The organism is Aeromicrobium sp. Leaf291, from assembly GCF_001423365.1.
GTDB lineage: Bacteria > Actinomycetota > Actinomycetes > Propionibacteriales > Nocardioidaceae > Aeromicrobium.
In genome coordinates, this window is record NZ_LMNM01000001.1 from 729,540 (window position 1) to 1,629,469 (window position 899,930).

General features: G+C 71.8%; 869 protein-coding genes, 17 tRNA genes, 1 other RNA gene, 6 pseudogenes and 2 riboswitches (2 of these 895 cut by a window edge). Of the genes and pseudogenes, 576 read left to right on the forward strand and 317 right to left on the reverse strand.

Annotation, left to right across the window (positions count from 1 at the left end):
• Positions 1-416, forward strand: partial view of a TetR/AcrR family transcriptional regulator gene (locus tag ASF35_RS03670; RefSeq protein WP_055962947.1) — the 3' portion only. The gene continues 253 nt to the left of window position 1, outside the view; only the last 416 of its 669 coding nucleotides appear in the window; its start codon lies beyond the left edge, outside the window; the stop codon is at positions 414-416.
• Here ASF35_RS03670 and ASF35_RS03675 read toward each other — a convergent pair.
• The 3 genes from ASF35_RS03675 to ASF35_RS03685 all read right to left on the reverse strand — a co-directional run bounded on the left by ASF35_RS03675 (position 409) and on the right by ASF35_RS03685 (position 3,603).
• A complete protein-coding gene (locus ASF35_RS03675) occupies positions 409-2,004 on the reverse strand; it encodes an AMP-binding protein (protein WP_055962950.1) in 1,596 nt (531 codons plus the stop codon). The two genes, ASF35_RS03670 and ASF35_RS03675, sit on opposite strands and share 8 nt — an antisense overlap.
• 144 nt (positions 2,005-2,148) lie before the next feature.
• On the reverse strand, positions 2,149-2,742 hold the full coding sequence (locus ASF35_RS03680) for a GNAT family N-acetyltransferase (RefSeq protein ID WP_235493065.1): 594 nt from the start codon (positions 2,740-2,742) through the stop codon (positions 2,149-2,151).
• The gene (locus ASF35_RS03685; RefSeq protein WP_055962953.1) at positions 2,743-3,603 is read right to left on the reverse strand and encodes a 3-hydroxybutyryl-CoA dehydrogenase; all 861 of its coding nucleotides are present in this window, start codon (positions 3,601-3,603) and stop codon (positions 2,743-2,745) included.
• Positions 3,604-3,748: 145 nt separating this feature from the next.
• On the opposite strand from ASF35_RS03685, the gene ASF35_RS03690 reads away from it, so the two are divergent.
• On the forward strand, positions 3,749-4,165 hold the full coding sequence (locus tag ASF35_RS03690; RefSeq protein WP_055962956.1) for a hypothetical protein: 417 nt from the start codon (positions 3,749-3,751) through the stop codon (positions 4,163-4,165).
• Positions 4,166-4,225: 60 nt separating this feature from the next.
• On the opposite strand, the gene ASF35_RS03695 is transcribed toward ASF35_RS03690, so the two are convergent.
• The 5 genes from ASF35_RS03695 to ASF35_RS03715 all read right to left on the reverse strand — a co-directional run bounded on the left by ASF35_RS03695 (position 4,226) and on the right by ASF35_RS03715 (position 8,382).
• Positions 4,226-5,599 carry an FAD-dependent oxidoreductase gene (locus ASF35_RS03695; protein WP_055962959.1) on the reverse strand — a complete coding sequence of 458 codons (1,374 nt, stop codon included), beginning with the start codon at positions 5,597-5,599 and terminating at the stop codon, positions 4,226-4,228.
• A 173-nt stretch (positions 5,600-5,772) separates the two neighbouring features.
• A complete protein-coding gene (locus tag ASF35_RS03700; protein WP_055962965.1) occupies positions 5,773-6,558 on the reverse strand; it encodes an ABC transporter permease in 786 nt (261 codons plus the stop codon).
• Between the two features lie 35 nt (positions 6,559-6,593).
• The gene (locus tag ASF35_RS03705) at positions 6,594-7,472 is read right to left on the reverse strand and encodes an ABC transporter ATP-binding protein (RefSeq protein ID WP_055962968.1); all 879 of its coding nucleotides are present in this window, start codon (positions 7,470-7,472) and stop codon (positions 6,594-6,596) included.
• On the reverse strand, positions 7,469-7,765 hold the full coding sequence (locus tag ASF35_RS03710; RefSeq protein ID WP_055962972.1) for a transcriptional regulator: 297 nt from the start codon (positions 7,763-7,765) through the stop codon (positions 7,469-7,471). Before ASF35_RS03710 ends, ASF35_RS03705 begins: the two co-directional genes overlap by 4 nt.
• Positions 7,762-8,382 carry a hypothetical protein gene (locus tag ASF35_RS03715; protein ID WP_055962975.1) on the reverse strand — a complete coding sequence of 207 codons (621 nt, stop codon included), beginning with the start codon at positions 8,380-8,382 and terminating at the stop codon, positions 7,762-7,764. The genes ASF35_RS03710 and ASF35_RS03715 overlap by 4 nt, the downstream gene beginning before the upstream one ends.
• A 196-nt stretch (positions 8,383-8,578) precedes the next feature.
• Here ASF35_RS03715 and ASF35_RS03720 point away from each other — a divergent pair, with 196 nt between their 5' ends.
• From ASF35_RS03720 to ASF35_RS03745, 6 genes are all read left to right on the forward strand, one after another.
• A complete protein-coding gene (locus ASF35_RS03720) occupies positions 8,579-9,043 on the forward strand; it encodes an FMN-binding protein (RefSeq protein WP_156367948.1) in 465 nt (154 codons plus the stop codon).
• Between the two features lie 20 nt (positions 9,044-9,063).
• Positions 9,064-9,945 (forward strand): FAD:protein FMN transferase, encoded by an 882-nt coding sequence (locus tag ASF35_RS03725; protein ID WP_055962976.1) that lies wholly within the window; start codon positions 9,064-9,066, stop codon positions 9,943-9,945.
• A complete protein-coding gene (locus ASF35_RS03730) occupies positions 9,942-11,558 on the forward strand; it encodes an FAD-dependent oxidoreductase (protein ID WP_055962980.1) in 1,617 nt (538 codons plus the stop codon). The genes ASF35_RS03725 and ASF35_RS03730 overlap by 4 nt, the downstream gene beginning before the upstream one ends.
• Positions 11,559-11,985: 427 nt before the next feature.
• On the forward strand, positions 11,986-14,628 hold the full coding sequence (gene clpB / locus ASF35_RS03735; protein WP_082495352.1) for an ATP-dependent chaperone ClpB: 2,643 nt from the start codon (positions 11,986-11,988) through the stop codon (positions 14,626-14,628).
• Complete coding sequence (locus tag ASF35_RS03740; protein ID WP_055962983.1) at positions 14,555-15,679, forward strand: hypothetical protein; 1,125 nt, start codon at positions 14,555-14,557, stop codon at positions 15,677-15,679. The genes clpB and ASF35_RS03740 overlap by 74 nt, the downstream gene beginning before the upstream one ends.
• Positions 15,680-15,742: 63 nt before the next feature.
• Positions 15,743-17,107: an NAD(P)/FAD-dependent oxidoreductase gene (locus ASF35_RS03745; RefSeq protein ID WP_055962987.1), complete on the forward strand. Its 1,365-nt coding sequence runs from the start codon at positions 15,743-15,745 to the stop codon at positions 17,105-17,107.
• A 108-nt stretch (positions 17,108-17,215) separates the two neighbouring features.
• Here ASF35_RS03745 and ASF35_RS03750 read toward each other — a convergent pair whose 3' ends face one another.
• From ASF35_RS03750 to icmF, 5 genes are all read right to left on the reverse strand, one after another.
• Complete coding sequence (locus tag ASF35_RS03750) at positions 17,216-17,965, reverse strand: helical backbone metal receptor (RefSeq protein WP_055962990.1); 750 nt, start codon at positions 17,963-17,965, stop codon at positions 17,216-17,218.
• Positions 17,962-18,462 (reverse strand): thioesterase family protein, encoded by a 501-nt coding sequence (locus ASF35_RS03755; protein ID WP_055962993.1) that lies wholly within the window; start codon positions 18,460-18,462, stop codon positions 17,962-17,964. Before ASF35_RS03755 ends, ASF35_RS03750 begins: the two co-directional genes overlap by 4 nt.
• 79 nt (positions 18,463-18,541) lie before the next feature.
• Positions 18,542-19,192, reverse strand: coding sequence for a hypothetical protein (locus ASF35_RS03760; protein ID WP_055962996.1), 651 nt, complete (start codon positions 19,190-19,192; stop codon positions 18,542-18,544).
• Between the two features lie 110 nt (positions 19,193-19,302).
• Positions 19,303-19,857 (reverse strand): hypothetical protein, encoded by a 555-nt coding sequence (locus tag ASF35_RS03765; protein ID WP_055963000.1) that lies wholly within the window; start codon positions 19,855-19,857, stop codon positions 19,303-19,305.
• Between the two features lie 164 nt (positions 19,858-20,021).
• Positions 20,022-23,249: a fused isobutyryl-CoA mutase/GTPase IcmF gene (gene icmF / locus ASF35_RS03770; protein WP_055963002.1), complete on the reverse strand. Its 3,228-nt coding sequence runs from the start codon at positions 23,247-23,249 to the stop codon at positions 20,022-20,024.
• Positions 23,250-23,305: 56 nt separating this feature from the next.
• Here icmF and ASF35_RS03775 point away from each other — a divergent pair, with 56 nt between their 5' ends.
• The 3 genes from ASF35_RS03775 to ASF35_RS03785 all read left to right on the forward strand — a co-directional run bounded on the left by ASF35_RS03775 (position 23,306) and on the right by ASF35_RS03785 (position 26,418).
• Positions 23,306-23,812, forward strand: coding sequence for a MarR family winged helix-turn-helix transcriptional regulator (locus tag ASF35_RS03775; RefSeq protein WP_055963004.1), 507 nt, complete (start codon positions 23,306-23,308; stop codon positions 23,810-23,812).
• Complete coding sequence (locus ASF35_RS03780) at positions 23,809-24,177, forward strand: hypothetical protein (protein WP_055963007.1); 369 nt, start codon at positions 23,809-23,811, stop codon at positions 24,175-24,177. Before ASF35_RS03775 ends, ASF35_RS03780 begins: the two co-directional genes overlap by 4 nt.
• A gap of 867 nt (positions 24,178-25,044) precedes the next feature.
• Positions 25,045-26,418 (forward strand): GntP family permease, encoded by a 1,374-nt coding sequence (locus tag ASF35_RS03785; protein WP_055963009.1) that lies wholly within the window; start codon positions 25,045-25,047, stop codon positions 26,416-26,418.
• Between the two features lie 31 nt (positions 26,419-26,449).
• On the opposite strand, the gene ASF35_RS03790 is transcribed toward ASF35_RS03785, so the two are convergent.
• The 3 genes from ASF35_RS03790 to ASF35_RS03800 all read right to left on the reverse strand — a co-directional run bounded on the left by ASF35_RS03790 (position 26,450) and on the right by ASF35_RS03800 (position 29,586).
• Entirely contained in the window at positions 26,450-26,902 is a 453-nt protein-coding gene (locus tag ASF35_RS03790) for a hypothetical protein (RefSeq protein ID WP_055963012.1), read from the reverse strand.
• Entirely contained in the window at positions 26,899-28,800 is a 1,902-nt protein-coding gene (locus ASF35_RS03795) for an acyl-CoA dehydrogenase (RefSeq protein WP_055963015.1), read from the reverse strand. The genes ASF35_RS03790 and ASF35_RS03795 overlap by 4 nt, the downstream gene beginning before the upstream one ends.
• A gap of 90 nt (positions 28,801-28,890) precedes the next feature.
• Entirely contained in the window at positions 28,891-29,586 is a 696-nt protein-coding gene (locus ASF35_RS03800; protein ID WP_055963019.1) for a metal-dependent transcriptional regulator, read from the reverse strand.
• Positions 29,587-29,682: 96 nt separating this feature from the next.
• Between ASF35_RS03800 and ASF35_RS17950 the strand changes: the two genes are divergently transcribed.
• The 11 genes from ASF35_RS17950 (at position 29,683) to ASF35_RS03850 (ending at position 40,223) form a co-directional block, all read left to right on the forward strand.
• The gene (locus ASF35_RS17950; protein WP_156366770.1) at positions 29,683-29,835 is read left to right on the forward strand and encodes a hypothetical protein; all 153 of its coding nucleotides are present in this window, start codon (positions 29,683-29,685) and stop codon (positions 29,833-29,835) included.
• Positions 29,836-29,921: 86 nt separating this feature from the next.
• Positions 29,922-30,410, forward strand: a complete 489-nt coding sequence (gene rraA, locus ASF35_RS03805) for a ribonuclease E activity regulator RraA (protein WP_055963023.1) — start codon at positions 29,922-29,924, stop codon at positions 30,408-30,410.
• Between the two features lie 82 nt (positions 30,411-30,492).
• Complete coding sequence (locus tag ASF35_RS03810) at positions 30,493-31,929, forward strand: hypothetical protein (protein WP_055963026.1); 1,437 nt, start codon at positions 30,493-30,495, stop codon at positions 31,927-31,929.
• Between the two features lie 58 nt (positions 31,930-31,987).
• Positions 31,988-32,057: riboswitch (cobalamin riboswitch) on the forward strand.
• Positions 32,058-32,142: 85 nt separating this feature from the next.
• Positions 32,143-33,792: a hypothetical protein gene (locus ASF35_RS03815; protein ID WP_055963029.1), complete on the forward strand. Its 1,650-nt coding sequence runs from the start codon at positions 32,143-32,145 to the stop codon at positions 33,790-33,792.
• Positions 33,789-34,610 (forward strand): LPXTG cell wall anchor domain-containing protein, encoded by an 822-nt coding sequence (locus ASF35_RS03820; RefSeq protein WP_055963032.1) that lies wholly within the window; start codon positions 33,789-33,791, stop codon positions 34,608-34,610. The genes ASF35_RS03815 and ASF35_RS03820 overlap by 4 nt, the downstream gene beginning before the upstream one ends.
• A 22-nt stretch (positions 34,611-34,632) precedes the next feature.
• The gene (locus ASF35_RS03825; RefSeq protein WP_082495353.1) at positions 34,633-35,778 is read left to right on the forward strand and encodes an energy-coupling factor transporter transmembrane protein EcfT; all 1,146 of its coding nucleotides are present in this window, start codon (positions 34,633-34,635) and stop codon (positions 35,776-35,778) included.
• Positions 35,762-37,390, forward strand: coding sequence for an ABC transporter ATP-binding protein (locus ASF35_RS03830; RefSeq protein ID WP_055966144.1), 1,629 nt, complete (start codon positions 35,762-35,764; stop codon positions 37,388-37,390). The genes ASF35_RS03825 and ASF35_RS03830 overlap by 17 nt, the downstream gene beginning before the upstream one ends.
• Before the next feature lie 139 nt (positions 37,391-37,529).
• A complete protein-coding gene (locus ASF35_RS03835) occupies positions 37,530-38,336 on the forward strand; it encodes an ECF transporter S component (protein WP_055963035.1) in 807 nt (268 codons plus the stop codon).
• Between the two features lie 31 nt (positions 38,337-38,367).
• Positions 38,368-39,012: a hypothetical protein gene (locus ASF35_RS03840; RefSeq protein WP_156367949.1), complete on the forward strand. Its 645-nt coding sequence runs from the start codon at positions 38,368-38,370 to the stop codon at positions 39,010-39,012.
• Between the two features lie 29 nt (positions 39,013-39,041).
• Positions 39,042-39,797 carry a 2-phosphosulfolactate phosphatase gene (locus ASF35_RS03845; RefSeq protein ID WP_055963042.1) on the forward strand — a complete coding sequence of 252 codons (756 nt, stop codon included), beginning with the start codon at positions 39,042-39,044 and terminating at the stop codon, positions 39,795-39,797.
• Positions 39,798-39,890: 93 nt separating this feature from the next.
• A complete protein-coding gene (locus ASF35_RS03850) occupies positions 39,891-40,223 on the forward strand; it encodes an Lsr2 family protein (protein WP_156364880.1) in 333 nt (110 codons plus the stop codon).
• A 60-nt stretch (positions 40,224-40,283) separates the two neighbouring features.
• Here ASF35_RS03850 and ASF35_RS03855 read toward each other — a convergent pair whose 3' ends face one another.
• On the reverse strand, positions 40,284-41,432 hold the full coding sequence (locus ASF35_RS03855; RefSeq protein ID WP_055963046.1) for a TDT family transporter: 1,149 nt from the start codon (positions 41,430-41,432) through the stop codon (positions 40,284-40,286).
• A gap of 94 nt (positions 41,433-41,526) precedes the next feature.
• Here ASF35_RS03855 and ASF35_RS03860 point away from each other — a divergent pair, with 94 nt between their 5' ends.
• From ASF35_RS03860 to ASF35_RS03870, 3 genes are all read left to right on the forward strand, one after another.
• Positions 41,527-42,432 carry a LysR family transcriptional regulator gene (locus ASF35_RS03860; protein ID WP_055963049.1) on the forward strand — a complete coding sequence of 302 codons (906 nt, stop codon included), beginning with the start codon at positions 41,527-41,529 and terminating at the stop codon, positions 42,430-42,432.
• Positions 42,429-43,028, forward strand: coding sequence for a uracil-DNA glycosylase family protein (locus ASF35_RS03865; protein ID WP_055963053.1), 600 nt, complete (start codon positions 42,429-42,431; stop codon positions 43,026-43,028). Before ASF35_RS03860 ends, ASF35_RS03865 begins: the two co-directional genes overlap by 4 nt.
• Positions 43,029-43,465: 437 nt before the next feature.
• Positions 43,466-43,996: a hypothetical protein gene (locus ASF35_RS03870; RefSeq protein ID WP_055963057.1), complete on the forward strand. Its 531-nt coding sequence runs from the start codon at positions 43,466-43,468 to the stop codon at positions 43,994-43,996.
• A 72-nt stretch (positions 43,997-44,068) separates the two neighbouring features.
• Here the strand turns inward: ASF35_RS03870 and ASF35_RS03875 are convergent.
• Positions 44,069-44,156: transfer RNA gene (locus ASF35_RS03875), tRNA-Ser, on the reverse strand.
• 62 nt (positions 44,157-44,218) lie between these two features.
• Here ASF35_RS03875 and ffs point away from each other — a divergent pair.
• Together ffs and ASF35_RS03880 are read left to right on the forward strand one after the other, a co-directional pair.
• Positions 44,219-44,314: signal recognition particle sRNA small type (gene ffs, locus ASF35_RS17630), an RNA gene on the forward strand.
• Positions 44,315-44,373: 59 nt separating this feature from the next.
• Positions 44,374-45,159 (forward strand): triacylglycerol lipase, encoded by a 786-nt coding sequence (locus tag ASF35_RS03880; RefSeq protein ID WP_055963060.1) that lies wholly within the window; start codon positions 44,374-44,376, stop codon positions 45,157-45,159.
• Here ASF35_RS03880 and ASF35_RS03885 read toward each other — a convergent pair.
• From ASF35_RS03885 to ASF35_RS03910, 6 genes are all read right to left on the reverse strand, one after another.
• Positions 45,149-45,964 (reverse strand): ABC transporter permease, encoded by an 816-nt coding sequence (locus ASF35_RS03885; protein ID WP_055963063.1) that lies wholly within the window; start codon positions 45,962-45,964, stop codon positions 45,149-45,151. The genes ASF35_RS03880 and ASF35_RS03885 overlap by 11 nt on opposite strands.
• Entirely contained in the window at positions 45,961-46,848 is an 888-nt protein-coding gene (locus tag ASF35_RS03890) for an ABC transporter ATP-binding protein (RefSeq protein ID WP_055963066.1), read from the reverse strand. Before ASF35_RS03890 ends, ASF35_RS03885 begins: the two co-directional genes overlap by 4 nt.
• Positions 46,845-47,939 carry a sigma-E factor regulatory protein RseB domain-containing protein gene (locus ASF35_RS03895; RefSeq protein WP_055963070.1) on the reverse strand — a complete coding sequence of 365 codons (1,095 nt, stop codon included), beginning with the start codon at positions 47,937-47,939 and terminating at the stop codon, positions 46,845-46,847. Before ASF35_RS03895 ends, ASF35_RS03890 begins: the two co-directional genes overlap by 4 nt.
• Positions 47,940-48,127: 188 nt before the next feature.
• Positions 48,128-49,243 carry an acyl-CoA dehydrogenase family protein gene (locus ASF35_RS03900; RefSeq protein ID WP_055963073.1) on the reverse strand — a complete coding sequence of 372 codons (1,116 nt, stop codon included), beginning with the start codon at positions 49,241-49,243 and terminating at the stop codon, positions 48,128-48,130.
• Between the two features lie 7 nt (positions 49,244-49,250).
• Complete coding sequence (locus ASF35_RS03905; protein WP_055963076.1) at positions 49,251-50,408, reverse strand: acyl-CoA dehydrogenase family protein; 1,158 nt, start codon at positions 50,406-50,408, stop codon at positions 49,251-49,253.
• A gap of 118 nt (positions 50,409-50,526) precedes the next feature.
• Entirely contained in the window at positions 50,527-51,840 is a 1,314-nt protein-coding gene (locus tag ASF35_RS03910) for a threonine/serine exporter ThrE family protein (protein ID WP_055963079.1), read from the reverse strand.
• Between the two features lie 106 nt (positions 51,841-51,946).
• Between ASF35_RS03910 and ASF35_RS03915 the strand changes: the two genes are divergently transcribed.
• Positions 51,947-52,642, forward strand: coding sequence for a GAF and ANTAR domain-containing protein (locus ASF35_RS03915; RefSeq protein WP_055963082.1), 696 nt, complete (start codon positions 51,947-51,949; stop codon positions 52,640-52,642).
• Positions 52,643-52,645: 3 nt separating this feature from the next.
• Here ASF35_RS03915 and ASF35_RS03920 read toward each other — a convergent pair whose 3' ends face one another.
• Positions 52,646-53,266 carry a GAF and ANTAR domain-containing protein gene (locus tag ASF35_RS03920; protein WP_055963085.1) on the reverse strand — a complete coding sequence of 207 codons (621 nt, stop codon included), beginning with the start codon at positions 53,264-53,266 and terminating at the stop codon, positions 52,646-52,648.
• A 208-nt stretch (positions 53,267-53,474) separates the two neighbouring features.
• On the reverse strand, positions 53,475-54,026 hold the full coding sequence (locus ASF35_RS03925) for a hemerythrin domain-containing protein (protein WP_055966146.1): 552 nt from the start codon (positions 54,024-54,026) through the stop codon (positions 53,475-53,477).
• 75 nt (positions 54,027-54,101) lie between these two features.
• On the opposite strand from ASF35_RS03925, the gene ASF35_RS03930 reads away from it, so the two are divergent.
• Genes ASF35_RS03930 through ASF35_RS03945 form a run of 4 tightly spaced genes read left to right on the forward strand, consistent with a single transcriptional unit; the run spans position 54,102 to position 57,472 of the window.
• Positions 54,102-54,731, forward strand: a complete 630-nt coding sequence (locus ASF35_RS03930) for a hypothetical protein (protein WP_156367950.1) — start codon at positions 54,102-54,104, stop codon at positions 54,729-54,731.
• The gene (locus ASF35_RS03935; RefSeq protein ID WP_055963092.1) at positions 54,728-55,585 is read left to right on the forward strand and encodes a glucose 1-dehydrogenase; all 858 of its coding nucleotides are present in this window, start codon (positions 54,728-54,730) and stop codon (positions 55,583-55,585) included. The genes ASF35_RS03930 and ASF35_RS03935 overlap by 4 nt, the downstream gene beginning before the upstream one ends.
• Before the next feature lie 53 nt (positions 55,586-55,638).
• Positions 55,639-55,917, forward strand: a complete 279-nt coding sequence (locus ASF35_RS03940; RefSeq protein ID WP_055963095.1) for a Rho termination factor N-terminal domain-containing protein — start codon at positions 55,639-55,641, stop codon at positions 55,915-55,917.
• Positions 55,918-55,966: 49 nt separating this feature from the next.
• Positions 55,967-57,472, forward strand: coding sequence for a fused MFS/spermidine synthase (locus ASF35_RS03945; RefSeq protein ID WP_055963098.1), 1,506 nt, complete (start codon positions 55,967-55,969; stop codon positions 57,470-57,472).
• Positions 57,473-57,834: 362 nt separating this feature from the next.
• Here the strand turns inward: ASF35_RS03945 and ASF35_RS03950 are convergent, their stop codons facing one another.
• Positions 57,835-58,491 carry a sigma-70 family RNA polymerase sigma factor gene (locus ASF35_RS03950; protein ID WP_082495355.1) on the reverse strand — a complete coding sequence of 219 codons (657 nt, stop codon included), beginning with the start codon at positions 58,489-58,491 and terminating at the stop codon, positions 57,835-57,837.
• A gap of 166 nt (positions 58,492-58,657) precedes the next feature.
• Here ASF35_RS03950 and ASF35_RS03955 point away from each other — a divergent pair, with 166 nt between their 5' ends.
• The 3 genes from ASF35_RS03955 to ASF35_RS17955 all read left to right on the forward strand — a co-directional run bounded on the left by ASF35_RS03955 (position 58,658) and on the right by ASF35_RS17955 (position 60,397).
• Positions 58,658-59,275 (forward strand): class I SAM-dependent methyltransferase, encoded by a 618-nt coding sequence (locus ASF35_RS03955; RefSeq protein WP_162239300.1) that lies wholly within the window; start codon positions 58,658-58,660, stop codon positions 59,273-59,275.
• Between the two features lie 75 nt (positions 59,276-59,350).
• The gene (locus ASF35_RS03960) at positions 59,351-60,136 is read left to right on the forward strand and encodes a sigma-70 family RNA polymerase sigma factor (protein WP_056556420.1); all 786 of its coding nucleotides are present in this window, start codon (positions 59,351-59,353) and stop codon (positions 60,134-60,136) included.
• 75 nt (positions 60,137-60,211) lie between these two features.
• A complete protein-coding gene (locus tag ASF35_RS17955) occupies positions 60,212-60,397 on the forward strand; it encodes a hypothetical protein (protein ID WP_055963107.1) in 186 nt (61 codons plus the stop codon).
• A 46-nt stretch (positions 60,398-60,443) separates the two neighbouring features.
• Here the strand turns inward: ASF35_RS17955 and ASF35_RS17960 are convergent, their stop codons facing one another.
• Positions 60,444-60,953, reverse strand: a complete 510-nt coding sequence (locus ASF35_RS17960) for a hypothetical protein (protein ID WP_055963110.1) — start codon at positions 60,951-60,953, stop codon at positions 60,444-60,446.
• Between the two features lie 147 nt (positions 60,954-61,100).
• On the opposite strand from ASF35_RS17960, the gene ASF35_RS03975 reads away from it, so the two are divergent.
• Positions 61,101-62,285: a zinc-dependent alcohol dehydrogenase gene (locus tag ASF35_RS03975; RefSeq protein ID WP_055963112.1), complete on the forward strand. Its 1,185-nt coding sequence runs from the start codon at positions 61,101-61,103 to the stop codon at positions 62,283-62,285.
• A 24-nt stretch (positions 62,286-62,309) separates the two neighbouring features.
• Here the strand turns inward: ASF35_RS03975 and ASF35_RS03980 are convergent, their stop codons facing one another.
• Complete coding sequence (locus tag ASF35_RS03980) at positions 62,310-62,525, reverse strand: CDGSH iron-sulfur domain-containing protein (protein ID WP_055963115.1); 216 nt, start codon at positions 62,523-62,525, stop codon at positions 62,310-62,312.
• Complete coding sequence (locus tag ASF35_RS03985; protein WP_055963118.1) at positions 62,522-63,454, reverse strand: iron-containing redox enzyme family protein; 933 nt, start codon at positions 63,452-63,454, stop codon at positions 62,522-62,524. Before ASF35_RS03985 ends, ASF35_RS03980 begins: the two co-directional genes overlap by 4 nt.
• Before the next feature lie 212 nt (positions 63,455-63,666).
• Here ASF35_RS03985 and ASF35_RS03990 point away from each other — a divergent pair, with 212 nt between their 5' ends.
• The 7 genes from ASF35_RS03990 (at position 63,667) to recR (ending at position 72,546) form a co-directional block, all read left to right on the forward strand.
• A complete protein-coding gene (locus ASF35_RS03990) occupies positions 63,667-64,680 on the forward strand; it encodes an alpha/beta hydrolase (RefSeq protein ID WP_055963121.1) in 1,014 nt (337 codons plus the stop codon).
• Between the two features lie 19 nt (positions 64,681-64,699).
• The gene (locus ASF35_RS03995) at positions 64,700-65,287 is read left to right on the forward strand and encodes an LON peptidase substrate-binding domain-containing protein (RefSeq protein ID WP_055963124.1); all 588 of its coding nucleotides are present in this window, start codon (positions 64,700-64,702) and stop codon (positions 65,285-65,287) included.
• A gap of 114 nt (positions 65,288-65,401) precedes the next feature.
• The gene (locus ASF35_RS04000; RefSeq protein WP_235499102.1) at positions 65,402-67,504 is read left to right on the forward strand and encodes a DNA polymerase III subunit gamma and tau; all 2,103 of its coding nucleotides are present in this window, start codon (positions 65,402-65,404) and stop codon (positions 67,502-67,504) included.
• Complete coding sequence (locus ASF35_RS04005; RefSeq protein ID WP_055963131.1) at positions 67,485-70,214, forward strand: chorismate-binding protein; 2,730 nt, start codon at positions 67,485-67,487, stop codon at positions 70,212-70,214. The genes ASF35_RS04000 and ASF35_RS04005 overlap by 20 nt, the downstream gene beginning before the upstream one ends.
• Positions 70,215-70,260: 46 nt before the next feature.
• The gene (locus tag ASF35_RS04010; protein ID WP_156367951.1) at positions 70,261-70,602 is read left to right on the forward strand and encodes a hypothetical protein; all 342 of its coding nucleotides are present in this window, start codon (positions 70,261-70,263) and stop codon (positions 70,600-70,602) included.
• 101 nt (positions 70,603-70,703) lie between these two features.
• Entirely contained in the window at positions 70,704-71,855 is a 1,152-nt protein-coding gene (locus ASF35_RS04015; protein ID WP_055963136.1) for an acyl-CoA dehydrogenase family protein, read from the forward strand.
• A 91-nt stretch (positions 71,856-71,946) separates the two neighbouring features.
• Positions 71,947-72,546, forward strand: coding sequence for a recombination mediator RecR (gene recR, locus ASF35_RS04020; RefSeq protein ID WP_055963139.1), 600 nt, complete (start codon positions 71,947-71,949; stop codon positions 72,544-72,546).
• A gap of 3 nt (positions 72,547-72,549) precedes the next feature.
• Here recR and ASF35_RS04025 read toward each other — a convergent pair whose 3' ends face one another.
• Positions 72,550-73,296, reverse strand: a complete 747-nt coding sequence (locus ASF35_RS04025; RefSeq protein WP_055963142.1) for a DUF4328 domain-containing protein — start codon at positions 73,294-73,296, stop codon at positions 72,550-72,552.
• Between the two features lie 139 nt (positions 73,297-73,435).
• On the opposite strand from ASF35_RS04025, the gene ASF35_RS04030 reads away from it, so the two are divergent.
• The 5 genes from ASF35_RS04030 to ASF35_RS04050 all read left to right on the forward strand — a co-directional run bounded on the left by ASF35_RS04030 (position 73,436) and on the right by ASF35_RS04050 (position 79,305).
• On the forward strand, positions 73,436-74,425 hold the full coding sequence (locus tag ASF35_RS04030; protein WP_055963145.1) for a LysR family transcriptional regulator: 990 nt from the start codon (positions 73,436-73,438) through the stop codon (positions 74,423-74,425).
• 181 nt (positions 74,426-74,606) lie between these two features.
• Positions 74,607-75,710 carry a S1 family peptidase gene (locus ASF35_RS04035; protein ID WP_235499103.1) on the forward strand — a complete coding sequence of 368 codons (1,104 nt, stop codon included), beginning with the start codon at positions 74,607-74,609 and terminating at the stop codon, positions 75,708-75,710.
• A gap of 799 nt (positions 75,711-76,509) precedes the next feature.
• Positions 76,510-77,787, forward strand: a complete 1,278-nt coding sequence (locus tag ASF35_RS04040) for an aspartate kinase (RefSeq protein WP_055963153.1) — start codon at positions 76,510-76,512, stop codon at positions 77,785-77,787.
• The gene (locus ASF35_RS04045; protein ID WP_055963156.1) at positions 77,784-78,830 is read left to right on the forward strand and encodes an aspartate-semialdehyde dehydrogenase; all 1,047 of its coding nucleotides are present in this window, start codon (positions 77,784-77,786) and stop codon (positions 78,828-78,830) included. Before ASF35_RS04040 ends, ASF35_RS04045 begins: the two co-directional genes overlap by 4 nt.
• Before the next feature lie 7 nt (positions 78,831-78,837).
• A complete protein-coding gene (locus tag ASF35_RS04050; protein ID WP_055963159.1) occupies positions 78,838-79,305 on the forward strand; it encodes a GNAT family N-acetyltransferase in 468 nt (155 codons plus the stop codon).
• Between the two features lie 56 nt (positions 79,306-79,361).
• Here the strand turns inward: ASF35_RS04050 and ASF35_RS04055 are convergent, their stop codons facing one another.
• The 6 genes from ASF35_RS04055 to ASF35_RS04080 all read right to left on the reverse strand — a co-directional run bounded on the left by ASF35_RS04055 (position 79,362) and on the right by ASF35_RS04080 (position 84,802).
• Positions 79,362-80,051 (reverse strand): hypothetical protein, encoded by a 690-nt coding sequence (locus tag ASF35_RS04055; RefSeq protein ID WP_055963163.1) that lies wholly within the window; start codon positions 80,049-80,051, stop codon positions 79,362-79,364.
• A gap of 147 nt (positions 80,052-80,198) precedes the next feature.
• Positions 80,199-80,843, reverse strand: coding sequence for a hypothetical protein (locus ASF35_RS04060; RefSeq protein ID WP_055963166.1), 645 nt, complete (start codon positions 80,841-80,843; stop codon positions 80,199-80,201).
• The gene (locus ASF35_RS04065; protein WP_055963169.1) at positions 80,840-82,813 is read right to left on the reverse strand and encodes an acetoacetate--CoA ligase; all 1,974 of its coding nucleotides are present in this window, start codon (positions 82,811-82,813) and stop codon (positions 80,840-80,842) included. The genes ASF35_RS04060 and ASF35_RS04065 overlap by 4 nt, the downstream gene beginning before the upstream one ends.
• 31 nt (positions 82,814-82,844) lie before the next feature.
• Positions 82,845-83,657 carry a hypothetical protein gene (locus tag ASF35_RS04070; RefSeq protein ID WP_055963172.1) on the reverse strand — a complete coding sequence of 271 codons (813 nt, stop codon included), beginning with the start codon at positions 83,655-83,657 and terminating at the stop codon, positions 82,845-82,847.
• A 105-nt stretch (positions 83,658-83,762) separates the two neighbouring features.
• Positions 83,763-83,836, reverse strand: a tRNA-Pro gene (locus tag ASF35_RS04075).
• Positions 83,837-83,848: 12 nt separating this feature from the next.
• Positions 83,849-84,802 carry a metallophosphoesterase gene (locus ASF35_RS04080; RefSeq protein WP_055963175.1) on the reverse strand — a complete coding sequence of 318 codons (954 nt, stop codon included), beginning with the start codon at positions 84,800-84,802 and terminating at the stop codon, positions 83,849-83,851.
• A gap of 57 nt (positions 84,803-84,859) precedes the next feature.
• Here ASF35_RS04080 and ASF35_RS04085 point away from each other — a divergent pair, with 57 nt between their 5' ends.
• Entirely contained in the window at positions 84,860-85,321 is a 462-nt protein-coding gene (locus tag ASF35_RS04085; RefSeq protein ID WP_055963178.1) for a GatB/YqeY domain-containing protein, read from the forward strand.
• Between the two features lie 210 nt (positions 85,322-85,531).
• Here ASF35_RS04085 and ASF35_RS04090 read toward each other — a convergent pair whose 3' ends face one another.
• Positions 85,532-87,751: a transglycosylase domain-containing protein gene (locus tag ASF35_RS04090; protein ID WP_055963181.1), complete on the reverse strand. Its 2,220-nt coding sequence runs from the start codon at positions 87,749-87,751 to the stop codon at positions 85,532-85,534.
• A gap of 217 nt (positions 87,752-87,968) precedes the next feature.
• On the opposite strand from ASF35_RS04090, the gene ASF35_RS04095 reads away from it, so the two are divergent.
• Positions 87,969-88,229: a WhiB family transcriptional regulator gene (locus ASF35_RS04095; protein WP_055963184.1), complete on the forward strand. Its 261-nt coding sequence runs from the start codon at positions 87,969-87,971 to the stop codon at positions 88,227-88,229.
• A 70-nt stretch (positions 88,230-88,299) separates the two neighbouring features.
• Here the strand turns inward: ASF35_RS04095 and ASF35_RS04100 are convergent, their stop codons facing one another.
• Genes ASF35_RS04100 through ASF35_RS04110 form a run of 3 tightly spaced genes read right to left on the reverse strand, consistent with a single transcriptional unit; the run spans position 88,300 to position 91,080 of the window.
• Positions 88,300-89,529, reverse strand: a complete 1,230-nt coding sequence (locus tag ASF35_RS04100; RefSeq protein WP_082480344.1) for an ArsA family ATPase — start codon at positions 89,527-89,529, stop codon at positions 88,300-88,302.
• Positions 89,526-90,500: an ArsA-related P-loop ATPase gene (locus ASF35_RS04105; RefSeq protein ID WP_055963188.1), complete on the reverse strand. Its 975-nt coding sequence runs from the start codon at positions 90,498-90,500 to the stop codon at positions 89,526-89,528. The genes ASF35_RS04100 and ASF35_RS04105 overlap by 4 nt, the downstream gene beginning before the upstream one ends.
• A 46-nt stretch (positions 90,501-90,546) precedes the next feature.
• Positions 90,547-91,080: a hypothetical protein gene (locus ASF35_RS04110; protein WP_055963189.1), complete on the reverse strand. Its 534-nt coding sequence runs from the start codon at positions 91,078-91,080 to the stop codon at positions 90,547-90,549.
• A 125-nt stretch (positions 91,081-91,205) separates the two neighbouring features.
• Between ASF35_RS04110 and ASF35_RS17965 the strand changes: the two genes are divergently transcribed.
• Genes ASF35_RS17965 through ASF35_RS04125 form a run of 4 tightly spaced genes read left to right on the forward strand, consistent with a single transcriptional unit; the run spans position 91,206 to position 93,412 of the window.
• On the forward strand, positions 91,206-91,364 hold the full coding sequence (locus tag ASF35_RS17965; protein ID WP_144433633.1) for a DUF4177 domain-containing protein: 159 nt from the start codon (positions 91,206-91,208) through the stop codon (positions 91,362-91,364).
• Entirely contained in the window at positions 91,361-91,825 is a 465-nt protein-coding gene (locus tag ASF35_RS04115; protein WP_055963192.1) for a RidA family protein, read from the forward strand. The genes ASF35_RS17965 and ASF35_RS04115 overlap by 4 nt, the downstream gene beginning before the upstream one ends.
• Positions 91,826-91,863: 38 nt before the next feature.
• Entirely contained in the window at positions 91,864-92,649 is a 786-nt protein-coding gene (locus tag ASF35_RS04120; RefSeq protein WP_156364876.1) for an NUDIX hydrolase, read from the forward strand.
• Positions 92,642-93,412: an MBL fold metallo-hydrolase gene (locus ASF35_RS04125; RefSeq protein WP_055963195.1), complete on the forward strand. Its 771-nt coding sequence runs from the start codon at positions 92,642-92,644 to the stop codon at positions 93,410-93,412. Before ASF35_RS04120 ends, ASF35_RS04125 begins: the two co-directional genes overlap by 8 nt.
• A gap of 150 nt (positions 93,413-93,562) precedes the next feature.
• On the opposite strand, the gene typA is transcribed toward ASF35_RS04125, so the two are convergent.
• Entirely contained in the window at positions 93,563-95,431 is a 1,869-nt protein-coding gene (typA, locus tag ASF35_RS04130) for a translational GTPase TypA (protein ID WP_055963196.1), read from the reverse strand.
• Positions 95,432-95,611: 180 nt separating this feature from the next.
• Here typA and ASF35_RS04135 point away from each other — a divergent pair, with 180 nt between their 5' ends.
• Together ASF35_RS04135 and ASF35_RS04140 are read left to right on the forward strand one after the other, a co-directional pair.
• Positions 95,612-96,079, forward strand: a complete 468-nt coding sequence (locus ASF35_RS04135; RefSeq protein ID WP_055963201.1) for a MarR family winged helix-turn-helix transcriptional regulator — start codon at positions 95,612-95,614, stop codon at positions 96,077-96,079.
• The gene (locus ASF35_RS04140) at positions 96,072-97,655 is read left to right on the forward strand and encodes a DHA2 family efflux MFS transporter permease subunit (RefSeq protein WP_055963204.1); all 1,584 of its coding nucleotides are present in this window, start codon (positions 96,072-96,074) and stop codon (positions 97,653-97,655) included. The genes ASF35_RS04135 and ASF35_RS04140 overlap by 8 nt, the downstream gene beginning before the upstream one ends.
• 73 nt (positions 97,656-97,728) lie before the next feature.
• Here the strand turns inward: ASF35_RS04140 and ASF35_RS04145 are convergent, their stop codons facing one another.
• Positions 97,729-98,505 carry an SDR family NAD(P)-dependent oxidoreductase gene (locus ASF35_RS04145; protein ID WP_055963209.1) on the reverse strand — a complete coding sequence of 259 codons (777 nt, stop codon included), beginning with the start codon at positions 98,503-98,505 and terminating at the stop codon, positions 97,729-97,731.
• Positions 98,506-98,620: 115 nt separating this feature from the next.
• Between ASF35_RS04145 and mshA the strand changes: the two genes are divergently transcribed.
• A complete protein-coding gene (mshA, locus tag ASF35_RS04150; protein WP_235499129.1) occupies positions 98,621-99,871 on the forward strand; it encodes a D-inositol-3-phosphate glycosyltransferase in 1,251 nt (416 codons plus the stop codon).
• A gap of 4 nt (positions 99,872-99,875) precedes the next feature.
• Positions 99,876-100,385: a YbjN domain-containing protein gene (locus ASF35_RS04155; protein ID WP_082480340.1), complete on the forward strand. Its 510-nt coding sequence runs from the start codon at positions 99,876-99,878 to the stop codon at positions 100,383-100,385.
• Between the two features lie 3 nt (positions 100,386-100,388).
• Here the strand turns inward: ASF35_RS04155 and ASF35_RS04160 are convergent, their stop codons facing one another.
• Positions 100,389-101,975: a hypothetical protein gene (locus tag ASF35_RS04160; protein WP_055963215.1), complete on the reverse strand. Its 1,587-nt coding sequence runs from the start codon at positions 101,973-101,975 to the stop codon at positions 100,389-100,391.
• Between the two features lie 131 nt (positions 101,976-102,106).
• Between ASF35_RS04160 and ASF35_RS04165 the strand changes: the two genes are divergently transcribed.
• Together ASF35_RS04165 and ASF35_RS04170 are read left to right on the forward strand one after the other, a co-directional pair.
• The gene (locus tag ASF35_RS04165; RefSeq protein WP_055963219.1) at positions 102,107-102,757 is read left to right on the forward strand and encodes a DsbA family protein; all 651 of its coding nucleotides are present in this window, start codon (positions 102,107-102,109) and stop codon (positions 102,755-102,757) included.
• Positions 102,758-102,850: 93 nt separating this feature from the next.
• Positions 102,851-103,597: a phosphoglyceromutase gene (locus ASF35_RS04170; RefSeq protein ID WP_055963222.1), complete on the forward strand. Its 747-nt coding sequence runs from the start codon at positions 102,851-102,853 to the stop codon at positions 103,595-103,597.
• A gap of 23 nt (positions 103,598-103,620) precedes the next feature.
• Here ASF35_RS04170 and ASF35_RS04175 read toward each other — a convergent pair whose 3' ends face one another.
• From ASF35_RS04175 to ASF35_RS04185, 3 genes are read right to left on the reverse strand one after another with little or no spacing between them, the layout of a single operon-like run.
• Positions 103,621-103,968, reverse strand: a complete 348-nt coding sequence (locus tag ASF35_RS04175; protein WP_055963225.1) for a hypothetical protein — start codon at positions 103,966-103,968, stop codon at positions 103,621-103,623.
• Positions 103,969-103,998: 30 nt separating this feature from the next.
• The gene (locus ASF35_RS04180) at positions 103,999-104,679 is read right to left on the reverse strand and encodes a response regulator transcription factor (protein ID WP_055963229.1); all 681 of its coding nucleotides are present in this window, start codon (positions 104,677-104,679) and stop codon (positions 103,999-104,001) included.
• Positions 104,676-105,815, reverse strand: coding sequence for a cell wall metabolism sensor histidine kinase WalK (locus tag ASF35_RS04185; RefSeq protein ID WP_055963234.1), 1,140 nt, complete (start codon positions 105,813-105,815; stop codon positions 104,676-104,678). The genes ASF35_RS04180 and ASF35_RS04185 overlap by 4 nt, the downstream gene beginning before the upstream one ends.
• Positions 105,816-105,948: 133 nt before the next feature.
• Here ASF35_RS04185 and phoU point away from each other — a divergent pair, with 133 nt between their 5' ends.
• A complete protein-coding gene (gene phoU, locus ASF35_RS04190) occupies positions 105,949-106,599 on the forward strand; it encodes a phosphate signaling complex protein PhoU (protein WP_055963237.1) in 651 nt (216 codons plus the stop codon).
• 139 nt (positions 106,600-106,738) lie between these two features.
• Here phoU and ASF35_RS04195 read toward each other — a convergent pair whose 3' ends face one another.
• Positions 106,739-107,305 carry a hypothetical protein gene (locus ASF35_RS04195; protein WP_055963240.1) on the reverse strand — a complete coding sequence of 189 codons (567 nt, stop codon included), beginning with the start codon at positions 107,303-107,305 and terminating at the stop codon, positions 106,739-106,741.
• A 183-nt stretch (positions 107,306-107,488) separates the two neighbouring features.
• Here ASF35_RS04195 and ASF35_RS04200 point away from each other — a divergent pair, with 183 nt between their 5' ends.
• Positions 107,489-107,974: a CarD family transcriptional regulator gene (locus tag ASF35_RS04200; protein ID WP_055963243.1), complete on the forward strand. Its 486-nt coding sequence runs from the start codon at positions 107,489-107,491 to the stop codon at positions 107,972-107,974.
• A gap of 66 nt (positions 107,975-108,040) precedes the next feature.
• On the opposite strand, the gene ispF is transcribed toward ASF35_RS04200, so the two are convergent.
• Together ispF and ASF35_RS04210 are read right to left on the reverse strand one after the other, a co-directional pair.
• Positions 108,041-108,523 (reverse strand): 2-C-methyl-D-erythritol 2,4-cyclodiphosphate synthase, encoded by a 483-nt coding sequence (gene ispF / locus ASF35_RS04205; RefSeq protein WP_055963246.1) that lies wholly within the window; start codon positions 108,521-108,523, stop codon positions 108,041-108,043.
• Between the two features lie 17 nt (positions 108,524-108,540).
• A complete protein-coding gene (locus tag ASF35_RS04210; protein ID WP_156366763.1) occupies positions 108,541-109,815 on the reverse strand; it encodes a peptidase C39 family protein in 1,275 nt (424 codons plus the stop codon).
• A 92-nt stretch (positions 109,816-109,907) separates the two neighbouring features.
• On the opposite strand from ASF35_RS04210, the gene cysS reads away from it, so the two are divergent.
• On the forward strand, positions 109,908-111,338 hold the full coding sequence (gene cysS / locus ASF35_RS04215) for a cysteine--tRNA ligase (protein ID WP_055963252.1): 1,431 nt from the start codon (positions 109,908-109,910) through the stop codon (positions 111,336-111,338).
• On the forward strand, positions 111,338-112,285 hold the full coding sequence (rlmB, locus tag ASF35_RS04220; RefSeq protein WP_055963255.1) for a 23S rRNA (guanosine(2251)-2'-O)-methyltransferase RlmB: 948 nt from the start codon (positions 111,338-111,340) through the stop codon (positions 112,283-112,285). The genes cysS and rlmB overlap by 1 nt, the downstream gene beginning before the upstream one ends.
• Before the next feature lie 189 nt (positions 112,286-112,474).
• On the opposite strand, the gene galE is transcribed toward rlmB, so the two are convergent.
• Positions 112,475-113,491, reverse strand: coding sequence for a UDP-glucose 4-epimerase GalE (gene galE / locus ASF35_RS04225; RefSeq protein ID WP_055963259.1), 1,017 nt, complete (start codon positions 113,489-113,491; stop codon positions 112,475-112,477).
• A gap of 86 nt (positions 113,492-113,577) precedes the next feature.
• Between galE and ASF35_RS04230 the strand changes: the two genes are divergently transcribed.
• Positions 113,578-114,057 (forward strand): CoxG family protein, encoded by a 480-nt coding sequence (locus ASF35_RS04230; RefSeq protein WP_055963262.1) that lies wholly within the window; start codon positions 113,578-113,580, stop codon positions 114,055-114,057.
• A gap of 10 nt (positions 114,058-114,067) precedes the next feature.
• Here ASF35_RS04230 and ASF35_RS04235 read toward each other — a convergent pair whose 3' ends face one another.
• The 10 genes from ASF35_RS04235 to ASF35_RS04275 all read right to left on the reverse strand — a co-directional run bounded on the left by ASF35_RS04235 (position 114,068) and on the right by ASF35_RS04275 (position 122,541).
• The gene (locus ASF35_RS04235; protein ID WP_055963266.1) at positions 114,068-115,195 is read right to left on the reverse strand and encodes an LLM class flavin-dependent oxidoreductase; all 1,128 of its coding nucleotides are present in this window, start codon (positions 115,193-115,195) and stop codon (positions 114,068-114,070) included.
• A 65-nt stretch (positions 115,196-115,260) separates the two neighbouring features.
• Positions 115,261-116,445 (reverse strand): SfnB family sulfur acquisition oxidoreductase, encoded by a 1,185-nt coding sequence (locus tag ASF35_RS04240; RefSeq protein WP_055963269.1) that lies wholly within the window; start codon positions 116,443-116,445, stop codon positions 115,261-115,263.
• Entirely contained in the window at positions 116,442-116,909 is a 468-nt protein-coding gene (locus ASF35_RS04245; RefSeq protein ID WP_055963272.1) for an OsmC family protein, read from the reverse strand. Before ASF35_RS04245 ends, ASF35_RS04240 begins: the two co-directional genes overlap by 4 nt.
• A gap of 170 nt (positions 116,910-117,079) precedes the next feature.
• Positions 117,080-118,333: an acyl-CoA dehydrogenase family protein gene (locus tag ASF35_RS04250; RefSeq protein WP_055963276.1), complete on the reverse strand. Its 1,254-nt coding sequence runs from the start codon at positions 118,331-118,333 to the stop codon at positions 117,080-117,082.
• Positions 118,334-118,434: 101 nt separating this feature from the next.
• Complete coding sequence (gene sfnG / locus ASF35_RS04255) at positions 118,435-119,571, reverse strand: dimethylsulfone monooxygenase SfnG (protein WP_055963279.1); 1,137 nt, start codon at positions 119,569-119,571, stop codon at positions 118,435-118,437.
• A gap of 102 nt (positions 119,572-119,673) precedes the next feature.
• Entirely contained in the window at positions 119,674-120,159 is a 486-nt protein-coding gene (locus tag ASF35_RS04260) for a flavin reductase family protein (protein WP_055963281.1), read from the reverse strand.
• Positions 120,160-120,276: 117 nt separating this feature from the next.
• Entirely contained in the window at positions 120,277-121,164 is an 888-nt protein-coding gene (locus ASF35_RS04265; RefSeq protein ID WP_055963284.1) for a phenylalanine 4-monooxygenase, read from the reverse strand.
• A 145-nt stretch (positions 121,165-121,309) separates the two neighbouring features.
• Positions 121,310-121,951 carry a DinB family protein gene (locus ASF35_RS04270; RefSeq protein ID WP_082495362.1) on the reverse strand — a complete coding sequence of 214 codons (642 nt, stop codon included), beginning with the start codon at positions 121,949-121,951 and terminating at the stop codon, positions 121,310-121,312.
• Positions 121,952-121,995: 44 nt separating this feature from the next.
• Positions 121,996-122,160, reverse strand: coding sequence for a hypothetical protein (locus ASF35_RS18305; RefSeq protein WP_200931717.1), 165 nt, complete (start codon positions 122,158-122,160; stop codon positions 121,996-121,998).
• A 15-nt stretch (positions 122,161-122,175) separates the two neighbouring features.
• Positions 122,176-122,541, reverse strand: a complete 366-nt coding sequence (locus ASF35_RS04275; protein WP_055963290.1) for a carboxymuconolactone decarboxylase family protein — start codon at positions 122,539-122,541, stop codon at positions 122,176-122,178.
• An 81-nt stretch (positions 122,542-122,622) separates the two neighbouring features.
• Here ASF35_RS04275 and ASF35_RS04280 point away from each other — a divergent pair, with 81 nt between their 5' ends.
• On the forward strand, positions 122,623-122,877 hold the full coding sequence (locus ASF35_RS04280) for a metal-sensitive transcriptional regulator (protein WP_055963293.1): 255 nt from the start codon (positions 122,623-122,625) through the stop codon (positions 122,875-122,877).
• A gap of 5 nt (positions 122,878-122,882) precedes the next feature.
• On the opposite strand, the gene ASF35_RS04285 is transcribed toward ASF35_RS04280, so the two are convergent.
• Genes ASF35_RS04285 through ASF35_RS04295 form a run of 3 tightly spaced genes read right to left on the reverse strand, consistent with a single transcriptional unit; the run spans position 122,883 to position 125,860 of the window.
• Positions 122,883-124,178: a D-arabinono-1,4-lactone oxidase gene (locus ASF35_RS04285; protein WP_055963297.1), complete on the reverse strand. Its 1,296-nt coding sequence runs from the start codon at positions 124,176-124,178 to the stop codon at positions 122,883-122,885.
• Positions 124,179-124,197: 19 nt separating this feature from the next.
• Positions 124,198-125,391, reverse strand: a complete 1,194-nt coding sequence (locus tag ASF35_RS04290; RefSeq protein ID WP_055963301.1) for an alanine racemase — start codon at positions 125,389-125,391, stop codon at positions 124,198-124,200.
• Between the two features lie 58 nt (positions 125,392-125,449).
• Positions 125,450-125,860, reverse strand: coding sequence for a hypothetical protein (locus ASF35_RS04295; RefSeq protein ID WP_055963304.1), 411 nt, complete (start codon positions 125,858-125,860; stop codon positions 125,450-125,452).
• A 90-nt stretch (positions 125,861-125,950) separates the two neighbouring features.
• Between ASF35_RS04295 and ASF35_RS04300 the strand changes: the two genes are divergently transcribed.
• From ASF35_RS04300 to ASF35_RS04325, 6 genes are all read left to right on the forward strand, one after another.
• Positions 125,951-126,023 (forward strand) — tRNA-Thr (locus ASF35_RS04300).
• Positions 126,024-126,357: 334 nt separating this feature from the next.
• The gene (locus ASF35_RS04305) at positions 126,358-126,939 is read left to right on the forward strand and encodes an ureidoglycolate lyase (protein ID WP_055963307.1); all 582 of its coding nucleotides are present in this window, start codon (positions 126,358-126,360) and stop codon (positions 126,937-126,939) included.
• Positions 126,936-129,317, forward strand: coding sequence for a xanthine dehydrogenase family protein molybdopterin-binding subunit (locus tag ASF35_RS04310; protein WP_055963310.1), 2,382 nt, complete (start codon positions 126,936-126,938; stop codon positions 129,315-129,317). The genes ASF35_RS04305 and ASF35_RS04310 overlap by 4 nt, the downstream gene beginning before the upstream one ends.
• A complete protein-coding gene (locus ASF35_RS04315; RefSeq protein ID WP_055963315.1) occupies positions 129,314-130,138 on the forward strand; it encodes a xanthine dehydrogenase family protein subunit M in 825 nt (274 codons plus the stop codon). The genes ASF35_RS04310 and ASF35_RS04315 overlap by 4 nt, the downstream gene beginning before the upstream one ends.
• On the forward strand, positions 130,135-130,653 hold the full coding sequence (locus ASF35_RS04320) for a (2Fe-2S)-binding protein (RefSeq protein WP_055963319.1): 519 nt from the start codon (positions 130,135-130,137) through the stop codon (positions 130,651-130,653). The genes ASF35_RS04315 and ASF35_RS04320 overlap by 4 nt, the downstream gene beginning before the upstream one ends.
• 157 nt (positions 130,654-130,810) lie before the next feature.
• Positions 130,811-131,827 (forward strand): LacI family DNA-binding transcriptional regulator, encoded by a 1,017-nt coding sequence (locus ASF35_RS04325; RefSeq protein ID WP_055963322.1) that lies wholly within the window; start codon positions 130,811-130,813, stop codon positions 131,825-131,827.
• A gap of 63 nt (positions 131,828-131,890) precedes the next feature.
• Here ASF35_RS04325 and ASF35_RS04330 read toward each other — a convergent pair whose 3' ends face one another.
• Positions 131,891-132,871: an oxaloacetate decarboxylase gene (locus ASF35_RS04330; RefSeq protein ID WP_156364874.1), complete on the reverse strand. Its 981-nt coding sequence runs from the start codon at positions 132,869-132,871 to the stop codon at positions 131,891-131,893.
• Positions 132,872-133,023: 152 nt separating this feature from the next.
• Here ASF35_RS04330 and ASF35_RS04335 point away from each other — a divergent pair, with 152 nt between their 5' ends.
• The 27 genes from ASF35_RS04335 (at position 133,024) to ASF35_RS04465 (ending at position 163,726) form a co-directional block, all read left to right on the forward strand.
• The gene (locus tag ASF35_RS04335; protein ID WP_055963328.1) at positions 133,024-133,827 is read left to right on the forward strand and encodes an SDR family NAD(P)-dependent oxidoreductase; all 804 of its coding nucleotides are present in this window, start codon (positions 133,024-133,026) and stop codon (positions 133,825-133,827) included.
• Complete coding sequence (gene leuC, locus ASF35_RS04340) at positions 133,827-135,239, forward strand: 3-isopropylmalate dehydratase large subunit (protein ID WP_055963331.1); 1,413 nt, start codon at positions 133,827-133,829, stop codon at positions 135,237-135,239. The genes ASF35_RS04335 and leuC overlap by 1 nt, the downstream gene beginning before the upstream one ends.
• Positions 135,240-135,279: 40 nt before the next feature.
• A complete protein-coding gene (locus tag ASF35_RS04345) occupies positions 135,280-137,343 on the forward strand; it encodes a hydantoinase/oxoprolinase family protein (protein ID WP_055963334.1) in 2,064 nt (687 codons plus the stop codon).
• Complete coding sequence (locus ASF35_RS04350) at positions 137,340-139,145, forward strand: hydantoinase B/oxoprolinase family protein (protein ID WP_082480331.1); 1,806 nt, start codon at positions 137,340-137,342, stop codon at positions 139,143-139,145. Before ASF35_RS04345 ends, ASF35_RS04350 begins: the two co-directional genes overlap by 4 nt.
• On the forward strand, positions 139,142-139,774 hold the full coding sequence (locus tag ASF35_RS04355) for an isochorismatase family protein (RefSeq protein WP_055963337.1): 633 nt from the start codon (positions 139,142-139,144) through the stop codon (positions 139,772-139,774). Before ASF35_RS04350 ends, ASF35_RS04355 begins: the two co-directional genes overlap by 4 nt.
• Positions 139,775-139,835: 61 nt before the next feature.
• Positions 139,836-141,152: a histidinol dehydrogenase gene (hisD, locus tag ASF35_RS04360; RefSeq protein WP_055963340.1), complete on the forward strand. Its 1,317-nt coding sequence runs from the start codon at positions 139,836-139,838 to the stop codon at positions 141,150-141,152.
• A 296-nt stretch (positions 141,153-141,448) separates the two neighbouring features.
• A complete protein-coding gene (locus ASF35_RS04365) occupies positions 141,449-142,633 on the forward strand; it encodes a sugar ABC transporter substrate-binding protein (RefSeq protein WP_055963343.1) in 1,185 nt (394 codons plus the stop codon).
• A 5-nt stretch (positions 142,634-142,638) separates the two neighbouring features.
• Positions 142,639-144,219 carry a sugar ABC transporter ATP-binding protein gene (locus ASF35_RS04370; RefSeq protein ID WP_082480329.1) on the forward strand — a complete coding sequence of 527 codons (1,581 nt, stop codon included), beginning with the start codon at positions 142,639-142,641 and terminating at the stop codon, positions 144,217-144,219.
• Complete coding sequence (locus tag ASF35_RS04375; protein WP_055963350.1) at positions 144,216-145,256, forward strand: ABC transporter permease; 1,041 nt, start codon at positions 144,216-144,218, stop codon at positions 145,254-145,256. Before ASF35_RS04370 ends, ASF35_RS04375 begins: the two co-directional genes overlap by 4 nt.
• Positions 145,257-145,280: 24 nt before the next feature.
• A complete protein-coding gene (locus ASF35_RS04380; protein WP_055963353.1) occupies positions 145,281-146,066 on the forward strand; it encodes an SDR family NAD(P)-dependent oxidoreductase in 786 nt (261 codons plus the stop codon).
• 68 nt (positions 146,067-146,134) lie between these two features.
• Entirely contained in the window at positions 146,135-147,076 is a 942-nt protein-coding gene (locus tag ASF35_RS04385) for a 3-hydroxyacyl-CoA dehydrogenase family protein (RefSeq protein ID WP_082495363.1), read from the forward strand.
• 37 nt (positions 147,077-147,113) lie between these two features.
• Positions 147,114-149,144: an FAD-dependent oxidoreductase gene (locus tag ASF35_RS04390; protein ID WP_055963356.1), complete on the forward strand. Its 2,031-nt coding sequence runs from the start codon at positions 147,114-147,116 to the stop codon at positions 149,142-149,144.
• 31 nt (positions 149,145-149,175) lie between these two features.
• Positions 149,176-149,595 (forward strand): Ohr family peroxiredoxin, encoded by a 420-nt coding sequence (locus tag ASF35_RS04395; RefSeq protein ID WP_055963360.1) that lies wholly within the window; start codon positions 149,176-149,178, stop codon positions 149,593-149,595.
• A 2-nt stretch (positions 149,596-149,597) separates the two neighbouring features.
• The gene (locus ASF35_RS04400; protein WP_200931718.1) at positions 149,598-150,356 is read left to right on the forward strand and encodes an SDR family NAD(P)-dependent oxidoreductase; all 759 of its coding nucleotides are present in this window, start codon (positions 149,598-149,600) and stop codon (positions 150,354-150,356) included.
• Positions 150,357-150,360: 4 nt separating this feature from the next.
• Positions 150,361-151,593: an XdhC family protein gene (locus ASF35_RS04405; protein WP_082495444.1), complete on the forward strand. Its 1,233-nt coding sequence runs from the start codon at positions 150,361-150,363 to the stop codon at positions 151,591-151,593.
• 232 nt (positions 151,594-151,825) lie between these two features.
• Entirely contained in the window at positions 151,826-152,995 is a 1,170-nt protein-coding gene (locus ASF35_RS04410; RefSeq protein WP_055963366.1) for a sugar ABC transporter substrate-binding protein, read from the forward strand.
• A gap of 2 nt (positions 152,996-152,997) precedes the next feature.
• Positions 152,998-154,563: a sugar ABC transporter ATP-binding protein gene (locus ASF35_RS04415; protein WP_055963371.1), complete on the forward strand. Its 1,566-nt coding sequence runs from the start codon at positions 152,998-153,000 to the stop codon at positions 154,561-154,563.
• 41 nt (positions 154,564-154,604) lie between these two features.
• Positions 154,605-155,624 carry an ABC transporter permease gene (locus ASF35_RS04420; protein ID WP_055963374.1) on the forward strand — a complete coding sequence of 340 codons (1,020 nt, stop codon included), beginning with the start codon at positions 154,605-154,607 and terminating at the stop codon, positions 155,622-155,624.
• Positions 155,621-156,604: a carbon-nitrogen hydrolase family protein gene (locus ASF35_RS04425; protein ID WP_055963377.1), complete on the forward strand. Its 984-nt coding sequence runs from the start codon at positions 155,621-155,623 to the stop codon at positions 156,602-156,604. Before ASF35_RS04420 ends, ASF35_RS04425 begins: the two co-directional genes overlap by 4 nt.
• Positions 156,597-157,460, forward strand: coding sequence for an amidohydrolase family protein (locus tag ASF35_RS04430; protein ID WP_082480323.1), 864 nt, complete (start codon positions 156,597-156,599; stop codon positions 157,458-157,460). Before ASF35_RS04425 ends, ASF35_RS04430 begins: the two co-directional genes overlap by 8 nt.
• On the forward strand, positions 157,460-159,001 hold the full coding sequence (locus ASF35_RS04435) for a class I adenylate-forming enzyme family protein (RefSeq protein WP_055963384.1): 1,542 nt from the start codon (positions 157,460-157,462) through the stop codon (positions 158,999-159,001). Before ASF35_RS04430 ends, ASF35_RS04435 begins: the two co-directional genes overlap by 1 nt.
• A 31-nt stretch (positions 159,002-159,032) precedes the next feature.
• Positions 159,033-159,701: a flavodoxin family protein gene (locus ASF35_RS04440; protein WP_082495364.1), complete on the forward strand. Its 669-nt coding sequence runs from the start codon at positions 159,033-159,035 to the stop codon at positions 159,699-159,701.
• A gap of 10 nt (positions 159,702-159,711) precedes the next feature.
• Positions 159,712-160,722, forward strand: a complete 1,011-nt coding sequence (locus ASF35_RS04445) for a LacI family DNA-binding transcriptional regulator (RefSeq protein ID WP_162239230.1) — start codon at positions 159,712-159,714, stop codon at positions 160,720-160,722.
• Between the two features lie 36 nt (positions 160,723-160,758).
• The gene (locus ASF35_RS04450; RefSeq protein ID WP_162239301.1) at positions 160,759-161,421 is read left to right on the forward strand and encodes a cysteine hydrolase; all 663 of its coding nucleotides are present in this window, start codon (positions 160,759-160,761) and stop codon (positions 161,419-161,421) included.
• Positions 161,418-162,533, forward strand: a complete 1,116-nt coding sequence (locus ASF35_RS04455) for an amidohydrolase family protein (protein WP_056556291.1) — start codon at positions 161,418-161,420, stop codon at positions 162,531-162,533. The genes ASF35_RS04450 and ASF35_RS04455 overlap by 4 nt, the downstream gene beginning before the upstream one ends.
• On the forward strand, positions 162,530-162,907 hold the full coding sequence (locus ASF35_RS04460; protein ID WP_082480317.1) for a metal-sulfur cluster assembly factor: 378 nt from the start codon (positions 162,530-162,532) through the stop codon (positions 162,905-162,907). Before ASF35_RS04455 ends, ASF35_RS04460 begins: the two co-directional genes overlap by 4 nt.
• Before the next feature lie 69 nt (positions 162,908-162,976).
• Complete coding sequence (locus ASF35_RS04465) at positions 162,977-163,726, forward strand: dienelactone hydrolase family protein (RefSeq protein WP_055963403.1); 750 nt, start codon at positions 162,977-162,979, stop codon at positions 163,724-163,726.
• A gap of 17 nt (positions 163,727-163,743) precedes the next feature.
• Here the strand turns inward: ASF35_RS04465 and ASF35_RS04470 are convergent, their stop codons facing one another.
• The gene (locus ASF35_RS04470; RefSeq protein ID WP_055963406.1) at positions 163,744-164,958 is read right to left on the reverse strand and encodes an acetyl-CoA C-acyltransferase; all 1,215 of its coding nucleotides are present in this window, start codon (positions 164,956-164,958) and stop codon (positions 163,744-163,746) included.
• 134 nt (positions 164,959-165,092) lie between these two features.
• Between ASF35_RS04470 and ASF35_RS04475 the strand changes: the two genes are divergently transcribed.
• From ASF35_RS04475 to ASF35_RS04535, 13 genes are all read left to right on the forward strand, one after another.
• Positions 165,093-166,595 carry an AMP-binding protein gene (locus ASF35_RS04475; RefSeq protein WP_200931719.1) on the forward strand — a complete coding sequence of 501 codons (1,503 nt, stop codon included), beginning with the start codon at positions 165,093-165,095 and terminating at the stop codon, positions 166,593-166,595.
• On the forward strand, positions 166,592-167,401 hold the full coding sequence (locus ASF35_RS04480) for an SDR family oxidoreductase (RefSeq protein WP_055963412.1): 810 nt from the start codon (positions 166,592-166,594) through the stop codon (positions 167,399-167,401). The genes ASF35_RS04475 and ASF35_RS04480 overlap by 4 nt, the downstream gene beginning before the upstream one ends.
• Entirely contained in the window at positions 167,398-168,051 is a 654-nt protein-coding gene (locus ASF35_RS04485) for an HAD family phosphatase (RefSeq protein ID WP_055963415.1), read from the forward strand. The genes ASF35_RS04480 and ASF35_RS04485 overlap by 4 nt, the downstream gene beginning before the upstream one ends.
• A 91-nt stretch (positions 168,052-168,142) precedes the next feature.
• Positions 168,143-169,117, forward strand: coding sequence for a sugar ABC transporter substrate-binding protein (locus tag ASF35_RS04490; RefSeq protein WP_055963419.1), 975 nt, complete (start codon positions 168,143-168,145; stop codon positions 169,115-169,117).
• 51 nt (positions 169,118-169,168) lie between these two features.
• On the forward strand, positions 169,169-170,725 hold the full coding sequence (locus tag ASF35_RS04495) for a sugar ABC transporter ATP-binding protein (protein ID WP_082480314.1): 1,557 nt from the start codon (positions 169,169-169,171) through the stop codon (positions 170,723-170,725).
• The gene (locus tag ASF35_RS04500) at positions 170,722-171,726 is read left to right on the forward strand and encodes an ABC transporter permease (RefSeq protein ID WP_055963422.1); all 1,005 of its coding nucleotides are present in this window, start codon (positions 170,722-170,724) and stop codon (positions 171,724-171,726) included. The genes ASF35_RS04495 and ASF35_RS04500 overlap by 4 nt, the downstream gene beginning before the upstream one ends.
• Before the next feature lie 54 nt (positions 171,727-171,780).
• Positions 171,781-172,599, forward strand: coding sequence for an enoyl-CoA hydratase-related protein (locus tag ASF35_RS04505; RefSeq protein WP_055963425.1), 819 nt, complete (start codon positions 171,781-171,783; stop codon positions 172,597-172,599).
• Complete coding sequence (locus ASF35_RS04510) at positions 172,599-173,834, forward strand: acyl-CoA dehydrogenase family protein (RefSeq protein ID WP_055963428.1); 1,236 nt, start codon at positions 172,599-172,601, stop codon at positions 173,832-173,834. Before ASF35_RS04505 ends, ASF35_RS04510 begins: the two co-directional genes overlap by 1 nt.
• Positions 173,831-174,613 (forward strand): SDR family oxidoreductase, encoded by a 783-nt coding sequence (locus tag ASF35_RS04515; RefSeq protein WP_055963431.1) that lies wholly within the window; start codon positions 173,831-173,833, stop codon positions 174,611-174,613. The genes ASF35_RS04510 and ASF35_RS04515 overlap by 4 nt, the downstream gene beginning before the upstream one ends.
• A 3-nt stretch (positions 174,614-174,616) precedes the next feature.
• Positions 174,617-175,675 (forward strand): phosphotransferase family protein, encoded by a 1,059-nt coding sequence (locus ASF35_RS04520; protein ID WP_055963434.1) that lies wholly within the window; start codon positions 174,617-174,619, stop codon positions 175,673-175,675.
• A 52-nt stretch (positions 175,676-175,727) separates the two neighbouring features.
• Entirely contained in the window at positions 175,728-176,684 is a 957-nt protein-coding gene (locus ASF35_RS04525) for a cyclase family protein (RefSeq protein ID WP_055963438.1), read from the forward strand.
• Entirely contained in the window at positions 176,681-176,989 is a 309-nt protein-coding gene (locus tag ASF35_RS04530) for a putative quinol monooxygenase (RefSeq protein ID WP_055963441.1), read from the forward strand. Before ASF35_RS04525 ends, ASF35_RS04530 begins: the two co-directional genes overlap by 4 nt.
• Positions 176,990-177,056: 67 nt before the next feature.
• Positions 177,057-177,725: a TetR/AcrR family transcriptional regulator gene (locus ASF35_RS04535; protein WP_055963443.1), complete on the forward strand. Its 669-nt coding sequence runs from the start codon at positions 177,057-177,059 to the stop codon at positions 177,723-177,725.
• Between the two features lie 14 nt (positions 177,726-177,739).
• Here the strand turns inward: ASF35_RS04535 and ASF35_RS04540 are convergent, their stop codons facing one another.
• A complete protein-coding gene (locus ASF35_RS04540; RefSeq protein ID WP_200931195.1) occupies positions 177,740-178,744 on the reverse strand; it encodes an NADP-dependent oxidoreductase in 1,005 nt (334 codons plus the stop codon).
• Positions 178,745-178,746: 2 nt separating this feature from the next.
• Complete coding sequence (locus ASF35_RS04545; protein ID WP_055963446.1) at positions 178,747-179,235, reverse strand: MaoC family dehydratase; 489 nt, start codon at positions 179,233-179,235, stop codon at positions 178,747-178,749.
• Between the two features lie 126 nt (positions 179,236-179,361).
• Here ASF35_RS04545 and ASF35_RS04550 point away from each other — a divergent pair, with 126 nt between their 5' ends.
• From ASF35_RS04550 to ASF35_RS04600, 11 genes are all read left to right on the forward strand, one after another.
• Positions 179,362-180,177 (forward strand): alpha/beta fold hydrolase, encoded by an 816-nt coding sequence (locus ASF35_RS04550; RefSeq protein ID WP_055963449.1) that lies wholly within the window; start codon positions 179,362-179,364, stop codon positions 180,175-180,177.
• Complete coding sequence (locus ASF35_RS04555) at positions 180,174-180,962, forward strand: alpha/beta fold hydrolase (RefSeq protein ID WP_055963452.1); 789 nt, start codon at positions 180,174-180,176, stop codon at positions 180,960-180,962. The genes ASF35_RS04550 and ASF35_RS04555 overlap by 4 nt, the downstream gene beginning before the upstream one ends.
• 90 nt (positions 180,963-181,052) lie before the next feature.
• Positions 181,053-182,012, forward strand: coding sequence for a phosphotriesterase (locus tag ASF35_RS04560; protein WP_055963455.1), 960 nt, complete (start codon positions 181,053-181,055; stop codon positions 182,010-182,012).
• Between the two features lie 134 nt (positions 182,013-182,146).
• Entirely contained in the window at positions 182,147-183,346 is a 1,200-nt protein-coding gene (locus ASF35_RS04565) for a GGDEF domain-containing protein (RefSeq protein WP_055963460.1), read from the forward strand.
• 85 nt (positions 183,347-183,431) lie between these two features.
• Positions 183,432-184,787 (forward strand): hemolysin family protein, encoded by a 1,356-nt coding sequence (locus ASF35_RS04570; protein ID WP_055963465.1) that lies wholly within the window; start codon positions 183,432-183,434, stop codon positions 184,785-184,787.
• Positions 184,784-186,193 carry an FAD-binding oxidoreductase gene (locus tag ASF35_RS04575; RefSeq protein WP_055963467.1) on the forward strand — a complete coding sequence of 470 codons (1,410 nt, stop codon included), beginning with the start codon at positions 184,784-184,786 and terminating at the stop codon, positions 186,191-186,193. Before ASF35_RS04570 ends, ASF35_RS04575 begins: the two co-directional genes overlap by 4 nt.
• A 40-nt stretch (positions 186,194-186,233) precedes the next feature.
• A complete protein-coding gene (locus tag ASF35_RS04580; RefSeq protein ID WP_200914382.1) occupies positions 186,234-186,983 on the forward strand; it encodes a glycoside hydrolase family 16 protein in 750 nt (249 codons plus the stop codon).
• A 76-nt stretch (positions 186,984-187,059) separates the two neighbouring features.
• Positions 187,060-188,343 (forward strand): glycosyltransferase family 4 protein, encoded by a 1,284-nt coding sequence (locus ASF35_RS04585; RefSeq protein WP_055963473.1) that lies wholly within the window; start codon positions 187,060-187,062, stop codon positions 188,341-188,343.
• A gap of 1 nt (position 188,344) precedes the next feature.
• On the forward strand, positions 188,345-189,064 hold the full coding sequence (locus ASF35_RS04590) for a bifunctional 2-polyprenyl-6-hydroxyphenol methylase/3-demethylubiquinol 3-O-methyltransferase UbiG (protein ID WP_055963476.1): 720 nt from the start codon (positions 188,345-188,347) through the stop codon (positions 189,062-189,064).
• Between the two features lie 7 nt (positions 189,065-189,071).
• On the forward strand, positions 189,072-190,154 hold the full coding sequence (locus tag ASF35_RS04595; protein WP_055963479.1) for a prenyltransferase: 1,083 nt from the start codon (positions 189,072-189,074) through the stop codon (positions 190,152-190,154).
• Complete coding sequence (locus ASF35_RS04600) at positions 190,151-190,777, forward strand: class I SAM-dependent methyltransferase (RefSeq protein ID WP_055963483.1); 627 nt, start codon at positions 190,151-190,153, stop codon at positions 190,775-190,777. Before ASF35_RS04595 ends, ASF35_RS04600 begins: the two co-directional genes overlap by 4 nt.
• Positions 190,778-190,810: 33 nt before the next feature.
• On the opposite strand, the gene ASF35_RS04605 is transcribed toward ASF35_RS04600, so the two are convergent.
• A complete protein-coding gene (locus ASF35_RS04605; RefSeq protein ID WP_055963486.1) occupies positions 190,811-192,529 on the reverse strand; it encodes an ATP-dependent endonuclease in 1,719 nt (572 codons plus the stop codon).
• A 129-nt stretch (positions 192,530-192,658) separates the two neighbouring features.
• Here ASF35_RS04605 and ASF35_RS04610 point away from each other — a divergent pair, with 129 nt between their 5' ends.
• Positions 192,659-193,444 (forward strand): TSUP family transporter, encoded by a 786-nt coding sequence (locus tag ASF35_RS04610; RefSeq protein WP_055963489.1) that lies wholly within the window; start codon positions 192,659-192,661, stop codon positions 193,442-193,444.
• 129 nt (positions 193,445-193,573) lie between these two features.
• Here the strand turns inward: ASF35_RS04610 and ykgO are convergent, their stop codons facing one another.
• The 4 genes from ykgO to rpmE all read right to left on the reverse strand — a co-directional run bounded on the left by ykgO (position 193,574) and on the right by rpmE (position 195,477).
• A complete protein-coding gene (ykgO, locus tag ASF35_RS04615) occupies positions 193,574-193,696 on the reverse strand; it encodes a type B 50S ribosomal protein L36 (protein WP_023645249.1) in 123 nt (40 codons plus the stop codon).
• 74 nt (positions 193,697-193,770) lie between these two features.
• Entirely contained in the window at positions 193,771-193,944 is a 174-nt protein-coding gene (rpmF, locus tag ASF35_RS04620) for a 50S ribosomal protein L32 (RefSeq protein WP_055963491.1), read from the reverse strand.
• Positions 193,945-194,050: 106 nt separating this feature from the next.
• Positions 194,051-195,181 (reverse strand): GTP-binding protein, encoded by a 1,131-nt coding sequence (locus ASF35_RS04625; protein ID WP_055963495.1) that lies wholly within the window; start codon positions 195,179-195,181, stop codon positions 194,051-194,053.
• Positions 195,178-195,477, reverse strand: a complete 300-nt coding sequence (gene rpmE / locus ASF35_RS04630) for a 50S ribosomal protein L31 (RefSeq protein WP_055963498.1) — start codon at positions 195,475-195,477, stop codon at positions 195,178-195,180. The genes ASF35_RS04625 and rpmE overlap by 4 nt, the downstream gene beginning before the upstream one ends.
• Positions 195,478-195,532: 55 nt before the next feature.
• Between rpmE and rpmB the strand changes: the two genes are divergently transcribed.
• The 3 genes from rpmB to rpsN are packed head-to-tail and all read left to right on the forward strand — an operon-like array spanning position 195,533 to position 196,256.
• Positions 195,533-195,769 (forward strand): 50S ribosomal protein L28, encoded by a 237-nt coding sequence (gene rpmB / locus ASF35_RS04635; protein WP_055963502.1) that lies wholly within the window; start codon positions 195,533-195,535, stop codon positions 195,767-195,769.
• Positions 195,769-195,951, forward strand: coding sequence for a 50S ribosomal protein L33 (gene rpmG / locus ASF35_RS04640; RefSeq protein ID WP_055963505.1), 183 nt, complete (start codon positions 195,769-195,771; stop codon positions 195,949-195,951). The genes rpmB and rpmG (ASF35_RS04640) overlap by 1 nt, the downstream gene beginning before the upstream one ends.
• A complete protein-coding gene (gene rpsN, locus ASF35_RS04645) occupies positions 195,951-196,256 on the forward strand; it encodes a 30S ribosomal protein S14 (protein WP_055963508.1) in 306 nt (101 codons plus the stop codon). The genes rpmG (ASF35_RS04640) and rpsN overlap by 1 nt, the downstream gene beginning before the upstream one ends.
• Here the strand turns inward: rpsN and ASF35_RS04650 are convergent.
• Genes ASF35_RS04650 through ASF35_RS04660 form a run of 3 tightly spaced genes read right to left on the reverse strand, consistent with a single transcriptional unit; the run spans position 196,237 to position 198,944 of the window.
• The gene (locus ASF35_RS04650) at positions 196,237-197,151 is read right to left on the reverse strand and encodes a glucosyl-3-phosphoglycerate synthase (protein ID WP_162237282.1); all 915 of its coding nucleotides are present in this window, start codon (positions 197,149-197,151) and stop codon (positions 196,237-196,239) included. The two genes, rpsN and ASF35_RS04650, sit on opposite strands and share 20 nt — an antisense overlap.
• Positions 197,144-198,010 (reverse strand): dihydropteroate synthase, encoded by an 867-nt coding sequence (folP, locus tag ASF35_RS04655; RefSeq protein ID WP_055963514.1) that lies wholly within the window; start codon positions 198,008-198,010, stop codon positions 197,144-197,146. The genes ASF35_RS04650 and folP (ASF35_RS04655) overlap by 8 nt, the downstream gene beginning before the upstream one ends.
• A 37-nt stretch (positions 198,011-198,047) precedes the next feature.
• The gene (locus ASF35_RS04660) at positions 198,048-198,944 is read right to left on the reverse strand and encodes a MerR family transcriptional regulator (RefSeq protein WP_055963517.1); all 897 of its coding nucleotides are present in this window, start codon (positions 198,942-198,944) and stop codon (positions 198,048-198,050) included.
• A gap of 116 nt (positions 198,945-199,060) precedes the next feature.
• Between ASF35_RS04660 and ASF35_RS04665 the strand changes: the two genes are divergently transcribed.
• Positions 199,061-199,351 (forward strand): WhiB family transcriptional regulator, encoded by a 291-nt coding sequence (locus ASF35_RS04665; protein ID WP_055963520.1) that lies wholly within the window; start codon positions 199,061-199,063, stop codon positions 199,349-199,351.
• Between the two features lie 154 nt (positions 199,352-199,505).
• Here the strand turns inward: ASF35_RS04665 and ASF35_RS04670 are convergent, their stop codons facing one another.
• On the reverse strand, positions 199,506-200,657 hold the full coding sequence (locus ASF35_RS04670) for an AI-2E family transporter (protein WP_055963524.1): 1,152 nt from the start codon (positions 200,655-200,657) through the stop codon (positions 199,506-199,508).
• Positions 200,654-201,364: a uracil-DNA glycosylase gene (locus ASF35_RS04675; RefSeq protein WP_055963527.1), complete on the reverse strand. Its 711-nt coding sequence runs from the start codon at positions 201,362-201,364 to the stop codon at positions 200,654-200,656. The genes ASF35_RS04670 and ASF35_RS04675 overlap by 4 nt, the downstream gene beginning before the upstream one ends.
• A gap of 99 nt (positions 201,365-201,463) precedes the next feature.
• On the opposite strand from ASF35_RS04675, the gene ASF35_RS04680 reads away from it, so the two are divergent.
• Complete coding sequence (locus ASF35_RS04680; RefSeq protein ID WP_055963531.1) at positions 201,464-202,663, forward strand: MFS transporter; 1,200 nt, start codon at positions 201,464-201,466, stop codon at positions 202,661-202,663.
• 45 nt (positions 202,664-202,708) lie between these two features.
• Here the strand turns inward: ASF35_RS04680 and ASF35_RS04685 are convergent, their stop codons facing one another.
• Both ASF35_RS04685 and ASF35_RS04690 read right to left on the reverse strand, forming a co-directional pair.
• Positions 202,709-204,145, reverse strand: coding sequence for an aspartate aminotransferase family protein (locus tag ASF35_RS04685; RefSeq protein ID WP_055963534.1), 1,437 nt, complete (start codon positions 204,143-204,145; stop codon positions 202,709-202,711).
• Positions 204,138-205,469 (reverse strand): MFS transporter, encoded by a 1,332-nt coding sequence (locus tag ASF35_RS04690; protein WP_055963537.1) that lies wholly within the window; start codon positions 205,467-205,469, stop codon positions 204,138-204,140. Before ASF35_RS04690 ends, ASF35_RS04685 begins: the two co-directional genes overlap by 8 nt.
• Positions 205,470-205,741: 272 nt before the next feature.
• On the opposite strand from ASF35_RS04690, the gene ASF35_RS04695 reads away from it, so the two are divergent.
• Entirely contained in the window at positions 205,742-206,449 is a 708-nt protein-coding gene (locus ASF35_RS04695) for a GAP family protein (protein WP_055963540.1), read from the forward strand.
• 3 nt (positions 206,450-206,452) lie between these two features.
• Here the strand turns inward: ASF35_RS04695 and ASF35_RS04700 are convergent, their stop codons facing one another.
• Together ASF35_RS04700 and ASF35_RS04705 are read right to left on the reverse strand one after the other, a co-directional pair.
• On the reverse strand, positions 206,453-207,910 hold the full coding sequence (locus tag ASF35_RS04700; protein ID WP_055963542.1) for a trehalose-6-phosphate synthase: 1,458 nt from the start codon (positions 207,908-207,910) through the stop codon (positions 206,453-206,455).
• Positions 207,911-208,000: 90 nt separating this feature from the next.
• Positions 208,001-209,062, reverse strand: coding sequence for a Gfo/Idh/MocA family protein (locus ASF35_RS04705; RefSeq protein ID WP_082495365.1), 1,062 nt, complete (start codon positions 209,060-209,062; stop codon positions 208,001-208,003).
• Between the two features lie 74 nt (positions 209,063-209,136).
• On the opposite strand from ASF35_RS04705, the gene ASF35_RS04710 reads away from it, so the two are divergent.
• Genes ASF35_RS04710 through ASF35_RS04725 form a run of 4 tightly spaced genes read left to right on the forward strand, consistent with a single transcriptional unit; the run spans position 209,137 to position 211,313 of the window.
• Positions 209,137-209,433 carry a DUF3263 domain-containing protein gene (locus ASF35_RS04710; protein WP_055963545.1) on the forward strand — a complete coding sequence of 99 codons (297 nt, stop codon included), beginning with the start codon at positions 209,137-209,139 and terminating at the stop codon, positions 209,431-209,433.
• 13 nt (positions 209,434-209,446) lie between these two features.
• Entirely contained in the window at positions 209,447-209,995 is a 549-nt protein-coding gene (locus ASF35_RS04715; protein WP_055963548.1) for a LytR C-terminal domain-containing protein, read from the forward strand.
• A 30-nt stretch (positions 209,996-210,025) separates the two neighbouring features.
• A complete protein-coding gene (otsB, locus tag ASF35_RS04720; RefSeq protein ID WP_055963551.1) occupies positions 210,026-210,841 on the forward strand; it encodes a trehalose-phosphatase in 816 nt (271 codons plus the stop codon).
• 10 nt (positions 210,842-210,851) lie between these two features.
• Entirely contained in the window at positions 210,852-211,313 is a 462-nt protein-coding gene (locus ASF35_RS04725; protein ID WP_235499104.1) for a hypothetical protein, read from the forward strand.
• A 7-nt stretch (positions 211,314-211,320) separates the two neighbouring features.
• Here ASF35_RS04725 and ASF35_RS04730 read toward each other — a convergent pair whose 3' ends face one another.
• Positions 211,321-212,793 (reverse strand): MFS transporter, encoded by a 1,473-nt coding sequence (locus tag ASF35_RS04730; protein ID WP_055963554.1) that lies wholly within the window; start codon positions 212,791-212,793, stop codon positions 211,321-211,323.
• Between the two features lie 91 nt (positions 212,794-212,884).
• Between ASF35_RS04730 and ASF35_RS04735 the strand changes: the two genes are divergently transcribed.
• Entirely contained in the window at positions 212,885-213,469 is a 585-nt protein-coding gene (locus tag ASF35_RS04735) for a TetR/AcrR family transcriptional regulator (protein WP_055963558.1), read from the forward strand.
• 51 nt (positions 213,470-213,520) lie between these two features.
• On the opposite strand, the gene ASF35_RS04740 is transcribed toward ASF35_RS04735, so the two are convergent.
• On the reverse strand, positions 213,521-213,895 hold the full coding sequence (locus tag ASF35_RS04740) for a hypothetical protein (RefSeq protein WP_156367954.1): 375 nt from the start codon (positions 213,893-213,895) through the stop codon (positions 213,521-213,523).
• Between the two features lie 217 nt (positions 213,896-214,112).
• A riboswitch (SAM riboswitch) is annotated at positions 214,113-214,238 on the forward strand.
• Between the two features lie 16 nt (positions 214,239-214,254).
• Here ASF35_RS04740 and thrC point away from each other — a divergent pair.
• Together thrC and ASF35_RS04750 are read left to right on the forward strand one after the other, a co-directional pair.
• Positions 214,255-215,562, forward strand: a complete 1,308-nt coding sequence (gene thrC, locus ASF35_RS04745; RefSeq protein WP_369797003.1) for a threonine synthase — start codon at positions 214,255-214,257, stop codon at positions 215,560-215,562.
• A 48-nt stretch (positions 215,563-215,610) separates the two neighbouring features.
• Positions 215,611-215,892 (forward strand): ubiquitin-like small modifier protein 1, encoded by a 282-nt coding sequence (locus ASF35_RS04750; protein ID WP_055963564.1) that lies wholly within the window; start codon positions 215,611-215,613, stop codon positions 215,890-215,892.
• Positions 215,893-216,034: 142 nt separating this feature from the next.
• On the opposite strand, the gene ASF35_RS04755 is transcribed toward ASF35_RS04750, so the two are convergent.
• Positions 216,035-216,439, reverse strand: a complete 405-nt coding sequence (locus tag ASF35_RS04755; protein ID WP_055963566.1) for a DUF4870 domain-containing protein — start codon at positions 216,437-216,439, stop codon at positions 216,035-216,037.
• A 261-nt stretch (positions 216,440-216,700) separates the two neighbouring features.
• Between ASF35_RS04755 and ASF35_RS04760 the strand changes: the two genes are divergently transcribed.
• The 12 genes from ASF35_RS04760 to ASF35_RS04815 all read left to right on the forward strand — a co-directional run bounded on the left by ASF35_RS04760 (position 216,701) and on the right by ASF35_RS04815 (position 227,142).
• Positions 216,701-216,901: a cold shock domain-containing protein gene (locus tag ASF35_RS04760; RefSeq protein WP_055963570.1), complete on the forward strand. Its 201-nt coding sequence runs from the start codon at positions 216,701-216,703 to the stop codon at positions 216,899-216,901.
• A gap of 130 nt (positions 216,902-217,031) precedes the next feature.
• Positions 217,032-218,912 carry a hypothetical protein gene (locus ASF35_RS04765; protein ID WP_156367955.1) on the forward strand — a complete coding sequence of 627 codons (1,881 nt, stop codon included), beginning with the start codon at positions 217,032-217,034 and terminating at the stop codon, positions 218,910-218,912.
• The gene (locus ASF35_RS04770; protein ID WP_055963573.1) at positions 218,909-219,145 is read left to right on the forward strand and encodes a hypothetical protein; all 237 of its coding nucleotides are present in this window, start codon (positions 218,909-218,911) and stop codon (positions 219,143-219,145) included. The genes ASF35_RS04765 and ASF35_RS04770 overlap by 4 nt, the downstream gene beginning before the upstream one ends.
• Positions 219,142-219,585 carry a hypothetical protein gene (locus ASF35_RS04775; RefSeq protein ID WP_055963576.1) on the forward strand — a complete coding sequence of 148 codons (444 nt, stop codon included), beginning with the start codon at positions 219,142-219,144 and terminating at the stop codon, positions 219,583-219,585. The genes ASF35_RS04770 and ASF35_RS04775 overlap by 4 nt, the downstream gene beginning before the upstream one ends.
• Positions 219,586-219,603: 18 nt before the next feature.
• Positions 219,604-220,866: a hypothetical protein gene (locus ASF35_RS04780; RefSeq protein ID WP_235493051.1), complete on the forward strand. Its 1,263-nt coding sequence runs from the start codon at positions 219,604-219,606 to the stop codon at positions 220,864-220,866.
• 9 nt (positions 220,867-220,875) lie between these two features.
• Positions 220,876-221,154 carry a hypothetical protein gene (locus ASF35_RS04785; RefSeq protein ID WP_055963579.1) on the forward strand — a complete coding sequence of 93 codons (279 nt, stop codon included), beginning with the start codon at positions 220,876-220,878 and terminating at the stop codon, positions 221,152-221,154.
• A 201-nt stretch (positions 221,155-221,355) separates the two neighbouring features.
• Complete coding sequence (groL, locus tag ASF35_RS04790) at positions 221,356-222,987, forward strand: chaperonin GroEL (protein WP_055963583.1); 1,632 nt, start codon at positions 221,356-221,358, stop codon at positions 222,985-222,987.
• Positions 222,988-223,093: 106 nt separating this feature from the next.
• Entirely contained in the window at positions 223,094-223,468 is a 375-nt protein-coding gene (locus ASF35_RS04795) for an MmcQ/YjbR family DNA-binding protein (RefSeq protein ID WP_055966173.1), read from the forward strand.
• 27 nt (positions 223,469-223,495) lie between these two features.
• Positions 223,496-224,236: a hypothetical protein gene (locus ASF35_RS04800; protein WP_156367956.1), complete on the forward strand. Its 741-nt coding sequence runs from the start codon at positions 223,496-223,498 to the stop codon at positions 224,234-224,236.
• A 155-nt stretch (positions 224,237-224,391) separates the two neighbouring features.
• The gene (locus ASF35_RS04805) at positions 224,392-225,333 is read left to right on the forward strand and encodes a MetQ/NlpA family ABC transporter substrate-binding protein (RefSeq protein WP_055963586.1); all 942 of its coding nucleotides are present in this window, start codon (positions 224,392-224,394) and stop codon (positions 225,331-225,333) included.
• 73 nt (positions 225,334-225,406) lie between these two features.
• The gene (locus tag ASF35_RS04810) at positions 225,407-226,483 is read left to right on the forward strand and encodes a methionine ABC transporter ATP-binding protein (protein ID WP_055963589.1); all 1,077 of its coding nucleotides are present in this window, start codon (positions 225,407-225,409) and stop codon (positions 226,481-226,483) included.
• Positions 226,483-227,142: a methionine ABC transporter permease gene (locus ASF35_RS04815; protein WP_055963593.1), complete on the forward strand. Its 660-nt coding sequence runs from the start codon at positions 226,483-226,485 to the stop codon at positions 227,140-227,142. Before ASF35_RS04810 ends, ASF35_RS04815 begins: the two co-directional genes overlap by 1 nt.
• A gap of 103 nt (positions 227,143-227,245) precedes the next feature.
• Here ASF35_RS04815 and ASF35_RS04820 read toward each other — a convergent pair whose 3' ends face one another.
• The 5 genes from ASF35_RS04820 to ASF35_RS04840 are packed head-to-tail and all read right to left on the reverse strand — an operon-like array spanning position 227,246 to position 231,498.
• A complete protein-coding gene (locus ASF35_RS04820) occupies positions 227,246-228,082 on the reverse strand; it encodes a tryptophan 2,3-dioxygenase (RefSeq protein ID WP_055963597.1) in 837 nt (278 codons plus the stop codon).
• A 42-nt stretch (positions 228,083-228,124) separates the two neighbouring features.
• Positions 228,125-229,000, reverse strand: a complete 876-nt coding sequence (locus ASF35_RS04825) for a biotin-dependent carboxyltransferase family protein (RefSeq protein ID WP_055963600.1) — start codon at positions 228,998-229,000, stop codon at positions 228,125-228,127.
• Positions 228,997-229,605 (reverse strand): allophanate hydrolase subunit 1, encoded by a 609-nt coding sequence (locus ASF35_RS04830; RefSeq protein ID WP_055963604.1) that lies wholly within the window; start codon positions 229,603-229,605, stop codon positions 228,997-228,999. The genes ASF35_RS04825 and ASF35_RS04830 overlap by 4 nt, the downstream gene beginning before the upstream one ends.
• Positions 229,602-230,291, reverse strand: a complete 690-nt coding sequence (locus tag ASF35_RS04835) for a LamB/YcsF family protein (protein ID WP_055963607.1) — start codon at positions 230,289-230,291, stop codon at positions 229,602-229,604. The genes ASF35_RS04830 and ASF35_RS04835 overlap by 4 nt, the downstream gene beginning before the upstream one ends.
• 37 nt (positions 230,292-230,328) lie before the next feature.
• Positions 230,329-231,498 (reverse strand): methyltransferase domain-containing protein, encoded by a 1,170-nt coding sequence (locus ASF35_RS04840; protein ID WP_055963610.1) that lies wholly within the window; start codon positions 231,496-231,498, stop codon positions 230,329-230,331.
• A 228-nt stretch (positions 231,499-231,726) separates the two neighbouring features.
• Here ASF35_RS04840 and groES point away from each other — a divergent pair, with 228 nt between their 5' ends.
• The 5 genes from groES (at position 231,727) to ASF35_RS04865 (ending at position 237,202) form a co-directional block, all read left to right on the forward strand.
• Positions 231,727-232,020: a co-chaperone GroES gene (gene groES, locus ASF35_RS04845; protein WP_055963614.1), complete on the forward strand. Its 294-nt coding sequence runs from the start codon at positions 231,727-231,729 to the stop codon at positions 232,018-232,020.
• Positions 232,021-232,227: 207 nt separating this feature from the next.
• On the forward strand, positions 232,228-233,832 hold the full coding sequence (gene groL / locus ASF35_RS04850) for a chaperonin GroEL (protein ID WP_055963617.1): 1,605 nt from the start codon (positions 232,228-232,230) through the stop codon (positions 233,830-233,832).
• Between the two features lie 109 nt (positions 233,833-233,941).
• Positions 233,942-234,334 carry an MmcQ/YjbR family DNA-binding protein gene (locus tag ASF35_RS04855; protein ID WP_055963620.1) on the forward strand — a complete coding sequence of 131 codons (393 nt, stop codon included), beginning with the start codon at positions 233,942-233,944 and terminating at the stop codon, positions 234,332-234,334.
• Positions 234,335-234,639: 305 nt separating this feature from the next.
• A complete protein-coding gene (locus ASF35_RS04860) occupies positions 234,640-235,572 on the forward strand; it encodes a diiron oxygenase (RefSeq protein WP_055963621.1) in 933 nt (310 codons plus the stop codon).
• Between the two features lie 7 nt (positions 235,573-235,579).
• Entirely contained in the window at positions 235,580-237,202 is a 1,623-nt protein-coding gene (locus tag ASF35_RS04865) for a 4Fe-4S binding protein (protein WP_055963624.1), read from the forward strand.
• Positions 237,203-237,217: 15 nt separating this feature from the next.
• On the opposite strand, the gene ASF35_RS04870 is transcribed toward ASF35_RS04865, so the two are convergent.
• Positions 237,218-237,670: an SRPBCC family protein gene (locus tag ASF35_RS04870; RefSeq protein ID WP_055963629.1), complete on the reverse strand. Its 453-nt coding sequence runs from the start codon at positions 237,668-237,670 to the stop codon at positions 237,218-237,220.
• Positions 237,671-237,739: 69 nt separating this feature from the next.
• Here ASF35_RS04870 and ASF35_RS04875 point away from each other — a divergent pair, with 69 nt between their 5' ends.
• The 7 genes from ASF35_RS04875 to ASF35_RS04905 all read left to right on the forward strand — a co-directional run bounded on the left by ASF35_RS04875 (position 237,740) and on the right by ASF35_RS04905 (position 244,860).
• Positions 237,740-239,134: an RNB domain-containing ribonuclease gene (locus ASF35_RS04875; protein ID WP_200931720.1), complete on the forward strand. Its 1,395-nt coding sequence runs from the start codon at positions 237,740-237,742 to the stop codon at positions 239,132-239,134.
• Between the two features lie 50 nt (positions 239,135-239,184).
• Positions 239,185-240,183, forward strand: a complete 999-nt coding sequence (locus ASF35_RS04880) for an ABC transporter substrate-binding protein (protein ID WP_082495367.1) — start codon at positions 239,185-239,187, stop codon at positions 240,181-240,183.
• 74 nt (positions 240,184-240,257) lie between these two features.
• Positions 240,258-241,022 carry an SIP domain-containing protein gene (locus ASF35_RS04885; RefSeq protein WP_055963638.1) on the forward strand — a complete coding sequence of 255 codons (765 nt, stop codon included), beginning with the start codon at positions 240,258-240,260 and terminating at the stop codon, positions 241,020-241,022.
• Positions 241,023-241,081: 59 nt separating this feature from the next.
• Positions 241,082-242,590 (forward strand): IMP dehydrogenase, encoded by a 1,509-nt coding sequence (guaB, locus tag ASF35_RS04890; protein WP_055963641.1) that lies wholly within the window; start codon positions 241,082-241,084, stop codon positions 242,588-242,590.
• Positions 242,591-242,600: 10 nt separating this feature from the next.
• Positions 242,601-243,128, forward strand: a complete 528-nt coding sequence (locus ASF35_RS04895; RefSeq protein ID WP_200931721.1) for an SRPBCC family protein — start codon at positions 242,601-242,603, stop codon at positions 243,126-243,128.
• Positions 243,129-243,340: 212 nt separating this feature from the next.
• Positions 243,341-244,447: a GuaB3 family IMP dehydrogenase-related protein gene (locus ASF35_RS04900; RefSeq protein ID WP_055966179.1), complete on the forward strand. Its 1,107-nt coding sequence runs from the start codon at positions 243,341-243,343 to the stop codon at positions 244,445-244,447.
• Entirely contained in the window at positions 244,444-244,860 is a 417-nt protein-coding gene (locus tag ASF35_RS04905) for a hypothetical protein (RefSeq protein WP_055963644.1), read from the forward strand. The genes ASF35_RS04900 and ASF35_RS04905 overlap by 4 nt, the downstream gene beginning before the upstream one ends.
• Before the next feature lie 2 nt (positions 244,861-244,862).
• Here the strand turns inward: ASF35_RS04905 and ASF35_RS04910 are convergent, their stop codons facing one another.
• Both ASF35_RS04910 and ASF35_RS04915 read right to left on the reverse strand, forming a co-directional pair.
• Complete coding sequence (locus ASF35_RS04910; RefSeq protein ID WP_082495368.1) at positions 244,863-247,526, reverse strand: DUF4153 domain-containing protein; 2,664 nt, start codon at positions 247,524-247,526, stop codon at positions 244,863-244,865.
• Positions 247,523-248,215, reverse strand: coding sequence for a response regulator transcription factor (locus ASF35_RS04915; RefSeq protein WP_055963649.1), 693 nt, complete (start codon positions 248,213-248,215; stop codon positions 247,523-247,525). Before ASF35_RS04915 ends, ASF35_RS04910 begins: the two co-directional genes overlap by 4 nt.
• Positions 248,216-248,494: 279 nt before the next feature.
• Between ASF35_RS04915 and efeO the strand changes: the two genes are divergently transcribed.
• From efeO to ASF35_RS04935, 4 genes are all read left to right on the forward strand, one after another.
• Positions 248,495-249,628, forward strand: coding sequence for an iron uptake system protein EfeO (gene efeO, locus ASF35_RS04920; protein ID WP_055963652.1), 1,134 nt, complete (start codon positions 248,495-248,497; stop codon positions 249,626-249,628).
• A gap of 31 nt (positions 249,629-249,659) precedes the next feature.
• The gene (gene efeB / locus ASF35_RS04925) at positions 249,660-250,934 is read left to right on the forward strand and encodes an iron uptake transporter deferrochelatase/peroxidase subunit (RefSeq protein ID WP_055963655.1); all 1,275 of its coding nucleotides are present in this window, start codon (positions 249,660-249,662) and stop codon (positions 250,932-250,934) included.
• A 66-nt stretch (positions 250,935-251,000) separates the two neighbouring features.
• Positions 251,001-252,551 (forward strand): succinic semialdehyde dehydrogenase, encoded by a 1,551-nt coding sequence (locus ASF35_RS04930; RefSeq protein WP_055963658.1) that lies wholly within the window; start codon positions 251,001-251,003, stop codon positions 252,549-252,551.
• A 92-nt stretch (positions 252,552-252,643) separates the two neighbouring features.
• Entirely contained in the window at positions 252,644-254,335 is a 1,692-nt protein-coding gene (locus ASF35_RS04935; RefSeq protein WP_055963660.1) for a GMC oxidoreductase, read from the forward strand.
• A gap of 151 nt (positions 254,336-254,486) precedes the next feature.
• Here ASF35_RS04935 and ASF35_RS04940 read toward each other — a convergent pair whose 3' ends face one another.
• Positions 254,487-256,058 carry an adenylate/guanylate cyclase domain-containing protein gene (locus tag ASF35_RS04940; RefSeq protein ID WP_055963663.1) on the reverse strand — a complete coding sequence of 524 codons (1,572 nt, stop codon included), beginning with the start codon at positions 256,056-256,058 and terminating at the stop codon, positions 254,487-254,489.
• A 138-nt stretch (positions 256,059-256,196) separates the two neighbouring features.
• Between ASF35_RS04940 and ASF35_RS04945 the strand changes: the two genes are divergently transcribed.
• Positions 256,197-256,595 carry a cyclic nucleotide-binding domain-containing protein gene (locus tag ASF35_RS04945; RefSeq protein ID WP_055963666.1) on the forward strand — a complete coding sequence of 133 codons (399 nt, stop codon included), beginning with the start codon at positions 256,197-256,199 and terminating at the stop codon, positions 256,593-256,595.
• A gap of 126 nt (positions 256,596-256,721) precedes the next feature.
• On the opposite strand, the gene ASF35_RS04950 is transcribed toward ASF35_RS04945, so the two are convergent.
• On the reverse strand, positions 256,722-257,540 hold the full coding sequence (locus tag ASF35_RS04950) for an adenylate/guanylate cyclase domain-containing protein (RefSeq protein WP_055963671.1): 819 nt from the start codon (positions 257,538-257,540) through the stop codon (positions 256,722-256,724).
• A 213-nt stretch (positions 257,541-257,753) separates the two neighbouring features.
• Here ASF35_RS04950 and guaA point away from each other — a divergent pair, with 213 nt between their 5' ends.
• Entirely contained in the window at positions 257,754-259,313 is a 1,560-nt protein-coding gene (gene guaA, locus ASF35_RS04955; protein WP_055963674.1) for a glutamine-hydrolyzing GMP synthase, read from the forward strand.
• Between the two features lie 66 nt (positions 259,314-259,379).
• Positions 259,380-259,979 carry a class I SAM-dependent methyltransferase gene (locus ASF35_RS04960; protein ID WP_055963677.1) on the forward strand — a complete coding sequence of 200 codons (600 nt, stop codon included), beginning with the start codon at positions 259,380-259,382 and terminating at the stop codon, positions 259,977-259,979.
• Between the two features lie 23 nt (positions 259,980-260,002).
• Here the strand turns inward: ASF35_RS04960 and ASF35_RS04965 are convergent, their stop codons facing one another.
• On the reverse strand, positions 260,003-260,398 hold the full coding sequence (locus ASF35_RS04965; protein ID WP_055963681.1) for a nuclear transport factor 2 family protein: 396 nt from the start codon (positions 260,396-260,398) through the stop codon (positions 260,003-260,005).
• A 116-nt stretch (positions 260,399-260,514) separates the two neighbouring features.
• Here ASF35_RS04965 and ASF35_RS04970 point away from each other — a divergent pair, with 116 nt between their 5' ends.
• Both ASF35_RS04970 and ASF35_RS04975 read left to right on the forward strand, forming a co-directional pair.
• Complete coding sequence (locus ASF35_RS04970) at positions 260,515-261,147, forward strand: hypothetical protein (protein ID WP_055963683.1); 633 nt, start codon at positions 260,515-260,517, stop codon at positions 261,145-261,147.
• Between the two features lie 17 nt (positions 261,148-261,164).
• Entirely contained in the window at positions 261,165-261,611 is a 447-nt protein-coding gene (locus tag ASF35_RS04975; protein ID WP_156367958.1) for a GNAT family N-acetyltransferase, read from the forward strand.
• A gap of 10 nt (positions 261,612-261,621) precedes the next feature.
• Here the strand turns inward: ASF35_RS04975 and nhaA (ASF35_RS04980) are convergent, their stop codons facing one another.
• Entirely contained in the window at positions 261,622-262,899 is a 1,278-nt protein-coding gene (gene nhaA, locus ASF35_RS04980) for a Na+/H+ antiporter NhaA (protein ID WP_055963686.1), read from the reverse strand.
• A 185-nt stretch (positions 262,900-263,084) separates the two neighbouring features.
• Between nhaA (ASF35_RS04980) and ASF35_RS04985 the strand changes: the two genes are divergently transcribed.
• From ASF35_RS04985 to ASF35_RS18205, 3 genes are all read left to right on the forward strand, one after another.
• On the forward strand, positions 263,085-264,614 hold the full coding sequence (locus ASF35_RS04985) for a gamma-glutamyltransferase (protein WP_055963689.1): 1,530 nt from the start codon (positions 263,085-263,087) through the stop codon (positions 264,612-264,614).
• Positions 264,615-264,689: 75 nt separating this feature from the next.
• A complete protein-coding gene (locus ASF35_RS04990) occupies positions 264,690-265,535 on the forward strand; it encodes a hypothetical protein (protein ID WP_055963692.1) in 846 nt (281 codons plus the stop codon).
• Positions 265,532-265,846, forward strand: coding sequence for an META domain-containing protein (locus ASF35_RS18205; protein WP_055963695.1), 315 nt, complete (start codon positions 265,532-265,534; stop codon positions 265,844-265,846). The genes ASF35_RS04990 and ASF35_RS18205 overlap by 4 nt, the downstream gene beginning before the upstream one ends.
• Before the next feature lie 12 nt (positions 265,847-265,858).
• On the opposite strand, the gene ASF35_RS05000 is transcribed toward ASF35_RS18205, so the two are convergent.
• The gene (locus ASF35_RS05000; protein WP_156367960.1) at positions 265,859-266,638 is read right to left on the reverse strand and encodes a hypothetical protein; all 780 of its coding nucleotides are present in this window, start codon (positions 266,636-266,638) and stop codon (positions 265,859-265,861) included.
• A gap of 47 nt (positions 266,639-266,685) precedes the next feature.
• On the opposite strand from ASF35_RS05000, the gene ASF35_RS05005 reads away from it, so the two are divergent.
• Positions 266,686-267,885, forward strand: a complete 1,200-nt coding sequence (locus ASF35_RS05005) for an NAD(P)/FAD-dependent oxidoreductase (RefSeq protein ID WP_055963701.1) — start codon at positions 266,686-266,688, stop codon at positions 267,883-267,885.
• 127 nt (positions 267,886-268,012) lie between these two features.
• Here the strand turns inward: ASF35_RS05005 and ASF35_RS05010 are convergent, their stop codons facing one another.
• Both ASF35_RS05010 and ASF35_RS05015 read right to left on the reverse strand, forming a co-directional pair.
• Positions 268,013-268,963, reverse strand: a complete 951-nt coding sequence (locus ASF35_RS05010; RefSeq protein ID WP_156364867.1) for a succinylglutamate desuccinylase/aspartoacylase family protein — start codon at positions 268,961-268,963, stop codon at positions 268,013-268,015.
• Positions 268,963-269,502 carry a RimK/LysX family protein gene (locus tag ASF35_RS05015; RefSeq protein WP_082480286.1) on the reverse strand — a complete coding sequence of 180 codons (540 nt, stop codon included), beginning with the start codon at positions 269,500-269,502 and terminating at the stop codon, positions 268,963-268,965. The genes ASF35_RS05010 and ASF35_RS05015 overlap by 1 nt, the downstream gene beginning before the upstream one ends.
• On the opposite strand from ASF35_RS05015, the pseudogene ASF35_RS05020 reads away from it, so the two are divergent.
• The 7 genes and pseudogenes from ASF35_RS05020 to ASF35_RS05045 form a co-directional block, all read left to right on the forward strand.
• A pseudogene (locus ASF35_RS05020) lies at positions 269,501-270,361 on the forward strand (RimK family alpha-L-glutamate ligase); the annotation flags it as partial. The gene ASF35_RS05015 and the pseudogene ASF35_RS05020 overlap by 2 nt on opposite strands.
• Before the next feature lie 63 nt (positions 270,362-270,424).
• Positions 270,425-270,709, forward strand: a complete 285-nt coding sequence (locus ASF35_RS18600; protein ID WP_369797004.1) for a cation:proton antiporter regulatory subunit — start codon at positions 270,425-270,427, stop codon at positions 270,707-270,709.
• Positions 270,710-270,821: 112 nt separating this feature from the next.
• Positions 270,822-271,916: an NADH:flavin oxidoreductase/NADH oxidase gene (locus ASF35_RS05025; RefSeq protein ID WP_055963710.1), complete on the forward strand. Its 1,095-nt coding sequence runs from the start codon at positions 270,822-270,824 to the stop codon at positions 271,914-271,916.
• A gap of 27 nt (positions 271,917-271,943) precedes the next feature.
• Positions 271,944-272,240, forward strand: a complete 297-nt coding sequence (locus ASF35_RS05030) for a DUF1905 domain-containing protein (protein ID WP_055963713.1) — start codon at positions 271,944-271,946, stop codon at positions 272,238-272,240.
• 28 nt (positions 272,241-272,268) lie between these two features.
• Positions 272,269-272,631 carry a hypothetical protein gene (locus tag ASF35_RS05035; protein ID WP_055963716.1) on the forward strand — a complete coding sequence of 121 codons (363 nt, stop codon included), beginning with the start codon at positions 272,269-272,271 and terminating at the stop codon, positions 272,629-272,631.
• Between the two features lie 57 nt (positions 272,632-272,688).
• Complete coding sequence (purL, locus tag ASF35_RS05040) at positions 272,689-274,980, forward strand: phosphoribosylformylglycinamidine synthase subunit PurL (protein ID WP_055963719.1); 2,292 nt, start codon at positions 272,689-272,691, stop codon at positions 274,978-274,980.
• 5 nt (positions 274,981-274,985) lie between these two features.
• Complete coding sequence (locus ASF35_RS05045; RefSeq protein WP_055966188.1) at positions 274,986-275,354, forward strand: sterol carrier family protein; 369 nt, start codon at positions 274,986-274,988, stop codon at positions 275,352-275,354.
• A 63-nt stretch (positions 275,355-275,417) separates the two neighbouring features.
• On the opposite strand, the gene ASF35_RS05050 is transcribed toward ASF35_RS05045, so the two are convergent.
• From ASF35_RS05050 to ASF35_RS05065, 4 genes are all read right to left on the reverse strand, one after another.
• A complete protein-coding gene (locus ASF35_RS05050; protein WP_082495369.1) occupies positions 275,418-276,764 on the reverse strand; it encodes a glycoside hydrolase domain-containing protein in 1,347 nt (448 codons plus the stop codon).
• Positions 276,765-276,996: 232 nt separating this feature from the next.
• The gene (locus tag ASF35_RS05055) at positions 276,997-278,574 is read right to left on the reverse strand and encodes an AMP-binding protein (protein WP_055963725.1); all 1,578 of its coding nucleotides are present in this window, start codon (positions 278,572-278,574) and stop codon (positions 276,997-276,999) included.
• Positions 278,575-278,682: 108 nt separating this feature from the next.
• Positions 278,683-279,135, reverse strand: a complete 453-nt coding sequence (locus ASF35_RS05060) for an SRPBCC family protein (protein ID WP_055963728.1) — start codon at positions 279,133-279,135, stop codon at positions 278,683-278,685.
• A 55-nt stretch (positions 279,136-279,190) separates the two neighbouring features.
• Positions 279,191-279,874: a ZIP family metal transporter gene (locus tag ASF35_RS05065; protein ID WP_055963731.1), complete on the reverse strand. Its 684-nt coding sequence runs from the start codon at positions 279,872-279,874 to the stop codon at positions 279,191-279,193.
• A gap of 290 nt (positions 279,875-280,164) precedes the next feature.
• Between ASF35_RS05065 and purF the strand changes: the two genes are divergently transcribed.
• The 3 genes from purF to ASF35_RS17640 all read left to right on the forward strand — a co-directional run bounded on the left by purF (position 280,165) and on the right by ASF35_RS17640 (position 283,013).
• Positions 280,165-281,658, forward strand: coding sequence for an amidophosphoribosyltransferase (gene purF, locus ASF35_RS05070; RefSeq protein WP_055963735.1), 1,494 nt, complete (start codon positions 280,165-280,167; stop codon positions 281,656-281,658).
• Positions 281,655-282,743: a phosphoribosylformylglycinamidine cyclo-ligase gene (purM, locus tag ASF35_RS05075; RefSeq protein WP_055963738.1), complete on the forward strand. Its 1,089-nt coding sequence runs from the start codon at positions 281,655-281,657 to the stop codon at positions 282,741-282,743. The genes purF and purM overlap by 4 nt, the downstream gene beginning before the upstream one ends.
• Positions 282,744-282,836: 93 nt before the next feature.
• Positions 282,837-283,013 carry a DUF3073 domain-containing protein gene (locus ASF35_RS17640; RefSeq protein ID WP_082480278.1) on the forward strand — a complete coding sequence of 59 codons (177 nt, stop codon included), beginning with the start codon at positions 282,837-282,839 and terminating at the stop codon, positions 283,011-283,013.
• Between the two features lie 339 nt (positions 283,014-283,352).
• On the opposite strand, the gene ASF35_RS05080 is transcribed toward ASF35_RS17640, so the two are convergent.
• A complete protein-coding gene (locus tag ASF35_RS05080; RefSeq protein ID WP_200931723.1) occupies positions 283,353-285,455 on the reverse strand; it encodes an MMPL family transporter in 2,103 nt (700 codons plus the stop codon).
• A 23-nt stretch (positions 285,456-285,478) separates the two neighbouring features.
• On the opposite strand from ASF35_RS05080, the gene ASF35_RS05085 reads away from it, so the two are divergent.
• Positions 285,479-285,964, forward strand: coding sequence for a MarR family winged helix-turn-helix transcriptional regulator (locus ASF35_RS05085; RefSeq protein ID WP_162239228.1), 486 nt, complete (start codon positions 285,479-285,481; stop codon positions 285,962-285,964).
• 16 nt (positions 285,965-285,980) lie between these two features.
• On the opposite strand, the gene ASF35_RS05090 is transcribed toward ASF35_RS05085, so the two are convergent.
• The 3 genes from ASF35_RS05090 to ASF35_RS05100 form a co-directional block, all read right to left on the reverse strand.
• A complete protein-coding gene (locus ASF35_RS05090) occupies positions 285,981-287,057 on the reverse strand; it encodes a Glu/Leu/Phe/Val dehydrogenase dimerization domain-containing protein (RefSeq protein ID WP_055963749.1) in 1,077 nt (358 codons plus the stop codon).
• A gap of 119 nt (positions 287,058-287,176) precedes the next feature.
• Positions 287,177-288,001, reverse strand: a complete 825-nt coding sequence (locus ASF35_RS05095; protein ID WP_055963752.1) for an SDR family NAD(P)-dependent oxidoreductase — start codon at positions 287,999-288,001, stop codon at positions 287,177-287,179.
• Positions 287,998-288,627, reverse strand: a complete 630-nt coding sequence (locus ASF35_RS05100) for a TetR/AcrR family transcriptional regulator (protein ID WP_055963757.1) — start codon at positions 288,625-288,627, stop codon at positions 287,998-288,000. Before ASF35_RS05100 ends, ASF35_RS05095 begins: the two co-directional genes overlap by 4 nt.
• 100 nt (positions 288,628-288,727) lie before the next feature.
• Here ASF35_RS05100 and ASF35_RS05105 point away from each other — a divergent pair, with 100 nt between their 5' ends.
• A complete protein-coding gene (locus ASF35_RS05105) occupies positions 288,728-289,618 on the forward strand; it encodes a sterol desaturase family protein (protein WP_055963762.1) in 891 nt (296 codons plus the stop codon).
• Between the two features lie 10 nt (positions 289,619-289,628).
• Here ASF35_RS05105 and ASF35_RS05110 read toward each other — a convergent pair whose 3' ends face one another.
• Positions 289,629-290,402 (reverse strand): SDR family oxidoreductase, encoded by a 774-nt coding sequence (locus ASF35_RS05110; RefSeq protein WP_055963765.1) that lies wholly within the window; start codon positions 290,400-290,402, stop codon positions 289,629-289,631.
• Between the two features lie 60 nt (positions 290,403-290,462).
• Here ASF35_RS05110 and ASF35_RS05115 point away from each other — a divergent pair, with 60 nt between their 5' ends.
• Positions 290,463-291,254, forward strand: coding sequence for an SGNH/GDSL hydrolase family protein (locus ASF35_RS05115; protein ID WP_055963769.1), 792 nt, complete (start codon positions 290,463-290,465; stop codon positions 291,252-291,254).
• 37 nt (positions 291,255-291,291) lie between these two features.
• Here ASF35_RS05115 and ASF35_RS05120 read toward each other — a convergent pair whose 3' ends face one another.
• Both ASF35_RS05120 and ASF35_RS05125 read right to left on the reverse strand, forming a co-directional pair.
• A complete protein-coding gene (locus ASF35_RS05120; RefSeq protein WP_055963773.1) occupies positions 291,292-292,125 on the reverse strand; it encodes an SDR family oxidoreductase in 834 nt (277 codons plus the stop codon).
• Positions 292,104-293,456: a cytochrome P450 gene (locus ASF35_RS05125; RefSeq protein ID WP_200914375.1), complete on the reverse strand. Its 1,353-nt coding sequence runs from the start codon at positions 293,454-293,456 to the stop codon at positions 292,104-292,106. Before ASF35_RS05125 ends, ASF35_RS05120 begins: the two co-directional genes overlap by 22 nt.
• 81 nt (positions 293,457-293,537) lie before the next feature.
• Between ASF35_RS05125 and ASF35_RS05130 the strand changes: the two genes are divergently transcribed.
• The 3 genes from ASF35_RS05130 to ASF35_RS17970 all read left to right on the forward strand — a co-directional run bounded on the left by ASF35_RS05130 (position 293,538) and on the right by ASF35_RS17970 (position 296,279).
• Positions 293,538-294,155: a TetR/AcrR family transcriptional regulator gene (locus tag ASF35_RS05130; RefSeq protein ID WP_055963777.1), complete on the forward strand. Its 618-nt coding sequence runs from the start codon at positions 293,538-293,540 to the stop codon at positions 294,153-294,155.
• A gap of 316 nt (positions 294,156-294,471) precedes the next feature.
• Positions 294,472-295,722, forward strand: a complete 1,251-nt coding sequence (locus tag ASF35_RS05135) for a hypothetical protein (RefSeq protein WP_156364866.1) — start codon at positions 294,472-294,474, stop codon at positions 295,720-295,722.
• 62 nt (positions 295,723-295,784) lie between these two features.
• On the forward strand, positions 295,785-296,279 hold the full coding sequence (locus ASF35_RS17970; protein ID WP_156364865.1) for a hypothetical protein: 495 nt from the start codon (positions 295,785-295,787) through the stop codon (positions 296,277-296,279).
• A gap of 116 nt (positions 296,280-296,395) precedes the next feature.
• On the opposite strand, the gene ASF35_RS05140 is transcribed toward ASF35_RS17970, so the two are convergent.
• The 5 genes from ASF35_RS05140 to ASF35_RS05155 all read right to left on the reverse strand — a co-directional run bounded on the left by ASF35_RS05140 (position 296,396) and on the right by ASF35_RS05155 (position 298,021).
• Positions 296,396-296,590: a hypothetical protein gene (locus ASF35_RS05140; RefSeq protein ID WP_156367961.1), complete on the reverse strand. Its 195-nt coding sequence runs from the start codon at positions 296,588-296,590 to the stop codon at positions 296,396-296,398.
• 90 nt (positions 296,591-296,680) lie between these two features.
• Complete coding sequence (locus ASF35_RS18605) at positions 296,681-296,917, reverse strand: helix-turn-helix transcriptional regulator (RefSeq protein WP_082495370.1); 237 nt, start codon at positions 296,915-296,917, stop codon at positions 296,681-296,683.
• A gap of 134 nt (positions 296,918-297,051) precedes the next feature.
• Positions 297,052-297,127 (reverse strand) — tRNA-Phe (locus ASF35_RS05145).
• 91 nt (positions 297,128-297,218) lie between these two features.
• Positions 297,219-297,830 carry a malonic semialdehyde reductase gene (locus ASF35_RS05150; protein ID WP_055963789.1) on the reverse strand — a complete coding sequence of 204 codons (612 nt, stop codon included), beginning with the start codon at positions 297,828-297,830 and terminating at the stop codon, positions 297,219-297,221.
• Positions 297,831-297,947: 117 nt separating this feature from the next.
• Positions 297,948-298,021: transfer RNA gene (locus ASF35_RS05155), tRNA-Asp, on the reverse strand.
• Between the two features lie 154 nt (positions 298,022-298,175).
• Here ASF35_RS05155 and ASF35_RS05160 point away from each other — a divergent pair.
• The 7 genes from ASF35_RS05160 to ASF35_RS05190 all read left to right on the forward strand — a co-directional run bounded on the left by ASF35_RS05160 (position 298,176) and on the right by ASF35_RS05190 (position 303,231).
• Positions 298,176-298,709, forward strand: a complete 534-nt coding sequence (locus ASF35_RS05160; protein ID WP_056573431.1) for a cysteine dioxygenase family protein — start codon at positions 298,176-298,178, stop codon at positions 298,707-298,709.
• On the forward strand, positions 298,706-299,164 hold the full coding sequence (locus ASF35_RS05165) for a rhodanese-like domain-containing protein (RefSeq protein ID WP_055963795.1): 459 nt from the start codon (positions 298,706-298,708) through the stop codon (positions 299,162-299,164). The genes ASF35_RS05160 and ASF35_RS05165 overlap by 4 nt, the downstream gene beginning before the upstream one ends.
• The gene (locus ASF35_RS05170; protein ID WP_055963798.1) at positions 299,161-299,973 is read left to right on the forward strand and encodes an ABC transporter ATP-binding protein; all 813 of its coding nucleotides are present in this window, start codon (positions 299,161-299,163) and stop codon (positions 299,971-299,973) included. The genes ASF35_RS05165 and ASF35_RS05170 overlap by 4 nt, the downstream gene beginning before the upstream one ends.
• Positions 299,974-300,003: 30 nt before the next feature.
• Positions 300,004-300,624 carry an ABC transporter permease gene (locus ASF35_RS05175; RefSeq protein WP_055966194.1) on the forward strand — a complete coding sequence of 207 codons (621 nt, stop codon included), beginning with the start codon at positions 300,004-300,006 and terminating at the stop codon, positions 300,622-300,624.
• Complete coding sequence (locus ASF35_RS05180) at positions 300,621-301,376, forward strand: ABC transporter permease (protein ID WP_082482029.1); 756 nt, start codon at positions 300,621-300,623, stop codon at positions 301,374-301,376. Before ASF35_RS05175 ends, ASF35_RS05180 begins: the two co-directional genes overlap by 4 nt.
• Before the next feature lie 24 nt (positions 301,377-301,400).
• Positions 301,401-302,306, forward strand: coding sequence for an ABC transporter substrate-binding protein (locus tag ASF35_RS05185; protein WP_055963801.1), 906 nt, complete (start codon positions 301,401-301,403; stop codon positions 302,304-302,306).
• A 112-nt stretch (positions 302,307-302,418) separates the two neighbouring features.
• Positions 302,419-303,231 (forward strand): alpha/beta fold hydrolase, encoded by an 813-nt coding sequence (locus ASF35_RS05190; RefSeq protein ID WP_055963804.1) that lies wholly within the window; start codon positions 302,419-302,421, stop codon positions 303,229-303,231.
• A 142-nt stretch (positions 303,232-303,373) separates the two neighbouring features.
• Here ASF35_RS05190 and gluQRS read toward each other — a convergent pair whose 3' ends face one another.
• Positions 303,374-304,234: a tRNA glutamyl-Q(34) synthetase GluQRS gene (gluQRS, locus tag ASF35_RS05195; protein WP_055963807.1), complete on the reverse strand. Its 861-nt coding sequence runs from the start codon at positions 304,232-304,234 to the stop codon at positions 303,374-303,376.
• Positions 304,235-304,491: 257 nt separating this feature from the next.
• A tRNA-Glu gene (locus ASF35_RS05205) sits at positions 304,492-304,567 on the reverse strand.
• Positions 304,568-304,678: 111 nt separating this feature from the next.
• Here ASF35_RS05205 and ASF35_RS05210 point away from each other — a divergent pair.
• From ASF35_RS05210 to ASF35_RS05225, 4 genes are all read left to right on the forward strand, one after another.
• Positions 304,679-305,020, forward strand: coding sequence for a metallopeptidase family protein (locus ASF35_RS05210; RefSeq protein WP_082480410.1), 342 nt, complete (start codon positions 304,679-304,681; stop codon positions 305,018-305,020).
• Positions 305,013-305,672: a pirin family protein gene (locus ASF35_RS18310; protein WP_055963816.1), complete on the forward strand. Its 660-nt coding sequence runs from the start codon at positions 305,013-305,015 to the stop codon at positions 305,670-305,672. The genes ASF35_RS05210 and ASF35_RS18310 overlap by 8 nt, the downstream gene beginning before the upstream one ends.
• Before the next feature lie 89 nt (positions 305,673-305,761).
• The gene (locus tag ASF35_RS05220; RefSeq protein ID WP_055963819.1) at positions 305,762-307,111 is read left to right on the forward strand and encodes an FAD-binding oxidoreductase; all 1,350 of its coding nucleotides are present in this window, start codon (positions 305,762-305,764) and stop codon (positions 307,109-307,111) included.
• The gene (locus ASF35_RS05225) at positions 307,108-308,406 is read left to right on the forward strand and encodes a class I SAM-dependent methyltransferase (RefSeq protein ID WP_055963823.1); all 1,299 of its coding nucleotides are present in this window, start codon (positions 307,108-307,110) and stop codon (positions 308,404-308,406) included. Before ASF35_RS05220 ends, ASF35_RS05225 begins: the two co-directional genes overlap by 4 nt.
• A 21-nt stretch (positions 308,407-308,427) precedes the next feature.
• On the opposite strand, the gene ASF35_RS05230 is transcribed toward ASF35_RS05225, so the two are convergent.
• The 8 genes from ASF35_RS05230 to ASF35_RS05265 form a co-directional block, all read right to left on the reverse strand.
• Positions 308,428-311,661, reverse strand: coding sequence for a CDP-glycerol glycerophosphotransferase family protein (locus ASF35_RS05230; protein ID WP_055963825.1), 3,234 nt, complete (start codon positions 311,659-311,661; stop codon positions 308,428-308,430).
• Between the two features lie 116 nt (positions 311,662-311,777).
• The gene (locus ASF35_RS05235; protein ID WP_055963828.1) at positions 311,778-312,566 is read right to left on the reverse strand and encodes an exodeoxyribonuclease III; all 789 of its coding nucleotides are present in this window, start codon (positions 312,564-312,566) and stop codon (positions 311,778-311,780) included.
• A gap of 100 nt (positions 312,567-312,666) precedes the next feature.
• Positions 312,667-312,996, reverse strand: coding sequence for a monovalent cation/H(+) antiporter subunit G (gene mnhG, locus ASF35_RS05240; protein WP_055963831.1), 330 nt, complete (start codon positions 312,994-312,996; stop codon positions 312,667-312,669).
• Complete coding sequence (locus ASF35_RS05245) at positions 312,993-313,271, reverse strand: monovalent cation/H+ antiporter complex subunit F (RefSeq protein WP_200914374.1); 279 nt, start codon at positions 313,269-313,271, stop codon at positions 312,993-312,995. The genes mnhG and ASF35_RS05245 overlap by 4 nt, the downstream gene beginning before the upstream one ends.
• Positions 313,268-313,798 (reverse strand): Na+/H+ antiporter subunit E, encoded by a 531-nt coding sequence (locus ASF35_RS05250; protein ID WP_055963835.1) that lies wholly within the window; start codon positions 313,796-313,798, stop codon positions 313,268-313,270. The genes ASF35_RS05245 and ASF35_RS05250 overlap by 4 nt, the downstream gene beginning before the upstream one ends.
• On the reverse strand, positions 313,798-315,405 hold the full coding sequence (locus ASF35_RS05255; protein WP_055963838.1) for a Na+/H+ antiporter subunit D: 1,608 nt from the start codon (positions 315,403-315,405) through the stop codon (positions 313,798-313,800). The genes ASF35_RS05250 and ASF35_RS05255 overlap by 1 nt, the downstream gene beginning before the upstream one ends.
• Complete coding sequence (locus ASF35_RS05260) at positions 315,402-315,821, reverse strand: Na(+)/H(+) antiporter subunit C (protein WP_055963841.1); 420 nt, start codon at positions 315,819-315,821, stop codon at positions 315,402-315,404. The genes ASF35_RS05255 and ASF35_RS05260 overlap by 4 nt, the downstream gene beginning before the upstream one ends.
• A complete protein-coding gene (locus tag ASF35_RS05265) occupies positions 315,818-318,733 on the reverse strand; it encodes a Na+/H+ antiporter subunit A (protein ID WP_055963844.1) in 2,916 nt (971 codons plus the stop codon). Before ASF35_RS05265 ends, ASF35_RS05260 begins: the two co-directional genes overlap by 4 nt.
• A gap of 55 nt (positions 318,734-318,788) precedes the next feature.
• Here ASF35_RS05265 and ASF35_RS05270 point away from each other — a divergent pair, with 55 nt between their 5' ends.
• The 10 genes from ASF35_RS05270 to ASF35_RS05315 all read left to right on the forward strand — a co-directional run bounded on the left by ASF35_RS05270 (position 318,789) and on the right by ASF35_RS05315 (position 326,958).
• Complete coding sequence (locus ASF35_RS05270) at positions 318,789-319,841, forward strand: zinc-dependent metalloprotease (RefSeq protein ID WP_055963847.1); 1,053 nt, start codon at positions 318,789-318,791, stop codon at positions 319,839-319,841.
• A gap of 22 nt (positions 319,842-319,863) precedes the next feature.
• Positions 319,864-320,811, forward strand: a complete 948-nt coding sequence (tilS, locus tag ASF35_RS05275; protein ID WP_055963850.1) for a tRNA lysidine(34) synthetase TilS — start codon at positions 319,864-319,866, stop codon at positions 320,809-320,811.
• Between the two features lie 61 nt (positions 320,812-320,872).
• A complete protein-coding gene (gene hpt / locus ASF35_RS05280; protein WP_369797005.1) occupies positions 320,873-321,424 on the forward strand; it encodes a hypoxanthine phosphoribosyltransferase in 552 nt (183 codons plus the stop codon).
• 162 nt (positions 321,425-321,586) lie between these two features.
• Complete coding sequence (gene ftsH, locus ASF35_RS05285; RefSeq protein ID WP_082495371.1) at positions 321,587-323,602, forward strand: ATP-dependent zinc metalloprotease FtsH; 2,016 nt, start codon at positions 321,587-321,589, stop codon at positions 323,600-323,602.
• A 13-nt stretch (positions 323,603-323,615) separates the two neighbouring features.
• Positions 323,616-324,191 (forward strand): GTP cyclohydrolase I FolE, encoded by a 576-nt coding sequence (folE, locus tag ASF35_RS05290; protein ID WP_055963852.1) that lies wholly within the window; start codon positions 323,616-323,618, stop codon positions 324,189-324,191.
• 13 nt (positions 324,192-324,204) lie between these two features.
• Positions 324,205-325,080, forward strand: a complete 876-nt coding sequence (gene folP / locus ASF35_RS05295; protein WP_235493047.1) for a dihydropteroate synthase — start codon at positions 324,205-324,207, stop codon at positions 325,078-325,080.
• Positions 325,070-325,519 carry a nuclear transport factor 2 family protein gene (locus tag ASF35_RS05300; RefSeq protein ID WP_055963855.1) on the forward strand — a complete coding sequence of 150 codons (450 nt, stop codon included), beginning with the start codon at positions 325,070-325,072 and terminating at the stop codon, positions 325,517-325,519. Before folP (ASF35_RS05295) ends, ASF35_RS05300 begins: the two co-directional genes overlap by 11 nt.
• A gap of 13 nt (positions 325,520-325,532) precedes the next feature.
• Positions 325,533-325,910: a dihydroneopterin aldolase gene (gene folB, locus ASF35_RS05305; protein WP_055963858.1), complete on the forward strand. Its 378-nt coding sequence runs from the start codon at positions 325,533-325,535 to the stop codon at positions 325,908-325,910.
• Complete coding sequence (folK, locus tag ASF35_RS05310; RefSeq protein WP_055963861.1) at positions 325,907-326,470, forward strand: 2-amino-4-hydroxy-6-hydroxymethyldihydropteridine diphosphokinase; 564 nt, start codon at positions 325,907-325,909, stop codon at positions 326,468-326,470. The genes folB and folK overlap by 4 nt, the downstream gene beginning before the upstream one ends.
• The gene (locus ASF35_RS05315; protein ID WP_055963865.1) at positions 326,470-326,958 is read left to right on the forward strand and encodes a DUF3180 family protein; all 489 of its coding nucleotides are present in this window, start codon (positions 326,470-326,472) and stop codon (positions 326,956-326,958) included. Before folK ends, ASF35_RS05315 begins: the two co-directional genes overlap by 1 nt.
• A 259-nt stretch (positions 326,959-327,217) precedes the next feature.
• On the opposite strand, the gene ASF35_RS05320 is transcribed toward ASF35_RS05315, so the two are convergent.
• The 3 genes from ASF35_RS05320 to ilvA (ASF35_RS05330) form a co-directional block, all read right to left on the reverse strand.
• Positions 327,218-328,909, reverse strand: coding sequence for a DUF885 domain-containing protein (locus ASF35_RS05320; RefSeq protein WP_055963869.1), 1,692 nt, complete (start codon positions 328,907-328,909; stop codon positions 327,218-327,220).
• Positions 328,902-330,374, reverse strand: a complete 1,473-nt coding sequence (locus ASF35_RS05325; protein WP_055963872.1) for a polysaccharide pyruvyl transferase family protein — start codon at positions 330,372-330,374, stop codon at positions 328,902-328,904. The genes ASF35_RS05320 and ASF35_RS05325 overlap by 8 nt, the downstream gene beginning before the upstream one ends.
• A gap of 63 nt (positions 330,375-330,437) precedes the next feature.
• Positions 330,438-331,733 carry a threonine ammonia-lyase IlvA gene (gene ilvA / locus ASF35_RS05330; RefSeq protein WP_055963875.1) on the reverse strand — a complete coding sequence of 432 codons (1,296 nt, stop codon included), beginning with the start codon at positions 331,731-331,733 and terminating at the stop codon, positions 330,438-330,440.
• A 32-nt stretch (positions 331,734-331,765) separates the two neighbouring features.
• On the opposite strand from ilvA (ASF35_RS05330), the gene ASF35_RS05335 reads away from it, so the two are divergent.
• The 5 genes from ASF35_RS05335 to ASF35_RS05355 all read left to right on the forward strand — a co-directional run bounded on the left by ASF35_RS05335 (position 331,766) and on the right by ASF35_RS05355 (position 336,444).
• Positions 331,766-333,271: a glycosyltransferase gene (locus tag ASF35_RS05335; protein ID WP_055963878.1), complete on the forward strand. Its 1,506-nt coding sequence runs from the start codon at positions 331,766-331,768 to the stop codon at positions 333,269-333,271.
• A 105-nt stretch (positions 333,272-333,376) separates the two neighbouring features.
• A complete protein-coding gene (locus tag ASF35_RS05340; RefSeq protein WP_082495372.1) occupies positions 333,377-334,348 on the forward strand; it encodes a Rossmann-like and DUF2520 domain-containing protein in 972 nt (323 codons plus the stop codon).
• Position 334,349: 1 nt separating this feature from the next.
• Positions 334,350-335,198, forward strand: a complete 849-nt coding sequence (gene panC, locus ASF35_RS05345) for a pantoate--beta-alanine ligase (protein WP_055963881.1) — start codon at positions 334,350-334,352, stop codon at positions 335,196-335,198.
• Between the two features lie 2 nt (positions 335,199-335,200).
• A complete protein-coding gene (panD, locus tag ASF35_RS05350) occupies positions 335,201-335,671 on the forward strand; it encodes an aspartate 1-decarboxylase (RefSeq protein WP_055963884.1) in 471 nt (156 codons plus the stop codon).
• Positions 335,668-336,444 carry a type III pantothenate kinase gene (locus ASF35_RS05355; protein WP_055963888.1) on the forward strand — a complete coding sequence of 259 codons (777 nt, stop codon included), beginning with the start codon at positions 335,668-335,670 and terminating at the stop codon, positions 336,442-336,444. The genes panD and ASF35_RS05355 overlap by 4 nt, the downstream gene beginning before the upstream one ends.
• Here ASF35_RS05355 and ASF35_RS05360 read toward each other — a convergent pair.
• Together ASF35_RS05360 and ASF35_RS05365 are read right to left on the reverse strand one after the other, a co-directional pair.
• The gene (locus ASF35_RS05360; RefSeq protein WP_156367963.1) at positions 336,407-336,817 is read right to left on the reverse strand and encodes an ankyrin repeat domain-containing protein; all 411 of its coding nucleotides are present in this window, start codon (positions 336,815-336,817) and stop codon (positions 336,407-336,409) included. The genes ASF35_RS05355 and ASF35_RS05360 overlap by 38 nt on opposite strands.
• Before the next feature lie 324 nt (positions 336,818-337,141).
• On the reverse strand, positions 337,142-338,476 hold the full coding sequence (locus ASF35_RS05365; protein ID WP_055963891.1) for an HNH endonuclease signature motif containing protein: 1,335 nt from the start codon (positions 338,474-338,476) through the stop codon (positions 337,142-337,144).
• Positions 338,477-338,629: 153 nt separating this feature from the next.
• Between ASF35_RS05365 and ASF35_RS05370 the strand changes: the two genes are divergently transcribed.
• The 3 genes from ASF35_RS05370 (at position 338,630) to ASF35_RS17655 (ending at position 340,017) form a co-directional block, all read left to right on the forward strand.
• Positions 338,630-339,421, forward strand: a complete 792-nt coding sequence (locus ASF35_RS05370; protein ID WP_055963894.1) for a TetR/AcrR family transcriptional regulator — start codon at positions 338,630-338,632, stop codon at positions 339,419-339,421.
• A gap of 138 nt (positions 339,422-339,559) precedes the next feature.
• Positions 339,560-339,733: a CsbD family protein gene (locus tag ASF35_RS17650; RefSeq protein ID WP_082482024.1), complete on the forward strand. Its 174-nt coding sequence runs from the start codon at positions 339,560-339,562 to the stop codon at positions 339,731-339,733.
• Between the two features lie 113 nt (positions 339,734-339,846).
• Complete coding sequence (locus tag ASF35_RS17655; protein WP_082480264.1) at positions 339,847-340,017, forward strand: CsbD family protein; 171 nt, start codon at positions 339,847-339,849, stop codon at positions 340,015-340,017.
• Between the two features lie 86 nt (positions 340,018-340,103).
• Here the strand turns inward: ASF35_RS17655 and nhaA (ASF35_RS05375) are convergent, their stop codons facing one another.
• On the reverse strand, positions 340,104-341,933 hold the full coding sequence (gene nhaA / locus ASF35_RS05375; RefSeq protein ID WP_235499105.1) for a Na+/H+ antiporter NhaA: 1,830 nt from the start codon (positions 341,931-341,933) through the stop codon (positions 340,104-340,106).
• 160 nt (positions 341,934-342,093) lie between these two features.
• Between nhaA (ASF35_RS05375) and lysS the strand changes: the two genes are divergently transcribed.
• Positions 342,094-343,599, forward strand: coding sequence for a lysine--tRNA ligase (gene lysS / locus ASF35_RS05380; RefSeq protein ID WP_055963901.1), 1,506 nt, complete (start codon positions 342,094-342,096; stop codon positions 343,597-343,599).
• A gap of 70 nt (positions 343,600-343,669) precedes the next feature.
• Positions 343,670-344,686 (forward strand): hypothetical protein, encoded by a 1,017-nt coding sequence (locus ASF35_RS05385; protein WP_055963903.1) that lies wholly within the window; start codon positions 343,670-343,672, stop codon positions 344,684-344,686.
• A 16-nt stretch (positions 344,687-344,702) separates the two neighbouring features.
• On the opposite strand, the gene ASF35_RS05390 is transcribed toward ASF35_RS05385, so the two are convergent.
• Positions 344,703-345,632, reverse strand: a complete 930-nt coding sequence (locus ASF35_RS05390) for a TauD/TfdA family dioxygenase (protein ID WP_055963906.1) — start codon at positions 345,630-345,632, stop codon at positions 344,703-344,705.
• A 395-nt stretch (positions 345,633-346,027) separates the two neighbouring features.
• Here ASF35_RS05390 and ASF35_RS05395 point away from each other — a divergent pair, with 395 nt between their 5' ends.
• Together ASF35_RS05395 and ASF35_RS05400 are read left to right on the forward strand one after the other, a co-directional pair.
• A complete protein-coding gene (locus tag ASF35_RS05395) occupies positions 346,028-348,541 on the forward strand; it encodes an ATP-dependent Clp protease ATP-binding subunit (RefSeq protein ID WP_055963909.1) in 2,514 nt (837 codons plus the stop codon).
• Positions 348,542-348,620: 79 nt separating this feature from the next.
• Positions 348,621-348,938: a hypothetical protein gene (locus ASF35_RS05400; RefSeq protein ID WP_156364860.1), complete on the forward strand. Its 318-nt coding sequence runs from the start codon at positions 348,621-348,623 to the stop codon at positions 348,936-348,938.
• 46 nt (positions 348,939-348,984) lie between these two features.
• Here the strand turns inward: ASF35_RS05400 and ASF35_RS05405 are convergent, their stop codons facing one another.
• A complete protein-coding gene (locus ASF35_RS05405) occupies positions 348,985-349,920 on the reverse strand; it encodes an A/G-specific adenine glycosylase (protein WP_055963915.1) in 936 nt (311 codons plus the stop codon).
• A 46-nt stretch (positions 349,921-349,966) separates the two neighbouring features.
• Between ASF35_RS05405 and ASF35_RS05410 the strand changes: the two genes are divergently transcribed.
• Positions 349,967-350,722 (forward strand): hypothetical protein, encoded by a 756-nt coding sequence (locus ASF35_RS05410; RefSeq protein WP_055963918.1) that lies wholly within the window; start codon positions 349,967-349,969, stop codon positions 350,720-350,722.
• A gap of 152 nt (positions 350,723-350,874) precedes the next feature.
• Here the strand turns inward: ASF35_RS05410 and disA are convergent, their stop codons facing one another.
• The 4 genes from disA to ASF35_RS05430 all read right to left on the reverse strand — a co-directional run bounded on the left by disA (position 350,875) and on the right by ASF35_RS05430 (position 354,985).
• Positions 350,875-351,942, reverse strand: a complete 1,068-nt coding sequence (gene disA / locus ASF35_RS17980; protein WP_055963921.1) for a DNA integrity scanning diadenylate cyclase DisA — start codon at positions 351,940-351,942, stop codon at positions 350,875-350,877.
• A 9-nt stretch (positions 351,943-351,951) separates the two neighbouring features.
• Positions 351,952-353,358: a DNA repair protein RadA gene (gene radA, locus ASF35_RS17985; protein ID WP_055966203.1), complete on the reverse strand. Its 1,407-nt coding sequence runs from the start codon at positions 353,356-353,358 to the stop codon at positions 351,952-351,954.
• Between the two features lie 135 nt (positions 353,359-353,493).
• Positions 353,494-354,132: a VOC family protein gene (locus tag ASF35_RS05425; protein WP_055966205.1), complete on the reverse strand. Its 639-nt coding sequence runs from the start codon at positions 354,130-354,132 to the stop codon at positions 353,494-353,496.
• A gap of 94 nt (positions 354,133-354,226) precedes the next feature.
• Positions 354,227-354,985 carry a hypothetical protein gene (locus ASF35_RS05430; protein WP_055963923.1) on the reverse strand — a complete coding sequence of 253 codons (759 nt, stop codon included), beginning with the start codon at positions 354,983-354,985 and terminating at the stop codon, positions 354,227-354,229.
• 63 nt (positions 354,986-355,048) lie between these two features.
• Here ASF35_RS05430 and ASF35_RS05435 point away from each other — a divergent pair, with 63 nt between their 5' ends.
• From ASF35_RS05435 to ASF35_RS05445, 3 genes are all read left to right on the forward strand, one after another.
• Positions 355,049-355,972, forward strand: a complete 924-nt coding sequence (locus tag ASF35_RS05435; protein WP_055963926.1) for an exopolyphosphatase — start codon at positions 355,049-355,051, stop codon at positions 355,970-355,972.
• A 45-nt stretch (positions 355,973-356,017) separates the two neighbouring features.
• Positions 356,018-356,839 (forward strand): sugar phosphate isomerase/epimerase, encoded by an 822-nt coding sequence (locus tag ASF35_RS05440; RefSeq protein WP_055963929.1) that lies wholly within the window; start codon positions 356,018-356,020, stop codon positions 356,837-356,839.
• Between the two features lie 64 nt (positions 356,840-356,903).
• Entirely contained in the window at positions 356,904-357,551 is a 648-nt protein-coding gene (locus ASF35_RS05445) for a LysE family translocator (protein WP_055963932.1), read from the forward strand.
• Positions 357,552-357,646: 95 nt separating this feature from the next.
• On the opposite strand, the gene ASF35_RS05450 is transcribed toward ASF35_RS05445, so the two are convergent.
• Complete coding sequence (locus tag ASF35_RS05450; RefSeq protein WP_200931724.1) at positions 357,647-358,594, reverse strand: bile acid:sodium symporter family protein; 948 nt, start codon at positions 358,592-358,594, stop codon at positions 357,647-357,649.
• Positions 358,595-358,627: 33 nt separating this feature from the next.
• Between ASF35_RS05450 and proC the strand changes: the two genes are divergently transcribed.
• The 6 genes from proC (at position 358,628) to ASF35_RS05475 (ending at position 363,525) form a co-directional block, all read left to right on the forward strand.
• Entirely contained in the window at positions 358,628-359,458 is an 831-nt protein-coding gene (gene proC / locus ASF35_RS05455; protein WP_055963939.1) for a pyrroline-5-carboxylate reductase, read from the forward strand.
• 9 nt (positions 359,459-359,467) lie between these two features.
• A complete protein-coding gene (locus ASF35_RS05460; RefSeq protein WP_055963942.1) occupies positions 359,468-360,676 on the forward strand; it encodes an acetoin utilization protein AcuC in 1,209 nt (402 codons plus the stop codon).
• Between the two features lie 147 nt (positions 360,677-360,823).
• Complete coding sequence (locus ASF35_RS05465) at positions 360,824-361,009, forward strand: helix-turn-helix domain-containing protein (protein ID WP_055963945.1); 186 nt, start codon at positions 360,824-360,826, stop codon at positions 361,007-361,009.
• A gap of 66 nt (positions 361,010-361,075) precedes the next feature.
• Positions 361,076-361,177 (forward strand): 30S ribosomal protein bS22, encoded by a 102-nt coding sequence (locus ASF35_RS17665; protein WP_012359487.1) that lies wholly within the window; start codon positions 361,076-361,078, stop codon positions 361,175-361,177.
• 6 nt (positions 361,178-361,183) lie between these two features.
• The gene (locus ASF35_RS05470) at positions 361,184-362,167 is read left to right on the forward strand and encodes an NAD-dependent epimerase/dehydratase family protein (protein ID WP_055963949.1); all 984 of its coding nucleotides are present in this window, start codon (positions 361,184-361,186) and stop codon (positions 362,165-362,167) included.
• Positions 362,164-363,525, forward strand: a complete 1,362-nt coding sequence (locus ASF35_RS05475) for a 1-acyl-sn-glycerol-3-phosphate acyltransferase (protein WP_055963952.1) — start codon at positions 362,164-362,166, stop codon at positions 363,523-363,525. Before ASF35_RS05470 ends, ASF35_RS05475 begins: the two co-directional genes overlap by 4 nt.
• Before the next feature lie 82 nt (positions 363,526-363,607).
• Here ASF35_RS05475 and ASF35_RS05480 read toward each other — a convergent pair whose 3' ends face one another.
• From ASF35_RS05480 to ASF35_RS05490, 3 genes are all read right to left on the reverse strand, one after another.
• Positions 363,608-364,696, reverse strand: coding sequence for a DUF5667 domain-containing protein (locus tag ASF35_RS05480; protein ID WP_055963955.1), 1,089 nt, complete (start codon positions 364,694-364,696; stop codon positions 363,608-363,610).
• Positions 364,697-364,841: 145 nt separating this feature from the next.
• The gene (locus tag ASF35_RS05485; protein WP_055963958.1) at positions 364,842-365,552 is read right to left on the reverse strand and encodes a sigma-70 family RNA polymerase sigma factor; all 711 of its coding nucleotides are present in this window, start codon (positions 365,550-365,552) and stop codon (positions 364,842-364,844) included.
• A gap of 88 nt (positions 365,553-365,640) precedes the next feature.
• The gene (locus tag ASF35_RS05490; RefSeq protein ID WP_055963961.1) at positions 365,641-366,519 is read right to left on the reverse strand and encodes an HAD family phosphatase; all 879 of its coding nucleotides are present in this window, start codon (positions 366,517-366,519) and stop codon (positions 365,641-365,643) included.
• Positions 366,520-366,613: 94 nt separating this feature from the next.
• On the opposite strand from ASF35_RS05490, the gene ASF35_RS05495 reads away from it, so the two are divergent.
• The 7 genes from ASF35_RS05495 (at position 366,614) to hemB (ending at position 374,384) form a co-directional block, all read left to right on the forward strand.
• A complete protein-coding gene (locus ASF35_RS05495) occupies positions 366,614-368,281 on the forward strand; it encodes a class I adenylate-forming enzyme family protein (RefSeq protein ID WP_200931725.1) in 1,668 nt (555 codons plus the stop codon).
• Complete coding sequence (locus tag ASF35_RS05500; RefSeq protein ID WP_055963963.1) at positions 368,278-368,556, forward strand: glutaredoxin family protein; 279 nt, start codon at positions 368,278-368,280, stop codon at positions 368,554-368,556. Before ASF35_RS05495 ends, ASF35_RS05500 begins: the two co-directional genes overlap by 4 nt.
• 154 nt (positions 368,557-368,710) lie before the next feature.
• Positions 368,711-369,394 (forward strand): redox-sensing transcriptional repressor Rex, encoded by a 684-nt coding sequence (locus ASF35_RS05505; RefSeq protein ID WP_055966207.1) that lies wholly within the window; start codon positions 368,711-368,713, stop codon positions 369,392-369,394.
• Positions 369,391-370,704: a glutamyl-tRNA reductase gene (locus tag ASF35_RS05510; protein WP_055963966.1), complete on the forward strand. Its 1,314-nt coding sequence runs from the start codon at positions 369,391-369,393 to the stop codon at positions 370,702-370,704. The genes ASF35_RS05505 and ASF35_RS05510 overlap by 4 nt, the downstream gene beginning before the upstream one ends.
• The gene (gene hemC, locus ASF35_RS05515) at positions 370,701-371,681 is read left to right on the forward strand and encodes a hydroxymethylbilane synthase (protein ID WP_055963969.1); all 981 of its coding nucleotides are present in this window, start codon (positions 370,701-370,703) and stop codon (positions 371,679-371,681) included. The genes ASF35_RS05510 and hemC overlap by 4 nt, the downstream gene beginning before the upstream one ends.
• Entirely contained in the window at positions 371,678-373,351 is a 1,674-nt protein-coding gene (locus ASF35_RS05520) for a bifunctional uroporphyrinogen-III C-methyltransferase/uroporphyrinogen-III synthase (protein ID WP_082495374.1), read from the forward strand. The genes hemC and ASF35_RS05520 overlap by 4 nt, the downstream gene beginning before the upstream one ends.
• A gap of 4 nt (positions 373,352-373,355) precedes the next feature.
• Positions 373,356-374,384: a porphobilinogen synthase gene (gene hemB / locus ASF35_RS05525; protein WP_082482019.1), complete on the forward strand. Its 1,029-nt coding sequence runs from the start codon at positions 373,356-373,358 to the stop codon at positions 374,382-374,384.
• 129 nt (positions 374,385-374,513) lie between these two features.
• Here the strand turns inward: hemB and ASF35_RS05530 are convergent, their stop codons facing one another.
• Entirely contained in the window at positions 374,514-375,740 is a 1,227-nt protein-coding gene (locus tag ASF35_RS05530) for a lytic murein transglycosylase (RefSeq protein WP_055963974.1), read from the reverse strand.
• Positions 375,741-375,946: 206 nt separating this feature from the next.
• Here ASF35_RS05530 and hemL point away from each other — a divergent pair, with 206 nt between their 5' ends.
• The 7 genes from hemL (at position 375,947) to ASF35_RS05565 (ending at position 382,993) form a co-directional block, all read left to right on the forward strand.
• On the forward strand, positions 375,947-377,320 hold the full coding sequence (gene hemL / locus ASF35_RS05535; protein WP_055963977.1) for a glutamate-1-semialdehyde 2,1-aminomutase: 1,374 nt from the start codon (positions 375,947-375,949) through the stop codon (positions 377,318-377,320).
• Positions 377,317-377,973, forward strand: a complete 657-nt coding sequence (locus ASF35_RS05540; protein ID WP_055963980.1) for a histidine phosphatase family protein — start codon at positions 377,317-377,319, stop codon at positions 377,971-377,973. The genes hemL and ASF35_RS05540 overlap by 4 nt, the downstream gene beginning before the upstream one ends.
• Positions 377,974-377,976: 3 nt before the next feature.
• Complete coding sequence (locus ASF35_RS05545; RefSeq protein ID WP_082495376.1) at positions 377,977-378,561, forward strand: TlpA disulfide reductase family protein; 585 nt, start codon at positions 377,977-377,979, stop codon at positions 378,559-378,561.
• Positions 378,558-379,304 (forward strand): cytochrome c biogenesis CcdA family protein, encoded by a 747-nt coding sequence (locus ASF35_RS05550; protein ID WP_055963986.1) that lies wholly within the window; start codon positions 378,558-378,560, stop codon positions 379,302-379,304. The genes ASF35_RS05545 and ASF35_RS05550 overlap by 4 nt, the downstream gene beginning before the upstream one ends.
• Entirely contained in the window at positions 379,304-380,962 is a 1,659-nt protein-coding gene (locus tag ASF35_RS05555; RefSeq protein WP_055963988.1) for a cytochrome c biogenesis protein ResB, read from the forward strand. The genes ASF35_RS05550 and ASF35_RS05555 overlap by 1 nt, the downstream gene beginning before the upstream one ends.
• A complete protein-coding gene (gene ccsB, locus ASF35_RS05560; protein ID WP_055963991.1) occupies positions 380,959-381,909 on the forward strand; it encodes a c-type cytochrome biogenesis protein CcsB in 951 nt (316 codons plus the stop codon). The genes ASF35_RS05555 and ccsB overlap by 4 nt, the downstream gene beginning before the upstream one ends.
• A 142-nt stretch (positions 381,910-382,051) precedes the next feature.
• Positions 382,052-382,993 (forward strand): DUF559 domain-containing protein, encoded by a 942-nt coding sequence (locus tag ASF35_RS05565; RefSeq protein ID WP_055963994.1) that lies wholly within the window; start codon positions 382,052-382,054, stop codon positions 382,991-382,993.
• A 43-nt stretch (positions 382,994-383,036) separates the two neighbouring features.
• Here the strand turns inward: ASF35_RS05565 and ASF35_RS18210 are convergent, their stop codons facing one another.
• Complete coding sequence (locus ASF35_RS18210; RefSeq protein ID WP_055963998.1) at positions 383,037-383,312, reverse strand: PLD nuclease N-terminal domain-containing protein; 276 nt, start codon at positions 383,310-383,312, stop codon at positions 383,037-383,039.
• Between the two features lie 151 nt (positions 383,313-383,463).
• On the opposite strand from ASF35_RS18210, the gene ASF35_RS05575 reads away from it, so the two are divergent.
• Positions 383,464-383,730 (forward strand): DUF4229 domain-containing protein, encoded by a 267-nt coding sequence (locus tag ASF35_RS05575; protein ID WP_055964001.1) that lies wholly within the window; start codon positions 383,464-383,466, stop codon positions 383,728-383,730.
• On the forward strand, positions 383,711-384,811 hold the full coding sequence (locus ASF35_RS05580) for a PLP-dependent cysteine synthase family protein (RefSeq protein ID WP_055964004.1): 1,101 nt from the start codon (positions 383,711-383,713) through the stop codon (positions 384,809-384,811). Before ASF35_RS05575 ends, ASF35_RS05580 begins: the two co-directional genes overlap by 20 nt.
• Here the strand turns inward: ASF35_RS05580 and ASF35_RS05585 are convergent.
• Together ASF35_RS05585 and ASF35_RS05590 are read right to left on the reverse strand one after the other, a co-directional pair.
• Positions 384,804-385,352: a metallophosphoesterase family protein gene (locus tag ASF35_RS05585; RefSeq protein ID WP_235499106.1), complete on the reverse strand. Its 549-nt coding sequence runs from the start codon at positions 385,350-385,352 to the stop codon at positions 384,804-384,806. The two genes, ASF35_RS05580 and ASF35_RS05585, sit on opposite strands and share 8 nt — an antisense overlap.
• On the reverse strand, positions 385,349-386,239 hold the full coding sequence (locus ASF35_RS05590) for a 1,4-dihydroxy-2-naphthoate polyprenyltransferase (protein ID WP_055964010.1): 891 nt from the start codon (positions 386,237-386,239) through the stop codon (positions 385,349-385,351). Before ASF35_RS05590 ends, ASF35_RS05585 begins: the two co-directional genes overlap by 4 nt.
• A gap of 110 nt (positions 386,240-386,349) precedes the next feature.
• Here ASF35_RS05590 and ASF35_RS05595 point away from each other — a divergent pair, with 110 nt between their 5' ends.
• Both ASF35_RS05595 and ASF35_RS05600 read left to right on the forward strand, forming a co-directional pair.
• On the forward strand, positions 386,350-386,553 hold the full coding sequence (locus ASF35_RS05595; RefSeq protein WP_055964012.1) for a hypothetical protein: 204 nt from the start codon (positions 386,350-386,352) through the stop codon (positions 386,551-386,553).
• Between the two features lie 29 nt (positions 386,554-386,582).
• A complete protein-coding gene (locus tag ASF35_RS05600; RefSeq protein WP_055964015.1) occupies positions 386,583-387,617 on the forward strand; it encodes an AMP-binding protein in 1,035 nt (344 codons plus the stop codon).
• Positions 387,618-387,646: 29 nt separating this feature from the next.
• On the opposite strand, the gene ASF35_RS05605 is transcribed toward ASF35_RS05600, so the two are convergent.
• Positions 387,647-388,300, reverse strand: a complete 654-nt coding sequence (locus ASF35_RS05605; protein WP_055964017.1) for an SDR family oxidoreductase — start codon at positions 388,298-388,300, stop codon at positions 387,647-387,649.
• A gap of 149 nt (positions 388,301-388,449) precedes the next feature.
• Here ASF35_RS05605 and ASF35_RS05610 point away from each other — a divergent pair, with 149 nt between their 5' ends.
• From ASF35_RS05610 to ASF35_RS05625, 4 genes are all read left to right on the forward strand, one after another.
• Positions 388,450-389,379 carry an o-succinylbenzoate synthase gene (locus ASF35_RS05610; RefSeq protein ID WP_055966210.1) on the forward strand — a complete coding sequence of 310 codons (930 nt, stop codon included), beginning with the start codon at positions 388,450-388,452 and terminating at the stop codon, positions 389,377-389,379.
• Entirely contained in the window at positions 389,376-390,968 is a 1,593-nt protein-coding gene (gene menD, locus ASF35_RS05615) for a 2-succinyl-5-enolpyruvyl-6-hydroxy-3-cyclohexene-1-carboxylate synthase (RefSeq protein ID WP_055964020.1), read from the forward strand. Before ASF35_RS05610 ends, menD begins: the two co-directional genes overlap by 4 nt.
• Positions 390,969-391,155: 187 nt before the next feature.
• A complete protein-coding gene (locus ASF35_RS05620) occupies positions 391,156-392,751 on the forward strand; it encodes a GMC family oxidoreductase (RefSeq protein WP_055964023.1) in 1,596 nt (531 codons plus the stop codon).
• Complete coding sequence (locus ASF35_RS05625) at positions 392,748-394,292, forward strand: aldehyde dehydrogenase family protein (protein WP_082495378.1); 1,545 nt, start codon at positions 392,748-392,750, stop codon at positions 394,290-394,292. The genes ASF35_RS05620 and ASF35_RS05625 overlap by 4 nt, the downstream gene beginning before the upstream one ends.
• Before the next feature lie 100 nt (positions 394,293-394,392).
• Here ASF35_RS05625 and ASF35_RS05630 read toward each other — a convergent pair whose 3' ends face one another.
• Positions 394,393-395,673 carry an isochorismate synthase gene (locus ASF35_RS05630; RefSeq protein WP_082495379.1) on the reverse strand — a complete coding sequence of 427 codons (1,281 nt, stop codon included), beginning with the start codon at positions 395,671-395,673 and terminating at the stop codon, positions 394,393-394,395.
• A 32-nt stretch (positions 395,674-395,705) separates the two neighbouring features.
• On the opposite strand from ASF35_RS05630, the gene ASF35_RS05635 reads away from it, so the two are divergent.
• The 18 genes from ASF35_RS05635 to ASF35_RS05720 all read left to right on the forward strand — a co-directional run bounded on the left by ASF35_RS05635 (position 395,706) and on the right by ASF35_RS05720 (position 415,091).
• On the forward strand, positions 395,706-396,398 hold the full coding sequence (locus tag ASF35_RS05635; RefSeq protein ID WP_055964025.1) for a demethylmenaquinone methyltransferase: 693 nt from the start codon (positions 395,706-395,708) through the stop codon (positions 396,396-396,398).
• 130 nt (positions 396,399-396,528) lie between these two features.
• Positions 396,529-397,740: an MFS transporter gene (locus ASF35_RS05640; RefSeq protein ID WP_055964028.1), complete on the forward strand. Its 1,212-nt coding sequence runs from the start codon at positions 396,529-396,531 to the stop codon at positions 397,738-397,740.
• 4 nt (positions 397,741-397,744) lie between these two features.
• Complete coding sequence (locus ASF35_RS05645) at positions 397,745-398,119, forward strand: helix-turn-helix transcriptional regulator (RefSeq protein ID WP_055964033.1); 375 nt, start codon at positions 397,745-397,747, stop codon at positions 398,117-398,119.
• Positions 398,120-398,264: 145 nt separating this feature from the next.
• On the forward strand, positions 398,265-398,624 hold the full coding sequence (locus ASF35_RS05650; protein ID WP_055964037.1) for an NADH-quinone oxidoreductase subunit A: 360 nt from the start codon (positions 398,265-398,267) through the stop codon (positions 398,622-398,624).
• Complete coding sequence (locus ASF35_RS05655; protein ID WP_055964040.1) at positions 398,624-399,178, forward strand: NADH-quinone oxidoreductase subunit B family protein; 555 nt, start codon at positions 398,624-398,626, stop codon at positions 399,176-399,178. The genes ASF35_RS05650 and ASF35_RS05655 overlap by 1 nt, the downstream gene beginning before the upstream one ends.
• The gene (locus ASF35_RS05660; RefSeq protein ID WP_082495380.1) at positions 399,178-400,071 is read left to right on the forward strand and encodes an NADH-quinone oxidoreductase subunit C; all 894 of its coding nucleotides are present in this window, start codon (positions 399,178-399,180) and stop codon (positions 400,069-400,071) included. The genes ASF35_RS05655 and ASF35_RS05660 overlap by 1 nt, the downstream gene beginning before the upstream one ends.
• Complete coding sequence (locus ASF35_RS05665; protein ID WP_055964043.1) at positions 400,068-401,417, forward strand: NADH-quinone oxidoreductase subunit D; 1,350 nt, start codon at positions 400,068-400,070, stop codon at positions 401,415-401,417. Before ASF35_RS05660 ends, ASF35_RS05665 begins: the two co-directional genes overlap by 4 nt.
• Positions 401,414-402,274: an NADH-quinone oxidoreductase subunit NuoE gene (nuoE, locus tag ASF35_RS05670; RefSeq protein WP_082495381.1), complete on the forward strand. Its 861-nt coding sequence runs from the start codon at positions 401,414-401,416 to the stop codon at positions 402,272-402,274. The genes ASF35_RS05665 and nuoE overlap by 4 nt, the downstream gene beginning before the upstream one ends.
• The gene (gene nuoF, locus ASF35_RS05675) at positions 402,267-403,577 is read left to right on the forward strand and encodes an NADH-quinone oxidoreductase subunit NuoF (protein WP_055964047.1); all 1,311 of its coding nucleotides are present in this window, start codon (positions 402,267-402,269) and stop codon (positions 403,575-403,577) included. The genes nuoE and nuoF overlap by 8 nt, the downstream gene beginning before the upstream one ends.
• Positions 403,574-406,045, forward strand: a complete 2,472-nt coding sequence (locus ASF35_RS05680; protein WP_055964052.1) for an NADH-quinone oxidoreductase subunit G — start codon at positions 403,574-403,576, stop codon at positions 406,043-406,045. Before nuoF ends, ASF35_RS05680 begins: the two co-directional genes overlap by 4 nt.
• The gene (gene nuoH, locus ASF35_RS05685; protein ID WP_055964056.1) at positions 406,038-407,300 is read left to right on the forward strand and encodes an NADH-quinone oxidoreductase subunit NuoH; all 1,263 of its coding nucleotides are present in this window, start codon (positions 406,038-406,040) and stop codon (positions 407,298-407,300) included. Before ASF35_RS05680 ends, nuoH begins: the two co-directional genes overlap by 8 nt.
• Positions 407,297-407,893: an NADH-quinone oxidoreductase subunit NuoI gene (nuoI, locus tag ASF35_RS05690; protein WP_055964060.1), complete on the forward strand. Its 597-nt coding sequence runs from the start codon at positions 407,297-407,299 to the stop codon at positions 407,891-407,893. Before nuoH ends, nuoI begins: the two co-directional genes overlap by 4 nt.
• A complete protein-coding gene (locus ASF35_RS05695; protein ID WP_055964062.1) occupies positions 407,890-408,696 on the forward strand; it encodes an NADH-quinone oxidoreductase subunit J in 807 nt (268 codons plus the stop codon). Before nuoI ends, ASF35_RS05695 begins: the two co-directional genes overlap by 4 nt.
• 20 nt (positions 408,697-408,716) lie before the next feature.
• On the forward strand, positions 408,717-408,986 hold the full coding sequence (gene nuoK / locus ASF35_RS05700) for an NADH-quinone oxidoreductase subunit NuoK (protein WP_055966220.1): 270 nt from the start codon (positions 408,717-408,719) through the stop codon (positions 408,984-408,986).
• 10 nt (positions 408,987-408,996) lie between these two features.
• Entirely contained in the window at positions 408,997-410,889 is a 1,893-nt protein-coding gene (gene nuoL, locus ASF35_RS05705; protein ID WP_055964066.1) for an NADH-quinone oxidoreductase subunit L, read from the forward strand.
• Complete coding sequence (locus ASF35_RS05710; RefSeq protein WP_055964068.1) at positions 410,886-412,466, forward strand: NADH-quinone oxidoreductase subunit M; 1,581 nt, start codon at positions 410,886-410,888, stop codon at positions 412,464-412,466. The genes nuoL and ASF35_RS05710 overlap by 4 nt, the downstream gene beginning before the upstream one ends.
• A complete protein-coding gene (nuoN, locus tag ASF35_RS05715) occupies positions 412,466-414,082 on the forward strand; it encodes an NADH-quinone oxidoreductase subunit NuoN (RefSeq protein WP_055964072.1) in 1,617 nt (538 codons plus the stop codon). The genes ASF35_RS05710 and nuoN overlap by 1 nt, the downstream gene beginning before the upstream one ends.
• Before the next feature lie 28 nt (positions 414,083-414,110).
• Positions 414,111-415,091, forward strand: a complete 981-nt coding sequence (locus ASF35_RS05720) for a polyprenyl synthetase family protein (protein ID WP_369797006.1) — start codon at positions 414,111-414,113, stop codon at positions 415,089-415,091.
• A 110-nt stretch (positions 415,092-415,201) separates the two neighbouring features.
• Here ASF35_RS05720 and rarD read toward each other — a convergent pair whose 3' ends face one another.
• Entirely contained in the window at positions 415,202-416,143 is a 942-nt protein-coding gene (gene rarD / locus ASF35_RS05725; protein ID WP_082480402.1) for an EamA family transporter RarD, read from the reverse strand.
• Positions 416,144-416,236: 93 nt separating this feature from the next.
• Here rarD and ASF35_RS05730 point away from each other — a divergent pair, with 93 nt between their 5' ends.
• From ASF35_RS05730 to ASF35_RS05740, 3 genes are all read left to right on the forward strand, one after another.
• Entirely contained in the window at positions 416,237-416,824 is a 588-nt protein-coding gene (locus tag ASF35_RS05730) for a bifunctional 2-polyprenyl-6-hydroxyphenol methylase/3-demethylubiquinol 3-O-methyltransferase UbiG (RefSeq protein ID WP_055966224.1), read from the forward strand.
• A gap of 17 nt (positions 416,825-416,841) precedes the next feature.
• The gene (locus ASF35_RS05735; RefSeq protein WP_055964078.1) at positions 416,842-417,582 is read left to right on the forward strand and encodes a TIGR02206 family membrane protein; all 741 of its coding nucleotides are present in this window, start codon (positions 416,842-416,844) and stop codon (positions 417,580-417,582) included.
• An 82-nt stretch (positions 417,583-417,664) separates the two neighbouring features.
• On the forward strand, positions 417,665-418,048 hold the full coding sequence (locus tag ASF35_RS05740; protein ID WP_055964081.1) for a hypothetical protein: 384 nt from the start codon (positions 417,665-417,667) through the stop codon (positions 418,046-418,048).
• 42 nt (positions 418,049-418,090) lie between these two features.
• On the opposite strand, the gene ASF35_RS05745 is transcribed toward ASF35_RS05740, so the two are convergent.
• From ASF35_RS05745 to ASF35_RS05755, 3 genes are all read right to left on the reverse strand, one after another.
• A complete protein-coding gene (locus tag ASF35_RS05745) occupies positions 418,091-418,582 on the reverse strand; it encodes a YajQ family cyclic di-GMP-binding protein (protein ID WP_055964084.1) in 492 nt (163 codons plus the stop codon).
• A 175-nt stretch (positions 418,583-418,757) separates the two neighbouring features.
• On the reverse strand, positions 418,758-419,243 hold the full coding sequence (locus ASF35_RS05750) for an SRPBCC domain-containing protein (RefSeq protein WP_055964087.1): 486 nt from the start codon (positions 419,241-419,243) through the stop codon (positions 418,758-418,760).
• Between the two features lies 1 nt (position 419,244).
• Positions 419,245-419,637: a helix-turn-helix transcriptional regulator gene (locus ASF35_RS05755; RefSeq protein ID WP_055964090.1), complete on the reverse strand. Its 393-nt coding sequence runs from the start codon at positions 419,635-419,637 to the stop codon at positions 419,245-419,247.
• 127 nt (positions 419,638-419,764) lie between these two features.
• On the opposite strand from ASF35_RS05755, the gene ASF35_RS05760 reads away from it, so the two are divergent.
• A tRNA-Tyr gene (locus ASF35_RS05760) sits at positions 419,765-419,846 on the forward strand.
• Positions 419,847-419,941: 95 nt separating this feature from the next.
• On the opposite strand, the gene ASF35_RS05765 is transcribed toward ASF35_RS05760, so the two are convergent.
• Positions 419,942-420,895 (reverse strand): GlxA family transcriptional regulator, encoded by a 954-nt coding sequence (locus ASF35_RS05765; protein WP_055964092.1) that lies wholly within the window; start codon positions 420,893-420,895, stop codon positions 419,942-419,944.
• 102 nt (positions 420,896-420,997) lie between these two features.
• On the opposite strand from ASF35_RS05765, the gene ASF35_RS05770 reads away from it, so the two are divergent.
• Positions 420,998-421,633, forward strand: coding sequence for an isochorismatase family protein (locus ASF35_RS05770; RefSeq protein ID WP_055964095.1), 636 nt, complete (start codon positions 420,998-421,000; stop codon positions 421,631-421,633).
• A gap of 175 nt (positions 421,634-421,808) precedes the next feature.
• Here ASF35_RS05770 and ASF35_RS05775 read toward each other — a convergent pair whose 3' ends face one another.
• Both ASF35_RS05775 and ASF35_RS05780 read right to left on the reverse strand, forming a co-directional pair.
• The gene (locus tag ASF35_RS05775) at positions 421,809-422,723 is read right to left on the reverse strand and encodes a dihydrodipicolinate synthase family protein (RefSeq protein WP_055964098.1); all 915 of its coding nucleotides are present in this window, start codon (positions 422,721-422,723) and stop codon (positions 421,809-421,811) included.
• A 201-nt stretch (positions 422,724-422,924) separates the two neighbouring features.
• Positions 422,925-424,190, reverse strand: coding sequence for an Nramp family divalent metal transporter (locus ASF35_RS05780; RefSeq protein WP_055964101.1), 1,266 nt, complete (start codon positions 424,188-424,190; stop codon positions 422,925-422,927).
• A 263-nt stretch (positions 424,191-424,453) separates the two neighbouring features.
• Between ASF35_RS05780 and ASF35_RS05785 the strand changes: the two genes are divergently transcribed.
• Positions 424,454-425,470 (forward strand): LacI family DNA-binding transcriptional regulator, encoded by a 1,017-nt coding sequence (locus ASF35_RS05785; RefSeq protein WP_055964104.1) that lies wholly within the window; start codon positions 424,454-424,456, stop codon positions 425,468-425,470.
• Positions 425,471-425,473: 3 nt separating this feature from the next.
• Here the strand turns inward: ASF35_RS05785 and ASF35_RS05790 are convergent, their stop codons facing one another.
• Positions 425,474-426,286 (reverse strand): oxidoreductase, encoded by an 813-nt coding sequence (locus tag ASF35_RS05790; protein WP_055964108.1) that lies wholly within the window; start codon positions 426,284-426,286, stop codon positions 425,474-425,476.
• Between the two features lie 28 nt (positions 426,287-426,314).
• Positions 426,315-427,847 (reverse strand): MFS transporter, encoded by a 1,533-nt coding sequence (locus ASF35_RS05795; RefSeq protein ID WP_055964111.1) that lies wholly within the window; start codon positions 427,845-427,847, stop codon positions 426,315-426,317.
• Positions 427,848-427,940: 93 nt separating this feature from the next.
• On the opposite strand from ASF35_RS05795, the gene ASF35_RS05800 reads away from it, so the two are divergent.
• Positions 427,941-428,579 (forward strand): TetR/AcrR family transcriptional regulator, encoded by a 639-nt coding sequence (locus tag ASF35_RS05800; protein WP_055964115.1) that lies wholly within the window; start codon positions 427,941-427,943, stop codon positions 428,577-428,579.
• 35 nt (positions 428,580-428,614) lie between these two features.
• Here the strand turns inward: ASF35_RS05800 and ASF35_RS05805 are convergent, their stop codons facing one another.
• Positions 428,615-430,084 (reverse strand): NAD-dependent succinate-semialdehyde dehydrogenase, encoded by a 1,470-nt coding sequence (locus ASF35_RS05805; protein ID WP_055964118.1) that lies wholly within the window; start codon positions 430,082-430,084, stop codon positions 428,615-428,617.
• On the reverse strand, positions 430,081-431,433 hold the full coding sequence (gabT, locus tag ASF35_RS05810) for a 4-aminobutyrate--2-oxoglutarate transaminase (protein WP_055964120.1): 1,353 nt from the start codon (positions 431,431-431,433) through the stop codon (positions 430,081-430,083). Before gabT ends, ASF35_RS05805 begins: the two co-directional genes overlap by 4 nt.
• 108 nt (positions 431,434-431,541) lie before the next feature.
• Here gabT and ASF35_RS05815 point away from each other — a divergent pair, with 108 nt between their 5' ends.
• A complete protein-coding gene (locus tag ASF35_RS05815; RefSeq protein WP_055964123.1) occupies positions 431,542-432,429 on the forward strand; it encodes a LysR family transcriptional regulator in 888 nt (295 codons plus the stop codon).
• Positions 432,430-432,454: 25 nt separating this feature from the next.
• Here the strand turns inward: ASF35_RS05815 and ASF35_RS05820 are convergent, their stop codons facing one another.
• Together ASF35_RS05820 and ASF35_RS05825 are read right to left on the reverse strand one after the other, a co-directional pair.
• Positions 432,455-433,147 carry a cache domain-containing protein gene (locus ASF35_RS05820; RefSeq protein WP_055964126.1) on the reverse strand — a complete coding sequence of 231 codons (693 nt, stop codon included), beginning with the start codon at positions 433,145-433,147 and terminating at the stop codon, positions 432,455-432,457.
• 5 nt (positions 433,148-433,152) lie between these two features.
• The gene (locus tag ASF35_RS05825) at positions 433,153-433,896 is read right to left on the reverse strand and encodes a FadR/GntR family transcriptional regulator (RefSeq protein WP_055964130.1); all 744 of its coding nucleotides are present in this window, start codon (positions 433,894-433,896) and stop codon (positions 433,153-433,155) included.
• A 175-nt stretch (positions 433,897-434,071) separates the two neighbouring features.
• Between ASF35_RS05825 and ASF35_RS05830 the strand changes: the two genes are divergently transcribed.
• The 10 genes from ASF35_RS05830 to ASF35_RS05875 all read left to right on the forward strand — a co-directional run bounded on the left by ASF35_RS05830 (position 434,072) and on the right by ASF35_RS05875 (position 442,309).
• Entirely contained in the window at positions 434,072-435,103 is a 1,032-nt protein-coding gene (locus ASF35_RS05830; RefSeq protein ID WP_055964133.1) for an ABC transporter ATP-binding protein, read from the forward strand.
• Positions 435,104-435,141: 38 nt separating this feature from the next.
• The gene (locus ASF35_RS05835; RefSeq protein WP_055964136.1) at positions 435,142-436,317 is read left to right on the forward strand and encodes an extracellular solute-binding protein; all 1,176 of its coding nucleotides are present in this window, start codon (positions 435,142-435,144) and stop codon (positions 436,315-436,317) included.
• 1 nt (position 436,318) lies between these two features.
• Positions 436,319-437,239 (forward strand): ABC transporter permease, encoded by a 921-nt coding sequence (locus ASF35_RS05840; RefSeq protein WP_235493043.1) that lies wholly within the window; start codon positions 436,319-436,321, stop codon positions 437,237-437,239.
• Positions 437,240-437,248: 9 nt separating this feature from the next.
• Positions 437,249-438,049: an ABC transporter permease gene (locus ASF35_RS05845; protein WP_055964139.1), complete on the forward strand. Its 801-nt coding sequence runs from the start codon at positions 437,249-437,251 to the stop codon at positions 438,047-438,049.
• Positions 438,050-438,165: 116 nt separating this feature from the next.
• Complete coding sequence (locus ASF35_RS05850) at positions 438,166-439,512, forward strand: NAD-dependent succinate-semialdehyde dehydrogenase (protein WP_055964142.1); 1,347 nt, start codon at positions 438,166-438,168, stop codon at positions 439,510-439,512.
• A gap of 164 nt (positions 439,513-439,676) precedes the next feature.
• Positions 439,677-440,696 (forward strand): quinone-dependent dihydroorotate dehydrogenase, encoded by a 1,020-nt coding sequence (locus ASF35_RS05855; protein WP_055964145.1) that lies wholly within the window; start codon positions 439,677-439,679, stop codon positions 440,694-440,696.
• Between the two features lie 74 nt (positions 440,697-440,770).
• Positions 440,771-440,843 (forward strand) — tRNA-Thr (locus ASF35_RS05860).
• Positions 440,844-440,872: 29 nt separating this feature from the next.
• Positions 440,873-440,946: transfer RNA gene (locus ASF35_RS05865), tRNA-Met, on the forward strand.
• 51 nt (positions 440,947-440,997) lie between these two features.
• A complete protein-coding gene (rpmG, locus tag ASF35_RS05870) occupies positions 440,998-441,168 on the forward strand; it encodes a 50S ribosomal protein L33 (RefSeq protein ID WP_055964149.1) in 171 nt (56 codons plus the stop codon).
• A gap of 115 nt (positions 441,169-441,283) precedes the next feature.
• Entirely contained in the window at positions 441,284-442,309 is a 1,026-nt protein-coding gene (locus ASF35_RS05875) for a UDP-N-acetylmuramate dehydrogenase (RefSeq protein ID WP_055964152.1), read from the forward strand.
• A 35-nt stretch (positions 442,310-442,344) separates the two neighbouring features.
• Here ASF35_RS05875 and ASF35_RS05880 read toward each other — a convergent pair whose 3' ends face one another.
• The 4 genes from ASF35_RS05880 to ASF35_RS05895 all read right to left on the reverse strand — a co-directional run bounded on the left by ASF35_RS05880 (position 442,345) and on the right by ASF35_RS05895 (position 445,678).
• Positions 442,345-442,671 (reverse strand): DUF4190 domain-containing protein, encoded by a 327-nt coding sequence (locus tag ASF35_RS05880; RefSeq protein WP_156364857.1) that lies wholly within the window; start codon positions 442,669-442,671, stop codon positions 442,345-442,347.
• The gene (locus ASF35_RS05885; RefSeq protein ID WP_082480234.1) at positions 442,668-443,678 is read right to left on the reverse strand and encodes an adenosine deaminase; all 1,011 of its coding nucleotides are present in this window, start codon (positions 443,676-443,678) and stop codon (positions 442,668-442,670) included. The genes ASF35_RS05880 and ASF35_RS05885 overlap by 4 nt, the downstream gene beginning before the upstream one ends.
• A complete protein-coding gene (locus ASF35_RS05890) occupies positions 443,675-444,172 on the reverse strand; it encodes a hypothetical protein (RefSeq protein ID WP_156364856.1) in 498 nt (165 codons plus the stop codon). The genes ASF35_RS05885 and ASF35_RS05890 overlap by 4 nt, the downstream gene beginning before the upstream one ends.
• Before the next feature lie 81 nt (positions 444,173-444,253).
• Positions 444,254-445,678, reverse strand: a complete 1,425-nt coding sequence (locus tag ASF35_RS05895) for an NAD-dependent malic enzyme (protein WP_055964161.1) — start codon at positions 445,676-445,678, stop codon at positions 444,254-444,256.
• Positions 445,679-445,974: 296 nt separating this feature from the next.
• Here ASF35_RS05895 and ASF35_RS05900 point away from each other — a divergent pair.
• The 5 genes from ASF35_RS05900 to rplA all read left to right on the forward strand — a co-directional run bounded on the left by ASF35_RS05900 (position 445,975) and on the right by rplA (position 448,479).
• Positions 445,975-446,050: transfer RNA gene (locus ASF35_RS05900), tRNA-Trp, on the forward strand.
• Between the two features lie 54 nt (positions 446,051-446,104).
• Positions 446,105-446,326: a preprotein translocase subunit SecE gene (secE, locus tag ASF35_RS05905; protein WP_055964164.1), complete on the forward strand. Its 222-nt coding sequence runs from the start codon at positions 446,105-446,107 to the stop codon at positions 446,324-446,326.
• Between the two features lie 16 nt (positions 446,327-446,342).
• The gene (gene nusG, locus ASF35_RS05910) at positions 446,343-447,200 is read left to right on the forward strand and encodes a transcription termination/antitermination protein NusG (protein ID WP_235497344.1); all 858 of its coding nucleotides are present in this window, start codon (positions 446,343-446,345) and stop codon (positions 447,198-447,200) included.
• A gap of 50 nt (positions 447,201-447,250) precedes the next feature.
• The gene (gene rplK, locus ASF35_RS05915) at positions 447,251-447,679 is read left to right on the forward strand and encodes a 50S ribosomal protein L11 (RefSeq protein ID WP_055964170.1); all 429 of its coding nucleotides are present in this window, start codon (positions 447,251-447,253) and stop codon (positions 447,677-447,679) included.
• Between the two features lie 83 nt (positions 447,680-447,762).
• Positions 447,763-448,479: a 50S ribosomal protein L1 gene (gene rplA / locus ASF35_RS05920; protein ID WP_055964173.1), complete on the forward strand. Its 717-nt coding sequence runs from the start codon at positions 447,763-447,765 to the stop codon at positions 448,477-448,479.
• Between the two features lie 69 nt (positions 448,480-448,548).
• On the opposite strand, the gene ASF35_RS05925 is transcribed toward rplA, so the two are convergent.
• The 7 genes from ASF35_RS05925 to ASF35_RS05955 form a co-directional block, all read right to left on the reverse strand.
• A complete protein-coding gene (locus tag ASF35_RS05925; RefSeq protein ID WP_055964176.1) occupies positions 448,549-449,754 on the reverse strand; it encodes a HAMP domain-containing sensor histidine kinase in 1,206 nt (401 codons plus the stop codon).
• Positions 449,747-450,469 (reverse strand): response regulator transcription factor, encoded by a 723-nt coding sequence (locus ASF35_RS05930; protein ID WP_055964179.1) that lies wholly within the window; start codon positions 450,467-450,469, stop codon positions 449,747-449,749. Before ASF35_RS05930 ends, ASF35_RS05925 begins: the two co-directional genes overlap by 8 nt.
• On the reverse strand, positions 450,459-450,836 hold the full coding sequence (locus ASF35_RS05935) for a hypothetical protein (protein WP_055964182.1): 378 nt from the start codon (positions 450,834-450,836) through the stop codon (positions 450,459-450,461). Before ASF35_RS05935 ends, ASF35_RS05930 begins: the two co-directional genes overlap by 11 nt.
• Positions 450,836-452,680, reverse strand: a complete 1,845-nt coding sequence (locus tag ASF35_RS05940) for an Ig-like domain-containing protein (protein WP_200931201.1) — start codon at positions 452,678-452,680, stop codon at positions 450,836-450,838. The genes ASF35_RS05935 and ASF35_RS05940 overlap by 1 nt, the downstream gene beginning before the upstream one ends.
• A gap of 70 nt (positions 452,681-452,750) precedes the next feature.
• The gene (locus tag ASF35_RS05945; protein ID WP_055964188.1) at positions 452,751-453,383 is read right to left on the reverse strand and encodes a signal peptidase I; all 633 of its coding nucleotides are present in this window, start codon (positions 453,381-453,383) and stop codon (positions 452,751-452,753) included.
• 182 nt (positions 453,384-453,565) lie between these two features.
• Positions 453,566-454,093: a TasA family protein gene (locus ASF35_RS05950; protein ID WP_055964191.1), complete on the reverse strand. Its 528-nt coding sequence runs from the start codon at positions 454,091-454,093 to the stop codon at positions 453,566-453,568.
• Between the two features lie 132 nt (positions 454,094-454,225).
• On the reverse strand, positions 454,226-455,398 hold the full coding sequence (locus ASF35_RS05955; protein ID WP_082495383.1) for a GAF domain-containing sensor histidine kinase: 1,173 nt from the start codon (positions 455,396-455,398) through the stop codon (positions 454,226-454,228).
• Between the two features lie 152 nt (positions 455,399-455,550).
• Between ASF35_RS05955 and ASF35_RS05960 the strand changes: the two genes are divergently transcribed.
• The 16 genes from ASF35_RS05960 (at position 455,551) to ASF35_RS06035 (ending at position 477,314) form a co-directional block, all read left to right on the forward strand.
• Positions 455,551-456,360 (forward strand): hypothetical protein, encoded by an 810-nt coding sequence (locus ASF35_RS05960; protein ID WP_055964194.1) that lies wholly within the window; start codon positions 455,551-455,553, stop codon positions 456,358-456,360.
• A gap of 271 nt (positions 456,361-456,631) precedes the next feature.
• A complete protein-coding gene (rplJ, locus tag ASF35_RS05965) occupies positions 456,632-457,249 on the forward strand; it encodes a 50S ribosomal protein L10 (RefSeq protein WP_055964198.1) in 618 nt (205 codons plus the stop codon).
• 56 nt (positions 457,250-457,305) lie between these two features.
• A complete protein-coding gene (gene rplL / locus ASF35_RS05970; RefSeq protein WP_055964201.1) occupies positions 457,306-457,698 on the forward strand; it encodes a 50S ribosomal protein L7/L12 in 393 nt (130 codons plus the stop codon).
• Between the two features lie 358 nt (positions 457,699-458,056).
• Complete coding sequence (locus ASF35_RS05975; RefSeq protein ID WP_055966233.1) at positions 458,057-459,016, forward strand: ABC transporter ATP-binding protein; 960 nt, start codon at positions 458,057-458,059, stop codon at positions 459,014-459,016.
• Positions 459,017-459,069: 53 nt separating this feature from the next.
• Positions 459,070-459,789 (forward strand): ABC transporter permease, encoded by a 720-nt coding sequence (locus tag ASF35_RS05980; RefSeq protein WP_082480398.1) that lies wholly within the window; start codon positions 459,070-459,072, stop codon positions 459,787-459,789.
• A gap of 1 nt (position 459,790) precedes the next feature.
• Entirely contained in the window at positions 459,791-460,621 is an 831-nt protein-coding gene (locus tag ASF35_RS05985) for an ABC transporter permease (protein WP_055964208.1), read from the forward strand.
• Between the two features lie 2 nt (positions 460,622-460,623).
• The gene (locus tag ASF35_RS05990; protein WP_055964211.1) at positions 460,624-462,087 is read left to right on the forward strand and encodes an MCE family protein; all 1,464 of its coding nucleotides are present in this window, start codon (positions 460,624-460,626) and stop codon (positions 462,085-462,087) included.
• A gap of 76 nt (positions 462,088-462,163) precedes the next feature.
• Positions 462,164-463,267 carry an MCE family protein gene (locus ASF35_RS05995; RefSeq protein ID WP_055964213.1) on the forward strand — a complete coding sequence of 368 codons (1,104 nt, stop codon included), beginning with the start codon at positions 462,164-462,166 and terminating at the stop codon, positions 463,265-463,267.
• A complete protein-coding gene (locus ASF35_RS06000; protein ID WP_055964215.1) occupies positions 463,264-464,214 on the forward strand; it encodes an MCE family protein in 951 nt (316 codons plus the stop codon). Before ASF35_RS05995 ends, ASF35_RS06000 begins: the two co-directional genes overlap by 4 nt.
• Positions 464,211-465,404 carry an MCE family protein gene (locus ASF35_RS06005; protein WP_055964218.1) on the forward strand — a complete coding sequence of 398 codons (1,194 nt, stop codon included), beginning with the start codon at positions 464,211-464,213 and terminating at the stop codon, positions 465,402-465,404. Before ASF35_RS06000 ends, ASF35_RS06005 begins: the two co-directional genes overlap by 4 nt.
• Complete coding sequence (locus ASF35_RS06010; RefSeq protein ID WP_055964221.1) at positions 465,401-466,873, forward strand: MCE family protein; 1,473 nt, start codon at positions 465,401-465,403, stop codon at positions 466,871-466,873. Before ASF35_RS06005 ends, ASF35_RS06010 begins: the two co-directional genes overlap by 4 nt.
• Entirely contained in the window at positions 466,870-468,084 is a 1,215-nt protein-coding gene (locus tag ASF35_RS06015) for an MCE family protein (protein ID WP_055964224.1), read from the forward strand. Before ASF35_RS06010 ends, ASF35_RS06015 begins: the two co-directional genes overlap by 4 nt.
• A complete protein-coding gene (locus ASF35_RS06020; RefSeq protein ID WP_055964226.1) occupies positions 468,054-468,680 on the forward strand; it encodes a hypothetical protein in 627 nt (208 codons plus the stop codon). The genes ASF35_RS06015 and ASF35_RS06020 overlap by 31 nt, the downstream gene beginning before the upstream one ends.
• Positions 468,677-469,603 carry a hypothetical protein gene (locus ASF35_RS06025; RefSeq protein ID WP_055964229.1) on the forward strand — a complete coding sequence of 309 codons (927 nt, stop codon included), beginning with the start codon at positions 468,677-468,679 and terminating at the stop codon, positions 469,601-469,603. Before ASF35_RS06020 ends, ASF35_RS06025 begins: the two co-directional genes overlap by 4 nt.
• 294 nt (positions 469,604-469,897) lie before the next feature.
• A complete protein-coding gene (gene rpoB / locus ASF35_RS06030) occupies positions 469,898-473,383 on the forward strand; it encodes a DNA-directed RNA polymerase subunit beta (protein ID WP_055964232.1) in 3,486 nt (1,161 codons plus the stop codon).
• 85 nt (positions 473,384-473,468) lie between these two features.
• Positions 473,469-477,314: a DNA-directed RNA polymerase subunit beta' gene (locus ASF35_RS06035; protein ID WP_055964235.1), complete on the forward strand. Its 3,846-nt coding sequence runs from the start codon at positions 473,469-473,471 to the stop codon at positions 477,312-477,314.
• A 328-nt stretch (positions 477,315-477,642) separates the two neighbouring features.
• Here ASF35_RS06035 and ASF35_RS06040 read toward each other — a convergent pair whose 3' ends face one another.
• Complete coding sequence (locus ASF35_RS06040; RefSeq protein WP_082495384.1) at positions 477,643-478,722, reverse strand: acyltransferase family protein; 1,080 nt, start codon at positions 478,720-478,722, stop codon at positions 477,643-477,645.
• 38 nt (positions 478,723-478,760) lie between these two features.
• Between ASF35_RS06040 and ASF35_RS06045 the strand changes: the two genes are divergently transcribed.
• Entirely contained in the window at positions 478,761-479,255 is a 495-nt protein-coding gene (locus tag ASF35_RS06045; protein ID WP_055964241.1) for an NUDIX domain-containing protein, read from the forward strand.
• 29 nt (positions 479,256-479,284) lie between these two features.
• Here ASF35_RS06045 and ASF35_RS06050 read toward each other — a convergent pair whose 3' ends face one another.
• Positions 479,285-480,412, reverse strand: coding sequence for a hypothetical protein (locus tag ASF35_RS06050; protein ID WP_055964245.1), 1,128 nt, complete (start codon positions 480,410-480,412; stop codon positions 479,285-479,287).
• Between the two features lie 172 nt (positions 480,413-480,584).
• Here ASF35_RS06050 and ASF35_RS06055 point away from each other — a divergent pair, with 172 nt between their 5' ends.
• The 32 genes from ASF35_RS06055 to ASF35_RS06210 all read left to right on the forward strand — a co-directional run bounded on the left by ASF35_RS06055 (position 480,585) and on the right by ASF35_RS06210 (position 504,572).
• Positions 480,585-481,340 (forward strand): GntR family transcriptional regulator, encoded by a 756-nt coding sequence (locus ASF35_RS06055; protein WP_055964248.1) that lies wholly within the window; start codon positions 480,585-480,587, stop codon positions 481,338-481,340.
• Entirely contained in the window at positions 481,337-482,656 is a 1,320-nt protein-coding gene (locus ASF35_RS06060; protein ID WP_055964252.1) for a hydroxyacid-oxoacid transhydrogenase, read from the forward strand. The genes ASF35_RS06055 and ASF35_RS06060 overlap by 4 nt, the downstream gene beginning before the upstream one ends.
• On the forward strand, positions 482,650-485,577 hold the full coding sequence (locus tag ASF35_RS06065) for an FAD-binding and (Fe-S)-binding domain-containing protein (RefSeq protein WP_235499107.1): 2,928 nt from the start codon (positions 482,650-482,652) through the stop codon (positions 485,575-485,577). The genes ASF35_RS06060 and ASF35_RS06065 overlap by 7 nt, the downstream gene beginning before the upstream one ends.
• A gap of 567 nt (positions 485,578-486,144) precedes the next feature.
• A complete protein-coding gene (gene rpsL, locus ASF35_RS06070) occupies positions 486,145-486,519 on the forward strand; it encodes a 30S ribosomal protein S12 (RefSeq protein WP_055964255.1) in 375 nt (124 codons plus the stop codon).
• Complete coding sequence (gene rpsG, locus ASF35_RS06075; RefSeq protein ID WP_055964258.1) at positions 486,519-486,989, forward strand: 30S ribosomal protein S7; 471 nt, start codon at positions 486,519-486,521, stop codon at positions 486,987-486,989. The genes rpsL and rpsG overlap by 1 nt, the downstream gene beginning before the upstream one ends.
• A 71-nt stretch (positions 486,990-487,060) precedes the next feature.
• Positions 487,061-489,172, forward strand: a complete 2,112-nt coding sequence (gene fusA / locus ASF35_RS06080; RefSeq protein ID WP_055964261.1) for an elongation factor G — start codon at positions 487,061-487,063, stop codon at positions 489,170-489,172.
• A gap of 107 nt (positions 489,173-489,279) precedes the next feature.
• Complete coding sequence (gene tuf / locus ASF35_RS06085) at positions 489,280-490,473, forward strand: elongation factor Tu (RefSeq protein WP_055964264.1); 1,194 nt, start codon at positions 489,280-489,282, stop codon at positions 490,471-490,473.
• Positions 490,474-491,349: 876 nt separating this feature from the next.
• On the forward strand, positions 491,350-491,658 hold the full coding sequence (gene rpsJ / locus ASF35_RS06090; RefSeq protein WP_055964267.1) for a 30S ribosomal protein S10: 309 nt from the start codon (positions 491,350-491,352) through the stop codon (positions 491,656-491,658).
• Between the two features lie 16 nt (positions 491,659-491,674).
• Positions 491,675-492,331 (forward strand): 50S ribosomal protein L3, encoded by a 657-nt coding sequence (gene rplC / locus ASF35_RS06095; RefSeq protein WP_055964270.1) that lies wholly within the window; start codon positions 491,675-491,677, stop codon positions 492,329-492,331.
• Between the two features lie 3 nt (positions 492,332-492,334).
• Positions 492,335-493,321: a 50S ribosomal protein L4 gene (gene rplD / locus ASF35_RS06100; RefSeq protein WP_055964275.1), complete on the forward strand. Its 987-nt coding sequence runs from the start codon at positions 492,335-492,337 to the stop codon at positions 493,319-493,321.
• 2 nt (positions 493,322-493,323) lie between these two features.
• A complete protein-coding gene (gene rplW, locus ASF35_RS06105) occupies positions 493,324-493,626 on the forward strand; it encodes a 50S ribosomal protein L23 (RefSeq protein ID WP_055964278.1) in 303 nt (100 codons plus the stop codon).
• Between the two features lie 13 nt (positions 493,627-493,639).
• Positions 493,640-494,467 carry a 50S ribosomal protein L2 gene (rplB, locus tag ASF35_RS06110; protein WP_055964281.1) on the forward strand — a complete coding sequence of 276 codons (828 nt, stop codon included), beginning with the start codon at positions 493,640-493,642 and terminating at the stop codon, positions 494,465-494,467.
• A gap of 32 nt (positions 494,468-494,499) precedes the next feature.
• Entirely contained in the window at positions 494,500-494,781 is a 282-nt protein-coding gene (gene rpsS, locus ASF35_RS06115; protein ID WP_055964284.1) for a 30S ribosomal protein S19, read from the forward strand.
• Positions 494,778-495,215 carry a 50S ribosomal protein L22 gene (gene rplV, locus ASF35_RS06120; RefSeq protein ID WP_082480222.1) on the forward strand — a complete coding sequence of 146 codons (438 nt, stop codon included), beginning with the start codon at positions 494,778-494,780 and terminating at the stop codon, positions 495,213-495,215. The genes rpsS and rplV overlap by 4 nt, the downstream gene beginning before the upstream one ends.
• 1 nt (position 495,216) lies before the next feature.
• Complete coding sequence (rpsC, locus tag ASF35_RS06125) at positions 495,217-496,059, forward strand: 30S ribosomal protein S3 (RefSeq protein ID WP_055964287.1); 843 nt, start codon at positions 495,217-495,219, stop codon at positions 496,057-496,059.
• Positions 496,059-496,481: a 50S ribosomal protein L16 gene (gene rplP, locus ASF35_RS06130; RefSeq protein WP_055964290.1), complete on the forward strand. Its 423-nt coding sequence runs from the start codon at positions 496,059-496,061 to the stop codon at positions 496,479-496,481. Before rpsC ends, rplP begins: the two co-directional genes overlap by 1 nt.
• 2 nt (positions 496,482-496,483) lie before the next feature.
• Entirely contained in the window at positions 496,484-496,708 is a 225-nt protein-coding gene (rpmC, locus tag ASF35_RS06135) for a 50S ribosomal protein L29 (RefSeq protein WP_055964293.1), read from the forward strand.
• The gene (gene rpsQ / locus ASF35_RS06140; protein ID WP_055964297.1) at positions 496,705-497,010 is read left to right on the forward strand and encodes a 30S ribosomal protein S17; all 306 of its coding nucleotides are present in this window, start codon (positions 496,705-496,707) and stop codon (positions 497,008-497,010) included. The genes rpmC and rpsQ overlap by 4 nt, the downstream gene beginning before the upstream one ends.
• Positions 497,011-497,017: 7 nt before the next feature.
• Complete coding sequence (gene rplN, locus ASF35_RS06145) at positions 497,018-497,386, forward strand: 50S ribosomal protein L14 (protein ID WP_055964301.1); 369 nt, start codon at positions 497,018-497,020, stop codon at positions 497,384-497,386.
• A gap of 1 nt (position 497,387) precedes the next feature.
• Positions 497,388-497,762: a 50S ribosomal protein L24 gene (gene rplX, locus ASF35_RS06150; protein WP_055964304.1), complete on the forward strand. Its 375-nt coding sequence runs from the start codon at positions 497,388-497,390 to the stop codon at positions 497,760-497,762.
• Between the two features lie 2 nt (positions 497,763-497,764).
• Entirely contained in the window at positions 497,765-498,328 is a 564-nt protein-coding gene (rplE, locus tag ASF35_RS06155; protein ID WP_055964307.1) for a 50S ribosomal protein L5, read from the forward strand.
• Position 498,329: 1 nt separating this feature from the next.
• A complete protein-coding gene (locus ASF35_RS06160; RefSeq protein WP_055964310.1) occupies positions 498,330-498,515 on the forward strand; it encodes a type Z 30S ribosomal protein S14 in 186 nt (61 codons plus the stop codon).
• 101 nt (positions 498,516-498,616) lie between these two features.
• Positions 498,617-499,024 carry a 30S ribosomal protein S8 gene (gene rpsH / locus ASF35_RS06165; RefSeq protein ID WP_055964313.1) on the forward strand — a complete coding sequence of 136 codons (408 nt, stop codon included), beginning with the start codon at positions 498,617-498,619 and terminating at the stop codon, positions 499,022-499,024.
• Positions 499,025-499,040: 16 nt separating this feature from the next.
• Positions 499,041-499,583 carry a 50S ribosomal protein L6 gene (gene rplF, locus ASF35_RS06170; RefSeq protein WP_055964315.1) on the forward strand — a complete coding sequence of 181 codons (543 nt, stop codon included), beginning with the start codon at positions 499,041-499,043 and terminating at the stop codon, positions 499,581-499,583.
• Positions 499,583-499,966 carry a 50S ribosomal protein L18 gene (rplR, locus tag ASF35_RS06175; protein ID WP_055964318.1) on the forward strand — a complete coding sequence of 128 codons (384 nt, stop codon included), beginning with the start codon at positions 499,583-499,585 and terminating at the stop codon, positions 499,964-499,966. The genes rplF and rplR overlap by 1 nt, the downstream gene beginning before the upstream one ends.
• A 40-nt stretch (positions 499,967-500,006) precedes the next feature.
• On the forward strand, positions 500,007-500,624 hold the full coding sequence (gene rpsE / locus ASF35_RS06180) for a 30S ribosomal protein S5 (RefSeq protein ID WP_055964320.1): 618 nt from the start codon (positions 500,007-500,009) through the stop codon (positions 500,622-500,624).
• Complete coding sequence (rpmD, locus tag ASF35_RS06185; protein WP_055964323.1) at positions 500,624-500,806, forward strand: 50S ribosomal protein L30; 183 nt, start codon at positions 500,624-500,626, stop codon at positions 500,804-500,806. The genes rpsE and rpmD overlap by 1 nt, the downstream gene beginning before the upstream one ends.
• A 1-nt stretch (position 500,807) precedes the next feature.
• The gene (gene rplO / locus ASF35_RS06190) at positions 500,808-501,248 is read left to right on the forward strand and encodes a 50S ribosomal protein L15 (protein ID WP_055964326.1); all 441 of its coding nucleotides are present in this window, start codon (positions 500,808-500,810) and stop codon (positions 501,246-501,248) included.
• A 214-nt stretch (positions 501,249-501,462) separates the two neighbouring features.
• Entirely contained in the window at positions 501,463-502,767 is a 1,305-nt protein-coding gene (gene secY / locus ASF35_RS06195) for a preprotein translocase subunit SecY (RefSeq protein WP_055964329.1), read from the forward strand.
• Entirely contained in the window at positions 502,764-503,330 is a 567-nt protein-coding gene (locus ASF35_RS06200) for an adenylate kinase (RefSeq protein ID WP_255353796.1), read from the forward strand. Before secY ends, ASF35_RS06200 begins: the two co-directional genes overlap by 4 nt.
• A gap of 22 nt (positions 503,331-503,352) precedes the next feature.
• Positions 503,353-504,189, forward strand: coding sequence for a type I methionyl aminopeptidase (gene map, locus ASF35_RS06205; RefSeq protein ID WP_082480219.1), 837 nt, complete (start codon positions 503,353-503,355; stop codon positions 504,187-504,189).
• On the forward strand, positions 504,186-504,572 hold the full coding sequence (locus ASF35_RS06210) for a hypothetical protein (protein WP_055964332.1): 387 nt from the start codon (positions 504,186-504,188) through the stop codon (positions 504,570-504,572). The genes map and ASF35_RS06210 overlap by 4 nt, the downstream gene beginning before the upstream one ends.
• A gap of 33 nt (positions 504,573-504,605) precedes the next feature.
• Here the strand turns inward: ASF35_RS06210 and ASF35_RS06215 are convergent, their stop codons facing one another.
• Positions 504,606-506,543 (reverse strand): CHAP domain-containing protein, encoded by a 1,938-nt coding sequence (locus ASF35_RS06215; RefSeq protein WP_156367967.1) that lies wholly within the window; start codon positions 506,541-506,543, stop codon positions 504,606-504,608.
• A 113-nt stretch (positions 506,544-506,656) separates the two neighbouring features.
• On the opposite strand from ASF35_RS06215, the gene ASF35_RS06220 reads away from it, so the two are divergent.
• The 6 genes from ASF35_RS06220 (at position 506,657) to ASF35_RS06245 (ending at position 514,895) form a co-directional block, all read left to right on the forward strand.
• The gene (locus ASF35_RS06220) at positions 506,657-507,217 is read left to right on the forward strand and encodes a TetR/AcrR family transcriptional regulator (RefSeq protein ID WP_055964337.1); all 561 of its coding nucleotides are present in this window, start codon (positions 506,657-506,659) and stop codon (positions 507,215-507,217) included.
• Positions 507,218-507,341: 124 nt separating this feature from the next.
• A complete protein-coding gene (locus ASF35_RS06225; RefSeq protein ID WP_055964340.1) occupies positions 507,342-511,148 on the forward strand; it encodes an HtaA domain-containing protein in 3,807 nt (1,268 codons plus the stop codon).
• A 71-nt stretch (positions 511,149-511,219) separates the two neighbouring features.
• Positions 511,220-512,308 carry a hemin ABC transporter substrate-binding protein gene (locus ASF35_RS06230; protein ID WP_200931726.1) on the forward strand — a complete coding sequence of 363 codons (1,089 nt, stop codon included), beginning with the start codon at positions 511,220-511,222 and terminating at the stop codon, positions 512,306-512,308.
• A gap of 82 nt (positions 512,309-512,390) precedes the next feature.
• Positions 512,391-513,404 (forward strand): iron ABC transporter permease, encoded by a 1,014-nt coding sequence (locus tag ASF35_RS06235; RefSeq protein ID WP_055964343.1) that lies wholly within the window; start codon positions 512,391-512,393, stop codon positions 513,402-513,404.
• Entirely contained in the window at positions 513,401-514,213 is an 813-nt protein-coding gene (locus ASF35_RS06240) for a heme ABC transporter ATP-binding protein (RefSeq protein ID WP_082480660.1), read from the forward strand. The genes ASF35_RS06235 and ASF35_RS06240 overlap by 4 nt, the downstream gene beginning before the upstream one ends.
• 37 nt (positions 514,214-514,250) lie before the next feature.
• Complete coding sequence (locus ASF35_RS06245) at positions 514,251-514,895, forward strand: heme oxygenase (biliverdin-producing) (protein WP_055964348.1); 645 nt, start codon at positions 514,251-514,253, stop codon at positions 514,893-514,895.
• Between the two features lie 27 nt (positions 514,896-514,922).
• Here ASF35_RS06245 and ddaH read toward each other — a convergent pair whose 3' ends face one another.
• A complete protein-coding gene (gene ddaH / locus ASF35_RS06250; RefSeq protein WP_235499108.1) occupies positions 514,923-515,798 on the reverse strand; it encodes a dimethylargininase in 876 nt (291 codons plus the stop codon).
• A 153-nt stretch (positions 515,799-515,951) separates the two neighbouring features.
• Between ddaH and ASF35_RS06255 the strand changes: the two genes are divergently transcribed.
• Positions 515,952-516,392: an Lrp/AsnC family transcriptional regulator gene (locus ASF35_RS06255; RefSeq protein WP_055964351.1), complete on the forward strand. Its 441-nt coding sequence runs from the start codon at positions 515,952-515,954 to the stop codon at positions 516,390-516,392.
• Positions 516,393-516,402: 10 nt separating this feature from the next.
• On the opposite strand, the gene ASF35_RS18610 is transcribed toward ASF35_RS06255, so the two are convergent.
• Both ASF35_RS18610 and ASF35_RS17675 read right to left on the reverse strand, forming a co-directional pair.
• Positions 516,403-516,738 carry a VOC family protein gene (locus ASF35_RS18610; protein WP_369797007.1) on the reverse strand — a complete coding sequence of 112 codons (336 nt, stop codon included), beginning with the start codon at positions 516,736-516,738 and terminating at the stop codon, positions 516,403-516,405.
• A pseudogene (locus tag ASF35_RS17675) lies at positions 516,620-517,117 on the reverse strand (VOC family protein); the annotation flags it as partial. The gene ASF35_RS18610 and the pseudogene ASF35_RS17675, both read right to left, overlap by 119 nt.
• Positions 517,118-517,348: 231 nt before the next feature.
• Here ASF35_RS17675 and infA point away from each other — a divergent pair.
• The 7 genes from infA to rplQ all read left to right on the forward strand — a co-directional run bounded on the left by infA (position 517,349) and on the right by rplQ (position 521,081).
• Positions 517,349-517,570: a translation initiation factor IF-1 gene (gene infA / locus ASF35_RS06265; protein WP_007078610.1), complete on the forward strand. Its 222-nt coding sequence runs from the start codon at positions 517,349-517,351 to the stop codon at positions 517,568-517,570.
• Positions 517,571-517,643: 73 nt separating this feature from the next.
• Positions 517,644-517,757, forward strand: a complete 114-nt coding sequence (rpmJ, locus tag ASF35_RS06270) for a 50S ribosomal protein L36 (RefSeq protein WP_008361054.1) — start codon at positions 517,644-517,646, stop codon at positions 517,755-517,757.
• A 185-nt stretch (positions 517,758-517,942) separates the two neighbouring features.
• On the forward strand, positions 517,943-518,311 hold the full coding sequence (gene rpsM / locus ASF35_RS06275) for a 30S ribosomal protein S13 (protein ID WP_055964358.1): 369 nt from the start codon (positions 517,943-517,945) through the stop codon (positions 518,309-518,311).
• 5 nt (positions 518,312-518,316) lie between these two features.
• Positions 518,317-518,715 carry a 30S ribosomal protein S11 gene (gene rpsK, locus ASF35_RS06280; RefSeq protein ID WP_055964362.1) on the forward strand — a complete coding sequence of 133 codons (399 nt, stop codon included), beginning with the start codon at positions 518,317-518,319 and terminating at the stop codon, positions 518,713-518,715.
• A gap of 41 nt (positions 518,716-518,756) precedes the next feature.
• Positions 518,757-519,365 (forward strand): 30S ribosomal protein S4, encoded by a 609-nt coding sequence (rpsD, locus tag ASF35_RS06285; protein WP_055964365.1) that lies wholly within the window; start codon positions 518,757-518,759, stop codon positions 519,363-519,365.
• A 59-nt stretch (positions 519,366-519,424) separates the two neighbouring features.
• Positions 519,425-520,435 carry a DNA-directed RNA polymerase subunit alpha gene (locus tag ASF35_RS06290; RefSeq protein ID WP_055964368.1) on the forward strand — a complete coding sequence of 337 codons (1,011 nt, stop codon included), beginning with the start codon at positions 519,425-519,427 and terminating at the stop codon, positions 520,433-520,435.
• 43 nt (positions 520,436-520,478) lie between these two features.
• On the forward strand, positions 520,479-521,081 hold the full coding sequence (gene rplQ / locus ASF35_RS06295) for a 50S ribosomal protein L17 (RefSeq protein WP_055964372.1): 603 nt from the start codon (positions 520,479-520,481) through the stop codon (positions 521,079-521,081).
• A gap of 92 nt (positions 521,082-521,173) precedes the next feature.
• Here rplQ and ASF35_RS06300 read toward each other — a convergent pair whose 3' ends face one another.
• Genes ASF35_RS06300 through truA form a run of 3 tightly spaced genes read right to left on the reverse strand, consistent with a single transcriptional unit; the run spans position 521,174 to position 523,564 of the window.
• Complete coding sequence (locus ASF35_RS06300; protein WP_156367968.1) at positions 521,174-521,773, reverse strand: class I SAM-dependent methyltransferase; 600 nt, start codon at positions 521,771-521,773, stop codon at positions 521,174-521,176.
• 55 nt (positions 521,774-521,828) lie between these two features.
• Positions 521,829-522,707, reverse strand: coding sequence for an endo alpha-1,4 polygalactosaminidase (locus ASF35_RS06305; protein WP_055966253.1), 879 nt, complete (start codon positions 522,705-522,707; stop codon positions 521,829-521,831).
• 41 nt (positions 522,708-522,748) lie between these two features.
• Complete coding sequence (truA, locus tag ASF35_RS06310) at positions 522,749-523,564, reverse strand: tRNA pseudouridine(38-40) synthase TruA (protein WP_055964375.1); 816 nt, start codon at positions 523,562-523,564, stop codon at positions 522,749-522,751.
• A gap of 29 nt (positions 523,565-523,593) precedes the next feature.
• Here truA and ASF35_RS06315 point away from each other — a divergent pair, with 29 nt between their 5' ends.
• Entirely contained in the window at positions 523,594-524,898 is a 1,305-nt protein-coding gene (locus ASF35_RS06315) for a metallophosphoesterase family protein (protein WP_082495387.1), read from the forward strand.
• A 4-nt stretch (positions 524,899-524,902) separates the two neighbouring features.
• Here ASF35_RS06315 and ASF35_RS06320 read toward each other — a convergent pair whose 3' ends face one another.
• The 3 genes from ASF35_RS06320 to ASF35_RS06330 all read right to left on the reverse strand — a co-directional run bounded on the left by ASF35_RS06320 (position 524,903) and on the right by ASF35_RS06330 (position 528,593).
• The gene (locus ASF35_RS06320) at positions 524,903-526,450 is read right to left on the reverse strand and encodes a pilus assembly protein TadG-related protein (protein WP_055964381.1); all 1,548 of its coding nucleotides are present in this window, start codon (positions 526,448-526,450) and stop codon (positions 524,903-524,905) included.
• The gene (locus ASF35_RS06325; protein WP_055964384.1) at positions 526,447-526,947 is read right to left on the reverse strand and encodes a TadE/TadG family type IV pilus assembly protein; all 501 of its coding nucleotides are present in this window, start codon (positions 526,945-526,947) and stop codon (positions 526,447-526,449) included. Before ASF35_RS06325 ends, ASF35_RS06320 begins: the two co-directional genes overlap by 4 nt.
• Before the next feature lie 320 nt (positions 526,948-527,267).
• Positions 527,268-528,593, reverse strand: a complete 1,326-nt coding sequence (locus ASF35_RS06330; protein ID WP_082480663.1) for a citrate synthase — start codon at positions 528,591-528,593, stop codon at positions 527,268-527,270.
• Between the two features lie 326 nt (positions 528,594-528,919).
• On the opposite strand from ASF35_RS06330, the gene rplM reads away from it, so the two are divergent.
• The 4 genes from rplM to ASF35_RS06350 are packed head-to-tail and all read left to right on the forward strand — an operon-like array spanning position 528,920 to position 532,228.
• Positions 528,920-529,363, forward strand: a complete 444-nt coding sequence (gene rplM, locus ASF35_RS06335; protein WP_055964390.1) for a 50S ribosomal protein L13 — start codon at positions 528,920-528,922, stop codon at positions 529,361-529,363.
• A gap of 26 nt (positions 529,364-529,389) precedes the next feature.
• Positions 529,390-529,878: a 30S ribosomal protein S9 gene (gene rpsI, locus ASF35_RS06340; protein WP_055964394.1), complete on the forward strand. Its 489-nt coding sequence runs from the start codon at positions 529,390-529,392 to the stop codon at positions 529,876-529,878.
• Positions 529,879-529,883: 5 nt separating this feature from the next.
• On the forward strand, positions 529,884-531,230 hold the full coding sequence (gene glmM, locus ASF35_RS06345; RefSeq protein ID WP_055964397.1) for a phosphoglucosamine mutase: 1,347 nt from the start codon (positions 529,884-529,886) through the stop codon (positions 531,228-531,230).
• Between the two features lie 32 nt (positions 531,231-531,262).
• Positions 531,263-532,228, forward strand: coding sequence for a GNAT family N-acetyltransferase (locus tag ASF35_RS06350; RefSeq protein ID WP_055964401.1), 966 nt, complete (start codon positions 531,263-531,265; stop codon positions 532,226-532,228).
• A gap of 778 nt (positions 532,229-533,006) precedes the next feature.
• Here ASF35_RS06350 and coaA read toward each other — a convergent pair.
• Entirely contained in the window at positions 533,007-533,948 is a 942-nt protein-coding gene (coaA, locus tag ASF35_RS06355) for a type I pantothenate kinase (protein WP_055964404.1), read from the reverse strand.
• A 55-nt stretch (positions 533,949-534,003) separates the two neighbouring features.
• On the opposite strand from coaA, the gene glmS reads away from it, so the two are divergent.
• From glmS to ASF35_RS06470, 22 genes are all read left to right on the forward strand, one after another.
• Entirely contained in the window at positions 534,004-535,854 is a 1,851-nt protein-coding gene (gene glmS, locus ASF35_RS06360) for a glutamine--fructose-6-phosphate transaminase (isomerizing) (protein WP_055964406.1), read from the forward strand.
• A 7-nt stretch (positions 535,855-535,861) separates the two neighbouring features.
• The gene (locus ASF35_RS06365; protein WP_235499110.1) at positions 535,862-536,218 is read left to right on the forward strand and encodes a holo-ACP synthase; all 357 of its coding nucleotides are present in this window, start codon (positions 535,862-535,864) and stop codon (positions 536,216-536,218) included.
• Positions 536,219-536,246: 28 nt separating this feature from the next.
• Positions 536,247-537,680, forward strand: a complete 1,434-nt coding sequence (locus ASF35_RS06370) for a bifunctional ADP-dependent NAD(P)H-hydrate dehydratase/NAD(P)H-hydrate epimerase (RefSeq protein WP_055964410.1) — start codon at positions 536,247-536,249, stop codon at positions 537,678-537,680.
• Positions 537,674-538,789, forward strand: coding sequence for an alanine racemase (gene alr / locus ASF35_RS06375; RefSeq protein ID WP_055964413.1), 1,116 nt, complete (start codon positions 537,674-537,676; stop codon positions 538,787-538,789). The genes ASF35_RS06370 and alr overlap by 7 nt, the downstream gene beginning before the upstream one ends.
• Positions 538,790-538,830: 41 nt before the next feature.
• Positions 538,831-539,898: an alpha/beta fold hydrolase gene (locus ASF35_RS06380; protein ID WP_055964416.1), complete on the forward strand. Its 1,068-nt coding sequence runs from the start codon at positions 538,831-538,833 to the stop codon at positions 539,896-539,898.
• Positions 539,898-540,866 (forward strand): tRNA (adenosine(37)-N6)-threonylcarbamoyltransferase complex ATPase subunit type 1 TsaE, encoded by a 969-nt coding sequence (gene tsaE / locus ASF35_RS06385; protein ID WP_055964419.1) that lies wholly within the window; start codon positions 539,898-539,900, stop codon positions 540,864-540,866. Before ASF35_RS06380 ends, tsaE begins: the two co-directional genes overlap by 1 nt.
• 296 nt (positions 540,867-541,162) lie before the next feature.
• The gene (tsaB, locus tag ASF35_RS06390) at positions 541,163-541,804 is read left to right on the forward strand and encodes a tRNA (adenosine(37)-N6)-threonylcarbamoyltransferase complex dimerization subunit type 1 TsaB (protein WP_055964423.1); all 642 of its coding nucleotides are present in this window, start codon (positions 541,163-541,165) and stop codon (positions 541,802-541,804) included.
• Entirely contained in the window at positions 541,801-542,259 is a 459-nt protein-coding gene (locus ASF35_RS06395) for a GNAT family N-acetyltransferase (protein WP_055964426.1), read from the forward strand. The genes tsaB and ASF35_RS06395 overlap by 4 nt, the downstream gene beginning before the upstream one ends.
• Positions 542,256-542,723 (forward strand): DedA family protein, encoded by a 468-nt coding sequence (locus ASF35_RS06400; RefSeq protein ID WP_055964429.1) that lies wholly within the window; start codon positions 542,256-542,258, stop codon positions 542,721-542,723. The genes ASF35_RS06395 and ASF35_RS06400 overlap by 4 nt, the downstream gene beginning before the upstream one ends.
• Complete coding sequence (locus ASF35_RS06405; protein ID WP_055964432.1) at positions 542,720-543,178, forward strand: DUF5709 domain-containing protein; 459 nt, start codon at positions 542,720-542,722, stop codon at positions 543,176-543,178. The genes ASF35_RS06400 and ASF35_RS06405 overlap by 4 nt, the downstream gene beginning before the upstream one ends.
• 55 nt (positions 543,179-543,233) lie before the next feature.
• A complete protein-coding gene (locus tag ASF35_RS06410) occupies positions 543,234-544,004 on the forward strand; it encodes a 1-acyl-sn-glycerol-3-phosphate acyltransferase (protein WP_055964435.1) in 771 nt (256 codons plus the stop codon).
• Between the two features lie 78 nt (positions 544,005-544,082).
• The gene (gene tsaD / locus ASF35_RS06415) at positions 544,083-545,126 is read left to right on the forward strand and encodes a tRNA (adenosine(37)-N6)-threonylcarbamoyltransferase complex transferase subunit TsaD (protein ID WP_055964438.1); all 1,044 of its coding nucleotides are present in this window, start codon (positions 544,083-544,085) and stop codon (positions 545,124-545,126) included.
• A 64-nt stretch (positions 545,127-545,190) separates the two neighbouring features.
• Positions 545,191-546,138: an ATP-binding cassette domain-containing protein gene (locus tag ASF35_RS06420; protein WP_055964441.1), complete on the forward strand. Its 948-nt coding sequence runs from the start codon at positions 545,191-545,193 to the stop codon at positions 546,136-546,138.
• Positions 546,135-546,953 carry an ABC transporter permease gene (locus ASF35_RS06425; protein ID WP_055964444.1) on the forward strand — a complete coding sequence of 273 codons (819 nt, stop codon included), beginning with the start codon at positions 546,135-546,137 and terminating at the stop codon, positions 546,951-546,953. Before ASF35_RS06420 ends, ASF35_RS06425 begins: the two co-directional genes overlap by 4 nt.
• A 121-nt stretch (positions 546,954-547,074) precedes the next feature.
• Positions 547,075-548,388 carry a GAF domain-containing protein gene (locus tag ASF35_RS06430; RefSeq protein ID WP_055964447.1) on the forward strand — a complete coding sequence of 438 codons (1,314 nt, stop codon included), beginning with the start codon at positions 547,075-547,077 and terminating at the stop codon, positions 548,386-548,388.
• 818 nt (positions 548,389-549,206) lie between these two features.
• A complete protein-coding gene (locus tag ASF35_RS06435) occupies positions 549,207-550,730 on the forward strand; it encodes an aldehyde dehydrogenase family protein (protein WP_055964450.1) in 1,524 nt (507 codons plus the stop codon).
• A gap of 84 nt (positions 550,731-550,814) precedes the next feature.
• Positions 550,815-551,216, forward strand: coding sequence for a DUF779 domain-containing protein (locus ASF35_RS06440; RefSeq protein WP_055964453.1), 402 nt, complete (start codon positions 550,815-550,817; stop codon positions 551,214-551,216).
• 177 nt (positions 551,217-551,393) lie between these two features.
• Positions 551,394-553,429, forward strand: a 2,036-nt coding sequence (locus tag ASF35_RS18615) for a fibrinogen-like YCDxxxxGGGW domain-containing protein (RefSeq protein WP_369797008.1), incomplete at its 3' end; no start/stop codon positions are given.
• A gap of 430 nt (positions 553,430-553,859) precedes the next feature.
• Positions 553,860-556,022, forward strand: coding sequence for a fibrinogen-like YCDxxxxGGGW domain-containing protein (locus ASF35_RS06450; RefSeq protein WP_055964459.1), 2,163 nt, complete (start codon positions 553,860-553,862; stop codon positions 556,020-556,022).
• Between the two features lie 829 nt (positions 556,023-556,851).
• The gene (locus tag ASF35_RS06460; RefSeq protein WP_055964465.1) at positions 556,852-557,559 is read left to right on the forward strand and encodes a CDP-alcohol phosphatidyltransferase family protein; all 708 of its coding nucleotides are present in this window, start codon (positions 556,852-556,854) and stop codon (positions 557,557-557,559) included.
• 64 nt (positions 557,560-557,623) lie between these two features.
• Positions 557,624-558,916, forward strand: a complete 1,293-nt coding sequence (locus ASF35_RS06465; RefSeq protein ID WP_369797009.1) for an O-antigen ligase family protein — start codon at positions 557,624-557,626, stop codon at positions 558,914-558,916.
• Positions 558,906-560,384, forward strand: a complete 1,479-nt coding sequence (locus ASF35_RS06470) for a lipopolysaccharide biosynthesis protein (RefSeq protein ID WP_055964471.1) — start codon at positions 558,906-558,908, stop codon at positions 560,382-560,384. Before ASF35_RS06465 ends, ASF35_RS06470 begins: the two co-directional genes overlap by 11 nt.
• Positions 560,385-560,408: 24 nt before the next feature.
• Here ASF35_RS06470 and ASF35_RS06475 read toward each other — a convergent pair whose 3' ends face one another.
• Entirely contained in the window at positions 560,409-561,665 is a 1,257-nt protein-coding gene (locus ASF35_RS06475) for a Wzz/FepE/Etk N-terminal domain-containing protein (RefSeq protein ID WP_055964475.1), read from the reverse strand.
• Positions 561,666-561,888: 223 nt separating this feature from the next.
• On the opposite strand from ASF35_RS06475, the gene ASF35_RS06480 reads away from it, so the two are divergent.
• The 11 genes from ASF35_RS06480 to ASF35_RS06530 all read left to right on the forward strand — a co-directional run bounded on the left by ASF35_RS06480 (position 561,889) and on the right by ASF35_RS06530 (position 572,371).
• Positions 561,889-562,743: a sigma-70 family RNA polymerase sigma factor gene (locus ASF35_RS06480; protein ID WP_082495389.1), complete on the forward strand. Its 855-nt coding sequence runs from the start codon at positions 561,889-561,891 to the stop codon at positions 562,741-562,743.
• Positions 562,744-562,759: 16 nt separating this feature from the next.
• Positions 562,760-563,683, forward strand: coding sequence for a family 16 glycosylhydrolase (locus tag ASF35_RS06485; protein WP_055964481.1), 924 nt, complete (start codon positions 562,760-562,762; stop codon positions 563,681-563,683).
• Between the two features lie 128 nt (positions 563,684-563,811).
• Positions 563,812-564,261, forward strand: coding sequence for an adenylyltransferase/cytidyltransferase family protein (locus ASF35_RS06490; protein ID WP_235492913.1), 450 nt, complete (start codon positions 563,812-563,814; stop codon positions 564,259-564,261).
• Positions 564,258-565,247, forward strand: a complete 990-nt coding sequence (locus ASF35_RS06495) for a glycosyltransferase family 2 protein (protein WP_055964483.1) — start codon at positions 564,258-564,260, stop codon at positions 565,245-565,247. Before ASF35_RS06490 ends, ASF35_RS06495 begins: the two co-directional genes overlap by 4 nt.
• 1 nt (position 565,248) lies before the next feature.
• Entirely contained in the window at positions 565,249-565,698 is a 450-nt protein-coding gene (locus tag ASF35_RS06500; protein ID WP_055964486.1) for a hypothetical protein, read from the forward strand.
• The gene (locus ASF35_RS06505) at positions 565,695-567,635 is read left to right on the forward strand and encodes an exopolysaccharide biosynthesis polyprenyl glycosylphosphotransferase (RefSeq protein ID WP_055964489.1); all 1,941 of its coding nucleotides are present in this window, start codon (positions 565,695-565,697) and stop codon (positions 567,633-567,635) included. The genes ASF35_RS06500 and ASF35_RS06505 overlap by 4 nt, the downstream gene beginning before the upstream one ends.
• Before the next feature lie 74 nt (positions 567,636-567,709).
• The gene (locus tag ASF35_RS06510; RefSeq protein WP_055964492.1) at positions 567,710-569,302 is read left to right on the forward strand and encodes an AMP-binding protein; all 1,593 of its coding nucleotides are present in this window, start codon (positions 567,710-567,712) and stop codon (positions 569,300-569,302) included.
• Positions 569,303-569,435: 133 nt separating this feature from the next.
• Positions 569,436-569,834, forward strand: a complete 399-nt coding sequence (locus ASF35_RS06515; RefSeq protein WP_235499111.1) for a type II toxin-antitoxin system PemK/MazF family toxin — start codon at positions 569,436-569,438, stop codon at positions 569,832-569,834.
• Positions 569,831-570,901 carry a YihY/virulence factor BrkB family protein gene (locus ASF35_RS06520; protein WP_200914496.1) on the forward strand — a complete coding sequence of 357 codons (1,071 nt, stop codon included), beginning with the start codon at positions 569,831-569,833 and terminating at the stop codon, positions 570,899-570,901. Before ASF35_RS06515 ends, ASF35_RS06520 begins: the two co-directional genes overlap by 4 nt.
• A 44-nt stretch (positions 570,902-570,945) precedes the next feature.
• A complete protein-coding gene (locus ASF35_RS06525; RefSeq protein ID WP_055964495.1) occupies positions 570,946-571,341 on the forward strand; it encodes a cold-shock protein in 396 nt (131 codons plus the stop codon).
• 175 nt (positions 571,342-571,516) lie between these two features.
• The gene (locus ASF35_RS06530; protein WP_055964498.1) at positions 571,517-572,371 is read left to right on the forward strand and encodes a dioxygenase; all 855 of its coding nucleotides are present in this window, start codon (positions 571,517-571,519) and stop codon (positions 572,369-572,371) included.
• 22 nt (positions 572,372-572,393) lie between these two features.
• Here ASF35_RS06530 and ASF35_RS06535 read toward each other — a convergent pair whose 3' ends face one another.
• Complete coding sequence (locus ASF35_RS06535) at positions 572,394-573,896, reverse strand: MFS transporter (RefSeq protein ID WP_082481760.1); 1,503 nt, start codon at positions 573,894-573,896, stop codon at positions 572,394-572,396.
• Between the two features lie 111 nt (positions 573,897-574,007).
• On the opposite strand from ASF35_RS06535, the gene ASF35_RS06540 reads away from it, so the two are divergent.
• Positions 574,008-574,751 carry a DUF3027 domain-containing protein gene (locus tag ASF35_RS06540; RefSeq protein ID WP_055964501.1) on the forward strand — a complete coding sequence of 248 codons (744 nt, stop codon included), beginning with the start codon at positions 574,008-574,010 and terminating at the stop codon, positions 574,749-574,751.
• Between the two features lie 38 nt (positions 574,752-574,789).
• Here the strand turns inward: ASF35_RS06540 and ASF35_RS18430 are convergent, their stop codons facing one another.
• Positions 574,790-575,194, reverse strand: a complete 405-nt coding sequence (locus ASF35_RS18430) for a DUF2530 domain-containing protein (protein WP_235492910.1) — start codon at positions 575,192-575,194, stop codon at positions 574,790-574,792.
• A 109-nt stretch (positions 575,195-575,303) separates the two neighbouring features.
• Between ASF35_RS18430 and ASF35_RS06550 the strand changes: the two genes are divergently transcribed.
• The 3 genes from ASF35_RS06550 (at position 575,304) to ASF35_RS06560 (ending at position 578,423) form a co-directional block, all read left to right on the forward strand.
• On the forward strand, positions 575,304-576,338 hold the full coding sequence (locus tag ASF35_RS06550) for a hypothetical protein (protein WP_055964504.1): 1,035 nt from the start codon (positions 575,304-575,306) through the stop codon (positions 576,336-576,338).
• Positions 576,339-576,438: 100 nt separating this feature from the next.
• Complete coding sequence (locus ASF35_RS06555; protein ID WP_055964506.1) at positions 576,439-577,878, forward strand: NCS2 family permease; 1,440 nt, start codon at positions 576,439-576,441, stop codon at positions 577,876-577,878.
• Positions 577,879-577,901: 23 nt separating this feature from the next.
• Positions 577,902-578,423 (forward strand): gamma carbonic anhydrase family protein, encoded by a 522-nt coding sequence (locus ASF35_RS06560; protein WP_055964509.1) that lies wholly within the window; start codon positions 577,902-577,904, stop codon positions 578,421-578,423.
• An 18-nt stretch (positions 578,424-578,441) separates the two neighbouring features.
• On the opposite strand, the gene serC is transcribed toward ASF35_RS06560, so the two are convergent.
• Positions 578,442-579,551, reverse strand: a complete 1,110-nt coding sequence (serC, locus tag ASF35_RS06565) for a phosphoserine transaminase (protein ID WP_055964513.1) — start codon at positions 579,549-579,551, stop codon at positions 578,442-578,444.
• 142 nt (positions 579,552-579,693) lie between these two features.
• Here serC and ASF35_RS06570 point away from each other — a divergent pair, with 142 nt between their 5' ends.
• The 3 genes and pseudogenes from ASF35_RS06570 to scpA form a co-directional block, all read left to right on the forward strand.
• The gene (locus ASF35_RS06570) at positions 579,694-580,920 is read left to right on the forward strand and encodes a hypothetical protein (RefSeq protein WP_055964516.1); all 1,227 of its coding nucleotides are present in this window, start codon (positions 579,694-579,696) and stop codon (positions 580,918-580,920) included.
• Positions 580,921-581,007: 87 nt separating this feature from the next.
• Positions 581,008-582,891 (forward strand): methylmalonyl-CoA mutase family protein, encoded by a 1,884-nt coding sequence (locus ASF35_RS06575; protein WP_055964519.1) that lies wholly within the window; start codon positions 581,008-581,010, stop codon positions 582,889-582,891.
• An 86-nt stretch (positions 582,892-582,977) separates the two neighbouring features.
• A pseudogene (gene scpA, locus ASF35_RS06580) lies at positions 582,978-585,071 on the forward strand (methylmalonyl-CoA mutase); the annotation flags it as partial.
• A 43-nt stretch (positions 585,072-585,114) separates the two neighbouring features.
• Here the strand turns inward: scpA and ASF35_RS06585 are convergent.
• Positions 585,115-585,435, reverse strand: coding sequence for a hypothetical protein (locus ASF35_RS06585; RefSeq protein ID WP_200931727.1), 321 nt, complete (start codon positions 585,433-585,435; stop codon positions 585,115-585,117).
• Positions 585,436-585,540: 105 nt separating this feature from the next.
• On the opposite strand from ASF35_RS06585, the gene meaB reads away from it, so the two are divergent.
• From meaB to ASF35_RS06615, 6 genes are all read left to right on the forward strand, one after another.
• Complete coding sequence (gene meaB, locus ASF35_RS06590) at positions 585,541-586,512, forward strand: methylmalonyl Co-A mutase-associated GTPase MeaB (RefSeq protein ID WP_055964527.1); 972 nt, start codon at positions 585,541-585,543, stop codon at positions 586,510-586,512.
• A 34-nt stretch (positions 586,513-586,546) separates the two neighbouring features.
• Complete coding sequence (locus ASF35_RS06595; RefSeq protein WP_156367973.1) at positions 586,547-587,215, forward strand: hypothetical protein; 669 nt, start codon at positions 586,547-586,549, stop codon at positions 587,213-587,215.
• Between the two features lie 25 nt (positions 587,216-587,240).
• Positions 587,241-587,834: a MazG family protein gene (locus ASF35_RS06600; protein ID WP_055964533.1), complete on the forward strand. Its 594-nt coding sequence runs from the start codon at positions 587,241-587,243 to the stop codon at positions 587,832-587,834.
• Positions 587,835-588,040: 206 nt separating this feature from the next.
• The gene (gene eno, locus ASF35_RS06605) at positions 588,041-589,318 is read left to right on the forward strand and encodes a phosphopyruvate hydratase (RefSeq protein WP_055964536.1); all 1,278 of its coding nucleotides are present in this window, start codon (positions 588,041-588,043) and stop codon (positions 589,316-589,318) included.
• 183 nt (positions 589,319-589,501) lie between these two features.
• Positions 589,502-589,936, forward strand: a complete 435-nt coding sequence (locus tag ASF35_RS06610; RefSeq protein WP_156366888.1) for a septum formation initiator family protein — start codon at positions 589,502-589,504, stop codon at positions 589,934-589,936.
• Positions 589,929-590,435: a DUF501 domain-containing protein gene (locus tag ASF35_RS06615; RefSeq protein WP_055964542.1), complete on the forward strand. Its 507-nt coding sequence runs from the start codon at positions 589,929-589,931 to the stop codon at positions 590,433-590,435. Before ASF35_RS06610 ends, ASF35_RS06615 begins: the two co-directional genes overlap by 8 nt.
• Here the strand turns inward: ASF35_RS06615 and ASF35_RS06620 are convergent.
• Complete coding sequence (locus ASF35_RS06620; protein ID WP_055964545.1) at positions 590,387-590,866, reverse strand: MarR family winged helix-turn-helix transcriptional regulator; 480 nt, start codon at positions 590,864-590,866, stop codon at positions 590,387-590,389. The genes ASF35_RS06615 and ASF35_RS06620 overlap by 49 nt on opposite strands.
• A gap of 66 nt (positions 590,867-590,932) precedes the next feature.
• On the opposite strand from ASF35_RS06620, the gene ASF35_RS06625 reads away from it, so the two are divergent.
• The gene (locus ASF35_RS06625) at positions 590,933-591,301 is read left to right on the forward strand and encodes a VOC family protein (RefSeq protein WP_082495390.1); all 369 of its coding nucleotides are present in this window, start codon (positions 590,933-590,935) and stop codon (positions 591,299-591,301) included.
• A 3-nt stretch (positions 591,302-591,304) separates the two neighbouring features.
• Here the strand turns inward: ASF35_RS06625 and ASF35_RS06630 are convergent, their stop codons facing one another.
• The gene (locus ASF35_RS06630) at positions 591,305-591,973 is read right to left on the reverse strand and encodes a response regulator (RefSeq protein WP_055964551.1); all 669 of its coding nucleotides are present in this window, start codon (positions 591,971-591,973) and stop codon (positions 591,305-591,307) included.
• Complete coding sequence (locus ASF35_RS06635; RefSeq protein WP_055964552.1) at positions 591,970-593,577, reverse strand: sensor histidine kinase; 1,608 nt, start codon at positions 593,575-593,577, stop codon at positions 591,970-591,972. Before ASF35_RS06635 ends, ASF35_RS06630 begins: the two co-directional genes overlap by 4 nt.
• Positions 593,578-593,692: 115 nt before the next feature.
• On the opposite strand from ASF35_RS06635, the gene ASF35_RS06640 reads away from it, so the two are divergent.
• Together ASF35_RS06640 and ASF35_RS06645 are read left to right on the forward strand one after the other, a co-directional pair.
• On the forward strand, positions 593,693-595,051 hold the full coding sequence (locus ASF35_RS06640; protein WP_055964555.1) for a cation:dicarboxylate symporter family transporter: 1,359 nt from the start codon (positions 593,693-593,695) through the stop codon (positions 595,049-595,051).
• 72 nt (positions 595,052-595,123) lie between these two features.
• On the forward strand, positions 595,124-596,044 hold the full coding sequence (locus tag ASF35_RS06645; RefSeq protein WP_055964559.1) for a Ppx/GppA phosphatase family protein: 921 nt from the start codon (positions 595,124-595,126) through the stop codon (positions 596,042-596,044).
• Between the two features lie 259 nt (positions 596,045-596,303).
• Here ASF35_RS06645 and ASF35_RS18435 read toward each other — a convergent pair whose 3' ends face one another.
• The 4 genes and pseudogenes from ASF35_RS18435 to ASF35_RS06660 all read right to left on the reverse strand — a co-directional run bounded on the left by ASF35_RS18435 (position 596,304) and on the right by ASF35_RS06660 (position 598,964).
• The gene (locus ASF35_RS18435) at positions 596,304-596,558 is read right to left on the reverse strand and encodes an HNH endonuclease signature motif containing protein (protein ID WP_235499112.1); all 255 of its coding nucleotides are present in this window, start codon (positions 596,556-596,558) and stop codon (positions 596,304-596,306) included.
• 386 nt (positions 596,559-596,944) lie between these two features.
• A pseudogene (locus tag ASF35_RS18620) lies at positions 596,945-597,699 on the reverse strand (DUF222 domain-containing protein); the annotation flags it as partial.
• Between the two features lie 496 nt (positions 597,700-598,195).
• Positions 598,196-598,540 carry a TraR/DksA C4-type zinc finger protein gene (locus ASF35_RS06655; RefSeq protein ID WP_055964567.1) on the reverse strand — a complete coding sequence of 115 codons (345 nt, stop codon included), beginning with the start codon at positions 598,538-598,540 and terminating at the stop codon, positions 598,196-598,198.
• Position 598,541: 1 nt separating this feature from the next.
• Entirely contained in the window at positions 598,542-598,964 is a 423-nt protein-coding gene (locus ASF35_RS06660; RefSeq protein ID WP_055966280.1) for a YkvA family protein, read from the reverse strand.
• Between the two features lie 46 nt (positions 598,965-599,010).
• Here ASF35_RS06660 and ASF35_RS06665 point away from each other — a divergent pair, with 46 nt between their 5' ends.
• From ASF35_RS06665 to ASF35_RS06690, 7 genes are all read left to right on the forward strand, one after another.
• A complete protein-coding gene (locus ASF35_RS06665; protein ID WP_082495453.1) occupies positions 599,011-599,943 on the forward strand; it encodes an NAD(P)-dependent oxidoreductase in 933 nt (310 codons plus the stop codon).
• Positions 599,944-600,150: 207 nt separating this feature from the next.
• On the forward strand, positions 600,151-601,017 hold the full coding sequence (locus tag ASF35_RS06670) for an aldo/keto reductase (protein ID WP_055964573.1): 867 nt from the start codon (positions 600,151-600,153) through the stop codon (positions 601,015-601,017).
• A gap of 101 nt (positions 601,018-601,118) precedes the next feature.
• Positions 601,119-601,550, forward strand: coding sequence for a hypothetical protein (locus tag ASF35_RS06675; RefSeq protein WP_156367974.1), 432 nt, complete (start codon positions 601,119-601,121; stop codon positions 601,548-601,550).
• Positions 601,547-601,714 carry an aldo/keto reductase gene (locus ASF35_RS17680; RefSeq protein ID WP_082495391.1) on the forward strand — a complete coding sequence of 56 codons (168 nt, stop codon included), beginning with the start codon at positions 601,547-601,549 and terminating at the stop codon, positions 601,712-601,714. Before ASF35_RS06675 ends, ASF35_RS17680 begins: the two co-directional genes overlap by 4 nt.
• A 156-nt stretch (positions 601,715-601,870) precedes the next feature.
• Positions 601,871-602,533 (forward strand): hypothetical protein, encoded by a 663-nt coding sequence (locus ASF35_RS06680; RefSeq protein ID WP_055964579.1) that lies wholly within the window; start codon positions 601,871-601,873, stop codon positions 602,531-602,533.
• Between the two features lie 30 nt (positions 602,534-602,563).
• The gene (locus tag ASF35_RS06685; RefSeq protein ID WP_200931729.1) at positions 602,564-604,942 is read left to right on the forward strand and encodes an AAA family ATPase; all 2,379 of its coding nucleotides are present in this window, start codon (positions 602,564-602,566) and stop codon (positions 604,940-604,942) included.
• 26 nt (positions 604,943-604,968) lie between these two features.
• Positions 604,969-605,041: transfer RNA gene (locus tag ASF35_RS06690), tRNA-Leu, on the forward strand.
• A gap of 144 nt (positions 605,042-605,185) precedes the next feature.
• Here ASF35_RS06690 and ASF35_RS17990 read toward each other — a convergent pair.
• Positions 605,186-605,656: a hypothetical protein gene (locus tag ASF35_RS17990; RefSeq protein ID WP_156367975.1), complete on the reverse strand. Its 471-nt coding sequence runs from the start codon at positions 605,654-605,656 to the stop codon at positions 605,186-605,188.
• Positions 605,657-606,396: 740 nt separating this feature from the next.
• On the opposite strand from ASF35_RS17990, the gene ASF35_RS17995 reads away from it, so the two are divergent.
• From ASF35_RS17995 to ASF35_RS17685, 3 genes are all read left to right on the forward strand, one after another.
• Positions 606,397-608,772: a hypothetical protein gene (locus ASF35_RS17995; RefSeq protein ID WP_156367976.1), complete on the forward strand. Its 2,376-nt coding sequence runs from the start codon at positions 606,397-606,399 to the stop codon at positions 608,770-608,772.
• A 967-nt stretch (positions 608,773-609,739) separates the two neighbouring features.
• Positions 609,740-611,323, forward strand: coding sequence for an SIR2 family protein (locus ASF35_RS06705; protein ID WP_055964588.1), 1,584 nt, complete (start codon positions 609,740-609,742; stop codon positions 611,321-611,323).
• A gap of 121 nt (positions 611,324-611,444) precedes the next feature.
• The gene (locus ASF35_RS17685) at positions 611,445-612,758 is read left to right on the forward strand and encodes a DNA methyltransferase (RefSeq protein WP_255354062.1); all 1,314 of its coding nucleotides are present in this window, start codon (positions 611,445-611,447) and stop codon (positions 612,756-612,758) included.
• Between the two features lie 316 nt (positions 612,759-613,074).
• Here ASF35_RS17685 and ASF35_RS06710 read toward each other — a convergent pair whose 3' ends face one another.
• The 4 genes from ASF35_RS06710 to hrpB form a co-directional block, all read right to left on the reverse strand.
• The gene (locus tag ASF35_RS06710; RefSeq protein WP_055964591.1) at positions 613,075-614,709 is read right to left on the reverse strand and encodes an MFS transporter; all 1,635 of its coding nucleotides are present in this window, start codon (positions 614,707-614,709) and stop codon (positions 613,075-613,077) included.
• Positions 614,706-615,332: a TetR/AcrR family transcriptional regulator gene (locus ASF35_RS06715; RefSeq protein ID WP_055964594.1), complete on the reverse strand. Its 627-nt coding sequence runs from the start codon at positions 615,330-615,332 to the stop codon at positions 614,706-614,708. Before ASF35_RS06715 ends, ASF35_RS06710 begins: the two co-directional genes overlap by 4 nt.
• Positions 615,333-615,535: 203 nt before the next feature.
• Entirely contained in the window at positions 615,536-620,074 is a 4,539-nt protein-coding gene (locus ASF35_RS06720) for a Calx-beta domain-containing protein (protein WP_055964597.1), read from the reverse strand.
• Positions 620,075-620,247: 173 nt separating this feature from the next.
• The gene (hrpB, locus tag ASF35_RS06725) at positions 620,248-622,782 is read right to left on the reverse strand and encodes an ATP-dependent helicase HrpB (protein WP_055966286.1); all 2,535 of its coding nucleotides are present in this window, start codon (positions 622,780-622,782) and stop codon (positions 620,248-620,250) included.
• A 566-nt stretch (positions 622,783-623,348) separates the two neighbouring features.
• Between hrpB and ASF35_RS06730 the strand changes: the two genes are divergently transcribed.
• From ASF35_RS06730 to ASF35_RS06745, 4 genes are all read left to right on the forward strand, one after another.
• The gene (locus tag ASF35_RS06730) at positions 623,349-624,611 is read left to right on the forward strand and encodes a uracil-xanthine permease family protein (RefSeq protein ID WP_055964601.1); all 1,263 of its coding nucleotides are present in this window, start codon (positions 623,349-623,351) and stop codon (positions 624,609-624,611) included.
• Between the two features lie 76 nt (positions 624,612-624,687).
• A complete protein-coding gene (locus ASF35_RS06735) occupies positions 624,688-624,867 on the forward strand; it encodes a hypothetical protein (protein ID WP_055964603.1) in 180 nt (59 codons plus the stop codon).
• Positions 624,868-624,899: 32 nt separating this feature from the next.
• The gene (locus tag ASF35_RS06740) at positions 624,900-626,303 is read left to right on the forward strand and encodes a GH1 family beta-glucosidase (protein ID WP_235499115.1); all 1,404 of its coding nucleotides are present in this window, start codon (positions 624,900-624,902) and stop codon (positions 626,301-626,303) included.
• A gap of 63 nt (positions 626,304-626,366) precedes the next feature.
• Entirely contained in the window at positions 626,367-626,843 is a 477-nt protein-coding gene (locus ASF35_RS06745; protein ID WP_055964605.1) for a DUF6194 family protein, read from the forward strand.
• Positions 626,844-626,863: 20 nt separating this feature from the next.
• On the opposite strand, the gene ASF35_RS06750 is transcribed toward ASF35_RS06745, so the two are convergent.
• Both ASF35_RS06750 and trmB read right to left on the reverse strand, forming a co-directional pair.
• Positions 626,864-627,229 carry a hypothetical protein gene (locus ASF35_RS06750; RefSeq protein ID WP_055964608.1) on the reverse strand — a complete coding sequence of 122 codons (366 nt, stop codon included), beginning with the start codon at positions 627,227-627,229 and terminating at the stop codon, positions 626,864-626,866.
• 17 nt (positions 627,230-627,246) lie between these two features.
• The gene (gene trmB, locus ASF35_RS06755) at positions 627,247-627,996 is read right to left on the reverse strand and encodes a tRNA (guanosine(46)-N7)-methyltransferase TrmB (protein WP_055964610.1); all 750 of its coding nucleotides are present in this window, start codon (positions 627,994-627,996) and stop codon (positions 627,247-627,249) included.
• 36 nt (positions 627,997-628,032) lie between these two features.
• Here trmB and ASF35_RS06760 point away from each other — a divergent pair, with 36 nt between their 5' ends.
• The 4 genes from ASF35_RS06760 (at position 628,033) to ASF35_RS06775 (ending at position 631,001) form a co-directional block, all read left to right on the forward strand.
• Complete coding sequence (locus ASF35_RS06760) at positions 628,033-628,572, forward strand: DinB family protein (RefSeq protein WP_055964613.1); 540 nt, start codon at positions 628,033-628,035, stop codon at positions 628,570-628,572.
• 71 nt (positions 628,573-628,643) lie between these two features.
• Positions 628,644-628,970 (forward strand): PadR family transcriptional regulator, encoded by a 327-nt coding sequence (locus ASF35_RS06765; protein WP_055964618.1) that lies wholly within the window; start codon positions 628,644-628,646, stop codon positions 628,968-628,970.
• Entirely contained in the window at positions 628,967-630,013 is a 1,047-nt protein-coding gene (locus tag ASF35_RS06770) for a hypothetical protein (protein WP_055964621.1), read from the forward strand. The genes ASF35_RS06765 and ASF35_RS06770 overlap by 4 nt, the downstream gene beginning before the upstream one ends.
• 133 nt (positions 630,014-630,146) lie before the next feature.
• Positions 630,147-631,001, forward strand: a complete 855-nt coding sequence (locus tag ASF35_RS06775; protein ID WP_055964625.1) for a Bax inhibitor-1/YccA family protein — start codon at positions 630,147-630,149, stop codon at positions 630,999-631,001.
• Positions 631,002-631,165: 164 nt separating this feature from the next.
• On the opposite strand, the gene ASF35_RS06780 is transcribed toward ASF35_RS06775, so the two are convergent.
• Entirely contained in the window at positions 631,166-632,077 is a 912-nt protein-coding gene (locus tag ASF35_RS06780; RefSeq protein WP_055964628.1) for an SGNH/GDSL hydrolase family protein, read from the reverse strand.
• Positions 632,078-632,164: 87 nt separating this feature from the next.
• On the opposite strand from ASF35_RS06780, the gene ASF35_RS06785 reads away from it, so the two are divergent.
• Positions 632,165-632,857, forward strand: a complete 693-nt coding sequence (locus tag ASF35_RS06785; RefSeq protein ID WP_055964631.1) for a tyrosine-protein phosphatase — start codon at positions 632,165-632,167, stop codon at positions 632,855-632,857.
• A gap of 58 nt (positions 632,858-632,915) precedes the next feature.
• Here the strand turns inward: ASF35_RS06785 and ASF35_RS06790 are convergent, their stop codons facing one another.
• The gene (locus ASF35_RS06790; protein ID WP_055964634.1) at positions 632,916-633,413 is read right to left on the reverse strand and encodes a GNAT family N-acetyltransferase; all 498 of its coding nucleotides are present in this window, start codon (positions 633,411-633,413) and stop codon (positions 632,916-632,918) included.
• A gap of 127 nt (positions 633,414-633,540) precedes the next feature.
• Here ASF35_RS06790 and ASF35_RS06795 point away from each other — a divergent pair, with 127 nt between their 5' ends.
• Complete coding sequence (locus ASF35_RS06795) at positions 633,541-634,359, forward strand: SDR family oxidoreductase (protein WP_055964637.1); 819 nt, start codon at positions 633,541-633,543, stop codon at positions 634,357-634,359.
• 57 nt (positions 634,360-634,416) lie between these two features.
• Here ASF35_RS06795 and ASF35_RS06800 read toward each other — a convergent pair whose 3' ends face one another.
• From ASF35_RS06800 to ASF35_RS06815, 4 genes are all read right to left on the reverse strand, one after another.
• Positions 634,417-634,872 carry an Hsp20/alpha crystallin family protein gene (locus ASF35_RS06800; protein WP_055964640.1) on the reverse strand — a complete coding sequence of 152 codons (456 nt, stop codon included), beginning with the start codon at positions 634,870-634,872 and terminating at the stop codon, positions 634,417-634,419.
• A 124-nt stretch (positions 634,873-634,996) separates the two neighbouring features.
• On the reverse strand, positions 634,997-635,548 hold the full coding sequence (locus tag ASF35_RS06805; RefSeq protein ID WP_055964643.1) for a mismatch-specific DNA-glycosylase: 552 nt from the start codon (positions 635,546-635,548) through the stop codon (positions 634,997-634,999).
• Positions 635,545-636,753, reverse strand: coding sequence for an MFS transporter (locus tag ASF35_RS06810; protein WP_235499116.1), 1,209 nt, complete (start codon positions 636,751-636,753; stop codon positions 635,545-635,547). Before ASF35_RS06810 ends, ASF35_RS06805 begins: the two co-directional genes overlap by 4 nt.
• Before the next feature lie 219 nt (positions 636,754-636,972).
• A complete protein-coding gene (locus ASF35_RS06815) occupies positions 636,973-637,317 on the reverse strand; it encodes a hypothetical protein (protein ID WP_156364712.1) in 345 nt (114 codons plus the stop codon).
• Between the two features lie 176 nt (positions 637,318-637,493).
• Here ASF35_RS06815 and ASF35_RS06820 point away from each other — a divergent pair, with 176 nt between their 5' ends.
• A complete protein-coding gene (locus tag ASF35_RS06820) occupies positions 637,494-637,763 on the forward strand; it encodes a hypothetical protein (RefSeq protein ID WP_055964649.1) in 270 nt (89 codons plus the stop codon).
• Positions 637,764-638,400: 637 nt separating this feature from the next.
• Here ASF35_RS06820 and msrA read toward each other — a convergent pair.
• Positions 638,401-639,051 (reverse strand): peptide-methionine (S)-S-oxide reductase MsrA, encoded by a 651-nt coding sequence (gene msrA / locus ASF35_RS06835; protein ID WP_055964657.1) that lies wholly within the window; start codon positions 639,049-639,051, stop codon positions 638,401-638,403.
• Between the two features lie 89 nt (positions 639,052-639,140).
• On the opposite strand from msrA, the gene ASF35_RS06840 reads away from it, so the two are divergent.
• Together ASF35_RS06840 and ilvA (ASF35_RS06845) are read left to right on the forward strand one after the other, a co-directional pair.
• On the forward strand, positions 639,141-640,268 hold the full coding sequence (locus ASF35_RS06840; RefSeq protein ID WP_055964660.1) for an AI-2E family transporter: 1,128 nt from the start codon (positions 639,141-639,143) through the stop codon (positions 640,266-640,268).
• Between the two features lie 189 nt (positions 640,269-640,457).
• Positions 640,458-641,651, forward strand: a complete 1,194-nt coding sequence (gene ilvA, locus ASF35_RS06845; RefSeq protein WP_055966294.1) for a threonine ammonia-lyase — start codon at positions 640,458-640,460, stop codon at positions 641,649-641,651.
• A gap of 93 nt (positions 641,652-641,744) precedes the next feature.
• On the opposite strand, the gene greA is transcribed toward ilvA (ASF35_RS06845), so the two are convergent.
• Together greA and ASF35_RS06855 are read right to left on the reverse strand one after the other, a co-directional pair.
• Positions 641,745-642,245, reverse strand: coding sequence for a transcription elongation factor GreA (gene greA / locus ASF35_RS06850; protein ID WP_055964662.1), 501 nt, complete (start codon positions 642,243-642,245; stop codon positions 641,745-641,747).
• 69 nt (positions 642,246-642,314) lie between these two features.
• On the reverse strand, positions 642,315-642,692 hold the full coding sequence (locus ASF35_RS06855; protein WP_055964665.1) for a DUF4307 domain-containing protein: 378 nt from the start codon (positions 642,690-642,692) through the stop codon (positions 642,315-642,317).
• A gap of 91 nt (positions 642,693-642,783) precedes the next feature.
• Between ASF35_RS06855 and mca the strand changes: the two genes are divergently transcribed.
• Together mca and ASF35_RS06865 are read left to right on the forward strand one after the other, a co-directional pair.
• Positions 642,784-643,656 carry a mycothiol conjugate amidase Mca gene (gene mca, locus ASF35_RS06860; RefSeq protein ID WP_055964668.1) on the forward strand — a complete coding sequence of 291 codons (873 nt, stop codon included), beginning with the start codon at positions 642,784-642,786 and terminating at the stop codon, positions 643,654-643,656.
• A gap of 46 nt (positions 643,657-643,702) precedes the next feature.
• Complete coding sequence (locus ASF35_RS06865) at positions 643,703-643,942, forward strand: hypothetical protein (RefSeq protein WP_055964671.1); 240 nt, start codon at positions 643,703-643,705, stop codon at positions 643,940-643,942.
• Here the strand turns inward: ASF35_RS06865 and ASF35_RS06870 are convergent.
• Positions 643,929-644,369 (reverse strand): hypothetical protein, encoded by a 441-nt coding sequence (locus tag ASF35_RS06870; protein WP_156367977.1) that lies wholly within the window; start codon positions 644,367-644,369, stop codon positions 643,929-643,931. The two genes, ASF35_RS06865 and ASF35_RS06870, sit on opposite strands and share 14 nt — an antisense overlap.
• The gene (locus ASF35_RS06875; protein WP_055964677.1) at positions 644,366-644,962 is read right to left on the reverse strand and encodes a DUF4126 domain-containing protein; all 597 of its coding nucleotides are present in this window, start codon (positions 644,960-644,962) and stop codon (positions 644,366-644,368) included. Before ASF35_RS06875 ends, ASF35_RS06870 begins: the two co-directional genes overlap by 4 nt.
• 76 nt (positions 644,963-645,038) lie before the next feature.
• On the opposite strand from ASF35_RS06875, the gene ASF35_RS06880 reads away from it, so the two are divergent.
• Entirely contained in the window at positions 645,039-647,054 is a 2,016-nt protein-coding gene (locus tag ASF35_RS06880) for a thioredoxin domain-containing protein (RefSeq protein ID WP_055964680.1), read from the forward strand.
• A gap of 107 nt (positions 647,055-647,161) precedes the next feature.
• On the opposite strand, the gene ASF35_RS06885 is transcribed toward ASF35_RS06880, so the two are convergent.
• Complete coding sequence (locus ASF35_RS06885; protein ID WP_055964682.1) at positions 647,162-649,681, reverse strand: RNA helicase; 2,520 nt, start codon at positions 649,679-649,681, stop codon at positions 647,162-647,164.
• Positions 649,678-650,379 (reverse strand): hemolysin III family protein, encoded by a 702-nt coding sequence (locus ASF35_RS06890; protein WP_055964684.1) that lies wholly within the window; start codon positions 650,377-650,379, stop codon positions 649,678-649,680. The genes ASF35_RS06885 and ASF35_RS06890 overlap by 4 nt, the downstream gene beginning before the upstream one ends.
• A 55-nt stretch (positions 650,380-650,434) precedes the next feature.
• Between ASF35_RS06890 and ASF35_RS06895 the strand changes: the two genes are divergently transcribed.
• From ASF35_RS06895 to ASF35_RS06925, 7 genes are all read left to right on the forward strand, one after another.
• Positions 650,435-651,199 (forward strand): isoprenyl transferase, encoded by a 765-nt coding sequence (locus tag ASF35_RS06895; RefSeq protein WP_055964688.1) that lies wholly within the window; start codon positions 650,435-650,437, stop codon positions 651,197-651,199.
• A gap of 901 nt (positions 651,200-652,100) precedes the next feature.
• Positions 652,101-653,459 (forward strand): PhoH family protein, encoded by a 1,359-nt coding sequence (locus tag ASF35_RS06900; protein ID WP_055964691.1) that lies wholly within the window; start codon positions 652,101-652,103, stop codon positions 653,457-653,459.
• A gap of 96 nt (positions 653,460-653,555) precedes the next feature.
• Positions 653,556-654,785, forward strand: a complete 1,230-nt coding sequence (locus ASF35_RS06905; protein WP_156367978.1) for an extracellular solute-binding protein — start codon at positions 653,556-653,558, stop codon at positions 654,783-654,785.
• A complete protein-coding gene (locus ASF35_RS06910) occupies positions 654,782-655,807 on the forward strand; it encodes a carbohydrate ABC transporter permease (protein ID WP_055964698.1) in 1,026 nt (341 codons plus the stop codon). The genes ASF35_RS06905 and ASF35_RS06910 overlap by 4 nt, the downstream gene beginning before the upstream one ends.
• Positions 655,804-656,772 (forward strand): hypothetical protein, encoded by a 969-nt coding sequence (locus tag ASF35_RS06915; protein ID WP_055964700.1) that lies wholly within the window; start codon positions 655,804-655,806, stop codon positions 656,770-656,772. Before ASF35_RS06910 ends, ASF35_RS06915 begins: the two co-directional genes overlap by 4 nt.
• Positions 656,769-657,986 (forward strand): ABC transporter ATP-binding protein, encoded by a 1,218-nt coding sequence (locus ASF35_RS06920; RefSeq protein WP_082481735.1) that lies wholly within the window; start codon positions 656,769-656,771, stop codon positions 657,984-657,986. Before ASF35_RS06915 ends, ASF35_RS06920 begins: the two co-directional genes overlap by 4 nt.
• Positions 657,983-659,410: a DUF2079 domain-containing protein gene (locus ASF35_RS06925; protein ID WP_055964706.1), complete on the forward strand. Its 1,428-nt coding sequence runs from the start codon at positions 657,983-657,985 to the stop codon at positions 659,408-659,410. The genes ASF35_RS06920 and ASF35_RS06925 overlap by 4 nt, the downstream gene beginning before the upstream one ends.
• Positions 659,411-659,470: 60 nt before the next feature.
• Here ASF35_RS06925 and ASF35_RS06930 read toward each other — a convergent pair whose 3' ends face one another.
• The 3 genes from ASF35_RS06930 to ASF35_RS06940 are packed head-to-tail and all read right to left on the reverse strand — an operon-like array spanning position 659,471 to position 663,252.
• Positions 659,471-660,868, reverse strand: a complete 1,398-nt coding sequence (locus ASF35_RS06930; protein ID WP_055964708.1) for an aspartate ammonia-lyase — start codon at positions 660,866-660,868, stop codon at positions 659,471-659,473.
• Between the two features lie 31 nt (positions 660,869-660,899).
• Positions 660,900-662,600, reverse strand: coding sequence for a fumarate hydratase (locus tag ASF35_RS06935; RefSeq protein ID WP_055964712.1), 1,701 nt, complete (start codon positions 662,598-662,600; stop codon positions 660,900-660,902).
• Between the two features lie 22 nt (positions 662,601-662,622).
• Positions 662,623-663,252, reverse strand: a complete 630-nt coding sequence (locus ASF35_RS06940) for a hypothetical protein (protein WP_055964715.1) — start codon at positions 663,250-663,252, stop codon at positions 662,623-662,625.
• Between the two features lie 63 nt (positions 663,253-663,315).
• Between ASF35_RS06940 and ASF35_RS06945 the strand changes: the two genes are divergently transcribed.
• Complete coding sequence (locus tag ASF35_RS06945) at positions 663,316-663,684, forward strand: VOC family protein (RefSeq protein ID WP_055964718.1); 369 nt, start codon at positions 663,316-663,318, stop codon at positions 663,682-663,684.
• Positions 663,685-663,702: 18 nt separating this feature from the next.
• Here ASF35_RS06945 and ASF35_RS06950 read toward each other — a convergent pair whose 3' ends face one another.
• On the reverse strand, positions 663,703-664,605 hold the full coding sequence (locus ASF35_RS06950; RefSeq protein ID WP_055964721.1) for an alpha/beta fold hydrolase: 903 nt from the start codon (positions 664,603-664,605) through the stop codon (positions 663,703-663,705).
• Positions 664,606-664,691: 86 nt separating this feature from the next.
• Between ASF35_RS06950 and ASF35_RS06955 the strand changes: the two genes are divergently transcribed.
• The gene (locus ASF35_RS06955; RefSeq protein WP_055964723.1) at positions 664,692-665,306 is read left to right on the forward strand and encodes a GrpB family protein; all 615 of its coding nucleotides are present in this window, start codon (positions 664,692-664,694) and stop codon (positions 665,304-665,306) included.
• A gap of 7 nt (positions 665,307-665,313) precedes the next feature.
• On the opposite strand, the gene ASF35_RS06960 is transcribed toward ASF35_RS06955, so the two are convergent.
• The 6 genes from ASF35_RS06960 to ASF35_RS06985 all read right to left on the reverse strand — a co-directional run bounded on the left by ASF35_RS06960 (position 665,314) and on the right by ASF35_RS06985 (position 670,222).
• Positions 665,314-666,078: a class I SAM-dependent methyltransferase gene (locus ASF35_RS06960; protein WP_055964726.1), complete on the reverse strand. Its 765-nt coding sequence runs from the start codon at positions 666,076-666,078 to the stop codon at positions 665,314-665,316.
• A 41-nt stretch (positions 666,079-666,119) separates the two neighbouring features.
• Positions 666,120-667,127, reverse strand: a complete 1,008-nt coding sequence (gene glpX / locus ASF35_RS06965; RefSeq protein WP_055964729.1) for a class II fructose-bisphosphatase — start codon at positions 667,125-667,127, stop codon at positions 666,120-666,122.
• 29 nt (positions 667,128-667,156) lie between these two features.
• Positions 667,157-668,212: a sulfate/molybdate ABC transporter ATP-binding protein gene (locus tag ASF35_RS06970; protein ID WP_235499117.1), complete on the reverse strand. Its 1,056-nt coding sequence runs from the start codon at positions 668,210-668,212 to the stop codon at positions 667,157-667,159.
• Positions 668,209-668,955, reverse strand: a complete 747-nt coding sequence (locus ASF35_RS06975) for an ABC transporter permease (RefSeq protein WP_369796984.1) — start codon at positions 668,953-668,955, stop codon at positions 668,209-668,211. The genes ASF35_RS06970 and ASF35_RS06975 overlap by 4 nt, the downstream gene beginning before the upstream one ends.
• Before the next feature lie 116 nt (positions 668,956-669,071).
• Positions 669,072-669,836 (reverse strand): molybdate ABC transporter substrate-binding protein, encoded by a 765-nt coding sequence (gene modA / locus ASF35_RS06980; protein ID WP_055964732.1) that lies wholly within the window; start codon positions 669,834-669,836, stop codon positions 669,072-669,074.
• Complete coding sequence (locus ASF35_RS06985) at positions 669,833-670,222, reverse strand: molybdopterin-binding protein (RefSeq protein WP_055964735.1); 390 nt, start codon at positions 670,220-670,222, stop codon at positions 669,833-669,835. Before ASF35_RS06985 ends, modA begins: the two co-directional genes overlap by 4 nt.
• Positions 670,223-670,301: 79 nt before the next feature.
• Between ASF35_RS06985 and ASF35_RS06990 the strand changes: the two genes are divergently transcribed.
• Positions 670,302-670,832 carry a DUF4245 domain-containing protein gene (locus ASF35_RS06990; RefSeq protein ID WP_055964738.1) on the forward strand — a complete coding sequence of 177 codons (531 nt, stop codon included), beginning with the start codon at positions 670,302-670,304 and terminating at the stop codon, positions 670,830-670,832.
• 19 nt (positions 670,833-670,851) lie between these two features.
• On the opposite strand, the gene ASF35_RS06995 is transcribed toward ASF35_RS06990, so the two are convergent.
• Both ASF35_RS06995 and xseA read right to left on the reverse strand, forming a co-directional pair.
• A complete protein-coding gene (locus ASF35_RS06995) occupies positions 670,852-671,097 on the reverse strand; it encodes an exodeoxyribonuclease VII small subunit (RefSeq protein WP_055964741.1) in 246 nt (81 codons plus the stop codon).
• Entirely contained in the window at positions 671,087-672,301 is a 1,215-nt protein-coding gene (gene xseA, locus ASF35_RS07000; protein WP_055964744.1) for an exodeoxyribonuclease VII large subunit, read from the reverse strand. The genes ASF35_RS06995 and xseA overlap by 11 nt, the downstream gene beginning before the upstream one ends.
• 240 nt (positions 672,302-672,541) lie before the next feature.
• Between xseA and ASF35_RS07005 the strand changes: the two genes are divergently transcribed.
• Positions 672,542-673,531: a 4-hydroxy-3-methylbut-2-enyl diphosphate reductase gene (locus tag ASF35_RS07005; protein ID WP_055964747.1), complete on the forward strand. Its 990-nt coding sequence runs from the start codon at positions 672,542-672,544 to the stop codon at positions 673,529-673,531.
• Between the two features lie 136 nt (positions 673,532-673,667).
• On the opposite strand, the gene ggt is transcribed toward ASF35_RS07005, so the two are convergent.
• Entirely contained in the window at positions 673,668-675,500 is a 1,833-nt protein-coding gene (gene ggt, locus ASF35_RS07010) for a gamma-glutamyltransferase (RefSeq protein WP_055964750.1), read from the reverse strand.
• A gap of 128 nt (positions 675,501-675,628) precedes the next feature.
• Here ggt and ASF35_RS07015 point away from each other — a divergent pair, with 128 nt between their 5' ends.
• Entirely contained in the window at positions 675,629-676,069 is a 441-nt protein-coding gene (locus ASF35_RS07015; protein ID WP_055964753.1) for a YdeI/OmpD-associated family protein, read from the forward strand.
• Here ASF35_RS07015 and ASF35_RS07020 read toward each other — a convergent pair.
• From ASF35_RS07020 to ASF35_RS07030, 3 genes are read right to left on the reverse strand one after another with little or no spacing between them, the layout of a single operon-like run.
• The gene (locus ASF35_RS07020) at positions 676,059-676,889 is read right to left on the reverse strand and encodes a bifunctional 2-polyprenyl-6-hydroxyphenol methylase/3-demethylubiquinol 3-O-methyltransferase UbiG (RefSeq protein ID WP_055964756.1); all 831 of its coding nucleotides are present in this window, start codon (positions 676,887-676,889) and stop codon (positions 676,059-676,061) included. The two genes, ASF35_RS07015 and ASF35_RS07020, sit on opposite strands and share 11 nt — an antisense overlap.
• Positions 676,890-676,892: 3 nt before the next feature.
• The gene (locus ASF35_RS07025; RefSeq protein WP_055964760.1) at positions 676,893-677,360 is read right to left on the reverse strand and encodes a DUF6542 domain-containing protein; all 468 of its coding nucleotides are present in this window, start codon (positions 677,358-677,360) and stop codon (positions 676,893-676,895) included.
• 60 nt (positions 677,361-677,420) lie between these two features.
• Positions 677,421-677,780 (reverse strand): antibiotic biosynthesis monooxygenase, encoded by a 360-nt coding sequence (locus ASF35_RS07030; protein WP_055964763.1) that lies wholly within the window; start codon positions 677,778-677,780, stop codon positions 677,421-677,423.
• A gap of 38 nt (positions 677,781-677,818) precedes the next feature.
• Here ASF35_RS07030 and ASF35_RS07035 point away from each other — a divergent pair, with 38 nt between their 5' ends.
• The 5 genes from ASF35_RS07035 to ASF35_RS07055 all read left to right on the forward strand — a co-directional run bounded on the left by ASF35_RS07035 (position 677,819) and on the right by ASF35_RS07055 (position 681,083).
• Positions 677,819-678,403, forward strand: a complete 585-nt coding sequence (locus ASF35_RS07035) for a GNAT family N-acetyltransferase (RefSeq protein WP_055964766.1) — start codon at positions 677,819-677,821, stop codon at positions 678,401-678,403.
• A 9-nt stretch (positions 678,404-678,412) separates the two neighbouring features.
• On the forward strand, positions 678,413-678,694 hold the full coding sequence (locus tag ASF35_RS07040) for a hypothetical protein (RefSeq protein ID WP_055964770.1): 282 nt from the start codon (positions 678,413-678,415) through the stop codon (positions 678,692-678,694).
• A 46-nt stretch (positions 678,695-678,740) separates the two neighbouring features.
• Positions 678,741-679,829, forward strand: coding sequence for a redox-regulated ATPase YchF (gene ychF, locus ASF35_RS07045; protein ID WP_055964773.1), 1,089 nt, complete (start codon positions 678,741-678,743; stop codon positions 679,827-679,829).
• Between the two features lie 211 nt (positions 679,830-680,040).
• Positions 680,041-680,379 (forward strand): glyoxalase superfamily protein, encoded by a 339-nt coding sequence (locus ASF35_RS07050; protein ID WP_055964777.1) that lies wholly within the window; start codon positions 680,041-680,043, stop codon positions 680,377-680,379.
• Entirely contained in the window at positions 680,376-681,083 is a 708-nt protein-coding gene (locus ASF35_RS07055) for an MOSC domain-containing protein (protein ID WP_156367979.1), read from the forward strand. The genes ASF35_RS07050 and ASF35_RS07055 overlap by 4 nt, the downstream gene beginning before the upstream one ends.
• 99 nt (positions 681,084-681,182) lie before the next feature.
• Here the strand turns inward: ASF35_RS07055 and ASF35_RS07060 are convergent, their stop codons facing one another.
• Positions 681,183-681,596, reverse strand: a complete 414-nt coding sequence (locus ASF35_RS07060; protein ID WP_055964783.1) for a hypothetical protein — start codon at positions 681,594-681,596, stop codon at positions 681,183-681,185.
• A 2-nt stretch (positions 681,597-681,598) separates the two neighbouring features.
• Entirely contained in the window at positions 681,599-682,084 is a 486-nt protein-coding gene (locus ASF35_RS07065; RefSeq protein WP_055964786.1) for a DinB family protein, read from the reverse strand.
• Between the two features lie 71 nt (positions 682,085-682,155).
• On the opposite strand from ASF35_RS07065, the gene rnhA reads away from it, so the two are divergent.
• Entirely contained in the window at positions 682,156-682,629 is a 474-nt protein-coding gene (gene rnhA, locus ASF35_RS07070) for a ribonuclease HI (protein WP_055964788.1), read from the forward strand.
• 212 nt (positions 682,630-682,841) lie between these two features.
• On the opposite strand, the gene ASF35_RS07075 is transcribed toward rnhA, so the two are convergent.
• Positions 682,842-683,162 carry a hypothetical protein gene (locus tag ASF35_RS07075; RefSeq protein WP_055964792.1) on the reverse strand — a complete coding sequence of 107 codons (321 nt, stop codon included), beginning with the start codon at positions 683,160-683,162 and terminating at the stop codon, positions 682,842-682,844.
• A 120-nt stretch (positions 683,163-683,282) separates the two neighbouring features.
• Positions 683,283-684,512 carry a YibE/F family protein gene (locus ASF35_RS07080; protein ID WP_056553190.1) on the reverse strand — a complete coding sequence of 410 codons (1,230 nt, stop codon included), beginning with the start codon at positions 684,510-684,512 and terminating at the stop codon, positions 683,283-683,285.
• Between the two features lie 27 nt (positions 684,513-684,539).
• Between ASF35_RS07080 and ASF35_RS07085 the strand changes: the two genes are divergently transcribed.
• Both ASF35_RS07085 and ASF35_RS07090 read left to right on the forward strand, forming a co-directional pair.
• The gene (locus ASF35_RS07085; protein ID WP_235499118.1) at positions 684,540-685,337 is read left to right on the forward strand and encodes a phosphotransferase; all 798 of its coding nucleotides are present in this window, start codon (positions 684,540-684,542) and stop codon (positions 685,335-685,337) included.
• Positions 685,338-685,406: 69 nt separating this feature from the next.
• Entirely contained in the window at positions 685,407-686,297 is an 891-nt protein-coding gene (locus ASF35_RS07090; protein WP_055964802.1) for a bile acid:sodium symporter family protein, read from the forward strand.
• Here ASF35_RS07090 and ASF35_RS07095 read toward each other — a convergent pair.
• Both ASF35_RS07095 and ASF35_RS07100 read right to left on the reverse strand, forming a co-directional pair.
• The gene (locus ASF35_RS07095; RefSeq protein ID WP_235492902.1) at positions 686,239-686,985 is read right to left on the reverse strand and encodes a YqjF family protein; all 747 of its coding nucleotides are present in this window, start codon (positions 686,983-686,985) and stop codon (positions 686,239-686,241) included. The two genes, ASF35_RS07090 and ASF35_RS07095, sit on opposite strands and share 59 nt — an antisense overlap.
• Positions 686,986-686,989: 4 nt before the next feature.
• Complete coding sequence (locus ASF35_RS07100) at positions 686,990-688,600, reverse strand: ATP-binding cassette domain-containing protein (RefSeq protein ID WP_055964805.1); 1,611 nt, start codon at positions 688,598-688,600, stop codon at positions 686,990-686,992.
• A 243-nt stretch (positions 688,601-688,843) separates the two neighbouring features.
• Here ASF35_RS07100 and ASF35_RS07105 point away from each other — a divergent pair, with 243 nt between their 5' ends.
• Positions 688,844-689,278, forward strand: a complete 435-nt coding sequence (locus ASF35_RS07105; RefSeq protein ID WP_055966307.1) for a cupin domain-containing protein — start codon at positions 688,844-688,846, stop codon at positions 689,276-689,278.
• Positions 689,279-689,315: 37 nt separating this feature from the next.
• Positions 689,316-689,594, forward strand: coding sequence for a hypothetical protein (locus tag ASF35_RS07110; RefSeq protein ID WP_055964808.1), 279 nt, complete (start codon positions 689,316-689,318; stop codon positions 689,592-689,594).
• A 505-nt stretch (positions 689,595-690,099) separates the two neighbouring features.
• Here ASF35_RS07110 and ASF35_RS07115 read toward each other — a convergent pair.
• The gene (locus ASF35_RS07115) at positions 690,100-692,202 is read right to left on the reverse strand and encodes a prolyl oligopeptidase family serine peptidase (RefSeq protein WP_055966312.1); all 2,103 of its coding nucleotides are present in this window, start codon (positions 692,200-692,202) and stop codon (positions 690,100-690,102) included.
• An 82-nt stretch (positions 692,203-692,284) separates the two neighbouring features.
• Here ASF35_RS07115 and mshB point away from each other — a divergent pair, with 82 nt between their 5' ends.
• From mshB to ASF35_RS07135, 4 genes are read left to right on the forward strand one after another with little or no spacing between them, the layout of a single operon-like run.
• Positions 692,285-693,199, forward strand: coding sequence for an N-acetyl-1-D-myo-inositol-2-amino-2-deoxy-alpha-D-glucopyranoside deacetylase (mshB, locus tag ASF35_RS07120; RefSeq protein ID WP_055964811.1), 915 nt, complete (start codon positions 692,285-692,287; stop codon positions 693,197-693,199).
• The gene (locus ASF35_RS07125; RefSeq protein WP_055964814.1) at positions 693,196-693,549 is read left to right on the forward strand and encodes a hypothetical protein; all 354 of its coding nucleotides are present in this window, start codon (positions 693,196-693,198) and stop codon (positions 693,547-693,549) included. The genes mshB and ASF35_RS07125 overlap by 4 nt, the downstream gene beginning before the upstream one ends.
• Complete coding sequence (locus tag ASF35_RS07130; protein ID WP_055964818.1) at positions 693,546-694,076, forward strand: flavin reductase family protein; 531 nt, start codon at positions 693,546-693,548, stop codon at positions 694,074-694,076. The genes ASF35_RS07125 and ASF35_RS07130 overlap by 4 nt, the downstream gene beginning before the upstream one ends.
• Positions 694,073-696,478: a VanW family protein gene (locus ASF35_RS07135; RefSeq protein ID WP_055964820.1), complete on the forward strand. Its 2,406-nt coding sequence runs from the start codon at positions 694,073-694,075 to the stop codon at positions 696,476-696,478. Before ASF35_RS07130 ends, ASF35_RS07135 begins: the two co-directional genes overlap by 4 nt.
• A gap of 37 nt (positions 696,479-696,515) precedes the next feature.
• On the opposite strand, the gene ASF35_RS07140 is transcribed toward ASF35_RS07135, so the two are convergent.
• Both ASF35_RS07140 and ASF35_RS07145 read right to left on the reverse strand, forming a co-directional pair.
• Entirely contained in the window at positions 696,516-697,364 is an 849-nt protein-coding gene (locus tag ASF35_RS07140; protein WP_055964823.1) for an intradiol ring-cleavage dioxygenase, read from the reverse strand.
• 9 nt (positions 697,365-697,373) lie between these two features.
• Positions 697,374-698,360 (reverse strand): GNAT family N-acetyltransferase, encoded by a 987-nt coding sequence (locus tag ASF35_RS07145; RefSeq protein ID WP_055964826.1) that lies wholly within the window; start codon positions 698,358-698,360, stop codon positions 697,374-697,376.
• Between the two features lie 123 nt (positions 698,361-698,483).
• Between ASF35_RS07145 and fdxA the strand changes: the two genes are divergently transcribed.
• From fdxA to ASF35_RS18000, 10 genes are all read left to right on the forward strand, one after another.
• A complete protein-coding gene (fdxA, locus tag ASF35_RS07150; protein WP_055964831.1) occupies positions 698,484-698,807 on the forward strand; it encodes a ferredoxin in 324 nt (107 codons plus the stop codon).
• A 24-nt stretch (positions 698,808-698,831) separates the two neighbouring features.
• A complete protein-coding gene (gene dapC / locus ASF35_RS07155; RefSeq protein ID WP_055964833.1) occupies positions 698,832-699,935 on the forward strand; it encodes a succinyldiaminopimelate transaminase in 1,104 nt (367 codons plus the stop codon).
• Between the two features lie 112 nt (positions 699,936-700,047).
• Positions 700,048-700,137, forward strand: a complete 90-nt coding sequence (gene kdpF, locus ASF35_RS17690; protein ID WP_082480680.1) for a K(+)-transporting ATPase subunit F — start codon at positions 700,048-700,050, stop codon at positions 700,135-700,137.
• A gap of 7 nt (positions 700,138-700,144) precedes the next feature.
• A complete protein-coding gene (gene kdpA / locus ASF35_RS07160; protein ID WP_055964835.1) occupies positions 700,145-701,815 on the forward strand; it encodes a potassium-transporting ATPase subunit KdpA in 1,671 nt (556 codons plus the stop codon).
• Positions 701,812-703,848, forward strand: a complete 2,037-nt coding sequence (kdpB, locus tag ASF35_RS07165) for a potassium-transporting ATPase subunit KdpB (RefSeq protein WP_055964837.1) — start codon at positions 701,812-701,814, stop codon at positions 703,846-703,848. Before kdpA ends, kdpB begins: the two co-directional genes overlap by 4 nt.
• A complete protein-coding gene (kdpC, locus tag ASF35_RS07170; protein WP_055966314.1) occupies positions 703,848-704,426 on the forward strand; it encodes a potassium-transporting ATPase subunit KdpC in 579 nt (192 codons plus the stop codon). Before kdpB ends, kdpC begins: the two co-directional genes overlap by 1 nt.
• 4 nt (positions 704,427-704,430) lie before the next feature.
• Positions 704,431-706,920: an ATP-binding protein gene (locus ASF35_RS07175; protein ID WP_235499119.1), complete on the forward strand. Its 2,490-nt coding sequence runs from the start codon at positions 704,431-704,433 to the stop codon at positions 706,918-706,920.
• A gap of 27 nt (positions 706,921-706,947) precedes the next feature.
• Complete coding sequence (locus ASF35_RS07180; protein WP_055964841.1) at positions 706,948-707,319, forward strand: hypothetical protein; 372 nt, start codon at positions 706,948-706,950, stop codon at positions 707,317-707,319.
• A gap of 37 nt (positions 707,320-707,356) precedes the next feature.
• Entirely contained in the window at positions 707,357-708,037 is a 681-nt protein-coding gene (locus ASF35_RS07185) for a response regulator (RefSeq protein ID WP_055964843.1), read from the forward strand.
• Positions 708,038-708,096: 59 nt separating this feature from the next.
• Positions 708,097-708,261, forward strand: coding sequence for a hypothetical protein (locus tag ASF35_RS18000; RefSeq protein ID WP_156366896.1), 165 nt, complete (start codon positions 708,097-708,099; stop codon positions 708,259-708,261).
• Positions 708,262-708,265: 4 nt separating this feature from the next.
• On the opposite strand, the gene ald is transcribed toward ASF35_RS18000, so the two are convergent.
• Positions 708,266-709,384: an alanine dehydrogenase gene (gene ald, locus ASF35_RS07190; RefSeq protein ID WP_055964846.1), complete on the reverse strand. Its 1,119-nt coding sequence runs from the start codon at positions 709,382-709,384 to the stop codon at positions 708,266-708,268.
• 111 nt (positions 709,385-709,495) lie between these two features.
• On the opposite strand from ald, the gene ASF35_RS07195 reads away from it, so the two are divergent.
• Positions 709,496-709,972, forward strand: coding sequence for an Lrp/AsnC family transcriptional regulator (locus ASF35_RS07195; protein ID WP_056580318.1), 477 nt, complete (start codon positions 709,496-709,498; stop codon positions 709,970-709,972).
• Positions 709,973-709,976: 4 nt separating this feature from the next.
• On the opposite strand, the gene ASF35_RS07200 is transcribed toward ASF35_RS07195, so the two are convergent.
• From ASF35_RS07200 to ASF35_RS07225, 6 genes are all read right to left on the reverse strand, one after another.
• Positions 709,977-710,285, reverse strand: coding sequence for a DUF503 domain-containing protein (locus ASF35_RS07200; RefSeq protein WP_235497644.1), 309 nt, complete (start codon positions 710,283-710,285; stop codon positions 709,977-709,979).
• 7 nt (positions 710,286-710,292) lie between these two features.
• Positions 710,293-711,144 carry an NAD-dependent epimerase/dehydratase family protein gene (locus ASF35_RS07205; protein WP_055964849.1) on the reverse strand — a complete coding sequence of 284 codons (852 nt, stop codon included), beginning with the start codon at positions 711,142-711,144 and terminating at the stop codon, positions 710,293-710,295.
• 45 nt (positions 711,145-711,189) lie between these two features.
• Entirely contained in the window at positions 711,190-711,498 is a 309-nt protein-coding gene (locus ASF35_RS07210) for a zf-TFIIB domain-containing protein (protein WP_055964851.1), read from the reverse strand.
• A gap of 117 nt (positions 711,499-711,615) precedes the next feature.
• Positions 711,616-711,691, reverse strand: a tRNA-Lys gene (locus ASF35_RS07215).
• Between the two features lie 42 nt (positions 711,692-711,733).
• The gene (locus tag ASF35_RS07220; protein WP_082495396.1) at positions 711,734-713,386 is read right to left on the reverse strand and encodes an NAD(P)/FAD-dependent oxidoreductase; all 1,653 of its coding nucleotides are present in this window, start codon (positions 713,384-713,386) and stop codon (positions 711,734-711,736) included.
• 37 nt (positions 713,387-713,423) lie between these two features.
• A complete protein-coding gene (locus ASF35_RS07225; protein ID WP_055964854.1) occupies positions 713,424-713,609 on the reverse strand; it encodes a hypothetical protein in 186 nt (61 codons plus the stop codon).
• A gap of 92 nt (positions 713,610-713,701) precedes the next feature.
• On the opposite strand from ASF35_RS07225, the gene ASF35_RS07230 reads away from it, so the two are divergent.
• Positions 713,702-715,015, forward strand: coding sequence for an Nramp family divalent metal transporter (locus ASF35_RS07230; protein ID WP_055964857.1), 1,314 nt, complete (start codon positions 713,702-713,704; stop codon positions 715,013-715,015).
• A gap of 27 nt (positions 715,016-715,042) precedes the next feature.
• Here the strand turns inward: ASF35_RS07230 and ASF35_RS07235 are convergent, their stop codons facing one another.
• On the reverse strand, positions 715,043-715,615 hold the full coding sequence (locus ASF35_RS07235; RefSeq protein WP_055964860.1) for a hypothetical protein: 573 nt from the start codon (positions 715,613-715,615) through the stop codon (positions 715,043-715,045).
• A 91-nt stretch (positions 715,616-715,706) separates the two neighbouring features.
• Here ASF35_RS07235 and ASF35_RS07240 point away from each other — a divergent pair, with 91 nt between their 5' ends.
• Positions 715,707-717,473, forward strand: a complete 1,767-nt coding sequence (locus ASF35_RS07240; RefSeq protein WP_055964865.1) for a glycerol-3-phosphate dehydrogenase/oxidase — start codon at positions 715,707-715,709, stop codon at positions 717,471-717,473.
• Complete coding sequence (locus ASF35_RS07245) at positions 717,473-718,291, forward strand: DUF4097 family beta strand repeat-containing protein (RefSeq protein WP_055964868.1); 819 nt, start codon at positions 717,473-717,475, stop codon at positions 718,289-718,291. Before ASF35_RS07240 ends, ASF35_RS07245 begins: the two co-directional genes overlap by 1 nt.
• A 77-nt stretch (positions 718,292-718,368) precedes the next feature.
• On the opposite strand, the gene ASF35_RS07250 is transcribed toward ASF35_RS07245, so the two are convergent.
• The 3 genes from ASF35_RS07250 to orn all read right to left on the reverse strand — a co-directional run bounded on the left by ASF35_RS07250 (position 718,369) and on the right by orn (position 719,552).
• Complete coding sequence (locus ASF35_RS07250; RefSeq protein WP_055964870.1) at positions 718,369-718,572, reverse strand: cold-shock protein; 204 nt, start codon at positions 718,570-718,572, stop codon at positions 718,369-718,371.
• Positions 718,573-718,785: 213 nt separating this feature from the next.
• Positions 718,786-718,858, reverse strand: a tRNA-His gene (locus tag ASF35_RS07255).
• A 73-nt stretch (positions 718,859-718,931) separates the two neighbouring features.
• Positions 718,932-719,552 (reverse strand): oligoribonuclease, encoded by a 621-nt coding sequence (gene orn / locus ASF35_RS07260; RefSeq protein WP_055964872.1) that lies wholly within the window; start codon positions 719,550-719,552, stop codon positions 718,932-718,934.
• Positions 719,553-719,720: 168 nt separating this feature from the next.
• On the opposite strand from orn, the gene ASF35_RS07265 reads away from it, so the two are divergent.
• Positions 719,721-720,479: a thioredoxin domain-containing protein gene (locus ASF35_RS07265; RefSeq protein WP_055964876.1), complete on the forward strand. Its 759-nt coding sequence runs from the start codon at positions 719,721-719,723 to the stop codon at positions 720,477-720,479.
• 49 nt (positions 720,480-720,528) lie between these two features.
• Here ASF35_RS07265 and ASF35_RS07270 read toward each other — a convergent pair whose 3' ends face one another.
• Together ASF35_RS07270 and crcB are read right to left on the reverse strand one after the other, a co-directional pair.
• Positions 720,529-720,873, reverse strand: a complete 345-nt coding sequence (locus tag ASF35_RS07270; RefSeq protein WP_055966326.1) for a CrcB family protein — start codon at positions 720,871-720,873, stop codon at positions 720,529-720,531.
• Positions 720,870-721,424 carry a fluoride efflux transporter CrcB gene (gene crcB / locus ASF35_RS07275; protein ID WP_055964877.1) on the reverse strand — a complete coding sequence of 185 codons (555 nt, stop codon included), beginning with the start codon at positions 721,422-721,424 and terminating at the stop codon, positions 720,870-720,872. Before crcB ends, ASF35_RS07270 begins: the two co-directional genes overlap by 4 nt.
• Positions 721,425-721,577: 153 nt before the next feature.
• Between crcB and ASF35_RS07280 the strand changes: the two genes are divergently transcribed.
• A complete protein-coding gene (locus ASF35_RS07280) occupies positions 721,578-722,528 on the forward strand; it encodes an aldo/keto reductase (protein WP_055964879.1) in 951 nt (316 codons plus the stop codon).
• 68 nt (positions 722,529-722,596) lie between these two features.
• Here the strand turns inward: ASF35_RS07280 and ASF35_RS07285 are convergent.
• Positions 722,597-722,670 (reverse strand) — tRNA-Arg (locus ASF35_RS07285).
• A gap of 160 nt (positions 722,671-722,830) precedes the next feature.
• Here ASF35_RS07285 and ASF35_RS07290 point away from each other — a divergent pair.
• The 4 genes from ASF35_RS07290 to ettA all read left to right on the forward strand — a co-directional run bounded on the left by ASF35_RS07290 (position 722,831) and on the right by ettA (position 729,283).
• On the forward strand, positions 722,831-724,054 hold the full coding sequence (locus ASF35_RS07290) for a PrsW family intramembrane metalloprotease (RefSeq protein ID WP_055964883.1): 1,224 nt from the start codon (positions 722,831-722,833) through the stop codon (positions 724,052-724,054).
• A gap of 165 nt (positions 724,055-724,219) precedes the next feature.
• Complete coding sequence (locus tag ASF35_RS07295) at positions 724,220-725,893, forward strand: dynamin family protein (protein ID WP_235492899.1); 1,674 nt, start codon at positions 724,220-724,222, stop codon at positions 725,891-725,893.
• Complete coding sequence (locus ASF35_RS07300) at positions 725,890-727,551, forward strand: GTPase (protein WP_055964885.1); 1,662 nt, start codon at positions 725,890-725,892, stop codon at positions 727,549-727,551. Before ASF35_RS07295 ends, ASF35_RS07300 begins: the two co-directional genes overlap by 4 nt.
• 49 nt (positions 727,552-727,600) lie before the next feature.
• On the forward strand, positions 727,601-729,283 hold the full coding sequence (ettA, locus tag ASF35_RS07305) for an energy-dependent translational throttle protein EttA (RefSeq protein WP_055964887.1): 1,683 nt from the start codon (positions 727,601-727,603) through the stop codon (positions 729,281-729,283).
• A 107-nt stretch (positions 729,284-729,390) separates the two neighbouring features.
• On the opposite strand, the gene ASF35_RS07310 is transcribed toward ettA, so the two are convergent.
• Genes ASF35_RS07310 through ASF35_RS07320 form a run of 3 tightly spaced genes read right to left on the reverse strand, consistent with a single transcriptional unit; the run spans position 729,391 to position 731,089 of the window.
• Positions 729,391-730,290 carry a zinc ribbon domain-containing protein gene (locus tag ASF35_RS07310; RefSeq protein WP_055964889.1) on the reverse strand — a complete coding sequence of 300 codons (900 nt, stop codon included), beginning with the start codon at positions 730,288-730,290 and terminating at the stop codon, positions 729,391-729,393.
• Complete coding sequence (locus ASF35_RS07315; RefSeq protein WP_055964893.1) at positions 730,287-730,553, reverse strand: helix-turn-helix domain-containing protein; 267 nt, start codon at positions 730,551-730,553, stop codon at positions 730,287-730,289. The genes ASF35_RS07310 and ASF35_RS07315 overlap by 4 nt, the downstream gene beginning before the upstream one ends.
• A gap of 59 nt (positions 730,554-730,612) precedes the next feature.
• Positions 730,613-731,089 carry a MarR family winged helix-turn-helix transcriptional regulator gene (locus ASF35_RS07320; RefSeq protein ID WP_055964897.1) on the reverse strand — a complete coding sequence of 159 codons (477 nt, stop codon included), beginning with the start codon at positions 731,087-731,089 and terminating at the stop codon, positions 730,613-730,615.
• Positions 731,090-731,212: 123 nt separating this feature from the next.
• Between ASF35_RS07320 and ASF35_RS07325 the strand changes: the two genes are divergently transcribed.
• Positions 731,213-731,749 carry a YceI family protein gene (locus tag ASF35_RS07325; RefSeq protein ID WP_055964900.1) on the forward strand — a complete coding sequence of 179 codons (537 nt, stop codon included), beginning with the start codon at positions 731,213-731,215 and terminating at the stop codon, positions 731,747-731,749.
• A gap of 51 nt (positions 731,750-731,800) precedes the next feature.
• On the opposite strand, the gene ASF35_RS07330 is transcribed toward ASF35_RS07325, so the two are convergent.
• Entirely contained in the window at positions 731,801-732,379 is a 579-nt protein-coding gene (locus tag ASF35_RS07330; protein ID WP_156364705.1) for a TetR/AcrR family transcriptional regulator, read from the reverse strand.
• Positions 732,380-732,489: 110 nt separating this feature from the next.
• Here ASF35_RS07330 and ASF35_RS07335 point away from each other — a divergent pair, with 110 nt between their 5' ends.
• From ASF35_RS07335 to ASF35_RS07365, 7 genes are all read left to right on the forward strand, one after another.
• Positions 732,490-733,635: an acyl-CoA dehydrogenase family protein gene (locus tag ASF35_RS07335; protein ID WP_055964903.1), complete on the forward strand. Its 1,146-nt coding sequence runs from the start codon at positions 732,490-732,492 to the stop codon at positions 733,633-733,635.
• A 72-nt stretch (positions 733,636-733,707) separates the two neighbouring features.
• On the forward strand, positions 733,708-734,925 hold the full coding sequence (locus tag ASF35_RS07340) for an acetyl-CoA C-acetyltransferase (protein ID WP_055964906.1): 1,218 nt from the start codon (positions 733,708-733,710) through the stop codon (positions 734,923-734,925).
• Positions 734,925-735,710 carry an SDR family oxidoreductase gene (locus ASF35_RS07345; protein ID WP_055964909.1) on the forward strand — a complete coding sequence of 262 codons (786 nt, stop codon included), beginning with the start codon at positions 734,925-734,927 and terminating at the stop codon, positions 735,708-735,710. The genes ASF35_RS07340 and ASF35_RS07345 overlap by 1 nt, the downstream gene beginning before the upstream one ends.
• Positions 735,711-736,189: 479 nt before the next feature.
• Positions 736,190-745,324, forward strand: a complete 9,135-nt coding sequence (locus ASF35_RS07350; RefSeq protein ID WP_055964910.1) for a type I polyketide synthase — start codon at positions 736,190-736,192, stop codon at positions 745,322-745,324.
• 122 nt (positions 745,325-745,446) lie between these two features.
• Positions 745,447-745,869, forward strand: coding sequence for a holo-ACP synthase (locus ASF35_RS07355; protein ID WP_055964913.1), 423 nt, complete (start codon positions 745,447-745,449; stop codon positions 745,867-745,869).
• 9 nt (positions 745,870-745,878) lie between these two features.
• On the forward strand, positions 745,879-746,256 hold the full coding sequence (locus ASF35_RS07360; protein WP_055964916.1) for a YidH family protein: 378 nt from the start codon (positions 745,879-745,881) through the stop codon (positions 746,254-746,256).
• On the forward strand, positions 746,253-746,567 hold the full coding sequence (locus ASF35_RS07365) for a DUF202 domain-containing protein (RefSeq protein WP_055964918.1): 315 nt from the start codon (positions 746,253-746,255) through the stop codon (positions 746,565-746,567). Before ASF35_RS07360 ends, ASF35_RS07365 begins: the two co-directional genes overlap by 4 nt.
• A gap of 7 nt (positions 746,568-746,574) precedes the next feature.
• Here ASF35_RS07365 and ASF35_RS07370 read toward each other — a convergent pair whose 3' ends face one another.
• The 3 genes from ASF35_RS07370 to ASF35_RS07380 form a co-directional block, all read right to left on the reverse strand.
• Positions 746,575-747,198, reverse strand: coding sequence for a TetR/AcrR family transcriptional regulator (locus ASF35_RS07370; protein WP_056553075.1), 624 nt, complete (start codon positions 747,196-747,198; stop codon positions 746,575-746,577).
• Positions 747,199-747,306: 108 nt separating this feature from the next.
• Complete coding sequence (locus ASF35_RS07375) at positions 747,307-748,338, reverse strand: phosphotransferase family protein (RefSeq protein WP_055964921.1); 1,032 nt, start codon at positions 748,336-748,338, stop codon at positions 747,307-747,309.
• 6 nt (positions 748,339-748,344) lie between these two features.
• Positions 748,345-749,103 (reverse strand): SDR family oxidoreductase, encoded by a 759-nt coding sequence (locus ASF35_RS07380; protein WP_055964923.1) that lies wholly within the window; start codon positions 749,101-749,103, stop codon positions 748,345-748,347.
• A 178-nt stretch (positions 749,104-749,281) separates the two neighbouring features.
• On the opposite strand from ASF35_RS07380, the gene ASF35_RS07385 reads away from it, so the two are divergent.
• Genes ASF35_RS07385 through ASF35_RS18005 form a run of 3 tightly spaced genes read left to right on the forward strand, consistent with a single transcriptional unit; the run spans position 749,282 to position 751,839 of the window.
• The gene (locus tag ASF35_RS07385) at positions 749,282-750,832 is read left to right on the forward strand and encodes an acyl-CoA carboxylase subunit beta (protein ID WP_082495397.1); all 1,551 of its coding nucleotides are present in this window, start codon (positions 749,282-749,284) and stop codon (positions 750,830-750,832) included.
• Complete coding sequence (locus ASF35_RS07390) at positions 750,829-751,086, forward strand: biotin/lipoyl-binding carrier protein (protein ID WP_200914499.1); 258 nt, start codon at positions 750,829-750,831, stop codon at positions 751,084-751,086. The genes ASF35_RS07385 and ASF35_RS07390 overlap by 4 nt, the downstream gene beginning before the upstream one ends.
• 12 nt (positions 751,087-751,098) lie before the next feature.
• The gene (locus ASF35_RS18005; RefSeq protein WP_055964926.1) at positions 751,099-751,839 is read left to right on the forward strand and encodes an acyl-ACP thioesterase domain-containing protein; all 741 of its coding nucleotides are present in this window, start codon (positions 751,099-751,101) and stop codon (positions 751,837-751,839) included.
• Here ASF35_RS18005 and ASF35_RS07400 read toward each other — a convergent pair.
• On the reverse strand, positions 751,826-752,275 hold the full coding sequence (locus tag ASF35_RS07400) for a globin (protein WP_082480684.1): 450 nt from the start codon (positions 752,273-752,275) through the stop codon (positions 751,826-751,828). The genes ASF35_RS18005 and ASF35_RS07400 overlap by 14 nt on opposite strands.
• Positions 752,272-753,186 carry a mechanosensitive ion channel family protein gene (locus ASF35_RS07405; protein ID WP_055964929.1) on the reverse strand — a complete coding sequence of 305 codons (915 nt, stop codon included), beginning with the start codon at positions 753,184-753,186 and terminating at the stop codon, positions 752,272-752,274. The genes ASF35_RS07400 and ASF35_RS07405 overlap by 4 nt, the downstream gene beginning before the upstream one ends.
• A 32-nt stretch (positions 753,187-753,218) precedes the next feature.
• Here ASF35_RS07405 and ASF35_RS07410 point away from each other — a divergent pair, with 32 nt between their 5' ends.
• Positions 753,219-753,500, forward strand: coding sequence for a hypothetical protein (locus tag ASF35_RS07410; protein ID WP_156364703.1), 282 nt, complete (start codon positions 753,219-753,221; stop codon positions 753,498-753,500).
• 273 nt (positions 753,501-753,773) lie between these two features.
• Here the strand turns inward: ASF35_RS07410 and pepN are convergent, their stop codons facing one another.
• Entirely contained in the window at positions 753,774-756,290 is a 2,517-nt protein-coding gene (gene pepN / locus ASF35_RS07415) for an aminopeptidase N (RefSeq protein ID WP_055966340.1), read from the reverse strand.
• Between the two features lie 63 nt (positions 756,291-756,353).
• Complete coding sequence (locus ASF35_RS07420; protein ID WP_055964934.1) at positions 756,354-757,028, reverse strand: class I SAM-dependent methyltransferase; 675 nt, start codon at positions 757,026-757,028, stop codon at positions 756,354-756,356.
• Between the two features lie 47 nt (positions 757,029-757,075).
• Between ASF35_RS07420 and ASF35_RS07425 the strand changes: the two genes are divergently transcribed.
• Positions 757,076-758,227 (forward strand): glutamate--cysteine ligase, encoded by a 1,152-nt coding sequence (locus ASF35_RS07425; protein WP_055964937.1) that lies wholly within the window; start codon positions 757,076-757,078, stop codon positions 758,225-758,227.
• On the opposite strand, the gene ASF35_RS07430 is transcribed toward ASF35_RS07425, so the two are convergent.
• Genes ASF35_RS07430 through ASF35_RS07460 form a run of 7 tightly spaced genes read right to left on the reverse strand, consistent with a single transcriptional unit; the run spans position 758,200 to position 768,223 of the window.
• Positions 758,200-758,907, reverse strand: a complete 708-nt coding sequence (locus tag ASF35_RS07430; RefSeq protein ID WP_055964940.1) for a sirohydrochlorin chelatase — start codon at positions 758,905-758,907, stop codon at positions 758,200-758,202. The genes ASF35_RS07425 and ASF35_RS07430 overlap by 28 nt on opposite strands.
• Positions 758,904-760,019 (reverse strand): uroporphyrinogen-III synthase, encoded by a 1,116-nt coding sequence (locus ASF35_RS07435; protein ID WP_235499120.1) that lies wholly within the window; start codon positions 760,017-760,019, stop codon positions 758,904-758,906. The genes ASF35_RS07430 and ASF35_RS07435 overlap by 4 nt, the downstream gene beginning before the upstream one ends.
• Before the next feature lie 2 nt (positions 760,020-760,021).
• Positions 760,022-760,387 carry a nitrite reductase small subunit NirD gene (nirD, locus tag ASF35_RS07440; protein WP_055964946.1) on the reverse strand — a complete coding sequence of 122 codons (366 nt, stop codon included), beginning with the start codon at positions 760,385-760,387 and terminating at the stop codon, positions 760,022-760,024.
• Positions 760,384-762,957 (reverse strand): nitrite reductase large subunit NirB, encoded by a 2,574-nt coding sequence (gene nirB, locus ASF35_RS07445; protein ID WP_055964951.1) that lies wholly within the window; start codon positions 762,955-762,957, stop codon positions 760,384-760,386. The genes nirD and nirB overlap by 4 nt, the downstream gene beginning before the upstream one ends.
• Positions 762,958-763,003: 46 nt before the next feature.
• Entirely contained in the window at positions 763,004-764,500 is a 1,497-nt protein-coding gene (locus ASF35_RS07450; RefSeq protein WP_055964955.1) for an FAD-dependent oxidoreductase, read from the reverse strand.
• A complete protein-coding gene (locus ASF35_RS07455) occupies positions 764,497-766,662 on the reverse strand; it encodes a molybdopterin oxidoreductase family protein (RefSeq protein WP_235499121.1) in 2,166 nt (721 codons plus the stop codon). Before ASF35_RS07455 ends, ASF35_RS07450 begins: the two co-directional genes overlap by 4 nt.
• A 1-nt stretch (position 766,663) precedes the next feature.
• On the reverse strand, positions 766,664-768,223 hold the full coding sequence (locus ASF35_RS07460) for an MFS transporter (RefSeq protein ID WP_055964958.1): 1,560 nt from the start codon (positions 768,221-768,223) through the stop codon (positions 766,664-766,666).
• 187 nt (positions 768,224-768,410) lie between these two features.
• Here ASF35_RS07460 and ASF35_RS07465 point away from each other — a divergent pair, with 187 nt between their 5' ends.
• The 7 genes from ASF35_RS07465 to ASF35_RS07495 all read left to right on the forward strand — a co-directional run bounded on the left by ASF35_RS07465 (position 768,411) and on the right by ASF35_RS07495 (position 776,769).
• Positions 768,411-769,037 (forward strand): DsbA family protein, encoded by a 627-nt coding sequence (locus tag ASF35_RS07465; RefSeq protein WP_055964961.1) that lies wholly within the window; start codon positions 768,411-768,413, stop codon positions 769,035-769,037.
• A gap of 81 nt (positions 769,038-769,118) precedes the next feature.
• Entirely contained in the window at positions 769,119-770,021 is a 903-nt protein-coding gene (locus ASF35_RS07470) for an alpha/beta hydrolase (RefSeq protein ID WP_055964964.1), read from the forward strand.
• Positions 770,022-770,044: 23 nt separating this feature from the next.
• Positions 770,045-771,484 (forward strand): CDP-glycerol glycerophosphotransferase family protein, encoded by a 1,440-nt coding sequence (locus ASF35_RS07475; RefSeq protein WP_156367980.1) that lies wholly within the window; start codon positions 770,045-770,047, stop codon positions 771,482-771,484.
• A gap of 33 nt (positions 771,485-771,517) precedes the next feature.
• Complete coding sequence (locus tag ASF35_RS07480) at positions 771,518-771,976, forward strand: ribose-5-phosphate isomerase (RefSeq protein ID WP_055964970.1); 459 nt, start codon at positions 771,518-771,520, stop codon at positions 771,974-771,976.
• A 109-nt stretch (positions 771,977-772,085) separates the two neighbouring features.
• A complete protein-coding gene (locus tag ASF35_RS07485) occupies positions 772,086-774,725 on the forward strand; it encodes an AAA family ATPase (RefSeq protein ID WP_055964973.1) in 2,640 nt (879 codons plus the stop codon).
• 194 nt (positions 774,726-774,919) lie between these two features.
• Positions 774,920-775,753, forward strand: coding sequence for a hypothetical protein (locus ASF35_RS07490; RefSeq protein ID WP_055964976.1), 834 nt, complete (start codon positions 774,920-774,922; stop codon positions 775,751-775,753).
• Positions 775,750-776,769 carry an NAD(P)-dependent oxidoreductase gene (locus ASF35_RS07495; RefSeq protein WP_055964980.1) on the forward strand — a complete coding sequence of 340 codons (1,020 nt, stop codon included), beginning with the start codon at positions 775,750-775,752 and terminating at the stop codon, positions 776,767-776,769. Before ASF35_RS07490 ends, ASF35_RS07495 begins: the two co-directional genes overlap by 4 nt.
• Before the next feature lie 136 nt (positions 776,770-776,905).
• Here ASF35_RS07495 and ASF35_RS07500 read toward each other — a convergent pair whose 3' ends face one another.
• Together ASF35_RS07500 and ASF35_RS07505 are read right to left on the reverse strand one after the other, a co-directional pair.
• A complete protein-coding gene (locus tag ASF35_RS07500) occupies positions 776,906-777,610 on the reverse strand; it encodes a GAF and ANTAR domain-containing protein (RefSeq protein WP_055964983.1) in 705 nt (234 codons plus the stop codon).
• Positions 777,610-778,317, reverse strand: coding sequence for a GAF and ANTAR domain-containing protein (locus ASF35_RS07505; protein WP_055964986.1), 708 nt, complete (start codon positions 778,315-778,317; stop codon positions 777,610-777,612). The genes ASF35_RS07500 and ASF35_RS07505 overlap by 1 nt, the downstream gene beginning before the upstream one ends.
• Positions 778,318-778,525: 208 nt before the next feature.
• Between ASF35_RS07505 and ASF35_RS07510 the strand changes: the two genes are divergently transcribed.
• The 3 genes from ASF35_RS07510 (at position 778,526) to ASF35_RS07520 (ending at position 780,621) form a co-directional block, all read left to right on the forward strand.
• Positions 778,526-779,374, forward strand: a complete 849-nt coding sequence (locus ASF35_RS07510; protein ID WP_055966344.1) for an Fpg/Nei family DNA glycosylase — start codon at positions 778,526-778,528, stop codon at positions 779,372-779,374.
• Complete coding sequence (locus tag ASF35_RS07515) at positions 779,371-780,483, forward strand: PP2C family protein-serine/threonine phosphatase (protein WP_156367981.1); 1,113 nt, start codon at positions 779,371-779,373, stop codon at positions 780,481-780,483. Before ASF35_RS07510 ends, ASF35_RS07515 begins: the two co-directional genes overlap by 4 nt.
• Positions 780,484-780,547: 64 nt before the next feature.
• Positions 780,548-780,621 (forward strand) — tRNA-Gly (locus ASF35_RS07520).
• A 497-nt stretch (positions 780,622-781,118) separates the two neighbouring features.
• Here ASF35_RS07520 and ASF35_RS18625 read toward each other — a convergent pair.
• From ASF35_RS18625 to ASF35_RS07540, 4 genes and pseudogenes are all read right to left on the reverse strand, one after another.
• Positions 781,119-782,181, reverse strand: a pseudogene (locus tag ASF35_RS18625) (DUF222 domain-containing protein); the annotation flags it as partial.
• A gap of 90 nt (positions 782,182-782,271) precedes the next feature.
• Entirely contained in the window at positions 782,272-782,808 is a 537-nt protein-coding gene (locus ASF35_RS07530) for an AAA family ATPase (protein ID WP_055964994.1), read from the reverse strand.
• A gap of 53 nt (positions 782,809-782,861) precedes the next feature.
• Positions 782,862-783,812 (reverse strand): NAD(P)/FAD-dependent oxidoreductase, encoded by a 951-nt coding sequence (locus tag ASF35_RS07535; protein ID WP_055964997.1) that lies wholly within the window; start codon positions 783,810-783,812, stop codon positions 782,862-782,864.
• A 95-nt stretch (positions 783,813-783,907) separates the two neighbouring features.
• Positions 783,908-784,984: an alkene reductase gene (locus ASF35_RS07540; protein WP_055965000.1), complete on the reverse strand. Its 1,077-nt coding sequence runs from the start codon at positions 784,982-784,984 to the stop codon at positions 783,908-783,910.
• Between the two features lie 179 nt (positions 784,985-785,163).
• Between ASF35_RS07540 and ASF35_RS07545 the strand changes: the two genes are divergently transcribed.
• A tRNA-Pro gene (locus ASF35_RS07545) sits at positions 785,164-785,240 on the forward strand.
• A gap of 456 nt (positions 785,241-785,696) precedes the next feature.
• Here ASF35_RS07545 and ASF35_RS07550 read toward each other — a convergent pair.
• Together ASF35_RS07550 and ASF35_RS07555 are read right to left on the reverse strand one after the other, a co-directional pair.
• Positions 785,697-786,419 (reverse strand): annotated as a pseudogene (locus ASF35_RS07550) (NADPH-dependent F420 reductase); the annotation flags it as partial.
• Between the two features lie 111 nt (positions 786,420-786,530).
• On the reverse strand, positions 786,531-787,496 hold the full coding sequence (locus ASF35_RS07555) for an MsnO8 family LLM class oxidoreductase (RefSeq protein ID WP_055965005.1): 966 nt from the start codon (positions 787,494-787,496) through the stop codon (positions 786,531-786,533).
• Between the two features lie 165 nt (positions 787,497-787,661).
• Here ASF35_RS07555 and ASF35_RS07560 point away from each other — a divergent pair, with 165 nt between their 5' ends.
• Together ASF35_RS07560 and ASF35_RS18315 are read left to right on the forward strand one after the other, a co-directional pair.
• Positions 787,662-789,068 (forward strand): alkaline phosphatase, encoded by a 1,407-nt coding sequence (locus ASF35_RS07560; RefSeq protein ID WP_200931730.1) that lies wholly within the window; start codon positions 787,662-787,664, stop codon positions 789,066-789,068.
• 2 nt (positions 789,069-789,070) lie between these two features.
• On the forward strand, positions 789,071-789,274 hold the full coding sequence (locus ASF35_RS18315) for a hypothetical protein (RefSeq protein WP_200931731.1): 204 nt from the start codon (positions 789,071-789,073) through the stop codon (positions 789,272-789,274).
• A gap of 75 nt (positions 789,275-789,349) precedes the next feature.
• Here ASF35_RS18315 and ASF35_RS07565 read toward each other — a convergent pair whose 3' ends face one another.
• Positions 789,350-789,856 carry a calcium-binding protein gene (locus ASF35_RS07565; protein ID WP_055965009.1) on the reverse strand — a complete coding sequence of 169 codons (507 nt, stop codon included), beginning with the start codon at positions 789,854-789,856 and terminating at the stop codon, positions 789,350-789,352.
• Between the two features lie 282 nt (positions 789,857-790,138).
• On the opposite strand from ASF35_RS07565, the gene tig reads away from it, so the two are divergent.
• The 5 genes from tig to ASF35_RS07590 all read left to right on the forward strand — a co-directional run bounded on the left by tig (position 790,139) and on the right by ASF35_RS07590 (position 795,039).
• On the forward strand, positions 790,139-791,545 hold the full coding sequence (gene tig, locus ASF35_RS07570) for a trigger factor (RefSeq protein ID WP_055965012.1): 1,407 nt from the start codon (positions 790,139-790,141) through the stop codon (positions 791,543-791,545).
• Positions 791,546-791,693: 148 nt separating this feature from the next.
• Complete coding sequence (locus tag ASF35_RS07575; protein ID WP_055965015.1) at positions 791,694-792,950, forward strand: alpha/beta hydrolase; 1,257 nt, start codon at positions 791,694-791,696, stop codon at positions 792,948-792,950.
• Between the two features lie 66 nt (positions 792,951-793,016).
• Entirely contained in the window at positions 793,017-793,493 is a 477-nt protein-coding gene (locus ASF35_RS07580; RefSeq protein WP_055965017.1) for an SRPBCC family protein, read from the forward strand.
• Complete coding sequence (locus ASF35_RS07585; protein ID WP_082480686.1) at positions 793,483-793,977, forward strand: SRPBCC family protein; 495 nt, start codon at positions 793,483-793,485, stop codon at positions 793,975-793,977. Before ASF35_RS07580 ends, ASF35_RS07585 begins: the two co-directional genes overlap by 11 nt.
• A gap of 174 nt (positions 793,978-794,151) precedes the next feature.
• On the forward strand, positions 794,152-795,039 hold the full coding sequence (locus ASF35_RS07590) for a TIM barrel protein (RefSeq protein WP_055965020.1): 888 nt from the start codon (positions 794,152-794,154) through the stop codon (positions 795,037-795,039).
• A 728-nt stretch (positions 795,040-795,767) separates the two neighbouring features.
• Here ASF35_RS07590 and ASF35_RS07595 read toward each other — a convergent pair.
• The 6 genes from ASF35_RS07595 to ASF35_RS07620 all read right to left on the reverse strand — a co-directional run bounded on the left by ASF35_RS07595 (position 795,768) and on the right by ASF35_RS07620 (position 802,952).
• Positions 795,768-797,261, reverse strand: a complete 1,494-nt coding sequence (locus ASF35_RS07595) for a CoA-acylating methylmalonate-semialdehyde dehydrogenase (protein WP_055965023.1) — start codon at positions 797,259-797,261, stop codon at positions 795,768-795,770.
• A gap of 87 nt (positions 797,262-797,348) precedes the next feature.
• Complete coding sequence (gene iolD, locus ASF35_RS07600; protein WP_055965026.1) at positions 797,349-799,271, reverse strand: 3D-(3,5/4)-trihydroxycyclohexane-1,2-dione acylhydrolase (decyclizing); 1,923 nt, start codon at positions 799,269-799,271, stop codon at positions 797,349-797,351.
• A 1-nt stretch (position 799,272) separates the two neighbouring features.
• Positions 799,273-800,193 (reverse strand): 5-deoxy-glucuronate isomerase, encoded by a 921-nt coding sequence (gene iolB, locus ASF35_RS07605; protein ID WP_055965029.1) that lies wholly within the window; start codon positions 800,191-800,193, stop codon positions 799,273-799,275.
• Positions 800,190-801,095, reverse strand: coding sequence for a hypothetical protein (locus ASF35_RS07610; RefSeq protein ID WP_055966351.1), 906 nt, complete (start codon positions 801,093-801,095; stop codon positions 800,190-800,192). Before ASF35_RS07610 ends, iolB begins: the two co-directional genes overlap by 4 nt.
• A 5-nt stretch (positions 801,096-801,100) precedes the next feature.
• On the reverse strand, positions 801,101-802,084 hold the full coding sequence (iolC, locus tag ASF35_RS07615; protein ID WP_055965032.1) for a 5-dehydro-2-deoxygluconokinase: 984 nt from the start codon (positions 802,082-802,084) through the stop codon (positions 801,101-801,103).
• A gap of 124 nt (positions 802,085-802,208) precedes the next feature.
• The gene (locus ASF35_RS07620) at positions 802,209-802,952 is read right to left on the reverse strand and encodes a GntR family transcriptional regulator (RefSeq protein ID WP_235493001.1); all 744 of its coding nucleotides are present in this window, start codon (positions 802,950-802,952) and stop codon (positions 802,209-802,211) included.
• Positions 802,953-803,122: 170 nt separating this feature from the next.
• On the opposite strand from ASF35_RS07620, the gene ASF35_RS07625 reads away from it, so the two are divergent.
• The 5 genes from ASF35_RS07625 (at position 803,123) to ASF35_RS07645 (ending at position 808,355) form a co-directional block, all read left to right on the forward strand.
• Positions 803,123-804,079, forward strand: coding sequence for a sugar ABC transporter substrate-binding protein (locus ASF35_RS07625; protein ID WP_055965040.1), 957 nt, complete (start codon positions 803,123-803,125; stop codon positions 804,077-804,079).
• A gap of 87 nt (positions 804,080-804,166) precedes the next feature.
• Complete coding sequence (locus tag ASF35_RS07630) at positions 804,167-805,201, forward strand: ABC transporter permease (RefSeq protein WP_055965043.1); 1,035 nt, start codon at positions 804,167-804,169, stop codon at positions 805,199-805,201.
• The gene (locus ASF35_RS07635) at positions 805,198-806,070 is read left to right on the forward strand and encodes an ATP-binding cassette domain-containing protein (RefSeq protein ID WP_055965047.1); all 873 of its coding nucleotides are present in this window, start codon (positions 805,198-805,200) and stop codon (positions 806,068-806,070) included. The genes ASF35_RS07630 and ASF35_RS07635 overlap by 4 nt, the downstream gene beginning before the upstream one ends.
• 138 nt (positions 806,071-806,208) lie before the next feature.
• Entirely contained in the window at positions 806,209-807,369 is a 1,161-nt protein-coding gene (locus ASF35_RS07640; protein WP_235493002.1) for a Gfo/Idh/MocA family protein, read from the forward strand.
• The gene (locus tag ASF35_RS07645; protein WP_055965051.1) at positions 807,366-808,355 is read left to right on the forward strand and encodes a Gfo/Idh/MocA family oxidoreductase; all 990 of its coding nucleotides are present in this window, start codon (positions 807,366-807,368) and stop codon (positions 808,353-808,355) included. The genes ASF35_RS07640 and ASF35_RS07645 overlap by 4 nt, the downstream gene beginning before the upstream one ends.
• Positions 808,356-808,364: 9 nt before the next feature.
• On the opposite strand, the gene ASF35_RS07650 is transcribed toward ASF35_RS07645, so the two are convergent.
• Entirely contained in the window at positions 808,365-809,363 is a 999-nt protein-coding gene (locus tag ASF35_RS07650; RefSeq protein ID WP_055965054.1) for a LacI family DNA-binding transcriptional regulator, read from the reverse strand.
• A gap of 187 nt (positions 809,364-809,550) precedes the next feature.
• Here ASF35_RS07650 and ASF35_RS07655 point away from each other — a divergent pair, with 187 nt between their 5' ends.
• Both ASF35_RS07655 and ASF35_RS07660 read left to right on the forward strand, forming a co-directional pair.
• Entirely contained in the window at positions 809,551-810,573 is a 1,023-nt protein-coding gene (locus tag ASF35_RS07655; protein WP_055965057.1) for a Gfo/Idh/MocA family oxidoreductase, read from the forward strand.
• Between the two features lies 1 nt (position 810,574).
• A complete protein-coding gene (locus ASF35_RS07660; protein ID WP_055965060.1) occupies positions 810,575-811,363 on the forward strand; it encodes a TIM barrel protein in 789 nt (262 codons plus the stop codon).
• Positions 811,364-811,399: 36 nt separating this feature from the next.
• On the opposite strand, the gene ASF35_RS07665 is transcribed toward ASF35_RS07660, so the two are convergent.
• On the reverse strand, positions 811,400-812,428 hold the full coding sequence (locus ASF35_RS07665; protein ID WP_055965063.1) for a LacI family DNA-binding transcriptional regulator: 1,029 nt from the start codon (positions 812,426-812,428) through the stop codon (positions 811,400-811,402).
• 133 nt (positions 812,429-812,561) lie between these two features.
• Between ASF35_RS07665 and ASF35_RS07670 the strand changes: the two genes are divergently transcribed.
• The 6 genes from ASF35_RS07670 to ASF35_RS07695 all read left to right on the forward strand — a co-directional run bounded on the left by ASF35_RS07670 (position 812,562) and on the right by ASF35_RS07695 (position 818,504).
• On the forward strand, positions 812,562-813,767 hold the full coding sequence (locus ASF35_RS07670; protein WP_055965066.1) for a phytanoyl-CoA dioxygenase family protein: 1,206 nt from the start codon (positions 812,562-812,564) through the stop codon (positions 813,765-813,767).
• Position 813,768: 1 nt separating this feature from the next.
• Positions 813,769-814,542 (forward strand): SDR family oxidoreductase, encoded by a 774-nt coding sequence (locus ASF35_RS07675; protein WP_055965069.1) that lies wholly within the window; start codon positions 813,769-813,771, stop codon positions 814,540-814,542.
• A gap of 148 nt (positions 814,543-814,690) precedes the next feature.
• The gene (locus tag ASF35_RS07680) at positions 814,691-815,278 is read left to right on the forward strand and encodes an ATP-dependent Clp protease proteolytic subunit (RefSeq protein ID WP_055966357.1); all 588 of its coding nucleotides are present in this window, start codon (positions 814,691-814,693) and stop codon (positions 815,276-815,278) included.
• Entirely contained in the window at positions 815,275-815,877 is a 603-nt protein-coding gene (locus tag ASF35_RS07685; protein WP_055965072.1) for an ATP-dependent Clp protease proteolytic subunit, read from the forward strand. Before ASF35_RS07680 ends, ASF35_RS07685 begins: the two co-directional genes overlap by 4 nt.
• 139 nt (positions 815,878-816,016) lie before the next feature.
• Complete coding sequence (gene clpX, locus ASF35_RS07690; protein ID WP_055965075.1) at positions 816,017-817,288, forward strand: ATP-dependent Clp protease ATP-binding subunit ClpX; 1,272 nt, start codon at positions 816,017-816,019, stop codon at positions 817,286-817,288.
• Between the two features lie 58 nt (positions 817,289-817,346).
• Positions 817,347-818,504 (forward strand): trans-acting enoyl reductase family protein, encoded by a 1,158-nt coding sequence (locus tag ASF35_RS07695; protein WP_055965079.1) that lies wholly within the window; start codon positions 817,347-817,349, stop codon positions 818,502-818,504.
• A gap of 59 nt (positions 818,505-818,563) precedes the next feature.
• Here the strand turns inward: ASF35_RS07695 and valS are convergent, their stop codons facing one another.
• Positions 818,564-821,143 (reverse strand): valine--tRNA ligase, encoded by a 2,580-nt coding sequence (gene valS / locus ASF35_RS07700; protein ID WP_055965082.1) that lies wholly within the window; start codon positions 821,141-821,143, stop codon positions 818,564-818,566.
• A gap of 192 nt (positions 821,144-821,335) precedes the next feature.
• Here valS and ASF35_RS07705 point away from each other — a divergent pair, with 192 nt between their 5' ends.
• Positions 821,336-821,776: a nuclear transport factor 2 family protein gene (locus tag ASF35_RS07705; protein ID WP_055965085.1), complete on the forward strand. Its 441-nt coding sequence runs from the start codon at positions 821,336-821,338 to the stop codon at positions 821,774-821,776.
• 62 nt (positions 821,777-821,838) lie between these two features.
• Here the strand turns inward: ASF35_RS07705 and ASF35_RS07710 are convergent, their stop codons facing one another.
• Positions 821,839-824,010 carry an MMPL family transporter gene (locus ASF35_RS07710; protein ID WP_082495400.1) on the reverse strand — a complete coding sequence of 724 codons (2,172 nt, stop codon included), beginning with the start codon at positions 824,008-824,010 and terminating at the stop codon, positions 821,839-821,841.
• A gap of 163 nt (positions 824,011-824,173) precedes the next feature.
• On the opposite strand from ASF35_RS07710, the gene ASF35_RS07715 reads away from it, so the two are divergent.
• The 4 genes from ASF35_RS07715 to ASF35_RS07730 are packed head-to-tail and all read left to right on the forward strand — an operon-like array spanning position 824,174 to position 827,454.
• Positions 824,174-825,520 (forward strand): folylpolyglutamate synthase/dihydrofolate synthase family protein, encoded by a 1,347-nt coding sequence (locus ASF35_RS07715; protein ID WP_055965088.1) that lies wholly within the window; start codon positions 824,174-824,176, stop codon positions 825,518-825,520.
• Entirely contained in the window at positions 825,517-825,861 is a 345-nt protein-coding gene (locus ASF35_RS07720; RefSeq protein WP_055965092.1) for a DUF4233 domain-containing protein, read from the forward strand. Before ASF35_RS07715 ends, ASF35_RS07720 begins: the two co-directional genes overlap by 4 nt.
• A 38-nt stretch (positions 825,862-825,899) precedes the next feature.
• Positions 825,900-826,586: a metallophosphoesterase gene (locus ASF35_RS07725; RefSeq protein ID WP_055965095.1), complete on the forward strand. Its 687-nt coding sequence runs from the start codon at positions 825,900-825,902 to the stop codon at positions 826,584-826,586.
• Positions 826,576-827,454, forward strand: coding sequence for a ParB N-terminal domain-containing protein (locus ASF35_RS07730; RefSeq protein ID WP_200914501.1), 879 nt, complete (start codon positions 826,576-826,578; stop codon positions 827,452-827,454). Before ASF35_RS07725 ends, ASF35_RS07730 begins: the two co-directional genes overlap by 11 nt.
• A 21-nt stretch (positions 827,455-827,475) precedes the next feature.
• Here the strand turns inward: ASF35_RS07730 and ASF35_RS07735 are convergent, their stop codons facing one another.
• The 5 genes from ASF35_RS07735 to ASF35_RS07755 all read right to left on the reverse strand — a co-directional run bounded on the left by ASF35_RS07735 (position 827,476) and on the right by ASF35_RS07755 (position 833,561).
• Positions 827,476-828,636 carry an ABC transporter ATP-binding protein gene (locus ASF35_RS07735; protein WP_082481966.1) on the reverse strand — a complete coding sequence of 387 codons (1,161 nt, stop codon included), beginning with the start codon at positions 828,634-828,636 and terminating at the stop codon, positions 827,476-827,478.
• A 4-nt stretch (positions 828,637-828,640) separates the two neighbouring features.
• A complete protein-coding gene (locus ASF35_RS07740) occupies positions 828,641-829,486 on the reverse strand; it encodes a carbohydrate ABC transporter permease (RefSeq protein WP_055965099.1) in 846 nt (281 codons plus the stop codon).
• Between the two features lies 1 nt (position 829,487).
• Positions 829,488-830,432 carry a carbohydrate ABC transporter permease gene (locus tag ASF35_RS07745; protein ID WP_055965104.1) on the reverse strand — a complete coding sequence of 315 codons (945 nt, stop codon included), beginning with the start codon at positions 830,430-830,432 and terminating at the stop codon, positions 829,488-829,490.
• Positions 830,429-831,742 (reverse strand): extracellular solute-binding protein, encoded by a 1,314-nt coding sequence (locus ASF35_RS07750; protein WP_055965107.1) that lies wholly within the window; start codon positions 831,740-831,742, stop codon positions 830,429-830,431. The genes ASF35_RS07745 and ASF35_RS07750 overlap by 4 nt, the downstream gene beginning before the upstream one ends.
• A gap of 109 nt (positions 831,743-831,851) precedes the next feature.
• Positions 831,852-833,561 (reverse strand): glycoside hydrolase family 13 protein, encoded by a 1,710-nt coding sequence (locus ASF35_RS07755; protein ID WP_055965110.1) that lies wholly within the window; start codon positions 833,559-833,561, stop codon positions 831,852-831,854.
• A gap of 99 nt (positions 833,562-833,660) precedes the next feature.
• Here ASF35_RS07755 and ndk point away from each other — a divergent pair, with 99 nt between their 5' ends.
• Positions 833,661-834,071, forward strand: a complete 411-nt coding sequence (gene ndk / locus ASF35_RS07760) for a nucleoside-diphosphate kinase (protein ID WP_055965112.1) — start codon at positions 833,661-833,663, stop codon at positions 834,069-834,071.
• Between the two features lie 149 nt (positions 834,072-834,220).
• On the opposite strand, the gene ASF35_RS07765 is transcribed toward ndk, so the two are convergent.
• The 3 genes from ASF35_RS07765 to ASF35_RS18320 all read right to left on the reverse strand — a co-directional run bounded on the left by ASF35_RS07765 (position 834,221) and on the right by ASF35_RS18320 (position 836,899).
• Positions 834,221-835,177 carry a hypothetical protein gene (locus ASF35_RS07765; RefSeq protein WP_055965116.1) on the reverse strand — a complete coding sequence of 319 codons (957 nt, stop codon included), beginning with the start codon at positions 835,175-835,177 and terminating at the stop codon, positions 834,221-834,223.
• Positions 835,178-835,449: 272 nt separating this feature from the next.
• Positions 835,450-836,109 carry a hypothetical protein gene (locus tag ASF35_RS07770; protein ID WP_055965121.1) on the reverse strand — a complete coding sequence of 220 codons (660 nt, stop codon included), beginning with the start codon at positions 836,107-836,109 and terminating at the stop codon, positions 835,450-835,452.
• A gap of 25 nt (positions 836,110-836,134) precedes the next feature.
• Entirely contained in the window at positions 836,135-836,899 is a 765-nt protein-coding gene (locus ASF35_RS18320; protein WP_055965124.1) for a lytic transglycosylase domain-containing protein, read from the reverse strand.
• Between the two features lie 128 nt (positions 836,900-837,027).
• Between ASF35_RS18320 and ASF35_RS07780 the strand changes: the two genes are divergently transcribed.
• Positions 837,028-838,956 (forward strand): TIGR03960 family B12-binding radical SAM protein, encoded by a 1,929-nt coding sequence (locus ASF35_RS07780; RefSeq protein ID WP_055965128.1) that lies wholly within the window; start codon positions 837,028-837,030, stop codon positions 838,954-838,956.
• Between the two features lie 6 nt (positions 838,957-838,962).
• Here ASF35_RS07780 and ASF35_RS07785 read toward each other — a convergent pair whose 3' ends face one another.
• A complete protein-coding gene (locus tag ASF35_RS07785) occupies positions 838,963-840,177 on the reverse strand; it encodes an MFS transporter (protein WP_055965132.1) in 1,215 nt (404 codons plus the stop codon).
• An 87-nt stretch (positions 840,178-840,264) separates the two neighbouring features.
• Here ASF35_RS07785 and ASF35_RS07790 point away from each other — a divergent pair, with 87 nt between their 5' ends.
• The 6 genes from ASF35_RS07790 to proB all read left to right on the forward strand — a co-directional run bounded on the left by ASF35_RS07790 (position 840,265) and on the right by proB (position 847,774).
• Positions 840,265-841,047, forward strand: a complete 783-nt coding sequence (locus ASF35_RS07790; RefSeq protein ID WP_156364821.1) for a TIGR03936 family radical SAM-associated protein — start codon at positions 840,265-840,267, stop codon at positions 841,045-841,047.
• A gap of 180 nt (positions 841,048-841,227) precedes the next feature.
• Positions 841,228-844,281, forward strand: coding sequence for an Rne/Rng family ribonuclease (locus tag ASF35_RS07795; protein ID WP_055965135.1), 3,054 nt, complete (start codon positions 841,228-841,230; stop codon positions 844,279-844,281).
• Positions 844,282-844,433: 152 nt separating this feature from the next.
• Positions 844,434-844,745: a 50S ribosomal protein L21 gene (rplU, locus tag ASF35_RS07800; protein WP_055965138.1), complete on the forward strand. Its 312-nt coding sequence runs from the start codon at positions 844,434-844,436 to the stop codon at positions 844,743-844,745.
• Between the two features lie 12 nt (positions 844,746-844,757).
• Positions 844,758-845,012, forward strand: coding sequence for a 50S ribosomal protein L27 (rpmA, locus tag ASF35_RS07805; protein ID WP_055965140.1), 255 nt, complete (start codon positions 844,758-844,760; stop codon positions 845,010-845,012).
• A gap of 96 nt (positions 845,013-845,108) precedes the next feature.
• A complete protein-coding gene (gene obgE / locus ASF35_RS07810; protein ID WP_055965143.1) occupies positions 845,109-846,689 on the forward strand; it encodes a GTPase ObgE in 1,581 nt (526 codons plus the stop codon).
• Positions 846,686-847,774, forward strand: a complete 1,089-nt coding sequence (gene proB, locus ASF35_RS07815; RefSeq protein ID WP_055965148.1) for a glutamate 5-kinase — start codon at positions 846,686-846,688, stop codon at positions 847,772-847,774. Before obgE ends, proB begins: the two co-directional genes overlap by 4 nt.
• A gap of 40 nt (positions 847,775-847,814) precedes the next feature.
• Here the strand turns inward: proB and ASF35_RS07820 are convergent, their stop codons facing one another.
• Entirely contained in the window at positions 847,815-849,068 is a 1,254-nt protein-coding gene (locus tag ASF35_RS07820; RefSeq protein WP_055965151.1) for an endonuclease/exonuclease/phosphatase family protein, read from the reverse strand.
• A 66-nt stretch (positions 849,069-849,134) separates the two neighbouring features.
• On the opposite strand from ASF35_RS07820, the gene ASF35_RS07825 reads away from it, so the two are divergent.
• The 10 genes from ASF35_RS07825 to ASF35_RS07865 all read left to right on the forward strand — a co-directional run bounded on the left by ASF35_RS07825 (position 849,135) and on the right by ASF35_RS07865 (position 857,088).
• Positions 849,135-850,379, forward strand: coding sequence for a glutamate-5-semialdehyde dehydrogenase (locus tag ASF35_RS07825; RefSeq protein WP_082495402.1), 1,245 nt, complete (start codon positions 849,135-849,137; stop codon positions 850,377-850,379).
• 61 nt (positions 850,380-850,440) lie between these two features.
• Positions 850,441-850,584: a hypothetical protein gene (locus ASF35_RS18325; RefSeq protein WP_164468780.1), complete on the forward strand. Its 144-nt coding sequence runs from the start codon at positions 850,441-850,443 to the stop codon at positions 850,582-850,584.
• A gap of 14 nt (positions 850,585-850,598) precedes the next feature.
• Positions 850,599-851,276, forward strand: a complete 678-nt coding sequence (nadD, locus tag ASF35_RS07830; RefSeq protein WP_200914502.1) for a nicotinate-nucleotide adenylyltransferase — start codon at positions 850,599-850,601, stop codon at positions 851,274-851,276.
• Complete coding sequence (rsfS, locus tag ASF35_RS07835; protein WP_055965155.1) at positions 851,273-851,632, forward strand: ribosome silencing factor; 360 nt, start codon at positions 851,273-851,275, stop codon at positions 851,630-851,632. Before nadD ends, rsfS begins: the two co-directional genes overlap by 4 nt.
• A complete protein-coding gene (locus ASF35_RS07840) occupies positions 851,629-852,273 on the forward strand; it encodes a histidine phosphatase family protein (RefSeq protein ID WP_055965158.1) in 645 nt (214 codons plus the stop codon). The genes rsfS and ASF35_RS07840 overlap by 4 nt, the downstream gene beginning before the upstream one ends.
• 75 nt (positions 852,274-852,348) lie before the next feature.
• Positions 852,349-852,421, forward strand: a tRNA-Ala gene (locus ASF35_RS07845).
• A gap of 701 nt (positions 852,422-853,122) precedes the next feature.
• Entirely contained in the window at positions 853,123-853,617 is a 495-nt protein-coding gene (locus ASF35_RS07850) for a nucleoside deaminase (protein WP_055965161.1), read from the forward strand.
• 72 nt (positions 853,618-853,689) lie between these two features.
• Positions 853,690-854,106, forward strand: a complete 417-nt coding sequence (locus ASF35_RS07855; RefSeq protein ID WP_055965165.1) for a Fur family transcriptional regulator — start codon at positions 853,690-853,692, stop codon at positions 854,104-854,106.
• A 96-nt stretch (positions 854,107-854,202) separates the two neighbouring features.
• Positions 854,203-856,395 carry a catalase/peroxidase HPI gene (gene katG, locus ASF35_RS07860; protein WP_156364845.1) on the forward strand — a complete coding sequence of 731 codons (2,193 nt, stop codon included), beginning with the start codon at positions 854,203-854,205 and terminating at the stop codon, positions 856,393-856,395.
• Positions 856,396-856,491: 96 nt separating this feature from the next.
• Positions 856,492-857,088, forward strand: a complete 597-nt coding sequence (locus ASF35_RS07865; protein WP_055965170.1) for a dihydrofolate reductase family protein — start codon at positions 856,492-856,494, stop codon at positions 857,086-857,088.
• Here ASF35_RS07865 and ASF35_RS07870 read toward each other — a convergent pair.
• On the reverse strand, positions 857,044-857,427 hold the full coding sequence (locus tag ASF35_RS07870; protein ID WP_055965173.1) for a DUF1304 domain-containing protein: 384 nt from the start codon (positions 857,425-857,427) through the stop codon (positions 857,044-857,046). The genes ASF35_RS07865 and ASF35_RS07870 overlap by 45 nt on opposite strands.
• 89 nt (positions 857,428-857,516) lie before the next feature.
• On the opposite strand from ASF35_RS07870, the gene ASF35_RS07875 reads away from it, so the two are divergent.
• From ASF35_RS07875 to ASF35_RS07885, 3 genes are all read left to right on the forward strand, one after another.
• Positions 857,517-858,260, forward strand: a complete 744-nt coding sequence (locus ASF35_RS07875) for an SDR family oxidoreductase (protein WP_055965176.1) — start codon at positions 857,517-857,519, stop codon at positions 858,258-858,260.
• Between the two features lie 92 nt (positions 858,261-858,352).
• Complete coding sequence (locus tag ASF35_RS07880) at positions 858,353-859,981, forward strand: MDR family MFS transporter (RefSeq protein ID WP_369796993.1); 1,629 nt, start codon at positions 858,353-858,355, stop codon at positions 859,979-859,981.
• Positions 859,981-860,475, forward strand: coding sequence for a MarR family winged helix-turn-helix transcriptional regulator (locus ASF35_RS07885; RefSeq protein WP_055965179.1), 495 nt, complete (start codon positions 859,981-859,983; stop codon positions 860,473-860,475). Before ASF35_RS07880 ends, ASF35_RS07885 begins: the two co-directional genes overlap by 1 nt.
• 1 nt (position 860,476) lies before the next feature.
• On the opposite strand, the gene ASF35_RS07890 is transcribed toward ASF35_RS07885, so the two are convergent.
• Positions 860,477-860,953: a GNAT family N-acetyltransferase gene (locus ASF35_RS07890; protein WP_235493004.1), complete on the reverse strand. Its 477-nt coding sequence runs from the start codon at positions 860,951-860,953 to the stop codon at positions 860,477-860,479.
• Between the two features lie 40 nt (positions 860,954-860,993).
• On the opposite strand from ASF35_RS07890, the gene ASF35_RS07895 reads away from it, so the two are divergent.
• The 5 genes from ASF35_RS07895 to ASF35_RS07915 all read left to right on the forward strand — a co-directional run bounded on the left by ASF35_RS07895 (position 860,994) and on the right by ASF35_RS07915 (position 866,171).
• Complete coding sequence (locus ASF35_RS07895) at positions 860,994-861,773, forward strand: DUF5819 family protein (RefSeq protein WP_156367982.1); 780 nt, start codon at positions 860,994-860,996, stop codon at positions 861,771-861,773.
• A gap of 80 nt (positions 861,774-861,853) precedes the next feature.
• Positions 861,854-862,756: an HTTM domain-containing protein gene (locus tag ASF35_RS07900; RefSeq protein WP_162237348.1), complete on the forward strand. Its 903-nt coding sequence runs from the start codon at positions 861,854-861,856 to the stop codon at positions 862,754-862,756.
• 163 nt (positions 862,757-862,919) lie between these two features.
• Complete coding sequence (locus ASF35_RS07905) at positions 862,920-864,263, forward strand: hypothetical protein (RefSeq protein WP_055965191.1); 1,344 nt, start codon at positions 862,920-862,922, stop codon at positions 864,261-864,263.
• A 76-nt stretch (positions 864,264-864,339) separates the two neighbouring features.
• The gene (locus ASF35_RS07910) at positions 864,340-865,113 is read left to right on the forward strand and encodes a DUF5819 family protein (protein WP_056555277.1); all 774 of its coding nucleotides are present in this window, start codon (positions 864,340-864,342) and stop codon (positions 865,111-865,113) included.
• A complete protein-coding gene (locus ASF35_RS07915; protein ID WP_055965197.1) occupies positions 865,110-866,171 on the forward strand; it encodes an HTTM domain-containing protein in 1,062 nt (353 codons plus the stop codon). The genes ASF35_RS07910 and ASF35_RS07915 overlap by 4 nt, the downstream gene beginning before the upstream one ends.
• Here the strand turns inward: ASF35_RS07915 and ASF35_RS07920 are convergent.
• Together ASF35_RS07920 and ASF35_RS07925 are read right to left on the reverse strand one after the other, a co-directional pair.
• Complete coding sequence (locus tag ASF35_RS07920) at positions 866,152-867,381, reverse strand: MFS transporter (RefSeq protein ID WP_200931732.1); 1,230 nt, start codon at positions 867,379-867,381, stop codon at positions 866,152-866,154. The genes ASF35_RS07915 and ASF35_RS07920 overlap by 20 nt on opposite strands.
• The gene (locus tag ASF35_RS07925) at positions 867,378-869,345 is read right to left on the reverse strand and encodes a M13 family metallopeptidase (RefSeq protein ID WP_055966375.1); all 1,968 of its coding nucleotides are present in this window, start codon (positions 869,343-869,345) and stop codon (positions 867,378-867,380) included. Before ASF35_RS07925 ends, ASF35_RS07920 begins: the two co-directional genes overlap by 4 nt.
• A 93-nt stretch (positions 869,346-869,438) precedes the next feature.
• Here ASF35_RS07925 and ASF35_RS07930 point away from each other — a divergent pair, with 93 nt between their 5' ends.
• Complete coding sequence (locus ASF35_RS07930; protein WP_055965203.1) at positions 869,439-870,272, forward strand: siderophore-interacting protein; 834 nt, start codon at positions 869,439-869,441, stop codon at positions 870,270-870,272.
• 293 nt (positions 870,273-870,565) lie between these two features.
• Here the strand turns inward: ASF35_RS07930 and ASF35_RS07935 are convergent, their stop codons facing one another.
• The gene (locus ASF35_RS07935) at positions 870,566-871,819 is read right to left on the reverse strand and encodes a DUF6716 putative glycosyltransferase (RefSeq protein ID WP_156367983.1); all 1,254 of its coding nucleotides are present in this window, start codon (positions 871,817-871,819) and stop codon (positions 870,566-870,568) included.
• Between the two features lie 80 nt (positions 871,820-871,899).
• Between ASF35_RS07935 and ASF35_RS07940 the strand changes: the two genes are divergently transcribed.
• The gene (locus ASF35_RS07940; RefSeq protein ID WP_200931733.1) at positions 871,900-873,309 is read left to right on the forward strand and encodes a bifunctional cytidylyltransferase/SDR family oxidoreductase; all 1,410 of its coding nucleotides are present in this window, start codon (positions 871,900-871,902) and stop codon (positions 873,307-873,309) included.
• A 3-nt stretch (positions 873,310-873,312) separates the two neighbouring features.
• On the opposite strand, the gene ASF35_RS07945 is transcribed toward ASF35_RS07940, so the two are convergent.
• Complete coding sequence (locus ASF35_RS07945; protein ID WP_235499135.1) at positions 873,313-874,629, reverse strand: DUF6716 putative glycosyltransferase; 1,317 nt, start codon at positions 874,627-874,629, stop codon at positions 873,313-873,315.
• Between the two features lie 186 nt (positions 874,630-874,815).
• Between ASF35_RS07945 and ASF35_RS07950 the strand changes: the two genes are divergently transcribed.
• Genes ASF35_RS07950 through ASF35_RS07960 form a run of 3 tightly spaced genes read left to right on the forward strand, consistent with a single transcriptional unit; the run spans position 874,816 to position 878,352 of the window.
• Positions 874,816-876,132 (forward strand): acylneuraminate cytidylyltransferase, encoded by a 1,317-nt coding sequence (locus tag ASF35_RS07950; protein WP_082480696.1) that lies wholly within the window; start codon positions 874,816-874,818, stop codon positions 876,130-876,132.
• Entirely contained in the window at positions 876,125-877,012 is an 888-nt protein-coding gene (locus ASF35_RS07955; RefSeq protein WP_055965209.1) for an N-acetylneuraminate synthase family protein, read from the forward strand. Before ASF35_RS07950 ends, ASF35_RS07955 begins: the two co-directional genes overlap by 8 nt.
• On the forward strand, positions 877,009-878,352 hold the full coding sequence (locus ASF35_RS07960) for a DUF6716 putative glycosyltransferase (RefSeq protein ID WP_055965212.1): 1,344 nt from the start codon (positions 877,009-877,011) through the stop codon (positions 878,350-878,352). The genes ASF35_RS07955 and ASF35_RS07960 overlap by 4 nt, the downstream gene beginning before the upstream one ends.
• Positions 878,353-878,363: 11 nt before the next feature.
• Here ASF35_RS07960 and ASF35_RS07965 read toward each other — a convergent pair whose 3' ends face one another.
• Genes ASF35_RS07965 through ASF35_RS07980 form a run of 4 tightly spaced genes read right to left on the reverse strand, consistent with a single transcriptional unit; the run spans position 878,364 to position 883,652 of the window.
• Positions 878,364-879,593, reverse strand: a complete 1,230-nt coding sequence (locus tag ASF35_RS07965) for a CDP-glycerol glycerophosphotransferase family protein (RefSeq protein WP_055965215.1) — start codon at positions 879,591-879,593, stop codon at positions 878,364-878,366.
• Between the two features lie 25 nt (positions 879,594-879,618).
• Positions 879,619-880,758: a UDP-galactopyranose mutase gene (gene glf / locus ASF35_RS07970; RefSeq protein WP_055966391.1), complete on the reverse strand. Its 1,140-nt coding sequence runs from the start codon at positions 880,756-880,758 to the stop codon at positions 879,619-879,621.
• The gene (locus ASF35_RS07975; RefSeq protein ID WP_055965218.1) at positions 880,755-881,747 is read right to left on the reverse strand and encodes a glycosyltransferase; all 993 of its coding nucleotides are present in this window, start codon (positions 881,745-881,747) and stop codon (positions 880,755-880,757) included. The genes glf and ASF35_RS07975 overlap by 4 nt, the downstream gene beginning before the upstream one ends.
• Positions 881,748-881,798: 51 nt before the next feature.
• A complete protein-coding gene (locus tag ASF35_RS07980) occupies positions 881,799-883,652 on the reverse strand; it encodes a CDP-glycerol glycerophosphotransferase family protein (RefSeq protein WP_156367984.1) in 1,854 nt (617 codons plus the stop codon).
• Positions 883,653-883,713: 61 nt separating this feature from the next.
• Between ASF35_RS07980 and ASF35_RS07985 the strand changes: the two genes are divergently transcribed.
• The 4 genes from ASF35_RS07985 (at position 883,714) to ASF35_RS08000 (ending at position 887,941) form a co-directional block, all read left to right on the forward strand.
• Complete coding sequence (locus ASF35_RS07985; RefSeq protein WP_055965224.1) at positions 883,714-885,060, forward strand: TrkH family potassium uptake protein; 1,347 nt, start codon at positions 883,714-883,716, stop codon at positions 885,058-885,060.
• Positions 885,053-885,727, forward strand: a complete 675-nt coding sequence (locus ASF35_RS07990; RefSeq protein WP_055965227.1) for a TrkA family potassium uptake protein — start codon at positions 885,053-885,055, stop codon at positions 885,725-885,727. Before ASF35_RS07985 ends, ASF35_RS07990 begins: the two co-directional genes overlap by 8 nt.
• Positions 885,728-885,973: 246 nt before the next feature.
• Positions 885,974-887,665, forward strand: a complete 1,692-nt coding sequence (locus tag ASF35_RS07995) for a sodium:solute symporter family protein (RefSeq protein WP_055965230.1) — start codon at positions 885,974-885,976, stop codon at positions 887,663-887,665.
• Positions 887,666-887,674: 9 nt separating this feature from the next.
• The gene (locus tag ASF35_RS08000; protein ID WP_055965233.1) at positions 887,675-887,941 is read left to right on the forward strand and encodes a hypothetical protein; all 267 of its coding nucleotides are present in this window, start codon (positions 887,675-887,677) and stop codon (positions 887,939-887,941) included.
• 3 nt (positions 887,942-887,944) lie between these two features.
• Here the strand turns inward: ASF35_RS08000 and ASF35_RS08005 are convergent, their stop codons facing one another.
• Together ASF35_RS08005 and ASF35_RS08010 are read right to left on the reverse strand one after the other, a co-directional pair.
• Positions 887,945-888,499: a 1-acyl-sn-glycerol-3-phosphate acyltransferase gene (locus ASF35_RS08005; RefSeq protein WP_055965236.1), complete on the reverse strand. Its 555-nt coding sequence runs from the start codon at positions 888,497-888,499 to the stop codon at positions 887,945-887,947.
• Positions 888,500-888,608: 109 nt separating this feature from the next.
• Positions 888,609-889,487, reverse strand: coding sequence for a serine aminopeptidase domain-containing protein (locus ASF35_RS08010; RefSeq protein ID WP_055965239.1), 879 nt, complete (start codon positions 889,485-889,487; stop codon positions 888,609-888,611).
• A gap of 178 nt (positions 889,488-889,665) precedes the next feature.
• Here ASF35_RS08010 and leuS point away from each other — a divergent pair, with 178 nt between their 5' ends.
• The 4 genes from leuS to ASF35_RS08030 all read left to right on the forward strand — a co-directional run bounded on the left by leuS (position 889,666) and on the right by ASF35_RS08030 (position 896,562).
• Positions 889,666-892,467, forward strand: coding sequence for a leucine--tRNA ligase (gene leuS / locus ASF35_RS08015; protein WP_055965242.1), 2,802 nt, complete (start codon positions 889,666-889,668; stop codon positions 892,465-892,467).
• 35 nt (positions 892,468-892,502) lie between these two features.
• Positions 892,503-893,330, forward strand: a complete 828-nt coding sequence (locus ASF35_RS08020) for a DegV family protein (protein ID WP_369796994.1) — start codon at positions 892,503-892,505, stop codon at positions 893,328-893,330.
• Positions 893,331-893,453: 123 nt separating this feature from the next.
• A complete protein-coding gene (locus tag ASF35_RS17700; RefSeq protein WP_082495405.1) occupies positions 893,454-894,287 on the forward strand; it encodes a ComEA family DNA-binding protein in 834 nt (277 codons plus the stop codon).
• A 34-nt stretch (positions 894,288-894,321) separates the two neighbouring features.
• The gene (locus ASF35_RS08030) at positions 894,322-896,562 is read left to right on the forward strand and encodes a DNA internalization-related competence protein ComEC/Rec2 (RefSeq protein ID WP_055965248.1); all 2,241 of its coding nucleotides are present in this window, start codon (positions 894,322-894,324) and stop codon (positions 896,560-896,562) included.
• Here ASF35_RS08030 and ASF35_RS08035 read toward each other — a convergent pair.
• Positions 896,547-897,362, reverse strand: coding sequence for a DUF1206 domain-containing protein (locus ASF35_RS08035; protein ID WP_055965251.1), 816 nt, complete (start codon positions 897,360-897,362; stop codon positions 896,547-896,549). The genes ASF35_RS08030 and ASF35_RS08035 overlap by 16 nt on opposite strands.
• 62 nt (positions 897,363-897,424) lie before the next feature.
• Between ASF35_RS08035 and holA the strand changes: the two genes are divergently transcribed.
• Complete coding sequence (holA, locus tag ASF35_RS08040; protein ID WP_055965253.1) at positions 897,425-898,396, forward strand: DNA polymerase III subunit delta; 972 nt, start codon at positions 897,425-897,427, stop codon at positions 898,394-898,396.
• Positions 898,397-898,603: 207 nt separating this feature from the next.
• Here holA and rpsT read toward each other — a convergent pair whose 3' ends face one another.
• A complete protein-coding gene (rpsT, locus tag ASF35_RS08045) occupies positions 898,604-898,864 on the reverse strand; it encodes a 30S ribosomal protein S20 (protein WP_055965257.1) in 261 nt (86 codons plus the stop codon).
• Between the two features lie 179 nt (positions 898,865-899,043).
• Here rpsT and ASF35_RS08050 point away from each other — a divergent pair, with 179 nt between their 5' ends.
• Positions 899,044-899,385: a hypothetical protein gene (locus ASF35_RS08050; protein WP_055965260.1), complete on the forward strand. Its 342-nt coding sequence runs from the start codon at positions 899,044-899,046 to the stop codon at positions 899,383-899,385.
• An 82-nt stretch (positions 899,386-899,467) separates the two neighbouring features.
• On the forward strand, positions 899,468-899,930 hold the beginning of the coding sequence (gene lepA / locus ASF35_RS08055; RefSeq protein ID WP_055965263.1) for a translation elongation factor 4. Its footprint extends 1,406 nt past the window's final position; 463 of the gene's 1,869 nt are visible here — the first part of the coding sequence; it begins with the start codon at positions 899,468-899,470; its stop codon lies beyond the right edge, outside the window.

Here is an 899,930-nt window from a genome sequence, read left to right on the forward strand (position 1 = left end):
ACCGGTTGGCGGGCGCGGAGGTAGCGGTCCGCGCGTTCCTCACGCAGACCCACGAGCGGCCGTTCCTCGCCCGTGCCCACCTCGTCGACCTCTACAACCTCGGCCCCGAGGCGATCGCGCTGCGTCGGCAGGTGAAGGGTCGCTACGCCACCATGCTGCAGCGTCTCTCTGCCGCCGACGACGGCACCGAGAAGGTCGAGCTCGACGGGGAGACCGCCCTGCGGATCATCGGTGCCATCGACGACGTGCTGATCGCCCTGGCCTTCGACGACGTGGACGACGCGGAGTTCGAGCGTCGCGCCCAGTCAGCCGTCGCCCTCGTCCGCGCCGTGTTCGTCGGCCTCTGGGTCGAGCAGGAGTGGGGCCCGATCGACCTCAACCGACTCGCCTCGGGCGCGGCGCCGGACGCTAGTTGACCTGGCGCTCCTGACCCTCCCAGAACTCGGCTCGCAGCTTGAACTTCTGCAGCTTGCCGGTGGCGGTGCGGGCCAGCTCCTCGCGGAACTCGATGCGCTTGGGGCACTTGTAGCCGGCCAGGTGCTCGCGCGTGTGGGCGATGAGGGCGGCCTCGTCGACGCCGGCGTCGGGATCGACCACGACGAGTGCGGTCACCAGCTCGCCCCACTTCTCGTCGGGGATGCCGATCACGGCCACCTCGCGCACGGCGGGGTGGGAGGCGAGGGCGTCCTCGACCTCGATCGAGGAGACGTTCTCGCCGCCGGAGATGATGACGTCCTTCTTGCGGTCGGCGATCGTCACGTAGCCGTCCTCGAACGCGCCGCCGTCACCGGTGTGGAACCACCCGCCGGCGAGTGACTCCGCGGAGGCGTCGGGATTCTCCCAGTAGCCCTCCAGCACGGTGTTGCTGCGGGCGAGCAGCTCGCCGGAGTCGTCGACGCGGATCGACGTCGACAGCGCGGGGGCGCCGGCGCGGCCGAGGTTGCGGGCCTGCTCGGTGGGATCGAGGTCGTCCCACTCCTCGCGCATCCGGCTCATCGTGAGCAGCGGCGCGGTCTCGGTGAGGCCGTAGATCTGGATGAACTCCCAGCCCAGCTCCTCGCGCACGCGCTCGATCGTGCGGGTGGGCGGCGGGGCCCCGGCCACGACGCAGCGCACGCGGTCGCGACCGGTGGGGCCGTCCCAGTCCTTCAGTGCGTCGAGCACGGCGGACAGCACCGCGGGGGCGCAGCACAGGTACGTGACCTGGTGGTCCTCGATGCGGCGCAGGATCTCGGCGCCGTCGACCTGGCGCAGCACGACGTGCTTGGCGCCCATGCCGGTGACGCCGTAGACCTGGCCCCAGCCGTTGCAGTGGAACATCGGCAGCGTGTGGAGGTAGACGTCGCGGTCGCTGACGGAGGCCTGCCAGCCGAACACGGTGGCGTTCGTCCAGAGGGCGCGGTGCGTCTGCTGCACGCCCTTGGGTCGTGCCGTGGTGCCCGACGTGTAGTTGATCGTGGCGGTGGCGTTCTCGTCGGGCTCCCACGCGCGAGGCTCGGCGCCGTGCTCCGGCCGCTGGCCGGTACCTTCCGCCGCCCGCTGCCCGGCACCCCCGCCGGGGGCGGGGCTCCAGCCCCACACCGCCTCGTCGTCCTCGCCGACGACGAACACGTGCTTGGCGCCCGAGCAGGCGTCGCGCAGGTGCTCCAGGCCCGGGTCGAGGATCACGACCTCCGCGCCGCTGTGCTGCACGATGTACTCCACCTCGGCCGGCGCGAGCCGGAAGTTCACCGGCACGAACACGCGCCCCCAGCCGGAGACGCCGAAGAACGACGTGTACAGCCGGGCGGCGTTCTGCGACACCATCGCCACGCGACCACCCACCGGAACGTCGAGCTCGTCGAGGCGCGCGGCCTGCGCCTGAGCGAGCCGCATCACCTCGGCGTACGTCAGCTCACCCCATGACGCCGCAGGCTGGTCCGGCTCGTCGACGACCGCCACCCGGTCGGGGTAGACCGTGACGGCGCGGTCGAGGAAGTCGCGGATGCTGAACGGGACGATCACGAGGGCCTCCAGAGCGTATGACGCGGGTCACGCCCATCATGCAACGCCCGGTGTTGCACCGCCGTCGCAGGTCACCGGACCCGCGTCCTGGACACTTCCGGGTCACGGACCCGGGTCGGAACGCCCCGGACGTGTCCGAACCGTTCAGCGGGCCGCGCGCCACTCGTCGGCGAGGAGGGCGTAGCCGAGGGTGTCGACCCAGCCGAGGTCGCGGTGGAGACTGTCACGGACGCCGTGCAGCTCGCGGCGCATGCCGACGCGCTGCATGAGGCGCCACGACGGTTCGTTGAGGGCGAAGCACTCCGCCCTGACCCGGCGCACGCCGAGGTCCTCGAAGCAGATCCGCAGCAGCTCCTCCACCGCCTCCGTCATGAGGCCGCGACCGTGGTGGACCGGCGACAGCACCCAGGCGAGCACCGCGACGGAACCCCGAGCCTGCTCACGGACGTCGCGCTGGGCCCAGGCGTCCTCCACCACCAGCATCATGTCGCCGACGACGGCGCCCTCGATCTCGACGGCCAGCGAGTGCGGGAGGTCCTGCTCGGTGAAGTGGGAGGCCATCACCTCCTCCCGCGAGCGGGCCGGACGCCCGAGCCAGCGACCGACGTCGGGGTCGGACCGGTACGCGAGCACCGCGTCGACGTCGTCGACGGTGAGCGGACGCAGCGTCAGGCGCGACGTGCGCCGCGGCCAGGCGAGGTCAGCCAGGCGCGGGCGGATGATCTCGTCGTCGGGCACTCAGCGATCGTAGGGGTAGAACCCGTGGCCGGACTTCTTGCCGAGCAGGCCCGCGTCGACCATGCGGTCGAGGACCGGGGGCGGGGAGTAGAGGGGCTCCTTGAACTCGTCGTACATCGAGACGCCGATGGCGCGCACGGTGTCGAGGCCGATCAGGTCGGCCAGCGCCAGGGGGCCCATCGGGTGCCCGCACCCGAGCACCATGCCGGAGTCGATGTCGGCCGCCGAGGCGTACCCCGCCTCGTACATGCGGATCGCCGACAGCAGGTACGGCACGAGCAGGCTGTTGACCACGAAGCCGGCCCGGTCGGTGGCCTCGATCGGCTCCTTGCCGAGCGTCTCGGAGACGAACGACTGCATGCGCTGCAGCGTCTCGGGGCTCGTGGTGAGCGACGGGATGAGCTCGACCAGCTTCATGACCGGTGCCGGGTTGAAGAAGTGCACCCCCATCACGCGGTCGGCGCGACCCGACACGGCGCCGAGCTTGACGATCGGGATGGACGACGTGTTCGACGCGAGGACGGCGTCGTCGGACTCCAGGAGCGAGCCGAGGGTGCGGAACAGCTCGAGCTTCGTCTGCTCGTCCTCGCTGGCGGCCTCGACCACCAGGTCGCGGTCGGCCAGCGCCTCCAGGTCGGCCGTGAACGTGACCCGCTCGAGCGTCTCCGCGACGTCCTCGGGCGTCATCTTGCCGCGCTTCTCGGCCCGGCGCAGCGAACCCTCGACCCGCTCCGCGGCACGCTTGGCGGCGTCGTCGTCGACCTCCACCGTGACCACGGACAGGCCCGCGCGGGCGCCGACCTCCGTGATGCCGGACCCCATGAGTCCGCCCCCGACGACACCCAGTCGCGCGATCGTCATCGTCTCTTCCTCACCCTCGATTGCTCGGACGTCCAACGATCTCCAGCGTACGGGACGCCGACGTGCGAACGTGAGGCGACCCTCAGGTGTGATGCAGGCGCGTGGTGCGGCCGGACGAGCGGGGTCGACGTGGTGGGATGGGGCCATGCGTGCACGTCGTCCGGCCCTGCTGGCCCCGATCCTGGCCGTCGCGGTGCTGACGGCGGGCTGCAGCGGCGACGACCCCCAGCCCGCCACGAAGCCCACGGCGACCGCCTCGCCCACGGCCAGCGGCCTGCCGGCGGGAACGCCCGTGCCCGAGCTGCTCTCCGGGGTCCGGTGCAACCCCGACGACGACGGCGTCTGGGCTGCGGTCGGCGTCGTCTCGAACCCCACCAAGAACCCGGTCAGCTACCAGGTGAGCGCCCAGGTGGGGCCGGCCGACGGCGCGGGACCGGCCACCACCCGCCGGCTGGTCGACGTCGCCGCCGGGACGAAGGTGCGGTTCAGGCTCGACGAGATCCCCACGTCCTCGCCGGACGGCCCGTGCCACCTGCAGCTGCTCGCCCTCCAGCCCGACTGACCCCGGACACGGCACGAGGGGCCGACCGCGTGCGGCCGACCCCTCGTGCTCGGGGCTGCGTCAGGAGCGGGCGATGCTGACCATGTCCTCACGGGGCACGACCTTCACGCGCTCGCGCTCGTGCTCGTGGGCCTCGCCGAGGCCCATCTCGTGGGCGTCGAGCTTCTCCCAGCCCTCCCACGTCGTGTACTCCAGGCCGCGCGAGTCGAGGTAGGCGTCGACGGACTGGGGCTCCGGCTGCGCCGCCTGGGCGAGCGTGGGAGCGTCCTCGAGCAGCATCGAGATCGTCTGGGCGGCGTCGGACTTGGTGTGGCCGATGAGGCCGACCGGTCCGCGCTTGATCCAGCCGGTGACGTAGGCACCCGGCAGGGCGGAGCCGTCGATCTCCACGACCCGGCCGCCGTCGTTGGGCACGACGCCGGCGGTGATGTCGAAGGGCAGGCCGGGCAGGTTGTCGGAGTAGTAGCCGACGGCCCGGTAGACGGCCTGGACCGGCCAGTCCACGAGCTCGCCCGTGCCGCGGACGTTGCCCGTGCCGTCGAGCTCGGTGACCTCGGTGCGCAGACCCACGACCTTGCCGTCCTCGCCGAGGATCTCCACGGGGTTCTGGCAGAAGTGGATGTGGATGCGGTGCGGGGCGCCCGTGGGCTCCTTGGCCAGGTAGTTCTGCAGCACGTCGACGACGAGCTTCTGGCTCTTCGCGGCCCGGATCGCCTCGAGGGAGCCCTCGTCGAGCTCGAAGCCCTCGGGGTGGACGATGACGTCGATGGTCGGGGAGTGGCTGAGCTCGCGCAGCTCCATGGGCGTGAACTTGACCTGCGCGGGACCGCGGCGCGCGAACACGTGCACGTCCTTCGTCACGTTCTTCTTCAGGCCCTCGTAGACGTTGTCGGGGATCTCGGTGACCAGCAGCTCCTCGGCCGTCTTGGCCAGGATGCGCGAGACGTCGAGGCCGACGTTGCCCACGCCGAGCACCGCGACGGACTCCTGGTGCGGCTGGAAGGGCCACTCGCGGTCGACGTCGGGGTGCCCGTCGTACCAGTACACGAAGTCGGCGGCACCGTGCGAGCCGTCGAGGTCGATGCCGGGGATGTCGAGGTCGCGGTCGCGGCGCGCGCCGGTGGCGAACACGACGGCGTCGTAGAACTGACGCAGGTCGTCGAGCTTCAGGTCGTCGCCGAACGCGACGTTGCCGAAGAAGCGGATGTCGTCGTTGGCCATGACGCGCTTGAGCGCCTTGACGATCTCCTTGATGCGCGGGTGGTCCGGCGCGACGCCGTAGCGGATCAGCCCGAAGGGCGTGGGGTCGCGCTCGAGGAGGTCGACGCTCGCGCCCTCGAAGGGTGCGGGGACCTCGGACTTGGTGAGGATGTCGGCGGCGTAGACGCCGGCGGGGCCGGCGCCGACGATCGCGACCCTGAGCTTCCTGCTCATCAGTGTGACTCCTGGGGGCTTGCGGGCACACCGACCGGATCATGCGGTGTGCATGAGGCCATCCTAAGTTCTCCGCACCAACCCTGCGCAGTCGTCCGCGGTGCGAGATCGCCCACGTCGAGCGCGGCCGAGCCCGGCGAGTCGTCCGGTGATCGGGGGCTCGGCTCGCCCGGTCAGCGGAAGCGACGACCCTCGTCGCGGCGGAACGCCCAGACGGTGACCGCGCCGGCGGCCAGCGTCCAGCCGAGCAGGACCAGCAGCTGGGTGGCCTCGCCGCCCGACCCCGTCATCGACGAGACGACGAGGTCGCGCGCCGCTCGGGTGGGCGTGGCCTGCGAGGCGGCGTCGAGCCACGACGGGAAGGTCTCGGGCGGGACGAACAACCCACCCAGGAAGGCGAGCGGGAACAGCACGATCTGGGCCACGGCCAGCGCGGCCTTCGGCCGCAGCGAGTACCCGATGGCGAAGCCGATCACGAGGAACGGGACGCCGCAGGTCAGCAGCGTCAGCCCCACCCATGGCAGACGAAGGAGAGGGACGTCCGCGTCGGTGAGCAACGTCGAGATCACGGCGACCGGCAGCAGGCCCAGGGCGCTCAGCACCACGCCGGTGACGATCCGGGCCACCAACGGCGCCACGGGGCCGGCGGGGAGCGACCGGATGAACGTGTCGAAGGGCCGCTGCCGGTCCTCGGCGATGCCGGCGCCGTAGGTGAACAGGCAGACCGACACGATCGAGAAGAGCGCGATCTGGCCGGTGGCGGCGGTCGCTGCGGACGGGTCGCCCGCGACCGCGCGCTGCGGCACGACGAAGCACAGCAGCACGAGGGCCGGGAAGGCCACGGTGCTCACGATGACGATCGGCTCGCGCAGCGCCTCGAGGACGGACAGCCGGGTGTGGGCGAGGGTGATGCGCAGCGCGGGTGCGGTGCGTCGTGGTGCGGTGGTGGTCGTGGTCATGGGGTCCCCCGTGGACGCTGGATGGGCTGGGTGGGTCAGGCGGCGGTGAGGTGGGTGAAGGCGTCCTCGAGCGAGGCGCCGCGGACACGCAGTCGGGCGAAGTCGGCGGCGCCGTCGACGAGGGCCCGGACGACGAGGTCGGCGTCGCGGGCGAGGACGACCACCTGGTCACCGTCGACCTGGACGTCCACCACGCCGTCGAGCTCGGCCACGCGGCCCGTGGTGCCGGACCAGGAGAGCCGGTCCACGTCGACCCGGCCGAGCACACGCTCGAGGGTGTCGTCGACGAGCACCCGGCCCTCGGCCATGACGGCCACGCGGTCGGACAGCTCCTCGACCTCCTCGAGGTGGTGGCTGGTCAGCAGGACGGCCACGCCGTCGTCGCGGTGGGCGCGGATGCCCCGCCAGAGAGCGTGCCGGGCGTCGACGTCGAGCCCGGTCGTCGGCTCGTCGAGCAGGACCAGGGCGGGGCGTCCCACGAGGGCGAGCGCGCAGGCGAGGCGTCGCTTCTGCCCACCGGACAGGCCCCCGCACCGCCGGTCGGCGAGCTCGGCGATGCCGAACCGGTCCAGCGCCTCCAGGGTCGGGAGCGGGTCCGCGTGGTGGTCGGCCACGAAGCGCACGACCTCCGCGGCGGTGAGGGACTCGGGCAGTCCGGTCTCCTGGGGCGTCACGCCGATCACGGCACGGTGTGCCGGCCGACGGGGGTCGAGCCCGAGCACGCGGACCGTGCCGGTGTCGGGCGTGCGCAGCCCGGAGACCATCGACAGCAGCGTGGTCTTGCCCGCACCGTTGGGTCCGAGCAGGCCGACGACCTGCCCGGCACGGACCTCCAGGCTGACGTCGTCGACGGCGGGTCGGTCGCCGAACGAGCGGCTGACGTGGTCGATGGTCAGGACGGGTGTGCTGGTCATGAGTCCCCCTGGATGAGCTGACGGAGCGTGCGGGTGTAGGTCTCGAAGGCCGTGCGGCCCGTGTCGGTGAGGCCGACGTAGGTGACGGGGCTGCGTCCGTTGATGGTCTTGGTCTGCTCGACGTAGCCGGCGTCCTCGAGCTTGCGCAGGTGCGTGGAGAGGTTGCCGGCGGTCATGCCGAGCTCCTTCTGCAGGCGGGGGAAGGTGAGCGTCTCGCCGGGCTCGAGCACGGCCAGGAAGGCCGTGACCCGGAGGCGGGCCTGCGCGTGGATGACGGGGTCGAGCTCGCTCACGGGCGCCCCGCCCGGTCGCGTGCCGCCGCCACGGTCGCGACGGCGAACCCGCCGCCGCCGAGCACCGCCATGGCCAGGTACAGGTGTGCGCCGCCGACGAAGGAGGCGATCCCCACGGTGACCGCGATCCAGCCGCCGAGGACGAGCTGGCGTCGGTCGCGCAGGGCCGCGCCGGTGCCCATGTAGAGGCACGCGACGACGAGGCACGGCAGGCCGTTGTAGACGATGGCCGCGGCGTCGCCCTCGATGCCGGCGCGTCCGATCGCGCCCGCCGTGAGGCTGCTGCCGATGAAGCCGAGGGGCCACGCCCAGCCGAGCATCGCGTTGGTCTCGGCGTCGGGCCCGCCGGTACCGCGCGTCCGGCCCTCGATGTGCGCGACCGTGACCACGATGGCGGCCACGATGAGCACGCCGAAGACGATCGGTCCGGGCAGTCCCGGCTGCCCCTCCGGGCCGGCCCACACGAACAGGGCCAGGTAGCCGACGCCCCAGGCCAGCCCCCAGACGCCGTAGACCACCCGTTCGTCGACGCGGACCGAACGTCGGGCGCGCTCGCGCTCGGACTCGATCAGCGCCCAGCTCTCGGCGAGGTCGGGGGTGCGGTCGTCGTCGGTCATGATGCGTCCGCAAAGCAGTTTGTCATGCAAAGTAGTTTGCACGGACCCGTGGAGAAGGTCAAGACCGTGCGGGGTCCCGGGTGCTGTGCTCCCGCTGTGGAGTGCGCGAGGATGGAACCTCGCGGAGGTCGGGTCCGTTGGGCTGGTTGACGACGCAACCACATCCGCGTCCCAGCCCGACTGACTGGAGAGACCCATGACCCTGCGCCGCCACCAGAAGGCCCTCCTGGCCCTGACGGCCACCTCGACCCTGCTCTTCACCGCCGCGTGCGGGAGCGACGCCGACTCCGACGTCGGCTCGTCCTCCTCGAGCTCGGCCACCAGCGAGGCCGCCGACGACAGCGGGTCGTCCGAGGCTTCGGGCGACTACACGGCCGGCACCTACGAGGGCTCCGGCAGCTACTCCAACCCCGGCGGCACCTCCGAGGTCGACGTCGAGATCACCCTCGGCGACGGCGGCGTCATCGACGACGTGACGGTCACGCCCAAGGCGTCCGGCACCTCGAAGCAGTACCAGGAGAAGTTCGCCGGCGGCATCGCCGACGAGATCGTCGGCAAGAACATCGACGACATCGACGTCTCCAAGGTCGCAGGCTCGTCCCTCACGTCGGGCGGCTTCAACGAGGCCGTCGACCAGATCAAGTCCGAAGCCCAGGCCTGAGCCCCACCGGGGTCCGACGCATGGCGACCTGGACGTTCGAGGCCATCGGGACGCGGTGGGCGGTCGACACCGCGCAGCCGCTGGCTCCGGGCGTCCAGGTCGACGTGCTCGCCGTCATCGAGCGGTTCGACCGGGCGTGGTCGCGGTTCCGCGGCGACTCCGTGGTCACGGCCATGTCGCAGCAGGCGGGGACCTGGCGCGACGTCGAGTCCGCCGCGCTCCTGCTCGACCTCTACGACGGCCTGCACGCCGCGACCGACGGTGCGGTGACGCCCCTGGTGGGCCGCTCGCTCGTGGCGCTCGGCTACGACGCCGACTACTCCCTCAGGCCCACCGGTGCCGACGCGGTGCCCGAGGACTGGGCGGCGCTTCGGCGTGACGGCGCCGTCGTGGCCGACGTCGACGGGACCGTCCGCACCGACCGTCCGCTGCTGCTCGACGTCGGGGCGGCAGGCAAGGGCCTGCTCGTCGACCTCGTGGCGGTCGTCCTGGAGAACCGTGGGCTGAACGCGTTCACCGTCGACGCCAGCGGCGACCTCTACCACCGCGGCTCGGCGCCGATCAGGGTCGCGCTGGAGCACCCGGCCGACCCGACGAAGGCCATCGGTGTCCTGGAGCTGGAGCCCGAGCAGGCCCTCTGCGCATCTGCGGTGAACCGTCGGACCTGGGGCGACGGCCTGCACCACGTGGTCGACGGTCGCACCGGTCTCCCGACGGACGACGTGGTGGCCACGTGGACCCTCGTCGACCACTCCTGCATGCAGGCCGACGGCCTGGCCACCGCGCACTTCTTCACCGATCCCGAGGTCCTGATGGACCTCCACCCGCATCACTTCGTCCGCATCCACGCCGACGGTCGCGTCCTGCGGTCGCCCGGCCTCCCTGGGGAGCTGTTCACATGACTCGAAGCACGACGACGCGGTCTCGTCCGAGCATCGACGGGCTCCTCGGCCGCGTCACGATGTACCGGCTCGTCACGATCGTGCTGGCCGTGGTCGCGGCGGTGTACGTGGTGTTCACGGCGACCGGCGTGATCGAGGGGCTCTCCACCGTCGGCAACCTGGTGGCCCTCGCGGTGCTGCTGGTCGCCTCGGTCGGGTCGAACCGCCTGCTCGGCCTCGTGTGGCGCCTGAAGCCGCACGACGAGTCGGCAGTGATCACGGCACTCCTGCTGTTCTTCCTGTTCGCCCCGCTCCCCGAGGCGGCCGGGGGCGACGGTGCGGGTGTCGGCGCCGCGAACCTCGCCTGGCTCGCAGCCGCGGCGGTGCTGGCGAACGCGTCGAAGTACCTCCTGGCCTGGCGGGGGCGGCACGTGCTCAACCCGGCCGCCGCCGGCGCGCTGCTCGTCGTCGTCGTGCAGTGGGCGGTGGGTCGGGAGTCCAGCATCAACGCTTTGTGGCAGACCGCGGCCACCGAGGCGCTGGCCCCGTTCGTCGCCGTGGGCGCGCTGCTGGTGCTCTGGCGGACCCGTCGGCTCGACGTCGGCCTGGTGTTCGCGGTGGTCGCGTTCGCCCTGGTGCTGACCGGCCTCACGGCGGGCTTCGGCACGCCGCTGTCCCAGGCCTGGCAGACGGCGCTGTACTCCTACCCGATCCTGTTCATGGCCGGCTTCATGGTGAGCGAGCCGCTCACCCTGCCGCCGCGGCGCGGGCAGCAGCTGGTCGTGGCCGCCGTCATGGGCGTCCTCCTCGGATTCCCGACGTTCGCGTCGGTCCTCGACGTCACCCCGCCCACGTGGGGGCCGCTCTCGATGACGCCGGAGCTCGCGATCGTGCTGGGCAACGTGGTGGCGTTCGCCTTCGCCCGGCGGACCGGCGTGGTGCTGGAGTCCGCGGGCGCGCGTCGGCTGGCCGGCGACACGTGGGAGGTCACCTTCCGCCCCCGCCGCCGGGTGCGCTTCGAGCCCGGCCAGTACCTCGAGCTGCACCTCCCGCACGCCGGTGCCGACCGCCGCGGCGTGCGGCGGGTGTTCAGCATCAGCTCGCCCCCGCAGTCCGACGACCTGCGCATCGCGATCCGGGTGCCCGAGCCGGCGTCCTCGTTCAAGCGGGCGCTGGTGGACCTCGACGCGGGGCAGCGGGTGCGTGCGACGGGGGTCCACGGAGACTTCGTGTGGCCGCGCGACGCGAGCCGACGCGGCGGGAAGTCGCTCCTGCTCGTGGCCGGCGGCATCGGGGTGACACCGTTCCTGAGCCAGCTGCGCTCGGGCGAGGCCCGCGACGTGGTGCTCGTCTACGGCGTGCCCGACGGCGACGCGGTCCCGTACCGCGACGAGCTGGTGGCCACCGGCGTGCGGGTGGTGCTGGTCTCGCCGGAGCCCCCGGGCGACCTGCCCGACGGCTGGGTCCACGTGGCGGCCCCGTTCGTCACCGGCGAGACGATCGACGAGGCGGTGCCCGACGCGGCCTCGCGCACGGCGTACGTGTCAGGCCCGCCCGCGATGGTCGCCGGCGTCCGGTCCGCCCTGCGTTCCCGCTGCGCGGGTGTGCGGACGGACTACTTCTCGGGGTACTGACCTGCGGCTGCGCCGACGTCGGCTCCGGGTGGACCTGCGGCTGCGTCGGCGCGGCGCTCGGCCGAGAACGTCGGTTTCGGACAGTTGTGGGGCGGTCGAGGGGTCCCGAATGCCCCGGAAGTGTCCGAAACGGAGGCCGCGGTCCGAGGACCCGCCCGCGTCGCTGGTGCCGTCCGGTCGAGGCCCTTTCGGAGCCCACCCCGACGACGACCGCAGCCGACGCAGCCGAAGGCCGAGGCTCGGGCAGGCCTTCGAGACCTGGCTGCGGCGTTTCGGACAGTTCCGGGGCGGTCCAGGCCGCTTTCGCGCCCCGAAGGTGTCCGAAACGGATGGACTCCAAAGTTGAGTGGAATGGACTCAACTCTCATGATGTTGTACCTGATGTACGGCGAACCGCGCCGACGGAAGGACGCACCAGGAGCAGCCCATGGACCTCTCGAACCTCACCACCCGCAGCCAGCAGGCGCTGGCCGCCGCGATGCAGCAGGCCGCAGCCGCCGGGAACCCGGCCATCGAGCCGGCTCACGTGCTCACGGCCCTGCTCGCCCAGGACGGCGGCACCGCCGCACCCCTGCTGCAGGCCGCCGGCGTCGACGTCGCGGTCGTGAGGTCCGAGCTCAAGGCAGCGGTCGACGCGCTGCCGTCCGCATCGGGCACCAGCGTCCAGAACCCCGGGCTGTCCCGCAGCACGCACGAGGTGCTGCAGCGCGCCGCCGACCTCGCCGCCGAGCTGGGTGACGAGTACATCTCCACCGAGCACCTCGCCGTGGGCGTCGCCACCGTCGCCTCGTCCGCCAAGGACGTGCTCGCCGCGCACGGCGCCACGCCCGACGCCCTCGGTGCCGCGTTCGAGACCGTCCGGGGTGGGGCCCGTGTCACCAGCGCCGACGCCGAGGACACGTACCAGGCGCTCGAGAAGTACGGCGTGGATCTGACGGCCGTGGCCCGCGAGGGCAAGCTCGACCCCGTCATCGGCCGCGACGCCGAGATCCGTCGGGTCGTGCAGGTGCTGAGCCGTCGCACCAAGAACAACCCGGTGCTCATCGGCGAGCCCGGTGTCGGCAAGACGGCCGTCGTCGAGGGTCTGGCCCAGCGCATCGTCGACGGCGACGTGCCGGAGTCGCTGCGCGGCCGTCGGCTCATCAGCCTCGACCTCGGCGCGATGGTGGCCGGCGCCAAGTACCGCGGTGAGTTCGAGGAGCGGCTCAAGGCCGTGCTCGAGGAGATCAAGGCCTCCGACGGCCAGGTCATCACCTTCATCGACGAGCTGCACACCGTCGTGGGCGCCGGCGCCACCGGCGACTCCGCCATGGACGCCGGCAACATGCTGAAGCCGATGCTGGCCCGCGGCGAGCTGCGCATGATCGGCGCGACCACGCTCGACGAGTACCGCGAGAACGTCGAGAAGGACCCGGCGCTGGAGCGTCGCTTCCAGCAGGTGCTCGTCGGCGAGCCGTCGGTCGAGGACACCATCGCGATCCTGCGTGGTCTGAAGGAGCGGTACGAGGCCCACCACAAGGTCGCCATCGCCGACGCCGCGCTCGTCGCGGCCGCGGCTCTCTCGGACCGGTACATCCCCGGTCGCCAGCTGCCCGACAAGGCCATCGACCTGGTCGACGAGGCCGGGTCGCGCCTGCGCATGGAGATCGACTCCAGCCCGGTCGAGATCGACGAGCTGCGCCGCGCGGTGGACCGCCTGCGCATGGAGGAGCTGCACCTGCAGAACGAGAGCGACGACGCGAGCCGCGACCGCCTCGACAAGCTGCGTGGCGAGCTGGCCGACAAGCAGGAGACCCTGCGGGCGCTCGAGCAGCGGTGGGAGAGCGAGAAGCAGAGCCTGAACGCCGTCGGCGAGATCAAGGAGCGCATCGACGAGGTGCGCATCGCCGCCGACCGCGCCCAGCGCGACGGCGACCTCGAGACGGCCGCGCGGCTGCTCTACAGCGAGATCCCCACCATGGAGGCGCAGCTGGCCGCGGCCCAGGAGGCCGAGTCGGCGCGCGAGTCCGGCGACGGCGAGGACCGGCTGGTGAACGAGGAGGTCACGGCCGACGAGATCGCCGAGGTGGTCGCGGCGTGGACCGGCATCCCCACGGGCCGTCTGCTCGAGGGCGAGACGGGCAAGCTCCTGCGCATGGAGGACGAGCTGGGCAAGCGGCTCATCGGCCAGCGCGAGGCGGTCACCGCCGTCTCCGACGCGGTGCGACGCAGCCGGGCCGGCATCGCCGACCCCGACCGCCCGACCGGGTCGTTCCTGTTCCTCGGTCCCACCGGCGTCGGCAAGACCGAGCTGGCCAAGACGCTGGCCGAGTTCCTGTTCGACGACGAGCGCGCGATGGTGCGCATCGACATGAGCGAGTACGCGGAGAAGCACGCGGTCTCGCGGCTCGTCGGTGCCCCTCCCGGCTACGTCGGCTACGACGAGGGCGGCCAGCTGACCGAGGCGGTCCGACGCCGGCCCTACTCGGTGGTGCTGCTCGACGAGGTCGAGAAGGCACACCCGGAGGTCTTCGACATCCTCCTGCAGGTGCTCGACGACGGCCGGCTCACCGACGGGCAGGGTCGCACGGTCGACTTCCGCAACGTCATCCTCATCCTCACCTCGAACCTGGGCTCGGCGTTCCTGGCCGACCCGGCGCTCGACGACGCGGCGAAGAGGAGCGCGGTGATGGACGTGGTCAAGGCCTCGTTCAAGCCGGAGTTCCTCAACCGACTCGACGAGATCGTGACGTTCGAGCCGCTGGGCACGGCGGAGCTGACGCACATCGTGGACCTGCAGCTGGCCTCGCTCGGTCGACGCCTGGAGGCGCGGCGCATCACGCTCGACGTGACCGACGCCGCCAAGGAGTGGCTGGCGCTCACCGGCTGGGACCCGGCGTACGGGGCCCGTCCGCTGCGCCGGCTCGTGCAGCAGGCCATCGGCGACCGGCTCGCGAAGGCGCTGCTGGCCGGCGAGGTCCGCGACGGCGACACGGTGCGGGCTCACGGTCAACCGCGTGCTCGTCACGCCGGCCACGCCCCCGGTCGAGGAGTACTACTTCTCGTTCCTGCTCGACCGCTCCATCGTTAGGGTGGGGCCCATGGCAGACCGCCCGCCGAGACCTCAGGCCCTGACCCTCACCTGCATCTTCGTGGGCGTGGGGTCGGCGCTCCTGCTCGTGAACCTGGTCTCGACGTTGTCGTCCTGGGGCTCCATCGAGCTGCAGGACGCGGTGCGCGAGGCGCTGGCCACCGAGCCGCTCAAGGAGGCCGGGATCGGCCTCGACCAGGCTCTCGACGCCCTTCGGTACGCCGCCTACGTGGGCGTCGTGCTCACGGCCTCCGGAGCCGTCTTCGCGCTCTACGCCGCCCGAGGTCATCGGACGTCGCGGATCATGCTGACCATCCTGTGCGGCCTGGCGTTCCTGGTCTTCGCGGCGATCGGGCTCCCGGGACTGCTCCCGGCCGCCTTCGCCGGCGTGTGCGGATGGTCGCTGTGGACGGCCGAGTCGCGGCGCTGGTTCGACCAGGTGAACGGGCGGGCCGTGCCCGCTCTCGCGACGGCCACCCGCACCGGCGCAGCGGATCCCTTCGCCGCCGTGCCGCCGTCGTCGACGCCCGAGGCAGGGGCTCCTGCGGCCTTCCCGTCCGACGGCGAGCAGTCCGCGACCCCCGCCCCGTCGCACCCCGTGCCGTCGCGCCCGGCCTCCGCCGCTCGACCGCGATCGGTCACCGTCGCCGTGGTCACCACCGTCGTCTCGTGCGCCGTGGTCGGCTTCTTCGGCCTGATCGCCCTGCTGGTGTCGACGATCGGGGCCGACGCCTACCGGTCCGCGCTGTCCGAGCCCGGGATGGCGCAGGACTGGCTCCGCTCCGCCGGGGTCGACGCCGACCAGGTCATCGGGCTGCTGCGTCTGTCGTCGACGGTCTGGCTCGTGCTCAGCGCCGTCGGCCTGGCCGCCGCGATCGCCACCGCCAAGCGGATGTCTGCCGGCGTCGTCGCCCTGAGGATCGTCGCGGCCCTGACGGTCGGCGTGTCCGTCTTCTTCCTCCCGCTCGGCATCGTCACGGCGGCTGCGGCCGTCGTCGTGGTCGTGCAGCTGCGTCGCCCCGACGCGCGCGCCTGGCTCGCGCGGGCGTGACCGGGCTCACTGACCCCCTCGTCGGGAGGCGGCCCCCGGAGCGGCGCGAGTAGAGTCTGAGGCATGAGCAGCAACGTCGTTCCCGCCCGCAAGCGCCCCCACGTCGTCGTGGTCGGAGGCGGATTCGGAGGCCTGTCGCTCGTCCGCAAGCTCAAGCGCGCCGACGTCGACATCACCCTCATCGACCGGCACACCTACAACACCTTCCAGCCGCTGCTGTACCAGGTCGCGACCGCGTCGCTGAACCCCGGCGACATCACCTGGTTCCTGCGTGCGGTGCGCGCCGACCAGAAGAACGTGCGCTTCGTGAAGGGCATCGTCACGAACATCGACCACCAGGCCAAGGTGCTGAGCCTGCACGGCGAGGTCTCGGTGACGTACGACTACCTGGTGCTCGCCAACGGCGTCACCACCAACTTCTTCGGCACCCCCGGTGCGGAGGAGTTCTCGCTCCCGCTCTACAAGCGCTCGCAGGCGCTGCAGGTGCGCGACCGGTTGTTCGAGAACCTCGAGGAGTTCGCGATCAACGGCCAGGACGAGGACCTGCGCATCATCGTCGTGGGCGGCGGTGCCACGGGCGTCGAGACCGCCGGTGCGTTCGCGGAGTTCCGCAACAACGACATGCCGACCACCTACCCCGAGCTGGACCGCGCGCGGATCCACGTCACGCTGCTCGAGATGGCTCCGAACGTCCTGGGCCCGTTCGACGAGAAGCTTCGTGCCTACGCCGAGAAGTCGCTGCTCAAGCGCGACGTCGACCTGCGGCTGAACACGGCCGTCAAGGAGGTCCGCGAGGACGGTGTGGTCGTCGAGACGGACGGCCACAGCGAGTTCCTCTCGGCGGGCATCGTCGTGTGGGCCACGGGCGTCACTGCGCACCCGACGGTGCTCGACTGGGACGTGCCGCAGGGCCGCGGCGGCCGGATCGAGGTCGACGAGCACCTGCGCGTCAAGGATCGCGCCGACACGTTCGCCATCGGTGACATCGCGATCGGCCCCGACCCGCTCCCGCAGCTCGCGCAGCCCGCGATCCAGGGCGGCAAGCACGTGGCCAAGCTGATCAAGGCCGAGCTCAAGGGCAAGGCCGACCGCGTGAAGCCGTTCAAGTACTCCGACAAGGGCACCATGGCCACGATCGGCAAGTCGTCGGCCGTCGCGGAGATCACCTACATGCCCAAGCTCACGGGCTTCCCGGCCTGGATCATCTGGGTGGCCCTGCACATCGCGACCCTGCTGGGCAACCGCAACCGGTTCGCCACCTTGATCAACCTGTCCAGCAAGTACCTGTTCTCGGGCAGCCACAACGCGATCGTCGGCGAGACGCCGTACGTCGTGTCCAAGCACAAGCTCGAGATCACCCCCCTGGAGAAGCAGAAGGCCGAGCGCCGCGTGCTCGAGCGCAAGGCCGCGTCGCAGCGCCAGTCCTGACCCGCCCCGTCTCGCAGATTCCCAGGTCGACCTGGGAATCTCCCACGGCGCATGGGATTCTCACGCCTGCTCGGGTAGCAACCCGTGCAGGCGTGAGATTTCCGTGACTCAGAGGTCGAGGGCGGTCCGCGCCTCGACCAGCGACGGTCCGTACCAGGTGAGCAGCCGGCCCGACACGAGCCGCGTCGGCGCCGACGTGAACGCCTCGGGACCGTCGTCGGGTCCGAACACGTAGGGCTCGTCGGGCAGCAGCACCAGGTCGACGTCCGGGCTGTCGACGTCGGCCAGCTCGACGTGCGGGTACCGCGAGGTCGGGTCCGGCGCCGCGCCGACCGACACCGTCCACCCGAGCCGACGCAGCAGGTCGGCGGTGAAGGTGCGGGGGCCGACGACCATCCACGGGTCGCGCCAGATCGGTACCACCACGGTGCCGCGCGTCGCCGGGGCCGGCGCCTCCCACGCAGCCGACGCCGCGCCGAGCCAGTCGGGCACACCCCACCCGAGCGCGTCGTCGAACAGACGTCGCAGCGACCCGAGCGCCTCGTCGACGGTCTCGATCCGGGTGACCCACACGGGCACGCCGGCCTCACGCAGACGTCGGACGTCGAGCTCGCGGTTCTCCTCCTGGTTCGCCACCACCAGGTCCGGTCGCAGCCGTTCGATCGCGGCGCGGTCGGGGTTCTTGGTGCCTCGCAAACGCGTGACGTCGAGGTCGGTGGGGTGGGTGCACCAGTCGGTGGCGCCCACGAGCGCCTCGGGGCGGGCAGCGGCCAGACCTTCGGTGACGGACGGCACGAGGCTCACCACGCGGCGCGCCTCGCGGGGCACGTCGACGTCGTGGCCGAGGTCGTCCTTCATCGGCGGATGCCGAGCCCTCCGCTGAGGGGGAGCGCCCAGTCGGTGCGGTCGGTGGCGATCGCTGCGTCGAGCAGGGCGGCGATGTCGTCGGGGAAGGGCGTCGGCCGACGGGTCGCGAAGTCGACGTGGACCGAGACCGCCTCCATCACGCAGGACAGCTCCTGCCGGGTGTGGTTGGTCATCAGCGCCGTGGCGTGCAGCACCTTGTCGCTGCGGTCGACGATGACCACGCTCACGCCGATCCGGTCGCCCTCGAGTGACTCGCCGAGGTAGCGCAGGTGCTGCTCCGCGGTGAACGTGGTGAGGCCCCGCTCGGTGATGTAGGTGTCCGGCATGCCCAGCTCGTCCTGGTGGCGGGCCCAGAGCGCGTGCCCGCCGAAGGTGAAGTAGTGGCCGATGTTCATGTGGCGGTTCTCGTCGAGGTGCTCCGGCCCCACCACGTGCTCGTGCACCGTCGGGAGGGCTGCGACCTGGGCGTAGGTGGGGTGCGTCGTCACCTGACCGACCGTATCGGGCGCCGAGCGCGACGAACCCCGGGGCCGCGACGTGGGTCGCGGCACCCGGGGTCGGTCCGGCTCAGCGGCCGAGGCCCTCTCGGTCGACCTTGCGGTGGAAGTGCATGCCGGCCAGTCCACCGAGCATGGCGCCGACGAGGGCGGCCGCGACCACACCGACGAGGAGCACGACGGCGGCGAGGCTCAGGTCGGACAGGTCGCTCGGGATGCGCGGGAAGGCGTTGAGCTGGTCGAGGACGTCGTAGCGGGTACCGGCCACGGCTCCGAGGACCGCGACGACGATGGCGGCGACGACGGCCCACGCGAAGACCGCGATGCCCTGCCGGATGCCGTCGAAGCGCGCCATGCGGCCGGCCACGTAGCCGCCGCTGTAGTAGGACACGAGGACGGCGACGAGCACCAGCGCGACGCCGGCCCAGCCGATCTCCTCGGCCGAGAGTCCCTGGTCGGCGGCGGCGTCGGTGACGTCGGTGCCCGAGACCAGGCCGACTCCCGCGCCGGCCGCGGCGACGAGGGCGGTGAGCAGCACGGTCATGCCGGTGGCGGTGACCCAGCCGAAGAACGCGCAGACGATCTTGACCCCGCCGAAGCGCTCCTTCTGCCGCTCGACGACTTCCTTGCGGTCGACGACCGGGGTGGCGCGGTCGCCGTCCGCGGTCGTGTCGGCGTGCCTCGGCTCGGAGGCGGCGGGCTGGTGGTCGTGCGTGCTCATGGCGAGCTCCTTGTCATGGGGCCTGATCGACGACCGAAGGCGTGGTCACGAACGTAGACCGGGTCCCGGGGCGGCGCGACTCGATGAGCGCGCCGCCACCGTCCCGATGCTCAGGACCTGGGCGGGGGAGTGCGGTGCTCGCCCGGCGTCTCGAACGGGTCCGGGTCGACGGCGGGTCGATCGGTCACGCCGTGCTCGTCCGCGACATGGGAGCCGTGCGTCGTCGGGTCGGCAGGTGCCTCGGTGCCCGGGGTGAGGGGCGCCTCGTCGACCGGGCTCCGGTCGGACGCGCGATGGTCCCGCCCGGCTTCGGGCACGTCGGGGTCCAGGCGATCGGCCTCGACGAGCCGGTCCTCGGCCGCGCCCTGCACCTCGGCGGCCTCGTTCTCCAGGTCGACGGCGTGGCGCTCCAGGCGCTCGGCCTCCAGGCGGGCCTCGTCGGCGTCGGCCCGCGCCACGGCGGCGCCGGCCTCGGTGTGCTGCGCGGCCACGGCGGCCTCACGCGCCTCGTCGCGGAGCGTGCCGGCCTTCTGCCGGTCCCGCTGCTCCTGCTCGAGCCGGTGGCGGCGCTTGGCCTCGGCGCTCTTGCGGGCGACCGACACCACCACGGCGAGCAGCAGCAGTGCCACCACGACGGCGACGACGATCCAGATCCAGGTGTCCATCTCGATTCCCTCCGAGTCCGTGGCCGCACCGTCGGGTGCTGGGGGGCCACGTCCTACCCCTCCTTGGTAGCGCAGATGGCGCACGGGCGCGCGTCGGGAGGGGCGCGCAGGAGGAGCTCGAGCGCCGTTCCGTGAGTTCGGGACGGTGGCGCTCGAGACCCTGCTCAGACGTTGCGCCGGTACTGTCCGCCGACCTCGAAGAACGCCTCGGTGACCTGCTGGAGGGAGCAGACGCGGGCGGCGTCCATGAGCACGGCGAACACGTTGTCGCCCTCGACCGCAGCCTTCTTGAGGCGGGCGATCGCGGCCTCGGCCTCGGAGCGGTGCGTCTCCTGGAAGGCGTGCACACGGTCGAGCTGCGACTGCTTCTCGGCCGCCGTGGCGCGGGCCAGCTCGACCGTCGGAGCCTCGACCTCCGACTCCGGACGGCGGAACGTGTTGACGCCGATGATCGGCAGGGAGCCGTCGTGCTTGCGGTGCTCGTAGAGCATCGACTCGTCCTGGATGCGACCGCGCTGGTAGCCCGTCTCCATGGCACCCAGCACGCCGCCGCGCTCGTTGATGGCGTCGAACTCGGCCAGCACGGCGTTCTCGACGAGGTCGGTCAGCTCGTCGATGATGAAGGAGCCCTGGAGCGGGTTCTCGTTCATCGCCAGGCCCCACTCGCGGTTGATGATGAGCTGGATCGCGAGCGCGCGGCGCACGGACTCCGCGCTCGGCGTCGTGACGGCCTCGTCGTAGGCGTTGGTGTGCAGGCTGTTGGCGTTGTCGTAGATCGCGATGAGCGCCTGCAGCGTGGTGCGGATGTCGTTGAAGTCCATCTCCTGCGCGTGGAGGGACCGACCGGACGTCTGGACGTGGTACTTCAGCTTCTGGCTGCGGTCGTTCGCGCCGTACTTCTCCTTCATCGCGACGGCCCAGATGCGTCGTGCCACCCGGCCGAGCACCGAGTACTCCGGGTCCATGCCGTTGGAGAAGAAGAACGACAGGTTGGGTGCGAAGTCGTCGATGTCCATGCCGCGCGCCAGGTACGACTCGACGTACGTGAACCCGTTGGCGAGGGTGAAGGCGAGCTGGCTGATGGGGTTCGCCCCGGCCTCGGCGATGTGGTACCCGGAGATGGAGACGGAGTAAAAGTTCCGCACGCCCTCGTCGATGAAGAACTGCTGGATGTCGCCCATCATCCGCAGGCTGAACTCGGTGGAGAACAGGCAGGTGTTCTGGCCCTGGTCCTCCTTGAGGATGTCGGCCTGCACGGTGCCGCGGACGTTCTTGAGGGCGTACGAGCGCAGCTCGGCGTGCTCGGCCTCGGTGGGCTCGCGGCCCTCCTTCTCCCGGAAGCGGGCGACCTGCTGGTCGACGACGGTGTTGAGGAAGAAGGCCAGCACCGTGGGTGCAGGACCGTTGATGGTCATCGAGACCGACGTGGACGGCGACACGAGGTCGAAGCCGTCGTAGAGCGCCTCCATGTCGTCGAGCGTCGCCACGGAGACGCCCGACGTGCCGACCTTGCCGTAGACGTCGGGGCGCGGGTCGGGGTCGCGGCCGTACAGCGTGACCGAGTCGAAGGCGGTGGACAGGCGGGTGGCGTCGCCGTCCTCGCTCAGCAGCTTGAAACGACGGTTGGTGCGGAACGGGTCTCCCTCGCCGGCGAACATGCGAGCCGGGTCCTCGCCGTCGCGCTTGAACGAGAAGACGCCGGAGGTGTACGGGAAGTGGCCGGGCAGGTTCTCGCGCCGCCAGAAGCGCACGAGGTCGCCGTGGCCGGTGAAGCGGGGCAGGGACACGCGCGGGACCTTGGTGCCCGAGAGCGACTCCCGCGTGAGCTGGGTGACGATCTCCTTGTCGCGGACCTTCACGGCCTGCTCGTCGCCGGAGTAGGCCTCGACGACGGCCGGCCACTGCTCGATCTGGTCGGCGACGTCGTGCGGGACGGCCTTGCGGGCGGTCTCGAGCAGCTCGGCGACGCTCGAGGCGTCCAGGTCGGCCTCGGCGAGCTCGCTCGCGGTGGTCTCGAGGCGCTGGGCCCGGTCGGCGGCGTCGGCCAGGCGCTCGGTCTCGGCGTGGTAGCCGCGCACCGTCTCGGTGATCTCGGACAGGTACCGCACGCGGTCGGCGGGCACGACGGCCTGGATCCCGCTCGAGTACCGCACGGCCACGGGCGGCAGCACGCCCTCGGCGACGGGCAGACCGCGCTCGCCCAGGGCGTCGCGCAGGTGCTGGTACAGCGCGGTCACGCCGTCGTCGTTGAAGGTGGCGGCCGACGTGCCGAAGATCGGCATGTCCTCGGGCTTCTTGCCGAAGGCCTCACGGTTGCGGACCAGCTGGCGGCCGACGTCGAGGTAGGCGTCCTTGGCCCCGCGGCGCTCGAACTTGTTGATCGCCACGACGTCGGCGAAGTCGAGCATGTCGATCTTCTCCAGCTGCGACGCGGCGCCGAACTCCGGCGTCATGACGTACATCGAGGTGTCGACGTGCGGCACGATCGCGGCGTCGCCCTGGCCGATGCCGGGGGTCTCGACGACCACGAGGTCGAACGCGGCGGCCTTGAGCACGGCGACGACGTCGTCGAGGCAGTCGGGCAGCTCGTGGGAGCCTCGGGTGGCCAGCGACCGGAAGTACGCCCGCTCCCCGTCGAGGGAGTTCATCCGGATGCGGTCGCCGAGCAGGGCGCCGCCGCCGCGACGTCGGGTGGGGTCGACGGCGAGGACCGCCACGCGCAGCTTGTCCTGCTGGTCGACGCGGAAGCGCCGCACGAGCTCGTCGGTGAGCGAGGACTTGCCCGACCCGCCGGTGCCGGTGATGCCGAGGACGGGGGAGGGGTGTGCGGCCGCGGCGTCCTGCAGGCGCTGGCGGTCGGCGTCGGCGAGTCGGCCGGTCTCGGCGAGCGTGATGGCCCGGGCGACGGCGGAGCGGTCGCCGGCCAGCACCGCGTCGACGTCGAAGTCGCCGAGGGTGGTCAGGTCGACGTCGCAGTCGCGGACGACGGAGTTGATCATGCCCACGAGCCCGAGGCGCTGCCCGTCCTCGGGGGAGAAGATCGTGACGCCGGACTCGCGGAGCCGGGCGATCTCCTCGGGCACGATGACGCCGCCGCCACCACCGACCACGCGGACGTGGCCGGCGCCCTGCTCGCGCAGCGACTCGACCAGGTACTCGAAGTACTCGACGTGCCCGCCCTGGTACGACGAGACCGCGACGCCCTGCACGTCCTCCTCGATGGCGGCGTCGACGACCTCCTTGACCGAGCGGTTGTGCCCGAGGTGGATCACCTCGGCCCCCTGGCTCTGGAAGATGCGCCGCATGATGTTGATCGAGGCGTCGTGGCCGTCGAAGAGCGCCGACGCGGTGACGAGTCGGACCGGGTTCGACGGGACGTGGAGATCAGCCATAGGAACCACAATAGTCGGACATCCAACTAATCGTCCACCCTGGGTAGACTGACCACATGACCTCCGTGCCCCCCACGCCGCGGCTCGCGTTCGACCCGCTGGAACGGGCCGGGGAGCTGTGGGAGGAGCGCATCGGCGACGCCACGGCCATGCGGCTCGCGACGTCGATCATGCGGGTGCAGCAGCTGGTGATCGGCCGGCTCGACGCGGCGCTGAAGCCCCACGGCATCACGTTCGCCCGGTTCGAGGTGCTTCGGCTCATCTCGTTCAGCCGGGAGGGGCGCCTGCCCCTCAGCAAGATCGGCGAACGGCTCATGGTGCATCCTACGTCGGTCACGAACGCGATCGACAGGCTCGAGACGCACGGACTCGTGGTCCGCGAGCCCGATCCGGCCGACCGGCGCCGCACCTTCGCGGCCCTCACGCCCGAGGGCGAGCGCGTGGTCGAGGCGGCCACCGAGGCCCTCATGGACGTCCAGTTCGGCGTGGCCGAGCTCGACGCCGACGACCAGCAGGCGGCCTACACGCTGCTGCGGGGGCTGCGGCAGGTCGACTTCACGTGACCGCGCCGGCGGCCCCGGCGACGGTGCCGTGGTTCGCGCGGCCGTGGGTGTGGGTGATGGGCGCGCTGTCGGTGCCGTTCCTGCTGCGCCTCGTGCTCGGCGAGGGCGCGCGCCCTTTCGGCACGGTCGTCCTGTGGCTCGGCGTCGTGGGAGCGGTGGCTGCGACCATCGCCAAGGCGCACCGCTGGGCGACGCGAAGGACGCAGGTGGTGGCCTGGGTGAGTGGGATCGGGACGCTCGTGGGCTTCGTCTACGCCTGGACACGACCGGAGTACGACGCCGGGATCGGCGACGCCGGGCTCGTCCTTCTCGTGACGATGGTGCACGTTGGCGTCGCCTGGGGCACGCAACCACCGACGCGCTGAACCTCGACCCGCGGCCGCGTCTCCATGGCCGCGGGTCGACCTGCTGCTGCGCGGCTCCGGCTGGGTCGTGCCGTGCGGCTGCGTCGCTCCGGCTGCGGCGGGTCTTGCGGCTGCGTCGCTGTGGCTGCGCGTGGACCTGCGCTCCGAAAGGGCCTCGACCGGTGGACGGGTCCGGGGTCGGGTGGGCTCTCGGAGCGTGGCTCGGGGGGACGCAAGGTTCTGCGTTCGTGCGTGAGGGGGTGAAGGATGCTGCGTTCGTGTTCGGATCCCGTCGTGAACGCAGCATCGTTCGGGCTTCTGGACGCGAAGGCAGAATCCTGCGTCCAACGGGGCTTCGGTGCGCGGCGGGTGGGCCAGGGATTCTCCCTTCGCGTGGACCGTTCCACGCAGAAGGAGAATCACTGCCCTCCAGGGCGCCATGTCGTCGCCACGCTTCTTCCTTCGCGAGGCACGGTCCACGCGAAGGAAGCATCGTGCGTGGATCCCGCGCAGATGGAGAATCGTGGCCGCGCCCCGCAGACCCACCCGAGCCCAGCCCCCCTGCTCCGGTCGACGCCGTTCGGAGACCACGCCCACTCGAAGCCACAGCAACGCAGCAGCGAGCGAGAACCCGGCCGCGCCCCGCAGACCCAGCCAGGACCAGTCCCACCGCTCCGGTCGAGGCCCTTTCGGAGCGCAGGTCGACTCGGAGCCACAGCGACGCAGCCGCAGGCGAGCGCTAGGCCGGAGCGACGCAGCCGCAGGCGAGAGCTCGGCCGAGACGCCGCCGCCGCCGACGACTCACCCACGCGACGCAGCCGCGGGCGTAGACCCGATCGGGCCGACGTCGCCTAGGGTGAGGCCCACATCGAACGAGGGGGGATCGACGTGGAGGTCGTCCACACAGCCATCGCCATCGTGCTGGTCGTCGGGCTGATCATCTGGGTGAAGGTCGATCCGGTGATCTCGCTGGTGATCGCCTCGCTCTACCTCGGCCTCGCCGCCGGGGTCGGGTTCGCGGACACGATCACGGCGATCACCGAGGGCTTCGGCTCGATCATGGCCGAGGTGGGTCTGCTCATCGGCTTCGGCGTGCTCATCGGGGCGTTGCTGCACTCGCTCGGCACCTTCCGCAAGCTCGTGCACGCGCTGCTCAAGGTCGTGGGCGCGAAGCGTCTGCCCTATGCCCTCACCGGAGCGCTCTCCACCGTCTTCCCGTCCATCTACGTCGACGTCCAGGTCGTGCTCGCCGCGCCCATCGCGCGCTCCTCGGCCCCGCACATCGGACCGCGCGGGCTCGCGCACCTCGCCGGCGCGATCGGCACCGGCATCTTCGCCGGCTACGTCTTCGTGATCCCCGGGCTCGCGGCGGTCTCGATCGCGGGACTCCTCGACGTCCCGCTCGGCACGTGGATGCTCTACGGCATCGTCCTGGGGCCGCTCACCGCCGTCATCACCACCTACCTGTTCGGGCTGATGCTGCGGGCCGGCTGGTGGAAGCCCGAGGCCGACGAGGCGGAGGACGACCCGCTCGACTACGACGACGGCGTCGAGCAGAACACCGCCGGCACCGGCCCGGGCGAGCGCGACACGCTCCACGACGTCGAGGTGCCGCTGTTCACGTCGCTGCTGCCGATCCTCGTGCCGCTCGTGATGATCGCCTTCGGCGCGTTCGCGGAGCTGCTCGACTTCTCCAACGCGTTCATCGCCTTCATCGGCAACGCCAACGTCGCCCTCTTCGTGGGACTGCTCGGTGCCTACGTCCTCGCCCGCGCGGCCGCGGGCACCGAGCGGACCGACAAGGCGCTCAAGACCGGCTTCCACACGACGGGTGAGATCCTGCTGATCACCGGCATCGGCGGCTCGCTCGGCGCCGTCATCGAGGCCACCGGACTCGACGCCACGCTCGCCGGGCTGTTCTCGGCCAGCGAGGGCGCGGCCGTCGTCACGAGCGTCCTGCTCGCCTGGTTCATCGCCGCCGTCCTGCACCTGGCCATCGGCTCGGTCTCGGTCGCCGCCATCACCGCCGCGGGCATCATCGGCCCGGTGCTCACCTCCATCGAGGTGGCACCGATCGCCATCGGCCTCGCGATCGCCTCCGGAGCGATGTTCGCGCTGACGGTGAATTCCAACTTCTTCTGGATGTTCAAGTCGTTGCTCGGCCTGACCACCCAGGGCGCCCTGAAGTCGATGACGGTGGTCACCAGCATCGCGTCACTGGTCAGCCTGCCGATGGTGCTGGCGATCGCCTTCGTGGTCTGACGTCCCACCGCCGAGCGCCCAGGTCCGAGCGTCAGGGGTCGACGCGGTAGCGGCCCTCCAGGAACACGTCGACGCCCTGGATCTTCGGTACGTCGATGCAGCCGCTGACCACGCCGAGCAGCACGGAGTCGGGACCGATCTCGACCTCCACCTCGTACTCGGCGGGGACGGCGTCCCGGACCCGGTCGGCCAGGCCGGACGATGCCGGCTCGGCGAGCTCGAGCCTCGCGTCGACCCGGTGCCGGACCCGGCTCAGGTCGTCGGGGTCGCACCGCTGCGTGTCCGCCAGGCCGGCCAGCTCGTCGTCCGGTGACAGCGCGATCCGTGGACCGACCGCCTCCAGGGCGGACCGGAACGCGTCGTCGGTGCGGTCCTGCCAGCGCGCGACGCCCTCGACGTCGACGTCCGGGGAGGTGCATCCGGACGTCACCGTGACGAGGAGGACCGTCGCGGCGACGGCGCCGCCGAGGCGTCGAGGGGTCACTGCTTGAGCAGCATCGCGGCGCCGAGCGTCTCCTCCGGCACGCCCAGGCCCTCGATGAGGGTCAGCAGGTGCGGGCGGAGCTCGGCCAGCTGCTCGTTGAGCAGCTGGGTCACGGCCTTGGCGCGCTGGTCGGAGATCCGGTTGTGGGCCATGAACCACGCGAGGTCGTCCTCGATGACGCTCAGCGCGTACAACGTGCAGACCTTGCGCAGCAGGTCGGCGGCGTCGGGGTCCTCGCAGCGCGCGATGCCGGCGGTGAACGCCTCGAGCACCACCCGGTCCACGTGCGCCCGTCCACACCGGATCAGGTGGTCCTGCGCCTCGTTGAAGATGCGGAAGGCCTCGTCGCCCTCGGCCTTGGCGGCTCGCTGCAGACGTCGGGCGGCGGTCTCGATCAGGTGCTGCTCACGGTCCTCGAACAGGCTCAGCTGCGTGCCGCGGTCGAGCAGGTCGTGGGCGTCGCCACCGGTGGGCGCGGCGTCGATGAGCCGCTGGATGAGCTGGCTCGCGGCCGTCCGCTCGCGGACCGTCTCGGCCACGGTCTCGGCCACGAACCGCACCATGCCGACCGCGTCGAGCCCACCGACCTCCTTCGCGTACGACGTGAGCAGCTCCTTGCTGAGCAGCTGGAGCATCACGTGGTTGTCGCCCTCGAAGGTGGTGAACACGTCGATGTCGCCGCGCAGCACCGTGAGGCGGTTCTCGGCGAGGTAGCCGGCGCCGCCGCACATCTCGCGCGACTCGTTGATCGCCCGCGACGCGTGCCAGGTCATGATCGCCTTGAGGCCGGCGGCGCGGCCCTCGAGCTCGCGCTGCTCCTGCAGGTCGGGCTCCGTCGAGCGCTGCAGCCGGTCCATGCGCGAGACCTGCTGGTTCTGGGCGAACCGGTAGGCGTACGAACGGGCGATGAGCGGGAGCAGGCGGCGCTGGTGCACGCGGTAGTCCGCCAGCAGCACCTCGGGCTCGCCGTCCTGGCCGAACTGGCGCCGCTCCAGGGCGTAGCGTCCGGCGATGCTGAGGGCCACCTCGGCGGCGGCGATCGCCGACCCGCCGACGCTGATCCGCCCGCGCACGAGCGTGCCGAGCATCGTGAAGAACCGTCGGTTCACGTCCTCGATGGGCGAGGAGTAGGTGCCGTCCTCGGCCACGTCGCCGTACTTGTTGAGCAGGTTCTCGCGCGGGATGCGCACCTGGTGGAAGGAGAGACGGCCGTTGTCGACGCCACCGAGACCACCCTTGTGGCGGTCGTCGCCGATCTCGACGCCGTCGCAGGTCTGCCCCTTCTCGTCGCGGATCGGCACGATGAAGCAGTGCACGCCGTGGTTCTCGCCCCGGGTGACCAGCTGGGCGTACACCGCGGCGACGGTGGCGTGGGCGGCGGCGTTGCCGATGTAGTCCTTCGTGGCCGACGGCGTGGGGGAGTCCACGACGAACTCCTGCGTGTCCGCGTCGAAGGTGGCCGTGGTCTCGAGGTGCTGCACGTTGCTGCCGTGGCCGATCTCGGTCATGGCGTAGCAGCCCACGAGGTCGAGCGAGATGAGCCGCGGGATGAGGTCGCGGTGGCGCTCGGTGCCGAGGTTCTCGACCGCGCCGCCGAACAGTCCCCACTGCACACCCGCCTTCACCATGAGCGAGAGGTCGAACTGGGCGAGCATCTCGATGCCGGTGACGGCCATCCCCGGATCGCCGCCGCCGCCGTGCTCGGTGCGGAAGCCGGCTGCGGGGACGCCGGTGTCGACGAGGCCCTCGAGCTGGCGCAGCGTCCGCTCGCGAGCGGCGTCGATGTCGAGGTCGAGGTCGTACGCCAGGTCCATCTCGGCGAGCTCCCTGCGGGACTGCTCGCGCACGTGGCGCCACTTGCCGTCGAGGGCGATGCGGACTTCTTCGGACAGGCTCATGGACGAAACGCTACTCGTGGGTCGCTTCCGCCGCAGCGGTCCGCGCGAGGTCGGTCGGCCAGGACGCCGGGTGGTGCCGTGCAGCGGGTCTCAGGCGGCCGAGACGAAGATCGCCGCCGCGGCCACGTGCCCGACGTCGAGCGTGCGACCGTCGATCCGGACGGCCAGGGTGCCCGCGAAGTCGTGCCGCTCCACGAGGTGCACACGGACCCCGAGGACGAGCCCGAGCTCGACGAGGTGGCGCAGCAGGGCCGGGTCGTCGTCGGAGACGCGCACCACGACGAGGTCGGCGGGTGCCTCGACGTCGACCAGCCGACGTGCGTCGAGCGCGGGCAGTCGGCCGTCGGCCGTCGGGATGGGGTCGCCGTGGGGGTCGAACTCGGGGTGGCCGAGCCGCTCCGCGAGCCGTTCGACGAAGTCGTCGCTCACGGCGTGCTCCAGCACCTCGGCCTCGTCGTGCACCTCGTCCCACGCGTAGCCGAGGTACTCGACGAGGAACGTCTCGACGAGCCGGTGGCGGCGGACCATCGCGAGCGCGGCCGTCCGTCCCGACGCCGTGAGGGTGACCGCCCCGTAGCGCCGGTGGTCGACGAGCCCCTGGGCGGCGAGCTTCTTGAGTGACTCGGAGACCGTCGAGGGCGTCACGCCGAAGCGGTCGGCCAGCGCCTTGGAGGAGATGGGGGTGTCGTCCCACTCCTGGCTCGTCCAGATGACCTTGAGGTAGTCCTGCATCGAGGAGGACAGCGCCGAGGGGGCCTGGGTCGAGGCGGAGGGGGCGTCGGGCACACGCCCAGGGTATCGGCGGACGGCCGCAGGACGGGCGCCACGAAAGTTCGGTGGACCGAACTTCCATGTTGTCCCACGCCTGGTAGTGTCTGAGGCATGGCGAACATCGCGCACTCCGGCTCGAGCCGGCCGGCACCCCGTCGGCTCACGGCCGTCGAGTCGCGCCTGCTGCGCACCGGGCTGCTCCGCACGGTGCTCTTCGTGGCTGCCTTCGTCGCTTTCCTGGCGATCGGTTCCGCCGTCTCCTGAGGCGTTGAGTGCGTTGCGTACGTCGTGGCCGGGCGTCGGCCGCTGCGCACGCGTAGCGTCCTGCTGAGTCGACCGATGGAGGACCCATGACCAGCTGGACCACGCCCGACCTCTGCGACACCCACCACCCGGATCGGCTGGTGGTCGTCCAGCCGGGTCTGCTGCGTGGCTTCGGTGGCCGTGAGGCGTTCAGCGGCGCCGTCGAGACGGTGGCCTGCTTCGAGGACAACTCGCACGTCAAGCGCCTCGCGGACGAGCCGGGCGACGGCCGCGTCCTCGTCGTCGACGGAGGTGGATCGCTGCGCCGCGCCCTCCTCGGCGACGTGATCGCCGCCCGCTTCGTCGAGAACGGGTGGTCCGGGCTGGTCATCCACGGAGCCGTGCGCGACGTCGAGATCCTGCGGGACCTCGACCTGGGCGTCCAGGCGGTCGCCCCGTGCCCCGTCCGGACCGAGAAGCGCGGCCTCGGCGACGTGGGCGTCGCGGTGACCTTCGGCGGCGCAACGATCCGGTCCGGCCAGTGGGTCTACGCCGACGCCAACGGCGTGGTCGTGGCCGACGTGCCCTTGGCCTGACGGAACCACGTCGTCCAATCTCCTGCGGCAGGCGGCGACGACCCGGCAGGATGAGGTGATCGTTCGACTTCCCGGGGGAATCATGCTCGTCTCGTCACGTCACGCACTCGCCGGCGCGTCGGCTCTGGTCGTCGCACTGAGCCTGGTGGTCGCTCCCGCGGAGGCGGCGCCCTCGCGCTCGGAGGCCACGACCACCACCTGTCCGACCTCCGTCGAGCCGCCCACTGTCTTGGGCGACCGGGTCGCGGGCGCGACGCTGACGGCCTCGGTCCCGTCTGCCCCGACGGACACGGTCGGGTGGGAGTGGCGGCGAGACGGCTTCGTCCGGGGCACCTCGCACCAGCAGGTGCTGCTCAGGACCGACGCCGGGGCCACGTTCGAGGTCACCACCACGCTGACGGCACCCGACTGCGAGCCTGTCAGGTCCACGACGGACGTCGCCGTGCCGAAGGAGATCTCGGTCCTCGCCACGCCAGCGGCCATCGCGGGTCGGCCGGCGGTCGGGTCGCGCCTCACGGCGAAGGGCGACACCTACGCGCCGTCGCCCTACGCCTACACGCGGGTCGTCCGGTGGTTCCGCGGGAACCAGCTGCTCGGCACGTCGCCGTCGTACGTCGTCAGGCCTGACGACATCGCCGGCGAGGTCAGGGCCGAGGTGCGCATGACGTCGCGGTATGCCGAGGACGTCGTCAGCAGCACGGCACCGGTCGAGATCGCGGCTGGGCCGCTCACGGGCACCGGCCCCAGCATCAGTCAGGCGGCGGTCGGGGCCACTCCTGTGGTGGACCCCGGGACCGTGACGCCGCACCCCGACGACCTCGTGACGACGTACCGCTGGTTCCGCGACGGCGTGGAGGTCGCGCAGTCACGCTCCCTGCCGCCCCTGGGTCCCCAGGACCATCGGGCCGAGCTGGTCGTCGAGACCACCGCGACGACCAGCGGGTACGGCACCCTCGTCCAGCGCAGCGAGCCCGTCGCGGTCCTGGGCGCGGAGGCGACGCTCGCGGTGTCGTCGAACCCGCGCGCCGTCCAGGTCGGGTCGACGTCCGTCGTGACCGTACGGGGTCTTGGTCCCCGGGAGCCGTTCTCGGTGCTGCTCTCGGGCGCCGTCCTGGCGCGCGGCACGGCCTCGCCCTCGGGTACCGGCACGGCCACGATCCGTGTCCCCGCTGACGCCACCACGGCGTCGGCTCGTCTGCTGCGCGCGGTCGGCGACTGGCCTGGCCGGACCGGGGTCACCACGGTCGCGACCGGCCGTGCAGCGCGCCTCGGCATCAAGCTGGGGTCGACGGCGCCGACGCGACGAGCGAAGAACATCATCTGGGTGAGCCGTCTGCTGCCCCACGAGAACGTGACCGTCCGGATCGGCGGCAAGGTCGTCCTGAGGAGCAAGGCCTCCTCCACCGGCTCGTTCCGGTGGACCTTCGGCGTGGGGAGCAGCCTGGGCCGTCGCACACTGACGGTCACGGGCGCCGGTGCGTCGCGCACGGGAGCGACGTCCTTCGTGGTACGTCGCTGACGCGCGGGTGATACCGTCCGCCTGTCACTCGACACACAACTCCACGTGCCCGAGTGCGGGGAAGCCGGTCCGAATCCGGCGCTGACCCGCAACCGTAGCCCTCGCTCCGCGAGGGGAGCCGGAACGCCGCATCGGGCGCCTGACCAATCACGCTGTCGTGGTCGCAGCGGGTCCCCTCGGGATCCTCATGCCTTTGCAGCGGGTGAGGACCCCATGAAGAAGTCCCTGCGTCGCGGCCTCGTCGCGACCGCCGCCACCGCCCTCGGTGCCGGTCTCCTCGCGGTACCGGCCGCCCAGGCCGACACGTCGCGCACCCCGCAGACGGTCAACGCGGCCGACTGGCTGTCGGGCCAGGTCGTCGACGGCGTGCTCTACAACGAGCAGTTCGACTTCGTCGACTGGGGCCTGACCCTCGACACCCTCCTCGCCCTCGACGCCGTCGGCGGCTACAACGCGAAGGTCGCCGACATCGCCGACGCGCTGGCTGATGACCTCGGCAGCTACATCGGCACCGGTGCGGAGAAGTACGCCGGATCCGCGGCCAAGGCGCTCGTCGCCGCGCAGGCCGCCGACCTCGACGCCGCCGACCGCACGCCTACGAACTTCGGCGGCACCGACCTGGTGAAGGCGACCGAGGCGCAGGTGCTCACGACGCCTCCAGTCACCGGGCGTATCGCGGACACCCTCCCCGACGGGGAATTTGACGACGACGACCTGCCCGATGACTACGCCAACGTCGTCGGACAGACTTTCGCCGTCAAGGCTCTGCACGCCGCTGGTTCATCCTTGGCCGACGAGGCCACGGCCTTCCTGCTCGCCCAACAGTGTTCCAACGGAGGGTTCCGCACCTTCTTCACGTCGGACAATACCGCGGAGCAGCAGGAATGCAGCGACCCGACCACGGCCGAGGTCGACACGACGGCCTTCGCGGTCGACGCCCTGCAGACGCAGATCGGCGACGAGTCGGTCTCCGACGCTCTGGCCCGCGCTCGCGGCTATCTGATCGGCGCACGAGGTAACGACGGCGAGTTCGGTGGCGGCGCGGCCACCGAGGCCCCCAACACGAACAGCACGGCGCTGGCTGCCGTGGCGTTGGAGCAGCTCGGTGACGACGGCCTGGCTGCCGGATCAGCTGCCTGGATCGCGCAGCGCCAGGTCACGGCCTACAGCGCCTGCGGCACGGAGCTCGACGGCCAGTTCGGCGCCGTCGGCTACGACGACGCCGCCATCGCGACGGCCGAGGACGACGGCATCGAGGTCGAGACCGCGGACCAGTGGCGTCGCGCCACCGCTCCGGCGATCACCGCGCTGCAGTCCTACGACGACCCGACCCCGCGGCCGAGGGCCACGTTCACCGTCACCGCGCCCAGCGGCTACGTCGCCGCCGGCGCACCGGTCAGCCTGACGGCGTCGGGCCTGGCCCCGGGCGAGCGCTACTGCGTCTACTCGGTCGACGGCTCGATCGCCAAGGCCGGCAAGGCGAACGCCAGCGGTGTCGCCACGATCTCGGCCACGGCCCCGTCGCCGGGCGTGCGCCCCGTGTACGTCTACGGCGAGCGCGACGCCCGCCAGGGCGAGGCCTCGCTGCGGGTCCTGACGACCACCAAGCGGTTCGTCGCGACGACGAACGTCAAGACGGTCAAGCGCAACGGCAGGATCCGCGTGTCCGCCCGTGGCCTGGCCCCGAGCGAGCCCGTGCGCATCGGCTACGGCGGGACGTACATCAAGACCGCCAACGCCCGGACCGACGGCACCATCGACTACACGTTCGGCGTCGGCTCGTCGACCGGCAAGAAGAACGTCTACGTCCGCGGCATCGTGAACACGCGCCAGGGCATCGCGTCGTTCACCGTCGTCAAGTGACCAGGCGACTCCTCGCCGCGCTGGTCGCCGTCCTCCTCGGGACGGCGACCGGTGCGGTCGTCCTCGCCGCACCCGCGCAGGCTGCGGCCTGCGCCAAGGGTGACGGCGTGACCGTGGTCGTCGACTACCACCAGCTGGGTGGGGGTGCCTCCACGACGTGTGTCCCCGGCGGTGGTCGCAAGGCCACCTCCGCGTTCGACGCCGCAGGCGTCTCCCTCCGCTACGCCGCCCGTCAGCAGGGCTTCGTCTGCCAGGTCAACGCGAAGCCGGCCAACGCCGGGTGCGTGCAGGCCTCGCCGTCCGACGCCTACTGGTCGCTCTGGGTCTCCAGCGGCAACGGCAGCTGGAGCTACGCCACGGCCGGCGTCGGCGGCGTCTCCGTGCCGAAGGGCGGCTGGGTCGCCTGGAGCTGGCAGGGCCAGAGCGGCAGGGCCCAGCCCGGGGTCTCCCCGGTGGGCAAGGCGGCCGCGGCCCCGGCCCCGAAGCCGTCGAGCCGGCCCACGCAGAAGGCGCCCACGGCTGCGCCGACGTCGGCGGTCCCGTCCGCGGAGGCCTCCGCCAGCGCCAAGGCCAAGGCCAAGGAGAAGGCGCAGGCGGAGAAGAAGGCTGAGCAGAAGGCCGAGGAGGAGCGCGAGGCGAGCGCCGCCAGCCCCTCCGACGGAGCCGGCGACGACGGCACGACGTCCGACGACGAGACCCGCGCGACGTCGGCCGACGCCGGGTCGCCGTGGCCCACGCTGGTCGGTGTCGCGGCCGTGCTGGTGCTGCTCGGTGCCGCCGGGGTCGTCGCGTGGCGGCGGAGGGGAAGCGCGCCCTGACCTGCCCTGCCGCGGAACGGCGATGACCGCTCCCGCTCGTGACCTGCATCCCGGAGCCTGGTGGCTCTGGGCGCTCGGTCTCGCCGCGGCGGCGTCGTTCACCCTCAACCCGCTGGTGCTCGCGTTGATCGCGGCGGTGGTGGTCCTGGTGGTGATGGCCCGTCGCAGCGAGGCGCCGTGGGCGATGTCGTTCCGGTTCTACGTGTACTTCGCGCTGTTCGTCGTGGTGCTGCGGGTCGTGTACCGGATCCTGTTCGGCGGAGGTGCGCTCGAGGGCGACACGATCGTGCTGCACCTGCCCGAGATCCCGCTTCCCGACGCGGCCCGCGGCATCCAGCTCCTGGGCGACGTGACGTCGACGGCGCTGCTCGGTGCGCTCTACGACGGCATGCGGCTGGCCGTGATCATCCTGTGCGTGGGAGCCGCGAACTCCCTGGCGAACCCTCGTCGCCTCCTCGCCGCCGTGCCCCCCGCGTTCTACGAGGTCGGCACCGCCGTGGTCGTGGCCCTGTCGGTGTTCCCGCAGCTCGCCGAGAGCGTGCAGCGGGTCAACCGTGCGCGTCGGCTGAGAGGCGATGCCGGCAAGGGAGTCGGCCGGCTCCGGCGCGTGGTCGTCCCGGTGCTGGAGGACGCCCTGGAGCGGTCGATGACCCTGGCGGCCGGGATGGACGCGCGCGGCTACGGGCGGTCGGGCACGGCGACCCCGCGGGAGCGGCTCCTGACCGGGGTGCTCATGCTCACCGGGCTCGGCGCGCTCTGCGTCGGCGCGTACGCCTACCTCGACGGAACCGCGCCCCGTCTGCTCGCCGGGCCGGTGCTCGTGCTCGGGGTCCTGCTGGCTGCCGGCGCGCTGTGGTCGGCCGGCCGGCGCGTGCAGCGCACCCGCTACCGGCCCGACCGGTGGCGTCGGCCCGAGGTCCTCACGGCGCTGTGCGGCGTCGTGGTCGCCGTCGGGGTCGACCGCGCCTTCGACCTCGACCCGTACGTGGTGGTCCCCGACCTCGAGCGGTGGCCCACCATCGGCGTCCCGCTCGTGCTCGTGCTGCTGGTCGGTGTGCTCCCGGCCTTCCTGACCCCACCTCCGGCGCCCGACGTCGCCGGCGGTGCCGACCGTGCCGGTGGCCCGGGGCGCGAAGCCGAGGAGGTGGACCGTGCTCGAGCTGCGTGACGTGACCTTCTCCTACGACGACGCCGCAGGGACCGGGACGGCGGAGCCGACGCTGCGCGACGTCGACCTGGTGCTGCCCGACGGCGAGCTGCACCTGGTGTGCGGACGCACGGGGTCGGGCAAGTCGACGCTGCTCGGCCTGTTCAACGGCCTCGTCCCGCACTTCAGCGGCGGCCTGCTCGAGGGCGACGTGCGCGTGGACGGCACGTCCATCGTCGGCACGCCACCGCGCGAGCTGGCACACCTCGTCGGGTACGTCCCGCAGGACCCGCTGTCGGGCTTCGTGAGCGACGTCGTGGAGGACGAGCTGGCCTACGGCATGGAGCAGCTCGGGCTCGACCCGCAGACCATGCGGCGTCGGGTGGAGGAGACGCTCGACCTGCTGGGCATCGCCGACCTCCGACGTCGTGCGCTGCGCACGCTGTCGGGCGGCCAGCAGCAGCGGGTCGCGATCGGCGCCGTGCTCACGATGCACCCCAGGATGCTGGTGCTCGACGAGCCGACCTCGGCGCTCGACCCGACGGCCGCCGAGGACGTGCTGGCCACGGTCGCCCGGCTCGTGGCCGACGTCGGGCTCGGGGTGGTGGTGGCCGAGCACCGGATGGAGCGCGTGATCCCCTTCGCCGACCGCCTCGTCGTGGTCGAGGGTGGTCGGGTGCGCGACGGCGAGCCGGCCGACCTGCTGCGCGAGAGTCCCGTCGCGCCGCCGCTGGTGGAGCTGGGCAGGCTCGTCGGGTGGGAGCCGCTTCCGCTCACCGTCCGCGACGCGCGGCGTCGGGCCGGCGACCTGCGTCCTCGGCTCACGGGTGCGCCGGCCCGGACGGCGTCGGGCCAGACCGCATCGGCCCAGACGGGGCCCCCGGTGCTGCGGGCGCGCGACATCTCGGTCGACTACCGCCGGCACCGCGCGGTCAGCGGCGTGGACCTGACGGTCGACCCCGGCCAGGTGGTCGCGCTCATGGGCCGCAACGGGTCGGGCAAGTCGTCGCTGCTGTGGGCGTTGCAGGGTGGTCTCAAGCGCGCGAGCGGCTCCGTGGCCGTCGGGGCCGACGGGCTCGACCCGGCCGGCCTGTCGCCGGCGGCCGCCCGTGCGCTGGTGGGGCTCGTGCCCCAGACCGCGTCGGACCTGCTGTACCTCGAGACCGTCGACGACGAGTGCGCGGCGGCCGACACCCACGCGGACGCCGAGCCGGGGCGCTGCCGCGGACTGCTCGACCGGCTCGCACCGGGCATCGCCGGTACCCACCATCCTCGCGACCTGTCCGAGGGCCAGCGGCTCGCCCTCGTGCTGGCCATCGTGCTCACGACGTCCCCCCGCGTGCTGCTGCTCGACGAGCCGACGCGTGGCCTCGACTACGCCGCGAAGGCGCAGCTGGCGGCCATCCTGCACGCCCAGGCGGCCGAGGGCCGCGGCGTCGTCGTGTCGACCCACGACGTGGAGTTCGTCGCCCAGGTGGCCGACGCGGTCGTCGTCCTCGCCGAGGGCGAGGTGGTCTCGGCCGGAGGCGTGTCCAAGGTCCTGGCCGAGTCGCCCGCCTTCGCCCCCCAGGTCTCCAAGGTGCTGGGGTCGGACTGGCTCACCGTCGCCGACGTCGAGGGAGCCCTCCCATGACCTCCCCCCATCGGTGGATCCTCAACCTCAGGACCGCACGGGGCCCCGCATCGGTGGATCCTCAACCCCAGCGCCGCGGCTGCGGTTGCGGATCCACCGATGGGTGCGGCCACGCGTCGGCCCAGGACGGGGGTCGACGATGACGGCGCGTCTGGGACTGCGCTCGGCGCTCGTGCTCGGCGTCGCGTCGCTCGCGGGCCTGGTCATGTTCCTGTGGCCGTTGTTCATCGAGCCGACCGCGGGGGCGGAGCGGGTCGACCAGCCGTTCCTGTTCATGGCGCTCCTGCCGATCGTCGTCATGGTGGTGGTCGCCGAGCTCACCGAGGGCGGCATGGACGCCAAGGCCCTGGCGATGCTCGGTGTGCTGACGGCGGTGAACGCGGCACTGAGACCCCTGGGTGCCGGGACGGCCGGCATCGAGACGGTGTTCTTCGTCCTCGTCCTCGCCGGGCGGGTGTTCGGGCCGGGATTCGGCTTCGTGCTGGGCTGCACCTCGTTGTTCGCGTCGGCCCTGCTCACGTCGGGTGTGGGGCCGTGGTTGCCGTTCCAGATGATGTGCGCCGCGTGGATCGGACTGGGTGCGGGCCTGCTGCCGCGGCGGGTCACGGGACGGGCGGAGATCGCGATGCTCGTGGTCTACGCCGTGGTCGTGGCGTACCTGTTCGGCATGCTGATGAACCTGTCGTCGTGGCCGTTCCAGCTCGGCATCGCCGCCCCCGGGGCCGACGAGACGCTGCAGCTCGTGCCGGGTGCGCCGATCCTCGAGAACCTGCACCGCTTCCTGGTGTTCAACCTCGTCACGTCGACCTGGGGCTGGGACACGGGCCGCGCGGTGACCAACGCGTTGCTCGTGGCCACGCTCGGACCCGCCGTGCTGGTGACCCTGCGCCGGGCGGCTCGGCGTGCTCGGTACGGCCGCACGGCCGAACCGGTCCCGCAGCCCTGAGGCGCGCTCGTCGTCTGTGACGATGGACGACATGCTTCGCCACGCTCACCACCTGCTGTCCGTCGTCGTCTGCGCCGCTGCCCTGGCAGCCGCTCCGTCCGCGGCGCAGGCGGCCGCCGGGGGCGAGTGCGGGTCCGACGACGTCGTCGTGGTGGTCGAGCCCGCGACGCTCGACGGTGATCGGCTCGTCCGCTGCGCCACGGACCTCGCCGGCGACGCCACTGCCTACGACGCTCTCCAGGCGGCCGGTCTCGACGTCGAGGAGACGCAGGGCTCCGCACCCTTCGTCTGCCGGATCGACGGTCGGCCCGACGCGGCCCAGGAGACGTGCGGCGCCTCGCTCTCCGGCGACGGGTACTGGGCCTTCCTCACCGCCGACGAGGGCGGCGAGTGGTCGTACGCCCAGACCGGCGTGCGCGACCACGACGTCGCGCCCGGTGAGTTCCTGGCCCTGCGGTACCAGCTGCTCGCGGACGGGGAGGACGTGACGGTCGAGACGCCGAGCACGCAGCAGACCCGCGCCGAGGCCGAGCTGGTCGCGACCCCGGGCGAGGCCGACGACGTGGCCACCTCCACCGGGAACGCCGTCGGGTGGGTCGAGGTCGTCGTCTTCGTCCTCGTGCTCGGCGTCCTCGTGGTCGGCGCCGTGGTCCTGGCACGCCGCCGTCGGCCCTGACGGTTCTCGCTGCCCGGCACACTGGGCCCATGCTCACGACACACCAGCCGGGCCACACGGTCCGCTTCGACTGGGGCCCGGTCGGCGGCCGCGCGATCTCCGAGGGGGCCGACGTCGCCGTCGTCGTCGACGTGCTGTCGTTCACCACGGCGCTGGGGGTGGCGGTGGAACGCGGCAGCGTGGTGGTGCCGTACCCGACCGGTCGCGCCGACGCGGCCGAGGTCGCGGCGCAGACCGGCGCGGTGCTGGCCGCCGACCGGGCCTCGGCGGGCCCGGACGAGCCCACGCTCTCGCCGGCGCGGCTGCTGCGGGTCCCGCTGCCGGGTCGTCTGGTGCTGCCGTCACCGAATGGGTCGGCCGTGGCGCACGCGCTCGCAGGCTCGGCCACCACGGTGGTGGGGGCAAGCCTGCGCAACGCGGCCGCCGTCGCTGCCTGGATCGCTCGGGAGCACGACGCCGACGACACGGTCGTGGCCGTGGTCGCCGCGGGGGAGCGGTGGAGCGACGGCTCGCTGCGACCCGCACTCGAGGACCTGTGGGGCGCCGGTGCAGTGCTCGCGGCGCTCGAGGACTTCGAGTGGCCGGGCCTGTCGCCGGAGGCTGCCGTCGCGGCCGACGCGTACCGGCTCGTGCAGGGGCGCGAGGCCGCCCACCTGACGGCCTGCGCGAGTGGCCAGGAGCTCGTCGCGGCTGGCTGGTCCGACGACGTCGGCGTGGCGGCCGAGGTTGGGGCCAGCAGCGTCGTGCCGGTGCTGAGCGACCGCGGTTTCGTCGCCGCGCCGTGAAAGTCGACGCATTCGGAAACTATTCATGACTTTGGTCCTGAATGCTCCCGTGAAATGCCCGCATTATTGGGTGCTGGACGATATGGTTCCGGCATGGCGAAAAAGACCGTGGAAAAGTTCTACTCCGACCTGAGTGGCGACGAGATCGACACCCCGGCCCCGACGGTGTCGTTCACGTTCGACGGAGTGGGCTACCAGGTCGACCTCACCGAGTCCGAGCGTCAGGCCTTCGCCGACGCCGTGGCTCCCTACATCGCCGTCGGTCGCCGCGCTGCCGGTCGCACCACCCGGACCTCCTCCTCGGGCGGCGGTTCCGGCGTCGACGCCAAGGCCGTGCGTGCCTGGGCCCAGGAGCAGGGCCTGGACGTCCCGGCCCGTGGCCGCGTCCCGTCCTCGCTCATCGAGGCCTACCAGTCCGCGAACTGAGCCGCCTCGGCTCCGTGACGTCCGGCCAGGACATGCGTCGTGCGAGGCGTCATCCAACGGTCAGGGCTTCTTCAGCAGCGCCCCGGTGTGCACGCCGCGAGCGGTGCGGACGGCGACGACGGCCCAGGCGCCGAGCAGGACGACGAACAGGGCGCCGGCTGCGACCTGGAGCACGTGGTTGCCGGTCAGCTGGGCGAGTCCGGAGGTGCCGGTGACCACGGTGCCGACCGGGAAGGTGAAGGACCACCAGGTCAGGCTGAATGGGAGTCCTACCTTGGCGGTGCGGGCGGTGAGGGTGATGGCGATCGCCAACCACAGCATCGCGAATCCCCACATGGGAATGCCGTAGACGAGGGCGAAGGCGTGGAACGCGGTGCCGTAGGGGCTGTCGAGCACGTCGGGGGTCACGTTGCCCAGGTGGTGGGCCGCGGTGATCGACTGACCGACGGGACCGAGGACGATCCAGAGGGTGGGCACGGCGCCGGCGGCTCCGATGCCGTGGCGCAGAAGCCGGTTCCAGATGAACGCGATCATGACGATGCTGCACATGAGAGTGAGGCCGAAGAACATGTAGCAGGCCAGCAGCATCGTCTGCTGGGCCTGGCCGGCCGGTAGGTGCGGGATGAGGGCAGCGCCGGTGGCGGCACTGACCATGGGCGGGACCACCGGCATGAGCCAGCCGCCGAAGGCGGAGTCCTCGTGGACCTCGTGCGAGGTGAAGGCGCGGATCGGCACCAGCACGGCCGTGGTGAGACCGAGCAGGGTCCCAGCGGTCCACAGCACCCAGTCCAGCGTCAGCGCGGCAGTCATGCCGATCAGGTGGTGTCCCACCAGCACTGCGCCGGCACCAACGGTCATGAGTCCCATCGCGGGCGCGCCGTAGAAGTGCGACATCACCGGATCGTCCAGGTGACCGCGAGCCACCTCGCCATGCAACGTCCAGTGGCCGACAGTCGCCACGACCACCACGACAAGCAGTAGGAGCGCGAGGACCCAGACGGTGGTGGCGAAGACCGTGATCCCGGGCACCGTGAAGGGCAGGGAGGCAGCGGCAACTGCGACGATGCCGGTCCCCATGACCGAGGCAAACCAGTTGGGTCCGATGAAGCCAAGAGCCGGAGCGCCCTCGAGCTCACGCAGCCAGCCCGTTCGGTCGAGGGTGCTGCGGGCAGGGTGCTCGCTAGTCGTCGTCAGGTGTGCGGTGGTCATGACTCCACAGTGGTCTCGATGCGGGGTTGCCGGTAGAACCCGTCACCCTGTGGCTCCACAGGGCAAACCTGTGGAGGGCGGGTATTCTTGGAAGATGCGCAACATCCCCGATCTGGCTGCTTTGCAGCTGCTGGTCGACGTGGCTACCCATGGCAGCATCGGCGCTGCGGGTCGAGCGAACGGCATCACGCAGCAATCGGCGTCCGAACGGCTCAGAGCCGTCGAGGCCCAGACGGGATTGACCCTCCTACGTCGTGCTGCCGGAGGATCGACGCTCACCGAGTCCGGTGTCCTCATGGTCGGCTGGGCCGCACGTCTGATTGATCTCGCGCACGAGATCGACGAGTCGATCGCGACCCTGCGCGACGACCGGGCCCACCAGCTGAGCATCGCGGCGAGCATGACCGTCGCCGAGCACCTGCTGCCGCTGTGGCTCGTGCGTCTTCGCCAGCAGCACGACACCGTCGTCAGCCTCACCGCCACCAACAGCGAGCACGTGCGGACGGCCGTGGCGGACGGTTCTGTCGACATCGGCTTCGTGGAGGACGGTGCCGACCCCGGTGACTTGGCGTCACTGGTCGTCGCTCGCGACGAGCTGGGCCTGTACTCGGCACCGCACGACCCGTGGGCCAAGCAGGACTCGCCGCTGGCGCCAGATGAGATCGTCACACGGCCTCTGACGTGGCGTGAGCAAGGGTCAGGCTCCCGGCGTGTCGTCGATGACGCGCTCGCAGGGCTCGGCTTGACCGCCATGGCGCCAGCCGTCGAGCTGACCACCACGTCCGGCATCCGATCGGCGGTCAGCGCCGGAAGCCCGCCAGCGTTCATGAGCCGGCGCTCGGTGCGCAGCGACGTGGAGGCGGGCCGGCTCGTCGAGGTGCCGATCACCGGGTTGGACCTTTCGCGCGACCTCACCGCGCTGTGGGTCGGCAGCGGCCGCCCGCCCGCCGGTCCGGTCCGCGATCTGCTGGCGATCGCCACGAAGGTTCGCACGAGATGAGCACCGATCGCCGGTCGCGAGTCGACGAGCCGCACGTCTTCGCGCTCAATGCGCTGGTCCGTGCGTGGCGCGCGGTGGGCGACGAACAGCGGTTCGTCCCGTGGTTCGACCCGGACGGTCCTGGCGTGAACGCGAGGATCCTGGTGCTGATGGAGTCGCCCGGCCCTCGCACCGTCGCCGCGGGTGACCTCGGGTTCAGCACCGAGGACAACGACGACCCGACGGCGGCCGCACTCCGTTCCGCGCGAGTTTCTGCGGGCATGGCCCGTGACGGGTATCTGCGGTGGAACGTGGTGCCGTGGCCGACCTACGACGCTGCCGGCCACCGCCGCCCTCCGCTGGTACGAGATCTTGAAGAGGCGCGTCCGGCGCTGGCCGCGCTGTGGGCGGCTCTGCCCGACCTCCAGGTCGTCGTCGCCGTCGGGACACCAGCCCTCCAAGGTGTCATGCGGCTGATGACGATCGACGAGACTGCCCGAGTCGTGCCCGCGCTGGGCGCACCGCATCCGTCACCACGCAACGCCCACGCTCGCGCAGAAGCCTTCAATCGACTGCGTGTGGCTCTTGAACGAGCCCAGGAGATCGCGACCTCCTGAGAGCGTGAAGATCGTGACTCACGTCCGCCGCCGACCTGTCGCACTCGTTCGGCGCGCAGGCTGTCGTTGCGCCCCAGGGCTGATGCTGCGGCAATGTCATCTCGCGGTACGACCACGAGGGTAGGGACACCCAACTGGGTTCGCGCTGCGCTGATTGCCGCCGTCGTCGGTGGTATCGCGGCCATGCACGGCCTGCTGCTCGGTGTCGACCAAGGCAGATCTCGATCAGAAAGTGGACGACCCGGAGAGCCTGACGAGCCGGTTCGCGAGACTGCTGGACGAGGAGTAGGCGCCGTGCATTTTCAGTGCGGACTGCGCCAATCCCATCCACCAGGCTGCGGCGTCGAGCAGGCCAAGGGAACTGCGGTTGGACGACCCATCGCGTTGTGCGGCCGATGTCTTCACGCGGACGCATCGGCGACGTTGAATCAAACCTGATGGCCGTACACATCGCAGAGCTCTCCGCTCTATCGGAGCGGTGCCGAGGGATCGGCGGAGGAGGTCTGGCCGAGTTCGTCGGCGATGACGTGGTCCGAAGCCTTGACTGGCCCGAGGATGTCGTGGAGCAGTGGCTGTACGACTTCGCCAGTTTGGCACCGTTTCAGGTTGGCTACGGCGATCTGGACTTGACGACCGTCGCTTGGAGGGACGAACTCGTGCCGGCGAGTGAGTTCCTTGAGATGTCGACGGGCCCAACCGACCAAGGGCTCATCGAGGAATTCGCAGGAAACCCCGATCACTGGTCTGAAGTCCGTAAACACCTCGGAGTTCCACAACACTGGGAGTCCCACGGAACTTGGCTGCGGCGCCCGCTGCTCATCGACCGTGCGCTTCTCCACACCGGTGGGATTGGACTGCAGGTCATAGAGGGGCGCACGCGGGTAGGGGTTCTGCGGGGCTTCATGGCGCGCGGGCGTCCGGTCGCGCCTAATCATGCTGCTTGGGTGGCACGCCGACGGATGATGTGACTCCAACCGTGGGACTCGACCGGGACCGGCTTCGGCGCCATTGGTTGGAGTAAGCACCCCAAGGGGTGCTCCTGGCGGAGGATAGGGGATTCGAACCCCTGAGAGCTTTCACTCAACCCGCTTTCCAAGCGAGCGCACTAGGCCACTATGCGAATCCTCCGCCGACGAGCGTACCCGTCGCATCCCGCTTGGAACCCACCGGGTCGGCCCCCGTATGCTGGCTGCAGCCCCTCGCGTGGCGCTATCTCACCCAATCCCCCAGGGCCGGAAGGCAGCAAGGGTCAGTGGGCTCTAGTGGGTGCGCGAGGGGTCCTTCATGTCCGTGGGGCTTCCTCAGGCCCACGCCACGGTCAGGGGTCTTCGGCAAGGATGGGGTCGTGCTCGACGACCTCGCACCTCAGCGGCGGCGCACCCTGCTGGCGGGGGCGGCGCTGCTCGTGGCCGTGGTGCTGGTCGCCGTCGGCATCGGGGTCGTCCGCACGCTCGACGCCACGGACCCCGCGCCGCAGGACGAGCTCGGACCCGTGCTGCTGGTCTCCGGGTACGGCGGGCGCGTGGCGTCCCTCGACCCCCTGCGAGACGCGCTCCGGTCGGCCGGCCGCGACGTCGAGGTGCTCGAGCCTGAGGGCGACGGTAGGGGAGACCTGCGCGCCCAGGCGGCCGCACTCGGCCGCTCGGTGGACGCGGCCCTCGAGCGCACGGGCGCGGACTCGGTCGACGTCGTCGGCTACTCCGCAGGCGGTGTCGTGGCCCGGTTGTGGGTGCGCGACCAGGGCGGGGCGGACGTGGCTCGACGGGTGCTGACGATCGGCTCGCCCCACCACGGCACCGACGTCGCCGCGCTGGCGGTCGAGATCGCGGGCAGCTGCCCCACCGCGTGCGAGCAGCTCGTGCCCGACAGCGACCTGCTGCGTGGCCTGAACGCCGGTGACGAGACGCCGGACGGACCCGAGTGGGTCACGCTGCGGTCCGACGCCGACCGGGTGGTCGTCCCCACGGACTCCGCGATGCTCGACGGCGCTCTCAACCTGCGGGTGCAACGGCTGTGCCCCGGCTCGACGACCCCGCACCGCGCGCTTCCCGGTGACGCCGCGGTGCTCGCGACGGTGGCCTCGGTGCTCGGTCGGGACGCCGCCCGCGCGCCGACCGACGTCAGCTGTTGACGTCCTTGCTGCCGAAGTTGGCCCAGGCCGCCCCGAGGAACACCACGAGGTAGGCGGCCTGAGCGGCGACGCCCCGCACCACCTCGGTCCACCGGATGGGGTCGCGGAACAGGTCGACGAACGCCAGCCAGTACCGGGTCGGCAGGTACGGCTGCAGCACGTCGGCGGCCTCGAGCCCGAGGAGCACCGTCGAGCCGATGAGCACCGCCACAGTCCCGAGCGCGGCGGTCAGCGCGGACTCCACGATCGTGGAGAGCAGCAGCGCGAGGGCGGCCACGCCCAGCATCATCCACGTCACGTAGCCGAGCGCCAGGACCGTCCGCTGGATCATCTCCGCCTGGCTGAGCGTGGAGCCGGAGACGCTGGTGACCGTGCCGCTGGGATCTCCGTCGCCGAGCAGCAGCCGTCCGAGGACGTAGGCGACGACCGCCACGACCAGCACGGCCACGAGCACGAAGGCCACGACGCTCACCAGCTTCGCCACCAGCAGCCTGGTGCGGCCCACGGGGCGGACGAGCAGGTAGCGCAGCGTGCCCGTCTGCGACTCGCCGGCGATGGCGTCACCGGCCACGACCGCCACCGCGACCGGCAGGAACAGCGGGAGCACGATGCCCAGGGCAGCAAGGGGGAAGAGCGTGCCGTCGCTCAGGACGGCGGAGAGGAACGGTGGCCCGGTGCCGGGACGGGGTCCCAGCTGCGTGGTCGCGAGCAGCACCGCCACGAGCGCGGGCAGGGCGTTCAGCATCGCGATGACCACCCAGGTGCGCCGACGCCGCAGCATCGCTGCCAGCTCGACCCGGATCATGACGCCTCGCTCGCGCGCAGCACGACGTCCTCCAGGCTGACGCGCAGCGGCCCCACGGAGTCGACGCGGACGCCGGCGGACACCAGTCGTGCGTTCACCCGGGCCGGATCGTCGGAGACCACCACCAGGCGCTCGCCGGCGGACGACTCCACGGCCTCGCCCAGGAGCGCGACCGCCCGCTCGACGTCGCGCGTGCCGACCACGACGCGTCCGCTTGGGGCCACGAGGCTCTCCAGCTGGTCCTGCAGCACCAGTCGGCCGCGGTCGAGCACCCCCACGCGGGTGCACATCTGCTCGATCTCGCTCATGAGGTGGCTGGACAGGAAGATCGTGGTGCCCTCGCCGTTCAGCGCCAGCAGCAGCTCGCGGATCTCGCGGATCCCTTGCGGGTCGAGTCCGTTGGTGGGCTCGTCGAGCACCAGCAGCCGCGGCCGACGCAGCAACGCGCCGGCCAGGCCGAGGCGTTGGCGCATGCCGAGCGAGTACGCACGCACGGGCCGACGGTCGGCGGGGTCCAGCCCCACCTGCTCGAGCACCTCCCCGATGCGACCGGACCGTCCACGTCGCCGCGCGTCGGGCCCGGCGGCGTCGAAGGTGGCGAGGTTCCTGCGTCCCGACAGGTGCGGGTAGGCGCCGGGTCCCTCCACCAGGGCGCCGACGCGCGGGAGGACCGACGCGGCCGACGCAGGCATCGCCTCGCCGAGCACCTCGGCCTCCCCGGAGGTGGGCAGGACGAGGCCCAGCAGCATCCGCACCGTCGTGGTCTTGCCGGAGCCGTTGGCCCCGAGGAACCCGTAGACGTCGCCCTCTCGCACGTCGAGGTCGATGCCGTCGACCGCCGGAACGCCGCGGTAGCGCTTCGTCAGCGCTCGGGTCCTGATCATCGCCGCCCCACCTGCTCGCCCAGCTCGGCCGTGGCGTCCGCAAGCACCTCGGGCGTCACGGTCCCGGCCAGCAGGAAGGTGCCCCGACCACGGCCACCCTCGGTGAGCAGCACGGACAGCGGCCCGATCTCCAGGGAGGTGCCGACGTCGGTGCGCACGGCCGACGAGGCGCTCAGCTGCTCGCGCACCTGGCCGGCGAGACCGCGGCGGAGCGGCACCGCCACGAGGGCGGTGGGCCCGCGGCCGTAGACGCCGACGGCTCCGAGCTCGTCAGGTTCGCCGCGGCGCTCGAGCCCGGCGACTGTCTCGGGGAGCACGAACGGTGCGAAGGCGTTGGCGCCCGCCGCGACGTCGATCGCGTCGCGAAAGCCCACGCGGGCGCCCGGGGGAGCGGTGAACGTGGTCGTGCCGGGGTCGGGGGTCGACGGGTCGAACCGGGTGACGGCGGTGGAAACCACGGGCAGGTCCGAGGCGGTGCCGACCACGTCGACGCGCAGCGCCAGACCGGTCTCGGCGTCCGCCCAGACGTCGACGTGCGCGATGGTCGACTGCTCGTCGGCCGGCTCCAGCCTCAGGCCGGGTGCCGACCGCCCCGCCACTCGTCGTTCCGGCAGGCGGGACAGCTCGGCGGCGTCGGCCCCGGCGAGCAGGCGCCGGGCCAGCTGTGACGGCACGAGGTCGGAGGCGTCGGGCAGGCGGACGGTGGCGTACGGGGACGAGGTGGCGCGCTCGGACTCGAAGCGCCAGGTGGTGAGCAGGTCACCCTCGCGCACCAGGTCGGTCTCGCCACTCGCGCGGACGCGGTCGACGCGCCACTGCTCGTCCGACCGCCACCAGACGCGCAGGGTGCTGGTGTCGCCCAGCAGGTCGGCGACCCCGGCGAACGAGTCGGTCTCGGGGATCTGCAGCGTGCCGCGGCTGCGCACCTCGCCCGACCACCCCAGGTCGCGTGACGCGACGACCCGCTCGAGCAGCCGTTCCGCCGAGACGTCGGTGGCCTCGGCCGGGAGCAGGCGGGGGAGCACCGGCGCGGCGGCCAGCAGGGCCGACACCAGTGCCACGAGCAGCCAGCGTCGGGCGGAGGACTTCATCTCCTGACCACGGTACGAGGTGGGACCCCGCCTCGCCGGGTGGAGCTGGGTGGATCCCGGGGCCGTCGAGTGCGTCGGTGGCGCGCTGCGGCCACGGGCGGCCCCCGACGCACGACAGCCGCACGCGGCGCCGGAAAAGGATCTGCGCCACGTGCGGCTGGATCGTGGGTCGAGCCGCGCCTCGCCCGTCAGCCGATGGGGTCGACGACGCCGTGGTCGGCCACCGTGCGGGCCAGCGTGAGCAGGTGCTCCGAGCCGTCGCCGAGCGTGTGGTCGATCGCGGTCAGACGGCTCGTGTAGTGGCCGACGGAGTACTCCGCGGTCATGCCGATGCCGCCGTGCAGCTGGATCGCCTCCTGGCCGATGTGGCGGCCGGCGCGCGAGACCTGCAGCTTGGCACGCGCCGCCGCCTCGAGGACCCGGTCCGGGTCGTCCTGGAGCACGAGCGTGGCCCACGTGACGGTGCTGCGGACCAGCTCGGCCGACACGTACAGGTCGGCCGCCCGGAACGTGAGCGCCTGGAACGTGTTGAGCGGGACGCCGAACTGCTTGCGCGTCTTGAGGTACTCCGTCGTGGTCCGCAGGGCCACGTCCATGGCGCCCACGGCCTCGTGGCTCAGGGCGATCTGCCCACGGGCGACGTTCCGGGCCACGACGTCGGAGACGTCGGCGGCCGGGTCGCCCAGGGGCGTGGCCGTGGCGCCGTCGAGCGAGACGCGCGCCGCGCGACCGCCGTCGTGCGTGCGATAGCCGATCCGGTCCACGCCACCGACCGAGGGGTCGACGAGGAACACGCCGACGCCGGCGTCGGTGCGGGCCGTGACGACCAGCAGGTCGGCGCGCTCGCCGTGCAGCACCGGCTCCTTGACGCCCGTGAGCGTCCACGTGCCGTCGGAGTCGGCGGCCACGACGGCGTCGCCGACGTCGTGGTGGGCGAAGGAGAGCACCAGGGCGCCCTCGGCCACGCGGCCGATGACGTCGGCGCGCTGCTCGGCCGAGCCGAGGTCGGCCACCAGGCCGGCGGCCAGGATCGTCTCGAGGTACGGCTCGGGCGCGAGCACGCGTCCGATCTCCTCGGCCACGATCGCGACCTCCACGGGTCCGGCGCCGAAGCCGCCGTCCTCCTCGGAGAACGGCAGTCCGAGCGCGCCGAGCTCGGCGAGCTGCTGCCAGGTCTTCTCGGAGAAACCGGGGTCGGTCTTGGTGACCTCGCGGCGGGTCTCCGACGAGTCGTAGGTCTTGCTCAGCAGGCCGCGCACCGCGTCACGCAGGGCGGTCTGCTCGGAGTCGAGGGTGAAGTCCATGGCTGCCTCACAGTCCCAGGATGGTCTTGGCGATGATCTGACGCTGCACCTCGTTGGAGCCGCCGTAGATCGACGCCTTCCGGAAGTTGAGGTACTGCGGGGTGCTGACGCGGGCCCAGTCGGGCACGTCGGAGCCGTCTCCGGCGCCGGACGCGAGCGAGAGCGGGCCGGCGAGGTCGACGTAGAGCTCGGTGACGGCCTGCTGCAGCTCGGTGCCGCGCAGCTTGAGCACCGACGACGCCGGGTGCGGCTTGCCGTCGGCGGAGTGGGCCACGACGCGCAGCGCCGTCAGCTCGAGGGCGAGCAGCTCGTTCTCCAGGTCCGCGACGCGGGTGGCGAGCAGCAGGTCGGAGTCGAGGCGGTCGCCCGCGATCTCCTTCGCCGCGGCCAGCCAGCGCTTCGTGGAGCCGACGGGTGCCACGCCGACGCGCTCGTTGCCGAGCAGGAACTTGGCGTAGTCCCAGCCGCGGTTCTCCTCGCCTACGAGGTTCTCGGCCGGCACGCGCACGTCCTCGAAGAAGACCTCGTTGACCTCGTGGCCGCCGTCGATGAGCTCGATGGGACGCACGGTCAGGCCGGGCGACGTCATGTCGATGAGCAGGAACGAGATCCCCTGCTGCTTCTTGGGGGCGTCGGGATCGGTACGCACGAGCGTGAAGATCCAGTCGCCGTACTGGCCGAGCGTGGTCCACGTCTTCTGCCCGTTGACGACGTACTCGTCGCCCTCACGACGGGCCGTGGTGCGCAGCGAGGCGAGGTCGGAGCCGGCGTCGGGCTCGGAGAAGCCCTGCGACCACCAGATGTCGAGGTTGGCGGTGGCCGGGAGGAACCGCTCCTTGATCTCCTGGGAGCCGAAGGCCGCGATGACCGGGCCGACCATCGACGCATTGAACGCCAGCGGCGTGGGGACGCAGGCCAGCTGCATCTCCTCGTGCCAGATGTGGCGCTGCAGCGGGGTCCAGTCCTTGCCGCCCCACTCGACGGGCCAGTTCGGCACGGCGAGACCGGCGGCGTTCAGCGTCTGCTGCGCCTCGACGATCTGCTCCTTGCTGAGCTCGCGCCGGGCGGCGACGGTGTCGCGGATGTGCTGCGGGACCTGGGTGGTGAAGAACGTGCGCATCTCCTCGCGGAATGCGGCGTCCTCCTCGGACAGACGAAGCTTCATGGGGACTCTCCGGGTGGGTAAGCGCTTGCTTAATCGTCACGATACGCGCTGCACCCGACACCCTGCCAGGTGCCGGGTCCCACGGCTCGACGAACGAGGGCCCCCGGGCCCGGCTCCCTCAGCCCTTCTGGCGGCGCGCGGCGGCAGCGCGCAGGGGCCCGACGAGGCGGGGTCCGGCCAGTCGACGCTCGAGCCGACGCGCCTCCCGCCCGAGCGGCTGGGCTACGTACTGGCCGAGCAGCACACCGGACGCGAGCGCCACGGCGACGCCGCCGGCGGTGATCATCCAGAGCAGGCCGAGCAGGTTCTCGCCCGCCAGCAGCGACAGGGCCCGGAAGATGGACAGACCCGGCAGCAGCGGCACGATGCACGAGACGACCACCACGAGCGGCGGCACCCGGAACCGGCGGGCCACGGAGTAGCCCACGAAGCCGACGGCGAACGCGGCCACGCCCGCGGCGGCCGGCCGGCCGACGTCGGCCTGGGTGAGTGCGGCGTAGGCGCCCGACGTGACGGCGGCGAGCAGACCGATGGGCACCACGATGCGCTTGGGCGAGTAGGCCGAGAGGGCGAAGGCCGCGGCGGTCACGCCGGCCCCCGCCATCACCTGGGGCAGCTGCGAGAGTCCGGACGCCCCCGGGTCCAGGGCGAAGTCGACCCCCAGCCACTCGCCGACCTGCAGACCGGCGGAGACGCCGACGATGATGCCGACGGTCGCGATCATCACCTCCATGATCCGGGCGTTGGCGGTGATCGAGAAGCCGGTGAGCGCGTCCTGGATGGCACCGATGAAGCCGAGTCCGGCGAGCAGCATGATGATCGCCGCCGTCACGACCAGGGACGGGTTGACCTCGGCGGGCGTCGCGGCCACGGCCACCGCGATGAGCGTGGCCAGGAGCGCTCCGGCCACCTGGGAGTAGAAGAAGGGCAGCCGCAGACGTTCGATCCGTCGCTGCAGGACCTCGATCGCGGCGCCGGCGACACCGGCCACGGCGAGCACGATCCAGTCGCCGCCCAGCAGGAGAGCCACGCCCGCACCGGTGAGGCCCCAGCTGGCGGTGATCGCCCAACGCGGCCGGGGGTGGCCGGTGGAGGCGATCCGAGCCACGCGCGACGCGGCCTCCTCGCGGTCGATCTCGCCGGTGAGCAGCGCGTTGACGAGCAGGTCGACGGCGGTCAGGTCGGCGTAGTCGACCTCGCGGTGGGTCACGTGCCGGCGCATGACGATCGGCAGGTCGTCCACGCTCTCCTGGTGGCTCAGCGTGAGCGACGTGAAGGTCACGTCGACCAAGGTCTGCCGCAGTCCGAGGTGATGGGTCACCGAGGCCATCGTGGCGGTCACGTCGGCCGCACCCGCACCGTTGGACAGCAGCATCTCGCCGATCCTCAGGGCGAGGTCGAGCGTGCGCTGCACGTCCTTGGAGTCCGTCATGAGCACCATGGTGCCGGGTGGTGCGGAGGCCCTGCGCGGGTGGCCAGGTCGTTCACGCGGCCGGCCGGGGCCCGCCTCGGTATCCTCCCTCCAGGAGGATCCTCACATGGCGGAACAGGTGGACGACGGGCTCGACGACCGGCTTGCGGCGATGGCCCGCGAGCTGGCGACGCAGCCCACCGCGGAGCGCACCGCCGAGCGGCTGACGTCGCTGGCGCTCGAGCTGGTCCGCGGCGCCTCCGACGCGGGTGTCTCGCTGGTCCGTGCGCGGGGCCGGATCGAGACCGTGGCCCCCACCAGCGAGCTCGTGGCGCGGGCCGACGACCTGCAGCACCGGCTCCACGAGGGTCCGTGCGTCGATGCGCTGGACGCCGACGAGATCGACGCCCCCGACCTCACGAGCGACGAGCGCTGGCCGCGCTGGCGTCCCGAGGTGGTCGAGGCCGGTGTGCGGGCGATGTTCTGCGTACAGCTGAACCTCGACGACCGCGGCCTCGGTGCCCTGAACCTCTACGGCTCCTCGGTCGACGCGTTCGACGAGGCCGACCGCGAGGCAGCGCGTCACCTCGCGAGCCACGCCGCGATCGCCATCGCCTCGTCGCAGGAACGGGCGTCGCTGCAGGAGGCCCTCGCCAGTCGCACCGTGATCGGCCAGGCGGAGGGCATCCTCATGGAGCGCTTCGGCGTCGACGCCGACCAGGCCTTCGCGGTGCTCGTGCGGTACTCACAGCACCACAACGTGAAGCTGGCGCAGGTGGCGCGCGACCTGGTCCACACGCGGAGCCTGCCCGGGATCGACTGAGCGTCAGGCCTGCGAGGTCACCTCGTCCGGGAGGTCGCCCTCCTCGACCAGCCGACGCGCGACGTCGCGAAGCTTGACGTTGCGGTGCTGCGAGTGGCGGACGAGCACCTGGAAGGCGGCGTCGACCGTCAGTCCGTAGCGCTCCACGAGCACGCCGACGGCGATGCCGATGTCGCCACGCGCGTCGAGGGCGCGGCGCAACCCGTCGCGATCGTGGGCGACGCCGAGCGCGACCGAGGCGAGTCCTCCCAGCTCGGTGGCGCGCAGGCACGCCTCGTCGTCGAACGCGTCGGGGTCCTCGGCGTAGAGGTCGAGGCGGCCGGGCTCGCCGCTGCGGCTGGACAACGGCACCACGACGACCGACCGGTGGCCCAGCATCGCCACGTCGCGACCCCAGTCGCGCCAGCGCGGATCGCTGGCGGTGTCACGGACGTGGACGTGGCCGACGGGCCCGGCGTCGGCGAGCGAGGAACCGGCTCCTGGGCCTCCCGGGAGACGGAGCGCCTGCATCGCCTGGGGTGACGTCGCCGCGAGCGCCGGTCGGCCCGAGGCCGACGGCACCGTCACGGCGGCGGCGTCGCACGGGACCACGGCGAGCGCGAGCGAGGCGATGCGGTGCGCCACCGACTCGGTGGGCGGTGGCTGGACGCGAAAGGTCGAGGACGCCGAGGGGCCTTGCCCGGCGGTCGTGGAGCCCGAGGCCTCGGGCGAGGACGGCGACGGGGGTGGATCAGGACGGGTCAGCGCGACCACCTCCTGGTGCGTGAGGTCGTCGGCTGCTGCTCAACCGAGGGGTAGCGAACCACACCGGTGTGGTCCGACCCACGCCGGGTCAGTCCTCGTCGATGAGACCCTCGCGCCGCGCCTCGCGGACGATGCGTCGGAGGTTGTCCAGTCGTCCGCAGTCCGCGTCGATCTGCTCGTTGCGCTCCGTCGCGAAGGCCTCGCCGAGCTTCGCGAGGACCTCGGGACCGAGCTCCTCGCGCGCCGGGTTGAGGATGGTCAGCTCCTCCTCGGTGAGATGGTGGCTGACGAGTCGGGTCAGCTCCTCGACGGCGTCGTCGAACTTCTGCGTGTCGGTGGCGGCGCACTCCATGACCGCGAGCAGGGCCTCGTTGCCCTCGGCGTGCTCGTGCTCGCCGTGGTCGGCCTCGTGGGCGTCCACGGCCCGCCGCTTCTTGAGCTGCGGGTACACGTGGCGCTCCTCGGCCTCGGCGTGGGCGACGTGCAAGGCCGAGAACGCCTGACGCACGGCGTCGCGGTCCGACGCGGTGCTGCGCAGCTGGCGCAGCAGGTCCTCGAAGCGGCGGTGGTCGTCGAGGATCAGCTCGATGACGTCGCCCGAGACGGGGCGGCCCAGGTCGATGGTGGTGGAGGAGGTCATGGCGCGAGCGTAGGCACGCGCGATCGGTCGCGCACGTCGGCGCATGACCCGCCCGGTCCTGGGTACATCGCGCCCATGACGACCCGAATCGGACTGGAACAGGGCCGACGATCGGCCCTGGTGCTGAGCATCGCTCATGCCGAGGACGTGGCACACCTGCGGGACCTCGAGGACGACCCCGCCACGGACGCCGTGCTGTGCCTGGTGCCGGCCGCTGTCGAGCCGGACGCCGAGGTGCAGTCCCTCTGGCACCGCGTGGCGGAGCGCCGCTTCGTCGTGGTGCTGCGGTACTCCACGGGGCCCGACGCCCACGCTCGTCGCGCGGGCGGGGAGCTGGCCGCTCCCGGCGTCCTGGCCGCCATCTCCCGGGTGGCGGCGTGGACGACCGCGCAGGACGCGCCGGGTCTGCGGCTCATGGTCCTGGAGCCCGCCACGCCCGACGGCGCGAGCGCGGTCCTCGAGGACGAGCCCGAGATGCAAGGTCTGACGATCCACGCGAACGTCGACGTGTGCACGACAACGGAAGGAATCACCATGACCATCGCTCCTGACGACCCGTTCGCCGTACCCCAGCCGGACGCGGACCCCGCATCCGACCCGGGAGCCGAGCCCGACGTGCAGCCGATCGAGCCCGACGATCCGGACGACGTGCCCGAGGTCCCCCTCGAGCCGACGCCGGCCCCCGACGAGACGGGGATCCGATGAGTGACGGCTTCCCCGCCCAGCAGCAGGACCCGCCCGGCAGCACGGCGGCCATGGACCCCACGCCCGACCACGGCGAGGACTCCTACGTCGGCCACGGCCGCCTGGAGGGCAAGGTCGCCCTGGTGACGGGCGGAGACTCCGGCATCGGCCGCGCCGTCGCCATCGCCTACGCCCGCGAGGGCGCCGACGTCGCCTTCACGCACCTGCCCGACGAGGGCGACGACGCGGCCGAGACCGGCCGCCTGGTCGCCGAGGCGGGCCGCCGCGTCCTGGCGCTCGAGGCCGACCTGCGCGACCGCGCGGCGTGCGACGACGTGGTCGCCCAGACCGTCGGAGAGCTCGGCGGTCTCGACGTGCTGGTGAACAACGCCGGCTACCAGATGGCGCGCGAGGAGGGCATCGAGGCGCTGACCGACGAGAACCTCGACCGTGTGCTGAAGACCAACCTCTACGCCGCGTTCTGGCTGACCCGTGCGGCGGTGCCGCACCTGCGTGAGCGCGGGGGCAACGTCATCAACAACACGTCGATCCAGGCCTACGAGCCGTCGACGTCGTTGCTGGACTACGCCTCGACCAAGGCGGCGCTCAACAACCTGACGGTGAACCTGGCCGCCGAGCTCGGGGCCGACGGCATCCGCGTGAACGCAGTAGCACCCGGACCCATCTGGACGCCGCTGCAGCCCGCCACCCAGCCGGCCGAGAAGATCGAGCAGTTCGGCTCCGACACCCCGCTGGGGCGCGCGGGTCAGCCCGCCGAGGTGGCTCCCGCCTTCGTGTTCCTGGCGTCGGAGCGTGACGCGAGCTACGTGTCCGGCACGGTGCTGGGCGTGACCGGTGGCAAGCCCGTCTTCTGACCGGGCGCTGCCACCATCGAACGAGAGAACCGAACGACGACAGGAGGTGCGCCATGCCGGCAGGCAAGGACGCGCGCGACGAACCGTCGCTGAAGAACCCCGAGATGTACGAGTCGCTCCGCGACGACGGAGCCTCGAAGGAGAAGGCCGCCCGGATCTCCAACGCGGCCGCGCGCGACGGCGAGAAGACCGTCGGCCAGCGCGGGGGAGAGTCCGGGTCGTACGAGGACTGGACGGTCGACGACCTGCGCGGCCGGGCCAAGGAGCTCGGCCTCGAGGGCTACTCGGACCTGCGCAAGGACGAGCTGATCGAGAAGCTGCGCAACCACTGAGGGACGCCGCCCACCCTGCGGGAGCGGGAACGGCTGGGAGACTGTCGGCATGACCGACGGAGAGTCCTCCAGCGCCGTTCCCGCCCCCGGGAGCGGGCCGCCATTACTGAGCGACCTCGCCGCCGCCGTCCTGGTGTTCGGATCGTCCGCCGCGGTGCTGGTGGTCGAGATCGTGGCGCTTCGTCTGCTCGCGCCCTACCTCGGCCTCACGCTCGAGACGTCGACCACGGTCATCGGCCTGGCCCTGGCGGCCATCGCGGCGGGCTCGTGGGCCGGCGGCAGGGCTGCCGACACGATCGACCCGCGCCGAGCCCTCGCGCCGCTGCTCGCGATCTCGGGCCTCGTCATCGCTGCCACGCCGTTCGCGGTGCGCAGCGTGGCCGATCCCGAGTCCGTGGGGCTGCTGTACCTGGTGGCGGCCGCGACGATCGTGGTGCCGGGCGCCCTGCTCTCGGCGGTGACGCCGATGGTGACCAAGCTGCTGCTGCGCACCCTCGACGAGACCGGGACGGTCGTCGGTCGGCTCTCGGGCATCGGCACCGTGGGGGCCATCGTCGGCACGGTGCTGACCGGATTCGTGCTCATCTCGCACGTGCGGGTGAGCGTGATCCTGGTCGGCCTGGGCGTGCTCCTGGCCGCGGCCGCCGCCGTGCTGGAGCTGCGTCTGCGCGGTCCGGGCTTCGGCCTGCTCGCCGTCGGCGGGGCGGTGCTCGTCGGTGGCACCGCGGCCCTGGCGCCCGGCGGCTGCGAGGTCGAGACCACCTACCACTGCGCGTCGGTGGAGCCCGGGGGATCCACCCCCGAGGGCCGCCTGCTCGTGCTCGACGGCCTGCGCCACTCCTTCGTGGACCTCTCCGACCCCGAGTACCTCGAGTTCGCCTATACCCGCGGCTACGCCGCCGTGATCGACGCGATGTTCCCGACGTCGGAGCCGCTGTCCGCGCACCACCTGGGCGCCGGTGGTGTGACGATGCCCCGGTGGCTGGCCTCGACTCGCCCGGGCACCACGAGCGTGGTCTCGGAGATCGACGGCGGCGTCGTGCAGCTCGACCGTGACGAGCTGGGGCTGGAGACCAGCGACGCCCTGCAGGTGCGGGTCGAGGACGCCCGGCTCGGCCTGCGCGACGTCGAGCCCGGCAGCCTCGACCTCGTGGTCGGTGACGCCTTCGGCGGCGTGAGCGTGCCGTGGCACCTGACCACCCGTGAGATGGCCGAGGAGGTGCACGAGGCCCTCGACGACGACGGCGTCTACGTGCTCAACGTGATCGACCACGGATCGCTGGACTTCGCCCGCGCCGAGGTGCGGACCGTCCAGGAGCGCTGGCCGCACGTGGCGGTGCTCGGCTGGCCCGCCGACGGCCCCGGACCGGGCGGCGGCAACATCGTGGTGGCGGCGTCGGAGCGACCGGTCGACGTCGACGCGGTGCGCGCCGGACTGGGTGAGCGCCAGGTGGGGTGGGAGGTCACCGACGGCGACGACCTCGACGCCTGGGTGGGCGACGCGGCCGAGCTGACGGACGACTACGCCCCGGTCGACCAGCTGCTCACCCCCTGACCTTTGCCGAGCGGGTCCTCGCTGCCGCCGGGCCGTCCCGTGCGGCTGTGCTCTCGCCTGATGCTGCGTCGCTGTGGCTGCGAGTCGGGGTGGTCTCCGACAGGGCCTCGACCGGAGCGGGGGTTCTCGGCCCGGCGGGTCTGCGGGTCGCGGCCACGATTCTCCATCTGCGCGTGATCCACGCAGGATTCTTCCTTCTCGTGGACCGTGCCTCGCGAAGGGAGAATCCTGGCGACGACCAGGGGCCCCGTAGGGGCAGGGGTTCTCCCTTGTCGTGGAACGGTCCACGAGAAGGGAGAATCCCTGCCCTGCCCTGCGCACTGTCGCGACCTCAGGGACCGCCGACCTCGGTGCGGGCGAGGTCAGGCCGCGACGTCACCCACCTCGCGACGCAGCCGCGCCAGCAGAGTCGACAGACGACGTGAGACCTGCATCTGGCTGATGCCGAGCCGGGTCGCGATCTCGCGCTGGGGCAGCTCGTCGACGAAGCGCCACGCGAGCAGGCGTCGCTCGTCGTCGGTCAGCGTGGTGCGCAACGACCGGACCGTGAGCCAGGCGTCGACCCGGGCGTACCCGTCCTCCGTGAGGGCCGCCGCTCCGATGCCGTCGTCCAGCGAGTCGGCCGTGAAGCAGCCGCCGGCGGCGAGCGCCTCGCGCACCTCGGCCACCGTGGCGCCGAGCTGTGCGGCGATCGCCTCGGGACGGTCGGTCCAGGATCCGCCGACGGAGGTCTCCGCCGCAATGCGCGCCTGCAGCTCCTGGAGACGACGTGGTGGGCGCACGCTCCAGGCGTGGTCGCGGAAGTACCGCTTGATCTCGCCGCGGATGGTGCTGGCCGCGTACGGCGCGAAGTCTCCGCGGTCGGCGTCGAAGCGCTCCGCCGCCTTGACGAGCGCGAGGCGGGCGACCTGGAGCAGGTCGTCGTCCTCGACGCCGCGGCCGCGGTAGAGGCGAGCCAGATGTGCCGCGAGTGGCAGATGATCCTGGATGAGCGAGCCCGTGCGCATGGTCTGAACCATGTCGACCTCCCGAGTCGGGGCGACGACGGCTGCTGCTCAACCTGCTTCCAGCCTGACCCGGGCGTCGACGATCCGCAACCCCGGCAGGATTCAGGTGCCCGGCTCCGGGTACGTCCCGCACGTGGACTCCCCAGGACAGACTGCCCCCGCCCCGACCGTGCGGACCGTGCCGTTCGGTCCCCTGTCGATCGACGTCGACGACACCGTGCTGCTGCCGCGACCATGGACGTACGCCCAGTCGCGATGGGCGGCCGAGCTGCTGACCTCCCTTCCCGAGGGTGACGTGCTCGAGCTGTGCTCCGGGGCCGGCCAGATCGGCCTCGCGGCGGTCCACGACACCGGACGCCGACTGGTGATGGTCGACGCGGCTCCCCGAGCCTGTGAGCTCGCTCGCGTGAACGCCGAGCGCGTGACCGAGGACGTGGAGGTCCGCGAAGGTCAGTTCGACGCCGTGCTCGGTGAGCACGAGCGGTTCGTCCTCGTGGTCGCGGATCCGCCGTGGGTGCCGACGCAGCGGGTGGGTGAGCATCCCGCCGACCCGCTCTGGGCGATCGACGGCGGGATCGACGGACTCGAGGTGGCCCGCCGATGCGTCCGGGTGGCGGCCAAGCACCTGGAGCCGACCGGACGGCTCCTCCTCCAGCTCGGCAGCCGGGAGCAGGTGGAGCTGCTGGAACGGCCCTTCACCTGGGTGGGCCTCGAGGTGGTCGAGGTGCGCGAGGAGGGGCAGGAGGGATCGAGCGGCGTGGTGGCGCTCGTGGCGCCCACGACCCGTTCGAGTTGAACGACCTCCCGAACCGTGGTTCCGTGGGGGACAGGTTGAGTCAGCAGCCGATCTCGTTCGACGAGAGGCATGTGCATGACCACCACCCTCCCCGCCCCCACCGCCAGCGCGGTCCAGGATCCCGACGTCGCCACTGGTGAGCGGCTGCGACGAGCGGCCGAGGCGCCCGCCGACCGACGTCGCGAGCTGCAGAACGATGTCGTGTCCGACTACATCCCCATGGCCGGCCGCCTGGCGCGCCGTTACCGCGGCCGCGGCATCGCCGACGACGACCTCGACCAGGTGGCGCGCCTCGGCCTCGTGAAGGCGATCCGCCGCTTCGACCCCGAACGCCGCTCCTTCGCCGCCTACGCCGTGCCCACGGTCCTGGGCGAGCTGCGACGACACTTCCGTGACCGCGGCTGGACCATCCGGCCGGTGCGCTCGCTCCAGGAGCTGCAGATGTCGGTGACGGCCGCCCGGGACGAGCTGCGCAGCACCGGCACGCACGAGCCGAGCGCCGAGGACGTCGCCGAGCGCCTCGGGATCGGCGTGGCCGAGGTCCGCGAGGCCGACGCCGCGCACGACGCCTTCGCGCCCCGGTCACTCGACGTGCCGTCGCCCGCCGACGGCACCTTCGCGCACGAGCGGATCGGAGCGCTCGATCCCGGGCACGAGGCGGTCGAGCGGCTCCAGACGGCGATGCCGGCGCTGCGCTCCCTCGACGAGCAGGACCGTCGGCTGCTGCACATGCGCTTCGTCGAGGACCGCACTCAGCGCGACATCGGCGCTGAGCTCGGGGTCTCGCAGATGCAGGTCTCGCGCCGGTTGACGGCGGTGCTGCAGCGGGTGCGCGAGCGCATCGGACCGCTCGACGGCTGACCCCTCGGCGAGGCGCCGGGTTCGTCGGTGCGTCGTCGAGGTGTGAGGCAGGCCGATCGCGGGTAGTCCTGGGACATGAGCACCTTCGGAAGCAGCCCCCAGTCCGGTCCCGGGACCAACGACCACGCACCGGTCGACCCCGCGACGTCGCCCGACACCGAGCCCGACGCCGACCTTCCCCCGACGGAGCCGTCGCTCGACGCCTCCGAGCTGGAGGACGACGAGGACGGTGGCGAGGAGGGCGACGACGCGTCGTCCTGACCTGGACGGGGCGGCCGGGGAGGGCGGACACCCACCCGGCCGCCGGTCAGCGCACGAGCGCCCGGGCCGCTGCCTGGGTGTGAGCCTGCTCGAGCCGGTCCTGCTGCGACTCGGCCTGGGCCACGAGGTCCTCCAGCTCCGCGCGGTCCAGCGCCGGGTGCACGTCGACGACCGACAGCAGCGCCTGCCACCCGGCGCGCTTGCCCGCGACGGCCGTGCGCATCGCCTCGAGCTCGACGAGGTCGGTCATGTCGGTCCGCTGCGTCAGGGAGCCGTTGGGCTTCAGGCGTCCGAGCCGCTCGCCGGCCTGGGCGGCGAGCGTGAGCGCCTTGGACTCGCCGACACCGAGGTCGTCGGCCATGCGGCGCAACCGGCGTCGCTCGTCCACGAGCTCGCCGTGGATCTCGCGCACCGTGTTCCCGATGTCGGGATCGAGCTGCGCGTCGGCGCTGCGGTCGAACAGGTCGATGCCTGCGGCCGAGCCGGCGAGGTGCGTGTGCACGTGGTGCGCGATCGGCGAGCCGCCCGGCACGATCGCGGAGATGGGGGAGGGCATGGGTGCTCCTTCGGGGCGGGCGTTGTCCCGCTCGTGGTCGAGGTCTGTGCCCAGCATGTACCCGCTCCCGGTCGGGCCATGCCACGCATGGTCTCGCGCCCGGCGGGTACGCGTCGGAGGACCACCACCGACGCAAGGAGGACGACCGTGAGAGCAGTGACGTGGCAGGGCCGACGCGACATCCAGGTGCACGACGTGCCGGACCCTCGCATCGAGGATCCGGGCGACGTCGTGCTGAAGGTGACGAGGACCGGCCTGTGCGGCTCCGACCTGCACCTGTACGAGGTGATGGGTCCCTTCATGAACACCGGTGACGTCCTGGGTCACGAGACGATGGGCGAGGTGGTGGAGGTCGGCGCCGGCATCACGAACCTCGCCGTCGGCGACCGCGTGGTGGTGCCGTTCCAGATCGCCTGCGGCGACTGCTTCATGTGTCGCAAGGGGCTGCAGACGCAGTGCGAGACCACGCAGGTGCGCTCGCACGGCACGGGAGCAGCCCTGTTCGGCTACAGCGAGCTGTACGGCAGCGTTCCTGGCGGTCAGGCCGAGTACCTGCGCGTGCCGCACGCGGACTACGGCGCCATCAAGGTGGGTCCCGACCTGCCCGACGAGCGCTACGTCTACCTGTCCGACGTGATGCCCACGGCGTGGCAGGCCGTCCGGTACGCCGACGTGCACGAGGGCGACACGCTCGCCGTCGTCGGCCTCGGCCCGATCGGCGACATGGCCGCCCGTCTCGCGCTGCACCAGGGCATCCGGGTCATCGGCATCGACCTGGTGCCCGAGCGGCTCGAGCGCGCCCGCGAGCGGGGCGTCGAGACCCTGCACGTGGAGGACGACGACGTGGTGCAGACGGTCTTCGAGCTCACGTCGGGTCGTGGCGCGGACGGCGTGATCGACGCCGTCGGCATGGAGGCGCACGGATCGCCGGCTCCGTCGGCCCTGCAGAAGGCCGTCGGCCTCCTTCCGGACGGCCTGGCGAAGCAGGCCATGACCTCGGCCAGCGTCGACCGGCTGGCCGCGCTGCACCTGTCCACCCAGCTGGTGCGCCGCGGCGGCACGGTCTCGCTGTCGGGCGTCTACACGGGCACGCACGACCCGATGCCCATGCAGCAGCTCTTCGACCGCCAGGTGACGCTGCGGATGGGACAGGCCAACGTGAAGAGGTGGGTCGACGACCTGATGCCGCTCGCGGAGCGCGCCGACGACCCGCTGGGCCTCGAGTCCTTCGCCACCCACCGGTTGTCGCTGGAGGACGCGCCGCGCGCGTACGACATCTTCCAGCGCAAGGACGACGGCGCCGTCAAGGTCGTCTTCGACCCCAGCCTCTGAGGGACGCGCGCGGCCGGCTCCCCCTCACGGGTGGGGGCCGGCCGCGGCACGTCGGGCGATCAGCTTGTGCGTCCCGTCGCACCAGGGGCCGCGCGCCGTGGCGTCGCAGCGGCACAGGGCGACCACCGGCCGCTGGGCCTGCACCGCCGTCCCGTCGGGCGCCACGACGAAGCCGAGGCCGCGCACCAGGCGAGGGCCGGCCTGCGCCCCGCGGATCATCGCCTCCCTGCGGTCGCTCATGCCGGCACCGGCGCACCGAGGAGGTCGACGGCGCAGCGCTCCTCGACGAAGACGCACACGAAGGCGCCGAACCCGACCTCGTCCTCGAGCTGCGGGTCCCCACCGGTCTCGAGCTCGCAGAGCGTGCGGGCCAGGTGCTCGTGCACCGCGTCCGCCTCGACGTGCTCGTCGTAGTAGAGCGCGACCGTCTCGTCGAAGCCGAGACGGCGCAGGCCGTGCACCATGTCGGCGCTCGGGAGCGAGCTGGTGGCCTCGAAGGCCGCCAGGTGGCCCAGGGCCGCGTGCCGCAGGCGTCGGTGCAGGCACAGCAGCGACATCGCGTTGCTGAGCGTCAACGTCTCCTCGGACGCGTCGTCGACGTAGGCGCCGTAGGTCGGGTCGAGCCCCGCCGCCTCCATCGCCTGCTCGAACAGGTGCGCGTGCAGCCGGTCCGCCTGCCCGTCGCCGAGCTCGTCGTACTGCAGCTCGGCCAGCCCGGCCTTCGCGGCGTTGCCGAGCCGCGGGAGCACGAAGCACTGCGGGTCGGCCTCCTTGAGGTGGTAGATGCTGCGCTGGACGAGGATGCGCCGGACGTCGTCGGCGTCGGCGCTCTCGCGGACGAATCGGGCGACGCCGGGGACGTCGCCGTCGGCCTCGACGAGGCCGGCGAGGTCGCGGGGGCCGGTGGAGGCCGCGAACGCCTCGCGCAGCCAGGCCTCGAGGTCACGACCCAGACGGTTGCGCAGCCTCAGCACCTCCGGCGACCACTCCAGGTCGGGGTCGACGCCGTCGAAGCCGCGGTACGCGAGCTCGTACAGCGTCCAGAGCGCTAGGGCGTGGTCACGGGTGGTCGGTGCCGGTGCGTCCAGGAGGTCGGGGAGCGGGCGCAGCATCGTCAGGTGGTCGTGCACGGCCTGGCTGACCGGGCCGCACGGCGTGGGGATCCTCATGACCCTGACGTACCCCGGGTAGGTGCCGCGACACGTGAGGTTTGACTCCGTGCTCGCCGGGTACGTGAGAGGTGGGTGACGCGGTCCCGGCCCGCCTCACGCAGTGCGGGGCCGGGCCGCGCCGCCCCTGTTCCGCACAGCCGGCCTCGACGAACGACGCCTCTGGGGTGGGCCCGGTCCTCTAGAGTCTCCTCGGACCCCGAGGAGGCACGATGAGCGACTGGCAGCCCGACATGCTGGGCGAGGGCTACGAGCAGCGCACGTTCGAGCTGGGCGACGACCCCGACGGCCAGGGCGAGGTGTTCGCCACGCTCGTGCGACGCACCTGGACCGGATCCGTGCCCGCGGAGCGAGCCGTCCTCTACGTCCACGGGTTCAGCGACTACTTCTTCCAGAAGGAGCTCGCGGAGTTCTTCGTCGACCGGGGCTTCGCGTTCTACGCCCTCGACCTGCGCAAGTGCGGCCGCTCGCGTCGGGAGGGCCAGACGGCTCACCACGTCACCGACCTCGCCCTCTACGACGCCGAGCTGGACCGTGCTCTGGCCGTGGTGCGCGAGGAGGTGCCCGGGGGTCCGGTGCTGCTGTCGGGCCACTCCACGGGAGGGCTCGTGCTGCCGCTGTGGCTCCACCGTCTCAACCAGCGTACCGGGGGCTCGCGCGGCGCGGGCATCAGCGGGCTGGTGCTCAACAGCCCATGGTTCGACCTGCAGGGCAAGCCGTGGATGCGGACGGTGGGCACGCTCGCCATCCGTGGCGTCGGACGGATCAAGCCGTTCGACGTGATGAAGCTGCCGCCGACCGACGCGTACGGCAGCAGCCTGCACGTCAGCGGACACGGCGAGTGGGACTACGACACCGTGCTCAAGCCGCTCGACGGCTTCCGCGTCACCTACGGGTGGCTCGGTGCGGTCCGGGCCGGACACGCGCGTCTGCACCGCGGCCTCGACGTCGGCGTGCCGTCGCTGGTGCTGCGCTCGGACAAGACCCGGTTCGCCCGCTCGTGGAGCGAGCAGGTCGACCGCGCCGACGCGGTGCTCGACGTCAAGCAGATCGCTCGGTGGGTCGGCTGCCTCGGCGACGCCGTGACGTCGTTGCCGATCCCCGACGCCCGCCACGACGTCTTCCTCTCGCTGAAGGAGCCGCGGGAGGCCGCCTACGACGCCGTCGACGCCTGGCTGCGAGCCACCGCGATCGTGTCGTCTGCGGGGGACGCCCCGGTGGGGTAGACCTGTCCCCGTGAGTGCCATGCCGATGTTCCCGCTCGGCACCGTGCTGCTGCCGGGCGGGCTGCTGCCGCTGCGGCTGTTCGAGCCGCGCTACCTGGAGATGCTGCAGGACGTGCTGCAGGCCGAGGAGCCCGAGATCGGCTTCGTCCTCATCGAGCGCGGCCACGAGGCCGGCGGCGGGGACGCGCGGTTCTCCACGGCCACGGTCGGGCGCATCGTCCAGGCCGAGCCGCGAGAGTCCGACGTCGGCATGGTGGTGCAGGGCGGACGCCGCGTCGAGGTGGAGGGCTGGCTTCCCGAGGACCCGTACCCGCGGGCCCGGGTGCGCGACCTCCCCGACCTGGTGCCCGACGTCGACCGCGCCGAGGTGGCCGCCGTGCACGACCGTGCGGTCGCCGCGTCGCTGCGTCTGGGCATCATGGCGCCGGAACCGCCTCCGCACGGTCTGCTCGCCGCCTGCTGGCACCTCGCGGACGCCTGCCCGCTCGGTCCCTACGACCGGCTCGCGCTGCTGCGCTCCACCCGCGCCCGTCAGCTCCTCTCCGCCGTCGACGACGCCTACGACCAGGCGGTCCAGATGCACGAGGCCTTCGGCCCAGGCAGCTAGGGCCTGCCTCTCGACGTCGTTCGGGCGACACAGGGAGTCGGGCGCGCACCGGGTCCGCCGGGACCCTCCACGACGGCCTCGGCGATGTGGGCGCCATGTCCTAGGCTCAGGCGCGTGGATGCCCCTCTCGCCCTCTACCGCCGGTACCGTCCCGAGACGTTCGCCGAGGTGATCGGTCAGGAGCACGTCACCGACCCGTTGCGGCACGCGCTCGCGGCCAACCGGGTCAACCACGCCTACCTGTTCTCCGGGCCTCGAGGCTGCGGCAAGACCACCAGCGCCCGCATCCTCGCCCGAGCACTCAACTGCGAGCAGGCGCCGGTCTCGGACCCCTGCGGCGAGTGCCAGAGCTGCCGCGACCTCGCCCGGGGCGGGCCGGGCAGCGTCGACGTCATCGAGATCGACGCCGCCAGCCACGGTGGCGTCGACGACGCCCGCGACCTGCGCGAGCGGGCCTTCTTCGCGCCCATCAGCAGCCGCTACAAGGTCTACATCATCGACGAGGCGCACATGGTGAGCCCGCAGGGCTTCAACGCGCTGCTCAAGCTGGTCGAGGAGCCGCCGCCGCACCTCAAGTTCATCTTCGCCACCACCGAGCCCGACAAGGTCATCGGCACCATCCGGTCGCGCACCCACCACTACCCCTTCCGGCTCGTGCCGCCCAAGGCGCTGGGCGACTACCTGAACCAGCTGAGCGAGACCGAGGGCGTGCGGCTCGAGCCGGCGGCCCTGCCGCTCGTGGTGCGCGCCGGCGCCGGCTCCGTGCGCGACACGCTGAGCGTGCTCGACCAGCTCCTCGGCGGCGCCGGGCCCGAGGGCGTCACCTACGACCTCGCCGTCCAGCTGCTCGGCTACACCCCCGACTCGTTGCTCGACGAGGCCGTCGCAGCGTTCGGCGCGGGTGACGGGAGCACCGTGTTCGGCGTCGTCGACAAGATCATCGAGTCCGGTCAGGACCCGCGGCGCTTCGCCGAGGACCTGCTGCAGCGCCTGCGCGACCTCGTGGTGCTGCGCGCCGTGCCCGACGCGCTGGCCACCGGTCTGCTCGACGTCCCCGGCGACCGCGCCGAGCGGCTGCAGAGCCAGGCCACGTCGTTCGGCCCGGCCGACCTGACCCGCATGGCCGACCTCGTCAACGCGGCGCTCACCGAGTTCCGCGGTGCCACCGCTCCTCGGCTGCTGCTCGAGCTGATGTGCGCCCGCATCCTCGTGCCGGCCTCCGACGCCTCAGGGGTCGTGGCCCGCGTCGACCGGCTCGAGAAGCGACTCTCCATGGGCGGGGTCCCCGCCGCGTCGGCCGCCACGGGAGCCGACGCCCCGGCCGACGCCCAGCCGAGCGCGGCCGCCCCTGCACCTGCCCAGCCTGCACCTGCCCAGCTCGGCCCCACGCAGGCTGCTCCGGCACAGGGCGCCCCTGCCCGGCAGACGCCCGCCCCCGACCCGGCCCGGCCCCCCGTCGACGACGCGCCGCCCTGGGACGTCGAGGAGCCGCCGGAGCCGGATCACCAGCCACCCCCGCCGTCGACGCCGCAGCCGTCGCAGGAGGCGCCCCATCGCCCGGCGCCCGAGCAGGCGGCTCCGGCCGCGACCCAGCCGGCCCCGTCGCAGCCTCCGACCCGCGAGCCCGAGCCGGCCGCCGCCGAGGCCCAGCCGGCCTCGGCACCTGCCGGGGGGATGAGCGTGGCCGACGTGCGTCGGCTCTGGCCCGAGATCCTCGAGGTGGTCAAGGGCCTGCGCCGGTTCACCTGGATCATGCTCAGCCAGAACGCACAGGTGCAGGCGCTCGACGGGACCACCCTCACCATCGCCCTGGTCAACAGCGGCGCCCGCGACTCCTTCATGGCCAGCGGCTCCGCCGAGTACGTGCAGAAGGCGCTGCAGCAGGTGATCGGGGTGCAGTGGCGGATCGACGCCATCGTCGACCCCTCAGCCGACCCGCGGGCGGCGAGCAACCCCGCGCCGGCATCGCCCCAGGCTGCGGCTCCCACGCCGCCGGCCCAGGCCGCTCCGGCCACCGGTGGCGACGCCGGCCGCGGGGTGGGCGCACCGGAGTCGGTGCGCCAGGCCATGCGCGAGCCGGCCTCGATGGCCCCGCCGGAGGACCCCGACGCGTCCGCCCACCCCGACGACCCGGTGGTCGACCAGGGCACCGATCCCGAGCAGCTGCTCAGCCGGGAGCTGGGTGCCCGGGTGATCGATGAGATCGACCACGGCTGACGGTGCCGCCGACGGATCCGCCCTGGTGGCACGTCGCCGCCGGCTCGACCTCGACGACGACCCCCTCGCGGTGCTGCGGCGACTGCGCGGCCGCGACCGGCTCGTGGGTCTGGTCGGCTCGTGGCACCAGGGCGACGCGCTCGTCGCGTGCGACCCGGTCCGTGTGCTCGACCCCGACGTCGACGACCCGTTCGACCTGCCCCTCCCGGTCGTCGTCGACGACGCCGGTGCCGGGTTCGGCGGTGGGTGGATCGGCCTGTGGGGCTACCGGTTGGGTGGCCGCGTGGAGCAAGTCCCGGAGCCGAGGTCGCGCCCCGTGCCGCGTCCCGACGCCCAGCTGGCGTTCTACGCCTGGGTGCTGCGGCGCACCCGCGGCACGTGGTGGCTCGAGTGGCTGGGCGACGCCGACGTCGCACCGGTGCTGGACCTGCTCGACGGACCGCCCCCGCCCTCGCGGGAGCACCGGCTGGGCGCGTTCACGCTCACGCCGTCGCCCGTCGAGCACGAGGCCGCCGTGGCGCGCGCCGTCGAGCACGTGCACGCGGGCGACCTGTTCCAGGTGAACCTGTGCGCCCGGCTGGAGGCCTCGTTCGAGGGCGATCCGCTCGACGTCTTCTGTGCCGGCGCCGAACGGCTCCGACCCGCCTACGGCGCCTACGTCGAGAGCCCGGACGGTGCCGTCCTGTCCTTCTCGCCCGAGCTGTTCCTGCGGCGCACCGGCCAGGAGGTGCTCACCTCGCCCATCAAGGGGACGGCGCCGCTGGGTCTCGACGCGCGCGAGGACGCCGCCACGGTCGGAGCGCTCGTGGCCTCGGCCAAGGACCGCGCCGAGAACGTCATGATCGTCGACCTCATGCGCAACGACCTCGGCCGGGTGAGCGCCCCGGGCAGCGTGCGGGTCCCCGCCCTGGTGCGTCCTGAGCGGCATGCGGTGTGGCAGCTGGTGTCCGACGTCGTCGGTCGTCTCGCCCCCGGCGTCGGCGACGCCGAGCTGCTGCGAGCCACCTTCCCTCCGGGATCGGTCACCGGTGCCCCGAAGGTCCGGGCCATGGAGGTGGCCGCCGCGCTGGAGGTCACCGGCCGCGAGGCGTACACCGGCGCCATCGGGCACCTCAGCCCCCTGGCAGGTCTGGAGACCAACGTGGTCATCCGCACCGTCGAGGTGGCCGAAGGTCGCGCGTGGCTCGGCGTCGGCGGGGGGATCGTCGCCGACTCCGAGCCGGCGGCGGAGCTGGCCGAGGTGTTCGTGAAGGCCGCGCCGGTGGTTGCGGCGATCGGAGGCACCCTCACCGACGACGTGGCTCCCGCGGTCGGTCCCCGGCCCACGCCCGTGCACGGCTCGGTCGGGTCGGCCGCCGACGCACGCCGCGGCGTGTTCACCACCGTCCTCGTCCGCGACGGTCGCGCGGTCGACGTCGAGGCGCACCTGGCGCGGCTCGACGCGAGCGTGCGCGCCGTCTACGGCACCACCGTGCGCGAGGGTCTCGACGACGCGGTCGCCCGGCGGGCAGCGACCCTGGGCGCCGGGCGGCACCGGCTGCGGATCGAGGCCGTCCCGGCCGAGCCCGAGCGGGTCGGTGAGGACCCGGTGCCGGTGGGCGTCCGCATGGTCGATGCCCCCCTCGTCGAGGCGCCCGCCACCTGGTGCCTGTCGCCCGTGGTCGTGCCGGGCGGCTGGGGAGCCGACAAGTGGGTCGACCGCGGACCCCTCGACCTCTCCGCCGCCCCCTCGCGCGAGGCTGCCGACGACGTGCTGGTGCTCGACGTCGACGGCTCCGTCCTCGAGGGCGGGCGCACCAACGTCTTCTGCGTCCTCGACGACGGGGTGCACACGCCGCCGCTCGACGGGCGCGTGCTGCCGGGCACCCAGCGGGCCCGGGTGGTCGACGCGCTGCTCGCCGCAGGTGTCCCGCTCCACCAGCGCCGGCTCACCACCACCGACCTGGCCGCCGCGTCGGAGGTCTTCGTCACCAACGCGCTGCGCGGGGCGGTCCCCGTGCGTGAGGTCGTCGGCGTCGGCGCCTGGGAGGCGCCCGGTCCGGTGACCCGGCGGGTCGCCGAGGACCTGTCCGCCGGCGTTCCGGCGCAGCAGGAGCGGCCGCTCGCACCCCGACGGGGCACCCGCGCGCGGGTGCTGTTCGTCGACAACTACGACTCCTTCGTCTTCAACCTCGTCCAGTACGTGCGCGAGCTCGGCGCCGACGCGCAGGTGGTGCGCAACGACGCGGTCACCGTCGAGGAGCTGGTGGACGCCCGTGAGGCCGGGGACCTCACGCACGTGGTGCTCTCGCCCGGTCCGGGGGCGCCGGCCGACGCGGGGATCAGCGTCGACGTGGTGCGCCGGCTCGGCCCCACCACGCCGCTGCTCGGGGTGTGCCTGGGGCACCAGGCGATCACCGAGGCCTACGGAGGGCGGGTGGTACGCGCCGCCGAGGTGGTGCACGGGAAGCCGTCGCTCGTCCACCACGACGGGCTGGGCGTGCACACGGGCCTGCCCTCGCCGCTCACCGTGGCGCGCTACCACTCCCTCGTGGCCGAGGAGGCGAGCCTTCCGCCCGAGCTGGTCGTCACCAGCCGCACCGCCTCCGGCGTGGTCATGGGCCTGCGCCACACCTCCCACCCCGTCGAGGGCGTGCAGTGGCACCCCGAGTCGATCCTCACCACCCGCGGCCACGACCTCCTCGCCACCTTCCTGTCACAACGGTCCTGAGACAGCTGCGCAGGCGTGAACCGCGCCCTCCGGGACAATGGTGTGCGTGGGTATCTACGTCGAACTGCGCGACGAGACCGGCGATGTGGTCGCTGGGCTGCCCGACCCATCGGGTGGCATCTTCGACGCCGCCGGAGACTTCGACCGGTTCATCGATAGGTATCCGTACAACGAGGCGAAAGACGGTCTGCCGGTCCTTGAGTCGCTCGATCCATACGGCACCACGGTGACCCCGTCCGGCGTGATGGCAAAGGTGATCAGCGAGTGCGTTCGAGCGACGGCTCTGGCGACCGACGGGCCGGAGCGAAGAGGACTTCTGCGTCTCCGGACCCTGGCGGAGGAGTGCTCCCGGCGTCCCGGTTCCGCACTCCACTGGATTGGCGATTGAGGTCGGTCCACCCGTGTGGGGTCGACGGACTTGCCGAGTGGTGTCGTTCTCGCCGACCCGCACGCCAGCCGACGCGTCAACTGCGTGGCAGCATCGGTCGCATGGACCTGACCCTCACCGACGAGCAGGCGAGCTTCCGCGCCCTGGCACGTGACTTCCTCGACCGCGAGGTCGTGCCGCACCGTGCCGCGTGGGACCGCGCCGAGTCCGTGGACCTCGCGATCATCCCCAAGCTCGGCGAGATCGGCTTCTTCGGTCTCACCATCCCCGAGGAGTACGGCGGGGTCGGCGGCGACTACGTCACCTACGTGCTCGCGGCCGAGGAGCTGGGCCGGGCCGACTCGGCCATCCGCGGCATCGTCTCGGTGTCGTCGGGCCTGTTCGGCACGTCCGTCCTGCAGCACGGCACCGAGGAGCAGAAGCAGCGCTGGCTGCCCGACATCGCCGCCGGCCGGACGCTCGGCTGCTTCGGCCTCACCGAGCCCGGCACCGGCTCCGACGCCGGCAACCTGCGCACCCGTGCCCGCCGCGACGGCGACGACTGGGTGATCGACGGCTCCAAGATCTTCATCACCAACGGCACCTGGGCCGACGTCGCCCTCGTCTTCGCCCGCACCAGCGACGACGGCCCGCGGGGCGTGTCGGCGTTCCTCGTGCCCACCGACACGCCCGGCTTCGAGGCCACCGAGGTCAAGGGCAAGCTGGGCCTGCGTGGCCAGGCCACCGCGGCGTTGTCCTTCGACGGCGTGCGGGTCCCGGCCGACGCCCTGCTCGGCGAGGAGGGCAAGGGCTTCAAGATCGCCATGCAGACGCTCGACAAGGGCCGGGTCACGATCGCAGCGAGCTGCGTCGGCATCGTGCAGGGCTGCCTCGAGGAGACCGTGAAGTACACCGGCGAGCGCGAGCAGTTCGGCCGGCCGATCGCGTCGTTCCAGCTGGTGCAGGAGATGATCGCCGACATGAGCGTCGACGCCGACGCCGCGCGGCTGCTCACCTGGCGCGCCGCCGACCTCATGCAGCGCGGGGAGCCGTTCGGCACCGCCGCCTCCAAGGCCAAGCTGTTCGCGTCCGAGGCCGCGGTCCGTGCCTCGAACCTGGCCGTGCAGGCGTTCGGCGGCTACGGCTTCATCGACGAGTACCCCGTGCAGAAGTACCTGCGCGACGCTCGCGTGATGACCCTGTACGAGGGCACCAGCCAGGTGCAGAAGCTGCTGATCGGGCGGTCCGAGACGGGCATCAACGCGTTCGTCTGACCGGGTCGTCCGATCGAGGGCGCCTGTTCGCCGACGCCCGGCCGCGCGCCGAGCGGGCCCGCGGCCGCCGGGGCGCCTAGACTCACTCCTTGTGTACGACGGCGTCATCCAGGACCTCATCGACGAGCTCGGGCAGCTGCCCGGGGTCGGTCCGAAGAGCGCCCAGCGGATCGCCTTCCACCTCCTCGACGCCGACCCCGAGGACGTCCGTCGCCTCGCGGCCGTGCTGGTCGACGTGAAGGACAAGGTCCACTTCTGCGCGATCTGCGGCAACGTGACGGTCGACGTCGAGTGCCGCATCTGCACCGACCCCCGCCGCGACGTCACCGTGCTGTGCGTCGTGGAGGAGAGCAAGGACGTCGTCGCCATCGAGCGCACCCGCGAGTTCCGCGGCCGCTACCACGTGCTGGGCGGCGCGATCAGCCCCATCGCGGGCATCGGCCCCGACCAGCTGCGCATCCGTGAGCTGCTCGGCCGCCTGCAGGACGGCGCCGTCACCGAGGTCATCATCGCCACCGACCCGAACCTCGAGGGCGAGGCCACGGCCACCTACCTCATCCGCATGCTGAGCACCCTCGGCCTGCGGGTCAGCAAGCTCGCCAGCGGCCTGCCCGTCGGCGGCGACCTCGAGTACGCCGACGAGCTCACCCTCGGGCGCGCCTTCGAGGGCCGCACCGCCATCGCCGGCTGAACGTCAGCGCGCCTCGGTCCCTGCCAGGAGCTCGGCCTGGTCGGCCGCGATCGCCCGCACCACGCGGATCCACAGGGCGCACGCGACGACGAACAGCACGGTCGTCGCGGCGGCGAACGCCGGCAGGTGCTGGATGGACGCCGTGTCGATCTCGTCGACCGGGACGAACACGCTCTCGACACCGGTGGCGAGGCAGCCCAGCAGGAAGGCACCCCACCACCACCCCACGCGGGCCCCGGACGAGGGACGGTGGGATCGCACCCGCAGGGCGTCGCGCACCACCTGGTAGGGGAACCACAACGAGACGATCGGCACCAGCCATCCGCCCCACACCCACCCGCGCCGCCGCGCGTGGGGAGACGTCGGCGACAGGACCTCGAGGTTGGATCGGACGCGCCACAACCACAGGCACGTGATGACGTAGGCGCCGAGCAGGACGGGGAAGCTCGCGGCGTCGACCAGCTCGTACGGGGTCCACAGGTCCCAGGCCAGACCGCCGTCCGCCTCCTGGCGCTCCCATCGCTCGACGGCGTCCTGCGCCAGCCAGAAGCGGGGCAGCAGCAACGCGGTGTAGAGCGCGGCGACGCCGACGGTGAGTGCGGTCAGCAGGCCGAGCGGCTGGGCGTACCCCGTGGGCGCCGCGGGGTGCGGAGCGGACTGGCCGGGAGCAGCCGTCGCGCCGGACTGCGCGACGCCCTCCGGGACGTCGTCCTGCGACGGGTAGCGCGGGTACGTCGGTGAGTCGGTCATGGTTCCCCCGGGTCGTGATGATCTGGGGCGACCGTACGACAGGTGACCCGCTCCTGAGGCGAGAACAGAGGACTTTGTCCGACTTCGGGCACGCCTGCACCGAGGACGCCGATCGCCGCGGCGCCGGTAGACTCACCGAGTGGAGCTGGAGCTGCGACACCTCAAGGTCGTGTGTGCCATCGCCGACGCCGGGAGCGTCACGAAGGCCGCCGCCGAGCTGGGTGTCGCGCAGCCCGCGCTCACCGCGCAGCTGAGCCGCATCGAGCGTGCCCTGGGCGGCCCGTTGTTCGACCGCGACCACCGCGGCGTGCGGCCCACGTCGCTGGGCGAGCTGGTCATCGCCCGGGCCCGCATGCTGCTGCCCGCCATGACCGGTCTGCTCGACGACGCCACCCGGTTGAACGACCCCGAACGGGGGCGGAGCACCCCCGAGCACCTGTCCATCGGCTCCTCGTCGCCGGCCATCCTCGCGCCCCTCATCCAGCGGCTGGAGGAGCGGCACCCCGACCTCGAGGTCTCCACGACCGCCTCGTGGTCGGCCGACGAGCTGGCCCGTGAGCTCGACGACGGGCGCCTCGACTTCGCCGTGGTCGGCATCTGCGGAGGCGACAGCACGCCGGGGGAGCGCGGCCAGGTGTGGCGCACGTTCTCGGTGGACCCCGTGTTCGTGATGCTCCCGCAGGACCACCCGCTGGCGGACGTCGACGAGGTCGCGCTCGCCGACCTCGCCACCACCGGCTGGGCCGCCACCCCGGGCGACGGCTGCTTCCAGGAGTGCTTCGCGGCTGCCTGCGCGCGCGAGGGCTTCGCGCCGCGCAGCCTCTACGTCGCCGACGCGGCCAGCTGCATCGACCTCGTGGCGTCCGGCACGGCCGTGGCGCTGTGCCAGCCCACGCGGGTCCTCCCGGGGCTGGTGACCAAGCCGCTCGCCGGAGTGCCCCTGAGCTGGCGCCACCTCGTCGGCTGGCGACCCGACTCCGTCGGCGCTGCCTTCGCCGACGAGCTGCTGCTCACCGTCCGCATGGCGCACGGCGACCTCGTCGCGCGCAGCGCGGTCTACGCCGACTGGTTGGGCCGGAACCCGGGCTTCGGCGAGCAGCACGACCCGGGCATCACCCCCGCGGTATGACTCTTCCGGTATGACCCTCCAGGGCTGAACTGACAGTACGTTCTTGCCAACCCCTCGGGGGGGCTGCGGAGGCGAACCCGTCTCCGGACGACAGCGTGGGGCGTGGCGGCGAGCCGTCCGTTCCGCAGGACGGCTGCACCCTGGCGACCCCAGCGTGCCGCCACGACGAAGGAGATCCACCGTGAAGACTCCCAAGCGAACCCTCTTCGGCTCCCTGGCCGTCGCCGCCGTGCTGGCCACGGCGCTCGGCCAGCAGGCCAGCGCCGCGCCGTCACCCGACGACGCCCCGCCCAAGGTCAGCATGCTCGGCGCGATGGAGCGCGACCTCGGACTCTCGGAGTCGCAGGCCAAGGCCCGCATCGCCGACGAGGCCCAGGCCTCCAAGGCCGAGAAGTCGCTCGTCAAGAGCCTCGGCGCCGACTACGCCGGCTCCTGGTACGACGCGAAGAAGGGCACCCTCGTCGTCGCGGTGACCGATGCCGCCGCCGCCGACGCCGTCACCGCGAAGGGCGCCGAGGCGCGCACCGTCGAGCGTTCGTCGTCGGAGCTGAACGGCTACATGAAGGACCTCAACGCGAAGAAGAGCGCAGCTCCCGACACCGTGGCCGGCTGGTACGTCGACGCCGAGTCCAACAAGGTCGTCCTTCCGACGCAGGACGTCGCCGCTGCCGAGACGTTCGCCGAGAAGGCCGGGGTGCCGGCAGAGGCGTTCCAGGCCGAGGCCGCTCCCGAGCGTCCGCAGCCGCTCTACCAGGGCGGCGACGCCTACTACATCGGCGGCGCGCGCTGCTCCATCGGCTTCGCCGTCACGGGCGGCTTCGTGAGCGCCGGTCACTGCGGCACCACGGGCAGCACCACCTCGTCGCCGAGCGGCACGTTCGCCGGCTCGAGCTTCCCCGGCAACGACTACGCGTTCATCCGCTCGTCGGCGTCGATCACCGGCACCGTGAACAACTACAGCGGCGGCAGCGTCGCCGTCCGCGGATCCTCCAACGCGGCGATCGGGTCGTCGATCTGCCGCTCCGGCTCCACGACCGGCTGGCGCTGCGGCACCATCCAGGCCCGCAACTCCACGGTGAACTACGCCGAGGGCTCGGTGACCGGGCTCATCCGCACCACCGCGTGCGCCGAGCCGGGCGACTCGGGCGGATCGGCCATCTCCGGCAACCAGGCTCAGGGCGTCACCTCCGGTGGCTCCGGCAACTGCTCGGTCGGCGGGACGACGTACTTCCAGCCCGTCAACGAGATCCTCAGCGCCTATGGCCTGACCCTCAAGACCTCCTGACCGGAGGAACCGCGCGCGGCGCGGACCCGGCACCCTCTTCCCCTGGAGGTGTCGGGTCCGCGCCGTTCGTCGTCTCGCGGGGGGTGCTCACGTGTTGCTGCGCTGCCTCGGCGGGACCGTCCTGGCTGCTGCGTCGCTGCGGGTGAGGCTTCGTGTGGTGGTGCGTCGCTGCGGCCGCGAGTGGACCTGCGCTCCGAAAGGGCCTCGACCGGAGCGGTGGGTCTCGCCTCGGGTGGGTCTGCGGGGCGCGGCCACGATTCTTCATCTGCGCGGGATCCACGCATGATTCTTCCTTTGTGTGGACCGTGCCTCGCGAAGGGAGAATTGTGGCGACGAACTGGGGACCTGGAGGGCAGGGATTCTCCCTTCTCGTGGACCGTCCCGCGCGAAGGGAGAATCTCTGCCCACCCGACGCACGAAGGGCCCGGGCGGACGCAGGATTCTGCCTTCGCGCACAGCGATCCGAACGATACGAACGCAGAATCTTGCGTCCCCCGAGCCGCGCTCCGAGAGCTCGCCCGAGCCCGTACCCGCCCGCCGGTCGAGGCCCTTTCGGAGCGCAGGTCGACTCGCAGCCACAGCGACGTAGCAGCAGGCGAAGACCCACCCGAAACACCGCAGCCGCAAGGCACGACCCACCCGCAGCAGATCGCGCCGACGCCCTCGGCGCGATCTCGCGGTCCCACGGCAGGAACGACGGTGGAGGCGGCCTGTCGCAGGCCGGTAGCATGGACGACGTTGCCCGGTCAGCGTCGCCCTGGCACGGTCCACCCCACCCCCGCACCTCAAGGACATCGTCGTGGGCATTGTCGTCCAGAAGTACGGTGGCTCCTCCGTCGCCGACGCCACGAGCGTCAAGAGGGTCGCCCAGCGCATCGTCGCCACCAAGAAGGCCGGTCACGACGTCGTCGTGGTCGTCTCGGCCATGGGCGACACGACCGACGAGCTGATCGACCTCGCCAACGAGGTCTCCCCGCTGCCGCCCGCCCGTGAGCTCGACATGCTGCTCACCGCCGGCGAGCGGATCTCGATGGCCGTGCTGGCCATGGCCATCGGCAACCTCGGCCAGGAGGCCCGCTCGTTCACCGGCTCCCAGGCCGGCGTGATCACCGACGCCGAGCACGGCAAGGCCAAGATCATCGACGTCACGCCCGGTCGCATCGAGAAGGCGATCGCCGAGGGCGCCATCGCCATCGTCGCGGGCTTCCAGGGCGTCTCGCAGACCACGAAGGACATCACGACGCTCGGCCGTGGCGGGTCCGACACGACCGCCGTGGCCCTGGCCGCGGCCCTCAGGGCCGACGTCTGCGAGATCTACTCCGACGTCGACGGCATCTTCACCGCCGACCCCCGGATCGTCCCCGACGCCCGCCAGATCCCGCAGATCTCCTACGAGGAGACGCTCGAGATGGCCGCGAACGGCGCCAAGATCCTGCACCTGCGCTGCGTCGAGTACGCGCGCCGCAACGACATGCCCATCCACGTCCGGTCGTCGTTCTCCGACAAGCCCGGCACGTGGGTCATCAAGGCCGACGACGTCACGAAGGACCCCACCATGGAGCAAGCGATCATCAGCGGAGTGGCCCACGACCGCTCCGAGGCCAAGATCACCGTCGTCGGTGTGCCCGACAAGGTCGGCTACGCCGCGGCGATCCTGCGCGCGCTCGGCGACGCCCAGATCAACATCGACATGATCGTGCAGAACGTGTCGGCCGCCGCCACGGCGCTCACCGACATCTCGTTCACCCTGCCGCGGGCCGACGGCCAGACCGCCATGACCGCCCTGGCGCGGCTCAAGGACGAGGTCGGCTTCGAGCGCCTCCAGTACGACGACAGCGTCGGCAAGGTCTCCATCGTCGGCGCCGGCATGCGCTCGGCCCCCGGCATCACGGCCACGTTCTTCCAGGCCCTGGCCGACGCCGGGATCAACATCGCGATGATCTCGACGTCGGAGATCCGCATCTCGGTCGTGGTGGCCGAGAGCCAGGTCGAGGAGGCGGTCCGCGCCGCCCACTCGGCGTTCGACCTGGGCACCGACGAGGTCCAGGCCGTGGTCTACGGAGGGACCGGACGATGAGCCGTCGCGCCAGCATCGGCATCGTGGGCGCCACCGGTCAGGTGGGCGTCGCGATGCGCCAGATCCTCGAGGAGCGGAGCTTCCCCGCCGACGAGGTCCGCTTCTTCGCCTCGGCCCGGTCGGCCGGCACGGTGCTGCCGTTCGCCGGCCGCGAGATCACGGTGGAGGACGCCGAGACGGCCGATCCATCGGGTCTCGACATCGCCCTCTTCTCCGCCGGTGCCACCACCTCGCGGGCCCACGCGCAGCGCTTCGCCGACGCGGGCGTGACCGTGGTCGACAACAGCTCGGCGTTCCGCAAGGACCCGAGCATCCCGCTCGTGGTCAGCGAGGTGAACCCCGAGGCCATCCCCGCCGGCGACGGTCCGGGTGGCCGCGGCATCATCGCCAACCCGAACTGCACCACCATGGCCGCCATGCCGGTCCTCAAGCCGCTGCACGAGGAGGCCGGGCTGGTGCGCCTGGTCGTCGCGTCGTACCAGGCGGTCTCGGGGTCGGGCATCGCCGGCGTGCGCGAGCTGCACGGGCAGGCGCGCGCCGTGGTCGAGAAGGCCGACGAGCTGGCCTACGACGGCAGCGCCGTCGCGTTCCCCGACCCCGACGTCTACGTGGCGCCCATCGCGTTCAACGTGCTGCCCATGGCCGGCAGCGTGGTGGACGACGGCAGCAACGAGACCGACGAGGAGCAGAAGCTGCGCAACGAGTCGCGCAAGATCCTCGGCCTGCCCGACCTCCGGGTCGCCGGCACCTGCGTGCGCGTGCCCGTGTTCACGGGGCACTCGTTGAGCATCCACGCCGAGTTCGAGGGCGACCTCACCCCCGAGCGGGCCACCGAGATCCTGGGCAGCGCGCCCGGGGTGCAGCTGGTCGAGGTGCCCACGCCGCTGCAGGCCGCGGGCGCCGACCCGAGCCTGGTCGGGCGCATCCGTGCCGACCAGTCGGCGCCGGAGGGCAAGGGACTCGTGCTGTTCGTCAGCGGCGACAACCTGCGCAAGGGCGCGGCCCTCAACACGGTGCAGATCGCCGAGCTCCTCCTCGGCTGACGTGGGTGTGAGCGATCTCCTGGTCCGGTCCCGCCGGCCCGCCGACGCCGACGCGCTGGTCGCTGCGCTCGCGGGAGTGCACCAGCGCGATGCGTACCCCGTCCGCGCCTCGCGGGTGACAGCCGAGTGGCTGCTCGACGGCACCGACGTCGCGTGGGTGGCGCAGCTCGACGGACGGGTCGTCGGGCAGGTCGCTCTCGTGCGTGCAGACGACGCCTGGGAGCTGACCCGCTTCTTCGTCGCGGTCGACGCGCGCGGCGCGGGCGCGGGACGCGCCCTCCTCGACGTCGCCGAGGCGTGGGCCGACGCCGACGGTGTCCCGATGCGGCTCGTCGTCATGCAGCACAACCGCGACGCGCAGGCTGTCTACGAGCGCCGCGGCTGGCAACGCGACGGCAGCACCACCGCCGACTTCTTCCTCGACGGCAGCGGTGTGGCGCCGGTGCTGCTGCGCTACTCCAGACCGCCCGGCTGACCCGGCGCACGCACGAAGGCCCCGCCGTCGAGCGGTGCGGGGCCTTCGCGCCGGGGCTACTCGGCCGCGAGCTGGTACGCGCGGGGCTCGGTCTCGCCGGCCATCAGGTACTCGATCGCGAACGCGGTCGGCGTCGTGCCGCAACGCGCGTAGCCGAGCGTCACGAGGACGTCCGTGGACGTCCAGCCCTTGCCGTAGAGACCCTCGACCTCGGTCTTGGTGGCCTCGTCGCCGCCCTCGTACAGCTCACCGAGCGCGATGCCGTCACCGGCCTGCGGGTTGCCGATCGCCTTCCCGACGGCGCTCGAGGTGGTACCGGCGCCGGGCGCGTCGCTGTACGTGATGGTCTTGAGCGCCGTGGCGGTCGCGCAGGCGAAGGCGAACAGGTCCTGGCGCTTGCTCTTGGTGATCGTCTTGCCGTACTTGCCCTTCTTCTTGACCTTGTACTTCACGACGGTCGTGACCGAGTAGACCTTCGGGTCCGCGGCGATCTTGAGGGCGACGGACGCCTTGTCACGGGCGACGACCTTCTTGCCCTGGCGCACCGTGAGGCGGGCGTAGGTCACCTTGACCTTGCCCGAGGTGGAGTACCTCGGCTTGATGGTCGCTGTCTTGCCCGGCGCGGCGCTGGGGTCCGCGATGGTGCGGATGGTGACGCCCGTCGCGGCCTGGGCGGGCGCCACGAGCGTCAGGGTGGAGCCGACGCCCACGAGGGCGGCGACGAGCAGGACGAGGAGCTTGCGCATGGGACCGGTCCGTTCACGGAGATGGCGCCCGGCGGAGCGCGGGCCCGCTCAGCGTAGGAGTGGTGCGACGGCCGTGAGCAAGTCTTGCGCAGGAATGGCCCGTCGTGACCAGGCGCACCTGGTCGGTGCGGGCCACGCCTGGCCCGCTCACTCCGGCAGCGCGGCCCTCAGGGCGTCGACGAGGTGCTCGGGCGTGGTGCCGAACGACCGGCTCGCGAGCACGAGCTCGCCTTCTCGGGCGGGTGCGCGCACGACCACCGACTGCGAGCGGGCGGTGTCGCCGCTGCCCACCCGGACGCGTCGCCGCGTGGCGCGCACCTGCGTGCTGCGCCGGCCCTCGTGCAGGGTCACGACGTCGCCGCGCACCGTCACACGCTGCCGGGTCCGGCCGCGGACGGTGACGAACCAGAGCCAGGCCCCCACGGGCCACAGGCCGAGCAGGACGACGGGCGAGCGGCGCCCGGACGAGTCACCGAGGACGCTGGGGTCCCCCAGCGCGACGGTGGCCAGCACCGCCGCCGCCGTGGTGCCGACCGTGAGGACGCAGAGGAACCGCCACGGCCAGGGACTGCCGTCGATGACGATGCTCCCGTCGACGACCCTCGGCGTGACCGGGCGGCGGGGGAGGAGGATGTAGACGACGGCCATGAGGAAGGCCGCGCCCATGAGCCCGACCGTCGCGCCCATCGGCGCGTCGCCTCCGGACGCCGTCGCGGCCATGAGCACCCCGCCCCCGGTCATGAGCAGACCCATCGGCATGCCGATGAGGACGACCTTGCGCTCGGGGCTCATCGCGATGCGGCGACCGCAGCGACCTCGTCGAGGGCCGAGGGGTCGGCGAGGGCGCCTCGCGTGGCGGCCTCGTCGGCCGGGACTCCACGCAGGATCTTCTTGACCGGCACCTCGAGCTTCTTGCCCGAGAGCGTGCGGGGCAGCGCCCTCACCACGTGCAGCTCGTCGGGGACGTGGCGCGGCGACAGCCGGGTGCGCAGCTCTCGGGCCACGCTCGTGCGCAGGGCCTCGACGTCGGTGCCGTCGGGGTCGGCGAGTGACACCAGCAGCACGAGCGTCCCGGCTCCCCCTTCGTCGTCCTCGAGGTGCACGACCAGGCTGTCGTTCACCTCGGGCAGGCTCTCGACGACGGTGTAGAACTCGGCGGTCCCGAGCCGCACGCCGCCGCGGTTGAGGGTCGCGTCGCTGCGGCCGGTGATGGTGCAGGTGCCGCGCTCGGTGATGGTGATCCAGTCGCCGTGGCGCCACACCCCTTCGATGTCCTCGAAGTAGGCGGCCCGGTAGCGCGAGCCGTGGTCGTCGCCCCAGAAGCCCACCGGCATGGACGGCATCGGACCGGTGATGACGAGCTCGCCGAGGGACCCGACGACCGGCTCGCCGTCCTCGTCGAAGGACTCGACCGCCGCGCCCAGGCAGCGGCACGAGATCTCGCCGGCGTACACGGGAACGGTGGGGGAGGCGCCCACGAACGCGGCGCACACGTCGGTGCCGCCCGAGACGGACTGCAGGTGCACGTGCTCGCCCACCGCGTCGTAGACCCAGCGGAAGCCCTCGGCCGGCAGCGGTGCCCCGGTGGACCCGACGCCGCGCAAAGTCGACATGTCGCCGATCTCGCGCGGCACGATCCCTTCCTTGCGGCACTGCAGCAGGAACGGCGCGCTCGTGCCGAAGTACGTGACGCCCAGCTCGTCGGCGTCGCGCCACAGCTGCCCGAGGTCGGGGTGGGCCGGGTTGCCGTCCCACAGGACGATCGTCGAGCCGGTCAGCAGGCCCGAGACGAGCAGGTTCCACATCATCCAGCCAGTGGTGGAGAACCAGAAGAACACGTCGTCGGCGCCGAAGTCGTGGTGCAGGCCCAGCGACTTGAGGTGCTCGAGGGTGATGCCACCGTGACCGTGGACGATGGGCTTCGGCAGGCCGGTCGTGCCGGAGGAGTAGAGGACGTAGAGCGGTGCGTCGAACGGCAGCCGCTCGAACGCGAGCTCGCCCGGCTCACCCAGCAGCTCGTCCCACGTCGTCGTGCCGGTGCCGTCGATCGCGGGCGCGGGCGCCCCGGGCTCCAGGTACGGCAGCCACACGAGGGTCTCCACGCTCGGGAGCGCGTCGACGATGTCGGCGACCTCGCCGCGCCGGTCCACCGGCTTCGCGCCGTAGCGGTAGCCGTCGACGGCCAGCACGACCGTGGGCTCGGTCTGCTTCCAGCGGTCGACGACGCTCTGGACCCCGAACTCGGGGGCGCAGGAGCTGAAGACCGCTCCCAGACTGGCTGCCGCGAGCAGCAGCACGAGCGTCTCGGGCACGTTCGGGGCGTAGGCGGCGACCCGGTCCCCACGGACCACGCCGGCGCGCTGCAGCCCGGCGCGAGCACGGGCCACCTGGTCACGCAGCTGCGCCGCCGTGAGCCGGACGTCGGCCCGCGACTGCGAGCGCGCCACGACGACCACGTCGTCGTCGGCCCGGCCGGGGAGCCGCAGCATCGCCTCGGCGTAGTTGAGCCGCACGTCCGGGAACCAGACCGCACCCGGCATGGAGGCGTCGGCCAGGGCAGGGGAGGGCTCCCCGTCGCCGGGGACGTCGAAGAACCGCCACACGGCCCGCCAGAACGCGTCGGGCTCCGCGACGGACCAGCGCCACAGGGCGTCGTAGTCGTGCGGGTCGATGCCGACCGTGCGGGCGAAGTCGGCGATGCGCGGTGCGGCGTCGGGGTCGGGGCGCCACAGGACCTCGGGGCTGCGATCGGTACCGGTCATGCGGAGTGCTCCTGGAGTACGGGGTGGCGGCTCAACGCACGGCGTCGTCGTCCGGGCGGACGTCGCTCGCGGTCCACACCAGGAGTCGCTGCACCAGCGGAACCGTGGCGGTCATGAGGCCCGGCACGATCAACCACGCCCAGGGCCCGTCGACGGGCTCCAGGAACAGCAGCATCACGAGGACGGCCACCAGCATCACGGAGAGCGCGAGGACCGCGCGCGCCTGCTGCACGCCGAACGCGATGAGCAGCCGGGAGCCGATCTCGTAGGCGAGGCCGACCACGACCAGGACGGCCAGGCCGCCCCAGAAGGCGCCGCCCGCCGAGGTGCCGCGCACCGCGCTGAACAGGTTGAGGCACGCCCAGCCGCCGGCCGTGATCAGCAGCCCGGCGACCAGCCCGGTGACCAGGGAGGCGCGCAACGGTGGGACGGTGGGGAGCCGGTAGTCGCGCACCGCCCACACGGCGTCCTCGCTGCGGTCGCGGACCGCGAAGCCGAGCCGCCGCGCGAGGTCGCCGGTCCCGTGCAGGGCGTCGGTCGCACGTCCGCGTGCGCTCCCGAGGGCGGCCCCGACGTCGATGGTGGTGCGCGGACCGCTGCGCTGGGGCTGCGGCGCCGTCACCGGCTGCTCGACGGCCTCGTCGTCGGACGGATCCGTGGCGCGCGAGTCCTTGCCCTTGAGTCGCGAGACGGCCGAGGCCTTGGGCGCTGCAGGCCGGACGGGTCGAGCCGTGCTCGACGCGGGGGCACCGGGGCGCACCACCGTCTTCTTGACGATCTTCTTGACCACGCGCGGCTGGGTGCTGCCGGCACCGTCGGCCTGCGTCGTGCCCTCCTCGACCATGGTGTCAGTGTGTCACAGCGCACGTCGTCCGGGTCGGGGAGCGCACGCACGACGAAGCCCCCGGACCGTGGTGGTCCAGGGGCTTCGGATCCCGAAGGAGCTGGGTCGGGGTGACAGGATTTGAACCTGCGGCCTCGTCGTCCCGAACGACGCGCGCTACCAAGCTGCGCCACACCCCGGCGCTGTCCTCGCTAGGAGGACGAACCCGCTGAGTCTATCGCAGTGAGGGTGAGCAGGGTGGCCTCGGGTCGGCAGGCGAAGCGGACCGGCGCGAACGGTGAGGTGCCGAGCCCGCCCGACACGTGCAGCCACGACGGCGACGAGCCGGCGACCTGGTGCGTGCTCAGGCCCTTCACGCGGGCCCGGTCGAGGTCGCAGTTGGTCACCAGTGCGCCCACGAAGGGCACGCACAGCTGGCCGCCATGGGTGTGCCCGGCCAGGACGAGCGGGTACCCCTGGCGGGAGGCGTGGTCGAGCACCCGCAGGTACGGTGCGTGCGCCACGGCCACCGCGAGGTCGGCGTCGGCCCCGAGGGACGCGGCCGGCGGGACGGCCGCGAGGTCGTCGAGCTCCAGGTGCGGGTCGTCGACCCCGGCGAACGTGAGGCGCCGCCCGTCGACGGTGAGCGACCCGGTCGCGTTGTTCAGGTCGAGCCAGCCGTGCTCGGCCAGGCCCTCGCGCAGGTCCTCGAAGGGGAGGGTCGCGGCGCGTTCCCACGTGCCCCCGACCTGGGTCCCGGTGCCACCGGTCAGGTACTTGAGAGGGTTCTTGGGCACCGGGGCGAAGTAGTCGTTGGAGCCGAACACGAACACGCCGGGGCGCTCCAGCAGCTCCCCGTAGGCCTCCAGCAGCGGGGGGACCGCGTCGTGGTGGGCGAGGTGGTCGCCGGTGCTGACCACCAGGTCGGGCTCGAGGTCGGCCAGGGACCGCAGCCAGTCGGCCTTGCGCCCCTGGGCCGGCGTCAGGTGCGCGTCGGACAGGTGCAGGACCTTGAGCGGGCGGGCGCCCGACGGCAGCACCGGCACGGACACGAGCCTCAGCGCGAACCACCGCGCCTCCCACCAGGCGTAGCCCAGAGCGGCCGCGCCGGCACCGATCACACCGGCTCCCACCACCACGGGCCGAGCCGCCACCGATGCCCTCATGCTCCCAGCCTAGGTGCGTGGCCGAACGGCGCTCGCCCGCGGTGAGAGGATGTGGTCATGTCAGCCCTGAAGGACCGCCTCCGTTCCGATCTCACCGCGTCGATGAAGGCCCGCGACGCCCTGCGCTCGAGCACGCTGCGCATGGTCCTCACCGCCGTGACCAACGCGGAGGTGGCCGGCAAGGAGGCCCGCGAGCTGACGGACGACGACGTGCTGACCGTGCTCACGTCCGAGGCCAAGAAGCGTCGCGAGGCCGCCGAGGCCTTCGAGGTGGGCAACCGTCCCGAGCTGGCCCAGAAGGAGCGCGACGAGGCCGCCGTCCTGGCCGAGTACCTGCCCGAGCAGCTGTCGGCCGACGAGGTCCGCGCGCTCGTCACGTCGACCATCGAGCAGCTCGGCGTGGCCGGCGACGGCATGAAGGCCATGGGCCGGGTCATGGGCGCGCTGCAGCCGCAGGTCAAGGGTCGCGCCGACGGCGGCGTGGTGGCCGCCGAGGTCAAGAAGGCGCTCGGCGCCTGAGGGAGGGCGCCGGGCCGGCGCGGTGCCGGCACGGCGGGAGGTAGGTGGCGCGCGTCGCCGGCGGTTCGGACGCAGGTGGCACGCAGGCACCGGCTCGGTATCCGCGCGCGCCCTACCTCCCGACGCGTGAGAGCGCGACCCTCCTACCGCCCGCGCGGGTCACCGCCCACGTGCCGGGTCCCGCGACGAGCAACCCCTGCTCGCTGCTGGTCAGTCGCGGTCGCCGTTCCCGTTCCCGTTGCCGTTCCCGTTGCCGCGGGGTGCGGGCTGCTGCTCGGTGTCGCGCCGCGTGGTCGTCGGGGCGTCGGCGCGGTCGTCGTCGTTGCTGCCGCCCGTGCTCCGCGCGGCCTGGCGCCGCGGCGGCGGGTCGAAGCGCTCGGGGCTCAGGTAGTCCTGGATCGTCCCCATGGCGTCCTTCCACATCGGACCAGACAGCGAGGAGCCGCCGGCCTGGGAGAAGCTCACGGGCGCGCCCTTGAGCGTGACGCCGACGAGGCTCGCCGGGTTGTCCTTGCTGTTGACGCCCGCGATCATCGACGCGGCGGCCAGCTCGGGCGTGTAGCCGACGTACCAGACGGCCTGGCTGCTGTTCGTGGTGCCGGTCTTGGCCGCGGAGTCGATGCCGAGCCCGGTGCCGTTCTGGAAGCCGAAGCCGCCGGGCTGCTGGAGGCCTCGCAGGATGTCGTTGACCTGGGCTGCGACGTCCTTGCTCATGACCCGCTCGCACTGCTCGGGGTACTTCTTGAGCGACTCGCCGTTGGCGTCGAGGACCTCGTTGACCGGGCGCGGGGCGCAGTACTCGCCACCCGACGCAGCCGCGGCGTAGGCGGCGGCCATGTCGAGGGTGCTGACCGACGTGACACCGAGGGTGAAGGACGGGACCTGGTTCGTCTCCGGCACCGTGATGCCCATCGACTCGGCCGCCTTGACCGTGTTGCAGAGGCCGGCGTCCTTCTCGAGCTGGGCGAAGTAGGTGTTCACCGACCGCCGGAGTCCCGTGACCATGTTGAAGGTGCCGGAGCCGGTGGAGTTCTTGACGTCCCACGTTCCGGTGCCGCGTCCCTCGCAGTCGTAGTAGGTCCCGGTGGGGATCTTCATCGTCTGGGGCGACCGGTACGACTTGGACGGAGGGATGCCGTCCTTCAGGGCCGCGATCGCGGTGAAGTACTTGAACGTCGAGCCGGCCTGGAAGCCGCCGGACTGGCCGTACTTGGCCGGCACGGAGAAGTTGAGGTAGGTCTGCCCGGCCTTCTTGTCGCGGCCCATCGGCTTGGACTGCGCGATGCCGCGCACGTTGCCGGTGCCGGGCTCGACGAGCGCGAGGGAGCCGATGGCCTTGTCCTTCGCGCCGACGCGGTTCTTGACGGCCTTGTTGATGGCCTTCTGCATGCGCACGTCGATGTTGGACTTGATGGTGAGCCCGCCGCGCTCGAGACGTGCCTGACGCTCCTGGACGGTGGCGCCGAGCGCCTCCTCGTCGAGCAGGTACTGGCGGATGTAGTCGCAGGAGAACGCGGCGACGGACTCCACGCAGCCGTTCGGGAAGCGCGTGAGCTTGAGGTCGAGCGGCGAGGCGATCAGCTCGTCTGCCTGGGACTGGGTGATCTTGCCCTGGGTGGCGAGGACCTGCAGCACGGTGTTGCGTCGCTGGAGGGCGCGCTCGGGGTAGACCCGCGGGTTGAACTCCTCGGGGTTCTTCACGAGGCCCGCGAGCGTGGCGGCCTGCTTGACCGTCAGCTGGTCGGGGGAGACCGAGAAGTAGTGGTACGCGGCGGCGTTGATGCCGTAGGCGCTGTCACCGAAGTACGCGATGTTCAGGTAGCGCTCGAGGATCTCCTTCTTGGTGTGGGACTCCTCGTAGTTGATCGCCAGCTTGAGCTCGCGCACCTTGCGGGCCGTGGACTTGGCGGTGGCCGCGCGGATCTGCTCCTTCGTGGTGGCCTGCTGCACCAGCGTCAGCTTGACCAGCTGCTGGGTGATCGTCGATCCGCCCTGGGTCTGGCCGTCCGACGCGTTGTTGACCAGGGCGCGCAGCGTGCCCTTGAGGTCGAGGGCGCCGTGCTCGTAGAACCGGTTGTCCTCGATGGAGATGATCGCGTTCTGCATCGTGCCCGCGATCTGGTCGAGCGGGACGTCCTGGCGGTTCTCCTCGTAGAAGTACGCCAGGAGGGTGCCGTCGGACGCGTAGAGGCGGGTGGTCTGAGGGTTGGGCACGTCGTCGAGCTCCAGTGGCAGCTCGACCACGTCGCGCGTGACGTCGTTGGCGGTGGCCGCCACGAACGCCGTGCCCGGGATGACCACGGCGGCCACGAGGACGCCCGCCGCGACGGCGAGCACGATCATGGTCCCCACGAGCGAGGCGCGGCTCGAGGTGGGGGGCGGCGTCTGGGCGATCCGCCGGACGTTGTCGGTGAGGTCGTCCCAAGGCATGTGGCCCAGGATACGGAACGTTCCTGAGGATCGCGGGACGCGACGTCGAGGGCGCCGTGGTCCCGGAAGGTCCTGGATTCGACAGGACCATAGTCCCTTAGGACTACTCATAGTTGGGCACGATGGGGTCTGCCACCCGAACCTGAACGCTCTTAGCGTTCTCTTTGTTAGAGAAACCTTGTCGGCCTCGGGGCCGACTCTCGGGAGGTTGATCACCATGGGGTGGAACCAGAACTGGGCCGGCCAGGCCGCGTGCCGTGGCAAGTCCGACGCACTGTTCGTCAAGGGCGCTGAGCAGAACCGCGCCAAGCAGGTCTGCGGCGGTTGCTCCGTCCGGGCCGAGTGCCTCGCGGAGGCGCTCGACAACCGGATCGAGTGGGGCGTCTGGGGCGGCATGACCGAGCGCGAGCGTCGTGCGCTGCTGCGTCGTCGGCCGAACGTGGCCACGTGGCGCAGCATCCTGCAGCAGACCGCCTGAGCACGGCCGTCTGAGCAGTACCGTCAGCTCGTAGCCGTCCGGCGTCCGAGCCTCGGCCCGGACGGGTGCGTCACCGCCCGGCGATGAGCTCGCCGATGCGTCGCAGGCCGTCGAGGTCGTGAACGTCGGTGGGGAGCGCGGCCACGGGCACCGTGGGCACCCTCGGGTGGCTGCCGGTGAACCGACGCTGCACCTTCTCCTCGCGCGCTGCGACCCGCTCGCGGTCGGCGTGCACGTCGAGCAGCTCGGCCACGGCCTCGTCGTAGGCGCCGGTCCCGGACTCGCGGAGTCGACCGGCCCCGCTCTCGGCGTCGGCCGCGGTCAGGCCGCCGGGCGCGCGCTCGTGCACCCGGTTGACGACCAGCCCGGCCAGCGGCATGTCCTCCTGGGCGAGCCGCTCCACGAAGTAGGCCGCCTCGCGCATCGCGTCCGGCTCGGGTGCGGCGACGACGAGGAACGCCGTGCCGTCGGCCTGCAGGAGCGAGTAGGTGGCCTCGGCGCGCTGGCGGAAGCCGCCGAACAGGGTGTCGAAGGCGGCCACGAACGTCTGCACGTCCGTGAGCACCTGGGCGCCGAGCACCTTGTTCAACGCGCTCGTGACGATGCCGAAGCCCGCGCTCAGCAGCCGTGCCGGACCCTTGGCGGGCGCGAGCAGCAGCTTGATGAACCGTCCGTCGAGCAGGCTCGACAGCCGCTCGGGGGCGTCCAGGAAGTCCAGCGCCGACCGCGACGGGGGCGTGTCGACGACGATCAGGTCCCAGTCGGGCACCTCGGGGTCGTCGCTCGCTGCGGCGTGCAGCTGGCCGAGCTTCTCCATGGCCATGTACTCCTGCGTGCCCGCGAACGAGCTCGACAGCGCCACGTAGAAGGGGTTGGTCAGGATCTGCTGCGCCTTCTCGGCGGTGGCGTGCGCCTCGACGACCTCGTCGAAGGTCCGCTTCATGTCGAGCATCATGGCGTCGAGCGAGCCACCGGCCGACGTGTCCACGTCGGCGACGGGTCGCGGGGTGTTGTCGAGCTCGGTGAGCCCCATCGCCTGCGCGAGCCGCCGGGCGGGATCGATCGTCAGCACGCACACCCGCCTGCCCTGCTCGGCCGCGCGCAGCGCGAGCGCCGCCGACGTGGTGGTCTTGCCCACGCCGCCGGACCCGCAGCACACGATGATCTGGACGGTGCGGTCCGCCAGCATCGCGTCGACGTCGATGCGGCCCGCCGCCGACCCGGGTAGGCCGCGGGCCGGCTGACGCGAGCGACGCTTCGCTGCGCCGCCCTTGGCGGTGGAGGAGGAGCGCCCGCTCATGCCGTGCCGCCCTTCAGGTCGATCGAGTCGTCGAGGATCCGGGCCAGCTCGAAGAGCGCGCCGTGGTCGACGCCGTCGCCGAGCAGCGGAAGCTCGACGAGCGGACGCCCGCAGTCGCCGATGACCTCGCGCTGCTCCTCCTGGAGCTGCTGCCGCTCGACGTGCGCCCGCCCCTGGGCGAGGAGCGGTCCTGCGGCGTCGCCGGGCAGGGCCGCCGACTCCAGCGCCGCCCCGGCGGCTGCGTCGTCGAGGCTCCCCGACGCGAGCGCCTCGCGCGTGGGGGCGGTGATCAGCTCGGGGCGCACCAGGTTGAGCAGCACGTGCCCCACGGGCAGCCGGGCGCCCTGCAGCTCGGCGATGCCGTCGATCGTCTCCTGCACCGGCATCTCCTCGAGCACCGTCACGAGGTGCACGTGCGTCGACCGGGCGCGCATGAGCTGCATGATCGAGTCGGCCTGGCGCTTGATCGGCCCGACCTTGGCCAGGCCGGCCACCTCGCTGTTCACGTTGAGGAACCGGGTGATGCGGCCGGTGGGAGGTGCGTCCATGACGATCGCGTCGTAGCGGTCCGAGCCCTGCCGACGGGCGGTCTCGTAGACCTTGCCCGTGAGCAGCACGTCGCGGACGCCGGGGGCGATGGTGGTCGCGAAGTCGATGATGCCGAACTTGTCGAGCGCCTTGCCGGCCCGGCCGAGCCGGTAGAACATCTGCAGGTACTCCAGCAGCGCGGCCTCGGGGTCGATCGCGAGCGCGTAGACCTCGCCGCCGTCGAGGCCGGACGCGATCTTGCGCTCCTCGTACGGCAGGGGCGCCACGTCGAAGAGCTGGGCGATGCCCTGGCGTCCCTCGACCTCGCACAGCAGCACGCGCCGCCCACGGCTGGCCAGGGCCGTGGCGAGGGCGGCGGCCACGGTGGTCTTGCCCGTCCCACCCTTGCCGGTGACGACGTGCAGCGGGGTCCAGACGGTCACGGGACGAGCCTACCGACGTCGTCGGAGGCGGCGAGCCGAATGGATCTCAGCGGCGCGAGGCGGGCCGGCGTGCGGTGCCGGTGCGACCGGTGGTCGTGGAGCCGCGCTTCGTCGTCGTGCGGGGTGCGGGCCTCGCGGCGCTCCGCGTGGCCGCAGCGGCGCGGGGCTTCGGCTGCGGCTTGGCGGCGCGGGTGGTCGCCGTCCGTCCGGACGGTGGGCGCCGGGTGGAGGTCGTGGCGGTGGTGCGCTTGGTCCCCGAGCGCGCGGCGGTCGTCCGTGCCCGTGCCCGTGCCCGTGCCCGTGACGGCGGCGGCGGCGGCGGGCTGACGAGGTGCACGACCACGTCGCGCAGGGCCAGCACCAGGTAGACCGCGGCGGCCACCGCGAGGAACCACGCCACCGGGTTGGCCAGCAGGAAGGTCGTGTCGGTGCCGGCCGGCGTGAGCGGCGGGAGCTCGGTGAGCTCGTCGCCGGTCAGCGAGAACACCTGCAGCAGGAACGGGACGATCTTGGCCACGCCGACGACGACGGCCGACACCACGAGGGCGCGGCCGATCCGTGTCGTGGGGAAGATCGACATGGTGTGACCTTTCCACGCGACCGGGTCTCCTGTCCTGGAAACGAGAAGGATGTGAGGGCCGCCGCTCGCCCCCTCCCGAGAACGGCGCCGTCGCACCCGGACCGGTCGCGGCTAGAGTCGGGCGCATGACGCAGTGGGAGTACTTGACGGCACCGGTGCTGGTGCACGCGACCAAGCAGATCCTCGACAACTTCGGCCGGGACGGGTGGGAGCTCGTGCAGATCGTGCCGGGCATGAACCCCGAGAACCTGGTGGCCTACTTCAAGCGACCGGTCCAGTCGTGAGCGACGGCATCGAGCGGCGGATCGCCGACCTCGGGCTCACGCTGCCCGAGGTGGTGCCGCCGCTCGCTGCCTACGTCCCGGCGGTGCGGTCCGGGCAGCACGTGTTCACCGCCGGTCAGCTGCCGCTGGTCGACGGCGAGCTCGTCGCCAAGGGCAAGGTCGGTGGCGAGGTGTCGGCCGAGGAGGCACAGGACTGCGCGCGCCAGTGCGCCCTCAATGCGCTCGCCGCCGTGAAGTCCGTCGTCGGCTCGCTCGACGACGTCGTGCGGATCGTGAAGGTCACGGTGTTCGTGTCCAGCACGCCCGACTTCACGGGGCAGCCGGTCGTGGCCAACGGCGCGAGCGAGCTGCTCGGCGACGTGTTCGGCGAGGCCGGCGTGCACGCACGCAGCGCGGTGGGCGTGCCGGTGCTGCCGATCGACGCACCGGTGGAGGTCGAGCTCGTGGTCGAGGTCGGCTGACCGTGCGGGTGCCCATGCCGGCGTCGTTCCGTGACCGCGTGGCGACGTGGGACGGCACGGCCGCGCCGACGCGCGACGCCGCGACCATCGCGTTGCTGAGGCCCAGTGCAGGTGGTCCCGAGACCTACCTCCTGCGGCGCCAGGCGTCGATGGCCTTCGCGCCGGGCATGTACGTCTTCCCCGGCGGTGGGCTCCAGGAGTCCGACCGCGAGGTCGTCGGCTGGGCGGGGCCGACGTCGAGCCAGTGGGGCGACCGGCTGGGGTGCGACCCCGACACGGCGCGGGCGCTGGTGGTGGCCGCGGTGCGCGAGACCTTCGAGGAGTCCGGGATCCTGTTCGCCGGCACCGACGCCGGGTCGGTCGTGGCCGACACGTCCTCCCCGGAGCTGCAGAAGGCCCGGCTCGACCTCGACGCCGGCGAGCTGAGCTTCGGCGACTTCCTGGGCAGCCGAGGTCTGGTGCTCCGCTCGGACCTGCTCGGCGCGTGGGCGCACTGGATCACCCCGGCCTTCGAGCCACGTCGGTACGACACCCGGTTCTTCGTCGCGGCCGTCCCGCGGGGGCAGAGCGTGGGCACCTTGCCCGGTGAGGCCGACCGCGCGGTGTGGGCCCCGATCGCGTCGGTCCTCGAGAAGGTCAAGGCGGGGGAGGCGGCCATGCTGCCGCCGACCTGGATCACCTGTCGCGAGCTGGTGCGGGTCGACCCCGCCGGCGTCGTGGACGAGGCCGCGTCGCGCGAGATCCGGCCCATCGAGCCGAAGCTGGTGAACGTCGACGGGGAGTGGTTCCTCGACAACCCGATCGAGGAGGAGACCCATGGCTGACGCTGTGACGGTGACCGAGCGTGCGTCGGTCGTGCGGGCCGACAACCCGGGCATCATGACGCTCGAGGGCACCAACACGTGGATCCTGCGGGAGCCCGGCGCCGCCCGGTCGGTCGTCGTCGACCCCGGCCCCGACGACGCAGCCCACCTCGACGCCGTGCTCGAGGTCGCCGGCGAGGTGGCCCTCGTCCTGTACACGCACCACCACGGCGACCACACCGATGCCTTCGCCACGTTCGGCGAGCGGACCGGGGCGCCGGCGCGTGCGGTGTCCGAGCGGTTCTGCTCGGGCGCGCCGCCCCTCGTCGACGGCGAGGAGATCGATGTCGACGGCCTGCGCCTGGAGGTGGTGCTGACGCCGGGCCACACCCGCGACTCCGCCTGCCTGCGCCTGCTCGACGAGCCGTCGGTGCTCACCGGTGACACGGTCCTGGGGCGCGGCACCACCGTGGTGGCCCACCCCGACGGCGCCCTCGGGCCCTACCTCGACTCCCTCGCCAAGCTGCGCCAGCTGGTCGAGGAGGGCACCGCCGGTCGCCTCCTGCCCGGCCACGGACCTGTCGTGGACGACGCCGCCGCGGTGCTCGACCAGTACGTCGACCACCGGCAGGAACGCCTGGACCAGGTGCGCGCCGCGGTCGAGGCCGGTCGCACGACCCCGCGCGCCGTCGTCGAGCACGTCTACGCCGACGTCGACCCCGTCCTGTGGGACGCCGCCGAGCTCAGCGTCCGCGCCCAGCTGGAGTACCTGCAGGAGGCCTGACCCGTCCCTCCGTCTGGGACACTTCCGGGTGACTCAGCAGGTCGCGAACGCCCCGCACGTGTCCGGGACGGGAGCACGTCGTCGGCCGGGGAGGCATGCGAACGGGGCACCTCCCGGGTGGGAGGTGCCCCGTTCGACGGGCGAGGTGCGTCAGCGGCGCGACTTCGCGGCGCGGGCGCGCTCGGAGGCGTTCAGGATCACCTTGCGGATGCGCACGTGGGTGGGGGTGACCTCCACGCACTCGTCCTCACGGCAGAACTCCAGGCACTGCTCGAGCGACAGGCGCTTCGGCGGGATGACCTTCTCGAAGTTGTCCGACGTCGCCGAGCGGATGTTGGTCTGCTTCTTCTCCTTGGTGATGTTGACGTCCATGTCGTCGTCACGGGAGTTCTCGCCGACGATCATGCCCTCGTAGACCTCGGTGGCGGGCTCGACGAACAGCACGCCGCGCTCCTGCAGGTTGGTCATCGCGAACGAGGTGACCGCACCGGCCCGGTCGGCCACGAGCGAGCCCGACGGGCGGGTCGAGATCTCGCCGAACCAGGGCTCGTAGCCCTCGGAGATGTGGTGCGCGATGCCGGTGCCGCGGGTGTCGGTGAGGAACTCCGTGCGGAAGCCGATCAGGCCGCGGGCGGGGACCAGGAACTCCATGCGGACCCAGCCGGTGCCGTGGTTGATCATCTGCTCCATGCGGCCCTTGCGGACGGCCAGCAGCTGCGTGATGGTACCGAGGTACTCCTCGGGCGCGTCGATGGTCAGGCGCTCGACGGGCTCGTGCAGCTTGCCGTCGATCTCCTTGGTGACCACCTGCGGCTTGCCGACGGTCAGCTCGTAGCCCTCGCGCCGCATCTGCTCGACGAGGATCGCGAGGGCCAGCTCGCCACGACCCTGCACCTCCCACGCGTCGGGGCGGTCGGTGGGCAGCACGCGGATCGACACGTTGCCGATGAGCTCGGCGTCGAGACGGTCCTTGACGAGGCGGGCCGTGACCTTCGTGCCCTTCTCGCGGCCGGCGAGCGGCGACTGGTTGGTGCCGATCGTCATGGAGATGGCCGGCTCGTCGACGTGGATCAGCGGCAGGGCGACCGGGTTCTCCGGGTCGGCCAGCGTCTCGCCGATGTTGATGCTCGCCATGCCGGCGATGGCGACGATGTCGCCCGGACCGGCGGACTCGCCGGGCTTGCGCTCGAGCGCCTCGGTGATGAGCAGCTCGGTGACCTTGACCCGCTCGACCGAGCCGTCGCGCTTCATCCACGCGACCTGCTGGCCCTTCTTGAGCGTGCCCTCCTTGACGCGGACCAGCGCGAGGCGGCCGAGGAAGGGCGAGGAGTCGAGGTTCGTGACGTGCGCCTGCAGCGGCGCGCCCTCGGTGTACTCGGGGGCCGGCACGGCGTCCATGATCGTCTGGAACAGCGGGACCAGGTTCTCGTTGTCGGGCAGGCCGCCGTCGTCGGGCTTGTTCAGCGAGGCACGACCGGCGCGGGCCGACGCGTAGACGACGGGGAAGTCGAGGGCGTCGTCACCGGCGTCCTCGGGCAGCAGGTCGAGGAACAGCTCGTAGGTCTCGTCGACGACCTCGGCGATGCGCGAGTCGGGACGGTCGACCTTGTTGACCACGAGGATGACCGGCATCTTCGCGGCGAGCGCCTTGCGCAGCACGAAGCGCGTCTGGGGCAGTGGGCCCTCGGACGCGTCGACGAGCAGGACCACGGCGTCGACCATGGACAGGCCGCGCTCGACCTCACCACCGAAGTCGGCGTGGCCGGGGGTGTCGATGATGTTGATCGTCACGCCGCCCTCAGGAGCACCGGGGCCCGCGTAGCGGACGGCGGTGTTCTTCGCGAGGATCGTGATGCCCTTCTCGCGCTCGAGGTCGCCGGAGTCCATGACCCGGTCGGTGACCTCCTGGTGGTCGGTGTAGGCACCCTGCTGCTGGAGCATGGCGTCGACGAGGGTGGTCTTGCCGTGGTCGACGTGGGCGACGATCGCGACGTTGCGCAGATCGAGACGGGTGGACATGCAGGGAGTTCCTCGCGCTGGATGACAGGGGAGCCGGGGCCGGCTGAGGCCGGAGGGCCCCCAGAAGTCTAGTCGGCCGGTGGACGTGCTCCTGCCACATGGCGGCACCAGCGTCGAAACTAGATGCAGATCACAATCATCGCGTGGTCACAATGGTTGCATGTGCGTTAGCATCTTCCGGTGACCATCGAACGCGGAGCGGTGTACGAGCGCCTGGAGGCGTTCGTCCAGAGACTCATGAGCTGTGTGCACTCCGAGGGCCTCGACCAGCTCGTCGAGCTCGACCTCTCCATGTCGCAGGCGCGAGCGATGTTCACCGTCGCCCACGCCGACCGCCCCCTCGCGATCAACGAGATCGCGACCGCCATCGGTCTCTCGGTGGCTGCCTCAGGTCGCACCGTCGACCAGCTCGTCAAGCTCGGCGCCCTCGAGCGCCACGAGAGTCCGGAGGACCGTCGGGTGAAGCTCGTGGGCCTCACCAAGCACGGCTTCGACTTCGTGGACGAGCAGATGGAGCACAAGCGTCGGGCCCTGCGCGTCGTCGCGGACCGGCTCGACCCCCAGCACGCCGAAGACCTGCACAGGGTCCTCGGCCAGATCCTCGCGAGCGACGCCTTGCGACTGCCAGAGAAGGAAGACCATGTCTGACCAGACCGCCGTCGGTGCGGCACCCTCCATCCCGGACGACGACCGCATCACCCCGGACATCCTGAAGATCGCCGGTGTCGTCGTCCTCGGCGCCATCATGTCGATCCTCGACATCACCGTCGTGAACGTGGCCCTGCCGACGTTCCAGGAGGCGTTCGACGTCTCCGAGCTGTCCACCGTCGCGTGGTCCGTGACCGGCTACACGCTGGCGCTCGCCGCGGTCATCCCGCTCACGGGCTGGGCGGCCGACCGCTTCGGAACCAAGCGCCTCTACATGGCCGCGATCGGCCTGTTCACCATCGGCTCGGTGCTGTGCGCCACGGCCTGGAGCATCGAGTCGCTCGTGGCCTTCCGCGTCCTCCAGGGCCTCGGCGGCGGCATGCTGATGCCGCTGGGCATGACGATCATGACCCGGGCCGCCGGCCCGCACCGCATGGGGCGCCTCATGGCCATCCTGGGCATCCCGATGCTCCTCGGCCCGATCATGGGTCCGATCCTCGGCGGCTGGCTCATCGAGATCGCCTCGTGGCACTGGATCTTCCTGATCAACCTGCCCCTCGGCCTCGCGGCGCTCGTCTACGCGCAGATCATCCTGCCGAAGGACGAGGCCGAGCCGAGCGAGTCGTTCGACTTCATCGGGATGCTGCTGATGTCCCCGGGCCTCGCGCTCTTCCTGTTCGGTGTCTCCTCGATCCCCGAGACCGGCACCGTGGAGTCGACCCGGGTGCTCGTGCCTGCGATCGTCGGCGCCCTGTTGATCATCGGTTTCGTCTTCTGGGCCTTCCGGCCGAAGCACCCGCTGCTCGACCTGCGGCTGTTCAAGGACCGCAACCTCGCGGTCTCGACGATCACCATGTTCCTGTTCGTCGGTGCGTTCTTCGGTGCGCTGCTGCTGGTGCCGACCTACTTCCAGCAGGTTCGTGGCGAGAGCGTCCTCAAGGCCGGCCTCCTCGTGGCGCCGCAGGGACTGGGCGCCATGCTGACCATGCCGATCGCCGGCACCCTGGTCGACAGGATGCCGATCGGCCGGATCGTGCCGTTCGGCTTCGTCGGCATCATCGTCGGTGTCGTGGGACTCGCGACGAGCACGGATCCGAACACCCCGCTGTGGCACATCATGGGCTGGTTGTTCGTCATGGGCCTCGGCATGGGTGGCACGATGATGCCGATCTTCACCTCGGCGCTGAAGACGCTCAAGGCGCACGACGTGGCCCGCGGCTCCACGCTCATCAACGTGGTGCAGCAGGTGGCCAGCTCCATCGGCGTCGCCATCATGACGGTGCTGCTGACCAACGGGTTCAAGGACTCCGCCGCGGTCACGGCCGGCCAGGCGATCGGCGAGGCCGAGCGGACCGGCACCCCACCGCCGCAGGAGGCCCTGGAGGTCGCCCAACGGCTCGGCGACGGGTTCCAGGCCACCGTCCTGCAGGACATGGCCGACGCGTTCCACAGCACCTACCTCGTGGCGCTCGCGCTCATCGTCGTGGCGCTCGTGCCGGTCGCGTTCATGCCGCGCAAGCGCGAGGAGTCCAAGCTCCTCGCCGACGAGGACCGCCCTCCGGTCGTCGTGCACTGACACCCGCCGCATGCGCAGCGACCCCCGACACCTCGAGGTGTCGGGGGTCGCTGCGTGTCGGGGGTCGCAGCTCTCAGGAGGTCCGGTGCACCTTGTGCTGCGACGCCTGCGCGATCGGCTTGACGACCACGAGGTCGACGTTCACGTGCTGCGGTCGGGTGGCGATCCACGCCACCACGTCGGCCACGTCGTCGGCCGTGAGCGGCTCGTCGACACCGGCGTACACGGCCTCCGCCCGCTCGGCGTCGCCGTCGAACCGCGTGAGCGCGAACTCCTCGGTGCGCACCATCCCGGGGGCGACCTCGCACACGCGCACGGGACGGCCCAGGAGCTCGAGGCGGAGCGTCTCGGTCATCACCGCGACCCCGTGCTTGGCCGCCGTGTACCCGCCGCCGCCCTCGTAGGCGATGCGCCCGGCGGTGGACCCGACGTTGAGGATGGTGCCGGCGCCGCTGGCCTCGAGCGCGGGGAGCAGGGCCCGGGTGACCTGCAGGGTGCCGATCACGTTGATCTCGTACATGCGCCGCCAGTCCTCGGCGTCGGCGTGCTCCACGGGGTCCAGGCCCAGGGCGCCACCGGCGTTGTTGACGAGCAGGCTCACCGCGGGACCCGCGGCCTCGGCGAGCGCTCGCACCTGCTCGGCATCGGTCACGTCGCAGGGCACGGCGATGCCGTCGATCTCGGCGGCGAGGGCCTGGATGCGATCGGCGCGGCGCGCGGCGCAGACGACGCGGTAGCCCGCAGCTGCGAGGTGCCGTGCGCTCGCGGCGCCGATGCCGCTGCTGGCGCCGGTGACGACGGCGACGGGGCGGCCAACCTGCTGGGACGGGGCGGGACTCTGCTCGACCATGACGCCATCGTCGCACCGGTGTCGACGTCGACGGCGCGCCCCTCTCGCTGCGGAGGTGGGCGGGGAGCGTCAAGATGGTCCGGTGACGACCTCCCGCCGACCCCGCCGCGTGGCCATGCTCTCGGCGCACACGTCGCCCCTGGAGCAGCCGGGCAGCGGCGACGCCGGCGGGATGAACGTCTACGTGCTCGAGCTGGCCCGTCGCCTCGCCCGGCGCGGCGTCGAGGTCGAGGTGTTCACGCGGGCCACGTCGCGACACCTCCCGCCCGTGGTCGAGGCCGCGCCCGGCGTGGTGGTGCGGCACGTCACGGCCGGACCGTTCGAGGGACTCACCAAGGACGACCTGCCCAGCCAGCTGTGCGGCTTCGTGCGCGACGTCCTGCGGGCCGAGGTCGTGGCCGGCCCCGACCACTTCGACCTCGTCCACAGCCACTACTGGCTGTCCGGCCAGGTCGGGACGGTCGCGGCCGAGCGATGGGACGTGCCGCTCGTGCACACGATGCACACGATGGCGAAGGTCAAGAACGCCCACCTCGCCGAGGGCGACCGGGCCGAGCCGATCGGCCGCGTCGCGGGCGAGGAGGAGATCGTGCGCATCGCGGACCGGCTGGTGGCCAACACGCAGGAGGAGCGACGCGAGCTCGTCGACCTGTACGGTGCCGCGCCGGACCGGGTCGACGTCGTCCATCCCGGGGTCGACCTCGAGGTGTTCCGCAGCGGGCGCCGCGACGAGTCCCGCACGCTTCTCGGCCTTCCCGACGACGCCGCGGTGCTGCTCTTCGCCGGCCGCATCCAGCCGTTGAAGGCTCCCGACGTGGTGCTGCGCGCGGCTGCCGTCATGATCGATCGCGACCCGGCGCTGCGGGAGCGGCTCCAGGTGGTGGTCGTCGGCGGTGCCTCGGGCAGCGGGCTGGATCGTCCGACCTCGCTCGTCGAGCTGGCAGACGACCTCGGGATCGCCGACGTCGTCCGGCTGGAGCCGGCGGTCACCCAGGCGGAGCTGGCCGGCTGGTACGCCGCCGCCGACGTGGTCTGCGTGCCGTCCTACAACGAGTCGTTCGGGCTCGTCGCGATCGAGGCCCAGGCCTGCGGCACCCCGGTCGTCGCCGCGCGCGTCGGGGGTCTGTCGACGGCGGTCGCCGACGGCGTGAGCGGTGTGCTGGTCGACGGCCACGACCCGCGGGACTACGCCGACGCGCTGCACCCGCTGCTCACCGACCGGGCCCATCGCGACGCCCTGGGCCAGAAGGCGGTGGCGCACGCGACGGGCTTCGGCTGGGACGCGACCGTCGACCGGGTGCTGGAGGTCTACGCCCGGGCCTTCGACGAGCGGGCCGGCGACAACGGGACGACGAAGGACGCGTGAGGACATGAGCGACGACCTGACGACCGACCAGCGCCAGGCGCTCGAGGTGATCCTCGACGCGGTGGCCTCGGCCGGGCTCGACCACGTGCGGCACGGCCTCACCGTGGTCGAGGTCGACCTGCCGGGGGAGCGCAAGCTCAAGACCACGACGCGCCTCGACGTCGGCCGGCACACGCTGGGCGTGCACGCCTTCGTCGCGCGCAACCCCGACGAGAACCACGAGGGCGTCTACCGCTGGCTGCTCGAGCGCAACCTCAAGCTGTACGGCGTCGCGTTCGCCATCGACTCCGCGGGCGACGTCTACCTCGACGGCCGGCTGCCGCTGCACTCGGTCACGGCCGACGAGGTCGACCGTCTCCTCGGCGCCGTGCTCTCGGCGTCGGACGACTCGTTCAACACGATCCTCGAGCTCGGCTTCGCCTCGTCCATCCGCAAGGAGTGGGCGTGGCGCGAGTCCCGCGGCGAGTCGACGGCCAACCTGGCCGCCTTCGAGCACCTGCGCCCGAAGGACTGAGGTCTAGACCTTCGCCTTGCGGTACCCGGCCCTTCGGGCGGCGGCCTGGGTCGAGAAGCAGTCCTCCGGCTTCGTCGCCTTGTAGTACCGCTGGTGCGGCATGTGGTAGATCATCGAGCTCTCGTTGCCCTTGATCGGCGCCCACGACGGGCAGTTCCACGAGGAGACGGGGTCGGTCCGACCGGGCAGGGAGACCTTCGCCGACGAGCTGGTCGTGCTCGTGAACGTGCTGTACCCCGCCTTGGTGCCACGCACCGTGGCTCGCAGACGCTTGCCCTTCCAGGACGGCCTGACGTAGACCGAGGACCCCTTGGCGCCGGAGATCTTCTTGCCGTTGAGAGTCCAGGAGTAGGTGAAGCGCGTGCCGGAGGTCCAGGTGCCGGTGGAGACCCGCATCCGGCGGGTGGCGACGGTGCTTCCGGACAAGGTGGCCTTGCCGACCCGCTGCACGTAGCGGGTGGCGCTGGACGCGCGGGTCACGGTCCCGTAGCCGGAGCGGCTGCCGGTCGTGCGCACCGTGATCCGCTTGCCCACGGCGGACGAGGGGATGACGAGCTTCGAGCGAGTGGCCCCGGCAATCGCCACGCCGTCGGCGTACCAGCGGTACCGGACCGTCATGCCCTTCATCCACGTCCCGCGCTTGGCGGTCAACGTCCTGCCCTTGGCCGCGGCCCCGGAGATGCGGGGCACTGCGGCCGCGGTCACGACACGGAGCGTCGACGCGGACGTCGCTGCCACGGTGGGGAAGTTCTCGTTGCGGCCGGTCACGCGCACGCTGATCCGTCGACCGCCCTGAGCCTTCGTGAGCTTGAAGGAGCTCAGCGTCGCTCCGGTGATCGCCTTGCCGTCGGCGAACCAGCGATAGGTGTGGTCGGTGCCCTCGGTCCAGGTCCCGGTCGCGGCCCTGAGGGTGGCCCCCACGAGCAGGAGGCCGGAGATGGTGGGCAGGGCCTTCGACTGCACGCGCTGTGACGGAGCCGACGCCTCGGTCACCGAGCCGTAGCCCTCGAGCGATCCTCGGACCTCCACCGAGAAGGAGCGACCCACGGAGCTGGAGGACAGCGGGAGCGTGGCGGCGGTCGCCCCGACGAGCGGGTCGCCGTCCGCGAACCACTGGAACGTGTGGGTGGTCCCGGGCGTCCAGGTGCCGGGCACGGCGGTGAGCGTGTCGCCCTCGAGGGGGGTTCCGTCGATGGTGGGGGCGGCGGTGCCGAGGACGCGCGGAGTCGGGGCGGAGCGATAGGACCCTCCGGCCTGCTCCTCGGTGTCGGGCACCGTGATCTCCACGGACACCGCGGCACCGACGAGGGCCGGGTCGATGGTCAGGGAGGGTTCGGACGTGGAGAGGAGGGTCTCGTCGGCGAACCACCGGAAGGTGGATCCCGCGTCCGGCTGCACTCCGTCGAGGTGGGCACTCAGCACCGCACCGATCCTCAGGTCGCCGTCGTGGTGGATGGTCGCGACCGGTCCGACGGGGACGGGGTCGGGGTCCGGGTCGGCGACGGCGGGTGCGGCCGTGAGGGCGAGCGAGAGCGCGGCGACGAGGACGACGAGATGGCGGACGAGACGCGCTGGAACGGAGGAGTTCACCGGGGATCCTTGCAGAGAAAGTTGAACGGCTCACCGTATTTCAGGCGAGCGTCTCGCGTCCGCGGAATCAGTGGGAACGGGCCGAAGGTCCTGATGGGCATCGCTCGACGCCCTCACGTAGCGTTGGTGCCGTGAAGGCTCTGGTGTTCTGCGACGTGACTGACCCGTGGTCGTACGTCGGGGTGACGCGCTTCGAGCGCGCGGCCGGGATGTTCACGATCCTCACGGGGGAGCCGCTCGACGTGTCCTTCCGCGCCCGGCTCCTGGAGCCCGACGCGCCCAGCTCGGGCAGACCGCTGCGCGCGGTCCTGGCCGAGCGGCTCGGGGGCGACGACAAGGTCGACCTCGTCGACGCGCAGGTGACCGCGGCTGCTCGCATCAGCGGCATCGAGCTCAACCTCGCCGAGGCGGTCGAGGCCAACAGCCTCGACGCTTGGCGGCTCCTCACCTGGGCCGACGAGGCCGGGCCGGGGCTGCAGCGCGAGCTCGCCCACCAGCTCTGGCGGGCCCACCTGCTCGAGGGTGCCGACCTCGCGGACCCGCTCGTGCTGTCGAGCCGGGCGGCCCTCGTCGGGCTCGACCTCGAGACGGCCGACGCCCTCCTGGCGAGCGACGAGTACGCCGATGCGGTCCGCACCCAGGACGAGACGGCGCGGTCCCTCGGCGTGACGCAGCTCCCCTACGTGGTCGTCGAGAACCGGTGGACCCTCGCCGGCACCCAGTCGCAGGACGACTACGTGCAGGCGCTCCACCAGATCCACCGCGAATGGCGCGACGCGTAGCCCCGTCTCGGACACGTCCGGGGCACTCGAACGGGTCCGGATGCCCCGGAACTGTCCGAAACGCAGGGACGGGCTGGCGGTAGGGTCGTCGCCATGACCTACACGCTCGTCCTCCTGCGCCACGGGCACAGCGAGTGGAACGCGAAGAACCTGTTCACCGGCTGGGTCGACGTCGACCTCAACGAGCAGGGCGTGGAGGAGGCCCACCGCGGGGCCACGCTGCTGGCCGACGCCGGCATCGCCCCCGACGTGTCGCACACGTCGCTGCTGCGTCGGGCCATCCGCACGTCGCAGATCGTGCTCGACGGCATCGACCGGCACTGGATCCCGGTCAAGCGCTCGTGGCGGCTCAACGAGCGTCACTACGGCGCACTGCAGGGCAAGGACAAGAAGGCCACCCTGGAGGAGTACGGCGAGGAGCAGTTCATGACCTGGCGCCGTTCCTACAGCACGCCGCCGCCGGCGCTCGACGACGACAGCGAGTTCTCGCAGGCCAAGGACGCCCGCTACGCGGCGCTGCCCGACGAGCTCCTGCCGCGCACCGAGTGCCTCGCCGACGTGCTCGACCGCATGCTCCCGTACTGGTACGACAGCGTCGTCCCCGACCTGCTCGACGGCCGGACCGTGCTCGTGACGGCGCACGGCAACTCGCTGCGCGCCCTGGTCAAGCACCTCGACGGCCTGGGCGAGGACGAGGTCGTCGGCCTCAACATCCCCACCGGCATCCCGCTGGTCTACGAGCTCGACGACGACCTCAAGCCCGTCACGAGGGGCGGCCGCTACCTCGACCCCGACGCCGCTGCCGACGCCATCGCCGCGGTGGCCAACCAGGGCCGCTGACCCTTCCGCCGACGGCGTGGTCCTCAGCGTCGTTCCGCGCGCTCCAGGACGGACAGCAGGGCTTCGACCGACTGGGTGGCGCGCACCCAGACGCGATCGAGCAGCAGGGCGAAGGTGACGGACAGTGCCAGCATCACGGTCCCGAACCAGACCAGCACGGGGACAGGACCCAGCAGGCCCAGCACCACGACGAGCACCAGCATGGCCAGCACGACGGACCAGAGCGCTGCCTGGGCCGGCCGGCCCAGGCGGAGCAGGGTCGCGCGACGACGGACGACGGGCAGCCACCGGTCCCCGTCGAGCCCGGCCGGCGCCTGGCCCGTACGCATCGCCCTGCGGAACAGCCGCCTCTGCTCACGCTCGGTGGACATGCGCGCCAGGTTGTCGGCCGGACGGGACGCTCAGGCGTCGAGCTTGTAGCCCAGGCCGCGGACGGTGGTGAGGGTGGCGGGGTTGGCGGGGTCGGGCTCGATCTTGGCCCGCAGGCGCTTGACGTGGACGTCGAGCGTCTTGGTGTCGCCCACGTAGTCGGCACCCCACACGCGGTCGATGAGCTGGCCGCGGGTGAGGACCCGACCGGGGTTGCGCAGGAAGAACTCGAGCAGCTCGAACTCCTTGAGCGGCAGTCGCACGGTCTCGCCGTCGACCGACACCAGGTGGCGCTCGACGTCCATGCGCACGCGGCCCGCCTCGAGCACGGCGTCGTCGTCGATCTCGTCGGTCGCGCCGCGGCGCAGGACCGCGCGGATGCGGGCCACCAGCTCGCGCGGCGAGTACGGCTTGGTGACGTAGTCGTCGGCACCGAGCTCGAGGCCCACCACCTTGTCGACCTCGGTGTCCTTCGCGCTCACCATGATGATCGGCACGCTCGACGTCTGTCGCAGCTGACGGCACACCTCGGTGCCGGGCAGCCCGGGCAGCATCAGGTCGAGCAGCACGATGTCGGCGCCGTTGCGCTCGAACTCGGTCAGGGCGTCGGGTCCCGTCTCGGCGATCGCGACGTCGAACCCCTCCTTGCGCAGGACGTACGACAGCGCTTCGCTGTAGCTGGTCTCGTCCTCGACGACCAACACTCGTGTCACGGGATCTCCTCATCGAGGTCGTGCTGGAAGCGGGGGAGCACCAGCGTGAAGGTGGAGCCAGCGCCGGGCTCGCTCCAGACGTCCACGGAGCCGCCGTTGCTGGCGGCCACGTGCTTGACGATGGACAGGCCGAGCCCCGTGCCGCCCGTGGCGCGGGCGCGGGCGGGGTCGACGCGGTAGAAGCGCTCGAAGATGCGCTCGAGCTCGGGCCCGGCGATGCCGATGCCGTTGTCGGCCACGCTGATGCGCACGTCGTCACCGTCGAGCGCGGCGGTCACCGCCACCTTGGAGCCCTCGGGGCTGTAGGTCACGGCGTTCTCGACCAGGTTGCTGACGGCGGCGTGGAGCTGGGCGCGGTCGCCGTGGACCATCAGGTCAGGCTCGACCGACCGCGCGATCTCGATCTGCTTGCGCTCGGACTCCGTGGCCGAGTGCTCGCAGGCCTCGGCGACGAGCTCGTCGACCTTCACGGTGGCCGCGTCCTCGCTGGCGACGTCGTTCTGCAGGCGCGACAGGTCGATGATCTGCTGCACCAGCCGGGTGAGACGTTCGCTCTCCGTCTGCATGCGCGAGGCGAACCGCACGACCGACTCCGGGTCGTCCTTGGCCTCGGAGACGGCCTCGGCCAGGAGGTTGAGCGCACCCACCGGTGTCTTCAGCTCGTGGCTGACGTTCGCGACGAAGTCGCGGCGGATGTTCTCGACCCGCTGCTGGTCGGTGCGGTCCAGCGCGAGCACGATGATCAGCCGCGACGTGAGAGGGGCGACGCGGACCTGCACGTGGGCGGGGGTCCCGCGTCGGCGCTGCAGGGTCAGGTTGGACTCACGCACCTGACCGTCGCGACGTACCTGCTGGACGAGGCCGCGGATGTCCTCGGACTCGATGCGGTTGTCGCGCACGATGCCGAGCGCCACGGCCGGGGCCGACGCCTGCAGCACCTCGTCGGACGGGCCCAGCAGGACGGTGGTCGACGACAGGACCGACAGCACGGCCTCCGCGCCCGGGGGCACGAGGGGAGTCGGCTCGTCGGGAACGGCGTTCTGGCGGCGTTCGCTGAACAGCCACAGGAAGGTCACCGCGGCACCGAGGGCGGTGCCCACGGCACCGGCGACGACGAGACCCGCACTGATGTCCACGCCCCGATGCTAGGCCCATCGTGAGCAGCCTCCCGTGCCCGAACCCCCTCTGACGTGCGCCTTTCTGCGGCTGTTCACACCTCGTTCACCAGGCGTCGCCATCCGTTCACCGGCTTCTCCTAGGGTCCGTCTCATGCGTGATGCGTATTACGAGCAGCTCGACACGATCGTCGACGACCTGGTCCAGCTGACCGGGACCGTCCGCAAGGCTGTCGCTGCCTCCACTGCCGCCCTGCTCAACGCCGACGGCCCGCTCGCCGAGCAGGTGATCGCCGGCGACAAGCAGATCGATGAGTCCACCGAGGAGATCGAGGAGCGTGCTCTGCTCCTCCTCGCCACCCAGCAGCCGGTCGCGACCGACCTGCGGCAGCTGGTCGCCACCCTGCGGATGCTGACCGACCTGCAGCGGATGGGCGACCTCTCGGTGCACGTGGCGAAGGTGGCGCGCATGCGCATGCCCGACGTCGCCGTGCCCACCACCCTGCAGCCCACGATCATGGCGATGGCCTCGGTGGCCGACCAGATGATCCACGCGGCGTCGCGCATCGTCGCCAACCGCGACATCGACGCCGCCACCAAGCTCGAGGACACCGACGACGAGATGGACCGTCTCCGCAAGGACCTGTTCCGGGCGTTGCTCGGCGGGACCTGGGAGCACGGCATCGAGCCGGCGATCGACCTCGCCCTCCTCGGCCGCTACTACGAGCGCATCGGCGACCACGCCGTCTCCATGGCGCGCCGGGTGGTCTACCTCGTCACCGGCGAGCTGGCACCGGGCGTCTGACTCCTGCGGGGCCCGCACGAAGGGCCGTCCGCGATCCTCGGGGGGATCGTGGGCGGCCCTTGTCGTCGTGGCGGGGCGGGGGAGGGCACGAAGGCGTCGATGCCTCCGGTCACCCACCGGTCCCGGGAGTACCGCGGGGTCAGCCGGCCGGGTTCTCCTCGGCCTCGGCGGCCTCCTCGGTGGCCTGCTGCTCGTCCGTGGTGTCGCTCGGCGGGGTCTCGGCGACGTCGGCGTAGCTGGCGTTGCGTGCGACGACGGGGACGGAGATCTCGACCTCGCCCGCGTCGGAGAAGGTCAGGGTGACGTCGGCGTACCGGCCGACCGGGAGGGTCGCGCCGTCGATGCCGGCGAGCTCACCGGCCCGACCGATCGTGAAGAGCTGGCGGGGCGCGAGCTCGACGTCGGTGGCCGGGTCGGCCGTGACGGAGCCGGAGCCTCCGAGCGGCGTGATGGTGACCGACTCGAGCGTCTGCGGGGAGTCGGTCGTGTTGAGCACGCCGGCGGAGAAGGCGAGCGTGTCGTCGCTGCCGGCGACGAGCAGCGCGTTGTAGAGCTGGACGTCGCCGGTGCGCAGGTTGGCGCCGATGCCGGGCTGGTACTGCTGGTTGGTGGCGGCGCCACCCCCGGTGCCGCAGGCCGAGAGGCCGAGCGAGGCGGCGAGGATCATGCTGGCGGCCGTGAGACGGCGCGTGCGAACGGTGGGCACCGGGCACCTGCTTCTGCGTCGGGGAGGGTCGTCGTGCGGATCATATCGGAGCGCGGCGACCTGCCGGGGTCCGGCCCCGCGGCGATCGGAGCGGGCGGAACCTACCGCTCGGGAGCCTGGAACGCCCGGAATAGCCGTCCGTGGCGCGTGTTAAACTGATCACCTACGAAAGGTGCCGCGTTTATGACTTTCACTGTCGGCGAGACGGTTGTGTACCCCAATCACGGGGCCGCAGTCATCGAAGACATCGAGAAGCGGACGATCAAGGGGGAAGAGCGGGACTACCTGGTCCTGCGCATCGTTGCCCAGAACGACTTGGTGGTTCGTGTTCCTGCCTGCAACCTCGACCTCGTGGGCGTCCGCGACGTCGTCGACGCCGACGGCCTCGAGCGCGTGTTCGGCGTCCTGCGGGCCGAGCACGTCGAGGAGCCGACCAACTGGTCGCGTCGCTACAAGGCGAACCTGGAGAAGCTGCACAGCGGCGACGTGCTCAAGGTGGCCGAGGTCGTGCGCGACCTGTGGCGCCGTGACCACGAGCGGGGCCTGTCGGCCGGCGAGAAGCGCATGCTCGCCAAGGCTCGCCAGATCCTGGTCTCCGAGCTGGCTCTCGCGGAGAAGACCAACGAGGACAAGGCCGAGCTGCGGCTCGACGAGGTCCTCGCCTCCTGAGCCGATCGATCCTCGACGGCCCTCGCCCCTTCCGGGCGGGGGCCGTCGTCGTTCTCGGGGTCGCGCTCAGGCCCGGGCGACCAGTGCGGTGGCGATCGCGGCCACGCCCTCGCCCCGCCCGGTGAGGCCGAGGCCGTCGGTCGTGGTGGCGGAGATGCTCACCGGTGCGCCCACGACGTCAGAGAGGTGCGCCTGGGCCTCGTCGCGTCGCGGCCCGAGCCGGGGCGTGTTGCCGACGACCTGCACGGCGACGTTGAGCACGGCGAACCCGGCGTCGGCGAGCAGCCGCACGGTCTCGGTCAGGAAGGTCGTGCCCGAGGCCCCCGCGAACCGGGGATCGGCCGTGCCGAAGCGCGACCCGATGTCGCCGAGGCCGGCGGCCGAGAGCAGGGCGTCGACCATCGCGTGGCACGCCGCGTCGCCGTCGGAGTGCCCCTCGAGCCCGGCGTCCTCACCCGGCCACTCGAGACCGGCCAGCCACATCGCGCGTCCGGGCACGAGGCGGTGGACGTCGGTGCCGATGCCGGTGCGCAGGTCGGGCAGGCTCATGGGTCCATCCTGCCCGACTACCAGCGCGCGGTGTCCGGTGGCAGCTTCTTGCTCGTCGGTCGGATCACGTAGGAGATCGCGCCGCTGCCACCGAGCCACGCCTTCTCGAACTGCGCCCGGTCGTACACGCGACGCACCGAGGTGTTGCTCGGAGCGGCCGGGTCGTTGACGATCACCTTGCCGGTCGAGGTGAAGCCCACGATCACCATGAGGTGGCCCGGGGTCGAGGAGATGGGCGCCCCGGACAGACCGCCGCGCGACCACGCGAGCGAGGCGACGACGGGGATGCCGGCCTTCACGAAGGCCTCGGCGTCGCGCAGGTTGGCCAGCCGGGTGACGAACGCGTCGAAGCCGAAGCGACCGGCGTACGCCGTGTTGAAGGGCCAGTTGCCGGTGCCGCCGTAGGCGTAGTCGTACGTGTAGGTCGCGGCGTGGTCGACCCACGGGTCGGCGCCGGCGATGCCGCCGGTGTCGGGCGTGCCCGGCCGGTCGCCGAAGAAGCGGAGGACCATCGAGGTGGAGGTCGGCGAGCACCAGGCCTCGCCGCCGTTGCCGAACTGCGGGTAGTGGCCGCGGTGGATCATCTGCGAGTACTTCGGGACCTTCAGCTCGACCGTCTTCGTCATCGTCGTGCGGCTCGTGGTCACCGAGCGCGACGTGAACGTCGAGGCGATGGCGCCGGCGGACTGCAGCGTCGGGGAGCCCGTGGTGCCGGGCTTGCGGAAGAGCATGACGCGCAGCTGGTAGCCGTCGAAGCCACCGGCCTTGGTGGCCATGAGCGTGTCGACGTTCATCTTCGCGAGGTCGTCGGACTGAGCCGGGTAGGAGGTGCGCTTGACGTCGGAGGCGCTGAAGGCCCAGGCGCCGACGCTGTCCCAGCTGCCGACGGTGGAGCCGGAGCGGACCCGGGCGTCGACGCGGATCCAGGTGCCACGTGGCGTGGTCGCGTTCCACGACGGCACGAGGGCCTTCGCCTTGAACCCCGTGGACGCCCACGGGCTGGTCCAGGAGCCCCACTCGTAGGTCGTGGCCCCTCCCGAGGTGTGCGGGTCGTCGTAGCCCCAGCGGTTGGTCGTGCTGCCGAGCCGCACCTCGTTCGACGCGACCGTGGTCGCCACCCGTGCGCCCTTCGACAGCTCGGCCGAGCTGGACCAGCGGGTCATGAGGGAGGCGTCGGACGCGGCCTGTGCCGGGGCCGCGGGAAGCAGCACCAGCGAGGTGACGAGTGCGGTGACAGCGGCGCCGACGACCGTGGACGGTCGACGAGCAGCATGCCGAAGGGGAAGAGGCATCCTCCGAGGGTAGGTGACGCCTGGGGTGCGTGGGGCGGTTGTGGCGAATCCACGTGGCGGGAACGGTGTCGGCGGGCCGATAGGATCCGGGGGTGAGCCTGCGCCTGTACGACACCGCCACCCGGCAGCAGCGCGACCTCGACCCGGTCGTGCCCGGCAAGGTCGGCATCTACCACTGCGGCCTCACGGTGCAGGGGCCGCCGCACATCGGGCACATCCGCAAGGAGGTCGTGTTCGACGTCCTGCGCCGGTGGCTCGAGCGCGCCGGCTACGACGTCACGATCGTCGCGAACGTGACCGACATCGACGACAAGATCCTGGCCAAGGGCGAGGAGCAGGGCCGGCCCTGGTTCGCGGTGGCCTACGAGAACGAGCGGGCGCTGCACGCCGCCTACGAGGTGCTGGGCTGCCGCCCGCCCACCTACGAGCCCCGCGCCACGGGCGTGGTGCCCGAGATGATCGAGCTGATGGAGACGCTGATCGAGCGCGGCCATGCCTACCCCGCCGCGGACGGATCGGGTGACGTCTACTTCGACGTCCGCTCCTGGGCCGACTACGGCGAGCTGAGCAACCAGAGCGTCGACGACATGCAGGCCGCCCCCGACGCCCCGGCCGACGGGAAGCGCGACCCCCGCGACTTCGCGCTCTGGAAGGGTCACAAGCCCGGCGACCCGGAGTCGGCGTCGTGGCCCACCCCGTGGGGCCGTGGGCGCCCGGGATGGCACCTCGAGTGCTCCGCGATGGCCGCCAAGTACCTCGGCACCGAGTTCGACATCCACGGCGGCGGGCTCGACCTGCGCTTCCCGCACCACGAGAACGAGATCGCCCAGTCGCGTGCCGCCGGACAGCCGTTCGCGCGCCTGTGGATGCACAACGCGATGCTCAACCTCAGCGGCGCGAAGATGTCCAAGAGCGTCGGCAACACGCTCATGGTGAGCGAGGTCGTCAAGCGGGTGCCGGCCATCGCGCTGCGGTACTACCTCGTGGCGGCGCACTACCGCTCGATCATCGAGTTCACCGAGGAGTCGCTCGCCGAGGCCGCCGTGGCGTTCGAGCGCATCGAGGGCTTCGTGCGGCGGGCCGACGAGGCCGTGCGCGCGGCGGGCGGCGACGTCGAGCCAGGTGAGGTCGGCGACGCCTTCGCCGCCGCCATGGACGACGACCTGGGCGTGCCGGCGGCGCTCGCGGTGCTGCAGGCGGGCGTCACGCAGGGCAACACCTTGCTCGCGTCGGCGGCCGACGGCCCCGAGCTGCGCACCGTGCTGGCCACGGTGCGCGCGCAGCTCGACGTGCTCGGGCTCGACCCGCTCGGCGAGCACTGGACGTCGGCCCAGGGTGCGGGGGCGGGCGCGGCCGAGGGTGCCCTGGCGCCGCTCGTCGACGCCCTGCTCGAGCAGCGGCAGGAGGCGCGGGCGGCGAAGGACTTCGCCACCGCCGACCGAGTACGTGACCAGCTGGCTGCGGCCGGCATCGAGATCGAGGACACGGCGCAAGGTCCGCGCTGGTCCGTGAAGGGACGATGATGGCCGGCAACAGCCAGCGCCGAGGCGCGATCAAGAAGACCGGCAAGGGCAACCCCACCGCCGGGTCCGGCGGCCGACGCCGCAAGGGCCTCGAGGGCAAGGGCCCCACGCCGCGTGCCGAGGAACGCCCCAACCACAAGGCGTACAAGATGGCCCGCGCCACCGACAAGCGCGAGGCCGCGCGCCCCAAGCGCAAGAACAGCGACGGTGGCCCGGAGTGGGTGGCCGGACGCAACAGCGTCGTCGAGCTGCTCCGTGCGAAGGTCCCGGTGGCCGGGCTCTACATCGCCGAGGGCGCCGAGCGCGACGAGCGGATCCGCGAGATCTTCAAGCTGGCCGCCGACCAGCACGTGTCGCTGCTGGAGATCGGCCGCATCGAGATGGACAAGCTCACCGGTGGTGCCGTGCACCAGGGCGTGGCCGCCAAGCTCAACGCCTACGACTACGCGCACCCCGACGACCTGCTCGCGCGTGCTGCCGAGCAGGGCGTCCCGCCGCTCATCGTCATGCTCGACGGTGTCACCGACCCCCGGAACCTCGGGGCCGTGGTGCGGTCGGCGTCGGGCTTCGGAGCCCACGGCGTCGTCATCCCCGAGCGTCGGGCCGCGCAGATGACGGCCGCGGCCTGGAAGACGTCGGCCGGGGCGGCGGCGCGGGTGCCCGTGGCGCGTGCCACCAACCTGACCCGTCAGCTCAAGGCCTACCAGGAGGCCGGGCTCATGGTCGTCGGCCTCGCTGCCGACGGCGACGTGGCTCTGCCCGACCTCGACCTCGCCGACGGTCCGCTCGTCGTCGTGATCGGCAGCGAGGGCAAGGGCATCTCCCGCCTCGTGGGCGAGACGTGCGACCAGATGGTCTCGATCCCCATGGCCTCGAGCCTGGAGAGCCTCAACGCCGGCGTGGCCGCGGGCATCGCGATGTACGCGATCGCGCAGCGGAGGGTCTGAGGTCCCTTTTGGGCCTGCGGCTGCGCTGCTGCAGCTCGTCGTGGAGGCCACCCAGGGCGCCGGCCGAAGCAGCGCAGCCCCGGCCCCGCGTCTCGGACAGGTGCGGGGCACGTGGGCCCCAGTTCTTGCCCCGAAAGTGTCCGAAACAGGATGACGAGACCCCGAAAGTGTCCGAGACGGGGTGACTGGTCAGGCGTCGTAGCCCTGGGGGTTCTGCGACTGCCAGGTCCAGGTGTCGCGGCACATGTCGTCGACGGTGCGCGAGGTCGTCCAGCCCAGCTCCTGCTCGGCCTTGCTCGGGTCGGCCCAGAAGGCGGGCAGGTCGCCGGGTCGGCGGTCGACGACGTCGTAGGGGATCTCGCGTCCGCTGGCGCGCTCGAAGGCGTGGATCATCTCCAGCACCGACGTGCCCTGACCGCTGCCGAGGTTCCAGGCGTGCACGCCCGGCTCGTCGGCGAGGATCGCGTCGAGGGCGACCACGTGGCCCTCGGCGACGTCCTGGACGTGGATGTAGTCGCGCTCGCACGTGCCGTCCGCCGTGGGGTAGTCGCCGCCGAAGACCGACAGCCGCTCACGTCGGCCCACCGCCACCTGGGCGATGAACGGCACCAGGTTGTTGGGGGTGCCCTGCGGGTCCTCGCCGATGCGGCCGGAGGGATGGGCGCCCACCGGGTTGAAGTAGCGCAGGAGCGCCACCCGCCAGGCGGGGTCGGCCGCGGCGACGTCGGTGAGGATGCGCTCGGTCATGACCTTCGTCTGGCCGTAGGTGCTCGAGGAGTCCAGCGGCTGGAAGTCCTCGACGTAGGGGACCGGTGCCTTCTCGCCGTACACGGTGGCCGAGGACGAGAACACGAGCGTGCGCACGTCGTGGGAGCGCATGGCCTCGAGGAGGGTGAACGTGGATCCCATGTTGTTGGCGTAGTACTCGAGCGGCTTCTGGGTGCTCTCGCCGACCGCCTTGAGCGCGGCGAAGTGGATGACGGCGTCGAACCCGCGACCCAGCACCGCATGCGTTGCCGTGCGGTCGGTCAGGTCGACCTCGTGCAGAGCGACGTCGCGACCGGCGAGCTCGCCCACGCGACGCACCGCCTCGGCCTTGCCGTTGACGAGGTTGTCGACCACCTCGACGTCGTGACCCTGCTCGAGGAGGGTGAGGACGGTGTGGGAACCGATGTAGCCGGCACCGCCGGTGACGAGGACACGCATGGCGTCACGCTACCGAGGCGCCGGCAGCCGACCCAGCCTGCCGTCGCCGACGCGCGGTCCGGTGCTTCTGCGGGCAGGATCGACGCATGACCTGGTTCTCGTCGAAGCGTTCGTCGTCCGCCGTCGTCACGGCCGACCGGGAGCAGGTGTGGGCGGTCCTCACCGACCCCGACGCCGTGGCCGACATGACGCCGCTCGTGCGCAGCATCGAGGTCGACGGCGACCACTGGCGCTGGTCGATGGACGAGGTGCCCGGCCTCGGCGTCAGCATCGCGCCCGCGTTCACGGTGCGCATGGAGTCCGACGAGCCGAGCCGGCTGTCCTTCACGCACGACCCGCCCGAGGGCGAGCGTGAGCGGGCCGGCGTCGAGGGCGTCTACACGCTCACCGAGCACGAGCAGGGCACCCTGCTCGACATCGACCTCGAGGTCCGGGTCGACCTGCCCCTGGCGAAGCTGGCCAAGCCCGCGGTGAGGACCGCGATGGACGGGGTCCTCGCGACCATGGGTCGCGGCTTCGGCCGGGCCCTGCTCGACCGCCTCGACGCCGACCAGGTCGACGCCTAGGCGCGCGGCGTCACTCCGCGAGCCCCCGAGCGCTCAGGATGGGCCGGACGCCCTCGGCGAACCAGTAGGCCTCCTCCACGTGCGGGTAGCCGGAGAGGACGAACTCCTCGATGCCGATGTCGGCGTACTCGCCGATGAGGTCGGCGACCTCGCCGTGGCTGCCGACGAGCGCCGTGCCCGCGCCGCTGCGCACCAGTCCCACGCCCGCCCAGAGACCGGGGTGGACCTCGAGGCTCCGGGCGCTCGTGGGTGCCACCCCGCCGTGCAGCTCGCGCATGCGTCGCTGGCCCTCCGACTCGCTGTCCGCCAGAGCCGCCTGCGCCTTCGCGACGTCGGTCGGGTCCAGCTCGGCGAGCATGCGGTCGGCCACCGCCCAGGCGTCCTCGCTCGTGTCGCGGCTGATGGTGTGCAGCCGGATGCCGAAGCGCACCTCGCGACCCTCGTCGGCCGCGAGCTTGCGGATCCACGCGATCTTCTCGGCGACCGCGTCGGGCGCCTCGCCCCAGGTGAGGTAGGTGTCGACCTGCCGCGCGGTGACGGGTCCGGCAGCCGCGGACGAGCCACCCAGGTAGATCGGTGGCACCGTGCCCGGCTGTCGAGTGCGGGCGTCCTCGACGTCGTAGTGCTCACCGGTGAACGACGAGCCGGCCTCGGTGAAGGCGTCGCGGAAGACCTGCAGGAACTCCTCGGCCCGGCGGTAGCGGTCGTCCTTGGTGACGCGATCGCCGAAGCGCAGCTGCTCGGACGGGTCACCGCCCACCACGACGTTCAGCAGGAGGCGGTCGCCGGACACGCGCTGGAACGTCGACGACATCTGCGCGAGCAGCGTCGGACTGATCAGGCCCGGGCGCAGGGCGATGAGGAACTTCAGCCGGCTGGTGTGCGCCAGCAGCGCCGAAGCGACGATCCAGGCGTCCTCGCACGGGGTGCCGGTCGGGGTCAGGACCCCCTCGAAGCCGAGCCGCTCGGCGGTGCGGGCGACGTCGACGAGGTAGTCGAGGTCGGGCTCGCGGTACCGACCGGCGGTGTTCTCGGCGCCACCGCCGCGCGCCACGTCGGCCGGCACGGAGTGCCCACCGCCGACGAGGGTGCGACTGTCGCCGGTGGTGGGCAGGAACCAGTGGAACGTCAGGCTCATGAGACGAGCATGACGCCGCGACAGAAGGTCGACCGCTGGTCCCACATCCCGGACTCGTCCACCGACTACACCTGCGCCGTGCGTGGCGGGGGTGTCCCGGCGACGGCCCATCGGCCCAGGTGCTGCAGCTTCCAGCGCACGGGGTCGTGGAGCGTGTGGGTGCGTGCGTTGCGCCAGTGCCGGTCGTGGGCCCCGGTGGCCGTGCCGCGTGCGGCCGAGCGGGTGCCGCCCAGCTCGAACCCCACCGACGTGACCTCGAGGGCCGCTCGGTCGCCCAGCACCTTCGCGGCGGCCACGGAGAGCGACGCCTCGGTGGCGGCCGCGTCGGACGGCTCTCGCCACGTGGCGTCGACGGCGCGTGCGGCGACGTCGAGCGCGGCCTCGGCGGCACGGACGGCCACCTCCAGCTCGCCGTAGCGCTGGACGAGCAACGGATCGTCCTGTGCGCGGTCGACCCCGGACTCGAACCAGGGCCGCGAGGACGTACGGGTGAAGGTCGCCGCGTCGGTCAGCGCGCCTCGCGCGATGCCCACGTCGATCGCTGCGTGCAGCAGCTGGGCGAAGGCCCCGTAGCCGTGCGGACCGCCGACCGCGGCCTCCCGCTCGGCGACGTGGGTCAGTGGGACGCGCACGGCGTCGAGCCGCACCGTGCCGCTGGCGGTGGTGCGTTGGCCGAGGGCGTCCCAGTCGTCGATCACCGAGACGCCGGGCGTCTCGGCCGGCAGGAACGCGATGCGGTCCGCACCGTCACGGTCGCGGGCCAGCACGGCGAGCCAGTCGGCCAGCACGCTCCCGGTGGCGTAGAACTTCTCGCCGTCGACCACGGCCCACCCCTGGTCGTCGATCCGGACGCGGGTGGCGATGTCGGTGACGGTCGCTCCCGTGCGCTCGGACTGCGCGTTGGCCACGCGGGCTCCCCTGAGGACGTCCCCGAACAGCTGCTCCTGGAGGGCGGGGGACCCGGCGATCTCGGCGAGTCGCAGGTACACGAAGTGGCTCTGGGGCACCTGCGCGACGCTCGGGTCGACCGTGGCGAGCAGCCGCAGGAGCTCGGCCGCCTCGACTGCCCCGCCGCCCGGTCCGCCGTGGGTGGCCGGCACCGTGACGGCCAGGGCGCCGAGCGCGGACAACAGGTCGAGCTCCGCGCGCGGAAGGGCCCGCTCCCGGTCGCGCTCGCCCGCTCCTGCGGCGATGGTCGGCAGGTGCTCGGCGACGGTCACGACGAGCTCGGACGGCGGGACGGTGCTCACGACGGCAGGGGCTCGCGGGTCCAGGAGGACCGGAAGTCCAGCCCGCTGCGCTGGAAGAGCTGGGTGACGGGGCAACGGCGTTCGAGCTCGCTCACGAACCGGTCGAAGGCGGCCTCGTCGGCATCGGTCTCGACCGTGGCGACGACGCTGACGGCGCGGAAGTTCGCGTCGCCCTCGGCGCCGCCGACGAACACGGACGGATCGAGGTCGCCCTGGGCGTGGAAGGTGAACGCGCCGAGGGTGAGGCCGAGGTCCTTCGCGACGAGGGTTGCGGTGATCTGGTTGCACGACGTGAGCGCGCCGAGCGTGTACGCCAGCGGGCTGGGGGCCGCGTCGGATCCGCCGAAGGCCGGGTAGGTGTCGGCGTGGAAGACGTGGGCGTTGTCACCTCCGACCGTGATCTGCTGCGCGACACCGTGGCCGGTGCTCTCGACGACGAACGGGACGAGGGTGGTGGTGCTCATGAGGGGTCCTCTCGATGGGTGGTGCGACCAGCGTCGACCTCGCGGTCGACGCCTGGGTCGCGTGTCGAGCAGTGGGCTGGTCTGCGTGAAGGGCAGCGGGGTGCTAGGCCCGGGCGGGGACCGGTGCGTGACCGGTCACCCGCCCGAGCGGTCCTGGGTGGGGGAGGGGCTCACGTGTACCAGCTGGGCTCGGGGATCTTCCCGAGCAGCGCGTACTCGCCGACCTCGCGACGCTTGTACGCCACGGGGTCGTGGAGCGTGTGCGTCCGCGCGTTGCGCCAGAACAGGTCGAGGCCGACCTTGTTGCTGGATGCCCGCGCCCCGGTGAGCTCGAAGATCCTCGTGCCCACCTCGAGGGCGACGTCGTTCGCGAGCTGCTTGACCGCGGCCACCCGCACGGCCACCCGCCCACGTGCCTCGGGCGTCAGGTCCTCGCGCGGCGCGTGGAGAAGGGTGGAGATCTCCCGGCCCACCTCGTCGGCCAGGGCCTCGGCGGCCCACAGCTGGCTCTGGAGTCGGCCGTAGCCCTCCAGGACGTACCACTCCTCGCTCGCGCTGGCCTTGTCGTCGCCGCCGTAGGGCCACGGTCGCGTGGTCGAGCGGGTGTAGGCGGTCCCCGCCTTGAGGCCACCTCGCGCGATGCCCAGGTAGAAGTTGCTGAAGACGAGCTGGATCGTCGGCAGGTTGAGGGTGCCGTAGACCAGCTCGACCAGCTCCTTGTCGACGTAGCCGGCGGCGGCCGCCCACGGCACTCGGACGTCCGTGATGGTGACGCCCCCGGACTCGGTGAGCCGCTGGCCGAGGTTGTCCCAGTCGTCGTGGAACACGATCCCGGGCTGGTCGCTGGGGACGATCGCGAAGATGTGCTTCTCGGTGCCGTCGAGGACACCCTCGAGGACGGTGAGGTCGCTGACCTTCGAGCCGGTCGAGAACGACTTGCGACCGTTGTAGACGATCTCGTCCCCCTCGTCGCGGATGGTGAGGTCGCCGTCACGGGGGTTCACGGCGCCGCCGAAGAAGAGGTTGCCGGTCGTGTAGAGCTCCTCGACCGCGGTGATCTGCTCGGGCGTGCCCACGAGGCGGACCGCCCAGGCCCACAGGTAGTGGTAGGCCAGCAGCTGGCCGATGGACCCGTCGCCGGAGGCGACCTCACGCACGACCTGGTACGCGAGGTCCCACGTCTGGCCCGCGCCGCCGTGCTCGGCGGGACCGAGCAGCGTGACGAGGCCGGCATCCTTGAGCAGCTGAACCTCGGCCGTGGGCACGGCCTGGGCGCGATCGCGCTCGACGGCGTCCGCCGCCAGGATCCCGGCGACGTCGGCCGCTCGCTCGAGCCAGCCCTCGCGGGTGGTGGGTCGGGCCTGGTCGGCCCAGGGGGAGGAGGTGACGGCCTCCTGCACGGTGATGTTCTCGGTGGTGGTCATAGTCTTGCTCCTGTTCCTTGCGCTAGTGGGGAATGCCGCCCGTCGGGGTCTCGCCACCCCGGCGGGCACCCGCCGGCCTCTGCCGCCGGGGGATCGTGGTGTCAGGCCGACGTGAGGGCGTCCTCGCCGAGGGTCCCGGCCTCGACGGCCTGCGTCTCGAGCTCCCGGACGATCGGCAGCACCTTCTCGCCGAAGTACGCGATGTCCTCGAGGTAGTGCAGGAAGCCGAGCAGGAACAGGTCGACGCCGCGCTTCTTGTACTCGACGATGCGGGTGGCCACCTGCTCCGGCGTGCCGACGAGCCCGGTGCGGAACCCGTCGTTGTACTGGACGAGGTCCCGGAAGGAGGAGTCGGCCCACATCCCCTTGCCGTCGCTCGTGCTGCTGCCGGCCTGCTGGACGGCCTGGCGGAAGCCCTCGACGGCGTCGGGGTTCGCCTTCGCGATGATCTCCTCGAGCACGTCCCGGGCCTCGGCCTCGGAGTCGCGGGCGACGACGAAGCCGTTGAGGCCGAACCTCACCTGCCCCTCGCGTCCGGCGATCGACGCGTTCTGGTTCACCTCGAGGTACTGCTCGGTGAAGCCGTCGAGGTCCTTGCCGTTGGAGAAGTACCAGTCGGCCACCGAGCCGCCGTTGCGGCGGGCTGCCGTGGAGTTGCCGCCCTGGAAGATCTCCGGGTGCGGACGGCCCGGCACGTCGACCGGTCCAGGCTTCAGGGTGAAGTCGTGGATCCGGTAGAAGTCGCCGCGGTGCTCGAACCCCTCCTCGGTCCAGAGCCCTCGCAGCACGCGGATGAACTCCTCGCTGCGGCGGTAGCGCTCGTCGTGCTCCAGCCACGGCTCGCCGAGGCCGGTGAACTCGTCCTTGAACCAGCCGGACACGACGTTCACCGCCGCGCGACCGCCGGAGATGTGGTCGGCGGTGATGATCCACTTGGCCAGCACCGCCGGGTGCCAGAGACCGGGGTGGACGGCGGCGATGACCTTGAGCTTCTCCGTCTGGGTGAGCAGGCCGAGGCTGAAGCTCGTCGACTCGTGCTGCTGGTCGGCGCCGTACGACGCGGTGTAGCGGACCTGGCTGAGGGCGTACTCGAAGCCGACCTGCTCGGCGAGCTGGGCGACCTTCACGTTGAAGTCGTAGCTCCAGTCGGTGCGCTGCTCGATGGTGCTGGTGACGAGTCCGCCGGAGACGTTGGGGACCCAGTACGCGAACTTCAGGGGATCGGTGCTGATGGGCATGGCGAAGCAGCCCCTTCCTGGTGAGAGGTGATGGAGGTGGTGAGGAGGTGGCGGGGTCGGCTCAGTCGTGACATCGCTCGGCGAGCGGCGAGTGGACTCGCATCAGAACGCCTTGTGGGTGCCGAAGGTGCGCTGCCAGTAGGTGAGCGGCTGGTGGTCGCCGGTCTCGGCGGACACGACGGTGCCGAGGACGAGCACGTGGTCGCCCGCCGGCACGGTGCCGGTCACGTCGGCCAGGACCCAGGCATGGACGTCGTCGAGGCGCGGTGCGCCGTCGTCGCGCCACCCGATGTCGGCGAAGCGGTCGTGGACCTTCGTCGCGAACCGCAGGGCGACCTGGTCCTGGTGGGCCGCGAGCACGTTGACACCGAAGCGCCCGCCGCGCTGCAGGCGGGCGAGAAGGCTCGACGTCCGCGACAGGGACAGCAGGATCATCGGCGGGTCCATCGAGAGCGACATGACGCCGCTCAGGGTGGTGCCGTGCGGGCGCCCTCCGGCCGACGTCGTGACGATGGTGAGCCCGGTGGCGAAGTTCGCCATGGCGTTGCGCAGGGCCGTCTCGAGCGTGGTGTCCACGGACACGGTCATCTCGTCCTCCCCAGGTGTGCGGTGGTGATGTGTCCACCGTGGACCGCGGGGAGGGGGTCGTGGCACCTGCTCAGGAGGTGGGACGTCCTGGGGCGTCCGGTCGGCCCGTGCTAGTCGTCAGGCAGCGGTCGCGCGCAGGGCGTTGATCGAGTCGTCGGTGCAGGTGTCCCAGAACCCGCCGACCGCGTCCTCCACGTGGGCGAAGGAGTCTGCCGCGAACAGCACGTCCTGGTAGTGGGTGATGTCGTAGTCGGTGGTGCCCATGGCCACGACGTCGAGCGGCTTGATCGTCATGCCGCGGAACTCCTCGATCTCGCCGGGGCTCGACAGGATTCCCGCGCCGAAGGCCTTCAGGCCGTCGGGCTCGTGCACCACGCCGAACTCGAGGGTGAACCAGAAGACCCGGCTGACGAACTCGAGCGCCTCGGCCGTCTCGACGCGACGGGCCGCCTGGCCCGCGGCCTCGTACAGGCGGGTGAACCGGGGGTTGGCGAGCGTGTTGCCGTGCCCGACGACCTCGTGCAGCACGTCGGGCTCGGGCGTGTAGAGCGGGACGGAGTGGTGGCGCACGTACTGGGTGGCCCAGAAGCCGTGGTCGGCGAGGGCGCCGTAGAACTCGCGCAGGGGCACGAGCCCGGCGGCAGGGCGGTACCGGAAGCCGGTGATCGGCTCCAGCCGGTCGGACAGCTCCTCGAGCTGCGGCACGCGGTTGAGCGGGAGGTCGAGGGCGGCCTTGCCGTCGAGGAACTCGCGGCAGGCGTAGGTCTCGTGCTTGGCGAGGAGGTCCTCGCTCACGACGCGCCACACCTCGTGCTCGGCGTCGGTGTAGGGCGCCTCGGGGGCGGGCTCGCCGGGCTCCCACCGGTGGGCGAGCGTGGCCAGGAGGTCACGGCGCTCGCGGTACTCCGGGTCGTGCAGCCCGGGGTGGTCGGCGCCCAGCTCGACGGTCATCCGGCCGTCGTCGGTCTGCTTCACGGGGGCGAAGTACTGGCCTTCCTCGAACACGGGTCCTCCTGTCCGCGGACGACCGGGTGGGGGTCCGCCATGGGTGGGAGCGGTGCCGGGGTGAGGCACGCGCCGATGACGCAGCGATGTGGTGCTGGTCACATCCATCCAACCATGGGCCCACACGGACCGGAAGGTCGTGGCGCTACTCGCCCGTCGAGCCGTCGATCGCCTCGCGCAAGAGGTCGGCGTGGCCGTTGTGGCGGCAGTACTCCTCGATCATGTGCACGACGATCCATCGCAGGGAGAGCGGCTCTCCCGTGCCGCGCCAGGGGCGCACGCCGAGGGTGTCGAGGCCGTCGGTCGCCGCCTCGAGTGCGGCGTCGGACCTCGCGACGGACTCCTTCCAGAGCGTCAGGACGTCGGCCGGGTCGTCGTCGACCGCCGAGTGCCAGTCCCAGTCGGCGTCGGCCTGCCAGTCGGTGCTCCGCCAGGGCTCGGACGGCTCGCGTCCGAGGAACACCTCCCCGAACCAGGAGTCCTCGACGTAGGCGAGGTGCTTGAGCATCCCGCCCAGCGTCATGGTCGACGGAGGGTGCGTCGCGGCCAGCTGGTCACGGGTCAGCCCCTCGAGCTTCCACGCGAGCGTGCGGCGGTGGAAGTCCAGGAAGCCCCGCAGCGTCGACATCTCGTCACCCGCGAAGGGCGGATCGATCCGGCCGTGCTCATCGGCCGCCCGCGGCCCGGCACCCCCGCCGTGCTCATCGGCCGCCCGCGGCCCGGCACCCCCGCCGTGCTCATCGGCCGCCCGCGGCCCGGCACCCCCGCCGTGCTCATCTGTGGTCATCCCTCACTCCAGCACGTGGCCGGGGAGCGCGGCAAGAGGACGCGTCAGCGACCGAGGAGGCGGCGCAGCACCCCACCGCTGCGGGGCTCGTCGGGATGTCCGGCGCACCACTGGTCGTCGGGGACCGTGGCGCGCACCTGGGCGACGTGCTGGCCGCAGCCGGCCCAGGTGGTCTTGGAGCAGGTGGAGCAGGTCACGGGTCGGCACATGTCGGGACTCCTGGGTCAGGGGGTGGTGGGTGCGGGCCCGTCCTCGGGCGCGAACTCGCAGAACGCGTCGTAGGCGCGCGGGCCGTGGATGGTGGCGGGGCCGCCGTGCATGAGGAACGTGACGCCGATGGCCTCGGCGGCCTCCTGGCGGGTGGCGCCGGCGCGGGCGGCGGCCTGGGCGTGCGACGCGATGCATCCGTCGCACCCCTCCACGACGCCGATCGCGAGCGCGACGAGCTCCTTGGTGCGGACGTCGAGGGCGCCGTCGGCGAAGGCCGCGCGGTGCAGCTCGCCGAAGCCCGCGTAGACGTCGGGGACAGCGCGCCGGAGGGCGCGGTGCAGGGGCGACAGCTCGTCGAGCACGGCCTTTCCGTGGGTCATGAGGGAATCTCCTCTCTATCCCCCTGGGGGGATCCTGTCAGGACGCTATCACACATCCCCCTGGGGGGTTAAGATGCGAGCATGCACCTGGAGCCCGAGGACACCAAGGCCGTCGCCCTTCGCATGAAGCGCGCCCACGGCCACCTGGCCAGCGTCATCCGCATGCTGGAGGAGGGCGCGGAGTGCGAGGACGTCGTCACGCAGCTGGCCGCCGTGAGCAAGGCCCTCAGTCGCAGCGGCTTCGCCCTCGTGAGCACGGGGATGCAGAAGTGCGTCACCGAGGGCGAGGACGTCGACGTCGCCCGGCTGGAGAAGGTCTTCCTGTCGCTCGCGTGAGGCCCCTACCCGAGCACGCGCTCGAGGTAGGGGTTCGAGAACACGCGGTGCGGGTCGAGCTCGTCGCGGATCGCGACGAAGTCGTCGAAGCGGGCGTACCGACCGCTGAGGTAGTCGGCCCCGAGCGTGTGCATCTTGCCCCAGTGCGGTCGTCCCTCGTGCGCGGTGAACACGTCCTGCGCGGCCGCGAAGTACGCCGTCGGGTCGACCCGGTGGTACTGGTGCACCGCCACGTAGCAGTTGTCGCGCTCGTGCCCTGTCGACATCCACACGTCGTCGGCGGCCGTGAACCGGACCTCGATCGGGAACGACACCGTCTCGTGTCCCGCGCCGAACCACTGCTGAAGCGACGCGATCACCTCGGGCAGGGCCGCCCGCGGCATGGCGAACTCCGACTCGCGGAACCGGACGCGCCGCGGGGAGACGAACACCTCGTGGGAGTGGTCCACGTACTCGCGGGCCGACAGCGCCGACCCGCTCAGGTGGTTGATGCGCGGCACGAGTGACGGAACGCGACGGCCCACCCGGTTGGCCACCTCGAACAGGCCGTTGCTCAGGAGCTCGTCGTCGACGAGGTGCCGCACCCGCCCCACGGGTGCGCGCTCGGACCCGTCCGGCACCCTGTTGTTGCGCTTGACGAGCGCCTTCTCCGTATGCGGGAACCAGTAGAACTCGAAGTGGTCGTTCTCCTCGACGAGCTCGGGAAGCCGGTCCAGCACCTCGGGCAGCGCCATCGGCTCCTCGCGGGCGTGCAGCAGGAACGTCGGCACGCACTGGAGCGTCACCTCGGTCACGATCCCCAGCGCGCCGAGCGTGACGCGGGAGGCCCCGAACCACGGGTGCTGCTCGTCGATCTCCATCACGTCGCCGTCGGCGGTGACGAGCTGCACCCCGACCACCGCTGCGGAGATGCCGTGCAGTCGGTGGCCCGTCCCGTGGGTGCCCGTGGACACCGCGCCCGCCACCGACTGGGGGTCCACGTCGCCGAGGTTCGGCAGCGCCAGCCCCAGCGCGAGCAGGCGTGGGTTGAGCGCGTGCAGCGAGATGCCCGCCTGCACCCGCACCCGAGACGTGGCGGCGTCGTGTCCGAGCACGGCGTCCATCCTGTCGAGCCGCAGCAGCACGCCCTCGGTGGCCGCGATCGGCGTGAACGAGTGGCCGGCGCCGTAGGCCTTGACCGGCAGTCCCTCGGCGCGTGCCGCGCGCACCGCCTCGACCACCTCCTGCGTCGACGCCGGGTGCAGCACCCGCCGCGGGTGCGCTCGGACGCTGCGGGCCCAGTTCTGCCACAGGACGCTCATCGCGCCGCCGACCGCTCGCTCATCCGAAGTTCTTCCCTTCTCCGCGATACGTGGGCACCGTCTCGGCGCGGCCGGCGTCGTCGACCAGCGTGACCGCGTCGAAGCGCTCGCACATCTCGCCGGCCTTGGCGTGGCGGAACACCACGCGGTCGCCGATGCGCAGGCCGCGGGCCGCCTTGCCCCTCACCGGGGTCTGCACCTCGCCCACCCCCTCGGTGCCGAGGAGCGTGAGCCCCTCCGGCCACACCGGAGTGGGCATGCGGTTGGCCTGCGCCGGCCCGGACGCCGTGTAGCCGCCGGCGAAGCACGTGGCCACGTCCTTGGCGGGCCGGCGGACGACGTCGAGCACGAAGTAGGCCGCCGGGTGCGCCTCGAACGCGTCGTATCCGTCGAAGAGCGTGGGGGTGAACAGCCCCGAGCCCGCCGTGAGCTCGGTGATGGCGGGATCGGCCCCGGTGACCTCGAGGCTGCCGGTGCCGCCCGCGTTCACGATCTCGAGGTCGGCGTGCTGCGAGACGGCGCGGACGACGTCGCCCCGACGGTGCGCGAGCTCGGTGCTGGAGATCCGCTTGACCATGCGGACGGCCGGCGACGTGTCCGGCAGCCCCGCGACCTGCGCGTCGTAGAACATGACGCCCACGAGGTCGAAGCCCGCGTGGGCGCTGACGGCGCGGGCCAGGGCGCCCGCCTGCTTGGCCGAGTGCACGGGCGAGCGGCGCACGCCGAGGTGGATCGGGTGGACCCCGAGGACGCCAGGACGCAGGGAGGCGTCGACGTCGAGGCAGACGCGCAGCTCGGGGTGGGACCCTCCGACGAGGGTGTCGACGACCCGGAGGGCCTCGACCGAGTCGATCATCAGCGTGATCGCCGCCCGGCGCCGCTCGCCCTCGATGCTGCGCTCGGTGAGGAGGAGCAGACCCGCGCGGTCGACGGTCGGGTAGGCGAGCAGCACGTCGTCGGTCACGCCCTGGTCGACGAGCCAGCAGCTCTCCGCCAACGAGTAGGACATGACGCCGGCGAAGCCCGGACGGGCGAGCGTGCGCTCGATGACCGACCGCACCCGCACCGACTTGCTGGCCACGCGGATCGGCACGCCGGCTGCGCGCCGCACGAGGTCGTCGGCGTTGGCCCACAGTGCCGGGGCGTCGAGCGCCGCGAGGGGAGCCGAGAGTGGAGCGGTGGCCGAGAGCAGGCGTGCGAAGGGTGCGCTCACCCGCTCAGGATGGCACGACCTGGAGGGTCAGCGGGAGGGCCCGGACGCAGGCGCGTGCTCAGTCGCCGAGCAGGGGGCCGAGCAGGCCGTCGAGCAGGCCGGGAGTCGCGCTGGGCTCCGGCGCGGCGCTCGACGGAGCGGGAGCGGGGCGCTGGGTGGTGGCCGCCGGTCGGGGCGAGCTGGCGCGAGGAGCCGACGTGCGAGGGGCCTTCGACGGTGCCGCCGTCGCGCGGTCCGACGGCTTGGGGTCGGCCGGCTCGTCGGTGCCGTCGGAAGCCTTCGTGGGTCGCGGTGTGGGCGACGGCTTCGTCGTGGGCGGCGTCAGGGACGTGGTCGGGATCCCGGCCGGCGCGTCGCTCGCGCTCGACCGGTCGCCGCCACCCGTGGCGGACACGAGGGCGACCGTGCCCACGGTGAGCATGGCCATCACCGCGAAGGCAGTGGTCAGGCTGACGGTGCGAATGCGCATGGGGTCCTCGATGATCGGCGGCGTCGTCCACGGTAGAGGAGGACGTGCACCCCTGTCTGTGACGGCAGTCGCCCTACGATGGGTCGGTACGCCTCCGTAGCTCAGTTGGTAGAGCGCCTCACTTGTAATGAGGATGTCGCGGGTTCGACTCCTGTCGGAGGCTCTGATTCGACGGTGGATATGAGCGCGCCGCACGTCGACTCCTGTCGGAGGCTCTGATTCGACGGTGGATATGAGCGCGCCGCACGTGTCATGAGGATGTCGCGGGTTCGACTCCTGTCGGAGGCTCTGATTCCTCCCGAGGTGCAGGCTCGATATGAGTGCGCCGCACGTGTCATGAGGATGTCGCGGTTCGACTCCTGTCGGAGGCTCCGCCGCCGGGCGGGGCGCCAGGTCGCGCGGGTCGAGGTCCGTCCGGCTGCTGGTCAGCCCTCTTGACAGGCCCTCTCGCATCTGTCTGAATACGTATTCAGACCGCTGCATCCGCAAGGAGCCCCATGTCCGACGTCACCGCCCCCACGACGCTCATGGCCGTCGTCCCCGAGCCCTTGACCGCCGAGGCGTTCGCGCCGTACGGCGAGGTCATCAGCACCGCCGGGCGCGAGTCGCTCGGCTACGACCTCTACGGCGACCGCGACGACAACTTCGTCGCCGGCTCCCTCGAGAGCGACCACCACGTCGAGGTCCTGCTGACCCGCCAGCACATCCGCGAGTACCGGATCAACTTCCTGGAGCGGCACTTCGAGATCGCCCAGGCGTTCATCCCGCTCGGCGGCAACCCGTTCCTGTGCGTCGTGGCCCGCCCCGACGCCCCCGAGGAGAACGGCATCCCCCGCCTGGACGAGGTGCGGGCCTTCTGGGTCCCGGGCGACGCCGGGCTCACGCTGCACCGCGGGACGTGGCACGAGCCCCCGTTCCCGCTGTCGAGCGGCGCGACGATGGTGGTCACGAGCCACCGGGCGCTCACCGAGGCGCTCGGCTCCACGCCGGACGAGAACGGTGAGATCCACTGGGGCGACGTGGACAAGCGGCACGTCACGGGCCGCACCGGCGTCGAGCTGCGGATCCAGCTGCCGTGACCGCGGGGGTGGCGCCGACCCACGTCGGTTCACGGACCCGACGACTGCGCGGTGACGCCTTCCTCACGGGCCGCGCGCGCTACGTCGGCGACATCCGTCCGGCCGGTGCGCTGCACCTCGCGATCCTGCGGAGCCCGCACGCACACGCGCGCATCGTCGACGTCGACCTCGAGGCGGCACGCCGGAGCCCCGGCGTGGTCGCGGCGCTCGACGGCGTCGGCGCTGCCGAGCTGGCCGACCCGATCCCGCACTTCATCGACCCTGCGACGTTCGGCGGGCGCAGCGTCGAGGTGCGCTGCCTCGCGCTCGGCGAGGTCGTCCACGTGGGCCAGCCCGTGGCAGCGGTCGTCGCCGAGACGATCCACGACGCCGAGGCCGCGCTGGACGCGATCTCGGTGGAGTACGAACCGCTGCCGCACGTCCTCGATGCGGTGCGGGCCCTCGAGTCGACCGCGCCGCGCGCATACGCCGACTGGCCGGACAACGTGGTCATGGCCGGCTCGTACACCCAGGGCGACGTCGACGAGGAGCTCACGCGCTGCGAGCGCGTGCTCACGACGACCATGACGATCCAGCGCTACTCCCAGCAGCCGATGGAGACCCGCGGCTACGTGGCGACCTGGGACGAGCAGACCCGGCGCATGACGCTGCACGGCTCGTGCCAGAACCCGCACCCCCTGCGAGCCGTGCTGGCCTCGGCCCTGCGCCTCGGTGAGGAGCAGGTGCAGGTCGTGGTGCCCGACGTCGGCGGCGCGTTCGGCCTCAAGATGCACGGCCACCCCGAGGAGCCGCTCGTCTGCGTCTTGAGCCGGATCACTGGCCGCCCGGTGCGCTGGACCGAGCGGCGCAGCGACTGCCTGCTCGTGGGCGGACGCGAGCAGCACCACGAGGTCACGGTCGGCTTCGACGGCGACGGCCGCGTGCGCGCGCTGCGCGACGACCTGGTCGCCAACGTCGGCGCCCTCGGCGCCGCGCCCGGCTGGGGCATGGCCTACCTGACCGCGCTCGCCTTCCCCACGGGCTACGACGTCCAGGTCGTCGACGCACGCTTCCGGATCGTGGCGACGAACAAGTCGCCGTGGAACGCCTCGCGCGGGTACGGCAAGGAGGCCACGAACCTCATGATGGAGCGCGTCATGGACCTCGTGGCGCGCGAGCTCGGCCTCGACCCCGCCGAGGTGCGGCACCGCAACCTCATCGCCGACGACGCCTTCCCGTACAAGACCACCGCCGGGCTCAACATCGACAGCGGCCAGTACCACCTGGCGCTCGACCGGGTCCGGGCGCTCGTCGACGAGCCGGGCGTCCGCCGCGGGCAGCGGGAGCAGTCGGCCGACGCGACGGTGCGCACCGGCCTGGGCCTGGCCTTCGAGCTGACGCCGGAGGCCGGCGGCACGCCCGGCACCCTGGTCGGCGGCTTCGACACCTCGACCGTCCGCGTGGCGCCGAGCGGACAGGTCACCGTCCTGACCGGCGTCACCTCGCCCGGCGGCGGCAACGACACCGGCATCGCCCAGATCGTCGCCGACCGGCTCGGCGTCGCGCCTGCGGCGATCACCGTGGTGCAGGGCGACACCGACCGCTGCCCCTACGGCTTCGGCAACTTCAGCGGACGGAGCATGGTCGTGGGCGGCAGTGCCGCCGCGCTCGCCGCCGAGGACATCGCCCTGCGCCTGCGGACCGTGGCAGCGTCGCTGCTCGACGTCACCGTCGACGAGGTCGTCCTCGCCGATGGCCGGGCTCGGGCGGGCGACCGTTCGTGCCCGCTCGAAGAGGTCGCCCTCACGGTGTACTCGCAGGCGTTCGGCGTCGCCGACGGCGTCACGCCGGCGCTGGAGTCGACGCGGGTCTACAAGCCCGACAACCTGACGTTCGTGCCCGACGAGCACGGTCGGCCGCAGACCTACCCGACCTACTCCTACGCGGTGCACGCCGCCGTGGTCGACGTCGACGTGGAGACGGGCATCTCGACGGTGCGCCGCTTCGGCGTCGTGCACGACTGCGGGACGGTCATCAACCCCACGCTGGTGGAGGGCCAGATGCACGGGGCCGTCGCCATGGGCATCGGCGCCGCGCTGATGGAGTCGATCGTCCACGACGACGACGGTTGCCTCGTCACGGACCGTCTCAAGCGCTACCTCATGCCGCGCGCGGGGGACCTGCCCGACATCGAGGTCGAGCACCTGGTGACCCCGAGCCCCTTCACCCTGCTCGGCGCCAAGGGCGCCGGCGAGGCGGGGGTCGGCGGCGCACTGTCGGCCGTGGTCAACGCGATCGACGACGCCCTGGCGCCACTCGGTGTCGTGCTCGACCGGCTGCCCCTGACCCCGCCCACGGTCCTGGCCGCCTTGCAGACGGCCGAGGGGAGGAACGCATGATCCGCCACCGGTTCCGCCACGAGCGGCCGACGGCGCTGGCCGACGCGGTGGCGGTGCTGGCCGAGGCCGGGCCACGTGCCCGCGTGCTGGGCGGTGGCACCCTGCTCGTCCCCGAGATGGTCGCGGGCGAGGCGTCCCCGGACCACGTGGTCGACCTCGGAAGACTGGGCCTGCAGCCGGTCCGCCTCGACGGGGACGACCTCGTCCTCGCGGCCACCGCCACCTACGCCGACGTGCTGGCGGACCCGCGGGTCGCCGAGCACGCGCCCACCCTCGTCGCGATGGCCTCCGGCGTCACGGGGGGCGTGCAGCTGCTCAACGCGGCGACGCTCGCCGGGTCCGCCTGCCAGGCGGCACCCGGGTCGGACGTCCCCGGCTGCCTCGCGGCGCTCGACGCCCGCTTCCGCCTGGCCAGCGAGGAGGGCGTGCGCGAGGTCGGCGTCGACGCGTTCTTCCTCCAAGCCCACCGCACCGCCCTGCGACCGGACGAGCTGCTCCTGGAGATCGTGCTCCCGAGCACGGCGGGACGCGCGCACGGGTACGTGAAGCTCAAGCACGCGGCGAGCTCGTGGCCGATCGCGACCGGGGCGTGCGTCCTCGACGCGGACGGCCGGCGTGTGCGGGTCGCCATCGGCGCGGCCGGTCCCGTCCCCGTCGTCCTCGAGCGGGACGTGGCCCCCGGGGCCGGGGCGCTCGCGGCCGAGGTGGCGGCGCTGCTGCAGCAGACCTGGGACGACGTCCTGGCCGACGCCGGCTACCGGCGCAGCGTCGCGCCCGTCGCCGCCCGACGAGCTCTCGAGCAGGCAGGAGTCGCACCATGAGCCACGATCCGACGGCTGCGTCGCAGGACGCGCCGATCCGGCTCAGCGTCAACGGCGAGGACCGTGCGGTCGCCCTCGACCCGCGCCTCACGTTGCTCGAGCTGGTACGTGAGGGTCTCGGTCTCACCGGCACCCACCTCGGCTGCCAGACGGGCGACTGCGGCGCCTGCACGGTGGCGCTCGACGACCGCAGCGTGAAGTCGTGCATGGTGCTCGCAGGCAGCGTCGACGGCGCCGCGCTGACGACGATCGAGGGCTTCGCCGGAGGGTCCGCCCCCGTCGAAGGGGCCGAGCAGCTCGACGTCGTGCAGGAGTCCTTCTGGGACGAGTACGGGTTCCAGTGCGGGTTCTGCTTGCCTGGGATGCTGTTCGCCACGCGCGAGCTGCTCGCGACGAACGCCGACCCGACGGACGAGGAGATCCGCGCGGCACTGGTCGGCAACCTGTGCCGATGCACCGGCTACCACAACATCGTGCGCGCGGTCCGCGAGGCGGCCGCGCGGATGCGGGCCTGAGCCCGCCGAGGCTGCTGTCCCGGCGGGGTGGTGCCCGGCTCGCCCGGACCACGGTCGGGAGTCCGTGCGCGGCTGCGAATCTTTTGCGGATACGTATGCGCTGGTAGTAGCCTGCGCGCAGTCAGACGGTCAGGCCGACGAGAGGCACGGGGTCCACGTGGTCACCAGCAGGGACGTGGCGTCGGCCGCGGGCGTGTCCCAGGCGACGGTCTCGCGAACGCTGTCGGGCGCCGCGGGCGTCTCCGAGGAGATCCGGGCCCGTGTCATCAAGGCCGCCGAGGAGCTCGGCTACGAGCTGAACTTCGCAGCGCGGGCCATGCGGCTCAAGCGCAGCGGCACGATCGGTGTGGTCGTGGACCGCGTCACCAACCCGTTCTACCCCGAGGTCATCGAGTCCCTGTCGCGCACCCTCGACAGCCTGGACCTGCGGATGATCCTGTGGGACTCCCAGGGAGCGGGGGAGAAGGGCGCCATCCAGGCGATCGGCCAGAAGATGGTCGACGGCCTCATCTTCACCACGGCCACGAGCACCTCCACCGCCCTGCGCACCGCGCTGGACGCCGGGGCCCCGCTCGTGCTCGTCAACCGCATCGTCGAGGGGGTGCGCTGCGACCAGGTCGACTCCGACAACGCGTCGGTCTCCTCGCGGGTGGCGCACTACTTCGCCGTCAACGGCAGGGTCCGGGCCGGCCTCATCACGGGCTCGCCCGACGCGAGCACCGCCCACGACCGGAGGGTCGGCTTCGTGCGGGGTGCGGCGGCGCACGGTGTGGAGATCCCGTCGGAGTTCGTCATGGACGGCCGCTTCTCCCACCGCGGCGGCTACGAGGCGTTGCAGCGAATGTTCGAGCACCCCGACCCGCCCACGGCAGTCTTCTGCAGCAACGACCTCAGCGCCTTCGGCGCCCTCGACGCGGCCCGTGCCGCCGGCATCGTCGTGCCCGACGACCTGTGGATCGTCGGGTACGACGACGTCGACATGGCCTCCTGGGAGGCGTTCAGCCTCAGCACCGCTCGCCAGCCGGTCGAGGAGATGGTGCGCGTGGGTGTGCACCTGCTCCTCGAGCGCATCGACAGCCCGCGGCGTCCGTCGACGCATCAGCGTTTCGTCAGCGAGCTGGTCGTGCGCGACTCCACGGGTTGGGTGCCGGTCCCCGAGCGCGCGCTCGTCTGAGCGGCCGCTGCCCGATCGGCGCCCACCGGGTGGGTGCCGCGTGCCGGGCCGGGCCCGGGCGGGTCAGCCCCGCTCGGGCAGCTGGGTGAGGACGGCCGCCTCGAGGTCGTCGACGCGACCCTGGCCCATCAGGGCGTTCATCTCGTCGAGGCTCATCATCTGCGGCTGCCACGCGGCGGTCGACCCCGCGTCGCGGATCCCGGCGTAGAGCTCGGAGATGACGCGCCCCGCGAGCCGGAGCGCGGCCGTGGGGTACAGCGCGATCGCGTAGCCCATCGCGTCGATCTCCTCGAGCGGCAGGATGGGGGTGCGGCCGGACTCGGTGAGGTTCACGATCAGCCGGCCCGGGATCTCGGTGGCGATGCGCTCCAGGTGCTCGCGGCTCTCGGGCGCGTCGACGAAGACGGCGTCGACACCGAGGTCGTGGTAGCGCTTGCCCCGCTCGATCGCCTCGTCGACGCCGAGCGGGCCCAGCGCGTCCGTCCGGGCGATGACGAGGGCGTCGGCGCGGGTCCGCACGGCGGCGGCGACCTTGCGCTCCATCTGCAGGACCGGGATGACCTCCTTGCCCTGCATGTGGCCGCACCGCTTGGGCGCGACCTGGTCCTCGATCTGCACCGCCGCGGCGCCGGCCTGCTCCAGGCGGCGCACGGTGGCCGCGACGGCGGTGACGTCGCCGTAGCCGGTGTCGGCGTCGACGATGACCGAGACGGGCGTGCTCGTCGTGATGGCCGCGACCGCGTCGACGACGTCGGTCATGCCGGTGACGCCGAGGTCGGGCTGGCCGTGGCGCCACGCCGCCACGGCGTACCCGCTGAGGTAGAAGGCCTCGAAGCCGGCCGCCGCGGCGCAGTGCGCCTCCAAGGGCGTGCCGCCGCCGGGTGCCGCGAGGACCCCGTCGCGGTCGAGGAGGCCCCGCAGGGTGTCGCCGGGGCTGGTGCGGGGCGTCGTCGTCATGGCGGTCCTGTCGTCGGGGAGAAGATGGGGCGTGGGCCGCCGGTGCTCGGCGTCGGCGGTCGCGGTCGAGTATACGTATTCAGCCACGTGGGCTCTACCCCTTCGTCGCTCTGTGAGATTGTCTCGCGAAAGCGTTGACGACGCGGCAGCGCGATGCTTGTATACGTATACAGACACCGAGCGAAGGACCGGAACATCCGGATCCAGGGCGGCAGCCGCCCACTGAGACGGGAGACCGCATGCGTGAGGACCAACCGCACACCCCCCCTCTGGCGGGTCGCGTCGCGGTGGTCACCGGTGGCGCTCGTGGCATCGGCCGCGAGATCGCCCTGGCGGCGGCCGAGGCCGGGGCGCGTGTCGCCGTCACGGCGCGCCGGGTCGAGGACGCGCAGGGCACGGTCGACGACATCGTCGCCCGTGGCGGCGAGGGACTCGCCGTCGCGCTCGACCTGTCCGTGCGTGAGCAGGTCGCGCCCGCCTTCGCCCAGGTCGTCGAGTCCTTCGGCGCGCTCGACGTGCTCGTGTGCAACAGCGGCGTCGGTGGTCCGTCGGCGGCCCTGTGGTCGGTCACCGACGAGCAGTGGGACGACGTCGTCGACGTCAACCTCACCGGCACCTTCCTGTCGATCCGCGCGGCCACGCCCCACATGGTCGAGGCCGGCCGGGGCGTTGTGCTGGTGATCGGCTCCATGACGGGGAAGCGTCCACTGCTGCACCGGGCCCCGTACGCCGCCACCAAGCTCGCGATGGTCGGTCTGTGCCGGACGCTCGCCCTCGACCTCGGCGAGCACGGCGTCCGCGCGAACGTGGTCTCGCCGGGGTTCGTCGCGGGCGAGCGGCTCGAGTGGGTCATCGAGAACCAGGCGACGGCGCTCGGCTCCGACGTGGCCACCGTCCGCGAGGAGCTGCTCGACGGCACCCCGCTCAAGCGGTTCACCACCGCCGAGGACGTGGCGGCTACCGTCGTCTTCCTCGCCAGCGACGCGGCATCCGCGATCACCGGTGAGGACGTCAACGTCTCCTCCGGGCTGGTGATGTACTGATGACCGGCACCCTCTTCGACAAGGTCTGGGACCAGCACGTGGTTCGGTCCGCGCCGGGTGAGGCCGACCTGCTCTACGTCGACCTGCACCTCGTGCAGGAGGTCTCGAGCCCGCAGGCGTTCAGCCAGCTGCGGCTCGACGGCCGACCGGTGCGGCGCCCGGACCTGACCCTGGCGACCGCCGACCACGCGGTGCCGACACTGGGCCGTGGGCTCGCGCTCGCCGACGACACGGCACGCCTGCAGGTCGAGACCCTGACGCAGAACTGCGAGGACTTCGGCGTCCCGCTGTACGGCGTCGGTGACCCCCGTCAGGGCATCGTCCACGTGATCGGCCCAGAGCTGGGCCTCACGCAGCCGGGGATGACGATCGTCTGCGGCGACAGCCACACCTCCACGCACGGCGCGTTCGGCGCCCTGGCGTTCGGCATCGGGACCTCGGAGATCGCCCACGTCCTCGCCACCCAATGCCTCCCCCAGCAGCGGCCCCGCACGCTCCTCGTCGAGGTGAGCGGCGAGCTCGGCCCCGGCGTCACCGCCAAGGACCTGGCCCTGACCCTGATGCACGAGCTCGGCACGGGCGGCGCCGCGGGCTACGCGGTCGAGTACCGCGGCGACACCGTCAGCCGGTTGTCGATGGAGGGTCGCATGACCCTGTGCAACATGACCATCGAGATGGGTGGTCGGATCGGCATGGTCGCGCCGGACGAGACCACGTACGCCTACCTGCGCGACCGCCCGTTCGTGGCGGCGATGGACCAGGGTCTCGACGAGCTCGTCGCCACCTGGGCCGAACTGCGCAGCGATCCCGACGCGGCCTTCGACGCGATGCGCCACGTCGACGCCACCTCCGTCGTGCCCATGGTCAGCTGGGGCACGACGCCCGCCATGAGCGTGCCCGTCACGTCGCGCGTGCCGCTGCCGGACGATCAGCCCGACCCCGACGCCGCGCGTCGCGCCCTGGAGTACATGGGACTGCAGGGGGGCGAGGCGCTCCAGGACGTCGCGATCGACCGGGTGTTCATCGGCTCGTGCACGAACGGCCGCATCGAGGACCTGCGCGCCGCGGCCGACGTGCTGCGCGGTCGTCACGTCGCCCCCGGCGTCGAGGCGATGGTCGTCCCGGGCTCCGCGGCGGTCCGTCGCCAGGCCGAGGAGGAGGGCCTCGGCGAGGTCTTCGAGGCCGCCGGGCTCTCCTGGCGCACGCCCGGTTGCTCGATGTGCGTCGGGATCAACGACGACCGCCTGTCGGCCGGCCAGCGGTGCGCGTCGACCTCCAACCGCAACTTCGAGGGTCGTCAGGGCGCCGGAGGGCGCACGCACCTCGTCTCCCCGACCATGGCCGCCGCCGCGGCCCTCCACGGACACCTCGTCGACGTGCGCGAGGTCCTCGCCTCGTCGACCGCACCATGACCACCCCTCCCCACCGGGACGACACAGGAGCTGAACAGACATGACCTTGCGCATCGGCGTGGACGTCGGAGGCACCTTCACCGACCTCTTCCTGCACGACTCCGAGAGCTCCCGGTTCTGGCTCGCCAAGACACCGTCGACGCCGGGCAACCAGGCCGAGGGCGTCATCCGCGGCATCCAGGAGATCTGCGCGAAGGCGGGCCTGGAGCCGCAGCAGCTCGACGCCGTGCTGCACGGCACGACCGTCGCGACCAACGCGCTGCTCGAGGACAAGGGCTCGCGGGTCGGCCTGCTCACGAGCCACGGCTGGCGCAACATCCTGCACCTCGCCGACAGCTGGACGCCCGGTCCGCTCTTCGGCTTCTTCAACTACGCCCCGCCGGAGCCCGTGGTCCCCTTCGAGCGAGTGCGTGCCCTCGAGGAGCGCATCACCGCCGACGGCGAGGTGATCCTCGAGCTCGACGAGGCCGACGTCCAGCAGAAGGTGCGCGAGCTTGTCGACGAGGGCATCGAGGCCCTGACCATCTCGCTGATGCACGCCTACGCCCACCCGGCCCACGAGGAGCAGGTCGCGAAGATCGCCGGCAAGGTGCTCGCCGACCTCGGCGTCGACATCCCGGTCTCGCTGTCGAGCGACGTCAGCCCGGAGTTCCGCGAGTACGAGCGTGCGGTCACGACCGTGCTCAACTCCTACCTGGGCCCCGTGATGCAGCGGTACCTGTCGACGCTCGACACGGCCCTGCGCGACGTCCCCGTGAGCGCGAGCCTGCAGGTCGTCCGCTCCGACGGCGGCCTCATGTCGGTCGGCGGCGCCCAGGAGCACCCGATCCAGACGGCGCTGTCCGGACCGTCCGGTGGCGTCAACGGTGCCGCGTACGTGGCCCAGCGCGCCGGGTTCGACAAGATCATCACCTTCGACATGGGCGGGACGTCCTCCGACGTCGCGGTCTGCGTGGGCGGCGTGCCCGAGGTGACGCGCGAGACCAAGGTCGCGGCCTTCCCCGTGCGCGCCCCCGCCATCAACGTCGAGACGATCGGCGCCGGCGGCGGATCGATCGCGAACGTCTCCGAGGTCACCGGCGGCCTGCGCGTGGGTCCGGAGAGCGCGGGCGCCCAGCCGGGGCCGGCCTGCTACGGCCGCGGCGGCACGCTGCCGACCGTCACCGACGCCAACCTGGTGCTCGGCCACCTGCCGACCACCCTGCTCGGCGGGGACATGACGCTCGACGCCGACGCCGCGATGAAGGCGCACGAGCCGCTCGCCGCCGAGATGGGCGTGGACGTGCACAGTGCGGCTCAGGCCGTCATCGACATCGTCAACGGCAACATGCTCGGCGCGCTGCGCGCCGTGACGGTGCAGCGCGGCCTCAACCCGCGGGAGTTCTCGCTGCTGTCCTTCGGCGGCGCGGGGGGCCTGCAGGCCAACGCGCTCGCCGCCGAGCTCGGCTGCTTCCCGGTGATCATCCCGCCGGAGGCCGGCGTGCTGTCGGCAGTCGGGTTCGTCGTCGCCGACGTGCAGAACGAGTTCGCGCAGGCCTACCTCTCGCCGGTCGAGTCGATCGACGTCCAGGCCCTGCGCGCGACGCTCGCCGAGCTCGGCGGCCGCGCTGACGCGTGGCTCGAGGAGGAGGGCGTCCCCGCCGCCGACCGCAGCGTCCGCTACGTCTTCGACATGCGGTATCGCCGCCAGGGGTACGAGATCACCGTCGAGATCGACGCCGACACCGCCGCGACCCTCGAGCTGGACGACCTGACCCGCCGCTTCCACGAGGAGCACGTCCGGCTCTACGGCTTCGAGCTCCCGGCGAGCGTCGAGGTCGTCACGGTCCGTTCGCGTGGCATCGGCCGCACCGAGAAGGTCGACCTGGAGCCCGGCACCGAGGTCGCTCCCGACGCGTCCGCCGCGCGGGTCGGCAGCCAGCCGTCGTGGGTCGACGGTGCCCTGCAGGACGTGCCGATCTACGACCGCGCCCTGCTCCAGCCGGGCATGTGCGTCGAGGGCAAGGCCGTCATCACCCAGTACGACTCGACCGTGCTGGTGCTCCCCGGGCACCGCGCGCGCGTCGACACCTTCTTCAACCTGCTGCTCGAGGAGTCCCGATGACCACGACGTCCGCCATCGACCCGGTCACCCTCGACCTGATCGAGAACTCGCTCAAGAACATCCGCATCGAGATGGACGAGGTGCTGCGGCGCTCGGCCATGTCGTCGTCGATCCGCGAGCAGCACGACGAGTTCCCGATGATCGCCAACGAGCGCGGCCAGATGATCGTGGGCCAGTTCGGCTCCTACATCCCCGACGTCGTGGCGCGCTTCGACACGGTCGCACCGGGTGATGCCTACATCCTCAACGACCCGTACCTGTGCCGCGGCTCGATCTCGCACACCAACGACATCCTCGTGATCGTCCCGATCTTCCACGGCGAGCGCCTGGTGGGCTACGCGAGCCAGTTCGGACACGTGCTGGACATCGGCGGCACCTCGCCCGGCACGCAGACGGCCGACTCGCACTCCATCTGGGACGAGGGCCTGCGCATCCCGCCGGTCAAGATCGTCGAGGGCGGCGTGCTGAACGAGGGGGTCGTTGCGCTGATCCTCAACAACACGCGCGTCCCCGACATCGTTCGCAGCGACATCATGGGCCTGATCGGCGCCTGCCAGCGTGCCGCGAGCCGCGTCGTCGAGCTTTGCGACCGTCACGGCCAGCCGACCTACTCGGCGGCCTGCGACGCGCTGCTCGAGCGCACGCGCGTCGCCATGATCACGCTGATCCGCAAGTACGTCCCCGAGGAGAAGGTCGTCTTCTGGGACTGGGTCGACGACGACGGCGCGGGCAACGGTCCGTTCAAGCTGCAGCTCACGGTCTGGCGCGAGGGCGACACGGCCTACTTCGACTGGACGGGCACCGACCCGCAGGCTCCGGGCTCGATCAACTTCCTCATCCACGAGAACCTCTGCAAGCTGTTCTTCGGCGTCTACATGATCATGGCGTTCGACTCGAGCATCCTCTTCAACGACGGCTACAACAGCGTCTTCGAGGTCACGCTGCCCGAGGGCTCGCTGCTCAACCCGAACTTCCCCGCCCCGCTGTCCAACCGGCTCAACGTCCACACCCGGCTGTTCGACTGCATCTCCGGTGCGCTCGGCCAGAAGGCCCCCGACCTCTCGATGGGCGCGGGCTACGGCACCAGCCCGCACCTCGTCTACTCCGGCTACGCCGAGGACGGCGAGTACTTCCAGATGACCGAGCTGCTGTTCGGCGGGCTGCCCGGCCGCAAGGCCGGCGACGGCCTCGACGGTCACTCCTGGTGGCCGGAGTTCCGAAGCACCCCGGCGGAGTACATGGAGACGAACTACCCCCTGGTCGCCATGCGCTACGAGCCGGTCACCGACTCCGGCGGAGCCGGTCTCCACCGTGGCGGCGCCGGGATCGAGCGGGAGTACCTGTTCCGTCGCCCGGGCTTCGTGGGCGTCAACGACGACCGTGCGACCCTGCAGCCGTGGGGCATCGGCGGCGGACGAGCCGGCGGGAGCTCCTCCAAGCTGATCGTGCGCGCCGACGGCACCCGCGAGGAGCTGCCCTCCAAGCGCGACAACATCAAGGTCGAGCCGGGCGACCGCCTGGTCTTCCGCACCGCCGGAGCCGGTGGCTGGGGAGATCCGCTGCAGCGGCCGGTGGCCGCCGTGGAGCAGGACATCGCCCGCGGGCTCGTGTCGAAGGAAGCGGCCCGCGCCGAGTACGGCGTCGTCGCCGGCGACCCGGAGGCGACGGCGGTGCTGCGCGAGGAGCTCGCCGCGTCACGGACCGGTGCGCTCGGCTTCGACTTCGGCGCCCTCCCCGACGGCCTCGTGCCGCCGGTGCAGGTCGCCGCCTCGTCCGCCGGTCGGGACGGAGCCTCCGCATGAACGCGCTCGACGAGGACTACCGCCAGTCCGGCTTCAACCAGCGTCTGGGCTTCGGTGAGCGGCCGGCCGTCCTGGTCGTCGACTTCGTCAAGGCCTACCTGACCCCCGGCAACCCCCTCTACGCCGGGGTGGAGGACGCCCTGGCCGCCGCGACGACGCTCGTCGAGACGGCCAGGGAGTCCGACGTGCCGGTGCTGTACACGGTCGTGCACTACGAGGACCCCACCGAGGGCGGCCCGTTCTTCCGCAAGGTGCGTGCGCTGCAGAACTTCGTCGGCGACACCGAGGCGGGCGAGATCTGCGACGAGCTCGCGCCGCGTGACGGCGAGCTCGTGATCCGCAAGAAGTTCGCCAGCGCGTTCTTCGGGACCGGCCTGAAGGAGACGCTCGAGGAGATGGGCGTCGACAGCGTCATCGTCGCCGGCCTGAGCACGAGCGGCTGCGTCCGGGCGAGCAGCCTCGACGCCATCCAGTCGGGCTTCGTGCCGATCGTGGTCCGGGAGGCGGTCGGCGACCGCGCGGCCGGCCCGCACGACGCGGCCCTGTTCGACCTCGACGCCAAGTACGCCGACGTCCGCAGCCTCGACGAGGTCCTCGAGCACCTGCGCTCGCTCGCCGCTACCTCCTAGCCCCGAACCGACACCTCCCACCCCGCCGCGGCGCCCGCCGCTCACCGAACGGAGCACCCCCATGGAACACCTCAAGAAGCCCACCGGCAGCGACGCGTCGGCCGGCACCCGCGACCTCGTCGTCTCCCAGACCGTCGCCTCGATCATCGAGGACGTGCGCACCCGCGGCGACGCCGCCGTGCGTGAGCTGTCGGCGAAGTTCGACTCCTGGGAGCCCGAGAGCTTCAGGCTCTCGGCCGAGGAGATCGACCGCATCGTCTCCTCGGTCCCGCAGCAGGTCCGCGACGACATCGTGACGGTGCAGGCCAACGTCCGCGAGTTCGCGCAGCACCAGCTCGACTCGATGAAGGAGTTCGAGGTCGAGACCATGCCGGGCGTCCTCCTCGGCCAGAAGCACGTCCCGGTCGAGGCGGCAGGCGCCTACGTCCCAGGTGGTCGCTACCCGCTGCTCGCCTCGGCGCACATGACCGTCGTGACCGCCAAGGTCGCCGGAGTGGAGCGGACCACCGCCTGCACGCCGCCGATCCGTGGCGAGGTGCCTGCTCCCACGATCGCCGCGATGGCGCTCGCCGGTGCGGACGAGATCTACCTGCTCGGCGGCGTCCAGGCCGTGGCTGCGATGGCCATCGGCACCGAGACCATCGGCAAGGTCGACATGCTGGCCGGTCCCGGCAACGCCTACGTGGCCGAGGCCAAGCGTCAGCTCTACGGGGAGGTCGGCATCGACCTCTTCGCCGGGCCCACGGAGATCCTGGTCATCGCGGACGACCACGCGAACCCGTTCGTGGTGGCCGTCGACCTCCTGAGCCAGGCCGAGCACGGCCCGGACTCGCCGGCCGTGCTCATCACCACCAGCCGCGAGCTGGGCGAGGAGGTCATCGCGCACGTCGAGCGCCTGCTGCCCGGGATGTCGACCAACGACAACGCGGGACCGGCCTGGCGGGACCACGGCGAGGTCATCGTCGTCGACTCCCTCACCGAGGCCTACGCGCTGGCCGACCGCTTCGCGAGCGAGCACGTCCAGGTGTTGACGCAGGAGCCGCGTCGAGCCCTGACCGAGATGCGCAACTACGGCGCGCTGTTCCTCGGGGAGGGCACCTGCGTGTCCTACGGCGACAAGGTCATCGGCACCAACCACACCCTGCCGACGCGGGGCAGTGCGCGCTACACCGGCGGCCTGTGGGTGGGCAAGTACCTCAAGACCGTCACCTACCAGGAGGTCACCGATCCGGCCTCGAGCGCGGCGCTGGGCGAGCTCTGCGGTCGCGCGGCGCGAGTGGAGCTGTTCGAAGGTCACGCACGGTCCGGTGACGTCCGCGCGGCGGGCCACAACGGTGTCGAGCTGGACTGGATCACCGAGGCGCGCTCCGTCGTGTGACGTTCACGTGACGTCGCCGTCACGTTCGTGATGCAGGGCACAAAAACCCTTGACAGGGTCTGCGTCACCGAGTTGTATACGTATACATCGTTGAGAGGAGGAGAGATGTCGGAGTCGCTGCACCGTGGTCTCGCCGCACCAGCGGGCGGGCATCTCTCCTCCTCCGCAGCCCGAGGGCGGGGGGCCCACGAGCCCAAGGACGAACGGTCGGCCGCGCCCGCGGTGCAGGCCGGACGGACGCCGCATCCCGGCCGTCGGCCGCGGACGACGTCGACCCACCCCATCAGGAGAGAGACATGACCCCAAGAACTCCAGGCCGACTGCGTCGCACCGGTGGTGCCGCCGTGGCCCTGCTGCTGTCCGCCGCCGTGATGACCGCGTGCAGTACGGCGTCCGACTCGTCGTCGTCGTCCGACGGCGGTGAGCAGAGCGACGCCCAGAAGGCAGCGCAGGCCAAGGTCGACGAGGCCTCCGCCATCCCCACCTTCACCCTCGACGCCCCGGCGTTCGATGTGACGAAGGCCGAGGGCAAGACGATCGTCAACGTCCCGATCACCGAGCAGATCCCCTACGTCAAGGCCGTCGACGTGGAGATGGAGCGCGTCGCGAAGAAGTACGGCGTGAAGTGGGTCAACTACCAGAACGGCGGTACGCCGACGGAGTGGTCCAAGGGCATCGACTACGGCATCCAGGTCAAGGCCGACCTGATCATCGCGCACTCCGGCATCAACCCCGAGGTGATCATCCCGGCGCTCCAGCGCGCCAAGCGCGCCGGCATCCCGGTCATCGCCACCCACACCTACCAGGACGGCGAGGAGCCCCCGGCCGCGGTGAAGGACCTGCTGGCCTCGACCACCACGGTGCCGTTCGCCCGCTCGGGCCAGCTCCAGGCCGACTACGTCGTCGCGCAGTCCGGTTGCGAGGCGAAGCCACTCATCATCACCACCAACGACCTCCTCGCGTCCAAGCACATCCTCAAGGGGATGAAGGACGAGTTCGCCGAGCTGTGCCCCGAGCTCGAGCCCGGCGTGATCGACGTGCCCGTCGGTCAGTGGGGCACCAACATCAAGCCCGAGGTGCAGTCCTACCTGGTGAAGAACCCCGACACCGACTGGGTCATGGCCAGCTACGACGACCAGACGGTCCCGGCGATCGCCGCGATCCAGGCCGCCGGCAAGGGTGGATCGGTCAAGATGACCGCCTACAACGGAACTCCGGCCAACGTGAAGCAGATCCAGGACGGCGACATCCTCGCCGCGGACGTCGGTGAGAGCATCAACTGGCTCGCGTGGTCGGTCGTCGACCAGTCGTTCCGCATCCTCTCGGGCGTCGAGCCCACCGAGGGCGGCGACCAGAAGACGCCGCTGCGCATCATCGACGACTCCAACGTCGACGAGACCGGCACGCCGCCGAACAACGAGGACGGCTACGGCGACGCCTACGTCGAGGGTTACGAGAACCTCTGGCAGACCGGGAGCTGATCGAGATGGGAGCACCTGTGCAGCTCGGTCACACGGACGTCGAGGCGAACGTCGTCCTCCGCGGCATCACCAAGTCGTTCGTCGGCGTGCAGGTGCTCAAGGGCGTGGATCTCTCCATCGCACACGGGGAGATCCACGGCCTGCTCGGCCAGAACGGCTCGGGCAAGTCGACGCTCATCAAGGTCCTGAGCGGAACCTACGACCCGGACGGTGGCGAGGTCCTCGTCGAGGGTGACCCCCAGGGCCTCCCGCTCGTGGACTTCGCCGCCGTCGGGTTCAGCTTCGTGCACCAGGACCTGGGCCTCATCGAGGAGATGACCGTCCTCGACAACTTCCTCCTGCCGCAGACGGCCCGCTCGGGCTCGTACTACCTGCGGTGGCGTCGGGACCGGGCCCGGGTGCAGGAGGTGCTGGAGCGCCACGGACTGCACGTCGACACGCGGGCCTCGGTGGCCTCGCTCGAGCCGACGGACCGGGCGCTGCTCGCCATCGTCCGCGCGGTCCACCACATCCAGGAGAGCGACCGGCGCGGGCTGCTCGTCCTCGACGAGCCGACCGTCTTCCTGCCGCGCGAGGGCGTCGAGCGCCTGTTCGCGCTCGTGCGCAGCGTCGCGTCGAAGGGGACGAGCGTCCTGTTCGTCTCTCACGACATCGACGAGGTCCGCGAGCTGACGTCGCACGTCACCGTCCTGCGGGACGGTGCCATCGCCGGCACGGCCGTCACGGCCGAGGTGAGCGACGAGGAGCTCGTCACGATGATCGTCGGGCAGCAGCTGGCTCGCCACCAGGGCCAGCTCCGCGCGCACGACGGCCGCGGCGACGTGGTCCTCGGCGCGAGGTCCGTGCGCACCTCGCTGCTCGACGGCATCGACATCGAGGTCCGCGAGGGTGAGGTGCTCGGCGTGACGGGCCTGAACGGTTCCGGCTTCGAGCACGTGCCGTACGCCTTGTTCGGCGCGCTGTCCGACGCCGAGGGGACCGTGCGCGCGGGCGGCGTCGACCACGACCTGTCGTCCTTCGACCCTCGGGCCGCGCTCTCGGCCGGGATGGCGTTCGTGCCGGGCGATCGCAAGCGCGAGGGTGCAGTCGGCGACCTCACGCTGGCGGACAACATCACCATGCAGGCGATCGACCGACACCGTCCCTGGATGTTGCGTCGCGACGCGCTTCGACGTGACGGCGTGCGCCTCATCGAGGAGTACGACGTCCGGCCCGCGAGGCCCGAGGCGATGTACGGCTCGCTCAGCGGCGGCAACCAGCAGAAGGCCCTCATGGCGAAGTGGCTCACCACCGAACCCGACGTGCTCCTGCTGCACGAGCCGACGCAGGGTGTCGACGTGGGCGCTCGCGAGCAGATCTTCGCGGCGCTCGACGCGGCTCGCGAGCGCCGCACCGCCGTGGTCTGCGCCAGCTCCGACTGCGAGCAGCTCGCCCGGATCTGCGACCGCGTGGTGGTGGTCGCCCGCGGCAGGATCGCTGCGGAGCTGAGCGGCGACGCCATCGAGAAGGACCACCTGGTCGAGCAGGTCTACAACACCGCGACCATCACCGAACCGCAGCACCAGCACGAGGGGACACCCGCATGAGCGCACTGGCCGAGGAGAAGAAGAAGGCCGACCAGCAGGCGGAGGCATCGCCGCCGGCCGCCCGGAGAGGCGGGCCGCGCTGGCGCGACCTCGGACAGCGCTGGGCGCTGCTCATCGCCTGGGTGGTCGTCATCGTGGTGTTCGGTGCGCTACGTCCCGACATCTACCTGAGCGCGGCGAACTTCCAGACGATCTTCGGGTCGCAGGCGGTCCTCCTGCTGCTTGCGCTGGGACTGCTGCTGCCGCTCGTCACGGGCAACCTCGACCTGTCGGTCGCGGCGAACCTCGCGTTCTCCTCCGTGCTGCTCGCCGTGCTGCAGGTCGAGGCCGGACTGTCGCTCGGGGTCGCGGTCCTCGTGGTTCTGGCGGTCGGCGTCGTCATCGGCATGGTGAACGGCTTCCTGATCGTCGGGCTCGGCATCGACTCCCTCATCGCGACCCTCGGCATCGCCACGGTGCTCCAGGGCCTCGCGTTGGCGATCTCCAACGGTCAGACGTACTCGGGTGTCAGCTCGACCCTCATCAACCTCTCGGCGAACTACCGCTTCGCGGGCATCGCGCTGGGGTTCTGGTACGGCGTCGTCCTGACGCTCCTCCTGGCCTACCTGTTCGTGTTCACCGCGCTCGGTCGCCGCATGCTGTTCGTGGGCCGCAACGCCGAGGTCTCGCGCCTCAGCGGGGTGCCGGTGGCGCGCATCCAGTGGGGTGCGATGGTCGGGGCCGCAGTCATCGCGTCCTTTGCCGGCATCATCTACACCGGCAGCCAGGGAGCCGCCGACCCGACGTCGGGACTCGGCTTCCTCCTGCCCGCCTTCGCGGCGTGCTTCCTCGGATCGACCGCCGTGCAGCCGGGTCGGTTCAACCCCGTCGGCACGTTCATCGCGGTGTTCTTCCTCGTCAGTGGCATCACCGGTCTGCAGATCCTCGGCGCCGCCTCCTACGTCCAGCAGCTGTTCTACGGCGGGGCTCTCATCCTCGCAGTCGCTCTGGCGAAGATCCCCGAGCGCCGCCGCAAGCGCAAGAAGGTGGCGGCGTGAGGTCCGAGGCGATGTGGTGCGCCGATGAGTGACGCCTCACTCACCGGACGTCGCGTCCTGGTCACCGGGGCCGCGGGCGGCATCGGTGCCGCCGTCGCGATCGCCGCGGCCGGTGCCGGTGCCGCGTCCGTCCTCCTGGCCGACCGCCCGGGAGCCGAGCTGTCGGCGGTGGCCTCGCAGGTCGAGGCCGCCGGCGCCGCGACCGTCGTCCTGGCCGCCGACCTGGGCGAGGCGGACGCCGTCGTCCAGCTGGCGAGCGAAGCCGTCGACCGGGCCGGGGAGATCGACGTGCTGGTCAACGCTGCCGGGGTGCACGAACGCGTGCTCGCCGCCGACACCGCCGTCGACGTGATGTCGCTCGACCTGTGGAACCTGGTGATGGCGATCAACCTGACCGCGCCCTTCCTGCTGACCCGCGAGCTCGCCTCGAGCATGCCGAACGGTGGCAGCATCGTGAACGTGGCTTCGCAGCTGGGCCTCGTGGGTGCAGCGGCCAGCCCGGCCTACACGACCAGCAAGGCCGGTCTGGTCCAGCTGACGCGGAGCACCGCGGTCGACCTGGCGGAGCGTGGCATCCGCTGCAACGCGGTGGCGCCCGGCGCCATCGAGACTGCCATGACCGACCGGATCCTCGCCTCCACCGCCGACCCGGCGGCTGCGCGGGCCGACGCCCTCGACACCTACGTGCTGAAGCGGTTCGGCCTGCCTGCCGAGGTCGCGGAGGCCGTGTGCTTCCTGGCCTCCGACGCCTCTGCGTGGACGACGGGCGCCTGCTTCGTCGTCGACGGCGGACAGACCGCCTGGCGCTGACCGAGCGCGGCGCGCCACACGCCGACCGAACTTCATGACTACGTATACGAATCATTGACGGAGAGACCATGACCGAGACGACCGAGGCCACGACCCAGGCCATCAGCGACGACGTCACGACCGTGGCGGTCGTGGGCGCGGGGACCATGGGTCGCGGCATCGCCGGGCTGTTCCTGCGTGCCGGGCACGACGTGCGCATCCACGACCACCTGCCCGGCGTGGCCGCACGATGGGTGGACTCCCTCTCCGCCGACGAGCTGCGGGGCGACGACGGGCGGGTGCGTGCCACCGACGTCGCCACTCTCGAGGAGCTCGTGCAGGGCGCAGGCCTCGTGGTCGAGGTCGTCGCCGAGGACCGCGCGATCAAGGCCTCGGTCCTGCGGACGGTGTCGGAGCATGCGCCCGCGCACTGCATCATCGCCACCAACACGTCGTCGTTCCCGATCGACGAGCTCGCCGAGGACTGCCTGCGACCCGAGCGGTTCCTCGGCATGCACTTCTTCAACCCCGCCGACGTCATCCCCGGCGTCGAGGTCATCGCCGGCGAGGCGACCGACCCGGCCGTCGTCGAGCGGGTCTCCGCCTGGCTGACCGCCGCGGGCAAGCATCCGGCCACCGTGCGCAGCTCGCCTGGCTTCATCGCCAACCGGCTGCAGATGGCGCTCTTCCTCGAGGCCGTGAAGTGCGTCGAGGAGGGACTGGTCACCGCCGCCGACCTGGACACGGTCGTCTCGACCTCCTTCGGGTTCAGGCTGCCGTTCTTCGGACCGTTCGCGATCGCCGACATGGCGGGCCTGGACGTGTACCGCAGCATCTTCGCGACCCTCCAGCAGGGCTTCGGGGACCGCTTCGCCGCCCCGGACTCGCTGGTGGCGCTCACCGACCAGGGCCACTACGGGCTGAAGACGGGCCGCGGCTTCCGCGCCTACGCACCCGACGAGGGCGAGACGCTCGTGGCGGCGCGCGACGACGCCTACGCCCGCATGAACGACCTGCTGTCGGACTCGTGAGCACCGACCAGCCCGACCCGCGACGAGAGGACCGACGATGACGACGAACGCCACCACCACGCTGAGCCGGGTCTGGCAGCCGATGCAGATCGGCCCGCTGCGGCTCAAGAACCGCATCATCGTGCCCCCGCGGGTGCTCAACTGGGGCGAGGACGGCGTGCTGAGCCAGCGCCACCTGGACCACTACCGCCGGCTGGTCGAGGGCGGCGCCGCCATGATCGTCACCGAGCAGCACGCGGCCTACCCCATCGCCAAGGGCTCCTTCCACCACCCGTGCTCGGCGTGGGAGATGCACTCCGTGCCGCAGTTCCAGAAGATGGCCGACATCGTGCACGAGCACGGCGCGATGGGTGCGGTCGAGCTCTTCGGGCCCGGTACCCACGACAAGGGCATGATGCTGCTCGACGAGTGGCACCCGCTGTGGGGCGTCTCGGACATCCCGTCGATCGTGCACAACGAGGTGCCGTCGGTGATGGGCCAGCGCGAGATCGACGAGATCGTCGCCGGCTTCGTCCGGTCGGCGCGCAACGTGCGCGACGGCGGCCTCGACGGGGTGGAGCTGCACGCCGCGCACGGCTACCTGCTGTGCCAGTTCCTGAGCTCGATCTACAACAAGCGCACCGACCGGTACGGCGGCTCGTTGGAGAACCGGGCCCGGATCATCCTCGACATCGCCCGGGGCATCCGCGCCGAGGTCGGCGACGACCTGGCGCTCGGCATCCGCCTGTCCTACGACGAGTTCGTCGACGGCGTCGGCATCACGCCCGACGAGGCCGACGAGCACGTGCGCCTGTTCGCCTCGACCGGGCTGTTCGACTACTTCAGCATCTCGGCGGGCAGCTACCACACGCTTCACCGCGGGACGGCGCCCATGCAGGAGGACGACGGCCACCTCGTGCCGTTCGCGCGACGCGCCAAGGAGATCGTGTCCGACCGGGCCGCTGTCATCGCCGTGGGCAAGATCAAGGACCTCCACCTGGCCGAGGAGGTCATCGCCTCGGGCGCCGCCGACGTCGTCGCCATGGGCCGGGCGCAGCTGGCCGACCCGCAGATCGTCCGCAAGACCCTCGAGGGGCGTGAGCACGAGATCATCCGCTGCACGAGCGTCAACGAGTGCATCGGGCGGTTGTTCGACGAGACCGAGGTCATCTGCATGATGAACCCGGTCACCGGCCGCGAGGCGCGCTGGGGCACCACCGACAGGGTCGCGCCCGAGGACGCGAAGAGCGTGCTGGTCGTGGGCGGGGGCCCCTCCGGCCTCAAGCTGGCCTCGGTCGCCGCCACGCGGGGCCATCGCGTGACCCTCGTGGAGGAGCGCGACGAGCTGGGCGGTCACCTGAACCTCCTGTCCTCGATGCCGCAGCAGCCCGGCTGGGCCGTCGCTGCGGACGACCTGGTGCGCGCGGCGCAGAACGCCGGTGTCGAGATCCGGCTCGGGACACGCGCCGACGCCGACTTCGTCCGGTCCTTCGGGGCCGACCGCGTCTTCCTGGCGGTCGGCTCGTACTACGACACCCGGGGAGTGAGTCCCTGGACGCCCCAGGTCGACGAGGTGCCCGGCATCGACGCCCCCCACGTCCTCGCCATCGACGAGGCCGTGCGCCGCGTGCTCGAGCACGGCGGCAGTGCTCTCGGTCCGCGCGTGGTGATCGTGGACGAGTCCGGGCAGTACCTGCCGCTCGGCCTGGCCGAGCTCGTGGCCGAGGCCGGGGCCCACGTCTCGATCGTCACCCCGCAGATGTACGTCGGAGCGGAGCTGGAGCGCCACCTCGGCCTGCCGTGGAAGATGCCCCGCCTGCTCGACCTCGGGGTCGAGTTCGTCCCGCAGCGGCGGCTCGACGCGGTCAGCGGCGCCTGCGTCGTGACGTCCGACCTCTGGAACGGGCGCTCGGTCGAGATCCCCGACGTGAGCACGCTGGTGCTCTCCATCCACCGCCGCTCCCGCACGGACCTGGCCGAGGAGCTCGTGGACCTCGGCGAGACCGTCCAGCGCGTGGGCGACGCGCTCGCCCCGCGCAAGATCGCCGAGCTCACCTACGAGGGTGAGCTCATCGGTCGTCAGATCTGATCCACCTCACCTCCGACACGAAGGACCAGCCATGCCCAAGATCCTGTACTCCACCGAGGCCACCACCACCACGGGCCGCGGCGGGTCCGTCGCCACCAGCGACGGTCGTCTCGACCTCCAGCTCTCCGCACCGAAGGAGCTGGGCGGCGACTCCGGCCCCGGCACCAACCCCGAGCAGCTGCTCGCCGCCGGGTACGCCGCGTGCTTCAACACGGCGCTCCGCGCGGTGCTGGGCCAGCACGACGTCACGGACGTCGAGCCGGTCGTCTCGGCGCAGGTCGGCATCTTCCGCTACCCGGAGGGCTACCGGCTCGACGTGGCGGTGACCGCCGAGCTCCCCGACGTCGACCCCGTCGTCGCGGAGAAGTACGTCGCCGAGGCCGACCAGATGTGCCCGTTCTCCGACGCGCTGCGCGGCGACGCGATCGTCAGCGTCGGGCTGGCGGAGTAGTGGTGGAGGGCCGCCGCCGTAGGGTCCTGGTCACCGGCGGGTCGCTGGGGATCGGCGCGGCGTGCGTGAGGTCCCTGGCCCAGGCCGGGGACCACGTGGTGGTGGCCGACGTGCTCGACGCGGAGGGGTCCGAGCTGGTGGCCGCGCTGGTCGCCGAGGGCCTCTCGGCGGAGTACGTGCACCTGGACGTCGAGGTGCCCGACGACGTGGTCGCCGGGATCGCGGCCACGGCGGACGACGGCTTCGACGTCGTCGTCGCGAACGCCGGCATCGCCCGCCGCCGTCCCTTCGGCGACCTGACCGACGCCGAGTGGGCCCACGTCCTCGACGTGAACCTCACCGGAGCCATGCGCGTCGTGCGCGCCGCGCTGCCCGGGCTCCGAGCCCGCGGCGGGGGAAGCGTGGTCGCGATGTCGTCCGTGCACGGCGTGGCCTACGGCTGGGCCGAGCACGCGCACTACTCCACCTCCAAGGCCGGTCTCGTGGGTCTGGTGCGCGCCCTGGCGTCCGAGCTCGGCCCCGACGGTATCCGGGTCAACGCCGTCGCGCCGGGGATGATCCGGACGGCCCAGTCGCTCGACGAGGTCAACTCCGCGGGTGCCGTGGCCCTCGACGCGGCGGCCTCGAGCGTCCCGCTGCGACGGATCGGCGAGCCGGACGAGGTCGCCGACGTGGTGCTCTTCCTCGCCTCCGACGCCGCGCGCTACGTCACGGGCCAGGCGCTCGTCGTCGACGGTGGCCTCACGGTCCACCTGGGCTGACGCCGTGCGCGCCGTGCTGCCCGACCTGGTCCGCGCCCTGGACGAGGACGGGTCCGTGGTGCTGGCGACCGTCGTCGGCACGTGGGGCAGTGCGCCACAGCCGGCGGGCGCCGCCATGCTGCGACGGCTGGACGGTCGCGTGGTCGGCTCGATCTCCGGAGGCTGCGTGGAGGGCGCGACCTACGAGCTCGCCGAGCAGGTCCAGGACACCGGTGAACCGGTCCGGTGCCGCTTCGACGTGAGCGACGACGACGCGATCGCGGTGGGACTGACCTGTGGCGGCACCATCGAGGTCCACGTCGAGCGGGTGGACGTCGACCAGCGACCGCTCTGGACGACCGTCCTGGCGAGCGTCCGGGACGGGCGCACGACGACGATCGTGTCCGCGCCCCCCGCGGACGGCGCACCTCCCGCGCCGCGCATCCTGCTCGAGGACGTCGCGCTCGACGGCGTCGACGGCTGGGACGGGGACGACCTCGCCCGGGTCTCGGTCGCCGCGTCAGCGGGCGGCGGCCTGGTCCGGCTCGGCCACGGCCCGACCGGCCCCGACCCGACCAGCCCCGACCCGACCAGCCCGGACCCGACCAGCCCGGACCCGACCAGCCCCGATCCGACCAGCCCCGATCCGACTAGCCCCGGGCGCGAGGCGTTCGTCTCGGTCCTGGAGGCGGCCCCGCGCCTGCTCGTGTACGGCGCCGTCGACTTCGCCGCAGCGTTGTGCGACCAGGTGCGGCTGCTGGGGTACCGGACGACGGTGTGCGACGCACGTGCCGTCTTCGCCACCTCCGAGCGGTTCCCCTCGGCGGACGAGGTGGTCGTCGACTGGCCCCACCGCCACCTCGAGCGGGAGGTGCTGGCCGGACGGACCGACGGGCGGACCGTGGTGTGCGTGCTGACGCACGACGAGAAGTTCGACCTCCCGCTGCTGACCCTCGCCCTGACGCGCGACGACCTGGGCTACGTCGGGGCCATGGGGTCGGCGCGCACCCATCATCGTCGCGTGGCGTCGCTCGCGGACGCGGGCGTGCCGCCCGAGCGGGTGGCGCGCCTGCACAGTCCCATCGGGCTGCACCTGGGTGGACGGACGCCCGCCGAGACGGCGCTCGCGATCGCCGCCGAGGTGACGGCCTCTCGGCACGGTGCCTCGATGCAGCACCTGCGCGGCGCGCAGACGCCCATCCACGGCCGGGCGACACCAGCCGTCGGGCACCTCCGGCCCGCCGTCCCCGGCGCGTGACCACGCACGGCCGAGCGAGGTTCCGCCGCATCTGACCTGCGACGTCATCGCGGCGAAACAGACCGGTGACCGTGGCGACCTCAGTTCCGGAGAAACTCCTGCCGACAAGGCATTGACAACGTATGCACAGATGGGCTTGCATACGTAGTCATCAGGGTGAGTCGCTCGGCTCGCGCTGGGGTCGACGGGCGCGAGGTCCGGTCGTCCCACCCCCCAGAGAACGAGGAATCTCATGCGACGACCCACCCCCCGAGGAGCCGCCGTCGGTGCGGCCACCCTGTCCCTGCTGCTCGTGGCCGCCTGCGGCTCGGGCTCCGGCAGCGAAGGCGGCGCCGGAGGCGGCACCGCCGACCAGGCCGCCGCGAAGGCCGCCATCGACGAGGCGAAGGCCGTGCCCGAGTTCGTCGCCCCCGGACCCGCCTTCGACGCGAGCGCGGCGCGCGGCAAGCGCATCGCGCTCGTGCCCGACTACCCCATGCTCCCGTTCGTCCAGGAGATCAACGTCGGGCTCAAGGATGCGGCGAAGGAGGCCGGGCTCGAGGTCGACGACTGCAACAACGACGGCACCGTCGGCGGCTGGGTGAAGTGCTTCGACAAGGCGATCTCCTCCAAGCCCGACCTCATCGTCCTCAACGGCTCGCCCTCCCCGTCGCAGCTGCAGCCACAGATCAAGGCCGCCGAGGCGGCGGGCATCCCCGTCATCGCCAACCACGTGCCGCTCGACGACGAGTTCCCGAAGGGCACGCTCCCGAAGACCAACGTCACCGGACTCACCGCGGTGCAGCCCGGACCGTTCGTCCAGGGGGCCAAGCTCATGGCCGACTACACGGTCGCCGAGGACGGCGCCGACGTGAACGCGCTGATCGTCACCGCGAACGAGGCGCCCGCGAGCCGCGGCCTGGTCAAGATGATCCAGGACGAGCTGGCCGCCGTGTGCGACTCGTGCGAGAACGAGGTCCTCAACGTCCCGATCGTCGACTGGGCCACCAAGCTGCAGGGCGAGGTGCGCACCGCGCTCCTGAAGGACCCGAGCATCAACTGGGTCATCACGATCTACGACGGCGCCATGCCGAACGTCGTCCCGGCCATCCAGGCCGCGGGTCGCAAGGGCAAGGTCAAGCTGACGGGGTTCAACGGCCAGGGCTTCGCCCTCTCGGGAATCGCCGACGGCACCGTCACCTCCACCATGGGCGAGAACCTGGAGTGGACCGGGTGGTCCACGATCGACCGTGCGCTGCGCGTGCTCGTGAACGGCGACGCCGACGACGCGACCGAGATGGACACGCCCGTCCGCGTCTGGGACTCGTCGAACATCGACGAGGCGGGCACGCCGCCGAAGCCCACCCAGGGCTACGGCGACACCTTCAAGGACGGCTACCTCGAGCTGTGGGGGGTCAAGTAGCCATGGCGACGCCCGGACCGTCCGTCCTCGAGCTGGTCGGACTCACCAAGACGTTCGGCGGCACCACCGTCCTCGACGCGGTCGACCTGTCGGTCGCGCCGGGGGAGGTGCACGGCCTGCTCGGGGAGAACGGTTCGGGCAAGTCGACCCTCATCAAGGTCCTTGCCGGGTTCCACGACCCGGACGGCGGCCGCCTGCGGGTCGGCGGGCGCGACGTCGCGCTGCCGCTGCAGCCGGACGCGCCCCGCACGCTGGGTCTGCAGTTCGTCCACCAGGACCTCGGGCTGATCGAGTCGCTGAGCGTCGTGGAGAACCTCGTCGTGGCCGACATGGCCCAGCGGCGGCTACGGATCTCGTGGGCGCAGGAGCGGCGCAAGGCCCGGCAGGTCTTCGAGCGCTACGGCATCGACCTCGACCCGGCGGCGACGGTCGCGGACGTCCGACCGGTGCAGCGTGCCCAGCTCGCGATCGCCCGGGCCATGGAGGGGATGCGCGAGGCGCGCGGCCACGGCGACGGAGGCGCCCACGGCCTGCTCGTCCTGGACGAGCCGACCGTCTTCCTCCCGCGGGAGGAGGTCGACCAGCTGTTCGGCCTGATGCGCGACATCGCGGCGTCCGGGGCGTCGGTGCTGTTCGTCTCCCACGACATCGACGAGGTGCTGCGGGTGACCGATCGCGCCACCGTCCTGCGCGACGGTCGTCTCGTCGACACCCTCGTGACGGCCGAGACCGACCACGACGCCCTCATCGAGCGCATCATCGGCCGCCGGCTGGAGGCTCACGCGCCCCCGGCGGCGGGGACGACCGTGAACGCCGCGCCGGTGATGGCACGGGTGCGTGGACTCACGTCGGACCCCCTCGTGGACGTCGACCTCGACGTCCACGAGGGTGAGGTGCTGGGCGTGACCGGCCTGCTCGGCTCCGGCTTCGAGGCCCTGCCCTACGTGCTGCACGGCGCCGTCGCGCCGACGTCCGGCCGCCTCGAGCTCGACGGGACCGAGCACGACCTCACGTCGCGACGCGGCCCGTGTGCCTCCACCGCGCTCGTGCCCGCCGACCGCAAGAACGACTCGGCCGTGCAGACCCTCCCGGTCACCGACAACGTCACGATGCCGGTCCTCGGCCGGTTCCGGGGAGCCCTCGGCCTCGACCGCCGGGCGATGACGACGGCCACCGCCGCGCTCATGGAGGAGTACGACGTGCGTCCCCGCGATCCCTCGCTGCCCCTGTCGGCACTGTCCGGCGGCAACCAGCAGAAGGCGGTCATCGCCAAGTGGCTGCAGACCGGCCCGCGCCTGCTCCTGCTGCACGAGCCGACCCAGGGTGTCGACGTCGGCGCACGAGGTCAGATCTGGGACGTCATCCGCGGCAGCGCGGACGCCGGGGGCGCTGTGGTCTGCGCGAGCTCCGACCACGAGCAGCTGGCCGCGCTGTGCGACCGCGTGGTCGTGCTGGCCCGCGGCCGGGTGGTCGCGGAGCTGACCGGAGGGGACGTCACCAAGGAACGCATCACCGAGCGCTGCCTGAGCAGCGTGCAGCTTGCCGCCGCCGCCGAGGACGCGGCGTGACCCCGCCGACCCGACCGACCCCTCCCAGGACTGAGGCTCCCATGACCACCACCGCCGAGAAGAGCACCGCTCCGCACACGGCTCGCCCGGCCCGACGACTCCCGGCAGGACTGCCGAGCCGTCTGGCCCTTCCGGCCGTCTGGGTCGTGACGATCGTCATCTTCAGCATCCTGCGGCCGGACACCTTCGCGACCTCGGCGAACTGGTCGTCGATGCTGTCGACGCAGTCGGTCTTCCTGATCCTCACGCTCGGGCTGATCGTGCCGCTGACGACCGGCGACATCGATCTCTCGCTGGCCTACACGCTCACCTTGTCCAGCGTGACCGTGGCCGTGCTCAACGTGAACCACGGCTGGCCGATCGGGTTCGCGATCGTGGCCGCGATCCTGGTCGGGTCGGCGATGGGTCTGCTGAACGGCGTGCTGGCCACGCTGTGCCGCATCGACCCGATCATCGTCACGCTCGGCACGGGGACCTTCGCCTACGGAGTCACGCTGATGATCTCGGGCTCCTCGACGGTGCCCGGCATCGACGTCGCCCTGAGCGACTGGACGGTCGGCAACAGCCTTCTCGGCATCCCGATCCAGTTCTACTACGCACTGCTCGCCGTCGTCGTCCTCTGGTACGTCATGGAGTTCACGACCCTGGGCCGGCGGATGCTCATCGTCGGCCGCGGCCGGTCGGTGGCGCGCCTGAGCGGCCTGCGGGTCGACCGCGTGCGGGTGGGGGCCCTGGTCACGGGCGGCACGCTCGCCGGCGTCGCCGGGGTCATGTACGCCGGGACGTCCGGGTCGGCCGACCCGACGTCGGGACCGAGCTTCCTGCTTCCCGTCTTCGCCGGCGCCTTCCTCGGCGCGACGGCGATCATGCCCGGCCGGTTCAACGCCTGGGGCACGCTCGTCGCGACCTACTTCCTGGCCACCGGCATCACGGGGCTGCAGTTCCTGGGCGCCGAGAACTACGTGCAGCAGCTGTTCTACGGCGGCGCGCTCGTGGTGGCCGTGGGGCTGTCGCAGCTGGTCACCCGCGGGTCCGCACCGATCTCGGGATCCGCGGCATGACGACCGGCGATCGGACCGTGTGGACGGTCGCCGCGGTGCACGCCGCGCCCGTGCTGCTCGACGCCGAGGCGACGATCGACAAGGCGTGCGGGTTCGTGGCGGAGGCGGGCGAGCGCGGCATCGACCTGCTGGTCTTCCCCGAGGTGTTCGTGCCCGGCTTCCCCTACTGGATCAACCTGTACCCGCCGGCCGACCTGTTCGGCATGCACGCGCGCTACCGCGGCGCGTCGGTGGAGGTGCCGGGGCCGCTCGTCGCGCGTGTGCAGGACGCGGCTCGTCAGGCAGGCGTGAACGTCGTCCTCGGAGTCTCCGAGCGCGACGGCGGGACGCTCTACAACACGCAGGTCCACATCGACGACGAGGGCACGCTGCTGGGCATCCACCGCAAGCTCCAGCCGACGTACGCGGAGCGCTTCGTCTGGGGGCAGGGGGACGCGTCGACGCTGAGCGTGTTCGAGACCCGGCTCGGCCGCGTGGGCGGCCTCGCCTGCTGGGAGCACACCATGAACCTGGCGCGCCAGGCCCTCATCGTCCAAGGCGAGCAGGTCCATGCCGGCGCCTGGCCCGGCCTCCAGACCCATCGGGGGATGGAGGAGAGCTTCGACCTGCAGGTCGAGGCGATGTCGCGCACGCACGCGCTCACCGGCCAGTGCTTCGTCGTAGTCGCCCAGAACCCCCTGACCGACGACATGGTCGCGCTCATGGAGGCCGAGCTCGGCCCGCAGACCATCCAGCCGGCCGGCGGCGGCTGGTCGGCGATCTTCAACCCCGACGGCACGACGGCCGCCGGACCCCACACGGGCCCCGAGGAGTGCCTGCTCGCCGCCGAGATCGACCTGACGGCCATCGACGGCGTCCACGCGCTCCTCGACGCGAACGGTCACTTCTCGCGGCGCGACGTGCTGCGCCTGTGGGTGGACGACGAGCCCAAGACCACGCTGGCGTCCGCGCCGCACCCGACCAAGGAGAACGATGACTGAGATGTCCTACGGCGCGATCGACATCGTCGTCGCGCCGCACACGCCCCGCGAGATCGCCGAGGACCAGGTCGGCGTCGACGAGACCTTCATGGACAAGGTCCGCATGCCCGAGGACATGCGCCGGGGCGTCCCCATGGAGGACTACGTCGCCGCCATGGACCGGGCCGGTGTGGAGCGCTCGCTGCTGATCGCCACCCGGGCGGGCGACCTGCGCGTCCGCCACTCCTACGAGATCCCGTACCAGCGCGTCGCCGACTACTGCGCGGCGTTCCCCGGCCGCTTCAGCGGGCTCGCCGGCATCGACCCGACCCGCGGGATCTCCGGGCTGAAGGAGCTCGACCACGCCGTCCACGACCTCGGCTTCGTGGGGGCGCACCTCTACCCGCACTGGTTCGGCCTGGCACCGGACGCGGCCCAGTACTACCCGTACTACGCCCGCTGCGCCGAGCTCGGGATCCCGATCATGATGCAGGTCGGCCACTGCCTCGACTACCGCCGCGACCGGATCCTCGAGAGCGTCGGGCGTCCCCAGACCCTCGAGCGGGTGGCGATCGACTTCCCGGAGCTGACCATCATCGGCATCCACCTGGGCTGGCCGTGGACGGAGGAGATGATCGCGATGTGCTTCAAGCACGCGAACGTCTACGTCGCGGCCGACGCCTACGCGCCCAAGCACTGGCCGGCGGAGTACGTGAAGTTCGCGAACTCGTGGGGCTCGGACAAGTGCCTGTTCGGCACCGACTGGCCCGTGATCGGGCCCGAGCGCGCGATCGAGGAGATCGACGGGCTGGGACTGCGACCGGAGTCGCGCCGCAAGCTCCTGCGCGACAACGCCGTGCGGATCTTCGGTCTGTGATGGCGGCGATCCCTGCGACCTTCGTCCCGCTCACGGTCGCCGACGGCGTCCGGGTCTCGGCCGGACGCACTCCCGGCAAGGTCGCGCTCCGCGAGGGGGAGCGGACCCTCACCTACGCCGCCCTGCGCAGCCGCGTGCACCGCGTGGGCAACGCCGCTCTCGCCGGGCTGGGGCTCACGTCGGGCGACCACGTCGCGGTCGTCGCGGGCAACCGCCTCGAGTACGTCGAGCTGGTGGTCGGCCTCGCCGGCGCGGGCCTGGCGGTCGTGACGATCTCGCCGGCCTCGTCGGCGGCGGAGATGAGCTACATCGTGGCCGACAGCAAGGTGCGGGCGCTCGTCGTCGACCGGGCGTGCGAGGAGGTGGCGCGGTCGGTCGCCGACGCGGCGGGGATCCCGGTCGTGCTGCTGGACGACGGCTACGAGGACTGGCTCGGCGCGGCACGCGACTCGCACCCCGGCGTCGTCCCGGACGAGTGGGACGCCATGGTCGTCCACTACACCTCCGGCACCACGGGCGAGCCGAAGGGCGTCCTGTGCCCGCACCGCTCGCGCACGCTCAACTACCTGGCGATGGCCGCGGAGTACGGCGCCTACGGTCCCCGCGACCACGGGCTCACGATCGCCCCGATGTACCACGGGGCCGGGCTCTCGTTCACGCTCGCCAACGTCTTCCTCGGCGGGTCCGCGACGATCCTGCCGAGGTTCGACCCCGAGGCCGTGCTGGCCGGGTTCGCCGCCGAGCCGATCACGAACGCCTTCATGGTCCCGACGCACTTCCACGGTCTCTTCGGCCTCGGCGACGAGCGCGTCGCGGCGATCGGGCACGGCGCGCTCAAGACCCTCGTGTCCAACGCGGCGCCGCTCTCGCAGGCGATGAAGGAGCGGATCGTCGACGTCATCGGCGACGGGTACCTCTTCGAGTGCTACGGCTCGACCGAGGCCGGGGTCGTGTCCAACCTCGCGCCCGCCGACCAGCTGCGCAAGGAGCGGTCCGTCGGGCTGCCGTTCCCGGCGACCGAGGTCCGGCTGCTCGACGAGGAGGGCCACGAGGTCGGCGTCGGCGACGTCGGTGAGCTGTTCAGCCGCTCGCCGTACCTGTTCACTGGCTACCAGGGGCGCGAGGCGGCCACCGCGGCCGCGCTGCGCGACGGCTGGTTCTCGGCGGGCGACCTCGCGGTGCGCGACGACGAGGGCTACCTCTACCTGGTCGACCGCAAGGGCGACAAGATCATCACGGGCGGGCTCAACGTGTACCCGCGCGAGGTGGAGGAGGTGCTGGCCCGCCACCCCGCGGTCGACGAGGCGTCGGTCTTCGGTGTCGCCGACGAGCGGTGGGGCGAGGCGATCCGCGCCTCGGTCACGCTCGCCCCGGGCGCGTCGGGTCGCCTCGACGTGGAGGAGGTGCTCGCGTTCTGCCGCGAGCAGCTGGCCGGCTACAAGGTGCCCAAGCACGTCGAGGTCGTCGAGACGCTGCCGCGCAACGCGGGCGGCAAGGTCCTGCGTCGAGTTCTGCGCGACCGCGCGGAGGCCGGCCGATGAACGGGCGGGCGTCCGTGAGCAGGGGCCGGGCATGACCGACGTCGACGTCGCGGTCGTCTTCCACAGCGCCTATCGGGGCTCCACCCGGGCGCTGGCGGAGGCGGTCGCCCGCGGCGTCGCCATGGTCGAGGGCGCCACGGCGCTCCTCGTGCCGGTCGAGCAGGTCGACGACCACTGGGACCGCCTGCATGCCGCCGATGCCGTCGTGCTCGGCAGCCCGACCTACATCGGCTCGGTGAGCGCGGTGTTCAAGACGTTCGTCGAACGGCTCGCGGGAGACGTGTGGCGCGAGCGGATGTGGCTCAACAAGGTGGCGAGCGGGTTCACGGTGAGCGCCGGGCCGTCCGGGGACAAGCTCAACGCGCTCCAGGACCTCGCGGTGTTCGCGGCCCAGCTCGGCATGATCTGGGTGCCCGTCCGACACGTCGGGGGCCACTACGCCACCTCGACGTCGATGGAGACGGCCCTCAACCGCATGGGCGGGTACCTCGGCGTGATGGCACAGGCCGACATCGACCGACGGCCGCCGGACGCCCCGCCCGCGAACGACCTGCGCACCGCCGAGCTGCACGGCCAGCACGTGGCCTCGGTGGCACGCCAGCTCGCGGCCGGGCGGGCGAAGCATCCCTCGCCCTACCCGGACCGCTGTGTACGTCCCGGCGTGCCCGCGACCCTCTGGGAGGTGCTCCTTGCTGAGTAGCATGACGCGCGTGGGCCCCACGAGTCGCGACATCGCCCGCGAGGCCGGCGTCTCCCAGTCGACCGTGTCTCGTGCGCTCCGTCGCGACCCGAGGGTGACCGAGCAGACGCAGCTGCTCGTCCAGGAGGTGGCCCAGCGCCTCGGGTACGTCACCAACCACGCGGCGCGCAGCCTCAAGACACGTCGAACGCAGACCATCGGCGTCGTGGTCGCCGACCTGCGCAACCCCTACTTCCTGGAGGTCGTCGACGCGCTGCGCGACGAGCTCCACCTCGCCGGCTACCGGACGTTCCTCGTGTCGGACCAGCAGGGCTCCGACGACGGGAGCGAGCTCGTCGACCTGCTGCTGGGCTCGGTCGACGGTGTCGTGTTCGCCTCGGCGCAGAGTGCCGACACCGCCGCGACCGGCTTCGCCGACCTGCGGATGCCGGTCGTGCTGGTGAATCGCGAGATCGAGAGCCGGCCTCTCGATCGCGTGCTGTCGGACTACACGGCCGGCGGCAGGCTCGCTGCCGAGCACCTCGTCGAGCTCGGCCACCGCCGCATCGGCCTCATCACCGGTCCGAGCGCGATGGCCGTCTTCCGTGACCGCGAGGAGGCCTTCCGTGGCACGCTCGCGCAGCTGGGGGTGCCGTTCGACGAGCGGCTGCGACGCGAGGGTCCGTTCTCCTACGAGGTCGGCGAGCAGCTGGGCGCCGAGCTCATGCAGGGGCCGGACGTGCCGACGGCGATCTTCTGCGCCGACGACCTCGTGGCGTTCGGCGTGCTCGACGCCGCCCAGCGGCACGGGCTGCGGGTCCCGGATGATCTCTCGGTCATGGGCTACGACGACCTCACGATGGCCGGCTGGGACCGCTTCGGTCTCACGACCGTCCGCCAGCCGATGGACGAGATGGCGCGGGCGGCGGCCCGGCTCGTGCTCGGGCGCATCCACGGCACCGACGACTCGGCGGAGCCGCAGCGACAGGTCCACCCGGTGCGGCTCGTCCGCCGTTCCAGCACCGGCCCGGCGCGGGCCTGAGCCGGCGAGAGGGCGGGGACGGGCATGGTCGACGAGATGATCCATACGTATGCATCCGGCCTCGACGGCGCCGGCGGACGGGGCCTGGAGCTCGACCCCGCGAGCACGGCACTGCTCGTCGTCGACATGCAGAACGCCTTCTGCGACGAGGCCGGCAGCCTCGCCCGCAGCGGGCTCGACCACCGGCCGGCGGCCGCGGTGGTGCCGACGGTGGCGTCGCTGCTCGCCGCTGCCCGGAACGGTGGCGCGCACGTCGTGCACACCCGCTACTCGTTGCGGGCCGACCACGGCGACGCCGGGCTGCTCTTCGAGGTCGCGCCGGCGCTGCGCCTGCCCGGTGCTCTCGTCGGCGACGACTGGGACGCCGAGATCGTGCCCGCCCTCACCCCGTGGCCAGGAGAGCGCGTGGTGGACAAGACGCGGTACAGCGCGTTCTTCGGCACCGGCCTCGCGGAGGAGCTGCGTGCGCTCGACGTCGGGACCGTCGTGGTGTGCGGCGTGACCACCAACGTCTGCGTCGAGGGCACCGCCCGCGACGCCTTCGCCCACGACCTCCGGGTCGTCGTCGTGGCCGACGCGACGGCCGCGGTCGACGACGACCTGCACACGTCCTCCCTGCGCAGCATGGCGTACGGGATCGGCACCCTCTCGACCGCGGCGGCCACGGTCGCCGCCCTCACCGAAGGAGCACGACGATGACCAGTCCAGCACCCGAGAGTGCGACCCCGCCCGACGTGACCCCGCCCGGGGACCGGCCCTTCGTGGCCGACGCGGTCTGCCACCCCTACAACTTCGCGCCGGAGAACCAGCGCGGCTCCTACGGCAAAGCGTTCACCGACGTCATGTGGAGCTCGCACCCCATCATCAACCCGCCCGAGCACCAGCTGACCCGTGAGCAGTGGGAGCGCGACTGGGACATCGAGCAGTTCGTCGACACGATGTTCCTGGAGAGCGCCACGGACCTGGCCTGCGTGCACTCCCTGCCGATCTACGACGCGTACGTCGACGGCCTCTCCGCGATCGACAAGGGCGCAGAGCTGAAGCGGCGGTACCCGGAGCGGGTGCTCTGGTACGCGACAGCCGACCTGTTCCGGGGCGAGGAGGCGCTCGAGTCGATCGAGCACCAGGTCCGTGACCTCGGCGCCGACGGCATCAAGCTCTACCCGGCGCAGTACCTGCGTGGCCGGACGCGGTACTGGGAGATGTCGGACGACACCTTCGCCTATCCGGTCTTCGAGCTCGCCCAGGAGCTCGGGGTCAAGAACATCGCGGTGCACAAGGCGCTGCCCCTCGGGCCGGTCTCCACCGACGCGATGCGGGTCGACGACATCGGTCGCGCCGCCGCGCGGTTCCCGGACATCAACTTCCAGATCGTCCATGCCGGGTTCATGTTCATCGACGAGACGCGCATGCTGTTGATGAACCACCCGAACGTCTACGTGACGCTCGAGGCCTCGTTCGTCAGCGTGCTGCTCGATCCGGCGGCGTTCGGGCGGATCCTCGGCGCGTTCTTGTCAGAGGGCGGCCCGGACCGGATCCTCTACTCCTCGGCCGCGACCAACCCCCACCCGCGGTACCTGCTCGACGCGTTCGACCGGTTCGAGCTGCCGGACGACGTCCCGCACACCCTCGATCGTCGGACACGCGACCTGATTCTCGGGGGCAACCTCGCGCGGCTGCACGGCATCGACCCGGTCGAGCGACGCGCGAGCACCGCGGGGGACCGGTTTGCCACCGCTGTGGCCCGGGACGGGTACCGCGACCCCTGGAGCATCGTGCGCGCCGCCGACGCCGCCGAGGTCCCGGCATGAGTGCGGCAGGGAGCCGGCTCCCGGCGACCAGCGGGACCGCGGCAGACGCGGTGGCCGTCGCCCTGCGTGACGTGCCCGACCCCTGCATGGTGGCTGCCGGTGCCCCGACCTCGATCGTCGACCTGGGCCTGGTCGACGCCGTGGACGTCGTGGACGGCTGCGCACGCGTCGTCGTCACCCTGACCGAACCCGGCTGCCCGTTCACCCACCACATCATCGAAGAGGTCACCGAGGCGGCTCTGGCCATCGATGGTGTCTCGTCCGTCGAGGTGTCGCCCCGGTGGGCGCCGCTGTGGACCGAGGCGCGCGCGACGGCGGAGGGTCGCCGCACGCTCGATCTCGCCCGGGCCAGGATCGGGGGGCCGCGACCGTGACGCGGTGTCCTGAGGACGGCGCACTCGTCGGGTCTCGGTGCACGCACGGCGGCTGGCTAGGCTCGCAGCATGGCTGAGGCGCAGATCGAAGGTCCCGACGGTCCCATCGAGGCGTGGGTAGCCACGCCTGCCGTGGGGGAGGGGCCGTGGCCGGGAGTGCTCCTCGTGGTCGATGCGATCGGGCTGCGACCCCAGATCCATGTCATGGCCGACCGGTTCGCGTCGTGGGGCTACACGGTGCTCGCGCCGAACGTCTTCCACCACTTCGGCACGGCTGCGGAGACGTCGCCCGAGGGGGACCTGCGCGAGCCCGGGGCTCGCGAGGCGTTCTTCGAGCAGGCCATGCCGCGCGTCCACGCCCTCACGCCCGAGCTCTCACGGCCCGACACCGCCCTCTTCCTCGACGTGCTGCAGGCGCGCGACGACGTGGCCGACGGTCCGGTCGGGGTCGTCGGGTACTGCATGGGCGCCCGGATCGCCCTGCGTGCCGCAGGTGACCACCCCGGCCGCGTCTCCGTCGCCGCAGGCTTCCACGGCGGTGGGCTCGTCGACGACACCGAGGAGAGCCCGCACCTCTCCTTGCGCACCGCGCGTGCGACGGTGCTGCTGCGCCATGCCGACGACGACCCGTCGATGCCCTCCGAGCACCAGGAGTCGATCGCCGAGTTCGCTGCCGCATCCGGCGTCGTGCTCGACCAGGCCGTCTACCCTGGAGCGCCGCACGGCTTCACCATGGCCGACACGTCGATGTACGACGCGGTCGCGGCGCAGCGTCACGAGGACGAGCTCCGAGAGCACCTCGCCTCCGTCCTCGGCTGACCGTCGAGAGCGTCTCGTCAGCCGCCGACCTCGAAGAGGCCGGCTGCGCCCATCCCGCCGCCGACGCACATCGACACGACGACGTAGCGCGCACCGAGCCGACGGCCGGCGAGGAGCGCGTGGCCCACGCCGCGGGCACCCGTCATGCCGTAGGGGTGGCCGAGGGCGATCGCGCCACCGTCGACGTTCATCCGGGCGGGATCGATGCCGAGGACGTCCCGGCAGTGGACGGCCTGCGAGGCGAAGGCCTCGTTGAGCTCCCACACCCCGATGTCCTCCACGGCGAGGCTGTGCTGCTCGAGCAGCCGGGGGATCGCCGTCACCGGACCGACGCCCATCTCGTCCGGCTCGCAGCCGGTCACCGCGATGCCGACGTAGTAGCCGAGCGGAGCGATGCCGCGGGCCTCGGCGAGCTCGGCGTCCATCAGCACGTTGGCCGAGGCGCCGTCGCTCAGCTGCGAGGCGTTGCCGGCCGTCACGGTCGGGTGGGCCGTGACCTCGCCCGGCTCGAGCACGGTGCGCAGGCCGGCCAGGCCCTCGGCGGTCGTGCCGGCGCGCACGCCCTCGTCCGCGGAGACCGTCTGCTCGACCTCGCTCGTCTCTCCCGAGGTCTTGTCGAGCACGAGCGTCCGCACGGTGATGGGAGCGATCTCGTCGTCGAAGTGACCGGCCGCCTGCGCAGCCGCCGCGCGCTGCACCGACTGCAGCCCCATCTCGTCCTGGCGCTCACGACTCACGCCGTACCGCGCCGCCACGTTCTCGGCGGTGTGCAGCATCGGCATGTACAGGCCCGGCACGTGCTCACGCAGCCACGGGTCGCTGGCGCGGTGGGTGTTCATGTGCTCGTTCTGGACCAGGGAGATCGACTCGACCCCGCCGCCGACGGCGACCCGCTGGCCGTCGACGAGGATCTGCTTGGCGGCGATGGCCACGGCCATGAGACCGGACGAGCACTGCCGGTCGACGGTCGATCCCGGCACCGTCACGGGCAGCCCGGCGCGCAGGGCCGCCTGACGCGCGACGTTGAAGCCGGACGAGCCCTCGGGGAGGGCGCAGCCGAGGATCACGTCCTCGATCTCAGCGGGTGAGACGCCGGACCGCTCCACCGCGTGCGAGATCGCGTGGCCCGCCAGCTCGGCGGCCGGGGTGTTGTTGAAGGCGCCGCGGTACGCCTTCCCGATGGGGGTGCGGGCGGTCGAGACGATCGCGGCACGAGGGGCTGGACGGCTCACGGGAGCGCTCCTGGGTCGGTGGGGAGAGATTTTTCCGCAACCTACTTGAACCTGAACCCGGATTCAACTAGCGTCCGTCGCGTGAGTCAGGTCACACCGATCCCGACCGAGGAAAGTGGCAGCGCATGGTGAACGTGGCAGCAGACGTCTGGTCCATCGCGGATCGCGACCCCGAGCGGGTCGCCCTCCGTTCCCCGAGGGGAGGGCTCACGTACGGCGAGCTCAAGGAGGCCAGCGCCCGGTTCGCGGGCGCCGTCGTGGCGGCCGGGCTGCGACCGCTCGACCGCGTGGTGCTGATCGCCCCGAGCATCGTCGAGTTCCCCGTCGCCTACCTGGGACTGCACGCCGCGGGCATCAGCGTCATCACCATGAACACGATGGCGACGGGCCCGGAGATCGGCTACGTCCTCGACGACTCCGAGGCGTCGCTCGTCATCGCCTGGCACGAGTGCCAGGACGCCGCGTCCGCCGCCGCCTCCGAGCGCGGCATCGCGTTCTGGCGCCTCGACGAGGGCGCTCGTCTCGACGCCGAGCCGGTGCCCCAGGCGCACGAGCACGCGCCGGACGACACGGCGATCATCCTCTACACGTCGGGCACCACCGGCCGCCCCAAGGGCGTCGAGCTCACGGCGACGAACCTGGTCGACACCACCGCCTCGTTCATGCCCGTGCTCAACCTGACGCCCGACGACCGCTTCGGCACCGGTCTCCCGCTCTTCCACGTCTACGGCCAGGCCGTCGTGATGAACACGGTGCTGGTGCAGGGGGCGTCGCTCTCGCTGCTCGCGCCGTTCGAGCCGACGCAGATGCTGGAGATGGTGCGCCGCGACCGCCTCACCGTGCTCGCGGGCGTGCCGACGATGTGGAACGCGATGCTGCACGCCGCCACCGACGAGTTCGGCCCGTCCGACTTCGAGCAGCTGCGGCTCGCGACCTCGGGCGGCGCCTCGCTGCCCGCCGAGGTCATGCGCGCGTTCTTCGACCGGTTCGGCTGCACGATCCTCGAGGGCTACGGGCTCACCGAGTCCACGGGTGCCGCGACCTTCAACGACATCAACCGCCCCCAGAAGGCCGGGACGGTGGGACCCGCCCTGCCGGGGACCTCCATCGAGGTCCGCGCCGTCGACGGCGGCGTGCTCGAGGCCGGGGAGGTCGGCGAGGTCTTCCTGAAGGGGCCGACGATCATGAAGGGCTACCGGAACCGCCCCGACGCGACCGCTGCCGACCTGCGGGACGGCTGGCTCAAGACCGGTGACCTCGGGTCGCTCGACGACGACGGCTACCTCAGCATCGTCGACCGGGCGAAGGACCTGATCATCCGCGGCGGCTACAACGTGTACCCGCGCGAGGTCGAGGAGGTGCTCTACGAGCACCCCGACATCGTCGAGGTCGCCGTCGTCGGTGTCCCGGACGACCACTTCGGCGAGGAGGTGGCGGCCGTGGTCTCGTTGCGCCCCGGTGCGCGGCTCACCGGGGAGGAGCTGCGGGCCTGGGCCAAGGTCCAGCTGTCCGCCTACAAGGTGCCCCGGCTCTACCAGTTCGTCGAGGCCCTCCCGAAGGGCGCGACCGGCAAGATCCTCAAGCGGGAGATCGACCGGGACGCGATCCGGGTCGCTGCCGCGGAGGTGACCGCATGAAGGTCCAGGGGCGGGTCGCCGTCGTGACCGGCGGCGCCGGCGGCATCGGCGAGGCCCTGGCCCAGCGGCTGCTGGAGCACGGTGCGAGCGTGGTGGTCACCGACCTCGACGACGTGCGCGTGAAGGACGTCGTGGAACGGCTGGACGGCGTCGCACCGGGTCGCGTGGCGGGAGTCGCGGGGGACTGTGCCGACGACGGTGACATCCGCCGCGTCCTCGACCTCGCGGCCTCGCGCTTCGGCCCGGTCGACCTCTACGCCGCCAACGCCGGGGTGGGCCTCGGCCAGGGACTCGAGGCCACGGAGGCCGAGTGGGACACCTCGATCGACGTGAACGTCCGGTCCCACGTGCGGGCCGCCCGTCTGCTCGTCCCGGGCTGGCTCGAGCGGGGCGAGGGCTACTTCCTCAGCACCGCGTCGGCGGCCGGCCTGGTCACGCAGATCGGCTCGGCCACCTACTCCGTCACGAAGCACGCCGCGGTCGCGTTCTCGGAGTGGCTCTCGGTCACGTACGGGTCGCGGGGCGTCGCGGTGAGCTGCCTGTGCCCGATGGGGGTCAACACCGACATGCTCAACGGTGGCGCCGAGTCCGACGACGAGACCGCGCGCCGTGGCGCCAAGGCCGTCACGGAGGCGGGCGGGGTGCTGGAGCCGCTGGAGGTCGCCGACATCGTGCTCGAGGGCATCGACGCCGAGCGCTTCCTCATCCTCCCCCACCCCGAGGTGCTGGAGTACTTCCGGCGCAAGGGGTCGGACTACGACCGATGGATCGCCGGCATGCGGCGCTACCAGGAGTCGCTCGGATGAGCGCCCGGAGCGCTCGTCGCGCGGTGCTGTTCGACTTCGGCGGGGTGCTGACCTCGAGCGTCCTCGACGGGTTCGCCGCGTTCGGCCGCGACGAGTGCGGCGACGAGACACTTCCCATGCGCCTGTTCGCCGAGGACCCCACCGCCCGGCAGCTGCTGGTCGACCACGAGGAGGGGCGCCTCGGGCACGACCCGTTCGAGGCGGGACTCGCCGAGCGCCTTCGCGCCCAGGGGATCGAGGTCGAGACCGAGGGACTCATCGGTCGGATGCAGGCACGCCTGGTCCGCGACGAGGCGATGGTCGAGCTGGTCGCGTCGCTGCGGGAGGACGGTGTGCCGGTCGGTCTGGTGTCCAACTCGCTCGGACGCGACTGCTACGCGGGATTCGACCTGCCCGCGATGTTCGACGCCGTGACCATCTCGGGGCAGGAGGGCGTGCGCAAGCCGTCACGCCGCCTCTACGAGATCGGGTGCGAACGCCTCGGCGTCGCGCCCCACGAGGCCGTCATGGTCGACGACCTCGCCCAGAACATCGTCGCTGCCGAGCGTCTCGGGATGGCCGGCGTCGTGCACCTCGAGGCGGAGGAGACCGCGGCGCAGCTCTCGCAGCTGCTCGAGGTCGGGGCGAGGAGGACCTCCACCGTGCAGTGATCGGGGGATCGAGCAGCACCCCGGCGCGGCCGTCCGGTCGTTCCGACAGCACTGTCTGCCCACCCGGGCGGACCACCCTCAGGAGGAACCCATGAACGTTCGACGCTTCGGCATCGGTCTGGTCGTCACCGCGGCCCTGACCGTCACCGCTGCCTGTGGCAGCGGCGACTCGGGCGGGTCCGGCGACGGAGGCGACGACAGCTACTCGATCGGCATCGTCAAGTTCGCCTCCAGCGACCAGACGTCCGAGCAGGCCATCGCCTCCTTCCAGGCGTACGCGAAGAAGCAGGGCTGGGAGACCAGCGCGGTCGACCCGCAGGGTGCGGTCGACAAGGCCAACGGCGCGATGCAGGACTACGTCCAGAAGAAGGTCGACCTCATCGTCACGGCGGTCTTCGACAGCAACACCCTGACCGCCGGCGCCCAGGCGGCGAAGGCCGCAGGCATCCCGGTGGTCTCGATCTCCGGTGGCACGGCCGACGGCATCACCGCCAACCTCGACGCCGGCGTCTCCAACGGTGAGCCCGTCGCCAAGCAGCTCGTCGAGGACATGGGCGGCGCGGGCGACCTGCTCGTCCTGGGCTACAAGAGCGGCCTGCCGTGCATCGGCCGCGAGGAGGCGCTCGACACGGCGCTGAAGAGCACCGACATCGAGACCACGCGCAACGAGGTGCCGATCCCCGGCCAGGTCGAGGGCAGCACGCAGTTCACGCAGGCCTGGCTCGCCAAGCACCCGAAGGGCAGCGGCAAGCTCGCGGTCTGGGGATGCTTCGACGACCCGGCCCTCGGCGCGATCGCCGCGCTCAAGTCGGCCGGCCGTGACGACGTCCTCGTCTACGGCATCAACGGACAGCCGGGTGCCATCAACGCGATCAAGGCCGGCGACATGCGGGCCACCGTCTTCCTGCTGGCCGACCAGGCCGGCGAGGACTTCGCGAAGCTCGTCCCGGAGTTCGTGGAGGGCGGCGTGGACGCGGAGCCGCAGGAGGTTCCTCTCACCAACGTGCTGGTCACGACCGACACGATCGACGACTTCCTGGCCGAGTACCCCGACTCGACCAAGTAGTCCCGACCACGTCCTCCAGGGCCGGCGCCCTGGAACCCCAGAGGAGTGTGCATGAGCGAAGCAACAGCCCTCGACGACCGCGAGGTCGCCCCGGTGCCCGAGCCGACGTGCCTGGAGATGTCCGGCATCTCCAAGCAGTTCGGTGGGCACCAGGCCCTGGAGGACGTGTCCATCAGCCTGCGCCCCGGGCGGGTCCTCGCACTGTGCGGGGCCAACGGGGCCGGGAAGTCGACCCTCGTCAGGATCCTGGCCGGGGCGGAGTCGGCCGACGCCGGCACGATCCGCGTCCACGGCGAGCAGGTCTCGATCCACGCGCCGCAGGACGCGACGCGGCTCGGCCTGAGCTTCATCCACCAGGAGCTCAACCTGGTCCCGAAGTTCACGGCTCTGCAGAACATGGCGATGGGCGCGGACCACCACCGCTCCGGTGTCATCGACCAGCGCGGCCTGCGTCGCAAGGCCCTGGCCGTCCAGGAGCGCATCGGCTACCGCGTCCCGCTCGACACCAGGGTCGAGGACCTCGCCGTCTCCGACCGCTGGATGGTCTCGCTCGGCCGCTCGCTCATGCGGGACGCGACCATCGTCGCGATGGACGAGCCGACGGCGTCGTTCACCCAGGAGGAGGCCGAGCGGCTCTACGGCATCATCGACGAGCTCACGGCCGACGGCGTCGGGATCCTCTACATCTCGCACCGCCTGGAGGAGGTGCTGCAGGTCGCCGACGACGTGACGGTGCTGCGCAACGGCCGACTGGTCGGGAGCTTCGCCGCGGCCGACCTGGACGTCCCCGCGCTCACCCGCCACATCGTCGGTCGGGACGTGGAGGAGGTCACCCACCGCGAGACGGAGGGCGACCCCACGCAGGCTCCCGAGCTCCTGCGCGTGCAGGGCCTGACCCGCCTGCCGCGGGTGCACGACGTCGACCTGACCCTGCACCGGGGGGAGATCCTCGGCGTGGCCGGCCTCGTCGGGGCGGGTCGCACCGAGCTGGCGCGCATGCTCATCGGGGCGGACCCGGTCGGCTCCGGCTCGATGACGCTCGACGGACGCCCGTACGCACCGCGCTCGCCCTTCGAGGCGATCCGTGCCGGTGTCGCACTCGTGCCCGAGGAGCGTCGTTCCCAGGGCCTGATCCTGCGCAACTCCGTCAGCTCCAACCTCAACATGGCCTCGTTGCGCGACCCCGAGAAGCGGCTGGGCACGTTCAGCCCGCGCAGGGCGGCGCGCATCGCCCGCGACGCGGTGTCCCGGTTCGGCGTCAAGGCCGGCTCCGTCCACGAGAAGGTCGGTGAGCTCAGCGGCGGGAACCAGCAGAAGATCGTCGTCGGAAAGAACGTGCTCGCCGGCCCACGACTGCTGATCCTGGACGAGCCCACCGTCGGCGTCGACGTCGGCGCCCGCAGCGAGATCTACGACATCATCCGGGCGCTCGCCGCCGAGGGGACCTCGATCCTCATGATCTCCAGCGACTTCGAGGAGCTCGCCATCTGCGACCGCGTCGTCGTGATGCGCGAAGGAACCATCACCGCCACGGTGCCCGCCGCCCGGGCCACGAAGGACCGTCTCACCTCGCTCTGCTTCGGCTCGACAGAACAGGACCTCGCATGACCGTCACCGCGCTCGACCCCACGGCCGTCGTCGCCACCCCCTCCACCAGCACACGCGTGTGGAAGTGGTTCGGCCGCTACGGCGCCCTCCTCGTCCTCGCCGTCCTGGTCGTCAGCACGAGCATCCTCGAGCCCGACACCTTCGCGACCTGGGACAACTTCATCAACATCCTGAACCAGAGCGCCCTGTCGGCGATCATCGCGATGGGGCTGACGTTCGCGCTGGTCACGGGCGAGTTCGACCTCAGCATCGGCAACGTCGCGAGCCTGTCCGGCGTCATCTGCCTCTCGGCGATGGTCGACCAGGAGATCGGGGTCGTCGCCGCGCTCGTGCTGGCCGTCGTGATCGGTGCAGTGGTCGGACTCGCGAACGGCCTGGTGGTCACGCTGCTGAACGTGAACGCGCTCGTCGCGACCCTCGGCATCGGCACGGTCGCGGTCGGCATCAACTACGCCGTCGCCGGTGGCACGCCGGTGGGCCTGCCGGACCCGGCCGGCTTCATCCAGCTGACGCTCGGCCGCTTCCTGGGGATCCCGTACCCGGTGTTCATGATGCTCGGCCTCGCCGCCGTGCTGTGGTTCATCCTCAACCGCACCGTGCTCGGGCAGTCGATGCAAGCGGTCGGCGGCAACGCCGTGGCCGCCCAGCTCTCGGGCATCCGCGTCGACCGGGTGCGTGTCTTCGCCTTCGTCATCTGTGGCATCTGTGCCGCCCTCACCGGCATCCTGCTGGCGTCGCGCACCGGCAGCGCGGCGGTCTCCGGCGGAGACAGCTACCTGCTCGCCGCGTTCGCCGCAGCCTTCTTCGGGTCCGCGGTCCTGCGCGACGGCGAGTTCCACGTCATCGGCACGCTGATCGGCGTCGTCACGGTCTCGGTGGGCTTCAACGCCATCGCCCTCGTCGGGCTCGAGACCTACTGGCAGTACCTGTTCCAGGGTCTGCTCCTGATCCTCGGTGTCGGGGTCGGCTCGCTGGCTCGCCGCCGAGCCTCGATGGCCTAGCGTGGGCAGGACCAATTTAATGAAGTTGAACTCAGATTCATGTAAGGTCGAGTCATGACGACGACGTCCCCGGAGGAGACGAGGTCCGAGCCGACCGTGCTCTCCGAGCGACGCGGTGCGGTGCTCGTCCTCACCCTCCACCGGCCCGAGCGGCTCAACGCCTGGACCAACGCCATGGAGGACGAGTACTTCGCCGCGCTGCTGGCGGCCGACGAGGATCCCGACGTGCGCGCGGTGGTGGTCACCGGTGCAGGCCGAGGCTTCTGCGCCGGCGCCGACATGGGCGACCTGGCGGGCGCGGCGGACGCCACCGACGCCGAGATCGACCGCCCGCTCCCGCGGCACCTGCCGCTCACGCTCCGCAAGCCGCTCGTGGCCGCGGTCAACGGGGCCGCGGCCGGCCTCGGCATGGTCGAGACGCTCTACTGCGACGTGCGCTTCGCCTCGCCCGACGCGGTGTTCCTCACGGCCTTCTCGCGTCGCGGTCTCGTGGCCGAGTACGGCATGGCCTGGCTGCTGCAGCGGCTCGTCGGGCCCGGACGCGCGGCGGACCTGCTGCTCTCCGGGCGACGCGTCGACGGGGACGAGGCGCACCGCATCGGGCTCGTCGAGCACCTCGTGCCCGCCGACGAGCTGCTCGAGCGGGCCGTCGCCTACGCCGCCGACCTCACGACGTCCTGCTCCCCGTGGTCGATGGCCACGATCAAGTCCCAGCTGCTCCTCGACGCCGAGCGCAGCTTCGCCGAGTCGGTGCAGGCCGCCGACGTCCTGATGCGCGAGTCCTTCCGGGGCTCCGACATCGCCGAGGGCGTCGCGAGCTTCGCCGAACGGCGCCCGCCGGTGTTCGCACCGCTACCTCGCAAGGAGATCTGATGGAGTTCGCACCGAGCCAGAGGTCCGTGGAGTACCAGGAGAAGCTCCTGGAGTTCATGGACGGCTACGTCTACCCCGCCGAGTCCGTCTACGCCGCCCAGATGGCGGAGTCGGGCAACGCCAACTTCCACCCGCCCATCCTCGAGGAGCTCAAGACCGAGGCCAGGAAGCGTGGTCTGTGGAACCTCTTCCACCCGCACGAGCGCGAGGACTGGGGAGCCCCCGGCCTGAGCAACCTCGACTACGCGCCGCTCGCCGAGATCACCGGGCGCAGCCCCTACATCGCCCCCGAGGCGATCAACTGCAACGCTCCCGACACGGGCAACATGGAGGTGCTCGAGCTCTTCGGCACCGACGAGCACAAGGAGAAGTGGCTCAAGCCGCTCCTCGCCGGTGAGATCAACTCGGCCTTCTGCATGACCGAGCCGGAGGTCGCGAGCTCGGACGCCACCAACGTCCAGCTGCGCATGGACGCCGACGGCGACGAGTACGTGCTCAACGGCCGCAAGTGGTTCGCCTCCAACGCGCTGCACGCCAACTGCAAGGTCCTGATCGTCATGGGCAAGACCGACGTCGAGGCCGCGAAGCACCGCCAGCAGTCGATGATGGTGGTCCCGCTCGACACCCCCGGCATCACGATCGTCCGAGGGCTCCCGGTCTTCGGCTACATGGACCGCGAGGGTCACGCGGAGATCCTGTTCGAGGACGTCCGGGTGCCCAAGACCGCCCTGCTCGCCGGCGAGGGTGACGGCTTCATGATCAGCCAGGCCCGCCTGGGACCCGGTCGCATCCACCACTGCATGCGGTCGATCGGCATGGCCGAGCGCGCCCTGGACCTGATGATCGAGCGCGCGCAGAACCGGGTCACGTTCGGCGAGCCCGTGGCCAACCGGTCCAACATCCAGGACTGGATCGCCGAGGCGCGCATCGACATCGAGATGATCCGTCTGCTCACGTTCAAGACCGCGTGGCTCATGGACACGGTCGGCAACCAGAAGGCGCGCACCGAGATCGCGGCGATCAAGGTGGCCGCTCCGGCCGTCGCGCTCAAGATCATCGACCGCGCGATCCAGGTGCACGGCGGTGGCGGCATCACCGACGACTTCCCGCTCGCCAGCTTCTACGCCCACCAGCGCACGCTGCGTCTGGCCGACGGACCGGACGAGGTGCACAAGCGCACCATCGCCCAGGTCGAGCTGCGCCGGATCAACGCCGACTGGAACAAGAAGAGGTGAGCGAGCCGCTCGCGGGTCGCACCGCGATCGTCACGGGCGCCTCGCGCGGCATCGGCCTCGCGGCCGCGGCGGCGCTGCACGAGGCAGGCGCCAACGTGGTGCTCACGGCGCGGACGGAGGAGGCGGCCCGTGCGGCCGCCGACTCCGTCGGCCCGCGGGCGCTCGGGATCGGGGCCCACGCGACCGACGAGGACCTCGCCCGTGCGTGCGTGGAGCGGACGATGGAGGCGTTCGGCAGTGTCGACGTGCTGGTCAACAACGCCGGCACCAACCCGGCCTACGGCCCGGTGCTCGCCCAGGACCACGGCCGCTTCGCCAAGACGCTCGACGTGAACCTGTGGGCGCCGATCCTGTGGTCACGCCTCGTGGTCGACGCCTGGATGGGCGAGCACGGCGGCTCGATCGTGAACACGGCCTCGATCGGCGGCCTGTCGGTCGGGCCCGACCTCGGGATCTACCACGTGTCGAAGGCCGCCCTCATCCACCTGACGAAGCAGCTGGCGATCGAGCTCGCACCGTCGATCCGGGTCAACGCCGTCGCGCCGGGTGTCGTGCGGACGAAGCTGGCCGAGGCGCTGTGGAAGGAGCACGAGGGAGCCGTGGTGGAGCGGACGCCGCTCGCCCGGATCGGCGAGCCCGACGACGTCGGGGCGGCCGTGCTGTTCCTCGCATCGTCCGCGTCGTCCTGGATCACCGGCGAGACGCTCGTCATCGACGGCGGCCAGATGATCGGGTCCGGTGCGGCGGCCGACGCCCTCGCGGCGCGGGTCGAGGGCTGAGTCGTGCCCGGGACCGCGACCGACGTCGCGCTCGACCTGGACGTGCTCGCCGCGCTGCTGCGTGCCGACGGCCACGAGGTGCAGGGAGGCCTCGTGGCCGACCGTGTGGGTCGCGGCCAGTCGAACCTGACCTACCTCGTGCGCGACGAGCACGACGCTCGTTGGATCGTCCGTCGTCCGCCACGGGGCGAGCTGCTCGCCTCGGCGCACGACGTGCTGCGCGAGCACCGGATCCTCGCGGCGCTCTCGGACACCGGCGTGCCCGTGCCGCAGGTCCTGGGACGCTACGTGGACGACGCCCTCGCCGAGACCCCGGTGGTGGTCATGGAGCACGTCGACGGGCTCGTCGTCGACCGCGACGAGGTGGCGGAGGGGCTCGGCCTCTCGCTGCGGGCCGCGATCGGACCGTCGCTCGCACGCACGCTCGCGGCGGTGCACGAGGTCGACGTCGACGAGGTGGGGCTGGGTGACCTCGCGAGCCGCTCGCCGTACGCCGCCCGCCAGCTCAAGCGGTGGTCCCGGCAGTGGGAGGCCTCGCGCACGCGTGACCTGCCCCGGCTCGACGCCATGACCGAGCTCCTGCGCCGGCGCGTGCCGGAGCAGTCCACGCACGGTGGGCGCGACGTCGCCCTCGTGCACGGTGACTTCCACCTGCGCAACGTCATCGTCGACCCCGAGCTGGGCGACGTGCGTGCCGTGCTCGACTGGGAGCTCAGCACCCTCGGCGACCCGCTCGCCGACATCGGCAGCCTGCTCGCCTACTGGCCGGAGGCCTCCGACGGTGCGACCCACGCGTTCGCCGCGTCGGCGCTGCCGGGCTTCTCCTCGCGCGAGCAGATCGCCAGGACCTACCTGGAGGCCTCGGGCCGCGAGCGGTCCGACCTCGACTACTGGCACGCCCTCGGTCTCTGGAAGATCGCCGTCATCGCCGAGGGCGTGATGCGGCGGGCCCTGGACGAGCCGAGCAACGCCGCCGACGGAGGCCCACCCGTGCCGGAGGCCATCGACCAGCTGGTCGAGCGCGCCTGGGTCGTCGTCGAGACCGCCGGTCTCGACCGCTGACCAGCCCATCCATCATCCGACGCCACCCGATCCACGACCGAAGGAGCACGACATGACCGAGACCCCCTACGTGGGCGACTTCCTGAAGGACTCCCCGAGGAACTGGGGCAAGTGGGGGCCCGACGACGAGGTGGGCTCGTTGAACTACCTCACGAGTGCGGAGGTGTTCCGCGGCGTCGCCGAGGTCCGGTCGGGCGAGGTCTTCACGCTGCAGGTGCGGATGGGCGATCCGTCCGGCGACCCGGTGTGGCCGGGCCGCGAGAGCATCCAGCGCACGAACGTGATGGACGAGGGCTTCTTCCAGCGGGGCGAGGGCGTGGAGACGCCCGGCGGAGCGCACTACTCCGACGACGTCGCGACGCTCTACCTGCAGGCGTCCACGCAGTACGACTCCCTCGGCCACGTCTGGTACGACGGCCAGATCTGGAACGGCTACGACGCCGCCACCACCGACGGCGCGATGGAGAAGGCGTCGGTCCTGCCCATCGCCGAGCGTGGTGTGGTCGGGCGCGGCGTGCTGATCGACGTCGCGCGCCACCGGGGCAAGGCGGCGCTCGACAAGGGAGAGACCTTCACCCACGAGGACCTGCTGGAGATCGCTGCCGCGCAGGGCTGCACGATCGAGAAGCACGACATCCTGGTCGTCCGCACCGGCTTCGTCGGGTCCTTCTACCGGCAGAGCGCCGAGGAGTTCTACGACGGCTTCCTCGAGCCGGGACTCACCTACAGCCCCGAGCTCGTCGAGTGGTTCCAGGCGATGGAGATCCCGAACCTCGTCACGGACACGATCGCGAACGAGGTGACGCTGGAGCCCTTGAGCGGTGTCACGCTGCCGCTGCACAGCGCCCTCATGCGCAACCTGGGCGTCGCGTTCACGGAGATCGCGTGGCTGGAGGACCTCGCCGCCGCCTGTGCCGCGGACGAGCGCTGGACGTTCCTCTACACGGCGGCACCGCTCAAGGTCGTCGGTGGCACGGGCGCCCCCGTGAACCCGGTGGTCGTGCGATGAGCGCGTTCGACGTGGTCGCGACGATCCAGGCGCAGGAGGGGCGCGGTGACGAGCTCGCGGAGATTCTCCAGGCGTCGCTCGCGACGGTCCGTGGCGAGGAAGGATGCCTGCGCTACGACCTGCACCGGGTGCGACGCCGACCGGACGAGCTCGTCATGCTCGAGCGGTGGTCCTCGGTCGAGGCGCTCAAGGCGCACGGAGCGGCCGAGCACTTCCAGGAGACCTCGGCCAGGCTGGCGCCCCTGCTCGCCGCGGCACCGGTGGTCCGGGTGCTGGAGGCGGTCGACGTCGCGGACCCCTCATGAGCCCCGAGGGGCTCCGGACCGGCAACACCGGTTTGCACCGCCACGCCGTCGCCAGTAGAACAGCACCATGAGCGAGCAGCCCGCGGCGAGGAAGGACGTGGTCCCGGCCCTGGCGGACACCTCCGGCCTGAAGGAGCCCCCGACCACCCGCCGCGGCCTGCGCACGCGGGCGGCTCTCGTGGCGTCCGCGCGGACGGTGTTCGAGCGCGACGGCTTCCTCGCCTCGAGGCTCACGGACATCACCGCCGAGGCCAGCTGCTCGACGGGGACGTTCTACACGTACTTCAACAGCAAGGAAGAGATCTTCCTTGCGGTGATGGAGGCGGCACGCGACGAGATGCTCCACCCGGGCATGCCCCACGTCGAGGAGGCCGACGACCCCGTCGCGGTCATCGAGGCGAGCAACCGCGCCTACTTCGAGACCTACAAGCGCAACGGTCGGTTGATGCGCCTGCAGGAGCAGGTCGCCACGATCGACGACGACTTCCGTCGGCGCCGGCTCGAGCGCGGTGAGGCGTTCGCGCGCCGCAACGCCAAGAGCATCCAGAAGCTCCAGGAGGACGGGCGGGTCGACGCCACGCTCGATCCGATGATGACGTCGCGGGCGCTCTCGGGCATGGTCAGCCGGCTGGCGTACTCGAGCTTCGCGCTGGGGGAGAACTGGTCGGTAGACGACCTCGTCGAGACCTCGACGCGGTTGTGGGCCAACGCGCTCGGGCTCACCACCGAGCGCTGAGTCAGAACGCTGGGTCAGAGCGCCAGCACGAGCTTGCCCGTGTTCGCGCCGCTGAACAGCATCAGCAGGGTGTCGCCGAACGCGTCGATCCCCCCGCTCACGACGTGCTCGCGGGCGATCAGCGAGCCGTCGGCGATCATCGCGCCGATGCCGTCGACCGCCTCGCCGTACCGGTCCTCGTAGTCGAAGACCAGGAAGCCGGCCATCGACGCGCGGTTCACCAGGAGCGACATGTAGTGCGCCGGTCCGGGGGCGGGCTCGGTCGCGTTGTACGTCGAGATCGCGCCGCAGATCGCGACGCGTGCGCCGAGTCGCAGGGTGCGGAGCGCAGCGTCGAGGACCACGCCGCCGACGTTGTCGAAGTAGACGTCGATCCCGTCGGGCGCGGCCTGACGCAGGGCGCGGTGCACCGCGCCCTCGCGGTGGTCGACGGCGGCGTCGAAGCCGAGCTCGTCGGTGAGCCACGCGCACTTCTCGGGACCGCCGGCGATGCCGACCACGCGACAGCCGCGGGCCTTCGCGAGCTGGCCGACGACGGAGCCGACCGCGCCGGCCGCACCCGAGACCACGACCGTCTCGCCCGGCTGGGCTCGAGCGACGTCGAAGAGGCCGAACCACGCCGTCATGCCCGGCATGCCGAGCGCACCGAGCCAGGTCGGGGCCGGGGCCACGGCGAGGTCGACCTTGGTGAGGTCGGCCCCCGCGACCACCGCGTGGTCGGTCGCGCCGATCGTGCCCATCACGGTGTCGCCCGGCTCGAGGCCCTCGGCACGGGAGGTGACGACGGTGCCGATGCCGAAGGCGCGCATGACCTCGCCGATCCCGACGGGTGGGACGTACGACCGGACGTCGTTCAACCAGCCGCGCATGGCCGGGTCGAGCGACAGGTGGGTCACGGCGACGTGCACCTCACCGTCGGCGGGGTCGTCGAGCCGGTCGTCCGACACGTCCCAGGTGGACGCGTCGGGCAGGCCGACGGGGCGCGCGGCGAGGTGGACCCTGCGGGCGGCGATCGGCACGCTCAGTCCTCCGTCGGGTACTCGGTGAACTGACCGATGGACTGCGCGACGCAGATCGGCTTGTCGGACCCCTCGCGCTCGAAGGTCTGCACCGTGACGATGCGCGCGGCTCCGTTCCCGACGTCGTCGACCGAGACGATCTCGGCGTGCATGCGGATGCGCGAGTCGACGGGGTTGGGAGCGGGGAAGCGGACCTTCTCGTACCCGTAGTTGAGGCTGTGGGCGAAGCCGTCGAAGGCCATGAGGTCCTCCATGAACCGTGGACCCATCGACAGGCTGTAGAGGCCGTGCGCGATGGTCGACCCGAACGCGCTCTCCTTCGCACGCTCCGGGTCGACGTGGATCCACTGGTGGTCACCGGTGAGGTCGGCGAAGGCGTCGATCCGGTCCTGCGTGACGTCGTGCCACGCGGTGGGGCCTAGGCGTGTCCCGACGAGGTCGACCAGGTCTTGGATGGTCGTGGGTCGGATGGGGGCGGTGGTCTCGGTCATGACGTCCTCCGGAGGGGGCCAGCGTGATGGGGATCACGGTATGCACCGAAACGTACTTGAACCCGAAACCGGGTTCAAGTAGCGTGCAGGTAGCGTGACCGCCATCACACCCCCCAGGAGTCCGACATGGCCATGATCGACGTCAACGGCACCACCCTGCGCTACGAGGACGAGGGACCTCGCGACGCGCACGCCGTGGTCATGAGCCCGTCCATGTTCTTCGACGTCCGCATGTTCCGGCACCAGGCCGAGGCGCTCGGCGACCGCTACCGGGTCGTGCGGTACGACCACCGCGGCCAGGGGGAGAGCGCGCGCGACGTGCGCGAGAACCTCGACATGGACACGCTGTCCGAGGACGCGGCCGCCCTCATCGAGGCGCTCGACCTCGGGCGGGTGACCTTCGTCGGCAACTCGATGGGCGGCTTCGTCGGGCTCCGCCTCGCGGCTCGCCGGCCCGACCTCCTGGCCTCCGCGGTGCTGATGGGCACGTCGGCCGACGTCGAGGAGCAGGCGGACGACATGGACGCCCTCGTGGACGTGCTGGCCGAGCAGGGCATCGAGCCCGTCCTCGACGGCGTCCTCCAGTTCATGATGGGGGACACGACGCTGACCGACCCGTCGCGCGCCGACGTGCTCGCCGAGGTCACCGCACTGCTGCGGAGCCGCACGCCCGAGTACGCCGACGCGGCCTGGCACATCGCCCACCGCAAGCCGGTGCTCGACGAGCTCGGCGGCATCGCCGTCCCGGTCGTGGTCGTCGCGGGCACCGAGGACCACACCTACCCGCCGCCGAAGTCGCAGCAGATCGTCGACCTGACCCCCGGGGCGACCCTCGTGACCATGGAGCGCACGGGTCACGTGCACGCGCTGGAGAACCCGGGTGAGGTGACCGAGCTGCTCGAGCGGCACCTCGCGTCGCTCGACACGGCGGTCTCGTCGTGAGCGCGGCGCTGCACGTCGTCGACTCCGGCGAGACCGACCTGCCGGTCGTGCTCTGCCTGCACTCGCTGTTCCTCGACCACACGATGTTCGACGCCTTCGCCGAGGCGGTGCAGGGTCGCCTCAGGGTCGTGCGGCCGGACTTCAGGGGCCAAGGTTCCAGTCCGGCCGCCGACGACACGGTGACGATGGAGCAGTGCGCCGACGACGTCCTGGACGTGGTCGACGCGCTCGGCCTGACCCGCGTCCACGTCGTCGCGCAGTCGATGGGCGGCGACGTCGCCGTCCGGGTCGCGGCACGACGTCCGGGTCTGGTCGACCGTCTGGTCATGCTGGGGTCCTCGGTGCGCGCGGAACCTCCGGAGCAGCTCGAGGCCTTCCGTCCGATCGCCGACGAGGTCGAGCGGTCGGGCTTCCAGGGCGACCTGCTCGAGATGATCATGCAGATCATGCTGGGCGAGTCCTGTCGCAGCGACCCGGGGAGAGCAGCACTCGTCGCGGAGTCGCGGGCCGCGTTCGCGGCACTCCCGCCGACCCTCGTGCACGCGGTGCGCGGCGTGGTCGAGCGCCGCAGTGCCGTGGACCTGCTCCCTGCCGTGACGGCCACGACGCTCGTCGTCAGCGGGGGTGAGGACGTGGCGCGCCCGCCGGCCTGGTCCCAGGAGGTCGTCGACGGCGTGCAGCACGGCGAGCTGTGGAGCCTGCCCGACGTGGGCCACAGCGTCATCCTCGAGCGGCCGGCGCTCGTGATCCCGCGGGTCGTGGACTTCCTGACCGATCCGGCCTGACCCCCCGACCCCTGCCGTCGGCGTGACGCCGGACGGCCCGACCCCAGACCGACACACCCCCCAACCCGACCACGACAACCAGGAGCCTTGATGACGACCATCCCCACCGCACGCGGCACCATCGACTCGAGCGAGCTCGGCAGGACGCTGGTGCACGAGCACGTCTTCGTCCTCAACACCGAGTACAACCAGAACTACCAGGACGACTGGGACGAGGAGGAGCGCATCAGGGACGCCGTCGAGAAGCTCACCGAGCTCAAGGGCGTCGGCATCGACTCGATCATGGACCCCACCGTCCTGGGGCTCGGTCGGTACATCCCGCGCATCCAGAAGATCGCCGCCCAGGTCGAGCTCAACATCGTCGTGGCCACGGGCCTGTACACCTACAACGACGTGCCCCACCAGTTCGAGCACCGCGGACCGGGACTGCTGGTCGACGTCCCGGAGCCCCTGACCGAGATGTTCGTCAAGGACATCCGCGAGGGCATCGCCGGGACCGATGTTCGCGCGGGCATCCTCAAGTGCGCCATCGAGCTCGCCGGGCTCACCCCGGGCGTCGAGCGCGTGATGCGGGCGGTCGGCCAGGCCCATGTCGAGACCGGAGCCCCCATCACCGTGCACACCAACCCGGCCAACGAGTCCGGGCTCGTCGCCCAGCAGGTGCTGAAGGAGGAGGGCGTGGACCTGTCGAAGGTGATCATCGGCCACTCCGGCGACACCAACGACGTCGACTACCTCTGCAAGGTCGCCGACGCCGGGTCGATGCTCGGCATGGACCGGTTCGGTCTCGACCTGTTCAACCCGATGCAGGAGCGGATCGGCACCATCATCGAGCTCGTGCGGCGTGGCTACGTCGAGCACGTCACCCTGGCGCACGACGCCAACTGCTTCATCGACTACTTCAGCCCGGACGCCAAGGCGCACGCGGCCCCGAACTGGCACTTCCGCCACATCAGCGAGGACGTCATCCCGGCCCTGCTCGAGGGTGGTCTGACCGAGGCCGACATCGAGACGATCCTCGTGGCCAACCCGCGGCGCCACTTCGAGTGAGCCGCCGCGCGGACCGGTGGCGACGGCGTCGCCGGTCCGCCGGCGTGGCCGTGAGCCGCCTGGAAACACGGCCGTGCAGGCAGGTCCTTGTGCGAGGATGACCGGACCATCCGTGCCGACCGACCAGGGGCGACATGCTGGACCCGATCTCGTTGCGCGTCTCTTTCGCCATCGTGGCCGTCACCCTGCTCGCGCTCTTCTACTTCGTCGCCTACCGCTCCACCCGCTCGGCCTACGCCGGCTGGTGGTGCGCAGCGCTCGGGCTGTTCCTCGCCGGCTCCGCGGCCTACCTGTTCGACGGCACGGCGCAGCAGTGGTGGGCGAACCCGCTCGGCAACGTGTGCGTCGTCGCGGGCGCCGCAGCCGTGTGGTCGGGGGCGCGGGCGGTCGAGGGAAGGTCGGTCAGCTGGTGGCTCGTCGGCGCCACGCTCGTGGGGCTGCTCGTCACGTCGGCGCTCGACGACCCGGGCACCAACGAGTGGTCCGGTGCGCCGGTGTTCCTCGGCCTCATGACGATCTTCATCGCCCTGGCCTCGGTCGAGCTGTGGCAGACGGGTCGCAGCGGGTCCTTCGGTCCTGGCCCCCGAGAACGGATGTACCGGCCGATCCTGCGCTCGCTCGCGGTCATGTCGACCGGCCTGTCGACCTTCTACGGCCTGCGCCTGGTGGCCTACCTCCTGGTCGGCCAGGACGGACGCGCGTTCGCGGTCTACCTCGGCACCGAGGTCACGACGCTGGTCACCACGGTCATGCTCGCCACCGTCTCGTTCAGCATGACGGCTCTCAGCTATGCCGACGACACGCTCGAGCTCCAGGAGCGAGCCACCCGGGACGGCCTCACCGGCCTGCTGAACCGAGACGAGCTGGTGCGCCTGGTCGAGCGGCGCTGGCGCGGCCACCGTCGTCGCCAGGTCCACGGCGTGCTGGTCATGGCCGACCTCGACCACTTCAAGCAGATCAACGACACGTACGGCCACCCGGCGGGCGACGTCGCCCTGCAGGTGTTCGCGGCGGCCTGCCGCAGCACGGTCGGTCGTGCCGACATCGTGGGGCGCTTCGGCGGCGAGGAGTTCGTCCTCTTCCTCGACGAGGCGACCGTCGAGGAGGCGCGCGACGTCGTGCAGAGGATCACCGTCGCGCTGGAGGCCACGTCGCTCCCCGGCGGCGTGGTGCTGCCCACGGTCAGCTACGGCATGACCCTCGTCGGTCGTGGCGACGACCTCGCCGACGTCGTCGCCCGCGCCGACGGTGCCCTCTACGCGGCCAAGGACGCCGGTCGGGCGCGGGTGGTCGTGGCCGACGGCGCCACCGCAGACCGCTCCACCTCGCCGTGACGGGGAGCCTCCCTAGAATGAATCTCGTGGACCAACCTCCGAGTACCTGCCAGGCCCTCCTCCGCTGCGTCGCCAGGAGGGCCTGATGGACAGCGACACCCTGCTCAACCTCGGCCTCGTGATGGTCTTCGTGCTCGTCGGCGGGGTGTTCGCGGCCACGGAGCTGGCCCTCGTCTCGTTGCGCGAGAGCCAGCTGAACCAGCTGGAGAAGACCGGTTCACGCGGGTCGAAGGTCGCCACGCTCGCGCGCGACCCGAACACGTTCCTCGCGGCCGTGCAGATCGGCGTCACGGTGGCCGGCTTCCTGTCCGCCGCCTACGGCGCGTCGACCCTCGCGCCCGACGTGGCGCCGACCTTCGAGGCGCTGGGCCTGTCCGAGAGCGCCGCATCGAGCGTCGCGCTCGTCGCGATGACGCTGCTCATCGCCTACCTGTCGCTCGTCTTCGGCGAGCTCGTGCCCAAGCGCTTCGCCCTGCAGAAGTCGGCGCCCATCGCGCTGGCCGTCGCGCCGCCGCTCGCCCGGTTCGCCACCCTCATGCGACCGGTCATCTGGCTGCTGTCGAAGTCGACCAACATGGTCGTCCGTCTGCTCGGCGGCAACCCCCACGCCGCGGGCGAGGAGATGAGCGAGGACGAGCTGCGTGACCTCGTCGGCGCCCACGAGAGCCTCGAGGACGACGAGCGGCAGATCCTGCAGGACGTGTTCACCGCCACCGACCGCACGCTGCGCGAGGTGATGCGGCCGCGCGGAGCCGTCGACTTCCTGGACGGCGGCATGAGTCTGGCCGAGGCCGCCGGCGAGGCGCTCGCCATGCCGCACTCCCGCTACCCCGTCACCCGGCGACGCTCGACCGACGACGTCATCGGGTTCGTGCACGTCCGCGACCTGCTGGCCGTGCCCGAGGGTGCCGGCACCGGGTCCGTCGCCGACATCGTGCGCGAGATCCCCGTGCTGCCCAGCACCAACCGGATCCTCCCGGCCATGGCGCAGATGCGCAGCGAGGGCGTGCACATCGCGCTCGTGGTCGACGAGTACGGCGGGACCGACGGCATCGTCACGCTCGAGGACATCATCGAGGAGCTGGTGGGCGAGATCCGCGACGAGTACGACCTCGCCGAGGTGGCCGAGCTGCTGCACTCCTCCGACGGCGACGACATCGACGCCGCCATGCACCTCGACGACTTCGTGGAGCTGACGGGCCTGGAGCTCCCCGACGCCCACTACTCGACCGTCGCCGGTCTCGTGCTCGACCGCCTCGGCCACATCCCGGTCGAGGGCGAGGTCGTGGACCTCGACGGATACCGGCTGACGGTCACCGCGGTGGAGGGGCGTCGCATCATGCGGCTCCACCTCGTCACGGTCACGCCGGGCGCGCCCGGCCAGGACACGGCGGCGTCGAGCGAGCTGGAACCTGCCGAGGGGTCGTCCGAGCGCCCATGAGCCGGCACAGCACGGTCTTCGAGCGGCAGCCTCCCCGCGAGGCGGCCATCGATGCCGCGCTGCGACCGAGCCGGCTGAGCTCCTACTGGCTCGAGGACGCCCCCGGAGCCGGCCACCCGCAGCTCACGGCGTCGACCACGGCCGACCTCGTCGTCGTCGGCGGGGGCTACTGCGGCCTCTGGACCGCGGTGCTGGCGAAGCGCCGCGACCCTGGTCGACGCGTGGTGCTGCTCGAGGCCGAGACCATCGGCTGGGCGGCGTCGGGACGCAACGGCGGCTTCGTGGAGGCGAGCCTGACCCACGGCGAGGTCAACGGGCGGGCCCGGTGGCCCGACGAGTACGACACCCTCCACCGCCTCGGTCGCGAGAACCTCGACGCCCTGGAGCGTGACGTCCACGACCTCGGTCTCGACGTGCAGCTGGAGCGCACGGGCACCCTGTCCGTCGCCTACGAGCCGCACCAGGTGCGCTGGCTCGAGGAGGACGAGAGCGGCGACTGGCTCGACGAGTCCGCCGTGCAGGCCGAGATCCACAGCCCGATCTACCGTGCGGGCCGCTGGGAGCGTGACGAGACCGCCCTCGTCCACCCGGCCCGGCTCGCGCACGAGCTCGCCCGCGTGGCGGCCGACCTCGGGGTGGAGATCTTCGAGCACTCCCGCGTGACGGGCCTGTCCTCCGGCCGCACGGGCGGGGTGCGGGTGCGGACCGAGCGCGCCGTGGTCCGCGCCGGCGCCGTGGCCCTCGCGACGAACGTGTTCCGCCCACTCCTGCGGCGCACGCGCCTGTCCACCGTGCCGGTGTACGACTACGTCCTCATGACGGAGCCGCTCGACGCCGCGCAGAAGGCGTCGATCGGCTGGGACCGTCGCCAGGGCGTCGCCGACCTGGCGCACCAGTTCCACTACTCGCGGCTCAGCGCCGACGACCGGATCCTCTACGGCGGCTACGACGCGATCCATCGGCGGCAGGTGAGCCCCGAGCACGAGGACCGCGACGCCTCCTACCGCCGGCTCGCGTCGCACTTCCTCACCACCTACCCGCAGCTCGAGGGCGTCGCGTTCACCCATCGATGGGCGGGCGCGATCGACACGTCCACCCGCTTCTGCGCCTTCCACGGCCTCGCCCGCCGCGGTCGCGTGGCCTACGCCTCCGGCTTCACGGGCCTCGGTGTCGGTGCCACCCGGTTCGCCGCGGAGGTCATGCTCGACCACCTCGCCGGTGACGACACCGAGCGCACCCGGCTCGCGATGGTGCGACGCCCGGCCGTGCCCTTCCCGCCCGAGCCGCTGGCCACGATCGGCATCGAGGCCACCCGCTGGTCGCTCGATCGCGCCGACCACGACGAGGGTCGCCGCAACCTGCTGCTGCGCACCCTCGACCGGCTCGGCCTCGGCTTCGACTCCTGAGTCGTCCGCGGTGTCGGTGCCGCGTGCGAGGATGCCGATCGTGGAGCGGTTCGAGGAACGTTTCGACGGGCTGGACCTCCAGCGGTGGGTCCCCGCCTACCTGCCCGCCTGGAGCTCGCGTGAGGACGCACGTGCCACGTGGGAGGTCGGTGACGACGGACTGCGGTTGTCGCTTCCCCCCGAGCATCCCCGGTGGTGCCCCGACCTGCACGAGCCACCGTTGCGGGTCTCGGCCGTGCAGAGCGGCAGCTGGTCCGGTCCGGTGGGGTCGACACGTGGGCAGCAGCCGTTCCGCCCCGGTCTGACCGTGCGCGAGGAGCAGCCCCGGGTCGCGGGCTTCGTGCCGTTGCACGGCCGCATCGAGGTCGAGTGCCGAGCCACGGTCGGCGCAGGGTCGATGTTCTCGGCGTGGACGATCGGCATGGAGGACGAGCCCCGGCGCTGCGGTGAGATCTGCCTGGTCGAGGTCTTCGGCGACACGCGCGCCACCACGCCCGACGGCACGGTGACCCTCGAGGTCGGACGGGGGGTCCATCCCTTCCGCGACCCCGACCTGGTCGAGGAGTTCGCGGCCCCACGTCGGAGCCTCGACGTGAGTGCGTGGCACACCTATGCCGTGGACTGGACCGAGCACGGGATCACCTGGTTCCTCGACGGCGAGCAGGTGGCTGCGTCCGACCAGTCGCCGAGCTACCCGATGCTGCTCGTCCTCGCGGTCTTCGACTTCCCCGACCGCACGACGGGTGACCACGTGCCGCTGCTCGAGGTGCGTCGGGTCACCGGCCGCTGAGGCGCCGGAGCGCGACTCGGATACCGTTGGTCTCTCAACGGTCGCTGTCGGTGCGACGTCACAGGAAGGTGGTCACGTGCGCGTCGCCCTGTTGTCGTACCGCAGCAAGCAGCACGTGGGTGGCCAGGGCGTCTACGTCGAGCACCTCAGCCGGGGTCTTGTCGAGGCCGGCCACGACGTCGAGGTCATCTCCGGTCAGCCCTACCCCGAGGGTCTCGACCCGAGGGTGCGACTGACGAGGCTGCCGAGTCTCGGCATCTACGACGAGCCCGACCCCTTCAAGCCCCCGGCGCCCTGGACGCTGCGCAGCGTTCCCGACGTCGTCGAGTGGCTGCTCAGCGTCACCGGGGCCTTCGGCGAGCCGCTCTCGTTCACGTTGCGCGCCGACCGTCACCTCAAGGACCGGCTCGACGACTTCGACGTGGTCCACGACAACCAGAGCCTCGGCTGGGGGCTGCTCGCCCTGCGCCGACGGCTCCCGCTCGTCGTCACGATCCACCACCCGATCAGCCGCGACCGCATCGTCGAGCTCGAGGCTGCCCGTGGGTGGCGCAAGCTCTCGGTCGCTCGGTGGTACTCGTTCGTGGGCATGCAGGCCCGCGTCGCCCGGCGGCTGCCGTTCGTCGTGGGCGTCTCCACGGTGGCCACCGACGACACCGTCACCGACTTCGGCATCGACCCGGCCCGCATCCGCGTGGTGCCGCTCGGCGTCGACACCGACACCTTCGGTCCCGTTCGCCGCCGACAGCCCGGCACCCCCGCCGCGACCGAGTCCCGCGTGCCCGGCCGCATCGTGGCGGTCGCCAGCGCCGACAAGCCGCTCAAGGGCGTCGCCCACCTCCTCGACGCACTCGCCAAGGTGCGGGTCGAGCACCCCGACGTCGAGCTGCAGCTCGTCTCGAGCGTCGAGCCCGGCGGCGCCACGGACCGCCGCATCGACGCGCTCGACCTGCGCGACTGCGTGACCACCCACAGCGGCCTGGAGTCCGAGCAGATCGCTGAGCTCCTGCGCTCGGCCGAGATCATGTGCGTCCCCTCGCTCTACGAGGGCTTCTCCCTGCCGACGGTCGAGGCGCTCGCGAGCGGCACCGCGGTCGTCGCGAGCCGCGCCGGCGCCATCCCCGAGGTCGTGGGCGACGCCGAGGGCGGCGAGCCGTGCGCGGTGCTCGTCGAGCCGGGCGACGCCGAGCAGCTGGCCGCCGCCGTCTCCTCCCTGCTCGACGACCCCGACCGCCGCGCGGCCCTGGGCGCCGCCGGCCGTGCCCGTGCGCTCGAGCGCTACAGCTGGACCTCGGTGGCCAAGGCCACCGCCGACGTCTACGACGAGGCGATCCGCAGGTTCGCCGGCAAGGAGCAGTGACGTGCTGACCGTCGACTTCGACCGCCTCCGGGTGGGCGCCCGCACCCGATTCATCGACGTCGGTGCCGGCGCCGGCCGGCACAGCTACGAGGCCCTGCGCCGCGGTGCCGACGTGACCGCGTTCGACCTCGACGAGGTCGAGCTCAAGGGCGTCGACGAGATGTTCGAGGCGATGCGGGTCGAGGGGCAGGTGCCCAGGACCGGGCGTGGTGCCGTGCAGGCCGGGACCATCCTCGACATGCCCTACGCCGACGCCTCCTTCGACGTCGTGCTCGCCTCGGAGATCCTCGAGCACGTGCCCGAGGACGAGCAGGCCATCAGCGAGCTCGTGCGCATCCTGGCGCCCGGCGGGACGCTGGCCGTGACCGTCCCGCGCTTCTGGCCCGAGAAGGTGTGCTGGATGCTGTCGGACGAGTACCACGCCAACGAGGGCGGGCACATCCGCATCTACAAGGCCAGCGAGCTCGACGCGAAGCTGCGTGCCGAGGGCCTGGTGCACACCCACACCCACCACGCGCACGGCCTGCACGCGCCGTACTGGTGGATCAAGTGCGCCGTGGGCGTGGAGCGCGACCAGCACCCGGCCGTGCGCGCCTACCACCAGCTGCTCGTGTGGGACATGATGAAGGCGCCCCGCACCACCCGCGTGGCCGAGAAGCTCCTCGACCCGGTCCTGGGCAAGAGCGTGGCGCTGTACTACACCAAGCCGCTCGCGGCCTGAGGTCGCCGTGACCCCCGCCGTCACCGGATCGCCGGCCGTCCTCGCGCTCCCCGGCGTGCTCGACGCTGCCCAGGTGCAGGCCACGGCCGACACGATCGCGGACGTGCAGACCCGAGACGGGGCGATCCCGTGGGAGGTCGACGGGCACCTCGACCCGTGGGACCACCTCCAGGCCGCCATGGGGCTCGCCGTCGCCGGGCGCCGCGACGAGGCCGAGGCCGCCTACGCCTGGAGCCGCTCGCAGCAGCGACCCGACGGCACGTGGGCCACCAAGTACTCCGGGGGCGAGGTGGTCGAGCCCGCCACCGACGCCAACTTCACCGCCTACGTGGCCACCGCGGTCTGGCACCACTGGCGGCTGACCGGCGACCGGGCCTTCGTCAGCTCCATGTGGCCGTCGGTGCAGGGTGCGCTCGACGCCGTGCTCGTCCTGCAGGACGACGCGGGTCCGGTCCGCTGGTCGCGCGGCGCCGACGGGTGCGTTGCCGACGAGGCCCTCGTCACCGGGAACGCCAGCATCCACCTCAGCCTGCGGTGCGGCGTCGCGCTGGCCGACGTCGTGGGCGAGCGGGTGCCGCACTGGGAGGACGCGGCGGTGCGGCTGCGCCACGCCCTGGACCACCACCCGGACCGGTTCGCCGACAAGGCCCGGTTCTCGATGGACTGGTACTACCCCGTGCTGGGCGGGGCGCTGCCACGCGCCGTCGCCCTGGCCCGCCTGGAGCGGCGCTGGGACGACTTCGTGGTGCCCGGCTTCGGTGCGCGGTGCGTGGACGACAGCCCCTGGGTCACCGGGGGCGAGACGTGCGAGCTCGTCCTGGCGCTCGACGCGGTGGGCCGTGGCGCCGACGCCCGGGCGCTCCTCGCCGACATCCAGGTCCTGCGCCGCGAGGACGCCACGTACTGGACCGGCTACGTCTATCCCGACGAGACCTACTGGCCGATCGAGCAGACCACCTGGACGGCGGGCACCGTGCTCCTCGCCGTCGACGCCCTGACCCGGACCACGCCCGCCAACGGGCTGTTCCGCGGGGAGGGCCTGCCCCTCCTGGCCGCCGCCGAGAAGTGTGACCAGCCGTGCGTGGCATGAGTGCACCGCCGCTGCCCGAGGCGCTGCAGGCGGTGGCCGACGAGGTGCGCGGCTTCCTTCCGGCGGACGAGGCCGACGCCTTGCGGGCCGCGGCCGCCGCCCACCTGCGCGCGGGCGGGGTGGCGGTCGAGATCGGCAGCTACTGCGGCAAGTCCGCGGTGCACCTCGGCCACGTCGCGCGCGAGCGCGGCGCGCGGCTCGTGACGATCGACCACCACCGCGGCTCGGAGGAGCAGCAGGTCGGCTGGGAGTACCACGACGAGACCCTCGTCGGCACCGACGGCCGGATGGACACCCTGCCGTTCCTGCGCGAGACCCTCGCGCGCGCCGGCCTGGAGGACGTCGTCGACGTGGTGGTGGCGCGCTCGCCCGACGTCGCGTCGTGGTGGGGCCGCGAGCTCGACCTCGTGTTCGTCGACGGCGGGCACACCGACGAGCACGCCCAGGGCGACTACGAGGGCTGGGCCCGGTGGATGCGCCCCGGGGGTGCGCTCGTCATCCACGACGTCTTCCCCGACCCCGCCGACGGCGGGCAGGCGCCCTACCGCATCTACCTGCGCGCCCTCGACGACGGCTTCACCGAGGTCGGCCACACCGGCTCGCTGCGCGTCCTCCGTCGCTGACGAGCCACTCCTGGTCGACCAGGGAGAGGGGGGTCAGAGCAGGGCGTTGAGCCGGTCGATGAGCTGCTGGAACCGCTTCTTCGTCTCGGCGTCGACCGAGGCGAGCGCCTGCGACCGGTTGCGCAGCAGGTGGCCGGCGGGCTGGAAGCGGTCGTAGGCGCCGCCGACGACCGTCTCGGCCTGGTGCACGATGCGTCGGCGAGGCGGCTTGCGCAGGAACCGCTTGCCGGTGATCTTGCGGTGCGAGACCTTCGGTCCGCCGGACTCCTCCAGGAGTGTCACGTACCACCGGGAGTCGAAGAGGTCCTCGAGGTCGGCGTCGAGGGTGCCGGTGATGTCGGTGAGCGGGACGATGTGGTCGGCCGAGATCGCCCCTCGGTTCACCAGCTCCTCGACGGCGCCCCGCGCGCCGGCCGGACCGTCCATGAGCACCGTGGCCGAGACGGCCGTGGTGCCGAGCAGCGCCAGGATCGTCGGGATGCCGGAGGCACCACCGACGGGCGTCAGGTTCCAGCGCGGGTCGAGCGCGCGTCCGCCCTCGGAACGGAGCAGGTCACCCATGACCGTCAGGTACGTGATGTCCGACGGTGACGAGACGAGCAGCTGGTGCGGCCCGCTGACCAGCTTGCGCGTGAGGTCCGCACCGAGCGCCGCCAGCAGGGGCACCGTGGTCTCGGACCCTGCCCGCCACAGGTCGGAGCTGATCTTGCTGCCCTCGTCGCCGACGTTCTCGAGCACGCGGCAGCGGCTCAGGCGACCGGAGTCGATGAGGTACGGCGAGTGGGTGGAGTAGACGACCTGGTGGAAGGGGCCGAGGTGCTCCTTGATGTAGCGCAGCAGGTCGGCCTGGGCGTTCGCGTGCAGGTTCATGCCGGGCTCGTCGAGCAGGATGACCCGACGGTCCTGGTCGGCGAACTCCGAGAACGCCGCGAGGAAGGAGAAGAACCAGATGAAGCCCTTGGAGCGCTCCGCAACGTTGAGGCTCATCCGCTGGCGGTCGTCGCGCACGCGGATGTGCAGCCACGGGTCGGGCGAGGAGATGCCCATCGTCTCCAGGTCGAGCTCGATCGACAGCTCGCGGTTCTGGCTCCAGTACTCCAGCAGCTGGTCCGACAGGCGTGCGGCGGCGGCCTCGAGCGCGGCCTTGCGGACCTCGTAGTCGTCCTCGTCGAACGAGGCGTCGGCCACGCCGGCCAGCCTCAGCAGCGCCAGCGCGGTGCGCTCGGAGGGGTAGAGGTCGGCCGAGTCCATCTCCTGCAGACGCCGGATGGACACGCTGCCAGGGAGCACGTTGTGGTCGTCGAAGTACTGGAAGCCCGGCAGCATCGCGGTCAGCCGGGCGATGGCCTCGGGCGACGCCTCGAGCGGGGTGCCCTCCTCGTCGGACGCCCAGTGCAGCTCGCCGTCGCCGTACGAGCGGCTCACGAACAGCGGGGTCGTCGGCAGCAGGGCGCCGGCGCGCTCCAGGACCTGGCGGTCGTCGTAGTCGAGCTCGATCTCGAGGGTGACGGGGCGGACCTGGTCGATGACCTCGCGGTCGCGCCCGAGGTCGCGTCGGGGGTAGTCGCGTCGCGCGGTGAACGCGGTGACGTGACCGCTGGGCAGCGGGTTGGCCCGGTACAGCGCCTGCAGCATGGCCGTCTTGCCCGACTCGTTCTTGCCGACGATGGTCGTGATGCCCTCGTCGAGCGCCAGGCGTCCGGAGTCGTGGACCGACATGACCTTGCGGACGCGCGCAGCGATCAGTCGCATGGGGCCTACTTCCGTGGAGGGGCTCTGGCGGGACTCAGGCTACTGGTCCCGACGGTGAGGAGTGCGCTGGTCGTTCCTCATGACGTCGCCGCCTCGTGGCCGGGTCCGGCCGGTGCGTAGCCTGACCGGGTGGAGGAGCTCACCGGGGGAGTGCTGCTGTTCCTCGGCGTGGCCGCGTTCTTCGCCGGATGGATCGACGCCGTCGTGGGGGGTGGCGGGCTGGTCCAGCTGCCCGCCCTCATGGTGGCCTTCCCGCAGGCGGCGCCGGTCCAGCTGCTGGCCACGAACAAGATCGGCTCGATCGCCGGCACGACGACGTCGAGCATCACCTACCTGCGACGCGTGCGGCTCGACCTGCGCACGGCCGCGCCCCTGGCGGGTGCGGCGTTCATCGGCTCGTTGCTGGGTGCGGTCGTGGCCTCGTGGATCCCGCGCGCGGCCTTCAACCCGGCGATCCTCGTGGTCCTGGTCGTCGTCGGTGCCTTCACGGTGCTGCGACCCGACCTCGGCCAGGTGGCGGCCATCCGCTTCACCGGTCGGCGCCACTACGGGGCGGCCATGCTGGTGGGTGCGTCCATCGGCTTCTACGACGGCGCCCTCGGGCCGGGGACCGGCTCGTTCCTCGTCTTCGCGCTCGTGGGGGTGCTCGGCTACGGGTTCCTGGAGGCTAGCGGCAAGGCGAAGCTGGCCAACTTCGCGACCAACCTGGCCGCCCTGGTCGTGTTCGTCCCGCAGGGTGCGGTCATCTGGAAGGTCGCCGCGGTGCTGATGGTCTGCAACGTCGCCGGCGGCTACCTCGGCGCCCGCCTCGCCGTGGCGCGGGGCAACCGGTTCATCCGCATCGTGTTCATCGTCGTGGTGTCGGCGTTCGTCGTGCGCATCGGCTGGGACACCTGGCAGCAGCTCGTCGGCTGACCTCCGGCCCACCGGCCCCACGATTCTCATCACCTGATGGGAATCGCGAACCCACCACGGTCCTGCCCCACTCACCATGGCGTGCGCGCCATGGTGAGTGGCAGGGAACCGTGGTGGGTCCGGAGGTCGTCAGCCCTGGCGGGCCTTCAGGCGCGGGTTCTGCTTGTTGATCACGTAGGTGCGCCCGCGTCGGCGCACGACCTGCGAGCCGGGCTGGTTCTTGAGCGAGCGCAGGGAGTTGCGGACCTTCATGGTTCCTCCTGTGGGTGGGACGGGTTCGGGCCCCCGACCCTTCGACAGGCTCAGACAGGCTCGGGGGCGGTGGTTCAGAGACGGTCGACGTCGACCAGGCCGCGGTGCACGGCCCTGACGAGCCGGCGCGGCACCCGCACCGTGCGGCCCTCGACGGTGACGGGCACGAGGTCGGCGGGCGTCGCCTTCCACTGCGACCGCCGGTGGCGGGTGTTGCTGCGCGAGGTCTTGCGCTTGGGGACGGCCATGGGGCTCCTTCGATCGGGTGGTGGGCGGACCCGGCAGGGGTGCCGGGCCCTGGGCGGTGGGCGGACCCGGCGGGCGTGCCGGGCCCTGGGCGGCGATGGGTACGGCTCAGGCGGCGCGGCGGACGTCGCCGAGCCAGGGCTCGAGGCCGTCGGAGGCGACCTCCCAGTACGGGCCCCGGTCGGCCAGCTCGGCGTCGCTGAGCAGGCAGTGCTCGAAGGCCTCCTGCACGTCGTCGGGGCTGCTGGCGAGCGGTCCCGACGCCAGGCCGTGCACGACGATGCGGGTCAGGGGCGTGTCGGTGCCCCACGGGGAGGCCGTCCCGACGCTCAGCTGTCCGCCCGCCCCGTCCCACACGCAGACGTCGGAGGGGCGGCTCGGCAGCCAGAACGAACCGCGCGAGCGACGTGGCCCGCCGCCGATCTTCTCGATGCTCTCGAGCAGGCGTCCGGGGTGGAACGGGCGGTCGGAGCGGAGGTCGAGCGTCCACACGTAGCGGGAGCCGTGCAGCGGCAGCTCGTCGCGTCGCACGACGTCGACCCACGCCTCCGTGACGTCGTGGCGGTGCGCTCCGGCCACGAGCGGCGTGGCGTCGAGCGCCGACGGGTCGTCGACGACCGTGACGCCCGGACGAGCGAGCGCACGCAGCAGGTCCAGCCCGGCGGGGTCGCACGGTCCGGTGAGCGCGACGGCGTCGGCGTACTCGACGATCGCGGCGGCCGTCTCGGCGACGCCGCGGGAGTCGTCCTCGCTCGTGTGCAGGTCGCGCTCGTGCAGCAGGTCGTCCCCGAGCAGGTCGGCGAGCACGGTCCGGCCGTCGAGGGCTGCGACGACGGCCGCCACGTGCACGTGCGGCGCGGCCTGCACGTAGGTCTCGATGACCCGGCAGGCCTGCAGGGCCTCGGCCGCCACCGGCAGGTGGGCGACCACCGCGCCCCAGCGACCGCTGGCTGCGAGGCGCTCCATCGTGGGCACCACGTCCTCGCGGAGGGCGCAGGCCACGCAGGCGTGCTCCAGCTCGTGGACGTGCCGCTCCAGGACGCCGGTGCAGTCGCTGACCACGCGCACGAGCCGCTGGGACTCGACGTCGAGCACGTGGCGCACGACGACGGCCGAGGGAAGGTCGAACTGGAGGCCCACGGTGACGGCCTCCATGGCCACCTCGTCGACGCCGGTCACGAGCACGGCTGGGGTGGTGCGCGAGAGGACGCGCCGGCGTCCGCGGCCGACGGGGCTCATGCGTCGACCTGCCCGTAGCGGCGACGGAAGCGCTCGACCCGTCCCTCGGTGTCGACCACGCGGCCGCGGCCGGTCCAGAACGGGTGGCTGGCGCTGGAGACCTCGACGTCGACCACGGGCAGGGTGCGGCCGTCGACGTCGACCGTCTCGGCAGGGGTGCCGGGCCCTGGGCGGCCGTTTGCGCCGTGGTCGGCAGGGAGGCGCTCGGGCAGCGTCGAGCGGGTCACGAGCAGGAGGTCGCCCGAGCGGTCGCGGAAGGCGACCTCGTCGTAGCGGGGGTGCTGGTTCTTCTTCACGTCACGTCTCCGGTAGGCTGATGAGAACGATTGTCATTCTATACAGGAGGTCGCCATGTCGCGCACCTGCCAGGTCACCGGGGCCACCCCGGGCTTCGGCCACCACGTGTCCCACTCGCACCGGCGCACCAAGCGGCGCTTCGACGTCAACGTCCAGAAGAAGCGCTACTGGGCGCCGACCCTCGGCCGGCACGTCACGCTCACGCTCAGTGCCCGAGGGATCAAGACCGTCGACGTGCGCGGCATCGACGCCGTGGTCGCCGACATCCTCGCTCGAGGGGAGAGGCTCTGATGGCGGGATCGTCGAGGGGGCGGGGCAACGACGTCCGGCCCATCGTGAAGCTGCGATCCACGGCGGGCACGGGCACCACCTACGTCACGCGCAAGAACCGTCGCAACGACCCCGACCGGCTCGTGCTGAGCAAGTACGACCCGAGGATCCGCAGGCACGTCGAGTTCAAGGAGGAGCGCTGATGGCCAAGCGCAGCAAGATCGTCGCCAACGAGCGCCGCAAGGAGGTCGTCGAGCGCTACCGGGAACGACGTGACGCCCTGCGCGCCGCGTCCCGGGACACGTCGCTGTCCATGGCCGAGCGCATGGAGGCCTCGCGTGCCCTGGCCGGGCTGCCGCGTGACTCCTCCCCGTCGCGGGTGCGCAACCGCGACCAGGTCGACGGCAGGCCGCGGGGCCACCTGCGGGTCGCCGGACTCTCGCGCATCCGGTTCCGCGAGGGAGCGCACCGGGGCGAGCTGCCGGGCATCACGAAGTCGAGCTGGTAGCCCCGGCGCCGGGCGGAGGGAGCAGGCGCGTCTCCACCCGCTCGGCCACCAGGGTCGCGGCGCCGTCGGCGTCACGGCCGGGCACCCAGCGCTCGTCGACCACGACGTCGCGGTCGTCGAGGACCAGGTCGAACGCCGCGCGCACCTGGAGCGCCATCCGCCCGAGGGCGCGCAGGCCCTGGTGGTCGTGCTCGCGGCGGCCCAGGTCGGCCTGTGCCGTCGCGTCGAGGCCGTGCTTGCGCACCGCCTGCAGCAGCATGCCGACGTCGACGCCGTAGCCGCTGACCACGGGCAGGTCGACGAACGCGTCGAGGACGAACGCGCACTCCCCGGCGAGCGGCTGCACGAAGCCGGCCAGCTCGGGTGCTCGTCGCGCGATCTCGGGCCGGGCGGCCAGCTCTGTCACCCGTCCACCGCCGCCGTCGTGCGTCGGGCGGTCGTAGAAGGCCTTCACGAGCACCAGCGAGGGGTCGGTGAGCAGGGGGCCGACGAGTCGTGCCACGAAGGCGGGGTCGAAGCCGCGCACGTCGGCGTCGAGGAAGACGCCGACGTCGCTCGTCAGGTGGGCCATGCCGGTGCGCATGGCCGATCCCTTGCCACCGTCGAACGCGGGATCGGGGTCCTCGGCGGTCACGACGACGGCTCCGGCCTCGCGTGCCGCGGCGGCGGTGTCGTCGCTGGAGCGGGAGTCGACCACGACCACCTCGTCGACCAGCGGCACGAGGTCGCACCAGGCGGTGCGGACGCGTCGCACGATCTCGCCGATCGTCGTGGCCTCGTCGCGGGCGGGCAGCACCACGCCGACGCGGCGTCCACGCTTGGCCGCCACCAGGTCGCCGAGCGGGGCGGACGCGGCGTGGGTGTGGGTGGCGAACCAGGGCTGCAGGTCAGGCAAGGCCGCGCACCGCCCTGGTCGGCGGTCGCTCACCGCGCAGGGTGGCCGTCATCTCCAGCACGCGCCGGGTGGCCGTCACGTCGTGGGTGCGGAACATGGCGCACCCGGCGGCAGCGGTCAGGGCCGTGGCCGCGAGGGTGCCCTCCAGCCTGTCGTCGGGACCGAGGCCGAGCGTCTCGCCCACGAAGTCCTTGCGGGACAGGGCCATGAGGACCGGCCAGCCGGTGGCGACGAGAGTGTCGGCGCGGCGCACCAGCTCGAGGCTGTGGAAGGTGTTCTTGCCGAAGTCGTGGGTGGGGTCCACCAGCACGCCCTCACGTGGCACGCCGGCCTCGACCGCGGCCTTCGCCGCCCGGGTGGTCGTGGCGACGACGTCGGCCACGACGTCGTCGTAGCGGACGCGGTGGGGGCGGGTGCGGGGGAGCGCCCCGCCGGTGTGGGAGCAGACGTAGCCGAGACCGTGTCGAGCGGCCACGGCCACGACGTCGGGGTCGTGCCCGGCCCACGTGTCGTTGAGCAGGTCGGCGCCGGCTGCGGCGGCGGCGTCGGCCACCTCGGCGCGCCACGTGTCGATGCTGATGACGACGTGGGGCGCGGCCTCGCGCACCGCCTCGATGAACGGGATGGTGCGCCGCACCTCCTCGGCGGCGTCGACCGCGTCGCCCGGGCCGGCCTTCACGCCGCCGATGTCGACGACGTCGGCGCCGTCGTCGACCGCACGCCGGACGGCGTCGAGCGCGACGGCGGGGTCGTACGTGGCGCCGCGGTCGTAGAAGGAGTCGGGCGTGCGGTTGACGATCGCCATCACGAGGGCCCGGTCCTGGACGACGCGGCGTCCGCGGAAGGTCAGGTCGGCCACGTCGTCAATCGTGTCAGAACGGTGGGAGGGGCGCCGGTCACGCGTCGACGGGGTGCAGGGCGATGGCGTTCTTCACGGCCGCGACGGCCTCGGCCAGGTCGGTCGCGACCTGGAGGCTGTCGACGCTCCACCCCGGCCCGCCGAGGATCAGCTCGGACTGGTCGCCGGCGGCGTCGACGACCGACGACAGGGCGCCCGCGTCGAAGTGCACGATCGAGGCCCAGAGGAAGACGGCCGCGGGTCGGAGGCGCAGGGTCATGGCCGAGATGGCGCTGAACGGCGTGCGCTGGCCGAGCATGTGACAGCCGACGCCGTCCTCGGCGAGGGCGCACTGCAGGGCGAGCAGGGGCAGGACGTGGTGCTCGTCCTCGGCGCAGGCCAGCAGAACGGGGCGGTGGTCCTGGTGCCGAAGGCGTCGGGCGGCGAAGCGGGCCCGCAGGGCGGTGTGCAGCGCGTCGCTGACGAGGTGCTCGCCGTCGACGCCGATGTTGCCCTGGTACCACTCGTCGCCGATGCGTCGCATGCTCGGCGCGATGTGGTCGCTCCACGCGTGGAGGGTGCCGAGATCCTCCAGCTTGCGCGTGAACAGCGTGCGCAAGCCCTCGGCGTCGTACGCCCGGGTGGCGGCCACGATGGCGTCACCGAAGTCGGCGGCGTCGCCGTCGACCTCGACGGGGTCGCCACTGAGTGCGGCGCGCGCCGCGGCCGCGGGCCCGAGGCCACTGCTGATGAGCAGGTTCATGCGCTCGAGCCGCTCGACGTCGGTGGCGTCGTAGCGGCGGTGGCCACCACTGCTGCGGGCGGTGGGGCCGAGCTCGTACCGGCGCTCCCACGTGCGCAACGTGGAGGCGGGCACCCCGAGACGAGCCGCGACCTCACCGACGGACAGGAGGATCTCCTGCCGCTGCGCGGTGCTCGGATCGGGCGGTGTCATGCCTCAACTATAGAACTTGTTCACCCGCTTGCCAACCTGAACAAGTTCGGGGTACGTTCTGAACAACCCCGAGATCGACCCCCGATCTCACTCCCCATGCAGCGAAGGAGCCCATCATGGCGAACCTCAAGAACCTGCCGCTTCCGCTGCAGGAGGTCTACGAGTGGCAGTACCAGGGCGCGTGCCAGGGCCTGGAGTCGGCGCGGTTCTTCTCGCCCGACGCCGAGCGCGGCTCGCGACGTCGCGACCGTGAGGCCGCCGCCAAGGCGGTCTGCGGCACCTGCCCCGTGATCACCGAGTGCCGCGAGCACGCCCTCGCCGCGCGTGAGCCCTACGGCGTGTGGGGCGGACTGACCGAGCACGAGCGCACCGCGATCCTGCAGCGCTCCGCCGACGTCCCAGCCTGACGACGCAGCCTGACGATCCGGCCTGGCCGACGGGCCGGCGCGACGGGCCCGCGAAGGCGATCGACCGCTCAGAACAGCACTGACGAGCCAACCCCGACCTGCGGGGTTGGCTCTTCGGCTTCCACGGACCAGGTGCGACGGGCTCGCGCCGACGTCAGTCCGCGTCGTCGGCGACCTTGCCCTCGGCCAGCAGTGCCGCGGCGTGGGAGTCCTCGGGTGGAGCCTCGGGGTCCACGCCGTCGTCGATCTGCTCGTTGATGTAGCGCAGCAGCACGGCGGTGGTCGCCGCGACCGGCACGGCCAGGAACGCGCCCGTGACCCCGAACAGGGTGCCGCCGGCGGTGACCGACAGCAGCACGACCCCGGCGTGGAGGTTCATGGTCTTGCCCTGCAGCCACGGCGACAGGACGTTGCCCTCGAGCTGCTGGACGGCCAGCACGATAAGTGCGGCGATCACGGCGGCCTTGAAGTCGTTCGTCACCAGCGTCACGAGCACCGCGAGGATGCCGCTGACGAACGCGCCGACGATCGGGATGTAGCCGCCGAAGAACGTGATGACCGCGAGGGGGATCGCGAGCGGCACGCCCAGGATCGTCAGACCGATGCCGATGATGACGGCGTCGATGAAGGACACCAGGGTCTGGGTGCGGATGAACCCGCCCAGGGTGTTCCAGGTGCGGCCGAGCAGCTCGGTCGCGTGCTCGCCGGCCCGGCGGCCGCCCAGCGTGGCCAGCCACGGGAGGAAGCGGTGGCCGTCCTTGACGAAGAAGAACGTGAGCATCAGGACCAGCACCAGGTTGATGACGGCGTTCGTCGCGGCGCTCAACGTCGAGAAGATGCCCGAGCTGATGGCCGCGGCGCTCTCCTGCAGCTTGTCCTGCACGGCGCTGATGGCGCGGGTGATCTGTCCGTCGGACAGCTGTAGCGGTCCGTCGGTGAGCCAGTCGCGCACCCGCTGCAGGCCGTCGGAGGCCTGCGAGGCGATGGCCGGCGCCTGACCTGCGACCTGAGGCGTGAGCACCGCGATCGCACCGACGATCGCCGCGATGAAGCCGATCATGACGAGGGCCGCGGCCAGGCTGCTCGGCACCTTGTGCCGACGCAGCCAGGTGACCGGGGGCGCCAGGACGGTGGCCACGAGCAGGGCCAGCGACAGCGGGAAGAACACCATCCAGAGGTGCCCGACGATCCAGCCGAGCACGTACACGGCGGCGGCCAGCACCACGAGGCGCAGCCCCCACCGCTGGAGGACGGCGAACGCCTGGTCGATGACCACGGCGCGATCGCGGACGGTCGGAGTGCTCATCCTTGCAGGGTAGGCGCCGCGGTCGGTGGGATCGGCGGGACCCGCCAGTCGACGGGTGCGCTGCCCAGCTCGAGGAGGTGCGCGTCGACGCGGCTGAACGGCCGCGAGCCGAAGAACCCCCTCGATGCGGAGAGCGGGCTGGGGTGGGCACTCGCGACCGCGGGAGTGTCGCCCAGCAGGGGCTGCAGCTTCTGGGCGTCCCGCCCCCAGAGCACCGCGACGAGCGGCCGGTCGCGGGCCACGAGGGCCCGGATCGCCTGCTCCGTGACGCGCTCCCAGCCCATCCCGCGGTGGCTGGCCGGGGCGCCGGCCCCCACCGTCAGCACCCGGTTGAGCAGCAGGACTCCCTGCTCCGACCACGCCGTCAGGTCCCCGTGGGGCGCGCGAGGGATGCCCAGGTCGGCCTCGAGCTCGGTGTAGATGTTGGCGAGGCTGCGGGGAAGGGGGCGCACGTCGGGGTGGACCGAGAACGACAGACCCATGGCGTGACCGGGCGTCGGGTACGGGTCCTGGCCGGCGACGAGCACCTTCACGTCGGCGAGCGGTTCCCGGAACGCCCGCAGGATCGCGTCGCCGTGGGGCAGCCACGGTCGGCCGGCCTCGGTCTCGGCCCGCAGGAGCTCGCCCATCCGGGTCACGTCGTCGGCGACCGGCGCCAGGGCCTCGGCCCAGTCGGGTGCGACGAGCTCGTGCAACGACTTCGGCATGACCTCACCCTAGGCAGGATCGGGACGTGGTCGCCCGTCCGGCGACCTCGTGAGGGCGATGGCGTTCCGAGAACGGCGCGCCCTAGACTCTGGGGCGCAGTGTCAGCCATCACCGCGTACCGCACGCTGCTGCGGATCGTCGGGCCCGCCTACGTCGTCGTAGCCTTCCTCGGGCGAGTTCCGCTTGCCATGAGCCAGATGGGCACGCTGCTCCTCGTCAGCGGGGCCACGGGTCGCTACGCGCTCGGCGGTGCGGCCGCCGGCGCCCTCGCCGTGGCGAACGCCGTCGGTGCACCGTTCTTCGGGTCGTTGGCGGACCGCATCGGTCAGCGTCCCGTCGTGCTCGCCCAGTCGTGGGCCGGAGGGGCAGGACTCGCGGCGATCGTGTGGACGACGCAGTCCGATGCGTCACCTGCCGCCATCATCGTGGTGGCGGCCCTGGCCGGGCTCGCCACGCCCCAGATCGGTCCGCTGGCCCGCGTGCGGTGGCAGCCGATCACCCGTCGCGCTCCCGACCAGCGCCGGCTCGTCGACGCGGCGTTCTCCTACGAAGGAGCGGCCGACGAGGTCTCCTTCGTGCTCGGCCCCGCCACGGTCGGGCTGCTGGCGGTCGTGGTGGCCCCGGGCGACGCGCTGCTGGTGGCTGCGGGGCTGCTCGTGGCCTTCGGGTCGTGGTTCGCACTCCACCCCACCGCCGCGCTCACCCGACCCGAACCGGGGGCCGTCCGGTCCGACGCGCCCGTGATCACCGGGGTCCTCGTCGTGCTCGCTCTCGCCCAGATGCTGATCGGCATGCTGTTCGGTGCCACGCAGACGGGGTCCACCGTGCTGGCCACCGCCGCGGGCGAGCCCGGCCAGGCCGGTCTCATCCACGCGACGCTCGGGGTCGGCAGCGCGATCGCCGGCCTCGCGATCGCCGCCCTGCCCGAGCGCATCGGCTACCCGACGCGCATGGTCGCGTCCGCGTCCGCGCTGCTCGTCCTGTCGGTGCCGCTTCTCCTGGTGCAGACCATCGGGCAGCTCGTCGCCGTGATCGCCCTGCTGGGCTTCGCGGTGGCGCCGTACATGATCAGCAACTTCGCGATGGCTGGATCCGTGGTCGAGCCCGAGCGCGTCGGCACCGCCATGACGTTGCTCGCCGGTGCCACAGGCATCGGGTACGCGCTCGGCTCGACGGTGGCGGGCCGCCTCGCCGACCTCGGCGGCCACACCCCGGCGTTCGCGGTGACCGTCACCGCCACGGCGCTGGCCCTGGTGCTCTCCCTCGCCTTCCGCGCACGGCGCGGGTCGTCGTCCTGAATGTGCCGGGTCGGCGTTCCCTCGGGTCGGACCCCGGTCCATGTCTCACCGGGTGAGGCGGTCCAGGAACGCGACGAGCAGGGCCTCGCGCAGGCGCGGGGGCGCGACGTCAAGCAGGGCGTTCACCGGCGCCATCTCCTGCGGCACGGACACCTCGCCGCTGCCGTCACCGAGGCCCGCGGTCTGCAGGAGCAGGTCGAACGTCGCGTCGTCCAGTGTGGCCGGGTCGAGGGACTCGGCCACGGCGCGCAGCTCGGCGTCCACCGTCACCGGACCGGCCGCGACCGCATCGGCCGTCGCGGCGGCGAGGTCCTCCAGCAGCTGCGGGACCTGCGGGGCGGTGGCGGCGCACATCGTCAGGTGCAGCGTCGCCGGCTCGTCGTGCCACGACATCTGCGGCTGCACGAACCAGCCGCGGGCGAGCATGCGGTCGCTCAGCGTGAACACGTCGAGCGCGTCGTCGGCGCCGACGCACAGCAGCGTCGAGTCCGGGGGAACCACCACGTGCAGGTGGTCGATGGCGTCGATGCCGTCGGCGAGCGTCCGGGTGGCGTCGACGGTCTGGCGCACGAGCCGGGCGTAGCCGTCGGCGCCCAGGTAGCGGACCACGGCCCACGCCGCCGCGAGGGGCCCACCGGACTTGGTGGACTGCACGGTGGAGTTGAGCATCGTGTAGCCGGGCCAGTCGGCACTCGCGTAGAACTGCGCCCGCCGGGGTGCGGGGTCGGCGAACAGCAGCAGCGAGACGCCCTTGGGTGCGTAGGCGTACTTGTGCAGGTCGACCGAGACGCTGGTGACACCGGGGACCGCCAGGTCCCACGCCGGTGCGTCGTCCACCCACGGGAGTACCCAGCCGCCGATGCAGGCGTCCACGTGGAGCCGCAGGCCGCGAGCGGACGCCTCGGCGGCGATCTCGGGGACGGGGTCGACCACGCCGTGGGCGTACGAGGGCGCCGACACCGCCACGAGCACCACGCGCTCGCCGAGCCCGTCGATCGCCTCGACCATCGCGCCGACGTCGGCGCGACGGGTCCGCGGGTCGACGTCGACCGCCACGAGCTCCACCCCGAAGTAGTGGGCGGCCTTGTGGAACGCGGCATGGATCGTGGTGGGCACGACCATGGCCGGGCGGTCGACGGGCGAGGCGTCGCGCGCGGCCTTGACGGCGAGCAGGATCGACTCGGTGCCGCCCGACGTGACGGTGCCGACCGTCTCGGGCGGTCCGTGCAGCGCGTCGCGCGCGAAGGTCACGAGGTCGCGCTCCATGCGCAACAGGCTCGGGAACGCGGTGGGGTCGAGCCCGTTCGTCGCTCCGTACATCGCGAGCGCCCGGCGGCCGAGCTCGTCGGCCTCGGCGATGCCCGAGTCGTAGACGTACGCCAGGGTACGGCCGCCGTGCGTGGGCAGGTCGCCGGCGCGCAGCTCCTCGAGCTCGGCGATGACGGCCTCGGGAGTGGGATGGCTGGGGGAAGAGTCAGGCACGGGCGAGCTCCTCGTCGAGGTGGTAGCGGCGCAGCAGCAGGAGGCTGAGCGCGATGATCGCGGCGGGGACCAGCGAGAACCCCAGGGTGATCGCGGTGAGGGCCGAGTCGGGCTGCGTGACGTCCTGGCCGCCCGTGGACGAGACGTACCCGCCGACCGCGAGCACGAGAGCGAACAGGCCCGGACCCAGTGCGAGGCCCAGCGTCTCGCCGGCGGTCCAGACGCCGGTGTACACGCCGATGCGGTTCTGCCCGCTGCGGCGGGCGTCGCGAGCCGCGACGTCGGGCAGCATGGCCATCGGGAACACCTGGGCGCCGGCGTAGCCGATGCCCACCAGGGCTGCGGCGGGGTAGACGACCACCGCCGTGGCGTCGCGTGCGGAGAGCAGGCCGAGCGCGCCGACGACGAGCAGCAGCGTGGCGACGGTGTACCCGGCACGCTTGCCGCGCCCGGCGAACAACCGCTCCCAGAGCGGGGTCACGAGGAGGGCCGGGCCCACGAAGGAGGCGAACAGGAACGTCGAGGCGGCCGCGGAGTCGAACAGCTCGTCCGCCACGTACGCCACGCCGGCGAGCATGGCGCCGACGCCGAGCGCCTGGAGGACGAAGCAGCCGAGCAGCGCGCGGAAGTCGCGGTCCCCCGACACGAGGGCGAGCTGCTCGCGCAGACCTCCCAATGGCGGCGCGACGTCGAGCCGGGGCGCCTCGCGGGTGCCACGCCACGCACCGACGACGCCGAGCACCAGCAGCACCGCGACGTAGACGCCCATGACGCGGTACCCCGCAGCGTCGGAGTCGCCGTCGCCCACGGCGTCGACCACCATCGGGGCCGTGGCGCCGGAGAGCAGGATCGCGAGCGCCAGCACCGCGACCCGCCACGTCATCAGGCGGGTGCGCTCGGCGTAGTCCGACGTCATCTCCGCCGGCATCGCCACGTACGGCACCTGGAAGAACGCGTACGCGCTCGCGCAGCCCAGGAACATCACCACGACCCAGGCGCCCGCCAGCACCGACGGCTCCGTGGGTCCGGCGAACATGAGCGCGAAGAACACCGCCAGCAGCAGCCCGCCCCGCAGCAGGAAGGGGCGGCGTCGGCCCTGGGGGTGCGTCGAGGCGTCGCTGATGCGCCCCGCGATCGGGTTGAGCACCACGTCCCACGCCTTCGGCAGGAAGACGATCACCGCGGCGACGACGGCGGCGATGCCGAGCGTGTCGGTCAGGTACGGCAGGAGGAGGAGTCCCGGGACCGTGCCGAAGGTGCCCGTGGCCACGCTGCCGAGCGCGTAGCCGCGCCGGACCCGCGGGGGCAGCGGCGTCGACGTCATGGCGGTCAGGCTAGGCGAGGCCGGGGCCACCGGCGGTCCCACGCGTCTCGACGATTCCCAGGTCGACCTGGGAATCTCCCGTTCCGCACGGATTCCTCACCCCTGCACGGGTTGCTCTCCGTGCGGGTGTGAGATCTCCGTGCCTCCGATCACCCGTGCAGGGTGCGCGGACTCGGCCGGCACGGCGGGACGGTGGGCGAGATGACGTGACGCGTTGCGATGTGGCACGGTCGGCGTGGGGCGCGCGACGTGGCGCGCGGGAGGGGGAACGCATGACGTGGGCGGAGCTCGCCGGCCTGGCCGGCCTCGCGCTGGTCGACAGCACCAGCTTCGGCACGCTGCTCATCCCGCTCTGGATGCTGCTCGCGCCGCGAGTTCGGCCGGGTCGGGTGCTGCTGTTCCTCGGGACCGTCGTGGTCTTCTACTACGCGGTCGGCGTCCTGCTGCTCCTCGGCATCGACGTCGCCGTGGAGGCGGCCTCCGACGTCGGCGGAGCGCTCGCGGACAACCGGCCGCTCACGATCGCCCAGCTCGTGGTGGGCGTGGGGCTGTTCCTCTGGAGCTTCCGCGTCGAGAAGAAGGCCAAGGAGCAGTCCGGACCGAGTCCGCGCGCCAGACGCTGGCGTGCGGCGCTGCAGGGCGAGGGCGTCCCCGTGCGCACGACCATGGGCATCGCGCTCGTGGCAACCGTGCTCGAGGTCGCGACGATGCTCCCGTACCTGGCCGCCATGGGCCTGCTCTCGCGTGCCGACGTCGACCGTCCGGTCCAGCTGCTCGTGCTCGTGGGCTACGTGCTCGTCATGGTGCTGCCGGCCCTCGTCCTCCTCGTGCTCCGAGTCGCGGCCTCCCGACTCGTGGAGCCGTGGCTCGAGCGGGCCGACGCCTGGATGTCGGCGCGCACGGGCTCGATGATGAGCTGGGTCATCGGCATCGTCGGCTTCTTCGTCGGCATCGACGCGTTCGACCGGCTCTTCGGCTGACCGTCAGCGCCGACGCGTGCTCGTCTCGGGGTTGCTCCGCGCGGGCCGGGGCGTCTTGTCGTGCGTGCGCCTGACGTTGCGCAGGTCGTCGAGGAAGCTGTTGGCCCACGTGTCGATGTCGTTCTCGACCACCTGCTTGCGCATGGCCTTCATGCGGCGGTGGCGTTCCTTCTCGGGCGCCTGCATGGCCTCGACCAGGGCCTCCTTGAGGCCGTTGATGTCGTACGGGTTCACCCGGTAGGCGTGGCGCAGCTCGGCCGCTGCGCCGGCGAACTCGCTGAGCACCAGCGCGCCGTCGTCGTCGTAGCGGCACGCCACGTACTCCTTGGCCACCAGGTTCATGCCGTCGCGCAGCGGTGTCACGACCATGACGTCGGCGGCCCGGTAGAGCGCGGCCATCTCCTCGCGCGGGTACGACGCGTGCAGGTACGTGATCGGCTGGGCGCCGATGCGGCCGACGTCGCCGTTGATGCGGCCCACGAGCCGGTCGATGTCGTCGCGCAGGATCTTGTACTGGCCCACCCGCTCGCGCGACGGCGTGGCCACCTGCACGAACACCGCGTCCTCGACGTCGACGGAGCCCTCGGTGATGAGCTCGCCGAAGGCGCGGAGCCGCTGCCGCAGACCCTTGGTGTAGTCGAGGCGGTCGATGCCGAGCAGCACGCAGCGCGGGTTGCCGAGGCTCTCGCGGATCTCCGCGGCCCGGGCCGCCACCTCAGGTCGTCGGGCCATCTCCTCGAAGCCGGCGGAGTCGATGGAGATCGGGTAGGCGCGGGCCGTCACGATCCGGCCGTCGTCGAGGTAGACCGTGTCACGGTGGGTCTTGTTGCCGACGCGCTGCCGCACGAGCCGCACGAAGTTCTGCGCGGCGCCGGGCAGCTGGAAGCCGACGAGGTCGGCACCGAGCAGGCCCTCGAGGATCGAGCGACGCCACGGAAGCTGCTGGAACAGCTCGTTCGGCGGGAACGGGATGTGCAGGAAGAAGCCGATGCGCAGGTCGGGCCGGAGCTCGCGGAGCATCTGCGGCACGAGCTGCAGCTGGTAGTCCTGCACCCACACCACGGCGTTCCTGCGCGCGACCTTCGCGGCCCGCTTGGCGAAGCGCCGGTTCACCTCGAGGTAGGAGTCCCACCACTCGCGGTGGAACTCCGGCGGGGCGACGACGTCGTGGTAGAGCGGCCAGAGCGTGCCGTTGGAGAAGCCCTCGTAGTACTCCTCGTACTCCTGGCTCGTGAGGTGCACCGGGACGAGCGTGATGCCGTCGTGCTCGAAGGTCCGCAGCTTCTCGTCGGGAGCGCCGTGCCACCCGATCCAGGCTCCGCCGTTGCGGCGCATCACGGGCTCGAGGGCGGTCACCAGGCCGCCGGGGGAGGTGCGCCAGGTGGTGCTGCCGTCGGGCTGGACCACCCGGTCCACGGGCAACCGGTTGGCGATCACCACGAAGTCCGCCGTTGCCGCCATGGCTCCACCCTAGGCGAGCGGCGGGACCGCGCCCGTCGACCGCGCCGGGCGAGCCGGGTCGGTCAGCGCTGGCCGGTCAGCACTGGCTGGTCACCGATGAGCGTGCGTGCCGATCTGCTCGAGGATCGTGTCCATCAGCTCCTGGATCTGCAGGGTGGCCTCGAGCGGCAGCAGCGCCGACGCGGTCCGTCCGTCCCGCAGGCAGGCCGCGACCTCCTCGGCCTCGTGGGCGTACCCGCGTCCGGTGACGGGCACGTCGATCCGCTCACGCTCGTCCCCGCGCACGAGCGTGAAGGACGTGGGGTGGTGGAAGCGGCCGTCGATCTCGATCCGTCCGTCCGTGCCGGCGATCGACGCCGTGCTGTCGGACTGGGCGAGCTGCGTCCACGCGATGCTCGAGACGGGCTGGTAGCCACCGGACCCGCGAGCCTCGTGCACCAGCGTGGCCCCTCCCGCCACGTCGAATCCGCGCGCGTGCAGCGCGCCGGCGGCGGTGACGCTGTGCGGGTGGCCGAGCACCAGGTGGGCGAAGGTGAGCGGGTAGATGCCGATGTCCAGCAGCGCGCTGGCCCCGAGCTCGGGGTCCCACAGGCGTGCGACGTCCGGGCCGGCCGCGAACCCGAGGGCTGCCCTGAGCTCGCCGACCTCTCCGATCGCGCCGGAGTCCACGCGCCGCTTCACCTCGCGGATGACGGGGTTCGTGCGCATCCACATGGCCTCGGCCAGGAACAGGTCCGTCTCGCGTGCGCGGGCGACGAGCTCGCGTCCGCTCGCGACGTCCAGCGTCATGGCCTTCTCGCACAGCACCGGCTTGCCGGCGTCGAGGCACAGCAGCGCGTCCTCGAGGTGGCGGCTGTGCGGGCTCGCGACGTAGACGACGTCGACGTCGGGGTCGGCCACGAGCTCGTCGTAGCTCCCGTACGCGCGGGCCGTCGGCGTGCCGTGCTCGTCGAGGAAGGTCTGGGCCCGCGTCCGGTCGCGCGAGCCCGCGGCTACCACCTCGTGGTCGGGCAGCAGGGCCAGGTCCCGCGCGAAGCTGCCGGCGATGTGTCCGGTGGCGAGGATGCCCCAGCGCAGGGGCCGGTCGGCGGGGACGGCCGCGGCGGCGCGCTGGTCGTTGCTGGGCTGGATGCTGCTGGGGGACTCGGCCATGCCTCCACGCATACCAGAGCAGCAGTCCGCCGAAGCGAATGACACCACTGTCATTCCTGGGTTAGGGTGACGCCATGAGCGCAGTGGAGCAGTCGAGCCACGACCCGGCACGTCCGGGCAGCACCTTGACCGACCGCGACCTCGACATGCTGTCGATGGAGCGGCTGTGGTGGCAGTTCGCCGGGGCCAAGGAGCAGGCCATCCGCGAGAAGTTCGACATGTCCGCCACGCGGTACTACCAGCTGCTGAACGCCCTCATCGACAGCGACGACGCCCTCGCCTTCGACCCGCTGCTGGTCAAGCGTCTGCGTCGTCTGCGTGCTCAGCGCCAGCGCAGTCGCTCGGCGCGCCGCCTCGGCATCGATCTCTGAGTCGCGGTCGCGGGTGTCCGACCACCGCCGCACGGTGACCCGCCGGGCGCTCGTGCTGCCCACCTGGGCGCTCCTCGCGGTCGGCGGGGTGGTCGTGCTGGCAGGAGCCTGGCTCGCCTGGCTCCTGGTCACCGGCCCCGACGACGACGCCCCGGTCGCGTCGGCGAGCTCGAGCCCTGCTGCGTCCGAGCCGTCCGCCACGCCCACGCCGGAGCCCACCGAGACGACCGAGCCGGAGCCCGAGCCCACCGAGACCAGCGAGCCCGAGCCCACCGAGCCCGCGGTCGACCGGTCGTCGATCCAGGTCTCCGTCCTCAACGCGTCGCGCACCCAGGGCCTGGCCCGCACGGTGGGCCAGCGGGTCACCGCCGAGGGCTGGACCGTCGGCGCGGTGGGCAACTGGCGCGGCTACTCGGCGGCCAACACCGTGCACTACCCGCAGGGCCGCGAGGCGGAGGCGCGGCAGCTGGCCGACGACCTCGGCATCCAGGCCGTGGCCCCGATCGTCAACGGGATGAGCGGCCAGCGGCTCACGATCGTGCTGGTCGGTCCCGTCTCCTGAGTCGCGCTCCGCGGCTGCGATGATGCTCGGGTGCCCGCGGCAGACCACCCCACGCCCGACGTCCCGGCGTCGCTGCTCGTCGACCCCCGGCAGATCCTGCTCGGACTGGACTTCGACGGCACCCTCTCGCACGTCGTCGACGACCCGACCCGGGCCTTCGCGCACCCCGACGCCGTCACGGCCGTCGCCCGTCTGGGTCACGTGCTGGGGCAGGTCGCGATCGTCACCGGCCGTCCGGTCGAGCAGGCGCTGACCCTCAGCGGGTTCCGTGGGCTCGCGGGCCTCGAGCGGCTCGTGATCTGTGGGCAGTACGGAGCGGAGCGGTGGGACGCCGAGGTCGACGTGCTCGAGCGTCCCGACCGTCCGGACTCGGTGGAGCGGCTGGCGTCGATGCTTCCCCAGTGGCTCGCCGACCACCGCGCAGGGCACGTCCGCATCGAGGACAAGGGCCTGGCGGTCGCGATCCACACGCGGGGCATCGACGCGGACCTGATCCACGAGCTCGAGGGCCCGCTCCGGGCGCTCGCCGCGGACCTGGACCTCGAGGTCGAGCCGGGCCGCCAGGTGCTCGAGCTGCGCGGTCACGCGACCGACAAGGGGGTCGCGCTGCGCGACCTCGTGGAGACGACCGGCCTGCGGAGGGTCGTCTACGTCGGCGACGACCTGGGCGACCTGCCGGCCTTCGAGGCGGTGGAGCACCTGCGCCGCAGCGGTGGCGACGGTGTCCTGGTGGCGTCGGCGTCGGGCGAGCAGGACGCGCTCGTGAGTCGCTCCGACGTGGTGCTGCCCGGACCCGACGGCGTCGCAGCGTGGCTCACGGCCTGGGCCGACGCCCTCGACGCCTGAGTGCTGCACCGTGAGCATCCCCGGGGAGCGCCTGCCGGTCCACACGCCGTGGACGCGCGTCCGGACGGTGCTGAACTGGGTCAACCTGAGCACCGTGGCCGGCCTCGTGGTCGCGTGGCTGGGCGGCGCCACGATCGAGCGGAACGGGCGCGGCACCTACCTGGCGGGCGGCTACCGATGGCGCTTCCCGGTGGCGAGTGCCTTCACGCTCGGCTCCGTGGTCGTGAGCACCCACGACCACGCCTGGCTGCGCGACCGGCCCCGGCTCCTGCAGCACGAGGACCGGCACGTCACCCAGTACGCCTGGTTGGTCGGTCCGGTCATGGTGCCGCTCTACCTGCTGGCGGCCGGGTTCTCCTGGGTGGTCGCGGGCGACCACTCGTCGTACAACCCGTTCGAGCGGCTCGCGGGCCTGGACGACGGCGGCTACCCGCCCGTGACGACGCGACGTCGGCGTCGGCACGGGCGGTGAGCAGGGCTCAGTCGACGGTCCGGTCCGGCCGGCCCGGGACGAACAGCGCGGCGACGAGCGCCACGCCGACCGCGCCCGCGGCGGCGAGCAGCGACGGACCGATCGCCCCGTCGTAGCCCTGCGGCGAGATCGAGCCGCCGGCTCCCTGGAAGACCGCGACGATGACCGCGATCCCGAGCGCCACGCCGAACTCGCGGACGGTGTTGTTGGCCGAGCTCGCGATCGCGAGGTCGTCGTCGGGCAGTCCGTCGAGCACGGCGGTCGACATGGGGGCGAACGTCAGGCCCATGCCGACGCCGGCCAGGACCAGGGGGACCACCAGGTCGCCGTAGCCCGACCAGCTCTCGACGACCGACGCGAACCACACGAGCGACACGGTCTGCAGGGAGAGCCCGACGACCAGCAGCGACCGGGCGCCCAGGCGGGGGACGAGTGCTCCGGCGATCGGGGCGACCACCATGGGTGCGGCGGTCCAGGGGAGCGTGCGCAGACCGGCCTCGAGCGGGGAGTAGCCCTGCACGACCTGGAGGTACTGCGACAGCAGGAACACGCTGCCGAACATGCCGAGGCTGAACATGAGGCCGATGACGTTCGCCGCGCTGAACGCCCGGCGACGGAACAGGCGGAGCGGGAGGACGGCGTCGTCACCCGGGCGGGTGGATCGGTCGAGCCGTGCGGCCCATGTCAGGTACCCGAGCGCGAGGGCCGAGGCGGCCACGAGGGTGCCGACGACCCCGGCGGAGGACCACCCGTCGTCGTTGCCGTGGACGATGCCCCAGACACCTGCGAAGACCGCACCACCGAGCAGGAACGTGCCGACGACGTCGGGGCGTCCGGGCGCGGAGCTGCGCGACTCCGGGGTGGCGAGCAGGAGCAGCGGCACGGCGACCAGGGCCACGGGCACGTTGATCCAGAAGATGGCCTGCCAGCTGAGCCCCTCGACCACGGCGCCGCCGATCACGGGCCCGACGGCGACACCCAGCCCGGCCACGCCGCTCCAGATGCCGATCGCGGCCGCTCGCGCCGCGGGGGGCACGGCGGCAACGAGGAGCGTGAGCGACAGCGGCACGATCGCCGCGGCGCCGACGCCCTGGAGGGCCCGCGCCGCGATGAGGGCCTCGGCCGACCCGCTCAGCGCGGCGGCCACGGACCCGAGCGTGAAGACGCCGATGCCGGCCAGCATCACGCGTCGTCGTCCGAGGCGGTCGCCCACGGCGGCCAGCGCGAGCATGAACGTCGCGAAGGGCAGCGTGTAGGCGTTCATGAACCATGACAGCTGGGTGTCGGTGGCGCCCAGGTCGGACTGCACGACCGGCAGGGCGCTCGTCATGACCAGGTTGTCGAGGGTGGCCATGAACATCGGCAACGAGGCCGCCGTGAGGGCGAGCGCCGTGCGTCGGCGCGCGGAGGTCGTGGTCGCCGACGGCGTGCCCGTGGGCGGTGGGGCAGAGGCGGGGGAGTCGAGGGTGTCGGTGGTCATGGGAGTGCTCCTGGGGAGGGGGCCGAACGTAGAAGGCATCGAATGATTACTTGTGGACGACTTTAAGTAATCGGGTGATAACCTGTCAACCATGACCCCTCGGATGAGTGCCGACGCCCGCCGCGAGCTCGTGCTCGAGGCCGCCACCCGCGCCTTCGCCCGGACGGGGTACGCCGGGACCAGCACCGACGCTGTGGCCAAGGAGGCCGGCGTCTCGCAGCCCTACGTCGTACGGATCTTCGGCACGAAGCTCGAGCTGTTCGTGGAGGTGTTCGACCGCGCGACCCGTCGCATCATCGACGCCTTCGAGCACGTCATCGCCACGCAGGTGATCGACCCCGACTCCGAGGAGGGCCTCTCGCCGCTCGGCCAGGCCTACGCCGACCTGGTCCTGCGCGACCGCGACGCCCTGCAGCTCATGGTCCACGGGTTCGCCGCCGCGACCGATCCCGAGATCGGGGCGTTCGCGCGGTCGCGCATGACCGAGATCTTCCAGGTCGTCCGCGGCACCGGGATCGACGACGACCGGGCCCGTGACTTCGTGGCCCACGGCATGCTCATCAACGTGATGCTGGCCATCGGCGCCCCGGAGCACGTGACGGGCGACCCCGCGCTGCTGGCCCTCACCGACTGCGTGTTCGGCGACGTCGCCGACTCGCTCACCGAGGCCTCCTAGGCCTGCCGCGGGAACCGGGGTCGGGTCCCGTGCGTCACACGTGCGCCCGGTTCACCGAGGGCCGGGGCCCCCGCGACGCTCCGCTGCCCAGCGCAGGCTGAGCTGCACGTCGGCCAGCCCCTCGAGGCGGGTCTCGACCTCGGCCAGGCACACCACGACGTCGGTGGGGTCGTCGTGCTCGTGGCACTCCGCCGTCGACTCCGAGAGCGTCGGCGGGTGCTCGCTGCTGCCGTCCAGCCGGAACACGCTGAAGCCGTTCTCGGCATCGCCCTCCACGGCCACGATCGTGTGCCCCGGCAGGCGGTGCCGGCTGGACGGCGGGTCGGCGAGGACGGCGCTGCTCAGCAGTCCGGCGGTGACGGCGAGAGTCGGCGCAGCCACGAGCGTGGCGGCACGGGTGCGGAGTGGACGGATGGTGAGCGGCATGGTGAAGACCTCCGACGTCGGCACCGGTCGGTCCGGTGCGGTCGACGGGACATGGCCCTCGTGGCCGGCGCGACGCCCGGCTGCGCCGACGGCTGTGGACGACCACGGGCGGCGCGCTCGCCTGCGGCTCGATCTGTGGACGCCCGCTCCGTGGACCGTTGCGTCTCGCATCGCGGACCAATTGGACACATGGTGAGACGCCTGCCTACGCTGGACCTGCTCATCCAGAGGGGTACAGGGACACGGCCCGACGACGCCCCAGCAACCAGCTCCACCGTCCACCCAGGACACCGGAGCCAGGTGCTCATTCCGTCCCGACCAGAGAGGTCGGGAAAGATGACCAGGAGGCTTTCGTGAGCATCACCACCGCCCCGTCCACCACGTCCGCGGCATCCGACGTCGACCAGGCCGAGGTCGCCCAGCGCGGCTCGCTGCGCGACGGCGCCTTCGGGTCCGCCACCGGGCTCGTCTGCCGCGAGTGCGGCGCCACGCGACCGCTCGGCCCGCACTACGCGTGCGACGACTGCTTCGGCCCGCTCGAGGTCGACTACGACTTCGGCACGGTCACGCGCGAGCAGATCGAGAGCGGCCCGCGCAACATCTGGCGCTACAAGGCGCTCCTGCCGGTGCCCGACGACATCGAGTCCAGCCCGAACACCGAGCCCGGCTTCACGCGGCTGCTCGAGGCGCGCAACCTCGCCGCCGAGCTGGGCCTGACCAGGCTCTGGGTCAAGGACGACAGCACCAACCCCACCAACTCCTTCAAGGACCGCGTCGTCGCGTGCGCCCTGAGCGCCGCCACCGAGCTGGGCGCGAAGGTCTTCGCGTGCCCGTCGACCGGCAACCTCGCGAACGCCGTGGCCGCCGCCGGGGCGCGCGCCGGCATCCGCACCGTCGTGTTCATCCCGAGCAACCTCGAGACGCCCAAGCAGGTGAACTCGGCCGTCTTCACCGACAACCTCGTCGCCGTCGAGGGCAACTACGACGACGTCAACAAGCTCGCGAGCGAGATCGCCGGCGAGGAGGACGGGTGGGCGTTCGTCAACGTCAACGTCCGACCGTTCTACGCCGAGGGCTCCAAGACGCTGGGCTACGAGATCGCCGAGCAGCTGGGCTGGCGCCTGCCCGACCAGATCGTCATCCCGGTGGCCTCCGGCTCGCAGCTGACCAAGGTGCACAAGGCGTTCAAGGAGCTCATCGACCTCGGCCTCGTCGAGGACAAGCCCTACAAGGTCTTCGGCGCCCAGGCGCAGGGCTGCAACCCGGTGGCCACGGCGTTCGCCGAGGGTCATGACGCGATCCGCCCGGTCAAGCCCGACACGATCGCCAAGTCCCTCGCCATCGGCAACCCCGCCGACGGCATCTACGTGCTCGACATCGCGCGGGCCACCGGCGGCGCCGTCGAGCAGGTCAGCGACGACGAGATCCGCGACGCGATCGTGCTGCTGGCGCGTACCGAGGGCATCTTCACCGAGACCGCCGGCGGCACGACGCTGGCCGTCCTGAAGAAGCTCGTCGAGACCGGGCAGCTCGACCCGGACCTCGAGACGGTGTTCATCAACACCGGCCACGGGCTCAAGACCCTCGACGCCGTCTCGGGCCGCGTCGGCCCGGCCGCGACGATCGCCCCCACGTACGACGCGTTCGTCGCCTCCGGCCTCGCCTGAGCCGACGACCGCTCCCGCCCCTCACCCCTCGATCGACTGGAGACCACCGTGTCCGTGTCCGTCCGCATCCCCACCATCCTGCGCAGCTACACCGGCGACTCCTCCAAGGTCGAGGCCGACGGCGCGACGCTCGCCGAGGTGCTCGACTCGCTCGAGTCGTCCTACGCCGGCATCAAGGCCCGCATCGTCGACGAGGACGGCAAGCTCCGCCGCTTCGTCAACGTGTACGTGGCCGAGGAGGACGTGCGCTTCGCCCAGGGCCTCGAGACCCCCGTCAAGGACGGCGCGCAGATCAGCATCATCCCCGCCGTCGCCGGCGGCTGCGCCTGATCCTCGTCCTGCGGGTGGGCAGCCGAACAGGCGCACCGGCGCACGGAGACCTCACGCCCGCACGGGAAGCAACCCGTGCAGACGTGAGGAAGCCGTGCGTGCCGGGCGATTCCCAGGTCGACCTGGGAATCTCCGAGCCGCGTCAGCGGACGAAGCGGGGGGTGAGCGGCGGGTTCCACCACTCGCCGTTGCTGGCGCGCACCGCGCCGACGACGTGCAGCACGACGGCCCAGACGATGACGATCCCGTAGGTGACGAAGCCGATCAGCACCAGCATGAGCGGGAGCGAGAGCAGCAGCAGGATGCCCGTGGTGATCTGGACGTTGAGCGAGTTGGCCGCCTGGCGGCGGGCGTACTCGCCACGGTCCTTGTAGACGAGATAGATCACGAGGGACGCCACGAAGCCGAGGGTGCCTGCGCTCAGCACGAGGGCGGCCGCCGGCACGGCGTGCACGATGACGCCGATGCTGCGCTGGGTGTCGTCGGACAGGGGCTCGCCCTGCCCGGTGCCCTGGCCGGGCGCGGGCTCGTGGGGATAGGCGGTCATGAGAGTCCAGCTCCTCGATCGATGTTCGTGTGCCTCCACTGAAGCACGCCGACCGAGCAGCGCACCCTGTTCCCGGGGTGCGGCCAGGGTGCGGTCAGGGTCGATCGGGGTCCATCCCGAGGGCGGTGTCGCAGGCCGGTCGACGGGCTGGGTGACCAGCGGGTGAACCGCGCTCTTCTGCGCCGCGACCGGCGCGTATAGGCTCGGCGTCAGATCGGTCCGGGCAGGTGGTTCGATCGCGTCACCAGGTGGGAGTTCGTCATGGTGCAGGGCACCGTCAAGTGGTTCAACGCCGACAAGGGCTACGGCTTCATCGAGGTCGAGGGCCAGGGTGACGTCTTCGTCCACTGGTCCAAGATCAAGTCCGACGGCTACAAGACGCTCGAGGACGGCCAGGCGGTCGAGCTCGAGGTGGTCGACGGCCCCAAGGGCCGTGAGGCCCAGGAGGTCGTCGGGCACTGACCCGGTGACGGGCGCCGTCGCTGCCCGTCGTGACCACGCGCACCGGACGCCCGTCGACGTCGAGCGCCCCGGTGTGACGCACCTCATCTGACACTTGCGGTGTCACATGGCGCGCTGACATACTCCCGGAATGTTCCCCGCCATCCTCGTCGCCGCAGAGCCTGCCCCCGTGGGCGGAGCGGCCCTCGACCAGGTCATCGGACTGAGCGTCGGGGCCGGCCTCGTGACCGCGGTCCTCGTCGCCATCGCCTGGGCCCACCGCACCCACCGCATCGAGTGGTTCCAGACCCTCGGTGACCGCCTGCACGAGCGCACCGGCGAGCCCGGCTGGGCGTCCATCCCCTCGCTGTTCGTGGCCAGCTCCCTCGTCGTCGCGCTGCTCGGGTTCCTGTGGGACGTGAGCCTGCACGCCGGTCGCGGACGCGACGAGGGCCCGCTCGCGAACCCTGCCCACTACCTGATCCTCTACGGGCTCTTCGCCCTGTTCATCGCCGGCATGAGCGCGATCGTGTTCCCGCGCGACGGCCAGCGTCCCGGCATCGCGTCGGTGCGGATCACCCGCAGCTGGTACGCCCCCGTCGCCGGCATCTTCATCGCCGCGTGCGGGCTCTACGCCCTCATCGGCTTCCCGCTCGACGACGTGTGGCACCGCCTGTTCGGCCAGGACGTCACGCTCTGGGGCCCGACGCACCTCATGCTGATCGGCGGCGCCGGCCTCTCGACGGCCGGCATCATCCTGCTGCACCGCGAGGCCGAGTTCTCCGAGGAGTGGAAGCGCTCGGCCGACAACCACGGCGCGCGCACGCTGCACAAGCTGACCCTCTCGATGGCGTTCGGCGGCCTCCTCATCGGCCTGTCGGTCTTCCAGGCGGAGTTCGACTTCGGCATCGCGCAGTTCCGCATGGTCTTCGCGCCGCTGATGATCGCTGCGGCCGCCGCACTGACCCTCGTGGCCGCGCGGCTGTACGCCGGTCCGGGCGCGGCCCTGTTCGCGGCGTTCTTCTTCGTCATCACGCGCGGCGTCGTCTCGTTCATCGTGGGCGACGTCTTCGGCCAGGCGTCGCACGTGTTCCCGCTCTACCTCGGCAGCGCCCTGATCATCGAGCTGCTGGCGCTCAGCCGACTGAAGGACAAGCCGCTCGTGTTCGGCGCCGTCGGCGGTCTGCTGATCGGCACGGTCGGCACCGTCATCGAGAAGTTCTGGAACGACGCCGTCTTCCAGTTCCCGTGGCCGCAGGACATCTGGCTCGAGAGCCTGGTGACCGTGGTTCCCGTGGCCCTGGGCGCCGGTCTGTGCGGCGCCCTGTTCGCGATGGGCCTCGACGGCCGCCTGCCGAGCAACCGCTGGGTGGGCCGCTCGATCGTGGTCGGGTCGATCGTCGTCACGTCCGTGGCCGTCGGCAACGGGCTCAACGCCACGGTGCCCGAGAACGCCGAGGCCACGTTCGCCGTCCAGCAGGTCGGCACGGAGGCCCAGCCCGAGATCATGGTCGAGGTCACCACCACCGAGGGCCTCGTCGACGAGAACCCGACGTGGGTGCAGATCACCGCGTGGCAGGGCGGAGGAGCCGGCGTCGTCACGCAGTCGCTGAGGCGCACCGGCCCGGACTCGTGGGAGACCACCGAGCCCATGCCGATCGGCGGCACCTGGAAGACGCTGCTGCGCGTGCAGGACGGCCGCATGCTCACCGCCGCGCCGATCTTCCTGCCGGCCGACGAGGCGCTCGGGGCCGAGGAGGTCCCGGTCGAGTCGCAGATGACCCGCGAGTTCGTCCCGGAGATCGAGATCCTGCAGCGTGAGCGCGAGCTCGACACCTCGCCGTGGATGTGGGGCGTGGCGAACCTCGTGGTCCTGATCTGCAGCCTCGCGATCCTGGCCGGCATCAGCGTGGCCGTGGCGCGCGTCTCCGGGGCCATCGCCCGCGAGGGACGCCGTCGGCGCGACGAGCTGGAGCACGGCCCGGGCGGCGGCTCGGGCCTGGACCAGGGGAGCGGAGCCGGGACGGCGTGACCCCCGACCCGGCGGTCCTCGGGGTCGCCCACGGCGAGGTGCTGTGGGCGCACCACGCCGCCCTCGTCGCGATCCCGGCCTTCGTGCCGGCGATCGTGGTCGTGGGGGTGGTGCTCTACATCGCCCGCAAGGACCGCCAGGACGAGCAGCGGGAACGAGACCTGATCGACCGGGCCTTCGAGCCCGACGCCGGCGAGACCCCCGACGACGGGGAGGAGAGGAACCCGACATGAGGACGACTCCGACCGCGCGGCTGACCGCCGCCCTGGTGACGACCGTGGCTGCCGGGCTGCTGCTCGCCGGGTGCGGAGACCCGGACCCGGGCACGGACGCCCCCAGTGCTGCCCCGAGCAGCGCGAGCGCGTCCCCGTCGGCCAAGGAGAGTGCCGACGTGAGTGCCGAACCTGGCGTGGTCGTCGACGTCACCCTCTCCGCCGACGGCCCGACGCCGCAGGGCGAGCGGGTGGAGGTCGAGGTCGGGGAGCCGATCACGTTGAACGTCACGGCCGAGGTCGCCGACGAGGTGCACGTGCACTCCGACCCGGAGGTGAGCATCGACGTCGAGGCCGGTGACGAGACGTCGAGGACGTTCACGATCGACCGCCCCGGCCAGGTGGCGGTGGAGTCGCACGCCACCCACGCCGTGATCGTGCAGCTCGTCGTCCGGCCCTGACCCGTGCTCGATCCGTTCGTGGGAGCCGTGCTGCCGCTGCCGATGCACGGCGTCGGCGGCTCGACGGACCTGCCGATCCCGTTCCTGTACGCGATCGTCGGTGCGTCGTGGGCGCTCACCATCTCCTTCGCCGTGCTGGCGTTCGCGTGGAAGGAGCCGCGCCTCCAGCCGCCGGCCGGGCACGTCGTCCCCGACGAGCCGTCGCGGCGGCCGTGGCTCGCCGTGCTGGGTGCGCTGCTCGCCGCCTGGTTCCTGGGTGCCCTGTTCCTCGGCCCCGACGACGCGACGAACCCGGGCATCGCCGCCTTCTACATCCTCGTGTGGGTGGGGCTGGTGCCGTTGGCGCTGCTCGCCGGGCACGTGTGGAAGGACCTGTCGCCGTGGCGGTCGCTGCAGTGGCTGGTGGGTCGCGCGACCGGTCGTCCGGAGGGCTTCGTGGCCTACCGCGACGTCTGGGGCTACTGGCCGGCGGCGGTGGGGCTGTTCGCCTTCGTGTGGCTCGAGCTGGTCTCGCCCGACGCCGGCGACGTCGTCACGGTGCGCACCTGGGTGGCCACCTACGTGGTCGTCACGGTGCTGGGCGGTGTGCTGTTCGGCCCGCGCTGGTTCGACCGCGCCGACCCGTTCGACGTCTACAGCGCCTTCGTGGCTCGCCTCGCCCCGCTCGTGCGTGACCGCAGGTTCGACCCGCACGACCCGTTGCGCTCTCTGCCGCTGCTGCCCGTCGCGCCCGGCCTGGTGGCCGCGATCGCTGTGCTGCTGGGGTCCACGGCCTTCGACAGCTTCTCGGCGTCCGAGCGGTGGCAGTCGGGCTCGCACTCCACGCTCACGACGTCACTGGTGCTGCTGCTGTTCTGCGTCGTGGTCGGCGTGGCGTTCGTCGCGGCGTCGGTGGCCACGGGCGGGGTCACGCCACACGAGCGCCGGGCGCTGCCCGGACTGATGGCGCACTCGCTGGTGCCGATCGTCGTGGGCTACATCTTCGCCCACTACCTGACCTACCTGCTCGAGCGCGGCCAGGCCGCGGCGATCGACCTGCTCCAGCTCCTGGGGGTCGGCAACGGGCTGGAGGTCTCGTACTTCCTGTCCGAGCACCCGGACGTGCTGGCCGTCTACAAGGTCGGGTTCGTGGTGGCCGGGCACGTCGTGGCCGTCGTCGCGGCGCACGACCGGGCACTCGCGCTGCTGCCGCGTGCGCACCGGCTCACCGGCCAGCTCGCCATGCTCGTGCTCATGGTCGGCTACACGTTCACCGGCATCTACCTGCTCCTCTCGGTCTAGGCTCGACGGATGGAGCCGACGGTCGCGGGAGAGGTGCTGACGACGCACCCGGTGGCCGTGCTGGCCATCCCCGCGTTCATCCCGGTCGTGGTGATCGTCGCGACGGTCCTGTGGATCGCCCGCAAGGACCGGCTGGCGGAGGCCGCGGAGCACGAGGCCGGCGACCCCGTCGCTCCGGTCCTGCCCGTGCCGGTCCCCGTGGCCGCCGTCGATCCCACTCGCGGTGAGACCCGCGGCCGGCCCTGGCGCGACCGCCTCCCCCGCCTCGTCATCGGCGACGAGGACTGACCGGTCGTCCCGCGGGGCGGACTGGCACTCTCGGGACCCGATTGCCAGTCGTTGGTTAGCACTCCTATAGTGAGAGTGCTAGACATCAGACCGGCCCGGTGAGGGTCACGGCCGCAGCGGGAAGGGTTCGCCGCGGCGCAGGGCTCGTCCGTCGCGGGCACCGACCGGTCACACCCACCACGTCGAACCGGAGAGTTCCACATGGCCAAGACCATTGCGTTCAACGAAGAGGCCCGTCGCGGTCTCGAGCGCGGCATGAACCAGCTTGCCGACGCAGTCAAGGTGACGCTCGGCCCCAAGGGTCGCAACGTCGTGCTCGAGAAGAAGTGGGGCGCGCCCACGATCACCAACGACGGTGTCTCCATCGCCAAGGAGATCGAGCTCGAGGACCCCTACGAGAAGATCGGCGCCGAGCTCGTCAAGGAGGTCGCCAAGAAGACCGACGACGTCGCCGGTGACGGCACCACCACGGCCACCGTGCTGGCCCAGGCGCTCGTGCGCGAGGGTCTGCGCAACGTGGCCGCCGGCGCCAACCCGATGGGCCTGAAGAAGGGCATCGAGGCCGCCGTCGAGGCCATCAGCAGCCAGCTGCTGGGCATGGCCAAGGATGTCGAGACCAAGGAGCAGATCGCCTCCACCGCGTCCATCTCGGCCGCTGACCCCACGGTCGGCGAGATCATCGCCGAGGCCATGGACAAGGTCGGCAAGGAGGGCGTCATCACGGTCGAGGAGTCGAACACGTTCGGCCTCGACCTCGAGCTCACCGAGGGCATGCGCTTCGACAAGGGTCACCTGTCGGGCTACTTCGTCACCGACCCCGAGCGCATGGAGACGGTCCTCGAGGACCCCTACATCCTCATCGTCAACAGCAAGATCAGCTCGGTCAAGGACTTCGTCCCGGTGCTCGAGAAGGTCATGCAGTCGGGCAAGCCGCTCGCGATCATCGCCGAGGACGTCGAGGGCGAGGCCCTGGCCACCCTGATCGTCAACAAGATGCGCGGCACCTTCAAGTCGGTCGCCATCAAGGCCCCCGGCTTCGGTGACCGCCGCAAGGCCATGCTGGCCGACATCGCCATCCTCACCGGTGGCGAGGTCATCAGCGAGGAGGTCGGCCTCAAGCTCGAGAACGCCGACATCTCGCTGCTCGGCACGGCCCGCAAGGTCGTCACGACCAAGGACGAGACCACGATCGTCGAGGGTGGCGGCTCGCAGGACCAGATCGCCGGACGGGTCAACCAGATCCGCGCCGAGATCGAGAACAGCGACTCCGACTACGACCGCGAGAAGCTCCAGGAGCGCCTCGCGAAGCTGGCCGGCGGCGTGGCCGTCATCAAGGTCGGCGCGGCCACGGAGGTCGAGCTCAAGGAGCGCAAGCACCGCATCGAGGACGCCGTGCGCAACGCCAAGGCGGCCGTCGAGGAGGGCATCGTCGCCGGTGGCGGCGTGGCGCTCGTCCAGGCCACCAAGGCCGCGTTCGAGAAGCTCGAGCTCGAGGGTGACGAGGCCACGGGTGCCAACATCGTGCGCACCGCCGCGTCGGCCCCGCTGAAGCAGATCGCGATCAACGCCGGCCTCGAGGGCGGCGTCGTGGCGGAGAAGGTCGCCGGCCTCGACGCCGGTCACGGCCTGAACGCCGCCACGGGCGAGTACGTCGACCTCATCGCCGCGGGCATCATCGACCCGGCCAAGGTCACGCGCTCCGCGCTGCAGAACGCCGCGTCCATCGCGGCGCTGTTCCTCACCACCGAGGCCGTCGTGGCCGACAAGCCGGAGCCGGCTGCCGCCGGTGGCGGCGCGCCGGACATGGGCGACATGGGCGGCATGGGCTTCTGAGCCCCCACCCGCACCACCCCTGACGAGGGCCCCGACCACCGCGAGGTGGTCGGGGCCCTCGCACGTGCGGCGGGTCGTGTCGGCGGGGCGTGGCAGGCTGCTCCGCGTGGCACGTGCACCGGTACCCGAGGCGTTGCTGGCGCAGGTGGCCGCCGTCCTCGACGACCTGCCCGAGACGCGCCGCGAGCGAGCCTGGACGGGGACCCGATGGGTGGTGCGAGGACACAACGTCGCCCACGTGTTCGGGGGTGAGGACGGCCTCGTGCGGGTCACCTTCCGGGCGCCGATGGACGAGGTGGCCGCCTTCGAGCACCTCGGCCACCCCTACTTCCGCGTCGGGCGCAGCGGCGACGTGGTGGGGCTGGTGCTCGACGACGGTCCCGGCGTCGAGCCGGCGGAGCTGCGCGAGCTGCTCACGGAGTCGTACTGCGTGCAGGCCCCGCAGGAGCTCGTAGCGCAGGTCGAGCGTCCCGCGCACTGAGGTCGGCGCGGCTGGCAGGATGCACGGGTGACCACGACGCCGACGCAGGACGCGATGGGCCCGGGCATGGACCCCGGCCACCGAGAGCGTCTGCGCGCGGCCGGGGCCGAGGCCGGCGCGATCGACGCCCTCACCTGGCACCGTGCGACCGAGGGTGTCCCGCAGTGGTGGCACGACTGCGACAACGCCCTCTACCTCGCCGAGGGCGCCTGCCTGCCGGAGAAGGTCCTCGCCCAGCTGACGCTGTTCCCCGTCCGCGACGTCGTGATCGCCGTCGGGTCCGCCCTGCGCACCGTGTCGACCCTGCTCGTCGGCGGCGACGAGGCCACCGTGTTCGTCGACGCCGGCTGCGAGATCACCGCCGGCGAGCTGTTCTGCGGCGGCGGGTCCAGCATCGTGCTGCACGGCCCGCTCATCGCCACGCGGTGCGCCGTGGTCGACGCCCGCAACGGGGGGAGCATCGTGGCCGGCCCCGAGCAGCTGTGGGCCTCCGACGTGTACGTCGCGACGGACGACATGCACCGGCTCGAGGACCGCGTCACGGGCGAGCGGATCAACCCGTTCGGCGCCGACATCCGCCTCGGCCGGCACGTGTGGCTGTGCAAGGACGCCGTGGTGACCGGTCACGCCGACGTCGGCGACGGCGCCGTCGTGGCGATGCGGTCGGTGGTGCGTGGTCAGAAGGTCCCGGCCCACAGCGTGGTCGCCGGGGTGCCGGGGAGGGTGGTCCGCGACGACGTGGTCTGGTCCTACGACGACCGGGCCTGAGTCGTACCACTACCGCGGCCCTTGCTCGGCCCGTTCTCGCATGCTGGGCGTGGTCACGGTGTCGTGACGGGAGTTCGTAGCGTGCAGGGGTCGTCCTCACCCGGACGACGTCCCCTGCCCCCGTGTCGGCCGATCGCCGAGAGAAGGACCCCGCCATGTCTGAGCAGCCCACCACCATCGAGGCCCCGAAGCGGCGAGGTCCGCTCGTCGCGGGCGCGGCCGTCGCGGCCGTCGTCGTGATCGCCCTCGTCGCGTTCTTCCTGACCCGCGGCGACGACGCGACGAGCGCCGCCGGCGAGGACGCCGAGACGGTCTCCATCGGCGTCGTCGGTGCCAGCGACCCGTACTGGGAGGTCTTCGTCGACGCCGCCGCCGAGGAGGGCATCGACGTGGAGCTGCGCGACTTCACCGACTACACGCAGCCGAACCCTGCGGTCAGTGCGGGCGAGCTGGACCTCAACCAGTTCCAGCACCTGGTCTACCTGGCCGACTACAACCTGGCCAACGACGCCGACCTGACCCCGGTCGGCTCCACCGCCGTGTACCCGCTGGGTCTGTACTCCTCGCAGCACGACGCCGTCGGCGACATCCCGGACGGCGGCACCGTGGCCGTCCCGGACGACGTGAGCAACCAGGCCCGCGCCCTCGGCATCCTCGCCAAGAACGGTCTGATCGAGCTCGACGGCGAGCCGTCGATCTTCACCGACCTCTCCGACGTCGACACCGGGGCCTCGCGGGTGAAGGTCGAGGCGCTCGCGGCCGACGTGACCGCGACCAGCCTGGAGGACCTCGACGCGGCGGTCATCAACAACGACTTCGTGGAGAAGGCCGGCCTGTCGTTCGACGACGCCCTGGCGACCGACGACGCCGCCGACCCGACGGCCGAGCCCTACGTCAACGTGTTCGTGGCCCGCGCCGAGGACGCCGACAACCCCACCTACCAGCGCCTCGTCGAGATCTTCCAGGACACCAAGGCCGTGACCGACGGCCTCCAGCAGGTCTCCGGCGGAACCGCCCAGCTGGTGAAGGCGCCGCGGTCCGAGCTCGTCGACGTGTACGAGCGGGCCGAGGCCGAGACGAAGGCCAACCAGTCCTGACGCCGCTCGTGCCCGGCGACCACGACCTGGTCGTCGGGCACGGGCCTGCGCGTCCGACGTCCAGGAGGAGACCATGGCCCTGATCGAGATCGAGGGTGTCAGCAAGACGTACCCGCCCACCCGTCGCGGTGGTGAGCCCGTGCACGCCGTCGACGACGTCACCCTCCACGTCGAGGCCGGGGAGATCGTCGGCGTGGTGGGCTACTCCGGCGCCGGGAAGTCGACCCTGGTCCGGCTGGTCAACGCGCTCGAGCCGGCCACGAGCGGCACGATCCGCGTCGACGGCACCGACGTGACGACGCTGTCGGAGCGGCAGCTGCAGGGGGTTCGGCGCGGCATCGGCATGATCTTCCAGCAGTTCAACCTGTTCCACTCCCGCACGGTCTACGGCAACGTGGCCTATCCGCTCGCGGTCGCGGGCGTGCCGCAGGCGGAGCGCCACGCGCGGATCGAGCGGCTGCTCGACTTCGTGGGGCTGAGCGAGAAGGCGCACCAGCACCCCGAGCAGCTCTCCGGCGGGCAGAAGCAGCGCGTGGCGATCGCCCGCGCCCTCGCCACCGACCCCGCGATCCTGCTGGCCGACGAGGCCACGAGCGCACTCGACCCCGAGACCACGGCCGACGTCGTGGCGCTGCTGCGCCGGGTGAACGCCGAGCTGGGCGTCACCATCCTCGTGATCACCCACGAGATGGAGGTCGTGAAGAGCCTCGCCGATCGCGTGGTCGTCATGGAGCGCGGCCGCGTCGTCGAGGCCGGATCGACGTTCGACGTCTTCGCCCAGCCGTCGCACCCAGCGACGCAGCGCTTCGTGCGGACGCTCGTCGACGACGTCCCCGACGCGCGTGCCGTCGCGCACCTGCGGGAACGTCACGACGGGCGGCTCGTGACGGTCAGCTTCCGCGACGAGAGCGTCAGCCAGTCGCGGGTCTTCGCCGAGCTGGTGCGGCGTGACGTCGAGTTCGAGCTGGTCTTCGGTGGGATCGAGGACGTCCAGGGTCGCGCGTTCGGCCACCTCACGCTGGAGCTGCGCGGCGACGACGCCGCCGTCGAGGACGCCGTGCGACGCATCGGCGAGCTCGTGACCGTGACCGACGTGCCGGAGGCGGAGGCCCGCGTCGCGGACGTCGGCTCGACGGGGGAGGTGGCCTGATGGATCGCGTCCTGGAGCTGCGCGGGGAGTTCGTCTCCGAGTTCTTCGTGACCCTCTACCTCGCCGGGGCCGGTCTGCTGCTCGGTGGGCTGCTCGGGCTGGTGCTCGGGACGGCGCTCTACGTGACCCGGCGGGGCGGCATCTGGCCGAACGCGGTGGCCAACACGCTGCTCAACGTGGTGGTGAACTTCTTCCGCCCGATCCCGTTCATCCTGCTCGCGATCGCGCTGCAGCCGTTCGTGCGCGAGGTCGGCATCCGCGGCATCGGCAACGAGTTCGCGATCATCGCGATCGTCGTCGCGTCGATGTTCGGCATCGGGCGGATCGTCGAGCAGAACCTGGTGAGCGTCCAGCCGGGCGTCCTCGAGGCGGCCCGCGCGATGGGGGCCAGCCGGCTGCGGGTGGTTCTCACCGTCCTGCTGCCCGAGGCGTTCGGCCCGCTCATCCTCGGCTTCACGTTCGCCGTCGTGGCGATCGTCGACATGACGGCCGTGGTCGGCGTGATCGGCGCGGGCGGTCTGGGGAACCTGGCGCTCACCTTCGGGCTGCGCCAGTTCAACGGCTACGTCACGTGGACGGCGATCCTCCTGGTCATCGTCATCGTGCAGGTGCTGCAGTTCGCCGGCAACGCCTGGGCGCGGAAGGTGCTGCGGCGGTAGGGCCCGGCGACCGCCGTTTCGGACAGTTCCGGGGCAGTTGCACCCCGGACAGTGCCCCGGACGTGTCCGAAACGGGAGCGCTGGCCCGGGAGCGCGGCCGCGGTCAGAGCGCGGTGCGGACGTCCTGCAGCTCGGGGAAGAACGTCAGCTCGAGCGCGCGCTGCAGGAAGGACGTGCCGCTCGAGCCTCCGGTGCCGCGCTTGTGGCCGATGATCCGCTGCACCGTCTTGAGGTGGCGGAACCGCCAGAGGTGGAACCCCTCCTCGACGTCGACGAGCTCCTCGCACGTCTCGTAGACCTCCCAGTGGCGCTCGGGGTCGGCGTAGACGCGGCGGAACACCTCCACGACGCCGGGGTGCGGCTCGTAGGGCTGCGTGAGGTCGCGCTCGAGGACCGCGGGCGGCACGTCGTGGCCCTGGCGGGCCAGGTGGCCCAGGAAGGCGTCGTAGAGGCTGGGCGCGGCGAGGTCGGCGGCCAGCTGCGCCTGGGTGTCGGGCTCGTGCTCGAACACCTTGACCATCGCCGGTGTCTTGTTGCCGAGCAGGAACTCCACCGTCCGGTACTGCGCCGACTGGAACCCCGACGCCTTGCCGAGCGCGTCGCGGAACTGCAGGTACTCCACGGGGGTCAGCGTCTCGAGCACGCCCCACTGCTCGAACATCTGTCGCTGGACGGCCTTGACGCGGGCCAGCCGCTTGAGCGCGTGGGCGAGCTCGTCGGCGTCGATCAGCGCGATGGCCGAGCGCAGCTCGTGCACCAGCTGCTTGAGCCACAGCTCGGTCACCTGGTGCTGGACGACGAAGAGCATCTCGTCGTGGTGGTCGGTGACCGGCTGCTGTGCGGCGAGCAGCAGGTCCAGGCGCAGGTAGGAGCCGTACGTCGACTCGCCCGCCAGGTCGGTGGCGACGCCGTCCTCGACGGGTCGGTGGGTGGGCCTCATGCCCTCGATGGTGCCCCAGGCGCGGGTCGGGCCGCGCCGCGGTCAGGGCAGGGTGTGCCGGCGGAAGCGCACGGTCTCGCCCGGGCGAGCCTGCGCGAGGCGGTCGAGGCCGCGGCCGGTGACCACCCCGATGACCGGGTAGCCGCCGGTGACGGGGTGGTCGGGCCCGAGCACGACCGGGAGCCCGGCCGACGTCACCTGCACGCTGCCGCGCACGCACGGCTCGCTGGGCAGCTCTCCGTCGACGGCCCGCTCGAGGCCGGTGCGACCGGGAGCGGGGTGGTCCAGCCGGACGCCGATGCGGTCCGACCGCTCGGACACGACCCAGCCGGTGCCGAGGAACGCGGCCAGGGCGTCGGGCGTGAACCAGTCGTCGCGCGGACCGAGCACCACCTCGACGGTCGTGGTGCCGGGGGTCAGCAGGCTCGGGACGGGGGCGACGTCGGGCGGATCCTGGAGCGTTTCCCCGACGGCGATGTCGTCGCCGGAGGTCAGTGCCGGTGGTCCGAGCCGGCTGAGGGTGTCGGCGCTGCGCGAACCCAGGGTCGAAGGCACGTCGATGCCGCCGGCGACCGCCACGTAGCCGCGCAGGCCGTGGCCGAACGCGGCGACCGCGAGGTGCCGCCCGGCGCCCAGGCGCACCGCCCGACCGTGCTCGACCGGAGCACCGTCGACCAGCACCGGCCCGACCGCCCCCGTCACGGCGACGACGTGCTCGGACGTGGCCCGCAGCTCGAGGCCGCCTCCGAGCACCTCCAGGACGGCGGTGCCGGACGCGTCGCCCACGAGGGTCCGGGCCTGGTGGAGGGCTCGCCGGTCGAAGGCCCCCGCGGCGCCGACCCCCTGCGCGGCCAGCCCCGGTCGCCCGTCGTCCTGGACGAGCGTCAGGGGCCCGGGGTGCACGACGACCAGGCTCACGGCGAGGCCCCGGGGCCGGCGGCGCGGAAGCGGACGGTGTCGCCCGGTGCGAGCAGTGCCGCAGGGGAGCGCTCGACGTCGAAGAGCACCACGTCGGTGCGTCCGACCAGCTGCCAGCCACCGGGCGACTCCCGCGGGTAGACGCCGCTGAACCCGCCGGCCAGGGCCACGGCGCCGGCGGGAACCCGTGGCCGGGGCGTGTCCTTGCGGGGGACCGTGAGCCGCGGGTCGCCGTCGACCAGGTAAGCGAAGCCGGGGGCGAACCCGCCGAAGGCGACGGTCCAGGGTGTTGCGGTGTGCGCGCCCACCACGGCCTCGACGCTCATCTGAGTCGCCTCGGCCACGGCGTCGAGGTCGGGCCCGTCGTAGACGACGTCGACCACGTGCTCACGCGCGCCGGACGTCGACGCCGTGGGCGCCGGAGGGACGCTGCGGGCCAGCGCTCGCATCGTCGACGGTCGACCGCGCAGGAGCACGGTGCGCGCCCCCAGCACGGCCTCCACGACGTCGGGGTGGTCGACCAGCGCCGCGTGGCGGCGGCGCGCCTCGTCGAGGTCGTCGCAGTCCAGGAGCACGGCGTCCTCCCCGCACGCGCGCACCCTCACACGAACGGTCCGACGTGGTGCCCGGCCTCCGCCAGGGCGGCGCGCACGGCCCGGACGAGGGCGAGCGCGTCGGGGGAGTCGCCGTGCACGCACAGCGAGTCGACCTGGCCGGCGAGGCGCAGCGCCTGGGACACGACCTCGTCGACGTCGCCCAGCACCGCGCCCGGCTGGTCACGCGGGACGAGGGTCCCGGCGGCGGTGTACGCGCGATCGGCGAAGCCCTCGGCGACGGTCGGGAGCCCCTCGGTGGCGGCGAGCCGCAGCGAGACGGCCCCGGGCAGCCCGAGGAGCGGAAGCCCGTACGGTCCCACGGCCTCGACCACGGCCGTCGCCTGCCGCTCGTCGTGCGCGACGGTGTTGTACAGCGCGCCGTGCGGCTTGACGTAGGCCACGCGGCCACCCACGGCGTCGGCCACCTCGGCGAGCAGGTCGATCTGGGCACGCAGCTCGTCGACCAGCTCGTCCGTGGCCGGCTCCTGGGGGCGTCGGCCGAAGCCCTCGCGGTCGGGGTAGCCCACCTGCGCACCGATCGCGACGCCACGCTCGACCGCGCGCTCGCACGCGTCGAGCATGAGCTCCTCGCCGCCGGCGTAGGCGCCGCAGCACACGTTCGCGCTCGTGACGACGTCGAGCAGGGCCAGGTCGTCGGCCGACTCCGCGACGTCGGCGTTCAGGTCGATCCGCACGCCTCCACCCTAGGACCCGCGCGGGGTGCCGGACGGCTCAGCGGGGGAGCGGGTCCACGAGCAGGGCGACGGCCTTGTCGTCCACCCTGGTCAGCACCACGGTGGCGCGCACGGACCCCTTGAGCCGCAGGTGGCGGACCAGCTGTTCGGGCACGACGTCGACGCCGCGCTTCTTGATCGTCAGGGTGCCGACGTCGAGCGCGACGAGCGCCGCCTTGAGCTGCTTCTCGCGGTAGGGCAGCTCCTGCACCACGCGGAAGGAGCGGGCGAGCGGGTGGCGCACGTCGACGTCCGTGGTCACCCATGCGATGCGCGGGTCCACCAGCTGGCCGTCGATCCGCTCCGCCAGGCCTCCGACGAGACCGGCACGGATCACCGCGTCGTCCGGCTCGTGCAGCCAGCCTCCCAGCTCGCCGACGTCGCCGGGTGCGCCGTCGCCGGCCAGGTCGTCACCGCCGGGCAGGGCCGTGGCGCGACGCGGCGCGCGGTCGGTCAGGTCGAGGCCGGCGCCCCACAGGCACGCCTCCACCAGGTCGCCGCCGTCGCTGACCCACTGCGCCTCCACGCCGGTGGGGACCAGCGCGTGCGGGATGCCCGGGAGGGTCTTCACGACTGCGCGACCGGCCAGGTGTGTCGCCACGACCGACCACGGCGGGCTCATCGCCTCGGGGTCGAACACCCGGCCACGGTCGTCGCGGCGGGCCGGGTCGAGGAACACCACCTCGTCGTCCGTCGGGTCAACGTCGGCGGCGTCGGCGCAGAGCACCTCGCCGTCGAGGTCGAGGGCGGCCAGGTTGGCGCGGGCGATGGCGGCACGCACCGGGTCGCGCTCCACGCCCCGGACCCGCAGGCCGGCGCGGGCGAGCGCGAGCAGGTCCGAGCCGATGCCGCAGCCCAGGTCGAGTGCCGCCGTGGCACCCGTGCCGGCGAGGCGTTCGGCACGCAGCCGGGCCACCGAGCCACGGGTGGCCTGCTGCAGCGCCTCGTGGGTGAAGAACATCCGCGCCGCGTCGTCGCCCAGCTTGGTGCGCGCGAGCCCGCGCAGGTGGTTCTGCGTGACGGCCGCCGCCACCAGCTCGACGTCGTGGGCGCGGCGCAGCCGCGTGCCCAGGGCGAGGTCGGACTCGACCCCGGCCCGCTGGTGCACCTCGGCCACCAGCGCCCGTCCCTCGTCGGTCTGCAGCCGCTCGAACGTCGCCAGGTCCACGCGCCCATCCAACCAGCCGCCACGAACGGCGCTCCCTCCTCGCAGGTCGGCGGACGATCGTGCGTCCGCCGACGGCGAACACCCTTTAGCACTCAGTAGGGGTGAGTGCTAGATTCGGAACTGGCACTCGGGTACCGAGACTGCCAACCGTGCACGACCCCCGCGACGGCGTGCACACCCATCACGTTCCATCCGTCATTCCACCAACGTTGAAGGGGAGGTCGACCAGTGTCGGTCACCATCAAGCCGCTCGAGGATCGTCTCGTCATCAAGGCCGTCGAGGCCGAGCAGACCACCGCATCCGGACTCGTCATCCCGGACACCGCCCAGGAGAAGCCGCAGGAGGGTGAGGTCGTGGCCGTGGGCCCCGGTCGCATCGACGACTCCGGCAACCGCGTCCCGCTCGACGTCAACGTCGGCGACAAGGTCATCTTCAGCAAGTACGGCGGAACCGAGGTCAAGTACTCGGGCGAGGAGTTCCTCATCCTCTCCGCCCGCGATGTCCTCGCCGTCGTCTCCTGACGCGTTCTGACGCACGTGGCATCCCGGCTGGCGGCGTTGCTCGTCGCTCGGCGACCGCTCCGCTCAAAGGTCGCCGTCGCGACGGCGCCTTGCCAGTCGGGCGCCACGCACGTCAGAACCGCCTGACGTCACCCGCCGGGTCTCCCGGCGCACTCTGTCCGGCACTCGCCGGGCACCCCATCTGATCCATGCGTAGGAAGGCATCACATGCCCAAGATCCTCGAGTTCGACGAGGACGCACGCCGCGCCCTCGAGCGGGGCGTCGACGCCCTCGCGAACACCGTCAAGGTCACCCTCGGCCCCAAGGGCCGCTACGTCGTGCTCGACAAGAAGTGGGGCGCCCCCACGATCACGAACGACGGTGTCACCGTCGCCCGTGAGGTCGAGCTCGACGACCCGTTCGAGAACCTCGGAGCCCAGCTGGCCAAGGAGGTCGCCACCAAGACGAACGACGTCGCCGGTGACGGCACCACCACGGCCACCGTGCTCGCCCAGGCGATGGTCCACGAGGGCCTGCGCGCCGTGGCCGCCGGCGCCAACCCGGTCGGCCTGAAGAAGGGCATCGAGGCCGCGGTCAAGGCCGTCAGCGAGAAGCTGCACGAGATCGCCCGCGACGTCGACGACATCAAGGACATGACCGACGTCGCCACCGTCTCCTCGCGCGACGCGCACATCGGCGAGCTCATTGCCGAGGCGTTCGACAAGGTCGGCAAGGACGGCGTCATCACCGTCGAGGAGTCCAACACGCTCGGCACGCAGCTCGACTTCACCGAGGGCATGCAGTTCGACAAGGGCTACCTCTCGCCGTACATGGTCACCGACACCGAGCGCATGGAGTCCGTCCTCGACGACCCCTACGTGCTCGTCAACCAGGGCAAGATCAGCTCCGTCGCCGAGCTGCTCCCGCTCCTGGAGAAGGTCATCGGCGCGGGCAAGAGCCTGTTCATCATCGCCGAGGACGTCGAGGGCGAGGCGCTCAGCACGCTGGTCGTCAACAAGATCCGCGGCACGTTCACCTCGGTCGCCGTCAAGGCGCCCGCCTTCGGTGACCGCCGCAAGGCCATGCTGCAGGACATCGCGACGCTCACCGGCGCCACGGTCGTCACGCCCGACGTCGGCCTCAAGCTCGACCAGGTCGGCCTCGAGGTGCTCGGCACCGCCCGTCGCGTCGTCGTCACCAAGGACGACACGACGATCATCGACGGTGGCGGCGAGACCGCCGAGGTCGAGGGCCGGGTCAACCAGATCAAGGCCGAGATCGAGCTCACCGACTCCGACTGGGACCGCGAGAAGCTCCAGGAGCGTCTCGCGAAGCTGGCCGGCGGCGTGTGCGTGATCCAGGTCGGCGCGGCCACCGAGGTCGAGCTCAAGGAGAAGAAGCACCGCATCGAGGACGCCGTCTCGGCGACCCGCGCGGCCATCGAGGAGGGCATCGTCGCCGGTGGCGGCTCCGCCCTCGTCCACGCCGTCTCGGTGCTCGAGGGCGACCTCGGGCTCAGCGGCGACGAAGCCGTCGGCGTGCGCATCGTGCGCAAGGGTGCCGACGCCCCGCTGGAGTGGATCGCCCGCAACGGCGGCGTCTCCGGCGAGGTCGTCGTGTCGAAGGTCCGCGAGTCCGGTGAGGGCTACAACGCCGCCACCGACACCTACGGGGACCTCCTCGCGCAGGGCATCCTCGACCCGGTCAAGGTCACGCGCTCCGCGCTGGCCAACGCCGCGTCCATCACCGCCATGCTGCTCACCACCGAGACCCTGGTGGCCGAGAAGCCGGCCGACGACGAGGGTGACGCCCACGCCGGGCACAACCACTGAGTCGTCGCACCGACGCGCTGTCGACGGCGCCCGCCCCTTCGGGGGGTGGGCGCCGTCGTCGTTCCCGCCCGTGCTTGACGCGCCGCCGGCCAACCCGCACCGTGATCCCATGGCCACCGTCGAGGACGTCGAGCGTCTGTGCCTGGCGCTGCCGGAGGTCGCCGAGCGCACCAGCTGGGGGAACCGCGCCTGGTTCGTCGAGAAGGCGATGTTCTGCTGGGTGCGACCGTTCAGCAAGGCCGACCTGAGGCGGTTCGGCGACGACCCGGTGCCGCAGGGCGAGATCGTCGGTCTGCGCACCGAGGACCTCGCCGACCGCGACGCGATCCTCGGCGAGGGGGTGCCGGGCTTCTTCACCATCGAGCACCTGGCGAACCACCCCGGCTTCCTGGTCGAGCTCGACATGGTGGACCCCGCCCGGCTGGAGACCGCGGTCGAGGACGCCTGGCTCGCGCGCGCACCCGCCCGCCTGGCCGAGTCCTGGCTCGCCGACCGCCCCTGACCCGTGCCGCAGATTCCCAGGTCGACCTGGGAATCTTCCGGACTGCACGGCTTTCCCTACGACTGCACGGGTAGCAACCTGTGCTTCTGCAGGTTTCCCAGGTCGACCTGGGAATCTCCCACCCTGCCCCGCGGGGTTCGGGACGTCCGCGTCCTGACCGCACGGGTGCATCCGCGCTCCGACGTCCCGTCGAGGGGCCGCGTGACGGTCGTCTCTTGCGCTCGCGACCGACTCGCCATACCGTGGGTATGGATGCGACACTCCCGATGTCACATCACCGTTGTCGAGTAGCCGAGGAGACTGCCATGACGATCACCGAGACCCGCCCCACCACCCCCGACGCCGCCGCGTTCCGTGCGGAGGTCGAGCGTGACGGCGTGCTCGAGCGGCTCCTGTCGTCGTCGGCCCAGCTGTCCTACGACCCCGAGAAGGAGGTCGACTGGGACGCGCCGCTCGACCCGCTGCACGACGGCGTGAACCCCGAGTGGTGCACGCTCTTCGGCACCGACCTGTGGGAGCGCATGACGCCGGAGCAGCGCGCCACGCTCACGCGCCACGAGGCGGCCAGCGTCGCGAGCATCGGCATCTGGTTCGAGATGCTCCTGCAGCAGATGCTGCTCGTCGACATCTACGACAAGGACTACGCGAGCAGCGAGTTCCAGTTCGCGCTCACCGAGATCGCCGACGAGTGCCGCCACTCGATCATGTTCGCCAAGGGCGCCCAGCACATCGCCGGTCGCTCCTACCTGCCCCACCCGCTGCTGCACAAGGCCGCCAAGCTGCTCAAGCTGACGGCGCGCGGCGAGGTCGCCTACACGTCGATCCTGGTGGCCGAGGAGGTCCTCGACGTCATGCAGCGTGACTGGATGCGCGGCGCCTCCGTCTCGCCCCAGGTCAAGACGATCTGCAAGATCCACGTGGTCGAGGAGTCGCGGCACATGAAGTTCGCGCGCCACGAGACCCTCGAGGCCATGAAGGGCATCTCCGAGGCCCGCCGCCGCGCCAGCGCCCTGCAGATCGCGAGCGTCGGCTACTTCATCGTCAAGAGCCTCGTCCGCCCCGAGGTGTACGCCGAGGCCGGGCTCGACGTGAAGGAGGCCGTCGAGGCGGCCAAGAACAACGAGCACCACCACGCGCTCATGCGTCTGTCGTGCGTGCACCTGATGGACTTCCTGGCCGAAGCCGGGCTGCTGACGCCGACGGCCAAGCGGCTGTACCGCCGCGTGCACATGCTCTGAGGCCGCCATGCCGTTCGCCATCACCCAGAGCTGCTGCTCCGACGCCTCTTGCGTGGAGGTGTGCCCGGTCGACTGCATCCACCCGACGCCGGGAGAGCCCGACTTCGGCACGACCGACATCCTCTACGTCGACCCTCGCTCGTGCATCGACTGCGGCGCCTGCGCCGACGCCTGCCCCGCGTCGGCGATCAAGCCGATCGAGATCCTGCGCGGCGGCGAGGCCGTGTTCGCCGAGCTGAACGCCGCCTACTACGAGCAGCGGCCCGAGCGCGAGGTCGCGAAGCAGCAGACCCACGCCCGCGTGCGCCCGGGCGTGCCCACGGGCCTGCGGGTCGCCGTGGTCGGGACCGGCCCGGCCGCGACCTACACCGCACGTGAGCTGCTCGCGGCGTCCGACGCGCACGTGTCGTTCTTCGACCGGCTCCCGGTGCCGGGCGGTCTGCTGCGCGGCGGGGTGGCGCCGGACCACCCGGAGACCAAGCGGGTGCAGGACACCTTCGGCTGGACCTACGACCACCCCCGCGCGCGCCTGTTCATGAACGTGGAGGTCGGTCGGCACCTCTCGCACGAGGAGCTGCTCGAGCACCACGACGCGGTGGTCTACGGCATCGGCGCCCCCGAGGACCGACGGCTCGGCATCGTGGGGGAGGACCTTGAGGGCGTGCACGGATCCACCGAGGTCGTCTCCTGGTACAACGGCGACCCCGACGTCCCGGGCGACGCCGTCGGCGTGCAGGGGGCGAGGGTGTTCGTCGTGGGCAACGGCAACGTCGCGCTCGACGTCGCGCGCCTGCTGCTCAGCGATCCCGGTCGACTGGCCGGCACGGAGATCGCCGACCACGCCCTGGAGGCGCTGCGTCGGGCCGACGTGCGCGAGGTCGTGCTGCTGGGTCGTCGCGGTCCCGAGCACGCCGCCTTCACCAGGCCCGAGCTGCTGACGCTGCCCGACGGCATCGAGCTCTGCGTCGAGGACGACGAGGCGGTCGCGACGGCCCTGGCCGCCCCGGAGCCGGGGACCAACGCCGCGCTGCTGGCCGGGCTCCCGCGCGTGCGGAGCGACTGGACGTCCGAGCCCGGTGGGGGTGCCGGCGCGGGCAAGCGGCTCGTGCTGGCCTTCGGCCGCCGGGTCACGGCCGCGCACGGGGACGGGGTGTTGGCGTCGGTGATCGTGGCGGGCCCCGACGGCGAGGCCGAGGCGCCCACGCAGCTGCTGGTCAGCTCGATCGGCCGGCGCGGTCGCATGGTCCCCGGGCTGCCGTTCGACGAGGAGCGAGGCCTGATCCCGAACCACGACGGCCGGGTCGTCGACCCGGCGACCGGCGAGCCCGTTCCCGGCGCCTACGTCGTCGGCTGGGCCAAGCGCGGGTCGACCGGTGGCATCGGCGCCAACCGGGTGTGCGCGGGCGAGACCGTCACGACGCTGCTGGGCGATGCGGCCGACGGCCGACTTCGCTCCCCGTCGCGGTCGGAGCGGGCACTGTCCCGGCTGGTGCAGCGGCGTCAGCCGCAGCTCGTCCGCGGTGCGGGGGTGCGGGCCATCGAGCGCCGCGAGATCGACGCGGGCCTCGCGAGCGGACGGCCGCGGGTCAAGCTGACCACCGTCGAGGACCTGCTCGCCGCCGGACGGTGAGTGCGGCGAGCCGACTCAGGCGACCGCGGCTGCCAGGTTGGCCAGGGTCGACTCGAGTGCCTCGTGCGGCACGACGGGGAAGTGCAGCCGCTTCAGGACGGCCGGGTCGGTGACCTTCGACCAGTCGTAGGTGACGCTGACCTCGGTCGAGTCGCGCCCGAGAGGGGTCAGCCGCCACACCCACTCCCAGCCGGCCGGGTCGGAGTCGACCGCTCCGGTCTGCCACACCAGCAGGGAGCCCTGCTCGAAGCCGGTCACGTGGTTGTCGGTCTGGTAGTCCCCGGCCCTCGGGTGGTGCATGTTCATCCGGAACGACTGCCCCGCCGCGGTGATGCGGTCCGAGCGGTCGTCGCTGCGCACCATGTCGGAGCCGTCGATCTCGTGGTGCCGTTGGGGGTCGGACAGGATCGCGAAGACCTCGCCGGCCGGTGCATCGATGGTGCGGGTGGCGGTGATGTGCGTGTCCATGTCTCCACCTTGCCTCCCACCGAGGTCGGCGCAACCGGGTCGGTGCGGTGCGCTGGTAGCGTCGCGCACGTGTTCGAGACGCTGCGCCGAGAGCTCGACCTGCCAGCCGCCGAGCGTTCCGACGACTTCCCCGACGACGTGCTCGCCGAGGCCGAGGAGGTCGCGGCCCGCGGCCCGCTCGCGACGACCGATCGCACCGGCCTGCCCTTCGTCACCATCGACCCGCCGGGGGCCATGGACCTCGACCAGGCGGTCCACCTCGAGCGTCGCGACGGCGGGTTCCGGGTGCACTACGCCATCGCCGATCTCGGTGTGGTCCCGCTGGGCGGCGCGATCGACACGGAGGCCCGCCGACGCGGGCAGACCATCTACCTGCCCGACGGTCGCGTGCCGCTGCATCCGCCGGTGCTCTCGGAAGGCGCGCTGAGCCTGCTGCCCGACCAGGTGCGGGGCGCCGTGCTGTGGACGATCGACCTCGACGTCGACGGTGCCGTCGTCGCCCACCGCGTCGAGCGCGCCCTGGTGCGGTCGGTCGCCCGCCTCGACTACGCGACCGTCCAGGCCGACGCCGACGCCGGACGTCTGCATCCGAGCATCGAGGCGCTGCGCGACGTCGGCCGGCTGCGGCGCGCGGCCCGTGTGGCTGCGGGTGCGCTCGAGCTGGGCCTGCCCGACCAGGAGGTCGTGCCCGACGAGGCGACCTCGGGCGGGTGGCGCGCGGTGTGGCGTGTCCGACGCGAGGCCGACGACTGGAACGCGGAGATCTCGCTGCTCACCGGCACCGTGGCGGCGTCGATCATGCTCGAGGCGCGGGTGGGGCTGCTGCGCACCCTGCCCGACCCCGACCCGCGCGACGTGCAGCGGTTCCTCGCCCGCGCCCGCGCCCTCGGCGTGGACGCGGGTGATGACCCGGCAGCGCTGCTCGACGGCCTCGACGCCGACGACGTCACCCACCTGGCGGTCATGACCGACGCCACTCGTCTGCTGCGCGGAGCCTCGTTCGCCGCCTTCGACGGAGAGCCGCCCGCGACCCCGGGGCACGTGGGCGTCGGGGCGCCGTACGCCCAGGTCACGGCACCGCTGAGGCGGCTTGCCGACCGGTTCGCGAGCGAGGTCTGCCTGGCGGTGTCGAGCGGGGGCGAGGTCCCGGCGGCGCTGCGCGAGGCGCTGCCGTCGGTCCCCGACGCGATGCGGGCCTCCGACGCCCTCGCGTCCCGTGCCTCCCGCGGCGTGCTGGACCGGGTGGAGGCGTCGATGCTCGCCCCGTTCGTCGGTCAGGAGCTCGAGGCGCTGGTGGTCGACGTGGACGGGCAGGACGCGGACGTCATGCTGCTCGAGCCCGCCGTGCTGGTCGCGACCGACCCCGGCACGGGGTCGAACCGGCTGCGCGAGGGCGAGCGCCGCCAGGTCCGGGTGGTTGCCGCCGACCCTGCGGCGGGCGTGGTGCACCTCACGCCGGCCTAGTGATCTGACCTCTTGCTCAGGTAAGGCAACCTTAAGTTAGGCTGCCCTGCATGACACGACGTTCCCCCCTGCTCCGCCGCACGGTGGCTGCCGCCGCCCTGGCTCTCGCGCTCCCGCTCGCCGCGTGCGGCTCGTCCGACGACGACTCCGGCTCCGACCAGGCCTGGACCTACACCGACGACCTCGGCACGAAGCTCGAGCTCGACGCCGCGCCCGAGCGCCTCGTCGTGCAGTCGTCGGTCGCAGCCGCGCTCACCGACCTCGGCCTCGGCGACAAGATCGTCGGCGTCTTCGGTCCGGTGAAGAACGCCGACGGCGAGCTCGACTCCCAGGCTGCCGGACTCGACGCCGACGCCGTCGAGGACGTCACCGGTGGCGGTGAGTACGGCGACATCGACCTCGAGAAGCTGGCCGGTCTCGAGCCGGACCTGGTCGTCACCAGCAGCTACCTCGAGCCCGACCTCTGGTACGTCAACGCCGACGTCAAGAAGAAGCTCGACGCGCAGTTCCAGACGCTCGTCATCAGCTTCGACGGCAAGACGCTCCCGCAGATCATCGACTCCACCGAGAAGGCCGCCACGGCGCTCGGTGCCGACGAGGCCGACTTCGCCGAGGGCCGTGAGGCCTTCGAGACCGCGCAGGCGCGGCTCGAGAAGGTCGCGCAGGGCGCGAAGCCGTCGATCCTCGCGGTCTCGTACTCGCCCGACCTGTTCTACGTCTCCAACCCCGAGGTCAGCCCCGACCTCAAGTACTACCGCGACGAGATCGGCCTCGACATCGTGACGCCGAAGAACCCCGACGAGGGTGGCTACTTCGAGTCGCTCAGCTGGGAGAAGGCCGACACCTACGACGCCGACGTCGCCTACTGGGACGACCGCATCGGCAGTGCCGGCCTGGCCGCGCTGAAGAAGGAGCCGGTCTGGGGCAAGACCACGGCCGCCGAGAACGACGCCTACATCCCGTGGACGTCCGTGGCGCCGCCGTCGGCGCAGGCCTACGCCGACGTCTTCGACCGCTTCGCCGACGGTCTCGAGACGTTCACGTCCTGACACCTCGGGCAGCGACGGCCCCGACCCAGGGGTCGGGGCCGTCGTCGCCCGATCCGGCCGACCTGGAGCACACCGTGTCGAAGACGCCCACCCTGCTCGCGAACTACGTCGAGGCCCAGGCCCACGAGGCCACCGTCGGCGCGAACGAGGTGATCTCGCCGGGCCCGCGCCGTCTCGTCCTGCGCTGTCCCGACTTCGCGTCCGCCACGATCGAGCCGTGCGACGTGACCGCGTTCCGCGTGTCCCGCAACGAGTTCCGGCACTACACGCCGGCACTGATCGAGGGTGACGCCCTGATGATCATCGTGCAGCGCCACGACCATCCCGGCCCGACGCCCGGCCACGACCTGGTCGAGGCCTGGTCCGAGGGCGACGCCGTGAAGGTCTGCCGGTGGTCGTCCGCGCGAGCCTTCACCTGGGACCCGGCGGGGGTGCCGGGCCGTGGGCGGCAGACGGCGACCGGTGACGGACGTCCCGCGGTGCTGCTCGGCGACGCGACCGTGATCAGCCTCGCGCTGTGCATGGCCGAGCGCGCGGCCCGCGACGGGCGCGACCTGGTCACCGTGCTCGAGGTGCCCGAGCCCGACGTGGACGCGACCCGGGCGCTCGTGCCGGAGGCCACGGTGCTTCCGGCGGTGGAGACGCCGGGTGCGGTCCTGGACGCCTGGATCCGCGCGAACGTCGAGGCGCTGCGCGTGCTGCCCGACCCGGTGGCCTACCTGGCCGGCAACGGTCCGGCCATCCAGCGTCAGCGCACCCTCCTGCGCGACGTCGTGGGTCTGGACCGCAAGGCCGTGAGGACGCAGCCCTACTGGGCCGAGGGGAGGCCGGGGCTGTAGCGGGGCACGTCACGTCCGGGCCCCTGGGGTCCCGGGGTCGGCGGCCGTACCATGGCTGCATGGAGCAGGGCATCCCCGACAAGTTCGCCAGCCTCGGCCTCACGTACGACGACGTCCTGCTGCTTCCCGGCGAGACCGACGTCGTCCCGAGTGACGTCGACACCACCGCACGGCTCACGCGCGACCTGACGCTGCGGATCCCGCTGCTGTCGAGCGCGATGGACACCGTCACCGAGTCGCGCATGGCCATCGCCATGGCGCGCGAGGGCGGCATCGGCATCCTGCACCGCAACCTCTCCATCGAGGACCAGAGCTACCAGGTCGACCTGGTCAAGCGCACCCAGACGGGCATGATCCCGAACCCCGTCACGATCGGCCCGAAGGCCACGCTCGAGGAGCTCGACGAGATCTGCGGCGAGTACCGCGTCTCGGGCCTGCCCGTCGTCGACCCCGACAACCGGCTCCTCGGCATCATCACCAACCGCGACCTGCGCTTCACGCCCGTCGCGGAGTGGTCCACCACGATCGTCGGCGACGTCATGACGCCCATGCCGCTCGTCACCGGGCCGGTCGGCATCAGTCGTGAGGACGCCTCGTCGCTGCTGCGCCAGCACAAGCGCGAGCGGCTCCCGATCATCGACGCCGACGACCGGCTCGCCGGTCTGATCACCGTCAAGGACTTCGTGAAGTCCGAGCAGTACCCGCTCGCCAGCAAGGACGACGAGGGCCGTCTGCTCGTCGGTGCCGCGGTCGGCTTCTTCGGCGACTCCTGGGACCGCGCCAACGCCCTGCGCGAGGCCGGGGTCGACGTGCTCGTGGTCGACACCGCCCACGGTCACGCCCGCCTGCTGCTCGACATGGTGCGCCGCATCAAGGCCGACCGCGCCTTCGACGGCATCCAGGTCATCGGCGGCAACATCGCCACCCGCGCCGGCAGTCAGGCTCTCGTCGACGCCGGCGTCGACGCCGTGAAGGTCGGCGTCGGGCCCGGCTCCATCTGCACCACCCGCGTGGTGGCCGGTGTGGGCGTCCCACAGATCTCGGCCGTCTACGAGGCTTCGCTCGCCGCCAAGCCGGCGGGCGTGCCGGTCATCGCCGACGGCGGGCTGCAGTACTCCGGCGACATCGCCAAGGCGCTCGTCGCGGGTGCCGACTCGGTCATGGTCGGCTCGCTGCTCGCCGGCTGCGAGGAGAGCCCCGGGGACCTGATCTTCATGAACGGCAAGCAGTACAAGACGTATCGCGGCATGGGCTCCATCGGCGCCATGGCCTCGCGCGGCAAGAAGTCCTACTCCAAGGACCGCTACTTCCAGGCCGACGTGGTCAGCGACGACAAGATCGTCCCCGAGGGCATCGAGGGCCAGGTGGCCTACCGCGGTCCGCTCGGTGCCGTCGCCCACCAGCTCGTCGGTGGCCTGCACCAGTCGATGTTCTACGTCGGCTCGCGCACCATCCCCGAGCTGCAGGAGCGCGGTCGCTTCGTGCGCATCACGTCGGCGGGGCTCAAGGAGAGCCACCCGCACGACATCCAGATGACCGTCGAGGCCCCCAACTACGCCGGACGCTGACGGCCCCGCCGTGGTGCGCCCTCGAGTCCTGGGCGACCGCTGGGGCGTCACCGACGCCGAGGTCGCGCTGGAGTACGGCTGCGACGCCGTGCTGTCGGACGCGCCGATGCAGGCGTGGCGGGGCGTCACCGTCGACGCGCCGGCCGAGGTGGTGTGGGCGTGGGTGCGCCAGCTGAGGCTGGCCCCGTACTCCTACGACTGGGTCGACAACCTCGGCCGACGCTCGCCGCGGGTGCGCGCCGACCTGCCCGACCCCGTCGTCGGCGAGGTGTTCATGACGGCGATGGGACGCCAGGTCGGGCGTGTGCTCGCGGTGGAGCCCGGCCGTGAGCTCACGGCCCGGATCGGCCCTGCCGTCATGAGCTACCGCGTCGGGCCCGTGGGGGATGAAGGCACCCGGCTGCTGCTCAAGCTCGTCTCCCGAGGCCGTCGGCCCCTCGTCGACCTGCTGTCGCTGGGCGACCTCCCGATGGCGCGCCGCCAGCTGCTCAACCTCAAGGCGCTCGCCGAGCGCGAGGCGCGCGGCCGTCAGAGGTAGGTAGCCCGCGGAATCGCCGTCAGAGGTAGGTGACCCGCGGATCTCGCGCGTCGCAGGTAGGTGGCACGTGGATACGAGGCCCGTTTCCGCGCGCTACCTACCTCCGCCCCGCCGATTCCGCGCGCTACCTACCTCTGAGGACGAGGACCCTGGGTGGGACGCGCGACGACGCCCGGCGAGACGTGACGTCCGTCGCCACTAGGGTGGGACGCATGCCTGAGCTCGACATCGGCGCCGCCAAGCGCGGCCGCCGCGCCTACTCCTTCGACGACATCGCGATCGTGCCCAGCCGGCGCACCCGCGACCCCGAGGAGGTCTCGACGGCCTGGCAGATCGACGCCTACCGCTTCGAGCTCCCGGTCATCGCCGCACCGATGGACTCGGTGATGAGCCCTGAGACCGTGATCGCGCTCGGTCGCCACGGTGGGCTCGGCGTGCTCGACCTCGAGGGTCTGTGGACCCGCTACGAGGACCCCACCCCCCTGCTCGCCGAGATCGCGTCCCTCGACGCCGTCGCCGCGACCGCACGGCTGCAGGAGATCTACGGCGAGCCGATCAAGGCCGAGCTGATCAAGGACCGCCTCCGCGAGATCCGCGACGCCGGCGTCACGGTGGCCGCCGCGCTCTCGCCGCAGCGCACCAAGCAGTTCTCCGACGTGGTCGTGGAGGCCGGGGTCGACCTCTTCGTCATCCGCGGCACCACCGTCTCGGCCGAGCACGTCTCGAGCCAGACGGAGCCGCTCAACCTCAAGGAGTTCATCTACGAGCTCGACGTCCCCGTGATCGTCGGCGGCTGCGCCACCTACCAGGCCGCCCTGCACCTCATGCGCACCGGCGCGGCGGGCGTCCTCGTCGGCTTCGGCGGCGGAGCCGCGCACACCACGCGGTCGGTGCTCGGCGTCGCGGTGCCCATGGCCTCGGCCGTCGCCGACGTCGCCGCGGCCCGCCGCGACTACCTCGACGAGTCGGGCGGCCGCTACGTGCACGTCATCGCCGACGGCTCGATCGGCCGCAGCGGCGACATCGCCAAGGCCGTCGCGTGCGGGGCCGATGCCGTCATGATCGGCTCCCCGTTCGCCCGTGCCACCGAGGCCCCGGGCCGCGGCTTCCACTGGGGTGCCGAGGCGTGGCACGCCGAGCTGCCGCGCGGCAAGCGCGTCGAGATCGGCACCGTCGGCTCGCTCGAGTCGGTGCTCTTCGGCCCGTCGTCGGTGCCCGACGGCACGATGAACCTCATCGGGGCCCTCCGCCGCGCGATGGCCACCACGGGCTACACCGAGCTCAAGGAGTTCCAGCGGGTCGAGGTCGTCGTCGCGTGATCGACGGGTCGGCGCCGGACGGCACCGGCAGCCGGCTGCCGTCGCTTCCGGCCGACCTCGGCCCCGTGCGCGCCGCCGACGTCGTGGTCGCGACCGTCCTGTGGCTCGGGCTCTCCGCCCTGTCCGCCGTCGCCGGCGTCATGGCGCTGCTGCTGGTCATGGCGGCCGACGGTTGCGGAACCTCCTCCGACGACGGCGCACTGCTGTGCGGCGACGGGGGAGGACTGCTGTTCTTCCTGGGCATCGCCGTCCTCTGGCTGGTGCTGGCGACCGCCGTCCTCGGCTCGGCGCTGCTCATCGTCCGCGGGGCGATCCGGCGCAGACGCACGTGGCACTGGCCTCTCGTCGGCCTTGTCGTCGGTGTCGCAGGGTGTGCCGCGATGATCGGCTGGATGGTCGTCCTCACGCGCTGACCTCACTCACGCGCGATGGTGAGGCACGACCTGTCGGACGGGACCGCGGCCACCTCGGCCCGTGCCCGGTCGGCGCGCTCCCGGCCCAGGTTCCAGGACCAGGCACCGCCGTCGTCGGTCTCCGTCGGGCCGTACGGATCGTCCAGGACGCACGCGGCCGTCCGCTCGGGCAGGCCCGCCACGATCGACGGCACGGCGTCGTCGCCGAGCGAGCGCAGGTAGTCGACGTCGAGGGTCCCGGTCTCGGCGAACCGCTCCACGTTGTGGGTGGCCACCCAGCCGGCGGGATTCATCAGGCCGAGGACCAGCAGGACGCCGGCGCCGGACAGCAGCGCGACCCGCGGCAGCCAGGTCCCGGTGAGCCGGCCGACCGCGACCAGGGTGAGTGCCACGAGCAGCCCGAGCCACAGCTCGAAGCCCACGACGGCGAGGCGGAGCACGGTGTAGCCGTAGGCCTCCTGGTACAGATCCATCCGGTAGAGGGCGGACACGACGACCGCGAGCGTCAGCACGCACAGCAGCCCCAGAACCAGTCGCAGCACGAGCCTGTCCCGCTCGTCGGTGCGCGGGGCCTTGCGGGCGGCGACCCCGATGACGACGAGGGTCAGGAACGTCACCGTCGTCAGCTGGCCGAAGCCCTGGTGCACGTACTCGGCGTAGGTCAGGCCGGTGGTGCGCTGCAGGTAGTCGCGGCCACCCCACATCGCCGCGGACTGCGCCACGAGGAAGGCGACGAACAGGGCGACGACGGTGCCGAGCGGCACGAGCCACTCCCACCGGTGCCGCACCGGTCGTCCGGTGGGGAGGTCCTCGGCGAGCAGGGGCGGTGGGTTGAGGGCCAGGTAGCAGCCGGCCAGGGTGACGCCGGCGACGAAGAAGCAGACGAACCCGCGAGCCACGACCGAGTCCCAGGCGAGGTCGGGCACGATGCTCGACGCCCAGGTGCCGAAGACGGCGTCGCCCGAGGCGAAGAGCCCGCCGAAGAGCACCAGGCCGCCCGCGGCCAGGGCCGTCGTGCGCAGCACCGGCCACAGCAGGCGTGAGCGGCTCGTGGCCGAGAGGGTCCGACCGAGGAGCGGCAGCCCGCGGGCGGCGGACGCGATCCATGCGACGACGGCACCGGGGATCGCGACGACCGACCGGGCTCGGGTGACGGCCACGGCCACCGTGGTGCCGGCCACGACCACCCCGAGGAGCCCGACCCACTCACTCGCGCGCAGCACCGTCATCGAGGCGAGGGCGACCCCGAGTGCCACGCCCACGACCGTGAACGGGTCGGCGGCACCGCGGGAGCGACCGCGTGCCGCCGTCAGCACGACGGCAGCGACGGCGAGGGCGAGCAGCAGGGAGCCGACGCCGATCGGCTGGTCGACGATCAGCAGGGAGCCGAGCACGCCCACGCCGGCCGAGGCGAGGAGCAGCGGCACCTGCGGGGGCAGCGCGCGCTCGGGCCACAGGCGGGCGAGCAGGTCGTCGGCTCGGCCTGGGGGCGGGCCTGCAGTGCCGGGCGGGACGGTCACGGTGGTGTCGTGGGGTGTGCTCTCGGGCATGGGGGTGCTCCTCGGATAGCGCGGGAAGGTCGAGGTCAGGGCGGCGGCCGGACGGGGTGTGGGACGGGGGTCCCGCGGAAGGGTGGCGCGAAGGTGCGCTCCCGCGGTGGAGGGCACGACGTCGACGGTGCCGCCGTGCAGCTCGCAGACCCAGCGGGTGATCGCGAGCCCGAGGCCGGTGCCACCCCCTGCGTCGGGGCCGGTGCCGAACCGCTCGAAGACGCGGTCCTCGAGGTCGGACGGGATGCCCGGGCCCTCGTCGCGGACGTCGAGGTGCCACCGGCCGTCCTCGGCCGAGGCGCTCACCCGGACCGAGCGCCCGGTCGGGCTGTGCCGGACGGCGTTGTCGACCAGGTTCGCCACCACTTGGGCGAGTCGACCGGGATCGGCGCGGACGGCGAGATCGGGTGGCGACACCTCCACGGTCACGGACGTGTCGCGCCCCCGGTCGGGGCTCTCGTCGACGACGGACCGCACGAGCGACTCGACGTCGACGTCCTCGAGGCGCAGCGGCGCCACACCCGCGTCGATCCGCGACAGGTCGAGCAGGTCGGCCACCAGGTCGCTCAGGCGCTCCGCCTGGTGCAGCGCGGCGCCGAGCGCCGCGTCGTCGGGCTGGACGACGCCGTCGGCCAGGTTCTCCAGCAGCGCCCGCTGCGCGGTGAGCGGGGTGCGCAGCTCGTGCGCCACGGTCGCGACCAGCTGGCGGCGCTCGCGGTCGGTCGACTCCAGCGCGGCGGCCATGGCGTCGAACGCGCGGGCGAGCCGGCCGACCTCGTCGTCGGACGTCACGCCGACACGGACGCCGTAGTCGCCCGCCGACATGCGCGCGGTGGCGTCGGTCATGGTGCGAAGCGGCGAGGTCATGCCGCGGGCGAGCCACTGCGTCACGAGCAGCGCGGCCCCCACCGTGACCGGCAGGGAGACCCAGACGGGCAGGCCGGCCCGGTCGCCGATCTGGGCGAGGAGTGCGGCGACCACCGTGCTCGCGCCGACGAGCAGGCCCAGCTTGGCCTTGATCGAGCCGACCGCGTCGAGCGGACGCGCGCCGCCCGTCGGTCGAGCGCCCGTCGGTCCAGTGCTGGTCGGTCTCGTGCTGGGAGGTCGGGGGCTCATCGTTCCTCCAGGGCGTACCCGACGCCGTGCACCGTGCGCACCCGGTCGGCGCCGATCTTCGCGCGCAGGGCCTTCACGTGGCTGTCGAGGGTGCGGGTGCCCGAGGCGTCGGACCAGCCCCACACCTCCTGCATGAGCTCCTCGCGGCTGCGCACCGACCCGGGCTCGGCGGCGAGTGCCGTGAGGAGGTCGAACTCCAGCGGCGTGAGGTGCACGTCGGCACCGTCGACCCTCACCCGACGGGTGGCGCCGTCGACGGCGAGCGAGCCGACGGTGCGCGTCGGCGCTGCCTGCGCGGCCAGCTCGGCGGCCCGGTCGACGCGGCGCAGGAGGGCATGGACGCGAGCCACCAGCTCACGCTGGCGGAACGGCTTGGTCACGTAGTCGTCGGCGCCGACGCCGAGGCCCACGAGCACGTCGGTCTCGTCGTCGCGTGCGGTGAGCATCAGCACGGGGACCGGACGCAGGGCCTGCACGCGTCGGCACACCTCCAGCCCGTCGAACCCGGGGAGCATGAGGTCCAGCACGACCAGGTCGGGGTCGTGCTCCTCGAACGCGACCACGGCCCCCGGCCCGTCGTGCGCCTGGACCACGTCGTGGCCCTCGGCGCGGAGGCGGTCGGTCACCATCTGGTTGATGAGCGGCTCGTCCTCGACGACGAGGATGGTGCGACGGGCTTCGGCGGTCATGGACCCGACCCTAGGTTCGGTGCGCGTCCCGGGGTGGGGGAGCGACCTGGAGATCGTGTGAAGATCCGTCGGCCGCGTGCCCCGCCCCCTGCCCCCCATCGGTGGATCCTCAACCGCAGCGGCAGCCTTGCGGTTGAGGATCCACCGATAGGGGGCGGGTCGAGGGGGCGGGTGAGCGGCCGGCGCACGTCACACTCCGGATCGTTGCGTGGGGGAACCGGTGCGGGACTACCATGGTGAGGCTGTCCTCACCTGGACGCCCGTTCCCGAAGGATCCTCATGCACCGCAGTCTCGCCGCCACCGGCCTGGTGGCCGTCTCCCTCTCCCTGCTCGGCGCCTGCGCCGAGAAGCCGGCCGCGGGCGACGGGACCGTCGCCGTCGCCGCATCGGACTCCTCGTGCGAGGTGTCCGCCACGAAGCTCGACGCCGGCCCGACCACCTTCCAGGTGACCAACAAGGGCTCCAAGGTCACCGAGTTCTACGTGTACGCCGAGGGCGACCGCATCATGGGCGAGGTCGAGAACGTCGGCCCCGGCCTGTCGCGGGACCTGGTCGTCGACCTGCCGAAGGGCTCGTACGAGGGCGCCTGCAAGCCGGGCATGGTCGGCGACGGCATCCGCCAGGCGCTGTCCGTGACGGGCGCGCCGGCGAAGGACCTGTCGGACTCCGAGGAGCTCAAGGCCGCCGCCGCGAGCTACGAGCGCTACGTCGAGAGCCAGACCGGCGCCCTGATCGACAAGACCACCGAGTTCGTCGACGCCGTCAAGGCCGGCGAGGTCGACGAGGCCAAGGCGCTGTTCCCGCGGGCCCGCACCTACTGGGAGCGCATCGAGCCCGTCGCCGAGATCTTCGGCGACCTCGACCCCATCACCGACGGCCGTGAGCCCGACGCGAAGGCCGAGGGCCGCGACTTCACCGGCTGGCACCGCATCGAGAAGCAGCTGTGGGTCGAGGGCGACACGAAGGGCATGGACCCCTACGCCGACGAGCTGCTCGCCAACGTGAAGAAGGTCGTCGAGCTCAGCAAGGAGCAGCCGCTCACCGCGCTGCAGCTGGCCCAGGGCTCCAAGGGTCTGCTCGACGAGGTCGCCACCGGCAAGATCACCGGCGAGGAGGACGAGTTCAGCCACACCGACCTCTGGGACTTCAAGGCCAACATCGAGGGGTCCCAGGCGGCCATCGCGGCCCTGCGCCCCGTGCTGGAGAAGGCCGACCCCGAGCTGGTGACGCTCATCGACCAGCGCTTCGAGGCGCTCGACACCGAGCTCGACCAGCACCAGGACGCCGACAGCGGCGAGTGGGTCGGCTACGACACGCTCACGAAGGCACAGGTCAAGAAGCTCTCCGACGCCGTCGCCGCCCTGAGCGAGCCGATCAGCAAGGTCGCGGCCGTCGTGGCCGCCTCGGCGTGACCACCTGCCCCACGGGCGCGAGCACGGCAGGATGGCGATCGTGACCGAGCGCAGCGGTGTCTCCCGTCGTTCCCTGCTGGGGGCGGCCGGGGTCGGCGCGCTCGCTGCGGGGGCCGCCGGTGGCTACGCGGTGGCCGCCACCCGCGACGAGCCGGTCGCGCCCGACCCCGACGCGGTCCCGGTCGCGTTCGAGGGCCGGCACCAGGCGGGGATCCTCACCCCGGCCCAGGACCGTCTGCACTTCGTGGTGCTCGACGTGACCACCGAGAGCCGTGACGAGCTGGTGTCGCTGCTGAAGGAGTGGACGCAGGCCGCGCGCCGCCTCACGCAGGGCAACGAGGTCGGGGTGTACGGCGCGGTCGCCGGGACCCCGCTCGCCCCGCCGGAGGACACCGGGGAGGCGTTGGGTCTGCCCGCGTCGGGCCTGACCCTCACGATCGGCTTCGGCCCCAGCCTCTTCGAGCGCGACGGGAAGGCCCGGTTCGGCCTAGACGGTCGACGGCCCGCCGAGCTCGTCGATCTGCCGGCCTTCTCCGGCGACCGGCTCGACCCGGCGCTCACCGGTGGCGACATCGCCATCCAGGCGTGTGCCAACGACCCGCAGGTGGCCGTGCACGCGGTCCGCAACCTCGTGCGCATCGCCTTCGGGCGGGCGTCGGTCCGCTACAGCCAGCTGGGCTTCGGACGCACGTCGTCCACCTCGGCCGCCCAGGTGACGCCGCGCAACCTCTTCGGGTTCAAGGACGGGACGGCCAACGTCAAGTCCGAGGACCGCGACGTCGACGACGTCGTGTGGGTGCAGGAGTCCGACGGACCGGACTGGCTGGTGGGCGGGTCCTACCTGGTGGCCCGACGCATCGACATGCGCATCGAGACGTGGGACCGCGAGCCGCTGGCCGGTCAGGAGGCGATCATCGGCCGGGCCAAGGGGTCGGGCGGACCGCTGTCGGGCGGCGACGAGCACGCCGCGATCGACCTGGCCGCCAAGGGCGCCGACGGCGAGCCGGCCATCCCCACCCTCTCGCACGTGCGGATGGCGCACCCCGACTCCAACGGCGGCGCCAAGATCCTGCGCCGCGGCTACAACTTCGTGAACGGGACCGACGGTCTGGGCCAGCTGGCGGCGGGGCTGTTCTTCATCAGCTTCCAGCGCTCGCCCGAGCAGTTCGTGCGCATCCAGCGCACCCTCGCGGGCAGCACCAACGACGCGCTCAACGAGTACATCGTGCACCGCAGCTCCGGGTTGTTCGCGTGCCCGCCCGGACTCGGGGCGAAGGGGTTCTGGGGCGAGGGCCTGCTCGGCTGACGTGTGACGTCCCCGATGTGACACAAGCCCTGTCGCGTTCCACATACCGGCGGTATCCTGAGCAGCATGTCCGCCGCCAGCGTCGTCCCCGCCTCCCGCGTCACGAGCCTCACCGCCCTCATCCGCAGCACGAGCGGCGAGACCCGCACCACCCGCACGCCGCTCACGGGCGAGGCCGTCGCGGAGATCCCCGTCTCCTCGATCGACGACGTCGAGGCCGCGTTCGACGCCGCCCGCATCGCCCAGGAGCGCTGGGCCCGCACGCCGCTCGAGGCCCGGTCGGCCGCGCTGCTGCGCCTGCACGACCTGGTGCTCGCCCACCAGGACGAGCTGCTCGACCTCATCCAGCTGGAGTCCGGCAAGGCGCGTGCGCACGCCTTCGACGAGGTGGCCCACCTGGCGCTCACCGCCCGGTTCTACGCCCGGCGCCTGCGCAGCCAGCTGCGCACGCGTCGGCGCAACGGCGCCCTGCCCGGGCTCACGAGCGTGCACGTGAACCAGGTGCCGAAGGGGGTCGTGGGCGTCATCAGCCCCTGGAACTACCCCCTGACCATGGCCATCGCCGACGGTCTGCCCGCCGTCGCCGCCGGCAACGCCGTGGTGCACAAGCCCGACAGCCAGAGCCCGCTGATCGCGCTCGCCGGCGTGGAGCTGCTGCGCCGCGCGGGCATCCCCACCGACGTCTGGCAGGTCGTCAGCGGGGCCGGCTCCGTCGTCGGGACCGCGATCATCGAGCGCGCCGACTACATCTGCTTCACGGGCTCCACCGCCACCGGCACCCTCGTGGCCAAGCAGGCCGCCGAGCGGCTGGTCAGCTGCTCGCTCGAGCTCGGCGGCAAGAACCCGATGATCGTGCTTCCCGGTGCCGACGTCGAGCGCGCCGCGGCCGGCGCCGTCAACGCCGCCTTCTCCTCGGCGGGCCAGCTGTGCGTGTCCATCGAGCGCATCTACGTGCCCGAGGCGCTCTACGACTCCTTCCGCGACGCCTTCGTGCGGCGAGTGCGCGCGCTCAGCCTCGGCGCCAGCTTCGACTGGGACGCCGACATGGGCTCGCTCATCTCCCAGAGCCAGGTCGAGACCGTCACCAAGCACGTCGACGACGCCGTCGCCAACGGCGCGACCGTCCTCGCCGGTGGGCGGGCCCGGCCCGACCTCGGCCCCTACTTCTACGAGCCCACCGTCCTGGAGGGCGTCACCGAGGCGGCCGCCTGCTTCGCCGAGGAGACGTTCGGCCCGCTCGTCTCGCTGTACCGCTACCGCACCGTCGAGGACGCGATCGCGCTCGCCAACGCCGGCGAGTACGGCCTGAACGCGAGCATCTTCGGCCCGGTCCGCCAGGCGCGCCTCGTCGCGCCGCGCATCAAGGCCGGCACGGTCAACATCAACGAGGGCTTCGCCGCCACGTTCGGCAGCATCGACGCCCCCATGGGCGGCATGCGCAGCTCGGGCGTGGGCCGCCGCCAGGGCGCCGAGGGCATCCTGCGCTACACCGAGCCGCAGTCGGTGGCCGTCCAGCGCGCCGTGCCGATGGCCGGCCCTGCGTTCGTCCCCGCCAAGACCTACGCTCGGGCCCTCACGCTCGGCCTCAAGGTGCTGCGACGCACCCGGCGCGCCTGACCCCCAGCACGACCCCCCAGCACGACACCGCAGCGTCTCGCTCCCTCACGACCCCACCCAGCACGACCCCGCAGCACGACGAGAGGTATCCCATGGCATTCGACCACGACGTCATCGTCATCGGCTCAGGCTTCGGCGGCAGCGTGTCCGCGCTCCGCCTGACCGAGAAGGGCTACAAGGTCGCGGTGCTCGAGGCCGGCAAGCGCTTCCGCGACGAGGACTTCGCCAAGACGTCCTGGCGGCTGCGCAAGTTCCTCTGGATGCCGCAGCTGGGCTGCTACGGGATCCAGCGCATCGACAAGCTCAAGGACGTCCTCATCCTCTCCGGTGCCGGCGTGGGTGGCGGGTCGCTCGTGTACGCCAACACGCTCTACGAGCCGCTCGACCCGTTCTACAAGGACCCCGCCTGGGGCCACATCGCCGACTGGAAGGCCGAGCTGGCGCCCTACTACGACCAGGCCAAGCGGATGCTCGGCGTGGCCACCTACCCCTTCGAGACCCCGGCCGACCGGATCATCAAGAAGGTCGCGGCCGACATGGGCGTGGAGGGCACGTTCCACCACACGCCCGTCGGCGTGCTGTTCGGCGACGAGCCCGGCGCGAAGGTCGCCGACCCGTACTTCGGCGGCGCCGGACCCGACCGCAACGCCTGCATCAACTGCGGTGAGTGCATGACGGGGTGCCGGCACAACGCCAAGAACACGCTCGTCAAGAACTACCTGCACCTGGCCGAGCAGAACGGCGCCGAGATCCACGCCCTGACGACCGTCGTGTCGGTCACGCCGCTGCCCGGCGGGGGCTACGCCGTCGAGACCCGTGGCACCAACAAGCGCTTCCGCAAGCACAAGGTCATCACCGCCGAGCAGGTGATCTTCGCCGCCAGCTCGATGGGCACCCAGAAGCTGCTGCACCGCATGAAGGACCGCGGCGTGCTGCCGAAGGTCTCCGACCGCCTGGGCCTGCTCACGCGCACCAACTCCGAGGCGCTCCTGGGCTCGATCTCCGACGGCAAGGACATCGACTACTCCGAGGGCGTGGCGATCACCTCCTCGTTCCACCCCGACGAGTTCACCCACATCGAGCCGTGCCGCTACGGCCGCGGCTCCAACGCGATGTCGCTGCTGCAGACCGTCCTCACCGACGGCAGCCTGCCGACGAAGCGCTGGAAGACCTGGCTCAAGGAGATGTGGAACCAGAAGCGCAACCTGTTCAAGCTGTACGACCTGCGGCACTGGTCCGAGCGCACCATCATCGCGCTCGTCATGCAGACGCACGACAATTCGATCACCACGTACACGAAGCGCAACCTGCTCGGCCGCAAGGTGCTCACGTCGCGCCAGGGCCACGGTGCGCCCAACCCGGCGTTCATCGAGCCCGGGCACGTGGCGGTGCAGCGCATGGCCGAGCACATGGGGGGCACCCCCGGCGGCACCATCGGCGAGCCGTTCAACGTGCCGCTCACGGCGCACTTCATGGGCGGCGCCTGCATCGGCGACTCGCCCGAGACGGGCGTCATCGACCCTTACCACCGCCTGTACGGGTACGAGGGCCTGCACGTGGTCGACGGCTCCGCGATCAGCGCGAACCTGGGCGTCAACCCGTCGCTGACCATCACGGCCCAGGCCGAGCGGGCCATGGCCTACTGGCCCAACCGTGGCGAGACCGACGTCCGGCCCGCCGTGGGCGAGGGCTTCCGGTCCATGGAGCCGATCGCACCCAAGAGCCCCGTGGTCCCCGACGACGCCCCCGGCGCCCTCCGGCTGCCCATCGTCGGGGTCAGCTGAGGCTTCGGCCGTCGGCTCACGATTCCCATCAGGTGAGGGGAATCGTGAGCCCACCATGGTTTCCCCTCACTCACCGGGGGTTGCATCCGCAGGTGGGGGGATTCCCATCAGGTGATGGGAATCGTGGGACAGGCGTGGCAGGCCTACGGCCTCAGGACGCGGACGAGGTGCGCCGCGGCACCGCGGTCCGCGTCTCGTCGGAGCGGCCGCGGAGGACGGTGCTGCCGTGCGACGCCCAGTGCGCCGACTCCTCGGACCCGGCCGCCTCGACGGCCTGCAGGTCGGCCAGCACCCCGCCGTCGACGTCCTTGGCCAGCTCGGTGAGGCGCGACGCGGCGTTGACCGCGTCGCCGATGACGGTGAACTCGTAGCGGGACTCGTCGCCGACGTAGCCTGCGACGGCGCGGCCGGTGGCCACCCCGATCCCGGCGCGGACGCCGACGAGCTCGGTCTCGAGCCGCTCCCCGATGCGACGAGCGGCCGCGAGGGCCTGCCCGGGGTGGTCGTCGAGCGGGCGCGGAGCGCCGAAGACCGCCAGCACGGCGTCGCCCATGAACTTGTTGACCAGCCCGCCGTGGGCGTCGACCTCGGCGATGATCACGCCGAAGTAGTCGTTGAGCATGCCCACGACCTCGTCGGGGTCGCGCTGCTCGGCGTACGTGGTGGAGCCGACGAGGTCGGTGAACAGCACCGAGACCTCGCGGGTCTCACCGCCCAGCCGGATCTCCCCGAGAGCGGCCTCGGCCACGTCGCGTCCCACGTGCCGCCCGAAGGCGTCGCGCAGCCGCTCCCGCTCGAGCAGGCCCGTGGACATCTGGTTGAAGCCGGACTGCAGCATGCCGAGCTCGGAGCCGTCGAACACCTCGATGGTGGTGCCGAACTCGCCGCGCTCCACCTCGCGCATCGCCGCGGTGACCCCCGTGATCGGCTGCACGACGGCGCGCGCCGTCAACCACATGACGAAGAAGCCGAAGCAGAGCACGACGCTGCCGAGCACGAGGGCGACGACGGCCAGCTCGCTGAGCGTCAGCTGGTCGGTGGAGAGGGCCAGGATGCCCACCACGACCAGGCCCACGACGGGTGCGCCCGTGCCGAGCCACCAGAACATGAGGACCCGGGTGGCGGCGCCGAGCCCGCGCGGCTTCTTCATGACCGCGCCGCTGAGGGCGCGTGCGGCCACGGGCCGCATCGCGAACTCCGCGAGCAGGTAGGCGATGGTCGTGACGACGATGGAGGCGATGCCGACCGTGAGACCGGTCGACAGGGCGCGCTCCTCCTGCACGACCAGCGAGAGCACCGTGAACAGGATGGTCGCGAGGATCCAGAGCGCGGCCTGCAGCAGGGTCAGCATGCGGGGGGCGCGCAGCGCGCGGCGTCGGTCCTTGGGCCCGGGCTCACGTCCCTCGATGGCCCACCGCTGCGCCTTGAGCGTGGCCGACGTGCCCCAGGTGGCGCCGACGAGCACCGCGAGCCCGACGTAGCAGGGCACGGCCACGGCGAGCGCGTACGCCATGTCCCGCGTGGGCGCGGGGCTGGGCACCACGAAGACCGAGAGCACGAAGACGATGCCGGCACCGATGACGTTGGTGCTCACCAGGAAGAGGGTGAGCAGCAGCTGGATGCGGAACCTCAGCCGGCTGGGGTCCTGCTCGGCCGGACCGAGCAGCACCGACCCGAAGGCACGCCGGGACCGGGTGGCCGAGCGGGAGGGACGATCGTCCACGTCGGACCTTCCAGGGCTGGCGGTGGGGACGTGCGGCAGCGTACCGTCAGCATGCCGCGGCGTGTCCTCCCTCCGCTCGAGTCGTTGGACGAGTTGCGGCGCCCTCCCACCCCGGTGTCGCACGACCGAGAGGAAGCCATGGCACGCAAGGCAGACCGCGAGACCATCGACGCACTGACGCGCGTCACCGACTTCGACGCCGAGACCGTCGAGAAGCTCGCCGGCGTCGGTCGTCCGGTCAACATCCCCGAGGGCTGGGCGGTCATGATCGAGAACACCCCCGCCGACAAGGCGTACATCATCCTCGAGGGGACGATGGAGGTGCGGCGCCAGAAGCAGCCGATCGCCGAGCTGGAGGCCGGCGACGTGATCGGTGAGATGGCCCTGGTCAACGGCAAGCTGCGCAACGCGACCGTCGTGGCGAAGACGCCCGTCAAGGCCCTGCACCTGACCGACTCCGACGTGGCCGAGCTGCTCGACCACGACCCGAACTTCGCCTCCAAGCTGCAGCAGAAGGCCACCGAGCGCCTCGACTGATCCCCCCCCGAGCGGTGAGTTCTCCACCGAATCGGGCGGCCACGCCCCGCGCGGTGCGGATTCCACCGTCTCAGCGCTGAGACGGTGGAATCCGCACCGGCCGAGCGGGGGGCCGAGCGCTCGCGCTCAGACCTTCCAGTCGATCGCGTGGACGACCTGCCTGCCCGGGATCCCCTTGAGGTCGACCTCGCGGCTCTCCAGCACGGCGGGCCTGTCCTCGCCGTGGGTCTCCTCCAGCGACTCGAGCGCACCATCGCTCACGAGCACCTCGCCGCCCTCGGCCTGGGCCGCCACGCGTGCCGCGTAGGCGACGTTGCGGCCGAACAGGTCGCCGTCGCGGTGCACCGCCGAGCCCTGGTGCACGCCGATCCGCACCGCCACCCCGCTCAGGCGTGACCCGGGCCGCGCACGGGTGATCCGACGCTGCACCTCGGCCGCGGCGGCCACCGCCTGCGCGGCGTCGGTGAACGCCACCATGAATCCGTCGCCCTGGGTCTTGATGACGTAGCCGCCGTTGCGGCTGACGGCCCGGTTGACGACAGCGTCGTGCCGCGAGAGCAGCTGCACCCAGCCGCGGTCGCCCAGGGCGTGGTTGAGGGCAGTCGAGCCCTCGATGTCGGAGAACAGGATCGCCACGGTCCCGTCGCGCGAGGCCATGCGGGCGAGGTCGGGACGCTCCACGTCGGCCCAGCGGGCGAGGTCGTCGATCGAGCTGCGCAGCGTTCCGCTGAAGCCCTTGTCCTTCAGGCTGATCGCGGTGCCGACGACGGTGCGGACGGCGTCGGACGGCGTGGGCACCAGCCGGATGCGCGGCCGTTCGGTCCGGATCGCCCGCTTCAGCTGCGCGATGCGGCGGCGTGCGCCGAGCAGCAGGCCCCAGGCCACGACGAGCGACACGGCCAGCGCGGCGCAGGTGACGGAGAGGACGATCTCGAGGACGGACATCGCAGCCAATCTACGGCGCTGGGGCGGGGGAGTGCCGGACAGCACAGGACCCGGCCTGGAGGGAGCTCACGGGCCGGGTCCTGTATGTGCCACGAGGAGCGGGCACGGTGGATCTCACGGGAGGGAGTGTAGTGAGATCCGTCCTGATCAACGACGCTCCCCAGAGGGGGTTACGAGGGTCTGGAGAAATATTTCGACCGATACGATGACGGGGTGACTCCAGACCACGACCTCGTCCTCGTCGTCGACTACGGCGCCCAGTACGCGCAGCTGATCGCGAGGCGGGTCCGCGAGGCGCGCGTCTACTCCGAGATCGTGCCGCACACGATGCCCGTCGAGGAGATCCTCGCCCGCAAGCCGGCCGCGATCATCCTCTCGGGCGGCCCGTCGTCGGTGTACGAGCCGGGCGCCCCCCAGCTCGACCCGACCATGGTGGAGTCCGACGTGCCGGTCTTCGGCATCTGCTACGGCTTCATGGCCATGGCCGCGGCGCTCGGCGGCGACGTCGCCCGCACCGGCCAGCGTGAGTACGGACGCACCTCGGTCGAGGTGCTCGACCCCGGGACCCTGCTCCAGGGACTGCCCGGCCCCATCACCTCGTGGATGTCGCACGGCGACGAGGTCGTCGGCGCACCCGACGGCTTCACCGTCAACGCGCGCTCCCCGCGGGCGACGGTGGCGGCGTTCGAGAACACCGACCGTCGACTCGCCGGGGTGCAGTGGCACCCCGAGGTCCTGCACTCCGAGCACGGCCAGCAGGTGCTGGAGCGGTTCCTCGTCGAGATCGCCGGATGCCGCCAGACGTGGACCAGCGTCAACATCGTCGAGGAGCAGGTCGAGAAGATCCGCTCCGAGGTCGGCGACGCCCGGGTCATCTCGGCGTTGTCCGGCGGCGTCGACTCGGCCGTCTCGACCGCTCTGGTCCAGCGCGCGGTGGGCGACCGGCTCACGGCCGTCTTCGTCGACCACGGGCTGCTGCGCGAGGGCGAGGCCGAGCAGGTCGAGCGGGACTACGTCGAGGCCACGGGGGTCGACCTCAAGGTCGTCGACGCGCGGGAGCGGTTTCTCGGCCACCTGGCCGGGGTGAGCGACCCCGAGACCAAGCGCAAGATCATCGGCCGCGAGTTCATCCGCGTGTTCGAGGAGGCCGAGCGGGAGGTGCTGGCCACCCCGGGCCCGCCGGTCAAGTTCCTGGTGCAGGGCACGCTCTACCCCGACGTCGTCGAGTCCGGCGGCGGCGAGGGTGCGGCCAACATCAAGAGCCACCACAACGTGGGCGGCCTGCCCGAGGACCTCGAGTTCTCGCTGGTGGAGCCGCTGCGCACCCTGTTCAAGGACGAGGTGCGCGAGGTGGGCCGCCAGCTCGGCATCCCCGAGGCCATCGTCGGCCGGCACCCGTTCCCCGGTCCCGGTCTCGCCATCCGCATCGTGGGTGCCGTCGACGCCGAGCGCCTCGCGATCCTGCGTCGGGCCGACGCGATCGTGCGCGAGGAGACGTCGGCCGCAGGTCTCGACGGCGACATCTGGCAGTTCCCGGTCGTGCTGCTCGCCGACGTCCGCTCGGTGGGCGTGCAGGGCGACGGCCGCACCTACGGCCACCCGATCGTGCTGCGCCCCGTCTCCAGCGAGGACGCGATGACCGCCGACTGGAGCCGCCTGCCCTACGAGGTGCTCGAGCGGATCTCCACCCGCATCACGAACGAGGTGGAGGACGTCAACCGCGTCGTCCTCGACATCACCAGCAAGCCGCCAGGCACCATCGAGTGGGAGTGAGCCGGGCGGGCTGACCTGCGGGCACCCGGCTCGGGGACGGCCGTCCGGTGCGAGAGGCTTGGGGACATGTCACTCGAGTCCGTCCGTGGTTCGTACGGAGCGAGAGCGGACGAGTACGTCGAGGCGGTCGGCCGGATCGAGCACGTGGCCGCCCCCGACCTGGCACTCGTCGAGAGATGGGCCCGCCGCATCGAGGGGCCTGTGCTCGACGTCGGCTGCGGCCCCGGACAGTGGACGCACCATCTCGCCGGACTCGGCACGGATGTCGAGGGCGTCGATCCCGTGCCCGAGCTGATCGAGAGGGCGCAGACCGCCTACCCCGACCAGCGCTACCGGGTCGGGCGAGCCGAATCCCTGGGCGTCGACGACGGTTCGCTCGGCGGTGTGCTCGCGTGGTACTCACTGATCCACACTGCCCCCGAGCAGATCGGCGCAGCCCTGACCGAGCTCGCCCGGTGCATCCGGCCCGGCGGCGGTCTCGCGCTGGGGTTCTTCACCGGGCCGACGCTGGAACCGTTCGAGCACGCGATGACCACGGCCCACTACTGGCCCGTCGACCTCTTGTCGTCCGAGGTCGAGGGGGCCGGCTTCGCCGTCACGCACACCGAGTCGCGAACCGATCGCCCCGCCCGGTCGCACGGAGCGATCCTCGCGACCCGCGCGTGACGTGACCGGGAAGCTCGGGCTGCTCAGGCCGGTCCGGCGCCGCGCTGACGGTCGAAGGCCGCGCGGATCGGGGCGGTGTCGTACACGATGTGCAGCCGATCGATCCGACCGTCCGCGTCGAGCTCGGCCACGTCGACCACGGTGAAGGGTGCGGGCTCGCCGCTGGCCAGGGTCCAGTCGAAGTCGAACCACAGGCTCACGACGGTGCGGCCGTCGACCTCGCCGGTCATCGTCGTCCGCAGCGTCAGCCGCGACTGGCCGGTGTCCGCGAGCAGGAGCGGGTAGAACTCGGTCGCCGGGAGGGTGCCGTACAGGGGCGAGACCACCGTCGCGTCAGGGGCGAACAGCGCCAGGACACCGGCGAGGTCGCCGGCCTCGAGTGCCTCGAGGTAGCGGTGGGAGAGCTGCGCCGGTTGCATGTCCTGATCCCACCACGGACGCGTCCGACCCCACGCCATCGGGACGTGTTGCTAGTGTCGAGGGCTGTGCTGGTCGTCGATCCCGGACCGGCTGTCGATCTCGGGAGGTGCCGCGCGTGAACCCCAAGTTGAGGCTGGTCCTCGTCGGCCTGGTCCTCGTGGTGCTCGCCGGCCTCGGCGGCTGGGCCCTCATCGGCGGTGGAGGCGACGACGCCGAGCCGCTCGCCTCACCCAGCTCGGAGCCGGAGGCCACGCAGAGCCCCTCGGCCTCGCCGTCGCCGACCGGGACCCCGAGCCCCACCGAGTCGGCCACCACGAGCTGCGAGGACGCCGACACCCAGTTCAACGTCGAGGGCGTCGAGCAGGACAGCTTGCTGCCTGACTGCGGGACCCGCGTGGTCAACGTGCGCCAGCAGGAGGCGTCGGGACTCGACCTCGGCTGCGGCGGCACGTACCCGGTGATCCTCTACAAGACCACCACCACCGACGGCTCCAAGGCGTCCGTGTGCGGGCGGAACTCCTCGGGCGAGCGGTTCCGCGTGGTCGTGAAGCCCGCGGGCGACGACGTCATCGACATGGCCGGCGACTACGACCCGGGCAACGACGCGTTCGTCGGCGAGAAGGGCTCCACGCTCTACGAGATCGTCGGCCGCAACGGCTCGATCGTCGTGTCCACCGAGAACGGCAGCCGCACGCTCGAGTCCGACGGCGACTGGAGCTCGCTCGACAACGAGCCCGACGGGGACTGACCACGGTGCTCCTGCCGGTGCGTGCCGCTGACGTGCCGGACCTCGCTCGCTTCCTCCGCGACGCCGACCTGACGGTCGCCGGGCTCGACGCCCCGGGCCTGCGCTGCTGGATCGAGCGCGACGTCGACGGCGCCGTGGTCGGCAGCACCGGCTACGAGGCCGGCGACGACGGGGCGCACGTGCTGGTCCGCAGCGTCGCCGTGGCCCCCGATCGTCGTGTCGGCGGCCACGGGACCCGACTGGCGCGGTTCGCCCTCGACCGGGCCGCCGGGTCCGGCGCCACCACGGCCTGGCTGTTCAGCCGCCGGTCCGGTCCGTTCTGGCAGGGCCTTGGCTTCGTGCCGGCCGACCTCGCGGACCTGGCCGGGGCGCTCGCCACCACGCAGCAGGTGCAGCTGTTCGCCCGCACCGGCCAGCTCGACGTCGAGCGTGCGTGGTCGCGGCCCCTCGTGCCGGCGTCCTGACGGCCGCGTCTCAGCCCTGGTAGACGTCGGGGATTCCGTCGGCGTCGTCGTCGCGGGTCTCCCGCTCGTGGATGAGCCGGTACGCGCGGTTGCGCAGGCGCAGCACCGCCACGGCGAGCAGGGCCGACGTGAGCGAGCCGAGCAGCACGCCGACCTTCACGTGCTCGTCGGACTCGCTGCCGACACCGAACGCCAGCTCGCCCACGAGCAGCGCGACGGTGAACCCGATGCCCGCGAGCAGCCCGACGCCGACGAGGTCGATCCACTCCAGGTCGTCGTCCAGCTCGGCCTTCGTGAACCGGGCCATGAGCCAGGTGAAGAGGAGGACGCCGAGCGGCTTCCCGATCACGAGCCCGGCGATGATGCCCAAGGTCACCGGGTCCCGCAGCGCCTCGACGAACCCGGAGGCGCCCTCGATCGCCACGCCTGCGGAGAAGAACGCGAAGACCGGGACGGCCACGGTCGAGGACAGCGGCCGCACGATCTCCTCGAGGTGCTCGGCGAGGCCCGGGCCGTCCTGGCCGTCGCGACGCAGGACCGGGACGGTGAAGCCGAGCAGCACGCCGGCGACGGTGGCGTGCACCCCGGAGGCGTGGACGAGGGCCCAGGCGGTGACCGCGAGCGGGATCAGCAGCCAGGGCGAGCGGATGCGCTGCTGCACGAGGGCGCCGAACGCCGCGATGGGCAGCAGGGCGAGCAGCAGCCAGATCGCGTCGAGGTCGGAGGTGTAGAAGATCGCGATGATCGTGATGGCCAGGAGGTCGTCGACGATCGCCAGCGTGAGCAGGAACAGGCGCAGGCCGGTGGGCAGGAACGAGCCGACGACGGCGAGCACGGCGATGGCGAAGGCGATGTCGGTGGCGGCCGGGATGGCCCAGCCGACCGGCCGGCCGGCGTCGTTGATGCTGTTGATCGCCACGTAGATCAGCGCAGGCATGGCCATGCCGCCGATGGCGGCGACGATCGGGACCGCGGCGCGCGAGGGGTCGCGCAGGTCGCCGGCGACGAACTCGCGCTTGAGCTCGAGGCCAACGACGAAGAAGAAGATCGCCAGCAGGCCGTCGGCGGCCCACGCGCCGATGGAGAGGTCGAGGTGCAGCGACGCGGGACCGATCACCGTGTCGCGGACCTGGGCGTAGGTGTCGGTGGTGTTGGCCGCGACGAGAGCCAGGATCGCCGCGATCATCAGCAGCGCACCGCCGAAGGTCTCGGCGCGCACGAGCTCGCCGATGCGTTGGGTCTCGAGCCAGGAACCGCGGGTGAGCAGGCGACGGCGGGGGGTGGTCATGGGGTCGCGATCTCCAATGGGGTCGATGAACTGACGCCGACCAGACTTCCCGGCACACCGCGATCCATTCTACCGGCGACCGCCCCCACGACGCGATTCGACGGGATCGTGACGTCCTCCTCGCCCCCGACCGTCACCGACCCGTCGGATCGCGGGGCCGGGGCGCGGGAGACTAGCCTGCGTCCATGCCTGACGTCGCGATCGCCGCACCCAACGAGGCGGCGGCCGACGCGGGGGAGCAGGTGGCCCTGGCCGGTGGGAACGCGGTCGACGCCGCCCTCGCCGCCGCCCTCGTGACCATGGTCAACGAGGTCGGCATCGTCTCGCTCAGCTCGGGCGGGTTCGTCACGGTCCAGCCGGCCGACGGGTCCGCGCCGGTCACCGTCGACGGGTGGATGGACATGCCGGGCCGCGGCCCACGGTCCGGCCCCTCGACGCCGGCACGGCCCGACACCGACACCGATCCCGACACCGGGACCTGGGACGTCCGCACGGACTACGGCGGCGGCGTGACGGTCACGATCGGGCCGGGCTCGGTGGCCGCGCACGGCGCCGTGGCGGCCTTCGAGGAGACGCACGCGCGCTGGGGGTCGGTGCCGTGGCGCGAGATCGTGGCGCCGGCCGTCGACGTCGCGCGCGGCGGGTTCCGGCTGGGGTCGGCGTCGCGGTACTACCTGGAGTACGTGCATGACGACATCTTCGGGTGGGACGAGCAGAGCCGGGCCTGCGTGCACGACGCCTCCGGTGCCGTCACGACCGACCTGGTGGTGGTGCCCGACCTGGCCGCGACGCTCGAGGTCATCGCGGCCGACGGTGCATCGGCGCTGCACACGGGCGACCTGGCTCGACTGATCTGTGACGACGTGCAGGCCCGCGGTGGCCTGCTGGGCCGCGAGGACCTCGCGGCGTACCGCCCGGTCGTGCGTCCGGCGCTGCGGGTGGAGCTGGGGGACTGGACGCTCGGCACCAACCCCACGCCGGCGGTGGGTGGCGTGTGCGTCGCGGCGATGCTGCGACTGCTCGACGGCACACCGCACGCCGTGGTCGACGGCCGCTGGTCCGAGGCCGACGTCGCCCGCCTCGTCGAGGTGCAGCGCGCCGTGCTGGGCCATCGGCTCGACGTGCTCGACCACAGCCACGACCTGGTGGCCGACGCGTTGGCCTACCTGGCGTCGGTGGACGACGAGGTGCGGTCGGCGGGCTCGACCGCGCACGTCTCGGCGACGGACGGCGACGGCGGAGCCTGCTCGGTCACGGTCTCGTCGGGCTACGGCTCGGGGATGATCGCGCGGGGCACCGGCATCTGGCTCAACAACTGCCTGGGGGAGCAGGAGCTCAACCCCCGCGGCCTGCACGGGCTGGAGCCGGGCACGCGCCTGCTGTCGAACATGGCGCCCACGGTCGCGCACCACCGCGACGGTGCGGCGCTGGCGATCGGCTCGCCCGGCGCGGACCGGATCTCCACGGCCGTCGCCCAGGTGGTCGCGGGCTTCACGAACGGCGGCATGGGGCTGCAGCAGGCGGTGAACCATCCGCGGGTCCACGTGCACCGCGCCGGACGACCGGACGAGGTCGTCAAGGTCGAGACCGACTTGACGATGTACTACGGCGGGGTGGGTGCGACCCTGCTGCGCCGTGACGCGGCCGGCGAGCTGCACCTGGAGGCGGCCGCCGATCCCCGCCGGGACGGGGCCGTCCGGCTCGTGCGGTCCTGACGGACCCTCGCGACGCTCGAGGACGGGTCGGACAACCACGTGACACCGCCACTGTCACGGTCCTACGCTGCGAGCATGAACCTCGTCGGTCTGGCCACCCTGCCCTTGCGCGTGACCATCTCGGCCACGCGCACGACGTTGGCGCTGGGTCAGCTGGCCGCACCCGACGGCCCGATCCTGCGCGAGGGCGGCTACGGGACCCGCATCGCGGTGCTGATCGGCGAGGACGGCCTGCTGGAGCAGCTCGCCAAGCTCCTGGCCGACGAGCGCGGGATCATCGCGCTCGGCAACCTCGTCGCCGACATCACGGCCGAGGACCGACCCGTCGGCAAGGCGCTGCAGCGGGACGGGCTCGTGGATCGGATGGCGTCCGAGGAGGGCCCGTTCGTGCGGCTGCTCGAGGCCGACGGCCCGCTCGACCGCGCCCTGGCCGAGGACGGACCGCTCTATCGCTTCCTCGCGCCCGGAGGCTCGCTCGACCGCCTGCTGGCGCCCGACGGGCCGCTCGAGCGGCTGACGGCGCCGGGCGGGCCGATCGAGCGGATGCTGGTGCCCGGCGGGCCGCTGGACCGCATCCTCGAGCAGGACGGCACGCTCGAGAACGTGCTGAAGCCCGGCGGCCTGCTCGAGAAGCTGCTCGAGGAGGAGGGCATCCTCGAGAACCTGCTGATGCCGGGCGGGACGCTCGACCAGCTGGTCTCCCTGGGGGCGACGTTCGACGCGATCGTGCCGCGGCTCGAGGCGCTGGGCAACGCCATCCCCAACCTCAACCAGGCGGTCGCGGTGCTGAGCGGGGCCGTGGAGCCTCTCGGGACGCTGGCGCAGCGGCTTCCCGGTGGACGTCGGCGCGGCGTGCTCGCCTCCGCATCGCCGTCGTCACCGACGACGGCGACCTCCGACGACCTCTACGGCAGCGAGTGAGCACGCCGGCACGGACCGACGTCGTCGGGCGGTGGCTGCCCGAGGGCGGCCCGCCGCGCGCGTTCCTCGAGCTGCGCGACAACGGCGACCTCGCCGGGCACGACGGCTGCAACCGCTTCGGCGGCCAGCAGTGGTCGCTCGACGGCAAGAAGGTCGTCACGAGCGGCGCACGCGTCTCGACGCTGATGGCCTGCCCCGACGTCGACACCTGGCTCGGCCAGGCGACCACCTTCGTGTGGGACGACGGCCACCTGCGCGCCGTCGGACCCGACGGCACCGACCTCGGCGTCCTGCTCACCGACCCGGACTGAGCCGGTCGGACGTCACTGGGTGAACGTGGCCGCTCCCTTGCGGAGACGCTCGACGGTGTCGCGGGCGAGGCGCTGCGCGAGCTGCTCCGCGGCGTCGGCGTCGCGGCCCGGTGCGGACATGCTGACGAACACGCCGACCACCACGCGGCCCTCGCCCACCAGCAGGCTCACGACGCGCTGGGCCGGGTCGCCGGTCTCGGCCGAGTCGAGCCGGTAGGAGCTCAGGTAGCCGTCGAGCCCCTGCACGGTGACGTCGTCGAGCGACCCCTCGCCCGAGCTCGCCGGGACCTCACGGCCGCCGCCGACGGGCTTGGCGGGGATGTCGAACGTGCCGTCGTAGGGCTTCTGGTCCTTGCGCAGACCGGCCATGAAGGTGCGGGCCGCCTCGGCGTCGTCGAGCAGGTTGAGGTTGACGACCGCGACGTCGTTGGGAGCACTCGTGGTGCCGTTGCGCTCGATGTCCACGGGGTTGCCGACGGAGTCGAGGCGCACGGAGAACGCCCAGAACGGATGACCGACGTCGGACCCGGCGCACTTCTCCTCGTCCTTCGGGCACTGGAAGTCGACGTCCGAGGCGCCCGGCACCTGGTCCAAGGTGGGCAGGGCGCCCTCGATCGCGGCCTCCTCGGTGGGCAGCGGTGCCGGGCTGGACGCGGACGCCGTCGGCTCCGGGTCGGATCCCCCCTGACCGCATCCGGCGAGGACGGCGAGGACGGCGAGAGCCGTCGTGGCGAGTCGAACCGAGCGGCGCATGAGTCGTTCCCCCTGGGTGGCGTAGGGGCATCGTGGCACGCCGTGACCCGGGTTGCCGTGGAGACCAGCCGTGGCAGGCTCGAAGCATGGACATCGTCATCATCGGGGGCGGCCTCGCCGCGGCCAAGGCGGCCGCCGCCCTGCGCGAGAACGGGCACGACGGAGCACTCACGATCGTGGGCGACGAGGACCGGCTGCCCTACGAACGGCCGCCCCTGTCGAAGGACGTCCTGCTCGGCGAGGCGCCGCTCGACGACGCCACGGTGCAGCCCCAGGAGTGGTACGACGAGCACGACGTCCGCCTGGTCACCGGGGTGGCGGCCGAGCGCCTCGACGTCGAGGCGCACCGCGTGCACCTGGCCGACGGCCAGGTGGTGCCGTACGACAAGGCGGTCCTCGCCACGGGCGCGCGGCCCGCCGTCCCGGACTCCATCGCCGGCGGGGCCGACGCGTACTTCCTGCGCAACGCGGCCGACGTCGAGAGGCTGACGGCCGCGTTCGCGGACGCGTCGTCGGTGATCGTGGTCGGCGGCGGCTGGATCGGTCTCGAGGTCGCCGCCGCCGCGCGGCACCACGACCTGAGCACCACCGTCGTGCTCCGCGGCGACGTGCCGCTCGCGTCGGTCATGGGGGAACGCCTGGGCCGCTACTTCGCGGACGTTCACACGTCGCACGGGGTCACCCTGCGCACGGGCGAGCGGGTCGACGCCGTGACCGCGCGCACCGTCCGCCTCGGCGGTGGCGAGGTGCTCGAGGCCGACGTGGTCGTGCTGGGCGTGGGCGCCACGCCCAACGTCGAGCTGGCGGAGGCGGCCGGGCTGCTCGTCGACGACGGCGTGGTGACCGACGAGCACTTCGCGACCAGCCACCCCGACGTGCATGCCATCGGCGACGTCGCCTCGACGCTCCACACGGGTCGCGGCGAGGCCGTCCGGGTCGAGCACTGGGACGACGCGGTGCGCCAGGGCGAGGCCGTGGCGTCGGTGCTCCTCGGCCACGACGCGGCGTACGACTGGGAGCCGTACTTCTTCACCGACCAGTACGACCTGGGCATGGAGTACGTCGGCCACGGGTCGGGCGACGACGACGTGGTGGTCCGCGGCGAGCTGGACGACGGCGCCGGGGACGGCGAGTTCATCGTCTTCTGGCAGCGCGACGGCGTCGTGACCGCGGCCATGAACGTCAACATCTGGGACGTCCAGGACGACCTGCGCGCCCTCGTCGGCCAGGAGGTGTCGGCCGAGCGCCTCGCCGACCCGAACGTCGAGCTCGCCGACCTCGCCTGACGGCGGATGAAGATTCCCAGGTCGACCTGGGAACCATGCAGACGCACGGGTTGCTACCCGTGCAGTCGTAGGGAAAACCGTGCAGTCCGGAGATTCCCAGGTCGACCTGGGAATCTTCCGGGACGGGTCAGACCTCGGCGACGTGCACGACGGCGTCGCCGCTGTTGACCACGGGGGCCTCGGTGCGGCCGATGACGACGCCGGACCGCTCGGCGTGGACGAGGCGCACCCGCTTGCCGAAGGAGTCGAACAGGCCACCGATGCGCTGGCCCTCGGTCACGTGCTCGCCGAGGGCGACCTCCAGGTGCAGCATGCCGGTGCCGCGGGCCCGCACCCAGCTGCTCCTGTACGACGCCTGGCTGGGGGCGGGCGGATCCTCGTCCACCGGCTCGGTCATGCCGAGCGCGGCGAGCACCCGACGGACGCCGCGCACGCCGGCGTCGATCGCCCAGGCGTCCATGCGCCACGCCTCGCCCGCCTCGTAGAGGAGCACGGTCGCACCGGCCTCGCGCGCGGCCGCCCGCAGCGACCCGTCACGGATCTTGGCGTGCAGCATCACCGGTGCGGCGAACGCCTCGGCCAGCTCACGGGTGCGGTCGTCCTCCAGGTCGGCGCGGATCTGCGGCAGGTTGGTCCGCCGGTCCGACCCCGTGTGCAGGTCGATGCCGACGTCGCACTTGGCCACCACCTCGGTCATCATCAGGTGCGCGATGCGGGAGGCGAGCGACCCGCGGGCCGAGCCCGGGAACGAGCGGTTCAGGTCGCGGCGGTCGGGCAGGTAGCGGTCACCGGTCATGAAGCCGAGCACGTTGACGATGGGGATCGCGATGAGCGTGCCCCGCATCGACTTGGGGTCGATGTCGGCGAGCACCTGGCGGATCACCTCGACGCCGACCGCCTCGTCGCCGTGGATCGCGGCGTCGACCCACACCGTGGGACCGTCCTCGCGGCCGTGCACCACCCGCACCGGCAGGTCGACGTCGGCGCCGGTCACGAGCCGGGTGATGGGCAGCGACACCGCCTTGGCCTGCCCCGGGCGCACCCGGATCGGCCCGATCTCGAAGGACGGACGCGCCATCATCGACCCCGGTTCCGGCGACGGACCCGCACGGGCGGTCGGCCACCGAGGTAGGACTCGCTGGAGTCGACGAGGTACCCCTGCGCCAGGGCCTCCCGGCCGACCAGCATGCGGAAGCCCATCTCGTCGCGCCGCGACAGCGTCACCTCGGACGGCACCACCCGGCCGGCGAGCGTGAGGTCGAGGACCACCACGTAGCGCTCCTCCACGTGACCCGACGACGAGCGGACCTCGCGCAGGTCGAGCACGTCGAGCTCCACCTGCACGGGATCCTCGTCGGTGCCCTGCCAGGGGTGGATGCTGAACCGCACCCGGCCGTGGTCGTCGGGCTCGATGTCGAAGGCGTGCAGCGACGACGTCCGGGCGCCGGTGTCGATCTTGGCCTTGATCCACGGGACGCCGAGGTCGGGGAGACGGACCCACTCCCGCCAGCCGACCAGGGTCTGGTCGAGCAGACCGCCGTCCGGCCCTGCGGCTGGGGCGGGGGTGTAGGAAGGTGGGTGCGTCAATCGTCCGTCCTTCCAGCTCGGGGAGTCCATGAAACTCGCGATCCTGTCACGTGCGCCTCGCTCGTACAGTACGCAGCGCCTGCGCACCGCGGCGCTCGACCGGGGCCACACGGTCAAGGTCCTCAACACGCTGCGCTTCGCGATCGATCTCTCCGGGCCCGAGCCCGACCTGCAGTACCGCGGCAAGCCGCTGTCGCACTACGACGCGGCGCTGCCCCGGATCGGCAACTCCATCACGTACTACGGCACGGCCGTGGTGCGCCAGCTCGAGCAGATGGACGTCTTCACGCCCAACACGTCGTGGGGGATCCAGAACTCGCGCGACAAGCTGCGCGCCAGCCAGATCCTGTCGCGCCACGACATCGGCATGCCGGCCACGACCTTCGTGCGCGACCGGGCCGACGTGATCGCGGCCATCGAGCGGGTCGGTGGGGCGCCGGTCGTCATCAAGCTGCTGGAGGGCACCCAGGGCATCGGCGTGATCCTGGCGCCCGAGATCAAGGTCGCCGAGGCGATCATCGAGACGCTCCAGAGCACGCGGCAGAACGTGCTCATCCAGCGCTTCGTCGCCGAGAGCAAGGGCCGCGACATCCGCGCCCTCGTGGTCGGCGACCGGGTCGTCGCGGCGATGCGCCGCGTGGCCAAGGGCGACGAGTTCCGCTCCAACGTGCACCGAGGTGGCTCGGTGGAGGCGGTCTCGCTCGACCCGGAGTACGAGCGGGTCGCCGTGCGCGCCGCCCAGATCATGGGCCTGCGGGTGGCGGGCGTCGACATGCTCGAGGGCGACGACGGCCCCCTGGTCATGGAGGTCAACTCCTCGCCGGGCCTCGAGGGCATCGAGTCGGCCACGAACCTCGACGTCGCGGGCGCCATCATCGACCACATCGACAACCAGGTCGCCTTCCCCGAGATCGACGTGCGCCAGCGGCTCACCGTCTCCACGGGCTACGGCGTGGCCGAGCTGCTCGTGCAGGCGGCCTCCGACATGGTGGGCAAGCCGCTCGGCGAGAGCGGCCTGCGCGACCGCGACATCTCGGTGCTCACCCTGCAGCGGGGCACCCAGGTGATCCCGAACCCGCGGCGCTCGCACGTGCTGGAGGCGGGCGACCGGCTGCTGTGCTTCGGCAAGCTCGAGGAGATGCGCTCGATGATCCCCAGCCGGCGCCGGCGCACCCGCAAGGTCAAGCGTCTGCCCAAGGACCCGATCCACGAGCCCTGGCCGACCGTCGAGCCCTGAGCCCTGAGCCCTGAGCCCTGAGCGCTGAGCCCTGAGCCCTGAGCCCTGAGTGCTGGGCCGTGGGGTGCGGGGCGGGGAACATCGGCCGCCCGCGCCGCGTTGGCCACCTGACGTGAGCGCTCTCCTCGAACCCGTCACCCTGCGCGGCGTCACCGCCCGCAACCGCATCTGGCTCGCACCGATGTGCCAGTACTCGTGCTTCGCCCGCGACGGCGTGCCGACCGACTGGCACCTCGTGCACCTGGGCGCCCGCGCGACCGGCGGCTTCGGCCTGCTGGTCACCGAGGCGACCGCCGTGGTCCCCGAGGGTCGGATCAGCCCGGAGGACACGGGGCTGTGGAACGACGAGCAGCGGGAGGCCTGGGCGCGCATCGTCGATGTCGTGCACGCTCAGGGCACGCCGATCGGGGTGCAGCTCGCGCACGCCGGCCGCAAGGCCTCCACGTTCGCCCCCTTCGCGCACCCGCGCGCCGCGACCACGGGCGAGGGCAGCGTCGGGCTCGACGAGGGCGGCTGGGAGACGGTCGCCCCGTCCGCGCTCGCCTTCCCCGGCTACGCCGCCCCGCGGGCCCTTGACCTCGAGGAGGTGCGGGCGATCCCGGGTCACTTCGCCGACGCGGCCCGTCGGGCCGATGCCGCCGGCTTCGACCTGGTGGAGGTCCACGCCGCCCACGGGTACCTGCTGCACCAGTTCCTGTCGCCGCTGTCGAACCAGCGCGACGACGAGTACGGCGGCTCGTTCGAGGGCCGCACGCGCCTGGTGGTCGAGGTCGTCGACGCCGTGCGCGCCGTGTGGCCCGACGAGAAGGCGCTGGCCGTCCGGTTCTCGGCCACCGACTGGCTCGACGACGGCTGGACGGTCGACGAGACGGCTCGGCTGTCGCGGCTGCTGGCCGACCACGGTGTCGACGTCGTGGACGTCTCGAGCGGCGGTCTGCTCCCGGCCGAGATCGCCGTGGGCCCCGGCTACCAGGTGCCGCTGGCCCGCGAGGTGCGCGAGGGCTCCGGGCTGCCCACGGGCGCCGTCGGCCTCATCACCGACCCGCAGCAGGCCGACGACGTGCTCACCCGTGGCGACGCCGACCTCGTCCTGCTGGCCCGCGCGGCGCTGCGCGAGCCCGCCTGGCCGCAGCGCGCCGCCCACGAGCTCGGCGACGCGCCCGACGGCCTCTACCCGCTGCAGTACGAGCGCGGCACCTGGCGCTGACGGCGCGTCGGCCGTGAGGATGGGTCCGTGGACGACGCGACCTGGACGTTCGAGCGGCCGCTGTGGCGCGACGGCGCCTGGCACTTCGTCACCGTCCCCGAGGACGTCTCCGACGAGGTCGAGGAGCGCTTCGGCGCCACGGCCGCCGGCTTCGGGTCGGTGCGCGTGGAAGTGACGATCGGAGCCTCCACGTGGCGCACCTCGGTCTTCCCGTCGACGCAGCACCGGGCGTACGTGCTCCCGGTGAAGAAGGCGGTGCGGACGGCCGAGGACGTCCACGACGGCGACGACGCCGTCCTCACCCTGCGCGTCGTCACGGACTAGCGTGCTGCTGCGCGGCTAGGTTCCTCCCATGGACGACGAGGACGGCGTGGCGCGGAACCTGGTCTGGGGTGGGTCGCTGGGTGGACTGTGCGCCTCGCTGCTGGCGGTGGTGCTCGCCGGCGGCGTGGTGGTCTGGCTCGCCCCCTCGTTCGAGGATCCCGCTGCGGTCGGCGACGTGCTCATGGGCGACGGGTTCCGGACGTTCGCGCTGTGGTCCCTGCTGCTGTACGGGGCGGCACTGGTCGCCTGCGCAGCGGGCTCGTGGTGGCTGCGTCCGCGGGGTCCCGGCGGAGGGCGCGGGGGTCCTGCGGTCCTCGGTGGTCTGCTGGGCTTCGGGGGCGTCACCTTCGTCCCCTTCGCGACGGCGCTCTACCTGGCGGGCGTCCGATGAGCCGCTCGCACGGACATGCCCGACGACCGGGGCCGCCCCGCCGATAGGATTCAGTCCGTGACCGACGCATCGCCCGACAGCACGCGCCAGCTCGACACCGTCGCCCACGCGCAGGAGACGCCGGAGCGTGAGCTGCCGTGGGCCGAGCTCGGGCTCAAGCCCGACGAGTACGACCGCATCGTCGAGATCCTCGGGCGACGTCCCACGGGCGCCGAGCTGGCCATGTACTCGGTGATGTGGAGCGAGCACTGCTCGTACAAGTCCTCCAAGGTGCACCTGAAGAAGTTCGGCGAGCTGCCGCAGGAGACCCCGCTGGGCAAGACGCTCGCCGGCATCGGCGAGAACGCCGGCGTCATCGACATCGGCCAGGGCTACGCCGTCACGTTCAAGGTCGAGTCGCACAACCACCCCAGCTACGTCGAGCCGTACCAGGGTGCGGCCACGGGCGTCGGCGGCATCGTCCGCGACATCCTCGCCATGGGAGCGCGCCCCGTCGCGGTCATGGACCCGCTGCGCTTCGGCCCGCTCGACGCCCCCGACACCGCCCGTGTGCTGCCCGGCATCGTCGCCGGCGTCGGCGGCTACGGCAACTGTCTCGGCCTGCCCAACATCGGTGGCGAGGTGGTCTTCGACGAGACCTACCTCGGCAACCCGCTCGTCAACGCGCTCTGCGTGGGCGTGCTGCGCCACGAGGACCTCCACCTCGCGTTCGCCTCGGGCGTCGGCAACAAGGTCGTCCTCTACGGCGCCCGCACCGGCGGCGACGGCATCGGCGGCGTGTCGGTCCTCGCGTCCGAGACGTTCGACGCGGATGGCCCGGCCAAGCGGCCCAGCGTGCAGGTCGGCGACCCGTTCATGGAGAAGCTGCTCATCGAGTGCACCCTCGAGCTGTTCGCGGCCAAGGTCGTCAACGGCATCCAGGACCTCGGCGGCGCCGGTCTGTCGTGCGCCACGAGCGAGCTGGCCAGCGCCGGCGACGGCGGCATGCACGTCGAGCTCGACACCGTGCCCCTGCGCGACCCGTCGCTCTCGCCGGAGGAGATCCTCATGAGCGAGAGCCAGGAGCGCATGATGGCCGTCGTCGAGCCGGAGCACCTCGACGCGTTCATGGCGATCTGCGAGAAGTGGGACGTCGAGGCCGTCGTCGTTGGTGAGGTCACCGACGGCGAGCACCTGGTCATCGACTGGCACGGCGAGACGATCGTCGACGTCCCCCCGCGCTCCGTCGCGCACGACGGACCCACCTACGAGCGCCCCTACGCGCGCCCCGACTGGCAGGACGCCCTGCAGGCCGACACCGCCGAGGCGCTGCCGCGTCCGGCCACCGGCGAACAGATCGGCGAGCAGCTGGTGCGGGTCGTCACGAGCCCCAACCTCGCCGACCCGTCGTGGGTCACCGACCAGTACGACCGCTACGTGCAGGGCAACACGGTCCTGGCCCAGCCCGAGGACGCCGGCATGGTCCGTGTCGACGAGCGGAGCAACCTCGGCGTGGCCGTCTCGACCGACTGCAACGGCCGCTTCGCCAAGCTCGACCCGTACGCGGGGGCCCAGCTGGCGCTCGCCGAGTCGTTCCGCAACGTCGCGGTCACCGGCGCCCTGCCCCTGGCCGTCACGGACTGCCTGAACTTCGGCTCCCCGGAGGACCCGGCGGTCATGTGGCAGTTCGAGCAGGCCACGCACGGACTCAAGGACGGGTGTGCCGAGCTCGGGATCCCCGTCACCGGCGGCAACGTGAGCTTCTACAACCAGACCGGCGAGACGGCCATCCTGCCGACCCCCGTCGTGGGCGTGCTGGGTGTCATCGAGGACGTGCGCCAGCGCGTCCGCCAGGGCTTCACCCGCGATGACGACCACCTGCTGGTGCTCGGCGAGACGCGGGAGGAGCTGTCCGGCTCGTCGTGGGCCGACGTCGTGCACGGTCACCTCGGCGGGCTGCCCCCCACGGTCGACCTCGCCGCCGAGCAGGCGCTCGCCGCGGTCGTGCGCGAGGCCGGTCGGCGCGGGCTGCTCACGTCGGCGCACGACCTGTCCGACGGCGGTCTCGCCATGGCGCTGGCCGAGGGTGCGTTCGCGCACGGTGTCGGCGTGCGGGTCGTGCTCGACGACGACCCCTTCGTGCAGCTGTTCAGCGAGTCCGCCGCGCGCGCCCTGCTGGCCGTTCCCGAGCACCACCACGACGAGGTCGCGGAGATCGCGGCCGAGCACGGGGTCGAGCTGACGTCGATCGGTCGCACGGGCGGCTCGGCCTACGAGGTGGCCGGTCAGTTCACGATCGACCTCGAGGACCTGCGCGACGCGTGGAGCGCCACGCTGCCCGCGGTGCTCGGCCCCGTCCTCGGCGGCTGAGCCGCGTGGCGCGCCCGTCCACCCTGCTCACGCCGGAGGTCGTCGACGGCCTGCTGGCCCGGCTCGACGACGGTGACGACGCTCGCGAGGTGGTCAAGCCCCTGGTCAAGCACTACCTGGGTGCACTGGCCCAGCGGGCGCCCGGTCGCAGCGTGGAGGTGCGGGTCCCGCCCTTCGCGGCCGTCCAGTGCATCGAGGGCTCCACGCACACCCGCGGCACGCCGCCGGCCGTCGTGGAGATGGACGCGGCCACCTGGATCGCCCTGGCCCGCGGGTCACTGGCGTGGAGCGAGGCGTCGGCCGACCGGACGCGGGTGCGGGCCTCGGGGCAGCGCTCGGACCTCTCGCCCCACCTGCCGCTCGACGACGCGTAGCCGCCCCGTCGGAGGGGGGCAGGGTCGGACGGGCCGGCGCGGACCGGGACCGAGCCGCAGCCGTCAGAGGTTGCCGCGGCGCAGGAGCGACCACTGCGACGAGGTCACCGTCTGCAGTGCGGCCTGCTTGTTGTCGCGGCGCAGCTGCTGGGCGGCCCTGACCGTGGCGGTGTCGAGCACGCCCTTCACCGACGGCGCGTAGCCGGCGGCGCGCAGCGAGCGCTGCAGCCGCCAGACCGCCGAGCCCGTCGAGCCGTACTTCAGGACCTTCGGCGTCGAGCCCTCCGCGAGGAGTGCGGTCCACACCGGACGACTGACGACGCCGTTGCGGCTCCAGCCCTTGCTCGCGCGGTACGCGTTGATGCCCGAGACGGTGCCGGACCCGACCTCGCCCGTCACGGACTTCTTGAGGCCGCGCTCCTGGAGCAGGCACTGCAGGGCCTCGACGGCCTTGCCCTTCGAGCCCGCACGCAGCGTCGGGTAGGACGCGAGTGTGAGGTCGACACCGCAGGACCGCGGTTCCGTGGTGGCCACGGACCCCGTGCCCACGCGCATCAGGTTGCGGTCGATCGTGAGGCGGTGCCCGCCGTACGTCTCGTTCACGTTGTTGTGGAACTGGTGGATGCGGGCGTTCTTCCAGCCGGTGTCGGACAGGTACGGACCGCCGTCCACGTTCGCCACCTTGTTCGTCCACGCGAACCACACCTGGTCGAACTGCGTGAAGCCCGAGAACTTCTTGGCGCCGGAGCGGACGTCGTCGACGAGCTTGATGGCGGCCGAGCCGCTGGAGTAGATCCCGGAGCGGAACTTCGACGCCTTCAGGGTCTCGGTCCAGGCGTCGGAGAACGCGAGGACGGCGTTGTCGCACGTCGTGGTGCGGGCGTACCACTCGATGTCGAGGTAGGCCACCGAGCCTGCGCCGAAGCCGTACTTCTTGAGGGCGGCGATGGCCTCGCGCGCGTCGGCGGCACCCTGCTTGCGGGCCGTCGTCTGCGACGTCGACATCCTCTTCTTCTGCACGCGGCTCTGCGGGTTGTTCTTGAAGCAGGGCGACTGGTAGCCCACGTGGATCGGCATGAAGCCCCACCCGGCGTCGGCGTTGTGCTGGACCCACGACTTCGAGAGGTTCGGCTGGTAGCGGTCCCCGCAGTAGCGGGAGTTGCCGGACACGTAGATGCCGACGGCCGAGTAGGGCGAGTCGCGCATCCACGCGTCCATGACCGTGGTGCTCGGCGCGACGCACGCGTCGAAGGCGTAGGCGGTCCGGTCACCGGGCGCCGCCGGAGTGGCCGCCGAGGCGGGCCCGGGCAGGGCGAGCGTGACGAGGACGGACGCGAGGAGCGCGCAGGCGAGGGTCAAGGCCTGCCGCCCTGCGCCGAGGTGAGACGGGGGGGAAGTCACCGTAGGCATGGTCCGAAGGCTACGGAACGTGTGGCGTCCTGTCAGGTGCACGAGGGATTCTCGCCGCGGCGTCCGAACGGCAGGTTCGTGGCGTAAAACATTCGTAACCAGAGTTCATCCGACCGCGAGGGAGACGAAAGCCGCTCGGGCATGTATCCTGGAGGCACAACGGTCCCGGCCCACACCCCTGGAGGGTCGGGACCGTTTTAACGTCCTCTCCCGTGTGGCGACCGGGATCGAGTCAGACCTGGCGGCCGTCGCTCGGCCAGTAGCCCTTGCGCAGGTCCCGCTTGAGGATCTTGCCCGAGGGGTTGCGGGGCAGGGCCTCGACGACGTCGACCGTGCGGGGGGCCTTGTAGTGGGCCAGCCGCTCGCGGGCGAAGTCGATGAGCTCCTGCGGGTCCACGGTGTGCTCGGGCCGGAACGCCACGACGGCCTTGACCGTCTCGCCCCACCGGTCGTCCGGGACGCCGATGACCGCGGTCTCCAGCACGGCCGGGTGCTCGGCGAGCACGCGCTCGACCTCGGGGGAGTACACGTTCTCCCCGCCCGTGATGATCATGTCCTTCACACGGTCCTCGATGAACACGAACCCGCCGTCGTCGACCCGACCGATGTCACCCGAGCGCAGCCAGGGGCCGCCTCCGTCGTCGGCCGCGACGAGGAGCTCGGCGGTGGCCTCGGGGCGGCCGAGGTAGCCCACGGTGTTCTGCTCGGTCCGCCACCACAGCTCACCCGATCCGCCCGGCTCGACGTCCTGGAGGGTGGTGACGTCGACGACGCGCAGCTCGACCCCGGGGATGGGTCGACCGGCCGAGACGAGGCGCTCCGGGTGCTCGGCGTCGCGGTGTGCCGCGTCGTCGAGGATGGTGACGACGCCGCCCATCTCCGTCATGCCGTAGACCTGCATGAACGCGGTGTCGGGCCAGTGCTCGATGGCACCGCGCAGCACCGGCAGGGGCATGGGGGCCGCGCCGTAGGAGAACGCCTTCAGCCGGCTGAACAACGCCATGGCCTGGGGCCCGGCCTGCAGCAGGGCCGCCACGACGGCGGGGACGAGGAACGCGTGGGTGGCGCCGGCCATCATCGCGCCGGCCAGCAGCTGAGGATCGACCTCGCGGATGATGTAGCCGTGGGTGCCGGTCGCGGGACCGAACAGGGCGTACGACGAACCGCCCACGTGGAACATCGGCATCGCGACCAGCATGGTGTCGTCGGGTCCGTACTCGATGTCGCCCATGGCGCTGAGCGTGTGCACGACCATGTTGTGCTGGGTGAGCATGACGCCCTTGGGCCGGCCCGTGGTGCCCGAGCTGTACATGACCAGGCACACGTCGTCGGGGTCGACGCCGGGCTGGCGCTCGACGGGGGTCGCCGCTGCGAGCCACGCCTCGAGCTCGTCGTCGTCGCCCCCGACCACGACGATGCGCTCGACGCCGACCAGGCGGTCGCGGATCAGGTCGATCGACGGGGCCAGCTCGTGGCCGACGAAGAGGATGCGGGCCCCGGCGTCGTTGATGACGTAGTCGAGCTCGTCGCCGGCCAGCCGCCAGTTGACGATCGCGTTGGCCGAGCCGAGCAGGCAGCACGCCTGGGTCGCCGTGAGGATGGCCGGGTTGTTCTTGTCGAGGAAGGCGATCCGGTCGCCGCGCACGATGCCCTCGGCCTGCAGCGCCCCGGCGAAGCGTCGGACGTCGTCCCAGGCCTCGCCCCAGGTCCACGTGCGCTCGAGGTAGGTCCAGCAGCGGCCGTCCGGGTCGTGCTCGGCGCGGTACGCGTGGAAGTCGGTCAGGTACGTGGCGTCGGGCAGGTCGGGCACGGCGTCTCCTCTGTGGCGTGGGTCACGCCAGCCTAGGGGCTCCCGACCCCACGGTGAAGCAGCTTCCCGGTACCGGATTCGGCCCGCCGTGAGTACCGGTACAGCCGTTCAGGAGCCTTCGACCGCCGTGGCGATCCGCTCGAGCGTGCGCTCGATGTTGCGCTTCGTGGAGCGCGGCATGTTGCCGCGCCGCAGGGCGACGCGCTGCCGGTCGCGGCTGATGTCCCACGTCTCGCGGACGATCGTGCTGCTGCCCTGGTCGACGAGCTCGTAGCGCCAGACCCGGCCGCCGATGATGCCGAACAGGCCGGTGGTGCGCCACGCGATGCGTCGGTTCGGCTCGAACTCGACGACCTCGTTCTTCGTCGAGTACGGCAGACCCATCTTCATCGACATGCCGAACACCGAGCCCATGTGCAGCGGCTCGCTCTCGCTGCTCGTGCCCTGCACCGTTCCGGAGCCGTCGATCTCACGGTGCCGTGCGGCGTCGGACAGCAGGGCGAAGATGCGCTCGGCGGGGGCGGCGACGAGGCGCTCGGCCGTGACCTGGTCGGTGGACATGGGCTCATCGTGGCGGAGGTGGGGCGTGCCCGCACGCCAAGCAGGGGTGCGCGGGTCAGCCGAGCACGAACGCGAGCCAGAAGCCGAGTGCGGTGGCGATCCCGACCCACCACCCACCCTCGCGGTAGGCCTCGGGGAGGAGCGTGTCGGAGAGCACGGCCAGCGTCGCGCCGCCGGCCACGGCCTGGGCCACCGCCACGGCGGCCGGGGAGACCGCCCCGCCTGCGGCGTGCGCACCGACGGTCACGAGGGTCAGCAGCACGCCGACGGCCGCCCACAGCGCCAGCCCGCGGCGAGGCCCGAGTCGCTCGTCGTCGCGGAGGGCCGCAGCGCTCGCGATGGCCTCGGGCGTGTTGCCGACGGCGATCGCGACCAGCAGGGCCAGACCACCCTCGCCCAGCGAGACCCCGAGCGCGGTGTTCTCCGGCACGCCGTCGAGGAAGGCCCCGAGCAGCAGGCCCATGCCGACGGCCGAGGTGCCCGCCCGACGGTCCAACAGATGGCTGAGGACCACGTAGATCCCGGCACCGCCGAGCAGGGCGATCCCGGCCCGGACGGCGTCGAGGGCCTCGAAGGCCGGCCCGAACAGCTCCTGGGAGGCTGCGGCGATCATGGTGCCGGCCCCGAACGCCATGAGGGCGGCGAGGGCTGCCTGGGGGATCCGCCACCGCAGGCCAGCTGCGGCTCCGACGACCAGCGGGACGGCCGTGGCGGCGCCGTACAGAGCAGCGGTGAGCACCCGTCCACGCTAGGACCGGTGGCGCGGTCGTGCCTGTCGGTGGCCTCCGAGAGGCCTCGACCGCGTGGCTGTCGTCGTCGGGGGCCGGGTCCTCGGGGCTCGGCCTGGGTCGGAGGTAGGTGGCACGCGCTTCGCCACGCCCGGAGGTAGGACAGGCGCGGATGGTGGTCCCGTATCCGCGCGTCACCTACCGCCTCTCCGCAGGAAGCGCGCGCCACCTACCTCCCACTGCCGACCACGTCACGCCCAGGACGGTTCCGGGGCCTCGCGCAGGCCCCTACACTGGAGCGGTGGCACGCGGAGACGGTCGGCTGACGCACGACATCGATCCCCAGGACGTCGGACCCCAGGACGCCTGTGGCGTGTTCGGGGTGTGGGCCCCTGGTGAGGAGGTCGCCAAGCTCAGCTACTTCGGCCTCTACGCCCTGCAGCACCGCGGCCAGGAGTCCGCCGGCATCGCGGTGAGCAACGGCAAGCAGATCCTCGTCTACAAGGACATGGGCCTGGTCTCCCAGGTGTTCGACGAGTCGACGCTGGAGTCGCTGAAGGGCTCCGTCGCCATCGGGCACTCCCGGTACAGCACCACGGGCGCCAGCGTCTGGCAGAACGCCCAGCCGACGTTCCGGCCCACGGCGCAGGGTTCGGTCGCCCTCGCCCACAACGGCAACCTCACCAACACCGCCGAGCTCGTGACCATGCTCGAGGAGCGGACCGCCCAGCAGGCTCCGGACCGCCGCGGCAAGGGCGAGACCGCCACCACCGACACGTCGGTCATGGCCAGCCTGCTCGCCTCCTACCGCGACCGCTCGGTCGAGGAGGCGGCCATCGAGGTCCTGCCGAAGCTGCGTGGCGCGTTCTCGCTGGTGTTCATGGACGAGACCACGCTGTACGCCGCACGCGACCCGCAGGGGATCCGACCGCTCGTGCTGGGTCGCCTCGAGCGCGGCTGGGTGGTCGCCAGCGAGACGGCGGCCCTCGACATCGTCGGTGCGTCCTTCATCCGCGAGATCGAGCCCGGCGAGTTCATCGCGATCGACGAGAACGGGCTGCGCACCGAGCGGTTCTCGCCCGCGGCGCCCAAGGGCTGCATCTTCGAGTACGTCTACCTCGCGCGTCCGGACACGACGATCTCGGACCAGCGAGTCTTCTCCGTCCGCGCCGAGATCGGACGCCGCCTCGCCCGTGAGCACCCCGTCGACGCCGACCTGGTCATCCCCGTGCCGGAGTCGGGCACCCCTGCGGCCATCGGCTTCGCCGAGGAGAGCGGCATCCCCTTCGGCCACGGGCTGGTCAAGAACTCCTACGTGGGCCGCACGTTCATCCAGCCGTCGCAGACCATCCGCCAGCTCGGCATCCGGCTCAAGCTGAACCCGCTGCGCGACGTCATCGCCGGCAAGCGCCTCGTGGTCGTCGACGACTCGATCGTGCGCGGCAACACGCAGCGCGCCCTCGTGCGGATGCTGCGCGAGTCCGGCGCCGCCGAGGTGCACGTGCGCATCTCGAGCCCGCCGGTCAAGTGGCCGTGCTTCTACGGCATCGACTTCGCCTCGCGCGCCGAGCTCATCGCCAACGGCATCAGCGTCGACGAGATCTGCCGCTCCATCGACGCCGACTCGCTCGCCTACGTCGAGCTCGACCAGCTGGTCGAGGCGACGAACGTCCCCAAGGACAAGCTGTGCCGGGCCTGCTTCGACGGGATCTACCCCGTGCCGCTGCCCGAGGACGACTTGATCGGCAAGCACCTGCTCGAGTCCGACGTCACGCCGTTGAAGGTGATCCAGTGACCAGTGCCGCCGATCCCACGACCACGGAGCCGAGCGCGTACGCCGCGTCCGGAGTCTCGATCGAGGCGGGCGACCGCGCCGTCGAGCTGATGAAGGAGTGGGTCGACAAGGCCCGACGCCCCGAGGTGGTCGGTGGCATCGGCGGCTTCGCGGGTCTGTTCGACGCCTCGGCCCTGAAGGACTACCGCCGGCCGCTGCTCGCGACGTCGGCCGACGGCGTGGGCACGAAGGTGCAGATCGCCCAGCGCATGGACGTGCACGACACCATCGGCTTTGACCTGGTCGGCATGCTCGTCGACGACCTCGTGGTCTGCGGTGCCGAGCCGCTGTTCATGACCGACTACATCGCGTGCGGCAAGGTCGTGCCCGAGCGCATCGCCGACATCGTGAAGGGCATCGCCCAGGCGTGCGCGGAGTCCGGCACCGCGCTGCTCGGTGGCGAGACCGCCGAGCACCCCGGACTGCTGCACCCCGACGAGTACGACGTGGCCGGCTCCACCACCGGTGTGGTCGAGGCCGACGCGCTGATCGGCGCCGAGCTCGTCCGCCCGGGCGACGTCGTCGTCGCCATGGCGTCCTCCGGCCTGCACTCCAACGGGTACTCGCTCGCGCGCCACGTGTTCTTCGGGACGGCGCAGTGGTCCCTCGACCGCGACGTGCCCGAGCTGGGTGCCACGCTCGGCGAGGCCCTGCTGACGCCCACGCGCCTGTACACGCTGCCGTGCCTCGACCTCGTGCGGCGCACGCAGACGCACGCCATGTCGCACGTGACCGGCGGTGGGCTCGCGGCCAACCTCGAGCGAGTGGTCCCCGAGGCCGTCTCGGTGCGCGTCGACCGGGGCACCTGGGCGCGGCCGGCGATCTTCGACCTGGTGGCCGACCTGGGTGGCGTCTCGCAGGGCGACCTCGAGGAGGCGCTCAACATCGGCGTCGGGATGGTCGCCCTGGTCGCGCCCGACGACGCCGACGCGGCCGTGCGCCTGCTGGGCGAGCACGGCGTGGAGGCCTGGATCGCCGGCGACGTCGCCGAGGCGGGCGTGCACGGACCGGGCGGCAGCGTCACGCTGGCCGGGACACACGCCTGACTCTTCGACCCGGTGCCAGCGACGTTGGCAGGGTTTGGGTAGGGTGGGCCCCACGACATACTGACGATTTCTTTCTGCGAGGGGGTCGGACCCATGGGGCGCGGCCGTGCAAAGGCAAAGCAGACCAAGGTCGCACGCGACCTGAAGTACCGGACCTTTGATCCGGACTTCGACGATCTGCAACAGGAACTCCACCACGACTCCGGTGACCCGATCCCGGACCAGTACGCCGATCTCGCCCAGAAGTACGGGGACGAAGCCGCCAGCTGACGCGGTCCGGCCGTGGTTCCGCGGCCGTCGTCGTGAGGCGGTCGTGGGCTGACGTCTGCCCGCGAGGGCGGGTCCGGCGGTGCGCTCAGGCGGCCCGACGTGCACTGCGGATGTGTCTGCGCGGCTGGGTCCTGTCCTGAGGCTGCGACGACGCGGCTTCGCGTCGACCTGCGCTCCGAGAGGGGCCTCGGCCGGCGAACGGGTGCGTGCTCGGTCGGGGCCGTCAGAGGTAGGTGGCGCGCGTCATCGGTCCGTCAGAGGTGGGTGGCGCGCGGATACAGGGCGCCTATCCGCGGCTCACCTACCTCTGACCTGCCCGTTCCGCGCGCCACCTACCTCTCACCCGCTGTGCCCTGGGTGGGGGAGCCGGCGCCCCGCGGGGTCAGCGGGGCGCGACAGCCGGCTCGGCCACCAGAACCGGCGGCCGCACCAGGCGACCAGGGCCGGCGTGACCAGGCCACGCACCACCACGGTGTCGAGCAGCACGCCGAAGCCGACCAGCACGCCCAGCTGGGCCAGCAGCACCAGTGGCAGGACACCGAGGACGGCGAACACGGCAGCCAGCAGGATGCCGGCACTCGTGATCACGCCACCGGTGACGGCCAGGGCCGTGACGATCGACCCGGTCGCGTCCCCCGTCCGACGCATCTCCTCCCGTGCGCGCGCGGTGAGGAAGATGTTGTAGTCCACGCCGAGCGCCACCAGGAAGACGAAGGCCAGCAGCGGGGTGCCCACGTCCATCGCCGACCAGCCGAGCACGTGGTCGAACACGAGCCACCCCACGCCGAGGGCCGACAGGTAGGACAGCACCGTCGTCGACGCCAGCAGCAGGGCCGCGACCACGGAGCGCAGCAGCAGGAGCAGCATGCCGAGCACGACGGCCAGGACGACCGGGATGATGACGCCGCGGTCCCGGGCTGCGGTGTCGGCCTCGTCGAGGGCCTCGGCGTCCTGGCCGCCGACCAGGGCGTCGGGGTCGACGTCCTGCACGGCGGTGCGCAGCAGCCCGACCGTCCGCAGGGCCGCTTCGCTGGACGGCTCGTCGCTCAGCACCACGCTGACCTCGGCGATCCCGTCGCCCTCGCGGCCCACCTCGGCCGAACGGACGTCGGGCACGTCGCCCGCGGCACGGGCCACCTGCTCGGCCCGCTGGGGTGTGGTGACGATGCTCGTCGGCGCCGACGAGCCGGCCGGGAAGGCCGACGACAGCGTCTTCTGCGCGGTGATCGACTCCGGGGTGTCGAGGAACTGCTCGTCCTGGCCGAGGCCGGTGCGCAGCCCGAGCGTGCCGAGGGCCATCAGGACCAGGATCACGAGGCCGCTGACGGTCACGACGACGGGACGACGGGTCACGGTCGTGCCGACCCGACGCCAGAGCCCACGCTCGGACGGGTCGGGGTCGCCGACGCGGGGCACGAACGGCCAGAACAGCCAGCGTCCGGGCAGCGTCATGGCGGTGGGGAGGACGACCAGGGCGAAGAAGACGGCCACGACGATGCCCGCAGCACCGGACAGGCCGATGCGGCTGACGAACGGCGCGTCGGCCAGGAGCAGCGCCAGCAGGCCGATCACGACCGTGCCGGAGCTCGACAGGATGGCCGGTGCGGCTGCGCCGACGGCCTGACGCATGGCCTCGCGGCGATCCTCGTGGCGGCGCAGCTCCTCGCGGTAGCGCGCGATGAGCAGGAGTGCGTAGTTGGTGCCGGCGCCGAACACGAGCACCGACGTGATGCCGGTGGTCGAGCCGTCGATCGGGATGTCGGTCAGCCCCGAGATGGCCTCGACGACCTTCGCGGCGACGCGGTCGCCGAGCCCGATGACGATCAACGGGACGAGCCAGAGCCACGGGCTGCGGTACGTGACGATGAGCAGCAGGGCCACCACGATCGCGGTCGCGGCGAGCAGGCGGAAGTCGGCGCCCTCGAAGACGGCGCCGAGGTCGGCCTGGACGGCCGGGGCGCCCGTCACCTCCGCGGTCAGGCCGTCGGGCAGGGCCTCGCGGACGTCGGCCCGCAGGTCCTCGATCCGCTCGGAGTTCTCGTCGGTGCCGACGCCTCCGGGCAGGGGGACGGTGAGCAGGGCGACCGTGCCGTCCTGCGACGGGACGGGTCCGGCGACCTCGCTGTCGAAGGACGATCCCAGGTCCTGCGAGAGCCGACCCAGGGCAGCCAGCTGCGTGCGGTCGATGCGCTCGCCGCCGTTGGAGACCACGACGATCGCGGGAGCGTCCTGGCCTCCGGGCAGGTCTGCCAGCCGGTCGCGCGCGATCGCGGACTCGGCGTTGTCGGGCAGGTTCACGGAGGCGTCGGTGCTCTCCGTGGGCCCGGGGGCCAGAATGAGAACGGCTGCCGAGAGCACGAGCCCGAGCAGCAGCACGACGACGGACCGCCTCGGGCCGACGAGCCGGGCGAGGGGGAAGGTTCGATGATCGAAAGTTTCCACGATGGAAGGATAGGATGGGCGGCATGAGTGCGCAACACGGACCCCCCGAGGGTGACCGGGCCGACGTCGTGCGCCAGCTCCGCGACCTGTCCGAGCGATCCACGCGCTACGCCGAGCGCGCCGGCGCCGCCCACGGCCTGCACCGGTCGGACCTCACGGCGCTGTCGGTGCTGGCTCGCGCGCACGAGGACGGGCGGGCGCCGCTGACACCCGGCGTGCTTGCCCGCGCCCTCGCGCTGAGCCCGTCGGCCACCACGACGCTGCTCGACCGGTTGGAGCGGTCCGGCCACGTGGAGCGCTCCCACGACGAGGTCGACCGCCGTCGGGTCAGCCTGGCGATGACCAGGTCCGCAGGCGAGGCCGCCAGTGCGATGTTCGGACCCATGGCCGCGTCGATGGACGCGGCCATGGACCAGTTCGACGACGACGAGCTCGCCGTCGTGCGCCGGTTCCTGGCCGCGATGATCGACGTCATCGACGCCCAGGAACCGCGCGCGCAGGACCCCTGACCGACGGGGAGGAGGGTCAGCGCGGCAGGTGGATCTGGCCGAGTCGGCCCACGTCACGCATGCGCTGCTCCGCCTGGCGGTCCGCGGCCTCGGCCGTCGTGATGCTCTCGGAGGCGGCCCGCTCGAGCACGGCGAGGGTCGTGTCGAAGATGCCCGTGGCACGGGCCTTCGCGCGCTCGAAGCTGAACCCCTGCGGGTCGAGCTCGTCGGCCACCTGGATGACGCCGCCGGCGTTCACGCAGTAGTCGGGGGCGTAGACGACACCCTTCTCGGTGAGCAGCTTGGCGGTGCCGTCGTGCGCGAGCTGGTTGTTCGCGCCGCCGCAGACCACGCGGGCCGACAGGACGTCGATCACGTCGTCGGACAGGGCCCGCCCGAGCGCGCACGGCGCGTAGACGTCGAGCGGCTCGGCCACCAGGGCCTCGGTGGAGGCGACGACGCGCACCTGCGGGAAGCGCGCGGTGAGCGCCTCGATCGCGGCGGTGTCCACGTCGGTGACGACGACGGAGGCGTCCTCGGCCACGAGGTGCTCCACGAGGTGCTTGCCGACCTTGCCGACGCCGGCCACGCCCACGGTACGGCCGGCGAGGGACGGGCTGCCCCACGCGTGCTGGGCGCTGGCGCGCATGCCCTGGTAGACGCCGAAGGCGGTGAGCACGGAGGAGTCGCCGGCGCCGCCGTGCTCGACGGTGCGGCCGGTCACGTAGGAGGTCTCGCGGGCGATGACGTCCATGTCGGGGCTGAAGGTGCCCACGTCGCACGCGGTGTAGTAGCGACCGTTGAGCGACTCGACCATGCGACCGTAGGCGCGCAGCAGGGCCTCGGTCTTCTGGGTGCGCGGGTCGCCGATGATGACGGCCTTGCCGCCGCCGAGGTCGAGCCCGGCGAGCGCGTTCTTGTAGGCCATGCCCTGGCTGAGCGCGAGCACGTCGGCGAGGGCGTCGGCCTCGCTCGCGTAGGGGTGGAAGCGGGTGCCGCCGAGGCCGGGGCCGAGGGCGGTCGAGTGCAGGCCGATGATGGCCCGCAGGCCGCTGGCCTCGTCGTGGCAGAAGACGACCTGCTCGTGCGGATGGGCGAAGACGGACGTGGTCACGGAGTGCTCCTGGTGTGCTGGGCCCCGGTGTGGGTGGACGGGGCGCTGGTGGTGGCCCTCGGGGTGGTGAGGACCTCCTCGGATGCTACTCCCGTCCGGACGCTCGACGCACGGATCGATCAGTCGCGCGTGCGGCGCGCGAGACGCTTGTCCATCCGGCGGATGCTCGGGGTGATCACCTTGGTGAGCGCCCCGGGCAGCACCGACATGCCGGCCTCGGTGACGGCGCCGCCGAGGCTGGTGACCCGCGTCGGCCGCTCGGTGGCGGCCTTGACCAGCCAGCGAGCCGCCTTGTCGGGCGTCATCATCGGCATGGCGGCGTAGATGCTCGTGGCCCCGGACATCTCCGTTCGCACCATCGGGAAGTACACGACGGTGGTGGTCACACCCTCGTGGCCGTGCTCGGCGAGCAGGGACCGCGCGAACGACTCGAGGGCGGCCTTGCTGCCGAGGTAGGCCGAGAAGAGCGGGATCGGCAGCTGGGACGACATGGTCGAGGAGAACACGACGTGGCCGCGTGACCCGTCGATGCGGTCCTGCTCGAGGAAGCGGGGCAGCAGGGCCAGTGTGAGCCGCACCGCGCCGAGGTAGTTGATCGCCACGGTGCGCTCGTAGTCGTGCAGGCGGTCCGTGGAGTCGCGGATCGAGCGTCGGATGGACCGGGCGGCGTTGTTGACGAGCACGTCGATGCGTGGGTGCTCGGCCAGCAGCTGGTCGACGACCCGGGCGGTGTCGGCGTCGTCGGTGAGGTCGACGGGGTAGGTGCAAGCCGTGCCGCCGGCCTCTCGCACGCGAGCCGCGACGGTGTCGAGCTCGTCGGCGCGACGGGCGAGCAGGCACACGGTCCAGCCGCGCTCGGCCAGCTGCACCGCCGCCTCGGCGCCGATGCCGCTCGAGGAGCCGGTGACGACCGCGACCTTGGACCGTCGGACTCGCGGACTCATCGCGTGGCCACGGCGGACGCGTCGACGAACAGGGCACCGATGAGCCGGCCCACGCGGTCGACCATGTCGGCGGCCGTCTGCTCGGGGTGGTCGACCCACCAGTCCATGAGGGAGTCGACGATGCCGAGCCAGGTGGCGGTCATGGCCGACACGTCGAGCTCGTCGGTGACGCCTCCCAGGGCGAGCAGCTCGCTCACGCCCTCGTGGGCCAGCTTGTCGAGACGCTCGGTGTGTGCGCTGACCACGCCCACGACCTCGCTCGCGGTGGGCGCGGTGCGGTCGTGCAGGAGCCGCCAGACGTGACGGCGGTCCTCCAGCACGGCGAACATCCCCGCGAGCGTGCGGACGCCGCGCTCGATGCCCACGACGTCCTCCCGCGCGATGCGCTCGATCTCGTCGCCCAGGAGGGTCCCGGCGCGGTCGAGGCACGCGGCGTAGAGGCCCTCCTTGGAGCCGAAGTAGTTGTAGACGAGCGGCTTGGAGATCCCGGCGGCGCGCGCGACGTCGGCGATGTTGGTGGCCGCGAAGCCGTCGGTCCCGAAGGCCACGGATGCGACGTCGAGGATCTGCTCCTCGCGCTCGGCACGGGGGACCCCCTTGGTGCCGGCGTTGGGTCGGACGGCCATGCCCGAACTCTAGCGGACGAGTATGAACACGTGGTAACTTACCCGAAAGTCATATGCCCGGACGGTGACGCCCGGGGTGGATGTCGACGTCGGAGGACGCATGGACGATTTGCTGGACCCGCTGAAGAACCCGGTGACCTACGCCGCGCCGTTCTTCGTGCTGACCATCCTCATCGAGTTCGCGGCCCTCAAGTGGCTCGACCACGACGACAACACGACCGGCTACGCCCTCAAGGACGCCCGCACGTCGATCTCGATGGGCGTCCTCTCCCTGGTCTTCCTGACGGCGTTCAAGGTCGTGACGTTCTTCGGCTTCGTGGCCGTCTACGCCTACGTCGCGCCGTTCCAGCTGCCCACGGACACGTGGTGGTACTGGGTCCTGGTGATCCTGGGCGTGGACCTCGGCTACTACTGGCACCACCGGTTCAGCCACCGGGTCCGCATCGCGTGGGCCGGGCACCAGGCGCACCACTCCAGCGAGTTCATGAACTTCGGCACCGCGCTGCGGCAGAAGTGGAACCCCTGGTTCGAGTTCTTCTTCTGGCTGCCGCTGCCGCTGCTCGGCTTCGCGCCGTGGACGCTCTACGTGGCGTTCGGCTTCAACCTGATCTACCAGTTCTACGTGCACACCGAGCTGGTCACGAAGCTGCCGAGGCCCGTCGAGTACGTGTTCAACACGCCGTCCCACCACCGGGTGCACCACGGCAGCGACCCCGAGTACCTCGACAAGAACTACGGCGGCATCCTCATCGTGTGGGACCGGCTGTTCGGCTCGTTCACCGAGGAGCGACAGCGCCCCACCTACGGCCTGACCAAGAAGGTCGAGACGTACAACCTGCTGAAGCTGCAGTACGGCGACTACGTCGAGATCGTGCGCGACGTGCGCTCGGCCCACCGGTTCCGCGACAAGCTCGGCTACCTGTTCGGCCCGCCCGGCTGGACGCCCGCCGACCACTCGGAACCGGAGCAGACGGTCCTGCCCCGGCGCTGACGCGGGGGCGTCAGAGACCGCGCGACAGGCCGCCGTCGACCGGGAGCATGACGCCGGTCAGGTAGCCCGACGCGGGGGAGAGCAGGAAGGCCGCGGCGCGACCGAACTCCTCGGGTCGGCCGTAGCGGCGCAGTGGGATGGCGGCGGCGGCGCGCTCGCGGGAGCCCGCCGCGTCGCCGGACAGCGCGTCCAGCTCCTGCACGCGCTCGGTGTCCACGCGTCCGGGCAGCAACGCGTTCACACGCACGTCGCGAGGGCCCAGCTCGTCGGACAGGTCCTTCGCCGCCATGGCCAGCCCTGGGCGGAGGCCGTTGGAGATGCCCAGCCCGGTGACGGGCATCTTGGCCGACGTCGACAGGACGAGCGCGATGGAGCCGCCCCGTCCCGGCTCGATCGCCTCGGCGACGGCGGTGGCGATGCGCAGGCCGCCGAGGAAGACGCTCTCGAAGGCGCCGCGCCACTCCGCGTCGGTGCGTCCCAGCACGGTGCCCGGAGGCGGGCCGCCCACGCTCACCAGGGCTCCGTGCACAGCGCCGAAGTGCTCCTGCGCGACGGCGACCAGTGAGGTGGCGGTGTCCTCGTGGGCGTTGTCGGCGGCGATGCCGACCGCTCCGCCGGGACCGGCCGAGCCCAGCTCCCGCGCGGCGGCGTCGACCGACTCCTGCGAGCGGGAGGAGAGCACGACGTTCGCGCCCTCGGCCACGAGCACCTCCGCCGTCGCGCGACCCAGTCCGCGGGTCCCACCGGTGACGACGTACGTCCTGCCTGCCAGTCCGAGGTCCATGTCGTCAGCCTACGGCGGGCTCCGGTGACCGGCGTCGGGCGCGCCACCTAGCCTGTCCGGATGAGCTTCCAGAGGTACGTGGCCCTCGGCGACTCCTTCACCGAGGGCGTCGGCGACCCCGACCCGACCCGCCCCAACGGCGTGCGCGGGTGGGCCGACCGGGTGGCCGAGGTGCTCGGCCGCGGTGCGGTCGGCGGGGGAGGCGACGGCTTCGGCTACGTGAACCTCGCGATCCGCGGTCGCAAGCTGGCCGCGGTGCTCGACGAGCAGCTGGAGCCCGCGTTGGCGGCCCGGCCCGACCTCGTCTCGCTGTACGCGGGCGGCAACGACATCATGCGCCCCAAGGTCGACATCGACGCGCTCGTGTCCCGGTACGACGACGCTGTCGGGACGTTGGGGGGCACGGGGGCGACGGTCGTGCTGTTCACCGCGTTCGACCCTGCGGGCTTCCCCATCTTCTCCGCCGGGCGCGGGCGCTTCGCGATCTACAACGAGCTGGTGCGCGAGGTGGCCGACCGGCACGGCACGCGACTCGTCGACTTCTGGCGCATGCGTGAGTACCGCGACCCGAGGATGTGGGCCGTCGACCGGCTGCACATGTCGTCGGCCGGCCACCAGCGGATGGCCATCGCTGTGCTCGACGAGCTGGGCGTGCCGCACGACCTCGAGCCGCTGCCCCTCGTGGACCCGCCGGCACGGACGCCCCGGGAAGCCCGGGCCGACCACCTCGACTGGGCACGCACGCACGCCGCCCCGTGGGTGAAGCGCCGCCTCACGGGCACCTCGTCGGGCGACACCCTGTCGGCGCGCTACCCCGACCCCTCGCGCCTCGGAGCACCGTCGTCCGAGTGACGGCGGATCGGCCGATGACGCTCCGAGACGCGGGGACTCAGGAGTGGGCGGCGCGCTGCTCGTAGGCGTCGCGGATCTCCTCGTCGGCGTCGGCCAGCACGCCGTCGGTGCCGAGGGCCCGACCGAGCGTGTCCTTCGCTCGTCGTGGGAGCAGGTTGGCCCCGTAGTAGATCGCCTTGGCGTGCCGCGGCACCCAGGTCTCGAAGCGCGGCTTCCGCGCCACCGCCACCACGGCGTCGGCCACCTCCTCGGGGCGGCACGGACGCATGCCGCGCGTCGCCTGGATGCCTGAGCCCAGCTCGGTGGCGACCACGGTGGGCAGGATCGCCGAGACGTCGACGCGCTGGGGTGCGAGCTCGGTGCGCATCGCCTCGGTGAAGCCGACGACGGCGTACTTGCTCGCGCTGTAGGTGGCGCCGTGCGGCAGGGCGATGCGGCCGACGCCGGACGCCACGTTGACCACGTGACCGCGACCTCGCGCGATCATCCCCGGCACGACGAGCTTGGTGCCGGTGATGACCCCGCGCAGGTTCACGTCGAGGATCCGGTCGGTGGCGTCGTCGGTCTCGTCCACGAGCGGGGAGATCGGCATGATGCCCGCGTTGTTGACGAGCACGTCCACCGGCCCGACCTCGGCCTCGGCGAACGCGACGAACGCGGCGAAGGACGCGCGGTCGCTCACGTCGAGGCGGTGGCCGACGGCGCCGCGACCGACGGAGCGCGCCGCCTTGTCGACCAGGTCGTCGTCGAGGTCGCCCAGGACCACGCGGGCCCCGGCCGCGGCGAACCGCTCGGCGGTGGCCAGACCGATGCCGCGCGCGGCGCCGGTGACGAGGACGGTGCTGCCGGTCAGCTGGTGCGTGCGTGCCATGTCGCTCCTTGGGGGAGGGGTGAGAGGTGGACGGGCTGTCCGTCCTTCGGGAACGGGAGGGAGAGGTAGCTCAGCGGAGCCCGGTAGTCGGGGTCGACGCTCCAGCGGTGGTGCCGCAGCAGGTGCACGAGGATCGAGCTCACCTCGGCGCCGGCGAAGAACAGGCCGAGGCACTTGTGCACCCCGCCGCCGAACGGGTCCCACGCGTGCCGGTGGGCCTTGTCCTCGCGGCGGTGCTCGGCGAAGCGCTCGGGGTCGAAGCGCTCCGGGTCCGGCCACAGCTCGGGCAGGTGGTGCGACAGGTGCATCATCACGACGACGAGCCGGTCGGCCGGGATGCATCGGCCGAGCACCTCGGTCTCCTTCACGGTGCGCCGGGCGACCACGGGGACGGGCGGGACCAGCCGCAGCGCCTCCTTCATCACCAGCGGGATGTCGACGAGCGTGTCGAGGTCGTCGAGGGTCGGGTGCTCCGGAAGGGCCATCGCCTCGGCCCGGCAGCGCTCCTGCCACTCGGGGTGCTGGCCGAGCAGCTGGACCATGGTCGAGCTGGTGATGGTGGACGTGTCGTGCGCGGCCATGAGCAGGAAGATCATGTGGTTGACGACGTCGTCGTCGCTGAACGTGCTGCCGTCCTCGTCGCGCAGGCGGCACAGCACCGAGAACAGGTCGGTGCCGTCACCGTCGCGGCGGCCGGGCAGGTGGCGGGCGAAGAAGTCCTCGAGGAGTCGCCGTCCGCGCAGCGCCCGGCCCCAGCGGGTGAACGGCACGTCCAGACGCACGAGGGCGGTCGCGGCCTGGACGCAGTCGATGAAGGCGGCGTTGACGCGGTCGAGCTCGCCGGGGTCGGCGGGCTCCACGCCGCCCATGAACACCTCGGTCGCGACGTCGAGGGTGAGCGACTTGAGCGCCGGGTACACCTGGACGTCGGGCCCGTGCTCCCAGGCGGCGATCGTCCGGCGGACCGGCTCCTGCAGGGCGGCGGTGTAGCCGGCGAGGTGGTCGCGCGTGAAGGCGGCCTGCATGATCCGGCGGTGGCGGTGGTGCTCCTCGAAGTCGAGCAGCATGAGCCCGCGGTCGAAGAACGGCCCCACCAGCCGCCCCCATCCTGGTCCGCTGGCGAAGGCCTTGTCGGCGTTGCGGAACGCTGCCTCGCAGGCGTCGGGGCCGAGCAGCACGGTCCACCGGTCGCCGATGAAGTCCATCTCGCTGACGGGGCCGTAGCGGTCGTGCTGATCGCGCATCATCGCGAGCGGGTCGCGCACGTAGCGCAGCGTCTGCCCGACCCACGGGAGCCCGCGTCGGTACGGGGCGTCCACCGGCTGTGTCATGGGACCTCCAGGAGTGACCTGCATCACGGGTCATCCTGATTCAGGAAGGGCGTCCTGTCAATATCCACGTATGATGTCGACATGGCGGTGAAGGCAGGGGTCTACGGCGGACGGACGCACGAGGAGCGACGGCGGGAGCGGCGCGAACGGCTGCTCGAGGCTGCCCTCGAGGTGTGGGGCACCGAGGCGGCCGGACCGGTGACGATGACCCGGGTGTGCACGACCGCCGGACTCTCCGAGCGCTACTTCTACGAGCAGTTCACGAACCTCGAGGCGGCGCTCACGGCGGTGCTCGAGGCGGTGGCCGCCGAGATCGCGTCCGCGTCGGTCTCGGCGCTCGAGCAGGCCGAGGGCGACGCCGAGCAGCGGGTGCGCGCCGGTCTCGCGGCCTTCGTGCGCATCCTGACCGACGACCCCCGCAAGGGACGCGTGGCGATGATCGAGTCGGTCGCGCTGCCGGCGCTGCGGGCACGCCGCGCCGAGCTGCTGCGCGACTTCGTGGCGCTCACCGCCCAGGAGTCGCGGTCGCTGCACGGGCCGAGCGCCTGGGACGAGCCCGAGGGTCGGCTGGCCGCCACGATGTTCATCGGCGGGATCGCCCAGCTGGTGACCGACTGGCTCGAGGGTGCCGTCGAGGCGGAGCCCGACGACATCGTCGACGCGGCGGTCCACCTCTTCGAGGCCACCGCGCACCGCTGAGGGTGCGCTCGTGCCTCCGGACGGGAGGACGCGGCGCGGGAGATCCGTCGCGCCAGGCCGGTAGCGCGCCAATCCGACGGTCGTCCTCGAGGCGAACCTCTTCGGCGGAGTCGGGCGACCTCGACATCGTGTGACAGTCAGGCAATAACGGCGTCGATAACATGGCAGAAGCCGAATAATGACAACAAGGTCGAGAAGTACCTACGTTCGTCTCGAAACGGTGTGGCCATCTACTGAATCCTTGACGGCGGCCACCTGAACGCCGAAACTGCGGGCACCGCTTGCTTGAGCGGAACCAATCTCGGGGGGTCGAGGCATGCGTACAAGCTTGTTGGGCGCACAAAAAATCGGAGTCAGCGCAGTCGTGGGCGCGGTGGCAGTTGTGGGACTGACTTGGCAGAGCGCAACCGCCTCTGCTGACGACGAGGTCGTCGTCTCGGTCGGGGTCGCTGATGCGCAAGGCGACCCGGCAGCACATGTCCCCGTCACCCTCTACGCGTGGCCATCGGCAAAGGACCTTGCCGATGTGAGGGTGGGACAGCAAGTTGATCGCGTGGAGATCGCGCGACGCGCGACCTCACGGACGGGGCAGGTCGACATTCTTGCGAGCGACATCGCCGACATCACGAACCTCATGCATGGCGAGAAGTACCTCGACATTGACGTCGTCGGCGACCTCGGGTCAGAAGGCATCGTGACTCGGACGGTGACGCTCGCGGACTCCCGTGTGGCTGACGGTGTGCCTGAATCTGCGGCCGTGGTCGACAGCAGGACGGGCGACGTTTTGCGCGGCTCCGAAGTCGCTCTAAATGCGCCTTCGACGACGGCTACAGCCGGCAAGCGGTCGTACTCGGCGACTGGCCAGACCGTGGGTGAGTCCGACGAAGAGTCGAAGTCTCAAGCGGAAGCGCTGACGGACGTGCCTTCGCCGACGAGCACCAAGGCCAGTCAGGACGAGGTCTGCCCGTCCACCGGCACCACCTTGATCGAGAATCTCGGAAACCGTTGGGTCAACGTCGGCAACGCCCTCATCAGGGTGAGCGGGAAAGAATCAGAGTTCGTCTACAGCACTCTGGCGTCGACGTCGCTCGGGACCGCTATCGAGGTCGACGGCATCTTCACCGCTTCTGATGCAGTAACTCGCGAACACACCCTGAAGGTCGAGTTCCCGAAGATTACTACTCCGCAGTACCTGAATTTCGACACTCAGTTCTCGTACGGCAAGTACTGCACGTTCTACCCCACGAGGGGCGTCAGCGAAGTGACGGTGCGCCCCATCAAGCACGAGGGCGGTACGCGAACCCGAACGGGTCGCAGCACGCTCGCAACACCCAACTGCACTCCCTACGCCGCGGGCTCGTCAGGCACGAAGAACTCTACCGAGGCGATCAGGTGGAACAACGGCGTCAAGATCGAGGCAGCCATCGGCATCGACCTCTCCTCGCAGACGGGGTTCACGACCGCGGCTGAGCAGAAATGGAGTTTCACGACGGCTGGAAACTTGTGCGGCAGCGCCGACTTCCCCGGTGGTGACGCCCGAGTCATCGCCATGCAAGGGCTCACGTGAGAGGTTCACCTGTACGGGTTTCGTCCCAGTCTCGACGGGTCGCGGCGGTCCTAGCCGTTGCCTTGTTGGTCGCGGCCACGGCGAGCTGTTCGAGCAATGGAGTCCGGACCGGCGAGGCGCTCGATGTCGGATCGGCGTGGACTCTTTGCCAAGCGAATGGCAGCGAGCCGAAGACGTTCGGGCAGGCACTACTCAAGAACACTACTCAGTCAGACGTCACGCTCGAGTCCGCAGAACTGATCGATGCCCAGGGACTGGAGATCGTTGGCGCAGCGATCGTGCCTAGCGACAAGAAAGCGAATGGGCTGGTCTGGTCTCAGTGGCCACCCGCCTATCCCGGGGCCGAAGAGACTTTAAAGGAGGAAGGTCAGTCTGTTCCCGGCGCGGTTATCAAGCCGGCCCAGACATGGTTTCTCTGGGTCGGCGTCCGCGCGCGGACCGGTGCAGGCTCGTCTGGGGCCGTGCGCGTCAACTATCTGCACGACGGGCAAGAACTTCAGCAAGAGGTTCGCTATAGCCTTCAGATCGTCGCCGGAAAGACTTGCCCCGAGGCGTGACCTCCTCTGTTCGATCCAATGTCGTGAGTGGGCCTCCTGCTGCGCTTGCGCAAATGTATGACTGCGCTGCCAAGAATTCAGCCAGGCATAGGCGCGGCTGATCGGCTTTCCATCGGCTAGCGCGCCCCGCTGCGACGAATTACGGACTCATCGGAGGCTGCCTCCACGTAGGCGCGGCCCTTTGAGGCAAAGCGCTCCGCATAGTTCAGAGCCTCGCGGGTCGCCCTGATGTCGACATCCCACTGGTGCCGGGTCACGGCCCGCTGCTCTGGTGCTTGCTCGTCGTACGGGATGTCGGCGGTGTCACCCATGGCGTTAGTCCTATCGAGGTGGTAAGCGCCGCCCGAGCCGCCAGACACTTCGAAGATACGCGTCCTCAAGTTAGATCGCTGCGTCACACGTCACCACACACGGACGCTGACGTCGAGGGTCTGGGCAAGCATCGGGAGATGACTCGCGCCGAGGTCCTGTTGGCCGCGTTCAAGTCTCGACAGCGTGGAGTGGTGGACCCCAACGGCCTCGGCGACAGACGCCAGGCTCAGTCCAAGTTCAGTGCGACACGCAGCAACGCGGAGGCCCAGTTCCGTGAGCGTGGCTCGACGGCCTTCGGACCTGCCCGCGGGCTCAGTAGCGGGCATCCACTCACTCCTTGATCGGGCAGGTTTGAGAAATCAAACCCTCCCGCGACTTCCGCGGGCCATCTTCGATCTGAGTCTGGGATTCGAGGGGAAACAATTACCCCGGAAAGCAGTCCCGATCACCGGGACCGCTCTGGTGGTCAGGAGCGGGGTCGAACCGCTGACCTTCCGCTTTTCAGGCGGACGCTCTACCAACTGAGCTACCTGACCGTCGCCCGCGAACGGGCGACCGCCACCTTATCGCACAGGATCCGCGGACCTGAAACCGGTTTGGGTGGGTGCGGCAAAGGGGGGCCGGACGTCAGACGACGCGCACCGCGTCGTCGAACTCGATGCGCGGGAGGCGCTCCTGCCAGGCGTCCGGGCCGGGGTGGCCGAGGTTCACCACGAGCTGCGACCGCCAGCTCGTGCCGCCCAGGAAGTCACGGTCGACGCCGCTGCGGTCGAAGCCCGCCATGGGTCCGGCGGCCAGACCGGTCGCGCGCACCCCCATGAGGAAGTAGGCGATCTGCAGGGCCGCGTTGAACTCGGCCTGCTGGAAGCGCATGGCCTCGTCGGCGTCGTACATGTCGCGGGCGCCGGGGAAGGGCGGGAAGAACTCCGGCAGGTGGTCATGGAAGTCCGTGTCGGCCGCCAGGATCGCGACGAGCGGGGCCGTGGAGGTCTTGGCCTTGTTGCTGCCGCTCATGTGCTCGACGAGACGGGCGCGGGCATCGGGGCTCTGCACGAGGACGATCCGCAGGGGCTGGTTGTTCATGGCCGTGGGGCCGAACTTGGTCAGCGCGTGGACGGCGCGGATCTCCTCGACCGTCACGGGCTCGTCGGTGAAGGTGTTCGCCGTGCGTGCCTCGCGGAACAGCGTGTCGAGGGCCGTGTCGTCGAGGACGTACTCACTCGTGGTCGTGGAAGTCATGGAACGTTCAACCACCTCTACGCCGCTGAGCATTCCGACTGTGACGCACCGGACACCGGCGCCGGAGCACGAAGAAGGCCCGCGCCTGATGGCGCGGGCCCTCTTTTCGTTCCTCTGCGACCCCGACCGGACTCGAACCGGCGACCTCCGCCGTGACAGGGCGGCGCGCTAACCAACTGCGCCACGGGGCCTTGCAGTGCGGCGTAACCGCGACGGTCACTCTATCCCATGGGGTCGGGCGACCACAAAACGGGGGCTCGCCTACCACTGCACGTCGGCGCCCAGCGGTGCGTCCGCATGCCGGGACCCCGCCCGCGAACGGTCGCGGCGCGGTTCGATCGACCCATGAAGCCTCGCCGTCACCGCCGCGCACTGCCCCTCGCCCAGCTGGTCGAGCGCGCGACCTGTGTGGCCGACGAGGTCCGCGCCGAGCTGCACTCCGTGCACGCCGACCCCGACGAGCGCTGGCACGTGCGCCTGCACCACGACGACGACGTCGACGTCTGGCTCATCTCCTGGACCCGGGAGCAGGGCACCCAGCTGCACGGGCACGGCGGGTCGAGCGGCGCCTTCACCGTCGTGTCCGGCGAGCTCGAGGAGACCGTGTGGGACCCCGCCGTCCGCGAGGCCGACGGCGCCACTCGCACGCGAGGGGACGTCGTCGCCTTCGGCCCCGGGTACGTGCACGACGTGCGCAACGTCCTCCCCGGCACGGCGGTCAGCGTCCACGTCTACTCCCCGCCCCTGGAGCGGATGGACTTCTTCGACGTCGAGCCCGACGGAGACGGATCGGCTCGACTCGTCCGGCTCGCCCACGTCTGGACCGATGACCCGGAGATCGAGGCGCCCGCACGGGACGCTCGGCAGGCTGCCTCGTGAGCGCGCTCGCGGCCGAGCCGCCCCGCAGGGCGGCACGCTTCGCCTCGGTCGACGCGCTGCTGGCCGACGCCCGCAGCCGGCTGGTCCGGGTCAGTCCTCACCAGGCGGCGCACCGCACGAGGGCCGGCGCCCGGCTCGTCGACATCCGCCCGCAGTGGCAGCGTGAGTCCGACGGCATCGTGCCCGGCGCCCTCCACGTGGAGCGCAACCACCTCGAGTGGCGTCTGCACCCGGAGTCCGGCGCCAGCCTGGCCGAGGCCACGTGGGACGCCGAGTGGATCGTGCTCTGCACCGAGGGCTACACGTCCTCGCTCGCCGCCGCAGCGTTGCGATCCCTGGGTCTGGACGCCACCGACGTGGTCGGTGGGATCCACGCGTGGCGAGCCGCCGGGCTGCCCGTCGACACGTTTCCGATTGCCGATGTCGGTGCGGCCGTGAAGACTGTCGTCCCATGATCGAGTACCGGTCCGTCGGCAAGACCTTCCCCGACGGGACCCAGGCCGTCGCCTCCTTCGACCTCACCATCCCGTCGCGCACGACGACCGTGTTCGTCGGCTCGTCGGGGTGTGGCAAGACCACGCTGCTGCGCATGGTCAACCGCATGGTCGACCCGAGTGCCGGGCAGGTGCTCATCGACGACGTCGACGTCGCGACCTCCGAGCCCGTGCAGCTGCGCCGCAGCATCGGCTACGTCATGCAGCACGCCGGCCTCCTGCCGCACCGCAAGGTCGTCGACAACGTGGCCACCGTGCTCCGGCTCAACGGCACCGACAAGAAGGCGGCGCGCGAGCGGTCGCTCGAGGTGCTGCGCACGGTCGGGCTCGACGAGTCCCAGGCGCGCAAGTACCCCGGGCAGCTGTCCGGGGGGCAGCAGCAGCGCGTCGGGGTGGCGCGCGGGCTCGCGGCCGACCCGAACATCCTGCTCATGGACGAGCCGTTCGGCGCCGTCGACCCCATCGTCCGGCTCGAGCTGCAGGGCGAGCTGCGCCGACTGCAGCGCGACCTGGACAAGACCATCGTCTTCGTCACCCACGACATCGACGAGGCCTTTGCCCTGGGCGACCAGGTCGTGATCCTCAAGAAGGGCGGCGAGATCGCGCAGGTCGGCGCACCGGCCGACATCCTCGCCGCGCCGGCCGACGACTTCGTCGCCAGCTTCGTCGGCCTCGACAAGGGGGGCCGGTCCCTGCGCGTGGAGGATCGTGACGGCCGCCGTGTCGTCGTCGACGCCACGGGGCGCCCCGCCGGCGTGCTGGAGGACTGAGCCGTGGAGTGGGCGTGGCAGAACCGCGACATGGTGCTCGAGCTCTTCTGGGCCCACACCTGGCTCAGCCTGGTGCCGATCGTCATCGGCTTCGTCCTGGCCGTGCCCATCGGCTGGTACGCCAGCCGGCACCCGAGGCTGCGCGGCACGCTGCTCGGGGCGGGCAGCGTGCTCTACACGATCCCGTCGCTGGCCCTGTTCGTCACGCTGCCGGGCATCATCGGCACCGGCTTCCTCGACCCGCTCAACGTGGTCGTCGCGCTCAGCCTCTACGCCGTGGCCATCATGGTCCGCACGGCCGCCGACGCCTTCGAGTCGGTGTCCCCGGCGGTGCTCGACTCCGCCACCGCCACCGGGTACTCGTCGCGACAGCGGGGCTTCGGGGTGGAGCTGCCGCTCGCCGGTCCGGTGCTGCTGGCCGGGCTGCGGGTCGTGAGCGTCTCCACGATCAGCCTGGTGAGCGTCGGCGCGCTCATCGGTGTCTCCAACCTCGGGTCGCTGTTCACCAACGGCTACCGGCGTGACTTCCTGACCGAGATCATGGTCGGCCTGGTCGGCATCGTGGTGCTGGCCCTGGTCATCGACGCCCTCCTGGTGCTGGCCGGACGCACGCTCATGCCGTGGGCGCAGACGAGCGGAGCGAAGCGATGAGCGTGGTCTCCGACGCCGCAGCCTGGCTCACCGACGGCGCGAACTGGTCCGGCGAGCGCGGCATCCCGAACCGGGTGGTCGAGCACCTCGGGTACACGAGCCTCACGATCGCGGTGGCCGCGGCGATCGCGGTCCCGCTGGGTCTCTACATCGGCCACACGGGCCGCTTCCGCGGGCTCGCGATCAGCGTCACCGGCGCCCTGCGCGCTCTGCCGACGCTCGGCGTGCTGACCGTCTTCACCCTGCTGCTCGGCATCGGCCTCGGCGCACCGATCCTGGCCCTCGTGGTCCTCGCCGTGCCGCCGTTGCTGGCCGGCGCCTACTCCGGCGTCGAGTCCGTCGATCCCCAGACGGTCGACGCCGCACGCGCCCAAGGCATGACGGAGTGGCAGATCCTCACCAAGGTCGAGGTCCCTCTGGGCCTGCCACTCGTCGTCGGCGGCTTCCGGGCCGCCACGCTGCAGGTGGTGGCCACGGCGACGGTCGCCGCCTACGTCTCGCTCGGCGGGCTCGGCCGCTTCATCTTCGACGGCCAGGCCGTCCGCGACTACCCCCAGATGGTGGGCGGGTCCGTGGTGGTCGTCGTCCTGGCGCTCCTGCTCGACGGCCTGTTCGCCGTCGCGCAGGGTGCTGCCGCCCGCAGCGCCCGCCCGACGCGGGGCGCCGGCTCCTCGCGCGACGACACCATCGAGACAGCCACCACCCAGACCTCCACCACCCAGACCTCCACCACCCAGACTTCCACCACCTGAGCACGACCACCCCCAAGGAGAGACATGTCCGTGCACAAGATCGGGATCGGCGCCGCCCTCGCGGCCGCCGCCCTCACCCTCACCGCCTGCGGCGGTGACCCCACGGAGGCCGGCGCGTCCGACTCCGACACGATCGTCGTCGGCTCGGCCGACTTCACCGAGGCCGAGATCGTCGCCGAGATCTACGCCCAGGCCCTCGAGGCCAAGGACGTCAAGGTCGAGAAGAAGCTGCGCATCGGTGCGCGCGAGGCCTACATCCCCGCGCTCGAGGGCGGCGAGATCGACCTCATCCCCGAGTACACCGGCAACCTGCTGCTCTACTTCGACAAGAACGCCACGGCCACCGAGCCCGGTGCGGTCGAGGACGCGCTCGACGACGCGCTGCCGGACGAGCTCGAGACGCTCGAGCCCGCCCCGGCCGAGGACAAGGACTCCTACAACGTCACCCGGGAGCTCTCCGAGTCCGAGGGCATCACCTCGATCGGCGACCTCGCCAAGCTCGGCACGGTCAAGGTCGGCGCGAACCCCGAGTTCGAGACCCGGCCCTACGGCGTCCCCGGCCTGAAGAAGGTCTACGGCGCCAAGGACGTGGAGTTCACGCCCATCAGCGACGCCGGTGGACCGGCCACGATCAAGGCGCTCAAGGACGGTGACGTCGACGTCGCGAACATCTACTCGACGACGCCCTCGATCAAGGCCAACGACCTCGTGACCCTCGAGGACCCGGAGAACCTGATCGCGGCGCAGAACATCATCCCGCTGATCAACGACGCGAAGTCCAGCGACGTGGTCGAGGACGCTCTCGACGCGGTCTCGGCCGAGCTGACGACGGAGGACCTCATCGAGCTCAACGGCCGTGTCGACGGCGACGAGAAGGCCTCGGCCGCCACCGTTGCCAAGGAGTGGCTGGAGGAGAAGGGCCTCATCTGATCGATCGGACCCGCGTCACGGCCCGGCACCCGCGTGGGTGCCGGGCCGTGGTGCGTCCGGCCCCGGTTCGGTGCGCCCCGGATTCGCCAGGGAGTGTGGCACCCTGTGACCCGTGCCACACGCTCATGTCAACGGGATCTCGTTCCACTACACCGACTCCGGCGAGCCGTCGCCCGGTGCGCCGACGCTGGTGATGGGCCACGGCCTGCTGTTCAGCGGGTGGATGTTCCACCCGCAGGTGGCGGCGCTGAAGGATCGGTATCGCTGCATCACGGTGGACTGGCGCGGCCAGGGGGACACCCCGGCCGCAGCGGACCGCGCTGCCGACATGGACTCGCTCACGGGGGACCTGGTGGCGCTGCTGGACCACCTGGGCCTCGACGCGGTGCACTACGCCGGTCTGTCGATGGGCGGGTTCGTGGGCATGAGGCTCGCGGCCCGACACGCGGAACGGGTGCTCTCGCTCGTGCTGCTCGACACCAGCGCCGGCCCCGAGGACCCCGAGAAGGTCGCGCAGTACCGCACGCTGGCGCGGGTCTACCGCTGGCTCGGCATGGGGCCGGTGCGCTCGAAGGTCGAGCCGATCATGTTCGGCCCGGACCTGCTCGGCTCGTCGCGGCGCGACGAGGTCGTCGGCCCGTGGATGGCGAAGCTGGCCACGGTCGACCGCCGAGGCATGCGCGCGGCGATCCTCGGGGTGACCGATCGCGACCCGATCGCTCCGGAGCTGGACCGGATCGAGGCACCGACCCTGGTGATCGTGGGGGAGGACGACGTGGCCACGCCGGTGGCCAAGGCCGAGGCGATCGTGGCCGGCATCGCCGGTGCTCGCCTCGAGGTCGTGCCGAAGGCGGGGCACTCGAGCACCATCGAGCAGCCCGAGGCCGTGACCCGTCTGGTGGAGGACTTCCTCGCCCGTTTCTGAACGACTGCTCGTGTGGCTGCGGTGCCTCCGGGGCCGAGGTAGGTGGTGCGCGGACACGGCGCCGCCATCCGCGGCTCTCCCACCTCTGGGTGGTCCGGCAGTGCGGGCCACCTACCGCCCGGGGGAAGGGAAAGGGGCGGCCTCAGCCGACGACGGTCCAGGGCTGCCGCGGGAGTGATGCGGGGTCGAAGGATGCGAGCAGGTCGGACGGGGTGTCACCGCTCAGGCCGAGCGACGCCGTGATCATGGCCCAGGCCTGGTCGCGGCCGAGCTCGCGGAGCGTGACCGCCCCGTCGCGCTTGGCCAGGCGGACGCCCTGGGTGTTCACGGCGAGCGGCACGTGCGCGTACGTCGGCTGGGCGTGGCCGAGCAGCGTGGCGAGGTAGGCCTGTCGCGGCGCCGACGTCAGCAGGTCGTCGCCGCGCACCACCTGGTCCACGTCCTGCGCCGCGTCGTCGACCACGACGGCCAGGTTGTAGGCCGGCACGCCGTCGTTGCGACGCAGGACGAAGTCGTCCACGGCTCCCTCGACGTCGCCGTGGAGCTCGTCGTGCACGGTCCACGTGGGCGTCGCGGACCGCAGCCTCAGGGCCGCCGGCCGCTCGGCGGCGCGCGCGGTGCGTTCGTCGGCGGTCAGGTCGCGGCAGGTCCCCGGGTAGGCACCGGGCGGCAGGTGGGGTGCGCTCGCCGCCTCCTGCACCTCACGACGGGTGCAGAAGCACGGATAGGTCAGGCCCGCCGACTCGAGGGTGGCGATGGCGGCGTCGACGACGTCGCGACGTTCGCTCTGGCGCACGGCGGGTCCGTCCCAGTCGATGCCGAGGGCGCGCAGGTCGGCCAGCTGCTGCTCCTCGGAGCCGGCGCGGACGCGGTCGAGGTCCTCGACGCGCATCAGGAAGCTGCGTCCCGTCGAGCGGGCGAACAGCCAGGCGAGGAGCGCGGTGCGGAGGTTACCGACGTGCAGGTCGCCGGACGGCGAGGGAGCGAAGCGTCCGGCGGGCATCGTCCGAGTATGTCGGACGGGTCTCGAGGTGGCGCACGATCATGGTCACGAGCTGGTGGGCCCCGAGCAGGAAGACGGCGCCGATGGCGAGAGTGAGGACGAGACTGACGAAGGTGAGGAGGACGGCGACCATGGGGTCATCGTAGGTCGAGAACTACACGCGTCCAACTCGAGTTTTCGCAGGTCAGGGCATATTCCTGGAAAAGAGCCCAGAAGTGACCAAGATCACATTGAGACGGCTCGGGCGAGGGGAGATCTGGTACCCCCTACGGGATTCGAACCCGCGCTACCGCCTTGAAAGGGCGGCGTCCTGGGCCGCTAGACGAAGGGGGCGCGGCCGCCCCAGCATACGGGGCCACGGAGGCCGACGGGACGCGCCCGTCACCCCGCGTGCTCCGCCCCGACGGCCGTGGAGCGCTCGGGCAGGATGGACCCGTGGTGGAGATGAGCGAGGACCGGTTCGCCGAGCTGGTCGAGGCCGCGTTCGCGCAAGTGCCCCCCGAGCTGACGGCGATGCTCGACAACGTGGTGCTGTTCGTCGAGGACGACGCCCCGCCCGAGGACCCCGACCTGCTGGGGCTCTACGACGGCGTGGCGCTCACCGAGCGCGACACCGCCTACGGGGGAGTCCTGCCCGACCGCATCACGATCTACCGCAACCCCACCCTCGCGATCTGCGACACCGAGGACGACGTGGTGCACGAGGTCGGCATCACCGTGGTGCACGAGATCGCGCACCACTTCGGCATCGACGACGCACGGCTGCACGAGCTCGGCTATGCCTAGTCGGGTCCGCCGCGCGGGCGAGCGCTACGTCACCGAGGGCGAGGGCGTGCGCACGCTCCACTCGTTCTCCTACGGCGCGCACTACGACCCCGACAACGTGGCGTTCGGTCCTCTCGTGGCGATCAACGAGGAGCTCGTCGCGCCGGGTCGCGGGTACGACGCCCACCGCCACGCCGACGTCGAGATCGTCACCTGGGTGCTCGAGGGGGCACTCGCGCACCGCGACACCACCGGCCACGCGGGCACGATCGCGCCGGGCGTGGCGCAGCGGTTGAGCGCCGGTGAGGGGGCCGAGCACGCCGAGCTGAACGCCTCCCCGACCGAGCCGCTGCGGTTCGTGCAGATGATGCTGCGCTCCCGTCACGACGCCGCGCCGCAGTACGCCTCCGCGAAGGTGCCGGAGAAGCCCGGGCTCCATCCGACCGTGCCCGTCCATGCCGACGCCGAGCTCCTGGTGGCGCGTCCTCGGGGCGACAGGCCGCTGGAGGTCACCGGTGCCGCGAAGGTCCTCGTCCACGTCACGCGCGGCGAGGTGGTGGCCGACGGCGTCCGCCTCGGGCCGGGCGACGAGCTCCGCGCGACCGACGTCGAACGCGTCCTCGTCGCCGGTGACGGCGAGGCACTGGTCTGGCGACTGCCCGACGCGCGCTGAGGAGCCGGACGAGGCGTCACCCCTGGGTCGTTGACGTCTGCAACCATCCCGGGTGGAGGTCCGCCCTCCCGCCGCCCTAGTCTGGGCGGGTGAAGGGTTGGAGCGAGCACCAGCGGGCGGTCGACAGGCTGCTCGGTTCCTACGCGGCGATCCCGGCCGGCGCTCCGGTCCGCCTCGCCAAGCGCACGTCCAACCTGTTCCGCCCACGTGCCGACCCAGGGGTCCCCGGCCTCGACGTCGACGGCCTCGACGGGGTCGTCGCCCTCGACGTCGGCGAGCGCACCGCCGACGTCCAGGGCATGTGCACCTACGAGGACCTGGTCGACGCCACCCTCCCGCACGGTCTGATCCCCTACGTGGTCCCGCAGCTGCGCACCATCACGCTCGGCGGCGCCGTCACGGGGCTCGGCATCGAGTCGACGTCGTTCCGCAACGGCCTCCCGCACGAGTCGGTCCTGGAGATGGACGTGCTCACCGGCGCGGGGGAGATCGTCACCTGCAAGCCCGGCGACGCGCTGTTCGACGCCTTCCCCAACTCCTACGGCAGCCTCGGCTACGCCACGCGACTGCGCATCCGCCTCGAGGCCGTGCCGCCCTACGTCGCGCTGCGCCACGTCCGCCTCGACGACGCCGCCGACGCCGCGACGATGCTGGGCGAGGTCGCCGAGTCCGGCACCTGGCACGGCGAACCGGTCCACGGGCTCGACGCCACCGCCTTCGCGCCCGACGAGGTGTACGTGACGCTGGCCCGGTTCACCGACGAGCCCGGTCCGACGTCGGACTACACCGGCCAGGACGTGTTCTACCGCTCGCTCCAGCGCCGCGAGACCGACCGCCTCACGATGCACGACTACCTGTGGCGCTGGGACACCGACTGGTTCTGGTGCTCGGCCGCCTTCGGTGCCCAGAACCCGTGGGTGCGTCGCGTCTGGCCCCGACGCTGGCGACGCTCCGACGTCTACCACCGGATCATCGCGCTCGACGCGAAGGTCGGCGTCAGCCGGCTGCTCGACCGCGTGAAGAAGGTTCCCGGCCGCGAGAAGGTCATCCAGGACGTGGAGGTCCCGGTGGCCGCGGTCCCGGAGTTCCTCTCCTGGTTCGACGCCGAGGTCGGCATGCGGCCGGTGTGGCTGTGCCCGCTGCGCACCACCCGTTCCTGGCCCGGCTACCCGCTGCGTCCGGGCGAGACCTACGTGAACCTGGGCTTCTGGGGCACCGTCGTCGTGCCGGTCGGCTCTCCCGACGGCCTGGTGAACCGGCGCATCGAGGAGCACGTGCACACCCTCGGCGGCCACAAGTCGCTGTACTCCGAGGCCTTCTACGACGAGGCCACCTTCGCCGACCTGTACGGCACCGCGGCGCTCGACGCCGTGCGCGCCGAGCACGACCCCGAGGGGCGACTCAGCTCCTTGTACGAGAAAGCCGTGAGGAACTCATGAGCATCATCACGCGGGACACCGACACCCTCACCATCGCCGGCGCCGTCGAGCGCCTCATGCGCGATGGCATGCCCTTCCGCTTCGAGGCCTACGACGGCAGCAGCGCCGGGCCCGAGGACGCCGACATCACCGTCCGCCTGCGCACCGAGCGCGGACTGGCCTACCTGATGACCGCCCCCGGGGACCTCGGCTTCGGCCGCGCCTTCGTGGCCGGCGACCTCGAGATCGAGGGCGTGTCGCTGGCCAACCCCTACGACCTGATGACCCTGGTGCAGAGCCGCCTGCGGCTCAAGGTGCCCGGCCCGGCCGAGCTGCTGCAGATCGTCCGCAGCCTCGGTCTGTCGAACCTCAAGCCGCCGCCGCCTCCCCCGGAGGAGCACCTGCCGCGCTGGCGCCGTGTGGTGGAGGGGATGCGGCACAGCAAGGCGCGCGACGCCGAGGCGATCCACCACCACTACGACGTGTCCAACCGGTTCTACGAGCTGGTGCTCGGCCCGTCGATGACCTACACCTGCGCCGTCTTCCCCACCGAGGACGCCACGCTGGAGCAGGCTCAGTACGAGAAGTACGACCTGGTGTGCCGCAAGCTCGGGCTCGGTCCGGGCGACCGGCTCCTCGACGTCGGCTGCGGCTGGGGCGGCATGGTGCGCCACGCCGCCGAGCACTACGGCGTGCAGGCCCTCGGCGTCACGCTCAGCGAGCAGCAGGCGCAGTGGGCGCAGCAGGCGATCAAGGACCAGGGTCTGGACCACCTGGCCGAGGTGCGGTTCAGCGACTACCGCGACGTGGGCGAGAGCGACTTCGACGCCGTCTCGTCCATCGGCCTGATGGAGCACATCGGCGTGCGCAACTACCCCGACTACTTCGCCTTCCTCCAGGGGAAGCTGCGGGTCGGGGGTCGCATGCTCAACCACTGCATCACCCGGCGCGACGGGTCGCTGTCGCCGAAGGCGGGCGCGTTCATCGACCGCTACGTCTTCCCCGACGGCGAGCTGGCCCCGGTCGGCACGATCGTGTCGGCCATGCACGACCACGGGCTCGAGGTGCGCCACGTCGAGGACATCCGCGAGCACTACGCCCTCACCTTGCAGGGCTGGTCGCAGAACCTCGAGGAGCACTGGGACGAGGCTCTCGGCGAGGTCAGCCTCGGCATCGCCAAGGTGTGGGGGCTCTACATGGCCGGCTCGCGCCTCGCCTTCGAGCGCAACGAGATCGGCCTGCACCAGGTGCTGGGCGTGAAGGTCGGGCCCGACGGCGACGCCCACATGCCGCTGCGGCCCACCTGGGGCAGCTGACCCCCGGACCGGGCGACGGCCCTACGAGCCCGCAGGGCCGAAGAAGCCGTCGACGACCCGCGCGGCGGCGTGACCGTCGTCGAGCGGTGCGAAGCGCTCCATGAACGCCGCGCGCTGGGGGGCGTACGTCTCGCGCAGGGCGTCGAGGTCGGCGAGCGCGTCGGCGACCTCCTCGCTGGTGCGCACGAGCGGGCCCGGCGCGACGTCCTCGAAGTCGAGGTAGAAGCCGCGCAGCGACCCGCGGTAGTGGTCGAGGTCGTAGGTGAAGAAGACCATCGGCCGGTCGAGGGCGGCGTAGTCGAACATGATCGAGGAGTAGTCGGTCATGAGCACGTCGGCCACGAGCAGCAGGTCCTGGGCGTCGGGGAACAGCGTGACGTCGCGGACGAAGTCCATCTGCTCGGCCCGCACCTCGGGCCGGCCCTTGACGATGGAGTGGAAGCGCAGCAGCACCATGTACTCGTCGCCGAGCCTGCGCTGCAGCAGGTCGAGGTCGAGCCGCAGGTCGGCCAGGAAGCTGTTGCCGCGCTTCACGTCGTCGCGGAAGGTCGGCGCGTAGAGCACGACCTTGCGGTCCTCGGGGATGCGCAGACGCTGCCGCACGAGCCGGGCCCGGGCTGCGGCGTCGGCCGAGTGGAAGAGGTCGTTGCGGGGGTACCCGGACTCGAGCACCTCGCCGGTGTAGCGGAACGCCGAGCGGAAGCACTCGGTGGCGTAGGGGCTGGGCGAGACGAGTGCGTCCCAGTAGCCGGTCATCCGGGTGACCTTCTCGAGGTACTCGGGGTCGCGCTCGCCGATGCCGTCGATGTCGTGCTGCATGCGCTTCAGCGGCGTCCCGTGCCACGTCTGCAGGTAGCGGGTGCGTGAGGACGGCCGCAGGTAGTGCGGGAAGTTCTGGTTGTTGACCCAGTAGCGGGCCCGGCCCAGACGCCAGAAGTACCGGGGCCAGAGCCGACGCACCTTCTCGACGTCGTCACCCGGGATACGGGTGGAGGTGTCGTTGACCCAGGTCAGGTGCAACGGCGTGCCACGGCGCAGGAGCTCCTCGTGGATGGCACGTGGGCTGTCGCCGTACTGCTTGCCCAGGCCGCTCTCGAGCACCACGACGTCCTGCCGAGGGAGCAGCCGTGCGATGCGGAACAGCATCCGCATGGCCGGTCCGTAGGCCTTGCTGCGCCGGAACGTCTCGAACAGGCGCATCGACCAGACGCTCGCGCGCACGCGGCGGACGGCCACCAGGGGCGACGACCGCCGCATCGCGAGGTCGTGGATGCGGCGCGAGGACTCCAGGTCGCGGTGGTCCAGGAAGCGACGCGCCCGCGCCCGTGACTCCTCGTCGGCGACGAAGCCCCCGGCAGCCGACTCGGTCACGAGGCGCACGGCGGTCTCGACGTCGAAGGCGATGCGGCCGGGCAGCTGGGCATCGAGGTCGAGGTGGGAGCCGCCGCCGGCCAGGTAGAGACGTCGGTCGAACTGCAGGTAGAACACCGGACGCTCGAGCATGCTGAAGTCGAACCCGACGCTCGAGTAGTCGGTGAGGAGCGCCGCGCTGGACTTCATGAGGTCCTGGACGTTCGTCGCGCCCGACGGCAGCACCGTGACCCAGGGTCGGTCGAACAGGGCCGAGTGGGCGCGCATGTTGGGGTGCAGGATGAACCGGACCTCGACGCCGTCGTCGGCCATGGCGCGCACGCGGGGGTGGTCGAGCACGGCCGACCAGGCCTGCGCGTACTCGCTGTCCGGCACGTCGTTGGGGTTCAGCAGCCAGTCGCGCCAGGTCGGGATGACCAGGAGTGCGCGGTCGGGCTCGACGCTGCCGTCGAGCAGCCGGTCGAACCGCGCCAGACCGGTCACGTGCACCTGAGCGGCCTCGTAGCCGAAGTCGTTGCGCAGGATCTCGGCCTCGAAGGTCGAGCTGACGATGACGTCGTCGGTGCGGAAGCCGGGAGCGCGGCGCCCGTACAGGTGCGCCATGTTCTTGGTGCCCATCACGCCGTGCTGCAGGAAGACGCGACGACCGCGCACCCAGCGCCGGTACCCGGGGGAGCGGGAGGCGAGGAGGTAGTCGGCGTGGTGGGTGGAGAGGATCCGCGACGCGACCAGGTTGAGACGCAGGTGCTGACGCGAGCCGCGCATGACCACCTGGCCGAGGTCCTGCAGCTCCGCGAGGTTGGACAGGCCGGGGTCGGCCACGTAGTACACGCGGCGCCTCGGCCGGTTGAGCCGCACCCAGCGGAAGAAGTGGTAGCCGTTGTCCTGGGCCTTGAACGGCTGCTCGCCGACGAGCCAGACGCGCAGGAACGGCCGCAGCAGGCTGAGCAGCGGCGCGACGACGGCGAGGCGCCGGCGGTACCGCAGGAGCTCGCGCGTCGTCGTCTCGATGTTGAACGCGACGCGGTGCGCCTTCGACGTGCGGTAGGGGATGAACGTCGTGGCGTGCTCGGGTCCGCGGGCGAACATCTCGCGCAGGCCGCGACGGCCCACCAGCGACGGCATGACGATGCCGCGACGCAGCGGTGTAGCGCCGTCGGCGAACTCCATCTCGTAGACGAAGTCGAGCACGGTTCCGTCGAGGCGTCCGTCGGGTGCGATCTGCTGGAACGGCACCTCGAAGTCGACGCCGTAGTGCCGGTTGCCGGCCCTACGCCGCGTGGACTCCTCGTCGTACGTGGCGGTGATCGGCAGCTCGTGCTCCTCGCCGGTGTCACGCACCACGGCCAGCAGGCGGATTCGGCCGAGGAGGTTGTTGCCCGTGGTGAACCGCGCGGACACGTGCAGGTTGCCGCGACGTGTGGTCATGCGGTCGGTGGCGGTGCGCACGTCCTGCCGCCGCGGTGGGCCCACGTGGACCGCGGCGTTCCCGGCTCGCGACATCGTGAAGGTCAGGCCGCGGTGGGGCACGACCTCGGTCCCGTCGCCGGGGACGACCACGTGCTGGCCGAAGGCCGCGTCGCGGTCGGTGTGGGCGAACCCGCCGAGCCGGACCTCGTCCGCGGACTCGCCGACGAGGAGCCAGAGGTCGAGGAAGCGCTCGAAGTCACCGCTCCAGGCCCAGAGGTCGTCGAGGTCCAACGTCGCGGTGCCGTCGGTCACGGGGACGCGTCGTTCACGCAGGGTGTCGCGCTGGCGCACCACGAGGGTGTGGGCGGGCCGTGCGAGCGAGATCTCGAGAGTCAGCAGGGCGCCGTCGCGGCGGACGACGAGACGCGAGTCGGGTCCGAGCGGCGGGGCGTCGGTGGTCTCACGAGGTGGCACGACTGACCTCCCTGGGCGCTCGGGACGGGGGCGGGGCGGTCGGAGCGTCTCCGCACGGAGGGGCGAGGAGCCGGTCCGGTGCCGTCACGCTGGGCGACTGCGTCACGATAACGACCTCAGCCGAGGTCGACGACCACGGGGGCGTGGTCGCTGGCGCCCTTGCCCTTGCGCTCCTCGCGGTCGATGAAGGCACCCTCGACGCGCGCGGCCAGCGCGGGGGAGCCGAGCACGAAGTCGATGCGCATGCCGCGCTTCTTCGGGAACGCGAGCTGCTGGTAGTCCCAGTACGTGTAGGTGCCGGGGCCGGGGGCGTGCGGGCGGACGACGTCGCTGAAGCCGGTGTCGACGAAGCTCGCGAACGCGGCACGCTCGGGTGCCGACACGTGGGTCTTGCCGTCGAAGGCCGCCATGTCCCAGACGTCGTCGTCCTGGGGGGCGATGTTCCAGTCGCCGGTGAGCGCGATCTGCGCGTCGGGGTCGGCGGCCAGCCAGCCTGCGGCGTCGGCGCGAAGGCGGTCGAGCCACTCGAGCTTGTAGGTGAAGTGCTCGTGCTCGAGGTCGCGGCCGTTGGGGACGTAGAGGCTCCACATCCGCACACCGCCGCACGTGGCGCCCACGGCGCGCGGCTCGACCACCGCGGGGTCGCCGAACGTCGGCTGGTCGGCGAAGGAGGTGGCCACGTCCTCGAGGCCCACCCGCGACAGCAGCGCCACGCCGTTCCACTGGTTGAGGCCCACGTGCACGTACTCGTAGCCCATCGAGCTGAGCTCGAGCGCGGGGAACTGGTCCTCGCGGCACTTGGTCTCCTGGATGGCCAGCACGTCGACGTCGTGCCGTTCCAGGAAGGCCGTCACGCGGTCGACGCGGCTGCGGATCGAGTTGACGTTCCAGGTGGCGATGCGCACGTCCCCGAACCTACCAACGTCGCTCCAGTCCCTCCGTTTCGGACACCTCCGGGGCATCTCGACCGGACGTGGTGCCCCGGAGGTGTCCGAAATGGAAGGACTAGTCGAGGTCGTTGCGCTCGAGGCGGGAGGTGTCGGCGACGCCCGTGCGGAAGGCGGCGCGCGCCACCATGTGTGCCGAGACGGGTGCGGTCAACAGCTGGAAGAGGGCCACGAGCCCGATGATGGCGAGGGCGCCGGGGTCGCGGATGCGCAGGGCCAGGCCGGCCAGCACCAGGAGCAGGCCGAGGGTCTGCGGCTTGGTGGCTGCGTGCATGCGGGTGAGCACGTCGGGGAAGCGCACCAGGCCGATGGCGGCGATGAGCGCGAGCGCGCTGCCGACGAGCAGCAGGGCTCCGGACACGATGTCGACGATCAGGGACGTGGTCATGGGTCCTCCGGGGGTGCGTCGATGTCGCGTGCGGCGAACCGCGCGATGCTGACCGAGCCGAGGAAGCCCACGAGCGCCAGGGCCAGCAGCACGGGGGCGGTGTCGACGTGACCGCTGATGGCGGCCTCGACCCCCACGGCGGACAGGCAGGCGGCGACGAAGACGTCTGCGGCGACGGTGCGGTCGAGCATCGTCGGGCCGCGCACGATCCGGACGAGGCACAGCACGCCGGTGACGACCAGCATGGTGGCGCAGGCGACGGCGACGGGGATCACGAGGCGGCCTCCTGCACGGTGCGGCGGTAGGCGTCGCGCTCGTCACGGGGGGCCCACGCCTCGACGACGCGACGCTCCTGCTCGTGGACCGCGGCGATGGCCCGCTCGATGCGCTCGGGGGAGCGGGCGTCGAGCACGTGGATGTAGAGCGCCGGCGCCTCCGGGTCGAGCTCGACGAGCAACGAGCCCGGGACCAGGGAGACCAGCTCGGCCGTGGCGGTGAGCAGCAGCTCCGAGCGGGTCACCAGCGGCACGCGCACGACTGCGCTCGGCGGCGGTGCGGACGGACGGACGGCGAGCCAGGCCACCTGCACCGACGCGCGCAGCATGTCGGCGGCGAACCGGAGGACCAGGGTGGTCGTCGGCCACGGTCGCAGCGTCCAGCGCCAGGGTGCCCGCGGGAAGGGGAAGAGCAGCAGCACCAGGACCGACGTGATGAGGCCGCCGAGCACGAGCGTGGGCGTGACGGAGCCCCAGAGCAGGAGCCAGACGACGGTGAGGCCGAGGACGACCCGCCAGCGGGGCATCAGCCGCCACCTCCCAGGACCGCCGTGATGTAGGGGGTGCGCTGCAGCAGCTCGACGGCAGCGGCGTCGGTGACGCCGAACAACGGCCCGGCGAGCACGGTGAGCGCCACGGAGGCGACGACGAGCGCGAGCGTCGGCAGTCCCATGCCGAGGGGGAGCCGCTGCTCCTCGGCCAGGCGCTGCCAGGCCGACGTCGCCTGGAAGCGGGTGTTCACGTCGCCGCCCCCGTGCATCGCACCGTGCGACCACACGTCGGAGCCGTCGTCGACCACGGACTGGGCCAGGTCGTCGTCGACCGGCTGCCAGAAGGCGCGGTTCCAGACCTTGGCGATGGCGTAGAGCGTGAGGAGGCTGACCGCGACGCTGGCCACCACGGCCGTGACCGCGAGCCAGTCGCCCGCCTCGATGCCGGCGCGTCCGAGCGCGACCTTGCCGAGGAAGCCCGAGAAGGGTGGGATGCCGGCCAGGTTCATCGCCGGCACGAAGAAGGCGACGGCCAGGATCGGCGCCGACCGTGCCAGCCCGCCGAGCCGGTCGAGGTTGGTGGTGCCGGTGCGGTACTCGATCAGTCCGGCCAGCAGGAAGAGCGCCGTCTGCACGGTGATGTGGTGCGCGATGTAGTAGACCGCGCCCGACAGCGCCAGCTCCGTGCCGAGCGCGACGCCGAGCAGCATGTAGCCGATGTGGCTGACGAGCGTGAACGACAGGATGCGCTTGATGTCGGTCTGCGCGACCGCGCCCAGGATGCCCACCACCATCGTGAGGATCGCTGCCGTCAGCAGCAGGGGTCTCATCGAGTCGTCGGGGAACAGCAGGGTCTGGGTGCGCACGATCGCGTACACGCCGACCTTGGTGAGCAGTCCGGCGAACACGGCGGTGACCGGGGCGGGCGCGGTGGGGTAGGAGTCCGGCAGCCAGGCCGACAGCGGGAACACCGCGGCCTTGATGCAGAACACCGTGAGCAGCAGCAGCTGCAGCATGTGGGCGACCGCCGGGTCCAGCTCACCGAGCCGCTGCGAGAGCTGCGCGAAGTTCACCGTGCCGGTCGCGGCGTACACGCACGCGATGGCGATGAGGAAGACGACCGACGACAGCAGGCTGACGACGATGTACACCGTGCCCGCCCGGATGCGCGCCTCCGTGCCGCCCAGCGTGATGAGCACGTAGCTGGCGGCCAGCAGCACCTCGAAGCCGACGAACAGGTTGAACAGGTCGGCGGAGAGGAACGCGTTGGAGACGCCCGCGCTCAGCACCAGGTAGGTGGGGTGGAACACCGAGAGCGGGGTGTCGCGCCCGTACTCGACGATGCCCTGGCCGAAGGAGTACAGCAGCACGGCGAGGGTGACGACCGACGAGACCAGCAGCATGAGCGCCGAGAGCCGGTCCGCGACCAGCGTGATGCCGATCTCCGGTCCCCAGCCGGCCAGCGTGAGCGCCTGGGGTCCCTGCGTGTCGGCGCGCACCAGCAGGGTGGCGGCGGTGGCGACGACGGACGCGAGCACCGCGACGCTGACGATCCGCTGGGCGCGGGCGGAGCGGCCGAGCACGAGGCAGAGGCCGGCGCCGAGCAGGGGGAGCAGCACGGGCAGGACGACGAGCTGGGTCACGAGTCGGCCCCTTCCTCGTCGGGGACGCTGGTCTCGGGCTCGTCGAACGTCCCGGACGTCTCGTCGGCCTCGGCCCGGCGGCGCACGAGGTCGTCCTCCACGTCGTCCTTCACGTCGTCGCTGCCGGACAGCTGCCAGGAGCGGTAGGCGAGGGCCAGGCCGAACGCGCTGACGCCGAGGGTGATGACGATGGCGGTCAGGGCCATGGCCTGGGGGAGGGGGTCGGTGATGTCCTCGCGGCCGACGATCGGCGGCGCCCCGCTCGGTCCGGAGGCCACGAGGAACAGCAGGTTCACGCCGTTGCCGACCATGACGAACCCGACGAGGATCCGGCTCAGGCTGCGCTCGAGCATCAGCGTCGTGCCGCAGCCGACGAGCACGGCGATGGCGATCACGAGGGCCAGGTCCACGCTCATGTCGTCATCCCCGTGCCCTTCGCGTCGCTCGTGCACTCCTCGGACAGCCCGGAGTCGGTGTGGCCCTGCTCGCCGTGCCGGTCGATGCCACCGCCGAGGCTGCGCAGCACGTCGAGCGCGAGGCCGATGACGACGAGGTAGACGCCGACGTCGAAGGCCACCGAGGTGACCACGTGGACGTCGCCGAGGAGCGGGACGGGGATGTCGAAGACACCGCTCTGGAAGGTGTTGGCACCCACGAGCAGTGGCACGAGCCCGGACAGGGCGGCGATGGCCAGGCCCGAGCCGAGCACGACGCCGGCGTCGACGGGCGCGGCGGCGTCGAGCTCGCGGCGACCGCCGGCGAGGTAGCGCACGGCGAGCGCCAGTCCTGCGACGAGCCCGCCCGCGAACCCGCCGCCGGGCGTGTAGTGGCCGGTGAACATGAGGTACACCGAGAAGATCATCAGCACGGGGAACACCGCGCGGGCCACCACCTCGAAGACGACGGAGCGGCGCTCGATGTCGAGGGAGGCCGCGCCGGGCAGCCAGTCCTCGCGCTCGTCCGTGGCGCTGGGGCGCGCCCGACGGGTCTCGCGGTGGGACTGGGCCCGGTCGGTGATGAGGAAGATGAGGCTCGCGATGCCGGTGGCGGCCACGACGAGCACGGCCAGCTCGCCGAAGGTGTCCCACACGCGGATGTCGACGAGCGTGATGTTGACGATGTTCTCGCCGCCGCCGAAGTCGTAGGCCGGACCCTCGAACGCCCGCCCGACCGGCGACGCGGTGCGGGCGTTCGCCGCGACCACGGCGTACGCGGCCACGGCCAGGCCGGCCGTGGCGCCGATCGCGATGCGCACCCGGCGGGCCGCGGTGAACGGCCGGTCGGAGAAGAACGGCGTGAAGCGGCGCAGCACCAGCACGAAGGTGACCAGCGCGAAGGTCTCCACGAGGACCTGGGTGAGCGCGAGGTCGGGGGCGCCGTGCAGCACGAACAGCAGGGCCGTGCCGTAGCCGGTGACGCCGAGCATCAGCACGGCACGGAGGCGTCGGCGGGAGCGGACCGTGAGCAGCGCGGCGCCACAGACGAGGGCCGCCGTGGCGATGCGTAGCGCGTCGTCGGGCTCGAAGGCACCGCCGTCGCCGACGGAGATCGACGGTGAGCCCCACGCCCTGATGGCGGCGCTGCCGGGGAGGAGCACGAGCACCACGAGCACGACACCCAGGTAGACCGGGAGAGAGCCGCGCTGCGTGAAGCCCGTGACCTCGACGCTCGCGCGGTCGACGCCGCGCACGACCGCGTGGTAGCTGCGCTCGGCGTCGGGCAGGTGCAGCCGACGCACGAGCGTCTCCTGCAGGTGCGCGACGGGTCGGCGGAGCAGCCAGAGGGCGATGCCGCCGACGACGGCGGCGACCGACAGCCACAGCGCCGGGGTGAACCCGTGCCAGAGGGTCAGGACGGGCTCGTGGGCGCCGGCGCCGAACGCCTCGGCGTAGGACTCGATCCGCGGCGTCAGGAGGGGACCGGCCACGCCACCGGCGACCGTGAGGACGGACAAGATCACGGGAGATGCCTGGAACCAGGGTCCCGGTGCCGCGACGTCGGTGGGGGTGACGTCCTTGGTGCCGAACGTGCCCCACACGAAGCGTGCCGTGTACGCCACCGTGAGGACCGACCCGACCACCAGTCCCACGAGCGAGACCGTGCCCCAGACGCCGATGCCCGCGTCCTCGCCGAGGTCGACGAACGCCGCGAGCGCGGCCTCCTTCGCCGTGAACCCGAGCAGCGGGGGCAGCCCGGCCATCGACGCCGCGGCCACGAGCGTGACGACGAACAGGACGGGCATGGAACGGGCGAGTCCGCTGAGCTCCCGCAGGTCGCGCGTGCCGGTGCTGCGGTCGACGATGCCGACCACGAGGAAGAGGGTGGACTTGAACAGCGCGTGCCCGAGCACGAGCGAGAGACCGGCGAACGCGGCCGACCGGGTGCCGGCCCCGGCCACCGCGACCAGGAAGCCGAGCTGGCTCACGGTGCCGTAGGCGAGCAGCAGCTTGACGTCGTGCTGGCGCAGGGCGCGCAGCCCGCCGATGATCATCGTCATGATGCCGAGGGTGAGCAGCACGGGCCGCCAGCCGGGGGTGTCGGCGAACGCGGGGGCCAGGAGCAGCACCAGGAACACGCCGGCCTTCACCATGGCCGCCGCGTGGAGGTAGGCGCTCACCGGCGTGGGCGCCGCCATGGCTCCCGGGAGCCAGAAGTGGAACGGGACGAGTGCCGACTTGCTGAGCGCGCCGACGAGCAGCAGCGCAACCGCGGCCGTGACGGCCGGGCCCGACGGCGGGTCGGCGACGATCTCGCTGAGCCGAGCCGTCCCGGTCTGGGCGTGCAGCACGAACAGGCCCACGAGCATGGCAAGCCCGCCGAACGTGGTCACGAGCAGCGCGTTCATGGCCGCCCGGCGGTTGGCCCGGCGCTCGGGGTTGTGCCCGATCAGCAGGTACGACAGCACCGTCGTGAGCTCCCAGAACACGAACAGCACGTACATGTTGTCGGACAGGACCAGTCCGAGCATCGACCCGGCGAAGGCGGTGAGCACGCCGGAGAACCGCCAGATCTCGGGATCGCCCTGGCGGAAGTACCAGCCGCAGTAGAGCAGCACCAGTGCACCGACGCCCGTGACCACCAGTGACATCAGTGCCGTGAGGGGGTCGATCAGCAGGTCGACGTCGACACCGAGCGAGGGGATCCAGCTCCAGCGCTCGACGATCGGGTCGCTCGTGCCCGAGCTCACGTCGAGCGCCCGTGGCAGCAGGTACGCGAAGGACGCGGCCGGAACGAGGGCCAGCACGACGAAGGCGCGACGGTCGAGGAACCTGACCAGGAGAGGGGCTCCCGCTGCGGCGACGAGGTGCAGCGCGAGGAGCCCGATCATTCTGACCCCACCCTATCGGGAGGTCCCGCATGGCGGCACGCCGTACCGTGGCCCCATGATCGACTGGGGCGTCGCGCAGGGCACGGCGACGAAGCTGTCACGTCCGGGGCCCGACCTGTCGCCGGCGGAGGCCGACGACGTCGTCGGCGAGCTGCGGGAGGCGGCGGCCCGGTCCACCGGCCCGGTCCGCGAGTTCTCCGACCTCCACGCACCCGACACCGTCCAGGCGCAGGCGCCGGTGCTCGTGGTCGACCGGCCTCGATGGATCGAGGCAAACCTCGGCACCTTCGAGGTGCTCATGGACCCGGTCGTGGCCCGCATCGAGGCGGGGCGGCCGCGCAGCGGTCTGGCCCACGCCGTCGGCAGCCGGGTGAGCGGTGCCGAGATCGGCGGACTGGTGGCACTGCTGTCGGGCAAGGTGCTGGGCCAGTTCGACCCGTTCTGGACCGGGCCGCGCGGCGAGGGCGGCCGGCTGCTGCTCGTCGCGCCGAACATCGTCCACGTGGAGCGCTCGCTCGACGTCGACCCGCACGACTTCCGGCTGTGGGTGTGCCTGCACGAGGAGACCCACCGGGTGCAGTTCACGGCCGTGCCGTGGATGCGCGACCACCTCCGCGGCCTGATCGACGAGCTGACCGCCGCCACGGACCTCGACTCCGAGGCCGTGCAGCGCTTCCTCACCGAGGGTGTGGGCGAGCTGGTCAAGGTCCTGCGGGGCACCTCCGACGCCTCTCTCGCCGAGCTGTTCCAGAACGAGCGGCAGAAGGCCGTCGTCGACCGGATCACCGGTGTCATGTCGCTGCTCGAGGGCCACGCCGACGTCGTCATGGACGGCGTGGGGCCCGACGTGATCCCGTCGGTCGCCACGATCCGCAAGCGGTTCGACCAGCGACGTCAGGGCGGCGGCGGGCTCGACCGGGTGCTGCGGCGTCTGCTGGGCCTGGAGTCCAAGATGCGTCAGTACCGCGACGGGGCCGTGTTCGTCCGCGAGGTCAACGAGAAGGTCGGGCTGTCGGGCTTCAACGCGGTGTGGGAACGGCCGGAGAACCTGCCCGACCGGGCCGAGATCCTCGACCCCGCCGCCTGGGTGGCGCGGGTGCACGGCTGAGCGACGGGCCGGGAGCCGCGGCGTGAGGCTGCTCGACGCGGAAGCGCGTGGTCGAGCGGGCGTGCGCGACGTCCTCGCCGACGTCGCACCGGACGCACCGGTGGTGCTCGGCGTCTCCGGCGGGGCCGACTCGCTCGCGCTGGCGGTCTGCGCCGCGTTCGTGGCCGACCGTGACGACCGACGTGCGCGCGTCGTGGTGGTCGACCACGGTCTCCAGGACGGGTCGGACGCGGTGGCGGCCCGTGCCGTCGAGCAGGTGCGCTCGCTCGGCCTGCCCGGCGGCGCGGTCCGTGTGCAGGTGGGGACCGTCGGCGGGCCCGAGGCCGCAGCGCGTGCGGCACGCCGGGCGGCCCTGCTCGAAGCCGCGGGTGGCGACGGCGTGGTGCTGCTGGCGCACACCCTGGACGACCAGGCCGAGACCGTGCTGCTCGGACTGGGCCGGGGCTCGGGGCCGCGCTCGCTCGCCGGCATGGCAGCGCGCGACGGGCGCTGGCGTCGGCCGTTCCTCGGTCTGCGCCGGTCCGACACCGAGGCGGTGTGCCGCGCCCACGACCTGGTCTGGTGGACCGACCCGCACAACGCCGACCCCGCCTACCGTCGTGCCAGGCTCCGCCACGAGGTGCTTCCCCTGCTCGACGACGTGCTGGGCTCGGGGGTGCCGGAGGCGCTCGCCCGCACCGCCGACCAGCTGCGTCACGACACGACGCTGCTCGACGAGCTGGCGGGCCAGGTCGAGGACGCCGCCGACGTCGCGACGCTCGTGGCTCTCCCGCCTGCGCTGCGGTCCCGGGTGCTCCGCCGACTCGCGCTCGAGGCCGGCGCCGTCCCCGGGGAGCTCGGTTCGGTCCACCTCGCCGCGCTCGACCGTCTCGTCACCGACTGGCACGGCCAGGACCGGGTCGAGCTGCCCGGTCACGTCGCGCTGACGCGGACGGCAGGCCGGCTCCACCGGATCGGCGGCGGTCCCTGATCCGATCGGGGCGGTCCTCGTCCGTTGCCGAGGGGTGCTGTGGCAGGCTGAGTCCGTGGACATCCAGCACGTCGAGTCCGACCTCGACCTCGACCAGACCCTGTTCACCGAGGAGCAGATCGTCGCGCGGCTGCGCGAGATCGCGCGCCAGGTCGAGACGGACTACGCCGGTCGCGACCTGCTCCTGGTCGGCGTGCTCAAGGGCGCCGTCATGGTGATGGCCGACCTCGCGCGCAGCTTCGACCGCCACGTCGAGATGGACTGGATGGCGGTCTCGTCCTACGGCTCCGGCACCACGTCGTCCGGCGTGGTCCGCATCCTCAAGGACCTCGACACCGACATCTCGGGCCGTGACGTCCTCATCGTCGAGGACATCATCGACACCGGCCTGACGCTGTCGTGGCTCGTGACCAACCTGCGTTCCCGCGGTCCGGCCTCGGTCGAGATCGCCACGCTCCTGCGCAAGCCCGACGCGCTGCAGATGGACGTCGACGTGAAGTACGTCGGCTTCGACATCCCCAACGCGTTCGTCGTGGGCTACGGCCTGGACTACTCCGAGCAGTACCGCAACCTGCGCAGCATCGGGACGCTGGCGCCCCACGTGTACTCCTGAGAGCACGTCCCGATCCAGCGGGAACGTCACGGTTCGCGTGAGCGTTCTGCCAGTACGGGATCGGCAGGTCGGACTTCGTCCTGACGTGTACGGTTCCTGTGTCGGCGGCGAGGGCCGCCGACCGAGCACACGAGGAGGAGTGGGCCCCGCCGGCCCGTGTCCATGAACGCCAAGCGCCTGTTCCGCGGTCCCTGGGTCTGGATCGTCCTCATCCTCGTCCTCGTCGTCGTCACCCTCCAGTTCTCCGGGCGGGCCGACGGCTTCAAGGAGGTCCGCACGGCCACCATGGTCGGCTACCTCGACGACGGCACGATCTCGGAGATGACCTTCGTCGAGGGTGACCAGGAGATCCAGGCGACCCTCGACGACGGCACCAAGGTGCGCGCGAAGTTCCTCGCCGGCCAGGGCGACCGCCTCGTCGAGAAGGCCGAGGCCGAGGTCGTCGACAAGAAGCTCAAGACCTTCGACGTCAAGGTCCCCACCACCGGGTTCCTCACCTACCTCGCCAGCTCGATCCTGCCGATCCTGCTCCTGGTCGGTCTCTTCCTGTTCATCATGACCCGCTTCCAGGGCGGCGGCGGTGGCGTCATGAAGTTCGCCAAGTCGCGCGCGAAGCTCATCACGAAGGACACCCCGCAGACCACCTTCGCCGACGTCGCGGGCTGCGACGAGGCCATCGAGGAGCTCGGCGAGATCAAGGAGTTCCTGTCGGAGCCGGCCAAGTTCCAGGCCGTCGGCGCCAAGATCCCCAAGGGCGTGCTGCTCTACGGCCCGCCCGGCACCGGCAAGACGCTGCTGGCCCGCGCCGTGGCCGGCGAGGCCGGCGTGCCGTTCTACTCCATCTCCGGCTCCGACTTCGTCGAGATGTTCGTGGGCGTGGGCGCCAGCCGCGTGCGCGACCTGTTCGAGCAGGCCAAGGAGAACGCCCCGGCGATCGTCTTCATCGACGAGATCGACGCGGTCGGCCGCCACCGCGGCACCGGCATGGGCGGCGGCCACGACGAGCGCGAGCAGACCCTCAACCAGCTGCTCGTCGAGATGGACGGCTTCGACGTGCGCGGCGGCGTCATCCTGATCGCGGCCACCAACCGGCCCGACGTGCTCGACCCCGCCCTGCTGCGTCCCGGCCGCTTCGACCGCCAGATCGGCGTGGAGGCCCCCGACCTCAAGGGTCGCGAGACGATCCTCAAGGTGCACGCCCGCGGCAAGCCGATCGGCCCCGACGTCGACCTCGAGAGCGTGGCCCGACGCACCCCCGGCTTCAGCGGCGCCGACCTCGCCAACGTGCTCAACGAGGCCGCCCTGCTCACGGCGCGCAACAGCGACAAGGTCATCACCGACGCCACGCTCGACGAAGCCATCGACCGCGTCATGGCCGGTCCGCAGAAGCGCACGCGCTTGATGAACGAGAAGGAGCGGCTGGTCACGGCCTACCACGAGGGCGGACACGCCCTGGTGGCCGCGGCGCTCCCGCAGAGCGACCCGGTGCACAAGATCACGATCCTGCCCCGTGGCCGCGCCCTCGGCTACACGATGGTCCTGCCCGACGAGGACAAGTACAGCCAGACGCGCGCGGAGCTGCAGGACAAGCTGGCGTACATGCTCGGTGGCCGCGCGGCGGAGGAGCTGGTCTTCCACGACCCGACCACCGGCGCGGGCAACGACATCGAGAAGGCCACGGGCCTGGCCCGGGCCATGGTCACCCAGTACGGCATGAGCGAGCGCGTGGGCGCCATCAAGCTGGGCAGCGACAACAGCCAGCCCTTCCTCGGGGGTGGCATGGGCATGGGCCACACCCGCGACTACTCCGAGCGGGTGGCCGCCGTGGTCGACGAGGAGGTCTCCTCGCTCATCGCCCACGCCCACCAGGAGGCGTTCGACATCCTCGCGGAGAACCGCGACGTTCTCGACTCCCTCGTCCTGGAGCTCATGGAGAGGGAGACCCTCGACAAGCGCGAGGTCGCCCGCATCTTCGAGCCGCTGCGCCGGCGCGAGGTGCGTCCGGCGTGGACCGGCTCGGACACGCGGCAGCCGTCGGACCAGCCCCCGGTCGAGGCGCCGGAGGCGGCACGGCTCAAGGAGCCCGAGACCGAGGGCATCGTCGTCGGTCCCGACACCGGCCCGGACGCACCGCCGCCGGACGATCCCACCCCGCAGGGCCCGGTCGGGCCGGCGTGAGGACGAGGACAGCATGAGCGTCGACGTCGAGCGCGCCGCAGCGGCGGTGCGCGAGCTGCTGATCGCCGTCGGGGAGGACCCCGACCGTGACGGCCTGAAGGAGACCCCGGACCGCGTGGCCCGGTCGTACGCCGAGCTGCTGGCCGGTCTCGACCAGGACCCGCGCGAGGTCCTCACGGCCACGTTCGACGTCGGTCACGACGAGCTGGTGCTCGTGAAGGACATCGAGCTGTGGTCGATGTGCGAGCACCACCTGGTGCCGTTCACCGGGGTCGCGCACGTGGGCTACATCCCGCGATCCGACGGATTCGTCACCGGCCTGTCCAAGCTGGCCCGGCTCGTCGACGTCTTCGCCCGTCGGCCCCAGGTGCAGGAGCGGCTCACCACCCAGATCGCCGACGCCCTCACCGAGGTGCTGGAACCGCGCGGCGTGATCGTCGTGATCGAGGCCGAGCACCTGTGCATGACCATGCGCGGCGTCCGCAAGGGCGGCGCCCGGACGGTCACCAGCGCCGTGCGCGGACAGCTGCGCGACCCCGCCACCCGGGCCGAGGCGATGGGGCTCATCACGAGCGGTGGCGCTCGGTGACCGGGGCCTGCTGATGGGGCTCGCACCCGCACAGGTGCTGGAGCCCATCGGGCGGTGCCGGGTCATGGGCGTCGTCAACGTGACGCCCGACTCGTTCTCCGACGGCGGACGCTGGTTCGACCTCGACAGCGCGGTCCGGCACGGGCGTGAGCTGGCCCAGGCCGGCGCCGACCTCGTCGACGTGGGTGGTGAGTCCACGCGCCCCGGCGCGGTGCGCGTCGACCTCGACGAGGAGCTGCGCCGCGTCGTGCCCGTGGTGCGCGAGCTGGCTGCCGACGGCGTGGCCGTCTCGGTCGACACGATGCGCGCCGACGTGGCCGAGGCGGCGCTGGACGCCGGTGCCGTGCTCGTGAACGACGTGTCCGGCGGCCGTGCCGACGCCCGCATGGTGCCGCTCGCCGCCGAGCGCGACGTCCCGCTGGTGCTCATGCACTGGCGCGGCCACGCCGACCGGATGCAGGACCTCACCCACTACGACGACGTCGTCGCCGACGTGGTCGCCGAGCTCTCCGAGCGGGTCGAGGAGGCCCTGGCCGCGGGAGTCGACCGGTCCCGCCTCGTGGTCGACCCCGGTCTCGGCTTCTCCAAGACCGGTGGCCAGAACTGGACCGTGCTCGCCGCGCTCTCCGCCTTCACCGCGCTGGGGCTCCCGATGCTCGTGGCGGCCAGCCGCAAGCGCTTCCTCGGCGAGCTCCTCGCCGACGCCGACGGCACGCTGCGGCCCACCGAGGGTCGGGAGGCGGCCACCGTCGCGCTGTCCACGCTGGCCGCGCAGGCCGGGGCGTGGGCCGTGCGGGTGCACGAGGTGGCCGCGTCGGCCGACGCCGTGCGGGTGGTCGCGCGGATCGCGCAGGAGTCCGTCCCAGGGGGTGTCGACCATGGCCGCTGACGTGCTGGCGCGTCACCGCGCGTTCTACGACGCGGTGGAGTCCGGCGACCTCGACCTCATGAGCTCGCTGTGGGTGGACTCGCCCAGCGCCCTGTGCGTGCACCCCGGCGCCGAGGCCATCGAGGGCACCGACGCGGTGCTGCGCTCGTGGGCGCTCGTCATGGCGAACGTGGAGTACATCCAGTTCTTCCTCACCGACGTCCAGGTGTCCTGGCCGCTGGGCTCCGAGGCCGACCTGGCGCTCGTCACGTGCACCGAGAACATCCTCTCGGGGGAGGGCACCGAGTCACCGGAGCAGTTCTCCGGCGGCAAGGCGATCTGCACGTCGGTGCTCGTCCGGTCCGGCGGCGTGTGGCGACTGTGGTCGCGGCACGCCTCGCCGGTGCTCGACATCGACCCCGAGGCTCCCGAGGAGCCCGGCATGACGGAACAGCCCTGATGGAGGAGCACTGATGGCATGTCCTGACGGTCTCGACCGCATCGACCTGAGCGGCGTGACGGCCTTCGGCCACCACGGCGTGCTCGAGCACGAGCGCCGGTTCGGCCAGACCTTCGTGGTCGACGTGAGCCTCGGCATCGACCTGGGACCGGCCGGGTCGAGCGACGACCTGACGGCGACCGTCAACTACGCCGAGGTCGCCGAGATGGTCCAGGCCGTGGTCACCGGGGAGCCGGTGGACCTGATTGAGTCCCTCGCCCTCCGTATGGTGGACTGGTGCCTGGCACGTCCGTCCGTGGAATGGGCGAGCGTGACCGTGCACAAGCCCCAAGCGCCCATCGCGGTGACGTTCTCCGACGTCAGCGTGACGATAGAGCGGAGCCACCAGTGACCGAATCGCCCACGCCGTACGTGCTGGACGCCGACACCATGACGGGTGGCATGCGTCCCATCCGCCAGGCCGTCATCGCGATCGGGTCGAACCTGGGCGACCGGCTGAACCGTCTCCAGGGCGCGGTGTCCGCCCTCGAGGACACCCCTGAGGTCCAGGTCGTGTCCGTGTCGTCGGTCTACGAGACCGAGCCGGTCGGCACGCCCGACGGGTCGGGGGCCTTCCTCAACGCCGTCGTGCTCCTCGACACGACCCTCACGGTGCACACGCTGCTCGACCGCGCCCACGCCATCGAGGACGCCTTCGGACGCGAGCGCTCGGAGCCGGGCGCCCCGCGCACCCTCGACGTCGACCTGGTCGTCGTCGGCGACCGCGTCGCCGACGACGAGACCCTCACGCTGCCGCACCCGCGGGCGCACGAGCGTGGCTTCGTGCTCGTCCCGTGGCTCGAGATCGACCCCGAGGGCGAGATCCCCGGCAAGGGATTCGTGGCCGACCTCGTCGGCGACGTCGACACGTCCGGCGTCGTCCGGCGAGAGGATCTCGAGATCCTTCTGTGATGCACGCCGGGCGGACGACCGCCGTCCACGTCGCCGCCCTGGTCGCCGTAGGGCTGCTGCTGGGATCGGTCGTCCGGCCCGCCTCGTTGCGTCTCGGCCTGTCGCCGCCGCGGCCCGGCTGGCTGGTGGCCGTGCTGCTCCTGGCGCTGGCGGCCCTCGTGGCAGCGGTCGCCTGGAGCACCTGGCAGAGCCTGCACCAGCGCAAGCAGCGGATGACCTCCCAGCACGCCGTGACCCTGCTCGCCATGGCGAAGGCGTGCAGCATCGTCGGGGCGCTCTCGGTGGGCGCCTACGGCGGCTTCGCTCTCTCCTTCGTGCGTGACTGGGACACGATGTTCGGTCAGGACCGGGTGCTGCAGGGGGGCCTCGCCTCCGCCTCCGGCCTCCTCCTCCTCGTCGCAGCGCTCCTGCTCGAGCGCACCCTGCACGTGCCCCAGCCCGACGACGAGGACGACGACGCCCCTCCCGGCGCCGCGACGGCGGCGTAGCTCGGCCGGGTCGCCGGACCACCTTGGAGTGACGCCGATCCGCCCCCATCGGTGGATCCTCAACCGCAGCGCGCGTTCTGATGTTGCGCCACCACCGATGGCGGGGGACGTGGTGGTCATCGGTGGATCCTCAACCGCAGGTCGCGTTCTGATGTTGCGCATCCACCGATGGCGGGGGACGTGGTGGCATCGGTGGATCCTCAACCGCAGCGCGCGTCCTGATGTTGCGCATCCACCGATGGGCGGCGGGGCGTGCTGCTCAGACCAGCGTGGCGCGCAGCGTGTCGAGCCCGACGGAACCGAGGCTCAGGGCCCGGCGGTGGAACTCCTTGAGGTCCGGACCGTGCTCACGGACCCAGGCGTCGCGGACCTGCTCCCAGATGCGCTGGCCGACCTTGTAGCTGGGCGCCTGGCCCGGCCAGCCGAGGTAGCGGTTCACCTCGAAGCGCACGAACGGGGCGTTCATGTTCACGTGCTCGGCCATGAACGCGAAGGCGTGCTCGGCGGTCCAGGGACCGTCGCCGTCGGGACGGGGCAGCTCGAGGTGCACCCCGAGGTCGAGCACCACCCGGGCCGCCCGCATGCGTTGGCCGTCGAGCATGCCGAGCCGGTCGGCGGGGGAGTCGAGGTAGCCCAGGTCGGCCATGAGCCGCTCGGCGTACAACGCCCAGCCCTCGCCGTGTCCGGAGGTCCAGAGGGCCCCGCGACGCCAGGCGTTCAGCTCGGCGGCGTTCCACACCGCATAGCCGCACTGGAGGTGGTGGCCGGGCACGCCCTCGTGGTAGACGGTGGTCAGCTCGCGCCAGGTGTCGAACTCCGTGACACCCTCCGGCACGCTCCACCACATGCGCCCCGGGCGGGCGAAGTCGTCGCTCGGCGGCGTGTAGTAGATGCCGCCCTCCTGGGTGGGCGCGATGCGGCACTCGAGCGAGCGCATGATGTCGGGCACGTCGAAGTGGGTGCGCCCCAGCTCCTCGACGGCGCGGTCGCTCGTCTCCTGCATCCAGGCCTGCAGGGCGTCGGTGCCCACCAGCCGGTGCTCGGGGGAGGACTCGAGGTGCGCGACGGCCTCGGCCACCGACGCTCCGGGCAGGACCTGCTGCGCGACGGCCTCCTGCTCGCGGACCATGCGGTCGAGCTCCTCGAGCCCCCAGTCGTACGTCTCCTCGAGGTCGACGGCCGCGCCCAGGAAGCCGCGCGAGGCGAGGGCGTACCGGTCGCGGCCGCAGGCGTCGCGCTCTCGGGCCGCCGGGGCCAGCTCGTCGGCCAGGAAGGTCGCCAGCTCGGCGTACGCGGCCCGCGCGCCGTCGGCGCCGCGCCGCAGGTCGGCCTGCAGCGACGCCGGCACGGACGCGGACGCGGCGGCGTCGGCCAGCTCGTCGAAGAACGCGCCGGCCTCGGCCTGGCGTCGGGCCTGGTCGACGACCTCGACGACCTGGCGGCGCGCCGGGGTGTCGCCGGCGCGGATCCCGGAGCGCAGCGACTCGGTGTACCCGGCGAGCGCACCCGGCAGGTTCGCGAGGCGGGTGGCGACGCCGGACCAGCCGTCGACGTCGTCGCGCGGCATCAGGTCGAAGACGTCGCGCACGTTCTGCACGGGCGAGGCGATCACGTTGAGGTCGCTGCGCCAAGTGCCGGCGTCGTGCTCCTCGACGTGCAGGTCGAGCACGCGCACGAGCTCCGCGTGCGTGACGACGTCGACGTCGTCACGCGGCTCCACGTGGTCGAGCCGGAGACGCATGGCGCGTGCCGCGTCGGCGTACGCCTCGTGCCCCGACGGCGACAGGTCGGCGTACTCGCCATCGCGTCCCGGCCGGCCGAGGGAGACGTGCCACTCGGGCTCGTGCTCGAGCATCACGTCGAGCCACTCCTCGGCCAGGACGTCGACGGCCGACGGGACCCGCCCCGACCGCTGCGACCCCGACTCCCGCTGCCCCGAGGCGTCAGCCACGACCGACCGCCTTCCTGAGCCGGGCGACGAAGCGCCGCCACCGGGTGTTCTCCAACGACTCGACACGGCGCGCCAGCGCGGCGACCGCGTCGGCGTTGGCGGCGTCGCGGGCCTTCGCGTCGTCGGCCAGGCGCGCGTGGCGGCTGCCCGCCCCGCGCCACGCGGGGTGTGGGAAGGGCGGCTCGTACCGCTGCGGGTGCCGTGTGATGTCGAGGACCATCCCCTCGCGCAGCCACTGCAGGCGTGCGGCCACCTGGTCGAGCCCCGGCGCGGCGAGCGTGTGCACCGCCGGCGGCAGGTCCACCGCGGCGAGGCGTTCGTCGAAGGACTGCGCGCTGGTGCCGGGCGACCACCGGTGGGTGAGGCCGTTGCGCTCCAGGAAGGCGGTGTACCGGGCGAAGCCGGCCGGCAGCTCGGCGTGGAAGGCGTCGAGGTCGGCCGCGGCGTGCAGCTCGTCGGCGTGCAGCCCGGCGGTGGCCTCGTCGAACGCCGACACCACGCGGTGCGGCATGCGGTGGTACTCGGCCAGCTCGAGGGTCCGCGAGTCGTGGGCCAGCAGCACGGCCGGCGTGCCGCCGAGCAGCCCCGCGACGTTGCCGTGGAAGCGCGTGCCGTACACGAAGTCGACCTGGGCGAGGTCGCGGTACCAGGTCCAGGTGTCGAGGTACAGCCGCAGCCGGTCCTGCTGGTAGAGCGGGTGGTGCAGGTGGACGGGCACGGCGGGGTCGTCGACGTGCGGGTGCGGGACGCCCCAGAGCATGGCCCGCAGGTCGTGCGCGTCCTGGCCGACGGCCACGAGGTTCGGGTGCCGCTCGCCCTGCCGGGTGACGAAGTCGCCGATGCCCGGCACCTCGGGCGTGAAGTTGAGGGCCAGGGCCGCGTCGTCGCCGATGGCGGTCACGCGCCGCTCGACGCGGTGGTCCGGCCCCCAGAGGAACAGCGAGGGGCAGCCGATGACGTCGACCACGTCGTCGCCGAACCCGAGGAGTGCCAGGTGGCGTCGCGTGAAGTCGCCGCGTACGCCGATGGAGGCGGAGCGCTCGAGCACGGCGGAGACGAAGCGCCTCACGGGGTCGGCGATCTCGCCCAGGGACTCCGGGCCCTCGCCGTGCGGCGCCTGCGAGCCGATGCCGACCACGGTGACGGGGATGGTGAGCTGCTCGACGAGCTCGGTGAGCGCCGTCAGGTGACGCACGAACTGCGGTCGGAACGCGTTGGCCATCGGCACCACGAGGTGGTCGAACTCGGCGTTGATCCGCTCGGCGTCGCCGGGCTCGGGCGAGCGCCGCTCCGAGAGCGTGCTCGAGCTGACCAGCTCGGTGCCGTCGACGGCCAGGGACCGCCACACCGAGTGCTGGAAGAGGTAGTTGCCGGAGTTGGAGTTGAAGACGTCCTGCGTGAGGGTCGTCTCCGCGCCCACCGGGGTGAACGGGTCCTTGCCGGAGCGGACCAGCAGACGAGGCATGGCGCCAGTCTGTCAGAGGCCGTGCTCACGACGGCGGGGTCGCGCCGCCGTGCCCGAGGAGGGTCAGAGGATGAAGCGGAACAGCGGGCTGTCGCTCTCGATCCGCTCGATGCGCGGCGGTGCGGCCTCCATGCGTTCGAGCAGGGCCGGGAGGTCGTCGGCGCGGGCCAGCTCGATGCCCACGAGGGCGGGGCCGGTCTCGCGGTTGCTGTGCTTGACGTACTCGAACAGGGCGATGTCGTCGTCGGGGCCGAGCACCTCGTCGAGGAAGCGTCGCAGCGCACCCGGCTCCTGCGCGAACTCGACGAGGAAGTAGTGCTTGCGGCCCTCGTGCACGAGCGAGCGCTCCACGACGTCGGCGTAGCGGCTGACGTCGTTGTTGCCGCCGGACAGGATGCACAGCACGCGCGAGCCGGGCGCCACCGTCAGCAGGGAGCCCAGGACCGACGTCGCGAGGGCGCCTGCGGGCTCGGCGATGATGCCGTCGCTCTGGTACAGCGCGAGCATCTCGCTGCACACCTGGCCCTCCGGGACGCCGAGCATCTGCACGGACGGGGAGCCGTCGCCGCGCACGGTGTCGAGGGTGTGCCGACCCGCGCGTCGCACCGCGGCGCCGTCGACGAAGGTGTCGATCTCGGGCAGCGTCACCGGCTCGCCGGCTGCGAGCGCCGCCGCCATGGACGTCGCCCCGGCCGGCTCCACGCCCACGACCCGGACCCCGGGATGGCGCTCGCGGAGCCAGGCCATGCTGCCGGCGAGCAGGCCGCCTCCGCCGACGGGCACCACGAGCACGTCGGGGACGGGCTCGCCGAGCCGCTGCAGCTGGTCGAACGCCTCCTGCACGACCGTGCCCTGACCGGCGATCGTGCGCGGGTCGTCGAAGGCCGGCACCAGGGTGGCGCCGTCGAGCGCCTCGCGGGTGGCTGCCGCCGACACGTCGTCGTAGGTCTCGCCGTCGAGGATCATCTCGATGGCGTCGCCGCCGATGCTCGCGATCCGGTCGCGCTTCTGGTGGGGCGTCGTGCGAGGCAGGTGCACGCGGCCACGCACACCGAGCGCGGCGCACGCGAACGCCACGCCCTGGGCGTGGTTCCCTGCGCTCGCGGTGACCACGCCGGCAGCCCGCGCGGCGTCGTCGAGCTGCGCGATGAGGTTGTACGCGCCCCGCGCCTTGTAGGAGCGCACGACCTGCAGGTCCTCCCGCTTGAGCCAGACGTCGGCACCCGTGACCTCGCTCAGCCGGGCGCTGCGCTCGACCGGGGTGGCGGTCACCACGCCGGCCAGCCGCTCCGCGGCCGCCTCGACGTCGTCGGCCGTGACCAGGAGGCCGTGGGCCTCGGCCTGTGCGTCGGTGCTCATGGTGCTTGTCTACCCGACGTTATGCTCGCGGCGTGCCCCGCCCGCCCGTCCGTCGCCTCGTCCGCGGTGCCGTCGGCCGGGCCACCCGTCGGGCTCGCGACCTGCGCGGGCCGACGCTCAGCGTCGTGATGCCCGTGTACCAGGGCGAGGAGCACCTGGCGGCGGCCCTGGAGTCGGTGCTCGGGCAGCGCTACCGCCATCTCGAGGTCGTGGTCGTCGACGACGGCTCGACGGACGGCAGCCGGGCCATCGCCGACGAGGTCGCGGCGCGCGACCCCCGCGTGGTCGTGCTCTCGCAGCCGAACGCGGGCCAGAGCGCGGCCCGCAACCGTGGTGTCGAGGTGGCCACCGGCACCTACCTCACGTTCGTCGACGCCGACGACGTCGTGACCCGTGAGGGCCTCGACGCGGCCGTGCGCGGGCTGGAGCGCAGCGGCTCCGACCTCGCCGTGCTGCCCTACCAGCGACTCGAGGGCGGGACCGTGGTGCGGCCCGCGCCGTGGATCCGGGCGCTGCACGCGCGGCCGGTGGAGGGCACCACGGTGTCGGAACGGCCCGACGTGCTCGTCCACGCCATCGCCTGCGCCAAGGTGTTCCGGCGCACCTTCTGGGACGCGGCCGGGCTGGCGTTCCCTCCCGGGGTCATCTACGAGGACCAGATCCTCACGGCCCAGGCGTTCCGCGAGGCCGCAGGCATCGACGTGACCTCCACGATGGCCTACTCCTGGCGGCGGCAGACGGCCTCCACCTCGCAGGGGCAGGTGACCGTCGAGAACGTGACGGCCCGCATGGACGCCGCCGACGAGTCACTCCGCCTGCTCGAGCCGCTGCCCGCCGTCCGCGAGGAGCGGGCGCTGCAGCTGCTCAAGCACAACGTTCCCAACTCCACGCTCAAGCTCGAGCGGGCCGACGACGCCTACCTCGAGGTCCTCGTGCAGCGGATCCCTCGGCTCGTGGCGGCGGTGGCCCCCGACCGCTACGCCCGCGAGGTGCCGGCCCAGCACCGCGTCATGAACGCCCTCCTGGACCAGGCCCGCGCCACCGGGGACCTCGCCGCGGTCTGGCGGTTCGTGCGCGCGGAGGGCCTGCAGTCACAGCTGTTCGACCTGGTGCCCACGTCCGACGGCCCGGCGATCGACCTGCCGGGGCGCCTCGACGACGGTCTCGACCCCGTGACCTACCTGGCCACCGCCGAGCAGGTGCGGCTTCGCACGACCGTGCGCGAGGTCCTGGCCGGAGCCGACGAGCTCGTGGTCGACGTGCGGGCCTGGTTCCCCCACGCCGACGTGGCCGCCGCGTCGCTCACGGCACGCGTGCTCACGGGCCGCGACACGGCAGCCGGCGAGGTCGAGCGGACCGACGACGCCGCCGCCTTCACGTCGCGGGCGGGCACCGTCCGCGGCTACCCGGGCTCGGGCTGGCGGATGCGGTTCCCGGCCCCCGCCACCCGGCGCTGCGAGCTGGTGCTGACGCTGACCGTCGACGGACCCGAGGGCCTGCACCTCGAGGGCCTGCGGAGCCACCGGCTCACGCTGTGACCCTCGCCACCTCCGTGCCACTGTGCGCCGCCGGAGGACGGTCGTAGACTGACGGTGTCAGCAGTCTGGTACCCGTTCGCGGGACTGGAACGAGAGGCACTCCCCATGACGCACGCACGTCAGCACGACCCTGCGCGTGAGCGCACCACCTACGGCGTCGTCGGCGCCGGCCGGGTCGGCTCCGTCCTGGCCGCCCGACTGCGCGCCGCCGGCCGCGACGTCGTCGGCATCAGCGCCCGCTCCGACGCCTCCGCCCTGCGCGCCCGCACCCTCGTGCCCGACGTGCCGGTGCTGTCGCCGGCCGAGGTCGCCGCGCGCAGCGACGTGCTGGTGCTCGCCGTCCCCGACGACGCCCTCGTGGCCGTGTCCGAGGAGCTCTCGACGGTGCTGCGTCCCGGCCAGGTGGTCGTGCACACGAGCGGGCGGCACGGTCTGGACGCCCTCCGGTCCGCGGCGCGCGTCGGCGCGCGCCCGGTGGCCCTGCACCCGGCCATGACGTTCACCGGCTCGTCGGTCGACCTGGGTCGCTCGTGCGCCATGGGCCTCACGGCCGGCGACGCCGAGCGCGAGGTCGCCGAGGACCTCGCCGTCACGCTCGGCGGCACCCCGGTGTGGATCGACGACGCCGACCGGGTCCGCTACCACGCGGCGCTCAGCCACGGCGCCAACCACCTCGTCACGCTCGTCGCCCAGGCCCGCGAGCTGCTCCACGGCATCGGTGCCGGGGCCGAGGCCTCGCAGATCCTGCGCCCGCTGCTCGAGGCGGCCCTCGAGAACGCTCTCGACCTCGGCGACGCCGCGCTGACCGGCCCCATCGCCCGCGGCGACGTCACCACCGTGCGGGCCCACGTCGACGCTCTCGCCACCGAGCCCGCCTCCACCCGCGACGCCTACGTCGCCATGGCCCACGCCACCACCGAGCGCGCCGCGGCCGACGGTCGGCTCGACGCCGCCACCGCGGCGGTCGTGGAGTCCGCCCTCGACGAGTCGGTGCTTCGCGGGTCGGGGCTCCACGGGTCGGGGCTCCACGGGTCGGGATCGGCCGACGAGCGGCAGCACGCGCACGGACGGGCCTGACATGACCCCCGTCGTCGCCCGTACCCGGGCCGAGCTGCGTGCGGCCCTCGCGGGGGCCGACCGCACGGCGTTCGTGCCCACCATGGGTGCGCTGCACGACGGCCACGCGCGCCTCATGCGGCACGCACGCCCGCTCGGCGACACGCTCGTGGTCTCGATCTTCGTCAACCCCACCCAGTTCGGGCCGGGCGAGGACCTCGACGCCTACCCGCGCACCTTCGACGCCGACCTGGTCGTCTGCGAGCGCGAGGGCGTCGACGTCGTGTTCGCGCCCGACGCCGACGAGATGTACCCCGGCGGCCTGGACGGGGCCGTGACCGTCGACCCGGGCCCGCTCGGGCAGGTGCTCGAGGGCGCCGCCCGCCCCACGCACTTCCGCGGCGTGCTCACCGTGGTCGCGAAGCTGTTCGCCCTCGTGCGCCCCGACGTCGCCGTCTTCGGCGAGAAGGACTTCCAGCAGCTGGCGCTGATCCGCCGCATGGTGCGCGACCTGGCGCTCGACGTCGAGGTCGTGGGCCACCCGATCGTCCGCGAGGCCGACGGCCTGGCGCTCAGCTCGCGCAACACCTACCTGACGCCGATCCAGCACGAGCAGGCGCTCGCCCTCTCCGTCGCGCTGCGAGCCGCCGCCGACGAGGGCGTCGTCGGACGCGACGCCGTGCTGAAGGCCGCGCGCGAGGTGCTCGACGCCGCCGACGGCGTCGAGGTGGACTACCTGGTCGTGACCGACCTGTTGCTCGGCGACGTCGACGACTCCTACGAGGGGGAGGCGCGGATCCTGGTGGCAGCCAGGGTCGGCACCACGCGCCTGCTCGACAACTCACCCGTGGTGCTCCGGAAGGGACCCTGACCATGCTCCGCACGATGATGACCTCGAAGATCCACCGCGCCACTGTCACGCAGGCCGACCTGCACTACGTCGGCTCCGTGACGGTCGACGCCGACCTGCTCGACGCGGCGAACCTGCTGCCGGGCGAGCTCGTGCACATCGTCGACATCGACAACGGCGCCCGCATCCAGACCTACACGATCGCCGGCGAGCGCGGCTCGGGCGTCATCGGCATCAACGGTGCCGCCGCTCGCCTCGTGCATCCCGGTGACCTGGTGATCCTCATCGGCTACGGCCAGATGGACGACGCCGAGGCACGCGAGCACCAGCCGAGCGTCGTGTTCGTGGACTCCGAGAACCGCATCATCGGCACCGGGTCCGACCCGGCCGAGGCCCTGCCCGGGTCGGGGCTCACCCGCGGCGACGTCGTGGAGAACCCGCTCGTGGCGGCCGGCGGGGGTGCCGGGCCGGGGGCGGCGACGGTGGCGCCGTGACCCTCCTGACGCTCGACGTCGGCAACAGCCAGTCGGTCATCGGCGCGTTCGAGGGCGAGAAGCTCGTCGAGCACTGGACCGTCTCGTCGCAGACGCAGCGAACGGCCGACGAGTGGCACCTGCTCGCCCACGGCTTCGTGCGCGCAGCGGGTCTGGCCGACGTCCAGGCGGTGGCCATGTGCTGCACCGTGCCGTCGATCCAGGTCGAGCTGAAGGCGATGCTGGAGCGGTACTACGGCGGACTCCCGGTCTCGATCGTCGGGCCGGGCGTGAAGACCGGCATCCCGATCCACACCGACAACCCGCGCGAGGTGGGTGCCGACCGCATCGTCAACGCGCTCGCCGCGGCCGAGGTGTACGGCGGGCCGGCGATCGTGGTCGACATGAACGGCACGGCCACGATCTTCGACGTGGTCGACGACCGGAACCGGTACCTGGGCGGGGCGATCGCGCCGGCCGTCGAGCTGTCGCTCGAGGCGCTGGCTCGTCGCGGCGCCCAGCTGCGGGCGGTCGAGCTGGCCGTCCCCCGCGACGTCATCGGCAAGAACACCGTCGAGGCCGTGCAGTCGGGCGCGGTCTACGGGTTCGCGGGCCTGGTCGACGGGATGGTCGACCGGATCATCGAGTCGTTGGAGGCCGACCCCGACGACGTGGCGGTCATCGCGACCGGCGCCTACGCCGACGTGGTGCTCGACCACTGCACGACGATCACGTCACGCGACCCGTGGCTGACCCTCACCGGTCTGCGTCTGGTGCACGAGAAGAACCACTGAGCCACGCGGGCCACCACGCCGCCCGTCGGTCGCCCCGCCCACGAGGAGCGGGCCCTGCCGGAGGTGCACCCGCTGCCGGGCGTGCGCCGAGCTCGACGAGGTGGGCCTCGAGCGCGGTCAGGCCCGCAGCCCGGGCCGCCTGGACCGGTGTGGTCTCGTCCAGCTCGGAGACCAGCGTCGGGTCGGCTCCGTGGCCGAGCAGCTCTCGAGCCACCGCATCCTGACCGGCCAGGATGCTGGTCACCAGCGCGGTCGACTGCAGCTCGGGGTGCACGTAGTCGGGGTCGACGCCCCGCTCCAGGTGGAAGCGGACCAGCTCGACGTCGCCGCGCACGGCGGCGGCGAACATGTCCTTGAAGTCCCCGCCCGACATGGGCACTCCCTTCGTCGCCGCGAGTCTAGGGCCGGTCGGGCCGGCCGAGCCGCTGCGGCGTGCCCGCCCCGCGGGGCGTCAGGGGTCGCGCCGGTCCCCGCTGACCGATGCCGGGGTGGTCTCGATACGGACGGGCCTCGCACGCTCGCCCGTCCAACTCGACCAGCGAAGTCGGCACTCGGTGGTCGAGCGCGGTTCCGGTGGTCGAGTGCCTCCACGAGCGCCAGCGAGGGGAGGTGTATCGAGACCACTCCTGGGCGGTTCAGCGGTGGACGGGCAGCACGTGTGCCCCGACCGATGGGTCGGGGTGTCGTGGTGGATTAGTCAGGGACGCCAGCGTTGGTTGCGTTGCCAGGTGTCGGAGCCGGGGAGCTTCCACTCGACGTGTTCGTCGTCGGGGTTGATGCGTCCGATCCAGCCTTGGTCGTGTGCTCGGTGGTGGTGGAACGGGCAGAGCAGTGCGCCGTCTCTGATGTCGGTGGTCTTGGAGATCGCGTAGGGGTTCAGGTGGTGGGCCTCGGTCCACCTGGCGTCGCGGTCGCAACCTGGTGTGGTGCATCCGCCGTCGCGCTTCTCCATCGCCCGGCGTGAGCTGCGGTTGAAGTACCGATTGGCGGAGCCGAGGTCGAGGGGGAGAGGTTTGCCGTTGAGGACCATCGGCACGATCTGCGCGCTGCAGGCGAGCCGGCGGGCTTCGCCGGCGCTGATCCGGGTGCCGTCAGAGAGGCCGGCGGCCTTGATGCCGCCCATCAAGGTGTCGAGGTCCAGGTTCACGGTCACGACGGCACTCACACCACCGTTGGACGGGAGCTGGTCGGCGGGGAGGTGCTCGATGAGGGTGGCGAACGCGTGCCCGAGGCGCTGGGGGTTGGACTGGCCGAATCCCACTTCGTCCATCTCGCCGGTGGCGGCGTTGACGGTCCCGACCTTCTGGTGGGGGGCGGCGAGCGCGTCGAGGGCGGTCTTGAGCATGGCGCCCTGTGCTTCGGGGAGGGTGAAGCGTCCGGTGACGGTGCCGTCGTTGTTGTCCCACATGGAGAACGACGTCTTCTTGCGGGCTTCCTCTTCGCGGCGACGCAGGATCTCGTCTTCGTCGGCGTCGACCTCATCGGTCGTGTTGCGGTAGGCCTCGGTGATCCGGGCGGCCCTGCGGCGCAGGTCCTTGAGCGTCAGCTTCTGCGCGTCCTTCAGCAAAGTCTCTTCGCATCGCTCACGCTGTTCTGCGGTCACGTCGTCGGGCAGATTGGCCAGGGCGCGGGAGATGAGGTCGGCCTGCTTGGTGCTGATCACTCCGGCGGCGAGCGCGTTCTCGATGAGGGTGGTCTGCTCCTCGATCCGCTGCGCGGTGTTCACGAGCGCGTCGGCGCCGCTGCGGTCCCCACCGAAGTCGAACGAGATCGTCGCGCCGGTCGAGGTGCCCGCCCCGGGGCGTGGTCCGTCACCGTTCGCCGCGGCCTTGCGGGCCTTCTCCAGCACCCGGGCGGCGGCCATCTTGTGGGCCGAGAGCCGTGCTTCGGCGCGACCGATCTCGGCGAGGAGTCGTCGGACCTCGGCGGGGTCCAGGCCGTCCCACGCCGCGGTGGGGACCGTGTCGAGCAGGGCGTGGAGGCCGTGCACGCACGACGGCACCGGGTGGGTGTCGAGTGCGGCGACGCTCATGCTTCCTCCTGCTGGTCTACCCCCATTCTAGAGATAGAATGAGACAACAAACAAGCAGATGTTCGAATCCGTGACGAAGGTCCGGGACCCTCGAGTCCTTCAGCGCCGGCACTCCGGGTCGTTGGCCCTGCCCCTCCGTGGCACGATCCCCCCATGTCCTCCACGACCTCCCGACGCGGCACGCTGACGCGCCGCAAGATCGCCGAGGCCGCCCTGCGGCTGATCGACGACGAGGGCATCGGGTCGGCCTCGATGCGGGGGATCGCCAAGCGTCTGGGCGTCGAGGCGATGAGCCTCTACAAGCACGTCGGCACGCGTGACGACCTGCTCGACGCGGTCGTCGACCTGGTGGTGGCCGAGCTGGACGCCGACCCCGAGGTGCTGCGCGTGGCCGAGAACGGCTGGCGCGACTACCTGGAGCGGCTCGCGCGCGGTGTCCGCCGCTACGCGATGGCGCACCCGCACGCCTTCCCGATCGTGGCCACGCGACCGTCGGAGGCGCCGTGGATCAACCCGCCGCTGCGGTCCCTGACCTGGATCGAGTCGGTGCTCGAGGCGCTGCAGGCGGAGGGCTTCGACGACGACCAGGTGGTGTTCGCCTACCGGTCGTTCAACAGCTTCCTGCTGGGCTACCTGCTCATGGAGACGGGGGCGCGGACGCTGCGCGACCCGCGGGACGGCGACGGGTCGTTCTCCGCAGGTGCCGACGCCGCGGAGCCCGTGCCCGGTGGGCTCACCCCCACCCGTGACGAGGACGAGCAGGAGGCGGTGGCGCAGGCCGAGACGCCCCTGGAGATCCTCGACCCCTCCGGCGCCGTGGACGAGGCGACGTACCCGACGATCCACCGGCTGGCTGCCGGTCTGGCGGCCGACCGCTACGCCGAGGAGTTCGACCGCGCCCTGCAGGAGATGCTCGACGGCATCGCCTCGCGTCTCGCCGACTGACCTGCTCGCCGACCGGGTCGCGAGCGCGCCCCCGTTCGTGACCGAGGTCGCACGACACTCGTCTTGTGGGCCGCAAGCTTACGGCGTAAGGTTTACAACGTAAGCCACCCCGTTCCCCCATCCGAGAAGGAGAGTTCCATGAGCTTCATCGACAAGGCCAAGAACACCGCAGAGAAGGTCACCGGCGAGGTCAAGGAGGCCGTCGGCAAGGCGACCGACAACAAGGACCTCGAGGCCGAGGGCAAGAAGGACCAGACCAAGGGCTCGATCAAGAACGTGGGCGAGGACGTCAAGGACGCCTTCAAGAAGTAAACGCGTGTCACTGAGAAGTCACTGAACGTTCATCGGGCAGCGCTCGTTGGAGTTGCAGCGACTTCCAGCCGTCGTACCGTCGAAGTGTCACCCACCGATCCAGGAGGATCATCATGAGCTTCATCGACAAGGCCAAGAACACCGCTGAGAAGGTCGCCGGCGAGGTCAAGGAGAACGTCGGCAAGGCCACCGACAACAAGGACCTCGAGGCCGAGGGCAAGAAGGACCAGGCGTCCGGCTCGGTCAAGAACGCCGGCGAGAACGTCAAGGACGCCTTCAAGTGATCCTTGCTCGCTGAGCATCCGGCGAAGCCCGGTCACCGTCACGACGGCGACCGGGCTTTTCTGTGCCCGCACGTGCAGGCACGGACTCAGCGGCCCCGGCTGGCGTCGAGGGCGGCGATGAGCGTGGGCGCGTCCCACTGGCCGCCGTGCCGGGCGGTGCCGATGAAGAACGTCGGCGTCCCGGACACGTCCATGAGGTCGGCGTCGTCCTCGTCCTCGCGCACACGTCGGCGCACCGGGTCGGAGTCGAGGTCGGCCTCGAAGCGCTCGAGGTCCAGGCCGATCTCGTCGGCGTAGCGGAGCAGGTCGAGCCGCTCCAGCTGCGCCTGGTTGGCCCACAGCAGGCGGGCGTAGTCGAAGTGCCGACCCTGCAGGTAGGCCGCCTCGTAGGCGCGCGCCGCCAGCTCGGCGTGCGGGTGGTGCTGGTGCAGCGGCAGGTGGCGCCACACCCACACGAGGTCGCCCTCGAAGTGCTCGATCACCTCGTCGACCATGCCCGTGGCCCGGCTGCAGAACGGGCACTCGAAGTCGCCGTACTCCACGAGCACGAGCGGGGCGTCGGCACGGCCCTTGAAGTGGTCGCGCTCGGGGTCGAACGGCCGCAGGAGCACGGCACCGGGCTGCACGACGGGCCGGCGGGCGTCGAGCGCCTTGAGGACGACCCAGCCCAGCACGAACGCCAGCACGGAGGCGGCGAGGACGCCCACGCGAGCCTCGTCCTGCGCCGCGGGGTCGTCGATGGCGATGCCGACGATCAGCAGCGAGATCGTGAAGCCGATCCCCGAGAGGGCGGCCCCGCCCGCGACGCGGCCGATGGTCAGACCGGGCGCGAGCACACCGAGGCCCACCTTCTGGGCGAGCAGGGTCGCGCCGGTGATGCCGAGGAGCTTTCCGGCGACGAGCCCGGCCACCACGCCCCACGTCAGTGACGACGAGGCCGACCGCTCGAGGGTCGCGGCGTCGAGCACCACGCCGGCGTTCGCGAGCGCGAAGATCGGCAGGATCACGAACGCGACGTAGGGCGCGAACGACTGCTGGAGCCGCTCGTTGATGGAGATGGACTCGCGCAGCTGGCGGCCCGCGGCCGCGGCGTAGGCCGGGTTGGGGGACTGGCGGAAGGCACGCGTCAGCTCCACGACGCGCTCCACGTCGTGCCGGCGAGGTGCTGCGACGGGGATGAGCAGCGCGACCGCGACGCCCGCGAGGGTGGCGTGCACCCCCGCCTCTTGCAGACCGAACCAGACCACCACCGACAGCGCCGCGTACAACGGGCCCCGGCCCGACGGCAGCAGTCGCACGAGAGCGATCAGCGCGAGGGCCCCCACCGCGACGAGCAGCGGGGTGACGCGCAGGTCGTCGGTGTAGAAGATCGCGATGGCGCCCAGGGCGCCGATGTCGTCGACGACGGCCAGCGTCAGCAGGAAGACCCGGAGCCGGGAGGGGTGGTGCGGCCGGATGATGGCGAGCGCGCCCACGAGGAACGCCGTGTCGGTGGAGATGACCACGCCCCAGGCGTGCGCCTGGCCGGAGTCGCGTGCGATCAGCAGGAACACGAGCGCGGGGACCAGCAGCCCGGCGAGCGCCGCGGTCGCGGGCACGATGGCGCGGGACCGGTCGGTGAGCTCGCCGATCGTCAGCTCGCGCTTGACCTCCAGCCCGACGGCGAAGAAGAAGAACGCCATGAGCGCGTCGTTGACCAGGTGGTAGAGGTCGAGGCCCATCGACCAGTCGCCCACGGCCACGCGCGCCTCGGTGTGCCAGAACGCGTCGTACCCGCTGCCGAGGTTGGCCCAGGCGATGGCCGCGAGGGTGGCCACCAGCAGCATGCCGGCGCCCAGCTGCTCGGTCTCGGCCCCGGCCACCCCACGACGGAGCCGGGTCAGGCGGGAGTCGGCAGCGGTCTCGGTCTCGCTCACGGGCGACATCCTCGCAGTCGGGTCACGGAGTGCACCAACCATCGGCCTCGCCGTGCTGTTCCCGCTGCCGTCGGTGGCACCCGACCGCGGCGGGTGGGCCGTTGCCCGGACCCGCCCGCCGGGCGAGCCGGGCCGTGCCCGGCCACTAGACTCCCCTTCCGTGAGCGCCGACACCCAGAACCCCGACGACGACCTGCCCGAGCAGCTGCGGATCCGCCGCGAGAAGCGCCAGCAGCTCATCGACGCCGGCCTCGAGCCGTACCCGACGGACCTGGGGCTCACCCACACCCTGGCGCAGGTGCGCGAGGCCTACGACCCCGAGGTGCTCGGCGCCGACCACCACACCGGCGACGTCGTGACGGTGGCCGGGCGGGTCATCTTCCGCCGTGGCACGGGCAAGCTGGTGTTCGTCTCGCTGCGCGAGGGCGACGGCACGAGCCTGCAGGCGATGGTCTCGCTCGACGGCGTGGGGGAGGAGTCGCTCGAGCGGCTCAAGCACCTCGTCGACATCGGCGACCACCTGGCCGTCACGGGCGAGGTCATCACGTCGCGGCGCGGCGAGCTGAGCGTCCAGGCGTCGTCGTGGGCGATCGCCGCCAAGACGCTGCGGCCGCTGCCGAACGAGCACAACCCGCTCTCGGACGAGGCGCGCAGTCGGATGCGCTACGTCGACCTGATCGTCCGCCCCGAGGCCCGCGACAACGTCCGCGTCAAGGCCAAGGTGCTGCAGTCGCTGCGCCGCACCCTCGACGAGCGCGCCTACGTCGAGGTCGAGACGCCGGTGCTCCAGCACACCAACGGTGGAGCGGCCGCCCGCCCCTTCCACACCCACGTCAACGCCTTCGACGAGAGCGCCCTGCTGCGCATCGCCCTCGAGCTGCACCTCAAGCGCTCGCTCGTCGGCGGCATCGACCGCGTGTACGAGATCGGCAAGACGTTCCGCAACGAGGGCGTGGACAACACCCACAACCCCGAGTTCATGATGCTGGAGGCGTACGAGGCGTACGGCTCCTACGACACGATGGCCGACCTCACCCGCGCGCTCGTGGTCGACGCGGCCCGTGCGGTCGGTCGGACGGTCGTCCCCGGTCGCGACGGCAGCGAGATCGACCTCGAGCAGCCCTGGCGGCGGGCCACGATCCACGAGCTGGTGGGCGAGGCCGTCGGCCAGCAGGTCGACGTCGAGACGTCCGAGGAGTCGCTGAAGGCCCTGGCCGCCCGGCACGACGTGGCGCTGCAGGACCACTGGGGCGCCGGAGAGATCGTGCTCGAGCTGTTCGAGAAGCTCGTCGAGCACACGCTGATCCAGCCGACGTTCGTGTGCGACTACCCCGAGGCCGTGCGTCCGCTCGCGAAGAAGCACCGCACCACCCCCGGCCTGGTCGAGGCGTGGGACCTGATCATCAACGGCGTCGAGCTGGCTCCGGCCTACACCGAGCTCAACGACCCCGTCGTCCAGCGCGAGCGGCTCGAGGAGCAGGCGCGCCTCGCCGCGGCCGGTGACCCCGAGGCCATGGACGTCGACGAGGACTTCCTGCGCGCGCTCGAGTTCGGCATGCCCCCGGCCGGTGGGCTCGGGCTGGGCGTCGACCGGCTGGTGATGCTGCTGCAGGGCATCGGCATCCGCGAGGCGATCCTGTTCCCGATCTCGCGTCGCGAGGTCTGAGACCGGACGCACGACCCGCGGGGGCGCGCGGCGGTCGCGTCGGCCGTGCGACGTCGGGCAGGATCGCGGCATGTCCCGTGCGCCGGTCGCCCTCTGGTGGTTACTGCTGCTGGTCGCGGCGGGGGTCGCGATCGTGCCGGTCGGCTCGGTCGAGCACCGTGCCGAGTCGACGGCCGAGGAGCTCGCCCAGGCCCGCGGGTGGGAGGGGACGACCCAGTTGGTCGAGGGCCGTTTCGTGCGCATGAGCCGCGTGCAGGAGGTGCTCCCGCGCTCCTACAGCGCCCGCTCCACCTACGAGGTCGAGGTGAGCGGGGCGTCCTCGCCCGTCGAGGTCGACGTGCCTGCGCGCAGCGACAGCGGTCCGCCTCGGGAGTCCGAGCAGCCCGAGCGGCTCGACCTGCGCATCGCGCGCGACGACCGGGGTCAGGTCGAGGCCGTCGAGTGGGGCGAGTCCCTCGCCTCGCTCGACGTCGAGATCGTGGAGCGGGCCGACGCGGCCTCGGCCGCTGGTGACCGGGCGACGTTGACGCGGTGGACGGTCGGGCTGGTGCTCGGCGTGCTCCTGCTCGGCTGCGTGCTGGCCACGGTGGTCGCGTCGCGCGAGCCCGGTGGTCTCGGCCGACGCTTCGCCGGGGCGCGCGCGGCCGCCGACGCCGAGCCGGACCGGCTGGAGCGCGCGGCGCGCTCGCCCGAGCTGCCGATCGGCATGCTCGTGCTCACGCTGTTCGCGCTCGTCGTTCCCCTCGGCTGGCCCGACCGCGGCACGGCCGTGCTCTCCGGATTCGTGGCGCTCGCCGCCGTGTCGCTGCTCGTGCGGGAGCAGGAGGCGGTCGCGCGGGTCACGACGTCGGGCGCCCCCGCGTCGACGGCGCGTCGCCGGGTGGCGCTGGTGTGGCGCGGCTCGGCCGTCATCGGCGTGCTGCTCGGCCTGCTCCTGCTGTTTCTCGGCTGGTTCTCCAGCGGGCTCGCGCCGGACGCGGCGGAGGGCGGCGAGATGCTGCGCCGGGGTCTGGCCGTGCTCGTCCTGTCCGGGTGCACGGTCGCGGCGGCGTTCCACCACCGGGTGGACCGCGTCCCGACGCGGTAGGCGGCTGCGTCGGCCGTCAGGAGGAGTAGGCCGAGGTGTCGCCGACGCGCTGCGTGGAGCGGGTGCCGTCGAGGCTCACCGGAACGGTGCCCGCGACGGTGATGCGATGCATGACGCGGTGGTGGTCGTCGTAGTCGGCCACCGCGTAGTGCTGGGTGGCGCGGTTGTCCCAGATCGCGACGTCGCCCGGCTCCCAGCTCCATCGCGCGGTGTTCTCGAGGCGGGTGATCTCGCGCTGCAGCATCTCGAGGACCGAGGCCGAGTCGCGCGTGGACAGTCCCACGAGGCGCTTGACGAACTGGCCCAGCAGCAGCGACCGTTCGCCGGTCTCCGGGTGCACGTGCACGACCGGGTGCTCGGCCTCGAACAGCCTCGACCCGAACTCCTCCCGGTACGTCTCCTCGGCGACGTCGATGCCGCCGATGCGCTGCTCGTCGACGTCCGCGGCGTAGTCGTACCGGTTGGTGTGCACGGCCCACAGCCGGTCGGCCATCGCCCGGACCGCGGGGTGCAGCGACGCGTAGGCCGCCGCGGTGTTGGCCCAGACCGTCGTCCCTCCGTACGGCGGGAGCGTCACCGACCGCAGGACGCTGATCGCGGGCACGCGGTCGACGAAGGTCACGTCGGTGTGCCAGGCGTTGGCCTTGCCGTGCGAGGAGTCGATCGGCAGCACCGCCGCTCCGACCCCGCGGACCGTCGGGTGCGGCGAGGTCGGGACGCCGAGGGTGGCGGCGAACGCGTGGTGCTCGGCGTCGGTGAGGTGGTGCTGCCCGCGGACGAAGATCACCTTGTGGCGCAGCAGCGCGGCGCGGACGTCACGCACCTCGGCAGCCGTCAGGTCGCCACCGAGACGCACGCCGGAGACCACGGCGCCGATGCGTCCACCCACCTGTCGCACCGCGACCGTGGAGGCCGTCGTCGTGGGATCGGGTGCGGTGAGGGTCATGAGGAGTCGCTCCGGACGTCGTCGGGGGTGTGTCCCTCCCACGGTGCGCCCGATCGGCGACGCCTGGCGACGATCTCGCAGTGTGGACGCCCCGCCCTCGCTCACCTTGGCTCTCCCTCACTCACCTGCGAAGGTCCGCCATGGTGGGTGGGGGAGAGCCATGGTGAGCTCGCGATTCCCATCAGGTGATGGGAATCGCCGAGCTGGCCCGAGCACCCCCTGAGGGCGAGCCCTGCGCCCCGGTGCCCGCGGCGGGGCTGGCGCTCGTTACGCCCAGGGTGAACAGCGGAACACCCGGCCCCGGGTTCCAGTTGTGTGACGTACGTGGACGTCCCGCAGTGCGCTGGGGCACCCGCACCTAGACTGACAAGAACACACCCGATCAAGGGGGCCCCATGTTCGAGAGGTTCACCGACCGCGCCCGTCGCGTCGTCGTGCTCGCCCAAGAAGAGGCGCGCATGCTCAGCCACAACTACATCGGCACCGAGCACATCCTCCTCGGCCTCATCCACGAGGGTGAAGGCGTCGCCGCCAAGGCCCTGGAGAGCCTCGACATCTCGCTCGAGGCCGTCCGCGGACAGGTCGAGGACATCATCGGCCAGGGCCAGCAGGCGCCCAGCGGGCACATCCCGTTCACGCCGCGCGCCAAGAAGGTCCTCGAGCTCAGCCTGCGCGAGGCGCTGCAGCTCGGCCACAACTACATCGGCACCGAGCACATCCTGCTCGGCCTGATCCGCGAGGGCGAGGGCGTCGCCGCCCAGGTCCTCGTCAAGCTCGGCGCCGACCTCAACCGCGTCCGCCAGCAGGTCATCCAGCTGGTCTCCGGCTTCCAGGGCAAGGAGGCCGAGACCTCCGGCGCCCCCGCCGAGGCCGCGCCCAGCACGTCGGCCGTGCTCGACCAGTTCGGTCGCAACCTCACGCAGGCCGCCCGCGAGGGCAAGCTCGACCCCGTGATCGGTCGCGAGAACCAGATCGAGCGCGTCATGCAGGTCCTCAGCCGCCGCACCAAGAACAACCCGGTGCTCATCGGCGAGCCCGGCGTCGGCAAGACGACGGTCGTCGAGGGTCTCGCCCAGGACATCGTCCGCGGCGACGTGCCCGAGACGCTCAAGGACAAGCAGATCTACACGCTCGACCTCGGCGCGCTCGTGGCCGGCTCGCGCTACCGCGGCGACTTCGAGGAGCGCCTCAAGAAGGTGCTCAAGGAGATCCGCACCCGCGGCGACATCATCCTGTTCATCGACGAGATCCACACCCTCGTCGGTGCCGGTGCCGCCGAGGGCGCGATCGACGCCGCCAGCATCCTCAAGCCGATGCTGGCCCGTGGTGAGCTGCAGACGATCGGCGCCACGACGCTCGACGAGTTCCGCAAGCACTTCGAGAAGGACGCGGCGCTCGAGCGCCGCTTCCAGCCGATCCAGGTGCCGGAGCCCTCGATCGCCCACACGATCGACATGCTCAAGGGCCTGCGCGACCGGTACGAGGCGCACCACCGCGTCACCATCACCGACGACGCGCTGGTCGCGGCCGCCACGCTGGCCGACCGCTACGTGTCGGACCGGTTCCTGCCGGACAAGGCCATCGACCTCATCGACGAGGCCGGCTCGCGCTTGCGCATCCGCCGCATGACGGCTCCGCCGGACCTCAAGGAGTTCGACGAGAAGATCGCCGACGTCCGCCGCCGCAAGGAGGGCGCCATCGACGCGCAGGACTTCGAGGCCGCGGCCTCCCTGCGTGACGAGGAGAAGAAGCTCATCCTCGCCAAGGCCGAGCGTGAGAAGGCCTGGAAGGCCGGCGACATGGACGTCGTGGCCGTCGTCGACGAGGAGCTCGTCGCCGAGGTCCTGGCGCTCGCCACCGGCATCCCGATCGTCAAGCTGACCGAGGAGGAGTCCGGCCGCCTGCTCAACATGGAGGCCGAGCTGCACAAGCGGGTCATCGGCCAGGACCAGGCCATCAAGGCCCTCAGCCGCGCCATCCGCCGCACGCGTGCGGGTCTGAAGGACCCGCGTCGTCCCGGTGGGTCGTTCATCTTCGCCGGGCCCTCGGGCGTCGGCAAGACGTGGCTGTCCAAGGCGCTCGCCAACTTCCTGTTCGGCGACGACGACGCGCTCATCCAGCTCGACATGAGCGAGTACAGCGAGAAGCACACCGTGGCACGACTGTTCGGTGCGCCTCCCGGCTACGTCGGCTACGAGGAGGGCGGCCAGCTCACCGAGAAGGTGCGCCGCAAGCCCTTCAGCGTGGTGCTGTTCGACGAGGTCGAGAAGGCTCACCCGGACATCTTCAACTCGCTGCTGCAGATCCTGGAGGAAGGTCGCCTGACCGACTCCCAGGGCCGCGTGGTCGACTTCAAGAACACCGTGATCATCATGACCACGAACCTCGGCTCGCGTGACATCGGCAAGGGCGTCTCGCTCGGCTTCGCCGACGCGAACAACACGATGGGGTCGTACGACCGGATGAAGGCCAAGGTCTCCGAGGAGCTCAAGCAGCACTTCCGGCCCGAGTTCCTCAACCGTGTCGACGAGATCGTGGTGTTCCCGCCGCTCACGCAGGACGAGATCATCCAGATGGTCGACATGATGGTCCGCAACCTCGAGGACCGTCTGCGCGACAAGGACATGGGCATCGAGCTCACGACCGCGGCCAAGGACCTGCTCGCACGTCGCGGGTTCGACCCGGTGCTCGGTGCGCGCCCCCTGCGCCGCACCATCCAGCGCGAGATCGAGGACACGCTGGCCGAGAAGATGCTCTTCGGTGAGCTTCGGGCCGGCGAGATCGTCCTGGTCGACGTCGAGGGCGAGGGTGCCGAGGCCGTGTTCACGTTCGTGGGCACGCCCAAGGCCGACCTCGAGCTGACCGAGGGCCACGACCCGCTCGCGGTCGAGGCAGGCAGCTCCGAGTAGCAGCACGCAGCAGTCACGACGACGGCGTCCGATCCCTCCGGGATTGGACGCCGTCGTCGTGCTGGGCGAGGATGCGGGGATGACCTCGAAGGCCAAGAAGCTCCTCATCGTCGCCGCAGCCCTCGTGGTGGCAGGCGTCCTCGCCTTCGCACTGCAGCCGGGTGAGCCCGAGGCCGTGTGCGTCCAGGAGGGCACGCCCTCGTCCGGCTTCGTCGACGAGGACCAGGGTGGGTGCCCGATCTCGATCGAGAGCTACGAGGAGATCGCCGACTACCGGTCGGCGCCGAAGCCCTTCCGGATCGCCGGGCTGCTCCTTCTCGTCGCGGGCGTGGGCGCGGGTGTGGCCGCCCTCGTCATCGGCCGCCGTGGAGGCGCGAGCTCGCCGAACGCTCCCTGAGCCCCTGAGCCCCTGAGTCACGCCGCAGCGTCGCCGAGGCGCTCGCTCACAGGCTGAACGTGCCGTCGGGGTGCACCTGGGCGAGGCCCTCGTCCAGCAGGGCGTCCAGGCAGCGCTCGCGCTGCGCCGCGTCGTCCCACACGGCGTCGAGCCGCCCCTGGTCCACCGGCTCCGTGGCGTCGCGCAGGACGGCCAGCAGGCGACCACGGCACTGGCGGTCGGTGCCGGCCCAGGTCTGTCCTCGGCGGGGCGGGCCGTCGTGGTCGGGTCGGCCCAGCGCGAGCCAGCGGCAGCGGTCCGCCACCGGGCACACGTCGCACCGCGGCGCCCGGGCGGTGCACACGAGCGCGCCCAGCTCCATGGTCGCCGCGGCCCAGCGGTGGGCGCCCTCGGCGGGCAGCAGCGCTGCCGCCAGTCGTCGCTCGGACGCCGTGATCGAGGTCGAGGGGTACGCCTGGCCGAGGACCACGCGTGCCAGCACGCGACGCACGTTGGTGTCCATGACCGCGTGCCGCTGCCCGAAGGCGAACGAGGCGACGGCCGCGGCGGTGTACTCGCCGACCCCCGGAAGGGCCAGGAGGGCGGCGTGGTCGTCGGGCACCCGGCCGCCGTGGTCGGTCGTGATCGCGACGGCCGCGGCGTGCAGGCGCTGCGCCCGGCGCGGATAGCCGAGTCGTCCCCAGGCTCGAACCGCCTCGCCCGAGGGCTCCGCGGCCAGCGACGCGGGGGTGGGCCAACGCGTCATCCAGGTCTCGAAGACCGGAAGCACCCTGGACACGGGGGTCTGCTGGAGCATGAGCTCGGAGACCAGGACGGCCCACGGATCGGGCAGGTCGTCGGGCCCCCCGGCGGGGGTGCCGGGCCGTGGGCGGCGGACGGGTCCCCGCCAGGGCAGGTCGCGGGCGTTCGCGTCGAACCAGTCGACCACGGCGGCGTGCAGTCCGGGCAGGTCCTCGACCGGTGTGCTGGGGGAGGAGGTCATGGCGCGTCGATCCTCGCACGGGTGCCGCGCGAACTAGGGTCGGAGGGTGAGCTCGCGACCGGTCCGACGCCCCGTCCCGCGGGCGATCTACTGGCGTCGTCGCTTCATGCTGCTGGCCCTGGTCATCGCACTGGTGTGGGTCGGTGTGACCCTCTGGCCCGGTGGCGCCGACGACGACCCGCCGGCCGCTGCGCCTGCTCCGTCGGCGTCCACGTCGGCCGGCAGCACGCCCACGCCCGAGCCCGCGCCCACCCAGGCCGCGCAGTCGGACGTCCAGGTGGCGCTCGCCACGGCGAGCACCCCGTGCGACCCGGAGGCGGTGCGGATCACGCCCACCGTCCCGGCCGACCAGCGGGCCAAGAAGGCGGTCCGCGTGGAGCTCCTCGTGTCCACCACCGAGGCGAAGGGCTGCACGCTCGACCCGGCCGATGCCGACCTCGTGGCCGTCATCAGCAGCGGTGACACGGCGGTGTGGGACTCGGCGGTCTGCCGGTCGGCGCTGCTCGAGGATCCGGTCGCGCTGAGTCCCGGGTGGTCGACGTCGGTGGCCACCAGCTGGTCCGGTCGCGGTTCCGGGCCCGCCTGCTCGGCCAAGGAGGGCTGGGCCTCGCCCGGCACGTACACGCTGCGCATCGGCACCCTCGGCGGCGAGCCCGGGTCGGCGAAGTTCCGTCTCGGGCAGGCCGCTGCCAAGCCGAAGCCGACGGCCACCGCCAGCAGCTCCGCGAGCGCCACCCCGAAGCCGAGCGGCTCGCCGTCGCCGAGGACGACCACCCCCACCCCGGCGCCCGACGAGGAGTGAGGCCGGTGGCCTCCGTCGTGGACTCCGGCAGCGCACCCCCTCGCTGAGGGGTCGACGGTAGGTGTCGTACCTCTCGGACGCGCGATCTGGTGCGTCACCTACCTCTGACGGCCCGGTTCGGTGCGTCACCTACCTCTGACGAGGGGGACGGGTCAGACGTAGCGCTCGAGGATGCTCGACTCGGCGAGGCGGGAGAGGCCGTCGCGAACGCCGCGGGCGCGCAGGTCGCCGACGCCGTCGACGGTCTGGAGGTCGTCGATGCTGGCGGCGAGCAGCTTCTGCAGCGTGCCGAAGTGGTCGATGAGCCGGTCCACGACCGTGTGGGGCAGTCGCGGGACGCGCGCGAGGAGCCGGTAGCCGCGCGGTGCGAGAGGGTGGTCGAGCGAGTCGCCGGCGCCGATGCGCAGCGCCGTGGCCACGCTCGTGAGGTCGACCAGCTCGGAGGAGTCGATCCGTGCGAGGTCGTTCAGGACGGTCGAGACGGCGCGTCCGCGACGGCCGGACGGCATGTAGTCGCGGATGACCAGCTCGCGCTCGGCGTCGACCCCGCTGATCAGCTCCTCGAGCTGGAGCGCCAGGAGGCGACCGTCGGTGCCGAGCTCGAGCACGTACTGGTCGATCTCGGTGGCGATGCGGCTGACCATCTCGAGACGCTGGGCCACGGCGGCGACGTCGCGCACGGTCACGAGGTCCTCGATCTCGAGCGCGGAGAGGGCGTCGGAGACCTCGTCGAGGCGGCTGCGGTACCGCTCGAGCGTGGCGATGGCCTGGTTGGCGCGGCCGATGATCGCGCCCGCGTCCTCGAGCACGTGACGGGTGCCCTCGAGGTAGAGGGCGATGATGTGCATCGACGCCGAGACGGAGATGATCGGCAGCCCGGTCTGGCGGGCGACCCGGTCGGCGGTGCGGTGGCGGGTGCCGGACTCGTCGGTGGGGATCGACGGGTCGGGCATGAGGTGCACGGCGGCCCGCAGGATCCGCTGGGCGTCGGAGTCGAGGATGATCGCGCCGTCCATCTTGGCCAGCTCGCGCAGGCCGGTGGCGGTGAAGGGCATGTCGAGCGCGAAGCCGCCGGTGCTGACGGACTCGACGACCTTGTCCTGGCCCAGCACGATGAGCGCGCCGGTGCGGCCGCGAAGAATGCGCTCCAGCCCCTCGCGCAGGGCGGTTCCGGGCGCGATCGCTGCCAGGACGGTGCGCAGGTCGGGTCGGGAGGCCACGGGAGCAGTCTAGGGCCGCGCGGGGGTGTCGCGACCACGCGCGCTCGGCAGGGCCAGCACCGCCTGGACGACGTCGGCCACCTGGGTGACGCGCAGCGAGCGCGGGACGTCGTCGAGACCCTCCGAACGTGCGGGCACGATGGCCGAGGTGAAGCCGAGGCGGGCGGCCTCCCGCAGACGTTCGGCGGTGTGCCGCACGGGGCGCACCTCGCCGGCCAGGCCCACCTCGCCCAGCACCACCAGACCCCGCGGCGCCACGCGGTCGGCCTGGGCCGACGCGGCCGCCACGAGCACCGCGAGGTCGACCGACGGCTCCACCAGACGCGCGCCGCCGACCGACGCCGTGTAGACGTCGTGGCGGGACAGGTTGACGCCGCAGTGCCGGGTGAGCACGGCCAGGATCATGGCCACGCGTGAGGAGTCGAGGCCGCTGGAGGTGCGACGGGGTGACGGGGCGTTCGTCTCGACCGCCAGCGCCTGCACCTCGGCCAGGAGCGGGCGACGACCCTCCATCGTGACCGTGACGCACGTGCCCGGGACCGGCTGCTCGTGCCGGCTGACGAACAGGCCGGTGGGGTCGGGAACCTCGACGAGCCCGGAGTCGGCCAGGTCGAAGCAGCCGATCTCGTCGACCGGACCGAAGCGGTTCTTGACCGCTCGCAGCAGACGGAGTCGTGAGGCGCGGTCGCCCTCGAACTGGAGGACGACGTCGACCAGGTGCTCGAGCACCCGCGGACCGGCGACCGAGCCGTCCTTGGTGACGTGCCCGACGAGCAGGGTGGCGATGCCCTCGGCCTTGGCGCGCTGGATGACCGCCGAGGCGACCTCGCGCACCTGGGTGACGCCGCCGGGCACACCCTCGACGTCGGCCGAGCCGATGGTCTGCACGGAGTCGACCACGAGCAGGCTCGGGCGCACCTGCTCGACGTGGGTGAGCAGGGCCCCCAGGTCGGTCTCGGCGGCGAGGTACAGCTCGTCGTGGACGGCCCCGGTGCGCTCGGCGCGCAGCCGTACCTGGCCGGCCGACTCCTCGCCCGAGACGTAGAGGGTGCGGCGGCCCTGCTGGGCCCACCGGGCGGCCAGCTCGAGCAGCAGCGTGGACTTGCCGACGCCGGGCTCGCCGGCGAGCAGCAGCACGCCGCCGGGCGTGACACCGCCTCCGAGCACGCGGTCGAGCTCGCCGATGCCCGAGGAGACGGCCCGGGAGGACTCCACCTCGACCTGGGTGATCGGCCGGGCGGGGGTGACGGTGGCGGCCGGGGCCGTGCGACCGGCCCGGGCGGCTGGGGAGGCGACGTCGACCGTGCCCCACGCCTGGCACTCGCCGCAGCGGCCCACCCACTTGCTGGTGGTCCACCCGCACTCCGCGCAGGCGTAGACGGGCTTGGCGGCCTTGGTCGCCTTGGCAGTGGGCATGCTGCCCACCCTAGGCGCGGGTGCCGACAGGAGGTCGGCCGCACGCACAGGGCGCGCCCGCGTCACGTCGGCTCCCGCCGGGGCCGGCGCCCGTCGGGAGGGAAGCGGCGATGTCGGGCAGTCCGTGGGGACGGCTCAGATGCGGACGTCGCCCTGCGGCGTGGAGAACGAGACGCTCATGATGCCGGGCAGGCCGTGGGGCGCCACCCACTCGACGGCGATCTCCTCGAGTGCGGTCACGGCGGGCTCGCCCAGCCAGTCCGAGAGCCGCTGCGGGGATCCGGCCATCTCGACGGCCGTGAGGGCGATGTCGGACGGCGCCATCTGCGACGGGTGCTCCTCGGGCGGGACGTCCCAGCAGGTGACGTAGGGCAGCTGCGGGTCGGCCTTCATGCCGCTGGTCCCGATCTGGCGCCACTCGAGGTTGAAGCCGTCGGGGCGACGTCGGTTGCCCGGCACGGCGTGCCGCCCGATCCGGTGCTCGACCTCGGCCATGTCGTCGACCGACACGCACCAGGCCATCCAGCCGCCCCCGGCCTCGGTGCGCTGGCGCACGACCTGGCCGAAAGCGGCCTTGTCGGCGGCCGGGTGGTCGAGGACCTCCACGACCTCCACGTACTGACGGTTGCGCAGGGGGAGCACCATGTTGCGGGTGCCGAAGCGGGGGTGGGCCCCGCCGTCGAGGAACGTGGCTCCGAGGGCCTCGGAGAGCTCCGCCACGGTGGCGTCGAGGCCAGCGGGTCCGGCGGCGTACGAGAGGTGGTCGAGGTGCATGGGCCATTCTTGCCAGACGGCCCAGGTGTCCGGACGACCGGGGTCGACCAGCGTGAGGTGCGCGGTGCTCATCGGACCGCTCCCGCAGCGGCTCTCACGGCGTCGCTCCCACCGTCGCGGGGTGGGGGTTGGGGCCGCCGGCGTCGAGGTGGTCCTCGCACTGGCGCGCCAGCTCGGCGTAGCCCGACTCGCCCATGAGCGCCACCAGCTCGTCGCGGTTGGTCAGGTACAGCGGCTCCGGCGCCACGTGCGCCTCGGTGTTGGACGAGCAGTACCAGTCGAGGTCGTGACCGCCGGGGCCCCAGCCGGCCCGGACGTACTCGCCGATCTGGACCTCCGAGTAGGAGGTGCCGTCGCCGCGCTCGACGTCGCGGAACTGGCGGCGCAGCGGCAGCTGCCAGCACACGTCGGGCTTCAGCGTCAGCGGCGGCACGCCCTCGGCGAGCGCGAGCCCGTGGAGCGCGCAGCCGTAGCCACCCTCGAAGCCACGCGGGTTGTGGAACACGCAGGCGCCCTCGACGGCGCGGGTCTTGGGCTCGTCGTCCTCGTCGGTCTCGGTCCACGACCCGTCCAACGGGTTCGGGCCGTCGGGGTGGCGGTACCAGCGCTCCGGCGTCAGGCGCTCGACCGCCGTGGCCACGCGCGCCTGGTCCTCGTCGTCGGCGAAGTGCGCCCCGAGGGTGCAGCACCCGGCGTCCGGGCTCGAGGCGTAGATGCCGGCGCAGCCGCCGCCGAAGATGCACGTCCACCGCGACGTGAGCCACGTGAGGTCGCACCGGAACACCTCGTCGGCGTCGTCCGGGTTCGCGAACTCGACCCACGTCCGCGGGAATCCCAGGTCGACCTCCGGCATGCGTCCACTGTACGGAGACCGACGCCGCGCCCCGGCCGTGGGCATCCGTGGGAGGATGGGGCCATGCGCATGGGCGTCCTCGACATCGGGTCGAACACCGGGCACCTGCTCATCGTCGACGCCTACCGTGGCGGACCCCCGCTCCCGGCGCACTCCTTCAAGGAGCCGCTGCGCCTGGCGGAGCAGCTCGGCGACGACAACCGGGTCACCGGCGAGGGCCTCGCCCGGCTCGTGAAGTACGTGGGCGAGGCGCAGTCCGAGGCGCTCGAGCGCGGCTGCTCCAGCGTGGTCGCCTTCGCCACCTCCGCGGTGCGCGACGCCGACAACGCCGACGAGGTCCTGGCCGCGGTCCGGGAGTCGACGGGCGTCGACCTCAAGGTCCTCCCGGGCGAGGACGAGGCACGACTCACGTTCCTCGCGGTCCGCCGCTGGTTCGGCTGGTCCGCCGGCCGCCTCGGCGTCTTCGACATCGGCGGCGGGTCGCTCGAGATCGCCGTGGGAGCCGACGAGGAGCCCGAGGTCGCCCGCTCGGTGCCGCTCGGTGCCGGGCGTCTCACCCGCGACTGGCTCTCGTCGGACCCGCGTCGCGAGCGCGGTCACGTCGAGCTGCGTCTGCACGCGCGCTCGGTGATGGCCGACGTGGCCGGGCCGCTGCTGCGTGGCGGTGGATTCGACCGGGCGGTCGCCACCAGCAAGACCTTCCGGTCCCTCGCGCGCATGTGCGGTGCCGCGCCGTCGAGCGAGGGTCGGTACGTGAGGCGCGTGCTGCGCCGCGCCGACCTGCGCCCGCTCATCTCCGAGATCGTCCACCTGAGCGACGAGGAGGTCGCCGCCCTGCCCGGTGTCTCCCAGGACCGTGCTCACCAGATGGTGGCCGGCGCGGTCGTGGCCGAGGCCGCCATGGACCTCTTCGACGTCGACGAGCTCGAGATCTGTCCGTGGGCGCTGCGCGAAGGGGTGCTCCTCGAGCACCTCGCGCACCTGTAGGCCCGGTCCCCTGACCATGGTCCGCTGATCTAGGCTGCCCCTGCCATGTCGACCCGGAAGCCTGCCGAGCGCCGCTCCGACCCGCAGCTGCGGGTCTCGCTGTCGACGTCGTCGGTCTACCCGGGCAGCACGGCCAGCGGGTTCGAGGCCGCGGCGCGTCTGGGCTACGACGGCGTCGAGGTCATGGTCGGCGTCGACGACGTGAGCACCGACGCGGTGGCCTGCAGCGCGCTCTCGGACTTCCACGGCGTCCCCATCGTGTCGATCCACGCCCCGACGCTGCTGCTCACGCAGCGGGTGTGGGGCACCGACCCCTGGGGCAAGCTGCACCGCAGCGCCGAGATGGCCCACGCCACCGGCGCGTCGGTCGTGGTGGTGCACCCGCCGTTCCGCTGGCAGCGGGACTACGCCAAGGGCTTCGTCGAGGGCATCGCCGACCTCGAGGCCGAGCACGGCGTCGTGTTCGCCGTGGAGAACATGTACCCGTGGCGCACGGGCAAGCGCGAGTTCCACGCGTACCTGCCCGACTGGAACCCCGTCGACGAGGAGTACGCGCACGTCACGCTCGACCTCTCGCACAGCGCGACCGCCGGGGACGACCCGGTCGCGATGGCGCGCACGCTGGGCAGCCGCCTGGCCCACGTGCACCTGGCCGACGGGGCCGGCTCGCCGAAGGACGAGCACATGGTGCCCGGGCGCGGGACGCAGCCGTGCGCGGAGTTCCTCGAGCTCGTCGCCGAGTCCGACTTCGACGGCGAGATCGTGGTCGAGATCAACACCCGCAAGGCCTCGGACACGGCCGAGCGCGAGGCCGACCTGCTGGAGGCCCTGGCCTTCGCCCGGCTGCACGCCGCGCGACGTCCCTGACGGGTCACGCGCCGGACCCCGCGAACAGCGCCCCGACGACGGGACCGCGTGCCAGGATGCGGCCATGATCTCCCTGGACCAGCTGGTCGCGTTCGGCCTCGCCGCGCTCGTGCTCATCGCCATCCCGGGGCCCAGCGTCGTGTTCGTGATCGGGCGCGCCCTCGCCTACGGCCGCGCCGTCGCCCTGGCGACCGTCGTCGGGAACTCCGCCGGGCTGCTCGTGATCGTGGGCCTGGTGACGCTCGGCCTGTCCGCGATCCTGGAACGTTCGGTGCTCGCCTTCACCGTGGTCAAGCTGGCCGGCGCGGCCTACCTGGTGTGGCTGGGGGTGCAGGCGGTGCGGCACCGCAAGGACCTCTCGATGTCCGACGTCGAGGGTGCGGCGGTGCGCCGACCGCTCCCGCTGCGGGTGGCGGCCCGGCAGGGCTTCGTCGTGGGGATCACCAACCCGAAGGCGTTCATGATCTTCGCTGCCGTGCTGCCCCAGTTCGTCGACCGCGGAGCGGGCCACGTGCCCGCGCAGATGCTGCTGCTCGGCCTCGTGGCCTTCACGATCGGTCTGCTGAGCGACGGGCTCTGGGCCGTCGTGGCCAGCGGCCTGCGGTCCTGGTTCGCGCGGTCGCCGCGGCGCGGCGAGGCCGTCGGTGCCCTCGGCGGCGTGTCGATGATCGGGCTCGGCGTGGCCCTCGCCGCCACCGGGCACCGGAGGTAGGTGACGCACGTGTCGCGGCAGCCAGAGGTAGGTGACGCACCTGTTCGGACCGCCGAGAGGTGCTACGCCTACCTGCGACGACGCGGACGGACGACCTAGGCCCCCGACCGCCCCAGCCGGCTGGACAGCACGGAGCCGACCACCAGCTGCAGCTGGTGGTAGATCATGAGCGGCAGCACGACGAACGCGACGACGTCGCTGGGGAACAGCACGGTCGCCATCGGCAGGCCGCTCGCGAGGCTCTTGTTGCTGCCGCAGAACAGCAGAGCCACCCGGTCGCCGCGGTCGAACCCGACGAGCCGTCCCCAGGCCTCGCACCAGCCGAGGGCGACGCCCAGCAGCGCCGCGCAGAGCAGTGCCACGGCGACGACGTCCAGGACGGGGGCGGCCGACCAGATGCCCGCCTCGGCTCCCTCGCTGAAGGCGACGTAGACGATCAGCAGGATGGTGGACCGGTCGAAGCGCTTGAGCCCGGTGTCGTGGCGCGTCACCCAGCCGCCGACCACGGGTCGCAGGAGCTGGCCGAGCACGAACGGGGCGAGCAGCTGCAGCACGATCCGCAGCACGGAGTCGGCGTCGACGCGGGCCTCGCCACCCAGCAGCAGGGCGACGAGCACCGGGGTAAGGACCACGCCCAGCAGGTTCGAGGTCGAGGCGCTCACCACGGCCGCGGCCACGTTGCCGCGAGCGATGCGGGTGTAGACGACGCAGCCCTGCACCGTCGACGGGACCAGCGTGGCGAGCAGGAGGCCGGCGGCGAGCTGCGGGGACAGCCACGCGTCGGTCAGCAGTCGGGCGCCGAGCCCCAGGACGGGCAGGACCACGAACGTGACCGAGAGGATGCTGAGCTGGAGCCGCCAGTGCCGGAGGTTGTGCAGGGTCTCGGCCGCCGAGAGTCGCGCGCCGTAGAGGAAGAACAGCAGCCCGATGCCCACCATGGAGGCGATCCGCACGACCTCGAACGCCGGCCCGGTCGCCGGGACCACGGAGCCGGCGACGGCCACGGCGAGCAGCAGCAGGAGGAACGGGTCGACACGGCGCACGGCCACGACGCTACGCCCGCCTACGCTGGCGTCATGACTGGTACCTCGAGCGACGGCATCGACCCCGCACGCATCGCGATCCTCGGCGGCGGGGTCATGGGCGAGACGCTGCTGACCGCCCTGATCGCGTCGGGCCGACGCCCCGTCGACCTCGTCGTCAGCGAGAAGATGCCCGAGCGTGCCGAGGAGCTGAGGCAGCGGCACGGGGTCGAGGTCACCGACGTCGCCGCGGCCGTGCAGCGCGCCGGCGTGGTGCTCGTCGTGGTGAAGCCGCAGGACGTGCCGTCCGTCGTGGCCGAGATCGCCCCGCTCGTCGACCCGGCGGCCACCGTCGTGTCGTTGGCCGCGGGCGTCCGCATCGCCACCTACGAGAGCGCGCTGGCCGACGGCGTCGCGGTCGTGCGAGCCATGCCGAACACCCCGGCGCTGGTGGGGGAGGGCATGTTCGGCGTCTCGCCGGGCGCCGCCTGCGACGACACGCGGCTGGCCGAGGCCGTGGCCCTGCTCGAGACCGGCGGTCGGGTCGTCGTGGTGCCGGAGGAGCAGCAGGACGGCGTCACGGCGGTCTCCGGCTCCGGGCCCGCCTACGTCTTCTACCTGGCCGAGGCGATGATCGACGGTGGTGTCGCGGCCGGCCTCGACCGCGCCACCGCCCGGGCCCTGGCGGAGCAGACCATCCGAGGGGCCGCGGCCCTGCTCGCCGACACCGATGACGAGCCCGCCGAGCTGCGTCGCCGGGTCACCTCGCCGCACGGGACCACCCACGCCGCGATCAGCACGTTCGACGACCACGGCGTCGACGCGGCCCTGCGTGCGGGGGTCGAAGCGGCGGCACGCCGTTCGGCCGAGCTCTCCGCGTCGTAGGCTGCCAGCATGCCGGACACCGAACGGACCGGGGCGAGCGACGAGACCGCTGGGCCCTGCCTCGTCTTCGACGAACGCCTCACCGGGTACAACTTCGGTGCCGCGCACCCCATGGCGCCGGTGCGCGTCGACCTGACGATGGTCCTGGCCGGCGAGCTCGGCGTGCTCGACCACCTCGAGGTCGTGGGCGCCGAGCCCGCCACCGACGAGGAGCTGTGCACCGTCCACACGCCGGCCTACGTCGAGCGCGTGCGCAAGCTGTCGCAGCACCCCACCCACGCCGACCCGAGCGTCGGCCTCGGCACGGAGGACAACCCGGTCTTCAGCGGCATGCACGACGCGAGCGCGCTCATCGCCGGGGCCACCCTGGAGGCCGCGCGTCGGGTCTGGACGGGACGCAACACCCACGCCGCCAACGTCTCGGGCGGCCTGCACCACGCGATGCCGGGCTCGGCGAGCGGGTTCTGCATCTACAACGACCTCGGCGTCGCCATCGCGTGGCTGCTGGCGCAGGGCGCGCAGAAGGTCGTCTACCTCGACGTCGACGCCCACCACGGCGACGGCGTCCAGGCCATGTTCTACGACGACCCGCGGGTGCTGACCATCTCGATCCACGAGGGGCCGCAGTCGCTGTTCCCGGGCACGGGCTGGTCCACGGAGACCGGCGGCCCGGGCGCGGAGGGCTCGGCGGTCAACATCCCGCTCCCGCCCGGCACGTCCGACGCGGGGTGGCTGCGCGCCTTCCACGCGATCGTCCCCGACGTGATCCGCGAGTTCGGTCCCGAGATCATCGTCTCCCAGCACGGGTGCGACTCCCACATGGACGATCCGCTGACCAACCTGATGCTCAGCGTCGACGGCCAGCGCGCGTCGTACCTGGCCGTGCGCGACCTCGCCCGCGAGGTCTGCGGCGGACGGTGGGTGGCGACCGGTGGCGGCGGGTACGCGGTCACCGAGGTCGTGCCCAGGGCGTGGACGCACCTGCTCGCGATCCTGGCGGACCACGACGTGGACCCCGAGACCGCGACGACCCAGGGCTGGCGCGACCACGTGGAGCGGCTCCGGGGCGTGCGGGCCCCGCAGCGCATGACCGACGGTCGGTCCGCCTCGTACCGAGCCTGGGAGCTGGGCTACGACCCCGCCAGCTGGCTCGACCGCTCGATCCTCGCGGCCCGCACCGACACCTTCCCGCTGCTCGGTCTCGACCCGCACCTGTGACCTGCGCGGGCCCGTCGCGCCCGGCCACTTTCGTCTCCCCTATCCCAAACGTCCCACGAGGCACTACGCTTCCCAGCACGCACTCGTGACGCGTCGCCGGAGGGGAAGCCGGGGAGGCGCGGGTGCCCCGAAAGCAAAGGTGAGGACATGACCGCAGGAACGACCTTCCTGACCGTCGCGGAGGTCGCGGCACAGATGCGCGTCTCCAAGATGACCGTGTACCGACTCGTCCACAACGGACAGCTGGAGGCGATCCGCGTCGGCCGCAGCTTCCGCGTGCCGGAGAAGGCGGTCGAGGACTACCTCCAGAAGTCCTACTACGAGGCCGGCTGAGCCGTCCCGTCCGTCGTCGCGTAGTCTTGGCGTCCGCCAGTTCCGCAACAAGCAGAGGTCATATCCGTGGGTTCAGTCATCAAGAAGCGTCGTAAGCGGATGTCGAAGAAGAAGCACCGCAAGATGCTCAAGCGAACCCGCGTCCAGCGTCGCAAGCTCGGCAAGTAGGGACCTATGGGGCGGGTCGTCCTCGTCACGGGGGTCTCGGGCACTCTCGCCTCGCGCGTCTCTCGCCATCTCGCCGATCTCGGTGAGTCCGCCGGGATCGACCGCGTGGTGGGGATCGACCTGCGCCCCCCGGAGGGCGACCTCGGCGGCGTCAAGTTCGTCCGCGCCGACATCCGCACCCCCGTCGTCGCGAAGGTGATCGCGGTCGAGGACGTCGACACCGTCGTCCACCTCGACCTCGCCCCGGCCCGGGGCCGTTCCGGCTCCGGCGTCAAGGAGCGCAACGTCATCGGGACGATGCAGCTGCTGGCGGCCTGCCAGCGTTCCACCACGGTCTCCAAGCTCGTCGTCGGGTCGTCGGTGGCCGTCTACGGCTCGTCGCCGCGCGACCCCGCCCTGTTCATGGAGTCCGACTCCGCTCGCGGCGGGGTGCGGACCGGCTTCCCCAAGGACGTCGTCGAGGTGGAGTCGTACGTGCGCGGCTTCGCGCGGCGTCGGCCCGAGATCCTGATCACGACGGTGCGGGCCGCGCAGACGCTGCACCCGCAGATCGAGTCGCCGCTGCGCAGCTACTTCCTGAACCCGCTGCTGCCGGCCGTGATCGGCTTCGACCCCCGGCTGCAGTTCCTCTCGCTGCAGGACACGCTCTCGATCATCGAGCAGTCGGTCGTGAAGGACCGCCCCGGCACGTTCAACGCGGCAGGGTCCGGCGTGCTGCTGCTGTCGCAGGCCGCGCGCCGCATGGGCAAGCCCGTGGTGCCCCTGCCCGGCATCGGCTTCGGTGCCGCTGCGGCACGGATCGTGCGCAGCATGGGCGGCGAGATCTCCCCCGACCTGCACCGGCTCCTGACGTACGGCCGCGCGGTCGACACCAGCGCCCTGCGCGACATCTTCGGCTACGAGCTCTCGGCCACGACCGAGCAGGTCTTCGAGGAGTTCCGACTCGCGCAGCGACCCGGTGTCCTGGCGCTCCTGGGAGGTGGCCGATGACGGACGAGCGCCGCACCATCGGCACGAAGGGCGCAGCCGGACGCGGTTCCCGCGGAGGCTCGCCCTCCTCGGGCGCACGCTCCCTCGCCGGCAAGACCCCGGCGTCGGGCAAGCCCGTCCGCAAGGCTGCGGCACCGGCCGAGCCCGTGGAGCCCGCCGACACCCCGGCTGTGGAGACCCCGCCCGCCGCGACGAAGGCCGTGACGTCCGGCGCAGCCAAGACCACGAAGGGCGCGACGTCGGGCGCCAAGAAGTCCGCCGCCACCGGCCCCGGGGCGACGAAGAAGGCCGCCTCGGCCAAGCGTGCGACGGGTGCCTCGGCCAAGCGGCCCGCCTCGTCGCGGTCCACCGCCGGGGGTTCTCGGCTCCGGGCGGTCACCGAGGAGGACGCCGCGGCTGCTGCCGCCGCTGCGGCCGAGGAGGCGGCACGCGAGACGCGCACGGCATCGGGCAGGGCCACCCTGCCCGGCCTGCCGGTCGAGGACATCGTCCTGGCCGTCGCGCAGGCGGCCCAGCGGGTCCTCGGCTCCGACTGGGAGCACCGGCTCGCCCTCGCCTTCGCGGCCCTGCGCAAGCGGCTGACCGGGGACTTCGAGGTCGACGAGTTCGGCTTCGACCCCCAGCTCACCGAGATCCTCATCGCCGCGGTCGAGCCGCTCGCCGAGACGTGGTTCCGGCTCGAGGTGCGCGGCGCGGAGAACATCCCCACCGACGGTGGCGCGCTCCTCGTGGCCAACCACTCGGGCACGGTGCCGCTCGACGGCGTGATGACCGGATACGCGGTCAAGAAGTACAGCGGCCGCGACCTGCGTCCACTGGGCGCCGACCTGGTCTTCGCCCTGCCCTTCGTGGGCCAGATGGCCCGACGTGCCGGCGCGACCCTGGCCTGCACCCAGGACGCCGAGCGTCTGCTCGGCACCGGCGAGATCGCCGGCGTCTGGCCCGAGGGGTTCAAGGGCATCGGCAAGCCCTTCGCCGAGCGGTACAAGCTTCAGCGCTTCGGTCGCGGCGGCTTCGTGTCGTCCGCGCTGCGGGCCCAGGTGCCCATCGTGCCGGTCTCGATCGTGGGTGCCGAGGAGATCTATCCCCTCGTCGGCAACGTGCCGTCGCTGGCTCGTCTGCTGGGTCTGCCCTACCTGCCGGTCACCCCGTTCTTCCCGCTGCTCGGCCCGCTCGGCATGATCCCGCTCCCGAGCAAGTGGATCATCGAGTTCGGCGAGCCCATCCGCACCGACGCCTACGAGCCCGACGCCGCGGACGACCCGATGCTGCTGTTCAACGTCACCGACCAGGTGCGCGAGACCATCCAGCAGACGCTGTACCGGCTGCTCGTCGATCGCGGCAACGCGTTCTTCTGAGCGGCGGGACGGGTCGGGCGCGACCGTCCAGGACGTGGCCCTGCGGCTGAGCCGCTGCTGCTCCCCTGCGGCGGAGCCGCTGCTACTTCTTGGTGCCGAGCAGGCCGTTGAGCAGGCCGGGGACCAGCCCCTCGGTCTCCTCGTTGCCGAGCAGGCCGCCGACGAGTGGATCGGTGACCGCGCGCAGGCCCTGCGGCTTCGCCGAGGGCGAGGGGGTGACCGGTGCCGGAGCCGGCGTCGGGGCGCTCGTGGCCTCGTCCGACGTGGGCGCCTTCGTGACCGGGGCCGGGGCGGTGTCGTCGCGGGTGCTGGCGGCCGGCTCGGCATCGGAGGCAGACGCGGGACGGCCCGGTCGGACGACCTGCTGGACGACCTGGACCAGGGCGTCGACGTCGGCCTTGGCGCACGTGCCGCACAGACGGCCGGCCTGACCGGCCAGGTCGGTGACGACGGCCGTCGCCGAGTCGAACGCGGACGCCGCGTCGGCGGGGACCTCGGCCGACATGACGCTCAGGTCGACGGCGGAGGCCGCGGCGAAGTCGTTGACGGTGTCGATCGTCGCGGTGGAGCCGTCGGAGTCGAAGGCGCCGAAGAGCTCGGCCGAGCCCTGCTCGGCCTCGGTGCTGAAGTCGTCGAGGAGCGCGCCGACCTGGGCCCGCTGCTTGGTCGAGCCGTCGCCCAGCACGGCGCGGGCCTCGCGGAGCCGCTCGGCGGCGATCTCGAGCCGCTGCGTGCCGCGGCCCTCGTCGGTGCGCTGCATGGCCAGCTCGACGTTCTCGACGCCGCGCTTGACGGGGTAGAGGACGTCGCCCGGGATGGCCTGGGCGCTGCCCGCGACCATGCCGACCACGCCGAGGGAGGAGACGGCGGCCACGGCCAGGCCGGCGATCCGGCGGCGGGCGCGGGGAGCCGACGGCGCCACGGTGGCCGGCGTGCGGTCGGCCGCGGCACGCCGCGAGGCGCCCGGGTCGGGCACGAGGACGGTCTGCGCCTCGGTCATGAGTCGCTCGCGCAGGGCGGCGCGGAACTCCGGTCGCGGGGTCGCGACGGCGGACTCGCACACCAGCTCGGCAGCGCGCACCAGCTCGGCCACCTCGGCGGTGGCGGGGGTGCCGGACTCCCAGGCCTCGTGGAAGGCCTGGGCGTCGTCGCGGCCCGAGCGGGGTCTCATCGCGTCGTCCTGTCTGTGGTGGCGTCTACAGCTCCAACGATGGGGAAGACGTCGGAGTTACGCGTTCGTGACGCGGTTCGCACCATCTCGTCCATCAGGGGCCCGGTGGCCAGGCGGCGCGTCGGCCCGGTCCGCGCGACGCCGCTCATCGGATGCCCTCCGGCATCTTCTTGGCGAGGTTGCGCACGGCGCGCAGCTGCAGCTGCTTGATGGCGCCCTCGGTCCGGCCCAGGGCGGCGGCCGTCTGGGCGATGCTCAGGCCCTGGATGAAGCGCATCAGCACGCACTCGCGCTGCTCGGTGGGCAGCTCGGCCACGGCCGCGAAGAGCATCTCGTTCGACAGGAGCGACATGACGTCGTCCTCGGTGCTGGGGGCGGTCTGCGGGCCCTCCGGCACGTCGTCGGAGACAATCTCGAGCCGAGCCCGGCCGGACTTGAAGTGGTCGACGACGAGGTTGCGGGCGATCGTGGTGAGCCACGCGCCGAAGTCCTTGCCCTGCCAGCTGAAGCGCTGGATGGCACGCAGGCCGCGGACGAAGGTCTCGCTCGTCAGGTCCTCGGCCAGCTGCTGGGACCCGACCCGGTAGTAGATGAACCGGAAGATCCCGTTCACGTAGTGGTCGTAGAGCTGGCCGAACGCCTCGGCGTCGCCCTCGCGGGCGAGGTCGACGAGGGCGCGCAGGCGCAGCTCCTCGGGATCGCCGTGCGGGTCGACCGGTCCGTTCGAGAACGCGGAGCTGAGCGAGGGGCCGGGCGCGGGCGCCGGCTCGGCCAGCGCCATGGCGAGGAGGGTGTCGTCCGGGGTCGCCAGGGCGTGGGACAGCGCCCATCGCAGTGCTCCCACGTTCGCGGCCATCGATCCCTCCCGAAGATCGAGACGATCGTATGCCGCTGGGACGGCGCGTGTCTGCAGAAATCCGGGATCGGTCTCGCTCCCTGGGCGGTCAGCGGCGCCGGAGGGCGCGTGCCGCACGCCAGGCCGCGAAGGCGAGGGCCCCGCTGCCGGCCACCCGTCCGCCGGCGAGGGCGACCTTGCGACCGGTGCGGTAGTCGCGGACGTCCCAGCCCTGGTCCTTGGCGTGGGAGCGCAGCTTCGGGTCGGGGTTGATGGCACAGGGGTGCCCGACGAGCGAGAGCATCGGCAGGTCGTTGTGGGAGTCGGAGTAGGCGAAGCACCGCGCGAGGTCGAGGCCCTCGCGCTCGGCGATCGCCGTGACGGCGACGGCCTTGCCCTCGCCGTGCAGCAGCTCGCCGACCAGCTCGCCGGTGTAGACGCCGTCGACGTGCTCGGCCACGGTGCCGAGCGCGCCCGTGAGGCCGAGACGACGGGCGATGACGGCGGCGATCTCGATCGGCGCGGCGGTCACGAGCCAGACGCGCTGGCCGGCGTCGAGGTGCTGCTGGGCGAGCGCCCGCGTGCCGGGCCAGATCTTGTGCGCCATGTGCTCGTCGAAGATCTGCTCGCCGACCTCCTCCAGCTCGCGGACGCTGTGCCCGGCGATGAAGGCCAGGGCGGAGGACCGGGCCTTCGCGATGTGCTCGGGGTCCTCGACGCCGGCGAGGCGGAAGTACACCTGCTGCCAGGCGGCCTTGGCGATGTCGCCGGTCGTGAAGAAGTCGCGCCGGTGCAGCCCGCGGGCGAAGTGGTAGATCGAGGCGCCCTGCATGATCGTGTTGTCGACGTCGAAGAACGCTGCGGCGTCGGCGTCCGGACGCGGTGCCAGCCAGTGCTCGACCTCGCTCGCGGCGGCGGCGGCCTGACCGGCCAGGACGGAGCGCGACCGCAGGTTCGGCCCGGTCCGGGGGACCCGCTGGCTGGTCATGCCACGAGGCTATCGGTCGAGTGGTCCTTCGCCCAGGCTCCTCGGTCGCTCGAACCCCCCGCGAGGGCCGGGCGCGCTGTGGTTGACTCGCATCGTGACCTCCTCGAACGAGTCGGACGTCCCTGGGCTCACGAACGTCCCGGCTCCCACCAGCGTCCCGGGGCCCACCAGCGTCTCGGGGCCCACCAACGTCTCGGGGCTGCTGAGCGCCGCGGCGGAGCGCACGCCGGACGCCCTGGCCCTGGTGGAGCACCGCGGCGGGCGTCACGAGCGCACCTGGGCCGAGCTCGACGCAGCGGCCGACGCCGTGGCCCGCGGCCTGAGCGGGGTGGGGCTGCGCGGCGGCCATCGCGTCGCCCTCGTGATGGCCAACCGGATCGACCTGGCGGTCGCCTACTTCGGCATCCTGCGCGGCGGCATGGTGGCCGTCCCCGTCAACCCCCGCTCGACCGAGCGCGAGATCGGCCGCATGCTGGCGGACTCCGGCGCCAGGGTCGTCCTCTGCGACGAGACGGGCATCGAGCAGGTCCGCGCCGCCGTCGCCGGGCTCGACCAAGAGGGCCCCGGCCTCACGGTCGTCGTCGACGGGACCGAGCCCGGACCGGGCGAGATCGCCTTCGAGCGCCTGCTGCGCGACGCGCCCGCCGTGGAGCCGGCAGCTCCCCGCGACGACGAGGCCCCGGCGGTCGTGCTCTACACGTCGGGCACGAGCGGCAAGCCCCGTGGCGCGGTCCTGTCGCACCGTGCCCTGCTGGCCAACGTCGAGCAGACCGCGGCCGTCGAGCCGGCCATCGTCACGGCCGACGACGTCGTGCTCGGTCTGCTGCCGATGTTCCACATCTACGGCCTCAACGCCGTCCTCGGCCAAGCCGTGCGCCAGGGTGCGCGGGTGGTGATGGTCGACGGGTTCGACCCGGCCGGCCTGCTCCGCACGATCCGCGACGAGGGGGTCACGAACGTGGCGCTCGCGCCCCCCGTGATCGCGGCCTGGGCCGGGCGCTCCGACCTGCGCGAGCACCTGGGCGGGGTCAAGCACGTGCTGAGCGGCGCGTCGGCGCTCGACCCGGAGCTGGCGGCCGTCTTCGCCGAGTCGTCGGGGCACCACGTCGAGCAGGGGTACGGGCTCACGGAGACCGCCCCCGTCATCACCGCCACGCTGGCGTCGGGTCGCGACGTCGGCGTCCCGCCGCGCCCCGGCTCGGTCGGTCGCGCGCTGCCGGGTGTCGAGCTGCGCCTCGTCGACGCCGGCGGCTCCGACGCCGCTCCCGGCGACCCTGCGGAGATCTGGGTGCGTGGCGCCAACCTGTTCTCCGGCTACTGGCCCGACGGTTCCGACGGCCCGCGCGACGACGGCTGGTACCCGACCGGTGACATCGGCTACCTCGACGACGAGGGCGACCTCACGCTCGTCGACCGGGTGCGCGAGCTCGTGATCGTGTCCGGCTTCAACGTCTACCCCGCCGAGGTCGAGGCCGTGGTCGTCGAGCTCCCCGAGGTCTCGGAGGTGGCCGTGGTCGGCCTGCCCGACGAGAGCACCGGCGAGGCGGTCGTGGCGTTCGTCGTCCCCACGTCCTCGGACGTCGACGCGGCGGCGCTCGAGGCGAGCGTGGTCGAGCACTGCTCCACTCGGCTCGCTCGGTTCAAGCAGCCGCGCCAGGTCGTCGTGGTCGAGGGGCTGCCGCACTCGGCGACGGGCAAGGTCGCCAAGGGGCGCCTGCGGGCGCTGGCCCGCAGCCAGGACCTCGGGCTGCTCGCACCGTGACCGGTCCCGCCGACACCGACGTCCCGCACGCCCTCGACGCGCGGGTCGTCGTCTACAGCCGCGAGGGCTGCCACCTGTGCGAGGCCGCCGAGGCCATGGTCGCCGAGGTGTGCGCCGACGTCGACGCGACGTGGGCCCGCGTCGACGTGGACGCCGACCCCGCCCTGGTCCGCAGGTTCTCCGACATGGTGCCGGTGACCTTCGTCGACGGCCGGCAGCACGACTTCTTCCGGGTCACCGAGGCGCGGCTGCGCACGGCCCTCGGCAGCTCCTGAGCGTCGCGACCTTTACCACGGCGCGTGTGAGGAATCCCACCCACCCCTGCTCTCGATTTTGTTCCCACGTTCACAAGCTCGTAAACTGATGTGGCGCTGCGAACACCCCCTTGGGTGAATCCCCGCCGCGGCGCGATGGAGCACCGTGACCCTTCTGCGCACCCCCCGGCTCGCCGGGACCCCTGACCGTGCAACGGCCCAGGCCCCGCGTGACGTTCCCGACGCCACCGTCGCCCGGCTGCCGCTGTACCTGCGGGTCCTCGCGTCGTTCGCCGACGCCGGCGCCACCACGTGCTCGTCCGTCGAGCTCGCCGAGGCGGCGGGGGTCAACCCGGCCAAGGTGCGCAAGGACCTCTCCCACCTCGGCTCCTACGGCACGCGCGGGGTCGGCTACGACGTCGAGTACCTGCGCTACCAGATCGCCCGCGGACTGGGTCAGACGCAGACGTGGGACGTCGTGATCGTCGGTGCCGGCCACCTCGGCTCGGCACTCTCCACGTACCCGGGCTTCAGCCCGCGCGGGATCCGGGTCGCCGCGGTGGTCGACACCGACCCGGACCGGGTGGGCTCGACCATCGGCGACCTGCAGGTGCAGCCGCTCGCCGCGCTCGACTCGCTCGTGTCCGAGCAGGGCATCGCGATCGCCGTCGTGGCCGTGCCGGGCGACGCGGCCCAGGACGTCGCCGACCGGCTGGTCGCCGCCGGCGTCACGAGCATCCTCAACTTCGCCCCGGCCGTCCTGCAGGTCCCCGACCACGTCCAGGTCCGCAAGGTCGACCTCTCCGTCGAGCTGCAGATCCTGGCCTACCACGAGCAGCGGAAGGCGGAGACTGCATGAGCGTGCTGGTCGTGGGCATGTCCCACCGCTCGGCCCCCATCGACGTGCTGGAGCGCGCCTCCCTCGACACGGACGCGGCGGTCAAGCTGGCCCACCGTGCCCTCGAGTCGGCGTCGGTCACCGAGGCGGCCGTGATCTCCACGTGCAACCGCGTCGAGGTGTACGTGGAGGCCGACCGTTTCCACAACGCCCTCGAGGACGTCTCCCACCTGCTCGCCGAGCAGGCCGGGATGGGCCGCGAGGACCTCGTGCACCACGCCTACGTGCACTACGACGACTCGGCCGTGGCCCACCTGTTCTCGGTGGCCTCCGGCATGGACTCGATGATCCTCGGCGAGAGCCAGATCCTCGGCCAGGTGCGGCAGGCGCTGCACACCGGCCAGGCCGAGTCCACGATCGGGTCGGCCCTGAACGCCCTCTTCCAGCAGGCGCTGCGCATCGGCAAGCGCGGCCACGCCGAGACGGGCATCGACCGGCTCGCGCCCTCGACCGTCACGGCGGGCCTCGACGCCGTCGGCCCGGTCGTGACCGCTCCGGGCACGCGCTTCCTGGTGGCCGGTGCCGGCACCATGGCGAGCCTCGCCGTGCGCACGCTCGTCGATCGCGGCGTGGCCCCGCACCGGATCATGGTCGCCAACCGCACGTTCCAGCGGGCGTACGAGCTCGTCGCCACGTTCGGCGTCAGCGCCGTGCGGTGGGAGGCCATGGACGTCGAGCTGTCCGCGGCCGACGTCGTCATCAGCTGCACGGGGGCGGCCGGCTCGGTGTTCGCCACCGACCGCGTGTCCCGTGTCCTCGACGACGGGCTGTCCAACGTCACCGGCGAGCTGGTCTTCGTCGACCTGGCGCTGCCGCGCGACGTCGAGGCCGGGGTGGCCGAGCTCGAGTCCGTCAGCGTCATCGACCTCGTCACGCTGGCCGCTCGCTCGGAGAACGCCGAGCTCGCGGCCGACGTCCAGCAGGTCCGCGCCATCGTCGACGACGAGGTGCGCAGCTTCCTCGCCGCCAAGAGCCAGTCACGCGTCACGCCCACGGTCGTGGCGCTGCGCAGCATGGCGACCGAGGTCGTCGAGGCCGAGACGAGCCGCCTGCTCGGCCGGCTCCACGGCCTGCCGGACGAGCAGGTCGACCAGGTGCGCCTGGCGCTCAAGCGGGTCGCCGACAAGCTCATCCACGCTCCCACCGTGCGCGTGCAGCAGCTGGTCGACGGGCCGGGCGGCCTCACCTACGCCGACGCGCTCTCCGACCTGTTCGCGCTCGACCCCGCCGCGGTCCAGGCGGTCACCCAGGTGAAGGGGGAGAAGGCATGACCACCGCCTCCCAGCATCCCGCGCGTGAGACCCCCTTGCGTCTGGGCACGCGCGCCAGCGCCCTGGCCACGACCCAGTCCGGTCACGTGGCGGCTCGGATCACCGAGCTGACCGGTGTCGAGGTCGAGCTCGTGACCATCAGCACGGAGGGCGACCGCAACCAGGCGCCGCTCACCCAGATCGGTGGCACCGGGGTGTTCGTGGCCGCGCTGCGCGAGGCCCTGGTCGACGGGACCGTCGACGTCGCCGTCCACTCCCTGAAGGACCTGCCCACCGCCGCCGACCCCCGGCTCTCCCTCGCGGCGGTCAGCGTCCGCGAGGACCCGCGCGACGTGCTCGTGGCCCGCGACGGCCTGACCCTGGGCGAGCTGCCCCGTGGTGCGCGCGTGGGCACCGGCTCCCCGCGTCGCGAGGCCCAGCTGAACGCCCTCGGCCTGGGGGTCGAGGTCGTCCCCGTGCGCGGCAACGTCGACACCCGGATCGCCAAGGTCCGCTCCGGCGACCTCGACGCCGTGGTGCTGGCCCGCGCCGGCCTGCTGCGCCTGGGGCGGGAGTCCGAGGCCACCGAGGTCCTCGACCCCATCCAGGTCCTCCCCGCCCCCGGACAGGGGGCCCTCGCCTGTGAGTGCCGCGTCGACGACGACGCGACCGCTCGACTCCTCTCCGTGCTCGACGACCCGGACACCCGGGCCGCCGTCACGGCAGAACGTTCCCTGCTCTCCACCTTGGAGGCAGGGTGCAGCGCACCGGTCGGAGCTCTCGCCGACGTCGTCTGGGGCGACGACGGCGACGAGCTGTGGCTGCGTGCCGTGGTCGGAGACCCCTCCGGCTCACCCACCATCCGCCTGTCCGCCTCCGGCTCGCTCAGCGAGCCGGCAGCGGTCGGCGAACGTCTCGCTGCCGAGATGCTCGCCGAGGGCGCAGCCGAGCTGATGGCCACCCCTGCGGTCGGTCCATCGATCGGTTCCGCCTCATGACCACCCGGCAGTCCAGGAAGAAGACCACCACCGTGACACCACCCACCACCGCCACCGTCGAAGCACCCGCGAAGAAGGAGCCCGCCACGAAGCGCAGCCCCAAGCCGCTGGGGCACGTGAGCTTCGTCGGCACGGGACCGGGCGACGCCAGCCTGCTGACCGTCCGCGCGGCCGAGCTCATCGCGCAGGCCGACGTCGCCATCATCGAGCAGCCCGAGCAGGCTGCCCTCGTGCCCGAGGGCGTCGAGGTCGTCGACGGCGGGCTCGGTGAGGACGGCGTCGTCCTCACCCACGCCGCGCGCGCTCGTCTCGTGGTGCGCCACGCGAAGACCGGGGCGCACGTCGTGCGGCTCGTGAGCGGCGACCCGTTCACGTACGCCACGGCACCCGAGGAGGCCGCGGCCTGCGCGAAGGCGGGCATCGCCTTCGAGATCGTCCCCGGCGTCTCGTCGGTGACGGGCGTCCCCGCCTACGCGGGCGTGCCGCTGACCAACAAGGCGCACCGCCAGTACCGCGTCGTCAGCGTCGGAGACGCGTCGATCGCCTGGCCCGACTACGCCGGCACCGACACCCTGGTGCTGCTGTCGGCCGTGGCGCGGATCGGTGAGATCGCCGCGGGCCTGATCGAGGCCGGCCGGTCCGCCGAGACCCCCGTCGCCATGACCCGCGTGGGCACCACCACCGAGCAGTCGACGGTCGTCTCCACGCTCGCCGACATCGCCGTCGACGCGCGCGCCGCAGGCATGACCTCGCCGGCCATCACGGTCGTGGGCGAGGTCGTGGCCATGCGCGAGGCGCTCTCGTGGTTCGAGACCAAGCCGCTCTACGGGTGGCGCGTGCTCGTGCCCCGCACCAAGGAGCAGTCGGCCAGCCTGGCCGCGCGTCTGCGGTCCTACGGCGCCGTGTCCGAGGAGGTCCCCACCATCTCGGTCGAGCCGCCGCGCAACCCCCAGCAGATGGACAAGGCCGTGCGCGGACTCGTCGAGGGCCGGTACGAGTGGGTCGCCTTCACGAGCGCGAACGCCGTCAAGGCCGTCCGCGAGAAGTTCGAGGAGTACGGGCTCGACGCCCGTGCGTTCTCCGGTCTCAAGATCGCAGCCGTGGGCGAGAAGACGGCCGAGGCCATCGCCACCTGGGGCATCAAGGCCGACCTGGTCCCGAGCGGCGAGCAGTCGGCCCGGGGCCTCCTGGAGGACTGGCCGCCGTTCGACGAGCTGCTGGACCCGATCAACCGGGTGTTCCTGCCGCGCGCCGACATCGCGACCGAGACGCTCGTGGCGGGTCTGCAGGAGCTCGGCTGGGAGGTCGACGACGTCACGGCGTACCGCACCGTGCGGGCGGCCCCGCCGCCGGCGCCGACCCGCGAGGCCATCAAGACCGGCAAGTTCGACGCGGTGCTCTTCACGTCGAGCTCCACGGTGCGCAACCTGGTCGGCATCGCGGGCAAGCCGCACGCGTCGACGATCATCGCGTGCATCGGCCCGGCCACGGCCCAGACGGCCGAGGAGCACGGTCTGCGGGTCGACGTCATGGCCGAGCAGCCGTCGGCCGAGGTGCTGGCCGACGCGCTGGCCGCCTTCGGTGCCGCGCGCCGTCTCGAGTTCCTCGAGGCCGGCGAGCCGGTGCTGAAGCCGTCGCAGAAGAAGCCCTCCTCGCGGCGCAAGGCCTGAGTCGATGACGTCGGGACCCTCGGCCGATCGCTCCGCAGGACCGGTGCAGGGTCCGCCCCTTCACCGACCGCCCCTCCACCGACCGCGCCGTCTCCGCACGACGCCCGCCATGCGGGCGCTCGTGCGTGAGACGCGCACGGAGCCGTCGCAGCTGGTGCTGCCGATGTTCGTGGCCGAGGGCCTGCGGGAGCCGCGGCCGATCGCGAGCATGCCCGGCGTCGTGCAGCACTCGCGTGAGTCGGCACGGCGTGCCGTGCGCGAGGCCGCCGACCTCGGCCTCGGGGGCGTCATGCTGTTCGGCGTCCCCGAGCACAAGGACGCCGAGGGGTCCGGGGCGCTGGCGGCCGACGGCATCCTCAACATCGCCCTCGCCGACGCGCGCGACGAGGTCGGCGACGACCTGCTCGTGATGGCCGACCTGTGCCTCGACGAGTTCACCGACCACGGCCACTGCGGCGTGCTCGACGACCACGGGCGGGTCGACAACGACGCCACGCTCGAGATCTACGGGCGGATGGGCGTGGCGCAGGCCGAGGCGGGGGCCCACCTCGTGGGTCCCAGCGGCATGATGGACGGCCAGGTCGGCGTCGTGCGGTCCGCCCTCGACGCGGCCGGTCACACGGACGTGGCGATCCTGGCCTACGCGGCCAAGTACGCGTCCGCCTTCTACGGACCGTTCCGCGAGGCCGTCGACTCCTCGCTGCAGGGGGACCGCAAGACCTACCAGCAGGATCCGGGCAACGCCCGCGAGGCGCTGCGCGAGACCCTGCTCGACGTGGCCGAGGGTGCCGACATCGTGATGGTGAAGCCGGCACTGGCCTACCTCGACCTGGTCTCGCTCGTGCGCGCGCACGTGAGCCTGCCGGTCGCCGCGTACACGGTCTCGGGGGAGTACTCCATGGTCGAGGCCGCCGCCCAGCAGGGCTGGATCGATCGCGACCGCACCGTCGACGAGACGATCACGTCGATCCGCCGCGCCGGCGCCGACATCGTGCTGACGTACTGGGCCGCCGAGCTCGCCCGTCGCGCCTGAGACCTCCGGGTCCGGAGGTGCCGTCGTCGCGACGACGCGCTCCGCAGCGCCCCCGTCCCGTCGCGGCGGGTGGGCCAGGAACGACGAAGCCCCCGGTCGTGGGACGACCGGGGGCTTCGAGCAGGGCGATCAGCCCTTCGTGTACTTGTCCATGCAGGTCTTGAACCGAGCAGCGTGGGTGCTGAGCGGGAGAGCGGAGACCTCGAGCGCGCAGCGCAGGTTGGCCTCGGTGGCCGAGAGCAGGTCCGTCACCGGCTTGGTGACGGGTGCCAGGGGCGTGTTCTCGACCGCGCCCTGGACGGCACCGCCGACCGTGGAGCCGCCACCGCCGGAGGACCCACCCGTGGAGCCGCCGGTCGAGCCCGTGCCACCGCCGGTGGAGCCACCGGTGGACCCGGTCCCGCCGCCGGTCGAGCCGCTGCCGCCGGTCGATCCGCTTCCCGATCCGCCCTTCGACCCGCCGGACGCCTCGCTCTGGCGGACCTTCTTCTCCTTCTTGGCGGCGTCGGTGCGCTGGGCCGGCGTGAGGGTCTGGTCGAACGAGCGGCTGGTGAGGACCGAGCCCGTGGAGGTGCCGTTGGGAGTGGCGGTGAAGTCGCCGCCGGCGTAGGCCTTGCTGATGCTCAGCACGAGGTCGACGTAGGAGGAGGAGTTGTTGTAGCGCCGCACGGCCGCTGCCGCGTCGCCCTCGTCGGAGAGGTCGCCGCTGCCCGAGCACAGGTAGATGCCCGACGCGGTGGCGGCGTCGTTGATGTTCTGGGGGTCCTTCTTGCCGTCACCGTCGGCGTCGACGCCGACCGAGCGCCAGGTGCCGGGGATGAACTGCATCGGGCCGACCGCACGGTCGTAGACCGAGTCCTTGTCGAGCGCGCCGTTGTCGCTGTCGGTGATCTTCGCGACGCCGTCGCGGCCGTCGAGCGGGATGCCGTAGATGCCGGGCTTGGCCACGCCCTTGGAGTCGAGCGCGTTGCCGCCGGTGCGGCCGTGGTTGGACTCGACGCGGCCGATCGCGGCGACGAGGTTCCAGGGCAGGTTGCAGGAGGCGTCGGCCTTGGCGAGCAGCGTCTCGGCGCGACGGTAGGCGTAGAGCGCGGAGGACGGGATGCCGTTGGTGGACAGCGTGGCCAGGGTGCCGGAGGCACCGGCGCGCGAGTCGACGCCCGCGGGCTCGGCCTGGACGCTGGCCGGCTTCTCGAACGCCGTGGCGGGCACGTCGGGGACCTCGTCGGCGCTGACCCGGTCGTCCGCCGTGGCGAGACCGGAGTTGCTGATGGCGGCACCCCAGGCGACGACGAGCAGGCTCATCGGCACCAGGGCGCTGGCCTTCTGCCAGCGGCTGAGCTTGCGTGCTCCCATGCGTCTCGTCCCTCCCGTGACAGCGTGGCTCGCGTCACAGTAAACAGATGTTACCTGCTGGTGCGTCCCCGCAGGTGTGGCCCTCGTCTCACCAACGAGACAGATCACCGCAAGGTTACGGCGAACGAGGGACGACGGCATCCCTCTCCCGGGGTGGAAGGGGGCGTGGGGCCTCCTCCTCGGGCACGGCTTGAGACACTGGATCCATGGCCCCCACTCCCGTGTCCCAGCAGTGGTTCGACCGCGCCGTGCAGGTCTCGCCCGGCGGTGTGAACTCCCCGGTGCGAGCGTTCCGTGCGGTGGGGGGCACCCCGCGCTTCATGGTCTCGGCCCAGGGGGCCTGGCTGCGCGACGCCGACGACACCGAGTACCTCGACCTCGTGGGGTCCTGGGGCCCGATGCTGCTCGGCCACGCGCACCCCGAGGTGATCGCCGCGGTCACGGCCGCGGCGGCCCGCGGCACCTCGTTCGGCACGCCCAGCCCGCCCGAGGTGGAGCTGGCCGAGGAGATCGTCGGCCGCGCTCCCGTCGAGCAGGTCCGGCTGGTCACGTCGGGCACGGAGGCGACCATGTCGGCCATCCGCCTGGCCCGCGGCTTCACCGGGCGCAGCCGGGTGGTCAAGTTCGCCGGCTGCTACCACGGGCACGTCGACTCCCTCCTGGCCGAGGCCGGGTCGGGCGTGGTCACGCTCGGGCTCCCCGGCTCGCCCGGGATCCCCGCCCACGTCACCGCCGACACGATCGTGCTCCCGTTCAACGACCGCGACGCCGTGGCGGCGGCGTTCGCCGAGCACGGTGCCGACATCGCGTGCGTGATCACCGAGGCAGCGGCCGGGAACATGGGCGTCGTGGCGCCCGAGCCCGGTTTCAACCGCTTCCTGTCCGAGACGTGCGCGGCGCACGGTGCGCTGTTCGTGAGCGACGAGGTGATGACGGGGTTCCGCGTCACGCGCTCCGGGCACTGGGGCCTCGACGGGGCGGTCGAGGGATGGCGGCCCGACCTGCTGACCTTCGGCAAGGTCATGGGCGGCGGCTTCCCTGCGGCGGCCTTCGGCGGTCGCGCCGACGTCATGTCGCTGCTCGCGCCGAGCGGTCCGGTCTACCAGGCCGGGACCCTCGCCGGGAACCCCGTGGCCTCCACGGCGGGACTCACCACGCTGCGCCTCGCCGACGACGCGGCCTACGCCCGCCTCGACGACTGGTCGGCCCAGGCGCGCGACCTCGTGTCGTCGGCGCTCGACGAGGCCGGGGTCCCGCACGTGGTGCAGAACGTCGGCAGCATGTTCAGCGTGGTGTGGGGGCTCACCGAGCCGGTGCGCGACTTCGCGGGCGTGCAGCGCCAGGAGACGTACCGCTACACCGCGTTCTTCCACGCCATGCTCGACGCCGGCGTGTACCTGCCCCCGAGCGCCTTCGAGTCCTGGTTCGTCTCGGCGGCGCACGACGACCGCGCACTCTCTAGGATGGCCGAGGCGCTGCCCGCCGCCGCTCGTGCTGCTGCCGCAGCGACGCCGGCCCCCCAGGAGGCAGCCGCTCCGTCATCGGTAGAGCCGTCGACCATCGCAAGGACCCCCTCATGAGCGAACGCACGATCGTCCACCTGATGCGCCACGGCGAGGTGCACAACCCCGAGGGCGTCCTCTACGGCCGGCTCCCGGAGTTCTACCTCTCCGACCTCGGTCACCAGATGGCCGTCAAGGCAGCCGACTTCCTGTCCAAGCACGAGATCGTCCACCTCGTGTCCTCGCCCCTCGAGCGCGCCCAGCAGACCGCCGCGCCGCTCGCGACCCTGCTCGAGGCCGAGGTGACGATCGACCCGCGGGTCATCGAGGCCGACAACCTCTTCGAGGGCCGCACCGTCGGGGCGGAGCCGAGGGCGCTGGCGCACCCGAAGAACTGGTGGCTGCTGCGCAACCCGTTCCGTCCCTCGTGGGGCGAGCCCTACCAGGACATCGCGACGCGCATGCGGGCCGCCGTGGCCGACGCGCGCGACGCCGCCCGCGGCCACGAGGCGGTCATCGTCTCCCACCAGCTGCCGGTCTGGATCGCCCGCCAGGCGTTCGAGCAGAACTCCTTCGTGCACGACCCGCGCAAGCGGCAGTGCACGCTCGCCAGCATCACGAGCCTCACCTTCGACGGCGACGACTACGTCGGCTTCACCTACGCCGAGCCCGCGGGCGACCTGCTGCCCGACGACCTCAAGGCCGGCAAGAAGTTCGTCGGAGGCGCCTGACCCGTGACCCGATCCTTCCCCCGGCGAGGTGGCGTGCTGCTGCTCGTCGTGACCCTCGCGGTGCTCGCCGGCTGCTCCGGTCGCGGCACCGAGGGCTCCACGGGCGGCTACGTGAGCGGCAGCCGCTTCGTCAGCCTCGTGCCGGTCGACGAGCGTGAGGAGGCGCCCGTCCTGGAGGGTGAGGACCTGGAGGGCGAGACGATCAGCTCCGCCGACTTCGCGGGCAGGACGCTGGTGGTGAACGTGTGGGGCTCGTGGTGCCCGCCGTGCCGCAAGGAGGCACCCGTGCTGCAGGGTGTCGCGGAGCAGTACGCAGACCAGGGCGTGCAGTTCCTCGGGCTCAACGTGCGCGACCAGACGGCCGCGGCGCGGGCCTTCGAGAAGCGCGTCGGCACGACCTACCCGAGCATCGTCGACACCGACGGTCGCCAGCAGCTCGGGTTCGCCGACAGCCTGCCGTCGCAGGCCATCCCGACCACCTGGGTCATCGACGCCGAGGGCCGGGTGGCGGCGAGGATCATCGACCCCGACCTGCGTGCGTCCACGCTCTCGGGCGTCATCGACGACGTGCTGACGAGCCGGTCATGACCGACTGGTTCGCCGACACCGTCCTGTCGGGGTCGCTGCTGCTCGCGGTGCCGGTGGCCGTGGTGGCCGGCCTGGTGTCCTTCTTCTCGCCGTGCGTGCTGCCGCTGCTGCCCGGCTACCTGTCCTACGTGAGCGGCGTGGGCGTGCAGGACCTCGAGACGTCGGGCCGGTCGCGCCTGCTGCTCGGCTCCGTGCTGTTCGTCCTGGGCTTCACGGTCGTGTTCGTGGCCGGCGGTGCCCTGTTCGGCGCGGTGGGCCAGCAGCTCTACGACTACCGGCGGCTGATGTCGATCGTGCTCGGCCTGGTGGTGATCGTGCTGGGCCTCGTGTTCAGCGGCGTGCTGCCGGTGCTGCAGCGCGAGGTGCGCGTCCACGCCGTGCCCGCCGTGGGCGTGGCCATCGCCCCCGTGCTGGGCGTCTTCTTCGGGCTGGGGTGGCTGCCCTGCATCGGCCCCACGCTCGGTGCGGTGCTCACGCTCGCCAACACCGAGGGCACGCTCGAGCGCGGCGCCTTCCTGACCTTCACGTACTGCCTCGGGCTGGGGCTGCCGTTCGTGGTCGCGGCGCTCGCCTTCGGCCGCTTCATGGGTGCCGTCCGCTGGGCCCGCCGCCACCAGCAGACGCTGCAGCGGGTCGGTGGCGGGCTGCTCGTCGTCGTGGGGGTGCTGCTGGTGACCGGTGTGTGGGACGCCCTCGTGACCGACCTGCAGACGTGGGCCGGCGGCTACGGGGCGGCGATCTGATGGCCCGCGAACCTCGTGAGCGCCCCGACCTGGCGCCTGCGCTCGGCACGGTCGAGACCCTGCGGTGGGCGTGGCGCCAGCTCACGTCGATGCGCACGGCGCTCCTGCTGCTCCTGCTGCTCGCCGTGGCGGCGATCCCGGGCTCGATCGTCCCGCAGCGCGGTGTCGACGCCCGGGCGGTGGAGGCGTTCCAGGCCCGGCACCCCGACCTCACGCCGTGGCTGGAGCGGCTCGGCGTCTTCCACACCTACACGTCGCCCTGGTTCAGCGCGATCTACCTGCTGCTCATGGTGTCGTTGGTGGGCTGCATCCTGCCGCGCACCCGGGTGTACCTGAAGGCGGTCCGCGCCCGTCCGCCCAAGGCCCCGCGCAACCTCGAGCGCCTGCCCGCGTCGGCGGTGTTCGAGACCGACGCCGACGTCGAGGAGGTGCTGGCCGTCGCGCGCGAGACGCTGCGTGGCCCGCGCCTGCTGCCCACGCGCATCGACGTCGTGCGCGGGGGTGCCGGGCCGGGGGCGGCGAACGACGCCGGCGGGGGTGCCGGGCCGGGGGCGGCGAACGACGCTGCCGAGGTCCGGGCGGAGCGCGGCTACCTGCGCGAGCTCGGCAACCTGGTGTTCCACACGAGCATCGTGGCGGTGCTGGTCGGCGTGGCCGTGGGGGCGCTGTTCGGCTACCGGGGTGCGGCGATCGTGACGCAGGGCGACGGCTTCGCCAACGTGCTCACCCAGTACGACGAGTTCTCCTCGGGTGCGCTGTTCGACACCGACGACCTGCCGCCGTTCTCGCTGCAGCTGGACCGGATGGTCGCGCGGTTCTGGACCGAGGGCCCGCAGCGGGGTGCGCCGCGGCTGTTCGAGGCGTCGGGCTCCTACCGGGCCGGCGTCGACGGCGCGGAGAAGCCGTACGAGATCCGCGTCAACCACCCCCTGGCCGTCGACGGCACGTCGGTGTTCCTCGTGGGCCAGGGCTACGCTCCCGTCATCAGGGTCACGGACGCACAGGGCGACGTCGTGTTCGACGGGGCGGTCCCGTTCCTGCCCGCGGACGGCACGTACACCTCCAACGGCGTCATCAAGGTGCCCGAGGCCCAGCCGGAGCAGCTCGGCTTCCAGGGCTTCTTCCTGCCGACCGCGGTGTCGGACGGCACGGAGGAGGCGTCGATCTCGGCCTTCCCCGGCGCCGTCAACCCGCTGCTCGGGCTGTTCGTCTTCCACGGCGACCTCGGCATCGACGACGGGCTCCCGCAGTCGGTCTACGTGCTCGACAAGGAGAACCTCGAGCAGTACAAGAACGCCGACGGGTCGAACTTCCGGGTGAGCCTGAGCCCGGGCCAGGAGGCCGACCTGCCCGACGGCGGCACCATCGAGTTCGTCGACCTGACCCTCTTCGCCCGGTTCCAGATCGCGTCGACGCCGTTGGTGTGGCTGCCCCTCGGTGGCATCAGCATCGGCATCGTCGGGCTGGTGCTCTCGCTGGCGATCCGCCCCCGGCGCACCTGGGTCCGGGCCCGTCGGGACGGCTCACGTACCGTGGTGGAGGTCGCCGCGCTCGACCGCGTCCCCCGGGACGACCTCGGCACGAGCCTCGACGAGCTGCTCGAGCGGCTGCGCAGCGGGCTCGGTGACCGGACCGATCCGCAGAAGGAGACCCGATGAACCTCGCCGACTACGCGCAGGTCTCGAACTACGCCATCGCCTCGGCCACGGGCATCGTCGCACTGGCCTTCCTCGCGCACGTCGCCGAGTGGGGCTTCGCACGGCGCAGCGCGCCCGCGTCGGCCCAGGTGCCGGTCACCGCCGGTGCCCCCGCCGGGACGGTCGCCGACGACGCGCCTGCCTCGCCCGAGGAGTCGCCGAGCCGTCCCGACGTCCTCTCGTCGATCGCCTACTCCCTCGCCGTGCTCGCGAGCGTCGTGCTGGTCGTCGGCATGGTCTCCCGCGGGCTCGCGGCGCAGCGGGTCCCGTGGGGCAACATGTACGAGTTCGGCGTCGGCGGTGCCCTGGTGGCGCTCGTCGTCTACGTCGTCGTCGCGCGGATCTCGCCCATCGAGTGGCTCGGTGGCATCGTCACGGGCTTCGCGCTGGTCGTGCTCGGGATGGCGTCGTCGACGTACGTGCCAGCCGGACCGCTCGTGCCCGCCCTGCACTCCTACTGGCTCGTCATCCACGTGGCCGCGGTCATGATCGCGGGAGCCTTCTTCCTGCTCGGCACGGCGGCGTCGGTGCTGTACCTCGTCCGCGCCCGCGCCGAGGAGAACGGCACCGTCGGCCCGACGCTGTCGCGGTTCCCGACCGCCGCCGTGATGGACCAGCTGGCCTACCGCGTGATCGCCGTGGGCTTCCCGCTCTGGACGTTCGGCGCCCTCATCGCGGGCCCGATCTGGGCGCACTACGCCTGGGGCCGCTACTGGGGCTGGGACCCCAAGGAGGTCTGGGCGTTCATCACCTGGGTGGTCTACGCCGGCTACCTGCACGCCCGTGCCACGGCCGGCTGGAAGGGCAAGCGCGCCGCGACCATCGCGATCGTCGGCTTCGCCACCTTCCTGTTCAGCTACTACGGCGTCAACCTCTTCGGCTCCGGTCTCCACTCCTACGCCAAGTAGCCCCGACCAGTCCCCACGTTTCGGACAGTTGTGGGGCACTTCGGCCGGTGAAAGTGCCCCGCAACTGTCCGAAACGTAGGGACGTGCCGGTTGTCCACAGGGGTGTGTTGCCCTGCGACCGGGGTGCGGCCACGGTGGGGCGATGGACCTGCCCACCGACCGACCGTTCACCGTGAGCGAGGCAGCGGCGAGCGGGGTGACACGCGACGTCCTGCGGAGTCGCCGGTTCCGTCGACTGCTGCGCGGCGTGTACGTCGGAGCCGACGTCGCGCTGACCCTGCGGGTGCGGCTGCTCGCGGTGCTCCTCGTGCTCCCTGACGACTGCGCGGTGAGTCACCGCACCGCGCTGGCCCTCTGGGGACACGACACCAGGGGAGCGGGACTGGAGCTCTCCACCCGCACCGAGCTGCGTACCCGTCTGCCCGGGGTCGTGCTGCACCGTCGACTGCACCCCATCCAGACCGTCGAGCGCGACGGCCTCCGGGTGACGACGCCGGAGCGGACCTTCGTCGACTGCGCGACCCGGCTCGGGATCGTCGCGCTGGTGCAGGCGGCGGAACACCTCCTGCGGACCGCCACGACGAGGAACGTCCTGGACACCTTCTGCTGGACCCATCACCTCCATGGCGTGGTTCGCGCACGGCGAGCGATGGCCCTGGTGCGGGAGGGAGCGGAGTCACCCATGGAGTCCCTGCTCCGGCTCATGCTGGTCTTCGCACGGTTGCCGGAGCCGCGGGTCAACGTCGACGTCCGCGACGCACAGAGCCGGTTCGTCGCGCGGGTCGACCTCCTGTACCCGCGCTGGAAGGTGGTGGTGGAGTACGACGGGCGGCACCACGAGACAGACGCTCGCCAGTGGGCACGTGACCGGTGGCGACGGGAGGCGCTCGAGGCGCTCGGCTACCGGGTCATCGTGGTTGCGGCCGCCGACCTGGCCGAGCCACGGCACATTCCGTGGCGCGTTCATCGCGCCCTGGTCGAGCGCGGCTACGACGGACCGCGTCCGGTGACGAGCGTCCAGTGGCTCTGCTGGTTCACTCGGGCTCCCGTTGTGGACACTTCCGGGGCACAACGAGCCGCCTGACCCACCCGCAACTGTCCGAAACGGGGATACGGCCGGGGTGGGGTCAGAGGCCGCGGAGGTAGTCGGGGTCGTCGTCGGGGCCGCGGGTGGGCGGGCGGCCGCCGGGCCAGCCGTAGCCGGAGTCGCGGGGCGGGCGGCCCTTGCGGGGCTGCGAGCCCAGGAACACCCAGGCGAGCGGTCCGACGAACGGGACCAGGATGGCGACGAACCACGCCGCCTTCGGCAGGCCGCGGACCTGCGAGCGAGGGGTGGCGATGAGGTCGAAGAACGCGTACACGAGCAGGACCACGCCCACGATCGCGATCAGTGCCTTGCCCATGGCGACACCGTACCCGCGACCCTCAACCTCGGCTGGTCGACGGCCGGGCCGCGCGACCGTCGAGCGGCGGACGACCACCCCGGCCCCGCTGTCGAGGGCGCCGGCGCAGGCGAGCGACCTGCCTCGACGCGTCGACCGATAACCTCGGGGCATGAAGGCCTTCTGGAGGTACACGCTCGCCCGGCTCAGCGTCCTGGCCGTCACCTACCTGCTCCTGTGGGGCGTGGGCCAGTTCTTCCTGGAGTTCGACGAGCTGACGAACCTGCTCGTCCTCCTCGCCGCCATGATCATCTCCTCGATCATCTCGATCTTCCTGCTCGCCGGGATGCGCGAGGACCTCGCCGCGAACGTGCAGCAGCGGGCCGAGCGCATGTCGTCGCGCATCGAGGAGTCGCGCAGTGCCGAAGACGTCGACTGAGACCCGCGCCTGGATCGACGAGGCGATCCGCCGCGTCGAGGCCGACGCCAACCGCAGCGCCGACACCCACCTGCACGCGGTGCCCGTCGCCACGCCCGACGTCGACCTGTACCTGAAGGACGAGTCGGTCCACCCCACCGGCAGCCTCAAGCACCGCCTCGCCCGCTCGCTCTTCCTGCACGCCCTCTGCAACGGCTGGATCGGTCCGCACTCCACGATCGTCGAGGCGTCCAGCGGGTCCACCGCCGTCAGCGAGGCATACTTCGCCCGGCTCGTCGGCCTGCCGTTCGTGGCCGTCATGCCGGCCGCCACGAGCACCGAGAAGGTCGCGCTCATCGAGTGGCACGGCGGCCGCTGCCACTTCGTGCAGAACGCCGCCGACGTGTACGACGAGGCCCGCCGCGTGGCCGCCGACTGCGGTGGCCACTACATGGACCAGTTCACCTACGCCGAGCGAGCCACCGACTGGCGGGGCAACAACAACATCGCCGAGTCGATCTTCGAGCAGATGTCGGCCGAGCGTCATCCCGTCCCCACCTGGGTCGTGGTCAGCGCCGGCACGGGCGGCACGTCGGCCACGATCGGCCGCTACCTGCGCTACCGCCGCCACCCCACGTCGTTGCTGGTGGCCGATCCCGAGAACTCCGCGTTCCTCGACGGCTGGGCGCAGGACACCTCCGACGTGGTCACGGGCGCCTCGTCGCGCATCGAGGGCATCGGCCGGCCGCGCGTGGAGCCGTCGTTCGTCGGCGGCGTCATCGACGACATGCTCCGCGTCCCCGACGCCGCCTCCATCGCCACGATGCGCTGGACGAGCGACCGGCTCGGACGACTCGTGGGCGGCTCCACCGGCACCAACGTGTGGGCGTCGCTGACCCTTGCCACCCGCATGCACCGGGCAGGGGAGCAGGGCAGCATCGTCACGCTGCTGTGCGACGCGGGGGAGCGCTACCTCAGCTCGTACTACGACGACGCGTGGCTGGCCGATCGCGGCATCGACCTCGCGCCGTTCTCGGCGATGCTCGAGGAGTACGACGCGACCGGCTCCCTGCCGGTGCCGAACGACCGTGGGGTCAGCTGACCTCGACGAGCGTCCACGACTCGACGCGACCGTCGGCGAGCACGAGGTGGCCCAGCGTGCCGTGCGGCTGGCGTCGCTTGTCGGTGGGCGAGCCGGGGTTGAGGATCCGCAGGCCGTCGTCGGGATCCTCGCTCGTCTCGTCCCACGGGATGTGGGAGTGGCCGAACACGACCACGTCGGCGTCGGGGAAGCGCCGACGCATGCGCCGCACACGGTCCTGCTTGGCACCGGCGTCGTGGATCATCGCCACGCGCACGCCGGCGAGCTCGAGCTCGAGGGTCTCCGGTGCGCCCCACGCGGCCACGTCCGCGCCGTCGTTGTTGCCCAGGACCACGTGGACGGGCGCGAGCGCGGCCAGCTCGTCGAGCACCGACGGGACGCACACGTCGCCGGCGTGCAGCACCAGGTCGACGCCGCGCAGCTCCTCGGCGACGCGCTCGGGCAGGCCCTTCCAGAACCGCGGCGCGTGGGTGTCGGAGACGACTCCGACGCGGAGCCGGCGGGGGTGCCGGGCCGTGGGCGGCATATCGGCCGAGCTCACCGGCCCAGCACGAGGCCGAGCGCCAGTCCGGCCGACCACAGCAGCTCGGCGATGCCGGTCGTCTTGAGGACGGGGACGAGGGCCGGGCCCACGGCCCCGCCGACGACCGCGCGCACGGCGGGGACGACGGGGAGCAGCCCCGGCAGCGCCAGCAGGGCCCACGGGGTGGCGCCGACGGCGATCGCGACGGCCGCTGCCGCGGCGACCACCACGAGCGCGACGTAGAAGGTGCGCGAGCGGGCGTCGCCGAGCACGACGGCGAGCGTGCGCTTGCCGGCCTCGACGTCGGTGGGGATGTCGCGCAGGTTGTTGGCCACGAGGATCGCGCAGGCGAGTGCGCCGACGCCGACGGCAGCCGCCCATGCCTCCCAGGGCAGCGCCTCGACCTGCACGTACACGGTGCCGAGCACGGCCACGAGCCCGAAGAACAGGAACACGCTCACCTCGCCGAGGGCCCGGTAGCCGTAGGGGTTCGAGCCGCCGGTGTAGGTCCACGCGGCCCCGAGCGCAGCGACGCCCACGAGCAGCAGCCACCACGTGGTGGTGGCGGCGAGGGCGAGGCCGAGGAGCGCGCCGAGGCCGAGGAAGCCGAGGGCCGCGGCCTTGACCGCGGCCGGCGACGCGAGCCCCGACCCGACCAGGCGCAGGGGGCCGACGCGGTCGTCGTCGGTGCCGCGAACCCCGTCGGAGTAGTCGTTGGCGTAGTTCACGCCGATCTGCAGGGCCAGCGAGACCCCGAGGGCGAGCAGCGCCTTGGCCCAGACCACGTCGTCGACGAACGCGGCCACGCCCGTCCCGGCGAGCACGGGCGCCACGGCGGCGGGGAGGGTGCGGGGACGGGCCCCCTCGACCCACTGCGAGAGGGTCGCGCTGCTGCTGTCGGTCACCGTGCTCCTTCGTCCGGGGGCCCCTCGGCCCGGGGCTCCTCCGGTCGAGGGCTCTCCGCGCGGGCTCCGCAAGGTTCAGCCGTCAGTCTGCCAGCGCCTACGCTGGGCGCATGAAGCAGCCGCCGTTCCCGTTCGTGCTCGTGGGGCTGACCGGTCTGTTCGTGTGGCTCGCGGTCACGACGGCCGGTGGCTGGCTGCCGATCGCCGCGGGGTTCGGGGCGCTGCTCACCGGAGCGGCGGCGCTGTACCAGTCCCGTCCGGTGCGCGAGCCCGGTGACCCGATCACCGACGACGACCTGGGGACGGAGCCCTGACCGGAGCGGGCCCGGCGTCGCTGCGCCCGGTGGCGGGGCCGGCGCGTGAGGTCCTGGAGCTGCTCCGGCCGTGGGTCGACGGCGTCGACACCGCCCCCCTCGTCGTGCGCACGTCGGGGAGCACGGGCGAGCCCAAGGACGTGCGGCTGTCGCGCGACGCGGTGCTGGCGTCCGCCACCGCCAGCGCCGCGCGTCTCGGTGGGCCGGGCCAGTGGCTCCTGGCCCTGCCGGTCACCGGCGTGGGTGGCCTGCAGGTGCTGGTGCGGTCCTTGCTCGCGGGAGCCGAGCCGGTGCTGCTCGACGAGCACGCCGACCTGGAGCAGGCCGTGGCGGCGATGCGGCCACCGACGGCGGCACCCCGGCGGTACGCCTCGCTGGTCCCGACCCAGCTGCACCGGCTGGCGCAGGCCGGACGACTCGACGTGGTCGCGTCGCTCGACGCCGTCCTCGTCGGCGGCGCTGCCGTCGACCCCGCCCTGCTGGAGCGCTCGCGCGAGGCGGGTGTGCGGGTGGTGCGGACCTACGGCATGAGCGAGACGAGCGGCGGCTGCGTGTACGACGGCGTCCCGCTCGACGGCGTGGACCTGCGCATCGTCGAGCCCGTCGACGGCGTGGGGCGCGTCCAGGTGTCGGGCCCGGTGCTGTTCGACGGCTACGGCGACGAGCCTCGGGTCGGTGCGTGGTTCGACACGGCCGACCTCGGCCGGGTCGACGACGGTGTGCTGAGCGTGGTGGGTCGCGCCGACGACGTGGTGGTCAGTGGCGGGGTCAACGTGCCGCTGCCCGCCGTCGAGCGGGCGCTGCGCGAGGTGCCCGAGGTGCACGACGCGGCGGTCGCCGGTGTGCCCGACGAGGAGTGGGGCACGCGCGTCGTCGCCGTGGTGGTGCCGGCCGACGCCACGTGCCTCGACGGCGTGCGGGCCGAGCGCCTGCGCGACGCCCTGGAGGATGCCGGTCTGCCCCGGGCGTGGGGGCCGCGCGACGTTGTGCTCGTCGACGCGGTGCCGCTCCTGCCCGGGGGCAAGGTCGACCGGCTGGCCGTGCGGCGGCTCACCGGCGGGTGAGCCGCCGCCCGCCCCAGGTCCGAGTGGCGTCAGGCGGAGGCGACGGCCTGGTCGATCGGGGTGTCTCCGGACACGAGGTCCCACTGGCGGCCGATGCCCGCCCCGGTGTCGAGGGACTCCGCGAGCACGGCGGCCACGTCGGCGCGGGGGATCTCCCCCCGGGCCACGGAGTCGCCGAGCGTCACGGTGCCGCGAGCCGGGTCGTCGGTGAGGCGGCCGGGGCGCACGATCGTCCAGTCGAGGCCGCTCCCGCGCAGGGCGACGTCGGCGTCGCGCTTGGCCTCCACGTAGGCGCGCCACACGTCGTCGGTGTCCTCGGGCAGCGGCAGGTCGACGCCGATGGCCGAGACCTGCACGAAGCGGCTGATGCCGGCGAGCTTCGCCCCGTCGATCGACTTCAGCGACCCCTCGAGGTCGACGCTCCTCTTGCGGTCGATGTTGCCGTCGGCGCCGCCGCCGGCGGCGAACACCACGGCGTGGCATCCCTCGAAGGCGTGGGCGAAGCCGTCGGCGTCCTGCTTCTCGATGTCGAGGCGGCGCGCGGTGGCACCGCGCTGCTCGACGTCGGACACGTGGGCGTCGCTGCGCACGAGCGCGACGACGTCGTGGCTGCGGGCACGGAGCTGGTCGATGAGGTGGAGGGCGATCTGGCCGTGGCCCCCGACGATGGCGATCTGCGACATGCCTCCACGGTGGCACGCCCGTGGTGAGGGTGCAGGTCCGGACGGCGTGGTGTGCGCAGGCTCACCGTTCGCAGGAGCCGGCGGCCGACGAGCCGGTGCGCGCGTCCCGACGGCGATAGGCTCGGCCGGTGCACACCTTCGCCATCGGGATGCCCGTGCGGTTCCGCGGCATCTCCCGACGCGAGGGCGTGCTGCTGCAGGGCGTGGCCGGCTGGGGCGAGTTCAGCCCGTTCCTCGACTACGACGACGACGAGTGCGTGCCGTGGCTCGCCAGCGCCCTCGAGGCGGCGCACCAGGGCTGGCCGGACCCGGTGCGCGACCGGGTGCCCGTGAACGCCACCGTGCCGGCCGTCGGCCCCGAGCAGGCGGCGGCGATCGTGCGCGCCTCGGGAGCGTCGACGGCGAAGGTCAAGGTGGCCGAGCGCGGACAGTCGCTGGCCGACGACATCGCCCGCGTCGAGGCGGTGCGCGACGCCCTGGGTCCTGCCGGGCGGGTCCGGGTGGACGCGAACGGCGGCTGGTCGGTCGACGACGCCGTCGTGGCGATCCGGGCGCTCGACACCGTCGGCACCCTCGAGTACGTGGAGCAGCCGTGTGCCGACGTCGAGGAGCTCGCACTCGTCCGACGTCGGGTCGACGTGCCGGTGGCGGCCGACGAGTCGATCCGGCGTGCCGCCGACCCGTACCGCGTGCGCGACCTCGAGGCCGCCGACGTCGCGGTGCTCAAGGTCCAGCCGCTCGGGGGCGTGCGAGCGTGCCTGCGGGTCGCCGAGGAGATCGGGCTGCCCGTCGTGGTCTCCAGCGCCGTCGAGTCGTCCGTGGGGCTCGCCGCCGGGGTGGCGCTCGCCGCGGCGCTCCCGGAGCTGCCCTACGCCTGCGGCCTGGGCACCACCTCGCTGCTCGGCGGCGACGTGACGGACGCCCCGCTGGTGCCCGTCGACGGCTGGTTGCCCGTGCGCCGGGTGGACGTCGACCCCGCCGCCCTGGCCTCGGTGGCCGCCGACCTGCCGACCGCCGCCGCCTGGACCGCCCGGCTCGACCGGGTGGACGCCCTGCTCCGGGTGGGGGACGCGCCGTGAGCGAGCAGCGCGCCACCGGCGTCGCACGTCGGCTGCTGCACACCCTGCTGGCCCACGGCGTGACGGACGCCGTCCTGTCGCCCGGTTCGCGGTCGGCGCCGATCGCCCTGGCCCTGCACGCCGCCGACCGCGCCGGACGCATTCGTCTGCACGTGCGCGTGGACGAGCGGGAGGCCGGCTTCCTCGCGCTGGGCCTGGCCCGCACCTCCCACCGTGTGGTGCCCGTGGTCACGACGTCGGGCACCGCCGTGGCCAACCTGCACCCGGCGATGCTCGAGGCGCTCCACGCGGGCATCGGCGTGCTCGCCGTCACCGCGGATCGCCCGGCGCGGCTGCGGGGCACCGGCGCGAACCAGACCACCGTGCAGCCGGACATCTTCCCCGGGATCCGGAGCATCGACCGGGTCAAGCAGCTGCTGATGGGCCCGGACGCGCCGGTGCACCTCAACCTCGAGCTCGACGAGCCGTTGGTGGAGCCGATCGACTGGACCCTCGACGACCCCGCAGCGTCCGTCCTGGGCAGCGTGCGTCGGGCGTACGAACCGGGCACCCTGGTCACGCTCGACGCCGGGCCCCGCACCGTCGTGCTCGCCGGCGACGACGCGGGCCGACGCGCGCGCGTGCTCGCCCGCGACGCCGGCTGGCCGCTGCTCGCCGAGCCGACGTCGGGCTCGCGCACCGGCGACGCGCTCGCGACGTACCGGTTGCTGCTCGGCCACCCGCCGCTCGCCGACCGCGTCGAGCGCGTGGTCTCGTTCGGCCACCCCACGCTGAGCCGACCCGTCACGCGGCTGCTCGCCCGCGCCGACGTCGACGTGGTGCACGTGGGCACGCAGGCCACGTTCCCGGTGCCCGCCGGTCCGCGCGTCACGTTCACCGACGAGGTCGCGGCGGCCGGGGTCGGTGACGCCGCGTGGCTGCAGGAGTGGACCGACGCCGACGCGCGTGTGGTCGGCGCGGTCGACGCCGTCGTCGCCGCGAACCCCGCGTCGGGGCTCGCCGTCGCCCGCACCGTGGCGGAGGCGCTCCCACCCGGCGGTCTGCTGGTGGTCGGCGCGTCCCAGCCGATCCGTGACCTCGACGTCGTCGCGAGGCCATGGATCGTGGGGGAACGCCGCTACGTGGTCGCCAACCGCGGCCTCGCGGGCATCGACGGCACGGTGTCGACGGCGGTGGGCGCGGCGCTCGCCCGCGACTCCACCCGAGCACTCGCCGTGATGGGTGATCTCACGTTCCTGCACGGCAGCAACGGACTGCTGGTCGGCCCCGGCGAGCCCCGACCCGACCTCACCGTGGTGGTGGTCAATGACGACGGCGGCGCCATCTTCGCGACGCTCGAGCAGGGCGGCCCGGAGCACGCCGACGCCTTCGAGCGGGTCTTCGGCACCCCGACGGGTGCCGATCTTGGCGCGCTCTGCGCCGGGTACCGCGTGCCGCACCGACGCGTGGAGCCGGACGGCCTCGCCGCCGCACTCGCGTCACCGACGGGTGGGCTCGAGGTGGTCGAGGTGACCCTGCGTCGCGACGACCGCCGTGCCCTCGACGCCGCTCTGCGCACCGCCGCGACGAGCGCCCTCGCCGGCTCCTGACCGCAGAGGGCCGCGCCCCGTCCGATGGCCCCGTCCGACGGCCCCGTCCGACGGGGCCGTCCGGTGGGCGAGAAACCGTGACAGTTCTGGTGTCATCGACCATGCCGGGAGTACGGTGGTGACGCGCATCACGCATCCCGGCGGAAGGTCGTCCACGACCTCGCAGCCGGACGAGGGAAGGACGGACATGGGGATCGAGACCTTCGACTACGTCGTCATCGGGTCGGGCAGCGGTGGCGGCGTCGTCGCCACGCGCCTGAGCGAGGACCCCGACGTCCGGGTGCTGCTGCTCGAGGCGGGCCCGGCCGACGACGACGACATGATCCACCTGCCCGCCGGCTTCTCCACCCTGTTCAAGACGTCGTGGGACTGGGGCTACCAGACCACCCCGCAGAAGCACCTCGGCAACCGCCGCGCCGACTGGCCGCGCATGAAGGCGCTCGGTGGCTGCACGTCGATGAACGCCATGATCTACATCCGCGGCAACCACGCCGACTACGACGAGTGGCGCGACGGCTACGGCGCCGACGGCTGGGGCTACGACGACGTCCTGCCGTACTTCCGCAAGTCCGAGGGCAACCAGCGGATCCGCAACTCCTTCCACGGCAACGACGGTCCCCTGCACGTGGAGGACCGCCGCCACGACCACGAGCTCAGTACCGCGTTCGTCGAGTCGGCCGTGGCCAACGGCATGAAGCGCACCGACGACTTCAACGGCGCCGAGCAGGAGGGCGCCGGGCTCTACCAGGTCACGTGCCGCAAGGGTCGGCGCTGGTCCGTGGCCGACGCCTACATCCGGCCGGCGCTCGGCCGCCCCAACCTGGTGCTGCGCACCGAGGCCTTCGTGACGTCGATCGACCTCGAGGGCACGAAGGGCGCCAGGCGCGCGGTGGGCGTCACGTACCGCCGTGGCGCGTTCACCGAGTCGGTGCGCGTGAACGGCGAGGTCGTGCTCGCCGGTGGCGCCGTCAACTCACCGCAGCTGCTCATGCTGTCGGGCATCGGCCCGGGCGCCCACCTCAAGGAGCACGGCATCGACGTGCAGGTCGACCTGCCCGGCGTCGGCCAGAACCTGCAGGACCACCCCGTGTCGGGGGTGCTCGCCCACACGCAGGACACCACCGACATCGCCGCGTCGCTCAACTTGCCCCAGCTGCTCAAGGCCCAGAAGCTCGGCCGCGGACCGCTCACCTCGAACGTCGCCGAGGCCGGTGCGTTCTTCAAGAGCCGCGACGACCTCGACCTGCCCGACCTGCAGTTCCACTTCGCCCCCACCGGCTTCTGGGACAACGGCCTGCACGAGCCGTCGCAGCCGGCGCTCACGCTCGCCGCCACGCTCGTCAACGTGCAGAGCCGCGGGCACGTGCGCCTCCGCTCGGCCGACCCGACGTGGAAGCCGGAGATCGAGGCGGGCTACCTCGACGACCGCGCCGACCTCGAGGCGCTCGCCGCCGGCATCCGTCGCGCCTGCGAGATCCTCAAGGACGGTCCGCTGGCCCGCTTCGTCAAGGCGCCGTGGGAGCCCGCGTCGCTCGACCCGACCGAGGACCAGGTGCTCGCCTCCATCGGGCGCCTGTGCCAGACGCTCTACCACCCCGTCGCCACCTGCGCGATGGGCACGGGCGACGACAGCGTCGTCGACCCGCAGCTGCGCGTCCGCGGCGTGGAGGGCCTGCGGATCGCCGACGCCTCCGTCATGCCCGCCGTCCCCCGCGGCAACACCAACGCCCCCACCATCATGGTCGGCGAGAAGGCTGCCGACCTCATCAAGGAGTCCCGATGACCTCGACGTTCGACCGTCACCCGAACCCGCCCGCCACGTCCGCCTCGGTGCCTGCCGACGGTGTCGAGACCTTCGAGTCGCTCGACCCGGCCACCGGCGACGTGGTCGGTGTCCACCCGGTCGCCGGCCCCGAGGACGTCGCACTGGCCGTCGAGCGGGCCCGCGACGCCGCGCAGTGGTGGGGCGCCCTGAGCTTCGACGAGCGGGCCGAGCACCTGCTCACGTGGCGCAGCGTCATCACCCGCCGCATCGCGCAGCTGGCGGCGCTCTCGCGCAGCGAGACGGGCAAGCCGATCGCCGACGCACAGCTGGAGATCGCGCTCGCGATCGACCACGTCGCCTGGGCCGCCAAGCACGCCAAGAAGGTGCTCGGCCCGCAGAACGTGTCGTCCGGGCTCGTCATGGCCAACCAGAAGTCGACGGTCGAGTACAAGCCGCTCGGCGTGGTCGGCGTCATCGGTCCGTGGAACTACCCGGTCTTCACGCCCATGGGCTCGATCGCCTACGCCCTCGCCGCCGGCAACACCGTCGTGTTCAAGCCCAGCGAGTACACGCCGGGCGTCGGCGTGTGGCTGGCCGACACCCTCAGCGAGGTCGTCGGTGGCATCCCGGTCCTGCAGACGATCACCGGCCTCGGCCCCACGGGTGCCGCCCTGTGCACCTCGGGCGTCGACAAGCTGGCGTTCACCGGCTCCACCGCCACCGGCAAGAAGGTCATGGCCGCGTGCGCCGAGCGGCTCACGCCCGTCGTGATCGAGGCCGGCGGCAAGGACTCGCTGATCGTCGACGAGGACGCCAACATCGCGAAGGCGGCCGAGGCCGCGCTCTGGGGCGGCATGTCCAACGCCGGCCAGACCTGCATCGGCACCGAGCGCGTGTACGTGCACGAGCGGGTGTTCGACGCGTTCGTCGCCGAGATCACCGAGCAGGCCCAGGGTCTGCGCGCCGGCGGTGACGCGGGCGCCCACATCGGCCCCATCACCATGCCGTCGCAGGTGGACGTGATCCGCGGCCACGTCCAGGACGCCCTCGACCGCGGTGCCACCGCCGTCGTCGGCGGCATCGACGCAGTGGGCGAGCGGTTCGTCCAGCCCACGATCCTGACCCACGTCCCGGAGACGTCCAGCGCGATCACCGAGGAGACGTTCGGCCCGACGCTGGCGATCAACCCGGTGCGCGACATGGACGAGGCGGTGCGCCTCACGAACGCCGGCAAGTACGGCCTCGCGGGTGCGGTGTTCTCCAAGCGCAACGGCATGGAGATCGCCCGTCGCATCCGCTCGGGCATGACGTCGGTCAACGGCATCATCACGTTCGCGGGCGTGCCCGGCCTGCCGTTCGGCGGCGTCGGCGAGTCCGGCTTCGGGCGCATCCACGGCCCCGACGGGCTCAAGGAGTTCACGTACGCCAAGGCCATCACGCGCCAGCGCTACGCCCCGCCGCTCAACCTCACGTCCTTCAAGCGCACCGTGCGCGACGAGAAGGGCCTCAACCTCATCGTGACGCTCCTGCACGGCGGCAAGAAGACGCTCAAGGAGTAGTCCCGACCCGTCAGTCCTCGCGTTTCGGACACCTGCGGTGCATTCCAGGGCACGAAAGTGCCCCGGAAGTGTCCGAGACGTGGGGACTGGTCGGTCGGCGTCAGGCGAGGGCGTCGCGCACGGGCACGAGCTTGGCCTGGCTCTCGGCCAGCTCGTCGGCGGGGACGGAGTCCGCGACGATGCCGCAGCCGGCGAAGAGGCGAACGCGGTGGCCGTCGGCCTCCAGCTGGGCCGAGCGCAGCCCGATGCCCCACTCGCCGTCGCCCTCGGCCCCGATCCAGCCGACCGGCCCGGCGTAGCGGCCGCGGTCGAGTCCCTCGATCTCGGCGATCAGGGCCACGGCGGCGTCGGTGGGGGTGCCGCCGACGGCCGCCGACGGGTGCAGGGCGGCCGCGAGCGTCAGGGCGCTGGCGTCGCCGCGCAGCACGGCGGTCACGTCCGTCGCGAGGTGCATGACGTTGGGCAGGTGCAGCACGAACGGGGCGTCGGGGACGTTGGTGCTGCGGCAGTGCGGGGCGAGCGCCTCGGCCACCGAGCGCACCGCGTACTCGTGCTCCTCGAGGTCCTTGCTGGACCGGGCGAGGGACGCGGCGAGCGCGAGGTCGCGGGTGTCGTCGCCGGTCCGCCGGATCGTGCCGGCCAGCACGCGCGACGTGACCAGCCCGCGCTCCAGGCGCACCAGCATCTCCGGCGTGGAGCCGAAGAAGCCGTCGACGTGGAACGTCCAGCAGCCGGGGTAGTCGCGGGCGAGGCGACGCAGGGGGGCGCGGACGTCGAGCGGCTCGTCCAGCTCGGCCACGAGGTCGCGGGCGAGCACCACCTTGTCGAGCTGCCCGGCGGCGATGCGACGCACCGCCTCGGCGACGACGTCCTGCCAGGCGTCGCTGTCGACGGGCCCGTCGACCAGCTCGATGCCGGTCGGGTGCACGGGAGCCTCGGCAGGGACGAGCTCGGGCGCGGTGCTGATGGAGGTGCCGACGACCGTCACCCAGCTGCGCCCGTCGCGTCGGCCCACCAGGACCTCGGGGACGACGAGGCTGCTGCCGCGGCCGTCGTCGGCGAAGGCGAAGCTGCCGAAGGCCACCAGGCCGCTCCCGGGCACCTCGATCTCGTCGCGCACGACGCTGTGCCGGGTGACCTCGCGCCACCAGCGGTGCGCGCGCTCGAAGCGGTCGGGGCCGTCCGTCGAGAACGCGGCGGCACGACCCCAGCCGACGAGCCCGTCACCGTGGTGCACCCAGGCGACGGCGTCGACGTCGCGGCCCAGCAGGGCCAGGAGGGGGCCCGGGTCGTCGACCTCCACGGTGCGGGCCACGAGCGGCCTCGGCAGGGGGCTCGCTGCTGAGGCGGTGTCGACGGCTGGCGTCGGAGGGCTCGTCACCCGATCCAGGCTACTCGTGGGAAGGTAAGGAGGTGACCCGAGCAGGCCTGGACAAGGAGCCCCGCGACGTCGCGCGCATGTTCGACACCGTCGCGCGTCGCTACGACCTGACCAACGACGTGCTGTCGATGGGACAGGACCGACGCTGGCGCCGTCGGGTCGTCGAGCTGGTCGATCCGCAGCCCGGCGAGCGCATCCTCGACCTGGCCGCGGGCACCGGCACGTCGAGCGAGCCGTTCCGCGAGGCCGGCGCCACCGTGGTCCCGTGCGACTTCTCCCTCGGCATGCTCCAGGAGGGCCGTCGTCGCTTCCCGCACCTGCCGTTCGTCGCGGGCGACGGGATGCGGCTCCCGTTCGCGGACGCCTCGTTCGACGCCGTCACAATCTCCTTCGGGCTGCGCAACATCCACGACCCGGTGCAGGGGCTCACCGAGCTGCTGCGCGTGACCCGCCCCGGCGGACGGATCGTCGTGTGCGAGTTCAGCACGCCCACGTGGGAGCCGTTCGACGCGCTCTACTCCAACTACCTCATGCGGGCGCTGCCGAGCATCGCGCGCCGCACGTCGTCGAACCCGGAGTCGTACGTCTACCTCGCGGAGTCCATCCGCGCCTGGCCCGACCAGAAGGGTCTGGCGCTGCGCATGGTCGAGGCGGGCTGGGGCCGCGTGGAGTGGCACAACCTCTCCGGCGGGATCGTCGCGCTGCACCACTCCGTCCGTCCCTGACCGGGCGGGGGAGGCCCTAGGGCGTCGGCACGTCCGCGGGGGCGAACCTGCGCGAGCCGAACGTCGCGGCCGTGCTGGTGGACGCACCTTCCCCGTTGCACATGTGCGCGCATGCGCACATGATGGTCACGTGCTCACCACGCTCCGCCGTCACCCGACCTACGCCCGGCTCTTCGCCGCGCAGCTGAGCGGTCTCCTGGGGACCGGCGTCCTCACGGTCGCCCTCGCGCTGCTCGCCGCCGACCTCGCCGGACCGCGGGCGGCGGGGGTGCTGGCGACGGCGCTGACCGTGAAGATCGCCGCGTACGTCGTCCTGTCGCCGTGGATCGCACGCGTGACCGCGGGCTGGGCACCGCTACGGGTGCTCGTCGGAGCCGACGTCGTGCGGGTGGCGGTGGCACTGGCGCTGCCTCTGGTCGACGCCACCTGGCAGGTCTACCTGCTCGTGCTGGTCCTCCAAGCCTCCTCGGCGGGCTTCACGCCCGCCTACCAGGCACTGCTGCCTCGGGTACTCGGCGACGAGGGCGACTACCGCCAGGCGCTGTCGCTGTCGCGCGTGGCCTACGACGCGGAGGCCGTGGTGAGTCCGTCCCTCGCGGCACTCGCGCTGCTCGTCGTCGACGCCCGCGCGCTCTTCGTGCTCGCCGGGGCGGGCTTCGTCGGCTCCGCGGTCGCCGTGCTCCTGGCGCGTCCACCTGGTGCCGCCCCGCCGGTGCGGGACGACGACCGCGTGGGCGGCGGGTTCGTGGAGTTCCTCCGGCGTTCGGCCCTGCGCCGGCTCCTCCTGCTCGACCTCGTGGCTGCGTGTGCGTACGCCGCGGCGCTGGTGCTCACGCCGACGCTCGTGGACGACGTCGGCGGCGCGGAGGCAGGGGTGGGGGTCGTGCTGGCCGTGTTCGGCGCCGGGTCGGTCGTCGGGGCGCTGCTCGTCTCGCGCACCGGCTGGCTGCCGGGTCGGGGCGACCCGTGGTCGACGATGCGGCTCGGCGCGGTCGTCGTCGCCGTCACGCTGCTGGCCGGTGGGGCTGCGGTCGGCAGCACTGCAGGGCTGGTGGTCCTGTGGGCGCTGCTGGGCCTGGGGTCGTCGCTCGTGCTGACTCCGTCGGGTCAGGTGCTGCGCGCCCAGGCCGAAGGGCGGACCCTCTCGGTGCTGTTCGCCGGCCACTTCGCGTGGTCGCACGCCTGCTACCTCCTCACGTACCCGCTGGCGGGGCTCGTCGGCGTGCAGGTCTCCCCGGCCCTCGCGCTCGTGGCGCTCGGCGGGGTTGCCCTCGTGGCGGCGGTCGTGGTTCTGACGCCGCGGCGCGCCGGGTCGGAGGAGCCCGTGCCTGCGACACAATGACCGGGTGAGCGACACCGGTGCGGACGCGAGGACGGTGCGGGCCGAGCCGAGCCTGCGCCACGACGTCGAGCCGACGCCGGAGCGCCTGGCGGAGGCGTCCGAGGTCTTCGGGCTCCTCTCCGACCGCACCCGGCTGCACCTGCTGTGGGTGCTCGCCCGTCAGGACGCCGACGTCTCCACGCTCGCCGACACCGTGGACGCGAGCCGGACCTCGGTCAGCCAGCACCTGGCGAAGCTGCGGCTGGCCGGCCTCGTGGAGGCGCACCGCGAGGGCCGACGGGTGCGGTACACGCTCGTCGGCGGCCATCTGCGGCGGCTCCTGCTCGAGGCCATCGGCCATGCGGACCACGTGGTGACGGGCGAGCCGCACCACCGCTGACGGCGTGCGGGGCGAGGTTAGTGTGACCTCAGTTACAGGCGGTCCGAGCCGGGCGTAGAGTGAGGCGCAGGTCACGTTGTGAAGTGATTCACAAGGTCACGATCTCGCTCTACGTCAGGTTGCGTCGATCTCGCTGGAGGTGGCGGTGAACGAGTACACACCCGTTCTCGTCCTGGGTGCGCTCGCGGCAGGGTTCGCCGTGTTCAGCGTGGGCATCGCCCCGTTCACCGGGCCCAAGCGGTACAACCGCGCCAAGCTCGACCGCTACGAGTCCGGCATCGAGCCGAGCCCGCTGCCCGAGGGCGGCGGCAAGGTGAGCATCAAGTACTTCTTCACCGCGATGATGTTCATCGTCTTCGACATCGAGATCGTCTTCCTCTACCCCTTCGCGGTCGCCTTCGACCAGATGAGCTGGTTCGCGGTCTTCGCGATCCTGCTGTTCCTCGTCAACGTCACGATCGCGTACGCCTACGAGTGGCGGCGCGGCGGAATGGAGTGGACCTGATGGGTCTCGAGGAGAAGCTGCCCAGCGGCGTCCTGCTCTCGACGGTGGAGGGCCTCGCCGGCTACATGCGCAAGGCGTCGTTCTGGCCCGCCACCTTCGGGCTGGCGTGCTGCGCGATCGAGATGATGACGTTCGGCGCGCCCCGGTTCGACTCCTCGCGCTTCGGCATGGAGGTCTTCCGCCCCAGCCCGCGCCAGGCCGACCTGATGATCGTCGCCGGCCGCGTGAGCAACAAGATGGCCCCTGTCCTGCGCCAGATCTACGACCAGATGGCCGAGCCCAAGTACGTGCTCGCCATGGGTGTGTGCGCCAGCTCCGGCGGCATGTTCAACAACTACGCGATCGTCCAGGGCGTCGACCACGTCGTCCCCGTCGACATGTACCTGCCCGGCTGCCCGCCGCGACCCGAGATGCTGATCGACGCGATCCTCAAGCTGCACGACCAGATCCAGCACACCAAGCTCGGCGCCAACCGCCTCGCCGAGATCAAGGCCGACGAGCAGGTCGCGCTGTCGGCCACGCCCACGTCGGCCATGAAGGGCCTGATGCGCTGATGGCGGACGAGAAGAAGAAGAAGCCCGCGAGGAAGAAGGCCGCCGACAAGGCGACGAAGCCCGCGGTGGGCGACAAGACCGAGACGGTCGACGCCCACACCGACACGCAGGACCGCTCCCGCGACCCCAAGGCTGCTCGGTCCGGGGCTGCTGAGGCCGGGGCCGCGGACGCCGAGGCCACTGACGACGGGGCCGCGAGCGCCGACACCAGCGTGGTCCCCAGCGACGCCGAGACCCTCGAGGTCGTCGACGTCCGCGAGGGCATGTTCGGCGTGCACGGCACGGGCGACACGAGCGGCTACGGCGGCATGACCCGTCCCGTGGCCATGCCCGCCCCCTCGCAGCCACCCTTCGGTGCCGGGGGGACCAGCTGGTGGGACGACGTCCACGGCCGGCTCGCCACCCTCACCGAGGAGACCGGCGCGATCGAGAAGGTCGTCGTCGACCGCGGCGAGATCACCTTCTTCGTCCGCCGCGAGGCCCTCGCCGACACCGCCCGCCACCTGCGCGACGACCCGGCCCTGCGCTTCGAGTTCTGCAGCAGCCTCTCGGCCGTGCACTTCCCGCACGAGACCGGCCGCGAGCTGCACGTCGTCTACCACCTGCTGTCGATGACCCACAACCGCCGCATCCGGCTCGAGGTCACCTGCCCCGACGCCGACCCGCACGTGCCCAGCGTCGTGGCCACCTACCCGACGGCCGACTGGCAGGAGCGCGAGGCCTGGGACATGTTCGGCATCGAGTTCGACGGCCACCCCGCCCTCACCCGCATCCTCATGCCCGACGACTGGCAGGGCCACCCCCAGCGCAAGGACTATCCGTTGGGCGGCATCCCGGTCGAGTACAAGGGCGGCACGATCCCGAGCCCCGACCAGCGCAGGAGCTACTCGTGACGAGCACCCACGAGACCGGCACTCACGACGCGTACGCCGGCACCAGCGAGACGCCGTCGGGACCGGTCTTCACGGTCACCGGCCAGGACTGGGACACCATCGACGCCTCGGCCGTCGACGGTGACCGCATCGTCGTCAACATGGGCCCGCAGCACCCGTCGACGCACGGCGTGCTGCGCCTGATCCTCGAGATCGACGGCGAGACCGTGAAGGACGCCCGCCCCGGCATCGGCTACCTGCACACCGGCATCGAGAAGAACATGGAGTTCCGCACCTGGACGCAGGGCGTGACCTTCTGCACCCGCATGGACTACGTGGCCCCCTTCAGCAACGAGGCCGCCTACGTCGCCGCGACCGAACGGCTGCTCGGGATCGAGGACGACGTCCCCGAGAAGGCCCAGGTCATCCGTGTCCTCATGCTCGAGCTCAACCGCATCAGCTCCCACCTCGTGTGCATCGCCACGGGCGGCATGGAGATCGGCGCGCTGACGGTCATGACCTGCGGGTTCCGCGACCGTGAGCTGATCCTCGACCTGTTCGAGGCGATCACCGGGCTGCGCATGAACCACGCGTACTTCCGCCCCGGCGGCGTGGCCCAGGACCTGCCGGCCGGGGGCCTGCAGCAGCTTCGCGACACCGTGGCGGTGCTCAAGAAGCGCCTGCCCGAGTACGCCGCCCTCTGCAACGCCAACCCGATCTTCAAGGGGCGCCTCAAGGGTGTCGGCCACCTCGAGCTCGACGGCTGCCTCGCGCTCGGTCTCACCGGCCCGCCCCTGCGCGCCACGGGCTACGACTGGGACCTGCGCCGCAAGCAGCCGTACTGGGGCTACGACACGTACGACTTCGACGTCGTCACCTGGGACGAGCCCGACGCCTACGGCCGCTTCCGGGTGCGCCTGGAGGAGATGTGGCAGTCCATGCGCATCGTCGAGCAGGCCATCGACCGTCTGGCGACCCTCGAGGGAGCGCCGGTCATGGTCGACGACCCGAAGATCGCGTGGCCGGCCAAGCTCAGCGTCGGTTCCGACGGCCAGGGCAACTCCGCCGAGCACATCCGGCACATCATGGGCGAGTCGATGGAAGCGCTCATCCACCACTTCAAGATCGTCACCGAGGGCTTCCGGGTCCCGCCCGGCCAGGCCTACGCGGCCATCGAGGCGCCGCGCGGCGAGATCGGCTGCCACGTCGTGTCCGACGGCGGCACCCGCCCGTACCGCGCGCACTTCCGCGATCCCAGCTTCATCAACCTGCAGGGCACGTCGATCATGAGCGAGGGCGGGATGATCTCCGACGTCATCGTGGCCATCGCCAGCATCGACCCGGTCATGGGAGGTGTCGACAGGTGAGTGAGCTGCAGCCGTCCACGCCGGCGATCGACGAGAGCACGGTCGATGAGCTGCGCGAGCTCATGGGGCGGTACCCGCAGGCGCGCTCCGCGCTGCTGCCGATGCTGCACCTCGTGCAGTCCGTGCAGGGCAGCGTCACGGCCGAGGGCATCGAGCTCTGCGCCGAGCTGCTCGGCCTCTCGGCGGCCGAGGTCTCGGGCGTCGCGACCTTCTACACGATGTACAAGCGTCGGACGATGGGCGAGCACCACGTGGGCGTGTGCACCAACACGCTGTGCGCGGTCATGGGCGGCGACCTGATCTTCGAGCGGCTCAAGGACCACCTCGACGTCGGCAACGACGAGACCACCGCCGACGGCACGGTCACGCTCGAGCACATCGAGTGCAACGCGGCGTGCGACTACGCGCCGGTGCTGACCGTCAACTGGGAGTTCATGGACAACCAGACGCCGGAGTCGGCCGTGGAGCTCGTCGACCGGCTGCGTGCCGGCGAGCAGGTCACCTCCAGCCGAGGGGCCACGATCACCAGCTGGCGCGAGGCCGAGCGGGTGCTCGCCGGCTTCGAGGACGGCCGGGTCGACGAGGGTCCGTCCGCGGGAGCCGCGTCGCTGGTGGGTCTGGAGATCGCGAACGAGCGTGGTTGGTCCGCCCCGCCGCTCGACACGACCGACGGCGGCTCGACGAGCGCGGCGGCCGGGTCCAAGGCCGCCGGCGGGGGTTCCGGGTCGCGGGCGGAGAAGGACAGGGCCGAGGCTGAGGCCGACACCGGTCGGGCCGAGGACGAGACCGTGGCGGAGGAGTCCGACGCCGATGTCGAGGGTGGCGGCTCGAAGGAGAGCGGGGAGTCCGATGACTGACGTGCTGACGCCGGTGCTGAGCCGGAACTGGGCCGACGAGCGGTCCTGGACCCGCGCGGCCTACGAGGAGCGCGACGGCTACGCGGCCCTGCGCTCGGCGCTCGACATGGCGCCCGACGAGATCGTCACCCTGGTCAAGGACGCGGGCCTGCGCGGCCGTGGAGGCGCCGGCTTCCCGACGGGCATGAAGTGGAGCTTCATCCCGCAGGACAACCCGAACCCCAAGTACCTCGTGGTCAACGCCGACGAGTCCGAGCCGGGCACCTGCAAGGACATCCCGCTCATGATGGCCAACCCCCACGAGCTGATCGAGGGCGTCATCATCGCGAGCCTGGCGATCCGGGCGGAGCAGGCCTTCATCTACGTGCGCGGCGAGGTGCTGCACGTCGTGCGCCGGCTCCGGGCCGCGTGCCGCGAGGCCTACGAGGCCGGCTACCTCGGGGCCGACGTGCTGGGTTCCGGCCGGCGGGTCGACCTGGTCATCCACGCCGGCGCGGGCGCCTACATCTGCGGCGAGGAGACGGCGCTGCTCGACTCGCTGGAGGGCCGCCGCGGCCAGCCCCGGCTGCGCCCGCCGTTCCCCGCCGTGGAGGGTCTGTACGCCAGCCCCACGGTCATCAACAACGTCGAGTCGATCGCCTCGGTGCCGGCCATCGTGCGCGGTGGCATCGACTGGTTCGGCTCCATGGGCACCGAGAAGTCCAAGGGCTTCACGCTCTACTCGCTGTCGGGCCACGTGAAGCGTCCCGGTCAGTACGAGGCGCCGCTCGGCATCACCCTGCGCCAGTTGCTCGAGCTCGGCGGCGGCCTGCGGGACGGCTCGGAGCTGAAGTTCTGGACCCCCGGTGGCTCCTCCACCCCGATCCTCACCGCCGAGCACCTCGACGTCCCCCTCGACTACGAGGGCGTCGGCGCAGCGGGGTCCATGCTCGGCACCAAGGCCCTGCAGGTCTTCGACCAGACCACGTCGGTGGTGCGCTGCGTTCTGCGCTGGACCGAGTTCTACAAGCACGAGTCGTGCGGCAAGTGCACGCCGTGCCGCGAGGGCACGTGGTGGCTCGTGCAGGTGCTGCAGCGTCTCGACGCGGGCGAGGGCCGCGAGGGCGACATCGAGCTGCTGCTCGACCTCTGCGACAACATCCTCGGCCGGTCCTTCTGTGCGCTGGGCGACGGCGCCACGAGCCCCATCACGTCAGCCGTCCAGCACTTCCGCAGCGAGTTCGAGGCCGGCCTGCACACGCCGTCCGCCGAGCTGTTCCCGCCCGCGGCGTCGACCCTGTTCCCGAGCGAGGTGACCGCATGACCCTCGAGGCCTCCCGCGAGACGCAGACCCCCGTCGACCTCGTCACGTGCACCATCGACGACGTCGAGGTGAGCGTGCCCAAGGGGACGCTCGTCATCCGCGCCGCCGAGCTGGTGGGCACCGAGATCCCGCGCTTCTGCGACCACCCGCTGCTCGAGCCCGTGGGGGCGTGCCGCCAGTGCCTCGTGGAGGTCCCCGACGCCGGCAACGGTCGTGGGTTCCCCAAGCCGCAGGCGTCGTGCACCCTCGAGGTGGCCCCCGGGATGGTCGTCAGGACGCAGGTCACGTCGCCCGTCGCCGAGAAGGCCCAGCACGGCACGATGGAGCTGCTGCTCGTCAACCACCCGCTCGACTGCCCGGTGTGCGACAAGGGCGGCGAGTGCCCGCTGCAGAACCAGGCCATGAGCCATGGCCGCGGCGAGAGCCGGTTCGCCGAGACCAAGCGGACGTTCCCCAAGCCGCTGGCGGTCTCCGAGCAGGTGCTGCTCGACCGCGAGCGCTGCGTGCTGTGCGCCCGCTGCACCCGTTTCTCCGAGCAGATCGCGGGCGACCCGTTCATCGCGCTCGTCGAGCGTGGGGCCCGTCAGCAGGTCGGGATCGGACCGGCCACCGACGAGGCGGCCTTCGGTGACCGCCAGGAGGGTGGCGAGCAGCCGTTCCACTCCTACTTCTCCGGCAACACCATCCAGATCTGCCCGGTCGGCGCCCTCACGAGTGCCGACTACCGGTTCCGGTCGCGCCCCTTCGACCTCGTCTCGACGCCGTCCGTCGGTGAGCACGACGCCTGTGGCGCCGCGATCCGTGTCGACCACCGTCGCGGCGCGGTCATGCGCCGCCTGGCCGGCGACGACCCCGAGGTCAACGAGGAGTGGATCACCGACAAGGACCGCTTCGCGTTCGCGTGGAGCCGTCAGCAGGACCGGCTGCGGACGCCGCTCGTGCGCGACCCGGACTCCGGCGAGCTGGTGCCGGCCTCGTGGCCGGGTGCGCTGGCCGCGGCCGCGGCCGGTCTGCGCGAGGCCGCCGGCAAGGTCGGCGTGCTGCCCGGAGGTCGCCTGACCGCCGAGGACGCCTACGCCTACAGCGTCTTCGCCCGTGCTGCCCTGCGCACCAACGACATCGACTTCCGCACCCGACCGCACTCCCTCGAGGAGTCGGCGTTCCTCGCTGCGCGGGTGGCGGCCCGACGCGACGTCGTCACGCGCGACCTCGAGTCGGCCTCGACCGTCCTGCTCGTCGGGCTCGAGCCCGAGGACGAGGCGGGCACGCTCTTCCTGCGCCTGCGCAAGGCCTCCAAGCACGGCGTCCGCGTCGTCGCGGTGGGCTCGCACACCACCCGTGGCCTCGCCAAGTGCGGCGGTGAGCTGCTCACCGCCCGACCCGGCGAGGAGGCCTCGGTGCTGGACGGACTGGGCACCGACGCGATCGCCGCGGACGAGCTGGGCCTCGACGCCCGGGCGATCGTCCTGCTCGGTGACCGGCTCGCCAGTGCGCCCGGCTCCTTCAGCGCCGCCGTGCGTCTGGCCGAGCGCTCGGGAGCCCGCCTCGCGTGGGTGCCGCGCCGTGCGGGGGACCGTGGCGCCGTCGAGACCGGCTGCCTGCCCAGCCTGCTGCCGGGAGGACGCCCGGTGGGTGACGCCGAGGCGCGCGCCGACCTCGCCGCGGCCTGGGGCATCCGCTCCGTGCCGGCGAAGGCCGGACGCGACACGAGCGGCATCCTGCAGGCCGTCGCCAAGGGCCAGCTGCTCGCCCTCGTCGTGGGCGGCGTCGAGATCGACGACCTGCCCGACCCGGCGGCTGCACGTGCCGCCCTGGCCGCCGCCGACTTCGTCGTCAGCCTGGAGGTCCGCGAGAGCGAGGTCACCCGTGCCGCGCACGTGGTGCTGCCGGTGGCCCCGCCCGTGGAGAAGTCCGGCACCTTCGTCACCTGGGAAGGACGGCTGCGTCCGTTCGACACGGTGCTCCAGGTGCCCGGGTCCCTCACCGACGTGCGGGTGCTCGCCGGCATCGCCGAGGAGCTCGGCGCACCGCTCGGCTTCCGCACCACGACCGGCGCCATGCGCAGCATGCGGGAGCTGGGACCGTGGGACGGGTCCGGCGTCGCCGACCCCGACCTGGCAGCTCCCGAACCGTCGGCACCCGGGTCCGGCGAGGTCCTGCTGGCCACGTGGCGCCAGCTGGTCGACGACGGCCGTCTGCAGGACGGCCAGGAGCGCTACCGCGCCACCGCGCGACCGGCCGTGCTCAAGGCCTCGGTCGCGACCCTCGCCTCGGCCGGCGTCGAGCCGGGCGGCATCGCCACGATCGCGACCGACCTCGGCAGCGCCGCCTTCCCGACGCAGGTGGCCGACCTTCCCGACGGCGTCGTGTGGGCACCCGGCAACAACGGCGTCCACCTGCGCGGCGTCCTCGGCGCCGATCACGGCTCGGTCGTCCGCCTGAGCGCTGGAGGTGCCGCTCATGAGTGAGCTGTTCGGCAACGAGCCGCTGTGGGTGGTGGCGCTCAAGGCGCTGCTGGTCTTCGTGATCCTCGTGGTCTACACGCTGTTCAACATCTGGTTCGAGCGTCGCGTCGTGGCCCGCATGCAGCACCGCGTCGGCCCGAACGTGCACGGCCCGTTCGGCCTGCTGCAGAGCCTCGCCGACGGCGTCAAGCTCGCGCTCAAGGAGGACATCGTCGTCAAGGCGGCCGACAAGGTCGTCTACGTGCTCGCGCCGATCCTCGCCACGATCCCGGCCTTCCTGGCCTGGGCGGTCATCCCGTTCGGTCCCGAGGTGCGGATCCCCTTCACCGACACCGTCACCCCGCTGCAGCTGACCGACATGCCCGTCGCCGTGCTGTACGTCCTGGCGGTCACGTCGATCGGCGTCTACGGCATCGTCCTGGCCGGCTGGTCCTCGGGCTCCACCTACTCCCTGCTCGGCGGTCTTCGCTCGAGCGCCCAGGTGATCTCCTACGAGGTCGCGATGGGGCTGAGCTTCGTCACGGTGTTCATCTACGCCGGGTCGATGTCGACGAGCGAGATCGTGGCCGCCCAGGAGGACCTGTGGTTCTTCGTGCCGCTGCTGCCGTCGTTCATCATCTACATCATCGCCATGGTCGGCGAGACGAACCGTGCGCCGTTCGACCTGCCGGAGGCCGAGGGCGAGCTGGTCGGCGGGTTCCACACCGAGTACTCGTCGCTGAAGTTCGCGCTGTTCTTCCTGGCCGAGTACATCAACATGGTCACCGTCTCGGCGCTGGCCACCACGCTGTTCCTCGGCGGTTGGCGCGCCCCGTTCGGCCTCGGCCAGATCAACGACGGCATGCTCAACGAGGGCTACTGGCCGGTGCTGTGGTTCCTCGGCAAGACGCTGGGCTTCATCTTCCTGTTCATCTGGCTGCGCGGCACCCTGCCCCGCATGCGCTACGACCAGTTCATGGCGTTCGGCTGGAAGGTGCTCATCCCCATCTCGCTGGCCTGGATCGTGGCCGTGATCATCGTCCGCAAGGGCATGACCGACGGCACCTTCGACCGCCAGACGCTGTTCGTCGCGGCCGGGGTCGCCGCCGTGGTGCTGCTCGTCAGCCTGTTCATCCCCGAGCGGAAGAAGCCCGAAACCGTGCCGACCAGTGGAGCCGACGGCGCGACCGCGCCCGACGACGAGGGCCCCGCTGCGGGGTACCCGACCCCGCCCATGCCCGAGCAGTCCTGGAACCGGAAGGAGGGCGTCCGACGATGAGTCAGCAGTCGAACGGCGGAGGCAGCCTGAAGGAGACGCTGTGGGACCCGATCGCCGGGTTCGGCGTCACGTTCCGCACGATGTTCAAGAAGCCCGTCACGCAGCAGTACCCCTTCGAGAAGGTGCCGACGGCGCCGCGCTTCCACGGCCGGCACCAGCTGAACCGCTGGCCCGACGGGCTCGAGAAGTGCGTGGGCTGCGAGCTGTGCGCCTGGGCGTGCCCGGCCGACGCGATCTACGTCGAGGGTGCCTCCAACGGCACGACCGACGACGAGCGCTTCAGCCCGGGGGAGCGGTACGGCCGCGTCTACCAGATCAACTACCTGCGCTGCATCCTGTGCGGCCTGTGCATCGAGGCGTGCCCCACGCGCGCCCTGACGATGACCAACGAGTACGAGCTGGCCGACAACAACCGCGAGGACCTCATCTACGAGAAGTCCGACCTGCTGGCACCCCTGCTTCCGGGCATGGTCGAGCCGCCGCACGGCATGCTGATCAGCGACGACCACCACGACTACTACGCGGGCAAGACCCTCCCGATCGTCGGCGTCACCAGCGGTGGCGCGACCACGGACGAGGAGCCGGGCGAGTGACCGCGTTCTGGATCATCGCGCCGATCGTGGTGGTGGCCGCCCTCGGGCTGGTGTTCGCGCGCAAGGCGGTGCACGCGGCGCTCAGCGTCGCGGTCGTCATGATCGGGCTGGCCGTGCTGTACGCCGCGCAGGGCGCCCCGTTCCTGTTCGCCGTGCAGATCATCGTCTACACCGGCGCGATCATGATGCTCTTCCTGTTCGTGCTGATGCTCGTGGGCGTGGACTCCTCGGAGTCGCTCGTCGAGACCATCAAGGGCCAGCGGCTCGCCGCGTCCGTCGCCGGTCTCGGGTTCGGCCTCGTGCTCGTCACGGCCGTCGGCCAGACGGCCCTCGGCCCGGTCACCGGGCTCGGGTCGGCCAACGAGAACGGCAACGTGTTCGGGCTCGCTGAGCTGATGTTCAGCCCCTACGTCGTGGCGATGCAGTTCACCGCCGCGCTGCTGGTCACCGCGGTGCTGGGCGCCATGGTGCTCGCGCACCGCGAGGCCCTGACGCCCCGGCGCAGCCAGGGCGACATCGCCCGGGACCGGATGGCCGAGTACGCCGCCACCGGTCGCCACCCGGGCAACCCGCCGACGCCGGGCGTCTTCGCCCGCCACAACGCGGTCGACACCCCGGCCCCGCTGCCCGACGGCACCCCCGCCGACGACTCGGTCTCGCCGAGCATCGTCGCGCGCGGCCAGCTGCGCGACGGCTTCGACGACGACATCCACGCCGTCACCGACCAGCTCCGTGACGAGGACGAGGACGACGGAGGGCCCCGGCGGGGCTCCGGGGCCGCGGGCCGGGAGGACGAGTCGTGAACGAGTACCTCACGCTGTCGATGATCCTGTTCACCATCGGTGCGGTCGGCGTCCTGGTGCGCCGCAACGCGATCGTCGTCTTCATGTGCATCGAGCTCATGCTGAACGCGACCAACCTCGCCCTGGTCACCTTCGCCCGTCAGCACGGCAACCTCGACGGCCAGATCGCGGCGTTCTTCGTCATGGTCGTGGCCGCGGCGGAGGTCGTCATCGGCCTCGCCATCATCGTGTCCATCTACAGCACGCGTCGTACGACTTCGGTCGACGAGGCGAGCCTCCTGAAGCTCTGAAGGGGTAGGCGTGCTCGATCTCGTCTGGCTGCTCGTCGTGGTGCCGCTGGTCAGCGGCCTCGGCCTGCTCGTGTGGGGCAAGGAGGGCGACCGCGTCGGCCACCTCGTCGGCACGGCGGCCTCCGCGGCCTCCTTCGTCATCGGGCTGGTGGCCTTCGTCCAGCTCCTCGGTCGGCCCGAGGACGACCGCTCCGTCGCCGACTCGCTGTTCACCTGGATCTCGGCGGGGCCGTTCAACGTCGAGATGGCCTACCGGTTCGACCCGCTGTCGGCGCTGTTCGTGCTGCTGATCACCGGCGTGGGCACGCTGATCCACGTCTACTCGATCGGCTACATGGAGCACGACGAGCGGCGCCGTCGGTTCTTCGCGTTCCTCAACATCTTCATCGCGGCGATGCTCACGCTCGTGCTCGCCGACGACTACCTGGTGCTGTTCCTGGGCTGGGAGGGCGTGGGCCTGGCCTCGTACCTGCTCATCGGGTTCTGGCAGCACAAGCCGTCGGCGGCGGCCGCGGCCAAGAAGGCCTTCGTGCTCAACCGCGTCGGCGACCTCGGCATGGCGCTCGCGATCATGCTGATGTTCGCGCAGTTCGGCACGTCGTCGATCCAGGCGGTCAACGGCGCGGTCGGCTCGGCGAGCGAGTCGGTCGCGACCGCGCTCGGCCTCCTGCTGCTCCTCGGCGCGTGCGGCAAGTCCGCCCAGGTGCCCCTGCAGGCCTGGCTGCTCGACGCGATGGAGGGCCCGACACCCGTCTCCGCCCTCATCCACGCCGCCACCATGGTCACCGCGGGCGTCTACCTGGTGGTCCGCAGCAACGGGGTGTACGACGCGGCGCCCACGGCGCAGACGGCGGTCGTGGTCGTCGGCCTCGTCACGCTCCTGGCCGGTGCATGGATCGGCTGCGCGAAGGACGACATCAAGAAGGCGCTGGCCGGCTCGACCATGAGCCAGATCGGCTACATGATGCTGGCCGCCGGACTCGGCCCGGCGGGCTACGCCTTCGCGATCTTCCACCTCATCACCCACGGCTTCTTCAAGGCCAACATGTTCCTCGGGGCCGGCTCGGTGATGCACGGCATGGACGACGACGTCGACATGCGGCACTACGGTGCGCTGCAGCGAGCCATGCCCATCACCTTCGCGACGTTCGGCCTGGGCTACCTCGCCATCATCGGGTTCCCCGGGTTCTCCGGCTTCTTCTCCAAGGACAAGATCATCGAGGCGGCGTTCGGGCACTCGTTCTGGGTGGGCCTCGCGGCGCTGCTCGGTGCCGGGGTCACGGCGTTCTACATGACCCGGCTCATGGTCATGACCTTCACCTCGCCGAAGCGCTGGCTCGACGACGTGCACCCGCACGAGTCGCCGCGCGTCATGACGGTGCCGCTCATGGTGCTGGCCGCCCTGTCGGTGCTCGGCGGCGTGCTGCTCCTCGGCGGCTGGATCGAGCACTGGCTCGAGCCGGTCGTCGGACCCACCGAGCACCACGAGCTGGCGGTGCCGGCGTGGGGCATGTCGATCATCGTGACGCTCGTCGTCGCGGTCGGCGTCGCCCTGGCCTGGCTCACCTACACGCGGGGCTCGTTCGGACGCGGCCCCATCACGCAGGTGGCGCCGTCCGACGGCGACGTCTCCGCCTTCACCCGCGCGGGCCGCCACGAGCTCTACGGCAACACCGTCAACGACGTGCTCGTCGTCCGGCCCACGAGCCACCTCACCCGGGTGCTCGTGTACCTCGACGCCAAGCTCGTCGACGGACTGGTCACCGGCCTCGCCGACCGACTCGGCGACACCTCGCAGTTCCTGCGCAAGCCCCAGACCGGCTACGTGCGCAGCTACGCCCTCAGCATCCTCGTCGGCTCGCTCGTCGTGGTGCTCGCTCTCCTGGCGGTGACCCTCGCATGATCCTGTCCGTCCTCGCCGCCACCCCGCTCGTGGGTGCCCTGGCCATCTCGCTCATGCCGCGCTCCGCGGCGAGCGCGCGCTCGGTGAAGATCGTGGCGCTCGCGTTCAGCGTGCTGACGCTCGTGCTCTCGCTCGCGATGATGGCCCGCTACGACGTGCAGGCCGGTGGCTACCAGCTGACCGAGCTGCACGACTGGATCGGTCCCCTGGGGGCGCACTACTCGCTGGGCGTCAACGGCATCGGCCTCACGCTCGTGCTGCTCACCACGGTGCTCGTGCCCATCGTGCTGCTCGCCGCCTGGGACGACCGCATCCCCTCAAGCCGCAGCGTGAACTCCTACCTCGCGTGGATGCTCGTGCTGGAAGGTCTCGCGATCGGTGTCTTCTGCGCCACCGACGCCTTCTTGTTCTACGTCCTGTTCGAGGCGACGCTGATCCCGATCTACTTCCTCATCGGCTCCTACGGTGGGGCGGGGCGCACCTACGCGGCGGTCAAGTTCCTCATCTACAACCTGGTCGGCGGCCTGCTCATGCTCGCCTCGATCGTGGGCCTGTACGTCGTCACGGCCCGCGCCGGCGATCCCACGTACCTGCTCTCCGACCTCTCGGGGCTGGAGATGAGCACCACGACGGAGCGGCTGCTGTTCATCGGCTTCATGGCCGCGTTCGCGATCAAGGCGCCGCTCTTCCCGTTCCACACCTGGCTGCCCGACGCCGCCGGCACGGCCACGCCGGGCACGTCGGTGCTCATGGTCAGCGTGATCGACAAGGTCGGCACGTTCGGCATGCTGCGCTGGTGCCTGGAGATCTTCCCCGGCGCCTCGGAGTGGGCCAGCCCCGTGGTCATCACCCTCGCGGTCATCAGCATCCTCTACGGGGCGCTGTGCGCGATCGGCCAGGACGACATCCGTCGGCTCGTGGCGTTCACGTCGGTCTCGCACTTCGGCTTCATCATCCTGGGCATCTTCACCTTCACCCACACGGCCACCGCGGGCTCGACGCTCTACATGTTCAACCACGGGCTCTCGACGGCCGCGCTGTTCCTCGTGACCGGCATGATGATCTCGCGCCGCGGGTCGGCGAGCATCCGTGACTTCGGCGGGGTCCAGAAGATCGCGCCCGTGCTCGCGGGGATCCTGCTGGTCGCGGGCCTGTCGAGCCTGTCGCTGCCCGGCCTCGCGCCGTTCGTCAGCGAGTTCATGGTGCTGGCCGGCACGTTCACCCGGTCGGTGCCCGCCGCGGTGCTCGCGACGCTGGGCATCGTGCTCGCGGCGCTCTACATCCTGATCATGTACCAGCGGACGATGACCGGACCGCTGCAGCCGGGGGCCGAGGCCGTGCGCGACCTCGAGCCGCGCGAGGTGGCCGCCCTGACGCCGGCGATCGTCCTGATCGTCGGACTGGGCTTCTACCCGCAGCCGCTGCTCAACGTCATCAACCCCGCGGTGACCGAGGTCGTGAGCCAGGTCGGCGTCGGCGACCCCGCGCCGCGGACCCCGGCCAGCCTGGACGGTCTGAGCGAGTCGGGGGCCTACGTCCCGACCCGTGACTCGCACGAGACGGAGGGTGGTCACTGATGTCGACGCTGCTGCCACTGGTCGCCGACCGACCCGACATCGCCGCGCCCACCGTCGAGTGGTCGCTCGTCTCCCCCTTGCTGGTCGTGGGCGGCGTGGCCATGGTGGCCGTGCTCGTGGAGACCTTCTGGCCCCGCCGCACGCGATTCGCCGCACAGGCGCTGCTCGCCGCCGTCGGCATCGTGGCCGCGTTCGCTGACACGGTGCGGGTCTACCTGTCCCTCGACCGCATCGAGGGCGACGTCACGGCGCGCGGCTCGGTCGTGACCGAGGGCGCCCTCGCCGTGGACGGGCCCGGCGTCTTCACGTGGGCCCTGCTGCTGCTGTTCGCCCTGCTCAGCGTGGCCCTGTTCGCCGAGCGTCGCCTCGACGGCGGGCTCAGCGCCTTCACCGGCCGGGCGGTCGATCCTCCCGGCTCGGCCGGCGAGGCCGAGGCCACGACACTGCGCCTCGAGCACACCGAGACCTTCCCGCTGGCCCTGTTCGCGCTGACGGGCATGATGCTGTTCGCCACCAGCAACGACCTCATCACCATGTTCGTGGCGCTGGAGGTCATGAGCCTCCCGCTGTACCTGCTGTGCGGGCTGGCGCGACGTCGGCGCCTGCTCAGCCAGGAGGCCGCGCTCAAGTACTTCCTGCTCGGTGCGTTCTCGTCGGTGTTCTTCCTCTACGGCGTCGCCCTGGCGTACGGGTACTCCGGCAGCTTCCGGCTTTCGGAGATCGACACCGCGGTCACCTCGCGCACGGGTGGTGAGCACCTGCTGCTCGCGGCCGTCGCGCTGATCAGCGTCGGGATGCTGTTCAAGGTCGGCGCGGTGCCCTTCCACCAGTGGACCCCCGACGTCTACCAGGGCGCCCCCACCCCGGTCACCGCGTTCATGGCGGCGGGCACGAAGGCCGCGGCGTTCATCGCGTTCATGCGCGTGCTGTTCGTGGCCTTCGGCGGAGCCTCGTGGGACTGGCGTCCGACCCTGTGGGTCATCGCCCTGCTGACGATGGTCGTCGGCTCGCTCATCGCCATCGCGCAGACCGACGTCAAGCGCATGCTCGCCTACTCGTCGGTGGCGCACGCCGGGTTCCTCATGGTGGGGCTGGCCGGCGCCTACGTGGCCGACACCGACCGGATCACCTCGGTCTCGGGCATCCTCTTCTACCTCGGTGTCTACGGCGTGGCCTCCATCGGGGCGTTCGCCGTGGTCACGGTGGTGCGCGACGCCGGAGGCGAGGCCACGCACCTGTCGCGGTGGGCCGGGCTGGGCAAGGAGTCGCCGTTCCTGGCCGGGTCGTTCGCCCTGTTCATGCTGTCGTTCGCCGGGATCCCGCTCACCGGCGGCTTCATCGGTAAGTGGAGCGTGTTCAGCGCCGCATGGTCGGGCGGGTACGGCGCCCTGGTGGTCGCCGGCGTGCTGACCAGCGCCGTGGCGGCCTACTTCTACGTGCGCGTCATCGTGCTCATGTTCTTCACCGACCCCGTCGGCGACGGGCCGACGGTCGCGCTGCCGAGCCTCTTGACTACGGTGGTCATCGCAGCAGCCGCTGTGGGCACGGTGGCCATGGGCATCCTTCCAGGGCCGGTGCTCGATCTCGCTCAGCACGCGGGCACGTTCGTGCGCTGAGCCCACCGGACCAGGAGCAGACGTGTCGCTGGGAGTCTCGTTCGACGACCCGACCCTCGAGGAGCGCGTGCGCCTCGGGGTGGAGGCCGTCGAGCGTCGCCTCGCCGAGGCCGTCGACAGCCCCGACCCGTTCGTGGCCGAGGCCGCCGCCCACCTCGTGAACGCCGGGGGCAAGCGGTTCCGGCCGCTGCTCGTGGTGCTCGCCGCGCAGCTGGGCGACCCCGACCACCCCGACGTCGTGCCGTCGGCCGTCGTCGTGGAGCTCACCCACCTGGCCACGCTGTACCACGACGACGTGATGGACGAGGCCCCGTTGCGGCGGGGGGCGCCGAGCGCCAACGACCGCTGGGGCAACTCGCTGGCGATCCTCGTGGGCGACTACCTCTTCGCGCAGGCCTCCGAGCTCGTCTCGACGCTGGGCACCGAGGCCGTGCGCATCCAGGCCGAGACCTTCTCGCGGCTCGTCCGGGGGCAGATCCGCGAGACCATCGGTCCGTCCGAGGGTGAGGACGCGCTGCAGCACTACCTCGACGTCGTGGCCGACAAGACCGGTTCGCTGATCGCCACGTCGGCGCGCTTCGGTGCGCGGGCGGCGGGCGCGGGCGAGCAGGTCGAGGCCGCGCTCACGGAGTTCGGCGAGCGCATCGGCGTGGCGTTCCAGCTGAGCGACGACGTGCTCGACATCGCCAGCGAGAGCGACGACTCGGGCAAGACGCCCGGCACCGACCTGCGAGAGGGCGTCCCGACGCTGCCCACGCTGCTCGCCCTGCGCGGCACCGACCCGGCCGACGCCGAGCTGCGCGAGCTCCTCGCCGGCCCGATCGAGGACGACGCCGTCGTCGAGGAGGTGCTCGCCGCGCTGCGGGTGCACCCGGCCATGGCCGAGGCGCGGGCGCACGTGCAGGCCGAGGCCGACGCCGCCCGAGCCCTGCTGGCCGACCTGCCCGACGTGCCGGCCCGCCGCGCCCTCGAGGCGCTCTGCGACTCCCTCGCCACGCGTCTGGCCTGACAGCCCCACCGCCCGCGCCTCCACCCCGCGTTCTGACGCGTTCGCGTCGGTCTTGCCGGGAGGGATCGACGCGACGCGTCAGGACGCGGTCGGGGGAGCGAACGGGGAGGTCAGCAGGCCTCGGCGTTGGTGGCGGTCTGGCGCAGGATGCGGCGCCGGTTGCCGATCGCGTCGATCGTGAAGATCACGAGCGCCGACCACACGAGGGCGAAGCCGATCCAGCGCGCGGTGCTCATCGCCTCGTCGAAGACGAACAGGCCGAGCAGGAACTGCAGGAACGGTCCGAGGTACTGCAGGAGCCCGATGGTGGTGAGGGACAGCCGGGTGGCGGCGGCCCCGAACATGAGCAGCGGGATGGCCGTGACCACACCGGTCCCGACGAGCAGCGTCGCGTTCGCGGCACCCGCGTGGCCGAAGGTCAGGTCGCCGCGCAGCTGGAGGACGACCAGGAACGCCACGGCTACGGGCGCCAGGATGAGCGTCTCCATGCCGAGCCCCTCGAAGGCCCCGAGCGAGGCCCGCTTCTTGAGGAACCCGTAGGTCGCGAACGAGCCCGCGACCAGGAGCGCGATCCAGGGGAGGCGCCCGTAGTCCACGGTGAGCACGACCACGGCCACGAACCCGATGCCGACGGCGGCCCACTGGGCGGGCCGCAGGGTCTCCTTGAGCACGAACACGCCGAGGAGCACGGTGACCAGCGGGTTGATGAAGTAGCCGAGCGACGTCTCGATGACGTGCCCGTTGGTGACGCCCCAGATGAACCCGCCCCAGTTGAGCGCGATCGTGACCGACGCGAGCGCGAGGAACAGCATGAGCGTGCGGTCACGGGCGATGTCGCGGAAGCGTCCCCAGCGTCGGGTCGCGGCGATGAGCACGAGCACGAAGACCAGCGACCACACGATGCGGTGGGCCAGCACCTCCAGCGGTCCGGCCGGCTCGAGCAGCGGCCAGTACAGCGGGAACAGTCCCCAGCAGAGGTACGCGCCGATGCCGTAGGGGAGCCCGCTGCCCTCTCGAGGCGCCGTGGTGGTGGGGGTGTCCTGCTGCGTCACCGTCCGAGCGTAGGCCCGGTCCGGTCCGAGTCGATGCGACGGGCCGTCCGGCCGGACGCGCACGGGGGTGGGCGATCGTCCACGATGGTGTCCATGACGTCGACACCACGCTGGTTCACCGACACCGACGAGAACCACTCCACCTGGTACCGCGACCGGTTCCGCGAGCTGGCGGCCGAGGGTGCCGACCTGGAGGGCGAGGCGCGGCTCGTCGACGCGCTGAGCCCGCGCGGCTCCCGGGTGCTCGACGCCGGGTGCGGTGCCGGACGTCTCGGCGGGACCCTGCACCGGCGGGGGCACGACGTCACCGGCGTCGACGCCGACGAGGTGCTGGTCGCCGAGGCGCAGGCCACGCACCCCGGGCCTCGCTGGCTGGTAGCCGACCTCGCCGGGCTCGACCTCGGCGAGACGTTCGACGTCGTGGTCACGGCCGGCAACGTGATGGTCTTCCTGGCGCCGGGAACCGAGCGACAGGTGGTGCAGCGGCTCGCGAGCCACGTGACCGACGACGGGGCGCTGGTGCTCGGCTTCCGCCTCGACTGGCACTACGGCCTGCCCGACCTCGACGCCGACCTCGACGCCGCCGGCCTCGCCGTGGAGCAGCGGTTCGCCACGTGGGACCTGCGGCCGCTCACCCCTGCGTCCGACTTCGCGGTGACGATCGCCCGGCGGCCCGCCTAGCGGTCTACGCTGCGGTCGTGGTGATCGACGGACGGGACGTGCTCGCAGCGGGGGAGTTCCAGGCGTACGACACCAGCCACGTGACGGTGCTCGTGCTGTTCGCCGTCGGCCTGGTGCCGATCGTGCTGCTCGGCCGGCGGGTGCGCGGAACGGCAGGGGAGGCCACGACGAGCCGCGTCCTCGCCGTCGGCATCGTCGCCGTGACGGTGCCCCTGCAGGTCCTGCAGCTGCTGCCGGCGGAGTGGAACCCGCGCACGTCGTTGCCCTTCCAGCTGTGCGACCTGGCCTGGATGTTCGCGGTGCACGCCTTGTGGACGCGTTCTCGTCTCACGTCGACCGTCACCTACCTCTGGGGCCTCACTCTCACGACGCAAGGCATGGCCACGCCCGACCTCGCCTCCGCCTGGCCCGAGCCGAGGTTCGTCATGTTCTGGGCGATGCACCTGCTCATCGTGTGGGCCGCGGTCTACCTCGTCGTCGGGCTCGGTGTGCTGCCGACGTGGTCGACCTACCGCCGCACGGTCGTGATCACGCTCGTCTGGGCGGCGTCGGTCTTGGTCTACAACACGCTCGCCGACACCAACTACGGCTACCTCAACGGCAAGCCGAGCCGCGCCTCGCTGCTCGACGTCCTGCCGGCGTGGCCCTGGTACGTGGCGGTCGAGATCGCCGTGGTCGCCGCAGTCTGGGCTCTGCTGGTGTGGCCGTGGACGCGCGCCCGCACCGGCACCCTCGCCGGCGCCGCGCGCCCTGCATGAGAAGCCTCTCACCGTCGCGTCATGCCGCTCTCACGCACGGGGCCTTGCATGGGGACCACACCAAGCCCCCGAGGAGAACCCCATGAAGACCACCCGCTTGCTCGCCGCCTCCGCCACCGCCCTCGTGCTCGCACTCGGCATGACCGCCTGCGGCTCCGACGACGCCGATGACGACGTCGTCCCCGCCGCCACCTCGTCCGCGCAGTCCACCGAGAGTGCGCCGACGTCGGAGAGCCCGTCGGCCGGGTCCACGAACGGCGGTGACGGTGACGACGTGACCGACGCCGACCTGCGCGGCCAGCTCGAGAAGGTCGCCCTCGACGAGGTCGGCCAGGGGCGCGTGACCGACGTCGAGCGCAGCGACGACCGCGACCACGCCTACGAGGTCGAGGTCGACCTCGGCAACGACGACGACGTCAGCGTCGAGATCGCCGAGGACCTGTCGGTGGTCCGCGTCGACCGCTGACGCCGAGGGGGTACGGCCGGCCTCGACCGGGTGATGCGTCCGTCAGCGGTAGTTGACGAACTGCACCGCGAAGTCGAGGTCGGCACCCTTCAGCAGCGCGATGACCTCCTGGAGGTCGTCGCGCTTCTTGCTGGTGACGCGCAGCTCGTCGCCCTGGATCTGGACCTTGACGCCCTTGGGCCCCTCGTCTCGGATGAGCTTGGAGACCTTCTTGGCCTGCTCGGTGCTGATGCCCTGGCTGAACGTGCCGTTGATCTTGACGTCCTTGCCGCTCTGACGGGGATCGCCGGTCTCGAGCGCCTTGAGGCTGATGCCGCGCTTGACGAGCTTCTCCTTGAACACGTCGAGCACGGCGAGAGCGCGCTCGTCGGCGTTCGCGGTGATCTCGATGCCCTCCTCGCCCTTCCACTCCAGCAGTGCGCCGGTGTTCTTGAAGTCGTACCGGGTGGAGATCTCCTTCATCGCCTGGTTGAGGGCGTTGTCGGCCTCCTGACGGTCGAGCTTGCTGACGATGTCGAACGAGGAGTCGGCCACGGTTCTCTCTCCTGTGCTGGCTGGGACGGCGAAGGGGCGGGACCCGCGGGTCCCGCCCCTCAGACTAGGCGCTCGCCTCGAGTGCCCGCCGTGCCGTCCGCCGCCCCAGGCCGTGACGCAGCCCCGGCACCCCTGCTGGGCCGTCTGCCGCCCAGGGCCCGGCACCCCTGCCGGGTCAGGCCGCCAGGAAGTCGTCGATCTGGCCCATGGCGGCCCGCGCACCCTCCTCGACCCCCATGTCGAGCACCTGCTGCAGGGCCTCGGCGGTCGGGTAGGTGGAGACGTAGGTGGCGCGGGTGCCGCCGTCGATCGGCTCGAAGCGGAAGCTGTTGGTCGAGGACGGCATGCTCTCGACGGGGTTCAGGTCCGCGTCGGCGAAGCCGTCCCGCACCTCGAAGCCGTGCGGGGCGTCGACGGAGACCACGTCCCAGTAGCCGCCGTACTTCTCGCCCTCCGGGCCGGTCATGTAGTAAGTGATGCGGCTGCCGGGCGTCAGGTCGTGGTCGACGAACGTCGCGGGGTGGGTCGGCGGTCCCCAGATCTTCTCCAGCTGGCGGGGGTCGGCGTAGAGGCCGAACACGCGCTCGACGGGAGCGGCGAACTCGGCGGTGATGGTGATGGTGCGCTGGTCCAGGTCCTTCTGGACGTCGATGACGGGCATGTCACTTCTCCTGGGTGGTGTGGGTGGTGGTGTCGGGCTGCTCGGACGGTGTGGTGAGTTGGGCTGTCGGTTGGGCGAGGAGGTCGTCGATCCGGGCGACGCGTCCGCGCCACACGGCCTCGATCTCGCCGAGCATCGAGGCGACGGACCGCACGGCCTCGACGTCCCCGCTCGCGAGGGCCTCGCGGCCGACCCGACGCTTGGTGACCAGACCGGCCCGTTCGAGCACCGCGACGTGCTTCTGCACGGCGGCGAAGCTCATCGGGTAGTGCTCGGCGAGCCGGCTCACGGAGTGCTCCCCGGCCAGCACGCGGCGCAGGATGTCGCGCCGGGTCCGGTCGGCCAGGGCGCCGAACAGGGCATCGGCCCGGTCGTCGTCCTGGTGATCACTCATGAGCACAACCTACAACTAGGTGGTTGTAGGTTGTCAACCCCTTCGAGGGCGCGGATGCGGTTGGGCTGCGCAGGCCCCTCTGCGGTATGGTTTCTCGTCGTTGCCCGTCTCGGCGGGCAGCATCCCTGGCAGGTTGCCCGAGCGGCCAAAGGGAGCTGACTGTAAATCAGCCGGCATTGCCTTCGCAGGTTCGAATCCTGCACCTGCCACAGCGTGAGAGAGTCGCTGGAACCGACGGGCCTCGTCGGGCGAGAGCCCGGCGGGGCCCGTTCTTCATGATCGAGCTCCACCCGCTGCGGGCGGCTCAGTGATGGGGAAGCGCAGCGAAGCGCCGACGGTACGAGGTCGGCGTGGTGCCGTAGGCGTCGGTGAAGCGCTGGCGGAACGTGACGACGCTGCCGAAGCCGCACCGCCGCGCGACCGACGCGACCGGCAGGTCGGTCCGCTCCAGGAGTCGGCGCGACTCGTCGAGGCGGCGTCCGGACAGCCACCGCGCGGGGCTCGCGCCGGTGGCCTCGGTGAAGCGACGGGTGAAGTTGCGGGTGCTCATCCGTGCGTGGTCGGCCATCGCCTCGACGGTCATCCGCTGGTCCAGGTGCTCGAGGGTCCACGCGATGGTGTCACCGAGCTGTCCGACGCCGTCGGGCTCGGGCATGGGGCGAGCGATGTACTGCGCCTGCCCGCCCTCGCGGTGGGGTGCGACGACGAGGTGCCGGGCGAGGGTCGTCGCCGCCTCGGAGCCGAGCTCGCGTCGGACGACGTGCAGGCAGGCGTCGATGGCCGAGGCCGTCCCGGCCGAGGTGAGCACGTCGCCGTGGTCGACGTAGATCGCGTCGGCGTCGACGTCGACGTCGGGGTACCGCGCCGCCAGGTCCTCGGCGGCGCCCCAGTGGGTGACCGAGGACCGTCCGTCGAGCACCCCCGCTCCGGCCAGGGGGAACGCACCCAGGCACAGCCCCACCAGGCGAGCACTCCGCCAGGCCGCCTCCCGGATCACCGTGGCCACGGTGTCGTCGGCCGGGCGCAGGTCGGCGTGCCACGAGGGGAAGACGAGCAGGTCGGCGTCCGTCGTCGCGTCGGGACCGGCCAGGTCGCCGAGGGAGACTCCCTCCGCCGTCGTCACGCGGGCCTCGCTGCTCCAGACCGTGGTGCGCCAGGAGGAGTCGAGGCCGAGCCGCGCGACCTCGGCGAAGACGGTCGTCGGCACGGACAGGTGGAACAGGCTGATGCCGTCGAAGGCGTGGACCGCGATCCGCATGATTGTCCTGGAAGCATCGATAGGTGGCGTTCGGGCCACTCACGGTACCTGGCCCCCACCCCGAGGATGGAGGTCCACCCGGACGAACCAAGGAGCACCATCGTGACCGCCACCCGCCGCGCCCTCGTCGTCGTCGACGTCCAGAACGAGTACGTCGACGGTCCGCTCGAGGTCCAGCACCCACCCCGCGAGGAGTCGCTCGCCAACATCACCCGAGCCATCGACGTCGCCGTCGAGCTCGACGTGCCGGTCCTGGTGCTCCAGCACGAGCTGCCGGAGGGTTCGCCCGTCTTCGCGGTCGGCTCGAAGGGCTGGGAGCTGCACCCGGAGGTCGAGCGCCGCCTGAGGCCGGAGTTCGGCCGCGCCTCGAAGGTCCACGGCAGCGCGTTCAGCGCCGACGGTGTCACCGAGTGGCTCGCCGACCGGCAGGTCGACACGATCACGATCGTCGGCTACATGACCAACAACTGCGACCTCGCCACGGCCGCCGACGCAGAGACGCGGGGCATCGCCGCCGAGGTGCTGTCGGACGCGACCGGGGCCATCCACCTCGCGAACGAGGCGGGGAGCGCGTCGGCCGAGCAGGTGCACACGACGCTGATGGTGCTGCTCAACTCCAACTTCGCCGCCGTCGGGACCACGGACGACTGGGTCGAGGCCGCCCGGGCGGGCACCGCGCTGCCGAAGAGCGACCTCGGCACGTCTGCTCTCCAGGGCCGGGAGCGCTTCAGCGGCTGAGCGCCACGCGTCCCGCACGACGAGACGCCCCTCGCCGGCCGGCGAGGGGCGTCTCGTGCGCTGGTGACCCCCAGGGTCGCGCCCCGAGCCGGACCCGTCAGGTGGGTCCGAGCCCCGCGTGTCCACACGGCGGGTCGGGGCGCGACGCCGGGAACCACCGGGTCGCGGGGTGGGATCAGATGATCCCGGCCTGCTTCAGGGCCAGGCTGATCTCGCCCTGCGCCTCGGGCGCGAGGTCGAGCAGCGGCGGGCGGACGGCGGCGTGCTCGAGCTTCCCGCGCTCCACGAGGGCCAGCTTCAGCGCCACGGTGCCCTCCATGTGCGAACCCCGGTGGTAGACGTTCTTGGTCACCGGGAGCAGGGCGTCGTGGAGGGCGCGGGCCGCCGGGTAGTCGTGCGCCTTGCCGGCGGCGATGAGCTCGACCAGCAGCTCGGGGGCGATTCCTCCGTAGCCGACGAGCAGGCCGTCGACGTCGAACATCGTGTGCAGCAGGTACTCGTCGTGGCAGGAGAGGATCTGCAGGTCGGGCAGCTCCTGGCGCAGGACGGGGATCTCGGTGTCCCAGCGGCGCATGTTGCGCACACCGTTCTTCGTCGCGAAGACGCCGGGCTGCGCGCCGATCTCGAGCTGGGTCTGCAGGTCGTAGGAGGCCTTGGTGGCATCGGGGTACTGGAACAGGATGAGCGGCAGGCCCGACTCCTCGTGCACGATGCGGTAGCGCTCCTGCGGGGCGCCCTGCTGGTAGCCGAAGCGGAGCCAGCCGTGCGAGGGGTACAGGAGTCCGGCGCTGGCGCCGGCGTCGACGGCGCGCTTGGCCTCGAGCCCCGCGACCTTGTCGCCCTCGCCGGTGATGCCGGCGATGACCGGCACGTCGCCGGCGTTCGCGACGGCCACCTCGATGACCTTCACCTGCTCCTCCTGCGTGAGGTAGGTGCCCTCGCCCGCGTGGCCGAGGTAGACCAGGCCGGTGATGCCGGGGATGGAGGCGTACCAACGGGTCAGTGACGCCACGGCGTCGTAGTCGACCTCGAGGTCGCGGGTGAACGGGGTGACGGGGGCCGGGGTGAGGCCGCGGAGGTCGAGCGTCATGGTGGGTCCTCTTCGAGCGGGTCGGTCATGGTTACGGAACGTTCGCGGGAACGTTCCCATATCGAGTGTGCGTGACGCCGGTCACCGTGTCAAGGGCCGAGCGCACGTCGATCCAGGATCGATCCGGACGGCCTCTGCGAAGGCCGTCGGCCCCGCTCCTCGAGAAGGAACGGGGCCGACGTCGGCGCGCTGCGCAGCGGGTCAGAGCACGATCGTGAGCAGTCGGTAGCAGAGGGCGAAGATCGCCACGAGCCCCACCACGCCGAGCGCGTTCTGCCACCACCGGTTCACGTAGCGACCCATCAGGTCGCGGCGCGTGGTCATGACGAACAGCAGCAGGCCGAGCAGCGGTGCGACGATCACCGTGAGGGCCTGTGCCGTGATGATCAGCTCCACGGGTGAGCCGTTCGAGGCGAGCGTGACCGCGAGCCCGAAGGCCAGCACCGCGAACATGCCGAGCTTCACGCTCACCCGGTCCATCGTGTTGCCGCGTCCGAGGCCGTCGGAGAGCAGCGTGCCGCCGGCCGTCGCGTTGGCGACCATCGACGAGAACGCAGCGGCGGAGAAGCCGAGCCCGAACAGCGTGGCGCCGAGGTCGCCCGCGACCGGACGGAGGACGTTCGCCAGCTCGGGGAAGGTGGCGGCGCCGGTGCCGGTGTTCTGCAGCGCGGCGGCCGCGGTGACGATGACGAGGGCCGTCATGATGCCGGGCGCCAGGATGCCGGGGATCGTGTCCGCGATCGTCGTCGTGCGGTAGTCCGCGGCCTTCAGACCCCGCTCGCGCGAGGCGTACCCGGTGAAGAACGCGGCGTTGATCGAGAAGTTGGTGCCCACGAGTGCGATGATCAGCAGGCCCGCGTCGGAGGGGATGGTCGGGAAGAGGCCGTCGGCCGCGGCGACCCAGTCGGGCTTGGACAGGAACGCGCCGAGCACGAAGCCGATGCCCATGAGCACGACCAGTCCGAGCATGGCGCGCTCGAAGAGCTTGTAGTAGTTGGGTGCCCAGGCCACGGCCCCGACGACGACGGTGCAGCCGATGGTCCAGAGCGTGGGGGAGCCCCCGAACAGCATGGAGAAGCCCAGGCCCGACCCGACGGCGTTGCCGACGGAGAAGCAGAGGCTGATGAGGAAGACGCCGATGCCGGCGGCCGTCCCGACCGGGCGGCCGAGTCGGTCCTTGATCGTCTGCACGAGGGAGCCGGGGGAGACGATGGCCAGGCGCACGCTCATGTCGGTGAAGACGATCATGAGGAGCGTCGAGACGGCGATGACCCAGATGAGGGCGTACCCGTGGGCGCTGCCGGCCTGCACGGCCGACGCGAGGTTGCCGGGTCCGAACTGCCAGGCCCCGGCGATGAAGCTGGGTCCCATGAGGGCGAGCGTGGCGGCGAGCCCGCGGCGTGAGCGGCGGGATCGGTCCGAGCGGGGTCCCGCCTGCTCGGCGGTGGCGGGGGCGGTGTCAGTCATGGTCGTCCTTCTCTGTCTATCCCACGGGGGCTCGTTCGTGTGGGCAGTCCGGTCGGTCCGGGCGGTGTCCTCGTGGTGGACGGACGTCGTCGGTGTGTGGCTGCGGAGTGTGACAACGTTCACGGGAACGTTCCCATCGTGTGTGACGGGGACCACGCTGTCAACCGTTTCGGGCGAGCGTCTTCGGGAGCGGGCAGGTGGGTGCGAGCACCGTGTGCGCCTATGCTGGCCAGCACCCGGCCCGTCGATCAGAGGAGGACAGCGTGACCGAGACGCCCGTGCGTCCCCCCACGATCCTCGACGTCGCGCGCGAGGCAGGCGTCTCGAAGTCGACCGTGTCGAGGGTGCTCGACGAGCGACTGCCGCCGTCGGGCAGTCCGGCCGCGGAGCGCGTCCGCGAGGCCGCGCGACGGCTCGGCTACCGACGCGACCGCTTCGCCTCCGCGCTGCGACGCCAGCAGACCCGCACTATCGGCGTGCTGGTGCCACGGCTCACCGACACGGTGATGGCCATGACCTTCGAGCAGCTGGCTGCGGCGTGCGCCCGCCGCGGTCAGTTCGCCATCGTCGCCACAACCGACGACGACCCGGCCGCCGAGGCCGAGGCCGTCGAGCAGCTTCTCGACCAGCGGATCGACGGCCTGGTGCTCACGACCGCGCGCCTCGACGACGACGTGACGTCGGGGCTGCGTGGGCACGGGGTGCCGGTGGTGCTGGCTCTGCGCTCCGACGGAACCACCCCGTCGGCCACCGGTGACGACGAGCTCGGTGGCTACCTCGCCACCCGGCACCTGCTCGACCTCGGTCATCGGCGCATCGCCCTGGTGGCCGGGCCCTCGTTCGCCTCGAGCGCGGTCGGTCGTCAGGCGGGCTTCCGGCGCGCGATGGCCGAGGCCGGGGTGACGGACGTCGACGACCTGGTGCACGAGTCGGCGTTCAGCATGGAGTCCGGCGAGCTGGTCGCGCGCGAGGTGCTCGCGGCACGCGACCGGCCGACCGCGGTGTTCGCGGTCAACGACAACACGGCCATCGGCGTGCTCGCGGCGGCCCAGGCACTGGGTCTCTCGGTGCCCGAGGACCTCTCCGTGGTGGGCTACAACGACGTCCCGGTCTCGGCCCGCCTGCCCCGTCCGCTCACGACGGTGCGCGTGCCGTTCGACCAGATCGCCGCCGCCGCGCTCGAGCTGCTCGACGAGGCGCGTGCCGGAGCGTCGCCGCGGCACGTCACCGTCGCCCCCACGCTCATCCCGCGCAGCACGTCGGCGCGTCCGCCCCGCTGAGGTTCACGGCAGGCGGTTCAGGCTGCGGACCTGGCGGTCGAACGCCGCCTGCGGGGCGAGCCGACGCAGGACGGACACCCGCCGCGCGAGGGGGCCCGCGGGGTAGCGGACGCGAGGTCGGCGGTCGGTGGCCGCCTTCGCGACGACGTCGGCGACGACGGCCGGATCGTCGGCACCGCGCATGGCGCCGGCGAGCACGTCGGCCGCAGTGGCCCGCTGCGCGTCGTACCCGGTGAGGGGTCGGTCCGGAGCGAGGGCGCTGCCCTCGAAGGACGTGCTGGTGTAGGCGGGCTCCACCAGCAGCACACGCACCCCGAGGGCGCGGACCTCGTGGTCGAGCGACTCCGAGTAGCCCTCGATCGCGTGCTTGGTGGCGGAGTAGACCGCCATGAAGGGGGCGGGCATCAGGCCCAGCACCGACGAGACGTTGACGACCCGTCCGCTGCCGCGTCCGCGCATGTGCGGAAGCACGGCGTTCGTCATCCGGATGGCACCGAGCACGTTGACGCCGAACACTTTCGCGGCCTGCTCGGCCGAGCTCTCCTCGGCGGCGCCGAGCAGCCCGATGCCGGCGTTGTTGACGAGGACGTCGATCCGTCCGAACCGGTCGAGCACGTCCTGCACGAGTGCGCTCGCCGACGTGTCGCTGGTGACGTCGAGCGGCAGGAGCAGCATGCCGTCGGTGTCGGGTTCGCCGCTGCCGCGGCGGCTGGTGCCGACGACGACGAACCCGCGGGCTGCGAGCGCCCGGGCGGCGGCCTGGCCGATGCCCGACGACGCACCGGTCACGATGGCGACGGGGCGTGCTTCGTTCATGTGGTCCTCCGTGGTGGGGGTGAGGGAGTCACGCGTCGAGGCGTGCCGTGCCGTCGGCGGGCTCGTCCTCGGCGTCGAGGGGGTCGTAGCGGTCGCCGGGCAGGGCCAGGAGTCCTGCGGCGGCGCCAACGAGGCACAGCACGCCGACGACGACGCACGCCAGCTCGAGGCCGTCGAGGAACGACGCGTCGACCACCGCGGACAGGCCGGGGACCTGGGACGCGGCGACGTCGGCGAACCCGACGGAGTCGGCGGCCCGGTCGAGGACCGTCCCCTCGACGCGCCCCTCGAGGGCCGAGCGGAGCGCGTCGGCGTACCGGGAGGCGAACATCGAGCCCACGACGGCGACGCCCAAGGTGCCACCGAGCTCGCGGGTCGCGTCGTTGACGGCCGAGCCGACCCCGGCGCGGGCGGGCGGGAGCACCTGCATGATCGACTCCGTGGCCGGCGTGCTGACCAGTCCGATCCCGATGCCGAGCATGAGCATCTGCGGCACGACGACGGTCGGGTAGTCCACGTCGGCCGGGATCTGGGAGATCCAGAGGAAGGCGCCACCCAGCAGGGCGAGCCCGGGCGCGACGACGAGCTTCGTGCCGATGCGCGGTGCCAGCTGGGCGCCGACGATCGAGGCGACCGCCAGGGAGAGGGCCACGGGCAGGAAGCGCAGGCCGGTCTCGAGCGGCGTGTAGTCACGGATGAACTGGAAGAACTGCGTGATGAGGAAGATGAAGCCGAAGAGCGCGAAGAAGGCGATCGTGACCGCCGCGCAGGCGGCGCTGAACCGGCGGTCGAGGAACAGCGTGACGTCGATCATGGGGTGCTCCACCGCCCGCTCGATCGCGATGAACGCGGCGATCAGCGCCGCGGCGCCGGCGAACCCGGTCAACGTCTCGATGCTGCGCCACCCGTGCTCGGGTCCCTCGATGATCGTGTAGGTCAGCGTGCCCAGGGCGGCGACGGAGACGGCGAAGCCGTACCGGTCGATGCGCGGCACCGACGGGTCGCGTGACTCCGGGACGAACGCGATCGCCATGCCCATGGTGGCGACGGTCAGGGGCACGAGCGCCCAGAAGACGCTGTGCCAGGAGTAGTGCTCGAGCAGGATGCCGCCGACCACGGGCCCGATGGCGACGCCGACGCCGACGGAGGCGCCCCACAGACCGAGCGCGGACGCACGTGCGCGCCGTTCGGTGAAGGTGTTGGCGATGATCGACAGCGTCGTCGGGAAGATCACGGCGGCGAAGACGCCCATGGCGAACCGGAGGGCGATCAGCTGACCGCTGCTGTCGACCAGCGCGGCGGCGCCGCTGCTCAGTCCGAAGCCGGCGAGGCCGAGGACGAGGGCGGGCCGACGACCGAACCGGTCCGACAGGCTGCCCATCGCGAGCACGAGGGAGGCGAAGGCCAGGTTGTAGCCGTCGACGATCCACAGCAGGTCACGCGTGCCGGCGTCGAGCTCGTCCGCGAGCGACGGCAGCGCGATGTTCACGATCATCGTGGAGAGGTTGATCGTCAGCGTCGCGAGGCACACGGTGAGCAGGATCAGGGACTTCCGGGGCATGCGCGCTCCTCGAAGTTGATGGCGTCAACATCGAGCATGAGGGCTAGTGTTGTCGCTGTCAACATCAGAGCCGTCCTTCGCTAGGGTGGTGCCATGGCGTCCCCCGCGTACCACCACGGCAACCTGCGCGAGGCACTCGTCGACGCCGCGGTCGACGCCGCCCGCGAGCGAGGTGCCGACGGCCTGGCGCTGCGCGACCTCGCGCGCCGGGTGGGTGTCTCGCACAACGCCGCCTACCGGCACTTCGCCAATCGCGACGACCTGGTGGCGGAGGTCGCGGGCCGTGTCATGGACCGCCTGGTCGAGACGATGCAGCGGCGCTGGGCCGACGTCGACACCGACGATCCCGTGCTGCGGGCGCGCCGTCGCCTCGCGGCGGTCGGACGGTCGTACGTGGAGTTCGCCGTGGGCGAGCCCGGCCTGTTCTCGCTGGCGTTCTCCAGCGTGGCGGTCTCGACGGACCTGGAGGGAGCCGGTCCCTACCTGCTGCTGGGCCAGGCCCTGGACGAGCTGGTCGAGGTCGGGTTCCTGTCGGCACAGGCTCGCCCGGGTGCGGAGATCACGTGCTGGTCCGCGATGCACGGGTTCTCCGTGCTCGCCGTCGACGGCGCCGTGCGCGATGCGTCCGACGCTGAGCGGGAGGCCGCTCTGGAGACCGTGCTCACCGCGATCGACCGGTCGTACGGAGCGACGACCGGCACCGAGACGCGCGCCGGCGACCTGCTGCCGTAGCCGTCGTACCTCGTGAGGACTCCCGAGGCGCGGGGTCAGGCGGGCCAGTCGACGCTGAGGTACTGCGTCTCGGTGTACTCCTCGAGGCCCTCGCGGGCGCCCTCGCGGCCCAGACCGCTCTGCTTGACGCCGCCGAACGGGGCCGACGGGTCGGAGACGAGGCCGCGGTTCACGCCGACCATGCCGGCGTCGAACGCCTCCCCGAGCCGGATCGCTCGCTGCAGGTCGCGCGAGAAGACGTACGCGGCCAGGCCCATCTCGCTGGCGTTCACGAGCCGGAGCAGCTCCTCGTCGTCGTGCCACGTGACGATCGGGGCCACGGGACCGAACAGCTCGTGGTCGAGGATCGCGGCGTCGGCCGGGACGTCCACGAGGACCGTCGGCGCGAAGAAGTGGCCGGGTGCGTCGGGCAGCTCGGCGCGGTGGCTGACGCGCGCGCCGGCCCGCACCGCCTCGTCCACCACGCGGCCCAGGGTCTCGACCGCCGTGGTGGAGATGAGGGGGCCGACCGTGGCGCCGCCGCGTGCCGGACCGACCGACAGCCGCTCGACCTCGGCGCCGAGGCGCTCGACGAAGGCGTCCACGACGTCGGCGTGCACGTAGAAGCGGTTCGCCGCCGTGCAGGCCTGGCCGCCACCGCGGAACTTCGCGACCATCGCGCCGGCCACGGCCGCGTCGACGTCGGCGTCGTCCGCCACGACGAACGGGGCGTTGCCGCCCAGCTCCATCGACGCGTTCACGACGCGCTCGGCGGCCTGGCCCAACAGGATCGAGCCGACGCGGGTGGACCCGGTGAACGAGATCTTGCGGACCCGCGGGTCGGCGAGCCAGTGGCCCACGACCCCGGCGGCGTCGGTCGTCGGCACCACGTTCACGACACCGTCGGGCACGCCGGCCTCGGTCAGCAGACGGGCGACGGCCAGGGCCGTCAGCGGCGTCTCGGCGGCGGGCTTCAGCACCACCGTGCAGCCGGCTGCGAGGGCCGGCGCGATCTTGCGCGTGGCCATCGCGGCCGGGAAGTTCCACGGCGTCACGAGCGCGGCCACGCCGACGGGTCGGTGCGTCACGATCGTGCGCGTGCCGCCGGCGGGGGAGGAGCCGTAGTCGCCGTGAGGGCGCACCGCCTCCTCGGCGAACCAGCGAAAGAACTCGGCGGCGTAGACGACCTCGCCGCGCGCGTCGGTGACGGACTTGCCGTTCTCGCTGACGATGAGGTCGGCCAGCCGGTCGGTGTCGCGGATCATCAGCTCGAACGCTCGGTGCAGCACCACCGACCGCTGGCGCGGCGACGTGCGACGCCACGCCACGAACGCGTCCGCGGCGGCGTCGACGGCCGCGGTGGCGTCGCCCAGGTCGCCGTCGGACACCTGGGCGACGACCGAGAGGTCGGCCGGGTCCACGACGTCGAAGTCCCCCGAGCCCCCGGCCCGCCAGACGCCACCCACGAGCACGCCACGGGTCGGGTCGAGGGCCTCGACGTGGGCGGACGTGACCTGCACGCTCATCGGGTCTGCCCGGACCGCGGCGCGGCCGCGAAGGCCGCCTCGAGCACGTCCAACCCCTCGTGGAGCAGGTCGTCACCGATGGCCAGCGGCGGGAGGAAGCGCAGCACGTTGCCGTAGGTGCCGCAGGTCAGCACGATGACGCCCTCGGCGTGGGCGGCCGACGCCACGGTCTTCGCGAGGTCGGGGTCGGGGTCGGTCGTGCCCGGCTTCACCAGCTCGACGGCGATCATCGCGCCACGGCCGCGCACGTCACCGAGTCGGTCGTCGCGCGCCTGCAGGGCTCGGAGCCGCTCCGTCATGAGCGTCCCCACCTCGCGGGCCCGCTCGACGAGCCCCTCGGCCTCGATGGTCTCGATCGCGGCCAGCGCGGCGGCGCAGGCGAGCGGGTTGCCGCCGTAGGTGCCGCCGAGCCCAGCGACGTGCGCGGCGTCCATGATCTCGGCGCGGCCCGTCACCGCCGACAGCGGCAGGCCGCCGGCGATGCCCTTGGCCGTCACGATCAGGTCGGGGACCACGCCCTCGTGGTCGCAGGCGAACAGGTCGCCCGTGCGCGCGAAGCCGGTCTGCACCTCGTCGGCCACGAACACCACGTCGTTCGCGCGGCACCACGCGGCCAGCGCGGGGAGGAAGCCCGGCGCCGGCTCGATGAAGCCACCCTCGCCCTGGACGGGCTCGATGACGATCGCGGCCAGGTTGGCGGCCCCCACCTGCTTCTCGACCACGTCGAGCGCGCGGGCGGCCGCGGTCGCCCCGTCGAGGTCGCCGTCGCGGAACGGGTAGGAGAGCGGGGCGCGGTAGACCTCCGAGGCGAACGGTCCGAAGCCGTGCTTGTACGGCATCGACTTCGCGGTCATGGCCATCGTCAGGTTCGTGCGGCCGTGGTACGCGTGGTCGAAGACGACGACGGCCTGCCGCTTCGTGTGGGCGCGGGCGATCTTGACGGCGTTCTCGACCGCCTCGGCGCCGGAGTTGAACAGGGCGGTGTGCTTGTCGTGGTCGCCCGGGGTGAGCCGGTTGAGTGTCTCCGCGACGGCCACGTAGCCCTCGTAGGGCGTGACCATGAAGCACGTGTGCGTGAACGCGGCGACCTGCTCCTGCACGGCCGCCACGACGCGCGGCGCACTGTTGCCGACCGTGGTCACGGCGATGCCGGACCCCAGGTCGATGAGGCTGTTGCCGTCGACGTCCACGACGATGCCGCCCCCGGCCTCGACGGCGAAGACGGGCATGGTCGTGCCCACGCCGGCGGCGACCGCGGCGTGCTTGCGGGCCATCAGCTCGCGCGAGCGCGGTCCGGGCAGCTCGGTGGCCAGGTGGCGCTTCTGGACGACGGGCGGTCGCACGGACATGGGTTCCTCCTGGGACGCGGTGACCACGCCAGTCTCCCGCCGGTCACGTCATGCCGTCCAATGCCGATGTCGGATCAAGTCGATGCCTGACAGGCATATGGTGGGCGGATGGAGCTGCGGACCCTCACCTACTTCGTCGCTGTGGTCGACGCCGGGACCGTGAGCGCGGCGGCGGAACGCGTGCGGGTGACCCAGCCGTCGCTCTCGCGCCAGGTCCGCCAGCTCGAGCGCGACCTGGGTGTCGACCTGTTCGAGCGGCACGGCGGGCGGCTGGTGCTGTCCTCCGCGGGTCGCAGCCTGCTGCCACTGGCCCGCGACGTCCTGGCCTCGGCCGACGCCCTGCGCACCGCTGCCCGGGTGCGGGCCGAGGGCGGTCTGGACCGCGTGACCATCGCCGCTCCCGCCACCACGCTCACCGACGTCGTGTCGCCCTTCCTCGCCAGCCTGGCCCCCGACGACCCGACCCCGTCGGTGGTCGAGACCGATCCGCTCGACGTGGACGAGGCGCTGCGTCGGGGTGCCGACCTCGTGGTGACCACCCGCCGCCCGCGCCGACCGCTGCGCTCGGCCGCGCTTCCGGAGCTGCCGGTGTGGGCGTTCGTGCCGGCCGACCACCCGTGGGGCGACCGCGAAAGGGTCGGGCTCGCCGAGCTGCTCGAGCAGGTCGTGGTCACCGTGCCCCGGACGTTCGCCGCCCGGCAGGTGCTCGACGCGGTGGTCGAGCGCGAGCGGCGCTGGCCGGCGTCGCTCGTGGAGGCGAGCAGCGGCACCGTGGCGCAGGCGCTCGCCGCCGCTGGTCGCGGCGTGGCGGTGGTCTCCGACGACAGCCGGTACGGCCTGCACGGGGTGCGTGTCCGGGCCGGGGGAGCCGACCTCACGGTCCGGCTGTTCGTGGCCTGGTCCTCGACCCATCCCGCGCAGGAGACGCTCGCGGCCCTGGCCGACCGGTTGCGGACCTTCGTCGTGGACGCCTACCCGGGCGCGGGTCCCGCCTGATCCCAGTGCCCGGTGCCCTGCTGGGTCAGACCAGCACCGTGAAGGGCAGTCCCGGGCACGGTACCTGGGCCGTGAAGTCGCCGCGGTCGACCGGCTCGCCGGCGAACAGGTGCACGTGCGAGGACAGGACCACGCGGTCGTGGTCGTTCACGAGCGTCGCGTCGGCGGCGCGGAAGACCTCGAGCAGCGTCCGCTCGACGGTCTCGGCCAGCACGTCCGCCCCCATGACCCCGAGCATGCGTCCGTCCCGCTCCACCGGGACCGTCGAGGTGAGCATGAACTCGTCGGTGCACACGTAGTCGATGTAGGGACCGGTCACGTGCGACGCGTGGGTGCGCTGCGGGGTGCGGAACCACTCCTGGCGGCTGTAGTCCGTCGACTGCACGAGGGCGATGGAGTCGGGGATGAGCCCCTGGTCGTCGCCCTGCCACCACGCGAGCAGGTAGGTCTCGTCGGTGAGGATCCCCGGTGACACGACGAAGCCCGCGCCCACGGTGTGCGGGTCGGCGAGCACCTCGAGGGCGTGGGGGCGCGACGCGGTGAGCACCCGCGCGGCGTCGACGGGGCCGTCGAAGAGGGGGGCCAGGGCCTCGCCGCTCTCGCGCAGCGTCACCAGCAGCGGGTGGAACAGGTCCTCGACGGCCTGCACGCAGGCCGCGACCTGAGGGGGCACCTCGGTGCCGGGACCCGGGGCGGGGGCGTTCGGGGGTTGGGACATCGGACTCACCTGATCCTCGCGTGGAGCTCGGCGAGCTCGCCGAGCAGGCGTCGCACCCGGGCGCGCACCACGCGTCGGGCCTCGTTCCCGTCGTGGCTCGCGATGGCGGCGAGCAGGGCACCGTGGTGGTCGCGCAGGGCGGACTGCTGGTCCGCGTGCCCGAATCCGAGCCGCAGGAGCCCACCGAACTCCATCTCCAGGCGCATCACGTCGCGGGCCAGGTGGGCCGAGTGCGAGAGCGCCGCCACGGCGAGGTTGAGCTCGGTGTCGACGTGGCGCCACGTGGCCGCGTCGTCGGTGTCGTCGGGGGGCAGGATCGCCCGCAGGTCCTCGACCTCCTCGACGTTGGCCCGCTCGGCGGCCAGCTCGGCGCACCCGCTCAGCACGGTCGCGTAGTGGATGCCGTGGTCGGCGATGTCGACGCGGGTCATGGCAGCCACGCGACGCTCGAGGACGTCGTCGGTCGCGCCGACGGGGCGGGTGACGAACGAGCCGCCGCCGCGCCCGCGCGTGGTGGTGACGAGCCCCTGCGCGCGCAGCGACACGAGCGCCTCGCGCGCCGTGACCGTGGCGACGCCGAGCATGCTCGCCAGCTCGGACTCGCTGGGCAGTCGCTCCCCGTCCTCGAGGATCCCCGAGCGGATCGCCTGCGCCAGACGCTGCTCCACGCGGACCGCGCGGCCGAGCTCGCCGATCGGCGCGAACACGGCGGTCCGCGCCCGGGTCGAGCGTCGACGGACGGCGGCCATGGATCTCCTCGTGTCCTCGGACCGGCCGGGCTGCCGGTGCGCACATGTTTACCGGATCGTGACACGAAGGTGTGGACATTTAACATCCAAGACCATATGTTTTGCGGCGGAAGGTGATCCGCACCACTCCTCCCGACCGTCAGGACGGACGGGGAGAATCCGTCGAAGGAGCCCGATGACCGGCACCGGCGCCACCCCCGCGATCCGACTGAGCGGCCTGCAGAAGCACTTCGGCGAGGTCCGGGCCGTCGACGGCGTGGACCTGGAGATCGCCGACGGCGAGTTCTTCTCGATGCTGGGTCCGTCGGGGTCCGGCAAGACCACGGTGCTGCGTCTCGTGGCCGGCTTCGAGCAGCCGACCGCGGGCTCGATCGAGCTCGGGGGCCGCGACGTCACCGGCTCGGCACCCTTCGAGCGCGACGTCAACACCGTGTTCCAGGACTATGCGCTGTTCCCGCACATGAGCGTGCTCGAGAACGTGGCCTACGGACTGCGGGTGCGCGGTGTCGACCGCCGCGAGCGCCGGTCCCGTGCGCTCGAGGCCCTCGAGACGGTGCGCCTGCAGCACGTGGCCGACCGTCGCCCCACGCAGCTCTCGGGCGGCCAGCGCCAACGTGTGGCCCTGGCCCGGGCCGTCGTGGTCCGCCCGAAGGTGCTCCTGCTCGACGAGCCCCTCGGCGCCCTCGACCTCAAGCTGCGCGAGCAGATGCAGGTGGAGCTCAAGCAGCTGCAGCGCGAGCTCGGCATCACCTTCGTCTTCGTCACCCACGACCAGGAGGAGGCGCTCACGCTCAGCGACCGCGTCGCCGTCTTCAACGAGGGGCGGATCGTGCAGCTGGGCAGCCCCCGGGACGTCTACGAGACCCCGGTCGACGAGTACGTCGCGTCGTTCGTCGGCACGTCGAACCTCTTCGACCCCGACGCCTCGCGCACCGTCCTCGGACGGGAGGGTCGCTACGCGCTGCGGCCGGAGAAGATCCACCTCGCGGCCTCCGGCATCGCCAGCGACCCGGTCGACGGTCGCGACAGCGTCCGCGGCGTCGTCGCCGAGACCATCTACCTCGGCATCGGTCGGCGCGTCGTCGTCGACACCGAGCAGGGCGCCCGCCTGGTCGTCCTCGAGCCCTCCACCGCCCTGGCGGCGGTCGAGCGGGGCGACGCCGTCGTCGCCTCGTGGCGCCACGACGACCTCGTGACGCTCACCTGATCCCCCCACCACACCCACAGAAGAGAACGGAATCCGAGATGATCCCCACGACCAGGAGAGGCCGCGTCGGCGCCATCGCCGCCGCCGTCACCTGCAGCCTCGCTCTCGCCGCCTGTGGCGGGGGCTCCGACGACGACGCCGCCACGGGTGCACCCACGAAGCTCGGCAAGACCGAGGGCCAGGTCTCGATCCTGGCGTGGCCCGGCTACGTCGAGGACGGCAGCAACGACCCCGACGCCGACTGGGTCACCTCCTTCGAGGAGGAGACCGGCTGCAAGGTCACGAGCAAGGTCTACGGCACGTCCGACGAGGCGTTCAACCTCGCCAAGTCCGGCGACTACGACGTCGTCGCCGCGTCCGGCGACCTCACGCTGCGCATGATCGCCGCCAAGGCGGCCGCCGAGGTCAACACCGACCTGGTGCCGAACTACGAGAAGGTCTTCGACTTCCTGAAGGACCAGGAGTGGAACACCGTCGACGGCAAGAACTACGGCGTCCCGCACGGCTACGGCGCCAACCTGCTCATGTACAACGCCGACGTCGTGAAGGACGAGCCGACGTCGTGGGACGTCGTGTTCGACAAGTCCTCGCAGTACAAGGGCAAGGTCACGGCCTACGACTCGCCGATCTACATCGCCGACGCCGCCATGTACCTCATGTCGACGCAGCCGGAGCTGAAGATCGAGAACCCCTACGCCCTCGACGAGAAGCAGCTGGCCGCCGCGGTCGACCTGCTCAAGGGCCAGCGCACCAACGTCGGCGAGTACTGGTCGGACTACCTCAAGGAGGCCTCGGCCTTCAAGACCGGCGACTCCGTGGTGGGCACCACCTGGCAGGTCATCGCGAACACGATCGACCAGGACAACGTCAAGGTCACGGTGCCGAAGGAGGGCGTCACGGGCTGGAACGACACCTGGATGATCGCCGCCAAGGCCAAGAACCCCAACTGCGCCTACAAGTGGCTCGACCACATCGAGGACCCGAAGACCAACGCGCAGGCCACCGAGTACTTCGGCGAGTCGCCGAACAGCGAGGAGGCGTGCGACTTCGCGAGCGAGGGCTTCTGCGAGACGTACCACGCCGGCGACAAGGCCTACTCGGACAAGATCTGGTACTGGCGCACGCCGATCGCCGAGTGCCTCGACGGCCGCACGGACGTCGAGTGCACCGACTACTCGGACTGGACCAAGGCCTGGACCGAGATCAAGGGCTGACGTGACCCAGTCGACCACGTCCGAGGTGGCCGTCCCGTCCCTGTCCGGGACCGGGGCGGCCACCCGCCGGGCCTCCTCCTTCCTCGCCACGCGGCCGCGGCTGAGGCTCGGGCTGTTCCTGACCGCGCCGCTGACGTGGCTCGTGCTCGTCTACGTGGTGGCGCTCTCGGCGCTGCTCGTGACGGCGCTGTGGTCGGTCGACAGCTTCACCGGTGAGATCGACCGCGGCCTCACCCTCGACAACCTGCGCGAGGTCGTCACCAACTCGCTCTACCGCACGGTCACGCTGCGCACGCTCGGTGTCGCGGCGCTGGTGACGGTCGTCGACGTCGCGATCGCGCTGCCGATCGCCTTCTACATGGCCAAGGTCGCGTCGCCGCGTGCCCGGCGTCTGCTGGTGGTCGCGGTCCTCACGCCGCTGTGGGCGAGCTACCTCGTCAAGGCGTTCGCCTGGCGGTCGCTGCTCAGCGAGGGCGGGCTCGTCGACTGGGTGCTGAACCCGTTCGGCGGCCAGACGCCCGGCTACGGGCTGACCGCCGTCGTGCTCACGCAGGCCTACATCTGGCTGCCGTACGTGATCCTGCCGATCTTCGCCGGCATGGAGCGCGTCCCCGACTCGATGCTCGAGGCTGCGGGCGACCTCGGCGCGTCGGCGGGCACCACCGTCCGGACCGTCGTGATGCCGCTGCTGCTGCCCTCGGTCGCCGCGGGCTCGATCTTCAGCTTCTCCCTCACGCTGGGCGACTACATCAGCGTCAACATCGTGGGCGGTGCCAACCAGATGCTCGGCAACCTCGTCTACACGAACGTCGGCGCGGCCAACAACCTGCCGCTCGCCGCCGCGATCGCCCTCATCCCCATCGTCGTCATGCTCGGGTACCTCGCGGCGGTCCGCCGCACGGGCGCCCTGGACACCCTCTAGGAGCGCGTCGTGACCCTCAGTCCTCTCGCGCGACGTCTGCTGCTCGGCGTCACCGGCCTCGTGCTGGTGCTCATGTACGCGCCGCTGCTGGTCGTGGTGGCCAACTCCTTCAACCCCGACCCGTCGATGACGTGGCCGCCCGAGGGGTTCACCACCCAGTGGTGGGTGCGCGCGTTCCACAGCGCGGGCGCCCGCGACGCGGTGCTCACGAGCGTGCAGGTGGCGCTCGCCTCGACCGCCGTGGCGCTGCTGCTCGGCACGCTCATGGCCTTCGCGCTGCAGCGGTTCGCGTTCTTCGGGCGCAACACGGTGAACCTGCTCGTGATCCTGCCGATCGCCCTGCCCGGCATCGTCACCGGCGTGGCGCTGAACAACGCCTTCCGCGGGATCCTGGCCATCGAGCTGGGCGTGGCCACGCTGATCGTCGCGCACGCCACCTTCTGCATCGTCACGGTGTTCAACAACGTCATCGCCCGGCTGCGCCGCATGGGCGGCAACCTGGAGGAGGCCTCCGCCGACCTGGGCGCGGGCCTCTGGACGACGTTCCGACTCGTCACGTTCCCGCAGCTGCGCTCGGCGCTGCTCGCCGGTGGCCTGCTCGCCTTCGCGCTGAGCTTCGACGAGATCATCGTGACCACCTTCACGGCCGGGCCCGGCACCACGACCCTGCCGATCTGGATCCTCAACAACCTGTTCCGTCCCAACCAGGCGCCCGTGGTCGCGGTCGTGGCCGTGGTGCTGATCGTCGTCTCCGTGGTGCCGATCTGGATCGCGCAGCGCATCGCCGGCGAGGCGGAGACGGTTCGATGAGCGGCGCACCCGTGCCGCCGCTCGTCCCCGGGCCGAGGACCCGCGCACCGCGTAACGTCGGACTCCCGACCTCACGACCAGCCACCACCGTCCGCCCCTGATCGAAGGAGCCCCCGATGAGCCTCTACGCCGTCACGAACCCCGCTACCGGCGAGGTCGTCCAGGAGTACCCCACCGCCAGCGACGCCGACGTCGAGAACGCGGTCACGGCCGCGCACGAGGCGTTCCGCACGTGGTCGCGGTCCTCCACCGTGGCCGAGCGGGCCGAGCTGGTGCGCCGCGTCGGAGCGCTGCACCACGAGCGTCGCGACGAGCTGGCCGCCATCATCCAGCGCGAGATGGGCAAGCCGCTCGAGGAGTGCCTGGGCGAGGTCGACTTCTGCACCGCCATCTACGACTTCTACGCCGACAACGCCGAGGCGTTCATGGCCGACGAGCCGCTCGAGCTGCTCGAGGGCGAGGGATCGGCCGTCGTGAAGCGCACGGCCGTGGGCGTGCTGCTCGGCATCATGCCGTGGAACTTCCCGTACTACCAGATCGCCCGCTTCGCGGGTCCGAACCTCGCGACCGGCAACACCATCGTCCTCAAGCACGCACCGCAGTGCCCCGAGTCCGCCGCGGCGCTCGAGCGGATCTTCCTCGACGCCGGCTTCCCCGAGGGTGCCTACGTCAACGTCTACGCCACGAACGAGCAGGTCGCCGACGTCATCGCCGACCCGCGGGTCCAGGGCGTCTCGCTCACCGGGTCCGAGCGCGCCGGTGCGGCCGTGGCCGAGATCGCCGGTCGCCACCTCAAGAAGGTCGTCCTCGAGCTCGGCGGGTCCGACCCGTTCGTGGTGCTGGGCAGCTCCGACCTCGACGACACGGTCGACAAGGCCGTGGCGGCGCGGCTCGACAACACCGGCCAGGCCTGCAACGCGGGCAAGCGGTTCATCGTCGTCGAGGACCTCTACGACTCGTTCGTCGAGAAGTTCACCGCCAAGATGCTCGCGGCCGCCGAGGGCATCGCGCCGCTGTCGTCCGTCGCCGCGGCCGAGCGGCTGGCCGACCAGGTGGAGCGTGCCGTCGAGCAGGGCGCGCACCTGGAGAGCGCGGGGGAGCGCGACGGCGCCCACTTCCCGCCCAGCGTGCTCACGGGCGTGAAGCCCGGTGACGACGCCTTCCACGAGGAGCTGTTCGGCCCGGTGGGCATCGTGTTCAAGGTCGGGTCGGAGGAGGAGGCCGTGGAGCTCGCGAACGACACCCCGTTCGGTCTCGGCTCCTACGTGTTCACCGACGACGCCGACCAGGCCCAGCGGGTGGCCGACCGCATCGAGGCCGGCATGGTCTTCGTCAACGGCGTCGGCGCCGAGGGTGCCGAGCTGCCCTTCGGCGGCGTCAAGCGGTCCGGGTTCGGCCGCGAGCTCGGACGCTTCGGCATGGACGAGTTCGTCAACAAGAAGCTCATCCGCACGGTCGGCTGAGCGCCGCACCTCGAGGAGGTGCCCGGTCCCGCGTCATGACCGGGGTCCTGCTCCGTCCCAGTAGGTGCCGGTCCCGCTCGGCAACAGGGCGGGCGGGGCCGGCACCCCGGGCCACGGCAGCGTCGCCGCGATGGGCGTGATCGGCCCGGACTAGGCTGGCGGCCGTGGCCTACGACGCGCTGTTCTCGACGGTCTTCGCCCGCATGGACCCCGAGGTCGCGCACGAGCAGGCGTTCCGGGCGATCCGGTTCGGGGGTCGCCTCGCCGCTCCGCTGACGTCGGTGCCCCCGGCGCCCCGCTCCGTGATGGGGGTGGAGTTCCCGAACGCGTTCGGGCTGGCGGCGGGCTTCGACAAGAACGCCCGCGCCGTCCCGGGCCTGCTGGGGCTGGGCTTCGGGCACGTCGAGGTCGGGACGGTCACGGCGCGCCCGCAGCCGGGGAACCCACGGCCGCGCCTGTTCCGGCTGCTCGAGGACGAGGCGATCGTGAACCGGATGGGGTTCAACAACGACGGTGCGGCCGTGGTGGCGTCCCGCCTGCACCGGCTGCGCCGCACCCGTGCGGGTGCCGACGCGGTGATCGGCGTCAACATCGGCAAGACGAAGGTCGTGCCGGCGGCCGAGGCCGTGGCCGACTACGTGGAGAGCGCCCGCCTGCTCGCCCCCTACGCGAGCTACCTCGTGGTCAACGTCTCGAGCCCGAACACCCCGGGCCTTCGCGACCTGCAGGCCGTCGACTCGCTCCGGCCCATCCTCGAGGCCGTGGGCGGCGTCACCGCCCGAGAGGGCGTTCCTCTGGTGGTCAAGATCGCGCCGGACCTCGCCGACGCCGACGTCGACGCGGTGGCCGACCTGGCTCTCGAGCTGGGGCTGGACGGCATCAGCGCCACCAACACGACGATCGCGCGCCCGGACTCGTTGCGCACGCCCCGGGCGACGGTCGACGCCGCGGGTGCCGGGGGCCTCTCCGGGCCGGTGCTCGCCGACCGGTCCACGGAGGTGCTGCGCCGCCTGAGGGGACGTGTGGGCGACCGGCTGGCCCTGGTCGGCGTCGGCGGCGTGACCACGCCGCAGGACGTCCGCGACCGCCTCGACGCGGGTGCGGACCTGGTGCAGGCGTACACCGGATTCGTCTACGGCGGGCCGATGTGGCCGGCCCGTCTGGCCCGCGCTTCCAGGCTCTGAGCGACGTCGGCGGAGAAGGGGGACCCCCCGATTTCGTCCTGCGCCGACCATTGGGTACTGTTGGCTGTCGGCTTGCCCCTTTAGCTCAGTCGGCAGAGCGTTTCCATGGTAAGGAAAAGGTCTACGGTTCGATTCCGTAAAGGGGCTCTGAGAGACGGGGAGACTCGTCCCCTCGCGGCTGGGTAGCTCAGGTGGTTAGAGCACACGACTCATAATCGTGGTGTCGCGGGTTCGAGTCCCGCCCCAGCTACCGAAGACCGCACGTGCACGGCATCACCCCCAGACCAGAAGAGGCAGACCAGTGGCGAGCAAGAGCTCCGACGTTCGACCCAAGATCACCTTGGCTTGCACCGAGTGCAAGGAGCGCAACTACATCACCAAGAAGAACCGTCGCAACGATCCCGATCGTCTCGACCTCAAGAAGTTCTGCCCGCGCTGCAAGACCCACCAGGTCCACCGCGAGACGCGCTGAGCCTCCCGCACCACCGTCACGAGACCCCCGGCCGCACGGCCGGGGGTCTCGTGCGTCCTGGTCCGGTGCGTCACCTCCTTCCCCTGACCGTGGGAGCGGGTCCTAGGCTCGACGCATGGATCTCGCGCAGCTGACCACCCTGCGCCTCGGGGGGCCGGCGCGCGACGTCGTCGAGGCCACCACCGAGCAGGAGCTCGTCGACGCGGTGCGGACGGCCGACGACGCCGGCGTCCCGCTCCTGCTGGTCGCGGGCGGGAGCAACCTCGTGGTCGGCGACGCCGGCTTCGAGGGGACCGTCGTGCTCGTGCGCACGACGGGGCGCCAGGTCGACGCCGACGCCTGCAGCGGCGCCATGGTCACCGTGCAGGCGGGGGAGTCGTGGGACGCGCTCGTCGCGGTGGCCGTCGAGTCCGGCTGGGTCGGGCTGGAGGCGCTGTCGGGCATCCCCGGGTCCGTGGGGGCCACGCCCATCCAGAACGTCGGTGCCTACGGCCAGGAGGTCGCGCAGACCATCGCCTCGGTGCGGGTCTACGACCGCGCCGAGCAGCGGGTGCGCACCCTGTTCGCCGTGGACTGCGGGTTCGGCTACCGGCACAGCCGCTTCAAGGCCGAGCCCGGCCGGTTCGTGGTGCTCGCCGTGGCGTTCCAGCTGCGTCTGGGCGACCTGTCCGCGCCCGTCGCGTACGCCGAGCTGGCCACCCGCCTGGGCGTCGACGTGGGCGACCGCGCCCCCCTGGCCGACGTCCGTGGGGCGGTGCTCGGGCTGCGGGCCGCGAAGGGCATGGTGCTCGACGCCGACGACCACGACACGTGGAGCGCGGGGTCGTTCTTCACCAACCCCGTCCTCGACGCCGACGCGGCCGGGCGTCTGCCCGAGGGGGCCCCGCGGTTCCCGCAGGCCGACGGAACCGTCAAGACGAGCGCGGCATGGCTCATCCAGGCCGCCGGGTTCGAGCGCGGTCACACGGTGGCCGGTGGGCGGGCCGCGGTCTCCTCCAAGCACACCCTGGCCCTCACGAACCGCGGCGACGCCACGGGCGAGGACCTGCTCGCCCTGGCCCGGGAGGTGCGCGACGGCGTGCGCGACGCCTTCGGCATCACCCTCGTGCCGGAACCCGTGCTCGTCGGCTGCACCCTCTGAGCCGGCCTCGCGGACGAACGGTTCGGGCGAGGGCCTCAGTACCCCGTGTCCGCGGAGAGCTGCAGGTGGGCCCGTACGGCGAAGCCCACCAGGACGAGCAGGCCGACGACGACCAGTGCCGTGGCGAGCGCGCCGAGGACCATGCCGGCCGTGGCCTGTCGGCGGCCGACCCACCGTGCAGGATCACGGTCGATCTCGCGACGCGTCGAGACCCCCAGGTGCCAGACGTACGGGCCGAGAAGGGCGGGCAGCACGAACACGGCCCCGACGAGGGACAGCAGGCCCAGCACGTAGGCCCGGTCCGCGCCGGGGTGGACGGTGGGCGCGGGGTGGTCGAGGTCCGGCACGTCGATGCCGCTCACGACGTCCGCCACCGGTCGACGTCGGCCAGGGCCGCAGCCTTGAGGTCGTCGGGGGCGTGCGAGCGGCGCAGCGACATCGCGGCGAGGTCGGCCAGCTCGTCGTCGCTGAAGTCCTGCGCGGCCCGCAGCACGTTGTACTGACCGGCCAGCCGCGAGCCGAAGAGCAACGGGTCGTCGGCGCCGAGCGCGACGTCGACGCCGGCCTCGACGAGGGTGCGCACCGGCACCTCCTCGAGCGTGGCGTACACGCCGAGCGCCACGTTGGAGGTGGGGCACACCTCGAGGGCCACGCCGGCCTCGGCGACCCGCTCGAGCACCGCCGGGTCCTCGCTCGAGCGCACGCCGTGGCCCAGGCGGGTGGGGTGCAGGTGGTCGAGGCACTGCGCCACGTGGGCCGGGCCGCGCAGCTCACCGCCGTGGGGCACGAGCGAGAGCCCGGCCCGCTCGGCGATCGCGAAGGCCGGGGCGAAGGCGGCCGTGTCGCCCCGCCGCTCGTCGTTCGAGAGCCCGAAGCCGACCACGCCGCGTCCGGCGTACTGCCCGGCGAGGCGCGCCAGCGTGCGGGCGTCGAGGGGGTGGCGGGTGCGGTTCGCGGCCACCACGACCGCCATGCCGGTGCCCACGCGCTCTCCGGCGTCACGGGCGGCGTCGATCACGAGGTCGGTGAAGGCGGTGATGCCACCGAACCGGGCGCCGTAGCCCGACGGGTCGACCTGGATCTCGGTCCACACCGCACCGTCGCGGGCGTCGTCCTCGGCCGCCTCCAGGACCAGGCGCCGCACGTCGTCCTCCGTGCGCAGGACCGAGCGTGCCACGTCGTACAGCCGCTGGAACCGGAACCAGCCCTTCTCGTCCGTGGCCACGAGCTGGGGCGGCCACTCCTCGACGAGGGCCGGCGGCAGCCGGATGCCGTCGCGCTCGGCGAGCTCCACCAGGGTCGTGTGGCGCATCGACCCGGTGAAGTGCAGGTGCAGGTGCGCCTTGGGCAGCGTGGCGACGGACCTCACGGGGTGAGGGCCTCCGCCACGTACGAGCGGGCCCCGCGGGCCTCGAGCCCGGCCCGGACCCGCTCGATCGTGCGAGGACGCACCAGCACGTGGAACAGCATGGAGGGCACCCCGACGACGACGGCGAGGACGAACGGCCACGGCCCCTCGTCGAGGACGAACGACAGCGCCAGCGCGGCGATCAGCGGGGCCTCCGTCAGGACGAAGCGCAGGATCATCGTGGTCTGGAACGCCTGCACCGAGGCGCGCCGGGCGGCGGCCTCGTCGAGCCCGGGCTCCAGTGCGGCCACGCGGTAGCCGATCGTCTGCGCGGCGAGGAAGCCGAGGACCACGGCACCGAGGGCGGCGGCCGCGCCGACCACCGAGAGCTCACCCTGGTCGGGAGGCAGCACGAACAGGATCGCGACCAGCACGATGAGGGGCGAGGTGCCCAACGTGAGCGCGAGGACCCGCAGCGAGCGGCCGGGGGACGGGGCGGGCTGGGCGACGCTCATGGCGTCACCGTATCGGCCGGTGCCGACCCCGCGCCCGTCCACCGCCGGGTGCGTCGCGCGTGCGCCGGGTGGAGGCCGCGGCTACTGCGAGGCGCGGGCGGCACGCTCGACCGCGTCGGCCACGCGGTGGTGGACCTCCGGGTGGAAGACGCTCGGCACGATGTAGTCGGCGTTGAGCTCGTCGTCCTCGACGCACGCCGCGATGGCTTCGGCCGCCGCCAGGAGCACCGGCACGTCGATGCCGTGGCTGTGCGCGTCGAGCAGTCCGCGGAAGATCCCCGGGAACGCCAGCACGTTGTTGATCTGGTTCGGGTAGTCCGACCGACCGGTGGCCACCACGCGCGCGTGCTCGCGGGCGAGGGCCGGGTCGATCTCCGGGTCCGGGTTGGCGAGGGCGAACACCACGGCGTCGTCGGCCATCGTGGCGACGTCGGCGGCACCGAGCAGGCGTGGCGCGCTGACGCCGATGAACACGTCGGCGTCGACGAGAGCGTCCTTCAGGGTGCCCGAGACGCCACGCGGGTTGGTGTTCTCCCCGATCCAGGCGAGCGTGGGGTCGGTGTCGCCGCGCTCCGTGGAGACGATGCCGTCGACGTCGCACACGACCACGTCGCGCAGGCCCGCCCCGAGGAGCAGCCGCAGGATCGCGGTGCCGGCGGCGCCGGCACCCACCAGCACCACGCGCACGTCCTCGAGCGACTTCTCGACCACGCGCAGGGCGTTGCGCAGCGCGGCCAGCACCACGATGGCGGTGCCGTGCTGGTCGTCGTGGAAGACGGGGATGTCGAGCCGCTCGCGCAGGCGTGCCTCGATCTCGAAGCACCGCGGCGCCGAGATGTCCTCGAGGTTGATGCCGGCGAACCCGGGGGCCACGGCGGCGACGGTCTCGACGATCTGGTCCACGTCCTGGGTGTCCAGGCACAGCGGCCAGGCGTCGATGCCGCCGAAGGTCTTGAACAGGGCGGCCTTGCCCTCCATGACCGGCAGGGCTGCGTGCGGGCCGATGTTGCCGAGTCCGAGCACGGCCGAGCCGTCGGTGACCACGGCCACGCTGTTGCGCTTGATGGTCAGGCGCCGCGCGTCCTCGCGGTCGGCCGCGATCGCCTGGCAGATGCGGGCGACGCCGGGGGTGTAGACCATCGAGAGGTCGTCGCGGTTGCGCAGCGCGTGCTTGGACGCGGTCTCGATGACCCCGCCGAGGTGCATGAGGAAGGTGCGGTCGGAGACCTTCTTGACGGCGACGTCGGGGATCGCCCGCAGCCCCTCGACGATGCGGTCGGCGTGGGCGGTGTCGCCGGCGGCGATGGTCAGGTCGATGCGCAGGGCGTCGGCGCGCGACGCGGCCACGTCGAGCGCGGTCACGATGCCCCCGCTGGACTCCACCGTGGTCGTCAGGTGGCTCACGGCGGTGCCGCCGGCCGGCACCTCGAGGCGCACCGTGATGGAGTGGGACACGTTCGGGGCGGGGGACGCGCCGACGGCACTTTCGGTCGTGGAATGGCTCACGATCCTCTGTTCTACGGGACCGGACCGGTTACCCGCGAGTCGTGCACATTGAGTTCACGCCGCCCGGCGGGGGTGCCGGGCCGTGGGCGGCGGACGGTACGGCGGGGGTGCCGGGCCGTGGGCGGCGGACGGTACGGCGGGGTGCCGGGCCGCAGGCGGCAGAGGGCGCCGGCGGTCGGTTCGACTCGGCCGGTGCGCACCCCGTACACTGGACGGACCGGTGAGATCTCACTCTGTTTCGTCATGCCCTCGTGTCCTGCACGCAGGACGGGGGAGACGGGCAGAAGCGCCGGTGGACGGCACTAGCTCAACTGGCAGAGCATCGGTCTCCAAAACCGAAGGTTGGGGGTTCAAGTCCCTCGTGCCGTGCCAGCACCATCACCACATCGCACCATCCAGACCAGCACGACCAACGAAGGGGACACCGTGAGCGATCGCCACGAGACGTCGGCCACGAAGGAACGGCGCACGTCGCCGTTGACCTTCTACCGGCAGGTCGTCGCGGAGCTGCGGAAGGTCGTGTGGCCCACGCGGCCGCAGGTCGTCAACTACTTCTTCGTCGTGCTCGTCTTCGTCCTGATCATGATGGCGTTCGTCGCCGGCCTGGACTACGGGTTCGGCAAGGCGATGTTCGCCGTGTTCGCGTGAACTGCAGAGGAAACCAGTGACTGAACAGTCCCCCGAGACGAGCAACGTCGAGGTCGAGGAGCTCTCCGACGTCGAGGCGTCGGACGAGTCCGCCGCGTCGATCGACGAGGCCCCCGAGGTCGAGGACGTGCCCGAGGGCGCCGACGAGACCGTCGACGCCGACCAGGCCGCCGAGGCCGAGGTCGACGCCGAGCTCGACGCCGACGTCCCTGCCGACGAGGCCGGTGACGGTGAAGAGGCCGGCGAGGACGCCCCCGTCGACGCGCTCGCGGAGTTCCGCGAGCGGCTCTACAGCCAGTTCGGCGACTGGTACGTCGTGCACACCTACTCCGGCATGGAGAAGCGTGTGAAGGCGAACCTCGAGAACCGCATCACCTCGCTCAACGCCGAGGACTACATCTTCGAGATCGTCGTCCCCACCGAGGAGGTCGCCGAGATCAAGAACGGGCAGCGCAAGCTCGTCAAGCGCACCGTGCTCCCCGGCTACGTCCTGGTCCGCATGGACCTCACCGACGAGTCGTGGGGCGTCGTGCGCCACACCCCGTCGGTCACCGGCTTCGTGGGCAACTCCCACCAGCCGGTGCCCCTCAGCCTCGCCGAGGTCGAGCAGATGCTCGCCCCGGCGGTGGAGGCCGAGGTCGCCCAGCAGGCGGCCGACGCCCCCGAGCAGCAGCAGACCGCATCGTCCCCCAAGGTCGAGTTCGCCGACTTCACGACGGGTGACTCCGTCATGGTCGTCGACGGTCCGTTCGCCACGCTCCACGCGACGATCACGGAGATCAACCTCGACGCGCAGAGGGTCAAGGCCCTCGTCGAGATCTTCGGTCGCGAGACCCCGGTCGAGCTGAGCTTCACCCAGATCCAGAAGGTCTGAGCCGGCTCCTCCGGCCTGCACCACCCATCCACAGAAGGACCCGAAGAACAATGCCTCCCAAGAAGAAGGTCGCCGCACTCGTCAAGGTGCAGCTCAACGCCGGCATGGCGAACCCGGCGCCCCCCGTCGGTACCGCGCTCGGCCCGCACGGCGTGAACATCATGGAGTTCTGCAAGGCGTACAACGCCGCCACGGAGTCCATGCGCGGCAACGTCGTCCCCGTCGAGATCACGATCTACGAGGACCGCTCGTTCACGTTCGTGACCAAGACGCCGCCGGCCGCCGAGCTGATCAAGAAGGCCGCCGGTCTGTCCAAGGGCTCGTCCACGCCGCACACCGACAAGGTCGGCAAGCTCAGCAAGGACCAGATCCGCGAGATCGCCACGACCAAGCTGCCTGACCTGAACGCGAACGACCTCGACCAGGCCATGAAGATCGTCGAGGGAACCGCCCGCTCCATGGGCGTCACCACCGACTGACACACCCACCCCGACCAGCAACACGTGGCAGGGCCGGCTGGGCCCGCGAGACCACACCTGGTGCACACCGAAGGAAGCCAGACATGACACAGCACAGCAAGGCGTACCGCGCCGTCGCCGAGAAGATCGACAAGGACGCCGTCTACACCCCGCTCGAGGCCACCACGCTGGCCAAGGAGTCGGGCAGCAAGAACTACGACTCCACGGTCGACGTCTCCGTCCGCCTCGGCGTCGACCCCCGCAAGGCCGACCAGATGGTGCGCGGCACCGTCAACCTGCCCCACGGCACCGGCAAGACCGCTCGGGTCCTGGTCTTCGCGACCGGTGCCAACGCCGACGCCGCCCGTGAGGCCGGCGCCGACCACGTGGGTGCCGACGAGCTCGTCGACAAGGTCAACGAGGGCTGGCTCGACTTCGACGCCGTCGTCGCCACGCCCGACATGATGGGCAAGGTCGGCCGGCTCGGCCGCGTCCTCGGCCCGCGCAACCTGATGCCGAACCCGAAGACCGGCACGGTGACCACCGACGTCGCCAAGGCCGTCGGCGACATCAAGGGCGGCAAGGTCCAGTTCCGCGTCGACCGTCACGCCAACCTGCACTTCGTGATCGGCAAGGCCTCGTTCTCGGCCGAGCAGCTCGCCGAGAACTACGGCGCGGCCCTCGAGGAGATCCTGCGTCTCAAGCCGGCCAGCTCCAAGGGTCGGTACCTGAAGAAGATCACCGTCTCCACGACGAACGGCCCGGGTGTCCCCGTCGACACGACGCACCTGCGGAACTTCACGTCGGCCGACGAGGCCTGAGCCTCCAGCCGACACCGGACCCCCTCCGCCCCTCGGGCGGAGGGGGTCCGTGCGTCCGGGGGCGCGACCTCAGTGGTGGGGCAGGATCAGCATCACGCGTGACTGCGGTGCGTCCTGCACGGTGACGTAGCCGCCCACCGACTCGGCGGTCACGGCAGCCTCGGCCAGGCCGTCGACCCCGGCGTCGCCGTGCAGCACGCCGCTCGGCAGGCGACGTGGTCCCTGGTCGGTCACGCGCACGCGCAGCACGGTGCGCAGCGTCGACACGTCGACGGTGACGTTGCCCGTGCCGCCGTCGGTCGCCTGTGCCAGCAGGGCGTCGACGACCTGCCGCACCGGCTCGGGGGCCACCTTGGCCGGGACGGGCGCCCGCGACGTGAGGACGAGATCGCGACCCTGCTCGGACAGCCGTTCCCGCCAGCGCTCGGCGACGGTGGACGTGAGGTCCACGAGGTCCAGGGCGACCTCGTCGTCGAGGGCGTCGTCGCGACGTACCTCGAGCAGCTCGGTGACCGCGACGCCCAGCCGGTCCACGGCGGCGATCGCGCTGGTCAGCTCCGCTGACACCTCGGGCGGCACCTGCTTCCAGAGCGTGAGGTCCTCCAGCGAGAGGCGCAGGGCGGTGATGGGCGTGCGGAGCTCGTGCGAGGCGGTCACGGCCAGCGAGCGCTCACGCTCCAGCAGGACGTCGAGCCGGCGACCGGTGTCGCGCAGCGCCCGGCCCAGCTCGTCGGCCTCCCGGACCCGGTAGCGGGGGACCGGCGTGTCGAAGCGGCCCGCGCCGATCTCGGCGGCCACGATCGACAGCTCGCCGAAGGGCCGGGCGAAGCGACGTGCCATGACCACCGCCACGACGCCCGCGACCGCGGCCAGCGCGAGGGAGAGCAGGACCAGCGGCAGGACTCCGGCCGACACGCGGTCGGTCATCGATCGACCGGAGAGGCTGAGGGTCACGCTGCCCCCACCGTCGACCGCCCGGGTGCTGCGCGGGCCGTCGACGGTCACCGTCCCTGCGGTGATGCGCTCGCCGGCGGGGGGCTGGTAGACCACGCGCTCGTCGTCCTGCAGCAGGGACGTGAAGTAGTCCTGGTCGACGGTGGCTCCCGCGGTCAGCCGGGCGCCCACCGCGGCCGCCATCAGGGCGGCGGTGCGATCGGCGCGCTCGCGCTCCTGGTCCTGCACGACGTCGGCGACCACGTAGGACGCCGCGACGGCGAACAGCGCCAGCACGAGCAGGGTCAGCCCGACGAACGTCGCGACCAGGCGGTCACGCATCCGCGGCGTCGATCTCCCAGCGGAAGCCGACGCCCCGCACGGTGACGACACGGCCCCGCGCGTCGGCGTCCTCGAGCTTCTGGCGCAACCGACCGATCGTGGTGTCGAGCGTCTTGGTGGAGCCGAACCAGTTCTCGTCCCACACCTCGTCCATCACGTGCTCGCGCGTGACGACGCTGCCGCCGGCGGCCTCGACCAGTGCCAGCACGTCGAACTCCTTGACCGTCAACGTGAGCTCGGAGTCGCCCACCCAGGCGCGCCGGGTGTCGCGGTCGACGCGAACCCCGCCGGTCGGGGACGACACGGGAGGCGCGGGGGCGACCTCGGGTCCTGGCCGGGCGCTGCGCCGCAGCAGTGCCCGGACCCGGGCGAGCAGCTCGGCCAGGGCGAAGGGCTTGGCGAGGTAGTCGTCCGCGCCGACGTCCAGACCGACGACGCGGTCGAGCTCCCCACCGCGGGCGGTCAGGATCATGATGCCGCCCTCGAACCCGTCCGCCCGGGCCCTCCGGCAGACCTCGAGCCCGTCGAGGTCGGGCAGGCCGAGGTCGAGCAGCACCAGGTCGACGCCGCCGACGGCCAGCCGCTCCAGGGCTTCGGTGCCGGTGGCCACGCGCTCGACCAGGTGCTCCTCGCGCTCCAGCGTGCGGATCAGGGGAGCGGCGATCTGGTCGTCGTCCTCGACGATCAAGAGAGTGTGAGACACCTCATCGAGCATAGAGGTCACCTGCGGGCGCGCGCTCCGGCTCGGGTGCCACCACCAGGGTCAGGACCGCCGCGGCCGCCAGCGCAAGTGCGACCACCGTGACGTCGACCGGGTGCGGTGTCGAGCCGGGAGGACCCACGGTGCTGGCGAGCACGACGCCCGTCACCGTCGCCAGGGCCACCGCGGTCGCAGCCACCCGCGACTCGATGCACCGGGCCGTGCCCAGGCGGGCCGCCGAGAGGAGCGCGATGGCGGCCAGGACCCCCAGCAGCACCGACGCGTACGGCTCGTGCGCGGTGGACACGGCCGCCCGTCCGAGCAGCAGCCCGAGCAGGGCCGTGCCGGCCGGCGCGAGGTGCGACGGAGCGACGCGTGCCATCAGAAGTCCCGGTCGGCGGTGCCGGTCTCGACGGCCGGGGCCGTCGAGCACTTCTGGCCGGACAGGTCGGCAGCGGACGCGGACGGCGTCCACGTCATGGTGGCTGCGCTGGTCACGGTGCGCAGCCCCGATCCTGAGGTCACGGCACCGATCTTCACGGTCACGACGGTGCGGGTGGAGGCGCCGACGGTCACGGTCGTGGCCGTCATGCTTCCGGCCCACTGGACGGTCTTGCCGCTCTTGACGTAGTCGGCCTTGAGGTTGACGGCGCCGAGGTTGGCCCCGGTCACGTCGATCGTGTCGTCCTTGGCGCCGCCGCCGACGAGGTTGCCGTCGCGCAGCCGGACGGTGACGGCCCTGGCGGTGCCGTCCCACCCGCCGACCACGGTGGCGAGGTCGAGCTTCTCGCTGTAGGTGAAGGTGACGGTGTCGCCGTTGTCGACCCGGCCCACGGTGCCGCCGCCGTTGGCGGACTGCACGTCGAGCGCCCGTACCGGGCTGTTGTCGACGAGGCGGGCACCGACGACGGCGGAGGTCGTGATCGTGCCGCGAGTGTCGACCAGCTGCGCTCGGAGGTCGTAGCTGCCGTCGCCGACGGACTTGGTGTCGAAGGCGCAGGTGTAGGGAGCGGTCGTGTCGGTGCACACGTCGGTCCAGGTGCTGCCTCCGGCGGGGGCGCGCTGGATCCTGACCGAGGCGATCCCCGCCGAGGCGTTGGCGGCGGCGGTCAGCGTGACCGTGCCGGTGAGGTACTGGCCGGGGTCGGCCAGCGACACCGAGGAGACGGTGTTGTCGACGACCCGGTTGGCCACGGCAGCGGAGGTGGACTGCAGGCCGACGGCGTCGGTGGCGACGGCGCGGAAGGAGTAGGTGCCGCCGGTCAGCGCGGTGGTGTCGTAGCGGCACGACCACGGCGCGGAGGTGACGGTGCACAGCGTCTTCCACGTGCCGGTGGTGCCCTGGGAGTACTGCAGCTCGACCGTCTCGACACCCGAGCCCGCGTCGGTCGCCGTGGCGGAGAAGGTGCGGGTTCCGCTCAGCGGCGTGCCCGGGTCGGTCATCGTGACGGCGGGCTTGGTGTTGTCGACGAGGACGTCGGTCTGCACGGTGGAGTACCGGGTGCCGGCGAGGGTGTCGATCGCGGCGCGCACGTCGTAGGTGCCGTCCGGCACCGTCGTGGTGCTCCAGGAGCAGGTGGTGGTGGTGTTGATGAACAGGCTGCCGGTGCAGGCTCGGGTCCACTTGTTCGTGCCGGCGGGGGAGTACTCGAACCGGGGGGAGCCGATGGCGAGGCCGGCGTTGTAGACGCTCATGGATGCCGTCACCGTGCCGGTCAGGGCCTCGCCGAGCGGGGCCAGCACGATGGCGAAGGTGTTGGCGACGTAGGTCCGGACGGGCTCGGAGATGGTGGTGTGGCCCGCCTTGTCGGTGGCGACAGCGCGCAGGTCGTAGGGGCCGTCGGGGGTCGCGCCCGTCCGGGTGTCCCACGAGCAGGAGTACGGCGCAGTGGTGTCCGTGCAGAGCGTGGTCCAGCTCGACGCGTCGGCGGCCTGGTGCTGCAGCACCACCTGGGCGACTCCGGACTCGGCGTCGCTCGCGGTGGCGGCGATCGTGGCGGTCCCGGTCACGCTGCCGCCGGCCGGCGCCGTGACGGCCACGCTGGGCGGCGTCCAGTCCGACGCCGCGGTCACGGTACCGACCGGGTTGACGGTGCGGGCCGAGAAGCTGGCCGACGAGAAGCCGGTCACGGAGAACGCGAGCGCGACCAGGACCACGACGACGCCCGCCAGCGGCGCGCGGCCCCGCAGGGGGGACGGTGCTCGGTGACGGGCGTTCATGCTCATGTCCTCAACGGTAGGGAGGTCGACTCCACGAAGACCCCACGCGAAGGTCACACGACCTCCACGGAACCGGTCAGGAGTGGACGGGGACGGGGACGGGGAGCTGGACGGGGACCAGTGGGGCGGTCGGCTGGACGGGCGCCTCGGTCCGGTCGCGGCGTCGTCCGCCGCTGCGGAGGGCGCCGAGCAGCTCGACGCCGCTCGCGAGGGCGATCAGGCCGGCCGGCACGCCGATCACGAGGAGGCGGGTGTCGCGGTCGGCGAGCGCGACGAGGGCCCAGCCGACGTGCGGGACGTGGAACTCGACGACCGGCTGGTCCGGTGCGGTGAGGGAGAAGGTCCAGGGGTCGGGCTGGGGGTTGGCGTCGCCCTGGGTGCGGAACAGCGGGGCGCCGCTCTCGGACGTGCCGATGTCGATGATGCGGTGCGTCACCAGGTTCGTGACGCCGCTGTCGGCCGGGGGCTGGTAGGTGATCACGTCGCCGACGGCGAGGTCGGCGACGGGGGTGGCCTTCTCGAAGGCGACCGCGCCCTTCTCGATCGAGCCGGACATGGACCCGCCGGTGATGACGTAGCGCTCGTAGCCCAGCAGGCTGGGCGCCAGGTAGGCCAGCCCGGCCACGGTCGCCACGAGCAGGAGGGAGTTGACGATGACCGGGAGGACCCGGCCTGCGCGTCGGGGGGTGCGGCGGTGCGGGATGGTCATGTCCTTCTCCTTCTCCTGCTCGTGGCGGGTGGTCGTACCGTGCGGTCCCTCTCCTCGTACGGGGACCAGCACGTGTCCTGCGTCCGGCCGTGGTCCGCGAACCCGGTCAGGTGCGCGGACCACCCCTGTTGGCCGGGGCGCCCGGACGTCGGCCTCCCTCACGGCCGGCGTCCGGGTGGCTCTCACTGGTTGGTGGTGGTGGCCGAGAGCTGCGTGGAGTCCCAGCTGTAGGCGGCGGAGGCGGTCTTGCCCTGCTGCGTGTTGTCGGCGGTGTCGGCGAGGCGCACCGAGAAGGTGTAGTTGCTCACGACGCCGGGCTCGACGGTGCCCAGGGTGTTCTTCTTGCCGTCGACGAGACCGCCGAAGTTGCCGCTGTAGACCTGGGTGCCCGAGGTCGTGTTCGTGATGGTGAGGGTCAGGGCGTCGTCGGCGAACTGGTTCGTCGAGGTGGTCTCGGTCAGGCTGAACGCGGCCGGCAGCGAGCCGGTGTTGGTGATGGTCAGGCTGCCGTTGACGACGTCGCCGGGCTTGATGTTCGTGAGGTTGAAGACCGCGGCGTTGCTCTTGGAGTTGGTGTGCGACAGGGTGCCGGAGGTCACCGAGCTGATGGTGTTGGCGGTGCTCGAGGTGAACGTGGCGCCCGAGCCGATGGCGACGGCGCCGGCGGCGAGCAGGGTGGCGAGGGGGACGAGGACCTTCTTGGTGTTCATGGGGGTTCTTCCTGTGTGGACCGGTGGGGCTCGACCGTGGTCGAGGTGATGTCTGGAACGCTACGGAGCCCAGATCCACACGAGTCCCCCACGAGCTCCCCACGAGATCCACATCTCGGAACTCGCCGCCGGCTACCTCGCGGGCAGCTCGAACCACACCGCGGCGCCACCGGTCGGCGACTCGTCCACGCCGACTCGGCCCCCGTGCGCGCGGACCAGGCGACGCGTGGTGGCCAGGCCGATGCCGTGCCCGCCGGGGTCGTCGCCGCGGTCGTACAGGTCGAAGACCTCGCTACGGCGAGAGGGTTCGATGCCGCGCCCGTTGTCGGCCACGACGACCCGCCACGCGTCGCCGTGTCGCTCGGCGCTCACGACCACCTGGGCGGACACGCCCTCACGGGTGAACTTCAGCGCGTTGGTCAGCAGGTTGAGCACGACGGAGTAGAGCATGTCGGCGTCGGCGGCCACGGTGGGCAGCGACTCGACGGTGATCGTCGCGCCACCGCGGCGCACGACCGGCTCCAGGTCCGCGAGAGCCAGCGTGAACACGTGCTCCAGCGGGGTGTCGACGAGCGACAGCCGACCACCGCGGACCGCGAAGTCGAGCATCTCCTCGATCATGCGGTTCATCCGCCGGCCCGCCTCCGACACGGCGCGCACGACGGCGCCGAGGTCGTCGTGGGTGACCACCACGGGCTCGGTCTCGAGCAGCTCGGCGTTGGCGAGGATGGCGGTGAGCGGGCTGCGCAGGTCGTGGCTGACCTGGCCCGCGAAGAGCGCCAGGTGGTGGTTGGCCCGCTCCAGCTCGCGGGTGCGCAGGCGCAGCTCGAGGACGTCCATCACCTGCCCGGCCACGGTGCGCAGCGAGACCTCCTGCGCGGGCGTCAGGGTGCGAGCGGTCTCGTCGAACAGGCACAACCGGCCGAGGTGCACGTCGTCGGGCGTGACCAACGGCGCCGACGCGTAGAAGCGCACGGCCCCGATGTCGCCGGTGACGAAGGGGTTGGTGCGGAACCGCTCGTCCTGCGTCGCGTCGGGCACGACCACGTTCCCGGTCTCGGCCATCACGGCGGCACACATGGAGTCCGACCGGGAGCAGACGGACGGCTCGATGCCGGCCGTCGCGACGATCTGGTGCTGCTGGCTGCGCGTGATGATGTTGATGGCCGCGCTGGGGACGTCGCACGCCTGCGCCACGAGGTCGACGAGCGCCTGCAGGTCGCGACCCACGGGCTCGGTGAGCACGGCGTAGCGCTCCAGCTCGAGCTCCTGCTGCTCGATCGTTCCCCCGACGACGGTGCTCACCGGACCTCCTCGATCGCTTCGCTCGACCATGTCACACCTGGCGCGTCCCGGCGCGGTCCGCCGGCGCGGCGAGCTTCGCCCGTCGCCGGACGGACGTCCGGAATTGGCCGACCGGACGCCGACTCGGGCGAAGTGAGAGGTATGATCCAAACATGAACCTGCGCCTCAAGAAGTCCGCCGCCGCGGTGGCCATCGTCCTGACCGCCGGCCTCGGCCTCGCCGCCTGTGGCGGTGACGACTCCTCCAGCGCCAAGGGTGACACGTCCTCGGTCGGCGAGAAGGCCGACACCGAGCTCACCCAGGAGAACTTCTTCACGGAGGTGACGAAGGCCCAGCAGGACGCCAAGACCAGCCACGTCGAGATGGCGTTCGGCGTCGGCGGCCAGGACATCAAGGCCTCCGGCGACGTGTCGACCGGCAAGACCGCCGCCGACTCCGCCATGAGCATGACCATGACGCTCGGCGCCCAGGGCGAGATGGAGATGCGCCTCATCGACGGCGTCCTCTACATGAACATGGGCTCGATGTCGCAGAACAAGTTCGCCAAGATCGATCTGAACGACAAGAGCAACCCGCTGGGCGAGCAGTACGGCAGCCTGCTCGACAGCGTCGATCCCTCCAAGCAGATCGAGCAGATGCAGGAAGCGGTCACCGGCTTCGAGCAGAAGGGCGACGCCGAGAAGCTCGACGGCGTCGAGGCCACCCCGTACGTCGTCACCGTGGACTCCAGCAAGCTCACCGAGCAGATGGGTGCTCCCGGCCAGGACGCCGCCCAGGTCCCGGAGACCCTCACCTACACGATGTACATCGGCCCGGACAACCTGCCGCGTCGCATCCTGATGGACGTCGCGGGCACGAAGATGACCATGGACTACACCAAGTGGGGCGAGGACGTCACCATCGAGGCGCCGGCGAAGGACCAGATCTCCGACGTCGACCTCTCCCAGATGGGCGGTGCCTGAGCTCGATCGAGCCCGCCCGGCACCTGCCGGGTGACGCCGCTCGACCAGCGCTCCACACGAGCCCCCGTCGCACCGATTTGGTGCGGCGGGGGCTCGTGCGTAGACTGACCACGCCGAAGACCGCTGGCCGGGTCCCGCAAGGGTCCCGCGAAGTGCCTCGAACGAGGCGGCCCGCGCAGGTGTCCTTCAGAGGTGGGTCCGTCAGGACCTCCCGACGACGTGCACCGCAGCGCGTGCGTCGGTCGAGGCAACGACCACCAGAAGGAGACCCATGGCAAGCCCGGACAAGGTTGCTGCCGTCGCCGAGCTCACGCAGAGCCTGCGCGACTCCGACGGCATCGTCCTCACCGAGTACCGCGGTCTCACCGTGAAGCAGCTGCAGGAACTGCGGCGCTCGCTCGGTGAGGGTGCGAGCTATGCCGTCGCCAAGAACACGCTGACGAGGATCGCGGCCAAGGAGGCCGGGGTCGACCTGTCGGACGACCTGCTCACCGGCCCGACCGCCATCGCCTTCATCAAGGGCGACGTCGTCGAGGCCGCCAAGGGTCTGCGTGACTTCGCGAAGGCGAACACCACCCTCGTCATCAAGGGAGGCTTCCTCGACGGGAAGTCGCTCGATGCCGACGAGGTCAAGAAGCTGGCGGACCTCGAGTCGCGCGAGGTCCTCCTCGCCAAGCTCGCCGGCGCCATGAAGGGCAGCCTTCAGAACGCCGCGTCCCTCTTCAACGCCCCGCTCGCCCAGACGGCCCGCCTCGTGGCGGCCCTCGAGGCGAAGAAGGCCGAAGAGGCTCCCGCCGACGCTTCCACCGACACTGCTGCCGAGGCCCCCGTGGCCGAGGCGGCACCCGAGGTCGAGGCTCCCGCCGAGACCGACTCCACCGAGGGCTGAACGCCCGATCTGATCGGGACCCCCTCGGGGTCTCACCAACGAAAGGACGCCACATCATGGCGAAGCTCAGCACCGACGAGCTGCTCGACGCATTCAAGGAACTGACCCTCATCGAGCTCTCCGAGTTCGTGAAGGCCTTCGAGGAGACCTTCGAGGTCACCGCCGCTGCCCCCGTGGCCGTGGCCGCTGCGGCCCCCGCTGCCGCCGGTGGCGACGCCGGTGGCGACGCCGCCGAGCAGGACGAGTTCGACGTCGTCCTCGAGTCGGCCGGCGACAAGAAGATCCAGGTCATCAAGGAGGTGCGCGGTCTCACGAGCCTCGGCCTGAAGGAGGCCAAGGACCTCGTCGAGGGCGCTCCGAAGCCCGTCCTGGAGAAGGTCGCCAAGGATGCCGCCGAGAAGGCCAAGGAGGCCCTCGAGGCCGCCGGCGCCACCGTCACGCTCAAGTGACCTGGCTGTCAGCCTGACGTCCACGTGACGTCGACGCAGACCCCCGCAGACCCGGTTCCGACCGGGTCGGCGGGGGTCTCGTCGTGTCCGGAGGCGGCGGCGCGCCGATCGCCCGAGCGGCCGTCGCGCTCCGCTGACGGGCCGAACGGCAGGGTCGGGGACGTGACCGAGGCCACCTTTGTGACTCGCAGTTGCATGGGGTACGGTCTCTGAGACCTGCGACACGTTACTCGCGGGTCATCATGACGGAGCGAACTCGTAACCGAGTCGCCCGAAATTCGTTAGGCTGGGTGGCCCGGGTCACATCGACTGCGGGCCCGGTACGGGGACCGGCCGAGCTGGAGTGGAGGAGGGGTCCGTGGGCGTCGAGGTCAAGGTCGAGAACCTGACGAAGAGCTTCGGCTCGCAGCTGATCTGGGGCGACGTCTCGTTGACCCTCCCCGCGGGTGAGATCTCCGTGATGCTCGGTCCGTCCGGCACGGGCAAGTCGGTGTTCCTCAAGACGCTGATCGGTCTGCTGAAGCCTGACGAGGGCCACATCTGGATCGAGGGCGTCGACATCGCGACGTGCAAGGAGAAGGACCTCTACGAGATCCGCAAGCTGTTCGGCGTGCTGTTCCAGGACGGCGCCATGTTCGGCTCCATGGACCTCTACGACAACTGCGCCTTCCCGCTGCGCGAGCACACCAAGAAGTCCGAGTCCGAGATCCGCCAGATCGTCATGGACAAGATGGACATCGTCGGCCTGGCCGGTGCGGAGAACAAGCTCCCCGGCGAGATCTCCGGCGGCATGCGCAAGCGTGCCGGCCTGGCCCGCGCACTCGTGCTGGAGCCCGAGATCCTGCTCATCGACGAGCCCGACTCCGGCCTCGACCCGGTGCGCACGGCCTACATCAACCAGCTGTTCATCGACCTGAACGCCCAGATCGACGCCACGTTCCTCATCGTCACGCACGACATCAACTCCACCCGCACCGTGCCCGACAACATCGGCCTGCTCTACCACAAGCACCTGGCGATGTTCGGCCCGCGCGAGATGCTGCTGTCGAGCACCGAGCCCGTCGTCGCGCAGTTCCTCAACGCCCAGCGCGTCGGTCCGATCGGCATGTCCGAGGAGAAGGACGCCGACGAGCTCGCGGCCGAGTCCGAGATCGAGATGCCGCCGCTGCCGCCCATCCCGCGCCAGCTCGAGCCGTCGGACGGTCGTCCCCGTGTCGCGCAGCGCGAGCCGGGCGCCTGGTGCCGCGACAACGGCATCACGCCTCCGCCCGGGTCGTTCGACGAGAACATGAGCCTCGCTCCGGGCAGCACCGCGTGAGCGCAACCAAGATCGCGGCGCCCGCACGGATCGCAGGTGGCCTCTTCGCCTTCATGCTCGACGTCACCGTCGCGCTGTTCCGGCGACCCTTCCAGCTCAAGGAGTTCCTGACCCAGGCCTGGTTCATCGTCACCGTGACGATCGTGCCGACGGCCCTGGTCTCGATCCCCTTCGGTGCCGTCATCGCCCTCCAGGTCGGCGGGCTCATCAAGCAGTTCGGTGCGCAGTCGTTCACGGGCTCCGCCGCGGTGCTGGCCGTGGTGCGCGAGGCCGGCCCCATCGCGACCGCGCTGCTGATCGCCGGTGCCGCCGGCTCGGCCATCGCGGCCGACTTCGGCTCGCGCAAGATCCGCGAGGAGCTCGACGCGATGATGGTGCTGGGCATCGACCCCATCCAGCGCCTCGTCGTGCCCCGCGTGCTCGCCGCCATGCTCATCGCCGTCTTCCTCAACGGCCTGGTGACGATCGTCGGTGTCGCCGGTGGCTACGTGTTCAACGTCGTGCTGCAGGACGGCACACCAGGGGCCTATCTGGCCTCGTTCACGGCGCTGGCCCAGCTGCCCGACATGTACCAAGGCATGGTGAAGGCCGTCATCTTCGGCTACATCGCGGCCATCGTGGCCGCCTACAAGGGGATGAACGCCAAGGGCGGCCCGAAGGGCGTGGGCGACGCGGTCAACGAGGCCGTCGTCATCACCTTCCTGCTGCTGTTCATCGTGAACTTCTTCGTGTCGTCCATCTACATCCAGCTCGTCCCACCGAAGGGGATGTGACATGGCGACGAAGATCAGTGCCGTCTACGAGCGCCCCGCGGCAGCGCTGGAGGGCCTCGGCACCCAGCTGCTGTTCTACCTGCGTGTCCTGCGGGCCATCCCGTTCACGATCAAGAACTACAGCCGCGAGATCCTGCGGCTTCTCGCCGAGGTCGCGCTCGGTTCCGGCGCCCTCGCCGTCATCGGCGGAACCGTCGGCGTCATCGTGGCCATGTGCTTCTTCACCGGCACCGAGGTCGGCATCCAGGGCTTCGCCGCGCTCGACCAGCTCGGCACCGCCGCACTGTCCGGCTTCGTCTCGGCCTACTTCAACACGCGTGAGATCGCGCCGATCGTCGCCGGCATCGCGCTCGCCGCGACCGTCGGCTGCGGCTTCACCGCGCAGCTCGGCGCCATGCGGATCTCCGAGGAGGTCGACGCGCTCGAGGTCATGGCCGTGCCGTCGATGCAGTTCCTCGTCACCACGCGCGTGCTGGCCGGGCTCATCGCCGTGGTCCCGCTCTACGTCGTCGGCCTGCTGTCGTCCTACTTCGCGACCAGATTGACGATCACGCAGTTCCTCGGGCAGAGCACCGGGACCTACGACCACTACTTCTCGACGTTCCTGCCACCAGGTGACGTGCTGTGGTCGTTCGGCAAGGTGCTGATCTTCGCCGTCGTGGTGATCCTGATCCACTGCTACTACGGCTACTACGCCTCCGGCGGACCCGCGGGCGTGGGTGTGGCCGTGGGCCGCGCCGTCCGTACGTCGATCGTCGCCGTCAACGTCGTCGACCTGCTCGCCTCCATGGCGATCTGGGGCACGACCGTCACCGTCAGATTGGCAGGTTGACGATGGCTGCCACTCCCTTCGCCGAGCGTCCCACGAGCCTGAAGCTCCTCGGGGCCGGACTCGTCGTCCTCATGGCCTTCTTCGTCTGGCTGACGTTCGCGTTCTTCTCCAAGACCTTCGTGGCCACCGACGACGTCACCGTCGACACCGGCAAGGCCGGCCTGAACCTGCCGCAGGCCGCCGACGTCAAGCTGCGCGGCATGATCGTGGGCGAGGTCAAGGACGTCGAGCCGCGCGACGGCGGCGTGCGACTCGTGCTCGGTCTCAAGCCCGACCTGATCGGCCAGGTGCCGGCCGACGTCACCGCGGAGATCGTGCCCAAGACCCTGTTCGGCGAGAAGTACGTCGCGCTGATCCCCGCCGACGACGCGGGCAGCGAGCGGCTGAAGGCCGGCGACACGATCCAGCGCGCCGAGGTGCCGATCGAGGTCGAGGAGCTGCTCAACGACCTCTACCCGCTGCTGCAGGCCGTGGAACCGGCCGAGCTGTCGTACACGCTCACGGCGGTCTCCCAGGCGCTCGAGGGACGCGGTGAGAAGCTCGGCGAGACCCTCGTGTCCGCCAACGAGTACCTCACGGCACTCAACCCCGACGTCCCGACGCTGGTCGACGACCTCACCAAGCTCGGCACCGTCTCCGACGGCTACGCCGCGCAGATGCCCACCCTCGGGCGCCTGCTGAAGAACACGGTCGTCACCGGCAACACGGTCGTCGCCAAGCGCACGCAGCTCGCGGCGTTCTTCGACGAGGGCACCCGGCTGGCGAACACGCTGACCGACTTCGTCGACGCCAACGGCGAGAACCTCGAGGTGCTCGCCAAGCAGAACCGCGAGCTGCTCAGCGTCACGGCCGACTACTCCAGCACCTTCCCGTGCTTCACGGGCGGCATGGCCACGGTGCTGCCGAAGCTCAACAGCGTCCTGCGCAACAACACCGTGCACATCGACCTGGAGCTCCTCGCCGAGCAGCCCACCGGCTACCAGCTGGGGGAGAACGCCGTGGTGCCCGACAACAAGACCCTCGACGAGACCGAGCAGACCGACCCGAACAAGGTGAAGTACATCGACGCGCCGGACAAGGACAACGGTCGACTCCCCAACACCCTGGGCGCCGTGTGCGAGGACCTCAAGGTCTTCAAGAAGAACGCCAACGACCCGAGCAAGTGGCCCTACAACCAGGCCGACCCGTTCCAGGTCGCTCCGGAGATCTACAAGCTCGTGGGCGTCGAGAACAGCCACAACGGCAAGTTCGGCAGCGAGGCGGACTTCGAGCGCGCTGCCGTGGCCAACCTCGACTCGGCAGGCTTCTGGAACCCCAGCCTGGCCGACACCGACAGCGCCCAGCAGCGTGACGACGTGCGCCGGATGGCCGCCGCCGTGGCCGGTGTCGACGCCGACCGCGTCCCCGACGCCGCGTCGCTCCTGCTCAGCCCGATCCTGCGTGGCACGGAGGTGACGGTGAGATGAGCGAGCGCAAGCGAGCGAACGACCAGCACCTCATCGCGTTGCTCCCGTACCGTGCTCTTCCGACGGGGGTGACGCGATGAGCAAGGCTCTGGACCGCGAGTCCATCTCTGCGATCGTCAAGCTGTCGATCTTCTTCGCCGTCACCGGTGCGGCCACGTTCCTGCTGATGCTGACCCTCAGCGGGGCCAACCTCGGCAGCAGCAACGAGTACAAGGCCGTCTTCTCCGACGTCACCGGCGTGGCCAAGGGCGACGACGTCCGCATCGCCGGCGTCTCAGTCGGGTCGATCAAGAAGGTCGAGATCCACGACACCGACGAGGCCATCATCACCTTCTCGGTGCGCACCTCGACCCCGCTCACCCAGGACACCAACGCGCAGCTGCGGTTCCGCAACCTCGTCGGCCAGCGCTACCTGGCGCTCTTCCAGGGCGGCGAGGGCGGCACCGCACGCCTGGCCCCGGGCTCGACCATCCCGCAGGACCGCACCGAGGAGGCACTCGACCTCAACGTGCTGCTCAACGGCTTCAAGCCCGTCTTCCAGGCGCTGTCACCGTCGGACACCAACAAGTTCGCCTTCGAGATCGTCCAGACCCTGCAGGGCGAGGCCGGCAACGTGCAGAGCCTGCTGGCCCGCACCGCGTCGCTGACCAGCACGCTCGCCGACCGCGACGAGCTCATCGGCGACGTCGTGGTGAACCTGTCCGACGTACTCGACACGATCGGCAGCCGCGACCAGCAGCTCACGGCCACGATCGACACCCTGCAGCAGTTCGTCACCGGCCTGAAGGGCGACCGCGAGGCGATCCTCGGCTCGCTCGACTCGATCTCCGACCTCACCACCGAGACCTCCAACCTGCTCGTGGAAGGCCGGCCCGACCTCACGGCCGACGTCAAGCAGCTGCGCCGCCTGACCAAGAACCTGTCGAGCGAGCGCAACCTCAAGACCATCGAGGAAGCCGTGCAGATCCTGCCCATCAAGATGGAGAAGCTGGGCAACCTGGCCTCCAACGGCAGCTTGTTCAACTTCTACGTCTGCGAGCTGAACGTCGACGTCTCCCAGCTCACCGGAACCCCGCTCGACGGCCTGCTCGACGGCCTGATCAGCGAGCTGGGTGCCGTCCAGGCCGGCGGCGACCGCTGCCGCACCGGCAACGGCGAGTACGGGAAGGCCGCCTCATGAAGCCCTTCCGCGAACGCAACCCCGTCATCATCGGCCTGCTCGGGTTCACGATCATCGCGCTGCTCCTCGTCGCGGCCTTCCGCGCCGATCGGCTCCCGATCATCGGCGCAGGGGACACGTACCACGCCGAGTTCTCCGAGATCGGTGGCCTCAAGGACGGCAACGAGGTCCGCGTGGCCGGCGTGCCGGTCGGCAAGGTGCGTGGCATCGAGCTCGCTGGCAACAAGGTCAAGGTCACGTTCAAGGTCGACAAGGGCACGCGGCTGGGCCGCGAGACAGGTGCGGAGATCCGCATCCGCACCCTCCTCGGCGCGCAGTTCCTGGCACTCACGCCCTCGGGCTCGGGCCGCCTCGAGAAGGGCACCACGATCCCGGTGTCCCGCACGGTGCCGCCGTACGACGTGGTGCAGGCCTTCTCCGACCTCAGCACCACCACCGACGCGCTCGACGTCGGCCAGATCTCCGACGCGCTCGAGACCTTGTCCGACGTCGCCGCCCAGACGCCCGAGGAGTTCCGCGGCGCGATCCGCGGGGTCTCGGACCTCTCGCGCAACCTCGCGGCGCGCGACGACCAGATCAACACCCTCCTGGTGAACCTCAAGAAGGTCACGGGTGTCATCAACTCGCGCGACGACGAGCTCGTCCAGCTGGTGAAGGACTCCTCGGTCCTCTTCGACGCGGTCACCGAGCGACGCGAGGCCATCCACCGCCTGCTCGTCTCGACGCAGGAGATCTCCGAGCAGCTCAGCGCCCTCGTGGACGACACGGAGGCCGACCTCAAGCCCGCCCTCAGGCAGCTGCGCGCCGTCACGACCATGCTGGCGCGCAACGAGCAGAGCCTCGACCGCGCCCTCACCGTGATGCCCGGCTTCCTGCGGGTCTTCGCCAACGCCCTGGGCAACGGTCCGTGGTTCGAGACCTACGTCAAGATCGGAGGTGCCGGATGACCAGGCTCGCCGGCGTCGCCCGCATCCTCACCGTGCTCGTCGCCCTCGTCCTCGTCGTGGGACTGGTGATCGTCTTCGGCCAGCGCGACGCGAAGAACACGATCACGGTCGACTTCGCCCAGACCAACTCGCTGTACGAGGGTTCCGACGTCCGCATCCTCGGCGTGGCCGTCGGCACCGTCGACCGGCTCGTCCCGCGCGGCGAGACCGTGCGCGCGACGATCTCCTACGACGCCGACGTCAAGCTGCCGGCCGACGTCAAGGCCGTCGTGGTCTCGCCGTCGATCGTGGGGGACCGGTTCGTGCAGCTGGCCCCGGCCTACGACGGTGGACAGGTGCTGGCGGACGGCGCCCGGCTGGGCGTCGACCGCACCGCCGTGCCGGTGGAGCTCGACCAGATCTACAAGTCGCTCGACGACCTGTCGGTGGCCCTGGGTCCCGACGGCGCCAACAGGAACGGTGCCGTGAGCAACCTGGTGAAGGACACCGCGGCGCAGCTCGACGGCCAGGGCACCCAGCTCAACGAGACCCTGCGCAACTTCGGCAAGCTCAGCCAGACGCTCTCCGACAACAAGGACGAGCTGTTCGGCAGCATGCGCGAGGTCGACCAGTTCGTGCAGCTGCTCCAGACCAACGACCAGGCGGTCCGCGACTTCTTCGACAGCACGGCGGAGGTCTCCACCGTGCTCGAGGGCGAGCGCGAGGACCTCCAGGCCACCGTGAAGGCGCTGGCCAAGGCCCTCGTCGAGGTGCGCGGGCTCGTCAAGGACAACCGCTCGGAGCTGCGCGGCAACGTCAAGCAGCTCGCCACGATCGCCGAGGTGCTGGGTGACCACCAGAAGGACCTCGAGGAGTTCACCGTGAGTGGCCCCACGGCGCTGTCGAACGTCGCGCTGGCCTACAACGGCGACTCCGGCACGCTCGACAACCACGCCGACGTCCTGGGTCTCGTGCTCGGGGCCGCCGAGAACCCCGGCGACCTCCTCTGCAACCTCAGCGAGCAGCTGCCGATCGACCTCAACGGACCCTGCGAGGACGTGCTCGGGCCGATCCTCGACGGGATCGTCTCGCCGATCATCGGCGGGCTCCCGCTCCCACGGGCCGCAGTGGCGAACGCGGCGGTGGCCGAGCCCACGTCGCCGGACCGCACCGACACGTCCCTCTCCCAGATGCTGGCGGTGGACCGATGAGCACCCGGACCGTGAACACCTCCACGCGACGACGCCCCTGGCGGACCGTGGCCGCCGGCGCGGCGAGCGCCGTGCTGCTCTCGGGCTGCTCGTTCTCGCCCTACGAGCTCCCGCTGCCCGGCGGCGCGGACCTCGGGTCCGACCCGTACACCGTCACGGTGCAGTTCCGCGACGTCCTCGACCTGGTGCCCCAGAGCGCCGTCCGGGTCGACGACATCGCGGTCGGCAAGGTCACCAAGATCCGGCTCGACGGCTGGACGGCCACCGCCACGCTCAAGATCAACCGCGACGTGGAGCTGCCCGACAACGCCGAGGCCCAGATCCGTCAGACGAGCCTGCTGGGCGAGAAGTTCGTCTCGCTCGCCCCGCCGACCACCGGCGGTGTGGGCCAGCTCGGCAACGGCGACCGCATCCCGCTCGACCGCTCGGGACGCAATCCCGACATCGAGGAGGTGCTGGGCGCTGCCTCGCTGCTGCTCAACGGCGGCGGGCTCGAGAAGACCAACACCATCGTCAAAGAGCTCAACAAGACGCTCGACGGCAACGAGCCGGAGATCAAGCAGCTCCTGCAGAGCACCACGACGTTCGTCGGTCAGCTCGACGACAACAAGGCCGACATCCTCACCGCGCTCGAGAAGGTCGACAACCTCGCCCGGGCCACGCAGGACCAGGAGGGCGCCATCACCGCCGCACTCGACGACCTGCCCGAGGCCCTGCGGGTGCTGAACGCCCAGCGCGACGACCTCGTCGGCCTGCTCACCTCGCTCGACCGGCTCAGCGACACCGCGACCGGGGTCATCCGCCGGTCGAAGGACGACACGCTCGCGGTGCTGCGCGACCTCGAGCCGACGCTGCGCGAGCTGGCGAACGCCGGTGACGACCTCGCGACCGCGAGCCAGCTGATCTTCAGCTTCCCGTTCACCGACGCGATCGTCGGCGGCAGCCCGGCTCGTGCGAGCAACCCCTGCACGGCCTACAACCCCGACGACGCCTCCACGCAGAACGATGCGACCGTCCGTCAGGACGTGGCCGACGGCGCCTGCTACGGCGACTTCATGAACCTCGACATCAACCTGTCGCTCAACACCAACCAGCTCACGAGCCTGATCGAGGGCCTGCTGTCGCTCGGCAACACGCTCGTCCCGGCCGGGGCCACCGCCGAGGCGCCCGCCGAGGACGAGACCGCGACGGACCCGGCGGGCCAGCTCGTCGACCTGGTCGAGGGCCTCACGTCGCTGCCCACCGACGGTGGCCTCGGCTCGCTCACCGGCACCACGCCGAGGCCCAGTGCCTCGCCGTCCGCGGGGTCGAGCAGGTCGGGCGGGGGCGGCTCGAGCCAGGGCGGATCCGGTGGGAGCGGCATCTGCGCGCTGCTCGGCAACTGCCGGGTCACCACCACGAGCCAGCTGATGGCGGAGCAGACCGAGGACGTCGGCCGGCTCGTGCTCGGACCGGTGGTGTCGCGATGATCACCAGGCTCACCAAGATCCAGCTCGTCATCTTCGCCATCATCGTGGCGGTCGGTGCGACCTTCGTCGGCGGCAAGTACGCCCAGCTCGACCGGCTCTTCGTCGACCGGACCTTCCCGGTCACGGCCGACTTCGCCGACTCCGGCGGCATCTTCGCCGGCGCCGAGGTGACCTACCGCGGCATCGCGGTCGGCAAGGTCAAGCAGCTGAAGTTCACCGACGACGGCGTGGACGTGATCCTCGACATCGAGAAGAGCGCCCCCAAGATCTCCGACGACGTGGTCGCCACCGTGGCCAACAAGTCGGCCATCGGCGAGCAGTACGTCGACCTGTCGCCGCGCTCCAACCAGGCCCCGTACCTCAAGGCCGGCACCGTCATCCCGCGGTCGGACACGAACATCCCGATCTCCACCACGACGCTGCTGCTCAACCTGAACTCGCTGGTCTCCAGCATCGACACCGGCAGCCTCAAGACCGTGGTCGACGAGCTCGGCGCCGCCTTCGAGGGGACCGCGCCCGACCTGGAGCGCATCCTCGACACGTCGTCGGAGTTCATCGAGGCCGCCCAGGAGAACCTCGGCGTGACCCAGAGCCTCATCCGCAACTCCTCGGGAGTCCTGCAGACCCAGATCGACAAGCAGCCCCAGCTCGCGACGTTCGCCGAGAACCTCGCTCTGCTCTCGGACACGCTGGTCGACGCGGACCCGGACCTGCGACGTCTGGTCGACGAGGGCGCGCCGAGCGCGGCGCTCGTCAACGACGTCGTGGAGGAGAACGCAGCGCAGCTGCAGACGATCTTCGCCGACCTGCGCTCGGCCACCGAGCCGCTCGCACGCAACGCCAAGTCGCTGCGCGTGCTGGCGATCCTCTACCCGTACCTGCTCGAGGGCTCGTTCAGCGTGGTCGCCCCGGCCAAGCAGGCCGAGGGCGAGTTCGACGCCACGTTCGGCCTGGTCATCACCAACCCGGCCGACCCGGCCGCGATCAAGCCGTGCGACGAGGACGACAACGGCCAGCGCCCGCGGCGCGAGCCGCAGGAGCTGTACGACATGCAGTTCGACCTTGAGGCCGGCTGTATCGTCAAGGACAAGGTCCCGCGCGGGCCCGACAAGACCGTCATCAACCGTGACCGGGCCGCCGTGGGGACCGGGGCGGACGCCGCCGGAAAGGACTCGTGGAAGTGGCTCCTGCTCGGACCGGCGACCAGCTGACCGCGCACCGCTCCTCCCGCATCCTCGTCGTGCTCGCCGTCCTCGGCGTGCTCGTGGGGGCCGCGGGCCTGGTGGTGCCGCGGGTGATCGGCGACGGCGGCGAGGACTCCGACCGTTCCGCCGTCGCGGCGCGGGTCAACGACTTCGCCACGGTGTACAACACCTACGACGTGGCCGACCTCGCGGACTACCAGAAGCGGATGAAGCCGCTGCTGACGCCGGGCTACTACACCGAGTTCGAGCGGATCACCGGCGCCGTCTTCGGAGCCCTCGAGTCCAAGGACCAGAAGAGCGGCGCCGCCAACGTGCTCGGGGTCGCCGTCGACAGCATCGACGACGACTCGGCCGTGGCCATCGTCGCCGTCGACGCCTCGATCACGACGTCGGCAGACGAGGCAGCCGTGCAGCGTCGCTTCCGCTGGAAGGTCACGCTCACGCGCAGCGGCGACGACTGGCTCGTGAGCCAGTTCGAGACCGTCGTGCCGCTCGACGCCACCACGGGCGAGCCCGGCACCGACGGCGGCGCCACCCCGGCGCCGAGCGCCACCCCGAGCGCCGGCGCGGAGCCCCAGGAGACGCCGGAGGCCGACCAGTGAGCACCCACGACGGACCCTCGAGGCGCCGCCGCATCGCCGGCGAGAGCAAGCCGAGCGACGCGCCCCGCCCCGGACCGGCCAAGAAGGTCGTCAAGAAGCCTGTCGCGCGTCCCGGCACGCCTCCGACGTCGACGCCCGGCTCGACCCCGCGCGAGGAGCCGGCCACGCCCGTCGAGGAGTCGACCACGGGTCCTGCTGCACCCGAGGCGACCCCGACCGACGACCGCGACACCGGCGCCGCCGACGCCGCGCAGGTCGGGACCGGCGCGGACCAGGACCACGACGAGGACCGTGTCGCCGCGCCGCGCGTGGCTCCGCGGGTCGCGCGTCGTCAGGATCGCGCCGCCGCAGCCGCGGCCACCGACGGGGAGGGCGCGTCGGAGACCACGTCGGCCGCTCCGGTGGAGCCGAGCGGTCCGCGTGGCCGCCCGCCGCTCGGGCGGGTCCTGCTGCTCGCCATGGTGGTGGCCTCGCTCGTGTTCGGCGCGTTCTTCGGGTACCGGGGCGTCGTCGAGTGGCGCCAGACGCACGGCGTGGACGGCGCCCACGAGGAGGCGGCCGAGACCGCGGCGTCCGCGGCGGAGACGATCTTCACGTATCGCTACGACCAGCTCGACCAGTACCTCGAGGACTCCAAGGACGTCATGACGCCCTCGTTCGCGAAGGACTTCGAGACCATCTCGCCGGCCCTCAACGACCTGGCTCCGCAGCGCAAGATCCAGGTCGAGGCCACGACCCGCGACTCCGCTGCGCTGCCGTGCGGAGACGACTGCACGCGCAGCGAGGCGAAGGTCCTGCTCTTCGTCGACCAGGCTCGGCTCGCCGACGGGTCGCAGGTGCCGACGGTCTTCGGCAACCGTGTCGAGCTCACCATGGTCGAGCGCGACGGCCGCTGGCTCGTCGACGACATCCAGGCCCTCTGAACCAACGCCCGCCCGCGGGCGACGGTGCTTCGCCCGGTGCCGACCGGGCGCCTGGGGTCCTCGAGAATCACTGGCATTGCAGTCCCAACACGCTGCTCCGCGTACGAGCGGCCGAATACTCTGAACCATACCGGCCGTCTTGTCAAGGACCAGGCTTGCGTGCGTGTGGGCCCGGGGGCTAGACTGATTCTTCGCGCCCACCTCGTCGCCCTCGTTGCCCCTTGACTGGGGGCGTCAGTCATGCGCGCAGTCCATCACGTGACACCCCTTTGCGAGCCTTTGGAAGGACCCCTCTTGGCCGCCTCGCGCACCGCCGCCGCACCTGTCCAGAACACCGGGGACAAGAACGCCCCCCGCCGCATCTCCTTCGCCAAGATCTCCGAACCGCTCGAGGTTCCCGAGCTCCTGGCCCTGCAGACCGACAGCTTCGACTGGCTGATCGGCAGCGAGAAGTGGAAGGCCGAGGTCGAGGCATCCCTCGCTGCCGGCCGCACCGACATCTCCACGAAGTCCGGTCTGGAGGAGATCTTCGAGGAGATCTCGCCCATCGAGGACTTCTCCGAGACGATGAGCTTGTCGTTCCGCGACCACCGGTTCGAGCCGCCGAAGTACTCGGTGGAGGACTGCAAGGACCGCGACGTCACCTACGCCGCCCCGCTGTTCGTGACCGCCGAGTTCATGAACAACGAGACCGGCGAGATCAAGAGCCAGACCGTCTTCATGGGTGAGTTCCCGCTCATGACCGGCAAGGGCACCTTCGTCATCAACGGCACCGAGCGTGTCGTCGTCAGCCAGCTCGTCCGCTCGCCGGGCGTCTACTTCGAGCGCACGCCCGACAAGACGTCCGACAAGGACATCTACACCGCGAAGGTCATCCCGTCGCGTGGCGCCTGGCTGGAGTTCGAGGTCGACAAGCGCGACCTCGTCGGCGTCCGTCTGGACCGCAAGCGCAAGCAGAGCGTCACCGTGCTGCTCAAGGCCCTCGGCTTCACCGAGGCGCAGATCCTCGAGGAGTTCGGCCAGTACGAGTCGATCCGCCTCACGCTGGAGAAGGACAACGTCCAGACCCAGGACGAGGCGCTGCTCGACATCTACCGCAAGCTGCGTCCGGGCGAGCCGCCGTCGCGCGAGGCCGCCCAGAACCTGCTCGACAACTACTACTTCAACACGAAGCGGTACGACCTCGCGAAGGTCGGTCGTCACAAGGTCAACAAGAAGCTGGGCGCGGACGAGGCCTTCGACCAGCAGACGCTGACGATCGACGACGTCGTCGCGACCATCAAGTACGTGGTGGCGCTGCACGCCGGCGAGACCGAGCTCGAGACGCCCGTGGGCTCCACGATCGTCGAGGCCGACGACATCGACCACTTCGGCAACCGTCGCATCCGCACGGTCGGCGAGCTGATCCAGAACCAGCTCCGCACGGGCCTGGCCCGCATGGAGCGCGTCGTGCGCGAGCGCATGACCACCCAGGACGTCGAGGCCATCACGCCGCAGACGCTCATCAACATCCGTCCGGTCGTGGCGGCGCTGAAGGAGTTCTTCGGCACGAGCCAGCTGTCGCAGTTCATGGACCAGAACAACCCGCTGGCGGGCCTGACGCACAAGCGTCGTCTGAACGCCCTCGGCCCGGGTGGTCTGTCGCGTGAGCGCGCCGGCTACGAGGTCCGCGACGTCCACCCGTCGCACTACGGCCGCATGTGCCCGATCGAGACGCCGGAAGGCCCGAACATCGGCCTCATCGGCTCGCTCGCCTCCTACGGTCGGATCAACGCGTTCGGCTTCATCGAGTCGCCGTACCGCAAGGTCGTCGACGGCACGGTCACCGAGCAGATCGACTACCTGACCGCCACGGACGAGGACCGCTACATCATCGCCCAGGCGAACTCGCCGCTCACCGACGACAGCACGTTCGTCGACGACGCCGTGCTGGTGCGCCAGCGCGGTGGCGAGGCCGAGCTGCGCCCCGCGGGCGACGTCGACTACATGGACGTCTCGCCGCGCCAGATGGTGTCGGTCGCGACCGCGCTGATCCCGTTCCTCGAGCACGACGACGCCAACCGCGCGCTCATGGGCGCCAACATGCAGCGTCAGGCCGTGCCGCTGGTGCGCAACGACGCCCCGCTCGTCGGTACCGGCATGGAGTTCCGTGCCGCCGTCGACGCCGGCGACGTCACGATCGCCAAGAAGGCGGGTGTGGTCAAGGAGGTCTCGGCCGACATGGTCGAGATCATGGAGGACGAGGGCACGTACACCACGTACCGCCTGGCCAAGTTCCGCCGCTCCAACCACGGCACCTGCACGAACCAGCGCCCCCTCGTCGCCGAGGGCCAGCGCGTCGAGGTCGGCACCCCGCTGGCCGACGGTCCGTGCACCGACGAGGGCGAGATGGCTCTAGGCACCAACCTGCTCGTGGCCTTCATGCCCTGGCAGGGCCACAACTACGAGGACGCGATCATCCTCAGCCAGCGCGTCGTGCAGGACGACCTGCTCACCTCGATCCACATCGAGGAGCACGAGGTCGACGCGCGCGACACCAAGCTGGGCCCGGAGGAGATCACCCGCGACATCCCGAACGTCAGCGAGGAGATGCTGGCCGACCTCGACGAGCGCGGCATCATCCGCATCGGCGCGGAGGTCGGCAACGGCGACATCCTCGTCGGCAAGGTCACGCCCAAGGGCGAGACCGAGCTGACGCCGGAGGAGCGCCTGCTGCGCGCCATCTTCGGCGAGAAGGCGCGCGAGGTCCGCGACACGTCGCTCAAGGTGCCCCACGGCGAGTCCGGCACCGTCATCGGCGTCCGCGTGTTCGACGCGGCCGACGGCGACGAGCTGAGCCCCGGCGTGAACCAGCTGGTGCGCGTGTACGTGGCGCAGAAGCGCAAGATCTCCGACGGCGACAAGCTGGCCGGACGTCACGGCAACAAGGGCGTCATCTCCAAGATCCTGCCCATCGAGGACATGCCGTTCCTCGAGGACGGGACGCCGGTCGACATCGTGCTGAACCCGCTGGGCGTGCCCGGCCGCATGAACGTCGGCCAGGTGCTGGAGATCCACCTCGGGTGGGTCGCCAAGGCCGGCTGGGACATCAAGGACATGAAGGACGAGTGGGCCGACCGGCTGCGCGCCATCGGCGCCGACCGGGCACCCTCGAACTCCAACATCGCGACGCCCGTCTTCGACGGTGCCCGCGAGGACGAGATCCAGGGCCTGCTCGCCTCGACCCTGCCCAACCGCGACGGCGAGCGCATGGTCGGCCCCGACGGCAAGGCGGTGCTCTTCGACGGTCGTACCGGCGAGAAGTTCCCCGACCCGATCAGCGTCGGCTACATGTACATCCTGAAGCTGCACCACCTGGTAGACGACAAGATCCACGCCCGCTCGACCGGTCCGTACTCGATGATCACCCAGCAGCCGCTCGGCGGTAAGGCCCAGTTCGGTGGCCAGCGCTTCGGTGAGATGGAGGTCTGGGCCCTCGAGGCCTACGGTGCCGCGTACGCGCTGCAGGAGCTCCTGACGATCAAGTCCGACGACATCGTGGGCCGCGTGAAGGTCTACGAGGCCATCGTCAAGGGCGAGAACGTGCCCGAGCCCGGCATCCCGGAGTCCTTCAAGGTGCTCGTCAAGGAGATGCAGTCGCTGTGCCTGAACGTCGAGGTCCTCTCGGCCGACGGCTCGAGGGTCGAGATGCGCGACGCGGAGGAAGACCTCTTCCGCGCCGCCGAGGAGCTCGGCATCGACCTGTCGCGTCGCGAGCCCTCCAGCGTCGAAGAAGTGTGAGCCCCTGGGGCGCCGCCTCGGCGGCGCCCCACCCTCACTCCCCGCTCTACACAGAACTTTCGAAACGTAAGGGAAAGAAGACAACGTGCTCGACGTGAACTTCTTCGATCAGCTCAAGATCGGCCTCGCCACCGCGGACGACATCCGTCAGTGGTCGTTCGGCGAGGTCAAGAAGCCTGAGACGATCAACTACCGCACGCTCAAGCCTGAGCGTGACGGCCTCTTCTGCGAGAAGATCTTCGGTCCCACCCGGGACTGGGAGTGCTACTGCGGCAAGTACAAGCGCGTGCGCTTCAAGGGCATCATCTGCGAGCGCTGCGGCGTCGAGGTGACCCGTTCGAAGGTCCGTCGCGAGCGCATGGGCCACATCGAGCTCGCCGCTCCCGTCACCCACATCTGGTACTTCAAGGGTGTTCCCAGCCGTCTGGGCTACCTGCTCGACCTCGCCCCGAAGGACCTCGAGAAGGTCATCTACTTCGCGGCCTACATGATCACCCGCGTCGACGAGGACGCGCGTCACCGCGACCTGTCGTCCCTGGAGTCGAAGATCGGCCTCGAGGTCGAGCAGCTCGAGACCCGTCGCGACAACGAGGTCAACGAGCGTCTGCAGAAGCTCGAGGAGGACCTCAAGGCCCTCGAGGCCGAGGGTGCCAAGGCCGACGCCAAGCGCAAGGTCAAGGACGCCGCCGAGCGTGAGGCCAAGCAGCGTCGTGACCGCATCCAGCGCGAGATCGACCGCCTGAACGAGGTCTGGGACCGCTTCAAGAACCTCAAGGTCCAGGACCTCGAGGGCGACGAGATGCTCTACCGCGAGATGACGTACCGCTTCGGTGCGTACTTCGAGGGGTACATGGGCGCCGCCGCCATCCAGAAGCGCCTGCAGTCGTTCGACCTCGACGCCGAGGCCGAGTCGCTGCGCGAGATCATCGCCACCGGCAAGGGCCAGAAGAAGACCCGTGCGCTCAAGCGCCTCAAGGTCGTCTCCGCGTTCCTCGGCAGCAGCAACCACCCCGAGGGCATGGTCCTCGACGCCGTCCCGGTGATCCCGCCGGAGCTGCGTCCGATGGTCCAGCTCGACGGTGGCCGCTTCGCGACGAGCGACCTCAACGACCTGTACCGCCGCGTCATCAACCGCAACAACCGCCTCAAGCGACTGCTCGACCTCGGCGCGCCCGAGATCATCGTCAACAACGAGAAGCGGATGCTGCAGGAGGCCGTCGACTCGCTGTTCGACAACGGCCGTCGTGGCCGTCCCGTCACGGGGCCGGGCAACCGTCCGCTCAAGTCCATCTCGGACATGCTCAAGGGCAAGCAGGGTCGGTTCCGTCAGAACCTGCTCGGCAAGCGCGTCGACTACTCCGGCCGTTCGGTCATCGTGGTCGGCCCGCAGCTCAAGCTGCACCAGTGCGGTCTGCCCAAGCAGATGGCGATCGAGCTGTTCAAGCCGTTCGTCATGAAGCGTCTCGTCGACCTCAACCACGCGCAGAACATCAAGAGCGCCAAGCGCATGGTCGAGCGCGGAGTCCGGGCCGAGGTCTGGGACGTGCTCGAGGAGGTCATCACCGAGCACCCCGTGCTGCTCAACCGTGCACCCACCCTGCACCGTCTGGGCATCCAGGCGTTCGAGCCGCAGCTCATCGAGGGCAAGGCCATCCAGATCCACCCGCTCGTCTGCTCGGCCTTCAACGCCGACTTCGACGGTGACCAGATGGCCGTGCACCTGCCGCTGAGCGCCGAGGCGCAGGCCGAGGCCCGCATCCTCATGCTGAGCACGAACAACATCCTGAAGCCGTCCGACGGCCGCCCGGTCACCATGCCGACCCAGGACATGATCATCGGCCTGTACTTCCTCACGCTCGAGCGTGAGGGGCACGTGGGCGAGGGTCGTGCGTTCAGCTCGGTCTCCGAGGCGGTCATGGCGTTCGACCGCCACGAGATCACCCTGCAGAGCAAGGTGCGCATCCGCATCCCGGGCGTCGACGGAACGGTCGAGTCGCGCGAGACCACGCTGGGTCGCGCCATCTTCAACCAGGCGCTGCCGGACGACTACGCGTACGTGAACTACCAGGTCGGCAAGAAGGAGCTCGGGGTCATCGTCAACGACCTCGCCGAGCGCTACAGCAAGATCGACGTGGGCGTCGCGCTCGACAACCTCAAGGAGACCGGTTTCCACTGGGCCACGCGCTCGGGCGTCACCATCTCCATCGAGGACGTCGTCACGCCGGAGAACAAGCAGGAGATCCTCACCAAGTACGAGGGTCAGGCTGCCAAGGTCCAGCAGCAGTTCGACCGCGGTCTCATCACCGAGGACGAGCGGCGCCAGGAGCTCATCGAGATCTGGACCCAGGCCACGGCCGAGGTCTCCAGCGAGATGGAGAAGAAGTTCACGGCCGACGCCGACAACCCGATCTGGATGATGGTCCACTCGGGTGCGCGAGGCAACATGATGCAGGTGCGTCAGATCGCCGCCATGCGTGGCCTCGTGGCCAACCCGAAGGGCGAGATCATCCCGCGCCCGATCAAGGCCAACTTCCGTGAGGGCCTGAGCGTCGTCGAGTACTTCATCGCGACGCACGGTGCCCGCAAGGGCCTGGCCGACACCGCCCTGCGCACGGCCGACTCCGGCTACCTGACGCGTCGACTCGTCGACGTCAGCCAGGACGTGATCATCCGCGAGGAGGACTGCGGCACCGAGCGCGGTCTGCCCAAGGTGATCGCGACCCGCCTGGACGACGGCACGTTCGTGCCCGCCGAGAACGTCGAGACCTCGGCGTACTCGCGCAGCGCGGCCACCCAGATCACGCACCCGGAGACGGGCGAGGTGCTCGTGGAGGCCGGTGGCGACCTCGGCGACGTCGAGATCAGCCAGCTCGTCGTGGCCGGTGTGGAGTCCATCCGGGTCCGCACGGTGCTCACGTGCGAGGCGGCGGCCGGTACCTGCGCCAAGTGCTACGGCCGTTCGCTGGCCACCGGCAAGCTCGTCGACATCGGCGAGGCGGTCGGCACCATCGCCGCCCAGTCGATCGGTGAGCCCGGCACGCAGCTGACCATGCGTACCTTCCACACCGGTGGTGTGGCCGGTGACGACATCACGCACGGTCTGCCGCGCGTGGTCGAGCTGTTCGAGGCACGCCAGCCCAAGGGTCGCGCTCCCATCACGGAGTCGGCCGGACGGGTGCGCATCGACGACACCGACAAGACCCGCAAGCTCGTCGTCGTCCCCGACGACGGGTCCGAGGAGCAGGAGTACCCGGTCAGCAAGCGCTCGCGCCTGCTCATCGAGGACGGCTCCCACGTCGAGGTCGGCGACCAGCTCACGCACGGCACGCCGGACCCGCAGGAGGTCCTGCGCATCCTCGGTGTCCGTCGGGCGCAGGAGCACCTCGTGGACGAGGTCCAGGAGGTCTACCGCAGCCAGGGCGTGGCGATCCACGACAAGCACATCGAGATCATCGTGCGGCAGATGCTGCGTCGGGTGACGGTCATCGAGCAGGGTGACTCCAACCTGATCCCCGGTGACCTGGCCGATCGTGCGACGTTCGAGTCCGAGAACCGTCGGGTCGTCGCCGAGGGCGGCACCCCGGCCTCGGGTCGTCCGGTGCTGATGGGCATCACGAAGGCCTCGCTGGCCGTCGAGTCGTGGCTGTCGGCCGCCTCCTTCCAGGAGACGACCCGCGTCCTCACCGACGCGGCGATCCACGGCAAGTCGGACTCGCTGCGTGGCCTGAAGGAGAACATCATCATCGGCAAGCTCATCCCGGCAGGCACCGGTCTCGACCGGTACCGCAACATCCGGGTCGAGCCCACCGAGGAGGCACGCCAGGCGGCGTACGCCGTCACGGGCTACGAGTCCTACGACTACGGCTTCGGCTCCGCCGACGGCCAGCCCGTCCAGCTCGACGACTACGACTTCACGTCGTACGAGTCCTGAGCGACTGACACCCCGACGGCCCCGGACCTCACGGTCCGGGGCCGTCGGCGTTCGGGCGGGTGACGTGGTGGTGCGCTGTCGCCCTTCGTCCGACCCACCGGTGCGCTCTCGCAGGGGGTCGCGACCTTTCTGGTGCGCTGCCTCGGCCAGCGCTCGGCGCGGTCTCCGAAAGAGCCTCGACCGGGCGGCGGGGCGGGACCTTCGTCGAGCTCTCGGGCTGTCGTCGGGCCCCGACGAACGCAGCATCCTGCGTCACCCCGACGCCCGGACCGGATCCGCGCAGGCAGCGCCCACGCAGGTCGAGACCTACCGCCGGCAGCGCGCCGACTCAGCCCGCCGTGGCCGCCTTCTTCTCGGCCGGCTTCGCGTCCGCCTCGGGACGGAACAACCAGGTCAGGCGCGGCTCGAAGACCGGTCGGAAGACGGTGGAGACGAGCTTGGTCATCAGCAGGTTGGCCACCACGACGGCCACTACCATCGTGAGGGCCGCGGCGGGGGCGCCGTACCGGTCGATCCGGTCGAAGACCTCGAACTGGTACCGCAGGACCAGGATGATGTAGCCGTGCAGGAGGTAGCAGTAGAAGGTGCGGCTGCCCATGAGCGTCGTCCACGAGCGTCGACGCGGCACGAGCGAGAGGGCCGCGAACGTGAGCACGAGGCCCACCACCAACAGCTCGGCGCGCTGCGTGATCCCCTCGAGCGGGGTGGCGCCCAACGGGTCCTCGTCGTAGCGCTGCTTCCAGAGCAGCCAGTCGAGCGTCCAGTCGGCCGAGTACAGGTAGCAGACCACGAAGCTGCCGGCGAGCAGCAGCGCCGACGCGATGCGGATGCGGGTGTCGGCCAGCCGCTCGAAGCGCTCGCGACTCATGTGCAGCCCGATCACGTAGAAGGGCAGGAACCCCAGGATCTTCGGCAGCGCGAGCACGTTCGGCACCTCGATGAGCCCGACGAGGAGCGAGATGGCGATCGACGTCGTGATGGGGTACTTCAGCGCCCGCCAGATCGGGGTGGTCAGCCGCCACACGAACAGCGCCGCCATGAACCAGGCCAGCCACTGGGGCGAGAGGAACATGTAGGGGTCCGGCTCGTCGGTGTAGTGGCGCGTGATCATCTGCATCGAGATCTCGACGATCAGGTACGGGACGACGAGGGTGCTGACGATCCGCCGCACCTGGCGGGCGTCGCCCATGTACCGGCGCGCGGTGTACCCGGAGATCAGGATGAAGAACGGCATGTGGAACGCGTAGATCCACACGTACACGCCGCGCGCCGAGTCCATGGCCACGAACTGCGTCAGGGAGTGCCCGATCACGACGAGCAGCATCACCCAGTACCGTGCGTTGTCGAGGTAGGCGACACGCTCCTTGGGGGCAGCGGTCGTCACGGGCAACGGGTCGAGAGCGCTCATCGTGGATGAACTCTAGTGGAGCGGGCAAGGGGGAGCCGATGACGAGCAGCCAGGACGCGCGTCGCACGCAGCGACTGGGTGCCTATGCGGTCGTGGTCGTCGACGACGAGTGCGGCGTGCCGCACCTGCTGCTGACCCGGGTCTCGCCGTCCGGCTACCCCGCGGGGTGGTGGGCGCTGCCCGGCGGCGGCGTCGAGCACGGGGAGTCGCCGCACGACGCCGTGCTGCGCGAGCTGCACGAGGAGACGGGTCTCGCCGCGACCACCAGCCGCCTGGTCGACGTCCACGACGTGCACACCGTGGCGCCCGGGCGCGACGACCGGTTCGAGGACTACCACGGCGTCCACCTGCTGTACGCCGTCACCGTCGAGGGGGCAGGGCCCGGCCGACCGCTGCCCGCGCCTCGGGTCGTCGAGGTCGACGGCACCGCCGACGTCGCGGCCTGGCTCCCGCTCGACCACGTCGACGACGGAGAACGCCGGCTGCTGCCCGCCGTCCAGCACGCGCTCGACCACCTCGACCAGTACCGGTAGCGGGCGGTGTCGGTAGCGAGCCGGGACGATCAGGGCTTGGCGGGCGTGGGCGTGTAGAAGAGCATCGCGTAGCTCCCGCGGGCCGACAGCACGAAGGTCGCGCGGGCGCGGCTCCCGTCCTCGCCGCGCGCCGAGTACGTCGTGCTGATCTCGTTGAGGTCCTCCACCACGTCCTTGGTGGGCGTCCCGACGCTGGCCGCGAAGTCCTCGGCGATCGCGTCGGCCTCGCGCACCCGGTCGGCCACGACGGCCGCGAAGCGCGGTCGGTCGCCGCTCAGCAGGAGGGTCCCCGTGGACGGGACGGTCCAGCGTCCGTCGAGCAGGGGTTCGCTGCCCTCGGCCTCGACGTCCATGCTCGGCCAGATGAGCCCGGACCGGTCCTCGCCCTCGACGTCGCGGGGGACCTCGGCCGAGGAGGCGCGGGGCTCCAGCTGACCACTGCGGGGATCGCCCAGGTACTCGGCGCGCACGGTCATGACGGGGCGGCGGTCGCTGGCCGGGTACGCGGTGCGGGTGGCCACGTCGCCGGGGTCGGCGGTGATGGTGATGCGGATGTCGCGGTCGTCGGCGGTGGCGCCGCGCGCGGAGACCGTGCAGCCGGTGATCCGCTTGCCCTCGGCCCTGCAGTACTGCGAGAGGTCGTCCTCGACGAGGTTGGCATCGGGGATGACGGCGTTGACCTGGGCGATCAGCCGCCGCAGCACGAGCGTCGGGTCCCCGTCGACGCGCAGCAGCGAGATCGTGACGTCGGGGCGAGGTGCGTCGTCGATGAGGGCGAACGTGTCGTCGCTGGGGCGCGTCGCGGGCGTCTCGCTCTCGCTCGGCGTGGGCTCCGGTGCCTCGGAGGCGTCCTCGTCGCCGTCGGCCTCGGCCGCCTCCCTCTGGGCCTCGGCCGCGTCGAGCTGCGGCTGGTAGGCCTGGATGAGTGCGGGGCTGCGGTAGCGCACGAGCGGGCCGAGCTGCGCGGCGCCGGAGGGCACCTCCAGCCCGTAGGAGATCGGGCTCTGCGGGCCGGACTCGTGCTCGGTGACGTCGACGGCGGCAGAGGCCTGGGCGCTCGGGTCGGCACTCGGGTCGACGTCGGACTGGGACCGGGTCTCGCACGCGCCGAGGGTGAGCACGCCGACGAGGGCGAGCAGGGTCGCGGTCCGTCTCATGGGTCTCCTCGGGGCTGGGTCGAGCCCGGTGCGGGGGCGTGCCTCGACCGGTCCGGAGCGCGAACCGGTCCGTTCCATCCTGCCGCAGGCGCACAACGGTGCGCCTCCCAGGTCGACGCAGGCGCGGTAGGTTGGCGCGTCAGGTCCGGACACGGGGCGAGGAGGCGACGCGATGACCGCCCGCACGACGACCGCCGAGCGGGTGTTCGCCCGCCTGCGGGAGGAGATCCTGACCGGTCGGATGGCTCCGGGGTCCCAGCACTCGATCTACCGGCTCGCCGACGAGCTCGAGGTCTCCCGCACCCCCGTGCGCGAGGCCGTGCTCCGCCTGGCCGACGCCGGGCTCGTCACGGTCGAGCGCAACCGGGGGCTCCGGGTCCGGGGCGTCACGGTGCAGGACGTGCTGGAGGTCTTCGACCTGCGCCTGCTGCTGGAGGTCCCCGCCGCCGCGTTCGCCGCACGGCACGCCGACGCCGACCAGTGCGCCGCTCTGGAGCGTCACCTGGCGGCGATGGCGCAGGCGGCCAGGGACGGGGACGAGCAGGCGTTCGACGGCCACGACCGGGCCCTGCACGCCGCCCTGCACGCGGTGAGCGGCAACAGCAGGCTGGGGGAGGAGGTGCTGGCGCTGCGCGCCTCCATCCAGGCGCGAGGCGCGGTGACCCTGCACCGGTCGCGTGGTGCGCAGGAGATCCTCGAGGAGCACACGCCCATCGTCGAGGCGGTCGTCGCCGGTGACGTCCGGAGCGCGGCGGTGCTCATGCGCGACCACCTCGTGCACACCGCCGAGCTGCTCGCGCGCCAGCTGGACCCGGAGGTCGACGTCGCGGCCTGGAGGACGCGGACCGCCTCGTTCGTCGTCAGTAGCATGCTACTGTCGGACGACATCTCCCGATCATCGGATCCCGGCCGGCAGGAGCGGACATGAGCCACGGTGCGAGCGGGTTCACCCCCGACCATCCCGAGACCGTCTTCACCTACGGTGCTCCCGGCCTCAAGCTGGGCGTCGGCGCGCGCCACGAGCTCGGCCACGACCTCGCCGTGCTGGGCGCGCGGCGGGTGCTGCTCGTGACCGACCCCGGCGTGGCCGCCACCGGGGCGCCCGCCGAGATCGCCGAGCGCGTCGGTCGCGACGGGATCGACGTCGTGACCTTCGACCGGAGTCGGGTGGAGCCCACCGACGCGAGCCTGCTCGAGGCCATCGCCTTCGCCCGCGAGAACGGCCCGTTCGACGCCGTGCTCGCGGTCGGTGGCGGCAGCAGCATCGACACCGCCAAGGCCGTCGACCTGATGCTGACCAACGACGGCGAGCTCATGGACTACGTGAACGCCCCCGTCGGCGGCGGTCGCGCCCCGGCCAACCCGCTGCTTCCCCTCGTGGCCGTGCCGACCACGACCGGGACGGGCAGCGAGAGCACGACCATCTGCGTCCTCGACGTGGTGAGCCAGCACGTCAAGACCGGCATCTCCCACCCCCGGCTGCGGCCGACCCTGGCCGTCGTGGACCCCGAGCTGACCCTGACCCAGCCGGCGAACGTGACCGCCGCGTCCGGGCTCGACATCCTGTGCCACGCGCTGGAGAGCTACACGGCTCGGCCCTACGCGTCCTACGAGGCCAAGACCGCCGACCAGCGGGTGCCCTACTGCGGCTCCAACCCGATCTCCGACGTCTGGTCCGAGCGCGCGCTCGCCCTCATGGCCACGTCCTTCCGCCGCGCCGTGACCCACGGCGGCGACCTCGAGGCGCGCACGCAGGTGGCCACGGCCGCCACCTTCGCCGGGCTCGGGTTCGGCAACGCGGGCGTGCACATCCCGCACGCGAACGCCTACCCGATCGCCGGACAGGTCCGCGAGTTCCGTCCCGACCACTACCCGGCCGACGACGGCGCCTCCGGCCACGCCGGCCTGGTGCCGCACGGCATGGCGGTCTCCCTCACCGCACCCGCCGCGTTCCGGTTCACCTTCGACGCCGCCCCCGACCGCCACGTGCGCGCCGCCCGGCTGCTCGACCCCGACGCCGTCATGACCGACGACCCGGCCGACCTGCTGCCGCAGGTTCTCACGGCGGTCATGCGCGACGTCGGCATCCCCGCCGGCCTCGCCGCCGTCGGGTTCGGCGCCGCCGACCTCGACCCGCTCGTCGAGGGCGCCATGAAGCAGCAGCGCCTCCTCGCCACGGCCCCGCGCGAGGTCACCGAGGACGACGTCGCGGGGATCCTCGACGCCTCGCTCGAGCTGTGGTGAGCCTCGAGGCGCCGCCGACGGCCGGGAGCGCCTCCGCGACCGACGTGGTGGCCGAGCTGCGCCGCCGCGGCGTCGCCGACGTCGACGACTCGACCACCACGCGTGCGCTCTACAGCACCGACGCCTCGCTCTACCGCGTCGTGCCGCAGGTGGTCGTGCGGCCGCGCGAGGTCGACGAGGTGCTCGCCGTCCTCGACGCGTCGCGCGCCACCGGGGTGCCCGTCACGTCCCGCGGCGCCGGCACCTCCATCGCCGGCAACGCCGTCGGCACCGGGATCGTGGTCGACTTCGCCAAGCACCTCAACCGGGTGCACGAGGTCGACGCCGAGCGGCGGGTCGCACGGGTCGACCCGGGTGTGGTGCACGCTGCGCTGCAGAAGGTCGCGGCGCCGCAGGGCCTGCGCTTCGGGCCCGACCCGTCCACGCACACCCGCTGCACGATCGGCGGCATGATCGGCAACAACGCGTGCGGCAACCGTGCCCTCGGGTACGGCCGCAGCTCCGACAACGTGGCCGCGCTGGACCTCGCCACGGGGACGGGGGAGCGCCTGGTGGTGGGCCGTGACGTCACCGCGACGTCGCCCACCCTGGACCGGCTGCGCGACGTCGTCGCGACCGACCTCGCGACCGTGCGCACCGAGCTCGGCCGCTTCGGCCGCCAGGTCTCCGGCTACAGCCTCGAGCACCTGCTGCCCGAGCGGGGCTTCGACGTCGCGTCCTTCATGGCCGGGTCCGAGGGCACGCTCGGCGTGCTGCTCGGCGCCACCGTCGACCTCGTGGCCACGCCGCGCCACGTGCACCTCGTCGTGCTGGGCTACGGGTCGATGGCCGAGGCCGGGGACGACGTGCCCACCATGCTTCCGCACGGTCCGATCGCCTGCGAGGGCCTGGGCGCCCGGATCATCGAGGTCTACCGGGCCGCCAAGGGTGCCGCGGGCGTGCCCGAGTACCCCCGCGGCGGCGGCTTCCTCTACGTGGAGCTGGCCGGCGACGACCCCGCCGAGCTCGCGGCCCACGCCGACCGCGTCGTGGCCGACTCGGCCGCGCTGGCGCACCGCCACGTCACGTCGGTGGCCGAGCAGGCGGCGTTCTGGCGGATCCGCGAGGAGGGCGCCGGTCTCGCCTCACGCATCTGGGACCGTCCCGCGCTCTCCGGCTGGGAGGACGCCGCCGTGCCGCCCGCGAGCGTCGGCGCCTACCTGCGCGACTTCGACGCCCTGCTCCAGCAGCACGACCTGCACGGCGAGCCGTACGGCCACCTCGGCGACGGCTGCGTGCACGTGCGGATCGACTTCCCGATCTCCGAGCCCGGTGGTCCGGCCGGGTACCGGGCCTTCATCGAGGACGCCGCCCGCCTGACCGCGTCGCACGGCGGCTCCTTCTCGGGCGAGCACGGCGACGGCCGGGCCCGCTCGGAGCTGCTGCCGCTCATGTACTCCGCCCCGGCGCTCGCGCTCTTCCGCGGGGTCAAGCACGTGCTCGACCCCGACGACCTGCTCAACCCCGGCGTCCTCGTCGACCCCGATCCTGTGCCGTCCGCCGCCCCCCATGGCCGCGGAGTCCCGGCACCCCTGCCGGGCGTGCGCGCCCTGGATGCCGATCTACGCGCGCAGGGCAAGGGCTGGGCCGCGGGCCTCCAGGGCACCCGTCGCGGCCTGCGCCTGCTGCACGACGACGGCGACCTGGGTGCCGCCGTGCACCGCTGCACCGGCGTCGGCAAGTGCCTGGCCGACAACCGGACGTCGAACGGCGTCATGTGCCCCTCGTTCCAGGCCACCCGCGACGAGAAGGACTCCACCCGTGGCCGCGCCCGTGTGCTGCAGGAGATGGTCGACGGACGTCTCGTCACCGGCGGCTACCGCGCTCCCGAGGTGCACGAGGCGCTCGACCTCTGCCTCTCCTGCAAGGGCTGCCTGAACGACTGCCCCACCGGCATCGACATGGCCACCTACAAGTCCGAGGTGCTGCACCAGACCTACCGGGGGCGGGTCCGTCCCCGCAGCCACTACGTGCTCGGCAAGCTGCCGTTCTGGGCGCGGCTCACCTCTCCGGTGGCTCGCCTGGCGAACCTCGCGCTGCGCGTGCCCGGACTCGCCCACGTGGCGCGCTGGGTGGCGGGCGTCGACCAGCGTCGCAGCCTGCCTGCCTTCGCCACGCAGCGCTTCAGCCGGGCGGCGCGACCGCTGCTCACCGCTCGGGCCGAGGCCTCCCGCGACGAGCGACCGCGCGTGGCGATCTGGGCCGACTCCTTCACCGAGTACTTCTCCACGTCGGGCGGCCTCGCCGCCGTCCGGCTCCTGGAGTCCGCCGGCTACCGGGTCGAGGTCGTGCAGAAGCAGTCCTGCTGCGGGCTCACGTGGATCACGACCGGCCAGCTCGACACCGCCCGCGAGCTCGTCGAGCGCACCGTGGCCGTGCTGCACGAGTACGTCGCCGCCGGCGTGCCGGTGGTCGGCCTCGAGCCCTCGTGCCTCGCCGTCCTGCGGTCCGACGCCGTGGAGCTGACCGACGACCCGCGGGCCGTCGAGGTCGCGGCAGGCGTGCACACCGTGGCCGAGCTGCTGGCGCGGACCGACGGCTGGGAGCCGCCGGACCTCAGGGGCACCGAGGTCGTCGTCCAGCCGCACTGCCACCAGTCGTCGGTGCTCGGCTTCGAGGCCGACATGGACCTGCTCGGCCGGACCGGGGCCACGGTCACGAGGCTGTCGGGCTGCTGCGGCCTGGCCGGCAACTTCGGGGTCGAGCGTGGCCACTACGAGGTGTCGGTGGCGGTCGCGGAGCAGCAGCTGATGCCCGCCGTCCGCGCGATGGGGGAGGGCGCGGTCGTCCTGGCCGACGGCTTCTCCTGCCGCACCCAGCTCGACGACCTGGCCGACGTGCCGGCGATCCACCTGACCGAGCTGCTCGCGCCGGGGGAGTAGGTCTCGTCCCGAGGCTGCGCCGCCCGGCTTCGTCCCGTCCTGCGGCTGCGCCGCCGCGCCTCGCCGCGGACCTGCGCCGCGGAGGCCTCGACGAGGGACCTGGGTGCGCGCCGATCCGGGTGCGCCCGCTCCGTGCCCCGCGCGGTAGGTGGCCCGCGCTTCAGCCGCCCCGGGAGGTAGGCCGCCCGCGGATACGGGCCCGCCATCCGCGGGCGGCCTACCTCCACCCCTCGCGTGGCGCGGCCCACCTACCTCTCACTGCCCGGTGGTGGCCCCGCCGGCCCGGTCGGCTCCCCGTTCGAGGCCTTTCGGAGCCTGACCCGGCTCGGCGCCGAGTCAGCGCAGCCGCAGGACGAGTCCGAGCCGACGCAGCCGCAGGACGAGACCCGTCCGGAGCAGCCCGGCCGCGGGAACTCCGCGATTTGCTCGGGCGTTGTGCGGGAAGGTACTGTTGAGTGCTGTGCCTGGATCTGCCAGGCCGCTGCGCGCATCCCGCCACCCAGCACCAGTTCGGCGGCGAGTGCAGCACGACTCAGAGTCCTTCTCGCCTGAAGAAAGAAGTCCGTAGTGCCCACGATCAACCAGCTGGTCCGCAAGGGCCGCCAGACCAAGGTGACCAAGACCACCACGCCGGCACTCAAGGGCTCGCCCCAGCGCCGCGGTGTCTGCACCCGCGTCTACACCACGACCCCGAAGAAGCCGAACTCGGCGCTTCGCAAGGTCGCTCGTGTGCGTCTGTCTTCCGGTACCGAGGTCACCGCGTACATCCCCGGTGAGGGCCACAACCTCCAGGAGCACTCCATCGTGCTCGTGCGTGGCGGCCGTGTGAAGGACCTCCCGGGTGTGCGCTACAAGATCGTTCGCGGCTCCCTCGACACCCAGGGTGTCAAGGGTCGCAAGCAGGCTCGCAGCCGCTACGGCGCGAAGAAGGAGAAGAGCTAATGCCTCGCAAGGGTCCCGCGCCGAAGCGCATCCCCGAGACCGACCCGGTCTACAACAACCAGCTCGTCACGATGCTGATCAACAAGATCCTCGTCGACGGCAAGAAGCAGACCGCCCAGCGCATCGTCTACACCGCGCTCGAGGGCACCCGCGACAAGTCCGGCACCGACCCGGTCGTCACCCTCAAGCGCGCGCTCGACAACGTCAAGCCCGCCCTCGAGGTCAAGTCCCGTCGTGTCGGCGGTGCGACCTACCAGGTCCCGATCGAGGTCCGCCCCGCCCGCCAGACCACCCTCGCCCTGCGCTGGCTGGTCAAGTACTCGAGCGAGCGTCGCGAGAAGACGATGGCCGAGCGCCTCATGAACGAGCTCCTCGACGCCAGCAACGGCCTCGGCGGCAGCGTCAAGAAGCGCGAGGACACGCACAAGATGGCAGAGGCCAACCGCGCCTTCGCCCACTACCGCTGGTAGCCGGTTCGCCGGAGCACCCCGGTGCTCCGGCGACAGAACATCCAAGACTTCCGAAGGAAAGCTGAAGCCACGTGGCAACCGACATCACCACCGACCTGACCCGGGTCCGCAACATCGGCATCATGGCGCACATCGACGCCGGCAAGACCACCACCACCGAGCGGATCCTGTTCTACACCGGCATCACCTACAAGATCGGTGAGGTCCACGACGGCGGCGCCACCATGGACTGGATGGAGCAGGAGCAGGAGCGCGGCATCACCATCACGTCCGCCGCGACGACCTGCTGGTGGAAGGACCACCAGATCAACATCATCGACACCCCCGGTCACGTCGACTTCACGGTCGAGGTCGAGCGCTCGCTGCGCGTCCTCGACGGTGCCGTCGCCGTGTTCGACGGTGTCGCCGGCGTCGAGCCGCAGTCCGAGACCGTGTGGCGCCAGGCCGACAAGTACGGCGTGCCGCGCATGTGCTTCGTCAACAAGCTCGACCGCACGGGCGCCTCGTTCGACTTCTGCGTCAAGACCATCCGCGAGCGCCTCGGCGCCACGCCGCTGGTCCTGCAGCTGCCCATCGGTGCCGAGAGCGACTTCCTCGGCGTCGTCGACCTCGTCGGCATGCGTGCCCTCACGTGGCGCGGCGAGACGACGATCGGTGAGGACTACACGGTCGAGGAGATCCCGGCCGAGCTCGCCGACGCCGCCGCCGAGGGTCGCGAGGCCCTCCTGGAGACGCTCTCCGACGTCGACGACGCGATCGCCGAGAAGTTCCTCGACGGCGAGGACATCCCCGTCGACGAGCTGAAGGCCGCGATCCGTCGCGCCACCCTGGCCGCCGAGCTCAACCCGGTGCTGTGCGGCACGGCGTTCAAGAACAAGGGCGTGCAGCCCCTGCTCGACGCCGTCGTCGACTTCCTGCCGTCCCCGATCGACGTGGGCGACGTCAAGGGCCACGACGCCAAGGACGAGACCGTCGAGGACACCCGCCCGCCGTCGGAGGACGCGCCGTTCGCCGGCCTGGCCTTCAAGATCGCCACGGACCCGCACCTGGGCAAGCTCACCTTCGTCCGCGTGTACTCCGGTCGCCTGGAGTCGGGCACCTCGGTGCTCAACGTGACCAAGGGCCGCAAGGAGCGGATCGGCAAGGTCTACCAGATGCACGCCAACAAGCGTGAGGAGATCGCGTCGGTCGGCGCCGGCCAGATCGTGGCCGTCATGGGCCTCAAGGACACGACCACGGGCGAGACGCTGGCCGACTCGGCCAAGCCGATCGTGCTCGAGTCGATGACCTTCCCCGACCCGGTCATCCAGGTCGCCATCGAGCCCAAGACCAAGAGCGACCAGGAGAAGCTCGGCGTCGCCATCCAGAAGCTCGCCGAGGAGGACCCGACGTTCCAGGTCCACACCGACGAGGAGACCGGACAGACGATCATCGCCGGCATGGGCGAGCTCCACCTCGACATCCTCGTGGACCGCATGAAGCGCGAGTTCAAGGTCGAGGCCAACGTCGGCAAGCCGCAGGTCGCGTACCGCGAGACCATCAAGAAGACGGTCACCGGTCACAGCTACACCCACAAGAAGCAGACCGGTGGTTCCGGACAGTTCGCCAAGGTCGTCATCGGCGTGGCCCCCAATGGCCCCGACGCGGGCGGCGAGGGCGGCTACGAGTTCCACAACGAGGTCACCGGTGGTCGCGTGCCGAAGGAGTACATCCCCTCGGTTGACGCCGGCGGTCAGGCAGCCATGGAGTTCGGCGTGCTCGCCGGCTACCCCATGGTCGACGTCAAGTTCACCCTGGAGGACGGCGCGTACCACGACGTCGACTCCAGCGAGCTGGCGTTCAAGCTGGCCGGCAACATGGCCTTCAAGGAGGCCGCACGCAAGGCCGACCCGGCTCTGCTCGAGCCGATGTTCGCCGTCGAGGTCACGACGCCCGAGGACTACATGGGCGACGTGATCGGCGACCTCAACTCCCGCCGTGGACAGGTCCAGGCGATGGAGGAGGGCTACGGCGGTGCCAAGATGATCAAGGCACTGGTACCGCTGTCCGAGATGTTCGGCTACGTGGGCGACCTGAGGTCCAAGACCTCGGGGCGTGCCTCGTACTCGATGCAGTTCGACTCCTACGCCGAGGTCCCCAAGGCCGTGGCGGAGGAGATCATCAAGAAGGCCCGCGGCGAGTAACGCTCGGCGTCATCGGTAAGGTGGCCTAGGTCTCCCCGCGGGACCCGACGGCTTTCAGATCCGGCAACATTCCAGACACTGCAACTCACAACCCAGAAGGAGCCCCAGTGGCTAAGGCGAAGTTCGAGCGGACCAAGCCGCACATGAACATCGGCACCATCGGTCACATCGACCACGGTAAGACGACGCTGACCGCGGCGATCACCAAGGTGCTGCACGACAAGTACCCCGATCTGAACGAGGCCTCGGCCTTCGACCAGATCGACAAGGCTCCCGAGGAGCGTCAGCGCGGCATCACGATCTCGATCGCGCACGTGGAGTACCAGACGGAGAACCGTCACTACGCGCACGTCGACTGCCCCGGTCACGCCGACTACGTCAAGAACATGATCACCGGCGCGGCTCAGATGGACGGCGCGATCCTCGTGGTCGCCGCCACCGACGGCCCGATGCCGCAGACCCGTGAGCACGTCCTCCTGGCCCGCCAGGTCGGCGTCCCCGCCATGGTCGTCGCCCTGAACAAGTGCGACATGGTCGACGACGAGGAGATCCTGGAGCTCGTCGAGCTCGAGGTCCGCGAGCTGCTCAGCGACCAGGAGTTCGACGGCGACAACGTCCCCGTCGTCAAGGTCGCTGCTCACCCGGCGCTGCAGGGCGACGCCAAGTGGGGCGAGTCGATCCTCGAGCTCATGAACGCGGTCGACGAGTACATCCCGCTGCCCCCGCGTGAGACGGACAAGCCGTTCCTCATGCCGGTCGAGGACGTCTTCACGATCACCGGTCGTGGCACGGTCATCACCGGTCGCATCGAGCGCGGCATCGTCAAGGTCAACGAGACCGTCGACATCGTCGGCATCCGTGAGACCAAGCAGACGACGACCGTCACGGGCATCGAGATGTTCCGCAAGCTGCTCGACGAGGGCCAGGCCGGCGAGAACGTCGGACTGCTCCTGCGTGGCACGAAGCGTGAGGACGTCGAGCGCGGCATGGTCATCATCGCGCCCGGTTCCACCACGCCGCACACGGAGTTCGAGGGCCAGGTCTACATCCTGTCCAAGGAGGAGGGTGGCCGTCACACGCCGTTCTTCAACAACTACCGTCCGCAGTTCTACTTCCGCACGACGGACGTCACCGGCGTCGTCACGCTGCCCGAGGGCACCGAGATGGTCATGCCCGGCGACAACACCGAGATGAGCGTCGAGCTGATCCAGCCGATCGCCATGGAGGAGGGCCTGCGCTTCGCCATCCGCGAGGGCGGCCGCACCGTCGGCGCCGGTCGTGTCACCAAGATCAACAAGTGATCTGACGACACACCAGCACTGCTGAGACGAAGCCCCTCGGACCCTCGGGTCCGGGGGGCTTCGTCGTGTCCGGGCTCGTGGGCGCGCTTCCTGCGGGGGTCTCGACCCACCGTGCGCCGGCTGTGTGGCGCTCGACGTGGTGGTGCGCCGGCTACGGTCGCGTCCGCGGCGGACTCCGAGAGGGCCTCGACCGGCCGGGAGGCACCGGATTCGGGCGGGCTCCCGGGCAGTCGGCGAGTGCGCGGGGGTAGGTGACGCACCTGACCGTCTGGTCTGCGGTAGGCATCGCACCTCTCAGCGCGGCAGACAGGTGCGTCACCTACCTCTGACGGAGTGGTTCGGCGCGTCACCTACCTCTTGCCTCCTGGCCCCGCCGGAGCTCGCGAGCCCGGTCCGGAGACGCACCCAGGTCCTCGGTCGAGGACCTTTCGGAGCCCACCGCGAGGAGGAGTCGGCCCGACGCAGCAGCAGGCTCAGCGGGTGCTGACGCCGCGCGACCGCGGGGCGACGGAGCCCCCACGCGTGCCCCCCGAGAACGGGGGAGGGGGCGATTTGTGTTTGCGGGGGAGTCTCTGTCAGACTAGTGCGGTTGCTCCGGCCGTATTGCTGGGGCGTGCTTGCCCGGAACTCACGCCGGGACCGACGGGTGCGCCGCACGGTGAACGGCCTGGCTGCTGGAAACGTAGGAGACGCGGACTCGTCAGAGGCCGCGGCCCGGGACCGGCGGTCCAACCACCCAACTCCAGAAGGTTCGCGCACGCTCGTGGTCAACTCCGCGACACGCCCGACCTCGGGGGCGGAGGGGGAGCGATCCCCTCCAGGGAGAACCAGCCCCAGGGGCACACACAGCTGACGAAGAGTAAGGACGACCAGAGCATGGCGGGACAGAAGATCCGTATCCGGCTCAAGGCCTACGACCACGAGGTGATCGACACCTCGGCGCGCAAGATCGTCGACACGGTCACGCGCACCGGAGCCTCCGTGGCCGGCCCCGTGCCCCTGCCGACCGAGAAGAACGTGTACTGCGTCATCCGGTCGCCGCACAAGTACAAGGACAGCCGCGAGCACTTCGAGATGCGTACGCACAAGCGGCTCATCGACATCATCGACCCGACGCCGAAGACCGTCGACTCGCTCATGCGACTCGACCTGCCGGCCGGTGTCGACATCGAGATCAAGCTCTGAGGGAGGACCTGAACACATGAGCACCTCCTCCACCGTCAACGCGCGCGGCCTCCTGGGCCGCAAGCTCGGCATGACCCAGGTCTGGGACGCCGAGGGCAAGATCGTGCCCGTCACGGTCCTCGCTGCCGAGACCAACGTCGTCACGCAGATCCGCACGCCCGAGACCGACGGCTACAGCGCCGTCCAGATCGGCTTCGGCGAGATCGACGGACGCAAGGTCAACAAGCCCGAGGCCGGACACTTCGCGAAGGCCGGCGTCACGCCGCGCCGCCACGTCGTCGAGATCCGCACCGAGGCCATCGCCGACTACGCCCTGGGCCAGGAGATCTCCCCGGAGATCTTCGCCGCGGGCGACGAGATCGACGTGACCGCCACGAGCAAGGGCAAGGGCTTCGCCGGCGTCATGAAGCGTCACGGCTTCTCCGGCGTCGGAGCCTCCCACGGCGCGCACCGCAACCACCGCAAGCCCGGCTCGATCGGTGGCTGCGCCACCCCGGGTCGCGTCTTCAAGGGCCTGCGCATGGCCGGCCACATGGGCGCCGAGACCGTCACCACCCAGAACCTGACCGTCCACGCCGTGGATGCCGCCAAGGGCGTCATCCTCGTCAAGGGCGCGGTCCCCGGCCCCAAGGGTGGACTCGTCGTGGTCCGCTCTGCCGCGAAGGGAGCCTGATCCATGGCCGTCAAGACCATTGATGCCGCGCTGCCCGTCGACATCTTCGGCGTGCAGACGAACATCCCCCTGATCCACCAGGTCGTCACCGCCCAGCTCGCCGCCGCCCGTCAGGGCACGCACGACGTCAAGTCGCGTGGCGAGGTGTCCGGTGGTGGCAAGAAGCCCTACCGCCAGAAGGGAACCGGCCGCGCCCGTCAGGGCTCGATCCGCGCACCTCAGTACAACGGTGGTGGCATCGTGCACGGCCCCACGCCGCGCAGCTACGACCAGCGGACCCCCAAGAAGATGAAGGCCGCCGCCCTGCGCGGTGCCCTCTCGGACCGGGCCCGCTCCGGACGTCTGCACGTGGTGGAGTCGCTCGTCACCGGTGAGGTGCCCTCCACCAAGGCCGCCGTCGCCGCGATCGCCGAGCTCACCACGCGTCGCCGCGTGCTCGTGGTCGTCAAGCGCGAGGACGCGCTGACGGCCAAGAGCCTGCGCAACGTCACCGACCTCGTCGTGCTGACCTTCGACCAGCTGAACACGTACGACGTCGTGCTGAGCGACGACGTGATCTTCACGCAGGCCGCGTTCGAGGCCTTCGTCGAGGCGCGTTCGGCCGAGGGCACCGAGACCGTCGCGCTGAGCGCCGCGGTCGTCGAGGCCGACGCCAAGCCTGCTGCGAAGCCGGCCACGAAGGCCAAGGCGAAGAAGGCTCCGGCGAAGAAGGCCGAGGCCACGAAGGCCGACGTCGAGCCCGCCGAGAAGGTCGAGGCCCCGGCCGCCGACGCGACCGAGGGTGCGACCAAGACGCAGCCCTACGGTCCCGGCTCCAAGGCCCCGCTCAAGAGCGGCAACGCCCCCAAGGGTCACGAGATCAAGGGCAACGCCGACTCGATGAAGTACCACACCGCGGACAGCCCCTGGTACGACCAGACGGTCGCCGAGGTCTGGTTCGACACCGAGGAGACCGCGCAGGCCGCCGGTTTCACGAAGGCTGGTGAGTGAGCATGAGCACCCTGCACAAGGACCACCGCGACGTCCTGATCGCGCCCGTCGTCTCCGAGAAGACGTACGCGCTCATCGACGACAACAAGTACACGTTCCTGGTGCGTCCGGACGCGAACAAGACGGAGATCAAGATCGCCGTCGAGAACGTGTTCGGCGTCAAGGTGACGGCCGTCAACACGATCAACCGCAAGGGCAAGACGCGTCGCACCCGCAACGGTGAGGGCAAGCGCAAGGACACCAAGCGGGCCATCGTGAGCGTCGCCGCCGGCCAGAGCATCGACATCTTCTCGAGCCCGAGCTGAGGACTGACCAGACATGGCTATTCGCAAGTACAAGCCGACCACGCCGGGCCGTCGAGGCTCCAGCGTCGCCGACTTCGCCGAGATCACCCGCACCACGCCGGAGAAGTCCCTCGTGGAGCCGCTGCCCAAGAAGGGCGGCCGCAACAACCAGGGTCGCATCACCACGCGCCACCAGGGTGGCGGCCACAAGCGTGCCTACCGCGTGATCGACTTCAAGCGCTACGACAAGGACGGCGTGCCGGCCAAGGTCGCTCACATCGAGTACGACCCCAACCGCACCGCGCGCATCGCGCTCCTGCACTACGCCGACGGCGAGAAGCGCTACATCATCGCGCCCGACGGCATCCGTCAGGGCCAGGCCATCGAGGCCGGGCCGACCGCCGACATCAAGGTCGGCAACAACCTGCCGCTGCGCAACATCCCCGTCGGTACCCAGATCCACGCCGTGGAGCTGCGTCCCGGTGGTGGCGCCAAGATGGGTCGGTCCGCCGGAGTGCGTGTCCAGCTGGTCGCCAAGGAGGGTACGCGCGCCCAGGTGCGCCTGCCCTCCGGCGAGATGCGCTACGTCGACGTCCGCTGCCGCGCCACGATCGGCGAGGTCGGCAACGCCGAGCAGTCCAACATCAACTGGGGCAAGGCAGGACGCAACCGCTGGAAGGGCAAGCGCCCGACCGTCCGTGGTGTCGCCATGAACCCGATCGACCACCCGCACGGTGGTGGCGAGGGCAAGACGTCCGGTGGACGTCACCCCGTCTCCCCGTGGGGCAAGCCCGAGGGCCGTACGCGCAAGCGCAAGGCCAGCGACCAGATGATCGTCCGCCGCCGCAAGTCCGGCCGCTGAGCTACGACGAGCTCAGGAACCAGGAGTAGAGAATGCCCCGTAGTTTGAAGAAGGGTCCCTTCGTCGACGGCCACCTCGAGAAGAAGGTGGACGCTCAGAACGAGGCCGGAACCCACACCGTGATCAAGACCTGGTCGCGTCGCTCGATGATCCTGCCGTCCTTCATCGGACACACGGTCGCCGTGCACGACGGCCGCAAGCACGTCCCGGTGTTCATCACCGACGCGATGGTCGGGCACAAGCTGGGCGAGTTCGCCCCCACCCGTACCTTCCGCGGTCACGAGAAGGACGATCGAAAGGCCAAGAGGCGATGAGTGCAGCCACCCGAGACAACGTCAGCGCGCGCCGCGAGCGCCTGCTGGGCGACGCACCGGGCGCGTTCGCCGTGGCCCGCTTCGTGCGGGTCACGCCGCAGAAGGCCCGCCGTGTCGGCGACCTGGTCCGCGGCATGGACACCGACGAGGCTCTCGCGATCCTGCGGTTCGCTCCGCAGGCCGTCGCGTCGAACTTCTACAAGCTCGTGGAGTCCGCCGTCGCGAACGCCGAGACCACCGAGGGCCTGGACGCGTCCGACCTCGTGATCTCCGTCGTGCACGTCGACGAGGGGCCGACCATGAAGCGTTGGCGCCCGCGCGCCAAGGGTGCGGCCAACCGCATCCTCAAGCGCACGAGCCACCTGACCGTCGTCGTGCAGCCGGCCGCTGACGTGCCGCAGTCGCGCAAGAACTCGAAGAAGGGCGGTCGCTGACATGGGCCAGAAGATCAACCCGCACGGCTTCCGACTCGGCATCTCGACCGACCACAAGAGCCGCTGGTACGCCGACAAGCTGTACAGCAGCTACGTCGGTGAGGACGTCAAGATCCGCAAGCTGCTGACCAAGGGCATGGATCGCGCCGGCATCAGCCGCGTGGAGATCGAGCGCACGCGTGACCGCGTCCGCGTCGACATCCACACCGCGCGTCCGGGCATCGTCATCGGTCGCCGTGGCGCCGAGGCCGACCGCATCCGTGGTGAGCTCGAGAAGCTCACCGGCAAGCAGGTGCAGCTCAACATCCTCGAGGTCAAGCAGCCCGAGCTCGACGCCCAGCTCGTCGCTCAGGGTGTCGCCGAGCAGCTGAGCGGTCGCGTGCAGTTCCGTCGCGCGATGCGCAAGGCGATGCAGACGACCATGCGCTCCGGTGCCAAGGGCATCCGGATCCAGTGCTCGGGTCGTCTCGGCGGCGCCGAGATGAGCCGCTCGGAGTTCTACCGCGAGGGCCGCGTGCCCCTGCACACGCTCCGCGCCGACGTCGACTACGGCTTCTACGAGGCCAAGACCACCTTCGGTCGCATCGGCGTCAAGGTGTGGATCTACAAGGGTGAGGTCGCCGGTACCCGCGCCGAGCGCGAGGCCGAGACCGCGCGTCGCGCCGCCGCTCCCGGCAGCCGTCGCCCCCAGCGCGGGCGTCGTCCCGCACGTGACGACCAGGCCGGTCAGGCTCCGGCAGCACAGGGTGCTGCGCAGGCCTCGGCCGAGCAGGCCGCACCCGCAGCCGAGGCAGCTCCTGCCGCGGCCGCCGCGGGCGCTGCCACCGAAGGAGGGCAGTCCTGATGTTGATGCCTCGTAGGGTCAAGTACCGCAAGCAGCACCACCCCAAGCGGCGCGGCATGGCCAAGGGCGGCACGGAGCTCGCGTTCGGCGACTTCGGCATCCAGGCGGTCGAGGGTCACTACGTGACCAACCGCCAGATCGAGTCCGCTCGTATCGCCATGACGCGTCACATCAAGCGTGGCGGCAAGGTGTGGATCAACATCTACCCCGACCGCCCGCTGACCAAGAAGCCGGCCGAGACCCGCATGGGCTCGGGCAAGGGCTCGCCCGAGTGGTGGGTCGCGAACGTCAAGCCCGGACGCGTCATGTTCGAGCTGTCGGGCGTGACCGAGGAGGTCGCCCGTGAGGCGATGCGCCGCGCCATCCACAAGCTGCCGATGAAGGCCCGCTTCATCACCCGCGACACCGAGGGAGGGTTCTGAGCATGGCTGCGAAGACCACTGCCGCAGAGCTGCGCGGCCTCGATGCCGAGGCTCTGGAGACCAAGCTGCGCGAGGCCAAGGAAGAGCTGTTCAACCTGCGCTTCCAGAACGCCACGGGCCAGCTCGACAACACCGCTCGCCTCAAGACCGTCCGTCGCGACATCGCCCGCATCTACACGGTGCTGACCGAGCGCGAGCTGGGCATCATCGAGGCGGTCGAGGCATGAGCACCAGCGAGAAGGACACCGTGACCACCACGAACGACACCCCCAGCAGCGACCGCAACTACCGCAAGGTGCGCGAGGGACTCGTCACGAGCGACAAGATGGACAAGACCGTCGTCGTCATCGTCGAGGACCGCGTCAAGCACGCCTTGTACGGCAAGGTGCTGCGTCGCAACGTGAAGCTCAAGGCGCACGACGAGGCCAACGCGGCCGGCGTCGGCGACCGTGTGCTCATCCAGGAGACCCGCCCGCTGTCGGCCACCAAGCGCTGGCGCGTCGTGGAGATCCTCGAGAAGGCGAAGTGAGAGACAGATGATTCAGCAGGAGTCGCGACTCAAGGTCGCCGACAACACCGGTGCGAAGGAGATCCTCTGCATCCGTGTTCTCGGCGGATCGGGTCGACGCTACGCCGGTATCGGCGACACCATCGTCGCCACCGTCAAGGACGCCATCCCCGGCGGCAACGTCAAGAAGGGCGACGTCGTCAAGGCCGTCATCGTGCGCACCGTCAAGGAGCGCCGTCGTCCGGACGGTTCGTACATCAAGTTCGACGAGAACGCCGCGGTCATCCTGAAGACCGACGGCGATCCGCGTGGAACGCGCATCTTCGGCCCCGTGGGCCGCGAGCTGCGCGACAAGAAGTTCATGCGGATCATCTCGCTCGCCCCGGAGGTGCTCTGACATGACCAGCAACAAGAAGTCGACGCTGTCGATCCGCAAGGGTGACCAGGTCAAGGTCATCGCCGGAGCCGACAAGGGCGTCGAGGGCAAGGTCATCGAGGTGATCGCCGAGCGCAACCGCGTCATCGTCGAGGGCGTGAACCGCATCAAGCGGCACACGCGCGCCGGCGCTGACGGCGGCCAGGGCGGCATCATCACGCGTGAGGCCCCGATCCACGTCTCGAACGTGATGCTCGTGGTCGACGTCGACGGTGACAAGACCACCACGCGCGTGTCCTACCGCCGCGACGACGTGACCAAGAACCGTGCAGACGGTTCCAGCTACGAGGCCCAGCGCAGCGTGCGCGTGTCCTCCAAGACCGGAAAGGAGATCTGAGCATGGCCGAGTCCACCACCGCCGCTCCGCGGCTGAAGGCCAAGTACCGCGAGGAGATCCTCCCGGCCCTGCGCGAGGAGTTCGACCACGCGAACGTCATGCAGGTGCCCGGGCTGACGAAGATCGTCGTCAACATGGGTGTCGGCGAGGCAGCTCGCGACGGCAAGCTCATCGAGGGCGCGATCCGCGACCTCACCGCCATCACGGGCCAGAAGCCGCAGGTGACCAAGGCGCGCAAGTCGATCGCCCAGTTCAAGCTGCGTGAGGGCATGCCGATCGGCGCGCACGTCACGCTGCGGGGCGACCGCATGTGGGAGTTCCTCGATCGTCTGCTGACGCTCGCCCTCCCGCGCATCCGCGACTTCCGTGGTCTGAACGGCAAGCAGTTCGACGGCCGCGGCAACTACACCTTCGGTCTCACCGAGCAGGTCATGTTCCACGAGATCGACCAGGACAAGATCGATCGCTCGCGTGGCATGGACATCACCATCGTCACCACGGCCATCAACGACGACGAGGGTCGCGCGCTGCTGAAGCGGCTCGGCTTCCCGTTCAAGGAGAACTGACATGGCGAAGACCGGCCTGAAGATCAAGGCGGCCCGCAAGCCCAAGTTCGCGGTCCGTGGCTACACGCGCTGCCAGCGCTGCGGCCGTCCCCGCTCGGTGTACAAGAAGTTCGGCCTGTGCCGCATCTGCCTGCGCGAGATGGCGCACCGCGGCGAGCTCCCGGGCGTCACCAAGAGCAGCTGGTAATCCACCAACCCTCACGACCGTCGTAGGTCCTCCCTCACCCGCATGGCACATCGCCTGGGGGCACGGGATGCGAAACCGCGGCAGGAACGGAACACACCACCATGACCATGACCGATCCGATCGCGGATCTGCTCACGCGGATCCGCAACGGCAACCAGGCGTTCCACGACGAGGTGTCGGCGCCGTACTCCAAGCTGAAGGAGGGCGTCCTCGCCCTGCTCAAGCAGGAGGGCTACATCACCGACTACCGCGTCATCGAGCCCGCTGAGGGCGAGGTGGCCAAGAACCTGCAGATCACCCTCAAGTACGGCCCCCAGCGCGAGCGCTCGATCGCCGGCATCCGCCGCATCAGCAAGCCGGGCCTGCGGGTGTACGCCAAGTCCACGAACCTGCCGAAGGTGCTCGGCGGACTCGGTGTCGCCATCATCTCGACCAGCCAGGGCCTGCTGACCGATCGTCAGGCCACGACCAAGGGTGTAGGCGGAGAAGTCCTCGCCTACGTCTGGTGAGGGAGGAGACGAACACATGTCGCGCATCGGCAAGCTGCCCGTCGCCGTCCCGAACGGCGTCGAGGTCACCATCGAAGGCCAGGACGTCCGCGTCAAGGGCCCCAAGGGCGAGCTGTCCCACACGGTCGCCGACCCCATCACGGTCGCCCGTGGTGAGGACGGCAGCCTCGAGGTCAACCGTCCCGACGACGAGCGCAGGAGCAAGGCCCTCCACGGGCTGAGCCGCACGCTCATCAGCAACATGGTCGTCGGCGTCACCGACGGCTACGAGAAGAAGCTCGAGATCGTCGGCGTCGGCTACCGCGTCCTGTCCAAGGGCCCGACGGAGCTCGAGTTCGCGCTCGGCTTCAGCCACCCCGTGGTCGTCAAGGCCCCCGAGGGCATCACGTTCAACGTGGAGGCCCCGACCAAGTTCTCGGTCATCGGCATCGACAAGCAGTCGGTCGGCGAGGTCGCCGCGAACATCCGCAAGATCCGCAAGCCCGAGCCCTACAAGGGCAAGGGCGTCCGTTACGCCGGCGAGCGCGTGCTGCGCAAGGCTGGAAAGGCTGGTAAGTGATGGCCGTCTCCATCAAGCAGTCCAAGGGTCGCTCCGCTCGCGCCACGTCGCGCGCGCGTCGCCAGATCCGCGGTCGCAAGAAGCTCCACGGCTCGCCCGAGCGTCCTCGTCTCGTCGTGACCCGGTCCAGCAAGCACATCGTGGCCCAGGTCGTGAACGACCTCGAGGGTCACACGCTGGCCTCGGCCTCGACCCTCGAGGCCGACCTGCGGTCCTTCGAGGGCGACAAGACCGCCAAGGCGAAGAAGGTCGGCGAGCTCGTGGCCGACCGGGCGAAGGCCGCCGGCATCGAGAGCGTCGTCTTCGACCGCGCGGGCAACCGGTACGCCGGTCGTGTCGCGGCGCTGGCCGACGGTGCGCGTGAAGGCGGGCTGGAGTTCTGATGACCCACAACATCAACACCAACGACATGGGGAGTGCCGCATGAGCGCCCAGCAGAACCGCCGAGGAGGCGGAGACCGTCGCGGTGGTCGAGGCGACCGCGGCGGCGACAAGTCCAACTACATCGAGAAGGTCGTCACGATCAACCGTGTCGCGAAGGTGGTCAAGGGTGGACGTCGCTTCAGCTTCACCGCCCTCGTGATCGTCGGCGACGGTGACGGCCAGGTCGGTGTCGGCTACGGCAAGGCCAAGGAGGTCCCCACGGCGATCTCCAAGGGTGTCGAGGAGGCGAAGAAGAACTTCTTCCGCGTCCCGCGCATCCAGGGCACCATCCCGCACCCGGTGACGGGCGAGAAGGCGGCCGGTGTCGTCTTCCTGCGTCCGGCCTCGCCCGGTACCGGCGTCATCGCCGGTGGCCCGGTGCGCGCGGTGCTCGAGGCCGCCGGTGTGCACGACGTGCTGAGCAAGTCGCTCGGTTCCTCGAACTCCATCAACATCGTCCACGCGACGGTGGCGGCCCTCAAGGGCCTGGAGTCGCCCGAGATGGTCGCGCAGCGTCGCGGCCTGTCGGTCGAGGACGTCGCGCCCGCCGCCCTGCTCAAGGCGCAGGCCGAGGGCATCAAGGAGGCGCAGAACGCGCCCGTCGAGGCTGGTGTCTGATGGCACGTCTCGAGATCACCCAGGTTCGTTCGGCCATCGGTCGCCAGCAGAACCAGCGCCACACGTTGCGGTCGCTGGGTCTCAAGCGCATCGGTGACGTCGTCGTCAAGGAAGACCGTCCGGAGATCCGCGGCATGGCTGAGACCATCCCGCACCTCGTGGACGTCAAGGAGGTTGACTGACATGGCGCTGAAGCTCCACCACCTGCGCCCCGCCCCCGGTGCCAAGACCGCGAAGACCCGTGTGGGTCGCGGTGAGGGCTCCAAGGGCAAGACCGCCGGCCGCGGCACCAAGGGCACCAAGGCCCGCTACCAGGTGCCGGCCGGTTTCGAGGGTGGCCAGATCCCCCTCCACATGCGCCTGCCCAAGCTGAAGGGGTTCAAGAACCCCTTCCGTGAGGAGTACCAGGTCGTCAACGTCGAGCGGATCGGCACCCTCTTCCCCGAGGGTGGCGCCATCGACGTGGACGCGTTGGTCGAGGCCGGGGCGGTCCGCAAGGGCCACCTGGTCAAGGTGCTCGGCGAGGGCGACCTCTCGGTCGCCGTCCAGGTCACGGCTCACAAGTTCTCCGGTTCGGCCCGCAGCAAGATCGAGGCCGCCGGCGGCAGCGCGACCGAGCTCTGAATGACGCTCTGACGCACGACGGCGAGGCTCTCGGACCCCTCGGGTCCACCCGAGAGCCTCGCCGTCGTTCGTCGTCCGGCACCTCGTGCCGACGCAGACGCCGTGCCGGCGCAGGACGACCGTCCTGTAACCACCGGGCAACGGCCGACCTGCGAGAACTGACTGTTAGAGTCGCGGGGGCCCGTACGGGTTCCACGATCGAGGAGGACATCAGGTGCTCAGCGCCTTCGTGAACGCGTTCAAGACGCCTGACCTACGGCGCAAGCTGCTGTTCGTCCTCGGCGTCATCGTGCTGTTCCGTCTCGGCTCGACCCTTCCGGCTCCCGGCATCAACGTCAGCAACGTCCAGCGCTGCGTCGACCTCGCCTCCCAGGGCGAGAACAGCAGCCTGTTCGCGCTCATCAACGTCTTCTCCGGTGGTGCGCTCCTGCAGCTCACCGTGTTCGCGCTCGGCATCATGCCGTACATCACCGCGAGCATCATCCTGCAGCTGCTCGTCGTGGTCATCCCCAGGCTCGAGGCCCTCAAGAAGGAGGGCCAGTCCGGTCAGGCGAAGATCACGCAGTACACCCGCTACCTCACGCTGGGTCTGGCCGTGCTCCAGGCGACCGGCATCGTGGCCCTGGCGCGCAGCGGACAGCTGTTCGGCGGCGTCGACTGCGGCGACCTGCTCTACCGCCAGGACAGCATCCTGGCCTTCCTGCTCATCGTGCTCGTCATGGTCTCCGGCACCGCCGTCATCATGTGGCTCGGCGAGCTCATCACCGACCGCGGCGTCGGAAACGGCATGTCGATCCTGATCTTCACGCAGGTCGTCGCCACCTTCCCCGGCGCGATGTGGCTGATCAAGGAGCAGAAGGGCTGGGCGACGTTCTCCGCCGTCGTGGCCGTCGGTCTCGTGATCGTCGCGGCGGTCATCTTCATCGAGCAGGCCCAGCGGCGCATCCCCGTCCAGTACGCCAAGCGGATGGTCGGGCGTCGCATGTTCGGCGGCTCGTCGACCTACATCCCGCTGAAGGTCAACCAGGCCGGCATCATCCCGGTGATCTTCGCCTCGAGCCTGCTGTACCTGCCGGCCCTCTACGCCCAGTTCCGTCCGGACGGCGTGGGCGCGGTCTGGATCAACGACCACTTCGTGCGGGGCGACCACCCGTACTACATGATCACGTACTTCGCGCTGATCGTGTTCTTCGCCTACTTCTACGTCGCGATCACCTTCAACCCCGAAGAGGTCGCCGACAACATGAAGAAGTACGGCGGGTTCATCCCGGGCATCCGCGCGGGTCGTCCCACGCAGGACTACCTCGCGTACGTCCTGAGCCGCATCACGGCGCCCGGCGCGGTGTACCTGGGCATGGTCGCGCTCATCCCGATGATCGCCGTCGCCCTGCTCGGCGCGAGCCAGAACTTCCCGTTCGGCGGCACGTCGATCCTCATCATCGTGGGCGTCGGCCTCGACACGGTGAAGCAGATCGAGAGCCAGCTCCAGCAGCGCAACTACGAAGGGTTCCTGCGGTGACGCGACTTCTCATCATGGGCCCGCCGGGGGCGGGCAAGGGGACGCAGGCGGCGACGCTCGCCCAGCGCATCAGCGGCGCCCACATCTCGACCGGTGACATCTTCCGGGCGAACGTGCAGCAGCAGACCGAGCTGGGGAAGACGGCCCAGCGCTACATGGACGCCGGTGAGTACGTGCCCGACGAGGTCACGAACGCCATGGTGAAGGATCGACTGGCCCAGGACGACGCGCGCGACGCGTTCATCCTGGACGGCTACCCGCGGACGGTCGAGCAGGTCTCGACCCTCGACACGATCCTCTCCGACCTGGGGTCCCAGCTCGACCACGTGCTGGTGCTGACGGTGGATCACGAGGAGCTGATCGGCCGACTGCTGAAGCGGGCCGAGACCAGCGGTCGCGCCGACGACACCGAGGACGTCATCCGGCACCGCCAGGAGGTCTACATCGCCGAGACCGCGCCGTTGCTGCCGGTCTACCGCGAGCGGGGCCTGCTGCGCGAGGTCGACGGGATGGGCACGGTCGACGAGGTCGAGGCGCGCATCGACGCCGCGCTCGGTCTCTGACCGCGCGGTCCGGGGCGCGTCCGTGTTCGGCCGGGGCATCGAGCTCAAGAGTCCGGAGCAGGTCGTCGCGATGCGGCGTGCCGGGCTCGTGGTGGCCCATGCACTCGACGCGGTCAGGTCGGCGATCGCGCCCGGCGTGACCACCGCCGAGCTGGACGCGTTGGCGCACGACACGATCCGAGCGCACGGCGCCACCTCGAACTTCCTGCACTACGGCGCGGAGCCTGGTGTCCCCGGCTTCCCGGGCGTCATCTGCACCTCGGTCAACGACGAGGTCGTGCACGGCATCCCGGGCCCGCGGGTCCTGCGCGACGGCGACGTCATCTCCGTCGACTGCGGGGCCATCGTCGACGGCTGGCACGGCGACGCGGCCATCACCGTCGAGGTGGGTGAGGTGCGGCCGGAGGTGCACACGCTCGTGGTCGAGACCGAACGGGCCCTCTGGGCGGGGATCGCCGCGGGGGCGCCCGGGCGTCGCGTCGGCGACATCAGCCACGCCATCGAGCGCAGCGTCCGGTCCGCCGGGACGTACGGCATCGCCGACGGCTACACCGGTCACGGCATCGGCACCGCCATGCACCAGGCACCCGACGTGCCGAACGTCGGCCGGCCCGGCAAGGGCCCGAAGATCGTGCCCGGACTCGTCCTCGCAGTCGAGCCGATGGTGACGCTCGGCTCGCCGGACAACCGCACGACCGAGGACCAGTGGACCGTCGTGACGGTGGACGGCTCGTGGGCCGCGCACTGGGAGCACACGGTGACGTGGACCGAGGAGGGAGCCTGGGTGCTGACCGCGGTCGACGGCGGCCGGGCCCAGCTCGCGGCGCTCGGGGTCGCGTACGCCGGGGACGACGCATGAGCGGCATCCGTCGGCTCGTCCCTGCGCTGCTCACCGGCGCCGTCCTCGTGCTGGTCGGAGCGTGCTCCGGTGGCTCCGACGGCTCCGACGACCCGGCCGCAGCGGTCGAGACGATGATGCGAGCGCTCGACGCGGGCGACTGCCAGGCCGTCAAGGACGTGGTGCTGACTCCCTCGGAGATCGACTGCGGCTTCGTGACGGACCTCGGTGGCATGTTCGCCGACGAGGGCCTCGAGCTCGACGAGGTGGACTTCACCGTGGCGGAGTCGTCCGGGGACCAGGCCACGGTCGAGATCGACTGGAACGACGGCGACCCGAGCGAGTCCTACGAGGTCCAGCGGGTCGACGGCACGTGGAAGGTCCTGTTCGACAGCGCGGCCTGAGGCACCTCTCGACGAGCGAGCGCCCCGAAGGCCTCAGTCGTCGGTGGGCGCCGTGGTGGCCGACGTCGCAGCGGACTTCGCCGTGACGCCCGCCGTGATGCGCACCGAGGCCAGGCTCCTGGTCGTGAATCCGTCGCGGGTGCCGGTGACGATGACGCGGACCTTCTTGCCGCGGTCGGCCGCGGTGAGGGTGTAGGTCGTGCGGGTCGCCCCGCGCACGGCCCTGCCGTCGGCGTACCACTGGTAGGTGAACCGCGCCGACGGCGACCACGGAGCAGTGGTGGCGGTGAGGGTGGAGCCGACGCTCTCTGCGCCGGTGAACTCGGGGCGCGGCGCGGTGGTGAAGCGTCCGGCGGCGACGGGGCCGGTGATGCGCACCGAGGCCAGGCTCCTGGTGGTGAATCCGTCGCGGGTGCCGGTGACGATGACGCGGACCTTCTTGCCGCGGTCTGCGGCGGTGAGGGTGTAGGTGGCCGAGGTGGCACCGACGATGGGCTTGCCGTCGGCGTACCACTGGTAGGCCAGCGCGGCGTCGCCCGACCACGGGGGAGTGGTGGCGGTGAGGGTGGAGCCCACGCTCTCCTCACCGGTGAGCTCGGGGCGCGGCGCCGTGGTGAAGCGTCCGGCGGCGACGGGGCCGGTGATGCGCACCGAGGCCAGGCTCCTGGTGGTGAACCCGTCGCGGGTGCCGGTGACGATGACGCGGACCTTCTTGCCGCGGTCGGCGGCGGTGAGGGTGTAGGTGGCCGAGGTGGCGCCGGCGATCGGCTTGCCGTCGGCGTACCACTGGTGCGCGAGGGTGGCCTCGGGTGACCACGGGGCAGTGGTGGCGGTGAGGGTGGAGCCGACGCTCTCCTCACCGGTGAGCTCGGGGCGGGGCGTGGTGGTGAAGCCGCCCGGAGCCACGGGACCGGTGAGGCGCTCGGACGCCAGGGTGCGGGAGGTGTAGCCGGGGCGCGTGGCCGTCGCGAGGACGCGCACCTTCGCCCCGAGCTGATCGGCGTCGACCGTGTGCACGGCCGAGGTCGCCCCGGGGATGGGCTTGCCGTCGGCGTACCACTGGTAGCTGACCTGGGCGGTGGGCGACCAGGCCGGCGTGCTCGCCACGAGCCGCGAGCCCACCGTCTCCTGACCGGAGAACGTGGGACGGCTCGTCGAGGCGAAGCTGCCGGCGGTCACGGCGTCGGTGATCCGCGTCGAGGCCAGGCTCTTCGTGGGGTACCCGGACTTCTTGCCGGTGACGATGACCCGCACGGCCTTGCCCAGGTCGCCCGCGGCGAGGGTGTAGGTCGCGGAGGAGGCGCCGGAGATGGCCTTCCCGTCGGCGTACCACTGGTAGGTGAAGCTCGCGCCCGGCTTCCAGGCGGACGTGGTGGCGCTCAACCGGCTGCCGACCGTCTCCCCGCCCGTGAACGTCGGGCGGGGCGTGGCGCTGAAGGCGGGCGTGGTGTCGGGGTCGGCGAAGTGGATGAACCCGTCGGGCCACCCCGATCCGGACTTGGTGATCCGGCGGTGGTCGAACGTGCGACCCCAGTTGGACTCCGAGACGATGATCTCGGTGGGGGAGGCCACCTTCTCGACGTAGGCGACGTGGTTGCCGGTCCTGCCCCACCAGGCCACGGAGCCGACCGTCGGTGTCTGGTCGGTGACCGACGCCATCGCCGTGCCCCAGTCGCGCGCGTTGCCCACGCCCGACTTCGGCCGGACGTTGGGCATCCCGTTGGTGGTGATCAGTCGGTAGGCGACGTAGTTGGTGCAGTTGGTCCCCGTGTACATGCGCCAGTAGCTGGTCCTCTGCTTCGTCTCGTAGCCGAAGTGGTCGTAGCCGGCGCGCTTGCAGGAGGCGTACCCCGAGCACAGCAGCGACGAGCCGGCCTGCGCCGAGACGCCCGCGGAGACGATCAGTCCGCCCACCACGGCCAGGGAGGCGGCGAAAGATATCAGCGCGGTCAGCACCCGAGATTGCGACACGCCGAGCAGCGTACGTGATTTTCGGGACTCGTGGGGCGGAAGTGACGCGGGAGGCCGCCGGACTCCCGTCGCTCCAGCCGGTGCCAGGGGGTCCGTTCCCGTAGGTTGAGCCCGTGCCCAAGATCACCGGTGGCTCCCTGGAGGAGCACCGCACCCAGACGCGGCAGGCGGTCTTCGACGCGCTCGTCCGGCTCCTGGACCGCATGTCCTTCGACGCCGTCCGCATGGCCGACCTCGCGGCCGAGGCGGGCGTGGGCCGCACGGCGATCTACAACCACTTCCGCGACAAGGATGCCGTCATCGTGGGGTTCGCGACCTCCGAGACGAGCAAGTACCTGGAGCGACTGAACGCGGTGCTGGCCGACGCCGGGACACCGCGCGAGCGGCTGCGCGCCTACGTGCGGCACCACATCGACACCCAGGGCGAGCAGCACTTCGGCTTCGGCCCGGACATCTACGGCCAGCTCGGGCCGGAGTCCCGCCTCGCGATCCGCGACCACGTCCTCGAGATCGAGGACGTCGTGCGGACGATCCTGGTCGACGGTGTCGCGACGGGCGACTTCCGCGAGGTCGACATCGACCAGGTCATGCGGCTGGTGCAGGCCTGCCTGCAGCCCCGCAACGTCGACGCCGACACCGTCGTGGACTTCGTGCAGCGGGCCCTCCTCGCCTGAGGCGTCGCGATCGTCCGTCGATGTGACCCGCGTCATGTCGCCGGATGCAGACACCTTGTCATCATTGTGGTCTACTTAGGCTCGCCTAGCCTACCTTAGGCAACCCTAAACACAGTGAGGTCCGATGCGCCCCCGACCATCTCGACGCGGCTCCGTCCGTGCCGTCCTGCCCCTGCTCCTGAGCGTCCTCCTCCCGGCGGCCCTCCTCGCGCCGACGAGTGCTGCGGCGGCCGAGGTCTCACTCGCCGCGACGGTGAAGGAGTCGACGCCGACGCGGCTCGCGATCGACGTCGCGGGCGAGGGGTACTCGCGCGAGGCGCCGGGCATCTACGTCGGCATCGCGCCCCGCGGTGGTGCGAGCGTGGTCGACGCGAGCGCCTACGTCCACACGGAGTTCGTCCGTCCGGTCCAGATCGGTGACGGGGGTCGCTTCTCCCAGACGCTCGAGCTCGGCGCCGACGAGATCGCGCGGCTCGACGCCTCGAAGACGTACGCCGTCTACACGTTCAAGGCGCACGGCCAGGCGGCGTCCGACCCGTCGCAGAACGCCGAGGTCCCCGTCGACCTCGACTTCACGACCCTCGTCGAGCCCGAGGAGCCCGCCGAGCCGGAGACCCCGACCGAGCCGGAGACGCCGACCGAGCCGGAGACGCCGACCGAGCCGGAGACGCCGACCGAGCCGGTGGAGCCCGAGGAGCCCGAGGCGCCTGCGCCGTCGGTGTCGGTGTCGCGGTCGGAGTTCTCGGCCGAGGGTGCGGCGACGGTGACGGTGGAGGGCAGGAACTTCGATCCTGCGTCGGCGACGGGTGTGCGTCCGCCGCTGGCGGGCAAGCCTGCTGGCGCCTACGTGGTGGTGGGCAAGTTCGCCGACGTGTGGCAGCCGTCCAAGGGTGCGGGATCCTCGACGCGGGTGAACTCGTCGCAGAAGTGGGCGGTCTCGGCAGCCGACATGGGGGCGATCGGTGGTGCCGGAGGCGGTGCGGTCGAGCTGCGTCCCGACGGGTCGTTCACGGCGGAGCTGACGGTCGACAAGGCTGCGCTGGACGCCAAGGCCACGGCCGAGTCGTTGAGGAACTACGGGATCTACACGTACGCGGGCTCGGGTGCGTCCGTCGCGGCCTACGAGACCGCCACCCCGATCACGTTCACCGACCCCGGTGTCCTCACCCCGACGCTCGACGTGGAGGTCGTCGAGCAGGTCGAGGGCAGCCTGAAGGTCGACGTCGAGGGCTTCGGCTACGCCACGACGGGGCCGGGCGTCTACCTCGGCATCTCCGAGTCCGGGGGCGCCAGCCCCACGGACGTCGGCGCCTACCGGGGCGCGGTCCTCGTCCCGAGCACGACCATGGGCGTGGGGGGCACCTTCGCGCGGACGCTGACCCTCGACGCCGACGACATCGAGACGCTCGACCCCACGAAGCAGTACTCGGTGTACTCGCTGAAGGCGCACGGGCAGGCGGCCACCGATCCGTCCCAGACGGTCGAGGCGCCCCTCGACATCGACGTCGCCGTCCTCAAGCCTGCGTCCGAGCCTCAGGGTGCGCAGCTGGAGGTGGAGGTCGTCGAGCAGAAGAAGGGCAGCCTGAAGGTCGACGTCGCGGGCTCCGGCTACGCGACGACCTCCCCGGGCGTCTACGTCGGGATCTCCGAGTCCGGTGGCGCCAGCGCCACGGACGCCGGTGCCTACCGCGGCGCGATCTGGGTCCAGGCCTCCTCCATGGGCGAGGGCGGCACGTTCGAGCGGACGATCGAGCTCGACGCAGCCGCGATCGCGACCCTCGACCCGACCGAGGACTACTCGGTCTACTCGCTCAAGGCGCACGGCGTGCCCGACCCCGGCGCGACGCAGAGCGTCGAGAAGGCGATCGACCTCGACGTCGCGCTGCTGCAGGGCGACGACGAGCCGGTCGATCCTGGGCCGAACGGTCCGACACTGGACGTGTCGGTGGCGGAGCAGAGGAAGGGCAGCCTGAAGGTCGCCGTGAAGGGTTCCGGATACGCGGTCGCCTCGCCCGGTGTCTACGTCGCGATCGCTCCGGTCGGTGGTGGGAGCACCTCCGACGCGAGTGCGTACGTCGGCACGGAGTGGGTGCAGCACACGCAGATGGGTGCGGGTGGCACGTTCACGGTGACGTTGGCCCCGTCGGCCTCGGAGATCGCGACGCTGGACCCGACGAAGGAGTACGCGGTCTACTCGTTGAAGGCGCATGGTCAGGCTGCGTCCGACCCGTCGCAGACGGTGGAGGTGCCGATCGACCTCGACGTCGCCCTCCTGAAGGGCGGCGTCGTGACCCCGCCGACGCCGACCGACCCCGACCCCGGCACCGGTCCTGGTGCCGGCCCGGGTGCAGGGGGCGGGGTCGACGCGCCGAGGACGAGCGGGTCGCTGCGCTGGGGCGTGAAGGCAGCGTTCCGCAGCTACGTGACCGGCCCCATCGCCAACGGCCGGGTCTCGGTGTCGCGGGGGGCCTCGGCCTCGGGCGGGAGCTACCGCTTCTTCCAGAAGTCGACCGCCGCGTCCGGAGCCGATGCTCGTGGTGCGACGCGCTACGGCGGCACCGTGCGCTTCACGGGTCACGCCGGTGCGCTGGACCTGTCCGTCACCGACCCCACGGTCACCGTCCGTGCAGGCCGGGTCGGGACCCTCTCGGCCGTGATGGCGGGCCGGCGCATCGACGTCGGATCGGTCGACCTGGCGCGCGCCTCGAGGACGACGAAGGCCGGAGCGGTCACGTACTCGGGTGCGCCCGTGCGCCTCACCGCCGCCGGTGCCCGCGCCTTCCAGGGGTTCTACTCCGCCGGTGAGGCGATGGACCCGGTGACGTTCACGATCGGCAGCGACGGAGGTGCGGCGTCCGGTGGTGGCACCGTGGCCGCTGCCGTGAGCACGACCGGCTTCGTCCCTCCGGCGTCCCCGCCGGCCTCGACGGGCGTCACGCTCGACCTGGCCGACGGCGACACCGTCCGCGCAGGCGACCGCCTGACGGCGAGCGCGTCCGGGTTCCGGCCCGGGGAGACCGACATCGCCGTCGTGGTCTACTCCACGCCGGTCGTGCTGGAGCGCTCGCTCAGCGCCGACGCGCAGGGCCGTGCCACGTGGAGCGGCGTCCTGCCGGGTGATCTCGAGCCGGGGGAGCACACCCTGACCTTCCAGGGCTCGATCAGCCGCGGGGCCGTGTTCACCGTGGCCGACGCCGAGGAGGCCGAGCGGTGCGAGGTGGCCGACGCCACCCTCACCTGGGGCGTGAAGGAGTCTTTCCGGTCCTACGTGTCCGGGTCCATCGCGAACGGCGACTGGACCACCTCGGGCGACGCGTCCTACGAGACGCCCGAGTTCGGCTTCTCGGGCGGCTCCGGCTCGTTCGACGCCGCCACGACCGAGGGTGACGTGGCCTTCGACGGCGCGATCCGCTTCTCGGGCCACTCCGGTGCGCTCGAGGTCGTGCTCGAGGACCCGGTGGTCCGGTTCACCGACGCCGACACCGCGGTGCTGCTGCTCGACATGACCGCAGGCGACCGCGCGGCGGCCGAGGCCGGCGGCGACGCAGCTCCCACGACGACCGAGGACGTGCCGTTCGTGGAGCTCGACCTGTCCGGGGCCGAGGTCGAGCGCACCGACGACGGGACCGGGTACACCGTGACCGACGCACCCGCGGTGCTCACCGAGCAGGGACACGGGGTCTTCGGCACCTACGAGGCGGGCACGGCCTTCGACCCGATCGACCTCACCGTCACCACGGCCGCGGACTGCGCCGGGACGGCGGGCGAGGCGTCCGCGGCCCCGACGGACACCACCGAGGCGGCGGGCCTCGCCGGCACCGCGTCCGACAGCGGGGTCCCGGCCTGGTGGGTCGCCGTGGCCGCGGCGCTCGCGCTCGTCGTCGGCTTCGGCATGGCGAGCCTGCGCCGTCGCTCGGGCGGTCTGCGGTGACCGCGACCGTCCGAGGCCGCGGTGCGCGGACGGCTGCCCGACGGGCGCCCCGCACGATCCGCGCGCTCCCGGTGGCGGTACTCGCCGTGGCAGCGCTCGCGCTGTCCGCCGGGTGCGCGGGACCGGGAGTGGCCGACTCCGAGGGCGCGGCAGGCGCGGCCGGCACGGTCCCGCTCGCGCAGGTCCAGCCCGTCGACGACCCGAAGGGCTGGCAGGGACCGAGCACGGCCGTCCTCGCCGACCGCACCGTCGAACCGGTGGTCGAGGACCCCGAGCAGACCCTTCCTGCGACGGTGGTCTCGCACGACCGCGCCGGCGAGCGCGAGGTCGAGGTGACCGACACCGACCGGGTGCTCGCCCTCGACATCTCCGGCACGCTCGCCGCGACGGTGTGGGGCCTCGGCCTCGGCGACCGGCTCGTCGGTCGTGACGTCTCGACGACCTTCCCCGGCACCGAGGACCTGCCCGTCGTCACGAGCGACGGCCACTCCCTCAACGCGGAGGCGGTGCTGCGGTCGCGTCCCACCCTCGTCGTCACCGACGGGTCGATCGGCCCGCGCGACGTCGTGGAGCAGCTCCGCGATGCCGGGGTCACCGTCGTCTTCGTGGAGAACCAGGCGTCCTTCGACGGTGCCCAGGACCTCGCCCGCGACGTGGCCGCCGCGCTCGGCGTCCCCGCCGCCGGTGAGCGGCTAGCCGAGCGCATCGCTGCGCAGCTCCACGACGTCCGCGCCCAGGTCGACCGGCTCGCCCCGGCCGCCGCCGAGGACCGGCTGTCGATGGTCTTCCTCTACCTGCGCGGCTCGGCCGGCGTCTACTACCTGCTCGGTGAGGACTCCGGCGCGGGGGACCTGGTGCGGGGACTCGGCGGCGTCGACGTCGCCGCCGAGCTCGGCTGGAAGGACATGCAGCCCCTCACCGACGAGGCGGTCCTCGCGGCCGATCCCGACCTGGTGATCGTGATGTCGCACGGGCTCGAGTCGGTCGGAGGCGTCGACGCGCTCCTCGCCGACAAGACGACGCTCGCGCTCACCGCCGCCGGACGGAACCGACGCTTCGTGGACATGGCCGACGGCGACGTGCTGTCGTTCGGTCCGCGGTCGGCCGGCGTCCTCGACGCGCTGGCCCGCGCCGTGTACGCACCGCGTGGCCCGGCATGAGCGGCACCGGATGACCGCCACGGACGTGCGTGTACGGACTCGTGCGCCGGTGGGGACGGCGCCGCGCAGGCGGGCTGCGGCCGTGGTCGGTGCCCTGGTCGCGGCGCTGCTCGTCGGCGTCGTGGTCTCGGCCCTCGTCGGACAGCTCGACGTCTCCGCCCGCGCGGTCGTCGGGACCGTCCTCGACGGCGTCGGTGTGCGCACGTCGTGGCGTCCGGACGAGGACCTCCTCGTCGACGCGCTCTGGTACGTCCGGTTCCCCCGGGTCGCCATGTGCGTGGTCGTCGGAGCGGCGCTCGCGGTGGCGGGCGCGATGATGCAGGCCGTCTTCGGCAACCCGCTGGCCGAGCCCGGGGTCGTGGGGGTCTCCGCAGGAGCCGCCCTCGGGGCCGCCGTGGCGATCGCGACGGGGATCACCGTCGGTGGGGGATGGGCGGTGGCGCTGTTCGCCTTCCTGGGTGGCCTCGCGGCGACGGTCTTCGTGTACACGACGGCACGGAGCGCAGGACGCACGGAGGTGGTGACGCTGCTGCTGACCGGCATCGCCGTGAACGCCTTCGCGGGTGCGGGACTCGCGCTCGTGCTCTTCGCCGGCGACACCGGCTCGCGCGAGCAGATCGTGTTCTGGCAGCTCGGCTCGATGAACGGGTCCCGCTGGTCGGAGGTGCTCGTGGTGGCCGTCGTGACGGTGCCCGGCGTGCTGTTCGCCCTCGCCGCGGCCCGCCGCTACGACCTGCTCGCGCTCGGCGAGCGCTCGGCCTCCCACCTCGGTGTGCGCGTGGAGCGACTCAGGATCGTCTCCATCGCGGTCATGGCGCTGCTGACCGGGGTGGCCGTGGCCTTCACGGGGATCATCGCGTTCGTCGGGCTCGTCGTGCCGCACGCGCTGCGGATGGTCCTGGGCCCGGCCCACCGGGCTCTGCTCCTCGGGAGCGTCCTCGCCGGTGCCGTGCTCCTGGTCTGGGCCGACGTGCTGGCGAGGACGCTCGTGACCGGGGCCGACCTGCCGATCGGGTTACTGACGTCGGTCGTCGGGGGTCCGTTCTTCCTGCACCTCGTGCGGCGCGCCCGCACGCGCGCCGGGGGCTGGGCATGACGGCCGACGCGGTCGTGTCCGTGCGGGGGGTCTCGTGCCGCCTGGGTGGGCGCGAGGTGCTCCACGACGTCGACCTCGACGTGCGTGCCGGCACGCTCGTGGTGGTCGTCGGACCCAACGGCGCGGGGAAGTCCACGCTGCTCTCGGTGGTCTCGGGCGACCTCCCGGCCACCGCGGGGACCGTGGCGCTCGACGGCCGGCCCCTGTCCGACTGGACCCCCGCCGAGCTCGCGCGACGGCGCGCGGTCCTCGGCCAGTCCCACGACGTGAGCTTCGGCTTCACGGTGGCCGAGGTCGTCGCGATGGGGCGCTATCCGTGGACGTCTCGCGACGACGTGGCGGCCGACGCCGACCTGGTCGCCTGGGCGCTCGAGCGCACGGACACCGTGCACCTGGCCGGGCGGTCGTTCCGCCAGCTCTCGGGAGGCGAGCGCGCCCGTGTCTCGCTGGCCCGGGTCCTCGCACAGGACACCGACCTGGTGCTGCTCGACGAGCCGACGGCGGCCCTCGACCTCCGGCACCAGGAGGAGGTGCTCGTGCTGGCCCGTCGGCTGGCCCGGGCCGGACGCACCGTGGTCGTCGTGGCGCACGACCTCTCCCTCGCCTCGGCCCATGCCGACGAGCTGGTGGTGGTGGCCGAGGGCACGGTTGCGGCCCACGGCACGCCGGCCGAGGTCCTGACGGCCGACCTGGTCGGTCGGACCTACGGACTCCCGGTGGAGGTCCACCGGGTGGGGGACCGGCTCGCCGTCGTGCCGACCGGGGCCACGACGCGTCCAGATGGTGACATTCCGTCACCACGATCATGACAATGTGTCACGATAGATCCCGACGAAAGGGCTCCCCATGACGATCGCCGAACCCGACACCTCCTCGCTCTCGCGCCTTCTGCGCGAGGGCTCCCGGGCCGAGCACCAGGCCGCCGAGGGCTCGTCGTTCATGACCGAGCTCCTCGCGGGCCGGGTGAACGCCCGCGGGTACGCCGACTACCTGGCACGCCTGCGTCGGGTCTACGACGCGCTCGAGTCCCTCGGCCGCGCCCTCGCGGGCGACCCCGTCGCCGACGCGGTGCTCGATCCGGCGCTCGAGCGCACACCCTCGATCGACGCGGACCAGGCCCACTGGGGCGTCGGCCACGCGGCGACGCCGGCCACCGACGCGTACGTGGCACGCATCGAGAGCATCGCCGCCTCGCCGGCCCGGTTCGTGGCTCACCACTACACCCGCTACCTCGGCGACCTCTCCGGCGGCCGCATCATCGGACGGCTCCTGGAGCAGACCTTCGAGCGGCCGGACGGTCTCGCGTTCTACGCCTTCCCCGGCATCCCGAAGCCCAAGCCCTACAAGGACGCCTACCGCGCCCGGCTCGACGGCCTCGACCTGACGGCGGAGGAGAAGCTCGCCGTGCTGACCGAGGTCAAGACGGTCTTCGGGCTGAACGGCGCGCTCTTCGAGGAGCTCACCGCCGACCTCGACGCCTACCGACGCTGAGGCGCGTCGCCGAGGACGCGCTCGGTCTCAGGCGTGGTGCTCCTGGGTGCAGCACTTGACGCTGCCGCCGGCCTTGAGCAGCTCGCTCACGTCCACGGGGACGGGCGCGTAGCCGTGGTCGGCCACCTGGCTCGCGAGGCGGGTGGCCTGGGACGGCAGGACCACGTGGTGGCCGTCGCTCACCGCGTTGAGGCCCAGGACCAGGGCGTCGGCCTCGCTGCACTCGATGGCGTCGGGGAACAGCTGACGCAGGGTCCGGCGGCTGTGGGGCGAGAAGGCCGAGGGCAGGTAGGCGATGTCGGCCGGAGCCTCGCCGTTCCCGTCGTCGAGCACCGCGAGGGCGGTGTCGAGGTGGTAGAACCGCGGGTCGACCAGCTCCAGGCTCACGACGGGCCGGTCGAGTGCGGCGGCCGCCTCCACGTGGGCGTGCAGACTCGTGCGGAAGCCGGTGCCGGCGAGGATCATGGAGGCGAGCACCAGGAAGTCGCCCTCGCCCTCGTTGGTGTGGGTCGGCTCGACGACCTCGATGCCCTGCTCCCTCAGCAGTCCGGCGTGCAGGACGGCCTCGGCCTGGCGCTCGACGTGGCGGAACCGGGCGCCGTAGGCGCGTCCGTCGACGACCAGGGCGCCGTTGGCGGCGAACACCATGTCGGGCAGGCCGGCGGCAGGCTCCAGCAGGTCCACGCGGTGCCCGAGTGCGCGGTACGTCTCGACGAGCGCCTGCCACTGCGCCACGGCGCGGTCGCGGTCGACGTGGATGCCCGGCTGCATCCACGCGTTGATCGCGTAGGTGACGTCGAAGTGGGTGGGTGCGCACATCAGGTACGAGCGGACGCGGGCGGTGCGCGCGGTGACGCGGTCGAGCGACGTGTGAGTGGGGGTGCGGGTGTCGAGCACGGTCACGAGGGCCTCCTGCGGTGGTCGACGGTGCGTGTTCACGCAACGAATCAAGCCTAGCCGCGGCTCCCCGCGAACGAGGACTTCGAAACTGCACGTCGGCACGCAGGAATCCGACGAATCCGGCCCGGATGCGGCGATCTGTTGCACGATGAGGGCATGGACGACCTCGACCGCCGCATCATCGACCACCTCGTGCGCGACGGACGAGCGGGATACGCCCGCATCGCCGCCGACGTGGGGCTCTCGGCACCCGCGGTGAAGCGCCGCATGGACCGCCTCGTCGACGACGGCGTGATCAAGGGCTTCACCGCCGTCGTGGACCCCGACCTGATGGGATGGTCGGTCGAGGCGTACGTGGAGGTGCACTGCCGGGGCACGATCACGCCTGAGGCGCTCGGCGAGGCGTTCGCGAAGGTGCCGGAGGTCCACGCGGCCGCCACGGTGTCGGGCCAGGCCGACGCGATGCTGCGCATCGTCGCGCGGGACGTCCGCGACCTCGAGCGGGCGCTCGAACGGGTCCGCATGGAGGTCGACAACGTCGACCACACCGACACCGCGATCGTGCTCTCCAGGCTGATCGACCGCTACACCGGTTGAGGGCGGCCGATCAGGCGGGTGGGGCGACGCCGAGCAGGCACACCTCGTTGCCCGACGCGTCGGCGCACACCGTCCACGGCAGTCCTGGTGCGGGCTGGGGGAGGACGGTGCCGCCGAGGTCGCGGACGAGGTCGAGGGGGGTGGCGTCGGCGGGACCGGGCCGCACGTCGAGGTGCAGCCTCGACTTCCCGCGGCGGGGTCCGGGCTCCGGGCACAGCTCCAGCAGCGGCCCCGCGCCCGACGGGTGGGCCAGGGCGTGGGGGGTCGGCCGTGGGCGCCCACCCGGTGACCGCGGCCCAGAAGCGCGCCTCCCGGTCGGGGTCGGCGCAGTCGAGGGGGAGCGCAGCGACCGGGCCGGAGCCGGCGCGGTAGGCGGGGCGGTCCTCCATGACGCAGAACGCGTTGCCGTCGGGGTCCGCGAGCACCACCCAGGGGACGTCGCCCTGACCGATGTCGACGCGGCGGGCGCCCAGCCCCACGAGACGCTCGGCGACAGCGTGCTGCTGCTCGGCGCCCCGCAGGTCGAGGTGGAGCCGCTGGGGGACGTCGGCGGGCGTCGAGGCGGGCGGGAAGCAGAGGTCGAGGAACACCTGCGGCGCGAGGTGCAGGCGCGCCTCGAGGCCGTCGTCGTCCTCGGTCAGCACGTCGGCGCCGAGGGCCTCGGCCCAGAAGTGGCCGAGCGCGCGCGGATCGGGCGAGTCCCAGACGATGTTCTCGAGCCGCATGGCGCCATCCTGCCCGAGGTGCGGCACCGGGACCCGATTTGAACGAAGGGCCCCCGCCGACGTAGACTTCCCTGTCGGCCTGATTCGGGCGTCACGACCCCCTGCCCTCGGAGGTTCAGTCCTCAGGGTTCGGTCCTCGCGGTTCGCGCCGCGTGGAACGGCTCCTCGGAGTCGAGGGTGCCGTCGCGTGCGTTGGCCGACACAGACGATCAAACCGAGAAGCTGAGGTCCATGGCGAAAAAAGAAGGCGTCATCGAGATGGAGGGTGCTGTCGTCGAGGCACTCCCGAACGCGATGTTCCGGGTCGAGCTGGCCAACGGCCACAAGGTCCTGGCGCACATCAGCGGCAAGATGCGCCAGCACTACATCCGCATCCTCCCCGAGGATCGGGTCGTGGTGGAGCTGTCGCCGTACGACCTCAGCCGTGGACGGATCGTCTACCGCTACAAGTGACCCCGGCCCAGGCCGGAGCACGAGACAACTGCACACCGATACACGTTCAGACTGAAGAAGAGAGAGCTTCTCGATGAAGGTCAACCCGAGCGTGAAGAAGATCTGTGACAAGTGCAAGGTGATCCGTCGCCACGGCCGAGTCATGGTGATCTGCGAGAACCCCCGGCACAAGCAGCGCCAGGGCTGATCGCACTTCTTCACCGCGACACACTGAACATCTGATGGCTCCCGCGCCTCCTCCCACGAGGCGGACGCGGGTCACCCCCGGCGCAGAGGCCGGGGCCCGGCTCAGGAACCCACCATGGGAGTCCTGGAGGCAGCCGGGACGCCCCAGGTGACGACACCTCTGCCGAACCGGAAGGAACTGCCACCATGGCACGCCTCGTCGGAGTCGATCTCCCGCGCGACAAGCGCATCGAGATCGCACTCACCTACATTTTCGGCGTCGGGCGCACCCGCGCCGCCGACACCCTCGCCGCCACCGGCATCAGCCCGGACGTCCGCGTCCACGAGCTGAACGACGACCAGCTCGTCGCGCTGCGTGACCACATCGAGGCCAACTACCAGGTCGAGGGCGACCTGCGCCGTGAGGTCACGGCCGACATCCGTCGCAAGATGGAGATCGGTTCGTACCAGGGCCGTCGCCACCGTGCGCACCTGCCCGTCCGCGGCCAGCGCACCAAGACCAATGCGCGCACCCGCAAGGGCCCGAAGCGCACCGTCGCCGGAAAGAAGAAGTGATCTAGATGCCTCCTAAGAGTGCAGGCGCCAAGAAGGTGCGCCGCAAGGAGAAGAAGAACGTCGTTCAGGGCCAGGCCCACATCAAGAGCACGTTCAACAACACGCACGTGACGATCACCGACCCCAGTGGTGGAGTGATCGCGTGGGCCTCCGGCGGAACCGTCGGCTTCAAGGGCTCGCGCAAGTCCACGCCCTTCGCGGCGGGCATGGCGGCCGAGGCCGCCGGTCGCCAGGCGATGGAGCACGGGATGAAGAAGGTCGACGTCTTCGTGAAGGGCCCGGGTTCGGGCCGCGAGACGGCGATCCGGTCGCTGAGCGGCGTCGGCCTCGAGGTCGGCACCATCTCCGACGTGACCCCCAGCCCCCACAACGGCTGCCGTCCCCCCAAGCACCGTCGTCTCTGATCCCCGCGATCAGAGTCCGCGAAGAATCCAGGAGTTAGATCATGGCCCGTTACACCGGACCTCTCACCAAGAAGTCGCGCCGTCTCGGCGTCGACCTCGTCGGTGGCGACGCCGCGTTCGAGCGTCGTCCCTACCCCCCGGGCATGCACGGTCGTGCCCGCATCAAGGAGTCGGAGTACCGCACCCAGCTGCAGGAGAAGCAGAAGGCGCGCTACACCTACGGCGTCCTCGAGAAGCAGTTCCGCAAGTACTACGAGAACGCGCACCGCAAGCCCGGCAAGACCGGTGACAACCTGCTGAGCCTGCTCGAGAGCCGGCTCGACAACGTCGTCTACCGTGCCGGCCTGGCCCGCACCCGTCGCCACGCGCGCCAGCTCGTGACGCACGGACACTTCATCGTCAACGGCGTGAAGACGAACATCCCGTCCTTCCAGGTCAGCAAGCACGACATCATCGACGTCAAGCCCAAGAGCCTGGAGACGACGCCGTTCATCGTCGCCCGTGAGACGCACGACAAGGACACCGTTCCCGGCTGGCTCGACGTCGATCCCGATCGTGGTCGGATCCTGGTGCACCAGCGCCCGGTCCGCGAGCAGATCACCGTCCCCATCCAGGAGCAGCTGATCGTGGAGTTCTACTCCAAGATCTGATCGCCCCCGTTCCACTGAGCCGGTCCTTCAAATAGCGGGAGGACCGGAAAGGAAGTTCCATGCTCATCGCACAGCGCCCCGTCCTGACCGAAGAGGTCGTCGCCGACAACCGTTCGCGGTTCGTCATCGAGCCTCTCGAGCCCGGCTTCGGCTACACCCTCGGCAACTCGCTGCGCCGCACGCTCCTCAGCTCCATCCCGGGCGCGTCGGTCACGTCGATCAAGATCGACGGCATCCAGCACGAGTTCTCCACCGTCCCCGGTGTCACCGAGGACGTCACCGAGATCATCCTCAACCTCAAGAACCTGGTCGTCTCCTCCGAGCACGACGAGCCGTTCGTCATGGTCCTGCGCAAGCAGGGTGCCGGTGTGGCCACCGCGGCCGACATCGAGGCCCCCGCGGGCGTCGAGGTCCACAACCCCGACCTGCACATCGCCACGCTGAACGACAAGGCCAGCCTGGAGATCGAGCTCGTCGTGGAGCGTGGCCGTGGCTACGTCTCGGCGGTGCAGAACAAGACCGGCGACGAGGAGATCGGCCGCATGCCGATCGACTCGATCTACAGCCCCGTCCTCAAGGTCACCTACAAGGTCGAGGCCACCCGAGTCGAGCAGCGCACCGACTTCGACAAGCTGATCATCGACGTCGAGACGAAGTCGTCGATGGCGCCGCGTGACGCGATCGCGTCGGCCGGCTCGACCCTGGTCGAGCTGTTCGGCCTGGCTCGTGAGCTCAACGTCGAGGCCGAGGGCATCGACATCGGCCCGTCGCCCGTCGACGAGCAGCTCGCCGCCGACCTCGCCCTGCCGATCGAGGACCTGAACTTCACGGTCCGCTCGTACAACTGCCTCAAGCGCGAGGGCATCCACTCCGTGGGTGAGCTCATCACGCGCTCGGAGCAGGACCTGCTCGACATCCGCAACTTCGGCTCGAAGTCGATCGACGAGGTCAAGGCCAAGCTGGCCGAGATGGGCCTGGCCCTCAAGGACAGCCCGGCCGGGTTCGACCCGTCGGCCGTGCTCGACTCCTACGACGACGACGCCAGCTTCGCCGAGGACGAGCAGTACTGAGCTGCTCGCTCATCGACCTGTTCACTGACCTGGAGACAGACACATGCCCACGCCCACCAAGGGAGCCCGCCTCGGCGGCAGCCCGTCGCACCAGCGCCTGATCCTGGCCAACCTCGCGACGGCTCTGTTCGAGCACGGCCGGATCACCACCACCGAGGCCAAGGCCCGCCGTCTGCGGCCCTACGCCGAGCAGCTCATCACCAAGGCCAAGACCGACACGGTGGCCAACCGCCGCCAGGTCGTCAAGGTCGTGCGTGACAAGAGCGTCCTGCACACCCTGTTCACCGAGATCGGTCCCGCCATGGCGAGCCGTCCCGGCGGCTACACGCGCATCACGAAGATCGGTCCGCGCAAGGGCGACAACGCCCCCATGGCCGTCATCGAGATCGTCGAGGCCAAGGAGTTCGCCGCGCAGGCGACCGCTCCTGCCGCTGCACCCGCCGCGGCTCCGGTCGAGGACGAGACCCCCGCGGTGAACGCGTCCGACGACGCCGAGCAGGTCGAGACCGACGTCGTCGCCGGTGCTCCGGCCACGGAGTCCGAGACCGAGCCGGCCACCTCCGAGGACGTCGAGGCTGCGGCCGAGGCCGTCGACGAGACGAGCACCGACGAGGCTGCGACCTCCGAGGACACCGACAAGGCCTGATCCAGGCCCGTCGACGAACGGCCCCCACCGCGACTGCGGTGGGGGCCGTTCGTGCGTGGACCTGCTGGGCCGGCGGTGCGGGTGCCTCGACGTCAGTGCTCCCCGCGGCGCACGGTCAGCACGCGGAAGCCCTTGCTGCTGGCCGTGCGCTCGGTGGGCCAGCCCTGGTCGGTGAGCCAGCGCTGCAGGCTGTCGGCACCGAGGTTCTTGCCCACCACCAGGCGGGCGTGACCGTCGTCGCTGAGCCGCGCCAGCCAGTGCTGGAGCAGGTCGTGCAGGGCCTGCTTGCCGATGCGGATCGGCGGGTTCGACCACAGGGCGTCGAACCGCAGGTCGGTGGGCACCTCGTCGGGAGCGGCCACGTGCACGCGGTCGGCCGCGCCGGCCGCCGCGGCGTTCAGGCGGGTCAGCTCGCGGGCGCGCTCGTTCACGTCGACCGCCCAGACGGTCGCCGAGGGCGACGCGGCAGCGACCGCACAGCTGATCGGCCCCCACCCGCACCCGAGGTCGAGCACCGTGCCGCTGGGCGGACCCGCCGAGTCGAGCAGGATCCGCGTGGCGTGGTCGAGGTGGTCGGCGGAGAAGACTCCGCCACTCGTGGTGCACGTGAACGTGTGCTGCCAGGCGTCGAAGCGCACGCTCCGGCGGTCGTCGGCCCCGGAGGGCCGGTCGTCGAAGTAGTGCCCGGTCACGTGCTCATCCTCGCAGCAGGCGTCGGGCAGCACGGTCGGTGCCCGGACGTCGTGGTCAGCAGTGCTGGAACACGTGGCCGCGCGCGCCACGAGGCACCACGTCGCGGTCGCGGAGCGTGATGGGGTGGTCGCCGGCTCGCTGGCGGCAGGCACGCGCGTAGGCCGCCCGACCGTTGTCGGTGTACTCGATCTCGACGACGCCGCGCCCGTAGAGCCGCGTGTAGTCGCCGCACTCGCGGTACACCTCGCACTCCTCGGCCACCGCGAAGTCGAAGCCGAGGGCGCGGCCGTCGATCTCGGGCGTGTTCTTCTGCGCGATCGCCAGCCCTGTCGCGTGGGCGGCGCGGACGAGTCCCTTCGCCGTCGACGTCGTCTGTGCCCGGGTGAGGAGTGAGCGCGAGCGGGTCCAGGCGTCGAGGTTGTCGGCCTCGATCGCGTCGTACCCGGCCTTCGCGCACCCGCGGAACCAGCCGGAGACGATCGAGACGATGGCGGCGCGCTTCGCGGCGGTGCGCTGGTCCAGCAGCACCTCGTCGGGCCAGCCCGGGTCGCGCACGAGGACGCCCTGGCGCTTCAGCAGCAGGGTCGGGTGGTGCTTCTTCCACCAGCCGAGCTGTCCGGGCTGCGTCTGGAAGGCGTTGACGTAGCAGACCGAGTACCGGGTGGGATCGGGCTTCTCGGTGCGGTCGCGCACGACCACGGTGACGTCGGCCGCGGGGCGGTACGCGCCCCCGAGCTGGTAGTCGACGACGGCGTCGCGCGGCAGGGGGGCGGGCGCGGTGGCCGACGGTGTCGCCGGCGGGGCGGCGGGCGCGCCCTGTGCCGAGCAGGCAACCGTCAGGGCGACCACGAGGCAGGCGCCGACGAGGCGGGCACCGACGGGGCGTGGCGCGCGGAGGCGTGTCGAGGCGCGGCGGCGGGGGGAGGTCGGCACCGTCACCACGATACGGGGCCGCGGGCGCCGCCCGGACGCGTTCAGGGGCCCTCGGTGGGCTCGTCGCGACGTCGGCGTGCCTCGTGGGCTCGGGCGGCCAACCGGTCGTCGGACGGGTACACGACCTCCTCGAGCACCAGCCCGTGGGCCGGCATCACCTTCACGCGGGGGTCGCGCTCACCGGTCCGCAGCACGTCGCGCGCCCAGGACGGCTCGTACCGACCCTCGCCGACGGCCACGAGCGCACCCATCAGGGCACGCACCATGGAGTGGCAGAACGCGTCGGCGCGCACCGTGGTGACGAGGAGCCCGTCGCCGGGGGAGCGGGTCGTCGTCAGCTCGAGCAGGGTCCGGATCGTCGTGGCGCCCTCGCGTCGGCGGCAGAACGCGGCGAAGTCGTGCTCCCCGGTCAGCAGCACCCCGGCTGCGTTCATCGCCTCGACGTCGAGCGGCTTCGGCCACGCGACCACGTGCGCCCGGGCCAACGGGTCGAGCCGTCCGGGCTGGTCCTGGAGGCGGTAGGCGTAGCGGCGCTCCACCGCGGCGAACCGCGCGTCGAACCCGTCCGGAGCGGCGGTGACCGCGTGCACGACGACGTCGTCGGGCAGGATCCGGCGGAGCCGACGGGCCAGCTGGTCGGGCTGCACGGTGTCGTCGAGGTCCACGTGGGCCACCTGGCCGCGGGCGTGCACCCCGGCATCGGTGCGTCCCGCGCACGTGAGCGAGGGCCGCTCCTCGAGCCTCAGGACGGTCCCGATCGCCGACTCGACGGTCTCCTGAACGGTGCGCAGGCTGGGCTGGGTGGCCCAGCCCCGGAACCCTGCGCCGTCGTAGGAGAGGTCGAGTCGCAGTCGCACGCGGCCACGGTAGTGCCTACGGTGGACCCATGAGGACCGGACCGGTGGTACTGGCGAGCATGGCCCTGCTGGTGGGCGGCTGCTCCGCGGCGCCCGACGAGGACCGTTCCGCACCCGTGGTCGACGGGGACGCGGCGCCGGCCGCGAGCACCGGGACGCCGCCGATGGCGGTCGTGCTCAGCCCGGCGGCGACCTCGGCCTCGCAGGTCGTCACGTGGCGCTCGGTGAAGGCGTGGGGCAACCAGCGCGTCGTCGCGCAGCCGGTCGGCGGCGGCACCCAGGTGCGCGCGGCGGCCCGGCGCAAGACCGCGACCAGCGTGCGCGACAGCGGTTCGGCCCGCCCGGCCTACACGGCGACGCTGACCGGCCTGGAGCCCGGAACGCGCTACCGCTACCGGGTGGTCAACAACGGCGGCAGCGCGGGCGACTACCACTTCACGACGTCCGCGACCGAGCTGGAGCCCTGGACGTTCCTCACCCTGGGCGACACCCAGGTCGCCAACGCCGACCGCCCGGCCGCCATCGTCAAGGCCGCGGTGAACCGCTTCCCCTCGGCCAACCTCGTGCTGCACGCCGGCGACGTCGTGAACCACCCGTGGGTCCACCAGGAGTGGGTGGACCTCATGGCCGCGCTCGCGCCGGTGCGGACGAGCCGCAACGTGGTGGCCTCCATCGGCAACCACGAGCAGTGCATCCTCGTGCGGGACTGCCGCTCGGGCAACGCGCAGGGGTTCCGCACCTACTTCTCGTCGCCGTCCAACGGCGTCTCCGGCCAGCGACCCACCTGGTACCGCTTCGACCAGCAGGGCGTCCGCTTCGTGGTGCTCGACTCCTTCGGCTCCGACCTCGCGGCCCAGGCCCGCTTCCTGGACGCACAGCTGCAGGACAACCCGAACCGGTGGAGCGTCGTGCTGCTGCACGCCGGTCCCTTCGCGTCGCGGGCCGACCGCACCAACAGCGCCGTCTTCTCGACGGTCCTGCCCGTCATCGAGAAGCACGACGTCGACCTCGTGCTCAGCGGTCACGACCACGTCTTCAGCAGCGGGCACCGGGGCGACCCCGACAGCACGGTGTTCGCGACCTCCGTGTCCGGCCCCAAGTACTACGAGATCTCGCGCGCCGACTGGGACCGCCGAGGCGCCACCCGTGCGCGGTGGGCCGAGAGGATCAGCACCTACCAGGTGGTCGACGTCGCCGCGGACACGCTGCGGTTCCGCTCCATCGTCGCGTCCAAGGGCTCGGGCTCGACGCCGTCGATCGCGTACGGTGCGGCCCTCGACGACGTGACGATCACCAAGGACGCCGACGGCGACAAGTCCGTCACCCGACGCTGAGCGCTCAGCCGGCCAGGCGGACGGCGTTGCACGAGGGGCGGCTGAGCATCGTGACGTCCATGGTGCCGATCTTGATCCCGAGCGACGAGAGCAGGGGCGTGAGCAGACCCTCGAGCAGGGGGTTGAGCACCGTCAGGAGGAAGTTCGTCACGGACGAGAGCAGACCGCCCAGCAGACCGTTGTTGTCGACCTCGACGGCGAAGTTCACGCTGCTGCTGAAGGTGTGGTTGGCGGGCGTGGGAAGGCCCGCGCCGGCGGGGTAGGTGAAGGTGTGGCTGCCCGCGTTCGTCGCAGCCACCACCTCCTTGAGGTGGAGAGGAAGGTCCTTGCGGGGGTTCAACAGGCTGGCTGCGGTCAGTCGGGCCGACCCCGTGCCTCCGTACCCGACGACGCGCGCCGCCGTGGTCTGCCCGGCGATGGTGACGCTCGCCGGGCCCGTGCACTGCAAGGACGACAGGGTGGCCGTACCCTCGCCGACGCGGACGCCCATGCTGATCTCGGCGTAGGCGAGGAGCGAGGTCCCCACGGTGGTCTCGAGGTCGACCCGGGCCTGGGCCGTGCGGGCGGTGACCCCGGCCTTGCCGCAGGCGATCTGTGGTGGCTCGACGATGACGATCTGGGCGTTGGCGTTGAGCAGGCCGAGCGGGAGGCTGAGACCGAGCTGGTCGATGCGCAAGGCGTTGGTGCCGTTGGCGGCGACGATGGACGCCCCGACGAGGTCGAGCGCGTTGACCGTCGCCGAGAGGGCGGCGTTGCCGGTGGTGTCGAGTGCGAGGAAGTTGCTCACGTCGGCCCGCAGACCCGTGGCACGCGCTGCGATCGACTCCAGCAGGGTCGCGCTCACGAGGTCGCCCTGCTTGCGGACGACGGAGGCCGCCGCCAGCGTGAACGTCTGCAGGGAGACGTCGAGCGCTGCGAGCTCCTGCGGCGTGCCGACGCCGAGGGCGGCCGCGAGGTCGACGAGCGGGACCTGCACGTTCTTGAGGCTCACGAGGCCCGTGTAGCCGACGACGTCGAGGCCGTTGACCTTGATGACGCGGTCGAGGATCGGCCCGATGGCGCTGCCGGACGTGCTGAGCGTGAGCGTCTTGGTGCCGACGGAGAAGCAGACGGCCGCGTCGGACCGTGTCCCGATCGCCGTCCGTGTGGCCGAGCCCGAGTCGTTCCCGATCACGGGGGCGAAGGCGTAGTCCACGGTCGTGGCCGCGGTGATTCGCACCGCGTCGCAGCCGGTGGTGCCGGAGCCCGCGACGAAGGCACCGGTGGAGCTGAGGTGGCCCGGCGTCACGACCAGCGGCGACGACGTGCCGACGCGGCGGCCCTGGCGGGCCAGGCTCGCGTTCGCCGCGGCCTGGAGCGTCGACGTGGTGCAGGTCGGCAGCTTGCGTGCGGCGTCGAGGGCGGCCACGTCGGCGACCGCCTGCATGTCGCGCGCAGCGACGCGCTGCACCCCGAGATCGGTCGCGAACGCGGTGAAGCCGACCACGATGACCATGATGAGCGCGGTCAGGGGAAGGATGGCGCCCCGCTCGTCACGGCGCTGGCGCCTCACGAGCTCACCTCGCTGGTCGTGGTGTAGCCGATGGTGGTGGGGAGGGTGATGCCGAGCCCGGGGAAGGACGGGATCAGCGGGTTGGCGCGGTAGTTGTGGCTGATCGCGATCCGGGCGCACTGCACGGTCGAGCCGGTCGTGCACGCCGTGGTGGAGACGCTGCACGTCCCGACCGTGGCGCCGTTGCGGGTGAGCGTGCCTGTCGAGGTGCAGGTGACGCCGTAGGAGGAGAGCGAGCGGTTGATCGCCGCTCGGGCTCGATCGGCCGGCACGGTCGACCCCGTGGGGGAGACGGAGACGGCCATGGCGCGGGCGCCCTCGGCGGCGGCCTGGCTGATGCCTTGGCGGTAGCTCAGCATCCAGCCGTAGCTGATGACACCGAACAGCAGCGCGACGAAGATCGGCAGCACGAGGGCGAACTCGACCGCAGCAGCACCGTCGTCGCGACGACGGCGCGATCGCCCGTCGTCCGTGCGTGCCTGTCGTGGTCCGACCATCACGATGCTCCCTCGACCCGTGACCTGTCGGCTCCGCCCTGTGCAGGACCGACGCGAAAGCTCCCTCCCCGTCCCGGAACTCCCATCCGGCCGAGGCTTTCGTCCTGAAATCTAGCGTGACGAAAGGCCCCCTGTCCCTGGAATCAGGGAACAGGGGGCTGTGCTGGTCATCCGCCCGTGGCCCGGAACCCCCGCCGGCTGGTCATCCGCCCGTGGCCCGGAACCCCCGCCGGCTGGCCATCCGTCCGCGGCCCGGAACCCCGCCGGGCGGAAACGAGAGAACCCCCGCCGAGGCGGGGGTTCACTCGCGTGGGTGGGCGTCAGGCCCAGCGCTGCTCCGCGGGCACGAACTCGAGGGTCCGGTCACCGGTGTAGATCTGCTTCGGGCGCGCGATCTTCTGCTCCTTGTCGTCGACCAGCTCGAGCCACTGGGCCAGCCAGCCCGGCGTGCGACCGATCGCGAACAGCACCGTGAACATCTCGGGCGGGAACTGCAGCGCCTCGTAGATGAGGCCGGAGTAGAAGTCGACGTTCGGGTAGAGCTTGCGGGAGACGAAGTACTCGTCCTCCAGCGCGATCTTCTCCAGCTCCTGGGCGATCTCGAGCAGCGGGTTGACGCCGGTCACCTCGAAGACGTCGTCACACGCCTTCTTGATGATCTTGGCGCGCGGGTCGTAGTTCTTGTAGACGCGGTGACCGAAGCCCATGAGCTTCTCGTCGCCGTTCTTCACGCCCTCGATGAACTCCGGGATCTTGTCCTTCGTCCCGATCCGCTTGAGCATGCGCAGCACGGCCTCGTTGGCGCCACCGTGCAGGGGGCCGTAGAGCGCCGCGATGCCGGCCGAGACCGCCGAGTACGGATCGACCTGGCTCGAACCGACCGAGCGCACCGCGTTGGTCGAGCAGTTCTGCTCGTGGTCGGCGTGCAGGATCAGCAGCACGTCGAGGGCCTTGGCCAGACGCGGGTCCGGGTCGTACTTCGGCTCGCTCATCTTGAACAGCATCGACAGGAAGTTCTCCGTGTAGGAGAGCTCGTTGTCGGGGTAGACGTACGGCTTGCCCTGCGCGTGGCGGAACGACCAGGCGCCGAGCGTCGGCATCTTGGCGATCATGCGCACGATCTGCTCGCGTCGGACGTCGGGGTCGTGGATGGCCCGGGCCTCGGGGTAGAACGTCGAGAGGGCGCCGACGCTCGACAGCAGCATGCCCATGGGGTGCGCGTCGTAGCGGAAGCCCTGCATGAGGCTCTTGAGGTTCTCGTGCACGAACGTGTGGAACGTGATGTCGTGCACCCACTGGTCGTGCTGCTCCTTCGTGGGCAGCTCGCCGTGGATGAGCAGGTACGCGACCTCCAGGAAGGTGGAGGACTCCGCGAGCTGCTCGATCGGGTACCCGCGGTACTCGAGGATGCCCTTCTCGCCGTCGATGAAGGTGACGGCGCTGCGGGTCGACGCGGTGTTGGTGAACCCGGGGTCGTACACGGCGATGCCGGGGTCGTCCTCGGTCTTGCCGATCTTGCCGAGATCGGACGCGCGGACGGTGCCGTCCGTGATCTCGAGCTCGTACTCGTCGCCCGTCCGGTTGTCGCGGACGGTCAAGGTCTGGTCGGTCACGATGGGTCTCCTGTGACGTGCTGAACGGGTCATTGATGTGGCCCCGGACTCATCTCCAACCTAGTGCGGCCTCCCGAGACACGCACGGCTGGGTCTCGAGGAGCGAGCGCCGGGAAGCCTCGACGTCCGGCCACGCCCACCCGTTTTGACCGCGTGCGGCCACGCCGGTTACTCTTGGACGTCGTTGTGCCCTGCGTGCGCGATCGCCTCCCGGCGGTCCTGCGCCGAAGCCCAGGCGGCCTGTGCCCCCGGACTCGACGGCCACGGAGAACGTGTGGTCCGCCCACGGTCCGGACGTGCAGCGACAACGACCCAGATCCAGCTAGTGCCACCCAGAACCACAACGAGAAGGTCACGCCGTGCCTACGTACAGCCCCAAGCCTGCTGACATCAGCCATCAGTGGCACGTCATCGATGCTCAGGACGTCGTCCTGGGCCGTCTTGCCGTGTCGGCCGCGCACCTGCTGCGCGGCAAGCACAAGGCGACCTTCGCCCCGCATGTCGACGGTGGTGACTTCGTCATCATCATCAACGCCGACAAGGTGGCGCTGACCGGCAACAAGCGCACCGACAAGCCGGTCTACCGTCACAGCGGCTACCCGGGCGGGCTCAAGCAGATCGCGTACGGCGACCTGCTCGAGAAGGACGCCCGCAAGGCCATCGAGAAGTCCGTGCGCGGCATGCTGCCGAAGAACCGCCTCGGCGACAAGATCATCAAGAAGCTGAAGGTCTACGCCGGCCCGGAGCACCCGCACGCGCCGCAGCAGCCCCAGCCGTACGAGATCAAGCAGATCTCCCAGTGAGCACCCGAGCAGAAGAGACGAGCACCGTGGCTGACACCACCGAGACCGACGTCCCCACCACCACCGACGGCGTCTACACCTCCGAGACCTCGCCGTCCGCGGAGATCGCGACGAGCAAGTCCCTCGTGGCCCCCGGCGCGGCCACCGGCCGCCGCAAGGAGGCGGTCGCCCGCGTGCGCATCGTCCCCGGCTCCGGCCAGTGGACCGTCAACGGCAAGCCGCTCGAGGACTTCCTCCCGAACAAGCTGCACCAGCAGATCGCCAAGGAGGCCCTGGCGGCCACCGGCCTCGAGGGCAGCTTCGACGTCGTGGCTCGCGTCACCGGCGGCGGGATGACCGGCCAGGCCGGCGCGCTGCGCCTCGGCGTGGCCCGTGCCCTCAACGCCATCGACGAGGAGGTCAACCGTCCGCTGCTGAAGAAGGCCGGACTGCTGACCCGCGACGCTCGCATCAAGGAGCGCAAGAAGGCCGGCCTCAAGAAGGCCCGTAAGGCTCCTCAGTACAGCAAGCGCTGATTCCGTTGGGCCGGATCTTCGGCACCGACGGGGTACGAGGCCTCGCCAACCGCGACCTGACCGCCGAGCTCGCGCTCGACCTGTCGGTCGCGGCGGCACATGTGCTCGGCGAGGCCGGAGCGTTCGCCGACAGCCGGCCCACGGCGGTCGTGGCCCGCGACCCGCGCGCCTCGGGGGAGTTCCTCGAGGCGGCGATCGTCGCGGGTCTCGCCTCGGCCGGTGTCGACGTGCACCGGCTCGGCGTCGTGCCCACCCCGGGCGCCGCCTTCCTCACCGCCGAGCTCGACGCCGACATGGGCGTCATGATCTCCGCGAGCCACAACGCGATGCCCGACAACGGCATCAAGTTCCTCGCGCGCGGTGGACACAAGCTCGACGACGCGATCGAGATCGCGATCGAGCAGCGCCTGCAGGAGCCGTGGGAGCGCCCGGTCGGGGCCGGCGTCGGACGCATCGGCGACAGCCACGTGGGCGTGAGCTCCTACGTCAAGCACCTGGTGAGCACCGTCCCCGATCGGCTCGAGGGTCTCAAGGTCGTGCTCGACTGCGCCAACGGCGCCGCCTTCCACGTGGGCCCCACCGCGTTCGCCGAGCTCGGTGCCGAGGTCGTCACCATCCACGACGAGCCCGACGGTCTCAACATCAACGAGGACTGCGGCTCCACCCACCTCGGTGACCTGCAGGCCGCGGTCGTGCGGCACGGCGCCGACGCCGGCTTCGCGTTCGACGGCGACGCCGACCGGTGCCTCGCGGTCGACGCCGAGGGGCGTGTGGTCGACGGCGACCAGATCCTCGCCGTCCTCGCGCTCGCCCGGCAGCAGGCCGGCACGCTCAAGGACGACACGGTGGTGGCCACCGTCATGAGCAACCTCGGCTTCGTGCAGGCGATGGAGGCGGCGGGTCTGCGCGTCCTGCAGACCGCGGTGGGCGACCGCTACGTCCTCGAGGCGATGCGTGCCGGCGGCTTCACGCTCGGTGGCGAGCAGTCGGGCCACGTCATCATGGCCGACCACGCGACGACCGGCGACGGAGTGCTCACCGCGCTGCACCTCGCGGCGCGCATGCGAGCGACGGGTCGGTCGCTGGCCGACCTCGGGTCGGTCATGCAGCGGCTCCCGCAGGTGCTGGTCAACGTCCCCGACGTCGACAAGTCGCGGGTCGACACCGATCCCGTGCTCCAGGGCGAGCTGGTCGCGGCCAACGGTGCCCTCGACGGTCGCGGCCGCATCCTGCTGCGTTCCTCGGGCACCGAGCCGCTGGTGCGCGTCATGGTCGAGGCCCCGTCGCTCGACGAGGCCACGTCGGTGGCCGAGCGACTCGCCGACGTGGTGCGCCACACCCTCGGCGTCTGATCGGCCCGCTCGCGGCGCGGTAGCGTCGGCCCGTGCAGATCCGTCGGGTGGACCTCGCAGACGACGAGCAGTACGCCGCGTTCCACGCGGTCTACGCCCGCAGCCACGCCGAACCCTTCGACGAGCCCTGGGGCATCGCGGAGAAGCGGACCAACCTCACCAGCGACCCCTACGCCGAGCACGTGGTGCTCGCCGGCGTCGTCGACGACGAGGTGGTGGGTGGGGCGTGGGTCTCCTTCCCCCAGCAGGACAACCGGACGCTCGCGTACCTGCACGTCTTCGTCGACCCTGGACGGCGTCGTGCCGGCCTCGGCAGTGCACTGCTGCGGGCCGTCGAGGATCGGGTGAGGGCCGAGGGTCGGGTCAACGCCTTCGCCGAGGCGTCGTGGTCGGTGCACGACGAGGCCGGCGCAGGGTCGGTGTTCGCCGCCCTGCACGGCTATCGCGTCGACCTGCTCGACGCGATCCGCGAGCTGCGCCTCCCGGCCGCGCCGCCTCAGGCGCCGTGGCGTGACGGGTACACCGCGGTCGCGTGGCGTCACTGCCCCGAGGAGTGGGTCGACCAGTACGCCGTGCTCCGCGCGCTCATCCTGGCGGAGGCCCCGTCGGGCGACGTCGGCATCGGGCCGGAGCACTTCGACGCCGCGCGGGTGCGCCACGAGGAGGCGCGGTGGCGCGAGCAGGGCCGTGTCGGACAGACGGTGGCGGCGGTCGCCCCCGACGGCACGCTCGCCGGGCACACCCAGCTCGTGGTGCCGGATCACGGCGAGACCGCCTACCAGTGGGACACCCTCGTGCTCCCGGCCCACCGCGGCCACGGCCTCGGTCTGGCCATGAAGGTGGCGGCCCTGCACGAGGCGGCCGACCTGCTCGAGGGTCGCACGCGCGTCACCACCTGGAACGCGGCCTCGAACACGCCGATGATCGCCGTCAACGAGGCCATCGGGTACCGGCAGGTGGCGTGGGCGGCCGAGCTGGTGAAGGGGCTGGGCGGCTGATCCTCGGCGTCGGTCGGGTCGTCGTCCGGGGCGTCCCGTGCCGTTGCTGCTGCGTCGTTCCGGATGGGCCTCGACCCGCGGCTGCGTTGCTCCGGCTGGGTCATGCCTTGCGGCTGCGTCGCTGTGGCTGCGAGGCGGGGCGGTCTCCGAAAGGGCCTCGACCGGCGGCGGGGTCCGGGCTCGGTCGGGCTCTCGGAGCGTGGCCGGGGGTGACGCAGGATTCTGCGTTCGTGCGTGAGGGGGCGAAGGATGCTGCGTTCGCTACGGGATCCGGTGCGAAACGCAGCATCGTTCGGGGTTCTGCGCGCGAAGGCAGAATCCTGCGTCCGCTGGGGCGCCGGTGCGCGGCGGATGGGCAGAGATTCTTCCTTCGCGTGTGACGGTCCACGAGAAGGGAGAATCCCTGCCCGTGGGGGGCCTCTTCTCGTTGCCACGATGCTTCCTTCGCGTGGCACGGTCCACGCGAAGGAAGAATCGTGCGTGGATCCCGCGCAGAGGGAGAATCGTGGCCGCGCCCCGCAGGCCCAGCCGATCCGGGACCCCCCGTTCCGGTCGAGGCCCTCTCGGAGACCGCCCCGCCTCGGAGCCACAGCGACGCAGCCGCGGGAGAACGTGGAGCCACAGCGACGCAGCCGCAGGAGAACGCGAAGTCACAGCGACGCAGCCGCAGCCGAGACCCCGGCCGAGACGTCGCAGCAGCAGGGAAGGTCTCGGCCGGGCCGACTCACCCGCAGGACACGACCCCCGGCCGCCGCACCCGCAGTCCGGCTCGTCCGGCTCACATCTTGCGGAACCGCACCCACTTCACGGAGTGCTCGGCGCTCTTGCGCAGCACCAGGTCGGCGCGGCCGCGGGTGCTCTGGATGTTCTCGCGCAGGTTGGGCCAGTTGATCGTGTCCCACAGCTCCTCGGCGCGGGCTCGCGCCTCGTCGTCGGTGAGGCTGCTGTAGCGGTGGAAGTAGGAGGCGGGGTCGGCGAACGCCGTGCGGCGCAGGGCCAGGAACCGGTCGACGTACCAGCGGCGGATGTCCTTGCTGGAGGCGTCGACGTAGATGGAGAAGTCGAAGTAGTCGCTCACCGACAGCCCGGGTGACCCGTCGCCGCGTTCCTTCGCCGGAGCGAGGACGTTGAGGCCCTCGACGATGACGATGTCGGGCCGCTCCACCACCACCGTCTCGTCGGTGCGGTCGTAGGTGAGGTGGGAGTAGACCGGCGCCGAGACCTGCTCGACGCCGGACTTGACGTCGATGACGAAGCGCAGGAGCGCCTTGCGGTCGTAGGACTCCGGGAAGCCCTTGCGCTGGAGGATGCCCCGACGCTCGAGCTCCTCGTTGGGCCAGAGGAAGCCGTCGGTGGTGACCAGCTGGACGCGCGGGTGGTCCGGTGACTGGGAGAGCAGAGCGCGCAGGAGCCGGGCCGTCGTGGACTTGCCGACGGCCACGGACCCGGCCACGCCGATGACGAACGGGGTGCGCTGGGGCTGCGGCTCCCGCAGGAACGACTCGGTGGCCTCCCAGAGCCGGGTCGCGGCACGCACCCGGAGGCTGATCAGCTCGGTGAGGGGCAGGTAGACCTCGCGCACCTCGTCGATGTCGAGCTCGTCGCCGAGGCCACGCAGACGCTCGACGTCGGCCTCGGTGAGCGGCTGCGGCACGTCGTCGGCGAGGTCGGCCCATGCGGACCTCTCGATCTCGACGTACGGCGAGAGCTCACGAGCCATGGCCTCATCCTGCCGGTAGCGGGAGCCGGCGGGTTCCCTGGGTACCCTGGAGCGCATGTGTGGAATCGTGGGTTACGTCGGGCACCGCAGCGCCCTGGACGTCGTCATGGGCGGGCTGCGTCGCCTCGAGTACCGCGGCTACGACTCCGGCGGAGTCGCGCTGGCCGACCCCGAGACCGGTCAGATCGCCTGGGCCAAGAAGGCGGGCAAGCTCGTCAACCTCGACGGGGTGCTCGCCGAGTCGCCGCTGCCGGAGTCCACCACGGGCATCGGGCACACCCGTTGGGCCACCCACGGCGCGCCCAACGACCGCAACGCGCACCCGCACCTCAGCGAGGACGGTCGCATCGCGGTCGTGCACAACGGGATCATCGAGAACTTCGCCGTGCTCCGGTCCGAGCTGGAGGCCGCCGGGCACGAGATGCAGTCCGACACCGACACCGAGGTCGTGGCCCACCTGCTCTCCGACGAGCTCGTGCGCACGCCCGCCCTCGACGACGCCGTGCGTGCCGTCTGCAACCGGCTCGAGGGTGCCTTCACGCTCGTCATCACCGACGCGCAGCAGCCCGACGTCGTCGTCGGCGCGCGGCGCAACTCCCCGCTCGTGGTCGGGCGGGGCGAGGGCGAGAACTTCCTCGGGTCCGACGTCTCGGCCTTCATCGAGTACACCCGCGAGGCGGTCGAGCTCGGCCAGGACCAGGTCGTCACCATCACCCGCGACGACATGGTGGTCACCGGCTTCGACGGTGCACCGGCCGAGACCACCAGCTACCACGTGGACTGGGACGTCTCGGCGGCCGAGAAGGGCGGCTACGACTGGTTCATGCTCAAGGAGATCGACGAGCAGCCGCAGGCCGTCGCCGAGACCCTGCTCGGCCGCTACAGCCGTGCGGGCCGCCTCCAGCTCGACGAGATGCGCCTCAGCGACGACGAGCTGCGCGACGTCGACAAGATCATCGTCATCGCCTGCGGCACTGCCTCCTACGCCGGACTCGTGGCCAAGTACGCCATCGAGCACTGGACGCGCATCCCGTGCGAGGTCGAGCTCGCCTCGGAGTTCCGGTACCGCGACCCGATCATCGACAAGTCCACGCTCGTCGTGGCGATCAGCCAGTCCGGCGAGACCATGGACACGCTCATGGCCATCCGGTACGCCCGCCAGCAGCGCGCCCGGGTGCTGAGCATCTGCAACACCAACGGCTCCACGATCCCGCGCGAGTCCGACGCGGTCATCTACACCCACGCCGGCCCGGAGGTCGCCGTCGCGTCCACGAAGGGCTTCCTGTCGCAGGTCGTGGCCTGCTACCTGCTGGGTCTGTACCTGGCCCAGGTCAAGGGCACCAAGTACGGCGACGAGATCGACGCCATCATGGGCGCGCTCGAGAAGCTGCCGGCCGGCATCCAGCGGATGCTCGACGAGGGCGACCAGGTGCGCAAGCTCGCCGCGGAGCTGTCGGACCGTCGGTCCGTGCTGTTCCTCGGTCGGCACGTCGGCTACCCCGTGGCGCTCGAGGGGGCGCTCAAGCTCAAGGAGCTGGCGTACCTGCACGCGGAGGGCTTCGCCGCGGGCGAGCTCAAGCACGGCCCGATCGCGCTCATCGAGGACGGCATCCCCGTCTTCGTGGTCGTGCCACCGAAGGCACGCGACCAGCTGCAGGAGAAGATCGTCAGCAACATCCAGGAGGTCCGCGCCCGCGGCGCCCTCACGATCGTGCTGGCCGAGGACGGCGACGACGACGTCGTGCCCTACGCCGACCACCTGATCCGGCTGCCCAAGGTGCCCACGCTGCTCCAGCCCCTCGTGGCCACGGTGCCGCTGCAGATCTTCGCGTGCGAGCTGGCGTCGCTGCTCGGCCACGACGTGGACCAGCCGCGGAACCTCGCCAAGTCGGTCACGGTCGAGTAGGTCGACGGTGTCCGGCATCTGGGGCGTGGGGGTCGACGTCGTCGACCTCGGCCGGTTCGAGCGGACCCTCGAGCGCACGCCCGAGCTGCGTTCGCGACTCTTCACCCCCGCCGAGGCCGTGCTCTCCACCGAGCGCCTGGCGGCACGCTTCGCCGCCAAGGAGGCGTTCGTGAAGGCCCTGCGAGCGCCCGCGGGCATGTCGTGGCAGGACATCGAGGTCGTGCTCGACGAGCACGGCGCTCCGTACCTCTCGCTCTCCGGGGCGGCCGAGGCCCGGGTGGCCGACCTCGGCATCACGCGCGTGCACGTGTCGCTGTCGCACGACACGTCGGTGGCCACGGCGTTCGTCGTGGCGGAATCATGACGGGGGTCATGAGCAGGGGCGTGAGCACGTGCTGAGCGGGCACACCGTCGCGCAGGTGCGCGACGCCGAGGAGCGGCTCGCCCGCGAGACCGGCTGGGACGCGCTCATGCAGCGCGCCGCCCGCGGACTGGCCGACGCCCTCGACGACGTCCCGGCCGGCGACGTCGTGGTGGTGCTCGTCGGTCCCGGCAACAACGGCGGCGACGCCCTGTTCGCGGCAGCCCATCTGCTCGACCGCGGCGTGCGCGTGGACCTCGCGCTGCTCGACCCCGGCGCCGTGCACGCCGAGGGCCTCGCAGCGGCCCGGGCGGCCGGCGCGCAGCACGTCGACGGCCCGGGTGCCCAGCGCTGGTGCCTCGACGCCCTGTTCGGCATCGGTGCCCGTGCCCGCCTCGAGGGTCGGGCCGCGGACTGGGCCCGGTGGACGCACGAGACGTCTGCCCACGTCGTGGCGGTCGACGTCCCCTCCGGCGTCGACGTCGACACGGGAGTTGCCCCGGGCGTGCACGTGCGGGCGGACCGCACGGTCACGTTCGGCACGTACAAGGTCTGCTCCCTGGTCGGGCCGGCCGCCGACGCCGGGGGAGGGGAGCCGCCCCACCTCGTCGACATCGGGCTCGGCCCGCACCTGCCGGGCGCCGCCGTCGAGGCGCTCGAGGTCGGTGACGGCGAGGTGCTGCGACGACACGTGCCCAGCGGGGAGTCCCACAAGTACGCGCGTGGCGTGGTCGGGGTGTCGGCCGGGTCCGACGCCTACGCCGGCGCCGCGCACCTCTGCGTGGCCGGTGCGCAGTCCGGCCTCGCGGGCATGGTTCGGTTCGTGGGCACCGACGCGCTCGCCGCCCGCGTGGTCGACCGGGCGCCAGAGGTCGTGCACGGACGCGGTCGGGTGCAGGCCTGGGTGGTCGGCCCGGGGGCCGGCGACGACGTGGGCGATCAGCTCGCCGCGTGCCTCGACGACGGCGTGCCGCTGGTCGTCGACGCCGGTGCGATCGAGCACCTGCCGCACGACCCCCAGGTGCCGGTGCTGCTCACCCCGCACGCGGGTGAGCTGGCCCGCCTGCTCGACGTCGACCGCGAGACGGTCGAGGCCGATCCTTGGGCGCACGCCGCCACGGCCGCCGACCGCTGGGGGACCACCGTCCTGCTCAAGGGTGCCCGCACCCTCGTCGTCGCCCCGCGGAACGGTTCCGGCGAGCGACGGTGCTCCGTCAACCTGTCCGGGACGCCGTGGCTGGGCACAGCGGGGTCCGGCGACGTGCTGGCCGGCTTCGCGGGGTCGCTGCTGGCCGGCGGGCTCGACCCGTTCGACGCCGGGCGCCTCGCCGCGTTCCTGCACGGAGCGGCGGCCGTGCGGGCGAACCCCGGAGGTCCCGTCGCCGCGTCGGAGGTCGCCGCGGCCCTGCCCACCACCGTGGCGGCGTTCCTCGACGGCACCCTGGTGGAGGTGCGCCGGTGGTGAGCCCGCAGGCCGAGGCGGTCGTCGACCTCGACGCGTACCGCCACAACGTGGCCACCCTCGCGCGGCTCGCTCCGGGAGCGGCGCTCATGGCGGTCGTGAAGGCGGACGCCTACGGCCACGGCATGCTCCCGGTGGCCCGCGCGGCGCGGGAGGCCGGCGCCTCGTGGCTCGGTGTCGCGACGCCCGAGGAGGCGCTCCGGCTGCGCGAGTCCGGCGACACCGGGCCGTTGCTCTGCTGGCTCGCGGCACCCGGCGCCTCCTACGCCGCCGCCGTCGAGCGCGACGTCGAGCTCACCGCGTCATCGACCGAGCAGCTCGCCGAGATCCTGGCCGACGTGCCCACCGGCCGACGTCCGCGCGTGCAGCTGAAGGTCGACACCGGTCTGGCCCGCAACGGCGCCTTCGGTCCGCAGTGGGACGACCTGGTCGGGGCCGCCGCCTCCGCGCAGGCGTCGGGCCGCGTCGAGGTCACGGGGGTGTGGTCGCACCTCGCCTGTGCCGACGAGCCGAGCCACCGGGCCAACGAGCTCCAGGAGGAGGTCTTCCGACAGGCCGTCGAGACCGTGCGGGGTGCCGGCCTCGACCCACGCTGGTGCCACCTGGCCAACTCGGCGGCCCTGCTCACCCGCCCCTCGGCCCACTTCGACCTCGTGCGGCCCGGCATCGCCACCTACGGGATCGCCCCCGACCCCGCCCTCTCCGGGATCGCCGACCTGCGACCGGTGCTCACGCTGCGGGGCATGCTCGCCGCCGTGAAGCGGGTGCCGGCGGGCACGTCGGTCTCCTACGGCCACACCTGGACCACGGACCGCGAGACCACCCTGGGGCTGGTCCCGCTCGGGTACGGCGACGGCGTGCTCCGCACCGCGTCGGGTCGCGCCGAGGTCGGTTTCGCGGGGGGTCGCGCCCCCGTGGTCGGACGCATCTGCATGGACCAGCTGGTCGTGGACCTGGGCGACCGGGACGCCACCCGCGGCGACGTGGTCACGCTGTTCGGCGCGGAGCCGGGCGCCCCCACCGCGGAGGACTGGGGGAGCGCCGCCGGTACGATCGGGTACGAGGTCGTCACCCGACTGGGCGGCCGCATCGAGCGCACCTACCGAGGCTGAGCCGGACGCACCGTCCGTCGGCCGGCCCACCGAGGACCGTGATGAGCCACCTTCCCGCCCGTCTGACCGCCCTGGCCGCGACCGCCGGGGCCTTCGTGGCGGCCGGGGTCGCCGCGAAGGTCGTCGACACCCGCCGGCGCGAGCACCGACGCGAGCAGCGGGGCGAGGACGTGCCGTTCGGCAGCGTGCACAGCACGCCGCGCACCGTCATCGCCTCCGACGGCGTCGCGCTCAACGTCGAGGTCGACGAGGCACGCACACGCGGCGACGGGACGCCGGCCGGCCGGCACGAGGCGGGCTCCTCGACGCAGGACTCGCCGCTGACCGTGGTGTTCGTGCACGGCTGGGTCTGCACCCTCGACACGTGGCACTACCAGCGCCTGGCGCTCCGCGGCCTCGTGCGCATGGTGTTCTACGACCAGCGCTCGCACGGAGGCTCGGGACGATCGACCCGGCACGGCTCGAGCTTCGAGCAGCTCGCCGACGACCTGCGCACGATCCTCGACGAGGTCGCGCCCGACGGCCCGGTGGTCCTGGTCGGCCACTCCATGGGCGGCATCACCGTCCAGCAGCTGGCCGCCGAGTCACCCTCGCTGTTCGGTGACCGGGTGGTGGGAGCGGTGCTGCTCTCCACGAGCGCCGGTCGTCTCGTGCGCCAGAGCCCGGGGCTGCGCCGGCTGCTGCCGCTGCTGCGGGCGGGAAGCCCGCTGCTCGACTGGGGACGCACCTTCAACAGCTACAGCGTGGTGCGTCGTTGGGCGGTCGGTCCCGACGCGCCGCAGAAGTACGCCGACATGTCCGACGAGATGATCCTGCGGGCGCACACCTCCGTGCTGCTCGACTTCTACCCCGCGTTCGTCGACCTCGACGTGCGGACCGGGGCCAAGGGTCTCGCGCAGGTGCCGGTCGTCGTGGCCTGCGGCACGAAGGACCTGCTCACGCCGATCAGCCATGCCCGGCGCCTGGCCGACGCCATCGACGGTGCCGAGCTCGTGACCCTGGAGGACGCCGGACACATGATCCCGTTCGAGGAGAACGTGGCCGTCACCCGTGCGATCGAGGACGTGCTCGAGGCCGTCGGTCATCCGGTGCGGGAGCAGGACCGCTGATGCGCGCTCTCGACGTCATCGACGCCGGTCCCGAGCACGCCGAGGCCGTCGTCGACATCATCCACCGCTCCTTCAGGGTGCGGCCCGACCTCGACCCGCCGTCGACCGCGCTCGAGGAGACGGTCGAGTCGGTCGCCGAGGTCCTCGGCACGGCCGGCGGGCTGCTGGTGGAGCGTCGAGGCGTTCCCATGGGTGCCCTGCTGTTCGACGAGTCGCGCCCCGGCAAGCTGGGCCTGCGGCGCGTGGCGGTCGACCCCGAGATCCAGTCGCGCGGCGTCGCCTCGGCCATGGTGGGCGTGGCCGAGGACACCGCCGAGGAGCGCGGCAAGGACGGCATCTGGCTGCACGTGCGCGAGGAGCTGCCCGACACGGTGCGGTTCTGGACGCGACGCAAGTACTACCCGGTCGACCAGGAGGGTCCGCTGCTGGTGCTGGGCAAGACGCTCTGGCTCGCCCGCGAGGTCCCGACGCCCGAGGTCATGCACCACCTGGCCGCGCGGGTCGCCGAGCTCGTGCGACCCGGCGACCTGCTGGTCCTCACCGGCGACCTCGGTGCGGGCAAGACCACGTTCACCCAGGGCCTGGGAGCCGCGCTCGACGTCCGCGGACCCATCACGTCGCCCACGTTCGTGCTGGCCCGCACGCACCCGTCGCAGTCCGACGGTCCGGCGCTCGTGCACGTCGACGCGTACCGGCTGGGTGGCGCCGAGGAGGTCGACGACCTCGACCTCGACGCCACGGCCGAGGAGTCGGTGACCGTGGTGGAGTGGGGCGCGGGCATGGCCGAGCAGCTCAACGACAGCTGGCTCTCGGTGAGCATCGAGGTGCGCGGCGCCCGCCCGATCGACCCGCTCGGCACCCAGCACGACGGCGACCACCCCGACGAGGCGGAGCCGCGCGTGGTCACCATCAAGCCGCACGGTCCCCGCTGGGTCGACGTCCCGCTGCGCTCGACCCTGCTCGGCTGAGGTCCTGCTCGGTCTGCGTCTGCGTCGACGCGGCTTCTCGGCGGTCTGAGGCTGCGTTCCTCGGAGGCGGGTGACGCACGTGTCGGAGCCGTCAGAGGTAGGTGGCGCACCTATCGAAGGCGTCGGAGGTAGGCCTCGCACCCGTCCGGGCCGCGGACCGGTGCGTCACCTACCTCTGACCGCCCGGACCGACGAACGATGCTCTCTGCGTGGGGGACCGGTCCACGAGAATGATCGCTGCCCGACGCTGCGGGCGTGCCCCGATGGCCCAGTGGAGTGAGGGTAGGCTCACTCGTGTGCTGCTGCTTGCGATCGACACCTCCGGCCCTGCCGTGAGCGTCGCCGTCCACGACGGCGACGTCGTCGTCGGCCGGGCCGAGGGGGAGGGCACGATGGCGCACGGCGAGCTGCTCGCCCCGGCGATCCGCGACGCCCTCGCCGAGGCCGGTCGGACGGCAGGCGACCTCACCGACGTCGCCGTCGGTGTGGGGCCCGGACCCTTCACCGGACTGCGCGTCGGCATCGTCACCGCGCGCACCCTCGCGTCGACCCTCGGGCTCACGGCCCACGGCGTGTGCTCCCTCGACGCCCTAGCCCTCGCCGCTGCGCTCGACCACGAGCACGTCGTGGCCATCGACGCCCGCCGCAAGGAGGTCTACTGGGCGCGGTACGCGCCCGGTGACGACGGCGTCCTGCGCCGGGTCGACGGCCCGAACGTCGACAAGCCCGCCGAGCTCGCGCGCCTGCTCCCCGACCTGCCCGTGGTCGGACGAGGGGCCCAGCTGTACGCCGACGTGCTCACGGCGCTCGACGGACCGCTCGACGCGTCGGCCGCGGCCCTCGCCGACGGCGTGGTGAGCGGCCAGGTCGAGATCCTGCCCCTGGAGCCGCTCTACCTGCGCCGGCCGGACGCTCGGCCGGCGTCGCCCGTGCGGTGATCCGTCCCGCGGACGACGGCGACCTCGCGGCCCTCGTCGAGCTCGAGCGCGAGGTCTTCGGCCAGGGAGCCTGGTCCGCGGCCACGCTGCGCGAGGAGCTCGCCCTGCCGGACCGGATCGTGCTCGTCGACGAGCACGACGGCGTGACGACCGGCTACGTCGACGTCGGCGTCGTGGCCGACGTCGCCGACCTGCACCGCGTGGTCGTGGACGCGGCGCACCGGCGCCACGGCGTCGCGTCGGGCCTGGTGGGCTCGGCGAGCACGGCGGCCGCCGACCGTGGCGCGACGCGCATGCTGCTCGAGGTCGCCGACGACAACGCCCCTGCGCTCGCCCTGTACGCCGCCCACGGCTTCGAGCCGATCGCACGTCGCCATGGCTACTACGGCCCCGGCCGGGACGCGCTCGTGCTGGAGGCGGCACTCCCCGCGAGCACGCCGGAGTCGTCGCGATGATGGAGGAGATCCGGTCGTGGCCGTGGGCCTGGGCGTGGCTGGCGCTCTTCGCGATCGTGCTGCTGCGCGCCGGCGCCACCTACGGTGTCGGTCGTCTGGTCGCGGCGGGTGTGCTGCGTCGACGCGAGCCCGGCCCCCGGCTGCGCGCGGCCGCCGACCGCGTGGACCGGTGGGGTCCGCCGGTGGTGACCGCCAGCTTCCTGACGGTCGGCGCGCAGACCGTGGTGAACGCCGGCGCCGGTCTCGCCGGCATGACCTGGCCGCGCTACCTCGTCGGGCTGGTCCCCGGTGCCGCGCTGTGGGCGACCGTCTGGAGCACGATCGGCGCCGGCGCGTTCCTCGTGGCGCTGCGCACCGGAAGCGAGCGCGGGGAGGCGGTCGCGGTCGGCTGCGTGGCCCTGGTGCTCGTGGCGGTCGTCGCAGCACTTGCGTCGCGCCGTCGGCGTGGCAGTCTCGAAGCATGACCGACGGACCCATCGATTTCGACGCCCAGGACAACCGCGACGAGTCGGAGGCCCTCGACCAGCTCCAGCCCGACGACACGCTCGTCGACCGAGGGGTCGACGACGTGCTCGACGAGGGCTACTCCCCACCGGAGAAGTGGAGCGCGGGCGAGGGCTTCGGCACCACGCCCGACGAGGCGCTCGAGGGCGAGACCCTCGACCAGCGCGTCGCGCAGGAGGTTCCCGACGTCGACCCCTACGCCGACGTGGACCCCGAGGCCTACGACGACGAGGTGGGCGACGAGCGTTCCGGCCGCCTGGTCGCGCCCGACGAGGGACTCGGCGAGGACACCGAGAAGGCCCTGGTCGGCGACGACGTCGGCATCGACGGTGCTGCCGCCAGCGCCGAGGAGGCCGCCGTGCACGTCGTGGACGACGATCCCGACGACCTGTCCGCCGGCTCGCCCGGGACATGAGAAGCGGGTCCGCGACGACCCCTTCGGTGCACATCTGTGCACTACGCTGACCCGCATGCGCGACATCACCTACCCGCCGGTCATCGTGACGGCCAAGACGCTGTTCAAGCTGCTGGGCATGTCGTTCCAGATGTCCGGCACCGAGCACGTGCCGCGCACCGGGGGAGCGATCCTCGCGGCCAACCACATCGGCTACGTCGACTTCGTCTTCGACGGCCTCGCCACGCAGCCGTCGGGTCGCCTAGTGCGGTTCATGGCGAAGAAGGAGGCCTTCGACCACCCAGTCGGCGGACCGCTCATGCGGTCCTTCCACCACATCGAGGTCGACCGTGACGCCGGACAGGCGTCGTACGACAAGGCCGTCGAGTACGCGCGCTCCGGCGAGATCGTGGGCATCTTCCCCGAGGCGACGATCAGCCGCTCCATGGAGATCAAGGAGCTCAAGACGGGCGCCGTGCGGATGGCCGCGGAGGCGGGCGTCCCGCTCATCCCCATGGTCACGTGGGGCACGCAGCTGCTGAAGACCAAGGGTCACGAGTCCGACATCTGGGGCCGTGGCAAGACGATCGCGCTGCACGTCGGCGAACCGATCCCGGTCACGGGTGAGGACCCGGTGGCCGAGACGCAGGTGCTGCGCGAGGCCATGACGGCGCTGCTCGACAAGGCGATCCGCGAGTACCCGGTCTCCCCGGAGGGTCAGTGGTGGGCCCCGGCCCGCTACGGCGGGACGGCCCCGACGCCGGAGGAGGCGGCCCGGCTGGACGCCGAGGAGAAGGCGCAGAAGGCCGCCCGTCGCGCCGCGAAGCAGGACGGGCAGTCCTCCTGACCGCACCTCGCGGTCCTCGGCGTTCGGCCCAGGACCAGGTCGGCCGCGGGCTCCACGGGGTCTGAGAGACTGGTCGGCGTGACTGAACCGATCGTGCTCGGCATCGAGTCGTCGTGCGACGAGACCGGCGTCGGCATCGTGCGGGGCACCGACCTGCTGGCGCACGCCGTGGCCTCCAGCGTCGAGGAGCACGTGCGATTCGGTGGCGTCGTGCCCGAGGTGGCCAGCCGGGCCCACCTCGAGGCGATGGTGCCCACCCTGGAGCAGGCGTACGCCCAGGCGGGCATCGACGTGCGCGAGGTCGACGCCATCGCCGTCACCTGCGGTCCCGGTCTGAGCGGGGCGCTGCTGGTGGGCGTCGCCGCGGCCAAGGCGCTGGCGATCGCGCACGACAAGCCGCTCTACGGCGTCAACCACCTGGCCGCCCACGTGGCGGTCGACCAGCTCGAGCACGGTCGCTTCGACCGCCGGGTGGCCGCGCTGCTGGTGAGCGGCGGGCACACCGAGATCCTGCTCGTCGACGACATCGCCTCCGACATCACGATGCTCGGCACCACCATCGACGACGCGGCCGGCGAGGCCTTCGACAAGGTGGCGCGGCTGCTGGGCCTGCCGTACCCCGGCGGGCCGCACATCGACCGTGTGGCGCAGGAGGGCGACGGCACGGCCATCCGGTTCCCCCGGGGACTCACGGCCGCCAAGGACGCCGACCGGTACCGCTACGACTTCTCCTTCTCCGGACTCAAGAGCGCCGTGTCCCGGCACGTCCAGCACGAGCAGCGCATGGGGCGCGACATCGACGTCGCCGACGTCGCGGCCTCGTTCCAGGACGCCGTGGTCGACGTGCTGACCCGCAAGACCGTGCAGGCGTGCCGCGACCACGACGTCGACACCCTCGTCGTCGGGGGAGGGGTGGCCGCGAACGGGCGGCTGCGCCAGATGGTGCTCGAGCGGGCGTCGGCGGCCGGGATCGAGGTCCGCATCCCGAAGCCGGGTCTGTGCACCGACAACGGCGCGATGGTGGCGGCGCTCGGTGCCGAGGTCGTGTCGCGCGGCATCGCCCCGTCGTCGCTCGACCTCCCCGTCGACTCCAGCCTGCCCGTCACCCGCGTCGTCGCCTGAGCGTCCGCGGCGTGCCTGTGCACGGCTCCCGGCGCGGGGCGGCCGTCTCTGGCAGGCTGGCGCCGTGGCAGTCATCGAGGCACGAGGGCTCGGCAAGTCCTACGGCACCCGTCGCGCGGTCGACGACCTGAGCTTCACCGTGACGCCCGGCAGCGTCACGGGGTTCCTCGGTCCCAACGGCTCGGGCAAGTCCACCACGATGCGGCTCATGCTCGGGCTGGACCGGGGCGAGGGCCGCACCACGTTCGACGGCCGCACCTTCGGCGAGCTCGAGCAGCCCATGCGCCACGTCGGCGCCCTGCTGGAGGCCAAGCCCTTCCACCCCACGCGCCAGGCCCGCCACCACCTGCAGATGCTGGCGGTCGCGAACCGCATCGAGCGGCGTCGCGTCGACGAGGTCCTCGAGCTGGTCGGCCTGACCTCGGTCGCGAAGGGCCGACCCAAGAAGTTCAGCCTCGGCATGGGGCAGCGGCTGGGCATCGCGGCGGCGTTGCTCGGCGACCCGCACACCCTCGTGCTCGACGAGCCCAGCAACGGGCTCGACCCCCAGGGCATCACCTGGCTGCGCCAGCTGCTCCGGCACCTCGCCGGCGAGGGCCGCTCCGTCTTCGTCTCCAGCCACCTGCTGCAGGAGATGGCGCTCCTGGCCGACGAGCTCGTGGTCGTGGGTCGCGGACGCCTGCTGGCCAACGGTCCCGTGAGCGACTTCGTCGAGCACGGCGGCACGGTCCAGGTGCTGCTGCGCAGCCCCGACCTCCACGTCCTCGCCCCCGTCCTGACCGCCGCCGGGGCCACGCTCACCCCGGACGCCGACGGAGCCCAGGTCGTCTCCGGTCTCGACGCCGCCCGCATCGGCGACCTCGCGCACGAGCACGGCGTGCGCGTGCACGAGCTGTCCACCCGGCGGGCCACCCTGGAGGAGGCCTTCCTCGCGGCCACCGGTCTCGACGAGGAGTACCGGGGCGCGATCGCCGACCCGGGCCACGACCGCGAGGGCGGAGGAGAGCGATGATCGACGCCCTGCGCTACGAGGTGGCGCGCCTGCGCACCATCCGGTCCACCTGCTGGATCCTCGGGGTGGCCTTCGCCTTCCAGCTCCTGCTCAGCGTGCTCATCGCCTGGAACCTCCCGGAGACCGGCCCGCTGTCGGGCGGCGACAACACGTTCGCGATCCTCGTGACCGTGGGGGCCTCGCTCGGCTTCGCCCCGCTGTTCATCGCCTACGTCATCGGCCTGCTCGGGGTGTTCTCGATGGGTCACGAGTACCGCCACGGCATGATCCGCGCGACGTTGACCGCCCTGCCGAGCCGCATCTCGGTCATGCTCGCGAAGATCCTCACGACGGCCGTGCTGTCGCTCGTGGCTGCGCTGGTGTGCGTGGGGATCGCGGCCCTCAGCGCCCTGGTGTTCGGGGTCGGCATGCCCACGTTCGAGGGGTTGCGCGACATCGCCCTGGGCACCGTCCTCTACACGACCCTGTTCTCGCTCTCGGGGCTCGCGTTCGCCACGCTGACCCGCAACCAGACGGCGGCCGTGGCCATGCTGCTGCTCATCCCGTCCCTCGTCGAGGGCCTCGTGAAGGCGGTCGTCCTCGCGATCAAGGCCGCCTCCGACGACCCCTCGGGCCGTGGCGGGCTCGTCGAGGTGCTGCGCTTCCTGCCCTACGACGCAGGCGGACAGATGTACACGCGCCTCTCCCTGGACAACGCCCTGCAGATCTTCGGCGTCGTCCCGTTCGGTCCGGTCGGGGGCGGTCTGGTCATGGCGGTCTTCGTGGTGGTGCTGCTCGTGCTGGGCACCGTCGCCTTCGTGCGGCGCGACGCCTGACCCCGCCTCCGCGGCGGTTCGGCGCGACGCCCCGCAGCCGGTCGATGGGCGTCCTCCGGGCGGCCGGAACTCGGGACCTTGCTCCCCTGTCCCCGTGAGCCAGGTCACGTAGACTTTCTCCATGCCACGCACCTCGGAGCCCAGGGCGCACGAGCGGCAGCACGACGTCGCCGTACCGGCGGGCTCCGACCCGGACTCCCTGTCGCGCTGGCTCCGCCGCGCGCACGAGGAGTTCCTGACCTCGGGCACCACCGACGCGCCGGTGCGTTCGGTCGTGCGCGACTCCTGGAAGCGCAGCGTGGCCGGTGGCCTCGACCCCGAGACCGACCTGCCCCGCATCACGCTCGACGACGAGGCCCTGCGCGAGATCCGCGAGCACCACCCGCTGGCCCCCGGCCTGCCGGTCATCCGACGGCTGCTCGTCGAGAGCGCCGCCGACGCCGGGCTGCTCGTGGCGGTCAGCGACGCGGCCGGTCAGCTGCTGTGGGTCGAGGGGTCGTCGGGCCTGCGCTCCCGGGCCGAGGCGATGCACTTCATGCCCGGCGCCGACTGGAGCGAGACGAGCGCCGGTACCAACGCGCCCGGCACCGCCCTGGCGATCGACCGGCCCGTGCAGATCTTCGGTCCCGAGCACCTCGGGCGCCAGGTCACGCCCTGGAGCTGTTCGGCGGCTCCCATCCACGATCCCGACACCGGTGCGATCCTCGGTGTCCTCGACGTGACCGGCGGAGCCGAGGTGGCCACCGCGCAGGGGCTGGGCTTCGTCCGCGCGACGGCTGCGGCCGTGGAGGCGGAGCTGCGGATCGCCCGGCTCCAGCCGAGCGCGTCGCCGCTGCAGGTCTCGAGCGGCTGGTCCGCCCCCCGGCTCGACGTGCTCGGCGTGCACGGCGCCACCTTGCAGGTCGGTCCGCTCACGTCGCGGCTCAGCGGACGCCACAGCGAGCTCCTGCTGCTGCTGACGCGGGCGCCCGACGGGCTCACCGCGGCCGAGCTGGGCGTGGCGCTGAGCGACGACGACCAGGCGCCGGTCACCATCCGTGCCGAGCTGTCGCGCCTGCGCGGGGTGCTCGGGCCCCTGGAGCTCGCGTCGCGGCCCTATCGCCTGCGCACGGCGGTGCGCACCGACGTCGACGAGGTGCGCGACCTGCTGCGCGACGGTCGTCTGCGCAGCGCCGTGGCGGCCTACCGCGGGCCGGTGCTGCCGGCCTCGACCGCCCCGGCGGTCGAGGAGCTGCGCGACGACCTGCACCTCGAGCTGGTCTCGGCCCTGCTGGCCAGCGACGACGCCGACGCCGTCCTGTCGTTCGCCGACACCCCGCACGGTCGTGACGACCTCGGGGTCTGGTCGCGGGCGCTCGAGATCCTCCCGACGACGTCACCCCGCTACGCGCAGGTCGCGGCCCACGTCGAGAAGCTCGACCGCGCGTTCGGCTGAGGGGGCGGAGCTGCGGCTGGGTCTCCGCTCGCTGCTGCGTCGCTGTGGCTGGGGCTTCTCGTGCTGCTGCGTCGCTGTGGCTTCGCGTCGAGGTGGTCTCCGAAAGGGCCTCGACCGGAACGGTGGGTCTCGTCCCGGCTGGGTCTGCGGGGCGCGGCCACGATTCTCCCTCTGCGCGGGATCCACGCACGGTTCTTCCTTCTCGTGGACCGTGCCTCGCGAAGGAAGAATCGTGGCGACGCCCAGGGGCCACGTAGGGGCAGGGATTCTCCCTTCGCGTGGACCGTCACGCGCAAAGGGAGAATCCCTGCCCACCCGACGCGCGAACCGGCCCCGCGGGACGCAAGATTCTGCCTTCGCGTGCTCAAGCCCGAACGATGCTGCGTTGGTGACGGGATCCCGTAACGAACGCAGCATCCTTCGACCCCTCACGCACCAACGCAGAACCTTGCGTCCCCCCGAGCCGCCCTCCGAGAACCCAACCCGAGCTCGGACCCCGCCGCCGGTCGAGGCCCTTTCGGAGACCGACCCGACTCGCAGCCGCGGCGACGCAGCCGCAGGTCGAGGCCCACCCGCGAGAGCGCAGCCACGGGGAAGCCCCACCCACGGGAGCGCAGCCGCAGGGAAGGCCCACCCGAAGCGACGCAGCAGCGAGCGAAGACCCACCCGCGGGAACGCAGAGGCAGCCGACGACGCACCCCCCGGAGCGACGCAGCAGCGGTCAGGGCAACCACCCCGCAACGTCGACACAACGTCGTTGCAACGATCCTGTGACTAGCGTCACGCCCACCTGATCCCACCCCCTCCGAGGAGCCACCATGAGCGTGTTCGCCCAGCCCGGTACCGACGGTTCCGTCGTCACCTACAAGTCGCGCTACGACCACTGGATCGGCGGCGAGTACAAGGCCCCCGCGAATGGCCAGTACTTCGAGAACGTCTCGCCGGTCAACGGCAAGGTCTTCTGCGAGATCGCCCGCGGGACCGCCGAGGACATCGAGGCCGCCCTCGACGCCGCCCACGCCGCCGCACCCGCGTGGGGCAAGACGTCCGTGGCCGAGCGTGCCGTCGTCCTCAACAAGATCGCCGACCGCATCGAGCAGAATCTCGAGATGCTCGCTGTGGGCGAGACGTGGGACAACGGCAAGCCGGTCCGCGAGACCATGGCCGCCGACCTCCCGCTCGCCGTCGACCACTTCCGGTACTTCGCCGGCGCGATCCGGGCCCAGGAGGGCCACCTGTCGCAGATCGACGACGACACCGTGGCCTACCACTTCCAGGAGCCGCTGGGCGTCGTCGGCCAGATCATCCCGTGGAACTTCCCGATCCTCATGGCCGTCTGGAAGCTGGCACCCGCGCTGGCCGCCGGCAACGCCGTGGTCATCAAGCCCGCCGAGCAGACGCCGGCCTCGATCATGCTGCTGATGGAGCTGATCGCCGACCTGCTGCCCCCGGGCGTCGTCAACGTGGTCAACGGCTTCGGCACCGAGGCCGGGGCCCCGCTTGCCTCCTCCAGCCGGATCCGCAAGATCGCCTTCACCGGCGAGACCACCACGGGCCGGCTGATCATGCAGATGGCCAGCCAGAACCTCATCCCCGTCACGCTGGAGCTCGGCGGCAAGAGCCCCAACGTCTTCTTCGAGGACGTCGCGGCCAAGGACGACGCGTTCTACGACAAGGCGCTCGAGGGCTTCACGATGTTCGCCCTCAACCAGGGCGAGGTCTGCACCTGCCCGAGCCGCGCACTGATCCAGAACTCGATCCTCGAGCAGTTCCTGCCCGCCGCCACCGAGCGGACCAAGCAGATCAAGCAGGGCAACCCGCTCGACACCGACACGATGATCGGCGCGCAGGCCAGCAACGACCAGCTGGAGAAGATCCTCAGCTACTTCGAGATCGGCGTGCAGGAGGGTGCTCGCATCATCACCGGTGGCGAGCGGGTGGACCTCGGCGGCGACCTGTCGGGCGGCTACTACGTGGCGCCGACGATCTTCCAGGGCCACAACAAGATGCGGGTCTTCCAGGAGGAGATCTTCGGCCCCGTCGTCTCGGTCACCGGGTTCGACGGCTACGACGACGCCATGAGCATCGCCAACGACACGCTCTACGGCCTCGGCGCCGCGGTGTGGTCGCGCGACACCAACACGGCGTACCGCGCCGGTCGTGACATCCAGGCGGGCCGCGTGTGGACGAACAACTACCACGCGTACCCGGCGCACGCCGCCTTCGGTGGCTACAAGTCCTCCGGCATCGGCCGCGAGAACCACCTGATGATGCTCGACCACTACCAGCAGACGAAGAACCTGCTGGTGAGCTACTCCAACAACGCCCAGGGCTTCTTCTGAGCCGACAGCACTGACGCCTCGAGGTCCGGCCGCAGGGTCGGACCTCGAGGTCGTCCTCCATCCGTCCCACCCGAAGGAGCCGTCATGACCGTCGAGCGCATCGCGATGACCGAGAAGGCCGCCGACCTCCTGCGCGAGCTCCGGACGTCGCACGGCAAGCCCCTGATGTTCCACCAGTCGGGCGGCTGCTGCGACGGGTCGGCACCCATGTGCTTCACCCAGGGCTTCTACATCGTGGGGCCCACCGACGTGCACCTCGGCGACCTCGACATCGGTCCCGAGCCGGGCATCGACGAGGCCGGCGTGGTGCCGGTGCACATCTCGCGCGAGCAGTTCAACTACTGGTCGCACACCCACATCACGATCGACGTGGTGCCCGGGCGCGGTGCCGGCTTCTCGATCGAGGGGCCCACGGGCAAGCGGTTCATCATCCGCTCGCGCATCTTCACCGAGGAGGAGACCGCAGCCCTGGTGCCGGTGGTCTGAGCCGCGGCTCACAGCGCGGATCTCGGCATTGTCGGTGCACGACCTCCACCGACGTGGCACGGTCGGTCGGTGACCTGGACGACCGCTGCCCGACGACTGGTCGCGCTCGTGATCGTCCCGGTGGCGGTCACGACGTCGGCGCACCTCGGTACCGCGCCTGCCGCGCAGGCGGCCACGGTGGTCCCCGACGGCTCGACCCAGGCGTCGGCCGCGGCGTCGTGCTGGGAGGTCAAGCAGGTCGAGCCCTCGGCGACCGACGGCGTCTACTGGCTGCTGACCCCGCAGCTGCGGACGCCCACGCAGTTCTACTGCGACATGACGACCGACGGCGGTGGCTGGGTGCTCGTCGGTCGGGGTCGCGACGGCTGGCGCTGGGACGGCGACGCCCAGGGCACCCCGGCGCAGATCGCGAAGGCGCCGACGGGACCGTCGGCGTTCGCGCCGAAGAAGCTGTCGACGGCGACGGTCGACGCCCTGCTGGGTGGCAAGCGTGTCGACGCCCTCACCGACGGCATCCGCCTGCGTCGTGCCGCGAACGCCGACGGGACGTCGTGGCAGGACGTGCGTCTGCGGATCCGCTCGCTGGCCTCGTGGTCGTGGGCCTTCGGCGCCGGCCACCCGCTCACCTCGGCCTCGTTCGACGGCACGTCGTTCTCCGGCGCCACCTCGCGTGACGCCGGCACGACGTCGACGACCTCCGCCAACCGCCTGCGTCGGGTCTGGACCTACGAGTCGCAGGCCAACGGCTGGGTTCGTGGGTTCAACCACGGACAGGCCGTCGCCGGGAGCACCGGGTCCTCGTCCTACCTCTACGCGACGGGCAGCGGCTACGCGACGCCGTTCACGCAGGTCTTCGTCCGCCCGCGGCTGCGTCAGTCCGACCTCTCGTTCGCGACCGTCCCCGACACCGGGACCGGTGCGGTCACCGCGCTGCCCGTGGCCAGGAGCGGCTCGCTGGCCCAGCCGTGGGGCGTCACCGGCACCGGGTCCGGTGGTGCCGGCGAGCTCGGCACGGAGGTGCAGGCGTTCGCTCAGGTGGGCAACACGATGTACGTGGGCGGCAACTTCACCACCGTGCGCAACCAGTCGGGCTCCCAGAGCGTCAAGCAGTCCTACCTCGCCGCCTTCGACGCCACGACGGGTGAGTGGATCTCGTCGTTCCGCCCGAGCCTCGACCGCCAGGTCCGGGCCCTGGCCGCCCTGCCCGACGGCCGCCTGGCGGTCGGCGGCGACTTCACGTCCGTGAACGGCGTCCTGCGACGCAGCGTGGCCGTCTTCACCACCTCGGGCGCCCTCGACCGGACCTGGACGGCGGGGGTCGTGCGCCGCACCGGGGACGAGAAGGCGTCCGTGCGCGCGATGGACGTGGCCGGGGGACGCCTCTACCTCGGCGGACGGTTCACCCACGTCGTGCGAGGGTCGGCGTCGTCGGCCATGCCCTACGTGGCGCGGATCAAGCTCAGCACCGGCAGCGGGGACGGGGCGTGGAAGCCGCGCATCAACGGCACGGTGGCCGACCTCGACGTCGCAGCGGACGGGAAGCGCGTCTACCTCGCGGGCTACATGACCAAGGCAGCGGGACGGACCGTGCGCAAGGGCCTCGCGCTCAGCACGGCCTCGGGCGCAGGCATCGCGTCACCGGCCTGGAAGCCTCGCTACAGCACCACGGGCACGGCGACGTACCAGCAGGCGGTCCGGCAGGTCGGGTCCCGCGTCTGGCTGGGCGGCTCGCAGCACAGCATGTTCGCGTACGACGCGAGCACCCTGGCGCTGAAGGCCGCGCACCTCACCCGGGCGGGCGGTGACCTGCAGGCGATCGGCGACAACGGCCGGATCGTGTACGGCGGCTGCCACTGCGGTGACTGGAGCTACACCGGCGCCACGAGCTACGACACGCTGAAGGTCGGGTCCACCTCGGTGGCCTGGAAGCAGGCGGGCAAGATCTCGCTGCTGGGTGCCTGGGAGAACGCCACCGGTGCGTTCGTGACGACGTTCGCGCCGCAGTGGAAGTCCCGCGGCGGGTTCGGCGTGTGGGCGGTGACGGTGGCGAAGGACGGCACGCTGTGGGCGGGCGGGTCGATCCAGACGAGCGTGAAGGACGGCGGGGGCAACCAGTTCTCCGGCGGCTTCGCGCGGTTCGCGCAGCGTCCGGCGACGGCCCCGTCGGCGCCCAGCGACGCCAAGGCCGTCGTCGAGGGCTCGTCGGCCACCGTNTTCTCCGGCGGCTTCGCGCGGTTCGCGCAGCGTCCGGCGACGGCCCCGTCGGCGCCCAGCGACGCCAAGGCCGTCGTCGAGGGCTCGTCGGCCACCGTGTCGTGGAAGGCCGGCTCGACGAGCGGGGTCACCTACGAGGTGCTGCGCAACGACCGGGTCGTCGCCACGACCAGCTCCACGACGGTCTCGGTGCCGGACTCCACCTCGGCCGACCGGTTCTTCGTGCGGGCCGCCGACGGCCACGGCAACTGGTCGGCCTCCACCGCCCTCGTGCGCGCCTCCTGAGCGGGTCGACCCGGGACGTGTGACCCGACCCACCCGAACTCCGGCAGGGCAGTCGCGTCATGGATGCGGGCCGCGGTGCTCCTCCACTCCGTGGGCCGTCGGGGGAACGACCGGCTCGCGCCCCGAACCGATCAAGGATCCTCCGTGCGTACCAAGACCAGCCTCGCCGCGCTCGCGGCCGCCTTCGCCGTCGTCGTCACCGGGTTGACCGGCGTCGTGCCCGCCGCCCAGGCGGCCACGGTGGTCCCCGACGGCTCGAACCAGGCGGCGGCGGCCGCCTCGTGCTGGGAGGTCAAGCAGGTCAAGCCCTCGGCGACCGACGGCGTCTACTGGTTGCTGACACCTCAGCTGCGGACGCCCACGCAGTTCTACTGCGACATGACCACCGACGGCGGCGGCTGGGTGCTCGTGGGCCGTGGTCGAGACGGCTGGAACTGGGACGGCGACGCCCAGGGCACCCCGGCCCAGATCGCGTCGACCCCGACCGGTCAGTCGGCGTTCGCGCCGAAGAAGCTGTCCACCGCGACCGTCGACGCCCTGCTGGGCGGCAAGCGTGTCGACGCCCTCACCGACGGCATCCGCCTGCGGCGCGCCGCGACCGTCGACGGCACCTCCTGGCAGGACGTGCGGGTGCAGATCCGCTCGCTGGCCTCGTGGTCGTGGGCGTTCGGCGCGGGTCACCCGCTCACGTCCGCATCGTTCGACGGCACGTCCTTCTCCGGCGCCACCTCGCGCGACTTCGGCACCACGTCCACCCTCTCGAGCAACCGCCTGCGCCGGGTCTGGACGTTCGAGTCCAGCACCAACGGCTGGGTGCGGGGCTTCAACTACGGCAGCGGAGTCACCGGCTCGACGGCCTCGTCGAGCTACCTCTACGCCACGGGCAGCGGGAACGCCACGCCGTTCACCCAGGTCTTCGTCCGCCCGCGGCTGCGTCAGTCCGACCTCTCGTTCGAGACCGTCCCCGATGCGGGGACCAGTGCCGTCACGGCGCTGCCGGTGGCCAAGAGCGGCTCGCTGGCCCAGCCGTGGGGCGTCACCGGCACCGGAGCCGGCGGCACCGGTGAGCTCGCGACCGAGGTGCAGGCGTTCGCGCAGATCGGCAACACGATGTACGTGGGCGGCAACTTCACCTCCGTGCGCAACCAGAGCGGCACGCAGAGCGAAGGTCAGTCCTACCTCGCCGCGTTCGACGCCACGACCGGCGAGTGGATCTCCTCGTTCCGGCCCACGTTCGACAACCAGGTCCGGTCGCTCGCGGCCCTGCCCGACGGCCGACTCGCCGTCGGCGGTGAGTTCACGACCGTCAACGGCCAGGGCCGCACCGGCCTCACGGTCCTCGACGCCACCGGCGCCCTGTCGTCCTCCTGGACCACGGTCGTCGAGAACCGCGGCACCAGCGCCAAGGTCAGCGTCCGCGGGCTCGACGTGTCCGGCGGACGGCTCTACGTCGGCGGGGTTTTCACCCACCTGGTGCGCGGCACCAACGCCGCCTACGCCCGCAACGCGGGCCGCATCGACCTCTCCACCGGCAACGGCGACGCAGGCTGGAACCCGAACTTCAACGGCAGCGTCGCGGCCCTCGACGTCTCCGACGACGGTGCGCGCGCCTACTTCGCGGGCTACATGACCGCCTCGGGTGCCACCACGGTCAAGAAGGGCGTGGCCATCAGCACGGCGGCGGGCGCCGCGGTCACCACCCCGGCCTGGAACCCGACCTACAGCACGGGTGGTGCCAGCTACCAGCAGGCCGTCAAGCAGGTCGGGGGCAAGGTGTGGCTGGGCGGCTCGCAGCACAGCATGTTCTCCTACGACACCACCGACTTCGCCCTGAAGGACACCGGCATCACGAAGGCCGGCGGTGACCTGCAGGCCATCACGGGCGGTCTCGGCGACAAGGTCGCCTACGGCGGCTGCCACTGCGGTGACTGGAACTACTCCGGCACCACGAACTACGACAACTTCAACCCGGGCACGACGTCCGTGCAGTGGACCCAGGCAGGCAAGATCTCGCTGCTGGGTGCCTGGGACAACACCACCGGCGCCTTCGTCACCACCTTCGCGCCGCAGTGGAAGTCCCGCGGCGGGTTCGGCGTGTGGGCGGCCACCGTCGCCAAGGACGGCACGCTGTGGGCCGGCGGGTCGATCCAGACGAGCGTGAAGGACGGCGGGGGCAACCAGTTCTCCGGCGGCTTCGCGCGGTTCGCGCAGCGTCCGGCGACGGCCCCGTCGGCGCCCAGCGACGCCAAGGCCGTCGTCGAGGGCTCGTCGGCCACCGTCTCGTGGAAGGTGTCCGACGACGAGTGACCCCGGTTTGAGTCGCTCNGTTCTCCGGCGGCTTCGCGCGGTTCGCGCAGCGTCCGGCGACGGCCCCGTCGGCGCCCAGCGACGCCAAGGCCGTCGTCGAGGGCTCGTCGGCCACCGTCTCGTGGAAGGCCGGCTCGACGAACGGCGTCACCTACGAGGTGCTGCGCAACGACCGGGTCGTCGCCACGACTACCTCCACCACGGTCTCGGTGCCGGACTCCACCTCGGCCGACCGGTTCTTCGTGCGGGCCAGCGACGGCCAGGGCAACTGGTCGGCCTCCACCGCCGTCGTCCGGCCGGCGCAGTCGGCGACCGTCCTGGCCGACGGTGCCACCTGGTCCTACTACTTCGACAACACCGCACCGGTGGCCACGGACTGGAAGGGCGACTCCTTCGACGCGTCCGGCTGGCGCAGCGGGCCCGCCCCGCTGGGGTGGGGCAGCGGTCCGATCGCGACCAACATCGACGTCGCGGCGGGCAGCACGCGCGCCCTCACGTCCCACTACCGGCGCACCTTCGACGTCGCCGACGTCGGCGCCTTCACCCGCTACCGGCTCACGACACGGGCCGACGACGGCGTGGTCGTCTACGTCAACGGCACCGAGGTGGCCCGGGTCAACCTGCCCACCGGCACGGTCGGTCCGAACACGTACGCCACGGCCGCGCCGACCACGACCAGCGCGACCAACAACCCGGTGAGCATCGACATCCCGCTCTCGGCGCTGCGCAACGGGTCGAACGTCATCACCGCCGAGGTGCACTCCAACTACCGGAGCACCCCGACCACCAGCTTCGACGCGAACGTCGTCGCCTCCCGCTGAGGATCCCCATGACCGCACTCGACGTCCGCACCTCCTGGGACCGGCTCGCCGCAGCCCAGAAGGACGGCACCGGTGTGCCGCTGTACATGCGTGCGGTCAATCGTCGACTGGGGCGCGGCATCGCCGCGGTGGCGCACCGGTTCGGAGCCACGCCCGACCAGATGACGGCCGTCAGCGCCCTGCTGGTCGTGGCCGCCCTCGCCGTGCTGGTGCTCCCGGCGCCGAGCGTGCTCACGGGCGTGGCCGTCACCCTGCTGCTGCAGGGTGCGTTCGCGTTCGACGCGGCCGACGGACAGCTCGCGCGGCTGCGTGGCAGCGGTTCGGTGGCGGGGGAGTGGCTCGACCACACGGTCGACGCCGCCCGGACCCTGGCGCTCCACCTGGCCGTGGCCGTGGCGCTGCTGCGCCACACCGACCTCGACGCGGCATGGGCGCTCCTGCCGCTGGGCTTCGCGTTCGTCGCCTCGCTGCGGTTCTTCGCCCAGATCCTCGCCGAGCAGCTCGCGCCCCGCAGGAGCGACCGGGCGGCGTCGGCCGGTCGGTACTCCTCGATCGTGCAGCTGCCGGCCGACGTCGGGGTGCAGAACCTGGTCTTCCTGCTCTGGCCCCTCACGGGTGCCTTCCTGCTGGGGTACGGCCTGCTCGCCGCCGCGAACCTGCTCCTGCTCGTCATGACCCTGCGCCGCCGCCTCCGGGCGCTGCGCGCGCTCGGATGAGCCCGCTCGGGTCGAACCGCGGGCCGGCCACCGGGCTGCGTGCGAGCATGGGGCGGTGGCAGCGATGAGGGCGCGCGAGGTGTCGTGGACCGACCTCGTCGGCACCGAGCCGACCCGGCGTCTGCCGTCGGACCCCCTGCCGGCCTGGCCGCTCCTCACGATGCTCTGGGGCTTCCCGCTCATGTGGGTCCTCGGACTCACCGTCGTGCCCGGCGCCGTCACCATGGCCGTCGTCATGCTCGGCTTCATGCTGGTGCGGCGCTACGCCCTCTGGGTCCCCGGCGTGGGAGCGCTCGTCGGACTGTGCCTGTGGATGGCGGCGTCGGCGGTGATGATCGACACCGGACCACGCATGCTCGGCTTCGGCTTCCGCCTGGCCATCATGTCCTTCGTCGCGATCGCCTTCGTGTACACGGTCGCGGCGCGCACGCGCCTCACCCGGCGTCGGCTCGTGCACGGGCTCACGTTCCTGTGGTTCTTCGTGATCGCCGGCGGAGTGCTCGGCATGATCCTGCCGGGAACCCGACTCACGACGCCCGTCGGCCTGCTCCTGCCGGCCTCGATCAGCGGCAACTCCTACGTGCGCGACCTGTTCTTCCCGCCGTTCGCCGAGGTGCAGCACCCCTGGGGTGCACCCGAGCCGTTCGTCCGTCCGTCGGCGCCCTTCCCGTACGCCAACAGCTGGGGCGTCGCCATCCTCGTGCTCACCCCGATCGCGCTCGCCTGCTTCATGATGACCCGGTCGTGGCTCCTGCGCTGCGCCATCATCGTCGGTGCGGGCGTCATGATCTTCCCGGCCATGGCCACGTCGAACCGCGGCATGTTCGCCGCGCTCGCCCTGGCCGGGGCCTACGTGCTCGTGAGGTACGCGCTGCGCGACCGGGCGGCACCGGTCATCACGCTCACCGTGCTCGGGCTGGTCGCCGGAGTGGTGCTGGTCTGGCAGGGCCTGTTCACCCAGTTCGAGGTGCGTCAGGAGTACGGCCAGTCCAACGGGGCCCGCTTCACGCTCTACGCCGAGACGATCCAGCGCACCCTGGCCTCTCCGCTCCTGGGGTACGGCGCGCCCCGGCCCTCCGCCGAGCAGGCGCTCTCGGTCGGCACGCAGGGCTACATCTGGACGCTCATGTTCAGCTTCGGCTTCGTCGGCCTGGCGCTGTTCCTCGCGTTCCTCTGGGGCTCCACCTGGCGCACCCGGTACTGCCGCGACGACGTCGACGTGGCCCTGCACGCGACGCTCGTCGTCTCGAGCCTCGCGATCATCGTGTACGGCCTCGACATCATCCAGCTCCTCGCCATCGCGCTCGTGGCGGCGATCCTGCTGAGACGTCGCTACGGCCTCGACGATGACGACTGAGGTCACCTCCGCTCGGTCGGGCCTCGGCACGGCAGCCGTCGCGAACCTCGTGGGGGGCGCCCTCGGGGCGATGGTCAACCTCGTGCTGGCCGCGCTGGTCGGCCGGCACCTGGGGACCGAGGGATCGGGTGTCTACTTCCTGGTCGTCGCCGTCTTCCTGATCGTCGCCAACAGCGCCGAGCTCGGTGCCGACACGGGGCTGGTGCGGTTCGTCGCGGCCACCCGGGCGCTGGGCCGACCGCAGGACACGCCGCAGATCGTCCGGACCGCCGTGGTCCCCGTCCTGGTGGGCGGGGCGGTCGTGGTGGCTCTCGGCATCCCCCTGGCCCTCACGGTCGCGCCGTCGGGTCTCTCGCCGGTCGTGGCCGTGGCTGCCGTCCCGCTCACCGTGCTGGCCTCCCTCACGGCCCTGGCGCTGGGCATCACCCGGGGGGCGGGCGACCCGCTCGCGTTCCCGCTGGTGCAGAACATCCTGCTGCCGGCCGGTCGGATGGTGGCCGTCGGCGTGGCGGTGCTGGCCGGCTGGGGCGTCAGCGAGGTCGTCGCGGCCTGGCTCCTGCCGGTGCCCCTCGTGCTGGTCGTCGCGGCCGCGCTCGCCGCGCGTCACGTCACGGGTGGCGCCCGGCCCGAGGGCCGGTCACGGACGGCCTACCCCGGCTTCTGGCGGTTCAGTGCCGCGCGTGGTGCGACGGCGTGCGTCGAGATCGTGCTCGAGTGGGTCGACGTGGTGATCGTCGGGGTCTTCGCCTCTCCGGCCGAGGCCGGCGTGTACGCGGTGGTCACGCGGTGCGCACGGGCCGGCGAGGTGGTGCAGCAGGCGGCGCGCATCGCCGTCGGTCCGGCCATCAGTGCGGCGTCGGCCCGGGGCGACCACGCCCTGGTGGGTCGTCTGTACGGCGTCGTCACCGCGGCCATGGTGTGGGCGGCCTGGCCCTTCTACGCCGTCCTGGCGGTGTTCGCGGAGCCGGTGCTGGGCATCTTCGGCGACGGCTTCGACTCCGGTGCCCCGTCCCTGCGCGTGCTGGCGGCGGCCATGGCGGTCGCCACCGCGGCGGGCGCGGTGCAGAGCGTGCTCCTCATGGCCGGGCGCAGCAGCTGGCAGCTCGCCGACAAGACCGGCGCGCTCGCCCTCGACGTCGTGCTGCTGCTCGTGCTGGTCCCGCACTGGGGCATCGAGGGCGCCGCGATCGCCTGGGCGGTCACGATCGTCGTCGACACCGCGGTCGTGGGCTACCAGGTGCAGGTCCTCATGGGCGTGCGACCGCCGTGGGCCCCGATCCTGTGGGCTGCGGCCCTTCCCGTGGTCATGGTGCTGGCACCGAGCGTGCTGGTGGCCGCCACGTGGGGAACCGGCGCGTCGGTGGCCGCGGCCACGACCGCGGCTCTCGCCGTCGTCTACCTGGTCGTCGGAGCGCTGCTGCGCCGACGGCTGGGTCTGCTGGACCTGGTCAGGCTCCGCGGAGCCTGAGCCGCCCCGTCGCCGTCGGCCCCGTCACAGCCGCTCGCCGCGCTGCGGGAGCAGCACGGTGAGCGCGACGTCGACACCCTGGGCGCGCAGCAGCCCGCGGAGGCGGCGCGCGGCGAGCGCGTCGTCGTCGACCGAGCGAGCCAGCACGACCTGGTCGCACCGGGTGGCGAGGGTGACCTTGAGCGCGTCGGACGTGAGCTCGGAGGAGTCGATGACGACCACCTCGCCGCCCCACGTCGACTGCTTGCGCTGGGTGGGCCACCCGCGGGCCAGCTTGCCCTCGTTGATGACGGCGGCGTCGACGTGACGCACGGCCCGACCGCGACGGCGCAGCGCCTCGGCGAGGGCGGTCCCGGGCTGGGTGCCCACCGACCCGTCGACGACGAGCGTGTAGCCGGAGTCGGCCGGGGCCTCGCTCGGGAGCTTGAGCATGAGGGCCGCGATGTCCCACGTGTCCTGCGGTCGCGGGTCGCGGGTGCCGTCGAGGACGGCCGCCTCGTTGATCGAGCCGAGCCCACCCACGTCGCCGATGCCGGCGCTCGGGGCGGTGCGACGCGTCAGGGCGACCGGCACCGCGACGAGCAGGCCGAGGGCCAGCCCGGCCACGCCGAGCGGCAGGACGCCGAGCGACGACGGGCCCGACGGCGTGGCGGTGGCCCCGAGGATCTGGCCGGGGGTGGTGTCGGCGGTGGCGAGCTCGGCGGCGCGGTCGCCCAGCGACTCGGCCTGGCGCAGGATCGAGGCCTTGGCGGGGGAGCCGGCGGGGTAGCGCTGCGCCGAGCGCTCGAGCATCGAGACGCGGTCCCAGGTCGCCTCCTGCTGGGCCTGCACCTCGTCGGCCGCGGTCTTGCCGCGCACGCCGAGGAAGGCCTCGGCCACCGCACGCGACCCGGTGGCTGCGGCGTCGGCGGAGGAGGCGGTGTAGGTGATGTTCAGCACGGCGGTGTCGGGCGGGTTCTCCACACCCACGCCGTCCTTCAGCTCGCCGCGGGTGGTGCCGAGGTCGTCGGCTGCAGCAGCGAGCACGTCGCCGGAGGTCACGAGCTGCGCGGCCGTGGCGACGTCGAGGGCGGCGGTGGCGCTCGAGCCCGAGGACGAGGGCACGTCGACCGAGGAGACCCGGACCGACGTGGTGGCCGTGTAGGTCACGGGGAGGACCGCCCAGGCGAGGACGCCGAGCAGCAGGCCGACGGCGGCGCCGAGGGCGAGGACGCGCCAGCGACGGCGCAACGACCCCGCGAGCTCGCTGAGCTGGACGGGCTGGGGCGGTGCGGGCTGCATGGGACTTGCTCCTTGGGACCGGGACATCATGCAAGAGGAGTGCCGAGGCCGGCGTTCATGACGCCGGGGTACCGACGCGTACCCCTGTGACGTGTGTCATTGACCCTCACGGGTCTGCCGCTAGTATGGGGCTCGTTGTAACCGCCTGTGTCAAAAAGCGCAGGTGGTCCGGCCGGGAGCTCGTCACCTCGAGCGACGGCTGGAACTCATCCAGGGGAAATACATGTCTGAAAACTCGTGCACATCCGTGCGCGCGTCCACCTCGACGTTGGACGACGCGCATCTGCTCGGGCTCGCCAGAGACGGTCACGACGACGCCTATGCCGAGCTCTTCCGCCGCTACCGACCGGTGGCCCTCCGTCTTGCCAGACGTCTGTCGTCGCACGGCGACGCCGAGGACACCGTGTCCGAGGCCTTCGCCCAGGTGCTCGGCCAGCTGCGTCGGGGCAACGGTCCCGACTACGCCTTCCGCGCCTACGTCCTCACCTCGGTGCGCCACGAGGCCGGACGTCGGGGTCGGCTGCGTCAGCGCGTCCAGCCCACCGACGACCTCGCCAAGATCGACACGGCGGTCCCGTTCGGCAACGGCCAGCTCGACAGCTTCGAGCGCGACCTCGTCCGCACGGCGTTCGAGTCGCTCCCGGAGCGCTGGCGGACCGTGCTGTGGTACCTCGACGTCGAGGGTCTCAAGCCGCACGAGATCGCCGAGCGGCTCGACCTCAAGCCCAACAGCGTGTCCGCGCTCGTCTACCGGGCCCGGGCCGGGCTGCGCGAGGCCTACCTCGCCCAGCACGTCTCCGTCGACACCGCGTCCGAGACCGAGGAGTGTCGTCGTGTGCGACCCCGCCTGGCCTCGCTCGTGCGGCGCACGGCCGGCATGCGCGAGCAGAAGCGCATCCACGCCCACCTCGAGACCTGCCCGGCGTGCATGGCCAGCTACCTCGAGATCGAGGACGTCAACGCGCGCGTGGTCGCCCCCACCGGCACGACCGGGGTCGCCGACGGCCTGAGCACGATGGCCGGGGCGACGGCGGGGATCGTCACCGCCGCCGCGGTCGTCGCCGCAGCGCGCGCCTGACCGCGTCGTCCCACCGGTGAGACGCGGTCCGCTGGTCCTCGGTGCGGCGGTCGCGGTCGCGGCCGTCGCCGCGGGGGTGCTCGTGGTGCGCGACGACGGGTCAGGCGGTCGGTCGGTCGACGCCTCGGTGCGCTGCTCCGCCGGCGACGTCGACGCGCTCGACCTGTCCGACCCGGACCAGGGCGAGCAGACCTGGTCCGAGGAGTTCGACGGAGCAGGACAGGGCCGCGCGGGTCTCGACCCGCAGCGCTGGACCGTGCGCGACGCGACCACCCTGTCGTTCGACCAGGCCAGGATCCGCGCCGACAACGTGTCGGTGGCCGACGGCACGCTGCGGATCACCGCGCGCGACGACGCCGCCGGCGACCCGAGCGGCCTCCGCCCGGTCACGACCGGGTACGTCGACACCATCGGCCACTTCTCGCAGCGGTACGGCCGGTGGGAGGTGCGGGCCCGGCTGCCCGTGGCACCCGGGGAGTCGCGCGGCCTCTGGCCGGCGTTCTGGCTGAGGGCCGACGACCTGCCGGGCGAGATCGACGTGGTGGAGGCCTGGGGGACGCCTGCGGCGCGCCCGCGCGACGACATGGCGTCGCAGTACGCCTGGACGGTGCACGAGGACACCGATGCCCCGCAGGGATACCGACGCGTGGGTGGATGGGGCTCGGCCGCCGGGCCGCTGGCCGACGACTTCCACGTCTTCGCCGTCGACTGGGTGCCCGGTTGCCTGCGCTTCTCCCTCGACGGTCGCACGACCGGTCACGTCGACCTGGACCAGGAGCCGCGCCTGGCCGCAGCCCTCGACGACGAGATGAACATCCGGCTCAACCTCCAGGTCGGCGGACGGTACTGGGGGCGCCTGGACCCGGAGCAGCCCGGGTCCACCCGCCTCCCGGCCACGCTCGAGGTCGACCACGTCCGGGTCTTCCGGCCGCGCTCCTGAGGCGTCCTGCGGCTCCGCTGCGGCGACCGTGACGAGCGCCACCAGAACCGGTCCTCCATCCGGCGTCACGGAACACACCCTCGCTGCTCCTTCTGGATGAGTGTCACATCCAGGGGATCGGAGACAGGGTGACCATCGACCGGAAGACCTATGACGTGGGGTACGCCAGCGGCGTGTTCGACATGTTCCACGTGGGCCACCTCAACCTGCTGCGCCGTGCGCGGCACCGTTGCCACCACCTCGTGGTGGGCGTCGCCAGCGACGAGTACGTCGAGCTGCTGAAGGGTCGGCCCCCGGTCGTCCCGTGCGACGAGCGCATCGACATCATCTCGGCCCTCGGGATCGTCGACGAGGTCGTCATCGACCGCTCCGAGGACAAGAAGATGGTCTGGGACCAGCGGCCGTTCGACGTCATCTTCAAGGGTGACGACTGGCAGGGGACGCCGAAGGGCTACCGCCTCGAGCGGTCGATGGGTGAGATCGGCGTCGACGTCGTCTACTACCCGTACACCCGCCAGACCTCCAGCACGATCCTGCGCGCCCACCTCACCGGCGCCGAGCTCGAGGGCCAGCTGTGAGCGTGCCGACCGTCCAGGCCTCGCAGGTCGACCGTCGGACCACCGACGGCGTCGTCGACGCCGACGCGGCCGGGTACGCCCCGGCCGTCACCGTGGTCGTGCCCACGCACGACCGGCCGCAGCTGATGGCCGAGGCCGTCCGCAGCGTGCTGAACCAGGAGTACGCAGGTCCGATCGAGGTCGTCGTCGTCTTCGACGCCTGCGACCCCGTGCTCCCCGACGTGGTCACCGGCCCGACGCAGACGCTGCGCGCCGTCGTGAACGAGCGCACCCGAGGCCTGGCCGGCGCCCGCAACAGCGGCATCCTCGCCGCCTCCCACGACTTCGTCGCGTTCCTCGACGACGACGACACCTGGCTGGCCGGCAAGCTCGCGGCGCAGATGCCCCTCTTCCGCGACCACCCCGACGTCCGCCTCGTGGCCACCGCCATGCAGGTCGACGACGGTGAGCGGCTCACCGACCGTCTCGTCCCGAGCGACGTCGTCTCCCACGCCGAGCTCGTGCGCGAGCGGTTCGGCGGCCTGCACTCGAGCAGCTTCGTGTTCCGCCGCGAGGCGCTGGTCCACGAGATCGGCATGATCGACGAGGACCTGCCCCGTGGCTACGCCGAGGACACCGACGTCCTGCTCGGCGCCTCCCGCCTCGCGCCGGTCCGGCTGGTCAACGAGCCCCTCGTGCGGGTGCGCTGGCAGGGCCAGTCCTACTTCTTCGGGCGCTGGGCCGACTACGCGGCGGCGCTCACCTACCTCCTGGCCAAGCACCCGGAGTTCGCTGGCGACGACGCCGCGCACTCCCGCATGCTCTCACAGATCGCCTTCGGCGAGGTCTCGTCCGGCCAGCGGGCGGCAGGTCGGCGACACGCCCGCCGCGCCATCGCCCTGCGCCGCACCAACCTTCGCGCCTGGCTCGCGCTCGTCATCGGCCTGCGCCTGGCGACCACCGGCGCCGTCGTGACCGTCGCCCGACGCTTCGGAAAGGGGATCTGACATGCGCATCCTCATCGCCTGCTCCTCCGGAGGACACCTCGCCCAGGCCCTGGCGCTCGAGCCCTGGTGGGGCCAGCACGAGCGGCTCTGGGTCACCGGACCGACCGAGGACGCCCGCCTCAAGCTGCAGGACGAGCGCGTCATCGAGTGCGCCTGGCCAACGCAGCGCAACCTGCCCAACCTGGCCCGCAACATGATGCTGGCCCGCCGCGTCATCGACGAGTGGCGTCCCGACGTCGTCTTCAGCACCGGGGCGGCCGTCGCCGTCCCCTTCCTGCGCCAGGCGCGTCGCGTCGGGGCGCGGTCGATCTTCCTCGAGACGATCGACCGCATCGAGAAGCCGTCGCTGACGGGCCGGCTCGTGTATCCCTTCGTCGACGAGTACCTCACCCAGTGGGACCAGCTGAGCGAGAAGCTCCCGCGGGCCCAGACCGTGGGGCTCGTGCTGTGACCGACGACCTCACCCTCGTGGCGAGCGTCGGGACGTACCACCACCCGTTCGACCGGTTCGTCGACTGGCTGGAGCCGTGGACGGACGAGCGCGGCGCCCAGGTCGTGTTCCAGCACGGGTCCACGCGCCCGATCGAGGGCGCGACCAACCTGACGATGATGGCGCCGGACGAGCTGCTCGAGCACTACCGGCGCGCCGACGTCGTGGTGCTGCAGGGTGGCGCCGGCGGCGTGATGGACGCCCGTCGCGCCGGGCGCATCCCGATCGTCGTGCCCCGCGTGCCCGTGGGCCACGAGGTGGTCGACGACCACCAGGTGGTGCTGGCGCGCCGCCTGGCGGAGATGGGCCTGGTCCACGTCGCCGAGACGCGTGAGCAGCTGCACGCCCTGCTCGACGGCGCGGCCGACGGGACCGTCGCGACCCGCAGCGGCCAGATCGAGCCGACGCCCGGCGTCGTCGAGGCCGTCCGCCTGCTCGGAGAGCTGCCCGAGGCCCGACGCGACGACGAAGGTCGCACCCGGCTGGGCCTGCCGCGCAGCAACCGGCTGCCGGCCGGCGAGGAGTTCCTCGCCGCACGTGAGCAGCGGGGACGGCGCGGTCCGTTCCGCATCCTCGCCGACGCGGTCCGACAGGGTCTGCTGGGCTACCTGCTCACCTTCGCGGTCACGCTGGTGCTGAGCAGCCGGCTCGCCGTGGGACCCGTGTCGGGCCGGGTCGTGGTCGTCAGCGTGCTCGTGTGGCTCGTCTACAGCTGGCTCGCCCAGGCCGCCTACGAGCGCGCCACGTCGCTCAAGCCCGCGGTGCGCTTCCTGTCGTTCGTCGGCACCACGCTCGTGGTCGCTCTCCTGCTCGGTGCGAACAACACCGTGGGGCTGCGCAGCGCCCTGCTCGTCGCGCTGCTCGCCGTGGCCACCTTCGTCGGCTACGGCGCGGTGCACCGGGTCGCTCGACGACGCACCCCCACCGTGCTCGTGGGCGAGGAGCGCACGGTCCGCCGCCTCACCCAGCGCTGGCACGACCGCAGCGACGTCGACGTGGTCTCGTCCTGCGTGTGGCGGGGCGAGGCCGAGTCGGTCCCACTCGGCTCGCCCGGCTCGCTCACGCGCATCGTCCCCGACGTGCTGGCGGCGGTGGCCCGGTCCCGTGCGCGGTCGGTGGTCATCGCGTCCGACCACGCCCTCACGACCCCGTCGCTGCGCCACCTCGCGTGGGCGCTGCAGCGCGCCGACGTCGAGTGCCTCGTGCTGGCCGACATGGAGGACCACGTCGAGTACATGCGCCCGCAGATCGTGGCCGACCAGCTGGCCCTCACGATGCGCCCGCCCAACGAGCACCTCGTCTCCGTCGCGGCGAAGACGGTCTTCGACCGCGTCCTGGCCCTCGGCGGGCTCCTCGTCCTGTCGCCCGTGCTGCTCGCGATCGCCGTCGCCGTGAGGGCGTCCTCGCCCGGACCGGTCATCTTCCGCCAGGAGCGCACCGGCCGCGACGGCAAGCCCTTCACCATGCTCAAGTTCCGCACGATGGTCGTCGACGCCGAGGAGCGTCTGGCCGACCTCGTCCTGCGCAACGAGGGGGCCGGACCGCTGTTCAAGCTCGACGATGACCCCCGCGTCACCCGGGTGGGTCGGCTGCTGCGTCGCACGTCGCTCGACGAGCTTCCCCAGCTGGTGAACGTGCTGCTGGGACACATGTCCCTCGTGGGACCGCGTCCGGCCCTGCCGCGCGAGACGGCGCAGTACAGCCAGTGGGTCTGGCGACGCCTGCACGTCCGCCCAGGGCTCACCGGACTCTGGCAGGTCAGCGGCCGTTCGCAGCTCAGCTGGGAGGAGTCGATCCGGCTCGACCTGCAGTACGTGAACACCTGGAGCCTGCGGCTCGACGCCAAGATCCTGCTCCGGACGGTCCGTGCCGTGGTGGCACGTGACGGCGCTCTCTGAACGCGCGCCGGACTGTCACTCGCTGTTACTGTGACGCATCCCCGCACCCGCACCACGAGGAGTAGCCGGACCGCATGAGTGACATCGCCTACAAGCTGAAGGTCCTGCGTCAGATCGGTCTGCTGAAGCCCCAGCTGCCGCACCGGCTCCTCAAGGCGGGCGTCAAGCTCGCCACGTGGGGTCCGGGCTTCCCGGCGGCCGTCGCGGCCGCCGCGGCGAGGTACCCGAACCAGACCGCGATCATCGACGACGCCGGCGAGATCACCTGGTCCGAGCTCAGCGACGAGATCAACCGCACCACCGCCGCGCTCAAGGAGCGGGGCGTCCAGGTGGGCGACGCGGTCGCCCTGATGGGGCGCAACCACCGCTGGATGGTCATCTCGATGGTCTCGATCATGCAGATCGGCGCCAAGGTCCTGCTGCTGAACACCATGGCCAGCGCCTCGCAGCTGGGCGAGCTGACCCGCCGCGAGGACACCAAGTTCGCGATCGTCGACCAGGAGTTCCTCGAGGTCACCTCCGAGATCGACCGCGACATGGTGGTCGTGGCGTGGTCCGACGACGACAGCCACGGTCTGCCGACGCTGTCGCAGATCGCCCAGGGCCACCCCGGCAAGGCGCACAAGAAGCCCGAGAAGCCCGGCGGCATCGTCATCTTCACGTCCGGCACCACCGGACTGCCCAAGGGGGCCAACCGCAAGGAGCCGGAGAACCTCGACCCGCTCCTCACCTTCTTCGGCTCGATCCCCTACGGCGGCAACACCACCGTCGTGCTGGCCGCGCCGCTGTTCCACTCGTGGGGCCTGCTCAACTTCGGCTTCGGCCTGTCGACGGTGCCCACGTACGTGCTGCGTCGCAAGTTCGATCCCGAGCAGGTGCTGCGGGACATCGCCGAGCGCCGCGCGGAGGTGCTCGTCGTGGTGCCGCTCATGATCCAGCGCCTGGTGAACCTCGACCGGGAGAAGGCCGACCGCCACGACGTGTCGAGCCTGCGCATCACCGCGTCGAGCGGCTCGGCCCTCGCCGGCGAGCTCGCGACCGACTTCATGGACCGCTTCACCGACTCGGTCTACAACTTCTACGGAGCCACCGAGACCGGCTGGGTCTCCGTCGCCTCGCCGGAGGACCTGCGTGCCGCGCCGGGCACGGCGGGCCGCATCCCGTGGCGCACCGTCGTCAAGGTGCTCGACACCGACGGCAACGAGCTGCCGCCGGGCGAGACCGGCGTGATCTACGTGGGCAACGAGATGCAGTTCGGCGGCTACACCGACGGCAACACCAAGGACTTCCGCGACGGGCTCATGCACACCGGTGACCTCGGCTACTTCGACGAGGACGGGCGCCTGTTCGTGGCCGGTCGCGACGACGACATGGTCATCTCCGGCGGCGAGAACGTGTTCCCGCGCGAGCTCGAGGACGCCCTCATCGGCCACCCCGCGATCACCGACGTGGTCGTCGTCGGCATCCCCGACGACGACTGGGGCCACTGCCTGGCCGCCTACGTGGTGGTCAAGGACGGTGAGTCGCTCGACGAGGACGAGGTCGTGGCGTACGCGAAGGAGCGGGTGGCGCGGTTCGCCGTGCCGCGCCGCCTCCAGTTCCTCGACGAGCTGCCGCGCAACCCCACCGGCAAGGTGATGAAGCGCGAGCTCCCCGAGTTCGACTGACCCCGACCGAGCGCAGCTGGGGCACCTCCGCTCGCGGGGGCGGACGTCGGTCGGGCGGACGATCGTCGTGCGACCCGACGGCGCCCCGTGCGTCTCGCCGAGCGCAGCGGGGCCCGTGTGGCACGCTTGCGCCGTGGATCTGACGTACGCACCGCAGCCGGACGGTCGTCCGGACCCGGGTGAGGTCGTCTGGACGTGGGTGCCGTACGAGGACGACCCGAGCCAGGGCAAGGACCGGCCGGTGCTCGTGGTCGGACGCGACGGAGAGCGCCTGGTGGGCCTCATGCTCACGTCGAAGGACCATGACCGCGACGCCGAGCAGGAGGCGCGGGCCGGACGGTTCTGGCACGACCTGGGCGCCGGTCCGTGGGACCCGAAGGGCCGGCCGAGCGAGGTGCGGCTGAACCGGCTGCTCGACCTCGACCCCGGCGGCGTGCGGCGCGAAGGTGCCGTGCTCGACGAGCCGCGCTTCGGTGCCGTGGTGGCGGCCGCCTCCGAGCACCTCCCCGACCTCCGCCGGGGCCGCGCGTGAAGATCATCGACGCGATCGACCGGTTCCAGCGTCGGCACCCGGTCCTGGCGTTCCCGCTGGCGGTGATCTACAAGTACTTCGACGACCAGGGCCCGTACCTGGCCGCGATCATCAGCTACTACGCCTTCATCGCGGTGTTCCCGCTGCTGCTCATCTCCTCGTCCATCCTCGGCTTCGTGCTGCAGGGGGACCCCGAGCTGCGCGACCGGCTGCTCGACACGGCGCTGAGCCAGTTCCCGATCGTGGGCGACCAGCTCGCCAGCGAGCAGGGGCTGCAGGGCAGCACGTCGGCCATCGTCGTCGGTTCGATCGTCGCGACCTACGGTGCGATGGGCCTGGGGCAGGCGGCGCAGAACGCGGCGAACATCGCCTGGTCGGTGCCGCGCAACAGCCGCGCCAACCCGTTCCTGATGCGGCTGCGCAGCCTGATCTTCCTGGCCATCGCCGGCCTGGGCATCCTCGCGCTCGCGATCGCGACGTCGGTGCTCGCGAACCCCGACGCGTTCGGCGGCACGGTCGGGCCGGCGACCGGCCCGTTGGTCCGTGGCGTCGGCTTCGTCCTCACGGCGGCCATCTTCGTGGGCCTGTTCCGGCTGGTGAGCGCCGGACGCGCCTCCACCCGGTCGGTGCTGCCGGGGGCGCTGCTCGCCACCGTGGGCTGGCAGCTGCTGCAGCTGGCGGGCAACACGTACGTCACGAACGTGATCAACCGGGCCAGCCGGACCGTCGACCCGACGTTCGCGCTGGTGCTCGGCCTGGTGGCCTTCATCTTCGTCGCCGCCGTGATGACCGTGCTCGGTCTGGAGCTCAACGTCGTCCTGCGGCGACACCTCTACCCGCGGGCGCTGCTGACCCCGTTCACCGACAACGTCGACCTCACCGATGCCGACAAGCGGGCGTACACCGCCTACGCGAAGGCCCAGCGGCACAAGGGCTTCGAGATCATCGAGGCCCGGTTCGAGAAGCCCGACGACGAGGACGACGGGGCCGGTGACGGGGCAGGTGACGAGACGGTGCCACCGTCGTCGCCGCCCGAGCCGGCGTCGGCTCGCCCCGGCACCGCCTAGGCTGGACGCAGAGAGCTCCACCCCCCTGACAGAAGGACACGCGCATGCCCACGGGCAAGGTCAAGTGGTACGACACCGAGAAGGGCTTCGGCTTCATCAGCAGCGACGAGGGCGGCGACGTCTACGTCCACTCCGACGCGCTGCCCTCCGACGTCCCGGCGCTCAAGTCCGGCACACGCGTCGAGTTCGGCGTGGCGCAGGGGCGCCGCGGTGACCAGGCGCTGCAGGTCCGGGTGCTCGAGGGCACGGCTCCGGTCTCGCGCACGCAGGCACGGGCCCGGCGCAAGAAGCCCGAGGAGATGGTGACGATCGTCGAGGACCTCATCCGACTGCTCGACGACCTCGGCGAGGGCTACCGCCACGGCCGCCACCCCGACTCGCGTTCCGCGAAGCCGGTGGCGCAGCTGCTGCGTGCGCTGGCCACCGAGCTCGACGCCTGAGGAGGTCTCGCGCCCGACGCCGTCCACGTCGGCCCATCCCGCCCCGCGAGGGGTCCGGGGTGGGCCGTCGTCGTCCCGGCCGATGCGGTCGGGCGGAACCGGTCGGGCCGATCCGTTCGAAGTGGTGGAGCAGGGCGTACACTGGTAGTTGAAGCATCTACTACCTGGAGCTACCATGACCACCAGCACCCCCTCGACGTCGGGCCCGGGCGTCGCCTACTCCGTGGCCGACCTCGAGTCGCGCCTGCGCCCCAGCGAACGGATGCCGGTGCTCTTCGTGGGTCACGGCAACCCCATGCACGCGATCCGCGAGAGCGACTACACGCGCACGTGGGAGCACGAGGGTCGCCGGCTGCCGCAGGCCCAGGCGATCGTCGTGATCAGCGCACACTGGCTGACGCCGGGTCGCACCCACATCACCGACGCGCCGCGCAACCGGGTCATCTACGACTTCGGTGGCTTCCCCGACGAGCTCTACCGGGTGCGCTACGACTCCGTGGGCGACCACGCGGTCGCGCAGGTGCTGGCCCACCAGCTCGTCGAGTACGAGGCCGCCCTCGACGCGCAGTGGGGCCTGGACCACGGGACCTGGTCGATCCTGAAGTACCTCGCGCCCGAGCCGCAGGTGCCGGTGCTGCAGATCAGCATCGACGACACCCTGCCGCTGCCCCGGCTCCACGACCTCTACGCCCGACTGCGCCGGCTCCGGCACCAGGGGGTGCTGTTCATCGGCAGCGGCAACATCGTCCACGCCCTGGGCCGGGCCCGGTGGGAGCCCGGGGCGGAGGCCTGGGACTGGGCCGAGCAGTTCGACGCCGACACGGCCGAGGCGCTGGTCGAACGTCGGGTCGACGCCCTGCTCGACCCGTACGGGACGTGGCGCGAGGCTCGCCTGGCCGTGCCCACGGACGACCACTACCGCCCGATGGTCGCCTCCCTCAGCCTGCTCGAGGACGACGAGGAGATCCGGTTCTTCAACACCTCGGTCGACATGGGCTCGATCGGCATGCGCAGCTTCGTGACCGCCTGAGCGGTCCGGCAGTGCGACCTCCTCAGGGGTGAGGTGGCACGGCCGGGCCGACCGGCTCGCGGGACTGCACCGCCCGGGTCAGGACGAAGACGCCCCAGGCCACGACGATGCCGGCCGTGACGAACATGGCCAGCGCCACGTCGGTGTCGAGGGTGAACAGCCCGATCCCGATGAGCCCGCCGATCACCCACGACAGCTGGAGCAGGGTCTCGGACCGGGCGAACATGCTCGTGCGGACCTCCTCGCGGATGTCGCGCTGGATCAGGGCGTCGAGGCTCAGCTTGCCCAGGGACTGGCACAGCCCGACGGTCAGGCCGAGCAACGCCGCGACCGGCCAGCGGAAGAACGCCGCGGCGACCACGAGCACCGTGATGTCGACGAGCAGCACCGCGAGCACGACGCGGTGCGGGCTGCGCGAGCGGGTCCAGGACCCGATGACCACGCCGAGCGTGTTGCCCGCACCGGCGGCCCCGATCACGAGGCCCATCAGCACGGTGGCGTTGCCGGTCCAGCCGAGCGACGCGGGCGGCTCGCGCAGGGTGAACGCCATGAAGATGGTCAGGAACCCGGTGATGAGTCGCAGCCCCGCGTTGCTGCGCAGCGCGTCGACCACGTGCCGGGAGACGGCGATCCCGCCCCGCGGCGTGCGGCCGCTGAGGTCGGCGAGGTCGACCTGCTCCTCGCCCTCGCTGGAGTCGACCCGGGCCGGCAGCAGGATGGCCAGGACCGTGCCGATCACGAAGAGGACGAACGCGTAGCGCAACGACCACTCGGCCCCGATGGTCGCGGCACCGATCGCGATGGGGGCCGACAGCGCCGCGGCGGCGGTGCCCGTCAGCGAGATCCTCGAGTTCGCCTTCACCAGGGTGAACTCCTCGGGCAGGAGTCGCGGCACGGCCGACGCCCGGGTGACGCCGTAGGCCTTCGAGGCCACCAGGCAGCCGAGCGCCGCGAGGTAGAACGCCGCGGACTCGTCGGCGACGGCACCGGCGAGCACCCAGCAGCAGAACCCGCGGATGGCGAGGGTGCTGCCGATGGCCCACCGCCGGCCGCGGCGGAAGCGGTCCAGGAACGGGCCGATCAGGGGCGCCACGAAAGCGAACGGCAGCATCGTGAGCACCAGGAACAGCGCCACCTGGCCGCTCGCCTGCTCGGTGGGGACGGTGAAGAAGAGGGTCCCGGCGAGGGAGACGGCGATGGCCGCGTCGCCGGCGGTGTTGAACGCGTGCAGCTCGAGCAGGCGTGACAGTCCCGACTCGCCCGCGCCGCCGGCGTGCGTGAAGCGGCGCGCCCCGGAGTAGGCGCCCACGCCACCACGGGCCACGGTGCGCCCGGTGCGGCGCAGCCCTTGGGAGATGCGGGCCGCGCGAGGCAGCCGACCGGGCGGGTCGGGCTCGCCGGCGGGACCAGGGTCGGGGCCGGCGTCGAGGTCGTCGAGGGTGTCGGGTCCCGTGGGTCCGTGCGGGTGCGCACCCGGCCAGTCGGGACCGGGAGCGCGGTCTCCACCGTCGCTCGTCTGGGCCATGGAGTCATCCTGCCCCACGCGGCGGGGCTCGACCGCCCGAGGCTCGCCGTCGAGCCGGGCCCGTCCCGGGTGGGTGCCCGCAGGTGGGGTCGATGAGGGACAATCGGGGACATGACGACCGACGCCGTTCTGGCCGCCGCCCACGACGTGGCTCGCACCGCGCTGCTCGAGGCCACCGACGAGTCCACGGTGGGAGACCACCTGCGGGTCGTCGACGACGGCGAGCGGCTCGCGACCCACCTGTTCGCCTGCACCGGACCGGGATACCGCGGCTGGACGTGGGCCGTGAGCCTCTCGGCCGCGATCGACGACGGTGCGGTCAGCGTCAACGACGTGGTGCTGCTGCCCGGCGACGACGCCGTCGTGGCGCCGGCCTGGACGCCCTACCGCGATCGCATCCAGCCCGGCGACCTGAGCCCCGGCGACCTGCTGCCCCCCGAGGAGGACGACGCGCGGCTCGTGCCGTCGTGGTCCGCCGGCGACCACCTCGAGACCGTCGACCGCGCGTTCGCGCGCGAGGTCGGCCTGGGGCGCCCCTGGGTCCTGTCGCTCGAGGGCCGCGACCTCGCGGCGCAGCGCTGGCACGACGGCGACCAGGGGCCCGACACGCCGCTCGCCCAGCAGGCGCCCGGCACCTGCCACTCGTGCGGCTTCCTGGTGAGCCTGGCCGGACCGCTCGCGGACCGCTTCGGCGTGTGTGCCAACGGGTCGGCGAACGACGACGGCCGCGTCGTGTCCTTCGAGCACGGCTGCGGGGCGCACTCCGGTGCCAGGCTGAGCCGTTCGGCCGGCCCGCAGAAGCTGCCGCCGCCGGTGTGGGACACCATCGCGGTCGACGGCCTCGAGACCAGCTGACCCGGCTCCGTCCCGCAGGGGCGCACGGGCCCGGCGCGCTACTCGGAGCGTCGACGGCCGGGCTGGTGGCGCAGGGCGTTGCGGCGCAGCCGGCAGTACTCGATGCCGATGAGCCCGAGGCCGAACCCGGCGAGGGCGGTCCACAGCCACCAGGTGCGGCCGTCGTCCTGCAGGGTGCCGAGGAACGGGACGAGCGCGAGCGCGACGACGCCCCAGAGGATGGTGCCGACGGTCATGGTGCGGACGCCGTCGAGGTCCATGGGCTCGACCTGGGCGACCTTGTGGGTGGTACGGCCGATCTCGAGCTCGGTGACCTCGGGGCGGCCGAGCTCGTGACGGCGGGCCGAACGCTCCAGCCGGGCGCGCTCGCGGTGTCCGAGCTTGCGCTCGATCGTCTCGGGTCCGTCGCCGTCGCGGACCGCCCACTCCGACTCGTCGCTCACAGGGCCCAGGGTACCCGGCTCGTCGTGCGGGCTCGTCGACCGTGGCGCCCCTCGGCCCGGGGCGACCCTCGACGGGCCCGGGGCGCGTGACGCTGGGAGGATGGTGCCGATGAACCCCCGTCGCCGTCGGCTCCTGTTCCCGGCCCTCCTGGTCGTCCTGATCCTGGTGGCCGCCGTCGTGTCGTTCACCCGCGATGCCGACGCGGCCGTGGGGGCCGACGACGAGGACAGCCCGGTCGACTCGCGGGTGGTCAGCACCGTCACCGACTCCCGCATCGCCGAGTCGAGCGGCCTGGCGGTCAGCACGGTGCACGACGACCTCGCCTACACGATCAACGACTCCGGCAACGCCGACGTCGTCTTCGCGGTGCGTGTCTCGACCGGCGAGGTGGTGGGCACCACCACGGTCACCGGCACGGCGTGGCAGGACACCGAGGCGCTCATGCTCCACGACGGCAGGCTGTGGGTGGCCGACGTCGGCGACAACCTCGCGCAGCGCAAGGACACCGCCCTCTACGCGATCGACGAGCCCGGTCCGGGCGACGGCTCGGCCCGCTCCACGCGGTACCCGGTCGGCTACTCCGACGGTCCGGCCGACGTGGAGTCGCTCGCCGTCGACGCCGACGGTCGCTTCCTCCTGGTCACCAAGGAGCTCCTGGCCGGTCGCATCCTGCGCCTGCCGGCCGACCTGTCGACCGACGAGCCCAACGTCCCCGAGCCCGTGGGGGAGCCCACCCTGCTCATGGCCACCGACGCCTCCACCAGCCCCGACGGACGCTTCGTGGTGGTGCGGAACTACATCGCGGCAGCCGTGCTCGACGCGACCGACCTGAGCCTCGTGCGCAGCGAGGCGCTGCCGGACCAGCCGCAGGGCGAGACGGTGGCGTTCGAGCCGTCGGGCGGCTCCTACCTGATCGGCAGCGAGGGGTCGCCCTGGGAGCTCGTGCGGGTCGGGTTCTCGGCCGGAGAGGCGGGCCAGGCCGCACCCAGCGCCACCCCCACGCCGTCGGCCTCCCCGTCGGCCACCGCCGCGGACCAGCCCGGTGAGATCGGCCGGCCGTGGTTCGTCGTGGTCTCCGGTGGGCTCGCGGTGCTGCTCCTGGCGCTCGTCGGCGTCTGGATCACCCGCAAGGACGACGACTGACCCGTTGTCGACGCCGCCGCGCGGCGCCGACGCGTCCTGAAACCCGATCGACCCAGGCACGACATCCACGTCGCCGGACGGTCTGGCATGCTGCGGTGCCATGACGACCGTTCTCGAGCGCCACTTCAAGATCACCGACCGCGGTTCCAGCGTGGCGAGGGAGGTCCGCGGCGGCGTGGTGACCTTCCTGACGATGGCCTACATCATCGTCCTGAACCCGATCATCCTCGCCGGCGTCCCCGACGCCGACGGCTCGTTCCTCGGCGGCGGCTCCGAGCCGGGATCGGGCTTCACGACGATCGCCGCCTGCACCGCGCTCGCGGCGGGCGTGCTCAGCATCCTGATGGGCGCCGTGGCGAACTTCCCGCTCGCGATCGCGACGGGCCTCGGCCTCAACGCCTTCGTGGCGTACTCGGTGGCCTCGCAGATGACGTGGGCCGACGCGATGGGGCTCGTGGTGCTGGAGGGCCTCATCATCCTGGTGCTCGTGCTCACGGGCTTCCGGAAGGCCGTCTTCGACGCGGTGCCGGCCCAGCTGAAGACCGCGATCGCGGTCGGCATCGGTCTGTTCATCACGCTCATCGGCCTGGTCGACGCGGGCTTCGTCCGCACGACGGGCAACGCGGCCCCGCCGATCGGCCTCGGCATCGGTGGTGAGCTGTCCGGCTGGCCCGTGCTGGTCTTCTGCATCGGCCTGCTGCTCATGATCGCCCTGCACGCGCGTGGCGTCCCCGGGGCCATCCTCATCGGCATCGCGACCACGACCGTGCTCGCCGGCGTCGTGCAGGCCATCACGGACACCCCCGGCAGCAACGGCGACCCGACGTCGAAGGGCTGGAACCTCAACGTCCCGTCGTGGCCCGACTCGTTCTTCGCCACGCCCGACTTCGGCCTGCTCGGCCAGTTCTCGCTGTTCGGCTCCTTCGAGCGCGTCGGCGTCGTGGCGGCCTCGCTGCTGGTCTTCACGCTCCTGCTGGCCGACTTCTTCGACACGATGGGCACGATGACGGCCATCGGCGCCGAGGCCGGGCTCAACGACGAGAACGGCTCGCCCGAGGGCGCGCAGCGCATCCTCGTCGTCGACTCCATCGCCGCCGCGGCCGGTGGTGCCGCGGGCGTCTCGTCGAACACCTCCTACATCGAGTCGGCGTCCGGCGTCGGCGACGGCGCGCGCACCGGTCTCGCGAGCATCGTGACCGGCCTGCTGTTCCTGCTGGCCACGTTCTTCGCCCCGCTCGTGCAGCACATCCCCAACGAGGCGGCGGTCCCGGCTCTGGTGCTCGTGGGCTTCCTGATGATGACCCAGGTGACGGGCATCGTCTGGGACGACCCGGACATCGCGATCCCGGCGTTCCTGACGATCGTGCTCATGCCGTTCACCTACTCCATCACGGCCGGCATCGGCGCGGGGTTCATCACCTACGTGCTGCTCAAGGTCACCCGCGGCAAGATCGCCGAGGTCCACGCGCTCATGTGGGTCGTGTCGGTGCTGTTCGTCGTCTACTTCGCCATCGACCCCATCACGCGCTGGCTGACCTGAGCCGGTGACCTAGGGTCGGACGCATGCAGATCGACCTGGGTGACGACCGACGTCCGCGCGTGGCCGAGTCCGCCTTCGTGGCCCCCAACGCCACCCTCGCCGGGTCCGTCGTGCTCGAGGACGGCGCCAGCGTCTGGTACGGCGCGGTGCTGCGTGCCGACAACGAGCCGATCACGATCGGTCCGCGCTCCAACGTGCAGGACGGGTGCGCCTTCCACGTCGACAAGGGTCAGCCGGTCGTCCTGGGCGAAGGGGTCTCGGTCGGCCACAACGCCGTCGTGCACGGTGCCGTCGTCGAGGACCACTGCCTCATCGGGATGGGGGCCGTGGTGATGAACGGTGCCGTGATCGGCAGCGAGTCCCTCGTGGCGGCCGGAGCGCTCGTGACGGCCGGCATGCAGGTGCCGCCGCGCTCCCTCGTGGCCGGGGTGCCGGCCAAGGTGCGGCGCGAGCTGAGCGACGACGAGGTGGAGGGCCTGCACCGCAACGCCCGCATCTACGAGGAGCACCGCGAGCTGCACCGCTCGGCCACGGTCGTCGACTGACGACCGCGGCGGACTGCCTCAGAGCCGCTCGACGACCCAGTCGATGCAGGCGGTGAGGGCACTGACGTCGTCGGGCTCGACACTCGGGAACATGCCGATGCGCAGCTGGTTGCGGCCCAGGCCGCGGTAGCTGTCGACGTCGACGATGCCGTTCTCCCGCAGGATCTCGGTCAGGGTCTGCTGCGGGACCGACGCGTCGAGGTCGATCGTGCCCACCACGAACGACCGCTCCGCCGAGGCGGTGACGAACGGCGACGCGAAGGGCGAGGCCTCGGCCCAGGAGTACAGGCGGGCGCTGGAGTCGCGGGTGCGGCCGGCAGCGAAGTCCATGCCGCCGTGCTCGTTCAGCCACCGCACCTGCTCGTCGAGCAGCACCAGGGTGGCCACCGCGGGCGTGTTGTAGGTCTGGTCCTTGCGGGAGTTCTCGATGGCGGTCGGCAGGTCCAGGAACGACGGCACGTACCGGCCCGACGCCGCGATGCGCTGCGCCCGCTCGACCGCCGCCGGGGACATGACGGCCAGCCACAGACCACCGTCGGAGGCGAACGACTTCTGCGGCGCGAAGTAGTAGACGTCGGTCTGCGACACGTCGACGGACAGGCCACCGGCGGCCGACGTCGCGTCGACCAGCACGAGCGCGTCGGGGTCGGCGTCGGGGACCCGCTCCACGGGCACCATCACGCCCGTGGAGGTCTCGTTGTGGGCCCACGCGTACACGTCGACGCCGGCCGTCGCGCGGGGGAGCGGGTGCGTGGACGGCGCCGACTCGAGCACCTCGGGGTCCTGCAGGAACGGCGCGCGTGCGGCCGCGGTCGCGAACTTGCGCGAGAACTCGCCGTGCACCAGGTGCTGGCTGCGTCGCTCGACCAGCCCGTGGACGGCGGCGTCGAAGAAGGCGTGCGTGCCCCCGAGGCCGAGCACGACCTCGTAGCCGTCGGGCAGCTCGAGCAGGGTGGAGAGGCCCGAGCGGACCGATCCGACGAGGTTCTTGACCGGTGCGGCGCGGTGCGACGTGCCGAGCAGCGAGGAGCCGGTGGCGGCGAGCGCGGCCAGCGCCTCCGGGCGGACCTTGGACGGACCGGACCCGAAGCGACCGTCGCGGGGCAGGAGCTTCGCGGGGATCTTCACCCCACCAGTCTGGCAGCGTCCCCGTGAGCGCCGGACATTACGTCGAACCACCCCTGTCCCCGAGGGGCCGGACGTCCCAGGATGAGGACGTTCGGGGGACCGCTCGCCCGCGCCGTCGGGCCCCAGCACCCGAGGTCGGTCCATGAGGAACAACGTCCGCGCGACGGTCGTCGCCACCACGGCCAGCACGGCCACCGCAGTCGTCCTGGTGTGCCTGGGCGCCCCGGCCCACGCCGACGACGTGACCGTGACGCCGGTGCAGTCCGGCTTCTTCGCCGGCACCGACCCCGTCGGTGTCGACGTCGACGCCTCCGGAGGGCGCTGGATCGTCTCGAACAACGCGGTCCGGTACTTCCCGGTGGGGTCGACGACCGCGACCAAGACGATCGCCGGCGCCGCCACGGGGTTCGGCTACCCCAACGGTGTCGCGGTGGACGCCGACGGCTCGGTGCACGTCATCGACGGCTCCAACGACGCCATCCGCATCTTCGCGCCCGGCGCGAACGGCGACGTGGCGCCGGAGCGGGTCATCACCGGCGCCTCGACGGGCATCGTCAGCCTGAGCGGCATCGACGTCGACGCCGCCGGCTACATCCACGTCGCCGACGCCGGAGCGTCCGCCGTGTCGACCTTCGCCCCGTCGGCGTCGGGCAACGCGCGACCGCTGCACCGCATCGTCGGACCGCGGACCCAGCTCTCGGGCGTCAGCGGTGTCGTCCGCCGGGGGAGCCTGCTCTGGGTGGTGTCGTCCGAGGCGGACGCGGCGGTGGCCTTCACCTACGGCTCGAGCGGTGACGCCGGACCCGTCTCGGTGCTCGGTGGGAGCCGAAGCCGGCTCAACAACCCCTCCGCCCTCGCGTTCGACGGGGGAGGCAACCTCTACGTGACCAACAACGACGCCGCACGACACGTCGTCGTCTTCGCCCCGAGCAGCGACGGGAACGCGACCCCCGCTCGGGTGGTGCGGGTGGCGTCGCGGCCGAACGGTCCGAACGGCGTCGCGGTCGACCCCCGCCGCCGGGTCACGCTCATCAACATCTCCAACAGCACCACCGACGTGCTGCCGGCGGTCATGACGACGGCACCGTCCGCGCCTCGGTCGCTCAGGGTCTCCGGCACCTCGAGGTCGAGGACGCGCACCGTCTCCTGGTCCACCCCGGCGGCCGACGGCTTCACGGCGGTCACGGGCTACGACGTCCGGATCATGGCGGGCTCGAAGGTGGTGCGCAGCGCCACGCGGTCGGCCACGCAGCGCTCGTACGCCGTCTCGCGCAGCGCGCTGGGCAAGGGCAAGCGCGTGGCCATGGTGCGGGCCCGCAACGCCAAGGGCGCAGGGGCGTGGGCGAAGGTCACCTTCTCCGTGTCGTGACCGCACCGGGCGCGACGTCGCTCCCGCCCCCGTCGGCTTCGTCACACCGGGTGGCCGGGCTCACAGGCCCGCCCTACGATGCCCCCTATGGCATCTGACCCCGGCTCCGGCGTGGGCCCGGAGGCGACGGTCGCCGTCCCGCTGGCCGAAGGCGTCGAGCCCGACGTCCACGCCTGGGAGAAGGCCACCGCCGCCGTCCTGCGCAAGACCAAGAAGCTCGCCGACGACGCTCCGGACGCCGACGTGTGGGCGCTGCTCACCCGCTCGACGCTCGACGGCATCGGGGTCGCCCCGCTCGGCACGCCGGCCCTGTCGGCCGACGTGGCGCCGACCGGGCTGCCGGGCCAGGCCCCCTTCACGCGAGGCTCTGCCGCCACGCGTGAGCTCGACGGCTGGGACGTGCGGGCCTGGTTCGCCGACCCCGACGCCGACCTGACCGCGCAGCACGTGCTCACCGACGTCGAGAACGGCGTCAACTCGCTCTGGATCGCCGTGGGCGACGGTGCCGTGCCGACCGACGCGCTGGCCCGCGTCCTCGAGCCCGTCTTCGTGGACCTGGCTCCCGTGGTGGTCGAGGACCCGACCGACCCGCTGGGTGCGGCGCAGGCCCTCGACGCCGTCGTCGACGACAAGGCCGTCGACCCGGCACCCGGCACGAGCTACGGAGCCGACCCCCTCGGGTCCCTGGCCCGCACCACGCTCGGCATCGGGGTCGAGGGTGCGGTCACCGACCCGTCCGTCGCCGTCGACGTCGCCCGGCTCGCGCAGCGGCGCGGCGCCCGCGGCATCGTCGTCGACGCCACCGCCGTGCACGACGCGGGCGCGTCCGACGTGCAGGAGCTCGCCTACTCCCTGCTCGCCGGAGCCGCCTACCTGCGGCTGCTCACCGAGGCCGGTCTCGACGTCGACGCCGCCGCCGACCAGCTCGACGTGCGCCTCGCCGCCACCGACGAGCAGTTCCCGACCATCGCCAAGCTGCGCGCCGCCCGGCGGGTGTGGGCCCGTCTGCTCGAGCTGAGCGGCGTGGCCGAGAGCGGCCGCGGCCAGCGCCAGCACGTCGTGACCTCGCGGCCCATGATGGCGGCGTACGACCCCTACGTGAACATGCTCCGCACCTGCGTGGCCACCTTCGCGGCCGGCGTCGGTGGGGCCTCCAGCGTCACGGTGCTCCCGTTCGACGAGCCGCTCGGCCTGCCCGAGGTGTTCAGCCGGCGCATCGCCCGCAACACCTCGAGCCTGCTCATCAGCGAGTCGCACGTGGCCCGTGTCGTCGACCCCGCCGGGGGTGCGCACGCCGTCGAGAAGCTCACCGACGACGTCGCGCGCGCGGCCTGGGACCTGTTCGGCGAGCTCGACGCCGTGGTCGCCGACTCCGCCGACCGGGAGGCGGGCTTCGCCGCCGCCCTCGACGCACTCCGGACCCGGGTCGAGGCGACCGTCTCCGACCGCGCCCTGCAGGTGGCGCGACGGCAGCGTCCTGTCACGGGCGTCTCGGAGTTCCCGAACCTGCACGAGGAGCAGCCCGAGCGTCGCCCGTACGGCCGCACCCTGCCGGTGCACCGCTACGCGCACGAGTTCGAGGCCATGCGCGACGACCGCGCCACCGCGCCGGTGTTCCTCGCGACGATGGGGCGGGTGGCCCAGCACACCGCGCGCGCCACGTTCGCGGCCAACCTGTTCGCCGCCGGTGGCATCGAGACCGTCACGGCCGGCGCCACCGACGGGGTGGACGCCGTCGTGGAGGCGTACCGCCAGGCCGACGCACCCGCCGTCGTGTGCCTGACCGGACCCGACCCGCTCTACGGCGAGTGGGGTGCCGAGCTGGTCGCCGCCCTGCGCGAGGCCGGTGCCCGCCACGTGGTCGTGGCCGGCAAGCCCGACGCCGTCTCCGCCGACGTCGACGACTCCTGCGCGGCCGGGCTCGACGCCCTGGCCTTCCTGCGCCGTACCCGAGAGGAGCTGGCCTCGTGACGATCCCCGCCTCGTTCGCCGGACAGCCGCTGGACCCCGAGCAGCCACCCGCCCCCGACGCAGGCGCGTACGCCTCTGCCGTCCAGGGCGCCGAGCCGTGGGACGCACCCGAGGGCATCGCGGTCAAGAACCTCTACACCGCCGACGACCTCGCCGACGTCGACGCCCTCGACACCTACCCGGGCCTGGCGCCCTTCCTGCGCGGGCCGTACCCGGCCATGTACTCGACGCAGCCCTGGACCATCCGCCAGTACGCCGGGTTCTCGACGGCGCAGGAGTCCAACGCCTTCTACCGCCGCAACCTCGCGGCCGGCCAGAAGGGCCTGTCGGTCGCGTTCGACCTCGCCACCCACCGCGGGTACGACTCCGACCACCCGCGGGTGAAGGGCGACGTCGGCATGGCCGGTGTGGCCATCGACTCCATCTACGACGCGCGTGAGCTGTTCGACGGCATCCCGCTCGACGAGATGAGCGTGTCGATGACCATGAACGGCGCGGTGCTGCCGGTCCTCGCGCTCTACATCGTCGCGGCCGAGGAGCAGGGGGTGAAGCCGGAGCAGCTCTCGGGGACCATCCAGAACGACATCCTCAAGGAGTTCATGGTCCGCAACACCTACATCTACCCGCCGGCGCCGTCGATGCGGATCATCTCCGACATCTTCGCGTACACGGCGCAGCGGATGCCGCGGTTCAACTCCATCTCGATCTCCGGGTACCACATCCAGGAGGCCGGGGCCACGAACGACCTCGAGCTGGCGTACACGCTGGCCGACGGCGTGGAGTACATCCGTGCCGGTCTCGACGTCGGCCTCGACATCGACGCCTTCGCGCCGCGGCTCAGCTTCTTCTGGGCGATCGGCATGAACTTCTACATGGAGATCGCGAAGATGCGCGCGGCCCGTGCCCTGTGGGCGCGGCTCGTGAGCGACTTCGACCCGAAGAACCCCAAGAGCCTGAGCCTGCGCACCCACAGCCAGACGTCGGGCTGGAGCCTCACCGCCCAGGACGTGTTCAACAACGTGCAGCGCACCTGCATCGAGGCCATGGCGGCCACGCAGGGCCACACCCAGAGCCTGCACACCAACGCGCTCGACGAGGCCATCGCGCTGCCCACCGACTTCAGTGCACGCATCGCCCGCAACACCCAGCTGCTGCTGCAGCAGGAGTCCGGCACCACCGGGATCATCGACCCGTGGGGCGGCTCCTACTACGTGGAGAAGCTGACCCACGACCTGGCCAACCGTGCCTGGGCGCACATCCAGGAGGTCGAGAAGGCCGGCGGCATGTCGAAGGCCATCGAGGCCGGCATCCCGAAGATGCGCATCGAGGAGGCCGCGGCGCGCACGCAGGCCCGCATCGACTCCGGCCAGCAGGCCGTCATCGGCGTGAACACCTACCGGCTCGCCGACGAGGACCCGCTCGACGTGCTCAAGGTCGACAACGCGTCGGTCTACTCCCAGCAGGTGGCCAAGCTGGAGCGGCTGCGTGCCGAGCGCGACCCCGCCGAGGTCGAGCGCACGCTCGCGGCACTCACCGCCAGCGCCGAGCGCGGGTCGTCCAGCGACGGCTCGCTCGACGGCAACCTGCTGGCCCTCGCGGTCGACGCCGCCCGCGCCAAGGCCACCGTCGGCGAGATCTCCGACGCGCTCGAGAAGGTCTACGGCCGGCACCAGGCCGTCATCCGTACGATCTCCGGTGTGTACAGGACCGAGGCGGGCCAGGGCGGCAACATCGGCAAGGTCGTCGACGCCACCGCCGCCTTCGAGAAGGCGGAGGGCCGACGCCCCCGGATCCTCGTGGCCAAGATGGGCCAAGACGGTCACGACCGCGGCCAGAAGGTCATCGTCACGGCGTTCGCCGACATGGGCTTCGACGTCGACGTGGGACCGCTGTTCTCCACGCCCGAGGAGGTCGCGCAGCAGGCGGTCGACGCCGACGTGCACATCGTCGGCGTGTCGAGCCTCGCGGCCGGCCACCTCGCGCTGCTGCCCGAGCTCAAGAAGGCGCTGGCCGACCTGGGTGGTGAGGACATCATGATCGTCATGGGCGGCGTCATCCCGCCCGACGACGTCCCGACGCTCAAGGAGATGGGGGCGGCCGAGGTGTTCCTGCCCGGCACCGTCATCGCCGACTCCGCGCTCAGCCTGCTCGACCGGCTGCGCACCGGCGACGGGTCCTGATGCCGGTGCGTGCGCCGAGCTCGTCGAGGTTCCGCGTGGCGGGTCAGGCGGCGTCGTCGCCGAGCACGCGACGCGACAACGCCTGGACGTCGCGGTCGAGGTACTTGATCTCGGTGCGGACCGAGGCGAACTCGGCCTGCATCTCGGTGCGCAGGGACCCGATCTCGCCCCGCACGGATCGGAGCTCGGTGCCCATCTCGCTGCGCAGCGACCCGATCTCGGTGCGCATCTCGGTGCGCAGGGACCCGATCTCGGTGCGCAGGATCCGGACGAACATGGTCGACATGAGCGTGAGCATGCCGAACAGGGCCGTTCCGAAGACGCCGATCAGCGTCCACACCTGCGGCTCGTTCACCTCGATCACCCCTTCAGTGTCGTGCGTCCGAGCCGATCTTTCCAGGGGTCCGCGACACGGTCGATCCCGTCCGCACGAAACCTGTGGACGGCTTGACAGCGGGCGGCGGCGCGCATGACCGACGTCGAGAAGCTCGCCGCGGACGTCCTCGACGGACGTCGCGCGGGGGTCTCGCGGGCCATCACGCTCGTCGAGTCCAGCCGCGCGGACCACCGGGCGGCGTCGCGGGAGCTGCTCGCCGCCCTCACCCCGAACGCCGGGGGAGCGGTGCGGGTCGGCATCTCCGGCGTGCCCGGCGTCGGCAAGAGCACGTTCATCGAGGCCCTCGGCACCCACCTCGTCGAGCAGGGCAAGCGCGTGGGCGTGCTGGCGGTCGACCCGTCGAGCGTGCGCACCGGCGGCTCGGTGCTGGGCGACAAGACGCGCATGGCCCAGCTGGCGGTCAGCCCCCAGGCCTACATCCGGCCCTCGCCGAGCGCCGGCACCCTCGGCGGCGTCGCGCGGGCCACGTCGCAGGCCATGACCGTCCTCGAGGCCGCCGGCTACGATGTCGTGCTCGTCGAGACCGTGGGCGTCGGCCAGTCCGAGATCACGGTGGCCGGCATGGTCGACACCTTCCTGTTCCTCACCATCGCGCGCACCGGTGACCAGCTGCAGGGCATCAAGAAGGGGATCCTGGAGATCGCCGACGTGATCGCCGTCAACAAGGCCGACGGCGAGCGCGCCCAGGAGGCCGAGGTGACCGCCAAGGACCTCGCCGGGGCGCTGCGTCTCGTCTACGCCGGCACGCATGGCTGGGTGCCGCCCGTCGTCACGTGCTCGGCGCTGGAGCACCGCGGCATCGACACGGTGTGGAACCGGCTCGTGCGGCACCGCGAGTTCCTGGGCCAGAAGGGGCTGCGCGAGAAGCGCGCCCAGCAGCAGCTGGAGTTCACCTGGGCGCTCGTGCGCGACGAGCTGGACCAGCGCCTGCGCACCGACGAGGACGTCGCCCGGGTGCGCGACGAGGTGCGCGAGGCCGTGCTGTCGGGCGAGCTCGCCGCGGCCAGCGCCGCCGACCTCATCCTCGAGGCGTACGACCGCTGACCCGTGGTCGTCGGCGCTCGCTAAGGTGGCCGCCATGAGGTTGCGTCCGGTGATCCCCGTCACGTCCAAGGTCGTGCCCGCCGTCCTGGCCGGGTTCCTGCTCGCCGGGTGCGGCGGCTCGATCAGTCCCGGTGCGGCGGCGGTCGTCGACGGCACCACCATCTCGATGGACCAGGCCGACCGCGCGGCCGTGGTCTTCTGCCAGGTCTCGCTGTTCTCCAGCGCCCAGGCCGGCGGGAGCACGGTCGACAACGCCGACGTCCGGCGCCAGGCGGTGGCCGAGCTGGTCAGCGGCGTGGTGGCCGACGAGCTCGCAGAGCGCGAGGACATCTCGATCTCGCCCAGTGACTACGAGTTCACCCGCGCCCAGCGCGACCAGGTGGCGCAGGCCCTGCCCGACGTCGACCTCGACGAGGCCGTCCGCGTGCTCGAGGCCGGCCAGCGCACCTACGCGATCGCCGAGCAGCTGGGCGTCGCCGAGACCGGCGAGCAGGTGACCGAGCAGAACGCCGACGACGTCCAGCAGGCCGGCCGGGCCGTGCTCGCCGACGCCGTGAAGGCCGCCGACGTGAGCATCGACCCGCGCTTCGGCCTCGGCGACGACGGCCAGCAGGTCGCGGCCACCGGCTCGCTCTCGGTCTCCTCCGACGTCCTCAACGAGGACGCCCCGCTCGTCGCGCCGGCCACGCAGCGCTGTTCGTGAGCGGCCTGGTCGTGAGGGTGGGCTCGTGAGTCGGCCCGAGAGTGAGCGGCCGGGCGAGCGCCTGCTCGACCTGGTCGACGTGATGGCCCGTCTGCGTGCCGAGTGCGCCTGGACGCAGGGCCAGACCCACGACTCCCTCGGCCGCTACCTGCTGGAGGAGACGTACGAGACCCTCGAGGCCCTCGACGCGGGTGACTCCGACCTGCTGCGCGAGGAGCTCGGCGACCTGCTGATGCAGGTGGTGTTCCACGCCGCCGTCGCCGCCGACACGGGGGAGGGGTGGGACGTCGACGACGTCGCCGCAGGCATCACCGACAAGCTCGTGCGCCGCAACCCGCACGTCTTCGCCGACGGCGACGCGCGCACCCCCGAGGAGATCGACGCCGCCTGGCAGGCGGTCAAGGCGCAGGAGAAGCCGCGTGAGTCGCCGCTGGAGGGCATCGCCCGCGACCTGCCCGCCCTGGCCACGGCCCGCAAGGCGCTCGACCGCGTGCCCGACCTCGACACCTCCGGCGGCGACGTCGGCTCGCGCCTGCTGCAGCTGGTCGCCGAGGCCCGCGCCCAGGGCGTCGACGCCGAGGAGGCCCTCCGTCGGGCCGTCCGCTCCCGCCTCGGCTGAGGACGCACGATCCTGCGTTCGTGCGAGGTCGGCCGATCGATGCTGCGTTCGCCACCGGATCCCGTCACGAACGCAGCATCGTCCGACGTTCCGCTCGCGAAGGCAGAATCCTGCGTGGCCCCGCGCCTGGCGCGAGACGTGTTCGGGCCGCACTAGGCTGGGGGCAGACCGCAGCACCACCTGAACCCCTCACCAGCAGGAGCAGCATGGCCAGCATCGAAGCCGTCGGAGCGCGCGAGATCCTTGACTCGCGCGGCAACCCCACCGTCGAGGTCGAGGTCGCCCTCGACGACGGGACGATCGGTCGTGCGGCCGTGCCGTCCGGCGCGTCGACCGGCCAGTTCGAGGCCGTGGAGCTGCGCGACGGTGGCGACCGCTACCTCGGCAAGGGCGTCCGCAAGGCCGTCGAGGCCGTGAACACCAGGATCGCCGCCGAGATCGTGGGCTTCGACGCCGACGACCAGCGTGCGGTCGACGCCGCGATGATCGCGCTCGACGGCACCCCGAACAAGGCCGAGCTGGGCGCCAACGCCATCCTCGGCGTCTCGCTCGCCCTCGCGAAGGCCGCCGCCGACTCGGCCGGCCTGCCGCTGTTCCGCTACGTCGGCGGACCCAACGCCCACGTCCTGCCCGTGCCGATGATGAACATCCTCAACGGCGGCGCCCACGCCGACTCCAACGTCGACGTGCAGGAGTTCATGATCGCGCCCATCGGCGCGCCCACCTTCGCCGAGGCGCTGCGCCAGGGCACCGAGGTCTACCACGCGCTCAAGTCCGTCCTCAAGAAGGACGGCCTGTCCACCGGCCTCGGCGACGAGGGTGGCTTCGCGCCCAGCCTGTCGTCCAACCGTGCCGCGCTCGACCTCATCGCCACGGCCGTCGACACGACCGGCCTGAAGCTCGGCACCGACATCGCCCTCGCGCTCGACGTCGCCAGCTCGGAGTTCTTCGAGAAGGGCTCCTACACGTTCGAGGGCGCGAAGAAGAGCTCGGCCGAGATGGCCGACTACTACGCCGAGCTCGTGAGCGCGTACCCGATCGTCTCGATCGAGGACCCGCTCGACGAGGAGGACTGGGACGGCTGGATCGCGCTCACCGAGAGCATCGGCCACCAGGTCCAGATCGTCGGCGACGACCTGTTCGTCACCAACGTCGAGCGGCTCACCCGCGGCCTCGAGCAGGGTGCCGCCAACGCGATGCTGGTCAAGGTCAACCAGATCGGCTCGCTCACCGAGACCCTCGACGCCGTCGAGCTGGCCCACCGCCACGGCTTCAGCAACATGATGAGCCACCGCTCGGGCGAGACCGAGGACGTCACGATCGCCGACCTCGCCGTCGCCACGAACTGCGGCCAGATCAAGACCGGTGCCCCGGCCCGCTCCGACCGCGTGGCCAAGTACAACCAGCTGCTGCGCATCGAGGAGACCCTCGGCTCGGCGGCCGTGTACGCCGGCGCCTCGGCCTTCCCGCGGCTCGCGCTCTGACCCGTGGCCGGCTCCCGCGGTCCTGGACGACCGAAACCGAAGGGCGGCCCGGCGCGGCGACCCTCGGGTCGCTCGTCCGGTGCTGCGGGGTCCGCGCGCCCGAGCTCGGGTCGAGGGGCCGGCCGCCCGACCACCAGGCCCGGCGCGGCCCGTCCGCGCAGCGGTGCGGCTGTGGCCCGCGGCATGGGTCAGCGTTTCACCACCCGGGCCGTGCTGCTGCTCGCGGTGCTGCTGCTCCTGCTCGCCTCGTACACGTCGGCGCTGCACGCCTGGTGGCAGCAGCGCGGAGAGATCCAGCAGCTCAAGGCCGAGATCGCCACGCGTGAGGCGTCCATCGAGGACCTCGGCGACACCGAGGACCGCTGGAACGACTCCGCCTACGTGCGCCAGCAGGCGCGCGAGCGCTTCGGCTGGGTCATGCCCGGCGAGGTCGGCTACCGCGTCATCGGGTCCGACGGCACGGTGCAGGGCGACGTCCCCACGCTCGACGACCCGCCCGACCCCACCCAGAAGCAGTGGTACGACACGTTGTGGGGCAGCGTCGAGGCGTCGGGACGCACCCCGTCGGCCAGGACGCCCGTGCCCGACCCCGACGAGGTGCTGAAGAACGATGACTGAGCCGGACCCGACCGACCTGGCGGCGGTGGCCGAGCAGCTGGGCCGTCCGGCCCGCGGCGTGCTCGAGATCGCCTCGCGCTGCCCGTCGGGCCACCCCAACGTGGTGCGCACCGAGCCGCGGCTGCCCGACGGCACGCCGTTCCCCACGCTCTACTACGTCACGTGCCCGCGCCTGGCCGGCGCCATCGGCACGCTCGAGGCGTCCGGCCTCATGGCCGAGATGAGCGAGCGCCTGGTCCACGACGCCGACCTCGCCGCCCACTACGCGAGGGCGCACGAGCAGTACCTGGCCGAGCGCGAGGCCATCGCGCACGTGCCCGAGGTCGACGGCATCACCGCCGGTGGGATGCCCACCCGCGTCAAGTGCCTGCACGTGCTCGTCGGGCACTCCCTGGCCAAGGGCCGCGGGGTCAACCCCCTGGGCGACGAGGCCGTCGACCTGCTCGGCGACTACTGGGGCAGCTCCTCCTGCGCGCCCGCGCCCGACGCCACCGACTGATCGAGGGCCGACGCGAAGGCGTCCAGGTCGGCGAGCAGCTGGTCGATCCTGCCGGCGTCGACGGCCGAGACCATCTGCGCCTCCACCGCCGCGACGGCACTGCTGGCCGACCGCAGCAGGTCCGCCCCCGCCGGCGTGAGCTGCAGGGGGAGTGCCCGGCCTGACGGCGGCGCCGGCGACCGCTCGAGCAGGCCTCGCTCCTCCAGGCCCTGGAGCAGCGTGTGCGCGGACTGCCGGGTGACGAACGTGTGGCGCGCCAGGGCCGCTGCCGACAGGCCCGGTCGCTGAGACAGCTGCTCCAGGCACGCGTACTGCGACACCGAGAGGTCGAGAGGGCGCAGGACGTCGTCCATGACGGAGCGCAGGGTCGCGACGGTGCGCTTCAGCGCGAGGCCGACGGATCGCGTGACGTCGATGCCGGGTTGCGTCATGTCAGCATTCTGACATACAGTTGAGTGTCAGGAACCTGACATTCACCCGAGAGAATGGGAACGCCCATGGCCACCGTCACCGGACCCGACTTCGTCGCCCTGCAGGTCACCGACCTGGAGGCGTCCGCCACCTTCTACGAGGAGCGGCTCGGCCTCACGCGTGCCCCGGTCGCGCCGCCCGGCGCCGTCGTCTTCGCGACCAGCCCGGTCGCCTTCGCCGTCCGCGAGCCGCTGCCCGGACTCGACGTCGCCGCCGTCTCGCCCCGCCCTGGCGCCGGGGTGGCGCTGTGGCTCGCGAGCGACGACGCCCAGGCGGTCCACGACGACCTGGTCGCCCACGAGGTCGAGATCCTCCAGCAGCCCGTCGACGGACCGTTCGGACGCACCTTCACCTTCGCCGACCCCGACGGCTACGCGGTGACCGTGCACGGATGAGCGCTAGGCGCGCGGTCGGTACTCCACCTCAGGGCGCCCCGCCCGCCCCAGCCGGGTGACCCGCTCCACCTCACCGGTCTCGGCGAGGTGCTCCAGGTACCGCCGCGCCGTGACCCGCGACGACCCCAGGTGCTCGGCCAGCTCGCCCGCCGAGGCGGCGCCGTGCTCGGCGAGCACCGCCTTCACCTGCTGCAGCGTCTCGACGCCCAGCCCCTTCGGCAGTCCCGAGCGGGTGACCGGGCGGAGCGACTCCAGCATCCGGTCGACCGCACCCTGGTCGAGGTCGTCGGCGCCCTGGAGCCCTTCGTGGAAGGTCCGGTACGCGGTCAGCCGCTCGCGCAGCGCCCCGAACGCGAACGGCTTGATCAGGTAGCCGACCACGCCCTGGGCCACCGCGTCGCGCACGATCTCCACGTCGCGCGCCGACGTGACCGCGATGACGTCGACCCGGCTCCCGGCCGCCCGGAGCCGACGCAGCAGCTCGAGGCCGTGCCCGTCGGGCAGGTGCATGTCGAGCAGCACCAGGTCGATCGCCTCCTCGCGCAGCACCCGCGCGGCCTCCTGCGCCGACATCGCGACGGCTGCGACCTCGAAGCCGGGCACCTCCCGCACGTACTGGGCGTGCGCCTGCGCCGCCACCTTCTCGTCCTCGACCACCAGCGTCCGGATCACGCGTCGTCCCCGATCTCCACCTCGACGAGCGCTCCGCCCAGCGCACCTGTGCCCACGCGCACGGTGCCGCCGTGACGTCGCACCACCTGCCCCACGAGCGCGAGCCCCAGCCCTCGCCCGTGCGCCTGCTCCACCACCTTGGTCGACCAGCCTCGCTCGAACACGCGCTCCCGCGCCTCCCTCGGGATGCCCGGCCCGGAGTCCTCCACCACCACGTCGAGGTGCAGCTCGCTCGCGTGCAGGTGCACCGCCACGGTCGCGTCCGGCGTGCCCTGCGCCGCGTCGATGGCGTTGTCGAGCAGGTTGCCCAGCACCGTCACCGCGTCGTGCGCGCCGACCGGCAGACCCGTGACCACCGACGCCGGGTCGACGTCGAGCCGGACCCCTCGCTCGTGCGCCTGCGCCGACTTGCCCAGCAGCAGCGCCGCCACCACCGGCTCCTCCACCGCCCCCACCATGTGGTCGGTCAGCCCCTGCGCCAGCTGCATCTCGTGGGTCGCGAACTCCACGGCCTCCTCGCTGCGGCCCATCTCCACGAGCGAGACCATCGTGTGCAACCGGTTCGCGGTCTCGTGGCTCTGCGCCCGCAGCGAGTCGGCCAGGCTTCGCACGGTGTCGAGCTCGGCCGTCACGCCCTGCAGCTCGGTGCGGTCGCGGATCGTCACCACCGTGCCCACGTCGCGGCCCTCCCACTGCGCCGGCGCCGCGTTCACGATGAGCACGCGGTCGGCCAGCGCCACCACCTCGTCGGTGAGCGGCAGTCCTGCCCGCAGGGTCTCGGTGAGCGACGGCTCGAGCCCGAGGGTCGCGACGTCGGCGCCCAGGACGCGGTCGGACCCGACGTCGAGGAGGCGCTCGGCCTCCTGGTTCACCAGGCTCACCCGACCGTCGGCGTCCACGAGCACCAGGCCCTCGCGCACCGCCCGCAGCACCGCGTCGTAGTACTCGTACATCCGGGTGATCTGCTGCTCGCCCAGCCCGTGCGTCTGACGTCGCAGCCGGCGGTGGATCAGCCACGCGCCGACGATGCCCACCACCGCGGCCAGTGCCGCCGCGCCCAGGATCCTCGGCAGGGCGTCCACGACCTCGTCCTGCACCTTGTCGGTGCGGATGCCCACCGACACGAGCGCCACCACGTCGCGGCTGTCGGGCTCGGCGAAGACCGGCACCACGGCCCGCACCGACGGACCAAGCGTGCCGACGTACTCCTCGGTGTGGGTCCGGCCGGCCTGTGCCTCCTCGATGGACCCGATGAACCGCTCGCCGATCACGTCGACGTCGGGGTGGGAGTAGCGGATGCCGTCGCGCGACATCACCACCACGAAGTCGGTGCCGCTGTCGCGTCGCACCTGCTCGGCGAACGGCTGCAGCACCGTCGTCGGGCTCGACGTGCGCACCGCGTCGCGCACGGTGGGGGTGTCGGCCACCGCGACGGCGAGGTCGAGCGCCCGCTGCCGGGCCGACGACGTGGCGTCCGCGCGGGCGTCGAACCAGGCCAGTGCCACTCCGCCCAGCACCAGCACGCACACCACCACGACCTGCCAGAGCAGGATCTGGCGAGCGACGGACGGAGCTCGGGACGCGGCACGGGACACAGGGGGCATCGTCCCAGAAGTCGGGAGCCTCCTGTGATGGCGGTCACGAACTCTATGTACGCAACGGTGACCGGGGTCACGTCGGAGGGCACGGTGTGCAGGTCAGCCCACCAGGAGGAACCCCATGGCCACCGATACCTCGCAGCCACGCGTCAAGCGTGACCGCACCCACTACCTGTACATCGCCGTCATCGTCGCGGTGCTCGCCGGCATCGCCGTCGGCTTCGCCGCCCCCGACTTCGCCAAGGAGCTCAAGCCGCTCGGCGAGGGCTTCGTCAAGCTGATCAAGATGATGATCGGCCCGGTCATCTTCTGCACCATCGTGCTCGGCGTCGGCTCGGTCCGCAGCGCCGCCCAGGTGGGCAAGGTCGGCGGGCTCGCGCTCGGCTACTTCATCACCATGTCGACGTTCGCGCTGGCCATCGGCCTGGCCGTCGGCAACATCCTGCACCCGGGCGAGGGCCTGCAGCTGACCGAGGAGGGCGCGGCGAAGGCCGCCGAGTCCGCCGGCGGCGAGAAGCAGACCACGGCCGAGTTCATCCTGCACATGATCCCCGACACCATGGTCTCCTCGCTCACGTCCGGCGACGTGCTGCAGGCGCTCTTCGTCGCGCTGCTGGTCGGCTTCGCCCTGCAGGCCATGGGTCGCGCAGGCGAGCCCGTGCTGGTGGGTGTGGGTCACCTGCAGAAGCTCGTGTTCCGCGTACTCGCCATGATCATGTGGCTGGCGCCCATCGGCGCCTTCGGTGCCATCGCCGCCGTCGTCGGCGAGACCGGCATGGACGCCCTGCGCAGCCTGGCCGTCCTCATGATCGGCTTCTACATCACGTGCTTCCTGTTCGTGTTCGGCATCCTGGGCCTGCTCCTCAAGGTCGTCACCGGCATCAACATCTTCAGCCTGCTGAAGTACCTGGGCCGTGAGTTCCTGCTCATCGTGTCCACGTCGTCGTCGGAGTCGGCCCTGCCGCGCCTCATCGCCAAGATGGAGCACGCGGGTGTGCACCAGTCCACGGTCGGCGTCGTGGTGCCCACCGGGTACTCGTTCAACCTGGACGGCACCGCGATCTACCTGACCATGGCCACGCTGTTCGTCGCGTCGGCCACGGGCGACCCGCTGAGCTTCGGCGAGCAGCTCTCGCTCCTGCTGTTCATGATGATCGCCTCCAAGGGTGCGGCCGGCGTGACCGGAGCCGGGCTGGCCACGCTCGCCGGTGGTCTGCAGTCGCACCGCCCCGACCTGGTCGACGGCGTCGGCCTCATCGTCGGCATCGACCGGTTCATGTCCGAGGCGCGCGCCCTCACCAACTTCGCCGGCAACGCCGTGGCGACGGTGCTGGTGGGCACGTGGACCAACTCGCTCGACCGCGAGAAGCTGGACCAGGTGCTGGCCGGCAACGACCCGTTCGACGAGACGAGCATGGTCGACGACGACCACGGCTACACCCCGCGCGGGGACGAGGAGCTGGCCGAGAGCTCACGCTGACCTCGCAGCAGGTGGGATGAGCCGAAGGGCCCGGGCACCGTCCGGGCCCTTCGGCATCGGTAGGGTCGGGGCATGCCGGATGCCCTCCGCGTGGCCGCCATGGACTGTGGGACGAACTCCCTGCGCCTGCTCGTCACGGACGTGCGCGGCGACGAGAAGCGCGACGTGGTCCGCGAGATGCGGGTCGTCCGCCTCGGCCAGGGGGTCGACGAGACCGGTCGTTTCCACCCCGACGCGCTCGACCGCACGCTCGCCGTCACCCGCGAGTTCGGTGAGCTGGCCACGGTGCTGGGTGCGCAGCGGATCCGCTTCTGCGCGACGTCGGCGGCACGTGACGCCGAGAACGCCGACGAGCTGAACGACGGCGTGGAGTCGATCCTCGGCGTGCGCCCCGAGGTCCTCACCGGCGAGGACGAGGCCCGCGCCTCCTTCCTGGGCGCCACCCGCTCGACGACCGGCTCGGCGCTCGTGGTCGACATCGGCGGCGGCTCCACCGAGCTGGTGGTCGGCGCCGACGGCGACGTGCAGTGGTCGCACTCCTTCGACGTCGGCTCGGTGCGGCTGACCGAGCGCTTCCTGCCCAGCGACCCGGTCTCGATCGACGAGGTGACGGCCCTCGAGGCCTACCTCGACGGGCTGCTCGTCCCTCAGGTCTCGTCGCTGGAGCCCGTGAGCACCCTCGTCGGTGTGGCGGGCACCATCACCACCGTGGCCGCGCACGCGCTGGAGCTGCCGTCGTACGACTCGTCGGCCATCCACGGGGCACGGATCTCGGTCGACGACATGCGTACCGCCTGCCTCTCGCTGCTGCGCATGTCGGTGGCTGACCGCCGGGCCCTGCCGTTCATGCACCCCGGCCGTGCCGACGTGATCGGCGCCGGCGCCATGATCCTCGATGCGGTGCTGGACGCCGTGCCCCTCGCCACCGACACGGTGACCGTGAGCGAGCACGACATCCTCGACGGCATCGCCTGGGGCGCCGCGGGGCTGTAGTCCCGCCCGCACCGTCCCCTCGGCGACCGCGACCGAACCTGGGCAGCACAAGTGCCCCGACCGGGTGGACGGGGTGTCGTGGGCGTGAGGGTTCAGGGTCGCCAGCGGGTGTTGCGTTGCCAGGTGTCGCTGCCGGGGAGCTTCCACTCNGTCGAAGCGGCCGGGACGCAGCAGGGCGTGGTCGAGCAACACGGGTCAGTGCTGGCCGGGCAGCACGAGTGCCCCGACCGGGTGGACGGGGTGTCGTGGGCGTGAGGGTTCAGGGTCGCCAGCGGGTGTTGCGTTGCCAGGTGTCGCTGCCGGGGAGCTTCCACTCGACGTGTCCGTCATCGGGATTGATCCGCCCGACCCAGCCCTGCTCGTGGGCGCGGTGGTGGTGGAACGAGCACAGGAGTGCGCCGTCGTTGACGTCGGTGGTCCCGCTCAGGGAGTAGGGGGTGAGGTGGTGGGCTTCGGTCCACCGTGAGTCGCGGTCGCAACCTGGTGTGGTGCATCCGCCGTCTCTCTTCTCCATCGCCCGGCGTGTCGCTGCCGGGGAGCTTCCACTCGACGTGTCCGTCATCGGGATTGATCCGCCCGACCCAGCYCTGCTCGTGGGCGCGGTGGTGGTGGAACGAGCACAGGAGTGCGCCGTCGTTGACGTCGGTGGTCCCGCTCAGGGAGTAGGGGGTGAGGTGGTGGGCTTCGGTCCACCGTGAGTCGCGGTCGCAACCTGGTGTGGTGCATCCGCCGTCTCTCTTCTCCATCGCCCGGCGTGAGCTGCGGTTGAAGTAGCGGTTCGCGCTGCCGAGGTCGATCGGGAGTGAGGTGCCGTTGAGGACCATCGGGACGATCTGGGCGCTGCAGGCCAGTCGCCTCGCCTCGCCGGCACTCCGTCGTGCCGTCGTCGCCGGCTCCGTNTTGAAGTAGCGGTTCGCGCTGCCGAGGTCGATCGGGAGTGAGGTGCCGTTGAGGACCATCGGGACGATCTGGGCGCTGCAGGCCAGTCGCCTCGCCTCACCGGCACTGATCCGGGTTCCGTCGGAGAGTCCGGCGGCCTTCACACCTCCGACGAGGGTGTCGAGGTCGAGGTTCACCGTCACGACGGCGCTGACGCCGCCGTTGGAGGGGAGGCGGTCGGCGGGGAGGTGCTCGATGAGGGTGGCGAACGCGTGTCCGAGGCGCTGGGGGTAGGACTGGCCGAAGCCGATCTCGTCCATCTGCCCGGTGGCTGCGTTCACGGTCCCGACCTTCTGGTGCGGTGCGGCGAGCGCGTCGAGGGCGGTCTTGAGCATGGCGCCCTGTGCTTCGGGGAGGGTGAAGCGTCCGGTGACGGTGCCGTCGTTGTTGTCCCACATCGAGAAGCTGGTCTTCTTGCGGGCTTCCTCTTCGCGGCGACGCAGGATCTCGTCCTCGTCGGCGTCGACCTCGTCGACGGTCTTGCGGTAGGTCTCGGTGATCCGGGCGGCCCTGCGGCGCAGATCCTTGAGGGTGAGCTTCTGTGCGTCCTTGAGCAGGGTCTTCTCACACATCAGGCGTTGCTCGCTGGTGACGTCCTCGGACAGCTTCGCGAGGGCGCGGGAGAGGATGTCGGCCTGCTTCATCGTGATCTCGCCTGCCGCGAGGGCGGCTTCGGTGAGGGTGGTCTGCTCCTCGATCCGTTCGGCGGTGTTCACNCGGGAGAGGATGTCGGCCTGCTTCATCGTGATCTCGCCTGCCGCGAGGGCGGCTTCGGTGAGGGTGGTCTGCTCCTCGATCCGTTCGGCGGTGTTCACGAGTGCGTCGGCGCCGCTGCGGTCACCCCCGAAGTCGATCGAGATCGTGGCCCCGGTAGAGGTGCCCGCTCCCGGTCGCGGTCCGTCACCGTTCGCCGCGGCCTTGCGGGCCTTCTCGAGCACGCGTGCGGCAGCCATCTTGTGGGCCGCGACCTGGGACTCCAACCGGGACAGCTCACCGACCAGACGGCGGACCTCGCCGGGCTCCAGTCCGTCCCAGGCACTCGTGGGGACCGCGGAGAACAACTCACGCGCGGAACGCACGCACGCCGGCACCGGGTGGGTGTCGAGTGCGGCGACGCTCATGGTTCCTCCTGCTGATCTATCCCCATTCTAGAGGGCAGATCAGACAAGAAACAAGCACATGTTCGAATACGTGACCAAGGTCCGATCTGGTTTAGGACTTCCGGCCCGACGCGCACCGCACGCACCGCGTCGTGGCCGGGAGCGCCTCAAGTCGCCCTTCCGCGATCGGCTCACCGCAGACCTCGCACACGCCGTAGGTGCCGTCGTCGAGCCGACCCAGTGCTGCCTCCACCGCTGCGAGCCGACGTCGGGCGTTGGCGGCGGCGTGGTCGGCCTGGGTCCGCTCGAAGGCGATGGTGGAACCCTCGGGGTCGTGCTCGTCGTCGACGTTGGAGCCCTCGCGGGCGGCGACGATGCCGGCCACGTCGGCGTCGCGGACGGCGATGGCGCGCAGGAGCGACCGGCGCTCGTCGTCGAGGCGGGCGCGGTGGTCCACGTCAGGCCACCTCGCGCCGGACGCCGGCCAGGCGCAGCACCGCGACGAGCCCCGCGTCGCTGCCGGGCCAGTGCTGCTCGATGGCCTTGGCGCCCGCGTGACGCACGACGGACCGCAGCACGAGCGCGACGACGACCACGTCGTCGGCGTACCCGACCACGGGGATGACGTCGGGCACGAGGTCGATGGGCTGGGCCAGGTAGACGAGCAGCGCGCCGAGTCTGACGCGGACGCCGCGGGGGAGTGCGGGGTCGCGGGCGAGGCGGTGGACGAGGCGCACCAGGTCGGGGACGAGGCGGACGAGGTCGCGCAGGTCGACGTCGCGGGAGTCGCGGCGCGCGGCGAGCCATAGCGCGACGACGAGCACCAGCCAGAGCAGCACGAGGCCTCCGACGACTGCCGCGACGATGCCCCAGGTGCTCATGAACCCACGGTAGGGCGCCGGGAGGACGGCGGGCATGATCGGAGGCATGACGCTGCAGCTGAGCCTCCCCGACGAGACGACCCGCGACCTCTTCGCCGACCTGGAGTCCGACGGCATCGCCACCCTGCACGTGTGGGACTTCGCGGGGAAGCCTCCGGCCGACGTCGTGCTCGACCTCGCAGTCCGTCCGTACCAGCTCACGGGCGACCTGTCGGTGCTCGACGTCGAGCGGGTGAAGGCGGTGCAGGCGCAGTCACTCGGCTACGACGACGCGATCGGCAACGTGCCCGACGGCATCACCTGGTGCAACGCGGTCGACGTGCACGAAGCGCCGACGGCCGAGCTGGCGGTGGCCATGACCCTGGCGTCGCTGCGCGGCCTCGACGACTTCGCGCGCAACGCCACGCGCGCCGAGGGTCGGTGGAGCAAGGACGAGGCGCGCCCCGGTCTGCTCGGCAAGCGCGTGATGCTGCTGGGCGTCGGCGGCATCGGCGAGCAGGTGGCGACGCGGCTCGACGGCTTCGGCGTGGAGATGGTGCGCGTGGCGTCGAGTGCGCGTGACGACGAGCGTGGCCACGTGCACGGCATCGACGAGGTGCACGACCTGCTGGCCGACGTGGACGTCGTGATCGTCGCCGTGCCGTACGGCGACTCCACCCACCACCTCGTCGACGACGCATTCCTCTCGGCCATGCGCGACGGCGCGCTGCTGGTGAACGTCGCGCGCGGCAAGGTGGCCGACACCGACGCGCTCGTGCAGCACGCCGCGTCGGGCCACGTGCGGCTGGCGCTCGACGTGGTGGACCCCGAGCCGCTTCCCGACGACCACCCGCTGTGGACCACGCCCGGCGTCTTCATCGCGCCCCACGTGGGCGGCGCGGTGGCCACCCGCCTCGAGCGCATCGAGCCCCTCGTGCGCGAGCAGGTGCGTCGGCTCGTCGCGGGGGAGTCGCTGATGAACCAGGTGGACGTGTCCTGATCCGCAGTTCGACCGTCGCCGCCGCATCGCTGGTTGAGTAGTCCGGCGAGCTTGCGAGACGGACGTATCGAAACCACTCGGCATCGGTCGAGGCACCTTGGTCGATGTTCGGCCGGTCCAGCATCGGTCTCGGCTGGCGTCCCTGGGATCCCGACGTACGGTGGAAATTGAAGGTTTGACCACTTCCCACCCACTTCAGGAGGACCTGTGCAACAGCGCACCATCGGACCCGTGACCGTCAGCGCGATCGGCCTCGGCGGCATGCCGATGTCCATCGAGGGGCGGCCCGATCGCGAGCGCTCCATCGCCACGATCCACGCGTCGCTCGACGCCGGCGTGAACTTCATCGACACCGCCGACGCCTACCACCGCGACGCGGGCGAGGTCGGCCACAACGAGTCGCTCATCGCCGAGGCACTCAAGAGCCACTCGGCCGGCCAGGACGTGCTCGTTGCGACGAAGGGCGGCCACCTGCGCCCCGGCGACGGCTCGTGGACGCAGAACGGACGCCCCGAGTACCTCAAGGAGGCGGCGAGGGCGTCGGCGCAGCGTCTCGGCGTCGAGTCGATCGGCCTCTACCAGTTCCACCGCCCCGACCCGGACGTCCCGTACGCGGAGTCCGTGGGCGCGCTGAAGGAGCTGCTCGACGTGGGCGTCATCCAGCACGCGGGCATCTCGAACGCGACGGTCGCGCAGATCGACGAGGCCAACGAGGTGCTCGGCGGCAAGTTGGCGTCGGTGCAGAACCAGTTCAGCCCGGCGTTCCTGTCGAGCCGTGACGAGCTGAAGCACTGCGCCGAGATCGGTGTCGCGTTCCTGCCGTGGAGCCCGTTCGGCGGCATCAAGAAGGCCGGCGACTTCGGTTCGGACCACTCCGCCTTCCAGCAGGTGGCCGACGCCCGCGGCGTGAGCCCCCACCAGGTCGCGCTCGCCTGGCACCTCGCCCAGGCGCCCGTCGTCGTCCCGATCCCCGGCGCCTCGCGTCCGGAGTCGGCGAAGAACTCCGCCGAGGCGGCCGACCTCGAGCTCACCGACGACGAGCTCCAGACGATCGAGTCCGGCCTCAGCGCCTGACCCGAAGCACAACCCGACGCGGCCCTCGACCTCACGCAGGTCGGGGGCCGCTTCGCGTCTGGAGGGTTGTCGGATGCATGGCCGGGTGCGAGGGTGGCCGGATGACCTCAGGGAGCGACGACGCGCAGGACGAGCTGAACGGGCTGCTCAACGGGGTGGTGGGATTCGCCGAGCAGACCTTGCAGCGCTACGGCGAGCTGTACCCGTTCGGAGCGGCACTGGACCTGGCAGGGGAGCAGCGCCTGCTCGGCGCCGACCCAGGCGAGGGCGACCACCCGGACTCGACGTCCGTGCTTGAGGCGCTCTACGCGGGCGCCGGGGCGAATGCCGACGAGCTGCGCGCCGTCGCATTCGTGGCCGACGTGCTGCTCGACGGGTCGGACGCCCTGCGTGTGGAGCTCGAGCACAGCGAGGGCGCGTGCCTGGTCGTCCACCTGCCCTACCGCCTCGAGGGCGATGGAGATGCACGGGAGGTCTTGCTCGGTGATCTGGTCGCGCACGAGGCGGGTCCGAGGATCTGGGGGCAGGCATGAGGCCTCACCAGGTCGCGCTCGCCTGGCACTTCGCCCAGGCGCCCGTCGTCGTCCCGATCCCCGGCGCCTCGCGTCCGGAGTCGGCGAAGAACTCCGCCGAGACGGCCGACCTCGAGCTCTCCGACGACGAGCTGCAGACGATCGAGTCCGGCCTCAGCACCTGACCCGAAGCACAGCCCGACGCGGCCCTAGACCTCACGCAGGTCGTAGCCGTTTCGTGTCCTGTGGGAGACACGGGACCAAAGTCCGAGATCGTTGCGAATGTCGCGGATCGACGGACGGCAGCGATTCGATGCAACTAGCCTTGCGAGCTGCGGCGAATGACGCCGCTCTTCGCGCAGGTGCGCTACTCGATGCTGGTTCCCGGGGGTTCGAGAATGAAGTTCGTGACGCGCGCGTTCGCACTCGTTGGTGTTGTCGCCTTGCTTGTCGGCGGGTTGATCGTGTCGAGGAATCTCGGTCTGCTCTCACCTCTCGGCGTCGAGTCGACGAGCAAGGACTCCCAGGTGATCCAGGCCGTGGAGCGCACCGAAGAAGTTGCTCTCGTCAGCCTCAGCATCCAGGGCATCACCGATGAGAAGCGGACTTCGACTGTCTTTGGCCGCCGAGTTCCGGGGACGGGGGAGACGGTCTTCTTGCAGTACGAGTTCTCAGCGAAGTTGGGCCTGGACGGTGCCGCAGTCGACATCGAGCGCCAGGGTGCCGACGGGTATCAGGTCTCGGTGCCCGAGTTCACCTTCATCGGCTTCGATCAGCCGAAGTTCGAGGTGGTCGTAACTGACGGCGGTGTCCTCAGCTTTGTGACGCCGGACATCGACACCACTAAGGTCATCACCAAGATTCTCAACAGCGACTCCAGGGACGAGTACGTGACTAAGAATCTCGACGTCCTCGAGGAGCAGACTCGCGCTTTCTATGAGCGACTCATCACGAGCATTGATCCCGCGGCCGATGTTGAGTTCGTGTTCGCCACGGCCTCTTAGGTCTCGTTTGTCTCATGACACCCTGACCCCGTGCCCGACCTGACCATCACGCCGGAGATCGAGCGTGCGATGGAGCTGCTCGAGTCGGGCAGCCACCTGTTCCTCACCGGCAAGGCGGGAACGGGCAAGTCGACGCTGGTGCGGCATTTCCTCGCCACCACCGAGCGTCGCGTGGTGGTGGCCGCGCCCACGGGCATCGCGGCGCTGAACGTCGAGGGCTACACGATCCACCGGCTGTTCGGCTTCCGCCCTACGACCACGCTTGACGACGTGCGCTCCGGCACCTACCGGCCCGGTCGGTTCACGAAGGCCATCCGCGGCCTGCAGACGCTGGTGGTCGACGAGGCGTCGATGGTGCGGGCCGACGTGCTCGACATGGTCGAGGCGGCGCTGCGACGCTTCGGCCCGCGCGAGGGTGAGCCGTTCGGCGGCGTGCAGGTCGTGCTCGTGGGCGACCTGCTGCAGCTGCCGCCCATCGTCGGCGACCGCGAGGCGGAGTTCTTCCGCACGCACTACGAGACCGAGTACTTCTACTCCGCCCACTGCTTCGAGCGCGACGCGTTCCCGACCGTCGCGCTCACCACCGTGTTCCGGCAGCTCGGCGACGACCGCCTGACCTCCCTGCTCAACGCGGTGCGCGAGGGCGTGCTGCTGGAGTCCGCGCGGGCAGAGCTGAACACCCGCGTCGACGCCGACTTCGAGCCGCCCGAGGACGAGCTGTGGCTGACGCTCGCGCCGTCGAACTCGATCGTCACGTCGCGCAACCGCCAGCGCCTGGAGCGGCTGCCGGGCGAGGCCATCACGCACGTCGCGCGGGAGAGCGGCGACGTCGGCGGCTTCGACCCGCCCACCGACGCGGTGCTGCACCTCAAGGTCGGCGCGCAGATCATGCTGCTCACCAACGACCAGAGCGACCGGTGGGTCAACGGGTCGCTGGGGCGCGTCGTCGACATGGCCGTGGTCGACGGCGAGCGCGAGCTGGACGTGGAGCTGGCCGACGGGTCTGTCGTCACGGTCGGCGCCTACACGTGGGAGGTCACGCGGCCGGTCGTCGACGGCGGCTCCCTGAGCCGCGAGGTCGTGGGCACCTACACCCAGCTGCCGTGCCGGCTGGCCTGGGCGATCACGATCCACAAGAGCCAGGGGCAGACGCTCGACCGGCTCGTCGTCGACCTCACGGGCGGCGTGTTCGCCACCGGTCAGGTGTACGTGGCGCTGAGTCGCGCGACGTCGATGGCGGGGCTGGTGTTGCGCAAGCCGATCGAGCCGCGGCACCTGCGCACCGACCGTCGGGTCACGCGGTTCCTGTCGGGCTCCGTCGCCCGCACCGCGCCCGACCGGTTCGCCGCGCTGGGCGTCTGCTTCGTCGGCGACGAGGGGACGTTCTCGCGGCCGCGTCCGATCGAGCTGGCCGTCGCGTTCGACGACGGCACCGCGGTGAGCACCCTCGTGAACCCCGAGCGCGACCTCGCCGACGCGCGTGCCCGGTTCGGCATCACCGCCGACGACGTGCTGCTCGCGCCCACGCTGCCGGAGGCGTGGGCGGTGCTCGCTCCGTTGCTCGAGGGCGTGACGCCGGTGGGGGTGCGGGTCGACGACGCACTGGCCAAGGTCGACTTCGAGCTCAAGCGTCTGCAGCACGTGGTGCCGATGCCGTTCGGCGTGGAGGTTCCGTACGGCGCGCCGTCGTCGGCCGATCGCGTCTCGGACTCGTCGGGCCGTGCCGCTGCTCGCGCCCACGCGGCACTCGAGGCGTTCCTGCGGCTGCGGGACTCGGGCGTCGCGCTCGCGTCGTCGACGCCCTTCGAACCCGCCGAGAGCCTGCCCGATCCCAGCTACCTGCTCACCCGCGACCCCGGTCTGCCGGCGCCGTCGACCGACCGGCTGCCCACACTCTCAGCGCTGGTGGAGGCGAGCACGAGCATCAGCGCAGCCCTTCTCGGCGGCACCGACCGCTCCGCCGCTAGTTCACCCCCTCCGGCCGTGGTGGCCGAGGCCGTCGCGGCGCGGCTGGCCAACGTCGCCACGAAGGCGTCGCGGCTGTCGCCCCAGCTCATCGAGCGCCTGCAGACGGTGGAGGACCTGCTCGGCGAGCGCTTCGTCGACGACCTGGTCGCGGCGGTGAACGAGGCCAACCCGGCCGCGTCCGACGTGCTGCAACCCGGCGCCCGGGTCTGCTTCACCGGCACGGCCACGTCGACGTCGGGACGGATGTACGACCGCGACCAGATGGAACGCCTCGCCCGCGACGCCGGCCTCGCCCCCGTCGCCAACGTCACGAAGACGAAGTGCGACCTCCTCGTCGTCGCCGAGGTCGGCACCCAGTCCGGCAAGGCGCGCAAGGCCCGTGAGTACGGCAAGCCGGTGATCTCCGCCGACGAGTTCTTCGCCTGGCTCGGCGCCGACTGACGCGCCTCCGCCTAGGCTGGCCCCGCGCTCCCGTAGCCCAATGGCAGAGGCAGGCGGCTTAAACCCGCCCCAGTGTGGGTTCGACCCCCACCGGGAGCACGACAACAGTTGCGGTGGAAAGACGTACGTCCCGCTCGGCTGGGTCGGGTTCTCTCGCGACGCCGGGCGCGAACCCAGATGCCGATCCGACCGGTGACTTAGATGAACCATTCGTCGTGTACACAGCTGCCCGGCCACGACCCTCTAGTTCGTGACCTCCTCGGCCGGCCGGCCGCCGCGCCGAAGCCAGCGTTTGTCACGCAGTTCGAAAGTGATCTCGATCTTGTCGAGATGATCGTCCAGCCACTCTTGTCTTGCAGGCCCCACAGGCACCGGAACCGTGTCTGGTCGAGCTGCGTTCATGTGACCGAAAAGGAAATTCTGCGTATAAGTGTCGCCGGGTGTTAGTGCGTGCTTATAGCCGATAGTCCCGAAATCGTCGTGCGACCCACTAAGCTTGAATACGTCGGTTGAGCTGGTGCCGTTCCGCACTGACACTCGAAGGCCACTGGCCTCGCCGCTGCCGAAGGTCGATCCGACCGAGAAGCTAATTGTGACTTGTTCAGCCTCCGCAAGATCCTGCTTGTCTTGCTCACGGCGCGTGCTGAGCAGTCGGCGCTCCAAGTCACGTCGAGATTGTTCCTCGCTGCGAAACGCGATCACGGCGAAACCCACCGCGGCAACAGTCCCCAACCCGCCGACCCACGTGCCAAGGGCCTCGATCCCTGCAGTGTTAGCCTCGCAGTTTCGGCAGGCTGTCGCACTGCCGGCCCACCACCCAATAACGGCTCCCAAGAGGAGGCCCACAACGGCAAAAAGGAGCGATCGCCAGTGCCTGTCTATCCACGCACGCCGTCCGCTGCTACCCACGCTTTGCACCCTAGTGTGATGTGCCTCGCCTACGCGACAAGTTGAACAGCCTTGGCGCGCACGAGCCTTCGCCCAGCGGATGCCTGCGTTCGCTAGCCGTCTCGTTCCTCGTCTCGAGGCGGTGGATAGATGCGTCCCCGACGGCGCGTCTAGACGGCTAAGCCACTTGCTTCCCGTCTCCGCAAACAACGTTCGTCGCACGGGATCCGCAGAAGCACGATGATCGGAGACAAGCGGCACCTCGGTCGGTAGTCTGGGCGTGCCATCGTCCAACCTGGATGGGTTCAACCCGAGTAGTTCTTAAACCTATTCAGCCCGTAGGGACAAGGAATTCCGCCCGCGTGTCCTCTCGCTCTAGAGTCGAACTATGACTGCACCGGATAGACCGCTCACCACCGCAGTCGAAGAGGTCATGCGCACTCTGCTTGCTTCGGCCCCTGCGGAGTCTCGTGTCGAGCTTGAGCGACAGGCTTTGGTGTTCCAAGAGTTGGATTTGGACAGTGAAGACTTCTCACCGCAAGCCTTCCTCGAGAGCGAGGTGCGACGTGCGCTGGGACTTTGAGCCTGACGCGGTTGACGGCCTGAAGCTAATCGGCATGATTCCGGATCTGAGCCCATGCCTCCTTGAAGGCCGCAATGGCATTGGTAAAACCGTCTCCGTTCAGCTTCTCGAACTCATCAGCGGCGCGATGCCTCCGGAGTTCATCGAGCGGCCTGAACTGTGGACGTCGTTGAAGAAGCGTCTCGGGAATACGAAAGTTATCGGAACAGAACTCATCGGTGCGAAATCCATCGAGTTCGTGTTTACTCCCGAACGCTGGCTCGACAGTCCTGCTGTGGACATGGATCGGTTGGGTGACGCCAGGATCGACGGAGAGTCAGCTGCTGGCTCTGAGGCAGCCGCACTGATTAGTGTCGAACGTATTGCTGGGAACGAGGATCTAGCCGATACTGTTGCGCGGCACCGCGACCTGCTACAAGGTCAACTGGCGGCGGTAGGGCGACAGTTGCGTCGCCGCAACGATGACCTTCAGGTCTTTGCGGGAGACCTGCTCGAGGATCTCCAGCGGGCTGATCCCAGACATCTGCAAGAAGAGCAAGTAGCACTCGTTGAGGCGGTCAGTCGCTCGAATGAAGCGTCTGAAGCCGCCAAGGCCGCGAGTGATCGCCTCGCGGACATGCTGAGCGCCCAAGAGAGTATGCGGAAGCGGGATGCCGTCAATCGCAATTCTGAAGACCTCTTGGCGAGCCGCGACGCAGCAGTCGAACACGTCCGGGCGCTTGAGACCCAACTCGCCGAAGCTCAGGCGAGAGCAGACACCCTCGCCTCCGCGCTCGAGAAGGAAGGTGGTGTGGCCGAAAGATTGGCTCGAGCCGGTCGCACCCTGAGGATACGACGAAGCCGCAGGTCGAAGTTGTCGAGCGCGGTAGAGGCTGGTTCTCAGATGCTTGGGGTTGAACCCGTGGCTCCGGCAGTCGCCCAAGACATATCGCGATGCGAGGAGGAACGACGTCGGCTTTCCGACCTCCAGCGCGGCCTTGATTCCGCGGGCGAAGTCCGTGGTCTCCTGGAGGACATGCTGCCGGCGCTCCGCGCCGCCGCCCCCCATAGTGCGGGAACATTGCTGGCTGATGGCTTCGTGCCCGAGCTAACGGTCGAAGCTGCTTACGCCTCTATGTCGGCGCGCCATCTCTCGCTAATTAACGAACCCACCCCGCAACAGGTGCGAGAGCTCTTGGCAGAAATTTCGACATTGAGCCGCCGCCGCGAGGCGCTCGAACTGCTGTCTAGAGACATCGCCACTCTGGCTAGAGCCGACGAGCTCTTCGCTGAAACGGTTGCGGAGTACAACACGCTCGAGGAGCAAGCAGAGAACGCAACTGAGACGGCGAAGGCCTCTAGGGAGGCGGACGGGGCAGTGGGCGGTCTTCAAAGTGAACTCACTGCCGCGCACTCGATACTGGCAACGCTTAACCAACAGATAGCGGCGCAAGGCACAGTGTCCCGAACCGACGCTGATCATGAAGTACAGGCTCTGACTGCCAAACTGGGCATCTCCGAGTCGGAACTCGCGAACGCTGAACCGCAGTTTCGTCGGGAGTCGGCGGATGCAGACGCTCATCTAGAGTCGACCAGTCGAGCCCTCGCCTCGGCGCGCCGTCGAGTGACAACCCGCACCGCTGAGATCTCGCAAACAATCGCAAGGATCAATCAAGATCCGCGGTACCGCTGGATCAACACGGTAACGATCCTTTCGCAGCCGGACGGCGCGCCCGATCTTGAAGCTTTCGAGCAGGTACGGGATGCGATTCTGGCCGCCGCCAGCGCGATTCAGAACGTTGGCGACATGGTTGATCGCTTGGAGGGAATTTGCAGGGACTTTCTAAATTCTCGCGCGGCGGAACCCAGCGAGTTGGACGCTGCAAGTCAGTCGCTAGCGAAACCAGTTAGCGACATGCTCGCGTCAAGCATTCTCCAAGCGCTCAATAGCCCCTCCGTCCAGAAGCGTGTCTTCGGCGGAGGCACTGCGGTAGGGCTGGATCCAGTCAACCGGAACCTGACTCTCCGGTGGGAATCAGGTGCGGAAGATGTGCGACCGATGGCGGGCTTCTCCACCGGCGAGCAGGCGTTTGCGTTCACACAGGCCCGAATTCTCGATATCACTCCGTCTTCAAAGCCAAACAGGTTGCTGGTCCTCGACGAGTTCGGCGCGTTCGTGTCAGCTGATCGGCTTCCAGACTTAGCCGCGTTTTTGTCGGCTCCTGAAGTCGAAGAGGTCGCCAATCAGGTGCTGGTGATTCTCCCTTTGCACGTCAACTATGAGCTCGAGGTTGAACACACAACGGGCACCCTGCGCAAGTCATACGAGATGCGACTGGCGCAGATTCGCGAACGCGACTACTGCGCGGTGCCGCTGTGAAACAGGATCCCGGTCTCGAAAGACTTCGGCTTGCCTTCGGGGCTTTCTTCGACTTTGAAACTGCGCAGCAGGAGGAAACACTCAGTTATCTTCGGCAAGCTTGGCTCGCCCAGTTCGGTCAACCTCCGCGGTCGTTGACAGTCGACTTAGAGAGCCTCTCCTCCTGGTACCGACCTCAAGTCGCTGCGAAGAACCTGCGTGACCTCGCTGATTCCCTTGGGATGGTCAATGAGGAGCGGCCTCATATCCAGGCCGAGTTATACATCGCTGTCGACGAGAGCCGAGGCATAGTTACTCCGGAAGGGCGCGCGCTGATCGAGTTGGTCCACGCTCGCAATCAGCCGGAGGAAGACAGAGACGCCTTCGTAATCTCCGTGATGGCTAGGTTGGTCGAGTTCTACTCAGGTCCTCGACGTGAATGGATGCAAAAAACTGTCATTGGGGGCGACCTCCGCCCCCCGACTCTCGGCTATGCCGTATTTCTTCTAATCAATGGCTCTATTGGCGAGGACAGAGCTCTACGGATACCACGCTCCCAGAGTGATGACACGCGACTCGCGCAGCCAGTCGTCGCGGTGTCGAATACGTTTGCCTCGGCGATCGGGGGCAGTCCACTCAAGGGTCGAGAATTGACCCGCCTACGGAGCAACTGGGCGGTAAGTGAGGCTGGCAGGCAAATGCCGGGCCTGATTCGGAATCAACCGACTGCCGGTAAGGGCCTGCTCTCCTTCATTGCAATCGGGGCGGAGCAGCGCACAGTGGAAAAGATTGCGGCGGCCCTGATTCTGAGGAAGTCGTTCGACCCCGCCTGCCTCCCTGTCGCACTGAAGGCCACAACCGACGCCTACGGCGAGGCTCGGCCTTTGCTCAAGAGTTGGGAAATGTCATGGGAGAGTTCACCAAATACGCGAAAAGTCTGTGCCCAACTTGAGTCCGCTGTCACGCGACTCGCTTCGCGGTACTAGCCATGACTACGGTCTCCACCCTGCAGTTACTGCAGGAAGTCATCAGAGAGCACGACGAGAAGCTCGACGATGCGGGACTAGCCGTCATTCCGTGTGTTCACGATGACGCTGACACCGAGGACGACGCGGAGCTGTTCGGCGCAGCAATTCGACGAGCGGGCGGCGTCTACGTACGGTGCAGCCCCGAAGTCACAGAGTGGTCCTTTCCCGGTCCGCTGAACGAGCCTATGGCCAGACACTTGGAAAGCCTTTGCGGCGCTCGCAACGTTCACGTCGAGATATTCGAGCAAGAAGGAAAGGTCGAGGTGCTCGTCGAGGGTAGTGATGAGCTCACCGCCTCGGCTCTAACCCTTGCGCAGGTACTTGCGCTGCTCAGTTCGAGCCTCTTGGCTACCGAGTTCGTTGTCTACAGTTACACGCTTGACGGTCTCGACGAAGCTCGCGCGGCGGTTCTATGGGACGCCGGTTGGTCCGCACAGCACTTCGCGCCGGCGCAACTGAAGACGCTCGCATTTGTGGCTTGCGGGTGGGTCGACGTTATGAGGCACTGCAACCCCGCAGAGGGGGCCGCACGTCTTGTCGTGCAGGGGAGCGACGTTATCCGCAGGCAACTGCGTCGCACGCCCGATATGCGGACCGCACGCATACTCCGCTCACTAGATGATCCGATAGTGCTTTTTATGGGCGCAGGCGCCTCCGCGAGTGCCCGGATCCCGCAGGGGAACGCCTTGCGAGACAGCGCGATCTCACACCTGACGGGCGCGGCTATCGGCTCCACCGATCTCATCATGTCCTTCCGCGAATATCTTGTAGACCATCCTGCGCGGTTCATGGTTGACGAGCGCGACCTATCGAGAGAGCAGTTCGAGCGAGGTCTCACGTTGGAACGCGTGCTGCGGGAAGAATTTCACACGTTGTCCGGGCGTCCTCGTGCCGACTCAGAAACCGTAAAGTCCATGACCCGGTATTGCTCCGCCGCGCTCGATCGGGTGCCGCCCGGGCGTGAGGCGATTTGGGAGCTTGCGTCGATTCTTCCGCGTCTGATCGTCGCGACCGTCAACTTTGACGAATTGATCGAGTCAGGGATGGCTGCGACCAACAAGGTCGCCGCTTCAGTGTCGGATTTTGCAGACGCGGTTGACCTCGTAGGTGAACGCGTACACGGCGAGACCTCCACGCTGCCGATCTTGAAAGTCCATGGTTCGATTGCAGACGCTGAAACGCTCGTTGCTGACATCGAAACGACTTCGGCCGGGCTGTTGGAGCCGATTCGGAACGTGCTCGACAGGATCGTTTCCGAAGCGGGTCGCATCACTTGGGTATGGATCGGATGCTCCATGCGAGACATAGATCTTCGACAGTGGCTATGGCAACAGCGGGCTGATCAGATCGAGGAGTACTGGGTCGATCCTCTGCCACCCCGATCAGTCCTCGACTACGCAAACAAGGTCGACCGGACACAGCAGTGGGCCGTGATGGGGCAAACTCTTGCAGACAGGCAGGTGACTGAGAGCTCGGACGTATTCCTGCCCGCACTCCTGGAGCGGGCACGCTGGTTGGCGACCCAAAGGCTCGAATCGCCGTGATCTCCGCGGATGAGCACAAGCCCGGCTGCTTTGTCTGTCGTCACCGTGGCGCAGACACTCGCCGCCGTGGTGCAATGAACCCATGACAGACGTAGGCCGCAACGACTCCGCCGCTTGGCCGATGCAGCCTGGAAGCGGGCGAGGGAGAAGTCATGGCACCAGCGCCGCTCAACCCTTCGATCGATGGTTCCGATATCCTGCCGGCTTTGCTAGCGACTATGTAGCCCTTCTCCTCGACCGGATCCATCTCGATGAAGGACTGGTCCTCGACTGCTTCATGGGATCGGGCGTTACGGGAACCGCAGCACACGCAAGGGGGCTCGGATTCGTTGGACTTGAGGCGCACCCATTGATCGCAGAGCTGGCGAAGCTCAAGCTACAGCCACCCGCCTCGTCCGAAGCCCTGCTAGACCTCGCCGATTCAGTATCTTTGGCGGCTCGGGAAGATGTCGTCACCCGTTTGGCTCTACCGATGCACGAGCGGTCCGAAGTCGAAGCGGAACCAGCCGACCCGTCCTCCTATCCCTGGCTTCTGTCAGAGACGGAGTTGGTGCGGCGGAGCTTCGACCCTGCTGTCCTCGCTGAACTTGTGTCACTTCGGGACGCTATCAAGCCGTTGGCTGACAATCCGTTGTCCGTTTACTTGAAGTGGGCTCTGCTTGCCACGCTCCGTGATGTGGCCGGCGTGAAGGTCGGCTGGCCGTACCAGCGACCCGGCGTCAGCAGGGCACCCCGGTACAAGGATGCTCCCAAGCGGTTCTTGGCCCGGGTCAAGACGATGGCGGAGGACTTGAACGTGGCTCCATCGGGCACGGTGACCCATATCAGTTTGGGGAACGCCGCCGATTCCCAGACCTGGGAACTGCTTCCGTCATCACAAGCCTGTGTCACCTCGCCGCCGTACCTAAACAACTTTGACTACGCGGACGCAACAAGACTCGAGTTGTATTTCTGGGGCGAGATCCGATCCTGGCGCCAGATGTGCCACGAGGTGAGAGGCGACATGCTCACCGCCACCACACAACAATCCTCCAAAGCGCAAAAGGCGTCGTCACTCGACCACCTAATCGCCACATACGGATCGACGGGGGCGGAGGTCGCCGCACTTACCAAGAGTCTCGAGGATGCGCGCGGTAACCGTGAAGGTCGATCCAAAGAGTACGACCAAGTGCTGCCGGCCTATTTCACGGCAATGGGAGCTGTACTTACCAATGCGTTCGATAACCTTGACAGCGGATCTGCCGCCCTTTGGCTGATCGGCGATAGCGCCCCTTACGACGTGTTCATTGACACGCCAGCACTCATAGGGCGTCTCGCGTCTGAGATCGGCTTCGAAAACAAAGAAGATGTATTGCTCAGGACTCGCGGACACCGGTGGAGCAAGCCGACCGCTCCTCCGCTCTCTGAACGAATGATTGTACTCCGCAAGCCATAGACCCACGAAGCCCTCATGGAACCACCTGCTCTCGGAAGGTCCCTGCAGGGCGGCGCAAGGATCACATGACATCCACTTGTGTGCTGGCGAAGGCGATGCACAGTCAAAGTGGGCTCTTTGCACCCAAGTCTTGATGGGCGGTTCGACGCGGACAAGGAGTCAGTGCGCGGACTGACGCGGGTCAACCTGCACAGCAGCCGAGCCGACGCGTCTTCACGGAGAAGGTGCCGTCGTCGAGGTCGGCGCCAGCCCCCGATATCTGGACTGAACCCAAAGGTCGGGGCGCCCCATCTGTGTGCACCCCGGCCCTCGGGGGTCAAACGGCGACGCCCTCCGGACCGTCGGTGGCGAGCTCGTCGTGCTTGACGTTCAGCAGGATCCAGATGATGGCCGAGGCGGTCCAAATCATGAAGGCGCCGACGAGGAACGCGTGCGTCGCGCCCTCGGTGAAGGCGGCCTGGCCGATGAGCTGGTTGAGGCGCTCCGCGACGTCGGGCGCGGGGGCGCCCCCCGACCCGGACGCCGCCTGGATGGCGCCGCCGATCTCCTCACCACGGTCGGTCGAGAAGTGCAGGGCCACCGTCGACAGGGCGGCCAGGCCGATGGCGCCACCCACCTGCTGCATGGTGTTGAGCACGCCCGAGCCGATGCCGGACTCCTCCGACGGGATGCCGTGCACGGCCACCAGGGTCATGGTCACGAACACCAGGCCCATGCCGAAGGCCATCAGGACGATGAACGGTGCGATGGCCGTCCAGTAGTTCACGTCGTCGCTCAGCGACCCGCTGCCACCGGCGATGCGCAGCAGGTTGGCGGGGCTGTCGTCGACGCTGATCCGCGAGAACCCGAACAGGGCGATGCCGGCCAGGATGGTGCCGACGCCGGCGATGAACCGGGGGTCGATGCGGGCGATCAGCTTCGACGACAGGGTGGCGCCCAGGACGATGCCGACCGTGAACGGCAGGAACGCGAAGCCGGTGTGCAGCGGGCTGTAGCCGAGCACGTTCTGCACGAACAGCGACAGGAAGAAGAACATCGCGAACATGGCCGCCGGCGTGATCATCATGGAGGCGAATGCCACCGAGCGGGCTCGGCTGGCGAAGATGCTCAGAGGCAGCAGCGGGCTCTTGACGGAGCGCTCGATCACGATGAAGCCGACGAGGAGCACCGCTGCGACGACCAGCGACACGATGGTCGAGGTGTCACCCCAGCCGTAGCGCTCGTCGCCGGCCCGCGAGAGGCCGAAGACCAGCGCGGCCAGGCCGAGGGTGCCGCTCAGGGCGCCGGGGATGTCGAGGGCGAGGCGCTGCGGCTTGCTCTCGGGCAGGAACCGCGGCGCGAGGAACGCCGCCACGAGGCCGATCGGCACGTTGATGAGGAACGTCAGCCGCCAGCCCTCGAGGTTGCCCAGCTCCAGTCCGGTCAGCCAGCCGCCGAGGATCAGGCCGATCGCCGCGCCCACGCCCGACAGGGCGGCGTAGACGCTGAAGGCCCGGTTGCGCAGGGGTCCGGCGGGGAAGGTGGTGGTGATCAGCGCCAGGGCGGCGGGCGCGGCCATGGCCGCACCGATGCCCTGCAGTCCGCGCGACGCGAGCAGCATCGGCTCGTTCTGGGCCAGGCCGCCGAGCGCCGACGCGACGGCGAAGACGATCAGGCCGGTGATGAAGATCCGGCGCCGTCCGTACAGGTCGGCCAGGCGACCGCCGAGCAGCAGCAGGCCACCGAACGCGAGGGCGTAGCCCGTGACGATCCACTGCAGGTTGGCCTCGCCGATGCGCAGGTCGGTCGCGATGTAGGGCAGGGCGATGTTGGCGATCGTCGCGTCGAGCACGACCATCAGCTGCGCGATGCAGATGATGACCAGGGCCCAGCCCAGTCGGCGGTTGGTCTCGGGCGGGAGGTCCTCCGGCTCGGTGACGTGCTTCCCGGCGTCGGGGGTGGTGTCGGTCATGAGGGGTCCTTGGGGGTGTGGTCGGGGGAGTGGCGCAGGACGGCGGGGAGGATCACCTGGTCGATGACCGCGGTGATCCTCTCGGGGGTGGGCACTTCGCCCATGACGAACTCGCGGTGCAGCACGATGCCGGCCAGTGCCGACCCGACGATGTCGAGATCGACGTCGTCGCGGATCTCGCCGCGGTCACGGGCGCGGCCGAACAGCTGCTGGGTCAGCTCGACCTTGGGGCCGAGGAACCGGGAGCGGAAGCCGTCGGCGAACTCGGCGTCGCGGCCGAGGGCCGTGAGCACACCGCTGAAGATGGAGATCTGACGCTCGTCGGTCAGGCCGCCACGGCCGCAGTGCGAGGCGATGAGGTCGCCGCGCAGGCTGCCGGTGTCGGGAAGCGCGGGGAGGGGGCCCTTCTGGGCGAGGACAGCCTCGAGGACCAGGCTCGCCTTCGTCTCCCACCGGCGGTACAGCGTGGCCTTGGATGCCCGAGCGGCCGAGGCCACGGCGTCCATGGTCAGGCGGTCGTAGCCGACGTCGGCGAGGACGTCGAGCGCAGCCTCGAGGATCTCGTGCTCACGCTCGCCCTCCACGCGAGGACGAGCTGCGGCTGCGGCTTCTGCCGGGGTCATGGTGCTCCTGGTGCACAGCGAAACATGGATGAAACGGAACGGTACCGTTCCATTCGATGGTACGGACATGTTTCATCGCAGCGCAAGTGCTTTACGGCAACGATCTGCCGGCGGTGGGATGAACGGACGGGACCCGGCCCCTGCTCAGCGAGCTCTGGTCCTCGCAGCGGTCAGGGCCCGCAGGCGGCATGGGACCCCGCCGGCTACGCGTCCCGCCTACGGCGACCGATGGTCAAGGCGGCTCCGGCGAGCATGAGCAGGGCGCCGAGAACTGGGAGGGCGACGTTCGGGCCACCGGTCTCGGGGAGGGCCGAGGCGGCGGGGTCGCCGCGAGTGCCGACGCCGCTGCCCGCACCGCCGGCTCCAGCATCAGTCCCGTCGCCACCGTCAACCGGATCCGTGCCGTCGCCGGGATCCGTGCCGTCGCCCGGATCGGTGACGGCGGGGTCGTCGTCGGTGATCGTGATGGTCGCGGCGGCGTCACCGAGGGTGGCGCCGCCGGTGGCGTTCGTCAGGCTGAGCGCGATGGTCTCGTCCGGCTCGTCGACGTCGTCATCGGTCGTCTGGACCGTGAAGGTCCGCGAGGTGACGCCGTCGGCGAAGGTGAGGGTGCCGGTGGTCGGGGTGTACCCATCTGCCCCGGCGGCTCGAGCTGCCCCGGCGGTCGGGTCGTCGGTCGCGTAGGTGAGTGAGACGCTGCCGTCGCTCCCACCGCTGCGGGTCACGGTGATCGTGGCTGCCTCACCCTCCTGGACGGGGTAGTCCTGGGCGGAGAAGCCGAGGGTTCCCGGCTCGACCGGCGGCTCGGGCTCCTCCTCGTCGTCGTCGGTGATCGTGAGGGTCGCGTCGCCGTCGCCGATGGTGGCGCCGCCGGTGGGGCTCGACAGGGTCAGGTCGACGGTCTCGTCGGCCTCCACCCGGGTGTCCTGCGTGGTGTCGACCTCGAAGGTCTTCGAGGTCTCACCGTCCGCGAAGGCGAGCGTGTCGGACGCCGACGTGTAGTCGTCGGAGTCGGCGGTCCCGTTGCTGGTCGCGTAGTCGACGGTCACGTCGCCGTCCGTGCCACCGATGCGCTCGACGGTGACGGTGGCGGTGCCGCCCTCGTCGACGTCGGTGTTGGTGACCGCGAAGCCGACGGTGCCCGGTTCCACGGGGGGCTCGGGCTCCTGGTCGTCGTCGATGATCGTGACGGTCGCGTCGGCGTCGCCGAGCGTGGCCCCACCGCCGGGGTTCGACAGCTCCAGGTCAACGGTCTCGTCGGACTCGACGGAGCTGTCCTGGGTGGTCGCGACCGTGAAGGTCTTGGTCGTGTCACCGTCGGCGAAGGTCAGGGTGCCCGAGGCCGACGTGTAGTCGTCGGAGTCGGCGGTCCCGTTGCTGGTGGCGTAGCCGACCGTGACGTTGCCGTCGGATCCGCCGGTGCGCTCGACCGTGACGGTCGCGGTGCCGCCCTCGTCGACGTCGGTGTTCGTGACCGAGAAGCCGACGGTTCCCGGCTCCACGGGGGGCTCGGGCTCCTCGTCGTCGTCGATGATCGTGACGGTCGCGTCGTCGCCGCCGAGGGTGGCGCCCCCGGTGGGCTTCGACAGCGTCAGGTCGACGGTCTCGTCGGACTCGACGGTGTTGTCCTGGGTGGTCTCGACCGTGAAGGTCTTGGTCGTCTCACCGTCCGCGAACGCGAGCGTGCCGGTGGCGGGGGTGTAGTCGTTCGATCCGGCGGTCCCGTTGCTGGTGGCGTAGTCGACGCTCACGGAGCCGTCGGTCCCGCCGGTCCGCTCGACGGTGACGGTCGCGGTGCCGCCCTCGTCGACCTCGACGTCCGAGGTCGCGAAGCCGAGGGCGCCCGGCTCCGGCGGTGCGGTCACCTGGACGACCGCCGTCGCCTCGTCGTTCGTCGGATCGGGGTCGACGCCGAGGCCCTCGACGGTGGCGGTGTTCGACACCGTGCCCGCCCGGGTGGCGGTGACGACGATCTCGACGGTCTTCGACGTCCCGCCGAAGATCTGGCCCAGGTCGCAGGTCACGGTGCCCGAGGCATTCGTGCAGGCGTCCGACGTGCCCTCGCGCTTGAAGGTCACCCCGTCGGGCAGCTCGTCGATCGCCGTCACCCTGAAGGCCGCCGTGTTGGCCGGCCCCGCGTATCCGACCTCGAGCTCGTACGTGATGTCGTCGCCGACCTCTGCCTGCAGCACACCCGCGGACTTGCTGATGGACAGGTCGGCCGGGGAGTTCGGGTCCTGCACGAGCGTCGACGCCGTGGAGGAGTTGTTCGTCGGGTCCGGGTCGGCGGTATCGCCAGCGACCGTCGCGGTGTTGGAGACCCGACGCACCACGTCGGAGACGACGACGATCTCGGCCGTCTCGGTCGCGCCGGCGGCGACGGTGCCGAAGTCGCACGTCACCACCCGCTGCAGGAAGTCAGGCTGGCAGGCCGACGACGTCCCGGCGGACTTGAAGCGCGTCCCCTCCGGCAGCACGTCGGTCGCCTCGACCTCGGCCGCAGCATCCGTCCCGTTGTTGGTGACGGCGATCTCGTAGACGAGGTCGGCGCGATACACCACCCGCGACGGCGCGGTCTTCACGATGGACAGGTCCGTCGGCGGCGGCGGGGTCCGGACCACCGTGGTCGCGGTGGAGGAGTTGTTGGCCGAGCTGGGGTCGTCCAGGTCGCCCTGGATCGTCGCGGTGTTGGACACCGTGCCGACCTGGTCGGCCGTGACGCCGATGGTTACGTTCTTGATCCGCCCGGGCTCGTAGTCACCGGCGTCGCAGGTGACGGTGCCCGCATCGTTCGTGCACTCCGGCGAGGTCGTGTCGGGGTCGAAGGTGACCCCGTCGGGCAGGACGTCGGTGATCGTGACGTCGCTCGCGGTGTCGGGGCCGGCGTTGTAGCTGCCGATCTTGTAGAGGAAGCCGTCGCCGTCGTCCACCCGGGTGGGGGCCTGCACGGAGACCGACAGGTCGGCCGAGGGGTCGGTCGGCGGCGGCGGGTCGGCCGCCTCGACCACGGTCGAGATCTCGATGGAGTCGTTGTCCGGGTTCGGGTCGGTCTGAGCGGGCCGGAAGAGGCTCGCGGAGGCGACCTGGTCCCCGACCTTCAGGGGTCTCGCCACGATGGTCGCGCTCTCGGTCGCGCCGGCGGCGAGGTCGCCGAAGTCGCAGGTGACGGCCGTGGCGCCGTCGATCGTCGTCCGGCAGAACGACGAGGTCTTGGCGAGGTCGAGGACGACGTCGTTGCCGAAGACGTTGCGCACGAACACGTCGGGCTTGACCGACGTCGCCGCGGTGGTCGAGTAGTTGCTGACGTCGAGCGTGTAGGTGAGGTCGGAGCCGGACTTCACCGGGTTGGGAGCTCCGGTGAGCGTCAGGCCGAGATCGACGCCCGGGGGAGGGGGGACGTTGACCGAGTAGGTGGCCGGGGCGGACCTGGTCTGCGGGATCTCGCCGTACCGGTCGTCGAAGATCGCGACGATCGCGTGGTCGGTGCCGTAGGGCAGCGAACCGGCCCGGACGCGCTTGACGTACGTGCCGTTCTGGGTGCTGTCGATGAAGTCGCCGGTGATGTTGGAGCACGGGCAGGCTCCGGGCGCGTTGGGGCTCGTCGATCCGTTGGCCCTGGTGTAGTCGACGAAGCGGATGTTGCCCACCGGCGTGACGCCCGTGGAGGTCGTCACCTTGGTCGTCAACGTCACGATCGTGTCGGGGTCGACCGGACCGCTGGGGCTCGCGGTCACCGTGACGTTCGCCGAGACCGGACCGCCCGGCCACGTGGCGGTCACGAGGCCACGGCCGTCCTTCTCGCCCTGGATGTCGAGACGGTCGGTCGGGAGGGGATAGGCGTCCACCTGGCCACCGGTCTTGGACGACGTGTCGGTGGCGCGCGACGTGATGTAGCCGCTGCCTCCGCCGCCGCCCGAGGGGTTGACGGCGAAGACCACGTCGCTTCCACCGCCGCCGAAGTAGCCGCCGCCTCCCCCGGCGCCAGGGTCGGAGATCGCGAGCGGTCCCGAGGCGCCCGACCCACCGAAGCCCCGACCGGCGCTGCCTGCTGCGCCGGGGGACCGGCCGGCCTGTGTCTGGCTGCCGCCCCCGCCGCCCGACGAGCCGACCCCGCTGTCGCCGTCGAAGCCTCTGTCGCCGCCGCCGGCACCGCCCTGGATGCATCCCTCGGTCGTGCAGCCGCTGAAGCCGCCTCCGCCGCCGGCGACGATGAGTCGGTCGAGCAGGCCGTAGGTGCCCTCGCGAACGTCGGACGCGCCTCCTCCGCCTTGCGCGCCGGTGAGGAGTGAGCCGGACTCGATGGAGGTGCGACCGCTGTTGCCGCCGCCGTTGAATCCGCCGAGCTGCTTCGTGTCACCTCGTGCGGGCCCGCCGACGTTGACCTGGTAGTCGGCGCCGGGCGTCAGCCTCAGCGTCCCCCGCGCCATGCCTCCCCAGTCGCGGGACTCGCGGAAGGTGCCGGACGACCTTGCGCCGTACGTCGTGAACGTGACGTTCGGCTGGTAGTACGGCGCCCTGAAGGTGTCGGTCCCGACCGTGGCGTAGCGACAGCCGGTGCCGTTCATGTCGGTGCCCGTGGCGCCGCAGAGGTTGGCGGTCGGGACGGCCGCCACCGGGGCCACGGCGGCTGCGACAGGTCGTGGCGCTGGGGCGGCCTGGGCGGGCGCCATCCACGTCATGGTCGAGGCGACGACGGCGACCGCGAGCGCGGCCGTCCTGGAGACTGCCCGGCGCTGCTTCATGCATGGTTCCGATCGCTGGTGCCGGCCCTCGGCCCACGATCGTGCGTGCGGAGGTCGACGTGTCGTGCAGGGGACGTGACGAATCACGGTCCCCGATGGAGCGCGTCGACGTGGTCAGGCTAGTCGAGCCCGGCGGTCGCCGGGGGTGAAACTGGGACGAATGTCTTCACGTCTCATCGTCGTCGGTCGCGGGACGCGTTGGTCCGTCGGGTGGCCGGCGCCGTGCGCGGGTCGTCGGGCCACGCGTGCTTCGGGTAGCGACCGCGCAGGTCGGCCCTGACCCCCGGGTAGCCGTTGTCCCAGAAGGAGTCCAGGTCGGCCGTGACGGCGGCCGGCCGTCGGGCGGGGGAGAGCAGGTGCAGCAGGAGCGGGACCCTGCCGTCCGCGAGGGTGGGCGCCGCGGTCCAGCCGAAGACCTCCTGCAGCCTGACCGCGAGCACGGGCTGCTCCTGGGAGTAGTCGATCCGCACGTTCGAGCCGCTGGGAACCTCGACCCGCTCGGGGGCAAGCTCGTCGAGCCTGCCCGCCTGGGGCCACGGCAGCAGAGCGCGGAGGGCCGCGCCGACGTCGATGCGTCGGAGGTCCTGCGCCGAGCGGACCCGCGCGAGCTGCGGACCGAGCCACGCGTCGAGGTTCGTTGTCAGGGCTTCGTCGCTCACGTCGGGCCAGGGGTCGCCGAGGGCACGGTGCAGGAAGTCGAGGCGGGCGCGAAGAGCCGTGGCCGCCTCCGACCAGGTGAGGAGGTCGATCCCCTCGCGCTCCAGCGCCTCGCCGATGGCCGCGGTCACCGCTTCGGTCGGCGGGTTCTTGATGGGGACGGACGCAAGCTCGATCGCGCCGAGCATGGTGCGTCGGCGGGCCAGCACCCGCCCGTCGGACCAGGTGACGTCGTCCACCTCGGTCCACAGCGATCCGGCCGCCTCGAGCGCCAGGTCCTCGGTGAGCGGTGCCGCTGCCCGGATCCGCGCCTCGCGCTCCCCGGACCGTCGGTCCGCGTCGCCGACGGCGAGCCACTCGAGCCCGGCGAGTGGGCTTGAGTCGCGACGGTCGAAGGCGGCGCCCGTGCCACCCGTCATCAGGTAGCTCGAGCCGGCGGAGCGCTTGCGCGCGATGCGGTCGGGATGTGCCAGGGCGACGACCAGGCCGACCGCCACGTCGTCGGTCAGCGATCGGGCGCCGTCCGGGCTGCGCTCGTGGTCGCCGTGCTCCTTCGCGATGGCCTCGAGGCGCTTCACCTGGGTGCGCCACGAGCCGGAGCGGTCTCCGTTGCGCAGAGAGCGGAGGGCTGCGACGAGGTCGCCGCCGGGAGCGCGGACGTCCTCGCTGAGCATCGCGACCACCTCGGCCGCGCGCCTCGCCCCGACGAGACCAGCCCCGTCGATGAGGGCCCGTGCCAGCCGCGGGTCCACCGGCACGCCGGCCATCACCCGTCCGCGTGGGGTGGCCCGTCCGTCGTCGTCGACCGCCCCCAAGTCCAGGAGCACCTGACGGGCTGTCTCCAGGGCGTGGGCCGGTGGCTGGTCGAGGAGCGCCAGGTCGCGCACGTCGTCGCTGCCCCAGCACGCCAGCTCCAGGGTGAAGGCCGTCAGGTCGGCGGTGGCGATCTCGGGTTCGGGGTGGTCGGCCAGGTGCGCGTGCTCCTCCTTCGACCAGCAGCGCAGGACGGCGCCCGGTCCGAGTCGTCCGGCTCGCCCCGCTCGCTGCTCGGCGGCCGCCTTGCTCACCGCGACGGTGACCAGCGACGACAGCCCGCGTCGGTGGTCGGTGCGCGGCTCGCGCGAGAACCCGGCGTCCACCACGACGCGCACGCCGGGCACGGTCAGCGACGACTCGGCGACCGCGGTCGAGACGACCACGCGGCGACGCGGACCCTCGCTGAGTGCACGGTCCTGCTCGGCGCCGGAGAGGCGTCCGTGGAGCGGGTGCACGTCGGCGGGCGCATCTCGGAGACGTCGGATGGTCGCGTCGACCTCGCCGACGCCCGGCACGAAGACCAGCACGTCACCCTCGTGCTCGGCGAGCGCACGACGGACGGTCGCGGCGACGTGGTCGTGGAAGGCCGGCGTGATGCCGCGGTCGTCGGTTCGGCGCGCGCCCGGAGGCATCGGGCACCAGACGGACTCGACGGGGTGCAGTGCGCCGGGGATGTCGATCACCGGCGCCGCTGTGTCGCCATCACCGGTGCCGCCCAGCAGCGTGGCGGTCCGCTCGGCCTCGATGGTGGCCGACATCGCGACGAGCGTCAGGTCGTCGCGGAGGTTGGCGCGGATGTCGATGAGCAGCGCCAGGGTGAGGTCCGCGTCGAGGTGGCGCTCGTGCACCTCGTCCAGCACCACGGCGCCCACGCCGGCGAGCTCGGGGTCGTGCTGGATCCGCCGGAGCAGCAGACCGGTGGTGACCACCTCGACGCGCGTCCGCCTGCTGGTCTTCCGGTCCCCGCGAACGGAGTACCCGACGGTCTCCCCGACTGGTTCGCCCAGCAGATGCGCCAACCGACGGGCAGCGGCGCGGGCGGCGATCCGGCTGGGCTGCGTGACGACGACCCGCCCCTCGACGGCCACAGCGACGGCCGGCGGGACCAACGTCGTCTTGCCCGTCCCCGGCGGCGCTTGGACCACCGCGACCCCACGGCTGCGGAGCGCCTCACCGAGCGCAGGCAGCCCCGCGACGACCGGCAGGTCGGGCGGCGAGTCGAGCAGGCTGCGCATCGGGTCGGACACGACTGCAGTGTGCCGCAACCGGTCATGGCTCCGATGGCACGGATGAGCGGACCTTCGTCATCGATCAGTGCATTTCCCGGCAAAGCAGATCGGACTGTGTTTACCGTCCGCCATGGGCTTTCTCAGTCGACTTCGTTCGTCGCCTTCCACTGAAGCGAGTTTCGCTCCGATCGAAGGGGAACAACTCTTCGTCGGAGAGTCGCACTACCAGGCTGCTCTCGTCGATCTCCTGGCGTCCCGCGGCCATGCTCCGGCGACTTTGGCGTCGTGCCGCGTCCCGGTGAATGAGCCCTTTCTCGCTTTGCTGGTGCCCGAGCCTCGCAACCCGCACGACTCCAATGCGGTTGCTGTCTCGGTCGAGGGTCGCACGGTCGCCTACCTTTCTCGGGCCAACGCGGAGCGCTATCGGGGATCATTCAAGACGCAGACGGGACAGGTTGCCGTCAACCTGTGGGTCAAGCCGCGGGGTAAAGGAATCGTCTCCGTCTGGCCCCAGGAGTAGTCGAGCGGTAGGCGAATAACTTCGGGTCTGGCGCATCCGCCAGAATCCCCCCATGCCCCTGAACTGGAACCTGCACCACGACGGCAAGACGATCCGGGACGGCGAGATCGTCAGACCGGGGGAGCGGCTGACGTGGCCGCGGACCATCGGGCTGGGTGCGCAGCACGTGGTGGCGATGTTCGGGGCGACGTTCCTGGTGCCGACCATCACCGGGTTCCCCGTAACGGCCACGCTCTTCTTCTCCGGCGTGGGCACGATCCTGTTCCTCGTCCTCACGCAGAACCGGCTGCCCAGCTACCTCGGGTCGTCGTTCGCGTTCCTCGCGCCCATCGGCGCGGTGGCGGCGTCGGGGGCGTCGATCGAGGTGGCGATGTTCGGCATCGTCGTCACAGGCGTGATCCTCGCGGCGGTCGGCGCGATCGTCATGAAGACCGGCATCGGGTGGATCAACGCGCTCATGCCGCCGGTGGTGGCCGGCTCCATCGTCGCGCTCATCGGCTTCAACCTCGCGCCCACGGCGGTCAACAACGCGAAGGCCGGGCCGTGGATGGCGGTCATCACCCTCGTCGTCCTCGTGCTCACCATCGTCGTGTTCAAGGGCCTCATCGGTCGGCTGTCGATCATCGTCGGCGTCGTCGCCGGCTACATCTACGCCGCGGTCACCGGTGCGCTCGACTTCGACCCCGTCGGCAAGGCCGACCTGCTCGGCCTGCCCGCGTTCAGCACCCCCGAGATCAGCTGGGTGTTCATCCCCGCCTTCCTGCCCGTCGTGCTCGTGCTCATCGCCGAGAACGTGGGCCACGTGCGCAGCGTCGCGCAGCTGACCGACGACGAGTCCATCAACGAGCGCACCGGCCGGGCGCTGTTCGCCGACGGCCTCGCGACGACGATCGCCGGAGCCGGCGGAGGATCCGGCACCACCACCTACGGCGAGAACATCGGCGTCATGGCCGCCACCCGCGTCTACTCCACCGCCGCCTACTGGGTGGCCGGCGCCATCGCCATCCTGCTGTCGTTCTCGCCGAAGATCGGCGCCCTCATCAACACCATCCCCACCGGCGTGCTCGGCGGCGTCACCATCGCCCTCTACGGCCTCATCGGCATCGTCGGCATCAAGATCTGGATCGACAACAACGTCGACTTCGCCCTCCCGGTCAACCAGCTCACCGCCGGCATCGCCCTGGTGATCGGCATCGGCAACCCCGAGCTGAAGGTCGGCGACATGGTGTTCAACGGCATCGCGCTCGGCACCATCGCCGCGCTCGTCGTCTTCCACGTCATGACGTTCATCGAGAAGCAGCGCCGGACGGCCTGAGCCGACGTCGAAAGGACCCCGCGGCTCATCCCTTCGGCCGATGCCGCGGGGGAGGGGTCCTGCCTAGCGTGAGGGCATGAACCCGACCTTCCAGCTGGCCCTCGGAGTCGTGCTCGTCGTCGCCGGCGCGGTGCTGGCGTTGGCCTTCCCCGACACCGAGTTCTTCTGGTTCCGGGGCCGACCGTTCGGCGTGGTGCTGGCCATCGTCGGCGCGATCGACCTCGCCGAGGCGTTCAGCCGACGTCGCCGCACCTGACGACCGACCCGGTCCGGGGGCAGACTGGACGGGTGAGCGACACCGACCCCAGCGACCTGTCCCTCGGCCGTCTTGCCGGCGCCTTCGGCCCCGACTTCACGTGGGGCACCGCCACCGCCTCGTACCAGGTGGAGGGCGCGGTCGACGTCGGCGGACGCACCCCGTCCACGTGGGACGTGTTCACCGCTCAGCCCGGTCGCGTCGAGAACGGCGACACCGGCGAGGTGGCCTGCGACCACTACCACCGCTACCTCGAGGACGTCGGCCTGCTGCGTTCCCTCGGCGTCGACGCCTACCGCTTCTCGCTCTCGTGGTCGCGCATCCAGCCCGACCCCAGCGGCGCCGTGAACCCCGAGGGCCTCGACTTCTACGACCGGCTCGTCGACGCGCTGCTCACCGCGGGCGTCGAGCCGTCGGCGACCCTCTTCCACTGGGACACCCCGCAGTGGCTCGAGGACATCGGCGGGTGGGAGAACCGCGACGTCGCGGAGCGCTTCGCCGACTACACGTCCGTCGTCGCGGCCCGCCTCGGCGACCGCGTGACCCGCTGGATGACGATCAACGAGCCCGTCGTGGTCACCCTGCTCGGCCACGGCGCCGGTGTGCACGCCCCCGGCAAGACGCTCGGCTTCGACGCCCTGCCGGTGGCCTACCACCAGCTGCTCGCCCACGGCCGTGCCGTGCAGGCCCTGCGCGCCGCCGGCACCGGACCCGTCGGCATCGTCAACAACCACGTGCCCGTGTGGCGCCTCGACGACACCGACGAGACCGAGCAGGCCGCCACCTTCTTCGACGACCTCTACAACCGGCTCTTCGCCGACCCCGTGCTCCTCGGCCGCTGGCCGTGGGAGGGCATGGAGGCCGGGTTCAGCGGCTACCGCGACGACGACCTCGCCGTCATCGCCACCCCGCTCGACTTCTACGGCGTCAACTACTACAACCCGCAGCTCGTCGGTCCTCCTGGTGCCAGCAGCGAAGCCGCCAGCGACGGGCTCCCGCTGCCGGCCGACCTGCCGTTCTCGCTTCACGAGATCGACAGCCGTGAGCGCACCGACTTCGGCTGGCCCGTGGTGCCCGAAGGTCTCACCGAGGTGCTCGTGGGCCTGAAGGAGCGCTACGGCGACGCGCTCCCGCTCGTCTACGTCACCGAGAACGGCGCCTCCTACGCCGACGCACCCGGCAGCGACGGCCGTGCGCACGACGAGCGCCGCACCCGCTACCTGTTCGACCACCTGGCCGCCGTGCTCGACGCCCGCGACGCCGGGGTCGACGTGCGCGGCTACTTCCACTGGTCCCTGCTCGACAACTTCGAGTGGGCCGCCGGCTACTCCCAGCGCTTCGGGCTCGTGCACGTCGACTACGACACCCTCGTGCGCACGCCCAAGGACTCCTTCGAGGCCTACCGCGACCTCATCGCGTCCCAGCGTCCCGACTGACCGTCGTCCCGCCTCGCCCCAGCGTCCCTGGCCAGACGCACGTCGCAGGGCGAGACTGGCCGCATGGCCATCGACGACGTCCTGATCGCACTGCGGAGCCTGCCCGGCGCGCTCGAGCTCGCCCCCGAGGAGGGCAGCAACCACCCCGAGATCTCGTGGGGCGACCACTTCTTCTACTACGCCCCCGACGGTGAGGTGCCCACCAACCGGCAGCCGCACACGACGATCGTCACGAAGAACTACCCCGACGACACCGTCTCGAACCTCGACGAGCCCGGCCGCTGGCGCCTGAACCTCAACGTCGGCGCCGACGCCTACGCCGACCTCTTCGGCCACCCGCCGGGCCAGCTCAGCGTGGCCGACGTCGACCACGCCGCCACGGACACGTTCGTCCCGCACCCGATCTACGGCGCGTACGGATGGGTGTCCGTCGTGAACCCGGGAGAGAAGACCGTCGAGCGGGCGCTCGAGCTGGCGCGTGAGGCCCACGACGCCGACCGTCGTCGCCTCGAGCGGCGCCAGGCCGCCGGCTCGGCCTGAGCGTCGATCAGTCCGGGTGCTCAGTCCTGCGCGAGCCGCATGGCCATCCACGCGTCGTCGAGCAGCACCGGCGGCGTGGCGCCCCAGCCGAACTCGTGGACCACCTCGGCGACCTCGTCGGCCGACAGGTCGTGCGGCGGGAAGCACACCCACACGAGCGGCACGGAGCCGAGCTGCGGGAAGACCTCGTCGACCTGCTCGGCGAACGCGGTCACGTCGTCGGTGATCACCACGGTGGCGTCGAGGGAGTGCACGTACTCGTCGAACGTCTCCACGCCCTCGGGCAGCGGGTCGAGCAGCGAGCGCTCCTCCACGGTCTCGCCGACGACCCACACGCGGAAGCCGTCCGTGATGCCGAGCAGGTCTGCCGTGGCGGTGCCGTCCATCCGGCCAGTGTAGGACGTCAGTGCTGCAGAACTTGCGCAGCGAAGTCGTGGATCACGCGCCCCTTGTCCAGGCCCTTGCGCTCGAACTTGGTCAGCACGCGACCCTCGAACCGGTCCACGGGGCCGCCGCTCACGTGGGGGCTGGCCGCGATGACCTCGGACATCTGCTCGCCGTAGTCGGCCCAGTCGGTGGCCAGGCGCCACGTCCCGCCGGGCTCGAGAACCCGCGCGACGAGCTCGGTGAACGGCACCGTGACCAGGCGTCGCTTGGTGTGACGCTTCTTGTGCCACGGGTCGGGGAACCACGTCCACAGCTCGTGCACCGACGTCGGCTCGAGCGCCGTTCCCAGCATCTCGGTGGCGTTGGCCACCGCGAGCCGGATGTTCGTGACGCCTGCCGCGCGCGCCTGCAGGAGCGTCGTCGCCACGCCCGGCACCCACACCTCGATCGCGAGGAAGTCCCACTCCGGGTGCTGCTGGGCCGCGGCCACCACGTTCTCGCCGCGTCCGCTGCCGATCTCCACCACCAGCGGCGCGGTGCGCCCGAACACGCGCTCCGGCTCCACCCGCCAGTCGGGGGTCACCGACGTGTCGGTCCCGGCCCGCGGGACGTCGAGCACGTACGTCTCGGCCATCGCGTCCCACGCGTCCTGCTGCTTCTCGGTCAGGCGTCCTCCGCGACGGGTGAACGAGACCGGCTCACGGCGGAAGCGGGGCGGGTCCTCGGCGGTGGCGGGATCTCGCGGCTGGTCGGCAGCGTCGGGCATGGCTCGAACCCTAGATCGTCGGCCACGATCGGATGCATGAGCACCGTCGACGAGAGCATCGTCCCCGACGACAAGGACTGGACGTGGGTCCTGCAGGAGCCGTGCGCCGAGTGCGGGTTCCGCGCCGAGGACGTCGACCCGCGCGGGGTGGCCGACCTGGTGCGCGCCTGCCTGCCCCGTTGGCAGCAGGTGCTCGCCCGTCCCGATGCGGCGGCCCGGCGCCGCCCCGACGTCTGGTCCGACCTTGAGTACGCGTGCCACGTGCGCGACGTCCTCGTGCTCTTCGCCGAGCGGCTCCGGCTCATGCTCACCGCCGACGAGGGCGAGGCCCGCTTCGCCAACTGGGACCAGGACGCGACCGCCGTCGAGCAGCGCTACGCCGAGCAGGACCCGGCCGTCGCGGCCCGCGAGCTGACCGCGGCTGGGGAGCACCTGGCCGAAGCCTTCGACGCCGTCCCGGCGGACGCGTGGGGCCGCGTCGGCCTGCGCAGCGACGGCTCGGTCTTCACCGTCGAGACCTTCGCCCAGTACTTCTGGCACGACGTGGCGCACCACCTGGTCGACGTCGACGGCTAGTCGGAGCGCGACACGCGGTCCCGGTGCCGTGCTCTGCGAGGTACTGCGCAGTGCGTGGTACTGTCCACCGCATGGATGCAACGCAGCTGCTGAAAGGCGTGCTCGACGTGGCCGTGCTGGCCGTCGTCGAGTCCGAGGACGGGTACGGCTACGACGTCGTGCGCCGCCTGCGCGCCGGAGGGCTCGAGGACGTCGGCGACGCCTCCGTGTACGGGACGCTGCGGCGCCTCTACGCGGCCGGCGCGCTCACGTCGTACGTGGTGCCCTCCGAGGAGGGGCCGCACCGCAAGTACTACGGCGTCACGCCCGAGGGGCGCTCGATGCTCGCGGCCCAGCGCAAGGTCTGGGCCGACTTCGCCGACACCATGAACCGACTCCTGACGGGGGACGCCGCATGAGCACCACCATCCCGACCGAGATCAGCGCCTTCGCTGCCCGTGTGCGCGCCCAGCTGGCCGACCTGCCCGCCGACGAGCTGGAGGAGCTCACCGAGGGTCTGGAGGCCGACCTGGCCGAGGCCTACGCCGAGGACCTCGCCCGCGAGCTCCCCGACCCCGTGGCCTACGCCGCCGAGCTGCGCGCCGCGGCCGGCCTGCCGCTCAAGGAGGACCAGCGCTCCGGCCTGGCCGGCGGCCTCGACTCGCTGCGCCAGGGGGCGAGCGAGACGTGGCGCGACGTGACACTGGCCCTGCGTCGGAGCCCGGTCGGCCGGGGAGTCCTCGACTTCCTGTCCGTGCTGCAGCCGGTCTGGTGGGTCACCCGGGCCTGGCTGGCGACTTGGCTGGTGGCGGCGTTCTTCGGCTGGGAGTCCGGCTTCGCCCCCACGACGCTCGGCACGTGGATCCTCCTCGCCGCCTTCGTGACGGTGAGCGTCCAGTGGGGTCGTGGCCTCTGGGGTGCCCCACGGATCGGCCCCCTCCTGGTGCTCGGCAACGTCGTCGCCGCCGTCGCGCTCCTGCCGGTGGTGGCCACGGCGCAGTCCTGGGAGAGCAGCACCTACGAGATGGCCTATGTCGGCTCCGAGGACCCGGCGGGGATGTCCCTCGACGGCTCCAGCATCACGAACATCTACCCCTACGACGCGCAAGGTCGCCCGCTCAGCGGCGTGCAGCTGTTCGACCAGGACGGTCGCGCGCTGGCCCCCGCTCTGAACACCGTGCGCGACGAGTGCGCGAACGGCTGCACCGACGGCATCGCCGCCGACGGCACCGCGTGGTCGCCGGCGACGCTGGAGACCGGCCAGGACGTCATGAACGTCTACCCGCTGTCCGTCGTGCAGCACGTGCTCGACGAGCTCGGCTCGGCCTCGTCGGCCGTCATCGGGGAGGCGAAGGTTCCCGAGGCCCCGTTCCTCAAGGTGCCGGCACTGGCCCCTGCTCCCGAGGCGTCGACGAGCCCGTCCGAAGCGCCGTCGGCCGCCCCGACCGACGCGCCGGACTGATCCACCCGACACGGACTGGTTTCCCTGCGAAACCAGTCCGTGTCGGGAAACAATCGCGCCTCTCGGACGTTATGTAGGGTGAGGTCACATCGACTTCCTCAGTAGTGCTGAGTACTGATTCCCGGAGGGAACCATGCAGAGCAACAACCCCGTCTTCAACCGATCCGAGGGGTTCAACGGCCGTGGCACCAGCACGGCCCGCGCCACCGATCCTTCGCAGTGGAAGATCGACCTCGACGGCTCGACCTCGCAGCCTGGCCCCACGCACACGTCCACCGGACGTGGCACGGGCGTCATGACCATCGAGTCCACGGTCGAGAAGACCGCCCTCACCCTGGGCGTCGTCATCGCGACCGCCGCGGCAGCATGGTTCCTCATCGGTGACATCGCCACCGACCAGGCGGCGGTGCAGAAGGCCTTCGGCTTCGCGTTCGCGGGTGCGATCGTCGGCTTCGGCCTCTCGCTGGTCAACTCGTTCAAGAAGGTCATCAGCCCCGCGCTGGTCCTCGCCTACGCGGTGGCCGAGGGCGTCTTCGTCGGCGCCTTCTCCAAGGTCGTGGCCGGTTGGGTCGGCGACCCGACGATCGTGTTCCAGGCCGTCCTGGCCACCATGGTCGCGTTCGGCGCCACGCTGGCGGCGTACAAGTTCTTCAACATCCAGGTCACCGACAAGTTCCGCAAGATCGTCACGATCTCGATGTTCGCCTTCGTCGGCGTCATGCTGGTCAACTTCGTGCTCAGCATCACCGGCGTCCTCGAGGGTGGCGGCCTGCGCGGCATGGACGGCCTCGGCCTCGTGGTCTCCGCGATCGCCGTGGTGCTCGCCGTGTTCATGCTGATCATGGACTTCGACTTCGTCGAGCGCGGCGTCGAGGCCGGCCTGCCCGAGCGTGAGTCGTGGCGCGCCGCCTTCGGCCTCACGGTCACGCTGATCTGGCTCTACATCGAGATCCTGCGCATCCTCGCGATCCTGCGCGGCTCGGACTGACACCAGCTCCACACGACGGCCGGCCACCCTTCACGGGGTGGCCGGCCGTCGTCGTTGCTGGACCGCGACCCCGGCCATGGGGGCAGAGATTCTTCCTTCTCGTGGAACGGTCCACGAGAAGGAAGAAGCGTTCGTCCGCGGACGCGCGAAGGGAGAATCGTGGGTCAGCGGCGGCGCAGGATGCGGGCCCAGCGGCCGTCGCGGGTGACCTCCGTGCCCTCGCGCAGCGCGGCCTTCTCTGCGGCGTCGGTGAGGGACATCGTGCCGGGGGAGCCGCCGAAGTGCGCCACGGCGAAGTCGCGGTCGCGCTCGCGCCACGCGGCCGCCAGCGACGGGACGAGCACCGAGACCATGTTGGCGTAGCCGGTCTCGGACGGGTGGAAGCGGTCCTCGCCGAACATCACGTCGTACTTCTCGGTGAACAGCACGCCGAGCAGACTGCCCAGCGAGACGGCGCGGCCGCCGGCGCGGACCGTGGCGACGGTCTGCTTGCGGGCGAGCGAGCGGCTCTTGCGTCGGGCGATCCAGCGCAGAGGCTGGGGGAGGGGCCGCACGGTCCCGAGGTCGGGGCACGTGCCGACCACCACCTGGGCGCCGCCGTCGACGAGCTTCTTCACGGCCGAGCCGAGCAGCCGGGTGGACTGGTAGGCGGGCACGCGGTGGGTCACGTCGTTGGTGCCGACGACGATGACGACGAGGTCGGGGTCGAAGTCGCCGGCCGCCTCGATCTGGTCGCGCAGGTCGTGGGTCTGCGCCCCCACGACGGCCTCGGAGCGGATCTCGACCTGGGCGTCGAGGACGTGCGCCAGACCGATGCCGAGCATGGCAGGAGGAGTCGCGTCGGCACGGGCCATGCCGTAGCCGACGGCTGCGGAGTCGCCGAGGACCAGGCAGCGCACGGGTTCACGGGGCAGCTCTTCGCCGTACAAGCCGTCGGCGCGCGGTGGACGCGCGTCGGTGATGCCGATCGCCCGCTTCGCGACCATCAGCTCGCTGAAGATGACGCCGTAGTAGCCGGTGACGGCGGCTGCCCCTCCGATCGCGGCCTGGGACGCGATCTTGCGGGGGATTCTCACGACGCCATGCTAGATCCACCCGCCTGAGAGGGCCGCCCCAGAACCGGCCCGGAGGGAGTGTGGGTCCTCACACCTACGATGAGCGGCGTGAGCTTCGTCATCCCCAACTTCCGTGACGTCGGTGGTGTCACCGGCCTCGACGGTGCCTCCGTCCGGCCTGGTCTGTTGCTGCGCAGCGGCGTGCCCGAGCCCACCGACGTCGTGCCCGACGGCACCCCGTGGCCGCCCTCCCTGGTGCTCGACCTGCGGTCCGCCGTCGAGCACGGTGGCCCGCACCCGCTCACCCCGCTGGGTCCGAGGGTCGTCACGCTCTCGCTGCTGCAGGCGCTGCGGCCCGGCTGGCACGAGGACACCCCGACCCTCAAGCACCTGTACGGCGAGGTGCTCGACACCGCCGGCGAGATGCTGGCGCAGCTGGTCGACGAGGTCGCCCAGGCCGCCGCCACGGGAGGGGCCACCCTCGTGCACTGCGCGGCGGGCAAGGACCGCACCGGCATCTCCGTGGCGCTCGTGCTCAGCCTGCTCGGGGTGCAGCGCCCCGACGTCGTCGCCGACTACATGCTCACCGAGCACGCCGTCGACGCGATCGACGCGCGCCTGCGGCGGCCCGGTTCGGACCACCCGCCGGTGCCGGCCGCGTTCCTCATGGTCCCGCGCGACGCGATCGAGCACGTCATCGACCGGTGGGACGCCCACCCCGGCGGCGTCGAGGGCTGGTACTGCTCGGTCGGCGGCGACGTTGGCACCCTCGACCGCCTGCGCACCGCCATGCTGTCCTGAGGGCGGGCGACCAAGAGCGGGGCACCTGAGGGCAGGGGCACGTTCCGAGCGGTGTCGATCAGGGTTCGGCGAGCAGCTCGATCGCCTTGTCGGTGAGCCGGTACGCCAGCCACTCGTCCTGCGGGGTCGCGTCGAGCGACTCGTAGAACCGGATCGCGGGGGAGTTCCAGCGCAGCACGTCCCACTCGATGCGGCTGTACCCGCGCTCGGTCGCGATGCGTGCCAGCCCGATGAGCAGGCGGCGGCCGAAGCCCGCGCCGCGGCGCGACGCGCGCACGTAGAGGTCCTCGAGGTGGATGCCGGGCACGCCGTCCCACGTCGAGAACGTGCGGAACCAGAGTGCGAAGCCGACCACGGACCCGTGGCCGTTCTCCACCACGAGGGCCGAAGCCGGCGGGTCGGTGCCGAACAGTGCCTCGTACAGCTGCACGTCGGTCATCGTGGCCTGCTCGGCGGCCTGCTCGTACTCGGCCAGCTCTCGCACCATCGTGACGATCGTGCCCACGTCCTCGGGGCGCGCGTCACGCACGCCGGAGGGCAGCACGAGGGTCTTCATGCCCCTGAGCCTACGGGCGAAAGTCCCGGGACGGCGGGGAATGCAGGCATTGTCTTGTCCCAGCGAGCGTCGTGCTCTACGCTCAACTCGGATACCGTCGGTATCTGAGTCGTCGAGAGGATCCCCCATGAGCCACTTCACCGACAAGGTCGCCGTCGTCACCGGCGCCGGCTCGGGCATCGGTCGCGCGCTCGCCGTCGAGCTCGCTCGCCGGGGCGCCGTCCTGGCCATCAGCGACGTCGACACCGCGGGTCTGGCCGAGACCCAGCGCCTCGTGGAGGCCACGGGCGCCCGGGTGCGCGGGGACGTCATCGACGTCGCGGAGCGCGAGCGGGTCGAGGAGTACGCGCAGCTGGTGGCCACCGACCTGGGCCGCGTGAACCTGGTGTTCAACAACGCCGGCATCGCCTTCACCGGCAACGTCGAGGAGATGTCGTACAAGGACGTCGAGAAGGTCATGGACGTCGACTTCTGGGGCGTCGTGCACGGCACCAAGGCGTTCCTGCCGCACCTCATCGCGTCGGGCGACGGCCACGTCGTCAACGTCTCGAGCATCTTCGGCATCTTCTCGATGCCGTCGCAGAGCGCGTACAACGCGGCCAAGTTCGCGGTCCGTGGCTTCACCGAGTCGCTGCGTCAGGAGATGGTCCTGGCCAAGCACCCGGTCAAGGTCACGTGCGTGCACCCCGGCGGCATCGCCACGAACATCGCTCGCAACGCCGACCAGGCCGAGGGGCGCGACCACGACGAGCTGGCTCGCTCGTTCGACAAGCTCGCCCGCACGTCGCCGGAGAAGGCTGCGCAGGTGATCCTTCGCGGTGTCGAGAAGGGCCGCCCTCGCGTCCTCATCGGCAACGACGCCCGTGTGCTCGACGCGGCCGTGCGGGTCCTGGGCTCGCGCTACCAGGGCGTGTTCGCCGCCGCCGGCCGTCGGTTCGGCCTCTGACCGAGACGCGACAGGGCCCCGTCACCGCTGGGTGACGGGGCCCTGTGGTCGTGCGGGTCAGCCCTGGCTGATCTCGATGCGCGTGGGCTCGGTGCCCGCGTACACGCCCGCGACGCGGACCGCGAGGATGCCGGCGTCGTAGGAGGCGCTGACGGCCTCGGCGGTCACGTGGCCCGGCAGCCCGAAGCTGCGCTCGAAGGAGCCGTAGCGGATCTCGCTGATGCGACGCGTGGGCTGCTCGCCGGACTCGCCGGCCTTGCTCTCCGCGCGCTCGTCGCGCCGCTCGCCCTTGACGACGAGGCGGCCGTTGGTCACCTCGACCGTGACGTCGTTCGAGACGTCGATGCCGGGCAGCTCGAGACGCACGACCACGTCGTCACCGTCGCGGACGGTCTCGACGGCGGGGGTGAAGTCGAGGCGCGAGGTGCTGCCGCTGGGCGAGAACGCGTTCCGGACGAGCGAGTCGAACTCGGCGAAGGGATCGCGACGGGTGAAGACGGAAACGTTGCTCATGGTGTCCTCCTGGGGGGATCGTTCGGCCCGGCCACCGCGACCGGGACATCCAGTTAAACCTGAGTCTAGTCGACTCAATTCCCATGAGTGAGTGTATGTCAGTTCGCCGTCGGCGAACAACGAATCACGCCCTGTCCTCGACGGTCACTCCGGCCGTGAGGGCCACCTCGAGGTAGTCGCGGGCGAGGGTCTCGACGGTGGCGTGCGCGTTGAGTCCGCTGGGGTTGGGCACGACCCACAGCTGCGCGCCCTCCAGGTCGGTCGGCTGCCGACCGGCCCGTGCACGGCGGTCGCCGAAGGCCGTGCGGAAGCTGGTGATCCCTGCGACCGCCACCACGCGCGGACGGTGGGCACGCACCACGGCCGCCACACGGTCGCGCCCGGCGCGCACCTCGTCGTCGGTCAGCTCGTCGGCGCGGGCGGTGGGGCGAGGCGCCAGGTTGGTGATGCCCACCCCTCGCTGCACGAGCACCGGCGCGGCGAGCTCGGGCGTGGTCGCGTCGGCGGGCAAGATCCCGGCGAGGCGCAGCGCCGGGTAGAAGCGGTTGCCGGGGTGCGCGAAGTGCAACCCGGTGCGCGCCGTCAGGGGGCTGGGGTTGATCCCGACGAGGAGCAGCCGCATCCCGGGACCTGCGAGGTCGGGCACCTCCGGCAGGTCGTCGAGCGGCTCGGTCACGACGCGGCGGCGACGGGCTCGTCGACGGTCTCCTCCTGGGTGCGCATCCCCAGGAGCGCCGCGAGGGTGCAGGCCACGGCCACCGCCACCATGAACGGGGCGAAGATGGTCTGGGGGCTCCACACGGTGGCGGCCCAGCCGGCCAGCACGGTCGGCACCGCCATGGCGCCGTAGGCGAGCACGTAGAACGCCGACATCACCTCGCCGCGGTGGGCGGCAGGCACGTGCTGGCTCAGGTGGCGCAGGGACCCGCCGAACGCGAGGCCGAAGAACAGGCCCACCAACGTCGAGGCCGCAGCGATCGCCCAGGCGTGACCCCAGGCCACCGCGGGCACGCACAGCACGAGCGACACCGCGGTGCCCAGGTCGCCGACGATGGCGGTCGGTCGGGCGGGCCAGCGGCCACCGACCGCCTGGCTGAGCGCCGACGCTGCCGCCGACGCACCGACCACCGCTCCGCCGAACAGCACCGACGTCGCCCCGATGGCCTCCGACGCGATCCGTGGGTACAGCGACAGCAGCACGCCGAGCACCGACCACGCGGCCATGACGCCGAGGGCGGAGAACCGGAAGTGCCCGGCGATCGAGGCCGGCACGCGCGGTCGCGCGATGTTGAGGGTGACGGAGCGGTCGTCGGTGTGCGGCTCGCGCATGCACAGCACGGCCACCAGCAGCGCGGCCATGATGGCGACGAGCACGGCGTAGGGCAGCACGGTCGGTGCGGGGCCCATGTCGACGATCAGGGCCACGCCCACGAGCGTGACCGCGATGCCGCCGTTGAACACCACGCCCGTGAGGCGACCGGTGCGCTCGCCGTCGTCGGGTCGCAGGTCGAGCAGCGCGGCCGATGCCACCACCACGACGGCGCCGACGCCGAGCCCGTGCGCCACCCGCGCCGCGAGCAGCCAGGCCACGGAGTCGGCCGCGATGAAGAGTCCGAGGCCCACCAGGATGAGCAGGACGGCGGCGATGAGCACGGGCCGGCGTCCGTAGCGGTCGGAGATCGACCCCGTGACCAGCACGGAGCCCAGCGCGGCGACGGCGTAGACGGCGAAGACGACGGTGGTGGTGATGGGCTCGAAGCCCCACTCCTGCGCGTACAGCGCGTAGAGCGGTGCGGGTGCACCCGAGACGCCGAGCGCGACGGCCACGAGGGCGAGCAGCATGCCGAACGCCCAGCGCTGGGTCGGCTTGATGGTGGTCACGGTGTCCTCCGCGGCTCTCGGGCGGCTGGTCGCGGCGCGCGGACGGGTCCATCGGCACCACTGCTTCGAACGCCTTCGGTGGCGTCTGCATTCCCCATCCTTGCGAACCGCGCCGGCCCCATTCGCGTTCTGACGCGTTGGCGACGATTATTCGCGCATGGATCGACGCGAATGCGTCAGAACACCATGCTGGGTCGGGCCGCTGGTCAGCGCCAACCGCTACGGGGGGATCGGGGTGGATCTGCCCAGGTCGGTGACGAGGATCCGGGCGACTCTGCGGTGGTCGTCGACGTCACCTATCCCGTCCTGCGCCATGCGCTGGGCCAGCACCTCGAGCTCTCCGCCCGAGGCCAGGCGATGATCCTCGTCGCACAGGACCACGGCGCTCCCGTTCCTGTCCGTGCGCCGGAGCACCTCGACCATCACGGTCGCCGGTGCTTCGCAGACGTGGCACGTCGCACCCGTCGCGTCGCGAGCCTCCGCCTCGAGGTCGAACGGCACGGGCTCGTTGGAGGACGAGTAGGACGCGCCGCCTCCCGGGCGCTCGACGTCCTCTCTTGACACGGTGCCGTTCTACACCGCGTCAGGGTCGATGCGCAGCGGAAAAGACGGCGTGTGGAAGGGATACCGACGATCGAGCCGGATGTCTCGTGAGGGTGAGGAGTCCCTCGTCCACTCGGGGAGGAAGAGCCTGCGCACCTTTACGCTGTCGGGACGGACGAACTGATGTGGCGGCACCGATGAAGACCTATGAGCAATACATGAAGGACGCGCCTAGGAGTCATCGCGTCTGGGCCGTGTTCGCGCTGATGGGCGCCGGAGGCTCCGTTGCGGCCATCACCGGCCTGTCGAGGCCGGTGGCGCTGCTCGTTGCCTGCGCGATCTTCCTGGCCGCCAACGCGTTCATCTGGCTTCGACAGAACCCGACGCTGAAGCAGATCGAGCGGCGCAGGATGCGGGATGCCGAGGCAATTTCGGCGGACGACAGGGCGGCCCGGACCGAGGAGTGACACACGAAGCCCGCCGGACCGGTGGTCCGACGGGCTCCCGGCGTGCGCCGGGTCAGGCGTAGCTGACGCCCGTCGCGTGCAGCGGGCAGTGTCGGACAGGCTTTCGAGATTCAGTCGCGAGACTGACGCACAAGCCTCCAGTAGCGGGGAAGGCTGAGCAAGCTCGCCAGAAGGCCTACCGCGAAGAAGACGGTCCAGCCCCAGCGTCCTGCGGTGACGTTCACGACGAGGCCGCGTGTGATGAACAGGACTCCGACGAGCAAGACCGAGAGAACAATCTTGGCGGTCAGTGCGTCCCATTCCTCGTCTGATCGGCCCCGAGGTGTGCCATCCATCTGAACATCATCGCCTACGGCCGCCGGTGGTGTGGCCCCATGAGTGAGCGTCGGCGGGATGTGCGGAACATTCGTCGCGTGCAGCGGGATAACCCGCACGGGTCAGCTTCTGCGGTCTGCGCGACGCTCGGCGTAGCCCAAGACACCTGCCAGAAGAAACAGCAGGCCGACGACGAGGAAGAAGCCGACGCCGCTAGGGATGCCGAGTAGGCGGACCATGAACGGTCCACCGACGAGGGCGATCAGTAGACAGAGCGTTGCCCACAGCCTCGGATGCTTCAAGCGTGAGCGGCTCTGCCTCATCACACGTATGCCACGTTTGTCGCGTGGAGCGGGCAGTAGCCGAAGGGGTTCTTCGCGAGGTACTGCTGGTGCGGCTCCTCGGCGTAGTAGTACTCGCCCAGGGGGGAGATGGCCGTGGTGATCCGGCCGTAGCCGGCCTTGGTCATCTGCTCCTGGTAGCGGTCGCGCGACTCCTCGGCCTGGCGCTGCTGCTCGTCGGTGGTGGTGAGCAGGACCGAGCGGTACTGGGTGCCGCGGTCGTTGCCCTGGCGCATGCCCTGCGTCGGGTCGTGGTTCTCCCAGAACACCTTGAGCAGGTCGGCGTACGTGACCTTCGACGGGTCGAAGACGATCCGCACGACCTCGGCGTGGCCGGTGCGGCCGGTGCACACCTCCTCGTAGCTGGGGTTCGGGGTGATGCCACCGGCGTAGCCCACCGACGTCGACCAGACGCCGGGCACCTCCCAGAAGGTCTTCTCCTCGCCCCAGAAGCAGCCGAGGCCGACCACGGTCACCTCGAAGCCGTCGGGGACGACGCCCGCGTCGAGCGGGGTCTCGATGGGGGTGCCGAGCACGCGGTGCGTGGTGCCCACGGCGAAGGGTCGATCGGCGCGGCCGGGCAGGGCGCTCTGCGCGTCGGGGAGCTCGGTCTTGCGGGTTCCGAAGATCATCGGGTCACACTCCTTGGGTCCACGCGTGTCAACGACCGTGCGCGGTGCGCTGTTCCCGATAGTGTCGTCCGAGTGAGGGAACCACGCAGGTGAGCACGCGTCCAGAGATTCCGGTCGGCGTCGAGATCGCGACGGCGTGGGCTTGGCGACTCCTCGTCATCGGGGCCGCCGGCTACGGCCTGTACTGGCTGCTCAGCTTCTTCTCCGAGGTCTCCGTCCCGATCGCCATCGCGCTGCTCGGCACCGCCCTGACCATCGGTTCCGTCGACTTCCTGGAGCGCAGGGGCCTGCCGCGTCTGCTGGCCACGGCCATCGTCGTGCTCACCATGCTCTCGTTGTTCTTCGGGCTCATCGCGCTCGTGGGCCAACAGCTCTCCACCCAGTTCTACGACCTCAAGGCCCAGGTCATCGAGGGCATCTCCCAGGTGCAGGACTGGTCGCAGAACGGTCCGCTGGGACTCAGCGACAGCCAGCTGACGCGCTACGTCGACCAGGTGCAGGACGCGATCCGCACGTTCGGCGAGACCGCCGCCGTCGACCAGCTGGCCGCTGTCGGCACCACCCTGACGCACTTCGTCACCGGCTTCTTCATCGCGCTCTTCGCGTCGTTCTTCTTCCTCTACGAGGGCAACCGGATCTGGGCGTTCTTCGTGGCGCTGTTCCCGCAGGCCGCGCGCGAGAAGGTGCACACGTCGGGCGAGACCGCCTGGCACAGCCTCACCAGCTTCGTCCGGGCCACCGTGCTCGTTGCGCTCACCGACGCGATCGGCATCGCCGTCGCCGCCTGGCTGCTGGGCGTGCCCCTCGCCCTCGCGATCGGCGTGCTGGTGTTCCTCGGTGCGTTCGTCCCGATCATCGGCGCACTACTGTCGGGTCTCGTGGCGGTGCTCGTGGCCCTCGTGGCCCAGGGTCCGATCGTGGCCCTGTTCATGCTCGCGGCCGTCGTGGCCGTCCAGCAGCTGGAGTCGCACGTGCTGCAGCCGTTCCTCATGGGCCGGTTCGTGGCCGTGCATCCGCTCGCGATCATCATCGCCATCGCCGCCGGCATCACGGTCTCCGGCATCGTCGGCGCTCTCGTGGCCGTGCCGCTCGTGGCCTGCCTCAACGGCATCGTGCGTCACCTCGCCGCCGAGGCCGGTGCGCCGCTGCAGGAGGACGGACTACCCGAGGACATACCTCCCGACGCCGACTCCGACGCCGAGCCCGAGCCGGCCTGAGACCGTCGGCGCGCTTCATCGGCGGTAGGTGCACCGCGCTTCGTCACGGGTCGTCGGTAGGTGTGCCGCGGATATGCGGGTCGAATCCGCGGGCGTCCTACCGCTCGACGGCATTCCGCGCGCCACCTACCTCTCACGGCCACGACCGGCGGACGCGGAGCGTGGGGGAGCCCGTCTAGGGTGAGCAGGGTGGTGGACCTGCGAGACGTCGAGGCGGCGCGCGAGCTGATCGCGCCGGTGGTCGAGCGCACTCCCATGGCGCACTCACGGTGGCTGAGCCAACGGGTCGGCACCGACGTGCACCTCAAGTGCGAGAACCTCCAGCGCACCGGGTCGTTCAAGATCCGCGGCGCCTACGTGCGCATCGCGCGGCTGAGCGACGCCGAGCGAGCGCGTGGCGTGGTGGCCGCCAGCGCCGGCAACCACGCCCAGGGCGTCGCCCTCGCCGCGCAGCTGCTCGGCGCGAAGGCGACCATCTTCATGCCCGACGGCGCGGCCCTGCCCAAGATCGCCGCCACCCGCGGCTACGGCGCCGACATCGAGTTCGCCGGCACCGGCGTCACCGAGGCGCTCGTGCACGCCCAGGAGTTCGCCGAGCGCACCGGCGCCGTGCTCATCCACCCCTTCGACCACGAGGACGTCCTCGCCGGGCAGGGCACCGTCGGCCTCGAGATCATCGAGCAGCTCCCTGACGTGCGCACCGTGCTCGTGCCCCTCGGTGGCGGCGGGCTCGCCGCGGGCATCGCCCTGCTGCGCGAACGCCGACCCGACGTCTCCGTGGTCGGCGTGCAGGCCGCCGACGCCGCCGCCTACCCGACCTCGCTCGCCGAGGGCCACCCGGTCACCGGCGTGATGGGTCCGACCATGGCCGACGGCATCGCCGTGGCCCAGCCGGGACTCATCCCCTTCGAGGTGATCGCCGAGCAGCTCGACGACGTGGTGACCGTCAGCGAGGACGCGATGAGCGCGGCCCTCATCGGCCTCCTCGAGCGCGCCAAGATGCTCGTCGAGCCGTCGGGTGCCGCCGGCGTGGCGGCCCTGCTCGACGACCCCGGACGGTTCCAGGGCCCGGTGGTCCCCGTGCTGTCCGGCGGCAACATCGACGCGCTGCTCCTGCTCGACGTCATCCGCCACGGCCTGTCCGCCGCGGGTCGCTTCATGCAGCTGCGGGTCCGGTTCTCCGACCGCCCGGGCGAGCTGATGCGGCTGCTCACCGACCTCGCCGACCTGCAGGTCAACGTGCTCGACGTGGCCCACGACCGCTCCGCGGAGTCGCTCGGGGTGCGCGAGGTCGAGGTCGCGGTCCAGGCGGCCACCCGCGGACCCGACCACGCCGAGGCCTCACGTCGGCGCCTGGGCGAGCTCGGCCACCTGCTCGTCTGAGCGTCGGACGCGACGAGGCCCCGGGACCATCGGGTCCCGGGGCCTCGTCATGCCTCGTGCCGCGGACTCGAGGGCCGCGTCAGGAACGGTCGATCAGAAAGGCTTGGCCTCCACGATCGAGACCGTGAGCGTCTTGCCGTTGGGCGCCTCGTAGGAGGCGTCGTCGCCGACCTTCTTGCCCAGGATCGCTGCGCCGAGCGGCGACGTGGGGGAGTAGACGTCGAGGTCGACGGCCGAGTCGAGGCTCAGCAGCTCGCGCGAGCCGAGCAGGAAGCGCTCCACGTCGTCGTCGCCGGCGAACGTGACGCCGACGACCATGCCGGCCTCGACGATGCCGTCGTCGGCAGGCTTCTCGCCGACCTCGGCGCGACGCAGCATGTCCTCGAGCTGCTGGATGCGGGCGTTGGCCTTGCCCTGCTCCTCGCGGGCGGCGTGGTAGCCACCGTTCTCCTTGAGGTCACCCTCGTCGCGGGCGGCGGCGATCTTCTCGGTGATGTCGGGCATGACGACGTCCTTGAGATTCGCCAGCTCCACCTTCAGACGGTCGTACGCCTCCTGGGTGACCCAGATGGTCTCGGTGCTGGACTGAGACATGTTCGAACCTCCTGGAAAACAAGCGGAACCCCAGGCATCGAGCCTGGGGTCGAACGTGCAGCCTAGCAGTCAGTCGGTGAGTTGGCACGTCCTCAGCACGGCAGTGACGGCCTCGCGCTCGGTGCTGATCGGCACCTCGACGCGCGTCCGCTCGCGGGTGCCGGCGGGCACGTCGACGGTGCGCTCGCCCACGACGGAGTGGTCGAGGGCCTGGGCGTAGACGGTGCAGCGGACGGGGACCGGGTCCGGACGTCGGACCTCGATGGTCGCGACGGTCCGCGCGGGCGACTCCACCGTGTAGCCGTGGACCTCCGCCGTGACCGGCTCGGTGTCGAGCGCCACCCAGGCGGCCCACACGATGCCCAGGGCCACCCCGACGGCGGTGACCGTCGGCCACACCCAGCGTCGCGTGGTGCGGCGGCCGTAGCGCTCGTCGAGGGTGCTCACGCCACGATTCTCCCAGGTCGGTCCTGAGGGTGGCGTCCTGCCTGGTGAACCCCGTCCGTGCGGGTGTGCGTGCCGGTGGAACACTGGGGCGGTGACCGAGAAGCTGCGCCTCATGCACGTGCACGCGCACCCCGACGACGAGTCGAGCAAGGGTGCCGCCTCCACCGCCAAGTACGTCGCCGAAGGGGTCGACGTGCACGTCGTCACGTGCACCGGGGGTGAGCGCGGGAGCATCCTCAACCCGCAGTTCCAGCACCCGGGCATCGAGGACAACCCCGAGCTGATCACCGAGATCCGTCGCGAGGAGATGGACCGCGCCCGCGAGATCCTCGGCGTCACCCAGGACTGGCTCGGCTTCGTCGACTCCGGCTGGCCCGAGGGCGACCCCAAGCCGCCGCTGCCCGAGGGGTGCTTCGGCCTGGTCCCGGTCGAGGAGGGCGCGATCCCGCTCGTGCGCCTCATCCGCTCGTTCAAGCCGCAGGTCCTCACCACGTACGACGAGAACGGCGGCTACCCGCACCCCGACCACATCATGTGCCACCAGGTCAGCGTCCTCGCCTACGAGAAGGCGGCCGACCCCGACTGGCACCCCGAGCTGGGCGAGGCCTGGCAGGTCAGCAAGCTCTACTACCACCTCGGCTGGAACTTCAAGAAGCTCGAGGCGATCTCCGCGGCCGTCGAGCGGCACGGCCTCGAGAACCCCTACGCCGAGCGCATGGAGAAGTGGGAGCGCAAGCCCGAGGACGAGGCCCGGCTCACCACCCGGGTGGAGTGCGCCGAGTACTTCGACGTCCGCGACGCCGCGTTGCTCGCCCACGCCACCCAGATCGACCCCGACGGCTGGTTCTTCTCCATCCCCAACGAGGTCCAGGCCGAGGCGTGGCCCACCGAGGACTACCAGCTGGTCGACTCCAAGGTCGAGACGTCGCTGCCCGAGGACGACCTCTTCGCCGGTCTGCGCTGACCCGGCCGACCGGCGGACCCCGGAACCGCAGGCGTAGGCTGGGGCCATGGGTGAGCTCCTGACGATCCTGGTCACGGCCGAGAGGCCGCGTGGCCTCGACCCGAACATCGTGCGTCCCGGCTGGCTCGCGCTCGGCATCGTCGCCGCCCTCGCGGTGGCCGTGTTCTTCCTGGCCAAGTCCTTCGCGAAGCACACCAAGAAGGCCGCCCAGCCCTGGGAGGGCGACCAGGCCGACGACGCGCCGCTCCAGAACCGCTCCGACGACGAGCGCGTCAACCGCGACTGACGCGGTTCCGGTACGTCCGGACCAGCGACACGACAGCGCCGACCGCCGCCAACGAGCAGAGGACGACGAGGGCGACGAACGGGACGTCGGGCTGATCAGCGGTCACGGAGTTCTGGTCCTCGTGCGTCAGGCTGACCACCACGCCCACTGCGAGGGCCGGGAGCAGGACGACGAGCGTCGCCGACCTGGCCAGGCCGCGGGTGAGGCCGGGCTCCACGATCTCGGAGCGCAGCGCGGAGGCCGACAGGACCGTCGACACCTGGATGAGTGCCGCGGTCCCGAGCAGGAAGGCGACGTGGTGCACCGGTGTGATGGTCTCCGCGAAGCCGTACGCGAACAAGAACACGAAGAAGAGACCGCCGGTGCCGACAGCCACGGCGAGCACCGCCGAGCCGAGGACCGCGCGCCAGTACTGCCGTGGCGTCACGGGCTCACCGTCCCTGATGGCCCGGACCGTCGGCGTCGCCACCGAGCCCTGCCTCGTCGGACGAGGCGCGCCAGGAGCGCGAGCATCGTGATCCCGGCGACCAGCAGCACCGCGGTGAGCGTGAACGCCAGCCACGGGTTGGCGAGCAGCAGTGCCACGACGCCCAGGACGGTGACGTCCTCGCCGACACTGACCCCGATGTTGGTGAACGGCTCCGGGGAGGCGTTGACCGCGAGGCGTGTGCCGGCCTTCACCAGGTGGCTGGCCAGCGCGCTGCCGCCGCTGATCGTGCCGTAGACGGCCTCGCTGGCGCCCGCGTCGCCCGCCACGAGGACGCCGAGGGCCGCGCCCACGGCGGGGCGCAGCACGGTGGAGACGACGTCCCAGGTGGAGTCGAGGTACGGGATCTTGTCGACGACGAGCTCGATCGCGAAGAGCAGGCCTGCCGCCACGAGCACGTCGCGCCGGGCCAGCTGGTCGGGGATCTGCTCGAACCCGCCGAGCCGGTCGGCCAGCCCGAGCGTCAGGACGACGAGGTAGGCGTTCACCCCGCTCGCCCAGCCCGTCGAGAACGCGATGGCCACCAGGTTCATGGCGCCAGTGTGGCCGATGAGGGGCGTTCCCGGCGGACCGACGAGCGGCCCGGGACCGGGCTGGCATGGTGGAGGGGTGCCGAACCGACTCAGCGCAGCGACCAGCCCGTACCTGCTCCAGCACGCCGACAACCCCGTCGACTGGTGGGAGTGGGGCGACGAGGCGCTCGCGCTCGCGCAGTCGCTCGACCGGCCGATCCTGCTGAGCGTCGGGTACGCCGCGTGCCACTGGTGCCACGTGATGGCGCACGAGTCGTTCGAGGACCCCACCACCGCGCAGTTCATGAACGACCACTTCGTCAACGTCAAGGTCGACCGCGAGGAGCGGCCCGACGTCGACGCGGTCTACATGCGCGCCACGCAGGCGATGACCGGCCAGGGCGGATGGCCCATGACCGTCGTGCTCGCGCCGACGGGCGAGCCGTTCTTCGCCGGTACGTACTTCCCGCCCGAGCCGCGGCAGGGGCAGCCGGCGTTCACGCAGATCCTGCAGGCGCTCGCCGACGCCTGGCAGAACCGCCGCGACGAGGTGACGAAGGTCGGTGCCGACGTCCTCGAGCACCTGCGCGACGTGGTGGACGCGGGCGGCTCCGCGCTCGACGCCGAGGCGCTGGACGCGGCGCAGACGGTGCTGTCGGGCCAGCACGACGACGAGGCCGGCGGCTACGCCGGAAGCCCCAAGTTCCCGCCGTCGATGGTCCTCGAGGCGTGCCTGCGGCACTGGGCGCGCACGGACACGGAACGCTCCCTCGAGATGGTCCGCACCACCTGCGACGCGATGGCGCGCGGCGGGATGTACGACCAGCTGTCCGGTGGCTTCGCCCGCTACGGCGTCGACCGCTACTGGCAGGTGCCGCACTTCGAGAAGATGCTCTACGACAACGCCCAGCTGCTGCGGGTCTACCTGCACTGGTGGCGGGCCGAGCTGGCGACCGGAGACGTCGCGCGGCAGGCCTTCGCACGGCGCGTCGCCACCGAGACGGCGGAGTTCCTGCTGGCCGAGCTGGCCACGCCGGAGGGCGGGTTCGCGTCGGCCCTCGACGCCGACAGCGCCGACCCGCGCGGCGAGGTCCACGAGGGCGCGTTCTACGCGTGGAACCCCAACCAGCTGATGCGGCTGCTCGGCGTCTCCGACGGGGCGTGGGCGGCGCAGCTGCTGGGCGTCACCGGCCCGGGCACGTTCGAGCGTGGGTTCTCGACGTTGCAGCTGCGCGAGGACCCCGACGACCCCGAGCGGTGGGCGTCGGTGCGCGCGACGCTCCTGGCGGCTCGTTCCGAGCGCACCCGACCCGCACGTGACGACAAGGTCGTGGCCGCCTGGAACGCCCTGGCGGTCATCGCCCTCGCCGAGGCGGGGGTGCTGCTGGAGGAGCCGCGGTTCACCGACGCCGCCGTGCGCGCTGCCACGCTGCTCGCCGAGGTGCACCTGCGCGACGGCGGCCGCGTGCTGCGGGCGTCGCGCGACGGCGTGGCAGGGGTCCACGACGGTGTCCTGGAGGATCACGCCACGGTGGCCGAGGCGTTCGTCGCGGTGCTCGGCGTGACCGGCGACGCGGTGTGGCTCGAGCGTGCCCGGGCCGTGCTCGAGCGCGTGCTCGACCACTTCGCGGCATCCGACGGCGACGACTTCTTCGACACCGCGGACGACGCGTCCGACCTGGTGGTCCGTCCGCAGGACGCGTCGGACAACGCGTACCCGTCGGGCACGTCGGCCGCCGCGCACGCGTTCGTCGCCGCCGCGGCCGTGACCGCCGACCCGCGCTACCGCGAGGCCGCCGAGCGCGCGGTGCGCTCGGCCGCGCAGCTGGGGGAGAAGCTGCCGCGCTTCGCCGGGTGGACCCTCGCCGCCGCCGAGGCCCTGGTGGCCGGGCCCGACGAGATCGCCGTGGTCGGACCCGACGCGGACTCACGCGCGGGGATGCATCGAGCCGCCCTGCTGCGCACGTCGCCGGCCGTCGTCGTCGCGGCCGCGTCGGCCGATCCTGCCGTGCCGCTGCTCGCCGACCGGGTGGCCGTCGACGGTCGCGCCACCGCCTACGTCTGCCGAGACCACGTCTGCGCGTTGCCGGTCACCGACCACGCCCTGCTCTGAACCGGCCCCGTATCGGTGGATCCTCAACCGCAGCAGCGTCGCTGACGTTGACGATCCACCGATGGTGGGTCAGATGTTGAGGATCCACCGACGGGGGGAGGGTGGGGTCAGGCGGGGCCGACGGAGGTGACGGTGAGGACGGCCTCGCCAGCGGCGTCGCTGGCGTCGAGGTCGACGGTGGCGGAGATGCCCCAGTCGCGGTGGCCCTCCGGGTCCTCGAAGGTCTGGCGCACGTGCCACGTCCTCCCCTGGACCTGCAGGTCGATGAAGGCCGGGCCACGGGCCGACGGGCCGGTGCCGAGGTGGTCGTACTCCTCGCGGTAGGCCGCCATGGCCTCGCGCCACGCCTCGGCGTCCCAGCCGTCCTCGCCGTCCATCTCGCCCAGCGCGTCCCACCGGCCCAGCGCAGCCAGCTCCACTCGACGGAACATCGCGTTGCGCACCAGCACCCTGAACGCGCGCTCGTTGGTGGTGACCGGGCGGATGGTCTCCTCGCCGTCGGCCACGGCCTGCGCCCGGTCCAGGCTCGCCGGGTCGGCCGGGTTCACCAGCTTCTCCCACTCGTCGAGCAGGCTCGAGTCGGTCTGGCGCACCAGCTCGCCCAGCCAGGCCGTCAGGTCGGTCAGCTCCTCCGTGCGCGCCGACGCCGGCACCGTCCGCTCCAGCGCCTTGTACGCGTCGGACAGGTACCGCAGCACCATGCCCTCCGAGCGCGCGAGCCCGTAGTCCGAGACCAGCTCGGAGAACGTCATGGCCCGCTCGACCATCTCGCGCACCACCGACTTCGGGCGGAGCTCGTGGTCGCGCACCCACGGGTGTCCCTGGGTGTACGTCTCGTAGGCCGCCTCCAGCAGGTCGCGCAGCGGCTTCGGGTGCTCTACCTCGTCGAGCAGCTCCATCCGCTCGTCGTACTCGATGCCGTCGGCCTTCATCTGCGCCACCGCCTCGCCCCGCGCGCGGAACACCTGGGCGGAGATGATCGGCCGCGGGTCCTCCAACGTCGCCTCGACGACCGACACGACGTCGAGGTGGTACTCCGGGGACTCCACGTCGAGCAGCTCGAGCGTGGCGATCGCGAACGGCGACAGCGGCTGGTTGAGGGCGAAGTCGCGCTGCAGGTCGATGGTCAGGACCAGGGTGCGACCCTCCGCGTCGGGTGGGTCGAGCCTCTCGACCACCCCGCCTGCCACGAGGGCCTCGACGATGTCGCGCACCCGGGTCTGCAGCCGCTCGACGTCCTCGGGACGGACCACGCTCTCCTCGATCAGCCGGTCGAGCGCGGCGATCGCGTCGCCGGGACGCTGCGCGACGTCGAGGACCATCGCGTGGGTGACCTGCATGCGCGGCACGAGCGGCTCCGGCGTGCCGTTCACGAGCTTGTCGAACACGGCCTCGTTCCACGAGACGTGGCCCTCGGGCGCCTTCTTGCGCTGCACCTTGCGGAGCTTCTTCGGGTCGTCGCCTGCCTTGGCGATCGCCTTCGCGTTCTCGATGTCGTGCTCCGGCGCCAGGACCACCACGTGCCCGACGGTGTCGTAGCCGGCCCGACCCGCCCGCCCGGCGATCTGCGCGAACTCGCGCACCTGCAGCTGGCGCTGGCGACGCCCGTCGTACTTGGTGAGCCCGCTGAACAGCACGGTCCGGATGGGCACGTTGATGCCGACGCCCAGCGTGTCGGTGCCGCACACGACCTTGAGCAGACCCTGCTGCGCCAGCCGTTCCACCAGACGGCGGTAGCGCGGAAGCATGCCCGCGTGGTGCACGCCGATGCCCATGCGGACCAGCCGCGACAGCGTCTTGCCGAACGCCGACGTGAACCGGAAGCCACCGATGGCCTCCGCGATCTGGTCGCGCTCGGCCCGCGACGCCAGCGCGACGCTGCTGAGCGCCTGCGCCCGTTCCAGCGCCGACGCCTGCGTGAAGTGCACGATGTAGACGGGGGACTGGCCGGTCTCCACCAGCTCGGTCACGACCTCCTGCACCGGCGACGTGACGTACTCCGTGACCAGCGGCACCGGCCGTTCGGTCGACGCCACGAGCGCGGTCTCGCGACCCGTGCGCCGGACCAGGTCCTCGCGCAGCGTCGTGGTGTCGCCCAGCGTGGCCGACATGAGCAGCACCTGCGCCCGTGGCAGCTCCACGAGCGGCACCTGCCACGCCCAGCCGCGGTCGGGGTCGGCGTAGAAGTGGAACTCGTCCATCACCACCAGGCCGACGTCGGCGGCGCTGCCCTCGCGCAGGGCGAGGTTGGCCAGCACCTCGGCCGTGGCCACGACCACCGGCGCGTCGGGGTTCACCGACGCGTCGCCGGTGAGCATGCCCACGTTCTCGGCGCCGAAGACGTCGCACAGGTCGAAGAACTTCTCGCTCACCAGCGCCTTGATGGGTGCGGTGTACACGGCGCACTCGTCGCGGGCCAGGGCGCCGGCGATGGCGGCGGTGGCCACCAGGCTCTTGCCCGAGCCGGTGGGCGTCGCGAGCACCACGTTCGAGCCCGAGAGCAGCTCGAGCACCGCCTCCACCTGCGCTGGGTACAGCGTGATGCCGCGTCCCTCGACCCAAGCGCCGAACGCGTCGAAGACGTCGTCCGGCGAGGCCCCGTCGGGAACCGACAGCCCCGGGCTCACCGCTGCTGGTAGGCGAGCAGGCTGACGCCGATGTAGTGGACGATGAACGCCGCGATCGTCAGCGTGTGGAACACCTCGTGGAAGCCGTACCAGCGCGGGAACGGGTCGGGCCACTTGAAGCCGTAGACGAGCGCGCCGATCGTGTAGAGCCCGCCACCGATGACCATGAGCGCGAGCACCGCGGTGGAGGCGTTCTCCTCGAACTCGCTCCAGTACAGGACCGCCGCCCAGCCGAGCAGGATGTACAGCGGCACGTAGATCCACCGCGGGGCGCCGACCCAGAAGACGCGGAACGCCACGCCGGCCAAGGCGCCACCCCACACGAGCGACAGCATGATCGTCGCTTCCTTCGTGTCGAGCAGCAGCAGGCTGAAGGGCGTGTAGGACCCGGCGATCAGCAGGAAGATGTTGGCGTGGTCGAGCCGCTTCCAGACCACGCGAGCCTCGTCGGACCACGTGCGGGTGTGGTACAGCGCGCTCGTGCCGAACAGGAGCAGCGCCGAGACCATGAAGACGGCCACGCCGGCGCGCACGACGACGTCGTCGGCGATGACCAGCATGACGAGGAACGAGAAGAAGCTCAGGGGCGCCGTGGCAGCGTGCAGCCACCCGCGCAGCTTCGGCTTGAGCTCGACGAGGTTGTCGCGGATGCGGTCGGTGACCTCGTCGGTCGACGAGTCGTGATCGGTCCGGGACATGGGGGACAGAGTAGCCCTCCCGACCTGACCGGCCGGGTGTGGTGGGATGAGGATCATGGGGCTCAGCCACGTCGCCTACGGCGTCTACGAGCGCCGACTGCTCAAGCACCTGGATCCGTCCCGGATGCCGCGGCACGTCGGCGCCATCGTCGACGGGAACCGGCGCTGGGCCAAGGACGCCCGGATGGACCTCGAGCAGGGATACCGCGCGGGTGCGGCGAAGGTCGACGAGTTCCTCGACTGGTGCCACGAGCTCGGCGTCGGGACCGTCACCTTCTGGGTGCTCTCCACCGACAACCTGCAGCGACCCGAGGCCGAGCTGACCAGCATCCTCGACGCCGTCGAGGCGCTCGTGGGGCGTCTGGCCGACGACGGCCGCTGGCACGTGCGGCTCATCGGCAACCTGCAGCTGCTGCCGGACGACTCGTCGGCGCGCCTGCAGCGCGCGGCCGCCGCATCGCCCGACACGGACGGGATCATGCAGGTCAACGTGTGCGTGGGGTACGGCGGACGCCAGGAGCTGACCGACGCGATGCGCGCCCTGCTGCTGGCCGAGGCCGCCAAGGGTCGCTCCCTCGAGGAGGTCGCCTCGACGCTCGAGGTCGACCACATCGCCGACCACCTGTACACGAAGGGCCAGCCCGACCCCGATCTCGTCATCCGCACCTCGGGGGAGCAGCGCCTCTCGGGCTTCCTGCTGTGGCAGAGCGTGCACAGCGAGTTCTACTTCTCCGACGTGCTGTGGCCCGCGTTCCGCCGCGTCGACCTGCTGCGTGCCATGCGCTCCTACGCCGCGCGTGAGCGTCGCTTCGGCGCCTGAGGCGTCGCCTTCCGCTACGACTGCTCCGTCCCGGACGGGCGTTCGCTCGCTGCTGCGTCGCTGCGGTTCCCGAGCGGGGTGGCCTTCGAAGGGGCCTCGACCGGACGGTGGGTCTCGGCCCGGTTGGGTCTGCGGGGTGCGGCTGGGATCTCGCCTGCGGCTGCGTCGCTGTGGCTGCGCGTCGGGGTGGTCTCCGAGAGGGCCTCGACCGGAGCGGTGGGTCTCGGCTCGGTTGGGTCTGCGGGGCGCGGCCACGATTCTCCATCTGCGCGTGATCCACGCACGATGCTTCCTTCGCGTGGACCGTGCCACGCGAAGGAAGCATCGTGGCGACGAAAAGGGCCTCAGACGGGCAGGGATTCTCCCTTCTCGTGGACCGTCACACGCAAAGGAAGAATCCCTGCCCACCCGCCGCACAAGCGGCCCCCGGCGGACGCAGGATTCTGCCTTCGCGTCCAGAAACTCGAACGATGCTGCGTTCACGACGGGATCCGGACACGAACGCAGCATCCTTCGACCCTTCACGCACGAACGCAGAACCTTGCGTCCCCCGACCCGCGCTCCGAGAGCCCGACCCGAGCCCGGACCCCGCCGCCGGCCGAGGCCCTTTCGGAGCGCAGGTCGCCTCGCAGCCACAGCGACGCAGCAGCAGTCACGACCCACCCGGACCAGCACAGCACCACACGAGCCCCCGGCCGACGCAGCGCAGCGCTGCAGCGCGAGGGCCTCGCAGAGTTCATCTGGGCGTTACACGCACACCCGCGTGTCGCCACGCCCGGGGGCGGGGGCGGACGTACGTTGCGAGGGTGTTGATGCTCGCCCCGGAGCCCAGCCGCCCCACCCCCACCGAGTAGGGAAGGGCCGGCGCAGGGGCGCGCGGGTTCTTCGCAGGGAGTCAGACATGACTGTCAAGAAGAGCGTGTCCGCCGCGAACGAGTCGGCCGAGGTCGACGCCGACGTCCGCACCTACGTCCTCGACACCAGCGTCCTGCTGGCCGACCCCGGTGCGGTCACCCGCTTCCACGAGCACGAGGTCGTCATCCCCGTCGTGGTGATCACCGAGCTCGAGGGCAAGCGGCACCACCCCGAGCTCGGCTACTTCGCCCGGACGGCCCTGCGCTTCCTCGACGACCTGCGCGTCAAGCACGGCATGCTCGACGTCCCCCTGCCCATCGGCGACGAGGGCGGCAGCATCCGGGTGGAGCTCAACCACACCAACCCCGAGGCGCTGCCCGCCGGGTTCCGGCTCGGCGACAACGACACCCGCATCCTCGCCGTGGCGAAGAACCTGGCCGACGAGGGGCGTGACGTCACCCTCGTGTCCAAGGACCTGCCGATGCGCGTCAAGGCGTCGGCCGTCGGGCTGGCGGCCGAGGAGTACCGCGCCGAGCTGGCGCTGGAGTCCGGGTGGACCGGCATGCGCGAGGTCGAGGTCGACGCCGTCGACCTCGACACGCTCTACGAGGACGGCAGCCTCGACGTGGCGCTCCTCGACGACGAGACCGTCCGCGACCTGCCCTGCCACACCGGCCTGGTCCTGCTCTCGGACAAGGGCAGCGGACTCGGCCGGGTGACGGCGGACAAGCGCGTGCAGCTGGTCCGGGGCGACCGCGACGCCTTCGGCCTGCACGGCCGCTCGGCCGAGCAGCGGATCGCGCTCGACCTGCTCCTCGACCCCGACATCGGCATCGTCTCGCTCGGTGGCCGCGCCGGCACCGGCAAGTCCGCCCTCGCGATCTGCGCCGGCCTCGAAGCCACGATGGAGCGTCGCCAGCACAAGAAGGTCGTCGTCTTCCGTCCGCTCTACGCCGTCGGCGGCCAGGAGCTCGGCTACCTGCCCGGCAGCTCCGACGAGAAGATGGGCCCCTGGGCGCAGGCGGTCTTCGACACCCTCGGCGCGGTGGCGTCGCCGCACGTCGTCGACGAGATCGTCGATCGCGGCATGCTCGAGGTGCTGCCCCTGACCCACATCCGCGGACGCTCGCTGCACGACGCGTTCGTGATCGTCGACGAGGCGCAGTCGCTCGAGCGCAACGTGCTGCTCACGGTGCTCTCGCGCATCGGCGCCAACTCCAAGGTGGTGCTCACCCACGACGTCGCCCAGCGCGACAACCTGCGGGTCGGCCGGCACGACGGCGTGGTGGCCGTCGTCGAGAAGCTCAAGGGGCACCCCCTGTTCGCGCACATCACGCTCACTCGTTCGGAGCGGTCGCCGGTCGCGGCGCTCGTCACCGAGATGCTGGAGGACGTGGGCGTCTGAGCGACGCCGACCGGGTCGTCCGACGGCCCGGTCGCGAGGGGCGTGCCGCGCGGCGAACACCGTCCGGCACGCCCCCTGCTGTGGCAGAGTGACCCCGTGACGAGGAGGGGAGTGTCCGCGGCGTTCGTCGCTGCCGTGATGCTGCTCGTCGCCGCCTGCGCCGGTCCCGCGGAGGAGCCCGGGCCGACGACGCTGAGCTGGTACGTCGGGCCCGAGCGCGCCGACGTCGAGTCCCTCGCGGAGTCGTGCTCCGACGCCTCGGGCGGGCGGTACCGCATCGAGGTCGAGCGACTTCCCGACGACGTCGAGGACCGGCACGCCGAGCTGGTGCGGCGGCTGCTGGCCCGTGACGACTCGATCGACCTGTTCAGCATGGACATGGCCTGGAGTGCCGAGCTGGCCGCCGCGCAGGTGCTCGCCCCGGTGCCCGAGGACCTCAAGCAGCCCTTCGCCCAGGACGTGGTGCCCGCCGCGCTCGAGGCCACCACGGTCGACGGCCTGCTGGTGGCCGCACCGTGGACGTTCGACCCGTGGCTGCTGTGGTGGCGGGGCAACGCCGCCGAGCGGGCCGGGCTCGACACCACCAAGCCGATCACGTGGGACGACCTGCTGTCGGGCGCGGAGCTGAGCGGCCGTCAGGTGCTCGTGGACGACCCCGACGGCGAAGGTCTCGCCGCGTGGGTCAACGCCCTCGTCGTCGGCGCCGGCGGCACGCTGCTGGAGGGTGAGGGCCGCTCGCCCGACGTCGGACTCGACTCCGCCGCGGGCGAGGAGGCCGCCGGCATCGTCGAGTACCTCGCGGAGGCCCGCCTCGGCGGAGACCCGACCGCCGAGGCCGGTGCGGGCCTGGCCCGACGCGGCGGGTTCGTCGTGGCGCCCAGCTCGTTCGTCTCCGACCCCGACGTCGCCACCGTGGCGGGCGACCTGCAGTGGGCGCCGTACCCGCAGGTGGCCGACACCCCCGCGGCCCCCGCCACGGGGGCGGCGCTCGCCGTGCCGCTCTACGCGCCGAGCACGTCGCTCTCGTACGAGGCGGTCTCCTGCCTGACGTCGGCCGACTCGCTCGCGGCCCTCATGACCGGCTCCGGGCACAGCGCGGCGCGCGCCACGACCTACGACGCGCAGGACGTGGTGGCCGGCTACCCGCTGGCCGACGTCACCCGACCCGCCCTCGAGACCGCCCTGGCGCTGCCCCGGACGCCGTACTGGATGCGGGTAAGGGCGGCGCTCGAGAAGACCTGGACCCCGTTGTCGGCGGTGGGGTCCTCCACCCCGGACCTCTCGCAGAAGGCCGTGCGGTCCGCCGTCGCGGGAGGTCTGCCGTGAGCACCGACCGTCCCGGCCCCGACGTGCCCGACACCGAGCAGCCCGTCGACACCGACCCCGTCGACACCGCCGCCGACGATGCGGTCGGTGACGTGGTGCAGGACGACGCGGAGGAGCCCGAGGGCCACGACCTCGAGCCGATCGGAGCGCCGCCCAGTCGCCGTCGCCGTCGTCGACGTCAGGGCGCCGTGCCGCCCGGCCGTCGACGCTCGGGCTGGCCGATGCTCGCGCCGTCGCTCGTGGTGCTGCTGGGCCTGACGCTGTGGCCGCTGGGACTCGCGGTCTGGTCGTCGTTGCGGCGCTCCTCCCTGACGGTCCAGGACGACACGTTCGTGGGGCTCGACAACCTGACCGGACTCCTCGGCGATCGCCAGTGGTGGGTCGCCGTCTCGGTCACCCTGCTGCTCGTGGCGTCCGCCGTCCTGCTGCAGCTGCTGCTCGGCTCGATCGTCGCCGCCGCCGTCCGACGGCTCGCCGTCCCGGCTGCGGTCGTGGCCGTCCTCCTGCTCGCCCCGTTCGCGATCCTGCCGGTGCTCTCGGCGACGATCTGGCGCGACGCGCTGACCACCGGCGTCGCACCGGCCTGGTTCGGCTACGACGGCGGCGCCACCGCGGCGTCGGCGCTGGCCGTCGTGGGCTCGGAGGTGTGGCGGGGGACCGGCATCACGGCGCTCATCCTGCTGGTCGGCCTCTCGCGCGTCGACCGCGTGCTGCTCGACTCCGCGATCGCCGACGGAGCGACGTGGTGGCAGCGGCTGCGTCGGGTCACCTGGCCCGCGGCCGGTCCTGCCGTGGCCGTCGCCGTGCTCTACCGCTCGCTCGACGCCCTGCGCGCCCTCGAGGGCCCGCTGCTGTCCGACCCGAGGGACGGGCTGCGTACCGTGCCCGTGCTGCTGTGGGACACCACGTTCGGGGCGTTCGAGGTCGGGCTCGCGTCGGCCGTCGCCGTCCTGCTCCTGCTGCTCGCCGCTCTCGTGGCCGGCGCCCTCGTCGCCGTCCTCCGGCCCGGGAGGAACGCATGAGACCCACCGTCCGCTCACGCCTCTGGGCCGCCGGCACCGCCTTCGTGGCCGGCTTCGTCATCGCCAACGTCGGGATCCTGCTGATCACCGGGGCGGACCGCTGGCTGTGGCTCGCCACCGCCGTGGTGCTGATGATCACCGGCGCCGTCGGCGTGCTCGTGGCCGACACCGGACGGCGACTCTCGCTCTGGGCGGTCCTCGGCTTCGAGCTGTTCGTCGTGGCCACCCTTGCGCCGCTGTGGTGGACGTTCGCCGTCGCGCTCACCCCCGCCGACACGACGGCCGACTCGCTCCTGCCGGCCGACCCCCGGTGGTCGGTGTTCGGCGACGTGCTGGGGGCCGGGGTCCTGCGTGACGCCGCGCTCACCAGCGTCGTCGCCGCCACCGTCGCCACCGCGGTGGCCATGCTGCTCGCCGTCCCGGCCGCCTACGCCCTCACCCGACGTCGGGTGCGGGGAGGTCGGGTCGTGGTGGTCTCCTTCGTGGCCGTGCTGCTTGCGCCGCTGGTCGCCCTCGCCGGACCGTGGTCCGTGACGGCGGCCGACCTGGGTGTGCTCGGCTCGCGCTGGAGCGTGGCGCCCGTCCTGCTGCTCGTGGCGCTGCCGCTGGCGGTCTGGCTGAGCATCCCCGTGCTGCGCGACGCGCCGTGGTCGCTGCGCGACTCGATCCGCAGCGACGGCGCCACCCGGCGCCAGGAGCTGCGTGCCTTCGTGGTGCCCGTGCTGGCGCCCGACCTGCTCGTCGTCGCGGCCCTCGTGTGGGTGGTCGCTGCGCAGGACGCCGTCCTGGGCGCGGCGCTCGGGCCCACCGACGACTCCCGCACGTTGCCGGCGACACTGCTGCTCGGCTCGGTCGAGCCGTCCCAGGCTGCCGCCATCGGGCTGCTGTGGCTGCTGCCCGTGCTCGCCCTCGTCGCGATCGCACCCCGTCGCGTCCGTCGCCTGATCGGAAGGGACCACCGATGACCTCCATGGAGCTGCGAGGCGTCCACCTGGACGCCCCCGACGGGACGACCGTGCTCGACGGGCTCGACCTCGTCGTCCCCGAGGGCAGCACGACGGTGCTGTGCGGACCGGCCGGTGCCGGCAAGTCGGCCGTCCTGCGGGTCCTGGTGGGCCTGGAGGAGCACACGGAGGGCGACGTGCTCCTCGACGACATCGTCGTCAACGCGGTCGGCCCCCGGGCCCGCGACCTCGCACTGGTGCTGCAGGACTACGTGCTGCACCCCCACCTCGACGTGCACGACAACCTGGCCTTCGCAACCCGTCTGCGCCGCGGTCACGACAAGGTCGAGCTGGCCGAGCGGATCGACGAGGTGGCGGCCTTCCTGGCGCTGGACTCCATGCTCGACGCGAAGCCGGCCGACCTGGAGCCGGCCCAGCGCCAGCGGGTGGCGATCGGCCGGGCGCTCGTGCGCGACGCCCTCGGCTACCTGTTCGACGACCCGTTCAGCGCCCAGGCCGACCGCGTGCGCACGCACGTGCGGTCGGTGACCACCCAGTGGCAGCGCGACGAGCAGCGCACGTCGCTGTTCACCACCTCGCGCGCCGACGAGGCCCTCACCATGGCCGACCGCGTGGCCGTCATGCACCGCGGCACCGTCCACCAGACCGGCACGCCCGACGAGGTCTACGCCGATCCCGACGACCTCTTCGTGGCCGCGTTCCTCGGGCAGCCGCCCATGAACCTGCTGCCGGCCACGGTCGGCGACACGCACGTGGAGACGCCCGTGGCCTCCGTGCCGCTCGACGACGCCCTGCGGGCCGCGATCGGCGAGCGCGCCACCGTCATCGTCGGCATCCGACCCGAGCACTGCCAGGAGCCCTCGACCGATCCTGCCCCCGCTGCGGCGTCGGCGGGCGAGCCCCTCACGGCCGGCGCCATCGCCGCGCAGGCCGAGGCGGGTCGACAGGTGACGGTGGCCGGTCGCGTCGACGACGCGGAGTGGCGCGGCGGCACCCAGCTCGTGTACGTGGGCTACGACCTCGACGAGGAGGTCGAGGTGATGCTCGAGGAGATCGAGGACCGGCTCGACTTCGACCTGTTCCAGAACTTCTTCGTGGCCGAGCTGCCCTCGACCGACCGCCGTTCCGCCGGCCAGGACGTGCGGTTCGTGGTGCCGCGCGAGCGCGTGCTGCTGTTCGACGTCGAGACCGGCGCCCGGCTCCGTACGTCGTGACCGACCACGACGTCAACCGTCGGGAGCCGGCGCTCGACGGACCGGAGGCCTCGGCGGCGCCCGGGGGTGGGGGTGCCTCGGTGCGTGGCCTGTCGCCGGGCGGCTGGGTGCTGCCCGTCCTGTGGGCCCTCGGATGCACCGCGGCCTACGCTGCCCTCTCCCTGCTGCGGTTCCGCCGGTTCGAGCCGACGTCGTGGGACAACGCGATCTTCGAGCAGGCGGTGCGGGGCTACGCCGGCCTGGGCTGGCCGATCGTCGACATCAAGGGGCCGGGCTTCAACGTCCTGGGCGACCACTTCTCGCCGATCACCGCGCTGCTGGCGCCCTTCTACGCCGTGTTCCCGTCGGCGCAGACGCTGCTCGTGGGGCAGGCGCTGCTGCTCGGCGTCTCGGTGCTGGTGGTCGGCAGGCTGGCGTCGCGCCACGTCGGGCCGTGGGCGGCAGGGGCCCTCGCCGTGGCCTACGGGCTGTCCTTCGGCGTGTCCGCGGCGGTCAGGTCGGACTTCCACGAGGTCGCGTTCGGGGCTCCGCTCCTGGCGCTCGCGGGAGCCGCCTACGTGGACCGTCGGTGGCGGGCCGTGGTCGGGTGGTCGCTGCCGCTCCTGCTCGTCAAGGAGGACATGGGGGCCACCGTCCTCATGATCGGGCTCGTGCTGATGCTGGCGGGGGAGCGCCGCCGAGGCACGCTCCTCGCGGCCGTGGGCGTGGTGGGTGCGGCCCTCGTGGTGCTCGTGGTGCTGCCGTCGGTGAACCCCGGCGGCGTGTACGACTACGCGTCCAGCGTCGGCGGCGACCGTGGCGTGCTCGCCACGCTGCTCGACGAGCCGGGCAGGAAGGCCTGGACCGTGGTGCTCACGCTCGCGGTCACCGGCTTCGCGGCGCTCGGGTCGCCGTGGGTGCTGCTGGTGCTGCCCACGTTCGCGTGGCGCTTCGTCGGCGACAACCCGTTCTACTGGGGCACCGACTGGCACTACTCGCTGCTGCTCATGACCATCGTCGTCGTCGCGGCGGTCGACACCATGCGCCGGTTCCCCGTCGCTCGGTGGCTCGCCCTGCCGGCCCTCGCGTTCACGGCGGTGATGCTGCCGTCGACGGCCCTGTGGGCGCTCACCGAGCCGCAGACCTACGAGGTCCCGCCTCGGGCCGAGGTGGCCCAGCAGGTCGTCGACCTGGTGCCCGACGGCGCCTCGGTGGTGACCGACATCGGTCTCATCACCCACCTCGCGACCGACCGCGACGTGTACTGGCTGGGAACGGTCGGGAACGGCCCGATGCCCGCCGGCGACCCGCAGTACGTGCTGCTCGACCAGCTGGCCGGCGTCGGCTCGCCGCCGGACGCCCGCACCTACGCCGAGGAGACCTTCGGCGGCTCCTGGGTCACCGTCTGGGACGCCGACGGCTACCAGCTGGCCCGACGCGACTGACCTGCCGACGCTCGACGCCGAGAAGACGAGGGCTCGCTGGACGACCCGAGATGACCGCCGTCAGGGGTGGGTCATGCTCATGACGTCGAGGGCGGCGTCGAGGTCGGCCTCGGAGAGGTCGCCACGCTCGACGTAGCCCTCCTCCAGCACGACCTCGCGGATCGTCTTGCGCTCCTTGACCGCCTTCTTGGCCACGGCCGCAGCGTTCTCGTAGCCGATGTGGCGGTTGAGGGGCGTGACCACCGAGGGGCTCGACTCGGCGAGCTCGAGGCACCGCTCGACGTTGGCCGTGATGCCGTCGACGCAGCGGTCGGCAAGGACGCGCGAGGTGTTGCCCAGCAGCCGGATCGACTCCAGGACGTTGCGGCCGATGACCGGCAGCTGCACGTTCAGCTCGAACGACCCCGACGCGCCCGCGTACGTGATCGTCGCGTCGTTGCCGATGACCTGCGCGCACACCATGAGCGTGGCCTCGGGCAGCACCGGGTTGACCTTGCCGGGCATGATGCTCGACCCGGGCTGCAGGTCCGGCAGGTTGATCTCGCCGAGACCCGTGCGGGGTCCGGAGCCCATCCAGCGCAGGTCGTTGCAGATCTTGGTGAGGCTGACGGCGACGGTGCGCAGCGCCCCGGACAGCTCGACGATCCCGTCGCGGGCGCCCTGGGCCTCGAAGTGGTCGGTGGCCTCGGTGATCGGCAGGCCCGTGTCGGCCGCGAGCAGCTCGATGACCCGCTGCGGGAACCCGACCGGGGTGTTGATGCCCGTGCCGACGGCGGTGCCGCCCAGAGGGACCTCGGCGGCCGACGGCAGGGCGCGCTCGATGCGGGCGATGCCCTTGCGCACCTGGGCCGCGTACCCGGCGAACTCCTGGCCGAGGGTCACGGGGGTGGCGTCCATCAGGTGCGTGCGGCCGGACTTCACGACCTCGGCGAACTCGTCGGCCTTGCGCTCCAGGGCCTGTGCGAGGTGGTCGAGGTCGGGCAGCAGCTCGTTGACCGTGGAGGCCGTGGCCGCCACGTGGATCGACGTCGGGAACACGTCGTTGCTCGACTGCGACGCGTTGACGTGGTCGTTCGGGTGCACGTCCTTGCCGAGCGAGCGCGTGGCGAGGGTGGCGATGACCTCGTTGGTGTTCATGTTGCTCGACGTGCCCGACCCGGTCTGGAACACGTCGATCGGGAACTGGGTGTCGTGGGCGCCGGTGGCGACCTCGGCCGCGGCGGCGACGATCGCCTCGGCGACGTCGGCGTCGAGGATGCCCAGCTCGGCGTTGGCCTTCGCGCAGGCACCCTTGATCTGGGCCAGGGCCTTGATCTGGGCCGGCTCGATCGGGGTGCCGGAGATCGGGAAGTTCTCGACGGCGCGCTGGGTCTGCGCACGCCAGAGGGCGTCGGCGGGCACCTTCACCTCGCCCATGGTGTCGTGCTCGATGCGCCAGGTCGTGTCGGTCTCGGTCATGCGACCACGCTAGCGCGGGCCCGTCGGACGGCTACTCGGCGGAGCGGACGCGCAGCCCGGTGACCGGCACGGTGACGCCACCGGACGGGTCGGTGAAGAAGTCGTTGCCCTTGTCGTCGACCACGATGAACGCCGGGAAGTCCTCGACCTCGATCTTCCAGACCGCCTCCATGCCCAGCTCGGGGTACTCCAGCACCTCCTGGCTGCGGATGCAGTCCTGTGCCAGACGGGCGGCCGGGCCACCGATGGAGCCCAGGTAGAAGCCGCCGAACGCGTCGCACGCCTCGGTGACCTGCTTGCTGCGGTTGCCCTTGGCGAGCATGACCAGGGAGCCACCGGCCTCCTGGAAGCGGCGCACGTAGGAGTCCATGCGGCCGGCCGTCGTCGGTCCGAACGACCCGGACGCCATGCCTTCGGGCGTCTTGGCCGGTCCGGCGTAGTAGACGGGGTGGTCCTTCATGTACTGCGGCATCGGCTTCCCGGCGTCGAGCAGCTCGGCGATCTTGGCGTGCGCGATGTCGCGAGCCACGACGAGCGGACCGGTGAGGGACAGCCGCGTCTTGACGGGGTACTGCGACAGCTGTGCGCGGATCTCGTCCATCGGTCGCGTGAGGTCGACCTGCACGACCTCGCCGCCGCTGATGTCCTCGGCCACGCCCGCGTCGGGCATGTACTGCGCCGGGTCGGTCTCGAGCTGCTCGAGGAACACGCCCTCGGGGGTGATCTTGGCGCGGGCCTGGCGGTCGGCCGAGCAGGACACGGCGATGGCCACGGGGCAGGAGGCGCCGTGGCGGGGCAGGCGCACGACGCGGACGTCGTGGCAGAAGTACTTGCCGCCGAACTGGGCGCCGATGCCGAACGACTGCGTCAGCTCGAAGACCTGCTGCTCCAGCTCGACGTCGCGGAAGCCGTGCGCGCTCATCGAGCCCTCGGTGGGCAGCTCGTCGAGGTAGTGCGCCGAGGCGTACTTGGCGGTCTTGAGCGCGAACTCCGCCGACGTGCCGCCGATGACGACCGCCAGGTGGTACGGCGGACAGGCGGCGGTGCCGAGGCTCTTGATCTTCTCGTCGAGGAACTCCAGCAGCCGCGTGGGGTTCAGGATCGCCTTCGTCTCCTGGTACAGGAACGACTTGTTGGCCGACCCGCCGCCCTTGGCCATGAACAGGAACGAGTACTCGGGAGTGGGCTTGGTGCCGGGCGTGGAGTACAGCTCGATCTGCGCCGGCAGGTTGGTGCCGGTGTTCTTCTCCTCGTACGTGGTGAGGGGAGCGAGCTGGCTGTACCGCAGGTTGAGCGTCGTGTAGGCGTCGTGCACGCCCCGGCTGATGGCCTCGGCGTCGTCGGCACCGGTGAGGACGCCCTCGGACTTCTTGCCCATGACGATCGCGGTGCCGGTGTCCTGGCACATGGGCAGCACGCCGCCGGCCGAGATGTTGACGTTCTTCAGCAGGTCGAGCGCCACGAACCGGTCGTTGCCGGAGGCCTCCGGGTCGTCGATGATGCGCCGCAGCTGGGCGAGGTGCGCGGGCCGCAGGTAGTGGCTGATGTCGTGCATCGCCTCCGCGGTGAGCCGGCGGATCGCCTCGGGCTCCACGTGCAGGAAGGTGCGGGTGCTGCCGTCCGGCAGGGTGACCTCGGACGTCGAGACGCCCTCGGTGGTGACGAGACGGTAGGGCGTCGCGTCGGGCCCGGTCGGGAGCAGGTCGGAGTAGAGGAAGTCTGCGGCTGCCACGGGGCGACCATAGCGTTCCGGGTCAGCGGGCGTGGCCGGTGAGGACCCAGTAGTGCTCGGCGCGGCCCTGCAGGTCGACGGGCACGGCGACGGCGCGGACGTCGTCCAGCACCTCACCGAGCCGCTCGCGCAGGGTCTCGGAGTCGGCCATCGACCACACGGCCAGCGTCCCGCCCGGCCTCAGCGCACGGGCGCACGCACGCACCCCGGTGGAGTCGTAGACGGCCGCGTTGGCGTCGTGCACGAGGAAGTCCGGTCCGTTGTCGACGTCGAGGAGCACGGCGTCGAGCGACGCCGCGGGCTGGGCCGCGACGACGTCGAGCACGTCGCCGACCACCACGGTGCAGCGCGGGTCGTCGAGCACCTCGGGACCGGCGCCGGCTCCGCCGCGCACCGCACGGATGACGCCGTCGTGCAGCTCCGCCACCACCAGCCGCTCGACCCGGCGACCATCCTCGGCCTCGAGCAGCGCACGGGCGGTGAACCCGAGCCCCAGGCCCCCGACGAGCACGTCGCGGGCCCCGAGATCGAGCGCGTGATCCGCGAGCAGCCGCTCGGAGGAGGTCTCGACGTCGTCCATCACGAAGACGCCGTTGACGCGCAGCTCGGTGGCGCCGTCGGCACGCGTCCGCACCACCACCTCGTCGTCCACGTCGGCCAGCCTAGGACGGTCGTCGTGGGCGGGGGTGTCGGTGGTCGGGGCTAGCGTCGCGCCATGACGCACACCCACCACGGCATCGACTACGTCGAGCTCCCGGCACCGGACCTGCAGGCCGCGAAGGCCTTCTACGGCGCGGCCTTCGGCTGGTCCTTCACCGACTACGGCCCGGCAGACGACCCCGCCTACGTCGGCATCCAGGCGCTCGACGGCGAGGGTGAGGTCGGCGGCCTCGACCCGGCCGGGACCCCGGGGACGAGCGGCCCGCTCGTGCAGCTGTGGTCGGCCGACCTCGAGGCCACGCGCCAGGCGGTCCTCGACGCCGGCGGCTCGGTGGTCGACGACATCTTCGCCTTCCCCGGTGGGCGGCGGTTCCACTTCACCGATCCCGCGGGCAATCGGCTCGGGGTGTGGAGCGAGTCCTGAGCCCCGGCCCTGGGACGACTAGTGCCGCGCGGAGGCGCGCTCGGTGGTGCGCACGACCGCGTCGATGATCGTGTCGTAGAGCTGGCTGGGCAGGTCGTGGGCCATGCCGGCGATCTCGAGGTGCTCCGAGCCCTTGAGCGCGGCGGCCGTCGCGCGGCCGCCCGAGCGGTGCACGAGCGGGTCCTTCAGGCCGTGGATCACGGTGGAGGGCACGTCGAGCGACTCGAGGTCCGTGGTGCGGTCCGGCTGCGTGAGGATCGCCATGAGCTGGCGCGTGACGCCGCCGGCCGACCAGCCGCGGTCGTACGTCTCGTAGGCGCGGTTGCGGGCGAACTCCTCGTCGGTCGGGAAGTCCGGGGACGAGATCATCGACGTGCCGCGTAGCGAGCGGGCCACGTACTCGTCGCGGGTGTGCCCGGCCTTGCTCAGCAGGGCCGGCAGGATCTTGGGGTTCTGGTACCCGACGGTGCGCTTGCCGGTGGTCGACATGATCGACGTCAGCGACAGCACGCGGTCGGGCTCGGCCACGGCCATGGTCTGCACGATCATCCCGCCCATCGACACGCCCACGACGTGCGCGGCGTCGATGCCGAGGTGGTCGAGCAGGCCGAAGGCGTCGGCGGCCAGGTCGCCGATGGAGTACGGCGCCTTCGCCAGGCCCGCCACCGCCTTGAGGATGTCGATCCGGCTGACCCGGTGCTGGCGCAGCTTGGTGGAGCGGCCGGTGTCGCGGTTGTCGTAGCGGACGACGAAGTAGCCACGGGCCACCAGACGCTCGCAGAACTCGCTGTCCCACCAGCCCATCGGCCCGCCCAGCCCCATGACGAGCAGGACGGGTGGATCACTCGGGTCACCGAACGTCTCGAAGCAGAGGTCGATGCCCGAGGGCAGGTGCGCGAACTGTTCTCCAGAACCGGCCATGGACCCGATCGTACGGTTTCGGGACCAGCCGGGCCCGTGGAACGGACGGTCGCCCGGTCGTCCGTCCGGCGGTCTAGGGTCGGACGATGGCCACCTCCGAGGAGATCGTCCGGTTCGACGACGCCGAGCCGCCGCCGGGATCGAGCCCCTGGGTCGGTGGTGCGGGACCGGGCCGCGAGGTGGCGGTCGTCGACCCGGACCCGACCTGGCCGGAGCAGGCGGCCGGCCTGGTCGCGACCCTGCGCGCCGCGCTCGGGCCGAACGTCGTGAGCCTCGAGCACGTGGGGTCCACGTCGGTGCCCGGGCTCCCGGCCAAGCCGATCATCGACCTTCTCCTGGTGGTGCCCGATCCCGCTGACGAGGACGCCTACGTCCCGGCGCTGGAGCAGCAGGGCTTCGTCCTGACGGTGCGCGAGCCGTGGTGGCACGGGCACCGGCTGCTGCGCCACGGCCGGCCGCGCACCAACCTGCACGTCCTCGAGCGCGACTCGGCCGAGACGGAGCGGATGCTGATGTTCCGCGACTGGCTGCGCAACCACCCCGACGATCGAGAGCTGTACGCGGAGGCCAAGCGAGCGGCGGCGGCAGCCGCGGCCGAGGCGGGAGAGCACGTGATGCAGTACAACGCACGCAAGCAGACGGTGGTGCGGGAGATCTACGCGCGGATCTTCGCCGCCGCGGGCCTGCCCCGACCGCGCTGACGGCACCTCACGGGCGGCGGAAGAGCGCGGTGAGGAGGAACTCCTCGCCGAAGAGCGTCGCCTCCGGGTCCTGGGCCAGCATCGGCCGGGACTCGACGGGCTCGAGGTCCTGGAAGATCCAGCGCAGCGACTCCGGCGTGAACGCCAGCCCGCCCTCCAGCCCGCCGCGCAGGTACAGCTCGGCGTCCGGGACGCTCGTGCCCATCTGCCCGTCGGCGAAGCAGACGATGCCGAGGACGCCGCCCGGGGCGAGGACGCGGTCGATCAGGCGCAGGTAGGCGATGCGTCGGTGCGGCGGCAGGTGGTGCAGGCAGCCCGAGTCGTACACCAGGTCGTACGGTCCCGTCAGGGTCGCGCCGGCCTCGCCGAGTGCGTCGCCGACGTGGAAGCGCGGTGCCGGCTCCTGGGCTGGCTCCTGAGCGGGTGCGTGCTCGCGGGCCCACGCGACGGCGGTCTGCGACAGGTCGATGCCGTCGACCTGGAACCCGCGCGACGCCAGGTGACGGGCATTGCGCCCTGCGCCGCAGCCCAGGTCGAGCGCGCGTCCCGGAGGCACCAGCCCGGCGTCGAGCCACGCGACGAGGTTCTCGTCGGGCTTGTCGACGAAGAACGGCACCGGGCGCGACCGGTCGGTGTAGAAGTCGTCCCACCAGGACCGGCCCGCCCCGTCGGACCACCGGTCGGCGGTCGAGTCGAAGAGGGTGTCCATGAGGGCCAGCACGTCGTCGACGCTGCGCACGTGACGGGCGCGTCCCTCGTCAGACGTCTCCATGGATCCCCCGATCGTCGGCCATGCGGCGGTTCAGGGCAGGCTCAGTGCTCGTAGTCGATCGACGAGTACGCCTTGAGCTTCGTGAGCTGGTGCTCGCTGGTGATCTTGCGGATCGTGCCGCTGCGCGAGCGCATGACGATCGACTCGGTGAACGCCTTGCCGGCCGAGTAGCGCACCCCGGACAGCAGCTCGCCGTCGGTGATGCCGGTGGCCACGAAGAAGCAGTCGTCGGCGACCACGAGGTCGTCGGTGAGCAGCACGCGGTCGAGGTCGTGGCCGGCGTCGATCGCACGCTGACGCTCGTCGTCGTCGGTGGGGGCGAGGCGGCCCTGGATCACGCCGCCGATCGCCTTGATGGCGCAGGCGGTGATGATGCCCTCGGGCGTGCCGCCGGTGCCGACGAGCAGGTCCACCCCGGAGTCGGGCTGCACCGCCACGATGGCCCCGGCGACGTCGCCGTCGCTGATGAACTTGATGCGCGCGCCCGCGTCACGGATCTGCTGCGTGAGGTCGGCGTGGCGGGGTCGGTCGAGCACGCAGACCGTGACGTCGCTGTTGCTGATGCCCTTGGCCCTGGCCACGCGGGCGATGTTCTCGGCCACGGGGAGCCGGATGTCGACGGCATCGGCGGCCTCGGGGCCGGCCACGAGCTTCTCCATGTAGAAGACGGCCGACGGGTCGTACATGGAGCCGCGGGGCGCGACGGCCATGACCGCGATGGCGTTGGGCATGCCCTTGGCGCAGAGCGTCGTGCCGTCGATCGGGTCGACCGCCACGTCGCACTCCGGGCCCGTGCCGTCGCCGACGTGCTCGCCGTTGAACAGCATCGGGGCCTCGTCCTTCTCGCCCTCGCCGATGACGACGACGCCGTCCATCGCGACGGTGTTGATGAGGCTCCGCATCGCGTTGACGGCCACGCCGTCGGCGCCGTTCTTGTCCCCGCGTCCGACCCAGCGGCCGGCGGCCATGGCGCCGGCCTCCGTGACTCGGACGAGGTCCAGGGCGAGGTTGCGGTCCGGGGCTTGGGCGGCGGGCTGCAGGCTGTCCACGAGTGCACCCTACCGGCGACGGGCGTCGCTCAGATCCCGTGCACCTGGACCTCGCTCGCCTTGACCACCAGGTGGACGCGTCGGCCGGGCTCCAGCCGCAGCTCGGCGACGGCGTCGACGGTCACGTCGGCGCTCACGACGTCGGTCCGCACGAGCGCGCGCTGGCCGCGCGGCTCGACCGACGTGACGGTGGCGGGCCACACGTTGCGTGGGCTCCCGACGGGGGCGTCGAGGTGCACCGCGACCGCCGTCGGGTCCAGGACGGCCACGGCCGGGCTGCCGTCGGGGAGCGCGGCCGTGGCGGCGTGCACCACCAGTCCGTCGTCACCGTGCAGGCCCGGGCCGGTCGCGGTGCCGCGCACCAGGTTGAGTCCGGCGAGGTCGGCGGCGAACCTGCTCCGTGGCTGCTCCAGGACGCGCGCGGTGGGGCCGACGTCGACCAGACGGCCGTCCTCGACGACCGCGAGCCGGTCCGTCAGCAGCAGGGCGTCGAGCACGTCGTGGGTGACCAGGACGGCCGTCCCGCCGTCCTGCCGACGTCGGCGCAGCACCTGCGCGAGCGCCGAGCGCAGCAGGGGGACGGTGCCCGCGTCGAGGGCGGCCATCGGCTCGTCGAGCAGCAGCAGACGTGGGTCGGGGGCCAGTGCCCTGGCCAGGGCGACCCGAGCCGCCTGACCGCCCGACAGGGTGCCGGGCCGACGGTCCGCCAGGTCCGCGCAGCCCAGCTCGTCGAGATGGTCGCGGGCGGTCTCCCGTGCCGCGGCCCTCGAGGCGCCCGCGCTGCGTGGGCCGAAGGCCACGTTGTCGAGGACGCCGAGGTGCGGGAACAGCAGCGGTTCCTGCGCGAGCAGGCCGACGCCGCGCTCGTGCGGGGCGCACCACGTGCCGGAGGCGGTGTCGAGCAGGACCTCGCCGTCGACGACCACGCGACCGTGCTGCGGACGCAGCGTGCCGGCGAGCGTGGCGAGCACGGTCGACTTCCCGGCTCCGTTGGGCCCCACGAGGCCCAGGGTGGTGCCCGGCGCGACGTCGAGCTCGAGCATGACGCCGCGGTCGGGGGCGTCGACGACCAGCTGCACGCTCACAGGGAGGACCCCCGTCCGCGGACCAGCGCGATCACGGCGACCGCCGCGACGACGAGCAGCAGCGACAGCGCGACGGCGGCGTCGGGATCGGTCTCGCGCTGCAGGTAGATCTCGAGCGGCAGCGTGCGCGTGACCCCCTGCAGGCTGCCGGCGAAGGTGATCGTGGCGCCGAACTCGCCCAGCGCGCGGGCGAACGCCAGCACGGCGCCGGAGAGCAGACCCGGGAGCACGAGGGGGATGCTGACCCGGCGCAGGACCGTGGTGGGGCGGGCCCCGAGCGTCGCGGCCACCACCTCGTAGCGCCGGCCCGCCGTGCGAAGGCTGCCCTCCAGGCTGATCACCAGGAACGGCAGAGCGACGAACGTCTGCGCCAGCACCACCGCGGTCGTGGAGAACGCCACCTGCACGCCCAGCACGTCCAGCGACTCGCCCAGCAGCCCCCGCCGACCGAACGTGGCCAGCAGCGCGATGCCTCCCACGACCGGTGGCAGCACCAGCGGGAGCAGGACGAGCGCGCGCAGGAGCGCCTGGCCGGGGAACCGGGCGCGCGCCAGCACGAAGGCCATGGGCACGCCCAGCACGATGCACAGCACCGTGGACACCGCCGCCGTCCGCAGGCTCAGCCGGAGGGCCGACCGCGCCGACTCCGACGTCAGCAGCGACGGCAGGTCGGTCCACTCGACGCGAGCCAGCAGGGCCACGAGCGGCAGCACCACCAGGGCGGCGCCGGCCGCAGCGGGCACCCAGATCCAGCCGGGCAGGTCGCCGGAGGTGGGGGAGCGGTCCCCGCGGGGCCAGCCCGCCCCCCGCCCCCCTGCCCCGCGCCGCCCAGCGGGGGCCTGCGCGGGAGTCGGCGTGGTCACGGCGGGCCGAAGCCGGCGTCGTCCAGCACCTTCTGACCCTCGTCGCTCGTGACCCACTCGACCCAGTCCTGTGCGAGCCCGGGCTGGCGGGCGTCCGCGAGCGCTGCGATCGGGTAGGTGTTGACCACGTCCTCGGCGCCGGGGACCTCGACGGTCTCGACGTCGTCGCCCGCGGCCTCGGCGTCCGTCACGTACACGAGGCCTGCGTCGGCCTCGCCGGCCGCGACCTTGGCCAGCACGTCGGTCACCGACTGCTCCTCGCTGTCGGGAGCCAGCGTGACGCCGTCCTTCTTCGCGAGCTTCTCGGAGGCGGCACCGCACGGCACCTGGGGCGCGCAGACCACGACGTCGAGGTCGGGGTTGCCAAGGTCGGCCAGCGACGTGACGTCGCCCGGGTCGTCCGGTGGGGTGACGATGACGAGCGTGTTGGTGGCGAAGTCCTGCGGCTCGCCCTCCACGAGGTCCTCGTCGACGAGCGTCGTCATGTTCTTCTCGTCGGCCGAGGCGAACACGTCGGCCGGGGCGCCCTCGGCGATCTGCGCGGCGAGGTCGGACGACCCGGCGAAGCTCAGCTCCACGGTCACGCCCTCGTTCTGCTCCTCGAAGCGGTCGGCGAGCTCGGTGAACGAACCCTTCAACGAGGCCGCCGCGAACACGGTGAGCGTGCTGTCGACGTCGGCCCGGGGGTCCACGGCGTCGCTGTTGCCGCAGCCGGACAGGACCAGGGGGAGGGTCAGGACGAGCAGGGCGAGACGCTTCACGGGGTGACCTCCAGCGAGACGTTGGTGGACTTGACGGTGGCCCAGGCGATGGCGCCGGGCTCGAGGCCGAGGGCGTCGACGGACTCGCGACTGACGAGGGAGACCACGCGGTAGGGCCCGCAGACGAGCTCGACCTGGGCCATCACGGTGTCGGCCGTGACCCGCGTGACGATGCCGCGCAGCCGGTTGCGCGCGCTCGTGTGCTCGGGTCCGTGGTCGGGGGTCGCCGCGTGGTCGGCGGCGAGCCTCGCGAGGTCGACCCCCTCGATGCCGGCCCGGCCGTCGGCGTCGACCGGGTTGAACCGGCCCTGCTGCTGCCAGCGTCGTAGGGTGTCATCGCTGACGCCGACGAGCGCGGCGGCGTCGGAGAGCCTGTGCACGACCATGACCGGAGCCTAGCCGCACTCGCGGCGGAACACCGACGAACCAGCCGCAGGTGCGGCACGACAGAGCAGCGGAGGACGCATGGCCGGTTCCAGTCGAGGCAATCCCAAGCTGGGGGACATCCTCCGCTCCGTCGGGGTCCTCGGCGCAGCCCTGCTGCTGGTCTGGGCCGCGACGCAGTTCCTGTTCGGCAGCACGCCCGAGACGCCCGACGTGCCCGCGGTCGACTACTCCGCCGTGCTGCCGGGCGCCGAGCGCGAGACGGGGGCCGACCTGCTGGCGCCCACGTCGCTGCCGGAGGGCTGGAAGGTCACGTCGTCGCGGGTGCGCGACGGCGTGTGGAGCCTGGGGACGTTGACGTCCGACACCGACTTCATCGGGCTCACGCAGGCACCCGAGGGCGAGGAAGCCGCCGTCGACGAGTACGCCGAGGGCAGCGAGCGGGTGGACGACGTGCAGGTCGGTGGCGAGACCTGGACCCGCTGGACCTCACCGGACGGCGAGAGCACCTACTCGCGCGAGGTGGAGGGTCCCGAGCAGCGCACCACCGCCGTCGTGACGAGCGACGTGGACCGCGCGACGCTCGAGCAGTACCTCGCGTCCCTCGCCTGAGCCGGGCGGTCGATCCCGGTCAGGCCTCGTCGTCCTCGTCGTCGTCGTGGCCGGCGGCACGGTCGAGCCGCGCGCGGGCGCCGTCGAGCCACCGCTGGCAGACGGCGGCCAGGTGCTCGCCGCGCTCCCACAGGGCGAGCGACTCCTCCAGGCCGACGCCACCGTTCTCGAGCCGCTGGACGACGCTGACCAGCTCGTCGCGGGCCTGCTCGTAGGAGAGCTCCTGCCCGTCGGGCTCCGTCTCGGGGGCGGGGTCAGTCGTCATGGCGGGTCTCCTCGGTGCGGTCGGTGGTGACGTGGGCGCTGCCGTCGGCCAGGCGCACGACGAAGGCGTCGGGGACGTCGTTGACCGACGTGAGCACGTGCCCGTCGGCGGTCTGGGCCACGGCGTAGCCGCGCTCGAGCGTGGCCAGTGGCGACAGGGCCCGCACTCGCGCGAGGTGGTGGCCGACGGCGTCGTGCTCGCGGTCGAGCCGGTGCCCGAGCGCCCGGTGGGTGCGTTCGCGCAGGTGCGCCAGGGCGTCCTCCTGGGCGTCGACGAGCGTGAGTGGCGCGGCGAGCACCGGCCGGGAGCGCAGCTGGGCCAGCGCGTGCGCCTCGTGCGCGACGAAGCCCGAGACGGCCCGGCGCAGGCGGGCGCGGGCACCGGCGAGCCGGTCGTTCTCCTCGGCGGCGTCGGGGACCACCCGCTTGGCGGCGTCGGTGGGTGTGGACGCGCGGACGTCGGCCACGAGGTCGAGCAGCGGTGTGTCCTGCTCGTGGCCGATGGCGCTGACCACCGGCACGCGGCAGGCGTGGACGGTGCGCACCAGGGCCTCGTCGGAGAACGGCAGGAGGTCCTCGAGCGACCCGCCGCCGCGCGCGACCACGATGACGTCGACCTGCGACGCGAGCTCCTCGACGGCGGCGGCCACGGCGCGGGCCGAGCCGCTGCCCTGCATGAGGGCGTGCCGGACCTCGAACCGCACCCCGGGCCAGCGCAGCCGGGCGTTCTCGAGCACGTCGCGCTCGGCCGCCGAGGCGCGGCCGGTGACCAGGCCGACGGTGCCGGGCAGGAACGGCAGCGGCTTCTTGAGCCGGGCGTCGAACAGGCCCTCGGCGGCCAGCAGCTGCTTGCGGCGCTCGAGCTGGGCGAGCAGCTCGCCCTCGCCGGCGGGCCGGATCTCGCGGATCTGCAGGGTCAGCGACCCGTTGGGCTCGTAGAACTCCGGCTTGGCGTGCACGACCACCCGCGCGCCCTCGGTGACCGGGGCGGGGGACGCGTCGAGCACCGAGGCGTGGCACGTGGCGCGCACCGAGAGGGTGGCGCGCAGGTCGCGCAGGACGAGGAAGCAGATGCCGGGACGACGGGTCAGCTGGGCGACCTCGGCCTCGACCCACACCGGCCCGAGCCGGCCGACCCACTGCCCGATGAGCGTGGAGACCTGGCGCAGCGGCGCGGGGGAGTCCGCGCTCGTGTCCAGGGCCATGGCCCACACCCTAGGAGGTGGCCCCGACGCTCCGCGCCACCCACGGCCCTCCCCGTCCCGGCCCGTCGGAGGCAGGTGACGCACCGAACGAGCCGTCAGAGGTAGGTGACGCACCGAACGGCTCGCCTGGAGGTAGGTCTCGCACCTCGTCGACGGCCGATGAGGTGCGAGACCTACCTCCGAGGCCGGAGGCGGCGGCGGACGTCCTCGACGTCTGCCCCCGGTCGTTACGATGAGGTCATGACGACCAACGTGCACCTCGGCATGCCCCCCGTCGGCGGGAGCGTCCTCCTCGCCGACCCGCGCGGCTACTGCGCAGGCGTCGACCGCGCCGTCATCACGGTCGAGAAGGCGCTCGACCTCTACGGCGCCCCCGTGTACGTGCGCAAGCAGATCGTGCACAACAAGCACGTCGTCAACACGCTGGCCGACCGTGGCGCGATCTTCGTGGAGGAGCTCGACGAGGTGCCCGAGGGCGCCACGGTCGTGTTCTCCGCCCACGGCGTGTCGCCGATGGTGCACGCCGAGGCGGCCGAGCGGAGCCTCAAGACGATCGACGCCACCTGCCCGCTGGTCACCAAGGTGCACCACGAGGCGCGTCGGTTCGCCGCCGACGACTACCGCATCCTGCTCATCGGTCACGAGGGCCACGAGGAGGTCGAGGGCACCGCGGGCGAGGCTCCCGAGCACATCACGCTCGTGCAGAGCCCGGCCGACGTCGACGACCTCGAGTTCCCCGAGGGCACCAAGCTGTCGTGGCTGTCGCAGACCACCCTGAGCGTCGACGAGACCATGGAGACGGTGCGCCGGCTGCGCGAGAAGTTCCCGCAGCTGGAGGACCCGCCGTCCGACGACATCTGCTACGCCACCCAGAACCGTCAGGTCGCGGTCAAGGAGATCGCGAAGGACGCCGACCTGGTCATCGTCGTCGGCTCGTCGAACTCCTCCAACTCGGTCCGCCTCGTCGAGGTCGCGCTCGAGGCCGGCGCCAAGGCGTCGTACCGGATCGACGACATCAGCGAGTTCGACGAGGCCTGGCTCGACGGCGTCGAGACCGTGGGCGTCACGTCCGGCGCCTCGGTGCCCGACGACCTCGTGCAGGACGTGCTGACGTACCTCTCGGAGCACGGCCACCCCGACGCCGCGGCCGTCCGCACCGCCGACGAGACCCTCACCTTCGCCCTCCCGCCCGAGCTGCGCAAGGACATGAAGGCCGCCGGCCTCGTCTGAGCAGTCCCACGAGTCCCATCAGGTGATGGGAATCCCCCACTCACCTCGGTGTTCCCTCCAGGGTCAGTGAGGAAGAACCAGGGGGAGCTCGTGATTCCCATCAGGTGATGGGAATCGCCGACCCGGGTCGCGGCGCTCAGCGCCGCCGGTCGGGCTTGACGACCAGAGCGGTGCCGCCACCGCGGCGCTCGGGCTCGGCGACCGCGATGAGCCGACCGCGCCGGTCCTGCTCGATCGCGGCGGCTGCGCCGATCTCGGCCTGCGAGGTGAAGGCGTCGCCCGACGGCGTGAGCTGCTGGCCGAACGGGGCGAGCAGCGAGCCGTACTGCTCGATGAACGCGGGCTCGGCGGGCGTCACCGCGACGTTGCGCTGTGACGCGCGCGGTGCGGCCACGGCCTGCGGCAGGGTCATGCCGAGGTCGATGCGGTTCACCAGCACCTGCAGCACCGTCGTGATGATGGTGGCGCCGCCCGGCGAGCCGACGACGTACTTCACCCGGCCACGGTCGAGCACGATGGTGGGCGACATCGACGAACGCGGACGCTTGCCGGGCTCGATGCGGTTCGGGTCCTTCGGGTCGTAGACGGCCGTGAAGTCGGTCAGCTCGTTGTTGAGCAGGAAACCGCGGCCGGGGACGGTGATGCCCGACCCACCGGTCTGCTCGATCGTGAGCGTGTACGAGGCGGCGTTGCCCCACCGGTCGACGACGGACAGGTGGGTGGTGGAGATGTTCTCGGTGTCGGGCTTCTCCTCGTTGGCCACCGTGGCACAACCGGAGCCGTCCAGTGCGCCGGCGGCGACGGGGCGGCTCGACGCCTTGGTGGGGTCGATGGTGCAGGCCCGCGAGTCGGCGAAGCGCTGGCTGAGCAGCGTCGACGTCGGCACGCCCGGCACGTCGCCGACGTAGGCGGCGCGGTCGGCGAAGACTCGGGCTGAGGTCTCGAGGAACAGGTGCAACGACGTGCCGAGGCGCTGCCCCCCACCGAGCCGGAACCCCTCGAGGATGTTGAGCGCCTCGCCCACCGCGATGCCACCGGAGGACGACGGCGCCATGCCGAACACGTCGAGGCCGCGGTAGCGGGCCCGTGTCGGCGCCTGGCGGTCCACGCGGTACCCGGCGAGGTCGCGCTCGGTCATGGAGCCGGCGGGTGCGGGCAGGTCGGCGGCAGGGTCCTTGGGCGGTGCCTGCACGGTGCGGGCGACGTCGCGGGCGACCGCGCCGGTGTAGAAGGCGCGTGGTCCCTTCGCCGCGAGGAGCGAGAGCGTGCGGGCGAGATCGGGGTTGCGGAACGTGCTGCCGACCTTCGGTGCGTCGCCGCCCGGCAGGAACAGCTTCGCCGTGGCGGGGAAGGCCGCGAAGCGCTCGGCGTTGTCGAGCGTCTGGCTGCGGAACGTCTCGTCGACACGGAAGCCCCTCGAGGCCAGGGCGATGGACGGCGCCAGGGCCTTGCGCAGCGACCACCTGCCGTGGTCGCGCAGCGCCGCCTCCCAGGTGGCCGGGGTGCCGGGGACGCCGACGGCCACGCCGGACGAGACGAGGTCGGGCGTGAACGGGTAGGGCTCGCCGGTCGCGGGGTCGATGAACGCGTCACGGGTGATGCCGGCGGGCGCGGTCTCACGGCCGTCGATCGTCGACACCTTCTTGCGCTTCGCGTCGTAGTAGACGAAGTAGCCGCCACCGCCGATCCCGGCGCTGTAGGGCTCGGTGACGCCCAGCGCCGACGCGGTGGCCACGGCGGCGTCGGCCGCGTTGCCGCCACGCTTCAGCACCTCGAGTCCCACGCGGGACGCCTCGGCGTCGACGGACGACACGGCTCCACCCGAGCCGACGGCGGTCGACGAGCCTGAGGGTGGTCCCGGGGCCGGCGTGCGGGCCTCGGCGGCCGACGTCGTGGCGACAAGCGCGGTGGTGGCCAGCCCGACGGCGAGCAAGCCGGTGGTGAGACGGACGGACGTGCGTGCGGTCATGGTGCGACCTGCTTCCCCCGAAGTCGGCCCTGGCTGGGCCCGGTCGTGTCCACGCTAGGCAGCCCCCGGACCCCTGGCAACCCCACGCGGACGAGACCTACGCTGACTCCCCGACCCCAGGAGGACCCATGACAGAGCTGCGCATGACCACGACGCTGGAGCCCCGCGGGCCGGCGGCGGCCGTCGTGCTCACCGACGAGCAGGTGGCCGGGCTGGGAGACGGGAAGACCTTCCCCGTGGCCGTGACGATCGGTGGGACGACGGTGCCCCTGCGGCTGGCCCGGATGGGCGGCGAGAACCTGGTGGGGCTCAGCAAGGCCGCCCGTGCCACGTTGGGCGTCGAGGTCGGGCAGACCGTCGACGTGGTGATCCGGCGCGACGACGCCCCGCGCGAGGTCGAGGTGCCACCCGCGCTGGCCGAGGCGCTGGGGTCCGCCGGTCTCCGCGCCGCCTTCGACGCGCTCGCCCCTTCGCGGCGCAAGGAGCACGCGCGCAGCGTGGCCGACGCGAAGGGCGACGACACCCGGGCCCGGCGGGTTCAGAAGGTGCTGGACGCCCTCAGCGGCTGAGGCTCGCGACGATCGTGAAGCTGGCGGCGAGCCGCTCGGGCCGGTCGGTCAGCCGGAACTCGCCGGGCGCCTCGGGGTGCGGCGTCATGTGGCCCGGCAGCGCGACCCACGGCACGCTGTCGTGCTCGAGCACCGTCTCGAGGACCATGCCGTGCGCCATGAGCGCGGTGAGGATCTCCGCGAGACCGTGCGCCCACTCCCGGGACGGCAGCCCGGGCAGCGTGTGGTCGGCCGGGTCGACGTAGGACGCGGTGTCCTCGAAGACGAGGGGCTCGACGTGCTCGGCGTACGGGTAGACCAGCTCGATGCGGTCGTCCACGACGTCGAGGGTGCCGAGCATGGGGTGGCAGTCGCGGAACACCAGCCTGCCGCCGGGGCGCAGGAGCGCAGCGACGGTGGCGGCCCACCGGTCGATGCTGGGCAGCCAGCAGATCGCACCGATGCCGGTGTAGACGAGGTCGAAGCATTCGCGGCCCAGCGCCTCCGGTGCGTCGAACACGTCGGACTCGACGTAGCCGATGTCGGCGCCGACCTCGGCCGCGAGCGCGCGGGCCTCCGCGAGCGACGCGGGGGAGAGGTCGAGCCCGGTGACGGTGGCCCCGAGGCGGTGCAGGCTGAGGGTGTCGGTGCCGATGTGGCACTGCAGGTGCACCGTGTCGAGGCCGCTGACGTCGCCGAGCCGTGGCAGGTCGAAGCGGACGACGTCGCTGATCGCGGCCGAGTCACGGCGGTAGCGGTCGAGGTCGTAGGACGCCGCGGCGGCGTGCCGTGCGGCACGGCTGTCCCACATGGCGCGGTTGAGCCGCAGGTACTCCTCCACGGGTCAGACCGTGCGACGGGTCGGACGGGCGACCCGCGCGCGACGCGGGTGGTGGGGGTCGGTCACGATCCGGGCCACGACCGCGGCGAGGGCCAGTCCGTGGCCGACCATGAGCGTGACGCCGCGGTCGATGACGCCGGTGAGGGTGCGTCCGAACCAGCCGGTGCCGTCGGGCAGGCCGGAGACCTCGACCGCGTCGGGCGATGCGGCCGCCACGACGCCCACGAACACGAGGAGCAGCACGGGCGGCAGGACGCCGGCCGGCAGCAGCGAGCGGACGTCGACCGCGAGCGGCACCGTGACCACGACGAGCACGAAGCCCACGGAGAAGATCAGGCCGAGGCGACCGTCGGTGACGACGTCGAGCGTGGTGATGGCGGCGAGGGCCATCGTGGCGAACAGGATCGACTGCCGGGCCCCGAGATCGTGACGGGCCGGTCCGGCAGGCGAGGGTGCCACGGAGGCTGCCATGCCTGTGACGCTAGGGCATCGGACCGACAGAGTCGTGGCGGCGCGCTGGAACGGCGGGTCTCAGGCGGGTCCGGGGGTGGGGTCGGCCGCGGGGTTGCCGGTCGATCCGCCGGCGACCTGGTACGACCAGACCTCGCTGTGGGTCGACACCGGCCTCGGCGCGTCGCCGCCACCGCGCTCGGACTCCGACCGGTGGCCGTGCGCGAACGACGGCGAGGCCAGCCAGGCCTGGAACGCGTCCTCGTCGCGCCAGCGGGTGATGACGAGCCACTGGGTGCGCTCGTCGGTGGGCTGCAGCAGCTCGAAGCCCTCGAACCCGTCGGCTCCGTCCACGGCACCGGCGCGGGCGGCGAAGCGGTGGGCCAGCTCGTCGCCGGCGTCGTCGGGCACGGTGATGGCGTTGATCTTGATGACGGTCATGCGGCCATCGTGGCACCTGGGTCCGTACGCTCGGGCCCATGCTGACCGGGCCGGACTTCCCCGAGCGCGTGGAGACGCCGCGGCTCGCGGTGCGCCGCTTCGTCGACGCGGACGCCCCGAGGGTGCTCTCGATCCTCTCCAGGCTCGACGTGATCCGCTGGCTCGACAACCCGCCGTTCGTGCCCATGGCCGACCTCGACGCCGCCCGCGCGTGGGTCGTGCGGGTCAACGCTCGCGAGGCCGAGGACCCGCTGCAGGCGTGGCGCGCGCTGGAGGTGCGCGAGACCGGGGTGATGGTGGGGACGGTGCTGGTGTCGCGGATGGAGCGCATCGACGGCGGGTTCGCGGGGGAGTACGAGCTGGGCTGGCACCTGCACCCCGACAGCGCCGGGCACGGGTACGCGACCGAGGGTGCCGCCGCCCACGCCCGCAGCGCCTTCGCCGCCGGACACGCCTCGCTCGTCATCGGCATGTACCCCGACAACGCGCCGTCGGCGGCGGTGGCTCGGCGGCTCGGCGCGGAGGACCTCGGCGAGGTGCCCGACGACCCCTGGTACGGCGGGGTCAGCCGGCACTTCACGCTGCGTCCCGAGCACCTCGACGCCACCGAGGTGCGGGAGTAGGTTCGCCGCATGAGCACCTGCACGCAGTGCGGCAGCCGTCCCGGCGCCCACGAGACCGTGTCGGGGCGGCTGCTGTGCGGCGACTGCTACCGCCGGCTCGCCGAGTTCTCGGGCGCGGGCTCGGCCATGGTCGGCGGCGCGTCGCCCGAGCAGGCCGTGGGCACCGGGCTGGCCACCGGCGGCTGGGCCGGCGCTGCGGACGGGGAGACCGCGGCCCTGCGCCGACGTCGGGCCAAGCTGGCCGCGACCGAGGGCTTCTGGCGTCGCCTGTGGGTGCGGGTCTGGGGCTGATGCGCGCCGTCGGGCCGCGTGAGCCGGACCAGTAGGCTGGTTCCTCGTGGCACTCAGCATCGGCATCGTCGGACTCCCCAACGCGGGCAAGTCGACCCTCTTCAACGCCCTGACCAAGAACGACGTCCTCGCGGCGAACTACCCGTTCGCGACGATCGAGCCGAACGTCGGCGTGGTCGGCGTGCCGGACTCGCGGCTCGAGAAGCTCGCGGAGATCCACGGCTCGGCCAAGATCCTCCCGGCGACGGTCCAGTTCGTCGACATCGCCGGCATCGTCCGCGGCGCGTCCGAGGGCGAGGGCATGGGCAACGCGTTCCTCTCGCACATCCGCGAGTCCGACGCGATCTGCCAGGTCACCCGCGTGTTCCGCGACGAGGACGTCACGCACGTCGACGGCAAGGTCGACCCGAGCAGCGACATCGAGACCATCTCGACCGAGCTGATCCTCGCGGACCTGCAGACCGTCGAGAAGGCGGTCCCGCGGCTCGAGAAGGAGTCGCGCAAGGACAAGTCGCTCGCGGCCCAGCTGGCCGAGGTGCAGAAGGCCCAGACCGCGCTCGAGGCCGGCACCGGAGTGCTCAACGCCGGGCTCGACCTCGCGCTCCTGCGCGACCTGCACCTGATGACCGCCAAGCGGTTCCTCTTCGTCTTCAACTGCGACGCCGACGAGCTGGCCGACGAGGCCCTCAAGCAGAAGATGCGCGACATCGTGGCTCCCGCCGAGGCCGTGTTCCTCGACGCCAAGAGCGAGGCCGAGCTGGTCGAGCTGGGTGACGACGAGGAGGCCGAGGTCATGCGGGCGGAGATGCTCGCCGAGATGGGCGTCGAGGAGCCGGGCCTCGACGCGCTGGCCCGCGTCGGCTTCGACACCCTCGGCCTGCAGACCTACCTGACCGCCGGGCCCAAGGAGACGCGCGCCTGGACGATCCCGAAGGGCGCCACCGCCCCCGAGGCCGCCGGCGTGATCCACACCGACTTCCAGAAGGGCTTCATCAAGGCCGAGATCGTCTCCTTCGACGACCTCGTCGAGGCCGGGTCCATGGCCGCAGCGAAGTCGGCCGGCAAGGTCCGCATGGAGGGCAAGGAGTACGTCATGGCCGACGGCGACGTGGTGGAGTTCCGCTTCAACGTGTAGGTCGCAGCCCATCCGGCCGAGTCGGACATGGTCGCGCGGCCCGTCGTTCGCGGGAAGGTCCTCCCGTGGAGGACGCCTCGGATCCGGTCGCAGCGATCCCCAGGTAGGCAAGCCATCGAGCCCGTGACGCGGAACGTCGAGGTCGTCGCCGGGGCGGCGTCGGGTCGTCGTCCTGTGGACCGACTGATCTCCGTCGTGTGAGGGTGACGCCATGAGCCGTCAGAAGGTCTCCGCCGTCCCGATCCTGCGTGTCGCCGACGTCGACGCGTCGCTGCCGTGGTGGGCGCGGCTCGGGTTCGCCGAGGAGTTCCGGCACGTGTTCGAGCCGGGCCTCCCACGGTTCGTCGGGGTCGTGCGCGACGGGTGCCGGGTGTACCTGTCCGAGCACACCGGTGACGCGCCCGGGCCGTCGCTCGTCTACCTCTGGGTGCCCGACGTCGACGCGATCGCGGCCGACCTCGGCGTCGAGGTGGAGGAGAACCCGTGGGCGCGCGACTGCGAGGTCGTCGACCCCGACGGCAACCGGGTCCGGGTGGCGACGGCTCCGTGACGACGCCCGGTGTCGTTCGCCCGACGGTGGTCGCCCTGCGTCGCTACCCGGTGAAGTCGATGGGCGGCGAGGCGCTGCACAGCGTCGAGCTCGACGCGCGCGGTCTGGTGGGCGACCGCTGGTACGCCGTGGAGGACGAGGACGGACGGTTCGCGTCGGGCAAGGACAGCCGCCGCTTCCGTCGGCGCGACGCGGTGTTCGAGCACGCGGCGTGCACGACGGACTCCGGCGAGGTGGTCGTGTCGAGCGGAGCGGGCACGTGGACCGTGGGAGACGCAGTCCTCGACGCCGAGCTGAGCACCGTCATGGAGGCCGCGGTGCGGGTGCTGCCGGAGGCAGGTGTCGGGCACCAGGACCAAGGGGCGGTGTCGCTGGTCGGCACGGCCACCCTCGCGTGGTGCGCCGAGCGGTGGAGCGTCGACGCGGACCCGCGTCGGCTGCGCGTCAACGTCGTCGTCGACACCGACGAGCCGTTCGTCGAGGAGACCTGGGTGGGTCGTTCGCTCACCCTCGGGAGCGTGGTCCTTCGCGTCGTCGAGCGGGTCCCGCGGTGCCGGATGGTCGACGTCGCGCAGGACGGGACCTCCGCGGAGGGGTCGTTGCTGAAGCACCTCGGCGCGGAGCGTGACCTCTGCCTGGCGGTGTACGCCGACGTCGAGACGCCCGGCGTCCTCGCGGTCGGAGACTTCGTGCACCTGGCCTGACGGATGCGGCCGCGGGCAAGGATGCTTCCTTCTCGCGGCACGGTCCACGCGAAGGGATAAGCCCTGATCGCGCAGAGGGGGAATCGTACGTGGCCCGGGTCAGCCGAGGGCGAGGAGCGACAGGACGAGGCCGGTCCACGCGGCGGCCGTGCGGGCGAGGTCGGAGCGGGCCAGTCGGCGCAGCAGCGCCGGGGTGGGGCCGTCCGACCCGAGCCGTCCGTGGGTCGGAGCGGCGACCGAGGCCGTGAGCAGGAGGGCGACGCCGTGCGCCGCGACCGCCGCCAGCACGAGCGGGCGCGGATCGGCCAGCGCGGCCCACCCGCCCATGGCGAGGAGTGCGGCGTAGAGCGGGGCCACGAGCGCGACGATGCGCCTCGAGTGCGCCTCGTGCGCGGCGGCGAAGCCCTCGCGCCCGACCGCGGCGAGTGCTGGGTAGACGACCACCGACACCGTGGTCTGGAACGCCGCGTGCGCGGCGCCGACCACGGCCAGCGCCACGACCGGGTCGATCACGCTCAGTCCGTGCCGACGGGGCGCCGCGCGATGAGCTGCTCCACGAGGATGTCGCCGTGCCCGGCGTGCCGGGCCAGCTCGGCGATCATGTGGCCGTAGAGGTACCGCAGGGAGACCGGGCCGTCGTGCCACGGCCAGGTCTCGTCGAGGTCGTGCTGGGCGGCCACGACGCGCGAGCGGTCACAGGCGTCGTCGTAGTCGGCTCGCACCGACTCGATGGTGTCGTCCTCGGCCAGCTCGAAGCTCTCGGCCGGCGTGCGGGGCAGGCGCAGGTCCTCGCGCGGGACGCCGGCCACGCGCGAGTGGAACCAGACCTTCTCCACGAACGTCGCGTGCTTCACGAGGCCCAGGACGGTGGTCATCGACGACACGAGCCGGGTGCGCGCCTCGGCGTCGTCGAGCTCGTCGAGCAGCAGGGCGATCTCGGTCCGCTGCGCGTCGAGCAGACCTTCCAGGACGGTCCGCTCGTCGGCGGTGTGCAGGCTCATGACCGCCACGCTACGCGCCCCGGCGGTGCGCACCCCCGCGCGCGGCCGTCGGGTGCGAGGATGGGCCCGCCATGTCGACCGAAGCCTTGCAGACCGCTGTCGTGACCATCCACACCGACGGGGGATGCACGCCGAACCCGGGTCCGGGCGGCTGGGGCGCGGTGCTGCGCTACGGCGAGCACGTGCGCGAGCTGTGCGGCGGCGAGCCGGGCTCGACGACCAACAACCGGATGGAGCTGACGGCGCCGATCATGGCGCTGGAGATGCTGAACCGGCCGAGCACGGTGCACCTGCACACCGACAGCACCTACGTGCGCAGCGGCATCACGTCCTGGCTCGCCGGGTGGGAGCGCAACGGCTGGCGCACGGCGGCGAAGCAGCCGGTCAAGAACGTCGACCTCTGGCAGCGGCTCAAGGCCGCGTGCGACCGGCACGAGGTGGAGTGGTTCTGGGTGAAGGGTCACTCCGGGGTCAGCGACAACGAGCTGGCCGACCAGCTGGCCACGCGGGGGATGCGCGAGGCGATGGGCGCGCGACGAGCCTGAGGCTCAGCGGCGGCGGGAGGAGCCGGTCCGCAGCGCGTCGAGGGCCTGTGCGCCCATGAACGCGTAGAAGCCGATCGTGCTCGCGAGGATCGTGCGGGCGGTCTGCATCCCTCGACGGTAGGGCCCTTCGTCCCGGGCCGCCTCCTGAGAACCGCGACTGGGGCGACCGTCCCAGGACGAGGTCGCCGAGGAGCCGGGTCGTCCGGGCGTCGTCAGTCGTGCGTCGGAGGGCGGGAGATCCGGATGGAACGCGGCGATCCGTCGGGGTTGCGCCGGACCCGGCCGTGGCGCTCGTCGTCGTCCTCGTCCGGCGACGGCATGACGTGGGCGGCACGCTTCTGCCGCTCGAGCTCCTCCTTGGCGTCGGCACGCGAGGGGCTGAAGAAGTTGTCCATGACGCCCATGCCGTTGCCCATCGTGCCCAGGCCCTCGCGGCCGCCGGGCTTGTCGAGCGAGCGCTGGAACAGGTACAGCGCCAGCACCAGCACGGCCAGCACGCCCACGGCGAACAGCACGATCCCGACCCACTCCATGTCCTGAGGGTACGCACGCCACCGCGCCACGGCCCGCGTCCTGACGCGCTCGCGTCGGTTCGTCCGACGCAGATCGACCCGAACGCGTCGAGACGGGGCGTGCGGTGGAGGTGGGGGGAGTCAGGCGGGGGCGCGGCGGTGGCCGCCCGCGTGCTCGGGCTCGTCCTCGGCCGCGGGGGCCAGGGCGACGGCGATCGCGGTCGTCACGGGAACCGCGAGGACGAGTCCGATGGCACCCACGAGCGTGCGGACGATCTCCTGGCCCAGCTCCTCGGTCGACGCCATCTCGCCCAGGGGCCGGGAGTACGCCGTGATGAGCAGCAGCACCGTCATCGCCGAGCCCGCGTACGCGAACACGAGCGTGTACACGCTCGAGGCGATGTGGTCGCGGCCGATCCGCATGGCCGACGTGAACAGCTTGGCCGCGTTGGCGGTCGGCTGGAGCGCGCGCATCTCCCACACCGCGCTCGCCTGGGTCACGGTCACGTCGTTCAGCACGCCGAGCCCCGCGATCACCATCGTCGCGGCCACGACCCCCGACATCGACAGGTCGGGCACGGTGGCCACCAGCGTCCGGTCGTCCTCGGAGCCGATGCCGGTCAGGCTCGACCAGTCGGTCGCCAGCGCGCCCATGAGCGCCGTGGCGACGATGCCGAAGTACGTGCCGAACAGGGCGCTGGTGGTGCGGATGCTCACCCCGTGCGCGAGGTACAGCACGAGCGTCATGATCACCGTCGAGCCCACGATCGCCACCGGGAGCGCGGACCTGCCGGCCAGCAGGGCCGGGAGGATGAACTGCATGAGCGCGAGCAGCGTGACGCCGATGCCGACGAGCGCGAACAGGCCACGCCAGCGGGCGACCGCCACGACCAGCACGGCGAACGCGATGGCGAGGGCCAGCAGCGGGAAGCTGCGCTGGAAGTCGTAGAACTCGAACGTCGCCTCCTGGCCCGCGGGCGCGATGCGGATGACCTCGATGTCGTCGCCGACGTCGATGCCGGCCTGGAAGCGCGCCGAGTCGAGCACGAACGAGGCGTCGCCGGCGTCGGTCTCGGCCGTCACGTTGGCGCAGTCGCCCGCCACGGTGGGCAGGTTGTCGGGACCGACGCCACCTGAGCCGCAGTCGAACGGCTTGACGGCGGTGACGGTGGCGTCGACCAGGCTGACACCCTCGCCGCTCAGCGGGTTGGCGTCGCGCGGGACCTCCGACGCCGACGGCCACAGCATGACCATGGCGACGACCGCCACGAGCGAGATGGCCCCCACCACGACGGCGAGGGTCGCGGCCAGGCCCCGGCGGGGCGGGCCGACGTCGAGGTCGTCCAGGGAGTGCGCGTGTCCGTGAGCCACGGGAGACAGCGTGCCACGATGGGCCACGTGAACGACGCACAGGACACGGGACCGGACGACGGAGGAAGCGCCGACGTCGAGCACCTGCCGGGTGCCGTCGGGGGAGCGATCCGCATCGGACGCACCGTCCGCCGCCCCACGGGGCCCTGGTCGCCGGCCGTCCACGCCCTGCTCGACCACCTCGCCGCGGAGGGCCTCGGCGGTGTGCCACGGGTCGAGGGCCTCGACGAGGAGGGTCGCGAGGTGCTCAGCTACGTCGAGGGTCGCGGCGTGCCGGTCGACCAGGAGGTCGTGCTCGACACGGTGCTGGTCGAGGCGGTCACGTGGCTGCGTGAGTACCACGACCTGGTGGAGGACTTCCGCCCCGACGAGCCGCTGCGGTGGCGCGGCACCGGCGACGAGCCGGTGCTCCTGGAGGCCGACCAGATCATCTGCCACCACGACCCCGGCGCGTACAACTGGATCATCCAGAGCGGCCACTTCGTCGCGATGATCGACTGGGACATGGCGGGCCCTGGGCGTGCGATCGACGACCTCGCCTTCTTGGTCTGGACCGGCATCCCGCTCTACCGCGACATCGGCGCGCAGGAGACCGCCCGACGTCTGGACCTCGTCGTGGAGGCCTACGGGGAGTGGGGCCCGGTGACGCTCCTCGACGCCGTGGTGGCGCGGATGACGACGGCCAGCGAGCGGATCGCCGCGGGCATCGCCCGGGGAGATGCCGGCATCGCGAACCTGCAGAAGGTCGGCGAGCCGCAGCGCACGCGCGACCGCGTGGCGGCCTTCCGGGAGCGGATCCCCGCGATCCTCGACGCCCTTCCCTGACCGACAGGACCACTCCATCGACCGGAGCGCCGACCAGGATGTGACCCGCATCACTCCTAGGATTCGCCCATGGACTCCGCGCTCTCGACCGTCGGGCTGCCCATCGCGCTCGGGATCATCATGTTCGGGCTGGGCCTCTCGCTCACGCCCGACGACTTCCGGCGCGTGGCCCGCCACCCGAAGGCGGTCACGGTGGCCCTGGCCTGCCAGCTCGTCGTGCTGCCGGTCGTCTGCTTCGGCCTGGTCACCGCGTTCGACCTCGACCCGCTGCTCGCCGTCGGCATGCTGCTGCTCGCCGCGTCGCCGGGTGGCACGTCGGCCAACCTCTACAGCCACCTGTTCCGGGGCGACGTCGCCCTGAACGTGTCCCTGACGGCGATCAACTCGATCATCGCGATCGGGTCGTTGCCGCTCATCACCAACCTCGCGATCGCCCACTACGGGCTCGACGACGAGGTGTCGCTGCAGTTCCGCAAGGTCGTCGAGGTCTTCGTCGTCGTGCTCGCCCCCGTGCTCGTGGGCATGCTCGTGCGCGCGAAGAGCCCTGGCTTCGCCCAGCGCGCCGACAAGCCGGTGCGCATCGCGTCGGCCGTGATCCTGCTGGTCCTCGTGCTCGGGATCCTGGCCAGCACCGGCTCGGACGCAGGTGACTACCTGGCGCAGGTGGGCGCAGCCGCCACGCTGTTCTGCGTCGTGAGCCTCGTGGTCGGGTTCTTCGTGCCGCGGCTCGTCGGCCTCACGCCGGCGCAGGCGGTGGCCAGCTCGTTCGAGATCGGTGTGCACAACGCCACCCTGGCCATCTACGTGGCCGTCGAGGTGCTCGACGACACCGACATCTCGGTGCCGGCGGCGGTCTACGGGCTGCTGATGTTCCCGCTCGCAGCGGTGTGGGGCGTGGTGCTCACCCGAGTGCTGCTGCCCGGCGAGGGACGGCGCCGCGCGGCGTCCCGAACGTCGTGAAGGTGCCCTCGGACCACAGCACCGACGTCGGCTCCGTGGCCGCCAGCCCGGGAAGGCCGGCCGCCTCGACCAGGGTGTCGTCGATCGACACCAGCTCGGCGCGGTGCAGCGGCCACGCCCGGTGCGTGTTGGGGACCCACCAGGTCCGGCCGAGGACCCGGGTGTGCAGCCCGAACCGGGCGGTCACGAAGTGCTCCAGCTCGCTCGGCTCGTGGAGCGGCTCGACGGGGCGCACCTCGATCCGCCCGCCCGCCCCGCGCGGCCCCGGCCAGCGACGACGCGACGTGTAGCGGTGCCGGTCGTCGTGCTGGTCGACCCGCATCCGGGCCCAGGTGTACGGCGTGCCGAAGACGATCCGGGCCAGGGCCGACACGAGCAGCCGTGAGGACTCCAGCGACAGGAACACCACGCCGTGGCGGCCTGCGTCGTCGACCGAGTAGAGGCGCACGTTGGTCTCGTGGAACGTGCCCAGCCACGGCACCGCGGGCCCCGTCCCGAACCCGGCACGTTGCATCCGGAAGGGGATGAGGCCCACGTAGGTGCTGCCGTCGAGCACGTCGGGGCGCACCCCGGGCGGCATGAATCGCTCGACGGTCGACGGGTCGACCGCCCAGTGCACGAAGGCGATGTCGGCCCACGTCTGGCGCATGATGCTCGGCCCGTCCAGCGGGGGTCCGTCGGGGTTCACGCTCCTAGTCTCGTGCGGGTCGCACCGGTCCGCTGGGCGACGGGAGCGCCACCCGGCGGTCGAGCTCGAGCTCGTCGAGGAACCGCTCGTCGTGGCTGACCACCAGGAGCGCCCCCCGGTAGCCGCGCAGCGCCTCCACGAGGTGCCCGACGCTCACGAGGTCCAGGTCGTTCGTCGGCTCGTCCAGGAGCAGCAGCTGGGGCGCGGGGTCGGCCAGCAGCACGCACGCGAGGGCCGCGCGCAGCCGCTCGCCCCCGGACAGCGTCGCCACGATCCGCTCCGCCGCACGGCCACGGAACAGCAGCCGTGCCAGCTGGGCCCGCACGTGCTGGGGGTCGGCCTCCGGAGCCACCCGACGCACGTTCTCGAGGACGGAGGCGTCCTCGTCCGGGAGCGTCGGCCGCTGGGCGAGCCTGCCGACGGGCACGCTCACGGTCGCGGACCCGATGGCCGGGGCGAGCCGGCCGAGAGCCACCTCCAGGAAGGTGGTCTTGCCGCCGCCGTTGGGCCCGGTCAGCGCCACGCGCTCCGGCCCCCTCAGGTGCAGGGCCACCTCGGTGCCGACGTGCGGGAGCACGAGCCCCTCGGTGACCAGCACGTCACGGGTGCGCGGAACGGCCGTGTCGGGCAGCTCCAGGCGGATCTCGCGGTCGTCGCGGACCCGCTCCTCGGCCGCGTCGAGGTCGGCTCGTGCGCGGGCCACGTGCTCCTCGTGCGCGCCGCGGAGCTTCCCGGCCGACACCTCGGCCGCCATGCGCCGGCCGTGGGCGACGATCTTCGGCACCCGCTTCTCGGCCTCGGCCTTGTGCGCCGTCCGCTTCCGCTGGGCGAGCTTGGCGCGGGCCTCGACCAGCTCACGTTCCTGACGCCGCACGTCCGCCTTGGCGTCGCGGACGGCGCGCCCCGCAGCCTCCTGCTCGGCCGCCACGACCTGCTCGTAGACGGAGAACCCGCCCGTGACGGTGCGCACCCGTCCGGCGTGCACCTCCACGATCGTGTCCATGCCCTCGAGGAGCTCGCGGTCGTGGCTCGCGACGAGGGCGACCCCGCCGAACGCGCCGAGCGCCGACGTCAGGTGCGCGCGGGCGCGTCGGTCGAGGTTGTTCGTGGGCTCGTCGAGCAGCACCACGTCGGGCCTGCGCAGCAGGCGGGCGGCCAGGGCCAGCAGCACGAGCTCGCCGCCGGAGAGGCTCGACGCCTCGCGCGACAGGCCGAGCGAGCCGAGCCCGAGCCGAGCGAGCCAGGCCGCGGCTCGTTCCTCGACGTCCCAGTCGTCCCCGACCCGGTCGAAGTCGGCCTGGTCGGTGCTGCCCGCCTCGATGGCGCGCAGCGCGACGAGGGTGTCGGCGACGTCGAGGACGTCGGCCACGGTGAGCCCCTCGACGGTCCGCACCGGGTCCTGCGGCAGCAGCTCCAGCGACCCCGTGGTCAGGACGGAGCCGCCCGTGGGGACGAGGTCGCCGTGAGCGAGGCGCAGCAGCGTGGACTTGCCGCTGCCGTTGCTGCCGACGAGCCCGTGCAGCCCGTGCCCGAGGTCGAGGTCGACGTCGGACAGGGCGGGTGCGCCGTCGGGCCAGGTGTGGGTGACGTGGTGGAAGGACAGGGATGCAGCCATGGGGGCCTCCTGAGGGTCGTGCCGGGTTGGAGCGGTGTGAGCCGCGCGAGCGCGCCGTCAGGAGGACACGACGTCAGGACGTCCCGAGAGTCCGGGCAGGCGCCCGGGGTCGCAGGAGCAACCGTGAACGAGGTCGACGAGGCGCGCAGCGTCGAGCGGACGCGCGCAGGGCTCGGACCTCAGAGCTTCACGGTGGCAGATCACCTCACGGATCGGGGACCCCCAGGCTACTACCGTGCGGCCATGAGCTCCACCCCCTCCGAGGCACCTGCCACCGCACGTCGGCTCGGTCTCGAGCCCCACCCCGAGGGCGGGTGGTACCGGCAGACCTGGCGCTCCCCGGTCGACGTCACGCTGCCCGACGGACGGGTCCGACCCACCGCGACCCTCATCTGGTTCCTGCTGCCCGCGGGCGAGTCGTCGGCGTGGCATCGCGTGGCGTCCGACGAGCTGTGGCTCGCGCACACCGGGACCGTCGTGCTGGAGCTCGGGGGCGACGGTCGGGCGCCCGCTGCCGGGCAGCGGCACCACGTCGGCGTCGGGGCGGGGGAGTCGAGCCAGGTGCTCGTCCCTGCAGGGCGGTGGCAGCGCACCGTCCCGACCGACGAGGAGGCGCTCGTCAGCTGCATGGTGTCGCCGGGCTTCGACTTCGACGACTTCACGCTGCACCACGGCTGAGTCCCGCCCCTCCGAACCCCGTCCTACCATCGTCGCCATGAGCGAGATCTGGTTCGACGAGCGCGACGACGCCGACGAGCTCGTCAAGGCGCTGGAGGCCGAGGGCTATACGGTGACCGCCCGACGCGAGGGCTTCGCGGGCGAGGACGACGCCGAGGACCATGCGTGGGCGGTCGTCGTCGAGCCCTTCGACGAGCGGGTCGTCGAGATGGTCGACGTGTACGGCGGCTGGCTGCCGGGCGACGAGCGGCTGTCCGAGGATGCTCCGGCCCCCGACCTGCCCGACGGCCCGAAGCGGCTGAAGCGGGAGGGGTAGGCGTCGTCCTCGTCCTGTCCTGCGGCTGCGCTGGCTCGGCGGGTGCTGGTCCTGCGGGTGCGCTGCCTCGGCTCTGCGCGGAGGTGGGCCCCGAAAAGGGCCTCGACCGGGGAGCTGGGTGCGTGGTGGCCCGGGTTCTCGGGCCTGCGTCCCGTCGCTCCCGGGAGGTAGGTGGCCCGCGCTACGGGCGAGGGTGGAGGTAGGTGGCCCGCGGATGGAGACCCGCTATCCGCGCGCCACCTACCTCTGACTTCCGCATTCGGCGTGTCATCTACCGCTGACCGCCCAGCCGCGGCCCGGGAGCTCGACCGACCCCTGGCCCACCGTCAGGTCGAGGCCCTTTCGGAGACCAGACCGACTCGGAGCGGAAGCAGCGCAGCCGCAGGTCGAGGAGGGACCGGCAGCGCAGCCGCGGGTCGACGAAGGACCGGCAGCGCAGCCGCAGGTTGACGAAGGACCGGCAGCGCGGCCGCAGGTCGAGGATGGTCCGAGCAGCGCGGAGAGCTCAGGCCCCGAGGTGGGTGCGCAGGAAGTCCACCTGCAGCACCTTGAGGTTCTCGGCCACGACCTCCTGGGGCGTCATGTGGGTGACGCCCGACAGGGGGAGCACGGTGTGCGCCTTGCCGGCCGCGAGCAGGGCCGACGACAGGCGCAGGGTGTGCGCGGCCACCACGTTGTCGTCGGCCAGGCCGTGGATCAGCATGAGCGGACGCTCCAGGCGCGGGGCGAGCGGCAGCAGCGAGTTGCGGTCGTACACGTCGGGCCGCTCGTCGGGGTGCCCCAGGTAGCGCTCGGTGTAGCAGGTGTCGTACAGGCGCCACTCGGTCACGGGAGCGCCGGCCACCGCGGCGTGGAAGACGTCCGGTCGCGCCAGCACGGCCAGGGCGGACAGGTAGCCGCCGTAGGACCAGCCCGTGATGCCGACGCGCGAGGTGTCGACGTCGTCGGGGAACCGCTCGGCCACGCCGGCGAGTGCGTCGACCTGGTCGGCCAGGGTGACCTCGGCGAACGCGTCGAGGATCTCCCGCTCCCACACCGCCCCGCGACCAGGCGTCCCGCGACCGTCGGCCACGATCACGCAGAAGCCCTGGTCGGCCAGCCACTGCGCCTCCAGGAACATGCGGGCCGACGCGAGCACGCGCTGGGCGTGCGGACCGCCGTACGGGTCCATGAGCACCGGCAGGCGGCGTGAGCCCCGCACGTGGTCACGCGGGAAGAGGACGGCGGCGCGGAGCTCGCGCTCGCCGACCGACACGACGGTCACGTCGGGCTCGAACGGCGCCGGCTCTGCGACGACCGACAGCTGCGTGGTCTCGGCCGTGCCCTCGCGGTGCACCGTCAAGGTGGTGCCGACCGCGTCGAGCGCGGAGCGGCTCACCACCGTGGTCCCGCCGCCGACGGCCGCACCGTGCACGGCCTGGCCCGACGTGAGCGGCTCGACGTCGGACGTCCCGCCCAGGCCGACGCGCAGCACCTGCACCTCGGTGGGCTCCGCCGACGCGGTCACGACCACCGCGTCGGGGTGGGTGCTGACGATGCCGCGCACCTGCCACTCCGACGACCCGACGGGCGTGCCGTCGACGACGAGCCGACGCGAGCCGTCCACGTCCTCCACGGTGACCAGACGGCCACCGGGCGCACGGCGCGGCGCGCTCGTGACCTCCACCCATGCCGCGTCGGAGAGCTCGCGCAGCGTCTCGGTGGAGCCGTCCGCGACGTCGACCGACAGCACGCGGGCGCTGCGCTGGTCGCGGCTCAGCACCTGCAGCACGGGGGCGCCGTGCTCGGTCCACGTGACGCTCGAGAGGTACTCGAACCGCTCGCGGTCCCACTGCACCTCGGTGCGGGTGCCGTCGAGCGCGACGTGCCAGAGCGTCACCTCGCTGTTGGGGGTGCCGGCGGCCGGGTAGCGCTGGGCGACCGGCTCGCGGTCGGGGTTCTCGGGGTCGGCCACGTGCCAGACCTGCACCGGGGCGTCGTCGTAGCGCTCCACGAGCAGCGAGGAGCCGTCGGGGGCCCACCAGAACCCGCGGTACCGACTCATCTCCTCCGCGGCGATGAACTCGGCCTGGCCCCAGACCTGCGTCGCCGTGTCCGGCGCCGCCAGCACCTGCTCGTCGCCGGCCCTCTCCTCGCCCTGCAGGTCGACGACCCTGAGGGCGCCGTCGGCAGCGGCGTAGGCCACCCGTCGTCCGGTGGGGTCGACCCGCGGGTCGATCACGCCGTCGACGGTGGGCAGCTCGTGCACGGCCCCGGCAGCCAGGTCCACCGCCCACGCCTTGCCCGAGAGGGCGAAGGAGGCCCACCGCCCCGCCGTGTCGACGGCGTAGTCGACGACACCGGCGCCGGTCTCGCGCGAGCGCTCCCGTCGCGCGCGCTCGGCCGCCGACAGCTGCTCGCCGTCGGCGAGGAGGGCGTCGGGGTCCACCAGCACCCGCTCCTGCCCGGTGGCCACGTCGTGGGCCCACAGGGCACCGGTGCGGCTGACGCCGTCGGCGGTGCGCACGAACCACACGGTGCCGCCGTCCGGCGAGACCGTCACGTTGCGCGGGATGCCGAGCGTGAAGCGTGCGGTGCGGGCGGCGAGGCGAGGGTAGGAGACCGTCATGGCACCCATCTCACCATCCGTGCCCCCGCGCCCCTCCTGCGCTCCCGTGCCCACGCTCGTGCCGCGTCGATACGCTGGCGCCATGGCCCTGCCCGCACGTCGTCTCCTGCTCGTCCACGCCCACCCCGACGACGAGACCATCAACAACGGCGCCACCATGGCGAAGTACGTGAGCGAGGGGGCCCACGTCACCCTCGTCACCTGCACCCTCGGCGAGATGGGCGAGATCCTCGTTCCCGAGCTCGAGCACCTGGCGGCCGACCAGGACGACGGGCTCGGCGCGCACCGGCTCACCGAGCTCACCGACGCGATGGGGATCCTGGGCGTCACCGACTTCCGCCGCCTCGGTGGCGACGGCCGCTTCCGCGACTCCGGCATGAAGTGGGACGAGAACGGCAACGCCACCGCCGCCGACGAGATCCACGCGAACGCGTTCTGGCACGCCGACCTGCTGGAGGCCACGAACGAGCTCGTCGCCGTCATCCGCGAGATCCGGCCGCAGGTCCTCGTGACCTACGACGAGTTCGGCAACTACGGCCACCCCGACCACGTGCAGGCCAACCGGGTGGCGCACTACGCCGTCGCCCTCGCGGCGGCACGGTCCTACCGCCACGACCTCGGCGAGGCCTGGGACGTGGCGAAGGTCTACTGGACGGCGATGTCGGAGTCGGCCATGCGTCAGGGCATCAAGGAGATCCGTGAGGCCGGGGACCTGCAGTTCATGGAGGGCATGGACCCCGACAACCTGCCGCCGTTCGCGATCCGCGACGAGGACCTCGACGCCGTGGTCGACGGCAGCACCTGGGTCGACGCCAAGCTCGACGCCATGCGGGCCCACGCCACGCAGATCGCCGTCGACGGGCCGTTCTTCGCGCTGTCCAACGACGTCGCCCAGCGCGCGTGGGGCACCGAGCACTACCGCCTCGTCAAGGGTGTCGCGGCGCCGGCGCCGGGCACCACGTTCGAGGACGACCTCTTCGCCGGCACCGGGGTGTGAGCGCGGCGGCGGCCCTCGCCCGCCTGGTCGTGGTGCTGCTCGGCGTCTGGGTGGGGGTCCTGGGGTCCCTCGTGCACCGCACGACGTTCGAGGTGATGGGGGCCGACCGGCCCGGCGGCCTGGTGCTCAGCCTGGTCACCGTGGCCCTCGTGGCCGTGGCCTGCGGCTTCGCGGTGCGGGTGGGGGCCGCCTGGTTCGGGCTCGGCTGGACCCTGGTGCTGCTGCTCCAGCAGCTGCAGCCGTCGGGCTCCTACCTCGTGGCCGCCGACGCGATCGGCTGGACCTGGATGATCGGGGGCCTGGGGGTGTGCGCCGCCGCGGTCCTGCTCGCTCCTAGGCTGGAACGATGACCGCGTCCGTCGACCAGCGTGCCTTCCGCGACGCCCTCGGCAGGTTCGCGAGCGGTGTCACGGTGGTCACCACCGTCCTCGACGGCGTCGACCACGCCATGACGGCCAGCGCCTTCTGCTCGGTGTCGCTGGAGCCCCCGATGGTGCTGGTGTGCTCGCACAGGGCGAGCCGGTTCCACGACGCGGTGCTCACGACAGGTACGTGGGGCGTCTCGATCCTCACCGAGGAGGGGCGCGACGCCTCGGCATGGTTCGCCGACCGCGGCCGACCACTGGAGGACCAGCTCGCCGGCGTGCCGTTCCACCGCGGCGCCAACGGCGCGCCGCTGCTCGACGACGCCCTGGCCTGGCTGGAGTGCACCACGCACGCCGTGCACGACGGTGGCGACCACTCCGTCATCATGGGTGCAGTGACGGGCGCGGCCGTGCGCGACGGGGTGGACGACCCGTTGCTGTACTACCGGTCGCACTACGGGACGATCGTGCGGTCGCCCCTCAGCGAGAAGACCATCCAGGAGAAGGCATGAGCGACGAGCGACCTGAGCGGCCGGACGTCGAGGGACCCGACTCCGAGCACCCGCGCCCCGGCGAGGGGGAGACGGGAGCCGAGGGAGCCGACGACCGGCACCTCGACGACACCTTCACCGACGCCGAGCCCCTCGCCGAGCACGACGACGCCGAGCTCGACCTCGGTGACACGACACCCGCGGACGACACCGACGTCGAGGCGCAGGAGGACCCCGCCCTCGACGCAGCAGCGGACGAGGACCCCGCGGACGAGGACATCGCCCTCTCCGAGGACGCCGTCGAGCCGGACGTCGACGTCGACGTCGACGAGACCGCGACCCCGGCCGAGGCCGTCGCTGAGGACGAGCCGTTCGAGGACGTGGACGACCCCGAGGAGGACGACCTCGACGAGGACGACGTCGACGACGACTCGGTCCCGCCGCCGCACGCGATCGACGCCGACCCCGTCGAGGACGAGCACGACGACCTGCACGAGGACCCGGACGACGACCGTCGCGACGAGACGCGCACGCGGTCGGCCGTCGCCGCGGCCCTCGCCGGCTCGGCGCTGAGCACCCCACCGCCGGACGACGAGCTCCGGCACGAGCCCGAGGACGACGCGCTCCCGCTCCACGACGACCCTGACGAGGAGTCCTCGACGGACCGCCACGACGGTGCCGCCGGCATCCCGCCCACCGGGGGAGAGGAGCCGTCGGAGAAGCGCCCGCGCCGTCGGGGCCGCTGGGCCCTGCTCGCCGCCGTCGTCGTCCTGGGCGGCCTGTACGTGGGCGGCTACGTCCTGACGGGCACCCGCATGCCCGCCGACGCGAGCATCGGCGGCGTCGACGTGGGCGGGCTGTCACCGGCCGCCGCCCGCGCCGCCGTCGACGAGGAGCTCACCCCGCGTGAGGGCGACCCCGTCACCCTCACCCACGCCGACGAGTCCTTCGAGATCAACCCGGCGGAGGCCGGGCTGGCTCTCGACGTCGACGCGTCGGTCGACCAGGCGGGCGGCGTCCGCAGCTGGGACCCGCGCGACATGGTCGCCCTGTTCTTCGGCAGCCACGAGCACGCGCCCGCCCTCGACGTCGACGACGCAGCCCTGAAGGCGGCTGTCGACGGTGTCGCCGAGGCCGTCGACGTGCCGGTCACCGAGGCCCTCATCACCTTCCCCGAGGCGAAGCCGAAGCCCCGTGCGCCCAAGCCCGGCCTGGTGGTCCGCAAGGACGACACCGCCCAGCTCGTGCAGGACCAGTACCTCGTGCAGACCGACCCGGCGAAGGTGCCCACCGCCGCCGTCGAGCCCGCGGTCGACGAGGACGGGCTGCGTCAGGCGATGACCGAGGTCGCCGAGCCCGCCGTCGCCGCGCCCGTGACCATCGAGGTCGGCGACAAGGACGTGGACCTCCCGGTCACCGCGTACGCGCCCGCGCTCACCGTCGAGCCCGTGGACGGGGCGATGGCCCCGGTCATCGACCCCGAGAAGCTGGCCGAGCCGCTCACCGACGCCACGACCGGCATCGGCAGGAAGGCCGTCGATGCCACGGTCGAGATCCGCGACGACAAGCCCGTCGTGGTGCCCGGCAAGGAGGGCGTCGGCCTGCAGCCGCAGGAGATGGCTGAGAAGCTCGTGCCGGTGCTCACCGAGACCGGCGACGAGCGCACCGTCCAGGTCGAGGCCAAGGTCGTCGAGCCGGTGTTCACCACCGAGGACGCCAAGGCGCTGAAGATCGTCGAGAAGATCGGCGAGTTCACCACCGAGTACCCGCACGCCGAGTACCGCAACGTCAACCAGGGCCGCGCGGCCGAGATCCTCGACGGCACCATCCTGAAGCCGGGCGACACGTTCTCCTTCAACGACACCGTCGGCGAGCGCACCGCGGCCAACGGGTTCACGACCGGCTCGGTCATCAACAACGGCCGCTTCCAGGACGAGCTGGGCGGAGGTGTGTCGCAGGTGGTCACCACCACCTACAACGCGGCGTTCTTCGCCGGCCTCGAGGACGTGGAGCACCACCCGCACGCCTTCTACATCGACCGCTACCCGGTGGGCCGCGAGGCGACCGTCTACTTCGGCTCGCTCGACCTGCGCTTCCGCAACAACCTCCAGAGCGGCGTGCTCATCCGCGCGTTCGTGCAGAAGAGCAGCCCGGGCGGCGTCGGCCGCACCACGGTCCAGATGTGGGGCACCAAGGAGTTCGAGGTGAAGGCCGGCAAGTCCGAGCGCCGCAACTTCCGCGCCCCCGCCACGCGCTACGACGACTCCGACGACTGCGTGCCCCAGGCTCCGCTGCAGGGGTTCGACATCGACATCTACCGCACCCTCAGCAAGGGCGGGAAGGTCGTCAAGCGCGAGACGGACACGGCCAACTACCAGGCAGCGGCCCGGATCGTCTGCGGCGAGGAGCCGAAGGACGACTGAGGGTCGGCCATCCCCGGTCCCGAACCACCTGCGGCCGTCAGATCGGGACCCGCAGGGACGCGGTGTAGCCGTCGGCGACGGAGCCGCTGACCTTCGCGAGCTGCAGGGAGTAGCCGTCGCTGAACACGTTGTCGGAGTCGAGCGAGACCTGGGCGAGGTTCGAGACGCTGCTCCCGTAGCCGTCGGTGGCGTACACGTCGGCGCAGACGTCCTCCGGGAAGGCCAGCTGGGACGTCCTCAGCCGGTTGCTCGCCGACGTCGCGTCGTCGAGGCTCGGGTACACCTCGAAGTGCACGTGCGGCCACCGCCCGGCGTAGCAGGCCGGGAAGATCGAAGTGAACGTCACCGTGCCGTCGGCGTCGGCCTCCTGCACGCCACGCAGGTAGTTCTCGTCCGCCACGTCGTCGGAGTACATCGAGTAGTTCCCGTCGCGGTCGCAGTGCCACACGTACACCGCCGCCCCGGCTGCAGCGGTGCCGGCGTCGTCGGCGCTGCTCACGTCGACGACGGTGAGCGTCAGCGTCAGGGCGATGCCCTCGGCGACCCCGCTCGCACCACCGAAGCTCGAGCGGATGTCGCTGCGCACGATGCCCGACTCGGTGAGGACGTTCACGCCGTTGGTGCCGTCCGCGGGGTAGGGGCCGTTCGTCTCCTCGGGGATCTCGCCGTCCCCGACCTCGGCCGAGGTGCCGGGTCCGCCGCCCTCGGGAGGACCACTCGACGTGGCGGTCGCGGTTCCCGTGGAGTCGGTGGAGCAGGCGGCCAGGGCGACCGCCGCACCGGCGCCGCCGAAGAGGCCCAGCAGGCGGCGGCGGTGCCACAGGGTCGGGAGGTCGTGGGAGAGTCCGAGGTCGTGGTCCTCGACCTCGTCGTGGTGGGTGCTCATGCGGTCACGCTAGGCGCCGGCGCTGTGGCCCCCGCTGGATCGGCTGTGAGCCTCCTGTGAGGGCTCGAGGTAGCGGTACTCGTGGTGGGTGACGAAGCCGTGGGGGGCGTACAGCGCCAGAGCGCCCGTGTTGTCCGGCATGGTCTGCAGGTACACGCGGGTCGCGCCGCGCTCGTGCGCCCAGGCCAGGCACGTGCGCACGACGGCGTCCGCGAGGCCGCGACGCCGGTGGTCGGGGAGGGTCTCCACGGCGGCGACACCGGCCCACTCCCCGGTCACCACCACGCGTCCGACGGCCGCAGCAGGCACCCCGCCGTCCTCCAGCTCGGCGAACCCGACCGTGCGCGGTCCTTCGAGGACGGCTCGGGCGGCAGCGGCGTCGTCCACCCGTCCGTAGCGCGAGAGCCAGCGGTCGGACGCGGCCCCCACCACGTCCACGCGGGGGTCGGCCTCTGGCGCGTCGACGAGGTCGGCGACCTGCACCACCGCACCGCCGCGGTAGCCCGCCCTCGGCACCCATCCCGCATCCAGGAACCGGCGCTCCCAGTCCGAGCCGACGACCACCTGGGCCTGCGGCGGCAGTCCGCGCGCGGCGTAGAACGCCAGGACCTGTGCCACGGCCTCCGCCGGGGGCAGCCCCGGCTCGCCCACGACGGCCACCGAGTTCGCGCGCCCGGTGAACGAGCCCGCGGCCCTCAGCTCCCAGTCGCCGAGCTGCTCCACGTCCGGCGCCGGCCACCCTCGCGACGTGACGCGGACGAGCTCGTCGACGCCCACGTCGAGCGCGCGACGGCTGCGCGTCGGACGCGGCGGGACGACCTTCAGTGCCACGACGCGGTCGGCAGCCACCACGACCTCGGACCCGTCACGACGCTCGACCGTCACGCCGTTCGGACCGGCCTCGACGACGCGCCCGACCACGTCGGTGGCACTGCCGTCGTCGAGCCGGTGGCGCACCGTCGCGCGCTGCCCGACCAGGATCTCCACGTCGCTCACGGCAGTACCGTCTCATGAGGCAGACCTGGGTGCGGACGCCCTTGGCCGAGGCGCGATACTGGTCCTCGGCCTGCCCGTGAGCCCTCGGGTCGTGCAGCCGTGCTCGTGTCGAAGGAGTCTCCCGTGACGTACGTGATCGCCCAGCCGTGTGTGGACCTCAAGGACCGCGCGTGCGTGGACGAGTGTCCCGTCGACTGCATCTACGAGGGCAAGCGGATGCTCTACATCCACCCCGACGAGTGCGTCGACTGCGGTGCCTGCGAGCCGGTGTGCCCGGTCGAGGCGATCTTCTACGAGGACGACACCCCGTCCGAGTGGAAGGAGTACTACGACGCCAACGTGAACTTCTTCGACGACCTCGGGTCTCCCGGTGGTGCGGCGCGCACGGGTGTCATCGACAAGGACCACCCGTTCATCGCTGCGCTCCCGCCGCAGAACCAGGAGTGATCCGCGGCCGATGAGCAGGCAGTGATGGACCGGCCCCGGCTGTCCGCGCGGTTCCCGGACTTCCCGTGGGACACGCTCGCCGACGCGAAGCAGCGCGCGAACGCCCACCCCGACGGCATCGTCGACCTGTCGATCGGCACCCCCGTGGACCCCACGCCCGCGGTCGCCCGTGAGGCGCTCGCCGCGGCGTCGGACGCTCCCGGCTACCCGACGGTGCTCGGACCCGACGCGGTCCGCCAGGCCGCGGTCGACTGGCTCCGCCGTCGGCTCGGTGTCACGGGGCTCGCCGCCGACCAGGTGCTGCTCACCGTCGGCTCCAAGGAGCTCATCGCCAACCTGCCGACCCAGCTCGCGCTGGGCCCGGCCGACACCGTCGTGCTGCCGTCGCTGGCGTACCCCACCTACGAGGTGGGTGCCCGCTTCGCCGGCGCCCGCGTGGTCCTCGGTGACCCGGTCGCCGACGGGCTCACCGACGTGCCGTCCCTGGTGTACGTGAACTCCCCGGCCAACCCGCACGGCGAGGTGCTCGGCGCCGAGCACCTGCGGGCCGTGGTGCGCTGGTGTCGCGAACGAGGCGCGCTGCTCGTGTCCGACGAGTGCTACGCCGACTTCGGCTGGGACGCGGAGCCGGTCTCGGTGCTGCACCCCGACGTGTGCGAGGGCAGCCACGAAGGACTGCTGGCGGTCCACTCGACGTCCAAGCGGTCCAACCTGGCGGGCTATCGCGCCGGGTTCGTGGCAGGCGACCGCGCAGTGGTGGCCGAGCTGCTGGCGGTGCGCAAGCACCTCGGCTTCATGGTGCCGACCCCGGTGCAGCACGCCTTCGCCGCAGCGATCGCCGACGACGAGCACGTGGAGCTGCAGCGTCGGCGCTACGCCGAGCGGCGAGACGCCCTGCGCCGCGCCCTGGAGTCGGCCGGCTTCACGATCACCCACTCCGAGGGGGCGCTCTACCTCTGGGCCACCCGCGGGGAGGGCTGCCGCGACACCGTGGCCTGGCTCGCCGAGCGCGGCATCCTGGTGGCACCCGGTGACTTCTACGGCGAGCGCGGTGCGCACCACGTGCGGGTCGCGTTCACCGCCACCGACGAGCGCATCGCCGCCGCCGTGGCCCGTCTGACCGCCTGAACCCTGCGCCTCGGGGCGCTGCGTCGAGAAGGCGCGTCAAGAAGGCGTCAAGACGCGTCAGAAGCCCGTCAGGACGGGCGTCGAGCGGCCGTGACGGGTGTGGGCTGGGGGCATGTCCCTCGTCACCGCCCTCCAGCTGCTCGGCGTCGTCGCGCTGCTGGTCTACCTCGTCGTGGCCCTCGTGCGGCCCGACCGGTTCTGAGCCGCCCATGTCCGACACCGTCTCCGGCCTCCTGACGATCGCGACGCTGCTCGCGCTCCTCGCCGTGGTCTACGTCCCGCTGGGCGACCACATGGCCCGTGTCTTCACCTCCAGCCGTCACCTGCGCGTCGAGCGAGCCGTCTACCGCGTCGGCGGCATCGACCCCGACGCCGAGCAGAGCGCACGCGGCTACGCGCTGAGCGTGCTCGCGTTCTCCGCCGTGAGCCTCGCGCTGCTCCTCGCCATCCTGGTCGGCCAGTCGGCCCTCCCGTGGAGCCGCGGTCTGCCCGGCATGCCGTGGGACATGGCCGTCAACACGGCGGTCTCGTTCGTGACGAACACCAACTGGCAGTCCTACGCGGGGGAGTCCACCCTCGGGTTCAGCGCGCAGGCGCTCGGGCTGACGGTGCAGAACTTCGTGTCCGCCGCGGTCGGCCTCGCGGTGGCCGTGGCGCTCGTGAGGGGTCTCGTGCGGACCGAGACGACCACGCTCGGCAGCTTCTGGGTCGACCTCGTCCGTGGGGTCGTGCGGATCCTGCTGCCGCTCTCCGCGGTGGCCGCGGTCCTCCTGCTGCTGGCGGGTGTCGTGCAGAACCTCGGCGACGTCACGGTCCGCACCCTCGCCGGCGGCACCCAGGTGGTCCCCGGCGGCCTCGTGGCGAGCCAGGAGGCGATCAAGGAGCTCGGCACCAACGGTGGCGGCTTCTTCAACGCCAACTCGGCCCACCCGTTCGAGAACCCGACCGCGCTCACGAACCTGCTCGAGATCTTCCTGCTGCTGGTCGTGCCCGTCTGCCTCACCCGCACCTTCGGGACGCTGACCGGTCGCCGGCGCCAGGGCCTCGTCCTCCTCGGGGTCATGAGCGTCCTGTGGGCCGGTTCCCTGGCCGTGACGACGTGGGCCGAGGTCGGTGGGCAGGGCCAGGCCGCCACGGCCGCCGGGGCGGCGATGGAGGGCAAGGAGACCCGGTTCGGGGAGTGGGCCTCGGCCCTGTTCGCCGTCTCGACCACGGGCACGTCGACCGGTGCCGTCAACGCGGCCCACGACTCGTTCTCGCCCCTCGGTGGCGGCGCGGTGCTGACGAACATGATGCTGGGCGAGGTGTCGCCCGGCGGCGTGGGCGCCGGGCTCTACGGCATCCTCGTGGCCGCGATCCTGGCGGTCTTCGTCGCCGGACTGATGGTGGGCCGGACCCCCGAGCTGCTCGGCAAGAAGATCGGCACGAAGGAGATGACCTTCGTGGCGCTCTACACGCTCGCCTCGCCCGCCCTGGTGCTCGTGGGCGTCGGCACGGCCATCGCCCTGCCGTCCAGCGTGGCGGCGATGGGCAACCCAGGCGGTCACGGCTTCTCCGAGGTGGTCTACGCGTTCACCTCGGCGGCCAACAACAACGGCAGCGCGTTCGGCGGCCTCACGGTGACGTCGACGTTCTTCCAGCTGACGCTCGCGGCGGCCATGCTTCTCGGCCGGTTCGTGCCGATCGTGCTCGTGGTGCTGCTCGCGGGATCGCTGGCACGCCAGCGACGCGTGCCGACCACGGCGGGCACGCTGCCCACCGACACCCCGCTGTTCGGGGGGCTGGTCGTGGGCGTCGTGCTCCTCGTCTCCGCGCTCACGTTCTTCCCGACCCTCGCCCTCGGCCCGGTGGCCGAGGCCCTGACAGGAGCCTCCCGATGACCCGCACCTCGGCCACCACCCCGCTGTCGCGGCAGCTTCTCGCGCAGCTGCCGGCCGCGCTGCGCAAGCTCGACCCGCGCCACCTGTGGCGCAGCCCGGTCATGTTCGTCGTCTGGATCGGCTCGCTCGTCACGACGGTCGCGGCGGTGGTCGACCCGAGCGTGTTCACCCTCGCCATCGCCGTCTGGCTGTGGCTGACGGTCGTCTTCGGCAACCTCGCCGAGGCCGTCGCGGAGGGCCGCGGCAAGGCGCAGGCGGATTCGCTGCGTGCTGCCCGCACCGACGTGACCGCCCGGCGGATCGACGCCGACGGCGTCGAGCAGGTGGTGGCCGGGACCGAGCTGCGGGTCGGCGACCGGGTCCGCGTGGCCGCCGGCGAGGTGATCCCGGGCGACGGCGACGTCGTCGAGGGAGTCGCCACCGTCGACGAGTCCGCCATCACCGGGGAGTCCGCCCCCGTCGTCCGCGAGGCAGGCGGCGACCGCTCGGCCGTCACCGGCGGCACGCGCGTGCTCTCCGACGAGATCGTCGTGCGCGTCACGGCTGCGCCGGGGGAGACCTTCCTCGACCGCATGATCTCGCTCGTGGAGGGAGCCGAGCGGCGCAGGACCCCCAACGAGATCGCCTTGTCGATCCTGCTCGTCAGCCTGACCATCATCTTCCTGCTCGCCGTCGTGACCATCGCGCCGATGGCCGACTACGCCGGAGCGCCCCAGCCGACCGTCGTCCTCGTCGCGCTGCTGGTCTGCCTCATCCCGACCACCATCGGGGCGCTGCTGTCCGCGATCGGGATCGCCGGCATGGACCGGCTGGTGCGGGTGAACGTGCTCGCGATGTCCGGCCGCGCGGTGGAGGCCGCAGGAGACGTCAGCACCCTGCTGCTCGACAAGACCGGCACCATCACCTACGGCAACCGCCGAGCGTCGAGGTTCGTGCCGGCCGAGGGCGTGACCCTCGCCGAGCTGACCGAGGCGGCGCGGGTGGCCTCGCTGGCCGACCTGACGCCCGAGGGCCGGTCCATCGTCGACCTGGCGGTCGCCGAGACCGGCGGCAGCGGCACGGGTGCATCCCTGCCGAGCGGCGCCGAGGCCGTCGAGTTCACGGCGCAGACGCGCATGTCCGGTGTGGACCTGCCCGACGGCCGCTCGTTGCGCAAGGGAGCGGGCAGCGCGGTGACCGCGTGGGTCGAGACGCCGCTGTCGCCGACCGTGACCGAGGCGATCGACGAGATCTCCCGCTCCGGCGGCACGCCTCTCGTCGTGGCCGAGCGGCAGGGCGACGCCGGGCCGGCCCGGGCCCTCGGCGTCGTGCACCTCAAGGACGTGGTCAAGGAGGGCATGGTCGAGCGGTTCGCGGAGCTGCGACGCATGGGGATCCGGACGGTCATGGTGACGGGCGACAACGCCCTCACCGCCCGGGCGATCGCCGCGGAGGCAGGCGTCGACGACGTGCTGGCCGAGGCGACGCCCGAGGACAAGATGCGCCTCATCCGCGAGGAGCAGGCCGGCGGGCGTCTGGTGGCCATGACCGGTGACGGCACCAACGACGCGCCGGCCCTGGCCGCGGCCGACGTCGGCGTGGCGATGGCGTCGGGGACGTCGGCGGCCAAGGAGGCCGGCAACATGGTCGACCTCGACTCCGATCCCACGAAGCTCATCGACGTCGTGCGCATCGGCAAGCAGCTGCTCATCACCCGCGGTGCGCTCACGACGTTCTCGATCGCCAACGACCTCGCGAAGTACTTCGCGATCGTGCCGGCCATGTTCGTGGCGGCCTACCCGTCGCTCGACACGCTCAACGTGATGCGGCTGGCCACGCCGGAGTCGGCGATCCTCTCGGCCGTCGTGTTCAACGCACTGGTGATCGTCGCCCTCATCCCCATCGCCCTGAAGGGGGTGCGCAGCCGCGCGGCCGACGCCGCGAGCGTGCTGCGCCGCAACCTGCTGGTGTTCGGCCTCGGCGGCGTCGTCGTCCCCTTCGTCGGCATCAAGCTCATCGACCTGCTCGTCTCTCAGATCCCAGGAATCGGGTGATCGTCGTGCTTCGCGACCTCCTTCGTCAGTCCTTCGCCGCCGCACGGGTGCTCCTCGTGCTCACGGTCCTTCTCGGCGTGCTCTACCCGGCCGCGGTGTGGGCGGTCGGTCGCGCCGTCCCCGACCGCGCCGACGGCAGCCTGCTGCGCGTCGACGGCCAGGTCGTCGGCTCCCGGCTGCTGGGTCAGACCTTCGAGGGACCCACGTGGTTCCACCCACGACCGTCGGCCGGCTCCTACGACGGCCTCGCGTCGGCCCCGTCCAACCTCGGCCCCTCGAACCCCGACCTCGTCGCCGCCATCGAGGAGCGTCGTGCCGCCGTGGCGGCCGAGGAGGGCGTCGAGCCCGCTGCCGTGCCGCCCGACGCGGTCACGGCCTCCGGCTCGGGCCTGGACCCGCACGTCAGTCCCGCGTACGCGGACCTGCAGGTGGCGCGGGTGGCGCGCGAGCGGGGCCTGCCCGTCGACCAGGTGCGCCGGCTGGTCGAGGAGGCGACGTCGGGGAGGGTCCTCGGCTACCTCGGGGAGCCCACCGTGAACGTCCTCGAGCTGAACGCGAGCCTGCCGGGTGCAGACTGAGTCCGTGCGCAGCAGCGGGTCGAGCGAGCCGGGACGCGGCTGCCTGCGCGTCTACCTCGGCGCTGCGCCCGGAGTCGGGAAGACCTACGCGATGCTCGACGAGGGTGCGCGGCGTGCGGCGCGAGGCACCGACGTGGTCGTCGGCGTCGTCGAGACGCACGGCCGACTGCGCACGGCGGAGCAGCTGGGCGACCTCGAGGTCGTGCCGCGACGCAGCGTCGAGCACGGTCGGACCACCCTCACCGAGCTCGACGTCGACGCCGTGCTCGCCCGCGCGCCGCAGGTGTGCCTGGTCGACGAGCTCGCCCACACCAATGCGCCCGGCTCCCGGAGCGCCAAGCGCTGGCAGGACGTCGAGGAGCTGCTCGAGGCCGGCATCGACGTCGTCACCACGGTGAACGTGCAGCACCTGGAGTCGCTCAACGACGTCACCGAGGCGATCACCGGTGTCCGGCAGCGCGAGACCGTGCCCGACTCCTTCGTCCGCGCGGCCGAGGCCATCGAGCTGGTCGACATGAGCCCCTCGGCCCTGCGACGCCGACTCGCGCACGGCAACGTGTACCCCGCCGACCGCGTGGACGCGGCCCTGTCGCAGTTCTTCCGCGAGGGGAACCTGGCAGCGCTGCGCGAGCTGGCGCTGCTGTGGCTCGCGGAGCGGGTCGACGAGGGGTTGGAGCGCTACCGGGAGCGGCACGAGATCGACGCGACCTGGGCCACGCGCGAGCGGATCGTCGTCGGCGTCACGGGCGGGCCGGAGTCGGAGTCGCTCCTGCGCCGCGCCGCGCGCATCGCGTCGAGAGGGACCGCGGCCGAGGGCGGTGCGCCGTGGTCGGCGCTGTACGTCTCGCGAGGCGACGGGCTGCGCCAGACCGGACCGGCCCGGCTGGAGGAGCTGCGACGGACGGTGCAGGACCTCGGTGGGTCCTTCCACACCGCGGTCGGCGACGACGCCGCGACTGCGATCCTCGACTTCGCCCGCGGTCGCAACGCCACCCAGGTGCTGATCGGCGCGAGTCGTCGCGGTCGCCTCTCCACCCTGCTGCGGCCGGGCATCGGGGAGACGATCGTGACCGAGTCCGGCGACATCGACGTGCACATCGTCACGCACGACGAGGCGCGCCGCCGTGAGGCGCGGGTGCGCGAGCAGTCGGCCCTGGGGCACCGGCGCACGCTCGCCGGGTTCGTCGTCGGTGTGCTCGGGCCGTTCGCCCTGGCGGCGCTGCTCCTCGCCACGCCCGAGCTGCACGGCCTGCCCACGGAGGCCATGCTCTTCATGGTGCTCGTCGTAGGCACGGCGCTGCTCGGCGGGCTGCGTCCGGCCGTGGCCGCGTCGCTCGTCAGCGGCGGGGTGCTGAACTACTTCTTCACGCCTCCCGTTCGGACGCTGCGGATCGCCACGGGCGAGAACGCGGTCGCCGTGGTGCTCTTCGTCCTCGTCGGCATCTCGGTGGCCCTCGTCGTCGACCGGGCGGCGCGGCTCGCGCTGCTGGCGAGGCGAGCCCGTGAGGAGGCCGCCACGTTGAGCGTCCTGGCCCACCAGCTCGTCCATGCGGGCCAGGACCTGGACCGGCTGCTGCGCACGACGGTCGAGCTGGTCGACGTCGACGGCGTGGTCCTGCGCTCGGTCGACGGCACGGTCCTGGGGCGCCACGGCGAGCTCGTCGGCACGGAGACGGTGGTCCCGGTGGGGACCGACCACGAGCTGGTCCTCGTCGGGGACGGCGCGCCGGGCGGTGACGACGCCCTGCTGGCCGCCGTCGTCGCCCACGTCACCGTGCTGCTGGAGCGTCGCGCGGCCTCGGCCGTGAAGGCCGAGCAACGGGTGCTGGCCGAGGGGGAGCGGACCAGGACGGCGCTGCTGGCGGCGGTCTCGCACGACCTGCGCACGCCTCTGGCCGCCGTCAAGGCGGCGGTGAGCAGCCTGCGCGACCCCGGCGTCCCCTGGTCCGACCAGGACCGGGCGGACCTCCTGGAGACGATCGAGGACGGCGCGGACCGCCTCGACGCCCTCGTCGTCGACCTGCTCGACATGAGTCGGCTCCAGACCGGTGCCGTGGTGGCCCGCACCGACCCGGTCGACGTCGGCGCGGTCGTGCAGCGGGTCGTGACCGGTGCCGGGGTCGAGGTGGACGTCCCCGACGACCTCCCGGAGGCGCGGGCCGACGCCGCCCTGCTGGAGCGTGTGCTGGCCAACATCGTCGAGAACGCGCTCAAGCACGCGGACGGGGCGACGGTGCGGGTCGACGCCACCGCGGTCGGCGGTCGGGTGGTGGTGCGCGTCGTGGACCGTGGTCCCGGCGTGCCCGAGCAACGTCGCGACGAGATGTTCGCGCCGTTCCAGCGTCTCGGCGACGTGCCCCGCGGCTCCGGCGTCGGGCTCGGCCTCGCCGTCGCGCGGGGCCTCACCGAGGCCATGGCCGGCACCCTCACGGCCGAGGACACCCCCGGTGGTGGCCTCACGCTCGTCGTCGAGCTTCCGAGGGCGGCCTCGTGAGTCGCGTGACCCGTCCATACTGGGCGCATGCCGACCGACGTGGACCTCGACCGCACCGAGAAGGCGATGCTGGCGATCGGTGGCTCGGTCGGGCTGTCGGCGCTGCTCGCGCCCACGGTGCTGCAGCGGGTCTTCGGCATCCCGTCCGACCAGCTGACGGGGGCGGGCTCGGTCGGGTGGCGCCTGTTCGGGGCGCGCAACGTGTACCTCTGCGTGAGGGCGCTCACCGGTCACCCCGACGGGCTCGCCGCGTTCGGGCCGTTGCAGGCCCTCGACCAGGCGGTCTTCTGGCACGCCTGGTCCACCCGGGCGGTGCCACGCCCGACCGCCCTGGCCGCTGCGCTGGCCTCCGCCTCCCTGGTGGCGCTCGACGTGCACCGGCGTCGGGGTGCGCGCTGAGCCGGCCCGTCGCCACGGTGGAGACGGAGGTGCACCGGTGACCGTCGTGCTCGCGGTCGACGACGACGCCGCGATCCTGCGCACCCTCGGCATCGCGATGCGGGCCCGCGGCTACGAGGTCGAGACCGTCGCGGACGGCAGGTCCGCGCTGCAGTCCCTCGCCGAACGGGTGCCCGACGTCGTGCTGCTCGACCTCGGCCTGCCCGACCTGGACGGGACGGAGGTGCTGCGCCGCATCCGCCAGACGTCGCAGGTGCCGGTCGTCGTGCTCTCGGCCCGCCACGAGTCCGACGACAAGGTCGAGGCGCTCGACCTCGGTGCCGACGACTACGTCACGAAGCCGTTCGGGATGGAGGAGCTCCTGGCGCGCGTCCGTGCCGCGGTGCGCCGGGCCCAGCCGACACCGGCCCCGGTGGTGAGGGTCGGTGACCTGGAGCTCGACGTCGAGGACCGCAGGGCTGCGCGTGCAAGTGAGACCGTCCACCTGACCCCGACCGAGTGGAAGATCCTCGAGGTGCTGGCTCGCGCGGAGGGGCGGCTCGTGCGCCAGAGCACGCTGCTGACCGAGGTGTGGGGCCCGTCGTACGAACGGGAGACCCACTACCTGCGGGTGTACCTCGCGCAGCTTCGCCGCAAGCTGGAGGACGACCCGGCCCATCCCCGGATGCTGATCACGGACCCAGGGCTAGGCTACCGCCTGCTCTCGGACCTGTCCTGACGCGATCTTGACGCCCCGCCCGCTGGAGCCTTGACGCCGCTCGGGAGCAGGCTCGAGGCATGACCTCGACCGCGCACCAGCACTCCCACCACACGCCGCCGAGCGAGCCGCGCCCGCCCCGGTCGTTCCACGAGAGCCTCGAGCTGTTTGGTGGCGCGTGGCTGGCCGCAGCGGTCACCACCGCCGTCGGCGGGGTGGCGCTGCTCGCACGCCTCGCGGCCTGAGGCCTCAGGCGGCCAGCACCCGCGCGACGTCCAGCGCCTCGAGGTCGAGCGCGTCGGCCACGGGGCGGTTGTAGAGCCGGCCGGCGTGCGCGTTCAGCCCGAGGGCCAGGGCGGGGTCGGCGGCCAGCGCCGCCTGCCAGCCGTGGTCGGCGAGCGCCAGGGCGTAGGGCATCGTGACGTTGGTCAGCGCGTACGTGGAGGTCCGCGGCACGGAGCCCGGCATGTTCGCCACGCAGTAGAAGACCGAGTCGTGGACCCGGAACGTCGGCGCGTCGTGGGTGGTGGGGCGCGAGTCCTCGAAGCAGCCGCCCTGGTCGATCGCGATGTCGACCAGCACGGAGCCGGGCCGCATGGCCGCGACCAGGTCGTTGCTCACCAACGTGGGAGCCTTCGCTCCCGGCAGCAGCACGGCGCCGATGACGAGGTCGGACGAGATGACCGTCCGCTCGATCTCGGCGGCGTTGGAGTGCACCGTGCGCACCCGGCCGGCGAACCGTGCGTCCAGCTCGCGCAGCCGCGGCACGCTGAGGTCCAGGATCGTCACGTCGGCCCCCAGGCCGACGGCCATGGTGGCGGCGTGCTCGCCGGAGACGCCACCACCGATGACGGTGACGGCCGCGGGCAGGGTGCCGGGGACGCCGCCCATGAGCACGCCGCGCCCGCCGTCCTGGCGCATCAGGTGGTACGCGCCGACCTGGGTGGCGAGGCGGCCGGCCACCTCCGACATGGGCGCGAGGAGCGGGAGGGAGCGGTCGGCGCGCTGCACGGTCTCGTAGGCGATCGCGGTGGTGCCGCTGTCGAGCACCGCGCGGGTGCACGCCGGGTCGGCGGCGAGGTGCAGGTAGGTGAACAGCACCTGGCCCTCCCGCATGCGGTGCCACTCCGGCTCGATGGGCTCCTTGACCTTCATGACCATGTCGGTGGTGCCCCACACCTCGTCGGGGTCGTCCAGCACGGAGGCGCCGGCGGCCCGGTACTCCTCGTCGGGCATCGAGGACCCCAGGCCGGCACCGGCCTGCACCACGACGTCGTGGCCGTGGGCGACCAGTTCGCGGACGCCCTCCGGCGTCATCGCGACGCGGTACTCGTGGTTCTTGATCTCCGTAGGAACGCCGATAAGCATGGACCTATCGTGAACTTTCGACTCGAAAGACCGCAAGAAACCTGAAGATCATTCTGTAGACTGCACCTCGTTCCGTGTGCTGACCGACTCCCAGCCCCGCGAGGTGGCGCCGTGCCGAAGGATGTTCGACCACTCGACGACGTCGACCGGCGGTTGGTCGCCCTGCTCCAGCAGGACGGCCGCCTCCCCAACAACGAGCTGGCCCGCCGGGTGGGCGTCGCGCCGTCGACGTGCCTGGGAAGGGTGCGGTCGCTCGTGGAGCGCGGGGTGGTGCGCGGCGTCCACGCCGACGTCGACCCGGCGGTGCTCGGGCTCGAGATCCAGGCCATGATCGCGGTGTCCCTGACGCGCGACTCGCGCACGTCGCTGCCGGACTTCGCGCCCGTCATGGCGTCGCGGGCCTACGTGCTGAACACCTTCTACGTGTCCGGCTCCTACGACTACCTGCTCCACGTGGGGTGCGCGGACACCGAGGACCTGCGCGACATCGTCAACGAGGTGAGCGGCCTGCCGCAGGTCGCGGGCACCGAGACCCACCTGATCTTCGAGCACCGGGCGGGTCGGGCCGCCACCTCCGCGGCGCCCTGAGGCGTCAGTCGAGGTCGTCGGGACGGACGAGCCGTCGGCGCACCGAGAGCAGCTCGAGCTCGGGTCGGGAGGCGAGCATCCGCTCGGCCCGGTCGAGCACGGACTCGGCGTGCGACCGGTCGCCCGAGGTGAGTGCGACCCCGACGAGTGCGCGCCGGTGGAGGTCGAGGTGGCCGACCTCGGCCACGGAGACCTCGAGCGCACGTCGCAGCTCGTGGACCACGGGCCGCACCACGCCACGCTTGGCCTTGAGCGAGTGCACGTCGCCGAGCAGCAGCTCGGCCTCCAGCCAGCCCACCCACATCCGCGTCATCGCCCGGTCAGGCGCGCGAGGCCCGCAGCTCGTCGACGAGGGTCGGGCGTGACGGCGTCCAGCCGAGGCTCCGCGCCTTGGCGCCGTCGGCCTGCTGGTCGAGCAGGAGGGCGTCGCCGAAGGCCTCGCCGAGCCGCTCGTGGACCGTCTCGGTGGTGGTGCCCGCCACCGCGTCCGCAAGGGCCAGTCCGAGGTCGCGCACGCTGGGGGAGTGGCCGCTGACGCCGAGCAGGTGTCCGTGGCCCTCGCCGGAGGTGAGGACGAGCGCGTAGAGCTCGGCGAGGTCGTCGACGTGCACCGTGGCCCAGTGCTGCTCGCCGCTGCCGACGAGCTCGAGAGCGCCCTCGCCGGTGCGCTGGGCGTGGACGAGGAGCTGGGGGATGCCCTGGTCCGGTGCGTGGACGACGCCCGGCTCGACCACCGTGGCGCGAACGTCGGCATCGAGCAGCCGCTGCTCGCGCTCGCGTCGCCAGGCCGTCAGGGCGGGTGGGGCCGGAGGGGTCTGCTCGGTGATCGCGTCGCCGTCGCCGTAGGTCCAGACCCCGCCGGTGTGGACGAAGGGTCGGGACGTCCCGCCGAACGCCGAGACCACGGCGTCGACGACCGCGTCGTCCAGGGCCGGCGACGTCGCGTCCCCCGGCGAGGCGGTGTGCACCGCACCGTCGTGCTCGCGCAGGGTCGCGGAGAGCCATGCGACGTCGGTGAGGTCGCCCTCGAGCGCCGTGGCACCCGCGGCCGCCACGGTCTCGGCCGAGTCGGCGCTGCGCACCACGGCCGTGACGTCGTGGCCGTCGTCGACGAGGCGGCGCAGCACGGCGCCGCCGATGAACCCGGTTCCCCCGGTCAGCAGGATCTTCATGGAGGTGTCAACGCCGAGCCCGACGCGACTGTTCCGCGGCGTCGGTCAGCCGAGGATCTCCATGAGCCAGTGCTCCTTCTTCTTAGGCTTGCGGTACCGGTCGCCCCGATACTTGTCGTCCCGGTACCGGTCGTCTGGGCGCTCGTAGCCGAACGTGCGGTCGTCGTCGCGGTGCGCGACACGGGGCGCCGTCGGGGGAGCGGGAGCGGGGGCGATGTCGGTGGCGACGCGATCGAGGATCTTGTCGAGCTCGCCGCGGTCGAGCCACACGCCTCGGCACTCGGGGCAGTAGTCGATCTCGACGCCGGACCGCTCGCTCATGGTCAACGTGGCACCGTCAGTGGGGCACTTCATGGTGGAACCTCCTGCCGGGCACAACGTCCGGGAGGTGGTGTCGGTTCCCGCGCCGCTGCGGCCGGCGAGACCGGGGAAGAGCGACGTGGCTCCGAGCGATGCTCGGAGCCACGTCGGTGGTACACCCCCTCGGACTCGAACCGAGAACCCATTGATTAAGAGTCAATTGCTCTGCCAATTGAGCTAGAGGTGCGCGCGAGGAAGTACATTACCAGCCGTCCTCGGCGTGACGAAATCAGGGGCGACGGCCCAGCATCTCGAGCAGCGCGTGGGCGGCGTTGTGGCCTCCGATGCCGCTGACCGCGCCGCCTCGTCGTGCGCCGCTGCCGCACAGCAGCACCCGGTCGTGCGCCGTCGCCACGCCCCACCGCTGCGCCGGGGAGTCCGCCGGCTCGTCGTCCTCGAGCCACGGCCAGGCGAGGTCGCCGTGGAAGATGTGCCCGCCCGGCATCGCGAGCGCGGCCTCGACGTCGGCCGGGGTCTTCACCTCGACGCCCAGGACCAGCGGCTCCAGCGGCTCGGCCAGGTGGGCGTCGATCGCTGTCAGGAACCGGCGGTACTCGCGCTCGGCCGCGCCGTCGTCGAGCAGGTTCTCGTAGGGCGTGTGCAGCCCGAAGTACGTCAGCGTCTGGGCCTCGGACGCGGCGAGCTCGGGGCCGAGGATCGAACGGTCGGTGAGCGTGTGGCAGTAGAGCTCGCCGGACGCGAACGGCTGCTCGCCGTGCGACGCCGCGACGTGCAGCGCCTCCACCTGGCTCATGGCCTCGTCGACGTGGAAGGTCCCCGCGAACGCGATCCGCGGGTCGTCACCCGAGCGCAGTCGGGGGAGGCGGGACACGAGCAGGTTGATCTTGAGCTGCGAGCCCGAGGGATGGTGCCGAGGGGGTTCGTCGTCAGGCTGGGGCACGAGGTCGTGGAGTGCCGACGGTGCAATGCCGCTGAGGACCCAGCCGGCCCTGACGAGGAAGGCGCCGTCGCCGTCGTCGCCCTCGACCGCCACCCAGTGGTCCTCGTCACCGACGGAGGGGTCAGGGCCCCACGGCGTCACGGCGTCCACCTCCGCGCCGGTCATGAACCGGACCCCGGCGGCCCGGGCCGCCCGCTCGAGCTCTCCTGTGACGGCACCCATGCCGCCGACGGGCACCCGCCACTCACCCGTGCCGTTGCCCACCAGGTGGTAGAGGAAGCAGCGGTTCTGCGCGAGCGACGGGTCGTGCAGCGACGCGAACGTGCCGATGAGACCGTCGGTGCCCACGACGCCGCGCACGAGGTCGTCGTCGAAGCGCCGTTCGAGCGCGACCCCGAGCGGCTGCTCGACGACGTCGGTCCAGACCTGCTCGTCGACGACCGGACCGAGGTCGGCGCGCCGGGGGAGGGGCCGCAGGACGGTCGGGGCCACGGCGTCGGCCAGCACCGCCACCTCGCCGTAGAACGCCTGCCACGCCTCGAAGGCGTCGTCGGAGCCGGTCAGCCTGCGGAACGAGGCACGCGTGGCGTCGCCCTCGCCGGTCTCGACCAGCAGTCCCCGGGCCTCGCCGTCGCGCTCGTACGGCGTGTACGACGCGGTGTCGCGCGAGCGCAGCTCCAGCCGCAGGCCCAGGTCGTCGACGAGCGCCTGCGGCATGAGGCTGACGAGGTAGGAGTACCGCGACAGGCGGGCGTCGTGCTCGGGAAACGTCTGCGCGCTGACCGCCGCGCCGCCCACGTCGTCGAGACGCTCGAGCAGCAGCACGTCGAGCCCGGCACGGGCCAGGTAGGTTGCGGCGACGAGGGCGTTGTGCCCGCCGCCGACGATCGCGACCTCAGCGGTGACCTGGCGCTGGGCCTTCCCGTCGCCAGTCGTCGCGTACCAACCGCTGCCTGGTCGGCCGAACCATCTGCTCACCATGCACCAAGCCTGCCAGTCCGGTGGACCCCTGGGCAGGTCAGCGGTGCGGGAAGCCCTTGCCCTGGTCGATCTGCCGTCGCACCTCGCGCAGGGCCCGTGCGACCTCGGGGTCGGTCTCCTCGTGCCGCCGCGACCGTCCGAGCAGGTCGGTCTGGTGCTGCAGCACGAGCCAGGCGACCACGAGCGCCGCCACGACCACGCCGGTCAGGATCCACCACCACATGCTGCGACCGTACGGGAGTGCCGCCCGGAGCGGAACCGTTGCGCGGTCCGACCGGACTGGCGGGCAACGCACCGGGTTCCTAGGGTGTCCGGATGACCTCGGGGGAGAACACCGAACAGCCGACTCCTGACCAGCCCGCCTCGGACGGGTCCGGCAGGACCGGGCTCGAGCCGGCGGCGCGCTGGAAGCTGATCGGGCCCGGCATCGTCGTCGCAGGCACCGGCGTGGGAGCCGGCGACCTCGTCGCCACGCTGTCGGCCGGCGCGAAGTTCGGCTACGCGCTGCTCTGGGCCGTCGTGCTCGGGACCGTCTTCAAGATCGCGCTCGTGGAGGGGGCCGGTCGCTACGTGCTGGCCTCGGGCCGCACGATCTTCCAGGGCTGGCGCTCGCTCGGCCGCTGGACGAGCTGGTACTTCGGGCCGTACATCGTCATCTGGGGCCTCGTGTACGGCGCGACTGCCATGTCGTCGTCGGCGCTGCCGCTCGTGGCGCTGTTCCCGGACGGGCCGGACCTCAAGGTCTGGGCGATCGGCATGGGTCTCGTCGGGTTCGCGGTCGTGTGGCTGGGTCGCTACGGGTTCGTCGAGAAGCTCATGGCGATCTTCGTCGGCATCATGTTCGTCACGGTGGTCGGGGCGGCGGTGCTGGCCACGCCGAACCTGCCCGACATGCTCCCCGGCCTGGTGCCCACGATCCCCGACGGCGCGCTCGTCAACACGCTCGCCGTCGCCGGCGGCGTGGGCGGCACCATCACGTTGGCCGCCTACGGGTACTGGTTGCGGGAGAAGGGCTGGGCGTCCTCGGGCTGGATGAGGGTCATGCGGCTCGACAACGGCGTGGCCTACGCCGTGACCGGGGTGTTCGTCGTGGCCATGCTCATCGTGGGTGCCGAGCTGCTCTACAGCGCCAACATCGCCCTCGCCACGGGCGACAAGGCCCTGGTGGACCTCTCCGACGTGCTCGACGAGCGGTACGGCGAGGTGTTCGGCAAGGTCTTCCTGCTCGGCTTCTGGGCGTCGTCGTTCTCGTCGCTCATCGGGGTGTGGAACGGCGTGAGCCTCATGTTCGCCGACTACCTCGGCACGTCGCGCGGGCTGGCCAAGGACGACCCGCGGATGCTCTCGGGCGGCTCGTACTACAGGGCCTACGTCCTGTGGCTCACGTTCCCGCCCATGGCGCTGCTGTTCCTCAACGAGCCGGTCGGGATCATCCTGGCGTACGGCGTGCTGGGCGCGATCTTCATGCCGTTCCTCGCCATCACGCTCCTCGGGCTGCTGAACTCCGACCGCACGCCCCGGGAGTGGCGCAACGGCGTCACCGGCAACGTGGCGCTGGGCGCCTGCGCCCTGCTGTTCCTGGCCGTGGGCGCGAACGAGCTCTACAAGGCCGTCACCGGGGTGTTCTGAGCGGTCGGCACCGACCCTGGCAGCAGGTCAGCCCTGGCAGAACAGCTGGCCGTACGGCCCGTTCGTCGTCCGCTGCTCGGTGACCTTGCCGTCGACGGTGATGGTGCAGGTCATGCTCACGCTGGCCGGCCCCGCCTGCAGGAACATCTGGGCGTAGTCCGGGCGGCCGTAGACGCGGGTGCTGAGCGACCACGACCGGCCGACCCCCCGCACGGTACCGCTCGGGCGGTCCCGGCTGGTGGGGATGTTGTAGCCGACCACGCCGATCGGGTCGGAGGACCGGACGCTCAGGGTGATGCGATGGGCGCGGACGTTCAGGACGCCGCCCGACCCGGACAGGCCGGCCGGCTCCTGGCCCCGCACGACCGACGGTCGCACGAGGCCGGAGGTGGAGTCGGCGGCCTCCGCCGCGGTGGTCATGGACGGCGACGAGGTGGGCCTGGGCACCGACGGGGTGCTCCCGTCCGGTCCTGCGGCCCCCGGACCACCGGCAGGTCCGTCGCCGGAGCCGCCCGGCAGCGGGACGACGAGGGCCACCAGCACGAGCAGCGCGGCGACGACGGCCGCGGCGGCGACGGGGTGGCGTCGAACGAGGTCCATGGTCAGGACAACGACGACGCGGCGCCGGGGTTAGGCGAGGCCGGCCGCCGCTCGGGACGCGCGCGTCAGGTGTCCCTGATTGACTGGAGTCATGCGCCCCGTACCCCTGTCGCCCCACACCCGTCAGACCGCGCTCGACGCGATGGAGCAGCAACCGCTCGACGTCCTGGTGATCGGCGGTGGCGTGGTGGGTGCCGGGTCGGCACTCGACGCGGCGACCCGGGGCCTCTCGGTCGGTCTCGTGGAGGCGCGCGACTTCGCGTCGGGCACGTCGAGCCGCTCCAGCAAGCTCATGCACGGCGGGCTCCGCTACCTCGAGATGCTCGACTTCCGGCTCGTCGCCGAGGCCCTGAAGGAGCGTGGGCTCAACCTGCAGAAGCTGGCACCGCACCTGGTCCGCGAGGTGGCGTTCCTCTACCCGCTGCAGCACCGCGGGTGGGAGCGCTTCTACGCCGGCTCGGGCGTGGCGTTGTACGACGCCATGAGCAAGGCGTCCGGCTACGGCAAGGGTGTGCCGCTGCACCGCCACCACACCCGCCGCGGCGCGCGCAAGATCTTCCCCGGCCTGCGCAAGGATGCGCTCGTGGGCGCCCTGCGCTACTACGACGCCCAGGTCGACGACGCCCGGCACACCATGTTCCTGGCCCGCACCGCCGCGGCCTACGGCGCGCACGTGGCCAGCCGCACCCGCGTCGTCGACCTGATCCGCGAGGGCGGGCGGGTCACCGGAGCCCGGCTCAAGGACCTGGAGTCCGGCCGTGAGCTCGACGTCCGTGCCGCCGTCGTGATCAACGCCACCGGTGTCTGGACCGACGAGACGCAGGGCATGGCGGCCGAGCGCGGGCAGTTCCACGTGCGCGCGTCCAAGGGCATCCACCTCGTGGTCCCGCGCGACCGCATCCGCGGCGAGGGCGGCCTGATCCTGCGCACCGAGAAGTCGGTGCTCTTCGTCATCCCGTGGGGGCGGCACTGGGTGATCGGCACCACCGACACCGACTGGGACCTCTCGAAGGACCACCCTGCGGCGAGCCGCAGCGACATCGACTACCTGCTCGAGCACGTCAACACGGTGCTCGTGGAGCCGCTCACGCACGCCGACGTCGAGGGCGTCTACGCCGGGCTGCGGCCGCTGCTGGCCGGGGAGTCCGACGCCACCAGCAAGCTGTCGCGCGAGCACGCGGTCTCCACCAGCACCAAGGGCCTCGTGGTCATCGCCGGCGGCAAGTACACGACCTACCGCATCATGGCCAAGGACGCCGTCGACGCCGCCGTGCACGGCATGACCCACCAGCTCGACCGCAACGTTCCGGGCTCCTGCACGGAGGACGTGCCCCTCCTCGGCGCCGACGGCTACGAGGCGCTGTGGAACCAGCGGCACCGCCTCGCCGAGGACAGCGGCCTGAACGTCGGCCGCATCGAGCACCTGCTGCACCGGTACGGATCGCTGGTGGTCGAGGTCCTCGACCTCGTGGCCACCGATCCGTCGCTCGGCGAGCCGCTGACCGGCGCCGACGACTACCTGCGCGCCGAGGTCGTCTACGGCACCACCCACGAGGGCTCGCGCCACCTCGACGACATCATCGCCCGACGTACCCGCATCTCCATCGAGACCTTCGACCGTGGCACCGAGGTCGCCCGCGAGGTGGCGTCGCTCATGGGCGACGCGCTCGGCTGGACCGACGACCAGCGCGAGCTCGAGGTCGAGCACTACCTCAAGCGGGTCGCCGCCGAGCGGGAGTCCCAGACGATGCCCGACGACGAGACCGCGGACGCCGCACGCATGGGTGCGGCCGACGTCGTGCCGGTCGCCACGGCCGAGGGCGGGGGAGCGGGCCCAGGAGCGGACACGGCGTCGTGATGCACGATCCGCCGCCGGGGGCTCTCGACGGCCTGGATCTCGCCGACGACCCCGACGCGGGTCCGTCTCCCCTCCTGCGCACGCTCGTCCCCGTGGTGGCGACGCTGGTCCTGGTCGCGCTCGCGGTCGGTGGGTTCGCGCTGATCTCGCACCTCACGAAGGACGTGCGCACCGAGACCGGCAGCATCGACCTCGGCGACGCACGCCAGCTCGCTCTCCAGGTGCCCTCGGCCGACGTGCGCGTCGTGCAGGGCGACGTGGCGTCGCCGACCTACTCGGCCCGGGTCACGAGCGGCCTGCTCGACACCGACTTCGCCCTGGGACGCCGCGGGAGCGTGGTCCAGGTCGTGGCCGACTGCCGGGCGTGGCTGAGCCCGGGCTGCGGTGTCGACCTGACGATCACGGTGCCGGAGGGTCTGCAGGTCGACGTCGTCGGCGGGAGCGGCGACGTCGAGGTGGCCGGTCTCACCGCCGGCGTCGTCACGATCCGCGCGAGCGAGGGCGACGTCGACCTCGACGGCCTGGGTGTCCAGGACCTGACCGTGACCACCGGGTCGGGTGACGTCGAGGCCACCTTCGCCGAGCAGCCGTTCGCGGTGAAGGTGACCACGGGCAGCGGCGACGTCGACCTCGGCCTGCCCGACGGGGACCGGCCCTACGAGGTGGAGGCGACGTCGAGCAGTGGCGACGTCGAGGGGGTCGGCGCCGGAGCCGGAGCCGACGGAGCCCCGGCCGGGGACGGCGACGTGCAGGAGGGGGCGCGCCTCGTGCTCGTGCGCAGCGAGTCCGGCGACGTGGAGATCGACCGCGGGTCCTGACAGGGCCCCGAACATGACGACGCCCCCACCGCGAGCGGTGGGGGCGTCGTGCGTCTCGTCGTGGTGACGGGAAGGAATCAGACGGGGCGGATGTTGGCCGCCTGCAGGCCCTTCTGGCCCTGCTCGACGTCGAACTCGACCTTCTGGTTCTCCTCGAGCGAACGGTAGCCGTTCGCCTGGATGGCGCTGAAGTGAGCGAAGACGTCCTCGCCGCCCTCGTCGGGAGCGATGAAGCCGAAGCCCTTGTCAGCGTTGAACCACTTGACGGTTCCAGTAGCCATGATGTTTCTCCTTGCGGTGGTGCGCATACGCGTGTCGTATGCGACGGGGGTGTCGCGACGCGCATCAACCGGGAGAAGCGGAGCATCCGGGGGAACCCGTGTGCTCGATCTTTCTGGCACAACCAACGTCTACAACTGCTGACCAGCCTACACGGTGCCCGAGCCGATGACGAAGCCCCCGGACCGGGCGGGTCCGGGGGCTTCGTTCGACGGGGTGGACGACGGGACTTGAACCCGCGGCCACCGGCACCACAAGCCGGTGCTCTACCAACTGAGCTACGCCCACCATGCGCGGCGGAACCCCGCCACGGCGTGGACGATCATAGCCCACGGTCGTGGGGGTCCTGGACGGTGGCCCGTCAGGAGTCGGACGGGCCCAACGTCGGCTTCTCGGTGATCTGCGTGGCGACGGTGCGAGCGGTGTCGGAGTCGGGCCCGGGGTCGGGCACGAAGACGGTGCGTCGGTAGTAGCGCAGCTCGTCGATGCTGTCGGCGATGTCCTCGAGGGCGCGGTGGTGGCCGGCCTTCGGGGGAGCGGCGAAGTAGGCCCGGGGGAACCACTGGCGCGCCAGCTCCTTGATGGAGGAGACGTCGACGACCCGGTAGTGCAGGAAGCCCTCGAGCTCGGTCATGTCGCGGGCGAGGAAGGCGCGGTCGGTGCCGATGGTGTTGCCGGCGAGGGGTGCCTTGCGGGGCTCCTTCACGAACTGGCGCACGTAGTCGAGCACCTGCTCCTCGGCGTCGCGCAGCGTCGTCCCGGCGTCGAGCTCGGTGATGAGTCCCGACGCGGTGTGCATGCGGGTGACGACCTCGTTCATCTGCTCGAGCGCCTTCGCCGGCGGCTTGATCACCAGGTCCACGCCGTCGCCGAGCACGTTGAGCTCGTAGTCGGTGACCAGGGCCGCGACCTCGACGAGGGCGTCGTCCTCCAGGGAGAGTCCGGTCATCTCGCAGTCGATCCACACCAGCTTGTCGTTCACGCCTGGCACCTTAGGCCATGGCGCGGGGCCGACGAGGCCGCCGGGCACGGGACCACGGCGGGTAGCCTTCCGGGGAACCGAGGGGACGCGACGATCGTTGTGCCCCACGACAGGCGGACCGCCCCTGCTTCCGCCGTGCCCCACGACGCCGCACAGGAGCCAGACCACGTGAGCAACGACCGCAAGCAGCGAGCCGAGCAGATGCGCAAGGAGCGCGAGAAGGCCGAGAAGCGCCAGCGCAACGTCATCACGGTGGCCATCGTGGTCGTCGTGATCGCGCTGGTGGCCGTCGGTGGCTACGCCATCAAGACGACGTCGGACCAGAACGCCAAGAACACCGACCTGGTCGCGCCCAAGAACGCCACCGAGGACTACGGCATCGTCTACGACACCGCCGCGGCAGGTGGTGAGGCGACCGCCGACGCCGAGCCGGTCGAGGTGGAGCTGTACGAGGACTTCCAGTGCCCCGCCTGCCGTTCCTTCGAGCAGGCGTCCGGCGCCTTCCTCAAGCAGCAGGTCGAGTCCGGTGCCATCACGATCGTCTACCGCCCCTTCTCGTTCCTCGACGGCCAGAGCCTGAACGAGTACTCCTCGCGCTCGACCAACGCGGCGATCTGTGCCCTCGACTCCGGAGGCGTCGAGGACTACGTGGCCGTGCACGACTACCTCTACGCCAACCAGCCCGACGAGGGCACCGCCGGCCCCGAGAACTCGGCCCTGGTCGAGGCGCTCGACGGCCTCGGCATCACGGGTGTCGAGCAGTGCGTCAAGACGGAGAAGTTCGTCCCGTGGATCGAGAAGGCCAAGGAGACGGCACAGGACGGCGACCGTGAGGTCAGCGGCACCCCGACCGTCTACGTCGGCGGCAAGAAGGTCGAGGACGTCAGCCCGGCCGGTCTGCAGCAGGCCATCACCTCCGCTGCCTGACTCCGCTCGTCCCGAAGGGCCCCGCACCTCGTGCGGGGCCCTTCGTGCGTCACGCGACGGCGATCCCGGCCGCTGCGGCCAGGACGCACGCGCACGCCGTGCCCGCGGCGTGGGCGACGGCAGCACCTCCGCGCCCGCGCAGGGCGAGCCGCGCGGAGTCCAGGCTCGCGGTGCTGAAGGTGGTGTAGCCGCCCAGGAAGCCGGTGGCGACCACCGTCTGGGTGAGGCCCGACGCCGAGCCGACCACGACGCCGATGGCGAACGAGCCGGTCAGGTTGACCAGCACGACGCCCCAGGGGAGTCGCGACCCGAGTCGCCCGGTCACGACGGCGTCGACGACGAACCTCGCGGCGGAGCCGAGCCCGCCGGCGAGTGCGATGAGCAGCGTGGTCACGGTCGCCACCCCCGTCCTCGACCGGCCCGTCCTCGACCGGCCCGTCCTCGACCGGCCTGCCCCCGAGCGGCCCTTCTCCTGCGCCACGTCCGCCCCGCCGCCACGCCCAGGACGGAAGCCGCGAAGCCGCCTGCCACCGTCGCGAGGGCGTAGGAGAGCGCGAGTGCCGGCTCCCCGGTCGCGACCAGTCGTTCCGTCTCGAGGGCGAAGGCGCTGTAGGTGGTGAAGCCACCGAGGAAGCCGGTCCCGAGGAGCAGGCGCAGGTCCCGACGGCGGCCGTGGTCGGCCCCGGGGCGGGTGAGCAGCTCGAGCAGGAGGCCGAGGGCGAAGGCGCCGACCACGTTCGCCGCAAGGGTGCCGACCGGGAGGCGGTCGACGGAGCCGAGCGCGACCTGGACGCCGTGGCGTGCGGCCGACCCGGCCGCGCCGCCCAGCGCCACCAGCGCGACGAGCGACGGTCGCAGGTGCGCCGGTCGCGGCGCGGCACCCGCGGTGCGCGGATCGGCGACGTCGAGATCGGGATCGTCGGGGATCTCGGGGAATGCGGACATACCTCTCCTGTCGTCGGACAGGAAACCATCAGCCACGGTCGGCGGTTCGGAGCACGTGGCCCCCGGCGGGATCCATCGCCGCACCGAAGTCTAGCCACCGCGGGCAGCCGAGGGCCGGCGCGAACGGCGGCGCTCCTGCGGTAGAACGGGAGCATGGACGTCAGTCGGCTGGTGCTCGGCACCATGTACTTCGGCACCCGGACCGACGAGCGGACCTCTCGGGCGCTCCTCGACCGCTTCGTCGACGCCGGGGGGACCACCCTCGACACCGCGAACTGCTACTCGTTCTGGTCCGACGCGTCGGGTCACGGCGGGCAGAGCGAGGAGACGCTCGGTCGGTGGCTCGCCGCCGACGGCTCCCGGCGTGACCGGGTTCAGCTGGCCACGAAGGTGGGGGTGGAGCCGCTCGACCACCCGCGCCCCGACGGTGCCACGGTCGAGGGGCTGTCGGCCGACGTCGTGCGGGCCGGCTGCGAGGCGAGCCTGCGTCGGCTCGGGGTCGACGTGATCGACCTGTACTGGGCGCACGGCGAGGACCGGGGAACGCCGCTGGAGGAGTCGGTCGAGGCGTTCGGCGCCCTCGTGCAGGCCGGGTCGGTCCGACGGCTCGGGGTCTCCAACCACCCGACGTGGCGGGTCGAGCGCGGGCGTTCGATCGCGCTGGACCGCGGGCTCGAGCCCTGGAGGGCGCTCCAGCTGACCACGTCGTACCTGCATCCCCGGCCCGGTGCCGCGGTGGAGGGCAAGGACCACCGCTTCGGCTTCGTGACCGACGAGACGATCGACTACGTCGCCGAGCACCCCGACGTGGAGCTGTGGGCGTACTCGCCGCTCGTCCAGGGTGCGTACGACCGCGCCGACCGTCCGTTCCCGGAGCCGTACGAGCACCCGGGCTCCACCCGGCGGCTGGCGGTGCTGGACGAGGTCGCAGCCGACCACGGCGTGCCCCGCTCGGTGGTCGTGCTCGCCTGGCTGCTGGCCTCACGGCCGCAGATCCGCCCCATCGTCGGGGTGAGCGGGGTCGAGCAGCTCGACTCCGCCCTCCGCGTCGCCGACGTCGACCTCACGCCCGACGAGCTCACCGCCCTCGACGCACCGGCCTGAGCCCCCGTCGGTGCCTGAGCAACGTCAGGAGGCGTTCTGCGGCTGCGGATCCACCGTCAGGGGGTGAGTGCCCCCGGCAGGAATCGAACCTGCGACCCGAAGATTAGAAGGCTTCTGCTCTATCCGACTGAGCTACGGGGGCCGAGGACCAGCGTAGTGGCCGCGACGGCGCTGCGTTTCGGAGCACCGCGGCCCACCACGCGCTCGGATCCGGGCGCTGGTGCCCCGATGCACGGGGAAGGCCGGAGGACGGCCTGCGTGGCAGAGGGCGGGGGAGGACCGGTTCGCCTAGGCTCCTGCGGGTGAGCCAGCCCTACGCCGACGACGTCGCCGTGCCGCAGGAGGCGGGCCGCGGGGAGATCCCGCGCCGTCTGCCCCGCTACCGCGAGACACCGCGCCAGCGCGGCCGGACCCTCCTCATGGTGCTCGTCGGCATCGGCGTCGTGATCGGGCTCGTCGCGGTCGGCATCTTCGCCGCCAGCGCGGGCGACGCCGAGGGCGCGCGGCTGGCCGTCCTGTACGCCTTCATCCCGCTGCCCGTGCTGTGGCTCGTGTACTGGTGGCTGGACCGCTACGAGCCGGAGCCCCGTCGCTACAAGGTGGCAGCCTTCGTGTGGGGTGGTGTCGGGGCCGTCGCGATCGCGCTCGTCGTCCAGCTCGTCGTGGCCGAGGTGGCCGACCTCACCGACCAGCAGCTGGCCTCGTTCGTCGCGCCCCTGTCCGAGGAGCCGGCCAAGGGCCTCTTCCTGCTGTTCACCTTCCTGCGCTGGCGCCGCATCATCGACGGCTTCCTCGACGGGCTCGTCGTCGCCGGGCTCGTCGGCCTCGGCTTCGCCTTCGTGGAGAACATCGGCTACTACGCCGCCAGCTACCTCGGATCGCCCGAGATCCCCGTCGCCGGCGCCGAAGGTGCTGCGGGCACGTTCTTCGTGCGCGGCGTCGTGAGCCCGTTCGCGCACCCGTTGTTCACCTCCGCCTTCGGCATCGCTCTCGGCCTGGCGGTCCTGGTCCGCTCGAAGGTCCTCAAGGTGGTGATCGGGGTGCTCGGCATGGCCGTCAGCGTCGCCCTGCACGGCCTCTGGAACGCCTCGCTGTCCTACGGCGGCGGCGCCGGGTTCGTCCTGGTGTACCTGGCCCTCGGCCTCGTGCTGCTGGTCGTGGGCGTGATCGCCGTCGTCACACGAGTCCGGCAGGTGCGCACGCTCGAGCGCTCGCTGTCCTACGTGGCCGAGCGTGGCTGGATCCACCCGGCGGAGATCCCCTACCTCTCGCGGTTCTCGTACCGCAAGAAGGCCCGGAAGCACGCCCGTTCCAACCACGGCCGGGTGGCCGCCAAGGTCGTGCGGCGCTACCAGCGCCTGGCCACCGAGATGGCCTTCCTGCACGACGCGATCATGAGCGGCCACGCCAAGCCGCACGGTGTCGAACGGACGTACGCGCTGCTCGACGCCATGTACGCGTTGCGGCCCGCGCTCAGGCTCCCACCGCCGCTGCCGGTGGCCCACCGCGCCGTCCCGCACGCGTGAGGGCGTGGGAGCGGCGCGCGAGTGGTGTCCGGTCCACTAACCTGGTCCCCAGCCCTGGGGCGGGAGAGAACCCAGGTCGTCGACGTCAGGACGGGAGGACCGCCGGTGCCCAGCGAACATGCTTCGGCTGAGCTGCTGGGAGCGCTGAGCAGGTTGCTCACCGACGTGACCGCCGCCCCCCTCGGACTCGAGGTGCCCGGCGTCTCCGACGTGCGCTCGACCCGCGCCGAGATCGTCGACCAGCTGTCCGACTACGTGATCCCGCGGCTCGTGCAGCTGGAGGCTCCGCTGCTCGCGGTCGTGGGCGGCTCCACCGGTGCCGGCAAGTCGACGCTCGTCAACTCGCTCGTCGGCGAGCCCGTCACCGAGTCCGGCGTGCTGCGTCCGACCACCCGCTCGCCGGTGCTGGTGCACCACCCCGCCGACGCCGAGTGGTTCCAGCCCGACCGCATCCTGCCCGAGCTGCCGCGCACGCAGGCCGTGACGAACGACGTCCACGCGCTGCGCCTCGCCGAGTCCACCGGGGTGCCGCGGGGCCTGGCGATCCTCGACGCGCCCGACATCGACTCCATCGACCAGGGCAACCGCGAGCTGGCGTCCCAGCTGCTCGCCGCCGCCGACCTCTGGCTGTTCGTCACCTCCGCGGCGCGCTACGCCGACCAGGTGCCGTGGGACTACCTGGGCAAGGCCGCCGAGCGGAGCACCTCCGTGGCCGTCGTGCTCGACCGCACCCACGACGACGCCGTGGTCGAGGTCCGGGGCCACCTGGCCCGGATGATGACCTCACGCGGGCTCTCCGACTCCCCGCTGTTCACGGTGCCCGAGTCCGCCGTGGGCGAGGACGGGCTGCTGCCCCGCGCGGCGGTCGCACCGATCATCGGGTGGCTGCGTGACCTCGCGGCCGACCCCGAGGGACGCGCTGCGGTGGTCTTCGGCACCCTCGACGGCGCCGTCCGCCACAACGTCATGCGGTCGCACGGCGTGGCCGACGCGCTCGACGAGCAGCGCGCCACCGCCCAGCGCCTGCACGACGACGCCACCGGCGTGTACCGCGAGGCCGCCGACCTGCTGGCCCGCAAGGCGGGCGACGGCACCGTGATGCGGGGCGAGGTGCTGTCGCGCTGGCAGGACTACGTGGGCAACGGCGAGCTGCTCCGGTCGGTCGAGGAGCGGGTCAGCCGCATCCGGGACCGGTTGGTCGACCAGGTCACCGGCAAGCGCACCCGCTCGGCCGAGGTCAGCGAGGCCGTCGAGAGCGGTCTGCAGACGATCGTCGTCGAGCAGCTGGAGTCCGCGGCCGAGGCCGTGTACCGCTCCTGGTCGTCCCTGGAGTCCGGTCGTGCCCTCATCGCCACCGAGCGCGGCCTCGACCGCGCGTCCCGCGACGTGCGGGTCAAGGCCGAGCGCCTGGTGCGGGACTGGCAGGCCGAGGTGCTCGACATGGTGCGCGCCGAGGGTGCCGACAAGCGCATGACCGCCAAGTTCCTGGCGTTCGGCGTCAACGGCATCGGCGTGGCGCTCATGGTGGTCGTCTTCGTCGGCGGCTCGGCCGGCCTCACCGGCGCCGAGGTCGGCGTGGCCGGTGGCACGGCGGTCGTGGCGCAGAAGCTGCTGGAGGCGATCTTCGGGGACCAGGCCGTCCGTGACCTCGCCGAGCGGGCCCACACGTCGCTCGTCGCATCGATGCAGGCGCTGGTGCAGAGCGAGCAGAAGCGCTACCTCGACCTCCTGACCGACCCCACCACGATCGAGGCGGCGCAGACCAGGCTCCGCGAGGCCGCGCGTCGGGCAGACTACGCACGACACATCGACTTCCTGGACGGAGAGACCGCCTCATGACCGAGCGCCCCGGCCCCGTCGCGCGTGCCGCGGAGAAGGTCTTCGGCGGCGAGCGATCCGACGTCGCCACCCGGCTCGACGGCCTGAGCGAGGCGGTCGAGGCCGCGCGCGACCGGCTCGCCGACGACGTCCTCGACCCTGCCGCGGCGCTGGCCGAGCGCGCGTCCGACCGGCTGCGGCTGTCCGGCGAGCACACCATCGTCGCGCTCGCCGGTGCCACCGGGTCGGGCAAGTCGTCGCTGTTCAACTGCCTCACCGACCTCGAGCTCGCCGGCGTCGGCGTGCGTCGGCCCACCACGTCGTGGGCGCTCGCCTGCTCCTGGGGCCCCGACGGAGCGCAGGAGCTGCTCGAGTGGATGGGGATCCCGGCGCGGCACCAGGTGTCGCGGATGAGCATGCTCGACCGCTCCTCGGCCGACACGAAGCTCGACGGCCTCGTCCTGCTCGACCTGCCCGACCACGACTCCACCGAGGTGTCGCACCACCTCGAGATGGACCGCCTGGTGCAGTACGCCGACCTGCTGGTCTGGGTGCTCGACCCGCAGAAGTACGCCGACGCCGCCATCCACGACCGCTACATCCGACCGATGGCCGGCTACAGCGACGTGACCCTGGTGGTGCTCAACCAGATCGACCGCATCCACTACTCCGACCGCGAACGCGCCCTCGGCGACGTGCGCGCGATCCTCGAGCGCGAGGGGTTGCCCGACGTCCCGGTCATCGGCGTCTCGGCGCACCGGGGCGACGGCGTCGACGACCTCAAGCGTGAGCTGGCGCGGCGCATCCGCGCGAAGGCGTCGGCCAAGGACCGGCTGGCCCAGGACGTGGCCGAGGCCGCCCAGCGGGTCGTCGCGACCGGCGGCCGTGCCGACATCCCCGGCCTCACCGACATCGACCGGCAGGCCCTCGACCTCGCCCTGCTCGACAGCGTGGGCGCCCCGCAGCTGGTCGAGGCCGTCGAGGCCTCGACGCTGCGCACGGCCCGACGCCACACGGGCTGGCCACCCCTGCGCTGGGTGGGACGGCTCCGCAAGGACCCGCTCCGCGAGCTCGGCATCGACCCGACGGGGTCGGTCGCGTCGCTCACGCGGGCGGTACGGCCGTCGATCGGTCACGTCCAACGGGCTCAGGCCGAGTCCGCGGTCCGCGAGATCGCCGAGAAGGCCGCGGTCGGCCTCGAGCGCCCCTGGCGCGACGCGGTGCGGAACGCATCGGTCCGCACCGGCGACGACGTGGTCCGCGAGCTCGACGACACGATCGACCGCATCGACCTCGGGCTGTCCCGCACCCCCGTGTGGTGGAGGCTCGTCGACGTCCTCCAGTGGCTCGCGTTCGCGGCGTTCGTCGCCGGCGTGGGCTGGGGCGCCGTCGAGCTCGCGAGCCGGGTCGCCGGGTGGGAGGTCCCCGAGGCGCCCGTCGTGGTGGGCTTCTCCCTGCCGCTGCTGCTACTCGTGGGTGGTCTGGCCGTGGGCGTCGTCCTGGCGGTGCTGGCCCGCGCGACCGTCCGCGCGAGTGCTCGGCGACGCGCCCAGCGGGCCGAGGCGGTGCTCCGTCGCACCGTCGACGAGGTGGCGCAGGAGAAGGTCCTCGCGCCGCTCCAGGCGGAGCTGGACCGGTACGAGCGGTATCGCAGCGGGATCGTCCGCGCCCTGGGCTGAGACCCGCGACGGTCGCGCGGCAGGAACGTCTCGCTAGGCTGGGACGCCTATGGCTGACTACGTGCTCTCCCTCCGCAACGTCCGCAAGGCCCACGGCGACAAGGTCGTCCTCGACGACGTCACCCTCTCCTTCCTCCACGGCGCCAAGATCGGCGTCGTCGGCCCGAACGGCATGGGCAAGTCGTCGCTGCTCAAGCTGATGGCCGGGCTCGACCAGCCCAACAACGGCGACCTCGTGCGCGACCCCGACGCCACCGTCGGCATGCTGCAGCAGGAGCCGCCGCTCACCGACGGCAAGACCGTGCTCGAGAACGTCGAGGAGGCCGTCTCCGAGGTCAAGGGCAAGATGAAGCGCCTCGAGGAGGCGTACGCCGAGATGGGCGAGCCCGACGCCGACTACGACGCCCTCATGGCCGAGACCGGTGACCTGCAGACCTTCCTCGACAGCGTCAACGCCTGGGACCTCGACTCCCGGCTCGACCAGGCCATGGACGCGCTGCGCTGCCCGCCGCCGGACGAGCTGGTCGACCACCTGTCCGGTGGTGAGCGCCGCCGGGTGGCGCTGTGCAAGCTGCTGCTCCAGCAGCCCGACCTGCTGCTGCTCGACGAGCCCACCAACCACCTGGACGCCGAGTCCGTGCAGTGGCTCGAGGGTCACCTGAAGACCTACCCGGGCGCCGTCCTGGCCGTGACCCACGACCGCTACTTCCTCGACAACGTGGCCGAGTGGATCGCGGAGGTCGACCGCGGTCGCATCCACGGCTACGAGGGCAACTACTCCACCTACCTCGAGACCAAGAAGGACCGGCTCAAGGTCGAGGGGGCCAAGGACGCCAAGCGCGCCAAGATGCTCGAGAAGGAGCTGGAGTGGGTCCGCTCCAACGCGAAGGGACGCCAGGCCAAGAGCAAGGCCCGTCTGGCCCGCTACGAGGAGCTGGCCGCCGCCGCCGAGCGCGACCGCAAGATCGACACCAGCGAGATCAACATCCCCGCCGGCCCCCGACTGGGTGACGTGGTGCTGGACGCCAAGAACCTGACCAAGGGCTTCGAGGGCCGGACGCTCTGGGACGACATCAGCTTCTCGCTGCCGCGCGCCGGCATCGTCGGCGTCGTCGGGCCCAACGGCGTCGGCAAGACCACCTTGTTCCGCATGATCACCGGCCACGAGCAGCCCGACTCCGGCTCGCTCGACGTCGGCCAGACGGTCAAGATCTCCTACGCCGACCAGACCCGCGGCAGCATCGCGGCCGACAAGAACGTGTGGGAGGTCGTCTCCGAGGGACTCGACTTCATCAAGGTCGCGAACTTCGAGATGAACAGCCGCGCCTACGTGGCCTCGTTCGGCTTCAAGGGTGCCGACCAGCAGAAGAAGGCCGGGGTGCTCTCCGGTGGTGAGCGCAACCGGCTGAACCTCGCGCTCACCCTCAAGCAGGGCGGCAACCTCCTGCTGCTCGACGAGCCGACCAACGACCTGGACGTCGAGACGCTGTCGTCGCTGGAGGACGCGCTGCTTGACTTCCCCGGCTGCGCCGTGGTCACGTCGCACGACCGGTGGTTCCTCGACCGCATCGCCACCCACATCCTGGCCTGGGAGGGCACGGAGGACGAGCCCGGACGCTGGTTCTGGTTCGAGGGCAACTTCGCCTCCTACGAGGAGAACAAGATCGAGCGCCTCGGCGAGGAGGCGGCACGCCCGCACCGCGTCACGCACCGTCGCCTCACGCGCGACTGACCGCACCCTCACGCAGCGGCCCCGTCACCTCGCGGTGACGGGGCCGCTCGTGCGTCGAGCCACGGTGCTGCGGCGCGCACAGGACTTCGACGCCTGACCGGGTCGCGTCAGTCGTGGCCGCAGACGGCGCAGTGCGGCGAGCCGACCCGACGAGGGCTGGAGCAGGCGCCGCACTCGCCGACGACCTCGCGGCCGCACCCCTCGCAGTGCGGGCCGTCGCCCCTGACCGGGAAGCCGCAGAACGGGCACTCGCCCTTGCGCACCCGGCTGCGGGGCACGCGGCGGGCGAGGTACCGCTGCAGGGCGACGAACGCGACGACGGTCGCGCCGGCACCGAGCACCGACAGCACCAGCGGTCCGAGCTCGAGGACGTCGATGTAGTCGGTGATGTAGTCGCCGGCGAACCAGACGGCGGTGAGGGTGGAGGCAGCGACCGCCGAGAGCCCGAGCGTGAGGTAGCGGGACTCGCGGGCGCGCTGCACGGTGATGAGGCGCAGGGACCCGCCGACGAGCGCCCCGACGAACAGCAGGCGCAGCAGGGCGACGATCCAGTAGCGGCCGTCCTTGCCGCGGGCGCGGTCGTCGTAGGTCTCGCGTGCGTCGTCGGCGGCCTGCTGCGCGGCGTCGGCTCGACTGCGTGCCGTCGTGGCCTCGGCACGAGCCTCCGCGTACTCGGTCTGCGCCTCCTCGAACGTCTCGGACAGCGACTCGGTGGGCTGGTCCTGCTCGATCGCGAGGCTGAGGTTCTCCCGCGCGAGCTCGAGGTCGGTCAGGGCCGTGTCCCGCTCCTCCTCGGCCCGCCAGGCCCGGTCCTCGGCGGTCTCGGCGGCGTCGATCGAGCGCTGCTCGGCGGCGGTGTACTCCCAGGCGCGGGACCCGCCGACCCAGTCGTCGATCTTGACGTAGAACCAGCCGGAGCCGATCAGCAGGAAGACGACCAGGACGACGGCGAGCACCCGCTCGCTCCTGGTCGAGGCGATGTCCTCGGTGTCGACGCGTGTGCTCATGGTGTCTCCTCGGTCGATCGGGCGCGTGCTGGTCGGGTGCGGGCGCGGAAGGTGACCTCGAGCGTGCAGTCGAGGGCCTCGGCGACCGCAGCGAGCGTGTCGAGCTTCGGTGGCCGGGTGGCCGACTCGAACCGGGCGATGGCCGACTGGGTGGTGCCGCAGAGGTCGGCGAGCTCACGCTGCGACAGCCCGAGCTCCGTCCGCCGCGCGACGACCTGTGCCACGACGCCCGCGTAGAGCGCCTCGTCCCGGATGTCCTTCACGACACCGAGACTATTGCACGCGTGCTATGGGTGTCCATAGCACGCGTGCAATGTCTCGACTAGAAGCGACGACCCTCCAGGCCGTCACGGACGGCCTCGAACACGCGGCCCACGGCCTCGAGGTCCTCGCGGCTGCAGCGCGAGACCAGATACTCGTGGACGCCGCGCACGTGGGTGTGGGCAGCCTGGCCGAGGACCTCGTAGCCGTGGTCGGTGAGCACGGCGCTCACGCCGCGCCCGTCGGTGCAGCTGGCCGTGCGTCGCACGATGCCGTCCCGCTCGAGCCGGGCGATGGTGTGGGTGATGCGGCTGCGCGAGTGCGACACGGCCGCGGCGAGCTCGGCCATGCGGATCGAGCGGTCGTCGGCCTCGGAGAGGCGCACGAGGATCTCGTACTCGGCCATGGAGAGGTCGTGGGCGGCGCGGAGGTCGCGGTCGAGCTGGTCGATCAGGACGGTCGTGCCACCCATGTAGGAGCGCCACCACTGCTGCTGGTCCGCGTCGAGCCACGGGGTGTCGGTGGGCGCTGTGGTCATGGGCACATCCTAGTGCGGGAGGGATCCCGGTGGAGAGGGTTGATTGAGTCTTCAACTATATGCTACCGTCTCGAACGTTGAAGGTTCAACCACGAACCTCACTCCCCATCTTCAGGAGACACCATGAGCACCATCACCACCGGTACGTGGAACCTCGACCCCACGCACACCGAGATCGGCTTCGCCGTCCGCCACATCATGAGCAAGGTGCGCGGCAAGTTCGAGACCTTCGAGGGCACCCTCGTGACCGCCGACCCGGTCACGGACTCCACCGTCACCGTCGAGGTCGACCTCTCCTCGATCAACACGGGCACCGCGGACCGCGACGCTCACCTGCGCTCCAGCGACTTCTTCGACACCGAGGCGCACCCGAAGATGACGTTCACGACGAACGGCGTCGTGCAGAAGTCCGACGAGACCTTCGTCGTGCAGGGCGACCTGACGATCAAGGGCGTCACCAAGCCGCTCGAGCTGAACGTCGACTTCCTCGGCGAGGGCGGCGACCCGTGGGGCGGCACCCGCGTCGGCGTCGAGGCCACCGGCGAGATCAGCCGCAAGGAGTTCGGCATCGACTTCAACATCCCGCTCGAGGGTGACAAGGTCATGATCGGCGACAAGATCACGCTGACGATCAACGCGGAGGCCGTGCTCCAGGCCTGAGCCTCGCACCTGCCCGCGCCCGACGGCGCTCACCCCTCGGGGTGGGCGCCGTCAGTCGTCGTGGGACAGGACCATGCGGAGGGCGAGCCGCGCGTGCAGCTCGGCGACGTCGGCGGGCGTCTGCGGCCCGGTGGGGGAGAACCAGCGCACCAGGTCGATGCTGAGGCTCAGGATGGCGCGCGCCGTGCCCACCAGGTCGTCCACGGCGAAGTCGCCCGAGGCCACGCCGGCCTCGAGCACCTGCTGCAGGCTGCGCTCGATCGCGCGGCGCAGCGCGGCGACCTCGGCGCGGTGCTCGGGGGTCAGTGCGTCGAACTCGTACTGGACGATCCGGCCGACCCGGCTGTGCGAGGCGTGCCAGGCGCTGAAGTCGTGCACGAGCCGTCGCAGGCGCTCCGGTGGCGTGGCGGCGGGATCGTCGCCGGACTCCACCACGTGGAGCGCCGAGCGGTGCCCGTCGATGCTGACCGTGAAGAGCAGGCTCTCCTTGGTGTCGTGGTGCACGTACACCGCTGCCGGGCTCATGCCGGCGCGTGCTGCGATGTCGCGGGTCGTGGTCGCCGTGAAGCCCTTCTCGGCGAAGGCCTCGACGGCGGCCTCGAGCAGACGCTCGCGTGCCGTGGCTGTCATCACAGGTCCCTTTCGTCGGTTGACAGCATGGCCCATGCCGGGCACGCTAAGCAAGCGCTTACCTACCCGCGCGTAGTGAACCAGGCCCGCACCCGAGCACGAGGGACCCGATGGACCGCACCGTCTACACCGCTGACCACGACGACTTCCGCGACACCTGCGCGACGTTCCTGGCGAAGAAGGTCGCGCCGAACATCGAGCAGTACATCGAGGACAAGGCCATCCCGCGCGACTTCTGGCTCGCCGCGGGTGAGATGGGTCTCCTGGGCCTGGAGATCCCCGACGAGTTCGGCGGCTCCGGCGCGGAGGACTTCCGCTTCAACGCCGTCTGGGCCGAGGAGCTGAGCAAGGTCAGTGCCGCCCTGGCGTCGTGCGTGGGCATCCACTCCGACATCACCGCCCCCTACATCGTGGAGCTGGGCACCCAGGAGCAGAAGGAGCGCTGGCTCCCCAAGATCGCCACGGGCGAGTGCCTCCTGGCCATCGGCATGACCGAGCCGGGCGGCGGCTCCGACCTCGCCGCGCTCAAGACCACCGCCGTGCGAGACGGCGACGAGTGGGTCATCAACGGCTCCAAGACCTTCATCACGAACGGCTACAGCGCCGACCTGGTGGTCACCGCCGTGCGAACCTCGCCCGAGAAGGGCGCCAAGGGCATCACCCTGTTCGCCATCGAGGCCGGCGACGAGGGCTTCAGCCGCGGCCGCAAGCTCGACAAGGTCGGCCAGACCGAGTCCGACACCGCCGAGCTGTTCTTCGAGAACGTCCGCGTGGGCGACGACCGCATCATCGGCGAGATCGACCGCGGCTTCATCCACATGATGCAGAAGCTCCCGCAGGAGCGACTCAGCTGCGCCATCTCCAACGTCGCGCACGCCAAGCAGATCCTGCTCGAGACCATCCAGTACGCGAAGGACCGCAAGGCCTTCGGCCAGTCCATCGGCGCGTTCCAGTGGAACAAGTTCCTCATCGCCGAGCTGGTCACGAAGGTCGAGGTGGCCGAGGCCTACCTCGACCAGGCCGTCGCCGCGCACGCCGAGGGTCGGTTCACGGCCGTCGACGCCGCCAAGGCCAAGTGGTACACGTCGGACCTGCAGAACTCCGTCCTCGACCACTGCGTCCAGATCCACGGCGGGTACGGGTTCATGAACGAGTACCGCGTCGCCCGTGCCTGGCGCGACGCTCGCGTGACCCGCATCTGGGCCGGCTCGAACGAGATCATGAAGGAGCTCATCGGCCGCGACCTCGGGTTCTGAGCCGACCGTCCCTGAGCCCGTAGAGGGCCGCACCACCCCGCCGCACGACTCCCACCACCGGAAGGCAGCACCATGACCGAAGCCGTCATCGTCTCGACCGCCCGCTCGCCCATCGGGCGCGCCGTCAAGGGCTCGCTCAAGGACATGCGTCCGGACGACCTCACCGTGCAGATGGTGCAGGCCGCGCTGGAGAAGGTCCCCGGGCTCGACCCGAAGGACATCACCGACCTGCACCTGGGCGTGGGCCAGCCGGCCGGCGAGGCGGGGCACAACCTTGCGCGCGCCGTGGCCGTGCTCTCGGGCATGGACCACCTGCCCGGCGTGACCGTGAACCGCTACTGCTCGTCGTCGCTGCAGACCACCCGCATGGCGTTCCACGCCATCAAGGCCGGCGAGGGTGACGCCTACATCTCCGCCGGCGTGGAGACGGTGAGCCGCTTCCAGAACGGATTCTCCGACCTGCCGGGCTCGGAGAACCCGCGGTTCGCCGACGCGATCGCCCGCACCGCCAAGCGTGCCGAAGGTGGTGCCGACACCTGGACCGACCCGCGGGAGAGCGGCGAGCTGCCCGACCTCTACATCGCGATGGGCCAGACGGCCGAGAACGTCGCCCAGCACCTGGGCATGAGCCGCGAGGAGCAGGACGAGTTCGGCGTGCGCAGCCAGAACCTCGCCGAGGCCGCGATCGAGTCCGGCTTCTGGGCCAAGGACATCACCCCGGTCACGCTGCCCGACGGCACCGTCGTCTCCAAGGACGACGGACCCCGCGCGGGCGTGACGATGGAGGCGGTCAGCCAGCTCAAGCCGGTCTTCCGTCCTGACGGGACCGTGACCGCAGGCAACGCGTGCCCGCTCAACGACGGTGCCGCCGCCGTGGTGATCATGAGCGACGAGAAGGCCAAGGCCCTCGGCCTCACGCCGCTCGCACGCATCGTCTCGACCGCGGTCACCGGCCTCTCGCCGGAGATCATGGGCCTCGGTCCGGTGGAGGCCATCCCGGCCGCCCTGCGCAACGCCGGCATGGGCATCGACGACATCGACCTGTACGAGATCAACGAGGCCTTCGCGGTGCAATCGTGGGGCTCGGCCAAGGTCCTCGGCATCCCGATGGACAAGCTGAACGTCAACGGCGGCGCGATCGCCGTGGGCCACCCGTTCGGCATGACCGGCGCACGCATCACGAGCACCCTGATCAACTCGCTGCAGTGGCACGACAAGCAGTTCGGCGTCGAGTCGATGTGCGTCGGCGGCGGCATGGGCATGGCCATGGTCATCGAGCGGCTCTCCTGATGGGGCGCTTCGACGGCAAGGTCGCGATCGTCACCGGCGCCAGCCGGGGCATCGGTCTCGGCATCGCGCAGCGGCTCGTCGACGACGGCGCCCAGGTGCTCATCACGGCGCGCAAGCCCGACGCGCTCGCCGAGGCTGCCGCGACGCTCGGAGACATCGGCGGGGGTGCCGGGCCGCGGGCGGCGGATGGTCCGCGCGCTGTCTTCGTGGCGGGCTCCGGTGACGACGCCGGCCACCAGGAGGAGGCGGTGCGGACCGCGATCGAGACCTTCGGGCGCCTCGACTTCCTGGTCAACAACACCGGCATCAACCCCGTGTACGGCCGGATGATCGACATCGACCTCGAGGCCGCGGCGAAGATCTTCGCCGTCAACGTCCTCTCCGCCGTCGCGTGGGCGCAGCAGGCGTACGGCCAGTGGATGGGTGAGCACGGCGGCGCGATCGTCAACGTCGCGTCCGTGGCCGGCCTCAAGCCGGCGCCCATGATCGGCATGTACGGCGCCTCCAAGGCCGCGCTCATCCACGTGACCGAGGAGCTGGCGGTCGAGCTGGGCCCCGACATCCGCGTCAACGCGGTCGCCCCGGCCGTGGTCAAGACGAAGTTCGCCAAGGCGCTCTACGAGGGTCGCGAGGACGAGGTCTCCGCGCCGTACCCGCTCAAGCGCCTCGGGCTGCCCGAGGACATCGCCGGCGTCGTGGGCTTCCTGCTCTCCGAGGACGCCGCCTGGCTCACCGGCCAGACCATCACCGCCGACGGTGGACTGCTCCTGGGTGGCGGGGTCTGACCTCGGCTTCCTCGATCGACCCCGTGGCTGCTTCGGCGGCTGCGGGGTCGTTCGTCTTCCACCCCGCGACTGCGTCGCTCTCGGCCGGCGTCGACCTGCGGGTGCGCTGCTCCGGCCGGGTCTCGGCTCGGCCTCCGAAAGGCCTCGACCGGACAGAGGGGTGCGGCGCGGCCGAACCTGCGGGCACACCCGATGACCCGGTTCCCGCGTACCCATCGGTGTCTCAGCAACCGCAGCGCGCGATCTGCGGTTGAGGATCCACCGATGGTGGGCTCGGAAGCCGGGTCGAGCGCGCTGGGGGCCGTCCGGTCGAGGCTCTTTCGGAGAGCACGCAGGGTCGGAGTGGAGGCAGCGCAGCCGCAGGCAGACGGACGTGTGACCAACAGAACATGAGGAAACCCTCGGAATAAACTTGAGGTTCCTCTCACGTTTTGCGACGATGGTGCTTCCACCCATCTGCCGCAGCGAGGTAATTCGACGTGACCACCACCCCCACGACGCCGACGACCACGAGCACCGCCACCACCGGAGGCCGCCGCGAGGCGCTGGTCGACCGTCTGCGGGGTGGGCAGCGCTACGCCGTCGTCGCCGGGGGACAGGGCGAGGCCTGGCTCGACGCGCTCGCCACCCTGGTCCGCGACTTCGCGCTGGAGGCGGACCTGACGTCCGTCGTCGATCGCGCCGAGCGCACCCTCGAGCCGGTGGCCGGTGAGCTCCTGCGCACCGGGGCCACGGTCACGCCGCTCGCGTGGGTCGACGCCCTGGCCGTCGGTGAGTCCGCCGAGGACGACGAGGCGCCCAGCCTTCCCTCGGCCGTCGACCAGCAGGTCCCGGCCGTGTCCGTCCCCGGCATCCTGCTCACCCAGCTCGCCGGGCTGGCGGCCCTGCGCCGCCAGGGACTCGACGTCACCGCGACCCCGCCGGTCGCGTCCGCCGGGCACTCGCAGGGTTCCCTCGCGCTGGAGGCGTTGGCAGGCGCCGACCCGGCCGAGCTCTACGCGTACGCCCGTCTGGCCGGTGCGGCAGCCCACGTCGTGGGTCGCCGCCGCGGCCTGCTCGGAGCCACGATGCTCAGCGTCACGGGGGAGAGCCCCGCGCGCGTGGCGGAGGCGCTCTCGACGCTCCCCGCCTCGGCCGACGTGGTCACGCACCTGCGCAACGGACGTCGTTCCGTGGTGCTGTCGGGTCCTGAGGAGGGTCTGCGCCGTGCCGTGACGCTCATGGACGAGGTGGCCGCCGCCCAGAAGGACGAGCGTGCACGCAAGGTCACCGGAGGCGCGGCGTTCAAGCCCGTCGTCGAGCCCGTGGCCGCGCAGCTCGCCTTCCACCACCCTGCGCTCTCCGAGGCCGCCGACCTCGCCGCCACCTGGGCGGCCACCTGCGGACTCGACCCCGAGCAGGCTCGCACGCTCACGCGGCGTGCCGTCGTCGAGCCGGTCGACTGGGTCGCCGAGGTCGAGCGCGTGCTCGACGCCGGTGCCGAGTGGCTGCTCGACGTCGGTCCCGGCGACCTGGCCGCGCGCCTGAGCGCCGCCGAGGCGAAGGTCCGGGGCGCCGGCGTGGTCTCCGTCGCCACGCGCCGCGGCCACCGCGAGCTGACGGTGCCCGGCGCGGCTCCCCGTCGCAGCCGTCCTTGGTCGTCCTACGCCCCCACCGCCGCCACGCTGCCCGACGGCAGCCTGCGCGTCGAGACCGCGTTCACGCGTCTGACCGGTCGCTCGCCCGTGCTGCTGGCCGGCATGACGCCCACGACCGTCGACGCCGCCATCGTGGCCGCGGCCGCGAACGCCGGCTACTGGGCCGAGCTCGCCGGCGGCGGCCAGGTGAGCGAGCAGATCTTCACCGAGCGGATGGCCGAGCTCGACGACCTCCTCGACGAGGGCCGCACGTTCCAGTTCAACTCCCTCTTCCTCGACCCCTACCTGTGGAAGCTGCAGCTCGGTGGTCAGCGTCTGGTGCAGAAGGCCCGGGCCGCCGGGTCGCCCATCGACTCCGTGATCGTCACCGCCGGCATCCCCGAGCTCGACGAGGCCGTCGCGCTCGTCGCGGAGCTGGCCGAGGTCGGCATCGAGTACGTCGTGTTCAAGCCGGGCACCGTGGCGCAGATCCGCCAGGTGCTCGCCATCGCCGACAAGGTCGCGCCTCGCTCGATCATCGTGCAGATCGAGGGCGGCAAGGCCGGCGGTCACCACTCGTGGGAGGACCTCGACGACCTGCTCGTCGCCACCTACGCCCAGCTCCGCGCCCACGACAACGTGGTCGTCTGCGTCGGCGGCGGCATCGGCACCCCCGAGGTGGCTGCGGCCTACCTGACCGGTGAGTGGGCCCGTGCCCACGGCCACCCCGTCATGCCGCTCGACGGCGTGCTCGTCGGCACCGCGGCGATGGCGACCCTCGAGGCCACCACCTCGCCCGCGGTCAAGCAGCTCCTCGTCGACACTCCCGGGACGCCCGCGTGGGTCGGGGCGGGTGCGGCTGACGGGGGCATGTCCTCGGGCCGCAGCCAGCTCGGCGCCGACATCCATGAGATCGACAACACCGCGTCGCGCACCGGACGGCTGCTCGACGAGGTCGCCGGCGACGCCGACGCCGTCGCAGCCCGCCGCGACGAGATCGTCGAGGCCCTCGACCGCACCGCCAAGCCGTACTTCGGCGACGTCGCGACCATGACGTACGGTGCGTGGCTCGACCGCTTCGCCGCGCTCACCACCGATCATGCGGCACCCAACGGACACGACGACGAGGGCGGCTCCGCCTGGCTCGACGTGACCCTGCGCGACCGCTTCCACGCGATGCTGCAGCGCGCCGAGGCGCGCCTGGTCGACGTCGACCACGGCCCCGTCGCCACCCTGTTCGCCACGCCCGCCGACGTGGAGGACGCCACCGGCGCGCTCGCCGCGCTGCGCGAGGCCCACCCGGCCGCCGACGACGTCGTGCTGCACCCGGCCGACGTCCCGTTCTTCGTGCAGGTGTGCCGTCGTCCGGGCAAGCCCGTGCCGTTCGTGCCCGTGGTCGACGCCGACGTGCGCCGCTGGTGGCGCTCGGACTCCCTGTGGCAGGCCCACGACCCGCGCTTCGCCGCCGACGAGGTCTGCGTCATCCCCGGCACCGTCTCGGTCGCGGGCATCACCCGCGTGGACGAGCCGGTGGCCGACCTGCTGAGCCGCTTCGAGGACGCCGCGGTCGACGCGGTGCTCGCCTCGGGTGCCGCACCGCTCGAGGTCGTCGGCCTGCGCCGCGCCGACGGCGCCACTGGCGCCGTGTCCCTCGTGCTCGCCTCGCCCGACGCCGTGTGGGCCGGGCGCGCCGTGCGCAACCCGGTGCACCGCCTCGGGACCCCGGCCTCGTCGTCGACGGGCTGGGTCAGCGTCGCCCCCGAGCGCGCCGAGCACCCCGAGACGGGTGCCGTCCTGACCGGATCGGGCCACGCCGCCGAGCTCGTCGTGCCGCTGGACCGTGGCGGCCGGACGCTCACGCTCACCTTCGACGTCACCGACGGCGTGGCCACCGGTGGCGCGCCCGTGATCTCCACGAGCACCGCCGCCGCCGCGATGCTCGACCTCCTCACCGCCGCCGCGGGCGGCTCGCTCCCGTCGGTCTCCGAGGGAGCCGCGACGCTCAGTGCTCCGTGGAGCGACGACCTCGCTGCCGACCACGCCGGTGTCACCGCCGGCGAGACCGCCGCGTTCGTGCCCGACGCACTCGTGGGCCTCGCCTGGCCTGCCGTCTTCGCCGTCATCGGCGCCAGCCGTACCGAGGCGGGCGACCCCGTCGTCGAGGGCATGCTCGACCTGGTGCACCTCGACCACGCGATCGACGTGACCCGCACGCCGGTCGACGGCACCGAGCTCACCCTCCGCGCCGCCGTCCGCTCCGTTCGCGCCACCGACCTCGGTCGTGTCGTCACGGTCGACGTCACCGCCACGGACGCCGACGGCACCGTGGCCACGCTGGTCGAGCGCTTCTGCGTGCGGGGCCGTCCCGGCTCGGCCGACGCCGGCGAGCCCGTCCGTGCGGGTGGCCGTCTGGGCGACGCCGAGGTGCACCCGACGCCGCGCCGCACCCGCGCCGAGGGCACGGTGGTCACCCCCACCGACCTGCGCGCGTTCGCCTCCGTCTCGGGCGACCACAACCCCATCCACACGAGCGTGGCCGCAGCCCGTCTGGCGGGTCTCGGCGAGCCGATCGCCCACGGCATGTGGCTGTCCGCCGCCGCGCAGCGCGTGGTGGCCGACGCCACGGGTCGCACGCTGCTCGGCTGGACCACCCGCTGGCTCAGCCCCCTGGCCCCCGGTGCGGCCGTCTCGGTGAAGGCCGAGCGCACCGCCCTGGTCGACGGCGACGAGGTCGTCGAGGTCACCTGCCGCGCCGGTGGTGAGCTCGTCATGGCCGCCACGGCCCGGGTGGCCGCACCGCGCACGGCCTACGCCTTCCCCGGTCAGGGCATCCAGCACCCGGGCATGGGCATGGCCGGCTACCAGCGGTCCAAGGCCGCCCGCGCCGTGTGGGACCGTGCCGACGCGCACACCCGCAGCGCGCTCGGCTTCTCGATCCTCACGGTCGTGCGCGACAACCCGACCGTGCTCGTCGCCCACGGCACCACCCACAAGCACCCCGACGGCGTGCTGTTCCTGACCCAGTTCACGCAGGTGGCCATGGCGGTGCTCGGCGCCGCCCAGATGGCCGAGCTGCGCGAGTCCGGCGCGTTCGTCGAGGGCTCCGTGCTGGCCGGTCACTCGGTCGGTGAGTACAACGCACTCGCGGCCGTGTCGGGTGTCATCCCGCTCGAGGCCGTCGTGGAGGTCGTGTTCCAGCGCGGCTCCGTCATGCACACGCTCGTCCCCCGCGACGAGCACGGCCGCAGCGACTACCGCCTGGCCGCCATCCGTCCGTCGCAGATCGGCCTGGCCGACGACGAGGTCACCGCCTACGTCGACGGCGTCGCCGAGCGCAGCGGGCAGTTCCTGCAGATCGTCAACTACAACCTGCGCGGCTCGCAGTACGCCATCGCCGGCACCGTGCGCGGTCTCGAGGTCCTCGAGGAGGACATCGCCGAGCGTCGCGCACGCTTCGGTGGCAAGGCCGCCTTCATCCTGGTGCCCGGCATCGACGTGCCGTTCCACTCCCGCGTGCTGCACGGCGGCGTCCCGGACTTCCGGGCCCGCCTGGAGGAGCTGCTGCCGGCCGAGATCGATCCGACGATCCTCGAGGGTCGGTACGTGCCGAACCTCGTGCCGCGGCCGTTCTCGCTCGGCCAGGGCTTCGTGCAGGAGATCGCCGATCTCGTCGGTGAGTCCCCGTTGGACGCCGTGCTGTCCGACTTCGACACCTGGGCCGCCCGCCCGCAGGCGCTGTGCCGCACGCTGCTCGTCGAGCTCCTGGCCTGGCAGTTCGCCAGCCCGGTGCGCTGGATCGAGACGCAGGACCTGATGTTCGCGTCGGTCGAGAACGGTGGCCTCGGGGTCGAGCGCTTCGTCGAGATCGGCGTGGGCCAGTCGCCCACCGTCGCCAACCTCGCGTCGTCCACGATCAAGCTCCCGGCCGTCCAGTCGACGCTCGGCGAGCGTGGCGTGGAGGTCGTGAACGTCGAGCGGGACGCCGCCGCGGTGTTCGCGACCGACGAGGACCCCGCGCCCGTCGAGGACGACGTCGCGGACGAGGCGCCCGCCGCCGAGTCCGCCGCGACGACGGCCGCCCCGGCGCCCGCCGCGGCCCCGGTGTCCTCCGGCGGTCCGCGTCCGGCCGACCTCGGCTTCGACGCCGCCGACGGCACCCGCACGCTGATCGCCTGGTGGACCAAGCTGCGCCCCGAGCAGATCGGTGCTGCCGACTCCATCGAGTCGCTCTGCGACGGTGCGTCGTCGCGCCGCAACCAGCTGCTGGTCGACCTCGGCGGCGAGCTGTCGCTCGGCGCCATCGACGGTGCCGCCGACGCCGACGTGCCGACGCTGTCGGCCCAGGTGAAGGGGCTGGCCCGCAGCTACAAGCCGTTCGGCCCCGTGCTCACCGCGACCTTCGCCGACCACCTGAAGAAGGTGCTCGGCCCCACGGGTCGCAAGCAGTCCGCTGTCGCCGACCGCGTGACCGACGTGTGGCAGCTCGGCCCCGGCTGGGCGAGCCACGTGGTGGCCGAGCTGGCCATGTCGACGCGCGACGGCGCCAGCGTGCGCGGGGGAGACCTCGCCACGATCGCCGTGCCGTCCAACGGCGCCGAGGTCGACGCGGCCGTCGACGCCGCCGTGCAGGCCGTGGCAGCGCGCCACGGCGTCAGCGTGGACCTGCCGTCCGCCGGTGGCTCCGACGCCACGGTCGACGCCGCCGCCCTCGCCGAGATCACGGGCGAGATCACCGGACCCGACGGCGTGCTCGCCAGCACCGCCCGTCACCTGCTCGCTCAGCTGGGCCTCGCCGACGCAGCGCCCAGCACCGAGACCGACGAGGACGCGCAGCGCGTGCTCGACCGCGTCGAGGCCGAGCTCGGCTCCGACTGGGTCGACGCCGTCGCCCCCGCGTTCGACGAGCGCCGCGCGGTGCTGGTCGACGACCGTTGGGCCAGCGCCCGTGAGGATCTCGCGCGCATCGCGCTGGGCCAGACCGCGCCCGGCGGGGGTTCCGGGCCGTGGGCGGAGAAGGAGATCGACCTGACCGGCAGCGGCGAGGTCGTGGCGTCGCAGGCCCGCTGGTGGGCCGGACGCACCGACGACGCCGCGCTGAGGGCCCGCCTCGAGCAGATCGCCGAGGCCGCCCTCGACACCACGCCCGGCACCTGGAGTGACGACGTCGCCGTCGTCACCGGCGCCAGCCGAGGCTCGATCGCCGCTTCGGTCGTCGGTGAGCTCCTCGCCGGTGGCGCCACGGTCGTGGCCACCACGTCGAGCCTCGACAGCCGCAAGGTCGGGTTCTACCGCGAGCTCTACCGGACGCACGCCCGTGCCGGTGCCCGCCTCTGGGTGGTCCCGGCCAACATGGCCTCGTTCGCCGACGTCGACGCGCTCTCGTCGTGGATCGTCACCGAGCAGGCCCGCACGGTCGGCAGCACCAAGACCGTGACCAAGCCGGCCCTCGTCCCCACGCTGCTCGTGCCGTTCGCGGCCGGGCGCGTGACGGGCGACCTGTCCGACGCAGGCAGCCGCACCGAGGTCGAGGCCCGCATCCTGCTGTGGTCGGTGGAGCGCCTCGTCGGTGCCCTCGCCACCACGGGCCGCGACCACGACCTGGCGTCCCGCCTGCACGTGCTGCTGCCGGGCTCGCCCAACCGCGGCATGTTCGGCGGCGACGGCGCGTACGGCGAGGCCAAGGCCGCGCTCGACGCCGTCGTCACCAAGTGGGGCGCGGAGAAGAGCTGGTCGGACCGCGTGACGCTGACCCACGCCATCATCGGCTGGGTCCGGGGCACGGGCCTCATGGGCGGCAACGACCCGCTGGTGCAGGCCGTCGAGTCCGCGGGGGTCCGCACGTGGAGCCCCGACGAGATGGCCGACGCGCTGCTCACCCAGGGCTGCACGACCGCGCTGCGCGAGCAGGCGTCCGTCGCCCCGGTCGAGCTGGACCTGACCGGCGGACTGGGCGAGGCCGATCTCGACCTGCGCGCGCTGGCCGAGGGCGTGGAGCGCCCGACGGTCGAGGAGGACGACGAGACGCCCACCGTGGCGGCCCTCGCACCGTCGCCGGCGCAGCTGCCCGACGCCGCCACCCCGGCGTGGGGCGAGGTCACCGCGCGCCCCGAGGACATGGTCGTCATCGTCGGCACCGGCGAGCTGGGCCCGTACGGCTCGGCCCGCACGCGCTTCGAGATGGAGGTGCACGACGAGCTGTCCGCGGCCGGCGTGCTCGAGCTGGCCTGGAACACCGGCCTGATCACGTGGGACGATGTCAACCAGGGCTGGTACGACGTCGAGTCGAACGAGCCGGTCGACGAGGCCGACGTGCACGAGCGGTACCACGACGCCGTGGTCGCACGGTGCGGCATCCGCACCTACGGCGACGACGGCTCGATGGTCGACAACACGGCGCCGCTGCTCACGTCGGTGTACCTCGACGACGACCTGACGTTCTCGGTCGGCAGCGAGTCCGAGGCCCGGGCCATGGTGGCCGCCGATCCCGAGCGCACCAGCATCACGTCGTCGCCCGACGGCGAGTGGACCGTCACCCGCAAGGCCGGCACCGAGATCCGCGTGCCGCGCCGCATGGAGCTGAGCCGCACCATCGGCGGCCAGATCCCGACCGGCTTCGACCCCTCCGCCTGGGGCGTCCCGGCGGAGATGCTGGAGTCCATCGACCGCGTCGCGATCTGGAACCTCGTGTGCACCGTCGACGCGTTCCTCTCGAGCGGCTTCACGCCGGCCGAGCTGATGCGCTGGGTGCACCCGGCGTTCGTCGCCAACACGCAGGGCACCGGCATGGGCGGCATGGCCTCCATGCACGCGCTGTACATCAACACCCTGCTGGGGGAGAACAACCCCAACGACATCCTGCAGGAGGCGCTGCCCAACGTCATCGCCGCGCACGTCGTGCAGTCGTACGTCGGCAGCTACGGCGCGATGATCCACCCGGTCGCCGCGTGCGCCACCACGGCGGTCTCCGTCGAGGAGGGCGTCGACAAGATCAAGGTCGGCAAGGCCGAGTTCGTGGTGGCCGGTGGCTTCGACGACCTGAGCACCGAGGGCATCATCGGCTTCGCGGACATGTCCGCGACGGCGGACTCGGGTGCGATGCTCGCCAAGGGCATCGACCCGCGTCGGGTGAGCCGGGCCAACGACCGTCGTCGCGGCGGGTTCGTGGAGTCCCAGGGCGGCGGCACGCTGCTGCTGGCCCGCGGTGACGTCGCGGCCCGCATGGGCCTGCCGGTCCACGGCGTGGTCGCCTACGCCGGGTCGTTCGCGGACGGCGTGCACACGTCGATCCCGGCGCCCGGGATCGGTGCCCTGGCCGCGGCCATCGGGGGGCGCGAGTCGCAGCTGGCCCGCTCGCTGACGGTGCTCGGCCTCGACGCCGACGACATCGGTGTCGTGAGCAAGCACGACACGTCGACCGACGCGAACGACCCGAACGAGTCCGAGCTGCACGAGCGGCTCGCGGCGGCGATCGGTCGCAGCGCCGGCAACCCGCTGTTCGTGGTGTCGCAGAAGACGCTCACCGGCCACGCGAAGGGTGGTGCCGCGGCGTTCCAGCTGATTGGTCTCACCCAGGTGCTGGCCGGCGGGATGCTGCCGCCGAACCGCAGCCTCGACTGCGTCGACGACGTGCTCGCCGAGCACGAGCACCTGGTCTGGCTGCGCGAGCCGCTCGCTGGTGCGACGCTCAAGGCCGGCCTGGTCACGAGCCTCGGCTTCGGCCACGTGGCGGGGCTCATCGCCCTGGCGCACCCGGAGGCGTTCGTGCAGGCGCTGCCCGAGGCCGAGCGCGAGGACTACCTCGCACGGTCGCGCGAGCGGGTCGTGGCCGGCCGGATGCGCCTGGCGCAGGTGATGGTCGGCGCGGCCACCGCGTACGAGCGTCCCGCGGGACGTCGGCTCGGCAAGGAGGGCGTGCGGGGCCGGGAGGCGTCGGTGCTGCTCGACGCGCAGGCGCGTCTGGGCGACGACGACGTGTACGTCGCCACGGCCTGCTCGTGACCCCCGGCGGGGGTGCCGGGCCGCGGGCGGCGGACGGCGCTGGCGGGGGTGCCGGGCCGCGGGCGGCAGACGGCGCCGGCGGGGGTGCCGGCGCGCCGTCTCCCGGGACGGTCGAGGGGACCGTGCTGGGAGTCGGCGTCGACCTGGTCCACGTGCCGTCGTTCGTCGACCAGCTCGCCCTCCCCGGCACACGCTTCGCCGGGGTGTTCACCCCGGGGGAGCGGCGCGACGCGGCCGAGCGCGCGGCGCAGGTCGGTCGTGGGCAGCACGGTGGTGGCGAGGGTCGCCACCTCGCGGCGCGCTGGGCGGCCAAGGAGGCCTTCGTGAAGGCCTGGTCGGCCTCGATCTTCGGCGAGCCGCCGGTCATGGGCGACGAGGTGCTGGGGCTCGTCGAGGTGGTGTGCGACGCGTGGGGCCGCCCCCGTCTGCGTCTGCACGGGGAGGTCGCGGAGCACCTGCCCGGTGTGGAGGCGCACGTGAGCCTCAGCCACGACGGTGACCACGCCCTCGCCTACGTCGTGCTGGCGGAGGGTGCGCGTCGCTAGGGTCGTCCCATGACCACCGAGGACCGTGGCGACCGTCGTTGGCCACGCAGCGTGTACGGCGTCGGCGAGGAGCCCGATCCGCGTTTCTCGCTCGCGAACGAGCGCACGTTCCTCGCCTGGATCCGCACCTCGCTGGCCCTGCTGGCCGGGGCGGTGGCCGTGCACGTGCTCGATCTCGAGCTGCCCGACCTCGTGGTGGCCCTGACGTCGACCGGGCTCGCGATCGCCGGTGCGCTGTGCGCCGCGCATGCCTGGCGGAGCTGGGCGCGTACCGAGCGCGCGGTGCGCCAAGGTCGGCCGCTGCCCTCCAACGGGGTCGGACTCCTGCTCGTCGGCGCGGTGGTCGTGGCCTGCGTCGTCCTGGTCGTGCTGGCGGTGCCCGGGTGAGTCCTCCGCGGGCGGTTCCGCAGGAGCGGACCTGGCTCGCCTGGCGCCGCACGGCCGCGTCGTGCGTGGTCCTGGGCCTGCTGGTGGCACGGGTCGCCTGGATCGAGGGGACGGCCGTGACCGTGGTCTCGGCCGTGCTCGTGCTCGCGATGGTCGGGTGGGTCGGCGCTCTGGTGCTCCGGGGTCGAGGAACGTCGTCGAGCGGCGGCGAGGTGTCGATCGAGCTCGTCGGCGACGGCCGGGTGCCGGCGAGCGTGGCCGCGCTGGCGTTCGCGGTCGCGGCGGTCGTGGTGCTGCTGGCCTGGTCCTGAGCCGCGCTCAGCGGGCGTCGGGCTCCGACGACAGCAGGTACGCGGCGAGCAGACGCTTGAGCTCGATGACCGCCTCGGCGTGGCTCTGGCCGTCGCGCACCGAGAAGTTGAGCATCGAGTAGCTGACGTGGAGGAGCACCTCGGCCATGATCCGGCGACGTTCGCGCGGGGTTCCGGGCGTCAGGGGGGCGAGGAAGCGGGCCACGGCGGCAGCGAGCTCGCGCTCGGTGACGGCGGCGGTCGCCCGGGTGGCCGGGGTCGACTGCACGGCGAGCCACACGGCCCGCCGCGACGGGTCGTCGGCCCACAGCCGGGCCACGTGGTCGATCATCCGGTCGAGGAAGCGCAACCAGTCCAGCGACGGGATCATCTCCGAGAAGCTGGTCAGCTCCTCGTGCACGGCCACGGCGTCCTGCCGGTCGAGCTCGCACACGATCACGTACTTGTTCGCGAAGTACTGGTAGAGGGTCCCGGTGGGGAGCCCGGCCCGCTGCGAGACCTCCTCGCAGGTGAACGACTCGAAGCCGACGTCGAGCAGGAGGTCGCGCGACGTGCGCAGCAGCAGCTCGAACTTCGCCCGGCTGCGGTCCTGCGTCGGGCGACGTCGGGGTTCGAGGATCTCCGCGGTCACGCGGCCCACCCTAGGGGACGGGCGCCGTCCGGCACGCCACTTCGGGCCTCGACCTACTGGTGGGTCACCTCACGGGGACGACCGACCGGTCGCCGCTCCGCGAGGGGGTCAGGCGCGCAGGCCGGCCTGGATGAGCGGCTCGATCAGGTCGCCGATGCCGTCGAAGCCCGCACCGAGCGTCTGTCCGTGCGCGTGTCGGTAGTGGATCCCCTCGAGGATCACGGCCAGCTTGAAGAACGCGAGCGCTAGGTGGAAGTCGATGTCGGAGACGTCGCGTCCGGACCGTTCGGCGTACCGGCGCAGCACCTCCTCGCGTGGGAGGTAGCCCGGCGCCTTCGCGGCATCGGTGACCATGGCGGCGCCCGGGCCGTCGGCCGCGCTCTCGGCGAGCTGCTGGTAGGCCAGCAGGATCGCGACGTCGGTGAGCGGGTCGCCCAGCGTGCTCATCTCCCAGTCGAGGACGGCCGTCAGGCGGTCGCCACCCTCGGGGCCGGTGTCGACGAGCACGTTGTCGAGGCGGTAGTCGCCGTGCACGATCGTGCCCTCGCTGGTCTGCGGGATCGACGAGTCGAGCCGGGCGATGAGGTCGTCCATGCCGGGCAGGTCGCGACTGCGGGAGGCGTCGAGCTGCTTCTTCCAGCGACGGACCTGCCGCTCCAGGTAGCCGTCGGGTCGACCGAAGTCGCCGAGTCCGACGTCGTCGGGGGAGACGGCGTGCAGGTCGGCGAGGACGTCGACCATCCGCCCGGTGATGGTGCGGGTGCGCTCCTCGCCGATCTCGACCAGCTGGGCGGCGCGGGCGAAGGGTGTGCCGACGACCCGCTCCATCACGTAGAACGGCGCGCCGATGACCGTGTCGTCCTGGCAGAGGCCGTAGGTCGCGGGGACCGGCACGGCGGTGCCCGCCAGCGCGTCGATGACCCGGTGCTCCCGCGTCATGTCGTGCGCCGTGGCAAGCACGTGCCCGAGGGGCGGGCGACGCACGACGACGTCGCGCTCACCGTCGGAGACGGCGTACGTCAGGTTCGACTTGCCGCCGGTGATGAGCGTCGCCTCGAGCGGTCCGGCGAGCAGGCCGGGGGCCTGGTCGTCGAGCCAGCGTCGGAGCGCGTCGAGGTCGAGCCCCTCGGGTCCGGTCACGTGCGATCAGTCCTTCGGTCCGCCGGCGACGTAGATGACCTGGCCCGAGACGAACCCGGCACCCTCGCTCACGAGGAACGAGGCGGTGTGGGCGATGTCGTCGGGCTGGCCCACGCGCTGGACGGGGATCTGCTCGGCGCTGAACTTGATGAAGTCGTCGAACGGGACGCCGATGCGCTCGGCGGTGGCCGCGGTCATGTCGGTCTGGATGAAGCCGGGGGCGATCGCGTTGGCGGTGACGCCGAACTTGCCCAGCTCGATGGCGAGGGTCTTGGTGTAGCCCTGGAGGCCGGCCTTGGCGGCGGAGTAGTTGGCCTGGCCGCGGTTGCCGAGCGCCGAGGTGCTCGAGAGGTTCACGATGCGGCCGAACTTCGCCTCGACCATGTGCTTCTGGGCGGCCTTGACCGTGTTGAAGGAGCCGCGCAGGTGCACCGCCATGACGGCGTCCCAGTCGTCGACGGTCATCTTGAACAGCAGGTTGTCGCGGATGATGCCGGCGTTGTTGACGACCACCGTCGGTCCGCCGAGCTCGGCGGCGATGCGCTCGACCGCGGCGTCCACGGCGGCGGCGTCGGAGACGTCGGCGCCGACGGCGATGGCGGACCCGCCCGCGGCGGTGATGGCGTCGACGGTGCCGGCGCAGGCTCCCTCGTCGAGGTCGACGACGGCGACGGCGAGGCCGTCGGCGGCCAGGCGCTGGGCCACGGCGGCGCCGATGCCCTGGGCGGCTCCGGTGACGAGGGCGGTGCGGCGGTTCTCGCTCATGCAGATTCTCCTGAGGTAAGCGCTTGCTTAGGTCTGGGCTCACGGTAGCGCACGGGTGCAGTCGCGGCCAGACCCCTCGGCGCGCTCGCGACCGGCGGGGCGAGGTGGGTCACAAAGATGAGGGATTCCTCGGCTTTGCGGTACAGTTGAGGAAACCCTCACGTTTTCAGGAGATCGCATGACGCAGCTCGACGTGCCCACCGCCCTCGACGCGGGAGCCGACGCAGCAGTCGACAGCGGGCTGGACGCCGGCCGACCGCACCACCGTGACGTCCTCGCGCAGCGACGTCAGGAGCGGACCGCTCGCGTCGAGCCCCGTGGCCGACGTGTGAACACCGCGCGCGAACGCGCGCACCTCCTGGTCGACGAGGGCACGTTCGTGGAGATCTCGCCGTTGCGCACGGCGGGACCCTCCAGCGGCAGCGGTGTCGTCATCGGATGGGGGCTCGTCGGCGGTCGACCCGTCGTCGTCGCGAGCCACGACGCGGCGGTCGCCTCCGGGGCCATCGGAGCGGTGTTCGCCGAGACGGTCCAGCGCGCCCAGCGCATCGCGATCGACCGTGGCCACCCGATCGTCTACATCAACGACTCCGGCGGAGCGCGGATCCACGACGGCATCCACGCCCTCCACGGCTGCGGCGGCATCTTCGCCAACAACGTCGAGGCCAGCCGCAAGATCCCGCAGATCTCGCTCATCCTCGGCCCCTGCGCGGGCGCCGCGGCCTACTCCCCGGCGCTCACCGACTGGACCATCATGGTCAAGGAGCAGGGCCAGATGTTCCTCACCGGGCCGGAGATCGTCCGGGCCGCGACGGGTGAGGACGCCACCGCCGACGAGATCGGTGGCTCCGGCATGCACACCCGGACCAGCGGTGTCGCCCACCTCGAGGTCGACGACGAGCAGGCGGCGCTCGACGCGGCCCGCGGCATCCTCTCGTTCCTGCCGTCGCACGTCGGCGGTCCCCAGGCCCTCGTCGAGCCGGTGCCCGCTCGGCCCGAGGCCGTCGCGCGTCTGCCGCACGTGGTGCCGGACAAGTCGAGCATCGTCTTCGACATGCACGAGGTGCTCGACGGCGTCCTCGACGACCGTCCCCGGCTCGAGCTCAGCCCGGAGCACGCCCCGAGCGTGCTCACCGTGCTGGCCCACCTCGACGGACGCCCGGTCGGCATCATCGCCAACCAGCCGAAGGCCCGCGGCGGCATCCTCGACGCGAAGGCGTCGGTCAAGGCGTCGCGCTTCGTCGACTTCTGCGCCCGCTACGGCCTGCCCGTCCTGACCTTCGTCGACGTCCCCGGGTTCCTGCCCGGCACGGTCGAGGAGGGTCGCGGCGTGATCACCCAGGGCGCCACGATGCTGCGCGCCTACGTCGAGGCGCAGTCGCCCGTGCTCACCGTGGTGGTGCGCAAGGCCTACGGCGGCGCCTACATCGCCATGGGCTCGCGGTCGCTCGGCGCCGACTTCACCTGGGCGTGGTCGGGCTCGGAGATCGCCGTCATGGGGCCCGGTGGCGCCGTCGCGCTCCTGCACCGTCGTGCTCTCAAGGACGCCGAGGACCCCGACGCCCTCCGCGACGAGCTCGCCGCCGAGTACCGCGAGAACGTCGCCCGGCCCTACCTCGCGGCCGAGGCCGGCATCCTCGACGACGTGATCGTCGCCGAGGAGACCCGCGACCGCATGGTCCAGGCGCTCGGGGTCCTGGCACCGCGCGCCCAGGGGGCTCAGGCGTGAGCGCCCCCGGCACGTCGGCCGCGAAGGCCGACATCGTCTCCAACGTCTGGAAGCTCGTCACCGAGGTGGGAGCGCAGGTGGTCGAGGGCGACGTGCTGGCGGTCCTGGAGTCCATGAAGATGGAGCTGCCGGTGCACGCGCCGGCCACCGGCACGGTCTCCGAGGTGCTCGTGACCGAGGGCCAGATCGTCCAGGAGGGCGACACCCTCGTCGTCATCGAGACGACCGACCAGGGTGTCCCCACCCCGGTCTGAGAGCATCGACGGGTGTCGAACCCGCTTCATGACCCGACCCGGCTCGAGCACGAGCTGCCCATGCGCTGGGCCGATCTCGACGAGCTGAGCCACGTCAACAACGTCGTGTACCTCGACTACGCCTCCGAGGCGCGCGCCGTGCACGTGGCCGCCGGTGAGCTGGCCGACCGCACGGCCCGCTCGATCTCCGTGGAGTTCCTGCGCCCCCTGCTGCTCAGCCGGACGCCGCTGCGCGTGACGTCCACCGATGACGGCAGTCGGCTGGTGCAGGAGATCGCTCCCGCCACCAGCGCGTCGCCCTTCGCGCGGGTCACGTGGTCGGACGCCCCGGCGCCCGACGGCGACGTGCCGGGCGGGGGAGAGGGCTACGACGTGGCGGTCCGGCGCAGCGACCTCGGGTCGGGCGACGTGGCCACGCCGATCGCGGTGTTCGAGTACGCCCAGGAGGCGCGCATCGCCTCGGTGGCACGGGTGCGGGGCGCCGGTGGCACCGGTGGCGCCGCACGCTTCGTGGTCGCCCAGGTCGACCTCACGCTCGGTGAGCCCTTCGCGTGGCAGCGCGAGCCGTACCCGGCCCGGACAGTCGTCACGCGGGTGGGCCGCTCGTCCTTCACGGTCACGACGCTCTTCGACGAGGGGCGGCGCGGACGGGCCGAGGCCGTGCTGGTCGGCTTCGACCTCCAGGCGCAGCGCTCACGCGTCCTCGACGACGACGAGCGCGCCGTGCTGACCGAGCAGCTCAGCCCTCGCTGACCGGTCCTGCGCCGCGTCGAACGGTGGGCGTGAGTCCGGGTGAGGCCTGGTCGGGTGAGGGCTCGTCGGCGGTGTTGACCATGAACGTCGCCGCGTGCTGCACGTAGGCCCAGAACTGGGCGTCCTGCTCGGGCGTGAGCTGCACGGCGTCGAGCCCGGCCCGGAAGTGGTGCAGCCACCGGTCGCGCGCGGCCATGGTGACGGCGAACGGGGCGTGCCGCATCCGCAGTCGTGGGTGTCCGCGGGTGTTGCTGTAGGTGGTGGGCCCGCCCCAGTACTGCTCGAGGAACAGCGTGAACCGCTCCGCCGCGGGGCCGAGGTCCTCCTCGGGGTACATCGGGCGCAGCAGCTCGTCGGTGGCCACGCCCGCGTAGAACACGTCGACGATGCGTTCGATCGTGGCGTGACCGCCGATCTCGTCGTAGAACGAGCTCACTCGGTGGTCCTTTCGAACGGGACCGCCGCCGTGGACGGGATGCGGATGCCGGACTGGTCGAAGCGCCGCTTCACGCGCTGACGCAGGGTGCGGGCCACCAGCCACTGCTGCAGCGGCGCGGTCTTGAGCACGACGCGCACGACCACGCCGTCCTTGTCGAAGCGCTCGACGCCCCACACCTCGGGCTCCTCGATGATCACTCCGGCGAAGCGCTCCTCGTGGTACATCGCCTCCGCCTCCTCGGCCAGGATCGCCTGCACGACGTCGAGGTCGGAGTCGTAGGCGACGGTCACGTCGAGGACCGTGCGGGCCCAGTTCTGGCTCTGGTTGCCGACCCGCAGGATCTCGCCGTTGCGGACGTACCAGACGGTGCCGTTGACGTCGCGCAGCCGTGTGATGCGTAGGCCCACCGCCTCGACGATCCCGCTGGCCTCGCCGAGGTCGACGGAGTCGCCCACGCCGTACTGGTCCTCCAGGATCATCGAGACGCCGGCGAGGTAGTCCTTCACCAACGTCTGGGCGCCGAAGCCGAGCGCGATGCCCACGATGCCGGCGCTGGTGAGCAGCGGCGCGATGGGGACGCCCACGACGTCGAGGATCATGACGAACGCGACACCGGCGATGACCAGGCCGACGATGGAGCCGAGCAGGTCTCCCATCGCCTGGGCCCGCTGCTTGCGTCGCTCGCCCGCGCCGGGGCGCATGTCCGCCAGGATGGCGCCGGCGCGGGTGTTCGCGATGGCGCCGGGGACCTGGCCCTCGCCGGTCTTCTTGACGATGCGACCGATGGCCCGGCGAGCGACCCAGCGCAGCAGCAGCGCCAGGGCGATGATCGCGACGATGCGGGTCCCGCTGGTGGTGAGGGACTCCCACGTCCAGGACTGGGGAAGGTTCACGTCGAGGCCGAGCATGCCTCCAGCCTACGGGCGATACGATGGTGGCCATGAAGGCTCCCGCGCGCATCCTCGCCGTCGTCGTCTCCACGCTCGTGGTGCTCGGCACGACCTCTGCCACCGCCTGGGCCGACTCGCCGGCCTCCGAGGCCTGGCCTGCGGCCCCCGAGCGCAGCACGCTCGAGTGGCTGCTGCTGTTCGGCGGCGGCACCGTCGGCCTCTTCGTGGTCGTGTCGCTCTTCGGTCTCCTCACGGCGCGCAACAACTACGTGCCCCCGGCGCCGTCCACCGACCTCGAGGTGGCTCCGGGCAACGAGGCCGCCCACCACTGAGCCCAGCCGGCTCGGTGATTCCCATCAGCTGATGGGAATCACGAACCCACCTGCGTTCTCACCCACTCCCCATGGCGTGCCCGCCATGGGGAGTGCGGCGTTCCCATCAGCTGATGGGAATCGCGGAGCGACCGCACCCGCTCCGACCCGTCGCGCAGATTCCCAGGTCGTCCTGGGAATCGCAGGGACGCATGGCTTGCTTCCCGTGCGCGGCTGAGCTCTTCGTGCGTGGCGGGAGATTCCCAGGTCGACCTGGGAATCTCCCGGCCGCGGTCAGCGGGGGGCGCGGGCGCGCAGGGCGCGGGCGAGGTCGTCGCGACCCTCGCTCACGTAGCGCTTGGCCGCGGCCGAGGCCTCGGTGGAGCCGAGCCACGCGTCGACCGCGTCCAGGGTGGACGGCGCGGGGTTGGCGAGCGGGAACAGGTAGACCAGCGCCACCTGCCCGATCCAGACGCCCTTGTCCTCGATGACCGACTCGGCCATCTCGAGGTAGCGCTGCACGTAGGGCTCCAGCACGTCGCCCTGCCCCGAGACCTGGAACGCCGACGCCGTCTGGCGACGGGTCTCGTTGGGGGTCGACTCGTCGACCACCGCGGCCTGCCAGGCCGCTTCCTTGGCCTCGGCCGTGGGACGGATGGCGCGCGCGGCGGCGGCGCGCTCACGGCCGGAGATGGTGTTGTCGCGCTCCAGCTCGGCCGTGATGTCGGCCTCGTCGGCCGCGCCCAGGCGGGCGAGGGCGGTCACGAACGTCCAGCGCAGGTCGGTGTCGACGTCGAGCCCCGGCAGGCCGTCGTCCAGCAGGGCACGCACCTGCTCGGCCGACGTGGTCGCGGCGGCGTAGCCGCGCACGAACGCCAGCTGGTGGTCGCTGCCCGGCTCCGCCGCCTCGAGGAGGGCGCGCACGCCGGTCTCCCAGCGTTCGGCGAGTGGCGGGCGGTCCTCGTCGGAGGTGTACAGGTTGACCGCGGACTGGCCCTGGCGCAGCAGCGAGGCGACGGCCGTGAGGTCGGTCTCGGAGCCGACGCCGGCCAGCACGAGCGACACGAAGTCGGCCGAGGGCAGCTCTGCGTCGCGCGTCATGTCCCACGCCGAGCCCCAGCAGAGGGCCCGTGGCAGCGATTCGGTGAAGGCCATGTCGTGCTCGACCAGCTGGGCGAACGACTGCTCGTCGAGGCGGATCTTGGCGTAGGTGAGGTCGTCGTCGTTGAGGAGCACCAGGGCGGGCCGACGCAGGCCGACGAGCTCGGGGACCTCGGTGAGCTCGCCCCGCACGTCGGTCTCGATGCGCTCGGTGCGCACGAACCGGCCGTCGACGACGTCGTAGAGGCCGATGGCGATGCGGTGGCGACGCAGCGTGGGGTACTCCTCGATCGCGGTCTGCTCGACGGCGAAGGAGGTGAACGTGCCGTCGTCGCCGGTCTCGAAGCGTGCGCGCAGCGTGTTGACGCCCGACGTCTGCAGCCACTCCGCCGCCCACGAGTCGAGCTCGCGGCCCGAGGCCTCCTGCAGCTCGACGAGGAGGTCCTGCAGCGTGGTGTTGCCGTAGGCGTGCTTGGTGAAGTACGAGCGCAGGCCGGCGAAGAAGTCGTCGACCCCCACCCAGGCCACGAGCTGCTTGAGGCTCGAGGCGCCCTTCGCGTAGGTGATGCCGTCGAAGTTGGCCTCGACCGCGTGCAGGTCGTAGTTGTCGGCGGCGATGGGGTGCGTCGACGGCAGCTGGTCCTGGCGGTAGGCCCAGTTCTTGCGGTTGTTGGTGAAGCCGGTCCACGCGTCGGTGAAGCGGGTGGCCTCGACCGACGAGTGGTGCGCGGCGAACTCGGCGAACGACTCGTTCAGCCAGAGGTCGTCCCACCACTTCATGGTCACGAGGTCGCCGAACCACATGTGCGCCATCTCGTGCAGGATCGTGTTGGCCCGCTGCTCGTAGGCGGCGACGGTCTGCCGGCTGCGGAAGATCATCTCGTCGCGGAAGGTCACGCATCCCGCGTTCTCCATCGCGCCCATGTTGTACTCCGGCACGAAGAGCTGGTCGTACTTGCCGAAGGGGTACGCCATCTGGAACGCGTCCTCGAAGAACGCGAAGCCCTGCTTGGTGACGAGCAGGATGTCGTCGGCGTCGAGGTGCTCGACGAGGGACTGGCGGCACCAGACGCCCAGCGGGATCTCGCCGTACTCGCCGACGTAGACGTCCTCGACGCCGTGGTACTCGCCGGCCACGAGGGCGGTGATGTAGGTCGACATGGTCTTGGTGGTCTCGAACACCCGGGTGCTGGCGCCCTCGGAGACCTCGATGGTCTCGGCGACGGGGGAGTTGGACACGACCGCCCAGTGCGACGGGGCCGTGACGCGGAAGTCGAAGGTGGCCTTGAGGTCGGGCTGCTCGAAGGTCGCGAAGACCCGGCGCGCGTCCGGGACCTCGAACTGGGTGTACAGGTACACGCGGTCGTCGACGGGGTCGACGAAGCGGTGCAGGCCCTCGCCGGAGTGGGAGTAGGCGCACGTCGCCTCGACGACCAGCTCGTTCTCGGCCTTCAGGTCGGGCAGCGGGATGCGGCTGTCCGCGTAGGTGGCCGGGTCGAGCGAGGTGCCGTTGAGCGTGATGGCGCCGATCTCGGCGCCGACCAGGTCGACGAAGGTCGACGAGCCCGGGACCGCGCCGAACCGCAGGGTCGTGGTGGAGCCGAAGCGCTCCTCGCCCGTGGTGAGGTCGAGCTCGACGACGTAGTGGTCGGTGGAGACGAGGCCTGCGCGCTCGGTCGCTTCTTCACGGGTCAGGTTGGTTCCGGGCATGCCGCCCACTCTATGCACCGCGGAGGACACCGTGGTGCGCGGTCGGCGGCCGGCCGTCCGGGATCAGGCGAGGGTGGCGTCGGCGTACGTGAGTCCACCGGCCTGGTCCAGCCGCAGGTCCACGAAGCCGGCCTCCACGAGCCACCGGCGGACGTCGCCGCGCCGGACCCCGGGGCCGAGCACCCCGACCGCGCGACCGGCGAGGTGGACCGGGACGAACCGCAGGCCGGCGTCGGAGCAGAACACGCTCACGACGATGCGTCCGCCGGGCTTGAGCACCCGGGCCAGCTCGTGCACGGCGGCCTCCGGGTCGGGGAAGCAGTGCAGGCTCGTGAAGGCGAGCACGAGGTCGTAGGTGTCGTCGGCGTCGTCGAGGTCCTGCACGTCGGCCTCGCGCGTCCGCACGGCGAGCGGGCCCGCGCCGGGCAGGCCGAGTCGCTCGGCCTCGCGACGCGTGCGGTCGAGCATGGCGGGGGAGATGTCGGCGGCGACGTACTGCAGCGCCGCGTCCGGTGGGACGTCGCGCAGGGCCACGCCCCCGCCGCAAGGCACGTCGAGGACCGTCGACCCGGGCGGGAGAGCGGTCAGCTCGCGGCGGGCCCGCCGGTGCAGCTCGTCGACGCTCGAGCCGACGCCCACGCGCCACAGGAGCGCACCGAGCCGCGGGTCACCGCTGACCTTGTCGTACACGACCGCCCACGGGTGGTCGGACCGCCAGGCCCCGCTCACGTCGCGCATGCTGGGACGATAAGGCCTCGGCCGTCGTCCTGGGGCAGGATGAGGGGGTGGATCTTCCCTTCGCGCGCTCCGAGCGCTCGTCCGTCGGGATCGAGTGGGAGCTCGCCCTCGTCGACGCCGACTCCGGCGACCTGCGCCAGGTCGCGCAGACGGTGCTCGACGCCGTCGCCCCAGCGGGAGGGGGTCAGCACCCGCTCATCCGTCAGGAGCTGCTCCTCAACACGGTCGAGGTGGTGTCCAGGCCGCGACGGACCGTGGCCGAGGCCGGTGCCGACCTGCAGGAGGCGATCGACGAGATCCGCACCGTGACCGACCCCCTCCGGGTCGAGCTGATGTGCGCCGGCACCCACCCGTTCGCCCGCTGGGACAACCAGAAGGTCACCGACCAGGAGCGCTACGCGACGCTCATCGACCGCACGCAGTGGTGGGGCCGTCAGATGCTGATCTACGGCGTGCACGTGCACGTGGGCATCGAGGACCGCGACAAGGTGCTGCCCATCAGCAACGCGATGCTCGCGTACTACGGACACCTGCAGGCACTCAGCGCGTCCTCGCCGTTCTGGGGCGGCAAGGCCACGGGATACGCCTCCAACCGGGCCCTCATGTTCCAGCAGCTCCCGACGGCGGGGCTGCCGTTCCACTTCCAGGAGTGGTCCGAGCTGGAGCACTACGCGCAGGACCTGACCACGACCGGCGTGATCGACGTCTTCGACGAGATCCGCTGGGACCTGCGTCCGTCCCCGAAGTTCGGGACGCTCGAGGTCCGCGTGTGCGACGGCATCCCCACGATGAGCGAGCTGATGAGCATCTCCGCGCTCACCCACTGCCTGGTCGAGCACTTCTCGAGCGAGCTCGACGCCGGTCACGACCTGCCCGACCTGCCGCCGTGGTTCGCCCAGGAGAACAAGTGGCGGTCCGCGCGGTACGGCATGGACTCCTGGCTCATCCTCGACCAGCACGCCCACGAGGACCTCGTCACGGCCGACCTCGCCCGGCTGCTCGTCACGCTCGAGCCCGTCGCCGAGCGGCTCGGCTGCACCGACGAGCTGGCCGGCATCGACGAGATCGTCCGACGCGGGCCGTCGTACGAGCGCCAGCGCAGGGTCGCCGCCGCGCACGACGGTCGCCTCGACGCGGTCGTCGCGTCGCTCGTGGAGGAGATGCGCGCCGGTCAGCCCGTGCCGCTCCACGCCCCCTGAGCCACGGCATCGGAGTACCGCTCCAGCACGAGGTCGACGAGCCGGGTGTCGACCGGACCGTCGTCGAGCAGCGGCCGGGCCACCACGTCGACGTCGGCGTGGGCGATGCGGTCGTGGAAGAAGCCCGGTGCCATCAGCAACGAGGAGACGACGACGCGTCGGTCGATCCCGCCGGCGCGTGCGTCGGCGACCACGTCGTCGAGCGGTCGTCCGGTGCCGCCCACGTAGCCGACCGGCACGATCTGGCCGATGGCGGCACTGAGGTCGCGGGCCACCTCCTCGAAGCAGGCCCGGGCGTCTTCGTCGCTCGAGCCGGCCGACGCCATGACGACGACGTCGTCGTCGCACGTCCCGGCCTCGAGGAGCCGTCGGACGAGCACGGTGACGACACGGCCGTCCGGGGCCAGGGTGGGAGCCGCCGAGGCGCCGGGAACGCTCGCCGCGCGGGCGATGTCCACCCGCGCGTGGAACCCCGGCGCGAGGAGCAGCGGCACGACCACGGCCGGCCGTCGCAGCCGGGCCGTCACCGTGTCCGGGGACGGCTCCTGCACGTCGACGAACGCGTCGAGGACCTCCACGTGCGGCAGCCGCTGCCGGACCGCCTCGACCAGGGCGGCCACGGCCCTGCGGCCCTGGGGGCTCGACGTCCCGTGGGACGTGGCGACGAGCGCGGGTCTCATGTGTCCTCCTCGACCGCGAGGCGGTAGCCGCGCTTGACGACGGTGCGGATGGTCGACCGGCCGACCGCGTCGCGAAGCCGGGCCACGGCCATCTCGGCGGTGTGGGGGTCGCGCGAGTCCCCGGGCAGTACGTCGAGCAGCTGCTCGCGCGTGCAGACGCTGCCGGGCTTCTCGGCAAGGAGCCGCAGCACGGCGAGCCCGCTCGGCGAGACGGGCAGGATCGTGTGGTCCAGGGTGGCGGTCGTGGCGTGCAGGCGGAGCTGTCCGTCCGGCACCTCGATCGCGGCGGCGTCCTCACCGAGGTGCACGATCAGCTCACGGACGAGGGCGCCGAGGCGCGAGCGCTCCGGCACGAGCGGGCGGAAGCCGCGCGTCATCAGGGGGTCGGCCGTCACGGGTCCGACCGCGGCGAGCGTCAGCCGCCGCGCCGCGACCAGGTGCTGCAACGCGTCGAGACCGTCCTGCCGCTCGACCACCTCGAACCACGCCGAGGCGCCCGGCGCCGAGGTGAAGACGACGGCGTCGAACCCGCCGCAGGTGGCGATGCGGACGGAGCGCTCGACGGCCTCGGGGTCGGGGGGTGGGCCCCACCGGTAGACGACGAGCGTGGTGGTGGTCGCGCCCGCGTCCTGCAACGCCGACTCGATGCCGTCGTCACCGGCCCCGTGGTGCTGCACCGCCACGTGGAGACCCGACACGCCCTCGGTGAGGAGCAGCGTGACGATCTCGGCGGACGTCTCGGACTCCGCGACCCAGTCCGGGGTGAGTCCCGCGGCCTGGAGGGCACCCCGGGCCTTCGGCCCCCGGGCCACGATGCGGGTCTGGCCCAGCGCCTCGACCAGGTCGTGCCCCACGCCCGAGGCCTCTGCGGTGTCCAGCCAGCCACGGAAGCCGATGCCGGTCGTGACGACCAGGACGTCCGGCGGGTCCGCGAGCAGTCGGCGGGTCTCGGCGAGCAGACCGGCCTCGTCGATGTGTGACTCCACGCCGAGCGACGACGCCGTCGTGACCTCGGCCCCCCGCCGTTGCAGGGCGCCGGCGAGCTCCTCGGCCCGGCGCTGGGCGGTGACGAGCACCGCGGTGCCGGCGAGGACGGGTCGAAGGACGTTCACGGTCACCCAGTCTGGTCGATCAGCACGTGCACGACGCCCTCGACGACCGAGACGGGCCAGGTGGCGATGGACACGTCGGGGTCGTCGAGGCACCGGCCGGTGCGCAGGTCGAAGGTCTGCTTGTGCAGCGGCGAGGCGACGGTGGCGGCCTCACCCCGCGACCCGACGAGCCCACGGGCCATCACGTTCGCGCCGGTGAACGGGTCGCGGTGGGAGACCGCCAGCACCTCACCGGTGTCGGCGAGCAGGAAGAGCGCGACCTGGTGGCCGTCGACCAGCGCGGCGGCCCCGCGGTCGGGGTGCAGGTCGTCGACGCGGCACACGGCGTGGGCCGTCGTGGTCTGCGTCGGGACGAGGGACGTGGTCACAGAGGGCCTCCTGCGGTGCGGACGGGCAAGGTGTCGCCGGCGATGACGACGCCGCGCTCGGCCGGCGACGCCGGTCGCTTCTGGCCGCGCTCGGGCACGTAGGCCAGGTCGGGGTCGGCGACGTCGGGGGCGTTGACGAACGAGGCGAACTTGCGGAGCTTCTCCGGGTCCTCGAGCGTGGCCGCCCACTCGTCGCGGTAGCCCCCGACGTGGGCGTCCATGGCCGCGTCGAGGTCGGCGGCGATGCCGAGGGCGTCGTCCATCACGACGGCACGCACGGCGTCGAGGCCGCCCTCGACCGACTCGACCCAGGGTGCGGTGCGCTGGAGCCGGTCGGCCGTGCGCACGTAGTACATGAGGAACCGGTCGATGGCACGGACCAGCTGCTCGGTCGTGAGGTCCTCGGCGAAAAGCCGGGCGTGCCGGGGCGTGAACCCGCCGTTGCCGCCGACGTACATGTTCCAGCCCTGGTCGGTGGCGATCACGCCGACGTCCTTGCCGCGCGCCTCAGCGCACTCACGCGCGCAGCCGGACACGCCGAGCTTGATCTTGTGGGGCGAGCGGAGCCCGCGGTACCGCAGCTCGAGGGCGATCGCGAGGCCGACGGAGTCCTGCACGCCGAAGCGGCACCACGTGGACCCGACGCAGGACTTCACGGTGCGCAGCGACTTGCCGTAGGCGTGCCCGGACTCGAACCCGGCGTCGACCAGACGCGACCAGATGGCGGGCAGCTGCTCGATCCGCGCCCCGAACAGGTCGATCCGCTGGCCGCCGGTGATCTTGGTGTACAGGCCGAAGTCCTTCGCGACCTCGCCGATGACGATCAGCCCCTCGGGGGTCACCTCGCCGCCGGGGATGCGCGGGACCACCGAGTAGGTGCCGTCCTTCTGCATGTTGGCCATCACGTGGTCGTTCGTGTCCTGCAGCGCCGCGCCCTCGCCGTCGAGGACGTGCTCCTGGTAGAGCGAGGCCAGGATCGAGGCCGCGACCGGTCGGCACACGTCGCAGCCGCGACCACGGCCGTGGCGGGCCACCAGCTCGCTGAAGGTGCGGATCCCGCTGACGCGCACGACGTCGAACAGCTGCGCGCGGCTGAGGGAGAAGTGCTCGCAGAGGTCGTCACTGACCTCCATGCCGGCCTCGGCCAGCTGGGCCTGGAACAGCTGCTTGACCATCGGCACGCACGAGCCGCAGCTGGTGCCGGCCTTGGTGCAGGCCTTCACCCCGGCCAGGTCGGTGCACCCCTGCTCGGTGACGGCGCAGCGCACGGCACCGGCCGTCACGTTGTTGCACGAGCACACGGTCGCCTCGTCGGGCAGCGCGCCGCCCGTGGGTCGCTCGGCGGACTCGGGCAGCAGCCAGCCCGTGGGGTCGGTGCCGAGGGAGTGCCCCACGAGTGGCCGCAGGCCGCCGTAGGCCGAGGCGTCGCCCACCAGGACCCCGCCGAGCAGCGTGGACGCGTCGTCGCTGAGCACGAGCTTCTTGTAGAGGCCCTGGACGGGGTCGGCGTAGACGACCTCCAGGCTGCCGGGGGTCGCGCCGAGCGCGTCGCCGAAGCTGGCCACGTCGACCCCGAGCAGCTTGAGCTTGGTGGACAGGTCGGCGTCGGTGAACGCGGCCTCCCCGCCGAGCAACCGGTCGGCGACCACCTCGGCCATGGTGTAGCCGGGCCCGACGAGGCCCCACACGCGGTCGGCGACGCAGGCGACCTCGCCGATCGCGAACACGGCGGGATCGCTGGTGCGGCAGCCGGCGTCGGCGAGCACACCACCCCGTGGGTGCACGTCGAGCCCGGCGCCCCGGGCGAGCTCGTCGCGGGGCCGCACGCCGGTGGCGAACACCACGACGTCGACGTCGAGCCGGTCGCCCGACGCGAACTCCATGCCGCGGACACGACCCTCGTCGTCGGCCTCCACGCGGGAGGTCGCGGTCGAGGTGCGCACGTGGACGCCGAGACCCTCGATCAGCCGGCGCAGCGCCTCGCCGCCACCGGGGTCGACCTGCACCGGCATGAGGCGGTCCGCGAACTCCACGACCGTGGTCTCGGCGCCGAGCGACGTGAGGGCGCCCGCGGCCTCGAGCCCCAGCAGGCCACCACCGACCACGGCGCCTCGCACCGGTCGCCCGAGCGCGGACGACCGCTCGTCGATCCACGTGCGCAGGGAGTCGAGGTCCTCGATCGTGCGGTAGACGAAGCAGCCGGCCAGGTCGGCTCCCTCGACCGGGGGGACCGCGGCGTACGACCCGGTCGCCAGCACCAGGGCGTCGTAGCGACGCCGTTCGCCACCGGCCACGACGGTCCGGGTCGCGGTGTCGACGGACTGCACCGGGGCGCCGGTGTGCAGGGTGACGCCCGGCGTGCTCCAGAGGGCCTGGTCCCCGAGCAGCAGGTCCTCGGGTCGCCCGAGGTCGAAGTAGCTGGTGAGCGCGACCCGGTCGTAGGGTGCGTGCGGCTCGTCGCCGAACACCTCCACGTCCCACGTGTCGGTGGCACCTCGTTCCACGAGGGCTTCCACGAGGCGGCGGGCGACCATGCCTGCTCCGGCCACGACCAGGGTGCTGCGTTCCATGTCGTCGACGCTACGAAGCCCGTGTGTCGAGGTCCGACGTCCACGGTTACCGGGCTGCAACACCTGTCTCACGCTCCTGAGGCGCGGGGCGTGAGATCGCCGTCGGAGTGGGTGCCGGTGCGGGTCGCGCGGGCGGGTCGACCTCCTGCAGCCAGTCGACCAGGCCGCACACGAGGCTGCGGCATCCTCCGCACCCGGTCGTGGCGCGTGTGGCCGCGACGACCTCGTCGAGGGTGCAGCAGCCGTCGTCCCACGACGACACGACGTCGGCCTTGGTCACGCCGTTGCACCGGCACACCGTCGTGCTCGACGGCATCGCCGTGGGGGAGCCCGCCTGCTCCTCCGGTGCGCCCACGAGCAGCTGCAGCGGGTCGGGCGGGGCGATGCCCGGGCGATCGAGCTGCACGGAGAGTCGAGCGGCGAGGTCGGGCGCGCCCACGCACGTCATGCCGATGAGCGTGCCCTGACGCACGACCACCTCCACGAACCGTCGCGCACCGCCGTCGTCGAGTGCCACCACGCGGTCGGTGGGCCGGGCGGTCGAGGCCCGCACGCCGGCCGTGACCACGTCCAGGCCCACGGCCTTGAGCCGCATGGCCGCACCGGTCACCGCGAGCGTCGGCACGGGCGTCGACCTCACGAGGTGGGCCGCCAGGGCGTCGGCCTGGGCCCAGCCGGGAGCAACCAGGCCGCTGACGCCGTCCGCCGTCTCGGCGCAGTCGCCGATCGCGCTGACGTTCGGGTCGCTCGTGCGCAGGTCCTCGTCCACGACGATGCCGTGACGGACCGTGAGGCCGGCCTGTGCCGCGAGCTCGGTGCGGGGGACGGAACCGGTGGCCAGCACCAGCAGGTCGGTGCCGACGCGGGTGCCGTCGCCGAGGACCGCCGCGGCCACGTGCCCGTCCTGCACCTCGATGCCGCGGATCCTGGCGCGCGGCACGAGCCGCACCCCGAGGTCGGCGAGCGTGCGCCCGGCCACCTGCGCGACGTGCTCGTCGAGGTCACGGTCGAGGATGCCGTCGCGCGAGGCGAGCACCGTCACCTCGAGGCCGCGACGACGCAGGCCGCACGCCACCTCGGTCCCGATGGCGCCGGCTCCCACCACGCAGGCGCGGTCGGCGTTCAGGGCACCCGCGACGACGGCGCGGGCGTCGTCGATGCTCCGCAGCACGTGCACGCCGGGGACTGGCGGCCCGTCGGCGGTGTCCAGGCCCGGCAGGGGGAGCGTGCGCGCCCGTGCGCCGGTGGCCAGCACGAGGTGGTCCCACGCCAGCGTGGTGCCGTCGTCGAGGGTGAGCCGCTGAGCGGCGCGGTCGAGACCGACCGCACGCACGCCCCGCAGCGCCTCGACGCCGGGGGTGGCCGGGAGGGTGAGGGCGGCCAGGTCGGTCCGACCCGCCACCAGCTCCGACAGCAGCACGCGGTTGTACGGCTCGTAGGGCTCCTCGCCGACGAGGACCACGTCGGCGTCCGGTCTCAGGCGTACCGCCTCGGAGGCGAACCGGTGGCCCACCATCCCGGCACCCACCACGACGATCCTCACGACTCGACCTCCAGCAGCGTGGCGGGTGCGTCGGTCGGTCGGCGGACGCCCGCCCCCGGGTCGACCCGTTCGACGGTCACGGCGCAGACCTTGAACTCCGGCATCCCCGAGACCGGGTCGGTGGCGTCGTTGGTGACGGCGTTCACGAGTCCGTCGCCGGAGAAGTGGAAGGGCGCGAAGACGGTGTCGGGGCGGATGTCGCGGGTCAGGCGTGCCGGGGCGACCATCGAGCCGCGGGTCGAGGTCACCCGGACCAGCTCCGCGGCGTCCACGCCGAGCCGCGCCGCGAGCGCCGGATGCATCTCGACGTGGGCCTCGCCGGCGGCCTCGCGCAGCGCCGGGACCCGCCGGGTCTGGGCCCCGGACTGGTAGTGCTGCAGCAGGCGACCGGTGACCAGGTGGATGGGTGCGTCCTCGCGGACGGCGTCGTCGGGGCCGTAGGAGGAGACCGGCACCATCGTGGCCCGTCCCGACGCCGTGGCGAAGCGCTCGGTGAACAGGCGGGGGGTCCCGGGGTGCGACGGGTCCGGGCACGGCCAGTACAGGGACTCGCCCGTGTCCAGCCGGTCGTGGGTGATGCCCGCGTAGTCGGCCCGTCCACCGGCACTGGCACGGGCGAGCTCGTCGAAGACCTCCCGGGACTCGGTGGACCACGTGCCCGGCGCGTCGAGCCGCTGGGCCAGCTCGGCCCAGATCCAGAGCTCGTCGCGGACCTGGGGCGGTGCCGTGACCGCGCGTCGGCGCCGCAGCACGCGACCCTCGAGGCTCGTCATCGTCCCCTCCTCCTCGGCCCACTGCGTGACCGGCAGGACGTAGTCGGCCATCAGAGCCGTCTCGGACGGCACCACGTCGCACACGACGAGCAGGTCGAGCGAGGCGAGACGCTCGCGCACGGCACCGGCGTGGGGAGCGCTCACCACCAGGTTGCTCCCGTGCACGAAGAGTCCGCGCGGACCGTCCGCGGTGCCCAGCCCGGCCAGGAGCTCCACGGCGGGGACCCCGGACCGGGGGATGACGTCGGGGTCGACGCCCCACACCCCCGCGACGTGGGCCCGGGCGGCGGGGTCCTCGATCGACCGGTAGCCCGGGAGCTGGTCCGCCTTCTGCCCGTGCTCGCGGCCACCCTGCCCGTTGCCCTGGCCGGTGAGGGCGCCGTAGCCACCGCGCTCGGCGCCGGGCAGCCCGAGGGCCAGCGCCAGGGAGATCGCGGCCGACACCGTCGCGGTGCCGTCGGTGTGCTGCTCCGCGCCGCGACCGGTGAGCACGAAGGCGCCCCGCCCGCCACGGTGCGGGGAGGCGTCGGCCAGCCGCCGGGCGACGGCGCGGAGCTGCGGCTCCGGGACGCCGGTCACCGAGGCCACGCGCTCGGGCCACCAGGAGGCCACGGAGCGGCGGACCTCCTCCACCCCGTCCACGCGTTCGTGCAGGTAGGTGGCATCGGCCAGGCCCTCACCGAGGACGACGTGCAGCAGGCCGAGCAGGAGCGCCAGGTCGGTGCCGGGAACGAGCTGCAGGTGGGTCCCCGCGCCGTCGTCGCACAGGCGAGCCGTGGCGGACCTCCGCGGGTCGACGACCACCAGCCCGCCCTGCTCCCGAGCGCCGGCGAGGTGCTGGACGGCCGGTGGCATGGTGTCGGCGAGGTTGCTGCCGAGCAGCAGCACGGCGTCGGCGTCCCGGAGGTCGGTGAGCGGGAACGGCAGACCGCGGTCGACGCCCAGCGACCGGTTGGCCGCCGCCGCGGCGGACGACATGCAGAACCGCCCGTTGTAGTCGACCATCCGCGTGCGGAGCGCCAGCCGTGCGAACTTGCCGAGCTGGTAGGCCTTCTCGTTGGTGAGACCGCCCCCGCCGAACACCGCGAGCGCATCGGGTCCGTGCTGCTCGGCGAGGCTGAGTGAACGGTCGGCGATGTCGTCGAGGGCCTCCTCCCAGCTCACCGGTCGAAGCCCCCGGGGCGTGCGCCGCAGCGGCTCCACCAGCCGGTCGGGGGTGCGCAGCAGCTCCGCCGACGTCCACCCCTTCTGGCACATGCCGCCGCGGTTCGTCGGGAAGTCGCGGGGCTCGGCGGCCAGAGGGTGGCCGCCGAGCCGCTGCGCGCACTGCAGGGCGCAGTAGGGGCAGTGCGTGTCGGTGTCGGTGATGGGGCTGGGGGTGTCGTGCACGTCAGACCTTCGCGCGGGCCATAGCGGACCGCGGCCGCAGGTAGACGGCCCAGGTGACCACCAGGCAGACCACGTAGAACGCCGCGAACAGGGCGAAGGCCGTCTTCACCGCGGAGACCGGGTCCGTGATCCACGGTGCACCGAACGTCATCGGGATGAGGAAGCCACCGATCGCACCGATGGCTCCGACGATGCCCAGCACGGCCGATGCCTCGCGCGTGGAGCGCAGGAGGGCGGCGCGACGCTCGGGCGAGCCCTCCGGCCCCGCCTGCTCGGCCTGCACCTTCCAGATGATGGGGATCATCCGGTAGGTCGACCCGTTGCCGACGCCGGAGGCCGCGAAGACGAAGAGGAAGGCGGCCAGGAAGAACCAGAACACCTGCTCGTTGGCCTCCACCGCGCTCGTCACGGCGGTCGGGTAGGTGAAGGTCTCCGGGTCGACGGTGGTCGGGTCGATCTTGGGCACGGGGGTCAGCCGGGTGAGGGTGAGCAGCACCGCGAGCGTGCCCACGGTCATGAGGGCGAAGGACACGACGGTGATCCGTGCTCCGCCGAACCGGTCGGCCAGCCAGCCGCCGAACGGTCGGGTGATCGAGCCGACGAGGGCGCCGAGGAAGGCGAAGGAGGCCACGTTGACGCCGATGCCGACGACGTCGGGCACGGGCTGGTTCCAGAAGTTGATCTTGATGAGCAGGGGCATCGCCGCGGAGAAGCCGATGAAGGAGCCGAAGGTGCCGATGTAGAGCAGCGCCATGATCCAGGTGTGCCGGTAGGTCACCACGCGCAGCTGCTCGCGGGGTCGTGACGCCGCCACCGACAGGTTGTTCATGAAGAAGAACGCCCCGGCCGCGGCCAGGACGGCCAGACCTCCCCACACGTAGGCCGCCCGCTCCAGCGCGATCCCGGAGCCGCTGGCCTGCACGAGTCCGAAGAGACCGGCACCGCCGACCACGACGGGCAGGAACAGCTGGACCAGGGAGACACCGAGGTTGCCGCCGGCGGCGTTGAGACCGAGTGCCGCGCCCTTGCGGCTCGCCGGGTAGAAGAAGTTGATGCTGGCCATCGAGGAGGCGAAGTTCCCGCCTCCGACGCCGGCCGTCGCCGCGATGACGATGAAGACCCAGTACGGCGTGTCCGGCCGTTGCACGAACCAGGCGAAGAGCCCGGTCGGCACGAGCAGGAGCAGGGCGCTCACGACCGTCCAGTTGCGGGCGCCGAACCGGGGCACGGCGAACGTGTAGGGCAGCCGGATGAGGGCGCCGACGAGGTTGGGAGCCGCGACCAGCCAGAACAGCTGCTGGGGGGTGAACGCGAAGCCGGCCGAGGCGAGGAAGGTGGCCGTGACGCTCCACAACAGCCAGACGGAGAAGCCGAGGTGCTCGGCGAAGATCGACCAGGCGAGGTTGCGCCGCGCGACCCGACGTCCCTGCGACTCCCAGAAGGCGGGGTCCTCCGGGTCCCAGTGGTCGATCCACCGGCCGGTGCGACGCTGCGGTGGCGGGGTCGCGGCCCGGGTCGGTGCCGACGGAGCGGAGCGGGGCGTGTCGAGCTCGATCGTCATGGACTTCCTCGTTCGATCCGGGAGGGGCCGAGGGGCCCCAGGACGTCTCGAACGCTAGGGACGACGTGTTTCGCGGCGCACCGCCCGACGTCAGGGCTCGGTAACACTGTCCGCACACGGTCGGGGGTGGCACTGTGAGATCGCCGGGTCGCCGAGCGCGCTGGGGCTCGCGTGGAAGGATCGGGGCATGACTTCGACCGACGCCACCGCCACCACCGAGACCGTCGACTTCTGGTTCGACCCGCTCTGCCCGTGGGCGTGGATGACCTCGCGCTGGATGCTCGAGGTGGAGCAGGTGCGCGACGTGCACACCGTGTTCCACGTGATGAGCCTGTCGGTGCTCAACGAGGACAAGGACGTCCCCGACGAGTACAAGGAGATGATCCAGGCCGGGTGGGGTCCGGTCCGGCTGGCCATCGCGATCGAGCAGCAGCACGGGCAGGAGAAGCTGCGAGCCTTCTACACCGCCATCGGCACGGCCCGTCACCCCGGCGGACGCGACTTCACGCGTGAGCTCTACGAGGAGGTCCTGGCCGAGGTCGGCCTGCCCGCCGAGCTCGCCGACGCCGCGGAGGACACGTCGCTCGACGACGCCGTCCGCGCCTCGCACGCGGACGGCATCGACCGGGTCGGCCAGGAGGTCGGCACCCCCGTGATCTCCGTCGCCGGCACCGCCTTCTTCGGCCCCGTGCTGTCGCCCGCGCCCAAGGGCGAGGACGCCGGCAGGGTGTTCGACGGCGCGCGGCTGCTCGCCGGGTACGACGGCTTCTACGAGCTGAAGCGCACCCGCGACCGCGACCCGATCTTCGACTGAGCGCAGGTGGACTCCGTGGGCGACGCTTCCCGGTGTCGCTCGCGGAGCCCGACGCGGGCCCCCGAGTCCTAGGCTGACCCCATGACGCTGCACCCCCAGGCCCGGGCCTACCTGGAGGCCCTTGGATCCGACGACGGCGGGCCGCCGCTGGACCTCGAGGCCGTCAGGGACATCCGCGCCCAGTCGCGGGCGGTCGCCCTGGAGCAGGACCGCATCGGCCTCGACCACGTGGCCGACGTGGACGCCGACGGCGTGCCGTGCCGGCTCTACCGTCCGAGGCTCGGCGCACCCGTGGCCCTCTACGTCCACGGGGGCGGCTGGGTCATGCACGACGTCGAGACGCACGACGTCTTCTGCCGGTACCTCGCGCACGTCACCGGCTGGGCCCTGCTGTCGGTCGACTACCGACTGGCTCCGGAGCACCCGTTCCCGGCGGGCCTCGACGACGTGGAGCGGGCCGCCCGGTGGCTCCGCGCGAACGGCCGCGGCCACCGGGTCGACACCGACTGGGTCCCCGCGATCGGCGACTCCGCCGGCGCCAACCTCGTCGCGGGCCTGTGCGTGCGCGACCCGGCACTCCTCGACCACCAGGTCCTGCTGTACCCCGTCACCGACCGCCGGGCCGACCTCGACCCGTCGCTCGAGAACGCCGCCCTCGGCATCGCCGACATGACGTGGATGTGGGAGGCGTACGCGCCGGGGGACCGGGCCGACGAGCCCGAGGTGAGCGTGCTCCGCGCAGCCGACCTGGCCGAGCACCCGCCTGCCGTCGTCGTCACGTGCGAGCACGACGTGCTCCGTGACCAGGGCGAGGCGTATGCGGCAGCGCTCGCCGACGCCGGTGTGCAGGTCACCGCGCACCGAGCCCTCGGGATGATCCACTCCTTCTGGCGGCAGCCGGCCGTCTTCGACGCGTCTCGAGCCCTCGTGGTCGCGGTCGGCGGATGGCTCGACACGGCGCGGTCCACGGCACGGGAGGCGTGATCGCGGCTGGCATACTGTCGCGCGTGGTGGAGCAGGCCGAGCCGGGGCAGACCGAGCGCCCAGCCTGGCGCCGCTTTCTCGACCGGCAGATCAGCCGCGAGCCCCTGGTGGTCGTCCCCACCCACGCCTACGGCCTTCGAGGCGTCGCGGACGGACCTCCGGCCCCGCACCGCCTGGTGCCGCTGCTGCGCACCGCGCTGCTGGGTGCGGCCTTCGCCGTCCTGGTGGTGCTCGCCCTCACCCGCCCGACGCCCCTCGTGGCGGTGCCCGGGGTCGTGGTGGCCGTCGCGCTCGCGGTCGGCGCGTCGGAGGGGACGCTGCGGCACTGGCGGCACCGCAGACGTCTGCGTCGCGCCCTGGTCCGTCACGCCCCGACCACGGCGATGGCCTACGCCGGCAGGTCGGGCGGTCCGTGGCAGCTGCGCATGTGGGAGCCCTACCTGCTGCGCTCCGGTGAGCCGAACGTCATCATCAACCTGCACGCCAAGTACGTCGAGCGGATCCTGACCGAGGGCGACACCCCGCTGCGATCGCCCTTCGTGCAGCTGGGTTCACGGGGGATGAAGGACCTCGACGACGCGCTGGTCCCCAGCCTCCGCGCCTTCTTCTACGTGCAGAACGCCCAGACCAACGCCCGGTTCATGGCGCGCCGGGACATCACGCACGTGTGGCTCAACCACGGTGACTCCGACAAGCCGGCCAACTACAACCCCCGGCACGCGGACTACGACGTCCTCGTCGTGTGCGGCCAGGCGGGCATCGACCGATACGCCAACCACGGCATCCACGTGGACGCCGACAAGTTCGAGGTGCTCGGCCGCCCCCAGGCGTGGGACATCGAGCCCGCACGCGGTGCCATCGGGTCCCTCGAGCAGCCGACCGTGCTCTACGCGCCGACGTGGCACGGCCTCGACCCCGCGGTCAACTTCTCCTCTCTCGAGCAGGGACCGAAGATCGTCGCCGCCCTCCTGCGACGCGGGGTGCGCGTGGTCTTCCGACCGCACCCGCTCAGCTACCGCTGGCGCATCCGACGGGCGGTGGTGCACGAGATCCACGGGCTGCTCGAGGCCGACCGGGCCGCCGGCGGTCCCGCGCACGTGTGGGGACGGCGCGCCGACGTCGAGTGGAGCGTGGCCGACTGCACCAATGCCTCCGACGCCCTCATCTCCGACGTGTCCAGCGTCGTGTCCGACTGGCTGCAGTCCGAGAAGCCCTACAGCATGACCGCGATGCGGTCGAGCGTCGAGGAGTTCCGCGACGAGTACCCGATCGCCCAGACCGCGTACGTGCTGCGTGGTGATCTCGAGAACCTCGACGAGGTCCTCGACGACCTGCTCGTGGACGACCCGCTGGCCGAGGCCCGGTCGGCTCGCAAGCGCTACGTGCTGGGGGAGTTCCGGGGCGAGGAGTCGGCCGAGGCCTTCGCGGGCTTCGTGCGGCGCGTGGTGCGCGAAGGCCGCTGAACCGGCAACCGCCCGCTCTGGGACACTGAGCCCATGCGCGTGCACCTCGGAACCGACCATGCCGGCCTCGAGCTCAAGGACGCCCTCGCGGCGTGGCTCACCGACCACGGGTACGAGCCCGTCGACCACGGCGCGCACGAGTACGACGCCGACGACGACTACCCGCCGTTCTGCGTCGCGGCGGCCCAGGGCGCGGTCGACGAGCCGGGGTCGCTGGCGATCGTGATCGGCGGGTCGGGCAACGGTGAGCAGATCGCCGCCAACAAGGTGCGCGGCGCTCGAGCGGCGCTCGCCTGGAGCACGGAGACGGCCGCGCTCGCCCGAGAGCACAACGACGCCCAGGTGATGGCCATCGGCGGGCGCATGCACACGTTCGAGCAGGCCGTCGAGATCGTCGAGACCTTCCTGACCACGCCGTTCAGCGGAGCCGAGCGTCACCAGCGCCGGATCGACCTGCTCGCCACGTACGAGTCCACCGGTCGCTTCGACTGAGGTCGGCGGGTCGGGCGTGGACCTCCGGCCCTGGTGCTGCAGGCCCGCCTGGGCGACCATGACGATGTAGACACCTCTCGGTGCCTCGCGTCGGGGACCAGGAGGCCGTGTGACCGCCACCCCGCACCACCACACGCTGAGGTCGATCATCGACCTCGCCGAAGGACCTCGTGAGGGTGCACTGCTGGTCGTGGGAGAGCCGGGGATCGGCAAGACCCGGTTGCTGAGCGAGGCGGTCGACGGCACGCCCGTCCCCTCCACCATGGTGCGCACCAACCCGCACGAGGCCGCGTACGCCATGTCCGGCCTGGAGTCGGTGCTGGTGGCGCTTTCGATGCACCTGGCGCCCGACCTCGAGCGTCGGGCCGCGTCGATGGCGGAGGGACCCGGCCAGGAGCTCGACGCGGCCCACCACGTGCTCGACGTGATCCAGGCGATGCGACTGCCCGCGACGCTGCTGCTGGTCGACGACGTCGACCGGATGGACGCGCACAGCCAGGCCGTGCTAGGCCTCGTGGCCGGTCGCCTGTTGCACACGGGGCTCCGGCTCGTGGTGACGGCTCGGACGATGTCGGCGAGCGCGCCGCTGGGTGGGATCCCCCGCCGAGAGCTGCGCCCGCTGCCGCCCGACGTCCTCGCCGACGAGGTCCGCGACCCGGGACACGAACCGTCGGAGTCGACCGTGCGCGTGCTCTCGACCTACTGCCGCGGCAACCCGAGCCTGCTGCGCGAGCACCTGGAACGTCTCGACCCGGACCAGGCGCGAGGTGACGCCTGGCTCCAGCTCCCGCCGCGCGGTGGCTCGTGGTCCGCCGTGCTGACCGCTCCGATCCTCGACGGCCTGGACGCGAGGCAGCGGACCGCCCTCGACGTCGTGGCCCTCTCGTCCCTCGCGCACCCCCTGGTCCTCGGGCTCGTCGACTCCGGACTGCCCGGCGCGGTCGACGAGCTGGTGGACGAGGGTGTCCTGAGCCGTAGGGGCCAACACGTCGCGTTCCGGGACGCCCGCCTGCGCTCCCGGATCTACTGGTCCCAGTCATCGGCATCGCGCCGTGAGGGGCACGCGCGTCTCGCCGCTGCGGCCCGGGGACGCAGCGAGCACCTCGAGGCGTGGCACGGGAGCTTCGACGGCGAGCCCGTCGGGGTGGAGGCGCTCCTGCGCAGCGCGGTCGGGCTCGTCGCGTCGGGCGACGTCGCGGCCGCGGTCGAGCTGGCCGAGCGGGCGCTGCAGCGGGTGGAGCACGTCGACCGGCACCTCGACACCATCATCGGTCTCTGCTCCCAGCTCCTGCGCCACGGCGAGGTGGTGCTGGCCGCGCGCTACAGCCACCACCCGCAGGTCGTCGACATCACGGCCACCCAGGCGCTGCGCCTGGCCTTCTTCGAGCTGGTGCACGAGATGGTCACGTCGCAGCAGCTCGTCGACGACCAGGTGCGGGCCCTGGCCGAGCTGCACGCCGGGACCGCCCCCGACACGGCGGCCGGCCTCCAGCTCGCAGCCGCATGGTTCCGCGCCGAGCGCTGGGAGACGGCGGAGGCGCGGGCGCTGCTCCCGTCCACCGCCGCCACGGAGGGACGGCTCTCGGACAAGACCGTCGACCAGCTCGGGATCACCATCGCGGCCCTCGACGCCATCGACGGCGTGGAGTCGACCGAGGGGGCCACCGTGACCGGCCTCGGGTCGCTGGACGGCAGCGAGCCGGCGCCCCTGCTGATGCAGGCGCGGGCGCACTCCCTGGCCGAGCGACACGGGGAGGCGCGCGACCTCTTCAACATCGTGCTGCACTACCCGACCGCCCTGGACCCGGTGTGGACCGACCTGGCCCGGCTCGGCGCCGTCGGGAACGAGGTGGCGGCCGGTCAGTTCCGACGGGCCCGCGAGTGCGCGACCGCGTGGGACCCCGACTCCCCGTGGGCAGGGCTGCGGTCCTCCGGGCAGCTGTACGTGCGCGCCTGGATCCAGTACTCGGTCGGACGCACCGACGACGCCGACGAGGTCCTGCAGCGGTCCAGTGAGCTGGCCTCGCTGGAGGGTGCACCCGCCACCATGGCCCGGGCGCTCGCCCTGAGGGGGACGATCGCCCTCCTCCGGGGTGACGCGGACACCTCGGTCACTCTGCTGCGCCAGGTCACCGGCTACGCCGCCCGGTTCCGCAACCCCACCCTCCTGCGTCAGTGGGCCGACTACGCGGAGGCGTGCGTCGCGACGGGTCGGCACCGGGAGGCGACCCGGCTCCTCTCCTCCCTCGAGGCCCGGCAGGCGGCCCATCCGAGTCGGTGGGCGGCCCTCGCGATCGCGCGCATGCGGGCGCTCACCGCCGAGGGTGAGGCGTCCCTGCCGCTCTTCACCGCCGCGGCCGGCCTGTTCGAGCCGGGCGAGTCCCCGTACGAGCAGGGCCGCACGCTCGCGGTGATGGCCACCCGGCTCACCGCGCTCGGCCACGCGCACGAGGGTGCCCGGGCCCGGACCCTGGCCGTCGCCGCGTTCGACATCGCGGGGGCCACGGGGTGGGCGGTCCGCGGAGCGTCCGAGCACGGCATCGAAGCCACTCCCGTCAGGGACCAGCTCAGCGACGAGGAGTGGGTCGTCGCCACTCACGTGAAGGACGGCCTGCGCACCCGCGACATCGCCGCGGCGATGTTCATGTCGGTCCGCACGGTGGAGCTGAGGCTCACGGCGATCTACCGGAGGATCGGGGTGGCGTCGCGCTCGGAGCTCGTCGCGGAGATGCTGCGCGAGGGCGGCTAGACCCGAGCCGTCGGTCGCGCTCCGCTCCGCCGTCGGCGGTGTCCCGCACACCTGGATGCGGGCCGCGGCGGGCCACGTGCGGGTGTCCGGCTGCGCCCCGCACGCCTGAGCGATTCGGCTTCTCAGCCTGGGGGCGTCGGGGCCAGAGTGGCGTCCAGGACGGCGCACGGGGCGCCGACGAGAAGGAGCACCCCATGACGCTCGCCGACTCCCCCCAGACCCAGCTGGCCACGGCACGCCGCCGTCCCCCGACCTCGGTCGTCACGTCCCGGGCGTCCCGGCGCAGCGTGCTGAAGCACCTGTTCCCCTTCGACGTCGCCGTCGTCGGGCTCGGCCGGGTCGGACTGCTGACGGCGCTCGCCCACCACAGGGCAGGATCGCGGGTCCTCGCGCTGGACGTCCCGGCGCCGAGCCGGGCGCCGGACGACGTCGGACCTGCCGGCCAGGACCTCCTGCGTCTCGCCACGACCCTCGGTCTGGACACGTTCACGGTCTCGCCCGACCTAGCCCGCGCCGGCGACGCGCGAGCCGTGGTGGTGTGCGGGCCGACACCCGACGACGACGACGCCCCCGACGTCGAGCTCCTGCGAGCCCTGTGCGCCGTGGTGGTGGACCAGGCGGTCCCCGGCCAGCTCATCCTCCTCACCTCCACGGCGTACGTGGGGTGCACGGAGGACCTCCTGGTGAAGCCGCTGCGCGACCGCGGGCTCGAGCCGGGATCGTCCGTGCACGTCGCCTTCAGCGCCCGACGCCGGATCGGGGGACGCGGCGCGACGGCGAAGGAAGCAGGCCCCCGCGTGGTCGCCGGATGGACGTCGGCCTCAGCGCAGCGTGCCGCCCAGCTCGTCGGTCGGTGCGAGCAGGAGGTCCACGTGGTGCGCACGCTGGGTACCGCCGAGCTGACCAAGCTCCTGGACGACACCTACCGTGCCGTCGGCGTGGCCCTCGACGACGAGTTCGATCGCATCGCGCCCGGCGTCGACACCGTGCGTGGATCGACGTCGACGACGGCCGGGGACACCGCGTGACCAGCGGGACGAACCGGTCCGTCGTCACCGGCGGCGCGGGGTTCGTCGGAAGTCACCTGGTCGAGCTGCTCCTCGAGCGGGGCGACGAGGTGGTGGTCCTGGACGACCTCTCGACGGGCGACATCAGGAACCTCGCGACGGTGCTCGACCACCCACGGTTCCACCTGAGATCGGGCTCGGTCATGGAGAAGTCGGAGGTGCGGTCCGCGGTCAGGGGTGCGGATCGCATCTTCCACCTCGCAGCTGCCGTCGGGGCGCACGCGGCCCTCGGCTCGCCTCTCGCGGGCATGCGGATCAACATCCACGGCACCGAGAACGTCCTCGACTCCGCGTTGGACTCCAGTGCCGAGGTCCTGCTGGTGTCCACGGCGGAGGTGTTCGGCAAGAACGCGATCGACACCCTGTCCGAGGACAGCGACCGGGTCCTGGGCACGCCGCTTCGCTCGCGGTGGACCTATGCCGCGGCCAGGGGCATCAACGAGGCCTACGGCCACGCCTACTGGACCGAGCGCGGTCTGCCGGTCCGCATCGTCCGGCTGTTCGACACCATCGGTCCGCGTCAGGTGGGCCAGTACGGCATGGTCGTGCCGCACCTGGTCGCCGAGGCCATGGCCGGCGAGCCCATGACCGTGTTCGGGGACGGCGAGCAGACCCGGTGCTTCGCCTACGTCGGCGACGTGGTGCCCGCGATGGTCGCCGTGCAGGAGTCGAAGGGCTCGATCGGCCGGGCCTACAACATCGGGGGCACCGAGGCGTTCAGCGTCAACCACCTCGCGCGCCGCGTCGCGCGGGTGACGCGGAGCCACAGCCGGATCGTCCACGTCCCGCAGGCGGACAGGCAGGGGTCCGGCAGGGAGGACCAGCACCGGCACGTCCCGGACAACACCGCGGTCCGGCGCCTCGTCGGGTACGCGCCCACGACCACCTTGGACGAGATGATCGCTCGGATCGCCGAGACCCTGGGGGCCCGACGGGTCCGCCGGCCGAGGATCGGTCGGGCGGCGAGGTCGGGTTGATCGACGGTGGGTCTCCGGAGGGCGCGCTGCGGCGGATGGGTCTCCGGCGGACGGACGAGGTGCCACCGACGGGTGCCGTCATGCGTCGACGGCTGGTCGCACCGCGATGCCGGCCGCGCTGCCGACGTCTCTGGCCCTAGGCGTCGTCTCGGCCCTGCTCGGCCTCGCGCAGCACGATGTGGGCCGCCTCGCTCAAGGTGACCTCGGCCTCCTCGGCTCGCCTGCGCAGGAGGTCGTACGCGTCGGCGGTCGTGGAGTCGTGCAGGTACGCGAGCGCACCCTTGGCCTGCTCGACGGCGATCCGGCCGGTCAGTGCGTCGTCGATCCGCTGGACGGCGGTCCGCACCGAGACGGGGTCCGCGTGGACGATGACGAGCATGGCGAGGTCGGCGAACGCCTGCAGGTGGACGGCCTGGGCGGCGTCGAAGTCGCCCGGCACGGTGCGCACGAGGCCCACGGCACCGAGCGGCTGGCCGCCCCAGCGCAGCGGCACGGCCAGGGCGGAGCAGACCCCCACAGTCTCCATCGCGGCCGTGAGGTCGGGCCACGGATGGGTCGTGCTCGAGATGTCGGGCATCGTGACGGGCCTGCCGTGCGTCCACGCCTCGAAGAGCGGACCCTCGGCGGCCTGGACGTCGTGCAGCGTGAGCAGGTCCTCGCGGTGGGACGACGACGTCAGGACCTCGAGGCGGTCGTGCCGGTCGGCGACGGCCACCGAGCACGCCACGGCGCCGAAGGCCTGCGTGACCTCCTCGAGCAGCGCGGTCAACGTTCCTGCGACGTCGTGGGGGATGACGAGTGAGGCCGACACCGTGGAGAGTGCGCGTGCCATGTCGCTCATCAGTCGCCTCCGATGCGAAAGTCCGTGTAGTCGATTCGACGCGCGATGACGTCGGCCGCCACCACGCTGACGTCCTTGTCGTGAGCGTACGCGTGCGCCCGGATCAGGGCGACGGCATCCTCCGGGCTGACTCCGAGCTGGGCGATCACCATGCCGCTCGCCTGGTGCAGCTGTGATCGTACCGACCACGCCTCCGTGTCGCTGGTGACCGGGGCGAGGACGCTCGAGTCCTGGAGCAGTGCGGTGCCGACGGCGTCGGCAACCTCCTGCACGGTCTCGAGCTCCTCCTCGAGCGGCCCGTGGGCGCGGTGCAGCGTCAGGACGCCGACGACGAGGCGACCGGGACGCATCGGGACGGACCAGATGGTGCCCTCGAGGTCGTTGCTCATCACGGCGAGGGCGGGCCAGTGGTCGGCGGAGACGTCGCCGAGGCGGACCGTGACCAGCTCGCCGGTACGGCTGGCCGTGAAGGCGGGGCCTTCTCCGGCGACCTCCTGGAGCTCCTCGTATCGCTGGGTCACGTCGTCGGTCGCGCACAGGAGCTCGTGCTTGGTGTTCAGGAGTGCGGCGGAGATCGATGCCCCGTCGGCGCCGACGACGATGCGGGCGGCCTCGCACAGGCGCGGAGCGACGTAGCTGGACTCGTCGAACGACGCGAGGAGCGAGGCGAACCGCACCAGTGCGCGCCGACTGTTGCCGAGCTCCATCGGAGACTCCTCACCCGCCGCGTCACGTCCCAGGAGGGTCGCACGTCTGACACGTATCCCTCATCATGACAGGAGGCGGCACAGGAGTCACGGCCCGACCCCGCCATCGGCCCGCACCTTCCAGGACGGTCGACTGGCGCGTCCGACCCGCATGGCTACGCTCGCCTGGTGGCTCTCTCCCGCGGCGTCCCCGACCCTCGGAACCGTCGTGCCTGAGGGGCACACCCTCCACCGCCTGGCCGGGCGCCTCACGAAGACCTTCGCCGGCGACCGGGTGCGCTCGAGCAGTCCGCAGGGCCGTTTCGTCGACGGAGCCGGCCGGCTCGACGGGCTGGTGCTCGCCGGTGCCGACGCGTGGGGCAAGCACCTGCTGGTGCGGTTCGAGGGCCTCGACGAGCAGGTGCACGTCCACCTCGGCCTCTACGGGGCGTTCCGGATCTCGAAGCACGCCGAGGGCGAGGTCCCCGAGGTGAAGGGCCAGGTGCGCTGGCGTCTCGAGGGCCCGGCGGAGTGGCCCACGCGCACGGCGGACCTGCGGGGTCCCACGGCGTGCGAGCTGCTGCTGCCCGGAGAGGTGGAGGCGCTCGTCGCGCGGCTCGGTCCCGACCCGTTGCGGGCGGACGCCGAGCCCGACCGCGCCTGGCAGCGGATCCACCGCTCGAGGGCGCCGATCGCGACCTTGCTCATGGACCAGTCGGTCGTCGCCGGCATCGGCAACGTGTACCGGGCGGAGGCACTGTTCCGGCACCGCATCGACCCGTTCCTGCCCGGCCGGGACCTGCCCGAGCCGATCTGGGACGCCCTCTGGGCCGACCTCGTCGCCCTGATGCGAGAGGGCGTGCGCAAGGGTCGGATCGACACCGTCCACGTGGCGCACGGCCCGGCCGTCATGGGTCGGCTCCCGCGACGCGACGACCACGGCGGCGAGGTCTACGTCTACCGTCGCGACGGGCGGGAGTGCTACGTCTGCGGCGACGAGGTGCGCACCCAGGTCCTCGCGGCAAGGAACCTGTTCTGGTGCCCCACGTGCCAGGCCGCGGGTACGCTCGGCCGGTGAGATCACGTCTTCGCCGCGCCCGGCACACCGTGGGGCGCTACGTCGACGACCGGGTCGTGCGCTGGCAGACCGGCACCCAGGAGGGTCAGGTCGCGGTCCTCGGGGTGCTGGCGGTCCTCAGCGCGGTGATCCTCGCCCTCTCCATCGTGTCGTACCCGGTGTTCCCGGCCTTCACCTTCGTGATCCCGCTGCTGCTCGGCAGCATCACCCTGCGCTTCAAGCCGTTGCTCGTGCTGGTGGGCACGATCGCGCTGTTCGTGGCCGTCACGGTCACCGTCGAGTCGCTCGAGACGGGCATGACGACCAACCGGGTGAGCTCGCTCGTCATGATGACCGTCGTGGCCGGCATCCAGCTGTGGGAGGCGCGACGTCGGCGGAGCGGACTCCCTGGACCCCTGGGCGAGGCCATGCTGGTCGACCTCCGCGACCGGCTGCAGGCTCAGGGCAAGGTCCCGCCGCTGCCGGCTCCGTGGCACGCGGAGTCCGCGATGCTGACCGCGGGCGGGGTGCACTTCTCCGGTGACTTCATGGTCGCCAACCTGAGCGAGGACGAGCGGAAGCTCGAGATGGTGCTCGTCGACGTCTGTGGCAAGGGCGTGGCCGCCGGGACCCAGTCCCTCCAGCTCGCCGGGGCGCTCGGTGGTCTCATCGGGGCGTTGCCGCCGCTGGCCCTGTTCGCCGCCGCCAACGACTTCCTCATGCGGCAGGACTGGGACGAGGGCTTCGCCACGGCGGTGCACGTGACGATCGACCTGCGCAGCGGGGACTACGGGATCATCAACGCCGGCCACCCGCCGGCGCTGCACTGGCACCCTGGTGCATCGGACTGGAAGACCGACCACGCCCGCGGCACGGCGCTCGGCATCCTGCAGCACCCCGACTTCCACGAGACCCGAGGGACCCTCGCGCCTGGGGAGGCGCTGCTGTTCTTCACCGACGGCGTGGTGGAGTCCCGTGAGCAGGGCGTGGAGGAAGGCGTCGAGTGGCTCCGGTCCGTGGCCGCGCGTGCCGTGCGACCCGGCTTCGAGGGTGCCGCCGGCCGCATCATCGGACGGGTGAAGACCAAGGACGACGACCGAGCAGTGCTCCTGCTCGCACGTCGCGACTGACCCGCGGGCCGCAGCATCACCGGCCACGCGCATGTGGCATCCTGGAGTCGCTTCGGCCCCGAGAGCGGACGTAGCTCAATTGGTTAGAGTCTCTGCCTTCCAAGCAGAATGTTGCGAGTTCGAGTCTCGTCGTCCGCTCTCGGGGCCGAAGCCTGTTCCCAGCCGCGAGGCGTGGTCGAGCAACACGGGTCAGTGCTGGCCGGGCAGCACGAGTGCCCCGACCGGGTGGACGGGGTGTCGTGGGCGTGAGGGTTCAGGGTCGCCAGCGGGTGTTGCGTTGCCAGGTGTCGCTGCCGGGGAGCTTCCACTCGACGTGTCCGTCATCGGGATTGATCCGCCCGACCCAGCTCTGCTCGTGGGCGCGGTGGTGGTGGAACGAGCACAGGAGTGCGCCGTCGTTGACGTCGGTGGTCCCGCTCAGGGAGTAGNCAGGGAGTAGGGGGTGAGGTGGTGGGCTTCGGTCCACCGTGAGTCGCGGTCGCAACCTGGTGTGGTGCATCCGCCGTCTCTCTTCTCCATCGCCCGGCGGGATGACCGGTTGAAGTAGCGGTTCGCGCTGCCGAGGTCGATCGGGAGTGAGGTGCCGTTGAGGACCATCGGGACGATCTGGGCGCTGCAGGCCAGTCGCCTCGCCNGGTTGAAGTAGCGGTTCGCGCTGCCGAGGTCGATCGGGAGTGAGGTGCCGTTGAGGACCATCGGGACGATCTGGGCGCTGCAGGCCAGTCGCCTCGCCTCGCCGGCACTGATCCGGGTGCCGTCCGACAGCCCGGCGGCCTTCACACCTCCGACGAGGGTGTCGAGGTCGAGGTTCACCGTCACGACGGCGCTGACGCCGCCGTTGGACGGCAGGGAGTCGGCGGGGAGGTGCTCGACGAGGGTGGCGAAGGCGTGCCCGAGGCGCTGGGGGTAGGTCTGCCCGAACCCCACTTCGTCGTGCTCGCCGGTGGCGGCGTTGACGGTCCCAACCTTCTGGTGCGGGGCTGCGAGGGCGTCGAGCGCGGTCTTGAGCATGGCGCCCTGGGCTTCGGGGAGGGTAAAGCGTCCGGTGACGGTGCCGTCGTTGTTGTCCCACATGGAGAACGACGTCTTCTTGCGGGCTTCCTCTTCGCGGCGACGCAGGATCTCGTCCTCGTCGGCGTCGACCTCATCGGTCGTCTTGCGGTAGGTCTCGGTGATCCGGGCGGCCCTGCGGCGCAGGTCCTTGAGCGTCAGCTTCTGCGCATCCTTCAGCAAAGTCTCTTCGCACCGCTCACGCTGCTCTGCGGTGACGTCGTCGGGCAGCTTGGCCAACGCTCGGGAGATGAGGTCGGCCTGCTTGGTGCTGATCACTCCGGAGGCGAGCGCGTTCTCGGTGAGGGTGGTCTGCTCCTCGATCCGTTGCGCGGTGTTCACCAACGCGTCGGCGCCGCTGCGGTCACCCCCGAAGTCGATCGAGATCGTGGCTCCGGTGGAGGTGCCCGTTCCCGGTCGCGGACCGTCACCATTGGCTGCGGCCTTGCGGGCCTTCTCGAGCACCCGGGCCGCAGCCATCTTGTGAGCGCTGATCCTGGCTTCGATCTTCGCGAGGCGGGTGAGGAGCTGACGCACGGTGTCGGGATCCAGGCCCGACCACGCGTCGGTGGTCATCGCGTCGAGGCAAAGCTCGAGGTTCTGCACGCACGACGGCACCGGGTGGGTGTCGAGTGCGGCGACGCTCATGCTTCCTCCTGCTGGTCTACCCCCATTCTAGAGGCAGGATCAGACGGGAAACAAGCACACGTTCGAATGCGTGACGAAGGTCCCGAGTCGTCAGGGGCGATCGGTCCGGAGCACCAGATCGGCTGCGCTGCGGGTCCCTTCCGCGGCGAACAGGGCGCGCTCCTGCGCGGCCCACACGTCCCACCACGGCTCGTACGCCTCACCGTCGCGTGCCAGGGCGCGGGTCCTGCGGGTCTCGACGTCGGCCTCGACCCAGACGAGCGCGCTCAGGAAGGGGCGGAGCGGTCGCGAGCCGCTGCCGCAGCCGTCGAGCACGAGCAGCGGTGCGGGCTCGACCGGCAGGCCGGGCAGCCAGGTGTCGCGCACCCAGCTCCACCGTCGGGGCCGTGCGACCTCGTCACGTGCGAGGGGGGCCAGCAGGTCGCGGGCCAGAGCGGGGGGCATCTGCGACAACCCTCGCCATCCCGGCACGAAGGTGTCGGTCCGCAGCACCACCGCGTCGGTCCGTCCCGCCAGCTCGTCCGCGAGCGACGACTTGCCGGACCCGCTCGGACCGTCGATCGCCACCACCGTGGTGGAGCCGCACGCCGGCAGTCGTCCGCGCACCAGCTCGACCACGGCGTCCATGCGGCCAGCGTAGGTTCGTGCGCGGCGCAGAGATCGTCCGGCGGTCGGTTCGGTCAGGCGAGTCGCTCGACGAGCGCGCGACCGAGGGCGCGACCCGACACGAAGGCCGCCTCGACGGACGATGACGGGCCCCAGGAGTCGCCGCACGCGCCGATGCCGTCGTCGTCGAGGTGGAAGGGCGCCTCGCGCTCCTGTGCGGGGCGGGCGAAGGTCCACCGCTGCACGTGGACGAGCGAGGGCTCGTCGCCCGGCACGTCGACCACCTCGCGCAGCGCGGCGAGCATCGGGTCGGCGGCCGAGGCCGGGTCGGCCAGGTGCCGGCGGGCACGCTCGGCGGTGCTGTGCGCGACGAGGACCGGGGCCCGGTCGCCACGGCGCAGCCCGTCGTCGGCGACCCACGTCAGGTCGGGGTGGTCACCGACGAAGACGCCGTCCTCCTCGGGCCAGGTGCGCCGTTCCCAGCCGACGGTGAGGGCGAGGGCCGGCTCGTAGGGATCGTCGAGGGCGTCGTGGGCGGCGGTGCCGGGCGCCACGAGCCTGCGGGCCTGGGGGTCCGGCATGGCGAGAACGACGGCGTCGGTCTGCTGCCCGTCGACGGTCGGCCGCTCCCCGACGGTCACGTGCTCCACGGGGTCCGCGCTGCGGATGTCGAGACCCTCCGCCAGGTCCTGGACGAGGGAACGGAGCCCGTGGGGCGCGGACCACCGGACGGGGCCAGGCTTCGGCTCCCGCTCGCCGTCGGACCACGCCGTGAACGTGTCGGTCCACGGTCGCGCGAGCCCTCGGCGCTCCCAGTCGTCCACGACGGCGGCGAAGGCGTCGTCGCGGACCGTGAAGTAGCTGGCGCCGATGTCGACCACACGGTCGCCGTAGCGGCGCAGGGCCATGCGGCCGCCGGGTCGACGGCCGGTGTCGCGCAGCACCACCGTGTGTCCTGCGGCCTCCAGCTCACGGGCGCACGCGACGCCGGACACGCCGGCTCCCACCACCACGACGTCTGCCATGCCCCGATCGTCGCACTCACCGGCGCACCCGGCAGGACGAGACGAGCCCCCGACCCGGGCAGGGTCGGGGGCTCGTCGGAGCGGGCGCCGTCGGCTCAGGCCGCGTCGCGCGTGGGGTAGTCGGTGTACCCCTCGGCGCCGCCGCCGTAGAAGGTGTCCGGGTTCGGCTCGTTGAGCTCGTCGCCGTCGCGCCAGCGCTCGACGAGGTCGGGGTTGGCCAGGAACGGACGGCCCACGGCCACGAGGTCGGCGAGGTCGCCGTCGACGATGTGCTTGACCTCGTCGAGGTCCGTGACCACGGTGAACCCGGTGTTCGCGATCACGACGCCACCGAAGCGGCTGCGCAGCTCGCGGAAGAGGTCGCTCCCGGGGTCGCCGAGGATGCTCAGGTAGGCCAGGCCCAGGTCGGCGATGCCGTCGACGAGCGCGAGGTAGGTGGCGCGCGTGTCGTCGGCGTCCTCCTCGAGCACGCCCTGGATGTTGTGGGCGGGCGAGATGCGCAGGCCGACCTTGTCGGCGCCGATGGCCTCGGCCACGGCCCGGACGACCTCGACGGTCAGGCGTGCGCGGTTCTCGGGGGTGCCGCCGTACTCGTCGCTGCGCTCGTTCGTGGACGGCGCGAGGAACTGGTGGAGCAGGTAGCCGTTGGCGCCGTGCACCTCCACGCCGTCGAGCCCGGCCTCCACGGCGTTGCGCGAGGCCTGGACGAACTCCTCGACGATGCCGGGGATCTCCGACGTCTCGAGGGCGCGGGGCTCCACGTGCGGCTTCTGTCCCTCGGCGGTCACCATCTGGTTCGGCGCGGCGATGGCGCTGGGCGCGACCGTCTCGAGGCCGTCCTTGTTGTCGGGGTGGGCGATGCGACCCACGTGCATGAGCTGCGCGACGACGCGACCGCCGTCGGCGTGCACGGCCTCGGCGACGCCGCGCCAGCCCTCGACCTGCTCGGCGGAGTGGAGGCCCGGGGTGGCGAGGTAGCCCTGGCCGACGGCCGACGGCTGCGTCCCCTCGGTGACGATCAGTCCGGCACCGGCGCGCTGGCCGTAGTACTCGGCGGCGAGGGCTCCGGGCACGCCTCCGGCCTCGGCGCGGTTGCGGGTCAGCGGCGCCATGACGAAGCGCTGCGGCAGCTCCCAGGCGCCGACGGTGATCGGGTCGAAGACGGTGGTCATGTCTCTCCTTCAGCTCGGGTGTCCCGGACGCTGTCCGGGTGGGGCCGCGGGCGGCCCATCTCCTTCACTGTTCAACCATCTGCACGGCGACGCATTCCGAATCGCGGCGACTGTGGGGGGTCTCACCCGCTGGCGTAGGCTGACGTCCGCCGTCGCCGCTGGTGCGGGTCCGACGGCACCGGGATGTAGCGCAGCTTGGTAGCGCATCCGCTTTGGGAGCGGAGGGTCGCAGGTTCAAATCCTGTCATCCCGACCATAAGGCGACTGGCGACAGCGACACGGGCGAACCACCGGCGCGAGGAGCGTCCCGCCACCAGCTGGGCGGGGTCCTGACGAGTTCTCCTCGGGTCGACGGCTGCTGGTCAGGCCTTCGCAGGTCGAAAGCGGCGCGCAGTCCTGCGTGCGTGACGCGGCGGAACTCCTTCCCGCCATGACTCGACCCAGGAGATCAAGGGGACCCCGTCGGGGTCGGCGTAGGCGCCTGGACACGAGTGCTGCTTGAACTGTTCTCGGAGCGTGGGCAAAGTCTCCTCCGACGCCGCCCCGCACTACAGCTTCCATGCGTCCCGGTATGCCTCGTACGCTCGCCGACTTGCTCCGGGTCCGCTGTAAAGGATGCTGTCGATGACCGAGGCGAAGAGCCACCCGACGAATTCCGCCACGCGCCCATGGTTCCACGGCGGCGGGCCGAGTGATCCGGCCCGACCGCATCTCACATGTCGCGGTAGCGCTGCGCCGCGTCGAGCTTCTCGCGGAGCAGGTCCGCGGTGACCTGGCGCGGCGGAGCGTCGACGTCGCCGGTCTCGGGGTCGATGTAGAGCCCGGCGTAGGCGGCGGTGTCGCGCTGGTAGCGCCAGCCCTCCGAGAGCGGGCCGACGTCGTACGCGTCGTAGCCGAGCGCGTCGAGGACCTCCGTGACCGTGCGCTTGGCGTCGTCCTGGTCCCCGGCGATGGCCAGGACGGAGCGCTCCGGGTCACCGCTGGGGCGCTGCAGCGTCCCGAGGTGCTTGAAGTAGATGTTGTTGAACGCCTTCACGACGTGGGACTCGGGCAGGTGCTCCTGCGTGAGCTCGCTCGTGGTGGTCGACTCGTCGTCGAGCCGCGCCACCTGGCCGTCGCGCTGCGGGTAGTAGTTGTTGGTGTCGATGACGACCTTGCCCCGCAACGGCTCGACGGGGACGTCGGACAGCGCCTTCAACGGCACCGTGACGACGGCGATGTCGGCGGCCTCCGCGGCCTCGACGGGTGTGGCCGCGCGGGCGCGCGGCCCGAGGCGGTCGACGAGCTCGGTCAAGGTGTCTGGGCCGCGACGGTTGCTGAGCACGACGTCGTAGCCCGCGTCGACGGCCAGCTGTGCGACCGTGCTGCCGATGTGTCCGCTGCCGATGAGTCCGATGGTGGTCATGCACGGGTCAACACGACGGACCGACCGGGTGTTCCACCCCCATGCCCGACCCCCATCGGTGGATCCTCAACCGCAGGCGGACGTCTGCGGTTGACGATCCACCGATGCGGGCGCTGATGTTGCGGATCCACCGATGGGGGATCAGACGAGGGCGCGGAGGGCGGCGTCGGCGGCGCGCAGGGCCTCGCGGTCCCACGTGGAGGTGGAGGCGAGCAGCTCGTCGGCGCCGGTGCGGTCGGCCAGCTGCTCGAGGGTGCGCCGCACGGTGGCCGCGTCCCCGGCGATCGCGTGGTCCAGGGAAGTCTCCACGCGCCTGCGCACCTGGTCGGGCCAGGCCTGGGCGCGGATCGACGCGGGTGACTCCAGCGGTGGGAACTCGCCCGTCCGGCGCGAGACCGCCATGGCCCACGCCTCGGGCAGCGCCAGCTCGCGGGCCGTCTCGACGTCGTCGGCCACGTGCACGTCGGCCGACACCACGACCGACGGTCGGTCCTGCTCCGACGAGGGCACGAAGCTGCGACGGTAGGCCGCCAGGGCCTTCGGGAGCTCGTCGGACCACAGCACCGGTCCACCGACGACCACGGGCAGACCCAGCTCGGCGGCCAGGGCGATGCCCCGACCGGTGGCCAGCAGGAACATCGGGACGGGACCGCCCTCCGGCCGCACCGTCACCGGGCCCGCGCCGGAAAGGTGGTCGCGCAGCTCGCGCACGTCGTCGGCGAAGCGGTCCGGGGCGTCCGCGGCCTCCCGCAGGGCGGCACGGACGGGCGGGGTGAAGCCGGACGACCGGCCGAGCCCGACGTCGACGCGACCCGGGTTCAGCGCCTCGAGCATCCGCAGCTGCTCGGCCACCACGAACGGCTGGTGGTGGGGGAGCATGATGCCGCCCGACCCGATCCGGATGCGTGACGTCGCCGCCCCGATCGCCGCCATGAGCACGGGCGGTGACCCGCTGGCGATGCCGGGGACGCCGTGGTGCTCGGCCACCCAGAAGCGCTCGTAGCCGAGCTGCTCGGCCCAGACGGCACGTTCCACGCTTCCCGTCAGCCCCTCGCCGTCGGGGCGGCCGACGCGGGTCCGGGAGCGGTCGAGCAGCGAGAGCCTCACGTCGTCGTCAACACCGGACGGGGCCGATGGCTTCCGCGGCCGGACCGTCTCCTGGTCGTCCCGCCCCGTTCACCGCGGCATCGCCGTCCCGTACCCCGCCCCTGCCTGACTGGAGGGGTGAGGACCGGGACACCCCGCCAGCCCCCCACCCGCCGCCGAGCCCCGATGAGCCGACGTGACCTCGTGGTCAGCGGTCTCGGACTCACCGTCGGCGCCGGGGTCGTCGCCTCCACCCTGCGGCCCTCGGCCGCGCCGGCCAGTCGGCACCAGCACTTCCAGCACGGACTGGCGTCCGGGGACCCGCTGCCCGACGGCTTCGTGCTGTGGACCCGCGTCTCGCCCGCGCCCGACGCCACGCCCGGCTCGGGACGCGGGGGCCCGGCCGACGTGGCCTGGCAGGTGGCGCTCGACGACGGCTTCGCCGACGTGGTGGCGGAGGGCACGGCGAGCACCGACGCCGGACGAGATCACACCGTGAAGCTCGACGTCCGCGCGCTCCGACCCGCCACGACCTACTGGTACCGGTTCACCCACGGACCGGACACGGTCACCGGTCGCACCCGGACCGCCCCGGCCGTCGACGCGGCCGTGGACCGGCTCCGGCTCGGCGTGGTGTGCTGCGCCAACTGGCAGGCCGGCCACTTCGGCGCCTACCGCCACCTGCTCGACCACGACCTCGACGCCGTCGTGCACCTCGGCGACTACCTCTACGAGTACGAGCCCGGTCGCTACTCCCACGGAGCGGACTGGACCGACGTGAGACGCCACGACCCTCCGCACGAGACCGTCACGCTCGAGGACTACCGGCGCCGGCACGCGCAGTACAAGACCGACCCCGACCTGAGCCGCCTGCACGCCGCCCTGCCGATGATCGCCACGTGGGACGACCACGAGGTCGCGGACGGCTGGTTCCCCGAGGGTGCGTACGAGCACGACCCCGCGACCGAGGGCCCCTGGACCCGCCGACGCGACGCCGCGCTGAGGGCCTACGACGAGTGGATGCCGGTGCGACTGTCGGGCACGGCGACGGTCGGCGACGGCACGACGATCCAGCGCCGCTTCCGCTTCGGCAGACTCGTCGAGCTGACGATGCTCGACCTGCGCAGCCGCCGAGACGAGCGGGTCGAGCCGCGCGACGTCGCCCTCGCCGACGAGCGGCGCACGCTCACCGGCACGGACCAGGAGTCCTGGCTGGCGCAGGGGCTCGCGGCCTCGACCGCCCGGTGGAAGCTCGTCGGGAACCCGGTGATGGTGGCGCCGATGCTCATGCCGCCGCGGCCGCGCGGGGAGGAGCTGGCGCTGCGCGACACGACCGACCCCATGACCTGGGGCTCCCCGGAGCCGAACACCGACACGTGGGACGGCTATCCCGCCGAGCGTCGGCGGCTGCTGCAGGGTCTGGCCGACGCCGGCGTCGGCGACGTGGTGTTCCTCAGCGGCGACGTCCACACGGCGTGGGCCAACGAGGTGGAGCTCGACGGCCGGCCGGTGGCCACGGAGCTCTGTGCAGCTCGATCACCAGCAACAACGTCGACGACTTCATGGGCACGGCGCCACGCACCGTCTCTCTAGCGATGGAGGAGGCGATCGGTGCGCTCAACCCGCACGTGCGGTTCGTCAACCTCGACGACCACGGCTACAGCGTGGTGGAGCTGACGCCCTCGGAGGCGAGGTGGGAGTGGCACGCCATCAGCGACCGTCGCGATCCCGACGCGTCGTCGCGGTTGCTCGCCGCGCGTCGCGTCCGGTCGGGCTCCGCGCGCGTGCTCCCCGTCTGACGGCGACCCCACGGCGAGGACCACGCGTGAAGGGGCCGGGCCTCGGGAGCCCGACCCCTCCGCACCGCCTGGCGGTCAGTCGTCGTCGGGCTCGCTGCCCTGGTAGACGCGGTCGTCGCCCTTGCCGCCGCTCACGACGTCCTTCGCAGCTCCGCCCTCGACGAGGTCGTTGCCGTCCTGGCCGTAGACCTTGTCGCGGCTCGCGCCACCGTCGAGCTCGTCGCGCCCGGGACCACCGTGCAGACGGTCGTTGCCGGAGTCGCCGTCCACGTCGTCGTTGCCGTACCCGGCGTAGACCAGGTCGGCGCCCGTGCCGCCCTCGACCTCGTCGTTGCCGTAGCCGGAGCAGATGACGTCGTTGCCGCCGTTGCCGTCGATCTCGTCGCTGCCACCGAGGGACACGATCACGTCACGTCCGCGAGTCCCCTCGATCTCGTCGGCCCCGTTCGTGCCGACGATGGTGGCCTTGTAGCCGCCGCAGGAGTACGAGGACGCGGCCTGGGCGGGGGAGGTGACGACGAGGGCGAGCGGGACGACGCCGATGACGGCGGCCGCTGCTGCTGCGAAGGTGGTGCGCTTCATGGTGGTCCTCCAGGAGTGGGATGGGGTGGGGAGCGTCGCCGCTCGACTGCCCTCATCACAGCGACGCACCATGAGGCGGTGATGAGCCGGTCATGAGGGCTCTCTCATGAAGCCCCTGCGGTCGGGGGCAGTGCGGGTTCGCCCTGGACTGGTGGGCCGTGAGAGACTGGCCGGAGGTCCTGCCGCAGGCTCGGAGAGCCAGCGCGACCTCCCGTGCCCGCAGCACGTCACGTGCGGATGCGGCACGCACCCCGACCCCCATCACCGCAGGAGCAGCACGACGTGAAGAGCACCACCGAGTCCCTGAGCCCCACCCGCGTCAAGCTCACGATCGAGGTGCCGTTCGAGGAGTTCCAGCCCAGCCTCGACAAGGCCTACAAGACGATCGGCGCGCAGATCACCATCCCCGGCTTCCGCAAGGGCAAGGTGCCGGCGGCCATCGTCGACCAGCGGATCGGCCGCAGCGCCGTCCTCGACGAGGCCATCAACGGCGCACTGCCCGGCTGGTACAGCGAGGCGCTGCAGCAGGCCGAGATCCAGCCGCTGAGCCAGCCCGAGATCGACCTCACCAAGTTCTCCGACGGTGAGGACATCGAGATCACCGCCGAGCTCGACGTGCGCCCGACGATCGAGCTGCCCGACCTCGCCGCCATCGAGGTCCAGGTCGCCGACGCCGAGGTCACCGACGCCGACGTCGACGAGCAGATCGACGCCCTGCGCGACCGCTTCGCCGTCACGCTCGACGTCGACCGTGCGGCCGCCGACGGCGACGCCGTGACCATCGACCTCGTCGCGCGCGACAAGGACGGTGCCGACATCGAGGGCGCCGACGCCAAGGGCCTGCCCTACACGATCGGCTCGGGCACGCTGCTCGACGGCCTCGACGAGGCGCTCATCGGCCTCGAGAAGGGCGCGACGACGACGTTCTCCACCGAGCTGGTGGGTGGTGAGCTGAAGGGCACGCCGGTCGACGTCACCGTCACCCTCAACGACGTCAAGGAGCGTCAGGTCGCCGACCTGGACGAGGAGTTCGTCCAGACGGCGTCGGAGTTCGACACCGTCGAGGAGCTCAAGGCCGACGTCCGCGAGCGTCTCGTGCGCGGCAAGCGCATGGAGCAGGCCGCGGAGGCCCGCGACCTCGTGCTCGAGGAGGTCGTCGGCACGGTCGAGGCGCCGCTGCCCGAGACCGTCGTCGCCGAGGAGCTCCAGGGCCGCCGCGAGCAGATCATGCAGCAGCTCTCGTACGCCGGCATCTCCTTCGACACCTACCTCGAGGACGAGGGCCAGACGGCCGAGGAGTTCGAGGCCGAGCTGGAGCGTCGGGTCCGCGACTCGATCGTCGCCCAGTTCGTGCTCGACCAGGTCGTCGCCGACTCCGAGATCGGCATCGAGAACGACGAGCTGACGCAGCACATCATGCGTCGCGCCCAAGAGTCGGGCGAGGACCCGAACTCCTACATCCAGCACATCATGGAGCACAACCACGTGCCCGAGATGGTGAGCGAGGTGCTGCGCGGCAAGGCGCTCGCCACCCTCATGCAGCAGGCCACGGTCAAGGACGCTTCCGGCACCGTGCTCGAGCTCGGCAAGCTGCGCGCCGACGGCTCGATCGCCGACGACGAGGTCGAGACGACCGACGAGTCCGCCGCCGCCGAGTCCGAGGCCTCCGAGGAGTCCGACAAGGCCTGACGCGACGTCGTCCGACGCCGGCCCGGCGCCCCCTGGGGGCGCCGGGCCGTCGTGCGTCCGGGTCCGGTCCGGTGGGTCGGCCGGGAAATCGCTGAGAACCTCACCACTCCCGGTTCCCATCGCGTCCGGATACCGGCAGTATGTAGACATGTCCGGCACACCTGCACGCACCACCGACGTGGCAGCGCTCGCGCTCGACCACCTCGACCGGTTGGTCGTGGGCACGGTACGCGAGGTGCACCAGGCGGCTGCGGCGCGGGCGTTCCGCGCCACGCGGGTCGTGGGCGGACGGGTCCCGGAGTCGTTGCACGACGCGGTCGTGACCTCGGTCTACGGCGCGGTGTCGGGGGTGCTGAGGGTCGGCAGCGGCACGGTGCGCGCCCTCTCCGCGCGGGGCGTGGGGTCGCCGGTCGAGTCCAGCCGGTTCGGCCGCAGCGTCGTCGCCGCCGTCAACGGGCTCATCGGCGACGAGCTGCGCATGCTCGACGACCCCCAGGCGATCGTCATGTCGGTGCGCGTCGACGGGGAGGACCTCCCGGTCACCGAGTGGCAGGTCGCCGAGGCCTTCCGGGGTGCCTCCAGCCACCTCGTGGTGTTCCTGCACGGTCTGTGCGAGGACGACGAGTCGTGGGACCTGGGCTCGAAGGTCAGCGGCTCCACCTACGCGTCGCGGCTCACCACCGAGACCGACGCGACGCCGGTCATGGTCCGGTACAACACCGGCCTGCACATCTCCGAGAACGGCAAGCACCTCGACGCACTGCTCACCCAGCTCGTCGACGTCTGGCCCACCGCCGTCTCGCGCATCACCCTGGTCGGCCACTCCATGGGTGGCCTGGTCGTGCGGGCCGCGACCAACCACGCCACCGCGGGCGGCAAGACGTGGCAGCACCTCGTGCGAGACGTCGTCTGCCTGGGCACGCCGCACGCCGGCGCCAACCTCGAGAAGGTCGCCCACCTCGGGTCGTCCGTGCTCCGGTTCCTGCCGGAGTCGCGTCCGTTCAGCACCATCCTCGACACCCGGTCCGCGGGCATCGTCGACCTGCGCCACGGCTACATCTCCGCCGACGAGTGGGAGGGTCAGGACCTCACCCGCGCCTGGGGCCTCGACCGCATCGCCGCGGCGCCGCTCCCGCACGCCGAGTACCACTTCGTGGCCGGCACGCTCGGTGCCACGCAGCGGCACGCCGTGAGCGCGGTGCTCGGCGACCTGCTGGTGCACTTCTCCTCGGCCACCGGTGTCGGACGCACCGGCCCGGTCGTCGAAGGCGCCCGTTTCGAGTACGTCCCGAGCGCCCACCACTTCGCCCTGCTGAACCACCCGACGGTCGGCGACTGGATCGTCGAGTGGGTGCGCGCCGGTCACCGTCCCGTGCGTGCCCTCTCCGCCTCCGGTCGCGCCTAGGCCCGGGCCCCTCGTCCCTCTTCGAACGACCCACCCCGCCCCCGCACCACCCTCTGGAGGACCACCGTGCCGAACCGCAGCCTGATCGAGGACTCCGTCGAGATCGACGCGACGCCCGCCGCCGTCTGGGCCGTCGTGTCCGACCTCAAGCGCATGGGGGAGTGGAGCCCGCAGTGCAAGAAGATGATCATCCGCGGAGGCGAGGTCAAGCAGGGCGCCCGCACCATCAACGTCAACCGCCAGGGCTGGAAGGTGTGGCCCACGCGCTCGTACGTGAAGGTCTTCGAGCCCGAGCGTGAGCTGGCGCTCAAGGTCGCCGAGAACGGCACGGTCTGGACGTACCGCCTGGAGGCGCTCGACGGTGGCCGCACCCGGCTGACGGAGTCGCGCACCGCCCCGAACGGTGTCTCGAACCTCTCGAACCTGCTCACCAAGCACGTCCTCGGTGGCACCGACGCGTTCGAGACCGAGCTCGAGCAGGGCATCGCGCACACGCTCCGGCGGATCAAGTCCGAGGTCGAGCGGACCTCCCGTGCCGCCTGAGTTCCCGAGCCAGGGTCTGCCGCCCCTCGAGGCGGAGGTCGTCGTCGCTGCTCCGGTCGAGACGGTGTGGACCCTGCTCTCGGACCTGCGCTCGATGAGCGAGCGCAGTCCCGAGACCGTACGGATGTTCATCGCTGCTGCGCCGAAGGTCGGCTCGCGCGGCCTGAACGTCAACCGCAAGGGTGCCGTCGTCTGGCCCACGACAACCCGCATCACCCGGTGGAAGCCGCCGACCCACGACGGCTCGGCAGCCCTGGCGTTCCACGTGGGCCCGACCGACGTGGAGTGGTCCTACGAGCTGACGCCCGAGGGTTCCGGCACGCGCGTCGTCGAGCGTCGCACGGCCCTGCCGCGCGCAGGCCTGACCGTGCGGCTGGCGGGGAAGTGGTTCATGGGCGGCGCCGAGAACCACGACGTCGACCTGCTCGACGGCATGCACCGCACCCTCGAGGCCCTACGTCGCGACGCGGAGGCGCTGGGCTGATCGAGGCCCGCTGACACCGATCCGCCCGGGTCGGTGTCAGTGGCATGGGCGTGCGAGGAAATCCACGTCAGTATGTCAGGACATGGGCTTGACGTAGGCCTGTGAGCGCGCCCACACTAGGGACGTCCCTCTTTGTCACGACAAATGACGCCCCTGTTGAAAGGACATCGCCCGATGTCGACCACCGCTTCCGTCCGCACGCGTGTCGCGGGCGCTCCCATCTCGTGGGGCGTCTGCGAGGTTCCCGGTTGGGGCCTGCAGCTGCCCGCCGACCGAGTCCTCGGCGAGATGCGCGAGCTGGGCCTGACCGCCACCGAGTTCGGTCCCGACGGCTTCCTGCCGGACGAGCCCGTCGAGAAGGCGGCCTTCCTCGAGCAGTACGGCCTCGCCGCCGTCGGCGGGTTCCTGCCCGTCGTGCTGTTCGACGCCGACCACGACCCGCTGCCCGAGGTCGACCGCTTCATCGACGCCTGTCTCGCGTCCGGTGCGGGCGTCGTGGTGCTGGCCGCGGCCACCGGCCAGGAGGGCTACGACGCACGTCCCGTGCTCGACGACGTGCAGTGGAAGACGCTGAACGCGAACCTCGACCGCATCGCCGACCACGCCGTCTCGCGCGGCGTCGTGGCCGTGATCCACCCGCACATGGGCACCATCGTCGAGAACGCCGCCGACGTGCAGCAGGTCCTCGACGGCTCGCACATCGGCCTGTGCGTCGACACCGGTCACCTGGCCGCCGCCGGCGCCGACCCCGTCGCCATCACCCTCGCCAACCTCGACCGCGTGGGCCACGTCCACCTCAAGGACGTCGATGCCGAGAAGGCCGCCCGCGTCGTGGCCGGCGAGGTCACCTTCTCCGACGCCGTCGCCGACGGCATGTGGCAGGTCCTGGGCCGCGGCTCGGTCGACGTCGCCGCCATGGTGAGCGCCCTCGAGGGTCACGGCTACACCGGTTGGTACGTGCTCGAGCAGGACCTCATGCTCACCGACGGCGAGCCCGAGGGCGAAGGTCCGGTCGCCGACGTGCGCCGCTGCCTCGCCTACGTGGAGGGCCTGCTGGCCTGATCCGCCCCGACCCCCTGACGAACGGGCCCCGCGCAGCTGCGCGGGGCCCGTCCGTCGTGGTGGGACCGCCGCGGCGGAGCCGGGAGACGCAGGATTCTGCCTTCGTGAGTGCGAGCCCGAACGATGCTGCGTTCGAGGCGGGATCCGGACACGAACGCAGCATCCTCGGGCGTTCCCTGGAGGAACGCAGAACCTTGCGTCGCTCGGCCGCACCCGGCGACCTCGGGCGCCCCGAGCGCGCGAGCGGTGGGACGCAGGATTCTGCCTTCGTGGGCGCGAGCCCGAACGATGCTGCGTTCGTGGCTGGATCCGGACACGAACGCAGAATCCTCGAGCCAACCGTGCACGAACGCAGAATCTTGCGTCGCCCGGCCGCACCCGGCGATCTCGGGGTGGCCCGGGCGCGTCCGCTCCGTCGGGGCCCTTTCGGAGACCAGGTCCGACGAGAGCCGCGGCGGCGCAGCACGACCCCGAGCGAGAGCCGCGGCGGCGCAGCACCACCCCAGGCGGGAGCCGCGGCAGCGCAGCACCACCCCGAGCGGAAGCCGGGCCAGCGCGGCGCCACACCGAGGGCGCGAGTCAGCCCACCACCGACGAAGGGCCCCGACCGTGAGGTCGGGGCCCTTCGCCGTGCGGTGGCAGCCGCAGGTCGGTGGAGCGTCAGGCGCGCCGTGTCGCGCGCTGCGTCAGGCGTGCGGTGTCACGCGTTCAGCGTCACGCGTTCAGCGTCACGCGTTCTGGGGGAAGCCCAGGTTGATGCCGCCGTGGCTGGGGTCGAGCCAGCGCGAGGTGACGACCTTGCCGCGGGTGAAGAAGTGCACGCCCTCGGTGCCGTGGGCGTGGGTGTCGCCGAACAGGCTGTTCTTCCAGCCGCCGAAGGAGTAGTACGCCATGGGCACGGGGACCGGCACGTTGATGCCGATCATGCCGACCTCGACCTCGTTCTGGAAGCGCCGGGCGGCGCCGCCGTCGTTGGTGAAGATCGCGGTCCCGTTGCCGTAGGGGTTGCTGTTGATGAGCTCCAGGGCCTCCTCGTAGGAGTCGACGCGCAGCACCGAGAGCACGGGGCCGAAGATCTCCTCGGTGTAGATGCTCATGTCGCGGCTCACGTGGTCGAACAGGGTGGGGCCCACGAAGAAGCCCTCACCGGCGGCGTCGACCTCGGGGTTGCGGCCGTCGACCACCAGCGTCGCGCCGGCGGCCTCGCCCGCGTCGACGAACCCGGCAACGCGGTCGCGTGACTGCGACGTGACGAGCGGGCCCATGTCGCAGCCGCGGGTGCCGTCACCGGTGCGCAGCGCCTCGGCGCGCTCCTTGACCTTCGCCACGAACGTGTCGGCGACGTCCCCGACCACCACGGCGGCGGAGATCGCCATGCAGCGCTCGCCCGCGGAGCCGAAGCCGGCGTTGATGGCCTGGTCGGCGGCGAGGTCGAGGTCGGCGTCGGGCAGCACGATCATGTGGTTCTTCGCGCCGCCCAGGGCCTGGACCCGCTTGCCGTGCGCGGTGCCGGTCTCGTAGACGTACTGCGCGATGGGGGTGGAGCCGACGAACGAGACGCTCTTGATGTCGGGGCTGGTGAGCAGCCCGTCGACGGCGACCTTGTCGCCGTGCAGCACGTTGAACACGCCGTCGGGCAGACCGGCCTCCTTCCACAGCTCCGCCATCCAGACCGCGGCCGTCGGGACCTTCTCCGACGGCTTCAGCACGACGGTGTTGCCGGCGGCGATCGCGACGGGGAAGAACCACATCGGCACCATCGCCGGGAAGTTGAAGGGACTGATGATCGCGACCGGGCCAAGGGGCTGACGCACCGAGTGCACGTCGACGTTGGTGGACGCGTTCTCGGTGAAGCCGCCCTTGAGCAGGTGCGGCATGCCGCACGCGAACTCCACGACCTCCTGGCCGCGGGCCACCTCGCCGGCGGCGTCGGAGAGCACCTTGCCGTGCTCGGAGGTGATGATCGCGGCCAGCTCGTCGGCGCGGGCGTTCAGCAGCTCGCGGAACGCGAACATGACCTGGGTGCGGCGGGCCAGCGACGTGTCGCGCCAGGCCGGGAACGCTGCCTTCGCGGCGGCGACGGCTGCGGCGACGTCGTCCTCGGACGCGAACGACACGCTCGACGTGACCTCGCCCGTGGCGGGGTTGGTGACGTCGCCGAAGCGTCCGCTCGTGCCCTCGACGGGGGCGCCGTTGATCCAGTGGGTGACGGTGGTGGCCATGGTGGCTCTTCTCCTCGGTGGTGCAGGTGCTGGTGGGGTGGGGCGGTCGCCTCCGGCGGGGGTGCCGGGCTGTGGGCGGCGTCGTGCCTAGGCGCCCGGCGTGGGCGGCGGGGTGAGGTGCAGGTGCTGGTCGGCCTTGGCGGACCGGTAGGTCTCGTAGGCCTGCTGGGTGGACTCGAGGGTGGAGGTCTCGCTGACCGGGACGTCCCACCAGGACTCGCTGCTCGGTGCAGGGACGAGCGGGTCGGTCTCGACGTGGATGACGGTGCTCGTCGGCGACTCCTTGGCCGCGGTGACGGCCTTGCCGAACGCCCCGGCCGAGTCCACGCGCACGACCTCGACGCCGAGGCTCTCGGCGTTCGCCGCGAGGTCGACGGGGAGCTTCTCCCCGTCGAGCCGGCCGGATCCCTCGGCGCGGTAGCGGTAGCGGGTGCCGAAGCGCTGCGAGCCGAGGCTCTCCGACAGCGAGCCGATCGAGGCGTAGCCGTGGTTCTGCACGAGCACGACGATGATCTTCACGCCCTCCTGCACCGCGGTCACGAGCTCGGTGGCCATCATCAGGTACGAGCCGTCGCCGACCATGACGAAGACGTCGCGATCTCCACGCTCGGCCATCGCGGCACCGATCCCGCCGGCCACCTCGTAGCCCATGCAGGAGTAGCCGTACTCCACGTGGTAGCCCTTGCTGTCGCGCGTGCGCCACAGCTTGTGCAGGTCGCCGGGCATCGAGCCGGCGGCGCAGAGCACCACGTCGCGCGGGTCGGACAGCTCGTTCACCAGGCCGAGCACCTCGCCCTGCGTGGGCAGGCCGCCCGCACCGCGGTCGGGCGTCTCGGGCACGTAGGTTGCCTCGACGGTGGCGTCCCAGTCGGCCGCGAGGCGCTGGTACTCCTCGACGTAGGCGTCGTCGACGCGGTGGCCGTCGAGCGCCACGCGCAGGGCGTCGAGCGTCTCGCGGGCGTCGGCCGTGATCGCGAGGCCGGACTGCTTCACCGAGTCGATCGCCGCGACGTTCACGTTCACGAAGCGCACGCCCTCGGCCTGGAACGCCGTGCGGCTGGCGGTGGTGAAGTCGGAGTAGCGGGTGCCGACGCCGATGACCAGGTCGGCGTCGCGGGCGATCGCGTTCGCGGCCGTCGTGCCGGTGGAGCCGATGGCACCCAGGCACTGCGGGTGGTCGTACACGAGGGTGCCCTTGCCGGCCTGGCTCTGGCCGACGGGGATCCCGGTGGCCTCGCTGAAGGCCGCCAGCGCCTCGGTGGCCTGGCTGTAGTGCACGCCACCGCCGGCGACGAGCACCGGACGCCGTGCCGAGCGGATCGCCTCGGCGGCGACGTCGACCAGCGAGCGCTCGGGCACCGGGCGAGCCACGTGCCACACGCGCTTCTCGAACAGCTCGACCGGCCAGTCGTGGGCCTGTGCCTGCACGTCCTGCGGGAAGCAGATCGTGACGGCTCCGGTCTCGGCCGGGTCGGTGAGCACCCGCATGGCCGCCAGCAGCGCCGACGGCAGCTGCTCGGGGCGCCACACACGGTCGAAGTAGCGCGACACGGCGCGGAAGGTGTCGTTGACGGTGACGTCGCCGGACTGGGGGAGCTCGAGCTCCTGCAGCAGGGGCGAGGCGCTGCGGTCGGCGAACGTGTCGGCGGGGAGCAGCAGCACGGGGAGCCGGTTGATCGTCGCCAGCGCGGCGCCGGTGACCATGTTCGTCGCGCCCGGCCCGACGCTCGTCGTCACGGCCCAGGTCTGCAGCCGGTCCTTCTGCCGGGCGTACGCCACGGCCGAGTGCACCATGGCCTGCTCGTTGCGGCCGAGCACGTAGGGGAGCAGGTCGGGGTCCTCGAGCTCGGCCTGGAGCAGTGCCTGACCGAGGCCGGCCACGTTCCCGTGGCCGAAGATGCCGAACGCCCCGGCGAACAGCTTGTGCTCCACGCCGTCGCGCTCGGAGTACTGCGCGCCCAGGAACGCGATGGTGGCCTGCGCGACGGTGAGCCGTCGGGTCTGCGTCATGTCAGTCGCCTTCGGTGAGTCGGGGGTCGATCTCCTGGTGCTCCCAGGTGGACCTGACCCAGGTCTGGTCGGGGTGGTCGCTGATGAGCCACGCACGCTCGGCGCCCGGTCCGGCCATGACGTTCAGGTAGTACATGTCGTGGCCGGGGGCCGCGGTGCACGGTCCGTGCCACCCGTGGGGGACGAGCACGGTGTCGCGGTCGCGCACCTCGTGCAGCACGTCGATCTCGCCCGCGGGCGTCGAGCTGGTGCGGTGGAAGCCGAGACCGGGCTGGCCCTGCGGCCCGTCCTGCACCTCGAAGTAGTAGATCTCCTCGAGGGCGGACTCGTGCTCGGACTCCTCGTCGTGCTTGTGCGCCGGGTAGCTGGACCAGTTGCCGCCCGGGGTGATGACCTCGCAGGCGATGATCGACCCGGCGGCGAGGACGCCCACGGTGCCGAAGTTCCGCACCTGGCGGCTGCTCTGCCCGGCCCCGCGCAGCTCGACGGGGACCTCGGCCGCCGGCAGGTGCCGGGCGGGCAGGACCACGTCGGTCGTGGCACCGCAGACCGCGAAGCGACCACCGTCGGCCGACGTCAGCGAGACGGCGGCGTCGAGCGGTGCGTAGACCACGTCGGTGGGTCCGGCGAACACGTCGGAGCGCCCGGTGAGGGTGAAGGTCTCCCCGTCGGCGGTGCTGCCGACGGTCACCTCGGTGCCGCCGGACAGCGGCACGACCAGCAGCTCCTGGCCGGGTGCGGCCACGGTGCGGCTCTCGCCGGCGGCCAGCGTCACGGTCCACAGGCTGGTGTGCGACCAGCCCTCCCGCTCGCCCGCGACGACGGCGAGGTCGAAGCCGTCGCCGGCGCCCTCGCCGGCGGGTACGACCCAGTCGGTCGCCGCCCGCGGCCCGGCACCCCCGCCGGTGTCCGAGGTGGTCACCGGACGAGTCCCACGGCCGTGTCGACGGCGCCGGCGACGTCGTCGTCGTGGGGGAAGAGCATGGTGCGGCCGACCATCAGGCCACGGACCCCGGGCTGGGCCAGGGCCTGCTCCCAGCTGCGGTAGACCGTCTCGGGGTGGCCGGTCGGGTCGCCGCCCAGCAGCAGCGTGGGCAGCGTCGTGGACCGCATGACGCGCTCCATCTCCTCCACCACGGGCAGCTTGAGCCACGTGAAGGCGCTCGCGGCACCGAGCCCCTGGGCGATGGCCACGGACTTGATGACGGCGTCGGGGGAGAGGTCGTTCACGACCTTGCCGTCGCGCCGGCTCGACATGAACGGCTCGACCATGGCCACGACCTCGGCGCGGTTGAGCTCGGTGATGGCGGCCGCCTGGGTCTCCAGCGTGCGCAGGGTGCCCGGGTCGTCCAGGTCGATGCGGGTCAGCATCTTGGCGCCCTCGAACCCGGCGTCGATCGTGCCCCGCACGTCGTAGCCCGTCATGCGGTCGTCCATCTCGTAGGACGAGCCGGCGAGGCCCCCACGGTTCATGGAGGTGAAGACCACCTTGTCCTCGAGCGCGCCGAGCAGCAGCAGGTCCTCGAGCACGTCGGCCGTCGCGAGCACGCCGTCGACGCCGGGACGGCCGAGCGCGGTGACCAGACGGGCGAGCACCTCGTGACGGTCGGCCATCGCCGTCGGGTTGCCCGTCGCGGCGAGGGCACCGCGGGCGGGGTGGTCGCACGCGACGATCATCAGGCGTCCGTCGGCCGGCAGCAGCGGCCGACGACGGCGCGAGCTCAGCAGCTTCGTGACGCGTTGGGGATCGTGCGCCCGGACCTCGCGCAGCGCGGCGATGTCGGCGACGAAGGGGGTCGTCGGGTCCTGGGGGGTGGGGGACATGCGGGTCACGACTCCTGCGGGAAGCGCTCTCGGACGAGCTCGTCGATCTCGTCCTGGGTGGGCATGGCGGTCGAGCACTCGAGGCGCGACGCGACGATCGCGCCGGCGGCGTTGGCGTTGCGCAGCAGCTGCTCCAGCGGGAGGCCCGCCAGCAGGCCGTGCACGAGGGAGCCGCCGAAGCTGTCGCCGGCGCCGAGGCCGTTGACCGGCTCGATGAGGATCGGCGGGGACTCGACCCGCTCGTGGCGGGTCTTGGCGAGCACGCCCTTCGGGCCCTGCTTGACCACGGCGAGCTCCACGCCCGCGTCGAGCAGGGCGTCGGCGGCGCGGTCGGGATCGGTCTCGCCGACGGCGACCTCGCACTCCTCGCGGTTGCCGACCGCGACGCTCACGTGGGGCAGCATCTTCTGCACCTGGACCGTGGCGTCCGCGGGGTCGGACCAGAACATGGGGCGGTAGTCGAGGTCGAGCACCGTGTGGTGCCGCCGCCCGGAGCCCGCCGACCGTGCCGAGGAGCGGGCCTCGAGCATCGCGAGCTGCGTCGAGCGGCTCGGCTCCTCGCTCATCCCGCTCGTGGTCACCCAGAGCAGGTCCACCTCGCGCACGAGGTCGAGGTCGACCTGGTCGACGGTCAGGTTCATGTCCGGGGCGCTGGGCTTGCGGTAGAAGTACAACGGGAAGTCGTCGGGCGGGAAGATCTCGCAGAACGTCACGGGCGTGGCCAGCTCGGGCACGACCACGACGTGCGAGTCGTCGACGCCCAGGTCGTGGAACGCCCGCCGGACGAACCGTCCGAAGGGGTCGTCGCCGACACCGGTGAGCGCAGCCACCCGGTGACCCAGCCGCGCCGCGGCGACCGCGACGTTGGCCGTGGTCCCGCCGAGGAACTTGCCGAAGCTCTCGACGTCCTCGAGACCCACGCCGATCTGCAGCGGGTAGACGTCGACGCCTGCCCTGCCGTAGGTCAGGACCTCGGGGATGGTGCTCATGGCGGCCTCTCTGCCGGGCGGGGTGCGACGTGGACGACGTTACGTTCGTCACGGCGACCATGTCAACTGTTTGTCATGACAAACAAATGTCAGGACATGTATCGCGCTGCGAGCGCGTCGGAGATCAGCGGTCGACCAGCGTCATCTCGAAGGAGTAGCGGTCCGGCCGGTACAGGTGGGTGCCGAACTCCACCGCGTTGCCGGCGTCGTCGTAGGAGGTGCGCTGCATCGTGAGAAGGGGGGCCGAGCGCCGCTCCTCGAGCAGGCGACACTCCCGAGCATCGCCCTTGCGCGCGCCGATGCGCTGCTTGGCCACGCGCATGAGCACGCCGGCGTTGCGCAGGGACTCGTACAACCCCTCCCGCTCGAGGTCGACGGTGTCGAGGTCGAGCACCTCGACCGGCAGGTAGTTGTGCATGAGCGCGAGCGGGGCGGACCCGACGAACCGGACCCTCTCGAGCGACCAGATCTCGGCGCCGACGTCCACCCGCAGCTCGTTGGCGAGCTCCTCGGTGGCCGGGATGCGCTCGTAGGACTCGACCTTGGTGTGGGGCTCCTGGCCGGCCGCCCGCAGGTCGTCGTGCAGGCTCGTCAGCTCGACGGAGCGGCTGATCTTGCCGTGCACGACCTGGGTGCCGACGCCGCGCTTGCGCACCAGCATGCCCTTGTCCACGAGCACCTGGATCGCCTGGCGCACGGTGGGCCGCGAGAGGCCGAGGTGGCCGGCGAGGCTGATCTCGTCGCTGATCCTGGCGCCGGCACCCAGGTGGCCGTCCAGGATGGCGCGCTCGAGCTGCGCGGCCACCTGGAAGTACAGGGGAACCGGGCTGGAGCGGTCGAGCTGGATGTGCTGGGCTGTGTCCGACACGTCAAAGTCCTTCCTTTGTGAGGCCATGCAACACGGCGTGAAACGTTTCGTCAATATGTCTTGACAATGAACCCGTCCCTGCTGTGAAGTGGGGCACACTGTGACGCGTCGCACCAGACGAGGTCACGGAGGGCCTGACCCGCAGGCCCCGAGAACAGGAGAACCCCCGCATGAAGAAGCTCAAGCTCGCCGGCGCGGTCATCGTCGCCGGCGCCCTCCTGGCGGCGTGCAGCGGCACCGGCCAGGAGGACGACACGGCCGAGTCCAAGGACCTCACGTACGCGGTCATCACGCACTCGAGCCCCGGTGACGCGTTCTGGGACCGGGTGAAGAGCGGTGCCGAGCAGGCCGGCAAGGACTACGGCGTCGAGATCAACTACAGCAACGACCCCGACCCGGCCAAGCAGTCGCAGCTGATCGACGGCGCGGTCGCCGACAAGGTCGACGGCATCGTGGTCTCCATGGCCAACCCGGACGGTCTCGAGAGCAGCATCAAGAAGGCCGTCGCCGCGGGGGTCCCGGTCGTCTCGATCAACTCCGGCATCGACCGCTGGCAGGAGTTCGGCGCCATCACCCACATCGGCCAGTCCGAGTCCATCGCCGGCGAGGCCGTCGGCGAGCGTCTCAAGAGCGAGGGCCTGAAGAAGGGCATCTGCGTCGTGCAGGAGGCCGGCAACGTCGGTCTGGAGGAGCGCTGCAAGGCTGCGGCCGGCACGTTCGGCGGCGACATGGAGAACCTCCAGGTCGACGGCACCGACGACAACGCGGTCACCTCGACCATCACCTCCAAGCTGCAGGCCGACTCCGACATCGACGTCGTCCTGACGCTCGGTGGCCAGTACGCGATCGACGCCGTCTCGGCCGTCGACGCGGCCGGCAGCGACGCCACCGTCGCGACGTTCGACCTCTCGGCCGACGTGGTGAAGAACATCGAGGACGGCAAGATCCTGTTCGCCGTCGACCAGCAGCCCTACGTCCAGGGCTTCCTGGGTGTCACGACGCTCTACCTCAAGAGCATCAACGGCAACGACGTCGGCGGCGGCCAGCCGATCAACTCCGGCCCCGCCTTCGTCACGAAGGACAACGCGGCCGACGTCGCGAAGTTCGCCGAGGACGGCACGCGCTGACGCAGCGGTCACGGGCGGGGGCCCGAGAGGACGCACCGACGTCGTCCGGGCCCCCGCCGCCCACCCTCCACGAAAGGCATCCACACCATGACGACAGCCTCCGTCGCCGATGAACGCGTCGCGAAGACGTCGACGCTGACCAAGCTCCTCAAGCGACCCGAGATCGGCGCGCTGGTCGCCGTCATCGTCATCTTCAGCTTCTTCGCGCTGACCACCAGCGCCTTCGCCACCTCCAGCGGAGCCAGCACCTGGCTGCGCTCGGCCTCCACGATCGGCATCATGGCCGTCGCCGTGGCCCTGCTCATGATCGGCGGGGAGTTCGACCTCTCGGCCGGCGCGATGACCGGGTTCACCGGGCTCGCGGTCGGCATCCTCTGCACGGAGTACGGCCTCAACATCTGGGCCGCGATCGTCGTCTCGCTGGCCCTCGCGCTGGCGGTCGGCTTCTTCAACGGCGTGATCGTCATGCGGACGGGACTGCCGAGCTTCATCGTCACGCTCGGCACGTTCTTCGTCCTCCAGGGCATCAACCTCGCCCTCACGAAGGCCCTCACGGGTCAGGTGGCGATCCAGGGCATGGCGCAGGTGCCGTTCTACGACCAGCCGAAGGCGATCTTCGGCTCGTCGGTCGACATCGCGGGCGGTGCGGTCTTCGCGTCCGTCTGGTGGTGGCTGGCCATCACCGCCGTGGCCACCTGGGTCCTGCTGCGCACGCGCGTCGGCAACTGGATCTTCGCGGTCGGAGGCGCCCAGGTCTCCGCACGCCAGGTCGGTGTGCCGGTCTTCAAGACCAAGGTCGGGCTCTTCATGACCACGGCCGGTGCCGGCTGGCTCGTCGGCATGCTGCTGCTGTTCACGACGTCGACCGTGCAGTCCAACACGGGTGTCGGCCAGGAGTTCATCTACATCATCTGTGCCGTCGTCGGCGGGTGCTTGCTCACGGGCGGCTACGGCTCGGCGATCGGCGCTGCCTTCGGCGCGCTGATCTACGGCATGGCGAACCAGGGCATCGTCTACTCGGGCTGGGACAACAACTGGCTCCGGGCGTTCCTCGGCATCATGCTGCTGGGAGCGGTCCTCCTCAACGAATGGGTACGCAAGCGAGCGGAGCTGTCCCGATGAGCAAGAAGTCCACGGAGTCCACCGTCACGACCACCGAGCCGCCGGCGCGCGGCACGACGATCGTCGAGGTCCAGGACATCGGCAAGCGCTACGGCAACATCATCGCGCTGTCCGACGTCTCCACCACGGTCAAGGCCGGCGAGGTCACCTGCGTGCTGGGTGACAACGGCGCGGGCAAGTCGACGTTCATCAAGATCCTGGCCGGTGCGCACCAGCACACCGACGGGACGCTGGTCGTCGACGGCGAGTCCACGTCGTTCGCGAACCCGCGGCAGGCGCTCGACGCCGGCATCGCGACGGTCTACCAGGACCTCGCCGTCGTGCCGCTCATGCCGGTGTGGCGCAACTTCTTCCTCGGCAGCGAGGTCCGCAAGGGCGTCGCACCGTTCAAGAAGCTCGACGTCGAGTTCATGAAGAGCACCACGCGCGACGAGCTCGCGGCGATGGGCATCGACCTGCGCGACGTGGAGCAGCCGATCGGCACGCTCTCCGGTGGAGAGCGCCAGTGCGTGGCCATCGCCCGCGCGGTGTACTTCGGCGCCCGGGTCCTGATCCTCGACGAGCCGACGGCCGCCCTGGGCGTCAAGCAGTCCGGTGTGGTGCTGAAGTACATCGCCAAGGCCCGCGAACGTGGTCTGGGGGTCGTGTTCATCACCCACAACCCGCACCACGCCTACCCGGTCGGCGACCGCTTCATGCTGCTGCGTCGCGGCAAGAGCATGGGTGACTACGCCAAGTCCGAGATCACGCTCGACGAGCTGACCTCGATGATGGCCGGTGGCGCCGAGCTGGAGTCCCTGGCGCACGAGCTGGCCCGCACGATGGGCGACGACAGCGAGATCGCGCAGGAGATGGCCGCCGAGGCCTGACCCTCGACCGCGCGGTCGGCCGGGAGCCAGGGGGACCCGGCCGACCGTGTCGCGCTGTCCGCGCCCGGCGCGCCCCATGCCGGGCGCCACCCGGCACCCACGAACGATCGCCGTCGCGACGGCGGAGAGGCAGGACCCGTGAGCACACCCGAGCTGCGCGTCGGCGTCGTCGGCTTCGGCTGGATGGGCCAGGTGCACGCCCGAGCCCTGACGCGGCTCGTCCAGCACTACCCCGACACGGCGCTGCGCCCCCGCCTCGTGGCGGTGGCCGACAACGCCCCCGACGACCGGACGGCGCGAGCCGCCGCCGCGTACGGGTTCGAGCACCTGCTCTCGGACTGGCGCGAGCTGGTCGAGCACCCGGAGGTCGACCTCGTCTGCGTGACCGGTCCCAACTTCATCCACCGCGACGTCGCGGTCGCCGCGGCGCAGGCGGGCAAGCACCTCTGGGTCGAGAAGCCCGCCGGCCGCGACGCCGGGGAGACCGCCGAGATCGTGGCTGCGGTCGAGGCTGCCGGCGTGCAGGCCGCCGCGGGGTTCAACTACCGCAACGTTCCGGCCGTGGAACGGGCCCGGCGCATCGTCGCGTCGGGGGCCATCGGCCAGATCGAGCACTCCACCGTCCGGTTCCTCGCCGACTACTCCGCCGATCCCGACGCGGCACTGTCCTGGCGCTTCCGGACCGAGTTCTCCGGCTCGGGCGTGCTGGGCGACCTCGTGAGCCACGCGACAGACCTGCTCGGGTACGTGGTGGCGCCGGTCGCCGAGCTGGTCGTGGACCGTGCGACCTTCATCGCGCAGCGTCGCGAGGCCGTGCCGGGTGCGATGCACTACGAGAAGGGTGCCGGCGCGCTGGGCGACGTCGAGAACGAGGACTACGTGAGCGCCCTGCTGCGCCTCGCCGACGGCTCACGAGCCGTGCTGGAGTCGAGTCGCGTGGCCGTGGGGGAGCAGAACACCTACGGCTTCGAGGTCCACGGCACCCGCGGGGCCGTCGCGTGGGACTTCCGTCGCATGAACGAGCTGCGCGTCGCGTCGGCGCGCGACGACGCCTTCACCGACACGTTCTACGCCACCGAGTACGCCGGCCCGGGCGACGGGGAGATCGGTGCCTTCCAGCCCGGCACGAACAACCCGGTCGGCTTCGACGACCTGAAGGTGGTGGAGGCCCGACGTCTCGTCGAGTCGATCGCCACCGGCACGCCCGTCGGCGCGACCATCCACGACGCGCTCGTCGCGGCACGGGTGCTCGACGCCATGATCCTGTCCTCCGACGAACGAAAGTGGGTCTCCCTGTGAGCAAGCGACTGAAGGTCGGCGTCGTGGGCGCCGGTGCGATGGGGGCGGCGCACGTGCGCACGCTCGCGACGAGCGTCCCCGGCGCCGAGGTGACCCGGGTCTTCGACATGGACACCGCCCGCGCCCAGGCCGTCGCGGCCGAGGTGGGCGGTGAGGCCGCGGCCTCGCCCGAGGCGCTGGTCGCCGACGTCGACGCGTTCGTGATCGCGTCGCCCGACTTCACCCACGCCGACCTGGCGATCGCGGGCATCGAGGCCGGCAAGCACGTCCTGTGCGAGAAGCCGCTCGCGGTCACCGCCGACGACGCGCGACGCGTCGTGGACGCCGAGGTCGCGGCGGGTCGCCGGTTCGTGCAGGTCGGCTTCAACCGGCGCTTCGACCCGGGCTTCGTGAGCCTCAAGGGTTCGGTCGCCGACGGGTCGCTCGGCCAGGTGAAGCTCGTGCACGGGATCCACCGCAACGCCACGAACGCGACGAGCACCGACTCGTCCACGCTGGTGACCGGCTCGATGATCCACGAGTTCGACACCTTCCGGTGGTTGCTCGACGACGAGATCGCGGCCATCCGCGTCGAGTCGCCGATCGCCGAGGGCTTCAAGGACCCGCAGGTCGCCACCATCTGGATGGCGGCCGGCCAGATGATGACGGCCGAGGTCTACTGCAACGCCGCCTACGGGTACGACGTGCGTGTCGAGGTGGTCGGCGACGGCGGGTCGGCGATGCTCGAGCCCCGGCCCCCCGTGGTGCGCCGCGTCGCGGGGCAGAGCAGCACCGCGATCGGGAGCGACTTCGTGGAGCACTTCATCGAGTCCTACCGGCTCGAGCTCTCCGCCTGGGTCGACGCGTCGCTGCGCGGCGAGGTCGTGGGCGCATCGGCGTGGGACGGCTTCGCGGCCAACCTGGTCGCGGCCTCCGGCGTCGCGGCCCTGGACTCGGGCGCACGCGAGCCCGTCGTCGTCCCAGAGCGCCCGGCTCTCTACGCCTGACGGGGTCGGTCAGGCGGGGTCGGCCAGGCGGGGGGCGGGCCCGCTGGTGCTGCGGACCACGAGTCGTGGCGTGAGCACGACCTCGGTCGGGTTCCGTCCCGCGAGCAGGTCGAGCGCTCCGGACACGGCTCGCTCCGCCATCTCGAGGGCGCTCTGCGCCACCGTCGTCATCCGGTCCTGCCGGGCGACGGCGAGCCGGGAGTCGTCGTAGCCCACGACCGACACGTCGGCCGGGACGTCGACGTGGGCTCGCAGCAGGACGTCGAGCACGCCGGAGGCGCAGTGGTCGTTGAAGGCGACCACGGCCGTCGGCGTCGGGCGCTGGTCGAGCAGGCGTCGCGCCGCCTCGACGCCCGCCTGCTCGGTGGGTCCGCCGGGGACGACCCACGGCTCCATGCCGCGACGTACGGCCGCTGCGTGGAAGCCCCGGCGGCGGTCCTCGGCGCCGGGCGCGGACCCGCCGTCGACGTGCACCACCCGCACGTGGCCGAGGTCGGCCAGGTGGTCGACCGCGAGTCCGACGCCGGCCTCGTCGTCACCCCGCACCGAGGCCACGCCGTCGGCGTCGCTCCGGCGGGCCACGACGAGCGTCGGGACCCGCGTGCCGAGCGAGCCGAGGGCGTCGGGGGAGAGGTCGGGACCGAGCAGCACCAGGGCGTCGCACCGTTCCCGCATGAGGGCCTGGATCGCCGCGTCCTCGTCGCGCGAGGGCGCCACGGCGCTGATCGCGACGTCGTAGCCCTGCGCGGCGGCCGCTTCGTAGAGGTGCTCGACGAGGTCGCCGTGGAAGGGCTGGTGCAGGTCGAACGTGACGCCCAGCAGCCGCGTGTCCGTGCGCCGCAGCTGGCGGGCGCGCTGGTCGGGCACGTAGCCGAGACGCTCGGCGACGCCGCGGACCCGCTCCCGGGTCGCCGCGCTCGCCCCGGGGGCGTCGCGCATCACGATCGACACGAGGGCGACCGAGACCCCGGCCTCGCGGGCCACGTCGGCGAGCGTCGTGCGGGTCACGCGTCCTCCTGGGGGCTCGTCGACGGCGGGGCTCGGACGAGGGGCTTTGACGATGGGGCGTCCGCATCATATCCTCGGTCTGCATCGTTCTACTAGAACGTTCTAGTTCAGGTCACGTGCGGCCGTCCGACGCGCCAGCCCACGTCGTCCCCGCCCCCGCCCACCTCACCCCGCACTCGGAGGAACCATGTCCGCTCCCGTCCGCATCGGCCTGATCGGTGCCGGCCGCATCGGCGCCTCCCACGCCGCCGTCGTCGCCCGACGCGTCCACGGGGCTTCCCTCGTGGCCGTCGCCGATCCCCGTCCCGGCGCCGCGGCCGAGGTGGCCGGGCCGCTCGACGCGCGCACCGAGACGTCGGTCGAGGCCGTCCTGCGGGCCGACGACGTCGACGCCGTGGTCGTGGCCGCGTCGTCGGTCGCCCACCGCGACCTCGTGGTGGCCGCGGCCGAGGCCGGCAAGCACGTGTTCTGCGAGAAGCCGGCCGGCATGTCGCTCGCGGAGATCGACGACGTGCGCACGGCGACGGCGAAGGCCGGGGTCGCGTTCCAGGTCGGCTTCAACCGGCGGTTCGCCCGCGAGTTCGCGGCGGCCCACGAGGCGATCGTGGCCGGGCGTCTGGGGGACGTCCGCCAGCTCCGCTCGCTCACCCGCGACCCGGGCCGGGGTCCCTCCGACCCCGACGGCGTGCCGCCGTGGACGATCTTCACGCAGACCCTGATCCACGACTTCGACACGCTGAACTGGCTGAACCCGGGCGCTCACGCCGTCGACGTCGTCGCCACCGCCGGCTCGCTCACGGCGCCGGGCCACCCCACGTTGCTGGACCACGCCACCGTCGTCGTGACCTACTCCAACGGCGCGATCGCCACGGCCGAGGCGAGCTTCGCCGCGACCTACGGCTACGACGTGCGCGCCGAGGTGCTGGGCTCCGAGGCGATGGTGACGATGGGTGAGGGCGCCCAGTCGTCGCTGCGCCTGCACGACGGGTCCGGCCGCCTGGCCACGACCGCCCACAGCGACACGGAGCTGCTCCTGGACGCGTACACCGGCGAGCTCGAGGAGCTCGTCGCCGCCGTGCGGGAGGGCCGTGCTCCCTCGGTCGGCGCGGACGACGCCTTCGCCGCGTTCGCGATCGCCCAGGCCTGCATCGACTCGTTCACCACCGGCGGCCGTGCGGCCGTCGCCACCGCCGTGCCGCAGGAGGCCTGAGATGAGGTTCACCCTCGCGATCTGCTCCGAGATGGTCTACACCGAGCTGCCGCACCTGGAGCGCGTGGAGCGCATCCACGAGCGCGGGTTCGCCGCCGAGATCTGGGACTGGACGGCCAAGGACGCCGACGCCCTCGTCGCGACCGGCGCCCGGTTCACGTCGATGACCGGCTACGTGACCGGCGACCTCGTCACCGAGAACGGGGCCGACGACCTCCTCCGGACGGCGGAGGAGTCCATCGGTTTCGCCCGGCGGATCAGCTGCCCGTCGCTGAACATCCACGGCACGGGCCTGGGGGAGGGCGGCATCCCGGTCCGGCCGGTCGAGGTCGTCACCGGCGACATGTGGCTCGCGGCGGTGAGGACGCTCTCGCGGGTGGCCGAGCTCGCCGAGCAGCACGACGTCACCTACGTGATCGAGAACCTCAACCTCGAGGTCGACCACCCCGGCACGCCGTTCGCGCGGGCCGCCGACACGCTGGCCCTGGTGAAGGCGGTCGGCAGTCCGCACCTGCGGATGAACCTCGACCTCTACCACGCCCAGATCGGCGAGGGGAACCTCGTGGAGCTCGTGCGTCGGGCCGCCCCGTACCTCGGCGAGGTGCAGGTGGCCGACGTGCCGGGCCGCTGCGAGCCCGGCACGGGCGAGGTCCGCTGGTCCTTCGTGGCCCAGGCCCTCGCCGACGCCGGCTACGACGGCGTGGTGGCCATGGAGGCGTGGGCGAGCGACCCCTCGGTCGACGGCAGCGACCGCGCCCTCGACGCGTTCCGCGAGGCCTTCACGGTCTGACGCCTCGGCCGTCCCCTGCCCTCCCGGGCGCCAGGCTCACCGCCCGAACGCGCGGGGCAGGTTGAACGGCGTCACGACCTGGACCTGGGACGGTACCGACGTCGGGGGCCCGGGGACGGCTCCGTGGTGACGGAGCAGGAGGCGGCAGGCGTGCCGCGCGTCGGCACGCAGGTCGTGGTGGAGCGCGAAGTGCACGCGCCGGGTGCGCAGCAGCTCGGAGTTGTCGGCGTCGAGGTCGTGCGCGACGAAGACCTGCGGCGCCCGCCCCACCTCGGCGAACGCCGCCAGCGTGGCGCGGTTGCCACCACCGACGGAGTACACGGCGTCGACGTCGGGGTGCTCCGTGAGCGTGGCGCCGACGGCCGTGCCGGTGGAGGGGTCCAGGCCGCCGGTGTCGCTGACCCGCAGCACCCGGCGGCCGGGAGCGAGCTCGGCGAGGGCCTCGGTGAAGGACTCCACGCGCTGCCCCTCGCCGCGGAAGTCGCTGGCGCTGAGCGTCACGAGGACCGCGCCGGCACCGGGTGCGGACCGGGCGACCAGGTAGGCCGCGGTGCGTCCGGCTGCCGCGTTGTCGATCCCGACGTACGCGAGGCGCCTGCTGCCGGTCAGGTCGGTCACCAGGGTCACCACGGGGATCCCGGACTCGGCGAGCGCCCCGACCTCCGCGGCCACGTCGGGGTGGTCGGGCGCCTTGAGCAGCACGCCATGCGAGCGTCGGCGACCGATCGCGCGCAGCGTCTCGACCATGGTGGCCACGTCGGCCTCCTCGCCCAGGTGGAAGCGCGCACGGACCGCCGCCGGGCGCAGGGCGGGCAGCTCGGCCTCGAGCGCGGTCCGCACGGCGGCGCTGAACCGCGTGGGTGCCTGCATCACGAGGTCCAGCAGGAAGGTCCGGCCGACGAGGCGCAGCTGGGTGGCCTGGCGGTCCAGCTCCTCGATCGCCCGCTCGACCTCCGCCACCGTCGCGGCGCGGACGCCGGGGCGTCGGTGCAGGACGCGGTCGACCGTGGCCTCGCTGAGGCCGCTCTGCTGCGCGATCTCGCGCACCTTGTGGCGGTGGGGCACGGCTCCTCCGGGCGGGTCGATCGGATCGTGCTGAGGGTTTCTTGAGGGACTCTAGGCCCCCGCGCGGACGCGTACCAGGACTAGCGTCGGACACGTCGAGACCTGCCGACCACCCCGCACCCAGGAGTCCGCCATGACCGCCACGCACCCCGCCCCGCCCGGCCGCCGAGCCCGCTTCACGCCCGACGACGTGAGCCTCGACGACTTCGTCGCGCTCGTCACCGCGCCCACCGATCCCCACGCCTACCGCCACGCCGACCGGGTGGAGCAGGGTGTCGTCGTGTACGCCGCCGCCGACCTGCGTGCAGCGGCGTCGACCCCCGACGGCGAGGACGCCGTCCGCGCCGAGATCGTCCACGCACTTGCCGACGGGCCGGGCATCGTCGTGCTCGAGGGGGCCTGGGACGACCTGTCCGTCGTCGACCGGGCCACCGCCGCGTACGAGTCCGTCATCGCGGCGGAGAAGGCGTCGGGCGTGGCCGCCGGCGACCACTTCGCCAAGCCCGGGGCCAACGACCGGATCTGGAACGCGCTGGAGAAGCTCGCCGTGAGCGACCCGGGCACCTTCGTCGACTACTACGCCAACGACCTCCTGGCCCTCGTCTCCACCGCGTGGCTCGGACCGGGCTACCAGGTGACCTCGCAGGTCAACGTCGTCCGCCCCGGCGGCGTGGCACAGGACCCGCACCGCGACTACCACCTGGGGTTCCTCTCCGACGAGCTCACGGCGCGCTACCCCGCGCACGTGCACCTGCTGTCGCCGGTGCTGACGCTGCAGGGCGCCGTCGCCCACGTCGACATGCCCGTCGAGAGCGGCCCCACCCTCTACCTGCCGCACTCCCAGAAGTACGGCCCCGGCTACCTGGCCTACCGACGTCCGGAGTTCCGCGCGTACTTCGAGGAGCACCACGTCCAGCTGCCCCTGGCCAAGGGGGACGCGGTGTTCTTCAACCCGGCGCTGTTCCACGGAGCCGGGACCAACGTGTCCGCGGACGTGCAGCGGGTCGCGAACCTGCTGCAGGTCTCGTCGGCGTTCGGCCGGGCGATGGAGGCTGTCGACCGGGCGAGGGCCGCCACCGCCGTCTACCCGACGCTGCGCGAGCGCCAGGACGCCGGCTGGCCGACCAAGGCGCTGCACCACGTCGTCGCGGCGGTCGCGGAGGGCTACCCGTTCCCCACCAACCTCGACCTCGACCAGCCGGTCGACGGCATGACCCCGCTCGCGCAGACCGAGGTGCTCGAGCAGGCGCTCGCGGCCCGATGGTCCGCCGACCAGGTCGCGACGTCGCTCGGCGCGTACGCCGACCGCCGCAGGACCGCGCCGATCGAGGGTCTCTGACATGGGGCGCCTCGACGACCGGGTGGTCCTCGTCTCCGGTGGCACGCAGGGCGTCGGGCTGGCCATCGCGCGACTCGCCCTGCGCGAGGGCGCGCGGGTGGTCGTGACCGGGCGTCGTCCCGACGTCGGGGCCCGCGCCGCCGAGGAGCTGTCGGCACTCGGTGACGCGCGCTTCGTGGCGTGCGACGTCGCCGACGTCGAGGCCTGCCGCGCGGCGGTGGCCGGGACCGTCGCCCTGCACGGCCGGGTGGACGGTCTCGTGAACGCGGCGGGCTTCACCGAGCGCGGCAGCGTGCTCGACACGACGCCGGAGATGTTCGAGCAGCACGTGGCGGTGAACCTGCGCGGTCCCTTCTTCCTCATGCAGGCCGCGATCGGCGACATGGTCCGACGCGGGCAGCCCGGAGCGGTGGTCAACGTGCTCACCATGAGCGCGCACGGCGGCCAGCCGTACCTGGCGCCCTACGCCGCCACGAAGGCCGGGCTCGCCGGCCTGACCAGGAACGCCGCCCACGCCCACCGCTTCGACCGCGTGCGCGTCAACGGCGTCAACATCGGGTGGACCGACTCCGACGGCGAGGACGCGATCCAGCGCCGGTTCCACGACGCGGGCGACGACTGGCGGGAGCGTGCCGCCGAACGGCTGCCGGCCGGTCGGCTCGCGTCGCCGGAGGACGCGGCCGGCATCGTGGTGCTCCTGCTGAGCGACGAGAGCGGCGTCGTCACGGGCTCGGTCGTGGACTGGGACCAGACCGTGCCCGGCGCCTCGGACTGAGGTCCGGGGCTCCGGATGCGTCACGCTGTCAGCGAACAGGGCGTGTTCACGCGTGTCTCGCGACCGCTCGCCCTCTAGGGTCGACAACGTGAACACACCAGACGCCACCACCCAGGGCCCGACGGGCCAGGCTCAGTCGGTGCAGGGCATGGCCGGCACCGACGTCGGCCCGTCCGACCTCGACGGCCACATCTACCAGCGCCTGCTGCGCGAGCGCATCATCTTCCTCGGTTCGGAGGTGCGCGACCAGAACGCCAACGCGATCTGCGCGCAGATGCTGCTGCTCAACGCCGAGGACCCGGGCGCCGACATCTTCCTCTACATCAACAGCCCGGGCGGCTCGGTCGACTCGGGCATGGCCATCTACGACACGATGCAGTTCATCTCCAACGACGTCGCCACCGTGGCCATGGGCCTCGCCGCGTCGATGGGGCAGTTCCTGCTCGCGGCCGGTGCACCGGGCAAGCGCTACGCGCTCCCGCACGCGCGGATCATGATGCACCAGCCCTCCGGCGGCATCGGCGGCTCGGCCTCGGACATCAAGATCCAGGCCCAGCAGTCGATCCTGCTCAAGAAGCAGCTCAACGAGCTGCAGTCGGTCCACACCGGCCAGACGATCGAGCAGATCGAGGCCGACGCCGACCGCGACCGTTGGTTCACCCCCGACCAGGCCAAGGACTACGGCTTCATCGACCAGGTCATCAAGAGCGCCCAGGAAGTGGGTAAGAAGGCATGAGCTACTACATCCCGCAGTGGGAGGAGCGGACCTCCTACGGGTTCCGCCGCATCGACCCCTACGCCAAGCTCTTCGAGGACCGCATCATCTTCGTGGGCACGCCCATCAGCGACGACGTCGCCAACGCCGTCATGGCGCAGCTGCTCTGCCTGCAGCAGATGGACGCCGACCGCGACATCCAGCTGTACATCAACAGCCCGGGCGGCTCCTTCACGGCCATGACGGCCATCTACGACACGATGCAGTACCTCAAGTCCGACGTGATGACCGTCTGCCTCGGCCAGGCCGCCTCGGCCGCCGCCGTGCTGCTCGCCGCCGGCACCCCCGGCAAGCGCTACGCCCTGCCGAACAGCCGCATCCTCATCCACCAGCCCTACACCGAGGGCACGGGCGGCCAGATCTCCGACCTGGAGATCCAGGCCAACGAGATCCTCCGCATGCGCGAGCTGATGGAGAAGATGATCTCCGACGCCACGGGCAAGACGCCCGAGGAGGTCAGCAAGGACGTCGAGCGCGACAAGATCCTCACGGCCGACCAGGCCAAGGAGTACGGCATCATCGACGGGATCTTCGAGACCCTCAAGGTCCCCGCCGCCTGAGGCTCCGGCCGATGCCGCCACCCGTGGACGACACGCGGCGGCGTCGGCCGAACCCCCGGTGGACGGTCCGCCGGGCTTGTAGTGTGAGGGCGACGACACCAGCTCGTCCCCGACGTCGTGACGGAAGAGGAGTGCACCTGTGGCACGCATCGGTGAGACCGCTGACCTGCTGAAGTGCTCGTTCTGCGGCAAGAGCCAGAAGCAGGTCAAGAAGCTCATCGCCGGACCCGGCGTGTACATCTGCGACGAGTGCATCGACCTCTGCAACGAGATCATCGAGGAGGAGCTGGCCGAGGGTGCCGAGCTGAGCCTCGGTGAGCTGCCGAAGCCCCAGGAGATCTTCGAGTTCCTCAACGGGTACGTCGTGGGCCAGGACAACGCCAAGAAGAACCTCGCGGTGGCGGTGTACAACCACTACAAGCGGGTCCAGGCGCAGGCCGCGACCGGTCGTCCCAAGGACGACGCCGTGGAGCTGGCGAAGTCCAACATCCTCATGGTCGGGCCCACCGGCTGCGGCAAGACCTACCTCGCGCAGACGCTCGCCCGCATGCTGAACGTCCCGTTCGCCATCGCCGACGCCACCGCCCTCACCGAGGCCGGCTACGTGGGTGAGGACGTCGAGAACATCCTGCTCAAGCTCATCCAGGCCGCCGACTACGACGTCAAGAAGGCCGAGACGGGGATCATCTACATCGACGAGGTCGACAAGATCTCGCGCAAGGCCGAGAACCCGTCCATCACGCGCGACGTGTCGGGCGAGGGCGTGCAGCAGGCGCTGCTCAAGATCCTCGAGGGGACCACGGCCTCGGTGCCGCCGCAGGGCGGTCGCAAGCACCCGCACCAGGAGTTCATCCAGATCGACACCACCAACGTGCTGTTCATCGTCGGCGGCGCCTTCGCGGGCCTCGAGGAGATCATCGAGCAGCGCAGCGGCAAGGTCGGGCTGGGCTTCAACGTCGGCGGCATGCCCGAGAAGACGCCGGCCGAGCCGGAGAAGGTCTACTCCCAGGTGCTGCCCGAGGACCTGCTCAAGTTCGGCCTCATCCCCGAGTTCATCGGCCGCCTGCCGGTCATCGCCGCGGTCGACAAGCTCGACAAGCCGGCCCTCGTGTCCATCCTCACCGAGCCGCGCAACGCGCTCACCAAGCAGTTCGTGCGGCTGTTCGAGATCGACGACGTCGAGCTCGAGTTCACCGAGGAGGCCTGCGAGGCCATGGCCGACCTGGCGCTGGCCCGCGACACCGGTGCCCGTGGTCTGCGCTCGATCATCGAGCACGTGCTGCAGCCGGTCATGTACGACATCCCCTCCCGCGACGACGTCGCCAAGGTCGTCGTCACCGGCGCCACGGTGCGCGGCGAGGAGGGCCCCACGGTCCTCAGCCGCGACGAGGTCGCGAAGAAGGCCTCCTGACGGTCCGCTCCTGACCGCTCGCGTACCGCCGGTACGCGACGGTGGCTAGGGTCGGGGCATGACCGTCGACATCACCCTGTTCGGGGCGACCGGGTTCACCGGCACGCTCACCGCCGTCTACCTCGGCACGCACCTGCCCGAGGGTGGGACCTGGGCCGTGGCGGGTCGCAGCGCCGCCAAGCTGCAGGCCGTCGTGGACGAGGTCGAGGCGGCGGGCGGAGTCGCGCCCGACGTGGTCCTGGCCGACGTCTCCGACCCCGCCTCGATGCGGGCGATGGCCGAGGGCACGCGCGTGCTCATCTCGACCGTCGGCCCCTACGTGCAGCACGGCGACCCCGCGGTGAAGGCCGCGGCCGAGGCGGGCATCGCCTACGTCGACCTGACCGGGGAGCCGGAGTTCGTCGACCGCACCTGGCTGGCGCACCACGAGACCGCCGTGAGGACCGGCGCGACGCTCGTGCACGCGTGCGGCTTCGACTCCATCCCGTACGACCTCGGCGTGCTCTTCACGGTCGAGCAGCTTCCCGAGGGCGTCCCCCTCGACGTCAAGGGCTACATCCGGGCCGGCGGCACGGCGTCGGGCGGCACCTACCACTCGGCGCTCGGGGCCTTCGCGCGGATCCGCCAGGCCGGCGCCACCGCCAAGCAGCGCAAGGCCGCGGAGGCCCGGCCCCAGGGCCGGAAGATCCGCGGCGGAGGGAAGATCGGCCGCGGGGCCGACGGCAAGGGCTGGGCCCTGCCGCTGCCCACCATCGACCCGCAGGTCGTGCTGCGCTCGGCGCGAGCCCTGGAGCGCTACGGCCCGGAGTTCTCCTACTCCCACTTCGCCCAGTTCAAGCGGCTGCCGATGCTGGCCGGCACGGTCGCCGGCGCGGGCGTCCTGCTCGCCGGCGCGCAGCTGGCACCCACCCGCAAGGCGCTGCTGAAGCTGCGTGCCCAGGGTGACGGCCCCAGCCCCGAGAAGCGCGCCTCGTCCTGGTTCAAGCTCCGTCTCGTCGGCGAGGGTGGTGGCAAGCGGGTGGTCACGCAGGTCAGCGGCGGCGACCCGGGCTACGACGAGACCGCCAAGATGCTGAGCGAGTCGGCGCTGTGCCTGGCGTTCGACGACGTTCCGAAGGTCGCCGGCCAGACCACGACCGCCGTGGCGATGGGCCGCCCGCTCATCGAGCGCCTCCAGCGCAACGGCATCGCCTTCGAGACGCTCGAGTCGCGCTGACCCACGCCCGCCCCACCCTCACCGGTCACCCGGGGAAGGGAAGGAGCGGAGTCGGCGCGCTACTCGGTCTCGGCGAGGGTGGCGTCGGCCACGACCTCGGTGGTGCCGTCGGCGGTCTCCGTGGCGAGCTCGCCGGTCACCCGACCGGCCGCCTTCACGTCGTCGACGGCCTGCAGCACCAGGTCGAGCGCGGCCTGGGGCCCGCGGACGGTCACGGCCGTCACCTCGGTGCGCTGGCTGACCTTCGCGGTCGACTTCGCCCCGCGGATGCCGGCCAGCGCCTGGGCGGCGGCCGGGAGCAGCGCCGGGTCGCCGTCGACGGTCACGTCGTCGGTGGTCGGCCACGCCGCACGGTGCACCGAGCCCTCCTGCCACCAGCTCCAGACCTCCTCGGTCACGTAGGGCAGGAACGGCGCGAGGAGACGCAGCTGCGTCGACAGCGCCAGCACGAACGTGGCGCGGGCGGACTCCCCGGCCGGCGACTCCTGGCGGGCGCGCTCCTTGACCAGCTCGAGGTAGTCGTCGCAGAAGTCCCAGAAGAACTTCTCGGCGACCTCGAGGGCCGAGGAGTAGTCGTAGGCCTCGAAGTGGGCGGTGGCCTGCTCCACGACGCCGCGGAGCCCGGCGAGCACGGAGCGGTCGAGGGGCTCGGTCACGCGCGCGGCGTCGAGGTCGGCCGCGGTGGCACCCAGGCCGTAGTCCTCGGGTGCGGCGAGGACGAACTTGCTCGCGTTGAGCACCTTCATGGCCAGCCGCCGGCCGACCTTCATCTGGGTCTCGTCGAAGGGGGAGTCCGAGCCGGGACGCGCCAGCGCGGCACGCCAGCGGACGGCGTCCGCGCCGTACTTGTCGAGGATCTCGTCAGGCACGACGACGTTGCCCTTGGACTTGCTCATCTTCTTGCGGTCGGGGTCGACAACGAAGCCCGAGATCGCCGTGTGCGTCCACGGCACGGAGCCGAACTCCTGGTGCGAGCGCACGACGGTGGCGAACAGCCACGTGCGGATGATGTCGTGGGCCTGGGGGCGCAGGTCCATCGGGAAGGTCCGCGCGAACAGGTCGGCGTCGCGCTCCCACCCGCAGGCGATCTGCGGGGTCAGCGACGACGTCGCCCAGGTGTCGAGCACGTCGGGGTCGCCGACGAACCCACCGGCCGCACCGCGCTGCGACTCCTCGAAGCCGGGAGGGGCCTGCGACGCCGGGTCGACGGGCAAGGTGTCCTCAGCCGCGAAGATCGGGTCGTCGTAGTCGGGCTCGCCGTCGGCGTCGAGGCGGTACCAGACGGGGAACGGGATGCCGAAGAACCGCTGACGGCTGACCAGCCAGTCGCCGTTGAGGCCCTCGATCCAGTTGGTGAGGCGCGACTGCATGTATCCGGGCGTCCAGTCGATCTCGTCACCCCGGGCGATCAGCGCGGCGCGCAGGTCCGCGTCGCGACCTCCGTTGCGGATGTACCACTGACGGGTCGAGACGATCTCGAGCGGCTTGTCGCCGCGCTCGTAGAAGTTGGCCACGCGCTGGGTGGGCTGCGGCTCGCCGTCGAGGTCGCCGCTGTCGCGCAGCGCCTGCACGACGAGCTCGCGGGCCGAGAACACGGTCTTGCCGGCCAGCTCGGTCCACAACGTCTCGCCGGGGCCGCCGGCGACCCACTCCGGGGTCTCGCGCAGGAACCGGCCGTCGCGGCCGATCACGGTGCGGTTGGGCAGCTGGAACTCGCGCCACCACTGGACGTCGGTCAGGTCGCCGAACGTGCAGCAGTGCACGATGCCGGATCCCTTCTCGGGGTCGGCGAGCGGGCTGGCGATGATCGGCACCTCGACGCCGAACAGCGGTGAGACCGCGGTGCTGCCGAAGAGGTGCGCGTAGCGCTCGTCGTCGGGGTGGGCGATGATCGCGACCGCGGCGGCCGTGAGCTCCGGCCGCGTGGTCTCGACGACGATCGGGCCGGACGCGTGCTGGTAGGTCACGCGGTGGTAGGCGCCGGGGTAGTCGCGGGCCTCGAGCTCGGCCTGCGCGACGGCGGTCTGGTACGTGACGTCCCACAGGGTCGGGGCGTCCTGCAGGTAGGCCTCGCCGCGACCCACGTTGCGCAGGAACGCGCGCTGGCTGGCGGTCTGGGCGTCGGCGCCGATGGTCGTGTACTGGTGCGACCAGTCGACGCTCAGGCCGAGCGTGCGCCACAGCTTCTCGAAGACCTTCTCGTCCTCCTCCACGAGCTCGTTGCACAGCTCGATGAAGTTGCGTCGGCTGATCGGCACCTGCTTCTTGGGATCGGGCTTCGCAGGCGGCGTGAAGTCGGGGTCGTAGGGCAGGGAGGGGTCGCAGCGGACGCCGTAGAAGTTCTGCACCCGGCGCTCGGTCGGCAGGCCGTTGTCGTCCCACCCCATCGGGTAGAAGACCTCCTTGCCGCGCATCCGCTGGAAGCGCGCCACCACGTCGGTGTGGGTGTAGCTGAACACGTGACCCACGTGCAGCGAGCCCGACACGGTCGGGGGAGGCGTGTCGATGGAGTAGACGTCGGCCCGCTCGGCGGAGCGGTCGAACGTGTAGGTGCCCTGCTCGGCCCATACCTGGCTCCAGCGCTCCTCGAGTCCTTCGAGGGCGGGCTTGGCCGGGACGCGGTTCGCTGCAGTGGTCACGAGAGGACAGTCTAGGAGCCCGGGCCCTGGCAGGGGTGCCGGGCCGTGGGCGGCCGATGGTGCAGCGGGGGTGCCGGGCCGTGGGCGGCCGATGGTGCAGCGGGGGTGCCGGGCCGTGGGCGGCGAACGGCCCGCCGGGGGTCTGCGCGGCGTCGGGTTGTGGCGCAGGGCGGGAGGGCGCACGGTGGTGGCATGGCCCTGACATCGATCGAGGACGAGCTCCGCCAGCTCATCGCCGACCGCGTGCGCGCGGTGGCCGAGCGTGACAGCAGGACGTTGGTCGACGCCCACGATCCCGAGGTGGTCAGCTACCCGGTCCTCCCGCCGGCCGAGACGCGGGGGACCGCGGCCGTGGCGGACGGCCTCGGCGCGTGGCTGGCGTCCTACGCCGTCGGTCCCGGGTACGAGGTGCACCACCTGCACGTGGGTGGGGCCGACGACGTCGGGTACTGCGCCTTCCGGTACCACGTGAGCGGCCGCCTGCACGACGGTGCCGAGGTGGACATGTGGGTGCGCAGCACCCTGGTCTGTCGGCGCGTGGACGGCGCGTGGCGCATCGTCCACCAGCACGAGTCGGTGCCCTTCGACCCGGCCACCGGCGCCGGCCTCGTCTCCGAGGCGCCCGACGACTGACCCGCGCCGACCGGTCCGGCGAACCCGGGCAGGGCACGGCCGCCAGGTGTGACCGATCAGGCCTAGGCGCGGTGCTCGGGGGAGGGGTGCCCCTCGGCCAGGGGGTCCGCTGGATGGGCCGGGTCAGCGGCGTGGTGGGCGACCGCGTGGTCGGGGGCGCCGCTCACGTGCCCGCCGTCGGTGCGGAACAGCGCGCTCGGCCACCACATCCAGCGGCCGAGGTCGAGGTTCAGGGCCGTCACCAGCACCGACCGCACGATGATCGTGTCGAGCAGCACGCCGAGGGCCACGGCGAACCCGAGCTCGGCGAGGAACACGATCGGCAGGGACCCGAGGGCGGCGAACGTGCCGGCCAGCACGAGGCCGGCCGACGTGATGACGCCTCCGGTGGCGGCCAGCCCGATGAGCGCACCCCGCCGGGTGCCGTGCAGGAGCGCCTCCTCCCGGACGCGGGTCATGAGGAAGATGTTGTAGTCGATGCCCAGCGCCACGAGGAAGACGAAGGCGTACAGCGGGAGCGACGAGTCCGCCCCCTCGAAGCCCAGGACGTGGCGGAACACGAGGGCGCTGATGCCCAGGGCCGCGCCGAACGAGAGCACCACCGTGGCCAGCAGCACCAGGGGCGCGACCAGCGCCCGCAGCAGCAGGGCCAGGATCAGGAGCACGGCCACCAGGATGATCGGGATGATGAGCCGGTTGTCGGCCGCCGAGGCCTCCTGCACGTCGTGGTTGATCGCCGTGGTGCCACCGACGAGGGCTCCCGGCACGTCGGCCAGCGCGTCGCGTGCCCGGTCGATCGTCTCGAACGCGCTCGTGGAGTCCGGCGCCGCCTCGAGGGTGCCCTCGACGTAGGCGATGTCGCCCTGCGCGACCGGCTCGGTCACGGTGTCCGGCGAGATGCCCTGCACGTCCTGGAGCGCCGCAGCGGCCGCCTCGCCCGCGCCGGCGTCGGCCACGACCTGCACCGGGTCACCGGCGCCCCCCGGGAAGTGCTCTGCCAGCTTCTCCTCGGCCACGATGGACGGCTGCTCGGTGGTGAACGACTCGGCGTTCGAGAGTCCGTCGGCGTCGAGCTGGACCACGCCGAGGGTGAAGGCGCCCAGGACGAGGGTCGTCACCACCCACACGGTGCGCGGGCGGTGCGCGATGCGCCGACCCACCCGACCCCAGATGCCGCGCTCGGCGGGCTGCGGGTCGCCGAAGCGCGGCACGAAGGGCCAGAAGACCCAACGGCCGAACACCACGAGCAGCACGGGGAGGAGGACGAGCATCACGACGAGGGAGACGACGATGCCCGCGGCGGCGACCGGTCCCAGCCCGGACGTCGAGCTCATCTGGGCGAGCATTAGGCACAGCAGGCCGACGACCACGGTGCTGCCACTCGCGAGGATGGCCGGGGCGGCGCGGTGCAAGGCGTGCGCCATGGCCTCGTGACGGTCCTCGGTGTTGCGCAGCTCCTCGCGGTAGCGGGCCACGAGCAGCAGCGCGTAGTCGATCCCGGCGCCGAGCACGAGCACGGACAGGATGCCCGCGCTCTGGCCGTTGACCGTGAGGTCCGCGTACCTCGCCAGCAGGTACACGACGCCCTGGGCGGCGAACACGCTGAGCACGCCGCACACGAGCGGGATCATCCACAGGATCGGACTGCGGTAGGTCAGCAGCAGCATGACGACCACGACCGAGATCGCCGCGAGGAGGAGGATGCCGTCGATCCCGGCGAAGGCCTTCGCCTGGTCCGCGCCGAGCGCCGCAGGGCCGGCCACGTAGACGTCGGCCCCGCCGGCGCCGTCCTCCGCGGCGGTGCGCAGCTCGTCGACGACGTCGGGCAGGCGCTCCCAGCCGGTGTCGGGGTCGATCCTGAGGCTGACCACCAGCTGCGCGGCGACACCGTCCTCGGACGGGATCGGGCCCACGATGTCGCCGGTCACCTCGGGGATCGCCGCGATATCGGTCTTCAGGGTCTCGAGCCGCGCGAGGTCGTCGGGCTGGGGGCCGTCCTCCCGCACGAGCAGGACGATGGCCGGGATCACGTCGGGGTCGGCGAACTGGGTCGCCTTCGCGATGACCTGCGTCGACTCCGCCTCCGCGGGCAGGAAGGAGGCGACGTCGTTCTCCTGCACGTCGGCGAGCTTCGAGCCGAACGAGCCCAGACCGCCCAGGGCGACGAGCATGACGACCAGCACGAGCCACTTGGCTCGACGGTGGGCGATCCAACCACTGATCCGGTGGTTCATGCGCATGCTCCTGGGGGGTGGGGTGCACGACCGGCGCCGCAGCCCTCTCATCATGGCGGACAGAGGGGGGCGCGTGGAATCAGGGAGATCCCCGATCCGCTCACCCGGGCCGACTGGGTCCACGCGGTCGGCACGCGCGGCACGGCCTGGGATACTGGCGGGGATGAACCCCACCTACGCCGAGGTCGAGGCCGCCCTGCTGGGCCGCTGGCCCGAGACCAGGCTCGAGCCGTCGCTCGAGCGCATCACCGCCCTGTGCCGTCTGCTCGGCGACCCGCAGGACGCCTACCCCGTCGTCCACCTCACCGGCACGAACGGCAAGTCGTCGACGGCGCGGATGATCGACGCGCTGCTGCGGGCGCTCGACCTGCGCACCGGGCGGTTCACCAGCCCGCACCTGCAGAGCATGACCGAGCGGATCAGCCTCGACGGCGAGCCGCTCACCGAGGAGCAGTTCGTCGAGGCCTTCGCCGACGTGGCCGCCTACGCCCAGGTCGTCGACGACAGCCAGCCGCACCCGATCTCGTTCTTCGAGCTCACCGTCGCCATGGCGTACGCGGCCTTCGCCGACGCGCCGGTCGACGCCGCGGTGGTGGAGGTCGGCATGGGGGGTGCGTGGGACGCCACCAACGTGGCGACCGGCCGCGTCGCCGTGGTCACGCCCGTGGCCGTCGACCACACCGCCTACCTCGGCGACCGCGCGGTCGACATCGCGCTGGAGAAGTCCGGCATCATCAAGCCGGGCGCCCACGCCGTGCTCGCCGCCCAGGAGCCCGAGGTGCTCGACGTCCTCATGCGCCGCAGCATGGAGGTCGGGGCCACGGCGCTGCGCGAGGGCGTCGACTTCGGGGTCGCCGACCGGCTCAACGCCGTCGGCGGGCAGCAGATCAGCCTGCAGGGCCTCAACGCCCGCTACGACGACGTCCTCCTGCAGCTGCACGGTGCGCACCAGGCGCAGAACGCCGCCGTGGCGCTGGCCTCGGTCGAGGCGTTCGTCGGTGCCGAGCTCGACGGCGACCTGGTGCGGTCGGCGTTCGGCGAGGTCACCTCGCCCGGTCGGCTGGAGGTCGTGCGGCGCAGCCCGACCGTGCTGGTCGACTCCGCGCACAACCCGCACGGCGTCCGCGCTGCGCTCGAGGCGGTCCAGGACTCCTTCACCTTCAGCCCGCTCGTCGGTGTCGTCAGCGTCATGGCCGACAAGGACGTCGAGGAGATGCTCCGTGAGCTCGAGCCCGTGCTGGCCCACGTGGTGTGCACCCAGAACAGCCTGCCGCGTGCCATGCGGGCCGACGAGCTCGGCGAGCTGGCCGAGGAGGTCTTCGGCGAGGACCGGGTGACCGTGGAGCGGGGCCTGGACGACGCCCTCGTCCGCGCGATCTCGATGGCCGAGACCGGTGCGGGCATGGAGGAGGCGATCGGCAGCGGCGGCGTCATCGTGATCGGGTCGGTCGTCACCGCCGGCGAGGCGCGGGTGCTGCTGGGTGCCGGGGCAGTCGGAGGTGGGGCATGAGGGGCATGTGTGCGGCGATGCTGACGTTCGAGGCGATCCTCCTCGGACTCAGCGTCCCGGTGATGATCTCCGTGGAGGACGTGCCGGCCGGACTGGCGCTCACGCTCGGCCTGGGGCTCGCGGTGCTGTGCATCCTGACGGCCGGCATGCTGCGCAAGCCGTCGGGCTACGTCGTCGGCCACGTCCTGCAGGTGGCGGTCGTCGCCCTGGGCTTCCTCGTGCCGGTCATGTTCTTCGTCGGCGGCATGTTCGCCCTGCTCTGGGCCAGCGCCTTCCTGCTCGGCCGACGCATCGAGGCCGACAAGGCCCGGTGGGCCGCCGAGGGTCCCGACCCCGACTGACCCTCGCGTCCCGGGGGAGCGCGGCCTACGGTGGACCCATGGTCAAGGTGCTCGCGGTCGCGGACGAGGTGGTGGAGTCGATCCACCACCCGCAGGTGCGACGGCTGCGGCCGGACCTCGTGCTGGCCGCCGGGGACCTGCCGTGGGACTACCTCGAGTTCCTCTCCTCCTGCCTCGACGTCCCGGTCGTGTTCGTGCCGGGCAACCACGACCCGCAGGTCGTGACCCAGCGCAGCGGTCTCATGGGCGTCCTGACCGGCGACGGCATGCCGTCGGCCGACCCCCGGCCCCTCGGCTGCACCAGCGCCGACGGCGCGGTGGTCGAGGCGGCGGGTCTGCGCATCGCGGGTCTGGGCGGCAGCATCCGCTACAACGCGGGGGCCAACCAGTACACCCAGCGCCAGCTGGCGCGTCGGGCCCGACGACTGGTGCGACGGGCCGGTGACCGACCGGTCGACGTCCTGCTCACGCACTCCCCGCCGTTCGGCCTCGGCGACGAGGACGACCCGCCGCACCGGGGCTTCGAGGCGCTGCACGACGTGATCGGCCGGCTGCAGCCCACCTGGCACCTGCACGGCCACATCCACCCCTACGGTCTGCAGAAGAGCGACCGGCACGTCGGCCGCACCACGCTGCGCAACGTGATCCCGTGGCAGGTCATCGACGTCGAGCCGCTCGACGCACCCGTCGCCGCGGTCGTCGGAGGTGGGCGCCGTGGTCGGTGACTCCGGATCGCCCCGCGTGGACGCCGAGAGCGACTTCATGCGTGCGCGGCGGCACCAGGTGCTGTCGGCGCTGGCGGCACGGCTGCGCAACGACCACGACGACGTCGCGCAGTCGATGTCCTTCGACGAGGTCGTGGAGGCGCTCGGTCGGCGCGGGGAGCACTACGCGGGCACGCGGGTGATCCCGCTGGACTGCATCGTCGGCTCCGTCGACAAGGTGCGCGACTTCGACCGCCGGTTCCGGCCGACGTCGGCGCGCAGCCGCGAGCGTTGGGAGCGCCTGGCCCGCGCGAGCCGCACCGGCGAGGTGATCCCGCCGATCGAGGTCTACCAGGTGGGCGACCAGTACTACGTGCGCGACGGCCACCACCGCGTCTCGGTGGCCCGCAGCCTCGGCCTGAAGCTGATCGAGGCGCGGGTGACCGTCGTCGACACGTTCCTGAGGCCGGTGGGGGTCGAGGGACGCAGCGACCTCGAGCTCAAGCACTGGCGCCGACTGATGCTGGAGCGGGTGCCGTTCACCGGCGAGGCGCGCGCCGCGGTGGCCTTCGACGACCCCTTCGACTACGGCTACCTGGCCGAGACCGTGGAGGCCTGGGCCACCCGCACCATGCACGCCGAGGGTGCCTACATGGACAAGGCGACCATGGCGAGCCGCTGGTACGCCGAGGAGTTCGAGCCGGTCGTGGCCATGATCGAGGAGGCCGGGGTGCGCGGCGACGACGAGCGACCTGCCGCGGCCTACCTGCGGGTCGCGGGGGAGCGGTACCGGCTCATCCGCGAGCACGAGTGGAACGCCGAGGTGCTCGAGGCCGTGCGCAAGCGCCGCCGGAAGGCCCAGCCTCCCCGCCCGTCCGACCGGTCGTGACCGGCCGGACGCGGCACGGGGCTAGAGACCGACGGTGAGGTTCTCCCCGCTCGTCGGGTCGAACAGGTGCAGCTTGTCGGTGTCGATGAACAGCACCGTGTTGTCGTCGTCGGTGATCTTGCTGGCGGCGTCGAGCGAGACGACCAGCTGCGTGCGCAGCGACTCGCTGTCGGCCTCGCGGGCGAGCTCGCGCAGCTGGTCCTGCGTGGTGGCGTCGGCGTCGTAGGGCACGTAGGCGTACTGCTGGTCGCCGAGCCACTCCCGCACGTCGATGTGCGCCTCGAACGTGCGCGAGGAGTCGGCCTCGTCCTTCAGCACTGACACGTCCTCGAAGTGCTCGGGGCGGATGCCGGCCAGCATGAGGCCCTTGCCCTCGGCGCGCGCGGCCTTGTCGGCGGGCAGCGGGAAGGTGCCGAACGGCAAGGTGATCTTCCCGTCCTCCACAGTGGCCGGCAGGAAGTTCATCGGCGGCGAGCCGATGAAGCCGGCGACGAAGAGGTTGACCGGCTGCTCGTACAGCTCGCGCGGGGAGGCGAGCTGCTGCAGGATCCCGCGCTTCATGACCGCGACGCGGTCGCCGAGCGTCATCGCCTCGGTCTGGTCGTGCGTCACGTACACGGTCGTGATGCCGAGCTGCTTCTGCAGGCGCGCGATCTCGGTGCGCATCTGGCCACGCAGCTTGGCGTCGAGGTTCGACAGCGGCTCGTCGAACAGGAACGCCTTGGCGTCGCGCACGATGGCACGACCCATGGCCACGCGCTGGCGCTGGCCGCCGGAGAGGTTGCCGGGCTTGCGCTCGAGGTGCTCGTCGAGGTCGAGCGTCTTGCTGGCCTGGCGGACCTTCTCGTCGATCTCCTTCTCCGGCACCTTCTTCAGGCGCAGCGGGAAGGCGATGTTCTCGTAGACCGTCAGGTGCGGGTAGAGCGCGTAGTTCTGGAAGACCATGGCCAGGTTGCGGTCGCGCGGTGCCAGGTCGTTGACCCGGTCGCCGTCGATGATCATGTCGCCGGAGCTGATGTCCTCCAGACCCACGATCATGCGCAGCAGGGTCGACTTCCCGCAGCCCGACGGGCCGACCAGGATCAGGAACTCCCCGTCCTCGACGTCGATGCTGATGTCGTTCACGGCGGGGAAGCCGTCCCCGTACTTCTTGACGATGTTCTTCATCTCGATGGTGGCCATGGGATCAACCCTTCACTGCGCCGGCGGTGAGGCCCGCGACGATCTTTCGCTGGAAGAAGAGGACGAGGAGGATGACCGGGATCGTCGCGACCACGGCACCCGCGGCCAGCAGGGACGCCGGCCGGTTGAACGGGTCGGCACCGACGAAGAACGACAGTGCCGCGGGGATGGGTCGTGCGTTCTCGGTGGACGTCAGCGAGATGCCGAACACGAAGTCGTTCCACGCGAAGAAGAACGTCAGGATCGCGGCGGTGAACACACCGGGTGCCGCGAGCGGGACGATGACCTTGCGGAAGGCCTGCCACGAGGTCGCCCCGTCGACCTGCGCGGCCTGCTCCATCTCCCACGGGATCTCGCGGAAGAACGCCGAGAGCGTCCAGATCGCGAGGGGGAGGGTGAAGCTCATGTAGGGGATGATGAGGCCGGGCCACGTGTCGTAGATCCCGAGCGTGCGCCACATGTCGAACAGCGGCCCGACGAGCGAGACCACGGGGAACATGGCGATGACGAGGGCGGTGGTGAGCACGAACCGCTTGCCCTTGAACTCCAGCCGCGCGACCGCGTAGGCGGTGAGCGTGGCCAGGGCGACGGAGAGCAGGGTCGCGATGAGCGAGATGCCGATCGAGTTGAAGATCGCCCGACGGAACTGCTCGTCGGCGATGACGTCGGCGTAGTTCTGCCAGCCTGCGCCACCTCCGCTGGAGGGGAAGAAGCCGGGGCTGCCGTTGGTGACCGCCTCCTGGCTCTTGAAGGACAGCGAGATGATCCAGGCCACCGGGAGGAGGCACCAGATCATGATGGCGACGAAGCCGACGAGCGTGCCGATGCGGGTCGCAGCGTTCTTGTTCATGTCAGCCCTCCTGCCGTGCGTCCGCGAGGTTGACCCGGAACACCTTGACGATCACGAACGCCACCACGAGCACCGACAGGAACAGCAGCACCGAGAGGGCCGAGCCGATGCCGAGCTGGAACTGCTCGATCACCTGCCGGTAGGTGAGGAACGAGATCGACTCGGTGTTGTTGGCACCGGCGGTCATGACGAAGATGTTGTCGAAGATGCGGTAGGCGTCGAGCGCGCGGAACAGCACGGCCACCATGATCGCCGCCCGCATGTTCGGCAGGATCACCTTCCAGAGCCGCTGCCACCACGTGGCCCCGTCGACCTTGGCCGCCTCCAGCATGTCCTCGGGGACCTGCGCGAGGCCGGCGAGCAGGAGCAGCGCCATGAACGGCGTCGTCTTCCAGATCTCCGAGACCATGATCGCCACCATCGACGTCTGGTACTCCGCGAACCACGTGAAGTCGTCGCCGAGGAAGGGGATCCAGCCGTTCACGAAGCCGTTCGTGTTGGAGAACGCGAACTGCCACGCGAAGCCCGAGACGACGGTGATGATGCCGTAGGGGATGAGGATCGACGTGCGGACGAGGCCGCGGGCGAAGATCAGCCGGTGCATGACCATGGCGAAGACGAAGCCGATGACGAGCTCGAACGCCACGGTGATGATCATGATGCCGACCGTGTTGGCCGTGTCGATCCAGAACAGCCGGTCGGTCAGGGCGGTCCCGTAGTTGGCCAGGCCCACGAACTCACGGTCGTCGGGAGCGGTGAGCGAGTAGCTGAACAGCGACAGGTAGAGCGCGCGCAGCATCGGGAACGCGGTGACCAGCAGCATCAGTGCGACGGCCGGGGCCACGAGGTACAGCGCGAGGCGGCTCTCCGCCTTGGCGCGGTCCGACGCGACGGGCTTGCTCGCGGACTTCTTCGGGGCCTTCTTGGGGGCGGTGGCGGTGCTCACAGGAGTGCCTCCCCTCGGAGGATCGCGGTCAGGAAGTCGGCCGACTGCTTCGGCGTCGAGTCCGGGCTCACCGAGCGGGGCGAGTGCCAGCGGGACTGGATGGCGCTCGAGACCTGGCTGTAGAAGGCGCTCTTGGGGCGCGGGCCGCCGGTGTCGACGCTCTCGCTGTAGAGCTGCAGCAGGTCGGCCGGGTAGGCCTCCTTGAGCTCGGCGGAGTCGTAGACCGACTGGCGCGACGGCATGAGGCCCTCGTTGACGGCCAGGGCCGACTGCGCCTCGGCGTTCGTGACGCAGACGGCGGCCTCCTGCGCGAAGTCGGGGTGCTTGGAGAACGCGCCGACGCCGATGTCGATGCCGCCGATCGGCGGCCGGGACTCCTCGCCCTCGACGGTCTGCGGGTACCGGGCCCAGCCGAGGTCCTCGAACTCCTGCTCGTCCTTCGGGCCACCGGGCTTGCCGATGAGTCCCTCGTAGTTCTTGTAGACGAAGGTCCAGTTGGTCATGAACTCACCGGGACCGTTCTCGGGGAACATCTGGCCGAGGCTCGTGCCCTCGTTCGAGGTGGTGAGGTCGGGCTGGGCTGCGGGGGAGTCGGCGAGCTTCTCGATGACCGCAGCGGCGTCCTTGCCGGCCGCCGAGTCGATCGTGACCTTCGCGTCGCGGCCGTCCTCGACGGTGTCGGGGTCGAGGATGTTGCCTCCGGCGCCCTGGATGAGCGAGTTGATCCACACGACGTACGCCTCGTAGCGGTTGGCCTGCACGCCGACGGTGCCGCCCTCCTCGGAGGCCGCGTCGATGACCTGGTCCCAGGTGACCGGCTGGCTCATGTCGAGCCCGGCGGCCTCGGCGAGGGACTTGCGGAACCACACGACCTGCGTGTTGGCCCACTGTGGCGCGGCGACGACCTGGTCGTTCCAGGTGACGGTCTCGGCCGCACCCTTGAGGACGTCGTCGTCGAGCACCTGGTCGGCGAGGTCGCCCTCGAACGGCTTCAGCCACTTTGCGTTGGCGAACTCGGGGACGAACACCGGGTCGAGGCTCATGAGGTCGGTGGAGCTGTCACCCGCGGCGAGCCGGCGCGCGAGCTGCGTGCGCTGGTCGGTGGCGCTGGCCGGGAGCAGCTGGATGGCGATGTCGTAGTCGTCGGTGCTGCAGTCCTCGGCCAGCTTGTTCAGGGTGTCCTGGCCGTCCGGGTTGATGTACCAGTTGAGCGTGGGCTTGCCCTCGGATCCGCCACAGGCGGCGAGGAGCGAGGAGCCGAGGGCGAGACTCGCGACCATCACCGCCGTCCGACGTCGCGTGGTCGCCATGGGTCGGGTCCCCTTTCCCTCCGTCCCCGACGTGACCGGTGCCACACGGGAGTCATCAACGTAGGACGGTGCCGTCGGGGGCGCAACCCCGGGGTCGCCCCGGTCGCGATCAGGCCGGGTGGGGGCGGAGCCAGACCGTGGTGTCGGCGAGCAGGTGGTCGTCGGCGACCTCGCCGCTGGAGACGAGCAGCTCACCCGGAGGCCGTGGGACCGGCACCGACGACACGTTGGTGTGGACGGTCGCCACCACGTCGCCGCCGCTGGCGACGAGCGCGAACGACAGCAGTCCGTCGACGTGCTCCACGCCGTGGTCGTCACCGTCCTCGATCCACGCGAGCGACCGCGTGCCCAGGTCGAGCTCGCGCCGCAGTCGCAGCAGCGTGCGGTACAGCTCGAGCGTCGAGCCCTCGACGCCGCGCTGGCGGGCAGGCGCCAGGTCCGCGTAGGCCGACGGCTGCGGCAGCCACGGCTCGCCCTCGGGGCCGAAGCCGAGCGACGGGCCGGTGGACTCCCACGGGACGGGCACGCGGCAGCCGTCGCGCCCTCGTCGCTCGTGGCCCGAGAGCTCCCAGGTGGGGTCCTGCAGCACGTCGGTGGGGAGCTCGGTGGCGTCGGGCAGGCCCAGCTCCTCGCCCTGGTACAGGTAGGCCGACCCCGGGAGGGCGAGCATGAGGGTGGTCGCCGCGCGGGCCCGGCGCAGGCCCAGCTCCGCGTCGGGCTGCTCGTCGTCGGGGCCGATGCCCTCCGTGTCGACGACACGGGTGGCGTCGGAGCGACCCAGCCGCGTGGCGTGCCGCACGACGTCGTGGTTCGAGAGCACCCAGGTCTGCGGGGCGCCGACGTCGGCGGCGCTCTCGAGGGACCGGCCGATCGCGTCGCGCAGGGCGGGGGCGTCCCACGGCGTCAGCAGGAACGAGAAGTTGAACGTCTGGTGCAGCTCGTCGGGACGCACGTACTGCGCGAGCGCGTGCGCGGGTTCCACCCACGCCTCGCCGCAGAGCATCCGGTCGTCGTCCTGGCCCCACAGGTCGGCGAGCGACCCGGCGTAGCCCTCGACGAGGGTGCGCCAGCTGCGGTAGACGTCGTGCACCTCCGGCTGGTCCCACATCGGCAGCAGGCGCGTGTGGCTGCCGACGGTGTCGAGCAGCAGGTCGGCGTCGGGAAGGCCGTCGGCCTTGATCAGGCCGTGCGCGACGTCGATGCGGAACCCGTCGACACCGCGGTCGAGCCAGAAGCGCAGCACCGAGAGCAGCTCCTCGCGGACCTCGGGGTTGGTCCAGTCGAAGTCGGGCTGCGTGACGTCGAACAGGTGCAGGTACCACTCGCCGGGGGTGCCGTCGGCCTCGGTGACGCGTGTCCAGGCCGGACCTCCGAAGTTCGAGGTCCAGTTGTTGGGCGGCTCGGCGCCGACGGTGCCCTTGCCGGGCCGGAAGACGTACCGCGCCCGCTCGGGGCTGCCGGGGCCGGCGGCGAGCGCCGCCTGGAACCAGGGGTGCTCGCTCGAGGAGTGGTTCGGCACGACGTCGACGATCACCCGAAGACCGAGTCCGTGGGCTCGCTCGACGAGGGCGTCGAAGTCGTCGAGGGTGCCGAACAGCGGGTCGACGTCGCGGAAGTCGGCGACGTCGTAGCCGGCGTCGTTCTGCGGGGACACGTAGAAAGGCGACAGCCACAGGGCGTCGACGCCGAGGTCGGCGAGGTGCTCGAGCCGGGAGGTGATGCCGGGCAGGTCGCCGATGCCGTCGCCGTCGGCGTCGGCCCACGACCGGGGGTACACCTGGTAGATGACGGCGTGGCGCCACCAGGGCTGGTTGCTCATGGATTCCTCGGGGTCGGGCTCGCTGGGGTCGGCACGGACCACGCTACCGACGGGCGCACCACCGGACGGACGAGCGGGGGCCTTCGCTAGGTTGAGGCCATGTCCCAGCGCACGCTCGTCCTGCTCAAGCCCGACGCCGTCCGTCGTGGTCTCGTCGGAGAGGTCCTCGGCCGCTACGAGGCCAAGGGGCTCACGATCGTGGCCATGGAGCACCGCGCCATCGACGCCGCCCAGGCCGACGCGCACTACGCCGAGCACGTCGAGCAGCCCTGGTACCCGCCGCTGCGCGACTTCGCGACGTCGGGCCCGCTCGTGGCGCTCGTGCTCGAGGGCGACGAGGCGATCGCGGTCGTCCGCGCCCTGAACGGCGCCACCGACGGCCGGGCCGCCGCCCCCGGCACCGTGCGCGGTGACCTCTCCCTGTCCAACCGCGAGAACCTCGTCCACGCCTCCGACTCCGAGGAGTCCGCGGCCCGCGAGATCGCCCTCTGGTTCCCCTCCCTCGCCTGACCCACGATTCTCCCTCCGCGCGGCCACGATTCGCCTTTCCCGCGTGGGCCCCACGATTCTCCATCTGCGTGGGCAGTGCTTCTCCCTTCGCGTGGCACGGTCCGCGTGAAGGGAGAAGCGCTGCCCGCTTGAAGGGAAATCGTGGCGGTTCAGGCCGGGCGGCGCGAACGTTGCTGCGCGGCCCGACGTCGACGTTCGCGGCGGATCCGAGGTGGCACGGGCAGGAGTGCAGGAGCCGGGGTCCCTTCCCAGCCGTGGGCGCGTGCCATGCGGTCGAGCTGGTCCATCACCGTCGTGGCGTGGTTGCGGATCGCGTACGAGGAGAAGGTCAATCCGCTGCGTCCGCTGATCACGATCTCGTTCGCGCGCACGAGGTCGCGGTCCCACTGCTCGACCGCCAGGTGCGGGATCCCGTGCACCTCCACGCCGAAGCCCAGCGCGTCGCACCAGACGTCGAGGTAGTACCGACCGTCGTGCCCGCGAACTGCTCGTTGGTGGGTGGGAGTGGGCAGTCCCGCCGCGCGCCAGATCGTGGAGAAGTCGCGCTCGGGCACGGACTGGATGCCGCCGGCGGCGTCGATGATGGACTGGACGATCACGGCGCGATGGCGACAGTGCCCGCGGCGGGTCAGTGATTGGCGCAAAAGACGTGTGCTGACCAAGCCGGACTGCAGGGCAGTGATCACGATCCATCGCGCGTACCGCTCGGAGTCGTGCCAGGCGGCTGCGTCGAGCACCGATCTGGCGGGCCGGGTCCGGCGCGGTGACCGACCGGGGTGGACGTCGAGCTCGCTCAGCTCGTGGGAGTAGTGCGCCGTGGCGTCGTCCCACGACGGAGGCTTCGCGCCGGCCGGAAGGGTGACGTGATGCCGGTCGTCACGAGCGTCGAGACCGTCGTACCGCAGCGCCGTGGCGCCCGACAGGACCGAGCCTGCACGGGAGGAGAGCAGGGCCACGTGGTCGCGCTCGATCGGGGTCAGTGCGGCGTTGTGCAGCACCACGACTCCACGGCAGGGGCGCTGCCACACCGTGGTCTCGACTCGCCGGCGGACGGTGTTGGTGCCGAAGGTCCGGTTGGCCTCCGCGACGGGCAGGACGGTTTCCATCTCCCCAGCGTCGTCCGACACCTCGGGTGGTCAAAGAGGCCGGCCGGTCGCTGTGGACAACGAGACGTCGTCACCGTCCGGGGGTGTGGACGAAGAGGACGAGCGGCGGCGCGGCGCGCCACGCTTCTCCCTCCGCGTGGTCAGTGATTCTTCCTTCGCGAGGACCGTGCCACGCGAAGGAAGAACCATTGCCAACGCAAAGGAAGAATCGTGGCCAGCGCCCCGGCTGAGGAGCGCGGGCAGGGGCCAGGACGCGAAGGGAGAATCGTGGGTCAGGCGGGGTCGAGGGGAGGGGGCTCGGTGGGGCCGGTCCAGGGGACGACGACGTGGGCGAGGACGCCGTGGAAGCGGCCGCGGACCTCCTCGGGGAGCCAGACGACCTCGTGGGACTGCGAGGCGAGGTCGACGGTGCCGTCGAGGGTCACGGCGTCGACGGCCTGGCGGGGGGCGTCGCCCACCCGCTCCTCGTACTCCACGAGCGTCACGCCGACGCTGATCGGCACCTCGTTGCGATTGACCAGGCCGATGCCCCAGAAGTCCTGCGGGTCGAGCGTGGCGTGCTCCTCGAGGTCGACCATGAGCGCCTCGACCGGGGCCACGATGCCGTCGAGGTCCACCTGCTCCATGCCCTCGACGTGCACCTCGACGCCGCGCACGTTGCGAGCACCCTGGCCGTGGAAGTGCAGCACGTCGGTGGCGGCGGAACCGGGGGGCGCCACCACGGCGCCCCGGTCGATGCCCAGCACCGTGCCGACCTCGACGTTCGGCAGCTCGCGACCGTACTGGTCGCGGGGCACGAACCGCAGGATCGGGCGCAGGCCCACCTCGGAGCCGTTGCTCAGCGTGACCGTCTGGTCGGGCGCGTCCGGATCGGACGCCTTCGGCACGTAGGAGACCGAGATCGGCGGCTTGCGTCGATTGAACAGACCCATGGCAGGCAAGCGTACGGAGTCGCGCTCAGTACCAGCCGGCGCCCTTCTTGAAGTCCCACGCCGCACACGGCGAGCCGTAGCGACCCTCGATGTAGCCGAGGCCCCACTCGATCTGGGTCGCCGGGTTGGTGCGCCAGTCGCTGCCGGCGCTGGCCATCTTGGTGCCCGGCAACGACTGGGGGATGCCGTAGGCGCCCGAGGACGGGTTCTCGGCGTCCACGCGCCAGCCGCTCTCCTGGCTCCAGATGTTGTCGAGGCAGGAGAACTGGCCCTCGTCCCAGCCGTAGTCGGCGAGCATGGCGCGCGCGACGACCTTGGGGTCGGCGGCCTCCAGCGCCGCCTGCCGCTCCTTCTCGCGCTTCGCCTTCGCGGCGGCCTCTTTGCGCTCGGCGGCCTCCTTCTTCGCCTGCGCGGTGGCACGCTGCTGTCCGTCGGCCTTGGCCTGGACCTCCTCGACCCGGCGCTGGGCGCCCTGGTCGACGATCACGGCGTCGGACACGCGCTGGGCCTGGACGAGCGGCGTCGCGATGGCCGACACGGGGCGCAGCCCGGTCGCGGCGGCGGCGCTGTCACCGGCTCCCACGGCCTGGGCGCCGGCGGTCAGACCGGCGGCCACGACGACCCCGCCGACGGCGAAGGTCGTGAGCGTGCGGCCGCTCGGCAGGGCGTCGGCGACGTCGGCCAGCAGGTCGAGGGTGCGGTCGCGCCGGCGTTCGAAGGCCGATGGTGCGCGGTGGCGTGCCATCCGGTGCCGACCGCCCGACCGGTCGACGAGGTCGTCGTGACGCACACGCACTCCTGTCCAGCTCGACGGAAAGAGGGCGGGGAAGGGCCCAGGACGAAGCCATCATCCTAGGCAACGTTGCTGAGACGGCGCAGGCGTTCTCTCAGGTCCCGGACGCCGCGTAGCCTGGGGCCATGTCCGTCGAGTCCGTCTTCCCCCGTCTCGAGCCGCTCCTGCCGACGGTGGGCAAGCCCATCCAGTACGTCGGCGGCGAGCTCAACGCCACCGTCAAGGAGTGGGACGACGTCAGCGTGCGCTGGGCGCTCATGTACCCCGACGCCTACGAGGTCGGGCTGCCGAACCAGGGCGTCCAGATCCTCTACGAGGTGCTGAACGAGCGTGACTGGCTGCTGGCCGAGCGCACGTACGCGGTGCAGGCCGACATGGAGGCCGTCATGCGGGAGCACGGCATCCCGCAGTTCACGGTCGACGCGCACCGTCCCGTGCGCGCGTTCGACGTGCTGGGCATCTCCTTCGCCACCGAGCTCGGCTACACCAACATGCTCACGGCGCTCGACCTGGCCGGCATCCCGCTGCACGCCGTCGACCGCACCGACGACGACCCGATCGTGCTCGCGGGCGGCCACAGCGCCTTCAACCCCGAGCCGGTCGCCGACTTCCTCGACGCCGCCGTGCTCGGCGACGGCGAGGAGATCGCGCTCGCCATCAGCGAGGTCGTGCGCGAGTGGAAGGACGAGGGGCGTCCCGGCGGCCGCGACGAGCTGCTGCTGCGGCTCGCGGCCTCAGGGGGCGTGTACGTGCCGAAGTTCTACGACGTCGACTACCGCGACGACGGCCGCATCGCGTCGGTCCGGCCCAACCGCGAGGGCGTGCCGTGGCGCGTGGCCAAGCACACCGTCATGGACCTCGACCAGTGGCCGTACCCGCGCAAGCCGCTGGTGCCGCTGGCCGAGACGGTGCACGAGCGGTACTCCGTCGAGATCTTCCGTGGCTGCACGCGCGGCTGCCGGTTCTGCCAGGCAGGCATGATCACGCGCCCCGTGCGCGAGCGCTCGCTGCAGACCATCGGCGACATGATCGACACCGGTCTGAAGGAGTCGGGCTACCAGGAGGTCGGCCTCCTCAGCCTCTCCAGCGCCGACCACACCGAGATCGGCGACCTCGCCAAGCAGCTCGGCGACCGCTACGAGGGCACCAACACGTCGCTGTCGCTGCCGTCGACCCGCGTCGACGCCTTCAACATCACGCTGGCCAACGAGTTCAGCCGCAACGGCCGACGCTCGGGGCTCACGTTCGCGCCCGAGGGCGGCAGCGAGCGTCTGCGCAAGGTCATCAACAAGGCGGTCACCGAGGACGACCTCATCCGCACCGTCACCGCCGCCTACTCGCACGGCTGGCGCCAGGTGAAGCTCTACTTCATGTGCGGCCTGCCCACCGAGACCGACGAGGACGTCCTGCAGATCGGAGAGCTCGCCAAGCGGGTCATCGAGGCCGGACGCGAGGCGTCGGGTCGCCGCGACATCCGCTGCACCGTGAGCATCGGCGGCTTCGTGCCCAAGCCGCAGACCCCGTTCCAATGGGCCGCGCAGCTCGACCACGAGACCACCGACGAGCGCCTGCGCAAGCTGCGTGAGTCCGTGCAGTCGGACAAGCGCTTCGGTCGTGCCATCGGCTTCCGGTACCACGACGGACGGCCCGGGATCGTCGAGGGACTGCTGTCGCGCGGTGACCGACGGGTCGGGCGGATCGTCGAGGCGGTGTGGCGTGACGGCGGTCGGTTCGACGGCTGGAGCGAGCACTTCTCGTTCGAGCGCTGGGAGTCCGCGACCGCCGAGGTCCTGGCCGACGAGCCGGTCGACCTCGACTGGTACACGACCCGTGAGCGCGACCACGACGAGGTGCTCCCGTGGGACCACCTCGACGCCGGTCTCGACAAGGAGTGGCTCTGGGAGGACTGGCAGGACGCGCTCGACCCCGACGCCCTCGAGATCGAGGACTGCCGCTGGACGCCCTGCTACGACTGCGGCGTGTGCCCGCAGATGGGCACCGACATCCAGATCGGCCCGACGGGCCAGAAGCTGCTGCCGCTCTCGGTGGTCTGAGCGGACTCAGGCGGCGGGGCGCTCGAGCTCGTACTCGATCGTCCCGCCGCGGTCCACGAGGGTGCCGAACACCCCGATGAGCACGGCGCCCAGCATGAGCACCGTGACCGGTGCGGTCCACGAGCCGGTCACGTCGTGCAGCAGGCCGGTGCCGAACGGGCCGAGCCCGGCCACGAGATAGCCGACGGACTGTGCGAACGCCGACAGCGAGGCCGTGCCCTCCGTCGTCGAGGCGCGACGGCCGAACATGATCAGCACCCAGGTGAACGCGCACCCCCCGAGCCCGAGCAGGATCGCCCAGAGCCACGGAGCCGCGGTCGGGGCCCACAGGACCCCGGCCCAGCCGCTCGCGGTGAGGGCGGCGAAGACCCACGGGAGGATGCCGCGGCCTCCGAGGCGTGCCACCAACGGCGGCAGGAGGAGGGTCATCGGGATGCCGACGGCCCCGAGGAGTCCCTGCATCGCACCCGCGGTGCCCTGCGCGAGCCCGGCGTCGGCCAGGATCGTCGGGAACCAGCCGAACTGGGCGTAGGCCTGGGCCGACTGCGCGCCGAAGCAGAGGGCGCAGGCCCAGGCGAGTCGGCTGCGGGCGAGCCGGGCCAGCGACGGTCCGACCGGTCGGACGTCGCGCCCCGCGCGCCCGGCACGGGCCGCGATCGGCAGCCACGGCAGCAGGGCGGCCACGCTCAGCACGGCCCACACCGCGATGCCGGGCCGCCAGCCACCGAGCGCGTCCGCGGCCGGCACCGTGACGACCGAGCTCACGGCGCCGCCGGCCATGAGCGCGGCGCCGTAGAGCGAGCCGACGAGGGGGAGCCGGTCGGGGAAGTGCTCCTTCGCGAGGGCGGGCAGCACCACGTTGCCCACCGCGCACGCGGCGAGCGCCACGACCGACAGCACGAGGAAGAGCGCGGTGGAGTCGACGACCGACCGGGCGAGGAGCCCGAGGGCCAGCACGGCCAGCAGTGCGGCGGCGGTGCGGTCGAGACCGAGCAGACGGACCACGCGCGCTGCCGTCGTCCCGAAGACGGCGAAGCACAGCACGGGCAGCGTGGTCAGGACGCCCGCGACCGTGGCGCTCATGCCGAGGTCGTCGCGCAGGGGGTCGATGACCACCCCGACGCTGCCGATCGCCACGCGCAGGTTGAGCGCGAGCAGCACGATCGCGGCTACCACGAGCCAGGCGGGACCCCCGCGACGGACCGACGACGAGGAGCTCACCGAGACATCCAACGCCACCGTCGGGAGGCGTCCGCACGCGGCCCTCGGCGAGAGCCTGCGGACGCCGACCTCGGTAGGGTCGGACCCATGTCCGACGGCAGCACGACCCTGCGTGGCACCCCCAACCCGGAGGCGCCCAACCCGCAGCTGCCCATCGTCCAGCGGCTGCGCATCCGCTACGCCAAGCGTGGCCGGCTGCGGTTCACCAGCCACCGCGACTTCGGTCGTGCCTTCGAGCGCGCGGTCCGCCGCGCCCAGGTGCCGATCGCGTTCTCGTCGGGCTACACGCCCCACCCGAAGATCTCCTACGCCGGAGCAGCTCCCACCGGCGCGGCGAGCGAGGCCGAGTTCCTCGAGATCGGGCTCACGCAGCAGCGTGATCCCGAGTCCGTCCGCGTGGCGCTGGACGACGCCCTGCCGCCCGGCATCGACGTGCTGGAGGTGGTTCCTGCACGCGAGGGCGGGGGCTCGCTGGCGGACCGGCTCGAGGCGAGCGAGTGGGTGATCGAGCTGCGCGGAACCGCGCCGGAGCAGGTCCGGGAGGCGGCCGACGCGTTCCTCGCGGCCGAGCAGGTCGACGTCGAGCGGATGACCAAACGAGGTCTGCGGACGTTCGACGCCCGTGCCGCCGTCCAGTCACTCTCCGTTGGTTCGTCCGACACCTCGGGTGTGGCGTATGCGATACTGACGGTGGTCGTCCGACACCAGAACCCGTCGGTCCGACCGGACGACGTACTCACCGGACTCCGCAACCGCGGGGGCCTCGAGCTCGAGCAGACGCCCCTGGCGACACGCTCGGCCCAGGGTCCTCTGGACGTGGAGAACGGGACGGTCGGCGATCCACTCGCCCTCGACCGCGACGCATCCTGACAGGTGCTGACCGCGGCGGGACGGACGGGGAGCCGTGTGACAGGCCGGACGTCGACCACCCGGGACGCCCCAGCGCCCCGGCGCCGCCAGAAGACTTTCGGTGACCGAGCCCTCGGGCGAGGAGCCGCAGACGCAGAACCCCGGCCTCACGTAGGCGCTCACGGGGCCTGAGGAGAGCACATGCTCGACGACGACAAGAACACACCCACCACCGAGACCAGCACCACCTCGCGCACGAGACGACGGGCCGCCGCCCGGCCGGCGGGACCTCCCGCGGCCGTGAGCACCGACATCTTCGCCCCGCCCGAGGCCCCGGCGAAGAAGGCTCCGTCGCGTGCTGCGTCCGGCAAGGACCCCGCCACGAAGGACTCCGACGCGTCCGACGCCGGCTCGACGCAGGAGGCCCCGGCCAGACGGACCGCCAAGAAGGCGGCTCCCTCGGGCGGGTCCGACGGCGACACCGGGTCCCCCGACGCCCCGGCGAAGAAGGCAGCGGCCAAGAAGTCGGCCAAGAAGAGCACCTCCGCGGGCTCGGCCACCAAGAAGACCGCGGCGAAGAAGACCGCGGTCAAGGACGACGCTGCTCCTGAGGAGGCCGACGCGACCGCGTCCGGCCAGGAGGCGTCGACGGCGAGCGACGACCGCGCGAGCAGCGGTGACCGGCCCGCCAGGAAGCGCAGCGGTCGCAAGCCCGCGGCATCCGGTGACGATGCCGGGACCGCAGCCGTGGCGTTCCAGGCTCCCGAGCCCGTGACGGCGCCCGCTCGCGACGACCGGTCCTCCGAGGGGCGTTCCTCCGACGGCACGGACTCCGACGAGCAGGGCGACGACTCCGGTGACGGATCCGGTGGCGGTCCCAAGCGTCGTCGCCGCAGCCGCGGCGGACGTCGCCGCAACAAGAGTGACGACACCCGCGACGGCTCGGACTCCTCCGACGGTGCCGAGTCCGGAGAGGCCAAGGGCCAGGACGACGGAGCCGGCGGCTCGTCGAACCAGGACGACTCCGGTGACGGGGGAGACGGCGAGGGCCAGAGCACCAACACCCGCCGCCGCCGGCGTCGCGCCCGCTCGGGCGAGCGTGCGTCCGCCTCGCCCGACGATCCGGAGAACACCGTCGTGCGGGTCCGCGAGGGTCGCAACCCCGAGGACGAGATCACCGGCGTGGCCGGCTCCACGCGCCTGGAGGCCAAGAAGCAGCGCCGCCGCGAGGGCCGCGAGGCCGGACGGCGCCGCGCGCCGATCGTGTCCGAGGCCGAGTTCCTGGCCCGACGCGAGGCCGTCGACCGTCAGATGGTCGTCCGCCAGCACGTGTCGAAGGGCTCCGGCGCCGAGAGCGACGCCTACACCCAGATCGCCGTGCTCGAGGACTCCGTGCTCGTCGAGCACTACGTGGCCCGCGAGTCCCAGACGTCGCTCATCGGCAACGTCTACCTCGGCAAGGTCCAGAACGTCCTGCCCAGCATGGAGGCCGCCTTCGTCGACATCGGTGCCGGCCGCAACGCCGTCATCTACGCCGGCGAGGTCGACTGGAGCGGTGTGCAGAACGGCAAGGCCCGCAAGATCGAGGAGGCGTTGACCCCCGGCCAGCAGATCCTCGTGCAGGTCTCGAAGGACCCGATCGGCCAGAAGGGCGCGCGGCTCACGAGCCAGATCAGCCTGCCGGGCCGCTTCCTGGTCTACGTCCCGGGCGGCCAGTCCAACGGCATCTCCCGCAAGCTGCCCGACACCGAGCGCGCCCGGCTCAAGGCCCTCCTCAAGGAGGTGCTCCCCGAGGACGCCGGCGTCATCGTCCGCACGGCCGCCGAGGGCGCCAGCGAGGACCAGCTGACCCGCGACGTCACCGCGCTCACGGCGCGCTGGGACGACATCAAGGCCAAGGCCGGCATCGGCGAGGACGGGACGCCCTCCGCGAAGGGCCCCCAGCTCCTGTACGCCGAGCCCGACCTCGTGATCAAGGTCGTGCGCGACCTGTTCAACGAGGACTTCGCCTCGCTCGTCGTCGAGGGCTCCGACGCCTGGGACAACATCTCCGGCTACCTGCGTCACGTCGCACCCGACCTCGCCGAGCGACTGCAGGAGTGGTCGTCCGCCGAGCACGACGGCCGCGACTCCTTCGACGTGCTGCGCATCGACGAGCAGATCCACAAGGCGCTGGACCGCAAGGTCTGGCTGCCCTCGGGCGGCTCGCTCGTGATCGACCGGACCGAGGCCATGACCGTGGTCGACGTCAACACCGGCAAGTTCACCGGCTCCGGGGGCAACCTCGAGGAGACGGTCACCAAGAACAACCTCGAGGCCGCCGAGGAGATCGTCCGCCAGCTCCGGCTGCGCGACATCGGCGGCATCATCGTGATCGACTTCATCGACATGGTGCTCGAGAGCAACCGTGACCTGGTGCTGCGTCGCCTGGTCGAGTGCCTGGGCCGGGACCGCACCCGCCACCAGGTGGCCGAGGTGACGTCGCTCGGGCTCGTGCAGATGACTCGCAAGCGGATCGGCACCGGCCTGCTCGAGTCGTTCAGCACCGACTGCGACCACTGCAACGGGCGCGGTGTGGTCATCACGGCCGAGCCGGTCGAGCCGAAGAAGGACGAGCCGCGAGGCGGCGGACGTCAGCGTCGTGGTCGTGGCGGCAACGGTGGCAACGACAACGGTGGATCGAACGGCGGCGGCGGCAACAACGGCGGCGGCGGCGGCGGCAACAACGGCGGCGGCGGCGGCAACAACGGCGGCGGCGGCGGCAACAACGGCGGCGGCAACGGGTCGAGCAACGGGTCGAGCAACGGCAACGGTGGCTCGCGTCGTGGGCAGCAGAAGCCGGCGACGGAGGAAGCCGACTCCTCGGAGTCGACGACGTCGAGGACGACCTCGTCGTCCTCGGGCCGGTCCTCCCGCCGTTCGGGGCCCCCGAAGGACGTGCCGACGCCCGAGGACGGCGCTTCGGCGCCTGCCGAACAGCTGGCCGAGCCGTCGGAGCAGGAGACTCCTGCACCCGCCGTCGACGCCGCGCTCGAGCCCGAGAGCCCCGCACTCGAGAGCCCCGCACCCGAGACGGGCGACCAGCCTGTCGAGGACGCCGTCGCGCCGGAGGCCGAGACCGCTGCCGAGCCCGTGCAGGACCCTCTGCCCGAGGCCGAGCAGGACTCCGCTCCCGACGTGTCGGAGACGGACGGCGACCAGGCCTCCACCAGCGAGGACGCCCCCGTTTTGACCGAGCCGGGTGACGGTCCGTAGAATGATGTGTCGGCGTGCCCTGCGCGCCGATCCGCATGCCCGGGCGAGAGCCCGGCACCGGTCGCCGAACCAGCCCGCTGCGTTCGCCCGGCCCTGCACAGCCCCAAGCCTTGGCAAGCACAGCTTCCAGCAAGAACCGAGTGAGGAATCCCGTGGTCTACGCAATCGTGCGCAGTGGCGGCACGCAGCAGAAGGTCGCCGTCGGCGACGTCATCGAGATCGACCAGCTCGGCCTGGCCCAGGGCGAGGCGGTCTCGCTGCCGGCCGTCCTGTACGTCGACGGTGACACCGTCACGGCCGACGCCGACTCGCTCTCCCAGGTCTCCGTGACCGCCGAGGCCATCGGTGGCACCAAGGGCCCCAAGATCACCATCCAGAAGTACAAGAACAAGACCGGCTACAAGAAGCGCCAGGGGCACCGTCAGAAGTACACCCAGGTCAAGATCACCGGCATCGCGAAGTAGAGGACTGAACTCATGGCACACAAGAAGGGCGCAGCCTCCACCAAGAACGGCCGCGACTCCAACAGCCAGCGCCTCGGCGTCAAGCGCTTCGGCGGCCAGCTGGTCAACGCGGGCGAGATCATCGTCCGCCAGCGCGGCACCCACTTCCACCCCGGCACCAACGTCGGCCGTGGCGGCGACGACACGCTCTTCGCGCTGTCGGCCGGCTCGGTCGAGTTCGGGACGCGTCGCGGCCGCAAGGTCGTGAACATCGTTCCGGGCGAGTAGCCGGCAGAACATCCGTCGAAGGGGTGGTCCGCGCATGCGGGCCACCCCTTCGACGTCCCTGCACCTCCCTCCCACCCCCGTTCCCAGGAGCACCCGATGGCCGTCCCCACCTTCGTCGACCGCGTGACGCTGCACGTCGTCGGCGGCAACGGCGGGCACGGCATCGCGTCGGTGCACCGCGAGAAGTTCAAGCCGCTCGGCGGGCCCGACGGCGGCAACGGCGGTCACGGTGGCGACGTCATCCTGCGGGTCTCGGCCGACGTGACCACGCTCGTGGACTACCACCACGAGCCGAAGCGCAAGGCCGGCAACGGTGCGCCGGGCGAGGGCGGCAACCGCAGTGGTGGTCATGGTGGCGACCTCGTGCTGAAGGTCCCCGACGGAACGGTGGTGCGCTCCGGCGGTGAGCACGGCACCGGCGAGGTGCTCGCCGACCTCGTGGGCCCCGGCACCGAGCTCGTCATCGCCGCGGGCGGCCGAGGTGGTCTCGGCAACGCGGCCCTGGCGTCGGCCAAGCGCAAGGCGCCCGGCTTCGCCCTCAAGGGAGAGCCGGGCCAGGAGCGCACGATCGTGCTGGAGCTCAAGGTCGTGGCCGACATCGGTCTCGTCGGGTTCCCCAGCGCCGGCAAGTCCAGCCTCATCGCCGCCCTGTCACGCGCCCGGCCCAAGATCGCCGACTACCCGTTCACCACCCTGGTCCCGAACCTGGGCGTCGTCACCGCGGGGTCGACCACCTTCACCGTGGCCGACGTGCCCGGCCTCATCGAGGGCGCCAGCGAGGGACGCGGCCTCGGTCACGACTTCCTGCGCCACGTCGAGCGGTGCGCGGCCCTCGTGCACGTCGTCGACTGCGCGACGGTGGAGCCCGGCCGCGACCCGTTGAGCGACCTCGACGTCATCGAGGCCGAGCTGCGTGCCTACGCCGACGGCCTGGCCGAGGGTGCCACCGGCAAGGACCTGCTCGAGCGCCCGCGGCTGGTGGCGCTCAACAAGACCGACGTCCCCGACGCCGCCCAGATCGCCGAGTTCGTGCGCGCCGACCTCGAGGAGCGCGGCTACGACGTGTTCGACGTCTCCGCCGCCAGCCACGCCGGGCTGCGCGAGCTGTCGTTCGCCATGGCCGAGATCGTCGCGCGCCGTCGCGCCGACGCGCCCTCGCAGGAGATCACCCGCATCGTCCTGCGCCCCCAGGCCGAGGCCGGCGTGGGCCAGGAGTTCACCGTCGACCAGCGCCGCGGCCCCGAGGGCCAGCAGCAGTGGATCGTGCGTGGCGCCAAGCTCACCCGCTGGGTGGGCCAGACCGACTTCAGCAACGACGAGGCGGTGGGCTACCTCGCCGACCGCCTCGCTCGCCTCGGAGTGGAGGCCAGCCTCGCGAAGCTCGGTGCCGAGCCCGGCGACGACGTCGTCATCGGCGGCACGGCCGACCTGGGCTGGGAGGACGCGGTCGTCTTCGACTTCGACCCCACGATCGAGGCCGGTGCCGAGATGCTGGGTCGTCGTGGTGAGGACCAGCGCCTGGACCGCGACGACCGGCGGACGAACGTCGAGCGTCGCGAGGCGCTGGCCGCCAAGCGGGCGCAGGAGGCCGAGTTCCGCGAGCTGCGCGAGCGCGGCGAGGAGCCCGACTGGACCTCCGAGGACGAGGACGCGGACACCGAGGGCACGGGGGCATGACCCGGAGGGTCGTCGTCAAGGTCGGCTCGTCGTCGCTGACGTCGTCGACCGGCCACCTCGACCCGGCCAAGGTCGACGTCGTGGTGGAGGCCCTCGCCGCAGCCCGGCGAGCGGGCGACGAGGTGGTGCTGGTCAGCTCCGGTGCCATCGCGGCCGGCCTGGGGCCTCTGGGGCTCACGACCCGTCCCAGGGACCTGCCGACGCAGCAGGCCGCGGCCAGCGTCGGCCAGGGTGCCCTCGTGGCGCACTACTCCGAGAGGTTCGCCACCCACGGCATCACGGTGGGCCAGGTCCTGCTGACCGTCGACGACGTGACCCGCCGCAGCCACTACCGCAACGCGCACCAGACGTTCGCCAAGCTGCACGAGCTGGGTGTGCTGCCGGTCGTCAACGAGAACGACACGGTGGCCACGAGCGAGATCCGCTTCGGCGACAACGACCGCCTCGCGGCCCTGGTGGCGCACCTCGTGCACGCCGACCTGCTGGTGCTGCTCTCCGACGTCGACGGTCTCTTCACCGGCCACCCGTCGGTGCCCACGTCGCGGCCCATCCGCGACGTGCACGGACCCGAGGACCTCCTCGAGGTCGACGTCGCACGGGTGGGGTCGAAGGTCGGTACCGGCGGCATGGTCACCAAGATCGAGGCCGCGCGGATCGCCACAGGTGCGGGCATCCCGGTGGTGCTGGCCCGGGCCGACCGGGCGGGAGCGGCCGTCGCGGGCGAGGCGGTGGGCACGCGCTTCCACCCCACGGGCCGACGTCGGCCCACGCGGCTGCTGTGGCTCGCGCATGCGAGCGAGACCAAGGGCCAGCTGCACGTCGACGCCGGAGCGGTCGCCGCCCTGACCTCGCGCAAGGCCTCCCTGCTGCCGGCCGGCATCGTCGGGGTCAGTGGCGAGTTCGGCGCCGGGGAGCCGGTCGACGTCGTGGGGCCCGACGGCCAGGCGGTGGCCCGCGGGCTCGTGAACTACGACAGCGGGGAGCTGCCCAGTCTCATCGGCCGGTCGACGCACGCGCTGGCCGCCGAGCTGGGCGCCGACTACGAGCGCGAGGTCGTGCACCGTGACGACCTCGTCGTCCTCTGACCCGACCCGCGGGGCACGCAGGATCCTGCGTCCCCGGGAGTCAAGGCCGGTCGACGTCGACCCAGACGAGCCGGTGGTCCGAGGCCGGGAACGGGAACGTGCCGGTGAGCCGTGACAGGGGGTCGGCCTGCGTGGGCCAGAAGACGCGGGCGTCGCGGATGCGCAGGTCCCGGCTCGGCAGCACGTAGTCGGCTCGGATGTTGCCCGGCGGCTCCGCGAAGTCGGCGGTGTCGAACCTCGGGTCGCCCCGGTGTGCGTCGTTCGCCCCGCCCTGCAGTCGGGCCGCCTCCACGGCACCCTCGCTGGACGGCGTCACCGACGTGTTCACGCGGGGCAGGTCGAGCAGCTGGTTCGCGGCACCGGGGAGGGAGTCGCCGTCGACGGGGTCGGAGTTCAGGTCGCCGGCGACGACGAACGGGGCGGCGGGGGAGAGGCCCCCGCGCCGGCCGCTGTCGTCCCTGATCCAGCGCGCCTGGCGAGGGGATCCGACGTAGTCCGCCCAGAACCGGATCTCGTCGGCGTTGCGACGGCCGTTGCGGTCCTCGGGGCCGTCGAAGACCGGCGGCGTCGGGTGGCTGACGAGCAGGTGGACCGACCGACGGCCGACCTTCACGGGCACGTCCCAGTGGGACTTGCTCGACAGGCGCAGGACGTCGACGGCCTCGGGGGAGTAGTAGCCGGACGGCATGCGGTTGCCCGGCATGTCCTTCCACAGCTGCTTCTGGAACGTGCGGATCCGCTTCGCGTCGATCGGGTAGCGGCTCAGCACCGCCATGCCGTACTGGCCAGGGAACGCGCCGAAGCCGTACGCGTCGTCGGGACCGTCCGTGGTCCCGTCGCCGTTCAGGTCGAGACCGGTCGGGACGCCCGTGTTGACCGGCGCCGTGAACGTGTACCGGTAACGGATCGGCTCCGCCCCGTTCCAGCCCCGCGCCAGGTAGTTCCGCGCGAGCAGACGCAGCGCCTCCGGGTCGTGGTCGACCTCCTGCAGCACGAGCACGTCGGGCCGGGCGCGCTGGATCGTCTCGGCGACCGCCCGCGCCTGGGCGTTCGCGTCGGTGGTCAGGTCGCGCCGCAGGTCGCCCTCGGCCGGCCGGTTGAGCGAGGCGTTGAACGTCGCGAACCGCACCGACGGCTCGTGGCCGGGACCGTGGTGGCCACCGCCGTGGGCCTCGGCGGGCGACGACGTGGAGGGCACGGCCAGGACGGTACCGCCCAGGACGAGGGCGAGTGCGAGGGCGAGGCGTCGTGCCGGTGCGCGCCCGCCGCGCGTGGTGAAGGGTCCCCGAGTCATGCGCGGCACTGTTCCAGGCGCGGGTGAACGACGGGTGACGTCCCCCGCCCTCGCTACGATCGGGGCGTGAAGGAACAGGTGCACGAGCTCGCCCGACGGTCGCGGACCGCCGCCCGGACCCTCGCTCTCGCGTCGCGGGCGCAGAAGGACGCTGCCCTGCTCGCGATGGCCGATGCGCTCGTCGCCGCCACCGAGCGGATCGTGGCCGAGAACGCGGCCGACGTCGAGACCGCCCGCGCCGACGGCACCCCCGAGAACGTGATCGACCGCCTGCTCCTGGACGCCGACCGGGTGGCGGCCTTCGCACAGGGCGTGCGAGACGTCGCCGCCCTTCCCGACCCCGTCGGCGAGGTCGTCCGCGGGTCCACGCTGCCCAACGGCCTGCGGCTCGAGCAGCTGCGTGTGCCCATGGGCGTCATCGCGATGATCTACGAGGGCCGACCCAACGTCACCGCCGACGCCGCCGCCATCTGTCTCAAGGCCGGCAGCGCGTCGTTGCTGCGGGGGTCCCGGTCCGCGGCCCGGTCCAACGCCGCGATCGTCGACGTCATGCGCGACGCGATCGCCGGCGCCGGTCTGCCCGCCGACGTGGTCCAGGCCGTTCCCGCCCACGACCGCTCCAGCGCCACGGAGCTGATGCAGGCACGTGGGCTCGTCGACCTGGTGATCCCGCGCGGGGGAGCCGGGCTGATCCGCACCGTCGTCGAGCAGTCGACCGTGCCGGTCATCGAGACCGGGACCGGGAACGTGCACGTCTACGTGGACGCAGACGCCGACCTCGACATGGCGCTCGACATCGTGCTCAACGCCAAGACCCACCGCACCAGCGTGTGCAACGCCGCGGAGTCGCTGCTCGTGCACCGCGACGTGGCCGAGGAGTTCCTGCCGCGTGTCACCGAGGCCCTGCAGGCGGCGGGCGTGACGGTCCACGGCGACGCGGCCTTCGCCGCCGTCCCGGGCGTGCTGGCGGCGTCCGACCACGACTGGGCCACCGAGTACCTGTCGCTCGACATCGCCGCCGCGGTGGTCGACTCCCTCGACGACGCGGTGGAGCACATCCGCACCTGGTCGTCGGGGCACACCGAGGCGATCGTCACGCGGTCGATCGACGCAGCGCGACGGTTCACCCTGGGGGTCGACTCGGCCGCCGTGATGGTCAACGCGTCGACCCGGTTCACCGACGGAGGCGAGTTCGGCTTCGGGGCCGAGATCGGGATCTCCACCCAGAAGCTGCACGCACGCGGCCCGATGGGCCTGCAGGAGATGACGACCACGACGTACGTGGTGACCGGCGACGGCCACGTGCGCTGAGCATCACGGGGTCGGGCACCACCACGTCGGCCCGCCCTGCCCGCGCTGGTAGATTGCGACCATGCTCGAGTTCCTGGTCGCAGCCGAAGAGTCCGCCGAGGGCGGCCACATCAACCCGTACATCATCGGCGGTGTCGCCCTCGCGATCCTGCTGATCCTGCTGTTCGCGCTGCTGGCCTTCGGCAAGGGTCGCGAGCACTCCTGAGCACGTCAGGGTCCGTGGTCGCCGAGCCCCTGCCCACGCGACGACGTCGCGTCGGCGTCATGGGTGGCACGTTCGACCCGATCCACCACGGCCACCTCGTGGCGGCGAGCGAGGTGCAGTCGTGGTTCGACCTCGACGAGGTCGTCTTCGTGCCGACCGGTCGTCCCTGGCAGAAGGCCGACCGTGAGGTCTCGACCGCCGAGCACCGGTACCTCATGACGGTGATCGCCACGGCGGCGAACCCCCGCTTCGAGGTCAGCCGGGTCGACATCGACCGCGACGGGCCCACCTACACCATCGACACCCTCCGCGACCTGGCCGCGGACATGCCCGACGCTGACCTGTACTTCATCACCGGCGCCGACGCGATGGCGGCGATCCTCACCTGGCGCGACCACGAGGAGCTCTTCGAGCTGGCGCACTTCGTCGGCTGCACGCGCCCCGGGCACGAGATGGACGAGCAGACGCTGGAGGGGCTCCCCGTCGAGCGCATCACGCTCGTCGAGATCCCGGCCCTGGCCATCTCGTCGACCGACTGCCGTGTGCGCGTCACGTCGGGCGAGCCGGTCTGGTACCTCGTCCCCGACGGCGTGGTCCAGTACATCGGCAAGCACCGTCTCTACTCCCCGCCTCCCGAGGCGCCCCCAGGGGCCGTCCCGGGAACCGACCCCGACTCCGAGGACTCCCCATGACCGCGTCCGACCGGGCGATCGAGCTCGCCCGCGCCGCCGCCGCCGCCGCCGACGAGAAGCTCGCCACCGAGATCCTCGCCTTCGACGTCTCCGAGCAGCTCTACATCACCGACGTCTTCCTGCTGTGCAGCGCGAGCAACCAGCCGCAGGTGCGAGCCGTGAAGGACGCCATCGAGGAGAAGCTGCTGGAGCTCGGCGCCAAGCCCGTGCGGCGCGAGGGCGAGCGCGAGGGCCGGTGGGTGCTCATCGACTTCGCCGAGCTCGTGGTGCACGTGCAGCACAGCGAGGAGCGGGCCTTCTACGCCCTCGAGCGTCTGTGGAGCGACTGCCCGACCATCAGCCTCACGTCGGCATGACGCGTCGGGTCGTGCTCTGGCGCCACGGGCGCACGGAGTGGAACGTCGCGGGCCGGGTGCAGGGACAGACCGACACGTCGCTCGACGACGTCGGACGCGAGCAGGCGCGCGCGGCCGCCGCACGCCTCGCGTCGCTCCGGCCGGTGCGGATCCTCAGCTCCGACCTCGAACGGGCGCGCGACACGGCCGAGGAGCTGTCGCGGGTGACCGGCGTGCCCGTCGAGCTCGACGAGCGCCTGCGCGAGATGAACTTCGGTGAGCGCGAGGGCCTCACGTGGCGCGAGTCGTGGGACCGCTTCCCCGAGCTCATGAAGGCGATGCTGGAGGACCGCGAGGAGCGGTTCCCGCAGGCGGAGCTGCACGCCGAGGCCGGCGCGCGCCTGTCGGAGGCGCTCACCGAGGCGCTCGAGTCGCTGGAGGACGAGCAGACGCTCGTGGTCGTGGCGCACGGCGCGGTGCTGCGGGTCGGGGCCTGCACGTTCCTGGGCTTCCCTGAGGCCACGTGGCGGACGTTCGCCGGGCTTTCGAACTGCTCCTGGATCGCGCTCGAGCAGATCTCGCCGGCGCACGGGACGCGCTGGCGGCTCACGGAGTGGAACGCCGGCACCCTGCCGGAGCCGGTCATGTCCGACGACGAGTGACCCCGGTTTGAGTCGCTCCGCGGCAGGGTCTAGAGTGTTCACTCGGTGCTCGACCCGGTCGGGTACCACCCGCGAGGGGCATTGGCGCAGTTGGTAGCGCGCTTCCATGGCATGGAAGAGGTCAGGAGTTCGAATCTCCTATGCTCCACTCGAACGAGCGAAGGCCCCCAGTCCTCGAGACTGGGGGTCTTCTTCGTTCCGGCAGGGGCCTTCTCTCGTTCGAATCGGGACCGGTGATTCGGGGAGGAGCGAGCTCTGCGAGCGACGGAGTCTCCTATGCTCCACTCGAACGAGCGAAGGCCCCCAGTCCTCGAGACTGGGGGTCTTCGTCGTTGCCGCGGCGGCTGACTCGGACATGACCTGCGGCTGCGCTTCCTCGGCTCCTGCTGAACCTGCGCCGCGAAAGGGCCTCGACCGGGCAGCCGACAGGGGGCCGGTCGGGCTCTCGGGTCGCGGCCTGGGCGGTCAGAGGTAGGTGTCGCACGTTTCGTGGGTGTCGGAGGTAGGTCTCGTACCTTTCGACGGTCTCGGCAGGTGCGTCACCTACCTCTGACTGCGTCCTTCGGTGCGTCACCTACCGCTGGCGGCACGGGATCAGGATGGGGCCGAGGACGCACCTGCATCCCCGGGTCGGGGCCGTGGGGGTAGGTAGGCCGCGCTACCCGCGGGGGCGGCGGTAGATGTGCCGCGGATACGCACGGTGTATCCGCGGCGGGCCTACCTGGACGGGCCGGGATACGCGGGCCACCTACCTCTGACGGCCCAGCGCCGCGCCGGGGAGGCGGGACGCGGCGTGGAGCGGGTCGATCCCGTGGCGCGGGGACGCACGTCCTGGCCGATGATGGCCGCATGACGCTGACCGACACGGACCTCACCCACCTGCGCCGCTGCGTCGAGCTCGCCCGCGAGGCGCTCGAGCACGGCGACATGCCCTTCGGCTCGCTGCTGGTCGGCGCCGACGGCACCGTGCTGCTAGAGGAGCGCAACCAGGAGGGCGCGGGGGACGCGACACGCCATCCGGAGCTCGCGCTCGCCACATGGGCCGGGGCGCACCTGGCGCCGGCTGAGCGAGCCGGCGCGACCGCGTACACGACGGGGGAGCACTGTGCCATGTGCTCCGCGGCTCACGGCTGGGTCGGGCTGGGACGCATCGTCGTCGCGGTGCGAGCCACGCAGCTCACCGAGTGGCTCGACGGATGGGGGGAGCCCGCCCCGCCTGTGGCCACCTTGCCCATCGAGCAGGTGGTGCCGGGAGTCGTGGTCGACGGTCCCGCCCCCGAGCTCGCCGACGAGATGCAGGCGCTGCACCGGGCCCGCGTCGAACGTGACCGCGCGCGGCGGTGAGCACCGCACCGCGCACCTGATGTTCGCGTGTCGTTTCTTGACTCGTTCAAGAAAGTGGCTACAGTCGGGGGCATGACGTCGATCGAGGCACCCGAGCTCCTGAGGGAGGCGGGACTGCGCGTCACGCGCCCCCGGGTGGCCGTCCTCGACGCGCTCGAACGGACGCCGCACGCCGACACCGCCACCGTCATCGACGCCGCCCGGACCCTCGTCCCCGACGTCTCGCACCAGGCGGTCTACGACACGCTGGCCGCCCTCACCCAGGTGGGGATCGTCCGGCGCATCCAGCCGCACGGCCACACCGCACGCTACGAGCGACGCGTGGGGGACAACCACCACCACGTGGTGTGCCGCGGCTGCGGCGACATCGCCGACGTCGACTGCGCCACGGGCGAGGCTCCCTGCCTCGTCCCGTCGTCCGACCACGGCTTCGTCATCGACGAGGCCGAGGTCATCTTCTGGGGCACCTGCCCCTCCTGCACCGCCTGACTCCCGCGTCATCGACGCGGACCGCCCGACCTGTCCAACCCCGTGAGAGGAACCCACGTGAGCGAGCACGACAAGCCCGACGCCGAAGTCGGCGAGATGAACGAGCCGGACCACGCCAAGGGCGCTGCCGGAGGCGGCTGCCCCGTCGCGCACGAGTCGCTGCCCCACCCCACCCGCCAGGACGCGAACAAGGTCTGGTGGCCCGAGGGCGTCAACCTCAAGGTCCTGGCGAAGAACCCCGCCGTCGCGAACCCGCACGGCGAGGACTTCGACTACGCCGCCGCCTTCGAGTCCCTCGACCTCGCCGAGGTCAAGCGCGACATCGAGCAGGTGCTCACCACCTCGCAGGACTGGTGGCCGGCCGACTTCGGCCACTACGGCGGCCTCATGATCCGCATGGCCTGGCACAGTGCCGGCACGTACCGCGTGCACGACGGCCGCGGCGGCGCCGGTGCCGGCCAGCAGCGCTTCGCCCCGCTCAACAGCTGGCCCGACAACGGCAACCTCGACAAGGCCCGCCGCCTGCTCTGGCCGGTCAAGAAGAAGTACGGCAAGAACCTCTCCTGGGCGGACCTCATGGTTCTCACCGGCAACGTGGCGCTGGAGTCCATGGGCTTCGAGACCTTCGGCTTCGCCGGTGGTCGCGAGGACGTGTGGGAGCCCGACGCCGACGTGTACTGGGGCCCGGAGACCACGTGGCTCGGTGACGAGCGCTACTCCGGCGACCGCGACCTCGAGAAGCCGCTGGCCGCCGTCCAGATGGGCCTCATCTACGTCAACCCCGAGGGCCCCAACGGCAACCCCGACCCGATGGCGTCGGCCCGCGACATCCGCGAGACGTTCGGTCGCATGGCGATGAACGACGAGGAGACCGTCGCCCTGATCGCGGGAGGTCACACCTTCGGCAAGACCCACGGTGCTGCCGACCCCGACGCCCACGTCGGTGCGGAGCCCGAGGGCGCTCCCATCGAGCAGCAGGGCCTGGGCTGGAAGAACTCCTTCGGCACCGGCCACGGCAACGACACCATCACGTCGGGCCTGGAGGTCACCTGGACCACCAAGCCGACGCAGTGGACGAACGACTACCTGGAGATCCTGTTCGGCTACGAGTGGGAGCTCTCCGAGAGCCCGGCCGGCGCGGCGCAGTGGGTCGCCAAGGACGCCGAGGCGATCATCCCCGACGCCCACGGTGGTCCGAACCGCAAGCCCACGATGCTGACCACCGACCTGGCGCTGCGTGTCGACCCGGCGTACGAGAAGATCTCGCGCCGCTTCAAGGACGACCCGGCCGCGTTCGCCGACGCCTTCGCGCGGGCCTGGTTCAAGCTGACGCACCGTGACATGGGTCCGATCCAGCGCTACCTCGGCCCGGAGGTCCCCTCCGAGACGCTCATCTGGCAGGACCCGCTGCCCGAGGCCACCGGTGCGCCGCTCGACGAGGCCGCGGTCGCGGACCTCAAGCAGCGCATCGCCGACTCCGGCCTGAGCGTGACCGACCTCGTGAGCACGGCGTGGGCCTCGGCCTCGACGTTCCGCAGCAGCGACAAGCGCGGCGGCGCCAACGGCGCTCGCGTGCGCCTCGAGCCGCAGATCGGCTGGGAGGTCAACAACCCCGGCGAGCTGCGTCGGGTGCTCGGCGTCCTCGAGGGCATCCAGGCGGACTCCGGCACCTCGGTGTCGCTGGCCGACCTGATCGTCCTCGCCGGTGGCGTCGGCATCGAGCAGGCCGCCAAGGCGGCCGGCCGTGAGATCGCGGTCCCGTTCACCCCGGGCCGCGTCGACGCCACGCTCGAGCACACCGACGTCGAGTCCTTCGAGTGGCTGGAGCCGCGTGCCGACGGGTTCCGCAACTACCTCGGCAAGGGCAACCGGCTGCCGGCGGAGCACCTGCTCGTCGACCGCGCGAACCTGCTCGGCGTCAGCGCCCCGCAGATGACGGCCCTCGTCGGCGGTCTGCGCGCCCTCGGCGCCACCTACGACCGGTCCACGCTGGGCGTCCTGACGGACCGCCCGGGCACGCTCACGAACGACTTCTTCGTGAACCTGCTCGACATGGACGTCACCTGGACGTCGGTCGATCCCGAGGCCGGCATCTACGAGGGTCGCGACGCCTCCGGCGAGGTGCGCTGGACCGGGAGCCGCGCCGACCTCGTGTTCGGCTCGAACTCCGAGCTGCGCGCCGTGGCCGAGGTCTACGCGAGCGACGACGGTGCCGACGCGTTCGTCGACGAGTTCGTCGGGGCCTGGGTCAAGGTCATGGAGGCCGACCGCTTCGACGTGCAGCGCTGAGCGAGGAGCACGACCCGCGAGGGGCTCGGACCACCACGGTCCGGGCCCCTCGTCGTGTCGATCCGGCCTGTCGGAGCTCGCGCCTACGCTCACCGCATGGGACGCATCGTCTACGACACGGCCACGAGCCTCGACGGCTGGATCGCCGACGAGCAGCACTCCCTCGACTGGTTGTTCGCCGTCGACGGCGGCGAGCAGCCCGAGGAGGGGCTCCTGCCGGTCGACGCGGCGGTGCTGGTGGAGGGGTCCAGCACCTACGAGTGGCTCCTGCGCACCGAGGACGTGCTGGAGCACCCGGAGAAGTGGCAGGGCTTCCACGGCGACCGCCCCACCTTCGTGTTCACCACCCGCGACCTCCCCGTGCCCGCCGGCGCCGACGTGCGTCTGGTGCGTGGTCCCGTCGCCGACGTGCTGCCGCGGATCCGCGAGGCCGCGGCTGGCCGCGACGTGTGGGTCGTCGGGGGAGGGGACCTCGCCGCCCAGTTCCTCGAGGCCGACGCGCTCGACGAGATCGCGGTCTCCGTCGCCCCGGTCACGCTCGGCAGCGGCGCCCCGCTGCTCCCGCGCCGTGTGGAGTCGTCCCGCCTGCGGCTGCGCAGCGCCACGGCCGTGGGGCAGTTCGCGCGGCTGGTGTACTCCGTCGAGGCGTCAGGCCAGGCCCACGGCCAGGGCGACGACGCCGAGCAGCGGTAGCGCTCCCTGGGTGATCGCGGCGCGGGCCTTGTCCGGGCTCGAGAGCAGCAGCACCGCAGCGGCGGCCAGCATCGAGCCCGCGCCGACGAACGCCATCGTGGCCCCGACGACGGCCTCGTCGACGGCCACGAGGATCACGCCTGCGCCCGCCACGAGAGCCAGGAACAGGTTGTAGAAGCCCTGGTTGTAGGCCAGCTCGCGCGTCGCCTGAGCCTCCTCGACGGTCGTGCCGAAGGTCGCCCGCCCGCGGGCCGAGGTCCACGCGAACGACTCGAGCCAGAAGATGTAGACGTGCAGCAGGGCGGCGAGCCCCACGAGGACCAGACCGACGATGAGCATGGCGACATCATCGCCGATAGAGGTGTCGGTCGGGGGTCTGGCACCGCGCACCCCTGCGGGCGTACGGTCCACCGAGAGCAGGAGGTGCCGTGAAGGTCGTCGTCGCAGGCGGTACGGGGGTCATCGGACGGGTGGTCGTCGAGCGTGCTCGCCGGCGGGGCCACGACGTGACGGTGCTGTCCCGAGGCAGCGGTCACGACCTCCGGCGGAGCAGGGCCGGTCTCGACGACGCCCTCGCAGGAGCCCACGCCGTGCTGGACCTCACCAACGTCGTCACCCTCTCGGCGGGTGCGGCGGTGCGCTTCACGACCACCGTGACGCGCCGGCTGCTCACCGCGGGGGCCCGGGCCGGCGTGGGGCACCACGTGGCGCTCTCGGTGGTCGGCATCGACGACATCGACGCGGGTTACTACGCAGGCAAGCTCGCGCAGGAGCGGATGGTGGCCACCGGCCCTGTTCCGTGGACGATCCAGAGGGCGACGCAGGTGCACGAGTTCGCCGAGCAGGCCCTGGGCTTCGCCTCCGTCGGCAGCGTCTCCCTCGTGCCGCGGATCCTCGCCCGGCCCGTGGCGGGGGACACCGTGGCCGAGCGCCTGGTCGACCTCGTAGAAGCCGGGCCGCAGGGTCGGGTGCCGGACCTGGTCGGACCGCGCGACGAGGTGGTCGCCGATCTCGCCCGGCAGTGGTTGGCGGCGACCGGGCGCCGCGGCCGGGTCGTGCAGGTCTCGCTGCCCGGCGCCTACGGCACGGGGATCGCCTCCGGTGCGCTGCGCGGCCGCCCGGGCGCGACGGGGGAGGGGCCGGAGTTCGGGGAGTGGCTGGCCCGGCGGTGAGCCACCTCACGTCACCTATTGGTTGCGCTGATCAACCATCTCGCTATAGTTGACGGAGTCAACCAATCCGTCCTCCCGTGAAGCGAGCCCCCGTGTCCGAACCCAGTGCCACCACCCAGGCGCCCGCAGCCGAGGCCGCGGGCCAGATGACCCACCGCCAGGTGCTCGAGGCCCTCAGTGGCCTGCTGCTCGCGATGTTCGTCGCGATGCTGTCGAGCACCGTGGTCACCAACGCGCTGCCGCGCATCGTCACCGACCTCGAGGGCAGCCAGACCGGCTACACGTGGGTCGTCGTCGCCACGTTGCTGGCCATGACCGCCACCACCCCGATCTGGGGCAAGCTGGCCGACCTGTTCAGCAAGAAGATGCTCGTGCAGATCGCCCTGGTGATCTTCTCGGCCGGCTCGCTCGTGGCGGCGTTCGCGCCCAGCATGGGCGTCCTCATCGGTGCGCGCGCCCTGCAGGGGCTCGGCGTCGGCGGCCTGACCGCACTCGTGCAGGTCGTCATCGCCTCGATGGTCACCCCGCGTGAGCGGGGCCGCTACTCCGGCTACATCGGCGCCGTCTTCGCGCTGGCCACGGTCAGTGGCCCGCTCATCGGCGGACTGATCGTCGACAGCCCGCTCGGCTGGCGCGGCTGCTTCTTCGTCGGCCTGCCCTTCGCCCTCGCCGCCTTCGTGCTGCTGCAGCGCACCCTGCACCTGCCCGTGGTCCGCCGCGAGGTCTCGATCGACTACGCGGGAGCGACCCTCATCATGGGCGGCGTGAGCCTGCTGCTGGTGTGGGTCTCGCTCGCCGGCTCCAGCTTCGCGTGGGCGTCGGCCACGTCGGCCGGTCTGGTGGTCGGTGGCGCGGTGCTCATCGCCGCCGCGCTCGTCGTCGAGGCGCGGTTCGCCACCGAGCCGATCATCCCACTGCGTCTCTTCCGCGACCGGACCACGTCGTTGGCCACCCTCGCCTCCGTGATGATCGGCATCGCGATGTTCGGCGCCACCGTGTACCTGAGCCAGTACTTCCAGTTCTCGCGCGGCATGTCGCCGACCGAGGCCGGGCTGATGTCGATCGCCATGGTCGGCGGCCTGCTCGTCTCGAGCATCACCTCCGGGCGCATCATCAGCCGCACCGGTGTGTGGAAGCGCTGGCTCGTCGGCGGCATGGTCCTCGTGACGGCCGGCTTCGCCCTGCTCGGCACGATCGACGGCTCGACGCCGTTGTGGACCGTCGGCCTGTACATGGCCCTCGTGGGCCTCGGCCTCGGCGCCACCATGCAGAACCTGGTCCTGGCCGTGCAGAACAACACGCGTCTCGAGGACATGGGGGCCGCCAGCTCGGTCGTCGCCTTCTTCCGCTCGATGGGCGGATCGGTGGGCGTCGCGGTGCTCGGGACGATCCTCAGCCACGACGTCAAGCGCAACGTCAGCGACGGTGTCCAGCAGCTGACGGCATCCGGTCAGCTCGACCGTGCAGATCTCGAGGCCGCTCAGCAGTCGACCGGCCACATCCCGGACATCTCGGCGCTGCCGGGCCCGTTCCGCACCCTCTACGAAGCCTCGTTCGGGGAAGCCTTCGGCCACATCTTCATGGTGGCGACGCCCTTCGCGGTCGCGGCCCTGGTCTGCATCCTGTTCATCAAGGAGGTGCCGCTGCGCACCACCATCGAGAAGGACGTGGACGAGCTCGAGTCCGAGGGGCAGCCCGCCGACACCGTGGCGAGCCTCTGATGACCGCCGCGCCCACCTCGACGCACGACAGCGGCACCCAGCCGGGCGCGCTGGGCGCGCTGCGGCTGGTCGAGCTCGAGGTGGGTGTGCTGCTGAGGCGGGCGCGCCGTGCGGTCGTGGAGCGGGCCCACTCCGTGCACCCGGACCTGCAGCCCGTCGGCTACCTGGTCCTGGCGCAGGTCGAGGCGGACGGACCGGTGCGAGGGAGCTCGCTCTGCGGGGTCCTGGAGCTCGACAAGGCCGCCGTCAGTCGGTCCGTCCAGCACCTGCTGGAGCTCGGTCTGGTCGATCGCACCCCCGACCCGGAGGACGGGCGGGCCACGCTGCTGTCGGCCAGCGACGAGGGTCGACGACGGATCCGTGACGTCGACGTCGACCGGCGGACGGCGCTCGGTGAGCGCTTCGCGGGGTGGCAGGAGGGCGACCTGCTGGCCGTGGCGGACTCGCTGCACCGCTACAACGCGACGTTCGACGTGGAGCCCGACGCGTCCTGACTCAGTCGAGCGAGAGCGTCATGAAGACGCTGTGCGGGTCGAGGACGTACGACGCGAAGGGACCGCACTCGACGAACCCGCGCCGGGCGTAGAGCCGGCGGGCCGGCTCGAACGCGGGCTGGGTCCCGGTCTCGAGACTCACGCGGGTCAACCCCTGCGCACGCGCGACCCGGACCAGATGGTCCAGGACGGCGGCGCCGACACCGGCGCCGCGTGCATCCTCGGTGGTGCGCATGGCCTTCAGCTCCCCGAGGCCGCCAGCGTGCCGCTTGAGGGCCCCGATGCCCAGCAACCGGTCCCCGTCGTGGTCCGGCCCGGCACGTCTGGCCGCGACGAGCACGACGTCGTCCCTCGCCAGAGCGTCGTGCGGAAGCGCGTGGACGCTGCCGGGAGGCGAGGTGGCGCGCATCTGCGCGAGGTGCTCGTCGAGGAGGACGGCGACGTCGGGGTCGTGGGGCGAGGCCGTCTCGATGCGCACGAGTCCATCATCCACACCGGGGTCCGAGTACCGTGTGCAGGTGCAGCGAGAGGAGCCGACCGCGCGACCGCGCCCGCCGTGGTGGCGTCTGGTGGTCGTCGGCCTGGTCGCCGTCGCAGCAGCCGGCCACCTCGTCGTGGTGACGCTCGCCGCGCTGCCGCCCAACACGTACTCCGAGGCCGCGCGTCCAGCCACGTCCTACCTGGGCGCCTACTTCGCCCAGAACTGGCGGCTCTTCGCGCCCAACCCGGTCTCGGCCGACCGCACCGTCCGGTTCCAGGGCGCCTACGAGCAGGACGGCGAGCTCGTGGTCACCGACTGGCTCGACTGGACCGACGTCGAGCTCGACCTCGTGCGCCACCGGCTCGTCGGCGGGCGGGCGGGCTACGTCACGAACAAGCTCTACGGTCCGCTCGGCTCGAGGTACGGCACCCTCGACACCGACCAGCGCGAGGTCGCGGACGTGGCGGACCCGAAGGACGTCGTGTCCTGGCAGCGCCTCGCCCAGGACCTGCGTGCCGGCTCCGACGACGCGCTCGACGACAGCCAGGTGGATCTCTACCTCGTGTACGACCGTGCCACCACCCGGCTCGCCACCGAGGCACTCGAGGCACAGCGACCGGACAGCCGGCTGGTCGCCGTCCGCTACGCGACGCGCAGCCAGGGGGTCACGCCCTGGGAGGCTCGCGGCGAAGATGCGGACAGCCGCGAGCGGGCGCGGCCCGCCGTGCGTCAGCGGATCAACGGGTGGCGCGAGCCCCTCCGTGGCGACGAGGCCGAGCGGGCCTCGATCCGCGACTTCTGGGCGTCGCACCGATGAGGGCGGCCGGGGTGGGGGGCGGGCTCGACCGGGCCTGGGACTGGTTCACGGCCCGTCCGCACGCGACTCGGGGACTCGCGGTGACGCGCATCGTGCTGGGCCTCATCGTCTGGACGCAGATGCTCGTCAACTGGCCCGATCGGCACTACACGTGGGGCGACGGCGCGGCGTGGACGTCGTCGGTGCGCGACGCGAAGCCGTGGCCGGGAGTCCTCGGCATCTTCCAGCAGGCCGACGGACTGACGTTCGACCTCCTCTACCTGCTCACCGTGGTGGCAGGCCTCCTGCTCATGGTCGGTCTGTGGACCCGCGGTGCGGCCGTCCTCACCCTGTTCCTGTGGATGTCGCTGTACGTGAGCAACCCCTTCGTCGGCTCCGGGGGTGACGCCATCCTGCGCATGGTCCTCCTGTACGCGTGCTTCACCGACTCGGGCCGGCACTTCTCCGTCGACGCCTGGCTGCGTGGGCGCAGGGGGGCGGTCCGACCGATCGTGCCGCCGTGGCTCTCGACGACGCTGCACAACCTGGCGGTCGTCCTGATCATCCACCAGGTGGTCATGGTCTACGTCGGCTCGGCGCTGTGGAAGGTGCAGAGCGACGTGTGGATGAGCGGGCGAGCGGTCTACTTCCCACTGCAGACCGAGGCCTACTCGCCCTGGCGCGACCTCATCCATCCGTTCTCCAGCGCGGAGCCGATCGTCCTGCTGGCCACCTGGACCGCGATCGTCGTGCAGCTGCTCTTCCCGGTGCTGCTGCTCTACCGCAGCACGCGAGCCCTGGCCCTCGTGGTGGTCACCGGCATGCACCTCGGCATCGGGGTGTTCATGGGGATCATGTACTTCTCGCTCGTCATGATCGCGGTCGACATGATGCTCGTGAGCGACGCTTCCTGGCGGCGTGCTGGACGCTGGTGGCGAGCCCGAACGGCCCGGAACCGCAGGGGCCGAGAGGTTCGCGGGCAGGACGAGTCCATCGGTGTGTGATGCGTCTCAGCGTCCGCCCGATGGGACCGAAGACCCACGATTGCCTGAGATCTGCGTAAGATGTTGCCCGCGGCCGCCTGTGGTGGTCGTCACTGGCACGCGGCACACGTCGAGGGAATAATCTTCTCGCGCCGCAACAACAGCGACACGGGAGTCTTTCCACATGAACAAGCTCGGCAGAAACACCCTCGCGCTCGGGTTGGGCACCCTGCTCATCACGACCGCGGTCTCTTTCTCCGCCAGCGGCGCCGACGAGACCGTGGCGCAGTCCAACGCCAGCGCCGTCACCGCCTCCGGCATCACCGGCATCGTCGACTCGCAGGAGTGCGCTGCGGTCTCGACCGGTGAGGGTGCTCCCAGCAACGGCACGGGCCTGTGCGGCACCGGCCTCTCGACGCAGGGCGTCAGCGCCTTCGACCAGACGGCTTCCACCGGTCTGGACGGCGACCGGGGCACCTCCGAGGCTGCGGCCGCCGTCGCGCCCATCGCCATCCCGACGCTCGCGTCGATCGACCTCTCGACCATCGGCGCCGACATCGCGCCCGGTGCCGTGAACACCGGCACGATCCTCGACGGGATCCTCGACGGGCTCGACCCGGTCACCGGCCCGCTCTTCGAGGCCGCCCTGACGCCGCTGCTGACCGCGATCCAGGAGGCCGCGCTCGACCCCGTCCTCGACGCCGTCACCGGCGTCATCGACGTCCGCGCCGAGATCGGTGCCGTCACCAGCCAGTGCACCGCCGAGGCCGGCGCCGACGCCACCGGCACCTCGCAGGTCGCCAGCATCAACCTGATCGTCGACCTGCCCGAGGGCAACGACGTGATCATCCCGGTCGAGCTCGGCGCGGGCGAGCCCAACACCGCGCTCGTCGGTCCCGGTGTCCAGGACCTGGTCAACGGTGTGGTCGACGGCATCATCGCCACGCTCGAGCAGTCGCTCAACGACAGCCTCGGCGCCGTTCTCGGCCCGCTGGCCGCTCTCGTCGCCACGGTCCAGCAGCAGCTGGTCACGCCGATCCTCGACGCCGTCGAGACCAGCCTGCTGAACCAGCTGGGCGAGGCCCTGCAGCCCGTCGTGAACGGCACGATCAACAAGCAGGTCGTCGACGCCGACGGCGAGGCGATCGAGGTCACCGCGCTGAGCCTGACCGCGCTCGGCATCGGCGACAACCCGGCCGTGGCCCTGGACCTGGCTCGCACGAGCTGTGGCCCGAACGCCCTGGCCACGCAGGCCGACGACGCCGACACGCAGGCCGACGTCGACGCCGACGCCGATGCCGACGCTGACGCCGACGCCGACGCTGACGCCGACGCGGTGGCCGACGCCGACTCCGACGCCCAGGCCGACGCTGCTGCGGACGCTGACGCGCAGGCCGACGCCGACGTCACGACCACGCTGCCGGCCACCGGTGCCCCGAACCTGCTGCCGTTCTGGCTGCTGGGTCTCGGCCTGGTGCTCTTCGGAGCCGCGGTGCTCATCAACGAGCGTCGTCGTCTGAAGATCTGACGACGTAGCACGACGCCTGCCCGGTGACCGGTCTCGGTCACCGGGCAGGCGTCTGTCACGACCTACGATGGAAGGCATGTCGGTGGAGGGAGGTGGCAGTGGCGGATCGCGGCGGGCCGACGTCCCTCGGCACGACTGGCGCACGACCCTCGTCCTGGTGCTCGCCTCGCTCGCTCTCGTCCACTCGGTGCTGCTCGCCCTGTGGCTCGCCCCGTCGGGCCCGGTCCGCGAGGTGGCTGGAGGATCCTTGCTCGCCAGGTACGTCGACCCGTACTTCCGGCAGTCGTGGGACCTGCTCGAGCCCAGCTCCCAGCGGGTCGACGAGTCGCTCTGGGTCCGGGCCCGTGTGCGTGTGGGGAAGGACGAGGTGAGACAGACCCCCTGGCTCGACGTCACCCGTGCCGACCTGACGCGGACGCGCAACGACGTCGCCCCCGCGCGCGTGCACCTCGCCGGCCGCCGGCTCGCCACCAACCTGAACAACGCGATGTTCGGTCTGGGATCGTCCGGTCGTCGCGTCGTCCTCGGTTCCTACGCCGGCCGCCCCGTCGCGGAGCTGCGCGGGGCCCTGCAGGGTGCGGGAGTGCCGGCCGACGCCGTGCGCGGCTACCTGGACCTCGACACGATGGTGACCCGCTTCGCCTCGCTCTACACCCAGGCCTACTCCGACCAGAGGGTCGTCCAGGTCCAGTACCGGGTGGGCCGCCGGATCGTGCCGCCGCACGAGCAGCGCGACGCCGAACGGATCACCGCCGTGGACTTCGAGTGGTTCGACGCCGGGTGGCGGCGTGCGGTGCGCGGTTCCGCCGAGGCACAGTCCGCTTTCGACTCCTACCTGGCGGACGCATGAGCACGATCTGGCGCGTCAGGGACGCGATCGGCAGCACGCGCAGGTCGGCGGAGCGGTGGCTCACGTCGGAGCGCCACGCCCTGCACGCCGTGGCGGCAGCACGGATCCTCATCGGCCTGTGCGTGCTGGGGCTGCTGCTGACGAACTTCTCCACCCGACAGGTGTGGGTCGGCGACGCCTCCGCGTGGGCCGAGCCCGCCCGCGCCGTGAGTCGGTTCCCCGAGATCGCGCTGCTCGACGGGGTGAGCGGTGACCTGCTCACCGCCATCTACGTGGCGGTGATCCTGGGGGCCGTGGGACTCGTGCTGGGATGGCACGCCAAGGCGATGACCATCGTGGTGCTCGTCGGGTTCATCGCCGTCACCGCGCAGAACCCGGTGCTGGGGTCGATCGGCGACAACCTCGTCCGGCTCGCGCTGCTGTGGATGCTGCTCATGCGGACCTCCGAGGTCTGGTCGCTCGACGCGAACCGGGTCGAGCCGCGCGACAGCGACGACGTCGCGCCTGAGTGGCTGCGCACCGGGATGCACAACGTCGGCCTGGTGGGCCTGGGCACCCAGACGATCCTCGCGTACTTCGCCGGCGGCCTCGACAAGGTCTCCCAGCCCGCCTGGCAGGACGGCACCGCCCTCTACACGACGCTGCAGCTGCCGGAGTTCCGACCGTTCCCGTGGCTCTCGGACCTCATCTCCAACGGTGACGTCCTCCTGGCGGTCCTCACGTGGACCGTGCTCGGCGTGCAGCTGTTCTTCGCACCGATGCTGCTGCGGCGGGGGAGCCGCGACCTGGTGGCGACCGTCGCGATCGTCGTCAACCTGCTCTTCGCCGTGGTGCTCGGCACGCCGTGGTCGTCGCTGGCGGTCATCGCGGTGACGGGGCTGTTCGTGAGCGACGACCGGTGGGCCGAGCTGGGGGAGCGCGTGGCGGACCTGTTCTGGCCCGTCCTGGACCGGACGGCGGACGCCCGCTACGCGGTGGCCGACCGCGTGGCCGACTGGTGGTACGACCGCGTCCTGAGCGTCGTCGACCGGATTCGCTTCAGCGTGTTCCGACGCTGACCTGCTGGGCGGCCCGCCGTCCGGCGACCACCAGCAGCACGACGGGCACCACGAGCGTGCCGGCGGCCGCGTTGAGCGTGCCGAAGCCCTGCCACGCCACGAGCACGCCCGCCAGGAGGCCTCCCGCGGCCCCGGCCAAGTTCATCGTCAGGTCGCCGAGCCCCTGCACCAGCGGGCGCACCGCGGGATCGGTGGACCGGGTGAGCAGCGCCGCCCCGGCGATGGTGGCGGCCGACCAGCCCAGGCCCAGGAGCACCAGGCCGACCGTGATCCGCACCTCCGAGGTACCGGACGTCCCGGCGACCACGACGGCGGCGACCAGCACGAGCTGACCGGCGAGGATGGTGCGAGCCGGACCCCAGCGGTCCGCCAGCCACCCCATGACCGGTGACAGTGCGTACATGCCGGCGATGTGCAGGCTGATGGTCAATCCGATCACCTCCACCCCGGCACCGTGGTCCTGCATGTGGACCGGGGTGAGGGCCATGACGGACACCATCACGGCGTGGGCGAGCGCGATGGTGACCACGGCCGTGCGCGTCTCGCCCCGCACGTGCGGCAGGGCGGCGCGGACCCGGGGCACCGGGACGTCGATCCCGCCGCGCCGGGCCGGCGGCAGCGGGTCGGGCCGCAGGAGCACGAGGACCACGGTGCCGGCCACCGCGAAGGCCACGCACGAGAAGACGAGGGGACCGGCGAGGTCGGGCACGCCGAGGGCCCGAGCCGTGGTGGTGCCCGGCCCGATCAGGTTGGGCCCGAGCACGGCGCCGACGGTCGTGGCCCACGTGACGAGCGCGAGGGACCGTCCGACGTGCCGCGGCTCGGCGCGGTCGACCGCCGCGAAGCGCGACTGCAGGTTGGAGGCCGTGCTGACACCGCAGAGGAACAGTCCGACCAGGACGAGCGGCAGGCTGTCGGCGTCGGCACCGAGCACCACCACGGCGGCCCCGACCGCACCGAGGAACCAGCCGGTGGCCAGGGCCGGCCTGCGCCCGGCACGGACCGCCAGCGTCGCGAGCGGGACGGTCGCGAGCGCCGCACCCAGGGTGAGCATGACCGTCGACATCCCGGCCCAGCCCGACGAGCCGGAGACCTCCCGCAGGAGCAGCACGCCCACGGCCAGACCGGCTCCGTTGCCGACGCCGCCGACCACCTGCACGGCCACGAGGGTCCGCAGGATCCGGCGCTGCAGGCGCGCCTGCTCGGTCACGACGCCCAGATGGTCACACGGTCCTCGGGCGCGAGCCACAGCTCGTCGTCGGGCGTGACGCCGAACGCCTCGTGGAAGGCGTCGATGTTGCGCACAACCTGGTTGCAGCGGAACTCCGGCGGCGAGTGCGGGTCGACGGTGAGGCGGCGGACCGTCTCGGCCGGTCGCACCTTGGCCTGCCAGGCCTGGGCCCACGAGATGAAGAACCGCTGGTCACCCGTCAGCCCGTCGATCGTGGGTGCCTCACCGCCGGTGGCGATCCGGTACGCCTGGTAGGCGATGCCGAGACCACCCAGGTCGCCGATGTTCTCGCCGATCGTGAGCTCGCCGTTGACGGTGTGCCCGTCGGCACCCTCGGGCGACAGCGCCGCGTACTGCTCGACGAGGGCGGCCGTGAGCTTCTCGAAGGCCACCCGGTCGTCGTCGGTCCACCAGTTGCGCAGGGCCCCCGTGCCGTCGAAGTGGCTGCCCTGGTCGTCGAACCCGTGCCCGATCTCGTGCCCGATCACCGCGCCGATGGCGCCGTAGTTGACGGCGTCGTCGGCGTCGGCGTGGAAGAACGGCGGCTGCAGGATGGCCGCAGGGAAGACGATCTCGTTCATGGTGGGGTTGTAGTACGCGTTCACGGTCTGCGGCGTCATGTACCACTCGTCGCGGTCGATCGGTCGCCCGATCTTGGCCAGCTCGCGGTCCATCGCCACCGACAGCCCACGTCGGGCGTTGCCCAGCAGGTCGGTCGGGTCGGTCTCGAGCGCCGAGTAGTCCTTGAAGGCGTCGGGGTGGCCGACCTTCGGGGTGAAGGCCGCGAGCTTCTCGAGAGCCTCGGCCTTCGTGGTGTCACTCATCCAGGGCAGGGCGGTGATGCTGCGCCGGTACGCCTCGACGAGGTGCTCGATGAGGTCGTCCATGCGGTCCTTGGACGTCGGCGGGTACTCGGTGCGGACGTAGATCTTGCCGATCGCCTCACCCATGGCCGACTCGACGAAGCCGACGCCACGCTTCCAGCGCGGGCGCAGCTCGTCGGTCCCGCTCAGCGTGCGTCCGTAGAAGGAGAAGTTCTCCTCGACGAAGGCCGCGGGCAGGTACGGCGCGGCGGCGTGCAGGACCTGCCAGCGCAGCCAGTCGCGCCAGGCGGGCAGCCGGTCGGCCGTGACGAGCCCGGCGACGCCCTCGAGGAACGACGGCTGCGACACGACGACCTCCGCGAGCACGTCGCGTCCGATGCCGGCGGCCTGGGACCACGTGGCGAGGTCCAGGGGACCGACCAGCGTCTGCAGCGCGTCGAGGTCCATGAGGTTGTAGGTCTTCTGCGCGTCGCGGCAGGCCACCCGGTCCCAGTGGTGGGACGCGATGGCGGTCTCGAGGTCGAGCACCCGCGCCGCGCGCTCCGCCGGCGACTCGAACCCGCTGAGCGTGAACATCGTCTCGAGGTGGGAGAGGTAGGCCTCGCGCACCTCGGCGAAGTCGTCGTCGGAGTAGTAGGACTCGTCGGGCAGGCCGATGCCGCTCTGCACCAGGTGCGTGACGTAGCGGTCGGGGTTGCCGCGGTCGGGAGCGATGTACATGCCCAGCACGCTCCCGACGCCGGACCGTTCGAGCCGCCCGAGCACGTGGACGAAGGTCGGGACGTCGGCGATCCCGTCGACCAGGGCGAAGTCCTCCTGCAGCGGCTCGGTGCCGAGGGCGTTGATCCGGTCGGTGTCCATGAAGCTGGCGTAGAGCTCGCCGATCTTGCGGGAGTCCCCATCGTGGTCGACGCCGTCCTGGCCGGCGCCGTCGAGAGCGTCGCGACAGCCCTCGACGATGCCCCGGACGGTCTTCTCGGCCTCGTCGACGAGGGTCACGAACGCTCCGGCGGTGGCGCGGTCCGGCTCGATCGCCGCGTCCCGGAGCCACGGACCGTTCACGTGCCGGAAGAGGTCGTCCTGAGGGCGGACGCCTGGGTCGAAGGCGGCGGTGTCGATGGCAGGCCGTGTGCCATGGGGAGTGGGGCCATCGGAGGAGGGGGTGGCTGCGGTCGTCGGGGTCTCGTGGCTCACCTGGTTAGGCTACCCATCGTGTCGACGTCGCGCCCCGCTCACCTGACCGTGCTCGACGTCCGGGAGGTCACGCCCCACCTGAAGCGGCTGGTGCTCGGTGACGGTGAGGTCGCCCGGGGCTTCGACGAGCTCGCCGGACGCTGGTCCGGCTGGGCCGACTCCTACGTCAAGCTGGTGTTCCTGGCCGACGGCGTCGACTACCCCGATCCGCTCGACCTCGACGACGTCAGGGCGACGTTGCCGAACGAGGTGTGGCCGGTGCTGCGCACCTACACGGTGCGACGCCTGGACCTCGAGGCCCGCGAGCTCTGGGTCGACGTCGTCGTGCACGGCGACGAGGGCGTGGCCGGGCCGTGGGCGGCGCAGGTGCGACCGGGGGCCACGATCCACGTGCGCGGACCCGGCGGTGCCTACTCGCCGCGCGAGGACGTCGACCACCACCTGCTCGTGGGTGACGAGTCGGCCCTGCCTGCCCTGGCCGTGACGCTGGAGCACCTGCCCGAGGGTGCGCGGGCCACGCTGTTCTGCGAGGTCGACGACGCCCGCGACGAGATCGACCTGCCCACGGCTGGGGAGGTCACGGTGCACTGGCTGCACCGCGGCGATGCCCCGGCCGGCAGCACCTCGCTCCTCGACGACGCGGTCCGCGCGTGGGACTGGCCCGAGGGCCGTGTCCAGGCCTTCGTCCACGGCGAGTCAGGTCTGCTCAAGACCGTGCGCCCCTACGTGCGCGAGCGGGTGGAGCGGGCCGACCTCTCGGTCTCCGCGTACTGGCGTCGGGGCGAGACCGAGGAGGGCTTCCGGCGCTGGAAGAGCAGCCAGAACGAGGCGATCATCCGGCCCGGCGGCTGAGGGGGCCGTCGCGGCCTGCTGGTGCGCTGCAGCTGGGGGCGCGCGACCTTGCCGGTGCGATGCTGCGGCTCGCGCTGGGTGTGGCCTCCGAAAGGGCCTTCGACCGGGCGGCGGCGACGTCGATGGTTCGGCTCTCGGGCTGCGGCCTGGGTGGGCGGTAGGTGGCGCGTATCCCGGAACTCGGAGGTAGGCGGCGCGCGGAAAGCGGGCTCGTATCCGCGTGCCACCTACCGCTGCTCCGCGGGAAGCGCGCGCCACCTACCTCCCGCCACCCTCGCGGCCCCCAAGGCCACTCAGCGCAGGTGCAGCACGGCGCGGTTGAGCCGGCGGGCCGCGGCCAGGAGCAGGCGCTCGAGCGGCTCGAGCGCCGTGCCGCGCCACGGCGCGAGGGCGTCCAGCCGGTAGTAGACGCCCCGCACCCGGTTGCCGAGCGTGGTGGGCACGCGGGCGGGCGCAGGGAGCCCGTGCCGGGCCCGCTCGGCCAGGAGGTGCTCGACCTGGGTCTGCCAGTCGTCGGCAGCGGGGTCGTGGAAGTAGTTGTCGTGCGCCCAGCCGCGGTCCACGCTCCGGAAGCGACCGTGCGCGACGTCGGCGAGCGTGCCCAGCAGCCCGCTCCCCACGAACACGCTGTTGAGGTGAGCGTCGTCCACGCCCAGGTCGGTGAGCACGACGGCGGGGACGCCTGCGGCCACGGCCTCGAGCGCCGCCGAGGAGCCGACCGTGACGAAGCCCGAGGCGCCGCGCAGGTGCTGGCTCATGGGGCCGTCGACCACGCGCAGTCCCTCAGGCGTGGCGCCGTCGGCGTGCAGGCGTGCGAGCAGTGCGGCGTAGTCGCCGGCTCCGCGGTGCGCCTCGACCTCGCCGGCCCGCGAGCGCACCTTCACGTGCACCTCGCGCCCCGGCCTCACGGCGGTGGCGAGCCCGCGCAGGACCCTCTCGCGCCCGGCGTCGTCGTGCGGCACGAGCGACTGAGGTGCGAAGACCACCGGCCCGTCGGGTGCGGGCGGCGCGGCCACGGCGCCACGACCGGCCCCGACCTCGACCGGACGGCGCGCGGCCACGCGCAGGAACGGCAGCGTCGCCAGCGCCACCCGGTGCGGCACGTCGTGCCGGGCGGCGACCGCCACCAGGTCGCGTCGCTCGCGGCGCGAGTGCACGACGAAGACGTCGGCGCCGCGGCGCAGGTTCACGTCGTACCACTGCACCGGGACGCAGACGCCGGCCACGCCCGTGAGCACGACCGGCCGGCCAGGGGCGTCGTCGAGCAGACGCAGCACCGGTGGCACGGCGTGGGCGCGGACGGCGAGGACCAGCACGTCCGGGCGCCAGGCCGTGAGCAGCTCGCGCAGGGCGTCGGCGTCGGTCCAGGTGACCTGCTCGACGTCGAACCCCGAGCCGGCGACCGCGTCGGCGACCTGGCGTCGGCTCGGTGCGGCGTGGCCGTCGAGCACGGCGAGGCGCGACGTCCACGGCGTGGTCGCGGCGAGCGTCGCACCCCACTTCACGTAGGAGTCGGTGTCCGCCAGGACGAGGGCACGCACGCTCATGGCGGCCAGCCTGGCGCAGCGGAGCGAGCGGCAGGAGGACGGTGGGCGACGCCGACATGAACGCAGGTACCCTTCCTCGGGTGACCGAACTGCGCAACGTGGCCGTGATCCTCGCCGGTGGAACCGGGACCCGGGTGGGGCTCTCCATCCCCAAGCAGCTCATCAAGATCGCCGGGAAGACGATCCTCGAGCACACCGTCGCCGCCTTCCAGGCGTCGAGGAACATCGACGAGATCGTCATCCTCATGACGCCCGGCCACCTCGACCCGGTGCGCGCCATCGTCGACGCGGGCGGCTACGACAAGGTGACCCAGATCCTCGAGGGCGGCGAGACCCGCAACGAGACCACCAGCCGCGCGCTGGCCGCGCTGGGCGACGACGAGTGCAACGTGCTGTTCCACGACGCGGTCCGCCCGCTCGTCTCCCAGACGATCATCGACGACTGCGTGGCAGCCCTGCAGGAGTACGAGGCGGTCGACACCGCCATCCCGTCGGCCGACACCGTGGTGCAGGTCGACGCGACCTCGGGCTGCATCGAGGACGTCCTCCCGCGCCACCTGCTGCGCCGCGGCCAGACGCCCCAGGCCTTCCGGTCCTCCGTCATCCGCCGCGCCTACGACCGTGCCTGGCAGGACCCCGACTTCACGGCCACCGACGACTGCACCGTGGTGCTGCGCTACCTGCCGGAGGTGCCGATCACCGTCGTCGCCGGGCACGAGCGCAACATGAAGGTCACCGAGCCGATCGACGTCTACATCGCCGACAAGCTGTTCCAGCTGGCCTCGGCCGACGCGCCCGACGAGCTCGACGAGAACCAGTACCGCGAGGCGCTGGCGGGGAAGGTCATGGTCGTCTTCGGCGGCTCCTACGGCATCGGTGGCGACATCGCCGCGCTGGCGCGTACGCACGGCGCCACGGTGCACACGTTCTCCCGGTCCTCGACGAACACCCACGTCGACCGTCGTGAGGACGTCGCCGCGGCCGCGAAGAAGGTGCTGGCCGAGTCGGGCCGGATCGACCTCGTGGTCAACACCGCCGGCGTCCTGCCGATCGGCGACCTCGCCGAGACGTCGGAGGAGACCATCTGGGCCGCCACCGAGATCAACTACCTCGCCCCCATCTTCATCGCCCAGGAGTTCTACCCGCACCTGGCCAAGCACCACGGCTCGCTGCTGCTGTTCACGTCGTCGTCGTACACGCGCGGCCGCAAGGGCTACTCCCTGTACTCCTCGGCCAAGGCCGCCACGGTGAACCTCACCCAGGCCCTCGCGGACGAGTGGGCCGGTGAGGTGCGGGTGAACTGCGTGAACCCCGAGCGCACCGGCACGCCCATGCGCACCAAGGCCTTCGGGGCCGAGCCCGAGGGCACCCTGCTGGAGTCCGAGGTCGTCGCCCTGCGGTCGCTCGACGTGCTCCTGTCGCCGCAGACCGGGCACATCATCGACATCCGTCGCGAGGACGGTCCGGCCGCCATCGGCGGCGGCAGCTGAGGCTCAGACCCGACCCAGGGCGCGCCGGTAGAGGTGCCGCACGGGCCGCATGAGGGCCGGCGGGAGCAGCTGGGTGCCGGCGTGCACCACGGTGCCCCGGACGACGCCGTACCGGTGGCGACGCCGTGCCCACGGGCCCGGTGCCCGGGTGAGCGACCCGGCGGCACGTGCCGTCTCGAGCTCGACGGCCGCGCGGAAGTACGGTGACGAGCGGACCAGGCGCGAGGGCCGCTCGCCACTGGCCAGCAGCTTCTCGACCCGGTCCACGATCGTGCCGGCCGAGGACGAGGTGCGGCCACCGAAGTAGCTGTCGACCCAGGCCGCGGCGGGCGTGCCGAGGTCGTCGTCGTCGATCTGGTCGAACGTGCGCAGCAGGTCGCTGTCGAGGAAGACGTGGTTGCCCAGCCGCTCGTGCACGCCCAGGTCCAGCACCAGGGCGACGCGACAGCCCGCGTCGACCGCCTCGAGGCACGCGGTCGAGGAGACCGTGAGCAGCAGGTCGGTCCGGGGGAGCAGCTCGGGGATGGAGGTGTAGACGATCCGGAAGTTCGGCGGCAGGTCGACGTCGGCCAGCAGCTGCTCCGGGTGGTGGTGCATCCGGTGGAAGGTGTCCTCGCCGAGGCGGTGTCGCGGCTTGAGCAGGACCTCGCGGTCCGGGTGTCGACGGGCGTGCTCGACGAGCCGGCGGTACAGGTAGCTGCGGTCCCCGGCGCCGGACGGCACCGTGGGCTGGTCGGCGAACAGCACCGTCCGCACCGGCGTGTCCCGCTGGGGCCGAGGCCGCGACGAGAGGAAGGGCAGGCCGCTCAGCACGAGGTTCTCGTCCGGGACGGCGAGCCGCTGGGCGGTGAAGCGGAACTGGTCGAGCTCGTGCCGAGCGTTCACCGCCACGACGTCCGCGCCGCAGCGGTCGAGGTAGCCGGCCGTGATCTTCTCGATGATGATCCCGACCCAGCCGGCGACGACGACCGGACCGGGCTGCAGGGGGCGCTCGGCCAACGCGATGGTGAGCCGCCGGACCAGCGGTCCCGCCAGCGCACAGACCACCACGTCCGCGGCGGCGGCCGCCTCGACGACGTCGTCCCAGTCGACCGTGCGCACCGCGCTGAAGCCGACGTCGCGGACCTGCTGGTCCGAGAGCGCGCTGCGACCTCGCGGCGCCAGCACCTCGACCTGCGCGCCGCGGCTCTCCAGCTCGCGGCAGATGCCCACGGACCACTTGAGCTGCGAGTCGAACCCGGCGATCGCCACCACGCGCACCGGCGCCTCCGCACGGGCGGTCGTGGCGGCGGCCGGGCTCGTCCGGCGGGTCTGCTCCATGGCGTTCACGGCGCCACGGTAGCCACGATCCTCGCGCGATCCAGCCGTGGCGCGGGGTGGTTCACCCACTGTTGGTCCACGGTTCGACTCGTGGCCCACGGACCCCTCGAGGTGGTCGATCGACGTTCGTCGGCGGGTGCCGTGGCGTTCACCTGACGGACGGACGGCCTCCCTAGCGTCACCGACATGACCGAGCTCCTCGAGCGCAACCTCGACCCGACGTCCGTCGGCGTCGGGACGCTCCCCACCCCGTCCTCGTCGCGTCCCGCCGTGCGCCGCGGCGGCGTGGTGGCCGTGATCCCCGCACGCGGTGGCTCCAAGGGTGTGCCGCGAAAGAACCTGCGGCCCCTCGGTGGCGAGCCGCTGGTCGTGCGTGCCGTCCGGTCGCTGCGTGCCGTGTCGTCGGTCGACCAGGTGGTCGTCTCCACCGACGACCACGAGATCGCCTACGCCGCCCGCGCGGCCGGCGCGCTCGTGATCGACCGTCCGGCGCGGCTGGCCGGCGACGAGGCGTCCTCGGAGTCGGCCCTGCGCCACGCCCTCGCTGCTCTCGGCACCCGTGGCGCCGTCCCCGAGGTCACGGTCTTCGTCCAGGCGACCAGCCCCTTCATCGACCCCGACGACGTCGACCGCGCCGTGGCCTGCGTGACGACCGGTGGCTCGGACGTGGCCTTCAGCGTGGTCCGCACCGAGCAGCACGTGTGGCGGCTCGGGCCCGACGGCCCCGAGGGCGTGAACCACGACAAGCGTCGCCGCCAGCGTCGCCAGGACCGGGCCCCGGAGTTCACCGAGACGGGTGCCTTCTACGCCATGCGGACCCACGGGTTCCTCGAGCACGGGCACCGGTTCTTCGGCCGCCTCGAGATGGTGGAGGTCTCCCCGCGCGACGCGCTCGAGATCGACACCGAGCACGACCTGCGACTGGCCGAGGAGCTGTTCACGAGGCGCGAGGCCGAGAACAGCGACCCGGCGTCGTGCCCGCTGCGTGCGCGCGCCGTCGTGACGGACTTCGACGGCGTGCACACCGACGACAGCCTCCGTCTGGACTCCCACGGCGTCGAGTCCGTGGTGGTCAGCCGTTCGGACGGCCTGGGCATCGGACGCCTGCGCGAGGCCGGGATCCCGGTGCTGGTGCTGTCCACCGAGACCAACCCGGTCGTCCGCGCCCGGGCCGAGAAGCTCGGTGTCGACGCGGTGACCGGGTGCACCGACAAGATCGCCGCCCTCACCGCCTGGGCGCGCGACCTGGACATCCCGCTCGCCGACGTCGCCTACCTCGGCAACGACGTCAACGACGTCGAGTGCCTGCGCGCCGTCGGCTGGCCGGTCGTGCCCGCCGGCGCCCACTCCGCCGCCCGCGTGGCGGCCCCCTACGTGCTCCGCCGCCGAGGTGGCGACGGAGCCGTCCGCGAGCTCGCCGACCGCGTGCTCGCCGACCCGCACGATCGCATCACGCAGGACCATCCGAACATCCACGGAGAAGAAGGGCCCGACCATGAGTGAATGGGTACAGATCGGTGAGGAGATCGTGGGGCGTCACCGCCCGACGTACGTCATCGGAGAGATCGGCATCAACCACAACGGCGACGTCGCCGTCGCCAAGAAGCTCATCGACGTGGCTGCCCTCGCGGGTGCGCAGGCGGTCAAGTTCCAGAAGCGCACCCCCGACATCGCGACGCCCGAGGACATGAAGCACACGCGTCGCGAGACGCCGTGGGGCGAGATGAGCTACCTCGAGTACCGCTACAAGGTCGAGTTCGAGACCGAGCAGTACACCGAGATCGCGGCCCACGCCGCGGCGCAGGGCGTCGACTGGTTCGCCTCGCCGTGGGACGTCCCCTCGGTGCAGTTCCTCGAGGACATGGGCGTCTCGACGCACAAGGTCGCCTCGGCCTCGGTGACCGACCACGAGCTGCTGCGCGAGCTGGCCTCGACCGGCAAGCCGATCATCCTGTCGACCGGCATGAGCACGCTGGAGCAGATCGACGCGGCCGTGGAGATCCTCGGCACGGAGAAGCTGATCGTCCTGCACGCCACGTCGACCTACCCCCTCCCCCCGGAGGAGGCCAACCTGCGCACCATCCCGGTGCTCGCGGAGCGCTACGGCGTCCCGGTCGGCTACTCGGGCCACGAGCGCGGCCTGCAGATCTCGCTCGCCGCGGTGGCGCTCGGTGCCGTGGCGGTCGAGCGGCACATCACGCTCGACCGCACGATGTGGGGCTCGGACCAGGCCGCCAGCCTGGAGCCGCACGGCTTCATGAGCCTGACGCGCGACATCCGCGTGCTCGAGAAGGCCATGGGCGACGGCGTGAAGCGGGTCATGCCCGGTGAGCACAAGCCGATGCAGCGACTGCGTCGGGACACGTCGACGGTGGGTGCGTGACGGGGTCCCGCCCCCACACCGACGGCACGGCCGCGGACGTCGACGACCGTCCGCGGCCCAGGGTCCTGGTCGTCACCGACTCGGACTCCTACGTCAAGTACGGCGCCGCCCTCGCAGGACGGCTGCCGAAGGACTGGGGGGCGCTGCTCGTCGTCGCGCGCAGCAGCGCCCTGCCCAGCCCGCGTCAGCTGACGGACGCGCTGGAGGGCACCCGGTTCGAGGACGACACCGTCGAGGTGGTCGGGCTGGGGGACCTGAAGCGGCTGCTCGAGCGGTGGCGCCCCGACGTGCTGCTGCTCGCCGCCCGCGGCTACACGGTGCAGGCCACCGTCTCCCTGGTCGCGAACACGCCCGATCGACCGGTGCTGGTGAGCGGGCTCGCCGGCATCGCCGTGCCCGTGCTGCCCTACGGGCTGGGGTTCCGGCGCTCGGTCGACGTGTTCGTCGTGCACAGCAGACGCGAGCTGCGCGAGTTCGCCATCGCGAGCCGACGTCTGGCCGTGCCGCTGGGCTTCGAGCTGGCGACCATGCCCTTCATCGACCGTGTCCCGGTCGTCGCGGGCGCGGACGCCATGCGCGCGGACCCGTCGGAGGTGCCGCGGGACCGCATCGTCTTCGCCGCCCAGGCCCAGGTCCCGTCGGGCCGCCGTGACCGTGCGCACCTGCTGGACCGGCTCGTGGAGACCGCTCGTGCCCATCCGCACCTCGAGGTGGTGGTGAAGGTCCGGGCGCAGGAGGGCGAGTCCCAGACCCACCACGAGCAGGACTCCTACCCCGACCTGATGGCCGAGCGGGTGGCCGCAGGTGACGACCTCCCGGGCAACCTGGTGGTGGAGAGCGGCTCCATGCGCGCCCAGCTCCGCCGGGCCGTGGGTCTGGTGACCGTGAGCTCCACCGCGGTGCTCGAGGCCGTCGCCGCGGACGTCCCGGTCATCGCCCTCGACGACTACGGGGTGGGCGCCGCGCAGATCAACGTCGTGCTGAAGGGCAGCGGCCTGCTGGTCGGCTCGGACGAGCTGGTGGCCGGACGCTTCCGCCACCCCGACCCGGCGTGGCTCGCGGACAACTACTTCCACGACCCCGACGACGACACGTGGGTCGCGCGGGTGGAGGAGCTGCTCGACCAGCGGTCGACGCTCGGCCTGCTGCCGTACCGGGAGGTCCCGGCCGGCTGGATGAACCGGCTGCGGCGGCTCATGTACCGCCACTTCGCGTTCAGCCCCGAGAACCCGGGGCGGCTGCGCGAGCTGGAGCGTCGCTTCCTCGTGGCCGCGCAGTGGGTGAACCGTCGCCGGTGGCACCTGACCCGCCTGCTGCGTCGCGTCGGCCTCGCCCGCTGAGCGCGCCCGCGCTACGGGCCGGTGGCGCCCAGGGCCTGCTTCTCGGCCCAGAGCCGGTCGCGTCGGGCCATGACCTGCTCGCACGCGTCGACGAACCTCTGCGTGGCAGCGCCCGGGGTGACGTCGGTCAGGTAGTGGGACACGAGGGCCGTCCGCGCCTGGCGGGTGGGGTCGTCCGCCAGTTGGTGCGCCACGAGGGCGGCGTGGTCGTCGCCGCGGCGGACGCGGGGTAGCAGCTCCAGCATGCGGCTCGCCGGCGTCGGCACCCCCGGCACGGTCACGAGCATCGGCTTGCCGGTGGGGAGCCAGTTGAGGGGCACCGCCGACACGTCGGTGACGAGCAGGTCGGCGTCGGCGAAGGACTGCTCGAGCGGGACGCGCAGGTCGACCCGGTCGGCCGCCTCGCGGACCGCGGCGTCGGCCGCGCCGTACTCGGCCCGCACCACGCCGTTGAGGGGGTGCGGACGGTAGACGACGCGGTAGGTCGGCTGCAGGGCCCGGACGAGCTCGAGGCCCAGGGCGTCGACCGATCCGTACGACACCGACGGCTGCGAGGCCTCCCACGTGGGGGCGTACAGCACGGTGGGTCGCCCGGCCGGGTCCGGCGCCGGCACCACGTCGGGGGAGCCGTCGAGCTGTGGCTGGCCGATGAGGATGCTGCGCTCCTCGGCGTCGTAATCCATCACGTGCGTGGCCGTGCGCTCCAGCGCGGCTCGGCCGGCGAGGAAGCAGTGGTCGTAGGCCTTGACCTGGTTCGAGACCGACACGCCCTTGTCGCTGTCGCCGTGGCCGAGGTAGACGTGGGCGAGCGAGGTGAAGCGCAGGCACTCGAAGTTGATCGGGTCGTGGTTCACGTAGAGCGCGAGCCGCACCCGGCTGCGGCTCAGGATGGCGTCCAGCTGCCCGTAGGTGGCGAGCGTCAGGCACGTCACGCCGGCGTCGTCGCCGCTCTCGGCCAGCGCGGTGCGCACGGCTGCGGCCGTGCGGGAGTCGCGGAACACGATGGTGACCGGGTGCGTGGTGCCGAGGGCACGGAACGCCGGGAGCCACGGCAGCAGCTGGTAAAGCGTGTCCTGGCCCGTGGGGTGGAAGACGATCACGTCTGCGGCGAGCGGCTGCTCGAGCGCGGCGACGTCGACCCGCTTGTCGGGCATGCCGGTGGGCAGGAACCGGGAGCGTCGGATCCGGCCGATCAGCCAGAGCCGCACGCGGACCGCGAGACCCGCCCGTGCGCCGCTCACCTGGGCCCCGGCGTTCGTGCGGGGGTCATCGGGTCAGCGCGTTGTCGACCATCGACAGCGCCGAGCCGATGGCCATGTGCATGTCGAGGTACTGGTAGGTGCCCAGTCGGCCACCGAAGTGCACGTCGGGCTCGTCGGCCATGAGGGCGCGGTAGGCGAGGAGACGTTCGCGGTCGGCGGGCGTGTTGACCGGGTAGTACGGCTCGTCGGTGGCGCCGTCGGCGAACCGCGAGAACTCCCGGACGATCACCGTGGCGTCGTCGGGGTAGTGCGTGCGCTCGGGGTGGAAGTGCCGGAACTCCAGGATGCGCGTGTACGGGACGTCGTCGTCGGCGTAGTTCATCACCGACGTGCCCTGGAAGTCCCCGACGCCGAGCACCTCGGTCTCGAAGTCGAGGGTGCGCCACGACAGCGGACCGTGCGCGTCGTCGAAGTAGCGGTCGACGGGGCCGGTGTAGACGACCGGCACCTGGCCGACCGTGGCGTCCTTGGAGACGACCGACGCGGGATCGAGGAAGTCGACGTCGAGGGTGACCGTGATGTTCGGGTGGTCGGCCATCCGCTCCAGCCAGGCCGTGTACCCGTCGACCGGCAGACCCTCGTGGGTGTCGTTGAAGTACCGGTTGTCGTAGGTGTACCGGACCGGCAGCCGGCTGATGATGTCGGCGCCCAGCTCGGTGGGGTCGGTCTGCCACTGCTTGGCCGTGTAGCCCTTGATGAACGCCTCGTACAGCGGCTCGCCGATCAGGCTGATCGCCTTCTCCTCGAGGTTCGCCGGGGTCCCGGTCTGCCGGGCGGCGTGCTCGACCACCCAGGCGCGCGCCTCGGAGGGGGTCATCGACGAGCGGGTGAACTGGTTGATGGTGCCCAGGTTGATGGGCAGCGGGAACACCTCGTCGCGGTACGTGGAGTACACGCGGTGCTGGTAGGGCGTGAACGCGGTGAACCGGTTGACGTACTCCCACACCCGCTCGTTGGAGGTGTGGAACAGGTGCGCCCCGTACCGGTGGACCTCGATGCCGGTCCGCGGCTCGGCCTCGGAGTACGCGTTGCCGCCGATGTGGTCGCGGCGGTCGATGACGTGCACCTGGCGACCCTGCTCGGCCATGCGCTCGGCGACCGTCAGTCCGAAGAAGCCCGCACCCACCACCACGAGGTCGGTCATCGTCGCACCTCCGGCTCGGTGGCCGGGGGGAGCGCCGGCGGGACGTCGGACGGGTCCATCGGCCGCCACGTGTCGTCGCGCCAGATCGCCCGGTTGGCGCGGAATCCCCGCACGAGATCGCCGACACCCTTGAGGGTGTGCTGCACGACGACGAGCCGGAACACCTCCTTGGCGAGGGTCAGCGCGGTGCCGAGGCCGAAGCCGAGGCGGTTGAGCTTGCCGTACTCGCGGAAGTACTTGCCGACGTAGGCGCGGTTGCGGATCACGTGGAAGCGGAACAGGGGCGAGCCGTCGTTGAGGTGCCGGATGCCCAGGTTGACCTGCTGCTGCTCCCGCTTGCGCTTGAGCACGAACTCGTCGACGTACACGACCGTGGTGTGCTGGGCGGCCAGCCAGGCGTAGGCGGCGTCGTCCCAGGAGATGAAGAAGCGCGGGTCGGGCAGGCCGATGAGGCGCACGACGTCGGCGCTGACCAGCATCCCCTCGAAGGTGCCCGAGTTCGTGACGGCGTAGCCGCCGCGGTCGAAGTCCTTGACGCTGTAGGGGAGCGGGACGCCGAGGAACTGGTTGAACTTGGCCTGCCAGTAGAAGGGTGAGCCGTCGAAGTCGTAGCGCCGGCCGTGGATGCAGCCGAACCGCTCCATCCAGGGGGCGAAGCGCTCGAGCGCGTCGGGGAGGATCTCGACGTCGTCGTCCATGAGCCACACCCAGTCGGCCCCCAGCTCGAGCGCCACGCGGGTGCCTTCGCTGAACCCGCCCGAGCCGCCCGTGTTCGTGTCGAGCAGTCGGTTCACGAGCACGCCGTCGGGGAACCAGGCCTGGGCGTCGGCGAGCACCTGCTGGGTGTCGTCGGTGCTGGCGTTGTCGACGACGACGATGCGCCACGCCGGCGTCGTCATCGCCGCGGCGCTCTGCAGGAGCTCGGCGAGGAACGCGGACCGGTTGAACGTGACGATCGCGATCGCGATCTTGTCGGGTGCCTCGGTCACCGGGCCACCCTACCGTCCGGGACGCCCGCCACCGGGAGGCCCTGACGCTGCCTACTCGACGTCGCCGAGGCTGTCGTCGGAGTCGCTCGGGTCATGTGACTGGGTCTGGCCGAAGTACTGCTCGCGCTCGCCCTCCGCGCGGGCGATGAACGCCTCGACGCTGGCGCGGAAGGACTCGAGGGTGCGCTTCTCCGGTGCCCCCAGGAGGTAGGTGGCGAGGCGGGTCCGCTCGGCCGCGCGCTCGTCGGGGACCTGGCCGGTGGCGACCTGCACGAGCTCCTCGATGCCCGAGCCGTCGGGGCCCACGATGGTGGCGGCCGACGCGGAGGGGTACTCGGCGCGGAACGTCGTCTCGTCGAGCGGGGTGCCGCCGTGCCCGGTGTGGTTGAACACGGCGATCGGCTTCTCGCTGGCCAGGAAGTCCGAGACCACGCTCGAGACGTCAGTGAACAGTGCCGTGGCGCGGTTGAACCAGGGCTCGATGGGACCGCTGCGCACCACCTTGTGGTCGATGCCGGAGGAGGCGGCGGCCTCGCGGACGCGTGCCGCGATCGCGGCGTCGACGGCGCGGTACTTGGCGTCGCGCTGGCCGGTGAAGGGGTGCGGCTTGTAGACGAGGCGTGCCGGGGTGGGGGAGCCGAGCACGGCCTCGACGATCCTCGCGCCGACGGCGGAGATCGACGAGTACTCCTGCAGGGTGTTCACGCCCTCCCAGGTGGGGGCGTACAGGATCGTCGGCACGTCCTCCTCGCCCACCCGCGGGCTCGAGGAGATGGAGTGCACCTGGGGGCGGCCGACGAACCGGAACTGGCTCTCGTGGATGCCGAGCCCGGACTTGCGGTAGCGGTCGGCACCGGCCTCCCCGGCCACCCACAGCTCGTCGTAGACCCGCGAGAACGGGTTGGCCGAGGCCGACTTGTCGCTGTCGCCGTGGCCCACGAACGCACTCATGATGTGCGGCAGGCGCAGCAGGTGGATGTTGTTGCCCGTGTTCGACGGGTACAGGGCGACCTTGACGCTGGCGAAGTCGAGCATGAGCAGCTCGCCGGCGTTGGCCAGCTGCAGGGTCGGCAGGTCGGTGTCGCGGATGGTGTCGAAGAGCGGCGCGTCGCGCAGCACCACGAGCACCCGGCGGTCGAGGGCCTCGAGCGACTCGAGCCAGGTGTTGACCTGGTAGGCCGAGCCGAGCGGACCGCTGAGGTGCAGCACCACCTCGGGCTGGTACTCGTCGAGGAAGTCCTGCACCTGGCGCAGGGCAGGGGTGAACCCCGTCGCGCGCTTGGCCTGGCGCATCCGCCACGAGGTCCGGGCGTCGGGAACGGTGACGTAGGCCAGGGCGGCGACGGCGAGCACGCCGACGAGCAGGACCAGCCAGAAGGGCGCGCCGAGGGGTCCGACGACGAGCACCGCCGCCTGGGCGAGGCACACCTCGAGCACGCGTGCCGGGGGCTCGACCGCGATGGACGGGTCACCCGGGATGTTGCGGGTGCGCAGGGGGCGCAGCGAGCCGACCCGGCGGTACTCGTGGTGCAGGGCGCGTCCGCACAGGGCCACCAGCATCGCGAGACCGACGAAGGCCGTCGACGTGTGGGCCGTGCGGTCGTCGGGCAGGTTCAGGAGCGTGAGCACGGCGAGGAGCCGCACCACGAAGCGGACCGGGATGCCGAGCGACGCCTGGTGCAGGCCCGTCCGCACCGCCGGCGGGCCGGAGAGCAGCAGGTACTCGCCGACGAGCGAGACCGCCACGAGGGCGAGCGCGACCCGCTCGGTGCCCACGGAGTCGGCGCCCAGCACGAGCAGGAGGGCGACGGCGGGGAGGGCGAGGCTCAGCAGGAGCGCCACGCCGGAGCGCGAGACGGCCACTCGGGCCAACCGGCCGACGACGGCAGAGGGGCTGGAAGGCATCAGGAGACCGTAGCAGCCACGTACGGCCCCCCGAAGCCTCCGGTAGGGGTACGGTCGTGGCGTGCCACGTCCGAGGATCCCGGCTGCCATCGCGCACCCAGTGCGGCTGCTGCCACTCACGTTCTTCGCCCTGATCCTCCTCGGCACCGCCCTCCTGCTGATGCCGGTCGCCCGCAGCGCACAGGGGCGTGCCGACGTCGTCGACGCCTTCTTCACGTCCGCGTCGGCCGTCACCGTCACGGGTCTGGCGAGCGTCGACACGTCGACCTACTGGAGCCCTGCCGGCCAGGCGATCATCCTCGTCCTCGTCGAGATCGGCGGCCTCGGCATCGTCGCCCTGGCCACGGTGCTCGGCCTGTTCATCGGCGGACGTCTGGGGCTGCGCACCCGTCTGGTCGCGCAGGCCGACATGCACGTCGTCAACATCGGCGAGGTCCGTCCCCTGTTCCGCCGCGTCGCGGTGATGATGCTCGGCTTCCAGGGTGCGATCGCGGCGTTCCTGACCGTTCGGTACCGCCTGACCTACTTCGACGACCTGCCGACGGCGCTGTGGCACGGCGTCTTCGACTCGGTCATGGCGTTCAACAACGCCGGCTTCTCCCTTAACAGCGACAGCCTGATCGGCTACGCGGGCGACGGCCTCGTCATCATCCCGATCTGCGTAGGCGTGTTCGTGGGGGCCATGGGGTTCCCGGTGCTCGCCGAGCTCTTCAAGGAGTGGCGGACGCCCGCCCGCTGGACCATCCACACGCGACTCACGGTCTGGGGGTCGATCGGTCTGCTGGCCTTCGGCGCCGCGGCCTTCCTGGCCCTCGAGTGGGCCAATCCGGACACCCTCGCTCCGATGTCGCTGCACGACAAGCTCGTGACGGGCATCGAGGGCGGCATCATGCCGAGGTCGGGTGGGCTCAACAGCTTCGACTGGGGTGCGGTGTCGGGGGAGACCCTGTCCATCGGCACCATCCTCATGTTCATCGGTGGCGGCAGTGCCAGCACCGCCGGCGGCATCAAGGTGACCACCTTCCTGCTGCTGGCCTTCGTGATCCTCGCCGAGCTGCGCGGCGACCCGGAGGTGACGGTCGGCAACCGCTCGGTCGGGCCGGCGGTCGTGCGCACCGCGCTGAGCATCGCGCTCATCTCGGTGATGCTCGTGATGTCGACGACCCTGCTCGTCATGATCCTCACGGACTTCTCGTTCGAGCAGGTCCTGTTCGAGTGCACGTCGGCGTTCGCCACGGTCGGACTCAGCACCGGACTCACTCCACAGCTGCCCGACAGTGCCAAGCTGGTACTCGCGGTCTTGATGTTCGTGGGCCGAGTGGGCACCATTGCGGCTGCGTCCGCCTTCATCCTGAGGCGGCGAGCGCCGCGCTACCACCTTCCCGAGGAGCAACCGATCATTGGCTAAGGCAAAGGACACCCCCGCCAACGCGCCCGTCATCGTCCTTGGGCTCGGTCGCTTCGGCTCCGCCGTGGCGCGATCGTTGGTGCAGCTCGGACACGACGTGCTGGCCGTCGACGAGCGTCCCGAGATCGTCCAGAGGTACGCGAGCGACTTCACCCACGTCGTGGCGGCCGACACCACCGACACCGAGGCGTTGCGCCAGATCGGCGCCGAGCAGTTCGGCGTCGCCGTAGTGGGCATCGGCACCGACATCGAGGCGAGCGTGCTCACGGTGCTCGGCCTGCTGGACCTCGGGGTCAAGGAGGTGTGGGCCAAGGCGATCAGCGGCAAGCACGCGGCGATCCTCGAGCGGGTCGGAGCCACGCACGTGATCCGTCCGGAGTCGCAGATGGGCAAGCGGGTGGCGCACCTGGTCACCGGCACCATGACCGACTTCATCGAGTTCGACGACGGCTTCGCGATCGCGCGCACGCGGGCCCCCGAGTGCACCGTCGACCGGACGCTCACGGACTCCAACGTCCGGCAGAAGTACGGCGTGACGGTCGTCGGACTCAAGACTCGTGGCGAGGACTTCACCTACGCCAAGGCCGACACCTTCGTCACCACCGGCGACGAGCTCATCGTCTCGGGCCCGACCCCCAAGGTCGAGGCCTACTGCGCCCTCAGCTAGCCCCCCGAGCGGTGACTTCTCCACCGACTGACGACGTCCGGTGAGTTCTCCACCGTCTCAGCGCCGGGACGGTGGAACGTGCACCGCACCACCCCGGGGCCGCGTTCTCGGTCGAGACGTCGGCGCCGGAGGTGGCCGGCCCCGACGCGCGCGCAAGCCCGGGCGGGCGTACGGTGCTGCTGGTCCATCTCGTTGCAGGGATGAACCATGAAAGGGGGAGTGGTGCACGCACTCGCAGGACCATCGTTGGCGGCCGCGGACGGATCGTTCCGGCTCGACGCGGACTTCTTCGACTACACGATCGTGGCGATCTACTTCGCCGTCGTGCTCGGCATCGGGGTGCTGGCGCGGCGCCAGGTCTCGACGAGCATCGACTTCTTCCTCTCCGGCAGGTCGTTGCCCGCCTGGGTGACGGGGCTCGCGTTCATCGCGGCCAACCTCGGCGCGGTCGAGATCATGGGCATGAGCGCCAACGGCGCCGAGTACGGCATGGCGACCGTGCACTACTTCTGGATCGGCGCCGTGCCCGCCATGCTCTTCCTCGGTGTCGTGATGATGCCGTTCTACTACGGCTCCGGCGTGCGCAGCGTCCCCGAGTTCATGCGCCGCCGCTTCGGCACGGGCGCCCACCTGGTCAACGCGCTCAGCTTCTCGATCGCCCAGCTGCTGATCGCCGGCATCAACCTCTACCTCCTGGCCACGATCGTGAACCGGCTGCTCGGCTGGCCGTTGTGGGTCTCGCTCGTCGCGGCAGCCGCCGTCGTGCTCAGCTACACCGCGCTCGGCGGCCTCTCGGCGGCGATCTACAACGAGGTCCTGCAGTTCTTCGTCATCGTCGCGGCGCTCGTTCCGCTGACGATCATCGCGCTGCACAAGGTGGGCGGCTGGCAGGGCATCGTCGACCAGGTGCAGCCCGGCCCGGAGCAGCTGTCGTCGTGGCCCGGCACCGACCTCACCGGCATCGACGACCCGTTCTGGTCGGTCGTCGGCCTGGTGCTCGGGCTCGGCTTCGTGCTGTCGTTCGGCTACTGGACCACGAACTTCGTGGAGGTCCAGCGCGCGATGGCCTCGTCGTCGATGTCGGCCGCGCGGCGGGCACCGATCATCGGTGCCTTCCCGAAGATGTTCATCCCGTTCATCGTCATCATCCCGGGCATCATCGCGGCGATCGTGGTGCCCGAGCTGGCCTCGCTGAAGGCCGGGGGAGACGCCCAGGGTGCCACCTACAACGACGCGATCCTCCTGCTGATGCGTGACCTGCTGCCCAACGGCATGCTCGGCGTCGCGCTGGCCGGCCTTCTCGCGTCGTTCATGGCGGGCATGGCGGCCAACATCTCGGCCTTCAACACGGTCTTCAGCTACGACCTGTGGCAGCAGTACGTGGTCAAGGACCGCGAGGACGGCTACTACCTCCGGGTCGGCCGACTGGCGACCGTCGGCGCGACGGTGACCGCCATCGGCACCGCGCTGATCGCGTCCAACTACGACAACCTGATGGACTACCTGCAGACCCTCTTCGGGTTCTTCAACGCCCCGCTGTTCGCCACGTTCATCCTTGGCATGTTCTGGAAGCGGATGTCGGCGGCGGCCGGCTGGTCCGGACTGGTGGCCGGCACTGGCGCAGCGGTGCTGGTGGCCGTCCTCAGTGAGGACGCCCTCGGGCCGATGAGCCTCGGCGTGATCGGGCTCTCGGGCCAGGGCGCGTCCTTCGTGGCGGCCGGAGCGGCGTTCGCCGTCGACATCGTGGTCAGCGTGGCCGTGACGATGGTGACCGCGGCCCGGCCCGAGAAGGAGCTGGTGGGCCTCGTCTACTCGCTGACGCCGAAGGAGGACCTCGTCGACCCCGACGAGGGCGTGCTTCCCTGGTACCAGTCGCCGGTCAAGCTGGCGGGCATCGGGCTCGCCATCGTCGTCGTCCTCAACGTGGTCTTCCGGTAGGAGCGAAGCATGAGCGAGAAGCACACCGCGGGCGCGTTCGACGTCCGTACCCTCATCGGCGGCCTGCTCGGCCTGTACGGGCTGATCCTCACCTGTCTCGGTCTGTTCCGGGCGACGGAGGAGGAGCTGGCCAAGGGCGACGGGCTCAACATCAACCTCTGGGCCGGGATCGGCATGCTCGTGGTCGCGGCGATCTTCCTCGCCTGGGTGCGCCTCAAGCCACTCGTGGTCCCGACGCCCGCCGACGAGTCCGCCGGCACCTCCGACGGGTCGTAGGGCCTACTCCTCGCGCAGGCGCGGGACGGTGGCGTCGGCGGGCTTGATGCCGAGCTTGTCGGCGTAGAAGGCACGCACGAGGTCCATGTCGGCCTTGACGTCGCCGCTCGGGCTGAACGTCGGGCCGTAGCCCATCGTCTTCGTCGGCGGGTCGAAGAACGCGAGCGTGATCGGCAGGCCGGTCTGCTGCGAGAGCCGGTAGAACCCCGACTTCCAGTACTCGCTCCTGGAGCGGGTTCCCTCGGCCGCGATCACGAGCCGGAAGGGTTCGCCGGAACTGGCCTCGGCAGCCAGGTCGGAGACGACCGTGGCCGCGTTGTCGCGATCGAGCGGCACCCCACCCAGGCGCTTGAGCAGCCAGCCGAGCGGGCCCTTGAACAGCTCCTTCTTGACCAGGACGCGCGGGTGCGCGCCGTCGTGCCACATGACGAGCAGCATCGTGACGAAGTCCCAGTTCGAGGTGTGCGGGGCACCGACCAGGATCCCCGAGGGCGGTGTCTTCCCCTTCATCGTGTAACCCATGCGACGGATCACGAAGCGGGCGAGGCGTTGACGCATGCGGTGAGCGTAGCGACCGGGCCGGGCAGGGCCGCGACGAGGAACGCCGCGGGTGCCCACCCCTGGTGGTGGCACCCGCGGCCTCGCCGACGTCCTTCGCGCTCGATGCTCAGTAGCCCGAGCGCCGCCAGTCCGAGATCGCCGTGCTCGTCCCCGGACCCGGGGCGATGAACTGCGTGTAGCGCGTGTCGTCGTCGACCCAGCGCTTCAGCCAGGCGAGGGAGTACTTCGCGATGGTGGTGTTGCTGGTGTTCGGCGCGAAGTGACTCGCCCCCCGCAGCTCGAGGTATGCCTTCGGCGTGCTCGACGGGATCCCGGAGTAGAGCGGGACGGCGTGCGACCGGGTGGAGGCCACGCTGTCGTTCTCGGCTCCGACGACCATCGTCGGTGTGCTCACGCGCGACCAGGTCTTGGTCAGGTGCCAGGGCGTCAGCGCGACGGCGGCCTTGAGGCTCGGGTCGTCGCTGGCGGCCTCGATCGCTCCACCGCCGCCCATCGAGTGGCCCATGACGGCGAGCCGCGACGCGTCGACGCGGGAACGGACGGTGCTGCTCTCGGTCAGGTAGTCCAGGGCGGCCGCCAGCTGGTCGGCCCGGCTGCCGGGCTGGTCGTAGCGGCTGTTGGTGTCGATGGTGAAGACGACGAAGCCCTGGGACGCCAGTCGTGGGCCGAGCCACGAGATCGAGCTCTGCGCTGCGGTGTAGCCGGGTGAGACGGCCACGGCGCCGAACGTGCCGTCCGCCGTCGAGGTCGGGTAGTAGATCGTCCCGCCGCCGAAGCCGCGGGCGGCGAACGACGAGACGGTCGTGCTGGACGTCGCGTACGGACCGCGAGCGGCCTCGATGGACGCGGTGGTCGGCGCAGGCCCCCGCTCGTACGGGTTCTCGGCCGCGGTGGCGGTCGTCGGCGTGGCCAGCAGGCCTGCCAGGACGGCGAGGAGTGCGACGACGGTCGCGACCGCACCCCTGCGTGGACGGACGTGCTCCATGGTGGTTTCCTTCCCCCGACGAGCGCCTAGTTGCACTCTGTGTGCAGAAAGAATGCCCACCCCCCGACCGCGGCGTCAAGAGGTCCGACTCGGCCGGGACCGTCGAGGAGTCGACGTGGCCCGGGCGACGGCGGGCTCGGGTGCCGGGCCGTGGGCGGTGCGTCGGTAGCATCGTCCGGTGAGCACCACCGACCGCCCATCGACGTCCAGTCCCGTGACGTCGCACCGCTACACCGCCGAGCTGGCCGCCGAGATCGAGGCACGCTGGCAGGAGCGGTGGGCCGACGACGGCACCTTCGACGCGCCCAACCCGGTCGGCGACCTGGCCGGGGAGACGACGGTCTCGGAGTCCACCTACTACCTGATGGACATGTTCCCGTACCCCTCCGGCGCGGGCCTGCACGTGGGACACCCGCTCGGCTACATCGCCACCGACGTCGTGGGCCGGCACCAGCGGATGAAGGGCCGCAACGTGCTGCACACGCTCGGCTACGACGCCTTCGGCCTGCCGGCCGAGCTGCACGCGATCCAGACCGGTGAGCACCCGAGGGCCAACACGCTCGCGAACATCGCGAACATGCGACGTCAGCTGCGTCGGCTCGGGCTCGCCCACGACTCCCGCCGGTCGTTCGCCACGATCGACCCGGACTTCGTGCGCTGGACGCAGTGGATCTTCCTGCAGATCTTCGACTCCTGGTACGACGAGGAGGCCGGGCGGGCGCGGCCGATCTCCGAGCTGCGCGAGAAGCTGGGAACCGACGACCCGGCCGTCATCGATCCCCACCGTCTGGCGTACGTCAGCGAGTCGCCGGTCAACTGGTGCCCGGCGCTCGGGACCGTGCTCTCCAACGAGGAGGTCACGGCCGAGGGCCGCAGCGAGCGCGGCAACTTCCCGGTCTTCCAGCGCAACCTGCGCCAGTGGCAGATGCGCATCACGGCGTACGCCGACCGGCTCGTCGACGACCTCGAGCGCGTCGACTGGCCGGAGCCGGTCAAGCTCATGCAGCGCAACTGGATCGGTCGTTCGCACGGCGCCGAGGTCGACTTCGACGTCCCCGCGGTCGAGAACGCCACGATCCGCGTGTTCACGACCCGGCCGGACACCCTGTTCGGCGCCACCTACATGGTGCTGGCGCCGGAGCACGAGCTGGTCGACGCGATCCTGACCGACGAGTGGCCCGACGGCACCGACTCCCGGTGGACCGTCGGCGCGGCGTCCCCGTCGGAGGCCGTGGCGGCGTACCGCCACGCGGCGGCCCGCAAGACCGACGTCGAGCGCCAGGAGAACAAGGACAAGACGGGCGTCTTCACCGGCGCCTTCGCGGTCAACCCGGTGAACGGCGAGCGTGTGCCGGTCTTCGTGGCCGACTACGTGCTCGTGGGCTACGGCACGGGCGCCATCATGGCCGTCCCGGCGCACGACGAGCGCGACTTCGAGTTCGCGACGGCGTTCGGCCTGCCGACCCCTCGGGTCGTCACCGGCGGGGACGACCTGCCCTGGACCGGCGACGGGGTCGCCACGGCCTCGGCCAACGACGAGGTCAGCCTCGACGGGCTGGGCGTCGCGGAGGCGAAGTCGCGCATCATCGCCTGGCTCGAGGAGAAGGGGCGAGGCACCGGCACCACCACCTACCGGCTGCGCGACTGGCTGTTCTCGCGCCAGCGCTACTGGGGCGAGCCCTTCCCGATCGTCTTCGACGAGGACGGCCACCCGCACGCCGTGCCCGACCACCTCCTGCCCGTCGAGCTGCCCGACGTGCCCGACTACTCGCCGCGCACGTTCGAGCCCGACGACGTCACGAGCGAGCCCGAGCCCCCGCTCGGCCGCGCGCACGACTGGCTCGACGTCGAGCTCGACCTGGGCGACGGACCGCGCCGGTACCGCCGCGACACCAACACCATGCCCAACTGGGCCGGCTCCAGCTGGTACCAGCTGCGCTACCTCGACCCGCACAACGCCGACGCCCTCGTCGACCCGGCCAACGAGGCCTACTGGATGGGTCCCACGGACGCCAAGTCCACGGGCGGTGTCGACCTCTACGTCGGCGGGGTGGAGCACGCGGTGCTGCACCTGCTCTACGCCCGGTTCTGGCACAAGGTGCTGTTCGACCTGGGACACGTGAGCAGCGAGGAGCCGTTCCACCGGCTGTTCAACCAGGGCTACATCCAGGCGTACGCCTTCACCGACGCGCGCGGGACCTACGTGCCGGCCGACGCGGTGGTCGAGCAGGTGGCCGACGACGGCACCACCAGCTACACGTACGAGGGCAGCCCGGTCTCCCGCGAGTACGGGAAGATGGGCAAGAGCCTGAAGAACGTCGTCACGCCCGACGAGATGTACGACGAGTTCGGCGCCGACACGTTCCGGGTCTACGAGATGAGCATGGGCCCGCTCGACCAGTCGCGACCGTGGGAGACGCGCGCCGTCGTCGGCTCGCAGCGGTTCCTCCAGCGGGTGTGGCGCCTGGTCGTCGACGAGGAGTCCGGTGACGTCAAGGCCGACGACGTCGAGCCGGACCGCGACACCCTGCGCGTGCTGCACCGCACCATCGACGGCGTCTCGGCCGACATGGACGCGCTGCGCTTCAACACGGCGATCGCCAAGCTGATCGAGCTGACCAACCACCTGACCAAGGCCTCGGTGACGAGCCGGTCGGCGCTGGAGCCGCTCGTGCTCATGCTGGCCCCGTTCGCACCGCACGTGGCCGAGGAGCTGTGGTCGTTGCTGGGCCACGACACCTCGCTCACGCGTGCCGCCTTCCCCCAGGCCGACCCCGCGCTCCTCGTCGCGGACACCGTCACGTGCGTCGTGCAGGTGCAGGGCAAGGTGCGGGCCAAGCTCGACGTCTCGCCCGACGTCACCGACGACGAGCTCACCGCACTGGCGCTGGCCGAGGAGAACGTGCAGCGCTCGATCGACGGGCGCGAGGTGCGCAAGGTCATCGTGCGGGCCCCCAAGCTCGTGAACGTGGTCGTATGAGCGGCGCTGCCGGGAGCCGGCGTCGCATCGCGGTGGTGACCGACTCCACCGCCTCGCTGGACCCCGTCGACGCGGAGCGCGAGGGCATCACGGTGGTGCCGCTCAAGCTGGTCATCGGCGCGTCCACGTTCACCGAGGGTGTCGACGCGACGTCCGACGACGTCGCCTCCGCGCTCAAGGAGTTCGTGCCGGTCAGCACCTCGCGGCCCACGCCCGACGAGTTCGGCGCCGTGTACGAGCGGCTCGCGGCGGAGGGCTTCGACGCCGTCGTGTCGGTGCACCTCAGCGCGGAGATCTCCGGCACGTTCGACTCGGCGCAGCTCGCCGCGCGCGAGGCGTCGATCCCGGTCATGTGCGTCGACAGCCGCCAAGTGGGGATCGCCACGGGCTTCGCCGCCGGTCGGGCGGCGCGCGTCGTCCGGGAGGGCGGTGACGAGGCCGCGGCCGTCGGTGCTGCGCTGGCTGCGGGGGAGAGCTCGACCGTGCTCATGTACGTCGACACCCTGGAGTACCTGCGTCGCGGCGGTCGGGTCGGGGCGGCGGCCGCCCTCATCGGGTCGGCGCTCGCGGTCAAGCCGCTGCTCACCCTGCGCGACGGCATGGTCGAGCCGCTCGAGCGGGTCCGGACCACCAGCAAGGCGGTGGCTCGGCTCGAGGTGCTCACCGTCCAGGCCGCCGAGAAGGCGCAGGACGGGTTCGACATCGGCGTGCAGCACCTGGCCAACCCCGAGCTCGCGCAGCAGGTGGCCGACCGCCTGGCTGCCTCGCTCGGTCGGGAGCAGGTCCCGGTCAACGAGGTCGGCGCGGTCATCGGAGCCCACGTCGGCCCCGGGATGCTCGCCGTCACCGTCACGCCCCGCTGAGACCACCGGTCCCCTCGCGGCGCCGGGTGCCCGTCCACAGGGTCTCTCGACCCACGTGACGGCTTGTCCACAGTGCTGTGCCGACGGGTGCCGGGCGGCCGGGACGCTGCTTACCGTCGAGGAGTGAGCACACCACGTCCAGCACCGCCCCAGGAGACCCGGGCCGAGGTCGCCCGACGTCGGCTCGCCCAGCTCACCGCGTCGTTCGAGGCCACCCACCCGGACGACCCGTTCGACCGGCTCGTGGGTGGCTCCGCCCCGGTGGACCACGACGAGCAGCCCGAGCCGGCGGCAGCGTCCCCAGGCGGCGGCCGGAGACGAGCCGCCGCGCCGCGCCGTCCGCGCGGGCTGCACGGCAGCCACCTGCGGATGGCCACCACCGCCGCCGTGGCGGCCGGGGTGCTGCTGACCTGGTGGCTGGTGGCCGAACGCCCCCGCACGTCCGACGTCGATCGTCCGCTCCAGGTCTCGTCGCGCGCGGACGCGACCGGCGACGCCCCCGCCGAGGGAGCGGCGTCCCAAGCCTCGGCCGAGTTGGTCGTCGACGTCGCGGGCAAGGTCCGTGACCCCGGGATCGTCACCCTGCCTGCCGGGTCCAGGGTGTTCGAGGCGATCGAGAAGGCGGGCGGCATCGAGGGCACGCTGGAGGAGCCCACGATCAACCTGGCCCGACAGCTCGTCGACGGCGAGCAGATCCTCGTGGGCGTCGAGCCTGCCGAGCCGGGTGCCGCCGGTGCCACCGCAGGCGCGGGCGGGACCGGCGGGGGAGTGGTCGACCTCAACAGCGCCACCCTCGCGCAGCTCGACGCGCTGCCCGGGGTCGGCCCGGTGACCGCGCAGTCGATCCTCGACTGGCGGCAGGAGAACGGCCGGTTCACCTCCGTCGACGACCTTCTCGACGTGTCCGGCATCGGCGAGAAGACCCTCGAGGACCTGCGCGACCGCGTGACGCTGTGAGCGGCCGGGCCGGGCAGGACCACCGGGTCCGCTGATGGACCTGAGGCTGGTGCCGGCCGCCGTCGCCGTGTGGGCCGTGGCGGCCTGGGCCGTCGGTGCAGGACCGGGGGCCGTCCTGGTCGTCGCTGTCGTCTCGGTGGTCGTGGGCGGGGCAGCCGCAGGTCGGTTCCGCGCGCTCGCCCTGGTGGCGGTCGTGGTGGCGGCGGTGGCCGCGTCGACCGCGTGGCGCCTGGGTGACGTGCAGGCCACCCCGGTGGCCGAGCTCACGGCGTCGCGCGAGCGGGTGACGGTGCAGGCCCAGGTGGTGCGCGACGGTCGGGTCTTCGAGTCGGTCGGGAGCCAGGGGACGGTCGTGGGGCTCCTGGTGCTGCGGGTCGAGGACCGACATGGTCGGGTGCACGGGGTCCGGGACCCGGTCACGGCGTTCCTGCGTGACGCGCACGAGGACCTCGTCGTCGGTCGTCGGCTCGTGCTGCAGGGCCGTCTCGGACCACCCGGCGACCACCGCGACACGGCCACGCTCCAGGTGACGCGGCGGTCGGCGGTCCAGGGCGCGGCGTGGTGGTGGTCGGCGTCGGAGCGGGTCCGCGCGGGCGTGCGGTCGTCGGTCGACCACGCGCCGCCGGCTCCGTCGGCGCTCGTCCCTGCGCTCGTCGTCGGCGACGACGCCGCACTGCCCGACCGGGTCGAGGAGGAGTTCCGCCGCACCGGCCTCACGCACCTGCTCGCCGTCTCCGGCACCAACCTGACGATCGTGCTCGCCATGGTGCTGGCCGTCGCTCGTGCCGGGCGTGCGCCACCACGGTTGCTCCTGGTGATCGGGCTGCTGGGCGTGGTGGGGTTCGTGCTGCTGGCCCGGCCGGAGCCCAGCGTGCTGCGGGCGGCGGGGATGGGCGTCGTCGGGCTCGCGGCGCTGGGCCTGGGGTCGCGAGGCGGGATCCGGGCGCTGTGCGTCGCGGTCGTCGCACTGCTGTTCTGCGACCCGTGGCTGTCGAGGGCCGTCGGCTTCGTGCTCTCGGTGTGCGCGACCGCGGGCATCCTGCTGCTGGCGCCACCCTTCGTGCGCGCGCTGGAGCGCTGGCTGCCGCGGTGGGCGGCGATCGCCGTCGCCGTGCCGCTGGCGGCGCAAGCTGCCTGCACCCCGGTCATCGCGGCCATCTCGGCCGAGGTCTCGATCGTGGCCGTGGTGGCGAACGTGCTGGCGGCGCCCGTGGTCGCACCGGCGACGGTCCTCGGGCTGCTGGCCGGTCTCGTGGACCTGGTGTCACCGGCCGTCGCGTCGGTGCTGGGTACGGGTGCGGCGGCGTGCGCGGGATGGATCGTGCTGGTCGCGCACCACGCCGCGTCGCTCCCTGGGGCGAGCCTGGTCTGGTCACGCCCGTGGTGGTCGCTGCTCGTCCTGGTGCCGGTCGCGCTGTGGTGGGGGTGGCGTGCTGCGCCTCACCCGGTGCTGGTGGTCGGGCTGTGCCTCGGGCTCGTGGTGGCCATGGTCCGCCCACCGAGCCCTGGCTGGCCGCCGCCGGGCTGGGTGATGGTGGCGTGCGACGTGGGCCAGGGGGACGCGACGGTGATCCGGTCCGGTGACGACGAGGCGGTGGTGGTCGACGCCGGCATGGAGCCGGCCGACGTGGACCGGTGCCTGCGTGGCCTCGGGGTGCGGCGGGTGCCGGCGCTGGTGCTCACCCACGGGGACGCCGACCACGTGGGTGGTCGGTCCGGCGTCGCTGCGGGACGCGACGTCGGCGTGGTGCTCGTGGGACGTCCGGGGGTCGCGGTGGACGGGGTGCCGACGCGCACGCTCGCCCGCGGCGACCGGTTCGCGGTGAGGGACGTCACGGCCGATGTCCTGTGGCCGCAGGCCGCACCTGCCGGCAGCGCCCGCGCTCGGGGCGATCTCGACCGCAACGGGGCGAGCCTGGTGCTGCGGGTGCGGGTGCAGGGCGTGGTGCTCATGCTCACGGGCGACGTGGGAGAGGCCGAGCAGGACCGTCTCGCCCGGTCGGGCGCCGACCTGCGTGCCGACGTGCTCAAGGTCGCCCACCACGGGAGCGCTGACACGTCGGCCCGGTTCACCCAGGCGGTCGGTGCCTCGGTGGCGACGATCTCCGTCGGGGCCGACAACGACTACGGCCATCCCACCCCCACCGCCCTGCGGATGCTGCGCGACGTCGGCACGCAGGCCCATCGCACCGACGAGGAGGGCGACGTCGCCGTGGTCGTGCGCGACGGCAGGCTGTCGGTGGTCGCGCGGGGGAGCGGTCAGCGGTCGAGGTAGCGGGCCCGGGCCAGGCACCAGACGCCGTAGAGGCCGATCCCGATGGCGATGAGACCGAGCAGCCAGGGTCCGAACGGCTGCTGCAGGACCGTGCGCAGCGCCTCGTCGAGACCGCCGGAGCGGTCGGCGTCGCGGGTGAGGGCGGCGAAGCAGAACAGGCCGCCGACGATCGCGATCGAGACGCCCTTGGCCAGGTGTCCGGCTGTGCCGAGGCGCACGAGCACGTCGCCCGAGGTTCCGCTGAGCCCCTCCGGCTTCAGGTGGTCCCGGTGCTGGTGGCTGAGCCCGCGCCAGGCGGTCCAGCCCCCGTAGCCGATGACCGCCAGGCCCACGATCCCGACGAGCACCGCGCCGGCGGGCAGCGAGAGCAGGCGAGCCGTCCACGTCTCGTTGCCCGAGCCACTGGAGCCGGAGCCGGACCCGGTCGCGACCTGCGCCGCGCTCCAGGCCACGACGCCGTAGATGACCGCCTTGAGCAGGTCGGCCGCACGGTGCGCCCAGAGCGTGGCTCCCTCGTCCTGACGGTGGTCGAGCGTCGCCTCGAGCACGCGCCACAGCACCAGCACCGCCATCCCTGCGACGACCAGCCACAGGATCGTGCGACCGAACGGCTGCTGCGCGAGCTCGGCCAACGCCCCCTTGGTGTCGGCCTTGCCGCTCGGGTCGCCCAGGGCCAGCTGGAGGGCGAGGAAGGCCACGACGAGGTGCACGAGCCCGTAGGCCACGAAGCCGAAGCGGACCAGGTTGTCCACCCAGTCGTCGTCGACGTGGGAGGCGACGTCGTCGGCGTCGATCGGCATGGCCGGAGCCTACGCCCACGTCGGCTCCCCGGCCTGTCGGAGACGGACACTAGGGTGGTCCCGTGGCGTCGCCGTTCGGGAAGATCCTGCTCATCACGGGCAGCGCGGAGTACCTGTCCGACCGCACCCGTGCGCGAGCCGTGGCCGCGATCAAGGCCGAGGACCCGCAGTGCGACGTCGCGACCGCCACGTCCGGCGGGTTGGCTGCGGGCGAGATCGCGGGGCTCACCAGCCCGTCGTTGTTCAGCAGCGTCAGCGGGCTCGTGCTCACCGAGCTGCAGGACCTGCCCGACGTCGCCCAGGGCGAGCTGCTCGCCTACGCCGCCGACCCGAGCCCCGACGTCGCGGTCGTCCTCGTCCACGGCGGTGGTCAGAAGGGCAAGGGCCTGCTCGACAAGCTGCGCGCCCAGTCGTCGGTGCACGAGGTCAAGCACGAGGCTCCCAAGTACGAGCGCGACCACGCCCGCTGGGTGGCCACCGAGCTGCGCGAGCTGGGCACCCGCATCGACGAGGAGGCGGCCACGCTCCTCGTCGCGGCCGTCGGGCAGGACCTGCGCGCCCTGGCCGGCGCGGCCGACCAGCTCGCCGCCACGCTCGACTCCGGCACCGAGGTCACCGTCGAGGTCGTGCGGCGCTACTTCGGCGGTCGGGCCGACGTCCGCGGCTACGAGATCGCCGACGCCGCCATCGACGGACGCATCAACGTGGCGCTCGAGCAGGCGCGGTGGGCCGAGACCGCCAAGGTCGCCCCGGTGCTGGTCACCAGTGCGCTCGCCACCGGGCTCCGCCAGCTCGCCCGCCTCGCCGACGCCCCGCCGCGTCTGGGCGAGGGAGAGCTCGCCCGCCACGTCGGCGCGCCCCCGTTCAAGATCCGCGTGCTCCGCCGCCAGCTGCAGGGGTGGGACCCGGCCGGCCTGGCCCGGGCTCTCGACGCGGTCGCCCAGGCCGACCTCGACGTCAAGGGTGGCGCGGCCGAGCCCGCGTACGCGGTCGAGCGCATGGTGCTGCAGGTCGCCGCGTCGCGTCGCCGCTGACCCGGGGGCGGTCGGTGGGTCGGGCCGGCGGGTCAGAGGCAGGTGACGCACCGAACGACCTGGCCAGCGGTCGGTGTGACACCTCTCGAGGACGTTGACGGGTGCCAGGCCCACCTCTGACGGCCGGCATCCGCAGGGTCGAGGTGCCGCAGGAACGACGAAGGCCCCCGGGTGACCGGGGGCCTTCGTGCGAGCTGTGGGGCTACGTCAGAGCGACGCGGCCTTCTTGGCGATCGACGACTTGCGGTTCGCCGCCTGGTTCTTGTGGATGACACCCTTGCTGGCGGCCTTGTCGAGCTTCTTGCCGGCGTCGGCGGCGAGGACCTTGGCCTGCTCGGCGTCGCCGGACTCGACCGCAGCGTGGAAGCGGCGCACGGCCGTCTTGAGGGCGGAGCGGACCGACTTGTTGCGCTCGCGAGCGGCCTCGTTCTGACGGTTCCGCTTGATCTGCGACTTGATGTTCGCCACGTGGCTGACCTGTTCTCTCGTGCGTGAAGGGCGTGGTGCAAGTGTGAGGGCGCACCGGTAGGCACGCGACCGCTCACACTACCAGCGTCGGGCAGCCGCACCCAAATCGCCCGTGCGTGCTCGTGCCGAGGGGACGCACTCCGACGACCGAGCGACCGCGAACCCTTACGATCCGAGTCATGCAGACGCTCTACAACGTGCTCGTGGTGCTCCACATCATCAGCTGGGTCGTGGCCCTCGTCAGCTACGCGTCGGTCGCCCGTCGGCCGCAGATCACGCCCTGGATCGCCCACGGCGTCGGCGCTGCGTTCGTCCTCGGCATCGCCCTCACCGGCATCGCCTCGGCCAGCGACGCCGTCGCCGACCCGAACAACGCCAAGGTCGGGGTGAAGCTCCTGGTCGCCCTCGTCGCCGTCGGCCTGGCCCACGGCACGCGTCGGCGGCCGTCGCCGAACCCCGTCGCACACGTCGTCGCCGCGCTCATCGTCGTGAACGTCGCGATCGCCTACCTCTGGACGTGAGCCGCCTCGGTCGACCGAGCCGGGCGGCCGCTCCGACGGGTGCGGTCGGCGGTCTGGCCGCAGATGGGAGGATGGACCCATCATGACGAGCTCCACGACGCCGGGCACGGCGCCCAAGCCGGGATCGACCGACCCGGCCCTCCTGCGCAACTTCTGCATCATCGCGCACATCGACCACGGCAAGTCGACCCTGGCCGACCGCATGCTGCAGATCACGGGGGTCGTCGACGAGCGTGCAGCGCGCGCCCAGTACCTCGACCGAATGGACATCGAGCGCGAGCGCGGCATCACGATCAAGAGCCAGGCCGTGCGCATGCCGTTCACCAAGTCCGACGGCGACGACGCCGGTCGTCACTACGTGCTGAACATGATCGACACGCCGGGCCACGTGGACTTCACCTACGAGGTCAGCCGCTCGTTGGAGGCCTGCGAGGGTGCGATCCTCCTGGTCGACGCCGCCCAGGGCATCGAGGCGCAGACGCTGGCGAACCTCTACCTGGCCATGGACGCCGACCTGCACATCATCCCGGTCCTCAACAAGATCG

What these genes read in the sequence shown, in the direction of transcription:
- ASF35_RS05435 (WP_055963926.1), top strand. Translation starts at nt 355,049, where the DNA reads ATGCGCATGGGCGTCCTCGACATCGGGTCGAACACCGGGCACCTGCTC.
- ASF35_RS07625 (WP_055965040.1), top strand. Translation starts at nt 803,123, where the DNA reads ATGAAGAAGCTCAAGCTCGCCGGCGCGGTCATCGTCGCCGGCGCCCTC.
- ASF35_RS06555 (WP_055964506.1), top strand. Translation starts at nt 576,439, where the DNA reads ATGACGACCGTTCTCGAGCGCCACTTCAAGATCACCGACCGCGGTTCC.
- ASF35_RS06010 (WP_055964221.1), top strand. Translation starts at nt 465,401, where the DNA reads ATGAGCACCCGGACCGTGAACACCTCCACGCGACGACGCCCCTGGCGG.
- rplO (WP_055964326.1), top strand. Translation starts at nt 500,808, where the DNA reads ATGGCGCTGAAGCTCCACCACCTGCGCCCCGCCCCCGGTGCCAAGACC.
- ASF35_RS07955 (WP_055965209.1), top strand. Translation starts at nt 876,125, where the DNA reads ATGAGTGAATGGGTACAGATCGGTGAGGAGATCGTGGGGCGTCACCGC.
- ASF35_RS07480 (WP_055964970.1), top strand. Translation starts at nt 771,518, where the DNA reads ATGCGCGTGCACCTCGGAACCGACCATGCCGGCCTCGAGCTCAAGGAC.
- ASF35_RS06620 (WP_055964545.1), bottom strand. Translation starts at nt 590,866, where the DNA reads ATGACGCAACCCGGCATCGACGTCACGCGATCCGTCGGCCTCGCGCTG.
- ASF35_RS05390 (WP_055963906.1), bottom strand. Translation starts at nt 345,632, where the DNA reads ATGACCCTCACCGCACCCGATCCCACGACGACGGCCTCCACGGTCGCG.
- ASF35_RS07405 (WP_055964929.1), bottom strand. Translation starts at nt 753,186, where the DNA reads ATGCTCGGCCTCGACGTGAACCTTCCCCAGTCCTGGACGTGGGAGTCC.
- ASF35_RS06050 (WP_055964245.1), bottom strand. Translation starts at nt 480,412, where the DNA reads ATGAGACGGACCGCGACCCTGCTCGCCCTCGTCGGCGTGCTCACCCTC.
- ASF35_RS05610 (WP_055966210.1), top strand. Translation starts at nt 388,450, where the DNA reads ATGCCCGTGCGGTTCCGCGGCATCTCCCGACGCGAGGGCGTGCTGCTG.
- ASF35_RS06750 (WP_055964608.1), bottom strand. Translation starts at nt 627,229, where the DNA reads ATGGACGGCACCGCCACGGCAGACCTGCTCGGCATCACGGACGGCTTC.
- ASF35_RS07210 (WP_055964851.1), bottom strand. Translation starts at nt 711,498, where the DNA reads ATGAAGTGCCCCACTGACGGTGCCACGTTGACCATGAGCGAGCGGTCC.
- ASF35_RS05800 (WP_055964115.1), top strand. Translation starts at nt 427,941, where the DNA reads ATGGCGTCCCCCGCGTACCACCACGGCAACCTGCGCGAGGCACTCGTC.
- ASF35_RS03945 (WP_055963098.1), top strand. Translation starts at nt 55,967, where the DNA reads ATGACCGACGGAGAGTCCTCCAGCGCCGTTCCCGCCCCCGGGAGCGGG.
- ASF35_RS05400 (WP_156364860.1), top strand. Translation starts at nt 348,621, where the DNA reads ATGACCTCGAAGGCCAAGAAGCTCCTCATCGTCGCCGCAGCCCTCGTG.
- rpsK (WP_055964362.1), top strand. Translation starts at nt 518,317, where the DNA reads ATGCCTCCTAAGAGTGCAGGCGCCAAGAAGGTGCGCCGCAAGGAGAAG.
- ASF35_RS06225 (WP_055964340.1), top strand. Translation starts at nt 507,342, where the DNA reads ATGCGCCCCCGACCATCTCGACGCGGCTCCGTCCGTGCCGTCCTGCCC.
- ASF35_RS03730 (WP_055962980.1), top strand. Translation starts at nt 9,942, where the DNA reads ATGACTCGAAGCACGACGACGCGGTCTCGTCCGAGCATCGACGGGCTC.
- ASF35_RS03720 (WP_156367948.1), top strand. Translation starts at nt 8,579, where the DNA reads ATGACCCTGCGCCGCCACCAGAAGGCCCTCCTGGCCCTGACGGCCACC.
- ASF35_RS03705 (WP_055962968.1), bottom strand. Translation starts at nt 7,472, where the DNA reads ATGACCAGCACACCCGTCCTGACCATCGACCACGTCAGCCGCTCGTTC.
- ASF35_RS04170 (WP_055963222.1), top strand. Translation starts at nt 102,851, where the DNA reads ATGACCTACACGCTCGTCCTCCTGCGCCACGGGCACAGCGAGTGGAAC.
- ASF35_RS05210 (WP_082480410.1), top strand. Translation starts at nt 304,679, where the DNA reads ATGAGCGAGGACCGGTTCGCCGAGCTGGTCGAGGCCGCGTTCGCGCAA.
- ASF35_RS06290 (WP_055964368.1), top strand. Translation starts at nt 519,425, where the DNA reads ATGCTCATCGCACAGCGCCCCGTCCTGACCGAAGAGGTCGTCGCCGAC.
- ASF35_RS06615 (WP_055964542.1), top strand. Translation starts at nt 589,929, where the DNA reads ATGACTGAGCCGGACCCGACCGACCTGGCGGCGGTGGCCGAGCAGCTG.
- ASF35_RS04305 (WP_055963307.1), top strand. Translation starts at nt 126,358, where the DNA reads ATGTCCGACGTCACCGCCCCCACGACGCTCATGGCCGTCGTCCCCGAG.
- rplF (WP_055964315.1), top strand. Translation starts at nt 499,041, where the DNA reads ATGTCGCGCATCGGCAAGCTGCCCGTCGCCGTCCCGAACGGCGTCGAG.
- ASF35_RS07460 (WP_055964958.1), bottom strand. Translation starts at nt 768,223, where the DNA reads ATGACGATCGAGCTCGACACGCCCCGCTCCGCTCCGTCGGCACCGACC.
- ASF35_RS04280 (WP_055963293.1), top strand. Translation starts at nt 122,623, where the DNA reads ATGCACCTGGAGCCCGAGGACACCAAGGCCGTCGCCCTTCGCATGAAG.
- ASF35_RS06745 (WP_055964605.1), top strand. Translation starts at nt 626,367, where the DNA reads ATGGCCATCGACGACGTCCTGATCGCACTGCGGAGCCTGCCCGGCGCG.
- ASF35_RS07790 (WP_156364821.1), top strand. Translation starts at nt 840,265, where the DNA reads ATGTCCGACGGCAGCACGACCCTGCGTGGCACCCCCAACCCGGAGGCG.
- ASF35_RS04485 (WP_055963415.1), top strand. Translation starts at nt 167,398, where the DNA reads ATGAGCGCCCGGAGCGCTCGTCGCGCGGTGCTGTTCGACTTCGGCGGG.
- ASF35_RS05940 (WP_200931201.1), bottom strand. Translation starts at nt 452,680, where the DNA reads ATGAGCATGAACGCCCGTCACCGAGCACCGTCCCCCCTGCGGGGCCGC.
- ASF35_RS05680 (WP_055964052.1), top strand. Translation starts at nt 403,574, where the DNA reads ATGACCCTCGAGGCCTCCCGCGAGACGCAGACCCCCGTCGACCTCGTC.
- ASF35_RS05575 (WP_055964001.1), top strand. Translation starts at nt 383,464, where the DNA reads ATGAAGGCCTTCTGGAGGTACACGCTCGCCCGGCTCAGCGTCCTGGCC.
- ASF35_RS04765 (WP_156367955.1), top strand. Translation starts at nt 217,032, where the DNA reads ATGTTCCCCGCCATCCTCGTCGCCGCAGAGCCTGCCCCCGTGGGCGGA.
- ASF35_RS03885 (WP_055963063.1), bottom strand. Translation starts at nt 45,964, where the DNA reads ATGATCCGGGTCGAGCTGGCAGCGATGCTGCGGCGTCGGCGCACCTGG.
- ASF35_RS07715 (WP_055965088.1), top strand. Translation starts at nt 824,174, where the DNA reads ATGAACCCCACCTACGCCGAGGTCGAGGCCGCCCTGCTGGGCCGCTGG.
- ASF35_RS05340 (WP_082495372.1), top strand. Translation starts at nt 333,377, where the DNA reads ATGACGCACGCACGTCAGCACGACCCTGCGCGTGAGCGCACCACCTAC.
- glf (WP_055966391.1), bottom strand. Translation starts at nt 880,758, where the DNA reads ATGACCGACCTCGTGGTGGTGGGTGCGGGCTTCTTCGGACTGACGGTC.
- ASF35_RS06000 (WP_055964215.1), top strand. Translation starts at nt 463,264, where the DNA reads ATGAAGCCCTTCCGCGAACGCAACCCCGTCATCATCGGCCTGCTCGGG.
- ASF35_RS06410 (WP_055964435.1), top strand. Translation starts at nt 543,234, where the DNA reads ATGCGCGACATCACCTACCCGCCGGTCATCGTGACGGCCAAGACGCTG.
- ASF35_RS05445 (WP_055963932.1), top strand. Translation starts at nt 356,904, where the DNA reads ATGATCTCCCTGGACCAGCTGGTCGCGTTCGGCCTCGCCGCGCTCGTG.
- ASF35_RS05160 (WP_056573431.1), top strand. Translation starts at nt 298,176, where the DNA reads ATGAAGCCTCGCCGTCACCGCCGCGCACTGCCCCTCGCCCAGCTGGTC.
- msrA (WP_055964657.1), bottom strand. Translation starts at nt 639,051, where the DNA reads ATGATCTTCGGAACCCGCAAGACCGAGCTCCCCGACGCGCAGAGCGCC.
- ASF35_RS04900 (WP_055966179.1), top strand. Translation starts at nt 243,341, where the DNA reads ATGCCTGAGCTCGACATCGGCGCCGCCAAGCGCGGCCGCCGCGCCTAC.
- ASF35_RS03845 (WP_055963042.1), top strand. Translation starts at nt 39,042, where the DNA reads ATGCTCACGACACACCAGCCGGGCCACACGGTCCGCTTCGACTGGGGC.
- ASF35_RS06730 (WP_055964601.1), top strand. Translation starts at nt 623,349, where the DNA reads ATGCCCCTGAACTGGAACCTGCACCACGACGGCAAGACGATCCGGGAC.
- ASF35_RS03835 (WP_055963035.1), top strand. Translation starts at nt 37,530, where the DNA reads ATGACGGCGCGTCTGGGACTGCGCTCGGCGCTCGTGCTCGGCGTCGCG.
- ASF35_RS05115 (WP_055963769.1), top strand. Translation starts at nt 290,463, where the DNA reads ATGAGCTTCCAGAGGTACGTGGCCCTCGGCGACTCCTTCACCGAGGGC.
- ASF35_RS07420 (WP_055964934.1), bottom strand. Translation starts at nt 757,028, where the DNA reads ATGCGCGACGTGAGCGGGGCCTGGCGGTCCGACCACCCGTGGGCGGTC.
- ASF35_RS05250 (WP_055963835.1), bottom strand. Translation starts at nt 313,798, where the DNA reads ATGCCCCGCTGGCGGGTCGTCCTCGGCCTCACCGTCGTCTGGCTCCTG.
- ASF35_RS05830 (WP_055964133.1), top strand. Translation starts at nt 434,072, where the DNA reads ATGACCGGCACCGGCGCCACCCCCGCGATCCGACTGAGCGGCCTGCAG.
- ASF35_RS07705 (WP_055965085.1), top strand. Translation starts at nt 821,336, where the DNA reads ATGGCCCTGACATCGATCGAGGACGAGCTCCGCCAGCTCATCGCCGAC.
- ASF35_RS06500 (WP_055964486.1), top strand. Translation starts at nt 565,249, where the DNA reads ATGCGCATCCTCATCGCCTGCTCCTCCGGAGGACACCTCGCCCAGGCC.
- ASF35_RS06435 (WP_055964450.1), top strand. Translation starts at nt 549,207, where the DNA reads ATGAGCGTGTTCGCCCAGCCCGGTACCGACGGTTCCGTCGTCACCTAC.
- xseA (WP_055964744.1), bottom strand. Translation starts at nt 672,301, where the DNA reads ATGGCCCTGGACACGAGCGCGGACTCCCCCGCGCCGCTGCGCCAGGTC.
- hisD (WP_055963340.1), top strand. Translation starts at nt 139,836, where the DNA reads ATGGAACACCTCAAGAAGCCCACCGGCAGCGACGCGTCGGCCGGCACC.
- rpsC (WP_055964287.1), top strand. Translation starts at nt 495,217, where the DNA reads ATGGGCCAGAAGATCAACCCGCACGGCTTCCGACTCGGCATCTCGACC.
- ASF35_RS07025 (WP_055964760.1), bottom strand. Translation starts at nt 677,360, where the DNA reads ATGGCAGCCTCCGTGGCACCCTCGCCTGCCGGACCGGCCCGTCACGAT.
- rpmA (WP_055965140.1), top strand. Translation starts at nt 844,758, where the DNA reads ATGGCACACAAGAAGGGCGCAGCCTCCACCAAGAACGGCCGCGACTCC.
- ASF35_RS04090 (WP_055963181.1), bottom strand. Translation starts at nt 87,751, where the DNA reads ATGCCTTGGGACGACCTCACCGACAACGTCCGGCGGATCGCCCAGACG.
- galE (WP_055963259.1), bottom strand. Translation starts at nt 113,491, where the DNA reads ATGCGTGTCCTCGTCACCGGCGGTGCCGGCTACATCGGTTCCCACACC.
- ASF35_RS04490 (WP_055963419.1), top strand. Translation starts at nt 168,143, where the DNA reads ATGAACGTTCGACGCTTCGGCATCGGTCTGGTCGTCACCGCGGCCCTG.
- ASF35_RS04625 (WP_055963495.1), bottom strand. Translation starts at nt 195,181, where the DNA reads ATGAGCCCCGTCGGCCGCGGACGCCGGCGCGTCCTCTCGCGCACCACC.
- ASF35_RS05990 (WP_055964211.1), top strand. Translation starts at nt 460,624, where the DNA reads ATGGCTGCCACTCCCTTCGCCGAGCGTCCCACGAGCCTGAAGCTCCTC.
- ASF35_RS08000 (WP_055965233.1), top strand. Translation starts at nt 887,675, where the DNA reads ATGAGCGAGAAGCACACCGCGGGCGCGTTCGACGTCCGTACCCTCATC.
- panD (WP_055963884.1), top strand. Translation starts at nt 335,201, where the DNA reads ATGCTCCGCACGATGATGACCTCGAAGATCCACCGCGCCACTGTCACG.
- ASF35_RS04535 (WP_055963443.1), top strand. Translation starts at nt 177,057, where the DNA reads ATGAGCGAGCAGCCCGCGGCGAGGAAGGACGTGGTCCCGGCCCTGGCG.
- ASF35_RS06950 (WP_055964721.1), bottom strand. Translation starts at nt 664,605, where the DNA reads ATGGCCGGTTCTGGAGAACAGTTCGCGCACCTGCCCTCGGGCATCGAC.
- ASF35_RS04870 (WP_055963629.1), bottom strand. Translation starts at nt 237,670, where the DNA reads ATGGACACGCACATCACCGCCACCCGCACCATCGATGCACCGGCCGGC.
- ASF35_RS04385 (WP_082495363.1), top strand. Translation starts at nt 146,135, where the DNA reads ATGACCGAGACGACCGAGGCCACGACCCAGGCCATCAGCGACGACGTC.
- rplW (WP_055964278.1), top strand. Translation starts at nt 493,324, where the DNA reads ATGAGCACCCTGCACAAGGACCACCGCGACGTCCTGATCGCGCCCGTC.
- ASF35_RS07040 (WP_055964770.1), top strand. Translation starts at nt 678,413, where the DNA reads ATGAGCACCTGCACGCAGTGCGGCAGCCGTCCCGGCGCCCACGAGACC.
- ASF35_RS07910 (WP_056555277.1), top strand. Translation starts at nt 864,340, where the DNA reads ATGTCGGTGGAGGGAGGTGGCAGTGGCGGATCGCGGCGGGCCGACGTC.
- ASF35_RS06680 (WP_055964579.1), top strand. Translation starts at nt 601,871, where the DNA reads ATGACGCCGCTCTTCGCGCAGGTGCGCTACTCGATGCTGGTTCCCGGG.
- ASF35_RS05125 (WP_200914375.1), bottom strand. Translation starts at nt 293,456, where the DNA reads ATGACACAGCCGGTGGACGCCCCGTACCGACGCGGGCTCCCGTGGGTC.
- ASF35_RS07750 (WP_055965107.1), bottom strand. Translation starts at nt 831,742, where the DNA reads ATGGCGACCACGCGACGTCGGACGGCGGTGATGGTCGCGAGTCTCGCC.
- ASF35_RS08035 (WP_055965251.1), bottom strand. Translation starts at nt 897,362, where the DNA reads ATGCCGATCGACGCCGACGACGTCGCCTCCCACGTCGACGACGACTGG.
- ASF35_RS05225 (WP_055963823.1), top strand. Translation starts at nt 307,108, where the DNA reads ATGAGCATCATCACGCGGGACACCGACACCCTCACCATCGCCGGCGCC.
- ASF35_RS07340 (WP_055964906.1), top strand. Translation starts at nt 733,708, where the DNA reads ATGACCGAAGCCGTCATCGTCTCGACCGCCCGCTCGCCCATCGGGCGC.
- ASF35_RS05185 (WP_055963801.1), top strand. Translation starts at nt 301,401, where the DNA reads ATGTCCGTGCACAAGATCGGGATCGGCGCCGCCCTCGCGGCCGCCGCC.
- ASF35_RS04440 (WP_082495364.1), top strand. Translation starts at nt 159,033, where the DNA reads ATGACCGACGTCGACGTCGCGGTCGTCTTCCACAGCGCCTATCGGGGC.
- ASF35_RS04070 (WP_055963172.1), bottom strand. Translation starts at nt 83,657, where the DNA reads ATGGTCGAGGAGGGCACGACGCAGGCCGACGGTGCCGGCAGCACCCAG.
- ASF35_RS08030 (WP_055965248.1), top strand. Translation starts at nt 894,322, where the DNA reads ATGGACCTGAGGCTGGTGCCGGCCGCCGTCGCCGTGTGGGCCGTGGCG.
- ASF35_RS05475 (WP_055963952.1), top strand. Translation starts at nt 362,164, where the DNA reads ATGACGGACGAGCGCCGCACCATCGGCACGAAGGGCGCAGCCGGACGC.
- hemL (WP_055963977.1), top strand. Translation starts at nt 375,947, where the DNA reads ATGGCCCCCACTCCCGTGTCCCAGCAGTGGTTCGACCGCGCCGTGCAG.
- ASF35_RS17650 (WP_082482024.1), top strand. Translation starts at nt 339,560, where the DNA reads ATGAGCTTCATCGACAAGGCCAAGAACACCGCAGAGAAGGTCACCGGC.
- rpsS (WP_055964284.1), top strand. Translation starts at nt 494,500, where the DNA reads ATGCCCCGTAGTTTGAAGAAGGGTCCCTTCGTCGACGGCCACCTCGAG.
- rpsN (WP_055963508.1), top strand. Translation starts at nt 195,951, where the DNA reads ATGGCCAAGCGCAGCAAGATCGTCGCCAACGAGCGCCGCAAGGAGGTC.
- ASF35_RS06210 (WP_055964332.1), top strand. Translation starts at nt 504,186, where the DNA reads ATGAGCGGCATCCGTCGGCTCGTCCCTGCGCTGCTCACCGGCGCCGTC.
- ASF35_RS06915 (WP_055964700.1), top strand. Translation starts at nt 655,804, where the DNA reads ATGAGACCCACCGTCCGCTCACGCCTCTGGGCCGCCGGCACCGCCTTC.
- rplL (WP_055964201.1), top strand. Translation starts at nt 457,306, where the DNA reads ATGGCGAAGCTCAGCACCGACGAGCTGCTCGACGCATTCAAGGAACTG.
- ASF35_RS05395 (WP_055963909.1), top strand. Translation starts at nt 346,028, where the DNA reads ATGTTCGAGAGGTTCACCGACCGCGCCCGTCGCGTCGTCGTGCTCGCC.
- ASF35_RS04810 (WP_055963589.1), top strand. Translation starts at nt 225,407, where the DNA reads ATGGCCCTGATCGAGATCGAGGGTGTCAGCAAGACGTACCCGCCCACC.
- ASF35_RS05300 (WP_055963855.1), top strand. Translation starts at nt 325,070, where the DNA reads ATGGCCGCTGACGTGCTGGCGCGTCACCGCGCGTTCTACGACGCGGTG.
- ASF35_RS05095 (WP_055963752.1), bottom strand. Translation starts at nt 288,001, where the DNA reads ATGAGTCCGCGAGTCCGACGGTCCAAGGTCGCGGTCGTCACCGGCTCC.
- ASF35_RS04735 (WP_055963558.1), top strand. Translation starts at nt 212,885, where the DNA reads ATGACCCCTCGGATGAGTGCCGACGCCCGCCGCGAGCTCGTGCTCGAG.
- ASF35_RS06795 (WP_055964637.1), top strand. Translation starts at nt 633,541, where the DNA reads ATGAGCCACTTCACCGACAAGGTCGCCGTCGTCACCGGCGCCGGCTCG.
- ASF35_RS03870 (WP_055963057.1), top strand. Translation starts at nt 43,466, where the DNA reads ATGGCCGTACACATCGCAGAGCTCTCCGCTCTATCGGAGCGGTGCCGA.
- ASF35_RS06575 (WP_055964519.1), top strand. Translation starts at nt 581,008, where the DNA reads ATGGCATCTGACCCCGGCTCCGGCGTGGGCCCGGAGGCGACGGTCGCC.
- gabT (WP_055964120.1), bottom strand. Translation starts at nt 431,433, where the DNA reads ATGTCCGTGCGACCGCCCGTCGTCCAGAAGCGCCACCTGGCCACCGAG.
- ASF35_RS07725 (WP_055965095.1), top strand. Translation starts at nt 825,900, where the DNA reads ATGGTCAAGGTGCTCGCGGTCGCGGACGAGGTGGTGGAGTCGATCCAC.
- ASF35_RS04985 (WP_055963689.1), top strand. Translation starts at nt 263,085, where the DNA reads ATGCCTGACGTCGCGATCGCCGCACCCAACGAGGCGGCGGCCGACGCG.
- ASF35_RS05805 (WP_055964118.1), bottom strand. Translation starts at nt 430,084, where the DNA reads ATGAGCGTGCAGGTCACGTCCGCCCACGTCGAGGCCCTCGACCCGACC.
- ASF35_RS05595 (WP_055964012.1), top strand. Translation starts at nt 386,350, where the DNA reads ATGAAGCAGCCGCCGTTCCCGTTCGTGCTCGTGGGGCTGACCGGTCTG.
- ASF35_RS03695 (WP_055962959.1), bottom strand. Translation starts at nt 5,599, where the DNA reads ATGAGCAGGAAGCTCAGGGTCGCGATCGTCGGCGCCGGCCCCGCCGGC.
- hrpB (WP_055966286.1), bottom strand. Translation starts at nt 622,782, where the DNA reads ATGCGCAGCCTGCTCGACTCGCCGCCCGACCTGCCGGTCGTCGCGGGG.
- ASF35_RS06255 (WP_055964351.1), top strand. Translation starts at nt 515,952, where the DNA reads ATGGACGACCTCGACCGCCGCATCATCGACCACCTCGTGCGCGACGGA.
- ASF35_RS03760 (WP_055962996.1), bottom strand. Translation starts at nt 19,192, where the DNA reads ATGAGCACGCACGACCACCAGCCCGCCGCCTCCGAGCCGAGGCACGCC.
- ASF35_RS05730 (WP_055966224.1), top strand. Translation starts at nt 416,237, where the DNA reads ATGACGTCGACACCACGCTGGTTCACCGACACCGACGAGAACCACTCC.
- ASF35_RS05060 (WP_055963728.1), bottom strand. Translation starts at nt 279,135, where the DNA reads ATGTCCACCGACCAGGTCACGGCCGAGCGCCTCGTCGCCGCCCCCGCC.
- ASF35_RS07850 (WP_055965161.1), top strand. Translation starts at nt 853,123, where the DNA reads ATGACGCTGACCGACACGGACCTCACCCACCTGCGCCGCTGCGTCGAG.
- rpsJ (WP_055964267.1), top strand. Translation starts at nt 491,350, where the DNA reads ATGGCGGGACAGAAGATCCGTATCCGGCTCAAGGCCTACGACCACGAG.
- ASF35_RS04230 (WP_055963262.1), top strand. Translation starts at nt 113,578, where the DNA reads ATGACCTGGTTCTCGTCGAAGCGTTCGTCGTCCGCCGTCGTCACGGCC.
- ASF35_RS04665 (WP_055963520.1), top strand. Translation starts at nt 199,061, where the DNA reads ATGGCGAACCTCAAGAACCTGCCGCTTCCGCTGCAGGAGGTCTACGAG.
- ASF35_RS06895 (WP_055964688.1), top strand. Translation starts at nt 650,435, where the DNA reads ATGGGGCTCAGCCACGTCGCCTACGGCGTCTACGAGCGCCGACTGCTC.
- ASF35_RS04480 (WP_055963412.1), top strand. Translation starts at nt 166,592, where the DNA reads ATGAAGGTCCAGGGGCGGGTCGCCGTCGTGACCGGCGGCGCCGGCGGC.
- ASF35_RS03750 (WP_055962990.1), bottom strand. Translation starts at nt 17,965, where the DNA reads ATGAAGGACGACCTCGGCCACGACGTCGACGTGCCCCGCGAGGCGCGC.
- rplR (WP_055964318.1), top strand. Translation starts at nt 499,583, where the DNA reads ATGGCCGTCTCCATCAAGCAGTCCAAGGGTCGCTCCGCTCGCGCCACG.
- ASF35_RS07240 (WP_055964865.1), top strand. Translation starts at nt 715,707, where the DNA reads ATGCGCCCCGTACCCCTGTCGCCCCACACCCGTCAGACCGCGCTCGAC.
- ASF35_RS05170 (WP_055963798.1), top strand. Translation starts at nt 299,161, where the DNA reads ATGATCGAGTACCGGTCCGTCGGCAAGACCTTCCCCGACGGGACCCAG.
- nirB (WP_055964951.1), bottom strand. Translation starts at nt 762,957, where the DNA reads ATGGAACGCAGCACCCTGGTCGTGGCCGGAGCAGGCATGGTCGCCCGC.
- ASF35_RS06465 (WP_369797009.1), top strand. Translation starts at nt 557,624, where the DNA reads ATGAGGGCGCGCGAGGTGTCGTGGACCGACCTCGTCGGCACCGAGCCG.
- rpmG (WP_055963505.1), top strand. Translation starts at nt 195,769, where the DNA reads ATGGCGGGATCGTCGAGGGGGCGGGGCAACGACGTCCGGCCCATCGTG.
- ASF35_RS05655 (WP_055964040.1), top strand. Translation starts at nt 398,624, where the DNA reads ATGGGTCTCGAGGAGAAGCTGCCCAGCGGCGTCCTGCTCTCGACGGTG.
- ASF35_RS07500 (WP_055964983.1), bottom strand. Translation starts at nt 777,610, where the DNA reads ATGAGCGACATGGCACGCGCACTCTCCACGGTGTCGGCCTCACTCGTC.
- ccsB (WP_055963991.1), top strand. Translation starts at nt 380,959, where the DNA reads ATGAACCTCGCCGACTACGCGCAGGTCTCGAACTACGCCATCGCCTCG.
- ASF35_RS05825 (WP_055964130.1), bottom strand. Translation starts at nt 433,896, where the DNA reads ATGGCCGCCGTCCGTCGACGCTCGACCCGGGCGCGGACCGCCGTGTTC.
- rpmB (WP_055963502.1), top strand. Translation starts at nt 195,533, where the DNA reads ATGTCGCGCACCTGCCAGGTCACCGGGGCCACCCCGGGCTTCGGCCAC.
- ASF35_RS07130 (WP_055964818.1), top strand. Translation starts at nt 693,546, where the DNA reads ATGACCGCGTCCGTCGACCAGCGTGCCTTCCGCGACGCCCTCGGCAGG.
- ASF35_RS04175 (WP_055963225.1), bottom strand. Translation starts at nt 103,968, where the DNA reads ATGTCCACCGAGCGTGAGCAGAGGCGGCTGTTCCGCAGGGCGATGCGT.
- ASF35_RS04335 (WP_055963328.1), top strand. Translation starts at nt 133,024, where the DNA reads ATGCGTGAGGACCAACCGCACACCCCCCCTCTGGCGGGTCGCGTCGCG.
- ASF35_RS03940 (WP_055963095.1), top strand. Translation starts at nt 55,639, where the DNA reads ATGCCGGCAGGCAAGGACGCGCGCGACGAACCGTCGCTGAAGAACCCC.
- clpB (WP_082495352.1), top strand. Translation starts at nt 11,986, where the DNA reads ATGGACCTCTCGAACCTCACCACCCGCAGCCAGCAGGCGCTGGCCGCC.
- ASF35_RS05005 (WP_055963701.1), top strand. Translation starts at nt 266,686, where the DNA reads ATGGACATCGTCATCATCGGGGGCGGCCTCGCCGCGGCCAAGGCGGCC.
- ASF35_RS06765 (WP_055964618.1), top strand. Translation starts at nt 628,644, where the DNA reads ATGGATGCAACGCAGCTGCTGAAAGGCGTGCTCGACGTGGCCGTGCTG.
- ASF35_RS05620 (WP_055964023.1), top strand. Translation starts at nt 391,156, where the DNA reads ATGGGGATCGAGACCTTCGACTACGTCGTCATCGGGTCGGGCAGCGGT.
- ASF35_RS04815 (WP_055963593.1), top strand. Translation starts at nt 226,483, where the DNA reads ATGGATCGCGTCCTGGAGCTGCGCGGGGAGTTCGTCTCCGAGTTCTTC.
- ASF35_RS05945 (WP_055964188.1), bottom strand. Translation starts at nt 453,383, where the DNA reads ATGACCATCCCGCACCGCCGCACCCCCCGACGCGCAGGCCGGGTCCTC.
- ASF35_RS06245 (WP_055964348.1), top strand. Translation starts at nt 514,251, where the DNA reads ATGACGATCGCCGAACCCGACACCTCCTCGCTCTCGCGCCTTCTGCGC.
- ASF35_RS05100 (WP_055963757.1), bottom strand. Translation starts at nt 288,627, where the DNA reads ATGGCCGTCCGACCCAACGCCGGCACCAAGGGGGTCCCCCGTGCCGAG.
- ASF35_RS03995 (WP_055963124.1), top strand. Translation starts at nt 64,700, where the DNA reads ATGCCGATGTTCCCGCTCGGCACCGTGCTGCTGCCGGGCGGGCTGCTG.
- ASF35_RS08050 (WP_055965260.1), top strand. Translation starts at nt 899,044, where the DNA reads ATGCAGACGCTCTACAACGTGCTCGTGGTGCTCCACATCATCAGCTGG.
- ASF35_RS05150 (WP_055963789.1), bottom strand. Translation starts at nt 297,830, where the DNA reads ATGACTTCCACGACCACGAGTGAGTACGTCCTCGACGACACGGCCCTC.
- ASF35_RS04350 (WP_082480331.1), top strand. Translation starts at nt 137,340, where the DNA reads ATGACCACGACGTCCGCCATCGACCCGGTCACCCTCGACCTGATCGAG.
- ASF35_RS03765 (WP_055963000.1), bottom strand. Translation starts at nt 19,857, where the DNA reads ATGGACACCTGGATCTGGATCGTCGTCGCCGTCGTGGTGGCACTGCTG.
- ASF35_RS06775 (WP_055964625.1), top strand. Translation starts at nt 630,147, where the DNA reads ATGCAGAGCAACAACCCCGTCTTCAACCGATCCGAGGGGTTCAACGGC.
- ASF35_RS04065 (WP_055963169.1), bottom strand. Translation starts at nt 82,813, where the DNA reads ATGACCGGTACCGATCGCAGCCCCGAGGTCCTGTGGCGCCCCGACCCC.
- ASF35_RS04085 (WP_055963178.1), top strand. Translation starts at nt 84,860, where the DNA reads ATGTCAGCCCTGAAGGACCGCCTCCGTTCCGATCTCACCGCGTCGATG.
- ASF35_RS07685 (WP_055965072.1), top strand. Translation starts at nt 815,275, where the DNA reads ATGAGCTACTACATCCCGCAGTGGGAGGAGCGGACCTCCTACGGGTTC.
- ASF35_RS07820 (WP_055965151.1), bottom strand. Translation starts at nt 849,068, where the DNA reads ATGACTCGGGGACCCTTCACCACGCGCGGCGGGCGCGCACCGGCACGA.
- ASF35_RS03745 (WP_055962987.1), top strand. Translation starts at nt 15,743, where the DNA reads ATGAGCAGCAACGTCGTTCCCGCCCGCAAGCGCCCCCACGTCGTCGTG.
- ASF35_RS04730 (WP_055963554.1), bottom strand. Translation starts at nt 212,793, where the DNA reads ATGACCACCGACACCCTCGACTCCCCCGCCTCTGCCCCACCGCCCACG.
- ASF35_RS05365 (WP_055963891.1), bottom strand. Translation starts at nt 338,476, where the DNA reads ATGAGCGTCGCCGCACTCGACACCCACCCGGTGCCGTCGTGCGTGCAC.
- ASF35_RS18605 (WP_082495370.1), bottom strand. Translation starts at nt 296,917, where the DNA reads ATGCCCGCTACTGAGCCCGCGGGCAGGTCCGAAGGCCGTCGAGCCACG.
- ASF35_RS04425 (WP_055963377.1), top strand. Translation starts at nt 155,621, where the DNA reads ATGACGACCGGCGATCGGACCGTGTGGACGGTCGCCGCGGTGCACGCC.
- rpmC (WP_055964293.1), top strand. Translation starts at nt 496,484, where the DNA reads ATGGCTGCGAAGACCACTGCCGCAGAGCTGCGCGGCCTCGATGCCGAG.
- rplB (WP_055964281.1), top strand. Translation starts at nt 493,640, where the DNA reads ATGGCTATTCGCAAGTACAAGCCGACCACGCCGGGCCGTCGAGGCTCC.
- ASF35_RS05960 (WP_055964194.1), top strand. Translation starts at nt 455,551, where the DNA reads ATGAACCTGCGCCTCAAGAAGTCCGCCGCCGCGGTGGCCATCGTCCTG.
- ASF35_RS03850 (WP_156364880.1), top strand. Translation starts at nt 39,891, where the DNA reads ATGGCGAAAAAGACCGTGGAAAAGTTCTACTCCGACCTGAGTGGCGAC.
- kdpB (WP_055964837.1), top strand. Translation starts at nt 701,812, where the DNA reads ATGACCCGCACCTCGGCCACCACCCCGCTGTCGCGGCAGCTTCTCGCG.
- ASF35_RS07530 (WP_055964994.1), bottom strand. Translation starts at nt 782,808, where the DNA reads ATGGACGCCGTGGTCGAGCTGGTGCGCGGACGACTGCCGGCGTGCGGC.
- ASF35_RS04510 (WP_055963428.1), top strand. Translation starts at nt 172,599, where the DNA reads ATGGAGTTCGCACCGAGCCAGAGGTCCGTGGAGTACCAGGAGAAGCTC.
- ASF35_RS06425 (WP_055964444.1), top strand. Translation starts at nt 546,135, where the DNA reads ATGATCGACGCCCTGCGCTACGAGGTGGCGCGCCTGCGCACCATCCGG.
- ASF35_RS04275 (WP_055963290.1), bottom strand. Translation starts at nt 122,541, where the DNA reads ATGACCCACGGAAAGGCCGTGCTCGACGAGCTGTCGCCCCTGCACCGC.
- dapC (WP_055964833.1), top strand. Translation starts at nt 698,832, where the DNA reads ATGGACCGGCCCCGGCTGTCCGCGCGGTTCCCGGACTTCCCGTGGGAC.
- ASF35_RS03825 (WP_082495353.1), top strand. Translation starts at nt 34,633, where the DNA reads ATGACCGCTCCCGCTCGTGACCTGCATCCCGGAGCCTGGTGGCTCTGG.
- ASF35_RS06330 (WP_082480663.1), bottom strand. Translation starts at nt 528,593, where the DNA reads ATGACCCGTTCAGCACGTCACAGGAGACCCATCGTGACCGACCAGACC.
- rplP (WP_055964290.1), top strand. Translation starts at nt 496,059, where the DNA reads ATGTTGATGCCTCGTAGGGTCAAGTACCGCAAGCAGCACCACCCCAAG.
- ASF35_RS04435 (WP_055963384.1), top strand. Translation starts at nt 157,460, where the DNA reads ATGGCGGCGATCCCTGCGACCTTCGTCCCGCTCACGGTCGCCGACGGC.
- ASF35_RS07610 (WP_055966351.1), bottom strand. Translation starts at nt 801,095, where the DNA reads ATGTCCCCCACCCCCCAGGACCCGACGACCCCCTTCGTCGCCGACATC.
- ASF35_RS03925 (WP_055966146.1), bottom strand. Translation starts at nt 54,026, where the DNA reads ATGACCTCCTCCACCACCATCGACCTGGGCCGCCCCGTCTCGGGCGAC.
- ASF35_RS07385 (WP_082495397.1), top strand. Translation starts at nt 749,282, where the DNA reads ATGACGCAGCTCGACGTGCCCACCGCCCTCGACGCGGGAGCCGACGCA.
- ASF35_RS04880 (WP_082495367.1), top strand. Translation starts at nt 239,185, where the DNA reads ATGACACGACGTTCCCCCCTGCTCCGCCGCACGGTGGCTGCCGCCGCC.
- ASF35_RS05980 (WP_082480398.1), top strand. Translation starts at nt 459,070, where the DNA reads ATGCTCGACGTCACCGTCGCGCTGTTCCGGCGACCCTTCCAGCTCAAG.
- ASF35_RS06930 (WP_055964708.1), bottom strand. Translation starts at nt 660,868, where the DNA reads ATGACCGAGACCGACACGACCTGGCGCATCGAGCACGACACCATGGGC.
- ASF35_RS07980 (WP_156367984.1), bottom strand. Translation starts at nt 883,652, where the DNA reads ATGCCTTCCAGCCCCTCTGCCGTCGTCGGCCGGTTGGCCCGAGTGGCC.
- ASF35_RS05360 (WP_156367963.1), bottom strand. Translation starts at nt 336,817, where the DNA reads ATGTCGGGCGGGGACTTCAAGGACATGTTCGCCGCCGCCGTGCGCGGC.
- ASF35_RS03725 (WP_055962976.1), top strand. Translation starts at nt 9,064, where the DNA reads ATGGCGACCTGGACGTTCGAGGCCATCGGGACGCGGTGGGCGGTCGAC.
- phoU (WP_055963237.1), top strand. Translation starts at nt 105,949, where the DNA reads ATGCGTGATGCGTATTACGAGCAGCTCGACACGATCGTCGACGACCTG.
- ASF35_RS06570 (WP_055964516.1), top strand. Translation starts at nt 579,694, where the DNA reads ATGAGGAACAACGTCCGCGCGACGGTCGTCGCCACCACGGCCAGCACG.
- ASF35_RS05385 (WP_055963903.1), top strand. Translation starts at nt 343,670, where the DNA reads ATGTCCCGTGCGCCGGTCGCCCTCTGGTGGTTACTGCTGCTGGTCGCG.
- ASF35_RS04690 (WP_055963537.1), bottom strand. Translation starts at nt 205,469, where the DNA reads ATGACGTCGACGCCGCTGCCCCCGCGGGTCCGGCGCGGCTACGCGCTC.
- ASF35_RS07795 (WP_055965135.1), top strand. Translation starts at nt 841,228, where the DNA reads ATGCTCGACGACGACAAGAACACACCCACCACCGAGACCAGCACCACC.
- ASF35_RS06595 (WP_156367973.1), top strand. Translation starts at nt 586,547, where the DNA reads ATGAGGTTGCGTCCGGTGATCCCCGTCACGTCCAAGGTCGTGCCCGCC.
- ASF35_RS06710 (WP_055964591.1), bottom strand. Translation starts at nt 614,709, where the DNA reads ATGACCGACACCACCCCCGACGCCGGGAAGCACGTCACCGAGCCGGAG.
- sfnG (WP_055963279.1), bottom strand. Translation starts at nt 119,571, where the DNA reads ATGCCCATCAGCACCGATCCCCTGAAGTTCGCGTACTGGGTCCCCAAC.
- ASF35_RS07330 (WP_156364705.1), bottom strand. Translation starts at nt 732,379, where the DNA reads ATGACAGCCACGGCACGCGAGCGTCTGCTCGAGGCCGCCGTCGAGGCC.
- ASF35_RS07735 (WP_082481966.1), bottom strand. Translation starts at nt 828,636, where the DNA reads ATGGCCACCATCGAGATGAAGAACATCGTCAAGAAGTACGGGGACGGC.
- ASF35_RS06045 (WP_055964241.1), top strand. Translation starts at nt 478,761, where the DNA reads ATGACGAGCAGCCAGGACGCGCGTCGCACGCAGCGACTGGGTGCCTAT.
- ASF35_RS07695 (WP_055965079.1), top strand. Translation starts at nt 817,347, where the DNA reads ATGACCGTCGACATCACCCTGTTCGGGGCGACCGGGTTCACCGGCACG.
- folP (WP_235493047.1), top strand. Translation starts at nt 324,205, where the DNA reads ATGGGGCTCGCACCCGCACAGGTGCTGGAGCCCATCGGGCGGTGCCGG.
- ASF35_RS05050 (WP_082495369.1), bottom strand. Translation starts at nt 276,764, where the DNA reads ATGCCTACGGTGACTTCCCCCCCGTCTCACCTCGGCGCAGGGCGGCAG.
- ASF35_RS18000 (WP_156366896.1), top strand. Translation starts at nt 708,097, where the DNA reads ATGACCTCGACCGCGCACCAGCACTCCCACCACACGCCGCCGAGCGAG.
- ASF35_RS04785 (WP_055963579.1), top strand. Translation starts at nt 220,876, where the DNA reads ATGGAGCCGACGGTCGCGGGAGAGGTGCTGACGACGCACCCGGTGGCC.
- ASF35_RS04865 (WP_055963624.1), top strand. Translation starts at nt 235,580, where the DNA reads ATGCCGTTCGCCATCACCCAGAGCTGCTGCTCCGACGCCTCTTGCGTG.
- ASF35_RS03985 (WP_055963118.1), bottom strand. Translation starts at nt 63,454, where the DNA reads ATGAGGATCCCCACGCCGTGCGGCCCGGTCAGCCAGGCCGTGCACGAC.
- ASF35_RS05110 (WP_055963765.1), bottom strand. Translation starts at nt 290,402, where the DNA reads ATGGACCTCGGACTGGCAGGCAGGACGTACGTCGTCACCGGTGGGACC.
- ASF35_RS06660 (WP_055966280.1), bottom strand. Translation starts at nt 598,964, where the DNA reads ATGAGCACCTGGGGCATCGTCGCGGCAGTCGTCGGAGGCCTCGTGCTG.
- ASF35_RS06315 (WP_082495387.1), top strand. Translation starts at nt 523,594, where the DNA reads ATGAGGACCGGACCGGTGGTACTGGCGAGCATGGCCCTGCTGGTGGGC.
- ASF35_RS05985 (WP_055964208.1), top strand. Translation starts at nt 459,791, where the DNA reads ATGGCGACGAAGATCAGTGCCGTCTACGAGCGCCCCGCGGCAGCGCTG.
- ASF35_RS06470 (WP_055964471.1), top strand. Translation starts at nt 558,906, where the DNA reads ATGACGACTGAGGTCACCTCCGCTCGGTCGGGCCTCGGCACGGCAGCC.
- ASF35_RS04565 (WP_055963460.1), top strand. Translation starts at nt 182,147, where the DNA reads ATGCTGGACCCGATCTCGTTGCGCGTCTCTTTCGCCATCGTGGCCGTC.
- ASF35_RS03795 (WP_055963015.1), bottom strand. Translation starts at nt 28,800, where the DNA reads ATGAGCCTGTCCGAAGAAGTCCGCATCGCCCTCGACGGCAAGTGGCGC.
- ASF35_RS07635 (WP_055965047.1), top strand. Translation starts at nt 805,198, where the DNA reads ATGAGCAAGAAGTCCACGGAGTCCACCGTCACGACCACCGAGCCGCCG.
- ASF35_RS06525 (WP_055964495.1), top strand. Translation starts at nt 570,946, where the DNA reads ATGCCCACGGGCAAGGTCAAGTGGTACGACACCGAGAAGGGCTTCGGC.
- ykgO (WP_023645249.1), bottom strand. Translation starts at nt 193,696, where the DNA reads ATGAAGGTCCGCAACTCCCTGCGCTCGCTCAAGAACCAGCCCGGCTCG.
- ASF35_RS05740 (WP_055964081.1), top strand. Translation starts at nt 417,665, where the DNA reads ATGAAGACCACCCGCTTGCTCGCCGCCTCCGCCACCGCCCTCGTGCTC.
- kdpA (WP_055964835.1), top strand. Translation starts at nt 700,145, where the DNA reads ATGTCCGACACCGTCTCCGGCCTCCTGACGATCGCGACGCTGCTCGCG.
- rraA (WP_055963023.1), top strand. Translation starts at nt 29,922, where the DNA reads ATGACCAGCTGGACCACGCCCGACCTCTGCGACACCCACCACCCGGAT.
- ASF35_RS04025 (WP_055963142.1), bottom strand. Translation starts at nt 73,296, where the DNA reads ATGACCGACTCACCGACGTACCCGCGCTACCCGTCGCAGGACGACGTC.
- ASF35_RS05815 (WP_055964123.1), top strand. Translation starts at nt 431,542, where the DNA reads ATGGAGCTGCGGACCCTCACCTACTTCGTCGCTGTGGTCGACGCCGGG.
- ASF35_RS05780 (WP_055964101.1), bottom strand. Translation starts at nt 424,190, where the DNA reads ATGACTGACACCGCCCCCGCCACCGCCGAGCAGGCGGGACCCCGCTCG.
- ASF35_RS06560 (WP_055964509.1), top strand. Translation starts at nt 577,902, where the DNA reads ATGCAGATCGACCTGGGTGACGACCGACGTCCGCGCGTGGCCGAGTCC.
- ASF35_RS05260 (WP_055963841.1), bottom strand. Translation starts at nt 315,821, where the DNA reads ATGAGCGTGGACCTGGCCCTCGTGATCGCCATCGCCGTGCTCGTCGGC.
- ASF35_RS04600 (WP_055963483.1), top strand. Translation starts at nt 190,151, where the DNA reads ATGAGTGCACCGCCGCTGCCCGAGGCGCTGCAGGCGGTGGCCGACGAG.
- ASF35_RS04245 (WP_055963272.1), bottom strand. Translation starts at nt 116,909, where the DNA reads ATGAGCACCACCACCCTCGTCCCGTTCGTCGTCGAGAGCACCGGCCAC.
- ASF35_RS04080 (WP_055963175.1), bottom strand. Translation starts at nt 84,802, where the DNA reads ATGAGGGCATCGGTGGCGGCTCGGCCCGTGGTGGTGGGAGCCGGTGTG.
- ASF35_RS06635 (WP_055964552.1), bottom strand. Translation starts at nt 593,577, where the DNA reads ATGCCCCCTGTGTCCCGTGCCGCGTCCCGAGCTCCGTCCGTCGCTCGC.
- ASF35_RS07230 (WP_055964857.1), top strand. Translation starts at nt 713,702, where the DNA reads ATGACCTCGGGGGAGAACACCGAACAGCCGACTCCTGACCAGCCCGCC.
- ASF35_RS05430 (WP_055963923.1), bottom strand. Translation starts at nt 354,985, where the DNA reads ATGCCGGAGGTCGACCTGGGATTCCCGCGGACGTGGGTCGAGTTCGCG.
- ASF35_RS04675 (WP_055963527.1), bottom strand. Translation starts at nt 201,364, where the DNA reads ATGCCGAAGTCGTTGCACGAGCTCGTCGCACCCGACTGGGCCGAGGCC.
- ASF35_RS04935 (WP_055963660.1), top strand. Translation starts at nt 252,644, where the DNA reads ATGGCATTCGACCACGACGTCATCGTCATCGGCTCAGGCTTCGGCGGC.
- ASF35_RS06790 (WP_055964634.1), bottom strand. Translation starts at nt 633,413, where the DNA reads ATGAAGACCCTCGTGCTGCCCTCCGGCGTGCGTGACGCGCGCCCCGAG.
- ASF35_RS04210 (WP_156366763.1), bottom strand. Translation starts at nt 109,815, where the DNA reads ATGCCTCTTCCCCTTCGGCATGCTGCTCGTCGACCGTCCACGGTCGTC.
- ASF35_RS03900 (WP_055963073.1), bottom strand. Translation starts at nt 49,243, where the DNA reads ATGGACTTCACCCTCGACTCCGAGCAGACCGCCCTGCGTGACGCGGTG.
- ASF35_RS07090 (WP_055964802.1), top strand. Translation starts at nt 685,407, where the DNA reads ATGGACTCCGCGCTCTCGACCGTCGGGCTGCCCATCGCGCTCGGGATC.
- ASF35_RS07245 (WP_055964868.1), top strand. Translation starts at nt 717,473, where the DNA reads ATGCACGATCCGCCGCCGGGGGCTCTCGACGGCCTGGATCTCGCCGAC.
- ASF35_RS05750 (WP_055964087.1), bottom strand. Translation starts at nt 419,243, where the DNA reads ATGCCCGTCATCGACGTCCAGAAGGACCTGGACCAGCGCACCATCACC.
- icmF (WP_055963002.1), bottom strand. Translation starts at nt 23,249, where the DNA reads ATGGCTGATCTCCACGTCCCGTCGAACCCGGTCCGACTCGTCACCGCG.
- ASF35_RS04320 (WP_055963319.1), top strand. Translation starts at nt 130,135, where the DNA reads ATGAGCCACGATCCGACGGCTGCGTCGCAGGACGCGCCGATCCGGCTC.
- ASF35_RS07770 (WP_055965121.1), bottom strand. Translation starts at nt 836,109, where the DNA reads ATGGGTCTGTTCAATCGACGCAAGCCGCCGATCTCGGTCTCCTACGTG.
- ASF35_RS05625 (WP_082495378.1), top strand. Translation starts at nt 392,748, where the DNA reads ATGACCTCGACGTTCGACCGTCACCCGAACCCGCCCGCCACGTCCGCC.
- ASF35_RS05085 (WP_162239228.1), top strand. Translation starts at nt 285,479, where the DNA reads ATGAGTGCGCAACACGGACCCCCCGAGGGTGACCGGGCCGACGTCGTG.
- ASF35_RS06380 (WP_055964416.1), top strand. Translation starts at nt 538,831, where the DNA reads ATGAGCCACCTTCCCGCCCGTCTGACCGCCCTGGCCGCGACCGCCGGG.
- crcB (WP_055964877.1), bottom strand. Translation starts at nt 721,424, where the DNA reads ATGTCCGCATTCCCCGAGATCCCCGACGATCCCGATCTCGACGTCGCC.
- iolD (WP_055965026.1), bottom strand. Translation starts at nt 799,271, where the DNA reads ATGACGCAGACCCGACGGCTCACCGTCGCGCAGGCCACCATCGCGTTC.
- ASF35_RS07680 (WP_055966357.1), top strand. Translation starts at nt 814,691, where the DNA reads ATGGCCGGCACCGACGTCGGCCCGTCCGACCTCGACGGCCACATCTAC.
- ASF35_RS05820 (WP_055964126.1), bottom strand. Translation starts at nt 433,147, where the DNA reads ATGTCCCAACCCCCGAACGCCCCCGCCCCGGGTCCCGGCACCGAGGTG.
- katG (WP_156364845.1), top strand. Translation starts at nt 854,203, where the DNA reads ATGAACGAGCCGGACCACGCCAAGGGCGCTGCCGGAGGCGGCTGCCCC.
- ASF35_RS07280 (WP_055964879.1), top strand. Translation starts at nt 721,578, where the DNA reads ATGGACGTCAGTCGGCTGGTGCTCGGCACCATGTACTTCGGCACCCGG.
- ASF35_RS07490 (WP_055964976.1), top strand. Translation starts at nt 774,920, where the DNA reads ATGACGCTCGCCGACTCCCCCCAGACCCAGCTGGCCACGGCACGCCGC.
- ASF35_RS03960 (WP_056556420.1), top strand. Translation starts at nt 59,351, where the DNA reads ATGACCACCACCCTCCCCGCCCCCACCGCCAGCGCGGTCCAGGATCCC.
- ASF35_RS04295 (WP_055963304.1), bottom strand. Translation starts at nt 125,860, where the DNA reads ATGCGCATTCGCACCGTCAGCCTGACCACTGCCTTCGCGGTGATGGCC.
- ASF35_RS06240 (WP_082480660.1), top strand. Translation starts at nt 513,401, where the DNA reads ATGACGGCCGACGCGGTCGTGTCCGTGCGGGGGGTCTCGTGCCGCCTG.
- ASF35_RS04545 (WP_055963446.1), bottom strand. Translation starts at nt 179,235, where the DNA reads ATGACCGAGACCACCGCCCCCATCCGACCCACGACCATCCAAGACCTG.
- ASF35_RS04145 (WP_055963209.1), bottom strand. Translation starts at nt 98,505, where the DNA reads ATGGTCGAGCAGAGTCCCGCCCCGTCCCAGCAGGTTGGCCGCCCCGTC.
- ASF35_RS06995 (WP_055964741.1), bottom strand. Translation starts at nt 671,097, where the DNA reads ATGACGACTGACCCCGCCCCCGAGACGGAGCCCGACGGGCAGGAGCTC.
- ASF35_RS04260 (WP_055963281.1), bottom strand. Translation starts at nt 120,159, where the DNA reads ATGACCGTGTCCGTGGACACCACGCTCGAGACGGCCCTGCGCAACGCC.
- hemC (WP_055963969.1), top strand. Translation starts at nt 370,701, where the DNA reads ATGACCACCGCCTCCCAGCATCCCGCGCGTGAGACCCCCTTGCGTCTG.
- ASF35_RS05325 (WP_055963872.1), bottom strand. Translation starts at nt 330,374, where the DNA reads ATGCCTCGTCTGCTGGTCCGCTCCGGCAAGGACCCGTTCACCCCGGTG.
- ASF35_RS04455 (WP_056556291.1), top strand. Translation starts at nt 161,418, where the DNA reads ATGACCAGTCCAGCACCCGAGAGTGCGACCCCGCCCGACGTGACCCCG.
- ASF35_RS07950 (WP_082480696.1), top strand. Translation starts at nt 874,816, where the DNA reads ATGACCGAGCTCCTCGAGCGCAACCTCGACCCGACGTCCGTCGGCGTC.
- ASF35_RS04670 (WP_055963524.1), bottom strand. Translation starts at nt 200,657, where the DNA reads ATGAGCACTCCGACCGTCCGCGATCGCGCCGTGGTCATCGACCAGGCG.
- ASF35_RS06060 (WP_055964252.1), top strand. Translation starts at nt 481,337, where the DNA reads ATGAGCCACGGTGCGAGCGGGTTCACCCCCGACCATCCCGAGACCGTC.
- ASF35_RS05540 (WP_055963980.1), top strand. Translation starts at nt 377,317, where the DNA reads ATGAGCGAACGCACGATCGTCCACCTGATGCGCCACGGCGAGGTGCAC.
- ASF35_RS07840 (WP_055965158.1), top strand. Translation starts at nt 851,629, where the DNA reads ATGACGCGTCGGGTCGTGCTCTGGCGCCACGGGCGCACGGAGTGGAAC.
- ASF35_RS05660 (WP_082495380.1), top strand. Translation starts at nt 399,178, where the DNA reads ATGGCGGACGAGAAGAAGAAGAAGCCCGCGAGGAAGAAGGCCGCCGAC.
- ASF35_RS07220 (WP_082495396.1), bottom strand. Translation starts at nt 713,386, where the DNA reads ATGGTGAGCAGATGGTTCGGCCGACCAGGCAGCGGTTGGTACGCGACG.
- ASF35_RS07140 (WP_055964823.1), bottom strand. Translation starts at nt 697,364, where the DNA reads ATGAGCACCCACCACGACGAGGTCGAGGACCACGACCTCGGACTCTCC.
- ASF35_RS07115 (WP_055966312.1), bottom strand. Translation starts at nt 692,202, where the DNA reads ATGACGGTCTCCTACCCTCGCCTCGCCGCCCGCACCGCACGCTTCACG.
- ASF35_RS17965 (WP_144433633.1), top strand. Translation starts at nt 91,206, where the DNA reads ATGACGCAGTGGGAGTACTTGACGGCACCGGTGCTGGTGCACGCGACC.
- ASF35_RS05950 (WP_055964191.1), bottom strand. Translation starts at nt 454,093, where the DNA reads ATGAACACCAAGAAGGTCCTCGTCCCCCTCGCCACCCTGCTCGCCGCC.
- ASF35_RS04415 (WP_055963371.1), top strand. Translation starts at nt 152,998, where the DNA reads ATGGCGACGCCCGGACCGTCCGTCCTCGAGCTGGTCGGACTCACCAAG.
- ASF35_RS07360 (WP_055964916.1), top strand. Translation starts at nt 745,879, where the DNA reads ATGACCACCGAGGACCGTGGCGACCGTCGTTGGCCACGCAGCGTGTAC.
- ASF35_RS07655 (WP_055965057.1), top strand. Translation starts at nt 809,551, where the DNA reads ATGTCCGCTCCCGTCCGCATCGGCCTGATCGGTGCCGGCCGCATCGGC.
- meaB (WP_055964527.1), top strand. Translation starts at nt 585,541, where the DNA reads ATGACCGACGTCGAGAAGCTCGCCGCGGACGTCCTCGACGGACGTCGC.
- ASF35_RS18305 (WP_200931717.1), bottom strand. Translation starts at nt 122,160, where the DNA reads ATGTGCCGACCCGTGACCTGCTCCACCTGCTCCAAGACCACCTGGGCC.
- ASF35_RS05035 (WP_055963716.1), top strand. Translation starts at nt 272,269, where the DNA reads ATGGACGACGAGGACGGCGTGGCGCGGAACCTGGTCTGGGGTGGGTCG.
- ASF35_RS07935 (WP_156367983.1), bottom strand. Translation starts at nt 871,819, where the DNA reads ATGAGCGTGCGTGCCCTCGTCCTGGCGGACACCGACTCCTACGTGAAG.
- rplD (WP_055964275.1), top strand. Translation starts at nt 492,335, where the DNA reads ATGGCCGTCAAGACCATTGATGCCGCGCTGCCCGTCGACATCTTCGGC.
- proB (WP_055965148.1), top strand. Translation starts at nt 846,686, where the DNA reads ATGACCCGGAGGGTCGTCGTCAAGGTCGGCTCGTCGTCGCTGACGTCG.
- ASF35_RS04200 (WP_055963243.1), top strand. Translation starts at nt 107,489, where the DNA reads ATGACTTTCACTGTCGGCGAGACGGTTGTGTACCCCAATCACGGGGCC.
- ASF35_RS06475 (WP_055964475.1), bottom strand. Translation starts at nt 561,665, where the DNA reads ATGCAGCCCGCACCGCCCCAGCCCGTCCAGCTCAGCGAGCTCGCGGGG.
- ASF35_RS06890 (WP_055964684.1), bottom strand. Translation starts at nt 650,379, where the DNA reads ATGTCCCGGACCGATCACGACTCGTCGACCGACGAGGTCACCGACCGC.
- ASF35_RS07720 (WP_055965092.1), top strand. Translation starts at nt 825,517, where the DNA reads ATGAGGGGCATGTGTGCGGCGATGCTGACGTTCGAGGCGATCCTCCTC.
- ASF35_RS04575 (WP_055963467.1), top strand. Translation starts at nt 184,784, where the DNA reads ATGAGCCGGCACAGCACGGTCTTCGAGCGGCAGCCTCCCCGCGAGGCG.
- kdpF (WP_082480680.1), top strand. Translation starts at nt 700,048, where the DNA reads ATGTCCCTCGTCACCGCCCTCCAGCTGCTCGGCGTCGTCGCGCTGCTG.
- ASF35_RS04710 (WP_055963545.1), top strand. Translation starts at nt 209,137, where the DNA reads ATGAGCGCAGTGGAGCAGTCGAGCCACGACCCGGCACGTCCGGGCAGC.
- rplJ (WP_055964198.1), top strand. Translation starts at nt 456,632, where the DNA reads ATGGCAAGCCCGGACAAGGTTGCTGCCGTCGCCGAGCTCACGCAGAGC.
- nhaA (WP_055963686.1), bottom strand. Translation starts at nt 262,899, where the DNA reads ATGACCACCCCCCGCCGTCGCCTGCTCACCCGCGGTTCCTGGCTCGAG.
- ASF35_RS04950 (WP_055963671.1), bottom strand. Translation starts at nt 257,540, where the DNA reads ATGTCCGTCCTCGAGATCGTCCTCTCCGTCACCTGCGCCGCGCTGGCC.
- ASF35_RS07855 (WP_055965165.1), top strand. Translation starts at nt 853,690, where the DNA reads ATGACGTCGATCGAGGCACCCGAGCTCCTGAGGGAGGCGGGACTGCGC.
- rpsM (WP_055964358.1), top strand. Translation starts at nt 517,943, where the DNA reads ATGGCACGCCTCGTCGGAGTCGATCTCCCGCGCGACAAGCGCATCGAG.
- rplQ (WP_055964372.1), top strand. Translation starts at nt 520,479, where the DNA reads ATGCCCACGCCCACCAAGGGAGCCCGCCTCGGCGGCAGCCCGTCGCAC.
- ASF35_RS04560 (WP_055963455.1), top strand. Translation starts at nt 181,053, where the DNA reads ATGACGACCATCCCCACCGCACGCGGCACCATCGACTCGAGCGAGCTC.
- ASF35_RS04910 (WP_082495368.1), bottom strand. Translation starts at nt 247,526, where the DNA reads ATGAGCCCCCGACCTCCCAGCACGAGACCGACCAGCACTGGACCGACG.
- ASF35_RS06325 (WP_055964384.1), bottom strand. Translation starts at nt 526,947, where the DNA reads ATGGTCGGACCACGACAGGCACGCACGGACGACGGGCGATCGCGCCGT.
- ASF35_RS03905 (WP_055963076.1), bottom strand. Translation starts at nt 50,408, where the DNA reads ATGAAGCTTCGTCTGTCCGAGGAGGACGCCGCATTCCGCGAGGAGATG.
- ASF35_RS04060 (WP_055963166.1), bottom strand. Translation starts at nt 80,843, where the DNA reads ATGAGCCCCGAGCGCAAGGTCGTCCTCATCGGCATGCCGATGGGTCTG.
- ASF35_RS07865 (WP_055965170.1), top strand. Translation starts at nt 856,492, where the DNA reads ATGGGACGCATCGTCTACGACACGGCCACGAGCCTCGACGGCTGGATC.
- ASF35_RS04380 (WP_055963353.1), top strand. Translation starts at nt 145,281, where the DNA reads ATGAGTGACGCCTCACTCACCGGACGTCGCGTCCTGGTCACCGGGGCC.
- ASF35_RS06900 (WP_055964691.1), top strand. Translation starts at nt 652,101, where the DNA reads ATGACTGTCAAGAAGAGCGTGTCCGCCGCGAACGAGTCGGCCGAGGTC.
- ASF35_RS04990 (WP_055963692.1), top strand. Translation starts at nt 264,690, where the DNA reads ATGAACCTCGTCGGTCTGGCCACCCTGCCCTTGCGCGTGACCATCTCG.
- tsaE (WP_055964419.1), top strand. Translation starts at nt 539,898, where the DNA reads ATGCGCGCTCTCGACGTCATCGACGCCGGTCCCGAGCACGCCGAGGCC.
- ASF35_RS04140 (WP_055963204.1), top strand. Translation starts at nt 96,072, where the DNA reads ATGTCTGACCAGACCGCCGTCGGTGCGGCACCCTCCATCCCGGACGAC.
- ASF35_RS04125 (WP_055963195.1), top strand. Translation starts at nt 92,642, where the DNA reads ATGGCTGACGCTGTGACGGTGACCGAGCGTGCGTCGGTCGTGCGGGCC.
- ASF35_RS05370 (WP_055963894.1), top strand. Translation starts at nt 338,630, where the DNA reads ATGTCCTCCACGACCTCCCGACGCGGCACGCTGACGCGCCGCAAGATC.
- ASF35_RS07660 (WP_055965060.1), top strand. Translation starts at nt 810,575, where the DNA reads ATGAGGTTCACCCTCGCGATCTGCTCCGAGATGGTCTACACCGAGCTG.
- ggt (WP_055964750.1), bottom strand. Translation starts at nt 675,500, where the DNA reads ATGACCGCACGCACGTCCGTCCGTCTCACCACCGGCTTGCTCGCCGTC.
- iolC (WP_055965032.1), bottom strand. Translation starts at nt 802,084, where the DNA reads ATGAGCACCATCCCCGAGGTCCTGACCTACGGCAGGGCAGGCGTCGAC.
- ASF35_RS06440 (WP_055964453.1), top strand. Translation starts at nt 550,815, where the DNA reads ATGACCGTCGAGCGCATCGCGATGACCGAGAAGGCCGCCGACCTCCTG.
- ASF35_RS05120 (WP_055963773.1), bottom strand. Translation starts at nt 292,125, where the DNA reads ATGGCACGCACGCACCAGCTGACCGGCAGCACCGTCCTCGTCACCGGC.
- ASF35_RS06820 (WP_055964649.1), top strand. Translation starts at nt 637,494, where the DNA reads ATGAAGACCTATGAGCAATACATGAAGGACGCGCCTAGGAGTCATCGC.
- ASF35_RS03840 (WP_156367949.1), top strand. Translation starts at nt 38,368, where the DNA reads ATGCTTCGCCACGCTCACCACCTGCTGTCCGTCGTCGTCTGCGCCGCT.
- ASF35_RS06530 (WP_055964498.1), top strand. Translation starts at nt 571,517, where the DNA reads ATGACCACCAGCACCCCCTCGACGTCGGGCCCGGGCGTCGCCTACTCC.
- ASF35_RS06015 (WP_055964224.1), top strand. Translation starts at nt 466,870, where the DNA reads ATGATCACCAGGCTCACCAAGATCCAGCTCGTCATCTTCGCCATCATC.
- ASF35_RS04855 (WP_055963620.1), top strand. Translation starts at nt 233,942, where the DNA reads ATGGCCACCGTCGAGGACGTCGAGCGTCTGTGCCTGGCGCTGCCGGAG.
- ASF35_RS04250 (WP_055963276.1), bottom strand. Translation starts at nt 118,333, where the DNA reads ATGACCACCACCGAGAACATCACCGTGCAGGAGGCCGTCACCTCCTCC.
- ASF35_RS04755 (WP_055963566.1), bottom strand. Translation starts at nt 216,439, where the DNA reads ATGACCGCCTATCCCCACGAGCCCGCGCCCGGCCAGGGCACCGGGCAG.
- ASF35_RS06865 (WP_055964671.1), top strand. Translation starts at nt 643,703, where the DNA reads ATGGGTGAGCTCCTGACGATCCTGGTCACGGCCGAGAGGCCGCGTGGC.
- ASF35_RS05755 (WP_055964090.1), bottom strand. Translation starts at nt 419,637, where the DNA reads ATGAGTGATCACCAGGACGACGACCGGGCCGATGCCCTGTTCGGCGCC.
- ASF35_RS04375 (WP_055963350.1), top strand. Translation starts at nt 144,216, where the DNA reads ATGAGCGCACTGGCCGAGGAGAAGAAGAAGGCCGACCAGCAGGCGGAG.
- ASF35_RS05440 (WP_055963929.1), top strand. Translation starts at nt 356,018, where the DNA reads ATGTCGACCCGGAAGCCTGCCGAGCGCCGCTCCGACCCGCAGCTGCGG.
- coaA (WP_055964404.1), bottom strand. Translation starts at nt 533,948, where the DNA reads ATGGCTCGTGAGCTCTCGCCGTACGTCGAGATCGAGAGGTCCGCATGG.
- ASF35_RS07030 (WP_055964763.1), bottom strand. Translation starts at nt 677,780, where the DNA reads ATGACCGTCATCAAGATCAACGCCATCACCGTGCCCGACGACGCCGGC.
- ASF35_RS04345 (WP_055963334.1), top strand. Translation starts at nt 135,280, where the DNA reads ATGACCTTGCGCATCGGCGTGGACGTCGGAGGCACCTTCACCGACCTC.
- ASF35_RS05175 (WP_055966194.1), top strand. Translation starts at nt 300,004, where the DNA reads ATGGTGCTCGAGCTCTTCTGGGCCCACACCTGGCTCAGCCTGGTGCCG.
- ASF35_RS03715 (WP_055962975.1), bottom strand. Translation starts at nt 8,382, where the DNA reads ATGACCGACGACGACCGCACCCCCGACCTCGCCGAGAGCTGGGCGCTG.
- ASF35_RS07380 (WP_055964923.1), bottom strand. Translation starts at nt 749,103, where the DNA reads ATGAGCGAGAACCGCCGCACCGCCCTCGTCACCGGAGCCGCCCAGGGC.
- ASF35_RS06920 (WP_082481735.1), top strand. Translation starts at nt 656,769, where the DNA reads ATGACCTCCATGGAGCTGCGAGGCGTCCACCTGGACGCCCCCGACGGG.
- rplX (WP_055964304.1), top strand. Translation starts at nt 497,388, where the DNA reads ATGACCAGCAACAAGAAGTCGACGCTGTCGATCCGCAAGGGTGACCAG.
- guaB (WP_055963641.1), top strand. Translation starts at nt 241,082, where the DNA reads ATGGAGCAGGGCATCCCCGACAAGTTCGCCAGCCTCGGCCTCACGTAC.
- ASF35_RS03910 (WP_055963079.1), bottom strand. Translation starts at nt 51,840, where the DNA reads ATGACGGACTCCAAGGACGTGCAGCGCACGCTCGACCTCGCCCTGAGG.
- ASF35_RS06645 (WP_055964559.1), top strand. Translation starts at nt 595,124, where the DNA reads ATGCCGGATGCCCTCCGCGTGGCCGCCATGGACTGTGGGACGAACTCC.
- ASF35_RS06990 (WP_055964738.1), top strand. Translation starts at nt 670,302, where the DNA reads ATGGCCGGTTCCAGTCGAGGCAATCCCAAGCTGGGGGACATCCTCCGC.
- ASF35_RS04005 (WP_055963131.1), top strand. Translation starts at nt 67,485, where the DNA reads ATGAGATCGACCACGGCTGACGGTGCCGCCGACGGATCCGCCCTGGTG.
- ASF35_RS05470 (WP_055963949.1), top strand. Translation starts at nt 361,184, where the DNA reads ATGGGGCGGGTCGTCCTCGTCACGGGGGTCTCGGGCACTCTCGCCTCG.
- nuoF (WP_055964047.1), top strand. Translation starts at nt 402,267, where the DNA reads ATGACTGACGTGCTGACGCCGGTGCTGAGCCGGAACTGGGCCGACGAG.
- ASF35_RS05425 (WP_055966205.1), bottom strand. Translation starts at nt 354,132, where the DNA reads ATGCACCTCGACCACCTCTCGTACGCCGCCGGACCCGCTGGCCTCGAC.
- ASF35_RS06770 (WP_055964621.1), top strand. Translation starts at nt 628,967, where the DNA reads ATGAGCACCACCATCCCGACCGAGATCAGCGCCTTCGCTGCCCGTGTG.
- ASF35_RS07320 (WP_055964897.1), bottom strand. Translation starts at nt 731,089, where the DNA reads ATGACCACAGCGCCCACCGACACCCCGTGGCTCGACGCGGACCAGCAG.
- ASF35_RS07870 (WP_055965173.1), bottom strand. Translation starts at nt 857,427, where the DNA reads ATGCTCATCGTCGGTCTGGTCCTCGTGGGGCTCGCCGCCCTGCTGCAC.
- ASF35_RS07765 (WP_055965116.1), bottom strand. Translation starts at nt 835,177, where the DNA reads ATGGAAACCGTCCTGCCCGTCGCGGAGGCCAACCGGACCTTCGGCACC.
- ASF35_RS04100 (WP_082480344.1), bottom strand. Translation starts at nt 89,529, where the DNA reads ATGAGCGGGCGCTCCTCCTCCACCGCCAAGGGCGGCGCAGCGAAGCGT.
- ASF35_RS04370 (WP_082480329.1), top strand. Translation starts at nt 142,639, where the DNA reads ATGGGAGCACCTGTGCAGCTCGGTCACACGGACGTCGAGGCGAACGTC.
- ASF35_RS17655 (WP_082480264.1), top strand. Translation starts at nt 339,847, where the DNA reads ATGAGCTTCATCGACAAGGCCAAGAACACCGCTGAGAAGGTCGCCGGC.
- ASF35_RS06640 (WP_055964555.1), top strand. Translation starts at nt 593,693, where the DNA reads ATGGCCACCGATACCTCGCAGCCACGCGTCAAGCGTGACCGCACCCAC.
- obgE (WP_055965143.1), top strand. Translation starts at nt 845,109, where the DNA reads ATGGCCGTCCCCACCTTCGTCGACCGCGTGACGCTGCACGTCGTCGGC.
- mshA (WP_235499129.1), top strand. Translation starts at nt 98,621, where the DNA reads ATGCTCTCGGCGCACACGTCGCCCCTGGAGCAGCCGGGCAGCGGCGAC.
- ASF35_RS05130 (WP_055963777.1), top strand. Translation starts at nt 293,538, where the DNA reads ATGGCGGTGAAGGCAGGGGTCTACGGCGGACGGACGCACGAGGAGCGA.
- ASF35_RS05270 (WP_055963847.1), top strand. Translation starts at nt 318,789, where the DNA reads ATGATCGACTGGGGCGTCGCGCAGGGCACGGCGACGAAGCTGTCACGT.
- rplA (WP_055964173.1), top strand. Translation starts at nt 447,763, where the DNA reads ATGACACAGCACAGCAAGGCGTACCGCGCCGTCGCCGAGAAGATCGAC.
- rpsG (WP_055964258.1), top strand. Translation starts at nt 486,519, where the DNA reads ATGCCTCGCAAGGGTCCCGCGCCGAAGCGCATCCCCGAGACCGACCCG.
- ASF35_RS04155 (WP_082480340.1), top strand. Translation starts at nt 99,876, where the DNA reads ATGAGCGACGACCTGACGACCGACCAGCGCCAGGCGCTCGAGGTGATC.
- mshB (WP_055964811.1), top strand. Translation starts at nt 692,285, where the DNA reads ATGGCCCTGCCCGCACGTCGTCTCCTGCTCGTCCACGCCCACCCCGAC.
- ASF35_RS07575 (WP_055965015.1), top strand. Translation starts at nt 791,694, where the DNA reads ATGTCCGGCACACCTGCACGCACCACCGACGTGGCAGCGCTCGCGCTC.
- nuoN (WP_055964072.1), top strand. Translation starts at nt 412,466, where the DNA reads ATGTCGACGCTGCTGCCACTGGTCGCCGACCGACCCGACATCGCCGCG.
- ASF35_RS07005 (WP_055964747.1), top strand. Translation starts at nt 672,542, where the DNA reads ATGACGACCAACGTGCACCTCGGCATGCCCCCCGTCGGCGGGAGCGTC.
- ASF35_RS05835 (WP_055964136.1), top strand. Translation starts at nt 435,142, where the DNA reads ATGATCCCCACGACCAGGAGAGGCCGCGTCGGCGCCATCGCCGCCGCC.
- ASF35_RS07535 (WP_055964997.1), bottom strand. Translation starts at nt 783,812, where the DNA reads ATGGCAGACGTCGTGGTGGTGGGAGCCGGCGTGTCCGGCGTCGCGTGC.
- ASF35_RS08005 (WP_055965236.1), bottom strand. Translation starts at nt 888,499, where the DNA reads ATGCGTCAACGCCTCGCCCGCTTCGTGATCCGTCGCATGGGTTACACG.
- ASF35_RS17960 (WP_055963110.1), bottom strand. Translation starts at nt 60,953, where the DNA reads ATGCCCTCCCCCATCTCCGCGATCGTGCCGGGCGGCTCGCCGATCGCG.
- ASF35_RS17640 (WP_082480278.1), top strand. Translation starts at nt 282,837, where the DNA reads ATGGGGCGCGGCCGTGCAAAGGCAAAGCAGACCAAGGTCGCACGCGAC.
- ASF35_RS04045 (WP_055963156.1), top strand. Translation starts at nt 77,784, where the DNA reads ATGAGCCGTCGCGCCAGCATCGGCATCGTGGGCGCCACCGGTCAGGTG.
- ASF35_RS04915 (WP_055963649.1), bottom strand. Translation starts at nt 248,215, where the DNA reads ATGACCGCCGAAGCCCGTCGCACCATCCTCGTCGTCGAGGACGAGCCG.
- ilvA (WP_055963875.1), bottom strand. Translation starts at nt 331,733, where the DNA reads ATGAGCACCGACGCACAGGCCGAGGCCCACGGCCTCCTGGTCACGGCC.
- ASF35_RS04500 (WP_055963422.1), top strand. Translation starts at nt 170,722, where the DNA reads ATGACCGTCACCGCGCTCGACCCCACGGCCGTCGTCGCCACCCCCTCC.
- folB (WP_055963858.1), top strand. Translation starts at nt 325,533, where the DNA reads ATGGCATGTCCTGACGGTCTCGACCGCATCGACCTGAGCGGCGTGACG.
- rsfS (WP_055965155.1), top strand. Translation starts at nt 851,273, where the DNA reads ATGACCGCGTCCGACCGGGCGATCGAGCTCGCCCGCGCCGCCGCCGCC.
- infA (WP_007078610.1), top strand. Translation starts at nt 517,349, where the DNA reads ATGGCGAAAAAAGAAGGCGTCATCGAGATGGAGGGTGCTGTCGTCGAG.
- ASF35_RS04660 (WP_055963517.1), bottom strand. Translation starts at nt 198,944, where the DNA reads ATGACACCGCCCGATCCGAGCACCGCGCAGCGGCAGGAGATCCTCCTG.
- ASF35_RS03935 (WP_055963092.1), top strand. Translation starts at nt 54,728, where the DNA reads ATGAGTGACGGCTTCCCCGCCCAGCAGCAGGACCCGCCCGGCAGCACG.
- ASF35_RS07065 (WP_055964786.1), bottom strand. Translation starts at nt 682,084, where the DNA reads ATGAGCCTGCACACCGCCGACGAGCGGACCGTCCTGGAAGGTCTGCTC.
- ASF35_RS06540 (WP_055964501.1), top strand. Translation starts at nt 574,008, where the DNA reads ATGACGACCGACGCCGTTCTGGCCGCCGCCCACGACGTGGCTCGCACC.
- ASF35_RS18435 (WP_235499112.1), bottom strand. Translation starts at nt 596,558, where the DNA reads ATGGAGAAGAGAGACGGCGGATGCACCACACCAGGTTGCGACCGCGAC.
- ASF35_RS04315 (WP_055963315.1), top strand. Translation starts at nt 129,314, where the DNA reads ATGATCCGCCACCGGTTCCGCCACGAGCGGCCGACGGCGCTGGCCGAC.
- ASF35_RS06720 (WP_055964597.1), bottom strand. Translation starts at nt 620,074, where the DNA reads ATGAAGCAGCGCCGGGCAGTCTCCAGGACGGCCGCGCTCGCGGTCGCC.
- ASF35_RS06945 (WP_055964718.1), top strand. Translation starts at nt 663,316, where the DNA reads ATGACGCACACCCACCACGGCATCGACTACGTCGAGCTCCCGGCACCG.
- ASF35_RS17955 (WP_055963107.1), top strand. Translation starts at nt 60,212, where the DNA reads ATGAGCACCTTCGGAAGCAGCCCCCAGTCCGGTCCCGGGACCAACGAC.
- ASF35_RS04095 (WP_055963184.1), top strand. Translation starts at nt 87,969, where the DNA reads ATGGGGTGGAACCAGAACTGGGCCGGCCAGGCCGCGTGCCGTGGCAAG.
- ASF35_RS04960 (WP_055963677.1), top strand. Translation starts at nt 259,380, where the DNA reads ATGTCACTCGAGTCCGTCCGTGGTTCGTACGGAGCGAGAGCGGACGAG.
- ettA (WP_055964887.1), top strand. Translation starts at nt 727,601, where the DNA reads ATGGCTGACTACGTGCTCTCCCTCCGCAACGTCCGCAAGGCCCACGGC.
- ASF35_RS07250 (WP_055964870.1), bottom strand. Translation starts at nt 718,572, where the DNA reads ATGGCTACTGGAACCGTCAAGTGGTTCAACGCTGACAAGGGCTTCGGC.
- ASF35_RS07780 (WP_055965128.1), top strand. Translation starts at nt 837,028, where the DNA reads ATGTCCGTCGAGTCCGTCTTCCCCCGTCTCGAGCCGCTCCTGCCGACG.
- ASF35_RS04495 (WP_082480314.1), top strand. Translation starts at nt 169,169, where the DNA reads ATGAGCGAAGCAACAGCCCTCGACGACCGCGAGGTCGCCCCGGTGCCC.
- rplV (WP_082480222.1), top strand. Translation starts at nt 494,778, where the DNA reads ATGAGTGCAGCCACCCGAGACAACGTCAGCGCGCGCCGCGAGCGCCTG.
- ASF35_RS04550 (WP_055963449.1), top strand. Translation starts at nt 179,362, where the DNA reads ATGGCCATGATCGACGTCAACGGCACCACCCTGCGCTACGAGGACGAG.
- ASF35_RS07945 (WP_235499135.1), bottom strand. Translation starts at nt 874,629, where the DNA reads ATGGAGCAGACCCGCCGGACGAGCCCGGCCGCCGCCACGACCGCCCGT.
- ASF35_RS05795 (WP_055964111.1), bottom strand. Translation starts at nt 427,847, where the DNA reads ATGCCCCGGAAGTCCCTGATCCTGCTCACCGTGTGCCTCGCGACGCTG.
- ASF35_RS07180 (WP_055964841.1), top strand. Translation starts at nt 706,948, where the DNA reads ATGCCGACCGACGTGGACCTCGACCGCACCGAGAAGGCGATGCTGGCG.
- rpsE (WP_055964320.1), top strand. Translation starts at nt 500,007, where the DNA reads ATGAGCGCCCAGCAGAACCGCCGAGGAGGCGGAGACCGTCGCGGTGGT.
- ASF35_RS04395 (WP_055963360.1), top strand. Translation starts at nt 149,176, where the DNA reads ATGCCCAAGATCCTGTACTCCACCGAGGCCACCACCACCACGGGCCGC.
- rpsH (WP_055964313.1), top strand. Translation starts at nt 498,617, where the DNA reads ATGACCATGACCGATCCGATCGCGGATCTGCTCACGCGGATCCGCAAC.
- ASF35_RS03895 (WP_055963070.1), bottom strand. Translation starts at nt 47,939, where the DNA reads ATGAAGTCCTCCGCCCGACGCTGGCTGCTCGTGGCACTGGTGTCGGCC.
- ASF35_RS07915 (WP_055965197.1), top strand. Translation starts at nt 865,110, where the DNA reads ATGAGCACGATCTGGCGCGTCAGGGACGCGATCGGCAGCACGCGCAGG.
- ASF35_RS05555 (WP_055963988.1), top strand. Translation starts at nt 379,304, where the DNA reads ATGGCCCGCGAACCTCGTGAGCGCCCCGACCTGGCGCCTGCGCTCGGC.
- ASF35_RS07755 (WP_055965110.1), bottom strand. Translation starts at nt 833,561, where the DNA reads ATGAGCAACCAGCCCTGGTGGCGCCACGCCGTCATCTACCAGGTGTAC.
- ASF35_RS07740 (WP_055965099.1), bottom strand. Translation starts at nt 829,486, where the DNA reads ATGAACAAGAACGCTGCGACCCGCATCGGCACGCTCGTCGGCTTCGTC.
- panC (WP_055963881.1), top strand. Translation starts at nt 334,350, where the DNA reads ATGACCCCCGTCGTCGCCCGTACCCGGGCCGAGCTGCGTGCGGCCCTC.
- ASF35_RS06430 (WP_055964447.1), top strand. Translation starts at nt 547,075, where the DNA reads ATGCCACGCACCTCGGAGCCCAGGGCGCACGAGCGGCAGCACGACGTC.
- rnhA (WP_055964788.1), top strand. Translation starts at nt 682,156, where the DNA reads ATGTCGACCGAAGCCTTGCAGACCGCTGTCGTGACCATCCACACCGAC.
- ASF35_RS06735 (WP_055964603.1), top strand. Translation starts at nt 624,688, where the DNA reads ATGAACCCGACCTTCCAGCTGGCCCTCGGAGTCGTGCTCGTCGTCGCC.
- ASF35_RS05490 (WP_055963961.1), bottom strand. Translation starts at nt 366,519, where the DNA reads ATGACCAGCCAGCGGGTCCCCCGGACCGGGCCGAACCTGCGGTCGCGC.
- ASF35_RS06400 (WP_055964429.1), top strand. Translation starts at nt 542,256, where the DNA reads ATGATGGAGGAGATCCGGTCGTGGCCGTGGGCCTGGGCGTGGCTGGCG.
- ispF (WP_055963246.1), bottom strand. Translation starts at nt 108,523, where the DNA reads ATGAGCCTGCCCGACCTGCGCACCGGCATCGGCACCGACGTCCACCGC.
- ASF35_RS07470 (WP_055964964.1), top strand. Translation starts at nt 769,119, where the DNA reads ATGACGCTGCACCCCCAGGCCCGGGCCTACCTGGAGGCCCTTGGATCC.
- efeB (WP_055963655.1), top strand. Translation starts at nt 249,660, where the DNA reads ATGGCGATCGTGACCGAGCGCAGCGGTGTCTCCCGTCGTTCCCTGCTG.
- ASF35_RS06610 (WP_156366888.1), top strand. Translation starts at nt 589,502, where the DNA reads ATGGGTCAGCGTTTCACCACCCGGGCCGTGCTGCTGCTCGCGGTGCTG.
- ASF35_RS03775 (WP_055963004.1), top strand. Translation starts at nt 23,306, where the DNA reads ATGACCTCCGTGCCCCCCACGCCGCGGCTCGCGTTCGACCCGCTGGAA.
- ASF35_RS07135 (WP_055964820.1), top strand. Translation starts at nt 694,073, where the DNA reads ATGAGCGACGAGCGACCTGAGCGGCCGGACGTCGAGGGACCCGACTCC.
- ASF35_RS18315 (WP_200931731.1), top strand. Translation starts at nt 789,071, where the DNA reads ATGGAGGAGGCGATCGGTGCGCTCAACCCGCACGTGCGGTTCGTCAAC.
- ASF35_RS05930 (WP_055964179.1), bottom strand. Translation starts at nt 450,469, where the DNA reads ATGCTCGATGAGGTGTCTCACACTCTCTTGATCGTCGAGGACGACGAC.
- ASF35_RS06955 (WP_055964723.1), top strand. Translation starts at nt 664,692, where the DNA reads ATGGCCACCTCCGAGGAGATCGTCCGGTTCGACGACGCCGAGCCGCCG.
- folE (WP_055963852.1), top strand. Translation starts at nt 323,616, where the DNA reads ATGAGCGTCGACGTCGAGCGCGCCGCAGCGGCGGTGCGCGAGCTGCTG.
- ASF35_RS04365 (WP_055963343.1), top strand. Translation starts at nt 141,449, where the DNA reads ATGACCCCAAGAACTCCAGGCCGACTGCGTCGCACCGGTGGTGCCGCC.
- rpsQ (WP_055964297.1), top strand. Translation starts at nt 496,705, where the DNA reads ATGAGCACCAGCGAGAAGGACACCGTGACCACCACGAACGACACCCCC.
- ASF35_RS07235 (WP_055964860.1), bottom strand. Translation starts at nt 715,615, where the DNA reads ATGGACCTCGTTCGACGCCACCCCGTCGCCGCCGCGGCCGTCGTCGCC.
- ASF35_RS08010 (WP_055965239.1), bottom strand. Translation starts at nt 889,487, where the DNA reads ATGGAGCACGTCCGTCCACGCAGGGGTGCGGTCGCGACCGTCGTCGCA.
- ASF35_RS06705 (WP_055964588.1), top strand. Translation starts at nt 609,740, where the DNA reads ATGACTACGGTCTCCACCCTGCAGTTACTGCAGGAAGTCATCAGAGAG.
- ASF35_RS07630 (WP_055965043.1), top strand. Translation starts at nt 804,167, where the DNA reads ATGACGACAGCCTCCGTCGCCGATGAACGCGTCGCGAAGACGTCGACG.
- ASF35_RS07200 (WP_235497644.1), bottom strand. Translation starts at nt 710,285, where the DNA reads ATGACGCGGATGTGGGTGGGCTGGCTGGAGGCCGAGCTGCTGCTCGGC.
- ASF35_RS05015 (WP_082480286.1), bottom strand. Translation starts at nt 269,502, where the DNA reads ATGGACTCCCCGAGCTGGAAGGACGGACGATTGACGCACCCACCTTCC.
- ASF35_RS04965 (WP_055963681.1), bottom strand. Translation starts at nt 260,398, where the DNA reads ATGCAACCGGCGCAGCTCTCCCACCGCTACCTCGAGGCACTCGAGGCC.
- ASF35_RS04705 (WP_082495365.1), bottom strand. Translation starts at nt 209,062, where the DNA reads ATGGCCGAGTCCCCCAGCAGCATCCAGCCCAGCAACGACCAGCGCGCC.
- ASF35_RS06405 (WP_055964432.1), top strand. Translation starts at nt 542,720, where the DNA reads ATGACCGACGGACCCATCGATTTCGACGCCCAGGACAACCGCGACGAG.
- rlmB (WP_055963255.1), top strand. Translation starts at nt 111,338, where the DNA reads ATGGCCGGCAACAGCCAGCGCCGAGGCGCGATCAAGAAGACCGGCAAG.
- ASF35_RS07590 (WP_055965020.1), top strand. Translation starts at nt 794,152, where the DNA reads ATGTCGACCACCGCTTCCGTCCGCACGCGTGTCGCGGGCGCTCCCATC.
- ASF35_RS05605 (WP_055964017.1), bottom strand. Translation starts at nt 388,300, where the DNA reads ATGTCGCAGATCGCCATCGTCGGGGGCCACGGCCAGATCGCCCTCCAC.
- leuC (WP_055963331.1), top strand. Translation starts at nt 133,827, where the DNA reads ATGACCGGCACCCTCTTCGACAAGGTCTGGGACCAGCACGTGGTTCGG.
- ASF35_RS05565 (WP_055963994.1), top strand. Translation starts at nt 382,052, where the DNA reads ATGGACCTGCCCACCGACCGACCGTTCACCGTGAGCGAGGCAGCGGCG.
- ASF35_RS07560 (WP_200931730.1), top strand. Translation starts at nt 787,662, where the DNA reads ATGAGCCGACGTGACCTCGTGGTCAGCGGTCTCGGACTCACCGTCGGC.
- ASF35_RS05550 (WP_055963986.1), top strand. Translation starts at nt 378,558, where the DNA reads ATGACCGACTGGTTCGCCGACACCGTCCTGTCGGGGTCGCTGCTGCTC.
- ASF35_RS06625 (WP_082495390.1), top strand. Translation starts at nt 590,933, where the DNA reads ATGGCCACCGTCACCGGACCCGACTTCGTCGCCCTGCAGGTCACCGAC.
- proC (WP_055963939.1), top strand. Translation starts at nt 358,628, where the DNA reads ATGACTGGTACCTCGAGCGACGGCATCGACCCCGCACGCATCGCGATC.
- eno (WP_055964536.1), top strand. Translation starts at nt 588,041, where the DNA reads ATGGCCAGCATCGAAGCCGTCGGAGCGCGCGAGATCCTTGACTCGCGC.
- ASF35_RS05480 (WP_055963955.1), bottom strand. Translation starts at nt 364,696, where the DNA reads ATGAGACCCCGCTCGGGCCGCGACGACGCCCAGGCCTTCCACGAGGCC.
- rpmF (WP_055963491.1), bottom strand. Translation starts at nt 193,944, where the DNA reads ATGGCCGTCCCCAAGCGCAAGACCTCGCGCAGCAACACCCGCCACCGG.
- ASF35_RS04285 (WP_055963297.1), bottom strand. Translation starts at nt 124,178, where the DNA reads ATGAGCGTCCTGTGGCAGAACTGGGCCCGCAGCGTCCGAGCGCACCCG.
- greA (WP_055964662.1), bottom strand. Translation starts at nt 642,245, where the DNA reads ATGTCTCAGTCCAGCACCGAGACCATCTGGGTCACCCAGGAGGCGTAC.
- ASF35_RS04110 (WP_055963189.1), bottom strand. Translation starts at nt 91,080, where the DNA reads ATGTCGATCTTCCCCACGACACGGATCGGCCGCGCCCTCGTGGTGTCG.
- ASF35_RS07885 (WP_055965179.1), top strand. Translation starts at nt 859,981, where the DNA reads ATGACCGCCGCGCCCACCTCGACGCACGACAGCGGCACCCAGCCGGGC.
- ASF35_RS04355 (WP_055963337.1), top strand. Translation starts at nt 139,142, where the DNA reads ATGAACGCGCTCGACGAGGACTACCGCCAGTCCGGCTTCAACCAGCGT.
- ASF35_RS07225 (WP_055964854.1), bottom strand. Translation starts at nt 713,609, where the DNA reads ATGTGGTGGTGGATCCTGACCGGCGTGGTCGTGGCGGCGCTCGTGGTC.
- ASF35_RS04410 (WP_055963366.1), top strand. Translation starts at nt 151,826, where the DNA reads ATGCGACGACCCACCCCCCGAGGAGCCGCCGTCGGTGCGGCCACCCTG.
- ASF35_RS07505 (WP_055964986.1), bottom strand. Translation starts at nt 778,317, where the DNA reads ATGGAGCTCGGCAACAGTCGGCGCGCACTGGTGCGGTTCGCCTCGCTC.
- ASF35_RS06055 (WP_055964248.1), top strand. Translation starts at nt 480,585, where the DNA reads ATGACCGCCCGCACGACGACCGCCGAGCGGGTGTTCGCCCGCCTGCGG.
- ASF35_RS05875 (WP_055964152.1), top strand. Translation starts at nt 441,284, where the DNA reads ATGGATCTCGCGCAGCTGACCACCCTGCGCCTCGGGGGGCCGGCGCGC.
- ASF35_RS04525 (WP_055963438.1), top strand. Translation starts at nt 175,728, where the DNA reads ATGACCGAGACCCCCTACGTGGGCGACTTCCTGAAGGACTCCCCGAGG.
- ASF35_RS05465 (WP_055963945.1), top strand. Translation starts at nt 360,824, where the DNA reads ATGACCGCAGGAACGACCTTCCTGACCGTCGCGGAGGTCGCGGCACAG.
- ASF35_RS05530 (WP_055963974.1), bottom strand. Translation starts at nt 375,740, where the DNA reads ATGGGAGCACGCAAGCTCAGCCGCTGGCAGAAGGCCAGCGCCCTGGTG.
- ASF35_RS07565 (WP_055965009.1), bottom strand. Translation starts at nt 789,856, where the DNA reads ATGAAGCGCACCACCTTCGCAGCAGCAGCGGCCGCCGTCATCGGCGTC.
- ASF35_RS04420 (WP_055963374.1), top strand. Translation starts at nt 154,605, where the DNA reads ATGACCACCACCGCCGAGAAGAGCACCGCTCCGCACACGGCTCGCCCG.
- ASF35_RS07310 (WP_055964889.1), bottom strand. Translation starts at nt 730,290, where the DNA reads ATGAGCACACGCGTCGACACCGAGGACATCGCCTCGACCAGGAGCGAG.
- ASF35_RS07335 (WP_055964903.1), top strand. Translation starts at nt 732,490, where the DNA reads ATGGACCGCACCGTCTACACCGCTGACCACGACGACTTCCGCGACACC.
- ASF35_RS06960 (WP_055964726.1), bottom strand. Translation starts at nt 666,078, where the DNA reads ATGGAGACGTCTGACGAGGGACGCGCCCGTCACGTGCGCAGCGTCGAC.
- gluQRS (WP_055963807.1), bottom strand. Translation starts at nt 304,234, where the DNA reads ATGCCCGCCGGACGCTTCGCTCCCTCGCCGTCCGGCGACCTGCACGTC.
- nuoI (WP_055964060.1), top strand. Translation starts at nt 407,297, where the DNA reads ATGAGTCAGCAGTCGAACGGCGGAGGCAGCCTGAAGGAGACGCTGTGG.
- ASF35_RS07465 (WP_055964961.1), top strand. Translation starts at nt 768,411, where the DNA reads ATGACTTCGACCGACGCCACCGCCACCACCGAGACCGTCGACTTCTGG.
- rpmJ (WP_008361054.1), top strand. Translation starts at nt 517,644, where the DNA reads ATGAAGGTCAACCCGAGCGTGAAGAAGATCTGTGACAAGTGCAAGGTG.
- ASF35_RS04700 (WP_055963542.1), bottom strand. Translation starts at nt 207,910, where the DNA reads ATGGCGGCAACGGCGGACTTCGTGGTGATCGCCAACCGGTTGCCCGTG.
- ASF35_RS03690 (WP_055962956.1), top strand. Translation starts at nt 3,749, where the DNA reads ATGCGTGCACGTCGTCCGGCCCTGCTGGCCCCGATCCTGGCCGTCGCG.
- ASF35_RS05315 (WP_055963865.1), top strand. Translation starts at nt 326,470, where the DNA reads ATGCACGCCGGGCGGACGACCGCCGTCCACGTCGCCGCCCTGGTCGCC.
- nuoH (WP_055964056.1), top strand. Translation starts at nt 406,038, where the DNA reads ATGAGTGAGCTGTTCGGCAACGAGCCGCTGTGGGTGGTGGCGCTCAAG.
- ASF35_RS18210 (WP_055963998.1), bottom strand. Translation starts at nt 383,312, where the DNA reads ATGGGCAAGGCACTGATCGCGATCGTGGGCGTGGTCCTGCTCGTGTAC.
- ASF35_RS03915 (WP_055963082.1), top strand. Translation starts at nt 51,947, where the DNA reads ATGGCGGAACAGGTGGACGACGGGCTCGACGACCGGCTTGCGGCGATG.
- ASF35_RS04465 (WP_055963403.1), top strand. Translation starts at nt 162,977, where the DNA reads ATGGCTGAGGCGCAGATCGAAGGTCCCGACGGTCCCATCGAGGCGTGG.
- ASF35_RS06480 (WP_082495389.1), top strand. Translation starts at nt 561,889, where the DNA reads ATGTCTGAAAACTCGTGCACATCCGTGCGCGCGTCCACCTCGACGTTG.
- ASF35_RS05460 (WP_055963942.1), top strand. Translation starts at nt 359,468, where the DNA reads ATGCCGGACACCGAACGGACCGGGGCGAGCGACGAGACCGCTGGGCCC.
- rplN (WP_055964301.1), top strand. Translation starts at nt 497,018, where the DNA reads ATGATTCAGCAGGAGTCGCGACTCAAGGTCGCCGACAACACCGGTGCG.
- ASF35_RS04460 (WP_082480317.1), top strand. Translation starts at nt 162,530, where the DNA reads ATGAGTGCGGCAGGGAGCCGGCTCCCGGCGACCAGCGGGACCGCGGCA.
- glmS (WP_055964406.1), top strand. Translation starts at nt 534,004, where the DNA reads ATGTGTGGAATCGTGGGTTACGTCGGGCACCGCAGCGCCCTGGACGTC.
- rplC (WP_055964270.1), top strand. Translation starts at nt 491,675, where the DNA reads ATGAGCACCTCCTCCACCGTCAACGCGCGCGGCCTCCTGGGCCGCAAG.
- ASF35_RS04695 (WP_055963540.1), top strand. Translation starts at nt 205,742, where the DNA reads ATGACGTGGGCGGAGCTCGCCGGCCTGGCCGGCCTCGCGCTGGTCGAC.
- ASF35_RS05405 (WP_055963915.1), bottom strand. Translation starts at nt 349,920, where the DNA reads ATGACCTCCTCCCCCAGCACACCGGTCGAGGACCTGCCCGGACTGCAC.
- ASF35_RS07540 (WP_055965000.1), bottom strand. Translation starts at nt 784,984, where the DNA reads ATGACCACCGTCTTCGACCCGATCACCGTCGGCGCCTGGGAGCTGCCG.
- ASF35_RS03865 (WP_055963053.1), top strand. Translation starts at nt 42,429, where the DNA reads ATGAGCACCGATCGCCGGTCGCGAGTCGACGAGCCGCACGTCTTCGCG.
- ASF35_RS17950 (WP_156366770.1), top strand. Translation starts at nt 29,683, where the DNA reads ATGGCGAACATCGCGCACTCCGGCTCGAGCCGGCCGGCACCCCGTCGG.
- ASF35_RS03700 (WP_055962965.1), bottom strand. Translation starts at nt 6,558, where the DNA reads ATGACCACGACCACCACCGCACCACGACGCACCGCACCCGCGCTGCGC.
- ASF35_RS07410 (WP_156364703.1), top strand. Translation starts at nt 753,219, where the DNA reads ATGAAGGCTCCCGCGCGCATCCTCGCCGTCGTCGTCTCCACGCTCGTG.
- ASF35_RS04530 (WP_055963441.1), top strand. Translation starts at nt 176,681, where the DNA reads ATGAGCGCGTTCGACGTGGTCGCGACGATCCAGGCGCAGGAGGGGCGC.
- ASF35_RS04945 (WP_055963666.1), top strand. Translation starts at nt 256,197, where the DNA reads ATGGCACGCAAGGCAGACCGCGAGACCATCGACGCACTGACGCGCGTC.
- rpsD (WP_055964365.1), top strand. Translation starts at nt 518,757, where the DNA reads ATGGCCCGTTACACCGGACCTCTCACCAAGAAGTCGCGCCGTCTCGGC.
- ASF35_RS05140 (WP_156367961.1), bottom strand. Translation starts at nt 296,590, where the DNA reads ATGGGTGACACCGCCGACATCCCGTACGACGAGCAAGCACCAGAGCAG.
- pepN (WP_055966340.1), bottom strand. Translation starts at nt 756,290, where the DNA reads ATGCCCGGAACCAACCTGACCCGTGAAGAAGCGACCGAGCGCGCAGGC.
- ASF35_RS06510 (WP_055964492.1), top strand. Translation starts at nt 567,710, where the DNA reads ATGAGTGACATCGCCTACAAGCTGAAGGTCCTGCGTCAGATCGGTCTG.
- ASF35_RS04570 (WP_055963465.1), top strand. Translation starts at nt 183,432, where the DNA reads ATGGACAGCGACACCCTGCTCAACCTCGGCCTCGTGATGGTCTTCGTG.
- ASF35_RS06460 (WP_055964465.1), top strand. Translation starts at nt 556,852, where the DNA reads ATGACCGCACTCGACGTCCGCACCTCCTGGGACCGGCTCGCCGCAGCC.
- ASF35_RS04015 (WP_055963136.1), top strand. Translation starts at nt 70,704, where the DNA reads ATGGACCTGACCCTCACCGACGAGCAGGCGAGCTTCCGCGCCCTGGCA.
- ASF35_RS06760 (WP_055964613.1), top strand. Translation starts at nt 628,033, where the DNA reads ATGAGCACCGTCGACGAGAGCATCGTCCCCGACGACAAGGACTGGACG.
- ASF35_RS06985 (WP_055964735.1), bottom strand. Translation starts at nt 670,222, where the DNA reads ATGGTCGTGCACAGGCTCTCCGACGCCGCCGCGCTCGTCGGCGTCAGC.
- ASF35_RS18310 (WP_055963816.1), top strand. Translation starts at nt 305,013, where the DNA reads ATGCCTAGTCGGGTCCGCCGCGCGGGCGAGCGCTACGTCACCGAGGGC.
- ASF35_RS03810 (WP_055963026.1), top strand. Translation starts at nt 30,493, where the DNA reads ATGCTCGTCTCGTCACGTCACGCACTCGCCGGCGCGTCGGCTCTGGTC.
- ASF35_RS07110 (WP_055964808.1), top strand. Translation starts at nt 689,316, where the DNA reads ATGAGCGAGATCTGGTTCGACGAGCGCGACGACGCCGACGAGCTCGTC.
- ndk (WP_055965112.1), top strand. Translation starts at nt 833,661, where the DNA reads ATGTCCCAGCGCACGCTCGTCCTGCTCAAGCCCGACGCCGTCCGTCGT.
- rpmD (WP_055964323.1), top strand. Translation starts at nt 500,624, where the DNA reads ATGGCACGTCTCGAGATCACCCAGGTTCGTTCGGCCATCGGTCGCCAG.
- ASF35_RS07675 (WP_055965069.1), top strand. Translation starts at nt 813,769, where the DNA reads ATGGGGCGCCTCGACGACCGGGTGGTCCTCGTCTCCGGTGGCACGCAG.
- groL (WP_055963617.1), top strand. Translation starts at nt 232,228, where the DNA reads ATGCCCAAGATCCTCGAGTTCGACGAGGACGCACGCCGCGCCCTCGAG.
- ASF35_RS07300 (WP_055964885.1), top strand. Translation starts at nt 725,890, where the DNA reads ATGACCGAGCGCCCCGGCCCCGTCGCGCGTGCCGCGGAGAAGGTCTTC.
- ASF35_RS03930 (WP_156367950.1), top strand. Translation starts at nt 54,102, where the DNA reads ATGACGACCCGAATCGGACTGGAACAGGGCCGACGATCGGCCCTGGTG.
- ASF35_RS04450 (WP_162239301.1), top strand. Translation starts at nt 160,759, where the DNA reads ATGATCCATACGTATGCATCCGGCCTCGACGGCGCCGGCGGACGGGGC.
- nuoK (WP_055966220.1), top strand. Translation starts at nt 408,717, where the DNA reads ATGATCCTGTTCACCATCGGTGCGGTCGGCGTCCTGGTGCGCCGCAAC.
- ASF35_RS03990 (WP_055963121.1), top strand. Translation starts at nt 63,667, where the DNA reads ATGAGCGACTGGCAGCCCGACATGCTGGGCGAGGGCTACGAGCAGCGC.
- ASF35_RS07105 (WP_055966307.1), top strand. Translation starts at nt 688,844, where the DNA reads ATGAGCTCCACCCCCTCCGAGGCACCTGCCACCGCACGTCGGCTCGGT.
- ASF35_RS05935 (WP_055964182.1), bottom strand. Translation starts at nt 450,836, where the DNA reads ATGGCACGCGTCGCTCCGTCGCACCTCGCGCCGGCCGGCACGGCCCTG.
- ftsH (WP_082495371.1), top strand. Translation starts at nt 321,587, where the DNA reads ATGAACGCCAAGCGCCTGTTCCGCGGTCCCTGGGTCTGGATCGTCCTC.
- mnhG (WP_055963831.1), bottom strand. Translation starts at nt 312,996, where the DNA reads ATGACCACGTCCCTGATCGTCGACATCGTGTCCGGAGCCCTGCTGCTC.
- ASF35_RS07430 (WP_055964940.1), bottom strand. Translation starts at nt 758,907, where the DNA reads ATGAGACCCGCGCTCGTCGCCACGTCCCACGGGACGTCGAGCCCCCAG.
- ASF35_RS04740 (WP_156367954.1), bottom strand. Translation starts at nt 213,895, where the DNA reads ATGCCGCTCACCATCCGTCCACTCCGCACCCGTGCCGCCACGCTCGTG.
- ASF35_RS06535 (WP_082481760.1), bottom strand. Translation starts at nt 573,896, where the DNA reads ATGGCCCAGACGAGCGACGGTGGAGACCGCGCTCCCGGTCCCGACTGG.
- ASF35_RS17685 (WP_255354062.1), top strand. Translation starts at nt 611,445, where the DNA reads ATGCAGCCTGGAAGCGGGCGAGGGAGAAGTCATGGCACCAGCGCCGCT.
- ASF35_RS06715 (WP_055964594.1), bottom strand. Translation starts at nt 615,332, where the DNA reads ATGACCCCGGCAGAAGCCGCAGCCGCAGCTCGTCCTCGCGTGGAGGGC.
- ASF35_RS05010 (WP_156364867.1), bottom strand. Translation starts at nt 268,963, where the DNA reads ATGGCGCGTCCGTCCTTCGAGATCGGGCCGATCCGGGTGCGCCCGGGG.
- ASF35_RS03950 (WP_082495355.1), bottom strand. Translation starts at nt 58,491, where the DNA reads ATGGTTCAGACCATGCGCACGGGCTCGCTCATCCAGGATCATCTGCCA.
- ASF35_RS07325 (WP_055964900.1), top strand. Translation starts at nt 731,213, where the DNA reads ATGAGCACCATCACCACCGGTACGTGGAACCTCGACCCCACGCACACC.
- ald (WP_055964846.1), bottom strand. Translation starts at nt 709,384, where the DNA reads ATGCTTATCGGCGTTCCTACGGAGATCAAGAACCACGAGTACCGCGTC.
- ASF35_RS06005 (WP_055964218.1), top strand. Translation starts at nt 464,211, where the DNA reads ATGACCAGGCTCGCCGGCGTCGCCCGCATCCTCACCGTGCTCGTCGCC.
- ASF35_RS07035 (WP_055964766.1), top strand. Translation starts at nt 677,819, where the DNA reads ATGCTGACCGGGCCGGACTTCCCCGAGCGCGTGGAGACGCCGCGGCTC.
- ASF35_RS05520 (WP_082495374.1), top strand. Translation starts at nt 371,678, where the DNA reads ATGACCACCCGGCAGTCCAGGAAGAAGACCACCACCGTGACACCACCC.
- ASF35_RS05850 (WP_055964142.1), top strand. Translation starts at nt 438,166, where the DNA reads ATGAGCCTCTACGCCGTCACGAACCCCGCTACCGGCGAGGTCGTCCAG.
- ASF35_RS05265 (WP_055963844.1), bottom strand. Translation starts at nt 318,733, where the DNA reads ATGATCGGGCTCCTCGCGCTGCACCTCGTCGCCGCAGCGGGAGCCCCT.
- ASF35_RS07905 (WP_055965191.1), top strand. Translation starts at nt 862,920, where the DNA reads ATGAACAAGCTCGGCAGAAACACCCTCGCGCTCGGGTTGGGCACCCTG.
- ASF35_RS04805 (WP_055963586.1), top strand. Translation starts at nt 224,392, where the DNA reads ATGTCTGAGCAGCCCACCACCATCGAGGCCCCGAAGCGGCGAGGTCCG.
- ASF35_RS06675 (WP_156367974.1), top strand. Translation starts at nt 601,119, where the DNA reads ATGACCTCAGGGAGCGACGACGCGCAGGACGAGCTGAACGGGCTGCTC.
- ASF35_RS05890 (WP_156364856.1), bottom strand. Translation starts at nt 444,172, where the DNA reads ATGAGCGTCGCCCAGCCCGCCCCGTCCCCCGGCCGCTCGCTGCGGGTC.
- ASF35_RS04390 (WP_055963356.1), top strand. Translation starts at nt 147,114, where the DNA reads ATGACGACGAACGCCACCACCACGCTGAGCCGGGTCTGGCAGCCGATG.
- ASF35_RS03815 (WP_055963029.1), top strand. Translation starts at nt 32,143, where the DNA reads ATGAAGAAGTCCCTGCGTCGCGGCCTCGTCGCGACCGCCGCCACCGCC.
- ASF35_RS04430 (WP_082480323.1), top strand. Translation starts at nt 156,597, where the DNA reads ATGACTGAGATGTCCTACGGCGCGATCGACATCGTCGTCGCGCCGCAC.
- ASF35_RS07345 (WP_055964909.1), top strand. Translation starts at nt 734,925, where the DNA reads ATGGGGCGCTTCGACGGCAAGGTCGCGATCGTCACCGGCGCCAGCCGG.
- rplE (WP_055964307.1), top strand. Translation starts at nt 497,765, where the DNA reads ATGGCCGAGTCCACCACCGCCGCTCCGCGGCTGAAGGCCAAGTACCGC.
- ASF35_RS18325 (WP_164468780.1), top strand. Translation starts at nt 850,441, where the DNA reads ATGCTCGAGTTCCTGGTCGCAGCCGAAGAGTCCGCCGAGGGCGGCCAC.
- ASF35_RS07670 (WP_055965066.1), top strand. Translation starts at nt 812,562, where the DNA reads ATGACCGCCACGCACCCCGCCCCGCCCGGCCGCCGAGCCCGCTTCACG.
- ASF35_RS03890 (WP_055963066.1), bottom strand. Translation starts at nt 46,848, where the DNA reads ATGATCAGGACCCGAGCGCTGACGAAGCGCTACCGCGGCGTTCCGGCG.
- ASF35_RS07015 (WP_055964753.1), top strand. Translation starts at nt 675,629, where the DNA reads ATGACAGAGCTGCGCATGACCACGACGCTGGAGCCCCGCGGGCCGGCG.
- ASF35_RS07205 (WP_055964849.1), bottom strand. Translation starts at nt 711,144, where the DNA reads ATGAAGATCCTGCTGACCGGGGGAACCGGGTTCATCGGCGGCGCCGTG.
- efeO (WP_055963652.1), top strand. Translation starts at nt 248,495, where the DNA reads ATGCACCGCAGTCTCGCCGCCACCGGCCTGGTGGCCGTCTCCCTCTCC.
- ASF35_RS04235 (WP_055963266.1), bottom strand. Translation starts at nt 115,195, where the DNA reads ATGAGCCTGACGTTCCACTGGTTCCTGCCCACCACCGGCGACAGTCGC.
- ASF35_RS03860 (WP_055963049.1), top strand. Translation starts at nt 41,527, where the DNA reads ATGCGCAACATCCCCGATCTGGCTGCTTTGCAGCTGCTGGTCGACGTG.
- ASF35_RS04775 (WP_055963576.1), top strand. Translation starts at nt 219,142, where the DNA reads ATGAGGACGACTCCGACCGCGCGGCTGACCGCCGCCCTGGTGACGACC.
- ASF35_RS04760 (WP_055963570.1), top strand. Translation starts at nt 216,701, where the DNA reads ATGGTGCAGGGCACCGTCAAGTGGTTCAACGCCGACAAGGGCTACGGC.
- ASF35_RS04055 (WP_055963163.1), bottom strand. Translation starts at nt 80,051, where the DNA reads ATGCGCAAGCTCCTCGTCCTGCTCGTCGCCGCCCTCGTGGGCGTCGGC.
- ASF35_RS04605 (WP_055963486.1), bottom strand. Translation starts at nt 192,529, where the DNA reads ATGCGACTGATCGCTGCGCGCGTCCGCAAGGTCATGTCGGTCCACGAC.
- ASF35_RS05790 (WP_055964108.1), bottom strand. Translation starts at nt 426,286, where the DNA reads ATGAACGAAGCACGCCCCGTCGCCATCGTGACCGGTGCGTCGTCGGGC.
- ASF35_RS05765 (WP_055964092.1), bottom strand. Translation starts at nt 420,895, where the DNA reads ATGCGGATCGCGGTCCACGCCTTCGACGGCATCAGCCTGTTCCACCTG.
- ASF35_RS04930 (WP_055963658.1), top strand. Translation starts at nt 251,001, where the DNA reads ATGTCCGCCGCCAGCGTCGTCCCCGCCTCCCGCGTCACGAGCCTCACC.
- ASF35_RS06665 (WP_082495453.1), top strand. Translation starts at nt 599,011, where the DNA reads ATGACGCTGCAGCTGAGCCTCCCCGACGAGACGACCCGCGACCTCTTC.
- ASF35_RS06040 (WP_082495384.1), bottom strand. Translation starts at nt 478,722, where the DNA reads ATGAGCGCTCTCGACCCGTTGCCCGTGACGACCGCTGCCCCCAAGGAG.
- ASF35_RS05775 (WP_055964098.1), bottom strand. Translation starts at nt 422,723, where the DNA reads ATGACGCTCGACCTCCGCGGCCTCACCCCGGCCCCCGTCACCCCGTTC.
- rplK (WP_055964170.1), top strand. Translation starts at nt 447,251, where the DNA reads ATGCCTCCCAAGAAGAAGGTCGCCGCACTCGTCAAGGTGCAGCTCAAC.
- ASF35_RS05710 (WP_055964068.1), top strand. Translation starts at nt 410,886, where the DNA reads ATGATCCTGTCCGTCCTCGCCGCCACCCCGCTCGTGGGTGCCCTGGCC.
- ASF35_RS06800 (WP_055964640.1), bottom strand. Translation starts at nt 634,872, where the DNA reads ATGAGCAACGTTTCCGTCTTCACCCGTCGCGATCCCTTCGCCGAGTTC.
- ASF35_RS05180 (WP_082482029.1), top strand. Translation starts at nt 300,621, where the DNA reads ATGAGCGTGGTCTCCGACGCCGCAGCCTGGCTCACCGACGGCGCGAAC.
- ASF35_RS05995 (WP_055964213.1), top strand. Translation starts at nt 462,164, where the DNA reads ATGAGCAAGGCTCTGGACCGCGAGTCCATCTCTGCGATCGTCAAGCTG.
- ASF35_RS03855 (WP_055963046.1), bottom strand. Translation starts at nt 41,432, where the DNA reads ATGACCACCGCACACCTGACGACGACTAGCGAGCACCCTGCCCGCAGC.
- groL (WP_055963583.1), top strand. Translation starts at nt 221,356, where the DNA reads ATGGCCAAGACCATTGCGTTCAACGAAGAGGCCCGTCGCGGTCTCGAG.
- ASF35_RS07075 (WP_055964792.1), bottom strand. Translation starts at nt 683,162, where the DNA reads ATGGAGTGGGTCGGGATCGTGCTGTTCGCCGTGGGCGTGCTGGCCGTG.
- ASF35_RS04860 (WP_055963621.1), top strand. Translation starts at nt 234,640, where the DNA reads ATGACGATCACCGAGACCCGCCCCACCACCCCCGACGCCGCCGCGTTC.
- ASF35_RS06875 (WP_055964677.1), bottom strand. Translation starts at nt 644,962, where the DNA reads ATGAACCTGGTGGCCATCGCGTTCTCGACGGGCTGGGCGAGCGGGGTG.
- ASF35_RS04505 (WP_055963425.1), top strand. Translation starts at nt 171,781, where the DNA reads ATGACGACGACGTCCCCGGAGGAGACGAGGTCCGAGCCGACCGTGCTC.
- ASF35_RS03980 (WP_055963115.1), bottom strand. Translation starts at nt 62,525, where the DNA reads ATGAGCGACCGCAGGGAGGCGATGATCCGCGGGGCGCAGGCCGGCCCT.
- ASF35_RS03685 (WP_055962953.1), bottom strand. Translation starts at nt 3,603, where the DNA reads ATGACGATCGCGCGACTGGGTGTCGTCGGGGGCGGACTCATGGGGTCC.
- ASF35_RS07100 (WP_055964805.1), bottom strand. Translation starts at nt 688,600, where the DNA reads ATGGCTGCATCCCTGTCCTTCCACCACGTCACCCACACCTGGCCCGAC.
- trmB (WP_055964610.1), bottom strand. Translation starts at nt 627,996, where the DNA reads ATGCCCGACGCTGCCGACCAGCCGCGAGATCCCGCCACCGCCGAGGAC.
- ASF35_RS05925 (WP_055964176.1), bottom strand. Translation starts at nt 449,754, where the DNA reads ATGCGTGACCGCCTGGTCGCGACGTTCGTCGGGCTGACCCTGCTCGTG.
- typA (WP_055963196.1), bottom strand. Translation starts at nt 95,431, where the DNA reads ATGTCCACCCGTCTCGATCTGCGCAACGTCGCGATCGTCGCCCACGTC.
- ASF35_RS07050 (WP_055964777.1), top strand. Translation starts at nt 680,041, where the DNA reads ATGAGCCGTCAGAAGGTCTCCGCCGTCCCGATCCTGCGTGTCGCCGAC.
- ASF35_RS05485 (WP_055963958.1), bottom strand. Translation starts at nt 365,552, where the DNA reads ATGGCCGCGAACGTGGGAGCACTGCGATGGGCGCTGTCCCACGCCCTG.
- hemB (WP_082482019.1), top strand. Translation starts at nt 373,356, where the DNA reads ATGACGTCGGGACCCTCGGCCGATCGCTCCGCAGGACCGGTGCAGGGT.
- ASF35_RS06550 (WP_055964504.1), top strand. Translation starts at nt 575,304, where the DNA reads ATGAACCCCCGTCGCCGTCGGCTCCTGTTCCCGGCCCTCCTGGTCGTC.
- ASF35_RS05510 (WP_055963966.1), top strand. Translation starts at nt 369,391, where the DNA reads ATGAGCGTGCTGGTCGTGGGCATGTCCCACCGCTCGGCCCCCATCGAC.
- ASF35_RS06160 (WP_055964310.1), top strand. Translation starts at nt 498,330, where the DNA reads ATGGCGAAGACCGGCCTGAAGATCAAGGCGGCCCGCAAGCCCAAGTTC.
- ASF35_RS07710 (WP_082495400.1), bottom strand. Translation starts at nt 824,010, where the DNA reads ATGAACCACCGGATCAGTGGTTGGATCGCCCACCGTCGAGCCAAGTGG.
- ASF35_RS04270 (WP_082495362.1), bottom strand. Translation starts at nt 121,951, where the DNA reads ATGACCACAGATGAGCACGGCGGGGGTGCCGGGCCGCGGGCGGCCGAT.
- radA (WP_055966203.1), bottom strand. Translation starts at nt 353,358, where the DNA reads ATGCCCACTGCCAAGGCGACCAAGGCCGCCAAGCCCGTCTACGCCTGC.
- ASF35_RS05135 (WP_156364866.1), top strand. Translation starts at nt 294,472, where the DNA reads ATGCGTACAAGCTTGTTGGGCGCACAAAAAATCGGAGTCAGCGCAGTC.
- ASF35_RS17680 (WP_082495391.1), top strand. Translation starts at nt 601,547, where the DNA reads ATGAGGCCTCACCAGGTCGCGCTCGCCTGGCACTTCGCCCAGGCGCCC.
- ASF35_RS04820 (WP_055963597.1), bottom strand. Translation starts at nt 228,082, where the DNA reads ATGAGGCCCACCCACCGACCCGTCGAGGACGGCGTCGCCACCGACCTG.
- ASF35_RS07595 (WP_055965023.1), bottom strand. Translation starts at nt 797,261, where the DNA reads ATGGCCACCACCGTCACCCACTGGATCAACGGCGCCCCCGTCGAGGGC.
- ASF35_RS05105 (WP_055963762.1), top strand. Translation starts at nt 288,728, where the DNA reads ATGGACGATTTGCTGGACCCGCTGAAGAACCCGGTGACCTACGCCGCG.